This is a genomic window from Arthrobacter sp. Z1-9 (assembly GCF_054792695.1).
Genome location: NZ_CP096456.1, coordinates 1,540,304 through 2,449,342 on the forward strand (window position 1 = coordinate 1,540,304; position 909,039 = coordinate 2,449,342).

The window sequence follows — 909,039 nt, forward strand, 5'->3', positions numbered from 1 at the left end:
TCGCCGTCGCCTCCGTCCGGGCGCCCATCGCCATGGGCCCCGGCTTCACCTGGTTCCCGCTGACGGCGTCCATCGAATACTCGCTGGAGCGGGTGAAGGCGGCGTCGTCCTTTGTGCTGGACTGGATCGACACCATCAAAGTGGGCCATCCCTCTGTTTCCCTGCTCGGTTTCTCGATGGGAATGGCCATGGCCACCACGCTCCTGCGGCAGCGGCCCACGGACTTCGCTGCCGTCGTCGGGCTCTCAGGTTTTGTGGTGGACGCAGGCGAGGACCCCAGCTTCAGGGATTCCGAGCTGGACGGCACCATTCCAATGTTCTGGGGCCGGGACCAGCAGGACCCCGTGATCACCCCGGACAAGATTGACTACACCATGGGCTGGGTCCGCAAGCACGTCAAACTCACCAAGGTCCTGTACACGGGCATGTGGCACGGGATCAACCAGCAGGAGATCGGCCACGTGGGGGAATTCCTGACCCACGAGGTCCTCAAGAAGTAGGCGGACGACGACGGGTGCGGGCCCCGCAGGTTAACCAGCCTCGGGTGCCACCACCCGGACCGTTTGCCCGTTCACCGTAACGGTGTCCCCGTTGTGCAGCTGGCGGCCGCGGCGGTCGTCGATCTCCCCGTTGACCTTGACGAGCCCGTTCTTGATGAGGTCCGCCGCCTCAACGCCGTCTTCCACCAGGTTGGCAAGCTTGAGCAGCTGGCCAAGGCGGATCATGCTGTCGCGGATGGGGATGTCTTCAACACGGTTGCTCATGAAGCAATAATGCCTGACGTAAGGTGGATTCAGTGACCTCCACCCATCGCCTGCCGCTGCTTGCAGGCCTTCCCCTGGCGGTGGGCGCGGGCCTTGCCATTCCCCTGCAGGGCCGCATTAACGGTGCCCTGGGTGCCCGGTTGAACGACGGCATCGCCGCTTCCGTGGTGAGCTTCAGCACAGGGCTCGTGGTGATGATCCTGATCTCGCTGCTCCTGCCGCGCGGCCGCGCCGGTCTGGCCCGGATCCTGCCTGCCGTCCGCAGCCGGGCGTTCCCCCGCATCTACGTCCTCGCCGGCGGCATCGGGGCGCTGTTCGTCTTTGCGCAGTCCTTTACCGTCGGCATCCTGGGCGTGGCCCTCTTCACCGTTGCCACCGTCACCGGGCAGACCGTCAGCGGGCTGCTCGTGGACCGGCTGGGCATCGGGCCTGCGGGCCGGAAGCCCGTCACCGGGATCCGTGTCATCGGCTGCCTGCTGACCATTGCCGCCGTCGCCTGGGCAGTCTCGCCCCGGTTCACCGGAGGCGCCGGGGGACCGGGCGGGGGATCCGACGGCGGACCGGCGGCCCTGCTGCTTCCGCTCCTTCTCCCCGTGGCGGCCGGATTCCTGATGAGTTTCCAGCAGGCGATGAACGGAACAGCCACAGTCCACTACGGCACACCGATCGCCGCCACCCTGGTCAATTTCGTGGCCGGTTCGGTGGTTCTCTGGACCGCTTACACCATCAAACTGGCCACCGTTGGCGCCGGCAACCCGCCGCCGGGCGAGTGGTGGTACTACGTCGGCGGTCCCATGGGATGCGTGTTTATCGGCCTGGGCGCACTGCTGGTCCGCAGCCTGGGTGTGCTGGTCACAGGCCTGGGCATGATCGCAGGCCAGTTGCTCGGCTCGCTTGCCCTTGACGTGATCCTGCCCGCGCCGGGAACCGTCGTTGCACCAGCCACAGTGCTCGGCACCATCCTCACGCTGGCCGCCATCATCCTGGCAACCCTGCCCTGGCCCCGGGGCGCACTGCGCAGGCAGCACCGGTAGGCTAGGACACGCAGCTTTTTCGCATCTTTCCTTCATCCGCCCCCGCGGCAGCCAGCGGTCATGTGCCTCCGGCTTGCCCGGGGCCTGAAAACCGCGGACCGCACCCAGCGGCCCTGTAGAAATTGGAGTTACCCCATGGCAGCAAAATCCGTTCTCGACCAGGTCATTTCCCTCTCCAAGCGGAGGGGCTTTGTGTTCCAGGCCGGTGAGATTTACGGAGGTTCGCGCTCTGCCTGGGACTACGGGCCCCTCGGCGCCGAGCTGAAGGAAAACATCAAGCGCCAGTGGTGGCAGTCCATGGTCCGCGGCCGCGAGGACGTGGTGGGCCTGGACTCCTCCGTCATCCTGCCCCGCCAGGTGTGGGAAGCCTCCGGCCACGTTGAGGTCTTCTCCGATCCGCTGGTGGAGTGCCTCTCCTGCCACAAGCGCTACCGCGCGGACCACCTCGAGGAAGAGTACGAGGAAAAGAAGGGCCGCCCCGCCGAGAACGGCCTGAAGGACATTGCCTGCGCCAACTGCGGTACCCGCGGTGAATGGACGGAGCCGCAGGAATTCAGCGGCCTCCTGAAGACTTTCCTGGGCCCGGTGGCCAGCGAGGAAGGCATGCACTACCTGCGCCCGGAAACGGCCCAGGGCATCTTCGTGAACTTCAGCAACGTCCTCACCACCTCGCGCAAGAAGCCGCCGTTCGGCATCGGCCAGATCGGCAAGTCCTTCCGCAACGAGATCACGCCCGGCAACTTCATCTTCCGCACCCGCGAGTTCGAGCAGATGGAAATGGAGTTCTTCGTCGAGCCCGGCACCGATGAGGAATGGCACCAGTACTGGATGAAGGAGCGCATGTCCTGGTACACCGGCCTGGGCATCCGCGAGGAAAACCTGCGCTTCTTCGAGCACCCGCAGGAAAAGCTGAGCCACTACTCCAAGGGCACCACGGACATCGAGTACCGCTTTGGCTTCCAGGGTTCGGAATGGGGCGAGCTGGAAGGCATTGCCAACCGCACCGACTTTGACCTCTCCACCCACGCCAAGGCCTCCGGCCAGGACCTGAGCTACTTCAACCAGGCCACGAACGAGCGCTACACCCCTTACGTCATCGAGCCGGCCGCCGGCCTTACCCGCTCCTTCATGGCGTTCCTGGTGGACGCCTACACCGAGGACGAGGCCCCCAATGCCAAGGGCGGCGTGGACGTCCGCACCGTCCTGAAGCTGGACCCGCGCCTGGCCCCGGTCAAGGCCGCCGTCCTGCCGCTGAGCCGCAACGAGGACCTGTCACCGAAGGCCAAGGACCTCGGCGCGCAGCTGCGAAAGAACTGGAACATCGACTTCGACGACGCCGGCGCCATCGGCCGCCGCTACCGCCGACAGGACGAGATCGGTACCCCGTTCTGCATCACCGTGGACTTCGACACCCTTGAGGACCAGGCCGTGACCATCCGCGAGCGGGACACCATGAGCCAGGAACGCGTTTCCCTGGACAAGGTGGAGGGCTACCTGGCCGCACGCCTGATCGGCGCCTAGCAGTGGCCATCGAATACCGCGAATGGCGCGAGGGTGACGACCTGGCCCTCCTGGAAATCTGGGGCGACCCCGAAACGCACCAGGCCCGGCAGTTCCGCGGCGCGCTGGCGCTCTCATCGGACGGCGGCAACGGCACGCCGTGGCGGCGCTGCATCGTGGCCGAGGATGTAGTGGACGGCGTCGGAATCCCGGTCGCGGCAGGCGTCGTTTACGAGGCCTCCCTGCACCCGGAACGGCTGTGGACCTACATTGAGGTGGCGCGGGACCACCGGCGCTCCGGCATCGGTGCCACGCTCCTGACCATGCTGCGGCGCGAAGCCAGGCAGTCGGCGTCGGGCGTGTCCAGGCTCCGGGCGAAGGTGGAGCCTGGCACGGCGGGTGCCGCCTTCGCTGAACACTTCGGCCTTTCGCCCATCCAGCGTTCCCGGCTGGTGGTGGTGGAACCGGGCGGCCTCCGGCTTCCGGTGTTCCCGTCGAATGACGACGGCGGCGGGCCGGCCAACGACGAAAACGCAGGCTCCGACGTCGTGATGGACCTGGCCACCGGCTCCGTGGAACTGACGGACGTTGTTGGCCGCTACTACACGGCGATCCATGGGTGGGATTCCCCGGGCGTGCTGTCCGTGGGGCAGGTGCAGAGGCTGTTCCTGGACGACCTCACCGGTGCCCATGGCGCCATCGTGCTGCGTGCCCGGCCGGAGTCCGCCTTTGGTGCCGGGGTGGCGGCAAGCAAGAAGGGCCGGATCCGTGCTTTTGCCGTCAGTTATGCGGCGCCGGCAGACCCCGACGCGGCACCAAACCAGGAGGGTTCCGGGCCGGAAACGCCCACGGACGTTTTCGTTGGCCACGAGCCCGCCCTCGCCCCGGACGACGCCGCGGAGGCAGTCCGGGACATGCTCGCCCTGATTGCGTACCAGCACCCGGTGATGCTGGAACTGGACGATTCGATGACGGCCCTCCGCGCCGCCGTCGAGCCCCTGCTGGACAGCGGCAAGGCCCGCCTCGCCGGACCGGAAACCCTGGTCGTTTCGGACTAGGCAGGGCCCCCCAAGTGACCCGCAGTCAACGCTCCCAAAACGCGGGAACGTAACTGCGGGTCACTTGCGTTCGTCAGCTTCGCTTGGGCGGCCAGGGGACGAAGCTGCTGGTCGCCTCGACGTACTCGCGGTACCCCGGCCGCCCGGACATCGCCTGCTCCGCCAGCGGCTTGCCCGTCTTCGCCGCCAGCGTCCACACCATCAATGCGGGCGAGAGGACCGTCAGGATTCCCGGCCATGAGTCGGCGGCGATCAGGAACAGACCCGTCCATACGGCGGCGTCACCGAAGTAGTTGGGGTGCCGGGTCAGGCGCCACAGGCCGGTGTCCAGGACAGTTCCACGCCGGCGCGGGTCCCGCTTGAACTGCTGCAGCTGCCAGTCGCCCACAGTCTCGAAAAAGAACCCGCTGAGCCAGAGCAGGACGCCCAGGACGGCAAGCCAGCCCAACCCGCCGGTGGCGAACATTCCCACCTGGACGGGCAGGGAAACGAAGAACATCACCACGCCCTGAGGCAGGTAGACCCGCCGCAGCGCATAGATATCCCTGCTGCCGGGGGCAGCGTCCAGCAAGGCCCGGTACCGCGGGTCCTCGTGGCCGTCGCGGGCGCGCCAGCCGATATGGGCGCCCAGCCTCAGCCCCCACACTGCGGTCAGCAGGAGGAGCAGCAGGCGCCTGGCGTCGTCGCCTTCCCCGGCCGAGAGGAACCAGGACACCACGGCAACCGCCACGAACCCCGGACCCCAGGCCACGTCCATTACGGAGTGCCGCCCCTGCCGGACCGCCACGGCGTACGTGACCGCGAGGACCGCGGCGACGGTCAGCGCCGTCCAGGGCAGGGCGGCGGCAAAGTCCGCCCAAGGGAAAGGAATCACAGGGTCACCTGGACCGACGACGGCGGCAGCAGCTGCTCAAACTCCCGTGGCAGTGAGACCGCAGCCCCGGTGGATTCACCGAAGGCTTTCAGGACAAACCCGGTGGAGAGCGTGTGCCACAGCCGGATCTTGCGGAACATAAAATGCCCGGCGCCTTTCAGGGCGACGTACTGCATGGACTCAGCATCTGCAGCGGCGCGCCGGGCAAACGCGAGCGACGCCGACGGGCTGGTCCACCTGTCGATAGTGCCGTGGACTATGAGCACCTTCCGCCCGGCCACTGCCGACACCGGAGTCCCGGGGCTGAGCCATGGCGCCAGGGCCACAACCGCTTCCACTTGTGGGTGGTCGGCAGCGCACACTGCCGTCAGGCCGCCCATGGAGTGACCCACGAGGAACACGGGAACGCCGGGATGCCGGCTGCTGATCTGCTCGAGGGCCCAGCGCGCATCCTGCAGCGGTGTCATGTCCGCCCCGTTCCAGCCGCGCACGCTGTTGCGAAGGGACCAGACCGCAAGTCCCTGCTTCCTGCCGGCCCGGTGCAGGTGCCGTGCGAACGGAACCATCCTCGCGGGGCTCAGGTGCCGGGCCTCCACCGGCTCGCGGCTGTGCGATTTTCCGCCGTGCAGCACCAGGGCAACCCCGAGGGTGGGCCCGGACGACGGGAGCACGCTGAGGACGGCCTGGTGGGCAGTTTCGGCGGACATTCGTGCGGTGTCAGAACTGCGGTTTTCCTTGGTGCTGCCGTTGGCCATGCCACGTTCCTCCCGGTTCTGACGATCCATTTATCAACCCTATGGTGCCGGACGTAGAGTTCAACGTATGAGGTTCTACTGCTGATGGGGTCCGGTCACTCCCACGCTTCCACAGGTCATTCGGAGCCGACGCCCCAGGCGATGGCCGCCCGCCGGAAGGCAAACCGCATCCTTGCTGCGGTGCTGATTCCCCTGACGCTCCTTACCCTGGCCGGCATGGCAATGCTGTGGCCCTCAGGGAGCAAAGAGGGAATCTCCCTGGCGAACCCCTACTCCGCCGCGCCCGGTGTCACGTTCGACACCGGCACCATCCAAAACGTGGTCACCGAAAACTGCATGCAGGGTGTGGCACAGCAAGGCCAGCAGGCTCCGGGCGGACAAAGCCAGAGTCAACAGAGCCAAAGCCAGCAGGGCCAAACCCAGCAGGGATCAGACTGCACGTTCGCCTTCACGGAACCGGACAAGGGCGGAAGCCCGGTCAAGGTGGTCATCAACCCGGACGTCGCGACGTCGCACGGCGTCAAACCCGGAGACCAGATCCGCTACCTGAACCTGTCCAACGCCCAGGGCGCCTCGGCCTCCCAGGGCTCGCCGGCCTTTATTTTTGTGGACTTCGTCCGGACCCTGCCCATAGTCCTGCTTGCACTGCTCTATGCCGCGGTGGTCATCGCGGTGGCGCGCTGGCGGGGCCTTCGGGCACTGATCGGACTCGTGGGCGCCTACTTCGTGCTGGCCAGCTTTATGCTTCCCGGCCTGGTGGAAGGGAAACCGCCGCTGCTGCTGGCCCTGGTGGGATCTACGGTGATCATGATCGGGGTCCTGTACTTCGCCCACGGCTTCTCGGCCCGGACGTCCACCGCCCTGCTGGGCACCATGTTCGGGCTGGGGATCACGGCGCTCCTGGCCGCCTGGGCCACCGGCGCCGCAAACCTCGCCGGGGTGGGCAACCACGAGGCGACCACGCTGGTGAACACCTCAGCCAACATCTCCATCTCGGGCGTGATCCTGTGCGGTCTCATCATCTCCGGGCTCGGTGTCCTCAACGATGTGACTATCACGCAGTCCTCCGCCGTCTGGGAGCTGTACGAACTGGCGCCCGGAAGCAGTGCGCGGAAGCTGTTTACTTCAGCAATGCGCATCGGGCGCGACCACATCGCCTCCACCGTCTACACCATCGCCTTCGCCTACGCGGGCGCGGCCCTGCCGATCCTCATCATCGTGATGCTCTACGACCGCCCGCTCGCCGACACGCTCACCAGCGCGGAGCTGTCGGAAGAGGTCATCAGGACCCTGGTCGGTTCCATCGGCCTGGTCCTGGCCATCCCGGTCACCACCCTGATTGCGGTGCTGGTGGTTAAGGCGACCGGCTTACGGGCAGCGGAGCTACCGGGGGCCGGCGCCGGTGGATCGGGTAAAGCAGGAACGGACAGCGGTGAAACGGGTAAAGCGGGAACGGACGACGGCGATGGTGCTTCCCGCGCTGTACGTTTGGCCCGTGCGGCTACACATGCCGCCGTCAACCCGGAGGATATAAGCGATACGGGGACCCTCGCCGCGGCGGCCCTGCAGACAAGGCGGGGCCGCAGGGCGGCGGAGCGCGACTGACGGCACCGGCTGCCTTGGGGACGGTCCGGACTTGCCGGCACTCCCGATTTGCCCGGCTTTGCAACAATGGATGGGTGACTGTTGCAGCAACTACTCCCGCACCCAGGCTGGAACTCCCGCCCCTGAAGCTGGGCCCCATCACCGTGGACACCCCGGTGATCCTGGCGCCCATGGCCGGCATCACCAACTCGGCGTTTCGCAGGCTCTGCCGCGAATACGGCGGCGGCATGTACGTGGCGGAGATGGTCACCTCCCGCGCATTGGTGGAGCGGACCCCTGAATCCCTGCGGATCATTTCGCACGACGACGACGAGAAAGTGCGTTCCGTCCAGCTGTACGGCGTGGACCCGGTGACGGTGGGCCAGGCCGTGCGGATGCTGGTGGAGGAAGACCGGGCGGACCACATCGACCTGAACTTCGGCTGCCCCGTTCCCAAGGTGACGCGGCGCGGCGGCGGTTCGGCCCTGCCCTGGAAGATCGACCTCTTCACCTCCATCGTGCAGACGGCCGTCAAGGAAGCCTCCATGGGCAACATCCCGCTGACCATCAAGATGCGCAAGGGCATCGACGACGACCACCTCACGTACCTCGACGCCGGCCGGATCGCGCGCGATTCCGGCGTAGCCGCCGTCGCCCTCCATGGCAGGACGGCGGCCCAGTTCTACTCCGGCCAGGCCGACTGGTCAGCGATCGCGCGCCTTCGCGAGGCGCTGCCCGACATTCCTGTGCTCGGCAACGGCGACATCTGGTCCGCCGAGGACGCGGTGCGCATGGTCCGCGAAACAGGTGTTGACGGCGTGGTGGTGGGCCGCGGCTGCCAGGGCCGGCCCTGGCTGTTCGGGGACCTGCAGGCCGCGTTCGAAGGCAGCGACACCCGCTTCCGGCCCAACCTGCGCCAGGTGGCGGAGGGGGTGTACCGCCACGCCGAGCTCATGGTGGAAACCTTTGGTGACGAGGGCAAGGCGCTGCGCGAGATCCGCAAACACATCGCCTGGTACTTCAAGGGCTACGTGGTGGGCGGCGAACTGCGCACCCGGCTGGCCCTGGTGACCAGCCTCCAGGTGCTGCGGGACACCCTCGCCGAGCTTGACCTGGACTCGCCGTACCCGGGAAGCGACGCCGAAGGTCCCCGCGGCCGCGCAGGTTCGCCAAAGAAGCCGGCGCTGCCCAAGGACTGGCTGGAATCCCGGGCGCTGAACGCGGACCAGTCGCGGGACATCTCGGCCGCGGAACTGGACGTTTCCGGTGGCTGAGACCAGGACCAGCGCACCGGTGCTGCCGGGCTACGACAGCCATGACTCCGCCCGCTGGGTGGAGGAACCGCCCAAAAGCGTTTACCGCTCCGACTTTGAACGCGACCGCGCCCGGGTGCTGCATTCCTCCGCGCTCCGCAGGCTCGGCGCCAAAACGCAGGTCGTGGCGCCGGACACGGACGACTTCGTTCGGACGCGCCTCACCCACAGCCTGGAAGTGGCCCAGGTGGGCCGCGAGCTGGGCCGCGCCCTCGGCTGCGACCCGGACGTGGTGGACACCGCCTGCCTCAGCCATGACCTGGGCCACCCGCCGTTTGGCCACAACGGGGAATCGGCCTTGAACGAGGTGGCGCACGCCATCGGCGGTTTCGAAGGCAACGCCCAGACCCTCCGGCTGCTGACGCGCCTGGAACCCAAGGTCCTGACAGTGGACAACCAGCCGGCCGGGCTCAACCTCACCAGGGCCAGCCTTGACGCCGCAGCCAAGTACCCTTGGTCCGCCCTGGAAGCCCCCGTTATCCACGGGCAGCGCACCAGCAAGTTCGGCGCGTATGAGGACGACCTGCCCATCTTCAACTGGATCCGCGAAGGTGCCCCCGAGCGCCGGTCCTGCCTGGAGGCCCAGGTGATGGACCTCGCCGATGACATCTCCTATTCCGTGCACGACGTTGAGGACGCAATCGTCGCCGGCCACTTCCAGCTCCGCTGGATGGACAACCCGGACCACCGCGCCCGGGTGGTGGGGTACGCCAAGCAGTGGTACCTGCCGCATAACGACCCCGCCGCCATCGATGCCGCCCTGGCACGGCTGGAGGCCACGGACGTGTGGGTGCGCGAAGCGGACGGAAGCCGCAAGTCCATGGCGGCCCTGAAGAACATGACCAGCCAGCTGATCGGCCGGTTCTGCCAGAGCGCCCTGGAAACCACCCGCGCCGTCTACGGTCCGGAGAACCTCACCCGGTACAACGCCCAGCTCATGGTGCCCGACGAGACGGTGATGGAGATCGCCGTTATGAAGGGCCTGGCCACCACCTTCGTGATGACCACCGAGCACCGCCAGCCCATCTACGAACGCCAGCGCGAGGTACTCCACGCCCTGGTCACGGCGCTGAGCGCCACCGGTGACCGGCACCTGGAGCCGATGTTCGCGGCTGACTGGCGGGACGCGCCCGACGACGGTGCCCGCCTTCGCGTGGTGATCGACCAGGTGGCGTCACTCACTGACGCCTCGGCGCTGGCCATGTACGAACGGCTGGTGGGGAGCCTTCCGTCGCTGTGGTGAGGAACGCAACAGGGCGCGGGCCGCGGTCGTACCCCGGGGCTAGGATGGCTCTGTGCCTGGGCTGATCAAACGTGAAGATATCGACGAAGTACGCCAGCGCACGGACATCAAGGACGTGGTTGACGGCTACGTCACGCTCAAGGGCGCCGGGCTGGGCACCTTCAAGGGCCTGTGCCCGTTCCATGACGAACGGTCGCCGTCCTTCACTGTCCGGCCTCAGGTGGGCCGCTACCACTGCTTCGGTTGCGGCGAGGACGGCGACGTTATTGCCTTTGTCCAGAAGCAGGACCACAGCTCCTTCCAGGAGGCGGTGGAGAAGCTCGCTTCCCGGATTGGCTACGAGCTCCGGTACGAGGACGGCGGGACCGGCCCCAACCGGGAGGAGGTTGGACGCCGGCAGCGGCTGCTGGATGCCCACAAGATCGCCGACGAATTTTTCCAGGCGCAGCTGCTGACACCCGGCGCCGCGGAGGCCCGGACCTTCCTCCACGGCCGCGGGTTCGACCGCGCCGCCGCAGAACAGTTCGGTGTCGGATACGCCCCGCAGGGCTGGGATGCACTGCTCAAACACCTCCGCGGGCGTGGCTTCACAGACGCGGAGCTGAAACTCACCGGCATGTTCTCGGAGGGAAACCGGGGCATCTACGACCGCTTCCGCGGCCGTCTCATCTGGCCCATCCGGGACATCGCCGGGGACACCATCGGCTTCGGTGCCCGCAAGCTCTACGAGGACGACAAGGGCCCCAAGTACCTGAACACTCCCGAGACCACCCTGTACAAGAAATCCCAGGTCCTGTACGGGATTGACCTCGCGAAGCGCAACATCGCCAAGGACCGGCAGCTGGTGGTGGTGGAGGGCTACACGGACGTTATGGCCTGCCACCTGGCGGGGATCCCGACGGCGGTGGCCACCTGCGGCACCGCGTTCGGCACCGAGCACATCAAGATTGCCCGCAGGCTGCTTTCGGATGACGGCACCGGGGGAGAGGTCATCTTCACCTTCGACGGCGACGCTGCCGGCCAGAAGGCAGCCCTGCGCGCCTTTGAGGAGGACCAGCGCTTCACCGCGCAGACTTTTGTGGCCGTAGAGCCCTCGGGGGCAGATCCGTGCGACCTGCGCCAAAGCAAGGGCGACGAGGCAGTACACGCGCTGGTGCAGTCCCGGCGTCCGCTGTTCGAATTCGCCATCCGCACCACGCTGAAGCAGTTCAACCTGGACACCGTGGAGGGCCGCGTGCAGGGACTGAAGGCCTCCGTCCCGGTGGTTGCCGCCATCCGGGACGCTTCCACCCGTACCGGCTACTGCCAGGCACTCACGGGCTGGCTGGGAATGCCGGACCCGAACGAGGTGCTGCGCCTGGTCACGGCAGAAGTCAAGAACGCCGCGAAGCGCGGGGACCAGGGCGGGCCTCCCACCCCGGGGCCCCGGACTCCCTCAGGCGCCGCCCAGCCGGGCGGACCCGGGGTAGCTGCCGGGCCGCCGTCGGGCGCTGTCCCGTCCTTCCACCGCCCGGACCCGCGTGATCCGGTGGCTTCCATGGAGCGGCAGGCGCTGGAGGTGGCGCTGCAGGAGCCGGCGCTGCTGGCCGGCGGCATCTGGGAACGCTTTTCCGCTGCCCGTTTCGCCACGCCGGCCTTCCAGGCAGTCCATGACGCCATGCGGGCCACCGACCCTGCCCTCACCGCCGACCCGGTGCGCTGGGTGGAGCACGTGATGCACGAGGTCCCTGAACCGCTGCGCCCACTGGTGTCTGAACTGGCCGTGGTGCCGTTGCCTGCCAGCACGGAGGAGGCGGTGCAGAAATACTGCCGGGACATCCTGGCCAGGCTTTTCGAGCTCCAGATCACCCGGGTCAAGGCCGACAAGATGGGCCAGCTCCAACGGCTGGACCCGGCCGCAGATCCGGAAACGTACCAGCGGCTCAACCGTGAGCTGATGATGCTGGAAATGGAACGCCGTGCCCTGCGCTCGGATGCCTAGGAAGTGCGCCTACTGCTGCACCGGCTGGCCCCGATTTCGCTTCCAGCCGGGGTGTTTGCTAGGCTAATACCCGCTTCATTCCTCCTTAGCTCAATTGGCAGAGCATTCGACTGTTAATCGAAGGGTTGCTGGTTCAAGTCCAGCAGGAGGAGCGCACAATCCCCGTTCCGGGCTCCGGAACGGGGATTTTTTATGCCCTCGAAACCGTAAATCTACCCACAAAACCGCCGATTTCACTTTGGTGCGAATCCTTTGCTAATGTCATACCTGCTTCATTCCTCCTTAGCTCAATTGGCAGAGCATTCGACTGTTAATCGAAGGGTTGCTGGTTCAAGTCCAGCAGGAGGAGCCACAAGAAAAGTCCCCGTTCCTCCATTGGAGGGACGGGGGCTTTTTCGTTCCTAGACGAAGTCCATTTCCACCTGGAGGAACCGCTCTGCCTCGGCGATGGCTGCCAGGAAGGCCTCTTTTTCGGTGGGGGACTTCCGCGGCTGGCGCGGGTTCCACTCATGGGGCGCGGAATGTACGCGGACAAAGCCTGTCTCGGGTGGTGCGTAGAAGATGCCGAAGCGCTGCACCGGCCACTCGGGCGAGGTCTCCGGGGCTACCAGCAGCGCTGCCATGAAGGCGGGGTTGTACCACTGGGCTATGGGCCGGCGGCGGTCCTCGGTGAACAGCCCGGCCGCGTAGAGGGCTGCGGACTGTTCGCCGCTTTGGGCGCACAACCGGTCCCACCACAGTGGCAGGATCCCGGTATCGCACCGTTGCCACGTGGCCGGAAGCGGCGGGTGATCCTGCCAGCTGGGCACGGACAATATTTTAGCCCGTCACAGGCGTGCAGGGGCAGACGTGCGGACCGCTGTCCGGGTGCGCGCGAAGGCGGCCCGGCGGAATTGGTCAGGCGGGACTGATCAGGGCCGGTTCCAGGGCCCCGGGTTGAGGCGGTACAGCAAAGCGGATCCCGCCAGCATGCCCAGGACAATTCCCATCGCCGGGTTGCCCAGGGCGCGGCCGGCGAAATAGCCCGCGACGGCGCCCAGCACCGCCCCCAGGAAAAGTCCCCGGCGGTTCCGGTGCGGCTTGCGCCCTGCAGTATGCCTCATGGCGTCAGTGGATTGACGGGACGGTCCGGGGCCGGACAACAATCCACAGGGCAGCGATGGCGAGCAGGATGCAGGCGGCCTGGACGGCGCCCATGGGAGCGGCGCTGGTGATGCCCAGCCAGCCAACGACCGGGGAGATAAGCCCCGCCATCATAAAAGTCGCGAAACCCAGCAGGGAGGCCGCGGTGCCTGCCTGGGCGGCATGGCTTGCCAGGGCGAGTACCTGAACGCAAGGGAACATAAAGCCCGTGCCCATGATGTAGAACCACAGCGGCACCAACACGCCCCAGAGCCCGAATCCCAGCTGGTCGAACACCACAATCAGCATGGCCATAACGAACATCCAGGCCGTGGCGCCCGCCACGATCCATTGTGGCGGTACCCGCCGGATGAGGCGCGAACTCGTCTGGATACCTGCAACGATGCCCAGTGAATTGATGCCGAAGAGCAGGCCGTACTCCTGGGCGGAAAAACCGAAAACGTCCTGGAACAGGAAGGGTGATGCCGAAAGGTACGTGAACAGGCCGCCAAAATTCAGGCCGGCCACCATGAGCAGCCCAACAAAGATCCTGTCGCTGAAGAGGATCCGGTAGCGCTGGCGGGCAGTCAGCCCGCTCTGCTGGCGCTTCTCCGGCGGCAGCGTCTCGCGCACCAGGAACAGGGCGGCGACGATGACCAGAGTGCCGTACGCGGCGAGGAACACAAAGATCCCCGGCCACGGCATCACCAGCAGCAGCTGTGAGCCGATGACGGGGGCAAGGATCGGTGCCAGTCCGCTGACCAGGGACATGCGGGAAAACATCTTGACCAAGGCATAGCCGGAAAACAGGTCCCGCACCATGGCCATGGCCACGACGCCGCCGCCGGCGGCGCCCACACCCATCAGGACGCGGAAAATGCCCAGGGTGGTGATGTCCGTGGACAGGGCGGCGCCCAGCGACGCTGCAATGTGGAGGGCGGTGGCCAGGATCAGCGGGGTCCTGCGGCCAAACCTGTCGCTGAACGGGCCCACCACCAACTGGCCGATGGCAAAGCCCACGGTAGTCCCGGCCAGGGTCAGCTGGACCTGGGCCTCGGTCACGCCCAGGCTCGCTTCCAGTGCCGGAAAGGCGGGAAGGTAAAGGTCGATCGTGAACGGACCCAAGGCCGTCAGGGCGCCGAGAAGGAGGATGTACAGGAGTTTCCGTCGGCGGCTCAACAGATCGCCCGGATTGCTGGGGGTGGTCACGGATATCAATCCTAGGCCCGGGGCGCGCGGGAATTCTGCAGCGTTGTAGGCCGCGCCGTCCGGCAAGCCCCGGGGTTCGCCCTTAACCTGAATGATAGTTTTGGTGCCGGGGACTGTGCAGCTGCACTTTCCCGCAGCACATGGAAGCCGAATCGACCATGAAACAGTAAGGCGGAACCGATGAGCGGACGTCACAGCGGGCGGACCAGCCAGGGATTGCGCATCGCTGCGCTGCCCAGGACGCTTAAACTCCTATTCCGGCTGGCGCCCCGCCAGCTGAACGACGAAGTCGCTTTCGCCAAAATAGAGCTCAAGCGCAAAGGCATCCAGGTCGGGGTTGCCGCAGCCTTCCTCGCCGTGGCCCTCGTTTTCCTCCTCTTCCTTGTGGTCGGCCTGATCGTTGCCGCCATCATGGGCCTCGCCACCATCATGCCCGCATGGCTGGCCGCGCTCCTGGTCTCCGCAGCATTCCTGCTGATAGCACTCATTGGCGGCCTGATCGGCATGCGCAAGTTCAAGAAGGCCATGCCCCTGCTGCCTGAGGAAACCATCCGCGGCATCAAGCACGACATCGGCATCGCGAAGGAGGGCTCCGCCTTCAACCCGGCGGTCCTCGATCCGCAGAGCCCCGAAGCCAGAGCTGCCAAGGCTGCCAAGGCAGAGGCGGCTGCCAAGGCCAAGGCAGAAAAGGAGGCAAAGGCAGACGAGCACAACAAGGAATACCCCCAGGCCTCCGAGCCGGAACTTGCTCGCCGCCTGAACCAGCGCCGCCACCACCTCACCGAGGTCCGTGACGACCTTGGCGAAGAGCTCGACGTCAAAACCCAGGCGCAGTTCCTGGTGGGTGCCGCGCAGGGCAAACTCCGCCAGGGCCAGGTTCTCGCCGGGCGGGGCAAGGACCTTGCCGGGCACCGGCTGTCCGCTCTCGTGGAGTCTGCAGGCAACCTGGGCAACCGGTGGAAACCCCTGGCTGCCTTCGCGGCTGCCGGTACCGTGTTCGTAGTCCTGGTCCGCAAGCTCCTTCGGACCTACTAGCGCCCGCCTTTCACGGTGCTGCCGGCGGGCAGCGCCCGGCAGGACCGCAGGGAGCAACCATTAGTCCGCGCCTGGAGGGCAGCAGAAAGGAAGGGGGACGGCGTGAAGTTCATCGGTGCCGGCTCCCGTCCCGGACGCCCCCAGGTGGATCACGACCGCGTCTTCACCATCCCCAACCTGCTGACCGTCGTGCGGTTCATGGGGGTGCCGCTCTTTGTCTGGCTGGTCCTGGCACAAAAGGAATACGCCGCCGGCGTGGTGGTCCTTGCCGTGATGGCAAGCACCGACTGGATCGACGGTTATGTCGCGCGGCGCTTCGACCAGGCCTCCAAGCTCGGCCGGGTCCTTGACCCCATTGCCGACCGGCTGGCGCTGATCGCCGTCGCGGTCACCCTGGTGATCGCCGGCGTCGTGCATTGGCTGTATCTGGCCGCGCTGGTGATTCCGGACGCCGTGCTGCTGGTCCTCACGCTGTCTTTCTTCGGCGGCCATCCGGACCTTCGGGTCAGCGTGGTGGGCAAGGTGCGCACCGGCCTGCTGCTCCTGGGCACGCCGATGCTGGTCCTGTCCCGGCTGGACACCTCATTCTCGGATGAGCTGTTCGTCGCCGCGTGGATCGTGCTCGGCCTTGGCCTGGTCGGCCACTGGATCGCCGCCTACAACTACTTCTGGGCCATCCTGCGCAAAGGCAGGTTGCAGCAGCATCACGACGGCGGGACCGCCTGATGGTGTGGGTGGCCGTTGTGCTTGCGCTGCTTGGAGCCTTCTGCCTCGCCCTGGGGGCCCAGCGGCAGGGTAGTGCCGTCAAAGCCGACACCGGGGGCCTGGCACTGAGCTCGAACGGCTTCCTCCGCCTCCTCCGGAACCCGCGCTGGGTCTTCGGCCTCCTGCTGCTGTGCGCCGGCATGGCCATGAACGCGGTGGCCCTCGTGTCCGCCCCGCTCACCGTGGTCCAGCCAATCGGCGCCATCGCGCTCGTCATCACCACCGTCATCAATGCCAAGGACCAGGACCTCACCATCAACCGGGCAACGGTGGTGGCCATCGCCGCCTGCGTCACAGGCTCCGCGCTCTTTGTCCTCCTGGCCGTCAACGTCACCCAGGAAAACCACCATGTGAGCCTGGACGCCGAACTCACCATCGTGCTGCTGCTGGCCCTCGCCGTCGGACTCTTCGGCACGTTGGCGGTGATGTTCAAACACCGGATCAACGCCTTCGTCTACATCCTGGGCGCCGGCGTCCTCTTCGGATTCGTGGCAGTCCTCACCCGGATCATAGGCAAGCACCTGCTCGATCCGAACGGGCTGTTCCTGCTGAACGTGCAGTGGTACTCGGTGCTGGCCCTCATTGCGGCGGGAGGACTGGGATCATGGTTTGTCCAAAATGCCTACTCCGCGGGTCCGCCGGACCTGGTGATCGCAGGACTCACGGTGATCGATCCACTTGTGGGAATAGCCATCGGCATTGTCATCCTCGGCGAACTCCGCCCCGATGTCCACGCCGTTATGGCCATTGCCATGGGAACCGCCGCATCCCTTGCTATCGTGGGAGTCATCGCCCTTTCCCGGCACCACCCCGAGGTCACCAAGCGCAAAAAGGATGCTCGGAAGGCCGCCGGCAAGCCGTCCCACTAGTCCCTTCCATCAGCAAATACACGAGGCCCCGGCGCCATGCCAGCGGCCAACCGTGCTGTCAGTGCCACTGTCCGCACCGTGACCATCAGGAGTTCTCCACGTGACCACGCCCGCAGACCAGCAACCCCTGACCGTCCTGATCGCCGCGGATACCTACCCCCCCCACATCAACGGGGCCGCACAGTTCGGCTACCGCCTGGCCAAGGGAATGACGGGCCGGGGCCACAACGTGCACGTGCTGGCCTGCCGTGCGGACAACGGGAAGAGCTTCACCGAGTTCCGGTCAGAAGCCACCGTGCACCGCCTCCGTTCACACGCCGCCCCCACCCATGAGTACTTCCGCCTGTGCTTCCCGTGGGAAATCAAGAAGGAGATCAGCCTCCTTTTTGACCGGGTCAAGCCCGACGTCGTCCACATCCAAAGCCACTACATGATCGGCGAGCATGTCCTTTACGAGGCGGACAAGCGGGGCATCCGGATTGTCGCCACGAACCACTTCATGCCGGAGAACCTCAATCCGTTCCTGCCGTTTCCGCAGTGGTTCAAGAACATCATCGGACGGATTTCCTGGAAGGACATGGGCAAGGTCATGGGGCGGGCTGACGTAGTCACCACGCCCACCCCGCTCGCGGCCAAGGCCATGCACCAGCACGCCTTCCTCCGCAAGGTCCTCCCGCTCTCCAATGGCATCGATTCGGCAGCCTATGAACTCCAGCCGGGCGAGCACATCGAACCGCACGCGCACCCCACCGTGCTGTTCGCCGGCCGCCTCGCGGAGGAAAAGCATGTGGATGTGCTGATCCAGGCCATCAGCAAAACACCCCCCGAGCTGAACGTGCACCTTGAGATCGTGGGCGGCGGCGAGGTCCGTTCCTCCCTCGAAAACCTCGTCCAGCGCCTCGGGCTGGGGGACAGGGTGAAGTTCCTGGGCCTGGTCAGCGACGAGGATCTGCGGAAGACGTACATCAGGGCCGATCTCTTCTGCATGCCGGGGACTGCAGAACTGCAGTCCCTGGTGACGCTGGAGGCGATGTCCGCCTCGACGCCGGTTGTGCTGGCCGACGCCATGGCACTGCCGCACCTGGTGCGCGACGGCGAGAACGGGTACCTGTTCACCCCGAATGACAGCGATGACCTGGCCAAGAAGATCACCATGATCCTTGAGCTGCCCGCAGACCAGCGCGCCGCCATGGGCCAGGCGAGCCGGCAGATGGTGGAACCCCACAGCATCGAAGGGACCCTGCAGACCTTCGAGGACCTGTACCGGGGCGCGGGCTTCGAGGACAAAGTGGTCTGAACGCTTTCCGGGATTTGCTAGAGTAATTTTGCCCTGCAGGCATATCCCTTTCGCGGAGATCAGCCAGGGCATAGGGGGCTATAGCTCAGCTGGTTAGAGCGCGGGACTCATAATCCTAAGGTCCTCGGTTCAAGTCCGAGTAGCCCTACCTCGAAAGAGCCCTCCTTCCCCTGTCAACTAGGGAAGGAGGGCTCGTTTGCAAGGCGGCGGCTTCGGAAAGGGCGCGGCTGATTCCACCGTGGCGCCAGGTGTTGTTCCCACGGAGAGGAATACTGCCCCGCGCTTGATGAGACTGCCTGGACATGACAGACCAGCACGACGGCCCACTCCCACGGGCTGGTCGGTTAGTCTTTTGCGATGGCGGACATGGAGTTTAAGAAGCGTTTGAACCAGGTTGAGGCGTTGTACAACGAGCTCCATGAGCTGCGGCAGCGCGGTACGGCTGCCGGAAAGGAGGAGGTCGTCCTGGCTGAGATGCGTCTGGATAACGCATGGCGGGAGTTGTATGAGTTTATGGAACTACCTCTATCTCCGGACGCTCCGGCCGGTGATGGTGCCGGGTAGTTCCAAGGCCTCCTGACCTTGGTTATGGTGGCCAGATGACTGTTACTGATGAAGCTGTGCCGAAGCGCTCGAGGTTCTTGACGATTGAGCAGGTAGCCGAGGAGCTGGCTATCCGTGAGCCGACTGTCCGCCAGCTGTTGACGGCGGGTGAGCTGCGAGGGTTGCAGATCGGCGCCCACCGTACCTGGCGCGTAGCTGCCACGGACCTGGAGGACTACATTGAGCAGGCATACCGGGTTACTGCTGAGCGGATAGCGGCCGGCGAAGCAGCTGATGAGTCTTAGCCCGTCGTTAGTCGATGGTTAAGGTTTTGGGCGTATCGTCCGTAAACCCGTGTTTCGATTGCAATGATCACGCTCGAGGAGGTTCTTCTTCCTTAAGCCTCCGGTCTGCGGTATGTTACTGAGCAGTAACATACCGTGCTCCTTCCCGGAGAGCCCCGGTCACCGCTGATCATCTGCGAGGTATCCATGTCCACTTCTGCTGCCGACCTCAATAACCTGCCCTACGCCGACGGCGACTTCTACGCCTTTGAGCAGCTGCTGAGCGGAAAGGAGCAGGACCGGCTGGCGGAGGTCAGGGATTTCCTGGCCCGCGAGGTGCGTCCCATCGCTGTGGACTTCTGGAACCGGGGTGAATTTCCCATGGACCTGATTCCGAAGCTGGCGGAAATTGACCTGGTCAGCCCCGTGCGCAGGCAGGGCCACTCCAATCTGTACGCGGGCCTGATGCACGCCGAGGTGACGCGCGCCGATGCGTCCACCTCCACGTTCATGGGGGTCCATGACGGGCTCTTCACCGGATCCATCGAAGCGCTGGCCTCGCAGGAGCAGAAGGACGCGTGGCTGCCTGATATCTACGCCCTCAGGAAGATCGGAGCGTTCGGCCTGACGGAGCCCCTGGGCGGCTCCGACGTGGCCGGCGGGACGCGAACCACCGCCCGCCGCGAGGGAGGCACGTGGATCCTGAACGGCGCCAAGCGCTGGATCGGGAACGCCACCTTCTCCGACTGGGTGGTCATCTACGCGCGGGACGTTGAGGACAACCAGGTCAAAGGCTTCCTGGTGGACACCACGCTGGAGGGTTTCAGCGCGGCGAAGATCGAGAACAAAATCGCACTCCGCACCGTCCAGAACGCCGACATCACCCTGGACAACGTGGTGGTGCCTGATTTCTACAAGCTCGCCCACGCCAACAGCTTCCGGGATGTCAACAAGGTCCTGAAAGTCACGCGCCTCGGTGTCGCCTGGCAGGCCGTGGGCCAGCAGCTGGCCGCGTTCGACGTAGCCCGGCGCTACGCCGTCGAACGCCACCAGTTCGGCCGGCCGCTGGCCTCCTTCCAGCTGGTCCAAAGCCAGCTGGTCCAGATCCTGGGCAACGCCGTCAGCTCCATGGGCATGATGGTGAGGTTGTCCCAGCTGGAAGACGCCGGCGCCGCCAAAGACGAGCAGTCCGCCCTGGCCAAAGCATTCACCACTGCAAGGATGCGTGAAAGTGTGGCGATCGGCCGGAACCTGCTGGGCGGCAACGGCATCGTGACCGACTTCGAAATGGCCAAGATCTTCGCCGACGCCGAAGCCATCTACTCCTATGAGGGGACGCACGAAATCAACACTCTTGTCACCGGCCGCGCGATTACAGGTATCTCTGCCATCGTCTGACCTGCTTCCCTCCGCGACCGGCCAGCCAGTCCCGCACCCTACGGCGGCGCCGCGAGCGGCAGCAGGATGGAAGGCCGCAGGTCCATCACAAACTGCAGCGGATTCACGTAATCCTCGCCCCGCCGGACACCCCAGTGGACGCACGAAGCGGCAGGGCAATGACCGGGAAGAACCGTGCCGATCATCTGGCCCGCGGCCACCACGCTGCCGGCCGCGAGGCTGCTCTCCACGGGTTCGAAGCTGCTGCGAAGGCCGTTGCCGTGGTCGATGGTGATCACCGGCCGGTCCACCACAACTCCCACGAAACTCACCGTTCCCGCCGCCGGCGAGGTGACCCGGACGCCGTCGGCCGCTGTCCCCAGGTCCACGCCCCGGTGGCCGCTGAGCCAGGGCTTGGGCGGAGGGTCAAAGTCCCGCAGGACCGGCGGGCGGGGGGAGATTGGCCACTGCCAGGAGGGCGCGGAAGCGGTGCCCGTGGGTGCTGGACCGAAGGCCAGCGCCTCCCCGGCGGGAGCAAGTGAAGCGGGCAGCAGGAGCAGGGCTGCAAGCAGTACCGGTGGTTTCATCTGCCCAGCCTGCGCCGCTTCGAAAAGGGCCGGCAGGGGCAGGCCGGGCTATGTGGATAAGGCTCCCGGCCGGCACTGGTGCTGTCTTCCGCGTGCAGGTGCCTGTAGTACACTTGATGGAGCAGTTTGCTGCGCCCTCAACGCTTTCCGTCCGGCGGCTATCCCTACGGTTCTTCCAACGGTATACGCCCCTGTCCGGGTTTTGCGTCGGCACGTCTCATTCAGGAGTGTGGGGGAGCGGTGGCTGACTACGCGCATCCAGCCCTCCAGCGGAGGATCATGCTTCTTGCGGTCAGGACCTAAGGTGCTGATGAGAAGCGCGATGGATGCCAGGAGCAGGGCCCGCCCGGGCCACGCTAATAAACCGTCAACTATTGGCAGGGTAAGAAGCCTTAGGGCCTTCTCATGAATGACCTGCCGGAAGGAGCGTCGGCATGCCCGTCGTAACTATGCGCCAGCTGCTTGACAGCGGCGTCCACTTTGGACACCAGACCCGCCGTTGGAACCCGAAGATGAAGCGCTTTATCTTCACCGAGCGCAACGGCATCTACATCATCGACCTTCAGCAGTCGCTGTCCTACATCGACCGCGCCTACGAGTTCGTGAAGGCCACCGTTGCACACGGCGGCACCGTCCTCTTCGTCGGCACCAAGAAGCAGGCCCAGGAAGCGATTGCCGAGCAGGCAACCCGCGTCGGCCAGCCGTACGTCAACCAGCGTTGGCTCGGCGGTATGCTGACCAACTTCCAGACGGTCGCCAAGCGCATCCAGCGCATGAAGGAACTCGAAGAGATCGACTTCGACGACGTCGCCGGCTCCGCGTACACCAAGAAGGAGCTCCTGCTCCTCAAGCGTGAACTCACCAAGCTCGAGTCCAACCTCGGCGGTATCCGCAACCTCACCAAGGCACCCTCCGTGCTCTGGATCGTGGACACCAAGAAGGAGCACCTCGCCGTTGACGAGGCCAAGAAGCTGAACATCCCGGTTGTGGCCATCCTGGACACCAACTGCGATCCGGACGAGGTCGACTTCCCGATTCCGGGCAATGACGACGCCATCCGCTCCGTGAACCTCCTGACCCGCGTTGTTGCCGACGCCGTTGCCGAAGGCCTGATCGCCCGCAACAACCGCGCCACCGGCACCACCGAAGCTCCGGAAGAGCCCCTGGCCGAGTGGGAGCGCGAGCTCCTCGAAGGCAGCAAGACTGAAGAAGCTGCTGCTCCTGCTGCTCCCACCGAGGAAGCTGAAGCACCGGCTGCTGCCGAGGCAGCTGCTCCAGCAGAAGACGCTGCTGCTCCGGCTGAAGACGCCAAGTAACACAAGTAAATCCGGATTCTCCGGCGCCGCCTGCGGTGCCGGAGCTGCTGACAGGATGGCGGCCCACCACGTGGGCTGCCGTCCTGTCGGTCCGTACACCACAACAAATTTCTAGACAGAGGGGTTCACATGGCGAACTACACTGCCGCGGACATCAAGGCCCTGCGCGAGCGCACCGGCGCCGGCATGATGGACGTCAAGAAGGCTCTTGACGAAGCCAACGGTGACGCCGAGAAGGCCATCGAAATCATCCGCATCAAGGGCCTCAAGGGCGCTACCAAGCGCGAGGGCCGCTCCACCGCTGAAGGCCTGGTGGCCGCAAAGGTCAGCAATGGCGTCGGCGTTATGATCGAGGTCAACTGCGAGACCGACTTCGTGGCCAAGGCTGACAAGTTCATCCAGCTGGCTGACAAGGTCCTGGCCGTTGCCGTTGAGTCCGGCGCAGCCGACCTCGAGACCCTGCTCGCCACCGAAGTTGACGGTAAGCCGCTCTCCGAGGTCGTCGTCGAAGAAGGCGCTGTCCTGGGCGAGAAGGTTGTTGTCCGCCGCATCTCCCGCGTCGAGGGTGCAACCGTTGACGCTTACCTGCACAAGACCTCCAAGGACCTCCCGGCCCAGGTTGGCGTGCTGTTCGCTGTTGACGGTGAAGGCGACGCCGCCGCCACCGCCGCCCACGACGTTGCAGTCCATATTGCTGCGATGGCCCCGAACTACCTGACCCGCGAGGACGTTCCGTCCGACCTGGTTGAGTCCGAGCGCCGCATCGCCGAAGAGACCGCCAAGGCCGAGGGCAAGCCCGAAGCCGCACTCACCAAGATCGTCGAAGGCCGCGTGACGGGCTTCTACAAGGGTGAGGTCCTGGTTGACCAGGCATTCGCGAAGGACGCCAAGAAGTCCGTGGCACAGGTCCTCGAAGAGGCCGGTGTCAAGGGAACCGCGTTCACGCGTTTCCGCGTCGGCTCCTAGTCGAAACTGCAAGGGGGTGGCCACTTCGGTGGCCGCCCCTTTTGCATGCACCGGGCCGGTACCGATACCGGGCACTGGCCCAGCAGGATAACCTTTTTTCAGACTCACCAACGGGAAGGCATCATGGAAGCCGTCAACACTGTAATCCAGCCAGAGAAAAGTCGACGCCGGGTCCTCCTGAAGCTTTCCGGCGAAGTCTTCGGCGGCGGGAAGCTTGGCGTTGACCCGGAGACGGTCCGCGACGTCGCCAAGCAGATCGCCGCGGCCGTCCCCCAGGTGGAAGTGGCGATCGTGGTTGGCGGAGGCAACTTCTTCCGCGGCGCAGAACTCTCCCAGAGCGGCATGGACCGCTCAAGGGCGGACTACATGGGCATGCTCGGAACAGTGATGAACTGCCTGGCCCTCCAGGACTTCCTGGAGCAGGCCGGCGTCGAAACCCGCGTCCAGAGCGCCATCACCATGGGGCAGGTAGCCGAAGCCTACATTCCCCGCCGCGCCATCCGGCACATGGAAAAGGGCCGCGTGGTCATCTTCGGCGCCGGTGCCGGCCTGCCGTACTTCTCGACCGACACCGTGGCCGCCCAGCGTGCACTCGAAGTCCACGCCGACGTCGTCCTGATGGCCAAGAGCGGTGTGGACGCCGTCTACACCGCAGACCCGAAGAAGGACCCGTCAGCCGAACGGCTCGAAACCCTTAGCTATGACGACGCCCTCCGCCGCGACATCCGCGTCATGGACCAGACGGCGATGACCATGTGCAAGGACAACAAGCTCTCGATGGTGGTCTTCGGCATGGAGGGTGAAGGCAACGTTACCCGGGCCATCCTCGGCGAGAAGCTGGGCACGCTGGTCACTGCCTAGCTACGGCTAGGATGTTTTCAGGACAGTTCCGCCCCTGCCTTCGGGACCAGGGGCGGAAGCAGTAAAAGAGAACCACCTTTGTGCTTGGAACCGGCGCCCCGGTCCGCACCAGAGTCTTCAGGAGAGACCGTGATCGAAGAAACCTTGCTCGAAGCCGAAGAAAAGATGGACAAGGCCGTTGAGGTAGCCAAGGAAGACTTCGCTTCCATCCGCACCGGCCGGGCCAACCCGGGCCTGTACAACAAGGTCCTGGTGGACTACTACGGCTCACCCACCCCGCTGCAGCAGCTGGCGTCCTTCGCCATTCCGGACGCCCGCACCATCCTCATCACCCCCTTCGACAAGACGGCTCTGCGCGACATCGAACGTGCGCTCAGCGACTCTGAGGTCGGCGCCAACCCGTCCAACGACGGCAACGTCATCCGGGTCACCATTCCGGAGCTGACCAAGGAACGCCGCAAGGAATACGTCAAGATCGTCAAGACCAAGGGCGAGGACGCCAAGGTTTCCATCCGCAACATCCGCCGCAAGGCCAAGGAAACCCTGGACAAGCTGGTCAAGGACGGCGAGGCCGGCGAGGATGAGGGCACCCGCGCCGAAAAGGAACTGGACGGCCTCACCAAGGCGCACGTGGACGGCATCGACGAGCTGCTCAAGCGCAAGGAAGCAGAGCTGCTCGAAGTCTGATGGGCCAGGCAGAGCAGGCCCCGGCACAACGGGCGCGCATCCGGGGGAAGCAGCCCACACCCAACCCGACGCCAAAGGCCGGGCGGAACCTGCCGGCCGCGGTGGTGGTGGGCCTGGCCATGCTCTTCGCAGTGCTGGGCGGGCTGCTGTTCCTCCCGCTCGGATTTGTTGCGGTCACCACTGCGTTCGCTGTCTTTGGCGTGTGGGAAATTTACCGCGCACTGGAGGCGAACGGTACCAGGATGCCCATCGTGCCGGTGCTGACGGGCACGGTGGCCATGCCGTTCGCCGCCTACCTCGGCGGGATCGAAAGCCTGCTTTTTGCCATGCTGCTCAGCTCCGTGGCTGTGCTGCTGTGGCGCTCCATCGAGAGCGCTGCAGGCTCGGCCAACAGCATCTTCGCGGGTGTGTTCACTTTAGGCTGGGTGCCCTTCTTCATCAGCTTCGCGGCGCTCCCGCTGCACGCTTCGGGCGGTGCTACTCCACTGGGCCTCTGGCCGGGAGGAACAATTCCCGACGGCGCGTGGCAGGTAGCGGTGATGCTGCTGCTGGTGGTGTCCAACGACACCTTCGGTTACCTGGTGGGCGCGTCCCTGGGCAAGCACCCGATGGCACCCAAGATCAGCCCAAAGAAATCCTGGGAAGGATTTGCCGGTTCCGTCGGCGGCGCAATACTCATCGGCATCCTTGCCTGTCTCTTCCTGCTGGACAAACCCTGGTGGGTGGGCGTGGTCCTGGCGGTGGGACTGGTGGCGGCGTCCACTGCAGGTGACCTGGCGGAATCAATGGTGAAACGGGAACTGGGCGTCAAGGACATGAGCAGCATCCTGCCGGGACACGGCGGCGTGATGGACCGGCTCGACTCCATCGTTTTTGCAGCCCCGGCGGCTTTTGTCCTGTATGGGCTCGTTTCCGGGGCCTGAGACACAAAACCCCCGCCGCGAACGGGCGCCAATAGACTGGTGCAGGAGTAACGGCTTGAAGAGCATCGAAGGAATCAATAGTGGTATTGGACATTCATCGGCAGATCCCTGCGTCCTTTGAGCGCGTGCAGCGCAGCGATTACGGCTACAACGCCAAGCAGGTGGACCAGTTCCTGCAGCGGGCGCGGGTGTCACTTGAAACCCCTGAGGCCGCGGCCCAGCCTGTTAACAGCGCCGTTGTCAGGGCCGTGTCGTTCGACCCCGTGAAAGGCGGTTACTCCGCCGCCGTCGTGGACGCAGCACTTGACCGCCTCGAAGACGCCTTCGCCCGCCGCGAGCGGGACGAGCTGATCGCCGCCCAGGGTGAGGAGGCGTGGCTGCGGGAGATTGGCAACCTGTCCGGCATCCTCCGCGGCCGGCTGCACCGCCCCGACGGCGACCGCTTCCGCCGGCCTGCGAAGAAGAAGGCCAGCAGCTACAACACCGCTGACGTGGACCGGCTGTGCCACGAACTCATCGCCTACCTCGAGCAGGACAAGCCGCTCAGCGTCGACAACGTCCGCCGGGCAGTTTTCCGTCCCGCCGTTGGCCGCGACGGGTACGAAGAGACCCAGGTGGACGCCTTCCTGGACCGCGTAATTGAACTGATGGCAGCCATCGACTGACCGCGGGCAACCATCTCCGGGTCGGGCAGTTGGGGGAAACCCCGGGCTCACCTTTCGGTGGCCAGCGGCCGTTCCGGGGTATGCAGCCGGGTCATGACCCGGGGCATCGTTGCGGGAACCCGCTGGACGGTGGCGCGGGACACTCCGACCATCACGGCGAAGGCTGCCGGCACGGTCCAGGCTGCCGGCTGTGCCAGCCAGGGCGCGAGGGCAGACACGCCGGCCACGGAGCCTGCAATCATCGCTCCGCCGCACAGGACCCCGCCGGTCACCATCCCGGCGATGGCTCCGGCGTCGGTCAGTCCCCGCCACCAGATGCCCAGCAGGAGCACAGGGCATACGGTGGACGCGGTGAAGGCGAAAACCAGGCCCACACTCCCGGCAAGGGCCAGCGAGTCCGTCATAAAGGCGAAGCCCAGGGGCACCACGATGGAGATCACGGCGGCGAGCCGGAAGCCGCCCACACCGGCGCCCAGGACGTCCTGGCTGATGACGCCGGCAAGCGATACCACCAGGCCTGACGTCGTCGAGAGGAATGCGGCAAAGGCGCCGGCCACCACAAGGGCTGACAGCAGATCGCCGGCGGCACCGCCCACCAACTCGCCGGGGAGCAGCAGCACCATGGCATCGGCCTGGTTGGCGCGGGCCAGGCCGGGCGCAAACATCCTGCCCACGAGTCCGTAGGCGGTGGGAAACAGGTAGAACACGGACAGCAGGCCCAGGACGATCAGCGTGGTCCGCCGGGCAGACTGCCCGTCCGGGTTGGTGTAGAAGCGGACCAGCACGTGGGGCAGGCCGAGGGTGCCGAAGAGAAGGGCAACCAGCAGCGACACGTTCTGGTACAGCCCGGCGGGGGCAAGATTTGTGGGGTTCACGGCGGGCGGAGCCAAGGCAGGAGTACCGTTTCCAGCCAGCATAAAAATGATGAACAGGATAGGAACCGCCAGTGCCGTGAGCTTGAGCCAGTACTGGAAGGCCTGGACGAACGTGATGGAACGCATGCCGCCGGCAACCACGGTCAGGCATACAACAATCACCACGGACACCGATCCCACCCAGGAGGGCAGGCCGGTGGTGATCCGGATGGTCAAAGCGGCGCCGTGAAGCTGCGGCACGATGTACAGCCAGCCCACCAGCACCACCACCAGGCTGGTGACCTTCCGGACAGCCGTGGAGTCCAGCCTGGCTTCTGTGAAGTCGGGAATGGTGTAGGCGCCGGAGCGCCGCAGCGGGGCCGCCACGAACAGCAGCAGCATCAGGTAGCCGGCGGTGTAGCCCACCGGAAACCACAGGGCGTCCGTGCCGGACAGCAGGATGAGGCCGGCCACCCCTAGGAAGCTTGCGGCGGAGAGGTACTCACCACCGATGGCCGAGGCATTCCACCAGGGCCGCACAGTCCGGGAAGCAACATAAAAATCACCGGTGGTCCGCGAAATCCGCAGTCCGTAGAAGCCGATCACCGCTGTAGCCACGGATACCACTGCGAGCGCGGCTATGGCCCCGCCTGGATTCATGGTGCCGTCACTGGTCCTTGGCAAGGTCCCGGTAGCGCGCCTCGTTGCGTGCAGCGGTGCGGATGTACAGCCAGGCACTGAGCCCGATCAGGGGATAGGTGCCTGCGCCCAGGAGAAGCCAGTCAAAGGGAATACCTGCGATCCGGGTTTCCGCCAGGCCGGGCACCACGGCCAGCAGCAGCGGAAAGGCGCCAAGGATCAGCAGGAAACCGCCGGCGACCACCAACGCCAGCCGCAGTTGGGAACGGATCAGGGACCTGACGAAGACCTGCCCCACCTCGGAGTCCTGGGCAGCTTCGCGGCTGTCCCTGGGAGGAAGCACCGCGGAGCGCGGTGCCGTGACCCGTACCCTCGTCATGCCTGCGGCCTGATCCGGGTGGCGCCGAGCTTTTCCCGCACTGTTGGCAGGTGGCGCCGGCTGATGGGAAGGCCGGCACCTGCAACCGTGACGCTTGGCCCGTCGGCAGCCAGTTTCATCGACGTGACGTGCTTCAGGGCAACCAGGTAGGAGCGGTGCGTCCGGATGAACCCGGCGTCCGCCCACTGCTGCTCGAGGTCGGCCAGCGGCACCCTGATCAGGTAACTCGCATCAGCGGTGTGCAGCCTTGCATAGTCTCCTTGGGCCTGCACGTACGTGACGTCGTCACGCCTGATCATCCTGGTGGTACCGCCCTGGTCCACGGTGATCATCTCAGCTGCCGTACCGCCGTCGCGCAGTTCACTGATGCGCCCCACGGACCGTGCCAGCCGTTCGGCGCGGACCGGCTTGAGCAGGTAATCCACGGCGGCGAGTTCGAAAGCCTTCAGGGCGTGCTCCTCGTCCGCGGTCACAAAAACCACTGCAGGGGGATTCCTGCTCGCGGAGATGGCCCGCGCAATATCCAGTCCGGACACCGCCGGCATATGGATGTCCAGGAAGACGGCATTGACCGGACCGGCTGCCAGAGCCCGAAGGGCCTCACTGCCCGAGGTGGCGCGGAGGACGGTGCCGATGCGGTCGTCCCGCCCCAGGAGGAAAGCCAGTTCCTCAACGGCGGGGAGCTCATCGTCAACGACGAGGACGTTAATCATGTTCCTAGGTTAGCTTCCGCCGTCGGCAGCCAGACCAGGGGCAGCACCAATGCGCAGGGTCAGCTGCCCGTGTCAGGCGTCGTGGCCCGGCTGCGACTTCGGGACCCGCATGGTGATCAGCGTCCCCTCCCCGGGTGCGGTGTCGATGACCAGCCCGTGGTCATTGCCGTAGACCTGGCGCAGGCGGGCGTCCACGTTCCGCAGGCCCACGTGCTCGCCGTCGGTATGGCCTGCCAGCACGGACTGCAGCTGCGCAGGGTCCATGCCGACGCCGTCGTCTTCAATGGTCACCTCGGCGAACGCGCCGGCGTCATTCGCAGTGATGCTGATGTGCCCGGGCCCTTCCTTGGCCTCGAGCCCGTGCCGGACGGCGTTTTCCACCAGCGGCTGCAGGCTGAGGAACGGGATGACGGTGCTGAGCACCTCAGGCGCCACCCGCAGGCTGACCTGGACGCGCTCACCGAACCGGGCGCGTTCCAGGAGGAGGTAGCGGTCGATGCAGCGGAGCTCCTCGGCGAGGGTAGTGAAGTCCCCGTGCCGCCGGAAGGAGTAGCGGGTAAAGTCGGCGAACTCAACTACCAGTTCCCGGGCGCGTGCGGGGTCGGTGTTGATAAAGGACGCTATGGCATTGAGCGAGTTGTAGATGAAGTGCGGGCTGATCTGGGCGCGCAGTGCCCTTACCTCCGCCTCCATCAGCAGTGTCCGGGACGCGTCCAGCTCCGCCAGCTCCACCTGCGCGGCTACCCAGTCCGCCACCTCGCCGGTGGCCCGGACCAGTCCCGCACCGGCCGCCGGCGCGAAGGCGGCGACGGCGCCCACGACGCGCGTCCCGGCCCGCACCGGGGCGATCACTGCGGCGAGAGGGCCGCCGGTGCCGTCCTTTGGTACGCCTCCCGGCCCGGTGGGCCGCCCTGCCGGAAGGACCGCGGTCCGCCCACCCGCAAGCACCCCTTCGGCCAGGCGCATCAACCCGGGCTTCAGTTCCTCGGCCGCACCGTCCCACGCGAGCACTCCGGTGGTGTCTGTGATGGCCAGTGCCTCGCAGCCCAGCAGCGTGCGCAGCTGCCGGCTGGCTTTGGCCGCACCCGCGGGGTTGAGGCCGCGCCGGAGATGCTGGCCGGCCTGGGATGCCGCGTGCAGGGTGTGGTAGGTGGCTTGTTCGGCGTCCGTGCCGAGGTCACGGAACGAGCGCAGCACCTTGAGTCCCAGGCCGACGACGACGGCGACGGCCAGGGCGATTACGGCAACGGCCGCGGCAGTCAGGAGGGGCGAGTCCGGCATGGTGCCCAGCGTAACGGCGGGCGCCGTTTGGCGCAGCATCGCGACCGTTGAGCGACTGCGGGTGCGCCGGGGCTGGAATGTGGTGCCGGCACCCAGCACAGTGATTGCAGTCACATTTGCGGTATTCCTGCCCGGGATCTGCGGCGGGTGTGTCCAAGAGTCTCAACGAGGAGGAACGATGGGTAACGATGCCCACACTCCGGACGCAGCGGCGTCCGTGGACTTCGAACAGGTCCAGTCGACGGAGCAGTTCAAGGAACTGCGCAAGCGTCACCGCAGCTTTGTCTTCCCCATGGCAGTCGCATTCCTGCTGTGGTACTTCGCCTACGTCCTGCTGGCGGACTACGCCGTGGGCTTTATGTCCACGAAGGTCTGGGGCAACATCAACGTGGGCCTGATCCTCGGCCTGCTCCAGTTCGTCTCGACGTTTGCGATCACCGGCTGGTACGTCCACTACTCCAACAAGCGGCTCGACCCCATCGCCAAGGAGATCCGGGACGAAATCGAGGGGCACGAATTTGATAAGCACGGCAACCGAGTAGGCGGAGCCACCAAATGATCAATATCGCTACAGCAGTGGACGTGGCCGCCCTCAAGGAGACCACGCTGCTCAATATGGGCATCTTCGGCATCTTCGTGGCCGTGACCATGGTGATCGTGCTGCGCGCCAGCCGGAACAACAAGACCGCCGCTGACTACTATGCGGCAGGCCGCTCCTTCACCGGCTCGCAAAACGGAACCGCCATCGCCGGCGACTACCTCTCCGCAGCCTCCTTCCTGGGCATCACCGGCGCCATCGCCATCAACGGCTATGACGGCTTCATGTACTCCATCGGCTTCCTGGTGGCCTGGCTCGTGGCACTGCTGCTCGTTGCGGAGCTCCTGCGAAACACCGGCAAGTTCACCATGGCCGATGTGCTGTCCTTCCGGCTGAAGCAGCGGCCCGTCCGCATTGCCGCGGCCATCTCCACCCTCGCCGTGTGCTTTTTCTACCTCCTGGCCCAGATGGCAGGCGCAGGAAGCCTGATCTCGCTGCTGCTGGGCATCAGCGACTGGGGCGGCCAGGCCCTGGTGATCATCGTCGTCGGCGCCCTGATGATCATGTACGTCCTGATCGGCGGCATGAAGGGCACCACCTGGGTGCAGATCATCAAGGCCATCCTGCTCATCGCGGGCGCAGCCGTTATGACCCTGTGGGTGCTGGCAATCTACGGCTTCAACCTCTCCAGCCTCCTCGGCGCCGCAGTGGAGACGGCCAACAACCCGGCCGTCCTGAATCCCGGCCTGCAGTACGGCAAGACCGAAACCTCGAAGATCGACTTCATGTCGCTCGGCCTCGCCCTGGTCCTGGGCACCGCAGCGCTGCCGCACGTCCTCATGCGCTTCTACACGGTCCCCACGGCCAAGGAAGCCCGCAAGTCCGTGGTGTGGTCCATCTGGCTGATCGGCCTCTTCTACCTGTTCACCCTGGTGCTTGGTTACGGTGCAGCTGCACTGGTGGGTGCCGAAACCATCAAAACCGCACCCGGTGGCGTGAACTCGGCCGCCCCGCTGCTCGCCTTCTACCTGGGCGGGCCGCTGCTGCTGGGCTTCATCTCGGCCGTGGCGTTCGCCACCATCCTGGCCGTTGTTGCCGGCCTGACCATCACGGCTGCCGCCTCCTTTGCCCATGACATCTACGCCAGCGTCATTTCCAAGGGCAAGGCCGACGCCGAGACCGAAGTTAAAGTTGCCCGGCGCACCGTGGTGGTGATCGGCGTCCTGGCCATCCTGGGCGGCATCCTCGCCAACGGGCAGAACGTGGCGTTCCTCGTGGCGCTGGCATTCGCCGTCGCCGCCTCCGCCAACCTGCCCACGATCGTCTACTCCCTGTTCTGGCGGAAGTTCACCACCCAGGGCGCTGTCTGGAGCATGTACGGCGGCCTGGGTTCCGCGATCATCCTGATCATCTTCTCGCCGGTGGTCTCCGGCGGCGCAACATCCATGATCAAGGACGCAAACTTTGCGCTCTTCCCGCTGAGCAACCCCGGCATCGTGTCCATCCCGCTGGCGTTCTTCCTGGGCTGGCTGGGAACCGTCACGGATAAGAAGCGCGAAGACACCGCCAAGCAGGCCGAGATGGAAGTCCGGTCCCTCACGGGGGTCGGTGCGGAGAAAGCAGTCAACCACTGATCCCTGCGGACCGGTACCGTACCACTACATAAAGAGCCTCGGCGCTGCGGCGCCGAGGCTCTTTTGTGTCTGCTGCTGGACCGGTCCTATGGAACGGCGGTGTGGCACAGGCCTGAGGAAGCTAAGCCTTGGGCCGGAGCTTGATATTGGTCATTTTGAGGTCGTCGGTGCCTTCAAAGCCGTAAGCCAGATCCACTTCCTTGCCCTCGCAGGTGATGACGCCCGCTACGTCCGCGGCCTTGACCCCGTTGTCGGTGGTTATCTGGACGTCGTTGTAGGACGGCTTGCACTGGCCGTTCATCTCCAGGGTTCCCACTCCGGTGATAAACGCTTCCTTGGACAGCTGTTCCTTCAGCGCGGGGTCCAGGTATTCATCGTAGGCCCGGGAGCTTTGGCCGCTGATGACCAGCTTGGTGAAACCGTCGGCGAGGCCCCTGGCCTGGTTGGTGGCGCTGCCCACGACGTTTACCAGGATGACGATGCCCAGGACCACCAGGAGCAGGACGCCGCCAATGCCCGCCAAAATGATCCACAGTTTCCGCCGGCTCTTGACCGGTGGCTGCCGGCCCGGCAGCCCGAACGGGCCCGGTTCCCCGTAGGCGCCGGCAGGAGCATGCCCGCCCTGGCCCCGCAGTTGCTGCGGGGGTATGGGTGGCTGCTGCAGCACCTGTGCGGGCTGCCCCGGCTGGTACGGATCCTGAGGATTGCCCAAAGATGGAGCCTTTCCTGCGTGGTGCATGGCACCGCCTGGTTGCGGGGGCCCTCCGGCCCGTAAATGACTTGGAACAGCCTATAGCCCGCGCTGGCGGCGCCGTACTTTCATGGCGGTCCGGCGGCCGTACTTTCGCGCTGGTCCGGCGGCAGGTCAGCTGCCCTGCGGGCCCCGGTCCAGCAGGGGCTGCACCCGGAAGGGGATGAGTTCACCCATGGCCAGCGCGGTATCGGTCCGGTCGACGCCGTCGCAGGCCAGGATCTTCCCGTTAATGCGGAAGAGGTCCTCGGCGTCCAGTGCCACCACGCGCAGCAGGAGGTCCGCGGATCCGGTGAGCCCGTAGCCCTCGAGGATTTCCGGGACGTCCGCCAGCTCCTTCGCCAGCTGAACAAGCTTTTGCTGCTGGACGTGGACGGAGATGAATGCCATCAGCGGATACCCGAGCGCAACCGGATTGATCCGGCGTTCGAAGGACAGGAAGACGTGCTTGTTCTCCAGCTGGGCCATCCGCGCCTGGACGGTATTCCTGGAGAGGCCGAGCTTCTGGGCCAGCGCCACCACCGTCCGCCGGGGATCCTGGGCCAAGGCCGACAGAAGGCGGGCGTCGGTGCCATCCAAAGCTTGCATAGTGCGCAACGTTAGCACCGTGATGAGCGGCCGCACAGAGCATTGTGCTCAGTGATCACCGTGGTGGTTGTACCCAATGAGCATTGTGAGTAGGGTCACAGTATCCGGAGCAACGGCGCCCGGGAGGCCGGCGGCCGGCGGGATCACAAGTCCCGGAACCGCTGGTCAACGACGTGAGAAGGTGCGGCTATCGTGTCTACAGACGAAACGGGCCAGGACGGCACAGGTGCCCCGGATACGGGTACCCATAATGCCGCTGCCGGTGCGGACAACCACGGGCAGGGCAAAGGCCTCGTCCAGCTGATTACTCCGTCGGGGGAGCGGGTGAGCCACCCCGAATTCGACCCCTGGGTCCAGGACATCACGGACGAGCAGTTGTGCTCGCTGTTCGAGGACATGACCGTCGTCCGGCGCATCGACGTCGAGGCCACGGCCCTCCAGAGGCAGGGTGAGCTTGCATTGTGGCCGCCGCTGCTGGGGCAGGAAGCAGCCCAGGTCGGCTCCGGGCGGGCCCTCCGCGCGGACGACTTTGTGTTCTCCAGCTACCGCGAAAACGGTGTTGCGTACTGCAGGGGAGTGGACCTGACGGACATAGTCCGGGTCTGGCGCGGAAACGCCTCCTCCGGCTGGGACCCGTACTCCATCAACATGGCAACGCCACAGATCATCATCGGAGCCCAGACGCTGCACGCCACCGGCTATGCCATGGGCATCCAGAACGACGGCGCCGATTCCGCGGCGGTGACGTACTTCGGCGACGGAGCGACCAGCGAGGGCGACGTCAACGAGGCAATGGTTTTCGCCGCCAGCTTCCAGGTGCCTGTGGTGTTCTTCTGCACCAACAACCAATGGGCCATCTCCGAACCGGTACGGCTTCAGTCGCACATCCAGCTGGCGGACAGGGCGGCCGGGTTCGGCATCCCGAGCCTGCGGGTGGACGGCAACGACGTCCTGGCCGTGATGGCCGCAACGCGTGTGGCCCTGGACCGTGCGCGGCGCGGCGGCGGTCCGACGTTCATCGAGGCCGTCAGCTACCGGATGGGTCCCCACACCACGGCCGATGACCCCACCCGTTACCGTGACGCCAACGAATTGGAGGACTGGGGAGCGAAGGATCCGATCAGCCGGGTGGAGGCACTCCTGGACCGCAAGGGGCTGCTGACGGCAGTGCTGAAACAACAGGTCAAGGACAAGGCCGACGCCGTAGCCCGGGAAATGCGGACAGGCTGCACCACCATGCCGGAGCCGCAGCCGATGGACGTGTTCAAGCACGTCTACAGCACCCCCAACTCCTGGCTGGACCGGCAGCAGGACCATTACGCCCGTTACCTGGCCTCCTTTGGTGATCCCGAAGAGGCCGTATCAGAAGAAGGTGCACGCTGATGACCCAGATGACCTTTGCCCGCGCAATCAACGCCGGCCTTCGCAAAGCCCTGGAGAGCGACCCCAAGGTGGTCCTCCTGGGCGAGGACATCGGTGCCCTGGGCGGCGTCTTCAGGATTACGGACGGCCTCCAGAAGGACTTCGGCAAGCACCGGGTGGTGGACACGCCCCTGGCAGAATCTGCGATCGTGGGAACGGCCGTGGGACTGGCCTACCGCGGCTACCGCCCCGTGGTGGAGATCCAGTTCGATGGTTTTGTCTACCCGGCGTTCGACCAGATCGTCAGCCAGGTGGCCAAGCTCCATTACCGGACACGCGGTGCCGTGAAGATGCCCATCACCATCCGGGTTCCGTTCGGCGGCGGCATCGGTTCCCCCGAGCACCACTCCGAGTCCCCGGAAGCCTACTTCACCCACACCTCAGGCCTGCGCGTGGTGACAGTCTCGAACCCGCAGGACGCCCATACCGTCATCCAGCAGGCCATCTCCTGCGATGACCCTGTCCTGTACTTCGAGCCCAAGCGCCGCTATCACGACAAGGGCGAGGTGGACGAGTCCCTCGACCTGCTCACCGCTGTGCCTATGGACCAGGCGAGGGTGCTGACGGAAGGCGCCGACGTCACCCTGGTGGCGTATGGCCCGCTGGTGAAGACGGCCCGCGACGCTGCCCTGGCCGCCGCGGACGAAGGCATCTCCATCGAGGTCATCGACCTGCGCTCGCTGGCCCCGGTGGACTACGACACCGTGGTGGCCTCGGTCCGCAAGACCGGCCGCCTGGTGGTGACGCACGAGGCCGGCCAGTCCGGCGGTATTGGTGCGGAGGTGGCAGCCAGCATCACGGAGCGGTGCTTCTACTACCTTGAGGCGGCGCCGGTCCGGGTGACCGGCTTCGACATCCCGTACCCGTATTCAAAGCTTGAGATGCACCACCTGCCGGGCCTGGACCGCATCCTCGACGGCGTGGACCGCGCCCTGGGCCGGCCGAATTCCCTCAGCGGGCTGGAAGGATGAGCGCCACCATGATCAAGGAATTCCGGCTCCCGGACCTGGGCGAAGGGCTTACTGAATCAGAAATCCTCAGCTGGAAGGTTGGCGTGGGGGATATCGTCAGCCTCAACCAGGTGATCGCCGAGGTCGAAACAGCCAAGGCAGTGGTGGAGCTTCCGTCCCCTTTTGCGGGAGTCATCCGGGAACTCCACGAACAGCCCGGCACCATTGTGGAGGTGGGCAAGCCCATCGTTTCGTTCGAAGTACCGGACGACGCCGGGACCCCCTCGTCAGCGTCCGGTGTCGCTTCGTCCCCTTCGTCCCCGGCGTCCCCTTCGTCTTCTGTGTCCCCGGCGGGACCGGAGTCGCAGGCGGCGCCGGAGGCCAGGAGGCAACCCAACCTGGTGGGGTACGGCGCCGTCGTCGAAAGCTCCGCCCGGCCGGAACGGCGCCCCCGCAACCTCCGCCTGGTGGTCGGCTCCAATGCACCCCGTTCCCCGGTGGTTGAGCCTGTCGAAGCGAAGCCTGTCGAAACCAAGCCCGTCGAGGCCACGTCCCCGGTGGCCGAGCCTGCCGGAACCCGCCCCCGGTCCACTCCGCCGGTGCGGAAGCTTGCCAAGGACCTGGGGGTGGACCTGGCAATGGTGGCCGGGACCGGACCGCAGGGCCTGATCACCCGCGAGGACGTCCAGCACTTTCTGGATGGCCGTTCGGCGGACGGCGCTGTTCCTGCCCGGGAAGCCCCCGGCGCCCCGGTTGCGCTGCAGGGCCGTCAAGGCGAGCGGGAAACCCGGACGCCCATCAAGGGGGTGCGGAAGTTCACGGCGGCCGCCATGGTGGCGAGCGCGTTCACCGCACCGCATGTCACCGAATTCCTCACCGTGGACGTTACGCCGGCCATGGAGCTGCTGGCCAAGCTGAGGAGCAATCGCGAATTCAGCGGGCACAAGCTGACCCCGCTCACCCTGGCGGCAAAAGCTGTGCTGATCGCCCTGCGGCGGAACCCTGCCCTCAACGCCCGCTGGGACGAGGCGAACCAGGAGATCGTGACGTTCAACTACGTGAACCTGGGCATCGCAGCCGCAACCCCACGGGGACTGACCGTTCCCAACATCAAGGACGCAGACTCGTTGTCCCTCCTCCAGCTCGCCGAGGCGCTGACCGCACTCACCGAAACGGCCCGGGCCGGCAAAACCACACCGGCGGACCTGTCCGGGGGAACCATCTCGATCACCAACATCGGCGTCTTCGGGATCGACGCGGGCACACCCATCCTCAACCCGGGGGAGGCTGCGATCCTCGCGCTCGGGGCGGTGCGGAACATGGCGTGGGAGTATCAGGGCCAGGTGGCCCTGCGCCAGGTCCTGACGCTAAGCCTGTCCTTTGACCACCGCCTGGTGGACGGTGAACAGGGCTCACGATTCCTGGCGGACGTCGGCGCCATCCTCGCGGAGCCCGGCATGGTCCTCACCATGGTCTAAACCAGGGGGTTTTGTCCGGATATGCAGGGTTTGGCGAGCCTTTTATCTCTGCATGTCCGGCACAACCCGGGTAATACATATCCGGACGAAACCCGGGCATTAGGGGGAGGCCTCTGGGGCTTCCACGAGCAGCGCGGCCAGGGCCATGCTCTCCAGCAGGGGACGGGCGGACTGTGCCGCCATCTTCCGGCCATGGCTGCGCACGGAGTGCGGTGTTGAGTTGATCAGCCCGAACGTGGCATGCGCCCGCATCCGGAGTTCGGTGACCTCCGTGTCCGGGTGCAGCTTTGCGAGGACGTCCACCCAGACTTCGACATAATTCAACTGCAGGGTCCGCACGGCCGCCTGGTCCTCGTCGGACAGGTTGCTGAAATCCCTGTCCTGTACCCGGATCACGTCCGGTTTGCCCAGGGCGAAGTCCACCTGGAACTCCACCAGGCAGCGCAGGGCGGATGCTGGATCGGGACTGCGGGCCACCACTTCAGTGCCGCCGTCGAGCAGTTCCTGGCTGACGGTCACCAGCAGGTCGGCGAGGACCGCCTGTTTACCGGGAAAGTGACGGTAGACGGCCGGGCCGCTTACCCCTGCCGCCGCTCCCAGGTCCTCAAGGGACACCCGGTTGAACCCGTTGACGGCGAACAGCGAAGCCGCAGCAGACAGCAGGGCCCGCCGCCGGTTTTCCTTCGCCTGACCGCGCTGGGTTGATGAGCCGCGCTGGGTTGGCGGGCTGCCATGGGTGGCCGGAACCCGGGTCGGCGGAACAAGTTCGGCAGTCGCGTGCTCCAGCGGGGAGCCGCGCCCGCCGGTCCGGGTGGCGTCAGTGCTGGCCACAGTTCCTCCTCAGGCCCGCAGATTTGCCAAGGCGGGATGTGTTGGACTTCACAGTTAATCCAGACTAACCTGAATTTCAGTTATTGGGCGCTAACCGAGTTGGCTTGTGGCGGCTCGGATCGGAACAGGAACGGACCGTCAATGGAGACCCTTGCCACCCGGCTTGACGCTACAGCCGAGGCTTATGCGTCAAACCGCGCCGCCCAGCTGTCGCTCGCCGGCGAGTTGCGGAAAAAGCTTGCTGACGCCGCCCTCGGCGGACCGGAAAAATCAAGGGAACGCCACGTGGCGAGGGGGAAACTCCTGCCCCGCGAGCGAATCGACCAACTGCTGGATGACGGCAGCCCTTTCCTTGAAATTGCGCCGCTTGCCGCCAACGGGATGTACAACTACGAAGCACCCGGCGCCGGCGTCATTGCCGGAATCGGACTGGTTCACGGCCGCCACGTGCTGGTGATCTCCAACGACGCCACCGTCAAGGGCGGAACGTACTATCCGATGACGGTGAAGAAGCACCTGCGGGCCCAGGAGGTTGCCCTCGAGAACCGGCTGCCGTGCATCTATTTGGTGGATTCCGGCGGAGCGTTCCTGCCCAAGCAGGATGAGGTCTTTCCGGACAGGGACCACTTCGGCCGCATCTTCTACAACCAGGCCAGGCTTTCAGCGGCCAAGATCCCCCAGATCGCCTCGGTCATGGGGTCCTGCACCGCGGGCGGCGCCTATGTTCCTGCCATGAGCGATGAAACCGTGATTGTCCGGAACCAGGGCACGATCTTCCTGGGCGGGCCGCCGCTGGTGAAGGCCGCGATCGGCGAAATCGTCAGTCCGGAAGAGCTCGGCGGCGGGGAAGTGCACTCGAGGATTTCCGGTGTGACGGATCACCTCGCCGAAAACGACGAGCATGCCCTGCAGATCATCCGGGACATCGTTGCCACGCTGCCGCCCCCGGCGCCGCCTGCGTGGGAGGTGGAGGCCGGCGTCGAACCTGCCGCAGACCCGGCGGGTCTCTATGGTGCGGTACCCACTGACGTCAACGCCCCCTACGACGTCCATGAGGTGATCGGCAGGCTGGTGGACGGCAGCCGGTTCCACGAATTCAAGAAGGAGTACGGCATCACCCTGGTGACGGGCTTCGCCAGGCTGCACGGGCATCCGGTAGGCATCGTGGCCAACAACGGGGTGCTGTTCAGTGAGTCCTCCCTCAAAGGGGCCCACTTCATCGAGCTCTGCGACCAGCGAGGCATCCCCCTGATATTCCTGCAGAACATCTCCGGGTTCATGGTGGGCAGGGACTCGGAGCAGGGCGGCATCGCCAAGAACGGCGCGAAGATGGTCACCGCCGTCGCCACGGCGCGGGTGCCCAAGCTGACAGTGGTAATCGGCGGCTCCTTCGGCGCAGGAAACTATTCCATGTGCGGCCGCGCCTATTCGCCGCGGTTTCTGTGGATGTGGCCGGCGGCCCGGATCTCCGTCATGGGCGGCAACCAGGCCTCCAGCGTCCTTGCCACCGTGAAGCGGGACCAGTACGAAGCCGCCGGCCAGGAATGGTCGGCCGAGGACGAGGAAGCCTTCAAGGCGCCCATCCGGCGGCAGTACGAGGACCAGGGCAGCCCGTACTACTCCACGGCAAGGCTGTGGGATGACGGCGTGATCGACCCCGCTGACACCCGCACCGTCCTTGGCCTGGCGCTGGACGTGGTGTCCCGCACGCCGCTGCCGGAAACCTCCTTCGGCCTCTTCAGGATGTGAGCCCGCAATGACCATTCCCCTATCACCCGCCACCCGTCAGGAGGCGGCAGCCACCGCAGACCCAGGGCAGCAGCCCCTGTTCAGCACGGTCCTGGTGGCCAACCGCGGCGAGATCGCCTGCCGCGTCATCCGCACCCTCCGCGCCCTGGGCATCCGGTCCGTTGCGGTGTACAGCGATGCCGACGCCGGCGCCCGGCACGTGCGCGAAGCAGACACAGCAGTGCGTATCGGCCCCGCCGCAGCCACCGAGAGCTACCTCAAGATCGAGGCCATCGTCGAGGCGTGCCGCAGGACGGGAGCGGAAGCGGTGCACCCGGGCTACGGCTTCCTGAGCGAGAACGCCGAGTTCGCCCGTGCCCTGGACCAGGCGGGCATCACCTTCATCGGCCCGGGAGTGGAGGCCCTGAACATGATGGGGGACAAGATCCGGTCCAAGAACCATGTGGCCGGCTACGGCGTCCCCGTGGTACCAGGGGTGGCGCAGCCGGGAATGACGGACGGGCAGCTGGTCCAGGCTGCCGCCGCCGTGGGTTTTCCGCTCCTGATCAAACCTTCCGCGGGTGGCGGCGGCAAGGGGATGCATGTGGTGGAACGTCCGGAGGACCTCGAGGCCGCGTTGGCCACGGCCCGGCGCGTGGCGGCGGGCGCCTTCGGCGACGACACCCTGTTCCTGGAACGCCTGGTGTCCGCACCGCGGCACATCGAGGTGCAGGTGCTCGCGGACAACCACGGCCACGTCATCCACCTCGGTGAACGTGAATGCTCGCTGCAGCGGCGGCACCAAAAGGTCATTGAAGAGGCGCCATCGCCGCTGCTCGAAGCCCTCCCGGAAGGTGGTGCGATCCGCGCCCGCATCGGCGAAGCCGCCTGCAACGCGGCCCGCAGCGTGAAGTACAGCGGCGCCGGAACAGTGGAGTTCCTCGTCTCCGACGATTCGCCGGAGGAGTTCTACTTCATGGAGATGAACACCCGGCTGCAGGTGGAGCATCCCGTCACCGAAATGGTGACCGGCATCGACCTCGTGGAATGGCAGGTGCGGATCGCCGCCGGAGAAGAACTCACCGTCCGGCAGGCCGACGTCGAACTTAACGGCCACGCTGTGGAGGCGCGGGTCTATGCCGAGGTGCCCGAGAAGAACTTCCTGCCGTCCACGGGGACAGTGCTCCTGCTGGACGAACTGCCCGGCCGGCCGGCCATGCCGGGCACGTACGCCCGGGGCCTGACAGCCGGCAATGGCACGGTGCGGGTGGACTCGTCCCTCGTCGAAGGGCTGGAGCTCTCGTCCAGCTATGACCCCATGATGTCCAAGGTCATCGCCTGGGGGAAGGACCGCGCGGCTGCCCTGGCTACCCTCGACGGGGCGCTCGCCGGATACACAGTGCTGGGGCTGGACACCAACGTGGAATACCTGCGGCTGCTGATCAATGATCCCGAGGTCCGTGCCGGCCGGCTCGATACCGGCCTGATCGAACGCAGACTTCCGGATCTCGCGTTCCGCCGGGCCGCCGAGGCCGAACTCGTGGCGGCAGCGCTCTTCACCGTCACCGCCGAGGAACAGAACAACGCACCCCTGCCGCCCGGACCCTGGCACGCGCGCAATGGCTGGCGGCTGGGAGCAGCGGCGCCCCGCAGGATCAGTCTGGGGACTCCCGACGGCGGAGTGGCAACAGTGCGCATCAGCGGCACCGAGGCCGGTGGTTCGGCAGGAGACGGAAAGGCAGGAGACGGAATGCCGGGTGGCGGCATGGCGGGTGCCGGCACTGGCTCTCAGGAAGCTGCCTCCGGCTGCACCGCCGCCGACGGAACGTTCCTGGTGGCCGTCGACAACGGGCCCTCCCGTCCGGCGCGGCTGGAAGTCCTGTCCCGCCGGGAGGTTGTGCTGACCCTCGACGGCCGCGCCACCACGTACGCCATCGCGCCGGTTTTCCGCGGCCCGGTGGCCCCGACACGTGATTCCCCGGTTGTTGGCGTACCCGCGGAGCTGTTCCTGGGCAATGAAGGCTGGTCCTGCCGGCTGGAGGTGCTGACCCGCGAGGCGCGGCTTGAGCGGGTACTTGCAGGCGTCCACCGGGAGGAGGGCGCAGCGGATCCGGCGGTGCGCTCGCCGATGCCGGGAACGGTGGTGTCCGTTCCGGTCAGCGACGGTGACACTGTCACGGCCGGGCAGGTGCTGGTTTCGGTGGAGGCGATGAAGATGGAGCATCAGCTGCTGGCGCCCCTGGACGGGACGGTCCGCCTCAGCATCCGGCCGGGCGACCTGGTGAAGGCGGACCAGGTGCTGGCCACCATCCACCCGCAGCCCACCGACGTTTCCCGCGACAGCCCACCCGGCAGCGCCGCCGACACCGCCGGTCCCGCGGGCAGCACCGACATCCCAGGCATCGAATCAACACAGGGCAAAGGAGCCTAGACATGGCAGGTTTTGAACTCAGCGAGGAATACCGGGACCTCAGCGACACCGTCCGGGACTTCGCCGACAACGTCGTAGCCCCCGTATCGGCCAAGCACGACGAGGAACACAGCTTCCCGTACGAAGTAGTGAAGCAAATGGCAGAGATGGGGCTGTTCGGCCTGCCCTTCCCCGAGGAGTTCGGCGGAATGGGCGGCGACTACTTCGCCCTGGCCCTCGCACTGGAGCAGCTGGGCCGGGTGGACCAGTCCGTTGCGATCACCCTGGAGGCGGGAGTCTCCCTCGGTGCCATGCCGGTCTACCGCTTCGGGACCGAGGAGCAGAAGCAGGAGTGGCTGCCCGTGCTGGCGTCAGGCGAGGCGCTCGCCGGCTTCGGCCTGACCGAACCGGAGGCAGGATCGGATGCCGGCGGCACCAAGACCCACGCCCGGCGTGAGGGCGGGAACTGGGTGATCAACGGCAACAAGGAGTTCATCACCAACTCGGGAACGGACATCACCCGCCTGGTGACCGTCACCGCCGTCACCGGCCGGAAGGAGCGCGTGGACGGCACTGTCCAGAAGGAAATTTCCACCATCCTGGTGCCCACGGACACCCCCGGCTTCAAGGCGGAGAAGCCCTATAACAAGGTGGGCTGGAACGCGTCGGATACCCACCCGCTGACGCTCAAGGACGTGCGGGTCCCGGAGGCAAACCTGCTGGGAGCGGAGGGCCGCGGCTACGCCAACTTCCTGTCCATCCTGGATGAGGGCCGCATCGCCATCGCAGCACTGGCCACCGGCGCAGCCCAGGGCTGCGTGGACCTTTCGGTCAAGTACGCCAAGGAACGCAGCGCCTTCGGACACCAGATCGGCAAGTACCAGGCCATCTCCTTCAAGATCGCACGAATGGAAGCCCGGGCCCATACTGCCCGCCTCGCCTACTACGATGCGGCCTTCCGCATGCTTGCCGGAAAGCCGTTCAAGACCCAGGCGGCCATCGCTAAGATGGTCGCAGGCGAGGCGGCCATGGACAATGCACGGGATGCCACCCAGGTGTTCGGCGGCTATGGCTTCATCAACGAGTTCACCGTGGCACGCCACTACCGCGACTCCAAGATCCTTGAAGTGGGGGAGGGCACCACGGAGGTCCAGCTGATGCTGATCGCCCGCGAACTGGGTCTGTAGTATCCGGGACAGTAGCCGGCCTGAAAGGATCACCGATGATTGACAAGGTTGTTGCCACCGCCGAGGAAGCAGTGGCGGACATCCCGGACGGCGCTTCCCTCGCCGTGGGCGGTTTCGGTCTGTGCGGCATCCCCGTGTCCCTCATTGACGCCCTGCACCGGGCCGGCACGTCGGAGCTGGAAACGGTCAGCAACAACTGCGGCGTGGACGACTGGGGCCTGGGCATCCTGCTGCGCGACGGGCGGATCCGGCGCACCATCAGCTCATACGTCGGCGAAAACAAGGAGTTCGCCCGGCAGTACCTGGCCGGCGAGCTCGAGGTGGTACTCACGCCGCAGGGAACACTGGCTGAGAAACTGCGGGCAGGCGGTGCCGGCATCCCGGCCTTCTATACCAAGGCAGGGGTGGGTACCCAGGTGTCCGAGGGCGGCCTGCCCCAGAAGTACGACGCCGAGGGCGGCATCGCCGTCGCATCAGCCCCGAAGGAGGTACGCTCCTTTGCCGGGGTTGACTACGTGCTGGAGGAGGCCTGCACCCCGGACTTCGGGCTGGTCCACGCGTGGAAGGGCGACCGCCACGGAAACCTGGTCTTCCACGCCACCGCCATGAACTTCAACCCGCTGTGCGCCATGGCCGGGCGGATCACCATCGCCGAGGTGGAGGAACTCGTGGAGCCGGGCGAGCTGGACCCGGAGCACATCCATACTCCCGGGATCTTCGTCCAGCGGGTGGTACTGGCCCCCGACGCCGAGAAACGCATTGAGAAACGGACGGTTGCGCTGGTCCGCTCCGGACAGGAAGCGCCCGGACATTTTCGCGGCAACCAGCAGGCAGGAGCATAGCCATGGACCCCAACAGCCCTTATGCTCCCCGTCCGGAAGGCGTCCGGCCCGAGTACCGCCGCGCTGCCCAGCAGCACGGGGAACCCGCAAGCGGTGCCGGCCCCAGGGGCTGGACCCGGAATGAGCTCGCAGCCCGCGTGGCGCAGGAGCTCAGCAACGGCCAGTACGTCAACCTGGGCATCGGTATGCCAACCCTCATACCCAACTACATCCCCGCGGGCGTCGAAGTGGTGCTCCACTCCGAAAACGGAATTCTCGGCGTCGGCCCTTATCCGGCGGAGGACGCTGTTGATCCTGACCTGATCAATGCGGGCAAGGAAACTGTCACGGTCAACAAGGGTGCCGCATTCTTCGACTCGGCTTCCTCCTTCGGGATGATCCGGGGCGGCCATGTGGACGTCGCCGTCCTGGGCGCCATGGAAGTCGCCGCGAACGGTGACCTGGCCAACTGGATGATCCCGGGCAAGATGGTCAAGGGCATGGGCGGGGCCATGGACCTGGTGTTCGGTGCCAAGAAGGTGATTGTGATGATGGAGCACGTGGACCGCAACGGCAACCCGAAAATCGTCCAGCAGTGCTCCCTGCCCCTGACCGGCAAGGGCTGCGTGGACCGCATCATCACTGACCTGGCAGTCATCGACGTCGTCACGGATGATTCCGGGTCACGGCTGGTACTGCGCGAGCTGGCACCGAATGTTTCGATCGAGGACGTTGCGGCCGCAACCGGAGCGGAGCTTTTTGAAGAAGACCGGGAACTGACTGTATGACCGGGAACCACGGGGTTTCGGCAGGCTCAGGCATGGGCTCAAGCAGCGCAGAGCAGCGAGTGATCGAGCAGCGGGGGCTGTACTTCGATGAGCTGGAGGAAGGCGTGCTGTACGCCCACCGTCCCGGCCGCACCGTCACCGAAGCGGACAACGTCCTGTTCACCACCCTCACCATGAACACCCAGGCCCTCCACCTCGACGCGGCCTGGAGCGCCGGGCAGCCGTTCGGGCAGCGGCTGGTGAACTCCATGTTCACGTTGGCCACCATGGTGGGCCAGTCCGTTTCCCAGCTCACCCAGGGCACCATCATCGCCCAGCTTGGCCTGACCGACGTCTCCTTCCCGCACCCGCTGTACCACGGCGACACCCTGTACACAGAGACGGTCATCAGCGGGAAACGGCTTTCAAGCTCCCGGCCGGGCCAGGGCATCGTGACAATGGAGCACACCGGCCGCAACCAAAACGGCAATGTCGTGGCGCTCGCGAAGCGCAGCTGCCTGATGTGGACGCAGGCGGCGCATACCCCGCAGCCGGGCCCGGAAGAAGGGACAATAGCGCTATGACCTTTGTGATGGGCCCTGCCCTGCTCTTTTGCCCCGCGGACCGCCCGGAGCGTTATCAGAAGGCGGCCACCCGGGCCGACGCCGTCATCCTGGACCTCGAGGATGCGGTTGCGCCCGCCGACAAGCAACGCGCCCGCGGTGCCATCCTCGCCCAGGTGGGGACCACCGGTGAGGAGCCTGAACTGGATCCCAGCAGGACCATCATCAGGGTGAACCCGGCAGGGACCGAGGAATTCGAAAAGGACCTGCACTGCCTGGCGCACACCCCGTACCACACGGTCATGCTGGCCAAGGCGGAAACCGCCCAGCAGCTCCAAGCCCTTGACGGCTACCAGGTGATTGCGCTGTGTGAAACGGCAGCGGGTGTCCTCAACGCCCCCGCCATTGCCGCCGCTCCCAACGTGGTGGCCCTGATGTGGGGAGCCGAGGACCTGCTGGCCTCCCTGGGCGGGACCTCCAGCAGGAAGGACGACGGCGCCTACCGGGCTGTTGCACTCCACGCCCGGGCCTCAGTCCTCCTGGCCGCGCGTGCCTTCGGCAAGGAAGCCGTGGACGCCGTCTATACCAATATCCCCGACCTCACGGGCCTGGCAGCGGAAGCTGTGGACGCCGTAGCGTCAGGCTTCGGTTCCAAAGCCTGCATCCATCCCAGCCAGGCAGCCATAGTGCGGGGTGCCTACGCGCCCTCGGACGCGGAAGTCTCGGCGGCAGCAGAGCTCCTGCAGGCCGCGGCGGCGGCAGGGCAGGGCGTCTTCCAGTACAAAGGGCAGATGATTGACGGCCCCATCCTCAAGCACGCCGAGGCCGTCATCCGGCGCGCAGGTGAACACGTCTAGCGTTTCCGCCCGCTGGACCGCCGCAGCGAAACCGGTGGAATCGGCTCGTGGAGCAGCGTCCGCACCCACCGGTCCTCGGTCTCCCGGAACTCCCGGCGCGTCGCGAACCGGTAGTGGTAGCTGCGCACCCGCACCCAGCGCGGCGGCGCGCCGTCGAACGGGTCATGGCGGAGGAGCCGCAGGGTGGGGCGGTCCGCCTCCAGCAGCTTGGTAAGGAAGGCGTAAAACCACTCTTCGTGCACGCTCCTCAGCGGCAGGAACCACATGAGCCAGTCCAGCCGGAGATGGTACGGCGCCCACTGGCGAGGAATCCGGCGAAGGTCGCCGGGCTTGCCTTTGAAGCCGTATTCCCGCCACTCGGAGGAGCCGTCCGGATCGTCGTCGAGCGTCCCCTCCACCACAATCTCGATGCGCTTCTTGGTCACCGATCCGAACGCGCCGTAGGTGTTCACCAGCTGCCAGCGGTTGAAGCTGGCATTCATCAGCTGCCGGCGGGAAAACAGGTTGCGCAATGGCCAGTAACTGAGAACCACCAGCAGCAGGGTGACTGCCAGGGTAAGGACCAGCCACCACAGGGGAGTCTCCCTTTCCGCGCCGGCCCCGCCGTGCCAGTCCAGCGGGATCGCCGGCAGGACGGCATGGGCCACCGGGTCGCTGACTGCGGCGAATGCGAGCACAATGGCGATCCAGTTCAGCCAGGCGAAGTTGCCGCTGGCCACAAGCCACAACTGCGTCAGGATGACGATCGCCGCTGCCGCGCTGGCAACAGGCTGGGGGGCGAACAGGAAGAAGGGCACCACCAGCTGGGCGAAATGGTTGCCGAGCACTTCAACCTTATGGAGGGGCTTGGGCAGCAGATGCGCCTGCCGGCTCAGGGGTCCCGGCATGGGTTGGGTCTCGTGGTGGTAGTACAGGGCGGTCAGGTCACGCCACTCCCGGCCGCCGCGGATCTTGATCATTCCCGCGCCGAATTCCAGCCGGAACACCAGCCACACGATCAGGATCAGAATGGTACGCGGCGGGTCTGTCTGGTTTGAACCCAAAAAAGCAACCGTGAAGCCTGCCTCAAGGAGCAGCATCTCCCAGCCGAAGCCGTAGAACGTCTGGCCCACATTCACAATGGACATGTAGAGCAGCCACAGGCCCAGGAACGCAATGAGCGGAACCCAGGGCGGCCCCTGCTGGGGGATGCCGGCCACAAGCAGCGCCGATACCAGCAGCCCTGCCGCACAGACCCAGCGCAGCAACCGGTCGGAATACCGCCAGCGGAAAAGTGTGGGCCGGCGCAACCGGCTGAAACCGGAAAGATACTCGGGAGCCGGCAGGAGGCCCCGTTCACCCAGCAATGCCGGGAACTGGTTCAGTGAGGACAGGAACGCAACGAAATACAGTGCTGCCACCCCTCGCTGCAGCACCTGCCGGGCGAACTCGTAGTCCGGCGCATCGAACCAGGAGAGCCAGTCCACGCAATCCACGTTACGCCCGGCCGTCCCCTGGTCAAGGCGCAGCGCGTCGAGGATGGTGCGCGATACTTAAGCAATGCAGCCACGCAAGATCGCCCTCCTCGGATCCACCGGCTCCATCGGCACCCAGGCAATTGACGTCGTCGACGGCGCCCCGCACCTTTTCGAGGTGGTGGCCCTCAGCGCCGGAGGCGGCAACCTGGAACTCCTCGCCCGCCAGGCCGTGCACACCGGGGCGGCGGTTGTTGGCATTGCCGGCGGCGATCCCCGCCGGCTGGCCACGCTGATCGACGATGCCGCTGCCGCAGCGGGAAAGCAGGGCTACCGGCCGGAGATCATCGCCGGACCGGACGCCTCCACCCGGATCGCCGGGGTGGAAGCTGATGTGGTGCTCAACGGAATCACAGGTTCGATCGGCCTCGCACCCACACTGGCGGCCCTCAAGTCCGGCGCCACCCTGGCCCTGGCCAACAAGGAGTCCCTTATTGTGGGCGGCTCGCTGGTAAAGGCGGCAGCGCGGGAAGGACAGATCGTCCCGGTGGACTCTGAGCACTCGGCCATCGCCCAGTGCCTGCGTTCGGGATCAGCGGCCGAGGTGGAAAAACTGATCCTCACCGCCTCGGGCGGGCCTTTCCGCGGCAGGACCCGTGATGAGCTCCACGATGTCACGCCGCATGAGGCGCTGGCCCACCCCACCTGGGACATGGGCGTTATGGTGACCACCAACTCCGCCACCCTCGTGAACAAGGGATTGGAAGTCATCGAGGCGCACCTGCTGTTCGACGTGCCGCTGGACCGGATCGACGTCGTCGTCCATCCCCAGTCCGTGGTGCACTCCATGGTCCAGTTCATCGACGGGTCCATCATCGCCCAGGCATCCCCGCCGGACATGCGCCTGCCCATCGCGTTGGGGCTGGGCTGGCCGGACAGGGTGCCCGGTGCCGCCGCTGCCTGCGACTGGACCAAGGCGGCCACCTGGACTTTCGAGCCGTTGGACGTGGCCGCTTTCCCTGCCGTTGATCTGGCCAAGGATGCCGCCAGGCAGGGCAGCACGTACCCGGCCGTGTTTAACGCCGCCAACGAGGAAGCCGTGACGGCCTTCCACGCCGGCCGCATCAGGTTCACGGACATCGTGGACACGGTGGAAGCCGTTCTCAGTGAACACCCAGGCTCGTCCCGGCTGACAGTGGAAACCGTACTGGATGCTGAAAGCTGGGCACGCGCGCGCGCCAATGAACGTTTAGCAGTCAGCAGTCTCTAGGAAGCAGCAAGCACCCCCATGACCCCCGTTCTCCTCTTCGTCCTCGGTGTCGTCTTTGTGGCAATCGGCATCGCTGCCTCCATCGCGCTCCACGAAGTGGGCCACCTCCTGCCCGCCAAGCTCTTCAAGGTCCGCGTCACCAAGTACATGATCGGCTTCGGCCCCACCCTCTGGTCACGGCGGAAAGGGGAGACCGAGTACGGCGTGAAGGCCATCCCGCTGGGCGGCTACGTGTCCATGATCGGGATGTACCCGCCCAACAAGGAGGACGGATCCGTCCGTCCCTCCAGCACTGGGATGTTCCAGACCCTGGCCACGGAAGCACGGTCCATGGCCCACGACGAGGTGGGCCCCGGGGATGAGAACCGTGTGTTCTACCGGCTTCCGGTGTGGAAAAAGATCATCGTGATGCTGGGCGGGCCCGCCATGAACATGGTTCTGGGCGTTGTGCTGACGGCCGTCCTGCTGATGGGCTTTGGCATGGCCACGGCCACCACCACCATCTCCGACGTCTCCAAGTGCCAGGTGGCAGCAGGCGAGACCGTGGACCCTGAGTCAGCCGACTGCCAGCTCACGCCTGCGGCCGCGGCCGGCCTCAAACCCAACGACACCGTCACCTCCTTTGACGGCAAAGCCGTGACCAGCTGGGAACAGCTGACGGAGTGGATCCGGGCTTCTGCCGGCCGCGAGGTGGCCATCACCGTGGAGCGGGACGGCGCCCCGGTATCCACCACCGTCACTCCCGTGCTGTCGGCCCGGCCCATCATCGGTGCGGACGGGCGGCAGGCAACAGACGACGCCGGCACCCTCCTTTACCAGGACGTCGGCTTCCTGGGCATTGGTGCGCAGACGCAGCTGGTGGCCCAGCCGGCGTCGTCCGTTCTGCCCATGGCCGGGGAAAACATCCGGCAGGTGGCAGGAGTGGTCTTCAACCTGCCGGCGCGCGTGGTGGGCGTGGCGAAAGCTGCCTTCAGTGAGGAACCACGCGATCCCAACGGGCCCATCAGCGTGGTGGGCGTGGGCCGGGTAGCGGGTGAAGTGGCCGCGATGGAGGAGATTCCCGTCCAATCGCGCGTGGCCACCCTGGTTGGCCTGCTGGCCGGGCTGAACTTCGCCCTTGCGGTCTTCAACCTGATCCCGCTGTTGCCGCTTGACGGCGGCCACGTTGCCGGCGCCCTCTACGAAGGCGCCCGGCGCCAGCTGGCCAGGCTGTTCGGCAAGCCGGATCCCGGAGCCTTCGACATCGCCAAGCTGCTCCCGGTGACCTACGTGGTGGCAGCCCTGCTGATGGGCATGAGCGCGCTCCTCATCTACGCCGATATCGTGAAGCCGGTGAATCTTTTCGGCTGACATGGCAGGCCGGAGTTTCGCGGGAACCCGGCACTGGGTGATCCTTATCAGCTGCAAGCGGCTTATATTCAGTAATCAGCCACCTATGATTGATTACCGCCGATCAGCCGCCTAGGGTTATGGCATGTACGTTCTTACCATTGACCAGCGGGGCAGCTCCTCCGATGTCGACCGGGTCCCGGAGCTGATTTCCGCATTGCAGGGCCTCACCCCTGCGCCCTTTGAGCGCTCCGTTGGTGATGAGCTGCAAGGCGTCGTGGAGCATGCCGCAGAGGTGGTGGACATCGCTTTGCACGCGCTTCGGAGCGGCTATTGGTATGTCGGGATAGGCATCGGGACCGTGCAGCTGGCACCGGGGGACAGTCCCAGGGAAGGGTCCGGAAGCGGCTTCGTTGCGGCGCGCAAAGCCGTAGAACTTGCGAAGAGCGCAGCCGGCCAGGTTCCGCTGTCAGTGGTATCGGGCACCATGGGCCGTGGCAGGGAAATCCCGCCCCAGGCCAAGGAAGGTGCCGTATCCAGCGCAAACGCCCAGGCAGTGCTTCGCCTTCTGGGGAGGTTGGTGCAGCAGCGGACCCAGGCGCAGTGGCGGGTGGTGGACCGGCTGCGCGCATTACAGGGCGGGGAGGGCAGGCATGGCAGCCAGAAGCATGTGGCCCATGAGCTGGGAATTACGGAGCAATCGGTGAGCCGGGCCGTCCTTAGGTCCGGCTGGCAGGAAGAATGGGCAGCCAGGCCGGCAGCAGCAATGCTCCTGGATTATGCCCACGCCCGGATTGTCCGTCCCGAAAATGAAGGAGCCCGTTGACCGCGTTTTGGATTACTGCCGCGCTGCTGGTGTCAGGCTTCGCCGGCTGGCCGGTGACCGCCCTCGTGTTCCGTCTCGCCCGGACCATCGACGACAAAGCCGATGCCGCCAAGGCTGCTGAAGAGGCTAAGAGGGCAGCCGAGGACCCGTCCGCGGACGTCACGGTGGACGGGCCGCACGCCGAAACCCAGAATGTGGATGGCGAGCTGACTGCAGCGGCCGACGCGTCCCCGCCAGGTGCCCCCGCTTCCATGTCCCCGCCTCCCAGCCAGCGCATCCTTCGCGGAGGGGCAATCATTGGCGTCCTGGAACGGCTCGGCGTGTGCCTGGCGATCCTTACCGGCCAGCCCGTGGCCATCGCCTACATCGTTGCCATCAAGGGCCTGGGCAGGTTCGCCGAGTTGAAGGAAACGCCCGTGGCGGCCGAACGCTTCATCATCGGAACGCTGACCTCCATGCTGTGGGCGGCCGGAACGGCAGCGGTAGTCAAAGTAGTGTTCCTATCGTAGGAACGGTCGGGGCCGGGCCCGCCGCCCGGCCAAAACTGCTGCCAGGCCTGCCCGGATGGGTGCAAGGGCAGGCAGGGCGATAGGGTAGCGGTATGACTGTTTTTGCCGTTGAGTACGTTTACGCCGCCGATTCCACCGAAGCCCGCAACGAGGCACGGCCAGCGCACCGCGAATGGCTCGCGGGCCTTGCGCAGGACGGTGCCGTCCTGGCCAGCGGACCCTACGGTGACGGGGCCGGAGCGCTCCTGATCTTTAAGACAGCAGACGAGGCCGCCCTCAACTCGATCCTCAAGCAGGATCCCTTTGCCGCCGCCGGAGTCATCGCCGGGACCCGCATCACGGAGTGGTCACCCATCATCGGCGTGCTCGCCGGTCTCACCGCGTAGCCTCTTCAACACCCTTTCAACTCTAGGAGTCCACGTGACCTCGGTCAGCCTGGGAATGCCGTCAGCACCGCCGCCCGTCCTCGCCCCCCGCCGCAAGACCCGCCAGATCAAGGTCGGTTCCGTAGGGGTGGGCTCAGACTTCCCCATCAGCGTGCAGTCCATGACCACCACACCCACCACGGACATCAACGCCACCCTGCAGCAGATTGCTGAGCTGACTGCGTCCGGCTGCGATATTGTACGCGTCGCCTGCCCCTCTGCGGATGATGCCGAAGCGTTGCCGATCATCGCCAAAAAGTCCCAGATCCCGGTCATCGCGGACATCCACTTCCAGCCCAAATACGTCTTCGCGGCCATCGAAGCCGGCTGCGCCGCAGTGCGCGTGAACCCCGGCAACATCCGGAAGTTCGATGACCAGGTCAAGGAAATTGCGGCCGCAGCCCGGGACCACGGCACCTCCATCCGCATCGGCGTGAACGCAGGTTCGCTGGAGCCCGGCATCCTGAAGAAGTACGGCAAGGCAACTCCCGAGGCATTGGTGGAGTCCGCCGTCTGGGAGGCTTCCCTGTTTGAGGAGCACGGCTTCCACGACTTCAAAATTTCCGTCAAGCACAACGACCCCGTGATCATGGTGGCGGCGTACGAGATGCTGGCGGAAAAAGGTGACTGGCCGCTGCACCTCGGCGTGACCGAGGCAGGCCCTGCCTTCCAAGGAACCATCAAGTCCGCCACCGCCTTCGGTGCCCTCCTGTCCCGGGGCATCGGCGACACCATCCGTGTTTCCCTCTCGGCCCCGCCGGTAGAGGAAATCAAGGTGGGCAACCAGATTCTCCAGTCATTGAACCTGCGCCCCCGCAAGCTGGAAATTGTCTCCTGCCCGTCCTGCGGCCGGGCCCAGGTGGACGTCTACACACTGGCCGAACAGGTAACGGCAGGCTTGGAAGGAATGGAGATTCCGCTGCGGGTGGCAGTCATGGGCTGCGTGGTGAACGGACCAGGCGAGGCCCGGGAAGCGGATCTTGGTGTTGCTTCCGGCAACGGCAAGGGCCAAATTTTTGTGAAGGGCGAAGTCATCAAGACTGTCCCTGAGAGCCAAATTGTTGAGACACTGATCGAAGAGGCCATGCGTATCGCGGAAGAGATGGGGGAGGCCGATGGCGAAGATGCTGTCAAGGGTAGCCCCGTGGTTAGCGTCTCGTAAGGACGTCCCTGATCCGCCGGGGATCTTCGTCCGCACCCTGGACGGGACGGACACGGCCGCGCTGAGGCTGCTGGCACAGCGCGATCCGGTAACAAACGTCTTCATCCTCGCCCATCTGCGCGCTGCCGGCACCGCCGCCCCTACCAGCGGCGGGGCCGGTGTCATCGGTGTGTTCGACGACGGCATCCTGGTGGGCGCCTGCTGGGCAGGGGCCAACCTGGTTCCGGTCCAACTGGACCCTGCGTTGGCCGGAGCGGTTGCGGAAGCAGCCAACGCCTCGGGGCGGCGTTACGCCTCGGCTTTCGGCCCGGCACCCGCAGTGCTGGCTCTCCACGCGGAGCTGGTGGAACGGGGCCACCGGGCTCACGAAGTACGCGACGAACAGCCCCTCATGACCATCGAGGGCCCGCCGCTGGTCGCATCGAATCCCGGGCTCGGACCGGGCAACCTCGCCGACTTTGACCGCATCCTTCCAGCCTGCGCCGCCATGTTTGAAGAGGAAGTGGGCTATTCCCCCTTCCTGGGCGGCCGGGAGTTCTACAGCCGGCGCGTGGAAGGACTCATCCGCCAAGGCCACTCACTGGCGCACCTGAACAACACAGGCGACGTGGTGTTCAAAGCCGAACTGGGCGCCGTCACGTCCGAGGTCACCCAGATCCAAGGCGTCTGGATGAACCCGCTCTACCGGGGCCAAGGGCTCAGTTCCGGGTACATGGCCGCCGTAGTGGAGCAGGCCAGGAAGATTGCCCCCATCACCAGCCTTTACGTGAATGGCTTCAACCTTCGCGCGCGGGCCACCTACGAGCGGGTCGGGTTCCGGCAGGTGGGAACCTTCGCTACCGTGCTGTTCTAGGCATAAATATGTCCAAAAACAAGACTTCGCTATGAAATTGCTTGTCAATGGTGCCCGTCATCACCTACGTTCGATCTAGCTGCGCTGGAGTGGCGTGGGCGGTCTCACCAGTCCTCACCAGTACTTAGGCGATAACGGCGTTGAGCCACGCCCGGATGCAATGACCAGCCCTTTGGGGGGCCAGGGGCTTTGTGATGCCGGGCGTGGCTCTACTGCGCTTGCCGGTAGATTAGTACCCAGACGAAACGCCCGGCCTGCTGTTGCTCCAGCACTTCCCCAGAAACGGATACCACCCGTGGTTACAAGACTGTCCCAGCTATTCCTGCGCACCCTGCGTGAAGATCCCGTCGACGCCGAGGTGGCCAGCCACCGCCTGCTGGTCCGCGCAGGCTACATCCGCCGCGCCGCCCCTGGTATTTACACCTGGCTGCCGTTGGGGCTGAGTGTCCTGCGCAAGGTCGAAGCCATCATACGGGAGGAAATGGCGGACATCGGGGCGCAGGAAGTGCACTTCCCTGCGCTCCTGCCGCGTGAGCCCTACGAGGCCACCAACCGCTGGACCGAATACGGCGAAGGCCTGTTCCGCCTCCAGGACCGCAAGGGCGCCGATTACCTGTTGGCTCCCACGCACGAGGAAATGTTCACGCTGCTGGTCAAGGACCTCTACTCCTCCTACAAGGACCTGCCGCTCAGCCTGTACCAGATCCAGAACAAGTACCGCGACGAAGCCCGCCCCCGTGCCGGCCTCCTGCGCGGACGCGAGTTCATCATGAAGGACTCCTACTCGTTCGACGTCGACGACGCCGGCTTGGACGCCAGCTACGCCGCCCACCGTGGCGCCTACCTGCGCATCTTCGAGCGCCTCGGCCTGGAAGTCATTCCGGTGACCGCCACCGCCGGTGCCATGGGCGGCTCCAAGAGTGAAGAATTCCTGCACCCGACAGAGATCGGCGAGGACACCTTCGTCCGCTCAGCCGGCGGCTACGCCGCGAATGTCGAGGCGGTCACCACAGTAGCGCCGGCAGAGATCGACTTCTCCGCTGCTCCAGCCGCCGAGGTCCTGGACACCCCGGATACCCCCACCATCGACACGCTGGTGGCAGCCGCCAACCAGCTCGCCCCCCGTTCACAGGCCGACGGCGGCGCCTGGACTGCCGCGGATACGCTCAAGAACGTTGTGCTGGCCGTCACCCTGCCCACCGGGGAACGCCAGCTCGTGGTGATCGGTGTCCCGGGCGACCGCGGTGTGGACCTGAAGCGCGTCGAAGCCAACATTGGATCCTTCCTGCCGATTGCAGGCGAGATTGGCCTTGAAGCAGCCAACGACGATGACCTCAAAAAGCAGCCGCTGATCGTCAAGGGCTACCTTGGACCGGGCCTGACGCTGGACGAACCGCTGCTGGGCAGCGAGAGCGCATCGAAGCTCCTCTACCTGGTGGATCCGCGCATCGTCAGCGGCACCACCTGGGTCACCGGCGCCAATGAAGCCGGCAAGCACGTCTTCGGGCTGGTGGCCGGCAGGGACTTCACGTGGGACGGTGTCATCGAGTGCACCGAAGTCCGCGCAGGCGATCCCGCCCCGGACGGTTCCGGCCCCCTGGAAACTGCCCGCGGCATCGAGATGGGCCACATCTTCCAGCTTGGCCGGAAGTATGCCGAAGCCCTGGAGCTGAAGGTCCTGGACCAGAACGGCAAGCAGGTCACGGTAACCATGGGTTCCTACGGCGTGGGTGTCACCAGGGCAGTTGCAGCGCTGGCCGAATCCAACAACGACGCCAAGGGCCTGGTCTGGCCGCGTGCCGTTGCGCCCGCGGACGTCCACGTGGTGGCGGTCGGCAAGGGCGAGGACATCTTCGCCACGGCTGAGCGGCTTGCAGCAGACCTGGAAGCCGCGGGCCTCGATGTCCTGCTCGATGACCGGCCAAAGGTTTCGCCGGGCGTCAAGTTCGGCGACGCTGAACTGGTGGGCGTACCCACCATCCTGGCCGTGGGCCGGGGCCTGGTGGACGGCGTGGTGGAGATCAAGGACCGCCGCAGCGGCGAAGCTGAGAACGTAGCGGTGGACAAGGCAGTTGACTACGTGGTCAACGCCGTCCGCGCCAGCTGACCCGCGAAGGTGCTCTTAGGGCTTGAGTCCATCCAGCTCACCACGCTGGTTTTGATCGTGCTGGCCGGCTTCGCCGCCGGGTGGGTGGACGCGGTGGTGGGCGGGGGCGGACTGATCCAGCTCCCCGCCCTGCTGCTGGTCCCGGGCATCACGCCCGTCCAGGCGCTGGCGACCAACAAGATGGGGTCCATTTTCGGAACCGCAACCAGCGCCGTCACGTACTACCGGCGCGTGGGACCGGACCTGCGGACCGCACTGCCGATGGCCGTGATCGCCCTGGCCGGCAGCTTTGGCGGCGCCATACTCGCCGCCACGCTGCCGGCCAGCGTGTTCAAACCCATCATCGTCGCGGCGCTCGTGGCGGTAGCGCTGTTTACGGCGCTGAAACCGGATGCGGGGCACATCACTGTTTTGCGGCACGACGGCCACAAACATTATGTGGTGGCATGCCTGATCGGCGCCGTCATCGGCTTTTACGACGGCCTGATCGGCCCGGGGACCGGTTCCTTCCTGGTCATCGCCCTGGTTTCGGCGATGGGATACGCCTTCCTCGAGGCCAGTGCCAAAGCCAAGATCGTCAACATGGCAACCAATGCAGGTGCCCTGATGTTTTTCCTGCCGCACGGGTCCATCCTGTGGGGCCTGGGCCTGCTGCTGGGTGTTGCCAACATGGCCGGCGGATACCTTGGGGCAAGGACAGCGGTAGCGCAGGGGAGCCGGTTCGTCCGCGTCGTCTTCCTCGTGGTGGTGGCCGCCCTGATCCTGAAGCTCGGATACGACGTCTGGCAGGAAAACTTCAGCACCTGATCCACTGCAACCACTGGCCGTCAGAGTGCGCCAACCGCCTCGCCCGGCTCAGGCAGGTGGTGCGCCGAAGGCAGCCCGTCAAGGGTGTTGCCGGCCAGGGTGCTTGCCACCCAGAGGGACCTGGCCACATCACCCCGATGGCCGGGCTTGCCCGCGTACGCCAGGGCGTTGGCCACTTCCCTGGCGATGGCCCACTGCCGGGCAACATCAGGGTCAAGGCCCGCGGCGGAGCTGAAGTCCACGCAGCGCCGGCGCAGGGCGGCTTCGGCCCCGTTTACAGGCAAATCGGAAAGGCGGTTCCACAGCAGCGGGGCCACGGCGAACTCCGGCTCGCCGATCATGGGCTGGGGGTCAATGGCAGCGTAGCCGGCCGCCGTCGCAGGTCCTGCTGGTGCGGACGCGGCCGGGCGGGCCAGTACGTTGAGGTAATGCAGGTCCGTGTGGACCAGAACGTCGCGTGCCGAACGCCGTCCCACTGCACCGCGGGTCTGGCACACCTCAAGCGCGGCCTCGAGCAGCCAGCGGGGGAACGGGCGCCCCAGCTGTTCCCAGTCGGCCGGCAGATCGTCGCTCCATTGTTCAGTACGGGCGGCGATGTGTTCGAACTCCTGCCACTTCGGCCGGTCATCGGGGCTGAGGCTCAATTGCCTCACCAGGCCGGCCCACACCATCACGGCGTCGTCCATCGGGACAGCGGTGAGCGAGTGTTCGCCGTCGAGCCGTTCCAGGAGCATGGCACACGTTCCCGCGTCGGACGCCAGCAGCGCCACCGCTCCCCGTCCCTGCCAAAGGTCCAGGGCGTAGCGCTCCGCCCGGGCTTCGTCGTGCGGAAAGGCGACTTTGAGTGCTGCCTGGGCGCCGTCCGGCTGCCGCACCGGGATGACGACGCCGCCGTGGCCGTTCCAGGGCAGGGCGCCGGGAGGCAGGTCCGGCGTCAGCTGCCAGTCCTCCAGCCGGCCCTGGATAAGGTCCGGCAGGGACGCGAGCCACGCCCGCCCCGCGCTGCTGCGCGTGTACCGCGCAGTAAGGTCAGGTGGTACTGGTACTGCCAGTGGCTCGTTCATCACTCCCAGCCTAGGCGCAGGCCGGCGGCGGATGTGGCAAGGTACGGCCTCAGATCACTCCCGTGGCTCCAAGCGGGCTGCCATCGCTGAAGGGGGCGCCAGGCGGTAGTTGATTTATACCGGCAGTTGCGGAAGCTGCGCTTCGTCCAGGACGAGGCCCGGCAGCGGGCCTGCTTCGGCGCCCCAGTACTGGGCACGGCGGGCTGCTCCCTGCAGTGCAGACAGGGCCCATGCCCGCGTGGTTCCGTCGGTGATGGCCACGATGTCCCCGTAGGCCGGCAAAGTGGCTTTCTCCAGGCCGGCGAGTCCGGCCGCGGGGGATTTCAGGAACCCCGGGTCCAGGACGTACCCGGGCGGTTGCGGTGATGGTGTCCCGCAATTCATGAGGCTGTACGTTTCGGCCTGGTCCGCGAGGTCCTGATGCTGTGCCAGGAAGTCCGACGCCGTTCGCGCCCCCTCGGGCGGAAGGCGGGTGAGCGCGGCCTGGTAGCCGTACACCGTCTCCAGCTCCGCCTCAGCCGCGGCGGCAAGTGCTGCCCCCACGCTGACCCCGCCGGCCGCCGCCGTCGCCGGGCAGGCTGGCCCTGCTGCCGGGTCAGTAGAACCGCGGCTGTTTGCCGTTTCGTCTCCTGCGGGCGGGAGCTTTCCTTCCTGCGCCTGGTCTTCCCGGGCAGGTGCGCCAGGCACCCCAAGCTGCTCGGCTGCCAGGAGCTGCGCAATTCCGCTGCCGGCCAGCAGCCGCGCCATGCCGCCGTCGGCCGTTTCTGCGTCCTTCAGCCGTTGCTGCCCGCTGGCGGCGAGGGCGGAGGCGAAATCCGGCACAGTGGCAGGGGCAGGAGGCGTCGACGGCAGGGGAGCAGCTGACGGGTGGGCGCCGGCAGGGCGCGATGTAGTCGCAGCGGCCGGCGCCCTGTCTTCAGCGGAAGCCGGGCCGGCAGGAAGCAGCAGCGCCCGGGCCTGGATGGTCAGCAAGGTCACAACGCCTTCCAGCGGGGCTGCAGGCGTTCCCCCCGCAGCCGCATTCCCCTCGGCGGCGGCAAGCGCCTGCGCTGCGGATCGCAGGGTCAAAGTGTCTTCCAGCGCTGCTGCACGCGCCTGTTCGGAAAACGGTGGTTCCGCGGGTGCAGGCGGTTTGGGCGGGATCAGCGCGAAACCCAGGCTCAGGACAACGAGGGCTGTGAGCGTCAAAACGAAGTACCGGAAATAGCGCATTCGCGGGGGATTTTCCTGGCTGTCGTCTTTCACAACAGACCATGGTGTCACGCCGAGGGGGAAACGCCGTGCACCAATGAGCCGGTAAAATAGCTACGCTAGTACACACAACATCATCTAACGGGAGGCGGCCGGCATCGTGAGCAACGCAGAAGCCACGGCTTCATCAGACCATACCGGAACGGGTAAGGCTGACGCCGCACACAATCCGGAAGCTGCACGGCTCAGGGCGCTCCTTGAACCCGCGGTCCAGGCCAACCGCCTGTACCTTGAGGACGTGGCGATCATCCCCGGTTCACACCGGGTGGTCCACGTAGTGGTGGACCTTCCCCAGGAAGAAACCGGCGGGGTGAGCCTCGACGTCATCGCCGACATCTCCAAGGTCCTCTCCGACGTGCTGGACAACGATCCCGCCGATGACGGCCGTCCGTATGACCTCGAGGTCTCGTCACCCGGCGTCGGCCGGCCGCTGACGGAACCCCGCCACTGGCACCGCGCCAGGGGCAGGATGGTGAAGGTCAACGTTGTCCAGGGCGACAACCTCACAGGCCGCATCAAGGCAGTGGATGACGGCGGCGTGACTCTTGTGCCCGAGATCGCGGTCAAAAAGGGAATGAAGGCCAAACAAGGCGATCCCATCAAGCTTCCTTTCGACAGGATCCGCAACGGAAAAGTCGAGATCGAATTCAGCCACCTCAACGAGGACGGTCTGGAACCTGAACACAATGGACCTTCTGAGGAGGCCTGATGGATATTGACATGAGCGCACTGAGACTTCTGGAGCGTGAGCGTGAAATCCCGCTGGACCTCCTGATCCCCACCATCGAGCAGGCGCTCCTGGTGGCGTACCACAAGTCGCCCGGCGCCTTCGAGAAGGCCCGCGCGGAGCTGGACCGCAAGAGCGGCCACGTGACCATCTGGGCCGTGGAGATTGACGACGACGGCGCCCCCATCGGCGAGTTCGAGCACACCCCGGAGGGGTTCGGCCGCATCGCTGCCAGCACTGCCCGCCAGATCATCCTCCAGCGGTTGCGTGACGTCGAGGACGACAATGTCCTGGGTGAGTTCAAGGGCCGTGAAGGCGAACTGGTGTCCGGAACCATCCAGCAGGGCCACAACCCGCACATGGTCCAGGTCAACCTCGGCACTGTTGAGGCGCTCCTTCCCCCGCCCGAACAGGTCCCGGGAGAGAAGTACATCCACGGCAACCGCCTGCGTGCCCTGGTCATCGATGTCCACCGCGGCAACAAGGGCCCGTCCGTCACGCTTTCCCGGTCCCACCCGGGCCTGGTCCGGAAACTCTTCGAACTGGAAGTACCGGAAATCGCCGACCGCTCCGTGGAGATCGTGGCACTGGCCCGGGAAGCGGGCCACCGCACCAAGATCGCCGTCAAGGCAAACGCCTCCGGCATCAACGCCAAGGGCGCCTGCATCGGCGAAATGGGCTCGCGCGTTCGCGCCGTTATGACTGAACTCAATGACGAAAAGATCGACATCGTCGATTTCAGCGAGAATCCCGCCACCTTCATTGCCAGTGCGCTGTCCCCGTCACGGGTGAATTCGGTCACCATCACCGACGAAGCCACCCGTTCCGCCCGAGTGGTGGTTCCCGATTACCAGCTTTCACTGGCCATCGGCAAGGAGGGCCAGAACGCCCGCCTCGCGGCCAAGCTCACCGGCTGGCGCATCGACATCGTTTCCGACGCTGCAACAGCACGCGAAAACTAGCTGCCCGTCAAGGGCGGCCACGCCGGAACCCCAGCGGGGTTTCCGGCAGAATGGCCCGGAGGGGCTAGAATAGAAAAGGCCGCGCCCAACGGCCGGCAGTTGTGCGCCCTGAGCGTGCCCCTTCCGCTGGACACAGCGGAGGTAAGGCATTCCCGGGGCCGGCAGATATAAACGTCAGGAAGATGACCGTGGCAGTGCTTTCCAACGGGAATCAACCGGAACGTACCTGCATCGGCTGCCGGAAGAAGGGCAAGCGGAATGAATTACTCCGGCTCGTCGCCGAAGGCAGCGGTTCATCCGCTGTCCTGGTGGATGAACGACGCCGGATGGCTGGCCGGGGTGCATGGCTGCACCCCAGCGAATCGTGCCTGGCTCTGGCGATCAAACGGCGGGCTTTCGGACGTGCCCTTTCGGGTGCAACCGGAACTGCCGCCCTCGAACACTGGATCAAGTCGGGAACGAACGTTGCAGCCGCGGCAACTGCAACACCAACCGTCCAACCTGAAAGCGGGTCAGAAATCTGATGGAAACCCGATGAGTTCCCAGCGATGAGTGCGCAACGATGACAACTTTGTTGCGCTCTGCAATGGGCCCTTCTGCAGTAATCGCGGCTTGGGCCCGCAGTAAGAAGTAGACGGTTCGTGCCTGGCTCGGTGCGGACCGAGACAGGAGAAATGTGGCCAAGGTCCGCGTACACGAGCTCGCCAAAGAGCTCGGTATTACTTCCAAAGATGCAGTGACAAAACTGCAGGAACTGGGCGAATTCGTTCGCTCTGCCTCTTCCACCATTGAGGCCCCCGTTGTGCGGAAACTGCGCAACGCCTTCCCCGATGCTGCTGCCAAGGCATCAGCACCGGCCGCCGCGCCCAAGGCAACCGCTCCGGCGGCACAGGCGCGTCCTTCAACGCCCGCTCCCGGTCCGGCAGCGCCCAAGGCTCCGGCAGCACAGGCACCGGCCCCCGCCGCTCCGGCAGCACCGGCACCCGCTCCCGCTGCACCGGCAGCACCGGCTCCCGCTGCATCGGCTCCCGCTGCACCGGCCGCAAGCGCCCCCGCCGCTCCGGCTGCGCCTGCTGCTCCGTCCACCGGCGCAAAGCCCGGTGCGCGTCCGGCCCCCAAGGCCGAAACCCCGGCTCCACCCACCCGCTCCGGCGGATCACAGGGTGGTTCCGCTCCCCGTCCCGGCGGTCCCCGTCCGGGCAACAACCCCTTCGCCACCTCCCAGGGCATGCCCCGCGGCCGTGGCGGCGACGGCGACCGGGCTCCCCGCCCGGGCAACAACCCGTTTGCCACCTCCCAGGGCATGCCCCGCCCGGGTGGAAGCCGTACCGACGGTGACCGTCCCGGTGGTCCGCGTCCCGCAGCAGGTGCCGGCGGACCCCGTCCCGGTGGTCCCCGTCCCGCAGCAGGTGCCGGTGGGCCCCGTCCCGCCGCAGGTGCAGGCGGCCCCCGCCCCGGTGCACCGCGTCCCGGCGGTGCCGGTGGCAACCGTCCTACTCCCGGCATGATGCCCAACCGCACTGAACGCCCGGCTCCGGCCGGTGCAGGACGTCCGGGTGCCGGCGGCCGCGGTCCCGGACGCCCGGGTGGCGCTCCCGGAACCGGTGCTCCCGGTGCCGGCGGCGGTGCACCCGCCGGTGGCGGCTTTGGCAAGGGCGGCCGCGGACGCGGCGGCACCCAGGGTGCCTTCGGCAAGGGCGGCGCCGGACGTGGCAAGCAGCGCAAGTCGAAGCGCGCAAAGCGCCAGGAACTTGAGCAGATGAGTGCCCCGTCGCTGGGTGGCGTGAGCGTACCCCGCGGCGACGGCAACACTGTTATCCGCCTCCGCCGCGGCTCGTCCATCACGGACTTCGCCGACAAGATCGAGGCAAACCCGGCCGCACTGGTCACCGTGCTGTTCCACCTCGGTGAGATGGCAACGGCGACGCAGTCGCTGGACGAGGAAACCTTTGCGCTGCTGGGCGAAGAGCTTGGCTACAAGCTTCAGGTTGTGTCGCCGGAGGACGAGGAGCGCGAGCTGCTCTCCACCTTCGACATCGACTTCGAAGCAGAGCTCGAAGCCGAAGGCGACGAAGACCTCGAGGCACGTCCTCCGGTCGTCACCGTCATGGGCCACGTGGACCACGGTAAGACCCGCCTGCTTGACGCCATCCGCAAGTCCGACGTTATGGCGGGCGAACACGGCGGCATCACGCAGCACATCGGTGCCTACCAGGTCACGCACAACCACGAGGGCAACGACCGGAAGATTACCTTCATCGATACCCCGGGCCACGAGGCGTTCACCGCCATGCGTGCCCGTGGTGCGAAGGTCACCGACATCGCCATCCTGGTGGTCGCAGCGGACGACGGCGTGATGCCCCAGACCGTTGAAGCCCTCAACCACGCCCAGGCAGCCAACGTGCCGATCGTGGTGGCGGTGAACAAGATCGACAAGGAAGGCGCCAACCCGGAAAAGGTCCGCGGCCAGCTGACCGAGTACGGCCTGGTTCCCGAAGAATACGGTGGCGACACCATGTTCGTGGAGGTCTCCGCACGCCAGAACCTCAACATCGACGAGCTGCTCGAGGCAGTCCTGCTTACCGCAGACGCTGCCCTGGATATGCGCGCCAACCCGAACAAGGACGCCCGCGGTATCGCGATCGAAGCCAACCTGGACAAGGGCCGCGGTTCCGTGGCCACCGTCCTGGTGCAGTCCGGCTCGCTCCGCGTCGGCGACACCATCGTTGCAGGCACCGCCCACGGCCGCGTCCGTGCGATGTTTGACGACGACGGCAGCGCCCTGACCGAGGCCGGCCCGTCCCGCCCCGTCCAGGTGCTGGGTCTGTCCAACGTGCCGCGTGCAGGCGACACCTTCTTTGTGACCGCTGACGAGCGCACCGCCCGCCAGATCGCCGAGAAGCGTGAAGCAGCCGACCGTAACGCCGCCCTGGCCAAGCGCCGCAAGCGCATCAGCCTGGAAGACTTCGACCAGGCAGTGGCCGAAGGCAAGATCGACACCCTCAACCTCATCCTCAAGGGTGACGTGTCCGGTGCCGTGGAAGCCCTCGAGGACGCCCTGCTCAAGATCGACGTCGGCGAAGGCGTGCAGCTGCGCGTCATCCACCGCGGTGTTGGTGCCATCACGCAGAACGACGTCAACCTGGCGACGGTCGACAGCGCCGTCATCATTGGCTTCAACGTCAAGCCTGCGGAGCGGGTTGCCGAACTGGCGGACCGCGAAGGCGTGGACATGCGCTTCTACTCCGTCATCTACTCTGCAATCGATGACATCGAGATGGCGCTCAAGGGCATGCTCAAGCCGGAGTACGAAGAATTCCAGCTGGGTACCGCTGAGGTCCGCGAAGTCTTCCGTTCCTCCAAGTTCGGAAACATCGCCGGCTCGATCGTCCGCTCGGGCATCATCCGACGCAACACCAAGGCACGCATCAGCCGCGACGGCAAGATCATCGGTGACAACCTCACCGTTGAGACGCTCAAGCGCTTCAAGGACGACGCCACCGAGGTCCGCACGGACTTCGAGTGTGGTATCGGTCTTGGCTCGTACAACGACATCACCGAAGGCGACATCATCGAGACCTTCGAGATGCGTGAGAAGCCGCGCGTCTAACCTCGGTTAGTCCTGGCAAAGTGCGGGGTCGTTGGAATTTCCCCGGCGGCCCCGCACTTTTCCGCCGTAGAGGGGGCCCCGCCCCTACGCTGGGCGGCTTGGGATCTTCGATCCTGCGCCGCCCAGCTCCGGCAGGCCCGATGCCACTCCCGGGCCCCCTCCACGGCTCCAAAGTGCCGCCGGATAAATTCCAACGGGTCCCTTCCGGGCTCGCGTTGGGTGCGTGGCATCAATCCAAACTGGGTACGTCTGTTGCACCACGTCGTCGTACCCCCAAATTTTTTAGGAGTGGAAATGGCTGATCCGGCACGTGCTGCCAAGTTGGCGCAGCGCATTAAGGTTGTTGTTGCTGAGGCCCTGGGCCGGAAGGTTAAGGATCCCCGGCTGGAAGGCATCACTGTTACCGATGCCCGGGTGACGAACGACCTGCAGCATGCCACCCTCTACTACACCGTGTTTGGTGACCAGGCCGTTCAGGCGGATGCTGCCAAGGGCCTGGAGAAGGCAAAGGGTGTGCTTCGGCAGGAAGTGGGGCGCAATCTGAGCATTCGCCTGACTCCAACCCTTGAATTCGTCTCTGATGAAATTCCCGTTATCGCGTCCAACCTGGAGGAACTCCTGCGGGAGGCCAAGAAGCGTGACGCCGAAGTGGCTGCCCTGGCGGCGCAGGCCCGGCATGCCGGGGACGCCGATCCCTACCGGAGCGACGCGTCCGCCGATGTGGACATCGACGAAGACGATTTTGATGAAGAGGACTTCGACGCCACCGACGACGAGGAACTCGACGAAGACGGCAGCAAGTAACCAGCGAGGCTGGTCAGCAGAAGGCCCGCACCACATGGTGCGGGCCTTTTGCTGACCAGAGAACTTTGTTGGCTGACTAGTCGATATGAACCCGGATTACTTTGCCCAGGAACGGTTCTGCTGGAGGAGGCGCTCCCGGGCCGGCCGGGGCGCCGGACAGCGCGTCAACTGTGGCGTACAGGTGTCCGTCCTGGAATTCGACGGCGGCCGGCTGGTTTACCGTCAGGAATTCTGAACGATGATCCCCCCAGCAACTGAACTTCAGGATGTTGCCGCCGAAGAGCGACGCCACATAGATATCCCCGTTGTCCGCGATGGCTAGGCCCGTGGGGGAGAGGATCTCGTCGGCCCAGAGCTTTGTCTCGCCGGTCCACCGGTTGACTTTGAAAATCGCGCCGCGTTCACCCAGCGCCGGGCTTTCCGGGCCGCCGGGCAGGGAAGTCACGTACAGCCAGCCGTCGGGCCCAACCTCCAAGTCTGTGGGAACAGGCTCAAAAGCGTATTCCTTGCCAGCAACGCAAGCCGGCACGCCAAGGCCACCCTGCTCCTCCGGAAGGGTAGCGCTTTCCGGAATAACCGTGGGCCGCGGCGGCAGCACTGCAAGAGTGGAAATGTCGCCGCTCTCAAGGTCTACTTCCAGGATGGCGTTCGCACCCGCGTCCGCTACATACGCTTTGCCGCTCCGCACCGCCACGGCGTAGGGATGCGAGTCCACCCCGCCCTCGTAGCGGGCAGGCGGATACTCAGGCCAGTCCGCCAGGCACTCGTCCGTGACGTCCGGTTCAAAGCCGTAGTTCTGGTCGCCGTCCGGGTTGTGCTTGCGTTCGTAGCTGGCCAGGTCCGCGATGGTTCGGACGTCTCCGTCCTCGTCAATAGACTTTAGGTAGCCTTTAAGAGCTTCAGGATTGCCCAGGCCGGCGCCCGCGCTCTCAAGAAAATACGTGATTCCATGCCGGACTTCGACGCCGCCAACGTCCCAGCCCTCTTCGGCCTGATAGAGCGCAGTAGTGGTGCGGTCGTCATTGACGCCGTTGAGGAGGCCGGCGAAGTTCTGGGTGACGAGAACATCCTCCTCCGTATCCACGGCCAAACTGAGAGGTGCTGCCAAACCCTCTACCAACGTGCGCGGAGGGTGCTCGCTCGAACCCGCCACTGCAGGCCCTGCAGGAACAACTATTGCCGCAGCAGCGAGATATGCGACCATTGGAATCTTCATTTTCATTGGGTACTCCGTTTTGGCGCCCTTGACGGGCCGGATAAGGAGCCTCGCGGGAGGCAAAAATTCCGAAACCCCCGGCGCCAGATTACGCCTGCCGGACAAGAATGTCGCCAGGATTTCCCCCCTATTCCGCCCCCCTATTTTTGTCCCCTAATGCGAGCCCCTTTGGCTAGGATCGAGCTATGAACCAGGCGGACCACGGCGATCCCAACCAGTACCTTGAACGGGCAGTGGCGCTGGCCACCCGGAACGTTGCCGACGGCGGCGGTCCCTTCGGGGCTTTGGTGGTGACCAAGGACGGAAGGGTGCACGAGGGCGTTAACCGGGTCACCCGCGATAACGACCCCACGGCACACGCCGAAGTGGTGGCCATCCGCACCGCTGCTGCCGCCGTCCGCAACTTCGACTTGCGCGGGGCGGTTCTCTACACCAGCTGCGAACCCTGCCCACTGTGCCTGGCGTCTGCCCTGTGGGCGCGGATCGACCGCGTCTACTATGCAGCCGACCGCCACGGCGCCGCTTCCGCCGGCTTTGATGATGCCGTCTTCTACGACTACTTTTCGGGTACGCGCCCGGAACTGTTGCCGGTCAGCAGGGGTGAGGTCCCGGCGTCGGACGCCCCATTCCAGGCGTGGGGCGCCCATAAAAGCAGAAAGGACTACTAGGCGTGGAAGCCACCCTCGTTCAGTGTCCCCACTGCGGTAAGACAAACCGCATCCCCGCCGCCGCTGCCGGGCGGCCGCGCTGCGGCAGCTGCCGCGGCGGGCTGCCCTGGATTGTGGAAGCGGGGGACGCTGACTTCAGTGCCGTAGCCGAACGGTCGCCCGTTCCGGTGCTGGTGGACTTTTGGGCTGCGTGGTGCGGGCCCTGCCGCATGGTGAGTCCCGTGCTGGACAAGCTTGCCCGTGAGCGGGCGGGCGACGTCAAACTGGTCAAGGTGGATGTGGACACATCGCCTGGCTTGTCCCGGAGGTTCGACGTGCAGGCCATTCCCACTCTGATGGTGATCGTGGACGGCAAAGTGGCAGCAAGGCAGGCCGGGGCTGCGCCGGCGGAGGTCCTGCGCGCCTGGCTGGACGGGGCGCTGGCCGGCACCCGCAGCTAGCGAAGAGCCCGCTTTGCTGGCATATCGGCTAAACGCGTTCCGGCAGCCGGGCCAGGCCGTCCAGCAGTTCCTGTCTTTTGCCGCACAGCGCGATCCGCACCCAGCCCTCGCCGATGGAACCGAAGGCGGTCCCCGGGGCAAGCGCAACGCCTGACTCCGCCAGGAAGCGCCGCACCCACCCGCGAACATCGCCGCCGCTGACATGGGACACGTCTGCCCATAGATAAAACGCGCCGTCAGCCTTCAAGTACGGAATACCCTTCGCATCAAGCACGGCTGATGCCGCGTCCCGGTTGGTCCGGTAGTGCCCGTGCGCGTGCTGGACGTAATCCTGTGGCCCGGTGAGGGCAGCGAGCGCGGCGTACTGCGACGGCGACGCGACGCACGAGACGATCGACTCCATCACGTTGTTCATCTTCTGCTCCAGGCCCGGCGGACACACCAGCGCGCCGATCCGAAGCCCCGTGAGGCCATAGGTCTTGGACAGGGTCAGCGAGGTGAAGACGCGCGCCTCGCCCGGCAGGTCGCCGTCGAACCTGGCAGGGCTTACGTGCGGAACGTCGTACGTGAACGCTTCGTAGCATTCGTCCGAGATCACCCACAGGTCGTGCCGGCGGGCCAGCTCCACGAGTTCCCGGGTCAGGTCCTCGCTGAGGACCGCGCCCAGCGGGTTGGAGGGGGAGTTCAGGACCAGCACCCGGGTCCGGTCGGTGATGAGCGCCTCGATGTCCCCAATCCGGGGCTGGAAGCCGTGGTCAGGGTAAAGCGGGTAACCCACCGGCACAGCGTTCAGGAGGCGGCTGGTCATCGCAAACGTGGGGTAGCCCGGGTTGGGAATCAGGATCTCGTCCCCGGGGGAGAGCAGCAGGCTCATGGCGAAGTGCAGGCCCTGCTGGGCGCCGTCCACCACGTACACGCGGTCGGCGCCGACGTCACAGCCCTGCTGTTCCCTGAACCTCGCCGCGAATGCCTCCCGCAGGGCAGGAATGCCGGCGTTCGGGGTGTAGTTGGTCTCGTCCCTGTCCAGGCAGGCCTTGCCGGCCTCAAGGATATGGCGGGGCAGCGGAAACCCGGGCTCGCCGATGCTGAGGACCAGGGCGCCGGGGGTGCGCCACGCGGCTTCGGTGATTTCCCGGATCTGGTTGACGGGGACGTCGCGGACGTGGGCGGCAAGCTCTGGCATGCCTGCCATCCTAACGGGCCCTTCTCCCGGCATTGGCGTAGCTCCTGGAGCCACTTCGGACGTGGGCGGGCGCCGGGACCGGCGCCGATATACTGGGAAGCGTGCTTTCTGGACTGGTGATAGTGGACAAGCCGCAGGGATGGACCAGCCATGATGTGGTTGGCCGGATGCGGCGCCTTGCCGGTACCCGGAAAGTGGGGCACGCGGGCACGCTGGATCCGATGGCAACGGGCGTCCTGGTGGTGGGCATCAACAAAGCCACCCGCCTGCTCACGTACATCGTTGGCACCTCCAAGACCTACACCGCCACCATCCGCCTGGGCCAGTCAACGGTGACGGACGACGCCGAAGGTGAGGTCACCGCCACGGCCGGCACTTCCGCCGTGGGCGAGCAGGCAATATACGACGGCGTTGCGGCCCTTACCGGTCAGATCCAGCAGGTTCCCAGCAGCGTGAGCGCGATCAAAGTCAACGGGGAACGCGCCTACGCGCGCGTCCGCTCCGGTGAAGAGGTCAAACTCGCTTCGCGCCCGGTCACCATCCACCGGTTCGAGGTGCACAGCATCAGCAGGGATGCCGGGGCCGACGTCGTGGATCTGGACGTCACGGTTGAGTGCTCCTCCGGGACATACATCCGCGCCCTGGCTCGGGACCTCGGCAACGCCCTCGGCGTTGGCGGGCACCTCACTGCCCTCCGGCGGACCCATGTAGGGCCCTACTCGCTGGAGCAGGCGCGAACCCTGGAACAGCTCGCCGAAGAGCTCAACGTTCTTGAGATGTCCGAGGCTGCCCGGGCGCTGATGCCCAACCGTGAGCTCAGCCCGGAGGAGACCACGGAGATCTCCTTCGGCCGGCGGATTGCTGCCGGTGCTGCCCCCGGCAGTCCGGAAGCGGCAACAGCCGAGCGTCCCGCAGCCGCTTTTGCCCCCGACGGAAGCCTGGTGGCGCTGCTGGCCGACGCGGGCAGTTTCGCCAAGCCGGTGTTGGTCTTTGCTCCGGGTACCGGTACTGGCGCTTCCAGCAACGGTGTTCCCGGTACCGGCGCCTCCGGGGTGGCCTGAGGGTGGACGGGTATTTCTACATCATCCTGGTGGTGGGGCTCCTTTCCAGCGGAGTATGCCTGCTGGCCGGCATCCTGAAAAAAGCACCCAACGACGTCACCATCCTTTCGGTCGCCGCCGTCGAGGTGGCGCTCCTGGTGTACCTGGTGGGGTCCATCGTCAGGGTGGTTGCCGGTGAATCCATCGCCGGGGAGGCATGGGAGTTCTGGGGCTACCTCGCCACGGCCATGCTCCTGCCGCCCGCCGCCGTCTACTGGTCCATCCTGGAACGCACCCGGTGGAGCAACTTTGTCCTGGCCGCCGTGGGTGTCACCGCGCTGGTGATGGCCGCCCGAATGAACCAGATCTGGTACTGAAGTGGAAGAAGCACACAACGTGAAAGACCAGCACTCCGCCGCCCCCCGCGCCGCCAAGGCCGCAACCGCGAACGGAACACGGAATACGCGCAACACCGGGCCCGGGCGCCTGCTGATCGCCGTTTATGCTGTCTTCGCTATCTCCGCTTCCGCCCGTGCTGGATACCAGATCCTCACTAAGTTTTCCGAGGCGCCGCTGGCCTACCTGCTGTCCGCGTTCGCCGCGCTGGTATACGTCATCGCCACCGTCTCCCTTGCAAAAGCCGGCAGCACGTGGTTCAAGGTTTCCGTCGCAGCCGTCCTGGTGGAACTGGCCGGCGTGCTGGTTGTGGGGGCCCTGAGCGTCTTTGATCCGGTTGCTTTCCCGCACGAGACGGTGTGGTCCCTTTTCGGCCGCGGCTACGCGTTCATCCCTTTGCTGCTGCCCATCCTGGGCCTCGTGTGGCTCTACCGGCGGCGGCCGGCACGCAGCGCCTGATGTCCGCCCACCCGGGCAGACTACCCCCGCATAGCCTGGCAAAGTTGATTGGGTTTATACGGGTAATCTTTAGAGAGTTCCGCGGCCGGCCGGGTCCGGAACGTTGAATTTGCACGCAGTAAAAGGCGAGGGTGATGGTCTACATCTGGAACGATCCGTCCGAGGTCCCGCCGGACTTCGGCCCATCTGTTGTCACCTTTGGGAACTTCGACGGAGTTCACCGCGGCCATCAGCAGGTGCTGTCCCAGCTGATCCGCACCGCCCGCCTTAACCGGTCCAGGTCGGTGGCCGTCACCTTCGACCCCCACCCGGCCCTGATCCATCGCCCGGAATCCGCGCCTGAGCTCATCATGGGGCTGCACGACAAGCTGGAGGCGCTGGGGGAGCTGGGCCTGGACGCCATCCTGGTGATGAAGTACTCCCTGGACCTCGCCAGCCTCACCGCTGAAGAATTCGTGGAGCAGTTCCTGGTCGATCGCCTGCACGCCAGCCATGTGGTGATCGGCCACGACGCCCGGTTCGGCCGCGGCAACTCCGGCGACCTGGACACCATGAAGGCCCTCGGCGGGAAGTTCGGGTTCGAGGTCCAGGTCATCAGCGAGTTCGGCTCAGAGGGTTACCCCCTCCATGACGACGACGGCACGGACCGCCGCTGCTCCTCCACCTGGGTGCGCGAAGCCCTGCAGGAAGGCGACGTCGCCACTGCCGCGGCAGTCCTGGGCCGGCCCCACCGGATGCGTGGCGAAGTTGTCCACGGCGCCGCCCGCGGCCGTGCCCTCGGATTTCCAACAGCGAACCTTTCCAGCAACGCCACCGGGCTCATCCCGGCTGACGGCATTTACGCCGGGTGGCTCGTTGACCAGGCAGGGACGCGCTGGCCTGCGGCCATTTCCGTGGGCTCTAATCCCACGTTCGACGGCGTAAGCCGCCAGGTCGAGGCCCATGTCATCGATCGGCCCCACGAAGCGGTGGAGGACTTCGATCTGTATGGCCAGACAGTAGTTGTTGAATTTGTGGCCCGGCTCAGGGGCATGGTGGCATACCGTGGGCCTGAGGCGCTGGTGGACCAGATGCGGCTGGATGTGGTCCAGGCGCACGACCTCCTGGCCAGGCGCTGAACCATCCGCAGGGAAAGGCAGTACCGTGTCCGTTGAGAAGAACACCAGGAAACTGGACGAAGGTATTGTCCGTGATTTCAGCTCGCGGATGAGCTACGCCTCCTATCTCCAGCTGCCAACCCTGCTGAGCGCACAGAAACCCGTCAGCGAGCCGGAACACCACGATGAGATGCTCTTCATCATCCAACACCAGACCACCGAGCTCTGGCTCAAGCTCGTGCTGCATGAGCTGCGAAGCACCGCCACGTGGCTGCGTGCTGACGACCTCGGCTCCGCTCTCAAAGGCATCGCCCGGGTAAAGCACATCCAGAAAACACTTACCGAGCAGTGGTCCGTGCTGGCCACGCTGACCCCTACGGAGTATTCGCAGTTCCGCGGCTTCCTGGGGAATTCATCTGGCTTCCAGTCGAGCCAGTACCGCGCCGTCGAATTCATCCTCGGCAACAAGAACCGCAGGATGCTTTCGGTGTTCGAGTCCGATCCGGATGCCCACGCCATGCTGGAACAGCTGCTCAACGCACCCAGCATCTACGACGAGTTCCTCGCCTACCTCGCACGCCAAGGTTTCGCCGTGCCCCCGGCGGTGCTCGAACGGGACGTCACCCAGGCCCACGAATTCACCCCGGAACTGGTGCCGCTCTTCAAGCACATCTACGAGAACGCAGCGGACAACTGGGGCGCCTATGAAGCGTGCGAGGAACTGGTGGACCTGGAGGACAACTTCCAGCTGTGGCGCTTCCGGCACCTGCGCACCGTGCAGCGGACCATCGGCATGAAAGCCGGGACGGGCGGTTCCAGCGGTGCCGCGTTCCTGCAGAAGGCCCTCGAACTGACCTTTTTCCCGGAGCTATTCGCAGTCAGGACGGAGATCGGCCAATGACCACCCAGCAGCATCCCAAGGTGGGAATCACACCAGATAACGAAGCGGCCCTGCAGCAGCGGGCGGCCGAGCTGGACCGGCAGGATCCGCTGGCCCATTACCGCAGCCAATTCATCGGCACTGACACACCGCTGTCCTACCTGGACGGCAATTCCCTGGGCCGCCCGCTCAAACGGACCCCGGAGGACATCGGCGCTTTCATCCGGGACGGCTGGGGCGGCCGCCTCATCCGCGGCTGGGACGAGGAATGGCTGGACCTGCCCCAGGCCATCGGTGACCAGCTGGGCCGGGCAGTGCTTGGCGCGGCTGCCGGGCAGACGATCATCGCGGACTCCACCACCGTAGTCCTGTACAAACTGATCCGCGCGGCCCTCGCGGCAGTGGAAGACCCGGACCGCAACGAACTGGTGCTGGACACCGAAAACTTCCCCACGGACCGCTACCTGGTCGAGGGCATCGCCCTCGAGGAAGGCCTGACGCTGCGCTGGATCTCAGCGGACCCTGCCGCCGGGGTGACCGTTGACCAGGTGCGGGAAGCGGCCGGGCCGCGCACCGCCGTCGTACTCCTGAGCCACATCGCCTACCGCTCCGGTCATGTGGCCGATCTGCCGGGCATCACGGAAGCCGTGCATGACGCCGGGGCGCTGGTGGTGTGGGACCTTTGCCATTCCGCGGGGTCGGTTGAGATCGACCTGGATAGTGCCGGCGTGGACTTCGCTGCCGGCTGCACCTACAAGTACCTCAACGGCGGGCCGGGATCTCCCGCGTTCGCCTACGTCAACCAGCGGCACCTCCCCTCGCTCAACCAGCCGATCTGGGGGTGGATGGGCCGCAAGGACGCCTTTGACATGGGTCCCGGCTACGAGCCGGCGGCAGGCATCCGCGGTTTCCTCAGCGGCACCCCGGCGGTCTTCGGGATGCTGGCCATGCGCGGCACGCTTGACCTGATCGAGGAAGCGACCATGGCCGCCATCCGGGAGAAGTCGGTGAAACTGACCGCCTTCGCCGTTGAGATCTTCGAAGCGTGGCTGGCGCCCCTGGGCGTGGAACTCGCCTCGCCGCGGAAGCCGGGGGAGCGGGGCAGCCACATCACCCTGGACCACCCTGGTTTCGCGAAAGAAGCGGTCGGATCACTCTGGGACGGGGACGTCATCCCGGACTTCCGCGCCCCGCACGGCATCCGGGTGGGGCTCTCGCCGCTGAGCACCAGCTTCGCGGAGGTCCTGCACGGGATGGCGGCAATCCGGGAGCAACTTCCGCGCTGACTATTTCTGCAACCTCGCCTGTTTCGACAAGATTGGGCGGGGGCCGGTAAACTGGGGGATGGATCCGGCTGCAGTCCGTGGCGGCTGGTTCCTGTTGTGTGTGGCACTGTCCGGGTTTCCCGGACCAGCCGCGGCGGCAGACCCGGCAGTGAGTTACTGACCTGGGCCCTCACGGCACATCCCTAGGAGTTATTGTGGCACTTGAAGCCGCTGTAAAGCAGTCCATCATCAAGGAATACGCAACCGCAGAAGGCGACACCGGTTCACCGGAGGTCCAGGTTGCTGTCCTGACCCAGCGGATCAAGGATCTGACTGAGCACATGAAGGAGCACAAGCACGATTACCACACCCAGCGCGGTCTGCTGGCCATGGTTGGTCGTCGCAAGCGCATGCTGAGCTACCTCAAGAAGACCGACATCGCCCGCTACCGTTCGCTCATCGAGCGCCTCGGCCTGCGCCGCTAGTCGGACTTAGGGCGGCCCTTTCCAGCATGGGACGGGCCGCCTTCTTCAAATAAATAATTAAACAGGAGGATCAACCGCATCACGCATTCGCGGTCCTCGGTAGTGATCCCCGGGAACGGCTTCGTTGACTGAAGCCCGGCCCGTGGGTCTCGATCGATGACCGGGTGCAGGGCCAGTAGACAGATGCTGGCTGGGTTGATGCGGCTGGGCTTCCGTTAAACAGAAACGGAGGTGACTCTCTTGGAGGGTCCCGAAATCCAGTTCTCAGAAGCAGTCATTGACAATGGCCGCTTTGGTAAGCGTGTAATCCGCTTCGAAACCGGCCGCCTTGCCAAGCAGGCAGCCGGCGCAGCGATGGTGTACATCGACGAAGACACCGCGCTGCTGTCCGCAACCACCGCCGGCAAGCACCCGCGTGAAGGTTTCGACTTCTTCCCGCTGACGGTCGACGTCGAAGAGCGTATGTACGCTGCCGGTCGCATCCCGGGCTCGTTCTTCCGCCGCGAAGGACGCCCCTCCACCGAAGCCATCCTGGCCTGCCGCCTGATGGACCGCCCGCTGCGCCCCGCCTTCATCAAGGGCCTGCGCAACGAGGTCCAGATCGTGGTGACCGTCCTGTCGATCAACCCGGACGAGCTGTACGACGTGGTGGCCATCAACGCCTCCTCCATGTCCACCCAGCTTTCCGGCCTGCCGTTCTCCGGCCCCATCGGCGGCGTCCGCGTTGCCCTGGTTGCCGACGAAAACGGATCACAGTGGGTTGCTTTCCCCAAGCACTCCCAGCTGGAGAACTCCGTCTTCAACATGGTGGTAGCCGGCCGCATCGCCGGTGACGACGTCGCCATCATGATGGTCGAAGCCGAAGCCACCGACAACTCCTGGAACCTCATCATGGAACAGGGCGCCACCGCCCCCACCGAAGAGGTTGTTTCCGAGGGCCTCGAGGCTGCAAAGCCGTTCATCAAGGCACTGTGCGACGCCCAGGCCGACCTCGCCTCCCGCGCGGCTAAGCCGACCCTCGAGTTCCCGGTCTTCCTGGACTACGAGGACGACGTTTACGCCGCTGTTGAGTCCGCTGCCGCTGAAAAGCTTGCTGCTGTCTTCCAGATCGCGGACAAGCAGGAGCGCAATGACGCTTCGGACGCCCTGAAGGACGAGGTTTCCGCCGCCCTGGCCGAGCAGTTCGAAGGCCGTGACAAGGAAGTGTCCGCAGCATTCCGCTCGGTCACCAAGCACGTAGTGCGCCAGCGCATCCTCAAGGACCAGGTGCGCATCGACGGCCGCGGCCTGACGGACATCCGCCAGCTCACCGCCGAGGTAGAGGTCCTGCCCCGCGTCCACGGTTCCGCCATCTTCGAGCGCGGCGAAACCCAGATCATGGGTGTCACAACGCTGAACATGCTGAAGATGGAACAGCAGATCGACTCGCTGTCGCCTGTCAAGACCAAGCGCTACATGCACAACTACAACTTCCCGCCGTACTCCACCGGTGAGACCGGCCGCGTGGGCTCGCCCAAGCGCCGCGAAATCGGGCACGGTGCGCTGGCAGAGCGGGCCCTCGTGCCGGTCCTGCCGTCCCGCGAGGAGTTCCCGTACGCCATCCGCCAGGTATCCGAGGCGCTCAGCTCCAACGGTTCGACGTCGATGGGTTCTGTCTGCGCCTCCACCCTGTCCATGCTGAACGCCGGTGTGCCCCTGAAGGCCGCCGTCGCCGGTATTGCCATGGGCCTGGTCTCCGACCAGGTGGACGGCCAGACGCGCTACGCGGCACTGACTGACATCCTTGGCGCCGAAGATGCCTTCGGCGACATGGACTTCAAGGTTGCCGGTACCTCCGAGTTCGTTACGGCCATCCAGCTGGACACCAAGCTCGACGGTATCCCCGCCTCGGTGCTGGCAGCAGCCCTGAAGCAGGCCCGCGAAGCACGCCTGCACATCCTCGAGGTCATGGACTCGGCCATCGACACCCCGGACGAGCTCTCCGAGTTCGCGCCGCGCGTCATCGCCGTGAAGATCCCCGTGGACAAGATCGGCGAGGTCATTGGCCCCAAGGGCAAGATGATCAACCAGATCCAGGAAGACACCGGCGCCGACATCTCCATCGAGGACGACGGCACGGTCTACATTGGTGCCACCGACGGCCCGTCTGCAGACGCAGCACGCTCCGCCATCAACGCCATCGCCAACCCGCAGGTCCCGGAAATCGGCGAGCGTTACCTGGGTACGGTCGTCAAGACCACCACCTTCGGTGCCTTCGTATCGCTGACCCCGGGCAAGGACGGCCTCCTGCACATCTCCGAGCTGCGCAAGCTGGCCAACGGCAAGCGCGTGGACAACGTTGATGACGTTGTCTCGGTGGGCCAGAAGGTCCAGGTGGAGATCACCAAGATCGACGACCGTGGAAAGCTCTCGCTCGCCCCGGTAGTTGCCGAGGAAGAAGGCGCCGAGGTGGAAACCGAGCGCGCCCACACCACCGAACCCGCTGAAGGCGCTGACGTCTAACAGTTCCGGTTTCCGGTACACAAGTATGAATCGGCGGGGCCGGTGGATGATCCACCGGCCCCGCCGCTGTTACGATGGCAGCCAGATCCCGGCTGCCCTTTTGAAAGGCCTCAATGACTGTTGTACCCCTGCCGCTAGAGCAAAACCACCGCGGCGATACCCTGGTCCACGGTTCCGACGGCGGCTCCGAAGTCCGGCGTTCGGTGCTGCCCGGGGGAGTGCGGGTGCTGACCGAGGCGATGCCCGGCCAGAGGTCAGCGACCATTGGTTTCTGGGTGGGCGTCGGGTCCCGGGACGAGGCCCCGGGACAGCATGGTTCCACACACTTCCTGGAGCATCTCCTCTTCAAGGGGACCAAGCGCCGCACCGCGCTGGAGATCGCTTCAGCCTTTGACGAGGTGGGCGGCGAATCCAACGCGGCCACGGCCAAGGAAAGCACCTGCTACTTCGCGCGGGTGCTGGATTCCGACCTGCCCATGGCCATTGACGTGATCGCCGACATGATCACGGGCGCTGTCCTGGACCCGGCAGAAATGGAGCAGGAACGGGACGTCATCCTCGAGGAAATCGCGATGGACAGCGACGACCCCACGGACGTCGCCCACGAACACTTTGTGTCAGCAGTCCTGGGCAGCCACCCCCTGGGCCGCCCCATCGGCGGCACCCCGGACGCCATCAAGGCTGTTGCGCGGGACTCCGTATGGGAGCACTACCAGCGGTATTACCGGCCGGACGAGCTCGTGATCACTGCGGCGGGTGGCCTGGAGCACGACGTCGTCTGCAACCTCGTAGTGGACGCCCTTGAGTCTGCAGGGTGGTCGTTGAAGGCCGACGCTGCCCCTGTCGACAGGCGTTCCACCGACCGGGCCCTGATCACGGGGACGGCAGGCCTCCACGTGGTCAAGCGCGCGGTGGAGCAGGCAAACATCATCATGGGCTGCCCTACGATCGTTGCTACCGACGAGCGGCGCTACGTTATGAGCGTCCTGAACGCCGTGCTTGGCGGAGGCATGTCGTCGCGCCTGTTCCAGGAAATCCGCGAGAAGCGCGGCCTGGTGTATTCCACCTACTCCTTCGCTTCCTCCTACGCCGACGCCGGGTACTTCGGCATGTACGCCGGATGCACGCCGTCCAAGGTGCGCCAGGTCCTGGACCTGCTCGGCGAGGAACTAGACAAGCTGGCAGAGCACGGGATTACCGAGGACGAACTTCGGAAGGCCGTGGGCCAGCTGGGCGGCGGAATCGTCCTGGCCCTGGAGGATACGGGATCTCGGATGTCGCGGCTGGGCCGGGCGGAACTCGTTTCCGGCGAATACCAGGACATCGACGAAACGCTTAGGCTCATCAAGGCTGTCACGGCAGAACAGGTCCAGGACCTTGCGGCGGAGCTTGCAGCGGCACCCCGGACGGTGACCGTCGTCGGGCCCTTTGAGGAGACGGAAACGTTCGGACTCTGACCCGCCGAAGGCAGGTCTTAGCGGGAGGTGAGGGACTGTGGACCAAACCCCACCTAGCCGCGGCCCTGGCGCATTGGCAGACTTCCTCGGCCATTGGCGGGGCAGTACCCGGTTCGCCGGCGGCGCGTGGGGGCCGGAACGCACCGTTGACGCCGAGGTGACGTACCGGTCCGTCGCCGGCGGTTTCGCGGTGGTGCAGAGCTATCGGCACGTGGAACCGGACGGGACGCATTTCGAAGGCCACGGAATGTTCACTCTGGATACGGATCACCGCAACGTCTTCTGGTACTACGTGGATACCGCGAGCCCGGTCCCCGGTGCCCCCGCGCGCTGCACGTTGCATAACGGCGCCCTCAGGGTGGAACGCCGTGGCAGTGCCGGTTGGACCCGTCATACCGTAAGCGTCGACGGGGACCTGCTCACGCATGTGACAGAGCTTCGCACCGCAGGAAACACGGCTGCGGGGACGGAATCCGGCGGGGCCGACGGGACGGGCTCGGCCTATGTTCCGTTTATGACCTCATCGTTCCAGCGGAGCTGACGTTTGCAACCCCTGTCCCACCGAAGCACGCCGTTTCAGAAGCGCAGCAGATCCCGGGCAGTTAAGGGGTCGGCCGGCAGCACATTGGGCATGGCATAGAAGTCGTCCCACAAACTGTCATCGGCTGGAAGATCGGCCGGATCCACGAGATTGTCATGGACTGGCTCTTCAGGCGGAGGTTCGGCCAGGAGGAGCCAAGGAGGTTCCGTTGCACCGGCCAGTGATCCGGGTGGCCATTGTGGTGGTTCCCAGTCCGGGTGTTCGCTTTTGTAGTGCCGGCCGGTGGGGGAGATCCAGCCGGGTGGTTCGGTTCTGGTGGCCTTTGTGGGTTCCCAGCCGCTGTTGTGTTTGAGGCGGTGGTGTTTGGGGCAGAGTTGGGCCAGGTTGCTGATCCCGGTGTTACCGCCGTGTTGCCAGGCCTTTAGATGGTCTGCCTCGTTGTCCATAGTCCGGTTGTTGCAGCCGGGGAAGGTGCATTTGCCATCGCGGAGGCGGAGTGCCTGTTCCATGGCCTTGGTGAGCCGATAGCTGGTGCGTCCGATTTCAAGGGGTGAGCCGTCGCGGGGGTCCACGAGGACCCGGTAAAACGAGTTTGCTCCGTCGGCGAGGAGTTTGCGGGCCATGGAGGCTGGGATGGGCCCGTAGCCATCCAGGTTGGCGGGTTCGTCAGTGAGGCCAAGGAGTGAAAACACCGGGACGGTGACGAGGACCTGGGCGTTCGGGACCGGGACATCAGCGAGACCGGAGAAAGCGGTAGCCGTGGTGTCGTCATTGGCGTCAGCCGCGGTCAGCGAGGCCCTCCCGATCGGGCCGTCGGAGCCGTCGTCGGTGGTTTCTGTGGTTCCTTCAGCCTCGTTGCTTTGTCCAGCGCTGTTTCCCGCGGCGTGGCTAAGGCCCGGCCCTGCGCTGAGGAGCAGGTGGGCGGCGATATCGGGCCGTAGTTGTGCCATGGTGCGGGCTTCTTGAGGGCCCTGGATGCCGCGGGCAAGGGCCGTGGTGCGGTCCCAGATGGCGTCTGCGGTGTCGGCTGGCAGATAGAGCGAGAGCCAGGCCATGCCGTCACGGTCCGGGGTGCATTCCATCCGCCGGTCGGCGACGCTTTTGGTGTGGCGCTTTTCGAGGGATTCGGGGTGGTGGCGTTCGCACCAGCCGCGGACTTTGGTTCGGAAGCGGGAGGGGACCAGCTTACCGGCGGCGGCTCCGCGCGCCGGGTTGGGGGAGTCCGGATCCAGGAAATGGGCGACCAGGTTCGCGGCGCCGGCGGGGCCCAGGTTGTCGGTTTCGTCGGCAATGATTTTGGCGTGCTGCCAGGAGATGGCCCCGTCGGAGAGGGCGTCCAGTGCCAGTTCCAGCGGCAGGGAGCAGAGCTGACGGGATTGGGTGACGAACGCCCCGGCAGCGGGGGCGCTGATGGTCAGGACACCCGCGATTTCCTCAACCGCTGACATCTCGGCATAGGTCCGCTCGTGCACGGGCGCTTCCGGCGGGGTCATCGCGTGTTGTATGTCGACAGCCTCGGCGGCGTCGCGGGCCTTGAGCGCCGCGAGCTGTGCTTCCAGCCGCGCCACGGCCCCCAACCGGTCCAAACGGAGCTCATACTTGCGTTGCAGCACATCAACCCCGGCAGCGGCTGCCGCTGCAGTCTCCAGCGATGCATCCTTGACGAATAGCGCCTGGAGGGCAGCAACGGAGGCATGAATGCCCTCCATTGCTGCTGTCCCACCGACGCCGTGTCCCATATGAACATCATCCATGGAGGCACTGACAATTTGTCCGCGTTCGGACCCGGGTCCCAATGATGGGCGGACAGGAGCAGCCAGCGGGGCAGGAAACATCGTTGCCGCACCATCCGCCTGGGCTGTCGAGTCCATCTCCATATGAACATGATCTACGGAGGCACTGACATTCTGAGGGCATGCGGTTGAAGGGCGGACCCGAGCGGCCAGCGGGCAGGAAACAGCGTTGCGGGCACCGACACTTCCGGCGCTGGCGAACGCATTGCGGGCGTCTGCCACGCCGCAGAAAAGCTGCTCCTAGCCCCCGGCGAAGGGAGGCAACACATCCACCACGTCGTCGGTATTCAGGACAACGGAATGGTCCCTCACGGCGACCTCATTCAGCAGGAAGCTGCTTCGGGACAGGATACGGGGCAGCGGGGGAGTACCGGCGGGAGGTTCAGGGCGCTCCACCGACAGTAGGGTTTCGAGCAGGTCAGCAACAGTGGAGCCCGGCGCCAGGTCGAAGCGCTCTTCCTCCACCCCTGCCGCAGCGCGCGCGGCAGCGAAGTAACGTACGTTCAAAAGTTTCAGCCCCCGATGGCGCTCATGCTGCGGTCCGGCTGGACGAAGTCCGGAGCATCAAGTCCCACGTGGTCCATTCCGTGAGCCTTAGGTTTGATCCACATCGCATCCTGCCACCGCTGGGCGAGGGCATCGTCGCTGGCTCCCGAGCGCAGGAGGCCCAGCAGGTCGAATTCTTCCCGGGAGAAGAGGCAGCTCATGATTTTGCCTTCTGCCGTGATCCTGGTCCTGCGGCAGTCTGAGCAAAACGGTTCGGTGACCGAAGCGATAATCCCTACGGTTCCCAGCACAGGGCCGGCAGCATCAGCGGAGCCAGCCACCCGCCGTCGTACTTCAAAGCGCTCCGCCGGAGCGCCATCACGCGCGCGGGAATCGGGGCTGAGGACAAAGTCAGTGGAGAGCAGTTGGCGGATTTCGGCGGCCGTGATCATGTTCCGCCGCGTCCAACCGTGATCCGCGTCCAGCGGCATCTGCTCAATGAATCGCAGTTCGTAACCTCGTCCGAGTGCCCAGGCGAGCAACGAGGGCGCCTCGGCGTCGTTGATGCCGCGCATCAGTACCGCGTTGAGCTTAACCGGGCCCAGGCCGGCTGCCCAGGCTGCGTCCACCCCGGCCAGCACCTGGTTCAGGAACGGCCTGCGGGTCAGCTGGGTGAAGGTTTCCTCGTGCAGGGAATCAAGTGACACGTTGATGCGGGTCAACCCTGCCGACTTCAGCGCCGCCGCCTTTTTCGCCAGGCCAACGCCGTTGGTGGTCATGGAGATGGGCAGGCCGGGGTGGTTGCTTCGCAGCGCTGCGATGATCTCCACCAGGTCGTGCCTCACCAGCGGTTCGCCGCCCGTAAGCCGCAGTTCCCGGACGCCCAACTGCTCCACACCGATGCGGACGATACGGACGATTTCCTCCGCCGACATGACCGCCTGCTTCGCCAGCCACTCCAGGCCTTCGGCAGGCATGCAGTAGGTGCAGCGAAGGTTGCATTTGTCCGTCAGGGACAGCCTCATGTCCGTGGCGCGGCGTCCATAGCGGTCCGCCAGGCCGGCCGGAGCATCAGCAGGGCGGGCACCGGGAACCGACGGCAGGGAACCTGCTTCCTCCCGCGGCTGGGGCATGCCTAGCTGGACGCTCATGAATTCAGGCTACGCCACCTTGGGCTGTGCATCACACCCGTGACGGCGCGAATGGCGGTAGCGAATCCCTGGCACGGCCGGCGCCATGTCTACTCCGCGAACCTATGCTGGAGGTGTGAACAGCTCCCAGCGGAGGCAGGCATTGCACGACGGCGGGACGAGGCTGCGGGAGCCCGCGCAGCCTTCGCTGCCGCATGAGTTCCAGTCACGTCCCAAGGGCCGGTGGGCCGCGGCCGCAGGGGCAGTAGCGGTGGGCAGTGCCGTGGTGCTGGGGGAGCTGTTCGCGGGCGTGTTCAGTCCGTCGTTGTCGCCGCTGACCGCTGTTGGCGGCGCCGTCATCGATGCCGTTCCTCCCGGCGTCAAGGATTGGGCTGTGGCGCTGTTCGGTACGGCCGATAAAGTGGCTCTCCTGGCCGGGATGGCTCTGGTCATGGCGACCCTTGCCGCGCTGGCAGGAGTAGTGGAATACGGCCGCCGCTTTATGGGCTGCGCCGTGGTGGCCGTCTTTGGGCTCGTTGGCCTGGTGGCCGTCCTGACCCGCGCCCAGGTCACCTTCAACGCGATGGTGCTGCCCGTACTCACCGCAGTCGTCGCCGGAATGCTGCTCAGGTTCCTGATCCGCCGGCTCCGGGAAGAGGGGAGCGCCGGAGAAGAACCAGCGCCCCGGGAAGAGCCAGGCCGCCGTCGCTTCCTGCAGGCCCTCGCAGGCGGAGCCGCGTTCACTGTCATCGGCGGAGCGCTGGCGGGAGTATGGCGCGGCGCCGCTGCCGTCGCCAACGAAGCCCGAAGCCTGGTGGCGCTGCCGGTGCCCGCATCGCCGGCGCCGGCCATTCCGCCAACAGCGGAGGCGAAGGTGGACGGCATGCAACCGCTCGTTACCCCCAACGCCGACTTTTACCGCATCGACACCGCACTCACAGTTCCCGCCGTCGACCCGGACACGTGGGTCCTGAAAGTTACCGGCATGGTGGACAGGGAGGTGGAGTTGACCTTCGCCGAACTCCTGGCCAAGCCCTTGGTCGAGCGCCACGTGACCATCGCGTGTGTGTCCAACAACGTGGGGGGAGACCTCATTGGCAATGCCCGCTGGCTGGGCTGGCCGGTCCGGGAACTGCTCAAACTCGCAGGCCCGCAGCCGGGCGCGGACATGGTGCTCTCACGAAGCGTGGACGGCTGGACCGCAGGCACGCCCCTTGAGGTGCTCAGGGACGGCAGGGACGCGTTGCTCGCCGTCGGCATGAATGGGGAGCCGCTGCCCCTGGAGCACGGATTTCCCGTACGGCTGGTGGTGCCCGGGCTGTATGGGTACGTGTCGGCTACCAAGTGGGTCACGGGGCTCAAGGTCACCAGGTTCGCGGACGACGCCGCCTACTGGACTCCCCGTGGCTGGTCGGAGCGCGGGCCTATCAAAACGTCTTCACGGATTGATGTGCCACGGAGCGGCCGGCCGGTGACGGCGGGAACGGTAATGTTCGGCGGCATAGCGTGGGCGCAGCATACCGGTATCGGAAAGGTGGAGCTCCGCGTAAACCGGGGCCAGTGGCAGCAGGCGGAGCTTGCCGAAGGCATCTCACTCGACACCTGGTACCAATGGAAACTGGGCCTGGAACTCACAGAGGGCCAGTACGAAGTCCAGGTCCGTGCCACGGACCTGGCTGGTAAGGCCCAGGACGAAGAGAGCAGGCCTGTCGCCCCCGACGGAGCCACGGGGTTCCACACGATTAGAGTGGACGTGAAACCCTGACGGCTACCAAAGGCGGAACCATGACCAGCCCGCACCTCCATGGAACGTCCGTTGAGCAAACGCTCCACCAGCCGGAGGACCAGCCGGAGGGCCAGGCCGGCGGCCAGGCCGGCGGCCAGGCGTCGCACGGGCCGCATCGGGGCGGGCACCAGGCAAGGTCCGTGGCTAACCATGCCGCCGCGGTTGCGGAACTGCTGCAGCATGTGCGGGCGCCGGAACGGGCGGAACTGCTGCCCCTGCACCAGGCGCTGGGCCGGGGCTTGGTGAGCGCCGTCCGCGCTCCCATCAGCCTGCCGCCTTTCGCCAACTCCCAGATGGATGGCTACGCCATCCGTTCTATTGACGTGCCCGACGGCGGAGCGGAGTTGCGCGTAATGCCTCCCGTTCCAGCCGGGGCAAGCCCTGCGCCCCTCCAACCGGGGATGGCTGCTCCCATCATGACCGGTGCCATGCTCCCGGTGGGGGCTGACGCCGTCGTCCCCATTGAACGGGCCATTCCAGACCGTTTCCTGCCGCACACTGAGCAGGCCACGGTGCGGCTGCCTCCGGCAGCGCCCGGCACCTATGTACGGGCAGCAGGCAGCGACGTGGAGGCAGGTAAGGAGGCCCTGGCCGCCGGCGTTTTCCTGGGCCCGGCCCAGCTGGGACTGCTCGCGGCGCTGGGGATTCCAGAAGTTAACGTGTACCGGACCGTAACGGTCCTGCTGGTCACCACCGGCGACGAAGTGGTTGAGCCCGGCCAGGAGTTGCTCGCCGGCAAGATCTACGACTCCAACGCCACCCTCCTGGAAGCAGCCATGAAGCAGGCCGGACTGGAGGTCCGCCGCGCGGGCATCGCTACCGACAACCCGGACCGGCTTCGCACGCTGCTGCGGGCCGAGCGCGACGCAGTGGACCTGATCGTCACCACCGGCGGAGTCAGCAAGGGCGCGTACGAGGTGGTCCGGCAGGCGATGGCGGACCAGCCCGTGGACTTCCTGCACGTGGCAATGCAGCCGGGTGGGCCGCAGGGCATCGGCACCTTCGAGGGACGGCCGTTCCTGGGCTTCCCCGGAAACCCGGTCAGCTGTCTGGTGTCCTTTGAAATGTTCCTCCGCCCCGTCCTGGCCGGCCTGCTCGGCACGCCTGCGCCGCGACTGCCCATCCGTGCCCGTCTCAGCCAGCCCCTTACGTCTCCTGAACACAAGCACCAGGTCCGCCGCGGCACCCTGCAGCCCGACGGGATGGTGGAGCTGCAGGGCGGGGAAAGCTCGCACCTGATGCACGCGCTGGCGGGTTCGAACGTGCTGGTTCATGTCCCTGTTGGAGTGGCCGCGCTCGCGGCAGGGGCAGAGGTGGAAGTATGGATGCTGTGAATGCAGAACAAGCCCCGGCCGCGCTGACGCACCTGCGCCAGGACGGCAGCGCCCAGATGGTGGACGTCTCCGCCAAAGCCGAAACCACCCGCGAGGCCACTGCCACCGCCACGGTCCACACCACTGCAGAGGTCATGGCCCTGCTTGGCTCAGGCGGTTTGCCCAAGGGGGATGCGCTGGCGGTGGCACGGGTTGCCGGAATCATGGCGGCCAAGAAGACCCCGGAACTGATTCCGCTGTGCCATCCGCTTCCGCTGTCCAAGGTCACCGTGGACTTTGAGCTTGGTGCGGAGTCCGTATCCATCCTCGCAACGGTCAAGACCCGAGGCGTCACCGGCGTGGAAATGGAAGCCCTCACGGCAGCCTCCGTCGCGGCCCTGAGCGTGTACGACATGATCAAGGCCGTGGACAAGCACGCCGTCCTGAATGACATCAAAGTGCTTGCCAAAAGCGGCGGCAAGAGCGGGGACTGGACACTGTGAGCAGCCCCAACATCCTCAATGCCCCCGAACCCCACCGGCACGGCGACGTCCAAGGCCGCAAGGCCGGCGTCGTTATTGCCTCCACCCGGGCCGCCGCCGGAATCTACGACGACGAAACCGGCCCCGTGATCACCGACTGGCTGACAGAACACGGCTTTGACGTCTTCCCGGCCATGGTGGTGCCCGACGGCGAGCCCGTGGGCGCAGCCATCCGCGCCCTCCTGACCCAGCGGCCTGCCGTCGTCATTACTAGCGGAGGCACGGGCCTCAGCCCGGACGACCGCACACCGGACGTCACACTGCCGCTGCTGGACCGCGAAATCCCCGGCATCATGGAAGCCATCCGCCGCGCCGGCGCCGCGAAAACGCCGCTCGCGGCCCTGAGCCGCGGCTATGCAGGTGCCGCGGGAAACACCTTCGTCATCAACCTGCCCGGGTCACCCAAAGGGGTGATGGACGGACTCTCCGTCCTGGACCCCGTGATCGGGCACCTCTGCGACCAGCTGGAAGGCGGACATGGGCACTGAAACAGCATTCGAGGTGGTCAGTGCTGTCCTCAGCGCCGAGCCCATCTCCGTTGACCAGGCCATTGCGGCAGTGGAAAGTGACACCGCGGGGGCGGTGGTCAGCTTCAGCGGCGTGGTGCGCAATCACGACGGCGGCAAGGCCGTTAACCGCCTCAGCTACAGCGCGCATCCCACGGCACACCAAGTGATGGCCGACGTCGTCGCCCGCCTCGCAGCGGAACAACTGGCAGAAGCACAAGGGGGCGGCGGCTCTGCCTCCCAGCCTGTGCGTATTTGGGCAGCCCACCGGATCGGCATGCTGGAGATCGGCGATCCCGCTCTCGTGTGCGCTGTCTCCGCTGCCCACCGCGGCCAGGCTTTTGCCGTGTGCTCCGAGCTGGTGGACAGAATCAAGGAGCAGGTGCCCATCTGGAAGGAACAGTTCTTCGCCGACGGCACAGTGGAATGGGTAGGGGCGGGCGGCTGATCCTGCCGTTATACCTGCCTTGACCGCGATTCCTTACACCGGCGTCTGCGAGGTAACGCACACTGCGCAGTTCCCGTGCGCCGCAGGGCCACCGGTAGGGTTAACGCCATGACCGAACAACACTCTGCTCCCATGCCCGTGGCCGTGCTGGGCGCGAATGGGCGCATGGGCGCCGAAGCCGTAAAAGCCATTGAAGCCGCCCCTGACATGAAGCTCGTCGCCGCCCTGGGCCGGGGCGACTCCCTGGACCAGCTCACCGCTGCAGGGGCACGTTTCGTGGTGGACCTGACGGTTCCTGAAAGCACAGAAGCCAACGTCCGCTTCGCCGTCGAGCATGGCATCCACGCCGTTGTGGGCACCACCGGCTGGGACGCCGGCAAACTGTCCGGGCTGGCGGACCTGCTGGCGGGCAGGCCGGAGACGGGCGTGCTGATCGCACCCAATTTCGCCCTTGGCTCGGTGCTGGCCTCTGCCTTCGCCGCGAAGGCATCCAAATACTTCGAGTCGGTCGAAATCATTGAACTGCACCACCCGGACAAGATGGACGCGCCGTCGGGCACGGCAGTCCGCACCGCCGAACTCATCGCCGCCGAACGCAGCGCCGCGCAGGTGCCGCCCAGCCCCGATGCCACCACCAGCGAACGTACCGGTGCCCGCGGCTGTGAGGTGGACGGCGTACGCGTCCACAGCGTTCGGCTTCGCGGCCTCGTGGCCCACCAGGAAGTCCTGCTCGGCAGTGCCGGCGAGCAGCTGACCCTGCGCCATGACTCCTTCGACCGTGCCTCCTTTATGCCCGGCGTGCTGCTTGGCCTGCGCAACGTCGCCGCCCACCCCGGGCTGACGGTGGGCCTTGACGGCTACCTGGACCTGGGGCTGTAGCCGTGGGCGGGCTGGTTGCGGGCTTCCGGAAGAACCGCACCAAAATCTGGGTGGGGGCAGTCACACTCCTCCTGGTCTTCTACCTGGTGGTGTCCTTCCAGCGCTCGGTCCTGCTGCTGACGGACAGCAACCCTGCGGCCGTTGCCATCGGAGCGGCGTACCTGGTGCTGCCGGCGATCGGCGCCTGGGCACTCGTCCGGGAACTCATGTTCGGGGCCCGCACCGAGCAGATGGCCAAAGTCCTGGAGGCCGAGGGCGGCCTTCCCGTGGACGAGCTGCCCAGGACACCGGCGGGGCGGATTATCCGTTCCGCAGCGGATGCGGAGTTCGAGAAGTACCGGGCGGAGGCCGAAGCGGCACCGGAGGACTGGCGTTCCTGGTTCCGGCTGAGCTGCGCCTACGACGCCGCCGGCGACCGCAAGCGTGCCCGCGCCTCCATGCGTGACGCCGTCAAGCTCTTCCGCGGCAACGTTCCGGCCTAGCGCCGGCAGGCTCTTCCGCGGCAACGTTCCGGCCTAGCGCCGGCAGGCTTCCTGCCCGAGCGCCGGCAGCGGTGCGGACCTGCCGGCAGCGTTCTGGCCTAGGCCCCGCAGCGTTCTGGCCTGGCTACGTCCTGGAGCGTTCTGGCCTGGCTACGTCCTGGAGCGGCGCGCCTTAACGGATGGCCTTGGCGCCGCCGCGGCCCACCTGGTTTGCTGCGTGCCCCAGCCATTCCAAAGGCCCGCGCCACTTCAGCAGCACGAACACCATGCCTACAACCACTGCCGTGGCGGCCTGGGCGAAGTACATTGCGTCCTCCGTCCAGCCGGCCGGGAGGGGTTTCAGGTAGAAGCCAGAAACCACCCACACGTGGACAGAGTAGAGGGTCAGGGTCATGGCGCCCGCACCGCGAAGCGGCAGCAGCAGGTCCAGGGCCACCCACTCGGCCAGCCTGCCAAGCAGGAGGAAAGCCCCTATCACCGCCACTGCCACGGCAGACGTATGCAGCAGGTCAAGCGCAGTGGCCGAATGGGGAGCTGCCGAAGCCAGCCACCACCAGGACCCCTCCTGCGGTATGCCCGTCAGGTTGACCTGCAGGACACTGTGTAAGGGATAGCCGGGGGAATCAAGCACCTGTTCCAAGGCAGCCCGGCCGCCCCAGCTCTCCATCGCCGCCGTTCCCAGGGCTTTGGCCAGGACAGCAACGATAGTGCCGCCGATGAGCAGCACCCAGGGGACGAGGGCCTTGTTGAGCATCAGGCGGCCGAGGACCAGCCCCACCAGCAGGTAGGACATCCACTGGAAAACGGGGTAATAGCCGGTGAAAAAGAGGTCCGCCAGGAGCCGGGTGGGGGTGGAGAGATCCTCCCAGGAGGGATTGTGGCCGAGCCTCAACGGCGGGTTCGCCGCCAGCAGCCAGGGGCGCAGCAGGTACGCCAAAACCGGCGACGCCAGGATCCAACCGATTGCCCATCCACAGAGCGGCTTCAGCTTCATGCCCAGGAACGGCAGGACGCACAGGAACAGCACTGCGTAGTGGACCAGGATGATGGCCAGGTTCACTTCGAGGCCGCCCAAGGTGAGTCCGACGGCGGCAATCACCAGGGCGCGCAAGGCAACGCCGCGCCGGGCCGCCGACAGTTCCGAACCGTCCAGAGGCCTGTGCTTACCCGTGGACAAGGCCAAGCCGACGCCTGCCAAAACTGCGAAGAGCGCGGCGGCCCGGCCCGAGAAGGTCAGACCGATCCAGGTGGGGGTCAGGTCGGCGTTCGCCTCGAACGTGGGAAGCAGATGGGTGGCCATCATTCCCAGCAGGGCCAACCCGCGTGCCGCGTCGATGCCGTGGAGCCGGCCGGGGGCGGACCGGCCGGCGGCCGTCCTGGAGGACGCGGCGGCGTTACGGGAGGTCATGAGCAGATCGTCTCACACCTGCCTGTGCCGCAGCTGTCAACAAGAACTCCTTGTATTCGAATATTTGTTCGAATAACATGGACGGCATGCAAACCCCATCACCCAAAGTACCCGCTTCGGAGTCCCAGGATCCCGGGCCGCTAAAGGCCATGAGCCCCGGGGTGGTTGATTACCTTTTTCGCCAGCTGGTGACTGGAAAATCCCCCGAGGATATCCAGTGGGAGCGGGAGGGCATCAGCCTGTCCGCGCAGCCGGAGGGGCCCGAGCTGGCACGCCGGCTCGGCGAAACGGATATCGACGCCCTGACTCCGGTTGAACTGTTCCACTACGTCAGGGCCGCCCAGCGGTTGGCCACGTGGGCGGAGGGGCTGAGGCAGGCCGCAGTGGGCAGGTACTGCCAGCCGGAACCAGGCGCGCCGCCACGCGCAAGGAAAGACCGCTGCTGAGGCGGGCATCCTGGCCGTTGCCTAGGATGGAAACGTGACAGACACCCTCCCCGTCGCCGCCATCCAGTACCAGCCCCTGGACGGAGGGATCACCGCCAACGCTGCCGAGCATGTGCGCCTCATTGAGGATGCCGATGACCACGGCGCCCGCCTGGTGGTCTTCCCGGAACTGTCCATCACCGGCTACCGGCTGGATCTCCTCCATAACGACGACTCCTGGCTGACGCTGGATGACGAACGCCTCGGCGACGTCCGGGAGATCTGCCGCAGGACCGGGATTACGGCAGTTATCGGCGCGCCCTTCCGCGAAAGCGACGGAGCGGCACGGTTGGCATCACTTGCCATTCATCCGGACGGCAGAACCGAAACAGCGTTCAAGACGCACCTGCACGGCCGGGAGCAAGAGCTGTTCACGCCGGGGGAGGGCGCCACCCTCATTGAAGTGGACGGGTGGAGTATTGCACTCTCCCTCTGCTTCGATGCCTCCGTGCCGGCCCACGCAACCGACGCCGCTGCAGCCGGAGCTGACGTGTACTGCGTTTCCGCCCTCTACACCAGGGACGAGGAACACCGGCTGGCCCTGCACCTCGGAGCGCGGGCCATGGACAACAGGATGTTCACCCTGCTCGCGAACCTCGGCGGCAGGAGCGCCTTGGGCGAATCGTGCGGCTTGAGCGGCTTGTGGGGGCCCGACGGCTTCCCGCTAAAGCAGGCAGCGGGAACCGGCACGGAGGTTGTTCCCTGCATTCTGCAGCGAAGCCGCCTCGCAAAATACCGCAAGCACACCGGTGGCCCCTCCGGAGAAGCGGCTGTTTGACGTTCATCACGCCGCCCCTATTGTCCTAACCGGCCGGGGACAGGGTAACGTTTTTTCCATGGCTGACACTTCCGCGCGCATCCCTGCCCTTGGCACCCTCCTGACCGCCATGGTCACGCCGTTCACGAAGGACGGCACAGTGGATTACCAGCAGGCCGCGGAATTGGCCGGCAAGCTGGTGGATGATGGCTGCGACGGCCTGGTGGTCACCGGAACCACGGGCGAAACTTCCACCCTCACCGACGAAGAGAACCTGGGCATGTTCCGTGCTGTCAAGGAAGCTGTCGGAGGGCGTGCGGCAATCATCGCCGGCACCGGCACCAACGACACGTCGCACTCCGTGCACCTCTCCCAACAGGCTGCAGCACTCGGCGTCGACGGCATCCTGCTGGTGACCCCCTACTACAACAAGCCCAGCCAGTCAGGCCTGCGCGCACACTTCGAAACCATCGCCTCGGCCGCGGACGTGCCCGTTATGCTCTACGACATCCCCGGCCGGTCCTCGATCGCCATCGAACCCGAAACAATGATCCGCCTGGCCCAGCACCCCAACATCGTGGCCGTCAAGGATGCCAAGGCCGATTTCGTTGCGGCCACCCGCGTGATGGCAGAAACGGACCTGCACTTCTACTCCGGCGACGACGGACTGACCCTGCCCTGGATGGCGCTGGGCGCCGTTGGCCTTGTCGGCGTCACCACCCATGTGGCCACCCGCCAGTTCCGCGACCTCATCGATGCGGTCAACGCCAACGACCTCGAAACCGCGCGGAAGATCAACTTTGAGCTTCAGCCCGTGGTCCGCGCCACCATGACCCGGGTCCAGGGTGCCGTTGCGGCCAAACAGATTCTTAAATGGCAGGGAGTCCTGCCCAACTCGATTGTCCGTTTGCCCCTCGTGGAGCCGGACGAAGCCGAGATCGAAACCATCCGCGGGGATTTGGCGGAAGCGGGGCTGGTCTTTTCCTGAGGAGTAAGACCAGCACCCTTCCGCCTGGAAAGTAGTGCAATATGACCCAAACTGCCCTCACCGGCCTTGTCACCCCTCCCCGCCTGCCGCAGGGAACGCTCCGGATTGTTCCGCTGGGCGGACTGGGGGAGATCGGCCGGAACATGGCCGTGTTCGAAATCGACGGCAAACTGCTGATCGTGGACTGCGGCGTGCTCTTCCCGGAGGAAACCCAGCCCGGCGTCGACCTGATCCTGCCTGACTTCTCCTACATTGAAAACCGGCTGGACGACATCGTGGCTGTGGTCCTCACCCACGGGCACGAGGACCACATCGGCGCTGTTCCGTACCTGCTGCGCCTCCGCGCCGACATCCCGCTGGTCGGCTCGCAACTGACCCTTGCCCTGATCGAGGCGAAGCTGCAAGAGCACCGCATCCGGCCCTACACCCTCACCGTCGAGGAAGGCCAAGTGGAGAAGTTCGGCCCGTTCGAATGCGAGTTCGTAGCGGTCAACCACTCCATCCCCGACGCCCTGGCCGTGTTCCTCCGCACTGTGGGCGGCACCGTCCTGCACACCGGCGACTTCAAGATGGACCAGCTTCCCCTTGATGGCCGCATTACCGACCTGCGGCACTTCGCCAAGCTCGGTGAAGAGGGCGTTGACCTCTTTATGTCGGACTCGACCAATGCTGACATCCCCGGTTTTACTACCGCCGAAAAAGAAATCGGCCCCACGCTGGAGCGCCTCTTCGGCCAGGCCACGAAGCGGATCATTGTGGCATCGTTCTCTTCCCACGTGCACCGGGTGCAGCAGGTCCTGGACGCGGCCGCGAAGCACAACCGCAAGGTGGCCTTCGTTGGCCGCTCGATGGTCCGCAACATGGCCATCGCGGAGAAGCTCGGTTACCTGGACGTCCCGCCTGGCCTCATCGTGGACATCAAGAACATCGACAACCTGCCGGACAACCGCGTGGTGCTGATGTCCACCGGCTCCCAGGGCGAACCAATGGCCGCGCTGTCCCGGATGGCCAACGGGGACCACCGCGTGGTGGTGGGCGACGGTGACACTGTCATCCTCGCGTCCAGCCTCATCCCCGGAAATGAAAATGCCGTCTTCCGGATCATCAACGGACTGCTCAAGCTTGGCGCCGACGTCATCCACAAGGGCAACGCCAAGGTTCATGTCTCCGGGCACGCAGCCGCCGGCGAACTCCTGTACTGCTACAACATCCTGGAGCCGCTCAACGCGATGCCGGTGCACGGTGAAACCCGCCACCTGATTGCCAACGGCAAGATCGCCATCGAATCCGGCGTCCCGGAAGCCAGCGTTATCCTCGCTGACAACGGCACCGTGATTGATCTCAAGGACCACCGGGCAGACGTCGTCGGCCAGGTTGAAGTGGGCTTTGTCTATGTGGACGGCTCCAGCGTCGGCGAGGTCACCGAAGCCGACCTCAAGGACCGCCAGACCCTGGGCGATGAAGGCTTTATCTCCATCATCACGGTCATCCACCGCGCTACCGGCAAGGTGGTGTCCGGGCCGGAGATCCACGCCCGCGGCGTGGCCGAGGACGATGCCGTGTTCGACGAGATCATCCCCAAGATCAACGCCGCGCTGGAAGAAGCCGTGCTGAACCATACGGACCACACAACCCACCAACTCCAGCAGGTGGTCCGCCGGGTAGTGGGTACGTGGGTCAACCGCAAGCTCCGCCGCAAGCCCATGATTATTCCCGTGGTGCTCGAGGCATAGCCTTCATTGCCGCCCGCTCCGGCCTGTGCTCCCGGTCCCCACCAGGAACGCGGGCCGGACGTGTTTAAGCGCTCCGAATTTAAGCGGTCCGAACCGGGATCCGCCGGCTCCCAAATCCCCGGAGAACCGCCGCAGTTCCGGTACCGTGGCTAGTATGGCCACTCGTACTACTTCCGCGCCCAATGGTTCAAGCAGGGCCAGTTCCGGCAGCAAATCCGGCGGTTCCGGCGGCCGCGGTTCCGGCTCGACGGCAGCGAAATCCCCGGCGTCCAAGTCGGGACGGACCGGGAGCTCCGGCACGGCGCGGACCCGCCAGCTTCCCGCCGTCGAACAGCACCAACCCTGGCTGCTGCGGGTAGTGGGCGGAGCCTGGCTGGGCATCGGGCACCTTGTCGGCGGGGGAGTGCGGCGCATCGGCCATGATGTCAGCGACCTTCCCGCGGACGAACGCCGCGACGGCGCCGCCCTCTTCAACCTGGCCCTGGGCGTCTTCATCGCCACCTTCGCCTGGTGGGGACTCACCGGCTGGTTCCCGGACGCCGTCTACAGCGTGGTGAACGGTACGTTCGGCTGGATTTCGCTGCTGCTCCCGCTGATGCTCTTTGTGTGCGCCTTCCGGCTGTTCCGCCGGCCCTCTGACGGCCGGGGCAACAACAGGGTGGGCATCGGCTTCCTGATCATGACTTTTGCAGGCTGCGGCCTCGCCCACGTCCTGGGCGGCCAGCCCACCGTCGCCCAGGGATTTGACGGGCTGCGCCAGGCCGGCGGCATGCTGGGATTCCTGGGCGCCACGCCACTGGCTGCCATCCATCCGGCTGTGCCGCTGGTGATCTACGGGCTGCTTGCCTTCGTATCGCTGCTCATCATCACCGCTACACCCTTCGGTGCCATCCCGCGCCGGGTGCGCGGCGCCTATGAGCACCTCATGGGCGTTGACCTGCTGGACCAGGAGGACGGCGACCGCCACGACCGCAGCTACCTTGAGCGGACCCCGCCTGCCGCTCCAAAGAAGAAAAAGCGCCGCCTGTTCGGCAAGGACGAGGATGCCGACGCCGGCTTGGAAGGCTATGTGGGCGACGAAGCGTTCGAGCACGCCGTCGTCGACGACGACGAACCGCAGCCGCCGCGCCCCGCCCCCGGGGTCCGCCGCCCCACCCAGGCGGAGATCGCCGTCGAAAAGATCAAGGCAGCCCAGGGACTTGGCGCCGCTGCTTCCGCTGCGGCGGAGGAGAACGCCACCGAAGCCATCCCCATGATCACCCCCGGCGCGTCCGCCCCCGGCGGCCAAGCGGGTTCCGCGGGACCCACCGTGCCTTCAAACCCTGTGGCTCCTGCGCCGCCGCCCGTTCCCATCCCGCAGCGGACCGAGCAGTTGTCGCTTGCCGGGGACGTGACCTACACCCTCCCTGCCTCGGACTACCTGACGCCGGGCTCAATCCCCAAGGAGCGCACGGAGGCCAATGACGCCGTCGTCGCTGCCCTCACCGACACCCTTCAGCAGTTCAACGTCGATGCCACCGTGACAGGCTTCAGCCGCGGTCCCACCGTCACCCGGTACGAGATCGAACTGGCCTCGGGAACCAAAGTGGAACGGGTCACCGCCCTGTCCAAAAACATCTCGTACGCGGTCGCCTCCAGTGACGTGCGGATCCTCAGCCCCATCCCGGGCAAGTCCGCCATCGGCATCGAGATCCCCAACACGGACCGCGAGACGGTCTCACTGGGTGACGTGCTGCGCAGCCAGAACGCCCGCCGCACCGATCACCCGATGGTGATGGGCGTGGGCAAGGATGTTGAGGGCGGCTACGTGGTGGCCAACCTCGCCAAGATGCCGCACCTGCTGGTGGCCGGTGCTACCGGTGCCGGTAAGTCATCCTTCGTGAACTCCATGATCACGTCCATCCTGATGCGCGCCACCCCGGACGAAGTCCGGATGGTCATGGTGGACCCCAAGCGTGTGGAACTCACGGCCTACGAGGGCGTCCCGCACCTCATCACGCCCATCATCACCAACCCTAAGAAGGCGGCGGAGGCCCTTCAGTGGGTGGTCCGCGAGATGGACGCCCGGTACGACGACCTCGCAAATTACGGCTTCAAGCACATCGACGACTTCAACAAGGCCGTCCGCGCCGGCAAGGTCCAGCCTCCTGTCGACTCCAAACGGGTGATCCGCCCGTACCCCTACCTGCTGGTGATCGTCGACGAGCTCGCCGACCTGATGATGGTGGCTCCGCGCGACGTGGAAGACTCAATCGTCCGCATCACCCAGCTGGCCCGCGCCGCCGGCATCCACCTGGTCCTTGCCACGCAGCGGCCGTCCGTGGACGTGGTCACCGGCCTCATCAAGGCCAACGTTCCCTCCAGAATGGCCTTTGCCACCTCATCCGTCACCGACTCCCGCGTGGTCCTGGACCAGCCGGGCGCGGAGAAGCTCATTGGCCAGGGTGATGCCCTCTTCCTGCCCATGGGCGCTTCAAAAGCCATGCGCGTCCAGGGCGCCTGGGTCACGGAATCCGAAATCCACAAGGTGGTTGAGCACGTCAAGGGACAGCTGCAGGCGGCCTACCGTGACGACGTCGCCGTCGACGCGCCCAAGAAGCAGATCGACGACGACATCGGGGATGACCTCGAGGTGCTGCTGCAGGCCACCGAACTGGTGGTCACCACGCAGTTCGGCTCCACGTCCATGCTCCAGCGCAAGCTGCGGGTCGGCTTCGCCAAGGCCGGCCGCCTGATGGACCTGCTCGAATCGCGGGGAGTGGTGGGCCCCTCAGAGGGTTCCAAGGCCCGCGACGTCCTGGTGAAACCGGACGACCTGGCACCGGTCCTTGCTGCAATGAAGGGCCAGGAAGCGCCGAAGGCACCGGATGCACAGACGGCGGCCCTCAGCGACAACGCCAACGCCAACATCGCGCAGGGCGGCTACGCCGAGGACCTGGTGGCGTCGGACCTGGACCAGCGGAAGCAGAACGTCGAATATTACGACGGCTCCGATTCCGCGCCAGGCGGCTACGACGACGAAGACGGCTCCGAAGACGCCTGGTCCCTGACCGGGCGCTAGCCCAAAGAATGTAGCCTAGGAAGGTGACTAGCACCGATGCAACCGCCGCCGGCCCAGGCCGTGCCGGGGTCTGGAACCTTCCCAATATCCTGACCATGCTCCGCATCGCGCTGGTGCCGTTCTTCGTCTGGTTCCTGATCGCGGACGCGCCGGGCCTGCAAAGCGAGGCAGGTCCTTGGCGCTGGGCAGCGGCGGCGGCGTTCGCCGTCGCAATCTACACGGACAAGCTCGACGGCGACATCGCCAGGAGCCGGAACCTCGTGACCGACTTCGGCAAGATCGCCGATCCGATTGCCGACAAGCTGCTCATCGGGTCCGCGCTGGTCATGCTGTCCGTGCTCGGCGAACTGCCCTGGTGGGTCACCGTGGTGATCCTGGTCCGTGAATGGGGCATCACCGCCCTGCGCTTCTTTGTTATCCGCTACGGCGTCATCCCGGCGTCGCGCGGCGGCAAGCTCAAGACGGTCGTCCAGACGGCGGCCATCTTCCTCTACCTCCTGCCGCTGGCAGCAATTCTTCCGTGGCTGTCATGGGTCGCCTTCGCCGTGATGATGGTGGCAGTGCTGATCACGGTCTGGACCGGCGTCGAGTACGTTGTCGAGGCGCTCCGCCTGCGGTCCAAGGGAAAGCTGCAGGGAACGGCCAACGGGCAGGAGCCGGCATGACAAACCTTCACCATCTGTCTGGCCAGGCCGTCACGAAGGCCCTGGAGCGACGCCGGACCGTGGCCACGGCAGAATCCCTGACGGCCGGCATGGTGTCCGCTGTCCTCGCCGACACCCCGGGCGCTTCCGGAATGCTGCAGGGCGGCGTGGTGGCGTACCAGAACTCCGTTAAGCAGAACGTCCTGGGGGTTTCCGCGGAACTGTTGGCCGACGTCGGATCCGTCGACGGCGGTGTTGCCGCTGCCATGGCCGCCGGCGCCCGGACTGCCCTTGGCGCCGATATCGGCATCTCGACTACCGGAGTAGCCGGACCGGAAGCACACGATGGAAAGCCGGTGGGAACGGTGTACATCGGCGTAGCTACGGCTGCCGGAACAACCGGGTTTGAGTATTTGTTCTCCGGCAGCCGGGCCGAAATCCGTGGACAGGCATGCGGGGCTGCTCTGGAAAGGCTCCTCGAAGCACTGGCTTCCTGAAGTTACCCGCCTGTAAAGTTGGTGGGAACAAAAGCCGGTACCGATTAGTTATTACATTGTGTCGCTTCCAGAGAGCGGGGGCGCCTAGGATAAAACCACCACCATGGTCCGCCTTACGGCGGATCGACTATGAGGAGCAAGGCGATACAGATGGTAAAGCAGCCCGTATCCGTAAACGGCGTTGTCCGCTGGAAGGATGTGGGCCTCGCCGATCAGGCTAAGAGCGAACAGAAGGAGCGCAAGATGGTAGTACTTCGTCACGAAATTGGTGATGTCCTGCGCGATGTTCGCCAGCGTCAGGGGCGCACGCTCCGTGAAGTTTCGCACAGCGCCCGTGTCTCCCTGGGTTACCTGAGTGAAGTGGAGCGCGGCCAAAAGGAAGCATCCTCCGAGTTGCTTTCCTCGATCTGCTCGGCCCTGGATGTCCCGTTGTCCAGCATGCTTCGTGAGGTCAGTGACCGTGTGGCAGTTGCCGAAGGCGTTGCCGTTCCGGACACCGTACCCCAGGAATTCTCCCAGCGTTACGGCCGTGATCTCGATCGCGACCTTAACAATGAACTCAACGACGAACTTTCAACGGGCCTGTTCTCAGGCGCCCGCTAAGGGCTGATCCACCACAGGTGGCCCTGCAACTCATGAAGCCTCCGGCGGTGTGCCGGGGGCTTCAGTTGTGTCCGGACACCTTCGTGCTGCCTGATTCCGGCCACGCTTGACCTTGCCCTGGTTTGTCCTGCCTGCGTTCCGCCTAATCTCCGGTTGCCGGGGCCGGGGGGCCGTCGTGCGGGAAGCCGTCGCGCTCATACGTGGAGTTCAGCTTGGCCATAAAACGGGCCAGCTCCTGCAGGTCCTCCACAGGCCATTCACCGAGGCGTTCCCGGAACACCTGCCGCCGTGCGTCCTGGACCTGGTGCATCTTTTCCTCCCCCTTGGCGGTCAGCCGGATGGCCTGCGCCCGTCCGTCCAGCGGGTCGGCCTCCTTGGATACCAGCCCGATGCTTTCCAGGAAGGCAATCTGCCGGCTCACGGAGGGTTTGCCCACACCGATGTTCATCGCCAGGTCCGTGAGCCGGATGGGACCCTCGCGCCGGATGACTGTCAGCAGCCCGTAGGCCGCAGGTTCCATGTCCGGGTGGACCTGGCGGGAGAGCTGGTTGGAGATGGCCCGTGCGCGCCGCCAGAAGAGGCTGATTTGATGTTCCACGTTGTGCAGCGCGGCGTCCACGGTGGCATCGTCTTCGCGGCCGTGCGGGGGCGGGACGGCAGGGGAGTTGCTCATGGCAACAATTCTAGGGTGCGGATCGTGAGAGACTTTTCTGGTGCGAATCAGCGATTATTGGCGACTTATGGACGACGAATTTGGCGCCGGGTACTCGCGGGTCCTCAGCAGCACCCTTGTTCTTGCCGGGGTGGGCGGGCGCACCGCGGACCAGGCGCTGGCCGCCGGGGTGGAGCCCCGGAAAGTGTGGCTGGCGGTCTGTGATGTGCAGGACGTTCCGCCGGAGCGGCGGCTGGGCAGGGACATCAAACCCCGCGTGGAATAAGCAGTTTCTCCTGACACGCCGCGCCGCTGTTCGAATACCTGTTCGGGTAAAGCTATGCTTTTCCTAGCGGGTTTTCCACATAGCCGCCCTCATCCGGCCGGAATGTCAGTGGGTCCCATTAGCGTCAGAGATGACCAATAAACGGCCGCTGAGGCCACTCCACAGCGAGAAAGCATTAGAGGTGTGAACCATGGCGGCAGCCCCGGATCGTGCAAAAGCGCTCGAAGCAGCGCTTGCCCAGATCGACAAGCAGTTCGGTAAAGGCTCGGTCATGCGGCTCGGGGACGAAGTCCGGGCCCCGATCGAGGTCATCCCTACCGGTTCCATTGCATTGGACGTCGCCCTGGGAATTGGCGGCCTGCCCCGTGGCCGCGTCGTAGAGATCTACGGACCGGAATCTTCCGGTAAAACCACGGTGGCCCTCCATGCCGTGGCCAACGCCCAGCGACTGGGCGGCATTGCAGCCTTCATCGACGCCGAGCACGCCCTCGACCCGGAGTACGCCGCCAAGCTCGGCGTGGACACCGACGCGCTGCTGGTCTCCCAGCCGGACACCGGCGAGCAGGCCCTGGAGATCATGGACATGCTGGTTGGTTCGGGCTCCCTGGACGTCATCGTTATCGACTCCGTCGCCGCCCTGGTGCCCCGCGCTGAAATCGAAGGCGACATGGGCGACAGCCACGTCGGCCTCCAGGCCCGCCTCATGAGCCAGGCCCTGCGTAAGATCACCGGACGCCTGAGCCAGACCAAAACCACGGCGATCTTCATCAACCAGCTGCGTGAAAAGATCGGTGTGTTCTTCGGTTCCCCCGAAACCACCACCGGTGGCAAGGCGCTGAAGTTCTACGCCTCCATCCGTATCGACGTGCGCCGCATCCAGACCCTCAAGGAGGGCGCGGACTCGGTCGGCAACCGGACCAAGGCCAAGATCGTCAAGAACAAGATGGCCCCGCCCTTCAAGGTCGCCGAGTTCGACATCATCTACGGCCAGGGCATCTCCCGCGAGGGCGGCATCATCGACATGGGTGTTGAGCACGGCATCATCAAGAAGTCCGGCTCCTGGTTCACCTATGACGGCGACCAACTCGGCCAGGGCATGGAAAACTCGCGCCGGTTCCTTCGGGACAACCCGGAGCTGGCTGCAGAGCTGGAGCGCCTGATCAAGGAAAAGCTTGGCGTTGGCGTGAAGCCGGCGGAGCCTGAGTCCAAGGACTCCCCGAAGCTGAAAGCCGTTGACGGGTTCTAGCCGTTGACCAGTGCTGACAGTGCGCGTCCCCGCCGGGCCAGAACCGGCGGGCGGCGCGCTGCTTCGTATGCGGACGATTTCCTGGACGGCCCGGATCCAGACTCGCCGGGTGCCGGGGACGCCGAGCCGGACCCCGTATCGGTCGCGCAGGTCATTGTGTACCGGCAGCTGGCAGCGTCGGCGAAAAGCCGGCTTCAACTTGCCCGCAAACTTGCCGAGCGGAACATACCGGAGCACGTTGCAGAGGCTGTCCTGGACAAGTTTCAGGAGGCGCGGCTTATCGATGACGCCGAATTCGCCGACATGTGGGTGCGGAGCCGGTCCCAGTCCCGGAAGCTGGCCAAGGGCGCACTGCGGCGGGAGCTTGCGGAGAAGGGGGTTGACCAGGAAACCGCTGCCGCAGCCCTGGAGCAGCTCTCGGACGCTGACGAGGAAGCCGCCGCAAGAACCCTGGTGGAGCGGAAGCTGCGTCCCGGGACGGACTTGGGGGACAGGGCGGACCGCGATAAAGCCACGCGCCGGCTGGCGTCCATGCTGGCCCGCAAGGGCTACCAGCCGTCCCAGGCTTTCCGCATCGTGAGCGAAGTCCTTGATGCCCATGCTGCTCCCGACACTGACGAGCCACCGAACCGGTACCCTTAACAGGTGAGTTTGACCATTCCTTCCCCTCTTTCCGGCACCAACCCGTCTTCGGGGCCCAGTGCTGCTGCCTCGGCTGCCCCCGCTCCGGAACCCGGCACGGGAAAGCCCCGAACCTATGAGGTGCGGACCTTTGGCTGCCAAATGAACGTGCACGATTCAGAGCGCATGGCGGGCATGCTGGAGGATGCCGGCTATGTACCGGCGGACGGCAGCCAGGCGGACGTAGTGGTGTTCAACACCTGCGCTGTCCGGGAAAACGCCGACAACAAGCTGTACGGAAACCTCGGCATCCTGGCCCCCGTCAAGGCGGCCAACCCCGGCATGCAGATCGCGGTGGGCGGGTGCCTGGCCCAAAAGGACCGGGAAACCATCTTGAAGAAGGCGCCGTGGGTGGACGCCGTCTTTGGTACCCACAATGTCGGCGCCTTGCCCGCCCTGCTGGACCGGGCCCGCCACAACGACGAGGCGCAGCTGGAGATCCTGGAGTCGCTGGACGTCTTCCCGTCCACGCTCCCCACCAAGCGCGACTCCGTGTACTCGGGCTGGGTCTCCATCTCGGTAGGCTGCAACAACACCTGCACGTTCTGCATCGTTCCCGCCCTGCGCGGCAAGGAGAAGGACCGCCGGCCGGGGGACATCCTCGCCGAGATCCAGGCCCTGGTGGATGACGGTGCCATTGAAGTGACCCTCCTGGGCCAGAACGTCAATTCCTACGGCGTGGAGTTCGGCGACCGGCAGGCCTTTTCCAAACTCCTTCGTGCCTGCGGGCAGATCGAGGGCCTTGAGCGGGTCCGGTTCACCAGCCCCCACCCTGCCGCTTTCACGGACGACGTCATCGACGCCATGGCGGAAACGCCCAACGTCATGCCGCAGCTGCACATGCCGCTGCAGTCGGGGTCGGACAAGGTGCTGAGGGAGATGAGGCGCTCCTACCGGTCCACCAAGTTCCTTGGCATTTTGGAAAAGGTCCGGGAGAAGATTCCCCACGCCGCTATTTCCACTGACATCATTGTGGGTTTCCCCGGTGAGACTGAGGAAGACTTCCAGGCGACCCTGGATGTGGTGGAACAGTCCCGCTTCGCTACGGCCTTCACCTTCCAGTACTCCAAGCGCCCCGGCACCCCGGCAGCGGACCTGCCGGACCAGTTGCCAAAAGCGGTAGTGCAGGAGCGCTTCGAACGGCTCACCGCGCTGCAGGACCGGATTGCCGCGGAGGAGAACCGGAAGCAGCTCGGCCGCCGCGTGGAAGTCATGGTGACCGCCCAGTCAGGGCGCAAGGCGGGCGAAACCCACCGGCTGTCCGGACGCTCCCAGGACCAGCGCCTGGTGCATTTCTCCGTACCGGATGGAGCACCCGCACCGCGCCCGGGCGATCTCGTGACTGCCACCATCACGGAGGCCGCCTCCTTCCACCTCGTGGCGGACTCCACCCTTGAGGATTACAGCCTGCGCAGGTCCCGCGCCGGCGACGCCTGGGACAGGTCCCAGGCAGATTCCTGCGGGGCACCCGCACCCGGTGCCGCCAAGGGCCGGAGCGGGGTTTCCCTCGGTATGCCTGCCCTGCCTGTCCGCAGCCGCTGACGCGTGGGCTCCCCGCCGGTTATCGCCGTCGTCGGTCCCACCGGTTCCGGCAAGTCCGATTTGGCCGTAAACCTCGCCCTTGAGCTTGATGGCGAAGTCATCAACGCCGACGCCATGCAGTTCTACCGGGGCATGGACATCGGTACCGCAAAAATCACCATGGCTGAACGCAGGGGCGTGGCGCACCACCTCCTGGACATCCTGGAGGTCACCGAGGAAGCCAGCGTTTCCTGGTTCCAGCAGCAGGCGCGTGCCATCATCACGGACATCCACTCACGCGGGAAACGGGCCATCCTCGCCGGCGGCTCCGGCCTCTACGTGAGGGCCGCCCTTGATGTCCTTGAATTTCCCGGGACGGACCCGCGGCTGAGGCAGCAGCTTGAGGAAGAGTTGGCGGCCCAAGGCAGTGGCGCACTGCTGGCCCGGCTCCAGGCCGTAGATCCGGTATCCGCCGGCAGGCTCTCGGACGACCGGCGGATCATCCGGGCCCTGGAAGTCCATCAGCTCACCGGACGGCCGTTCAGCTCCTTTATGCCCCAGCGCGAGTACTACCAACCCGCAGTACAGATCGGGCTCACTGTTGACCGGGACCAGCTCCGCGATCGCCTGGCCCGCCGGGTGCACCGGATGGTGGACGACGGGCTGCTCGCCGAGGTGGAGCGGCTTGCAGGGCAGGGACTGCGGCAGGGCAAAACGGCCCCCCGCGCCTTGGGCTACTCGCAGTTCCTGCGGGTCCTTGACGGCGAATCAACTGTCCCAGAGGCGGCCGAAGAGACCATCGTGGCAACCCGGCAGTTCGCCCGGCGGCAGCTTACGTGGTTCCGCGCCGACCCCCGGATCAAGTGGCTGGACTGGCAGGATCCGCAGCTGGTGGCCCACGCGGCTGCCCCCTGCAGCTGAAGCGGGCACGTCCGCCACGGGTTCCAAGAGTTTCTTGGCCAGTGGGAGTCGGGGCGGTGGAAGTCGAGCTGTTTGGGAATAAACCCGCGGTTTCAGGCACCCTCCGCCCGACCGGTAACCTTGACACCATGAACGCAACCCTTGCCCAGACAACAGAGCACGCCTTCCGCACACTGGGTGGGCTCCGCTTCTCCAAGGGGCACGGCACCGGCAACGACTTTGTCCTGGTTGCCGACCCGGAGGGGATGCACATCATCGGGGAAGAACAGGTGGCAGCACTCTGCGACCGCCACCGCGGCATTGGTGGAGACGGGCTGATCCGGGCCGTACCGTCCCGCTTCCTGCCTGAGGGTCGTGAGCTACTGGCCGCGACCCCCGACGCCGAGTGGTTCATGGACTACCGCAACGGCGACGGATCACTGTCCGAGATGTGCGGCAACGGCGTCCGCGTCTTCGTCCACTTCCTGCGCACCGAGGGTTTGGTGGACCTGCCCGACGGCGGGGCGCTCACCATCGGCACCCGCGCCGGGGCAAAAACGGTTGTCCGCACCGGTGAGGACTACGCCGTCGACATGGGCCCCTGGGAGTTCATCTTCCCCGGGGAGGCCACCGCCAAGGCGATGGATTCGCTGGTCACAGCAGATGGACTGGAAGTTCCCCGTCCCGCTTTGTCCGTCAGCATGGGCAACCCCCACACCGTCGTTGCCCTCGCCGAGCTCTCCGAACTCGCAGGGACCCGCCTCTTCACCGCACCCGTGGTCGACCCGGTGCCGGCCAACGGCACCAACGTGGAGTTCGTGGTTCCGTCCGAACCCCTAGTGCACGACGGGGTCGGGTCGGTCACCATGCGCGTGCACGAACGCGGAGTGGGGGAAACCCAGTCCTGCGGAACAGGAGCCTGCGCCGCCGCCGTAGCCATCAGGCATTGGGCAGGAGCGGAAGCGCCGGACACATGGGAGGTCCATGTCCCGGGAGGCGTGGTGGGGGTCAAATTCTTCGCCGGCCCCGGCGGTCACGAACACGTGGAGCTGAGCGGTCCCGCCGTTATTGTGGCAAGTGGGACGCTTTCCTGACCTTCAGGATCCGGAAGGACTTGGAGGTCGATTCCCGGCTCACGCTGAAGGACTCATCCAGTTCGCCCGCCAGCCAGCGCTGAAGCGAGTCCGCGCCCAGGTTCTTCTGCACCACCAGCCATGCCGTTCCCCCCGGTGCCAGGCGGGGCAGCCATCGCCTCAGGAGCGAATGCAGTTCGTCCTTGCCGATCCGGATGGGCGGATTCGACCAGATCGTGTCGAAGCGCACCTCCGGATCCACAGAATCGGGCGTGCTGGCCACCACGTTGGACAGTCCCAGCGAAGCCGCGTTCTCGTTGGTCAGCGTGATGCACCGTTCATTGACGTCCACTGCATAAACGTGCGAGTGCGGCGCCCGCAGTGCCATGGTGAGTGCAATCGGTCCCCAGCCGCAGCCGATGTCCAGCAGGTTTCCGGTAGGCGAAGGGGCCGGAACCTGGGCGAGGAGCACAGCGGTTCCCTTGTCGATGCCGTCAGGGCTGAAGATGCCCGTGGAGGTCTGCAGCCTGCGCGTTTCCCCTGCGAGTTCAACCGTGAGCGGCTTCCGGGTGAACGGGCCGGCGGGGGATGCGCTGAAATAGTGTGCGGACTCCATAACTCGCCAGAGTAGTTCCCCTTGCAGCGTAAAGTGAAACCCTGCCCTTTGCCCCTCTGCTAAAGTTGAAGCCATGTTCCTGATCTTCGAGTAGCCGGCACGGGCCCTGCCCGTCCCGTAGCCATGTCCCACAGCGACGCAGGCAAATAAGCCTTCCGCTCAGTGCACCGGACCCGCGCAGATGCGCCTGCTCCGGCCGCCGGACAATACTCGAAAGTCAGCCTCCCGCTGTCTCTTTCGCCGATTCTCCGGCTCCTTTCCCCTTCCGCCACCTCCACGTGATGTGGCCGCCACCGCCAGCCGATTTCCCGGCCCGGCGAACCAAACAGGAGAACTGCATGACCGCAGGCCGTCAGCCCAGCGCGAATACTTCCCCAACCAGCAGCAATCGGCACTATTCTGGAATTGCCGAATCTTCAAAGGAGACCATGACCAGCCAGCCCAACACCGGATCCGATCCAGCCGCCCAGGACATGAGCCCTGAGGAAATCCAGGCCGTGATCGACCGGATTCTCTCCAAGGACGTCCCGGCGAAAAGCGTCAGCACGGCAGGCGATGCCAGCCGCGGCGACGGAAAGGGTGTGCTGGGCAAGGCCCAGGCCATATCCCGCCTGGATGAAGAACATTCAACGTACGACGGCGACCAGCAGGACCTCGAGGAACGCCGGGCACTCCGCCGCACGGCAGGCCTTTCCACCGAGCTGGAAGACGTCACCGAGGTCGAGTACCGCCAGCTTCGCCTGGAACGCGTGGTCCTCGCCGGCATTTGGTCCGAGGGAACCCTTGCGGACGCGGAAAACTCGCTGCGTGAGCTTGCCGCCCTCGCCGAAACAGCAGGTTCGGAGGTCCTGGACGGACTCGTGCAGCGCCGCGACAAGCCGGACCCGGGCACGTTCCTGGGCTCAGGCAAGGCGCTGGAACTGAAGGACATCGTGATGTCCACCGGCGCGGATACCGTTGTGGTGGACGCCGAGCTCGCTCCGTCCCAGCGCCGCGGCCTTGAGGACATCGTCAAGGTTAAGGTCATTGACCGGACCGGGCTGATCCTGGACATTTTCGCCCAGCATGCCAAGAGCCGGGAAGGCAAGGCGCAGGTGGAGCTCGCGCAGCTCGAGTACCTCCTGCCGCGCCTCCGCGGCTGGGGAGAATCAATGTCCCGCCAGGCCGGTGGCCAGGTTGGTGGCGCAGCGGCCGGCATGGGTTCGCGTGGTCCCGGTGAGACGAAGATCGAACTGGACCGCCGAAGGATCCGTACGCGCATGGCCAAGCTGCGGCGGGAGATCGCCGCGATGAAGCCTGCCCGGGAGACGAAACGCGCCAACCGCCGTCGTAATGAGGTGCCCTCGGTTGCAATCGCCGGGTACACCAACGCAGGTAAGTCCTCCCTGCTGAACCGCCTGACCGATGCCGGCGTGCTCGTGGAGAACGCGCTGTTCGCGACCCTGGACCCCACGGTCCGTAAGGCCGAAACCGCCGACGGCCTCGGTTACACGCTGGCAGATACTGTCGGTTTTGTCCGTTCGCTGCCCACCCAGCTGGTGGAGGCCTTCCGCTCCACCCTCGAGGAGGTTGCGGACTCGGACCTGATCCTGCACGTTGTGGACGTATCGCACCCCGACCCCGAGGGCCAGATCACTGCAGTCCGCAAGGTCTTCAGCGAAGTGGATGCACGCAAGGTCCCTGAAATCATCGTCCTCAACAAGGCCGACGCCGCCGATCCCTTTGTGGTGGAGCGGCTGAAGCAGCGCGAACCGCGCCACGTTGTGGTTTCGGCCCGCACAGGGGAGGGCATCCCCGAGCTGCTGAAGGCGATCAGCGAGGCCATTCCGCGCCCGTCGGTCAAGCTTGAGCTGCTGATTCCTTACGACCGTGGGGACCTGATCAGCAAGCTGCATGAGTCCGACGCCGAGATCATCAGCGTCGACCACGATGAAGCCGGTACCCGGGCAGTTGTTAAAGTCCGGGAAGGCCTCGCGGCTGAACTGGAATCATTCGTCAGCAATGACTGACCTGGTGGCTGGCGAAGCCACAAGTACGGCCGGCGAGCAGTTCGTGATCGAGCTGCTCGACCGCGCCGTTGCCGGCATGGGCGGTCAAAGCCGCAGTGGGCAGCACGAAATGGCCCGGCAGGTGGCCCGGGCGATAGAAACCGGCGACCACCTGCTGGTCCAGGCCGGAACGGGCACCGGCAAGTCCTTGGCGTACCTGATACCCCTGATAGCCCACGCCCTGAGGAGCGACAAGCCCGCCCTCGTCTCGACCGCAACGCTTGCCCTGCAGACACAGATAGTGGGCAGGGACATCCCGCGGCTCCTGAAAACCATCACCCCGGCCCTGGACCGGCCCGTAAAAGTGGCCCTGGTCAAAGGCCGGTCCAATTACGTCTGCCTGCACAAGCTTGAAGGTGGGTTCCCCTCCGAGGAGCCGGCGGAGGGCCAGTTGTTTTCCCTGGGGGAGGACACCAGCGTCCCGCACTTTGCTGCGGCTGTGGGCGGTCCTGCTTCGCAGCTGGGCAAGGAAGTGGTACGCCTGCGGGAGTGGGCCGAGAAGACCACCACCGGTGACCGGGATGAGCTCCTGCCCGGCGTCACCGACCGGGCCTGGCGGCAGGTTTCCGTCACGTCGATGGAGTGCCTGGGTGCGCAGAAGTGCCCGATGGCGGCGGAGTGCTTCAGTGAGCTCGCACGCCAGGACGCGGCCGACGCCGACGTTGTGGTCACCAACCATGCCATGCTCGCCGTCAGCGCTTTCGAAGGCCTTGCGGTGCTGCCCGAATACGACGTCGTTGTGGTTGATGAGGCCCACGAACTCCAGGACAGGGTCACGGGAGCTGTCTCGGGGCAACTGTCTGTGGCCATGGTCCACGCAGCTGCCGCCGGCGCCCGAAAGCACACCGCCATCACGGTGGATGCCCTCAACGCCGCTGCCGCCAACCTTGAAGTCGCCCTGGCCGGGGTTCCCAACGGGCTGCTCCCCAATGGACTGAACGATGAGCAGCTGGACTGTGTGGACCAGCTCCGCGAGGCCTGCCGCGCCGCCCTTTCCGATTCCAAGGGGGACAGCAGCACAACGGCCGACGGCGGGCGGCAGCTGGCGCGCTCCCGGCTGATGCTCATCCTGGAACTGTGCGAACGGCTCCTCGCCGCCCGGGAGAACCGGGAAGTCGTGTGGTTTTCCCGCGCCAGCTCCTTTGACCCCCAGCAGGGATATTCCCAGCCGGACGAGAATGCGCCCGCGCTCATCAATATCGCCCCGCTCTCCGTCGCTGGGCGGTTGCGGGAGGGATTGTTCGCGGGGCACACGGTTGTCCTCACCTCCGCCACCCTGGCCATCGGCTCAGCCTTCGAGCCGGCAGCAGGAGGTTTGGGGCTGGTCGGCGAGGGGGCGCCGAGCTGGACCGGCATTGATGTTGGCTCGCCTTTTGACTACCCGAAGCAGGGAATACTGTACGTGGCCGGGCACCTGCCCAAGCCCGGCCGGGGGGCGTCCCCTGAGTCTCTGGCTGAACTGGAGGCCCTGATCCGGGCTTCCAACGGTGGTGCGCTCTGCCTGTTTTCGTCCCGGCGGGCGGCAGAAGAAGCGGCCGAGGCACTCCGGCCAAAGCTGGCCATGACCATCCTGTGCCAGGGCGACTCCACCATGACGGCGCTCGTGAAGCAGTTTGCTGACGAACCCGACACCTGCCTGTTCGGCACCATGTCCCTGTGGCAGGGCGTGGATGTTCCCGGCGGGTCATGCCGCCTCGTGGTCATCGACCGGATTCCCTTCCCCCGGCCCGACGATCCGCTGATGACTGCGCGGTCCCGCGCGGTGGCGCAGGCCGGCGGCAACGGCTTTATGTCCGTTTCGGCCACCCACGCCGCCATCCGGCTCGCTCAGGGCGCGGGACGGCTTATCCGCTCAACGGGGGACAAAGGTGTGGTGGCGGTGCTGGACTCCAGGCTGGCCACCGAGCGGTACGCGGGATTCCTCCGGGGCGCCCTGCCGCCCTTCTGGTCCACAACGGACAGGAAGACAGCCATCGCGGCGCTGGAACGGCTGGCCAAGGAGAACGCCTGAGAGGCTAGAGCGAGCGCAGCACCGAAACAACCTTGCCCATGATGGTGGCGTGGTCCCCCAGGATGGGCTCGTACTGCGTGTTCTGCGGCAGCAGCCAGGTGTGGCCGTCGCGCTGGCGGAAGGTTTTCACCGTGGCTTCGTCGTCCAGCAGTGCCGCGACGATATCGCCGTTGGCCGCGTCCGCCTGGCGGCGGACCACCACCCAGTCACCGTCGCAGATGGCCGCATCCACCATGGAATCGCCGGCAACCTTGAGCATAAACAGCTCCCCCTGGCCCACCAGCTGGCGGGGGAGCGCGAGAACGTCCTCCACTACCTGCTCCGCCAGGATCGGGCCGCCGGCAGCGATCCGGCCCACGAGGGGAACCATGGCAGTGTCCATGGCGGTGGGCAGCACGGTGACGCTGCCGCTGCCGGCCGGCAGGAGCGCAGCAGGCTCAGCTGCCTGCTTGGGCGAACCGCCGTCCAGGGTGAGGGGCATCAACACCTCCATGGCACGCGGACGCTTCGGGTCGCGCCGGAGGTAGCCCAGCTTTTCAAGCTGCGAAAGCTGGTGCGTGACGCTGGAGAGGCTCGCGAGACCGACAGTGTCACCGATCTCCCGCATCGACGGCGGATAACCGTTGTCATTCACCGAGCGCTGGATGGTCTCCAGAATCTTCTTCTGCCGCGGCGTCAGGCCTTTGGCGGTCTTCTTCGGTTGGGAGATTGCCCTGCCCCCGGCGGCTGCTGCTGCCATATTCGCCAATGCCTTTCGGTTGCCCCGGACTCTTGTGGCCCGGACCTGAAGTTCACGCCGCCAATGTCAGACCCTGCTGATCAACTGTCGAGGTGGTAGTTCCTTTCTTCAAAGCTAGGCCAGCCACATTGCTTTTTCAAACATTTGTTCTAGCGAGTCTCGACATTATTCGTTGATAGGTGCTAAAACAGAAGAAGCAAAGTTCGAATATGTGTTCTATTCGCAACGCGTCCATTCGAAGACCCGAACCAGGGGTCACGGCTCGGGCGCGTCCGGAGGGGAACGTCGGGCAGCACAGTAAGGTCCAGGAGGGCTAAATCATGTCAGCTACATCTGCTTCGCAGGATTCATTTCCGGTGCATCACCTCACGTCCGGGCGGGACAAGCCCCAGACTGTGCGTCCCGCACCACTTCCGCCCCTGCGCCTGACGCGGCGCGGAAAGATCGTCCTGATCGGAATTCCCCTGGTACTGCTGGCCGCCCTGCTGCTCTCCCTGGCCGGTTTCTTCAACTCGCCAGCGAAGGCCTCGGACTCGGCGGCGGACCTGGCTGTGACACCAACGGTCACTGTCACGGTGCAGCCGGGGGAGTCCCTGTGGGCGATTGCAGGAAGCGTTGCACCGGAGCGGGACGCGCGGGACGTTGTGGCGGACATCGTGCAGCTTAATAACCTGACCGCCGGCGCGGTCCTCCCGGGGCAGCAATTGTTCGTCCCCACCCGGTAGCAGCCGCCCGCAACGCCCGCTGGACGTCGACCGCAACGGAAGCCGCCCGCACCGCCAGCTGGACGTCGCCCTGGAAGCGGGTGGAAGCGTGGCCCGGAAAGCCCGGTGAAACGGCTCCCGGAAAGCGGGCCGGGATGGCAGCGGGAAAGCGCCTGCGCAGGCTTGGCGGCACCGGCACGCTGAGCGCGAACAGGAGCCCGTCACATTTTCCGGCGCCAAGTACTGGCACTAAACTGTTCAGGTGAATGACCAGCTAGAGCGCCTCAACCGGCTACCCCTCCGCAGCAACCTCCGTGGGCTGACCCCTTACGGCGCGCCCCAGCTGGATGTCCCCATCCTCCTCAACGTGAACGAGAACACCCATGGCGTCCCGGCGGACGTAAGGGCTGCCATCAGCGCAGCAGTGACTGAAGCCGCCGCCAGCCTCAACCGCTACCCGGACAGGGAGTTCAGCGAACTGCGGAAGGCCCTGGCGGAATACCTGGGCCACGGGCTGGATGAGTCGAATGTCTGGGCGGCCAACGGCTCCAACGAAGTTCTCCAGCAGATTCTCCAGGCATTCGGCGGCCCCGGCCGCACGGCGCTGGGCTTCCCGCCCACGTACTCCATGTACCCGCTGCTGGCCAGCGGCACGGACACTGAATACATCGTGGGTGAACGGGCTGACGGCTACGGCCTCAGCGCGGAGTCCGCGGCCCTTCAGTTGAAGGAACTGCAGCCCAACATCGTATTTCTCTGCTCGCCGAACAACCCCACCGGAACCGGGCTGGGCCTCGATGTCGTGGAAGCCGTGTACGAGGCCGGTGAAGCGAGCCAGACGATGGTCATCGTTGATGAGGCCTACCACGAGTTCGCGCATGACGGAACGCCCAGCGCCCTGACCCTCCTGCCCGGCCGGGAGCGGCTGATCGTCTCCCGGACCATGAGCAAGGCCTTTGCCCTGGCCGGAGCGCGCCTCGGCTACATGGCCGCGGCTCCGGAAGTTACCGACGCCCTGCGGCTGGTGCGCCTGCCGTACCACCTGTCCGCCGTCACGCAGGCGACTGCCCTCGCAGCGCTGCAGCACCGTGAGGCGCTGCTGGCCGATGTTGAAGACATCAAAAAGCAGCGCGACCGGATTGTGGCCGGACTGATCCGGATGGGCCTCAAGCCCGCCGCGTCCGATTCCAACTTTGTGTTCTTCGGCGGCCTGGAAAATCCCCACGAGGTCTGGCAGGAGCTGCTGGACGCCGGTGTCCTGATCCGCGACGTCGGGATTCCCGGCCACCTTCGGGTGACCGCAGGCACTGAGACGGAAACCACAGCGTTCCTGACCTCCCTGGAAAGTATCCTTGCCGGCCAGTCCAAGCTTCCGGCCTAGACTTGAAGCAGCGGCGCTGGACGCCCTGAACCACTCCTTCTTCCCAAAGGACCCTTGACCATGAGTTCCACCGGATCCAATGCGGCCGTGGCCCGGACCGCGCGCATGGAGCGTGCCACGAGTGAATCCTCCGTGCTCGTGGAGATCAACCTTGACGGTACCGGCATCTCGGACATCGACACCTCGGTGCCCTTTTACGACCACATGCTGACAGCGCTCTGCAAGCACTCGCTGATCGACCTGACAGTAAAAGCCACCGGAGACATCCACATCGATGTCCACCACACCGTGGAAGACGTTGCCATCACCTTTGGCGAGGTGCTGCGCACCGCCCTGGGAAACAAGGCCGGGATCCGCCGCTTCGGCGAGGCCACCGTTCCCCTGGACGAGGCACTGGCCCACGCAGTCGTTGACGTGTCCGGCCGTCCCTACCTCGTGCACGGGGGTGAGCCCGCAGGCCAGGAGTACCACCTGATCGGCGGCCACTTCACCGGCTCCCTTACCCGCCACGTCTTTGAAGCCATCACCCTGCACGCAGGGATTTGCCTGCACATGAACGTCATCGCAGGGCGGGACCCGCACCACATCGTTGAGGCCCAGTTCAAGGCCTTCGCCCGTGCCCTTCGCGCCGCCGTTGAATCCGATCCGCGTGTTGAAGGCATCCCTTCCACCAAGGGCGCGCTGTGAGCGGCCAGGTGCTGCGGGGCGGCGCCATCATCGATCCCTCAGCTGCACAGAAGCTGCCCTCGCCCGAGGGGAAACCCACGGTAACGGTGCTGGACTACGGCTCCGGGAACGTCCGCTCAGCGGTCCGTGCCCTTGAACGCGCCGGCGCAGAGGTAATCCTCAGCTCCAAGCCCGAGGACGTCCTGAACGCCGACGGCCTGGTTGTTCCCGGGGTCGGCGCCTTTGAAACGGTCATGCGCGAGCTCAAGGCCGTGGACGGCATCCGCCTTATCGGCCGGCGCGTCGCCGGCGGCCGCCCTGTCCTGGGCATTTGCGTCGGCCTCCAGGTGCTCTTTGAGGCCGGCGTGGAACACGGTACGGAAGCTGAAGGCATCGGGGAATGGCCCGGCAAGGTCGAGCTCCTGCCGGCGGAGGTCGTTCCGCACATGGGCTGGAACACGGTGAAGGTGCCCGAAGGGTCAAAGCTCTTCGCCGGCGTCGAAAACGAGCGGTTCTACTTTGTGCACTCCTATGGCGTGCAGGAGTGGAACTTCGACGTCGTCCAGCCGCGGATGGCCGCACCCCTCGTCACCTGGTCCGAGCACGGTGCCCCCTTCATCGCCGCGGTGGAAAACGGCCCGCTGTGCGCCACTCAGTTCCACCCGGAAAAGTCCGGCGACGCCGGCGCCCATCTCCTGCGCAACTGGGTCGAAGCCCTCCGCAAACCATCCGGTGCGGGCAACCCGAACGAATCCGGCGAAACGCTTTCGAGTGGCGACGCCTGAATGTGGTCCGTTATCCTGATGGGCCTCGCCGGACTGCTGATCGGCGGCGCCCTGTCCTTCCGGCAGCAGCATAAGCCGCTCTGGACGCAGGTCTCGTTCTATGTCCTGGCAGGCATGGCACTGCTCGCCGCCTACCTGCTGACCCTGCCGGCCAACTAGCTGCTGAACAACCAACGGCCGGCCAGGCAGCTGTCCGCCGCACCTCCCTGCCCCCTAACACTGAGGATCACGATGAACTCCGCTACCGACCTGCCGGTACTTGAACTGCTTCCCGCCGTCGACGTCGTCAACGGCCAGGCCGTCCGGCTGGTCCAGGGTGAGGCGGGCAGCGAAACCAGCTACGGGACCCCGCTGGAAGCGGCCCTGAACTGGCAGCAGCAGGGTGCGGAGTGGGTCCACCTCGTTGACCTCGACGCGGCCTTTGGCCGCGGCTCCAACGCTGAACTCCTCCGGGAAGTTGTTGGCCGGCTGGACATCAAGGTCGAACTCTCCGGCGGCCTCCGCGACGATGAGACCCTGGAGGCGGCACTCGACCTCGGCGTAGCCCGGGTGAACCTTGGGACAGCAGCTTTGGAGAACCCCGAATGGACCCGCCGGGCCATCGAACGCTTCGGTGACAGGATCGCCGTCGGGCTCGACGTACGCGGAACCACGCTGGCCGGCCGCGGCTGGACGAAGGAAGGCGGGGACCTCTGGGACGTCCTGGGCCGGCTCGAAGAAGCAGGTTGCTCGCGGTACGTGGTCACTGACGTGACCAAGGACGGCACCCTGCAGGGGCCCAACGTGGAGCTGCTCCGCCAAATGGTCGAAAAGACGGGCAAACCGGTAGTGGCATCGGGGGGAATCTCAAGCCTGGATGACCTCAAGGTCCTGCGTTCCCTGGTACCGCTGGGCGTTGAAGGAGCCATCGTTGGCAAGGCCTTGTACGCCGGGGCCTTCACGCTGCCCGAAGCGCTGGACGTCGCCGGCCGCCGCTAGGCAGCCGGCACAGCACCAGCAGGACGCCATGGCCAGCAACGAACCCGGTACCCCGCCGCAGCGCCACCTTCCCGGCCACATTGCCGCCGCATTGGCCGGGGCAGGTGGCCCCGCCGACTCTGCCGGGCAGCCCTGGGCGGGGCGGAGCCTCGCCGGTGACGACGCTAGGATCCATAACTTTGAGGACGACGACGGGACGGCCGACGCCGGCTACCTCACCGCCGTCGCGGCCCTGCAGGCAGGACAGGGGGATGAGGCCGCTGTAGTCGCCTCGCTGGCCACCGCCCGCGTCTTTATCCCGATCGTGGCCCAGCTCGCCGAAGAAGCCGAGGGCCAGGATGGCCTTCAGGCTGACAAACAGGCTGACATGGCTCTGGTCACCCTCAAGGCCGCCGACGGCAGGACCGCCATGCCCGCCTTTACGTCTGCTGAAGCGTTGGCAGCCTGGCACCCCGAGGCCCGGCCTGTCGCGGTCTACGCAGCCAGGGCTGCCCTTTCCGCGGTGTCCGAGGGCGCTGAACTGCTGGTCCTTGACCCGGGGGCGGCAGTAACGTTTGTGGTCCGAAGGCCGGCCATGTGGGCCCTGGCCCAGCAGCATGAGTGGATCCCGTCCTACACTGATGACGTCCTGGCCGATGAGATGCGGCGGGCCGCGGCGGGCTTCCCGGCGGTGCGCGGCCTGGAACTTCTCCCGGGCAGGGGAGTGGCGGCCCGGGCCGCTGACGGTTCCGTTCTTGCCGGCGGCGGGGCCGGTCCCGAGCTGCAGGTGGTCCTGTACCTCGCGGACGGCCTGGACGCCGCCGGGGTGCAGCAGCTGGTTGCCGGACTGCAGGCTGAGTGGTCCCGGAATGTATTGTTTGGTGAGCGGGTCGACTCCATGGAAATCAAACTGCGGCGCGCTGTCCACTAGCTGCTGCCAGGAGGGGGATCCCCGGCCGGCTGCGGCAGACCGGAGGATTCTTTCGTGAATTTCGCTCTCTACCGGGAGTTGCTGGCCGTCCAGCCCATCAGGCGGCTGCTTCTGGTCGGCCTGATCGCCCGTATCCCGCACTCGGCGGCCGGAGTGCTGCTGACCCTGCACATTGTCCTCACCCTGGACCAGGGGTATGCGGCTGCGGGTGCAGCCGCTGCCGTGATGACCATCGGTATCGCCCTTGGCGCTCCCTGGCGGGGGCGGCGGGTGGACACCGTAGGGCTGCGCAAGGCCTTGATTCCGTCTGTAGTGTCCGAGACTGTCATCTGGTCGATAGTGCCGCATGTCTCCTACCAGTGGCTCCTGCCGCTGGTGTTTGTGGGCGGACTGCTCACGCTGCCCATCTTCAGCGTGGTGCGCCAGTCCCTCGGCGTACTCGCCGACGGCGAACAGCGCCGGACCGCCTTCGCCCTGGACGCGATCACTACCGAAGTGGTCTTTATGATCGGTCCCGCCGCGGGCGCCATCGTGGCCACCAGCGGCTTCAGCGTGGCCGGGCTTACCGTTGTGGGCGTGTGCACGTCGCTGGCCGGCCTGTTCCTGATGTGGTTCAATCCGCCAACGCGAAGCGTTGCCTCCGCCGGCGACTGCGAGGCGGACCAGCAGCGTGCTGCCGAGGCCGCCGTTGTCTCCACCGCCCCCGCCCACCTGCAGGAAGCCGCTGCGGACCTGGCCCCGGCTGCGGCCCACAATGCCCGCAGCCGCGGCTTGAAGGAGAAGGTGGCGGGCAGCTTTACCTGGTTCACCGCCACCGTGGCCGCACTCTTCGCCGTTGCCGCCGGTGCAGGAATGGTCCTCAGCGGCACGGACGTGGGGATTGTGGCTGCGCTGGAAACAGGCGGCCACCAGGCCGAAATCGGAATCGTGTTCCTGTTCTGGTGCGCAGCGTCCGTCGTGGGCGGGCTCGTTTACGGTGCCATGCACCGGCCTGTCCCGCCCATTGTCCTGCTTCTTGGCATGGCAGCCCTGACCATCCCCATGGGATTCGCCCACGACACCTGGACGCTTGCCCTGGTTGCCATCCTTCCGGGGCTCCTTTGCGCCCCGGTTCTCTCGTCAGCCTCCGAGAAGGTAGCGGACCTGGTGGATGAGGCGAGGCGGGGCGAGGCGATGGGCTGGTACGGCTCCGCCCTTACCGCGGGAGTTGCGCTCGGGGCTCCCCTGGCGGGCGTCTTCATCGACCAGGCGGGCCCATCGGGGGGCTTTGTCTCGGTCGGCGCTGCAGGCGTGGCGCTGTGCCTCATCGGGCTGGTGCTCCAGCGGCGCCGCAGAAGCAAGATCGCAGCCTAGGACAGGGTTAACGCACGACGGCGGGCTCCCCCCGGAAGGGAAGGCCCGCCGTCGTGAACTGCTCGGTGAGGCGTTACGGCGTCAGTTGACCGCGCCGGTGTACTTCTCGCCCGGGCCCTTGCCCGGAGCGTCGGGGATCAGCGACTCCTCGCGGAAGGCCAGCTGAAGGGAACGCAGGCCGTCGCGCAACGGGCCAGCATGCTGGGAGCCGATCTCCGGAGCGGCCGCGGTGACCAAACCGGCCAGTGCCGTGATCAGTTTCCGGGCCTCGTCCAGGTCCTTCAGCTCCTCGGCATTGTCTTCGGCAGCAAGGCCAAGCTTGACCGCAGCGGCACTCATCAGGTGAACGGCTGCAGTGGTGATGACCTCGATGGCCGGCACTTCCGAAATGTCGCGAATCTGCTGGGAGACGTCGGACCCGCCGTCCGCAGGCTCGAAAACGTGTGAATTACTGTCTGGGGTGCTCATACTGGTAAGCTTGACACAGACCGACTGGATGTCGTTATTTCAGAGATTGTTCCAAACGATCAAGGTTCCCACCGGCGCTTATCTGCGTTGACGGGAATTTTTTCTGTAAGATGGCATGCAGTTTGCAAGCGGAGTTCTCTCCCACCCGCGTCAGCCGCAGTTCCGCAGGATCCATGGAACGCAAGGTTGCCGGGTACTGGTTGGCGTTGGTTCCGGCATAGGCCGGAACCACCCGTGCAGTCCCTTGAGCAGGACACGCACAGCCAATCCTCGAGGCCTTCGATTGCTCCGGCAATTGGGGGCCTTCTCTATTTGCCGGGATCCCACAACAACACAGGAGCTTTAACATTAGCGAGCCAAGAATCAATGAGCGTATCCGCGTCCCCGAGGTGCGGCTGGTCGGCCCTGCAGGTGAACAGGTAGGAATCGTCCGTATTGAGGATGCCCTGCGTCTGGCCGCCGAGTCCGACCTTGATCTCGTTGAAGTTGCACCTCAGGCCAAGCCTCCGGTGTGCAAGCTGATGGACTTCGGCAAGTACAAGTACGAGGCCGCGGTCAAGGCACGTGAAGCCCGGAAGAACCAGACGAACACTGTTCTGAAGGAAATCCGCTTCCGCCTGAAGATCGACACCCACGACTACGAGACCAAGCGCGGGCATGCACTGCGCTTCCTCGGCGCCGGGGACAAGGTCAAGGCCATGATCCAGTTCCGCGGCCGCGAACAGCAGCGTCCGGAAATGGGCATCCGGCTCTTGCAGCGTTTTGCCGAGGACGTCGCTGAAGTTGGCGTGGTTGAATCCAGCCCGCGCATTGACGGCCGCAACATGGTGATGGTGGTTGGCCCGCTGAAGAACAAGGCTGAAGCCAAGGCTGAAGCACGCCGCGCCACGCAGCGGGCTGAAGCTAAAGCGCAGAACGAAGCCAAGGCATCCGGTCGTGTCGACGTTTCCGGCAGCGACCAGGCACCCTTGACGCAGTCCCTCGCGGACCTGCTTCCCGAGGGATTCACGGTCTCCACTGAACCGGAAGAAATAGCTGAAGCTCCTGTGCAGGAGACGGCTCCCGCCGTCGAACCTGCCGTCGCTGCCGCGCCGGCGGCGGAGGCTGTGCAGGAAGCTCCGAAGCAGGAAACTGTGAAGGAAGCTCCGAAGCAGGAAGCTCCCAAGCAGGAGCCTGCCAGGAAGGAAGCCCCCAAGGCTCACGCGCCGAAGGCTGCTGCTCCCGCACCGAAGGCTGCCGCACCGGCCCCCAAGCCGGTTGCTGAGAAGCCCGAAGCTGCCAAGCCGGCAGTTACGGCGCCGAAGCCCGCAGCAGTCCCGGCTCCGCCGAAGCCGGTGGCCAGGCCCGCTGCACCCAAGCCCGCCGCCCGCCCTGCCCCCAAGGCAGTGCCGAAGCCGGCTGGCAAGAAGACCACATAGTCCACAGCTGCCGGAGGTCGCCTTCCGGCAGTCAGCAACCAGCACGCCGCCCCCAGGGGCAGCTGCGCGATAGAACTGCAGGCCCAGCCTGCGGACACGTAAGGAGATCGGTTCCCATGCCGAAGATGAAGACCCACAGTGGTGCTAAGAAGCGCTTTAAGCTGACCGGCAGCGGCAAGCTGCGCCGCCAGCAGGCCAACCGCCGCCACTACCTCGAGCACAAGTCCTCCAGGCTGACCCGCCGCCTTGCCGGCGACAAGATCGTCTTCAAGGGCGACGCCAAGGTCATCCGGAAGATGCTCGGCATCTAGTTTCCAAGTTCTTTGACTGACCACCACCTGGTGTAAGTCACCTACCAAAAAGCCTTCTCAGGCCGCCGGGAATTCCGGCAGTAGATGCTTGGGAGCAGAATTTTCGAAGGAGTACGCACGTGGCACGTGTGAAGAGGGCGGTCAACGCCCACAAGAAGCGCCGGGTTATCCTTGAACGCGCAAAGGGCTACCGTGGACAGCGTTCACGCCTGTACCGCAAGGCAAAAGAGCAGCTGCTGCACTCGTTTGTCTACAGCTACGGCGACCGCAAGAAGAAGAAGGGCGACTTCCGCCGCCTGTGGATCCAGCGCATCAACGCTGCATCCCGCGCCAATGGCCTCACCTACAACCGTCTCATCCAGGGCCTGAAGGCCGCTGAGGTTGAGGTTGACCGCCGTATGCTGGCCGAGCTGGCCGTCTCCGACGCCAACGCCTTCGCTGCACTGGTCCAGATCGCCAAGGACTCGCTGCCGGCCGACACCTCCGCCAAGAAGGTTGCCGCTGCGCAGTAGCACCTGCCTTCCCTCGGACGAGGGACCGTTCAGGAACTGGTGGCCCTAGCCACTAAAGTTTCCTATATGAACGAAACCGGGCGCCCGCAGGATTTTCCACTCTCCAACCCCCGAGCAGATCGGGTGAGGGATGTGGCAAAACTTGCCGGGCGCCCGGCCCGTTTAAAGCGCGGACAGTTCCTGGCGGAAGGCCCGCAGGCAGTCCGTGAGGCCCTGAAGCTCCACCAGCAGCGCCTGGCCCAGGGAGCACCGGGCGTGGTCACCGAGGTGTTCGCCAGCGAAGCCTGCCTGGACCGGTTTCCCGAATTCGAGGAGCTGTCAGAGGGGACCAACGCCCGGCTGGCTACTGACGACGTCCTGGCTGCGATGGCAGACACCGTGAATCCCCAGGGGATCATCGCCGTCTGCCGTTTCGTGGATGTGGCGCTTGAAGAAGTGCTCGACGGCGGTCCGCGCCTGATTGCCGTCCTGTGCCAGGTCCGTGATCCCGGCAACGCCGGAACGGTCCTGCGGGCGGCTGATGCCGCCGGTGCCGACGCGGTGGTCCTCACTGACTCCAGCGTCGACATCTACAATCCCAAGGCGGTCCGCTCCACGGCGGGATCCTTGTTCCACCTCCCGGTGGTGCTGGGGGCAAACGTCAGCGACCTGGCAGCAGCATGCCGTGCCCGGGGGATCGGTATCCTGGCGGCCGACGGCTACGGCTCCCTCAACCTTGATGCACTGCAGGACGAGAACGCGCGGCGCCGGCTGACCGGTGACGGAGCCCCCTCGGAGTACCAACTGGAGAACCCAACGGCATGGCTGTTCGGAAACGAGGCGCAGGGGTTGTCCCAGGAGGAGCTGGACCTGGCTGACCACCGGGTGGCGGTGCCGGTCTACGGTGCTGCAGAAAGCCTTAACCTTGGCACCGCCGCCACCGTGTGCCTCTACGCGAGTGCCCGTTCGCAGCACCCCCTTCCGGCCGCCGTGACGGCATAGCTTTTTGTTTATACCCTGACGCGCAGCGGGGGCCCCGGTTACTCCGGAGCCCCCGCTTGCGTGGCATCGATGTCTAGCTGAGATTCAGGGCGCGCGTGAGGTGGTGCCGCGCCCGGTGATGGCACCGTAGATGCCGGCGACCACCAGGCCGCCTACGATGGCGAGAATCCACGTGCCGAGATCGAAGAAGGCGAGTTCGCCCCTGTTGAAGAGCAGGCTGCCGATCCAGCCGCCCACAATTGCGCCCACCACGCCGAGAACCAGGCTGGTGACCCAACCGCCGCCTACCCTGCCGGCCCCGGCCGCCGCGATCAGGCGGTTAGCGGCCTTTTGCGTTCCAGCAAACCGCTTACGACGACGACGCCCAGCCCGAGGACGGCAAGGCATGCGCCCACCAGCGCGGGGGCAACATAGCCCCACCCCCAGGCGATGACCAGGCCGCCCAGGAAAGCGCCCAGGGCGTTGGCAACGTTCAGGGCAGCGTGGTTCAGGGACGACGCCAGCGACGGCGCGTCCGGGGAGGCGTCGAGCAGGCGGGTCTGCAGCGCCGGCACGAGCATGGAGCCCGCGGCACCCACCACAAAGACCATGACCAGGGCGGACCAGGGCCATTGAACGGCGATCGCGTACGCCACCAGGGCAACTGCGATGGCAGGCAGCACGCTGTAGAGCGTACCCATCACGGACTTGTCGGCGATCCTTCCGCCCACCAAGTTGCCGGCCACCATCCCCAGTCCGTAAAGTGCCACCACCAGCGGAATCAGCGCGGAGGGGAGTCCGGCCACATGGGTCATCGTGTGGGAGATGTAGGTGTACGTGGCAAAGAAACCGCCGAAGCCCACGATGCCGATCATGATGGCAAGCCATACCTGGAGCCGCTTCAGCGCCCCCAGTTCACGGCGGATGCTGGCATCAGGATGGGCTTTCCGGAAGGGAACGAACCGCCAGATCAGCACCAGGGTCAGCACTCCGAGAAGGCCTACCAGGATAAAGAGCAGCCGCCAGCCGTAGGTCTGTCCCACCCAGGTTGCCGCCGGCACCCCGATGACGTTGGAAATGCTCAGGCCTGCCATCACCATGGAGATGGCCCAGCCGCGGCGGGTGGGCGGCACGAGTGAGGCGGCGATGACGGCAGCAACGCCGAAGAATGCGCCGTGCGGCAGACCGGCCGCGAATCGCGAAACCAGCATGGTTCCGTAGTCGGGGGCCAGGAAAGACGTGAGGTTGGCGAGGGTAAAGAACAGCATGAGGCCAAGCGCCAGGTTCTTGCGCGGAAGCTTGGCGCCGACGGCGGCAAGCAGCGGTGCGCCCACCACCACTCCCAGGGCGTAGGCGGAGATGAGGTGCCCGGCTTCGGGCGTGCTGATGCCCAGGCCCTGTTCCACTTCCTTGAGCAGGCCCATCATGGTGAACTCGGTGACGCCGATTCCCACCCCGCCCATGGCGAGGGCGAGGATGGCCATCGCGATATTGGGGGAGGAGGTGCTTTTTGCCGTGGGCGACTGTAGGACGCTGCTCATGTGCCTGCTTTTCGAAGTGCTGGGATTCAAGGTTGGGCTGCAGCCACGGCAGTGGGGCTGGGATGGGGCCTGGACCCCCGGGACAACCTCCGGCCGGGTGCAGGTATTCCCCGGGCGGGGACTGTATGCCCGGGCCTTTCTATTGTCCCCCATAGAATGGTGCCGTGACTGGACTGATACAGGTGGTGGGCGGAGCCGTAGTTGACCGCCTCCAGGGACCTTCCCTGCTGCTCGTGGCGCGCCGCAGTGCGCCGGAGAAGCTGGCCGGGCTCTGGGAGTTCCCGGGTGGCAAGGTGGAACCGGGCGAAGATCCGGAGGCGGCGCTCTGCCGGGAGCTGTCCGAGGAACTGGGCATAGGGGCGCGTCTGGGTGTGGAACTTTCGGCGGACAGCCCCCACGGCTGGTCTTTGAACGACCGGGCCAGTATGCGGGTCTGGTTTGCGGAAATCACCCACGGTGAACCGCAACCCCTCGAAGACCACGATGAGCTTCGGTGGGTGTCCCTGGACAACCGCGACGAGGTTCTGGGCCTGCCGTGGATCCCTGCCGACTTTCCCATCGTGCATGCTCTGCTGGCGGAGCTGGCCCTGCCGGCAGGGAAAGGGCGCTCCTAGAAGAGCGTTTCCTGTCCCGCTGGGCTGAAGCTGCCGGGCGACGCGCTGGACGCAGCAGGACCCAATGCTGCTTTCGATGCAGTTGGCGACGGCGAAGCGGGCTTTCGCGAGGGTGTTGTTCCGGTACCCGCCTCGGATGCCATGACCGGGATGATGCCTGCCGGGTACTCCGCCTCCTCGCCGCGGGGATCGTCCAGGTCCCGGTGGCTGAAGCCCGACGAATGGGAAAAACCGTGCCGTGCCTTGAAGTAGCGTACTTTCCCGGCGAGCCAGGCGCGGTATTCCTTTGAGGCGTAGGAGCCTGTTCCGTAGAGGCGCCGGTAGCGGCCGGCGAGCCCCGGGTGGTTCGCGGCGATCCACTTCATAAACCATTCCCTGGTGCCCGGCTTCAGGTACAGCGCACCGGCCGTTACGCCGGTGGCTCCGGCGGAAGCGAGGGAGGCGAAGAGTGAATCCAGGGCTTCGTCGCTGTCCGAGAGCCACGGCAGGATGGGCATGGCCATAACCCCGCAGGGCAGTCCGGCGTCACGAAGCCGGGACACAAGCTTCAGCCGCGCCCGGGGTCCGGGTGTACCCGGCTCAACAGCTTCCGACAACGCTTCGTCGGTCATGGCGAGCGAAATGCCGACGCCCACGGGTACCTGCGTGGCCGCGCTCTTTAACAGCGGAATGTCCCTGGCCAACAACGTTCCTTTGGTCAGGATGGACAGGGGAGTGCCGGACTCAGCCAGGGCGTTGATGATCCCGGGCATCAGCTGGTAGCGGCCCTCGGCGCGCTGGTAAGGGTCCGTGTTGGTGCCCAGGGCCACCTGCTGGCGGGTCCAGGACGGTTTGGCCAGCTCTTTCCGAAGGACCTCGGCCGCGTTGACCTTCACCACCACCTGGCTGTCAAAGTCCAGCCCGGCGTCGAAATCAAGGTAGGTGTGGGTCTTCCGGGCGAAGCAGTACACACAGGCGTGGCTGCAGCCGCGATAGGGATTGATGGTCCATTCGAAAGGCATCCGTGAACCGGCCGGAATTTTGTTGAGCACCGATTTGGCAGTGACCTCGTGGAACGTGATGCCGGCGAAATCGGGCGTGGTGACGGACCTGACCAAACCTGCGAGGGGAAGCAGCGCAGGCGGTGCGCCAGCGGCAAGAGTTTCTGCTGGCGGCGGCAGCAGTGCTTGGGCGTCCCATCTCATACGTTCCATTCGAAGGTATGTTCGAACTTAAGTCAAGCGTTGCGCGGTCCGGCAGTGGGTGGACAATCGGAGCTAGGGGCCGGCCAGGAGCTCCCACACCACGGTAATGGCCGCGTCCCTTTCGGATGCGCCCGCCTCCACGGTGAGGGATTCAACAGCAGCAACCCGCTGCATCCCCACCAGCGGCACCGGACCCTGCACCGGGGTGTTGTCAGCTACCGAAAGCACCCGTCCCAGGTGGGCAGAGGCAAGCTGGGCATACTGCCGGGCGGTCCCCAGCGCGTCCAGCCACGCGGCTTCCCGCGCACGGGCCCGCACCGCCGCGTCGTCGCTGAAGGTAAGTTCAAGGCCGTTCAGCCGGACATCGTTGCCGCCCGCCCCGACGGCTTCTGATATTGCGGCGGAAGCGGCATCAAGCGCGCGCAGCCGCAGGGTAAGGGTGCAGGCTGCAATGTATCCCGCTACCCGTTGCCCTTCGCCTTCCCTCCACACGAGGTCCGCACGAACGTTCAGGCCCGTGGTGCGAATGTCCGACCCTTCAACGCCATGCCGGCGGAAGGCCGAAGCGACAGCCTCCGAGCTGGAGCCCGCCCGGGAGTAGGCGGCCTCCACCGAGTCGGCGCGGCACTCCACACCGATCGAAACCACCATCAGGTCCGGGGCAGCTTCCGCAGAGCCGGCCCCGGTGACACTGACGGTGCCCGTGGACCCAGCGCTGGCACGCTGAGCGCCTGCCCAAGTGCCACCGGGATCAGTGCCACCCGGATGAGTGCCAGCGGAATCCCTGCCGCCCGGCAGATACCCGAAGGGCCCGGGGTCGTCACTTGCCCCATCATGGCCGCGTTCCGACTGCATGGGTTATGCCTCCACTTCAGATGGGCCCGGGTGCCAAGGCCGCCGCCGGGTCCCGCGGGCAGGGTATCCGCCGGCCTGGAGTCCGGCATGGCGCTCGAAGACGTTGCCGGTGCCCGGATTGCCGGTACGGATCAGGGACCAGCCGGCGGCGAGGAAGTACAGCGGAAGGAAAGGGATGCCGAGGCACCACGCGTACTGGGAGCAGTGCTTTTCCTCGTGCCCCAGCAGCGCCGGCCGGGACACCAGGTCAGCTGCGGTACAGCGGCACAGGACCACGTTCCCCAGGGTGAACGCGGCGGCAAACGGCAGCCGCCACCGGTATCCGGCAGCAATAACCAGTCCCCGCGGGCCGTGGCTGAGGTCAGTCCTTGCCGCTGCGGCCACAGCGAGTCCGAGGACGGTGCTGCCATTCATCACATTGGCAGCCAGCCGCAGCCGCTGCGGAACAGTCAGGGGCGCCCGAAGCTCCGCAGGCTGCCGTGGTGTCATGAGGACATGGTAGCCGGGCGGTTCAATTAGACTGGAGGGCAGTGGCCGCCGGCTTCGCCGGTATGCCCTGACCTGGTCATTGAATGCACTGATATTTGCACGTGAATTACGGGCATTCATCCATGACCTGCCAGTGACGGACGAGCCGCCGGGAAACCGTGCAGGCTGCCCGTTCACCGGCAGCCACGACTCGTAGCTAAGAACAGTAGATGACTGAAACTTTGCCGGGCGCCGCCATCCCGAACCCCACGGATGAAGCCGCCATCACTGCCGCTGTAGACCAGGCCACCGCCGCCATCGCCGGCGCGGCCACCCTTGACGAACTGAAGGCGGTGAGGCTCGCCCACACCGGTGAGAAGTCGCCGCTCAGCCTCGCCAACCGCGAAATCGGCAAGCTGCCCAAGGACCAGAAGGCCGTCGCCGGAAAACTGATGGGCGCGTCCCGCGGACGGGTCAACAAGGCGCTCGCGGAACGCACGGCAGAGCTGGAAGCCGAAAACGACGCACGCATCCTCCTCGAGGAGACGGTTGACGTGACGGCCGCTCCGCGCCGTCGTCGTGCCGGTGCCCGCCACCCCCTGTCCACCCTCCAGGACCGCGTTGCGGACATCTTCGTGGGCATGGGCTGGGAGATTGCGGAGGGACCGGAAGTTGAATCGGAATGGTTCAACTTCGACGCCCTGAACTTCAAACCGGACCACCCTGCCCGCGAGATGCAGGACACTTTCTTTGTGGAGCCGCCCGAGGCGCACCTCCTGATGCGCACCCACACCTCCCCGGTGCAGGTCCGCTCCATGCTGGAACGTGAGTTGCCCATCTACGTGCTGTGCCCCGGCAAGGTGTTCCGCACCGATGAGCTGGACGCCACGCACACCCCGGTGTTCCACCAGTTCGAGGGCCTGGCGATCGACAGGAAGCTCAGCATGGCTGACCTGCGCGGCACGCTGGAGCACTTCGCCCGGCAGATGTTCGGCGACGAAGCGCAGATCCGGCTCCGCCCCAACTACTTCCCGTTCACCGAGCCGTCCGCAGAGCTGGACATCTGGCACCCGGGCGCCAAGGGTGGCCCGCGCTGGATCGAATGGGGCGGCTGCGGCATGGTCAACCCGAATGTGCTCCGCGCCGCCGGCATCGACCCGGACGTTTATTCAGGTTTTGCCTTCGGCATGGGCATTGAACGCACCCTGATGTTCCGCAACGAAGTGGGGGACATGCGCGACATGATCGAAGGCGATGTACGTTTCAGCGAGCACTTCGGGATGGAGATCTAACAGTGCGTATCCCACTTTCCTGGCTGCGTGAATTCGCAGAGGTACCGGCCGGAGCAACGGCCGAAGAGGTAATGACCGAGCTCGTCAAGGTCGGTTTCGAAGAAGAGGACGTCCACCGTCCCACCGACACCCTGCAGGGTCCCATCGTGGTGGGCCAGGTCCTGAGCCTGGTCAAGGAACCCCAGACCAACGGCAAGACCATCAACTGGTGCCAGGTCCGCGTGGTCCCCGAGGGGCAGGAACAGACCCTCACCGGCAAGGGCATCGACCCCTCCGGTGTGCAGGGCATCATCTGCGGAGCCCACAACTTCGTGGAGGGCGACAAGGTAGTGGTGACGCTGCCGGGCGCCGTGCTGCCGGGCAACTTCCACATCTCCGCGCGGAAAACCTACGGCCACCTCTCCGCCGGCATGATCGCCTCGGTCCGCGAACTGGGCATCGGCGAGGACCATGACGGCATCCTGGTGCTGTCCCGGATCGGGCTGGACCCGGAAATCGGCACCGATGCCATGGAACTCCTGGGCCTCTACGATGAAGCAGCGGAAATCAACGTCACTCCGGACCGCGGCTACGCCTTCTCCATCCGTGGCGTCGCCCGTGAGTACGCGCACGCCACCGGTACCTCCTTCACCGATCCCGCGTCCCGCGTCAAGGCTCCGGCTGAGCTTTCGGGCGGCTACGGCGTCAAGATCAACGACGACGCTCCCATCTACGGAAAGGCTGGCTGCGACCGGTTTGTAGCCCGCACCGTCCGGGGCGTGGATGCCACGCGGCCGACTCCGCCGTGGATGACCTCCCGGCTCCGGCTGGCCGGCATCCGCTCCATCTCCCTGCCGGTGGACATTTCGAACTATGTGATGCTGGAACTCGGCCAGCCCACGCACTGCTACGACCTGGACAAGCTGTCCGGGGACATCGTGGTGCGCCGGGCCCTGGCGGGCGAGAAGATCACCACGCTGGATGACAAGGAACGCGCGCTCGACGCCGAGGACCTTCTGATCACCGACGCGTCCGGTCCCATCGGCATCGCCGGCGTTATGGGCGGGGCGGCAACCGAGGTGGGCGATTCGACGTCGAACATCCTGGTTGAAGCGGCGCACTTCGATGAGGTTTCGATCGCCCGCTCCCGCCGCCGGCACAAGCTGCCGTCGGAGGCTTCCAAGCGTTTCGAGCGCGGCGTGGACTGGCACGTCGCCGGCATCGCCGCCGAGCGGGTGGTCGACCTGCTGGTGGAGCTGGCCGGCGGCACGGCGGACGAGGCGGGAACCGACGTCGGGACCGCCCCTGACTCCGTCACGATTGAGCTTCCGGCAGCCTTTGCGGCCGCCCGGATCGGCATCGATTTCTCGGAAGAGCAAATCGTTACGTCCCTTGAGGATCTTGGCGCAACCGTCGTGAAGAACGACGCCGGCTGGAGCGTTACTGCCCCGAGCTGGCGGCATGACCTGGAAACCAAGGAGGACCTCTCCGAGGAGATCGCCCGCCTGGTGGGCTACGACCAGATCCCCGCCACGCTGCCGGTGGCCCCTCCGGGCCGTGGCCTCACGCGTGTGCAGCAGCAGCGCCGCCGCCTGATCCAGGCTTTGGCGGATGCCGGCCTCACCGAAGTGCTGTCCTACCCGTTCGTCTCAAAGGCTGCCAACGACACCTTCGGTATGCCTGAAGAGGGTGCTGCCCGGAGCGCCGTCAAGCTGGCAAACCCGATCAGCGAGGAGCAGGGCTTCCTGCGCACCTCCATCCTGCCGGGACTCATCGAGGTGGCGAAGCGCAACCACTCGCGCGGTTTCCGCGACCTGGCACTCTTCGAGTCAGGCCTGGTGTTCCTGCCGGCCGAGGGGATGGGCACCGACTCCATTCCGCCGCTCGGGGTGAAGCCTGCCGATGAGGTGCTGGACCGACTGTACGACGGCGTCCCGGCCCAGCCGTTCCACCTTGCCGTGGTCCTGACCGGGCACGATTCCCCGGCTGCGGCGGCACATGCACCGCGGGTGTGGGACTGGGCTGACGCCTTGGACATCGCCCGCCTTGCCGGGGACGTCCTCGGCGTGGAGGTAGTGGTCAGCCAAGGCAGCCACCAGGCGTTCCACCCCGGCCGCGCCGCGCAACTGTCCCTGCGGACAGGGGAAGTGGTGGGGTACGCCGGCGAACTGCACCCCAAGCTGCTCGCTGCTTCCGATATGCCGGCCCGCTCGGTTGCCCTGGAGATCAACGCCGACGCGCTGTTCGAGGCTGCGCCGGACGTGATCGTGGCGCGCCACATCTCCACGTTCCCGGTGGCCACCCAGGACGTGGCGCTGGTGGTCCCTGCCGAGGTACCGGCCGACGACGTGCTGGCCGCGCTCCGGGAAGGTGCAGGTGAACTGCTGGAGGACGTAGCGCTGTTCGACGTCTACGCCGGCAAGGGCATTGAAGAGGGCAAGAAGTCCCTGGCCTTCGGACTCCGGTTCCGTGCAGATGACCGTACGCTCACGGCGGACGAGGCATCAGCCGCGCGGGAAGGCGCTGTGGCACTGGCGGCCGAGCGTTTCGGCGCCGTCCAGCGCTAAACCCGCAGCTTCTACAGGCAGGAGGTCCTGCAGCCTTGTGGCTGCGGGACCTCCTGTTTTCGTGCCGGCAGGAGCCTAGGGAATCAGGACGACCTTGCCTGTGGTACGGCGCCCTTCGAGGTCGCGGTGCGCCTGGGCGGCGTCTGCCAGCGGGTACTGGCCGCCGACCCGGACTTTGAGGCTGCCGTCCGCAGCGGCAGCGAAAATTTCGTCCGAGCGCCAGCGCCTTTCCGCGGCATCCTGCAAATAGTGGGCCATGGTGGGCCTGGTCAGGAACAGTGAACCCCCCGCATTCAACCGCTGCGGATCCACCGGCGGGACGGGGCCGGAGGCTGCGCCGAACAGGGCAAGCGTGCCCCGCACGCGAAGGGCGCGAAGCGAACCGTCAAACGTGTCCTTGCCCACCCCGTCATAAACGACGTCAACGCCCGTGCCGCCGGTGAGCTCCCGCACGGCATCGTCGAAGCCGTCATACCGCAAAACGTGGTCCGCGCCGGCTCCGAGCGCCAGATCTTCCTTCTCGTCAGTGGACACGGTAGTGATGACCCGTGCGCCCTTGGCCTTGAGGAGCTGGATGAGCAGCAGGCCCACCCCGCCTGCGCCGGCGTGCAGCAGGACGTTATGGCCGGCCTGGACTTTGAAGGTGGAATTGACCAGGTAATGGGCAGTCAGGCCCTGCAGCGGAAGGGCGGCGGCAGTGGCATCGTCCAGTCCCTCCGGCACAGGCAAGGCCTTGTCGGCGTCCACCAGGGCATAACCGGCGTAGCAGTCATTGCCCTCTGCGGTGGCTATGCGGTCTCCCTCGGCGAACCCCGTAACCCCTTCGCCAAGCCCCACCACCGTACCTGCCGCTTCAGATCCCGGAATGAAGGGATACTGGACCTTGTACACGCCGCTGCGCTTGTACGTGTCGATGAAGTTGACCCCCGCTGCCGCTACCTGGACCAGCAGTTGTCCGGGACCGGGAACGGGGCGCTCAACCGGTACATAGGAGAGGACGTCGGGACCACCGGCTTGCCCGGCGACAATGGCGTGCGTCATGGATTCCTTCCGCGGGCCGGAGTTTCCTTGCCCGGTCCACCCATCCTAGGCTTCAGGGATGGAGCGGGGGCGTCCTCCCGCGGCAGTGTGTCCTGCAATCCGCTGGCGGGGTGCCTCATGCATAAATATCGGGCGCAGTGAATAAGTTTGCTGTAAGGTGGAGGCCATGACTATTTCTGTTGCCGTCTCAGGCGCCAGTGGCTACGCCGGCGGAGAGGTGCTCCGCCTGCTCGCCGGCCACCCGGACGTGACCATCGGAGCCATCACCGCGCACAGCAACGCGGGGTCGCGCCTGGGCGAGCTGCAGCCCCACCTGCACGGACTGGCCAGCCGGATCCTCGAGGACACCACCGTGGAGAACCTCTCCGGCCACGACGTCGTCTTCCTCGCGCTGCCCCACGGCGCCTCCGCCGACATCGCCGCCCAGCTTCCGGAAGGGACAGTGGTGATCGACGCCGGGGCCGACCACCGCCTGCAGGACCCCGCCGCGTGGGAAAAATTCTATGGTTCGGCGCATGCCGGCACCTGGCCGTACGGCCTGCCCGAACTGCCCGGCCAGCGTGAAGCCCTCAAGGGTGCCAGCCGGATCGCCGTGCCGGGCTGCTACCCGACGTCGGCCCTGCTGGCCCTGGCGCCCGGGTTCGCCGCCAACCTCCTCCAGCCCGACGACGTCGTCATCGTTTCCGCCTCCGGGACCTCCGGTGCCGGCAAGGCAGCGAAGGTCAACCTGATCGGCGCCGAGGTGATGGGTTCCATGAGCCCCTATGGCGTAGGCGGGGGTCACCGGCACACCCCCGAGATTGAACAGGGCCTGTCCAATGCGGCAGGGGAGCAGGTGACGGTTTCCTTCACGCCTACCCTGGCACCCATGAGCCGCGGGATCCTCACCACGGCAACGGCCAAGGTTAAGCCGGGTACCACCGCCGACGAGTTGCGCCAGGTGTGGACCGACGCCTACGACGACGAGCCCTTTGTGCACGTCCTTCCGGAGGGGCAGTGGCCCGCCACCAAGGCCGTCCAGGGCTCCAACCACGCCGCCATGCAGCTTGCCTTTGACCCCCACACAGGCCGGGTGATTGTCACCTGCGCCATCGACAACCTCACCAAGGGGACCGCCGGCGGCGCCGTCCAGTCCATGAACATCGCACTCGGCCTGGCTGAAACGGCCGGCCTTGACCTGCAGGGAGTTGCCCCGTGACCATTACCGCACCCCGTGGATTCCGGGCCGCCGGTGTTACTGCCGGGCTCAAGGCTTCCGGCAACCCGGACCTTGCCCTTGTGGTCAATGACGGGCCCGCCAAGACAGCCGCCGCCGTGTTCACCAGCAACCGCGTGGCTGCTGCCCCCGTCCACTGGTCCCGCCAGGTGGTTTCCGACGGCCGCGTGGACGCCGTGGTCCTCAACTCCGGCGGAGCCAACGCCTGCACCGGGCCCACCGGCTTCCAGAACACCCACAGCACGGCAGAAAAAGTGGCCGAAGTGCTCGGCATCTCGGCCACCGACGTCGTTGTCTGCTCCACCGGCCTGATCGGCGAGCAGCTGCCCATGGACAAGATCCTTCCCGGCGTGGAGGCGGCGGCCGCAGCCCTCAGCGACGACGGCGGTCCTGCTGCAGCCACGGCCATCATGACCACCGACTCCGTGCCCAAGGCTGCCCTGTTCATCGGCACCGACGCGGACGGCCAGGAATTCTCCATCGGCGGCATCGCCAAGGGCGCCGGCATGCTGGCACCCGGCCTCGCCACCATGCTCGTTGTCCTCACCACGGACGCCGCGGTGGAACCGGAGCTGCTCGACGTCGTCCTCCGCGACTCCACCCGCGTCACCTTTGACCGGGCGGACTCCGACGGCTGCATGTCCACCAATGACACGGTGGTCCTGCTGGCCTCCGGTGCCTCCGGCGCTGTGCCGTCCGCCGAAGCCTTCGGCGCCGGCCTCACCCAGGTGTGCGCCGAGCTGGCCCGGAAGCTGATCGCGGACGCCGAAGGTGCCAGCCATGACATCGCGATCCGCACCTTCAACGCCGCCAGCGAAGCCGATGCCGTCACCGTCAGCCGGTCAGTGGCGAGGTCCAACCTCTTCAAGGCCGCCATCTTCGGCAAGGACCCCAACTGGGGCCGTGTGCTTTCCGCCGTCGGCACCACGGACGCGGCTTTCGAACCCGACCAGTTGAACGTGGCCATCAACGGAGTCCAGATCTGCCGCGACGGCAGCATCGGTGACGACCGCAGCCTGGTGGACCTGGAACCGCGTGAGGTGCTGGTGGAAATCGACCTGCAGGCCGGCGACGCGGAGGCCACCATCTGGACGAACGACCTCACCCACGACTACGTGCACGAGAACAGCGCCTACTCCAGCTAGGAGCGCGCGCCCCCGCCAAAACCGTTGCGGAAAGTGACAGCATGAACACCCAGACGCGTGAAACCACCAGCATGTCCGACGCCCAGGACAAGGCAGCAACCCTGATTGAGGCCCTGCCCTGGATCCAGCGGTTCGCCGGCACCATCATGGTGGTCAAGTACGGCGGCAACGCCATGGTTAACGATGATCTCCGCCGCGCCTTTGCGGAGGACATCGTGTTCCTCCACCACGTTGGCATCCACCCGGTGGTTGTCCATGGCGGCGGCCCCCAGATCAACTCCATGCTCGGCAGGCTCGGCATCGAGTCCGAATTCAAGGGCGGCCTGCGCGTGACCACCCCCGAGGCCATGGACGTGGTCCGGATGGTCCTCACAGGCCAGGTGGGACGCCAACTGGTGGGCTTGATCAATTCCCACGGCCCCTACGCAGTGGGCATGTCCGGCGAAGACGGCGGCCTGCTGCGCGCCGTCCGGACCGGGACTGTGGTGGATGGCGAAGAAGTGGACCTCGGCCTGGTTGGCGAAGTGGTGGGCGTCGACCCCGCGGGAATCGTGGACATCCTCGAGGCCGGCCGGATCCCCGTGATCTCCACGGTTGCCCCCGAAATTGTGGACGGCGGAGACAGCGTGGCCGGCACGGCACGCTTCCAGCCCACCGGCCAGGTCCTCAACGTCAACGCGGACACCGCGGCTGCGGCCGTCGCTTCGGCACTGGGTGCCTCCAAGATGGTGATCCTGACCGACGTCGAAGGCCTGTACGCCAACTGGCCGGACAAGTCCTCGCTGATCTCCTCCCTTACGGCGTCGGAGCTTAGGGACATGCTGCCCAGGCTCGAATCGGGGATGATTCCCAAGATGGCCGCCTGCCTGAAGGCCATTGATGAGGGAGTGGAACGCGCGCACATCGTTGACGGGCGCCTGCCCCATTCCATGCTTCTTGAAACATTCACGACGGCGGGCATCGGCACCCAGGTAGTTCCGGACGAGGAGATTGACGGATGAACGAAACTGTTGACGTGAGTCCGGCCGGCGATGGGGGCCCCGCCCGCTTCGCGGTGCCCGACCACGCCCTGGCCCCCATCGTCGGACCGGACGCCAAAGCTTCCGTTATGACTGGAGTAGGGAGTGGATCCGAGTGGCTGGCCCGTTACTCCACGTCGCTGATGGGGGTATTCGGCACCCCGCAGCGTGTCCTGGTCCGCGGTGCCGGCTGCCTGGTCTGGGACGCCGACGGCAAGGAGTACCTTGACCTGCTGGGCGGGATCGCCGTCAACGCGCTGGGCCATGCCAACCCGTTCGTCACGTCGGTCATCTCCAGCCAGCTGGCCACGCTGGGCCACGTCTCCAACTTCTTCACCAGCCCCACCCAGATTGCCCTGGCCGAAAAGCTGCTGGGCCTCACTAACGCGCCGGCCGGTTCCAAGGTGTTCTTCACCAACTCCGGGACCGAGGCCAATGAAGCTGCTTTCAAGCTGGCCCGCCGCAATTCCGGTGGCAGCGGGACGAAGCGGACCAAAATCATTGCCCTCGAAGGCGCCTTCCACGGCCGCACCATGGGCGCGCTAGCCCTGACGGCCAAGGAAGCCTACCGGGCGCCGTTCGAGCCACTGCCCGGCGGTGTGGTGCACATCCCGTTTGGCGACGTCGAGGCGCTCAAGGACGCTGTTGACGAAACTGTGTCCGCAGTCTTTCTGGAGCCGATCCAGGGCGAAGCGGGCGTACGTCCCCTGCCGCCCGGCTATCTCCGGGCAGCGCGGGAGCTGACCGCCCGGGTGGGCGCCCTGCTGATCCTGGACGAGGTGCAGACCGGGATCGGCCGCACCGGTAAGTGGCTTGCCAGCGAGGACTCCGGAATCATGCCCGATGCGGTCACGCTCGCCAAGGGCCTGGGCGGCGGTTTCCCCATCGGTGCCCTGATTACCTTTGGTGACGCAACGTCGTCGCTATTGGCTGCCGGCCAGCACGGCACCACGTTCGGGGGCAACCCGGTGGCGACCGCGGCCGCCCTCGCCACCTTGCACGCGATCGAAAGCCAGGACGTCCTGGCGAACGTGGCAAAGGTCGGGGAGCACCTGCGTTCGGCGCTGGCCGCCATTCCGGGCGTCACCGAGGTTCGGGGCGAGGGCCTGCTGATCGGGTTCGACCTCGACGCGGACGTCGCTCCTGCAGTGGTGCAGGCCGGCCTGGACGCCGGCTTTATCGTCAACAGTCCCGGCCCGCGCACCATCCGCCTGGCGCCGCCGCTGGTCCTCACCACCGCCCAGGCGGATTCCTTCCTCGACGCCTTCCCGGCAATCCTCCAAGCAGCTAAGGACGCCCAGTGACTTCTGCAGTTCACACCAGTGCAGCCCCTGAAAAAAGCGCTACCCGGCACTTCCTCAAGGACACGGACCTGAGCCCCGCCGAGCAGGCCGAGGTCCTGGACCTCGCAGCCCGGATGAAAGCTGCTCCCTACAGCGTCCAGCCCTTTGCGGCCGAGGGCAACGGCCGCAAGACCGTGGCCGTGATCTTCGACAAAACCTCCACCCGGACACGGGTCTCATTCGCCACCGGCATCGCGGACATGGGCGGCAACGCCCTCATCATCAACCCGGGCGAGGCCCAGATCGGCCACAAGGAGTCCGTGGAGGACACCGCCAAGGTCCTGGAACGGATGGTATCCACCATCGTCTGGCGGACAGGGCCGCACGCCGGCCTGGTGGCGATGGCGGAAAACTCCAGCGTCCCGGTCATCAATGCCTTGTGCGATGACTACCACCCGTGCCAGCTCCTGGCGGACCTGCTGGCCGTGAAGGAGCACAAGGGCGACCTCAAGGGCCTCACCATGAGCTACCTGGGAGACGCCGCCAACAACATGGCCAATTCCTACCTCCTGGCCGGCGTCACGGCCGGGATGCACGTCCGGATTGCCGGACCCGAAGGCTACCTGCCGGCGGCGGACATCGTGGCCGCCGCCGAGGCACGCGCAGCAGAAACCGGCGGCTCCGTGCTGGTCACCACTGACGCGGCCGAGGCTCTGAAAGGGGCCGACGTCGTCGCTACAGACACGTGGGTGTCCATGGGCCAGGAAGCCGAAAAGGAAGCCCGGCTCCAGCTGTTCCGGGAGTACGCCGTGGACGAGGCGGCCATGGCACAGGCGGCGGAAGACGCCGTCGTGCTTCACTGCCTGCCCGCCTACCGCGGCTACGAAATCTCCGCGGGTGTCATTGACGGGCCGCAGTCCATCGTCTGGGATGAGGCCGAAAACCGGCTGCACGCCCAAAAGGCCCTGATGGCCTGGCTGATGCACCGGTCCGGGCTCGCGTTCGTCGATGGCCTGGCCCCCGTTGAAGGCACTGGGGAGAGCACGTTCTAGTGTCCGCCCAACCGGCGTCGCCGGGCTCCAGCCCGGCGACCAAAACTGCCCGCCAGGCGCGCATCACCGCCATCCTGACGGGCGAGTCAGTGCGCTCCCAGGCTGAGCTGGCAGCCCTGCTGGCTGACGACGGCGTGCAGGTCACCCAGGCGACGCTGTCCCGGGACCTCGTGGAACTCGGCGCGGTCCGGGTCCGCGGCAAGGAGGGCGTGCTGGTGTACGCCGTCCCCGGAGAGGGTGGCGAGCGGGCCGCCAAGAGCGGGGTGAGCCAGGAAATCCTGGACGCCCGGCTGGCCCGGCTGTGCAGCGAGCTCCTGGTCACGGCGGAAGCTTCGGCAAACATCGCCGTGCTCCGCACCCCGCCGGGCGCCGCCAACTTCCTGGCCCTGGCGATCGACCACTCGGTGATGCCGTCCATCCTGGGGACCATCGCCGGGGACGACACTGTGCTGCTGGTCTCCCGGGACCCGCAGGGCGGGCAGGACCTCGCCGCCAGGTTCCTGCAGCTGGCGGAAGAAGCCGGGCAATAAGCTTGAAGACAACATCTACAAACCCCAATTACAAGGAGCATCTCCGTGACTGAACGCATTGTGCTGGCCTACTCCGGCGGCCTGGACACCTCAGTAGCCATCGGCTGGATCGGTGAAGCCACCGGCGCCGAGGTCATCGCCGTGGCGGTCGACGTTGGACAGGGCGGCGAGTCCCTGGAAACCATCCGCCAGCGTGCCTTGGGCTGCGGCGCCGTCGAAGCCTACGTGGCCGACGCCTCCGATGAGTTCGCCAACGAGTACTGCATGCCCACGCTGAAGGCCAACGGCCTCTACCAGGGCCACTACCCGCTGGTTTCAGCCATCTCCCGCCCCGTGATCGTCAAGCACCTCGTCAAGGCTGCCCGCGAATTCGGCGCGACCACCGTTGCGCACGGCTGCACCGGCAAGGGCAACGACCAGGTCCGCTTCGAGGTGGGCATCCAGACCCTTGGGCCGGACCTGAAGTGCATCGCCCCCGTCCGCGACCTCGCCCTTACCCGCGACAAGGCCATCGCCTTCGCCGAGGAAAAGGGCCTGCCCATCGAGACCACCAAGAAGAACCCGTACTCGATCGACCAGAATGTCTGGGGCCGCGCCGTGGAGACCGGCTACCTCGAGGACATCTGGAACGCCCCCACCAAGGACATCTACGACTACACCGCCACCCCCGAGTTCCCGCCGGCGCCGGATGAGGTCACCATATCCTTCGAGGCCGGCGTGCCGGTAGCGATCGACGGCGTGAAGGTCACCCCGCTGCAGGCCATCAAGGAACTCAACCGCCGTGCCGGCGCCCAGGGCGTGGGCCGGATCGACGTCGTCGAGGACCGCCTGGTGGGCATCAAGTCCCGCGAAATCTACGAAGCCCCGGGTGCCATGGCGCTGATCACGGCCCACAAGCACCTCGAGGACATCACCGTTGAGCGCGAGCAGGCCCGCTTCAAGGCCACCGTTGGCCAGCGCTGGTCCGAACTGGTCTACGACGGCCAGTGGTTCTCCCCGCTGAAGCGCTCCCTGGACGCCTTCATCGAGGACACCCAGAAGTACGTCTCCGGCGACATCCGCATGACCCTGCACGGCGGCCAGGCCATCGTTAACGGCCGCCGCTCCGACACGTCGCTTTACGACTTCAACCTTGCCACCTACGACACCGGCGACACGTTCGACCAGTCCATGGCCAGGGGCTTCATCGAACTGTGGGGCATGTCCGCCAAGGTTGCCTCCGGCCGCGACATCCGCGTCGCAGGAAAGTAGCCCCTGTGGCTGACCCTGTCGAAACCCCAAAAGCTGAGGCGACGAACACAGGCGCATTGTGGGGCGGCCGGTTCGCCGGCGGCCCCGCCGATGCCCTGGCCGCGCTGAGCAAGTCCACGCACTTCGACTGGCGGCTTGCACGCTATGACATTGCCGGTTCCATGGCGCACGCGCGTGTGCTGCACAAGGCCGGCCTGCTGGACGACGTCGAGCTGGACGGCATGCTGGCAGCCCTCACCCGGCTGGACGAGGACGTTGCTTCCGGCGCCTATGTGCCGGCCGAATCCGACGAGGACGTGCACGGCTCACTGGAGCGCGGCCTGATCGAGCGGGCCGGAACGCAGCTCGGCGGCAAGCTCCGCGCCGGCCGTTCCCGGAACGACCAGGTGGCCACACTGGGGCGCATGTTCCTGCGCGACCACGCCCGGATCATCGCCCGCGGAGTCCTGGCCACAGTGGACGCGCTCGTGGAGCAGGCCAAGGCCCATCATGGCGTGGCAATGCCGGGACGGACCCACCTGCAGCATGCCCAGCCGGTGCTGCTCAGCCACCACCTGCTGGCCCACGCCTGGGCGCTGCTGCGCGACGTGCAGCGGCTCCAGGACTGGGACAAGCGTGCCGGTGTCTCACCATACGGATCCGGTGCCCTGGCAGGGTCATCGCTGGGGCTGGACCCGGAGGCAGTGGCGGCCGATCTTGGGTTCTTTTCCGCATCGCACAACTCGATCGACGGCACCGCTTCCCGAGACGTCTTCGCTGAGTTCGCCTGGGTGTGTTCGATGATCGGCGTGGACCTCTCGCGGGTGTCCGAGGAGGTCATTCTTTGGGCCACCAAGGAGTTCTCCTTCGTCACGCTGCACGATTCCTACTCCACCGGATCGTCCATCATGCCGCAGAAGAAGAACCCGGACGTGGCGGAACTGGCCCGTGGCAAGGCAGGGCGCCTGATTGGCAACCTGACCGGGCTGCTGGCGACGCTCAAGGGCCTGCCGCTGGCGTACAACCGTGACCTCCAGGAGGACAAGGAACCGGTGTTTGATGCCGCTGACACCCTGGAACTGCTGCTCCCGGCTGTCTCCGGCATGATCGCCACCCTGAAGTTCAACACCGAACGGATGGAGTCGCTGGCGCCGCAGGGCTTCGCTTTGGCCACGGACATTGCGGAATGGCTGGTCCGGCAGGGCGTTCCGTTCCGCGAGGCGCACGAGCTGTCCGGTGCTGCCGTCAAGCAGGCGGAATCCCGCGGCGTCGAGCTCTGGGACCTGACGGATGAGGAATACGCCGCCATCTCCGGGCACCTCACGCCGGAGGTCCGCACAGTCCTGTCCACGGAGGGCTCCCTCAACAGCCGCAACTCCCAGGGCGGTACGGCACCGGCCGCCGTCGAACGCCAGCTGGTGGCGCTGGAAGCCGAGCTGGCCGGCGTGCGGGAGTACGCGGTCTGAAACGCTCTCTCGCTTAACGCGGCTTTTTGGCCAGCGCTCTCTCACTTTCTTCCGGAAAGTGAGAGAGCGTTGCCGGTTTTCACGCATTAAGTGCGAGAGCGTCGGGTGTTGACGGCGAAGACTCCCCGCTAGCATGGCGCCATGAGCGACTCCTTCCGCCGGCAACTCCGCGCGCTGCCCGACTTCCCTGACGTCCTGCCCGGTTTTGACCCGGCCAGCGCCCCGGCAGACCCCGCAGAACTCTTCCGGCAATGGCTGGACGAGGCCCTGGCCGCGGGGGAGCACCAGCCGCACGCCTGCAGCCTTGCCACGGTGGACGGCAGCGGCCGGCCGTCGTCGAGGATGCTGATCCTGAAAAACATCGACGACGACGGCTGGCACTTCGCCACGTCCCGCACCTCACGCAAGGGCAGGGAACTCAGCGCCAACCCCCACGCTGCCCTCAACTTCTACTGGCCGTCGCTGGGCCGGCAGGTCAGGGTTTCGGGATCCGTAGTTGAACTGTCGGCCGAGGCCTCAGCGCGGGACTGGGCGGAGCGGCCACGGGCGGACGGCAGCAGCAACCCGAACTGGCAGCTCTACGCAGTCCAGCCCGCTGAGTATGAATTCTGGCAGGCCAGCAACGACGGCGAGCACGTCCGGCACCGCCTCGGGCCCGACGGCCGGCCTCGGCGCTAGGATGGGCGCCATGACAGCTCCCGCACCCGAAGTCCTGCTCGCCGGGCTCCACAAAGCCGCTGATGACCTTGCCTCCGATGTCGCCAAGCTCAGCGACGAGGACGTGAAAGCTCCGTCCGCCCTGCCCGGCTGGACGCGAGGGCACGTTCTGGCCCACCTGACCGGCATCTCCAATGCCATGGCCAGGCAGCTCGAGTACGCGGCGCGCGGCGAAACCATCGAGCTGTACGACGGCGGCATGGACGGCCGGAACAAGGCCATCGACATGGCAGCCGGCCACGACGCAGCCACCCACGTCGCAGACCTGACCGCGGCCCTCGAACGGGCCATGAACAGGTTCAATGCGCTGCCCGGAATCAAGGATTCGTCCGCCAACCGCACCGGCTGGTACGCACCCATCACCTACCGCGGGGGAGTTGTCCTGGACGGCGGCCTGGCGCTCTGGCGGGAACTCGTCATCCACACCTCCGACCTGCTGACAGGCAGGGGCCCGGAAACCTGGAGCCGCCAGTTCTGCGAGCACCTGTTCGATTTCCTCGCAGCCCGCGTCCAGCCGGACGACAAACTGGTGCTGCAGCCGCTGGGCCTTCCGCCGGTGAGCATCGGCAGCGGCAACAGGTCCACCGTGATCAGCGGAATGATCACCGATATTGCGGCCTGGCTGGCAGGGCGCGAACCCACCCTGGGCAGCCTGAGGGCATCCGCGGCGGCCGACGGCGTGGACCTGCCGGCGCTGCTGCCGTGGCCCGCCGGAACCCCAACACCAAAGCAGGACTAACGCTTCCCCAAAGCAGGATCAGGCGGCTTCGCGGGCCAGCAGGCTCTTCTTGATGGGCAGTCCCCAGCGGAAGCCGCCGAGTGAACCGTCGGTCCTGATGACCCGGTGGCAGGGAACAAACAGGGCCGCTGCATTGAAGGCGCACGCGCTGGCTGCCGCCCTGACAGCTTTGGGATTCCCGGCCAGCCCGGCGTACTCGGTGTACGTCACGGGGGATCCCGGCCGGACCAGGCGCAGCACGTCCCAGGCGTGGACCCGGAACGGCCCGGACATTTGCCGTACGGGGACCTGCATCGCCGGCGCCGGATCCCCGGCGTAAAAGGCTTCGACGGCGGCGGAGATCCCGCCAAGGTCGCTGACCAGGTCCAGGGTGGCGGGCCGCAGGGTGGGATGGATCTGCCCGGTCAGGTCGCCCGGCTTTTCGGTCCAGCCGCTGGAGAGGACCACCCCGTCCTGGGCGAGGATGGTGAACGGGCCGTCCGGCGTGGACATCTGAAGCAACTGGGCCTTCATCGGATCGCTTTCTCTGCTGTTCTATTGCCTGCTCTGGGAGCGTCCGTCCTTGTGGCGGGACGCGCTTCGGCGGCGGAATGGGCTGCTGCCCGCCACAGGTGCATGGTGGCGTAGGAGCGCCAAGGGCTGACCTCGCGGAAATCCGGGCTGGGAGTCCCGGCCCCTCCGGAAGCACCCCTGTGGTCATCCTGAGGCGGGTCCAAGGCTCTTATCCCGTTCCGCACCGCCGCGTCATTGCCAAGGAAGACGTCAGGTGCCCCAAGGACGCGCATGGCCAGATATCCCACCGTCCAGGGCCCCACACCGGCCAGCGGGAGAAGTTTCGCGCCCAGGGTCGCGACGTCGTCGCCATAGCCGAAGTCGAGGGTGCCATCCGCCAGTGCGGAAGCTGCGGCGTGGAGGGCATCGAGGCGTTTTCGGGGGCCGCGCAGGAGCGCGCACCCTTCGGCGGCGATTTCGGCGGGCGTGGGAAACATCCTGTCCAGGCCTTCGCCCGGGCTTCGGCTTGAGCTTCCGACGGCGGCGAGTTGGGTCAGTGCGGTCCGCGCGGCAGCCACGGTGATCTGCTGGCCGATCATGGCCCTGATCAGCATTTCGGCGGGGTCCAGCGCTCCGGGCATCCTGATGCCCGGGGCGCGGGCCACTGCAGGGGCCAGCCGGGGGTCTTCCGCCAGGGCGCCGTCGATGGCAACCGGATCTGCATCCAGGTCGAACAGCCGCCGGACGCGGCTCAACAGGGCCGGAAGGTCCCGAAGGTTCACCGCGCCGATGGTGAGGGTCAGCGGCCGTCCGGGGGCGCCGGCGTCGTACTCAACCCGGAAGCGCGCGTCGCCCTGGGGAAGCCGCAGCGTACGGGCGTACGAGGTTTGGGTTCCGGCCTCGATGCCCGGGATGGCACGGACCGCCAGGAAAGTGAAGACGCCGGGGTCGAAGGGCTCGCGGTAGGGGAGGCTGAGGGTGAGGGCGGTAGAACCGGCGGGGGCTTTCGGATGCCTGGCGGCGCGGAGCGCGCTGGGGGTCAGGTCGAAGACTTCCACCATGGTCTCGTTGAACTGGCGGACGCTGCTGAAGCCTGCCGCGAAGGCCACGTCGGCGAGCTTCATGGAGGTGGAAACGAGCAGCGTGCGTGCCGTCTGGGCGCGGCCGGCGCGGGCGAGCGAGAGGGGGCTGGCGCCCAGTTCCTGGCTGAGGATCCTGTTCAGCTGGCGGGAGGAATAGCCAAGGCGCGCGGCCAAGCCATCCACGCCGTCCCGGTTAATTACACCGTCATTGATCAGGCGCATGGCACGCCCCGCGATGTCTTGCCGCACATTCCAGGCAGGTGTTCCCGGCACAGCCTCAGGCAGGCAGCGTTTGCAGGCCCGGTAGCCGGCGTCGTGGGCCGCTGCTGAGGTCTCGTAAAAGGTGACGTTGGCAGCCTTGGGAGTCCTGGCCGGGCACGACGGGCGGCAATAGATACCCGTGGTCCGGACGGCAGTGTAGAACTGCCCGTCGAACCGGGTGTCCCGGGCGTCTATTGCCCGGTAGCGCTGCCAGAAGTCCATTCCCCCATCCTGCCAGCAGTGGAGGAGGCCCGCTAGCGGAAATCGGACATGGCCGTGGGGTCTTTTGTGGCGTTGCGTCAGGCATTGCGGCCGGTTTTGGATAGAGTCTGGCCATGAGCAGACGTCCCCCGCAGGCCCCGGAACCGCTGCGGGAATTCCTCTCGGGCGATGCCCGCGACCTGGCACCGATGCTGCTGGGCGCTGTCCTGACGCATGATTCAAGGGAGGGCCGGGTGTCTGTCCGGCTGACCGAAGTGGAGGCGTATCTGGGGCCGGAGGATTCCCTGCACCCTGATCCCGGCTCGCACACGTACCGCGGCCCCACTCCCCGGAACGCTCCCATGTTCGGCCCCGCCGGGCACCTCTACGTCTACTTCACCTACGGCATGCATCACTGCACCAACATTGTGTGCGGCCCTGCCGGCGTGGCCTCTGCCCTGCTGCTGCGCGCCGGGGAGATCGTGGACGGCCTGGAGCTCGCACAGCACCGCCGGCCCACCTCAAAAATTCCTGCCGACCTGGCGAGCGGACCTGCCCGCCTGGCCAAGGCCCTGGGCCTGACCACCGCGTACAGCGGCCGCGACGCACTGGCGCCCCCTTTTGGGCTGGTGCTCCCGGATAGGCCGGTTACGGAGGTCAGTTCCGGTCCGCGGGTGGGGGTTTCCGGCGTCGGCGGATCCGGGCAGTACGCCTGGCGTTTCTGGATCACGGGGGACCCCACTGTCTCCAAGTACAAGGCGGCCAAGCCGAGGCCGGGATCGTTTCGCCAGCGTTAACGGAAAAGGTTGTAGAATGGACGGTCTGTCTTTTGCGATAGGGGAACGTTAAATGCTCGACGCCGATTTGGCCCACGAACGGGACTATGTTGCCGGCCTGTATGCCCGGCTGGAGGAGCTCCGCGAGGAAAAGCGCAAGCAGCTTGCGCAGGTGCGGCGGGCTGGAGCTGTGGGCACCATGCAGAACGTTTCCGAGCGCGACGCTTTCGCGGCTCTGTACGAGGACCGGCTGGCACAGCTGGATGCCGTGGACGACCGGCTGGTCTTTGGCCGCCTGGACCTGGACTCCGGGGAAGCGCAGTACATCGGACGCATCGGCCTCACCACCGAGGACCTGCAGCGGCTGATGGTTGACTGGCGCGCGCCCGAAGCCGGGCACTTCTACCAGGCCACGGCCTTCGACCGGCAGGGCGTCCGCCGGCGCCGCCACCTGATCCTGCAGGGCCGGGAGGTAAAGGCCATTGAGGACGACGTCCTGGACGCTGACATGCTGGCGGACAACGAATCGCTGCAGGGCGAGGGCGCCCTGCTGGCCGCCCTGAATTCCCGGCGCACCGGCCGGATGTCGGACATCGTCAGCACCATCCAGTCCGAACAGGACCGAATTATCCGGTCGTCCATCTCCGGCGCCGTGGTGGTGCAGGGCGGGCCCGGCACCGGCAAGACCGCCGTCGCACTGCACCGTGCTGCCTACCTGCTCTACACCCACCGGGACCGGCTTAAGTCCGCGGGCGTGCTGCTGGTGGGCCCGTCGTCGTCCTTTATGAAGTACATCGAACGGGTGCTGCCCTCTCTGGGCGAGACCGGCGTCGTGATGGCCAGCGTGGGCCGGCTGATGCCCGGCATCAACGCCGTGCCGGAACCCGACGCCGACGTTGCAGCCATCAAGGGCCGGCTGGACATGGCCACCGTGGTGGCCAACGCCGTGGCCAACCGCCAGCGGATTCCCGCTGAAGACCGGATCCTGGAAGTGGACGGCCGCAAGCTCGTGCTGACGCCGCGCCAGGTCCGCCGCGCCCGCGAGCGTGCCCGTTCCACCGGCAAGCCGCACAACGAGGCCAGGGTGACGTTCGTCAAGATCCTGCTGCGCGAACTCACCGAACAGATGACCGAGCTGGTGGAAGCCGGGAACATCGGCAACAACGCGGACCGCTCCTACCTGGCCGAGGATGTCCGCACCGCCCGTGATGTGCGGATCGCCCTCAACCTCTGCTGGATGCCCATGACGCCCGAAAAGCTGATCTCGGAGCTGTTCAGCAAGCCGGCTGTGCTGGAATTCTGCACCACCCACCTGTCTGCGGCCGAGCGGGCACTGCTGCAGCGTCCCGCCGATGCCCCCTGGACAGAGTCCGATGTGCCGCTGCTGGACGAAGCTGCCGAGCTGCTCGGTGAGCTGGACCCGGCCGCCGGGCGCGGTCTCGCGCAGCAGGAGCACGACCGTGCCCGCGACCTTGCCAACGCCAAGCAGACCCTGGTGAACATGGAGGCTGCCGGGGTGGATCCGCTCATGTCGGCCGAGGAGCTGGCTGAGCAGAACCAGGAGCAGGAAGCGCGGTTGACCGCTGCCGAGCGTGCCACGAGCGACCGCACGTGGGCTTTTGGCCACATTGTGGTGGACGAGGCGCAGGAGCTCTCGCCCATGCAGTGGCGCCTGCTTGTCCGCCGTTGCCCCCTGAAGTCCTTCACCATTGTTGGCGACATTGCACAGACGAGTTCGGTGGCCGGTGCCAACTCTTGGCAGGGCGCGCTTGCTCCGATGTTCGGTGACCGCTGGCAGCTGGAGGAGCTGACGGTCAATTACCGGACGCCGTCACAGATCGCTGAAGCGGCTGTGCGGATGGCCAACGCTGCCGGACTCGTTGTCTCCGCACCCAAAGCCGTGCGGGAGGGGCGCTGGTCGCCTGTCATCGACGAGGTGGACGCGGGCCAGGTGGTCAGCCGCCTGGTGGAGGTCCTGCCGGAGGAGCTGGAAGCGCTCGACGGCGGCCTGCTGGCTGTCATCGCGGACGGCCCCCTGCTGCCCGAGGCCATCGCCGCCTTGCGCGCCGAGTATGGCCGCCGCATTGGCAACGGTGCCGGGAGCTATGAGCAGGACATCGTGGTCATTAGCCCGCGCGAGGCCAAGGGCCTGGAGTTCGACGGCGTGGTGGTGCTGGAACCCGCGACGATGCTGAACCATGAGCACGGCAAGGTGGGGGATCTGTACGTTGCCATGACACGCGCCACCCAGCGGCTGCGGCTGATCGCTTCAGATCCCGTGCCGGCAGGCATCAAGCGCTGAGCTTCCTCGGTTGGCGCCGGCCCGTTGAGGGTTGGCGCCGGCCCCTTCAGCGGCCGGTGCTGGTGCCGTTACCCGGCGCCGGCGCCGGGTAATACTGCTAACTTAGAAGGCGTGTCAGAACTCAACAGCCTCGAATCGCAACAGAACGACCCCACTTTTGCCAACATCTGGCAGGAACTGAAGTGGCGTGGCCTGGTCCACGTCTCCACGGACGAAGCAGAGCTGGAGAAGCTCCTCGCCGGCGGGCCGGTCACGTACTATTGCGGCTTCGATCCCACCGCGCCGAGCCTGCACCTGGGCAACCTGGTCCAGCTGCTCGTGATGCGGCGGCTGCAGCTGGCCGGCCACAAGCCGCTCGGCCTGGTGGGTGGTTCCACCGGCATGATCGGTGACCCGCGTCCCACGGCCGAGCGCACCTTGAACACCAAGGATACGGTTGCGGAATGGGTGGGCTACCTTCAGGCCCAGGTCCGCCGGTTCCTCAGCTTTGAGGGCGACAATGCAGCGCAGATGGTCAACAACCTTGATTGGACAGCACCGCTGAGTGCCATCGATTTCCTGCGTGAGGTGGGCAAGCACTTCCGCGTTGGCACCATGCTGCGCAAGGATGCTGTGGCGTCCCGGCTGAACTCGGACGAGGGCATCAGCTACACGGAGTTCAGCTACCAGATCCTGCAGGGCATGGATTACCTCCAGCTGTACCGTGACTACGGCTGCATGCTCCAGACCGGCGGTTCGGACCAGTGGGGCAACCTCACCAGCGGAACCGAACTGATCCGCAAGGTGGAGGGCAAGAGCGTCCACGCCCTGGGAACTCCACTGATCACCAACTCCGACGGCACCAAGTTCGGGAAGAGCGAGGGCAACGCCATTTGGCTCGACGCCGGCATGTGCAGCCCATACGCGTTCTACCAGTTTTGGCTCAACACCGCCGATGCTGATGTGGTGGACCGGCTGAAGGTGTTTACCTTCCTGAGCCGGGCAGAGATCGAGGAGATTGCCACGGCTGTTGCCGAGCGTCCCTTCGCCCGTGAAGGGCAGCGGAAGCTTGCCTTCGAAGTGACGTCCCTCGTTCATGGGGTGGAGGCCACAGAGAAGGTGATCGCTGCATCCGCTGCGCTCTTCGGCAACGGTGACCTGGCGGCGCTGGACAAGCCGACGCTCCAGGCGGCCACGTCTGAACTTCCGTCTGCCACCGTCCAGGTGGATGCCATGGGCATCGTCGACCTGCTGGTTGCCTCCGGACTTTCCGAAAGCAAGTCCGCCGCCCGGCGCACGGTGGGCGAAGGTGGAGCGTACGTCAACAACGAGAAGGTATCCGATCCCGAAGCGGTGATCCCGGAATCGGAGTTGCTGCACGGGCAGTACCTGCTCCTGCGCCGCGGAAAGAAGAACCTCGCCACGGTGGAAGTACTGGTTCCCTAGCTCATAGCGGGACACTTTGCACGCTCTTCCGCAGCCGATTTGCACGGCCGCGGGGGAGCGTGTAATGTCTTCTGAGTCGCCGCCGCTGAAGCGGAAAAATAGCGACCGACCCCCAACAAAAAAGTGAAGCAACTTCACCGTGTGCGAAAGCATCGGACTGAAGAAATGCTTCACTTTATGATGGGCGGATTCATTCCACCGAGTGAATTCCGGAAAAACAACCGGATTTGCAAAGTGAAAATGAATGAAATAAGATTGAAACATCGCAGCGAAGAAATACGGAATAGAAATTCACAGCGTGAATTGTTTCGGGAATGTTCGTATGTGTCTGTTGTTTGAGAACTCAATAGTGTGCCAAGTTTGTTGATACCGATTTGTTTTATGAATTGGTTGAATTTGCCGGGCTGCCCGCCCCTGTGGGTGGTCTGGTTTTTACAGCTGGTTTCAAATTTTTGCTGCCTGGTTGCCGCGTTTTCCCGTGGTTTCTTGGTGGTTTCTGTTTTTGTTTTACTTCAACGGAGAGTTTGATCCTGGCTCAGGATGAACGCTGGCGGCGTGCTTAACACATGCAAGTCGAACGATGATCTCCAGCTTGCTGGGGGGATTAGTGGCGAACGGGTGAGTAACACGTGAGTAACCTGCCCTTAACTCTGGGATAAGCCTGGGAAACTGGGTCTAATACCGGATATGACTCCTCATCGCATGGTGGGGGGTGGAAAGCTTTATTGTGGTTTTGGATGGACTCGCGGCCTATCAGCTTGTTGGTGAGGTAATGGCTTACCAAGGCGACGACGGGTAGCCGGCCTGAGAGGGTGACCGGCCACACTGGGACTGAGACACGGCCCAGACTCCTACGGGAGGCAGCAGTGGGGAATATTGCACAATGGGCGCAAGCCTGATGCAGCGACGCCGCGTGAGGGATGACGGCCTTCGGGTTGTAAACCTCTTTCAGTAGGGAAGAAGCGAAAGTGACGGTACCTGCAGAAGAAGCGCCGGCTAACTACGTGCCAGCAGCCGCGGTAATACGTAGGGCGCAAGCGTTATCCGGAATTATTGGGCGTAAAGAGCTCGTAGGCGGTTTGTCGCGTCTGCCGTGAAAGTCCGGGGCTCAACTCCGGATCTGCGGTGGGTACGGGCAGACTAGAGTGATGTAGGGGAGACTGGAATTCCTGGTGTAGCGGTGAAATGCGCAGATATCAGGAGGAACACCGATGGCGAAGGCAGGTCTCTGGGCATTAACTGACGCTGAGGAGCGAAAGCATGGGGAGCGAACAGGATTAGATACCCTGGTAGTCCATGCCGTAAACGTTGGGCACTAGGTGTGGGGGACATTCCACGTTTTCCGCGCCGTAGCTAACGCATTAAGTGCCCCGCCTGGGGAGTACGGCCGCAAGGCTAAAACTCAAAGGAATTGACGGGGGCCCGCACAAGCGGCGGAGCATGCGGATTAATTCGATGCAACGCGAAGAACCTTACCAAGGCTTGACATGAACCGGTAAGACCTGGAAACAGGTCCCCCGCTTGCGGTCGGTTTACAGGTGGTGCATGGTTGTCGTCAGCTCGTGTCGTGAGATGTTGGGTTAAGTCCCGCAACGAGCGCAACCCTCGTTCTATGTTGCCAGCACGTGATGGTGGGGACTCATAGGAGACTGCCGGGGTCAACTCGGAGGAAGGTGGGGACGACGTCAAATCATCATGCCCCTTATGTCTTGGGCTTCACGCATGCTACAATGGCCGGTACAAAGGGTTGCGATACTGTGAGGTGGAGCTAATCCCAAAAAGCCGGTCTCAGTTCGGATTGGGGTCTGCAACTCGACCCCATGAAGTCGGAGTCGCTAGTAATCGCAGATCAGCAACGCTGCGGTGAATACGTTCCCGGGCCTTGTACACACCGCCCGTCAAGTCACGAAAGTTGGTAACACCCGAAGCCGGTGGCCTAACCCCTTGTGGGAGGGAGCTGTCGAAGGTGGGACTGGCGATTGGGACTAAGTCGTAACAAGGTAGCCGTACCGGAAGGTGCGGCTGGATCACCTCCTTTCTAAGGAGCACCTACAAATGCGCCGGCTCATGTATGTGAGTGTGGCGGGTTTGTCAGGAGTAAATGCCCGTTGCGCAGACGATTGTTCTGCGGCGGGTGCTCATGGGTGGAATATCAACAAATAGCGGTCGCCTGGATTTTTTCCTGGTCTAGTACGGATGCTTTAGGTGTCCTGGAACGGTCGGGGGGTTTGATGGGTGGTTTAGTGTTTGGCACACTGTTGGGTCCTGAGGCAACAGGGCTGTGGACTGGTCCCTTTGTGGGGGCTGGTTTGCGGGTTTGTTTGTTTCTGGTTTCCTGGCTGCATCGATCATGCGCGTTGTGTGTGTGGGGTGTGTGGTTTGGGGTTGTTGTTTGAGAACTACATAGTGGACGCGAGCATCTTTTATAAGAAGCAATTTCCAAGAATATGAACCTGGATCTGGCTGCGCGTGATGATGGCTTCCCTTTGGGGAGTGGTTGTTGGGTGTGGTTGGTTTTCGTGGTTCTCTCGAAAACTTGTTTTTTGATCTTTTGTGGTCAAGTTTTTAAGAGCACACGGTGGATGCCTTGGCATTAGGAGCCGAAGAAGGACGTAGGAATCTGCGATAAGCCTGGGGGAGTCGATAACCGGACTGTGATCCCAGGGTGTCCGAATGGGGAAACCCCGCCAGACGCGCGAGTGATCTGGTGACCCGCATCTGAACACATAGGGTGCGTGGAGGGAACGCGGGGAAGTGAAACATCTCAGTACCCGCAGGAAGAGAAAACAATAGTGATTCCGTTAGTAGTGGCGAGCGAACGCGGATCAGGCTAAACCGTTCCATGTGTGATAGCCGGCGGGCGTTGCATGGTCGGGGTTGTGGGACTTTCCGTTCTGTCTCTGCCGGGACAGTGGGGTGTGATGTGCAGGCATAGGTGAACGGTCTTGAAAGGCCGGCCAGAGAGGGTGTGAGCCCCGTAACCGTAATGTTGTGTACCGCCTGGAGAGTATCCCAAGTAGCACGGGGCCCGAGAAATCCCGTGTGAATCTGTCAGGACCACCTGATAAGCCTAAATACTCCCTAATGACCGATAGCGGACCAGTACCGTGAGGGAAAGGTGAAAAGTACCCCGGGAGGGGAGTGAAACAGTACCTGAAACCGTGTGCTTACAATCCGTCGGAGCAGCCTTGTAGTTGTGACGGCGTGCCTTTTGAAGAATGAGCCTGCGAGTTAGTGTTACGTCGCGAGGTTAACCCGTGTGGGGAAGCCGTAGCGAAAGCGAGTCTGAATAGGGCGTTGCAGTGGCGTGATCTAGACCCGAAGCGAAGTGATCTACCCATGGCCAGGTTGAAGCGACGGTAAGACGTCGTGGAGGACCGAACCCACTTCAGTTGAAAATGGAGGGGATGAGCTGTGGGTAGGGGTGAAAGGCCAATCAAACTTCGTGATAGCTGGTTCTCCCCGAAATGCATTTAGGTGCAGCGTTGCGTGTTTCTTACCGGAGGTAGAGCTACTGGATGGCTAATGGGCCCTACAAGGTTACTGACGTCAGCCAAACTCCGAATGCCGGTAAGTGAGAGCGCAGCAGTGAGACTGTGGGGGATAAGCTTCATAGTCGAGAGGGAAACAGCCCAGACCACCAACTAAGGCCCCTAAGCGTGTGCTAAGTGGGAAAGGATGTGGAGTTGCGAAGACAACCAGGAGGTTGGCTTAGAAGCAGCCATCCTTAAAAGAGTGCGTAATAGCTCACTGGTCAAGTGATTCCGCGCCGACAATGTAGCGGGGCTCAAGTACACCGCCGAAGTTGTGGCATTCAGATTTTAGCTAAGCCCTTGTGGTTCAGGCGTCTGGATGGGTAGGGGAGCGTCGTGTGGGCAGTGAAGTCGCGGTGTAAACCAGCGGTGGAGCCTACACGAGTGAGAATGCAGGCATGAGTAGCGAAAGACGGGTGAGAAACCCGTCCGCCGAATGATCAAGGGTTCCAGGGTCAAGCTAATCTGCCCTGGGTAAGTCGGGACCTAAGGCGAGGCCGACAGGCGTAGTCGATGGACAACGGGTTGATATTCCCGTACCGGCGAAAAACCGCCCATGCTGAACAGGGGATACTAACTGCCCGAGACCTGCCTGACACCCCTTGTGGGTGAAGGGTTTTGGTGGAGCGCAGGACCTGATCCTGGGAGGCAAGCGTATTAACAGGTGTGACGCAGGAAGGTAGCCAAGCCGGGCGATGGTTGTCCCGGTCTAAGGATGTAGGGCGAACGGTAGGCAAATCCGCTGTTCATGATGCCTGAGATCTGATGGGACCCCCGTTTGGGGGGATTTGGTGATCCTATGCTGCCGAGAAAAGCATCGACGCGAGGTTTTAGCCGCCCGTACCCCAAACCGACACAGGTGATCAGGTAGAGAATACTAAGGCGATCGAGAGAATTATGGTTAAGGAACTCGGCAAAATGCCCCCGTAACTTCGGGAGAAGGGGGGCCCCAACCTTGATGGACACACGCTGTCCGGAGGGGATCGGGGCCGCAGAGACCAGGGGGAAGCGACTGTTTACTAAAAACACAGGTCCGTGCGAAGTCGCAAGACGATGTATACGGACTGACTCCTGCCCGGTGCTGGAAGGTTAAGAGGACCGGTTAGCCGCAAGGCGAAGCTGAGAATTTAAGCCCCAGTAAACGGCGGTGGTAACTATAACCATCCTAAGGTAGCGAAATTCCTTGTCGGGTAAGTTCCGACCTGCACGAATGGAGTAACGACTTCCCCGCTGTCTCAACCATAAACTCGGCGAAATTGCAGTACGAGTAAAGATGCTCGTTACGCGCAGCAGGACGGAAAGACCCCGAGACCTTTACTATAGTTTGGTATTGGTGTTCGGAGTGGCTTGTGTAGGATAGGTGGGAGACGTTGAAGCCCGGACGCCAGTTCGGGTGGAGTCATCGTTGAAATACCACTCTGGTCACTTTGGACATCTAACTTCGGCCCGTAATCCGGGTCAGGGACAGTGCCTGATGGGTAGTTTAACTGGGGCGGTTGCCTCCTAAAAAGTAACGGAGGCGCCCAAAGGTTCCCTCAGCCTGGTTGGCAATCAGGTGTCGAGTGTAAGTGCACAAGGGAGCTTGACTGTGAGAGAGACATCTCGAGCAGGGACGAAAGTCGGGACTAGTGATCCGGCGGTACATTGTGGAATGGCCGTCGCTCAACGGATAAAAGGTACCTCGGGGATAACAGGCTGATCTTGCCCAAGAGTCCATATCGACGGCATGGTTTGGCACCTCGATGTCGGCTCGTCGCATCCTGGGGCTGGAGTAGGTCCCAAGGGTTGGGCTGTTCGCCCATTAAAGCGGTACGCGAGCTGGGTTTAGAACGTCGTGAGACAGTTCGGTCCCTATCCGCTGCGCGCGCAGGAAATTTGAGAAGGGCTGTCCTTAGTACGAGAGGACCGGGACGGACGAACCTCTGGTGTGTCAGTTGTACTGCCAAGTGCACCGCTGATTAGCTACGTTCGGATGGGATAACCGCTGAAAGCATCTAAGCGGGAAGCTCGCTTCAAGATGAGATTTCCATACACCTCGTGTGTGAGAGGCCCCCAGCCAGACCACTGGGTTGATAGGCCGGATGTGGAAGCGAGGACTAACGACTCGTGAAGCTGACCGGTACTAATAGGCCGATAACTTACACCACACACCCTCTTCGTGAACGGATTCAAAAGACGTTCACACCATGAAGCAGGGTAAAAAGATAACAAGACTGCTTGCGTCCACTATGTGGTTCCCAAACAACAAACCAAACCAATGTTGTTCAGGGAACAAACCACTAATTGAATAACAACACCACAATGTTGTAACCACCAGATTTCCCACCCCGCAGGGGTGTGGACCAAGGGTTACGGCGGTCATAGCGTGGGGGAAACGCCCGGTCCCATTCCGAACCCGGAAGCTAAGACCCACAGCGCCGATGGTACTGCACCCGGGAGGGTGTGGGAGAGTAGGTCACCGCCGGACAACCATTAGAGCAGGGCCCTGACAAAAGACGTCAGGGCCCTGCCGCATTTAACCCACAAACACCCGCCAGACCCTCTCTCACTTAACGCGGGTTTTTCCCGATCGCTCTCTCACTCGATGTGCTCTCAAACCCAACGCTCTCTCACCCGTCCATGAGCTAATGCCCAGCCGGCGGCATCCCCAACCAGCCGTCGTCGGCCATCACATGGAAGAGCAACACCTGGAACACCCGCGCCGGCTGAGAGAGCGTCACCCAAAAACCCTCATCAAGTGAGAGAGCGTCACTCCAAAAGCGGCGGGAGGTGGTGGGGCGTGGCCCCGAAGGACGCATCGAGTGAGAGCGTCACTTCAAAAGCCGCATCAAGTGAGAGAGCGTCCTGGGGAGTGTGAAGATTGCCACGATGCAGCTGCCCGGCCCCTGCCCGGTCCTGCCACGGTGGGCACTCCACTAGAATTGATGAAGATGTACGGACTTCGAAGCGCTTGATTTCGGGTTGCGTAGGAAAACGAAACACGGATACGAGCGGCTGCAGTTGCGCCAGTGGTCGGCTCACAACAGGAGGAATCCACATGGCTGAGCACAACGGCGGCAATCGCGGCGGAAATGACCGCGGCGGGTTCCGCGGTAACAACAATTCCGGCGGTGAACCCCGCGGATTCCGGTCCCGGACCAACCGTGACAACGACCGGTCAACCGGCGGCGGAGAACGCAAGCCTTTTGGCGACCGTGACAAGAAGCCGTTTGGTGATCGTCCGCGCCGTGATGGTGAGGGGGACGGCCGCGGGGTCGGTGCCGGCGAGCGTAAGCCTTTCAGCAGTGGGGAGCGTAAACCGTTCGGTGACCGTGATCGTAAGCCGTTCGGAGACCGTGACAGGAAGCCGTTCGGGGATCGTCCGCGCCGTGACGGCGAGGGGGACCGCCGCGGGTTCGGTGGCGGCGAGCGTAAGCCGTTTGGCGACCGTGACCGCAAGCCCTACGGTGACCGCGACAACCGTTCCTTCACCGACCGTCCGCGTCGTGAAGGCGAGGCCGACCGCCCGCGCCGGGATGGCGAGGGAGACCGTCGAAGCTTTGGCGGCGGTGACCGTAAGCCGTTCGGCGACCGTGAGCGCAAGCCCTACGGGGACCGCGACAACCGTTCCTTCAGCGACCGTCCGCGCCGCGACGGCGAGGGGGACCGCCGCGGGTTTGCCGGCGGCGACAACAGGAAGCCCTTCGGCGACCGGAGCGAGCGCTCCAATCGCGGTGACCGCCAGGACCGCGGACCGCGCAGCTTCGATCGTGACTCCAGCCGCGGTGACCGTCAGGACCGCGCACCCCGCAGCTTCGACCGTGACTCCAACCGCGACGCCGGTCCCCGCACCTTTGGGCGGGACCGCCAGGAAGAGCGCCCGGCGCGCGTGCCGAATACGCGTGATCTCCGCAGCGCCAACCGCCCCGACCGCGAACGGTCCCCTCAGATCGACGAGGACGTCACGGGCAAGGAGCTGGACCGCGCCACTCAGCACCAAATCAAAACGCTTGAGGCCAACAGCGCCGAGTGGGTGGCACGCCACCTGGTGATGGCCGGCCGCCTGATTGACGACGAGCCCGAACTGGCCTTCCAGCACGCCCTGGCTGCCAGCCGGCGCGGCGGCAGGCTCGCTGCTGTCCGGGAAGCGGTGGGGCTCACGGCCTACGCCGCGGGCCACTACGGCGAAGCGCTCCGGGAATTCCGGACGTACCGCCGGATCAGCGGCTCCAACGTACACCTGCCCGTGATGGCAGACTGCGAACGTGGGCTTGGCCGCCCCGACCGCGCCCTCGATGTGGTCCGGTCCGAGGAAGCCCAGGACCTGGACGCTCCCGGCAAAGCCGAGCTCGCGATTGTGGCTGCCGGGGCCCGTACCGACCTCGGCCAACTTGACGCGGCCGTGGCAGAACTGGAGATCCCGCAGTTGGACATCAACCGCGCATTCTCCTACAGCCCCCGCCTCTTCCGCGCCTACGCCGATGCACTCGCTGCCGTGGGCCGCACCGCTGAGTCGGAGAAATGGCAAAAGCAGGCTGTCGTGGCGGAAAACGCGCTGGGCCTGGGAGTTGACGAAGAACCAGACATCATCGACCTGGGCTGGGACGAGGAAGAGGAAGCCCGCGAAGAAAAAGAACGCCGCCGCCTCCTGGAGCGGGCGTCCACCGCTTCGGGTGCTGCCGCTGAAGCGGCCCCCGCAGCAGCAAAGCCCGCAGCAGCTATGGACGCAGCTGGCACGTCTATTGATGCCAGCGAGGAGACGCCCGCTGGTATAGGCGAAGCAGTCGACACCAGCATCGATGACCAGGAGCCGGACTATTTTGTCTCCGACGACGCTGAGTCTGACGAGGACTCGGTTGAGACCGACGAACTGGACCACAACGGAGAGGACCTGCCGGACAGCACAACTCCGGAGGACCACCAGGATCGTCGGGAAGACTAGAACGGATGACTGAAGCCACCCTGATTTCCCTGTTTGATGCACTGCTCGCTGACCTGGACGGCGTGGTCTACGCGGGCCCGCACGCCATTCCGGGTGCAGTGGAATCACTCCAAAAGCTGGAAGGCCTCGGAGTGGGCCTGGGCTACGTAACGAACAATGCCTCGCGCACCCCTGCCGACGTCGCAGCCCACCTCCGTGAGCTCGGCGCGCCCGCTGCTGACAACCAGGTGGTGAGTTCCTCGCAGGCCGCTGCGGAACTGCTCGCCGCCGAGCTGCCCCCGGGCTCGAGGGTGCTCATCACCGGCAGCCCGGCGCTGGCGCAGGAGATCGAATTGGTGGGCCTGGTGCCGGTCTACGGCCAGGACGAGGACCCGGTGGCAGTGGTGCAGGGCTTCAACCCGGCCATTGGCTGGAAGGAACTCGCCGAGGCAGCCTACGTGGTGTCGGCCGGGGCCGTCTGGGTGGCAACCAACACCGACATGTCCATCCCGCAGGCCCGCGGCATCGCACCCGGCAACGGCACCCTGGTCGCCGCAGTCACCGCAGCCACTGGCCAGACGCCCCGCGTCGCCGGCAAACCGGAAGCGCCGCTGTTCCACTCGGCGGCCAAGCGCCTCGCCGCAGAGCGCCCCCTCGTGGTGGGGGACCGGCTGGACACCGACATCCTGGGCGGCAACAACGCAGGCTTCGCCACGGTGGCGGTACTGACCGGCGTTGACTCCCGGCAATCCATTCTGGCCGCCAGGGCCGCCGAAAGGCCCAACTACGTCATCAATGACTTGACGGAGCTGTACAGCCCCTACCCCGAAGTGACGCACGACGACGGCACTTACGCGTGCGGCGAAGCCACCGCGCGCGTGGCCAACGGTGCCGTGGGCATCATCGGCAGCCAGGACAACCTAAACTCCTGGCGGGCAGCCTGTGCAGCCTGGTGGGCTGCCACCCCGGACGCGACCACCGCGCAGGCGCCGCAGCTGGTCTGGCTGGATCACTAGACTGGTGGAATGACTGAGCTGAGCCACCCTGACGAGTCCGCAGCAGCCCAGCCCTCCCCGGACTGGCCGCGGCTAAACAACAACGAGGTGCCGGATCCCTTGGTGCAACAGTCACTGGCACGTCTGGACGCTGTCCCCGGGGCCCCGGTTACAGAGCACGAAGCGGCCTACAGTGAACTTCACGACGAACTGCGCGCTGCCCTGGACGCTGATCCGGCGGAACAAACCCGCACGCCCGGTAACCTGCCGGAGAGTGGCGCCTGATGCCGATGCGCCTTGACCAGGCCTTGGTTGCGCGCGGCCTCGCCAGGTCCCGCACCCATGCCGCCACGCTCATAGCTGAGGGAAAAGTCAGCTCCGCCGGGCAGGTCCTCAGCAAGGCATCCGTCCAAGTCCCGGAGGACAGGGACCTGGTGGTCCGGCATGCTGAGCAGGACGCCTATGTGAGCCGGGCGGGGCACAAACTGGCCGGCGCCCTGGATGCCTTTCCCGATGTTTCGCCGGCCGGGAAAAGGTGCCTTGACGCCGGTGCCTCCACCGGCGGCTTCACCGATGTCCTGCTCCGGCGCGGCGCCGCACACGTGGTGGCGGTCGACGTCGGGCACGGCCAGCTGGTGCCCCAGCTACGGGAAGATCCCCGCGTGGAAGTCCATGAGGGGCTCAACGTCCGGTACATGTCGCCCGAGGACATTGGCGGCCCTGCAGCGTTCACGGTGGCTGACCTGTCCTTCATCTCCCTGACCCTGGTGGTCCGGCCCCTGGCCCTGTGCACGGAGCCGGGCGGTGACCTGGTCCTCATGGTGAAGCCGCAGTTCGAGATCGGCAAGGACCGGCTGGGACGGACCGGCGTGGTGAATTCCGAGCGGGAGCGCGGAATGGCAGTGGAAAAAGTGGCCCACGCCGCCTTCGACGCCGGCCTCGAGCTGCGCGGCCTCGCGCAGAGCCCGCTGCCCGGCCAGGACGGAAACGTCGAATACTTCCTGTGGATAAAGCGCAGGATGAGCCAAGAGTTGCCTAAGATCGAAGAGCGAGACGCAGCAACCGCTGCCTTGCTCGGAACGATCTGGCACAACCACTAGAGAGCGGAACCTGATGAGCAGGCGCGTATTGGTCCTCGCCCACACCGGCCGCGAGGAATCACTGAAGGCCGCCTGGGAGGCCTGCGCCTTGCTGCACGCCTCCGGCATCGTCCCGGTAATGCAGGACTCCGAACTGGACGACATGGAACGGTTCTTCGGGCACCTGTCCCAGCCGGTGGAAGTGCTCCACGACCACGTCCAGCTCCCCGACGTTGAACTGGTGATGGTCCTGGGTGGCGACGGCACCATCCTGCGCGCGGCAGAGCTGGTCCGGGAAGTCGATGTGCCCCTGCTGGGCGTGAACCTGGGCCATGTGGGCTTCCTCGCCGAGAGCGAGCGGGCGGACCTCGCCCAGACCGTTGAGTGGATCGCCAGCCGGGAATACACGGTGGAAGAGCGCATGACCATCGACGTCCAGGTCTGGGTCCGGGGACAGAAGATCTGGCACACCTGGGCGCTGAACGAGGCAGCGATCGAGAAGGCCAACCGGGAGCGCATGCTGGAAGTGGTCACCGAGGTGGACGAACGTCCGCTCACAACCTTTGGCTGCGACGGCATTGTGTTGGCCACCCCCACGGGTTCCACCGCCTACGCGTTCTCCGCAGGGGGCCCGGTGGTATGGCCGGAGGTGGAGGCCCTGGTTATTGTCCCCATCAGTGCCCATGCGCTGTTCGCCAAGCCGCTGGTGGTATCACCGCGCTCACGCCTCGCCGTTGAAGTTCTGGGCAGGACAGATGCCCAGGGTGTGCTGTGGTGTGATGGCCGGCGTTCGGTGGACCTGCCGCCGGGCGCCCGGGTTGAGGTCACGAAGTCAGCCACGCCCGTGCGGCTGGCACGGACCCATCAGACCCCGTTCTCGGCACGGCTGGTGCGGAAGTTCGAACTGCCCATCCATGGCTGGCGTGGACCCGTCCCCAAGGCTGACGCCATCCACACGGGACCGATCCCCATCGTCCGGACACCGCGGCCTATGCCGCCGCTTCAGCTGCCGCACGGCGGGCAGCCGGACGTCGATCCTGATCCCTCAACCGCAAAGTGAACCATGCTTGAAGAACTGAGAATCCGTGATCTGGGCGTCATCACCGACGCAACACTGCCGCTGGGCCCCGGGCTCAGCGTGGTGACCGGCGAGACCGGTGCGGGCAAAACCATGGTGGTCACCGCCGTCGGCCTCCTCCTCGGGGCCCGTTCAGATGCCGGTGCCGTCCGTAGCGGCGCCAAGAGCGCAACTGCCGAGGCAGTGTTGAAGCTCGACGCCGGGCACCCCGCCATCGCGCGTGCACTGGAGGCGGGCGCCGAGGCGGAAGAGTTCGACGGCGGCGCTGAGCTTATCCTCGCCCGCCGCCTGGGTGCGGACGGCCGCAGCCGTGCTTTCCTGGGCGGGCGCGCCGCCCCCGTCGGCGTTCTCGCCGAAATCGGCGAAACGCTGGTTGTGGTCCACGGCCAGTCGGACCAGATCCGGCTCAAGGGTGCCGTTGCCCAACGGGGCGCGCTGGACAAGTTCGCCGGCGAAACGCTGGCCGGGCCCCTCGCCAACTACCAGGACCTGTATAACCACTGGAAATCAGTCCAGTCGGAGCTTGATGCACTCCGCAGTGCCGCCCGGGACCGGCTCCGCGAAGCCGAATCCCTCGAGGCGGCGCTGACTGAGATCGACGACGTGGACCCGCAGCCTGGCGAGGACGAGCTCCTCAAGGCGGAGGCAGTAAAGCTGGCCAATGTTGAGGAACTGCGGATCGCGGCGAGCACGGCCCACCAGGCGCTGATCGCCGAGGACTTCGGCGAAGCAGGTGACGCCACCACCCTGGTGGACGCCGCGAAGCGGACCCTCGAGCACGTGGCTGAGCACGACGCCGAACTCGGTTCCGCAGCAGCGCGCCTGGCCGAGGTGGGCTTCCTGCTGAACGACATCGCCACCGAACTGGCCAGCTACCAGGCCGGGCTGGACAGCGAAGGACCGGAACGGCTGGCCGAAATCGAGGACCGGCGTGCCGTCCTGGCCAAGCTGATCCGCAAGTATGCCCCCTCCATCAACGAAGTGCTCCAGTGGGCTGAAAATGCCCGCGTGCGCTATGACGAACTGCAGGACGATTCAACCCGCATTGAAACACTGGACGCGGAAGTGGTGAGGGCCGAGGCTAACCTGAAGAAGCAGGCCGCTGCCATCACCAAGATCAGGACCAAAGCCGCCAAGGAGCTCTCCTCACGGGTCAGTGCCGAGCTGAAGGCCCTGGCCATGGCCGACGCAACCCTGGTGATCAATCTCGAGCCGACCGGCCAGCTGGGTCCGCACGGCGCGGACGAAATCAGTTTCCTGCTGCAGCCGCACTCAGGGGCTCCCGCCCGGCCGCTGGGCAAGGGGGCGTCCGGCGGTGAACTCTCCCGGGTCATGCTGGCCATCGAAGTGGTGCTGGCCGCCGTTGACCCCGTCCCCACGTTCGTCTTTGACGAGGTGGACGCCGGAGTGGGCGGACGCGCCGCCGTCGAAATCGGGCGCAGGCTGGCCATGCTGGCACGCCACGTCCAGGTGCTTGTGGTCACGCACCTGCCGCAGGTGGCCGCGTTCGCGGACCAGCACATCACAGTCACCAAAACCTCCGTCAGGGGAGCCGACGGCAAGACGGCCACCGGGTTCACCTCGAGTGATGTCCGCCTCCTTGACGGCCCCGAGCGGGTTCGTGAACTGGCCCGGATGCTGGCCGGCCAGGAGGACTCGGAGTCCGCGCAGGCGCATGCCCAGGAGTTGCTGGACGACGCGAAACTGCTGCCACAGCGGGCCTAACCACGTCCCGCGCGGGCTTAATGCAGCGGCCCCGCCCTTGCTTACGGCACGCTCGAACGGGCAGACTTGATCATTTGGGAAAGCAGTTCCCGACCCGTGGAAGGCTCATTTGATGATAGGCTCGAATTCCGTGGTGCAGCGATCAAATTCCCGTATAAATTCCCGGTTCCCGGGCTCGTCCAAGACGACCAAACACATCTTCGTAACCGGTGGTGTGGCGTCCTCGCTCGGTAAGGGACTGACGGCATCAAGCCTCGGTCATCTGCTGCGGGCACGCGGCCTGTCTGTAACTATGCAGAAGCTCGATCCCTACCTGAACGTGGATCCGGGCACGATGAACCCCTTCCAGCACGGCGAAGTCTTCGTCACCGACGACGGCGCCGAGACGGACCTGGACATCGGACACTACGAGCGCTTCCTCGACGAAAACCTTGAGGGCTCGGCCAACGTGACCACCGGCCAGGTGTACTCCACCGTCATCGCCAAGGAACGCCGCGGCGAATACCTCGGCGACACCGTGCAGGTCATCCCGCACATCACTGATGAAATCAAGCGCCGCATGCGCCTGCCTGCCGAAGGCAAAAACGCTCCGGACGTCATCATCACCGAAATCGGCGGCACGGTGGGCGACATCGAATCCCAGCCGTTCCTCGAATCGGCCCGCCAGGTCCGCCAGGACATCGGCCGCACCAACGTCTTCTTCCTGCACGTCTCGCTGGTCCCGTACATCGGACCGTCCCAGGAACTGAAGACCAAACCCACCCAGCACTCCGTCGCAGCCCTGCGGTCCATCGGCATCCAGCCCGAAGCGATCGTCATCCGCTCCGACCGCGAAGTGCCGGACGCCATGCGCGAGAAGATCGGCCGGATGTGCGACGTCGACATTGACGCCGTGGTGAACGCCGCCGATGCTCCCAGCATCTACGACATCCCCAAGACCCTGCACTCCCAGGGCCTGGATTCCTACATCGTGCGCGCCCTGGACCTTCCGTTCAAGGATGTGGACTGGACCAGCTGGGACAAGCTGCTCGAAGCCGTCCACAACCCCAAGCACCACGTGGAAATCGCCCTCGTCGGCAAGTACATCGACCTGCCGGACGCCTACCTGTCCGTGACCGAGGCCCTGCGGGCCGGTGGTTTCGCCAATGACACCAAGGTCAAGATCCGCTGGGTCCCCTCCGACGAGTGCGAAACCCGCGAAGGTGCCATCAAGGCGCTGGACGGCGTCAACGCCATCTGCGTCCCGGGCGGCTTCGGCATCCGCGGCCTGGAGGGCAAGCTCGGTGCGCTGAAGTTCGCCCGCGAAACCAAGCTGCCCGTCCTGGGACTTTGCCTGGGCCTGCAGTGCATGGTCATCGAGTACGCCCGCAACGTTGTGGGACTGGAAGGTGCGTCCTCCAGTGAGTTCGAGCCGGATTCGAAGTACCCCGTCATTGCCACCATGGAAGAGCAGCTCGACATCGTCGAGGGCAAGGGCGACCTTGGCGGCACCATGCGCCTGGGCCTGTACGAAGCCAAGCTCGACGCCGGTTCGGTCATCGCCGGTACGTACGGCAAGACCACCGTCAGCGAACGCCACCGCCACCGCTACGAGGTGAACAACAAGTACCGCGACCAGATCGCAGCCGAAGGGCTGGTCTTCTCCGGCACGTCCCCGGACGGCAAGCTGGTGGAGTTCGTTGAGCTTCCCGCGGACGTCCACCCGTACTACGTCGCCACCCAGGCGCACCCTGAGCTGAGCTCCCGCCCCACCCGGCCGCACCCGCTGTTCGCCGGGCTCGTGAAGGCAGCCCTGGATCACCAGGATGGCTCCGACACGGCCGCAGGCCTGGGTGCTGTTGCGCCCGAGGCGGAGCAGTCCGGTACGGTAGCGGCTAAGTAGTTCCGCACGACACAAAGGACGGCGCGATGCCCGGTACACCTGAAGCCACCCCTGCAGTAAAGGTTTCGGATGCACCGAGCCCGCGCCGTCTTTTGTCTACCGAGAAGGTCTACGAAGGCCGGATCTGGGACGTGGTCAGCGACAGCTTCCAGCTGCAGGAGACGGGCGAGGCCCTCACCCGGGACTACATCGAACACCCGGGCGCCGTGGCCGTCCTGCCCATGAACGACGACGGCGAGATCCTCCTCCTGAAGCAGTACCGGCACCCCGTGGGCATGGACCTCTGGGAGATTCCCGCCGGGCTGCTTGATATCGAAGGCGAGGACTTCGTGGTGGGCGCGGCGCGTGAACTCGCCGAGGAAGCGGACCTTGCCGCCGGCACCTGGAACGTCCTGGCCGACTTCTTCAACTCGCCCGGTTCCTCCAGCGAGGCCATCAGAATTTACCTTGCCCGGAACCTCACCGAAGTCCCGCACCATGAACGCCATGAGCGGATGGACGAGGAAGCGGAGATCGAGTTCCACTGGATCAAGCTTGACGACGCCGTGGAGTCAGTGCTTGCCGGCAGGCTCCACAACCCGTCCGCCGTCGTCGGGATCCTTGCCGCCGCAGCCGCCCGCGCCGGCGGATATGCCAATCTCCGCCGCGCGGACGCGCCCTGGCCCGCGCACCCCAGCCAGCGCTGATGGTCCCTGGTCCCTCTGCTGAGCTGGCACCCGCGGGACTGGCGCCCGCTGACCTGGATCCCGCTGAACTGGATCCCGCTGGACTGGCCGCGGCCAAAGAGGTTCGCGACACCCCGCCGCCGGCCTCCCCGCCAACAGCAATCGACCGGGGCATTACCGACTACCTCCAGCACATGGGAGTGGAACGCGGCGTTGCAGCCAACACGCTGTCGGCCTACCGCAGGGACCTGGCCCGCTACTCCCGCTACCTGGCAGCCGCCGGATGCAGCGGCCCGCAGGACATCACGCGCCATCATGTGACCGGTTACGTCCGGGCTTTGACGGACGGGTCCGACGGCGGCTCGGCCCTTGGTGTCCGGTCCGCGGCGAGGACTGTGGTGGCCGTTCGGGGACTGCACAAATTCTGGGCCCTGGAAGGCTTCACGCCCACCGACCCCGCCAGCGACGTCCATCCGCCCATGCCCGGGAAGCGGCTGCCGAAGGCCATCAGCGTGGACGAAGTAACCAGGATCCTGGAAGCGGCCGGCACCGATACGGCAACAGGGCTGCGCGACCGCGCCCTCCTGGAGTTCCTGTACTCCACCGGAGCGCGCATCAGTGAGGCCGTGGGCCTGGACGTGGACGACATTGCCCTGCAGGAGGCGGAAACCGGGCCGGCCATCGTTCGGCTTTTCGGCAAGGGCTCCAAGGAACGGCTGGTGCCGCTGGGGTCCTACGGAGCCAGGGCCCTCGACGCCTACCTGGTCCGCGGGCGGCCCCTGCTGGCGGCCAAGGGAAAAGGAACCCCGGCGTTGTTCCTGAACGCACGCGGTGGCCGGATCAGCCGCCAAAGTGCCTGGACCATCCTGAAGGCAGCAGCCGACAAGGCGAACATCACCAAGGACGTCTCACCGCACACCCTCCGGCACTCCTTCGCCACCCACCTGCTGGAGGGCGGTGCCGACGTCCGCGTGGTCCAGGAACTGCTGGGCCATGCCTCGGTGACCACCACCCAGGTCTATACGCTGGTCACCGCAGACACCCTGCGCGAGATCTACGCGGCAGCACACCCAAGGGCCCTCGGCTGAGCTTGCCCAGGACAGCCCTGCGCTGCCCGGCCGGGCTGCCCGAATGGGCTGCCCGTACGCACTGCCCGCATGTATTGTCGTGGGACACCTAAAGCAGTGCCTCGATGGTCAGTTCCACCGGGGCCAGCAGGAATGCCAGTGCCGATGTGCCCATTCCCGCGAGCAACATCAGTCCCGGATGCGCCAGGCCGATCACCAGCCGGCGCAGGCGAGGGCGGCCCCGGAGGAATGATTTCGGCACCCGCGAGAGTGTGGGGACCTGCCGCCAGCCGCGAAGCCTCCGCAGGAACCAGGCGCACCGGGCAACAAACGCCAGCCACAGGACAGCCACCACAACCGGGAGCAGGGCTGCCATCAGCTGGAACCCCAGAGCTGTCACCTCACGCTCGGAATCACCCGCCAGGGCCTGGATGGTGGTGGAGATGGACGCACTCAGCACCACGGATATGGCCCACACGATGAATGCCGCAACAAGCGCCAGGAAACGCACGAAGAACAGGCCCAATACCGATTCCCGGGCGGCCTTAACCTGCTGCCGGGGAGTCACGTGCAGCACGGCCAGGGTGCTGAGCAGCGTCGGCAGGGCGGCCGCGGCCACCAGCAGGTACCAGGTCCAGCCTGCCAGGTCGACGAATTCATCCATAACAATCAGCACCGTCCAGAAACAGGCCCAGGCCCAACCCCAGTACAAAGGATTGCGCACCAGCCACTCCGGCAGGCGGGCGTCAATGGTCGAGACACGGGCCGGCCGTATCCCCGGCGCAGTTTCGGGAGCCACACGTAGAGCTTGGCATATCCAGCGCCCCGTGGCGCCTCCTCGCCGATAACTGGCCAACCCCATAGGCTTGAGCGCATGACCGCAGCAAGGGTGACTCTCTGCTTCCTGCTCCGTGACGGGAATTCCGGCCCGGAGGTGCTGCTCGGCCTCAAACGGACAGGCTTCGGCACCGGAAAGATCGTGGGTATCGGAGGACACGTCGAACCGGGGGAGAGCGAGGCCGAAGCAGTGGTCCGCGAAGTGAGGGAAGAAACCGGCGTGACCGTCCGCCAGGAAGACCTTGCGGACGCAGGCGTGGTGCAGTTCGTGTTCCCCGCCCGGCCGGGCTGGGACATGCACACCCGCCTCTTCACTGCCCGGCGATGGGCAGGGGAGCCGGAGGACAGCGACGAGATCACGCCGGAGTGGTTCCGGACCGACACCCTGCCGGTGGACCGCATGTGGCAGGATGCCGATCACTGGCTTCCGGTGGTACTCGAAGGCGGCAGGGTCAATGTGGTGGTCACACTGAACAGCGACAACGAAACCGTCGCGTCGTCCGTGAGCCTCCTGCCCTAGCCGTTAACGACTGACGGCGGGATGTCCACCTGCATGGCCGTCCCGCCGCCGTTGTACGCTCAGGCCCCCGCTGCCTACGGAACGTGCCGTTCCTCGGGACCGACGTATTCGCTCAGCGGCCGGATCAGGGAGTTTGAATCCAACTGCTCCATGATGTGCGCCGTCCAGCCGGTGATGCGGCTGGCGACAAACAGCGGAGTGAAGGTGGCAGTATCAAACCCCATCAGGTGGTAGGTGGGGCCGGCGGGGTAGTCGAGGTTGGGTTTGATGGCCTTGGCTTCGTCCATGGCCTTCTCGAGGCCCTGGTACAGCCCCAGCAGCTCGGGCCGGCCGTAGTGGGCCACCATCTTGTCCAGGGCGGCCTTCATGGTGGGTACCCGTGAGTCGCCATGCTTGTAGACGCGGTGCCCGAAGCCCATAACCTTTTTCTTTTGCGCCAGGGCGTTTTCCATCCACGTCTTGGCGCGGGCAGCCGCCTCCTCGAGGGATTCCTGGGGACGGATGCCGATTTCGTCGAAGGTGTGCATCACGGCCTCGTTCGCGCCGCCGTGCAGCGGCCCCTTCAAAGCACCGATGGCTCCCGTGACGGCAGAGTGCAGGTCCGCGAGCGTCGATGTGATCACCCTGGCCGTGAAGGTGGAGGCGTTGAAGGAGTGCTCGGCGTAGAGGATCATCGAGACGTTGAAGGCCTCCACCACCTCCGGCACCTGCTCCTCCCCAAAGGTCATCCACAGGAAGTTGGCCGAGTAGCCGAGGTCGTCACGCGGCTCAATGACACCCTGCCCGTGGCGTCGGCGCTGGTCGTAGGCCACCACCGCGGGCATAGCCGAGAACAGGTCGATGGCTTTAGCCATGTTGGCCTCGCGGGAGGAATCTTCCGCCAGCGCGTGCCTGGCGCCCAGCACGGAGGCAGCAGTCCGGCAAACGTCCATGGGATGGGAGCTCTCCGGCAATGCGTCGATCACCTGCTTGACCACCGGGTCCAGGGCACGGCCGGCCCGCTCCCGCGCACTGAACTCCGCCAGCTCCTGTTCGGTTGGCAGCTCGCCGTTCCAGAGCAGGTAGGCCACCTCCTCGAAGCTGCACTTCGCGGCGAGCTCCTGGACCGGGTAGCCCCTGTACAACAGGGAGTTGGTGTCCGGGTTGACCTTCGAGACGGACGTGTAATCCACCACGACGCCGGCAAGACCCTTTTTGATGTCCTCTTCAGCCATGCTGAAACTCCTTCGTTCCTGTCGCCTGTTGTGCCGGCCGTAGTCGGCGCGGTTTTTCCCTACTCCCCGGGGACCCGGAAATTGAACACTCCGCTGTCGAAGCGGTTGTAGCCTTCGTAGTCAACAAGATCGTATAAGCGTGCCCGGGTGAGCATGCTGCCCACCTGCGCCTCCTGCGTGCCCTCAGCCCTGATCGCTTCCAGCGTACGCTCGGCAGCACCCATGGCACTACGGAGAAGGGTGACGGGATAGATCACCATGTTCACCCCGACACCTTGGAGCTGGTCCACCGTGAACAGTTCGCTCTTACCGAACTCTGTCATGTTCGCCAGGATGGGCACGTCGACGGCGTCGCGGATCGCCTGGAACTCGTTCAGGTCGCGCATTGCCTCCGGGAAGATGGCGTCCGCTCCGGCTTCCACCAGCGCCCTGGCCCGGTCCTGGGCGGCCTCGAGCCCGTCAACGGCACGGATGTCGGTCCGGGCCATGATGAGGAAGTTCGGGTCCCGGCGGGCGTCGGCGGCGGCGCGGATCCGTTTGGTGGCGGTGTCCAGGTCCACCACGTTCTTGCCGTCGAGGTGGCCGCAGCGCTTGGGGTTGAACTGGTCTTCGATGTGCAGCCCGGCCAGGCCTGCGTTTTCAATTTCCTGGACGGTACGGGCCACGTTCATGGGTTCGCCGAAGCCGGTATCGGCGTCCACGATCGCGGGCAGGTCCGTCATGCGGGCGATCTGCCCGGCCCGGGTGGCGACTTCTGTAAGGGTGGTCAGCCCGATGTCCGGCAAACCAAGATCGTTGGCCAGGACCGCACCGGAAATGTAGACCCCGGCGAAGCCCTTCTCCTCGATCAGGCGGGCCGAGAGCGGGTTGAAGGCGCCCGGGAACTGCTGGACGGTCCCGGATGCCAAAAGTTCGCGGAAGCGGATCCGCTTCTGCTCCGGGGTGACCTTGGAATAAAGCATCAGAAAAGTCCCTTCGGTGCGGCAGCGAGGTCGATCACGCCCGGAGCCGCCGTGATGTTCAGCTGGTCGAGTTCACCTGCCGCGAGTTCCGGCAGGCGTTCGACGGCGGCGAGGAACCTTTCGATTTCAGCGTCCTCCACGAGGCCGGCGGCCAGGGTACGGAACTTGTGGATGTACTGCTCGCGGCCGAAGGGGCGGGCACCGAGCGGATGGGCGTCGGCCACGGCGATTTCATCACGGATAACAGTGCCGTCGGCCAGGGTGATCTCCACGGAGCCGCCGAAGGCCTTCTCCGCGATGTCCAGCGAGTGGTAGCGCCGGGTCCATTCCGGGTCTTCCTCGGTGCTGACCTTCTGCCACAAGTCCACCGTGTCCGGCCGGGCGGCACGTTCCGGGGAGTAGGAATCCACGTGGTGCCAGGCGCCGTCCTGCAGGGCGACCGTGAAGATGTAGGGGATGGAGTGGTCCAGGGTTTCCCTCGACGCGGTGGGGGAGTACTTCTGGGGATCGTTCGCACCGGAGCCGATCACGTAGTGCGTGTGGTGGCTGGTCCTGATGAGCACGGATTTAACGTTTGCCGGGTCGGTGGCCTCCGGGTGCTCGCGGTTCAGCTTCCGGGCCAGGTCGATCCATGCCTGCGCCTGGTATTCGGCGGAGTGTTCCTTGGTGTAGGTGTCCAGGATGGCGCGCTTGGCTTCGCCGGCTTCGGGCAGGGGGACCAGGTAAGAGGCCTCGGGGCCGTCCAGCAGCCAGGCAATCACCCCGTCCTCACCTTCGTAGATGGGCACGGGGGAGGTCTGTCCGCGCATCGCCCGGTCTGCCGCTTCCACGGCCATCTTCCCGGCAAACGCCGGGGCATGGGCCTTCCAGGTGGAAATCTCGCCCTTGCGGGACTGGCGGGTCGCCGTCGTGGTGTGCAGGGCCTGCCCCACGGACTGGAAGATGGTCTCGACGTCGAGCCCGAGCAGGGTGCCGATGCCGGCAGCTGCCGACGGGCCGAGATGGGCGACATGGTCGATCTTGTGCTTGTGCAGGCAGATCGCCTTCACGAGGTTTACCTGGATTTCATAGCCCGTGGCAATGGCCCGCACCAGGTCCCGGCCGTTGGAGCCCACGTGCTGGCCCACAGCGAGGATCGGCGGGATGTTGTCGCCAGGGTGGGAGTAATCGGCAGCCAGGAACGTGTCATGGTAATCCAGTTCGCGCACCGCCACGCCATTGGCCCATGCAGCCCATTCCGGGGAGATGCGCTCGCCGATCCCGAAGACCTTGGCGCCCTTTCCGCCCGAGCTGGGGCCATGGGTGAGGGCCTGCGCCCGGGCTGCCACGATCGGTGCGCGGTTGAGCGAAGCCACAGCCACCGAGGCATTGTCGATCACCCTGTTGATCACCATGTCGGTGACCTCGGCGGGAACCTCCACGGGATCCGCGGCAACCCTGGCGATTTTGTGCGCAAGCTGTTCCTCGCGGGGCAGGTTTTCTTCGCTCTTGTAGACGCGGACGTGGTGTTCCTTAACCATGGTGCTCCTTTAGCGGGATGGATGGGTGGCTTTGATGTGGGACAGGCTGCGGTGCAGGTGGAGGGTGGTGGCTGCCTGCGCCAGGCGGGGGTTGCGGATGGCAATGGCCTCGGCGATGGCTGCATGTTCGGTTGCTGCGGCCGTGAGCCGTACTGCGTCGTCCGCGGCGAGGCGGCGGATACGGACCAGGTGAACCCGGAGGCTGCGCATGGCCTGGGCGAGGTAGGAGTTGGAAATTGCGGCATCAACGGCGGAGTCCAGCCGGTCCACCAGCAGGTAATAGTCCTGCAGTGCGGGTGCCGGCCCGGTAATGAGTGACGGCGCTGCCCGGAATTCCGCCTCAAGCCTGCGGAACGTTTCCGGAACGCCCCGCTCGGCGGCCAGGGCGGTGGCCTTTCCTTCCAGCGTCTCGCGGAGCTCGAACAGTTCGTCGATATCCGCCAGTGAGATGCCGGTGACGACGACGCCGCGGCCGCCTGCCGCCGTCAGTCCTTCTGCCGTGAGCCGGCCCAGCGCCTCCCGGAGGGGTGTGCGGGAAACCCCCAGCCGTTCTGCCTGTTCCACCTCGGCAAGCAGGGCTCCGGGCTGGAGCCGCCACTGGACGATGTCATCGCGGAGTGCGGCGTAGGCCCGGTCGCTGGCTCGCACTGGCTGTCCCTTCGTTGGCATTGACCTCAGTGTATACATAGGAGGGCTGCTGCGGCGGATTCGAGCCGTATTCCTCCAGATCAACTGTTTCTTGTATACAGGGAGCTCGTCCCGCGGACATTCTGCGCGGTCAGCGGCCACCCCAGCGGTATTCGTTTTCCGGCCGCCCGGGTGTGCCATAGCGGGCCGTCCTGGATACCGTTCCGGCGTCCGCCAGGTACTCCAGGTAGCGGCGGGCCGTGACCCGGGACATGCCGAGTGCATCCATGACCTCAGTGGCGGACACGGCGCCCTGCTGCAGTTTCATGAACTCCTGGACGGACGCCAGCGTGGAGACCGAAAGCCCCTTGGGCAATGGCAGCTCGGAGGGTGCACGCAGGCTGGCGAACGCCTGGTCCACGTCGTTCTGGGAGGCACCTGCCTTCCCGGACCCGCCCTCCGCGCCTGCCAGTTGCTGCCGGAACTGCTGATAGCTTGCAAGCTTGTCCGCGAAGGTCGCGTAGGTGAATGGCTTGATCAGGTACTGGACAACACCGATGGCAACCGCGCTGCGCACAATGGCGAGCTCGCGGACGGCAGTAATGGCAATAATGTCGGCCAGTATTCCCGCCGTCCTCATCCGCCGCGCAATGTCCAGGCCGTGAAGGTCGGGCAGGTTCATATCCAGCAGGACAAGTTCCACGGGGTTTCCCGCAGCAGCAAACTCGTTGAGGAGCCGCAGGGCAGACTGGCCGTCCGGGGCGGTGCCGGCCAGTTCGAAGCCCGGCAGCCGCCCCACGTACGCCGCATGCGCCGCGGCCGCAATGGCTTCGTCCTCGACGACGAGGACCCGGATGTTGCTCACTGTTCGTGCTCCTTCTGTGCCGGCACCGCTGCGGGGAGGAACACTTCGAACTTGGCGCCGCGCCGTCCGTTGATGGTCAGGGTACCTCCCAGGCGCTGCACCGCCTGCCGCACCAGGGCGAGGCCGATGCCCCGGCCGCTGGGGCCCGCCGGCTTGGTGCTGAATCCGTGCCGGAAGATGTTCTCCGCGTCAGCCGGATCAATGCCGGGGCCGGAATCGTGGACTGTGATGTCCAGTCCTTCCTCGTCGGACTCCACCGTGAGCTCCACTCGCCGCGGCTGCGGACCATCCGCGGCAGCATCCATGGCGTTGTCCAGCAGGTTACCAAGGATGGTCACCAGGTCCTGGACGGCAATTCCCGCTACAGTCGCTGAGCCCAGCGCCGCCACATCCAACTGGACGCCCCGTTCGTGGGCTTCGGCCACCTTTCCCATCACTAGGGCACCAAGAACGGGTTCATCCACCGAGCTGACCATGTCGTCCGTCAATTGCTGGCTGAGTTCCAGGTCCTTGGTCGCGAACGCCAGGGCCTCCTGCGTGCGGCCCAGCTCCAGCAGCGACACCATGGTGTGCAGCCTGTTGGCGTGCTCGTGGGTCTGCGCCCGCAATGCATCGGAGAGGGTACGCATCGTTTCCAGCTCGCTGCCCAGGGCCTCGATCTCTGTCCGGTCCCGCAGCGTTGCCACCGTGCCGTATACGGGGGTTTTGCCCCGGCCACCGGTTTGCTGGGGGCCCTTGGCGGGTCCCTGGTTGACCACCAGGATGCGGGAACCGGTGAGGAGGATCTCGTCCTTTGCGCTGCGCCCCGACTCGAACAGGCCGCGGAGTTCATCATCGAGGGGAAGGTCGGCCAGCGATGGCGGCCGGGTGGGATCCCTGGTGCCGGCTTCATCAAGGCCCAGCAGTTCGGCGGCCTGGTCGTTGTACATAACAACACTGCCTTTGGTGTCGATGAGGATCAGGCCCTCACGCACCGAGTGCAGCACGGACTCGTAGTAGGCAAACAACTGCGCCAGTTGCTCCGGGCCCCAGCCCCGGGTGACACGGCGCAGATACCGGCCCAGCAGCCATGATGCCACGGAGCCGCCCACCAGAAGGGCAAGGCCAATGGCCAACAGGGCTGGCAGGCGGGCGGCGAAGGCAACATCCACGGTGCCCACTGTGACCCCGGCGGCCACCAATGCCCTGACCGCACCGCCGGCATCCTTGACCGGAACGATGGTCCGTACGGACGGCCCTAGAGTGCCGGCGGTGACCTCGGTGAGAATTGCACCCTGGAGTGCTGCGTCAACGGAGCCGATGTAGGGGCGCCCTATTTCCTCGTCACGCGGATGGGTCCAGCGGGTACGGTCCGGGGCCATGATGGTGATGAAGTCGACGTCGGCCGCGGCCATAACGTCGCGCGTATAGGGCTGCAGGAGGGCCGTGGGGTCCGGAGCGGCAGCCGCTTCCAAAACCAGCGGATTGGCCGCCACCGAGGCTGCGATTCCCGCCATCCGATGGCCAGCCTCGTCGTAGGTACGGTCGCGGGCGTCCACGTACGTGGCCGAGCCAACGATGGCGATGAACGCCACCACAATCAGCAGGTTCGCCACGAAGAGCCGTCGGGCGATACTCCAGCGGTGGATCATCTGTACCTCCCGGCATCTTCCGCACAAATATGTGCTCCACGACCAATATGAACGCAACGGTGAGCTGGGTCACCACCTGCCCAATGATGGATATCACACCGGAGGACGCGTTCAGCCCAGAGATTGTGCCGCAGCGTCTATCAGATTATCCAAAGGAGACACATCATGGCTTCTCAACGAGGAGAGTCGCTTGACACCGTGAAGACGCGGCGCAAGGGCATCGACAAATCGCACTACCTCTACATCGCTGTTATCGCCGCCGTCATCCTCGGCGCGTTGGTGGGACTGATGTTCCCTGAGGTGGGCAAGTCCATGAAGCCGCTCGGCGACGGCTTCATCAAACTCATCAAGATGATGATCGCTCCGGTCATCTTCTGCACCATCGTTTTGGGCATCGGGTCGATCGCGAAGGCTGCCACCGTAGGCAAGGTAGGCGGCCTGGCGCTGGGTTACTTCGTCCTGATGTCGACGTTCGCGCTCGCCATCGGCCTGGTGGTCGGCAACTTGATCCACCCGGGTGAGGGCCTGAAGCTTGCCCCCTACGACCCCAACAAGAAGGCGGAAGTAGACAGCACCGTTACCTTCCTCCTTGGCATCATTCCAGGAGATATTCCCGTTCTCCCCACCCTCTTTGCTGCAATCCTCGTAGGGTTTGCCCTCCAGAAGATGGGCCCGCAGGGCGCTCCCACCCTCAAGGCAATCGGCCACGGCCAGGTCCTCGTATTCCGCATCCTGATCATGATCATGTGGCTTGCCCCGGTGGGCGCCTTCGGTGCCATCGCCGCCGTCGTGGGAGCTACCGGCGTCCAGGCCATTGTCAGCATGTTTACCCTGATGGCTGCCTTCTACATCACCTGCGCACTGTTCATCGTCATCATCCTGGGCGGCCTGCTCAAGGTGGTCACGGGCGTCAACATTTTCAAGCTGATGAAGTACCTGGGCCGCGAGTACCTGCTCATCTTCTCCACGTCATCCTCCGAAGCTGCCCTGCCCCGCCTGATCGCCAAGATGGAGCACCTCGGTGTCTCCAAGCCCGTTGTGGGCGTCACGGTACCCACCGGCTACTCCTTCAACCTTGACGGAACGGCCATCTACCTGACCATGGCCTCACTGTTCGTTGCCAACGCGATGGGCACGCCGCTGGACCTGGGCGCACAGGTCTCCCTGCTCATCTTCATGATCATTGCCTCCAAGGGTGCAGCCGGTGTCACCGGTGCCGGCCTTGCCACCCTCGCTGCCGGGCTGCAGGCCCACAAGCCCGAACTGCTGGGCGGCGTGGGCATGATCGTCGGCATCGACCGGTTCATGTCCGAGGCCCGCGCCCTGACCAACTTCACCGGCAACGCCGTAGCCACCGTGCTCATTGGCACGTGGGTCAAGGAGATTGACGGTGGCCAGGTCAACCAGGTGCTCTCCGGTGAATTGCCCTTCGACGAGCAGACCATGATTGCCGGCCACGCGGAGCCTTCAGTTACCGAAACCGAGGCACGGCCGGTGGCGGCGAACGCCTAGGCCCCAGCACCCCGCAGACACCACAACGGCCCCCGCAGCCTTTCGCTGCGGGGGCCGTTGCGTGGGGGAGAAAAAGGCAACCTTCGACCTCAGCTAGAGGGTAAAGGCTCAACATCCGGGGAAAGTCAAGTTGCCTCGAATACCGTGTCGGGCGCTGTAACCTTGGGAAGAAGAAGGAGCGTTGCTGGCCAGCCAGCGGCAGGAAATCACCGTCATCGAAAGTGTGGATAGATACGTGAGCAGCGAACAGGGTTCGGCAACTCTGGAGGGCACGCAATTCGACCTGGAAGACGCGGTGATGGGACCCACGGGGCGCCCATACCGCGAGTTCCCGGAACCTGCGCCCCTGGCCTCCCACGGTCCGGCCCGCGTCATCGCCATGGTGAACCAAAAGGGCGGCGTCGGAAAGACCACGTCCACCATCAACCTTGCAGCAGCGCTGGCTGAGTACGGCCGGCGCGTGCTTTTGGTCGACTTCGATCCCCAGGGCGCCCTGTCCGCCGGCCTGGGCGTGAATCCGCATGAACTCGACCTCACCGTGTACAACGTGCTGATGGACCGCAAGGTGGACATCCGGGATGCCATCCACCAGACCGGCGTCGAAAACGTGGACCTCCTGCCCGCAAACATCGACCTCTCGGCGGCCGAAGTCCAGCTGGTCAATGAAGTGGCCCGCGAGCAGGTCCTGGACCGCGCCCTCAAGAAAGTCGAAGACGATTACGACGTCGTCCTCATCGACTGCCAGCCGTCCCTTGGCCTGCTGACCGTCAACGCCCTCACCGCCGCGCACGGCGTCATCATCCCGCTGATTTGCGAGTTCTTTGCCCTCCGAGCCGTGGCACTGCTCGTGGAGACCATCGACAAGGTCCAGGACCGGCTGAACCCGCGACTGCAGGTGGACGGTGTGCTGGCCACCATGTACGACGCCCGGACGCTGCACAGCCGCGAGGTCATTACCCGCCTGGTGGAAGCCTTCGGCGACAAGGTCTTCGAGACCGTCATTAAGCGCTCCATCAAGTTCGCCGACGCCACAGTCGCCGCGGAGCCGATCACCAGCTACGCCGGCAACCACGTAGGCGCCGACGCCTACCGCCGGCTGGCCAAGGAACTGATCTCGCGCGGCGGCGCACCCTAGCCACCCCGTGGCCGAATCCAAGCCTGGCTTCGAGGTGCGGCTGGCCAACTTCACTGGGCCTTTCGACCTCCTGCTCGGACTGATCGCCAAGCACCAGCTGGATATCACTGAGGTAGCCATCGCCACGGTGACCGACGAATTCATCAAGTACATCCGCAACCTGCAGAAGCTGGGCGAAGAGTGGGCCCTGGATGAAGCCAGCGAATTCCTGGTCATTGCCGCAACACTGCTGGACCTCAAAGCTGCCCGGCTCCTTCCTGCAGGTGAGCTCGAGGACGATGAAGACTTCGCACTGCTCGAAGCCAGGGACCTGCTCTTCGCACGGCTGCTCCAGTACAAGGCCTTCAAGCATGTGGCCGGACTCCTGGGCGAAACCCTGAGCCAGGAGGCCACACGGTTCCCCCGGCAGGTCGCACTGGAGGAACACTTCGCGGCCATGCTCCCCGAGCTGGTCTGGAAACACACTCCGGAACAGTTCGCCCGTTTGGCCGATGCCGCACTGAAGCCCAAGGCTCCACAGCAGACCGAAGTAGGCCTGGCTCATCTGCACGGCGGCAATGTCAGTGTTAAGGAGCAGGCGGAAGTGATGGGCCTGCGGCTACAGGTCGAATCCCCCCTGACCTTCCGGGCGCTGATCGCCGATGCCGAGACAACCTTGGTGGTGGTTGCACGGTTCCTTGCCCTCCTGGAGCTGTTCCGGGACAAGGCGGTTTCTTTTGACCAACTGTCGCCGCTGGGGGACCTGGCCGTCCACTGGACTGCCGGGACCGGGGAATGGTCGGCCGAAAACCTGAGCGAAGAATTTGAGGAGCAGCCGTGACTGAGCAGGCAACACAAGGGACCCGTGAAGGGGAGCCGGACGTCGCAAACCTTCCCGGCGGGGCCAAAGCAGCCCTCGAGGCCGTGCTGATGGTCATAGACCAGCCCGCCACGGAGGAAGAACTCGCTGCCGGACTCGAACTTCCCGTTGACACGGTCACCGCCCTGCTCGCCGAACTTCAGCGGGATTATAGCGGCTATACTGTTAAAGCCCCGGATATGGATCAAGCCAGTGGAACTGGCTTTGGCTCCAGCCCCCGGGGTTTTGAATTGCGGAAGGTCGCCGGCGGCTGGCGGATCTACTCCCGTACTGAATTCGCCCACATCGTGGGCAAATATGTGCTGGAGGGCCAAACAGCCAGGCTTACCCAGGCCGCCCTGGAAACGCTGGCGGTCATTGCATACCGCCAGCCGGTCTCTAGGGCCAGGGTTTCCGCGATCAGGGGAGTCAATGTTGACTCCGTCGTACGGACGCTCGCCCAGCGCGGACTCATCGAGGACTCGGGAACGGATCCGGAGTCCGGCGCGATCCTCTACCGGACCACCTCATATTTCCTGGAACGGATGGGAATCAGTTCGGCGGCTGAGCTGCCGCAGCTGTCCCCGCACCTCCCGGGGCTGGACGGTATTGCGGAGTTCTACGACGCTGAAGAAATGTAGCCAGGGCAACACCCTGGCGGCACGCAAGAGTACTTATAAGGGCAGATTATTTCTGCACGGCTGGTTAGGGTTGTCCTTGGACTCCTTTCCGGTCAACATATCGAAGGACGGGTCATGACACAGGCGGGACGCCAGGGTTCACCACGTAAAGGTTCGGGACGCGACAGTACCGAACGCAACACATCACAGCGCAACACCTCCCAGGGTGGCGCTTCCGGCGGCGGTTTCCGCGGCGGCGCCGCAAAGCGGGGCGGCGGATTCGGCAGCGACCGCCCGCACCGCGCCCCCAAACCGCGCGAGGAGCGGTTCATTGACCCGGACCAGGCTCCGGCCGGTGGCCAGGCCGGCCGGGGAGCAACGGAACCCAAATCTGCCAAGCCTTCTTCCCGGAAGCCTGCCGTACGCAAGCCGGGCGCCAAGAAGGCCCCTGGAACGCCGGGAGCCCTCAAGCCGAAACCACGGACCGGTGCGCCGGGAGCAGCAGCTTCCCGCGCGTTCGGCAGCGAACGGTTCGGCCAGAACCTGGGTCCGGTCCGCAGGCCAACACGGAAAAAGGGCCCGCGCGGGGAGGTTCCCCAGTCGGAACTCCACGATGCCGACGGCGTGCGCCTGCAGAAGGTCATGGCCTCCGCGGGCGTAGCGTCACGCCGCGTGTGCGAGGAGATGATTGCCGAGGGCCGCGTGGAAGTGGACGGCCAGGTAGTCACCGAGCTCGGTGTCCGCGTCGATCCGAAGACGGCCGTCATCCACGTTGACGGACTGCGGATCCAGCTGGATGAAAACCTGGTGTACATGGTGTTCAACAAGCCCAAGGGCGTTGTCTCCACCATGGAGGACCCCGAGGGCCGGCCCTGCATCAGCGACTTCCTCCGCCACCAGCACGGCGAACGCCTGTTCCATGTGGGCCGGCTCGATGTCGCCACCGAGGGGCTGCTGCTGCTGACCAACGACGGCGAACTCGCCAACCGCCTGACGCACCCCTCGTACGAGGTGCCCAAGACTTACCTGGTCCAGGTCAGGGGTCCCTTCCCCCAGGGAATCGGCGCCCAGCTCAAGGAAGGCGTGGAACTGGAGGACGGCTTTGCCTCCGTGGATTCCTTCCGCCTCGTTGATTCCACTCCCGGCCACGTCCTGATCGAGGTAGTGCTGCACTCCGGCAAGAACCGCATCGTCCGGCGCCTGTTCGACGCCGTCGGATTCCCGGTCCTGCGGCTGGTCCGCGTCAAGGTGGGGCCCATCGGCCTGGGTGACCAGCGCCAGGGAAGTATCCGCAACCTCGGCAAGCAGGAAGTCGGCCATCTGCTGGCATCCGTAGGGCTCTGAGGCATGTCCGCTTTCCACAGCCAGGGCCGCGGGCACCTGGACGGTCCAGTGGTGGTCATCGGCACGGGGCTGCTGGGCACCAGCATCGGGCTGGGCCTGCGCGGCCGGGGTGTTCCGGTTTACCTGTCCGACCCCTCGCCCACCAACCAGGCGGTTGCGGTGGATATCGGTGCAGGCCAGCCCCTGGCCGGACTCACCGGCGCTGCACCGCAGCTGGTGGTTGTCGCCGCGCCGCCGGATGTCACGGCGGATGTTGTGGCAAAAGCGCTGGCTGACTACCCGGACTCCGTGGTGGTGGACATCGCAAGCGTCAAGGCAGGGATCCTCTCGGCGTTGCGCAGCCGCGGCGTGGACCTCTCCCGCTACGTGGGCACGCACCCAATGGCTGGACGGGAAAAGTCCGGGCCGGTCGCAGCCCGCGGGGAGCTCTTCACCTCGATGCCCTGGGTGGTCTGCCCCTCGGAGGAAACCTCCGCCGCAGCCCTCCAGGCGGCCCGTTCGCTCGCCACGGACCTGGGGGCCGTTGTTTCCCAGTTCACCGCTGACGAACACGACGAAGCTGTGGCCCTGGTATCGCACCTGCCCCAGGTCATGTCATCCCTTTTGGCCAGCCGGCTGCAGGGTACGCCAGTGCATGCGTTGTCCCTCGCGGGCAACGGACTGCGGGACGTCACCCGGATCGCTGCCAGTGATCCCTCCCTGTGGGTGCAGATCCTGGGCGGCAACGCGGCCAAGGTGGTGGAGATCCTGTACGGCGTGCGTGAGGACCTCAACCGCCTGATCGGCACGCTGGAAGAGCCCACGGCGCCAGGGGCGCGGCTTGACCTCGCACAGCTGATGAGTGAAGGCAACGCCGGCCAGGCCCGGATCCCGGGCAAACACGGCGGGCCTCCCCAGGCGTATTCGTGGCTTACGGTCCTGGTGGACGACAAGCCCGGCCAGATCGCCCGGCTCCTTACGGAAATCGGTGAAATCGGAGTGAACCTGGAGGACCTGCGACTGGACCACTCGTCGGGCCAGAACGTGGGTATGGTGGAAATCTCCGTGTTGCCGAACAAGCATGACCACCTGATCGAAGCACTCAACGACCGCGGATGGCGGGTACTGCAGTAATGACACAAGAACTTCTTGACACCCTGCCCGCACTCCGCCTCGGCAGGCCGCTGGTGGTCGCCATCGACGGCCCGTCGGGCTCCGGCAAGTCCAGTGTCAGCAAGGAGGTGGCCCGCAGGCTCCGGCTTGCCTACCTGGACACCGGCGCCATGTACCGCGCGCTTACCTGGGACTGCGTCACAAAAGGCATCGACCTGGAGGACGGTGCCTCAGTTGAGCAGGCGTCCCGGGACCTGGTCCTGGACCTGAGCACAAGCCCGCAGGAGGAGTACGTCCGCGTGGACGGGGTGGACGTGACTGACGCCATCCGTGAACCTGCCATCTCCTCAGCCGTCAGTGCCGTGGCCACCACCCTTGGGGCCAGGACAGAGCTCATCCGGCGCCAGCGCGAGCTGATCGAAAAGCACCACCGCCGGATGGTGGTGGAAGGCAGGGACATTACCACCGTCGTCGCGCCCGGGGCTGAAGTGCGGATGCTGCTCACAGCCAGCGAGGAAGCACGGCTGCGCCGCCGCGGAATCCAGCTCGGCGGCACCCAGAACGCTGAGCAGCTGGCGGCCCAGGTAACCCGCCGCGACGCCAAAGACTCCACGGTGGTCAATTTCACGCAGGCTGCTTCCGGCGTGGTCACCCTGGATTCCTCGGACCTGGACTTCGACCAGACGGTTGCCGCGGCCCTCGTGATAGTGACAAAGGTTTTGAACCGTGACTGAGCCCTTCGTCGGGAAGTCCAGGCCGCAGATCCCGTCGGGCTGGACCATGGCATGGAGCAGGCCGGTTGGCTGGGCCCTGGACCACCTGGTGTACCGCACGTCCGTCACGGGCCGGGACAACGTGCCCACCGGCGGGCCGGTGATTTTTGCCGGCAACCACATCAGCTTCCTGGACGGGCCGGTGATGTTCGGCGCGTCACCGCGGCCCATGCACATCCTGGTGAAACAGGAGATGTTCAAAGGCTTCCTGGGCCAGGTGCTGACAGCGTCCGGCCAGCTGCCCGTTGACCGCACGGGGGACCGTGCTGCGCTGCAGCGCTGCAAGGAAGTGCTCGACGCCGGACGTTGCGTCGGGATACTTCCTGAAGGCACCCGGGGGAGCGGGGCAGCAGCGGACATCAACGGGGGCGTGGCCTGGCTGGCGCTGAACTCCGGAGCGCCGGTGGTGCCCGTGGCGATCCTGGGCACCCGCAAGGGCAGCGAACACCTTGATTCGGTTCCGCGGCCAGGCAGGCGTTTCCACGTCAGCTTCGGCAATGCGCTGACACTGACCCGCAGGGCCGGCGAAAGCGGGCGTGCTTCAATGGACAGGGCGGCGCTGGAGATCCGGGACGCATTGTCGGGGCACGTGCGGGATTCCATCCAGCTCACGGGGCAGGCCTTGCCGGCGGCTGATTTTTCCAAAGACTTCACAGCAGTAGCCGGGACGCCGGCAGATGACCACTAAGGACAATGCAATGAGCGATACAACCCAGACTTCCGGCCACTCCGGCGCCGGCGATGACGAATACACCCCCTCCGGCACCGACCAGGTGGCCGAGCGCCTGGCGGCGATAGACGATGACGAGGCCGAGCTCCGTGCTGCGTCCCTCCGGGCAGGCCTGGAGGACTACGACCTTGACGAGGACGACGCCGCACTGCTCAGCGGTGAGTATGACGACGAGGACTATGACGGCCCGGTCAAGCTCGATCCCGTCCTGGCCATTATTGGACGCCCCAACGTGGGCAAGTCAACCCTGGTCAACCGTATCCTCGGCCGCCGCGAAGCAGTGGTGGAAGACACCCCCGGCGTTACCCGTGACCGCGTTATGTACTCGGCCAACTGGAACGGCCGCAACTTCACCCTGGTGGACACCGGAGGCTGGGAACACGACGCCCGCGGCATCCACGCCCGCGTGGCAGAGCAGGCCGAAATGGCCGTTGAGCTCGCGGACGCCGTCCTCTTCGTCGTCGACTCCGCAGTGGGCGCCACCGCCACTGACGAAGGCGTGATGAAGATGCTGCGCCGCAGCAAGAAGCCCGTCATCATGGTGGCCAACAAGGTGGATGACTTCGCCCAGGAGGCAGACTCCGCTGCGCTGTGGGGACTCGGTTTCGGCGAGCCGTACCCGGTCTCCGCACTGCACGGCCGGGGCGTGGCCGACCTGCTTGACCACGTGATGGATACCCTGCCCGAGTTCTCCACCATAGAAGGACTGGAACGCTCCGGCGGCCCCCGCCGCATCGCGCTGATCGGCCGCCCCAACGTGGGCAAGTCCTCGTTGCTGAACAAGCTGGCCGGTACCGAGCGCGTGGTGGTGGACAACACCGCCGGCACCACCCGTGATCCGGTAGATGAATTTATCGAGCTCGGCGGCCGCACCTGGCGGTTCGTGGACACGGCAGGCATCCGCCGCCGCCAGCACATGGCGCAGGGGGCGGATTACTACGCCTCGCTGCGTACGCAGGCCGCGCTCGAGAAGGCGGAGGTCGCCGTCGTGCTCCTCGCCGTGGACGAGGTCCTCAGCGAGCAGGACGTCCGGATCCTGCAGCTCGCCATCGAGTCCGGCCGCGCCCTGGTGCTGGCGTTCAACAAATGGGACCTGCTCGACGACGAACGCCGGCGCTACCTTGAGCGCGAGATTGAGCAGGACCTGGCCCACGTGGAGTGGGCGCCCCGCGTGAATATCTCTGCCAAGACCGGATGGCACAAGGACCGCCTGGTTCCGGCTTTGGACCTGGCGCTGGAAAACTGGGACAAACGCATTGCCACCGGCCGCCTGAACGCCTTCCTCGGCGAACTCGTGGCCGCGCACCCGCACCCGGTCCGCGGCGGCAAGCAGCCGCGCATCCTCTTCGGCACCCAGGCCTCAAGCCGCCCGCCGAAGTTCGTGCTGTTCACCACCGGATTCCTGGACCCCGGCTACCGCCGTTTCATCACCCGCCGGCTGCGGGAAACCTTTGGCTTCGAGGGGACCCCCATCGAGGTCAACATGCGTGTCCGGGAAAAGCGCGGCAAGAAGCGTTAGGCGCCGTGATCTCCGCGACACACGGAGCTGCGAAAGCCGGAAAGTGTCACTTGCACCCTCCGGAATCGTGTAAGCTCTTCTAGGTGGTTCGGCCGGACTGCTGGTGGAAATCCTCGGTATGGACCGAGGACGAAACACAGCGGAGAACGGCGGAACTAACGGGCTGTAGCGCAGCTTGGTAGCGCACTTGACTGGGGGTCAAGGGGTCGCAGGTTCAAATCCTGTCAGCCCGACCATTGAAGAAGCAGGAGAGGCCGCTTCCGGAGGAATCCGGGAGCCGCCTTTCCTGTTTAACAAACCGCATGTGGTGGCGCAGGGATGTGCGCCTACTTAAGGAACTTGGATGTCCTGCGGTCTGCCAGGATTTTCCCCTTGGTCTGGCAGGTGGGACAGTACTGCAGCGCCGTATCGGCGAAGGACACTTCCCGCACAACGTCACCACACACCGGGCAGGGCATCCCGGTCCGGGCATGGACCCGCATGTGGCTGCGCTTGACGTCCTTCAGGTCCTTCGGCGGCTTGCCGCTGGCCTCTGCCAGGGCGGTGCCCAGCACGCCGTGGATGCAGTCATAAAGCACCTGCACCGTTTCCCGGTCCAGTGACTTCGCAGTAGCGAAGGGGGAGATGCGGGCGGCGTGCAGGATCTCGTCACTGTACGCGTTGCCGATGCCGGCGATCACGCTCTGGCTCCTCAGGAGTCCCTTGATCTGCTGCGAACTTCCGGCGAGGATCTCGGCCAGCATGTCGGCGTCGAACGCCTCGGTGAACGGGTCCGGCCCAAGGGTGGCAATGCCCGGCACGTCCTGGGGATCCCGCACCACGTAGACGGCCAGGCTCTTTTTGGTTCCGGCCTCGGTGAGGTCGATGCCGCGCGCCCCATCGGGGCCGGTAAAGGCAAAGCGGGCAGCGATGTGGCCCTTGCCCATCCTCAGCTGGGCGTCGGTGGGGGAGTCCGTGAAGCGCACCCAGCCCGCCCTGGCCAGATGGAACACGAGCGAGATCCCGCCGGTGTCGATGCTGACGAACTTGCCGAAGCGCCGCACTCCGCTCACCGTCCGGCCTTCCAGGACCTGGAACGGCGGATCAGCCGTCTTGAGCACGGCAAAGGAAACAATCTGCACCTTGGTCACTGAAGTTCCCCGCAGATGCTCGTCAAGAAACTCAGCCAGGCCGGCCACCTCGGGAAGTTCCGGCATGGCCTACCCTGCCGCTTTCCGGAGTGCCGGGAGGGTGCGTGCGCTCATGGGACCCATCTTGTCAGAATCCCCGGCGAACGCCCCGGCAGTTGTGCCTATACTTTCAGCGGCGGCCTGTTTGGGCCCCGCTGACATTGGTGTTCGACCCCATGAAAGGCCCCTGATGAGCAACATTCCCAAAGACCTGTCCTACACCGCCGAACACGAGTGGGTTTCTGCTCCCAGTGCCGACGGTGTGGTACGGGTGGGCATCACCGACTTTGCCCAGGACGCCCTCGGCGATGTCGTTTACGCCCAGATGCCGGAAGTGGGCACCAAGATTACGGCGAACGAAGTTGTTGGCGAGGTTGAATCCACCAAGAGCGTCAGTGACATTTACGCACCGGTAACGGGTGAGGTAGTGGCCCGCAACGAGTCCCTCGACACGGATTCGGCGCTGATCAACACCGATCCCTATGGCGACGGCTGGCTGATCGAAGTCAAACTCGCCGAAGCAGATGCTGTTGAGTCGCTGCTCAGTGCATCCGAGTACGAACAACAGGTAGGCTAAAAGCTAACCGGTTCATCCGGTTCGGCCAGCGGTGCGGACAGCACGTCTTCGCACGTCAGGCCGGATCGGAAGCCGGTGCCGGACCTGCGAGGCAGGCCCGGACGGCAAATGTTAATTGCAGGCGTCAGAGCTGCAGCGGAAGAGGAGGAATCCATGGCTGGCCACACACACAACCCTGCCGATGGGGAATACGGCAACGGGGCGGCCAGGGCGTCGGAGACCACCTCGATCCATCTCACCCCGGTGCGGGATGAGCCCACCATTGCCCCCAAGCTGTCATCCGAAGAGCGCAACTCCGTCGAGGCATTGCCGGCTGGATCTGCACTCCTGGTTGCGCACAGCGGCCCGAACGCCGGTGCCCGCTTCCTGCTGGACTCGGACGTCACCACGGCCGGCCGTCATCCCGATGCCGACATCTTCCTCGATGACGTCACGGTCTCCCGCCGGCACGTCGAATTCCGGCGCACCGCACGGAGCTTCGAGGTGGTGGACAAGAACAGCCTGAACGGCACCTACGTTAACCACGACCGCGTGGACAGCGTCGAGCTCAAGTCAGGCAGTGAAGTCCAGATCGGCAAGTTCCGCCTCACCTTCTACCTGAGCCCTGCCAGCGCTGCAGGCCGCGGCTGATCCGGGGACCGCTGCCTGTGGCAATGGCACAACCGGAACGCCGGGGACCGCAGGTCCTGAACATCGGGGAGGTCCTCGCTCAGCTCAGCGGTGACTTCCCCGGCATGACAGCGTCAAAAATCAGGTTCCTCGAGGAAAAAGGACTCATCAATCCCCGCCGCACCCCAGCGGGGTACCGGCAGTATTCCGACGGCGATGTGGAGAGGCTGCGGTTTGTCCTGGCATTGCAGCGGGACCAGTACCTTCCCCTGAAGGTCATCAAGGACTACCTTGACGCCATCGACAGGGGAGAACGTCCCGAAAACCTGCCGCCCGGCGTCGTGGTATCCCCACGGATTGTCTCGGAGGAGCTGGCTGCTGAACTGCAGAACCGGGGGCGGAAGCTCACCGAGGAGCAGCTGCGCACCGAGTCAGGCGCCAGCGTACACCTGCTCCAGGCACTCCTGGACTTCGGCCTGATCAGCCACTCGAGCGGGCAGTTTGACGAGCACGCCCTGCAGGTAGCCAGGGCCTGCGTGCAGCTGGAAAGCCACGGACTCGAACCACGCCACCTCCGGCCCTTCCAGGCAGCTGCCGAGCGGGAGTTCGGCCTGGTGGAACGAGCCGTGGCGCCGCTTGCCTCCCGCAAGGACGCCGCCTCCCAGGCGCGGGCAGCGGAGGCAGCCCGCGAAATCAGCGACCTCTGCCTCACCCTGCACCGGGCTCTGGTGCAGGACCACATCTCACGCATGGACATCTGATGATTGAAGTCGAGATTGTAGGCGTTCGGATCGAACTGCCTTCCAACCAGCCGCTGGTCCTCCTGCGGGAGATGCATGGGGAACGCCACGTGCCCATCTGGATCGGCACCCCGGAAGCCAGCGCCATCGCCCTGGCCCAGCAGGGTGTTGTTCCGCCACGGCCCATGACCCACGACCTCCTGGTGGATGTTGTCGAGTCGCTGGGCCACTCCGTGGTCAGCGTGAACATCGTGGCGGTGGAGGACAACATCTTCTATGGCCAGCTCCAGTTCGAAAACGGCACCACCGTCAGCTCGCGCGCCTCGGACGCCCTCGCCGTCGCCCTTCGGGCCAAATGCCGTATCTGGTGTGCGGATTCCGTAATGGACGAAGCCGGCGTGCGGATCACCGAGCACGATGAGGGCGAGGACACGGAGCCTGGCCCCACCGTCGATGAAGAGCGCGAACTGCGCCGGTTCCGGGAGTTCCTCGACGACGTGGAACCCGAGGATTTCGACGGCTAAGGTCACGTTAAGGTTAAAGTTAAGGCTGAAACTTTCGACACGCCTTTTTGAAGGGCCCAACGTCTTTGACCTTGGGTCCGCACCGGCCTAACGTCTAAGTATCGAGTTCCCATTGCTTACGGCAGCTGCGCAAGTCACACTGGAAGGTGCGCCCCGCGGAAATTACAGGCATGATCTTCATTCCTGTACAGGCTGCTGCAGATCTTCCCCGGGGAGCTTATGACAAGGAGGATCCAGGTGAGTCCCAAAGGCGAAGCAGGCGGACTGAAACAGCCCGCGGCCAGTGTTGCTGTGCCCGCAAGCGGTGCCCAGGGCCTCCTGTTCACCGAAGACCTTCCTGTCCTGGATGAAGACGCAGGATACCGGGGACCCACCGCCTGCAAGGCAGCCGGCATCACGTACCGCCAGCTGGACTACTGGGCACGCACCGGACTGGTGGAACCCGCCGTCCGCGGTGCCGCCGGTTCCGGATCCCAGCGGCTCTACGGCTTCCGCGACATCCTCGTCCTCAAGGTCGTCAAGCGCCTGCTGGACACTGGTGTGTCGCTGCAGCAGATCCGCACCGCCGTGGAACACCTGCGTGAACGCGGTGTGGAGGATCTGGCCCAGATCACGCTGATGAGCGATGGCGCCAGCGTTTACGAGTGCACGTCTGCCGACGAAGTCATAGACCTCGTCCAAGGCGGCCAGGGCGTGTTCGGCATCGCCGTTGGACGCGTCTGGCGTGAGGTGGAAGGCAGCCTGGCGTCGCTTCCCAGCGAGCATGCCGCGGAGCCGTCCTTTCCCGACGACGAACTGAGCAAACGGCGGGCCGCCCGCAAGATCAGCTGACGCTGCACCACGGGTTTCCACTTAACGGCAGAGGCCGCTCCCCGCAAGGGAGAGCGGCCTCTGCCGTTAACGTCGCTTGTCCTACCTGGCCCGGCTGCGCAGGCCGCTGCCCACTGCCATCAGGTTGGCCAGCAGGTCATCGAACAGGGCCGCAGCGGCCTTGGCGGAGTCGCCCGGCCAGTGGTGCACGGGGTGGGCAGCGCCTTGGATCTGCTGCCAGTTCGCCTGTTCCGGGATGCGGGGGCTGAGGAGGAGCTCGCCGAACATCGACTCCATTTCGGCCAGCCGGTAGGTGTGCTCGGAGGATCCGGACCGCACCCGGTTGGCGATGATGCCGGCGGGGGAGAGGTTGGGTGCGAACTCCTGGCGGAAGAGCTGGATGGCCCTCATGGTCCGCTCGGTACCGGCAACGGAGAAAAGCCCGGGTTCAGCAACAAGCGCCACCTTGTCGCTCGCTGACCACGCCATACGGGTCAGGCCATTGAGGGACGGCGGGCAGTCGATCAGGACAAGCTGGTAGCTGTCTGCGGTCGCCAGCACCGAGGACAGCCTCCGCAGGTCGCGGCGGCTGAGGTCCGGCCGGTCGTAGATTCCCGTGTAGGCAGAGCCCACCGCGACATCCAGGACAGCCGGCCCGGAGCCGTTGGAGTGGGCCCGCGCCGTCCAGCTGCTGCCCACAACATTCTCGGCGAGTTTGGCCCGGCGCGGGCTCTTGAGCATCCTGCCGATGTCCAGCTGGTCACCGGGCTGCACGCCCAGGGCGGTGGTCGCGTCTGCATGGGGATCAAGATCCACCACCAGCGTGCGGATGCCTGCGGCAAGGGCTGCAGACGCCAATCCTGTGGTGACGGAAGTCTTGCCGACTCCACCCTTGAGGCTGCTGATGCTGACTACTTGCACTTGAGAGACCAAAACCTAACGCCGGATGCCGTGTTCGGAGTAATGTTTGCTCCGGCAGTGCCGAAGCCGGACGGTCCTGCCGCCCTACTCATCATATGTGGATGCGTCGGCGATTCCTGCTTTAAGGGGAGTCGGCATGGCACCCAGTATGCTGCCGGGGCGGTTTCCGCCCGGGCAGGCAGAGGGCATCGGGACATGACGGGGAAATCTGTGATGGTGGCCACAAAGATTTGTGTTTGCCCTTGTGGGTCCTAGACACTGTGACCACTCACCGATCCACCCGCAATGATGCAGGAGAAGTATGTTTTCCAAAGTTCTGGTGGCCAACCGCGGCGAAATCGCGATCAGGGCCTTCCGCGCCGGCTACGAGCTGGGCGCCAAGACCGTTGCCGTTTTCCCCCATGAGGACAGGAACTCGATTCACCGCCAGAAAGCGGACGAGGCCTACCTGATTGGCGAAGAGGGCCATCCCGTCCGGGCTTACCTGGACGTTGCCGAAGTGGTCCGGGTAGCGAAGGAGTCCGGTGCGGACGCCATCTACCCCGGATACGGCTTCCTCTCGGAAAATCCGGACCTGGCCCGCGCGGCCAAGGACGCCGGCATTACCTTCGTGGGCCCGCCGGCCGAGGTGCTGGAACTTGCGGGCAACAAGGTGGCAGCATTGAAGGCTGCCCGGGACGCCGGTGTTCCGGTCCTGAAATCCAGCGCGCCCTCCAAGGACCTGGACGAGCTTATTGCGGCAGCTGATGAGATTGGTTTCCCCATCTTTGCCAAAGCCGTAGCAGGCGGCGGCGGGCGCGGCATGCGCCGGGTGGACACCCGCGAGGCACTGCCGGAGGCCCTGCAGGCCGCGATGCGTGAAGCGGACGCAGCCTTCGGTGACCCCACCATGTTCCTGGAGCAGGCCGTCCTCCGCCCGCGGCACATCGAAGTGCAGATCCTGGCGGACGCCGAGGGCAACGTGATGCATCTCTTCGAGCGCGACTGCTCCATTCAACGCCGCCACCAGAAGGTTATCGAGATCGCTCCGGCGCCGAACCTGGACGAAGGCATCCGTCAGGCGCTGTACCGGGATGCCGTCAAATTCGCCAAGGCCCTGAACTACGTCAACGCCGGCACGGTGGAGTTCCTTGTTGACACCGTCGGCGAGCGTGCCGGCCAGCACGTCTTCATTGAGATGAACCCGCGCATCCAGGTGGAGCACACGGTCACCGAGGAAGTCACCGACGTCGACCTTGTCCAGGCCCAGATGCGGATTGCCGCCGGCGAAACGCTGGCAGACCTCGGCCTCTCCCAGGAGACAGTCAAGCTGCGCGGCGCGGCACTGCAGAGCCGTATCACCACCGAGGACCCCGCCAACGGGTTCCGGCCCGACGTCGGAAAGATCACCGGCTACCGCTCTGCCGGCGGAGCCGGTGTCCGGCTCGACGGAGGCACTGTCTACTCGGGTGCCGAAATCAGCCCGCACTTCGACTCCATGCTGGTGAAGCTCACCTGCCGCGGCAGGGACTACCCCGCCGCCGTCGCCCGTGCCCGCCGCGCCCTGGCCGAATTCCGCATCCGCGGTGTCTCCACCAACATCTCCTTCCTCCAGGCGGTGCTGGACGACCCCGACTTCATCGCCGGCGATGTGGCCACGTCCTTCATCGACGAGCGCCCGCAGCTGCTCAAGGCGCGTGTCTCTGCTGACCGCGGCACCAAGCTCCTGACGTGGCTTGCTGAAGTCACGGTCAACAAGCCGAACGGCGAACTGACCGTGCACTCGAATCCTGCCAGCAAGCTGCCGTCCGTCAAGGACAAGGAGGCAGCACCGGGTTCACGCCAAAGGTTGCTCGAGCTGGGCCCTGAAGCCTTCGCCAGGGCGCTTCGTGAACAGAACGCAGTGGCCGTCACCGACACCACCTTCCGGGACGCCCACCAGTCGCTCCTGGCCACCCGCGTCCGCACCCGCGACCTCGTGGCAGCCGGCCCCGCGGTCACCGCGCTCATGCCGGAGCTGCTTTCCGTTGAGGCGTGGGGCGGTGCCACGTATGACGTCGCCCTCCGGTTCCTGGGCGAAGACCCTTGGGACAGGCTCGCCGCCCTTCGCCAGGCGCTCCCGAATGTGTGCCTCCAGATGCTCCTCCGCGGACGCAACACTGTGGGCTACACGCCCTACCCTGAAGAGGTCACGGAAGCCTTCGTCAACGAGGCCGCTGCCACGGGCATCGATATCTTCCGCATCTTCGACGCCTTGAACGATGTCAGCCAGATGGCACCCGCCATCCGCGCTGTCCGGGCAACAGGCACCGCCGTCGCCGAAGTGGCGCTCTGCTACACCGGCGACATGCTGGATCCCGAAGAGACGCTCTACACGCTGGACTACTACCTGGGCCTCGCCCAGAAGATCGTGGACGCCGGAGCGCACATCCTGGCCATCAAGGACATGGCGGGCCTGCTCCGTCCTGCCGCCGCGGCCAAACTCGTCTCCGCCCTTCGGGAACGCTTCGACCTGCCGGTGCACCTGCACACCCACGACACCGCAGGAGGCCAGCTGGCCACCCTGCTGGCTGCCGTGGATGCCGGCGTCGACGCAGTGGACGTCGCTTCCGCATCGCTGGCAGGAACCACCAGCCAGCCGTCGGCCTCCGCCCTGGTTGCCGCGCTGGCGCACACCCCGCGCGACACCGGACTCAGCCTTGCGGCCGTCAGCTCGCTGGAGCCGTACTGGGAAGCGGTACGCCGCGTCTATGCGCCGTTCGAATCCGGCCTTCCGGGCCCCACAGGGCGCGTGTACCAGCACGAGATTCCGGGCGGGCAGCTTTCCAACCTTCGCCAGCAGGCCATGGCCCTGGGCCTGGGGGAGCGCTTTGAGGCGATCGAGGACATGTACACCGCCGCCGACCGCATCCTGGGCCACCTGGTCAAGGTCACGCCGTCCTCCAAGGTGGTGGGTGACCTCGCGCTGCACCTGGTGGGCCTGAACGCGGACCCGGCGGACTTCAACGAGAACCCGCAGAACTATGACATCCCGGATTCAGTCATCGGATTCCTTTCCGGCGAACTGGGTGATCCTCCGGGAGGCTGGCCCGAGCCCTTCCGCACCAAAGCCCTCCAGGGCCGGAGTGTGAAGGTCCGCGACGTGGAACTCAGCGCGGAGGACAGCGCCGCCTTGAAGTCCGACTCCAAGACCCGCCAGCACACGCTGAACCGGCTCCTCTTCGACGGACCCACCAAGGACTACCTGAAGAGCGTGGAAACCTACGGCAACATCTCGGTGCTGGATACCCGCGACTACCTCTATGGACTCCAGCGCGGCGCTGAGCACGAGATCCAGCTGGAGAAGGGCGTACGGCTGATCGCGTCCCTCGAAGCCGTATCCGAGCCTGACGAAAAGGGCATGCGCACGGTCATGTGCACCCTCAACGGCCAGTCGCGGCCGGTTGTGGTCCGGGACCGCTCGGTAGTCAGCAACGTCAAGGCCGCCGAAAAGGCCGACCCCGGCCAGCCCGGCCACGTGGCAGCACCGTTCGCCGGCGCCGTCACCGTGACCGTCAAGTCCGGCGACGAGGTTAAAGCCGGCGACACCGTGGCCACCATCGAGGCGATGAAGATGGAAGCGTCCATCACGACGCCGGTAGCCGGCAAAGTCTCACGGCTCGCCATCTCATCCATCGAGCAGGTGGAGGGCGGGGACCTGCTGCTGGTAGTGGAGCAGTAGCCCGGCAGGTGAGTTAATAATTGAAGGGTCCTCCCCGGCGGGAGGACCCTTCATTGTTGTCCGCGGGCTGCGGTTGAGGCAGGGACCGATCCTCTGCGTGCTATTCCCCCCGCCCCGCTGAGGCCGCTTCGCGGCGAGCGGGGGCGCGGGGCCCCTTTTACGCACGCTGCCGGACCGGTGCCTGCCTCTTGGTGGTGCCTTGCTACGAGCGTGGTGCTGCGGGGCCCCTTTTACGCACGCTGCCGGATCGGGGCCCGCGTCCTACGTCGGCGTCAGGAACGCGGGGCGGCGTACATCTCCTCGATCACCGTTTCAAAGTCCTTCATCACCTGTGCCCGCTTGACCTTCATGGACGGTGTCAGGTGACCTGAGGCCTCGGTGAAGTCAGCGGGTACGATCCGGAAGGACTTGATTGCTTCGGCCTGGGACACTGAGGCGTTCGCTGCCGTGATCAGGTCTTGGACGGCTGCCTTGACTACCGAGTTGTTAGCCGCATCCTCGAGGGAGGTGTCGGCCGGGAGGTTGTGGCGCTGCAGCCAGCCGGGCAGGGCTTCCTGATCCAGGGTCACGAGGGCTCCGATGAAGGGCCTGTTGTCTCCGACCACTAGCACCTGGGAGACCAGGGCATCGGAGCGGATCTGGTCCTCAAGCAGCGCAGGGATCACGTTCTTGCCGCCGGCGGTCACGATGATTTCCTTCTTGCGGCCGGTGATCCACACAAAGCCGTCTTCGTCGAGGCGGCCGATGTCGCCGGTGCGGAACCACCCGTCGGCAAAGGTTTCCGAGGTAAGGTCGTCCCGCCTGTAGTAGCCGCGCATAACACAGACGCCCTTGGCGAGGATTTCCCCGTCCTCGGCAATCCTGACTGCGTTTCCGGGGAGGGGCTTGCCCACGGACCCGATCTTGATCAGCGAAGGTGTGTTGACGGAGATGGGGGCCGTTGTTTCGGTCAGGCCATAACCTTCGAGGACCTGCAGGCCGATGCCCTGGAAGAAGTGGCCCAGGCGCTCACCCAGCGGGCCGCCGCCGGACACGGCATGGGCAACGTGGCCGCCCATGGCAGCGCGCAGCTTGCTGTACACCAGCTTGTCGAAGAGTGCGTGGCGGAGCTTGAGGCCAAGGCCCACACGCCCGTTCTGGCGCGCCTTGGAATAGGCGATGGCAGTGTCAGCGGCCTTGTGGAAAATGGCCCCCTTGCCGCCGTCCTCCGCCTTGGTCAGCGCCGAGTTGTAGACCTTTTCGAAGACGCGGGGCACGGCAAGGATGAAGGTGGGCTCGTAGCTCTGCAGGTCGGCGAGGAGGTTCTTGATGTCCGGCGTGTGGGCCACCGTTGTCCCGGCGGCCATGGCCAGGACGGAGATGAAGCGTGCAAAAACGTGGGCCAGCGGCAGGAACATGATGGTCTTCGCGTTCTCGTGGACGATCTCGCCGATGATGGCGAGGGCGTTGTCCGAGAGTTCAACAAAGTTCCCGTGCGTGAGTTCGCAGCCCTTGGGCCGGCCCGTGGTGCCGGAGGTGTAAATGATGGTGGCGATATCGTCCAGGGTTGCCGTTGCGCGCCGCGCCTCAAGGTCCGCGTCGCTGACCCCGCGGCCGGCTTCGCGGAGGGCGTCCAGCCCCTGGCCTTCCAGTTGCCACACGTGCTGCAGGGCGGTGAGACCCTCGGCGGTAACGGCCTGGCGGATCACGTCCTCGTGGTGCGCTGCTTCGCCGAAGGCTGCCACCGCACCGGAGTCACCGAGGTTCCAGGCCACCTGCGACGGGGAGGACGTCTCGTAAATCGGAACAGATACTGCTCCCGCAAACCAGATGGCGAAGTCGACCAGTGCCCATTCGTAACGGGTGCGGGACATGATGCCTACGCGGTCACCCGCAGCCACGCCGCTTGCCATCAGTCCTTTGGCCAGGGCCGAGACGTCGGCCAGGAAGTCCGTCGCTGGGACGTCCTGCCAGGCACCGGCGGAGTCGAGCCGCGAAAACAGTGCCGGGTTGCTGGGCTTTGCAGCCTGCCGCAGGACCAGATCAGTGATGTTCGTTTCCGGTGCGACAACAACAAGAGGCGGAACACTGAATTCGCGCACAATAGCTCCTTTGATATCCGAAGACCCGCGCAGGGTATGCCTAAAGACTAGTACGCCTCTACCGGGCCGTGCAGGATCTAAACCTACTGACGAGTAACTTCGCCGTCAATGGTGCGGTACAGGACATGCGGGGACGGCTTCCTTCGTCCCCCGAAACGCCAGCCTAGAATGGTTGACTATGTATGCACCGCCCCCCGGCGAACAGGCCGGCCCCTTGCGACGACCGGTGCCCTGGAGGCGGCGCCCCGCCACCGGCCGGACCAGGTTGCGTCACGGTGAGGGCTTCCGCGGGCACCTGCGCCTCGGGCGGAAGGGCCTCGCCATCGGGATTGACATCGGGGGCACCAAAGTGGCTGCCGGCGTCGTGGACGCCGAAGGCAGGATCCTCAGCGAGGCGCGGCGATCAACGCCCGGCACGGATCCGCGGGCAGTGGAACAGGTCATCGTGGAGCTCGTGGAGGAGCTTGGCCGGGGGCATCGGATCTGGTCGGTCGGGATCGGCGCCGCCGGGTGGATGGACCTCGACGGCGGCACGGTGCTTTTTAGCCCGCACCTCGCTTGGCGGAATGAACCCCTCCGAAAAAACCTGCAGAACCTGTTGCGCCGTCCCGTCCTGCTCGCCAACGACGCCGACGCCGCGGCGTGGGCGGAGTGGCGCTTCGGCGCCGGCCAGGGTGAAGCCCGGCTGGTCTGCATCACTTTGGGCACGGGAATCGGCGGCGCCATGGTCATGGACGGACGGGTGGAGCGCGGCAGGTTCGGCGTAGCCGGCGAGTTCGGCCACCAGGTCATCATGCCCGGCGGCCATCGCTGCGAGTGCGGAAACCGGGGGTGCTGGGAGCAGTACGCGTCCGGGAATGCGCTGGGACGAGAAGCCCGGATCCTGGCGCGGGCGAACTCCCCGGTGGCCCAGGACCTGCTGGCTGCCGTGGGTGGCAACACCGACACGATCACCGGTGCCATTGTTACGGAGCTGGCCCTGGCGGGCGATGCCGCTTCCCGTGAACTCATTGATGAAGTGGGCGAGTGGCTGGGGCTGGGACTGGCCAACCTGGCCGCGGCGCTGGATCCCGGCCTGTTCGTCATCGGCGGTGGCCTCTGTTCAGCAGGGGACCTGCTGGTGGAACCCGCCCGCAAAGCCTTCGCCCGCAACCTGACCGGCCGGGGCTTCCGGCCGGCCGCCGGCATCCAGTTGGCGGCCCTGGGGCCCAACGCCGGTTTGATTGGGGCGGCAGACCTCTCCCGGGTGAGCAGCAGGGTACGGGCCTGAGGTACTAAACCCGGGCGCCGTCGTCGTTCTCGTCTTTTTCCTGCGGAAGCTTCATGATCAGGTAGACCGTCCCCAGGACAAACACGGCCACGATGCCCACGATCGCGAGCATCGGTGCAGAGCGCCAGAACATGGCCGACAGCAGCAGGGCCACGGGCCCGCCCACCGCGGCCAACCAGGCCAGCATGGTCAGCGGGTCGGTTCCGGCCAGGCTCGGCGGCTCCTCGGGAATGAATTCGCCGTCGTCCCCGTCCACGTCATAGTCGCGCGGCCCCGCAGCCGCATTGCCGTTGTGGACGGCACTGTCGGCTTGGGAGGCTGACTCCTGCCGCTCGGCGGCCGACGGCTCGGTGGGGGCGGCCCCGGCTAGTCCCAGGGGATCGAAGTCACGGAAGGTGGCGGACCTGCCAGCAGGAGCGGATGGGCCTTCAGGCGCCCCGGTGCCGTCTACGGTGCCAGCAGCGGCAGTACCTGCGGGGGAGTCTGCTTCGAGGCGGGCCACGAGGTCAAGCCAAACGGCGTCATCGTGGTTCGCGCCCTGGTCCGGCTGGCCGGGGTCAGGCCTGTTCATGCGAACCCTCCTGGCCGGCATGCGCAGCCGAAACGGATGCAGCGCCGGCGGTGTGAACCACGCTGCGGATGAAGTCCACCGAACCCGAGAAGATTTGGTCGGCGTCGTTGTCCATGGTGGCCACGTGATAGCTGTTTTCAAGCCGGACCAGCTCCAGGGGTGCGTGCGTGAGGCCGCGTCGCAGCACCGCGATGCTGGAGTCAGACACCACATGGTCAACCGTGGACCGGTAGACCTGGACCGGGGCAGTGACCCTGGGCAGGATCCTGATGGTGTCCCTGAACATCTTGTTGAGTTCGTGGGCGGCCGCTACCGGAGTGCGGGGATATGCGCCCTCATCCATGCCTTTTTTAAGGATGTCGTTCGCGATGGCCGGTGTGCTTTTCATGACCAGCTTCAGGATCCCGGCCAGCGGAGCGCGCGGATCGTCAATCACCAGCGCCGGATTCACCAGGACAACCCCTGCCACCGGACGCGTGGCGGCAATGCGGAGCGCCAGCGCCCCTCCCATGCTGAGGCCGGCTGCAAAGACGTGATCGCAGTCGGCGTCAAGTTCAAGGTAGGCGTCATCAAGTGCCCCATGCCACTGCTGCCAGGTAGTCCGGGCAAGCTCCTGCCAACTGGTGCCGTGGCCCGGAAGAAGCGGCATGCGGACACCGAAACCCGCCGCGGCGAAGGCATGCGCCCAGGTGCGAAGGCCATGCGGGCTTCCGGTGAATCCATGCGAGAGGACAACGCCGATCCGGGGCCCCTCGCCGTTGAAAGGACTGCTGTAGGGGCTGTGGTCCGGACTGGCGGTCATGGGGTCTCCACTGAGGTGGTCTGGCGGGCGCGGGCATGGAAAAAGGCGCTGGACTTCGAAAAGATCTCCGGCGCATCCACGTCCAGCGTAGCCACATGGCCGCTGCTGGCAAGGCTGACCACCTCTTCGAGGTGCGTGCCCAGGCGGTTTTTCAGGATCACCAGCGAGGTGGGCGGGACAACCGCGTCCGTGTTCGACTTAAACACCTGCACGGGAGCCGTGACGCGGGAAAGGCCGCGGGTGGCGGCCCCGAACAGTTTCTTCAGCTCGTGCACGGCGGACAGCGGTGTGCGCGAATAGTCTCCGTCTTCGGTGACAACTGCCGTGGGTTGCTCCTCCTGGATGGGGAGGGTGGTCTTCTGGAAATACTTCAGCACCCCAATGACACGTACCCGGCGGTCGTAGAAGCTAAGGCCGGGGTTCACCACTGAGACTCCCGCCACGGGGTGCTTGGAAGCAGTCAGCAGTGCGATGGCTCCGCCCATGGACAACCCCGCAACGAAACAGGTATCAGTCCGCTCGGACAGCTCCAGGTAGGAGTCTTCAAAGGTGTTGTACCACTCACTCCAGCGCGTCCGGGCAAGCTGGCGCCAGTCGGTCCCGTGCCCGGGCAGCAGGGGAACGGTGACCGCGTACCCCTGCGAGGCGAGGTGTTCTGCCCACGGCAGCACGCTCAGTGGGCTGCCGGTGAAACCGTGGCAGATCGCCACGCCAATCCGGGCGTTGGTGCCGTGGCCGGGATAGCTGAAAGCGGCAGGACGGGACGGGGTGCTGCTTTCGCTCATGACTCCATCGTGTCACTGTTCCCGGCAAATCTCACTAGAGTAGGGTTGCAGTGAACTGCTGGCCAGGCCCGACGCGGGGCCTGAGGGCTGCCTTCCGGAGGGGTTTCGCACGTGTTCTATTGGGTGATGAAAAGGATCTTCCTGGGTCCGGTGCTGAAACTGCTTTTCCGCCCGTGGGTGAAGGGCCTGGATAACATCCCCGCCGAAGGTGCTGCCATCATCGCCTCCAACCACCTCTCGTTTTCCGACTCGATTTTTATGCCGTTGATGGTCCGGCGTCCGGTGGTGTTCCTCGCCAAGTCCGAGTACTTCACCGGCACGGGAATCAAGGGCAGGTTGACCGCCCTGTTCTTCAGGCTCACCAACCAGCTGCCCATGGACCGGTCCGGGGGAGCCGCGTCGGAGGCATCGCTGAGTGCCGGAATGGACGTCCTGACGCACGGCGGGCTGCTGGGCATCTACCCGGAGGGGACGCGCAGCCCCGATTCGCGGCTCTACAGGGGAAAGGTGGGTGTTGCCAGGCTCGCGCTCAAGGCCGGAGTCCCGGTGGTTCCTGTGGCAATGATCGGCACGGATAAAGTGCAGCCCATTGGCAAGCGCCTGCCCAACATTCGCAGGATCGGCATGATTTTCGGTGAACCGCTGGACTTCAGCAGGTACCACGACCAGGCCGAGGACCGCCTCATCCAGAGGCAGGTCACGGACGAGATCATGTTCGAGCTGATGCGGCTCTCCGGGCAGGAATACGTGGATGAGTACGCGGCCGTGGTGAAGCTCCGGCTTGCGGCCAAGCCCTTGGAACCTCCTGCAGCTGCAGGACCCCTGGCCGCACCGGCCCCGGTTGAAGGCACCAGCGCAGGCTTAGAGGCAGACGCCGGCGCCCCACATGCAGGTGCCGCACAGCTGGCCACCGATCCTCCAAAGCAGCAGGACGACGGCGGGACTGCCGCCACCGCCTGACCCGCACCGGCTGCGCGCCGGCGGTCTTCCAGGTCAGTCAGCGGTCCGCGGAGGTCTATGACGCCTTGCCCGGTATGCGTGACGCCGTGGTGTTCCCGGTGCCTGCGCGACCGTTAGTCTTAGAGGGTGACTGAGCTATCTGCAAAACCTGCCTTTTCGCTGTCCAGCACCGCCCAGAGCGGAGCGGCCAACTATCCGGGACTCGATGACTGGCGGGACCTGCCCATTGCCCAGCAGCCCAGCTGGCAGGACAGGGACGTATTCGATGCTTCGGTAAAGGAACTTTCCGTCCTTCCTCCGCTGGTCTTCGCCGGTGAAGTGGATGTCCTCCGCGAGCGGCTGGCTGCTGCTGCCCAGGGCAAGGCGTTCCTGCTGCAGGGCGGTGACTGCGCCGAAACCTTCGAAGCAGCCACGGCGGACAAGATCAGCGCACGCGTCAAGACCATCCTCCAGATGGCAGTGGTCCTGACCTACGGCGCCGCGATGCCCGTCATTAAGATGGGGAGGATGGCTGGCCAGTTCGCCAAGCCCCGCTCGTCCAACGATGAAACCCGCAACGGCGTTACCCTGCCGGCTTACCGCGGCGACATCGTGAACGGCTACGACTTCACGCCGGAGTCCCGCGGCCACGACGCCGCACGGATGCTCCGCGCCTACCACACGTCCGCCTCCACGCTGAACCTTATCCGCGCCTTCACCCAAGGCGGATTCGCCGACCTGCGCTCGGTCCACCAGTGGAACAAGGGCTTCACCGAGAACCCGGCGCATGCCCGCTACGAGTCGCTGGCGCGGGACATCGACCGGGCCATCAAGTTCATGGCTTCCTGCGGTGCGGATTTCGAGGCGCTCAAGCGCGTGGAGTTCTTCGCCAGCCACGAGGCCCTCCTCCTGGATTACGAGCGTGCACTCACCCGCATCGACTCCCGCACCGGATTCCCGTACGACACCTCCGCGCATTTCCTCTGGATTGGGGAGCGGACCCGCGAACTGGACCACGCACACGTCGATTTCCTGTCCCGGGTGCGGAACCCCATCGGTGTCAAGCTGGGCCCCTCCACCACTGGTGACGATGCCCTCCGCCTGATCGACAGGCTCGACCCGGAGCGTGAGCCGGGCAGGCTGACCTTCATCACCCGCATGGGTGCCGGCAACATCCGGGAGAAGCTGCCCGCCGTCGTCGAAAAGGTCACCGCTTCCGGCGCGCAGGTGCTGTGGGTCACGGACCCCATGCACGGCAACACCGTGACGTCCCCGAACGGGTACAAGACACGCAATTTTGACGACGTCATTGACGAAGTGCGCGGCTTCTTCGAGGTGCACCATGCCTTGGGGACTGTTCCCGGCGGCCTGCATGTGGAAATGACCGGTGACGACGTCGCCGAGTGCCTCGGCGGCGCTGATCCCATCGACCAGGAAGCTTTCCTGGACCGCTATGAGTCCGTCTGCGACCCCCGGTTGAACCACATGCAGTCCTTGGAAATGGCCTTCCTGGTGGCCGGGGCACTCGCCAAGCACTGACGTCAGGCCGGCGCTGCGGGTGCGGTGTGGGCGGGCCTGTCCCGCCTACACCACGGTCAGTGTGATGACTGATCCTTCAGGTACTTTCTTCTCCACCGGGTCCTGGTCGCGCACTGTGCCGAAGAACCCGCCAAGGATGTTGTTCACCTGGACCTTGAAGCCCAGGCCCTCAAGGGCACGCTTGGCCTCGGCTGCCTGCTTCCCGATGTAGCTGGGCACCTCCACCAGCCTGGGCCCCTTCGAGATGGTCAGGGTCACCGTTCCGCCACGGGTGAGGGTCCCATTGGCCGGGGACTGACTGACCACAGCGCCCTTGGGGATGGTCCTGTCAAACACCTCTTCACGCGCAACGTCAGCTTTGAGCCCGGCCGCCTTGATGGCGTCCTTTGCATCATCCTCATCCTGGCCCACCACGTTGGGCACCGGGATCGGTTCGGGGCCTTTCGAGACCACCAGGTTGACGGGTGTTCCACGCCGCGCGGGGGCATCCGCGGCCGGATCCTGCGAAAGGACTACGCCCGCGGCCACAGATTCATCAAACTGCTCAGTGACAGTCCCAAGCGCCATCCCGGCGGCGTTGAGCCCGGTCTTGGCCTCCTCCAGTGTGCCGCCGGTCAGCCCGGGCAGCGGGAAAAGTTGCGGACCCTTTGAGACAAACACCGAGACCGGCTGGAACTTCCGGATCTCGGAGCCGGCCGGCGGCTCGGTACCCACCACCAGCCCGTTGGGTACGTCGTCATCGAAGACATCCCGGGTGGTGGACCCGAAACCTGCCTGGCTAAGGAGTTCCTGGGCTTGTGCCACCGTCTTGTTCGCCACGGAAGGGATAGCCGCGGCCGAGCCGGGCCCCATACCGAAAAACCAGCCGGCACCTGTTGCCAGCAGAGCGGCGATGACCAGGACCACCACCCATAGGACTCCGCGGCGGCGCGGGTTGCCTTCGCGCAGGTTGCGTGCCGGGGTGGCCGCTGCGCGCGCCCGGGCTTTCCCGTCCTCCTTGTCGGCCTTGCGTTGGGCCCGCTTGCTCATCGGCGCGGGCACGGGGGCAGCCCACCGGGCGTCGTCTGCCGTGTCCGGCGGAGTGAGAACGCGCCGATGCCCGGGCACTGGGGGCGATGCCTCCCGGCCGGGACCCCGACCGACCTGTTCCTGCAGCGGCTGCGGCTGGTACGGTTGCGCGGCGGGCCGGCCAAACGGCATAACGCTGGTTAAGCTACTTGTGCGGGCTATGACTTCGGTGCGGTTCTGGTTTCCGGCGGGGTCGTGGCCGCTGGAATCCAAGGCCGCGGGAGGCTGCAGGTCCAGTTCGCGGTCGCTGAGGTTGGTCCTGATGTGGCGCAGTTCCTGGAGCAGCGCATTGCCGTCGATGGGGCGGTTCTCCGGATCGTTGGCAGTACACCACAGCACCAGTTCGTCCACTTCTGCGGCCAGTCCCGGCACCAGTGCCGAAGGTGGACCCACTGCGCCATTGACGTGCTGGTATGCCACCTGGATCGGGACTTCGCCGGTGAACGGCTGCTGGCCGGTCAGCATCTCGTAGAGCATGATTCCCACCGAGTAGACGTCGCTCCGGGCGTCAGCGGGTTTACCGAGGACGAGTTCGGGGGAGAGGTAGGCAAGGGTTCCGAGCAGCGCTCCCGTGCTGGTGGAGGTAGTGACCGCGCGGGCCAGCCCGAAGTCGCCTATCTTGATTCTGCCGTCATCGGCGATCAGGACGTTTTCGGGTTTCACGTCCCGATGGATGAACCCGGCAGCGTGCGCGGCGCCGAGGCCTTCCACCACTGGATCGATCAGCGCCAAAGCAAGCCGTGGCGGAAGCGCACCTTTGTCCTTGATGACGTCCCGAAGTGTATGGCCCTTGATGTACTCCATGACCAGATATGCAGTGTGGGCGTCGGTGCCCTGGTCCAGCACCCCCACGACGTGGGGGTGGGACAGCCGGGCGGCAGCCTTGGCCTCCCGGCCCAGCCTCCCGAGAAAGCTCTCGTCGGCGGAGAGGTGGGGGTGCAGCACCTTCAGCGCCACGTCCCGCTCCAGCCTCTGGTCCGTCGCCACGTAAACGGTGGACATGCCGCCGCGCGCCAGCCTGGACCGGACGGCGTACCGGTTGTCCACCACGGTTCCTACCAGAGGGTCTGACACGTATTCCTGCACCCTACGATCGTAATCCAGCAAACGGGTCCGAACCGATACGGGTCCGAACCGATACCGGCCCGGACCCGTGCAGGCTGCTCCTTGCTTCGGCGACGCTTGCGAAGCGGAGAGGGTGCTAGCCGAAGTTCTTCTGGTGTGCCTTGATGGCCGCGACGTAGGCCTTGGTGTCGTCGTACATGCCGTACTTGCTGACCGAGTACTGGCCCTGGTAGTAACCGGCGATGGCGGTGTCCCTGTCCTTGCTGGTGGCGAGGAGTTGGCGGATGATGGCCACCCCGGCGGTTGCATTGTCATAGGGATCCAGGAGGTTCAGCTTCCGCCCCACCAGGTCCGATGCCCACTGGCCCGAGCTTGGAATGACCTGCATGGTCCCGATGGCATTGGCGGGGGAAACCGCGCGCTGGTCGAAGCCGGACTCCTGGTGGGCGAAGGCGAGGGCGAGTGAGGGCTCCACACCCATGGCACGCGCGGTGTCCGCCACGATGCCGCGCATCTGCTCCCGGGAGGGGACCGGCGAAGCGTTCAGGAGTGCCTTGTTTTCGTTCGCTGAACTCACCACGGCTGCCGGATAGGTGAAGCCAAGGAAGGAACTGGGCACCAACGGCGTGACAGATGCCGCCGGCTGCGGAGCCTGCTGGCCGGCGCCGGGGATGGCCAACTTGTTGCCCGGGTAGATCACGGTGCCCATGTTCATCCGGTTGGCGGAGAGGAGTTCCGAAAGCTTTACGCCGTGGCGTGAAGCGATGGCGGACAGCGTGTCGCCGGCCTTGACGGTGTAGGAGCCTGATGCCGGCGCAGTGCCGGAAGTGTTGGCCAGTGCCGGGGCGGGAGCTGCCGGCGCAGGAGCAGGGGCAGCCGGGGCCGGAGCAGCATCGCCGCCGCCGACTTTGACTTTCTGCCCGGGGTAAATGATGGAACGCATGTTGAGGTTGTTCCAGGCGAAGACGTCCGCGAGGCTCACCTTGTGTTTTGCCGCAATGGCGCCCAGCGTGTCACCCGGCTTCACGGTGTAGGTGGCGCCACCGCCGGCAGTGGAGGGGGCGGCGGGAGCAGCGGCCGGAGCGGGGGCTGCGGGCGCGGAGGCCGAACCCGAAAGCTTGATCTTCTGTCCCGGGTAAATGATGGTGTTCGCCTGCAGGTTGTTGAGCTTCAGGATTTCGCCCGTGTTCAGGCCGAACCTGCCGGCAATGCCACTGATCGTATCGCCGCGGGCGATCGTGTACTCGGCCGGTACAGCGGGCTGTGCCGGCTTGAAAGCCGTGGGGATTGCGGTGGAAACGGATGACGCCGGGATGACAGCCGCCGTCGTCTGTGCTGCGGCCTGCGCTTTCATGGCCGCGGCGAGTGTGGCCGGTACGGCCCGGGCAGGCTGTTCAGCGGCGGCAGGCTGGGCGAGGGCTAAGGATGACAATACGACCGCTGGCAGCGCTGCCGTAGTGGCAGCAATCATAGGCAGACTCGGCTTGGGGGGCTGCTTGGGCGAGCGGGACATCGTCATGGAAAGAATCCTCTTCTCAACTGCGGGGCGCGGGCGGGGATGCCGCTTTTATTCGATACTACTGTTACTGCTGTGATTACTGTTACGAATGTGATCTATGTGAATCTCTCACGAATTTGTAGTTAGCACAAGAATTCCCGCATTACCCGCAATCCGGATTTTGTGGAGTGTCCGCAGGTCAGGAGTGCCGGAGGGAATTTACCGACTAGGCGCGATGGTATCCACCATGGCAACCTTGATCCGTGAGTACTGTAGAAAACCTCGTGGGCGAATGGTTGCCCTTGCCCGACGTCGCCCGTTTATTGGATGTTTCCATCACCCGGGTGCACAGTTTGCTTGACGAACACGCCCTGGCGGCTTTGCGTGTGGGGGAGCGGAATATCCGCTCGGTTCCGGCTGAATTTCTTCAGGACGGCCAGGTGGTGGATAGCCTTAAAGGCACCATTGTTGTGCTCGCAGACGCCGGCTACTCCGACGAAGACCTCATCATTTGGCTTTTCACGCCGGACGAATCGTTGCGCGGACGTCCCATCGACGCCCTGCGGGAGGGCCGCAAGACGGAAATCAGGCGCAGGGCGCAAACCCTGGCCTGGTGACCAGCGAGCCTTGGCTGCCTGTATCAGGAGGCGCGGCTGACGGTTGCTTCAGCCAGCCTCCGCAGGGCGGTTTTCGGCAGTTCATCCAGTGGAAGTGCCTCGAGGGCGTCGAAGGCTGCCGCGCCGAACTCATCAATAAGGACTTCGGTGGCCTGCAATGCTCCGGACTCCTCGATGATTCGCCGGATCTCAAGAATGTCGTCATCGGCGAGGTCGGGGCTGCCCAGCCTGGCGTCGATAAAGGCGGATTCGGTGGCCGACGCCTGGTCCAAAGCCAGGGCCACCAAAACAGTCCGCTTGCCTTCGCGCAAGTCATCGCCGGCGGGCTTGCCAGTGGTGAGCGGGTCGCCGAACACACCGAGCACGTCGTCCCGAAGCTGGAAGGCCTCGCCAAGGGGCAAGGCAAACGCCGAGTAGCCGCGGAGAAGTTCATTCGAGGCGCCCGCCAGTGCTCCGCCGAGCGCCAGCGGGTGCTCGGTTGAATACTTGGCTGACTTGAACCTGATGATGGACTGCGCCCTGCTGACGGCACCTGCCCGATCCCGTACCGGCCCGGCCACTTCCTCCAGGATGTCCAGGTACTGTCCGGCCATCACCTCGGCCCGCATGAGGTTGAAAATCAGCCGGGCGCGGCTGCCCGCTGCCGCCCGCTCGCCAATATCGGTGAAGGCTTCCTCGCTGAAGGAAAGGCAAAGATCGCCGGCGAGGATTGCAGCGGCTTGCCCGAACCGCTCACTGTCCAGGGCCCAGCCGCGGGTCCCGTGGAGTTCGCTGAAGCGGCGGTGGACGCTGGGTCCGCCCCGCCTGGTATCTGACCGGTCAATGATGTCGTCATGGATCAGCGCCGCAGCCTGGAACAATTCCAGCGCGGCTCCGGCCGTCACGACCTGCTGGGCGGACGGTTCTCCACCGGCGCCCCGCCACCCCCAGTAGCACATCAGTGCACGAAGGCGCTTTCCGCCGGTCACCAGGTTGGAGATGGAGCCCATGATGGGGTCGATGTCCGGTGAGATGGCGGACATCACGGACTGCCGCGACGTGAGAAAATCAGTCAGCTCGCCGGCAACCGCCGCCACAAAGCCGGCCTGTTCATTCCTTAACTGCTCGGCTGCCGTCACTTGGCTGACTCAGCTGCCACGTTGGCGCCGATGGTAAACGTGACAACACCAGCCGCTTCCACGGCGGAGAGATTTACCGTCTCATTGTCTCCCCGGACAAAGTCCTTCGAAGCTACGGCCCCCACGGCGTCGCCCGGGACCGCCTTGAATCCGCGGACCTCCAGTTCCTTGGTGTAAAAGTCCATAACGGTTGCCGTGGGCGAGGTGATGGTGGCAACCAGGGCGGCGGTTGCAGGCGCGGACGCCTTGTCGAAGCTGCTGGACACCACGCTTGCGCCGGGCATGAGCGGCAGGAGCTGCTGGGGGAAGCCTTCGACGACGGCGCCTACTGTTGCCGAGGTGTTGGGCGAGGCGGAGGGACTGGCCGAGGCCGTCACGGTGGAGAGGGCGGTCTCCGTTGCGGAGGCGGAGGCGGAGGCCGAGGGTGCCGGTGTTCCTGAGGGCGTTGGGCTGCAGGCGGCGAGGGCCAATGCTGCCGCAGCGAAAGCGGCCAGGGCTGCTGGCCTAAGGTTTCCAATGACCGTCACAGGGACTTTCCTCCTGGTGTAGAAGCCGGATTCAGCCTTCAGTTTAGTCAGTACAAAAGCGATAGGATTGCAGCCGTGGGACCTGTTGGGACGAACGAGCCGGCCGGAGCAGGTCTTCGGCGCCGCAGGCGCAACTGCATCATGCATGTGGACATGGACGCCTTTTTCGTCTCCGTGGAACTCCGCACCCGGCCCGAACTGAGGGGCAAGCCCGTCATCGTCGGCTATCCCGCGGAACGCTCGGTGGTCCTCTCCGCCTCCTACGAAGCCAGGGCGTTCGGCGTCAAGTCGGCCATGCCAATGACAGTGGCTATGCGGATGTGCCCGCAGGCAGTTGTCATCGAGCCCCGGCACAAGCTGTACTACGAAGTTTCCGCCGAGTTGATGGCAATCTTCGGATCCATTACCGAACTCGTCGAGCCGCTCAGCGTGGATGAAGCTTTCCTGGATGTCAGCGGCGCCATACGCAGGCTGGGTCCGCCGCGGACCATTGGTGAGCTGATCCGGAGCAGGGTGGCCGCCGACCTGGGCATTACCGCCTCGGTGGGAATCGCGGAGACAAAGTTTGTGGCAAAAATCGCCTCCACCCGCTGTAAACCCAATGGCCTGCTCCTGATCGGGCCGGACGAAACGGTTCCTTATCTCCACAACCTGCCGGTCGGGGCTCTTTGGGGCGTAGGCGCGAAAACCACCGACGTCCTGGCCCGGATGGGCATCAGAACCGTGGCGGACCTGGCAGCCACTCCCGTCTCCTCCCTCAAGAAAATGCTTGGCGCCACCGGAATCCACGTACACCAGCTCGCGTGGGGGATAGACCCCCGTCCGGTGACGCCGGTCCGCCTGGAGAAGAGCATCGGCGCGGAGGAAACCTTTGCGGAGGACACCGCCGACGACGCCCTCCTCCACCGCGAGCTGCTGCGGCTCTCGCACCGTACTGCAGAACGGCTGCGCAGCTCCGGAATGGTGGCCCGGACCGTCGCCTTGAAGCTGCGCTTCGCGGACTTTTCCACCATCACGCGCAGCCGGACAGTGCAGACGCCCGTGGACAGTGCACAGCTCATTTATGGAGTGGCGCTTCAGCTCCTGGATTCCGTGGCCAGGCCCATGAGCGTCAGGCTGGTAGGAGTGCGGGCCGAGCAGCTTGAAGAAGCAGCGCGGACTTCGCTCCAGCTGAGTATCGACCGCAGGGATGACAACTGGCGGGCTGCCGAGCAGGCCGTGGACCAGGTGGCCCGCAAATTCGGCGGTAAATCGGTCCTTCCGGCCCGGCTCCTCGAGCCTGACGGCAGGTCCGGATAAGCCGGGCAATTAAGGGGCCCGGAAGACCGCGGGGAAAGTCATTGCCGTCTTTCAGAACAGCCCTGAACAAACTATCCTTATAGATACGAAGTTTTTGAGTGACGGACTTACTGCCGGACTCTCTTGGACATGCTCCCGCTCCAGCGTCTGCATGCCAGGTTAGCGCTTTCGCCATAGTCGGCGGCGGCGGGAACCACTAGGGCATGCCGGACGTTATCCGAGCAGAAGTAGTGGCTGGGATCAGCCCGGACGTTGGCCTACAAAAGGAGGTCGTGATGCCGCTGTCGGAGCACGAACAGAAGCTGCTTGAGCAGCTGGAGAAGCAGCTTCACGAGGATGACCCAAAGTTCGCGAACTCCATGGGGTCGGACCCCGGGCGCTCGTGGTCGACGAGACACGTCGTGATCGGCGTCCTATGTGCGCTGGCCGGCGTCTTCCTCTTACTGGTGGGCGTCACCCTTCAAAACATATTTGTTGGTGTCCTGGGCTTCATCGTGATGGGCGGCGGTGTGTACTTCGCCACGATGCGCAGCGGCTCGTCGGGCGCCAAGGGCGCCAAGTCCGGCACGGGCAAAGCCGGCAAACAGCGGAGCTCCTTCATGAGCAGCCTGGAGGAGCGCTGGGACGAACGCCGCAGGGGCGAGCCCTAGACTCTTCGGGCGTCCGCCGATCCGGACGCCCCACCGTCACTCCACTTTGCTCCCCAGGACGGGGGAGCACGCCACAAAGACCCGCTTCGGCGGGTCTTTTTGCGTTTAAGCGGCGCCAATACCCGCAGCAGCAGCCACTTGCCGCAGCAGGTTCCGCTTTTGCCGGCCCGGACGGTCAGGCCTGCGCCGGAATTCCTCCACCTCCCACCACCAGCGTGATTCCGCCTGTTTTAGCGTCCCTTTTCCCACTGATTGGGCTGCTCAGCCGCCTTTTCACGTTGACTGTGGTGGAAAGTGGAGTAATGTGGAGGACATAAGAGGGTGGTTGCAACATAGGGGATGTGCAGTTCCTGACATCGGACAGGCGGTGGGCCAGTGTTTCTGGGCACGCATTCGCCACGTCTGGATGAAAAGGGGCGGATCATTCTCCCCGCGAAGTTCCGGGAGGAACTTGCCAGCGGACTGGTCCTTACCAGGGGCCAGGAACGTTGCATCTACGTCTTCAGCGAGAAGGAATTTGCTCGGGTCCACGAGCAAATGCGGGAGGCGCCAATCTCCTCAAAACAGGCGCGGGACTATATCCGTGTCTTTCTCTCTGGAGCCTCTGACGAGGTACCTGACAAGCAGGGGCGCGTGACCATTCCACCGGCGCTCCGGGAGTACGCAGGGCTCGGGAGGGAACTGGCCGTCATCGGCGCCGGAACCCGCGCCGAGATCTGGGACGCCCAGGCTTGGAACGAATACCTCGCGGAGAAGGAGACCGCCTTCTCTGAAACCGACGACCCCATTCCGGGCATTCTCTGACCGGAACAGGTCAGCGGGCAGCTTTCTTGGTTGAGATCTCCAGCCGGCCCATCGGCTGGCCAACCTGGCTCACTTCCCCGGAGCCAGGCGGGCAGGACGATAGGCGCGGATGGGGATCTGGGCCAAGAACCAACCAGGTGACAGCGACGGCGAGAGAGGACGAGGCATGAACGATCAACCGAAGCCCACGTCCGAACGCCATGTGCCGGTCCTGCGGGACCGGTGCATCAATTTGTTGGCTCCCGGTTTTGAAGCCGCCAGGAGCCGCGGCGAAACCCCTGTTGCCATCGATGCGACGCTGGGCATGGGAGGCCATTCCGAGGCCATGCTGCAGCGCTTTCCGGACCTGCACCTGATCGGCATCGACCGGGATGAAGAAGCCCTTGCACTGGCGGGGGAGCGGCTGGCGCCGTTTGAGGCACGTACAGACCTTGTCCACGCCGTGTATGACGAAATTAAAGACGTCATTGCGGACCTCGGCGTCCCCGAAGTTCACGGAATCCTGATGGACCTGGGCGTTTCCTCGCTCCAGCTGGACGAGCGCGAACGGGGCTTTGCGTACTCGTTTGATGCCCCGCTGGATATGCGGATGGACACCAGCCGCGGCCAGACCGCGGCCGACGTGGTCAACAACTACAGCGAAGAGGAACTCGTCCGGATTATCCGGAAGTGGGGCGAGGAGAAGTTTGCCGGCCGGATTGCGAACAGAATTGTCGCTTCCCGGGCCCTGAAGCCCTTCACCACCACAGGCGAACTGGTGGAGCAGATCCGCGCCGTCGTTCCCGCCGGCGCCGCCAAAACCGGCGGCCACCCTGCGAAAAGGACATTCCAGGCCCTTCGGATTGAGGTCAATGAGGAGCTCGACGTCCTGGAACGCGCCGTGCCCGCGGCCGTGGACTCCACAGCACTGGGAGGCCGCATCGTGGTCATGTCCTATCACTCCCTGGAGGACAAGATCGTCAAGGGAGTCTTCCAGGCCCGCTCCAAATCCTCCGCTCCACTCGGGTTTCCCGTTGAGCTGGAAGAACATAAACCGGAACTGAAGACCCTGACCAAAGGCACCGAAGTGCCAACCGCCGTCGAAATCGCCGAAAACCCCCGCGCTGCGTCAGCAAGGCTGCGTGCGGTGGAACGTATCCGAACCAGGAGAGCTTAGTGAGCACCGCTGCCGTCAAGAACTTTCCCGTCGTTTCCGGTTCGGCGGCCAAGCAGCTTCCTGCGGGTTCGCCGGCTGCGCCGCGCCGGAGCCGCACCCCGCTGTCCGTAGTCCGGACCGTTCCCCGGAAGCGGCGCGCCCCCTTCGTGGTGCTGTGCTTTGCCATGCTTGCCGTGGCCCTGATCGCCGTTCTCGTCCTGAACATCTCGGTGTCCACGGCGCAGTACCAGTTGGTGGAATTGCGCGCCAAGCAGAGCACGCTGACGAAGCAGAACCAGGACCTCACCCAGCAGGTCCAGAACTTCGAGGCACCCCAAAACCTCGCTGCGCAGGCGACGAAGCTGGGGATGGTGCCTTCCACTGTTAAAGGCCAAATCGACCTGTCCACCCTCTCCGTCACAGGAAAGGCAACCCCCGCTGCCAAGGACGGCGCTGCCGGGGCCGTTATTCCCGCGCCAGCTGTCCCCGGCCAGCTGACAGTGGTTCCGCCCGTCAGCAAACGCGACCCCCTGGAAGCCCGGAAGCCCGTTGAGGACGTCCCGGCAGCTGCCCCGGCTGCCGCAGCCCCCGGCGCTGCCCCTGACGCGGCCACCGGCACTGCCCGGGAGGGGACACCCGCCCAGACGCCGACGGCGCCCGCTCCGGCACTGCCTCCCGTGGAGCTCCACGGCGGTTCGGTTCCCGCGCCCGAGCAGAAGGTCCCCGGACAGTAACACGGCAGGTCTGACAGGCAACAAGGTCGAGCAGCAAGGAATATCACGGTGGCGCAGAGGACCGGCACGGCAAGCAGCGGCAAGGTACCCAACGCCAAGAAACGACTCCGCCTGGGCCTTGGCATCATGCTGACGCTCCTTCTGGTGGTGGGCGGGAAACTCTTCCTGGTCCAGGGACTGGACGTCGGGGGAATGGCCGAAGCCGCGCTGAACAGCCGGATGAAGCGGACCGTCCTGCCGGCCGAGAGGGGCAGCATCCTGGACTCCCGCGGCACCGTGCTGGCCAACAGCGTGATCCGCTACAACGTGGTGGTGGACCAGCGGGTGAACACCAAAACGGAAACGTTCAAGCGCCTGGACACGGTGGACGGCAAAGAGAAACTGGTGGACGTCAGCCGGGACCAGGGGCTCACTGAGCTCGCAGCCGCCCTGGGCATGGAGAAGGACGCCATCAGGGACGCCGTTACCGGCGAGCAGCCCTATTACATTGTGGCCAAGGACGTAAAACCGGATATCGAGGACCGAATCTCCAAGCTGCAGATACCGGGCATCGTCACGGAGGGCGTCAGCAAGCGGGTCTATCCCAATGGTTCCGTGGCGGGCGGCATCATCGGATTTTTGCAGGACGGCGCCACCGGCCAGGCCGGCATAGAACAGACCCAGGACGGACTGCTGAAGGGCGCGGATGGGGAACGCCTTTTCGAGATCGGCGCTGACGGCCTCCGCATCCCCGTGGGCGTGGACGAGCTGACATCCCCCCAGGATGGCAAGGACGTCAAGCTGACCCTCAACTCCGACCTTCAGTACTTTGCCCAGCAGGCCATCCAGAGCCAGTCGGACAAATTGGGCGCTGAGTGGGGCGTCATCATCGTTATGGACGCAAAGACCGGCGACCTGGTGGCCATGGCCGACACCAATTCCCCTGATCCCAATGACCCCGGCCGGGTGGCGGCCAAGGACCGCGGCGTCCGCGCCGTTACCGCGGCCTACGAGCCCGGCTCCGTGGAGAAGATGATGACGGCCGCTGCCCTCATCGAAGAGGGCAAGGCCAAACCGCTCGATTCGTTCACGCTCGGGCCCACCTACACCGTGGACGGGCAGACCTTCAGCGACGCCTTTGCCCATGGCACGGAGGATCGCACCCTCGCGGGCATCCTGGGCTATTCGATGAACACGGGCACCGTGATGGCCGGCCAGCGCCTCAGCAAGGAGCAGCGGTATGACTGGCTCAAAAAGTTCGGCATCGGCGAGGCCCCGGACATCGGGCTGCCGGCCACCGCCTCCGGCATCCTCACCCCCTGGCAGCAGTGGGACGGGCGCCAGGAGTACACCGTGCTCTTCGGCCAGGGCGTGTCCCAGTCCACCCTCCAGACTGTGCGGGCGTTCCAGTCCATTGCCAACAACGGCGTGATGCTGCAGCCCCGGCTCATCGATGCGTACGTAGCGCCGGACGGAACCGAGGAAAAGGTGCCGGCCGCGCCGGCCCGGCAGATCGTGTCGGAGAACACCGCCCAGCAGGTCCAGGACATCCTGGAGAGCGCTGTCACCGAGGGGCAAATCAAGGACGCGGCCATCGACGGCTACCGGGTGGGCGCAAAGACGGGCACGTCCGAGTCGCCGTGCGACGACGGCAAGTCCGGGTTCTGCGGCTACACGGCCTCCATGGTGGGGATGGCACCGATGGATGATCCGCGGTTTATTGTGGAGGTGGTACTCCAGCGGCCCAAGGGCAGCATCTACGGGATTACCAACGGGCCGGTCTTCCGGTCGGTCATGAGCCAGGCACTGCGGACCTACAACGTCCAGCCGTCCACAGGCGAACCGGCCCGGCTGCCCCAGTTCGCCAAGTAGCATCCGGCAGCAGCAGTCCGCACCAGCAGCACTACCGGTTCATCCATGCCGGGCACGATCCACTAGCACCATCGGAGATTCCTTGTCTGAGCTCAACCCGTCCGATAGCCGCGCCGTCCCGGAGGGACCGTCCGGCCAGGGCCGCTTCCGCCCGTCAACTGTTGAAGCGGTCCGGCTGGCAAGCATTTGCGATGCCATCGGCGTCGCGGTTCCCGGCCCGGCCGCGGAGGTGGCCATCACCGGAATTTCATTGAACTCACGCGCCGTGGAGCCGGGGGACCTTTACGTAGCGCTCCCGGGCGCCACCCGCCACGGCGCCGACTTCGTTCCGCAGGCCATCGAAGCGGGAGCCGCCGCCGTCCTCACGGACGACGCCGGAGCCAGGCTGCTGGCGCTGTCCGCCGACATTCCGGTACCCGTGATCATCGTGGACTCGCCCCGCAATGTGGTGGGGCCGCTGTCCGCCTTGATCTACCAGAGCCAGCCGGGTGCCGGGCAGCCGCAGTTGTTTGGCGTGACAGGGACCAACGGAAAGACCACCACCACCTACTTCATTGACGCGCTGCTGCGCGCACTGGGCCGGAAAACCGGGTTGATCGGCACCATTGAAATCCATGCCGGCGGCGACCCTATCCCCAGCCTGCTCACCACCCCCGAATCCACGGATGTGCACGCGTTGCTGGCCCTCATGCGTGAAAGGGGACTGGCAGCGGCCGCCATGGAAGTCTCGTCCCACGCCATCTCCTTCCAGCGGGTTGACGGGGTGCTGTTTGATGTTGCCGGCTTCACGAACCTGACCCAGGACCACCTTGACCTGCACCTCACCATGGACGACTACTTCAGCACCAAGGCGGAGCTTTTCACTCCAGGCCGCGCCCGTGCAGCCGTGGTGACGGTCGACGACGAATGGGGCCGCCGCCTTGCCGGCGCTACGGCAGTGCCGGTCACTACCCTGGCCACCTCCGCCGGAACCGTGGCCGACTGGACCGTCACGAAGACTGCCGCGCGCGGCCTCGGCACCGAATTCACTTTGAGCGGGCCCCGCGGCGCCGTGCTCACAGTGCACACCGGCCTCCCCGGCAGCTTTAACGTTGCGAACGCTGCGCTGGCGGCAGTGATGGTCCTGACGGCAGGCGTGGACACCGCCACGCTGCAGGCAGCACTGGACGAGTCCGACCCCTTCACTGTTGCGGTGCCGGGGCGCATGCAGCTCGTTTCCGAAGAGCCCGCTGCGATCGTGGATTTCGCCCACAACACGGATGCGCTGGCAAGGGCCCTGGAGGCGGTGCGGTCTCCCCAGCCGGGATCCAACCTGATCGTGGTGTTTGGTGCCACAGGCCAGCGTGACCAGGGTAAACGCCCGGCAATGGGTGCCATCGCCGCCCGGCTCGCGGACACCGTGATCATCACCGATGACGACCCCCACGATGAGGACCCGGCTGCCATCCGTGCCGACGTCCTGACAGGGGCCCGGGAAACGAAAGAAGAGCACTCCCTGGCCTGCGAGGTCCTGGAGGTCTTCCCCCGCGCCGAAGCGATCCACCGTGCCGTTGAGCTGGCCCGGCCGGAGGACACCATCCTTGTGGCCGGCCGGGGCCATGAGGTGTGGCAGGAGGTCAAAGGCGTCAACCTCGCCCTGGACGACAGGGTTGAGTTGCGAAGTGCCTTGACAGCCAGGGGATTCAACGTTCTCCAAGACGACCGGATAGAGTCCTAGACCGAGATGATTGCATTTACTGCGGCGGAGATCGCCGAAATCACTAATGGGCGCCTGGACGCCGATCCCGGGATCACGCCCCTTTCGGTGGTCACGGACTCACGCGAATCCACAGCCGGTTCGCTCTACGTCGCAAAGCCGGGTGAGCACGCGGACGGCCACGACTTCGTGGCAGCCGCCTTCGCAGCGGGCGCCACCCTTGCCCTGGTGGAGCGTCCGGTGTCCGCTCCGGACGGGACCCACTATCCCTCGGTGCTGGTTGCGGATGCCGTGCTTGCCATGGGGGCACTGGCCAAAGAGGCTGTGCGCAGGATCCGTGCTGCGCGCGCCCGGGAAGGCAGCGAACTCACAGTAGTGGGGATCACCGGCTCGGCCGGAAAGACCACCACCAAGGACCTGCTCGCAGGAATCCTGGCAGCCCAGGGAAACACCGTCGCGCCGCAGGGGTCCTACAACGGCGAGATCGGCGTACCGCTCACCGTCTTCCGCGCCGGAACAGAAACCCGCTACCTCGTGATCGAGATGGGCGCCACCGGAATCGGGCACATCCGCTACCTCGCGGACATGGTCAAACCCGACATCGGCGTAGTGCTCGCCGTCGGAACGGCCCACGCCGGGGAGTTCGGCGGAGTGGACAACATCGCCCTCGCCAAGGGGGAGCTTGTCGAAGCCCTTGCCCCCTCAGGCACCCCCGTCCTGAACCTCGACGACGAGCGGGTGGCCGCCATGCGCGCACGCACGTCGGCGCCGGTACTTGGTTTTTCCGCGGAAGGCCGTGGGGACGCTGCCGTGCAGGCAGTCAACGCCGACACCAATGCCGGGGGCCATCCCGAATTCGACCTTCAGCTCCCGGACGGCGAAACCGGCCTGCACGTCAGCAGCCGCCTCATCGGTGCGCACCATGTGGGAAACCTCCTGGCCGCCGCAGCCGCGGCGTGGGCTGCCGGGGTGCCCGGACAAAACATAGCGGACTCCCTCAGCAGCCAGACTGCCGCCAGCCGGTGGCGCATGGAGCGCACCGAGCGGGCAGACGGCGTCACCATCATCAACGACGCCTACAACGCCAACCCTGAATCCATGCGCGCCGCCCTGCGGACGCTGGCGGACCTGGGCCGCGGCAGGCGTACCTGGGCCGTACTCGGAGCCATGCTCGAACTCGGCGGGGACTCCATCCGGGAACATACCGCGGTGGGCACCCAAGTGGTCCGGCTCAACATTTCCCGCCTCCTGGTGGTGGGCCGGGAAGCCCGGGCGCTGTACGTATCAGCGGTGCAGGAGGGCTCCTGGGGCGATGAGTGCCTTTTCGCGGAAACGGTGGACGAGGCTTACGAACTGCTGGACTCCGAACTTCAGCCAGGCGACCTGGTGCTTTTCAAGTCCTCGAACAGCGTGGGACTTCGCCATTTGGGGGATCGGATAGCAATACCCCGACCAACCCCGCAACCCGCCGATGAAAGGAGCACTCTGCTGTGATTGCACTTTTGATCGGCGCCGGCCTGGCGCTCCTATTCGCCCTGGTGGGGACGCCGCTCTTTATCCGGCTGCTGGTCCGCCGCGGCTACGGCCAGTTCATCAGGGACGATGGTCCCACCTCGCACCACACCAAACGCGGCACACCCACCATGGGCGGAACGGTGGTGGTAGCGGCTGTACTGCTGAGCTACGGCCTCACCCACCTGATCATGCTGATGGTGAACCCGGACTCTCCTGGCCCCTCCGCCTCCGCTCTCATCCTGCTGTTCCTGATGGTGGGGATGGGCCTGGTGGGGTTCCTGGACGACTTCATCAAAATTTCCCGGCAACGCAGCCTCGGCCTCGACGCCAAGGCAAAACTGATCCTGCAGGCGGCCGTGGGCATCATCTTCGCGGTGCTGGCCCTGAACTTTCCCAACGGCGCCGGCGTCACTCCGGCCTCCACCAAAATTTCCCTGGTCCGTGACCTGCCCTGGCTGGACCTTGCTTTCGGCGGCACGGTCCTCGGAGCCATCCTCTTTGTGGTCTGGTCCAACCTGATTGTCACCGCCGCAACCAACGGCGTAAACCTGACCGACGGCCTCGACGGGCTCGCCGCAGGTGCCGCTGTGATGGTCTTCGGCGCGTACACGCTGATGGGAATCTGGCAGAGCAACCAGGCGTGCGGCTCACCCCGCCAGGCAGGCGGCGGTTGCTATTCCGTCCGTGATCCCCTCGACCTTGCGCTGCTGGCAGCCATCATGAGCGCGGCGCTGGTGGGCTTCCTGTGGTGGAACACTTCCCCGGCCAAGATCTTTATGGGCGATACCGGTTCGCTGGCCATTGGCGGCGCCATCGCCGGTTTCGCCATCCTGTCCCGGACCGAACTGCTCCTGGGCATCATCGGCGGCCTGTTCGTCCTGATCACCCTGTCCGTCATCATCCAGGTGGGCTACTTTAAGGTCACCGGCGGTAAACGGGTCTTCAAGATGGCTCCGCTGCAGCACCACTTCGAACTGCAGGGCTGGGCGGAAGTGACTGTGGTGGTCCGGTTCTGGATCCTGGGCGGACTCTTTGTCGCCGTGGGTCTTGGCATCTTCTACGCTGAATGGGTTGTGCTGCTGTGACCGTTTCCTCCCGACTCGAGAACCTCACCAGCTGGGACTCCGACTGGTCCGGACTGCGCGTAGCCGTTACCGGCATCGGCGTCTCCGGGTTCGCGGCAGCCGATACCCTCATCGAACTCGGTGCCCGCGTGGTGGTGGTGGACGCGGCCACAAGCGCGACGGCCAGGGACCATGCAGAAACCCTCAAGATCGTAGGCGCAGCCGATGTGCTGCTCGGCGAGGACGCAGTAACCCGCATTCCCCGGATCGACGGCGAACTTCCCGAACTCATCGTCACCTCACCGGGGTGGCGCCCCGACCAGGCCCTCTTGGCTGCCGCGGCGCGGGCGCACATCCCGGTGTGGGGCGACGTCGAACTCGCCTGGCGCGTACACGTGCGGGAAGGCCGCAAGACGGCGGACTGGCTTGCCATCACGGGAACAAACGGTAAGACCACCACTGTGGGCCTCACCGAATCCATGCTTCGGGCAGCCGGACTGAAGGCCATCGCCGTCGGCAACGTGGGAACCCCTATCCTGGACGCCATCCGCGATCCTGTAGAGTACGACGTCTTCGCTGTCGAGCTCTCCAGCTTCCAGCTTCACTGGGCGCAGTCCCTCTCGCCTGTGGCCAGCGTCTGCCTCAACGTCGCCGAGGACCATGTTGACTGGCACGGATCCTACAATTCCTACCTTGCCGACAAGGCGAAGGTCTACGAGCAGACGCAAAAAGCCTGCATCTACAACGCCGAACAAATCGAGACTGAACGCATGGTGGAGAATGCGGACGTAGTAGAGGGCTGCCGCGCCGTCGGTTTCACCACCGTCACCCCGGCCATCAGCATGCTTGGCGTGGTGGAGGGACTGCTCGTGGACCGGGCGTTCATCGCCGAACGCAAGGACAGCGCAGCGGAACTCGCCTCCATGAGCGACCTGGGGGCCTTCGCGCCCCGCCACATGGTGGCCAACGCCCTGGCCGCAGCCGGGCTGGTCCGCGCGTACGGGGTCGAGGCAAAGGCCGTGCGGCAGGGCATCCAGGATTACATCCCGGGTGACCACCGCATCCAGCCGGTGGCCCGCCGGGATGGGGTGCTGTGGGTCAACGACTCCAAAGCCACGAATCCCCATGCAGCGGCAGCCTCGCTGGCTACGTTCAGCAACGTCATCTGGATCGCCGGGGGCCTCTCGAAGGGAGTGACCTACGACGACCTGGTCCGGGAGAACGTCCAACGGCTCAAGGCCGTGGTGCTCATTGGAAGCGACACCACCGCGCTTACCGAGGCCCTCCAGCGACACGCGCCGGATGTCCCGGTGATCCTCCCGGCCACGGGTGAAACTGAAGACGTGCAGACTGCCCCCGTGGCTGGTGCCATCCACTCCGGTACTTCCGTGCCCGGTGAAACGGTGATGGCCAGGGCCGTGGCGTCAGCAGCGCAGCTCGCCGAATCCGGCGATACTGTGCTGATGGCTCCGGCAGCTGCTTCCATGGATCAGTTCTCTTCCTATGCTCACCGTGGCGACACATTCATTGAAGCTGTCCGCGAGCTGGTGGAAGGGCAGGCCCAGACCGGCGAGGAGTAACAATGGTCAGCACGCCTACGCGCCCGCAGCCACCCAAGCAGCAGCCCCCCAAACAGCAGCCAGGTGGACAGCAGGCAGGCAAGCCCCGCCCCGGCTCCTCGGCTGCCGAAGGAACGCGCCAGTCAACAGCGGCCGTCCGCGTCCGGACCGCCTACCGCCGGTTCTGGTCGGCCCTGGAGGGGACCGGAACCTCCCGGAACGGTTCCACGTACTACCTCATCCTGGGATCCACCCTGGCGCTGACGGCCATCGGCATCATGATGGTGCTGTCAGCCTCCAGCGTTGAATCCATTGCTGCCGGAAAGTCGCCGTACGGTGACGCGCTGAAGCAGGGCATGTTTGCCGCCATCGGCATCTTCACCATGTTTGTGCTGTCCCGGATCAACGTCACGTGGCTCAAACGGCTCGCCTGGCCGGCGATCGGTGCGGCGGCGGTCCTGCTTGTGCTGGTTCAGGTGGTCGGCGATGAGGTCAACGGCAACAAGAACTGGATTGACCTCGGCGGCATCACCTTCCAGCCGTCGGAGGCAGCAAAACTTGCCCTCGCCCTGTGGATGGCCACGGTCCTGGCCATGAAGGGAAAGCTGCTCAACCGGCCGGTGCATGTCTTCGTCCCGGCCGTTCCCGTGGCGGCCATCATTATCGGGCTGGTCCTGGCGGGCAATGACCTCGGCACCGCCATGATCATCATGATGATTACCGCGGCAGCGCTCTTCTTTGCCGGTGTTCCGCTGTACTTCTTTGGCATCGCCGGACTGCTCGGCGTTGTGTTGGCCGGTGTGATGGCGGTGACCAGTTCCAACCGCATGTGCCGCATCACGTCCTGGTGGACCGGTGAGTCCTGCGCCAACGGCATCGATGCCAACTACCAGGCCACCAACGGGCTCTATGGCCTGGCCTCCGGCGGCTGGTTCGGTGTGGGCCTGGGGCAGAGCCGGCAGAAGTACAGCTGGATCCCCGAAGCCCACAACGACTTCATCTTCGCCATCATCGGCGAGGAACTCGGACTGGTGGGCACCGTCGTCGTCCTCATCCTTTTCGCCATCCTCGGTGCAGCCATCTACCGGGTGGTGGTGGCGCAGGAAGGCATGTTCCACCGCGTGCTGGCCGGCACCATCATGGTGTGGCTGCTCGGCCAGGCAACTGTGAACATGTCGGTAGTGACCGGGCTGATGCCCGTTATCGGCGTGCCGCTGCCGTTCATTTCCTATGGCGGGTCCGCCCTGCTGATGTCCCTCTGCGCCATCGGTGTGGTGCTTTCCCTGGCCCGCGAGCAGATGGCCCCGGCGATCCGGCCCAAACGGATGCTGAACTTCAAGGCCAAGCCATCCCGGGCAACCACGCCCAAAAAGAAGACTGCAAGAAAGCGTGCCTAGCCCCACATGACGTCCCACAATCCCTCCATTGTCCTGGCGGGCGGCGGAACCGCCGGCCACATCAGTCCGCTCCTCGCCATTGCCGCTGCCGTCCGCACGGCAGCTCCCGGCGCCGCCATCCTCGCGGTGGGAACGCCGGCAGGCATGGAAACCCGCCTGGTTCCCGCCGCCGGTGTTGAGCTGGCGACGATTGACCGCGTGCCCTTTCCACGGAAGCCCTCCCTGGATCTCCTTCGCCTCCCCGGGCGGCTCGGCGGTGCCGTACGGCAGGCAGGCGCCATTCTGGACAAAGCCGGCGCAGACGTCCTGGTGGGCGTAGGCGGCTACGTGTGCACGCCCATGTACCTCGCTGCACGCAAACGCGGGATCCCGATCGTGATCCATGAGGCCAACATCCGTCCCGGGCTGGCGAACAGGGTGGGCGCCCTGTTCACCCGGCGCGTGGCGGTAGCCTTCGACACCACTCCGCTGAAGGGCGCCCTGCACGTGGGCATGCCCATGCGCACGGAAATCTCGCACCTTGACCGGCGGGCAACCCGCACGGCAGCCAGGGAGGCACTGGGACTGGACGCTGCCAAACCCACCTTGATCGTCACGGGCGGTTCGTCCGGTGCGCAGAGCATCAACCGGACCATTGCCGCCGCCCTCGGGCAGCTGGCCGGTGCCGGCATCCAGACCCTGCACATCACCGGCCGGGGCAAGTCCGTCCTGGATGACGAGGGCAGGCCATTGGCGGCCGAGGGTTACCGGCAGGTGGAATACATTGACGGCATGGAGCTGGCTTACGCGGCGGCCGACGTGCTGCTGGCCCGGTCCGGGGCCGCAACGGTGTGCGAGATTGCCGCTGTCGGCGTGCCGGCCGTCCTGGTGCCGCTGCCCATCGGCAACGGGGAACAGGCGCTCAACGCGGCAGGACTCGTGGCCGCGGGCGGCGCGGTGCTCGTTGCGGACCGTGACTTCACCTCTGAATGGGTGGGCAGCGAACTCATTCCCCTCGTCACCGACCAGTCCCGCCTCGCCTCGATGGCAGCCAATTCCTACCGGCTTGGCATCCGAAACGCCGACCAGCGCATGGCCGGCCTTGTCCTGGAAGCGGTGTCCGCATGAGTTTCCCCAGCATCCCCGGCCTTGCGTCCCTGGGCAAGGTCCACTTCGTCGGCGTCGGTGGCGTGGGCATGTCCGCAGTCGCCCGGATCATGGTGGCCCGCGGCGTACCGGTCAGCGGTTCTGATGCCAAGGACCTTCCTGTCATGGCGGACCTTGCCGCTGCCGGTGCGCGCATCGCCGTGGGGTACGACGCAGCCAACGTGGCGGACGCGCAGACCGTGGTGGCGGGTTCCGCCATCCGGCCGGACAATCCGGAGGTGATGGCAGCAAGGGAAGCAGGCGTGCCGGTGCTGCACCGCTCCGAAGCCCTGGCGGCAACCATGGGGGAGGACTTTGTGGTGACCGTAGCCGGGACACACGGCAAGTCCACCACTACCTCGATGGTCACCGTCCTGTTGCAGGGTGCCGGCCTGGACCCCTCCTTTGCCATCGGCGCCAATGTTCCGGCCCTGGGCGTTAATGCCGCCTCGGGAACGTCAGGAATCTTTGTGGCCGAGGCCGACGAATCGGATGGATCCTTCCTCAACTACCGGCCCAGGGTCGCGGTGGTGACCAACGTGGAGCCGGACCACCTGGACTACTACGGCACGGCTGAGGCAGTCTACGAATCGTTTGACCGCTTCACCGCACTGCTGCCGGCCGACGGCGTGCTGATCGCCTGCGCCGACGACGCCGGGGCACTTGCCCTCGCAGAGCGGACGCGCGCCCGCGGCAATACCCGCGTGGTCCTTTACGGGACGGGCGCCGCGGCGGAGCTGGTGCTGCACGACGGCGGTCCCGGAGACGTTGCCGTGTCCACGCCGGCGGGCCGCTTCCAGCTCGAACTGCAGGTGCCTGGCCGCCACAACGCCCTCAACGCCGCGGCCGCCTTTGCCGTAGCCCTCGAACTGGGCGTCGAGCCCGCAGCGGCCGCGGCTGCCCTGGCACACTTCTCGGGGGCTTCGCGGCGGTTCGAGCTGAAGGGCCAGGCACGGGGCGTACGGGTCTTCGACGACTACGCCCACCATCCCACCGAAGTCCGGGCAGCGCTTGCCGCGGCCCGCTCGGTAGCCGGCCGCCACAAGGTGCATGTCCTGTTCCAGCCGCACCTGTTCTCGCGGACCAGGGAATTCGCCCGTGAGTTCGCTGAGGCGCTGAACCTCGCCGATACAGCCTGGGTGCTGGACATCTACCCCGCCCGTGAGGATCCGATTCCCGGCGTCACAAGCCAGCTCATCGCTGACCACCTGGACGACGGTGGACAGCTGGTCCGGGCCGCGGAGGCCGTTGCCGCCCTTGCCGCTGTGGCCGGGGACGGGGACATTGTCCTCACGGCAGGTGCAGGTGATGTGACGGCATACGGGCCGCAGATCGTCGGGGCCCTGGATGCCTAGTTCCCGCCGCCCCACGTATGCCTCCACCGGCGGCCGCCCTGCCGCCGGGAGGACTGCCGCTGGGAAGACTCCTGCTGGAAAGACTGCCGCCGGCAACACTCCCGACCGGACCCCGCGCCCCGGGGCCAGCCGGGATACGGGCAGCGGCCCTGACGTCATCTCGGCCTCGCGGCCGGTAGCCGAACCCGCTCCGCCGTCGCCCAAAGCGGCGAAGAACACCGGCTTCGCGGGCCGGAAGAAGGACAGCCCGGCGAAAATTTCCCCGGCTTCCGAAGGCACGGCAGGAAATGTCGTGGCGTTTCCCGAACCCAAGGGCAAAAGGCGGAAGCGGAGCGCACTGATCGTGGCCGCGACGCTGGTTGCGGTCGTGGCCGCACTGCTGGCCGCCGCGGTCTTCTCCCCGGTCCTTGCCGTAGACACCGTTTCAGTTTCCGGGACCCGCCTGCTGACGCCCGCCCAGGTGCAGGCTGCCCTGGAACCCCTGCACGGGAAACCCCTTCCGCAGGTCACGGACGAGGAAGTGGGACGCCTCCTTGAACCGCTGGTTCAGGTCAAGTCGGTGTCCGCCGAGGCGCGCCCGCCGTCGGGCCTGGCGGTAGAGGTCCGCGAACGCCTGCCCGTGGCGCTGGTCAAGCAGGGGGAGCAGTACCAGCTCGTCGACGTCGAGGGCGTGCAGCTGGCCGCCACAGCGGATCCGGCGTCGGTTTCCCTGCCGGTCATCGACGGCGGCGCCGGAACTATCGGCAAGGAGCTCTTCCGCGCCACCGCGGAGGTACTGGGCGCCCTGCCGGCTGATGTGCTGGCCAAGCTGTCCAACGCGTCCGCGCAGTCAGTGGACGCCGTGGAACTCAAACTCGTGGACGGCCAGACCATCATCTGGGGCAACGCGGGGGAGAAGGAACTCAAAGCCAAAGTACTGGCTGCCCTCCTCAAGGTCCCTGCGGATCCCAAGAACCCCGTTAAGGTGTACGACGTCAGTGTGCCCCGGCACCCGGTGACCCGCTGACACGCTTTCTTTCCGGTATTAATCCGACACGCGGAGCCGGTTATTGAATGTGCGAACCAGAGGAAATACCGTCACAGACATGAGTTACTTGACATAACTATAACCTTCAACTCGAAGGTTAACGTTACAGGCACTAAGCTCTTCATCAGATTTAGCAATAAGACACGAACAAGGGACACGTAACGTGGCAGCTCCGCAGAATTACTTGGCCGTCATCAAAGTCGTCGGCATCGGCGGCGGTGGCGTGAACGCAGTCAACCGCATGATCGAGGTCGGCCTCCGAGGTGTTGAATTCATCGCCATCAACACTGACGCCCAGGCCCTGCTGATGAGCGACGCCGACGTCAAGCTGGACGTGGGACGCGAGTTGACCCGCGGCCTTGGGGCAGGCGCGAACCCCGAGGTGGGCAAGCAGGCTGCCGAGGACCACGCAGACGAGATCGAGGAAGTGCTCCGCGGCGCCGACATGGTCTTCGTCACCGCCGGCGAAGGCGGTGGAACAGGTACCGGCGGCGCCCCCGTCGTCGCACGCATCGCGCGGTCCCTCGGTGCCCTGACCATCGGCGTCGTGACCCGCCCGTTCACGTTCGAAGGCCGCCGCCGTGCAGGGTCCGCCGAGGCCGGCATTGACGCCCTGCGTGACGAAGTGGACACCCTGATTGTGATTCCGAACGATCGCCTCCTCTCCATCAGCGACCGCAACGTCTCGGTCCTGGACGCCTTCCGCTCCGCTGACCAGGTGCTGCTCTCGGGTGTCCAGGGCATCACGGACCTCATCACCACTCCCGGCCTGATCAACCTTGACTTCGCGGACGTCAAGTCCGTGATGCAGGGCGCCGGGTCCGCCCTCATGGGCATCGGCTCAGCCCGGGGCGAGGACCGTGCCGTCAAGGCCGCCGAGCTTGCCATCGCCTCGCCGCTGCTTGAAGCGTCCATCGATGGAGCCCACGGTGTGCTCCTGTCCATCCAGGGCGGTTCGGACCTCGGCCTGTTCGAGATCAACGAGGCCGCGCGCCTGGTCCAGGAAGTGGCGCACCCGGAAGCGAACATCATCTTCGGCGCCGTCATCGACGACGCCCTCGGCGACGAAGCCCGCGTGACGGTCATCGCCGCAGGATTCGACGACGTCAAGGCCACCTCGCCGTCCATGGACCAGTCCCAGCCCCAGGTTGCTCCGCAGCGGCCGGCAGCAGCCGTTGCCCCGGCTCCCGCCCAGGCCCCCACTGCCGGTAACCACTCCATGAATGTCCAGCCGGTCCATGCAGGCGTCGGCGCAGCTGGCCTCAGCAACTGGGGGCAGCAGCGTCCCTCCGCTGTCCCCGCCGACTCAGGCTTCGACGTCGACCTCCCCTCCGTGGTGGAGCCGGACCTGTCCGGCAGCCACTCGGATGACCTGGATGTCCCCGACTTCCTGAAGTAGGCCCCGGCTTGTTCCACTGGCGTGCCGAAGTCCGGCCCGGAGTGTCTGTTGCCTTCACTGACGCTGCCGCCGGGAATTTGGCGCTGCATGTCGGTGACGATCCAGCAGGGGTGGGCCGGCGCCGCGGAGACCTGGAACGGACTCTCGGCGTCGCCCCGCACGGCCTGCGGTTCATGAACCAGGTCCATGGCACCACTGTGGCCGTCGTGGAGCGGGAAAGCCCCGCGCCTGAAGCGGACGCCATGATTTCCCAAGGCCTTCCCCTGGCCGTGATGGTTGCGGATTGCATTCCTGTCCTGCTGGCAGGGGAGTCCGCGGAAGGGCCGGTCCTGGCCGCTGTCCACGCAGGCCGGCCCGGCCTGGCCAACGGTGTCATTCCTGCCGCTGTGGCGGGTATGGAATCCGTCGGTGCCTCCGGCATCCGTGCCTGGCTGGGACCGTCCATCTGCGGGAACTGTTACGAGGTACCGGCCGCACTCCAGGCCGAGGTGGCCGATTCTGTGCCCGCAGCACGAAGCACAACGTCGTGGGGCACCCCGGGGCTGGATCTGCCGGCCGGTGCCCGCAGCCAGCTGGCGGGACTGGGCGTCACCGTGGAGTATTGCGGACCGTGCACCCTCGAGACACCCTCCCTCTTCTCCTACCGGCGGGACAAAAACACCGGGCGCTTCGCCGGTGTGGTGTGGTGCCATGAATGACGCCGGGGCAGTAGGGGACCAGCGCTTCGCGGAGCTCAAAGGCCGGCTCGAAGCGGTCCGGCGCCGCATCAGTGCAGCGGCGGCTTCGGCAGGCCGGGAAGGAAACCCGCCCACCCTGATCGTGGTCACCAAGTTCCACGCGGCAGAAGACATCAGGCGCCTCGCCGCCCTGGGTATTACCGACGTCGGCGAAAACCGGGACCAGGAAGCGGCTGCAAAGGCGGAACAGTTGGCGGAGTGCGGACTTGCCTGGCACTTCGTGGGGCAGCTGCAGACCAAAAAAGCCAAGTCCGTGGTCCGGTATGCAGCCGCCGTTCATTCCGTTGACAGGCCGCAGCTCGTGGACGCACTGGCCAAGGCAGCTGAGGCTGAGCGGGACGCTACGGGACGGGCGCCATTGGAGTGTTTTATCCAGGTCAGCCTGGAGGACGACGCCGGAACGCACCGCGGAGGCGCGGCGCCCGGTGACGTAGGGATGCTTGCCGAACGCATAGCAGCGGCCGGGAGCCTCAACCTTGCAGGGGTGATGGCGGTGGCCCCTCTCGGCGCCCCGCCGGAGCCTGCCTTCGAAAAGCTTGCTGCGGTGTCTGCCGGTCTCGCGGCGGAGCACCCCGCTGCAACGGCAATCTCGGCAGGCATGAGCCAGGACCTGGAAGCCGCCATCCTGTTCGGGGCGACACACCTGCGGATCGGTTCCGATATTCTCGGATCGCGTCCCGGCGTGGGGTAGCGTCGGTCCTATTGGAAGTGATGGGCGGGGGACTCCAGTGCTGTCAAGTCATTGGGCGGCCCGCTTAACGGACACGATTAGGAGTCGACCATGGCCGGCGCTCTGCGCAAGACAATGATCTATCTTGGGCTCGCCGACGGCGATGAACACTACGAGTCCGAGCAACAGACCACACGTAAGGATGAGGACGAAACGATGGAAGCTGACCGCGAGGAGCGCCGTGCACCTGCACCCGTCCGCGAGGTCAGCCGCGAAACGTCCTACACCCCCGAAGAGGAATACCGCGCCCCAGTGACCCCCATCAAGCGCGCGGCATCAAGCCGCGAGGAGACCAGCGGTCTCCGCCAGATCACCACCATCCATCCGCGTTCCTACAACGACGCCAAGCTCATCGGCGAAAGCTTCCGCGACGGAATCCCGGTCATCATGAACGTGACGGACATGGGCGAGGCCGACGCCAAGCGCCTGGTTGATTTCTCAGCCGGCCTGGTCTTCGGACTCCGGGGGAGCATCGAGCGGGTGACCAACAAGGTGTTCCTGCTCTCGCCGTCGTACGTCGAGGTCATCGGTGATGACAAAAAAGTCAGTGAGACCCAAGCCAGCTTCTTCAACCAAAGCTGACCAGATAACCTGACGCAGATGCCAGGCAGGGACACACCTGCCTGGCATCTGTGCTGAAATAGACCAGAAGCATCGGCAGAACCGCGGTAACCACTATGGACATGGAGATATGAATTAAGTCATGGGAATTGTTTTCGGGCTTGTCTATCTCGCGCTTTTGCTGTTCTTCGTGGCACTGATCATCCGCCTGGTTTTCGACTGGGTCCAGATGTTCGCCCGGGAGTGGCGTCCCCGGGGAGCGGCCCTGGTGGCGGCGCACGCCGTCTACTCCATCACGGACCCGCCCCTGAACGGACTGCGCCGGCTGATCCCGCCGCTGCGCCTGGGCGGTATCTCGCTGGACCTGGGTTTCCTGGTCCTGTTCATCGCCGTCAGCATTGCCATGGGGATCACCAGAAGCCTCGCCTGATTTACCCGCCAGACCAGCAGCGCATGGATGGAACCCGCCGGGAACCACTACTGCAATGTGAAGAAAACCCGAGTTTGACACCGCAGTGTTGAATTAGAGGAACCAGACCAACTTTAGGTACCGTAGTTTTGACGGCCGGAAGGCCTACTGACTAACCAGACCAGTGAGGTGACCAGATGGCTTTGACGCCAGAAGACGTTGTCAACAAGCGCTTTCAGCCGACCAAGTTCCGCGAAGGCTACGACCAGGATGAAGTTGATGACTTCCTGGACGAGATCGTTGTTGAACTCCGCCGCCTGAACCAGGAAAACGACGAACTTCGCAAGAAGCTTGCCGAAGCAGGGTCCAGCGTTCCCGCCGCCTCTGCCGCCGCACCCGTGGTGGAGAAGGTCCCCGCGCCCGTCAAGTCCGACAAGGACGAAGCACGCGAGAAGGCAGAAGCCGAAGCCAAGGCCGCCGAAGAGCGCAAGAAGAAGGACGTCCAGCCTGCCGCTCCGGCAGCTGCCGCGCCCGTTGCCGCCGCTCCGGCCACCTCCACCACGGCCACAGCCGAGTCCGCCGCAGGCCTGCTCGCCATGGCCCAGCAGATGCACGACCGCCACGTCGCAGACGGACAGGCACAGAAGGACAAGATCATCGCGGAGGCGCAGATCGAAGCCAGCAGCCTCGTCAACGATGCCCAGGAGAAGTCCCGCAAGATCCTCGGAGCACTTGAACAGCAGCGTTCCGTGCTCGAGCGCAAGGTGGAGCAGCTCCGCGGTTTCGAGCGCGACTACCGCTCACGCCTGAAGGCCTACATCGAGGGCCAGCTCCGCGATCTTGATGCCCGCGGTTCAGTGGCAACGCCGGAAGTCAGCGAAGCCAACTAATCCGGCTGGCACGTATTCTGAAAGCCGGTGGCTGGGGATTCCTCGGCCACCGGCTTTTGGCATTGACACAGGTCTTACGAATGAAAGCACCATGACTGACGAACTCGCCGCCGACCCGGCACGCCCCGTACCGCCCTCACCCCGTCCCCGGAGGGCCGTGCTGCTGTCCCTCTTTGCCGGGTTCGCAGTGTTTGCCTACATCCTGGACCAGCTGACGAAAATCTGGGTCACGTCCACGATGGTTGAAGGGGAGCGGATTCCCGTACTCCCGCCGCTGCTGCACTGGTACTTCATCAGGAACTCCGGGGCGGCCTTCTCCATCGGGGAAAACATCACCTGGGTGTTTTCCATCATCATGGCCGCCGTAGCCGTGGCCATCCTGTTCCAGGTCCGCAAACTGGGCTCCATCTGGTGGTCCCTGGCCCTCGGCCTGCTGCTGGGCGGCGCGCTGGGCAACCTCACCGACAGGCTCTTTCGGGAACCGTCCTTCGGGATGGGGCACGTCGTGGACTTCATCCAGCTGCCCAACTTCGCAATCTTCAACATCGCCGACTCAGCTGTAGTGTCCGCCGTCGTGATCATCTGCATCCTGACGCTGCGCGGAATCGCCATGGACGGAACCCGGCTCACCCATGAGCGCAAGGAGAAGTCCAGCGATGCCTGAGCGCGTCGTCGTCGCGGAAGAATTTGCGGGGTCCCGCGCAGACGCGGGCCTCGCCGGGCTGCTGGGAATTTCCCGTTCCCTCGCGGCCACCCTGATTGCTGAAGGCAATGTCCTCAGCAGAGGCAAAGCATTGGGCAAGTCAGCCAAGCTCGTGGCCGGAGACGTCCTCCAGGTGAGCCTGCCGGAACGGCGTGACCCCCTGGAAGTCGTGGAGGAAGTTGTGGAAGGCCTGAAGATCCTGCTGGACGACGACGATTTCGTCGTCGTCGACAAACCCGTGGGTGTGGCTGCCCATCCTTCGCCGGGCTGGGTGGGCCCCACGGTGGTGGGTGGCCTTGCGGGAGCAGGCTACCGCATCTCCACCTCGGGCTCGCCCGAGCGCGCCGGCATCGTCCACCGGCTTGACGTCGGGACGTCCGGGGCGATGGTGGTCGCCAAGTCCGAGCGCGCCTACACGGCCCTGAAGCGGGCTTTCAAGGAACGCACCGTGGACAAGGTCTATCATGCAGTGGTCCAGGGCCTGCCCGATCCGCTGGTCGGCACCATTGACGCGCCGATCGGCCGGCACCCGGGACATGACTGGCGGTTCGCGGTCATTGAGGACGGGCGGCCGTCCGTAACCCATTACGAAGTAGTGGAAGCCTTCGGCAAGGCGAGCCTCGTGGAGGTGCACCTGGAAACCGGACGCACCCACCAGATCCGGGTACATTTCTCGGCACTGCGGCATCCCTGCGCCGGTGACCTCACCTACGGCGCCGACCCCCGCCTGGCCGCCACGCTCGGCCTGACGCGGCAGTGGCTGCATGCCCGCGAGCTCGGCTTTGAACACCCGGTAACAGGCGAGCCGGTACGTGTAGTGAGCGACTACCCGCAGGACCTCGCGTTTGCCCTCGAAGTGCTGGAGTCCGGCCAGGCCTAGCCAATCTCGGGCCGGCCCAGCGCATAGAATAGTGCGGTGACTTCCAGCAACGACTCGTTTGTCCATCTCCACAACCACACCGAGTATTCAATGCTGGACGGTGCCGCACGGCTCGGAGAGCTGTTCGACGAAACCGAACGGCTGGGCATGCCCGCCATCGCCACGACGGACCACGGCTATCTCTTCGGCGCCTTCGACTTTTGGAAGAAGGCCACCGACAAGGGGATCAAGCCGATTATCGGCGTCGAAGCCTACGTCACTCCGGGAACGGCCCGCGGTGACAAAAGCCGGGTGCGCTGGGGCGAGGAGCACCAGCGCAAGGACGATATTTCCGGCGGCGGCTCGTACACCCACATGACGCTGCTCAGCTACAACAACGCGGGCATGCGTAACCTTTTCCGGGCGTCCTCCATCGCTTCCCTGGACGCGGTATTCGGCAAATGGCCGCGGCTGGACCGGGAGCTGCTGAACACCTACTCCGAAGGGCTCATTGCCACCACCGGCTGCCCCTCCGGGGAGATCCAGACGCGCCTGCGGCTGGGCCAGTACCGCGAGGCGCTTGAGGCCGCCTCCGAGTTCCGCGACATCTTCGGTGCCGAGAACTACTTCTGCGAACTGATGGACCATGGGCTCGACATCGAACGCCGGGTTACGGGGGACCTGCTCCGGCTCGCCAAGGACCTGAACCTTCCCCTCGTCGCCACGAACGATCTCCACTACACCCACGAGCACGACGCCAAGGCCCACGAGGCCCTGCTGGCCATCCAGTCCGGCTCCACCCTCCTGGAACCGACGTACGACAACGGCGGCTCCCGCTTCGCCTTCTCCGGCAGCGGCTACTACCTGAAGTCACCGCAGGAGATGCGTGAGCTGTTCCGGGACCACCCCGATGCCTGCGACAACACCCTCCTGATCGCCGAGCGGTGCGAGGTTTCCTTTAACACCGGCGCCAACTACATGCCGCGGTTCCCTTGCCCGCCCGGCGAGGACGAAACCTCGTGGCTGGTCAAGGAAGTAGCCAAGGGGCTCGAGTACCGCTACCCCGCCGGTGTTCCGGACGAGGTGCGGGCCCAGGCCGACTACGAGCTGGGCGTTATTACGTCCATGGGTTTCCCCGGCTACTTCCTTGTGGTGGCGGACTTCATCAACTGGGCCAAGAACAACGGCATCCGGGTAGGTCCCGGCCGTGGTTCCGGCGCCGGCTCCATGGTGGCCTACGCCATGCGCATCACCGACCTGGACCCGCTGCGCCACGGCCTGATCTTTGAGCGGTTCCTGAACCCTGACCGCGTCTCCATGCCCGACTTCGACGTCGACTTCGATGACCGGCGCCGTCCGGAAGTCATTGACTACGTGACCCGCAAGTATGGCGACGAGCGCGTTGCCATGATCGTCACCTACGGCACCATCAAAACAAAGCAGGCGCTGAAGGACTCCTCGCGCGTGCTGGGGTATCCGTTCAGCATGGGCGAGCAGCTGACCAAGGCGCTGCCCCCGGCCGTGATGGCCAAGGATATCCCGCTGGCGGACATCCAGAACCCTGAGGCCAAGCGCTACGGCGAAGCCGGCGACTTCCGGCAGCTGATCAGCACGGACCCGGAAGCCGCCAAGGTGTTCGAGACCGCGCTGGGCATTGAGGGCCTGAAGCGCCAGTGGGGCGTCCACGCCGCCGGCGTGATCATGTCCTCGGACCCGATCATCGACGTTATCCCCATCATGCGCCGCATCCAGGACGGCCAGGTAATCACGCAATTCGATTACCCCACCTGCGAGGGCCTTGGCCTGATCAAGATGGACTTCCTGGGGCTGCGGAACCTCACGATCATTTCCGACGCCCTGGAAAACATCAAAATGAACCGCGGCATCGACCTTGACCTGGAGTCCCTGGAACTCGACGACGCCCCGTCCTACGAGCTGCTGGCCCGCGGCGACACGCTGGGAGTGTTCCAGCTCGACGGCGGGCCGATGCGCTCCCTGCTCAAGCTGATGAAGCCTGACAACTTCGAAGACATCTCGGCCGTTCTCGCGCTGTACCGGCCGGGGCCCATGGGCGCGAACGCCCACACCGACTACGCACTGCGCAAGAACGGCATCCAGGAAGTCATCCCGATCCACCCGGAACTGGAGGAGCCCCTCAAGGAGATCCTCGGCGGGACCTACGGCCTGATCGTGTACCAGGAGCAGGTCATGGCGGTGGCCCAGAAGCTGGCCGGCTACTCGCTGGGCCAGGCAGACATCCTCCGCCGCGCGATGGGTAAAAAGAAGAAATCCGAGCTGGACAAGCAGTTTGCGGGCTTCTCCCAGGGCATGCAGGACAACGGCTACTCCATGGAGGCCGTGAAGACCCTGTGGGACATCCTGCTGCCCTTCTCGGACTACGCCTTCAACAAGGCACACTCCGCTGCCTATGGCGTGATCTCCTATTGGACCGCGTACCTCAAGGCCCACTACGCGCCGGAATACATGGCCGCGCTGCTCACCTCCGTGGGCGACGACAAGGACAAGTCAGCCATCTACCTGAACGAATGCCGGCGCATGGGCATCACCGTGCTGCCGCCGGACGTTAATGAGTCCGCGCTGAACTTCACTCCTGTGGGCAACGACATCCGCTTCGGCATGGGCGCCATCCGCAACGTGGGTGTCAACGTGGTGGAGGCCATGGTGGCCGCCCGCGAAAGCGAGGGTGCGTTTACGTCCTTCAAGGACTACCTGATGAAGGTGCCGGCAGTGGTCTGCAATAAGCGCACCATCGAATCGCTCATCAAGTCCGGCGCCTTCGATTCACTCGGCCATCACCGCCGCGCCCTGGCGATGATCCATGAGGAGGCCATCGATTCGGTTATCACGCTTAAGCGCAACGAAGCGATTGGTCAGTTCGACCTTTTCGCCGGCTTTGAGGAAGCGGAGTCGGAGTCGTCGCTGAGCATTGATATTCCCGACCTGCCGGAGTGGGAGAAGAAGGACAAGCTCTCCTTCGAGCGGGACATGCTGGGGCTGTATGTGTCGGACCACCCGCTGCAGGGCCTCGAAGGGGTGCTGAGCCAGCACGCCGAAATGACCATCACGTCCGTCCTGGGCGAGGACGGACCGCAGGACGGCGCCATCATCACCATCGCCGGCATGATCACCTCATTGAGCCGGCGTATCGCGAAGGCCAGCGGCAACGCCTACGCCCGGGCCGAGGTGGAGGACCTGGGCGGTTCGATGGAAGTGATGTTCTTCGGCCAGGTTTACGGACCCATCGCCTCGGTGCTTGCCGAGGACCTGATCGTGGTGGTCAAGGGCCGGCTGCAGAAGCGTGACGACGGCGCAATCACCCTCAACTGCATGGAACTGTCTGTTCCGGACCTGAGTGAAGGGCTGAACGGACCACTGGTGATCACCATGCCCACCCACAAGGCCACAGAGGCTGTCGTCACCGAGCTGGGCGATGTGCTCCGGACGCACCGCGGGAATTCGGAAGTCCGCCTGCACCTGCAAGGCGACACCAGGACAGAAATCATGGGCCTGCCGGTCCACCTCCGCGTGAACCCGAGCCCGTCGCTCTTCGGCGACCTGAAGGTACTGCTTGGCCCCGCCTGCCTGGACGCCTGAGGGCCACCGGGGAGGGGCAGCAAACAGCAGCCGACGGCGGGAGGACGTCCCGCCGTCGGCCGCGATTTGTTGGGGCTCTCAGATCTCGTAGTCGAGCGGCACGGGCTGGCTGTAGCCGCCCCCGTGGTAGAGCAGCGGGGACCCGTCCCCGCCCACCTGGCCATCAACCACCTGGACCACCACAACGGCGTTGTTCTCGAACGAGAGGCGCATCTGCACCTCGCCGATCAACCAGCCAGCCACATCCTTGAGCACCGGCACCCCGTGCGGCCCGACATCCCAGTGGTCGCCCTCAAAGCGGTTGCCTGCCCCGGCAAACCGGTCCGCGAGCTGCTGGTTCTCCAGGCCGAGCATATGAACCCCGAGGTAGCTGGTGTTGGCCACGGCAGGCCAGGACCTGGAACTGCGCGCCATGTTAAAGGTGAAACGCGGCGGCTGCGCTGACAGCGACGCCACGGAGGTGGCGGTGAAACCGAACGGCTTGTCCTGGTAGTTAACCGTGATGATGGCAACGCCGGCTGCATGGCGCCGGAACATCTCCCGGAACGTCCGTTCGAACGGAACGTCATTTACGGTCACGGGAACTCCTGGTGGTGGATGGCTGCCTGCTCTCCTTCAAGGGTATGGTCCCGTTGGCCGGGCAGGGAAACTCTTGAAGCCCCACGTCCGGCAGTTAAGCCGGCGGAACATTTGTTAAGGTTTGTTGCATGACGACATCAACCCGCCGGGGACGTCCGCGGCTGCCTTGGGCCATGCTCGCCGTCCCGGCAGCGGCGGGCGTGCCCGCGGGAATCCTATGGTGGCTCCTGGCGCCGGGCGGCCTCAACCTGATCACCCGCGACCCGGCCCTCGCCGCCGGCACCAACCCCCGGGTGTGGCTGCCAAGGGACCTCACGCTGGCCGGGCTGCTGGTCTTCGCGGGGTGCCTCCTGGCGGTGTTCCTGGCGGACAAAAAGCGCCGGGACCAGCAGGCCGATCTGTTGATGGGGCTGGCCGGCGCACTATGCGGCGCGGTCCTCGCCTGGCAGGCAGGCCTGCTGTCGGCGCAGCTGTGGGGGCCCGAAGTGGACGCCTCGGCCAACGCCAGCATCGCCTTTTCGTTGCGCGCCCTGCCGGTGCTGCTGCTGTGGCCCGCTGCCACTGCCGTGTCCGTCTTCGTCCTGGAGCTGATGCACCTCCTGGGCAGGAAGGGCGACGGTGGAAAGGACGACGGCGGCACGGACCGGTCGCGGCACCTTGCAGTTGGGCCCGTAAAATAGTGCGGTGACCATTTCTTCGGAGTTTCCCGCCACCCCCGCCGCTGCCGCCGTCACCTTCCGGACCATTGACCTTCGCGGCCGGAACCTGACCCTCGCCGGACTTCGCGCTGCGGTGCCGCGCGCCCAGGGCCAGACGGTAGCCGACGCGGAGGAAAAGGTCCTCGACATTATCGCGGCCGTCCGAAAGCGGGGCTTCGAAGCCCTGGCCGAACTGGCCCTGCGCTTCGACGGGGTGGCGCAAAACCACCCGCTGGTTCCGCAGGAGGCACTCGCGGCAGCGCTTCAGAACCTGGACCCGGCCGTCCGCCGGGCGCTGGAGGAATCGATCAGCCGGGCACGCCGGTTCGCAGACGGCCAGCGTCCGCGCAATGTGGAGGTCCAGCTCGGGGACGGCGCGCTGGTAAGCCAGAACTGGGTGCCGGTGGCCCGCGTGGGCCTGTACGTGCCCGGCGGGCTGGCCGTCTACCCCTCCTCCGTGATTATGAACGTTGTCCCGGCCCTCGCCGCCGGGGTGGAGTCCATTGCCCTGGCATCGCCTCCGCAGAAGGAGTTCGACGGCCTGCCGCATCCCACCATCCTCGCTGCGGCTGCGCTGCTTGGCATCACCGAGGTGTACGCCATCGGCGGCGCCCAGGCCATTGCCGCCTTCGCCTACGGGGTACCTGCAACGGAGGCCGGGCCTGCCCTGGAACCGGTGGACGTGGTGACCGGGCCGGGCAACATCTTCGTCGCCACGGCCAAGCGCCTGGTGAAGGGCGCAGTGGGAATCGATTCCGAGGCCGGCACCACCGAGATCGCCATCCTGGCGGACTCCACGGCCCAGCCCGCCCTGGTTGCCGCCGACCTGATCAGCCAGGCCGAGCACGATCCCAAGGCAGCCTCGGTGCTGATCACGGATTCCGAGGACCTGGCCGATGCCGTATGCACCGAACTTGACCGGCAGGCAGTGGCCACCAAGCACTCCGGCCGGGTCCGCGAAGCACTGTCCGGCCCGCAGTCCGGAGTGGTCCTCGTGGACGACCTGGAACAGGGCATCGCTGCCTGTGACGCCTACGCCGCCGAACACCTGGAAATCATGACCCGGGACGCCGCCGGTGTGGCCGCCAGGATCCGCAACGCCGGAGCCATCTTCGTGGGGGACTACAGCCCGGTCAGCCTGGGGGACTACTGTGCCGGCTCCAACCATGTACTGCCAACCAGCGGCACGGCGGCTTTCTCGTCGGGCCTGAACGTCACCACCTTCCTGCGGGCCATCCAGGTAGTGAACTACAGCCGGGAGGCGCTGGCGGAAGTGAGCGGCCACATCGTGAGCCTGGCCGGCGCAGAAGACCTGCCGGCCCACGGCGAAGCGGTAACGGCCCGGTTCCCCGGCCAGGACCCGCGCGCTTCCGCTATCTAGTGGTCGCCACCACAACATGTAGTAATTACAGGCTTGTGATTAGTCTGCAGCCGGACGTAAACTAAGAGTCAGTACGCGCCTGCGTCCTGCCTTGCCGCAGCGATGCATCAAGCGGGGAAGATCAGGCGAAGAACATCAAGCGAAGGAAGGGACGCCATGTACTGTCCGTTCTGCCGCAACCCCGATTCCCGGGTGGTGGACAGCCGCATGGCTGACGACGGCTCCGCCATCCGCCGGCGCCGCCAGTGTCCCGAGTGCGGGCGCAGGTTCACCACCGTGGAGACCACCAGCCTGTCCGTCATCAAGCGTTCCGGCGTGGGGGAGCCCTTCAGCCGCAGCAAGGTCATCAACGGTGTCCGCAAGGCTTGCCAGGGACGCCCGGTCAGCGAGGACGACCTTGCCCTGCTCGCCCAGGAAGTCGAGGAGCAGATCCGCTCATCCGGCGCCGCCGAGATCGACGCCCACGAGGTGGGACTCGTTATCCTCGGTCCGTTGCAGAAGCTGGACAAGGTGGCCTACCTCCGCTTTGCGAGCGTTTACCAGGCCTTCGAGTCCCTCGAGGACTTTGAAACGGCCATCGCCCTGCTCCGCCAGGAAGCCGAAGAGGACGCAAAGCGCGCACCTGCCAAGGGTGCCAAAAGCTCCGAAAAGAGCGCGCTGTAAACTCCGGTGGCGGCAGCGGAGGGGAAGCCGCAACCGCCACCGGCACCACACCCTGCCGCCCGCGGAGGGACAGGCCGGTTACCTTCCCCCTGAAACAGGCAGCACTGCGCCGGTGATGTAGCCCGCCTCCGCAGACATCAGCCACAGGACAGCGGCCGCTACCTCATCAGGTTCAGCGCCCCTGCCGAGCGGAATGGTCGGGTTGAGCCGCTCAACGCGGTCCGGCATCCCGGCCGCCGCATGCAGGCCGGTGTTGGTGCTGCCCGGAGCAACTGCGTTAACCCGGATTCCTTGTTGTGCCACTTCAGCGGCGAGGCCTGTGGTGAGCACATCCACGGCCCCTTTGGACGCTGCGTAGTGCGCCCAGGTTCCGGGGGAACCTGCCTTGGTTGCCGTGGAAGAGATGTTGATGATCGATCCGCCGGCGCCGCCCGCCTTGCTGTCCAGGCGCCGCACCGCCTCCTGGCAGACGTAGATCATCCCGGTCACGTTGACATCCATGACCCGCCGGACGTTCTCTGCAGGCACGTCCACGAGGTTTCCAATCAGGTTGCCCGTGATGCCGGCGTTGTTCACTACTGCCGTCAGCGGCCCAAGCCGCGCGGCGGCGTCGAACAGGGTGCGGACTGCGGCGGGATCGCTGACGTCTGCCTCGGCATGAACTGCCGTGCCGCCGTCGGCGGTTATGTCCCTTACCACGGCCCCGGCACCGTCAGCGTCGGCAGAGTAGTTCACCACGACGGCGTATCCCGTGCGGGCTGCGAGCCGGGCGATGGCTGCCCCGATGCCGCGGCTGGCACCGGTGACCACCACGACGCCGCGGGTGGCGGTGCCGGAAGCGCCCACCGCTATTTCGCGAGCTTGTGCTTCAAAGCGATTTCGATGGCGGCACCAACGATGCCGGCCTCGTTCCGCAGGACCGCAGGCACGATCGGCGTGCGGAGCTTGAGCTTGGGCAGGTACTCGTCAGCCCGCTTCGAAATGCCCCCGCCCACAATGAACAGTTCGGGGGAGAACAGGAACTCCACATGGGAGAAGTAGCGCTGGAGCAGGACGCTGTACTCGTCCCAGGTGAGGCCGTCCCTTTCACGGGCCACGGCGGAAGCCTTGGTTTCCGCGTCGTGGCCGTCGATTTCCAGGTGGCCCAGCTCTGCGTTCGGTACGAGTTTGCCGTTGAAGATAAAGGCTGAGCCGATTCCGGTGCCGAGGGTGATCACCAGGACTGTGCCGCCAACCCCGGCCCCGGCGCCGTAGCGGGCTTCCGCGAGGCCGGCGGCGTCGGCGTCGTTGATGACCTCGACGGGACGGCCCAGGCGTGCCGTCAGCAGCCCATCGATATCGGTGTTGAGCCAGCTCTTGTCCACGTTGGCGGCGGAGTGGACCACGCCGTGCTGGATGATGCCGGGGAAGGTGACGCCCACGGGGGAGCCGGCAGCGGGGGCTTCGGGGCGGGCCGAGAGCTCGGAGACCACCAGTGCCACTGCCTCGGCTACCGATTCCGGGGTGGCAGGCTGAGGGGTGGGGACGCGGAACCGGTCACCCAGCAGTTTGCCCTTCTTCAGGTCGACGATGCCGCCCTTGATTCCCGTGCCTCCGATGTCGATGCCGATCAGCGGGGCGTTCTTGTGCGACTTCTCGTCCTTCTTGGCCAATGGGTTTCCGTTCGTGGCAGGGGCGGGCAGGGAAGGGGCGGCGGGCAGCCGGCCCCGGGTGGTTGCGTGGTCAGCGCGCTGGCTCACCGGTAACAGGTGCCGGGCAGCGTGCTGTTGCTGGGGTCAGGGCAGGGTAAGGATCTCCGCGCCGGACTCGGTGACCAGCAGGGTGTGCTCAAACTGGGCGGTGCGCTTGCGGTCCCGGGTGACGACGGTCCAGTCATCGGCCCACATGTCCCACTCCACCGTGCCCAGCGTCAGCATCGGTTCGATGGTGAACACCATGCCGGGTTCAATCACCGTGCTGTAGGCGGGGGCGGCGTCGTAGTGCGGGATGATGAGTCCAGTGTGGAACGCTTCGCCCACGCCGTGCCCGGTGAAGTCCCGAACCACCCCGTAGCCAAAGCGCTTGGCGTAGGACTGGATGGCCCGGCCGATCACGTTGATCTCGCGTCCCGGGGCAACGGCCTTGATGGCACGGTTCAGCGATTCCTGCGTCCGTTCAACGAGCAGGCGGGACTCCTCGTCAACATCTCCTACCAGGAAGGTGTAGTTGGTGTCGCCGTGAACGCCGTCGATGTAGGCGGTGATGTCGATGTTAAGGATGTCGCCGTCATTGACCACGGTGCTGTCCGGGATCCCGTGGCAGATGACCTCGTTCAGCGACGAGCACAAGGACTTGGGGAATCCCCGGTAGCCGAGGGTGGAGGGGTAGGCATGGTGGTCAAGGAGGAACTCGTGGCCCACCTTGTCCAGCTGGTCAGTGGTGACGCCCGGCTCGATGTGCCTGCCCACTTCCACGATGGCCTGCGCGGCGATCTTTGCGGCCACGCGGATCTTCTCGACGGTTTCCGCGGACTTGACCTCGGAGCCGGTGAACTTCGCGGGCGCCGGCCTGCCCACATACTCAGGGCGGGGGATGGACGCCGGTACGGGACGCTGCGGGCTGACGGTTCCCGGGGTGAGGGTGCCGATGGGTGCAGTCGAGGCAAGGGAAGGCATAGATTGATCATATAAGGCACCACAGAAGGCCTAACAACCGGGAGCCGCGACTGTCCCGCGTAACTGTATAAGTTACGCGCGTCACGCCGGTTCCTGCCTGCCGGAACGGGGAACAACGATGACTGAGTACTGGTACAACATCAAGACCCACGAGGTGGAGGAGGACCGGCTCTCGGACTGGAGCCAGCTGATCGGCCCCTACAAGACCAGGCAGGAAGCGGAGCACGCCCTGGAGAAGGTCCGCGCCCGCAATGAATCCTGGGAAAAGGACGACGACGACTGAGGGGTACGCGGGGCGGGCCGGCGTGGCGCCGGACTGCTTACCGGGACCCTGCTTCCCGGGACCCCGTTTCCCGGGACACTGCTTACCGGGGCCCTGCGGCTAGAAAGAGTGCTCGGGCCCGGGGAACCGGCCGGTCCTGACGTCCTCACCGTAGGCGGCAGCGGCAGCCAGGAGTGTGGAGCGAAGGTCCGCGTACTGCTTGACGAACTTGGCCATCCTGCCGCCCCGGAGTCCGGCCATGTCCTGCCAGACCAGCACCTGGCCGGTGGTTTCCTTGCCGGCGCCGATGCCGACGGTGGGAACGGTGACGGCCTTATCCACGGCTGCGGCGGTCTCCGCGGGGACCATTTCCATCAGCACGCTGAAGGCGCCGGCGTCCGCCAGCGCCACGGCGTCGTCAATCAGGCGTTGTGCGTCGTTGCCGCGGCCCTGGACACGGTATCCGCCCAGTGCGTGCTCACTCTGCGGCGTAAAACCGATGTGGGCCATCACCGGGATCCCTGCCTGCACCATGGCCCGGACGGTGGGCGCGTAGTATTTGCCGCCCTCGATTTTGACGGCGTGCGCCAACCCTTCCTTGAGGAATCTGACGCCGGCGGCGACGGCCTGCTCCGGGGAAACCTCATAGCTGCCGAACGGCAGGTCGGCCACGATCAGGGCGCGTTTTGCGGATCTGGCCACTGCACGGCACAGGGGCAGCAGTTCGTCCACGGTAACCGGAAGGCTGGTCTCGTTGCCGAAGACATTGTTGGACGCCGAATCGCCCACCAGGAGCACCTCGATGCCGGCGGCGTCGAAGATTTCCGCCGTGTACTGCTCGTAGGCGGTGAGCATGGCGAACCTGGTGCCCTCATTCTTGGCCTGCTGGAGGTGGTGGATGCGCACCTTGGCCGGCTTCCGCTCCGGGGATGGCGGCGCGCCCTGGCCCGGTCCGCTGCCGTAGGGGGCGGGGACGTCGGCGGACATGCTTGAGTCGGGGCTGTTGCTTGAGGCCATGGCATGAGCGTAGTGCGGCACCGGCGGTCCTAGCTACCGGCGGTGTCCCAGGCCAGGGTGATTCGCGTCATAAGGGAGGCGCCGGCGGCGTGCCGTGCCGCGGCTGGTGCCGGTGCGCATTCTCCGGCCTTCGTGTTAACGCTGTGTTACGCGGCCCGCAGGCTCCAGCATCAGCATCAATTGCTTAGTACAGTGTTTGTGAACTGCTGCCGGCATTCTGCGGACCGGGGCATGGACGTTGACCGGAGAAGAGGCCATCATGGACCGCCAGCAAGAGTTTGTCCTGCGCACAATCGAAGAGCGCGACGTACGTTTCGTGCGCCTGTGGTTCACCGACGTCGTGGGTTCACTCAAGTCCGTGGCGCTGGCGCCGGCGGAAGTAGAAGGCGCGTTCGAGGAAGGCCTCGGTTTCGACGGTTCAGCCATCGAAGGGCTGGCCCGGGTTTTTGAGTCCGACATGCTCGCGCAGCCGGACCCGTCCACCTTTCAGATCCTCCCGTGGCGCGGCGAAACCGAGCAGACCTCCCGCATGTTCTGTGACATCCTGACGCCTGACGGTGAGCCTTCCACCGCTGACCCCCGCAATGTCCTCAAGCGCACCCTGGCCAAAGCCGCTGACATGGGATTCACCTGCTACACCCACCCTGAAATCGAGTTCTACCTCCTCAAGTCACAGGCGCCAGGTCCGGACGGTGCCCCGGTGCCGGTTGACGAGGGCGGCTACTTTGACCACGTCCCGGGCGGCGTGGCCCAGGATTTCCGCCGCACGGCGGTCACCATGCTGGAATCGGTGGGCATTTCGGTGGAGTTCAGCCACCATGAAGCCGGCCCGGGGCAGAACGAAATTGATTTGCGCTACGCGGATGCCCTCCAGACGGCGGACAACATCATGACGTTCCGCACCATCATCAAGGAGGTGGCGCTCCAGCAGGGGACCTACGCCACCTTTATGCCCAAGCCCTTCACCGCGCACCCCGGCTCCGGCATGCACACGCACTTCTCCCTGTTCGAGGGCGATACCAACGCCTTCTACGAGGCCGGCGCCGAATTCCAGCTGTCCAAGACCGCGCGCCAGTTCATTGCCGGCATCCTCAAGCACGCCCCCGAGTTCACTGCGGTGACAAACCAGTTCGTGAACTCCTACAAGCGCCTGTGGGGCGGCGGTGAGGCTCCCAGTTACCTGAGCTGGGGACACAACAACCGCTCCGCCCTGGTCCGCGTACCGCTGTACAAGCCGGGCAAAGGCCAGTCGGCCCGGATCGAATACCGCGGCATCGACTCCGCCGCCAACCCCTACCTTGCCTACGCCGTCCTGCTGGGTGCCGGGCTGAAAGGCATCGAGGAAGGCTACGACCTTCCTGCTGCCGCCGAGGACGACGTCTGGTCGCTGAGCTCGGCGGAGCGCCGCGCCATGGGGCACGATCCCCTTCCCGCCAGCCTGCATGACGCCATCCGCTCCATGGAGGACTCCGAACTGATGCCGCAGATCCTGGGCGAGCAGGTGTTCGAACACTTCCTGCGGAACAAGCGCGCCGAGTGGCAGGACTACCGGCTCCAGGTAACGCCCTATGAGCTGCAGCGCAACCTGGGCATTCTCTAGGCTTCGGTTGTGAGCCTCGCACGGCGCCTGATTTCGGCCGGCTTCAGTGACCTGGAAAAGGGCGAGCGGTTCCTGGCTGCCCGCGAGCTTGAAGGACTGGACGAAGACCGGCTCTTTGCGGGCCTGCAGTTGGCAGCAAGCCCGGACACGGCCCTTCAGTCCTTGGTGCGGCTGATTGAAAAGCATCCGGCACTCCGGGAGCTGGCAGGCGCTGACACTGACACCAGCGAACCGCTCTACCGCGTGCTGGGTGCTTCGGAGGCGCTGGGGGAGTTCCTCATCCGCCACCCCGAACACCTCGATGCGTTCGACGTACGGCCCAGCCCCGAGCCCGTGCAGGCGGACCCGGCGGCGTTGCGCGCTGTCCTCCTTCAATCGGTCGGTGCTGACCCGCGGGCCGCCCGCCCCGTCGCCGGAATCACCGGTACGGAGGCGTACGCGGCGCTGCGGACGGCCTACCGACGGGGCGTGGTGGATCTTGCCATCAAGGACCTGTGCGCGGCCGATCCACTGGACTTCCTGCCCTTGGCGGGCGGCGAGCTCGCGGACCTCGCCGGCGCTGCCATCGAAGCCGCCCTCGCTGTTTCGCGTGCCGAGGCAGCCGGCCAGTTCAGCGCTTCGGACGTTGCCGACGTCGGCCTTGCCGTTATCGGGATGGGCAAGTGCGGAGCGCGGGAGCTTAACTACATTTCCGACGTCGACGTCATTTACGTGGTGGAGACGGGCGGCCTGGAGGACGCGCAGGGCAGCACCATTGGCACTGCCCTGGCCAGCGGGATTTCCCGTGCCATTTCATCTGTCGCCCGTGAACCCGGGTTGTGGGAAGTGGACGCCAACCTCCGCCCGGAAGGGAAGTCCGGGCCCTTGGTGCGCACCCTTGCCTCCCACCAGACGTACTACGCGCGATGGGCCGAAAGCTGGGAGTTCCAGGCCCTCCTGAAGGCCCGCACCATCGCCGGCGATGTTGCCCTTGGCCGGCAGTACGAGGAGGCCATCTCGCCGCTGATCTGGAGCTCAGCCAGCCGGGACGGGTTCGTCGAATCGGTGCAGGCCATGCGGCGCCGGGTCACGGAACACATCCCGCAGGCGGAGGAACAGCGCCAGATCAAGCTCGGCCGCGGCGGACTCCGCGACGTGGAGTTTACGGTGCAGCTGCTCCAGCTGGTCCACGGCAAGTCCGACGAAACCCTGCGCCGGCGGGACACGACCTCCGCCATCGCCGCCCTGTCAGCAGGCGGTTACATCGGACGGACTGATGCCGCGGCGTTCGACAACGCGTACAGGTACCTGCGCCTGCTGGAGCACCGCATCCAGCTCTTCCAGCTCCGCAGGACGCACCTGATGCCGGTCGGCGAACCGGCGCTCCGGGCGCTGGCCAAGGCGGTTCTGGGGCCGTTCTCCAATGAACGCCCGCACCCGGACGCCCTGCTGTCCGCCTGGCAGAAAACCAAGCGTTCGGTGCGTGAGTTGCATGAGCGGATTTTCTACCGGCCGCTGCTCAACACCGCAGCCAAACTCAGCAGCGAGGACGCCAGGCTTACGCCCGAAGCCGCCCAGGGCCGGCTCGCTGCCCTTGGTTACCGGGATCCCAAGGGCGCCATGCGCCACATTGAAGCCCTCACTGCCGGTGTGAGCCGCAGGGCGGCCCTCCAACGGCAACTGCTGCCCATCCTGCTTGACTGGCTGGCCGAAGGTGTGGATCCCGACGCCGGCCTCCTCGCCTTCCGCCGGGTCAGCGAGGCCCTGGGCACCACCCACTGGTATTTGGGCATGCTCCGGGACTCCAACGCTGCTGCAGAGCGTCTGTGTCACATGCTCTCGAATTCACGGCTGATCGCGGACCTGCTGGAGGTGTCCCCCGAATCGGTGGCGTGGCTGGGCCAGGATAAGGACCTCGTCCCGGTAACGTTCGAGGCGCAGTGGCAGGAAATCACCTCCAAAATGTCCCGCCATGCGGACCCCGGGAGTGCCATGCGGCTGATCCGCCTGATTCGCCGGCGCGAGACTCTCCGGATCGCGATTGCCGATTCTGCCGGTCTGGTGAGCCAGGACGAGGTGGGGGTGGCGCTGGCTGACACGGACCGGGCGGCGGTCCTGGGTGCCCTGAGGGTGGCGGAAGGCCTGGTCTCAGCCGGTGGACCCCTCAAAACCGCTGTGCTGGTGGTTGCCATGGGCCGCCAGGGCGGCCGCGAGATCGGTTACGGGTCCGACGCCGATGTGATGTATGTCCACCGGGCACTGCCTGGCTTTACGGATGAGGAGGCGCAGGAGCAGGCAGCGCGGATCGTAGCGAAGGTTTCCAGCCTCCTGACCCAGCCGCTGAAACCGGCCATCATGGCTGAACGGGTGCTGCAGGTGGACGCCGACCTGCGGCCGGAGGGCAAGAGCGGAGCGATGGTGCGCTCCCTGGACTCCTTTGCCGAATACTATCGGCGCTGGTCGCTCATCTGGGAGGCCCAGGCATTGCTGCGTGCACGGCCGATGGCCGGCGACGACGCCTTGGCCGGGGACTTCCTGGAACTCATCAACCCCATCCGGTATCCGGACTCCATTTCGGAGCAGGATATCCGCGAAATCCGGCGGGTCAAGGCAAGGGTTGAATCTGAACGCCTGCCCCGCGGGGCCGATCCCGCCAGGCACCTCAAGCTGGGCCGTGGCGGGCTCAGCGACGTTGAGTGGCTGGTCCAGCTCCTGCAGCTGCAGCATGCCGGCAAGCACGAGGAGCTGCGGACCACGTCCACCATCGGGGCCCTTGAGGCAGCAACCCGGGCCGGGCTGCTGGACGGGGAGGACGCGGAACTGCTGGCGGCGGCCTGGCGCCTTGCCAGCCGGATCAGGTCTGCCAACGTTATCTGGAACGGCAAGGCCTCGGACCTGCTTCCTTCCTCCCGGCGCGACCTGGAAGCCGTGGCCCGTTGGTGCGGTTATGAACCCGGCCAGGCCGCGGTCCTGGAAGAGGACTACCTGCGCGTCAGCCGCCGGGCCAGGGCTGTCTTTGAGCGCGTTTTCTACGGCCACTGACCGGATGGGTGCCCGCTGTTCGGTGGGAGTGGCTGACACTTGTCCGGCGCCGGTGCTACTTTGAGCCCATGGCTACCCAAATCTTTTTCAACCTGCCCGTCAAAGACCTGAAACGCTCGGTGGACTTCTTCACGGCCCTCGGGTTCTCCTTCAACCCGGACTATACGGATGAGAACGCCACGTGCATGATCATCAACGAGAATGCCTACGTTATGCTCCTCGTGGACACCTTCTTCAAGACCTTCACGTCCAAGAATGTTGCCGACAGCAAGGACTCCGCGGAAGCGATCATCGCCTACTCCGTTGACAGCCGGGAGGCAGTGGATGAGGCAGTCAGGACCGCGCTGGAATCCGGCGGGTCCCCTTCCCAGGACCCCCAGGACTACGGGTTTATGTACAACCACAGCTTCCAGGACCCGGACGGCCACCTCTGGGAAGTGACATGGATGGATCCCGCCGGTCCGCCGGCTGACGCCGTGGCCGCTGAAGCCGCGCCCGGTGACGGTTCCGCCGGCCCGCAGTCCTGAGCTGCCCGGACCCCGTCGTCTGGCTGATTTCGCTTCAGGACCTCGACGACGACGCACGCGCCATCCAGCTGGGCGCAGTGGCGGAACTTGAACTGGGGCCAGGACAGGAACAGTTCGTCGGTGATCCGCTGCGGATGGTCCTGGCGGGGTTGGCCGAGGAGTCCCGGCGTCCCTACGTGATTGAATTCCTCGGCCGGGCCGTCGGCGTGCTCACCCTGCAGGCCGGCGCAGCCCGGCTGGCGGGCTGGCCGGATGACGATTCAGCCTGGCTGCTGCGGGGCTTCCTGATAGACCGGCGGGAACAGGGCAAAGGCCTTGGTCCGCTGGGTGCTGCCGCCGCAGTGGCGGCCGCGGAAAAACTCAGCATCAGGCGCGGGACCGGTGAGACCGGCGTCGTCCTTTCCGTCAACGAAGCGAATCCGGCGGGATTATCCGCCTATCGCCGCGCCGGCTTTGAGGACCGGGGGCAATATTCGGGGGGCTCTGCGGGACCGCAACGGATCATGTTCCGGAGCTTCGACAGGTCCGCCACGCCGTAATCGGGCAGCCCGACGTTGCGCTTGGTGCCGGATTGATCGAGTATGTGGATTGACGGTGTTCTTCAAACCTTGTTGGGGGGAAGGCTTGCAAAGTCTTCGTCTCGGGGAGCATCGCCAGGGGATCCGGTTCCCGGTCTCAGCACGTCTGGAGCCGGATCCCCACCTTACAAGCGTACTTTTGGGAAGCCATGAAGCGGATCAGGATGGCCCTGCCGGCCGTTGTTCTCATGCTCGCGGCCTGTTCAGCGCCAACGGCGCAGGACGGCCCGATAGCGGGCGCCGCGGCTTCAAGCGCGGCATCACCCGCAGCCGCGGCAGTGCAGGGGGCAATGCCCGCAGGACCCTACAGGCTCACGACCGCGTCGGGTGCCGAAATAACGTTCGCCTTGCCGACGCCTGCGACGGACCCTGCCGTAGCGGCGATCGAGGCCTACAGGGTCAAGGTTGGAGCAGCGCCGGTTGCATACCTGGTGGCGGACGTGGATAACCGCAAGGGCACCGAACCACTCAATATGTACATGGTGACCGCCTTCGATGACGAAGGACGCCAGTTCACGTTCTCCAGTGTTGCCGATGCCATCCATGGTTGGGCGCCCACCTACAGCTACGACTTCAAGTGGTCCATGGGCGGCAAGCAACTGGACGAGGCGGTAGGTGCCGGGTTGAAGCGCGAGGCCAATGATTTGTACAACGGGGAAGTAAGCAACGTGGACACAGCGGAGCGCAGCACTGTGATCCTCGCGTCTCCTGACGCCGAACTGCCGGCGGGGTTCGCCAGGGTTGCCGTACAAGCATCCGGCATGGGGGAAGAGGAAGAAGCACGACCGGCCCGGTAGCGCCGCCCAAGCCGGGCAGGCAGCCGCAGTCCCCAGCAGATCCGGGCAGGCAGCCGCAGTCCTCAACCGATCAGGGCAGCAGAAAAGCCGGCCCCAAAAATTGGGGCCGGCCTTTCCTGTAAAGAGATTCCCGCGGACTGCCGGCGGACTATGCCCGCGTCAGCCGCGTGTTCCGGCTAGACGCCGTAGTAGAGCTCGAACTCGTAGGGGTTCGGGCGCAGGGACAGCGGCCGGATCTCGTTCTCGTACTTGTACTCGATCCAGGTGTCGATCAGGTCCTGGGTGAACACGCCGCCGGCCTGCAGGAACTCGTTGTCCTCGGCCAGGGCCTCCAGGGCTTCCTCAAGAGTGCCCGGAGCCTTGGGGATGTCCTTGGCTTCTTCTGCGGGGAGCTCGTAGAGGTCCTTGTCGATCGGTGCCGGCGGTTCGATGCGGTTGCGGATGCCGTCAATGCCGGCCATCAGCTGGGCAGCGAATGCCAGGTACGGGTTGGAGGAGGGGTCCGGTGCGCGGAATTCGATGCGCTTGGCCTTGGGGTTGGTGCCCGTGATGGGGATACGGATACCGGCGGAGCGGTTGCCCTGCGAGTAGACCATGTTGACCGGAGCTTCGAAGCCCTTGACCAGGCGGCGGTAGGAGTTCACCGTCGGGTTGGTGAAGGCCAGCACGGCGGACGCGTGCTTGAGCAGGCCGCCGATGTACCAGCGGGCGGTGTCGGACAGGCCGGCGTAGCCCTTCTCGTCGTAGAACAGCGGCTCGCCGCCGTTCCACAGCGACTGGTGGCAGTGCATGCCGGAGCCGTTGTCACCGAAGACCGGCTTGGGCATAAAGGTTACCGACTTGCCCCAGGCGTCTGCGGTGTTCTTGATGACGTACTTGAACTTCTGCAGGTCATCAGCAGCGTGGGTCAGGGTGGTGAACTTGTAGTTGATCTCAGCCTGGCCGGCGGAGCCGACTTCGTGGTGGCTGCGCTCGACCTCGAGGCCGGCTTCGTCCAGGGCAACACACATGGCGTCGCGCAGGTCGGCCTGCTTGTCAGTGGGGGAGACCGGGAAGTAGCCGCCCTTGACGGGGGTCTTGTAGCCGAGGTTTCCGCCCTCTTCTTCGCGGCCGGTGTTCCAGTGCGCTTCCTCTGAATCGATCTTGTAGAAGCTGCCCTGCGGGGAGGACTGGTACTGGACGTTGTCGAAGACGAAGAATTCTGCTTCCGGAGCAAAGAATGCAGTGTCGGCGATGCCGGTGGAGGCCAGGTAGGCTTCGGCCTTCTCAGCCACGCCACGGGGGTCGCGGTGGTACGGATCACCGGTGCGGGGGTTCACGATGGAGAAGTTCAGCGCGAGGGTCTTCTCCATGCGGAACGTGTCCAGGAACGCGGTGGTGACGTCCGGGATCAGCTGCATGTCGGACTCGGCGATGCCCTGGAAACCGCGGATGGAGGATCCGTCGAAAAGCTGGCCGTTGATGAAGAAGTCGGCGTCAACGCTCTTGGCCGGGACGTTGAAGTGCTGCTGGACACCGGGAAGGTCGGTGAAGCGGATATCGACGAATTTAATGTCTTCGTCTTTGATGAATTTGAGGACCTCGTCCGCAGTCTTGAACATCTATGCTCCTAACGCATATGTAACTATCTGGCGTGAAAGCCATCTGATCCAGCGCAATCCAAAGCAGGGAAACGCCGCAGTGTTTCCCTGCTGAAAGTACCCGCTGTAAAGGCCTGCCGTGGATGTGCTTGAAACTGCTAACAGCCTATGGACGCGGCATTTCCCGTCCGTGTCCGCATTGTTTCGGGCAGGTTACAGAAAGCCCTGTTATGGCAAGGCTATCCGCCGTCCACACTGTGGTCTAACCGCTTCCACACTGTGGGCGGGGGAACCGAAGTAAACTTGGACGGTGGTAGATCGCAAAGACATTGGCTCCTGGCTCACCGGCCCTGACACCTCCGGCATCTCGAAGTATCCGGGTGAGCGTCTTGGATTGCCGGAGTCCGGACCCGGCTCCATTGCCCGGGCCGGGCGCAGGATCCTGGCGCTCATGATCGACTGGGCCATTGCATTGCTCATCAGCAACTTTGCCTTCGGGGGCGATGCATGGGCCACCCTGGCGATCTTCGCCGTCGAACAAATCCTCCTGGTGGGCACGCTTGGCTACAGCATCGGGCACCGCGCCGCCGGCATCCACGTGGTGAACGCCGCCGGCGGAGCGCCGGGACCGCTGGCCGCGCTGGTGAGGTCGTTGCTGCTGTGCCTGGTGGTTCCCGCCGTCATCTTCGATCCGGATCACCGCGGCCTCCACGACAAGGCGATGAACACGCTGCTTCTGCGCCGGTAGCGGTTCCGGGAATCAGACGCGGCTGGCTTCCTTCGCTGCCGGAAGCCCGGCTGCGGCCGCCGCAAGGTACCCGCGCTTGCCGGCCCAGCGCTCAAACCAGAGGGTGGCGAACGGGAAGACGGCGGACAGGCCTGCGAAGAGGGCCACAATGAACGGCCAGCGCTGCAGCCGCCAGAGTGCCAGCGCCGCGATGCCGTAGCCCACAAACAGGGCACCATGGACGGGTCCGGCCACTTGCACGCCGATTTCCGTGGTGCCGGCAATCCACTTGAAATACATGCCCACCAGAAGCGCCGCCCAGCTGACCGCTTCGGCGACCGCGAGAATCCGGAAAGCGCGGAGGGCGACACTCCTCACGGGAGATTTCCTCTGGTCCTGTTTCACCTTGTCCTGTTTCACCTTGTCCTGTTCCACGTTGTCCTGTCCTGTTTTGTAGTCGCTGTGGGGCGGCGTTGGCCGGCCATAAAAAAGCCCCGGTCCGGGCTTGATGCCGGGACCGGGGCGTAGGCTCTAGCGCCCGCGGTTGGGGCGGGCTTTGTAGGGATCGATGCCCTTGGGGATGGGGAGCCGGGTGCCCAGCGAGGCGATCCGCTTGGACACGGCGTTCACCTCAAGCTTGGTCAGTTCCTTCTTCAGCTTGCCCATCTTCTTCGCCACCTCGCTGATGGGGACCTGGCCCTCGCCGCGGCCGCTTTCGATGACGTGCACAGTGACGTTGGGAAGGATCCGCGCCAGCCGCTTGCGTTCCGCGTCCAGCAGCGGCTTCACACGGTGCGTGGGGCCTTCACTGACAAGCACGACGCCGGGACGGCCGATGGCGCGGAACACAGCGTCCTGCGTGCGCGGGTTGACGGCGACCGGCTGTTCCTCCGTGATCCAGCCGCGCCGAAGCGTTCCGAGCGCGGCGCCGGAGGCACCGGGCTGGTTTTCGATCTGCGCGAAGGCCGCGCGTTCGGCGCGCCGCGAGAGAATCAGCGTGGCTCCCAGCAGGCCCAGCGGGATGCCGATAATCAGGCCCGTGATCCAGTTCTCAAGCCAGAAGCCCACCAGGAAGCTGACAGCCACAACGCCAAGGAAAACCAGCAGCATAAGCCACGGAACCATGGGGTCGTGGCGGCGGGTCATGGTGAAGACCTCGCCGATCTGCTTGAGGCGGCTGGGCTTCTTGACCTTTGCTTCTTTCGGCTTGCGGGAGAAGAGGCCACGCTTGACTGCGCTGGAGCCAGACGGAGTGGAGTTGCTGGAATCAGGGGATTTCGCCATAGTGACTCAATTCTACGTGACCAAAGCCGAAGGGCCGGCACCGGAGTCATCCGGTGCCGGCCCTTTGGGATGAAGAGTTTTTGGGGTCAGGAGCGGGCTGCTGCGAGGAGGGAGCTGGCTTCCTGGCGGGTGGTGCCGGAGGACTCGATGTGGGCGAGTTCTGCCGGGATGTCCCAGCCCTTCTTGCGCATCGCGGTGGCCCAGAGCCGGCCGGCGCGGTAGGAGGAGCGGACCAGCGGGCCGCTCATGACGCCGAGGAAGCCGATCTCGGTGGCTTCGTCCTGCAGGTCCACGAATTCCTGCGGCTTGACCCACCGGTCCACCGGCAGGTGCCGCTCGGATGGGCGCAGGTACTGGGTGATGGTGATCAGGTCACAGCCGGCCTCGTGCAGGTCCCGGAGCGCTTCGGAGATCTCTTCGCGGGTTTCGCCCATGCCCAGGATCAGGTTGGACTTGGTCACCATGCCCAGGTTCCGGCCCTGCGTGATCACATCCAGGGACCGCTCGTAGCGGAACGCCGGCCGGATCCGCTTGAAAATCCTGGGCACGGTTTCGACGTTGTGCGCGAACACTTCGGGCTTGGAGTCGCAGATCGCGGCGATGTGTTCGGGTTTGCCGGAGAAGTCAGGGATCAGCAGTTCCACCCCGGTGCCGGGGTTCAGTTCGTGGATCTTGCGGACCGTTTCGGCGTACAGCCACACGCCCTCGTCCTCAAGATCGTCCCGGGCCACCCCGGTGACGGTGGCGTAGCGCAGCTGCATCGCCTGCACGGAACGGGCCACCTTGGTGGGTTCGAACCGGTCCACCGGGGAGGGCTTGCCGGTATCAATCTGGCAGAAATCACAGCGCCGGGTGCACTCCGAGCCGCCGATCAGGAACGTGGCTTCCTTGTCCTCCCAGCACTCAAAGATGTTGGGGCAGCCGGCCTCCTCACACACCGTGTGCAGGCCTTCCTTCTTCACCAGGTTCTTGAGCTGGACGAACTCCGGCCCCATCTGGACCTTGGCCTTGATCCAGTCCGGCTTGCGCTCCACCGGGACAGCAGAATTGCGCTGTTCAACGCGCAAAAGCTTCCGGCCTTCAGGTGCCAATGTCACAGTAGAGCTCCTTCGGGGGTAGCGACCAGGGCGTCTTCATTCTTGCGCAGTTCTTCGGTAATTCTGGAAACAAGGTCAGCCGGGGAGACGTCATAACCGGTTTCCCGGGCGATGGTTGTTACGCCCGCGTCGGTGATTCCACAGGCAACGATCTGCGTGTACGGGGCGAGATCGTTGTTGCAGTTGATGGCGAACCCGTGCATGGTGACGCCCTCGTGGACACGGATGCCGATGGCGGCAATCTTCCTGTCCGGGCCCTTAGCGTCCGCTGCGATCCAGACCCCTGCCCGGCCCTTAATCCGCACCGACCGGATGCCGTAGTCGGCAAGGACGTTGATGATGACCGATTCGAGGCGTTCGACGTAGTCGCGGATCCCCGCCCGGTTCTTCAGCTTGATAATGGGGTATCCCACGAGCTGCCCGGGCCCATGCCAGGTGAGCTTCCCGCCTCGGTCCACCGGGACCACCGGAGTGCCGTCGAACGGCCGCTCGTGATCCTCCGTCCGTTTGCCGGCCGTATAGACCGGGGCGTGTTCGAGGAGCAGGACGGTGCTCGGGGCCCTTCCGGCGACGACGTCGTCGTGGAGTTCGCTCTGGATGGCCCAACCGCGGGTGTAGTCGACAAAGTCCGGAGCAAGACCCAGCTGTGAAAACTCAAGAGTCATGGCATCCAGCTTAGACCTTGGGCGGCCACGCACCCCGTTTAGTGCTTAAGCTCACCGTGCACTCCCGGGCCGGGTGGCAGGGTCCCCGCCCCTGTGGATAACTTCTGCGTGCCGCCCCGGATTCGACTAGACATAGGTCATGGAAGATTTGCAGGGAATAACGGTCCCCGGCTATGCGGTAGGGCGGTTGCTCGGCCGCGGCGGCAGTTCCTCTGTCTGGCTGGTCCGGGAGGAACGGAGCGGCCGGGAGTTCGCGTTGAAATGCTTCCGCCCGCCCGCCCGCAGGTCGTCCTCACGGGGAACCGCGATGACTGAAGAAGGCATCCGGCGTGAGATCCGCATCCTGTCCGTCCTCGATCATCCGCATCTCATCAAGGCCCATGACACGGTGGCGTTGGCCGGCGGGGCGGAAGGCCGTGCCGCACTGATTATGGACTACGCACCGGGCGGGTCCCTCGCGGGCCTGGTAGCTGCGCGGGGAAAGCTCAGCGTAGGGGAAACGGTGACGGTGTTGACGCCCGTCTGCCAGGTTCTGGCGTATTTGCACGGCAAAGGGTTCACCCATGCGGACGTCTCGCCGGGCAACGTCCTGTTCACCGCCCAGGGCAAACCCATGCTGTCCGACGTCGGCACCGCCCGGATGCTGGGTGATCCTGGTGCTGCAGCCGGGGCAGGCACGCCCGGATTTATGGATCCGACGCCGGTGGATGCAGTGCGGGCAGGCCTCCAGCCCGAACGGGACGTCTATTCGGTTGCCGCGCTGGGCTGGTTTTGCCTCACCGGCATGCCTCCGCAGCGCACCGCGGACCGCCCGCCCTTGTCCCTCCTGCTTTCCGAGGTCCCAAGGGAACTCGCGGCTGCCCTGGAGGCCGGGCTGAACGAGGACCGGCGGCTGCGGCCCACTGCTGCCTCCCTGGCAACAGCCGTCTATCGGAGCGCGCCGCCCCTGCCGCTTGACCTGGCACCTGCGGTCCATCCCACAGTCCTTCCGGAACTGGTAACCCGCCTGCAGGCACCGGCAATTCCACGCAGCCGGCTCGGCCGGCGGCTCAGCGGGCTGCGGCGCCGGCTGACGACGTCGGCATGGCCAGGCCCTTTCGTTGCCCCTGGAAAGCTGCCCTTCACAGAGTCGAAGGCAGAGATGTCCCGGGCTCACCAGGTGGACCGGGGGAAAGGGCGGCACGCCTCCCATCGGGGCGGCCGGCAGAGGCGGCGGGCCGCTCTTGCCGGCGCAACCGCTGCGGCAGCTGCCGCCGCCTGGTGGCTGGCCGGGGCGGGGGTCACCGCCGCCGGACCGGATTCCCCTGCGGAGACGGCTGCCGGGGCAAGCACAACCAGCGTCCCCGAACCCCCTCCTGCGGAAACGCGCCGGCACGCCGATCCCGTGGAGGCAGCCAGGCAGCAGGCGGCATCAGCTGATCCCGGCGTGGCGGTCCACGGCCTCGCACTGCTGAGGTCGCTGGCCCTCAGCACCGGAAAGCTGGAACTCCTCGATGAGGTGAACCATCACGGGTCGGCTGCTGCGGCCGCAGACCAGGGGATCAGCGCGCGCCTGCGCGAATCCGGCCACGTCCTGTCCGGATTTTCCACCACCCTGTCGCAGGTGCAGGCGGAGGAGGGCGGCACCGAAACCGGCGCCGTGGTTGCGCTCACCTCAGCCTCGTCCGCCTATGAGGAAAAGGACGCCCAAGGCCTCGCGACAGCAAGGGGAGTGGCCGGCTCCGAACAACGCCTTCGCCTGGTACTGGTCCGGGTGGACGGCAGATGGCGGGTCAGCGACATTCTTCCCGGCACCTGATCCTGCCTGCCCAAGGAAAGGCAGGCAGTTCCTACTCCTTGCCGGCAACCCACTGGGCGGCCTGGGCGAGCGTCGGGTGCTGCCAGGTGAAACCGGCCGACAACAGCAGGGCAGGCTCCACGCGCTGGCTGGCGAGGAGCAGTTCGTCGGCCAGATCGCGCATCACCAGGCGCAGTACCGGGGCCGGGACCCGCAGCGCGGCGGGGCGGTGCAGGGCCGTGGCCAGCGCAGCCACCAGGGCGTTCACGTCTGCGTCCTCGGGGGCGGAGAGGTTGACCGGTCCGGACAGCGGGGACTCCAGCAGGAAAAGGAAAGCCGCCGAAACATCCGGCAGGGTAATCCATGGCCAGTACTGGCGGCCGTTGCCGAGCGGCCCGCCAACCCCCAGCCGGATCAGGGGGAGCAGCCTGCCCAATGCGCCGCCGGAACGGCTGAGGACCACAGCGGTTCGCGGAACCACCACCCGCACACCCGGGGGAGCGGTGGCGGCTGCCGCTTCCCACTCACCACAAATCTGGGCGAGGGTGCCCGCTCCCTGCGGACCGTTTTCCCGCAGTACCGTGTTGCCGGCGTCGCCGTAGTACCCGGAGCCGGACTGGCTGATGAAGACAGGTGGCGGGGAATCAAGCTGGCGCATGGCCCCGGTGAGCGTTCGCGTGGAGTCCACGCGCGAGCTGAAGAGTTCATCAACCCGTTTGCGGGTCCACGGCCTGTCGCCGATGCCGGCTCCGGAGAGATTGACGACGGCGCCGGCTCCAGCCAGCGCCTTGGGATCAAGTTCCCCGGCGGCCGGGTTCCACCGGACTTCCGTTGCCGATGCCGGCTCCCGCCGGACCAGGGACACAACGTCGTGGCCGGCATCGCGGAAGGCGGCCGACATGTGGGTACCGATCAGCCCGGAGGCGCCGGCGATGACTATGCGCATGGGGTCCATCACACCACGGCGGCCACGGCGAAGGCACCTCCAACAGGGGTAAGCGGGGGTTGACTATGATCAAACGATGACCTCTTCGAGCTACTTCCGTTACCCGCACCTGCACGGCGATCTGGTCACTTTTGTGGCTGAGGATGACGTGTGGATTGCGCCCCTGGACGGAGGGCGCGCCTGGCGTGTCTCCTCGCTCCAGCTGCCCGCCCGCAACCCCCGCTTCACGCCGGACGGACAGAGGCTGGTGTGGACGGTGGTGCAGGGAACAGCGCCGGAGGTGGTGTCCGCAGCGGTGGACGGCGGTGACTACCGGCAGTTGACCTACTTCGGCCACGGCACCACCCGGGTGAAGGGCTTTACCGCCAAGGGCTCCGTGGTGGTCACCAGCGCTTTCCGGCAGGCCGAGAGCCGCCACACCCACGCCTACAGCGTCCCGCTTGAGGGGGGCTGGGCCGAGGAACTGCCCTTCGGGCCGGTTGAATCGGTCGCCTTTGGCCCCGAAGTGGGTGACGAGCGCCCGGTGGTGGTGGCCAGCGTGCTGTCACGCGAGCCCGCGTGGTGGAAGCGCTACCGCGGAGGTACCGCAGGAAAGCTCTGGCTGGACAACGACGGCAACGGTGAATTTGAACGCCTGCTGCCTGACCTTGACGGCAACCTCGCTGATCCGATGTGGGTGGACGGCCGGATCGCATTCCTGTCCGACCACGAGGGTTACGGGAACCTGTACTCGGTCCTTCCGAATGGAAAGGACCTGCGCAGGCACACGGACCACGAGGATTTCTACGTCCGGCACGCCACCTCCGACGGCAAGCGCATCATTTTCGAGTCGGCGGGCGAGCTCTGGGTTCTTGCTGATCCTAATTCCGACCCCGTGCGGCTGGACATCACGCTGGGCTCCGCTTCCCAGTCGCGGCGGCCCGCGCTGCTGAACACCAGCAAACATCTTGCCGCAGCAGTCCCGGACAGCGCCGGGGCGGCCAGTGCGGTCGAAGCGCACGGCACCATCCACTGGCTGCGGCACGAGGACGGGCCTTCCCGCATCATCGAAGCGACACCGGGCGTCCGTGCCCGCCTTCCCAGGCCTCTCGGCAATGGGCGGCTGGCCTATGTGGCGGACCACGACGGCGTCGAAGCGCTCTACATCAGGGACGTTGCCGCGCCGGTGCCCGGCAGCACAACGGAGGGGAGCGCCCCGGGGACATCCACCCCCGCCGCAGACCTAAGCAGCGATGCTGCTTCGGGGCACGGACAGGATGAAGCCGCCGTAGCCTTGCCGCAGCCTGTTCCGGCCGCAGGAGCTGCGGTCCTGGCAGGGGCCGGTCCTGCTGCCGCCGTCAGGGATGACCAGCAGGCCGACGTCGCCCCGGAGGACGCACCCTCAGTTGCCGCGGCTTCTGCTCCCGCGGCAGCAACCCGCATTGCTTTTCCCCGCCCCACCCGCACCAGCTCCCTTGAGGCAAGCCCGGACGGCGACTGGCTTGCACTGGGTACGTCCTTCGGCGAGGTCTACGCGGCCAACACCCGGACAGGGGAACTGACGTTGGTGGCCAGCATCGGGGAAGGCACAGTGTCAGACCTGGCCTGGTCGGCGGACTCCCAGTGGCTGGTCTGGTCCGAACCCGTGACCTCCTTCGGATCCCGCAGCCGGCTTCGGCTGGCCAAGGTAACGGATCCTGGTTCCAGCCTGGTGGACGTCACCGATGGCCGCTTTTGCGACACCTCGCCGGCCTTCACCCCGGACGGTAAGTTCCTGGCGTTCCTCTCCAACCGCAGCTTCGACCCCGTCTACGACGGGCACTCCTTTGACCTGTCCTTCCCCAGCCCCATCAAGCCGTACCTGGTGGCACTGGCCGCTGACACGCCGTCGCCGTTTGGTCCCTCGGTTGATCCGGATGCGGGGGAGGACCGGGCAGCCGAGGGAGCCGGGAAGCCGCAGCAGGAAGCTGCGGCAGCAGTGCCTGAGGTCAGGGTGGATCCGGAGGGGCTCGCCCACCGCGTCATTGGCGTGCCCGTGCCCCAGGGCAACTACACGTCCCTGAAGGCAGCCGACGGCGCACTGCTGTGGCTCGACTGGGCCCTCGCCGGGGTCACCGGCGACGGCAAGGCCAGCCAGGAGGACAAGGATGCCCGACCCAGCCTGGCCCGCTTCGACCTCGCCCGCCGGAAACAGTCCACGCTGGTGGAGTCGCTGGACAGCTTCCGGCTCTCCGGCGACCGCTCCAAGGTGGTGCTGATCTCCAACAAGCAGGTCAGTGTTGTACCGGCGGACAAGAAAGCTGACGAGGAATCCGGCGAGCTGGTCAAGGTGGACCTTGGCCGGGTCCGGGTGATGATGGACCCGCTCAGTGTGTGGGGCCAGGCCTTTGACGAGGCATGGCGGCTGCAGCGTGACTTCTTCTGGACTGAAGACATGGCAGGGCAGGACTGGGAGTCCATCCACAAGCGCTACCGTCCGCTCGTGGACAGGCTGGGTTCCCACGACGACCTCGTGGACCTGCTGTGGGAACTGCACGGTGAACTGGGCACTTCCCATGCCTACGTCAAGCCCGCACCCGTCACGGAGAACGGAAGCCACGGCCAGGGCCGGCTCGGTGCTGACCTGGCCCACACAGAGGCGGGTTGGGAGATCACCCACATCCTCGCCGGCGAGTCATCGGACCCCCTCGCAACGTCACCCCTGACCCGGCCCGGCGTGGGCGCCAAGGCCGGAGACATCCTGCTGGCCATCGACGGCGTTCCGCTGTCCGGGAGCGTAACCCCGGCGATGCAGCTGGTCGGGGCGGCCGGCCGGCCGGTGGAGCTGACACTCCTCAACGGCGCAGCACACGGCGACAGCGCCGGCAGGCAGCGGCGGGTCGCCGTCGTCCCCGTCAAGGACGAGGAGCGCCTGCGGTACCAGGAATGGGTTGCATCCAACAGGCGGACCGTCCGGGAGGCGTCCGGCGGCGCCTTCGGCTACCTCCACATCCCGGACATGATGGCGAACGGCTGGGCCCAGCTCCACCGCGACCTCGACACTGAAACTGCGCTGGATGGCCTCATCGTGGACGTTCGGCGCAACCGCGGCGGGCACACCTCCCAGCTCGTGGCGGAACTGATCGGCCGCAAGGTCACCGGCTGGAGCATGCCGCGGGCGGAGAAGCCCCGGACTTACCCGCACCACGCGCCGCGCGGGCCGGTGATCATCCTTGCCGATGAATTTGCCGGGTCCGACGGCGACATCATCACCCAGGTGTCAAAACTGCGGGGCATCGGTCCCGTCATTGGAACACGCACCTGGGGCGGCGTGGTGGGCATCGACAACAGGTTTGCCCTGGCTGATGGCACGGGCGTCACCCAACCCCGGTACGCCACCTGGTTCGGCGGCGGTGTGGGCTGGAGCGTGGAGAACTACGGCGTGGACCCGGACATTGAGGTCACCTATCCGCCGCACGCCTACGCCGCCGGACGCGATCCGCAGCTGGAGTACGGCATTGGGGCGCTCAAGGAGATGGTGCAGGAGCTTCCCACCGACCGCCCGCCGGCACGCGAAGGCTACCGCCGGCTCCGTCCTGCGCCGCTGCCGCCGCGCGGCAAGGGGAAGTAACCCCGCAGGCCAAAAAGCCCTGCCTGGCCGGAAACGGCAAGGCAGGGCTTTTTGGCGCTTGGGCGCAGAAGCGGCTCAGGCTTCGAGGGTAGCGTCCAAGGTGATGTCGATGCTGGCCAGGGCGCCGGAAACCGGGCAGCCGACCTTGGCCTCGGCAGCGATCTTCTGGAACTCGTCTTCCGAAATTCCCGGGATCCGCGCGGACATCGTCAGGTGGCTGCCGGTGATGCCGGTGCCGGGCACGAAGGTGACGTCAGCCTTGGTGTTGACTTCCTCCGGTGCGTGGCCGGCCTGGGCCAGGGCATGGCTGAAGGCCATTGAGAAGCAGGCCGAGTGGGCGGCCGCGATGAGTTCTTCCGGGCTGGTCTTGCCGCCGGCAGCCTCGGTGCGGGCCTTCCACGTGACGTCGTAGGTACCCAGGCCGGAGCTGTCCAGCGTGGTGTTTCCGGAACCTGACATCAGGTCGCCGTTCCATACGGTGTGTGCGGTGCGTGTTGCTGCCATAACCACTCCTCAAATCGATTCGAACCGGGGCAGGCTGCTGCCAGGACCCCGCCGCTACCCATCCTAGGGATTCGGCACTCCGGGTGCACGGGTTGTCCGCTGTCAGAGGATTGTGACCATGGCGTTTAAAACGCCGACGGCGACGCCCCCGCAGAAAGGGAGCGCCGCCGTCGTACGGGGCAGATAAGAGCGCTTACTGCCAGATGGTGGCGATCGCGATGTTCAGCAGCGCGAGTCCGCCTACTCCATGCGCCAGGCCGGGGCTGACGGCCTCGCCCTTCTTGTACTTCCGGCGGCCGATAAAGGCCAGCACCCCGACGACGAGGGCGATTACGAACTTGATGCCGAGCTTGACGTAGTTGGCATCCATGTCCAGGGCCGGGATCAGCCCCATCAGGGCGATGCCGGTGAGGAGTTGGAGCATGGCGCCGTCAAACTGGCGGGGGTGGACCGTGGGCTTTTTCATCTGGCCGATCCAGATGCCCACGATCATGGCCGCGCCGACGATGTGCAGGAAAACCACGATGTTATAGACGATGTTCATGGGACCAGTGTAGCCAGATGTTCTACAGCTTGTAGTAGCTTCGGACAGTCCGTGGCTTTCGTGCCAGGAAGTGGTTCAACGCCGGCGGCGGTGCAGGCTCTGCGGTGGTCTCCCACCGCTGCCTGCACCGCCGCCGAACGTTGTGGCGTGTTACAACCCCAGGTCTGCCTCGAAGGCGCCTTCTTCGAGCCGCGCCTTCAGGGTCTGCAGGAACCGGCCCGCGTCGGCGCCGTCCACCAGGCGGTGGTCGTACGTCAGGGACAGGTACATCATGGAGCGGATGGCGATCGAGTCGTCACCGTTCTCGTCGGCAACAACCACTGCGCGCTTGACGATGGCGCCGGTGCCCAGGATGCCCACCTGCGGCTGGTTGATGATCGGGGTGTCGAACAGGGCACCCACCGAACCGATGTTGGTGATGCTGAAGGTGCCGCCGGACAGCTCGTCCGGGCCGATCTTGCCGTCACGGGTGCGGCCTGCGACGTCGGCGATCTTGCCGGCCAGTCCGGCCAGGTTCAGGTTGCCGGCATCCGAAATGACCGGAACCAGCAGGCCCTTGTCCGTGTCCACGGCGATAGCCAGGTGCTCAGCGTTGTGGTACGTGATCTCCTGCTTGGCCTCGTCGTAGGCAGCGTTGAGCTTGGGGTGCTGCTTCAGCGCCTCGGCGACGGCCTTGGCGATGAACGGGAGGAAGGTCAGCTTGACGCCGTTCTGGGCCTGGAACGAGTTCTTGGCGCGGGCACGGAGCTTGGCGACCTTTGTCATGTCCACTTCGTGGACCTGGGTCAGCTGGGTGGAGATCTCGAGCGACTCGCGCATGCGGCGCGCAATGACCTGGCGGATGCGCGGTGCCTTCTGCGTGGTGCCGCGCAGCGAGGAAACAGCGGCGTTGGACGCTGCCGGGGCTGATGCGGCCGGCGCTGCTGCAGGAGCTGCGGCGGGTGCTGCCTTGGCCTCGGCTGCGGCGATGACATCCTGCTTGCGGATGCGTCCGCCCACCCCGGTGCCCGAGAGCGAAGCGATGTCCACGCCGTGCTGGTTGGCAAGCTTGCGCACCAGGGGAGTGACGTACCCGGACTCGGATCCGCCGTTTGACGCTGCTGCGGGGGCTGCGGCCGGTGCGGATGCGGGGGCAGGTGCAGCCTGCGGTGCCGGTGCTGCCTTGGGGGCTTCCTGGACGGGTGCCGCCTGCGGGGCAGGTGCCGGAGCGGGTGCTTCAGCCTTGGGGGCTTCCTGGACCGGCGCCTCGGTGGAGGGTGCTTCGGCGGGGGCAGCAGCTGCACCTGAACCGATAACAGCCAGGACGGAGCCCACCTCTGCTGTTTCGTCCTCGTTAACGCGGATTTCCTGGAGGGTACCGGCTACCGGGGACGGGATTTCGGTATCAACCTTGTCGGTGGAAACTTCCAGGAGCGGCTCGTCGACCTCGACGGAGTCCCCCAGGGCCTTCAGCCAGCGGGTGACGGTGCCTTCTGTGACGCTTTCGCCCAGCGCCGGGAGGGTGACTTCGTGACCTTCGCCGCCGGCTGCCGGTGCCTCCTGGGCGGGTGCCGGTGCTTCCTGGGCGGGTGCTTCCTGTGCAGGAGCCTGCGCGGCGGGGGCAGCCGCGGGAGCTTCTTCTGCCGGAGCGGCTGCGGGTGCTTCTTCGGCGGGGGCGCCGCCGCCGGAGCCGTCGCCAATGCGTACCAGGGGAGCGCCGACCTCGGCGGTCTCGTCCTCGGCAACCAGGATTTCCTCAATCACGCCAGCTACAGGAGAGGGGATTTCAGTGTCTACTTTGTCGGTGGATACTTCGAGCAGCGGCTCGTCCACCTCTACCCGGTCACCTACCTGCTTGAGCCAGCGGGTGACGGTTCCTTCGGTGACGCTCTCACCGAGGGCGGGCAAGTTAACGGATTCAGACATGTCGTCCCCGTTCTCCTTATTGATCTTTAGTGCGGATGATTGCTGCCTTGTTGGAAGCCTAGTGCACCCGGCATTCCGTGCCGGGTGCACCAGGCCCTGTGGTGCTTGGGGAGACTAGCCGTGAAGCGGCTTGCCCGCGAGTGCCAGGTGGGCTTCGCCCATGGCCTCGTTCTGGGTGGGGTGTGCGTGCACCAGCTGTGCAACATCCTCCGGGTAGGCTTCCCAGTTCACGATCAGCTGGGCTTCGCCGACCTGCTCGCCCATCCGGGCGCCAATCATGTGGACGCCCACCACGGGGCCGTCCTTCTGGCGGACCAGCTTGACCAGTCCTGAGGTGCCCAGGATGGAGCTCTTGCCGTTGCCGGCCAGGTTGTATTCCTGGGTCTGCACCTGGTCCTCGCCGAACTTCTCCTTGGCAGCCTTTTCGGTGTAGCCAACGGTAGCGATTTCGGGATCCGAGTAGGTGACCTTGGGGATGTTGATGTCCTCAACGATCACCGGCTTCAGGCCGGCAATTTCCTCCGCCACGAAGATGCCCTGCTGGTAGCCGCGGTGCGCGAGCTGGACGCCGGGGACGATGTCGCCGACGGCGTAGATGTTGCCGACGCCGGTGTGGAGGCGCTCGTTGGTGATGACGAAGCCGCGGTCGATGGTGATGCCGGCTTCCTCGTAGCCAAGGTTGGCGGTGACGGGGCCACGGCCGACGGCGACGAGCAGCAGGTCCGCCTCGAAGGTCTTGCCGTCCACCAGGGTGACCTTGACGCCGTCGTTGTTCTGCTCGACGCCCTGGAAGAACACGCCGGTGGAGAACTTGATGCCGCGCTTCTTGAAGGCGCGCTCGAAGTTCTTCACGATGGTGGCGTCCTCGTTCGGCACCAGCGAGGGCAGGCCCTCCACGATGGTGACGTCCACGCCGAAGGACTTCCAGACGGAAGCGAACTCGACGCCGATGACGCCGCCGCCCAGGATGATGACGCTCTTGGGGATGGAATCCATGGTCAGGGCCTGGTCCGAGGTGATGACCTTGCCGCCGATTTCCAGGCCGGGCAGGGTGCGGGAGTAGGACCCGGTGGCCAGGATGATGTTCTTGCCCTTGTAGGCGGTGCCGTTCACCACAACGGTGTCGGTGCCCTGGAGCTTGCCCTCACCCTCGATGACGGTGATGCCCTTGGACTTGATGAGGCCCTGGAGGCCCTTGTACTTGCCGGCGATGATGCCGTCCTTGTACGCGTTGACGGCCGTGATGTCGATGCCGTCGAGGGTGACGTTCACGCCGTACTTGGCGGAGTCACGGGCGTGGTCGGCGAGCTCTGCAGAGTGCAGCAGCGCCTTGGTGGGGATGCAGCCGTTGTGGAGGCAGGTGCCGCCCAGCTTTGCCTTCTCCACGAGGCCGACGGTAAGGCCAAGCTGTACGGCCCGCAGCGCGGCGGCGTATCCGCCGCTGCCTCCACCGAGTACCAGGATGTCGAATTCTTGCGCAGTTGCCTGATCGGCCACTTAAACGCTCCCTCGCGTGAACGATGACGCGTTCTCCGCGCATCATCTGGTCTTGGAACTTGCACTGCCGTGATTATGTCAGCGTGCCTGTTCTCTTGCATTTGTGACTACCGTGGTTCACCTTAGCGAACCACTTATCCATGCTCCACCTTGGCGCCGCGTTTGTGGAGCGCTTGTGTCCAGTGTCACGCGGCCCTGCGGCGCAGGGAACATTTCCCGTGCCGCAGGGCTCCCGTGGCTGGCGGAGAGGGCGGAAGTGTCAGGCCGCGGCGGCCAGGATGTCCTCCACATAGGCCACCAGGGTCCGGACGGTGCAGCCCGTTCCCTGCTTGTGGGTGTAGCCGTACGGGCTTCCGTTGTTGAAGGAAGGCCCGGCGATGTCGATGTGGGCCCAGGGGATCTGTTCCCCGTCCTTGCCCTTGCCCACGAATTCCCGCAGGAAAACCGCGGCCGTCATCATGCCGCCGTGGCGTTCGCCGATGTTGGCGAGGTCCGCAACCTGGGAGTCGATGCTGGGGCGCAGTTCCTCGGGCAGCGGCATGGGCCATACAAGTTCTCCGGCCCGGTCGGCTGCGGCCTTGAGCGGACCGGTCACGCTGTCGGAACCCATGACGCCGGCCGTGCGGTTGCCCAGCGCGATCAGCTGTGCACCGGTGAGGGTGGCGACGTCGATGATGGCGTCGGGGTACTCGCGGCTGGCGGCCACAATGCCGTCGGCCATCACCAGCCGGCCCTCGGCGTCGGTATTGAGGACCTCAACGGTCTTGCCGCCGTACATGGTGAGGACGTCGGCAGGACGTGAGGCTGCCCCGGAGGGCATGTTCTCGGCGATGCAGAGCCAGGCGGTCGCCTTGACCGGCAGGCCAAGTCCGGCGAGGGCCAGGACAGTGTTAAGGACGACGGCGGCGCCGGCCATGTCGCTTTTCATGTCGCCCATGCCCAGGGCCGGCTTGATGGAGATGCCGCCGGTGTCGAAGGTGATGCCCTTGCCCACAAGTGCGATCTTTGAGGTTGCCTTCGCGGGGGAGTATTCCACCTTGACCAGGCGGGGCTGGCGGGCAGAGCCCTTGCCCACGCCCATGATGCCGCCAAAGCCTTCCTTTTCGAGCCGCTTTTCGTCCCACACGGTGACTTTCACGGGCAAGCCCTTGGCCAGGTCCTTCGCCGCCTCCGCGAACGTTTCGGGGTAGAGGTGGCTGGGCGGCTGGTTGACCAGGGAACGGGTGGCGTTGACCGCCTTGCCGATCAGCCCGGCACGCCGCAGCGCAGCGCCCGTCTCCTTGTGGTCGGCGAACTCCGTGAAGATAACCGCATTCGCGACCGGATCCTTCAGCCCGTCCTTCGAGGACCGGAACTCGGTGAAGGAATAAGCGCCCAGGGCGGCACCCTCGGCGACGGCAGCCACATCGGCGACCGACGCCGTCGGAAGGGCAAGGACCACCTTGGCGAGGCCGGCAAGCTGCCGGACCGCTGAGCCGGCAGCACGGCGGAGTGCCTCGCCGGTGAGCGGTTCCGCAGCGGAGACCTTTCCGGTTCCCGCCAGGACCAGGATCCCGGCGCCCGTCTCCGGCAGGCCCGGAAGGCGGACGATCTGGTCGGCAGCACCGGTGACGCCCAGGGACTTCAGCGACCCGGCCAAAGCTTCTGCACTCTTTGCGGTCAGCGGGTTGTCCAAAAGGACCGGTCCGTCACTGCCCTTCCCCACGCCGATGACCACTGCGTCACTGGGGCTCTTCTTCAGGTCCCTTGAGAGGGTACTAAGGTTGATTTCAGTATTCTTGACCACAGGGATCAGTCCTCAATTCTCGAGAGATGTTCGGGCAGGGATGCATGTTCGGCGCTCTGCCATGGATGCCCGGACGCTATCGTTCGGGACGCAGTCCGGGTGGCTGCAAGCCCGACTGGCAGGCCAGTTCCGATCGTAGCCCGTTCCGTCCGGAGCCGGTGTATTTCCTGAGAGGTGCGCCACACCAGTGGCAGGAATGTGCGGCTCTCCTGCGGCGTTGTAGAAGATGTCCACCCGCACCTACGAAAGGAACATGCCGTGCTTGAACGGTTTTCCGGCTCCCTGCTGGACCCCGACGCGCTCTATGCAAGCAACATTGAGCTGTTCCACAGCCCGGCCCTCCGCGGGCTGAACCTGGTGATGGGCTTCACCGGCTTTGCCGATGCCGGCCATGTGGTGAAGCAGATCAACGCGGAACTGCTGGACACGCTGGACGCCGAGCCGGTTGCAGTCTTCGATGCCGATCAGCTGATCGATTACCGGTCGCGCCGCCCGCACGTGACGTTCGTCGAGGACCACCTGCAGGATTACCAGGAGCCGCGGCTCGCCCTCTACCGGCTTGTTGACGGCCTGGGCAATCCCTTCCTGCTGCTGGCAGGTTTCGAGCCCGACCTGCAGTGGGAACGGTTCGCGCGTGCGGTGGTGGGCATTGTGGAGAAGCTGGACGTCAATTTGGTCACGTGGATCCACTCCATTCCCATGCCGGTGCCCCACACCCGTCCGGTGGGGGTGACGGTGCACGGCAACAGGCCCGAACTGATCGAGGGCATCTCCGTGTGGAAGCCCACGGTGGAAGTCCCCGCAGCAGTGGGCCACATCCTGGAACTCCGTCTGGTGGAGGCAGGCCGGAACGTCGCCGGCTACGTCATCCATGTGCCCCACTACCTTGCCGAGGCGGAATACCCTACCGCCGCAGTCGCAGGCCTTGAGTACCTTGGTGCTGCCACCTCGTTGATGCTGCCCTCGGACAGGCTCCGGGAAGCCGGCCGTGAAGTGAGCCGCCAGATTGCGGAGCAGATTGATGCCTCGGAGGACGTCCAGCAGGTAGTGTCACGCCTCGAATCCCGGTACGACGAAAAAGCCGAAGGCACGGTCCGCCGCTCGCTCCTTGCAGACGAAAATGACGAACTGCCCAACGCCGATGTCCTCGGCGCTGCCGTAGAGGCCTACCTCGCCCGCGAAAATCCCGGCCAGTAGGCCGAACGCGCTGCTGCCGGGGCGGCCACGGCCGTCCGGGCATAATGAAGAGGTGACTGCACCCCGCGCCTGGCTGATCTGGACCGTTGGTATCTTCGGGTACCTTGTGGCGGTTTCCCAGCGCACATCCTTTGGCGTGGTGGGCCTGGAAGCCACCGAGCGCTTCCACGCCAGCGCGTCCGCAATCTCGTTCTTCACCGTCCTCCAGCTGCTGGTCTATGCCGGGCTCCAGATCCCCGTGGGCCTGCTGGTGGACCGGTTCGGCTCTCGCGCCATGATCGCCGGCGGTGCCGTCCTGATGGGTCTGGGCCAGCTTCAGCTGGCGTTCGCCGACAGTATTCCCGGGGGCGTGGCCGGAAGGGTCCTGGTGGGCGCAGGGGATGCGATGACTTTCATCTCGGTGATCCGCCTGATCCCGCTCTGGTTTGCGCCCGCCCGGGTGCCGCTCGTGACCCAGCTGACGGGTATGTCCGGCCAGCTGGGGCAGCTGTTCAGTGTCATTCCCTTCGCCTTCGTCCTGCACAGCTCCGGCTGGACCCCGGCGTTCCTGATGCTGGCCGGCATGTCGGGACTCGCCGTCGTCCTGGTGCTGCTGCTCCTGCAGGACGTGCCGCCCGGCACCCCGCGGCCCCAGGCCCAGCAGGGGCTGAAGGCAACCGGGGCCTCGCTGGCCCGCGCCTGGCGCCAGCCGGGGACAAGGCTGGGGTTGTGGAGCCACTTCACCATCCAGTTCAGCGGCACCGTCTTCGCGATGACCTGGGGTTACCCGTTCCTCCTTTCCGGGCAGGGCCTCGACGCCGCAACGGTCGCCACCCTCATGGCGCTCTATGTGGCAACCGCCATGGCAGTGGGACCGTTCATTGGCCGCTTCGTTTCCCGGCACCCGCTGCGGCGTTCAACCATGGTCCTGCTGATTGCCGGTGCCACCGCCGGAGCCTGGGCAGCCGTGCTGCTGACTCCGGGACGTTCACCGCTGTGGCTGCTGGCCGGCCTGGTGGTGGTACTCGCCATCGGCGGGCCCGGCTCGATGATCGGCTTCGACTTCGCCCGCACCTTCAACCCCGCCCACCGCATTGGCACCGCGACTGGCATCGTCAACGTGGGCGGCTTCATCGCCGCGCTGATCGCAATCTTCCTGATCGGCCTGGTGCTGGACGTGCTCTATGCGAGCGGGTTCTCCAACGGAATCCTTTACGGGCTGGACCCCTTCCGGATTGCCCTCAGTGTCCAGTTCCTGCTGCTCGGTTTCGGTGCCGCAGCCATGCTGGTCTGCCGCCGGAAGGTACGGCGCCAGATGGCGGCCCAGGGCGTTGTGGTCCCGCCCCTGCGCACCGCGCTGGCCCGCCAGCGCCGCCAAAACCTGGCGCGGCGCCAAGCGGCCGCTTCAGACGACTGACTGGTCCTGCACAGGGCCGGTGGCATGCGGTGGTTTCCACATAGCTGCCGCCCGTACTGTCGGGTGGCCCGCCTGCGGCGAATGCTGGAGCCATGACACCTCCAGAACGGCTTACAGTCCGCGGCCCGGAAGACATCCTGGGTTTCATTCCCCACTCGTTGGGATACTGGCCGACGCACAGCCTCGTGGCCATGACACTGCAGGGCAAGAGGGTGGGGGCCACCCTGCGGCTGGACCTCCCCGGGCCTGACGTCCTTGCCAATCCGGCAAAATTCCTGCGGGCCGTCCGGCGCTATCTCGAGGCGGACAAGGAGGCTGACGGCACATTGCTGGCGGTCTTCACCAGCAATGACGGCGCGGCGTCGCCGTCCCCGTACGGCGGTCTGCTGGCCGGCCTGGACTCCATGCTGGAAAGGGCCGGGATGCCGGTCCGGGAAGCCTGGTTCGTCGGGGATGATTTCTGGCGGGAGGTGTGGTGCCTGGATGTTTTATGCTGCCCGCTGCCGGGGCGTCCCATTCAGCAAATCCGCGACAGCCTGCTCAACACCGAGATGGTGTTCCGGGGAAGCAGCGTTGGACCGGCACCGGAACAGCGGCAGCCGGCCAGCGCCGTTCCTGCCTCTCATCGCGCCGCTGTGCTGGAAGCGGAGGCCGTGTGGTCGGCCCAGCTGGATCTTCGGCGGCAGAGCCGGCCGCAGTTTGCCGCGGTGCTGGGCCAGTGGGAGGCGGTGCTGGCCCGCCCGGCCGCGGACCTGCAGCGGCCGTCGGTACATCGGGACGCTTTCCTGCGGGCAACGCTCCTGGTGCCGGCCTGGCGCGACGCCGTCCTCGTTATGGCGGCGGCGGGAAAAACAGCGGCTGCCGCCGGGGCCGAAGAGTTCGGGATTTTCCGTATGGACGAACAGCTGGCGCCGATGGCACCTGGGGCCGACCATGCCGCGCCGGAAGAGGTGCCATCTGCAGCGGAAAGCGCTGGTTCTCCTCCCTTCGCGCCGCCAGGGCAGTGCGGGGAAGGGTTCCTGATGTCTGGCGGCCAGGACGGAACTCCCGGCTACGGGGCTGTCCTGATGGGGCAAGAGCCTGCCGTTCCCCAATGGCACAGCCTTGACGCGCTCGACCTCGTCCTGGAGCACCTCGCCGTGATGGGCGGGCCCCCGGCAGCGGCTGCACTGACGGGAAGGGGCTGGATCGCGTGGTGCCGCGGGCGCGGCTCGTACTCGGCCGCCTACCTGGAGGAGTCGCTCGACATCGAACCCGGGTACCGGCTCGCAGAACTGCTGCTCGAGTTGGTCCAGCGGGGTTCGTTGTGCGGCTGGGCGGCGCGGAAGGAGGCTGCCTGGCAGAAATTCGGGCCGGACGCCGCCTGAAGGCGAAGACGGCGGAACGAAGACGGCAGGAAATGGCGGGTTAGGCCCTATTCCGGGAAATCGTGAGACAATGGATGCCGAGACCCGGTTGGGTCCGTGTATCGAGTGCTTGTAATGACCGCTGTTTGGGAACATTACAGCCGCTCCGGCAGTTCTACTTATAGACTCTGCCGGCCGTGGTGGCGCTTGGTTTTCACCACGGACTTGACAGGGTCATAGTGGTGTTGCCCGTATGGTGATTCCACAGACCACCGCTAGAAAGGTTTTCTGTGACCCCGTCTTCCACGAAGAAGGACCCCGCAGCCCAGGACGAACTGTCCGCCGAGGAGAAGCAGGCTGCAACAAACGCCAAGCGGGCCGCCACACGGGCAGCCAACAAGGCTTCTGCCGGTGAAGCTGGTGCGGACGGCAAGCGTGAGCCCAAGAAGCGCGGGCCCAAACCCGGCGCGAAGGCTGCTGCTGAGGCGGCCGGGAAATCGGCCGGTGACACGGACGCCGATGAAGTAGAAGAAGTCGAGGAAGACCTCGACGAAATCATCCTCGAAGGCCCTGATGTGGTTGAGGAGGATGCCGAGGCCGATCCCGTCAAGGGCGCAGCCGGTTCCGGCAAGGGCTTCGTCTACTCCGATGCTGATGACGACGACGCACCTGTCCAGCAGGTTATGTCCGCCGGAGCTACCGCTGATCCTGTTAAGGACTACCTGAAGCAGATTGGCAAGGTCGCACTGCTCAACGCCGAGCAGGAAGTGGACCTTGCGCTCCGGATCGAAGCCGGCTTGTTTGCAGAAGAGAAGATCGCTGCGGACGACGGTTCGATGGATCCGAAGTACAAGCGCGAGCTTGAATTCATCATCCATGACGGCAAGCGCGCCAAGAACCACCTGCTCGAAGCCAACCTCCGCCTCGTGGTCTCGCTGGCCAAGCGTTACACCGGCCGCGGCATGCTGTTCCTGGACCTGATCCAGGAAGGCAACCTGGGCCTGATCCGTGCGGTGGAGAAGTTCGACTACACCAAGGGCTTCAAGTTCTCCACGTACGCCACCTGGTGGATCCGCCAGGCGATCACACGCGCCATGGCTGACCAGGCACGCACCATCCGTATTCCGGTGCACATGGTTGAAGTCATCAACAAGCTGGCCCGCGTCCAGCGCCAGATGTTGCAGGACCTCGGCCGCGAACCTACGCCCGAAGAGCTGGCGCTCGAACTGGACATGACCCCCGAAAAGGTCGTGGAAGTCCAGAAGTACGGCCGCGAGCCCATCTCGCTCCACACCCCCTTGGGCGAGGACGGCGATTCGGAGTTTGGCGACCTGATCGAGGACTCCGAGGCTGTGGTCCCGGCCGACGCCGTGAGCTTTACGCTCCTGCAGGAACAGCTGCACTCCGTGCTGGACACGCTCTCGGAGCGCGAGGCCGGAGTTGTGGCCATGAGGTTTGGCCTCACGGACGGACAGCCGAAGACTTTAGACGAAATCGGCAAGGTCTACGGAGTCACGCGCGAGCGTATCCGCCAGATCGAATCCAAGACCATGTCCAAGCTCCGCCACCCCTCCCGGTCGCAGGTGCTTCGCGACTACCTGGACTAGAACCGGAACGCAGCAAAAAGCGGCCCGCGGGCTGCCGAACCCCGTAACGGGCAAGGCAGCCGGCGGGCCGCTTTTGCTTGAATCACCTTAAAAAGAGTGGGACCCCACCTTCCGGTGGGGTCCCACAGCTTCTGCCTAGCTAGTCGATTTCTACGGCAGCTTTCTCGTGAAGCTTCCCCGTCTCATCGTGCCAGTCGGAGCTCAAGGGCTTGAGCGTCGCCTCAACTGCACGGGCGTGGTGGCCGCAGAAAAGCAGTTCACCACCGGAGGACTCCAGTACAACCCGGACATATGCCTGAGCTCCGCAACGATCGCACCTGTCCAGTGCGTTGAGTGTGCGGTCTGCCACTGCTGTTGTCATGTCGGCCTCCTTAGTAGATCAGTACGTCTATATAACCAGCATTCGTAACAAAACCATCGCAAGGATGGGGCAAGTTCGCTGTGCGCGTAGCCGCAAGAATGGATCAAGATCGCCGCACGCCCCCGCAAGGAGTGCCACGTGGCGCGGGGCACACGCTCCGGCAGGTGTGGCAGTCGGTACTGCCGGGCCCGGCCGACTACCCTTGGAAGAGCGATCCCAGCCCGCTGTTCCGTCCCTGAAGGAGTTCATCACCAGTGGCACCAAGTTCTGATTACACTGCCCGGCACCTGTCTGTACTGGAGGGCCTCGAAGCCGTCCGCAAGCGCCCCGGCATGTACATCGGTTCCACTGACTCCCGCGGCCTGATGCACTGCCTGTGGGAAATCATCGACAACTCGGTGGACGAGGCACTGGCCGGATTCGGCCACGACATCAAGATCATCCTCCACGCCGACAACTCCGTGGAGATCCACGACGACGGCCGCGGCATCCCCATCGACAAGGAACCGAAAACAGGGCTCACCGGCGTCGAGGTGGTCTTTACCAAGCTCCATGCGGGCGGCAAGTTCGGCGGCGGTTCCTACACCGCTTCGGGGGGCCTGCACGGCGTGGGCGCCTCCGTGGTCAACGCACTGTCCTCCCGCCTCGATGTCGAGGTGGACCGGGGCGGAAAAACCTACAAGATGTCCTTTCGCCGGGGCGAGCCCGGGCGCTTCCAGGACACCGGGTCCAAAGTCGATCCCGCCGCGCCGTTCACCGCATTCGTGGACGACTCAGTGCTGGACGTTGTGGGCAAGGCCAAGCGGGGTGTCACGGGAACCAGGATCCGCTACTGGGCAGACCGGCAGATTTTCACCCCGGACGCAAAGTTTTCCTACGAGGAACTCGCTGCGAGGGCCCGGCAGACGTCCTTCCTGGTGCCCGGCCTCAAACTGACGGTCCGCGATGAGCGCAAGGTCCCGGGGACACCCGGCGAGTCCGGTCCCCACGAGGAGGTCTTCCACCACGACGGCGGGATTTCCGAATTCGTTGAATTCCTGGCCGCCGATCCGGCCGTCACCGATGTGTGGCGGCTGCACGGCTCCGGAAAATTCAAGGAGACGGTTCCCGTGTTGGACGAACGGGGCCACAGCCAGCTCGCGGAGGTGGAGCGCGACTGTGAGGTGGATGTGGCGCTGCGCTGGGGGATTGGCTACGACAGTACGGTCCGGAGCTTCGTCAACATCATCTCCACCCCCAAGGGCGGAACCCACCAGGCCGGGTTCGAGCAGGCCCTCGTCAAGACCTTCCGCAAGGCAGTGGAAAACAATGCCCGCAAGCTCAAGGCCGGCAACGACAAGATCGAAAAGGACGACATCTTCGCCGGCCTTACCGCCGTCCTGACCGTCCGCCTCGCGGAACCGCAGTTCGAAGGGCAGACCAAGGAGATCCTGGGCACCTCGGCTGTGCGCGCGATCGTCGCCAAGGTCGTCGAGCGCGAAATCAACGCCAAACTCACCTCCGCCAACAGGAACGACAAGGCGCAGTCCGCCCTGCTCCTGGAAAAAATCGTCAACGAGATGAAGTCCCGCATCTCGGCCCGCGTGCACAAGGAAACGCAACGGCGCAAGAATGCGCTGGAAACCTCCTCCATGCCCACGAAGCTCGCTGACTGCCGCACGGACGACGTCGAACGTTCCGAACTTTTTATAGTGGAAGGCGACTCGGCGCTGGGAACCGCCAAACTGGCGCGGTCCTCGGACTTCCAGGCCCTGCTGCCCATCCGCGGCAAGATCCTGAACGTCCAGAAAGCCTCAGTGGGGGATATGCTCTCCAACGCCGAATGCGCGGCCCTTATCCAGGTGGTGGGGGCAGGGTCCGGCCGCAGCTTCGACATCGCCGCCGCCCGCTACGGCAAGGTCATCCTGATGACGGACGCGGACGTGGACGGCGCGCACATCCGCACGCTGCTCCTCACCCTTTTCTTCCGCTACATGCGCCCGATGATCGAGGAGGGCCGGGTCTTTGCCGCGGTCCCGCCGCTGCACCGGGTGGAAGTGATCAACGCGGGCCAGAAAGCCAACGAAATGATCTATACCTACTCCGAAGCCGAGCTGCATGTGCTGCTGGCGCGGCTGGCGAAGGAGGGCAAGCGCTACAAGGAACCCATCCAGCGCTACAAGGGCCTGGGCGAGATGGACGCTGAACAGCTGGCCGAGACCACCATGGACCCCCGGCACCGTACCCTCCGCAAAGTAGGGATCGAGAACGCCAAGCAGGCCGAGGAGATTTTTGACCTGCTGATGGGCTCGGATGTTTCGCCGCGCAAGGATTTCATCATCGCCGGCGCGGCGAGCCTGGACCGGGAGCGCATCGACGCCTGACGGCGGTGGGACCGCGTGCCGGTGCCTGAAGATTGTGCAGGCAGGACGACGGCGGGTGTCAGCCCAGCAGGCCCGGCACCACCAGCAGGGCCGTCGGCAGGGCCAGCAGGAGGACGCAGCCTGCCAGCACCAGGCTTCGGACCGGGGCGGGCAGCTCAGGTTGCGGGGAGAGCAGTCGACTGACGCGCGAGGCCGTGGTGCGGGCGGAGTCCGAGCCAGTCGTGCCGGCTGCGGCATCCAGCCCGGCCAGGGCCATGCTGGGGCCGCCGGAACGAATGACGGCGTCATCGGCAGTCCCCGTCGAACCGCTGGCCACAATGGCGATGGCCTTGATCAGCGTCGCCTTGCTTTCGGTCTTGAGGGCGACGTCGTCGGCCAGCATCTCGATGAGGGAGTTGACAGACTCCTGGGCGAGGCGGGTGGTGGGCAGCCAGGGGAGTGCCTGGCGCCAGGCGGCGAAAGCCCACAGCAGCAGGTGGTGCCTCTGGCTCAGGTGGGCGTTTTCGTGAATCAGGACCGCGCGGAGTTCAGCCGGCTCAAGGGCTGCCATGAGGCCGTCGGACAGCACGGTCACGGAGCGGGCGCCGCCCGGGAGGCAGTAGGCAACAGGCGAATCGTGGTTTATCACCAGTGTCCGGGCGCCTTCGGCTGAGGGCGAAGCAAGGAGCGCGAGAAGTTCGCGGTGCCGCCGCCGCTGGCGTTCGATCTTGTAGTACGTCAGCAGCAGGGTGAATACCAGGTGGGCCGTCAGAAGGGCCGCGGCGGACAGCGCAAAGATATGCCAGAAGCCCAGGGCGGTTGTGGGCGCGTTGAAAAGCACCATCCCGGCCAGTGCCCGGAGCCCGGCAAGGAGGTTATCGCCGATGGGTTCCAGCCCGTACACCAGCATGGCGCCGATCATGGACAATCCGCCGGCCAGTGCGATGGCCTGCCACAGCAGCATGGCGGTAAAGGGAGAGCGCGCGGGCCACTGCGCCCTCGAGAGGAGGATAGGCACCGGCCAGGCCAGGACTATCGCAAGGACCGCCAGCAGGTACGAGGCCCAGAACATGGTCCGTTAGGGGTGGCCAAGCAGTTTGCGCAGAGTCTCGGCTTCACCTTCGGAAACGGATCCGATGAAACGGGCCAGCACGGCCTCGCGGTCCGGGGCCGACCCCAGTACCTCGTGCATCAGTTCGGCGGTGTGGTCCTCGCGGCTGGATACAGCCTGGTAGCGGTGCGGGCGGGTACCCCGTTCGCGTTCCACCAGGCCCTTTTTCTCCAGCCGGGACAGCACGGTGAGCACCGTGGTGACAGCAAGTTCCTTGCCCTCGTGCCCGGCGGCACCATCCTGGCCCACCGATGTCTGTGCGAGCCGGTCCCGCAGAGTGTTCGCGGTGGCTGCTTCATGGCCCGCCCAGAGCAGGTCCATCACTGCCCGTTCCAGTTCACCAAGACTAGCCATTGCACTTTTCCTTTGTTCCCCGCACCACAACCGAAAGGGTTGCGGTGACTTGACGCGTGTTTCAACTACAGGAACCAATTTACCCCGATTCCCTGACACTTTCTACATCGGGTAGAACAGTGTTTGCCTGGAGCTGCGACGGACCGCGGAGGTGCGGCGGTCCGTTTTACTCGGCCGCCGGCGTTGTTCTACACTTTGTAGAAGTTAGAGTTTCTACATCACGTAGAAAACCTTCGCCCGGACAGTAGGGACCGCCTTGGACGCTTTGGACGCTCTGGAAATCGCACGCTGGCAATTCGGCATCACCACCGTCTATCACTTCATGATGGTCCCGCTGACCATCGGCCTGGGGCTGGTCGTGGCAGTGATCCAGACGGCCTGGCACCGCACCGGAAAACCTGAATACCTCCGGATGACCAAGTTCTGGGGGAAGCTCTTCCTTATTAACTTCATCATGGGCGTGGCCACCGGCATCGTCCAGGAATTCCAGTTCGGAATGGCCTGGAGTGAGTACAGCCGCTTTGTGGGCGACGTCTTCGGGGCGCCGCTGGCACTTGAGGCGCTCCTGGCCTTCTTTGTCGAGTCCACCTTCCTGGGCCTGTGGATCTTCGGCTGGAAGCAGCTGAAGCCGGGCATCCACCTCGCCTGCCTCTGGATCGCCGTCGTGGGCTCGGTGTTCTCCGCGTACTTCATCATCGTGGCCAACAGCTGGATGCAGCACCCCGTAGGTGTGGAGATGATCGACGGCCGGCCTGTGATGACGGACGCCTGGGCAGTCTTCACCAACAACACCGCACTCGTTGCCGTTCCCCACACGCTGTTCGGCGCCCTCGCCGTAGCCGGCGGCTTCCTGCTCGGCATCGCCTGGTACCACCTGTGGCGGAGGCGGCGCGACGGCGTCGACACCGTTGGTCCTGACGGCAAGGTGGTCCCCGGTGAGGCAACGGACATCCCCGGCCGGGACAAGGATGACCACAGGGTCTGGATCCGGTCCCTCCGCATCGGCGCGGTGGTGGCCATGATCTCCTTCGCCGGCACCGCCCTCACGGGAGACCTCCAGGGCAAGCTGATGTTCGAGCAGCAGCCCATGAAGATGGCGGCCGCAGAAGCAGCCTGCCACGACGGCACCGGCTTCTCTGTCCTGAGCGTCGGCAACCTCGGCTCCCAGAACTGCGACGACATCGTGGCCCTGATCGAGGTCCCCGGCATCCTCTCCTACCTGGCCAAGGGCGACTTCACCACCGAAGTGCAGGGCGTCAACAGCCTCCTGCCCCAGTACAAGGAGGCGTACGGAACACACCTGCCCGACAACCCCATCTACGGGGAACGTGCCGGCCAGGAAATCGACTACCTTCCGGTCATGGAGGTCACCTACTGGGGCTTCCGCATGATGATCGGGTTCGGCGGACTGGCAGCTCTCGCGGCCCTGGTGGCCCTCTGGCTCACCCGCAAGGGAACCGTCCCCGAATCACGGTGGCTGATGCGCCTCGCCGTCTTTGGAATCCTCGCCCCGTTCGGAGCCAACGCAGCCGGCTGGATCTTCACCGAAATGGGCCGCCAGCCCTTTGTGGTGGCACCCAACCCCGATCCCAACGGCATCGACCAGGTCTTTATGTTCACCGCGGCCGCTGTCTCACCCGGTGTCACCGCCGGCGAACTGCTGGCGTCACTCATCACGCTGACGGCCATCTACGCGGTGCTGCTGGTGGTGGAAGTGAAACTGCTGGTCAAGTACATCCGGGGCGGCGTCGTCTCCGCCATGCCCGAGCTGGTGCACGCACCCGTTGACGAAAACGAGGACGCAACCCCCGGCCCGGGAGGCCAGGGCGGCGGGAAACCCGCCGACGACGTCCTGGCCTTCGCCTACTAGTCCGCGCCACCAGTCCCCGCCAAAGAAGAGCAGAGGAAAACGAAGACATGGAACTGCTGCCAACCATCTGGTTCATCGCCATCGCGGTGCTGTGGACCGGCTACCTCTTCCTTGAGGGTTTTGACCTGGGCGTGGGCATGCTGATGAAGCTTTTCGCCCGGAACAACACCGAGCGCCGCGTCCTGCTCAACACCATTGGCCCGGTGTGGGACGGCAACGAGGTCTGGCTCCTGACCGCCGGCGGGGCAACCTTTGCCGCGTTTCCGCTCTGGTACGCCTCCCTCTTCTCCGCCCTGTACCTTCCGCTGCTGGTGGTACTGGTTGCCCTGATCTTCCGGGCCGTGGCCTTCGAGTACCGCGGAAAAGTGGATACAGATCAGTGGCGGGCCAGGTGGGACTGGGCCATCGCGCTGGGGTCCTTCTTCGCAGCCTTCGGCGTAGGTGCGGCACTGGCCCTGACCACCACCGGCCTTCCGCTGAACGCCAACGGGGACCGCGAAGGCGGGCCGCTGGCGTGGTTCAGTGGCTACGCAGTGCTGGGCGGACTCGCCGTCGTCGGGTTCTCGCTGGTACACGCCCTCGCCTTCCTGGCCTTGAAGACCGACGGCGACGTCCGGCACCGTGCCCGCACCTGGTTCGTCCGGCTGCTTCCCGTCCTGCTCCTGCCCATTGCGGGCTGGGCGCTGAGCATCCAGTTCCTCGACGGCAAGGCCTGGACCTGGGCGCTGGTCCTGCTGGCGGTTGCCGCAGCGGCTGCAGCCTGGGCCAAGGCCCGCAAGGGGGCGGAAGGCAAGGCGTTCGTCGCGCTGGGAGCCTTCCTGGCGCTGGGTTCGGCCTCCATCTTCGGTGCAGTGTTCCCGGTGGTGCTGCCGTCCACGCTGAACGGGGCTTTTGACCTGACCATTTCCAACGCCTCATCCTCCGACTACACTCTGGGCCTTATGAGTGTTGTGGCAGCGTTCGGCCTGCCCCTGGTCATCGCCTACCAGGCCTGGACCTACTGGGTGTTCCGGAGGCGGGTCAGCGCAGCGCACATCCCGGAAGCCCACAGCTTCCTGCCGGCCATCGCCGCCAAGGCATTCACCACCAAGGGCTGACATGCGTCCTACTTTCCCGCCCGGCCCGGCCACCCGTTCAGCCATCTATTGGCTGGGACTCCTCGCCGCCCTCAAGGCGTTGTCGCTGGTCCTGATCGGGCAGGCCGTGGCCTCGGCACTTGCCGGATTCGCTGCGGGGAACCCTGCCTGGGCGGACCAGATGGCAGTGGGCATGGCAGGAGTGGTGCTAAGGTCCCTCACGGTGTGGGGGCAGGCGGTCGCAGCCCGACGCGCCGCCCTCGGCATCAAGGAGGAGCTGCGCTCCGGGCTGCTGGAAAGGGCGCTGCGCAACGGCGTCCGCGGCACAGGACCGGCCGACGGCGGACTGGCGGTGCTGGCCACCCGCGGACTGGACGCGCTGGACAGCTACTACACACAGTTCCTGCCTGCGCTCGTCAACTGTGCGGCCATCCCGCTCCTGGTGGGGGCGCGCATCCTCTTCGCCGACTGGGTCAGTGCGGTAGTCATCGTCCTGACCGTTCCGCTGGTGCCGCTGTTTATGGTGCTGATCGGCCGGTACACGGAGGACAACGTCCGCGAGGCGCAGGCGTCCCTCGCCAGGCTTTCCACCCACATGCTGGAACTCGCCAAGGGACTGCCGGTCCTGGTGGGCCTGGGCCGTGCCACCGCCCAGCGCAAGGCGCTCGAGGAAATTTCCGAGGAATACCGTGCCCGCACCATGGGGACCCTGCGGACCGCGTTCCTCTCGGCGCTGGCGCTCGAGCTCATCGCCACCATTTCCGTTGCCGTGGTGGCTGTTTTCATCGGCGTCCGGCTGGTCCACGGCGACATGCCACTGGAGGCCGGCCTGCTGGCCCTGATCCTCGCGCCGGACTGCTACCTGCCGCTGCGCGAACTGGGCACCGCCCACCATGCCAGCGACGACGGGCGGGTGGCGCTCGCCGAAACAACGGCAGTGACTGACGCGCCGGAGCCGCAGCCGCTTCGGACAGTACCGGCCGGAAGGCCCGGTGCACCGATCACTGTCAGCGGACTCACGGTGAGCTACGAAGGGCGGTCCCTGCCCGCCGTCGGACCGCTCAGCTTCAGCGCACCGCAGAGCAGGATCACCGCGCTGGACGGACCCAGCGGCGCCGGCAAAAGCACGGTGCTGGGAATACTGGCCGGGACCATCGGCCACGGAGCCGGCACTACCGTCAGCGGCACCATCACGGGTTTGGACCGCACCAGGATTGCCTGGGTTCCCCAGCATCCGGTCATGGTGGCGGAGACGGTGCTCGACGAGGTGGTCCTCTACCTCTCGGGCAGCGCCGGCACTGAAACAGTTGAACACCGGCGCCAAGGAGCGGAAGCTGCTGCCCGTGCCTGCCTGGTCCGTGCTGCAGCCGGACACCTTGCTGCCAAACACCCTGCGGAGCTGAGCCCGGGAGAGCTCCGCCGCGTCGCTTTGGCACGGGGCCTGGCACGGATCGAGGCCGGCGCCACCGTCCTGCTGCTGGATGAACCCACGGCGCACCTGGACGATGCCTCGGCGGCATTGGTGGAAGACGCCATCCGGAAGCTCCGGGGACAGGTGACTGTCATCCTGGTGGCGCACGAAAACCGCACCCGCGCCCTCGCGGAACACCTGGTGCCGGTGGGCAGGCACAGCCGGGCGATCCCGGCCACCGAACACCCTGCGGATGGTGAGGAAGCCGTCCCGCATATTGTGAACCAGAGCGCGCCGGCACGGGCTGTGCCCTCTTTCCCTGCGGGGGATCAGCCAGCTCCTGCAGAAGCTCCGGCTGCAAGCGCTGGCGGGCAGGACGCAGACAAGCGCGGAGCGGCCCGGCTGCTGGCGGCACTCCTGGCGCCCGTGCGGGGCAAGTTTGCCGCCGCAGCCCTGGTGGGTACCTTGGCGGCAGTCTTCGCCGTGGCCCTGTCCGGGCTGTCCGGCTGGCTCATCATCCGGGCCAGCGAGCAGCCGCCCATCCTTTACCTGCTGACCGCCATCGTTGGCGTCCGGTTTTTCGGAATCGGCCGCGCTGTGCTCCGGTACTGTGAGCGGCTCCTCCTGCACGATGCCGTTTTCGCTGCCCTCACGCAGCTGCGGGGCCGGCTGTGGCAATCCCTGAGCCGGCGGGCGCTGCCGCTCCGACGGCTGTTGCAGGGCGGCAACGTCCTGGGAACGGTGATTGACGACGTCGATACCGTCCGCGACCTCCTGCCGCGCGTTGTCCTGCCGCCGGTCACAGCACTGGCGGTTTCGGCACTGGCCCTGATCACCACGACGTTGCTGGTGCCCGCCGCGCTTCCGGCCGTGATCGCTGCCAGTGTGGCCAGCCTCCTGCTCGCACCGGCAGTTGCCCTCTGGGGCGACCGCAAGTCCGCCACTGCCGAGCAACTCCTCCGCTCCGGGGTCCTGCGACGGGTTTCGGCAGCCCTTGACGCCCGTGCCGAACTCCACGCCAACGGCGCTGCTCCCCGCGTCCTCAGTGCATTGCGTGCCCGGGACCGCGAGGCCACCAAGGCTTCGCAGCGGTCGGCCTGGGCTGACGGCCTGGGACAGGCCATCACCACCGCTGCCTGTGGTGCCGCCGCCCTTGGCGCCGCCTGGCTGGCGGGTCCGGCGGTGCTCGCCGGGCAGCTCCCGCCGGCGACGGCGGCCGTGGTGGTCCTGCTGCTCCTGGCGCTGGTGGAGCCCTTCGCAGCAATGACGACGGCGGTACGCCAGTTCCCTGCGCTGCGGACGGTGATGCAGCGCATGGCCGGGTCCGGGGCGCTGGAGGAGAGCGCCCGGGACCACCGCGAGCACCGTGATCCTCGAGGGGCCGATGGTGATGGCCTGCAGACTGTTCCTGCCCGCCCGCGCAGCCTTCCCGGCGTCGAACTGGCAGGCCTCTCAGCCGCCTGGCCCGGCGGGGCTCCCGTGTTCTCCGGCCTGGACGCCGTGGCGGAGCCGGGGAGGTGGCTGGCCGTCACCGGCCCATCGGGCTCGGGAAAGTCCACGCTGCTGTCGGTGCTGCTCGGCTTCCTGCCGGTTGCCGCCGGACGGGTCGGCGTGACGGGCCGGGCTGCCTGGTGCCCGCAGGAAGCGCACCTGTTTGATTCCACCATCCGCGGGAACCTGCTGCTGGGCCGGCCTGCCTCCGGTGGCGGAACCGCCGGAACCGGCAGGGAAGCCGACGGCGACATGCTGGCTGCCCTGGCGTCAGTCGGACTGGCCGGCCTGCTGGAGCGGCTGCCGGCAGGCCTGGACACGCGGATCGGTCCCGGCGGGGCCTTCTTGAGCGGCGGGGAGCGGCAGCGCCTGGCCGTGGCCCGCACCCTGATGACCGGTGCGGAGGTGATCCTGCTGGATGAGCCGACGGCCCACCTGGATGCAGAGTCGGCACGGGCCATGCTGTCGGACCTGCGGCACGGACTGCGGCACCGCACCGTGGTGTTGGTGACGCACAACCCGGCCGACATCCGGGCCGAGGATGCACGCCTGGTGCTTGCGCCCGGTGCCGGCACGGCAGCCGCAGAGCATGCCCGGTCAGAGGACGACCGCCTTGTGGCCTTATCTGCGGGGGATCAGCCGTCCACGTCGTGAAGGTGATGGACCACGTCGTGCAGGAAGTACTGGGAAAGCGTCAGGACGGTGAACTCCGAGCCGTTGCTGCGCAGCCCCTTACGTCCCCACTCCGATTCGCGGACGGCGGCGAACGACTCCGCCGCCTGCTTTCCTTCGGCCGTAAGCTCGGCGCTGACCACCGCGGGGTCGGCGTTGGCGTAGTCCTTGTCGACGGCCGTCTGGTCCTGGTCCCAGTTCTCGAACCTGGCATCGTCCGAATCGAGCATGAGGTTCAGCCGCTGGTCGAAAAGGCTGAACACGTCCCGGACATGGCAGGCGTACTCCAACGCGGACCAGGAGTGGTCGTTGGGCCGCTCGGCCACGTCAGGCCGCCGCAGCACTGCCCGCCAGCGGGGGAGCAGGCTCCCGATACTGCCGGCAACAGTTGATGGCGTGGCCGTGGAGGCATCGAACGAGCATTCCGGGCACGGACGGGTGAGGACCCAGGTCCAGTCCTTTTCATCAGGCACGATAGGCATGTGAGCAGTCTAAGCGGGATCCGGCCAGGCCATGGCAGGGCCCACCACCTCGACCGGCTGGGACAGCGGGATCCCGGAACCGTCGCGCCGCCCGTGCTCCTGTGGCAGGGACCGGGCGACGCCGGCCGCCGATGAAGCCTTCGCGGGGCCGTGGCCGGCCCACGCCAGCAGCAGGATGTCCTCGCCCTTCAGGAAGCGGTGTGCCCGCACTCCCGCCGTCGCGCGTCCCTTCACGGGGTACTCGGAGAATGCTGTCACTTTGGCGGTACCCGGCGCCGTGCCCGGGAGTGCCCCCGTGGTGCCGGCGATGGTCACCACCACTGCGGACTCGTCCTTTGACTGGACGGCGCCGAAGAAGAGTACGCGGTCACCGGCAGCGAGCTTTATTCCGGCCATGCCGCCGGCTGTGCGCCCCTGTGGCCGCACTCCGCCGGCAGCGAACTTCAGCAGCTGGGCCTGGCTCGTCAGGAAGACCAGTTCTGCATCGTCCGCTCCCGCGGGCGCGACACCCACAACATAGTCCTTGTCCTTCAGCGCAATGGCTTCCCAGTCCTCGCGGTTCAGGGGATAGTCGGGCTGCACCCGCTTCACCACTCCCTGGGCCGTTCCGATGGCCAGCACCTCGTCGAGCGGGGCGAACGCCACCAGGGTTTCCCCCTTCAGCAGGGTGATGAAGTCCTTGGCCGGAACGCCGCCGGCGAGGTTCGGCAGCCCGGAAACCGGCGGCAGGACGGGCATGTCCATCACCTGCAGGCGGAGCATGCGCCCCTGCGAGGTGACGGCGGCAATCTCGCCCCTGGCGGACGTTTTGACCACCGAGGTATACACGTCGTGCTTGGTCCTTGGTCCCGCCTCTGCCAGCGGCTCCCGGTTGCTGGTGCGCGCTATCTGGCCCGAGGCGGTCAGGATAGCCCAGCAGGGGTCGTCGGCGATTTCCAGTGCCAGCGGGACTGGCTTGCCCTTCTTCCCGTTGGCCAGGGCCAGGTCGGCGGCGACGGTGGGGGACACCGCCTCGGATTCGAGCAACACGGTCCGCCGGGGGGTGCCGTGCGCCTCGGCGATGGCGCCGAGTTCGTCGGACACCAGGTTCCGCAGCCGCTCCTCGGAGCCGAGGATGGCCTCCAGCTCCGCAATTTCACGGCGCAGCTCGTCCTGTTCCTTCTCCAGCTCAATCCGCGAGTATTTGGTCAGCTGGCGCAGCCGAAGCTCCAGGATGTAGTTCGCCTGGATTTCCGTGAGGTCGTAGATGGACATCAGCCGGGCCCGGGCGGCGGCGGCCTCGTCGGAGGACCGGATGATCTGGATGACCTCATCGATGTCCACGATGGCGATCAGGAGGCCTTCCACCAGGTGCAGGCGGTCCTTCTTCTTCCCCAGCCGGAAAGCGGTCCGGCGGCGCACCACATCGATCCGGTGGTTCACGTACACCGTCAGCAGCTGCACCAGTCCGAGCGTCTGCGGCTGGCCGTCCACCAGAGTGACATTGTTGATGCCGAAGGAATCCTCCATCGGCGAATAGCGGTACAGCTGCTGGAGCACAGCGTTCGGGTTGAAGCCGTTCTTGAGCTCGATCACCAGGCGCAGGCCGTGCTTGCGGTCCGTCAGGTCCACGATGTCGCTGATGCCGGTCAGCTTTTTGGAGTTGACGGCGTCCTTGATCTTCTCGATGACCTTTTCCGGGCCCACCATGTAGGGCAGTTCGGTGACCACCAGGCCGGTCCGGCGCGCGGAAAGCTGTTCCACCTCCACCTTGGCCCGCGTCTTGAAGGAGCCGCGGCCGGTGGCGTAGGCATCGCGGATACCGTCCAGTCCCACGATCCTGCCGCCGCTGGGCAGGTCCGGCCCGGGGACGAAACGCATGAGGTCGTCCAGGGTGGCGTCCGGGTTGGCGATCAGGTGGCGGGCGGCGGAGATGACCTCCACGAGGTTGTGCGGGGCCATGTTGGTGGCCATGCCGACGGCGATGCCCGTGGCCCCGTTGACCAGCAGGTTCGGGAAAGCGGCCGGCAGGACGTCCGGCTGGGTGAGCTGGTTGTCATAGTTGGGGACAAAGTCCACCACGTCCTCATCGAGGTGGTCGGTGAGGGTGAGGGCAGCAGCCGCGAGCCGCGCCTCGGTGTACCGCGGGGCGGCAGGGCCGTCGTCGAGCGAGCCGAAGTTGCCGTGCCCGTCAATCAGCGGCAACCGCAGCGAGAAGTCCTGGGCCATGCGCACCATGGCGTCGTAGATGGCCGTGTCGCCGTGCGGGTGCAGCTTGCCCATGACCTCGCCCACCACGCGGGCGCTTTTGACGTGTCCCCGGTCCGGGCGAAGGCCCATGTCGCTCATCATGTAGAGGATGCGGCGCTGCACCGGCTTGAGGCCGTCCCGGGCGTCCGGAAGCGCCCGGGAGTAGATCACCGAGTACGCGTACTCCAGGAAGGAGCCCTCCATTTCGGAGGTCACATCGATGTCCACGATGTTTTCCGTATAGCTGGTGTCTACTGCGGGGGCTGGACTTTGGCGGCGTGCCATGGGGGTTGGTAAATCCTTCTTCGGTACTATGCAGCTGACGGGGGTGTGCTGCGGAAGTTTTTGGCTAGGCTAAGCCTATGGTGGATCAGCCCGGGGACGGCGAATATCCGGAACATTGGGAAGCCGATGTCGTGCTGCGGGACGGCGGGACAGCCCACTTGCGGCCGATTCATCCCTCCGATGCTGACGCTGTCCAGGCCTTCCACGTCGGGCAGTCGCAGGATTCAATCTACATGCGGTTCTTCGCCTTCAAAGCCAGGCTGTCCAGCAAAGAGCTTAAGCGCTTCACTGAGGTCGACTACAAGGACCGGGTGGCTTTCGTCATCACCATCCGCGGCGAAATCGTTGGCATTGGGCGGTACGACCGGCTTGATGACCCCACCGAGGCGGAGGTGGCGTTCAACATTGCCGATTCCCACCAGGGACGGGGAATCGGGTCCATCCTCCTGGAACACCTGGCCACCGCGGCGCATGAAAACGGGATCCGGCGCTTCAGCGCCGAGGTGCTGCCGGAAAACCGCAAGATGCTGAAGGTATTTTCCGAGGCCGGCTACGACGTCCGGCGGCACTTTGACGACGGCGTCGTCAGCCTCGAGTTCAACATCGACCCCACGGAGAAGTCCCGTGCCGTGATGGAATCCCGGGAGCACCGCGCGGAGGCGCGGAGCGTGCGGGACCTGCTGACGCCGTCGTCCATTGCCGTGATCGGTGCCAGCCGCAAGTGGGGGACCGTCGGCTACCAGCTGCTGGAGCACATTATCGAAGGCGGCTTCAGCGGCCCCGTCTACGCCATCAACCCGGAAGCGCTGGAGCTCGCGGGCATGATGTCGTTCGGCAAACTGGCCGAGGTCCCGGACCCCGTCCAGCTGGCCGTCGTCGCCGTCCCCTATGAAGAAGTCCCCGCCGTGGTGGCGGATTGCGCCGCTGCCGGCGTCAGGGGGCTGGTGGTTGCCTCCGCAGGCTTCGCGGACGACGGCGAACGCGGCCTGCTGCGCCAGCGGGACCTGGTGCGGCAGGCCCGGGCAAGCGGCATGCGGGTTATTGGGCCGGCGTCGCTGGGAATCGTGAACACCAACCCCGAGGTGTCCCTCAACGCTTCGATGGCGCCCACCATGCCGCTCCGGGGCGGGCTGGGCCTGTTCAGCCAGTCCGCGGCCATCGGCGTCTCCCTGTACGCCGCTTCCAGCCGGCGCCGGCTGGGACTGTCCACGTTCCTGTCGGCCGGTAACCGGGCTGACGTCTCCGGCAACGACATGATGCAGTACTGGGAGGACGATCCCGATACCACCGCCGTCGGGCTCTACCTTGAATCCATCGGCAACCCGCGCAAGTTCTCCCGCCTGGCCCGGCGCCTGGCCCGGACCAGGCCGGTCATCGTGGCCAAGTCCGACGCCATGGGACTGCGGCTGCCGCCCGGGCACGCGGTCCGGACAACCCAGGCGCCCTCCGGCGCGCTGGACGCGATGCTGCGCCAGTCCGGCGTCATCCGGGTGGAAACCATTGAGCAGCTGATGGACGTCGCGCAGGTGGTTTCCGCCCAGCCACTCCCCGCCGGTCCGGGACTGGCGATCTTCAGCAACTCCCGGGCGCTGGGGAAGGTGGTGGCAGACAGTGCGTCTTCCCAGGGCCTTATGGTTGCGGAACTGGTCACCGGCGTGGACCTCGACGCCGGGCAGTCGGTTGCCCTTCCCGCCCTGCGCGCCAGCCTGCTCAAGACACTCGGGTCCGACGCCGTCCACTCGGCTGTTGCGGCGCTGCTCCCCGCCCGCGGGCTGACCGTGGACAGCATCGCGGAAGTACTGGCCGAATGCTCGGCAACAGCGGGAAAGCCTGTGGTGGCCGCCTTCACCGGCATCCTTGACCCTTCCATCTCCGTGGAGGGGATGCTGGGATCCACGGAACGTGCCGTCCCCTGCTTTTCCAATCCGGGGGCAGCCGTCGCTGCGCTCGCTGCCGTGGTCCGCTATTCGGAATGGGTGTCCCGGGACCAGGGGCATTTCGTGGAACCCGAAGGATGTAATCCCGAGCTCGCCCGGGCCGAAATCGAAGCCCTGCTCAGGGATGTCAAAGGTGAGCAGCTGAAAAAGCTGGATCCGGCAGCCGCGGCCTCGCTGCTGGGCCATTACGGGATCAGGGTGCTGCCTTCGGTGGGCTTTGATGACCCGGACCAGGCCGTTGAGGCTGCGGATGCCCTGGGCTGGCCCGTCGTGCTGAAGACTACCGATCCTGCCCTCCGGCACCGGCTGGATCTCGGCGGTGTGCGGCTGGACATCCAGGATGCGGAATCGCTGCGGCAGAACGTGCTGCAGATGCGGCGGGTGCTCTCAAGCTACGGCGACCCCGCGCTGGAAGTTCAAAGCATGGCGCCGGTAGGACAGGCCTGCACTTTTCGTGCCATCGAGGACCCGCTGCTGGGCCCGGTGATCTCGTTCGGGCTCGCCGGAGACGCGGTGAACCTGCTCGACGACTGGGCGCACCGGGTGCCGCCGCTCTCCGCCGGCGACGTCGACGACTTCATCCGCGCGCCGCGGGCGGCCCAAAAGTTGTTTGGCTACCAGGGCCTGCCTGCCGTGGACGTCAAGGCGCTGGAGGACCTTGCCGGCCGCCTCGCCTGGCTCAAGGACAACCACCCCGAGATCGCCCTGGTGGAACTCAACCCCGTCCTGTGCGGGACCTCGGGAGCCACCACCCTTGCTGCCGACATCCGCATCGGCAATGCCGCCCAGCGCACGGACAGCGCGCGCCGGGCCATGCTGGGCTGAGGCGGTTAGCAAGTGACCGGCCGATCTGTGAAAATGGGGGAATGAGCTCACAGCCTCCCGCGTCGGCGCCCGAAACGCCCGACTATGAAACCCAGGCAGTCCGCCACCACAGCTCACACAGCCATAGCGCCCAGGGCCAGAGCCTGGAAGGCGCCCTTCAGAAGGCGGGCTTCTACCCCCGCCTCGTGGCCGACGTCGTCGATGACGCCCTGGACGGCCGCGACTGTGTTGCCCACCTTGTGCACCTGGAAACCCACTTCGACCGTGCGGAAGTCCGGCGCCACATCACGGTGCTGGTGCTCACCTCGGACATGCTGGTGATCACCCACGTCGATGACCAGCAGCTGGACGAGGCCGGCGAGCAGATCGTCGCCCAAATCTCCACCGAGTCCGTTCCCGTGGCCCAGATCCGGTCCGTTGTGCTCAGCTACATGTATGCACAGCCGCAGAACTACAAGCCCTCCGACCCGGTGCGGGAGGTAACGCTGTCGATCGCCTGGTCCGGCGGCCAGAGGCTGGACATGGGCCCAGCCAGCTGCGGGGATCCCCAGTGCGAAGCCGACCACGGCTACAGCGGAACCATCGCCCAGGAGGACATCGTCCTGCGCATCAGCGCCGAGGCGGACGGCCTGCAGGCGGTGCAGGATGCGAAGCTTTTCGCCCGCGCACTTCGTGCCGTCAATACCGGTTCCCCCGCGCCGCAGCCGCACGCGCAGTCGATGCCGCCGCGGCCGCGTGCAGGAGTCTTCGGCAACCGCCTCAGCCGCGGGCACCAGCAGCGCTGATGCCCGAAGACCGCCACCCGAACGCCAACTTTTCCGCCCGGCCACGTCAGATTGTCCTGCCGCCTGCGCCTGCCTACGGGCAACGCTCCATCGCCGACGTGCTCACCAGCGCCGCTGCGAGCCTGGGCGTGGACGGGTTTGAGAATACCCTTGGCCTGCCTGCCGCCTCCCGCGTGTGCGTGGTGCTGGCGGACGGCCTGGGCCGGAACCTGCTGAAGCAGAAATCAGCCCACACGCCCTTCCTGCGCTCGGTCATCCAGGCCGGGCAGGGAGCGGTCCCCGTCTGGCTCGATTCCGCCTTCCCTTCTACTACCGCGGCCGCGTTGGCCAGTTTCGGCACCGGGCTCGCACCAGGCCAGCACGGCATGGTGGGGTATGACGTGCTGGACCCGGAGCAGGACAAGGTAGTCAACCTGCTCGGAAACTGGGATCCCGCCGTCGACCCCGCGACGTGGCAGCCGTTTCCCACGGTCCTGGAACGCGCCGCGGAACACGTGGACGTCACCACCGTCAGCCTGCCGCAGTTCGGCGGCTCGCCAATGACCCGGGCCGCCCTGCGGGGCGGTAAATTCATCTCCGCCACCACGGCGCACGCCCGGACGGAAGCTGCGGCGGAGGCCATGTCCGCCGCCAATCCATCGCTGATGTACTTCTACCTGAACGAGCTGGACAAGGCCGGGCACCGCTACGGCTGCCAGTCCGAGCAGTGGGAGCACCAGCTCGAAGAGCTTGACGCCACCATGAAGCGGCTCAACGCTTCCCTTCCCGCCGGCACCACCATCCTGCTCACCGCGGACCACGGCATGCTCGACGTCCCGGAGCAGCAACGTATCGATTTCTCCGCCGAGCCAGCCCTGGTGGAAGGGGTCCGGCATACCGCGGGGGAGCCGCGGATGGTTCATCTCTACCTTGAACACGGTGCAGGGGAGGACGTCCGTGACCGCCTGCTCGCGGCCTGGCGCGCACGTTTCGGCGAACAGGTCTGGGCCTTCACCCGTGAGGACGCACTCGCGGCGGGCCTGTTCGGCACGGTCCGTCCCGCCGTCGAGGGCAGGATAGGCGACATCATGATCGCGGCGAGGGACGCCGTGGCCCTGTATGACACACGCCGCGTCCGTCCCACCGCCATGGAAGTGGTGGGCCAGCACGGCTCGCTCACCAAAGCCGAGCGGGAGGTCCCCCTGCTCTGCTTTACGGCCGGCGGCAGGAGTTCACGCCGTGGCTGAACTGGTCTTTTTCTCCGGCACCATGGACTGCGGAAAGTCGACCCTCGCGCTGCAGATGGACCACAACCACCGGGCCAGGGGACGCGGCGGAGTGCGCTTCAGCCGCAACGACCGCGCCGGCGAATCGCGCATCTCCAGCCGCCTGGGCCTGCAGACCGATGCCGTTGAGGTGGTGGACGGCACCGACTTCTGGGAGGAAGTCATGCTGCGGCGCACGCAGGGGCAGCGGGTGGACTACCTGATTTGTGACGAAGCCCAGTTCTATACGCCCGAGCAGGTGGAACAACTGGCGAAGGTCGTGGACGAGATCGACGTGGACGTGTTCGCTTTCGGTATCACCGCCGATTTCCGTACCAGGCTTTTTCCCGGTTCCCAGCGGCTTGTCGAACTGGCCGACCGGGTGCAGGTGCTGCAGGTGGAGGCGCTGTGCTGGTGCGGCCGCCGCGCCACCCACAATGCCCGGACGGTCGACGGCGTGATGGTCACCGAAGGCGCGCAGGTGGTGGTGGGCGACGTGGACATGGCGGGAGAATCCGCTGCCGCACCCTGGGGCGGCGACCACGTCCCGGTTGTGGGCTACGAGACCCTCTGCCGTAGGCACTATATGCGTCGCGTTACTGCCCATGGCGCCGCTTTGATGGGCCAGCAGGACCCGCTGCTGCCGTTCGAAGTCGATGCCTGCCTGTGGCGCGGAGCGGGTGGAGCCGGGGCTACCGGGTTTTAGCAACGGGATCAGCATGAGCTGCTCTGGCACCCGAGGCAGGTCCGACGCCGCATCCTGCCCGGTGGGGGTTGCTGCTCCGGCACCGCGGCCATTTGCCGCTTGCTGCTCCTTCGTCGCTCTGACGCAAGCTACACAAATGACCCCGGCACCTTCGCTGAGCTTCTGCGTTTAGGGCCCTGTTTTGTCAGACCCTCGCAAGAGGATAGTTGCATGGAAACGAACCCGGCAGTGGTGCAGGCGGAGGAAGCCCTTGTCGCTGCTGTCGCTGCATTCATGGCGGCGCTGGCTGGCAGCGATACAGCTGTTTCCGGTGCCACTGGCGGACCCGATGCCGCGGGCATTCCTGGTGCTGGGGTGGGGTTTGATGATGATCCGTTGCAGCGGGTTGCTGATCGGGCTTTGCATGTTCTTGCCGGGGTGGCCCGGTCCGAAGCGAAGATCGCGGCAGTGAAGGCGGAAGCGGTGGCGGTGTTTGCTGCGGCCACGAAAGCGCTGAATCCGCCGGCTTCTTCCCCGTATGAGGCGACGGCGCAGGACCGGAGCTTGGTCGCCGAGGTCGGGTGTGTGCTGGCGATTGGTGACCGGGCCGCCGGTGCCCTGCTCGCTGACTCCCATGCCCTCACCACGTCCCTGCCGCGGGCCCTGGCGGCACTGCAGTCAGACACGATTTCCTGGGCGCACGCCCGGACCATGGTGGATCAGACCGTGGGCCTTGACCCTGCCGGGGCGGCGGCTTTGGAGGCGCACTTCCTGGACCCGGAGGCCCCTGGTGCGGCCCGGCGGTGCCCGGTAGGGGAGATGCCGGCGTACCGGTTCAAGGCCAAGGCCAGGGGGTGGCGGGAACGCCACCACCCGGAAAGCCTGGAGAAACGGCACGCCAAGGGTGTGGCGGACCGGCGGGTCGAATACTGGCCGGACAACGACGGGACGGCCTGGATCGCCGCGTGCCTGCCCGCGGATCAGGCGTCCGCGATCTTGGACCGGCTCACCGACATCTCCCGGGACATGCAGGGACCGGAGGAATCCCGCACCCTCTCCCAGCTCCGGGCAGATGTCGCTGCGGGCTGGCTCCTGGGCGGCACGACCACCGAGATACCCTCACCCCGGGCCCAGGTGCTGGTCACCGTGCCGGTGTTCTCCCTGATGGGCCTGACTGATGAGCCGGCGATGCTGGACGGCTACGGCCCCATTCCGGCGTCGATGGCACGGGACCTCGTTGCCAAGGGTGCAGGCTCGTTCTACCGGGTGCTGGTGGATCCGCGGGACGGGGCACCGTTGGAGATCGGCCGCACCAACTACCGGCTCACGAAGGCCATGCGGAACTGGCTCAGCTTGCGGGACGGCAAATGCCCGTTCCCTGGCTGCAACAACCCCTCCCTGGACAACGAAGCCGACCACATCCTTGCCTGGCACAACGGCGGGACCTCGGTCAACCCTGCCGCAAACACCACAAACTTCGGCACACCGGCGGCTGGAAACCCACCCCGGCCACCACAACCGAACCGCCCGGCTGGATCTCACCGTCCGGCCGGCACTACAAAAGCGAACAGCAGGACTGGGAACCACCAGTGTGGCCGGAATGGCTAGCACCGGAGCGGATGGCGGACGGGCACCGCGCTGATCCCGCCGTTCAATGCCAACGAATGTCTCATCCGGCTTTGCCCCATCTGGACCAATTGGACCTCGAGCTGTCCAATATGTGTGGCAAAAATCCAAGCCTGCCCGAACAAGGCATGCCTTCTTCAGAAACCGACTATGAGGATCCGCTCCTCGAGGACCTGCCGGACTTCGACATTCCTGAGGACCCCGGGGTTCCCGAAGACGAACTGCCCCAGGACCCGTTCGCCGAGTGGCATCTCATGCTGGCCTTAGCGGTCCACGTCTAGTCAGGAAACACGGAACAAATCGAGGCCTTAGCCTCCGATGTTTGTAGCTTGAGCGCTAGTCGCCGCGCGTACCGAAGACAATCTCGTCCCATGAAGGGACGCTGGAACGCTTGGGCCTGCCCGGCTGGCGTTCAGGCGCTCCCGTCTCCGGAAGCTGACCCGTAACAGGGGCGTTGTCTTCGTGGCCCGGAGCCCGCCGCCGGGGATTCCCGCCCAGCAGCTCGTTCAAACCGCCACCACTGACAGGACTGCCGTCATTGGTGCCGCTGCCGATACTGTTGCCGGTGTCGTCACGGGTGCCGTTGGCGTCCCCGTTCCCGGCCTCAGGGCTGCTGCCGGAGGGCCTGCGGGGGGACGCCACAATGGTGATTTCGCGGGTATCGGTACTCACGCCGTCGTGCAGCTTTAGGGCATCTTCCATCGCGTCCCGGTGCGGGGGAATGAGGCTAAGCCGGGACAGCATGGATGGCCTCGCGTCGCGACGGCGGGTGAAGGAACTGGCTTGGGCGGCCGGGGATTCAGGGGTGTCATCCTGTGTCTCGTCGCCGGATTCTTCCGGTTCAGGTGTAACTTCCGACGGCCGCGGGTGGGCAGCGGGAACGCCGTGGGTCAGAAGCAGCGCCAGGGCGTCGTCGGAATCCTCGTCGACGCCCAGGCGCTGTCCGCGGCGTGAGCGGAGCATGTCCAGGAGTCCGTCTGATTCCTTGCCGTCAGTAAGTTCAGCCTCGGGACCAGGCCGGGGTGACGTGCGGGCAGAGTCTGCGTCGGTCTCGAAGTCGAAGGGGCGGTCGGAGACCGCGGAGAGCCTGCGCGCCGGGACGGGTCCATCCAGGGGCTCGAGTTCGCTAAGCTGCTGCGCCCACCGGTTCGCGTTCTGCAGGGACCTCCTGGCAGGACTGAAGGTCCATAGGGCAGGCGGCTCCTCGCCGATACCGGCCGTACCGCCGGTGTTGGTCTCGAAGCTGGCCTGCACCGTCCAGGTTCCGTCCTGGCGCCGCCAGGAATCCCACTCCACCGTCGATGGATCAATGCCATGAGCTGACAGCCGGTGCGCCACCATGTCATTGAGCGTGGCGGGATTGTCCCCGAAAGCGGACCGGTAGATGTCGTGACCTGGCGAGGGCGAAGCGACTTCGACCTTTCGTGCCTGCTGGGCAACGTACTCGCGTTCCGCCAGGACGGGACCCTCGTAGCGTTCGACCTTAGCCAGCGGCAGGCCGGAAAGTTCCGCCACGTCCGCAGCAGTCGCACCTGCCCTGATCCGGGCCTGGATGTCCCTTGGAGACATGGGAATGGCAGGCCGCTCGACCGGCGGCCTCGCGGCTGACCTGGTCGCGGTCCTCAGCGCTTCGTCGATCGGCAGCTGGAACATCTCGCCGCCGGCACCGCTCAACAGGAGATGCGCCCCGTCGTCGTGTACGCCTACAAGCCGTAGATCCTGCATACAAATCCTCCACCCTGGCATTACTATCAATCGAAACTCTGCCACCCGCTGATCCCGTTTTGGCTCAAGGGGCAGGGCGCGCCGCGATATTCCGGCCAAGGGCGGGGTATAGGGGGCCCTGCGGGCGGGAGCTGCGCGGCGGGCGGGCACAAACCCGGGCCATGCTGCGTTATGGAGGGTGATGTTTGACAGGCCGGCAAAAGGAAGAAGGACATGGCGACAATGCCCACCGATTACGATGCGCCGCGCAAGTCTGAGGAAGAGCTCCGAGAGGATTCCCTCGAAGAGCTGAAGACGCGGCGCTCCGACAAGCCGGTCGCGGTGGTTGACGAAGATGAAAGTGATCTTGCCGCCGGCTACGAGTTACCCGGCGCCGACCTTTCCGGCGAAGAACTGACGGTCCAGGTGGTTCCCGCCCAGGCAGACGAGTTCACCTGTTCTTCATGCTTCCTGGTCCGGCACCGCTCCCAAATCGCCCGGGAGAAGGACGGACGGTTCTATTGCAGGGAGTGCGAAGGCTGATTTGCAAGCAGGGCCCAAGGCAGCCGGCAAGTCGAGTGAGCCAGCAAGCCGAGATGCAGTTATTACGACGGCGGAATGCGGCCGGGCGGGAGGGTCATCGGCGTGACAGCGCCGCAGTCAATTCGTCCGGGTGCCGGGTGGAGGCCAGCCAGTACGGCGTTTGGTCGGACGGATCCGTAATTCCGATCTTGACCACAGGGTCGATCCAGCCGCGGATGCAGAGGTAGGCCAGCGCGTTCAGCCGGGTGCCGCGTTCGGCTGTTGCTTCCGGACCCCGGAATGCCTCAACTGCGCCCACGAACCCGCGCTCGATGCTGGCCCGTCCCACAGTCAGGGAATCGGCAGTAACCACGATGGCCGGAGTGGACAGGATGAGGAGAACAGCCATGATGACGAAAAGGACGCCGGCGGCCGTGAAACCCGCTGCTGCGCTGATGGGTGCAAATACCAGGATGCCCGCTCCTGCCACGCCTGCAGCGATGATCCAGATCCATACGTTGGGCCACAGCTTCTCCCTATAGATCACCGCGGCCCCGGTGGACGGTTTCTGGGGAACGGGCGCAGCGGAGCTTGATTCGGGCATAAGCCCAGCTTTCCATCTTTGCCCGGCTATTTCACCTTGAGTGGGCCCGTCCGCGTAGCGGAACCTCACCCCGGGGCAGCGCTGGGAGGGGCCTGCCCTAGGACTGATTTGGGGGCGCGGGTTAGAGTGAGTGACTGTGACTGATCATCCCGCCACAGTAGATTCTTTCCCTATTGAAGCACCCGCGCCCGGCTTGGCTGCGCCCGCCGTCGCTTCAAGTGCACCCACCCTGCAGGTCCAGCTGAAGATGCTGGATCCGGACCTGGAGGCCCCGTCCTATGCCCACCCGGGCGACGCCGGCGCCGACCTTCGTGCGCGCGAGGACGTTGTGCTGCAGCCGGGGGAGCGCAAGCTGGTCCCAACGGGAGTGGCCATCGCGCTCCCTGAAGGCTTCGTCGCACTGATCCATCCCCGTTCGGGCCTGGCCACAAAACACGGGCTGACAATTGTGAACGCTCCAGGAACCGTGGACGCCGGCTACCGGGGCGAAATCGCTGTCACCCTCCTGAACACCGACGCGAAGCAAAGCATCGAACTGCGCCGCGGCGATAGAATTGCCCAGATGGTAATTCAGCGCGTGGAGTACGCGCAGTTCATCCCCGTCAACGAATTGAGCGGATCGGTACGTGGCACTGGAGGTTTCGGCTCCACCGGCGGCTTTAACCGCCCTGGCGCCTAACCTGACTTCTTCCCTAACCCGTTCTTCCGCACCGGCGCCTGGGCACCGGACGGCAACAAAGCACGACGGCGGGACCCCCACGGGCCGGACCGGCAACTTCACACGTAAGGAGACACCCAATGGTCTTTGGGCTCGGCAGGAAAGCCAAGAAGGAACAAGCAGCCGAACCGGACGAAACGTCCGCTGCGGCCGAGACTGTGGAAGAGGCAGTGGAGAGTTCCGGACGCCGCTCGAACGGCCCTTTCGACGAGTCGGAGATCAACACCGGCGACGGCTATGTTGATTTGGGCGCGCTCCTGATCACCCCGAGCGAGGGGTTACAACTCCGGCTGGAAGTCGAAGAAGCCACGCAGCGCGTCGTCGCGGTCACTTTGGACCTCAACGGCTCCAGCCTTCAGCTCCAGGCCTTCGCAGCTCCCAAAAGCGAGGGGCTGTGGGACGAGATCCGCGAGCAGATCGGCCAGTCCGTGGGAGTCCAGGGCGGACAGGTCGAGGAGATCGAAGGCACCTTCGGAACCGAACTCGTCGCCAAGCTGCCTGCGGGGCTCCCGGACGGCAGCCAGGGCTACCGGGTGGCACGCTTCATTGGCGTGGACGGCCCCCGCTGGTTCCTGCGCGGCGTCCTGGGTGGAGCCGCGGCACTCGAGCGCACCGCTGCGGAACCCCTCGAAGCGTTGTTCCGCAAGGTCGTTGTGATCCGTGGCGACAGCCCCATGCCGCCGCGCGACCTGCTGCAGCTCCGGCTGCCCAAAAACGCCACGTCCACGCCTCCGCCTGCTGCCCCTGCGCTTCAGGAACCTGAACGTGGTCCTGAAATTACACAGATTGGCTGACAACGTGCCCGGGGGAGGAACTCCGCTGAATGAAGGCGAGGATGTTCCCCTCAGCCGGCTGCCGGAGAAAGGCCGGGTGGTCTGCCGCGGCCGCATCGAATCTGTAACCTTTGTTCCGGCGGACCAGACGGCGGCCTTCAGCGCCATGGTCTCGGATATTGATTCCCGCGAATCGGGAGCCGCTGGCGGACCCCGAGGGCGGCTCCGTGTGGTGTGGCTGGGACGGCGGCGCGTGCCGGGCATCGACGCCGGCACCGAGGTGCGGCTCAAAGGGATGCTGTCCCGGGTTGATGGCCTGCCCACCATGTTCAATCCACGCTACGAGATACTGTCCCGCCAGGAGAACGAATGACTGCGTCCGAGCCCACCCCTTCATCCGGTGCAACAGGTCCCAACGGCACAGGTCCCCACAGCGCAGGCCAGACGGCTGCTGCTCCCAACGGCAGCGGCAAGGACGGAGTGCCGAAGGCGGGGGGCGAGGAATCCTCCCCGGTAGCAGGCCTCGCTGCCGACTACGCCGCCAAAGCAGGCCTCCACCGAACCCATGACGGCCGGGTGGATGTGTTGCGGAGCGCCGGCGGAGCCCAGGGCATTGCCGAAAGTATCCTTCCGGGCCTGTTGTTCCTCGTGACGTACACCATCTCCCAGGACCTTACGCTCTCCCTGGTGGCCGCCCTTGCCATCGCAGGAGTGTTCACCGTGGTCCGGCTGGTGCAGCGGCGTCCCCTGACGCAGGCACTCGCGGGCATCGTCGGTGTGGGCATCTCCGCCTGGCTCGCCAACACCACCGGAAAAGCCGAGGACTTCTACCTGCCGGGATTCTTCACGAATGCGGCCTACATTGTGGCAATGGTGATTTCCATTCTTGTGAAATGGCCGGTGGCCGGGCTGCTGTTCGGGTTCATCCGCAACGAGGGCCTCGACTGGCGCAAGGACCCTGCCCGGCTCAAGGCGTACCGGCTCGGCACCTGGATTATCGTGGCAGTCCTGGTGCTCAGGCTTGTGGTGCAGGTTCCCCTCTACCTTCTGGGCCCGGACGGGTTTGCCGCCCTGGCGACCACCAGGCTGATCATGGGCATGCCCCTGTACATCCTGGGAATTTGGATCGCCTGGCTCGTCACCAAGCCTGCTCCGGTTGGCGACGAAACGGCGGACGCAGCGCCCGGCAAAGGCTAGTCGCCAAAGGCCGGTCCCTTACCCGTCGAACCCGTCGTCCTCGGGACTTTGCTGCTCCAGGTGCCCCGCGTCTTCGACAGGCCGGGGCTGCGGAGCTTCGGTGGAATCGGGGGAGAGCAGGGCGCGCAACTCGTCCTCGGCCGCGATAGTGGTGACGAAAAACAGCTCGTCGCCGCCGTCGATCACGTCGTCCCGGCTGGGCGTGATCGGGGCGTGATCCCGGAGGATGGCCACCAGGGTGGAATCCTCCGGCCAGCGGATTTCCCCTACCGTCAGGCCGATCACGTGTGAATCATGCGGAACGGTGAACTCCACCAGTGAGGACACGCCCGTCTGGAGGGTGAGGAGCCGGACAAGGTCGCCGATCTCCACGGCTTCCTCCACCAGGGCGGTCATCAGTTGAGGCGTGTTAACAGCGACGTCAACGCCCCAGGAGTCATTGAACATCCAGTCGTTTTTTGGATTGTTGACCCGGCCCACGGTTCGGCCGACGCCGAACTCGGTCTTAGCCAGCAACGAAACAACAAGGTTCACCTTGTCATCGCCCGTGGCTGATACCACTACGTCCGCGTCCTCCACCTTGGCGCCCTGCAGCGTGCTCAGTTCGCAGGCGTCGCCTACAAGCCAGTGCGCGCCGCGGAGTCCACTCCGTCCGATAACCTCCGGCTTCAGGTCGATCAGCAGGATTTCATGCTTGTGCGCCAGCAATTCCCTGGCGATGGACGAACCGACGCTGCCGGCCCCCACGATCACGACTTTCACTGGAACTCCTTGGCGGGGGCTTTGGCCAGGATCTGGGCCACCTGGGCGCTGCGGTCAACCTGCAGCATGGCATGCACGGTATCGCCGTCCTGCAACGCGGTCCCGGCGTCGGGCAATAATCCCTCACCGAACCTGGTGAGATAGGCAATGCGTACGTTCGCCGCTTTTTCGATGCTGCTGATGCGATGGCCTATCCAGCCGGCGTCGAGGTCCAGTTCGGCGAGCACCAGGCGCCCGGAGGGTTCCCGGAAGTCACCGGCAAGGTGCTGTTCCGGAAGGATGCGGCGCAGCACCTGGTCCGCGCTCCAGCGGACCGCCGCCACCGTGGGAATTCCCAGGCGCTGGTAGATCTCGGCACGGCCGGGATCGTAGATCCTGGCCACGACATGCGGCACGTGGAACGTCTCCCGGGCCACCCGGGTGGCCAGGATGTTGGAATTGTCGCCGCTGCTCACCGCGGCAAAGGCGTACGCATCCGCGACGCCGGCCTGCTTCAGGGTGTCCCGGTCGAAGCCGACGCCGGTCACCTTGCGCCCGGTGAAACCCTGGCGGAGCCTGCGGAAAGCGCGGTCGTCCTGGTCGATGATGGCCACGGAGTGCCCGGCGTCTTCGAGCGTATGCGCCAGTGTCGCCCCCACCCGGCCACATCCCATGATCACGAAATGCGCCACCAGTATCTCCTCTGTATCTTTCCCCACGGTCCTGCCGCTAGAACTCTACCGTCAGCGTCCCGGATCCGGCTGTCCACGGGCTGTCATGACACAGCCCGCGAATCAGACTAGCTTTGTGGAGTGCTGACAATATTGAACGCCGCGAAGCGCGTGCTCGTGGGCAGGCCGTTCCGGAACGACCGGCTGGGCCATACGCTGCTTCCCAAGCGGATCGCACTTCCGGTGTTCGCCTCCGACGCCCTGTCATCTGTCGCCTACGCACCCGACGAGATCCTGCTCACCCTGGCGCTGGCAGGTGTCAGTGCGGTGGCGTTTTCACCCTGGGTGGGACTGGCCGTCATGGTGGTCCTGCTGACCGTGGTTGCCTCCTACCGGCAGAACGTCCATGCGTACCCGTCCGGCGGCGGAGATTATGAGATCGCGGGCGAGAACCTGGGGAAGTATGCCGGCCTGACAGTGGCCTCGGCCCTGCTGGTTGACTATGTCCTGACTGTGGCGGTGTCGATGTCGTCGGCTGCCCACTACGTCACCACGGCCATCCCGGCCCTCCACGGCCAGCAGGCCCTGATTGCCACGATTGGGGTGGTGATCCTTGCGCTGGTGAACCTGCGCGGCATCAAAGAGGCCGGCAGCGTGTTCGCCGTACCCACCTATATCTTTATGGCATCCATCCTGGGCATGACGGCGGTGGGCGTTTTCCAGGCGGCCACCGGTCAACTGGGGGAAGCGCCCTCCGCGGCGTTTACGATCGTTCCGGCGCCGGGCTTCGACGAAGGGCTCGTGGGGCTCGCCGGCGCCTTCCTCCTGCTGCGCGCCTTCTCCTCCGGCGCTGCGGCACTCACCGGGGTTGAAGCCATCAGCAACGGCGTGCCGAACTTCAAGCCGCCCAAGAGCAAGAACGCCGCTACCACGCTGCTTCTTCTGGGCGTGATCGGCGCATCCATGCTTGCGGGCATCATCTACCTGGCCAATGCCACCAAGGTCCACATCGTGCTGGATCCTGCTACGGAGTTCCTGCTGAACGGCAGCCCGCTCCCGGAGGGCTACATCCAGACCCCTGCCATCAGCCAGATCGCCCAAACCATCTTCGGCCCGGGATCCATTCCGTTCTACATCGTGGTGGGCGCCACCGGCATCATCCTGGTGTTTGCCGCGAACACCGCGTTCAACGGCTTTCCGGTGCTTGGCTCCATCCTCGCCCAGGACGGCTACCTGCCGCGCCAGCTGCGCACCAGGGGCGACAGGTTGGCCTTCAGTAACGGCGTCCTTGCCCTGGCGGCGGGAGCGCTGGTGCTCATCCTCGCCTTCAACGCGGACGTGACCAAGCTCATCCAGCTGTACATCGTCGGCGTTTTCATCTCGTTTACCGCCAGCCAATTGGGCATGATCCGGCATTGGGGGCGGCAGCTGAAGCTGGCCAGGGAGAAGGCAGCCCGACGGCGGATGGTTAAGTCCCGCGCCATCAACAGCATTGGCTTCGGCATGACCGCCCTTGTCCTGGTGATCGTGCTGGTCACGAAGTTCGAGCAGGGGGCCTGGATCGCCCTGCTCGCCATGTTCGTCCTCTTCCTGATCATGTGGAGCATCAGGGCGCACTACGACAACGTGGCGAGGGAACTGGCGGTGGATGAAGATTCCTCCCCGCGTGCCTTGCCCACCCGGGTGCACGCCGTGCTGCTGGTGTCCCATGTACGCAAGCCCGTCCTTCGGGCACTGGCGTACGCAAGGGCGTCCCGGCCGTCAAGGCTGGATGCGGTGACCGTGGACATCGACCCCGAAGAAACCGCAGGAACGGTGGCAGACTGGGAAAAGCTTGACATTCCGGTGCCGCTGACCGTGCTGGCCAGCCCCTACCGCGAGACCGTCACGCCGATCATGGAGTACGTCAAGCAGATGCGGCGCGACTCCCCGCGGGACCTGATTGTGGTCTACATCCCCGAATACGTTGTGGGCAAGTGGTGGGAGCAACTGGTCCATAACCAGACCGCCCTGCGCATCAAGACCCGGCTCCACTTTGAACCCGGCGTTATGGTGGCCAGTGTTCCGTGGCAGCTCAAATCCTCCGAAGAAGCAAAGAACCTGCAGGACATTCAATGATTGCAAAAACACAAACCCAGCCGGCACTGACCGGAGAAGCGGGCACGGAAGTCGTGCTCGACGTCGGACCCGTGGCACACGGCGGCCACTGCGTCGCCAGGCACGAAGGACGCGTCATCTTCGTCCGGCACGCCATCCCGGGCGAGAAAGTGCGGGCGCGGCTGACAGACGCCGACGATAAGGCCAAGTTCTGGCGCGCCGACGTTATTGAAGTGCTCGAAGCTTCACCGGACCGCGTGGACCACTTCTGGCACCCTGCAGATTCGCGCCGCGCCTGGGGGCACGGACATCCGCCGGTAGGCGGAGCGGAGTTCGGCCACATCACCCTGGCCCGCCAGCGCAGCCTCAAGGCGGACGTGCTGGCCGAGCAGCTCAAGCGGCTCGCCGGCGTCGAACAGCTCCCGGCGGGCTGGGACGGGACGGTGGAAGCCGTGGGCCTCCCACACCGGGCGCCGGACGCAGGCGCCGAGGCAGCGGGCGCCGAGGCAGCCGACGACGGCGGGGACGGCCTCCGCTGGCGGACGCGGGCAAGTTTTTCGGTCACCCCCGGCGGCAAGCTCGGCATGCATGCGCACCGTTCGGGGCACATCATCCCCATCCAGGAGATGCCGCTCGCCATCGACGCCATCAACAACCTCCGCCTGTGGGACATCGACCTGCAGGGAGTCGACCGCGTCGAGGTGGCTGCGCCGGCCAACGGCTCGCGGCCTTTGGTGCTGCTTGCTGCGGCTGCGGGAACCAAGCCCAAACGCCTGAGCGCGATTGCGGCCCAACTCCCCGCTGACGTCTCTGTTGCCTCTTTCGACCCCGTCACCGAGGAAGTGCAGCAGGTGCGGGGCCGGCTGTGGGTGCAGGAATCCGCCGCAGGGCACGAGTACCGGGTCACCGGGGCAGGGTTCTGGCAGATCCACCGCGACGCGCCCGGGGCACTTGTGGGGGCTGTCACAGAATTCCTGCAGGGTGGCGGCTTCCTCCACCCCGGCGCCGTGGTGGCCGACCTCTACGCGGGAGCCGGCCTCTTCACTGCCGTCTTGGCCGATGCAGTGGGCGAAACCGGCTCCGTCCTGTCAGTGGAGGGCGCTCCCGGAACCAGCCGGGACGCACGGAAGAACCTGCACGCTGCGCCCCAGGTGGAGATCGTCCAGGGCCGCGTTGAGCGGGTCCTCCGCCAGAAACCGCGGGACTTCGACGCCCTGATCCTGGATCCGCCCCGGGCCGGCGCCGGGAAGGCCGTGGTGGGCCAACTCGTTGCGGCGAAGCCGCGTGCCGTTGCCTACGTATCCTGTGATCCGGCGTCGTTCGCGCGGGACGTGGGGTACTTCCGGCAGGCCGGCTGGGAGCTGGGAGGCCTCCGTGCCTTCGACCTTTACCCCCACACCCACCACCTGGAGACAGTGGCGCTGCTGACACCGGGCCCCTGATACCGGAACCGGGATCGACTACTATGGCGGTAGTAGTCCCACGTCGCGCTCCGTAATCACGGCCGGCCGTGTGCAATTTTCAGGCCCCGCACTAATTAGGGCCTCCTAACTAGCAGGCGGTCAACCGCGCGACAAAGATGAAACTGTTGCGAGAGGAGTCCTGCGATGAGCACTGTGGACAGCTTCGGTTCAAAAGGCAAACTTAATGTAGCCGGAACCGATTATGAAATTTTCCGGTTGAACTCCGTTGAAGGGTCAGAAAACCTTCCGTTCAGCCTCAAGGTATTGCTTGAAAACCTGTTGAGGACCGAGGACGGCGCGAACATCACTGCCGATCACGTCCGCGCCTTGGCAGGCTGGGATCCAAACGCCCAGCCCGATACAGAAATCCAGTTCACGCCCGCCCGCGTGATCATGCAGGACTTCACCGGCGTTCCCTGCGTGGTTGACCTGGCGACGATGCGTGAAGCGGTCAAGGAACTGGGCGGCGACCCCAAGCGGGTAAACCCCCTGGCACCGGCCGAGATGGTGATCGACCACTCGGTCCAGATCGATGCCTTCGGCAACTCCGGCGCACTGGAGCGCAACATGGAGATCGAATACCAGCGCAACGGGGAGCGTTACCAGTTCCTGCGCTGGGGCCAGACGGCGTTTGACGACTTCAAGGTGGTTCCCCCGGGAACCGGCATCGTGCACCAGGTCAACATCGAGTACCTGGCCCGCACCGTGATGACCCGCGAGGTTGACGGCGCCCTGCGCGCCTACCCGGACACCTGCGTGGGCACCGACTCACACACCACCATGGTCAATGGCCTGGGCGTGCTGGGCTGGGGCGTCGGCGGCATCGAAGCCGAGGCCGCCATGCTGGGACAGCCCGTCTCCATGCTGATCCCGCGCGTTGTGGGCTTCAAGCTGACCGGATCCATTCCGGCCGGCGCCACCGCAACCGACGTGGTGCTCACTATTACCGAGCAGCTCCGCAAGCACGGTGTTGTGGGCAAGTTCGTGGAGTTCTACGGCGAAGGCGTGGCCGCTGTGCCGCTCGCCAACCGCGCCACCATCGGCAACATGAGCCCGGAATTCGGTTCCACGGCCGCGATGTTCCCGATCGACGACGTCACACTTGACTACCTGCGCCTGACCGGCCGCTCCGACCAGAACGTTGCCCTTGTCGAGGCATACGCGAAGGAACAGGGCCTCTGGCACGATCCTTCCCGCGAGATCAAGTTCTCCGAGTACCTGGAACTGGACCTGTCCACGGTTGTTCCGTCCATCGCCGGGCCCAAGCGCCCGCAGGACCGGATCGAACTGACCGAGGCCAAGGACGAGTTCCGGCACGACCTGAAGAACTACGTCTCCCACGACGCCGACGCCGGTACCCTGGACGAATCGCTTGAGGAGACCTTCCCGGCCTCCGACTCGCCTTCCTTCACCGCCGGAACAACGCACATCTCCGACACCGACCGGGAACCCCCGAAGTACTCGGCAGGGCATGGGGGAGCGGGACGCATTTCCCAGCCCGTTCCGGTCAAGATGGCTGACGGCCGCGAGTTCGAGCTGGACCACGGCGCAGTCACCATCGCATCCATCACGTCCTGCACCAACACGTCAAACCCCTCGGTCATGCTGGCCGCGGCGGTCCTGGCCCGCAACGCCGTCGACAAGGGCCTCACGTCCAAGCCGTGGGTCAAGACCTCTGTTGCACCGGGCTCAAAGGTTGTCACCGACTACTACGAGAAGTCCGGCCTGACCCCCTACCTGGAGAAGCTCGGCTTCTACATCGTGGGCTACGGCTGCGCCACCTGCATCGGCAACTCCGGTCCGCTGGAAGCCGAAGTCTCGGAAGCCATCCAGGCGAACGACCTCGCTGTCGCGGCCGTCCTCTCGGGCAACCGCAACTTCGAAGGCCGCATCAACCCGGACGTGAAGATGAACTACCTGGCCTCCCCGCCGCTGGTCATTGCCTACGCCCTGGCCGGTTCCATGGACTTCGACTTCGAAACCGACGCCCTGGGCCAGGACCAGGACGGCAACGATGTCTTCCTGAAGGACATCTGGCCGAACCCGGTTGAGGTCCAGCAGGTCATCGATTCCTCGATCGACAAGGAAATGTTCGCCAAGGGCTACGAAGGCGTCTTCGAGGGTGACGACCGCTGGAAGGCGCTCGACACCCCCGCCGGTGACACCTTCGCCTGGGATCCGAACTCCACGTACGTCCGGAAGCCCCCGTACTTCGAGGGCATGCAGGCACAGCCGGAGCCGGTCAAGGACATCACGGGCGCCCGCGTGCTCCTGAAGCTGGGCGATTCGGTCACCACCGACCACATCTCCCCGGCCGGTTCCTTCAAGTCGGACACCCCTGCCGGCCAGTACCTGCTGGCCAACGGCGTGGAGCGCAAGGATTTCAACTCCTACGGTTCCCGCCGCGGCAACCACGAGGTCATGATCCGCGGAACGTTTGCGAACATCCGCATCAAGAACCAGATCCTGGACGGCGTCGAAGGTGGCTTCACCCGCGACTTCACCCAGGAAGGCGGCCCGCAGGCCTACGTCTACGACGCCGCGCAGAACTACCAGGCAGCCGGCACCCCGCTGGTGGTCCTGGCGGGCAAGGAGTACGGTTCGGGTTCCTCCCGTGACTGGGCTGCCAAGGGCACTGCCCTGCTGGGCGTCAAGGCTGTTATTGCCGAGAGCTACGAGCGCATCCACCGCTCCAACCTCATCGGCATGGGCGTCCTGCCGCTCCAGTACCCGGCCGGCGAGTCCGCCGCGACCCTGGGCCTGTCCGGCACGGAGACGTTCTCGGTTGAGGGCGTGACCGCCCTGAACGAGGGCACCACGCCGAAGACCCTCAAGGTCACCGCAACTGCCGAGGACGGCAGCTCGACGTCGTTCGACGCCGTCCTGCGTATCGATACCCCGGGTGAAGCGGACTACTACCGCAACGGCGGCATCCTGCAGTACGTCCTGCGCCAGATCTCCGCGAACTAGCGGTAACTGCTCAGCACGCACCACCTTCCGAAGCCCCGGCCGGTCACCGACCAGCCGGGGCTTCGGCTTTGCTGCTGAGTCTGGTCATGCGGGCCAAGGCGTTAGAGTTAAACGGCACGTCTACCACCCGAAGGAGGGGTCATTGGGAATCTTGGACACGATCCGGAATCCGCAGGACCTGAACGAGTTGTCTGAAGAACAGCTGAAACAGCTGGCTTCGGAGATCAGGGATTTCCTGATCACGAACGTCTCCCAGACGGGCGGGCACCTCGGACCAAACCTGGGCGTGGTGGAGCTGACCCTTGCCGTGCACCGCATCTTCGACTCGCCCCGCGACAGCATCGTTTTTGACACCGGCCACCAGTCGTATGTCCACAAGCTGCTGACCGGCCGCCAGGACTTCAGCACGCTCCGGCAGGAGGGCGGCATTTCCGGCTACCCGTCCCGCGCCGAATCCGAGCACGACATCGTCGAAAGCTCGCACGCCTCCTCGTCGCTGTCCTGGGCGGACGGGATCTCCCGCGCGCGCCAGCTGACCGGCGAAGGCGACCGGCATGTCGTCGCCGTCGTAGGTGACGGAGCCCTGACCGGCGGCATGGCTTGGGAGGCCATCAACAACATCGCCGCGGACAAGCGGCGCCGCGTGGTCATCGTAGTGAATGACAATGGCCGCTCTTATGCCCCCACCGTGGGCGGCTTTGCCGATTACCTCGCGTCCCTGCGCCCCACCATTGATTCCTTCCGCACCACGCCGGCCTACGAACGAGCGCTGGACTGGTGGAAGAAGAAGCTGCAGAGCGGCGGACCGGCGGGCCAGTTCACCTACAAGAGCCTGCATGCCATGAAAAAAGGCATCAAGGACTGGTGGGTTCCGCAAGGCATGTTCGAGGACCTCGGCATGAAGTACATCGGCCCGGTGGACGGCCACAGCCTGCAGGCCATGGAGCACGCGCTGGCCACGGCCAAGCACTACGCAGGCCCCGTGATCGTCCATGCCATGACCGAAAAGGGCCACGGCTACGCTCCGGCGCGCGCGCACGAAGCGGACCAGTTCCACGCCGTCGGCATTATCGACCCCGAAACGGGGGAACCCACCGGCACCGCCGGAGCCCAGTCCTGGACCTCCGTTTTCGCGGACGAGATCGCTGCGATCGCTGATGAGCGGAAGGACGTCGTCGGCATCACCGGCGCCATGCTCATTCCCGTGGGCCTGCACAAGTTCGCGGCCCGGCACCCGGACCGGGTGATCGACGTCGGCATCGCCGAACAGCACGCCCTGACCTCCGCGGCCGGAATGGCCTTCGGCGGCTTGCACCCCGTGGTTGCCGTCTACGCCACCTTCCTGAACCGGGCCTTCGACCAGCTCCTGATGGACGTCGCCCTGCACAAGGCCGGCGTCACTATCGTCCTGGACCGCGCAGGCGTCACCGGGCCGGACGGCGCCAGCCACCACGGCATGTGGGACATGTCCATGGTCCAGATTGTCCCGGGCCTCCACCTGGCCGCACCCCGTGACGCGAGCAGGTTGCGCGAGGAACTCCGCGAAGCCGTGGCCATCGGCGACGCTCCCACAGTGGTCCGCTTCTCCAAGGGGTCCGTGGGCGCCGAAGTCGAAGCGCTGGAGCGCCTCAGCGATGGGGTTGACATTCTGTCCCGCAGGCCCAGCGGTTCCACCGAGAACGACGTCCTGATCATCTCCGTGGGCGCCATGTCCGAGCTCGCCCTCGACGTGTCCAACAGGCTTGGCGCGCAGGGCATCAGCACCACCGTGGTGGATCCGCGCTGGGTCCTTCCCGTTCCGCGTTCCATCATCGCCCTGGCATCGCACCACCGCCTGGTCATCTGCATCGAGGACGGCGTGCGTGCCGGCGGCGTGGGCTCCCGGATCCGCCAGGAAATGCGCGCAGCCGGCGTGGACACCGCCCTGAACGAGGTGGGCCTGCCGGTCGAGTTCCTGGATCACGGCACCCGCGGGCAGGTCCTGGAACGCGTGGGCCTCACAGCCCAGCAGATAACGCACGACGTCGTCGCCCAGGTTCTCGGGACAAAGGTCCCCTTTGCGCGTCCCCTGCCAGGCCAGCAGCATCCCACCACCGGCAGCCTTCCGATCCTGTGAGGGGAGAGGACCTACTGAAGTATCCGGGCGTGGTGGGGGAGCCGGAAGCGGAGGATGAGCCCGGGCCAAGCCGCGAACCCCGGCACCTTGAGCCCGGCCAACTGGTCGTTGCCCGGAACCGGAAATGGAACGGCAAAGCGCACTGGGTGGTCCCCGGGCGCTACCTGGGCGAGGACCGCCACGGGTGGTGGATCTTCCAGGGAACCAACGAGTTCTGCTCCCGTCCCGGTGCCGCGTTCTACACCAAATCCGACGCCGTCCTCCTGGTGCCGCGCGAAGGTGACTGGGTTGCCACGTTCTACGACGACGCCCACCCCGGCGGTGTGCGGATCTACATCGACCTGGCCGTGGCGCACGAATGGCACCGGATCCGGCCCGGCGTCACGGAGTTCCACGTCATCGACATGGACCTGGACGTTGTCCGGACAGCTGGCCGGGGCGTGTTCATCGACGACGAGGACGAGTTCGCAGAACACCGCGTTTCCATGGACTACCCGGCAGCCCTGGTGGAAACACTCGAGGATTCCGCGGACCAGCTTTTCCAGGCCGTCAAGGCACAGCACGCACCATTCGACGGCACCGACGTCGAATGGTTTACAAAGGGACGGTCATGAGCGGAATTGTCAGGGTCTATAAACGCGACGAAGAGGGCGCCCTCCATTTCCGGGAGGCGTGGTTCGATGAGGACTACAACCAGTTCGTGATGAATTACGGGGCGGTGGGGCACCAGAGCAAAACCGAGGAAACCGACGTACCGGACCCCGAGGCTGCCGAAGGGCTCCTGGACGCATTTGCAGCCCAGTGCGCCGAGGACGGCTACGCCGAAATTCCGGACGAGGAACAGTTCTGGGTGGTGGCACAGTTCGCGCTCAAAACCAGGGAGGGCACCGACAGGGACCGCTACCTGGAAGAGAAGGCAACCGACGCACTGATCAGCCATCTCGCCTGGCGCGGGCTCGGCACAGTGGAACGCTCCGAATTCACCGACTACAAGCTCAACATCTTCTGCCTCTGCCCCGATGTCAACAAGGCAGTTGCCGCCATTAAGGTCTGCAGCCGCGGCGAGGATCTGGACTTCACCAAGCTCAGCATCGGCGCAGCGCCCTACAGCGATCCGCAGAACTTCAAGCTCAAGCACTCAGCCAAGCCCGCCAACACCTTCAGCCTCTAGGGAGCGTCCGTGACCACCTACCGCCGCGTCGGAAAGTCAGGCCTGACCGTCTCCACCGTCGGCCTGGGCTGCAACAACCTGGGCCGTGCCAACACTGCCACCGAGACGCAGGAGGCCACGGACGCGGTGGTCCACGCGGCGGTGGATGCCGGAATCACCCTGTTCGACGTCGCCGACACCTACGGCCGCGAACCCGGCCTCAGCGAAACGATGCTCGGCAAGGCCCTCGGCACCAGGCGGGCCGACGTCGTCGTAGCCACCAAGTTCGGCATGGACATGAAGGGGGCCAGCGGTCCGGATTTCGGCGCCCGCGGCTCGCGCCGCTACATCATCCAGGCGGCGGAGGCCTCGCTGCGGCGGCTGGGCACCGACTGGATCGATCTTTACCAGTTCCACACCCCGGATCCGCTCACCCCCATCGACGAAACCCTGTCCGCGCTGGACACCCTCGTTAGGAGCGGCAAGGTCCGCTACATCGGGCACTCCAACAGGGCCGGCTGGCAGATTGCCCAGGCGGAGTACGTGGCACGTGAACTGGGGACCGCCCGCTTCATCTCCACCCAAAACCACTACAACCTCCTGGACCGGCGGGCCGAGCTTGAGGTAACACCGGCAGCAGAGGAATTCGGCTTGGGCGTCCTGCCGTATTTCCCCCTCGCCAATGGCCTGCTGACAGGCAAATACTCGCCCGGCCACGCCCCGGACGGCTCCCGGCTCAGCCATACCCGCACACACCTCGTCCACGACGCCGACTGGGACCAGCTGGACAGGTTCAGCAGCTTCGCCAGGGAACGCGGGCTGAGTGAGATCCAGGTTGCCTTTTCCTGGCTGGCAGCCCAGCCCTCCGTGGCCAGCGTCATCGCCGGCGCCACGCGGCCGGAACAGATACGCCAGAACGCGGAATCAGCCGGCTGGGTGCCCTCCGAAAAGGACCTCGCCGAGTTGGACGATATTTTCCCTGCCGCCCCCAGCGTGGCCTTGTTCTAGGATCCTCATGACCGCCTTCCTGCTGGACGTGGACACAGGCATCGACGACGCCCTGGCCCTCGCCTACCTTGCCGCCCTGCCGGACACCGAGTTCGTCTCCGTCACCGCCACCCCCGGAAACGTTGACGTGGACCAGGTGGCGCGCAACACCCTGGCCCTGCTGGAACTGTGCGGCCGCAAGGGAGTGGAAGTGGCCGTCGGTGCACGTGAGCCTCTGGCCATACCGCTGCTGACCACTCCCGAAACGCACGGTCCGCAGGGCATCGGCCACGCGGTCCTGCCGGAACCGGCCGGAATTGTGTCGGAGCGTAACGCCGTCGACCTGTGGGTTGAGCACGCAAGGGCACGGCCGGGGGAGCTCACGGCCCTCATCACCGCACCCTTGACCAACTTCGCGCTGGCCCTGCGGAAGGAACCCCGGCTGCCGGAACTGCTGGCCAACGTGGTGATTATGGGCGGCAGCTTCTATTACCAGGGCAACACAACGCCCACGGCCGAGTGGAATACGCACGTGGATCCGCACGCGGCCAAGGAAGTGTACGCCGCCTTCCAGGGCCGGCCGCTGGAGAAGCTCCCCATCGTCTGCTCCCTGGACACCACCGAGCGGATGGAGCTCCACCCCGCGCATGTCCGCCAGCTGGCAGAGGCCGCCGGGGCAAAGGTGCCCGAGCTGGTCCTGCCGGAACAGCCGGAGGGCCAGCCCAGCACGTCGGACAACACTTTGGTCCGGCACCTGTCCGATGCACTGCGGTTCTATTTCGAGTTCCACCGCCAGTACGACCAGGGCTACCTGGCCCATGTCCATGACTACTTCGCGGCCGGTGTTGCCGCAGGCACGCTGGACTTCGAGGCCCGCCCGGCAACCGTGGACGTCGAAACAGGCTCCTCGATACTGATCGGTACCACGGTGGCGGATTTTCGCGGGCTGTGGGGCCAGCCGCCCAACGCCCGCGTAGTCTCCGCCAACTATCCGGAAGCTGCGTTCCGGGAGCTGGTGTCCGCCGTCGGCAATCTGGCCCGGCGCCTCGGCTGAGCCCAAAACCTTCGCGCGGCAGCCCGGACAGCCGCGATAGAATAGTCGGCGGACCGGACAGGCACAGCTGCCTGGCGGCAGCTGCCGAGGTGACATAAGCAGCGTTCCATTCCGGCCCCGGATTCCCGGGCCGGCAGTGCGCACCCCGAAGGAACTCCATGTCATCGCCCTCCCTGACGCTTCCATCTCCGGCACCCGCCGCCACCCGCAGGCGCCGGCTGCTGGAAATCCTCGGTGCCTTGGCCATCGCCGGCACCTACGTCTACCTGGTCCTCAACCAGCCCACCGATATCACCGGGGGGCCGGGAAGCGCCTCCGCCCTGATTGCCCTGTCCGGATTCCTCGTGGGCGCCGTTCTGCTCATCGTCGCTGTCCTGCCCACGCTGCCGACATCCACCGTGGTGCTGATCCCCGTTGCCCTGGTGCTGAACATCGTGCTCGGCCAGTTCGTGGGCAGCACGCTGGTCCCCTTCTACCTCGATGCGATCGGTACAGTGCTGATTGCGGTCCTCGCCGGCCCGGCGGCCGGGGCAGCAACCGGCGCGCTCAGCAGCATCGTCTGGTCCTTCTTCAACCCCACGGTGCTGCCTTTCGCCGCCGGCGCCGCACTCATCGGCTGCCTCGCAGGCCTGGCCGCACGTTACGGACTTTTCCGCCGGTTCTACCTCGCACCCGTTGCCGGATTTGCTACTGGAATCATCGGCGGCGTGGTGTCCGCCCCGGTGGCGGCCTTCGTCTTCGGCGGCACGTCCGGGGTAGCCACCGGGGCCATCGTCAGCGCCTTCCGTTCCATGGGGGACACGTTGCTCGCCGCCATCACCAAGCAGGCCCTGATCTCCGACCCCATGGACAAAGCCATCGTGTTCACGGTGGTGGCCGTGCTGGTCTACGCCCTGCCCCGCCGCGCAACGCTGCAGTTCCCGTTTGTCCGGCGGCACCGCGTGCTGGCTGGCCGGGCTTCCGGACAGGATTCCTGACCTCCTGCCATGCGACTGCATCCGCTGACGTCATTCGCGGCTGCCGGCAGTACGGCGGTCATTACGACGGCGGCAGCGAGCTGGCCGCTGTCCCTCGCCGTGATCGCGGGCGCAGTGGGCCTTTCGGCCCTGGGCGGCACGCTCCGGCGGCTCCTGCCTGCCGCAGCTGCCGTGCTGGTGCCGCTGTGTTTGTCGCTACTGGTCCTGCACGGCCTGTTTTTTCCGGAAGGACAGCTCATCCTTGCCCAGTGGGGCCCTGCCCGCGTCACCGCTGAAGGGCTTTCCTTTGCATTCGAGCGGGCGGCTCAGGTTTCGGCTGCCGTCCTGGCCCTGCTGGTTTTCTCCTTCAGTGTCAGCGTGCCGGACCTCGTGGCGGCGCTCTCCGCAAAAGGCGTGCAGGGCCGGTTTGCCTTCGTCCTGGCGTCAACCCTGACCCTGCTGCCGGCCATCACGTCCCGGCTGGAGCGTATCCGGCAGGCCCAGGAAGCGCGGGGGCTGGTGATCCGGCGCGGCCTGCTGCATCGGATGGCTGCTTTTCGCCTCCAGGCGGTTCCCCTGGTTTCTGCTTTGGTGGAGGACGCCGCAACCCGCGGCGCTGCCTTGGAAGCCCGCGGTTTTGGCAGCACGGGCCCCCGCACCAGCTATCGGGATGTGCCGGACCCGGCTGTGCAGCGGTGGCTGCGGATTCTGCTGCTGCTGGCCGCGGTGGCTGCCGTGGCGGCCCGGTTGTGGCTGGCGGGGCGCTAGGTGAAGACCCCAACCGCCCTCGCCGCCGATGTCAGAAGCTTTGCCTTCCACGAGGATGACGCGCCAGTTCTTCGCGGCGTGGACGTCTTGTTTGCACCCGGAACTTTCACCGCGATCCTCGGCGTTTCCGGAAGCGGCAAGTCGACGCTTGGCCGGCTCCTTGCGGGCTGGCTGCCTCCCGGGCCAGGCGGAAGGCTGGCAGGACACCTTGAACTTGCGGGAACCCGCCTGCACTTCAACGGAACCGCGGACGACCCCCGCATCGACCCTGCCCAGTGGGGCGAACGGGTGGGATTCGTTCCGCAGGACGCCTCCAGCGCCCTGTCCACAGTGCGGGCCACCGTGGCCGAAGAACTGGCGTTCGGCCTGGAGAATGCCGGCATGGACCGGGCAGCCATGCACGACGCCGTAAAGCGCACCGCGGATGTGCTGGGACTGACCGGGCTGCTGGAACGTCACCCGGGAACGCTTTCCGGTGGCCAGTTGCGGCGCCTGACCATCGGCTGTTCCGTCATCGTGGAGCCAGCGGTGTTGGTCCTGGACGAGCCTTTTGCCTCCCTTGACACAACCGGGGCTGGCGAACTCGCGCTGCTGCTCCGTAAACTCGTGGCCGCCGGGACCGCCGTCGTCGTCCTGAGCCAGGCGATCGAGGAGGTGCTGCTTGAGGCCGACGGGTGGATTGTCCTGGACGCGGGCACGGTTGCGGCCAGCGGCAGGCCCCAGGAACTGATGGCGGCACCGGAACGCCTGCCGGCCGGGATTCGGCGGCCGGTTGAGAACAGGAATTTCAGCGTGCCGACGTCCGGCACCGCTGCCCGCCATTACGGTGGTGCTGCCACCCCGGCCTTGGAGCTCCGCAGCGTCCACTTCTCCTACCCGGTTAAAGCAGGCAGGGGCAGCAAGGCCCGGGCAACCAGTGCCCGTGCCGCCGGGTATAACCAGAACACCGTGTTGCAGCGCGTCGACCTGGTGCTTCAGCCGGGGGAGATACTCGCCGTGACAGGACCGAACGGCGCGGGTAAATCCACGCTCTTACGCCATTTCAACGGACTGCTGCAGCCCACGTCCGGCTCCGTCCTCGTGAACGGGAAGGATATTGCCGGCGTGCCGGTTGGGGAGGTGGCTGCTTCCGTGGGACTGCTTTTCCAGAACGCGCGCGACCAGCTCTTCGAACGGACTGCAGCCCGGGAGGTCCGGTTTGGCCTGGACCGCCGGTTCGGTGCACGCGAGGCGGCGGAAAGAACCGCTGCTGCCCTGGCCGCCGTAGGTCTGTCCCGCGCTGCCCAGGACCACCCGGCCGAGCTGCCGGCCTCCGGGCAGCGGCTGCTGGCACTGGCCACGGTCCTCGCCCGCAGGCCGTCGGTTCTTGCCCTGGACGAGCCCACCGTTGCCCTGTACGGTCACGGCCTGGTTTTGCTGGACAAGGCGGTCCGGTCCGCGGCAGCGGCGGGCGCCGCCGTCGTCCTGGTTACCCACGATGTGCCCTACGCCCACTCGGTGGCGGACCGCCTGTTGACGCTCGACGGCGGGCGGCTGCTGGGACGCTGACGGGGGGCAAGGCAAGGGGGCTCCGTCCGGAAGAAACGGACGAAGCCCCTGCGCTGGTGAACGAACTCCTGCGTGTATCAGGCCACTATCAGCCGGCAGATCGGCCTGCTGGGGTCCCGGCAGGCCGGGAAGCCACACCCGGCGGAAGGAACCGCTTGCCGTTGACCCGCTCGGAGGCCCCCACCCGGTCAAGGTAGGGTGTGATGCCGCCCAGGAACATCGGCCAGCCAGCGCCGAGGATCATGCAGAGGTCAAAGTCTTCCGGCCCTGCCACCACCCCTTCCTCCAGCATCAGGCCGATTTCCCCGGCGAGGGCATCCTGGGTGCGGCGCAGGACTTCGTCGGCGCTTGAGGGGCTGGTCCCGAAGGACAGCAGGGACAACGTGGACTGTGGAATCTCCTGGGCGCCGCCCGGCCCGGGAGCCCACAGGCTCTTCACGCCGTTGTCGATCAGTTTCTGCAGGTTGGCAGAAACGGTAAACCGATCACCAAAGGCGGCATGCAGCGACTCCTGGACGTGCTGCGCCACAGGAAGCCCCACCATGGCGCCGAGGGTGAAAGGCGTCATGGGCAGTCCCATGGGCCGCAGGGCGTTGTCCGCCACCTCAGCCGGGGTTCCCTCATCAAAGGCTGCCGTCACTTCGCCCATCAACCGCAGCAGGATCCGGTTGACCACAAACGCGGCGGCATCCTTGACCAGCACCCCGGTCTTTTTCAGGGCCTTGGCGAGCTCAAAGGAGGTGGCCAGTACGGCGTCGTCGGTCTTAGGGGCGCGGACGATTTCCAGCAGCGGCATCACGGCCACCGGGTTGAAGAAGTGGAAGCCCACCAGCCGTTCCGGGTGCCGGAGGTCTTCTGCCATGGCCGTGACGGACAGGGAGGACGTATTGGTGGCCAGAATGCATTCCGGCGTAACAATGGCCTCGAGCTCGGCGAACACCTGCTTCTTGACGTTCAGCTCTTCAAAAACGGCTTCGATCACGAAGTCGGCATCGGCGAAAACGTCCTTGGAAACGGAACCTGTCACCAGCGCCTTGGTACGGTTGGCGGCGTCCTGGCTGATCCGCTTCTTGCCCAGGAGCTTGTCCACTTCGGCGTGGACATAGCCCACGCCCTTGTCCACCCGGGCCTGGTCGATATCTGTCATAACCACCGGCACCTTGAGCTGGCGGGCGAAGAGCAGTGCCAGCTGGCTGGCCATCAGGCCGGCGCCGACGACGCCCACCTTGGTGACAGGCCGGGCCAGCTTGCGGTCGGGGGCGCCGGCCGGGCGCTTGGACCGCTTCTGGATCAGGTCCAGGAAGGCGTAAACGGTGGCGCGGAACTCGTCTGTCTGCATGAGTTCGGCGAGGGTTTCGCACTCCAGCGCCGCGGATTCGGCCTGGCTCATGGTGCGGTTGGCTTCGAGGATGTCCAGGACCTTGGCCGGAGCCGGCGCCGCGTTGGACGTCTTGGCTTCCACCAGTGCGCGCCCGGCTGCTACGGCAGCCGCCCAGCGGGCTGCTGTGTCGGGATCGGCGGGGTCGACGGCGTTCGGCCGTTCCGCCGTAACCTCGCCCGTGATGACTTTCGCGGCCCAGGCGAGGGACTGCTCCAGGAAATCCGCGGGCTCGAACAGGGCGTCGGCAATGCCGAGCTGGAAGGCTTCCGAGCCAGTGAGAGTCCTGTTGTTGCTCAGGGGGTTTTCGATCATGACTTTCACGGCGTTTTCCGGGCCGATGAGGCGCGGCAGGATGTAGACGCCGCCCCAACCCGGGACCAGGCCAAGGAAGGCTTCCGGCAGCGCCAGCGCTCCCGCTCCCGTCGATACGGTGCGATAGGTGGACTGGAGGGCAATTTCAAGGCCGCCGCCCAGCGCTGCGCCGTTGATGAAGGCGAAGCTGGGCACGCCCAGGTTGGCCAGCGTGCTGTAGACGTCGTGGCCCAGCTGCGCCATCCACAGCCCGTGCTCGCCTTTGTCCAGGGTCTTGACCGTTGAGAGGTCGGCGCCGGCCACGAGGTAGTAGGGCTTGCCCGTGACACCCACTCCCACGATGTCGCCCCGGCGGGCCCGCTCCCGGAGTTCCTCCAGGACCGTGCCCAGTTCCACCAGGGTGTTGGGCCCCAGCGTTGTGGGCTTGGAGTGGTCCAGGCCGTTGTCCAGCGTAATGAGGGCGAACGTGCCGGGGCTGGCCTTTCCGGACGGGCCCGGGAGTTCGATGTCCTGGACGTAGGAATGCGTCACGGTTTCATCCGGGAAGAGGTGGGCAAGCTTGGTGAAATCTGCGGCGCTCATGCTGCTCCTTCGGAAACGGCTTCGGTGGTGGCGGATTCCCCTAACCGGGCTCCGCTGTAGTCGGCGTGGTGCGGGTTTTCCCAGATGACGGTGGCACCCATTCCCAGTCCCACGCACATGGTGGTGATCCCGTAACGAACGGAGCGGTCTTCCTCGAACTGCCGGGCCAGCTGGTTCATGAGCCGCACTCCGGAGGAAGCGAGGGGGTGGCCCACGGCGATGGCTCCGCCGTAGCGGTTAACCCGGGGATCGTCGTCGGCAATGCCGAAGTGTTCCAGGAAGCTCAGCACCTGGACGGCAAAGGCTTCGTTGATTTCGAACAGCCCGATGTCCCCGATGGAGAGCCCTGCATTTGCCAAGGCCTTCTCCGTGGCGGGAACAGGGCCGATGCCCATCACCTCAGGCTCAACGCCGGCGTAGGCGTAACTGACCAGGCGCATGCGGACCGGCAGCCCCAGCTCGACGGCGGCTTCGGCCGATGCCAGGATGGCGGCCGTGGCGCCGTCATTGAGGCCTGCTGCGTTTCCTGCGGTGACCCGGCCGTGAGCGCGGAACGGGGTGCGGAGGTCGGCAAGGTCAGCAAGGGTGGTGCCGGGCCGCGGCGGCTCATCAACGGTATTCAGGGTCCAGCCCTGGCCGGGTTTCCGGGTTGCTACCGGCACCAGATCCGGCTGGATCTTGCCGTCGCGGCGGGCTTCTTCGAACTTCTTCTGCGAAGCCACCGCGTAGGCGTCCGTCCGTTCCTTGGTGATGGAGGGAAAACGGTCGTGCAGGTTCTCCGCGGTGTTGCCCATGTTGAGCGCTGCCGGATCGACGAGCCGTTCAGACATAAACCGCGGGTTGGGGTCCGCCCCGGAGCCCATGGGGTGGTTGCCCATGTGCTCGACGCCGCCGGCAATCACTACGTCGTAGGCGCCAAAACCGATCCCGCCTGCGGTGGAGGTTATGGCTGTCATGGCCCCGGCGCACATGCGGTCGATGGCAAACCCCGGAACAGTCCGGGGGAGTCCCGCGAGAAGGGCGGCTGTCCGTCCGAGGGTCAGGCCCTGGTCCCCGCTTTGGGTGGTGGCCGCGATGGCCACTTCGTCGATGCGTGCCGGCGGCAGCGAAGGGTTCCGGCGCAGCAGTTCGCGGAGGCACTTCACTATCAGGTCATCGGCCCGGGTGCCGGCATAGATGCCTTTTTCTCCCGCCCGGCCGAAGGGCGTGCGGAGGCCGTCGACAAAAACGACGTCCCGGACAGTGCGGTTGGACGCGCTGCTTCCGTTGTGGCTCACGTGTAACTCCTCATCGAGACGTAGGCGTCAGTGCACGCCGCAGGGCGGCAGGCGACTGAACGGCAGTACCTCCGATGTTACTCGCGAGTAACTTAGGCCGCAAGGCCCGGGATTGGAAGGACGCTCTCGCACTTAATGCCCCTTTTTGGCCAACGCTCTTTCACTCTCTTTTTGAGAATCTATTGGCGGATATTTCGGGCGAGGAGATGAGTAGGCCATGTTGGCCGCAACCCACGCCCGGGTCCTGGGCGAGGCCGCCGTCGGAGTCGGCAGAACGGATACCTTCCTGGGCGAACGCTACCGAAGGATCGCCCGGCGCCGGGGCAAGAAACGCGCCATCGTCGCCGTCGGACGGTCCATCCTCATCATCATCTGGCACCTGCTCCAAGACCCCGACGCCCAGTTCCACGACCTCGGCGCGGACCACTTCAGCCGCCGCACCGACCCCGAGAGCAGAAAGCGCGGCCACATCCGCCAGCTCGAAGCCCTCGGTTACACCGTCACCCTCACACCCGCAGCCTGACCCGCACCCCACCTTTATACAAACACCCGCCAGACCATGACGGGTGCACCAGTGCGCACCGACCACGGTCACGTCCCCTCCATTTTCGGACTAGTGAGAGAGCGTCGGGGGTCGGCTTGGAGCCCTTGGCTGCCGCGAGCGACGCTATGGTGCGGGGGCAGTAACGTCCGGTTTGGGTTCCTTGGGCGGCAGCGGCTGCGGGTTGAGGAAGGCGTGCGTGATCAGCGGCGCCGCAAGTTCCACTTGCCAGGCACGTGCGCCGAGGGCACGCAGTTCCGCCGCTACTGATTCCTCGCTGATCTCCGCAGGGGGCCGCCATGCCACCCGGCGCAGGTAGTCGGGAGTCAGTAGATTCTCCAGGGGCAGGTTCAGCTGGTCGGCTTTCTCCTGCAGCAGCGGCCGGGCGGTGGCCAGCCGTGCAGCAGCTTCAGGATCGCGGTCTGCCCAAACGCGTGGCGGCGGCGGCGCGTTCGTGGCCAGGTGCAGCGGCGGAAGTTCCTCCAGGTCCCGGGCCGTTGCGATGCAGCGGAGCCACCGGGGCGCCTCGCGCTGCGCCGCCCGCCCGTGGAAGCCTTTGGTGCCCAGCAGTTGTGGCACCGTGGACGGCATGGCCTTGGCCGCGGCCACTAAAGCCGAGTCCGGGATGAGCCTTCCCGGGGCCACATCCCGCTTTTGCGCCAGGGAATCGCGTTCCAGCCACAACTCCCGGACGGCGGCCAACTGCCGCCGGTCGCGGATCTGGTGAAGGCCGGACGTTTTTCGCCACGGGTCAACGCGGGGCGGAGCGAGTCCGGCAGCCAGGATGGCGGCGAACTCCTGCTGCGCGTACTCCAGCTTGCCGTCGGCCTCCAGGAGTTCGATGAGTTCTTCCCGCAGCTCCGTCAGGACCTCGACGTCGAGTGCCGCGTATCGCAGCCAGGGCTCGGGAAGGGGCCGGGTGGACCAGTCAGCGGCCGAGTGTTCCTTTGCCAGTCCGAACCCCAGCAGCTGTTCAATGACGGCGGCAAGGCCTACGCGCGGCAGTCCAGCCAGGCGGGCTGCCAGTTCGGTGTCAAAGAGCTTGTCCGGCCACATGCCGAGTTCGGACAGGCACGGCAGGTCCTGGCTGGCCGCGTGCAGGATCCATTCGACGCCGCGGAGGGCGTCGTTGATGATATCCAGGTTGTCGAAGGGTTCGGGGTCGATCAGCCACGTCCCGGCGCCTTCGCGGCGGATCTGGACGAGGAAGGCGCGCTGCCCATAGCGGAAACCGGAGGCACGCTCTGCGTCCACTCCCGCCGGCCCGGACCCGGCGGCAATGGCAGCTGCGCACCGCTCCAGCCCGGCCTGCGTTTCGATGACCAGCGGAACGCCGTCGCGGGGCGAATCGAGCTCAATGATTTCGGGGATGGAGCTGTCAAAGCCTTCCACCGTGATCTGGGGTGCGGTATCAGCAGCCGGAACGCCGGCCGTGGTGTTTTCCGGAATGTTAGGGGTCATGATGCCTTTAGTTTACCGGCCGGCCGGTTCCGGACTGCCTTTCCGGCCTCGCCGCGCCCGCCACGGGACATGCGGTTAGTTCCGGCGCCGGTGCGGGAGCGGGGTGACGCCCTCGGGGAGGGGCGGCAGGCCGGCGAAAGTGCACACCATGTCCGACCATGCTTCGAGGTGGGCTGTTACGTCCGAGGTGGCCGGGGTCCAGGAGGCGCGCAGCTCGATGTCGATGGAGCCGGGCCTTTCCGCAAGTGTTCCGAAGCTTTCGGACAGGACCCTGGTGGCTGTGCCGCCTGCTGCCCTGTACGGGGCCTTGTGGTTCTCGAGCGCCTCCACCAGCCACGTCCAGGCCACCGTTCCCAGCATCTCGTCGTTGCCCATCTCCGGCTCCAGCTGGGCCCGGATGTAGGTGACGATGCGGAACTCGCCGTCCCAGACTGCAGAGCCTTCGGGGTCGTGGAGCAGGATGAAGCGGCCCGTGGCCAACTCTGTTTCGTCGTCGTCCGCTGTTCCCGACGCGGCAGCCAGCGCCATTGCGGCAGGGCCGTGCAGGGGAGTGGCGGCGGTGCCCGGCCCCGGGGCCAGGACCTCCGCGCCAAGGGCTACGGCGAAGGGTGCCAGCCGGGCAGGCGCGGGGATCTCCGCCAGGTGGAGTTCCCCGCGGCACTGGGCTTTCCTGAGGGTTCCCAAGGCGTGGAGAAATTCCGGGGGAACCTTGTCAAGTGCGTTCACCTTCGCAGGTTACGCAACCATGCCGGTGACGGCGGGAAGGCTCGCCGTCACCAAGCGCCGTCTAGCTGGACTGCCCGCTGGCGTCAACGTGAAGCTCCTGGCGGATTGCTGCCACAAAGGCATCGATGTCCTCCTCGGTGGTATCAAACGAACACATCCACCGGACTTCCCCGGCGGCTTCGTTCCAGTCGTAGAAGCGGAACGATTTCCGCAGCCGGTCCGCCACGCCTTCCGGCAGGATGGCAAAGACGCCGTTGGACTCGGTTTTCTGCGTCGGCTGCACGCCGTCAATGGTGTCGACGGCGGTGCGGAGCCTGGTGGCCATGGCGTTGGCGTGGGAGGCGGACCGCAGCCAGAGGTCACCTTCCAGGAGGGCGATGAACTGGGCCGACATAAAGCGCATCTTCGACGCCAGCTGCATGTTCATCTTCCGCAGGTACACCAGCCCATGGGCGGCCTCCGGGTTCAGGGCCACCACTACTTCACCGAACAGGAGCCCGTTCTTGGTGCCGCCAAAGGACAGGATGTCCACGCCGGCGTCGCGGGTGAAGGCCCGCAGCGGGACCTGGAGGTGGGCCGCCGCATTGGCCAGCCGGGCGCCGTCCATATGCAGCTTCATCCCCTTGGAATGTGCATGGTCCGCGATGGCCCGCACCTCTTTGGGGGTGTAGCAGGTGCCCAGTTCCGTGGTCTGGGTGATGGAGACGGCCAGCGGCTGGGCCCGGTGCTCGTCGCCCCAGCCCCAGGCCTCCCGGTCGATCAGTTCGGGCGTGAGCTTGCCGTCCGGGGTGGGCACGTGCAGGAGCTTGATGCCGCCAATGCGTTCCGGCGCGCCGTTCTCGTCCATGTTGATGTGGGCAGTGGAGGCGCACACCACGGCGCCCCAGCGGGGGAGCAGCGACTGCAGCGACAGGACGTTGGCGCCGGTGCCGTTGAAGACGGGGAAGCATTCGATGCCGGACCCGAAGTGTTCCTCCATCAGTTCCTGGAGCCTGGCGGTGTAGTCGTCTTCCCCGTAGGAGACCTGGTGGCCGTCGTTGGCGGCGGCCAAGGCCGCGAGGACCTCCGGATGCACCCCGGAGTAGTTGTCCGAGGCGAATCCGCGGATGGTGGGATCGTGCAGCCGGGTTCCGGCGGCAGTTTCTGCTGTTGTTGTCATGGCTTTGCTCACGCTTTCAGTCTAAATACAGTCGGGCGCCCTGCAGGCAGGGACGGACTCTCAGGAGGCCAGCACGAGCCGGCTGCCGTTCAGGCCGCCGGCCGGGGTGTGAAAAAGTCCGACGACGGCGCGGGCCAGGTCTTCGACATTAGTTGCGCCGGGAAATTTTCGCTCCGGGTGGTTCCGGCGCATCTCATCGTCCACGAGGGCCTTGACCACCAGGACGACGGCGGCGGCCTCCCCGCCGGCGGTGTTCCCGGGGACTTCGTCGGCGGCAGTGTCGTCGGCGGCAGCGGCAGTGGCCCGGCGGAAGCCGTCCGCCATCGCCATGGTCCACGCTTCAGCGGCGGCCTTGGCGGCAACATAGCTGGCAGCGGCTGCTGACGGCTTGTCCACGGCGGTAGAGGAAACCATCGCGAAGCGGCCGTATCGGGAAGCGGCAATATCGTCGAAGAAGATGCGGGACGCGTTGCGGAGCGTGGTGATGGCGCCGCGTTCCAGGAAGTCCCAGTCCTCGTCTGTCTGGTCGGCAATGCCTGTGGCGCCGCGCCAGCCGCCCACCAGGTGGATAACCGCGTCAATCGTCCCGGCAACGGCCCGTACGTCCTTGCCCAGCTGCCGCACGTCCTCCAGCCGGGAGAGGTCACACACAAGGCCTGTGACGCCGTCGCCCGCCTTTTCAGCCGCTGCCTCGATCCTTGCCTGGTCCGAACCCACGGTGAAGACCCGATGGCCTGCGGCGTGAAGCGCCCGGGCGACGGCGATGCCGGACGCTCCGCTGCCGCCGGTCACCAGGACGTTCAGCTGCGGCACCTCAGGCCCCGGCGTCCCTGTTCCAGTACCCGCAGCCTCCGGTGCTTGCTTTCCCGACTGTTCTGTCACAGTGCGGAAGCTCCGGTGATGCCGGCTGTTGACTCGATGACAGGGCGCATCTTCTTCTCCAGTGCTTCGTAGAACATGGACAGCGGGAATTCGTCATCCAGCACCTGGTCCGTCAGGCCGCGCGGCGGACCCGCCAGTGCTAGGGCATCGGGGCCCTTCGTCCACACGGATGCCGGGTTGGGCGTAACGGTCGCGGACACCAACTCGTAGGCCGCGATCCAGTGTGCAGTCTTCGGGCGGTCGATGGAGCGCCAGTACAAGTCGTCGATGCTGGCGCCCAGGGCGATGACGGCGTCGGCCACTTCGTCCCAGTCGATGGTGAGGCGCGTGTCGGTCCAGTGCAGGACGTGCTGCTGGTGGAGCCAGGCGAACAGGAGCTGGCCGCCCAGTCCGTCGTAGTTCCGGATCCGGCTGCCGGTGATGGCAAAGCGGAAAATCCGGTCGAAGATGATGGCGTACTGCACCAGCTTGGCGTGGCGGCGCGCCTCCGGGTCGGCGTCCTCGTCCTTTTCGATGCGGACGGATTCACGGAATGCCGTCAGGTCACAGCGCAGCTCTTCGAGGGAGTACAGGAAGTAGGGCATCCGCTGCTTGATCATGAATGGATCGAACGGCAGGTCCCCGCGCATGTGGGTGCGGTCGTGGATGAGGTCCCACATCACAAAGGTTGCTTCCGTCAGGTCCTGGTCAGCGAGCAGCTCCGCGGCGCCTTTGGGAAGTTCCAGGCAGGTGGTCTCGGCGGCAGCCTTGAGGACGCGGCGGAAGCGGGCGGCCTCGCGGTCAGCGAAAATGGCTCCCCAGGTGAAGGTGGGGGTTTCACTCACGGCAACGGTTTCGGGGAACAGCACGGCGGAGTTGGTGTCGTAGCCTGCGGTGAAGTCCAGGAAACGGATGGGGACGAACAGCTTGTTGGAGTATTCGCCTGCCTCCAGTCCGGCAATGAACTCGGGCCAGATCACCTCGATCAGGACTGCCTCGACCAGCCGGTTGCTGCTGCCGTTCTGGGTGTACATCGGAAAGACCACCAGGTGCTGGAGCCCGTCGCGGCGCTGTTCCTGCGGCTGGAAGGCCAGGAGCGACGACAGGAAGTCGGGGACGTTGAAGCCGTTGGCTTCCCAGGCGGAAAAGTCCGCGCACACTGCATCCAGGTAGGCGGCGTCATGCGGGAAGGAGGGGGCCAGGACGCGGACGGCGTCCACCAGTTCACCCACGTACCGCGAGGCTTCTTCGTGGGCGCCGGCATCGGGGATGGAGCCGTCCTTCACCTGCAGGGACTGGAGGGAAGACGCTGCGGCCTTAAGCCGAAGCCAGTCCTGGTTGTGGGCGGTTACTCCGGTAGGGGCGGTGATCAGGGTTTCGGTCATCGTCGGCTGCCTTTCTGGTTGCTTGTCTACGGCGAGCGTAACAAGCAACCAGAAGGACTAATGTGAAAACGGGGTTAGCCTAAGAAAGCCTTGTGCTCGGGGCGCCCTGCAGGGCCGGTAGGTCCAGTGTTCAGCAGTGTCAGGCTTCCGTACCCGTGCCGCTGACCTGCGGTTTTTCCTGCGGCACGAGTTTCAGGGATACAGAGTTGATGCAGAAGCGCTGGTCGGTGGGCGTGCCGTATCCCTCGCCGTCGAAGACGTGCCCCAGGTGCGAATCGCAGGTGGCGCAGCGGACCTCAACGCGGTCCATGCCAAGGGTCCGGTCATGGATATAGCGGACAGTGCCTTCAGCCAGCGGGGCCCAGAAGGAAGGCCAGCCGCAGTGTGAATCGAACTTTTCGTTGCTGGTGAAGAGTTCGGCGCCGCACGCCCGGCACTGGTAGACACCGGCCGTATGGGTGTCCCAGTACTCGCCCGTGAAGGGGCGCTCGGTCCCGGACTGCCGGAGCACGTGATATTCCTCCGGCGTGAGCTCCTCCCGCCACTCGGCGTCGCTTTTTTGGACGGCGGGTTCAGCTGCGGGGGACTCGGGAGCCGGATCCGAAGCCTTGTTGCCGAAGATGCTGTTTCCCAGGATGTTGTTACCGAAGATGCTCATAGCCTTGTCAACGCTCAGGAGTCACCGATAAATCCCGAACCCGCGTACAGGTGCAGGACGGGCAGGCCCAACTGGTCCTGTGCCTTGTTGGCCCAGTCGGTGTGGAACGTGTCTGCGACTGCATGCGGCCTGGTGATTACCACGGCCTGCGCGGCGCCGGTTTCCTTGACTTTGGCTACCAGGCCCTGGACCGCCTCGCCGTCCACTACCTCGCCCGTGACGCCTCCGCCCAGTCCAGCCAGCGCGGCCAGGGATACTGCCAGTGTTTCGGCCGCCTGCGCCCGCTCGGTGGCGGGATCCGGAGCGTGGGACGTCAGCTCCCGGAACGCCTTGGCAATGTCCAGCAGGGACAGGTTTTCGAGGAAGTCCACCAGCAGGTGCCGTTCGGTGTTTGCCGGTACCAGCACCACGAGCTTGGTGTCTGCTCCGTCCACCAGGCGCTCGATGTTCAGGCGGTCGTCCGCCCCCAGGGGTTCTTCGGTCAGGATGACGATGGGATCAATCATGGCCTTAGCCTAGTCCCGCGCTTGTGGTGCTGCACTCCTATACAGGCGCAGGCGATCCCCGCCGGGCTGCCGGAAATACGGGCTCCAGGAGCCGGGCCGGTAAGAATAGTTCCATGGCACTTTTCCAGCAGACCCGCCCTGCCCCAGCTCCCCGTACCCAAAATTCCGGGGCGGGCATGTCCCTGCGGACGAAGTGGGCCATTGGCGGAGCCGTCGGCGGCGGTGCGCTGGCGGGGCTGCTGGCCACCGGATCGTCGGCGCTGGCCGTGTATTTTGCCCGCCGGGTCATCACGCCTGCGCGGCAACGGGCCGCGGACCAGGAAGTGCTGGCTGTTATCCGCGACGGCCAGAGGCAACAGGTGATCTTGGCAGCCAATGATGACACCACCGTTGACGGTGTGTACGGATTCTTTTTCGACGGCGGCAAGGGGCATGCACGCATCGGCCGCATCGTCTCGTACTCGCCGGCCGAACGAACGGTGCTGCGCGAAGTTGAAGCGGTCTACGCGGGAGACCTGACTGCGGCACGCTGGGGCTGGTGGAGCGGCGCCGTCTATCCGGACCCGGCCGCCGTCGGAATTCCCGCAGAGGACGTGGTGATCGAGGTGGACCGGGGGCAGGCACCAGCCTGGCTGGTCCGCGCCGGCGGCACCGCACGCACCTGGGCCCTGATGGTCCACGGACGCGGGGCCAGCAGGCAGGAGGCGCTGCGCGCCGTCGGGCCCGCGCTGGAGCTGGGACTGACCAGCCTTATAGTTTCCTACCGCAATGACGGGCTTGCCCCGTCAGCCGACGACGGGCGCTACGGCCTGGGTTCCACGGAGTGGCGCGATATTGAGGCTGCCATTGAATACGCCCTTGCCAACGGGGCCGAGGAAATTGTCCTTTTCGGCTGGTCCATGGGTGGCGCCATCTGCCTGCAGGCTGCTGACTTGTCCCGCTACCGACACCTGATCCGGGCCATGGTGCTGGACGCGCCGGTCACCGATTGGGTCAACGTGCTGGCCCACCACGCGCAGATCAACAGGATTCCCTCACTCGTTGGCCGCTACGGGCAGCTTATGCTGGGGCACCCGCTGGGACGCCGGCTCACGGGACTGTCCGCACCGGTGGACCTGAAGGTCATGGACTGGGTTTCCCGCGCAGTGGAACTGCGCACTCCCACGCTGATCATCCACAGCGTGGACGACGAGTACGTGCCGTATGGGCCGTCTGCGCTCCTGGCCGAACGGAACCCGGAAATGGTGACCTTCGAGGCGTTCAACCATGCCCGGCACACAAAGGAGTGGAATGTTGATCCTGAGCGGTGGGAGAGCGTGGTGAAGGCGTGGCTGCGGCAGCAGCTTGCGCCGCGCCTGAATCCAGGCGGGATTCAGGCGGGATAAGGCTGGGGTCGGATCCGGCAACGCCGGGGAATAACTTCCGTAGGCGCCTTGGGTTGCTAAACCCTGAGTCGCTATGACGCCGACAGCGAGCTGATGGGAGCCGTGACGGCGTCGGTAAGGCGGATGAGGTCGGCAGGGGCGAGCTCAATGTCCAGGCCCCGCTTGCCACCCGAAACCAGCAGCGTTTCCAGCGCCAGCGCGCTGTGGTCAAGCACGGTAGGGGACGGGAGCCGCTGGCCGAGCGGGGAGATACCGCCCAGCACATAGCCGGTCCGGCGCTGGGCTGCAGCGGGATCGGCCATGGCGGCTTTTTTGGCTCCGAGTGATGACGCAAAAGCCTTGAGGTCCAGGGTGCCGCTGACGGGTACGATTCCGACCGCCAGCCTGCCCTCCACCTCGACCATTAACGTCTTGAAAACCTTCGAGGGATCAATGCCCAGCACCTCGGCCGCTTCCGCCCCGTAGCTGGCAGCGGAGGGGTGGTGGGCGTAGGGATGCAATACAAAGGAAACCCCGGCTGCCGCCAGTACGGCGGTGGCCGGGGTTCCCTGCGATGCGTTTTTGCGTGCCATTGGTGCTTCGCGCGGCTAGGAGCGCACGGCGGACGACGCCGCGACCTTGCGCTTGATCCTTCCCAGCATTGCCGTCATTCCCCGCATCCGCAGCGGGGTGATGGCGCGGGTAAGGCCCAGCAGTTCAGGCATGTCATCAGGCACCGAAAGAATCTCTTCAGCGGAGAGCCCGTCCAGGCCCTCATGCAGGACGCCGGCAAAACCGCGGGTGGTGGGAGCCTCTGCGGGAGCCTTGAAGTAGAGCCGGACGGTGCCGGACGTGCCGACGCCCTGTTCCGTTTCGATGGTCAGGAACAGCGGGGACTGGCATTCCACCACCTGCTCGAGCAGTTCGGGGTGGTCCATGAGCCGCTCGGGCAGGTCCGGCAGTCCCTGGGAGAACTCGAGCAGCAGTTGCAGGCGCTCGGGCTCGGTCAGGGCCTGGAAGTCGTCGACAATGGCCGCCAGGGCGGAAGGCAAAGCTTGAGTAGTCATCATTCCAAGTCTACGCAGGTAGCGCTGGTCCCGCGCCGTCAGACCCCGACGGCAACGGGAAAGGATCCGCGTTCCGCGCCCTTGGCGATGGGCACCCGCACGGCGTTGCCCCATTCGGTCCAGGAACCGTCGTAGTTGCGGACGGAATCAAAGCCCAGGAGGTACTTCAGGGCGAACCAGGTGTGGCTGGAACGTTCCCCGATGCGGCAGTAGGCCACCACGTCGTCGCCTTCGCTGAGGCCCGCTTCGCCCAGGTAGAGGGCTTCGAGTTCCTCACGGCTGCGGTAGGTTCCATCGGGAGCGGCTGCCCGCGCCCACGGAATGGAGGCGGCAGTGGGAATGTGCCCGCCGCGCAGTGCGCCTTCCTCGGGGTAGGCCGGCATGTGGGTGCGCTGGCCGGTGTATTCCTCGGGCGAGCGGACATCGATGAGCGGCTTGCCCAGGTGGGCCAGTACATCTTCCTTGAACGCACGGATCGGAGCGTCATCGCGCTCAACAACCGGGTATTCGCCCCTGGCGGGGGCCGGCTTCTCGGTGGTGAGCTCCCTGCCCTCGGCAATCCACTTGTCCCGGCCGCCGTCGAGCAGCCGCACATCCTGGTGGCCGAAGAGGGTGAAGACCCACAGTGCGTAAGCAGCCCACCAGTTCGACTTGTCACCGTAGATGACCACAGTGCTGTCGCGCGAGATGCCCTTCGACGCCGCCAGCTCAGCGAACGCGGCGCCGTCCACGTAGTCGCGGGTCACTTCGTCGTTGAGGTCCGTGTGCCAGTCGATCTTCACGGCGCCCGGGATGTGTCCGGTTTCGTACAGGAGAACGTCTTCGTCAGACTCCACCACGATCAGCTGGCCGCTGGCGACGGCTCCGTTTTCGATGGCGGCAGCAAGCCATTCGGTGGACACCAGGCGCTCGGGGTGTGCATAGGCGGCGAACTTCTCGTTCTGTTCAACTGGGTAGGACATATCTTTGCCTTTCATCGAGAACACGGCTGATCCGCGGGACCGGCATGGGGACCTTCTCCCACCCTAGCCAGCGCCCCCGGTGATGTCCGTATTCCGTTAACACGAGGAAATGTTGCCTTCGTCACGCCGGCCTGCGGGATAGCCCGGGCCAGCCGGGGCGGGGGGGGGTGGTTGCCGGTATCCTTTCTGGGGACCAACCACCAGCAGAACGGACCACCTTGGTACAGATCGAACAGCTTGCCGCCCGAACTCCGTCGGTATCGGTGGACGAGCTCCTCAAGGGCTTTTTTCCCTCGCCCCGCTTCGGCAAGGTCTCCTTTGCGAGCTACCGCCCGGACCCCAAGCAGCCCAGCCAGTCCCATGCCGTCCGCGCCCTTGAGGGATTTGCCGGCGGCGTCGGGGCCAATGATGGAGGCGGGCTGTTCAAGAAACTCTTCGCCAAAAAGGACACCTCCCGCGCTGGCATCTACCTGGACGGCGGCTTCGGCGTGGGCAAGACGCACCTGCTGGCCTCCCTTTGGCACGCGTCGCCCGGGCCCAAGGCCTTTGGCACGTTTGTGGAGTACACAAACCTGGTGGGTGCCCTGTCCTTCCGCAAGACGGTTGACGCGCTGAGCGGCTACAAGCTCGTCTGCATTGACGAATTTGAGCTCGATGATCCCGGTGACACCGTGCTGATGTCGCGGCTGATGCGTGAACTTGCCGACGCCGGCGTGAAGCTGGCGGCCACCTCCAACACCCTGCCCGGCTCGCTGGGCGACGGCAGGTTCGCAGCGGTGGATTTCCAGCGCGAAATCCAGGTCCTCGCCGACCAGTTCGACGTTATCCGCATCGACGGGGAGGACTTCCGCCACCGCGGACTGCCGGCGGCCCCGGCGCCCCTAAAGAACAGTGAGCTGTCCGCGCACATGAAAGCGGAGTTCGACGGCAAGACCGTGGCGCAGGACGAGTTCAGCACCCTCATCGCACACCTGGCCGGCGTGCACCCCAGCCGCTACCGCCAGTTGATCGATGGCATCGACGGGGTGGTCTGGCGCAACGTGGCAACCATCACCGAGCAGGCCGTGGCTCTTCGGTTCGTGGTGCTGGCTGACCGGCTCTATGACAAAGACGTGCCCATCCTGGCCAGCGGTGTTCCGTTCGATCAACTGTTCACCGAGGAAATGATGACCGGCGGCTACATGAAAAAGTACTTCCGCGCTGTCTCCCGCCTTACTGCCCTGGCCCGGGAGGGGCAGAACCACGAGCCGTCCTGAGCTTGCTCTCCCAGCCGCCGGCCGCCGTCGTCCGTTCCGGGTTAGCCCTCGTTCCGCTGGGGGAGCGGCTGCCGGACGGGGCCTTAAACGCCAAAGGTGCGGGCGCCGCCTCCCGGCGGGACCCGCACCCCGTTGACGTACTAGGGCAAAGCCCTGGCCAAATCCTTTTTACGGAGCCTTGTCAACCGGCGGAACCGGGTTGACCGGCGGAACCTGCCCGGGGGCAGGTGCCTGGCCCGGAGTTCCGTTCTTGTCAATGAGCTTGGAAGCGCCATGCTGGATCTTGCCGACGTGACCTGAGTACTTGCCTCCGGTCTTGGTGTCGACGAAATCGCCGGCCTTGGTGATGCCGTTCTTGATGGCCTGCTCGTTGCCGCGGATAAGACCCTGAGCCTTGCCCTTTAGGTCGCCAATCAGTCCCACGAGCACCTCCCTTCAATCGCGGAGCCAGGTCGCTCCTCCGCATACGATCCTAGCGCTGCAGGCAAAGCCGTGCCAAGGAAATCAGGGGCTTTGCGCGTTCGCTCGGAGCGGATAGAGCGGCTGCCTCCTGAGCTGGCAATGGCGGCAGGGCAAGAAAAAAGCAGCTCCGGAGAGCTGCTGAATGTGGGCGATACTGGGATCGAACCAGTGACCTCTTCCGTGTCAGGGAAGCGCGCTACCGCTGCGCCAATCGCCCGGAACCGGAAGTCCGGCTTATGGGATTGTAAGGAGTAAGAGAGCGGACGACGAGATTCGAACTCGCGACATCCACCTTGGCAAGGTGGTGCTCTACCAGCTGAGCTACGTCCGCATATGAAGTACGTTCCGGCCGGGGCCGGTCGAACTGCATGAAGCAAGTTTCCTTGCTTGGTGGGCGATACTGGGATCGAACCAGTGACCTCTTCCGTGTCAGGGAAGCGCGCTACCGCTGCGCCAATCGCCCATGTTCATCCGGGACTAACCGGAAACCATGGTTTTCACCGAGGTGGGTACGGGATTCGAACCCGTGTATACGGCTTTGCAGGCCGCTGCCTCGCCTCTCGGCCAACCCACCGTGTAAGCGCCGATTCAAAAGAACCTTTGCCGTGACAGTGTCCTGCGAGCGGACGACGAGATTCGAACTCGCGACATCCACCTTGGCAAGGTGGTGCTCTACCAGCTGAGCTACGTCCGCATTTTGGAGGGCCGATTCGCTGCCGTTCCCGGCATTTCCTCGCTTTCCAACGAGTAAAAACAATATAGGAGGTTCCGGGATTCTCCAAATCGCGCTGGCTTCATGACTGGCCAATAGCGCTGCTTCCCAGCATTGGCGGGGATTTCTGGAAGTTACAGGCGTGTAATTCACGACGGCGGCTGGCCGCTTTGAGTGCCTTGGTCCGGTTCGGACAGGGCTGGCATCGGGATCGCCCTGGGCGGGCCTGCCCTCTGTTGTCCCGTCGGGGTGCCTGGCTGGGTGCCCCCTTTTTGCTGCCGGCTGATGCCGATTTCCGAATTGGCTCCAAGGTCCGCTACCATTCAAATGCATCAGGGCGATTGGCGCAGTGGTAGCGCGCTTCGTTCACACCGAAGAGGTCACTGGTTCGAACCCAGTATCGCCCACCGCATATCGGTCCGTTTCCGCTCATCTGCAGCGGAAACGGACCTTTTTTGTGCGCCCGGACCTTCTGTCAGCCCCCTGTGAAAGAGTCTTTGTTATGACTGCTCCACTTCTTGCCCACGCCACGGAATACGGGCGGATGTACGCCCGGTCCACCTCTGAGCATTTCTCCGTGCCGTCCATTACCACGGTGATCGGCCAGCAGCCGCACGGGCTGGACGGCTGGTTTGGATACATGGGGGCCAGCAGCCTGGCGAAGGATCCTTTGCTCGCCGACTGCCTGGGCAGCCCTGCCAAAATCAAGCAGGCCGTCAACCGCGCGGCGAAGGCTGCGGAAACGTACCGGGACGAGGCCGCCAAGCGCGGGGACCGCGTGCATTACTACTGTGAGCAGGTCGCCCTGCGGGCGTTGGGCCGCCCGCACGCCATGAAGGAGGCCCGGGAGGCGCTGGCTGCCAACGGCGAAGAAGCGTTCGCCGTCCGCTTTGATGAATGGTGGGAGCTTTTCCGGGTGGAACCTATCGCCCCGGAGATCACCGTCTGGAACAACGCCGTAGGCTACGCCGGCACCCTGGACCTCGTGGCCCGCATCAACGGCAGGGTTTGCCTGATCGACTACAAAACAAAGGGAACAACCCGCGACGGGCTCGTCAAGCCGCTGGACGACAAAGTGGTGATGCAGCTGGTGGCCGGCATGAAGGCAGAAGAGAGCCTGGTGGATCCGGAGGCCGGAACCTGGGAGCCCTGGAAGTACGGGGACAACCCTGTCCTGCTGGCCGTGGCCATCGGCGAGACCGAGGTGCGGCCGGTCCGTGCCAACCCTGAGGTCCTCAAGCACCACTGGTGGAAGTTCTGCGCCCTCCGGCGTGTCTGGGAATTGTCAGCGGACACCATTTCGGCGGGGGCAGCATTGCTGCCCATCGCCCCGCCGCCGCTCGCGCAGGTACAGACCGTCTAGGCGATGCCTGCAGCCAAGGTGTCTGCGCCTAAACTGGATAGGTTCCCGTTACCGCCAACTGCAAGGAAAAACAGCGCATGGCTATTCTGAATATCCGCATCATCGGCGATCCTGTGCTCCGCACAGTTGCTGATCCTGTGACGGAATTCGGGCCTGAGCTGGCCAAGCTGGTGGCGGATATGACCGAAACGATGGAAGACGTTGACGGTGCCGGCCTGGCCGCGCCCCAGGTAGGGGTGAGCCAGCGCGTCTTTACCTACCGGATTGACGGCGTGGAAGGGCACATCATCAACCCGGTGCTGGAAAACAGCGAAGATTTCCAGCCCGACCAGGTGGAAGGCTGCCTGTCCATCCCCGGCCTTGGTTTCCCCGTGCGCCGCTTCCGCTCCACCCGTGTCACCGGCGTGGACATGCACGGCAACCCCGTCGCGGTCGAAGGCGAGGGGATGCTCGCGCGCTGCTTCCAGCATGAAAATGATCACTTGGACGGCGTTCTTTACACGGACCGGTTGGAGGGCGAGGACCGGAAAGCTGCCCTGCGCTCCATCCGCAACGCCAACTACGACTCCGTCACCGAACGGACGACGGCGAAGCGCGCCAAAACGGTCGGCTCAAGTTTCGGCGGGGCTGCCTCAGGCTCGAGCTTCGGTGCCGGTGCGGCTGGTGCCAACGGGTGAGGGTCCTTTTCGCGGGGACCCCCGCCGTCGCTGTTCCGTCCCTTAACGCGCTCGTTGAAGCGGGTTTTGATGTTGTTTCCGTCCTGACCAGGCCTGACGCGCCAATAGGCCGCAAACGCGTGCTGACACCCTCGCCGGTAGCCGCCCGTGCCGGCGAGCTTGGCATCGAGGTCATCCACGCGGCCCGGATTGATGCGGAAACCACCGCCAGGATTGCTGCTGTCAGCCCCGATGTGGCCGCGATCGTCGCCTACGGCGGACTGGTTCCCGCCGCCGCGCTGCGTATCCCGCCGTGCGGCTGGATCAACCTGCACTTTTCGCTCCTTCCCGCCTGGCGCGGCGCCGCGCCGGTGCAGCGCGCCGTAATGGCCGGTGATGACGTCACCGGTGCGGTGACCTTCCAATTGGAGGAGGGCCTGGACACCGGGCCCGTTTTCGGCACCCTCACGGAAACCGTGGGGCCGGACGATACAGCAGGGGAGTTGCTGGAGCGGCTGTCCCACAGCGGGGCAGTGCTCCTGGCCCAGACCCTCTCTGCCCTCGACGCCGGCAAGGCAGCAGCCGTTCCGCAGTCCGGCGAGGTTTCGCTCGCGCCCAAGCTGACCCTCGAGGACGGCCGCCTCGACTGGAAACATCCTGCCCTGGCCATTGGGCGGCAGGCGCGGGGCGTCACGCCTGAGCCCGGAGCATGGACAGTGATGGACGGCCAACGCATCAAGCTGGCTCCCGTACGGCTTCGGCCGGACGTTGCCGGCCTCGCGCCCGGGTCCGTCTCGCTGCAGGGCAAAAGTGTGCTGGTGGGAACCGGCTCCCACGCCGTCGAGCTGACCCGGATCCAGCCGGCCGGCAAAAAGATGATGGCCGCTGCCGATTGGGCACGCGGTATGGCTTCCCTTGAAAGCGTGGTGTTCGAATGAGCGGGTCCGGCGGCAACCAGGGCGGTCGCGGCAAAGCCGGGGGCGGAAACGGAAGCGGAAGTGCAGCGGGCGGCGGAAACGGCGGCCAGCGCGGTGGCCGCGGCCAGGGCGGGCCCCGTGATTCGAGCAACCGAAACGCCAAGGGACGGGAACGGAACCGCAGCACCCAGCGCAGTTTCACTGACAACGCCCCTTCCCAGCGCACCCGCAGGGCAGACCCCGCACGACTGGTGGCCTTCGAAGTCCTTCGCGCAGTAGCCGCCGAGGACGCGTACGCCAACCTTGTGCTGCCCGCACGGATCCGCCACCACGGTCTGGATAAACGGGACGCCGGCTTCGCCACCGAACTCAGCTACGGGGCGCTCCGCGGCCAGGGAACCTATGACGCGATCCTTGCCCGGTGCGTGGACCGGCCGCTGGAACAACTGGACCCGGCCATCCTCGACGCCCTCCGGATCGGAGCGCACCAGCTGCTGGCCATGCGCGTCCCGGCGCACGCCGCCCTGGACCAAACCGTCGGCCTGGCCCGTGCAGTCATCGGCGCGGGACCATCAGCCCTGATCAATGCCGTCCTCCGGAAGGTCACTGCGCACACCCTCGAGGAGTGGCTGGAGCAGCTGGTCGCCGGAGAAACAGACCAGACCAAGGTCGCCTCACTCCGTTACGCCCATCCCGAGTGGATCGTCCGCGCCATGCGCCAGTCCCTCGTGGCACACGGGCGCTCAGCGTCGGAAATCAACGACCTGTTGGAAGCGGACAACGCCGCTCCGGTGGTCAATCTGGTGGCCCTGCCCGGCATCGGCAGCCTCGACGAGGCCCTGAAAAACGGAGCCACCCCCGGCGAACTGGTGGAAGGCTCCGCCCTCTCCAGCGGCGGAGACCTGGGCCGCCTTGCCTCCGTACGGGAGGGCAGCACCAGGGTGCAGGACGTCGGCTCGCAGCTGGTGGCCCGCGCCATGGCCGCCGTGGACCTCGGCGGAAACAGCGCAGATGGCGAAAGCTCCGGCGAGGCCTGGCTGGACCTGTGCGCAGGGCCCGGCGGTAAGGCAGCACTGCTTGGTGCGCTGGCCAGCCAGCGGGGCGCAACCCTGCTGGCAAACGAACCTGCGCCGCACCGCGCCAAGCTTGTGACCCAGGCGTTGTCGGCCGTACCGCGGGAAACGTGGCAGGTCCGTACGGGTGACGGCCGCGAGGTGGGCACGGAGAAGCCCGAATTCTTTGACCGGGTACTCGTTGATGTCCCCTGCAGCGGCCTGGGCGCGCTTCGGCGGCGGCCGGAGTCCCGCTGGCGCCGCACGCCCAAGGACCTTTCAGACCTTGGCCAGCTCCAGCGCGATCTCCTCAAATCGGCGCTGGCGGCCGTTCGCCCCGGTGGAGTGGTTGCCTATGTGACGTGCTCGCCCCACCCGGCCGAGACCACTGCCGTGGTGGCGGATGTGCTCCGCAAGCGCGATGACCTTGAACTGCTGGAGGCCGGCCAGGCTCTGGACAGCGTCAGCCTGCCGGGCAACCTTGGCGCCGGGCACGATTCCACCGCCCAGCTGTGGCCGCACATCCACGGTACGGACGCGATGTTCCTGGCCCTCATCCACAAGAAGGCCTGATCCACAAGAAGCCGTGATCCACAAGAAGCTGTGATCAGCGAAGCCCTGATCTGGAAAAAAGTCCTGATTTCCTAAAAAGCCCCTGGTCCAAAGGCCCTGACCGGCAAAGGGGCCTGACCCGTGAAAGGTTCCCCCTGTGACGCAATGCAGCATCAACCCGAGCATCCTGTCCGCCGATTTCGTCAACCTTGAAGCTGAACTGCAGCGCATCAGCACCGCGGACGCGGTGCACGTGGACGTGATGGACAACCACTTCGTGCCCAACCTCACCATCGGACTGCCGGTGGTGCAGCGGATCCAGGCCGTAAGCCCGGTGCCCCTCGACGCGCATCTGATGATTGCCGACGCCGACCGCTGGGCACCCGGGTTCGCAGATGCCGGCCTGGCGTCAGTCACCTTCCACGCCGAGGCCGCGATCGCGCCCATCAAGCTGGCCCGCGAACTGCGGGCCAGGGGCGCCAAGGCAGGCATGGCGCTTCGGCCCGGGACGCCCGTTGAGCCATACCTGGACATGCTCTCCGAGCTGGACATGCTGCTCATCATGACTGTGGAGCCGGGATTCGGCGGCCAGGCCTTCCTTGATGTGACTCTGCCGAAAATCCGGCGCGCCAGGCAGGCCATTGACGGCTCGGGGATCGGCGTGGCCATCCAGGTTGACGGCGGCATCACCGAAGACACCATCACCCGTGCCGCCGAGGCGGGCGCCAACGTCTTCGTCGCCGGCTCTGCCGTGTACGGTGCGGAGGATCCTGCCGCGGCCATCGGCAGGTTGCGCGAAGCAGGGAGCCAAAGGTTACGCACCGCGGCGGAATAGCAGGGAGCCGCACGCTGTTATGGCACAATAGCAACACACATACGTGCTCCGGGGTCGGTGTAAGTCCGAACCGGCGGTGACAGTCCGCGACCCGCGAGCCGGTGGTTTTCCTTCGGGAGAATCCCGGCGGACGGTTGAACCGGTGAAATTCCGGTACCGACAGTTAAAGTCTGGATGAGAGAAGCACGTACAGCTGTTTCTGCGGCATCATGCGATGCCGCGGCCTTCTGCTGTCGTATACCCCCGGAGCCATCGCGGTTCTAGAGGGAAGGAACGACACAAGCACTATGAACCTGCTGCGATGGCTCTTAAACGCCACAAGTCCCGCTGCCGCCACGCCCGGCAGCACCACCACCGAGGCTCCAGCATGACGGCCGAAGTTGTTACAGCCTTTACTGCCGCCGAGGCCGCTGCGATGGACACTGCCCTGACGGCGGCCCTCAACGGCCCCCGCGGCGCGAACCCCCTGGTGGGGGCCGTCGTCGTCGATCCAGAAGGCCGCGAACTCGTCACGGGTTACCACCGAGGGGCAGGCACCGCCCACGCCGAAGCAGACGCGATAGCGCAGGCGGCTGCCGCAGGGCTGGATCTTTCCGGCTGCACCATGGTGGTGACCCTGGAACCTTGCAATCACATCGGCCGCACCGGGCCCTGCGCCCAGGCGATCATCGCCGCCGGAATCACCGGCGTCGTCTACGCCGTGGACGACCCCCATGACCCCGCAGCGGGCGGGGCCGCCACGCTGAGGGAGGCAGGCGTGCGCGTCCGCAGCGGGCTTGCTGCCGGCGAAGCACTGGACCTGAACCGCAGGTGGTTTGAGGCAGTGGCGGCAAAACGCCCGTTCGTCACGCTGCACATCGCCCAGACGCTGGACAGCCGCATCGCCGCAGAGGACGGTACCAGCCAGTGGATTTCCAGTCCGGAATCGCTGGCCGACAACCACGCAATCCGCGGCCGCATCGATGCAATTCTCGTGGGCACCCAGACTGTGCTGGTGGACAACCCGCGCCTCACTGCCCGCGACCCCGCCGGAACCCTGGCGCGGAAACAACCCCTCCGGGCCGTGATGGGATTGCGGGACATCCCGGCGGACGCCGCCATCCACGGAAGCGACGGCCTGGTGACCCACCTTCCCACGCGCGACCCCCAGGAAGCGCTGTCCTCCCTCTACGGGTCCGGAATCCGCCACCTTATGGTCGAGGGGGGATCGCGCATCCTCAGCGCATTCCTCTCGGCCGGGCTCGTTGACGAACTCATTGTGTACCTGGCCCCCACGCTGCTTGGTTCCGGAACTGCGGCCCTCGCCGGCCTGGGAATCACCACCCTCGCCGACGCGCAGCAGTGGGAATGGGACCCGTCCGACGGCGGCGCCGTCCACACGCTGGGCCGGGACCTTCGACTCCATCTTCGACCGCAACGCGCCGTTGCCCTGGAACCACAAACAACACTTCACCCACAACCGTCCCGCGCCACCGCGGAGCAAGCCCAGGGAGGCTACTGATGTTTACCGGAATTATTGCCGAGCAAGGGCACGTCTTGTCCGTTGAGAGGGACGGCGATGCCAGTGCCATCGTCCGGCTGCACGCGCCCGGCACCACCGAAGGGCTCGCCCTGGGCGGGTCCATCGCCGTCAACGGCGTTTGCCTCACCGCCACTGACATCGACGGCAAGGGATTCAGCGTGGACGTTATGGGGGAGACCCTGGTCCGCAGCACCATCGGCGAGTTGGCCCCCGGTGACGCCGTCAACCTCGAGCGGTGCGTCCCGGCCGGCGGCAGGCTGGACGGCCATGTGGTCCAGGGCCATGTGGACGGCGTCGGCGTGCTGCTGGAACGCGAGCCCCTTGGCAACTGGGAAAGGCTTCGTTTCGGCGTGCCCGGGAACCTTGCCCGCTACATCGCGGAAAAGGGATCCATTGCCATCGACGGCGTCTCACTCACCGTCACGGCGGTCAGCCCGGCAGCTGAGCAGAGCCCCTGGTTCGAAGTGGGGCTCATCCCCACCACGCTCGCCGAGACCGGCCTCGGCGCCAAGAGCACCGGCAGCCGGGTGAACCTGGAAGTGGACGTCCTGGCCAAGTACACCGAGCGCCTCCTTGCGTTCAGCACTCCAGCGCCCGCCGCTGTTGAAGGAGGAACACGATGAACGCCGCTGTCCGGATCGAATCCGGGCTGGCCCCCGCCGCCCCCGGTATCGAGACCGGGAACGCTCCCGGATTGAACACCATCGAGGAAGCCGTGCGGGCCATCGCGGCCGGCCTGCCAGTGCTGGCCGTGGACAACGAGGACCGGGAAAACGAGGGCGACATCATCTTCGCCGCCCAGCACGCCACTCCGGCCTTGATGGGATGGACCATCCGGTACAGCTCAGGCGTCATCTGCGTTCCGCTGTCCGGCGACCGCGCGGACGCACTCGCGCTGCCTCCCATGGTGGCGGTCAATGAGGACGCCAAAGGCACCGCCTATACGGTTTCATGCGATGCTGCCGTCGGTGTCAGCACCGGAATCTCCGCCACTGACCGGGCCCTCACGGCCAGGGTCCTTGCGGATCCGCAGTCCAGCCCGTCGTCCGTGACCCGCCCCGGGCATATTTTTCCGCTGCGTGCCGTTGACGGTGGTGTGCGGGAACGTCCCGGCCACACCGAAGCCGCTGTTGACCTGTGCCGCCTTGCCGGCCTGGAAGCTGCGGCCGTCATTGCCGAAGTCGTCTACGATGACGGTGAAATGATGCGGCTGGACGGGCTTCGTGCCTTCGCTGCTGAACACGGATGTCCCCTGATCTCCATTGAAGACCTGGTGGCCTACCTTGAGGCAGCGGGCACATCGGCTGACGGCGGCACCCGGGCAGGACACCCGGGCGGAGAAGAGGAGATACGATGACGGCTTCCGGAGCTTCGGGGAACGGCCACCGCCTGCCCGATCCAGGCAACGGCCACTACGGGACCGATTCAGGCAACGGCCACCACGCAGAACCCGGCAACGGCCAGGTACCCTATCCCGTCAGCGGCGGACCCATCGTCCAGCTGCCCACGGCTTTCGGCGACTTCATCGCCCAGGCGTGGATAGACCTGGTGACCGGTGCCGAACACCTGGCGGTCAGTTCCCCCAATCCGCCCAAAGACGGCCAGGCCCCCCTGGTCCGGCTGCACTCCGAATGCCTTACCGGAGATGTCTTCGGGTCCTACCGCTGCGACTGCGGCGAACAGCTGGCCTATGCGCTGGAAATGATCCGCGAGCACGGCGGAACTTTGCTCTACCTGCGCGGACAGGAAGGCAGGGGCATCGGCCTCGCCAACAAGATCAAGGCCTACGCGCTGCAGGAAGCCGGTTTCGATACTGTCGAGGCCAACGAGCAGCTCGGCCTGCCTGTGGACGCCCGGTGCTACAAGGCCGCCGCACAGGTGCTGGCCGAGATGGGACTGCATGAAGTCCGGCTCCTGAGCAACAACCCGGACAAGCAGAACAGGCTGGCAAAGGCCGGTGTCAAGGTTGTGGAAATGGTCCCCACCGAGGTCCCGTCCCGCGACCAGAACATCCGGTACCTGCAGACCAAGAAGGACCGCATGGAGCACCGCCTGGTCCTGGACACCCACGTGGGCATCCCGGTGCCTGTTACCACCCCCGATACTTCCTTTAGCCACGAGCAAGACTGACTAACCAACAAGACTGAACGGAACAGCACTTACTTATGAGCGGACACGGCGCCCCCGATATCGATCTCACCACCCTTAACCCGGCCGAGACGTCCCAGCTGCGGCTGGCGATCGTTGCTGCCAGCTGGCACACCCAGATCATGGACGGGCTCCTGGACGGTGCCCTGCGCGCAGCCAAGGACGCCGGCATCGCCGAACCCACGGTCCTGCGCGTCCCTGGCAGCTTTGAGCTGCCTGTGGCTGCCGCCCGGCTGGCACCGCACTTCGACGCCGTCGTGGCCCTCGGCGTTGTGATCCGCGGCGGTACGCCGCACTTCGAGTACGTCTGCCAGGCGGCGACGTCGGGCCTCACCGACGTGAGCGTGCGCACCGGAGTTCCGGTGGGCTTCGGCGTCCTGACCTGCGACACCGAACAGCAGGGCCTGGACCGTGCCGGGCTCCCCGGCTCAAAGGAAGACAAAGGCCACGAAGCCGTTACCGCGGCGCTGGCCACCGCCGTCGTGCTCAAGCAGTACGGCAAGTAGCACATTGGCGCAGGCGGGCGCGTGTGTGTTCACTCACATCGCGCCCGTCATGCGACGGCCCGACAGGCGCCCTTTGGGCCGCAGCAAGTAGGCTGGAGGGCGTGAAGAATTTCGAGACGCTGTTCGCTGAGCTCAGCGAGAAGGCAGCCGCCCGCCCGGAAGGCTCCCGCACCGTCGCTGAATTGGACTCCGGTGTCCACGGCATCGGCAAAAAAGTCGTTGAGGAAGCAGCTGAAGTATGGATGGCTGCCGAATATGAATCCGATGAAGCGGCGGCCGAGGAAATCTCCCAGCTGCTGTACCACCTGCAGGTTCTGATGCTCGCCAAAGGCCTGACCCTGGAAGACGTCTACAAGCATCTGTAGCCACCGGTCCGGCGTGCCTTTGCCGCCGGTGCCCGCCGTGGCCTGCATTGCTTGAACACTAGACCTCCCACATCCAGAAAGATTTCCCATGCTGCGAGTAGCCGTCCCCAACAAGGGTTCCCTGTCCGAAGCCGCCTCCGCCATGCTGTCCGAAGCCGGCTACCGCCAACGCCGCGATACCCGCGAACTGGTCATGGTGGACCCGGACAACGACATCGAATTCTTCTTCCTCCGTCCGCGCGACATCGCCGTTTATGTCGGTCAGGGAACGCTCGACGTCGGCATCACCGGACGCGACCTGCTGCTGGACGCGGAGGTGGAGGCCGAGGAGCTGCTTCCGCTGGGTTTCGCCGCTTCCACCTTCCGCTTCGCCGGGCCGGTGGGGGACTTCGCCAAGGTTGAAGAGCTGGAGGGCAAACGGCTGGCCACCAGCTACGACGGCCTGCTCCGCGGCTACCTGGCTGAACGCGGCGTCAACGCCAAGGTGGTCCGCCTGGACGGCGCTGTCGAATCTTCCGTGCGGCTGGGAGTTGCCGACGCCATCGCGGACGTCGTCGAAACCGGCAACACCCTCAAGGCAGCCGGAATGGAGATTTTCGGCGAGCCGATCCTCAAGTCCGAAGCCGTCCTGATCCGGCGGACCGAAGAAGGCGGTGCCGCAAACGGCACAGCCAAGGAAATTGAGGTCCTGATCCGCCGCCTGCAGGGTGTCCTGGTGGCCCGCCAGTACGTGCTGATGGACTACGACATCCGCAAGGAACTTGTGGAACAGGCCGCCGCCCTGACGCCTGGCCTGGAATCACCTACGGTCTCCCCGTTGCGGGACTCGGACTGGGTTGCCGTGCGTTCCATGGTGCCCAAGAGGGAAACCAACCGGATCATGGACGAGCTGTACGACCTCGGCGCCCGCGCCATCCTGGTCAGCAGCATCCACGCCTGCCGCATCTGATCCCGCCTCCGCAGCAGAACCGCAGCGGGCAGTACGCCCGCTAACCAGAATTCCAGGAGTTCCCATGGCTGTAGCCGTACGCGTCATTCCGTGCCTCGACGTGGACGCCGGACGCGTCGTCAAGGGCGTCAACTTCGAGGGCCTCCGTGACGCGGGCGACCCGGTGGAGCTGGCACACCGCTACGACAACGCCGGCGCCGACGAGCTGACCTTCTTGGACGTCACGGCGTCCTCCGGCAACCGCGAAACCACCTTCGATGTGGTCCGCCGGACCGCTGAGGAAGTATTCATTCCGCTGTGCGTGGGCGGCGGCGTCCGCGGTGTGGCAGAGGTGGACAAGCTCCTTCGATTTGGCGCGGACAAGGCCTCGATCAACACGGCAGCGGTGGCACGGCCCGACGTCATCGACGAGATCACCCGGCACTTCGGTTCCCAGGTCCTCGTCCTGTCGGTCGACGCCCGGCGCACCCGGCCCGGGTCCCAGCCCACGGCGTCGGGATTTGAAGTAACCACCCACGGCGGCCGCACCGGCACGGGGATCGACGCCATCGCGTGGGCTAAGGAAGCCGCGGACCGCGGCGTGGGGGAGATCCTCCTGAACTCGATCGACGCCGACGGCACCAAGGACGGCTTCGACCTGGAACTCATCAGCCTGGTCCGGGCTGCCGTCAAGGTGCCCATCATCGCTTCCGGCGGCGCGGGGGAGCCGGCACACTTTCCGCCCGCCGTCGCAGCCGGCGCCGACGCGGTCCTGGCCGCATCGATCTTCCACTGGGGACCGGACGACATGATGTCGCAGGTCAAGACCGCCATCAGGGAAGCCGGCTTCGAAGTCCGCTAGCGTCTTCCAACCCAAGTAAGTAGCACTAAGTGTCGTTCTGAGCGCTCGAAACGACACTTAGTGCTACTTAGTTGGGAGGGGTTAGAGCCCTACTTCGGCTGACTGCAGGAGGGCGACGGCGTCCGGCTGGCCTTCGAAGGTGACCAGGGCGTGGCGGGTGCGGCCGTGGGCGTGCATCAGCAGTTCGCCCGGCTCGCCGACGATCGCGACCGAAACGGGAGCGCGCTTGGCGACATGCCGAGGTCCTGAAGGACGCACCAGCACGATTCCGAGATCAACTCCGCGGTACAGGATGGCGGCGCGCTTGACGAGCTCATCCCAGAGGGCGTCCGAGTAGGCTTCGTCCAATGCCCTCGGTGCCCACCGGTCCACGGCGCGGCGCACGTCTTCGGTGTGGACAAAGTACTCGATCAGGTTGGCACTCTCATCCAGCCCCTTGATGTTCATGGGCGAGAGAGCCGGCGGCCCGGAGCGGAAGGTGTTAACCAGCCGGGCGTACGCGTCCACCGTGGTGACCTTCGCGGCCAGCTTGGCCGTAGCCTGGTCGGATGCCTTCGCCAGGCGCTTGATGATCAAACCCAGTCCCACGGCGGCTTTGCGTTCACGCAGGTAAAGGTGCGCGGCAAGGTCCCTGGTGCGCCAGCCTTTGCAGAGCGTGGGCGCGTCGGGACCGGCCGCAAGGAGGGTTTCGGCCAGGACTTCTCGGGACGGGTCGACGAAATGCATCACTTGTGAAACTAGCACGAGAGCCCCGCAGTTGGGCAGCGCGGCAGCGGCGCAGGCGTGCCGTTGTTCACACAGGAATTGGGGCCTGGCCAAGGCACTAGACTTGACCTGATGTCTGAGCAGCCCGCCCCCGCCCCAACCCCTGATTCCGCCCTGTCCGCAGCGCCGTCGGCAGGCCCGGCCGGAACCCCGATCGCCGTGCCGCCGGCAGGTCCGCTCCCGGCGGAGCTGGCCGCGGCCCTCAAGCGCGACAGCGCAGGCCTGGTGGCCGCCGTTGTGCAGCAATTCGACACCAACGAAGTGCTGATGCTGGGCTGGATGGATGACGAGGCGCTGCACCGCACCATGACCAGCGGGCGGGTCACCTTCTACTCCCGCTCCCGCCAGGAGTACTGGCGCAAGGGAGACACGTCCGGGCACGTCCAGTGGGTAAAATCCGTGGCCATGGACTGCGACGGCGATGCGCTGCTGGTGCGCGTGGACCAGGTAGGCGCCGCCTGCCACACCGGCACCCGCACCTGCTTCGACGGCAGGGACCTGGCGGTCAGCACAGGCCAGGCAGGCTGACTTTCTTTTCTTTTACCGCAGGTTGCTGCGGGACGCGGGGGAGGGCTTGGCCACCCCTGCCAGCACACCACCAGGCGCCGGCGCGGCCGGCCCTACAAGAACAGGCGGAACAGCATAGCCATGCAGGACCTTGGAATCATCAGCCCGGGCCTTGAGGAGTTCCGGGAACTCGCCGGCCACAGCCGCGTCATCCCCGTACGGCTCAAGGTACTTGCCGACGCCGAGACGCCCATAGGTTTGTACCGGAAGCTCGCCCAGGGGCAGCCCGGAACGTTCCTGATGGAGTCCGCTGCCGTGGGCGGGGCCTGGTCCCGCTACTCGTTCATCGGCGCCAGGTCCCGGGCAACCCTGACCACCAAAGACGGGAACGCGCACTGGCTGGGCCAGCCGCCCGCGGGCGTCCCGGTGGACGGCAGCCCCGTGGATGCGGTCCGTGACACGATCGAAGCCCTCCGCACGGACAGGTTCGACGGCCTGCCGCCCTTCACTTCCGGCCTGGTGGGTTTCCTGGGCTGGGAAACCGTGCGGCACTGGGAGCGCCTGGTGAGCCCGCCCGAGGATGACCTGCAGCTGCCGGAGATGGCGCTGAACCTCGTCACGGACATGGCCGTGCACGACAACGTTGACGGCACGGTGCTGCTGATCGCCAACGCCATTAACTTCGATGACAGCTCCGAGCGCGTGGACGAGGCCTGGCACGACGCCGTGGCGCGGGTCAAGGCGCTCCTGGCAAAGGTCAGCACGCCGGTGGCGCAGCCGGTCTCCGTCCTGGCTCCGGCGGCGCTGGACTTCGCTTCCAGCGTTCAGGAGCGCTGGGACGAAGCCGAGTACCTGGCTGCGCTGGACCGCGGCAAGGAAGCCATCGTGGACGGCGAAGTATTCCAGGTGGTGATATCCCGCCGCTTCGAGATGGAATGCAAGGCCTCCGCCCTGGACGTGTACCGGGTGCTGCGGAACACGAACCCCAGCCCGTACATGTACATCTTTAGCCTGGAGGACGCCGAGGGCCGGGAGTATTCGATCGTCGGGTCCTCGCCGGAGGCCCTCGTGACCGTTACCGGTGAAGAGGTCATCACGCACCCCATCGCCGGGTCCCGGCCGCGCGGCAAAACCGTGGAGGCGGACAAGGCCCTCGCTGAGGAGCTGCTGGCGGACCAGAAGGAACGGGCAGAACACCTGATGCTCGTGGATCTTTCCCGCAACGACCTTTCCAAGGTGTGCGTGGCCGGAACCGTGGATGTCACGCAGTTCATGGAGGTGGAACGCTTCAGCCACATCATGCACCTCGTCTCCACCGTGGTGGGCCAGCTCTCGCCGAAGGCCAAGGCCTACGACGTCCTGAAGGCCACCTTCCCGGCAGGCACTCTGTCCGGCGCACCGAAACCCCGCGCCCTGCGGCTCCTCGATGAGCTCGAACCGCACCGCCGCGGCATCTACGGCGGAGTGGTGGGCTACCTCGATTTCGCTGGCGACATGGACATGGCCATCGCCATCCGCTCCGCGCTGCTCCGCGAGGGCCGGGCGTACGTCCAGGCCGGCGGCGGCATCGTGGCTGATTCGGTCAACCCCACCGAAGCCCTCGAAACGGTGAACAAAGCCGCGGCACCGCTCCGCGCGGTGCATACGGCGGGCTCGTTGCAGAACATCTCGGCGGACACCTTCCAGGGTGGGGCGGGGTCCTGATGTCCGGCCTCGAACCGGCAGCAGGCAACACGGCGACCACCCAAAAGGCCTCCGGCGCCCCTGCCTGGGCACGAAAGTCGACGTTGGTGCTGCTCGTGGCCGTCCTGGCGCTGGCGGTATTCGGCACCACCACCCAGACCTGGATGACGGTCACGCTCGACCCGAACCAGGTGGGCCAGGCAGGTGCCGCGCAAACAGCGCTGGAAGTCCAGGGCAGCAAGGCTGCCACGGCCGTCACGGCGCTGGCCCTCGTGGCCCTGGCGGGCGGGCTGGCCGCCGCGATCGCCGGCAGGATCGCGAGGTGGATCATCACCGCCATCATCGTCCTGGCGTCAGCCGGAATCGTTGCCGCTGCCGCCACTGTCCTGGCCAATCCGCTGGCAGCAGCCCAGGGGGCCATCGCAGCCGCAACCGGAATCACGGGCAGCCAGGCGCACGTGGCTGTGACCGCCTTCCCGGTGCTCGCCGTCGTCGCCGGTTGTTTGCTGGCCCTGGCAGCCCTGCTCATCATTCCTGCCGGGCGGCACTGGAAGACCCGGACGAAATATGACGCGCCCGCCGCCGGCAGCGCGGCCCCGCCGGCTGGTCCGGTGGACGAAATCGACAGCTGGGACCGGCTTTCCCGCGGCGACGATCCCACCTGAGCCGTCCCGGCCATGCGCCGTCGCCGCGGGCCGACCGCCGATACGCGGCCACCGGCCAATAAATGGCAGAATGTAAGCAGTATCCACCCTGAGGAGATTTTCCATGAGCAAAGCACCTGCGTCCGTTTCCAAGTCAGGCACCCGCACGGTAGCCCCCGGCGCCATCGACCACAGCCAGGAACTCGGCCACGGCAACAGCCCCGCGGCCTGGACCTGCGTCATTGTGATGCTGGTGGGCGCCCTCATCATGTCAATCGCTTTCGTCATCGCCAACACCCCCATCTTCATCGCCGGCGGCGGCGTGATGGTGCTTGGGCTGATCCTCGGCTTCATCATGCGCAAGGCAGGCTACGGCGTCGAAGGCAGCAAGCTGAAGAACTCCGGCCACTGATGGCAACTGTTCTCGATGACATCAATGCCGGTGTCAGGGAGGATATGGACGCGCGGAAACGCCTCGTTTCCCTCGCTGAACTCAAGGACCGGGCCCAGGCCGCAGCGCCCGCGCGCGACGCCTGGGCCGCCCTCGGCGGTACCTCCCCGTCCCGGGAACAGCTGAAAGTCATCGCGGAAATCAAACGCCGCAGCCCCTCCAAGGGCGACCTCGCCGCCATCGGCGATCCCGCCTCGCTCGCGCGGCAGTACGCCGACGGCGGTGCCTCCGTCATCAGTGTCCTCACCGAACAGCGCCGCTTCAACGGCTCGCTCGCGGACTTCGATGCCGTGCGTGCCGCGGTGGACGTTCCGCTGCTGCGCAAGGACTTCACCCTCGACGAGTACCAGATCTGGGAAGCCCGCGCCCACGGCGCGGACCTGGTCCTGCTGATCGTGGCGGCCCTCTCCGACGCACAGCTCACCGAGTTTTCGGCGCTCAGCTCCGAACTTGGCATGAACGTGCTGGTGGAAACGCACACCGAAGAGGAAATTGAACGGGCTGTCGCCGCCCAGGCCCGGATCATCGGCGTCAACGTGCGGAACCTGAAGACGCTCGACGTCGACCGTTCCGTGTTTGCCTCCCTGGCGGGCCTGATTCCGGCCGAGGCCCTCGTGGTGGCCGAATCCGGCGTCCGCGGCGTGGACGACGTCACCCACTATGCCGCCAGCGGCGCCAACGCAGTCCTGGTGGGCGAGGCCCTGGTAAGTCACTCCACCCCGCGCGAGCGGATCGCGGAATTTACGGCGGCCGGCGCCGCCGCCATCGCCGCCCGCGGCTGACCGGACGCCCCTGCACACAGCACTGTGGTCAGGGGCTGTTTGCCGCCCGCGGATTTTTCCGGCACTGCCGCCGGAACACCAACACTTACTGAACGATCAACTGGAACAGGACGGGACTGATGGCTGACGCACCCTCAGCGAACGCTGACAACAACGCCGCGGAAGCATTCCTGCAGGGCGGCTCCCTCAAGCACGCCCCGGGACCCTACTTCGGCAGCTACGGGGGACGCTGGATGCCGGAGTCCCTTATCGCCGCTTTGGACGAGCTCGAGGAGACCTTCGACAAGGCCAAGGAGGATCCGGAGTTCCGGGCCCAGATCGCGGACCTGAACAAGAACTACTCCGGCCGCCCCTCCCTCCTGACGGAAGCCAAGCGCTTCTCGCAGCATGCCGGGGGAGTCCGGATCTTCCTCAAGCGCGAGGACCTGAACCACACCGGTTCACACAAGATCAACAACGTCCTTGGCCAGGCCCTGCTCGCCAAGCGCATGGGCAAGACCCGCGTGATCGCTGAGACCGGCGCAGGGCAGCACGGCGTGGCCAGTGCCACCGCCGCCGCCCTCATGGGCCTGGAGTGCGTGGTGTACATGGGTGCGGAGGACTGCCGGCGCCAGGCGCTGAACGTTGCGCGCATGGAGCTCCTCGGCGCCACCGTTATTCCTGTCACCAGCGGCTCTCAGACCCTCAAGGACGCCATCAACGACGCCCTGCGGGACTGGGTGGCCAACGTGGACAACACCCACTACCTCCTCGGCACGGCAGCAGGTGCGCACCCGTTCCCGGCCATGGTCCGGTACTTCCATGAAGTCATCGGTGAAGAAGCCCGCGCCCAGATCCTGGAGCAGGAGGGCAGGCTGCCTGACGCCGTCTGCGCCTGCATCGGCGGCGGCTCCAACGCCATCGGCATTTTCCACGGCTTCCTTGACGATCCGTCGGTCAAGATCTACGGCTTTGAGGCAGGCGGCGACGGCGTGGAGACCGGCCGGCATGCGGCCACCATCACCCTGGGCAAGCCCGGCGTGCTGCACGGCGCCCGCTCCTACCTCATGCAGGACGACGACGGCCAGACCATCGAGTCCCACTCGATCTCCGCCGGCCTCGACTACCCAGGCGTGGGACCGGAGCACTCCTACCTCGCCGACATCGGGCGCGTCAGCTACGAGCCGATCACGGACAGCGAGGCGATGGAGGCCTTCCGGCTCCTGTGCCGGACCGAAGGCATCATCCCCGCCATCGAATCCGCGCACGCCCTGGCCGGCGCCATCAAGGTGGGGCAGCGGCTGGCTGAGGAAGCCGCCGCTGCCGGCGGGACGGCGCAGGACAAGATCGTCATCGTGAACCTTTCCGGCCGCGGCGACAAGGACGTTGCCACCGCAGCCGAATGGTTTGACCTGTTGGACAAGGATTCCGCCGAATCGGAAATCGGCAAAGAGGGGGAGCAGCTGTGAGCGGCGCAGAGATGACGAACAGGGCACAGACCATCAGCAAGTCAGCGGCGGCCATCGACAAGGCCCGCGCTGAAGGCCGCGCCGCCCTCATCGGCTACCTGCCCGCCGGTTACCCCAGCGTGGAACAGACCATCGCCGCCGGCATCGCCCTGGCGGAAAACGGCGCCGACCTCATCGAGATCGGCATCCCCTACTCGGACCCCGTGATGGACGGCCAGGTCATCCAGGCCGCCACCACGGAGGCCCTGGCCAACGGCTTCTCAGTGCGCCAGGTCTTTGACGTGGTGGCAGGCATCACCAGCAAGACCGACGCCGCTGTCCTGGTGATGACCTACTGGAACCCCGTGGTCAGGATGGGTGTGGACGAGTTCTCGCGGCGCCTGTCTGAGGCCGGGGGAGCAGGGCTCATCACTCCTGACCTCATCCCTGACGAGGCAGCCGAGTGGATGGAAGCGTCGGACAAGTACGGCCTGGACCGGGTGTTCCTGGTGGCGCCGTCCTCCACTACCGAACGCATGCAGCGGACCGTGGACGCGAGCCGCGGATTCGTCTACGCCGTGTCCATCATGGGCGTCACCGGCGCCCGGACCTCGGTCAGCACGGCAGCCAAGGACGTGGTGGCCGCGGCCCACGCCGCCGGCGCCGAGCGAGTCTGTGTAGGACTCGGCGTCTCCAACGCCGACCAGGTCCGCGAGATCGCTGCGTACGCCGAAGGCGTCATCGTAGGCACGGCGCTGGTGGCCGCAATCCGCGACGGCGGCGTGGACGCCGTCGCTGCGCTCACCAAGGACCTCAGCACCGGACTCAGCCGTGACACCGGACTGACAGAGGAAGAAGCCTAATCCATGCAGACGCTCCTTCAGGCAGCAGCCATGGTGCCCGCCAGCATCCCCAGCCCGGACTGGTCCGGCTTCGACATTCCCCTGCCGTGGGGGACGCTGCGCATCCACGCCTACGCCCTGTGCATCCTGGCGGGAATCGTGGTGGGCCTGTGGCTGACCTCTGCCCGCTGGGCAAAGCGCGGAGCACCTGAGGGCAGCGTCTGGGACATCGTCGTCTGGGCGATTCCCTTCGGCATTATCGGCGGCCGGCTTTACCACGTCGTTTCGTCCCCGGACGCCTACTTCGGTCCCGGCTTCGACGGCACTGGAGATCTCTCCCTGATCCCGCAGATCCAGCGCGGCGGCTTGGGCATCTGGGGCGCCGTGGTCCTGGGCGTGGTGGGGGCATGGATCGGCTGCCGCCGCAGCGGGGTCAAGCTGAGTGCCTTCCTTGACGCCGCCGCGCCCGGGCTGCTGCTTGCCCAGGCCGTCGGCCGCTGGGGCAATTGGTTCAACCAGGAACTGTTCGGCGGCCCCACCACCCTGCCGTGGGGACTTCAGATCGACGCCGACAACGCGAACTTCCCCGCCGGAGTCCCCGCCGACACCCTGTTCCACCCGACGTTCCTCTACGAATCGCTGTGGAACCTGGCCGGCGTCGTCATCCTGCTTGCCCTGGACCGGAAGTTCAACTTCCGCCGCAGCAGGCTGTTCTGGCTCTACGCCATGTATTACACGCTGGGCCGGGTCTGGATCGAAGCCATGCGCATCGACGACGCCGAGCAGATCTCGCTTTTTGGCATCACCACCCGGCTCAACGTCTGGACCAGCATCTTCGTCTTCCTGGCCGCCCTGGTGGCGTTCATCCTGCTGGGAAGGAAGAAGCGCACGGAGCCGGACAGCGTGTACCTGCCGGGCCGCGAACCGGCGGAAAAGCAGGAGGCGAAAACGGATAAAAACGCTGTATCAGCGGCTGGCGATCCGGTCCGTGATACGGACCCCGTTGTCTCAGATAGTGGTTCGCGTGATAATCTCCCTGATAACCAAAGCGGTTCCCGGCGTGCTTCCGTCCCCACGGAAGAAGCCGAGGCTGCGCCGGCAGGCCCCAAGCCAGGTCCGGACGCAACCGCTGCCGGAAGTTCCGGCAGCACGGCCACAGGAACCGCGCCGGAAGCCGGTGCTACCAAGTAGCGCGCAGGCCAGGCAGGGCAGCAGAGCCACCGCTCGAAGCGCCCAATCACCACAGTGTCGTGGCATCGGGGCCGCCCTGGACAGCATAGAGCTGCTGCCCAGTGTTGCCCGGGGCAGGGGCTTGCGTAACTGTTAGTTCAGCAGGCCACCCTGACCTACAATTTCCAGTAATCAACACTTTGTTGTGCCCATAACAGCGGCGCCGACGAGTGGGGCCAACGGTGTCCCTTCCATACGCACGATCAGGAGGAAGGACGTCTCCCATGAGCCAAACTCTTCACACTCCCAGCTGGTCCGAACCGGACCAGCCTGAGGCTGCCATGTCGCCGTTCAAGCGCTTCGCCGCCCTGCCGGAGGCAAGCGGGCTGTACAACCCGGAGCAGGAGAAGGACGCCTGCGGCCTTGCGATCATCGCCACCCTCCGCGGCGAGCCGGGGTACGACATCGTGGACGCCGCCCTCACCGCCCTGCGCAACCTCGAGCACCGCGGTGCCGTGGGCGCTGACGAAGGCACCGGTGACGGCGCAGGCCTCCTGATGCAGATCCCGGACGAGTTCTTCCGCGCGGTCACGGAGTTCGAACTTCCCGCACCCGGCCAGTACGTGGCGGGCACCGCATTCCTTCCCGCCGAACAGCGCGAGGCCGACGCCGCCAAGGCAGGCATCGAGGGCCTCGCGGCTGACGAGGGCCTGAAGGTCCTCGGCTGGCGCGAGGTGCCCATCGTCGCCGACCTGGTCGGTGCCATGGCACGCGCCTGCATGCCCTACTTCTCCCAGCCCTTCCTGGCGTCCGCCACGGGCGAGGAACTGGACCGCAACGAACTGGACGCCCGCGCCTGGCGGATCCGCAAGCGCGCCCAGAACAAGTTCGGTGTCTACTTCCCGTCGCTGTCCTCGCGGACCATCGTCTACAAGGGCATGCTCACCACCGCCCAGCTCGAGCCGTTCTACCCGGACCTCTCGGACAAGCGCTTCAAGACCAAGCTCGCGATCGTCCACTCGCGCTTCTCCACCAACACCTTCCCGTCCTGGCCGCTGGCCCAGCCGTTCCGCACCATCGCGCACAACGGCGAAATCAACACGGTCAAGGGCAACCGCAACTGGATGCGCGCCCGCCAGTCCCAGCTCGCCAACCCGCTGCTGGGTGACTCGCCGGAAGAGCTGTACCCCATCTGCACCCCCGGCGCCTCGGACTCGGCGTCCTTTGACGAGGTAGCCGAGCTGCTGTGGCTCTCCGGCCGCCCCATCACACACTCGATCATGATGATGATCCCGGAGGCCTGGGAAAACCACGCCACAATGGACCCGGCCCGCCGTGCGTTCTACGAGTACCACTCCCTGCTCATGGAGCCCTGGGACGGACCGGCAGCTGTTTCCTTCACCGACGGCAACCTGGTGGGCGCAACCCTGGACCGCAACGGCCTGCGTCCGGGCCGCTTCTGGATCACCGAGGACGGCCTGATCGTCTTCGCCTCCGAGGTGGGCGTCATCGACGTCGAACCTTCCAAGGTGGTCAAAAAGGGCCGCGTGTCCCCGGGCAAGATGTTCCTGGTGGACACCGAGTCCGGCCGCATCATCGACGACGAAGAGGTCAAGGCCGAAGTGGCCGCCGCCAACCCGTGGGCGGAGTGGGTCAAGGACAACCTGATCGACCTGAACGACCTGCCCGAGCGCGAGCACGTGGTCCACACCGCCGCGTCGGTGAACATCCGCCAGCGCACCTTCGGCTACACCACCGAGGAACTGAAGATCCTGCTGGGCCCGATGGCCCGCACCGGTGCCGAGCCGCTGGGCGCCATGGGCTCCGACACCCCGGTGGCCGTGCTGTCCAAGCGTCCCCGGCTGCTCTTCGACTACTTTGTGCAGTCCTTCGCGCAGGTGACCAACCCGCCGCTGGACGCCATCCGCGAAGAGCTGGTCACGTCGCTCACCTGTGCCATTGGCCCCAACGGCAACCTCCTTGACACCAAGCAGGTCCGCCAGCCCCAGGTCCAGCTGCCGTTCCCGGTCATCAACAACGACCAGCTCGCCAAGATCGCCAACATTGAAGATGCCGACGGCAACCGCGTCGCGATGAAGGTCCGCGGGCTCTACCGCCCCGAAGGCGGCGAAAACGCGCTCCGTGCCCGGCTGACGGAAATCTGCGAGCAGGTATCCGGCGCCATCAACCGCGGCGTGCAGTACATCGTGCTCTCCGATCGCGACTCCAACGCGCAGTGGGCGCCCATCCCGTCCCTGCTCCTGGTCAGCGCGGTGCACCACCACCTGCTCCGCAGCGCCAACCGCACCAAGACCGCCTTGATCGTGGAAGCGGGCGACGTCCGCGAGACGCACCACGTTGCAGTCCTGATCGGTTACGGCGCCTCCGCCGTCAACCCTTACCTGGCCATGGAATCTGTGGAGCAGCTCATTGCCGCCGGCGACGTCACCGGGGTCACCCCGCAGGACGGCGTCTACAACCTCATCAAGGGCCTGGGCAAGGGCGTCCTGAAGATCATGTCCAAGATGGGCATCTCCACCGTGGCGTCCTACACCGGCGCGCAGACGTTCGAGGCACTGGGCCTGGGCCAGGAACTGGTGGACGAATTCTTTGCCGGCACCCACTCCCAGCTTGGCGGCGTGGGCCTGGACGTCATCGCAGCCGAAGTTTCGGCGCGCCACCAGATGGCGTACCCCGAGGGCGGCATCGAGCAGCCCCACCGTCCGCTCCTGGGCGGCGGCGAGTACCAGTGGCGCCGCGACGGCGAGCCGCACCTGTTCAACCCGGAGACCGTCTTCCGGCTGCAGCACGCCACGCGTGAGCGCCGCTACGACATCTTCAAGGCGTACACCAGGGGAGTGGACGACCAGTCCCAGAACCTGATGACCCTCCGCGGCCTGCTCAAGTTCAAGAATGAGCGCCCTGCGGTTCCGCTCGAGGAAGTGGAACCCGTTTCCAGCATCGTCAAGCGGTTCTCCACGGGTGCCATGAGCTACGGCTCCATCTCCCAGGAGGCCCACGAGACGCTGGCCATCGCCATGAACCAGCTGGGCGGCAAGTCCAACACCGGTGAAGGCGGCGAGGACGTGGAGCGCCTGCTCGACCCGAAGCGCCGTTCCGCGGTCAAGCAGATCGCTTCCGGCCGCTTCGGCGTCACCAGCCTTTACCTGACCAACGCCGACGATATCCAGATCAAGATGGCGCAGGGTGCAAAGCCCGGCGAGGGCGGCCAGCTGATGGCGCAGAAGGTCTACCCGTGGGTGGCCCGCACCCGCCACTCGACGCCCGGCGTCGGACTGATCTCCCCGCCCCCGCACCACGACATCTACTCGATCGAGGACCTCGCGCAGCTCATCTACGATGCGAAGCGCGCCAACCCCTCGGCCCGGGTGCACGTCAAGCTGGTGTCGGAAGTCGGGATCGGCACCGTGGCGTCCGGCGTGACCAAGGCGAAGGCCGACGTCGTGCTCGTTTCCGGCCACGACGGCGGAACCGGCGCCTCGCCGCTGAACTCGCTCAAGCACGCCGGCGTCCCGTGGGAGCTCGGCTTGGCCGAGACGCAGCAGACGCTGATGCTCAACGGCCTGCGCGACCGCGTGGTGGTGCAGGTTGACGGCCAGCTCAAGACCGGCCGCGATGTTGTGATCGCTGCACTGCTGGGCGGCGAGGAGTTCGGCTTCGCCACCGCCCCGCTGGTGGTGGAAGGCTGCATCATGATGCGCGTCTGCCACCTGGACACCTGCCCGGTGGGCGTTGCCACGCAGAACCCGGAACTCCGGGCACGCTTCAGCGGCAAGCCCGAGTTCGTGGTCAACTTCTTCGAGTTCCTGGCCGAGGAAGTCCGCGAAATCCTGGCAGAGCTGGGCTTCCGGAGCCTCGAAGAAGCCATCGGCCACGCCGAGGTCCTCGACGCCCGGGATGCCGTCAACCACTGGAAGGCCGACGGCCTGGACCTGGATCCGATCCTGCACGGGCTGGAGTTCGACGACGACGCCCCGCTGCGGAACATGACGGGCCAGAACCACGAGCTGGACAAGCACTTCGACCAGCGGCTGATCACCATGGCTACTGAGGCCCTCACGGACCGCAGCCCGGTGAAGATCGCCGTGGACGTGATCAACACGGACCGTTCAGTGGGCACCATGCTGGGCCACGTGGTCACCAAGACGTTCAGCACGGACGTCCTGGCCACGGACACCATCGACGTCACCCTCAGCGGCACCGCCGGCCAGTCCCTCGGCGCCTTCCTGCCCGCAGGCATCACCCTGCGGCTGTTCGGCGACTCCAACGACTACGTGGGCAAGGGCCTTTCCGGTGGGCGCATCATCGTCCGCCCGGACCGTACCAATGTGTTCAAGGCGGAGACCAACGTCATCGCCGGCAACGTGATCGGCTACGGCGCCACGAGCGGCGAAATGTTCCTGCGCGGCCAGGTGGGCGAACGCTTCCTGGTCCGCAACTCGGGCGCCACCGCCGTCGTCGAAGGCATCGGCGACCACGGCTGCGAGTACATGACCGGCGGCCAGACGCTGATCATCGGCCGCACCGGGCGGAACTTTGGTGCCGGCATGTCCGGCGGCACCGCCTACGTCCTTGACCTGGACGCTGCCAAGGTCAACAAGGACGCACTGCAGTCCGGTGAACTCCAGCTCCGCGAGCTGGACGCCGAGGACCGCGACATCGTGCACGGCCTCCTGGTCAAGCATGTTGAAGAAACTGATTCCCAGCTGGCCGCGCGCCTCCTCGAGAACTTCGATGACACCGCCGCCCGCATTACCAAGGTGCTGCCGCGTGACTACGCGGCTGTGCTGCAAACCCGTCTCGACGCCATCGAAGAGGGCCTGGACCCCGACGGCGAAGAAGTGTGGTCCCGAATCCTGGAGGTAACCGGTGGCTGATCCACGCGGATTTTTGAAAGTACGCCAGCGGGAAACCCAGCCGCGCCGTCCCGTTCCCGTCCGCATCATGGACTGGAAGGAAGTGTATGAGGCGCAGGAAAAGGGCACCCTGAAGGCGCAGGCCGGCCGCTGCATGGACTGCGGCATCCCGTTCTGCCACCAGGGCTGCCCGCTGGGCAACCTCATTCCCGAGTGGAATGACCTCATGTGGCGGGACAAGGGCGAGGAAGCCATCGAGCGCCTCCACGCCACCAACAACTTCCCCGAGTTCACCGGCCGGCTGTGCCCCGCCCCGTGCGAGGCGTCGTGCGTGCTGGGCATCAACCAGCCTGCCGTGACCATCAAGCAGGTGGAAGTCTCCATCATCGACGAAGCCTGGGACAACGGCTGGGTCAGCCCGCTGCCTCCCGCACGCCTGACCGGAAAGACAGTTGCCGTCGTCGGCTCCGGGCCTGCCGGCCTGGCCGTCGCGCAGCAGCTCACCCGTGTGGGGCACACCGTGGCAGTGTACGAGCGCGACGACAAGATCGGCGGCCTGCTGCGGTACGGCATCCCCGACTTCAAGATGGAAAAAGAGCAGGTTGACCGCCGCGTCGAGCAGATGAAGTCGGAGGGAACCCGCTTCCGCACCGGCGTAACGGTGGGCACGGACGTGACCTGGGAGCAGCTACGCAGGCGCTACGACGCCGTCGTGGTCTGCACCGGCGCTACCGTTCCGCGTGACCTGCCCATCCCGGGCCGGGAACTCGAAGGCGTGCACTTCGCCATGGATTACCTGGTTCCGGCGAACCGCGTGGTTGCGGGGGAGACGGTGGAGAACCAGATCCATGCCCAGGGCAAGCACGTCGTCATCCTTGGCGGCGGCGATACCGGAGCGGACTGCCTGGGCACGGCGCACCGCCACGGTGCTGCGTCCGTCACCACGCTTGCCATCGGCAAGCAGCCGCCGTCTGAACGGGCGGGCCACCAGCCGTGGCCGACGTTCCCCACGCTGTTCGAAGTTGCCAGCGCCCACGAGGAAGGCGGCGAGCGGACCTACCTTGCCTCCACCGTTGAGTTCGTTGGCGAGAACGGGAAGCTCACCGGCGTCAAGGTTGCCGAGACGGAGTTCGTTGACGGCAAGCGCCTGCCCAAGGCCGGTAGCGAGCGGATCATCCCTGCGGACCTGGTCTTCCTGTCCCTGGGCTTCACCGGGGCTGAGCCGGCCGGCATCACCGAGCAGGTCAACGCCGAGTTCGACGGCCGCGGCAACGTGTCCCGCGACGGTTACTACATGACCAACACCGAGGGTGTCTTCGTTGCCGGCGACGCCGGGCGCGGCCAGTCCCTGATTGTCTGGGCCATCGCCGAAGGACGCGCCGCCGCAGCAGCAGTGGACAAGTACCTGATGGGCAGCACCATCCTGCCCGCACCCGTGGCGCCCACCGATCGGGCCATCGCCGTCCTCTAGTGCCGCATCGAGGGTTCACCTCCATGACAACTTAACCAATGCAAGAGACCAATAGGGTAGGTATATGAGACGCGCAAAAATTGTGGCTACGTTCGGCCCGGCAATTGCCAGCTACGAAAACACCCTCGCGGTGCTGGAAGCCGGCGTTGACGTCGCCCGCATGAACATGAGCCACGGCGACTACACCGTGCATGACAACACCTACGAGAACGTCCGTAAGGCAGCAGCCGATCTCGGCAAGGCAGTGGCCATCATGGCCGACCTGCAGGGACCCAAGATCCGCCTGGGCCGGTTCGTTGACGGCCCGCACGCCCTCGCCGTTGGTGACACCTTCACCATCACCACCGAGGACGTTCCCGGCACCAAGGACATCTGCTCCACCACGCTGAAGAGCCTCACCGAGGACGTCAACGTGGGCGACGCCCTCCTGATCGACGACGGCAAGGTGGCCCTGCGTGCCACGGCTGTGGACGACGTCAAGGTCGTTGCCGAAGTGACCGTGGGCGGCATGGTGTCCAACAACAAGGGCATCAACCTTCCCGGCGTTGCCGTCAACGTTCCCGCGCTGAGCGAAAAGGATGAGGACGACCTCCGCTGGGCCATGCGCCGCGGTGTTGACCTGGTGGCCCTGTCCTTCGTGCGTGACGCCTCCGACATCACCCGCGTGCACGAGATCATGGACGAGGAAGGCCGCCGCGTGCCGGTCATCGCCAAGATCGAAAAGCCGCAGGCTGTTGAGCAGCTTTCTGAAATCATCGACGCGTTCGACGCCATCATGGTGGCCCGTGGCGACCTTGGCGTGGAGCTTCCGCTGGAGGAAGTGCCGATCGTCCAGAAGCGTGCCATCGAACTGGCCCGCCGCTGGGCCAAGCCGGTCATCGTGGCAACCCAGGTCCTGGAATCAATGATCGACAACCCGCGCCCCACCCGCGCCGAGGCCTCAGACTGCGCCAACGCCGTGCTGGACGGTGCTGACGCGGTTATGCTCTCCGGCGAGACCAGCGTGGGCAAGTACCCGATCGAGACGGTCAAGGTCATGGCCCGGATCATCGAGTCCACCGAGGTCCACGGCCTGGAGCGTGTTCCTCCGCTGGGCACCAAGCCCAAGACCCGTGGCGGCGCCATCACCCGTGCCGCCGTCGAAATCGCCGACCAGCTGGACGCGAAGTACATTTGTGCTTTCACCCAGTCCGGCGACTCGGCTCGCCGCCTCTCGCGCCTGCGCCCCATCAAGCCGGTCTTCGCCTTCACCCCGGTGGAGCAGGTCTGGAACCAGCTGGCGCTGACCTGGGGCATCCAGCCGGTGCTGGTCCAGATGGTGGACCACACGGATGAGATGACCGCGCAGGTTGACCGCAGCCTCCTGGAGATGGGCCTGGTGGACGACGGCGACCTGGTGGTTATTGCCGCCGGTTCGCCTCCCGGAAAGGCCGGTTCCACCAACTCCCTGAAGGTGCACAAGGTGGGCGACCTCGCCGACTCCACGCGTGTTGGCGAAGCCGCCAGCAACAAGGAAAAGCTCGGCCCCTGGCCGGAAAAGAAGAAGAAGGCCTAGGCTTTCGGATAGCGAAAAGGACCCCTGCCGGTTGGCAGGGGTCCTTTCTTCTGTCTACGACAGTGCTGTTAGTTGACCTGGTTGATGATGGTCTCGGCCACTTCGCGCATGCTCAGGCGGCGGTCCATGGAGGTCTTCTGGATCCAGCGGAAGGCTTCCGGCTCCGTGAGGCCCATCTTGGTGGTGAGGAGGCTCTTGGCGCGTTCCACGAGCTTGCGGGTGGCGAACTGCTCCTGGAGGTCGGAGACCTCGCTTTCGAGCGCCTTGATTTCCTCGTGGCGGGAGAGGGCGATCTCCAGGGCCGGGATGAGGTCGGCCGGGGTGAAGGGCTTGACTACGTAGGCCATGGCGCCGGCGTCGCGGGCGCGCTCGACGAGTTCCTTCTGGCTGAAGGCGGTCAGCAGCACCACGGGGGCGATGCGGGCCTTGACGATTTTCTCTGCTGCGGAGATGCCGTCCATGACGGGCATCTTGACGTCCATCAGGACCAGGTCCGGCTTCAGCTCTTCAGCCAGCTGGACGGCTTTCTCGCCGTTGTCCGCTTCGCCGATGACGTCATAGCCTTCGCCGCGCAGGATTTCGATGATGTCGAGGCGGATGAGGGTTTCATCCTCGGCCACAACGACGCGGCGCGCCGGCTGGGACGTGGGTTTTGACTCCGTCTGTTCAGTCACGGGATCTCCTTGGAAAGGTACGGCGGGGACATCACTATCTTAGGTGCGCCCGGTCCTGTACTTGATCTGCATGGTCAGGTGCGGCGACGGCGGCGCGATTCTGGAATTCAGCCTATCTGCATGTAGAGTAATTCCGCGTACGTGAAGCGATCGCGTTGCTCACAATCAGCTGTGGGCGTACCCTGTTGCTTCATGTAATCCGCGCCCGAGTGGCGGAATTGGCAGACGCGCCGCACTCAAAATGCGGTATCGAAAGGTGTGTGGGTTCGAGTCCCACCTCGGGCACAGCATATCCCCTCGTCAGAGGGGTTTTTGCTTTAACGTGTTGACATGGCTTGTGGTGGCGTCCCTCTGACGCTAGGTTTGCGGGCTGTGGCCTGGCTGCCGCGGAGCCTATTCAGGTGTGTGGGGTGGCGGGTTCAAGTCCCTGGCTAACACCCTTAACTGCTGCACGTCTAATCAGTTTGACGGCAGTCCTGCAGGATCTTGCCAACGTGATCCGGTTTCGAAGTGGGCGTGCGCCGCGGCTACTTCAGAAAGTGGGTTCACCCTTTCTGTTATCAGTCTGATTGCCCCCGCTGTCAGGAACGGGAGGACAAAACGTTTCACGCCTGCCATGATCGCCGTCTTCTGTTCGGGGGAGCGGTCCCGCAGCAGCGTCCCAGACACGGATGCCTTCTTCTAAGCGAAGTCCTCCTCCTCGTAGTTAATTAGGATGTCAGCGCCGACACAACGGGCCACACCTCGAGCTTCGCGTAGCTAGACGCGGTGACTGCTATCCGCCCTCCGAAGACTTTGATGAGCTGGATACCAAGGACTCCAATATCCCCTGTGGCTCCGTGGATAAGAACAGTTCAGCGGTAGCGAGACGACCTGTGTGATAAATAATCGAAACCAGTGTGGCTGCAGCCTCTGGTACCCCAGCGGCTTCGATCAACCCGATTCCCCTCGGGATCGGGAGGACATGGCCCGCGTTGAGGGCGACATATTCGGCGTGTCCGCCTGAGGCAAGAAGTGCCATGACGTGGTCGCCGAGGATGAAGCCGTCAATACCTGATCCCGCTTCTACGATGGTTCCGGAAATTTCCATTCCGAAGATTTTTGAGGCACCTGGGCCAAGATTGTGTCGTCCCAGCCGTTGCAGTGAGTCATCCCTATCTAGACCTGCTCCTGCTACGCGGATGAGAACCTCCTCGGCTTGTGGTCTCGGATCCGGGAGTTCTTCCACAACGAGAGTTTCCAAACCTCCGGGTGTTCTAAAGCGAACAGCCTTCATGATTCGTATTCCTAGGTGTGCAAAGCGGGGAGTCATCCGAGACGAGCCCGACTAAGCCGAAGGCGAGCACCCTCTGATCCGTCTGCATCGTCTGAGATGCCTCGCGGAGGTCAAGCAATTCCCCCACCGCTGACGGCATCCGCCGATATTGTCGCGGCGGGCCCAGCAAGCGTCGGTTAGTTGAGGTAGGGGTTGGGATGCCTAGGTACTGGGTGGTGGTGTATTCGGCTCTGCCGCCGGAATCGCTCGGCAACACAGCCGTTTTTTGTTTTATCAGTGGATAATCGATTCTACTTGGGATACTGTTTTATCCGAGATGTAGTGGGTATCACATATCCGCTAGCGCCGTGCTAAAGAGTAGGAGACAAGGATGTCTTGGGGATTGATAAGCGCCATGGGCCACGTAAGCATTCAGACGACGGACCTCAGTAACTCGGTATTTGACGCGACCCAGATCCTTGGACTCCGTGAAACGGAACGGACTTCCGATGCTGTGTACCTTGCTGCCGGTAATGTCCACCATGAGCTGGTCTACGTCGAGTCTGATGTCAACGGGGTGGATGGGTTCGGCCTGGTCGCGGCCAGCGGCGACGCGCTGCGGGAGATCCGGCGGCGTGTGGAGAACGAGAACTTCACGATTCTCAGCAACAAGCCCCGCGGTGTTGGGATTGAGGACGGTTTTTCCTTCATCGGGCCTGAGGGCGTCGTCTTCGAAATCTACGTAGGCATGCAGGAGAACATCGCTCCTCAGCAGTCCTTCGGTCCGGACCGGTACGGCCACTTCAACTTCCACCCCCGGGACGTCGGCGGCATGATGCGCTTCCTGCATAGGGTGCTGGATTTCCGACTTTCGGACGTTATCGGTGACGACTTTGCCTATTTCATGCGGTGCAACCCTGACCACCACGGCATTGCCCTGGTCCGCGGCGAGGGAACCCTGCACCATCACGCCTGGCAGACGCAAAGCATTTCCGATCTCGGAAAGCTCGGTGACCGGCTGAACAAGCTGGGACGGGAGCTGATCTGGGGCCCGGTGCGCCACGGCGCAGGCCACAACATCGCCGCATACTACGTGGAGACCTCCGGGGCTGTCGTTGAGCTTTACACGGACCTGGAACAGATTTACGACGACTCCCGTCCCCCGGTGGTGTGGGGCGAGGACGAGAACTGGTACAACATGTGGAGCGCCTACCGCCCCATGGATTTCCGCAAGTTCGGGCTCGCCCCCGTGGATCCCCGGTTCCTCAGCAGCCTCCACCGGTAGGCGCTGCACGTTCACCACCGAGGTAGCCGCAACGCCCCACGTCCACTTCCGCGTCGGCACCCCTGCTGGTCACGGATTAAATACTTTCACCACGGTTATGCTTTATTGATTGGTCATCTACTGTGATCTGCGTCATGCTTGAAAGAGCGCATGAAGGGGTTGCTTCGGGATAGGTCCAACATCGCCGTCGGTCACCGAACTCTCACAGCTTTCGAAAAGAGATCATGTTGAAACCGAAAACCGCTCAAGAGAGAAGCCGGAAACAGGTCGACCTGCCATCGAGCAGCAAGCCAGCCCCGGTTGACTCGCTGAACACCAAGGACATGCGCCGCATCCTGGGCTCCAGCCTCATCGGCAGCATCATCGAGTACTACGACTTCATCCTTTACGCCACCGCTGCATCCCTGGTGTTTGACCGGGTCTTCTTCGCAAACCTCGGCCCCGGCCTTTCCCTGTTTGCCTCCTTCGCGACCCTTGCGGCCGGATACGTCGCCAGGCCTCTCGGCGGCATCGTCTTCGGGCACTTCGGCGATCGCATCGGCCGGAAAAAGATGCTGGTGCTGTCGATGCTCATGATGGGCGGCGCGACCGTCCTGATCGGGCTCCTGCCCACCACGGCCCAGATCGGCGTTGCGGCGCCGATCATACTGGTCCTCCTGCGCGTCATCCAGGGCATTTCAGTTGGTGGGGAGTGGGGAGGCGCCACCTTGATGGCCCTGGAACACGCGCCCGCGAAAAAGCGCGGCCTCGCCGCAGCATTCGCCAACGCCGGCGGACCGGCCGGTGGCCTGCTGGCCACGCTAGTGGTTTCCGCCGTTTCCGCCCTGACCGGGGACCAGTTCCTGGTCTGGGGCTGGCGGATACCCTTCCTCCTCAGTGCCCTCCTGATCCTGATCGGCATGATCATCCGACTTCGGGTGGCAGAGACACCGGTCTTCCAGAAGCTCGATGCCGAAGCCGCTAAAGTCAAGCACCCGCCCCTGCTGGAGGTGCTCCGCAATCATCCGCGTCTCGTCGTGGTCACACTCGTGGCAACGCTGGGATTCTACGCCTGCCAGGGACTGCTGACCGTGTGGGGCGTCTCCATGGCTGTGGGGAGCGGCGTGGACCGATCCGGAGTCCTGAACTGGAAGGGAGTTGCCGCCGTGGTAACGGTGGCAGTCTGCTTCTACACCGCCCGCCTCAGTGACCGAATCGGGCGGCGCACAGTCCTTACCGGCGCGGGCGTGGCTGCCATCGTCCTCGCCTTTCCCCTGATCATGCTGCTCACGAACGGGACCCTCTGGGGGTTTGCGGTTGCAGTGGTGGTCGGCAACGGACTGGTTCAGGGGGCGCTGGCGGGACCCATCGGAGCCTACATCTCCGAGCAGTTCCCCACCGGGGTCCGCTACACAGGAGCATCCCTGTCCTACCAGGGAGCCTCGATGATCGGGGCGGGCTTTACGCCCATGATCGCCACGGGCCTCGTTCTTGCAGCCGGTGGCGGAATATGGATGGTGGCGGTGTTCTGGATCGCCATCCTGGCGGCGGGCCTCGTAGCAGTACGCCTCACGGCTGAGGGCTCACGCGTCAAGCTCGACGCCCCCTAAGCCTTCCCCACGGCACATACCGAAGCGGGACGGCACATTAGCCTTCGTCGTTTTGGTTCATGCCTTCTAAGCACCATTGTCAGCTTTATTGAACTTATTGTGCTGAAACTTCTGCATTTACGCGGGAACAGACGACTGCCATGCTGAAGGCAGGAAGGCGCCTGGATCGGCGCCCATCACGAAAGGAACCAGGCAATGAAGCCTAAGAATCACATGGTGCTCACCACCTTCATGCTGCCGGCGGGATACCACAAGGACAGCTGGCGAATGGAAGGAAGCCGGGCCGAAGAGCTGGGGAACCTGGAGTTCGTGGCAGATCTGACCGCGATGGCCGAGGCCGCAAAACTTGATGCCGTCTTCTTCGGCGACATCGTCCACGCCAACACGGTCATGCGGGGCGACATCAAGATGAACGGGTTCTACGAACCGATGACGGTACTTGCCGCGCTGGCCGCGAGGACGAAGAACATCGGCCTGATCGGCACTATGTCCACCTCATTTTCCGAGCCGTACAATCTGGCCCGGCAGCTGTGCGGACTGGACCACATGTCCAACGGCAGGGCAGGCTGGAACATTGTCACGTCCTCGGACGGATTCAGCAACTACGGCGTTGAGGACGTTCCCGACCCCGCCGTGCGGTACCGGCGGGCCACCGAATTCGTGGACGTGGTGCAGCGCCTCTGGGACAGCTGGTCCGATGACGCCGTGATCGTGGACAGGGAATCCGGCGAATACGTGGACCGAAGCAAGCTCAAGGCCATCCGGCACAAGGGCGAGTTCTTTGAAGTCGAGGGACCGATCAACATGCCGCGGTCACCCCAGGGCCGGCCCGTGCTGGTCCAGGCCGGCTCTTCAGGTCCCGGCATGGACCTGGGTTCGTCCGTGGCGGACGGGATTTACACCGCCCAGCCGTTTAAGGAGCCCTCCATCGAGTTCTACACCAAGTTCAAGAACATGGTGGCCGAGAAGGGCCGGAACCCCGACGACGTCAAAGTCATCCCGGGCATCCTGCCGATCCTGGGCGACACCGAGAAGGAAGCGCAGGACCTGGCGAACGAGCTGGCAGGCTACGTCCACCTCGGCAACGGCCGCAAGCAGGTGGGCGCCGACCTTAAGATGGACCTTTCCGAGCTGGAATTCGATGAAACGATCCCCGCGGAGTGGTTTTCCGACGACCCCCGGATGGGAAGCCGCTACCAGATCTACCGCAAGAAGAGCGTGGACATGGGCATGACGCTGCGCGAACTGATCGTGGACCTTGCCCGCTCCACCGGGCACCAGTGGATGGCCGGCACACCCTCGCAGGTGGCCGACCGCATGGTGGACTGGTTCGAGTCCAAGGCCTGTGACGGCTTCAACCTCAACGCCCCCTTTAACCCGGGCGGCTTCAAGCTCATCTGCGACAAGCTGGTGCCTGAACTTCAGGACCGCGGGTACTTCCGGTCCGAGTATGAGGGCACTACCCTGCGTGAGAACCTCGGGCTTTCCCGCCCGTCAGCGTAGACGGGCCGCTCAGGGCCCGCTTATGAGCTTGCAGAACCAAAGCGTTCGACGGCAACATCCACCCACGCCTGGGCGCGGGTATTCAACCGCATGCTCCGCGTCCAGGCCAGTGAAACGGTGGCCGGGGCGCGGGTATGGATACGGGGTTCCGCAACCGGCTTGAGCACAACCTTCAGCTCCTCATATGGCGCGTCCAGCATTGGCTGCTGGAAGAGCACGGCAACACCGCGGCCACTGGCTACCAGCGACCGGACCGTAGCGTAGCTGCGGGAGCGGTGCCGGATCTCCGGAGTCAACCCGGCGTCGCGGTACATGTCAAGGACCCGCGTGGAAATGGGCGGAGCGTCGAAGAAGATCAGCGGACTTGCCGCCACATCCCTGAGTGAGACAACCTCCGACTCGCGCAGGGGATGGTCCGCCGGAAGCAGGATGTAGGGCTCCACGGACAGCAGCGGCGCTGTTTTCAGGGCCGGGGAAATGTCCATGTCGTAGACGAAGGCGGCGTCGATGGAACCTGCAAGCAGGCGCTCCTGCAGATCCTCGTGGTACCCCTCGATGAAATCGACCTCGACATGCGGGCATTGGTCAGCAAAGTCGGCCAGCATCGGCGGAATGATGGTGGGCCCCAGTGGCATGAAGCACCCCACCGTCAGTGGACCCCGGATGTCCGTCCTGTCCCGTTTGGACAGCGACGCGATTTCATCGGCAAGGTCAAGCAATTGGCGCGCCTGCCGGAATACGACGATGCCCGTGGATGTCAGGGTGAGCCCCTTGGACTTGCGCTTGATGCACAGCTGAGCTCCGACGATCCGCTCGAGTTCAGCGATGGACATGGAAATGGCCGACGGTGCCATATGCAGCCGCCGTGCCGCCTCGCTCATGGTTCCGGTTTCCGCCGCGACCACAAAGTGGAGGACCTGACGCAGTGTGATCGAGGGGTTCAGGGTGATGTTCACATTGTCGATTTTACTGATAACCAACAGCAGAAATAGGTCATTTACTTGATGAACCCGGCTTGTCATGATGAAAGAAACGGCGACGACGATGGCGCCAGAGTCAATCCCGCGGCGGCGGCAACCTCTCCCGAAAGTGACGTGACGTAAATGGACGCGCAAGCAAGATTCCTTGACCAGGCAGAGGCTGTGGTGGGTGCCGACAATGTTGTCCGCGCCACGCCCAAGGAGGGCTACATTGATCCGTACCCGCTGAACCCTGGCCGGGCGAAGTGGCCGGGCGTGCGCCCCGGCACGGTGGAGGAGGTCCAGGAGATTGTCAGGCTGGCCAACAGCACCGGCGTTCCGTTGTGGTCCTTCTCCAAAGGCAAGAACCTGGGTTACGGAGGGCCGGAACCGCGGACCCGGGACATGGTGGCACTGGACCTGAGCCGCCTCAACAGGATCATCGAAGTGAATGACCAGCTCAACTACGCCGTCATCGAGCCCGGCGTCAGCTTCTTTGACCTTTTCGAACACATCCAGGAGCAGGAGTTGAAGCTGTGGATGTCCGTTCCCGCCCTCGGTTGGGGCTCCATCGTCGGGAACGCGCTGGACCGCGGCTACGGTATGACGCCCATGGGTGACCATGTGCAGTCCATCTGCGGCATGGAGGTGATCCTTCCCGACGGCGAACTGGTGCGCACCGGAATGTGGGCCATGGAAGGAACGGAACTTGGGCCCATCTTCAAGGGCGGATTCGGCCCCACGCTGGACGGCATCTTCACCCAGTCAAACCTCGGCATCGTCACCAAGATTGGTCTCTGGCTGATGCCCTGGCCTGACGTATACATCAACGGCGATGTTGTCGTGGAGCGCGAGGAGGACATGCCCAAGCTGGTCGACATCCTGACCCAGCTCCGGCGCGAGGACGTCATTCAGAACAACGCCCTCTGCGGCAACGTGGTGCGGGCGGCCACCATGAACGGGCCGCGGTCGCGCTGGTATGAAGGGGAGGGGTCCATCCCGGACGAGCGCCTGGAAGAAATGCGCCAGAAGATGGGCATCGGCCAGTGGAACGCCAAGTTCGCGATCTACGGCGACAAGGGGCTTGCCGAACGCAGGCTGGAAATCATCCGGGAACGTTTCGCCGGAATCGAGGGCTTCACCGTCAAGGCCCGCCTCTATGAAGGTGCTGACGGCATGCAGGTCGCATATGCGGACATCGCGGACATTGACCGCACCCAGATGGCCGGGGTGCCCACGCTCAAGCCGCTGTCCACGGTGGCGTGGGCGGCGGAGAACGGCGGGCACATTGACGCCGCTCCCATCATTCCTGCCCGTGGGGAGGAAGTGTGGGCCTTTTACCGGGAGGCCAAGGAACTGTACCGCCAGTTCGGCTTCGACCTTTACATCGGCTACCACCTGTATCCGCGCCACATGGTGCACGTGACAATGATCTTCTTCGAAAACGACAACCAGGAACAGCTGGCGCGCGCGCGGGCACTTTACGCCGCCCTGTTGGCGGCCGCACGGAGCCACGGCTACGCGCCCTACCGCAGCCATGTGGACTACATGGACGCCATTGCCGACGGTTTCGACTACAACAACAACGCCATCCGCCGCCTCCAGGAGACGCTGAAGGACGCCCTGGATCCCCAGGGCATCCTTTCACCGGGAAAGCAGGGCGTCTGGCCCCGGCGGTACCGCGAGGTCGGTGCCGAGACGCTCGCCGGCGCCGAGGAGTCGGTGCTCCCGCGGTAGGTGGACTGTCCTTAGCGGCGGAAGGGGCCGGATGCTGGCTGGCCAGCATCCGGCCCCTTCGGCCTGCCCTTATGCTTACACGTTGCTGATGTTGATCGCTACCGACTTGACCTCGGTGTAGGCTTCCACGCCCTCGCGGCCGTTCTCCTTTCCCCAGCCGGACTGCTTGAACCCGCCGAATGGCATGTTGGCATCCATCCCGCCTGCGGCGTTGACCCGCACGTTGCCGGCCTTGATCCTGCGTGCAAACTGGTGGGCCCTGGAAATGTCCTTGGTCCAGATCGTGGAGGAGAGCCCGTAATCGGTGTCATTGGCACGCGCCACGATGTCCGCGACGCTGTCCGAATCACGGAAGGTCGCCGCAGAGAGTACGGGCCCGAAGATCTCCTCGCGCACCACCTTCATTTCATGTGTGGTGTTGCGCAGGATGGTCGGCTGGATGAAGAAGCCGTCCCCGGGGAGTGCGGCCCCACCGGTGACCAACTCTGCGCCCTCGTCACGGCCGCTCTGGATGTAGCCGAGGATCCTTTCGCGCTGCTGGGCCGAAATCACCGGACCGATCTGGGCCTGCGGATCGGTCCCCGCGCCGACGCGCAATGCTGTGGCCCGGTGTGAAATCCCTGCGATCACTTCATCCGCCACAGCCTCGTGGACGTAGAGGCGCGAACCGGCAGCACACACCTGGCCGGTGTTTCCGAAGATGCTCATGGCCGCCCCGTCCATGGCCCGCTCAAGGTCCGCGTCCGGGTAGATGACCACCGGAGACTTGCCCCCGAGTTCCAGCGAGACGCGCTTGAGGTTGCCGGCGCACGAGGCCAGCAGGTGCTTTCCCACGGCCGTCGAGCCGGTGAAGGAGATCTTGTCCACGAGCGGGTGGTCCGCGATCCGCTGCCCCGCGACGGCACCGAGGCCCTGGACAATGTTTAGCACTCCCGGCGGGAAGCCCACCTCAAGAGCCAGTTCACCCAGCCGGACCGCCGTCAGGGGCGTCAGTTCCGCTGGCTTGAGCACCACGGTGCAGCCTGCCGCCAGGGCGGGAGCCACTTTGGCAGCGGTAATGGCCAGCGGGCTGTTCCAGGGAACGATCAAACCCACAACGCCGATGGCCTCCCGGATCGTGTAGGCATGCCATTCGCCGGGCAGGGAGACGTTCCGGGTTTCGCCGTTGAGCTTCGTGGCCCATCCCGCGTTGTACCGGAAAGATTCCGCCGCCCCGCTGATTTCGAACGCCCTGGCAATGCCCAGGGGCTTGCCCGTATTGAGCGTTTCGAGCAGGGCCAGCTCGTCCGCGGCGGCGTCGATGGCTTCTCCTAGCTCCCAGATCAGCCGGCTCCGCTGGCCCGGCGACATTGCCGGCCACGGACCCGAGTCGAAGGCCCGGCGGGCGGCCTGGACCGCACGGTCCACATCATCGACGCTCGCGGACGCGGAGTCCACCAGATGTTCGCCGGTGGAGGGGTTGGTGATTGGCAGCGGTTCCGCTCCTCCTTCCACCCATGCTCCGTCGATCAGCAGGCGCAGGGGCCCGTCCAGCAGATCCGGCCGGGCAGTGGTTGGGAGGGGCTGGGTAAGAGGCGTCATTGGCTTCCTTCCGGGAGGCGTTGTGCGGGGCTGACTGTTTATGCAATCTGTGATGCTTGCCACATCACTTAGATCAAGATACATTGTTATAGAAATTATGCATTTATTGCGTCTGTACTCAATGAGGAGCTTCTGGATGAAAAAGCACAACCTTCACTCACTGTTGACCAAGGTCCTGACGCCGGCTGTCGCCGGGCTTACCCTCCTGTCGCTGGCGGCCTGCGGGACGTCGGGCACGCCCAGCGCGGTCGGAGATGCCGGCGGAGGCTCGCAAGGCAAATCCGCGATCAAGGTTGTCGTCGCTCCCCTCCACTTCGAAACGGCGTATATCGCCAAGGAGAAGGGCTACTTCGATGAGGTGGGCCTGAGCGTGGAAATTGTTCCCGGCGCCGATCCTTCGGCCAACCTGGCCCAGACCGTGAGCGGCCAGGCGGACATCACCACGGCGTCATGGGGCGTGATGACCACCGCCACGGCGAAAGGCATGCCGGTGAAGGTGATCTCCGGAAACGGCGTCGTTGACCCGGATGCTGACAACTCTGGAATCCTGATCCCCAAAAACAGCGGCATCAACAGTGTCGCTGACCTGAAGGGTAAGAATGTGGCCGTCGTCGGCGTGAACACCGGTGGCGACATCCCCATGCTCCAGGCTGCGGCCGCGGCGGGAATCGATCCCAAGTCGATCACCGAGATCGCCATTCCGTACGCAGGCATGCAGGCCGCCCTGGAGCAGGGAACGGTTGATGCGGCGTTCGTAGCGGACACCTACTACCACCAGTTGATTGATGCAGGCTTCAAGAGCATCGCCAGCCCGGTCCGTGAATTCCAGGGCAACATGCCCGTCACGGTCTGGGCTGCCACCGACGCCTGGCTCACAAGCAACCCCGGAACAGCGAAGAAGTTCAATGACGCCATGACCAAGGCCGCCGCCTTCTACGAAGATCCGGCCAATGTCCAGGCCATCGTTGACATCACTGCCCGGGTGAAGGAAGTGGACGCATCCACGGTAAACCCCAAGTCCTACGTTCCGGTGAATACGTCCATCAACCTCGCCACCGGACAGGCCGGCATCGACGCCATGAAGGACCTCGGGTTCGTCACCAAGCCGCTGACCGCTGAAGCCATGCTCTGGGCCGACGCCCCTCGCTTCACCAAGTAGGGCCCCAGCGCATCAGGAATACAACGGAGACATTGATATGAAGACAAGCACAAAGTCGCTGGACTGGGGTTTGACCACCCAGCGGCTGTTGGCGATCGCTGCACTCCTGGCCATCTGGCAGGTGGTCATCTGGAGCGGCATGCTGCCTTCCATGACACCGGGGGTTGCCGCCCTGGCATCCTCTATCGGCACTGCGCTGACCTCAGCGACATTCTGGTCAGCGCTGGCACAGACCATGACGGCTGCCGTCAGCGGCTGGCTCATTGCCGTTGCAGCCGGAACCGTCCTCGGGCTGCTGATCGGATCCATCCGCGCGCTGGACCGCTCCACGTCGATCCTGATCGACTTCGGCCGTTCCTTTCCGGTGCTGGCGCTGATGCCGGTGGTGATCATGCTCCTTGGCGCCACCGCGCAGATGGAAACCGTCGTAGTCGCACTGTCCTGCCTCTGGCCGGTGCTGGTACAGGCCATCTACGGTGCCCGGCGGATGGACGCTGCGGTGACGGATACGGTCCGGACCTTCCAGATTCCCGCCCTGCTGCGGTTCCGCCGGATCCTCCTTCCAAGCGCGACGCCCTTCATCGCCACCGGAATCCGGATCTCGGCATCCATCGCCATTCTTGTCGCCGTCGGCGTCGAGGTGCTCAGCCAGGCGCCGGGGATCGGCCGGCAGATAACCCTGGCACAGCAGGCCCAGCGGTGGGACTCGGCATTCGCATACCTCTTCTTCGCCGGGCTGGTGGGTTGGAGCATTGCCGGCCTCTTGAATTTCGCCGAAGGCCGGCTCCTCAAATGGAACAGGCAGACCAATGACTGATACAGCACTTCGCTCAAAACCAAAGCTGGACACCGCCTCCCGGGCCAGGACACCAAAGAGGGAGGGCGGACGCAGCCGTTCTGCACAGCTGGCTCTGAACGTACTGGAGCGGACGTGGTTGATCGTTGTTGTGTTCACCGTCTGGTGGGCCGTGTCGGCCGGCAGCAGCAACGTTTTCATCCCGTCCCTTGAGTCGATCCTGGTCAGCCTGGGCCGGGACCTCTCCAACGGCGTGATCGCCTCAGGGGCCACCTACAGCCTGACCAATCTGGCTGCCGGGCTCCTGATCGCCGTGGCCGTGGGCATCATCGGGGGACTGATCCTCGGCGAGACGAAACGGCTGCGGGAAATCGTGGATCCGGTTATCCACTTCTTCCGTTCCGTGCCCCAGGCGGCCCTCGTTCCCCTGATCATCGGCGCATTCGGAATAGGACAGGGGCCCAAGATCTACACCATCGCCTTTGCCTGCATGTGGCCGGTACTGCTGAACACCATCGACGGCGTCCTGGGCGTGGAACCGACTATCCGCAAGTTCTCCAAGGTCTACCGGATCCCCCGTGGGCTTCATTTCCGCAAGGTGATCCTGCCGGCAGCGCTGCCACAGATCGTGGCAGGCGTGCGGGTGGCGCTTCCGATCGGCATCACGGTGATGGTGGTGAGCGAACTTTTCGCTGCCAACAAGGGCCTGGGTTTCTACATCCTCAACTCCTCCGCCACCTTCATGGTGCCGGAGACGTGGGCAGGTGCCCTGCTCGTCGGCGTCATCGGCTACATCCTCTCCCTCCTGTTTGTCGTCCTTGAACGCAGGATCCTGAGCTGGTACTTCAAGTCAGGCGCAAAATGACCACCCCGATCAGACAGAAAAATGAAGGAGCTCCCATGGCCATTCAGGCACCGCCCGAGGAAGTGCAGGTGGCAACGAAGCCGCTGCTCCAGGTCCAAGGGCTGACCATGAGCTACGGCGTCGGTGACTCGGAGAACAAGATCCTGAACGATCTGAACCTCGAAGTGAACGACGGCGAATTCGTCTCCATCGTCGGTCCGTCCGGCGTCGGCAAGACCACGCTGTTGCGGTGCCTCTCGGGGCTTATCCAGCCCAAGAGCGGTACCGTAAGCGTCGGCGGGGAAGTCATCAACGGCCCCCATCGGGACTTGGCTGTGGTTTTCCAGGACTACAGCCGTTCGCTCATGCCCTGGATGACGACGCTCGAGAATGTGGCCTTCCCCTTGCAGGGCCGCGGTGTGGGGAAAAAAGAGCGGAATGAAGCCGCGGAAAAGAACCTCGCGGCGGTGGGCCTGGCTGGCCAGGGCCACAAGTACCCGTGGGAAATGTCCGGCGGCATGCAGCAGCGCGTGGCCATCGCCCGCGCGCTGGCCTACAACGCCAGGGTCCTGTTGATGGACGAGCCGTTCGCTTCGGTGGATGCACAGACCAGGTTTGACCTCGAAGACCTGGTGATCGATCTCCAGTCGACCCTCGGTGTGACCATCATCCTGGTGACCCACGACATTGATGAGGCGCTGTACCTGGCTGACAAGGTGATTGTCCTGGCGGAGAAGCCAGCCACGGTGGTGGACCTGATTGAGACCGGCTTCGGTGACCACCGCGACCAGGTGGAAACCAAGGCCGATCCCCGCTTTGTGGAGGCGCGGGCGCGCATCCTGCACCGCCTGCGGGACCACTAGTCCGGTCAGGTCACAGCTGAAAGCCCTCCGGACTCGATGGATCCCGGAGGGCTTTCAGCGTTCTGAGTGCCTTCTGGATTCGGCGCCGGGCGCCTAGGCGCTGGTCTTCTCCAACCCCCGCTCGGCCGCTTCCTTCTCGACACCGGATTTCAGGATGGCTTTGAGCGTGGTCTCATAGTGGGTCCGGAGGAGCCGGGACGCGGCGTCGGCGTTCCGGTCCAATGCCGCGGCCATGATGTCGCGGTGCTCCTTGGCGATGTCGCGGTCCATGTTGCGGGTGGCCCGGCCTGCCCAGCGGCCGTACAGCTGTGCGAGGTCGGACAGGGTGGAGGCAAGGTCGATCAGCACCGGGACGCCACACGCTTCTAGCAGTTTGGCGTGGAACGCCTGGTGGGCGCGGTCCCACGCCTCCGTCAGCTCGCCGTTTGCACTCTCATCACGGTAGGGGGTGCGTTCCAGCGTGTGGTGGGCCGCGATGAGCTCCGATTCCCAAGCGAGATCACCGCGCTTGACGGCCAGCCCGATCCCGAACTCCTCCGAGACGCAGCGCAGCTCAGTGATGTCCTTGATCTCGTCCAAAGAAAGCGTAGGAACGAAGAACCCGCGGTTGGGCTTGAGTACTACCAGGCGGTCTCCCACCAGCCGCGTCAGGGCCTCGCGGATCACGGTGCTGCTGGTCTTGTAGTGCTTGGTAAGTGCCACCAATTGCAGCTTGTCTCCCGCGGCCCAGCGGCCGGCCAGGATGTCGTCCCGGAGCGAGTCCCGGATCTGCGTGCTGAGAGTCTCAGACTCAATACTTTTCGACATGTGCATTATTGTACCGCCAAGCAAATTATGTTTTGTTCGTTGACTTATGCAATTTCCACTTTAGAATTGGATTGAGCATACGGAGGGACCTGATCACAACAGATCCCGTCATTACCTAGGAGAACCGCCGTGACCAACTCCACCACCGAACCCCTCCAGACCCGTGAGGAGCACCTCGTCGACGACCTTTACTGGCGGGACCGGTATGAGCCCATCGCGGAAGACGACGAGTTCCTGCAGAAGATCGTGGACGCCTCGGACCTTCCGGCGCTCATGGTGGCGCTGGCGGCAGTAACGAAAGACTTCTCCCTGCTGCGCGAGGACCTTCGGCCGCCGCAGCCGCCCGCGGACATCGTAGGCATGCCGCATGGCGGAATGAGCTCCGAACAGCAGGCGCAGGCGCGCGAGCTGGCTTTTGCTGCCCTGAAGCGGGTGCGGGACGAGCAGCTGACCAGCGTCGGTCTCCTGACTGAGGCCGAGGCCGATGACATCATCACCTGGATCACCAACGCAGCCAACCCCGAGTACCACCCCATGCTGATGCATGACATGGCCCTCGTTGAGGGCAAGAGCGGCAAGCCTAAGTGGGACTTCAAGGACATCGCGCTGGGCCGGGAGTTCAACGTGGCCGTCATCGGGTCCGGAGTTTCCGGGATGGCGGCCGCCTACCGGCTGAAGCAGGCCGGCATTCCCTACACCGTGTTCGAAAAGGGCCACACAGTCGGCGGCACCTGGTGGAAAAACACCTACCCCGGAGTACGCCTCGACACCCCCAACTACGCCTACAGCTTCTCCTTTGCCCAGCGTGACGACTGGCCCCAGCAGTTCTCGCAGGGGTCGGAGATTTTCGAGTACACCCGGCAGGTGGCCGAGCGCGGCGGCATCCTCGGTGAGATCGAATTCAACACCGAGGTTACGTCCGCCACCTATGACGAGGCCACGGGCCTGTGGAACGTGGACATCATCGATGCTTCCGGCCGGCCGGTCAGCCGCCAGTTCAATGCCGTGCTCTCCGCCGTCGGCCAGCTGGACCGGCCCAAGTATCCCGACGTCCAGGGACGCATGGACTTCGCCGGCATCCAGATGCACTCTGCCGAGTGGGACAACAGCGTTGATGTCACGGGCAAGCGGGTGGCGGTCATCGGTACCGGCGCCAGTGCCTACCAGATCGTCCCGGCAATCGTTGACCAGGTCTCCTCGCTGACCGTATTCCAGCGCAGCTCACCCTGGATGCTGCCCACCCAGGGCTACTACGCGGACATGCCGGACTCTGTCCAGTGGCTGGTCCGCAAGCTCCCGCACTACGGGCAGTGGCTGCGGTTCTGGCAGCACTGGCTCGGTGTGGAGGGCCGGCAGCACACCACCGTGGCGGAGCCGGGCTGGGACAAGCCCGGCAGTGTGTCCGCCGTCAACGCGAAGTGGCGCCAAGGCCTTACCGACATCCTGGCTGAGCAGTATCAGGACCGCCCGGACCTGCTCGCCAAGGTCACCCCGGATTACATCGTGGGCGGCAAGCGCATGCTCCGGGACAATGGAGTCTGGGCCGAGTCGCTGAAGAAGCACCAGTCCACGCTGGTCACAGAGGGCATTGAACGCATGACGCCCGCGGGTATTATCACGAAGGACGGCGTGCTCCACGAGGTGGACATCATCGTCTACGCCACCGGCTTCCAGGCCTCCGAGTTTCTGGAGCCGTTGCAGATTACGGGCCTGCACGGCACGGACCTGCACGAATACTGGGGCGGCGACGCTAAGGCTTTCGCCGGCCTGACCGTTCCGAACTTCCCCAACCTGTTCATCATCACCGGCCCCAACACGGGCCACGTCGTCAACGGCAGCCTCTATTCGATGATCGAATACGGGGTCGAATACATCCTGGGGTCGCTGCGCCTCATTTTTGAAAAAGACCTCAAGGGCCTGGACCTGAAGCAGGAAGTACTCGACGAGTTCGTCGCCGGCCTGGATGCCGCAAACGCCACCAAGGCGTGGGGGCAACCCAGCGTTCACACCTGGTACAAGAACAAGTTCGGCCGGGTGTCCCAGATCTGGCCCCACCCCGTGTTGGACTTCTGGAAGATCACGCGCACCGTGAACCTCGACGACTACAACCAGCTCGCATGAGCACCGCCGCAACAGAGCCGCTTACGGGCATCCGCGCCGGGGAGGCCCTGTACAAAGTGGAAACCCACGACGGCGTGATCAGCGTCCGCGGCGTCCGTTACGGTCAGCGGCTGGATCCTGAGGACCGCTTCTCCGCGCTGGGTGATCCCTCACCGGAGCGGCCCCAGGCTCCTGCGACGGTGTTCCCGCAGGCGCCCGGATCGCTGGACTGGCTGCTCGGCCCCGCGTTGGCCCGGATGCCGCAGGACGAGGATTCCTTCCTGCTGGACATCTGGGCGCCCGAAGGCGCAAAGGATCTTCCGGTGCTGGTCTTCCTGCCCGGGGGAGCCTTCATCAGCGGCGCAGGGAACGTGCGCTGGTACGACGGCGCCCGGCTGGCCCGGGAGGGCCATGCAGTGGTGGTCACCGTCAACTACCGGCTCGGAGCGCTCGGTCTGCTCAACGGCGAAGGCGGCGCCGCAGCCCCTGGCCCGCGGAACCTTGCGGCCGGGGACATCCTGCAGGCGTTGACCTGGATTCACCGGAACATCCACGCGTTCGGCGGCAACCCCGAAGCTACCACCCTGGCGGGCCACTCCGCCGGGGCGTGGTACGCGTACGTTCTGAGCTTTGCGGGGCAGGCGCGCGGCCTGTTCAACCGGACCGCCCTGTTCAGCCTGCCCTGGCAGCCTCCCCTGAGCGGGTCCGAGTTCGCCGATCGGTCCAGGCTGTTTGCCGCGGCCCTGGGCGATGGCGGCGGTGCCGGCCACAGTACGGGGGAGATCCTGGCCGCACAGACCGCGGTGTCCAAGGCCTATGCAGGCAGGGGGCTCGGCCTGATGCCGGCAGCGGACGGGGAACTCATTCCGTCCTGGGCGATGGACTTCGAGGCCGCGGCGGCCGCAATGCATGTGGACGCGCTGCTGCTGAGCAGCACCGACGATGAAGCAGCCGCGTTCCTGCACGCCCTTCCCGTCCAGGCCGTCGGCGCGCAACAGCTTGCCGGCTTTGTCGGCGCGCACTTCGAAGCAGCCGCCGAGGCCACGTCCTTCATCGAAGAACGGCATCCTTCGGGGACGGACCACGCGAAGCTTGTGGAGGCCATGAGCCTGCACCAGTTCCGACTGGCCGCCACCGAGCTGGCAGGCCGGGCGGAACAGGCCGGGATTCCCGCCACGCTGCTGCGGTTCTCCGTGCGCAGCAGGCTGGACGGCGCCGGCAGCCCACACTGCTTTGAACTGCCTTTCCTGTTCGGAAACGGCGCCGACTGGCAGGATGCCCCGATGCTCGACGGGTTCCCCGCGGAGGTCTTCGACGACGTGTCGGACCGGCTCCGGCCACTCCTGCTCGGCTTTGTTGCAGACGGCGTGGCCCGGACGCCCGAAGGCCAGCCCGTGCCCCGCTTCGATCCGAAGTGCCCGGCACTGCATAAGGTGAGTGAAACCGGAAGCCGTACCGCCGCCGTCGAGCCTGAACTGCGTCCGCGACGCTAGGTCCCTGCAAGAAGAAAATACTACTGAACCGAAAACGCCGGTGGAGCCGTCCGAAGGGGCGGCTCCACCGGCGTTAAGGCGGATGTTGGCGGATCTCAGAAGCTGGTGATCACCGAGCGGGCCACTGATCCGCCGCGCAGCAGGTCGTAGCCTTCATTGATCTGGTCCAGGGAGATGCGCTTGGAAACCAGCTCATCCAGCTTGAACCGGCCCTGCAGGTAGAGCTCCGCGTACATCGGGATGTCGATTTTCAGGTTGGTGGAGCCCATGGCCACGCCGCGGATGCCCTTCTGCTTGCCCATCAAGTCGCCGAACGGCGTCAGTTCCAGGAGGGTTTCCGGTTTCTGGACCCCGATGAGGAACACCGTTCCGCCGATGTCCAGCATGGCGACGGCATCCAGCGCCGTCTGCTTCAAGCCGATGACTTCAAACGCACACGTGACGCCACCGCCGGTGAGGTCCTTGACCGCCTGCACGCAGTCCGCCTCCCCGGCATTGACGACGTCCGTGGCGCCGAACACCTTGGCGAGTTCCAGCTTCGCCGGCTGCAAATCGATCGCGATGATCCTGCGCGCCCCGGCCAGGGCGGCGCCCTGGATGACGTTAAGGCCCACCCCACCGCAGCCAATGACGGCAACAGTATCTCCCGGGCGGATTCGGGCCGAGTTGATGGCTGCCCCGGCCCCCGTCACCACACCACAGCCCAGGAGCGCAGCACGGTCGAAAGGGACGTCCTTGCTGACAGAAACAACGGTGTTCTCATGGACGAGCACCTGTTCGGCAAACCCGCCGACGCCGATGAACTGCGTCAGCGCCTCACCGCTGCGGCTCAGCCGCGGGCCCTGGCCCGGGGTCCTTTGCGTTTCCTGTGGATGTCGGCACTGATAGGGCCGGCCCGTCAGGCACCCCCGGCAGTGGCCGCAACTGTGGATAGGCGATGACACCACGTGATCACCCACGCGGAACTCCTTGACGTCCGGGCCTACTTCGGCTACCACACCGGCGATCTCGTGGCCGAGCACGGCTGGCATGGGGAAACCCAGGTCGGTTCCGGCCACATGCATATCGCTGTGGCACAAGCCGCTGGCGCGGACATCAATAAGCACCTCACGGCCGACCGGACCTGCAATGTCGACGTCCTGTACCTGGAACTGCTGACCCACACCGTCAATTACTGCTGCTTTCATTCCTGCTGGTTTCCCCTCGAAAAGTGAGCCGGACCTGCCGGCATGGACGTGACGCGGCCCACAAATACAAATATAGTGGTGCGTGAAGTGCAAAATCCACCAATTATCGATTATTTGCCGGTGAGCGGCCCGCTCCTCACCAGACAAGGGAGTCCAGGATGAAAGCTGCAGTCATCAACGAAATCAACGGCCGTTTCGATGTGGAAGAGATCAGCATCGGTGATCCCGTAGGCTGCGAAGTCCTGGTGGAAGTCAAGGCTGCAGGCCTGTGCCACTCGGATCTGCTGGTCGCTTCAATTGACCGCGGACGCCCGCTTCCCATGGTTGTTGGACATGAGATGGCCGGCGTTGTGGCCGCCGTCGGACCTGAGGTCCGGGACCTTGCCGTAGGGGACCATGTTGTTGGCTCCGAAGTGAAGTTTTGCGCCCACTGCGATGAGTGCCTGGCCGGCCACAGCTACCGTTGCGTCAATCCCGGCGAAGTGTCCCGGCCACGCACTGCAGGGTCCAAGCTGCGCCGAAACAACAGGGATGTGCACGCTTTTGGCGTCGCCGCCTTCGCCGAGTACACCATTTGCCATGCCAACTCGCTGGTGAAGATCCCCAGGGAGTTGCCCTTCCCCCAGGCGGCCGTGCTCAGCTGTGCGGCCATCACCGGCGTGGGCGCGGCGGTCAATACGGCCAAGGTCCAGCCCGGCGACACGGTGGCCGTGATCGGCCTGGGCGGCATCGGCCTTAACATCCTGTCCGGGGCCCGGATCGCCGGGGCCACCACCATCATTGGTGTGGACGTGCATCCGGCCAAGCTCACGCTGGCAGCGCGCTTCGGTGCCACCCACGTAGTGAACTCCGGTGAGGAGGACGCCGTGGCAAAGGTGCGCCAGATCAGCGGGCGGGGAGTGCACCACTCTTTCGAGGCTATCGGCCTCGGGCTGACGCAGGCTCAGGCCATCGAGATGACCCGAGTGGGCGGCGGCGCGTACTTCATCGGCATACCCCAGGGCGCGCCCCTGGAGGTGGACGTGCTGCGCTCCCTCATCGCCTCCCAGCGGCGCATCCAGGGCGTGTACATGGGTTCGAGCAACATACGCCGGGATATTCCCAGGTATGCCGAGCTCTACCTGCAGGGCCGCCTGAACCTCGATGACCTGGTGGCGCAGGAAATCGCGCTCGAGGGGATCAACGATGCCTACCGGCTCCAGGAGTCCGGGGCGATCGCGCGCAGCGTGATTACGTCGTTCTGACGACAGGGGCGGTGCCGGCAGGTGGCCATTGCCAAGTGCACGATATTTATATAAAATCATTCAAAGAATGCATTTTCCTCTCACAATGTTGTGAAGGTTCCACGGGTGCCACCCCTGGTACCAGCCAAGAAGGAGTTCAAAGTGACTGCACGCACCGGAGCAGAGTACAAGCGGGGCCTGGATGACGGCCGCGAAGTCTGGCTGGGGTCGGAGCGCATCTCCGTTCTCGAACACCCGGCCTTCAAAGGTTCCGTCGAAGGCATGGCGGGCTACTTCGATTACCAGCACAAGTACGCGGCGGACTGCCTGACCACCCACCCGGAAACGGGGGAGTCCATGAACGTGAGCCTCTCGCTGCCGAAGAACGCAGATGACATTGCCCTCAGGCACCGGGCCTTCGACCGGTTGGCCCGCTACTCCAACGGCATGCTGGGCCGCACCCCGGACTACGTCAACGTGGTCCTGGCCGGCCACGTCTCCCGCCGTGACATCTTCGACCGCTCCGGAGACCCGGTATACCACCAGCGGCTGGCGGCCTATCACCGCGAAGTGATCGAAAAGGACCTTGCCCTGACCCACACCATCGTGCACGCGGCCATCGACAAGAGTGTCGGCGAGCTGCAGGGCATGAACGAGGAACTCACGCTTCGTGTGGTGGAACGGACCGAAAAGGGACTTATCGTCAAGGGCGCCAAGATGCTGGCCACCCTGGGCCCCATCGCGGACGAACTGTACGTCTACCCGGCAGTTCCCATCCAGAAGGGCTTCGAGGAATACGCCATTTCCTTCGCGATTCCGGTGGCCACTCCCGGCGTCGTGGCCGTGTGCCGCGACCACTACGGGGTGGACGCCGATGTTGCGGACAAGCCGTTCTCGTCGCGCTTTGACGAGCAGGATGCCGTTATCATTTTCGATGACGTGCTGGTTCCGTGGGACCGCGTGTTCATCGACGGCAATCTGGACGTCTACAACGGCATCAATGCCGGCACCGCGTCCGGCAACACCCAGCAGCAGACGGCCATCCGTGCCGCCGTAAAGCTGGAGTTCGCCTACGATCTCTGTACGCAGATCGCCAAGGTGACCGGCACCGAGAACAAGCCCGACGTCGGCGCCATGCTCGGCGAGATCTACACCTACCTGCGCCTCACCCGCGCGGCCATCCACTCCGCGGAGATGCGGGCCTCGGACTGGGGCGACGGCGCGTTCTTCTGCCACGACGACATCAGCGCCCTGCGCGCCATCATGCCCGGCTGGATGATCCGCATCAACGAAATCATCAAGTCCATGGGCTCCCACAACCTGCTGGCCACCCCCACCGGCGGGGCCTTCAACGATCCGCGCCTGGGTCCGCTGCTCAAGAAATACCTCCCCGGCGCAAACGGCATCAGCGCCCAGGAACGCGCCCGCATCATGCGCACCGCCTGGGACTTCGCAGGCTCGGCACTGGGCAGCCGGATCGAGCTTTACGAGCGCTTCTACCTCGGTAGCATTGGCCGCGCCCGGGCCCTGGACCACCGCAAGGCCCAGGCAGCAGGGGAGAGCGGTGCCTACCAGGCGATGTTCGAGGAAATCGACGGCCTGCCCGCCACACCAGGCGATTTGCGAGAAGGCGAAATTGCCGCGCCTGTGGCTGACCGGGTCGCCGTCGGAGCGCGGGGCTAGGATCCGCCATGACGGCGCGGACAGCGGAGGCCGCCGGCCTCAAAAACAGCGCGGAGAACACGACGGGCACAGTGGCCAGGCATGTCGCGGACACCGGCTTCGAGGCCTTCGACACCGGCACTGTGGACCGGGCAAAGATCCGGCTCATCGACTCGCTGGGCAACATCGCCGCAGGCCACCGTGCCCAGGGCAACGGCGCCGTCCTGAACCTTGCTCGCCGCTGGGGCGGCACGCCGGAATCAAGCGTGCTGGTCCACGGCGCCCGCCTGCCGGCACACAACGCCGCCATGGTCAACGCGGTCATGATGCGGTCCTACGACTTCGAGCCGATCGGCGCGGAATATGAGGACCACACGCAGTCCGCCGCCCACATCAGCGGGACCACCGTTCCGGTGGCCCTGGCCGTCGCGGAGCAGCAGCGGTCCTCGGGCCAGGACTTTCTCACGGCACTGATCGTGGGGGACGACCTCACCTCGCGGCTCGCCGCGGCATCGGGCTTTGACGTCTACGGCGGGCAGGACAACACCGGCACCGTCAACGGCCTCGGCGGCACCGCCGTCGCCGCCAAGCTCATGGGGCTGGACGCGGTTCAAGTCCGGAACGCGCTGGGAATCGCGCTGAACCAGCTGTCCGGAACCGTGGCCAACATCTTCGATCAAACCCTCGCGTTCAAGCTGCCCATCGCCTTCGCCGCCCGCAACTCCATTGTGTCCGCGGAGCTGGCTCAGGCGGGGTTCACCGGGCCGGCGGATGCCATCGCGGGCCGGCACGGGTTTTTGGACATGTACTGCTCCTCCCCGGCACCGGAGAAGGTGACCCGCCGGCTCGGCCACGCCTTCTATGCAGACTGCGTGATCAAGCCCTGGGCCTCCTGCCGGGCCAGCCACCCCTCACTGGACGCGTGTGTGCGGCTGGCAACGGAAAACCGGCTGAACGAGGACCAGATTGAGGAGATTCTCATCCACGTGACCCCGCGGACCCTGAAGGGTTTCGTGGGCCAGCCGTTCGTGATCGGGGAGTGCCCGGAGGTTTCGGGTGCCTTCAGCATCCGGTTCACGGCGGCAACCGCCCTGATGTACAGGACCGTGCGGCCGGAACACCTAACGCTGGAGCACATGCAGGATCCGCGCCTGCAGCGGCTGCTGGAGAAGATCCGGCTGGTTGATTCCCTGCCGCCCGCGGAATCGCTCACCGCCGAAGTGGAGCTTCGCCTGCGGGACGGTTCCCTTCTCAAGACCCGGACGGATGTGCCCAAGGGGGACATCTACGCCAGCGCCATGAGCGAGGCCGAGATCCTGGACAAGTATTACGCCAACACCGCATTTGGCGGCAGGACCTCACACAGGAATGCCGAGGAAGCGGTACGGCTCATCCAGCGCCTGGAGGAGCTGGACAGCCTGGCACCCCTCATCAAACTCTTCACACCCGACTTTCAGCACTAAATCCCAGGAGGATGAAATGAATACAGAACAGGTTGTACCCACCGCGGCGATCACCGTCGATCCCGCTGCCTTCCGTCACGTCGTGGGCCACTTCGCCAGCGGCGTCACGGTCATCACCACGGTTGTGGACGGCGAGCTGTACGGCACAACGGCCTCTGCCGTGTCCTCGCTGTCCATGGAGCCTCCCATGATGCTTGCCTGCCTCAACCGCTCCAGCTCCACGCACGACGCCGTGCTGAAGGCGGGAGTGTTTGGCATCAACATCCTTGCCGAGAACCAGAGCGATCTCGCCATGAAGTTCGGACGCAAGGGCGGCGACAAGTTCGACGGCGTTGCGGTCACCCTGTCAGCGGAGGGCGTCCCCATGCTGGACGGCGCCCTTGCCACCATCGTCTGCCGGGTGGCAGAAACCCCCACCGGGGGCACGCACACCGTGTTCCTTGGCCAAGTCACGGACGCCAAGGCCACCACAGGCGAACCCCTGGCGTACTTCCGCGGCGCCTTCGGACGGCTGGAAAGGGTCAAGGAACTCGCGGCCTACGACGCCGTACGCGACTGGGTACTGGGCCGCCGCACCCCGCTGCACCACGCCTTGGACCCGGTGGAGATCGCTGCCCAGTCCAAGTCCGACCCGCACAACGTCCACAACGCCTTGGTAAAACTGACTGCCGAGTCGCTGGTTATCCGGGGTGACAAGGGCGAATTCCTGCCGGCGCCCATCACCCGCGAGCTGACGGACAGCGTCTACGACGGCCGCCTCACTATTGAGCTTGGCGTACTCGCCAGCCATTTCGATAAGTTCACCGACGAGGACATCGCGGAACTGAGCCGGCTCACGGACGAGCTGGCATTGCTGCGCCAGGGCGGCCAGGAAGCGCTGGACAGCTTCCTCAAGACCAACGCCAAGTACCACGACCGCCTGGTCAGCGTGGCGGGTTCCGCCCAGCTCACCGATGCCTTCCGCCGCCTCGGCATCGGGACGGTATGGCGCGAGGCCCTCAATAGTGAAGAATGGGCGCGGAAAATGGACCACAGCCACATCGTGGAGCTCACGGCGGCACTGAAGAACCATGACTACGCTCGGGCCGCGGACGCACTCCGCCTCCACACATCTTTCGGCAAGCAGCTGGCAAGCGACGTCATTGAGCGCCACGGCGGCGCAGTCTAGACAGCAAAACGAACATCAACGGCGAGGCCGCACCTGGGAACTTACCCCCCGTGGTGCGGCCTCGCCGTCGTGCGCGTGACGCCATGGGTGATCCGGCCCTTAGGATCTCCCCAAATATAAGTGGCAGCTGCTGACCTTTCTCTGGTTTCAAGCCTGGCAGGGGTTGGGTTTTGTGGTGCCGAGCGTTCCTAGATCCGCCGGGCAGGACAGCGCTTCAGGCATCGGCAAATTGTCCTTTTGGTCCATCCTCGGTGGTGGCACAGGTGGCAAAGGCCTTTTCACGCCCCGCTGTGGTCTGTGGTCACGGATACCCGGGTGCAGATCAGGATCAGCAAGGGCTGCGGAGGCCTTCGTGTGACCGTGGCCGGCCGCAACTGCCCCTCATCCAGGGGCAGGACGCCAGCAACGATTCCGGGGAGTCAGACTGACACGTAGGAGGGCATCCCGGCAGTCAGTCCCGGACCAGCGTTTCTATCCTCCCAGTCGTTTCGAAGCCTCTCAGAGCCGCATCGGTTTCCACCTGGTTGGGCATGCGGACAGCAAAGGAGCGGGAGACCCATTTGGGTCTCCCGCTCCTTTGTTTCTGCTGTTGTTGCTGTCAGCGGCTGGCCCGCGCTGCTGATTCGGCGTACATCAGGCGTGGCAGTTCCGGCACGTACGCGGACAGTGCTTCAAACGCCGCCTGCTCGGTGTGCCGGGTGGTGACTGCTGCGACATACCGGTCGGGCCGCACCACGAGGGTCATACCGCTGCCCGCGGCAGCTGCGAAAGCCCCGTCGGTGTCGGTGGCGGTGATGACGCCGGCCAGCGCGAGGCGCCGGCTGCCGTCATCGCTCCCTATGGGTCCGTTCCCGCCAGCGTCCAGCCGTTTGACCTCGAATGGCGCGCCGCGATCCAGGGGGAAGTGCAGCAGTGCCCAGCCCATACCGAGGACGGTGTCCAGTTGCACGCTGTCGCCAGTGGACAGCGTGACCTGGGGCTGGGACAGGGAGCGGCCCACCAGCACGGCTGCCCACTTCGGAACTTCAGAGCCTGGTAGCACCACGCAACCATCGGCGAAGTACGGTTGTTTGAGGAACTTCATCCCTGCGAGCCAGGCTTTTGCAGCCGGAACGATGCCGGACGCGGTAATCGCGGCATCGCGGACGGCGGTGAGTACCGGGTTGACGTTCATCACCACTTTGCCGATCCGGTGGGACAGGCGCACCATGTCCACCGCGTGCGGGCGCCGCTCCGTCTGGTAGGTATCCACCAGGGCGTCCGTGCCGGTCCCGCGGACGTGCGCGGCGACCTTCCACGCGAGGTTTGCGGCGTCGCGGATGCCTGCGTTGAGGGCCTGGCCGGCGAACGGGGGCATCATGTGGGCTGAATCGCCCGCGAGGAGCACGTGCCCCACCCGGTAGTCCAGGGCAACGCGCTGGTGGGCGACGTAGACGGCTGCGCGGCGGATGTCCGCGGCGGCAATCTTTTGGAACGGCGCGATGAGCCTGATGATGGTTTCCGGAGACGTCATCTCCGCCGCCTCCTCGCCGGGCAGGAGCATGAACTCGTAGCGGCGGCGGCCGTGGACTCCGGGGACCACCACAACGGGACGCGTCCCGTTGCAGTGGAACTCCGAGAACCGTTCAGGGTTACCCGGGGTGTTGATGATGTCCACCACGATCCACTTCTGGACCTGGGTGGAACCTTCCATCGCGATTCCCAGCTGGGAACGGACCGGGCTGCGCCCGCCGTCGCACGCTACCACCCATTTGGAGCGGACGGTGTGCTTGCCCTCGGCGTCGATCAGCACCGTGTCCGCATGCCCGGGGCCGTCTGTGATGCGGAACGCTTCGGTGTTGAATCGGATGTCGATCAATGGGCGGACCCGGGCGGCTTCGAGAAGCAGGGATTCCATCACCGGCTGGTCGAACTGGGACTTGCCTGGCTGGCCCAGCCGCGGCGCGGCCGGGTAGACCTCCGCCAACAGCTGTTGCCTCCGGCCGTAGTAACGGGCGCCGGTGTCCATCAGCATTTCAGGTGCAAGCCGGTCCAGAATGCCAATCTGCTGCATGACGCGCAGAGTCTCGTCGGTGACGCTGATGGCCCGCGGTTCGTCACTGGTACCAGCATGGCGCTCGATGAGCATTACGTTTACGCCCTGGTCCGCCAGCAGGTTCGCCGTGGCCAGGCCGATGGGGCCTGCCCCGATGACAAGTACGTCGGTTTCGATGATTGTGTCCATGCCGGTTTGGGGTTCCGTTCCTGTAGGAATGCTGTCGAGGCGGGAGCAGGGCAGGTCAGGGGACGAGCTCCACCGTGTTTTTGAGGGTGCCGAGGCCGGTGATTTCGACCTCGACAACGTCGCCTTCGGAGAGCAGCCCGGACGGTGCCATGAACAGGCCCACGCCCCCGGGGGTCCCGGTGACGATCACGTCACCGGGTGAGAGCCTTGTGAAGCCGGTGACGTAGGCGATCAGCTGCGGAATGGTGAAGTACAGGTCTGCCACAGAGGCCTTCTGGCGGATATCGCCGTTGACCCGGGTTTCCAGGGTGAGCTCGTTGACGTTGCCCAAGTCGGCCGCCGGGACGAGATACGGGCCGAAGCCGCCGGTGCCGGGGAAGTTTTTACCGGGGATCCACTGGGAGGCGGCGAGTTGCCAGTCACGGACGCTGAGGTCGTTGTAGGCGGCGTAGCCGGCAACGTAGTCGAAGGCGTCTTCTTCGGCGACGTGGAACGCTTCCTTACCGATGACGAGGGCCATTTCGCCTTCGTAGTCGAACTTTGTGGTGGTGGCGGGCATTTGGGCGGGCTGCAGGTGGCCCATCTGGGAGTCGGCGAAGCGGGTGAAGATGGTGGGTGCCTTCTGCTCCGTCTTTCCGGATTCTTCCTGGTGGCTGCGGTAGTTCACGCCAATGCAGATAACCTTTCCCGGGTCAGTGACGGCAGGCAGGAACTCGATGTCGGCTTCTGCACGGGACGGGGCGCTGTGGAATTCCTCACCGACAGTTCCGAAGATGCCCTGCTCAATTGCGGCGCGTAGGGTGCGGGCGAGGTTTGCTCCGCTGGGACCCAGGTCGTACGCGCGTCCGTCCGCGATGATGCCCCAGGTGGGGGTGCCGTCTACAGCTACAAAGCTTGCGTAATTCATATGAAGTTCCTTTCGCGGCGCCGTTGCGCCCGGGGAGGTGATGCTGTTCCTCTTCGCAGCGGTATCGCGCGGAATGTGCATCTTTGACCAATAAATACATTATCCTGTTTTTAGGCATTATTGCTAGAGGCATCGAGTTACCCAGCCGACGGCCCCTCGACGCAAGATGCTCACAGGTAACCTCAACTGCAGGGACTCTCCCGGCAGGTTGTGAAGGGGCAATCTGAACCCGCCCCGTGTAAGAGGGGCGGCTGCCCCTCGAGAGCAGTAGCAAAGGAGAGAATATGGGCGTCATCGCTACATCCGCCTGCGTCGGCGCTCCCTCTGGCGCCGCCGGTGACATCCCACTGGATCACGTTGTCATCGCCGCCGTCATCCAGTGGCGAGGCAGGATTGCCCTGTTCAGAAGAAGCCGCCGCTATGGCCACGACAGTGGCCTCTGGCACTGCATCACCGGATTTCTGGAAGCCGGGGCAACACCGGAACAGCAGACTCTTGAAGAGCTTTTCGAAGAAACGGGGCTGCAGGCCACAGACCTCCAGGCCCTCCATCAAGGACCGGACCTCGTGGTCGCCGACGGTTCTGGAGCTCCCTGGCTGGTTCACACGTTCACCGCCCTAACGACCCGGCGGCGGCTGAAAATTAATTGGGAGCACGACTCCTACCGGTGGACAGATCCCCGCAAGGCGAGGCGCTTTACTAACCGGGTCTCCTGGCTGGACAGCGTGCTCGACGCAACTGGCCATTACAGCCTGGAAGACTCTGCCACCGATCCTTAGGCCCTTTCGTGTGCCGGCCCGCCCCTGAGCTGCTCAGGTGAACTCTTGACAGCGGCGCCTGGCTCGAATCACGCTGAGACGATGGTTGGCGTGAAAGTTTATCTAAATGATTCCTGTCAGACGCAGTTGTAAACCGGCTCTGACCGGCGGCACCTCCTAGCTGCCGGGCCGCTGACGGATGGAAAATTTCCAATGACCACCCCTGGTGGCCCGCACGCTGCCGGTCGGTCGGGGACTCATTCCGGGTTGCTGTCCAGCTCCTTGCCGCAAGACCTCCGAACCTGCTGGTTGCCTGCAACTATGGCGGGACACTCTCCCCCGACGAGGGGACCTCCAAAGTGACCGTGCAGATGGGCAATGCCTCGATTGCCCTGCGCGCCCTGGCGTCGCTGCCCAACACCCACGCTGCGGTGATTTCAGGCCGTTCCCTGCGGGATTTGGCAGCCGTATCCCGGCTGCCGGCCGAAGTCCACCTGGTGGGTTCGCACGGCGCCGAATTCGACATGGATTTTCTCTATGACCAGCCTGAAACTACAACGCCAATCCTTCAGGAAGTCACCGAGGCCCTGACGGAGGTAGTGAGGGCCGAAAAAGACTTCAGGATCGAACGGATCCACCGCAAACCCGCAGGGGTATCAGTGCGCCTGATCGGGAAGCCGCCGGACGTCGCTGCCAGGGTGACCGCCAAAGCGGAACGGATCGCCCGGGACCACGGGATGTACTTCATCCGGGACGGCTCCGTCCTGGACTTGTCCCTGGTGGAGCCAGCCAAGGGCCGGGCGCTCGAACGCCTGCGGTCGCAGTTGGGCATCAGCGCCACGCTCTATGCCGGGGATGGCCCAAGTGACGGGGACGCCCTCGCCACGCTGCGAGGTCCGGACCTGGGCCTGCAGGTCGGCCCCGGGCCCCCGGGCGGGCACCGGCTGCCTGATCCGGACGCTTTCGCGATGGTCCTGGCCATGCTGTTCGAAATGCGCCGGGCCTGGCTTTTCGGCGAGGATGCCGTGGGTTTGGAGCGCCATTCGCTTCTTGGAAGCGGTTCCGCTACCGCACTGGTAACCCCGGACGCAAAGATCTGCTGGATGACCCATCCGCTGCCGGATTCGGGGTCGGTGTTCGCGCACATTCTTGGCGGCGACGCGGCTGGGCATTTCAGCGTTGAGCCCGTGCAAGCATCACGGGTACTCGGACAACGCTATGTGGACGGCACGATGATCGTCGAGACGCGCTGGGCGGACATAACCGTCACGGACTACCTGGAACCCTCACCGAATGGCCTCACCAGCCTGGTACGGGTGCTTTCGGGCACGGGTGCGGCCAGGATCGTCTTTGCGCCGCGACCGGATTACACGAACGCCCCCTTCACCATGGAGGCCCGGGGCAGTGACCTGCACGTGCTCGGCACCGCCGATCCCATAATCCTGCACGCCCCGGGAGTCGCCTTCACCATCAAAACCGACAGCCGCCATGCAACCGCCACGGCGGAGGTGGACCTGCACCTCGAGCCGGTCGTGCTGAACCTGCGCTGCGGGGACACCGGAACTTTTGTTCTCGATACTGCCGGCGAGCCAGCGCGCCGTGCCGCCATCGCGGCAGGATCCCAAGCCTGGGTGCGCAAGCTTGATATCCCTGCAGTCAAACCCTCACTGGTCAAGCGTTCCGCGCTGGTGCTCCGAGCCATGGTGCACGAACCGACCGGCGGTGTGCTGGCGGCGCCTACCACCTCGCTGCCGGAGGGAGTCGGAGGTATCCGCAATTGGGACTACCGCTACTGCTGGCTGCGTGACGGCTCCATGACCGTTAAAGCACTCGTTGACCTTGGTTCCACCGACGAAGCCGACGGGTTCCTGCGTTGGCTATGCCGGATATTGGACCAGGCTCCTGGTCCCGAATGGCTTCATCCGTTGTACTCGGTAACCGGGAACTCCATGGCCAGTGAGGCAACCATCGAGAGCCTGCCAGGATATGCCGGGTCGCGCCCGGTACGAATCGGCAACGCTGCCGACCACCAAGTGCAATTGGACGTCTTCGGCCCAATTGCTGAGCTGATCGACACTCTCAGTGGGTACAACGATGTGTTGAACGATTTCCAGTGGCGACTGCTGGAGCAGATGGCCGCGGCCGTCCTGTCCCGCTGGCACGAACCAGACCACGGAATCTGGGAAGCCCGTCGCCCACCCCGTCACCACGTCTACACCAAGGTCATGTGCTGGGTCACCTTGGACCGCGCCGTGCGCACCGCCGAGCGCTATGGACGGATCCCTGATCCGCTCTGGCGCACCACCGCCACAACCATCCGCACCGAAGTTCTCCAGCAAGGCTGGGACGAGGAATCCGCGTCGTACACCGTCGCCTACGACAGTCCCGACCTGGACGCTGCTGTCCTGCACATCGGCCTTTCCGGCCTGCTGGAGGTGACCGATGAACGGTTCCTGAAAACAGTGGATGCCGTCGAGCGCGTGCTGCGCGTAGGACCCACCGTTTTCCGGTACCGCTACGATGATGGGCTGCCCGGACTCGAAGGCGGCTTCCACATCTGCACGACCTGGCTGATCGAGGCTTATCTCGCGGTCGGCCGTACCGATGACGCCGAAGTACTTTTCGGGCAGCTGGTGAATCTTATAGGACCCACCGGGCTCTTGCCAGAAGAATATGACCCCACAACCGAAATGCATTTGGGCAACCATCCACAGGCATACTCCCACCTGGGCCTGATCCGCTGCGCCCAGCTCCTCGACCGGCACCAAAGCAAGGAGAGCTAAGCACGCAATCCGCGACCCCTGGCTTCACCACCAGTGGAACAGCTGGCGGTGTGCCACAAACAGAAGCGGCTGGCGCCACACCGCTAGCGGGTCCAGATGTACCGGCAAGACGTTTCTGTCAATCGTCATCGGGCACTCTGGAGCGGGGTTCTCGCGCGGGAGCACATGAAGAGACTCCTCTCGATTGCTTGATCGGAGCTCCCCGTTCAACAGGGCAGCGTCAATCGGAAACCAGATTGGCGTTGAGCAGTCCATGGCTGGGACAAATTTGGGTTATCCACGGCTGGAAATGGGAGCCGTCGGGGTAGCTCCCTAGCAGTAGTAGCGGTGGATAACCCATAAGAATTGTCCCCGGTTGTGGGCAGCGGCAGCATGCCTCTTCGCATTGGAGGCTGGGCACGCTCCACTTTTTTGCCCGGCAGCTAGGAGTTTCGAGCGGTTGCGGCAGTTCCCGCCGTCAGTTTGGGGTGTGCCTTGGCTAGACGCGCAAGCCCATGGATGACCGGGCCCGGGGCAAGTTGGCTCCCGTCGAACTGCTGAGGGCTGTTTGCCGTCCTGGACTGAGGGGTTAGAACCTTACCCACCCTTGGTATTGGCCGTGTCACGTCACGAACTACCTGAACTGCCAGCCGGTAACGCAGGAGTAACGGTGCTGGGCATTGACTGAGTCCGCCACCGTGGTCCGTGAAACTACCAAGGCGCGGATGAAGCAGGCACATGTAGCACTCGTAAGGAAGTGGCACCATTGGAAGATACTCCAGAGTTCGAGCTGAAAGTCATTGAGTCAAAAGACTCCGTAGAGGAACCGGGGCCTCGGGAAGCGGCCGATCAAGCAGACGTGTTCCCCACCGATGAAGAAGTACTGAGGGCGCTGCAATCGACTAAGGGCGCGGAAGCCGTTCTGCAGCAGTTTCCTCGCCTGGGTGACATCGCCAACTGGTTTCCTATCGCATTTTTTCATGCGTGTGGCAGATTCGGTGCGTACGCGAGGTACCTCGATATATGGGACGCAGACCGTTTTGACGGTGTACGCCCATCGGGTTCACACTCGAATGACACCTGCCTGGCATGGTTTTCAGAGGGTAATCATCCGAGCTGGGGAGAGAAAACGAGCAACACAGGAGTCATCAACTGCTACTTTCAAGCTCCTACGGCTGGCAATTATGTCTGCACTGTCCAACTACAGAGCTATCCGAATACTCGAAGGGCGATCGTCGATTGTTCAATCGACGGGCAACCATTTGGAGCGCTGCCCTTCACCGGTGACATCACGCAGCCGCACATGTCGGTTCTCTCCGCGGGGGGACATTCCTTCCGGATCCAGCAGGTGTCGGGGTCCTTTTTCTTCTTCAACATGGTGGTCCGAAGGGTATAAGTCATTCGCGGCGGCCCGCATAAATTCCTAGATGTCAGCCGCGATCGTGCCCTGATCATCGCCCGCCACTCGCTGCAAAGCAATCATTGCAACCTAACTGCGGGAGGGGGCCTCCTACCCCTGTCCTGGTCTCCCCGGCAGAGGAGGGTATGCGGTGACGGTTGGCTCCATACGCAGGAGGACATCATGCCCGACCTTTTCAACAACCCCGCGGGCTGGCGCTGCTGAACGGGCTACCGAAGGTCATGTACGGGATCGGAAGGGCTGGCCATGGGCAGTGCCTCGCAAAAAGCTAAGCGGGCGGCATCGGAAGCGGCGGAGGCCAGCCGCAGCCCGGCGTTACGGACACTGGCCCGCGCCGGGTTCGTCTTCATTGGTCTGGTCCACATCCTGATCGGTGTCATCGCCTTGCAGATCGACAGGGGGCAGGGCGGCCAGGCCGACCAGTCCGGCGCGATCGGATCGATAGCCTCCAAGCCGGGCGGTCCGCTCCTGCTCTGGGCTGGGCTCGTGGCATGCGCTGCACTGGCCCTGTGGATGGTTGGCGAAGCCTTCTTCGAGGCCAAGACCGAAACCGATTCCAAGAAGAAGCTGCGAAACAAGGAAACGGCCCCGGTCACCGCGGGCACCATAGGAGCCACCCCCCGAAGCGGCACTCCCAAGGGGTAGGGTGTGCCCTAGCCGACGAAGGGGTCACGATGAGCTACAAATATCGAACTGTTCGGGTTCACGGTACCGAGCTGGTTGGAACAATTGCGAGGAAGCACGGGAGTGCGGCTGAAATCTACGAAACGTCCAAAGACCTGAGCACATCAGTAGTTCCTGTGTTCTTCGAGGCAACGGGCGAGATCCGTTTCTTCGACAGGTCAGTGCTGGAGGACGTTGTGGCACCAGCCAGTTAACCGCCTAGGCATACCGGGGCGGGCACGCCGGCTTGGCCTGTGGGACCCATTTCAGGGGCAAATGGGGGTGTGCACAATGTCCACACTTTCGCCGTCGGAGCAGGTCGCACATCGGTTGGACTGCTTCGGATTCCGCATGTTCTCGCAGGTTCCCGGTGTTTACAAGGCCTGGAAGACGGTTCGAGCCCACCTCGGGCACAGCATATCCCCTCGTCAGAGGGGTTTTTGCTTTAACGTTTTGACATGGCTTGTGGTGGCGTCCCTCAGACGCAAAGGTTTGCGGGCTGTGGCCTGGCTTCCGCGGAGCCTACTGCCGGTGACACGGGTATGCTGGACGAAATCCCGGCTACCTAGCGTGACCATCGCCGGGCCACGACCCCCAGCAGTAGACCGGCAGACAGAGCACGGCGGGTCGCCGTCTTCCGCTTCCCGTGCCAGCCACCAGAGGCTGATCCCGTTCCCGGGGCCGGCTCAAAAAGATTCCCGCGGGTGGAACCGGCCGGTTTGGTGCGGTAGAGGTGTGTCTTGTCCACCTGGACAGCCATCATCCTCTCCATCAGCCCGGGCGTGATCTTGGACTGCATAACCGTATTCCGGCCCATTGGCCCCACAATGACCTCTCGCCGGGGACGGCGGGCGAGCTTGACGATCGCCCGCGCAACCCGTTCCGCTGTGTAAACAGGAGGCATTGCCTTCGCTTTTCGTCCTGTGTAGTTGGCCGTGTGCTGGAAAAAGGGCGTGTCGATGGTGGCGGGCATGACCGTGCACACTTTGATTCTCTTCGCTCCGTCGATCCACAGCTCTTGGCGCAAGCTAGTGGACAGGGCCCGGACGGCAGCTTTCGACATGGAGTAAGCGTGGGTATAGGGCTGGGGAACAGCCGCAACGATGGATGAGACGTTGATCAGCACGCCCCGGCCCTGGTCGCGGAAATGCGGAAGGGCCGTCCTGGCGCCGTGGACGTAGCCCATGACATCCACCTCGAGAATCCGGCGGAAGTCCTCAAGCGGAATATCCTGGAAGGGCGCGAAGGCTGTGACTGCGGCGTCGTTGACCCACACGTCGATTCGTCCGAACTGGGCCACTGCCCGCCGCCCTAGGCTCTGTACCGCCTCCGCATCAGATACATCGGTCGGCACCGCCAGCGCTGTTCCTCCTGCTTCGGTGCACTCCCGCGCCACTTCCTCCAGGGCTGCGCTTCGGCGCGCTGCCAGCACCACAAAGGCGCCTCGCTTCGCGAACGCAAGTGCAGTGGCACGGCCAATTCCACTCGACGCTCCAGTGATGACGACAACTGACTCTCTGACGCGCATGTGCGCCATCGTACTAGCCGCTTTCCTAAGAAGCGATGGTGAACGGTGGCTCGAGTACATCCAGGCCTGCTTGTCCCAATGCGAGCGCCCGGTTCTGAATAAGAAGAAGGTTGTTCCCAGGGCTGGCCTGTGCCGTTAGGGTGATCACGGGCGGTGCCGTTGGATTGCCCGGTTGGGTGATCAGTGCCGGTGACGGAGCTGATCCTAGCGATTTGATTCTCGGGAGGAAGCATGACCAGTCCAGAACAGGATCCGAGCCAGCAGGAAGGCCCCGCGGACGGTGGCGCGGCTGGTGTCCCCGGCACGCATGACGGGGGTGCCGACGGAGGAGCTGACAGCGGTGCAGACGGAGGCGCCGACGGTGGAGCCGATGGCGGTGCAGACGGCGGTGCCGATGGCGGTGCAGACGGTGGTGCCGATGGCGGCGCCGATGGCGGTGCAGACGGTGGTGCCGATGGCGGCGCCGATGGGGGAGCCGCAGAACGGGGCATCTGAATTTTGAGCACTACCCGCACGGATTTTCAGGACCCCGGCGCACTGGAAAGCGGCGGGGTCCTGGAGACACGTCTTATCAACATTGGCCGTGAGAGGTTCGCCGGCGAGGTCTGGGGGCGCACGGCGCTGCTCACGCGTGGCGCCGGCGACTTCTCGGATCTGTTCTCAGCCCAGGCCGTCGACGAACTGGTCTCGCGCCGCGGACTGCGCACACCCTTTCTCCGCGTCGCCAAGGGCGGCACTACGTTTCCCGACTCATCATTCACCTCAGCCGCCGGCGTCGGCGCCACCATCTCTGACCAGCTCGACGACACAGCGCTTTGGCGCAAATTCGCGGATGGTGCCACGCTCGTCCTGCAGGCTTTACACCGCACATGGGAGCCTGTCTCGGACTTCAGCAGCAGGCTGGGCACTGAGCTCGGACATCCGGTGCAGGCCAATGCCTACATCACGCCGCCTCAAAACCGTGGGTTCGACGATCACTACGACGTGCACGACGTCTTCGTCCTGCAGATTGAGGGGACCAAGCGCTGGATCATCCATGAGCCGGTTCACACGGATCCGTTGCGTGACCAACCCTGGACCGGCCGCCGCTCCGCCGTGGCCGAGGCCGCGAAAGGCGAGGCCCTCATCGACACGGTGCTAGAGCCTGGGGATGTCCTCTACCTGCCGCGTGGCTGGTTGCATGCCGCCCATGCGAAGGGCGAGGTCTCCATCCACCTCACGCTGGGAATCCATAGCTGGACCCGCTACGCATTGGCCGAACAGCTCGCCCAGGCCGCGCTTGCAGCGCTGTGCGACGATCCCGAGATGCGCCGTACGTTGCCCTTGGGCGTGGACGGGCCGAACGGGGAGATCGACGTCGTCCGTCGGCGACTGACGGACGCCCTCGCTGAGGCTGATGTCACTGCCCTGTTCCACCGCACCCGGCGAGGACAGGGACGCCCCGCGCCGCTGGGACCGTTGGCCCAGCTCGCCGCCGTCGACGGCCTGAGCCCCGAGTCCGTGGTGCGGCTTCGTGATGCACTGGAAGCACGGCTGGAGGGACCGCGCCTGACTACGCGCGTGGGTTGGCTCGACTTCCCGGACGCCGATCTGCCGTCTGTGATGTGCGCGCTGGACGGGGAGATTCACACCGCGGGTGATCTCGGCGTCGAACTCGTTGAAAGACTACTGCGCGCGGGGGTCCTCGTTCCCGTTGAACAGTGATCTAACCAATAACTCGGCCGCAGCGGCCGCCAAGGAGCGCTTTTTCTGTTCGGATGTCGCCCGTTTGCGCGGCGACCCGATTGCCGGTACGGCGTCGCACGGTGCCGTCTGGGTCCTCATTGAGTATCGGGGCGGGTGGCCGCTTAATGGTTTCGAGGGGCTTGATCTCGAGCCGGGGACCAAAACCATCGTGCTCTCCGCCGCGAAGGCGGCCCGGGCGCGGGTGCTGCTGGTGAGGCGGCCCGGCCCCCGCCGCCGTGAGGGTCAGAGCCATTGGGCCGTGCTACGCCACGATAACTCCGGTGCCTTTCGTCAGCATTGGGGAACGTGGAACCGGGATGAAGATCTGGCGGAGATTGCCACAGCCCTCAGCACCCCGGGAGAGCTCGGCCATCCGCCCGTCATCCTGGTGTGCACCCACAGTCAACGTGACCAGTGCTGTGCCGTGCGGGGACGGCCTGTGGGACGTGCGCTGACTGAGCGCTGGCCGGAGCTGGTGTGGGAATGCTCGCATGTAGGCGGTGACAGATTCGCAGGCAATGTCGTTGTCGCGCCGGACGGCGTGTACTACGGGAATCTGAGCGCTGGGTCGTCCGTCGCCACGATCGAAGAACATCTCGCCGGCCGTATCCACGCGGAGTACTTGCGCGGTTACACGGATCTCTTCCCAGCACAGCAGGCCGCCGTCGTGGCCGCGCTCGGACGTTTCGGCCCGGCCGGCCGGAATGACTATGTGGTTGCGGCGACTTCCCGCGATGGCGATTACTGGCGGATCCGCATCGTCGGCAGCCCGCCTCATCCGGCGCTTGTCGACGTCGAACTGCAGGCCCGCCCCGCCCCGCCGCGGCAACTGACCTGCCGCGGGCCGGCAATGAGCTCGGCTATTGTCTACGAGCTCATTTTGATCCGCGCAGTCTAAAGGACGGGTTTACCGGAGGCAGTTCGTTTGTCGATGAGTGGACGACGCTTCCAATCGACCAGCGACCCACACCTCGAGCACTGCATATTCGTTGAATTCGCCGATGCGGTGAGCCGCGAAACAGACCTAGCAACGAGGGCTAGCGGAAGTTGGCGTGTGGCGGGCATCACGGTCGCACGTCCCCGAGGCAGGGAGTGGTCGAAGCTAGCGTGGAACAACCGCCTATTAGCCAAAGGACCATGAAGACCACCTGCTCTCCCGTCAAAATCCTGACCGCTGTCACCGCCTTGGTGATGGCTGGGTCATTAGTAGGTTGTGAAGCTGCAGCCAACGCCCTTGAGGTCCTCGAGCCTGCCCCAGGCATGGGTTCCCCCGGCACGGTAAATTCGGCGTCTGCCGCTGACGCCCTCGTCCAGCTCGAAAGCATCCCGGTCAAGGGCCGCGCCCCGAAGACCGGCTATGACCGTGATGAGTTTGGACCTGCCTGGGCTGACACTGACCGCAACGGCTGCGACACCCGCAATGACATCCTTGCCCGGGACCTGGCCAACGAGACGTTCAAACCTGCCACCAACAACTGCGTTGTCGTCACAGGAAAGCTGGCTGATAAATACACCGGCACAACCATCAACTTCACCCGCGGCCAAGACACGAGCTCCGATGTCCAGATCGACCACATCGTCGCGCTCAGCGACGCTTGGCAGAAGGGCGCACAGCAGATCAGCGCCGACCAGCGAAGGGAATTAGCCAACGACCCGCTGAATCTCATGGCCGCCGATGGTCCCACGAACAGTGCCAAGGGCGACAAGGATGCAGCCACGTGGCTGCCGCCGAACAAGGCCTTCCGATGCGAATACGTGGCACGCCAAACTGCCGTCAAGGCCAAATACAGTCTCTGGGTGACACAATCCGAGCACGATTCAATTGCCGGCATTCTTGTAGGCTGCAAGTAGATCCTGTTAGCGCTGGGGGACTCATAGGAATGTCAGCAGCGACTTCACCGGCGGCGGCCTGCTACAACAGGATGGCCATCATTTCGGTTGTCTGCGCTGTCCTTGCTGTGGCCAAGTTCGTCTTCGCCGGCCTCTCCGTCCTGGCCGTCTCGCCGTCGGCGCGGGGCACGTGGCGCTGAACCAGTTCAACCTCAACGGCGGTCAGGGCAGGCAGCTCGCTCGCGTTTCACTCGCTATCGGGTACGCGATCGCGATCTTCGGTCTGCTCTTTTCCGTGATGGTTCTGTTCAGCGCCGTGCCCACCATGTAGCTTGCTCCTAGGAAGCGGATCATCCTTCGCGATGTTGATGGAGTGCTCAACCCGAAAGTCCGCCGCGATGGCGGTGGCAATCCAGACCGCAGCTCTCTGACGGGATGGTTGCCTTGGTGCGGCGGCTCGCTACCAAGGGCGGATTGCTGGGGCTAAATGTGTGCGGAGGCCGGTGGCGGCTCTTCGAGTGGCAGCTGCTATTGCAAGCGGAAGGCCCGCACCTCACGGAGCGGGCCTTCCGGAAATCTACTTAGTGGTGCAGGTCCAGGTGCTGTGGTTGTAGCCGCCGGTGCTGTTGGCCTCCACGTAGTTGGTCTCCAGCACGCAGGTTTGTCCATCCGAGTAGGAGATGACGTCCGAGCCGTCGACCCTGGCCACCTTCTGGTTGTAGTAGATCGTTCCGTCCGGTGTGGCGATCGATGAACCGAAGATGGACACGTACCTGCGGGTCCCATCGCTGGAATGTGAGCCGCCCGGGTAGGTGATGGAGTTGGAGTATTCGCGGTATCCCTGCAGGACTGCGACTCCTGCAGGCGTGACGACGATGTTGCGGCGCTCCGCCATGGTCAGGCATGTCGTGACGTCCGGGGCCAGCTCGGTGCAGCTGCTGGTTTCTGTCATTTTGGTGCCGTCGCTGCTGGCTGCTTGAGCCGGAAGGGCAACGCCCATCAGAGCTACAGCTACTGCGCCGCTGGCCGAGAGACGGAGAAGGTTTTTGGTGCGCATGAGACTGTTTCCCCCACGTGTAAAAGGCGGCCCCAGCGGCCGCTTGCGCAGCTTATCAGTTCGGTCACTTAGCCCAGGGGCCAGTGGACCTTGATGGGCCTCGGCGATCGGTCCCTTGCAGACATCCACGGTGTCGATGACGGGAGCTTCACCGTCACGTCAAAGAAGAGCAGCACTCCTCTTGAACGGGAAGGCGTCAACTGCACAGGTGCGTTCGGCGTCGAGCGCTCGACAGCGCCTATAAACCAGCAGGTCACCAGCCGCGATACCCGACGGATGAGGTATCTGGTAGTTGGTTCCCGCCGCGCCAAGAACGACAGGGGTGCCAGCCGAGCCAAAGCAACAGCCACGGCTGGCACCCCCTATGTCAGTTTCAGCCGGGGATATTGTCCACAATGATGGGGTACTTGAACACGCCAGTGTTCTCCTTGGTGGACGAGTCCTTTTGGTGCGTGAAGATGGTCACGAAATGCACGCCGTCCGTGAGTTGGGTCGTATCGATGGTCCACATGACATTACGGGGGCCATGACAAGTGCCTTTCACGTAAGGAGTGCAGGCGGTGATGCCGCTGCCAAGGACAAGTCCGCTAGAAGGCGGATTTGCGTGAATCTTCGGATCCACTGACACCATCCAACCGGTGATGTTCTTACTCACTCCATCCGTGGTTGTCTCGTGCGAGGCGATGAAGGAGTAAGTACCCTTGACCGGCGCGTAAGGCAGCGTTGGGGAGTAGGAAGACGTGCTGGACTTCAGCCGGGCGTAAGCGTACGCGTTGTTGGTGTGCCAGCCGTAGCCGTTCGTGTCGTGGCGGTTATAGTGGTCCACCGTCTTGCCATGCTGGATATTAGCCATGTAGCGGATAGCCGGGCGCACTGTCCCGTCAGCAACCTTTATCTCGAACCGGTTCTGCACCTGCTGCCACCCCGACTTATCGGCTGTGCCAACGTCGAAGGAAGTGGTCACCCAAAAGATGCCAGGTCCCCTGAACTTGGTGGAGTCGGAATTGTAAAAGGTAGCCTTCTCGCCGCAGGCAGAACAACTGTCTGTTGCGACCTCTTGCGTCATCCGGTGCAGGTAACCGTTCATGCCGTGCATGTCGATCCGCCAGTGGGCCGTAAGTACGGTTCCACCCGTCCTGACGGTCTGATCAGCAGGCAGGCAGGCCCCCAGGTGGGCGTGAGTCTCACGGTCCGACCACCACGACTGTGCTTCAAGGAAAGTCCGCGGCTCAGGGTACATGCCAGTACCAAGGCCAGCAGCTCCCGGGTCATCCGCCGGGGCGCCGACACATCGATATCCGGCCGCTTGGGCCGGACTGACCGGGCCAAGGAAGACGGCCACCAGCAACGCCCCGATCAGGGCGGACAGGATCTTTCGTTTTTTCCGAATCATGTGATCTTTCCCCTACAGCTTGAAGATTCGATTGGAACGCGTCCCACGCTATGGTTTCGTCGCGGCCATCCGGGACAACTTGGGAAGTTTGTGCCCGTGTCAATTCAAGGACTGACCGCTGCCCGGTGGCCGTAACGTCCGCGCCGTCCGTAACCGCTGCAGACTGAAAGATCAGCACCGAATGGTTGGAAGCGTTCGCGGCAACCCCGTGAACATCACGTCAGCAAGTGACATGGTTCTTGCTCTTGTTCGCCAGGGCGGCGCTCGTCGTGCCTATTTAGAGTCCATGCCGGAGGCAGCGGCCAGTCTCCTGATGATCGGGGAAATTCGTCGGCGCAGAATTCCTAAGCAAATTTCTCCGTGGATACTGACTGGACGTTTTCGCTTTCCTCAAGGGCTCCGGTAACTGAGGCTGTGAGGCTGTTGGCGATGTGGGTCCGTGCGAGTTCGGCTGCACCGGGGCCATCACCGGAGGATACAAGTTCAAGAATCTGGTGGTGCTGGTTCAGGTCTATGGTCCGGGGTTCATCACCGGATGGGAGTTCCAGGCCGAGGCGGCGGTAGCGGTCGGACTTGTCCCACAGGTCATCCAGGAGCTTGATCATGCTGGCGTTGTGGGAGGCGGCGTAGACGGCCCGATGGAATTCGCGGTGTGCCGTGATGGCCTCCTCGCCCCAGACGCGGGTGACCGGTAGCAGTTTCTCCGCTGCAGTCCGCATGGCGACGATGTCAGCTTCGGTCCGGCGGTGTGCCGCCAACTCGGTCGCTGACGGCTCCAGCGAGAGTCGGACTTCAAGCAGTTCACGGGCCTCTGAAGCACTCACGTCAGCCACACGGGAGTCCCGGTGGGTATCCATGATGATCAGGCCCTCGCTGGAGAGCCGGCGGATCGCTTCACGCAGGGGAGTGATGCTCATCTGCATCTTGTCAGCCAGTTCGTACTGGGAGACGCGCGAGCCGGGAGCGAGGCCGCCGGAGAGGATCAGTTGGCGGAGTTCGCCGTACGCCAGGGTGCCCTTACTGGAAAAGACGTTCGTGGTGCTCATTCTGACGCTCCGACTCCTATTGATGCGGGACACAACGCTGGTTTGAAACATCTTATAAGAACATGGACGAGAAGACTTGTGCGCCCCGTCACTCCCAGGCTAACCTTGATTCAGGTCTTATAAGATATTCGCTGGATGGGCCTAATGTCCTCGCACCTCGGGCTGACCCTCGGCCCGAAGGCTTATAAGAAATAAGATCACTATAGGAAGAGATTCAAAGATGAAAATCGTTTCCGCCCACGTGGGCACCATTCCCATCAGCTCGTCGATCCGCAACGCCTTCATTGACTTCACCAAGATGGACTGCACGATCATCGCGCTCGTCTCCGATGTATTCGTCGACGGCAAGCCCCTGGTCGGCTACGGTTTCAACTCCAACGGCCGCTACAACGCCACGGGCATCCTGAAGGACCGCATCCTTCCGCGCATCATGGACGCCCCGTCCGAAGACCTGCTTGATGAGGACGGCCAGCTCTCGCCGGAAAAGGCGTGGGACCTGATGATGTCCAACGAAAAGCCCGGCGGCCACGGTGAGCGCTCGGTCGCCGTCGGCGTGGCAGACATGGCCCTGCACGACCTCGCCGCGAAGATCGCCGGCGTCCCGCTGTACCGGTGGATCTCGGATCACTACGGTGACGGCAACCCGGACAAGGACGTCTTCGTCTACGCCGCTGGCGGCTATTACGCTCCTGGCAAGAGCCTTGAGGACCTGCAGAACGAAATGCGTGGCTTCCTGGCCAAGGGCTATGACGTGGTCAAAATGAAGATCGGCGGCGCGGACCTGGCCGAAGACCTCCGCCGCATCGAGGCCGTGATCGAGGTCCTCGACGGCGACGGCTCCCGCCTCATGGTCGACGTCAACGGCAAATTCGACTTGGAAACGGCGCTGGAATACGGCAAAGCCATCGACCAGTACGGACTGTTCTGGTACGAGGAAGTGGGCGACCCGCTGGACTACGCTCTGAACGCCACCCTCTCCGAGCACTACAAAAACCCGATCGCAACCGGAGAGAACCTCTTCTCCCTCCAGGATGCCCGCAACCTGGTCCGCTACGGCGGTATGCGCCCGGACCGCGACTTCATCCAGGTGGACCCTGCCCTGAGCTACGGCCTGACAGAATACCGCCGGATCCAGGACATGCTCGCCCAGCACGGCTGGTCCTCACGCCGCTGCATCCCGCACGGCGGCCACCAGTTCTCCCTGCACATCGCAGCAGCCCTCAAGCTCGGCGGAAACGAATCCTACCCCGGCGAATTCCAGCCCACCGGCGGCTTCACTGACGACGCTGTCATCGTCAACAGCCGCGTGGCCCCGGGCGACCTGCCGGGCATCGGGCTCGAGGGTAAGGCCGAGTTCTACAAGGTCCTGCGCGCACTGCACGATTAATCACTCCGGTAGTGCCCTGGTCCCGGGCAGCATCACTGCCCGGGACCGCACCTCTCAAATTTTCCCTGTCTGTCGTGCAAAGGAGCACCCAAGATGTCGTCCCACACCGTGCAGAACCCACAACATTCCGCCCACCCGCCCAAACAGCGCTCCCGGTTCGGCCGGCTAATGCGCGAACTCTGGTTCCAAGTCGTCCTGGGCGCCGTCCTGGGCATCGCCGTCGGCTTCCTCCTGCCCGAAGTCGGCAAACAGCTCACACCGCTCAGCGACTGGTTCATCGCCCTGGTGAAGATGATCGTCATTCCGGTGGTGTTCTGCGTTGTTTCCCTTGGCATCGCATCCATGGACAGCCTGCGCAAAGCCGGCCGCATCGGTGTGAAGGCCCTGGGCTACTTCCTCGCCCTGTCCCTGCTGTCGATGCTCATCGGCCTCGTTGTCGCCAACGTATTCCGTCCCGGTGATGGCATGAACATCGATCCGTCCCAGCTGGACTCCAGCAAAGTCCCCGCGAAAGCCAGCGAAGGCTTCGACGGCATCGAGTTCGTCAACAACATCATCCCCGAGTCCCTGTTCGGCGCCCTGACCGGCCACACCATCATTGCCGCGCTGATGGTCTCCATCATCTTTGGCGCCGCAATGAATGTCTCCGGTGAAGCCGGTGCTTTCCTGACCAAAGGCATCCAGGCCCTGTCCACGGTGATCTTCAAGATCGTCAACTGGGTCATGCGTCTTGCCCCCATCGGCACCTTCGGTGCACTGGCGGCCGTGGTGGCCAACTACGGCACCCAAAGCCTGCAGCAACTCGGTTACCTCGTCCTGCTGTTCACCGGAACCTGCATTGTGTACGTCCTTGTGGTCCTGGGCATCATCGCCCGTACCTGCGGACTGAACATCTTCACGGTCATGCGCTACTTCAAGGCCGAACTGCTGATCGCCCTGAGCACCTGCTCCAGCGAAGCAGTCCTGCCGCAGCTGATCAAGAAACTCGAAGCCATGGGCGTGGGCAAGTCCACAGTAGGCATCGTCATCCCGTCCGGGTTCTCCTTTAACCTCGACGGCTCTGCCGTCTACCTGACCATGGCCTCGGTGTTCCTGGCCCAGGCCGTAGGCATGGACCTGTCCTGGGAACAACAGCTGGTCATGGTCGGCGTCATGATGCTCACCAGCAAGGGCACCGCTGGAATTGCAGGCGGCGCGTTCATCGTCCTTGCCAGCACCTTGAGCTCCGTCGGCGGCATCCCGCTTGCCGCTCTCGCCCTCATCGTCGGCATCGACCGGCTCCTGAACGAAGGCAGGGTGTTCATCAACGTCCTCGGCAACGTGATGGCGGCGGTCGTCGTCGGCAAGTGGGAAAAGGACTACGACCCGGAACAGGCCCGTCAGGCCCTGCACGCCGCCGGCCAGAAAAAGAACGAGTTCGAGTCAAAGCCAATCACCACTGTGGAGGCGGACAAGGTAGACGTCCACTAACACCGCATGTTTCAGGGCCGCCGCGCACACCGCGGCGGCCCTGCCCCCGTGAACTAAAACCCACAGCCGCTAATCGCAGCGCATCATCCCCGGCAATCACATGAGGAACCTACCTGCGCCATGTCCGCCCGCATCCTGATCACCACCGACTACCTCCACCCGGGAGATCCCGTGGACGAACTCCTGCTCGAGCACGGCCTGGAACCTGTCTACTCTCCCTCCCGGGGGCCACGGACCCTTGAGGAACGGCGCTCCTTGTTCGACGGCGTCTCCGGAGCAATCCTCGCCAGCGAACCGGTCACCGCCGACATGCTCACAGGCGCTGCCTCCCTAAAGGTCATCGCGCGCAGCGGCGTAGGGTACGACTCCATCGACCTCCAGGCGGCGGCCGCACAAGGAATCAGGGTCTGTAACGCGCCCGGGACAAACCACCACTCCGTCGCCGAACTCACCATCGGACTGATCATCATGGCCGCACGGCGCCTCGGCGAGGTCACCGCCGCCGTCCGCCAAGGTCACTGGCCCCGGGACGCCGGCAACGAACTGCGAGGCTCCACCCTCGGCATCATCGGGCATGGCCCCAGCGGACGCGCCACCGCAAACCTGGGGGCCGCCCTCGGCATGACCGTCCTCGTTAGTACCGCCCACCCCGACCCTGACACCAGCGCCGTCCGGTTCGCCGATATCGACACCGTCATCCGGGAGGCCGACTACCTCTCCCTGCACACCCGCGGAGGCCGGTCCGCGGGCAAACTTATCGACGCGCCCCGGCTGGAGGCGATGAAACCCACCGCCGTCCTCATCAACACCGCCCGCGGCTCACTCGTAGATGAAAAGGCCTTGGCCAAAGCACTGTACAACGGCACCATCGCCGGGGCCGCTTTGGACGTGCTCGAGATCGAACCGCTGCCCTCGGACAGCCCCCTTCGGGGTCTGGACAACATCCTCATTACCTCCCATCTCGCCGGACAAACCATCGAGGCACGGACACGGGCCGGTCTGGCAGCGGCCCAGGCCGTCGTCGACGTCCTCGAAAACCGTGAACCGGCACACCCTGTCGACCGCTAATCCGAACCCGAATCAAAGCAACGAAGGATCCCTGATGTCGAAACCACACCGCATCGCAGTCATTCCCGGCGACGGAATCGGCACCGAAGTCGTACCCGAAGGGCTGCGCGTCCTGGACGCCGCAGCCTCAGCGTTCGACCTCAACCTCGCATACGAGCACTTCGATTACGCCTCGGCCGACTACTACGCCCGGCACGGGAAGATGCTCCCAGACGGCTGGTTCGACGAGCTGAACCAGTTCGATTCCATCTTCTTCGGCGCCGTGGGATGGCCCGACGTCGTCCCTGACCACATCTCGCTGTGGGGAAGCCTTCTGCAGTTCCGCCGCCACTTCGACCAGTACGTCAGCCTCCGCCCGGTCAAACTCCTGCCCGGTGTACCCAGCCCCTTGGCCGGCAGAGTCCCGGGCGATGTGGACTTCTACGTCGTGCGCGAAAACACCGAGGGCGAATACTCCAGCATCGGCGGGAAGATCTTCGAAGGCACCGACCGCGAAACCGTGGTCCAGGAAACCGTCATGACCCGCACCGGCGTGGACCGGATCCTCAAGTACGCCTTCGACCTGGCCCGGAGCAGGCCCAAGAAGCACCTGACTTCCGCCACCAAGAGCAACGGCATCTCCATCACCATGCCCTATTGGGATGAACGCGTGCAGGCCATCTCCGCTGACTATCCCGAGATCGACGTGGACAAGTACCACATCGACATCTTGGCCGCTAACTTCGTCATGCACCCGGATTGGTTCGACGTCGTCGTCGCCAGCAACCTCTTCGGTGATATAATCTCCGACCTCGGACCCGCCTGCACCGGAACCATAGGCATCGCCCCCAGCGACAACATCAACCCTGAGCGGAAGTTTCCCAGCCTCTTCAAGCCCGTCCACGGCTCCGCCCCGGACATCGCCGGCAAGGGCATCGCCAACCCCATCGGGCAAATTTGGTGCGCCGCCATGATGCTCGACCACCTGGACGAACCCGAAGCCGCGGCCGCCATCACCACCGCGATGGAAACCGTGCTGGCCCGTGGATCCCAGGCCCTGACTCCGGACATGGGTGGTACCGCCACCACGGAAAGCCTCGGCAAGGCAGTGGCCACCGTTCTCAAAAATCGAACTTCACTCTGACGGTCCCTTGAAATTGCCTGACGCCGGGTCCGGGTGTGCCCTAAAACAGTTGGCATATACGCCAAGTGGCTGAACTTTCCGTATTGGATGCCGTGTTTCCGTGTTCGGTCATCTCTGTTGTCGCCATTAGGGCAGTCGTTTTTGACGATGCAGCCTGTCGGCTGAAGTTATTGGCTGCTGGCGTGTTGCACGGCAGCGAGGTGTTCGGGGTGCACGGGGGTCATGCGGGCCTGATAGTCAGGGTGTTTGCGGAGCCAGGTCTTGACGTAGGGGCAGACGGGGACGACGGCGATTCCGGCTGCGAGGGTGTCATCGAGGGCGTCCTGCACGAGGCGGGCGGCGAGGCCTTGCCCGGCGTAGTCTTCGCTGACTGTGGTGTGGTAAAAAATCCGCTCCGGTCCTTTTGTGCTGTTGTGGGGAAGGTAGTGGGCTTTGCCGATGACGGTGTCGCCGTCGAGGAGTTCATAGCGACGGCGTTGGGGGGCGTTGCGGACGGTGATGGTGGCGTTGTTTTCCAAGAGAAAAGTTCTTTCCTTGAGGTCGTGCTTCAGCCGCGGGGGCGTAGCTGGACGTTGGGCAGTTCCGGGGCGGGCAGCGGGTTCGGGTAGCCTTCGGGGTATGGTCCGAAACGGGGGTAAGGGGCCCCGTCGGGGTAGGTGTTGCCGGCGGGAGGCCCGGCTGGTTCGGCGGCGATTTCTGCCTGCCATGCAGCCCGGTAGCTGACTACTTCATCGTGGGTGCGCCCGACGAAGTTCCACCACATCACGATGTGTTCCCGGAGTGGTTCGCCGCCGATGATCAGCACCCGGGCGGGGGTTTTACCGGCTTGGAGGATGATGCTGCTCCGTCCCGGCGCAAGGTAGTGGAGGTGGTCCACGGACATGAGTGTGGCGTCCAGGAAGATTTCTCCGGTGTCGACCAGGATCCCGTGTTCAAAGGACGGGTCGAGGGTTAGTTCGAGGCGTGAACCTGCCTTGAGCACGGCCTCGGCGCCGAGCAGGGGAGGGGTGTAGGTGGCTACGGGGGAGGTGGATCCGGCCAGGGAGCCGATGAAGACCCGCAGTTCTGTGCCGTCGCCGGAGACGGGTTCCGGGGCGTAGTGTTCAAAGGTCGGGGGCATGTTCCTGGTCGCGTCGGGCAGGGCGTACCAGAGTTGGGCTCCGTGCAGGATGCCGGTGTCCGGGGTGGAAAACTCCTGGTGCGAGATTCCCCGTCCGGCGATCATGAGGTTGACCTCCCCTGGCCGGACGATCGCCTCGTAGCCTGCGGAGTCGCGGTGGGCGATTTTGCCGGTGAAGAGCCAGCTCACGGTGGCCAGGCCGGTGTGTGGGTGCCGTGGGACGCGCATGCCTCCCGATTCCGGTACGAGGTCAGGCCCGTAGTGGTCCAGGAAGCACCACGCGCCGATGAGGCTGCGTTGCTTCTGGGGAAGGGTACGACGGACGGGCATGGCGCGCGGGCCGCCCAGGGGAACTTCCCGCGGAACCAGGAGCTCCACTTCCTGCGTGCCTGTCATTTCGGCGCAGATGATTTCTTCGGGGGCTGTTTCGAGGTTGCTCATGACAGGACCCTTCGGGATGCCGTTGGCGGCTGGCTGCTGGGGCTGGGGCTGGGCGCAGTCCGGGGACGGACGGGATGGCCGCTGAGGAGGGACACGCGGTTGAAGGCGTTCATGATGATGGCGCACCACTGCAACGCCGAGAACTGCGCGTCGGTGGGAGCGGCGCGCGCCGCCACGAGTTCGGAAGGGATGTTCCCGTCACCGGCCATAACAACTCCTTTTGATAAGACAGGACGAGATGGTCGGGCCACCGTCCTGGTCCCACAGCCGCTGATCAGCTGACTTATGCGACCCTTATGATCCTTGCAATGCCAAGGCTTCGAAGCAATGTCTTGCTCTATCAATTGTGGGCGAGCCAGGCCCTTTGCGGCTTCGAGGTCGCTGGCTGAATCCCGTGCTGGCCGGGTGCTGTACCTACCAACTCCAACCCCTCCGGGTGACGCACCTCACGTCAGGAAAGTTTGATCATTCAATGATTCACCGGCATGATGGATGCAGTAAGTACATGCAGATGCATCTAGTTAGGGAGTCGCAATGACCAGGATCGCCATCATCACCGGCAGCACCCGTCCGGGCCGCATCAACCACCAGGTCGCCCAGTGGGTCCTCGATCAGACTGCGGACCGCACGGACGCCGAGTACGAAATCGTCGACATCGCCGACTTCAACCTTCCGGTTCTCGATGAGGCCTACCCGGCCGCCTACCAGAACTACCAGAACGACCACACCAAGGCCTTCTCAGCCAAGATCGCCGAATTCGACGGCTACATCTTTGTGGTCGCCGAGTACAACCACTCCATCAGCGGCGCGCTGAAAAACGCCCTTGATTACCTGAATGTTGAATTCAACAACAAGGCCGCCGGCTTCGTTTCCTACGGCTCCAAGGGCGGGGCCCGCGCCGTCGAGCACCTTCGGGGTATCGCCTCTGAACTTCAACTGGCACATGTTCGCAACCAGGTCATGTTCTCGATCTTCACCGACGTGGTGAACTTCACCACCTTCAGGCCCACGGAACAGTCCGCCGCTGCCCTCGTCCCGATGCTGGACCAGCTGATCCTCTGGACGCGCGCCATGGAATATGCACGCAGCGAGGCCCTCGTAACCGCCGGCTAGCACCGCCCCCGGCAACAAAACCGCCGAACGTTGAAAGATTGCACTGCAAAGCCCCAGGGTCGCCCCTGGGGCTTTGCAGTGCAATCGGCAGTCACGACCGGGAGTCAGCGACCTATCAGCCCTTCCCGAGGTGTCTGGCCCAGCCGGAGGGTTAGGTGCGGCCGGCAGCGGCTTGAAGGTCGGCGACGACGGACTCGGGTTCTGATGCCAAAGGAAGGTTCTGTTGGTCCCGGACTCCGTCGATGGCGCCGCTGGGATCGTGGACAAAGGTTGATCGACTCGCCGGTTCCAGCGGCACACCCACGGGTTCAACGCCGCCCTTGAACGCGTCAAGGCGCAGGCGGCCAATTGAACAACAACGTGAATAGCCCTCAACTCCCGCAGGTCCGGCGGCAGCTTGCGGTGACACATACCGGCAAAGGTCCACACAATTATCGCCGCTGTGAAAGGCTGCAGTTGTGGACACCTCATCGCGGGAACATGACCTTGTTCTCTTCGGAGCGACGGGTTTCGTTGGCCGTCTGATCGCCGCCTACGTCGCGGAGCACGCATCGGCCGGTATGCGGGTGGGACTAGCGGGCCGGTCCAGGTCCAAACTCGAGGCGGTGCGCTCGCAGTTGCCGGTCGCGGCGCACGGATGGGCCCTCATCGAGGCCGACTCGGAGGATGCGGACTCGATCGCCGCCCTGGCCGCGGGCACACGCGTGTTCTTCACTGCCGTCGGTCCATATGCGAAACATGGACTACCTGTCGTCGACGCCTGCGCACGGGCCGGTACCCACTACGCCGACCTCGCTGGTGAGGTGTCCTTCATCCGGGAGGCGATTGATCGCTACGACGCTCTGGCCAGGACGAGCGGGGCCAGGATCGTGCACTCCTGCGGCTACGACTCGGTTCCGTCCGACCTCGCTGTACTGCTGCTGCATCAGGCGGCAGAAGCCGATGGCGCCGGCGGTTTGGCCGAGGTCCAACTTGTTGCTACGGCCAAGGGTGGCGTCAGCGGAGGCACGCTCGAGTCGATGCGCGGGCAGCTCGACGCGATGCGACTGAGCCCTGCCCTGCTGTCATTAGCTGCGGACCCCTACGCCCTGAGCCCTGACCGCACACGCGAACCGACGACACAACAGCCTCCTGACGCCGGTCCTGTGCGGCGTTCCGCTGACGGCACCTGGACCGCGCCTTTCATCATGGCCCCGGTCAACACTCGGATAGTGCGCCGCAGCAACGCATTGCAGGGCTGGGCCTACGGCCGCTCCCTTCAGTACGGCGAGGCGATTGGGGTGGCCCGGGGACCGGCAGGAGCAGTCATCGCCAGGGCAGCGGCGCTCGGGCTTCGGGCTTTCACGGGCGCGATGGCGTTCCCGCCTACCCGGCGGGTGCTCGACCGCTTTCTTCCGGCACCAGGTTCGGGTCCGGGCGCCAGCACGCAGCGCGAGGGCTGGTTCCACTCCCAGGTAACCGCCCGCACCGAGGACGGCCAGCGATACCAGGCGATTGCTGCCGGCCCCGGTGATCCCGGCTATGCCGCCACCGCCGTGATGGCAGGGGAGACTGCACTCGCTCTTGCCCTCGATGGTGACCGGCTGCCGGCCGCAAGAGGGTCGCTGACACCGGCCACTGCACTCGGCACCGTGCTCGTGCAGCGACTCCGCGCGGCCGGGCACACTTACCAGGTAATCAAACTCGCCTGAACCCAGGTCCTGCCGGTCTCCGGCTAACGGGGAACAGCCAGACACGGATAGTAATGGCCTCGCAGTCTTTGTATGGTCATGGGGTCAGTTCCTTAGGCCATTCCATGAAGGGCCGGGCGGAAGTGCGTAACGGGAGCGGGGCTGTCCACTGCTGAGCGCTTGATCAGGATGCTGATGCCGAGGGCGGCTATCCAGAGGCCCCAGCCGGTGCTGCCGATCAGGCCGGCGAGGTCCCAGACCGGGAAACCGGGGACAGCGGTGGCAAGGATATCGCCCTGATTGAGCAGATAGATGCTGCTGGTGATGAGGCCGGCGGCGCCGATCCATCGGGGAAGAAATCCTCTGGGCAGGATCATGACGCTGACAGCGGCGGACCATCCGATCACCAGCAGCTGGCCCAGGTGCTCGCCCAGCAGCGCCCCGCCGAACTGGTGCTGTGCTGTCCAGGCGGCGGCCACAGCAGCCCGTGTTTGCCCGTCACCTGTCGCGTAGGTGCTGGCCAGTGCCGGGACGACAAAGACCCAGCGCAGGAACCCGATGAGCGACAGGACCACGGAGGCAGCCCCGGCATAAGTGGCAATCTTTACAACGTGATTCCCCTGCAGGTCGAGTGCGGCCGGAAGCAGCAGGATCGGGATGGCCAGGAGCCCGTAGGTCCAGGCCGCCGCGAACCAGGCCCACACCAGTGCAGGCCCGCCGGCGGTAAAGGCGGGCAGCACCACCTCGGCCGGCTCCCGCAACACGTCCGGCCAGTCGAACATCACCGACAGCGCTGTAGCCGCTGCCGCGAACGCCAGGGCGCTGATGGCAAAAAGGCCGCCGGTGGCGATCCGAAGTTTTATGGTTGGGCTGGTATTCATGGCGGTCTCCCTGCCTATTTCTGTACGGCGTACAAATTGGACGCTGTACAATCGTGTACGCTGTACAGAGTAAAGTCAAGAGAGGGACTAATGACGACCCAAGCACGCAGTTCCCGGCCCGGTCCGCGCCGCACCCTGACGGAGGAAGAGATCATGGGCGCCGCCCTCGACCTCCTGGATGAAGGGGGCGTGAACGCGGCATCCGTGCGGGGAATCGCGGCCCGGGTAGGGGTTGCGCCGAACGCCGTCTATACGTACTTCCCGGATAAGGCCGCCGTCGTGAAGGCCATTGTTGAGCACCTGCTGGGACAGGTGGACCTGGCGGTATTCTCGGACCGCGATGTTCCCTGGCGCCAGCGGATTGAGTCGCTGGCGTTGGAACTCAGGGAGCGGCTTACCGCCCATCCGGGAGCGGTGACCCTGATGATCGGGGGACCGATGGACGGTCCACGGGCCCTTGCGCTGAACGAACACCTCATGGAGACGCTTCAGGATTCCGGGTTGGACGCCGCAGAGGCGGCGAAGGCGTCGTACCTGCTGATCGTCTACGTCTTCGGCTCGATAGCGCTGGAGACGGCAGAGCTAGGTGGTCAGCGCGGGGGAAGTTCGGAAGGCGAAAGGATTGCCTCCCGTCTGGAGGGGTTCTCGGCGATACCGGCCGGCACTTACCCGCTGTCCGCGGGAGCAGCAGATGTCATGGCCGGGTACGTCTCCACCGAGCAATACGCGTGGGGACTGCACAAAGTGCTCGACGGGATCAGCGGAACATAAGCGCCAGGGCTGGGTGCAGATGGCGCGGGTCCGCGGGCGAAGAGCATGCTGTACGAGCCCCTACGGAACGTCCTGGTGCCGTGCCGCGGTTCCTGACGGTTCCCGTTGCAGCTGCCGGAGGGCGAGCAGCGGAAACAGGAGCACTGAAAGCATTCCTGCTCCAACCAGAGCGGACGAAATTGCGCTGGAGATGAGCCCTTCGTTCCGGCCGATGGCTGTCACCGCGACGATGATCGGCAAGCCGGTGGCCCCAAACAGAACGATGGCGCGTTTGTCGGCCCAGTTGGACTTGGGCGGAGCGGCGAGCAGCGACGGCAGTCCGCGGATGGCGAGCAGGAGGAGCAGGAACAGGGGGACCAGCGCCAGGGCGCCCGGGCTCGCGGTAAGTGCGCGCAGGTCGAAGTCGATGCCGGTGTCGATAAAGAAGACCGGCACCAGGAATCCGAACGCGACGGCGTCCACTTTCGTCTCAATGACGTGCCGGTCCTGCTCGGGAGCGCGCGCGATGGCGACCTTCCAGAGGACGCCTGCGGCGAAGGCGCCCAGCAGCATGTCGAGGCCCAGAACCATGCTGAGCACAACGAGCACGGTGAGGATGAACATGACGGACCTGACGGCGAACTGCCCGCTGGTGTGCAGGGTCCTGGTGACCTGTGAATGGAGCAAAGTGTGCCGTGCGCGGGAGGCGAGATGAATTGCCACACCGGTTAGGAGAACAAACCCGAGCAGTACTGCTGTGGCCAGCCCCAGTTCCCTGCCGCTAAAGAACAGTGAGATGGCCACCAGAGGTCCAAACTCCCCGGCGGCACCAAGTGCGGTGACCGCGGTACCCAATGGGGATTTCGATGTGCCGGCGTCGCGAAGGATAGGCAACAGCGTGCCCAGAGCCGTGGAGCACAAGGCGACGCCGATAATCACTGCGGCAGCCGGCGTCCGGGCCAGGACAAAGCCCGCACCAATGCCTGCCGCCAGGGAGATGACCCATCCGGCGGACGCGCGGGTAATGGGACGGCCGCGGATGGCGGCGAAATCGACCTCATTGCCGGCAACGAAGAAAAGCATGGCCAGCCCGAACTGCGCCAACGTGTCGACGAATTCGGATGGCTGGATCCACCCCAGGAGGCTGGGGCCGAGCACGATTCCCAGGACGATCTCGAACACCACGATGGGCACCCTGACAAAACGATCCAGGAAACGGGCCGCAAGGGGCGCTACAACAGCCAGCAGAGCGATCAGAACCAAGGACGCGGACAAGCCCTGCATCAGCGGTACCTCCGGTACCTCGGCTGCTTCGAAGGAAACGTAAGTCCAAAGCTACCGCCACCCTCAGCGACGGCGCCAGCACACGAAGCCCCTTGTGCCCCCTTCTTCGGTGCGGCAAGCAGCGTCACTCGATGGTGGTACGCCCAGGGGTTTCTCCGCGTTATCGTTTTCCGTAATGCGCGTGCACGCCGGGTAGCCACTCGCGGGCATAGCGTCATGCATCGGCAGGAAAGCTGGAGGCGGAGGGCTCGGATGGCTGTTGAACTGACCAATGGCGGGTTGGAGCGCCTGTCCACGGGCTCGGCGTGGGCCGAGGGTCCCTTATGGGTGCCGTCGTCCCGGACCGTGCGCTGGAGCGATATCCCCAACGACCGCATTCTCGAATTCAACCCCGCCACAGGAGTAACCCGTGAGTACGGGCTTGGGGTTGAATTCACCAATGGCCGGACCCTCGACCTCGACGGGACTGTTGTGCAGTGCAGCCATGGGCGCCGCCGGGTTGAGCGTGACCGCGGGGGAGCTGTGACAGGGCTGGTTGATTCCTTCCAGGGGCGCCGACTGAACTCGCCCAACGACGTCGTGATTGCCCGCGACTCCAGTATCTGGTTCACGGACCCGCCGTACGGGATCCTCCCGGGCACCAAGGAAGGGCATGAGGGAGAGCAGGAGTACGGCGGCTGCTACGTTTTCCGGTTCGAGCCCGCCTCGGGGACCCTCACTGCTGTGATCACTGACCTTGTGTATCCGAACGGTCTGGCCTTTTCACCGGACGAGTCGGTCCTTTACGTTACGGACACCGCCGGGCCGGCTCATGGGGTGCCGCTGAGAATCGTCGCCTACGATGTCCGGGGCGGTGTGTGCAGCCGCCGCACCACCGCCGTCGAGCTTGAAGAAGGCCACGCTGCTGACGGCCTGAGGGTGGACCTCCAAGGCAGGATCTGGACTTCTGCCGGGGAAGCAGTGCGCGTCTACTCCCCGTCCTTCGATCTCCTGGAAACCTTCCCAGTGCCCGAAAGAGTATCGAACCTGTGCTTCGGCGGCACGGACGGCCAGGACCTCTACATCACCGCGACCACCAGCCTGTATCGGATCCGCACCACCACCCGGGATGCTGCCGCCCGCAATTCTTGAGCGCGAGGAACACCGCGGCAGCGGCGCCGTCGTTCTATCTAGGCTCTGGGCACCAGCCGGTAGCGCACATGGGTCACCAGGCGCGTACCGCTTACTTCCGTCGGCTCAAGCTTGAGGTTTCCGACGCCGTCCAGCAGCCTCTCGCCCGCCCCCAGGGTAAGCGGCGCGATGTGCAGCCGCAGCTCGTAGATCAGCCCTGCCGAAAGGAATTGGCGGGCAGTTTCTGCACCCCCGGCGACGGCGACATCTTTACCGGCAGCGGCCGCGCGCGCCTGGGCCAGTGCGGACTCGACCCCGTCGTTCACGAAATGGAACGTTGTGCCGCCCTGCATCTGCAGGGGAGGGCGTGGGTGATGCGTGAGTACAAAAACGGGGGCGTGGTACGGCGGCTCTTCACCCCACCAGCCGCGCCAGCCCTCATCCCATGGCCCCGCCCCGGGACCGGCGAACATGTTGCGGCCCATGATGTACGCGCCCGCGGAGAGAATGCCCTCAAGCGCTGCTGCGTTGGCCTCGGGTTCTTCGAACTGCCACCGGTGCAGGTCCTCGCCGCCCTCACCTAACGGGTTGGAGGGGCTTTGACGGGGGCCGGCGAGGAAGCCGTCAAGGGATACGGTGAGATCGCAGGTGACGCTGTTCATGACTTCCTTCTGCGGTGGGAGGGATGTTCAGAGCGCGGTTCGATAACGGCCATGCTAGGGGCGTTCGACGGCGACCGGAAGGGGCGGCGTCGACCTTGCCGTCCGCGGGTGGGCAGGTAGGATCTCGCGCATGGAATCCGTTGTTATGTACAGCATCGCTGAGGGCGTCGACCGGTCACGCGTTATGGAAACGTATCCCCGCCACCAGGCTTACTTCGAAGCGTTCCGCGCCAACGGCGGCGGTCTCCTGGCGCTGGGTCCGTTCCTGACCCCGGATCCGGCCGGTTCGTCCATGGGGCTTTTTACCTCGAGGGAGGAAGCCGCACGCTTCGTTGCCGAGGATCCCTTTGTTGTGGAAGGACTGGCCGTGCCGCGAATCCTGGAGTGGGACGCAGTACGTTTCGACTAGGCACGGGCTCCTTGCGTACCCGGGCGGCGGCCCGTCATGGCAGCAGGAAGCGGCTCACCGCTGTGAACAGCCTCCACCTCACCTCTCCTGCGAGCTGGAAGAATCCACACATGCGCTTTGACCCGAGCACCCTTGAACTGCAGAGCACCCTTGAACTGCAGGGCAGCCCAGGACTCCTGAAGGCTACCCACCTTCCCCACGAACTGCCCCTGCAGCTCCCGCCCATGAGCAACACCGAGGATCGGCACAGCAGGTGGCGGCTCACCAACCGCTACATCGAGTGCTCTGGCCGGCCGGCGGTGCCGGTGTCAGGCGAAATCCACTTCAGCCGGCTTCCCCGGGCACGCTGGGAGGAGCGGCTGAGGCTGATGAAGTCAGGCGGCATCACCGTGGTTGCCTGCTACGTCTTTTGGATCCACCACGAACAGACTGAGGGCGAGGCGCGCTTCGACGGCAATCTGGACGTCGCGGCCTTCGTCCGGCTGTGCGCCGCCCTCGACCTGGATGTGGTCCTGCGCCTGGGACCCTGGTGCCACGGCGAGGTGCGCAACGGCGGTTTTCCCGACTGGGTCCAGGCGGCCGCCGTCGAACACCGCACGAACGACCCTGCCTACCTGGCCCTCGTGGAACGCTGGTTCCACCGTCTCGGCGCGGAGTTGCAGGGGTTGACCGGCCCGGACAGCAACGTCATCGGCATCCAGCTTGAGAATGAACTCTATGACCAGCCCGGACACATCGCCGAGCTGAAAAAACTCGCCCGGGCAGCAGGACTCAGCGCCCCCATTTGGACGGCCACAGCCTGGGGCGGGGCCGACATCCCTGAAGACGAGGTCCTGCCGGTGTTCGGCGGCTACGGCGACGGCTTCTGGGTGGACGCTGGCGCCCCCTGGGACCCCACCTTCCGGCAGCACTACTTCTTCAGCCATCAGTGGGACGATCCCGGCATCGGCGCGGACCTGCGTGAACACTTCTCCGGCAGCAACGCAGCACCCGCCCGGTCCCCGTCCGCCCTCTACCCGCCCGCCACCTGCGAACTGACCGGCGGCATGGCCACGGCCTACCAGCGCCGGCCATGGCCAACGGGCAAGGACGTCGCCGCCGTGGCCAACAACAAGATCGGCAGTGGCTCCGGTTGGCAGGGCTACTACATGTTCGCGGGCGGAACGAATCCTCCCGGCGGCCTGCAGGAGTCACAGGCGACGGGCTACCCCAATGATCTCCCCGTGTTCGACTACGACTTCCACGCGCCCATCGGCGCCTCGGGGAGGCCGGCACCCAGCTTCGGCTTCCTGCGCCGCCAGCATGCCTTCCTTGCGGCGTTCGGGAACCGACTCGCCCCCATGCCGTCCGCCCTCCCGGACCAGGTACCGGCCGGCGTCGAAGACTCACAGACGCTCCGCTGGGCGCTGCGCAGTGACGGTCAGTCCGGGTTTGTATTCATCACCTGGCACCAGCCCCACATTCCACTGCCCGACTATGCTGGAGCCCAGTTCAGCCTGTCGCTGGGGGAGGACACGGTGACCTTTCCCGGCAAGCCGTTGGCTATCCCCGCCGGAACGATTACCGCGTGGCCCGTGAATTTCGAGATCTCGGGCGTGCTCCTGCGCTGGGCGACGGCATCGCCGCTGACCCTGCTGGGGCCGGAATCATCACCAACCCTGGTCCTCACCGCCGAAGCCGGAATAGCGGCCCAGGTTTGCCTGGCCGAGGGAACGGCGCTCGAGGGACCCGCTTCTGCCCTGGGTGGGAACGCCTATGCCGTTGACGCCGAAGATCCAGTGACCCTGACGGTGACGTCCCTCCATGGCTCCCTGGATATCCTGGTCCTGCCGTCGCACCTGGCTGACCAGGCATGGGTTCTGGACACCCCGCGCGGACGTGAACTGGTTCTGTCAGCTGACCCGCTCTGGGTCGGCGCGGACGGACTCCTGGCCGGCAGGTCGGTCGGGTCGCCTTCCGTTCGGCGATACTCAACTCGGACCGCCCGGTTCGAAGACGTTCGACGTTCCGCAACGGAACCCGAAAAGGCACGGGTCACCCTGCCTGCCGGGTTGATCCGCCCCGCGCAGCCCGTTCCTGCTTCGTTCGGTTCCCTGGCCGGCCGGGCGGCTGCCCCCGGCGAGGGAGCCATCGAGGAACTGGCAGCGGTTTACCGCCTGGACCTGTCAACCACGGCGGGATCCCTGGCTGAGGACGGGCACACCGAGCTGGAGATCATGTGGGCCGGGGACGTTGCGCGGCTTACCGTTGACGGCCGCGTGGTTGCCGACCGCTTCTGGGACGGTTCGCCCTGGGTCATCGAGACGCACGACGCCGGCATCTGTCCCGGCTCCGAGGTCCTGCTCCAGATCCTTCCCCTTTCGAAGGACGCGCAGGTGGGGCTGCCGCTGGAGGCGCAGCACCGGCGTGACAGGGTCGACGGCGACCTGGCCGCTATGGACAAAGTCGAGCTGCTCCACTGGACCACGTGGCAGGAGGTTGCCGCCTGACCCGCTACTTCTCCACAATAAGCTTGTCGGGAGCCCACGACTGGACCCGCCGGGGGAGCGCAGCGCCTGCCTCCGGTGCAGTGGTAATTTCGGCCTGTCCGTCTCCCAGATCCTCCCAGCGGCCGGGAATTGACTCCCCGCGGTCGTCGCGGCTGCTGCCGTGCCAGATGCAGGTTCCGTCCGCCTGTACCTCGATGGCATCCCGCCACCGGGCGGGCCGAAAGGCGTAGTCGCGGGGGCGGAACACCATCGAGGAGGCTGTGTCTTCCTCGTGGGAGTGCAGCCAAATGCCAGTAATCTCCTGCGGGGGCCCAGTCACGACATTACCTTCCGGCCGGCGTCGTCATCCCTCCATCATCCTCCAGCAGGTGCGCCGGTGACACCGTTAAGCGCCGACCGGATGCCCTCCAGTATCAACTTGGCCTGTTGGTTTTCCTGGCGGAGCCGCTCGAGTTCCTGCCGCAGCCGGAGCACCTCGCTGTCGTCTTGTTCCTGGACCTCAGCCGGGGCCGCCGCTGCCGCGCTCCCATTTCCGGTGAACGCCGGCTGGGTTACCGGTGAAGACGGTACGGGGGCGGCAGGCAGGGCGAAAGCGGGTGCGGTCAGGAAGGACGCGCGGGCACCGTCCAGGCAAGCGTCCATTCTGCGTGACTGGCCGTTGGTGAACATAAACATTGCGGCGTCATCGGTGTAGTCCATGTAGTTCATATACATGTTGCCGTCGGGGCCGTTGTTGCAACTGATCTGCGGGAACGTCGGGCTGTTATAGGTAGCGTCGGCCTGGTTGGGGGTGTCGTCAACCAGGTCGCTTCCGCTGCAGGAGCCGCGGTCGTCGCCCCAGATGTGCCGCAGGTCCAGCCAGTGGCCGATCTCGTGCGTAGCGGTCCGGCCCAGATCAAACGGAGGCTGTGCGGTCCCGCCCTTACCGAAGCAAAAGTTTGCGATGACAACGCCGTCGGTGGTCGGCGGTCCGCCAGGGAACTGCGCGTATCCGAGGATAACGCGACCAATCGCGTCCCTGAGCTCGTTGCACACCCACATGTTGAGGTAGTCGTCGCTGGGCCAGGGGTCCGCGCCGCCGGTTGCACCCGACTTGACGTCGTCCAGTTCGGTGGTGAAGAACGGCATCGATGAGGGCGTCCGCGTGATGCCCTCGGTGGGATTGCCGTTGGGATCCTGGGACGCGAGCCGAAATTCTATCTTGCAGTCGGCCACCCGGTCCGTCCAGACGGACGGCACCTGCGACACATCAGAGTTGCCGGCCCGAAAATCCTCGTTGAGGACGTCGATCTGGCTCTGGATCTGCGCCGCGCTGATCTCCTGGGCAGGGTCCGCCGGATTATGGACCACATGGACCACCACCGGGATGGTGAGCACTCCGCTCCGGGCGATACTGCGCGTCTGGTCCTCGTAGGCCAGGGCTCGGTTGTCGATCAGGGCGCGGCGTTCCTGGTAGGTGACGCTCTGGTTCAGGAGGCGGCGGTGTACTTCCATGGTCCCGCACAGTTCACGGCTGCGCTGCTGCTCGGGAAGCATTGGCTGGTTTGTTTCGTGCATCGTAGGTTTCTCCTTCACTCGATGGGTCGGCTAAAACTGGTGCCTGTGTCCAGGGACTGGGCCACGAACATCACGTTCATCCGCAGGATCTCCAGGGCGAGGTTCAGGTCGAGTGTGTCCAGGGTGTCGCGGTCAGTATGCACCCGGTCATTCGCCGAGTCGGTTCCCTCGATCGTGAGAACGGCTGGAATGCCCAGGTCGAGAAACGGCACATGGTCGCTGTTGAACGGGTTGAGGCTGGTCTGGACTGCCAGCGAAGTGTGTTCCTGGGCGGCCCTGGCCAATGCCTCGATCACGGTACGGGACGCCGGTCCTCCCTCCAGCAACACGGTCGCGTGGCTGGTGTTTTGGCAGGCAATCATGTCCATGTTGACGACGGCGCTGATCCGCGAGCGCTCGTCCGCGTCGAGTGCGTTTACGTAGTGGCGGCTGCCGAACAGGCCCTGCTCCTCGCCCCCGAAGAGGATGAGTCGAAGGTCGTGCCTGGTGGACCGACCGGCCAGTGCCCGGCCGATAGCGAGTACGCCCGCGCTGCCGGACGCATTGTCGTCCGCCCCGGGCGCGGCCGCCCCGGCCCCCTGAATATTGACGGAATCCAGGTGCGCGGTGACCAGCACCAGATCCCGGTCCTCCCCGTTCCCTGCGCTGTCCGCTATGAGGTTGCGTGTCGTTCCGCCAGGTACCGGGACGGTTTGGAGGTGCGTGGCATAGCCCAGATCCGCCAGTTGGACTTGGGCCCACTGAAGAGCGGCGAGGAACTCGGCACTTCCGGAGTGCCGCGTGCGCAGGCGGGCCAACCTGCCGACGGCGTCCTCAAACGCCGCACGGGACACCTCATTCTCCGGTCCGGCGCCCGCTTCAACCGGCGTCGTTTGCTGCGCTCCGGGAGTCCGCTGATCGAATACCACGGTGTCGGGTAGGAGCGGGCGGACTGTGTAACAGGACGAGTGTGGCCCCACCATGACGGAGTGGCCGCCCGGACCAAGATCGACCACCAGATACCGGCCCTTGTCCACCACCACGCGCACGGCCGGATGGTCCTCCTGGAAAAGGCGGGCGGTCTGGATGACCAGGCTAAGCTGCCGTTCCGGAACGAACACCCGACGGGCAGAATCAGCCAGTCCGCTGCGGGCGAGAACATGGCCTGCCCGGGAGGCGGGGGACCGCACCACCAGGACGTCACCGAGCCTCGTCCACCTCACGTCCGCAGCTCCGAGCCGGCTGATGACGGCGTTCTGCAGCTCCGAGGGAAGCTTTAGGACAACCGTCTCGACCGGATCCCCGTTTTCAACAAACGCCTGCACCAGCGGCACGATCCCGGCCAGCGTCTCCACCTCGCCCTGCTCTTGCCCCGGTCCCCGCACATGCACGGCCTTCAGGCCAAGTTGGCGCGCGGCGATCACGTGCCCGCGGTTCTCGGTGACGAAAAGGACCTGGTCGAATTCCAGTGCAGGGTCGACCTTCGCCGCGGCAGCCCGGAAGACGGCCTCGTCCGGTTTGAAGACGCCCAATTCAGTGGACAGCGTGACGCGCTGAGCAACGGGCTCGAAGAACTGCCGGATGCCAAGGTCATCCAGCAATGTGTAGTACTGCTGCTGGATGATGGCCACGTCCGACGGCTCGGCTGGCATGTGAAAGTCGGACAAGAGACCCAGGACAACCGCTGGCCGCCCTTCAGCGCGGAGGGAAGCGATGGTCCCCAGGGTCTCCAGCGCACCGGGCAGAAGGACGCCGTCACTTTCCAACGTATCCCCGAGATCGAACAGGACGAGTTTCACAGCAGGCGCTCCACTTCCTGCCCACGCAGAAATCCTGGTGGGCCGTCGTCCTGATGGTGATGACGCCGCGTTACCCGTACGTTACTGCCTGTAGGACCAGATGTGAACCGATACCGTAGGCGCCAGCCGTTACCCCCGTGTTACGGCGCAAACCAGGTCAGATGGCGCCGGTCATTGACAGCCCGCCACGGACTGCGGAAAGTGGTTCTTGCATCTGTTCCAGCCCCGGGCTGGAGTTCGGGGGTACCCATGGGCAATGACGACTGTGGTCTTCAGTTGAGGCTGCTGCAATCGTGGCAACTTCGTCGGGACACCGAGCTACTGCATGTCGCCACGCGGCAACAACGGCTGATTACCGCGCTCGCCATCCACGGCCCCCGTCCACGGAGCTACCTCGGCGGACTGTTATGGCCGGAGATCGCAGAGCCCAGGGCGCTGGAAAGCCTCCGCGTTGCCGTGCATCTCATCTCCCGGCAGGTCCCTGGCTTGCTCATCAACAGCGGGACGGTCCTGTCCCTCAGCGAACTGGTGGAAGTAGACCTGCACAGGCTTCGGGCACAGATCCGGGAGCTGGGCCGGGCTGGACTCAACGGGAATGTCTTTTCCCTCCTCCAGCAATTACGTGATTCGGACTTGCTCCCTGGCTGGTACGAGGACTGGGTTCTCTTTGAACAGAACAGGTTGCAGCAGGATCGCCTCCACGCATACCACCTCATTGCCCGCGAGTCGCTGCTCCATGGTGACTATGAATCCGCCCTGGAGGCGGCGGAGGCCGCGCTGGCCCTCGAACCGCTCTACGAAAGCGCCGTCGGGCTCCTCATCGAGGCCGAAAGGAGGCGGGGCAACAACGCTGCCGCGCTTCGTGCCTTCGTGAGCTATGAATCGCGATTGAAGGAGGACATGAGCCTCGTGCCGTCGGAGGCCATTCGCCGCCTCGCAGCGGACATCACGTTACAGGTACGCCGGACGGGAAGTACTTAGGCCTCTCCCGGAGTCTCCGTCTGGGAAAGAAGCCACTGGCCAACCTCCCGCAGGACTTCATCCGCATCGTCCTTATAAACAGTCTTCGGCTGGGAGGTCGGGGACTGGCTGTAGGTCAACCTTGCGCGAAACCCCGGTGTCCGGCCGGGTTCGTTCCAGGTGCGGATGACCAGGGTGCCCATCGACGGCATTGCCGGATCCAACTCGTCACCGTCGAAAAATTCCGACGGAGGACCATCCGTTGTCATGACATGTCACCTTACTCTCATTTAGACCAGATCCTGCTGCCTTGATCCTGCTAAAGAACAATCAGGAATCAGCTTGTGTACGGCAAAGGTTTGATCAAGATCGCCCGAGGGACAGGCCGGGCAAGGCAAGGATCAGTGCCGGGCGCCGTCGCGCGCTTACAGGCCTGAACACCTGCCCCTTGATAGTGGCGGGGCGCAGGAGGACGCGCACCAAGGGGCACAATAGGTGCCATGGCTGATTCTGAAGCGGTGACAACCCAGGGCTCAACGGTTGAGGAATGGACGCAGGCGTTGGCGGAGTCAAAGGGCTCGCCGGGCGGAGGGGCAGGGACGGGCGTAATGCTTGCCATCGCCGCGTCCCTGATGTCGATGGTGGCCGGCTATACAAAGCCAGGCCATGGCCAGGACGGAGACCTCGCCGACATCCACGCCCGTGCGCGTTCGCTCCGTGAAACCGCCCTGCGACTGGCCGACGACGACGCTGCCGCCTCCGAAGCTTTCGGCGCGGCATTCCGCCTGGAACCTGGGCGGGAGCGTGATGACGCGATCCACCAGGCGTCCGTCAACGCCGCCAAGGCATCGGCCGTGCTCGGCGAACGGGCGATGGAAGCCACCGAAGACCTTGGCTGGCTCGCTTCGCACGGGAACCCGGCGCTGATCGCCGATGTGGTGGTGGCATTCGGCGCCCTCCGGGCAGCAGTGGCCGGGGCGCGCACGAACGTCAGTTTTGATCTCGCCACGCTTCGATCCGCGGGCGCCTCGCTTGAGCAGATCCGCGACGAACACCAGGCTTTGTGGGCGACGGTGCAGCAGCTCAACTCAGCCCTCGACCGGATCGACGAACTGACAGACGCGGTGGATCACCGCGCCGCTCCTACTGACACTGACGCCGTGGAGTAGTCGGTGGCACACAGAGTCAGCGGGCGTTAGTCAGTTCCCCGGCGAAGCGCTGCCAGGGCTTCGGCCAGGGTCATGCGCAGCGCCGGGCCGTGGCCGGGAAGCACCACCGACGCTTGGACGCTGTCCAACCGGCGAATGGCGGACAGGGCCGCGGCCGGGTCCGCATGGTACATGCGGGGGAGCATCTGGGGCCCGGTCCTCCGGGTCAGCGGATGGCCGGCGGCGAAGCAATCTCCAACGGCGATTGCTCCTGCCGTTGGCAGGAGGACCGCGGCGTTCCCGGGCGTATGCCCCGGTACCAGGATGGCTTCCGGATTGCCGGGCAGGCTCCGGAGCGTCACGGCGTCCCACGCCTGGGCACGGGTCGCCGGCTTTGCAGTGAGCGCTCCCGCTTTGAGCACATGGAGCATCCACCGGAAAACGCGGGGGCGCCACGCCCGGAGGAGGACCTGGCCCAAGGTGACCTGGTGCTTCTCCCTGCCCTGGACGTGGGCCAACTCTTCGGGCGCGCACAGGACGGGCGTGCCGTACGCGCTGGAGAAGTGGGCGGCACCCCCGGTGTGGTCCACGTGGCCGTGCGTGATGAGCACGGCCCGGGCCTCGGCCGGCTGCAGTCCGAGGTGCCTGATGGACTCCAGCACCAGGGGGCAGTCCGCGGGGTAGCCGCCGTCGATGAGGATAAAGCCCAAGCCGTCGCGGACCACGATCCAGTTCGAGGCCGGTCCCTCGACGAGGAAGACGCCGGGCGCCTGCCCGGAAACGCGGGAGGAAGGATGCCACTCCTGGGCTGCGGAACGCATTGGCATATCGTAGCCGCCGGGTCCGTTGACCGGGCGTCTCCTGACCTACACCAACGCGTTTGGAGAAATCCCTCGATTCACAGCACATGGGGGGACTACCGTGGAGTGGTGACTGATCGACCCGATATCTTCACTGTTGGTGAACTGCGCGCAGCGGGCCACATCCAGAAGGACCTGCGCCACGAGATCCGCGACAACCTGCTCGCTGCGCTCGCCGCCGGCCGCGATCCATGGCCCGGACTCTATGGCTTCAGCAGGACCGTCCTTCCCCAGCTCGAGCGTGCCTTGATCGCAGGCCACGACGTGGTGCTCCTCGGCGAAAGGGGCCAGGGCAAAACACGGCTCCTCCGCACGCTGGCCGGGCTGCTGGACGAATGGTCCCCGGTCATCGAAGACTCCGAACTCAATGAACACCCGTACGAGCCCATCACAGAGCACTCCCGCGCCCGCGCCCTCACCGAAGGGGACCGGATGCGCGTGGCGTGGCGCCACCGGTCGGAGCGGTACGTGGAGAAGCTCGCCACACCGGACACCTCCGTAGCTGACCTCATCGGCGACGTCGATCCGATGCGGGTGGCCGAGGGCCGCCGGCTGGGGGACCCGGAAACCATCCACTACGGCCTGGTCCCGCGCTCCAACCGTGGCATCATCGCGATCAACGAACTGCCGGACCTTGCGGAACGGATCCAGGTGTCGATGCTCAACGTGATGGAAGAGCGGGATATCCAGATCCGCGGATACGTGCTGCGGCTGCCGCTTGACGTGCTTGTCGTCGCGTCCGCCAACCCGGAGGATTACACCAACCGGGGCAGGATCATCACGCCTCTGAAGGACCGCTTCGGTGCCGAGATCCGGACCCACTACCCGATCGAGCTCGCCGACGAGGTGGCGGTTATCCGGCAGGAGGGGCAGCTGGTGGCCGATGTCCCGCCCGTCATCCTCGAAATCCTTGCCCGCTACACCCGCGCGCTCCGGCAGTCCCCGGCGATCAACCAGACCTCCGGGGTCTCCGCACGGTTTGCCATCGCCGGTGCCGAAACCGTCGCCGCAGCCGCGCTTCGCCGGGCCAGCGTCCGGGGGGAAGGCGAGGCGGTGGCCCGCATCGTGGACCTTGGCACCGCCGTGGACGTCCTCACCGGCAAGATCGAATTCGAGTCCGGGGAAGAAGGCCGCGAGCAGGCGGTCCTGGACCATCTCCTGCGCACCGCCACCGCCGAAGCAGTGCGGGCCCACTATCAAGGCATCGACATGGGCCCGCTCGTCGCCGCGCTCGACGGCCACAGGACCGTGACCACCGGCGAACACGTCACGGCGCAGGAATTCCTGCAAAACCTGCCGTCCCTGAACGGATCCAAACTGTACGACGAGATCAGCGGCCGGCTGGGCGCAACGAATGAAGGGCAGCGCGCCGCCGCCATCGAACTCGCCCTGGAAGGCCTCTACCTCGCCCGGCGGATCTCGAAAGAGTCCGACGACGAGGAAACCATTTACGGCTAGCACAAGCAGGCCGCCGGCAGGCCGAAAGCAGCGGTCGGCCAGGACACGAAGAGGAGGCGTTATGGGCATCCACAACCACTCCGCCAGGTACGGCCGGTACACAGGCGGGCCGGACCCGCTCGCGCCGCCCGTCGACCTGGCAGAGGCGCTCGACGCCGTCGCCGAGGACGTTATGGCCGGCTATTCGCCGCGGCACGCACTGCAGGAGTTCCTGCGCCGCGGCGGCCGGGACCGGGAAGGCCTGGATGACCTCGCCAGGCGCGTCCAGCAGCGCCGCAGTGAACTCCTGGGCCGGCACCGCCTGGACGGCACCCTCAACGAGGTACAAAAGCTGCTTGAAACGGCGGTACTGGAGGAACGCAAGCAGCTTGCCCGGGACGCCATGATGGACAACACCGACCGGGCCGTCCGGGAGATGCAACTGCAAAACCTGCCTCAGTCCACGGCGGCCGCGGTCAACGAGCTGGCCTCCTATGACTGGCAGTCCGGCACCGCCCGGGAGGCCTACGAACGGATTAAGGACCTGCTGGGCCGTGAGGTCCTGGACCAGCGGTTCGCCGGGATGAAGCAGACGCTCGAGCACGCCACGGAGGAGGACCGGGCTGCCGTGAACAGCATGCTGCGGGACCTCAACGAATTGCTGGACAAACACCGGCGCGGCGAAGACACCGACGCGGACTTCCAGGAGTTCATGGCCCGGCATGGCGGTTTCTTCCCCGAAAGCCCCCAATCCGTGGAGGAGCTCATTGACGCACTGGCCAAGCGGGCGGCCGCGGCTCAACGGCTCCTGCAATCCATGTCTGCCGAACAGCGTGATGAGCTCATGCGGCTCTCGGCCCAGGCTTTCGGTTCGCCGGAACTAATGGCCCAACTCGATCAGCTCGACTCCAGCCTGCGGGCCCTGCGCCCAGGGGAGGACTGGACCGGCTCCGAACGCTTTGAGGGCCAGGAGGGCCTTGGCCTGGGGGACGGCACCGGTGTGCTCCAGGACATCGCCGAGCTGGACGGGTTGGCCGAACAGCTGTCCCAGTCCTACAACGGATCCAACCTCGGCGATCTGGACCTGGATGCCCTCGCCCGCCAGCTCGGCCAGAATGCCGCCGTAACAGCCCGCACGCTGGCTGAGATAGAGCGGGCCATGCAGGATGGCGGCTACCTCCGACGGGGAGCCGACGGCGACCTGCGGCTGTCCCCGCAGGCCATGCGGAGGCTGGGCAAGTCCTTGTTGCAGGACACCGCAAAGCAGCTGTCAGGCCGGCAGGGGCGGCGGGACACGCGGGTGGCCGGCGCCGCCGGGGAGCAGACCGGTTCCAGCCGCCAGTGGGAGTTCGGGGACGCGGAGCCCTGGGACGTCACACGCACCCTGACGAACGCGATCAGCCGTACCGTGGCCGACGGCGGAAACCCCGCACGGGGATTGCACCTTACAGCCGCCGACATCGAAATCAGCGAAACAGAAGCCCGCACCCAGGCCGCCGTCGTCCTGCTCGTCGATGTGTCGTTTTCGATGGCCGCCGAGGGGCGGTGGGTGCCGATGAAGCGCACTGCCCTGGCGTTGCACCACCTCATCTCCACCCGCTTCCGCGGCGACCGGCTGGAACTGATCACCTTCGGCCGCTACGCGCAGTCGATGGATATCGGCGAGCTGACGGCCCTGCCGGTCCGCCGGGAACAGGGAACCAACCTGCATCACGGGCTGCTGCTCGCGGGCCGTTTCTTCCGCCGGCACCCGTCCATGCAGCCCGTCCTCCTTGTGGTGACCGACGGGGAACCTACTGCGCATCTGCTGCCCGAGGGCGAGCCGTGGTTCTGCTGGCCTTCGGACCCTGAAACCATCCGCATCACAGTGGCAGAGCTTGACCGCCTGGGGCGTGCAGGGGCGCAGGCGACGTTTTTCCGGCTCGGCGATGATCCCAGCCTTGAGCGGTTCGTCCAGCGTATGGTGCGGCGGGTCGGCGGCAGGGTTGTCGCGCCCGATGTTGGGGGCCTTGGGGCCGCCGTCGTGGGGGAGTACCTGCGCGCACACTTCCGCGGGCGCGCCTTCGGTGACGCCGACTGGGCGTCCTGAATATTCTGACCGGGGATGTCGATCAACAGCGGCTTCAGGAAAGGGCCTGCCTCGGCAACGTGAGAATTTCCGCACCGTCGTCGGTGATGGCGATCGTGTGCTCACTGTGGGCCGTCCGGCACCCGGTAGCGCTCCGGAGCGTCCAGCCGTCGGGATCGGTGATGAGTTCAGCGGTGTCCGCCATAACCCAGGGCTCCAATGCCAGCAGCAGCCCGGGGCGCAGCGTGTATCCACGGCCGGGTCGTCCGGTGTTTGGCACGTGGGGGTCCTGGTGCATTGTTGATCCGATCCCATGGCCGCCGAACTGGGTGTTGACCGGATAGCCGGCCTCGCGAAGGACGGAGCCAATAGCGTGGGAGATGTCACCGATGCGGGCGCCGGGGCCGGCAGCGGCTATTCCTGCGTACAGCGCGCGTTCAGTCGCGTCGATCATGGCGACGCTCTCCAGAGGTTTTGAGTCGCCCACGATGAAGCTGATGGCGGAGTCTGCAGCGACGCCGCCTTTGGAGACGGCGAGGTCGAGCGTCAGCAGGTCGCCGTCGGCAAGTGCGTAGTCGTGGGGCAGTCCGTGGAGCACGGCGTCGTTGACGGCGGTGCAGATGTAGTGCCCGAATGGTCCGCGCCCGAAGGACGGCTCGTAGTCCACGTAGCAGGACTGCGCTCCGGCCTCGAGGATCATGGCCTTGGCCCACCGGTCGATGTCCAGGAGGCTGGTGCCCACTGTGCTGCGGCGCTTCAGGGTCTGCAGGATATGGGCGACCAGGGCACCTGCCTCCTTTGCCCGGCCCAGTTCCGCGGAGTTCAGGATCTCAATCATGCGGCACCTTTCCAGAACCAATAACTATCCCGGCCATACTATTGCCGCAGCCTCTCAGGGACGGGTCTCCTCGGCCGGCCCCTTATCCGGTTGCTCAGTTGACGCATTGGCTACATCCGCCGCGGCGCCCTGCCGCCGGCTGGCAACCAGGAACGGAACCGCAAGGCTTTGGAAGATCCCGGCCAGGGCCAGCGATAAGGGATAGCCGTACAGGTCGGCGCTCCTGCCGAGCACCGGCTGCACCACAACCCCGCCGCTGGATCCCATCAGTGAGTCAAAGCTCAGCACCGTGGCCCGTTGCTTGGACGGGATCATGTCGTTCACGTACGCCTGCCGTACCGGCATGGCGGCGGAATCGATCACCGCCCATAGCGTCAACAGGACCAGGGCCACCCAGAACACGCGGGCAAACCCGAGCACCAGCAGAATCAAGGCGCTGATGCTCCCGCTCAGGATCAACACGGACGTGCGCTTGCGGAACAGCCGCCGGACATAGGGGGCAAGCCAGCCGCCCACCACCTCCGCGCCCGCCACGATGGCCGCGGCAAGCCCGGCAACGGAATATGCGCGGGGGTCGCCAAAAAGCTCCAGCAGGTAGGGCTGGAGGGCATAAAAAACATAGATTCCGACGCCGGCGCTGAAGGGGGCAGCCAGCATCACGTACCGTACGGGCGGGATTTTCAAGCCATTTTCGATTGAGGCGGACAGCACTGCCCGCGTCGCGCGCAAAGGATGCGTCGAACGCTCGGGGGTGAACCCGACGTCGTGCATCAATCCAAAGGCCACCGCGAACATTGCCAGCAGCACCCCCACCCGCACCAGGAACGGCACACCGAGGTCCGTAGCCTGGGCGATCACGCCGCCGGCCACGGAACCGGCGAGCATCGCCACGCCCGAGACCATCTGCCCGCGCCCGAACACCGCCTCCAGCCCGCCTTCATACCCGGAGTAGCGCAGGGCATCAACAAGCCAGGCCTCAACCGCGCCGGAGAAGAAGGTGAAGCCCAGGCCAAGCAGCACGGACACCGCTGCCCACCAGGCGAACGGGGCGGAGAACTGCCACAGCAGGTAGTAGAGGTAAGTGGACCCGGCCAGGGTCACGGTGCCGAGCAGGAATGACACCCGGCGGCCCCAGCTGTCGGCGACCACCCCGGTGGGGACCTCGAAAATCACCATCCCGGCCGTGAAGAAGGCGTTGGCGGCGAAGGCTTCGAAATTGCTGAGGCCCGCGTCCAGCAGGAACAGCGTGTTAACGCCCCAGATGAAGGAAGCCGCAAGCGTATTGCCCAGCGTCAACGTCAGGTAGATGCGCTGGATCCTTCGGGCTGCGGCGTTCATCGGTTCGCTGGCCCGGGCCCTGCGTGCAAGGAACACGAGGCCATTCTCGCCCCGTGCAGGCTCCCGGTGCCAGAGCCCCCAACAAACCGGTCGACGGCAGCGGCGAGGCCAGGAACAGGTCAGCGAATCAACGCGCTTTGCTGCCGACCGTCGTCTCAGCCCGTGGTGCCAGTATCGTCGTGTGCGGATCCGACGGGTTTGGATTCAGGTGACCCGCGCTGGCGGAGGTAGATCGACAGGACAACCATGGACCCCACGGCCAGGAACTCCGACTGCCAGTTTTGCAGTGTCCGGTTCCAGAAGTCGGGTGAACCGACGTACTCGAGCCACGGGATGGGGTCCTGGAAGTTCCGCAGTTGCTCTTCGTTGAAGGCCGCGTGCCCGGTCAGCGACTGGACGAGCCACGACAGGACGAAGATTAGTCCCATGGTGGCCGCCAGCGAGTTTGAGAATACCGTCAGGCGCCAGCCTCGGGCTCGTGCCCAGGCAGGGGATTTATCGTTGGCGTGCTCACCGACCAGTTGTTCTTCATCGGATTCAACCCCCTCCTTGCCCAGCTCCTTGGACTCCGGCGACCCCTTCTGGACCAGCCAGATCGTGGCCACGAGGTAGAGCAGGAATTGAAGGTACTCTGACTGCCAGTTCTCCGATACGTCGACGGCGAAGCTTGAAGAGGTGAGGTATTGCGCGAAGCTGATCTCGTCCAGCCCGGCGGCGAGTTGCTCTTCATTGAAGACAGCCTGCCCGGTGATGGCCTGCCCCAGGACCGCGAGCAGGAAAATTCCTCCGAAAAAGAGGCTCAGTCCATTATTTTTCAACCCGTTTTTCACATCAGCATCCTTATCCGCGGACCAGCCCGACAAACGCCATGTAGGCCAGCCCGCCGAAGATGAGGATCAGGTAGAGAACGAAGGACCACCGCATTCTTATTTGCCTCCTACTTCGCACGAGTATGGGGAATCTCCCCTGGGGCTGCATCCCGCGGCTGTGACGCGCCATGCCGAGCCGGAGAAGGCCATAAAAACCACATCGCCGTCGAACTCCACCAGAGCCTCCCGCCCGTACGCTTCGGTATTCATAAGCGTCCCTGCTGCGGATAGCTGCAAGGATTCCAGGGCGGATTCGCAGCTGCCGCCGTTGCGTTCTGCGGCCTGCCGGCGCGTATCGGGCTGCAGCACTCCACATGCAGCGGACCAGTCGGAGGACCTTACGGCCTCGTGGAAGTCCTGTGCCGTTGACGAGGCACCCGTAGCGTCCGGAGCGCAACTGGTAACGGCGGCCATAACAAGCAGGCAGGCGACGGCCGGCAGCGGCCTGCGGAGCCCTCCGACACTGAACCTGGACGGAGCCCTTGCGTTCACGTACCCTCCTTCGGACGTCACTGCTGTGATGAACTTACTGCAGAACCAAAGGATGGGAACAGCACAACGCCCAGCGGCAAGATGCACAGCTCCCACAAGGAGTCCGTTCCGTGTCAGGATCAGGGTATGCCTGACCGCCTGATGCTGCTGGACACCGCCTCGCTGTACTTCCGCGCCTTTTACGGCCTGCCCGATTCCATCCGCCGCGCCGACGGGATCCCCGTCAACGCGGTCCGGGGTCTCCTGGACATGATCGCCAGGCTGACCACGGACTACGGGGCCACCCACCTCATCGCCTGCTGGGATGACGACTGGCGGCCGCAGTGGCGGGTGGACCTGGTGCCCACCTACAAGTCGCACCGCGTTGCGGAGGCCTTCACGGACGCCCCTGATGTGGAGGTGGTGCCGGACGCCCTTGAGGCACAGTTGCCCTTGATCCGCCATGCCCTGGGCCTGGCCGGCATCGCCATCGTCGGTGCGGCTGAGCACGAGGCCGACGACGTTGTGGGCACCTACGCCAGCCACGCCGACCTTCCAGTCGACGTGGTCACCGGGGACCGCGATCTCTTCCAAATCTGCGATGACGCCCGCCAGGTCCGGGTGATCTACACCGCGCGCGGCATGAAAAACCTGGACGTCATGACCGAGGCGGTGGTGGTGGGGAAGTACCGCGTGCTGCCGCAGCAATACGCGGATTACGCCACCCTTCGCGGGGACGCGTCGGACGGACTGCCGGGTGTGGCCGGCATCGGGGAGAAGACAGCAGCATCGTTGCTCCTGAAGTACGGCACCCTCGAAAACCTCCTGGAGGCAGCAGCGGACCCGCAGAGCGGACTGTCCTCACCTGTCCGGGCCAAGCTGGAAGCCGCCGCGGATTACCTCATGGCCGCGCCCGCCGTCGTACGCCTTGTGCGGGACCTGGAGCTGCCCTCCCTTGAGGAAGCCGGCGCCAAGCTGCAGCCCGTCACCGGCGGCGCGCGCGCGGAGCTTGAAAGCCTCGGCACCGAATGGAACCTTGGCGGATCGGTCCGGCGGCTCCTCGACGCGCTGGACAGAACCCGGCCAAGCTGAACCTGCGGCGCCGGTTACTCCTGTAGCAGTGGTGAAATTGCTTGTTTCTTGAGCAAAAGTGGCATGGTTGGGCCGTATTCCTGCCGTTAGGGTGGCTTCAGCGGTTCAAGCAGCCGGACCGCTCAATTGGGGGATTGGAGTGGCTCGTGGCGGAAAGCCCGGACAAGCGCGGCAGTGCCAAAGGGGACCGGAAGAAAAGCGGTACCGATGACGCGGTCGATGCGGAGGAAGCGGAGCAGCAGGCGGACGCCCCTGCCCCCGCGCCCGACGTGGAACCCCGCCGCCCGCGCCTCTACGGCTACGATCCCGACCATTGGCCGGAGCAGGCTTAGCCCTGCCTTACACGGCGGGGTCCCCGGCCGGCACCGGAAGCAGACAAGGAAACCAGGGCGTGGCTAAGCTTGGTGTGTCCGGACGATCAGCCTGCTGACAAAGGTGCGGTGAGTGCAATGCCGAAGACGGGAAAGAACGACCATGCCCGGAAGGACGAGCTTCCTTCGACCCTGCAGCGCTCCGACCAAAAAGCGCAGGACACGTTTGCCAAAACCTACGATTCCGCCATGGAGTCCTATGACAACGACGAAAGCCGTGCCGCCCGGGCCGCCTACGCATCACTGAAGCACAGCTACGAAAAAGTGGGGGACCACTGGGAGCCCAAAGAGAAACGCGGCCCCTCCGACAAACGGGCGGAAAAGGGACCCGGCGCAGCCGAGCCCACCGCAGGCGGCGTGGACGCCAACGCCTCGAAAAAACACCTGCTGGAGCGTGCCCGGGAGCTGGATATCGCCGGCCGCTCAAAAATGGACAAGGACGAACTCGTCAAAGCGCTGCAAAAGGCTAACGAAGCCGCCACCCGCAAGGCCCGCGAAAAGTAAAAACAACCAGGCAAAGACGCCAGGAGGTTCCAATGTCGGTCAAAGGCACCAAAGACGCAGCAGGTACTGCAGGGCGCGGCGGGCCCGAAGGGCGCCAGGGCAACGGCACCGCCGGCATCTCCCCGCGGGACCCCGCCATGGTTCGGAATGTGGCACTTGTTGGCCGGTCCGGTGCCGGCAAAACGACCCTCGTCGAGGCCCTGCTGGAGGCCAACGGGATGATCACCAGGAAGGGCTCAGTGGTTGACGGGACCACGGTGAGCGACTCCGATCCCGCCGCCATTCATCAGCAACGCTCCGTGACGTTGTCCGTTGTGCCGCTGACCGTGGCCGGAATGAAGATAAACCTCCTCGATACCCCGGGCTACCCGGACTTCATCGGGGAGCTCCGGGCAGGGCTTCGCGCGGCGGACGCCGTCCTCTTTGCCGTCTCCGCTGTTGACGGCGTGGATGCAAGCACCACGGCGATCTGGCAGGAGTGCCAGTACCTGGGGATGCCGCGCGCAGTGGCCATCACCCGGCTCGACCATCCCCGGGCCGATTACGACGGCGTCCTCGCCGCCTGCCGCGCGGCGTTCGGCGACACCGTGCTTCCGTTGTACGTTCCCGTCAGCACCGGCGGGGAGGTCACCGGGCTCCTCGGCCTGCTGTCCGGTACGGTCTTCGAGTATTCGCCGGAGTCGGCACACGCAACGCCACGCGCCGGGGAGCCGCGGGAAATCGCGGCAGCGGACGCTGCGCGGGCCGAGCTCATCGAGGGGATCATCGCGGAGAGCGAAGATGAAACGCTGATGGAGCGTTACCTCGGCGGCGAGGAGATCAACGCCGACGTCCTCATCGCAGACCTGGAAACCGCCGTCGCCCGCGGAACGTTCTTCCCTGCCGTGCCTGCCTCGGCGCTCACCGGGCTGGGTACGGCGGAACTGCTGGAGCTCCTCACCAAGGCGTTTCCGTCGCCGCCGGAGCGCAGCCTGCCGCGGGCAACAGACCTTGCCGGAGCGCCGGTCCGGAACCTTGCCTGCAACCCCGAGGGGCCGCTGGCGGCCGAAGTGGTGCGCACCACCGTGGACGCCTTCCTGGGACGCGTCTGCCTGGTCCGGGTCTTCTCCGGAACCCTGCGCGGTGATACCCCCGTACACGTCAGCGGACATGGGCTGGCGGACCGTGGACACCAGGACCACGATACCGACGAGCGCCTCACCCACCTGTACTCGCCACTCGGAGCCACCCTTCGGCCCGTGCCCTTTTGTATCGCCGGCGACATCGCCGCGGTAGCCAAACTGGGCAGCGCCGAGACCGGGGATACCATCTCGGCCAAGGACCAGCCGCTGCTGCTGGCCACCTGGGAGATGCCCGAGCCGCTGATGCCGGTCGCCATAGAAGCCGATTCCCATGGCGACGAGGATGCCCTGGCCCGCAGCTTGGGAAAGGTGGCCGCCGGCGACCCCACCCTTCGCGTGGAACGCAATGCCGAAACCCACCAGCTGATTCTCTGGTGCATGGGGGAGGCACACGCCGAAGTGGTGCTGGACAGGCTGCGGGACCAGGGAGTGAAGCTGCATACGGTGGACGTCGTGACACCGCTGCGGGAGACCTTCTCCAGCCGTGCGGCAGGGCACGGCCGCCACGTCAAACAGTCCGGCGGCCACGGCCAGTTTGCCGTCTGCGACATCGAGGTTGAGCCCCTGCCCCGGGGTGCAGGATTTGAATTCCTCGACAAAACGGTGGGCGGCGTCATCCCCGGAACCTTCATCTCCTCCGTTGAAAAGGGCGTGCGTGCCCAGATGCAGAAAGGCGTTGCTTCCGGTTTTCCCGTGGTGGATGTCCGTGTCACCGTCGTGGGCGGCAAGGCACACAGTGTTGACTCCTCGGACGCAGCCTTCCAGGCAGCCGGTGCCCTTGCCTTGCGGGAGGCGGCGGCAGCAGGCAAAATCCAGCTGCTGGAGCCTGTCTCGTCAGTGGTGATCAGCGTCCCGGACGAGCACGTGGGGACCGTGATGAGTGATCTTTCCGCGCGCCGCGGCCGGCTGACCGGCACCACGTCCTCCGGCGGGGACAGGACGGAGATCACGGCGGAGGTGCCGGACCAGGAACTCCTGAAATATGCGGTGGAGCTGCGTTCCCTGACCGCGGGCACCGGCACCTTCAGCCGCCAGTACCTCAGGCATGATCCCGTACCCGGCAACGTGGCGGCCGCCGGGGCCGGCAGGTGACGGTGCGCGCACACCCCTATTAGGGCGCCTGGGGCGCAGGCTGCTCCACCTTCCTGGCAGCGATGGTGAGGGAAGCGACCCGCTCAAGCCGTGGATGGAGGTGGTCCCCGCCCTCCACCACACCCTTCTGCCACCACATGTTCATGCCTTCGGGGGTGACCTCCAGGCAGGCCAGGTTGTTGTCGAACCACGGACCTTTGATGCCGGACCATTTATAGGGCGGGTCAGGAACCTTGGCGGAGCGCGCGGCCACAGCCCCCAGGGACGCCGCAAGCCCGTAGGACGAGACGGCCGTGACAAACCGCATCAGCCGAGGCAGCGGGTTACGGATGGGAGAGCAGACAGCCTGGATAATCCTGCTTCCCGTTGCCCGCCGCACTTCCGACACGTAGGAAAAGTGGACGTCCCCCGACAGGAACATCACCGTTTCAGGCGCGTCCCCCCGTTTGCCGTCGGCCACCTCGGCGGCCATAACGGCGAGGCGCTGAAAACTTTTCTGGAACGCCGCCCAATGTTCCAGGTCCAAAGCCTGGCGCAGCTTCTCCCCGGCCTTGGCGGGCACCTTTCCCCACGCGCCCTCGGCAATGGCCTCGTTCCAGGATTCCACGTAGTGCAGTCCCATCGGCAGGAGGAACGGCAGCGACGTGGCAATAAGCAGGTGGCGGACACCGCCACGCATGCTGTCATCAAGCCACGCCATTTCGACGTCGTCCAGGAGCGCCCGCCGGTCCGGCGACAGGTTCCGCGCAGCACGGGAGTCCAGCACAATCAGCCTGGTGTCACCGAAGTCCCGGCACAGGCTCCACCGGTAGGACTCAGGGTTGGCATCGGCGCGTTCCACGAGTTTGTCCAGCTCGCCGCTCAGATCAAGCTCGTTGCTGCCGGTATGCCGGACCACCCGCTGCCACAGGACATCCTGGGCGCGTTCCTGCGGGGAAAGGTTTCCCAGATGCTGGTACACCCAGTACGACGCCAGGCCCGAAACCACCCGCTCCTGCCACCAACTGGTTGCCCCCATCTTCTGCTTCCACGTTTGTGACGAGTTCCAGTCGTCACGGATGTCGTGGTCATCGAAGATCATGGTGCTGGGCAGGGTGGACAGCAACCACCGGTTGGCCGGGTCCGACCACGCCAGATAGTAGAGGTGGGCGTACTCCTCGTAGTCCTTGAGCTCCTTTCCAGGGGGTTCCTTGATGTCCCGCCGGGAGCGGATGAACTCCTGCATGTGGCTGCTGGTCGAGTCCGCGTAGACCTGGTCGCCCAGGAACGCCACCAGGTCCGGCCACGGCGTGCCGTCGTCGGAAGCCATCTGCAGGGCGTAGGCGCGCAGGGAGTCGACGCCGTGGCTGCGGTTTCCCGAGGCATCGTGCGGGACGCTGGTGCGGCAGGAACCGAAGGCCAGCCGAAGGGGCCTGCCGGGAGCCAGGGTTGCGATCTTCGACGCCGGCCAAGGGGATTCCGGTTTGGGCCACACCTCGGTCCCGTTGACCTCGACACTGTAGGGAGCGACGGTTCCCGGTTCCAGCGCCGTCACCTCCACCAGGGCGTAGTGGTGGCCGTGGACAGCGAAGGTGCGGGCTGTCCAGGATTTTCCAAGGGCGCGGACGGTCACGTCTGCGGCGCTGCGCGTCTCCACCCAGATGCTCGCTGAGGTTTCATCCACGTACCGCATCATTGGGCCGAGCACCAGGGGCGATGTCATGACTAAGTTGTACCCGCTCCGGAGCGGCGGCGCCATGGTCAGGAGCTGAGGGTGCCCCGGACGATGCTCACACTGGAGTGCGCCGGATTTCCGTCCAGCGGTTCATCAGAGATGTCCACAATGGGGTAGCCGGAGAGGTCCAGGCCCTCCGGAACGTCAAAGCGGCCGGAGGAGGAGTTCATGATCCCCAGGCTGACAAGCCGGGAAAGGTCCGGGGCAATGAGCCACACTTCCTGGTAGCCACGGGCCTCCGACTTGTCCAGCTGCACCTCAATGGTCCGCGAACCGTCGCCGGCCTCGCTCACGGTTGCCGATCCCGTGGCGGAGAACTGCTCCAGCGGTTCCAGGCGGGCCGAGGCGAGCGGAACCGGAGCGGCCGTCTGGTTGACGGCGACAACGACCCCGGTGGTGATCACGACGGCGGCCGCGGCGGCCACCAGCCAGGTAGCCGGCCGGCGAAGCCAGGTCACATTGCTGCCGCCCTTTGCAGGCGGGGTGTCATCCGGCCGGGCATTTGCCGGCGGCATAGTGGCGGACGGAGCATCTTTCGGAAACGGATGGACCGGGCGCAGGGCAGCGGGAGCATCCGGAGCGGAAGGACCTGCGGTGCGGGCGGAGCCAAGCGGATCCGCAGCGACGGCCTCGGAAAGTCCCAGCTTGCGGTGAATTCCTTCCCACACGTTTGCGCCCGGACTTTCCAGGGAGCTGGTGTCGGGGGTGGTCCTGACGGCGTTGACGGCCCGGCGGAGTGCGGCGTACTCCGCTGCGCACTCGGGGCAGGAACGAAGGTGGTTGCTACTGCCGGCATCCACGGGCTCGTCCAGGGCGAACAGGCTCAGGATTTCGGGGTCAAGGTGCTGCATGGTCCACCTCCAATCGGTGTCTCAGGTGGCTAAGGCTGCGGCGGATGTGACTCTTGACCGTACCAAGGGGAAGGTTCAGCCGGCGTGAAATCTGGTCGTGGGTCAGGTCGTCGTAAAACGCCAGGCGCATAATCGAGCCCTGGGGTTCGCCGAGCCGGTCAAGCTCCCCGTCCAGCAGCAGCCGGTCGGCCAGGACTTCAGCGGTAGAGGTGGCAGCTGCCTCCTCGGTCCCGGGCTGAAGTTCAACCGCTGCCAGCACTTTGCGGTTTTCCCGTGCGGACGCGCTCAGCGCATCGGTGACGGCGTTGCGGGTGATACCGACAATCCAGGCCGGCAGTTCCGCCTTGTAGGGGTCGAAAGTTGACCGTGATTTCCAGACGCGGATGAAGACTTCCTGGGTCACGTCGTCAGCTGTGCTGCGGTCCCGCAGCGCCCGGAGCGCCAACGTATAGACCAGGGGCGAAAACTGCCGGTAAGCCTCGGCGAGCGCAGCCTCGTCGCCTGCGGAGAAGGAGTGATCGAGCTGCCGGTCCCACCCGCCAAGACCGGAGGAACGGGAAGCCGTCCTGCCGTCGCGCTGCCCGTCGCCGGAAGGCGCCTGGCCAGAAGGTGCCAAACCGGCCTCCTTCCCCACCTCGGCGTTGAGTGTCAGGGCTGCGAAGCGGCTCATTCGAGTTCCGCAGTGACAATGACATTGTCACTGTAGTCCTGTTTCTCGTCCAGCCAGCGTCCTCCGCAGGTCACGATTTTAAGCTGGTGGGGCCCGTCCCGGCGAAAGAGCGACCCGCCGTCGAACTTGTCCTTGGCCATCAGCTCGACGGAGACCACGCGGTAGTTCAGGGCCGGTGCGCCTTGGCGCTCGACGGTAACGCGTGTACCGGCCGTGAGGCCGTTCAACTGGGAGAGCGGAGCCCGGTCCGAGGTGGTGTCCACATGGCCGGCAATGACGGCTGCCCCGGCAGCTGCGCCGGGCGCCGGACCATGCCGGTACCAGCCGGCCCGGTCAAAGGCGTCCGGGATCTCCATGGCGCCGTCCGGAGAGACGCTGACTTCCACAATGTCCATGCTGATCGTGGTGCCCTCGACCGCCAGGAAGCGCGGCGCCGGGTCTTTGGGTGCAGCGGGCGCGGGGGTGGCCCGGCGCAGCGGGACGTCCGGCAATGCAGCGGGTGCGCCTGAGGGTGCAGGTGACGCTGCCGGGGCGGCAGCGGGCTTGGACGTTGCGGCAGGGGAGGCCGCTTCCGGCAGCGGCGGTGCCGGCGTGCCGCACCCGGACAGCAGCGCCATGGCGGCAAGGACGACGCCGGCCGATATGGTGCGTGCCGTCGCTGCGTTGCGTGTGGTGCCCGCCTTCACACCGTTCGGGCAGTCCCGGACCCGCGGGTCCGTCGTCGTGCTTCGCATGGGAACAACCTCCTCTGGCAACGCGCTGAGTTGAATTCAACGCCCCCACATCCTGAGCGCGGGAACGGACGGGCCCGGGCCCGGCCGCCCGGCGAACAATGCCGGTCGGCCGGGCCATGGGTGTGTCAGGACCTGCAGCGCGCCTAGCTCACCCTGCGGAGGGCTGCCGAGCGGGAAACCGCCACTGCGCCCAGCAGGAGTGCGATCCCCGCAGCCCCGAATCCGGCCAGTACCAGAGCCTGTCCTGCGGTGCCCTCCTCAGCAGCACCTGAGCGTGCGCCCGGAACTGCGCCCGGAGCTGAATGCAGTCCTTCAATGGTCTGCACTGCGAGCTGCAGGTTCTTGTCGGCCAGGCTGCCCCAGGCGTACACGATGGTGTGCGTGCCTTCTGCAACCGTGACGTCAGCCGGTCCGATGACGGGCTGTGTGGTTCCCGCCGCTGCCACAGCGGCCGGGATGGTGCCCGGATCCAGCGTCAGTGTTTGTTCGTTCGGGTTGGCGAGGTTGGAGATGACGGCGGAACCGGCGGCCAGGACGTCGACGGCGGGAGCGGCAGCGGTGTGCCGGACCGTCAGCTTGCCCTTGCCCGGTTGAATCTGCGAGGCATCGTTGGTGAAGAGGTTCGCCGTGGGCTTGCCGGCGGCATCCAGGTTGGCCACCGCCGTGTAGTTGCCGTTGGCGGCGAGGGTCACGTTGACCGGGCCGATGACGGCCGCCGATGCGTCTGCTGCATCCGCGGCGGTGATGGCGAGGGCGTAGTTTCCTGCCGGAAGGGCCAGCGGGCCGGCCAGCGTGCCGGGGGTGAAGTCGTCCAGGGTCCGTTCGCCGTTGACCCAGACGTCGACAGTCAGGCCGGGGACTCCGTGCAGGACGGACAGCTGGGCGTCTCCTTCAGCGGCCTGGGCCGGGCCGGCGAAAGCCAGTGCTGCCGCGACTGCCACTGCTCCTGATGCGAAAATGCTGGTGCGCATGATTTCTCCTTCTTCGGCCCGCTGGGCGGGCGGTTTTTGCTTACACACCTAATACCGGCGCCGGTGCCGGTCTGGATGCAAAAACATGGAAAAAAGTTGAAAATAGTTGCGCGGCCGCCCGAGGGCCGGGGTGGGGGCCCGCCGTCGGATTACTCTCGGCGCTGCACCTGCCAGCGGATACACTGCAAGGCACGCTGGCCAGCGGGGGGATCTGACGCCCGGGCAGCCGTGGCTCCATTACGGCCGATGTACCGGTATGACCCTTCGTTGCGGTGCGCGTCGGTGCGTTGCACAGCGCTTGAACGTGGGGAATGCCTGATGGTTTGGTGAGGTAACGATCCAACGAGAGGGCCATCCCATGACAGCCACTGCAGACCTTGCTCCCCGCCGGCTTCGCGACATTTTCGGAACTTTCGCCACCGGTCTGACGGTGATCACCAGCGCCACGGAGAAGGGTCCGGCCGGCTTTACTTGCCAGTCCTTCGCATCGTTGTCCCTCGAACCTGCGCTCGTGACCTTTAGTCCGGCCAGGACGTCCAGTACCTGGCCGGTACTGCGGCAGGCAGGGTCCTTCGCCATCAACATCCTGCCCGCGGCGCACCAGCACCTCGCCGGGCAATTCGCCAGGTCGGGAACAGACAAGTTTGCAGGCGTCGGTTATTCAGCCTCGCCGTTGGGCAATCCCATCCTTGACGATGCCCTTGCCTGGATCGACTGCGAGCTCCATGCCGAGTACGACGGCGGCGACCACACCATTGTGGTCGCTGCAGTGAGGCACCTGAGCGCGCGGCAGGACGCCGAGCCGCTGTTGTTCTTCAAGGGCCGGTACGCCGGGATTGCCCCCGCTGGCCGCCTGCTTGAAGCGGCCAGCTAGGCACGCAGCCTACGGGCGGCGCCGGCGTGCCGCGCCGGGCCGCCACTGGCTGCCCATCAATACGATATAAACGCAACGAGTTCGCCGACGCGGTCCTCGGGGTAGTTGCGGGCAATGTCGGCCTGGCTTACGACTCCCACCAGGTCGTGGCCGTCGATCACGGGCAACCTGCGCACCTGGTGGTCCTGCATGGTCCGGATGGCTTCTTCAACCGAATCGTCAGCGCCGATGGTGACTGGTTTGCCTTCAGCAAATTCTCCAGCTGTAGCCGTGCGCGGATCCCCGCCCGCCGCGAGGCATTTAACGACGATGTCACGGTCCGTCAGCATGCCCTTGAGCCTGTTGTCCTCGCCGCAGATCGGCAGTGATCCCACGTCGAGCTCCTTCATTTTCCGGGCTGCTGCCTCGAGCGTCTCTTTCTCGCCCACGCACTCCGCGCCCCCGGTCATGATTTCCCGTGCCGTTGCCATGATCCTCTCCTCCATCCAAGGTGCCGTGCCGTGTCTGCGGCCGGTCCGGGTGGCCCTTCGGGGCATGGCCAGTGGTTCACAGCTCCGAAGACCCAGCCGATGGAAAAATGCTAAGCCTGCTGACCATCTGTGTCGAGAGCTGCGCCGCCGCCCCCGGACTGAGGAGCGTTTTGGAGGGGAGGCGGTTATTGCGTCACCGCGATCAGGTAGTAAGCTTACTGACCAATACTAGTAAGCTTGCTGATTAATCGAGGTTAGGAGTAGGGCCATGGGCACAGTTTTAGCTGCCGCCACGGCGCTGGCGCTTACCACTGCGGGAGCGGCTGCGGCTCTCAGTGCCCCCTTCGGCGCTGCGGGAAACGGGGGCCAGTATCTTGCAGGCCATGTGCTCTTGGGGCTGGGCCTCGGCCACTCGATCGCCATCCTGCTGCGGATCGCAACCAGGCGGCTGGTGGCGCGGCGGTCCGCCGGCAAAGCAACAGCTGCCACCGCCCCGGCCCCGGTACCCCTCGCCACAGTGACGGCCCTGCCAACCAGGCCTCCGGCGATGGTACCGCTGCGGGGCAGGCATGCCGCCTGAACCGCAGCCTTCGCGTGAAGACAAAGGAGGCAGGTCACCCCTGCGTCGCATCCGGGCCTGGCAAGGCGCCGCGGCGCTCCTGGCAGTGGCCGGCCTCGCCGCGGCGCTGTACGCCGCCTCCCCGCTCCTGGGGCCAGGGGATTCGGATGAAGGCACGCTCCGGGGGCTGCAGATCAGGGTGCTCACCATCAGCCAGGCTGCATCGGAAAACCGCATGGACGGGGCCCTTGCAGCGTTGGAGGCGCTGGAGAAAGACCTGAACGACGCCGCCACGCAAGGCCTGATCTCGGTGTCGCGTTACCGCGGAATTGAGGCAGCCGTGGAGGCGGTGCGGGCAGATATTTCCGGCCAGGTCGCTGCGGTGGCCGCTGCTGCCGCTGAAGCCCCAGCGGCCGGCACCGCAGACGCCTCGGCGGCTTCGGAACCCGTCCAGCAGCCTGTGCAGGTTGCACCACAGCCGCCCCTGATCGTTCCGGCACCCGCCCCCGACCCGGTGCCCGTGCAGGCGGAGCCGGTGCCGCCGGAGCCCGAGAAGGAAGCCAAAGGCAAGGGCAAAGGACAGGGGAAACCCTGAGTGCACTACCGGGCACAATGGACTGATGACTTCTCCAGGCAGGCAGCAGCAGACTGCCGCCAAACCCTTCGACATCGGGGCCATCGGCGCCGGCTTGGCCTTTGCCAGCTCAGCACACGCGCTGACGGAAGCTCTCACCGGCGCTAACGGCGACGGCGGCCCTCCGGCCGCCGTCGTGCAGGCCCCGCCAGGCACCGGCAAAACTACTCTCGTTCCGCCGCTGCTTGCGAACCTGGCGCAGGGCGCCGGCCGCGTTATTGTCACCCAGCCCCGCAGGGTCGCTGCCCGTGCCGCTGGCCGCCGGCTCTCGGTCCTTAACGGCAGCCGGCTGGGACAACGGGTGGGCTATGCGGTGCGGGGAGAGCGGCAGGCCGGTTCCGAAACACTCGTCGAATTCGTGACGCCCGGCATCCTGCTGCGCCGCCTGCTTTCCGATCCGGGCCTCGACGGCGTGGCCGCGGTGGTCCTCGACGAGGTCCACGAACGCGGACTTGAGACGGACCTGCTTGTCGGCATGCTCGCCGAGGTGCGGCAGCTGCGCGGGGACCTCACCGTCGTCGCCATGTCCGCAACCCTCGACGCGCCCCGTTTTGCCGCCTTGCTTCCCGATGGCGACGGAACACCGGCTCCCGTCGTGGACTCTCCGTCGGTGCTCCACCCCCTTGAAACAGCGTGGCGGCCTGCTGCAGGACCGCGTCTGGACGGCAGGGGAGTGGCACCCGGCTACCTTGAATACGTTGCCGCTACTGCGGCGGAGGAGCTCAGGCGGGCGCTCAATGGTGACAGCTCCAGCGATGCCCTGGTCTTTGTTCCCGGGGCGCGGGAGGTTTCCCGGGTGGCGGCGATCCTTCGCAGCCTGCCGGGACCGGCCGTCGACGTCCTGGAACTTCATGGGCAGGTGGGCCCGGCTGAACAGGACCGCGCAGTTTCTGGCCGCGCCCCAGGCGGCAACCCCAGAATCATCGTCTCCACCGATCTCGCTGAATCCTCCCTTACCGTGCCGGGTGTCCGGCTTGTCATCGATTCAGGCCTCACCCGGGAACCGCGGCGCGACGCCGGCAGGGGCATGAGCGGGCTGGTGACCGTTTCCTGCTCCCGTGCCTCAGCGGACCAGCGCGCGGGGCGGGCAGCCCGCCAGGGTCCCGGGCGGGTGGTGCGGTGCTATGACCAGCAGGCCTTCGGCGCGGCCCCGGCCCACGTAACGCCCGAAATCAAGGTGGCCGACCTGACCGGCGCGGCCTTGGTCCTGGCCTCCTGGGGTTCTCCGCGCGGAGAAGGGCTCGCGCTGCCGGACCAGCCGCCACAGCAGGCCATGGATGATGCCATGGAGGTCCTGCGCGAACTGGGCGCGGTGACAGACGAGGGCCAGGCCACCGGCATGGGAAGGCTCCTGGCCACCATACCGGCGGATCCCCGGCTGGCCCGGGCCCTGTTCGACGGCGCGGCCGCCGCAGGTCAGCTGCCGGCAGCCGAAGCGGTGGCGCTGGCGGCGGGTGGTTACCGCGCTCCCGGAGCTGACCTGACCCGCCTTCAGTCCCAGTTGCGGAATGAAGCGGGACCGGAAGCACGGCGCTGGGCGGAGGAATCCCGCCGCCTGGCCGCACTTGCACAGCAGGGCGCGCTGTCTGCTTCGCCCGCACCTCCCGCGCTGCCCGGCAAGGTTACCGGAGCAGCAGTGGTGGGCGCCGTCGTCGCACTCGCCTTCCCTGACCGGGTGGCACGCCGGGTGGACGGTGACATCCCCAACCGCTATCTTCTGTCCTCCGGGACCCGCGCCGGATTGCCTGCCGGCAGCTCCCTGTCCGGCCATGAATGGCTGGCCGTGGGGGAAGTGACGCGTGCCGGCGGAAGGGACTCGGCCGGAACCGGCGCGGTGATCCGCTCAGCAGCGCCGCTGGCACCCGAGCTCGCGGAGGCTGCTGCGTCGCACCTTCTGACAGATTCCGTCGAGGTGCACTTCGCCGCCGGCCGCCTCTCTGCACGGAGGGTGCGGCGCCTGGGGGCCATCGTCCTGGCCTCCACGCCGGTGCGCCCGTCACCCGCCGAGGGACGCGCGGCCGTAGCGGAAGCCGTGCAACGGGAAGGCCTTGACATCCTTGAGTGGTCGACGACGGCAGATGCTTTGCGCCGCCGTCTCGCCTTCCTGCACCGCGGGCTGGGCGGGCCTTGGCCGGACGTTTCGGACCAGGCGCTGCTGCTGCGGCTGGGGGACTGGCTGGGACCGGAGCTGGAAGCCCTCGCCGATGGAGCGGCCGCCCGCTCCATCAACCTGGCGGACCCTTTGCGCCGGTTGCTGCCATGGCCCGAGGCCGCCAAGTTCGATGACCTTGCCCCGGAGTGGCTCGAGGTGCCGAGCGGGTCGCGGGTCCGGGTTGAATACCCGGACGTTGACGACCCCACTGCCCGGCCGGTGGTGGCCGTCAAGCTGCAGGAGTGCTTCGGGTGGGCGGAGACGCCACGACTGCTCGGCGGCCGGGTACCGGTCCTGTTCCATCTGCTCTCACCGGCCCGGCGCCCCCTTGCCGTCACGGATGATCTGTCATCGTTCTGGTCCGGCCCCTATGCGCAGGTCCGGGCCGAAATGCGGGGCCGCTACCCCAGGCATCCCTGGCCCGAGGATCCGTGGACGGCCCCGGCCACCGCACACGTGAAGCGGAGGAAGTAGCCGCACAAGGGGTTGGCTCAAGCCGGCGCGGGGACGGCGTGAGAACTCCGATACACAGGTGAAACCTTGCGTCGATGGGCTGAAACATCCCGTGGTTAGGCTCGTTTCCACCTGGACGACGTTGTCCACACCCCGACTCGAAGGACGTGCAGATGTTTTTCCTCAACAGCCTCAACCTCTTGCTCGACGGCCAGCGCAATGATGACCGCCGCTCCCACAACGGCGGAGAAGGAGCGTCAGAGTTTCCGAATGGACAGCTGAGCTCCGCCGCCTGGGAAGGCTGGTGGCAGGACGACGCTGCATAGCAGCTGCCCCGGGCGGCGCCTGGTGCATTGATGGCCGCCGTCGGCGCCCCACGCCGCTGTCAGGAGTGGCCGTGGATGAAAGCCGCCACCGGCCCGGCAAGGGAGGCACCCACCTCGTCCGCCGTGCGTTTCAGTCCGGCGACGACGAAGGAGTGGTCACCGCCTTCCATCCACTGCAAAACGGCATTGGCCCCGATCCGCGAGACCACGCCCGTCAGGATTTCCGGTGTGGCGAACGTGTCCCGGCTGCCCTGCAGGAACAACATGGGCGTGGTCAGCCCGTACAGGTGTTCATCCCGCAGCTTTTCCGGTTTGCCTGGCGGATGGAGGGGGTAGCCCAGGTACACAAGTCCTGCCGCTTCCATCCCCTCGGCGACCGCCATGGATGCCATCCGGCCGCCAAAGGACTTGCCGCACGCCCAGATCGGGCCGGCGTCGTTATGGGCTGCTGCCTGCTCCGCCGCCGCGGCCAGGGCAGCGCGCCACGTGGCGACGGCGACCGGCGGCCGGTCGGGAAATTTCCGGCCCGCTTGGCGGTAGGGGAAGTTGAACCGCAGCGTTGCTGTCCCCAGCGCATTCAGCGCCTCCGTGAACCCGCGGAGGAAGGGATGCTCCATCCCGGCGCCCGCCCCGTGGGCCACCACAACGGTTGCGCCTGGATCATCCGGGCGGGCGTACACAGCAGAAACATTAACGTCACCCACCGCGAGGGTCAGGGGCAGTTCTGAGGCAGGCATGCCTCCATCATGCCGGACCCGGGACCCCAAATCTGCGCGCACACAGAAGCCGGGGTGTACGTTGTCCCCATGGCGAGCGAACAGACCACCATCACGGTTCCGGGCCCCGACGGCGGGCGCGAGATGCGCATTTCCAGTCCCGGCCGGGTCCTCTGGCCCGACCTTGGACTCACCAAACTCGACCTCGCACGCTATTTCGCGGACGTGGGGGAGGCGTTCATCGCGGCCAATGGCGACAGGCCGTTGGCGCTGCAAAGGTACAAGGACAACGTTGACGGCGAGATGTTCTTTTCCAAAAACCCGCCCAAGGGAACTCCCGAGTTCATCCGGACGATGAAAGTGGTTTTTCCGAGCGCGCGGTCCCATCCCATGCTGGTCCTGGACGAACCGGCCGCGGCCATCTGGGCAGTCCAGATGAACACCGTCGTTTTCCACCCGTGGCCGTCCCGTACCGCGAACACGGACAACCCGGACCAGTTGCGCATCGACCTTGATCCCCAGCCGGGGACCGACTTCGACGACGCTGTCCCGGCCGCGCTGGTGCTGAAGGAGGTCCTGGCCGAGGCTGGACTCACCTGCTTCATCAAGACCTCAGGCAACAGGGGGCTGCACGTGTACGCACCCATCGAGCCCAGCCGGGAGTTCCTGGATGTGCGGCATGCAGTGATTGCCGCGGCGCGGGAAGTTGAGCGCAGGATGCCGGAGAAAGTCACCACTGCCTGGTGGAAGGAAGAACGGGGCAAAAAGATCTTCCTGGACTTTAATCAGGCCAACCGCGACCGGACCATTGCCGGCGCCTACAGCCCCCGGGCCCTGCCGCATGCCTCGGTGTCCTGCCCCATCACGTGGGATGAACTGGAAACGGCGGATCCGAAGAACTTCACCATCCTTACTGTGCCGGACCGGCTTAAGACTGTGGGCGACCCTTGGGCGGATATGCACAGTAAGCCTGGAACCATCGACACCCTTCTGGAGTGGTGGGACCGGGACCTCAAGGACGGCCTCGAGGAGATGCCCTTTCCTCCCGACTACCCCAAGATGCCGGGGGAGCCGCCGCGGGTACAGCCCAGCCGTGCCCGGAAGCAGGATTAGGCGCCTACTCGAAGCGGGACGGGTCACCAGTGCCGCGGCGGACCACCTCGGCCACGCCGCTGGAAAAGTCCACCACGGTGGTGGGCTCGGCGCCGCAGTCGCCGGCGTCGATCACGGCGTCCACCTGGTGGTCCAGCCGCTCCTTGATTTCCCAGCCCTGGGTCAGCGGGTCCTCCTCGTCCGGCATCAGCAGGGTGCTTGAGAGCAGCGGCTCGCCGAGTTCGGCCAGCAGCGCCTGCACCACGCGGTTGTCCGGGATCCTGACTCCCACGGTCTTCTTCTTGGGGTGCAGCAGGCGCCGCGGAACTTCCTTGGTGGCCGGCAGGATAAAGGTGTAGCTCCCCGGAGTCACCGACTTGATGCTGCGGAAGACGTCGTTGCCGATGTTCACGAACTGCCCCAACTGGGCAAAGTCCCTGCAGACCAGCGTGAAGTGGTGCTTGTCGTCCAACTTCCGGATGGACCGGATCCGGTCGAGGGCGTCCTTGTTGCCCAACTGTGCCCCCAGTGCGTAGCAGGAGTCCGTTGGGTAGGCGATCAGCCCGCCGTCGAGCACTATGCGCACTGCCTGGGTGATGGCACGGGGCTGGGGATCCTGCGGGTGGACGTCAAAGTATCTGGCCATGCACCCGAGCCTACGTTCCCGGCCCCGCCGCCGCATGCATTACCGGCCGGGGCGCACCGGAAGCGGCCAAGGGCAGATCACCCCTACCCCCGGGGTTCCAATTGGGGCAGGATGTTGTCTGGTTTCATCCCTTTCGGTACAACTCAAGGAGATCCAGCCATATGCCCACCACCCTCAACCCGTACCTCGGCTTCCGGGATAATGCCCGTGAAGCCATGAACTTCTATCAGTCGGTTTTCGGCGGCGAGTTGACGCTCAGCACCTTCGGCGAGTTCCAGGCCAGCGAGGACCCGGCCGAGGCGGAGAAAATCATGCACGGCATGCTGACCACCACACAGGGCCTGGTGCTGATGGGAGCGGACACGCCGAACAGCATGGAGTTCAGCGCAGGCTCAGCCATTTCCATCTCCCTGAGCGGCGACGATGAGGCGGAGCTGCGCGGCTACTACGAAAAGCTCAGCGGTAACGGCGGCCATGTCACAGTGCCGATGGAGCAGGCCCCGTGGGGCGACGTCTTCGGGATGTGCACGGATCGCTTCGGGGTGGCCTGGCTGGTCAATGTCAACAACCCGGAGGCAGCAGGCCAGGCAGCCGGGTAAGCACCCCGGACGCTTCCTTGAGGAGGGGCGCCGCGCAGTGCGACGATGTACGCGTGGAGTCCCTCTTCGAGTTCCTCAGCGACAAATGGTGGCTTGTTTTTCCGATGTCCGCCCTGGCGGGACACTGGGCGAACTCCTGGCGCAAAGCCGGCGACCGCCGGCACCAGCGCAAGGTGGAGCTCTACAAGCTCAAGAACGAGGCACGTGAGGCTGGGAAGGCGTCGGCCGCGGAGGTCGAGTCCCTGATGGCCGCCCATGATGCCGCCAACAAACGCTGGCTGGATTACGAACTCGACGTCGGCAAGCTGATCGACTTCCCGCTCATGACCGATGTCCGGGAACCCCTTACGGTGGCGTTCCTTCGGGCCAAAAGGGAGGCCGACTGGCTCCGGCCGGCAGCGGCGGTGGAGATGACCTCCCACCCGCGCCTTGAGGCGTACCGGAAAGCCGTGGACGGATTCAGCTTGGCGCAGGACGTCGCCGAGCGCGAGGCCAAGCGCCTCAGGGACAGCAAGTTCACCGGACCCGAGCGGGAACGGCTGGCCACCGCCCGGCAGCTGCTGAAAATTGCGGAAAACCATGCCGCCACCCCCGCGGAACGCCAGGCTGCCTACAAGCGGGCCCGGCGGGAACTGGACGGCCTCATCGTCCTTCCCGACGTGACCGTGGCGGCACTCGAAGACAAAATCGCGTTAATGCTGGGCCCGGGCGCGCGGCCCTCTGATTCCCACCACGCCTGACCCGCCGGTAAGTGACCGTGGCCGTCCGAACGCTCTACGTTGACGTCGACGGCGTCATCTGTCCCTTCGGTCCCGGAGGGCGCACCGGTTGGGGAACCCCGTGGAGACGTGCCGATGCGGGGCTGCTGCCGGTGGCGTTCGCATCCGAACTTGTCGAAGGACTCAACAGCCTGGCTGCCATGCCCGGGCTGCGGTGCGTCTGGCTGACCAGCTGGGACGAACTGGCGCCCGAATACCTTTGCCCGGCCATCGGACTTGAGGGCGGCCGCTGGCCCTTCCTGACAGCGGACGGGCCCGGAAGCGGACCCGGCTGGTGGAAGCTCCGCGCCATCCAGGCCCATATGGAAGAGACAGGCCCCGCCGCGGCGGCCTGGGTGGATGACCAGCTGGCGTTCGAGGCCGAAGCCCAGGCCTGGGCGGGGATCATGGGCCGGCGTTTGCTCACGGTGTCGCCGGACCCCCGGCGGGGAATTTCGCCCGCGGAAATGGACGCCGTCGCGGCCTTCCTCACAGCGCCGGTGTTTTGACCTCCTGCCGAGGGCGCGTACGATCGATAAGGTTTCTCGCCGGCTGCGTTGGTCCTCTCTTAACGGCGCAGGTCATTCCAAGCGAACAGCTGGTGAATTATGCTGTGCAAGGCAGCCGGGGGAAAGAAACTGCTGAACGTCGACTCTGCAGATTGGGCAACAGGTGGATATCACCTTCATGGTGGCGCTGGTCATCGCACTGGCACTATTTTTCGACTTCACGAACGGCTTCCATGACACCGCGAATGCCATGGCTACGCCCATCGCAACCGGTGCCATCAAGCCGAAGACCGCGGTAACCCTCGCGGCTGTTTTGAACCTGGTAGGTGCCTTCCTGTCCACGGAAGTTGCCAAGACGGTATCCGGCGGCATCATCCGTGAAGGTTCCGACGGCGTACAAATCACGCCGGAGATCATCTTCGCCGGTCTTATGGGAGCGATCCTGTGGAACATGATCACGTGGCTGAAAGGCCTTCCGTCGAGTTCCTCGCACGCCCTGTTCGGCGGCCTGATCGGTGCGGCCATTGCAGGCATCGGCTTCAATTCGATCAATCTTGAGGGCCTGCTCCAGAAGGTCATCCTGCCCGCGATCTTTGCTCCGCTCATCGCCGGCATCGTTGCCTACGTCTGCACCCGTCTCGCCTACGCCCTGACGGCACGGCAGGATCCCGAAACCGGCAGCAAGCTCACCCAGAAGCGCGGCGGTTTCCGTACCGGGCAGATCTTCACCTCCAGCCTGGTGGCACTGGCACATGGCACCAATGATGCCCAGAAGACCATGGGTATCATCACCCTGGTCCTGATTGCCGCGGGCACGCAGACACCGGGCTCCGGCCCGCAGTTCTGGGTGATCGCCGCCTGTGCCTTCGCGATTGCCATCGGCACTTATGCCGGCGGCTGGCGCATCATCCGCACCATGGGTGCCGGGCTCACGGAAGTGAAGCCCGCGCAGGGATTCGCCGCCGAGACCAGCACCGCGTCGGCCATTCTCGCGTCCTCGCACCTCGGCTTCGCACTCTCAACCACCCAGGTGGCGTCCGGTTCCGTCATCGGCTCCGGTATGGGGCGCAGAGGAACCAGTGTCCGCTGGAACATGGTGGGCAAGATTGCACTGGGCTGGCTCTTCACTCTTCCCGCCGCCGGCATTGTGGGCGCCCTGACCGCGCTGCTGGTAAAAACCGGCGTAGTGGGGGTCCTGATTGCGGCCGTCGCGGGCACTGCAGCTGTCCTGTTTATGTTCTTCTACTCACGCAAGTCCGCCGTCGGCCATCACAACGCCATTGAGGTGGAGGAAGCCGGCCAGGCCGTGCGCTTCGCCAAAAAGAAGGCGATGGCCCGGGCGCGCGCCAAGGCCAAGGCCCATTCGAAGGCCAAGGCCGAAGCGAAAACCAAGGCTGAGGCCAACACCGATGCCACCACCGGCGCCGAAGCCACCACCAACGCCGAGGCCGGTACTGAAACCGAAGCCGTGACAACGAAGGATGCCCAACGATGAAGTGGTTGGAACTGCTGACCGTGGCAGGAGCCACCCTGTCGGCCGCAGTGACCGTAGTGGTTCTTTATTCGCTGGGCGTTCGGCTGACGGCCATTGCCGGCGACGCCCAGCAGGCTTCACCTGGGGTGAAGCGGTCCCTTGCGTACGTGTGCTTCGGCCTGTGCGGACTGGCCGTGCTTTTTGGCCTGTACCTGATCATCCCGTACTTCTCCGGCTAGCGCCTCCGTACCACCCAAAGCAACAGCCGCCGGGCCGTTGGCCGGACGGCGGCGGGTGGCTAGGCTGGGGCCATGTCCCGGATTCAGTATTTTGTCGCCGCGTCCCTTGACGGGTTTATTGCCACGTCCACAGATGATCTGGATTGGCTGCTGCAGTTCGAGGGGTTCGAGGGCGGCAAGGAAAGCTACGAGACGTTCATGGCGGGCGTCGGCTGCATGGTTATGGGCGGCGGGACGTATGCCTGGCTGATGGAGCATGAGCCAGGCATATGGCCCTACCCCGACACCCCCTGCTACGTCTTTACACGGCATGAGTACGCCGCACCCGACGGGGCGGACATCACGTTCGTCCGCGGGAGCGTCACTGAGTTCATTGCCGACTTCGAGTCGGACGCGGCAGGCAGGAACGTCTGGGTGGTGGGCGGCGGAGACCTCGCCGCCCAATTTGCCGACGCCGGGCTGCTGGATGAACTCATCCTCTCCGTCATTCCCGTCGTGCTCGGGGACGGCAAGCGATTGCTCCCGTTGACGGGCCCGACGCCGCCACTTGAGTTGACAGCCTCCCGCGCCATGGGCAGGGGCATCGTCGAGCTGCGGTACCTCCTGAAGACAAAACCCGGCGGATAACAGGTCTTTTCCTGGACTGCAGGAAGCTCTAGCCCTGCACGGGTGCGGCGTTATCCCGGATCATGTTGGTGATCCGGGCGGTGGACAGCCGCCTGCCTTGCTCATCCGTCATCACGATTTCGTGCGTCGCAAGAGTCCGGCCGAGGTGGATCGCGGAGCAGGTTCCGGTGACCGTGCCCGCCGCGATGGACCGGTGATGGGTGGCGCTGACCTCGATGCCCACAGCGTGGCGTCCTGGCCCTGCGTGCATGCCTGCAGAAAAAGAACCAAGCGTTTCGGCCAGCACCACGTGGGCACCGCCGTGCAGGATTCCTGCCACCTGGGTGTTTCCGTCCACCGGCATGGTGGCCACCGTCCGCTCCGGACTCATCTCCACGAAGCGGATCCCCATCTTCACCACCAACGCGCCTATCCCGAATTGACCCAGCCAGCCGTGCAGGTGCTCCGGGACACCGGCGGCAGTGAGCTCGTCAGCGAAGGGGCCGGGCGTGAAATTGTCCATCATGGCAACTAGGCTGGCACCTGTGAGTGAAACAACCAAACCGGCCCCTTTCCCGTCCAATGTCCTGCAGGAGGACAACGCCCCGCAGGGCTCAACCACCCTCGAGGACGCTGCTGTTCAGGACACGGTTCCGGGCCAGGCCGGTGGATCCGTTTCGTCCACTGCCGCCCCCGTGGTTCCCATCACCGGCCAGCCTCGGCTGCTGGTACTGGACGGGCATTCCATGGCCTTCCGCGCCTTCTTCGCCCTCCCTGCGGACAAGTTCTCCACCGCGAACGGGCAGCACACCAACGCCATCCACGGCTTCACCTCCATGCTGATCAACCTCATCAAGGAGCAGCAGCCCACCCACATCGCCGTGGCCTTCGATGTCTCGGATGAGTCCACCCACCGCAAGGTTGAGTACAGCGAATACAAGGGCGGCAGGAACGAGACTCCCCGCGAGATGAACAACCAGATCGACCTCATCGGCCAGGTGATGGAGGCGTGGGGCATTAAGACCATCAAAATGCCTGGCTACGAGGCCGACGACATTCTTGCCACCCTTGCCGCCATGGGCGAGAAGGCCGGCTTCGAGGTCCTGCTCGTCTCCGGTGACCGGGACGCTTTCCAGCTGATCACGGACAACGTTTTTGTCCTCTACCCGAAGAAGGGCGTCAGCGACATCCCCAAGATGGACGCCGCCGCCATCGAGGCCAAGTACTTCGTCAGTCCGGCCCGCTACTCCGACCTCGCCGCGCTGGTGGGGGAGACGGCCGACAACCTGCCGGGCGTGCCCGGCGTCGGCCCCAAGACGGCCGCCAAGTGGATCAACCTCTACGGGGGCCTGGAAGGCGTACTGGAAAACCTCGATTCCATCGGCGGGAAAGTGGGTGACGCGCTGCGCGAGAACGTGGAAGCCGTCAAGCGCAACCGCCGCCTGAACCAGCTGCATACAGACCTTGAACTTCCCGTCACCCTCGATGAGCTGTACGAGCCCCGGCCGGACCAGGCAGCCCTTGAGGACCTGTTCGACCAGCTGGAATTCAAGGCCATCCGCGGCCGGCTCTTTGCGCTGTACGGCGACGACAACACTCCCGCGCCTGCGCGTGCGAGCATCGAAACCCCTGAGTTCATCACACCCTCCGGTGCGGCGGAGCTCGCTGAATTCCTGACGGCGGCCGCGGGCCGGCGCTGCGCCCTCGCCGTTGACCTTGTGCCTGGACGGATCGGGGAGGATGCTGCCGGGCTGGCCATCGTCCGCGACGGCGCCGCCGCGTACATCGACCTTTCTGCCCAGGACGCCGAGGCGGAAAACGTCCTGGCTGCCTGGTTGCGCGACCCCGAAGCCCCGAAGGTGATGCACGGGTTTAAGGCTGCCCTGAAGGCCCTGACCTCCCGCGGCCTGGAGCTTGAGGGCGTGGTGGACGATACGTCCATCTCCGGCTACCTCATCCAACCGGACCGCCGCACCTACGAACTCGCCGAACTGGCCCAGCACCACCTCAACGTCGGGATCCCCGCCGCCACGGCCAAAGCCGGCCAGCTGGAGCTGTCTTTCGACGGCGACGACGAAGCAGCAGCGGGCGCACTGGTGCAGGCCGCCGCCGTCGTCCTGGAACTGAGCCGCTACTTTGAGGCGGAACTGAAAGAGCGCCGCGCCGAGGAGCTGCTGTCCACCCTGGAGCTTCCGGTCAGCCGCGTCCTGGCCGACATGGAACTCGCAGGCATTGGCATCGACATGGACCGCATGGACGAACAGCTCGCGGACCTTGCCAGGGTCATCGACACCGCGCAGGAACAGGCCTTTGCGGCCATCGGCCACGAGGTTAACCTCGGATCACCCAAGCAGCTGCAGACCGTGCTGTTTGAGGAACTCCAGCTGCCCAAGACCAAAAAAATCAAGTCCGGCTACACCACCGACGCCGCGTCACTGAAGAACCTGCTGGACAAAACCGGCCACGAGTTCCTGGTCCAGCTCATGGCCCACCGGGAAGCCGCCAAGCTGCGCCAGATGCTGGAGTCGCTGAAGAAGTCGGTGGCCGAGGACGGCCGTATCCACACCACCTACGCCCAGAATGTTGCGGCAACGGGCCGGATTTCCTCCAACAATCCGAACCTGCAGAACATCCCCATCCGCAGCGAAGAAGGCCGCCGCGTCCGTGGGATCTTCGTGGTCAGCGACGGCTATGAGTGCCTGCTGTCCGCGGACTACTCCCAGATCGAAATGCGCATCATGGCGCACTTGTCCGGCGATGCCGGCCTGATCCAGGCGTACAAGGACGGCGAGGACCTGCACCGGTTTGTGGGGTCCAACATCTTCCACGTGCCCACCGAGGAAGTCACCAGCGCCATGCGCTCGAAGGTGAAGGCCATGTCCTACGGGTTGGCTTACGGCCTGACGTCCTTCGGGCTGTCCAAGCAGCTGGAAATCTCCGTGGACGAGGCCCGCACCCTCATGAAGGACTACTTCGACCGGTTCGGCGCCGTCCGCGACTACCTCCGCGGCGTGGTGGACCAGGCCCGCGTGGACGGCTACACGGCAACCATCGAGGGGCGCCGCCGGTACCTCCCGGACTTGACCAGCACCGACCGGCAGCTCCGGGAGAACGCTGAACGGATCGCCCTCAACAGCCCCATCCAGGGCTCGGCAGCGGACATCATCAAACGGGCCATGCTGGGCGTCCACGCCGAACTCCGGTCGCAGGGCCTGAAATCGCGGATGCTCCTGCAGGTCCACGACGAACTGGTCCTTGAAGTCGCTGCGGGGGAGCGGGCAGCGGTGGAGAAGCTCGTCACCGAGCAGATGGCAGCCGCGGCGGACCTCACTGTCCCGCTGGAGGTCCAGATCGGTGTCGGACCCAGCTGGTACGACGCCGGGCACTAGGACCGGCAGGCATATGACTGACCTGAGCGGGAACTATGAGATCCGTCGCTTCGGCGCGGTGTCCAAAGGCAATGACGGCTATGCCGAGGCGGAGACCTGGGCCAGGGCGGTGGCCTTCGGGTTCCATGAGTCCACCCGCACGCCCGAGCATGTGGCGAAGTCCCTTGCCACCTACGAAAAGGACGGCCGGGTCCTGACCGGCGTCTACCAAACGGGCCAGGTGGCGCCAAACTCGCTGCCCGCCGACGTGCCGGTGGCCACTTTCGCCACCTTCCGCAAAAGCCTGAACATCGGTTTTGGCCGGACCCTTGAGAGCCAGCTGGTCACCTCGGTGACGGTGCGGACTTCGCACCGCCGCCGCGGGCTGCTGCGCCGGATGATGAGCGAGGACCTGCACCTCGCCAAGGAGGATGGCATCGCGATGGCTGCCCTCACCGCCTCCGAGGGGACCATCTACGGGCGTTTCGGCTACGGGGTTGCCAGCTTCGAGCGCACGGTGAAGGTCGATACCACGGCGCGGTTCAGCCTTGGACACCAGCCCACGGGCTGCGTGGAAGTAGCCGATCCCCGAGTCCTGCTGCAGCTTGCGCCGGAGGTCTTTGACCGGGTCCACCAGCTCACCCCCGGATCCCTAGGCCGGCAGGAATGGTACCGGCAGCTGGCATCAGGATCACTCGCCCGCGACGGCAAGGAGGACCCCGCCGTCAAGGTGGCCCTGCACTACTCGGCAGACGGAACCGTGGACGGCTACGTCTCCTACAAGTTCCTCGGCTGGGACACCGAACCGTACACCGTGGAAGTGGTTGACCTGGTGGCCGCCGGCAACGACGCGTACCTGGAGCTTTGGCAGTTCCTTGGTGCCATAGACCTGGTGGAGCGGGTCTCCTGGGACGAGGCGCCGGTCGATGACCCGCTGGCATGGGCCCTCACCGATCCCCGCTGCATCGACTCCTCGGACAGCAGGGACATGCTGTGGCTCCGCATCCTGGACGTCGGCAAGGCGCTGGAGGCCAGGCACTACCCGGCGGACGGCCGGCTGGTTTTCGAAGTCCATGACGCCCTGGGCCTCACGGCAGGAACCTTCGCCCTCACTGTCGACGGCGGCCAGGCCGCCGTCGTGCGCCTGCCGGAAACCGCGGCAGCGGACCTGGCGCTGGATGTCTCGGCACTGTCCTCAATCTACCTGGGCGCCGTCTGCCCCGTCACGCTGACGGCGGCAGGGCGGATCCGGGAGAATACGGCCGGCGCCGCACTGAAGGCCCGGCAGATGTTCGCCGTCGAGCGGGCAACACACTGCCTCACCCACTTCTGACCCGTACACCTGGGAGCAGGAGGGCCGCTTTGACCCGTGTTGCGGGCAGCGACTAGAATGAACGGGCGTGTGTTACGCGTGCGCAGCTTTGGCTCGCATTTGAACGGCACGCAATCAGGATGACCCGGCAATCCGCCGCGCTCCGCCTCCAGGTCAGTACCCGGAAGTGGTGGTCGCCTGACCAACTAACTATCCACAACGGAGCCCCTACTACATGACCATCACCTCCACCGAGAAGCCCGGTACCCCCGTAGTCGCCATTAACGACATCGGTACCGCTGAGGACTTCCTCGCAGCTGTCGACGCCACCATCAAGTACTTCAACGACGGAGACCTCGTCGAAGGTACCGTCGTCAAGGTCGACCGCGATGAAGTCCTGCTCGACATCGGTTACAAGACCGAAGGTGTCATCCCCTCCCGTGAGCTGTCCATCAAGCACGACGTTGATCCCGGAGACGTCGTCTCCGTTGGCGATCAGGTCGAAGCCCTGGTGCTCACCAAGGAAGACAAAGAAGGCCGCCTGATCCTCTCCAAGAAGCGCGCTCAGTACGAGCGTGCCTGGGGCGACATCGAGAAGGTCAAGGAAGAAGACGGTGTTGTCACCGGTACCGTCATCGAGGTCGTCAAGGGTGGTCTTATCCTCGACATCGGCCTGCGCGGCTTCCTGCCCGCATCCCTCGTCGAGATGCGCCGTGTGCGCGACCTGGCTCCGTACATCGGCCAGCAGATCGAAGCCAAGATCATCGAGCTGGACAAGAACCGCAACAACGTGGTCCTCTCCCGCCGTGCATGGCTCGAGCAGACCCAGTCCGAGGTCCGCTCCACCTTCCTCAACAAGCTGGAAAAGGGCCAGGTCCGTCCCGGCGTCGTTTCCTCCATCGTCAACTTCGGTGCCTTCGTGGACCTGGGCGGCGTAGACGGCCTGGTTCACGTTTCCGAGCTGTCCTGGAAGCACATCGACCACCCGTCCGAGGTTGTCGAAGTTGGCCAGGAAGTCACCGTCGAGGTTCTCGAGGTGGACCTGGACCGCGAGCGTGTTTCCCTGTCGCTCAAGGCTACGCAGGAAGATCCGTGGCAGACCTTCGCCCGCACCCACGCCCTCGGCCAGGTTGTTCCGGGTAAGGTCACCAAGCTCGTTCCGTTCGGTGCGTTCGTCCGCGTCGAAGACGGCATCGAAGGCCTGGTCCACATCTCCGAGCTGGCTGTGCGCCACGTGGAGCTGGCAGAGCAGGTTGTCTCCGTTGGCGACGAGCTGTTCGTCAAGGTCATCGACATCGACCTCGAGCGCCGCCGCATCTCCCTCTCCCTCAAGCAGGCCAACGAGGGCGTCGACGCCGACAGCACCGAATTCGATCCGGCTCTGTACGGCATGGCCGCAGAGTACGACGAAGAGGGCAACTACAAGTACCCCGAGGGCTTCGATCCCGAGTCCAACGAGTGGCTTGAAGGCTACGAGAACCAGCGCGCCGCCTGGGAGCAGCAGTACGCTGACGCCCAGACCCGCTGGGAAGCCCACAAGAAGCAGGTTGCCCAGCACGCTGCCGACGACGCTGCTGCTGCAACGTCCGGTGACAGCGATTCCGGCACCACCAGCTACTCCTCGGAGCCTGCTGCTGAGTCCAACGCCGGTGCAGGTACGCTTGCATCCGACGAGGCCCTCGCCGCCCTGCGCGAGAAGCTGACCGGCAACTAATTGCCACCGGTCCGGACTTTCCGGACCAACGCAACAGACCCCCTGCCCACAAGGCAGGGGGTCTGTTTGCTTTAACAGCGGGTGGCGGGGCGACCTGAATGCGTGCTTTATGGCACCTCGCCTGGCCGGCTTCCCTGCGAAACCACACTCCGCAGGCAGTATGCGCCACAAAAGTTACGCAATCCCGTCAACCGGGGGAGTTAAAGTACGACGACGGCGCTTACTGTCCCGTCGTCGTCGGGCGTCAGGACTGCCCCGGCGGAGGCAAGGACGCGCTGGGCGCCGAGGTTTCCGGTCAGGGTCCGGGCGGTAACCTCAGCGATGCCGGCGCTGCGGGCCTCATCAAGGACCAGGCGCAGGGCAGCGGTACCGATGCCCCGGGACCGAAAGCTCCTGCCGAGCCAGATGCCCGTGTCGGCAACAGCCACACCGTTGCCGGAGTCAACGCGGCGGAGGCGGATGGAGCCGGCAAGGCTGCCGTCGGCGAGAATGCCCCACGTCTTCTCGCCTGCATCTCCGTCGAGGCCCCGGGCGGCGGCGCGGTGATAGCTGAAGAACCACGCCGTACGTTCCAGGTTCCAGCCCGGGCCGCCCAGCGGGGGCGCCACCTCGTCGGGGGACGCGTCGCGCTTGGCGAGTTCCAGGAGCTGCTCCAGCACTGCTTCATTCACATCCACCAGTGACACGTCAGGGGAAGGGGACATCCACCCACTCCGTTCCTTCGGGCTGGAGCACGGCACTGCCCGCGGTGAGCGACTGAAGACGCTCCGCGGCGGCCGAAATTTCACCGGCTTCGTCCGGCAGCGCCAGCCGCAGGACCGTGTGCTGCGCGCCGTAGCTGGTGTCCGCCATCACGAAACCAGCAGCCCGCAGGTCGTTTTCCAGCCTGCCGGCGGCAGCATGCGGAACTTCCGCAGAGCAGATCCGCAACCTGCTGCGGCGCACCATGGGCGCCAGGGAAAGGGCCGAGGACACTGACTCCGAGTACGCGCGCACCAGTCCGCCCGCTCCGAGGAGGACCCCTCCGAAGTAGCGGACGACGACGGCGCCCACGTCGCTGAGGTCGGCCACCCCGGGCGTCGTTTCCCTTTTGGCTAGCGCCTCAAGCATCGGGATGCCGGCCGTACCGGAGGGCTCGCCGTCGTCGCTGGAGCGCTGGATGTCCCGGTCAGGGCCGAGAATGAAGGCTGAGCAGTGGTGCCGGGCGTCGTGGAACTCGCGGCGGAGGCCGGCCACCAGGTCCCTTGCGGCTTCCTCGCTGGCCGCCCTGCGCAGCACCGCAATGAACCTGGAGCGTTTGATCTCGATCTCATGGCGGAAGTCCGGCCCGGACGCCAAGGTGGTGTAGGCAGTGGTCCTGCTGTCTGACTCTTGCATCCGCCCCAGTCTAAGTGGGGATTAGTGTTGGAGGGTGCTGAAGATCGGGTTGACGGGCGGGATCGCCTCAGGAAAGTCGGTAGTCGCGTCACGGCTCAGGGAACGCGGGGCAGTGCTGGTGGATGCTGACGCGCTGGCACGGGAAGTGGTGGAACCGGGCACGGAAGGCCTGCAACGGATTGTTGCTGAGTTCGGCAACGGGGTTCTGGGCCCCGACGGCCGGCTGGACCGGCCCAAACTCGGAGCGATGGTGTTTGGCGATCCTGCACGGCTGGCGGCGCTGAACGGGATCGTCCACCCGCTGGTCCGGTCGCGGGCAGCGGCCATGGTCGAAGCTGCTCCTGATGGTGCCGTGGTGGTGCAGGATATACCGCTGCTCGTGGAAACCGGACAGGGCAGCAACTTCCACCTCGTCCTGGTAGTAGATGCGCCTGATGACGTACGGGTGCAGCGGATGGTGGACCACCGCGGGATGACCGGCGAGGCCGCCCGCTCACGAATGGCGGCGCAGGCGTCCCGGGAGGATCGATTGGCGGCGGCCGACGTCGTCCTCGACAACTCGGGCACCCTGAACCAGCTGGTTAAGCAGGTGGACGAACTCTGGGATGGGCGGCTGGTGCCATTCGCCCGGAACCTGGCTGCCGGGACGCGCGCGATAAGGAACGGCGGGCCTGTCCTGGAACCATACCGGGAGGAGTGGGCGAAGCAGGCGGCCAGGATTGCGGCGAGGCTGGCGACGGCGGCGCCTGGACTCATCCTGGCGGTGGACCACATCGGTTCCACCTCCGTTCCCGGGCTTGCCGCGAAAGACGTCATCGACCTGCAGGTTGTGGTGTCCGGCATGGACGCTGCAGACCGTGCTGCACCAACGCTGGCAGAAGCCGGTTTCCCCCTGGTGCCCGGCGCGGCGTCCGATGCGCCAAAACCGACGGACCCCGACCCCCTGCAGTGGCAGAAGCGGTTCCATGCCAATGCGGACCCCGGCAGGCCAGTCAACATCCACGTCCGCGCTGCCGGCTCCCCGGGGTGGCGGTACGCCCTGATGTTCCGGGACTGGCTGCGGGATGACCCGGCCGCGCTCCGGCTCTATGCGGCCCACAAGGCAGACCTTGCCGGGCGCTTTGCCGGCTCGGCCAGCACCAGGGCGTATGCGGAGGCCAAGGAACCGTGGTTCACGGATGTTGCGTGGCCGCGGATGTCCGCCTGGGCCGAGGCAACCGGGTGGGAACCGCCGTCGTACCCATCCTGAGGCCGGTCCAAGGACACCCCCCCCGGCGGGTGTTCGCCCGTAACGGACGTGCCCCCGCAGTGTCGGTGCCCCACGGTAAATTAGAACCATGAGCCTTGCGCAGGAGATCAACCGTGTTGTAGCCCCCTTCGAGGTCATCAGCGAGTTCAAGCCTGCCGGCGACCAGCCCGCCGCCATTGCTGAACTGACGGAACGGATTAAGAACGGCGAAAAGGACGTAGTCCTGCTCGGCGCCACCGGAACCGGCAAGAGCGCCACCACCGCTTGGCTGATCGAACAGGTCCAGCGGCCCACCCTGGTGATGGTCCAGAACAAGACCCTCGCGGCGCAGCTGGCCAACGAATTCCGTGAACTCCTGCCCAACAACGCGGTGGAGTACTTCGTTTCTTACTACGACTACTACCAGCCCGAAGCCTACGTAGCCCAGACGGACACGTTCATCGAGAAGGACTCCTCCATCAACGAGGAAGTGGAACGGCTCCGCCACTCCGCCACCAATGCGCTGCTGACACGCCGCGACGTCATTGTGGTGGCTACGGTGTCCTGTATCTACGGCCTCGGCACCCCGGAGGAATACATCGCCGGCATGGTGACCCTCCGCAAGGGGGCGGAGATGAACCGTGACCACCTGCTCCGCAAATTCGTTGCCATGCAATACGCGCGCAACGACATGGATTTCCACCGCGGCACCTTCCGGGTCCGCGGCGACACCGTGGAAATCATTCCCATGTACGAGGAACTGGCCATTCGGATCGAGTTTTTCGGGGATGAGATTGAGAACATCCACACGCTGCATCCGCTGACCGGTGAAATGATCCGGGACGAAGAGGAGATGTACGTTTTCCCGGCCTCGCACTATGTGGCCGGGCCCGAACGGATGGCGAGGGCAATCAAGCGGATCGAAGACGAACTCGCCGACCGGCTGAAGGTCCTGGAAAGCCAGAACAAACTTGTCGAGGCGCAGCGGCTGCGGATGCGCACTACCTACGATCTCGAGATGATGCAGCAGATGGGCTTCTGCAACGGCATCGAGAACTACTCATCGCACATCGACGGCCGTGCCCCCGGGACCGCCCCGCACTGCCTCATTGACTATTTCCCGGACGACTTCCTGCTGGTGGTCGACGAGTCCCACGTGACCATTCCCCAAATCGGCGCCATGTATGAAGGCGACATGTCCCGCAAGCGGAACCTGGTGGACTTCGGCTTCCGCCTGCCGTCCGCCATGGACAACCGCCCGCTCAAGTGGGATGAATTCCTCCAACGCGTAGGCCAGACCGTCTACCTGTCCGCGACTCCCGGCAAATACGAGTTGGGCAAAGCGGACGGCACGGTCCAGCAGATCATCCGGCCCACCGGACTGATCGACCCCGAGGTGGTGGTCAAGCCCACCAAGGGCCAGATCGATGACCTGCTGGGCGAAATCAAGACGCGCACGGAGAAGAACGAACGGGTCCTGGTCACCACGCTCACCAAACGGATGTCGGAGGACCTTACTGACTACCTGCTGGGCCACGGCGTGAAGGTGGAGTACCTGCACTCAGACGTGGACACCCTGCGGCGTGTGGAGCTCCTCCGTGAGCTACGGATGGGCACATTCGATGTCCTTGTGGGCATCAACCTGCTCCGGGAAGGCCTGGACCTGCCCGAAGTCTCCCTGGTGAGCATTCTGGACGCTGACAAGGAAGGCTTCCTGCGGTCCTCCACGTCGCTCATCCAGACCATCGGCCGCGCCGCCCGTAACGTCTCCGGGCAGGTGCACATGTACGCCGACCGGATCACAGACTCCATGGCCCACGCCATCGACGAAACCAACCGCCGGCGCGCCATTCAGGTGGCATACAACACGGAAAGGGGCATCGATCCGCAGCCGCTGCGGAAGAAGATCGCCGACATCACCGACCAGCTGGCCAAGGAAGACGCCGACACCCAGGAACTGCTCAGCAACAACCGCCTGGCCAAGGGCGGCAAACGGAAGGCCGCTGCAAAGGGTGCCGCGCAGGTGCGGTCCGATGGACTCGCCGCCGCACCCGCAGAGGACCTCGTGGGCCTGATTGAACAGCTGACGGAACAGATGCACGGGGCCGCCGCCGAGCTGCAGTTCGAGGTGGCAGCGCGGATCAGGGACGAAGTCAGTGAACTGAAAAAGGAACTGCGCCAGATGCAGGCCGCCGGGCACGCCTGACGCAAACGCCAGCGGTGAAGCGGTGGGGCCCCGGCCTGGGGTACAGTTAATGCCACGTAGGGGAGTATCCCGAGCGCTACGATCGTCAACACGCAGGGCATGGTTGCCCCGCCGGGCGTAGCGGGCCGCCACATCAGCACCAAGTGCACAGGCAGGCCGGAGAGACTTACACTGCATCTCTGTACCCTGCGAAAGGCTACCCTGTGCTCGAATTGCCCGTGTGGTTCGAGGTCGGCTCCCTTGTCGTCCTCGGCCTGATCCTCCTGATCGACCTTCTCCTCGTGGTGCGCCGCCCCCACGAACCCTCTATGAAGGAAGCCGGACTGTGGGTGGCGTTCTATGTCTCCCTGGCCCTGGTGTTCGCCGGCGCCATGTTCGCCTTCACCGGCCCTGAATACGGCGGGCAGTTCGTCGCCGGCTGGGTGACGGAATACAGCCTCAGCATCGACAACCTCTTTGTCTTCATCATCATCATGGCCAGGTTCTCCGTGCCCCGGAAGTACCAGCAGGAAGTGCTGATGGTGGGCATCATCATCGCCCTGATCCTGCGCGGCATCTTCATCCTGCTCGGCGCCATCGTGATCGAACAGTTCAGCTGGGTATTCTACATCTTCGGCGCCTTCCTGCTCTGGACCGCCTGGAAGCAGGCCCAGGACGAAGGCGAAGACGAAGAAGACCGGGAGAACCCGCTGATCGCCAAGATCCGCAAGGTCATCCCCATGTCCGAGAAGTTCGACGGCGGCAAGCTGCGCACCACGGTGGACGGCAAGAAGGTCTTCACCCCGATGCTGATCGTGTTCATCACCATCGGCCTCACGGACCTGCTCTTCGCCGTAGACTCCATCCCCGCAATCTTCGGCCTGACCCAGAGCCCGTTCATCGTCTTCACGGCGAACCTGTTCGCCCTGATGGGCCTCCGCCAGCTGTACTTCCTGCTGGGTGGCCTCATGAACCGCCTGATCTACCTGAAGCACGCACTGTCCTTCATCCTGGCGTTCATCGGCGTGAAGCTGGTCCTGCACGCAATGCACGTCAACGAACTGCCGTTCATCAACGGCGGCCAGCACATCGAATGGGCTCCCGAGATTCCCACCTTTGTGTCCCTGGCGGTCATCGTCGGCACCATCATCATCGCGGTGGTTGCCAGCCTGCTCAGCTCCAAGGCCAAGGAAACCCACCTGGATCCGCGCCTCGAAGAAGACGTACGCAAGAGCCACAGCGACGTCGACTAGTTCTTTCCGCTCCTGGAACACCTGCGATCCCGGCCGCCATGCGGCCGGGATTGTTGGCTTTAATGCGGGTCTATAAGACCCGGGCGGTGAGGGCTATGCTCTGATCATGGCCGGCACTTTGATGACGGAAAGCGGAGTGCGCCAGGTGCAACGCCGCACCGTGGTGCTGCTGAGTGCAGCCCAGGTCTTTGGCGGGATTGGAACCGGGGCCACCGTTTCCATCGGTTCCATCCTGGCCGTCGAGCTCTCCGGATCGAGCGCCTGGGCGGGTGCCGTAGCCACGGTGATGACCCTGGGGGCAGCGCTGGCTGCCCTGCCCCTCGCCGCCCTTGCCGATCACCGGGGACGCCGGATTGGCCAGGTCGCCGGGCTCTCGGCGGCACTGCTGGGCACCCTGCTGATAGTGCTTTCCGTGGTTTGGGGCGCCTTCGTCCTGCTGGTGCTCGGTGCGGCCGGTATCGGGGTTGGAACCGCCGCAAGCCTGCAGGCCCGGTTTGCCGCCGTCGACCTCGCTGATGCCGAACACCGCGGCCGGTCCCTGTCCGCCGTGGTCTGGGCAGTGACAGTCGGCGCCGTGGCCGGCCCCAACCTGATCCAGCCTGGCACCGTGGTGGGCGAGGCGCTCGGCCTGCCTCCCGTCGCCGGTCCGTTCGTGATCTCGGGGGCCGGACTCCTCGTGGCCACTGTGCTGCTCTTCGCCGGCCTGAGGCCAGACCCCCTGCTGCTGGCGCGCAGCCTCGCAGCCTCGGCGGCTTCCGGCCCAGGGAATTCCCCGCGGCAGGGGAGCCCCCAGGCCGAAGCATCACGCCTCCACGGTCCTCCAACACCGCCCGGCGGTCTAACACCGCCTGGCGGGTCGTTGGCCCGGGGAATGCGGGCCATCCGCGGTTCCCGGATGGCACTGCTCGCCGTGTCCGCCGTTGTTGGGGCCCACGCGGTGATGGTGGGCGTTATGTCCATGACACCGCTGCACCTGCAGCACCTCGTCGAAGGGCCGGCCGCGTCGCATGCCGGCCACGCGGCGTCCGGCGATGTGCTGGTAATCATCGGATTCACCATCTCCCTGCACATTGCGGGCATGTTTGCGCTGTCACCGGTGATGGGCTGGTTGACCGACAAAGCGGGCAGGACCGAAACCATCATGATCGGCTTCGGCCTGCTGATCACCGCCGTCGCCGTCGCAGGGTTCGGCCAAGGCTCCACCGCCGCAGTCGCTGTGGGGCTGGTCCTGCTGGGCCTGGGCTGGTCAGCGTCCACCATCTCGGGCTCCACGCTCCTGGCCGAGAGCGTCGGCCAGGACTCCCGCGTGGTGGTCCAGGGTGTTTCGGACATGCTGATGGGAATCGCCGGCGCGGTGGGCGGGGCCGTGTCCGGCCTGGTGCTAAGCCAGGCCGGCTACCTCGGGCTGAACATGGCGGGCGCCGTGGTGGCAGCGGTGGTCCTGGCCGCCGCCGGGATGACGGTTGTGGCTCGCAGGCGGGGCGCACCGGCGCCCTAAGCCGCGCAGCAAGGATCAACTGCGGGCGCGTGCCATTCCCAGCAGGCGGGTAAAGATCCCCTCACCGTCGTCGGCGATGCCGTCGTGATGGAAGTCCGCCGTCTCCCACACCTGCAGCCCCCGGACAGCCGAGGCAGTCTCCAGGGACAGGTTCCGGTCCACGTAAATGTCGTCGGAGTAGACGGCCGCGGCTACCGGGACGGTGTTGGCGGCGAGCCGGTGAACGTCGTACAGGGGTTTCCAGTCCGGCTTGGCGGCCAGGAGCCCTGCCACCTCGCGGAGGGGCCGGAGGGCCGGGTCCTGGTCGAAGTACCACGGGTAAACCATTTCGCCGGTCAGCAGCAGTGGTTCCGCGTCCGGGCCGAACTCCGGATACTCACGCAAAATCCGCCAGGCAGACCAGTCAGTGGCCCCGCCCTGCCCGTAGATGGACTCATGCATGAGGGCGTACAGCGGGTTTGAGCGGCGGGACACTATCCCCTGCATCTGTTCCAGGAAAGGATCCGAAAGCCGGGTGCCCCCGGCGGTCTTGGTGAATGCATCCTCCAGCAGGTAGTGCAGGCTGTCCACCCTGGTGTTGCCGCCCAGGAACGCGCCCGCCATCTGGAAGCGCTCCACGGTGAGGGGGCCGCCGTCGGGCAGGAATTCAGGGGTGCTCCGCAGATGGCGCGCAATCCGCTCCACCCTGGCCCGGTCCTCGGGGTACCAGCCAAAGTACTCCGCGTTCCGTGCTGCCACGCGCTGGAAGGTGTCGCGGTACACGTCGTCAGCGGAGCCGGCCAGCGGGGCCAGCCCACCGGTGATGACCACTTCCCGAAGGCCTTCCGGGGCGAACGAAAGGTAAGTGAGCGCGCAGAAGCCGCCATAGCTCTGCCCGTAGATGCTCCAGGCTCCCGAGCCCAGGGCGTCCCGGATCAGTTCGGCGTCGGCCACGATCGAATCAGCCCGGAAGTGCTCCAGGAAGGCGGCCTGCTGTTCCGCCGTGCCCCGCAATGGCAGGGTGTTCCGGTCGATGGGAGTGGAGAGCCCGGTGCCGCGCTGGTCCAGCATCAGGATCCGGAAGTCCTTGGCGGCTGCCTTGCTCCAGCCGCCCAGCGAACCGAACCTGTTGCCGCGGCCGCCCGGACCGCCCTGCAGGAACAGCAGCCAGGGCAGCTGCGCGGCTTCCTCCTCGGTGTGCGAGGCTGAAACGTATTCGCGGGCGAACACCGTGATGGTTTCCGGATCGGGGGAGGACCCGAAGTGGTCCAGTGGCACCGTGAAGAAGTGCTCAACGGTCCGCATGCCGCGGAATTCATGGCGGGCCCTGACCTCGTGCCGCACCTGTCCGCGGTCGGCGGCCAGCTGCACGTCAGCCATTGGCGGCGGCCGGCACGGCGCTGCCGAACTGCTCGAGGGCCTCGCCGGTGAGCCGGAACGTGGACCAGCCGTCCATGGGCCTGGCGCCCAGACGGCGGTAGAAGTTGATGGACGGCTCGTTCCAGTCCAGCACGCTCCACTCCACCCTCGCGTAGCCGTTCTCGACGGCGATGCCGGCCAGGTGCTGCAGCAGCGCCTTGCCGTGCCCCTCGCCCCGGGCCTCCGGGCTGACGTAGAGGTCCTCCAGGTAGATTCCGTGGACACCTTCCCACGTTGAGTAGTTCAGGAACCACAGGGCAAAGCCGCGCACGTCACCGTGATCGTTCTCGGCCATGGCCGCAAAGACCCGTGGGTTCGCGCCGAAGAGGACCTGCTGCAGCATCTCCGGAGTGTTGCGGACTGCGTCCGGTTCCTTCTCGTAGTGCGCCAGTTCGTGGATCATGCGGAGGATGGCGGGGACGTCTTGCGGCGTTGCAGGGCGGATTACACTCATTGTTCGAGCTTACCGCCGGCACGCTGCCGCCGCAGTCAGCCCACCCCTCAGGCGGCGCAGCGCGCCTGTCACAGCCGGTTTACGTTCGTCACGCGCACCACGGCTGTTCCGGATTCATCGGAGGCCTCAAGGTCCACCTCGGCGGAGATTCCCCAGTCGTGGTTCCGGGCGGGGTCGTCGAAGATCTGCCGGACCTTCCACACCCCGGGCTCCTCGGTGATGATGAGCAGTCCTGGGCCGCGGGCGTCCGGGCCCGTGCCGATGTCGTTGTGTTCGTCGAAGTAGTCATCCAGGACGTCTTCCCAGCGGTCGGCGTCCCAGCCCGCGCCGCCGTCCAGTTCGCCCAGGGCCGCGGCGTCCTCATCGGCGAACAGTTCCACCCGCCGGAACATCTCGTTGCGCACCATCACCCGGAAGGCGCGGATATTGGAGGTGAGCGACGGCGGCGGAGGCGGCGGTGCATCGTGCGGGGTGGGGGCCGCGCCGGACGTCAGTTCCTCCCACTCGTCCAGCAGGCTGGAGTCGACCTGGCGTACCAGTTCGCCCAGCCAGGCAATGAGGTCCTCCAGGTCTTCCCGCAGCATGTCCTGCGGCACTGTCTGCCGCAGCGCCTTGAACGCATCGGCCAGGTACCGCAGGACGATGCCTTCCGAGCGGGCCAGGCCATAGAACTGCACGAATTCACCGAAGTTCATGGCACGCTCGTACATGTCCCGCACCACGGACTTCGGCGCCAGTTCAAAATCGCCCACCCAGGGGGCGGCCTTGCGGTACACCTCGAAGGCTTCCCGCAGTATCTCAGCCAGAGGCTGCGGGTACGTCACTTCCTCCAGCATCGCCATGCGCTGGTCGTACTCGATGCCGTCCGCCTTCATCGCCGCTATCGCTTCGCCGCGGGCCTTCTTCTGCTGGGCAGAGAGGATCTGGCGCGGCTTTTCCAGCGTCGCCTCGATCACGGACACCACATCCAGGGCGTACGACGGCGACTCCGGATCAAGGAGCTCCAGCGCGGCAAGCGCGAAGGGGGACAGCGGCTGGTTCAGCGCGAAGTTGGGCTGCAGGTGCACGGTGAGCCGCACCGTACGGCCGTCGGGCCCCTGCTGTTCGGGAGGGATCCGCTCCACTACCTCGGCGGCCAGCAGCTCACGGTAGATGCCCAGGGCCTTCTTCATAAGCTGCAGCTGCGAGGACCGGGTTTCGTGGTTTTCGGTCAGGAGGCGCCGGGCAGCGGCAAAGGGGTCGCCGGGCCTTTCCATCAGGTTCATCAACATGGCGTGCGTCACCGTGAAGCTGGACGTGAGCGGCTCCGGCACCGATTCCACCAGCCGCTTGAAAGTGGGTTCGCCCCAGGACACAAAGCCCTCCGGCGGCTTTTTCTTCACCACCTGCCGCAGCTTCTTCTGGTCGTCCCCGAACTTGGCGGTGGCCTTGGCCATTGCCTTTACGTTCTCGGTGACATGCTCGGGGGCCTGGACCACCACCGTCCCGGCGGTGTCGTAGCCGGCCCTGCCGGCCCTGCCCGCAATCTGGTGGAACTCACGCGGGTTAAGCAGCCGGGTGCGGACGCCGTCGTACTTGCTCAGGGCTGTCAGGAGCACTGTGCGGATGGGCACGTTTATGCCCACGCCCAGCGTGTCGGTGCCGCAGATGACCTTCAACAGGCCAGCCTGCGCCAGCTGTTCCACCAGCCGGCGGTATTTCGGGAGCATGCCGGCGTGATGCACTCCGATGCCGTGGCGGACCAGGCGGTTGAGCGTCTTGCCGAAACCAGCGGCGAAACGGAAGTTGGCGATCAGGTCGGCAATCCTGTCCTTCTCCTCACGGGTGCAGACGTTGATGCTCATCAGGGTCTGCGCGCGGTCGATCGCCTCAATCTGGCTGAAATGCACCACATACACCGGCACCTGCTTCGTGGAGAGCAGCTCCTCAAGCGTCTCGTGCACAGGTGTCTCGTGGTAGTAGTAATGCAGCGGAATGGGCCGCTCCGCCGAGCTCACCGTGGTGGTGGCCCTTCCGGTCAGGGCGGTCAATCCTTCTTCGAACCTGCTGACGTCGCCCAGCGTGGCCGACATCAGCAGGAACTGTGCCTGGGGGAGCTCCAGCAGGGGCACCTGCCACGCCCAGCCACGCTGCGGGTCCGAGTAGAAGTGGAACTCGTCCATGATCACGGAGCCCAGCTCTGCTGCCGCCCCTTCCCGGAGCGCCGTGTTGGCCAGGATCTCGGCCGTGCAGCAGATGATGGGCGCGTCCTGGTTCACGCCGGAATCGCCGGTGATCATGCCAACGTTCTCGGCCCCGAAGATCTCGCAGAGAGCAAAGAACTTCTCCGAGACCAGGGCCTTGATGGGCGCCGTGTAGTAGCTGCGGCGGCCCTGTGCCATGGCCTGGAAGTGGGCGGCAATGGCTACGAGCGACTTCCCGGAACCGGTGGGCGTGGCCAGGATGACGTTGGCCCCCGTGGCCAGCTCCATAATCGCTTCGTCCTGCGCGGGGTACAGCTCCAGCCCCCGGCTTTCGGTCCACTCAACGAACCTGGTGTACAAGGCGTCGGGATCGACGGCGGAAGCGGGCAGGTCCCGGGCGGACAGAAGGGGCAGCTGGTCAACGAGTTTCATTGATTTCCAGCTTAGTGCCCGGACCCAGCCGGAAATCCGTTGCCTGCGGGTTAGGCTTCGGCGTACCTGCAGAAACCAGAACGTGGAGACAGAAGACATGAAGTGGGATCCGGCAAAATACGTCCAGTTCGGTGATTACCGGGACCGGCCGTTCTTTGACCTGACGGGCAGGGTTCACGCAGACTCGCCGGTACAGGTGGTGGACCTGGGGTGCGGACCGGGAAACCTCACCGCCACCCTCGCGGAGCGCTGGCCCGAAGCCGACGTTGTGGGGCTGGATTCCTCGCCCGACATGCTGGCCAAAGCCGAGGGAGTTGCCCAGGGGAGGCCCTCCCTGCGGTTTGACCTTATGGACATAGCTGAGTGGATGCCGACCGCGGAAACCGGAGTGGTGGTGAGCAACGCGGCACTGCAGTGGGTCCCCGGACACCAGGACATGATGCGTTCCTGGCTGGCCGGGCTCCGTCCCGGTTCGTGGTTTGCGATGCAGGTTCCAGGCAACTTCAATGCCCCCTCCCATGCGCTGATGCGGGGGCTCGCGGGCTCTCCCCGGTGGGCGCCGAAACTGCAGGGTGTGTTGCGGGGCGGTGAGTCGGTGGGCGAGCCCGCGGATTACCTTCGGATACTGCTCGACGCCGGTTTCGCGGCGGACGCGTGGGAGACCACCTACCAGCAGGTATTGCCCGGGCCGGATCCAGTCCTGGAGTGGGTCCGCGGCACCGCCCTGCGGCCCGTCCTGGCGGTTCTGCCTCAGGACGAGGGCGCAGACTTCGAGTCCGAATACGCTGCCGCATTGCGGGAGGCTTACCCGGTCGGCCCCCACGGAACAGTCTTTCCTTTCCGCAGGATCTTTGCAGTAGGGCGCCGGAAGGACTGAGAAACCTCCATTCGCTGGACATTCTCTACAAGAAAGTCATGCGATGTGACACGCGAAGTAAGTGATGTGGCTTACAATTGCGGAATTGGCTGATGGGGGAGGCCGCTACCGCCTTGACGGCTTCCCTGACCGCAGTGGAGGTATGGTGCTGATCGCATTGATGAGGCGGCTGCTGGCAGACCACAAACCTGCCGTGACCGCCATTGTCCTCCTGCAGCTGGTACAGGCCGGGGCGAACCTCCTGTTGCCCACAGTCAACGCAGCCATCATTGACGACGGCATCGTCGCTGGCCAGACCCAGGTGATCTCCCGCCTGGGAGCAGTGATGGCCGTGATTGCCGTACTCCAGGCGGCGGCCGCCATAGCAGCGGGATACCTTGGGGCCGTTGTTGCGATGAGGATGGGAAGGCAGCTCCGGGGGGAGATCTTCGCAAGGATCCAGGCGCTGTCCTCGCAGGACGTTGCGGCCTTCGGGACCCAAAGCCTGACCACCCGCGCCACGAACGACACCCAGCAGGTCCAGGCGTTCGCTGTGCTGGTGTTCACCATGCTCGTAGCCGGACCCGCCATGGGGGTAGGCGGTGTGGTCCTGGCCCTGCAGCAGGACGCGGCGCTGTCTTCGGTGGTGATCATCATTGTGCCGCTGCTCCTCCTGATCATGTACCTCATTGTCCGGAAGCTGATCCCGCTGTACCGGGAGGGACAGGATCAGCTGGACCGCGCCGGTGGAATCCTGCGGGAGCAGATCATCGGTGCCGGTGTCATCCGGTCCTTTGTCCGCCAGGACCATGAGATCCGGCGCTTCGCCCGGGTCAACGGCAGCCTCACTGCCAATAACCTCCAGTCCGCGCTGCTGGTCGCCGGCATGCTCCCTTTGGTGATGCTGGTGGTCAACATCTCCTCGGTGGCTGTGGTGTGGTTCGGGGGCCACCGGATCCAGGCCGGCCTGATGAACCTCGGAGCCCTGACCGCGTTCATCGCCTATATCCTGCAGATCCTGCTCGCCATCATGATGTCCATGTACGTCCTGATGACGGCACCCCGCGCAGCTGTCTGTGCGGAGCGGATCACCGCCATACTGGACACGGAGTCCTCAGTACGGGAACCACCGAACCCGAAACCCCTGCACCCAAAGACCGCGGAAGGTCCCGCCACTGCGACCGGCGTAAAACCCGCCCCTGCGCTTCCGCCCGGGACCCTGGTATTCAACGGAGTGGGCTTCTCCTACCCGGGTGCAGAAGCACCGGTCCTTGCGGACATCAGCTTCACAGCCCGACCGGGCACTACAACGGCCATCGTTGGCTCCACCGGCAGTGGAAAGTCCACGCTCCTGAACCTGATCCCGCGCTTCCTCGATTCAACGGCAGGAAGCATCAGCCTGGGGGGCGTGGACATTAAGGACGTTTCCCTGGACGACCTGCGCGCCGCCATGGCGATAGTTCCCCAACATTCGCACCTCTTCACCGGCACCATCGCCGACAACCTCCGCATGGCCGCGCCGGACGCAACGGACGAGGAGCTCTGGGACATCCTCGAAACTGCCCAGACCATGCGCTTTATGCGGGACCTGCCGCTGGGCCTTGCCACACCGCTTGGCCAAGGCGGCACCAACCTCTCGGGCGGCCAGCGGCAGCGGCTGTGCATTGCCCGCGCCCTGCTCCGGAAGACGTCCCTGTACCTGTTCGACGACAGCTTTTCCGCGCTTGACTACGACACGGACACCAGGCTGCGGCAGGCCCTCCAGGCCACGTTGGCCGACGCGACCGTCGTCGTCGTTGCCGAGCGCATTTCTGCCGTTGAAGACGCGGGCCTGATTTTGGTGCTGGACGGGGGCCGCCTCGTGGCGCAGGGAACGCACCAGGAGTTGCTGGAGACCTCGCCCACGTACCGGGAAATAGCCGACTCCCAGCTGGCACTGGGCGGACGCGCGTGACGGAGGCAACCGGCGTCGAACAGACCGCGGCAGGGTTCTGGCACACCGCGCGGCGTCTCCTTGCCCTGCTGCGGCCTTTTCGCCGGCGCATGCTGGGCGCAATTGCCGCCACGTGCGCCTTCGCGGGGCTGAACGTCGCCGCGCCCAAGTATCTCGGTGATGCCACCGACGTCGTGGTCGAAGGCGTCCTCCGCGGTGCACTGGACCAGGAAGGGCTCGTCGTCCTCCTCGGGGCCGTGGCGCTGATGTATGCCTGCGCTTCCCTGTTCAATTGGATCCAGGGTGCACTCTCCGCCCACTCGGTACAGGGCCTGATGTACGGCCTGCGGGAGTCCGTGGAGGAAAAACTGCACCGGCTGCCGGTGCACTACTTCCAGGAGCGCTCCAGGGGGGATGTCCTCAGCCGTGCCACCAACGACATCGACAACATCACCCAGGCGCTGAACCAGCTCCTGACACAACTGATCATGTCCTTCCTGATGCTGTGCGGTTCGCTGGCCATGATGCTGTGGTTATCGCCGCTGCTGGCCGCGATTGCACTTGCGACGATCCCCTTTTCCACCCTCATCACCGTGCTGGTGGCGAGGAAGTCCCAAGCACACTTCGCCAGGCAGTGGACGGAAACCGGTGAACTGAATGCGCACGTGGAGGAGTTCGTGACCGGCCACGAGGTCATCAAGGCGTTCGGGCAGCAGTCGCAGGCTGCGGATGTCTTCGCCGCGAGCAACGAACGGCTGGCGCGGGCCGCCACCAGGGCACAGTATTCGGCCGGGATTGTGCAGCCGCTGATGATCCTGATGACCAACCTGAACTACATTGCCGTGGCAGTGGTGGGTGCGCTCCAGGTCATCGCCGGCGCCATGACCATCGGCGGCATCCAGGCCTTCATCCAGTTCAGCAGGCTCTTTACCCAGCCCGTCGGCCAGATCGGGGGCATGCTTAACCTGATGCAGTCCTGTGTGGCTTCCGCAGCCCGTGTCTTCGCCCTGCTCGATGCGGAGGAGGAGCCAGCCGATCCGTCGGCAGCAGGCGCGGTGGCCGCGCCGCACGGACGCATCGTTTTCGACGACGTGACGTTCGGTTATCCCGAGGCGGCGCCGGCGGTCCGCAACCTCACCTTCACGGTGGAGCCGGGCCGGATGGTGGCGATCGTTGGGCACACCGGGGCCGGCAAGAGCACTGTGATCAACCTCCTGCTGCGCTTCTGCGAGCCAGGTTCCGGACGGATCACCATCGACGGGACGGACATCGCGGCCATTCCCCGGGACCTCCTGCGGGAGCAATTCGGGGTGGTGCTCCAGGACGCGTGGCTCTTTGCGGGCACCATCCGGGAGAACATCGCGTATGGAAATCCGGGCGCTGCAGAAGCCCACATCCTGGCGGCGGCGGAGGCCAGCTACGTGGACCGCTTTGTCAGGTCCCTGCCCCGCGGGTATGACACCGTGCTGGAGAACGGCGGCGACGGGCTCAGCCATGGCCAGCGGCAGCTGATCACCATCGCCAGGGCCCAGCTGGCGGGCCGGGCTGTGCTGATCCTCGATGAAGCAACCAGTTCGGTGGATTCGAGGACAGAACTGCTGATACGCCAGGCCATGCAGCGGCTCCGCCGGGGCAGGACCAGCTTTGTTATTGCCCACCGTTTGTCCACCGTCCGCGACGCTGATCTAATCGTGGTCATGGACCACGGACGCATCGTTGAGCAGGGCAGCCACCAGGACCTCCTGGCTGCGAACAGCTACTACACCCGGCTTTACAACGCCCAGTTTGCCCGCCAGGCAGGACGGACCGGCGTGCTCGAGGCCGGCATTTGACCGCGGCAGCCGGTTTCCCGGGATCGTGGAAGCCGAACCCGGCCAGCTCGGTACCGCTGTTCGAACAGCTAAGGCTCCAGGTCATTCACCTGGCCGACGGCGGAAAGCTGCCGCCGGGCACGCGCCTGCCCGCCGTCAGGGCCCTGGCGGAGCGGTTGGACGTCGCCCCGCACACGGTGGCGAGGGCGTACAAGGAGCTTGAGGCGGCCGGCGTCGTGGCCACGCGCGGGAGGAACGGCACGGTGGTGTGTGCACGTGACGAACGTCTCGGTGGACTTTCGGAGGCTGCTGCAGCCTATGCTGCCGCGGCCAAGGCCCAGGGTGCCTCGTTCGCCGAGGCGGTGCAGCTGCTGGCGGCAGCGTACGACGGCGGCTGACGGCTCCCGCGTGGATGTTCGAAGAAGTTTTCGATTAGCATTAGTGGGTGCCTAAAGCCGTAGCTGAAGAATCTGCCATCGAATCCGTTGTAGCCGCCGTAGCCCAGTCCGCGCCGCCGAAGCGCCCGGACCTTTCCCGCCTTGTTGTCAAGGGCGCCCGGGAGCACAACCTGCGCAACGTTGATCTGGACCTGCCGCGTGACGCCATGATCGTTTTCACCGGGTTGTCCGGCTCCGGCAAGTCCTCACTCGCCTTCGACACCATCTTTGCGGAGGGCCAGCGCCGCTACGTCGAGTCGCTCTCCGCCTACGCCCGGCAGTTCCTGGGCCAGGTGGACAAACCCGACGTCGACTTCATCGAGGGGCTGTCGCCGGCCGTCTCCATCGACCAGAAGTCCACCAGCAAGAACCCCCGCTCAACCGTGGGAACCATTACCGAGATCTACGACTACATGCGACTGCTCTGGGCGCGTGTGGGCCGCCCGCATTGCCCTGTGTGCGGGGAGCCCGTTGCCAAGCAGACGCCGCAGCAGATCGTTGACCAGCTCCTGGAGCTGGACGAGGGCACGCGCTTCCAGGTCCTCGCTCCCGTGGTGCGCGGCCGGAAGGGGGAGTTCGTCGACCTCTTCAAGGAACTCACCGCCAAGGGGTACTCCCGTGCCCGCGTGGACGGGAACCTGGTCCAGCTGAACGACCCGCCAAAACTGGGGAAGCAGTTCAAGCACACCATCGAAGTTGTGGTGGACCGCCTGGTGGTCAAGGAAGGCATCAGCCAGCGGCTGACCGACTCCATCGAAACAGCCCTTGGCCTCGCCGAGGGCAGGGTCCTCGCCGAGTTCGTGGACCTGGAGGCTGATGATCCGCACCGGCTCCGGGCGTTCTCCGAGAACCTGGCGTGCCCTAACGAACATCCGCTGGCCATCGACGAAATCGAGCCCCGGTCGTTCTCCTTTAACAACCCTTTCGGCGCCTGCGCGGCCTGCAGCGGCATCGGCACCAAGCTGGAGGTGGACGAGGAACTCATCGTTCCCAACCCGGAACTCTCGCTGTCCGAAGGTGCTATCGCTCCCTGGTCCCTGGGCACTGCCACCACTGAATACTGGAACAGGCTCCTGGAAGGCCTGGCGAAGGAACTCGGCTTCTCCATGGATACCCCGTGGGAGAAGTTGGGCAGCGACGTCCGCCAGACGGTGCTGCACGGCAAGGACCACAAGGTTGTGGTGCAGTACCGGAACCGCTTCGGCCGGGAACGGAAGTACAGCACCGGCTTTGAAGGTGCCATCCAGTACGTCCACCGCAAGCACGGCGAGACGGATTCCGACTGGGCCCGCGACCGCTACGAAGAGTACATGCGGCAGATTCCCTGCCCCGCGTGCAACGGCGCCCGGCTCAACCCGGCTTCCCTGTCGGTGCTGATCAACGGCAAGTCGATCGCTGACGTCGCCGCCCTTCCCATGCGCGATTGCGCGGAGTTCCTGAACAACCTGGTGCTCACGGGCCGCGAGGCGCAGATCGCGCACCAGGTGCTCAAGGAAATCCAGGCCCGGCTGACCTTCCTGCTCGATGTCGGGCTGGAATACCTGAACCTTGAAAGGCCGTCCGCCACCCTGTCCGGCGGTGAGGCCCAGCGCATCCGGCTGGCCACCCAGATCGGCTCCGGGCTGGTGGGTGTCCTGTATGTCCTCGACGAACCCTCCATCGGGCTGCACCAGCGCGACAACCGGCGCCTGATCGACACCCTCACCCGGCTCCGGGACATGGGCAACACGCTCATCGTGGTGGAGCATGACGAAGACACCATCCATGTGGCCGACTGGGTGGTTGACATTGGACCGGGCGCCGGTGAACACGGCGGCCAGGTGGTCCACTCCGGCTCCTACAAGGAGCTGCTGGAAAACACCTCGTCACTGACCGGCGACTACCTGTCCGGGCGCAAAAAAATCGAGGTTCCGAAAAAGCGCCGGAAGTACGACAAAAAGCGTGAACTGAAGGTGATCGGCGCACGGGAGAACAACCTCATCAACGTCGACGCCGCGTTCCCGCTGGGTCTCTTCACGGCCGTGACCGGCGTGAGCGGTTCCGGCAAGTCCACCCTCGTTAACGAAATCCTGTACAAGGTGCTGGCCAACAAGCTCAACGGTGCCAAGCAGGTGGCCGGCCGGCACAAGACCGTCCAGGGCCTGGAACACCTGGACAAGGTGGTACACGTCGACCAGAGCCCCATCGGCCGCACGCCGCGCTCCAACCCGGCCACGTACACGGGCGTTTTTGACAACATCCGCAAGCTTTTCGCGGAGACCACGGAAGCCAAGGTCCGCGGCTACCTGCCGGGCCGGTTCTCCTTCAACGTCAAGGGCGGGCGCTGCGAAGCCTGCTCCGGCGACGGCACGCTCAAGATCGAAATGAACTTCCTGCCCGACGTCTATGTTCCGTGCGAGGTGTGCCATGGCGCCCGGTACAACCGCGAGACCCTTGAAGTGCATTACAAGGGCAAGACCATCGCGGACGTACTCAACATGCCCATCGAGGAGGGCGCGGAGTTCTTCGCCGCCTTCTCTCCGATCGCGCGCCACCTGAACACCCTCGTGGATGTTGGCCTGGGCTACGTCCGCCTTGGGCAGCCGGCGACCACCCTGTCCGGAGGCGAGGCCCAGCGCGTCAAGCTGGCCGCGGAACTGCAGAAGCGTTCCAACGGCCGCAGCGTCTACGTTCTGGACGAGCCCACAACCGGCCTGCACTTCGAGGACATCCGCAAGCTGCTGATGGTCCTGCAGGGCCTCGTGGACAAAGGCAACACGGTGATCACCATCGAACACAACCTGGACGTGATCAAGAGTGCCGACTGGATCGTCGACCTCGGTCCCGACGGCGGCTCGGGAGGCGGCCAGATCGTCGCTGCCGGTACGCCCGAACAGCTGGCCAAGTCCACCACCAGCCACACCGCCACTTTCCTCGCCGAAATCCTGCCATAAGGAGTGAAGTATTCCGCTGCACGTATGCGAGTTTCAGGCATGCGTACTGTCGTGAGAAACTAACCCGGTGACTCAAACAACAGTGCCCGTGATCTTTGACCTGGACGGCACTCTTGTCGACCCGGCCGGTGGGATAACAGATGGAATTGCTGCGGCCCTTCGCGGGCTGGGGCTTCCGGTTCCCGGCCAGGACCTGCTCGAAGCGATGATCGGCCCCAAGCTGAGCGACTCGCTGCTCAACGTGGCCCACGTACCGGCGGAGCTGCTGGACGACGTCATCCGCCGCTACCGGGAGTACTACGTCGCCACCGGCATCGCCCAGGGCCGGCTATACCCGGGTGTCCGTGAGGTCCTCGAGTCCTTCGTTGCCGCAGGCCTGCCGATCGCCGTAGCCACCCAGAAACCCCAGGGGCTGGCCCGCACGGTCCTGGCGCACCACCGTATCGACGGCCTGTTCCACGGCATCCACGGATCGGCCGACGACGAATCCGCAGTGGAGGGCGTTCCGCTGGGTAAGACGGAGATCATCGCCGCTGCCCTGAAAGACCTGGGCACGCAGCACGCGCTGATGGTGGGGGACCGCGCCCAGGATGTGTCTGGCGCCATTGCCAACGGCCTGGACTGCATCGGTGTGGCCTGGGGCTTTGCCCCGGACGGCGAACTCGAAAACGCGGGAGCGGTGGCCGTGGTGGAAAATGCCGAGGAGCTGGTCGCCGCCATCGAGCGGTTGCAGGCCATCCACGCTGCCGCCATGAGCGAGGTGACGAACGATGGCACTGTTTGAGGCTGTCCGCTGGAGCACGCGAAGCCTGATAGCAGGCTCCTGCCGGCCCACCGTCGTCGGGCTCGAAAACGTCCCCACGGACGGTCCCTTTATTGTGGCGCCCAACCACCTCTCCTTCTTTGACAGCGTCATTGTCCAGGCACTGATGCCGCGGCCGGTGGCCTTTTTCGCTAAAGCCGAGTACTTCACCACCGGCGGCATCAAGGGCAAGGTGATGAAGTCCTTCTTCGAATCCGTGGGCTCCATCCCGGTGGAACGCGGTGAGCAGGCGGCCAGCGTCCAGGCGCTCAAGACCCTTTTGGACATCCTCGAGTCGGGCAAGGGCATCGGGATCTACCCCGAAGGCACCCGTTCCCGGGACGGCATCCTGTACCGCGGACGCACCGGCGTGGGCTGGCTGGCACTGACTACCGGGGCTCCGGTCATCCCGGTGGGCCTGATCGGAACCGAAAACCTTCAGCGTGCAGGCGAAAAGGGCGTGCGGCCGCAGCACTTCACCATGAAAGTGGGGGAGCCGCTGTACTTCGACAAGACGGGACCTGACCACTCGCTGCCGGCGCGCCGGGAAGTCACCGACCGCATCATGGACGCCATAGCTGAACTTAGCGGCCAGGAACGTTCCACCAGCTACAACCAGAGCAAAATCACGGAGTAGGAAACCGCTTGGCTTCCTGGTGACACCGGGACAGCACGGAAAACGTCCTCGTGGCAGAGGCACCCGGCGGGCCTCAGTAGAATGGATAGGTGGCAAATCCAGCAAGTTACCGCCCCCAGACGGGCGAGATTCCCACCAACCCGGGGGTGTACCGGTTCCGTGACCCCAACGGGCGGGTCATCTACGTAGGGAAGGCCAAAAGCCTTCGCTCCCGGTTGAACTCCTACTTCGCCAACCCGGCTGGACTCCTGCCCAAGACCTACGCCATGGTCCATGCGGCGAGCAGTGTGGAATGGACCGTCGTGGGCAGCGAGCTGGAATCGCTGCAGCTGGAATACACCTGGATCAAGGAATTCAAACCCCGGTTCAACGTTGTCTTCCGGGACGACAAGACCTACCCGTACCTCGCCGTGACCATGGGCGAAAAGTATCCGCGTGTGCAGGTGATGCGCGGCGACCGGAGGAAGGGCACCCGCTACTTCGGCCCCTACACCGCGGGAGCCATCCGCGAAACCATGGATACGCTGCTCCGCGTCTTCCCGGTGCGCAGCTGCAGTGCCGGTGTCTTTAAGCGCGCCGAGGCAAGCGGCCGGCCGTGCCTGCTGGGGTACATCGACAAATGCTCGGCACCCTGCGTGGGCCGGATCTCCCCGGAAGACCACCGCGCCCTCGCCGACGACTTTTGCGCATTTATGGGCGGGGAGGCCAAACGCTTCATCGCCAAGCTGGAAAAGCAGATGGCGGAGGCGGTAGCCGAGCTGAACTATGAGCGGGCCGCCCGGCTGCGCGACGACATCACCGCGCTGCGCAAGGTCTTCGAGCGAAACGCCGTGGTGTTGGCGGAAGACACCGACGCCGATGTCTTCGCCCTGCATGAGGACGAACTGGAAGCCGCCGTGCAGGTGTTCCACGTCCGCGGCGGCCGGGTCCGCGGCCAGCGCGGCTGGGTAGTCGAGAAGGTGGAGGATTCCACCACCCCCGACCTGGTGGAGCACCTCCTGCAGCAGGTCTACGGGGACGAGGGGCACGGCCACGGCCGGCTGCCCCGCGAAGTCCTGGTGCCGGTCGCACCCAGCAACGCCGCGGAACTGACCGAGTGGCTGGGCGGAATGCGCGGCGCCAAGGTTGACATCCGCGTACCCCAGCGCGGAGATAAGGCCGCCCTGATGTCCACCGTGCGCGAGAACGCGGAGCACGCGTTGAAGCTGCATAAGACCCGCCGGGCCGGGGACATCACCGTGCGGTCGCAGGCACTTCAGGAACTGCAGGAGGCGCTGGACCTTCCGGTGCCCCTGCTGCGCATCGAATGCTTCGATGTCTCCCACGTCCAGGGCACCAACGTGGTGGCCTCGATGGTGGTGGTGGAGGACGGCCTCCCCAAGAAGTCCGATTACCGGAAGTTCTCCATCACGGGCGCCGCGGCAGCCGATGACACCGCAGCCATGCACGACGTCCTCACCAGGCGGTTCCGCCATTACCTCCAGGACAAGTCCGGGCAGGTGGACGAGGCCCTCCTCAACTCCAGCGCCCAAGATCCGGACCAGCGTGTACCGGGGCACGTGGAGCCGGGGCAGCAGGAAGCGGCCAAGGACGCTGCCCTGCTGGACACCACCACGCCCGCGCCCCGCGCCAAGTTCGCCTACCCGCCCAACCTCGTGGTGGTGGACGGCGGCAAGCCCCAGGTCAACGCAGCGGCACGGGCTCTGGCGGACCTTGGCATCGACGACGTCTACGTCGTGGGCCTGGCCAAACGCCTGGAGGAAGTCTGGCTGCCGGACAGCGACTTTCCGGTGATCCTGCCCCGGACGTCCCAAGGGCTGTACCTGCTGCAGCGGATCCGCGACGAAGCCCACCGCTTTGCCATCTCGTTCCACCGGCAGAAGCGCGGCAAGGCAATGACGGTCTCCGCCCTGGACGGGGTGCCGGGCCTCGGCGCGTCCAAGCGGAAGTCGCTCCTGGCGCACTTCGGATCCGTGAAGGGAGTCAAGGCGGCTTCGGTGGCGGAACTTTCCGCAGCGAAGGGGATTGGACCTGCTCTCGCAAGCGCCATCGTCAACCATTTCTCCGCCAGCGGACCGGAGGCAGCCACCGTTCCGGCCATCAACATGACCACCGGCGAAGTCATCGAAACCTAGCGGACACTGCTGAAACTTAGCGGAGTTCAAAGAATCTTAGCTAGGGTTGAGGGCGGGGTGACCGCCGATGCGGCCGCCCCGTACACCAAGAGCAGAAACGGGGCGGACTTAATGGCAGACTCAACGGCGGAATCCGGAGCAGGGCAGGACGGGATGCTCCCCGTCAAGCCGCTCGAAGCGGAACTGCTGGTGGTCACCGGGATGTCCGGAGCCGGGCGCAGTACAGCGGCCGACGCGCTGGAGGACCACGGCTGGTACGTCGTGGAGAACCTGCCGCCGCAGATGCTGGGCACCCTCGCCGAGCTCGTCTCCCACGCGCCCCAATCCATTCCGCGGCTGGCCGTGGTCATCGACGTCCGCAGCAAGAGCCTGTTCGCGGACATCCGCGCCGCGCTCGGCGCCCTGGCCGCCAGCGGCGTCACCTTCCGCGTCCTTTTCCTCGACGCCAGCGACGACGTCCTGGTCCGCCGGTTCGAACAGGGACGCCGGCCCCATCCGCTGCAGGGCGGCGGCCGCATCCTCGACGGTATCGCCGCTGAACGCGACCTGCTGCAGGAATTGCGCGACAGCTCCGACGTCGTCCTGGACACCTCGGGCTACAACGTGCACGGCCTCGCCACCGCCATCACCGAACTCTTCAGTGAAACCGGACCCGTAGCCCTGCGGCTGAACGTCATGAGCTTCGGCTTCAAATACGGCCTGCCGGTGGACTCAAACTACGTGGCAGACGTCCGGTTCATCCCCAACCCGCACTGGGTGCCGCAACTGCGCCCACACACCGGGCTGGACAAGGACGTCAGCGACTACGTGCTCGAAGCAGAGGGCGTCAAAAACTTCGTGGACCGCTATGTCATGGCGCTGGAACCGGTCCTGGACGGCTACCGCCGCGAGAACAAGCACTACGCCACCATCGCCGTGGGGTGCACCGGCGGCAAGCACCGCTCCGTGGCAGTCGCCGTCGAACTCTCCAAGAAGCTGGCACAGTACCCACGCGTCACGGTGACCACCACACACCGGGACCTGGGCCGCGAGTAATGTCGCTTTTCACCGGCGCACTGCCGCTCGTTCCGCCTGCCGGGACGGCGGCCACCCAGCAGGACAAGGGGCCGAATGTTGTTGCCCTGGGCGGTGGCCACGGCCTGTCCGCCTCGCTCTCGGCACTGCGCCTGCTCACCTCGGAGCTCACTGCCATTGTCACGGTGGCGGACGACGGCGGTTCTTCCGGCCGCCTGCGGGACGAGTACGGCGTCCTCCCTCCCGGGGACCTGCGGATGGCGCTCTCCGCCTTATGTGACGACACTGACTGGGGGCGTACCTGGCGCGATGTTATGCAGCACCGCTTCCGCCCCGGAAAGGGACCGGGCGGATCGCTGGACGACCACGCCACGGGCAACCTGCTGATCGTCACTTTGTGGGAGCTGCTGGGCGACGCCGTCGCGGGACTGCGGTGGGCCGGCGCGCTGCTCGGCGCCCGCGGGCAGGTCCTGCCGATGTCCACGGAGCCGCTGACCATCGAAGGCGACGTCCTGGTCACCGGTCCCGACGGCACCTCGCAACTGCAGACCATCCGGGGACAGGCGCGCTGCGCCGTTGCCGGGTCCCTGGAACAGGTGCGCCTCCTGCCCGAGGCGGCGCCGGCCTGCCCTGAAGCACTGAGCGCCATCGAGCTCGCTGACTGGGTGATCCTGGGTCCGGGCTCCTGGTACACGTCCGTGCTGCCGCACCTGTTGCTCCCCGAGATGCGGCAGGCGCTGTGCCACACCCCCGCAAAGCGCTGCCTGACCATGAACCTGGCCACTGACACCAAGGAAACTTCCGGCATGACGGCGGCGGACCACCTGCACGTCCTGCGGCGCTACGCCCCGGAGTTCAACGTCGACGTTGTCCTCGCCGACCCCGCCTCCGTTCCCGACCGGCAGGAGTTCGAGAAGGCCGCCGCGATGATCGGCGCCGAGGTGGTCTTGGGTAAAGTAGGGGCGTCGGGCCGCCGACCCGTCCATGACCCCCTGCGTCTGGCCACGGCGTACAACGACATTTTTGGGAACAGTTAGGAAGGTGCCATGGCACTGACAGCATCAGTCAAGGAAGAACTGTCCCGTCTGGACATCAAGAAATCATCAGTCCGGAAGGCTGAAGTCTCCGCCATGCTCCGCTTTGCCGGCGGGCTGCACATCATCTCCGGCCGGATCGTGATCGAGGCCGAAGTGGACCTGGCCTCCACCGCCCGCCGCCTCCGGGCTGCCATCGCCGAAGTCTACGGGCACCAGAGCGAGATCATCGTGGTCTCCGCCGGGGGACTGCGCCGGGCCAGCCGTTACGTTGTCCGGGTAGTGCGCGACGGCGAGGCGCTGGCCCGCCAGACCGGCCTCCTCGACGGGCGAGGCCGCCCCGTGCGCGGGCTGCCGTCCGCCGTCGTCAACGGTTCTGCAGCAGATGCCGAAGCCGTCTGGCGCGGTGCCTTCCTGGCGCACGGTTCGCTGACCGAGCCGGGCCGGTCCTCCTCGCTGGAGGTGACGTGCCCCGGCCCGGAATCGGCGCTGGCACTGGTAGGTGCAGCCCGCCGCCTGGACATCCAGGCGAAGGCCCGCGAAGTCCGGGGCGTGGACCGGGTGGTCATCCGCGACGGCGACACCATCGCCGCCCTCCTCACCCGCATGGGCGCCCATGACGCGCTCATGGTGTGGGAGGAACGCCGGATGCGCAAGGAAGTACGGGCCACCGCCAACCGGCTTGCCAACTTCGACGACGCCAACCTGCGCCGTTCAGCCCAGGCTGCCGTAGCGGCCGGGGCCCGCGTGGACCGGGCCCTGGAGATTTTGGGCGACGACGTCCCGGAGCACCTGAAATACGCCGGCGAGCTGCGGGTGGCCCACAAGCAGGCCAGCCTGGACGAACTGGGCCGCCTTGCCGATCCCGTCATGACCAAGGACGCCATCGCCGGACGGATCCGCCGCCTGCTGGCCATGGCCGACAAACGTGCGCTGGACCTGGGCATCCCGGGGACGGATGCCAATGTGACGCCGGAAATGCTGGACGAGTAACAGCCCCCTAGAATCAAAAAGATTCCGGGTGCCAGACGCCCGGATGCACAATCCGAGAGTTACCAACCGGACTGAGTGTCCACGATATTGGAGGATTTTGTGACCGAGTACGTACTGCCCGAACTCAGCTACGATTACGCTGCCCTGGAGCCGCACATCTCAGCGCGCATCATGGAGCTGCACCACAGCAAGCACCACGCAACCTACGTGGCCGGCGCCAACAACGCCCTGGCCCAGCTGGCCGAGGCGCGCGAGAAGGGCGACTTCGCCAACATCAACCGCCTGTCCAAGGACCTGGCGTTCCACACCGGCGGCCACGTCAACCACTCCGTGTTCTGGAACAACCTGTCCCCGGACGGCGGCGACAAGCCCGAAGGCGAGCTGGCAGCGGCCATCGATGACGCCTTCGGCTCCTTCGACGCCTTCCGCGCCCAGTTCTCCGCTGCCGCACTCGGCCTGCAGGGTTCGGGCTGGGGTTTCCTGGCGTACGAGCCCATCGGCGGAAACCTGGTCATCGAGCAGCTGTACGACCAGCAGGGCAACACCGCGCTGGGCACCACCCCGCTGCTGATGCTGGACATGTGGGAGCACGCCTTCTACCTGGACTACGTCAACGTCAAGGCCGACTACGTCAAGGCCTTCTGGAACATCGTGAACTGGGCCGACGTCGCCAAGCGCTTCGAAGCTGCACGCACCAACGCCACGGGACTCATCACCCTCCGGTAGTGACCTGTGCTTCACAGGCATGTAACAAAGTTCACTTTTCGGGGGTAAACCACCCGGAATGTGGACCGTCCGCCCCCGCACTTGCGGGGGCGGACCCAGTTAAACGTAAGATAGGTCACGGAAGGCGGTTAGCCTTCAGCAATGAGGCTGGTCGCCCTCCGTCTGTAAATCATCTCTGCCCAATGGCGTGCGGGATCTGTTAGTTGGCTTGAACGCCCGCTCAACTAGTTGTGCTTCTGAAAGCACCAAGGAGACTGAAAAAGTGACGACCCGTATTGGTATCAACGGCTTTGGCCGTATTGGCCGCAACTACTTCCGCGCAGCACTTGCACAGGGCGCGGACCTGGAGATCGTTGCAGTCAACGACCTCACCAGCCCGGAGGCCCTGGCCCACCTGTTCAAGTACGACTCAGTCGGCGGCCGCCTGAAGGAAACCATCGAGGTCAAGGACGGCAACATCGTCGTCAACGGCAACGTCGTCAAGGTCCTGGCAGAGCGCGATCCCGCCAACCTTCCCTGGGGCGAGCTGGGCGTGGACATCGTCATCGAATCCACCGGCTTCTTCACCAAGGCAGCAGACGCGCAGAAGCACATCGACGCCGGCGCCAAAAAGGTCCTGATTTCCGCCCCTGCCTCCGATGAGGACATCACCATTGTGATGGGCGTTAACCACAAGCTCTACGACAACGCTACGCACCACATCATCTCCAACGCGTCCTGCACCACCAACTGCCTCGGCCCGCTGGCCAAGGTGGTCAACGACGAGTTCGGCATCGAGCGCGGCCTCATGACCACCGTCCACGCCTACACCGCGGACCAGAACCTGCAGGACGGCCCGCACAAGGACCTGCGCCGCGCCCGCGCTGCCGCCGTCAACATGGTGCCCACGTCCACCGGCGCAGCCAAGGCCATCGGCCTGGTCCTGCCGGAGCTCAAGGGCAAGCTGGACGGCTACGCCATCCGCGTCCCCGTCCCCACCGGCTCCGCCACCGACCTCACCGTCACCGTCTCCCGTGAGACCACCGTGGAGGAAGTCAACGCCGCCCTCAAGCGCGCAGCCGAGTCCGAGGACCTGCAGGGCTTCCTGACCTACACGGACGAGCCGATCGTCTCCTCCGACATCGTTGGCGACCCCGCATCCTCGATCTTCGACTCCGGCCTCACCAAGGTAATCGGCAACCAGGTCAAGGTTGTTTCCTGGTACGACAACGAATGGGGCTACTCCAACCGCCTCGTTGACCTCACGGAGCTTGTGGCAGCCAAGCTGGGCTAGGGTTAGACACATGACATCTCACACCCTCAACGAACTGATCGCTGAAGGTGTCCGCGGGCGGTACATTCTGGTTCGAAGTGACCTGAATGTGCCGCTCGACGGCTCTACAGTGACTGACGACGGCCGCATCAGGGCCTCACTGCCAGTGCTGGGAAAGCTCACGGACGCCGGTGCCCGCGTGCTGGTAACAGCCCACCTCGGACGCCCCAAGGGCGCCCCGGAGGAAAAGTACTCCCTTCGCCCCGCAGTCAGCCGCCTGGCTGAACTGGCAGGCTTCAAGGTCTCCCTCGCCGAAGACACGGTAGGCAGCTCCGCCAAGGAAGCGGCCGCCAACCTCCAGGACGGCGAAGTGCTGGTCTTGGAGAACGTCCGTTTCGACGCCCGCGAAACCAGCAAGGACGACGCCGAGCGCGGCGCCTTCGCTGACGAGCTGGTGGCCCTGACCGGCGACAACGGTGCGTACGTCGATGATGCCTTTGGTGCCGTGCACCGCAAGCACGCCAGCGTCTACGACGTCGCCACCCGGCTGCCGTCCTACCTGGGCGACCTCGTGCACACCGAGGTGGAGGTGCTCCGCAAGCTGACGGCAGACACCCAGCGCCCCTACGTGGTGGTCCTCGGCGGCTCCAAGGTCTCGGACAAGCTCGCGGTCATCGACAACCTGCTCGGCAAGGCGGACACTATCCTGGTGGGCGGCGGCATGCTGTTCACGTTCCTCGCCGCATCCGGACACAAGGTGGCCTCCAGCCTGCTGGAGGAGGACCAGATCCCCGTGGTCCAGGACTACCTGAAGCGGGCATCGGACGCCGGCACTGAATTCGTGGTGCCCACAGATGTCGTCGTGGCGGAGAAGTTCGCTGCCGACGCAGCCCACGAAACCGTTCCGGCCGACGCCATCGAGGACAGCAGCTTCGGCGCCAAGGGCATCGGCCTGGACATCGGCCCGGATTCGGCCGCTGCGTTTGCCGACCGGATCAAGGGTGCCAGGACCGTCTTCTGGAACGGCCCCATGGGCGTCTTCGAATTCGAAGCGTTCGCCGCCGGCACCCGCGCCATCGCGCAGTCCCTGACCGAAACCGGGGCGTTCACCGTGGTGGGAGGCGGGGATTCAGCAGCCGCCGTCCGCACTCTCGGTTTCGCTGACGACCAGTTCGGCCACATTTCCACCGGCGGCGGCGCCAGCCTGGAATACCTCGAAGGCAAGGAACTCCCGGGACTCAGCGTCCTGGACCGGTAGCAGCACCTCCGGCAGCAGTACCTGGCTCTTCAATCCTCCGGCCGGCAGGTTGCCCCGCGGCAGCCTGCCGGCCGAACACTTATCAAGACTTTTTGGAGAATATGTGACAACGTCAACGAACGGCGCCTTCGACCGCAAGCCCTTCATAGCGGGCAACTGGAAAATGAACATGGACCACGTGCAGGGCATCACCCTCCTGCAGAAACTCGCGTGGACCCTCTCCGACGCCAAGCACGACTACAGCCGGGTTGAGGTTGCCGTCTTCCCGCCGTTCACCGACCTCCGCGGCGTGCAGACCCTGGTCCAGGGTGACGACCTGGACGTTGCCTACGGCGGCCAGGACCTCTCTCAGTTCGACTCCGGCGCCTACACCGGCGACATCTCCGGCCAGTTCCTGAACAAGCTGGGCTGCAAGTACGTCCTGGTGGGTCACAGCGAACGCCGGACCATCCACAACGAGTCCGACGACGTCCTCAACGCCAAGGTCAAGGCCGCATTCAAGCACGGCCTGGTTCCGGTGCTCTGCATTGGCGAAGGACTGGAAATCCGCCAGGCCGGCACCCACGTGGACCACACCCTGGCCCAGCTCCGCGCCGGCGTCGCAGGCCTTACCCCGGAGCAGGCCGGAGAGCTTGTGGTGGCCTACGAGCCCGTCTGGGCCATTGGTACGGGCGAAGTAGCAGGGCCGGAAGACGCCCAGGAAATGTGCGCCGCCATCCGCGCCGAACTCGAGTCCCTCTTCGGAGCCGACGTAGCAGCAAAGACCCGCCTGCTGTACGGCGGTTCCGTCAAGGCCAACAACGCTGCCGCGATCCTGAAGGAACGCGACGTGGACGGCCTGCTGGTGGGCGGGGCAAGCCTCGATCCGGCCGAGTTTGCTAATATTGTCAGGTTCGAGAGTCACCTGGTGACGGACTAGTCCGTCCCGCCGCGCATACTCCCGCAATCCCAACTTTCTGAAAGGCCGTCGTGGACGTTCTTCATGTCATTCTGCAGATCCTCCTGGGCATCACCAGCCTCCTGCTGACGTTGCTTATCCTCCTCCATAAGGGACGGGGCGGCGGACTGTCCGACATGTTCGGTGGCGGCATGAGTTCCGGACTCAGCTCCTCCGGCGTGGCCGAACGCAACCTCAACCGGTTCACGGTGGTCCTCGGTGTCACCTGGGGCGTCGTGATCATCGCCCTGGGGCTGATTATGCGGTTCACCGGCAGCGGCGACTCCTAAAGCACCGCCAAGAGGATCGGCGCGGGCACTGCCGCGGCGCAGATCTGCGAACTAAACTGTGGCTGTCGGTTTCCGGCAGCCACAGTTCTGTTTAAGAGACAGGAGCCCCGATGGTACATCCAACGTCAGGTTTCCGGGGCACGCGCGCCGGTGTCACGGCAGGGTCGGGACCTAGCCTTCAGACCGACGAGGACCACAAGGAAAGCCTCCCGCGCGTCCGGATCTCGTACTGGTGCGCCAAAGGACACGAAACCCGGCTGGTCTTCCTCGACCTTCCTGACGACCAGCTTCCTGCCGTGTGGAACTGCCGGCGGTGCGGGGCCGTGGCAGCGAGGGACGGCGTGGCAGCCGCCGAGGCGGACGCGCCGGACGATGGCTACAAGAGCCACCTGGAATACGTTAAAGAGCGGCGCTCCAGCCAGGACGCCGAAGACCTCCTGGCTGGAGCGCTGGAAAAGCTACGCGCCCGCAGCGTCCTTCCGGACGAGCTGCTGGGGGACCCGTGACGCCGCGTTCTCATCAATGAGCCAAAGGGTCCGGGACGTTCCCCTCGGGCCCGCTGCGGGGACCTGTACAGGGTTGGCTCCGGCGAGTGCCAGCCCCACCGCGCCGGCCTTGTCCTCGCCCGCAACAACCATCCAGACCTCCGAGGCCGTGTTGATGGCCGGCAGCGTCAGGGAAACGCGCAGCGGAGGCGGCTTGGGCGAATTGCGCACACCCACCACCGTCCGCTCCTTCTCCCGGATTCCGCCCTGCTCGGGAAACAGTGACGCCACATGCGCGTCCGGTCCTACGCCCAGCAGGACAACGTCCAGGCGGGGGAGGGCTGCCGGGTGTTCAGGCCGGTCATCGGACATGTCCGCAGCGTGTTCCAAGGCGGCCGCGTCCCGCAGCTCACGGGCGTAGGCCTCGGCAGCCTCTTCAGGAGTGCCGAACCGGTCCGATGACCCGGGCTCGTGGATCCGTTCCGGATCCACCGGAATGTGCGAGAGGAGGGCCTCGAACGCCTGCTTCGTGTTCCGGTCGGCGTCATCGGAGGAGACAAACCGCTCATCGCCCCACCAGAAGTTGACCTTGGACCAGTCGACGGCGGGCGCAGCCGGAGAGTCAGCAACAGCCTTGAGTGTGCCGATGCCCACCGTGCCGCCGGTCAGGACTACGGTAGCTTCACCGTACTTGTCCTGGACATCAACAAGCTTGGTAATCAGGCGGGCCGCAATGGCCGCCATCAGCACGGACGAATCAGGATGAATGCTTACTCTTGGCTCAACGCTCACTGGGTCGGACGCTCCTTAGATTGGTACGTGGCAGTCCCATAGTAATCACTTCGCCGAACACTTCGTCCGGGTCCAGGCGGCGCAGCTCCTCAGCAAGGCAGTCGCGGAGGCTGCGGCGCGGAAGGGAGATCCGCTGCGCCGGCTGGCCCGGCTGGGTCAGTTCAGCCACGGACAGTCCCGGACGGAAGAGCTGGACGTCGCCGCCGGGGCGGGTGAGGCGGACGCGGCGGATGCCTGTCCCGGCCGGGTCCGCGACGATGGTCACGGGTGCGTCCAGGGTGAGCGTGAGCCAGGCCGCGAGGAGGATGGTGCTAGGGGAATCCGAGGCACCTTCAACCGCGACGGCGGTCACCGGCGAGGAGTCCACCTGGTCCAGGACAGCGGCGAGCTGGATGCGCCAGTTGGTCAGGCGGGTCCAGGCGAGGTCCGTGTCCCCGGCCCGGTAGGTGGCGTGGATGTTCTCCAGCGCCGCCTGCGGGTCCGGTTCGTTGGCGGAGTCGGTGATCCTGCGGTGCGCGATGCGGCCGATGGAGGTTTCGCAGGCACTTTCCGGGGCGCCGTGCGGCCACCAGGCCACGATCGGTGCGTCCGGGAGCAGCAGCGCGGCCACGAGGGATTCGCTTTCGTGGGCGAGCTGGCCGTAACCGCGCAGCACGATCACCTCGGAGGCGCCGGCGTCCCCGCCGACGCGGATCTGGGCGTCCAGCTTGTCCGCGTGATCCTTGCCGGCGTCGGCCAGGACGATGATCCGGCAGGGGTGTTCGCGGCTGGCCTCGTTGGCTGCCTCGATGGCCTCTTCCTCAAGCCCTGACTTGGTGACCACCACGAGGGTGAGCACCCGGCCCAGGGCGATCACGCCGCCCTGCTCGCGCAGGGCCATCAGTTTCTTGGAAACGTTGGAGGTGGTGGTGTCCGGCAGGTCTACAATCATGGCCTTCTCCAGGTTCGTCCGTCGCGGGCCAGCAACTCATCGGCCGAAGCCGGTCCCCAGCTGCCCGGGGCGTAGGGTTCGGGCTGTTCATCCAGGGTGGCCCAGTATTCCTCGAAGGGGTCAAGGATCTTCCAGGACAGCTCCACTTCCTCATGCCGCGGGAACAAGGGCGGCTCGCCCAGGAGCACGTCCAGGATCAGCCGCTCATACGCCTCCGGGGACGACTCCGTGAACGAGTGGCCGTAGCCGAAGTCCATGGTCACGTCCCGGACTTCCATCTGCGTGCCCGGGACCTTGGACCCGAACCGGATGGTCACGCCCTCGTCCGGCTGGACCCGGATCACCACGGCGTTCTGGCCGAAGTCATCCTCGCCATGGTCACGGAAGAGCAGGTTCGGTGCACGCTTGAACACCACCGCAATCTCGGTGACACGGCGGCCCAGGCGTTTGCCGGCGCGCAGGTAGAACGGGACGCCGGACCAGCGGCGGGTGTGGATGTCCACCCGGATCGCGGCGAACGTCTCGGTGGTGGAATCGGCCGGGATGCCTTCTTCCTCCAGGTAGCCCTGGACCTGTTCGCCGCCCTGCCAGCCGCCGGTGAACTGGCCGCGCGCTGAATGCGTGGACAGGTCATCGGGGAGCTTGACGGCGGCGAGGACCTTTTCCTTCTCCGCCCGCAGGTCATCGGCGTTGAAGGAAATGGGTTCCTCCATCGCCGTCAGGGCCAGCAGCTGCAGCAGGTGGTTCTGGATCACGTCGCGGGCCGCGCCCACGCCGTCGTAATACCCTGCCCGGCCGCCGGTGCCGATGTCCTCGGCCATGGTGATCTGGACATGGTCCACGTAGTTGGCGTTCCACAGCGGCTCGAACAACTGGTTCGCGAAGCGCAGCGCCAGGATGTTCTGGACCGTCTCCTTGCCCAGGTAATGGTCGATCCGGAACACCGCGTCCGCGGGGAACACCGATTCCACGATGTCGTTCAGTTTCCGGGCCGACTCGAGGTCGTGCCCGAACGGCTTCTCGATCACCACACGGCGCCACTTGTCCCCCTCGGCCTGGGCCAGGCCGTGCTTGGACAGCTGGCGGCAGACCTGCTCGAACGCCTTCGGCGGGATCGAGAGGTAGAACGCATGGTTCCCCCGGGTGCCGCGGACGTCGTCGAGTTCCTTGATGGTCTCGCCGAGCCGCTCGAAAGCGCCGTCGTCGTCGAACTCACCCTGGACAAAACGGATGCCCTCGGACAGCTGGTTCCAGACCGCCTCATCAAACGGCGTGCGCGCGTAGGCCTGCACGGAGGCCTTCACCTCAGCGGCGAAGTCCTCCTTGTCCCACTCGCGCCGGGCGAAGCCGACCAGCGCGAAACTGGGCGGCAGCAGCCCCCGGTTGGCCAGGTCATACACGGCCGGCATGAGCTTCTTGCGGGCAAGGTCACCAGTGACTCCGAAGAGCACCAACGACGACGGACCTGCGATCCGGTTCAGGCGGCGGTCACGCGGATCCCGCAACGGATTCCGCGGCGGCTTTCCGGGGCGCGCGCCGGACGTCCTGCCGTATTCAGTTTCTGGCATGTTGCTTCTGTGCCTTAGCTTTCAGTAACGGAGCTGACCTGGCGGACAGCGCAGCAATGATGTCCTGCAACTGTGCCACACCGGCAGCCCGGTCGGTCAGGTGCAGGCGAAGCACGGGACGGCCGTGTTCACTCAGGACCTGGGCGTCACCGGCGGCCTGCGCGGCGATCAGTTCCCCGAACGTGAAGGGACGGTCCGGGATGGAAAGGTCTTCCGCCGAAGCAGCCGTCACCTGGAGGAACACGCCGATGGCGGGGCCGCCCTTGTGGAACTGCCCTGTGGAGTGCAGGAACCGCGGACCCCAGCCGAACGTCACCGGGCGGCCCGAGACGGCAGCCAGCTCATCGCGGATGCCTTCGAGCCGGGCAAACGCGAGCCGGTCGAAGTAGGCCTGGACGCTCAGGTAGTTGTCCGGCTGGAGGGTTTCCAGCAAGGCACGGACTGCTTCTTCGGCCGTTGACGCACCGCCCAGCCAGTCGCCGCCGCGGACCTCGATGGCGCCGTCGACGAAAGCGGCGGGGGTGGGTTCCGGCTGGGCGTCCAGCAGGCCGCGGGCCGCCACCTTGGCCGCCTCAACGTCGGGCTGGTCGAACGGGTTGATCCCGAGCAGGCGTCCGGCGACAGCCGTGGCGAACTCCCAGACCATCATCTGGGTGGGCAGGCCACCGGCGATGGCAACTTCGTTTTCACCGAGTTCGACGTCGGCGTCAGCGGCCACGAGCCGGACCACCAGCACGTCCTTGGCTCCAGAGGTCACCTCAGGTGAAGAGGGCCCGGCGACGACCGGCAGGACGCCGGTGCCCAGCTTGCCTGTCGATTCGGCGATGAGCTGCTCGGCCCAGTCGGCGAAGCCCACAATGCCCGAACCGTCCTCGGCGATGACGATCTTGTTGCGCAGCGGGCTGGTTCCGCCCAGCGCTGTTCCGAGTGCAAGGCCGATGTTCTCGGCTGCGTCGTCGTTGAGGACCTCTGCTGCTTCCTCGGCCTCGTCCAGGAAGGCCTGGATGTCCACGCCGGCCAAGCCCGAGGGCACCAGCCCGAACGCGGTGAGCGCGGAGAAACGCCCGCCGACATTGGGGTCAGCGTTGAAGACGGCGCGGTAGCCGGCCTCACGGGAGGCCTTGTCCAGCGGCGAGCCCGGATCAGTGACGATGATGATGCGGCTGGCGGCGTCGATGCCGGCGTCGTTGAACGCCTTCTCGAAAACCCTCCGCTGCGAATCCGTCTCAACGGTGGAACCGGACTTGGAGGAGACCACAATGGCCGTCTCCGCCAACCGGTCCGCCAGGGCAGCACGGACCTGGTCCGGGTCCGTGCTGTCCAGCACAGTCAGCTCGACGCCGGCGGTGCCCGCGATGACTTCCGGAGCCAGCGAGGACCCGCCCATGCCGCAGAGCACGATGCGGGTGACGCCTTCGGCGCGGAGGGCGTCGCGGAGCTCCAGGATCTCCTTAACCAGCGGCTGGGAGACGGTGGCCGCCTCAACCCAGCCGAGGCGGATGGCAGACTCTGCTTCGGCGTCGTGACCCCACAAGGTGTGGTCCTTCGCGAAGATCCGGGTGGCGATGCGGTCCTCCACCAGGGCGGGGAGGTGCTGTTCCAGTGCCTGCTGCGCGGCACCTGTGGCTTCGTAGCTGAGTGTGCTCATTGTCGGTTAGGAAGCCTTCCGTGCGGAGGCGAGGGCGCCCTCGACGTCGCCGAGGAGTTCCTTCCAGCTGGCCAAGAACTTGTCCAGGCCTTCGGATTCAAGGATGGCGACGACGTCGTTGTAGGAGATGCCGAGCTTCTCGAGCGCGTCCAGGGTGTTGTTGGCTTCGGTGTAGGTGCCGGTGACGGTGTCGCCGGTGATGACACCGTGGTCGAAGGTGGCGTCCAGGGTCTTTTCCGGCATGGTGTTCACGACGCCGGGGGCGACGAGTTCGGTGACGTAGAGGGTGTCCGGGTAGGCCGGGTCCTTCACGCCTGTGGAGGCCCACAGGGGACGCTGGGGGAGTGCGCCGGCTTCGGCCAGCAGGGCCCAGCGTTCGGTGGCGAAGAGCTCTTCGTAGACCTGGTAGGCCAGGCGGGCGTTGGCCAGGCCGGCCTTGCCCTTGAGGGCCTTTGCCTCGTCGGTGCCCAGGGCGTCGAGGCGCTTGTCGATCTCGGAGTCCACGCGGGAGACGAAGAACGAGGCCACGGAGTGGATCTTGGAGAGGTCGTGGCCGTTTTCCTTGGCCTGTTCCAGGCCGGCCTGGAAGGCGTTGATGACGGCGCGGTAGCGCTCCAGGGAGAAGATCAGGGTCACATTGACGCTGATGCCTTCTGCCAGGGTGGCGGTGATCGCTTCGAGGCCCTCGAGGGTGGCCGGGATCTTGATCAGGACGTTGTCCTTGTTGACCCTCTTGTACAGGTGCTTGGCTTCGGCGATGGTGCCTGCCGTGTCCCAGGCCAGGCGAGGGTCAACCTCGATGGACACGCGCCCGTCCACGCCGTTGGTGGCTGCCGCCACGGGGGCGAACAGGTCGCAGGCGTCGGCGACGTCGGTGGTGGTGATTTCGAAGATGGTGTCTTCGACGGACGCGCCGGCTGCTGCCTGCTTGGCGATCGTGCCGTCGTAGTCGGTGCCGGCGGTGATCGCGGCGTGGAAGATGGACGGGTTGGTGGTCACGCCAACCACGTTCTTCTCTTCGATGAGCTTGGCCAGGGTGCCGGTGTCCAGGCGTCCGCGGGAGAGGTCATCGAGCCAGATGGAAACTCCGGCGTCGGAGAGCTGCTGGGTGGGAGTAGTCATTGTTCTATATCTCCTAGGAATTTTGGTGGTTAGGCCTGGACGGCGGCGAGGGAGTCCTTGGCGGCCGCAGCAACTGCTTCTGCGGTGATGCCGAACTCCTGGAAGAGGCGCTTGTAGTCCGCGGAAGCGCCGTAGTGCTCAAGGCTGACGGAACGGCCGGCGTCGCCAACGAATTCCTTCCAGCCCAGGGCCAATCCTGCTTCGACGGACACACGGGCCTTGACGGCGGCGGGGAGCACTGACTCGCGGTAGGCGGCGTCCTGCTTGTTGAACCACTCAACGCAGGGCATGGACACAACACGGGCGGCGATGCCTTCGGCCTGCAGGGCTTCGCGGGCCTGCACGGCAAGCTGGACCTCGGAGCCGGTACCGATCAGGATCACGTCGGCCGGGACGGTGGCGCCGTCCTTGGACGCTTCGGCCAGTACGTAGCCGCCCTTGGCGACGCCGGCAACGGAACCGAACGTGTCGCCGTCGGCTTGGCCTTCGCCGCGTTCCCAGGTGGGGATGTTCTGGCGGGTCAGGACGATGCCGGCCGGGTTGGAGTGGTTTTCCAGCATCGTCTTCCAGGCGACGGCAACTTCGTTGGCGTCACCGGGGCGGACCACGTCCAGGCCCACGATGGCGCGCAGCGAGGCGAGCTGTTCCACCGGCTGGTGGGTGGGGCCGTCCTCGCCGAGGCCGATGGAGTCGTGCGTCCAGACGTACAGCGACGGGACCCCCATCAGGGCGCCGAGGCGGATGGCGGGCCGCTGGTAGTCGCTGAAGATCAGGAACGTGCCGGAGAACGCGCGGGTCCGGCCGTGCAGGCTGATGCCGTTCACGATCGAGGCTGCGGCGTGCTCGCGGATGCCGAAGTGCAGGACGCGGCCGTACGGGTTGCCCTTCCAGGCATCGGTCTGCTTGGACGCGGGAACGAACGACGGCGAGCCCTCGATGGTGGTGTTGTTGGACTCTGCGAGGTCGGCCGAGCCGCCCCACAGTTCGGGCAGGACCGGGCCCAGGGCGTTCAGGACCTTGCCCGAGGCGGCACGGGTGGAGACGTCCTTACCGGCCGGGAAGACCGGAAGGGCTGCGTCAACATCGTTGGGCAGTTCCTTGGCCTCGATGCGCTGCAGCAGGGCCGCGCCTTCCGGGTTGGCTGCCTGCCAGGCGTTGAAGGACTCTTCCCATTCCTTGCGGGCGGCAGCGCCGCGGTCCACGACGGCCCGGGCGTGGGCCAGGACGTCCTGGTCCACATCGAAGGACTTGGCCGGGTCAAAGCCCAGGACTTCCTTCAGTGCTGCGACTTCTTCTGCACCCAGGGCAGAGCCGTGGATCTTGCCGGTGTTCTGCTTCTTCGGTGCCGGGTAGCCGATGATGGTGCGCAGCGACACGATGGAGGGCTTGGACGTTTCAGCCTTGGCCGCGAGGAGCGCGGAGTAGAGCTCCTGGACGTCTTCCTTGTACTCGCCGGTCTTGGTCCAGTCCACGCGCTGGACGTGCCAGCCGTAGGCCTCGTAGCGCTTCAGGACATCCTCGGTGAACGCGATGTCGGTGTCGTCCTCGATGGAGATGTGGTTCTCGTCGTAGACAACGACGAGGTTGCCCAGTTCCTGGTGGCCGGCCAGCGAGGAAGCCTCGGCCGTGACGCCTTCCTGGAGGTCGCCGTCGGAGGCAATGACCCAGATGGTGTGGTCGAACGGGCTGGTACCCGGGGCGGCGTCGGCGTCGAAGAGGCCGCGCATCCGGCGCTGGGAGTAGGCGAAGCCCACCGAGGACGCCAGGCCCTGGCCCAGCGGGCCGGTGGTGATCTCCACGCCGGCGGTGTGCTTGTACTCAGGGTGGCCCGGAGTCAGCGAACCCCAGGTCCGCAGCGCCTCCAGGTCCTTCAGCTCCAGGCCGTAGCCGGAAAGGAACAGCTGGATGTAAAGGGTCAGCGAGGTGTGGCCCGGGGACAGGACAAAGCGGTCACGGCCCAGCCAGTCAGGATTCCGCGGGTCGTGCCGCATCAGCTTCTGGAAAAGGAGGTACGCGGCCGGCGCCAGGCTCATTGCCGTTCCCGGGTGGCCGTTGCCCACCTTCTCCACGGCATCTGCTGCAAGCACGCGGATAGTATCCACCGCGCGCTCGTCCAGGCTGGTCCAAGACAGTTCTTGCTCTTCCAAATGTGGCACGAAAACCGGGCCCCTCTCTGTGCTGATGGCAGATGGCACACCGGATCCGTATGGAGGCACGCTGTGTGGCGCCCGCTGCGGTGTGTACCAGCCGTTCACCATCGAAACGTTGATCTTTTACTCAGCCACTGGCCAGCTCGGGAATGCGTTTTCCACTGCTTCCTTGCTGCGTGCTGATCTGGTGACAGCTTAGCTCTATTCCACTCTGCGGGCGGCCGAAATCTCACCTTTTGGACGCAATTTCGCCTTATGTGAATCCCTCTGAAGTGAGGTTGAGTTAATCTGCTCGAATCGATGCGCGAGCGATCATCAGCACCAAATGACGGGCCGTTGGGAGGGATCCGGCACGGTATGATATTTGGAGGCCAGCGCCGGGTGGCGGACCTTTTTAGCTCCTGCGACTCCCGGGCATGACGTGAATCAACGACTACGGTTCCGCCGGCGCCCGGACGGGCGGGCCGCATGACACAGCTGGACAGCCAGACAGAACTGCCAACAGAACGGGTGACTGCCACCGTGAGCACAACAGATACGCCGCTGAACGCATCCCGGGCAACAAGCGCCGGGATTGCCCGTAAGGCCAAGGCGTATCTTGCCCTCACCAAGCCCCGCGTGATTGAGCTGCTGCTGGTGAGCACACTGCCCACCATGATCTATGCGGAGCGCGGCTTCCCCTCGATCGGGCTTATCCTTGCCACGCTGGTGGGCGGCGCCTTCGCCGCCGGAAGTGCCGGAGCGTTCAACTGCTACATCGACCGCGACATCGACAAGCTGATGCACCGCACCGAGAATCGTCCCCTGGTTACCGGCGAGGTCACCCCGCGTGAGGCGCTGGTCTTCTCCTGGCTTCTGGGCGCGGCCGCCATCGCCATCCTCTGGTTCGGCGCCAATCCGCTGTCCGCCTGGCTCGGGCTGGGCGCCATCTTCTTCTACGTGGTGATCTACACAATCATCCTCAAGCGCCGTACCGCACAGAACATTGTGTGGGGCGGTGCGGCGGGGTGCTTCCCGGTGCTGATTGCCTGGGCGGCTGTCACCAACTCGGTGGAATGGCCGGCCGTCATTCTCTTTATGGTGATTTTCCTCTGGACGCCCCCGCATTACTGGCCCCTGTCCATGCGCTATGGAGAGGACTACCGCAACGCCAAGGTCCCCATGCTTGGGGCCATCGCCGGCGCCAAGGTGGTCTCCGTGCAGGTGGTCCTTTACGCGTGGGCCATGGTGGCGTGTTCGCTCCTGATGGTTCCCGCCGGCGGGGCCGGCTGGGTCTACACGGCCACCGCCGTTCTGGCCGGCGCCTGGTTCCTGTACGAGTCCCACGCCCTGTACAACCGGGCCCAGCGCGAGGACATCTCCGACAAGCGGGCCATGAAGGTCTTCCACGGCTCCATCAGCTACCTCACCCTGCTCTTCATTGCCCTGGCGGTTGACCCCTTTATTGGACCTGCCGTCATGGCGGGCTGACCAGTACAGCCAGCTTCAACCCCTCAGCACCCCTGCGACGCTCCATCACCTTTCGCAGGTTCTCCATGACGCTCCATCACCTTTCGCAGGTTCTCCAGGACGCCCCATCACCTTTCGAGCCAAATACACAAACCCTCTCTCATCTGTTGGTGAAAGAGGGTTTGTTGTTTGGCCCGCAGCATCTGGTGGGGGGTTTCGGGAAGAGCTGCGGGATCTGGTGGGGCGTTTCGGGAAGGGCTGCGGGAAGCCTGCCGATCGGGAGATCGGCAGGCTTCCTTTTGGGATGGTTTCTGTCCAAGTTACCGGATGTCCGAAGGATGGGCAGAAGTACCGCCCTGGACCTAGCTGATGGCGGTCATGATGTTCCAGCCCGGGCCGACCTGGATCCGGCGGTCGTAGAGGCCGGTGCCGGTGCCGGTGTAGGTCCAGAGGATCCCGTCCCGGTCACGGGCAGTGAGGTCGGCTTTGCCGTCACCGTTGATGTCTCCGGTGGAACTGATGGCGGTCATGACGTTCCAGCCTGGGCCGACTTGGATCCGGCGGTCGTAGAGGCCGGTGCCGGTGCCGGTGTAGGTCCAGAGGATCCCGTCCCGGTCACGGGCCGTCAGGTCGGCCTTGCCGTCACCGGTAAGGTCTCCGGTGGAACTGATGGCGGTCATGACGTTCCAGCCCGGGCCGACTTCGATCCGGCGGTCATAGAGGCCGGTGCCGGTGCCGGTGTAGGTCCAGAGGGTGCCATTGCTGTCGCGGGCCGTCAGGTCAGCTTTGCCGTCACCGGTAAGGTCTCCGGCGGAACTGATGGCGGTCATAACGTTCCAGCCCGGGCCCACCTGGATCCGGCGGTCGTAAAGGCCGGTACCGGTGCCGGTATACGTCCAGAGAATCCCGTCCCGGTCACGGGCAGTCAAGTCGGCTTTGCCATCACCGGTAAGGTCCCCCGCAGCGCTGATCGCCGTCATAACGTTCCAGCCCGGACCGACTTCGATCCGGCGGTCGTAGAGGCCGGTGCCGGTGCCGGTGTAGGTCCAGAGGGTGCCATTGCTGTCGCGGGCAGTCAGGTCCGCCTTGCCATCACCGGTCACGTCCCTCGCTACAGTCGCCGGCACAGTCGGAACGGTCGGGACACCCTGGGTGGTTGCCAGCTTACCCATGAGGGAGAACTGGTCAGTTGTCAGATTGAGTCCGGCGCCGGTGACGGAGAAGTTATTGTAACCAAAGGGGCTTCCCACCACTGTGTGCTCCTCGTCGGGGTCGCCGAGGTAGCCTTCCGGTCGGGCTGGAGCGGCCTGGGGGTCCCACATGAGGAAAGGCCCGATGTTGCTCTTCAGGGGTGTATTGAAGTTTTCGATGGCCGGCGTGATGTCTTCAACGAGTCTGCCGTCCCCTGAGGCGTCGGTATCAATGGTGATGGTGCCGTAGGGGTGCCGGAACTCCAGCGTAGAGTTGGCAGGCCCTCCCTCGACGGCAACCCTCTGGCGTCCGAAGACCACTTGGTCCCCGGCAGTAACGGAATTTGCGAATGCGGCCTCCAGAGCCAGGACCAGGACCGCCCGGCCTCCTCCGGGAAGATCCAGATCGGAGCCGGCAAGCATGTAAAACGCTTCCTCCGGGAAATTCTCCGGGAACGATATCGGTGCGCCTTCGTTGGGGATGTCTCCCGGAAGGAACCCACACAGGGGGTTCGCACCGTCCAGGCATAACTCAAGTCGGGTGCCGGTGCTGTCCTCGTACCAGGACGGGAACCCGTTGGCGGGATTCACAGGACCGACTGCGGTAATTTTCCCCGGATTTTTCAGCGTTACTTGGGTGGCTGCCACTGCAGTGCTCACACCGGTGGCCGCCAGCACCAAGGCAGTAGCCGCGGCGAGGCACCGACGCGCCTTCCGCTGTTTAGTCATAGGCGGACCTGAACGAAGAGGAATATTGATATTCATCTCGTACTCCTAAGTTGAACGGTTGGTAGTAACACTGTGGGTGTTCCACGCTGGGAAAAGATGTGGATGCAGTGTGTAAAACCGTGTAAAACCTTGTCACGCGTTTCGTCGGCACGCCGGAAAGCTTGGAGCCAGCTGTCATGGCAATCCTGGCTGTACTAAACGAGGAGGATTCCAGTTGGGGGGTGGGGGCAGCCTGGAAGCCGCGTCCAGTACAACTACCGGGCCAGACCGTGCTGTGATCAGGCTTTTTCGGTTGCAGCCCGCTGCAGGACACCAAGTCCCCGGGGGCCTTGGGGAAACCTCCAAGGTTTCGCTGCCAAGGATTCCCCAAGGTTGCACCATATGCTGTTCAGGTTCTGACGGCGGCCGTAACGGGATTAGTGCCCTCGGGCGGGCGAAATGAAAAAAGGCAATGCGTGGTACCGGTGGCCCCAATGCCTTTCCCGGCGCCAAATTCGACCGTTTACTGACGCATCAAGAACCCGAGGTGCGCAGCACCTTCGGGCATTTGACAAAGTATTCCCGTGAACGGCTCCCCGGACGGGTTCGCTCACCACTACGCGCGGAAGACCGGGCAGAACCGGGCAGCCGCCGGCGTCAAGGAGACGAAGTGATGCTACAGCGCCTACTCCACAGGGCTGGACCGGGCGATATCCCACGCATTGGTTGCGGCCGCCATCAGCAGCGCGGCCCCCAGCATATGGGCGGCCACCAGCAGCGCGGGAATGCCGTTGTAGTACTGGGTGAACCCGATGACGGCCTGCAGGACCGTAACTCCCAGGAGCCCAAGGACCGCGGTACGGAAGGGCCCGGTGATCCGGCGCAGGAACACCAGCGCGAGTGCCACGAAGGTTCCAGCGGTGATGAGGTAGGCCGGCACGGCGTGGATGTGGGAGAACAGGTCCCAGTCCAGCCCGTTGCGGGGAGCGTCGGCGTCGCCCGCGTGCGGACCGGCTCCGGTCACCACCACGCCGAGCATCACGGCAAGCGCGGAGAAGAGCGCGACGGCGGCGGTCACCGGACGCATGACGCCCGGCAGTGCGGCATGGGAGGCGGTCCGGAACCGGCCTGTCCGGCCAAAGGCGCGATTAACCAGAAGCGTGGCGAATACCACCAGCGCCATGGACACCAGGAAGTGCAGGCCAACCACCCAGGGGTTGAGGTTGGTCAGGACTGTGATGCCGCCGATCACGGCCTGGGCAGGGATGCTGGCCAGCAGGCCGAGGGCCAGCAGGAAAAGGTCCCGGCGCTCCTTGCGGAGGTTCCACAGGTACACCAGCATCAGGGCGGCGACGGCGGCAAGGGCGAAAGTGAGGAGCCGGTTACCGAATTCGATAAACCCGTGAATGCCCATTTCCGGTGTGTTCACCAGTGAAGTGTCCGTGCAGCGCGGCCAGGTGGGGCAGCCCAGGCCGGAGGCCGTCAGCCGCACGGCTCCGCCGGTGACCACCAGGAGGGTCTGGCCGATCAGGGAGGCAACCGCCAGGCGGCGGATCCGGACGTCCACGCTGCGGGGCAGCCGGGACGACAGGCGGTTAACAAACTGGGGGAGGCGTGCAGCCGTGCTCACGGATATCTCAATTCCACTTGAACCAACGGATGGCTGCTGCCCCGGCGACGACTGTCCAAAGCAGCAGGATGATGGTGGCGCCGCCGTTAAGCGTGCCGGCAAGGAAAGCCTCACGCAGGGATTCACCCAGCGCGCCGGAAGGCAGGAACTCCACCATTGCCTGGACGCCGGCAGGCAGGCGTTCCGCCGGGAGGACGATTCCGCCCAGTGCGCCAAGCAAAATCCAGAGGAGGTTGGTGATGGCCAGCGTGGCTTCCGGCCGGACCGTCCCCGCCACCAGCAGCCCCAGTGCGGTAAAGGCGGCGGCGCCCAGTGCCAGGAGGAACAGGCCGGGAACCCAGCCGGCTGCCCGGGGTTGCCATCCCAAGGACAGGGCAACCGCAGTGACGGCTGCCACCTGCAGGCAGAGGACGGCCAGGACCGACAACGCTTTGCCGGCGATCAGCCCGCCGCGACCCAGGGGAGTGGTGGACAGGAAGCGGAGCACGCCGTAGCGGCGGTCGAAGCCGGTGGCGATGCCCTGGCCGGTGAATGCCGTGGACATGGCGCACAGGGCAAGGATCCCGGGTACGGCGACGTCGATCCGGCTGCCCCCGAATCCGTCCAGGAACGGAGTCACGGTGAGGCCGACAAGCGCCAGGAGCGGCAGCACCACCGCCAGGATCAGCTGTTCGCCGTTCCGTAGCATGGCTAAAGCCTCGTACTTGCCCTGCAGCAGAACGCGGCGCAGCAGCGAGGCAGGCTCCTGCCGGCCGGAAATGCCGCCCAGGGCGGCGACTGAAGTATCGCCCAAAGCATCTCCGGCAGCGCCGGACGGTGTCCCGTTCATCGGATGTCCTTTCCCGAAATATCCAGAAAGACGTCTTCAAGGCTACGCGCCTGCAGGCTCATCGAAGCGGGCATGATGTCGTGCGCCTCCCACCACCTGGCCAGTGCTGCCAGGTGCCCCGGTGTCAGGCTGCCCGTGACTGAGTAGCTCCCGGCGCGGTTCTCGGAGATGTCAATGCCTTCCGGCAGAAGCCCGGAAAAATCCAGCCCTGGGCGCGCTTCGAACTCAAGCGTTCGGATGTGTTCGGACCCTGTTTCCACGGCAGGATTGCGCTGGAGCAGCTCCTGGACGGTGCCCTCCGCCACGTTCCGGCCGCCGTCGATGATGTAAACGTAGTCAGCCAGCCGCTGGGCGTCGTCCATCAGGTGCGTGGTGAGGATGATGCCCATCCCCGCATCCCGTAGCTCGGAAATGAGGTCGAACACCAGTTGCCGGGACTGCGGGTCCAAGCCGGCGCTTGGTTCGTCCAGGAACAGGACCTCCGGCCGGCCGACCAGCGCAGCGGCGAGGGCCAGGCGCTGCTTCTGCCCGCCGGAGAGCCGGCGGACCGTGGTCCTGCTGAAGGCGCCGATGCCCAGCCGTTCCATCAAGTCGTCCACGGGCCAGGGGCGTGCGTAAAGCCCGGCAATATGCCGCAGCAAGGGAACGGGCCTGGACGACGGCGGCAGCCCGCCGTCCTGGAGCATGACGCCTACGCGGGACCGCAGTTCCGCCCCCGCAGTCGCGGGGTCGTACCCCAGCAGGGAGATTGTGCCGCCGCTTCGCTTTTGAAGGCCCTGGGCACATTCAAGCGTGGTGGTTTTCCCGGCACCATTGGCCCCTAGGAGGGCGGTGACCTGACCCCGCTCGGCGACGAGGGAGACCCCGCTCACCACCCGGAGCATCTTTCCGTCCAGGCTCCCAAGCGGGCCTACATCCTTAACTAGCCCGCTGATGGACAGAACCGGGGAATGGGGGGATCGCACCCCAGTATTCTACGGGACGTAGTATTTTCCGCCGTCCGCACCGGAGCCTGCTGAGGTCAGCCTGCCCTTACTGGAGCGGGGGACTAAATTACGACATGATTGTGTTGTGTATTCTATGAGCAATGCTACTGCTGTGCCCTTTGCCGGGCACGGGGCCTCACAGGCTCCCGCAGACCGTGGCCCCCTGGCCGCCGGTCCGGTGGCTGATGCCGATGAGCGCACCCGGGACCGAGTCCTCTCGGCCGTCCTGGAACATGGACCCGTCAGCGCCGCTGAACTCGGCGACCTGCTGGGATTCACTCCGGCGGCGGTCCGGCGGCACTTGGACCATTTATCCCGTGCCGGCGTTATTGAAGTCAAGCGTGTGGCAAAATCCGGCGGCGGGGCAGGCCGTCCCGCACGGCGCTATGTCCTCAGCTCGCAGGGCCAGTCGAGCCTCGGCAACGATTACCTGGACATTGCAGCCCTTGCGCTCCAGCAGCTTCAAAAGGTTGCCGGGCCGGACGCGGTGCGGGCATTCGCCGTCGAGCGCTTCGCCGACATGGAACGCCGTTACGCCCCCGAAATCGACCAGGCGGGCCCGGACATCACTGACCGCGCCAAAGCCTTGGCGGACGCCTTGAGCCGCGACAACTTCGTGGCCTCGGCCGCCTCCATCGAGGCTAAGCCCCCGCTCCCGGCGGCCCTCTCCAGCGTGCAGCTGTGCCAGGGCCACTGCCCCATCCAGCAGCTCGCCGCCCGGTTCCCCGTGTTTTGCGACGTGGAGACCGAAGTGTTCTCGAAGCTGGTGGGCGTGGACGTGCGCCGCCTCTCCACGCTGGCCCGCGGCGGGCACGTCTGCACCACCCACATACCCACAGGCAGGCTGTCTGCCGAACGGCCCATGAGGCCCATGGCAGCCCCCGCCAGCCTGAATGAAGTAAACAACCAGCAGCAAGAAAGGCCGTGATGACGGACCAACTATCAGAGAAAGCGGTAGCCGAAAACACTGTGATCTCGGAGATTCTGGAAAAGAATCCCGAGCTGCACGGCATCGGCAACTACGAGTACGGATGGGCTGACAAGAACGACGTCGGCGCCAACGCACGCCGTGGGCTCAACGAAGAAGTGGTCCGGGACATTTCGGCCAAGAAGAGCGAGCCCGAGTGGATGCTTGACCTGCGCCTCAAGGGCCTGAAGTACTTCGACCGCAAGCCCATGCCCACCTGGGGTGCGGACCTGTCCGGCATTGACTTCGACAACATCAAGTACTTTGTCCGCTCCACCGAGAAGCAGGCTGCCACCTGGGAAGACCTGCCCGAGGACATCAAGAACACCTACGACAAGCTGGGCATCCCCGAGGCCGAAAAGCAGCGCCTCGTGTCCGGCGTCGCCGCCCAGTACGAGTCCGAGGTTGTCTACCACCAGCTGCGTGAGGACCTTGAGAAGCAGGGCGTCATCTTCCTGGACACCGACACCGCGCTGAAGGAACACCCGGAGATCTTCCAGGAGTACTTTGGCACCGTGATCCCGGTGGGCGACAACAAGTTCGCTTCGCTGAACACCTCCGTCTGGTCCGGCGGCTCCTTCGTGTACGTCCCCAAGGGCGTCCACGTAGACATCCCGCTGCAGGCATACTTCCGCATCAACACCGAGAACATGGGCCAGTTCGAGCGGACCCTGATCATCGCCGACGAGGACTCCTACGTCCACTACATCGAAGGCTGCACCGCTCCGATCTACACCTCGGACTCCCTGCACTCTGCAGTGGTGGAGATCATCGTGAAGAAGGGCGCCCGCGTCCGGTACACCACCATCCAGAACTGGTCCAACAACGTGTACAACCTGGTGACCAAGCGTGCCATCTGCGAAGAGGGCGCCACCATGGAATGGGTCGACGGCAACATCGGCTCCAAGGTCACCATGAAGTACCCGGCCGTTTACCTCGTGGGCGAGCACGCCAAGGGAGAAACCCTGTCCATCGCTTTTGCCGGCGAGGGCCAGCACCAGGACACCGGATCCAAGATGGTGCACATCGCGCCGAACACCAAAAGCTCCATCATTTCCAAGTCGGTGGCCCGCGGCGGCGGCCGTGCTGCATACCGCGGCCTGGTACAGGTCCGCGAAGGCGCCAAGCACTCCGCCAACACTGTCCGCTGTGACGCACTGCTGGTGGACACCATCAGCCGCTCCGACACCTACCCGTACATCGACATCCGCGAGGACGACGTTGTGATGGGCCATGAGGCAACTGTTTCCCGGGTCAGCGAAGAGCAGCTCTTCTACCTGATGTCCCGCGGCATGCGCGAAGACGAAGCCATGGCGATGATCGTCCGCGGCTTCATTGAGCCCATTGCCCGCGAGCTCCCCATGGAGTACGCACTTGAGCTGAACCGCCTGATTGAACTGCAGATGGAAGGGTCCGTCGGATAACGATGACTGAAATTACTACTGAAAAGGCACGCATCGGCGCGCCCTCAGCCCAGCCGTTCATCGACGGCTTCACCGAAGAAGGCGAGAGCCTCTCGCCGATCAACGCGGCAGGCTCCAAGGCGCCGCTCGCCGGCGCTTCGGCCAAAAGCCACTCCCACGGCGGCGGCGTCGGCATCCCGGACAGCTCACGCGCCGGCCGGCTGACCTCCTACAAGCTTGCCGACTTCAAGCCGCTCACCGGCATGGAGGAAGACTGGCGCTTCACCCCGCTGAAGCGCCTCCGCGGCCTGCACTCCGAGGTCCTCTCCGGCGCTGCACCCACCGTGGTGGTCACCGGACCCGAGCAGGTCACCGTGGAAAGCGTCAACCGCGACGACAAGCGCATTGGTACCGCCGGTATCCCCGAGGACCGCGTGTCAGCCAACGCTTGGGAAAACTTCGCCGGAGCCACTGTCGTCACCATCCCGGCTGAGTTCGAAGCCCTGACGGAGATCTCCGTCGACATCGAAGGCACCTCCCTCGAGGCAGCCGCCCAGCACCTCGTGATCGTGGCGGAAAAGTTCTCCAAGGCAGTTGTGGTCCTGAACCACAGGGGATCCGCCGTGGTATCGGAAAACGTAGAGATCATCGTGGAAGACGGCGCCAGCCTGACGGTTATCTCACTCCAGGAATGGAACGACGACGCTGTCCACGCCTCCTCCCAGCAGGCAAAGATCGGCCGCGACGCCAAGCTCAAGCACGTGATGGTCAGCCTCGGCGGCGACCTGGTCCGCGTCACGCCGTCGGCACGCTTCACCGCCCCCGGCGGCGAGGCCGAGCTGTTCGGCCTGTACTTCGCCGACGCCGGCCAGCACCTGGAGCAGCGTCTGTTCGTGGACCACGCAGTGCCCAACTGCAAGTCCAACGTGCTCTACAAGGGTGCGCTGCAGGGCCGCAACGCCCACGCCGTCTGGGTTGGTGACGTCCTGATCCGCAAGGAAGCAGAAGGCACCGACACCTACGAGGCCAACCGCAACCTGCTGCTGACCGAGGGCGCCCGCGCCGACTCGGTGCCCAACCTCGAAATCGAGACCGGACTGATCGAGGGTGCAGGCCACGCCAGCGCCACCGGCCGGATGGATGACGAGCACCTGTTCTACCTCATGGCCCGCGGCATCCCGGAGTCGGTGGCCCGCCGCCTGGTGGTCCGCGGCTTCCTGAACGAGATCATCCAGCAGATCAAGGTCCCCTCCATCGAGGAGCGGCTGACCGAGGCTGTTGAGCACGAACTCGCACTGACGGAAAACTAAGGGTACGGGGCACGGGTTTAACGATGACTGACCAGCCAAAGGGCGAGCTTGTCTGCAAGGTGGACGAAATCCAGCTGAAGCAGGCGCTGCGGATCCTGATCGACGACTACCCCGTCGCGATCGTCAAGGACTCCATGGGGGAGATCCACGCAATCGGTGACACCTGCTCGCACGCGGACATCTCCCTGTCCGAGGGCGAAGTGGAGGGCTGCGCCATCGAGTGCTGGGGCCATGGCTCCCAGTTCGACCTGCGCAGCGGGGAACCGTTGCAGCTGCCGGCCTACGATCCCGTTCCGGTGTTCGCCGTCGAGATCCGGGGAGACGAGGTCTACGTGGACTTCACCACCATCCTCAACGGCGCCGAAGCCCCCAACTTCAGCTAGCACCACAGAATTACGAACCAACTTCCAGACAAAGACCGCACCGCAGCCGCCAGGCACGGTGCAGAGGAGAACAAGACACATGTCTACTCTTGAGATCAAGGACCTGCACGTCAGCATTGAGACGGAGCAGGGCACCAAGGAAATCCTGAAGGGCGTCAGCCTGACCATCCGGACCGGGGAAACCCACGCCATCATGGGCCCCAACGGTTCCGGCAAGTCCACGCTGGCCTCCACCATCGCAGGCCACCCGCGGTACAACGTCACCAGCGGTTCCATCACCCTGGACGGCGAAGACGTCCTGGAAATGAGCGTTGACGAGCGTGCCCGCGCCGGCGTCTTCCTGGCCATGCAGTACCCGGTGGAGGTCCCCGGCGTCAGCATGACCAACTTCCTGCGCACCGCCAAGACCGCCATCGACGGCGAAGCCCCCAAGCTGCGCACCTGGACCAAGGACGTCAAGGCTGCCATGGAGCAGCTCCGCATCGACGCCGACTTCGCACAGCGCAACGTCAACGAAGGCTTCTCCGGCGGCGAGAAGAAGCGTGTGGAAATCCTGCAGCTGGAACTCTTCAAGCCCAAGTTCGCCATCCTGGACGAGACCGACTCCGGCCTGGACGTTGACGCGCTGAAGGTTGTTTCAGAGGGCGTCAACCGTGCCCACGCCGAAGGCAAGATGGGCACGCTGCTCATCACGCACTACACGCGGATCCTGCGTTACATCAAGCCTGACTTCGTGCACGTGTTCGTGGACGGCCAGGTTGTTGAGGAAGGCGGCCCCGAGCTGGCCGACCGCCTGGAAGAAGAAGGCTACGACCGCTACGCGAAGGGCGCCGGCGCTGCCGCTGCACCCGCCGCGGCAACGGCCTAGTAAGGACTTTGCCATGACCGAAATCAACGCGTCCCGCACGAGCCTTGAGGACGTCGAAGAGGCGCTGAAGGATGTCATCGACCCTGAGCTGGGCGTTAACATCGTGGACTTGGGGCTGCTGTACGGCCTGAAGTACTCCGATGACGACGGCGCGCTGCTGATCGACATGACCCTGACCACCGCCGCCTGCCCGCTCACCGATGTCCTCGAGGAGCAGGTGGGCCAGGCCCTGGACGGCGTTGTTGACGACTGGCGCCTGAACTGGGTGTGGATGCCGCCATGGGGTCCTGAGCGGATCACGGACGACGGCAAGGACCAGATGCGGGCCCTCGGCTTCAACATCTGATCCCACGCCATAAAACATTAAGTACGACGACGGCCGGTTACCTTCCAAGCGAAGGTAACCGGCCGTCGTCTTACTTAATGCAGAAGCGTCAGGAGTTAGAGCGTCGGTGCCGAGAAGGTGTCGCACTGGTTGATGTCGCCGGTCTCGTAGCCCTGGTAGAACCACCGCTGGCGCTGCTCGCTGGAGCCGTGGGTCCAGGCTTCGGGGGAGACTCGTCCGGTGGCGGCCTCCTGGATCCGGTCATCGCCGACGGCCGAGGCGGCGGACATCGCGTCGTTCAGGTCCTGCGGTGTGAGCGCCTCCAGGAACGGCTCGCCTGCCGGGCCCGGCTGGGTTGACGCGTGTTTGGCCCAGAGCCCTGCATAGCAGTCGGCCTGAAGTTCAACACGCACGGCGCCGGACTCAGGGCCCTGCGGATCCTGCTGCGCACGGTCAAGGTTTCCCAGCACGTTCTGGATGTGGTGCCCGAACTCGTGGGCCACCACATACTCCTGGGCCAGGGGACCGCCGGAGGAACCGAACCGATCCACGAGCTCCTGGAAAAAGCCGGGATCGAAGTAGGCAGTGGTGTCGGCCGGGCAGTAGAACGGGCCCACGGCGCTGGAAGCCGAACCGCAACCTGTGTCGACCCCCTGCTCGAAGATCACTGTCGTCGGCCGCGGGTACTGCACGTTGTACTGCTGCAGATAGGCGGGCCAGAACGCGTTCAGGCTGTTTACGGTGCCGGTGATGCGGCAGTCCACCCGGGCATCAGCATCGGCCCCCCTATCGCAGGCAGGGGCCGTGCCCTGGCTTTGCGGCGCCTGCCCGGCCCCTGCCAGTCCTTCCAGCAACTGCGGGTTGACGCCGAGGAGCGCGGCGATGAGCAGGATGAGCCCGCCGCCGATACCGCCGCCTACCTTCGCTCCGCGGCCCATGCCGCGCCGGTCCTGGACCTGTGAGGGATCCAGCTGCACATTGTCATTGAAACTCATAAAGTCACATTACCCGTGGACCGGAAGCTCAATCCGTGCCGGCCGGTAAAGTTGAACCGATGCCTTTCCTCAACAAAATCCAGCGCTGGGCCGAAGAACGGCCGCACGACACCGCCGTCGTGGTCGCCGGTCAACGCCTGAGCTGGGCGGAACTTCGTGATTCGGCAGCAGCCCTAGTTGGCGAAACGAAGGCCGTGACCGCCCTCTGCGAAGCCAATTCAGCCGATTTCGCCGTAAAGTTAGCTGCCGCGGTGGCCGGCGGGCGCCAGTGCGGCGTCCTTGATCCCACCTGGCCTGCTCCGCTTCAGCAGGACATAGTCCACCGCGTCGAGTCATCGGCGCAGCCTGCCGCAGTGGCTCCGGACGACGAACTTGCCGACGGCCCGGGGGAATCCACGTTCCTCATCGGCCTCACTTCGGGCACCACCTCCGTCCCGAAGGCCTTCACCCGGTCCCGGCGGTCCTGGCAGGAGTCCTTCGACGCGTCCATCGAGTTCTTCGGGCTTCGCCAGGACGATGTCACTCTCGCACCGGGACCGCTGGCAGCCAGCCTTAACCTCTACGCCCTGGCCGAGTGCCTCTACGCGGGCTCAGAATTCCAGACGCTCGAAACGTTCGACGTCGGCGACGTCCATGTGGCCATCACGCACGACCGCGTCACCCGGCTGGTGCTGGTGCCCACCATGCTGAGGATGCTTAGCGAACGTGGACTGGCGGGATGCGTGGACGCCTCCGGGGTCCGCACCATCATCTGCGCCGGCTCGAAACTCGATGCCCGGACCCTCGAAGCTGCCCGCCGCTGGGCCCCGAACGCCACGATCTTCGAGTACTACGGCGCTTCGGAGTTGAGCTTTGTTTCCGGGGCCGGCCTGCCCGCGGGCGAAGAGGCAGCCGTGGGCGGGACCGGCATCGGCCGTCCCTTTCCCGGTGTGGAGGTCAGGATCCTCGATGACTCCGGAGCAGCCCTTCCGGACGGCACCGCCGGCAACATTTGTGTGCGGAGCCCAATGGTCAGCAACGGCTACCTCTGGGGTGACGACGGCCAGGCGCTGAAATCATTTGATGGATGGTTCACGGTGGGGGACCAGGGCTACCTCGAGGCGGGGGAGCTCCACATCCTGGGGCGCCGTTCGGACATGATCCTCACTGCCGGCAGGAACGTGTACCCGCACGAGGTGGAACTGGCGCTGGCGGCCGTGCCGGGCGTCGCCGCGGCTGTGGCCGCCGGGATGCCGGATGACCTGCGGGGCCAGCGTGTGGTTGCCGGCGTTGTCCCGTCCGCCGGTGCTGTTACCGCCACCCAGCTGAAAGCGGGCCTGGAAAACTTCCTGGCCCGCGATAAGTGGCCCCTTCACTACTATTCGGTCAGTGAACTGCCCACGACTGACCGCGGGAAGGTCAGCCGTAACCTGCTGCTGGAGTGGATCAGTTCGCGGGACCACAGGATCACGAACCTTGGCGGCTGAGCTCCTTCCGCCGGACCGCCAGCCCGTCATCATCGCGGCCCGCCGCACCTCGGTATGCCGCACCAACGGAGCGTTGCGGCAGATGCGCGCGCACCAGCTTCTGGCCCCCGTCCTGCGGGAGCTCGTGGCGGGGCCGGGGATGGAGCCGGGGGCTGTTACGGATGTGGTAATCGGCAACGCGGTGGGCGGCGGCGGCAACGTGGCCAGGCTTGCACTGCTGGAAGCAGGCCTGCCCGTTACGGTCCCCGGCCTCACTGTGGACCGGCAGTGCGGCTCGGGCCTGGACGCGATCGTCCTCGCTGCCGGGCTCGTGGCGGCCGGAGGCAACCCGCTGTATCTGGCCGGGGGAGTGGAAAGCACCAGTAGCGCGCCCCTGCGTGCGCACCGGAACGACGACGGCGGGCCGGAGTTTTACGGGCGGGCACAGTTTGTGCCGGACAGCTTCGGTGATCCGGACATGGGTGTAGCCGCAGAAAACGTAGCGCGGAACTTCGGCGTCAGCAGGGATCGGCAGGACGCGTTTGCCCTGCGCAGCCATCGGTTGGCCCTCGCTGCTGCAGAAGCCGGTCATTTCGACGGCGAGCTGGTCCCGGTGCCCGCCGCTGACGGTGCTGTTGCTGTCGACGACGGGCCGAGGCGGGGCCTGGGCGCCGCGGTGATGGCACGGTTCCCGCCCGCCTTCGTGGACGGGGGAACTGTCACCGCCGGAAACTCCTGCTTCGACGCTGACGCTGCCTCCGCCGTCGTCATCACTTCCCTGCAGCGGGCACGGGAATGGGGTGTTCCTGACGGCCTGCTGGTGCTCGGCACCGGCACAGTGGGGGTGGATCCTGAGCTGCTGGGTGTCGGTGCCGCGGCTGCCGCGCGCAACGTGCTCATGGCCGCGGGCGTGACAGCGGAGGAATTGGACCTGGTGGAGTTCAACGAGGCATTCGCGTCGCAGACGCTTGCCTGCCTTGACGAGCTGGCTATTGACGCCGAGCGGGTGAATCTCGACGGCGGGGCGCTGGCCCTCGGGCACGCCTATGGGGCGTCGGGTGCTGTGCTGGTGACCCGCCTGCTGGCCCAGGCACGGAGGGTGGGGACGCCCGGCAGTCTTGCGCTGGCCATGATCAGCATCGCCGGCGGAATGGGTACCGCCGCCCTGCTGCAGTACGAGCGGCTCTAGGGCGCTCTCCCGGGAGCTTAGTCTTCGGCGTCGCCCAAGCCGCGGGCGGCGAGCGCTTCGCCCGTCTGCCGGGCGAAGGCCACCGAGGTGATGAACACCGGCAGGATCAGGGCGCGGGGATTGCGCTCCAGCCCCCGGGCCCGTGCCGAATCCCGGACGTCGGCGAATGTTCCGGCGATGTAGGGGATGCTCCGCAGCATGATGCCGATGGTGAGGGCAAACCGCTCGGGGTCCGCGCCGAACCGCCGGAAGGGGGTGGCCGCTTTGACCACTCCGTCCAGCAGCAGCTGTACCGGAGTGCTGGCGGTCAGCAGCGACGCCGCCACCACACACACCAGGATGTTCAGTACGATCCGGGCAGCGGTTGGTGCTCCCAGCTGCCACCACTGGAAGAGTCCGATCACCAGCAGGACGGCCGCGAGCGGACGGATGGCGGCCCAGAGGCGTTTCAGGCCGGCACCTGCCAGCAGGAAGAGGCCGACGAGCCCGCCCAGAACTGCCAGCGAAACCCGCCAGTCGATGATGATGAACGAGGCCAGCCCGCAAGCGAAGACCAGGAGGAACTTCAGCGCCAGCGGCGCCCGGTGAATGAAGGAGTTGCCCGGCACGTAGTTGGCCAGGAGGAAACCGTGGCCCCTCATCGGCTGGCCGGTCCTTGAGCTTGAAGACCCCTCATGCACAAGGCCCGGTACGCTGCCAAGGCCTGAGCGGGGCCGCCGTCGAACGTGACTTTTCCCTGTTCGATGACGAGCACCCGGTCCATTTCCAGGGCGAGGTCCAGGTCGTGGGTGGACATGATGATCTGCTGGTCCAGTCCGGACAGGGTCCGGCGGAGGAGTTCGCGGTTGCGGAGGTCAAGGAGGGTGGACGGCTCGTCCAGGACCAGCACCGCTGGGTCCACCGCGAGCACGGCGGCGAGCGCCATGAGTTGGCGTTCACCGCCGGAGAGCTCGTAGATGCTCTGGTCCGCCAGGTGCAGGAGCCCCAGGCGTTCCAGCGCCGCCTCGGCCCTGTTGCGGCGCTCGGCGCCGTTCTTGACGGAGCGGCGGAGTGACAATTCCACGTCCTCACGGCCGGTGGGCATGACCAGCTGGGACAGGGGATCTGTGAAGACAAAGCCGACGCTCCGGCGCACTTTACGCACGGCACGGACTGTATCGTCGCCGTCGACGGAGACCGTCCCCGCCGTTGGCTGGACGAGGCCGTTGACCAGGCGCAGCAGCGTGGATTTCCCGGAGCCGTTGGCGCCGATAACGCCGACGCGCCGTTCCTCAAGCCGGAGGTGGACCCCGTTGAGCAGGACTTTGGGCTCAGGGGCGTGGTCCGTCTCGACGGCGACGGTCACCTGGTCGAAGGTCACTGCGGGCATGGGTTAGTTCCTTAGGCCTTCGCGGGCTGGGTGACATTCCGCCGCGCGCGGCGCACCAGGATGTCCGGGAAGGCGCGGTGGAGGGCGACGGCGATGACTGCCGCCAGGATGTTCTTGATGATGTCTCCCGGGTAGAAGACGACGTCGCTCAGGAAGGCCTGTTCGAGGGTGGCCTTGGTGTTCAGTGCGATGCCCGCGACGCCCAGTGAGTGCACAATCACAACGCTGGTGACAGTGGCGGAAAGGAACAGCCACAGGGCCCGGGCTTTGGTGGTCCGGCGGATCACCACTGTGGCCAGCCATCCTACGATGCCCGCGGCGATGGGGAAGGCGATGATGTAGCCGGCGGAGGGACCGGCAAGGATGCCCAGGCCGCTGCGGCCCTGGCTGAAGATGGGCAGGCCGGCGAGGCCCAGCAGGACGTAGAGTCCGACGGCGGCGAAGCCCCTCCCCGGGCCCAGCACCAGGCCGGTGAGCATCACGGCAAGGGTCTGGAAGGTGATGGGCACGCCGAAGCCGTTGACGGCCAGTCCGGGCACCAGCGCCGCGCCGGCGACGAGGGCGGCGAAGACGGCGATCAGTCCAAGGTCGGTGGCGTTCCACCGGCGGCGCCCGGTGTTCAGGGTGTTTTTGACGGCAGTGTCAGTGTTGCTCATGGCAGTCCTGTCGGGGTTGTACAAGCGGAATCTGTTGTACTGCCGACGTTACTGCGGTGGGACTGACTCTATTTTGTAGGGGGTCTACTAAAGCCGGGGCCGGCCGCTGAGGTTTGGGCACAACCGTGCTCTGGTCTGGGATGCACTACTGCTCGGGCTTGGGTCGCTTGGCCTCTGCGGCTGCTTCCTTGATACGGGCGCGGTCGAGTGCGCGGTAGACAGTGGAGCGTCCTACCGAAAACAGTTCCGCCAGCTCGGACGTGGTGTGTTCGCCGTTGGCATGCAATTGGACCAGGAGTGCTTCCTGTTTGGGGGAAAGCTTGGGCTTTTTTCCCCGTAGCCGGCCTTTGGCCTTGGCAATCTTCATCCCTTCCTTGGTTCGTAACCTGATGAGGTCACCTTCGAATTCGGCAACCATGGCGAGGACATTGAACAGGAGCTTGCCCATGGGGTCCGTGGGATCGTAAACGGAGCCGCCGATACTGAGCTTTACTTCCCTTGCCGCTAAATCGTCAGCAATTTGGTAGACGTCCCTTACCGAGCGGGCGAGGCGATCGAGTTTGGTGACGATGAACGTGTCCCCGGCTCTCCATTTGTGAGTGCAGCAGCGTTGAAGCCAGCCGGTTCGCCATCCTGAACGGAGGGCGGACCGGCTGGCATTACCGCTGTTCACGCCGGAGGGCGTACCGGCAGGGGGGTCGGGCTTTAGCGACTGGCGCGGCCGTCGTCGTCGAGTTCGATGTTTTCCTTTCGCACTTCCTCGGTCACGGTGTGCTGTTCGGTCACGGTCTCCTTGTCGAGGCGAACGCGTTCGACGGGGACGGTTTCCTTCTGCACGACAGGGCGTTCCTCGTGGAGGATGACCTCGTGCTCTTCCTTGCTGATGGCGGGGCCAGCCATTGCCGCGCCGCGGTTCTCCTCAGTGATGGGCTCGCGTTCGAGGCGGACTTCTTCACCTGGACCGGGACCGTGGTGGTGACGTTCTCGGTGACAACATACTTGCGCAGCCGTGCTCGGCCGGTGGCTTGCTTTTCGGTGCCGACGCGGAGCTGTTCTTCCGAGCGGGTCATCGCATCATCGGTGGTGGGACCTGAAGTGTCGTGGCCCACGGCACCCCGCGCGCTGGTGTCCCCATCGGTGGCGTCCCGGGTTGTTCCGGTGTAAGCGGCACCCCCGGAACGTTCGTAGTACGTGTAGAGCTGATCTTCTTCTTCAGGCTCAAGGTGACCGTCGGGGGCGACGCGGGGCGCGTCCTTGACCTTGTCCTTGGTGTAGGGGACAACGATGTCCTTGCCGTCCTGCGTGGCTGCATCCAGGGGGGCGAAGGACTCGTGGGTGCCAAAGAGCCCGGTCTTGACCGTGACCCAGGTCGGTTCCGATGTGTCGTCATCGGCGTAGATCTGTCCGATAGACCCAATCTTGGTCCCGTCGGATCCAACGACGTTGCCGCCGCCGGTAGCCAGTGAAGGAAGGTTCTCAGTGCTGATCATGATGTTCTCCTTCTCGTACTGCGGGTAAAAAAATTGGGTGGTGCCTGTATCAGGCGAGGGGGTTCTTGGTGGTGGCGTGGGCGCCCCCGGAGGACGCGGTCTCCGTGGCTTGCTTTGCCTTGGCGGTCAGCTGGTCCTTCGCCGAAGGCGAGGAGGCTGCTTCGGCCTTTATTTTGGGAGCTTCAGCTTCTGCTTTTGCCAGGTAACCCTCAACGGCGGGACATCGGCCCGGTCAGGCCACCGCCAACACCGACGATGATGACGCCGACCACGGCAGCGAGGACTGCGATGAGGTGGGGGTGGTTACCGTGGTGGCGATGTCCACCTGGTTCAGGGCTGCAATGATGCCGATGCCCAAAATGAAGATGCTGGCGATGTTGGCCAGGGCCTTCCCGTAAGAGTCAAGAATGTCCAAGGGCTTGAGCCTTTCAGTCAGGGAGCCGGCAACGGGTTCGTCCTGGCGGTTTTAGGCCAACATGCCCGGCCACTACTGCAAGAATTCTAAGCATGCTTACCATCAGAATGGCAAGCAAGCTTACTAAATGATTCTTGTGCCTCGTGGCCACCCCCGGCACCGACGCACCCCGGCGGCACGCACTTTCGATCCCTGAGCGAACACCGAGCCTGATGCGCAACCAGGACGGCCAAATGATCTGCTGTGGTGTCCAGCACCCGGGATCTGCGGCAATTGGAACAGAGGACGGCCACTGCGAGAGCGTCTGCCTGCCGACCCGGAACGGTCGGCGATTCAACCTCGAGGTGCAGGTCGGTGTCACACGTCGGGCACCAGGGGCGTTTCCCCCGGGGCTGATGCGCGTGGCGGGGAATGTAACTGCTTGACGCTGTGGTCATGGTGGGGTTCATACCAGGGCCGGGTAGCTGGTCAGGATGTAGTCGGCAGCCGCCGGTCCCTTCATGCGCAGACCCTGTCCGGGACCAACGCGATGACTCATTGCCTCCCAGAACGTGTGCTCTGACCGAGGGATGTTGTGGGACACGCTGCACCAGCTGGTGTAGAGCCCATATAAGGAGTCCCCATCAAGAGACGAGTCTGACTCCTGTACACGATAAGTGGATTCCTGGAGGAACTGATCGAACTCTGAATACGCCACGGTGGCTCTTTTCAAACAAGGTGCGGTGCGCCGCCGTTTGGCTACAGCGACATAACACTCAGCGCCCTGCACGAAGGGACGCTAAGCGGAACTCCCGGACCATCGTCCGGCGGACAAACAAAAGGTCAAGCAGAATCAGCTACTTCCCGGCCCGGGGCCGGGAAGAACGAGGGTCAGGCGTGGTTGTTACCGATGCGGTTGCCGGCCATCACCAGGCCGCCACCGGCCAGAGCGTTGCCGCCCCCGTGGTCGTAAATGAGGGAGACGGCCATCTTTTGGGCGAACACGGCTGCCTCTCTGTCTCCTTCGACCGCTGAGATGATGGAGCCCTTCGTCAGGATGTGGCAGGACCGGGCAAAAACGTCCGGCTGGTCCAGACCTGCCTTCTCGGCGAGTGTTCGCATGAAGGCCCTTACTTGGGCCAAATAGCTGATGGAGGCCTCTCCCAAGGGATGGGTGGGGCCCATTTCCAGCATGGTGCTCACGAAGGCGCAGGCCTGGAAATCATCCCGGCGGAACCACCCGTCCAAAACATCGAAAATGGTCAGCAGCTGGGCTGCTGGGTCCTCGGATCTCCTGCTGCATTCGGCAATGATCTGCTCGACAGTAAGGTTCTGATGGCAGCGTTCCAGGAAGGCGAGGACCAACTCATCCTTGGAGGCGAAGTGTCCATAAAACGTTGCCTTGGCAACCCCGGCCCGCAAAATCAGCTCGGCTATGCCAACATCGCGGATACCACGCTGCGCAAACAACTCGTAAGCGGCAGCCAATATGCGCTCCCGCGCGCCAACCTGAGCTGGCAGTGAAGGGGCAGAAATGCCAACCGGGTCAGCTAAGGAGCTCTGAGTGTGTTCCATCACCACCAGACACTACACCAAACCAGACAGACCGGTCAGTACAGTTCAGGTCCGATTAGGCAATCATTCTGCAGCGTTGCCTTGGCACCTCCACAAACTCACGACCAGAACCGCACCTGCATTTACACAAGAAACAACTGCCGAATTTGACTGCCCCCGTCTCAGGACCCGAACCCGCTGCGCAGATCTCCCGCGATCTCTGGATGCCCCCAGCAACGCTCTACAGACGGTGCGAGCACGCAGGAACCCGCAGGGTGCCATCTAGCGCTGATAGAAAGCGCCAATTACCGCTGCCATTCACAGCCAGCGGCAGACTCAGAAAACCGGGCCGGCTGATATCCCGGAAACGCGTCTCACCGTAAATCGTCTCAGTGCAGGCCCGTGATGGACTTTTTGAGCCAGAATGGCCTGATGAGGCAATTGGGCTACACGCGGGTGAGTTCTCCGAACCAGGATGCCCAGCTGCAGTTCGACGCATTGCTCTCCGTCGGCGTGCAAAAGCGCGACGTCTTCGCCGACATCTTGTCCAATCGTCGGCGAACCGTAGAGAAGATGAAGGGGCGAACATACGCCGTGACGGCATGCGACGTCAGAGCATCCACAGCTCAGAGTCTTCACCCATGGCTAAGGCGCTGGTGAGGGCGTGTGCAGCTTCCGAAAGGTCATTAGCATGACTGGTCAGTTCCACCAACACCCGTGTATCAGTCGTGTCAGGCAGAACGGCGACTGGTGGCCGAGGATTATTCAAGGAAGTCGTTCTTCCTCCTCTCTGGATCCATGAGTTGCTCCTCCAGCCTAGAGAACTGCAGAACGCGTATGTGCATAAGCCTCAAATGCCGCCGGGATGTTCACCTAACAGATCAGCGAGGGTGTCCAGGTTGGCACGTACGGTGCGGGCGTGGGCCTTCTGAACAAGTGGATCAGCAAGCTTGCCAAAGAATCCGCCCATGCCGCTGTTCACCTCAACACGGTATGTGAAGCGCGTTCCACCGGCCTCCGGTTCCAGGACGTTGCTGATCGTGAAGTCGAACTTGCCTTCTACGGAGCGAATGACGGTCTGCTTCGGGGGGTCAAAGTGGACGTTTTCAGTTAGCCAGTCAAACTGTCGGCCCAAGACTTTGCTGGTCCCCTTTGAGCGCGTGCCGAGTCCGACCGGACCGTCCTCGACCTGTTGAGCCTGGATAACCGACGAATCCCAGATTGGAATGTTCTCAGTCTTGGTGAGGTATTGGAAAACATCTTCAGGCGGGCGGTTGATGAAGACGCTTTCTTCTACAACAGGCATCTTGCCACTCCTTGAACAGGCCCGCGGCAGGCACGGCTTGCCCGGCACAGGTAGCGCCAGTGTGGGCCGCAGCCCGTAGCCATGTCAACGGGTAGCGAAACGCACAGATAGATCCCGCAATGGGCGTTTACTCCGAAAGATGCCATCTTCGCCGCGGACTACTGGTCCACGAGAAACGGCGCCGGCCTTGTCTGCCCAGAAGAAGGCACAGGGCCGTGGGTGGACGACCAAGTTGTCTCGAAACCAAAGGGATACGCGACACAGGGGTTAAGAGACCGGAGGCTAGACGATGGCTCCGTTATTGAGCTGCGGGCGCCGGGAACGGCGGGGGAGGCTCCACGCCCAATATGTGATCATGAGTCCAGCCGTCGCGGCCCCGCCCGCATACACCCAGGGCGAGGACCATGACCCTTCGGGGGTGGGAATAGCAAAGGCAACCACGACGGCAGCCAATGCCAGAAGTACCTCCACGGCCGTTTGCAAAGGCCTGGTCCGGTACTCAGGGTAGGCCAGCCGGACCAAGGGGACTATCGGGAGCAGGAACAGGCCGAGGCTGAAAATCACCCAGATGACGTTGAACGTGAAGACCGCCAGGCCCAGCACCAGCAGCCCAAGGAATTTCAACACGTCCACGGCCCGGATCGGGTTTGCCGTCGTCGATCGGCTCAGCAGCAGCCCCCAGGCCGGGAGCCCGAGCAGCCAGCCGCCGCACCAAAAACCCAGGTTCAGCAGCGCCAGGACCACGAGCAGGGCGCCGGGAAGCAGGAACGCCGCGGCCTGCCGAAGTGACGGGAGTTTGCCGTGCGGGCCGAAGATGCACACCCCGATCAGCAGGTAGGCGGTCACGTACCCGGGCAACAGCTCGATCACGGGCACCTGCGTCAGGCCGAACACCAGAAGCGTCAGCGAGGTCACCATCACGCAGACCGCGGCGAACGTCCATGGGCGGCGGGCTGGCCGTTGCTGAATCACGGCAGTGTCGCCAGGATGTCATGTGGCCACTCCCTGGTTAGCACCTCGTTCAGCTCCTCGTTCGAGCTGGACACGCAGTATGGAGTCTGGTCCGCGTTCAGGACAGCCAAATCTACTGGCACGGCGAACAGGCCCCAGGGCTGGATCCTGTTAGCCAGGTACCCAGTGAGTCTCAGGTCGACGTACTGGGGCGCGTTCCAGACCCTGCAGGCGTGCTGGAGGTCATCGGGGTGGATGGCGATCCAGACCCCAAACCGGAACTCGTGCCCGCCCTGCAGCCTGATCGGAAGCAGGGCACGGACGAAAGGACTGATATTCGGGATCTGCATGAGCGTGGCCTTGTTGGGGTCCGGGTCGCTCAGCCAGCTGTCCTCGACCCGGTGCTGTTCAGGGCTCTCCAGCACTGGATCCGGGAGACGGAACCGAACATCTCTATCGTGGGCCGCCAGAGCTTGCCCGCACATCCCGCACGCGTGCTTCTTACCGAACATCACATCCCCCAATTTGTAGTTGCTCAGGTGAGTCTACGTCGCGGGTCCAGGCGAAGTAGCGGGAGGTAGGCCGGCCTAAAACGAGTGACTCCTCAGTCGGACTTCCACACCGTGGGTACGATTCGGGTTATCGAGCTGACTTGGCAGTACCGGATGGATCAGGGGCTACAACGAGTCAGGGCAAAGGAGTCTGATAACTCTAGGGTTTCGAGGCAAAAAGGTTTCGAGACACCGAATCGGGCTGAGAGAAGGAGCAGGCCGCCCGTCAGGGGGAACAAACGCTGATGTGACGACAGCTTCCGTATTGATGGAACGGGTCGTTGCGCTGGGTACACGTTTTGCTTGTAGGCAGTGTTCGACGGGGAGCGGATGCCTTACTTGGTGACGCTTGCGGAAGCCCTTCCGAGGAGGCCTGTGTCGTACAGAATGCGGTGGCCGTCGCTGAGGACGCGACGCGTTCCTTCGTCTAAGGGGGTATGAGCCCAACTCGAGGGAGCGATGCCCAATTCAACGATCAATCCTGATGCCAACCGAAATCTGCGTTCTCGTACTGGCCCCCATACCTCGGAGCGGATAAGGCGCGCCCCAGGACGGAGTTGTTCAAACCATCGCGCGTCTTCAAGGCTTCTGGGAGTGTCGCTTAGCACCACTAGGTCGACATCGCTGGCCATTCGCTCAGCTCCTCGGGCGTAAGACCCCACGAGAGCAACAGCTCTCACTTTGTCTTCCTGCTTCGCCCAGGTAGCGACGTCCCTGATGATTTGCTGGGCAGCTCGCCGGCGTCCTTTCACTCTTGGTGTCATGAAAGGGATGCTATCCGCTGAAAATTCATTTCAGCACCGTAAAGGGGATTCGTTACGAAGGGCTTCCGTCCACCGGCGGGGTGATGCAGAAAGGAAGCAGGGGCTGGATCAAGTAAAACGACCAATGGATCCCAAGTTTTGTGGTCTCTTATCCCTAGTGTTTCGAGGCGCTTAGGTTTCGAGACACCGGTTCGATCAGGAATAGTACTTGTCAGCGAGGTGCACCCGTGTGGATACTATGACCCTTCTGCCCTCCGACGTTGAATTTTCTCAGTTTCGAGGGTTGTACAGACCGCGGACTCAAGGCCAGTAACGCTAAGCTTCTGCCTTGTTACCCGAGCTTCCCGAAGAGCGCTGGCGCAGGTCGGGGGTGCTCCATAATCGGTTCGAAGAGGGTGTGGGACGTGTCCGGCAAAGATGCTGATGTCACCGAGGCTAATTTATGGCTTCAACGGTTGCACCCGAACCCAGACGTGGCTGTTCCACCGCCTGCAAGTCGGCCGGTGACGATCGCAGATGCTGTTGAGCGGTTGGGCAAGGGCCCCGTGGAGTGGGCTTGCCAAGTTGGGTATGCGATGACGGAGCGGATCATTGCAGAAATCCCCGCGTTTGGAGGGGGGCCTGAGCAGTTTGAATCGCTGCGGATGGGACCTGAGTCCTCGGTTATCCGCTCACTGATCTGGATTAGCAGCAAGGGGGAGGGCCTGCCGGCCATTACCGAGGAAGCGCTGCGCGGCGACGTGGATTTTGTTCGTCGCGGCATTTCCTTGGACAAGGTTCTGCGGGGTGTGCGCCTGGGGCACGCCCAGATGACCAAAGCCTTTTTGGATTCTTGTCGGGAACTGGTCCCTGAAGCAGAGCGGGTGGACCAGATGCAGACTATTTCTGAGAGCTTGTTCCGTTACATTGATGAGTTTTCCGGAGAGATGGCAGCAACGTACCTCGCCGAGCGGGAGCGGTGGACCGTCAGCGCGGCCGCTGCGAAGGCGGAAATCATCCGGCAGGTGCTCGACGGCACCCGCACGGACAGGGCCGAGGCAAGCCGGGACCTGGGCTACGACCTCTCGCGGCAGCATGTGGCCCTGACGCTTTGGTTTGATCCGGTCCGGAACAGCGCTGATACCCCGGAACTTGAAACCACTGCGTTGGATGCCCTTGCCCGGATGGGGGCTACGAAGACACTGGTCATGCCCGTCGGCGGTGGCAGAGTGTGGGCATGGGGCAGCCGGAACAGTTTCTCCGCAAGGCCGACCGTAGGTGATTACCGCCCTGCAAAACCGGATGTGCGTATGGCCGCAGGAACCCCAGGGACTGACATTGCCGGGTTCCAGCGGTCCCACAGGGAAGCGCAAGCCGCCGAACGAACATCAAGGCTTCGCCGCAACGGCGAGGGATGGGATGCCTATTACGCTGACATAGCGATCCCGACTCTTTTGTCCGTCGACATCGACTTGGCCAAGGACTTGGTGGTGCGGGAGCTGGGCCCGCTGGCAAAAGACAATGAGAACGCTGCCGACCTGCGGGCGACGCTGCTGTGTTACCTGCAGGAGGAAAGCTCCCCGCACGCGGCCGCACAGCGCCTGTTCGTCTCCCGCAATACGGTGGCGTACCGGGTGAAGCGGGCCGGGGAGTTGCTGGGCTACGACGTTGCCGAACGCCGGTTTGAACTTCAGACGGCCCTGGTCCTGGCGGATACTTTCGGTTCGCAAGTACTGGTGCCCGAGGACAGGCAAAGGTAGTAGCGGACACAAGGAGGGGCAGGGCCGGTGGCCCTGCCCCTCCTGTCGTTGGGATCGGTGGTTCTTAGATCAGGGGGGTGACCTGTTCCTTCACCCCGAGCAGCGCCCGCCCGTAGGCTTCACTGGCGATGGCCGGGTTGACGACGGCGTGCCGGGAGCCGGTCTCGAGGTCACGCCATTTCTGCTGCAGCGGGCTGGCTTCTGCGAAGGATCCGGCGCCTTGGACGTTCAGGAGGAGGTCCATGGCTTCGCGGGACCGGGTTGCGACGGTTCCTACGTCCATGCGGACGCGGGCACGGGTTTCAAAGTCGAGGTATTCGGTTCCCTTGGCGGCGTTGTCGATGTCTGAGGCGGCACGGAGCATGTGCAGTTCGGCAGTGTCGACAAGGGATGCGGCCTGGGCGATGTTGATCTGAGTTGATCCTGCGTCAGTGGCGCGGTCGTAGAAGGTGTACGCGATGCCTTTGCCTTTGGCGAGGGAGTTCTTGACGAAGTTCAAGGCTCCCTTGGCCAGGCCAAGCTGGGGGCCGATGAGGATCAGGGACGCGACCGGCACGAACGCCGAGCGGTAGAGGGCCTCGTCGGTATGTTCGGTCGGGTACTTTCCTTCAACGGCCTGGGTCAGGGACATTATCCGGTAGCGGGGCACGAACACATCGTTCGCAACGAGGGTGTTGCTTCCGGTGCCGCGCATGCCGGCCACGTGCCAGGTGTCTTCGATGCTCAGCTCGCTCATCGGGATCAGGGCAAGGCCCTGGTCGATCTGCGCGCCGGTTTCGTCGACGACGGGCACGCCCAGAATGGCCCACTGGGAGTGGAGTGACCCGGAAGCGAAGCCCCACTTGCCGGTGACCTTCAGGCCACCGTCGACGGCGACGGTGGTGGAGCTGGGTGCGAAGACGCCACAGACGCGGGCCTCGGGGTTGTCCTCGTAAACGTCACGCTGCGCCTGGTCCGGGTACAGTCCCATGATCCAACCGCAGACGTTGATCAGGCTGGTGACCCAGGCGGTGGAACCGCATGCCTGGCCCAGTGTGGAGGTGACCTTCAGGAAGGTGGAGAAGTCGGCTTCGTGCCCGCCAAGACGCTTGGGAACGGCGATCTTGAACAGCCCTGCTGCGGCGAGGGCTTCAATGTTTTCCTCCACGACGCGGCGGTCAGCTTCTGTCTGGGCTGCGTTCTTCTGCAGAAGGTCCAGGAGGTTGGCCGCCTTGGCCACCAGGTCGGTGTCGGCGGTGTCGGTGGTGGGGGAGGTCTGCTCCGCGGTAATGGTCATCATTGTCCTTCCAGGGGGTCCTCAGTGATTGAGGCCAAAACGTGCGCTTCCGTAAGAAGCTGTTCCACCATGGTTGCCCCCATGTCTGTGGCAGCTCTTATGCTCAACGACCAAAAAAGTGGCCGTGAGCTGCGCCACACGCCAACTCCGGCGCCCCAGCTTGGCGCTGAGCACAAACAGGCCACCCGAAGTTGTCTTAGCAGCCTAAGAAACCCGAGCCTGTGAGCTGCTTCACTGACATCAGCACCACATCCTCACCACGACATAGGAGTCCTGATGACTGTCATGATTGAACGGACAACAGCACTGGAAGCATCCTCTCTTCGCCGGGCAATGGGCCGCATCCCAACATCCGTCGCCGTTGTCACCGGCCACGGCCCTGAAGGGCCGGTGGGCATGACCGTCGGCTCGCTGGCAACGGTTTCGCTGGACCCGCCCCTGGTGACCTTTTTCGCCATGAAAGAGTCACGCTCCTTCGCGGCCCTGCGCAGCCTGGACAGCATCTGCATCAACGTTCTGGACGAGGACCACGCCGACGTCTGTTTCGCCTTCGCCTCCTCATCCGGACCAAAGTTCGCAGTGGGCGACTGGGACATGAATGGCGCAGAGGGCCCCGTTCTCAAGACGGCCGCGGTCTCCATGCAGTGCGGGATTGATTCTGTGTATGAAGCCGGCGATCACTACGGGCTCATGGCCCGGCTGACAGACCTGCGGACCGCGGACACACGCCCTTTGGTCTTCTACCGCGGTTTGATCTCCCGGCTGCACCCCACCACCGCGCGGCATGCAAAGACGAACCGTCTTGACTGGTGGGCACACTAATGTCCTTCCCCGCACCGGAGGTGCGGCATGCCGTCGAGAACCTTTTGGGCCGATACGCCGAGTACGCCGACGAACGCGATGCGGATGGTGTGACCACCCTGTTCGGCAATGCCGTCGTGCGTTTCGCCGGGACAACTTTGGGCACGACGGCAGAAATTTCTGACCACTACAGCCGGGTCTTCGCCGCGGCACCGCCCAGCCGGCACCTGCTGACCAACTTCATTATCGATCCGGCAGGTGGCACGGCCGAAGCACGCTGCCGCTACAGCCGGTGGGCCATCGCCCCAGACGCGAAACTGCTTGCCATTGGTGACTACCGCGCCACCTTTACCGCCACGGACGGTTCCTGGAAGTTCACCTCATTTGAGGTAGCCCGCTCCTGGCAGGCATAAGGACCCAGGCCCCGCCTCGATTCACCGCCCCCATCCTGTTCATAAAGAAGGAACCACATGTCATTCCCCTTGGCCCAGCAACCGGAGACAACACCCCGGGCACGGCCGCTCGACGGCGTCGTCATCGCCGACTTCTCAAGGGTCCTGGCTGGCCCCTACGCCACGATGCTCCTCGCCGACATGGGGGCTGAAGTCATCAAGGTTGAAAGCCCGGCCGGCGACGATACCCGTTCCTGGGTGCCCCCGGTCCGCCCCGACGGTGTCTCGACCTACTACGCTGCGATCAATCGCAACAAAAAGTCCGTGGTGCTGGATTTCAAAGACCTTAAAGGACTGGCTGCGGCGCAGGCACTGGCCGCCCGCGCGGACGTTGTTATCGAGAACTTCAAACCCGGCGGGCTGAAGCGGTTCGGCCTCGACTACGAGTCCGTAAAAGAGCGCAACGAGTCCGTCATTTACTGCTCCATCAGCGGCTTCGGCACCGCCGAAGGTTCCTCACTGCCGGGCTATGACCTGATTGTCCAGGCTATGTCCGGGCTAATGAGCCTCACCGGAGGGCCCGAAGGGTCCCCGTACCGGGCCGGGATCAGCGTCTTTGACGTCATGGCCGGACTGCATTCCACCATTGGCATCCTCGCCGCTCTGCGCCACCGCGATCAGACCGGGCAGGGCCAGAACATTGAGACCTCGCTGATGGCATCAGCGATGAGCGGGCTGGTCAATCAGACCTCGGCCTATGTCGCCGGCGGCGTCACTCCGCACCGGATGGGCAATGCTCATCCCAGTCTGTTCCCCTACGAACCGCTCCCCACGGCGGATGACGAACTGATCGTCGCAGCTGGCAACAACGCCCAGTTCCGCAAACTGTGCGCCGTGCTCGGGGTGCCTGAACTCGCCGATGATCCCCGGTTCGCTGAGAACAAGGACCGTACCGAACGCCGGGAAGAACTCCGCCCGTTGCTCGTGGACCGACTCCGGACCCAATCCGCAGGGTACTGGTTTGACAAGCTCAACGCGGCAGGCGTCCCGAACGGGCCTATCAACAGCATCAAACAGGGCGTCGAGTACGCGCAGAAACTCGGCCTGGAACCCGTTGTGCAGGTCGGCGCCGCCGGGAACCAGGTCCCCGGGGTACGGAACCCGATCACCTTCTCTGCGACTCCGCCCCGGTACGACCTGGCACCCCCGAGGCTGGGCGAGCACACCGATGAAATCCTCGTCTGGCTCGCTGCCCCTGCCACCGCCCGCCCCTCGACAAAGGATCACGCATGACCGTCACCGCTGACACCCAGAAACTGAACTTCCCCACCTCGCTGGGAACTTCCACCGCCACGGAAATCCGCCTGCTCGGACAGGACCTCGCCTCCGACCTGATGGGCAAGGTCGGGTTCGGGGAGCTCGCCTTCTGGCTCGTCGCCATGCGCCGTCCCACCCCTAGTGAGGTGCGGGTTTTTGAATCAGTTCTCGTGGCCCTTGCCGATCACGGCTTCACCCCGACCGCGATTGCAGCCCGGCTGACCTACCTCAGCGCGCCCGACTCGATCCAGGGCGCCATGGCCGCCGGGCTCCTTGGCGGCGGCTCCCGCTTCCTCGGCGTCACCGAGGACTGCGGGAAATTCCTGGCCGCCGTCCTGGCCGCCCACGAGGGTGCGCTGCCGGAAACCGATGGGGAGTGGGACGAACTCGCGCTGCAGGCCATTAAGGCCCAGCGCGCCGAGGGGAAGTTCGTCCCGGGCCTGGGACACCCCAACCACAAAGACGGGGACCCCCGCACACCCGTGCTCATCGGCATCGCCGAAGAGGAAGGGATGCGCGGACCCCACCTGCGGCTCTTCGAAGCCATCGGCAGGATGAGCGAACAGGCACTGGGCCGGAAGCTGCCGCTGAATGGCGCCGGCGTCTGCGGAGCGGCTCTGGCCGATCTGGGACTGCCCACCGATCTGCTGCGCGGTTTCGCGCTGCTGGCCCGAGCGGCAGGCCTGCTCGGGCAAATCGCCGAAGAACGCCGCAACCCGATCGCGAACGACATCTACATGACCGTGGACCGCAACGCGGCCTACGTCACCCCCGAGAACGACTAGCCACATAACCAGCGCTGCCAACGACGGCAGCGAAAGACAACAGGGAGAGAACCATGGCAGAACTGACCGCTGTGCTGGCCAGTACACACCACCCCTTCTACCTCAAGGCGACGACCGCGCCGCCCGAGGAACGCATGCCCCAGGCAGACGAATGGAAGCGGAAAGTCGAGGCATACCGTGAGACCCTCACCGCCGCTGAACCGGACATCCTGATCATGGTCGGCGCCGACCATTTCCACCAGTTCTTCCTGGACAACTACCCGACGTTCATGATCGGTAAGCAGGAAAAGTACGACGCGACGTTCTATAACGAGGAACGCGAATTCGGCATTCCGAAGTACGTCCTCGACGGTGATCTGGCGCTGTCGAACTTCATGCACCAGGGCCTGCTGGATGAAGGGTTCGATTTTTCCTTCAGCCACGAACTGAAGATCGACCACTCAATCATCTGCCCCATCATCACCGTCCGCCCTGACGCCGACCTGCCTGTGGTTCCGATCTACACGAACATCTTCGCCCCGCCGCTGCCCTCGCCCAAGCGGTTCTGGGACCTGGGCCGTGCGATCCGCAAAATCATCGACGCCTACCCCTCGGATAAAAAGATCGCCGCCATCGGCACCGGCCATCTGTCCCTGGAACTGGGCGGCCCCCTGATGTTCGGTGAACACGGTCCAGACCCGGAATTCGACGCCCAGGCCATCGAATGGCTCTCCACCGGGAACATCGAAGCCATCCTGGAAAACGTCACCCATGAATCCATGGCCAGCTCCGGTAATGCCACCCACGGCTTCATGGACCTGATCCTCATGATGGGTATCGCCGGTCCCGAGAACGCAGACTACGTTGACCAGTTGGACCTTTACCACACCCGTGAAATGTTCATGACCTGGTACCCGAACAAGAACGAAAAGATGGCCGAAGCGGCAGCACGTTCCGCCGCCGAGGCAGGCGGCGTCACAGGACCCGTGTACGCAAAGGCAGGAGCGGCAGCATGAGCAAGTACTACGTGAACAAGTTCCTCTACAGCATCGACCGTGACCCGGAATGGGTAGCCAGCTACAAGGCCGATCCTGAAGCAACCATTGACCGGTGGGAGAAGGAAGTCGGCATCTGGCTCAACAGTGCAGAAAAGACCTCCTGGCTGACCTTCACCGATGAAGAACGCTGCGCGCTAATCAACTACGACTACGAGTGGCTGTTCGCCTACGGCGCCCACTTCTTTCTCTACCTCACCCTGTTCATCGGCATATTCGCCGACGACTGGACCGAGGAAAAGGGCCCGCTGTCTTACCAGCTGGAATGGGCACGGCGTCTGGCGCCGTGGATCGGTAAGCCCTACCCGTCCGTTGCACTGTAGCTGTCGCGCCCTACACCGGCACCGGGGCCGGAGAACGGAGTTGGAACCATGATTCTTGAACACGCAAGATTCACGATCCATCCTGGTCAGGAGCAGGCCTTCGAAGCCGCCTACCAGCGTCTTCGCGGCGTTCTTCTCCAGGCCCCGGGCTGCCGCTCGGCGCAACTGCACCGCAGCGCCGATCACGAGGGGGTTTACCTCCTCTGGGTCGGATGGGACACCGTCGCCCACCACACGGAGCATTTCCCGGAAACGGACCAGGGCAAGGAAGTTATTGCCACCTTCGCTCCTTTTCTTGCTGGTGCCGACGTGAACCACTTCGACGCCCAACCCCTCTGACCGTTCCATCCGTCCGTCAGCGAATCATCACGAGAGAAAGAAAAGCCATGACCCAGCAAGCGGTTAACAATGATGTTGCCTTCCTTCCCGGGAACCCGCCCGAAAACGCCGGGTGGCCAGGAGGTGAATACTCCCAAACCGTTGCAGATGGAATGCAGATCGACTACAACGTCCGGGTGCCCATGCGGGACGGCAAGAACCTCCTCGTGGACCTTTACCGACCAGCCGAGACCACGACAGATCTGCCCGTCCTCGTGGCCTGGGCGCCCTACGGCAAGCACGGCGCCCTCAGCTTCGCAGGCTGGCCCGGACACGACGTGGACCTGGAACAGCTCTCCAAGTACGCGGCCTTCGAAACCCCTGACCCCCTCTTCTGGACCCGCAACGGCTACGCCGTCATCATGGCCGACGCCCGCGGCGCCTGGGGATCCGAAGGCGATGTCACCATGTGCGCGCCGGAAGAAGCCGACGCCTGCTGTGACCTGATCGAATGGGCCGGCGAACAGGACTGGAGCAACGGCAAGGTCGGAATGGCCGGCGTCTCCTGGTACGCGGTCATCCAGTGGGCCGTCGCGGCCCGCCGCCCAGCACATCTGGCGGCCATCAACCCGTGGGAAGGCTGGACAGACCTCTACAAAGAAGTCCTGACCCACGGCGGAATCCCGGAGACGCAGTTCGGTGCAGCGCTCGGCCCCCTCATCGCCAACACCCATGGACGGGTCGAGGACATCCTGACCAACAGCATGAACCACCCCTTCTACGACGAATACTGGCAGTCCAAAGCCCCTGACCTGACAACCATCGAAGTGCCGACCTATGTCGTAGCCAGCTGGTCCGACCACGGTCTCCACACCAGGGGAACCCTTGAAGGTTTCCGCCGGATCGCCTCGACGCAGAAATGGCTGGAAGTGCACGGCCGCAAGAAGTGGCAAAACTTCTACGACCAGGACAGCCTGGCGCGCCAGCGAGAATTCTTCGACCACTTCCTCAAGGGCGAAGAAAATACAGTGACAGCATGGCCGAAGGTCAGGATCGAAGTCCGCGACCGCGCCTACACCGGCGAAAATCGGGCAGAAAACGAATGGCCCCTGGCACGCACCGAATACACGCCCCTCTACCTCGATGCCGGCCGCGGAAACCTGAGTAAGGATCCCGCACCGAAACCGGAAACGATCTCCTACGATGCCGCGACCGGCAAGGCAGTTTTCGAGCACACCTTCGCCAACGACACAGAAATTACCGGCTACACGAAACTCCGGCTGTGGGTTGAATCCCAAGGGTCCAATGACATGGACCTCTTTGTAGCCCTGCAGAAACTGGATGCTGACGGCAACGAAGTGAACTTTCCGTTCTTTTCCACCTTTGACGACGGAAACGTTGCCCTGGGCTGGCTCCGGGTCAGCCGGCGGCAACTCGCCGAGGATTCACGCCCCGAACAACCGCGCTACACGCACCAAATCGAAGAGCTGCTCAACGAGGGCGAGGTCGTGCCGGTCAACATCGAAATCTGGCCCTCCAGCACGCTGTTCCATGCCGGAGAAACACTCCGGCTCATTGTCCAGGGCCACGACGTAAACAGCTATGCCCAAGGGCTCTTCGCCCAGGGGCACACGTACACCCGTAACAGCGGACAACACATCATCCACACCGGCAATGGACACGACTCACACCTGCTCCTGCCCGTCATCCCCTAGCCGGAAGGGGTTGCTGCTGTCATGGGCAGCAGCCCCCTCCGTCTGCCCGAAGACGGGCATGTTCAGAAAGACAACATGACAACCAACATGGCCACGGCAGTAGAGACTGCCGAAGATTCCGCTGCCGCCACCACGGGCAGTATCCCGACAACTGCAGAAATGAGTCCGACCCGATACGGGTTCAGGCGCACCGTAGTCGCCAATTGGCGCGAACTGATCCCTGGGGACACCGTGGTTCTCATTGCCCGAAACAAGGACCGCATCGAAGGCACCATCGACGCCGTTACAAAAAATGGAGCATTCCTCTGGCTGCGCCAGGACGCCTTGCGGGCCAGACAGGTTTTCTACCACTCAGATGGCTACAAAGTCCTCGTAGATCCGCGCACGGAATAAAACGCCCAATCACCGCAGCCAGAGCACAAAGGAGGGAAGACCTGATGGCCTTCCAATCTGTGACCACAGTTAACGGCAAAGCAGCCCCGCTCAGACGCAACACCGTCGACACGGACCAGATCATCCCGGCCGTTTACATGAAGCGGATCACGCGGACCGGGTTTGAAGACGGCCTCTTTGCCAGCTGGCGCCGCGACCCCGATTTCGTGCTCAACCGTCCGGAACACGCCGGGGCAAACATCCTGATTGCGGGCCCCGACTTCGGAATAGGCTCCTCGCGGGAACACGCCGTCTGGGCCCTCATGGACTACGGCTTCCGAGTGGTCATCTCGCCCCGTTTCGCCGATATCTTCCGAGGCAACGCAGCAAAGTCCGGGCTTCTGGCAATACAGCTAGACCAGCAGCGGGTGGACCAACTGTGGGAAACAGTGGAAGCCCAGCCCGACCTATCTTTAAACGTCGACCTCGATGCCCAGACGATCACCGCAGGTGACCTGGCTGTCGAATTCGCTGTCGATGCAGACACAAGGTGGAGACTGCTCAACGGGCTGGACGATATCGACCTGACCCTGCAAGATCAGGACCTAATCTCCGCCTTTGAAACCAGCAGGCCCTCCTGGCTACCAACAACCACATTGCCGTAGCGCAACAGAAGCAGGTCAGAGCCCCCGTAAGAAACGATCGCCCGGCTACGCATTCGGCCCACATTCTTGGGACGGGAAGCGGCAAATTCGGTCGCAACACGAAACCTGAAAGTCAGGCGCCGCTCTCCCGTCCCAACCGCCCTGCCGCCGTCGTGTCTCATTTCCCTTGGAAAACGAGACGTCTCGACGAGCGAATAGTCGTCTGACCTCCACAGTCACAGATTTTCTGCGGAATCTTGGACGGGCGATCGCAAGGACGATTCTCGTAACTATGTCTCAGAACCTCTTGGCAAAAATCGAGTACTCATCCTTAGTTATGAGACAGGTGAGCGGGGGCCGGCCAGAGCTGATAGGGCAAGGCGCGGAAGCAAACACATTTCTTAGTTCGGCTGCCTAACGTCTTGAATAACAACAGCTTTTCAAGACACCCGCGTCGCATCTTGAAGGGTCAAAGGAATCGGCATCGTGCCGGGCCGTCCCGCGTCTTGGAAAGGTGTCCCACTGTGAATCGTCTCAGGCGGGTGTCGACCGGGGGTTTCTGAGGCGACAATGGCCGGGTGAGATATCTCGGGTATACGCGTGTGAGTACGTCGGGCCAGGACGCGACATCCGGAAGCAAGGCCGCTGTTGCCTCGCGCGTTACCCCCAGCTTTACAGCCGCATCGGCTTCGCCCACCACTACCGGACCCTCAGCACCGAGGAACTCACCTTCGTCCTGGCAAACCGCTGGCAGGAGCTCGGCCTGACTATCGATCCCCACGACTTCACGGGCGCCGAGGCCATCGCCGCCGTCGCCCGCATCAGCAACTTCCGGCTCATCCAGCGCCTCTTCACCCAAATCATGCGCATCCGCGACGTTAACCAGCTCAACAGCATCACCAAAGAAGTCGTCGAAGCAGCGCGTGAAACCCTGCTCATCGGCACCTGCACCCGACCACGCCAAATATCGCCGCGAAATACACGCCGAATAGCGCAGAGAATCACAGGTCATGAGGGCCTTTTCTGGCGCAGGACCGGCTAACGGGACGGATTCGAAACCGGACCCTGGCGGGACGTGCTCATCCCCATCGCCTGGTCCATCTCGCTTTTTCGCGGCGTAAGATCCCCTTCATGCACGTGGATATTTCGGATGAACGCGACAGCCAATGGGAACGACACCGAAGCACATTCCGCGTGTACTTTTTTGAGGGCCCTGGTAAGCCTACTCCGTGAGTACTTATGACATAGCTGAGGCAACATTCGCTGAAGCTAAGAGCTGGGCGAATGGGGAGGCAGGCCGCCGTAGATATTCAATTGCACTTGTTTCATCCGACGAACGCGGAAACCGCGGGCTCGTCTGGTTAGTTGGTGACGACGTCAATGAGAACCCGTAGAGGTTCGCCTTCGGGATCGGCAATGCCTCGTGAACCTCCGGGAGCGCCTGGAACTGAGACGGAACCAGCAGCTCAGGCCCCTGAAGAGGGTGCCGCCACTTGGTAACGTGTGCGCATGCCCATAAAACTCGAAAACGTTGGCATCGCAGTCCGCGACCTTGAAGCGACGATCGCCTTCTTCACGGACCTCGGGCTCATCGTCCTCGGCCGTGACACGGTCAGTGGAGAGTGGACCGACACCGCTGTGGGCCTCGACGGCAACCATGCCAACATCGCCTTGCTTCAGACGCCGGACGGCAATGGCCGCCTCGAGCTCTTCGAGTACATTCACCCCGAAGCGATCGAGACGAAGCCCACCCTGCCCAATGAAATCGGCATGCACCGCGTAGCCTTCTCAGTCGACGACATTGACGAGGCTCTCAAGATCGCCGCGAGGCACGGCTGCCACCCGCTGCGGGGGGTGGCAACATATGGGGACGTCTACAAGCTGACCTATGTCCGCGGCCCCAGCGGCATCCTTGTGATGCTCGCCCAGGAACTGAACAAGAGCTGACCTATCGAGGGCGTACGCTGCCACTGTGAAGCTCAAAGGACTACTTCCGCCCGAAAGGTTTCCCGAAAGCGCTGATTGGGACAGCTGGGTGGTAATCCCAGTGAAAGAGTGTCCGGTCGTCAACCAACTGGTTGTGGGCCATCGCCCTCCTCCGCAGCGTTTGCCCCCCGCCGCTTAGCCGGATGCCGGAAGGTGCGGACGTCCGGGTCCCCGCCCGCCGGTGCCGGCTTTGAGTGGGACGCGCGGAAGACGCTGACTGCGGCAAGTACTCCCAGCAGGAGGATCACGGCGGCAATCTGCTGCCAGTCGCCGTCGAACACGGCCAGCTTCGTTGACATGGAGGCGTTGAAGGACGCGTGCAGCAGCCCCACAATGAACAGGCTGTAGCCCGTTCCCAGATAGGCGATTCCCATGAGCAAGCGGAAGAAGGGGGCGAAGAGGAACAGGACCGCCCAGGAGACCGCGACGTTGTTCCAGGGCGTGCCGGAGAAACCCCTCTCGGCGAAGGCGAAGGGCAGGTGGATGAGTGCAAAAGGGATGGCGGTCAGCAGGGCGGCAATGGCAGGTCCACGCCGGTCCATGATCCGGTGCTGCACAACGCCCGTCCAGGCCAGCTCTTCCCAGATGTTGCCCAGCAGGGCACCGATGATCAGGGTGTTCAGCAGGTAGGTGCCCAACAAGGGCCCCAGCCGTCACGGGGCAGGTGGAACGTCCCGGTTGCTGCAGCAATAAGCGCTGTCAGCGCGGGCAGCGCCACCACGTACCATGCCGGGGCCACTCTCCATCGGAACGCCCTGCGGAAGAGCTCGCGGACGGCGGGCCGGCCATTCGCCGCACCCGTGACCAGGATGGCCGTTTCCAGCGACGGCTCCCGCCAGGAAAATGAGCACAGCGAGATAGACCGGGCCAAGGTGTCCGGGCGTGGCCAGATCCCATGGGTAGTGTGCGGGGAGTGCCACTGCGAGTCCGACGGCCGGGACGGTCACTGCGGTGGCGAATGCCCATCGTTCTCCTCTACGCACCCCGTACCAGGACAGGCCTGCGATGGCCAGGCCCGTCGCGGCAATAAAGCCGCTAAGGGCAATGTGCAGATGGCTGATGTAGTGGTACAGCTCCGGGCTGAAAGCTTGGATCTCCGCCTTCCCCTTGTCCACTTGGTCGGGGCCGATGCCGAGCTCCAGGAAGGCGCCGGTGAAGTTGGACAGCAGGAAGACTGCGGCGTACCCCACGAAAGCCAGCCCGGCAACCGTCATGAGAGCCGCTCCCGCCCGGACACGGGATTCGCCCGCCGGGGTAGTTTGGATGGCAGGCATAGCCACCACCTTCTCTCCTATTCAGATCGGTACTCGATGAGAGTCTCCTGATCGCAGGACTGTCAAGGGAAACTTCTGTAGAGAGCCGTGCACCACCAGCACGGTCCAACGTCGCATAATCTGGGCAGGTGACCGGCGAGGAATCAACGACTAAAACCGGCTGGGTGAACGTACCCCATGCCAGCATCTACTGGGAAGCAACCGGCGAACCATCTGGAATCCCCGTCCTTTACCTTCATGGCGGCCCTGGCGGCTCCCTTGGCCGGGGCGGTTACCGCCACCGCCACGACCACAGCCGATTCCGCACCATCGGGTTGGACCAGCGCGGTTGTGGCAAGAGCACCCCTCTTGCCCAGGACGACCTTGACCACCTGTCGGATAACACGACTCAAACCTTGATCGACGACATTGAGGCTGTGAGAGAGCACCTGGGCATAGAAAAGTGGATTGTCACCGGCGTTTCCTGGGGCAGCACGCTGGCCCTCGCCTATGCCTTGGAACACCCCGGGCGGGTGTTGGGAATTGCTGTGGTGGCCGTGACCACAAGCAGCCGGGAAGAGATCCGGTGGATTACAGAGGATGTTGGACGCATCTTTCCTGAAGCATGGGCCGAGTTTGCAGAGGCAGCCCATGCAGCCCCGGGCGAACGATTGGTGGAGGCTTACGCCCGTCGACTGGCAGGCAAGGATCGGGAAGACGCCCGACGTGCAGCCCTGTCCTGGGACCGGTGGGAGTCCACCCACATATCTCTGGACCGCGGCTGGCTTCCCGGCCCACTGTTTGACGACGAGCAGGAGCGTATGACGTTCGCTCTTCTGGTGACGCACTACTGAGCCAAAGACGGCTTCCTGATCGACGGACGGGAAATCATCCCGCGGATTCACGAGCTCAACGGCGTCCCCGGTTACCTCATTCACGGCCGGCGGGACTTCAGCGGCCCTGTCGTCACCGCCTGGCGCCTGCACCGGCGGTGGGAGTCAAGCCGCCTCGTCGTCGTTGAGGACGAAGGGCATGGGGGCGCGGAATCCATGGCAGCACTGACGCGGGCAGTCGAAGATATCGCGGCTAAATGGGGCGCAGAACTCGGGGGAGCGAAACCGTGATCAGGCCCCGGCCCGCGGCAGCACCAGCAGGTAGCCGGCGGGCATGTCGGTGCTCCAGCGCCGCGGCTCCCGGACAACGAACTGCGTCGCCAGCTGCTCGGGAGTGAGCAGGCTGTTGGGCTCCGGCGACGGACCCCACTGCCCGCTGCCGTGCGGATAGAGCGGGTCCAGGACGCGGATACCGGTAACCGGGAACTCAGGGAACTGCTTAGGATCGCCGAGTGACTCGAAGCCGCTCATGACCCAAGCGTGGCGACCGCTCCACATCACCAGACCTACCGGCCGGCCGGTGTCAGCGATGGCACGCGCCGCCGTCTGCAGCGCGTCCTCATAATCAGCGACGCTGACCACCGAGTATGGTCCCATCCCAGCTTCCGTCAGTACCTGCGCCCAACCCAAGGGGTTGGCGCCGTTGTACGAGTTGGACGACCGCGCCCTGGCCATTTCCCAGAGTTCCCCCTGATGAGTGGGGTCGCCCCACGTCCCGCCGCCGGTATCGTCGATAAGGTTGTGGGCGATTTGGATGCTCGCCGCAACACACCAGTCAAAGGTGTACTGCGGCACGAAGTCCCCCTCTTGATAGAGGTTGAGGGCGAACGGTTGGGGCACCGGAGGTGGTGTGGGATCCGCTGCCGGGGTGGGCGTGGGGGCCGCGGTCGCCTGAGGCGGGAGGGCAATGTCGACGGCGGCCGGCGGGGCTGAGGACGTAGGGGTCGGGCGGTCGGTGCTGGCGTCGTCGAGGCCGATCGCTGGCGCACAGCCCGCGACGAAAGCCGCCACGGCGATCAGCCAGGCGAGAAGACGGGTACGGGCACCGATCATGATCGGTCCAGTTTAGCGCGGCGCCCCGGTCTCGGGGAGGGAAGGTGCACATCAGCTTCGAGGTATTCGGCGGCCATCCTGGAGGCCGCGGTGAGGTCCTGCGAGCCGTAAGGGACCTCACGTAGGCGGGGTGCCGGCGTCGTGGGCAATTTCTACAGCTCAGAACGCGTAGCGGATGCGGCAGTACGGCGTGATCTTCTCAATAAGCGCCGTCAGTTGCCGCACATAGCGTCCCTTGGTTCCTGATCGGTAGCGGACGTTGCTGAAGCCGTTGGAGGAGACCTTTGATTCCTGCAGGTCCGGACGCCACAGCACGTTCTCTGCCTGCGGATGCCACCCCAGGTTGACCTCGTGGAGCCGCTCGTTGTGGGTCAGGAAGATCACTTCCGCCGCAAGCTGGGCCTTTGCGGCATCTGTCAGGGTGGCGTCGAGCCGGCGCAGCAGCTCCTCCCAATCGGCAAGCCAGGTATCCGTAATGATGACGGGGGAGAAGTTCACGTGCACCTCGTAGCCGGCATCGACGAAGGCGTTGATGGCCGCCATCCGTTCAGCCACCGGCGACGTCCGGACGTCAATTGACTTCGCCAAATCCGCGGGCATAAGGGAGAAGCGGATCCTGGTGTGGCCGCCATGGTCCCAGCCCAGCATCGCCGGGTTAAAGTACTTGGTGGCAAAGGACAGTTTGGCGGTGGGCAAGTCGCGAAAGAGTGTGACGAGATCCTGCACGTTGTCGCTGATCAGCGCGTCAACGGAGCAGTCGCTGTTTTCACCGATGTCGTAGACCCAGAGTTCCGGGTCGCACTGGTTGGGTTCCAGCTTGATGCCTTGCCGTGTGACATGCCGCTCAAGCGCGCTGGAGATCTGGTCGATGTTCGCAAACACGGTCACCGGGTTGCTGTACCCCTTGTGCCGCGGCACGTAGCAGTAGGCGCACGCCATGGCGCAGCCGTTCGCGGTGGAGGGCGCAATAAAGTCCGCGGAACGGCCGTTCGGCTTGACGGTCAGCGCTTTTTTGACGCCGAGGACCAGCGACTCCGTCTTGATCCGGGACCAGCGGGGCACGTTCGTTTCATCGCCGTGCACCTCCGGAATGTTCCAGTGGTTGTCGACAAGCACGACGTCGGCGTCCGGCCAGCGTTCGACGATCTCCTGGCCCCGGGGAAGCTCCAGTGCAGCAGGCTGCGCATAGATACGCCGGATCTGCAGCAGCCGGTTGAATTCCATGGTTCCATTCTCCCAAGCCGCCGGAATTGCCGCGGCCGGTTAAGCCCACAGCATCTTGCGCCCGCGGCGAACCTCATCTTGCCTATGGCGCTGCCTTCTGGAGCTCACCGTCCGCTATTCGGCGGAGGGCCGCTTGCGTTGCTGCTTGGTTGTTGACCGCAGTTTCTTGGCGACGAGGCGGCGACGGTTCGAGCCGCGGGTAGGTTTGGTTGCCCGGCGGCCGGGCCCGGCCGGAGCGAGGCCCTTGGCCACCAGGTCAGCGAGCCTGGCCAGGGCGATCTCCCGGTTGCGCAGCTGCGAGCGCCGCTCCGAGGCCGCCACCGTTATCACGCCGCCGATGAGGCGTGGTCCAAGACGCGTGAGCAGGATCAGCCGTTGGCTGTCTGAAAGCGCCGATGACTCCCTGAGGTTCCACGAGAGTTCCACCCGCGTGTCCGAGGTGTTGACGTGCTGTCCGCCCGGCCCGGATGAGCGCGAGAACCGCCAGGCGAGTTCCGACGCGGGAATCGTGAGTTCGGGCAGTACCTCCAGATCCATGGAATAAGCGTTGCACGGATCCGGAACCTCTAAGCGGCGGTTACGGCGACGGTGCGTGTCGCCAGAACCCGGCCGGTAACCCAGTGCAGGAAGTCGATCGCGATGGTGTACCGTCCCGCAGCCGGCGGGCGCAGCAGGAAGTCGAACTTCTCCGCCGCACCCGACTTGAGGATGCTGGTGACCAGCGGCTGGCCGGCCATTGAAGGCTGGACCGCCGGGCCGTCCGGGTTCGGGGTGTTCCAGAAGGGGCGGCCATCGTGGGCGATGAGTTCGGCGATCTGAGCCGGTTCACCCGCCGCATTCAGGAACCGCGTCCGGGTGGGAAAGTAGTCAACATTCACCATGCGGACCAGTGTGGGGGCGACGCCGGCCCTGACGACATTGGCACGCATCGAACTGATCGCCCATACCCTGTCGCCTCCGGGTCTGCTGGGGATCGTGCCGCCCAGGAGAAGGAAGTGTTTGGGCTCGAAGCGGTTCAGGCCTGCATCGTCCCCGGACAAACCGGCCGCATGGTTCAGTTCGTGCCACCGCGGGTCAATGGAATAGGGGGCAATCAGTGTCTCGGTGGCGATATCATACAGCGGACCCTGCACCGAGTGGCGGCGCATTCCCTGCGGTGGCTGCGCCATTGCGCGGACCGGAGGATCGATGATGATCGGGCCGAACATGCCCATTTGGACGTGCAGGGGTGTGTTGACGTGGCAGTGGTAGAAATAGGTTCCGGCCGAGCCGCGGTTGGGGTTCCCGAACTCGCCTACATCTGTTCTCCACTGGTAGGTGTAGTGACCGGAGACTTCGAAGGACGTGTGGCCTACGCCGTCATTCCGTGGGTCCGGTTCGATGCCGTGCCAGTGGATGGTGTGGACCCTTTTGCTGGGTTCGATGGTGCCGTGGAACAGTTGGCCCTCCGTCAACCGCACCAGCGGGCCGGGAAGCGCGCGCCCTGACTCGCCGCTCTCAAAACTCCAGAATTCGATCTCGGGACCGTTGGGTATCTTCAATTTCCTGTTGAAGAAGTCGAACTCCATGCTGATGTCCGGGCGTTGCGGGAACTTCGTTTCCGGGCTTCCCTCATGGGGCTGGTCCGAGGCGAACTCCACCTGGCTCCGGTACTTGTGGTGGCCACCTTCCACCGTCTCCGGAAGGCCGGAGCCCGTGTTCGCGTCCGCGGCCAGTACCCAGTCGGCGACAAGCCCCCCGGGGTAGAGTCCGCCCGCCGCCGTCTGGGAGGGCTCTGCATGGCAATGCATGGGATACCTCCAGTCCTCACGCCGGGCATCCCACACCGGGTCCAGTACGTCCGGTGGACGCCGGACGGGAAGAAGTGACTCCTTCCGGTCCAATGGTTCCAGCTGGACGGTGTCCTCCCAGTGCTGCAGCAGGACGTCCCCCTCCGGGCTGACCCGTCCGCGTTCCCGGGGAAAATCATAGCCATTGGCACGTACAGTCCAGACGTGGTTGCCGTGGTAGTGGAGCTGGTGGTCCACGATGCCGGCGTTGACCATCCTCATCAGGTGTCCTGTGCGGACGGCGCCGCTGGCCGGCGAGGCGCTGAAGTTCCTTACGTCGGTTTCGCGCGGGTGGCCCGAGGGCAGCGTGTCCTGTTCCCGGCGCTCATTGAATTCTTCATTGGTGGTAACTGCCAGTGACTGGAAACCCGAATAGCCGTTGATGGTGAAGTACCGGGGTACGGCCGGTGTTGTGACTGGGTTGACCGTCTGGCCGCGGGAGGCGATGCGAGCCCAGGCAGGATCCACGTCGTGGCACAACCACAGCCACTGTCGTTCGAACTCGGTCCCGCCAGGAAGGAGCTGCCAGGCGTGGGACGGGTGGATGACCACAAGCGCGCCGTACAGGCCCAGGGTCCGTTCCACCGGTTCGTTGCCTGGGTCGGAGAACAGGTAGGTGCCGGGCAGCGGTGCAGCGAACTCAAGAACAGTTGATGCTCCCGGGGCTACCGGGCCTGTGCTTTCATCTCCGCCTGCCGGGCCGGCACCATGGAACCGGAGTTCGTGCGGTTGCGAAAGATTGTTGTGCACCCTTATCCGGATGGTACTGCCTGTCTCCGCGATGAGGGTCCGGTCCGGAAAGTAGCTGGCCCAGTATTCCTTCCTCGCCAGGTACTGTCCGGGATTTGCCGGGTCAGACTGCAGCGGGGCAGGCCTGCCGTGCGGCGGCGGCGGAGCGGTGAGGGGATAGGTCCGGCTTGCCACGACGTCTCCGGCAGCAGTGAAGACCCGCGGACTCATCGACAGGGACGGACTGGCGTCCGACAAGGTGGTGCGGCGCTCGCCGAATCCCCGGTGATAAACCAAGGAGCCGTCCACCATCGCCACGTAACCCTCGTTGATGTGGAAGTCCAGGATGCTCATGACCGTGCCTCATCCGTAGTGAGGGACGGGAGCGCAAGCCGGTAGGTCCGGTCCTGCTGCTCGTCGGAGTACTCCAGCGCCAGTTCCGGGGAATCACGCGGTGCCAGGTAGCTGATCAGAACGTGCTCCGTGGCACGTGCGGCTATGGGGCCGGGATCGCGGTCGGAGTCCCGCGGCGTTACTGACGTAGCTGAGGAAGCCAGCTCGAGTCGAAGCTGGCCCGGGCTGAAGAGCACCGGGGTATCCCCGGCATTGTGAAGTTGTACTTCGAGCAGCACGACGTCGGCCCAGGTGAGGTTCACCGGTTCCGGCCGCACCGGATCTCCCAGCGCGCCGTCGTCGTGGCCGTGACCGTCGCGAGGAAGCTCTTCCCTCGCGCTGACACGGCGAATCTGCGTGCTGCTTCCGATGCCTCTGCCGGCGGTGATGTGTGAAGCAGCAGCGGCCAGGGTCTTGAATGCTGGTTGGCCTTGAGCATCGAGGCGGGCAAGGCGTCCGGCCCGAACAATTGCCACGGATCCGAAGCTCGTGGCCACGCTTGTGGTGATGTTCTCCCGACTCCGTCCGGAAATTCCATAGGTACCGCCAGCCAGCAGCAGGAAAGCGCCGCCACTGAGCACTAATCCGAACTGGCGGCGACTTAGGTTTCGATTGGTGAATTGGCTTGGTTGAGGATGCATGGCGCCTCCTATGTCATTGCGGAACATCGTGCCCCTTCCGCCACCTGCTTGCCCTAAACTTCGTTGGCGCAACCATCGTGGCCCCAACGTGGTCCAAGCTTCGCCTGCGTCGCTTGGGAAATCCTTGGCACATGCCCGCCGCCACCGCTGCCACGTGGCTGCACGCCGACGGGTTCCTCGACCTTGGGGCTCCGATTGGCGCAGGAGCCTGCCCGGGGCGCGATCAGTTTCAGTTCTCGCAGCTAATGCCCGCGAGCGGCAGCACCTACCAAGTGACGGTTGCGCGCCTCGATGAGTTTCTGCAGGTAGCCGGCGAGGACCAGCCTTTCGACGAGCCGCCCCACGGGTCCGAAGGGGGCCGCGAACTCGATCCGGTCCACCATCAAGGTCCCGGCGGGATGCTCCGTAAATTCATGCACGTGCCGGAACCGCCGGAACGGTCCCCGAACCTGTTCATCAACAAAATAGTCAGGCTGCTGCAACTCGTTGATCCGGCTCGTCATCTGTAGCGGAAGGCCGAAATGCCAGGCCCGCCACGTTACTTCGTCGCCCAGCGAGATGAGGCCGGACGTCACACCGGCAATGGCTTCCTCACGGGACTTCGCCATCGATTCCTTATGGGCGTCGACACTCCGGGCAAGGTCAAACAGCTCCAGTCTGGGCATGCTTGTCCGCGTTGTGCACTCAAAGTAGACGGCCATTGTCAGAGTATTGCAGTTCTTCGTTTCCCTGCCCGACATGGTGCAGGCGCAAACGCGATCCCTGCCCGGCACCGAAACCGTACAGCTCCCACCCGGCTTGCGGTTCTACAGCGCAGGTGTGGACGGTAGACTTGGATGGGCCGTTCTCCGGCCATTGCCGCCCACGCCCACCACAGACGCTCTGGGCTGCGGCTTATCCCTCTGTGAAAGGCTTTACCTGCTGTGATTACTGTCCAGGATCTTGAACTGCGTGCCGGCGCCCGGCTCCTGATGGACCAGGTGAGCTTCCGCATCGACAAGGGAGACAAGATCGGACTGGTGGGCCGCAACGGCGCCGGGAAGACGACGCTTACACGGGTTCTCGCAGGCGAAGGACTCCCCGCCGCCGGCAAAGTCACCCGCACCGGCGAGATCGGCTACCTGCCCCAGGATCCGCGCACCCCTGACATGGAGCAGCTCGCCCGGGACCGGATCCTGTCCGTCCGCGGCCTGGACATCGCCGTCGGCAAACTCCGTTTGGCCCATGAAGAGATGGCCAGCGAGGACGCCGCGGTCCAGCGCAAGGCCATGAACCGTTATGACCGGCTCGAGTCCGAGTTCCTGGCGGCCGGCGGTTATGCGGCCGAGGCCGAGGCGGCCGCCATCTGCTCCAACCTCGCCCTGCCGGACCGTCTCCTGAACCAGCCGCTGAAGACGCTTTCCGGTGGCCAGCGGCGCCGCGTGGAGCTGGCCCGGATTCTTTACTCGGATGCCGAGACGATGCTCCTCGATGAGCCCACCAACCACCTCGACGCCGATTCCATCGCCTGGCTTCGTGACTTCCTGAAAAACCACCAGGGCGGACTGATCGTGATCAGCCACGACACCGAACTGCTCGAAGCCACCGTTAACAAAGTCTTCCTGCTCGACGCCAACCGCGCGCAGATCGACTTCTACAACATGGACTGGAAGCGCTACCTCACGCAGCGCGAAACCGACGAGCGTGCCCGTAAGCGGGAACGTGCCAACGCCGAGAAAAAGGCCCAGGTCCTCTTTGACCAGGCAAACAAGATGCGGGCCAAGGCCACCAAGGCCGTCGCAGCGCAGAACATGGCCAAGCGCGCAGAGCGCCTGCTGAGCGGACTGGAAGCAGTCCGCGAGCAGGACCGCGTGGCAGCCCTGCGTTTCCCGGACCCGTCACCCTGCGGCAGGACTCCGCTGACGGCCGAAGGCCTCAGCAAGTCGTACGGTTCACTGGAGATCTTCACCGACGTGGACCTGGCCATCGACCGCGGCTCGAAGGTTGTTATCCTCGGCCTCAACGGCGCCGGCAAGACTACCCTTTTGCGCATGCTGGCCGGCGTGGACAAGCCCGACACCGGTGACGTGATCGCCGGGCACGGCCTCAAGGTGGGCTACTACGCGCAGGAACATGAGACGCTCGACGTCGACCGCACCGTCCTGGAAAACATGCGGTCCGCTGCTCCCGACATGAAGGACGCAGAGGTGCGCGGCATCTTGGGCTCCTTCCTGTTCTCCGGGGACGACGTCGACAAGCCCGCCGGCGTGCTTTCCGGCGGCGAGAAGACCCGCCTGGCACTGGCCACCATCGTGGCCTCCAGCGCCAACGTCCTGCTCCTGGACGAGCCCACCAACAACCTCGACCCCGCCAGCCGCGCCGAGATCCTGGGCGCCCTCAAGAACTACAGCGGCGCCGTCGTCCTGGTAAGCCACGACGAAGGGGCGGTCGAAGCCCTCAACCCCGAGCGCGTCGTCCTGCTGCCTGACGGCGTCGAGGACCACTGGAACGAAGACTACCTGGACCTGATCACCCTGGCGTAAGCCTTCCCTCCCCGGTTGGCTCCGCTTCGCGGCGCAGGTGATTTCCCGCGTGCTGGCTCGTTCCTCGCCTCTGACGCACGCTACATAAATCACCTACGCCGCTTCGTTCGTGCCTCTGGAGCCTTTTACGCTTCAGCGCACCTTCAGTTCCAGCGCTTCGGTTATTTCTTTAAGTTGCCGGTAGGTGATGCTGAACATTGAGTTGTGGTCGCCTGCTCCTGCCCAAAGGAGCTCGTGCTTCTGGAGGGACTCGTCCAGTATGGTCCTGATCTTTTCGGGGTGGCCAACTGGTGCTACTCCGCCTACATGCTGACTGGTGTGCTTCAGGACGAAATCGGGGGAGGCCCGGCGGATTCGGCCTTCCCCCAACTGCTCTGCCACCAGCTTTGTGTCCACACGGGCTGCACCGCTGGCTAGGATGAGCAGGGGCTCCCCGTTGAGGTCGAAGATCAGGCTGTTGGTGATTGCCGCGAGGTCACATTCCAATGCCTCCGCCGCCGCGGCCGCTGTCGGGACTCCGGTCGGAAAGGTCCGCACAGTGTCGCCCACGCCGGAGCGCACCAACGCTGAGCTCACTCGGCCGACCGGTCCGCCGTCGTACCCTGTCATGCGTCAGTAGCCCTGCGCGTCCAGGAGGGCGTCTTCCTCTTCTTCGGAGGTTGCGTGCTTGCGTTTGCGTGGAGTTGGCGGACGACGGCGGGCTGACGCGGCGGCGGAATGGACTGGCCGGCCGGGCTCATCGTCGTCGTCCTCGGCGTCGATCGCTGCGTTGCGGGCCTGCTGGCGGGCCGCGTAGCCGAAGCCCACAAACATCAGCACGCCGAACGCGAACCACTGCAGCGAGTAGGACAGGTGCGTGCCCTCCTCGATGGACGGCTTCGGGAACGGCAGTGGCATCTCGACGGCAGGCGGAGTCTCGGAGGCGAGCTGGCCATAGGCCCCGGTGAGCAGGGGATATCCGAGCTGCGCCGAGTAGGCCGCGAGGTCGATGGAGGCCAGCTGGCCTTCCGGTGCACCACGCTGCAGTTCCGGCTCTGGATGCTTCAAACGCACGACGGCGGTCACCTCGCCTGCAGGAGGGGCGGGCACCGAATCGGGGCTGCCGGGATTGTTGTTGCCGATGGGCAGCCACCCGCGGTCAACCACTACCGTTTCGCCGGTGGTGAGGCGGAAGGGGACAACCACCTCATAGCCCGGCTGGCCGTTCAGCGGACGGTTCCGGACGACGCGCTGCTCCCCGGCGAGGTACGAGCCTTGCAGCTCCACCTGGGTCCACTCCATGGCAGGGTCCAGCCGGTTGAACTGCTCCCTGGCCTCAGCGAAAGGGATTGGCGCGGCCGAGTAGTTGGTCACCACACGGTTGATTTCGGCCAAGGTCTCCGCGCGGCGGTCCATCTGCCACCGGCCCAGGAAAACGCAGGCGGACGCGAAAATGGCAGCCAACAGGAGATAGCCCAGCCACTTGCTGGAGAAGAGGAAACGGTACATTCAGCTGTCCTGCTCCAGGGCACCGGATACGCCCTGGTCCGCAAGCGGCAGGGTTTCCTTCCACAGCCCGCGGGTTTGCAGGTAATCCTCCAGCCAGTCCCGGTGGTCTGCACAGGCCAGCCAGGTCTTGCGGCGCTCGGGGGAGTGGATCTTTGGATTGTTCCACTGGAGCTGCCAGGCTGCCTGTTCGCGGCACGCCTTCCGCGAGCAGATGGCGGCGGCTTCCGCCATCTTGGGATCGGTTCCCGCTGCGAAGTCAAAAATGCTCATGATGCCCTTCGCTCCTGCCCGGATGGTGTTTCGTCGTCGTCATCAATCAACTCGCCCTGCAGGACTTCGCTGCCGTGCTCATCCTCGGGGATCGGAGCGGGCGGGCTTTCAATCTCGGCCAAAGGTGCAGAATCCAGCAGCAGGTCGCTGTGGCCCTCGGCCGTGTCGTTGCCATTGGCGATAACAACCGCAATCCATGGCAGGAACACAGCCCCGGCAACCATAACGAGCTTAAGCCAGCCGTCCACCACGAAGATCAGGATCAGGCAGACCATGCGGATTCCCATGGCCAGCGCGTACTTGACCATGCGCTGGTGCATGTCCTCGGAATGGGCTCCCGCGGCTTCCGTGATGCTGTGGACTTCCGAATCGCCGGAGAACCGCTCGGGTTCTTCAGGCGCGGATTGTCCCGCATGGTTTTCAAGGGTCACGGTGGTTGATCACGCTCCAAAGGCTTACGTCAATTCTCTCACCAACGGCAGTGCCACCCAAACCAGGCCCGGGGCTGACGCTAAGATCGAAGTCAGCCAAATCACCCCTCTTCCACCGCGGTCCACTGCCGCAGAAATCCGGAGCCTTTTTCATGACTGAAGCAGCCACCGCACCCCGCAGCGTCCTGATCACCGGCGGCAACCGCGGCATCGGCCTGGCCATCGCCGAAGCGTTCCTGGCCAACGGGGACAAGGTGGCCGTGACCTACCGCAGCGAGTCCAAGCTGCCGGAGGGAATTCTGGGCGTCAAGGCGGACGTCACCGATGAGGCGTCCGTGGACGCAGCCTTCAAGGAAGTGGAAGCTGCGCATGGACCGGTGGAGGTCCTGGTGGCCAACGCCGGCATCACCAAGGACACTTTGCTGCTGCGCATGAGCGAGGACGATTTCACGTCGGTCATCGACACCAACCTGACCGGCGCGTTCCGGGTCATCAAGCGTGCCTCCAAGGGCATGATCCGCCTGCGCAAGGGCCGCGTGGTCCTGATCTCTTCCGTGTCCGGCCTGTACGGCGCCCCGGGCCAGATCAACTACTCCGCTTCGAAGGCCGGCCTGGTGGGCATTGCGCGTTCCCTGACCCGCGAACTGGGTTCGCGCGGCATTACCGCGAACGTTGTGGCCCCCGGCTTCATCAACACGGACATGACCGCTGAACTGCCTGAAGCCACCCAGAAGGACTACCTGTCCAGCATTCCGGCGGGCCGTTTTGCCGAAGCCACGGAGGTTGCCAACGTGGTCCGCTGGATCTCCAGCGAGGAAGCCGCCTACATCTCCGGCGCTGTCATTCCCGTGGACGGCGGCCTGGGCATGGGCCACTGACCCGGTAGCGGACCAACAAAGCCCTCATTCGGCGGCAGCGAACGCCGCCGCCAGCCAATCTGCCACCTCGCCGTCAACCTCGTCGACGCCGTTCAATTCCAGGTGGTGCATCCAGATTCCGGCGGACGGACTGATGATCTCCTTGAAGCGGCTCGAGTCCAGGCGCCGCGGCAGGGCGATGGACAGCACCGCCGGAACGGTGGTCTTCAGGTATCGGCGCGGGTTCCAGACATAGGCGAACCCGCGCCGGTTCCGAAAAGCCACCTGGCTGGCGGTGGTCCGCATTGTTGCCTGAGGCGGCATGACATGCTGTACGGCCGCGCAGATCTGCAATCCTTCCGGAGAGCCGCTGAACACCTGCTCTGGAGTGGACGCGCCACCGGACGCATCCGCCTGCTTTTCCATAGGGGGAGCTTACGCCCGGTCATTCTTCCGGGAGGCGCGCTTGACGGGTCCTGGTGCCCGGGCCCGATCCGCCCAACTAGCCGTCGCCGCCTTCTTTGTGGGGGTCGCACAAGCGGATCGGCAGCGGCCGCTGGCATGATGGACTGCAGACCTTCAGCGATTTAGACGTTTCGAACAAAGGGAGCTCGTATGGGACTGCTGGACAACAAGACCGCCATCGTCACCGGATCATCGCGTGGCATCGGCGCAGAAGTGGCGAAGATCCTCGCCGGCCAGGGTGCCGCCGTCGTGGTCAACTACCGCCAGAAGGCGCCGCGCGCCAACAAGGTTGTGCAGGGAATCGAGGCCGCCGGTGGGCGTGCCGTCGCCGTGGGGGCCGACCTCACCACCCAGGAAGGCGTTCAGGCCCTGGCCTCCGCCGCCATGGAAAACTTCGGCTCGCTGGACATCCTGGTGCTGAATGCCTCCGGCGGCATGGAAACCGGCATGGGCGAGGACTACGCGCTCAAGCTGAACCGCGACGCCCAGGTCAACATGCTCAACGCAGCCGTGCCCCTGATGAAGGAAGGCTCCCGCGTGGTGTTCGTCACCAGCCACCAGGCCCATTTCATCAATACCGTGCCCACCATGGAGGCTTACGAGCCCGTGGCCCGCAGCAAGCGTGCCGGCGAGGACGCACTGCGCGAACTCGTTCCCGGCCTCGCCGAAAAGGGCATCACCCTGGTGGTTGTATCCGGCGACATGATCGAGGGAACCGTCACCGCAACGCTCCTTGACCGCTCCACCCCGGGTGCCATCGAAGCGCGCAGGGCAGAAGCAGGCAAGCTGTATTCCGTGGAAGAGTTCGCTGAGGTGGTGGCCAGCATGGTTACCGCCGATGTCGAGTCCGGCCACACCGAATACGCAGGCGGCGCCGACTACTTCGGCAAGGGCGCCGGCCAGGCCAGCTAGGCCCCGCAACGCAATGCGAAAGAGGCCCACGCCGTCAGGGGAATGCTGAGGGCGTGGGCCTCTTTCGTCTCCTAAGCGGGACTTAGACGCCTGCGACGTGGCGGACGGCGTCGAGGTACGGCATGTTGACGGCGGCGTCGGCCACGGCGCGTACGGCAGGCTTGGCGTTGAACGCGACGCCGATCCCGGCGGCGCCGAGCATGTCAAGGTCGTTGGCGCCGTCGCCCACGGCCACGGTGTGCTCGAGGGCGATGCCTTCGGCGGCTGCCCATTCGCGCAGGTACTTTTCCTTTGCCGCCCGGTCCACCACGGCGCCCAGCACCTTGCCGGTCAGGGCACCGTCGACGATTTCCAGCTCATTCGCCTGCCAGTAGTCCAGGCCCAGCTCTGCGGCAATCGGCTCCAGGATCTGGTTGAACCCGCCGGAGACCACAGCCACCACATGGCCCGCGGCCTTGAACGCTGCCACGAGTTCGGCGGCCCCCTCGCTAAGTTTCACTTCTTCACGGACGGAACGGACGACGTCGGCCGGCAGCCCTGCGAGCACCTGCACCCGGGCGTGAAGGCTCTGGGTGAAGTCCAGTTCTCCGCGCATGGCAGCTTCGGTGACGGCAGCCACCTCTTCGCGCTTCCCGGCGTAGGCGGCGAGGAGTTCGATGACCTCCTGCTGGATCAGGGTGGAGTCCACGTCCATGATCAGGAGTTTGCGTTCTGCCGAGCGGAGGCCGTTGGGGACCAGGGCGGTGTCCAGTCCCGCGATCGAGGACCCGGCGACGGCGTGGCGGAGCGCCGCGATTCCGGCCGCGGTGGCGTCCGGAAGCTGAAGTTCAGCCACATGGACCTGGTACCGCTCGTCGCCAAGGTCCGTTTCGGACAGCAGGGCGGCCCCTTGTCCAGTGAGGACGGAACGCAGCTGCTCCAGCCCGGTTGGGGTCACATTCAGGCCATAGCTGACGGCGGTCACGTTCGAAGTCATGCCTGCAATCTTAGTCAGCGGGGGAGCGGTGCCTTGAATTCATTGCACGACGGCTACCCTGCCTGCCATTTCGAGCTACAACTTTCCCCCTGCCGTTATGCAAATGTGACAGATGGGGCTCTTGTGACGTAGGGTCTGAAGCCGTGCCGGTATTTCCTAATACGGCACTCCTGAGCAGACTTGCCTAACTCTGCCGCTGCCCGGGATCCGTTCGCAAAATCGTCCGGCAGAGACGGGGAACCCAATAACGGCCTGCTTCCGGCAGTCCTTGGGGTGAAGCCGTGCCTGGTGCCTTCGTGCACCATCACGGCCGGGTGTCTCCCATCCGAATCCGACAGCTAACCTCGCAGGCAGTGGGAGAGGCTCTCTTATGCCCAATGGCAAAGCTCACGGCCGCCGCCGCGCGGTCCCCGTCCACACCAGCCCCCTGGCGGTCCTGTCCAAATCAGTCGCCGGCCACGCCGGCGGTGTAGGCCGCCAGGCCGCCGTCATCGCAGCCGCTTCCGGCCTCGTCCTGACCAGCGGCATCGCCGCCCAGGCAGCAGACGCCCCAACCCAGCGCGAAGCCGAGCCGGCCTCGAACCTGGAAGTCACCAGCCAGGTACAGACCCCGCTCAGCGCAGACGCCACGGTGCAGATCTCCTTCGAACGTCCCGCCGTCAAGACCACTCCTGCCCCCGTCGTGGAAGCCCCCAAACCGGTCGCCGTCGAGATCCCCAAGGCCGTCGTTCCTGCGGCGTCTGCTGCGGTAAAGACACAGGCCGCTGCGCCGGCAAAGGCCCAAGTCACCGTCACCCCGGCTGCTGCCGCTCCCGCTGCCCCCGCTCCCGCCCCGGCAGCAGGCGGAATCAACGCCATCATGGTTTCCTCGGCATACGCCCAGATCGGCATGATCCAGGACTGCACACGACTGGTCGAAAACGCCCTGAATGCTGCAGGGATTCCCGTCGGTGACCTCGGGCCGATGCAGTTCCTGAACTACGGCACCGTCGTCAGCGATCCCCAGGCCGGCGACATGGTGGTCCAGTCCGGCCACGTGGGCATCTACGTCGGCAACGGGCAGGTTCTCAGCTCCGGCCTGAACGGCAGGAACGAAACCGCCGTCCACCCCCTGACCTGGATGACCTCCAAGGGCGCCGTCACCTTCGTCCGCGCCGGCTAAACAGACTGAATAAAACTGATGAAGGCCGGTGATTCAACGCCTTGGGGGCGATGAATCACCGGCCTTCAGCATGTCTGCGGAAACAGGGGTTTCTCCTGAAACCATGCCGTCACCTGTGACTGCCCAATGACAGACTGTCCCGATGGAGTGGACGCGCGCGAAGGACTGGCTGATCGGTGCACTTGGGATGCTCCTCGTCCTGGGGCTCGCGGCTGCGGTCCTTTGGTGGGTAGTGAGCGAGCCGGCCGCGGGGGAGGCAGGGCCTGTGCCGTCACCGACGGCGGGCGCCGAACGTATGCCCGATGCAGGGCCTCCCGCTGACCTGCGCGAGGACGAGGTGTGGCTGGCCGACCTTTCGCTGGATGCCGGGACAGTGGTTGCCGCGGGCTCGACGCTCCGCGACGTTCGGGTTGTGGGGCAGGACGTGACCACGGGCCCGGACGGGCCGGTCGCTTCCCGGCTCACTGTAGATGCCACCGTGCCCTTCGAGGTTGTCGCCGGGGAGCTTGGCAACGGGACCGAGGTCCGCGCCGCTGACGGCGGCCAGGCCATGGTGCTTCGCACCGTCGAGGCCTTGGGCCGTGAACTGCGTGTGATAGCCACCGGCACTGTCGAGGTTCAGGCCGGCAGGCTCGTCGTCGAGCCACGCTCGATTGACTTCGGCGGGCCGGATTTCCTCTCCGGCGCCACCGCCGCCGTCGTGCGGCGGCTCGTAACCATAGAGCATGACATTGAGGGCCTGCCCGAAGGCCTCGTGCTCCACGACGTCGCCGTTCAAGGTGACGGTTTCCGGGCCAACCTCCGGGGAGAGAACGTCCGGCTCGTCCGGTAACTTCACGCGTCCTGTCCGGGCACGACACCGGTTATCAGTCAGCCTCTTTTTTGTCCTAGTGTCTACTCCTATGAGTGATGTTCTGGAATTGGCTTCCGTTAGCGTTGTCCGAGGTAAAAAGACCCTGTTGGACAAGATCGACTGGGAAGTCAACGAAGGCGAACGCTGGGTAATCCTCGGCCCGAACGGCGCCGGCAAAACCACTCTTCTCCAGATCGCAGCCGCCCGGATGCACCCGAGCAGCGGCAGGGCCGGAATCCTGGACGAAATCCTGGGCCGGGTGGACGTTTTTGAACTCCGCCCCCGCATCGGACTTTCCTCCGCAGCCCTCGCCACCCAGATCCCCGAACACGAGAACGTCCTCAACGTCGTGGTCACCGCCGCTTACGGCGTCACGGGCCGCTGGCGTGAGGGATACGAGCGCGACGACGAGCGGCGGGCCTTCCGCCTGCTCAACGACTGGGGGATGGGTCCGCTCCTTAACAGGACCTTTGCCACACTCTCGGAGGGTGAGCGCAAGCGGGTCCAGATCGCCCGCGCCCTCATGACCGATCCGGAGCTGCTGCTGCTCGATGAACCCGCCGCCGGCCTGGACCTCGGCGGCCGCGAGGAACTCGTCCACAAGCTGGGAGAACTCGCACGGGACGAGGCAGCACCTGCCATGGTCCTGGTCACCCACCACCTGGAGGAAGTGCCGCCGGGCTTCACCCACGCCATGCTGATGCGCGACGGCGGAGTGGTTGCCGCCGGTCCCATCACAGGCGTGCTGACCGCCGAACACCTCAGCACCACCTTCGGGCTGGACCTGGATGTGACCGTCAACGCCGGCCGGTACACCGCCGTCGCACGCCGCTAAAGCGGCACCCAGCAGCTTGGACCTACTCAGCAGCATCTTTGTGTCCATCGCCGGCCTGTGGGCCGGCACCATCAACGCCGTGGTGGGCTCCGGCACCCTGGTGACGTTTCCCGTCCTCATTGCCTTGGGTGTCACCCCTGTTGTCGCCTCCATGAGCAATGCCATGGGCCTTGTTTTTGGTACCGCTGCAGGTGCCTTCGGCTACCGCCGGGAACTGAAAGGCCGCGGCCGCCAGCTCATGCGGCTCCTGCCGGCGTCCCTCCTGGGCGGCATTTCCGGCGCCTGGCTGCTCCTGCACCTCCCGGAAAAGGTCTTCCACTACGTCGCCCCGGTCCTCCTGGTCCTGGCCCTCCTGATGGTGGTGTTCCAACCCCGCATGCAGGCCTGGGTCCGCAACCGGGAGGAAAACCCGGAGCACGCCGTACGGGACAAGCGCCACACCGTTCTCCTGGTGGTCCTCGTCTATCTGGCCGGTGTTTACGGCGGGTACTTCGTCGCCGCCCAAGGAATCCTGCTGGTCGGCATCCTGGGTGTGTTCCTCACCGGCACCATCCAGAACGCCAATGCCATGAAGAACATCCTGGTGCTGGGCGTGAACCTGGTGGCAGCCATCTCCTACCTGCTGTTCGCGTTCGACCGGATCAACTGGCTGGTGGTGCTGCTTATCGCCATCAGCTCAAGCATCGGCGGTCTGCTGGGCGCCAAGGTGGGCCGGCGGCTTTCCCCGGCAGTGCTCCGCGGTGTGATCTTCGTCCTGGGCCTGGTGGCCCTCGGATTCATGACGGCGAATCTGCTGAAATAATCACCCGGTGACAATCCACTATCTTGAGTCCGCCGCGGACCCCCGCGTGTCCGACTACACTCAGCTCACGGACGTGCACCTGCGGAAGCTTCGCGAACCGGCCGAGGGCATGTACATTGCCGAATCCTCCCGCGTGCTTCGCCGCGCCCTGGCCGCAGGGCACCAGCCCCGGTCATTTTTCCTCGCGGAAAAATGGCTGGATGACCTCCAGGACATCCTGGGCGCCTACCCCCAGGTCCCCGCCTTCATCGGCAAGCCGGCCCTCCTGGAGGAGATCACCGGATTCCATCTGCACCGCGGAGCCATGGCCGCAATGCAGCGTCCGGCGCCGGTTCCGCTGCCGGAACTGCTGGCGGGAGCGCGGCGGGTGGCCGTCCTGGAGGACATCGTGGACCACACCAACGTGGGCGCCATCTTCCGTTCGGCCGCCGCCCTGGACATCGACGCAGTCCTGGTTTCGCCCCGGTGCGGCGACCCCCTCTACCGGCGAAGCGTCCGCGTGAGCATGGGCACTGTGTTCCAGGTGCCGTGGGCCCGCCTGACCAACTGGCCGGAGGACCTCCACGTGCTCAAGGAGCAGGGGTTTACCGTTGCCGCCCTGGAGCTGACCGAGGATGCGCAGGACGTGGACGCGGTCGCTGCGCAAAATCCGGAGCGGCTCGCCCTGGTGCTGGGGACTGAAGGAGCCGGCATGAGCGCGGAGACGCTCGCCGCCGTCGACCTCGCCGTGAAGATCCCCATGCGCAACGGTGTGGATTCGCTGAACGTTGCCGCCGCATCAGCCGTTGCCTTCTGGGAACTGCGTCCCCGGGATTAGGGGCCGGCGGGCAGTTCGCGGGCACCCTGGTTATCCGCTATTATTGATAGCTGGCTGCCCTGCGTCTTACGGCACGGAACGCGGCCATCCCATTCATACCTGGCAGCTGGCAAAATCCAGTTGTGCGAACAAAGGTCCCATTATGAAGTCTGATACCCACCCGAAGTACGAAGCTGTTGTTTTCAACGACCTGGCTTCCGGCGTCAAGTTCCTGACCAAGTCCACCGTTTCTTCCTCGAAGACCATCGAGTGGGAAGACGGCAACACCTACCCGGTCATCGACGTCGAAATCTCCTCTGAGTCCCACCCGTTCTACACGGGCAAGCAGCGCATCATGGACTCCGCAGGCCGCGTCGAGCGCTTCAACGCTCGCTTCAAGGGCTTCGGCGGCAAGAAGTAATTCACTTCCCCCCGAGCTTCACAGGGAAAGCCCGCACCGGCAACGGTGCGGGCTTTTCGCGTTAGCGGCCGGCATCGTTTCAGGGGCCGCGCCATTCTGGGGCAGGATGGGAGGCATGACTGCCACGCCCGCTCCAGCTGCTGATTCCACATCCCGCCGGCACGGCGAGTACAAAGTCCCGGGCGGCAAGCTCGTGGTGGTCGACCTGGACGTCGTGGACGGCCGGCTGGTGGACGTCTCCGTCAGCGGCGACTTCTTCCTGGAACCTGACGAGGCACTCCTGGACATCAACCGTGGGCTGGCGGGGTTGCCGGATACGACGACGGCGTCCGAGCTTGCCGCCGCCGTTACCGCTTCGCTGCCGGAAGGCGCAGCCCTGTTCGGCTTTTCACCGGATGCCGTGGCCATCGCGGTCCGCCGAGCCCTGGCCAAAGCCACGTCGTGGGCGGACCACCAGTGGAACCTCATCCCGCCCACCGTCCTGCCCACCGAAATCAATGTCGCCCTCGACGAGGTCCTCACCGAAGAAGTGGGCGCCGGCCGCCGCAACCCCACGCTCCGGTTCTGGGACTGGCAGGAGCCCTCAACGGTGATCGGCAGCTTCCAGTCCTACCGCAACGAGGTGGACCCCGACGGCGTGGCGAAGCACGGCATCAACGTCGTCCGCCGTATCAGTGGCGGGGGAGCGATGTTTATGGAGGCAGGCAACTGCATCACGTACTCGCTGTACCTGCCCCAGACCCTGGTGGACGGCCTTAGCTTCGCCGACTCCTACCCCTTCCTGGACGCCTGGGTCATGTCCGCGCTCGAGAAGCTGGGCATCACCGCGTTCTACGTGCCCCTGAACGACATCGCCACGGACCAGGGCAAGATCGGCGGCGCGGCGCAGAAGCGCCTGGCCAACGGCGGCATGCTGCACCACGTCACCATGAGCTATGACATCGACGCCGACAAGATGGTGGAAGTGCTCCGCATCGGCAAGGAAAAGCTCTCGGACAAGGGCACCCGCAGCGCCAAGAAACGGGTGGACCCGCTCCGCCGCCAGACCGGCCTTGCCCGCGCCGAGATCATTGCGGCCATGATGGAGGTCTTCACCGAGCGGTATGGTGCTACGCCATCAGAGCTGACCGAGAGCGAACTGGCCACGGCGCGGGAGCGCGTCGGCACGAAGTTCGGCACCGACGAATGGCTCCACCGGGTCCCCTGAACTTCAATTGGACCGTAACTGCCGTTGACCGTCGGGGTTCGGTGTGCAGGGGCTGCCCCTGCGCACCGGGGCGGGGCTTCACTGCGCAGAAGGGCTCGAAAATGGGGCTTTGACGACGGCGGCCTGCGCGGTAAGCGCCCGCAGCAGGTGGCTGCGCTGCTCCACGATGATGCGGCGCAGTGCACGGGGCGCCTCTGCGTTCTCGGCCAGCCACTGGTCCGTGCGCCGGATGACGGGATGGTCCGCCGGTTCCGAGACCTCGGCCAAATCCTGCGCCAGGGGGTACAGGCCACGGACAATCCGGCTGGCAATCTCGATGCTCCGCCCGTCCCAGATTGCGCGCAGCCACTCAAAGTACGGCTCCACGTAAGGCTCCAGCAGTTCTGCCGGGGACGTCGTGAACCCGGAGATGGTGGCGGTCAGCAGCTGGTTGGACAGTTCGCTACCTCGAACGGCCTTGTTCCACGCTGCCGCCTTGACCTCCGGGTCCGGCCGGGCAGCCATGGCTGTGGCGTGGCCGGCCCGTCCTGAGGCCGTGGTGTCACGGGCCAGCTCGGCGTCCAGTTCCGCCGCCGTCGCCTGGCCGTTCGCCGCCAGGGCATGCCAGAGGTGCCACCGCAGCTCCGCATCCACGGCCAGGGCGATAACCGGGGCGGTACCGTCCAGCAGGCCCTTCAGCCGGGGCACCAGGGCGCCATCGTGCCTGCTGGCGGTGGCGAGGGTCCGGGCCCAGGCCAGCTGCTGGTCCGAGCCGGGCCGGGCGCGGTCGAGTTCAGCGGCGGCGGTGGCCAGGAAGGCAGCCCGCAGCGGACCCCGCTCCCGGACAGGGGTGTAGCGTTCGACGGCGGTGCTTGCGTTGTCGAGGATGTTCAACAGGACCCCGATGCCCGGCTCAGCCGGTCCGAACGCAGCAACGGCGTTAACGTACCGGGCCGCAGGACTTTCACCGTCGCGGGCGGAGTTCCAGAGCGCCGTCCAGCACAGGGCACGGGCCATCGGGTCCACGATCCGGTCCAGTGAGGCAAGGACCGTCGCCTCGGATGCCGGGTCCAACCGGACTTTGGCGTACGTGAGGTCGTCATCATTCACCAGCAGGAGCGCCGGCCGAAGCTGCCCTGCGAGTTCCGGGAGTTCAGTCCGTGCACCCGCCACGTCGGTTTCGATACTTCCGGTGCGCACCAGCGCGCCGTCGGCAGCGAAATTGTACGAGCCCACGCGCAGGCGGTGCGGGCGGGATTCCTCGCGTCCGGTGGCGGGATCCGTAGCCTCCTGAACGATTGCCACCCGGCCCAGCACGCCGTCGTCCGCTGCTGCATTTGCCGCGATGTCGAGGGACAGCGTGGAAATGCCGGAGGTCTTCAGCCACTGCTCCGCCCACCCGGCAAGGTCCCGGCCCGAAGCAGCGCTGAGGGCCGCCAGCAGGTCGGCCAGGGAGGTGTTTCCGTAGGCGTGCTTGCGGAAGTACCCACGGGAGCCGGCGATGAACGCCTCGAACCCCACATACGCCACGAGCTGCTTCAGGACCGACGCGCCCTTGGCGTAGGTGATCCCGTCGAAGTTCTGCTTGGCGGCCTCGAGGTCCGGGATGTCCGCCACGATGGGGTGCGTGGTGGGCAGCTGGTCCTGGATATAGGCCCAGGCCTTGCGTTTGGTGGCGAAGTTCACCCACGCGGTGTCCCAGTCGGTGGCGCGGTCCACGCCCAGGGTGCCCATGTAGTCGGCAAAGGATTCCTTGAGCCACAGGTCATCCCACCACTGCATCGTCACCAGGTCGCCGAACCACATGTGCGCCATCTCGTGCATCAGCGTGTTGGCCCGGCCCTGGTACTGCGCGTCCGTGGCGCGCGAGGTGAAGACGTAGCTTTCGGTGAATGTCACCAGGCCGGGGTTCTCCATGGCGCCGAGGTTGTATTCGGGCACAAAGGCCTGGTCGTACTTGCCCCAGGGGTAGGGGTAGTCGAAGAGCCGGTTGCAGAAGTCCAGGCCGTTCTTTGTGAGCCGGAACAGCTCGTCCGTGTCGAAGGAGTCCGCCATTGACACCCGGCAGTACAGGGCGAGCGGCACGTCCATGGCGGTGCCGTCGTCGAGTGTTGCCTGCCAGCGGTCCTCCGCCTTGAAGTAGGGCCCTGCCAACACCGTGGTGATGTAGGTGGACATGGGCTTGGTGGTGGCGAAGTCCCAGCACGCCGCGGACGGGGCGCCGGCAAGAAGGGTGCGTTCCACCTCAGCACCATTGGAGGCGACCTGCCAGCCGGCGGGAGCCGTCACATGGAAGGTGTAGGCGGCCTTGAGGTCGGGCTGTTCAAAGTTGGCGAAGACCCGGCGGGCGTCCGCGGGCTCGTACTGGGTGTAGAGGTAGCACTGGCCGTCTGCCGGATCCACGAACCGGTGCATGCCCTCGCCGGAGCGGCTGTAGCGGGCGGTCCCGGTGACGGTCACCTCGTTCCGGGCCTGCAGGTTGTCCAGCCTGATCCTGGCGCCGTGCACCACGTCCTCCACACGGAGTTCCTGGCCATTCAAGGACACGCTGTGGACGTCGCCGATGAAGTCCAGGAACGTCGAGGTACCGGGCTGTGCCGCCGAGAAGGTGATGGCACTGCGGGTTGGATAGCCTGTCACGGCCGGGTCCTCAGCCTGGCGCACATCCAGCGAGACGTCGTAGCTCGTGGTGCTGATCAGGGCTGAACGTCCGGCGGCTTCGTCGCGCTGCAGATTCTCATGTGACACCCGGCTATCTAATCACGGGTTAGGCGGCGATCAGCAGGGCGGCGGCAAGTCCCAGGATGGCGATGAGGAGCCAGGACGCGAGGGCGGCCAGGAGCGCACGGCCTCCGGTGTGGAGCAGCGTGCGCACGCGCACGGCGGAACCCAATCCGAACAGTGCTGCGCCGAGCAGGATGTCCTGGAGGGCTGCTCCGGCCTCGAGCCAGCCTGCGGAGAGCCAAACGGTGGAGCGCAGGGCCACCATGGCCATGAAGCCCAGGACAAAGAGGGGCACTACCGGCGGCAGTTTCGTGTCCCCGCCCTCCACCCCTGGGCCCGACTTCGAAACCAGCCGCTGGTGCGCACCCGCCAATGCCGCCACGGGCGCCAGCAGCAGCACCCGGGTGAGCTTGACGACGACGGCGATGCCCAGCGCCGTCGTTCCAGCAGTTTGCGCCGTGGCCACCACCTGGCCCACATCGTGCACCGAAGCGCCCGTCCAGGCGCCAAAAACCGGCGCGCTGAGCTGCAGGGGATGCACCAGGAGGGGCATAACCCCGATGGCAAGTGTCCCGCAGAGCGTTACCAGCGCCACCGGCAGGACGGTGTCCACGTGCCGGATGCGGCGGACGGCCGCCATGGCGCCGATGGCAGACGCACCGCAGATCGAGAACCCTGTGGCCACCAGGAGCGATGTCACCGGCGGGAGCCGGAACAGCCGGGAGATCAGGTACGTTCCGCCGAAGCTCACCGCCACCACCGCCGCGATCAGCACCAGGGCCAGCCAGCCCAGTCCCAGGACGTCCATAACGCTCACCTTCAGCCCCAGCAGGACAATCCCGCCGCGCATCAGGTGCTTGCCGGCGAAGTCCAGCCCCGGGCGCGCCCTGCCGGCAGTCCACACTCCAGCGGCCGGCAGGTTGGCGGCCAGGACGCCCAGGACCACCGCCAGGGTCATGACGGGGAGAACGGGAACGAGCCAGTGGACCAGGAAGGCCGCGGCCAGGGCAACGGCCGCCGTGGCCAGGCCCGGGAGCAACCGGTCAGCCCTCCCGGGGATGCCCGGGTGCGGGGTAGGAAGGCTTCTACTGACTGGCACTCACCTACTGTGCCGGAAAGGACACGGAATCCACGAACCACACCACCTTCGCCAACACGCCACAATGGATGGCGGTAATGAATTCGAAACAAAAAGATGGTTGGCTATTGGACATGTCAGACCTATTCCAGGATTACTCGGTGGCCGCCGGCCGCACCGGGGCCTATGACGAGATGTTCGCTCCCGGGCAAGAGGCACGGGGCTCCTACGAGCAGGTGGCGGACGCCTTGCGCAAGCTCTCCCTTGCCGATGTCAGCGCCAGGGCGGATTCGATGGCGCGCACGTTCCTGGACCGTGGCGTCACCTTTGACTTTGCCGGCGAGGAGCGCCCCTTCCCGCTCGATATCGTCCCCCGGGTCATCCCCGCGGCTGAATGGGACGTGCTTGAACGCGGCGTCGCCCAGCGCGTGCACGCACTCGAGGCCTTCCTCAACGACGTGTACGACAAGATGAACGTGGTGTCCGACGGCGTGATACCCCGGCAGCTGGTGACCACCAGCGCACACTTCCACCGTCAGGTCCACGGCTTCGAACCTGCAGGCGGCGTCCGGGTGCACATCTCCGGCATCGACGTCGTCCGTGATGCCGCCGGAACCTTCCGGGTCCTGGAGGACAACGTGCGCGTCCCCTCCGGCGTGAGCTACGTCCTGGAGAACCGCCGCGCCATGGCCAAGGGCCTGCCCGAGGCGTTCGGCCAGCAGCTCATCCGCCCCGTGGAGGAGTACCCCCGCCGGCTCCTCTCGGCCCTGCGCAAAACCGCGCCGGCCGGCGTGGACGACCCCACCGTCGTCGTCCTGACCCCCGGTGTGTTCAACAGCGCCTACTTCGAGCACACCCTCCTGGCGGGCCTGATGGGTGTTGAGCTGGTGGAGGGCCGCGACCTCATCTGCCGCGGTAACCGCGTCTACATGCGCACCACCGCCGGTGAGCAGCGCGTTGACGTCATCTACAAGCGGATTGACGACGACTTCCTGGACCCGCTGCAGTTTCGGGCCGATTCCATGCTCGGCTGCCCCGGACTCGTCAATGCTGCCCGGGCAGGCGGGGTGACCATCGCCAACGCCGTGGGCAACGGCGTCGCGGATGACAAACTGGTCTACAGTTACGTCCCTGACCTCATCCGCTACTACCTCAACGAGGAACCCATCATCGCGAACGTGGACACCTTCCGCCTCGAGGAGAAGGAAGCGCGCGAGTACACCCTGGACAACCTGTCAGAGCTCGTGGTCAAGCCGGTGGACGGCTCCGGGGGGAAGGGCCTGGTCATTGGCCCGGACGCCTCGAAGGACGAACTCGACGCTCTCCGCCAGCGCGTCATCGCCGATCCCCGGGGGTGGATCGCGCAGCCGGTGCTGCAGCTCTCCACCGTGCCCACGCTGGGCGGGGACAAGTTTGGCCCCCGCCACGTGGATCTGCGCCCTTTTGCCGTGAACGACGGCGACGACGTCTGGGTGCTCCCGGGCGGCCTTACCCGCGTCGCGCTCAAAGAAGGGTCGCTGATCGTGAACTCCAGCCAGGGCGGGGGTTCCAAGGACACCTGGGTCCTCGCGGATTCGCCCCAAGTGCCGGTGGAGACCGTGCCGCGGCAGTCCATCTCCGTCCGCGAGCGTGTTTCCGTGTGGCCGGTCGAAAGCAACTGGCGCGACCGCCAGTCGGAGCAACAGCAGTGAGCCGGGGCACCATCGCTCCCATGTCTTTTTCAGTGTCGGGCCTGCAGGAGGTAGCCGCGAATGCTTAGCCGTATTGCCGAGTCCCTTTTTTGGATCGGCCGTTATGTGGAGCGCGCCGATGGCACCGCCCGCATCCTCGATGTGCACCTGGAGCGGCTGAACCACCTGCCCATGGATGAACGCAAAAGCGTGGCAAAGGAACTCCTGGCTGTGATGGGTGCCCGCCCGCAGAGCGAGGACTTTGGCCTGCCTGAACTGCTGCACGCCCTGGCTTACGACAAGACCAGCGCCACCTCCATTGCGGGGTCGCTGGGAGCCGCACGGGAGAACGCCCGCCGCGCCCGTGAAACGGTTTCCTCCGGCCTTTGGGAGAGCCTCAACACCACGTACTACGGGCTGAGCCAGCACCGTAAAGACGTGGTGGGCACCTACCGCTTCTGCAACTGGACACTGGAACGCACCGCCATGGTGAGCGGCCTCGCGGACACCACGGTGAGCCATGACGAAAGCTGGCTGTTCCTGGTGCTGGGGCGCTCCCTGGAACGGGCCGACATGACCGCCCGCATGCTTTCCACCCGCGACGTCCTGTCCGCCGGCATGTCCTGGGTCAACATGCTCCGGTGCGCCGGAGCCTACGAGTCCTTCCTGCGTACCCGGCGCGCGGCCTTTGGTGACCAGCACGCCGCCGAGTTCCTGCTCCTGGACCGGCTGTTCCCGAGGTCCATTGTTTACGCGCTGCGGGACGCTGATGAATGCCTCGCGAAGCTGGATCCCTCCGCCCAGCGCGTGGGCTTCATCAACGACGCCCGCCGGATCGTGGGCCAGGCCCGCACGTTCCTTGAGTTCCACCGCACGGACGACCTGATGTCAGAGCTGCCCGAACACATGGAACGCGTGCAGAAGGCAGTGTCCCAGGCCTCGGACGCCATTTCCCGTAAGTACTTCAATCAGGCAGACGAACTGGCCTGGGTGGGAGAAGTTTCATGACCCGGCTGAGCATCGTGCACAAGACGGCCTACAAGTACAACAAGCGGGTCACGCTGTCCTACAATGAGGCCCGCATGACGCCCCTCACCGATTCCCAGCAGGTGGTGCTGGAATCGGTGGTCAAGGTCTCGCCTTCGCAGGCAGCAGTGAGCACGTACCGCGACTACTGGGGGACCAGGGTCACGGCATTCGACATGCAGATGCCGCACGAGCACCTCGAGGTGGTCTCCAACATCACGGTGGAAGTGCACCGCGCCGAGAAGATCCCCTCCGAGTCCGACATTGTGGGCTGGGACGTCCTCGCCTCACCCGAGACCCTCAATACGTACAGCGACTGGCTTCCCCAGTCCCGGCTGAGCGGTCCCGGGGACGAGGTCCTTGGCCTCATCCCCGGGGTGGTGGCAGGGAAGAACCCGCACGACGCCGCGATGGCAGTGTTCGAGTGGATGCGCGGTGAGATGACGTACATGTCCGGCTCCACCGCCGTCACCACGAACGCCGAGGAGGCCTGGGGCCAGCGCAAGGGCGTGTGCCAGGACCTCGCCCACCTCGCCATCGGCGCGCTGCGGAGCTGCGGCATCCCGGCCCGCTATGTCTCGGGTTACCTGCACCCGCGGTCCAGCGCCGGCATCGGCGAAACCGTGGCCGGGCAGTCACACGCCTGGCTGGAATTCTGGGACGGTGACTGGCGCAGCTGGGACCCCACCAACCACAAGCCCGCAGGCGACTTCCACGTCACGGTGGCCCGGGGGAGGGACTACCGGGATGTGCCCCCGTTGAAGGGCATCCTGTCCGGCGGCGGCGGGTCGGCGCTGAACGTCAGCGTGGAGATCACCCAGCTGGCCTGACCGGCCTGGCCAGTCAAATGACAGCTACACGAGGGGCGTCCGCATCTGCGGGCGCCCCTGGTGTTTTACTCGGGTGATGCCTTGGCGGCGCCGCTGAGCTGGGTCCACCAGGTGAGTGGTTCGGTTACCTTGAACCGCCGGCCCGTGATGCTGTCCGGTGCGATCCGGACGAACGCGTCCTTTTTGCCCGCCTGCCAGGGGAAAAGGTAGAGCTCGGCAGTAGCCAGGACTTGGTCTGTTCCGGTGACGACGTCGGCAGTGCCTTTGACCACGACGCTCCAGGCCAGCCCGCTGTCCGGATCCACGCCGTCCGCCTCCAGTGCCACCGCTGCGCTCTTCGACGCACCGGCCAGCTTTGTGCCTTCGCCGGTACGGAACACAAGTGTTCCGCCGTCAACGGTGTAGTTGATGGGGAAGATGTCCGGACGACCGCCGGCCAGGACAGCAAGCCGGCCGACGGACACCGTCCGCAGCAAGGCCCAGCACTCGTGGTGTTCCAGGTTCTGTACGTCGGGGGAGGTCTCGTGGCTCATGCCGCCGAGCATACGCCTACCAGGGGCTTGGCTTGTAGTCCTTGAGGAACACGCCGTACTGGTCCTCGCCGCTCTCGCCCATCACGATCGGATCGTAGACCCGTGCAGCCCCGTCCACCAGGTCCAGGGGCGCGTGGAAGCCTTCCTCCATCAGCCGTACCTTGGTGAAGTGGGGGCGCTCGTCGGTGATCCAGCCGGTGTCGACGGCAGTCATCAGGATGCCGTCACTGTCCAGCATCTCCTGGGCGCTGGTCCGGGTCATCATGTTCAGCGCAGCTTTGGCCATGTTGGTGTGCGGGTGGCCGGGGCCCTTGTAGGCGCGGGAGAACTGGCCCTCCATGGCGGAGACGTTCACGATGTACTTCCGCCGCGCAGTGGACTGTTTCATGGCGGAGCGCAGCCGGCTGACCAAAAGGAACGGGGCCGTCACATTGCAAAGCTGGACCTCGAGCATCTCCAGCGGGTCCACCTCGTCCACAACCTGCGTCCAGCTGTTGATCGTCGCGAGGTCAGGGACCAGCCCGCCGGCGTCGATTGCCGTTCCCGAAGCAATGCGTTCCAGGGACGCGGAACCGGTGGAGAGGGCCAGGGAGGTGATGGCGTCGCCGGCAAGGACAGGATGCTCGGTGACGCTGCTGGCCAGGGCCAGGGGGTGCTTGTCGTGGGCGTGGCCGAAGGTCACCAGTTCGGGCCCGCCGTTGGCCTGCTCGAGGGCTGCCGGCAGCGGTTCGTCCTCAGCGTCCACAAGCGGCTTGTAGGCGTTGCCGGACCGGCGCACGGTCTGGGCTGCGTTGTTGATGATGATGTCCAGCGGGCCGGCCTCATTCAGCGAGTCCGTTAAGGCCATGACCTGGGCCGGGTCCCGCAGGTCGATGCCCACGATACGGAGCCGGTGCAGCCACTCGCCGCTGTCCTCCATGGCCGCAAAGCGGCGGGCGGCGTCCTTGGGAAACCGTGTGGTGATGGTGGTATGGGCGCCGTCGCGGAGCAGCCGGAGCGCGATGTACATGCCGATCTTGGCCCGACCCCCGGTGAGCAGGGCGCGGCGGCCCGTGAGGTCCGTGCGCGCGTCGCGCTTGCCGTGGTTGAAGGCGGCGCATTCCGGGCAGAGCTGGTGGTAGAAGGCGTCAACCTGGGTGTAGTGCTGTTTGCAGATGTAGCACGGGCGGGACCGGATGAGGTGGCCAGCCACCTTGCCGGTGGCGGAAGGAGCCAGCTTGTTCCCGCGGGTTTCGTCGTCGATCCGGTCCGGGGCTGCGGTGGCCGTCTGGGCGATCACTGCCCGGTCCGCCTCGGAGATCAGGTCCCGCTTGGTGACGCGGCGGTGCCTCTTGACGGCCTTGAACATCTTGCCGGTGGCCCGGCGCACCGAAACGTAGTCCGGATGTTCCTCGTCATAGGCGTGGATCGCGTTGAGGACCTTGAGGCAGGCCTGGATTTCCTCAGGCGTCAGATCGGGGGAGCTCATTGTACCGATTTTACAGCCTGGGATCTCCTGCCGGCCCCCCCTCAACAGGGCCGGCAGCGCGGAGCGCGCGGCAGGAGCGCTCCCGGCAGCGATCAGGAAATACGCGCGCCGGGCGCCATTTCCGCTGCTGCTGCAGCGTGCGTCCTGGCAACCTTGTCAACGGACTCACGGACGTCCGGGTACTGGGCGGCTGCAGCCTTGACGGCGTTCGGCACAAGATGCAGGTTGGCGGCCGCCAGCTTGCGCTCTTCTTCGCCGGGCTCCGGCACCTCCTGGCCCTTGGACAGCACAGTAATGCCGGAGTCGGTGACCTTGAAGCCGCGGGCGCGGTCCAGTTCCGGATCCAGTCCGATCGCCGCGCCGGCCGGCACCTTGACGTTCTTGTCGAGGATCGCCCGGTTGATAACGGCGCCCTCGCCGATCTGCACCTTGTCCATCAGCACCGAATCGATGACCCGGCTGCTCGTTGCCACATAGACATCGTTGGAGAGGACCGAACCCTCCACAACACCGCCAGAGATCACCACGCCGCTGGAAACGATCGAGTCCAGGGCAGTGCCAACCGTGTTGTTCTGGCCGCGGACGAATTTGGCCGGCGGGGAAATGCTCTGCCGCGTGTAGATGGGCCACTCGGAGTTGTACAGGTTGAAGACCGGCAGCGGGGAGATGAGGTCCATGTGCGCGTCATAGAAGGAGTCGATGGTGCCGACGTCACGCCAGTACGTGCGGTCCCGCTCGGTGGAACCGGGGATGTCGTTGAGGGTGAAGTCGTAAACGCCGGCCTCGCCCTGATTCACGAAGTAGGGGATGATGTCCCCGCCCATGTCGTGCTTGGTGTCGAGACGCTCGGCGTCGACGTGCAGCGCCGCGACGAGAGCGTCTGCGTCGAAGACGTAGTTGCCCATGGAGGCCAGGAACTGTGAGGGATCTGCCGCCAGGCCGGGCGTGCTGGCCGGCTTCTCCACGAAGGCGGCAATCTTCTGGGGATCGTTCTGGTCCACTTCGATGACGCCGAACTGGTCAGCCATGTGCAGGGGCTGCCGCACTGCGGCGACCGTCGCTTTGGCCCCGCTGTTGACGTGCTGCGCCACCATCTGGGCGAAGTCCATGCGGTAGACATGGTCCGCGCCGACCACCACCACGATGTCGGGGTTGGCGTCCTGGATGAGGTTCAGCGACTGGTAGATGGCGTTGGCGCTGCCGAGGAACCAGCTCTTGCCCACGCGCTGCTGCGCCGGGACGGAGGCAACGTAGTTGCCCAGCTGCGTGGACATCCGCCAGGTCTCGGAGATATGCCGGTCCAGGCTGTGCGATTTGTATTGGGTGAGGACAACGATCTGCAGGTAGCTGGAGTTCACCAGGTTGGACAAGGCGAAGTCGATCAGGCGGTAGCTTCCCGCAAAGGGTACCGCGGGTTTCGCGCGGTCTGCCGTCAGTGGCATCAGTCTGTTTCCCTCGCCGCCTGCGAGGACAATGGCCAGGACTCTTTTGTTCAACGGCATAATGGTCGCTCCTGTACGCCTTCGTAACTCCCCAAGACAGTCCGGCATGCCCGGACTCCTTCACACTAGAACAGTTATGCGTGAAGGACTACCTTGGGACTTGTGCGAATAGACATTGTGACTAAAGAGTTTCCGCCGGAGATCTATGGTGGCGCAGGTGTCCACGTGGCCGAATTGAGCAGGGTGCTTAGTAAGCATGTTGACCTGCAGGTTCGTGCATTTGGGGCTCCCCGCGATGCCGACTACCATGGCGCGGCGGTGACTTCCTACTCGGTGCCGGAGGATCTCGGCTCGGCCAACGCCGCGGTGCAGACGCTGGGCGTGGACCTGCGGATCGTTCCCGACGTCGAGGGCGCGGACCTGGTCCATTCGCATACCTGGTACGCCAACATGGCGGGACATCTTGCGTCCCTGCTGCACGGGATTCCGCATGTTCTCAGCGCCCACAGCCTGGAACCGCTCCGCCCGTGGAAGGCGGAGCAGCTCGGCGGAGGCTACGCCCTGTCCTCCTGGGTGGAGAAGACCGCCTACGAGGCCGCAGCGGCCATCATCGCTGTCTCGGAAGGCATGCGGCAGGACATCCTGCGCAGCTACCCTGACGTGGACCCGGCCAAGGTGCGGGTGGTCCACAACGGCATCGACGTTGAGCTGTGGAACCGCGACGAGGACATCGAAGCGGTCCGCGCCCTGGGCATTGATCCGGACAAGCCGAGCGTCGTTTTTGTGGGGAGAAACACGCGCCAGAAGGGGGTTCCCTATCTCCTGCGGGCCGCCGCGAAGCTTCCTGCCGACGTCCAGCTGGTCCTCTGCCTGGGCGCCGCTGACACTCCCGAACTGGCCGCGGAGACTGCCCGCCTGATCGAGGACCTGCAGAGGGAGCGCACCGGCGTTGTCCTGATCGAGCGCATGCTGCCCCGCAACGAGCTCATCCAGGTCCTCAGCCACGCCACGGCCTTTGCCTGCCCCTCCATCTACGAACCCCTCGGCATCGTGAACCTCGAAGCCATGGCCTGCGGCGCAGCAGTGGTGGCGAGCGCCACCGGTGGTATCCCTGAAGTGGTGGAGCACGGCCGGACCGGCCTCCTGGTGGACCTGGAGCAGGTGACGGACGGTACCGGGACACCCCTGGACCCGGAAAAATTCGTCACCGAGTTCGCCGCCGCCCTCACCGAGGTTGTCTCGGACCCCGAGCGGGCCCGCGCCATGGGACAGGCCGGCCGGCTCCGTGCCGAACAGCACTTCTCCTGGGAATCCATCACCGAAACCACGCTCGAGGTGTACCGCTCGGTGCTCCCGGCGCAGGGCCAGACTTCCTAGGGAAATAACGACGGCGCCGCTCCCCGCGCAAGGGGAGCGGCGCCGTCGTCGTTCCTGGCGTCAGGGGACGATCAATTGCGCTTGCCTGCAGCGCTGCGGGCGATCAGCACCTTTTCGTCAACAGGCGCCTGACCGCTGGCGCGCTGGCTTCGAAAGTAGGCGCGGGCCTCGTCCTGCCGCTTCTTCTCGGCACCGGTGGCAATCGTTGCCCGCACGTGCTGCTCGCCGTAACCGAAGGCGTCCACGAGGTCCACGGCATGCGGGCGGAGCTTGACCAGCAGCCTGTTGATGTACTCGCCCACTGTGCGGCCCCGCTGCATGGAAAGGCGGCCGTTCATGAGGTACCAGGACAGGTTTTTTTCGATCAGGGAAAGGCCGAACAGGTCGCGCAGCCAGGTCAGCACCGTTTTGGTGCCGGGGTCCGTGACATCGCGGAGCGCGTCCGTGAAAGCCTCCCACTGGAGCAGCTCGGCGTGTGCCTGGGCTGCGTCAATGAGTTCATTCTGGTGCCGGTTGAACAGGGCCGCGCCCTTCTCCTGGGACAACCTGCCCGTGCCCTTGAGCGCTGTCGCAGCTTCAGCCACCATGGTCTGGACGCGGTCGGTGAGGAGCGCGCGCTGGCCCTCCTCGTCGCGCAGGGCGATGGCCGCCTTCTGCACGGAGCCGGTGTCGGCGACGAACTGTGCCACCTGGCGCAGGCCGGTGCGGTGGATGGCCGCGCCGGTAGCCTGGCCCACCACGTAACGGGCCAGCACCCCGAAGTCGACGCTCCGGAATTCCTTGGCGTAGTCGGCGAGCAGCCGTTTGGCGACGAGCTGCAGCAGGACGGTGTTGTCGCCCTCAAAGGTGGCGTAGACGTCCAGGTCGGCCCGCAGCGACGAGAAGCGGTTCTCGATCAGGAACCCCGCGCCGCCGCAGGCTTCGCGGCATTCCTGCAGGGTGTCCAGAGCGTGCCAGGTGCTCAGCGGCTTCAGTGCAGCAGCGAGGGTTTCGAGGTCCTGGCGGTCTTCATCCGTGTCATGGGCGCCGGAGAACACGTCGTCGAACTTCGCCAGCAGCTGCTCGTGGGCAAAACTGGCCGCGTACGTGGTGGCCAGCCTCGTGAACAGGCGCTTTTGGTGGCGCTGGTAATCGAGGAGCACTTCCTCTTCCGTGTGCGAAGAGGCGTTGAACTGGCGCCGCTCCGTGGCGTACTGAATGGCGGCCTTCAAGGCCAGTTTGGATGCGGCCACGGCAGCGCCGTCGAGGGATACGCGGCCCTGCACCAGGGTGCCCAGCATGGTGAAGAAACGGCGGCCCGGGCTGGCGATGGGGGAGCTGTACCGGCCGTCGGCATCCACGTCCCCGTAGCGGTTCAGCAGGTTGGTCCGCGGGATCCGGACATCGGTGAAGTGCAGCCTGCCGTTGTCGATGCCGTTGAGACCACCCTTGACGCCGTCGTCCTCACCGCCGATGCCCGGCAGGAACTCTATCGTGGCAGGGTCCCGGAGATCCACGTAGAACGCGTGGACCCCGTGGTTGACGCCCCGGGTAACCAGCTGGGCGAAGACCACCGCGGCCAGGCCGTCAGTGGCCGCGTTTCCGATGTAATCCTTCCAGGCAGCCCGGAAGGGGGTGTGCAAAACGAATTCGTCAGTGGAAGGGTCATACGTGGCGGTGGTGGCGATGCTGGCCACATCCGAGCCGTGCCCCGTCTCCGTCATGGCGAAGCAACCGGGGATCTCCAGGTTCATGATGCCCGGAAGCCACTTGGCGTGGTGTTCAGCGGTGCCGAGGTGCATCACCGCGGAACCAAAAAGCCCCCACTGGACGCCGGCCTTGATCTGCAGCGAAGGGTCCGCCACCACCAGTTCTTCGAAACCGGCGATGTTGCCGCCGTGGTCATCTGAGCCGCCCAAGGACTCGGGGAAGGCCCGGTGCACGGCCTCGTTCTGCACGAGGTATTTAAGCTGGCCGAACACCCTGGCGCGGTGTTCAATGTGCGTCAGGCCTTCGATCTTGTGCAGTTCCGATGACGCTGCGAGGCTCCGGGCCTGGAGCCGGACCGCGGCCCACTTGCCAAGGAGTTGCCCGCCCAGCGCGTCGACGTCGACGGCGGGCTGTGCGAAGGCTCCGTCGGAGCCGGAGCCGAAGCCGGCGGCGGCCGCTGTGGCGGGGCGCTGCCTGTTTCCAGCGGGACGGTCCACTAGTTCAGTCATGTCAATGTCCTTCGTTGGTGCTGACAGATGGGGTGGTGGTGCTGCGGCAAGCAAGGGAGGTATCAGGAGTCAGGGGCGGACAACTTGGGCAATTCAGGAGCGATGCCGACGCACAGCCAGGCGGTGATCTGCCGTGCCATCGCCTCCTGCCCTGGTTTTGTGGGGGAGTCCGGCGTACTAAGCCACTGTTCACCGGCATTCCTGACCAGCCCGATCGCCGCTTTGGGCCAGTATCCGATGACGGCTTCCTTGCCGTCCCCCAGGTGCGAACGCATGGGGGTGGCGATCATCTCGGCGACGGCATCAAAAAAATGTCCCAAGGCAGCGGATCCGGCTGCGGGGTCCTGGGTATTGTCCGGTTCGGCGGCGGAATGCTGTGTGACAAAGGTGTAGACGTTGGGGCTGGTGCTGGCCATCTGAAGGTAGGCGGTGACCATTGCGAGCAAACCTTCGCGCGGGGTGACGGCGCTCTGCGCAGCCTCCTGGATCCGGCGCTGCATCTGGCTGAGGACAACTTCTCCCACTGCCTGCTGCAGCCCGGCCTTGTCCCCGAAATAGCGGTAGAAGACAGACTTGGACGTGCCCGCGGCGGCAGCTATGTCCTCCATGGACGCCTCGCTGCCCAGCGCGTGGACCGCCCGGCGGGCTGACTTGATCAGCGCCCTGCGCCGCTCCTCCCGGTGGCTCTGCCAGCGGGACGACCGCCCATCTCCGGGCACGGCGGCAGCGGAGGGCCCGGGCCCTGATTCCTGGATGTTCACGATACCCAGCGTATCAGGTACGCTGGGTATCGGTAATCGAACGTGACCCGAGGAGATACCCATGTCCATTGACGGACAGCCCACCACCGGACCTGACGCCGCCGGAACTTCCGCCGCAGCCTCCGTCCCGGCACACCGCAAGGCAGTTATCGTGGGAGGCAACCGAATTCCGTTTGCGCGGTCCGGCGGGGCCTATGCCAAGTCCTCGAACCAGGACATGCTGACTGCAGCCTTGGACGGACTGATCGCACGGTTTGGGCTTCAGGATGAACGGATCGGGGAAGTGGGCGCCGGTGCGGTGCTCAAGCACTCACGGGACTTCAATCTCACCCGTGAAGCCGTCCTCGGTTCTGCCCTGTCTCCTGAAACGCCCGCTTACGACCTCCAGCAGGCATGCGCCACGGGCCTGGAAACTGTCGTGGGACTGTCCAACAAGATCAAGCTGGGCCAGATCGACTCGGCGATCGCCGGTGGCGTCGACTCTGCCTCTGATGCGCCCGTGGTGGTCAGCGAAGGACTCCGTGAGGTGATCCTCGACCTCAACCGGGCCAAGACCCTTCCGCAGCGGCTGCAGATCCTCAGCCGCCTGCGGCCGAAGGACCTGGCCCCGCTGGCTCCGGGAACGGCCGAGCCGAGGACCGGGCTGTCCATGGGGGAGCATCAGTCACTGACCACGGCCCAATGGAAGATTTCGCGGGAGGCGCAGGACGAAGTGGCCCTGAACAGCCACCGGAACCTCGCTGCCGCCTACGACGCCGGCTTTTTCGATGACCTTCTCACTCCCTACCGTGGGCTGACGCGGGACGGCAACCTGCGGCCGGACACTTCCCAGGAAAAGCTTGCAACCCTGAAGCCGGTCTTCGGCAGGAACCTCGGTGCTGACGCCACCATGACGGCCGGCAACTCCACCCCGCTGACGGATGGCGCCTCCACCGTGCTGCTGTCCTCCGAGGAGTGGGCCGACGCCCGCGACCTGCCCAAGTTGACCGCTGTGGTGGACGCCGAAGCCGCCGCAGTGGATTTTGTGCACGGAAAAGACGGCCTGCTGATGGCGCCCGTCTTCGCTGTGCCCAGGCTGCTCTCCCGGCACGGGCTCACCTTGGACGACTTTGACTTCATCGAGATCCACGAAGCCTTCGCAGCCACTGTCCTCAGCATCCTGGCTGCGTGGGAGGACGAGGAATTCGGGCGGACCCGGCTGGGATTGCCGGGTGCTTTTGGCAAAATCGACCGGTCGAAGTTGAATGTCAACGGGTCCTCGCTTGCCGCGGGCCATCCGTTCGCCGCAACCGGTGGCCGGATTGTAGCTTCGCTCGCCAAGGCGCTCCACGAAAAAGCCGGCACTGAGGGCCGTCCCGCGCGGGGCCTCGTCTCGGTCTGCGCAGCCGGCGGACTCGGCGTCGCCGCAATTCTTGAATCGCTGTAGGGGGAACGGATGACAGACAAGTACGCCCAACTGGTTAACCAGGGCCTGGGCAAAAACGTAGCCAAAAAGCTCGGGCTGCCCCAGCCGGCAGTGCTGCGCCGGTACAAGCCCGGCCAGCCCTTGATTACCGGGCCCATCCTGGTCCAGGGCGGCACCGCCGGTGCCGACAGCCTGGCCGCCGAACTGCTGTCGTGGGATCTGGACGTCAGGCGGCACGCCGTTCCGCGGGAGAAGCTGGGTGCCATCATCCTGGTGCTGGACGAAGTGGCGCAGCCTGAAGACCTCGGGAAACCCATCCTCTCCGCTGCAGCCTCCCTCCGGGACCTGGCTGCGGGCGGCCGTGTGATCACCGTGTCCCGGCCCGCCCCGGACGCGACTTCCCCGGCGGCCGCAGCCGCGCGCCAGGGGGTGGACGGGTTCCTGCGCTCCCTGGCCAAGGAACTGCGTGCCGGTGCCACCGGCAACGGTGTTCTCCTGGCGCCGGACGTCACCACGACGGACGCAAGCGCGCTGGCGGCGGTCCGGTTCTTCCTCTCCGGCCGCTCCGCTTTTGTGGACGGCCAGTTCATCACGGTGTCCACGACGGCGGGAGAACTTCCAGGGGACTCTGAGAAGCCCCTGGCCGGGAGGATCGCCGTCGTCACCGGAGCGGCCCGCGGCATTGGTGCGGCCATAGCCCGGACACTGCACCGGGATGGCGCCACTTTGGTGCTGGTGGACATCCCCGCGGCGGGCGACCAGCTCGCTGCGGTGGCAAATGAGGTACGGGGGACTGCCCTCCAGCTGGACATCAGCAGGGAGGACGCCGGGCAACGGATCCTCCAGCACGCCGTCCAGCGGCTGGGGCGCCTGGACATCATGATCCACAACGCCGGCATCACCAGGGACAAACTCCTGGCAAACATGGATGAGGCGCGCTGGAACTCGGTGATCAACATCAACATCGCTGCCCAGCTCCGGATCAATAAGGCCCTCCTCGCCTCAGAACACTTCCGCACGTCGCCCCGGATCGTCTCCGTCGCCTCCACCAGCGGCATCGCCGGCAACCGCGGGCAGACAAACTATGCGGCGTCGAAGGGCGGAGTCATGGGGATGGTCCGGGCCACAGCTCCGCTTCTCGCAAGGCATGGCGGAAGCATCAACGCCGTCGCGCCGGGGTTCATTGAAACCGAGATGACGGCCCGGATTCCCTTTGCCCTGCGGGAGATGGGCCGGCGCCTGAACTCCCTGCAGCAGGGTGGCCAGCCAACCGACGTCGCAGAAACCATCGCCTTCCTGGCGAGCGACGCGGCAGGCGGTATCAACGGCGAGGTGCTCCGGGTGTGCGGCCAGAACCTGGTGGGGGCATGACGCCTGTCCAGCCGCTCATCCTGGGCGAAATGCCGTCGCTTTCCAAGCTGTACGTGAATGCGGCGGCCCAGGCAGCCCGGCGCCGGCTGCTTGGGGCGCATGACGGCTCAGCCCTTCCGGCCGAGAGCCACGAAGTCCGCGGCGTCACGGTGGATGTCGGCAACCTTACGGCGTACCAGCACCTCATTGGCGAAACTGCCAGTGACGTTCTGCCTGCAGGATTCATCCACGCTCTGGCGTTTCCGCTCGCAATGAGCGTTATGAACCGGGACGACTTTCCCTTGCCGTTGCTCGGCATGATCCACTTGCGCAATTGCGTGGAACACAGGTTGCCGCTGCTCTTCACCGACGCCCTGGTCATCACCGCGCACGTGGAAAACCTTCGTGGTCACCGGTCAGGCACACAGGTGGACCTGGTGGTCGAGGTCAGGAGGGCCGGAACAGAGGAGATTTCCTGGCGCGGGGTCTCCACGTACCTTGCCAAGGGCGTCTTCCTGCCTGGAATCGACAAACCCACGGCCGCCCCGGCGCGGCCGGAGTTCACGGCTCCTGATCCCACTGGCCTCTGGCAGCTCGGAGTCGACACCGGCAGGGCCTACGCGGCAGTGTCCGGGGACTTCAATCCCATCCACCTCAGCGTGCTGTCCGCCAAAGCGCTGGGAATGCGCCGCTCCATCGCCCACGGCATGTATCTTGCGGCCAGAGCCCTGGCCGACGTCGGCGCCGTCCGCGGGGATTCCTTCACCTGGGAAGTCGAGTTCGAGGCGCCGGTTTTCCTTCCCTGCCGGGTCGCCCTGGACATCAGTACGGTGCAGGAGGCGGCAGGAGCCTGGGAGCGTTCCGACTTCGTGGCCTGGAATCCCCGCTCCGGCCGCCGTCACTTCAGCGGCTCAGTCGCCGCCCTTTAGAGGTTCGTGCTGCGGCAATGCCTGCGCGTCATCCGGGCGGACGGCGCGCAGGATCCGGTGGAGGCTCAGGAGGATGGATTCGGAAGCCGGAACCGCGCCCTCGTCCACCTTCCTGTCGGCGGTGGCGGCCATGCAGGCTTCCACCGCCGTCTTCGCTGACTGATGGAGATCCTCTTGCTGTTGCAGGTCTTCATCACTGAAGGAGCACAGCAATTCGCCTGTGGCAGTGATGGCGCCGGCAAGCGGACCGTTGTCCTGCAGCGGAACGGTGTACGGTACATCGCTGTCCCAGATGACGTCGGAGAGGACGTCCGTCATGTCCTGGATGTGGAAGGTTACCCTCTCCAGTTGGCGAAGGTTCCGGTAGTCACGGTCCATGTCCCGGGGGTGGAATTTGCGGCGGGGGTTGGCGCGCCGGCTCGCGTCGGCTTCCTTGACGAGGTGCCGTACGGAACTGGCGGCTGATGCCAGCTCTTCCGAGCGGCGGGACCAATCCTCGTGTTCAGGCGGCCACTCTTCCTTCAGGGCAGCACCCATGTCCGTCAGCTGCCTGCCCAGGGCAAGACGGAGGTCGTCGAGGCTGGCCGCAGCGGCTTTAAGGTGCAGCGGGGGGAAGACCAAAAAGTTCACCGCGATGCCAACGCCAACGCCGGCGCCCATCTGCACCAGGTAGCCGAAGGAAAAGTCGTCCGCATTGTTGCCGCCCACGAGGAGCACCAGCAGGGCCGCCGTCGGAATCCAATCACTGCCCGAGCCGATTCCCGGCAACCCTCCCAGCAGGACCCCAACGCCCATAAAGATCGCGACCGTCAGGGGTGAGGGATCGGCGACATTCACCAGGATGACCGCGAGGCCTATTCCTACGGTGAGTCCGGTGAGGGCCTGGAAGCCTTGCCGGACCGAGCCGGCCACGTTGTGGTACATCGCCACCAGTGCTCCCAGCGGCGCGTAGTAAGGATAATTTGCTGCCGCCCCGGGCATGAGCGGGGCGATCAGGAAAGCCAGGCCTGCGGCCAGGGCCGCCTTGGCCGCCAGCTGCAGGCGCTGTGCAGCGAACGCCGCGGCCAGCCCTTCCACTGCCTGCTTCAGATACTGGGTCCCCTTGGCCCACCGGACTGCCGGACGTGCTTGAGAATTGCCCATCCGATCCACCCTACGGGGCGCAGGCACCAGGGGACAAAGCTGCTGGTCAGGCCGGTGGCAGAAGCACTGTCAGGACAAAGCTGCCGCTGAACGCCGCACTGCGGCCGCCAATTGGTGCGCCTTCCCGGCCGTGCGGCCGTCCTCTGCCCGCCGTGGAATGTAGCCGAACCCCAGTCCATATGCCGGGTCCGCGAAGCCGAGGGCAGCGTTGGCGCCTTCATGGCCGAAGGCACGGTGACTGCCGAAGTTCCGGGAAGGATGCGGCTTCATAAACACCACGGCAAAAGCGTTATCCAGGCCTGAGGATCGGTCCAGGCCCCACACCTGTTCCTGGGACATCAGCTCCACCGTTGCAGGGGTCAGAAAAGCTTCCGAGCCACCGACCCCGGTGGTGGCTGCGGCATACAGCCGGGCAAGTCCCTCAGCGGATCCCACGCCGCCGGCCGCCGACATTCCTGCACCGCGGACAGTGCGGATGTTGGGGAGCTCCATAATGGTGCTGACGGGTGCGTTGCTGTTCAGCCCGTCCAGGCTGAGCGGATCGACCCAGGGCTGGTGCGGATCCGTGGTGTACAGGACATCGCGATAGCGGGGCTCCAACTCCCCCGGCAGGCCCAGGAAGAAGTCGATGTCCAGTGCCGTCCGGATCCGGCGGTCATAGATGCCCTGCAGCGATTCTCCTGCAGTGCGGCGGCACAGCTCCTCCATGAGGATCCCGATGGTCAGGGCGTGATAGCCGAATTGCCGCCCGGGCTGCCACGACGGCCGGGCCGCGGCCAGGCGGGCGGCAGCGCCAGGGGTGGTGAACTCGTCCAGGGCGTAACCGCCCTCAACCCCCATGATTCCGGCCTGGTGGGACAGCGCCTCACGCACCAGCAGCTGGTCCTTGCCATGGGCCGCGAATTCCGGCCAGTAGTGGGCAACCCTGGCATCGAGGTTAATCAGTCTGTCCTGGACCAGGAGTGCGACCACCATGGCTGCCACTCCTTTTGAGCAGGAGTACGCGCCGGTTACCGTGTCTTCGCCCATGTCAGGCCCGCCAGTGAGTCCCACCACCTGCTTCCCGTGATGGTAGGCGGCGAGCTGTGCGCTGTAGTGCGGGTCTTCAGCCAGGAATGATTCGAAGAGCTCCAGTACATTTTCGTAGCCCGGCGCTACAAGGCATTGAGTGGTCTGCATCCGGCCAGTTTAGCCAGAAAGCGCTTTCCTTCAGGAGTGCGGTCCGTGTCCCGGTGCAACTTCTTCGCCGGCCTTTACCGGCCCAGGCGGGGTTCCGTCCCCGAAAGGGCGTCCGCCCAAGGCCTCGCGCCCGTGGGCGTCAAGCCAGCCATCCAGCGCGGGGCCGGCAGGGACGATGCCGGTGGGGTTGATGTCCTCGTGCACGATGTAATAGTGCTGCTTGATCTGCACGAAGTCGGTGGTGTCGCCGAACCCGGGGGTCTGGAACAGGTCGCGTGCGTAGCCCCAGAGTGCCGGCATCTCACTCAGTTTCTGGCGGTTGCATTTAAAGTGGCCGTGGTAGACGGCGTCGAACCGCGCCAAGGTGGTGAACAGCCTCACATCGGCTTCCGTGATGGTGTCGCCTACCAGGTACCGCTGCCGGGAGAGCCTCTCCTCCAGCCAGTCCATGGCCGTCCAAAGCCGGGCGTACGCGGCGTCGTACGCCTCCTGCGAACCCGCAAAGCCGCAGCGGTAGACCCCATTGTTGACCTCGGTGAATACCCGCTTGTTCACCTCGTCGATCTCCTCCCGAAGATGCTCGGGGTACAGCTGGGGTGCGCCGGACCGGTGGAACTTCGTCCATTCCGTCGAGAAGTCGAGCGTGATCTGCGGAAAGTTGTTGGTGACCACGGCACCGGTTGCCACGTCCACCATCGCAGGTACGATAATGCCCCGCGGGTAGCCCGGGAACCGCTTGAAGTAGGCCTCCTGGAGGCGCTCAATGCGCAGGACCGGGTCAACGCCGTCGGGATCCAGGTCGAAAGTCCAGGACCGCGCGTCATGCGTGGGGCCGGGCTGTCCGAGGGAAATGGCATCCTCCAACCCCAGGAGCCGGCGGACAATAACAGTTCGGTTGGCCCATGGGCACGCCCTGGCGGCGATGAGGCGGTATCGTCCGGCCTCCACCGGCCAACCGGGCTCCCCGTTCAGGCCCGGCCTGCCGTCTGAGGTAATCCTGTCCTCGATGTAGTTCGTGTCGCGGTTGAACTCCGCGCCACCCGTTACGTAGGCGCCGCGGGTGCTGTGCTCTGCCGTACCGGCGCTTTCCGCCTGCTTTGCGCTTTTCGTTTCCTGGCTCATAAAACCAACCCTAAACGCCCGCTGGCAGGACTGCAGAGATCGGCTGCCAGGCGACCAGCCAGGACCCGCCCACGAGGACCGTGAACAGGAGAATCCAGACAACTGAAGGAATCGCCGTGGCGCGGAACAGCAGGTACGCGTCCGAACTGGCAAGCCGGTCCCTCCGCCGCAGGTGCACGTGGGTGAGCTTGATGAGGTCACGTACAGCGCCCACCAGCAGTACCAGGCCCAGGATGACGGCCACGTGGCCCACGAAACCGGCCGGCACCAGGACAATAAGGCCTAGATTGATGGCTATTGCGGTGATGGTGATGAGGAACCCTGCGGGGTTACGGAGGAACAGCAGTGCGGCTGCAAGGGCCAACGTGCCGGCCGCAAGGGCGGCAGGACCCCACCCGTTGAAGCCGGACCAGATGAACGCGGCGCCGACGACGGCAGGAACGGGATATCCCCAGAAGCAGGACCAGACGGTGGCAAGTTTGCTCCGGCTGTACGTGGTGGTGGTTCCTGAATGGTCCAGCCGCAGGTGTATCCCTGACAGCCGCTGGCCGCTCGTGACGGCCGCGAAGGCATGTCCCAGCTCGTGGGTGGCAGTCGCAAGCAGGCCCACGTACTTCCAGGACCGGCGGGGGATGGACAGGGCAGTCACTATGCACACCGCCAGCAGCAGCTCCATGAACGTAATGACGGGAACATCCGTGCGGCTGAAGGCGCTGACGAAGCTGTTCCAGGGGTCCCGGGGAAGGTTCACCGAATGCTTCCCGCGGATGAGTGGTCATTTTGAGGCATAAGCCCCTACGGTACTAGGGATGGATGGATGCTGCCGCGGCGCCGGGTGGCGCCCCGCTAAATGAAAGAAAAACACAGGAACAGAGGAAGCGTGTCATCTTTGAAGGAACGGCTGCAGGCCGACGTTGTCATCCATATGAAGGAGCGCAACAAGACTGCGCTGACCACCGTCCGGAACGTCCTGGGCGAGATTGAGACCCGTGAGAAATCGGGTAAGACACCCGTGCAGCTCGATGACGCTCAGGTGACGTCCCTGCTGCAAAAGGAAGCCGCGAAACGCCGGGATACGGCCGGCATCTACGCGGAAGCCGGACAGCCGGACCGGGCGGCAGCGGAAATTGCTGAAGCGGAGGTGATCGAGTCCTACCTGCCGAAGCCCTTGTCGCTGCAGGAGGTGGAGTCGATGGTGGATGAGGTCATTGCCGGGCTCCGTGCCGAGGGGCGCGAGCTGACGCCGCGGCAGATGGGTGAAGTGATGAAGCCCGTGACGGCCAAGGTTGCGGGGCGCTTCGATGGCAAGGAAGTCAGCCAGCTGGTGCGCCAAAAGCTGGCTTAGAGCGGAAAGGCACGTCCACCAAGTGGTGGGCGTGCCTTTGCTCAGTTGGGGGGGCGGCTTGCACCGCCCCGCCTGAGTTCCTGATTTAGCCTTCGCACTCCGTGCAGTAGCTGTGGCCATCCTTCTGGCGCGCAATCTGCGAGCGGTGGCGGACCAGGAAACAGGAGTAGCAGGTGAATTCGTCCTCGGCCTGCGGGATAACCTGCACCACGAGCTCCTCAGCGACAAACTCGCCGCCGGGTACGCCCGCGCCGTCGAGGCCGTCAGCTTCGTCCAGCTCCAAGACAACGCTGCGCGCGTCGGGAGCATTGGCTGACTGGAGCTGCTCGAGAGAGTTGTCCTGCGATTCCTTGACGTCGGAACGCAGTTCGTCGTAATCGGTTGCCACTTTAGGTGCTTCTCTTTTCTTTGGTTCGTCTGTCGCGTATGAAACGTACAGCATCATCCGGGTATTCCCCAATAGCCGGAGTATATTCACCGCCGTTTGGGTAGAGGTTTATAGGAAGCGGCCTCACGGTTCATCAATCTAGTGTGGCTGCACGGGCAAGGAGGTCGCGGTGAACGCTGCGGTCTCCGCACTATCTGAAGGGGTATATGTGGAGCAGCTCACTGCAGAGTTCGGGGGCGCCGGGCGGACCGGCACGGGCGTCGGTCCAGTTCTGGAAAAGTTCGACTCAGTATCAAGGATAGTCGTCCTGCGGGGCGGCGGCCTCGGCGACCTCATTTTCGCCATCCCCGCCATCGCCGCGTTGAAAGCGGCCTACCCGCAGGCTTCCATAACGCTCCTTGGAACCCCGGCGCACAAGGCGTTGATCGCTGCTACGCAAAGCCCGGTGGACGAGGTTCAGGTCCTGCCATTCTCGGAAGGTGTCCGGCCCGGGGTCGAGGACGAGGATGAGCTGGAACGGTTTTTCGAGGAGATGCGGGTTCGCCGTTTTGATCTGGCGGTCCAGGTTCACGGCGGCGGGCGGTATTCCAATCCCTTCCTGCTCCGGCTGGGCGCCCGGCATACGGTGGGGACGCGCACGCCCGACGCAGCAAGCCTGGAGCGGACGGTGCCGTACCTCTATTACCAGCATGAACCGCTGAGGGCTCTCGAAGTGGCCGGGTTTGCGGGTGCGTTCCCTGTTGACCTGGAGGCGCGGTTGGCGCCGGCGGAGGGCCTGCGCCCTTCTCCCCAAGCGGCCGACGGCGACGGCCGGCCTTTGGTCGTGATGCATCCGGGCGCTACTGACCCCCGTCGTCGTTGGCCGGCTGAGCGGTTCGCTGAGCTTGCCGTGGCCTGCGCCGGGGACGGCTTCCAGGCGGTGGTCGTGGGGGATGAGAGTGAGAAGGGACTCGCCGGGCGGATCGTCGAGTTGGCTGGTTCCAGCCAGGTACGTTCAGTGGCCGGCGAACTGGACATGGCAGGTCTGGTGGCACTGCTGGCGGCTGCGGCCGTGGTCGTCGGAAATGACAGCGGCCCGCGCCACCTGGCGCAGGCTCTGGGGGTTCCGACTGTCGGTATCTTCTGGGCCGGCAACGTTATCAATGCCGGCGCACTGGGCCGGAGCCTTCACCGGATCCACGCTTCCTGGGTGACCGCCTGCCCCACCTGCGGCATAGATGTGACCCAGGTGGGCTGGACGGCCCCGCGCTGCTCCCATGACGATTCGGTGGTGGCCGGCATTGCGGCACGGGATGTCCACGAGGATGTCCGCAGTCTTGCGGCCACTGAATTGTCCAGGCAGCAGGCATGAGCGCCACGGAGAGTGCGCCGGTGCAGGAAGCCAACGAGCCGCACGACGGCAAACCCGAGCTTTTGGTCCTTCGAGCATTAAAGCTGGGTGACCTGCTGGTGGCCGTGCCGGCCCTGAAAGCGCTCCGGCGTGAGTTCCCGGATCACCGGCTGCGGTACGCGGCGCAAGGCTGGCTTTCAGAGGCGCTGGGGCTCGTGGGCGGTTACGAACTTCTGCCCACGCACGGCTTGGACGAGCCGCTGGCCATGGAACCAGGCGTTGTGGACGTGGCAGTGAACCTGCATGGCAGCGGACCGGAAAGCCAGGGCAGGATTGAGGCGTTGCAGGCCCGGCACACCATCGGCCACAGGAGCCAGTACCGGGACGGGCCGCCGTGGCGGGCTGAGCTGCATGAGCGGGAACGCTGGGTCAGCCTCCTGGAGTGGCACGGCATCGAGGCCGACCCCCTGGACATCCACCTGAATACTCCGCATGTGCCCAGCCCCGTACCAGGTGCCACCGTCCTACATGTGGGGGCCGCCTACGGCAGCCGTCTCTGGCCGGCCGAGCGGTTCGCGGCTGTTGCCTCCGCCCTTGCCTCTGCCGGGCACAACGTTGTCTTCACCGGTGGCAGCGGCGAAAAGGACCGGGCCCTGGACGTGTGCCTCCGGTCGGGGCTTGAGGAGGATGCAGTGTTGGCGGGACGGCTTGGCCTGGCCGAGTTCGCCGCGACCATTGCAGCGGCGCGCCTGGTGGTCTCCGCCGATACGGGGGCTGCGCACCTGGCTTCCGCCTACGGAACGCCCTCCGTGGTCCTGTTCGGGCCCGCTCCGCCCGAGATTTGGGGTCCGCCCCCGGGTCCGCACGTTGTCCTGACCCGAGCTGAACTGCGGCGGGGGGACACGTTCGCGGCCCAGCCGGATCCGGCGCTGCTGGCAGTCACCGTGCAGGATGTCCTGGCTGCAGTGCGGGGGCTGGGGGTGTTCTAGGGCAGCCTGACTGACCATGTCAGCCGGAGGCCGGTTGAGGACTCCTGCACGACGCCGGGAAGTTCTAAAATGGTGCCATGGGCACTGAGATCGAAATTGCCTTGGTGTTGGCGGTGGCGTTCCTGTGGGTTGTCGGCACTTTCGCCATCCTGTCCGGGATTGACCGGCTGGAGAGGAAGGCCCGGCGCCAGGAGCGCAGGGCCGACCGGGAGCGGCAACGCCGCGTCCAGTACCGCCCGGTTGTAGCCGGCTCGCGGCTGATGGGCCGCGACAGGCAAGGGCGCAGCCGCCTGCGGCCGCACTGAGGTGCGGTATGGCATCACGTGCTACCCCACCCGACTGGGTGGGGCAGCAGATTCGGAGCGCGCCGCACCCGCGATAACCACCGAGTGGGCGGTGGGGCCACCGGCCCGGACCAGGGTGGCAATTGCGCGCGCAATCTTCCGGCCGCCCTGCGATGAAGGTTCAATGGGGTTGGCATAGTCCGCGTCTTCATCGCAGATCAGCCGCAGGTCGATCACCGGTGTACCGGTGGAAAAGGCTGCCCGCGTAATCGAATCATTGAAGAGGGACAGTGCTGCCTTGATAATCCGTTGGTTCGGTTCCGATGGGGGAGTGTCATAGATGGTGCATACCGCCGCGGGCAGGCCCTGCGCCAGGACAGCCGGCAGCATGGCCCGATAGTCGGCGTCGAACCTGTCCCTTCCGGCGTCAAGCAGGAGCAGGGCCTCGGCAACCGAGCCGGGACGCTCCTGCAACAAAGGCGCGTAGCCGAGTGCATCGTTTCCGCCAACGCTGACCACCAGGTGGGTGGCGTCCCGGGGGAGGCCGCGGAGCTGGCGGGCGACGCCGGTGATGACGTCCCCGTCGATGGCCAGCAGCGAACATGTCCAGCCCGGCAGTTCCTGCCGCAGCTGGCTGATGACGTCCGGCCCGCCGTCCACATAGGCAGCGTTGTCGAAAATGGAGTCGCCCAGCAGGACCACATGGCCCGTTTCCTGGTCCTTACCCGTTTCAAAGTCCATGTGGGACATGTTCCACCCTTGCAGGCGCAACCGCTACCTGCCAGCCGGGCCGGAAACGCCGGGGGGACAGCAAGGCCGCGCCACCGCGATGGAGAGCCCTTCGCAGACGTAAGTGGTTGGTCGTCAGCGCGGTGGACGGCCCGTGCCTGCTGTTTGAATGCGGTCTGTCACCACGAGGCGCACAGATTTAGACTGAAGCATTCCGGGCCACCCCGCTGCTTCCGGGACGCGTCGTGGGTCACCAGCCAGGACAGGAGGAAACCTATAGGACATCCGGGACCAAGCTAAATTCTCGCTGGCACCCAGGTCAGAGCAGACCTGCGGACATTCAGGGACTTCATCGGACCCGGCGGCAAAAAACCTAGCGCAGGGCGACGAAGTCATAGGAACCCCCGGGACCGGGGAACTTCTAACGCCCGCTTGGGCGCAACCTAAGGAGAATGCCATGACCACAGCACGTGAAATTATGACCGGCGGCGTTGAATGCATCGGCGAAAATGAAACGCTGGAAGCAGCGGCGCGCAAGATGAAAGACCTGAACGTCGGCGCACTGCCGATCTGCGGTGAGGACAACCGGCTCAAGGGCATGATCACGGACCGGGACATCGTCATCAAGTGCTTCGCGGAAGGCGGCGATCCCCGGACTGCAAAAGCAGGGGATTTTGGCCAGGGCAAGCCCGTCACCATCGGTGCGGACGATTCCATCGAAGAAGCGATCAGCACCATGCAGGAGCATCAAGTGCGCCGGCTGCCGGTGATTGACGGCCACGATCTGGTGGGCATCCTCACCCAGGCAGACATCGCCCGCAACTATCCGGAGGACAGAGTCGGGGAACTTGTGGAGCTCATTTCCTTCTACTGAGTGCATCCCAAGCGCACGAAACGACACTTGCCCACGATGGGGGAGGCAGTCCGGAAAGCCTCCGGTCATTCGGGTTCCCTCCCCGAAGTCGGACAGGTAATCAAAAATCCAAAGCCGCGAGGGCCTGGGCACGGTATCGCACCAGCCCGGGCCCTCGGGCTTTTGGTCGCCTGAATTCAGTTACTCGGTATGGAACAGGTGTCCGTGCCATTATGAGGCGAATTTATAATTTCGTTGTACTAACGGCGTGCTTCGGAGAAGATGATGGCAATAGGTGCGAGTTCTGAATCTGCAACTGCCCTGTGGCGACGCAGGAAAATTCTCCTGGTCCTCAAGATCCCTATTGAGCTCGGCCTGGTCTTGCTGGTGTTTATCACTTTCATGTACGTGCAACACGTGTTCTCGCTAATGCCGATGTACCTGAGCGGTGAGATCACGCCACGCCCTGATGCCGAAGAGGCCCTGATCAGTTCGGCCACCTCGTCCGCAATCCACATCCCGGTCCTGGGTCTGTGGCTTTTCCTGTGGCTCTGGCACCGCAGACTACTGCGAAAGAGCAAGGGGTAGCGGCTCCCTCGCCCATCTGGTCCTGCTCGCCACCGATGGTCAGCCTCTATCGTCATGATCGGCTACGAGGAATGTCGGGCCGACTGGCACATCTGGCTGCCGGCTCCGGCCGAGCAGGAAGAGGTCCGGAACGGTAACCGCTACAACTTCGTCGGCTGCACAATGTCCTCCGCTGCCGGCGCCTGGTCACATGTCCGGGGCAACCCAGTCTGGGTCACCGTCTGCGAGGGCTGCCAGGAGTTCTCGTGGGCTGGGCTGCGCTGGAGAACCCCTACAGCCTGCTGCGTCGCCTGTCCGCCGTCGTTGCGTTCCCGCTGGCTTTGGCCGGGGTTGCCGAGGGCCATCAGGGTGCGCGGGCGTCGGCAGACGGGGCTCTAAAAGCCCCAGTGGTGGCTTCAGCCGCGAACCTTCCTGAGTCTCAACCTGTGTCGATGCGCCGGGATCTTGGCCGTTACCGCGCCAACGTCGTGCCAGGGCCTGTAGGAGAGGCTTGCGCCGGAACCAGCCGTGGGTGGAGCCGAAGCTACAAGTGATGACCCGCGGCGGCGGCGGCGCAACCGTACGAGCACGAATACCGTCAAGCTGATCCAGGCGGAGGCAGCACAGAAAATCAGGATCAGCGATGCGGTTGCGCTCATGGCTCAGTGTAGGTGCGGGGCGAGGCGGCTGCTCCTCCCTCTGACCAAGGGTTACGGACCCGTGATTATGACGACACGGCCGTTATCGCTTCATGATCTTCCGTCCACCGGTAACGCTCCAGCCGCGGCGCAGGACACGCCTTGTCTGCCCTCGACAACGGGGCAGATCTGCTTCCATTGAGTCGCAGGGCGGGCACCCCGCCGGCAGCGGGATCAATGACCATGCCCGACGGCTTTCCGGTGCTGGCACCCGGCTGCGCCACACTGGAGTTGGCACTGGAAGCCGACTTGAAGACCTCTCGGAGCGGCTGCGCGCCGCCTTGCAGTAGGGCGCGGCACCGGCGACGTCAGCTATGTTTCAGCCGCCCTTTCATCGGAGCTTGGGACTTCCGCACCCTGGACTGCGCGTCTGACTTGGGCTGACGGCCTGCGCCGGGCTTTAACCAGAACAATCAGCATGGTCAGGACTGTGACCGTCCATGCGATCGCGGCGAGGAACACCAGGCCGATTGCCACTAAGGGGTGCATGCCGAAAGTCTAGGACCGCGCCACGTTGATTCTCGGACGCAACTCCGTACCACAGGGCACGAAAAAGGTGCGCCCCGTTCGCTGAGCGCACCCTTCTCGATTACCCCTCACAGTCAAATCCCCATCCGACTGCAACCATAATAAGCATGCTTAGGATTATGTGCGCAAGCCCATCGAGTATTGGTGAGGGCCGCGGCTAAACCTTTAATGCTTCTTCACACCTCGGTGCGCCGCAGCCAACCTCCACGCCGCACCCAGGTTTGTGCCATCCGGTTCTTAGATTCCGGATCAATCCACCTGACGTAATACGTCATTGAGCCATTCTGACGTTTACATTTTTTGATACTTGCCATGCGGTTCACTAGGCGTCGAACCCCCGGGCCGGCGTGGCAGCATCAAGACGTGGTTGAAAACGCCTCTCGCGTGGTTGGAGACACAAAGAAGCCCCGGAAAATCATTGATTTTCCGGGGCTTCCGTTTGTGCGCGGAGGGGGACTTGAACCCCCACCCCCTTTCGAGGACTAGCACCTCAAGCTAGCGCGTCTGCCATTCCGCCACCCGCGCAGGTGGTATTTCGGGAACCGTTTCCGCCTTTCAGCGTTTCGGGTTTCTCCGAAGCAGCGAGAAAAACTCTAACACGACTTTTCCCGAAACATCGAATCGGGCCAAGTGGGTAGGCTGAGGGCAGCAATCCAGCGCTGCAAACCCGTCATTCCCCAGTGAGGAGCTCTCAATGCCTGACGTCCTGCCCGAGGATGAAGTTGTCCGTATCTGCCAGCAACTCATCCGGATAGATACTTCGAACTTTGGTGACGGCTCCGGACCGGGGGAGCGGGCCGCCGCAGAGTACGCGGCAGGGCTCATCGAGGAAGTCGGCATGGAGGCGGAGATCTTCGAGTCAGCACCCGGGCGGGCCAACGTGGTCACCCGGATGGCCGGCGAGGATCCGTCCGCCAGCGCTTTGGTGGTGCATGGCCACCTGGACGTGGTTCCGGCCCTCCGCGACCAATGGTCGGTGGACCCGTTCGGAGCCGAACTGAAGGACGGGCTCATCTGGGGCCGCGGCGCCGTCGACATGAAAGACATGGACGCCATGATCCTCGCCGTCCTGCGCGGTTTTGCCCGCACGGGCAAAAAGCCCAAGAGGGACATCATCTTTGCCTTCTTCGCGGACGAGGAAGCCGGCGGCGCGTACGGCGCCCGCTACGCCGTGGACAAGCGCCCGGAACTTTTCGATGGCGCCACCGAAGCCATCTCGGAGGTTGGCGGTTTCTCGGCAACCATCGGCGGGCAGCGCACCTACCTGCTCCAGACCGCCGAAAAGGGCATCTCCTGGCTGCGCCTGGTCGCCCACGGACGGGCTGGCCACGGCTCCCAGATCAACACCGACAACGCGGTCACCCGCCTCGCTGCCGCAGTGACCCGCATCGGCGAATACAAGTGGCCCATCGAACTGACACCCACCACCAGGCAGTTCCTGGACGGCGTGACGGAACTCACGGGAGTTGAGTTCGACGCCGACAATCCCGACCTCCTCCTGGACCAGCTGGGGACGGTGGCGCGGTTTGTGGGCGCGACCCTGCAGAACACCACCAATCCCACGCTTGTGAAGGGCGGCTACAAGCACAACGTCATCCCGGAATCCGCTGAGGCGCTTATCGACTGCCGCACCTTGCCCGGTCAGGAGGAGCACGTTCTGGAAATCGTCCGGGAGCTCGCCGGCACGGGGGTGGACGTGAGCTATGTCCACAGCGACGTGTCCCTTGAGGTGCCCTTCGCCGGCAACCTGGTGGATTCCATGATCGATGCCCTGCATTCCGAGGACCCCGGCGCGAAGGTGCTGCCGTACACCTTGTCGGGCGGCACGGACAACAAGTCCCTGAGCAGGCTCGGCATCACCGGCTACGGCTTCGCGCCCCTGATGCTGCCGGATGAGCTGGACTTTACCGGCATGTTCCACGGTGTGGACGAGCGCGTTCCCGCCGACTCCCTCAAGTTCGGTGCCAGGGTGCTCAACACCCTGCTCACCAACTATTAGGCACGCTGCCATGCTGCCGGAAGAAGTCCTGCCGGACGCCCTTGTGGAACGGATCCGCGGCCGGGCCGCCGGATACGACCGCGATAACGGGTTCTTTCACGAGGACCTGCGGGAACTCGCCGAGGCAGGTTACCTGAAGCTTTTTGTCCCGGCGGCCGACGGCGGGAAAGGGCTTGGGCTGGAAGCGGCGGCACAGTGCCAGCGGAGGCTGGCAACGGCGGCGCCCGCCACCGCCCTGGCCGTCAACATGCACCTGGTGTGGACCGGCGTCGCGCAGGTCCTTCAGGCACGAGGGGACAACACCCTGGATTTTGTCCTCAAGGAAGCCGCCCAGGGCGAAATCTTTGCCTTCGGCAACTCTGAAGCAGGCAACGATGCAGTCCTGTTCGACTCGCGCACCGTCGCCGAGCCGCAGCCCGGCGGCGGCTACACCTTCACCGGTACAAAAATCTTCACCAGCCTGTCCCCGGCGTGGACCAGGCTGGGTATCTTCGGAAAAGACCACTCCGCCGGAAATGGCGACGGTGAACTCGTCCACGGCTTCATCACCCGTGACACGCCCGGTTACAACATTGTGGACGACTGGGACACCTTGGGAATGCGGGCCAGCCAGTCCAACACCACGGTGCTGGAAGGCGTCCACGTCCCCGAAAGCCGGATCTTCCGCAAACTTCCCGTCGGACCCAACCGCGATCCCCTCATTTTCGCCATCTTCGCGTGCTTCGAAACGCTGCTGGCCGCCGTCTACACGGGAGTGGGGGAGCGGGCACTGGAGGTGGGCGTCGAAACCGTCAAACGCCGGACTTCCTTCAAAAACGGTGGACGGAGCTACGCCCAGGACCCGGACATCCGCTGGAAGGTGGCGGAGGCCGCGATGGCCATGGACAACCTGTACCCGCAATTGGCCTCGGTTGCGGCAGACGTCGACGCCCTCGCCGATCACGGTGCGCAGTGGTTCCCGAAACTCGTGGGCCTTAAGGTCAATGCCACGGAGACCGCACGCCGCGTTGTAGACCTCGCCATCCGCGTCAGCGGCGGATCCAGCTACTTCCGGGGATCAGAGCTCGAACGGCTCTACCGGGACGTTCTGGCCGGGATGTTCCATCCGTCCGACGACGAATCAGCCCACAACACGGTGGCCACCGCCTGGCTGGGGCCCCTGGAGGATTAGGCGGTCCGCTGGACGCCGTTTACTAGGGTCCGCTGGATCCAAGTTTTCTAGACGGTCCGTTGGACCTGCATCACGCGGCGGCGCAGCCAGAACCGCCTGCCGCCGCCCACGTACAGCTTGCTGCGCTGCAGCTCCCACTTGCCGTACTCGGAGTGTTCCACCAGGCGGCGCCTGGCTTCGTGCAGTGAATCGACAGGGCTGACCGTCAGTACAAGGTACTCGTACTGCTTCGCATAGTCCCGTTCCCGCTGGACCGAGCTGGTGAGAAATTGTTCCTTCATTTGCTCTCCATTTTCGTCCTTTTCCGGCTAACGTGAAGGCATGAGCATCGATCCGCGTGTCGCGCTTCAGTCCTTGACCACCGCTTTGGAAGAACACCTTATAGCAGCATCCAACCGCCGCGGAGATGGTGACCCCTCCGTGGAGGCGGCGTTTTTCGCAGTAGCCGATGCTTTTGAAGTCTACGAGGACGCACTCTACGAGGCCTACAACGAGGTCACGCCCCTTCAGGTCTTCGATGACGAAGACGACGGGGAAGAGGAAAGCGACGTGGATGACGAGGACCTCGAAATCGTCGAGGACCGCAACGTCTGAACGGCGCAGCACCGCTGAACGCCGAGCCGCAAACGACCTACTGGAGTGCTGAAGCGTCCTCCAGGGCGCAGGCTATCTCCGGCGGCAGCGGCGTCAGTTGGGCATCCACAATCTCCTTGAGCTGCGCAGGCGTACGCGGGCCGACGATCGCCGTCGCGACACCATGCTGGGAAAGCAACCAGCTCAGGGACACGTCCTGCGGCGTCCGGCCCAGCCCCTTCGCCGCCATGCACACAGCCTCGACTGTCCTGGACGCTTTCCCGTCAAGGTAGGGCTCAACATACCCGGCTTCGGTGGCGGACGCTCCCCGCGATCCGGCCGGAATGCTGCCCCGGTACTTTCCGGTCAGCACCCCACGGCCCAGGGGTCCCCACGCCATCAGGCCCAGGCCCGCATCCTCAATCGCCGGAATCAGCTCCGCTTCAGGCCGGCGCTGCAGGAATGAATATTCGGCCTGGGCGGCCACCAGGGGAAATCCTGCGACCGCCGCGGCCTTGGCCGTCTGCCAGCCGTTAAAGTTGGAGACGCCGGCATAGCGGGCCCGGCCGCTACGTACGGCAAACTCCAACGCGGACAGCGTTTCGTCCAAAGGCACGTTGCCATCCCAGGCCTGCGCAAACCAGATGTCCACGTAGTCAGTTCCGAGCCTTGCCAGGCTTGCCTCCAGTCCGGTAAGCATCGCGTTGCGTGACGTGTCCACACCCCGCCGGCCATCCGGCGTCGTCATTCCTGCTTTCGTGGAAATGGAAATCTCCGTGCGGGCAACCACGTCGCCCAGCATCGAGCCAATCATGGCTTCCGAGCGTCCATCCGCGTAGGAGGCAGCCGTATCAAGGTGCCGTCCGCCGGCATTCAGGAAGGTCCGCAGCAACTCGGCGGCGTCCTGTTCGTCGGTCTCGCCGGCCCAGGACATGGTGCCTAAGGAAAGGGCGGAAACCCGCAATCCACTGTTGCCGACGTAACGCTGCTGCATAGCAGCAAGCTTACGGGCAGAACCAGCACTGCTCATGCCGTAGGGTCTTAGCGTGAACTGGATTGAGGCGGCCCTGCTGGGCCTTGTGCAGGGACTGACCGAATTTCTACCGATTTCATCGAGCGCCCATCTGCGGATTGTGGGGCAGTTCCTGCCCAACGCCGCCGACCCCGGAGCAGCTTTCACCGCCATCACCCAGCTGGGCACCGAAACAGCGGTAGTCATCTATTTCTGGCGGGACATCGTCCGGATCGTCAAGGCGTGGGCCGGTTCCCTTGCCGGAAAAGTTTCCCGGCAGGACCCTGACGCCAGGATGGGCTGGCTTGTCATCCTGGGCAGCCTGCCGATCGTTGTCCTGGGCCTGTTGTTCCAGGACCAGATCGAATCAGTGCTGCGCAGCATGTGGCTCGTGGCCACCATGCTGATTGTGTTCGGCCTGTTCCTTGCCGTGGCGGACGCAGTGGGCAAGCAGGAACGGGACCTGAGCCGGCTGACGTACAAGCACGGCATCCTCTACGGCTTTGCCCAGGCCATGGCGCTTATCCCCGGCGTTTCCAGGTCCGGCGGCACCATCACCGCAGGGCTTCTGATGGGCTACACCCGCGAAGCGGCGGCCCGCTACTCGTTCCTGCTGGCCATTCCTGCCGTATTCGGCAGCGGGCTCTTCCAGCTCTACAAGACTGTGTCCAAGGAGGGAATCACCGGCCCCTACGGGCTGCCCGAGACAGCCCTGGCCACGGTGATCGCCCTGGTGGTGGGTTACGTCATCATCGGCTGGTTCTTGAAGTTCGTCTCCACCCGGAGCTACCGCCTGTTCGTCTGGTACCGGATCTTCCTGGGCCTGGCCCTGTACCTCCTTCTCGGTTTCAATGTCATCAGCGCCTAGCACTAGGCTTGGCGTGTGAAATCCTGGATCTCCCGCCCTGTTCCCGACGTGCCCGGCAGCATGCCGGCCGTCCGGTTGTTCGATACCGCTCTTGGCCGGGAGGTAGCCCTGGAAACGGACGTCCGGCCCTCCATGTACGTTTGCGGCATCACACCGTACGACGCGACGCACATGGGCCACGCTGCGAGCTACGTGGCGTTCGACCTCCTCAACCGCGTGTGGCGGGATGCCGGCCATGAGGTCTCCTACGTTCAGAATGTGACGGACGTCGATGATCCGCTGCTGGAACGAGCCACGGCCACCGGGGTGGACTGGCGGGACCTCGCGGCAAGCCAGATCGAACTTTTCCAGACGGACATGGAAGCGCTCAATGTCCTCGCGCCGGACCACTACGTGGGCGCCGTCGAATCCATTTCCCTGATCGTGCCGGAGGTGGAGCGGCTGGTCAGCCTGGGGCTGGCTTATAGGGTTCGGGGCACCAATGGCGAGCCGGACGGGGATGTCTATTACGACGTCGAGGCAGCAGGCAAGCAGTCCGCGTCGCCGGACGCCTGGTCCCTGGGATCCATTTCCGGCCTCGCCGAAAGCGAAATGCTGGAGCTCTTCGCCGAACGCGGCGGTGATCCCGGCCGGTCCGGGAAGCGCCAGGCGCTGGACCCGCTGCTGTGGCGGGTGGAGCGGGCCGGCGAGCCCAGCTGGCCCGGCGGGAGCCTCGGAGCCGGCAGGCCCGGCTGGCACATCGAGTGCACGGTCATCGCCCAGAAGTACCTGCCCTCGCCCTTTACCGTCCAGGGCGGGGGCTCAGACCTGATCTTCCCGCACCACGAAATGGGTGCCGGCCATGCCTTCTCCCTCGCAGGTGTCCCGCTTGCCAAGCACTACGCCCATGCCGGAATGGTGGGGCTGGACGGCGAAAAGATGAGCAAGTCCAAGGGCAACCTGGTGCTGGTATCAAAGCTGCGCGCCGCGGGGGAGGACCCGGCAGCCATCCGGCTCGCCATCCTCGCCCACCACTACCGTTCGGACTGGTCCTGGACGCAGGAAGGCTTCGAGGCCGCAAAGTCAGACCTGGCAGCATGGCGAAGCGCACTGGCTCATGCGCCTGCAGACTCCGCCCCTGCCCTTATCGCCGAGATGCGCGCCGTGCTGGCGTCGGACCTTGACGCTCCCGCTGCCGTTGCCGCAGTTTCCCGCTGGGCACGGCAGGCAAACTCTGCCGGGGGCGCACCGAGCGGGCAGGACCAGGCGCTGGTGCGGGACGCCGTCGACGCCCTCCTCGGAATCCGTCTCTAACCGGACCGCCCGGCGCCAGGGAGTGCCTCCCGGCGGGACTGCAAAACAGGCCCTGAGCACGCCGGCGGTGCGGCGTGCTTAGGGCCTGTCCTGGCCGCGGCGTTTGAGGTAACGCTCAAACTCGCGGGCAATGGACTCGCCTGTTGCTTCCGGAAGGTCCGCGGTGTCTTTTGCTTCCTCTAGCTGCCGGACATAGGCGGCGATTTCCGGGTCCTCGGTGGCCAGTTCGTCAACGCCCCGCTCCCACGCGTCAGCTTCCTCAGCCAGTTCATGGGTGTCCAGTGGGACCTGGAGGAGCTCCTCTATCCGGTGGAGGAGGGCCAGCTGCGCCTTCGGCGACGGCGCCTGGGCAACGTAGTGGGGGACGGCGGCCCAGAGCGAGACGGTGGGGATGCCCGCCAGGAGCGAGACCTCGGAGAGAACGCCGACGATTCCCACCGGGCCCTCGTACTGGGACGCTTCCAGGTTCATGCGCTCCCGCAGCGGCGCGTCGTCCGAGGACGTGCTCACCGGGATGGGCCGGCTGTGCGGAACATCCGCCAGCAGGGCGCCCACCAGGACAACATAGTCAACGTTCAGTGCTTCGGCATGCACCAGGAGTTCTGCAGTGTAGGCCCGCCATTTATAGGACGGCTCGGTGCCCTGGACAAAAATGACGTCCACGTTCGAGCCGGGTGCACTGGCCTTGTAGATCCGCGTTGAGGGCCACTTGATTTTGCGTTCCCCGGCAGCATTCCTGCGCACGGTGGGCCTGGTGAACTGGAAATCGTAGTACTCGTCGGCGTCTATGGACGCCACTTTCTTTCCGCCCCACAGCTTGTTGAGATAACGCAGCGAGTCGCTTGCAGCCTCTCCGGCATCGTTCCAGCCTTCAAAGGCGGCCAGCATCACTGTGACGCGCTGCCCGTCAGCCACAGGCTGCAGGAAGCGCTCACTGGCGGGTCCGGCACCCGGTTCGGTGGTGTCTCCCTCGAAGCTATTCATTTCTTCACCCTACGTCCAAGGAGCGGGGTCTTGCATTGAATGAAGCGCCGAAAAATGCGTCCGGTTCCCCCGACAAGGCAGCAAACGCTGCCGTATTCGCCGAGGGCGTAGCCACAGCCCCCGTTCAGGCAGCCCCCGTAGACTGGGGGCATGCGACTGCCAACCACCAGTTCCCCGCTCAAAGCCGTCCTCTGGGACATGGACGGCACCATCGTGGATACGGAGCCCTACTGGATAGCGGCTGAACATGCGCTTGTGGAAGCCCACGGCGGAAGCTGGTCCCATGAGCAGGCCATGCAGCTCGTAGGCCAGTCTTTGACGTTCTCCGCCGGCCTCCTTCAGCAGGCCGGCGTCGATCTTGAGATCCGCGAAATCATTGACACCCTCACCGCCGAAGTGGTGGCCGCCGTAAGGCAGCAGGTGCCGTGGCGTCCGGGTGCCCGGGAGCTCCTGGAAAACCTCCACCTTGCCGGTGTGAGATGCGCCCTGGTAACCATGTCCGAAGGGCCGCTGGCCCGGGAGGTGGTGGCCAGCCTGCCCCGGCCGTACTTCGAAGTGGTGGTCACCGGGGATACCGTTGCGCAGGGAAAGCCCCACCCGGAGGCGTACCTGAAAGCGGTGGAACTGCTCCAGGACGAGGACCCGGACCTGGCCCTGCACCACTGCGTGGCGCTGGAAGATTCGGAACCGGGAGTGGCGGCGGCTGTGGCGTCAGGAGTGGCCACCGTTGCCATTCCCCATATCGTCCCGCTGCCCCAGGACGGGCGGTACACGCTGTGGGAGTCGCTGGCGGGGCGGTCCCTCGCTGATCTCGAGGACCTGGTAGTGGCCCGCTCCTCGGCGCCGTCCGCGGTCATACCGGCCGTAGTCCTTGGAGACCTCCCATGACTGAGACAGCGGCTCCGGTCCGGCGCGAGGGAATTCCGCTGGGCAGGATTGCCGGTGTTCCTGTTGTCCTGGCTTATTCGTGGTTCGTCATCGCCGCCTTCACCGTGATTGTTTACGGGCCGGTACTTGGCCGGAACAACCCTGCCCTTGGCGCCAGCGCCTACGTCATCGCGTTCGCCTACGCCGTGCTGCTGCTCGTCTCCGTCCTGGTCCACGAACTGGCCCATGCCCTGACGGCGAAGATCTACGGGTGGCCCACCCAGAAAATCGTGCTGAACCTCTGGGGCGGGCACACGCAGTTCGAGAGCTTTACCGCCACCCCGGGCCGGTCCGTCCTGGTGGCCCTCGCCGGCCCCGCCGCCAACTTTGTCCTGGCCGCCGGCGCCTGGCTGCTTCTGACCGGTGCCCCGCTTGGCAGCGTCGCCGAAATCCTCACCAACATCTTTATGTGGGCAAACTTCCTCATCGCCGTGTTCAACGTCCTCCCGGGGCTCCCGCTGGACGGAGGCCGGCTGGTGGAATCCGCCGTCTGGAAGGCCACGGGCAGCCAAGCCAAAGGGACCGTGGCAGCAGGTTGGGGCGGCCGCCTCATCGTGGTTGCGCTCGGGTACTGGTTCATCCTCCGGCCGCTGCTTGCCGGTGACTCGCCCGAGTTCAGCCTGCTTATGATCACCGTCCTGGTGGGCGGATTCCTGTGGCTCGGTGCCTCTGCCGCCATTCAGCAGGGCACGCTGCGCGGTCGGCTCCACCTGGTCAGTGCTGCAGGGCTTTCGACGCCCGCCGTCGGGCTGCCGTCCACGGCGTCGGTGCAGGACGCTCTCCGGCTTGGTGCGCCGGGCCCAACGTCGGTGGTGGTTTACGGCCCTGACGGAAGGCCCGAAGCCGTGGTCGATCCTGCTGCGCTGGCTTCGGTCCCGGCCGCTGCCGCCGGGTCAACCCCTGTAACGGCTGTCTCCTATGCCCTTGCCGCCGGCGCCTACGTGCCGGAATGGTCGAAAGGGCAGGAACTTCTCCACTTCCTGTCCCAGCTCGAAGGACGGGAATACGCCGTGGTGGACCACAACGGCAAGGTGACCGGGCTGCTTTCCCAGGACGCAGTTCTGTCCGCCATCACGGGCAGGCAGCAGCAATCCGGTAGGCATCCGCAGGGCAGGAACCGGTAGAGTTACCTGCCGGTCGTGCATTGCCGCCGCAGAAGCCACAATGTCTTAAGGGGACTTCGACGCGGGGGCACCACAGTTTTACAGGAGCGAGGAAAATCATGAGCAGCGAAACTGCCGTCAACGAAGCCACAGCAGCAGCCCGGTCGGGTGTTGCCGCCAGCGGCTCGCAGCCGGTGGGAGCTGCCCGTCGCCGCGGCCCCTTCCGGGAAGGCGAACGCGTCCAGCTGACCGACGAGCGGGGGCGGATGAACACCATCACCCTCGAAAGCGGCGGCGCTTTCCACACCCACCGAGGCTTCCTGAACCACGATGACATCATCGGCAAGGTTGACGGCTCTGTGGTCGTCAACAACGTTGGCCAGCAGTACCAGACCCTGCGCCCGCTGCTCTCTGACTTCGTCCTCTCCATGCCCCGCGGTGCGGCTGTGGTGTACCCCAAAGACGCCGGGCAGATCGTCACCATGGCCGACATCTTCCCCGGCGCCCGGGTAGTGGAGGCGGGAGTCGGCTCCGGTGCCCTCTCCATCTCGCTGCTCCGCGCCGTGGGAGACAACGGCTACCTGCACTCCTTTGAACGGCGTGAAGAATTCGCGGACATCGCCCGTGGAAACGTGGAGACAATTTTTGGCGGCCCGCACCCTGCCTGGCAGATCTCCCTTGGCGACTTCCAGGAGGAGGTTGTGCGCAGCGAGGCGCCCGGCTCCGTGGACCGGGTGGTCCTGGACATGCTTGCGCCGTGGGAATGCCTCGATGCCGTGGCTACGGTCCTGGCCCCGGGCGGCGTATGGATCAACTACGTGGCAACGGTCACCCAGCTCTCCAGGACAGCGGAGGCCATCCGCGCCGACGGCCGGTTCACCGAGCCCGACGCCTGGGAGTCCATGGTCCGCGGCTGGCACCTCGAGGGCCTCGCCGTCCGCCCCGACCACCGCATGGTGGCCCACACCGGCTTCCTGCTGGTCACGCGCCGGCTGGCCGACGGCGTCACTGGCATCTCCGTCAAGCGGCGCCCCTCGAAGACTGACTTCAACGAAGAGGACGTCAACGCCTGGACGCCGGGTGCCGTGGGGGAACGGCTGGTCTCCGACAAAAAGCTTCGGCGCGCCGCCCGCGATGCCATCGCGGGCACGAACGTCAAGGACACGCCGGACATCACGAACTAGTCCATATTTCGGGAGTCTCCCACCCTACCTGCCATCTTGGGGCTAAGGTCTTAATAGAAGCGCAGGAAGGGGCTGATACATCATGGAGACGCCAAACCAGGACTCCGGACGTACACCGGCAGAGCAGTCTGCCGCCAACGACCTCTCGGTTGCCGACCGCCAGGTCAACATCCTCCGGGACAAGCTCAGGCACATCGACCGGCAGTTGGCTGCGGCAACGCAGAACAATACCAAGCTGGTCACGATGCTCGAGGCCGCGAAAGCCGAGATTCTCCGGCTAAAGAACGCGTTGGACCAGGAAGGACAACCTCCCTACAGCTTCGGCACCATTCTCCAGCTGAACCCGCGGAGGCAGCCTTCGCCGGGCAACAGCGGGCAGGCGGCCACTGAAGAATCAGTGGACATCTTCAACGCCGGCCGGAAAATGCGCGTGGGCATCAGCCCGCTGGTGAGCATCAACCAGCTGGCGGTGGGCCAGGAAGTCCTCCTCAACGAGGCGCTTCTCGTCGTCGCCGGCCTCGGGTATGAGCGTGCAGGCGAACTGGCCACGCTTAAGGAGATGCTTGGCTCGGATCGCGTCCTCGTGGTGGGACGGGCCGATGAGGAGCGGGTGGTCCGGCTTTCCGGTGCGCTGCTGGCCGAAAAGCTCCGGGTGGGCGATGCCCTCTCCATCGATTCGAGGACCGGCTACGCCCTGGAAAAAGTTCCCAGGTCCGAGGTGGAGAACCTGGTGCTGGAAGAGGTCCCCGACATTACCTACGAAGACATCGGCGGGCTGGGGCCGCAGATCGAACAGATCCGCGACGCCGTCGAACTGCCCTTCCTGCACCCGGACCTTTACCGGGAACACGGTTTGAAGGCGCCCAAGGGCATCCTGCTTTACGGCCCTCCCGGCTGCGGTAAAACCCTGATCGCCAAGGCCGTCGCCAATTCGCTTGCCGCCCGTGCAGCGGAGCGCTCCGGAAACGTGGACCTGAAAAGCTACTTCCTGAACATCAAAGGCCCTGAGCTCCTGGATAAGTACGTGGGCGAAACGGAGCGCCACATCCGGCTCATTTTCTCCCGCGCCCGGGAAAAGGCATCAGACGGCAGCCCCGTCGTGGTGTTTTTCGATGAGATGGATTCGCTGTTCCGCACCCGCGGTACGGGGATTTCCTCCGACGTCGAAACAACCATCGTGCCCCAGCTCCTAAGCGAGATCGACGGCGTGGAACGGCTGGACAACGTCATCGTGATCGGCGCGTCCAACCGCGAGGACATGATCGATCCAGCGATCCTCCGGCCCGGCCGCCTGGATGTCAAAGTGAAAATCCACCGCCCGGATGCCGAGGCTGCTGCGGACATCTTTAACAAGTACATCACTCCGGACCTGCCGTTCCACGAGTCCGACCTCGCCGAGCACAACGGCGACGTCCAGGCGACTGTGGACGCCATGGTCCAGCGGACGGTGGAAGCCATGTACTCCACGGACAAGTCCAACGAGTTCCTGGAAGTCACGTACGCGAACGGTGACACCGAAATGCTGTACTTCAAGGACTTCAACTCCGGCGCCGTGGTGCAGAACGTGGTGGACCGGGCGAAAAAGTACGCCATCAAGGATCTGCTGACCACGCATCAGAAGGGGCTGCGGATCGAGCACCTGCTGCGCGCCGTGGTGGACGAGTTCCGCGAACACGAAGACATGCCCAACACCACCAATCCAGACGACTGGGCGCGGATCTCCGGCAAGAAGGGTGAACGGATCACTTACATCCGCACCATCGTCCAGGGCAAGGCCGGCCAGGAGCCTGGAAAGTCGATCGAAACAATGCCGAGCACAGGGCAGTATCTATGACGGCTGCGCCGGAACCCGCCGCCGGGGGAGGCCTCCCCGTGGGCGGGGCCTTGCGGGTCATGGGAGCAGAAACCGAATACGGCATCCATGCACCGACCGCCCCGTCGGCGAACGCCACCATGATGAGCGCGAGGGTGGTCCAGGCCTACGCCCAGGTAACGCGCCAGCGTGCCGCAGGCGGGGCCGAAACCCGGTGGGACTACACGGACGAGGAACCCCTCCATGACGCCCGGGGCTGGACGGTGGACAGGGGATCCGCCCACCCCAGCCAGCTGACCGACCAGCCGCCGGTTTTGGACGCGGAAGCTGTTGCGCTGGCCTATGGCCGGGAGGAACTGGAACTCGACGGGCAGGACGAGTCCGGCACCCTCCTGATGAACATGGTCCTGGGCAACGGGGCCAGGTTGTACGTAGACCACGCCCATCCGGAGTATTCAAGCCCGGAGGTGACGAACCCCCGTGACGCCGTCAAGTGGGACGCCGCGGGCGACCTCGTGGCGCTGGCAACCGTGCGGCGGCTGGCTGCAGACCCCGACCTGCCGCCGGTCAATCTGTACAAGAACAACACCGACAACAAATCGGTGTCCTACGGGTCCCACGAGAACTACCTCATGCCCCGCTCCGTTCCGTTCGGGGATATTGTCCGCGGACTGACGCCCTTTTTCATCAGCCGGCAGATCCTCTGCGGGTCCGGCCGGGTAGGGATCGGGCAGGACGCTTCCACCCCCGGCTACCAGATCAGCCAGCGGGCTGATTTTTTTGAAGCCGAAGTGGGCCTCGAAACCACCATCCGGCGTCCCATCATCAACACCCGCGACGAGCCGCACTCCACCGCCGACAAATACCGCCGCCTGCATGTCATCATCGGTGATGCCAACCTCAGCCAGGTCTCCAACTACCTGAAGTTCGGGACTACGGCCATGGTCCTCAGCCTCATCGAAGCGGGGCTCGCGCCAAAGATTGAGGTTTACGAACCGGTTGCGGCCCTGCAGACCGTCAGCCACGACACCTCCCTCACTGCGTCACTTCGGCTGCTGGACGGCAGGCGTGTCACAGCCCTTGACCTCCAATGGATGTACCACGAAGCCGCGGCAAAGCTGGCGCAGGACACCGGGGTCGGCGATGCCATGGACGGCGATGGCCATACCCATGACGTCCTGGACCGGTGGGCCACCGTCCTCACCCAGCTGGACGGCGACCGCGCAGCCGCTGCCCGCTCGGTGGAGTGGGTCGCGAAGCTCTCGCTCCTTGAGGGCTACCGGGAACGCGACGGCCTGGAGTGGAACGACGCCCGGCTTGGGCTGGTTGACCTTCAGTGGGCCGACATCAGGCCCGAAAAAGGCCTCTATTACCGCTTCCTGGCCAGGAACCGCGTGGACAGGATTGTCGACGACGGCGCCATAGCAGCCGCGGTGGGCGAGCCGCCGCCGGACACCCGCGCGTTCTTCCGCGGCAAGTGCATCAGCAGCTTTGGCAAGGACGTCGTGGGGGCCAGCTGGGACTCGGTCATCTTCGACGTCCCGGGCTACGGCAGGCTTCAGCGCGTGCCCACCCGGGAACCCCTCCGGGGAACCAAAGCCCTGACCGGAGCGTTGTTTGATCGCTACCGGGAAGCGGGTCCGTTCCTCGCGGAGCTCCTGGGACACAACACCGCTCCGCCTGCGGCATAAACCGCGCCGGAAGGCCCGCATCGTGGCAGGATTGGCATATCGGAGGATCCGCCGGATCCGACGGCAGGAAAGGGAGAGGTAACAATGGCAGGCCAGGAGCAGCAGCAGCCGCAATCGCGCGACAGCCAGGTCGACGAGGACATTCCCGAGGCCCCGCCGGCGCCGCCTGAAGCGCAGGCATCAGCATCAACCGAAGGCGTGGATGACCTCCTCGACGAGATCGACGGAGTGCTCGAATCCAACGCCGAGGAGTTCGTGCGCGCCTTCGTCCAAAAAGGCGGCCAGTAACCCGGACCCGGTGGGTGGCGGAAGCCGCGGACGGCCGGAATCTGTACAGATGTTGAAGAACCACGTTCAAGGAGTGCATGAGTGCAGGAATCAACCGCCAACCAGGTAGCCGCCAACGCCACCTCGTCCTTTACGGAACATCTGCAGCGGGACCGGCCAGAACTCCTGCCGTACAACAGGGGATTCCAGGGCGCCGCGCCCGGGACCCCGCCGCTGCAGGTTCCGCATGCCACCACCATTGTGGCGATGAGCTACGCCGGCGGGGTACTGATGGCGGGGGACCGGCGGGCCACCATGGGGAACGTGATTGCCAGCAGGCACATCGAGAAGGTCTTCCCCGCTGACCGCTACTCCGTCCTGGGAATCGCCGGCACTGCCGGGATAGCCATTGACCTTACCCGGCTGTTCCAGGTGGAACTGGAACACTACGAGAAGATCGAGGGCACCCTCCTCAGCCTGGAGGGCAAAGCCAACAGGCTGGGAGCGATGATCCGCGGCAATCTGCCCCTCGCCATGCAGGGACTCGCCGTGGTGCCGCTCTTTGCCGGCTTCGACACCAGTGCCGGCGTGGGAAGGCTTTTTTCCTATGACGTCACCGGGGGCAGGTACGAGGAACACGAGCACCATACGGTCGGCTCCGGTTCTGTCTTTGCCCGCGGCGCACTCAAAAAGCTGTGGCGTCCAAACCTGAGCGAGGCTGAAGCCGTGTCTGTCGCCGTCGAAGCCCTCTACGACGCTGCCGACGACGATTCCGCCACCGGCGGACCGGATACCGTCCGGAAGCTTTGGCCGGTCATTTACACGGTGGACAGGTCCGGTGCACGGCGGGTAGCCGAGAACGTGCTCGCGGCCGCCGCCGGACATGTCATCGAGGCCCGCACCAACGCCGGACGGGAGGCCTGAGATGACCCAGCAGTTTTACGTATCGCCAGAGCAGCTGATGAAGGACCGCGCGGATTTCGCGCGGAAGGGAATAGCCCGGGGCAGGTCAGTTGCGGTCATCAGCTGCGCGGACGGCATCGCCCTGGTGGCCGAAAACCCCTCCCCGTCCCTGCATAAGATCGGCGAGATTTACGACAAGATCGCCTTCGCGGCTGTCGGCAAATACAACGAATTCGAAAGCCTCCGGCAGGCCGGGGTCCGGTATGCGGATGTCCGGGGCTACTCCTACGACCGCGAGGACGTTACAGCCCGCGGCCTCGCCAGCGTCTATGCACAAAGCCTCGGCGCGGTCTTCACCGCCGAGCAGAAGCCATTTGAGGTTGAACTCGCAGTAGCGGAGGTAGGTCCCACCCAGGCCGAGGACCATCTCTACCGCCTGACTTTTGACGGTTCCATTGCCGACGAACACCAGTTCGTCGTGATGGGCGGCCAGGCAGACAAAGTTTCCTCTGCCATAGAGGAGGGCTGGCGCAGTTCGCTTAGCTTTGCGGACGCCCTGCGGCTTGCCATGGCCGCACTGGTTCCCGCGGCTGAGACCGGCGACCAGCCGAAAGCATTGCCTGTAAAGGCCGTGGAAGTTGCCGTCCTGGACAGATCTTCGGAGAGCTCGCGGGGCTCGCGGCGTGCCTTCCGCCGGCTTGACGACGCAGACATCACTGCACTGCTGGCCTAGGAGGAAACATGGACAAGAGAATCTTCGGTATCGAAACGGAATTCGGGATTTCGTATTCCAGCCCCGACTCGAGGCCTCTTGCCCCGGAGGAGGTGGCCCGGTACCTCTTCCGCAAGGTGGTCAGCTGGGGCCGTTCATCCAACGTCTTCCTCACCAATGGCTCCAGGCTGTACCTTGACGTCGGATCCCACCCCGAATACGCGACGGCCGAGTGCGATGACCTCGCCCAGTTGATCTCCCACGACCGTGCCGGAGAGCTGATCCTCGACGACCTCGTGGACGAGGCGCAGGCCCGCCTCGCGGCGGAGGGCTTCAACGGCACGGTGTACCTGTTCAAGAACAACACGGACTCCGCCGGGAACTCCTACGGCAGCCACGAGAATTACCTGATTCCCCGCCGCGGTGAATTTTCCCGGCTGGCCGAGATCCTGATTCCCTTCCTGGTCACCCGCCAACTCATCGCCGGCGCCGGGAAAATCCTCAAGACCCCGCACGGGGCCACCTTCGCCTTCTCCCAGCGGGCTGACCATATCTGGGAAGGGGTCTCCTCGGCCACCACGCGGTCCCGGCCCATCATCAACACCCGTGACGAACCGCACGCGGATGCCGAGTTCTACCGCCGGCTGCATGTGATCGTCGGCGATTCGAACATGTCCGAAGCCACGGCGCTGATGAAGGTGGGCACGGTTGACCTGGTCCTGAGGATGATAGAGGCCGGGGTCATCATGCGGGACATGAGAATGGAAAACCCCATCCGCAGCATCCGCGAAATTTCCCACGACCTCAGCGGCCGGGCACTGGTGCGCCTTGCCAACGGACGCCAGCTCACGGCGCTGGAGATCCAGCAGGAGTACTTGACCAAAGTAACTGCCTTCGTCAAAGAGCACGGCGCCCACAACCCCCACGTCCCGGTGATCCTGGACCTCTGGGAACGTACATTGAAGGCCATTGAAAGCGGCGACACCCGCAGCATCGACACCGAGATTGACTGGGCCATTAAAAAGAAGTTGATGGACAACTACCGGGAACGCCACGGGCTCGGCCTGGACGCGCCGCGGATAGCGCAGCTCGACCTGACGTACCATGACATCTCCCGCAGCCGCGGCCTCTACTACCTGCTTCAGGGCCGCGGGGCAGTCCGGCGGATCGTCGATGACACGGTTATCAAGGACGCTGTCGACGCGCCACCGCAGACCACCCGGGCGAAACTGCGCGGAGACTTTGTCCGGCGGGCACAGGAGTTGGGCCGGGACTACACGGTGGACTGGGTGCACCTGAAACTGAACGACCGGGCACACCAGACCATTCTGTGCAAGGATCCCTTCCGGAGCGTCGATGATCGCGTGGATGCCCTTCTGGACTCTATGGGCTGACACCCAGCTTCACGGGCTATTCTGGATAGGGTCCTTTAAAGGTCCTGCCGCGGTGCCGCCCGCCAAGTTGCGGACCACCGCCTCCATCTTGCCCCGACGAAAGTTCTCTTACGTGCGCCGACTACTAGCAATCCTTCTTCCCGCCTTGCTGCTGTTGACCGCCTGCGGCGGTTCGACGGCAGAGCCGGAACCCACCAGCAAGTCCGCTGGCGAGACTGCAAAGTTCGACTCCCTCAAACTGACCGACAACGGGGACAAAAAAGCTCCGGGCGTGGAGTTCGCCAAGCCCCTGGAAGTGGCAGAACCGAGCATCAAAGTGGTCACCGAGGGCAACGGCGACCGGGTGAAGGCGAACCAGATCGCCAACATCTCCATCCTCGCCCTGAACGGCGCCGACGGGTCAACGCTCGAGGACACGTTCCCCAACGAGCCCGAACCCCTGGAACTCAACGAGGAGCTGAAGACCGGCAGCGAGGTCATCTACAACGCGTTTGTTGGCGCAAAAGTAGGTTCCAGCCTTGCACTCGCCGTACCGGGCCAGCAGGGCGCAGCCGCACCCAGCCCCTCCGACGGTGCCAGCCCGGGCCCGTCCGCCGCAGCACAGCCCACACAGCTGCTCATTATCAAAATCCTCTCGGCCACCGACGTGGCTCCTGTCCTTGAGAAGCCCGAAGGAGAGACCGTCACCCCGCCGGCTGGCCTGCCCACCGTAACTGAGAAGGACGGCATCCCCGAGATCTCCGTCGAAGGAGTGGCAGCACCCACCGCGCTCGTCTCCCAGGACCTCATCAAGGGCAACGGCGCCACCGTCAAGGAATCCGACACCCTGACCGTCAACTACGTGGGCGTCACCCTGGTGGGCGGAACGAAATTCGACTCGAGCTTCGACCGTGGCGAACCCGCCTCCTTCCCGCTTACCGGCGTCATCAAGGGCTGGACCCAGGGCCTGGCCGGCAAGACCGTGGGCTCCCGCGTCCTGCTGGTCATCCCCAAGGACCTGGCCTACGGCGACGCCGGCCAGGGCGAAGCCAAGGGCGATCTTGTCTTCGTAGTGGACATCCTCGGAGCCAAGTAGCAACAATGGCAACAGGCCCGGCCCCCGCCGAGGCATCAAGAAGCACACCACCTACAGGACACCAAGGAGCAACCATGTCTTTTGGACAGCGGGAATTTGACCGCCAGAAGCCCGAGATCGACTTCCCCGAGGGCGACGTCCCCACAGAACTCGTCATCACCGACCTCATCGAGGGGGACGGCCGCGAAGCCAAGGCCGGAGACACCGTTTCCACCCACTACGTCGGAGTTGCCTGGTCCACCGGTGAGGAATTCGACGCCTCCTGGGGCCGCGGCGCGCCGCTGGACTTCCGGGTGGGAGTCGGACAGGTCATCCAGGGCTGGGACCAGGGCCTCCTGGGCATGAAGGTAGGCGGCCGCCGCCGCCTGGAAATCCCCTCCGAGCTTGCCTACGGTTCCCGTGGCGCCGGCGGAGCCATTGCACCCAACGAAGCCCTGATCTTTGTGGTTGACCTCGTGGGCGTCCGCTGACCCAGCTGTACCCATCCGACGCCGGGGCGCGGCAGCAACAGAACCACTACATCCTGTTGCTGCTGCGCTTCTGCGTTATGGCGTGGAGTTTAGTAACGTAACGAGGGTGTCCGCATCCCGTACTGAACGTCTCCTGAACCTCCTGATCGCCCTGCTCAACACGAGGTACGGCCTGCGCCGCAGTGAGCTGCGCGACACGATCTACCGCGACACCCCCGGCAACGAGGCATCCTTCGGCCGCATGTTCGAACGGGACAAAAGCGATCTTCGCAAGTTCGGGTTCGACGTCGAAACGCTGACCGACATGGGCTGGAGCGAGGACGATCCCGCCACCACCCGCTACCGGATCGGTAAAGAATCCAACCGCCTGCCGGACGTCCAGCTCGGGCCGGAGGAGTGGACAGTACTACTTCTCGCCTCCCAACTGTGGGAGCGCGCAGCGCTGGGCACCGCCGCCCAGAGCGCATTGCGGAAGCTCCAGGCGTCCGGCGCGATGGCCGACGTCCAACTGCCCGCAGGGGTCCAGCCCCGGATCAAACCCGCCGGCCAGGCCTTCGACGACCTTGTTGCGGCGATGCACGCCAAGCACCCCGTCACGTTTACCTACTTAGCCGGCAGTACCGGAACAGAGGAACAACGGACGGTTGAGCCGTGGGGTTTGGGAAGCCGCTTCGGACACTGGTACCTCGCGGGCTATGACAGGGCCCGGAAGGCACCCCGCCATTTCCGGCTGTCCCGCTTCACCAGCGCGGTGGCCACCCTCGAACGGGAGCAATTCACGCCTCCGCGCGACTTCAACATCCGCCAGGAGCTGGACCGCCTGCCGGAGCTGCCGCTGCGCACCGCCGTCGTGGACGTGCTGAAAGGGCGCCTGCTGGCACTCCGCCGCCGAGCTGCGGTACAGGACGTTGCGTCCGACGACGCACAAGGCAGCGCCGCAAGCCAGCCGGAAGCGGGCTACGAGCGGATCAGCGTACAGTACCGGGACCCGCAGGTCCTGGCAGAAGAGCTCGCTTCCTACGGCCCTGACGCCCTCGCCGTGGCTCCCGGCGAACTGGTCGACGCCGTCCGGCGCAGGCTTCGCGCCGCAGCAACATTCAGCGCCGCCCCTGTTCCCGCATACCGGTTCGGGACCGCTCCCGCCCGGCCGGCCCGCGCGCGGACCTCGGAGGACCAGCTCAAGCGGATGCTCCAACTGGTGCCCTTCCTGGTGCACAACCAGGGACTGCACATCCAGGAAGTCGCGGATCGCTTCGGCGTCAGCAGGAAGGAACTCGAGGATGATCTGCAAATCCTCATCTGTTCAGGCCTTCCGGAGGGATACCCCGATGACCTGCTGGACATCCAGTGGGAGGACGACCACGTCTACATCACCCAGGACCTGGACCTGACCAAACCCGTCCGCTTCACCGTGGAGGAAGCCTGTGCCCTCCTGACCGGCCTGGAGACGCTCAACGGCCTGCCGGAGGTGGCAGAGGGCGGCGCCCTGGAATCAGTGACGCTCAAGCTCCTGGCCGCCGCCGGCGAGGAGGGGCTCCGGGCAGCTTCACTTGCCGGGCCGGAGGTCGCCCCGGCAGATGCCGCAACGCACGCCACAGTACGGCAGGCCATCGAGTCGGGGTCCCAGCTGCGCCTGACCTACCTCGCCCCGCAGCGGGACAGCGTCTCGGAGCGGGACGTTGACCCGCTCCGCCTTTATTCGCTGGACAACATCTGGTACGTCGAGGCCTACTGCCATTCCGTGGAAGGGCTGCGGAACTTCCGGCTGGACCGCATCCAGGACACCCACCCGAACGGGCGGCCCGTGCCGGCCGGGACCACCCCTGCCAAGGGGGTCCCGGCGAAGCTCTTCACGGCCAGGGATGACGATACAACCGTCACCGTCCAGCTCACCCGGCAGGGGAGGGGGCTGGCTGCGGACTATTACGCCGAACGTACGGCAGAGCTCGACGACGGCGGGCTGGTAGCTGACATCCGGTTCGGCAACACCGCATGGCTTCCGATGTTCGTGGCCCAGCATGGCGGTTCCGCCCGCATCCTGGCGCCCACGGAGCTGGCCGACGCAGCCCGCACGTGGCTGGCGGCGTCCCTGGCCAGGTACGGCGGCTAGACTTCTCAGCATGCCTTGGTGGTCCTGGATCCTGATATGGGTGGCGCTCGTTGCGCTCTCGCTGCTCCTCTATGTCCTTTTGGGCATCCGACTGTTCCGGCAGTTCATGGCGACCATGAAGGACCTGGGGGCAGCCGGTGAAAAATTGGGGCACCTGGGCCCCGTCGAGCAGCCGGACGAAGCCCGGGATCCGGCCAGGCCGCAGCCAGGTTCTTCGGTTTTTGCCTCCCCGACCGTCATGCGACATGATTACGAGGCATCCAAGTCGTTCCGACGGGAAGAACGCCGCCTCAAGAGAGTGCAGCGCAAGACGGACCGGGGTCAGCCGCAGGCGCTGGGCGATCTGGAGTTCACCTCGAAGTAAAATGTATTGAGACGAAAGGATTTCCCGTGGGAAGACTCTTTGATGGCCCCTGGCCCATCGTAATTATCATCGTTGTCGCTTTGCTTCTTTTTGCCGCGCCCAAACTTCCTGCCATGGCACGCAGCCTCGGCCAGTCCATGCGGATCATCAAATCCGAGGTCAAGGAAATGAAGAACGACGGCAAGACCGACTCCACTGACGCCTCCGGTCCGGTGGAAGGCACGATCGTCAACCACCCTAAGGCAACCCCCGGCGAGCCGACAGACGGCACTGACGTTCCGCCGTCGAACCGCGCCTGACCCCCAGTGGCACTGTCGCGGGCCCGTAAAGCCAACCCCGAGGGGCGGATGGCTCTTTGGGACCACCTCAAAGAGCTGAAAAACAGGCTGATCAAGTCGGCCATCGGTGTCGTCATCGGCGGCATCGGGGGATGGATACTTTACGATCCGCTGCTGAAGGCACTGGCGGAACCGGTGACCCGCATCTCGGAGCAAACCGGCGGGCTGGCCGCGATCAACTTCGGAAGCATCGCTTCGCCGTTCGACTTCAAGCTTCAAATGTCACTCCTGATCGGCGTGGTTATCTCGAGCCCGATCTGGATCTACCAGCTGTGGGCCTTCATCACCCCCGGACTCACCTCGAAGGAGCGCCGGTACACCCTGGGCTACATGGCCGCGGCCGTACCACTGTTTCTTGCAGGTATCTGGGCAGGCTGGCTTGTGGTGCCGCAGGTGGTACACGCACTGACCCAGTTCACGCCCGAGGGATCCTCGAGCGTCATCGATGCCCGTACCTACATTGAGTTCGTGACCCGGATGGTCCTGGTGCTGGGCATCGCCTTCCTGGTCCCGGTAGTGCTGGTGGGCATCAACATGGCCGGCGTCATTTCCGGCCAGACCATCCTCAAGGCCTGGCGGATCACCGTGTTCCTGGTGTTCGTCCTTGCTGCCATAGCTGCCCCGGGCGCCGACGCCATTTCCATGTTCATGCTCGCGGGCCCGCTGCTGGTGCTGTTTTTCGCAGCCATCGGCATCTGCCTCATGAATGACAAGCGCAGGGAACGCCGCCAAGCCAAGCGCCTGGCCGAAACTGATGCCACAGCAGACATCGCCACTCCGGGAAGTGAGCTGAAGAACCTCTAAGCTCCTATTAGGCTTGGGGTATGTCCTCCACCGACGGTTCGTTTCAGCCCAGGCCATTCTCTCCCGGTCCCGGTGATCCCGAAGAGCTCTCACCGGCCGAGAGGTACCGCCTCAGTGCCGAACGGAGGGCGGAGGCAGCCACCTACCTCGGCGCCTTCTCCCGCACTCTGGACTTCGAGCTGGACGACTTCCAGCGGCAGGCCTGCCGCTCCCTGCAGGAAGGCAGGGGCGTGCTCGTTGCAGCGCCCACCGGGGCCGGCAAAACCATTGTTGGCGAGTTCGCGATCTACCTCGCGCTCGAGCGGGGCCTGAAGGCTTTTTACACCACACCCATCAAGGCGCTGAGCAACCAGAAGTTCACAGAGCTCAGCGACAAATATGGAGCTGACAGCGTGGGTCTGCTGACCGGTGACACCAGCATCAACGGTGATGCTCCCGTGGTGGTGATGACCACCGAAGTCCTGCGCAACATGCTCTACGCCGACTCGGCAACCCTGGGCGACCTGGGCTACGTGGTGATGGACGAGGTGCACTACCTTGCTGACCGTTTCCGTGGTGCGGTCTGGGAAGAGGTCATCATCCATCTCCCCAGCGAAGTGCAGGTGGCTTCCCTGAGCGCCACAGTCTCCAATGCCGAGGAATTCGGCGCCTGGCTTGATACCGTCCGTGGCGACACGGACATCATTGTTTCCGAGCACCGGCCGGTGCCGCTGTGGCAGCACGTTATGGTGGGCCGCCAGATCATGGACCTCTTTGCCGGGGAAACCACTTTCGACGAGATCGCTCCACCCGTGGACTCCGACGAAGCCCAAGGGGAATCTCCAAAGAACACGTCCAAGAGCCGGGGCTTCGACGTCAACCCCGATCTCCTCACCGTGGCCCGCAGCGAAAGCATGCAGAGCTTCCGTGCCAGGTCTGCCCCCGGCGGCCGCGGCCAGCGCGGCAGGCGCGGGAACGACCGGCCCGGCAGGGGCGGCGACGAACGGGGAGTGCGCCCGGCCAGCCGCCCGCAGGTGATCGCAAGCCTTGACCGCATGGACCTCCTGCCGGCCATCACCTTTATCTTCTCCCGGGCAGGCTGTGACGCTGCCGTCGCCCAGTGCGTCGGTTCCGGGCTGTGGCTGACCACGGAAAAAGAGCAGCGGATCATCGCCGAACGCGTGGACGAGGCCGGCCACGACATCCCCCCGGACGACCTTGACGTTCTGGGCTTCTGGACCTGGCGGGACGGGCTGCTTCGGGGTTTCGCGGCGCACCATGCCGGTATGCTGCCCACCTTCAAGGAGGTGGTGGAAAAGCTCTTCGCGGACGGCCTGGTGAAGGCTGTTTTCGCGACGGAGACTCTTGCCCTCGGCGTCAACATGCCTGCCCGCTCCGTGGTGCTCGAAAAGCTGGACAAGTTCAACGGTGAAGCGCACGTGGACATCACTGCCGGGGAGTACACCCAGCTGACGGGCCGCGCCGGGCGGCGTGGCATCGATGTCGAAGGCCACGCCGTGGTGCTGTGGCAGCCGGGAACGGACCCGACGGCGGTCGCCGGCCTCGCGTCGCGCCGTACCTACCCCCTCAACTCCAGTTTCCGGCCCACGTACAACATGAGCATCAACCTGCTGGCCCAGTTCGGCCGGGTGAGGGCCCGCGAGATCCTGGAGTCCTCCTTTGCGCAGTTCCAGGCGGACCGCTCGGTAGTCGGCTTGGCAAGGCAGGTCCGCAGCCGCGAGGAATCCCTGGCCGGCTATGCGAAGTCGATGACGTGCCACCTCGGGGACTTCACGGAGTACGCCAGGCTGCGGCGGGAACTGTCCGACGCCGAGAACAACACCTCCCGCACGAAGTCACGCGCCCGGAAGTCGCTCAGCGATGATTCGCTGGCACGCCTGCTTCCGGGAGACGTTGTGCACGTTCCGGGCGGACGCGCACCCGGGCCCGCGATTGTGCTGAGCTCCGACCACAGCAGCCGGGAGCCCCGACCGGCCGTGCTGACGCTGGACAACCAGCTGCGCCGCATCGGGACCGATGACCTCGAAGGCCCCATCGCACCGGTGACCCGCATCCGCATCCCCAAGTCCTTCAACGCCAAGGTTCCCAAGTCCCGCCGCGACCTCGCATCATCGGCCCGGAACGCGCTCCGGGAAAACCGGCCGCCTGCCCCCGGCAATAACCGCAACAACGACTTCGGCCTCGCCACGGCCCTGCCGAACCAGGAAAAGCGCATCGCCGACCTTCGCCGTGCCCTCCGCGCGCATCCCTGCCACGGGTGCAGCGAGCGGGAGGACCATGCACGCTGGTCCGAACGCTGGTGGAAGCTCCGGCGGGAAACGGATGGGCTGGTCCGGCAGATCCAGGGCCGGACCAACACCATCGCCAAGACGTTCGACCGGGTCTGCGACGTCCTGTCCTCCTACGGCTACCTCGAACCGACCACCGACGGCAGGCTTATCATCAGCCCGGACGGGCAGCGGCTGCGGCGGATTTACGGCGAGAAGGACCTGCTGATCTCCCAGTCCCTCCGGCTTGGCGCCTTCGAGGACCTTGACGCCGCGGAAGTCGCAGCCCTTGCCAGTGTCCTGGTGTATCAGGCCAAGCGCGAGGACCGGGGGCTGCGCCCGCGGATGCCCAGTGTCTCCCTGGAGACCTCTGTGGACATTGTTGTGCGTGAATGGTCCGCCCTGGAGGACACGGAAGAGGAGAACAAGCTTCCGTTGACGGGCGAGCCCGAACTGGGCCTGGTGTGGCCGATCTACAAGTGGGCGCGCGGCCGGCACTTGCAGGACGTCCTCAGCGGCACCGACCTGGCGGCGGGAGACTTTGTCCGCTGGGTGAAGCAGGTGGTTGACCTGCTGGACCAGCTCGCAAAGATCCCCGACCTGGATCCCCGCCTCGCACGCCTTTGCTCCGACGCGATTTCGCTGATCCGGCGCGGCGTCGTGGCCTACTCTTCCGTCCTCTGACCTGCCGCCCGCTGCTGCGGGCCGACCTACCTCCAGGAGTTCTGCTTACCTATGCCCCATCCCGAAGACTTGCCCGGATCCCGCTCCAGGACCAGCCCGGTGCTCTACCGCAACGGCTCCGTCTACACAGCCGCTGACCCCTTTGCCACCGCCATGCTGGTGGACGGAGACACGGTGGCGTGGGTGGGATCCGAACAGGCAGCTTCTTCCATCGCTGACAGCTCCATGGACATCATCGACCTCCGCGGTGCCCTGGTTGCTCCCGGTTTCGTTGACTCCCACATGCACTTGACGGAAACAGGAATCGCCCTGGATACCCTGGCGCTGCAGAAGGCCAACTCGGCGCGTGAGGTATTGGATGCCGTGGCCGCCGCCCCTGGCGACGGCCCGGTCCTGGGCCACGGCTGGGATGAGACCAATTGGGCCGACGCCACGCTGCCAAGTTCCGAGGAACTGGAGCGGGCTTCAGGAGGCCGCCCGGTGTACCTGTCCCGGGTGGACGTCCACTCAGCCTTGGTCTCACCGTCCCTGGCAGTCTTAGCAGGCCTTCCCGGCCTCGATGGTTTCGACGGCGGCGCAAGGGTTCGACGGGCCGCGCACGCCGCAGCCCGGCAGGCAACGCGCCGGCTCCCGGAAGAGGTGCTTCGGCGGCACCAGCGCCGGGCCCTGGCTGAGGCCGCCGCCAACGGTTACGTGGCAGTCGCGGAGATCGGCGCTCCGCACTTAGGGGGCGCGGAGGACCTCAGGCTGGCGGCAGGCTGGAACAGCGGGGGAGTGCCGGCGCCTGAAGTGTTGCCTTACTGGGGTGAACTGGCGACATCCGAAGATCACGCCCGCAGCATCCTGGATCAACTCGGGGTGGGCGTCCGGGGCCTGGCCGGCGACCTGAACATCGACGGCTCCATAGGATCACGCACTGCGGCCCTGAGGTCCGGTTACAGCGACGCCCCCGACGAGTCCGGCAGCCTTTACCTGAGTGTCGAGGAGGCGGCAGCCCATCTTGCTGCCTGTTCCCTTGTGGGGATCCAGGGCGGATTTCACGTCATCGGGGATGCCGGGCTGGATGCCGCACTGGAGGCGTTGGACCTGGCGGCCGCCGAAGTGGGGGAGCAGCGCGTCCGGGCTGCAGGCCACCGGTTTGAGCACGTGGAGATGGTGGACGCGGCAGCCATCAAAACGCTGGCCCGCTACTCCGTGACGGTGAGTGCCCAGCCTGCCTTCGATGCTGCCTGGGGAGGTCCTGGAGGACTGTACGAGAAGCGGCTGGGGGAGCGGGGAAAAACCATGAATCCTTTTGCCAGCCTCTACTCCGCCGGCGTTCCGGTGTGCTTTGGCAGTGACAGTCCCGTGACGCCGCTGCGCCCCTGGTCCAGCGTCCGGGCCTGCCTGGAGCACCACAATGACGATGAGCGGATTTCGGCGCGCGCGGCTTTCCTGGGCCACACCCGGGCAGGGTGGCGTGCAGCCAGGTATCCCAACCCGATGGCCGGCCAGCTTGTCCCCGGAGCTCCGGCCAGCTTCGCCGTCTGGGAAGCCGAGGAACTGATGGTGCAGGTGGCCGACGGCAGGGTCCAGTCCTGGAGCACCGATCCAAGGGCCCGGACGCCGTTGCTGCCGGCACTGGACACAGGCTCGGACCCGCTGTGCCTTCAGACGGTGAGGGACGGAATCGAGCTGTACGCCAGCCCTGCCCTGCGTTCCTGACCTGCGTTCCTGGCCCCCGTACCGTCCGCTCTATAATGGGTAGCTGCGCCTGCCAGCGACTATGCTCGTCCGCGGGTGCACCGACCGTTCCCTCCAGGAAGGCCTTCTGTGCGCGTCCTTACCATCATCCCTACCTACAACGAGCTGGAATCGCTGCCCATCACGCTGCAACGGCTCCGTGCAGCCGTACCTGCCTCGGACGTGCTGGTGGTGGATGACAACAGCCCTGACGGGACGGGCCGGCTTGCCGACGGGATCGCTGCCGAGGACTCCCAGGTGCACGTGCTGCACCGCAAGGGCAAGGAAGGGCTGGGCGCCGCCTACATTGCCGGCTTCCGGTGGGGCCTGGCCGCCGGATACGACGTCCTGGTGGAAATGGACGCGGACGGCTCGCACCAGCCCGAACAGCTTCCCCAGCTCCTCGAGGCCATCGACCAGGGTGCCGACCTTGCCATGGGTTCCCGCTGGGTCCCAGGCGGAAGCGTGGTGAACTGGCCGCTGTACCGGCAGGCCATCTCGCGGGTGGGAAGCACCTATGCCCGCCTCATGCTGGGCCTGAAGATCAAGGACGTCACCGGAGGCTACCGTGCCTTCCGCAGGACAACGCTGGAAAAGCTCAACCTGGACCAAGTGGACTCGGTGGGTTACGGCTTCCAGGTGGACCTCGCCTGGCGCGTATCCCGCATGGGCCTGCGGATCGAGGAACGGCCCATCACCTTTGTGGAACGGGAATTGGGCGCCTCCAAAATGAGCGGCAACATTGTGGTGGAGGCAATGATCAATGTCACCAAGTGGGGACTCCAGGCCCGCTGGAACACCCTGACCCGCAAAAAGGTCCCGGCCCAGCCTTAACTACCGAACGCGGCTGTGGTGACAAACGGCAGTGCGTTAAAGAACCAAGGGCCGTCCCCCCACATTATGGGGGACGGCCCTTCGTGCATTTGTAGGATGCTAGGCGGAGCGGCGCTCTCCACGGCGTTCACGCAGGATGGTCAGCCGATCCTCCAGGATCTGCTCCAGCTCCGGAAGCGAGCGGCGTTCCAGCAGCATGTCCCAGTGCGTGCGGACAGCCTTGTCATTGCTGGTGTCCGGGCGTTCGCCGTCGACCAGGAGAGCTTCCTTGCCGGTCTTGGAAACCCAGACCGGGGGAATCTCCGCCTCGGATGAAAACGTAACGAAGACCTGCTCGCCGTCCTCGCACCGGTACTCGACGCGCTGGCGCGGAGCCGGCTCGACTCCGGACTCGGTCTCCATGCTTTGCGCACCAAGGCGCATGCCCCGCAGGCTGCGATCGCTCATGTTTTCTCCCTCTGGTCGGTTCGCGGAGTAAAACCCCGCGCAAGCCGGTGGCTGAAAAGCACCGCCGGACTACTGTGTGCTCTGTGCTGCATCTTAAGATTCAACGCATTGCGAAGCTTGGTTGTTCCAGCGGATCTGCTCCTGCCGGACAAATACCCCATTATACGGGTGTCATGCCATGCCGACCAAAAGAGAGGGGATCCGCAGCAGCTGCGGATCCCCTCTTTGTGCCTTCACCCGGCCTTGAACTTATGGCTCGGAGGTCTTAACCCGCACCTCGTCGAACAACCCGGCCGCGGCGGGATCAGGGTTGGTTCCCCCCAGCGCGTTACCGATTCCCTTGAGGGCTTCGCCGACTTCGCTGGGGATGATCCAGAGCTTGTTGGAAGAACCCTCTGCGAGCTTTGGAAGGGTCTGCAGGTATTGGTATGCCAGCAGCTTCTGGTCAGGGTTGCCCTTGTGGATGGCGTCAAAGACCTTCTGGATGGCCTGCGCCTCGCCGTCCGCGCGGAGGATGGCGGCCTTGGCATCGCCTTCAGCCGCCAGGATGGACGCCTGCCGCTGGCCTTCGGCCGTCAGGATGGCTGACTGCTTGGTTCCTTCGGCTGTAAGGATTGCGGCACGCCGGTCCCGCTCCGCGCGCATCTGCTTTTCCATGGAGTCCTGGATGGAATGGGGCGGATCGATGGCCTTGAGCTCCACCCGGGAAACACGGATGCCCCAACGTCCCGTTGCCTCGTCCAGGACGCCGCGCAGCTGGCCGTTGATCTGGTCACGGGATGTGAGTGCTTCTTCGAGGTTCAGGCCGCCTACGACGTTGCGCAGGGTGGTAGTGGTCAGCTGCTCGACTGCCTGGATGTAATTGGCGATTTCGTAGGTGGCGGCCCGGGGATCCGTGACCTGGAAGTAGACCACCGTGTCGATGGAGACCACCAGGTTGTCCTCGGTGATAACCGGCTGCGGAGGGAACGACACCACTTGTTCGCGGAGATCCAGCAACGGCAGGAGCCGGTCCACAAACGGGATCAGGATGGTCAGCCCTGGGTTGAGCGTCCGCTGGTACTTGCCCAGGCGTTCAACCACACCGGCGCGCGCCTGCGGGATGATCCGCACCGACCGGACCAGCACAATAATCACAAACACGATCAGGACCACCAGCACAATGGCCAATGCAGTTCCTCCTGCGTTATCCATACATCTCCTTGTTCCCCATTTGTTCAGGCTGCATCAGGACTGGCTTGCTGCTTCCGGCGGCGCTGAAACCACTGCCGTGGCCCCATCGATGGCGGAAACCACGACTTTCTGGCCGGCGGGAAGGACGCCCCCTGCAGAACGGGCTGTCCAGATGTCTCCGCCAATCTTGACCAGGCCGCTGTCGGATGTCACCGGTTCCATCACCACGGCCTGCTCACCGATCAGCCGGTCGATGTTGGTGCGCTGCTCTGACGGACCGTTTTTCAGGTGGGCCAGGGCCACGGGCCGGACAAAGGCAATCATGAGCAGGGACACCACGCAGAAGACCACAATCTGGAGCCACAGGTCGGCGCCCGCGAAGTCCGCGACGAGTGCGGCGAGGGTTCCTCCGCCGAGCATGATAAAAAACAGGTCAAGGGTGATCATCTCGATCACGGCAAACGCCAGGAAGGCCGTGAGCCACAACGCCCACCAGTTTTCCCCGAGCCATTCGAACAACGTTCTCCCCCTTCGCTACGGGGAGGCGCACGCGCGCACCCGCCAGTAACTGTCCTTCAATCTTAGTGCGGCCCCCTTCACTGTGGGCTGGCTCTCACCAGCCGTGCGGCGATAGTGGCCAAGTCGTTACGTCGCGGCGGGGATCCGGGGCCGGAAGACCGTCAGCCGGAAATGCGCTTCGGCCTGGATCGGCTCCGGCACGGCCTGCAATCGTTCAGACAGTTCCATCCGGTCGAGGTGGTGGCCGGCCGGTCCCATGTAGGCAAGGTCGGCGGCCTCCCGGCGCGTCAGTGCCAGGGGTATATCGACGTCGGCGCCTGTTTCGGCGTCGAAATGGCTGCCCATCGCTTCAGCCAACCGCGCTTCCTTGCCTTCCTCGATGCCAAGCATCCCGGTAACAGTGGCGATGGCAGCAAGATGCCCGCGCCGCGGGGTGACCACCACCAGGCGCCCGGCGGGCCGCAGGACGCGGGCAAATTCCGCCGCATTGCGTGGCGCAAAGACGACCGTAATGACGTCCAACGAGTGGTCCGCCAGCGGCAAGGGCTGCCAGACATCGCACACCAGGTTCACGGCCTCGGAGTTCAGGCGCGCGGCCCGGCGCAGGGCGAATTTGGAGATGTCCAGGCCCAGGGCAGCCACCTGACGGCGGTTCCGGGCGGCGGCATGATCCAGCACCGCCCGCAGGTAATGCCCCGTTCCGGTCCCGGCATCGAGGACTGCGCCGCGCCCTTCGGGCAAGCAGGGCACGACGGCGGCTGCCACAGCGGCTGCCAGCGGCCGGTAATGCCCGGCGGCCAGGAAGTCGGAGCGTGCCTGGACCATGTCCGCAGTATCGGCCTCGAAGGCAGTACCCTTCCCGACCAGCAGATTGAAGTAGCCCTGGCGTGCGGCGTCGAAGCTGTGGCCGGACGGGCACGCCAGGCGACCTTGGTCCGAAGCGGCCCGAAGTTCCAGCGGATTTCGGCACACCGGGCACAACAGCGGAAGGTCGGTCGTGGAGGGCATGGGAACCATCCTATGGCGCACCCGGTTCATCCCTGGACGGGCGGTGGTGCTGGAAGGTCAGCAGAGGCTGATGCCGGCAGGACCGGCTTCGAAACCGAGCCCCTGCTGCGCCTTGCTGATACCCGGGTCGGCCCAGTGCGCGGCGTATTCGGCGTTGCTGCTCAGGGACCTGAGCTGGGCGCGGTCCACGTACAGCACACCGTTGAGGTGGTCAGTCTCATGTTGCACAATCCTGGCCTGCCAGCCGGAAAACTTCCGCTGGATCCTTGCGCCGTCAGGAGCCTGAAACTCAAGAAGCACATTATCGGGGCGGGCCACCACGGCCTGGAGGCCGTTGAGGGACAGGCAGCCCTCGTAAAAGGACGCCAAGCCCGTCCCCAGCGGCGTGTAGCGGGGGTTCAGGACCGCAAGGAAGTCCAGCGGGCTTCGGTGACGGAGGGCAGCGGCCTCGGGGTCGACGTCGAACTGGTCCTCGACGACGGCCAGCTGCAGCGGTATGCCGAGTTGGGGCGCCGCCAGCCCCACACCCGGAGCCTCATGCATCACCTGGCGCATAAGGATTATGAGGCGCACGAGTTGGTCGTCCGACAGTTGCCCGTCAAAGGCGGCGGCGCGCTGCCTCAGCGCGGGATGACCTGCCTGCACAATGGGCGGGAGGGCGCCTGCTTCGAGGATCCGTTCCACGGGTTCCCGGATCTGCTCTGCGGTGTATACGGTTTCCGGCGGGCCTTGGCTCATGGGGAAAGCCTAGCGGCCGGGCGCCCGTGCCCGCCCTGGTTGCCTGTCCAGCTCCTGCATGGTGAAACGCCGGGCTACCCACCGGTTGACGGACGGGGTGGCAGCCGCCGCGCTGATCCCCAGGTTCCGAAGGTCCAGCAGGGGCCGGGCCAGCGGCCGCCCCAGCATCATGTTGATCTCAGACTGCCGCTTTGCCAGCGTCGCCGCACGCTGCCGGCTACCCTGAAACTCCCTCAACTGCCGGTCCAGCTGGTCCGTGGTTCCGGCAGCTAGCGCCCGCTGGAGCAGGGGAGCGAGGGCCCGGGCATCCAGCCAGCCGAGGTTCATGCCCTGGCCGCCGATGGGGCTGATCTCGTGGGCAGCATCGCCGAGCAGGAACACCCTTCCGTCCATCATCCGCCGGGCCATGGTGGAGCGGACGCTGAAGGCACTCAGCATGGTGTTGGTTCCGGTGTGCGGGAGGATCCCGGTCCGGCGCAGGACCAGCCGCGCCAACTCATCCGGCGTGGCGTTATCGGCAGGCCGTCCCAGCCGCACCACCCAGCGCCGGATTCCGCCGGGCAGGGGAAAGGATTCGACAATTCCGCCGGGCTCAAGGAACAGGACCGCCCGTTCTCCGTGCAACCCGGAGTCCTGGAAATCGCCCATGAGGTAGTGGTCCGGATAATTTTTCTGGCGCACGGGCACGCCGAGGAAGCCGCGCACCTGGGAGCGTGCGCCGTCGGCTGCTACAACGAAGGAGGCGTGCCACGCGGATTCGCCGCCGTGGTCGTCCCCGGAAGGCCCGGCGACGACGGTGACCCGGCCGCCGTCGTCCTTCACCTTCCTGGCCTGCACACCCCTGACGAGGGCGGCGCTGTCCAGTTGGCGGACGCGCTCCTCCAGGAGCTGCTCGGTGCGGAACTGGGGCAGGGCCAGCACGAAGGGAAAGGCGTCCGAGACTCCGGCGAACGGCATGGTGCCAACCGTCTTTCCGCCGCTGACTGCCAACCCTTCGCGGATCTGTACTCCGTCCCGGACCGCGGGAGAGGCAATGTCTATCTGCTGCAAAGCCTCAAGGGCAGGCGGGTGGATGCCGATGGCCCGTGTATGCAGGTTCCTGGCCTGTCTCTGCTCCAGAACCTTGACGCTGACGCCGTCCTGAAGCAGCAGGGCGGCCAGGTACAGGCCCACCGGGCCCCCGCCGATAATCAGGACATCCGTTTCCGGTGCCATGTCAGCTCCTGCGCAGGGCGAGAACCTGGTGGAACCTCGCGGTGGGTTCGACGTTCCAGCCCGGGGGAGCGAGGGCGGCCAATTCGGCCGGGGTGTAGCTCCTGCGGATGGACGTCAGGCCGTCCTGCCGGATGAAGGAACGGCGGAACGGGAGGGCTGCGGCTGAGAAAAGGGCGTAAGCGGCGGGGCTCCGCCTCAGGTCGTTGTGCAGCACTTTCCTCGTGGAAAGGGCGGCTGAATCGGCGAGCAATTGCTGCAGTTCGTCCGACGGGAGGTGGTGCAGGACGTGGTTCGAAATCACGAAGTCAAACCGTCCGCCTTCCCGGATAAGGTCTGAACTGTGCGCCTGCCGGAACGCGACTCCGGGCAGGGGCGGGCGTCCCAGCGCGAACTGGGCGGCACGCGGATCAGGGTCTATGCCGGTGATCCGCAGCGGGAGTCCGTCACGGCGCGCCCATCCTGCCAACATGTGCGCAAGGTCGCCGCCGCCGGAGCCGATGTCCAGCAGGGAGGCTGCAGCCTTGTTCGCGGCGAGGGAAGGACGAAGCTCCCGGACGTAGAGCCTGCGCCATCCGGAAAGCGCGCGGTTGACCAGTGCGAACTGGCGGTAGGTGTTCTGCAGGAGCCGGGCGTCGCAGTCCTGCGCGTCCATCAATTCCACGGCGTCGACGGCGCGGTGCCGCAACAGCAGGTCCAAGGGGCTCAGGGGACCGGTACTTCTGCCGCCGCGCGGCCCGGCATCTGGCCCGCCACTCCTGCGCCGGGAGCCTGGCGCAGTTTGGTGAACAGCGCCGTCTCCACCGTGAGTCCCGGGCCGAAGGCCATGGAGCAAATGCGTTCGTCCCCGTTCTCCGGCTCCTGTTCCAGGATGTGTTTGAGGACAAAAAGTACCGTCGCGCTGCTCATGTTTCCGTAGTTCCGCAGCGTCTCGCGCGCCGGAATCAGTTGCTCATCTGACAGGCCCAGCCGGGACTGCACCTTGTCCAAAATGCTGCGGCCGCCGGGGTGGATGGCCCAGTGCCGGATGGATGTGTAGGGGAGTGCCTCCAGTTCCGGGTCCAGGGCAAGAAGGGGCCGCAGGGCACCGACAATATGGTCATCGATGATGTGCGGCACATAATTTCCCAGCACCATCTCGAAGCCGTGGTCGCCGATGTTCCATGCCATTGCGTCCTCGCCAACCGGTGTGAGCACCGTTTCGAAGTGGTCGAGCTGGAGCAGGGCCTTTTCCTCCGAACCGCTGCGCGCGGTGACGACGGCGGCAGCCGCACCATCGGCGAACAGTGCTGAGCCCATGATCGTGTCCGGATCATTTGAGGTGCGGACGTGCAGGGAACACAGCTCGGCGCATACCACCAGGACGACGGCCTGCGGGTCGGCCTCGCAGAACAGCTTTGCGGCGCGCAGGGCAGGGAAAGCCGCGTAGCAGCCCATAAAGCCCAGGTGGTAGCGCTGGACCGCCGGATCCAGGCCCAGCTCCCGGACGATCTTGTAGTCAGGGCCCGGGTTGAAGAAGCCGGTGCAGGAAACTGTGATGAGATGAGTTATGTCAAGTAAGTCGAGTTCCGGGGCGGCCTCGACGGCTGCCCGGGCGGCGGTCACAAACAGCTTGGTGGCCTCGCGCCCGAAGATGTCGTTGCGTACCTTTGTGCTGGGATTCAGCAGCAGGTTGGTCTCCGGATCGAAAAACTGCGGGTTGTCGGAGCGATGCTCCCTGGTGAGTTCCTCCACGGCGGTAAAGCGCGTATCAATGGCAGCGGAGTCAAAGCAGGTACTGACCAGCCGTGAGCCGAGCCGGGACAATCCGGGCTGGGCCGCAAACACGTCACGGGCTTCTGTCTGAATCAGCATGGTTTGTGGGACTGCAGTTTCAAGTGATCGCACGTAGACCGTCATTGACTCATTCTTAACGAGCGCCCGGAATAAGACAATGCTGACCTGCGGATTCATTGTGCGGGCGCAGGGTTGTTGGCCGGCTTTGGGAGGTGCTGGCTCGCCCCTTTCGGCGCCCGCTACAAACGCCGATAATCTACATTATGTAAAGCTGGCCCTGAGAGTGGCGCCCCGGAGGCTTCCGGCCTCCACGTCTGCGTAAACCGCAGCAACTCACCAGGATCCAGCATTCCAGCATGGACTTCCTCGTGTCCAACGTCAGAAGCAGCCCGTCCAGTACCTCTTGTTACAACGACATACTCAACACGTTTGCCGCAGAGCGGGGCATCCACGATCTAGGCCCTACACAAGACGTAACGATGCTTCTCGAACTGGGAGTATCCAGGGCGAGTGAAGTGGTTCTCATGTCATCGGGTCTCTCACGAACCGCCACGATCGGGATATCAACTTATATTGCCGCCGACGAAAGGACTTCGTAAGAGTGTTTGGACTGGCTCCGACTGCAGAATATTGAGGGTCTTGATTTACCGGTCCTTGTTCAGCGAGAGATACAAGAGCTTGTCGACGCTGTAGATCGCTAAAGCGGAATGCCTGCGCCCTATTCCTGGGTCTCCGGACCAGCCCACTCAAGGGCCGCAACGACACGGCCCTCATCTGGTAGCCGTTCTCGTTCAGCCGGAGGAATCCTGGCACGTGTAGGCGGCCACTGCCATAGATGAAGTAGATCGTCCAAGGCTAATGCCGACACCGCTCCCCCACCAGAACAATAGTGTTAACGCTGTCTGCACTACGGTTCTGCTCAACATCATTCGAACTGGCAAAGGGACCGGAGGACTGAGTTTCGTCTCGCTGGGATCTGTCCCCTTACACCGGAGCGGGCGGCCGAGTTGGTCCAGCGGGCTGGCAGCGGCATTTCAAAAGTCGTCCTTGCCCGCGATTACGGGATCAGCAGGGAGATCGTCTACCAGTACCTACGCCAAGCCAGGCAGGCGGGAACCTCCTCCCCCGCCGGGTCGCCCTTTTGCCGTAGCTTTACGGAAGATCAACTATCGGCGTTTGAAAATGGGTGGGGGGTTTTGCCGAAGGCTGGCGGAGCACACACGAGTGACACTTTCGGGTTGGGCCCAGTTCGTCATTCAGGCGCTTAGACAGCCGGGGCCGGGAAGTGATCTGCGGGCGCGGTGCGGGAACAAAGAGCTTCGTAGCCAGCACAGGCGTTGGCATACCCCCCGTATAGGCGGACGGTTCCTCCCGAGCCGTTGTAAGCGCTCCTGCTCTTGCTGCAGACCGCCCGGCATTGGACAAGCTCCATTGAGCACCCGCTGGCTTGCGGCGTGCGCTATTGCGGTCCGGAAAACAGAACGGAGGCAACCCCACGGGCAGCCTCCCGCGGATCTGCCGGCAGTCCCGGAGGCAGACTGCCGCTGAGCCAAAGGGCGGAAAACCCGTGGACCAGGGACCAAGCCGCCAACGCCGCGTCCTGTGACACCGGGCCTGATTCCGAGGATGTGAACGGCGCAACCCCCCGGTAGAGGGACTCGCCCGCCCGAGCCTTCGCCGCAACCAGTTCCGGATCCTCTGTCCGGTACAGCTCCGGGCGAAACATTACGGCAAAATGGGCTGGGTGCTCGACGGCGAAGCCGACATAAGCCACTCCCACCTCCAAGAAGTCACCGGTCCGCCGCTGCGCCTCCACCAGCGCGTCCGCGAGGAGACAGAAGCCCTGCACTGCAACGGCAGTCAAGAGGCCCGCTTTGTCCCCAAAGTGATGGGCGGGGGCGGCATGGGAAACGCCGGCCCGTCGGGCGAGATCCCGCAAACTCACTGCTGACGGACCCGACTCTGCAATGACATCGAGGGCGGCATTGATGATCGTGTGCGGAAGGTTCTTGTGATGGTACGTCGATGTGCTCATGCCCCAAGACTAATCCCAATCTAGTCATTGACAAGTTAGGGCCGAAGAGTAATCTAGTCAGTGTCAAGATATAGATGCCTCTGGAAGGAACGCACTATGGCACCACTCATTACACTCCTGGCCGTCACGCTCCTGCTTCGTATCGCTGGGGCTATGGGCGTCAAACCGCTCCGGTCGTGGCACACCAGCCTGCGTGGCGGCTTGGCGGCCATGTTCACCCTGACCGGGGTGGCTCACTTCAACGGTATGCGGGGCGAACTCGTGGCCATGGTGCCGCCGGCCCTGCCCAATCCCGAACTGCTGGTCACAGCGACGGGCGTGCTGGAACTGCTTGGTGCCGCGGGTCTCCTCCATCGTCGAACGGCGCCGTGGGCGGCCGGCGGGCTGGCCCTGCTGCTGGTGGCCATGTTCCCGGCGAACGTTTACGCCGCACAGGCCGGACTCATAGTCAACGGCGCAGCCGCCACGGCGCTCCTGCCTCGGACGCTGATACAGCTGGTATTCATCGGTGCCACGATCGCAGTAGCGCTCCCCTACGCCCGGCCTCTAATTCACCGCACACCGGCTTCCACCCGCACAGTACTGCCTGCCAAGAACCTATAAAGCGCCGGCCAGGGTGGCAGGGAGATGTCCGTGACGGATCCGGTTTTGATTCCGAGGTTGAGTGCGACCGCGGTCGTGAAGCACTCTCACTGTCGTGAGCAGCATGCGGCGTTTTCCAGAGCTATATGGTCCCGCAAGTCGCCAGCCAGGACCCGGGTTGAGCACAAGTCTTTTGAAATCAAGAGCGTGCTTGAGCAGGCTGGACCGCAGGGCGGGCGGTTCGCGCGGGTCCTTGGGCCCGGCGGTGGATGAAGTATTCAGCCACGGCCAGGCTCAGTACCCAGGATGCCCCGATCAGCAGGGCCCTGGTTAGCTCGTCAACGGGTCCTATCAGCAATATCCAGGGGATGGTGACGACGACGATGGTTCCCTGGGAGATGCCGATGGCGTACGCGCGGGACATCCATTCACTGTGCCGAACGTAGTTGTGGCGCCGTACGGCGATGAATCCCAGGATGATGAAGGCGACCATGGCTGAGCCGAAGACGAGTCGCAGGATGAGAAGGAGCAGCCCGTCCAGGGGCGGGAGGTCGTAGAAGACCGCCATCCACAGGCCGGAGAGCGCGGCGAGCAGTCCGGTGGGAGCAAGGATGCGTCCGGCGATTTTGTGCCAACTGAGCCTGCCGGGCTTGCCGCGGCGGAGCGAGGGCACGAACTGGAACGCCCCGAGCACCAAGTACACCGTGACAGTGGGGATGTGAATCAGCACGGGGATGGGCGAGTCGAAGAATCGTACGTTATCCGGCGTTATGTGACCTCCCGATAATTCGGTCAGACGCGTTGCGCCGGCGATGATCGGGACGAGGCTGAGGAGGATCAGGGCGGCGGGTACGAGCCATCGGGTACGGGGTGGCTTGGGGCGGGAGCGGGGAAGGGTTTGGGCTGGCATGGTGTCGCTCTCTGGTGGGTGGGCTCACGCGCCCGCCGGGTTGGGCCCGTCCAGGAACCCCCAGAGTTCCTTGTGATGGTGCTGGAAACAGGCCCGGCCGTCACGGGCCGCGTTTGCATTACGCAGGCGTCGGTGACGCCGCACGGTGCGTTGGAGGATCGAGCGGGCCCTGGTCGAGCCGGAACGGCGGGTACTTGTCACTCATCAAGGCCGCATACGAGATGGTCCGCACGGTCCATCGGTTGATGCCCATCAGCAGGTCGAAGATCCCAAGACGGTACACGCCGGTGAAGAGCAGGATGACTGCGGCGATGCATACCAGCAGGCTGAGCAGGGAGATGCTCGCCGTTGAGGAGGAGGCTGCGCTGCCGGTAAGGGCGGCAACGATGAGCAGCTGCGGCAAGGCGAACAGCCAGGACTTGAACAGTACCTTCCAGTGGGAGAGCTTCACGGGATAAGCAACGTCCAGTTCCGCCGGGTAATCTGCGCGGGCGAGGGTAAAGGGCGGATAGCGATCGGTGCCAAGGACGCCGTAGGCGTAAAACGTCACGCGCCAGTTCCAGCGGAGGACGCCGACGGTGAATTGGAAGAGCGAGGCCGGATAGCGGCCGGTGAACAGGATCGCAAAACCTGCTGCCACGGTTACGACCAGGAACGCGACCCACAGCAGGGCCAGGATGATGTAGTGGGGAATAACGAGGACCCACTTGACCAGCCAGAGCCACCGCGACAATCCGGGATCAAGATGCCCGGTAAGTTGGGCCGGCTCGTTTCCAATCCGGTCGGCTTCCTGCGAGGCCCCGGGGGCAATCCCTCGTCCCAGGCCTGCAGCCCCGACGATGATCAAGACCAGCGCGACGCCGATGGCAAGCAGCGCCGTCGAAAGACCGTCAACTTCCCGCGGAAGCGAACGGTAGGCCGACAGCATAGCGACCGCGGCGAGCCCGAGCAGTACTCCCACCACGAGGACGGCCATGGGCAGTGCGGGCATTTTTGCTACTGGTGAGTCTGGCGCCCGGGGAGAATTGCCGGGCATTGACGTTGACATGGCGATCTTCTTTCCTGGGGCCGACGGCTGGCGTGCCCGGAGCTGGCGACCGGGCTACCGGTTGCCAGCAGCACGGTTTCGTACGGCGTACGCCCACCTTACCGTACATAGTACGAATTGGCGATAGTTGTCGGCCGGGAAGCTTCAATTGACAGCCGGACGGCTGCTAGGCCCCGGCTTCCGGCGCGTGAATCGACCGCGCGAGTCCTTCGAGGATGACGTTCAGTCCGAAGTCGAACTCGTCCCCAAAGTCATAGCCGGGCTTGAGGACGTGTTCGGTGGCGATCTCAACCAGGCGGGGGTATTGCCCGTCGGAGAAGAGCTTGACGATTGAGGACGTGACCTCGGGTGCCGCGTCCGGACCATGGAATGGCAGTGCCGCCTCCTGAAGGGCGGCACCGTAGATGTAGCTGTCCAGCAGCGCATACGCGTGAGCCGTCATCTGCACCGAGAACCCCGCGGACCGCAGGGTAGCAAGGGTCGCCTCGTGATGGCGCAGGGTGGCAGCCCCGGGAGATGCCCGTGTCTCCAGCAGCCCTACGGCCCAGGGATGGCGCTTGAGTGCATCCCGCACCGCATGGGCCCGGCGGTGCATTTGCTCACGCCACTCCCCCGCCGGGGATGGCGGCTCTATCTCGTCGAAGACCATATCCACAATGCCGTCAAGAATCTCGTCCTTGTTGGCCACGTAGTGGTAGAGCGACATCGGCTTCGTTCCCATGCTGGTCGCCAGGGATCGGATGGTCAGCCCAACAATTCCCGACTCATCGGCGAGATCGAGGGCGCATCTGAGTACCCTTTCCCGGCTCAGTGGAACGCGTTTCGAGAGCAGGTTTTGCGTGCTGACTGACATGATGGCTCCCAGCCGTATCGGTTTAGTACTACGTACGCTACCATGGCCGTACAGCGTACGAAATGGCGCTCACATCAAACAGTCCCAGGAGAGCGGCCATGACCTCACACGTTCCAGGCGTCACAGAAAGTCCGTCCGCACGGACAACGCCGGCAGTGGAAACTCCGATGCGGACCATCGTGCAGGAGACCTACGGGTCCGCCGACGTCCTGCACCTCGCGCACATTCCCCGCCCCGCCATCAGCGAGAAAGAGGTTCTGGTCCGCGTGCACGCGGCCGGACTGGACCGGGGCACCTGGCATGTCACCAGGGGCCTGCCCTACGCGCTGCGGCTTGCCTACGGCCTCCGCACCCCTAAAAACCCCGTCCCTGGGCTGGATCTGGCGGGCACCGTCGCAGCAGTCGGGGCAGCGGTAACCACATTCTCCGTCGGTGACGAAGTTTTCGGTTTCGGGAAGGGTCCCTTTGCCGAATTCGCCGCCGCGGCCGAAAACAAACTTGCCCTTAAACCTGCAAACCTGACGTTCGAACAGGCATCGGTAGTCCCGGTCTCGGCCAGCACGGCGCTGCAGGCGATCCGTGCAGCCGGCCCCATAACGCCTGGGCAGAGGGTACTGGTCCTGGGCGCCTCAGGCGGGGTCGGCAGCTACGCCGTGCAGCTGGCCAAAGCAGCCTGGGCCGAGGTCACCGGCGTGAGCAGCACCGCCAAAATGGACCTGCTGCGCTCCCTCGGCGCCGACCACGTCATCGACTACACCCGCCAGGACTTCGCGGACGGCACCGAACGGTACGACCTGATCCTGGACATCGCAGGAAACCCAACCCTTACCCGGCTCCGCAACGCCCTCACCCCCACAGGAACGGCCGTGATCACCGGCGGGGAGGAAGGCGGATCCTGGACCGGCAGCATGGACCGGCAACTCCGCGCCCTGGCCCTCAATCCGTTCATCAACCAGCGGCTGACCATGGTCATGGGCAAGGAAAACGCAGCTGACCTCGAACACCTTCGACGACTCATCGAAGCCGGCACCCTCACGCCAGTAATGGACCGGACCTACACCCTGGAGCAGGTCCCGGACGCCATGCGCTACTTCGACGCCGGTAAAGCCCGCGGAAAAATCGCCATCACCATCCAGGTCCCACGAAGCTAAGAGAGAAGCACACGATGACCGTTTCAGCCCCGCACGGCGCCTTGCACGCCACCGGCAACCAACCCACCAGATCCCTGCGCGCACCGAGCCTGATCGCCGGAACCGCCCTGCTGCTCATGTCAGTACTGTCCGCCTGGGCGAACTTCGGCGTCCTGGAAAACCTCATCACCACAGGCGACACCGCAAAGACCGTCGCAGATATTTCCGCTTCAGAAGCACTGTTCCGCATGGGCGTAGCCGCCCTGGTCGCCGTCGTGGTTTTGGACGTCATCGTCGCCGCAGCGCTGTTCGCGGTGTTCGAGTCCGTGAACCGTGGCGTATCGATGACGGCTGCCTGGTTCAGACTCGCTTACTCAGCTGTCTTCCTCGTCGCGATCTGCCGGCTCCTGGAAGTGCCTGCACTCCTGACCGGCGACCCGGAACAGGCGATGCGTATACTTGGCGCCTTCGATGCCACCTGGAAAATCGGGCTCGTCCTCTTCGCCGTCCACCTGCTGCTGATCGGCTACCTGGCCTACCAATCCGGGTTCATCGCAAGGATCTTCGGCGTCCTGCTCACCATCGCCGGACTGGGCTACCTCACCGACGGATTCGCCACCATCCTCATCGCTGATGCCCCGTTCAGCTTCGCACTGTTTGTTTTCGCCGGCGAAGTAGCACTCCTGTTCTGGCTGCTCATCAGGGGTCGCCAGGTCCGGGTCCCCGCCAATCCTTCCCCCAATGCTCAGCACTCACATGTAAACAACCGCCCCGCTGGAGCAACCGGCAGGACCATCCCCATCCTCTAAGGAACCCCATCATGCAACAGGACCATAGCCCCATTACGAACGGCCCGGCAGTGCTCGCCGCTGGTACCTCCGGAGGAAGCAGGAACGCCCAAGGAGACCCGCCCGCAGTCGCTGGATTGCCTGCCTTCCGCTTGAACCTGATGCGGGGCGGCTACCTGCTAATGGCAGTAGGCCTGATCATCGTCAAATGGCCCGTCCTGCTCCAGGCCGCTTCCATGCCCGTGATGGACGGGGCAGTCGTCTGCATCCTGACAGCGATGTCGCTCCTGGCACTCCTGGGCCTCAGGTACCCCATCGGCATGCTGCCGATCCTCTTGTTCGAGGTCATCTGGAAAGTGCTTTGGCTGGGGGTCGTGGCGCTCCCCCACCTTCTCGCCAACGACATGGACACCGCGACAGCCGACATGCTCTTCAGCATTCTCTTCGTGGTCGCCATCCTGGCCGTGACCCCGTGGGACTACGTGTGGAAGCGCTACGTAAAGACTGCCGGGGAAACCTGGGGACGAACCGCCTAAAAGAACTCCCACACCGTGAGGTGGCGGGCTGCCCCGCCGGACCGCCCGGGCACTAAAAGCCGTCCGCCGGATCCCTCGAGCGCCTAAACAAACGAACTGCCTGTCCGCCAACCAACATCACCACCCCGGGCACCGCCGGCACCCTGCCCTGACGCTCATGTCCAGGCCATCCCCTCAAGCAACCCTCACGTCTTGCCAATAGGGCCTTAAACCTTCGGCCAGCATCGACTTCGAGTCAGGACAGACCATGATCAACACACGCAAAACCGCCCGCACCGTCGGCATACTCATGCTTGCCGCCTTCTTCCTCTACGGCATCGGAAGCTCCATCGCGACGGCCGCATCCCCGGGCCCGCTCCTCACCATCGGCGCGGTGATGATGCTGCTCAACTCGGTGGCCGTCATCGCGATCGGTGCGATGATGCTGCCGGTCCTCCGCCCGCACGCCCCGGCAGTCGCCGCCGGCTACCTCGCCACGCGAATCTTCGAGGGCGCATTCCTCGCGGTCGGCGCAGTCGCCCTGCTCGTCGGAGTCGCCAACATCAACTTCCTCGCGTACAACATCGCCATGGCGGGTCTGGGAATCGGGAGCCTATTTTTCTGCGCCGCGCTCTACCGCTCACACCTTGTGCCGCAGTTCCTCGCGGCCTGGGGATTCATTGGCTACGGATCGTTTGCGGCCGGCTGCTTCCTCGAACTCGCCGGAGTAACCGGCGCCGGCCTCGTTTCAACCGTCCCCGGTGGCCTTTTCGAGATCTTCTTCGCCATCTGGCTTATCGCGCGCGGCTTCGGCTCAAGCACGGCCACTATGGTGCCCACACGGGTGTCTCCGCATCGTCAGACCAGGCTCAAGCAGGTGGACGAGGCGGTTTAGCTCCTTGATCGTGTAGCGGCGCTCGATCCCGGCCGCGGCATGCCCCTAAATGCTGCCGGCTACCCGGTCTTGGTGAATTCTGAAAGCAGCGGTGTCGCAGAAATGTTCGTCAACCTGCCACACCAAGGGGTCACGGGTAGGGGGCAAGCTGAATGAGATGCACCGGGATTCGCGCCACTCGGGCTCGTCCGGTCCGTCCGCCCACAGCCGGGGACAATTTTCATAGGTTATCCACCGCTACTGCTACCAGGGAGCTTCCCACCGGCTCCCCATTTCCAGCCGTTGATAACCTGACTTGACCGCAACCGTTGCTTGTCCTGAACTGACCTGTGGCCGGTGGTAGCGTGACCGCTATGCGTTTCGTGCCCGCTGTGAGGCGAAGAATTTCTGCTCTGTCCGGGCTCGTGTCGGCAACATTGCGAACTTTGTCGTCGGTAGCGAACGATGCAGCACAGGCCCTCTCCCCGAAGCATCCCGCGCAGGTCATCGTGCTGGGCTTCGCGGCCGCGGTGGCGGTCGGGACTGGTCTGTTGATGCTACCGGCGGCGAAAGAAGGCCCCGGTGGTGCGGGGTTTCTGGAGGCATTGTTCACAGCGACCTCGTCGGTGTGCGTGACGGGGCTGATCACGGTGGACACGCCGGTGTTCTGGTCCGGGTTCGGACACGTCGTGATCCTGGCGCTGATCCAAGTCGGCGGTTTCGGGGTGATGTCCTTCGGCACCTTGCTCGGTGTTCTGATGGCCCGCCGGTTGGGGCTGCGATCACGAATGACGACAGCGACCGAAACCAAAAGTACCGGTTTCGGCGACATCACCAGGGTCCTGCTCGGCGTCCTCACGATCACAGCAATAGTGGAACTCCTGCTCACCGCGATCCTCACCGTCCGCTTCATGGCCGGCTACGGATACCCCCTGGGGAAAGCTCTCTGGCATGGGTTCTTCCACTCGGTGTCCTCGTTCAATAACGCCGGTTTCGCCCTGTACTCGGACAATCTCATCGGGTTCGCCGGGGATCCCTGGGTGTGCCTGCCGATCGCGTTGGCGGTCATCATCGGCGGCCTCGGATTCCCGGTGCTGTTCGAGCTGCGTCGCCGCTACCGCACCCCGGTGCATTGGAGCATGAACACCAAACTGGTCCTGGCCGGCACCGCCGTCCTCTTAACGCTCGGGACGGTGTTCCTGACAGCCCTTGAGTGGACCAACCCCTCAACCCTTGGCGCCCTTCACCCGGCCGACCGTGTCCTGGCCGGATTCTTCCAATCGGTCATTACCCGCACGGCCGGGTTCAACAGCATCGACATCGGCCAGATGCACCCAGTCTCCTGGCTCGGCATGGACATCCTCATGCTCATCGGCGGCGGGCCGGCAGGCACCGCCGGCGGCCTGAAGATCACAACCTTCGCCGTTCTGCTCTTCATCCTCACCACGGAACTGCGCGGCGACACCGCGGTAAACATCTTCGGAAAACGCCTCTCCCGGGCCGTCCACCGCCAGGCCATCACAGTCGTCCTGCTCGCCCTGGCCCTGATCGTGAGCTCCACGATGTTCCTGATGCTCATCACCGACTTCGGACAGGAAAAGATCCTGTTCGAAGTCATCGAAGCATTCGCGACCGTCGGGCTGTCTACTGGCATCACCGCGGGCATGCCCCCGGCGGGACAGGTCGTGCTGATCCTGCTGATGTTCATTGGCCGGCTCGGCCCGGTCACCCTCGGCGTTGCCCTCGCGGTCCGCACCAACCCGGTTCTTTACGAATACCCCAAGGAAAGGCCCCTCATTGGCTAGGAAAATCATCTTCTCCCGCGCCCCAGAACGGCTCGCCAAAGCAGACTCGGTCGCCGTGATCGGGCTGGGCCGCTTCGGCGGGTCCCTTGCACTGGAGCTGGAAGCCCAGGGGACCGAGGTGTTGGGTATTGACGCGGACGAGAGCATCGTCCAGTCCTTCAACGGCCGTCTCACCCACGTCGTGAGGGCTGACTCCACCCAGGAAGAAGTCCTCCGTCAACTCTCCGTCCACGAGTTCGACCGCGCCGTGGTCGGTATCGGCACCGACATCGAGGCCAGCATCCTCACCACCTCCCGGCTCCTGAAATTCAAGGGGCCGCAGATCTGGGCCAAAGCCATCTCAGAACCACACGCCGAAATCCTCGGCCAACTCGGCGTGGACCACGTCATCCGGCCCGAACATGACATGGGTAAACGCGTCGCGCACCTGGTCCGCGGCGGGATCCTTGACTACGTCGAGTTCGAAGACGACTTCGTCATGGTCCGCACCACCCCGCCGGCTGAAGCCCAGGACCGGCCCCTGGGCATCCTCGGGCTTCGGGATAAGTACGGCATCACCATCGTCGCGTTCAAACGCCTCGGCGGGACCTGGGGCCACACCACAGCCCAGACCGTCCTGTATGACGATGACCAGATCATCGTCCAGGGCAGCAAAACCGACGCCGAAAAATTCAGCACCCTCCCCTGACACAGAGCAAGGTCCGGAAAAGGACCATGGCCCGCCCGCAATAGAAAGCGGGTCATGGCCGTCAAATCGACGGATGCGGACGCGGCCGTCGTCGTTCGCTGGAGCAACGCTCCTCGTCGCCGGACTCTTTGCAGTTCCAGCCCTTTGATCAGCAAGCGCGCGTTGTCTGCCCGAGGCAGGTTGACGGGATCTCGGTTATCGGCTCTTTGGAGCCAGCGGGGGAGGGCCGCGTCGGAAGCGTTGATTGCAGCACAAAATCGGGATGCTTAGTCACTGTTTCCGCTCGTGCTCGGAAGCTCAATGTCCTCCAGAAGATATCAGCGTGCAGACCTGGATTCCATGGCTTCAGTGAGCACCCCCGGCCTTCTATGTGTAAGCGCGAAGATCGTCCACGTCGTCCCGGCGTTGCCTGCTGGCCGGTTTGAACGGGGCTGCCCTGGGGAATGATGGGGCCCTACGGGCCAGGGCTTGCCGTTGTTGTACGATGCTCGCCCACCAGGCTGCGCTCCGGCGGGGCGCCGGAACAGGGCACCCCGCCGGAGCGCAGACACTACCCCTGGCCGCACCTGAGATCAGGAGAAACGATAACTTTCCGCTGCCGACGGGTCGCCTCCGATGTACTTGCCGTTCAAGGGATACGGAGCGATCGGACGCATCATTGTCGTCTCTTCGGTGCGAGGGTCCGTACGGATCGCGGTGAGGATTTCCGGTGCTTCCCCACCCTCGACCCAGGCAACGAGCGCTTCCATACCAGTGGCGAGGCTCAGACCAGGGCCATTGCCGTACAGGGTTGCGTGCACGTCGCCGGGAGTGAGGTAGAAGCGGAAGTGCTCATCGGTGACGTCGCCTCCGAGCGTGTCCCGGATGGCCGTGTAGAGCCTGGCCGTTCCTTGAGCAGGAATACCCTCGTCGGCAGTCCCGTGCGAAAGCAGCAGCCTTCCTCCGCTGCTCACAAAATCGCTGTAGTCCGGATTGCTGGCGTCGTAAGCCGCAAAATCGCTGACACTCCGCTCGAAGATTTCTTCGTACTGTTCAAAGGTCAGTGTCGTCCAGTCCCAGTCGGGGTCGCGAAGAACCCAGCTCCCAATCCAATCCGTTGCCAGGGGGAAGGGGACGGGAGTGAGAACCCCATCAACCATTGCCGTAACTGCCAAACCAATCCCCAGGGGCCCTCCCCCGGCGAATATACCTCCGCGTCGCGCTCTGTGATCGGGCCTGCTGCAGTCGACGCGCCGACCAGCAAGCGGGCATCCCACGACGGGAAGTCGCTCCTTGCGATGATTCCGTCCACAAGACCGTCCTGAGCGTCGTGAGCACTGATCGCCGCGTGACGGAATGCCTCCATCTTGGCCAGCGGGACTGGATTCGAAAGTTCCTTCATCACGAGCGGAGGCCACATCTGCGCCACGTGCAACCTGGTCCAGTTGACCGCTGGACAATCGGCCCAATACCCATCGAAGTCTTCCGGGTATTCCCGCGCCTGCATAAGTGTCTGTCGTCCCCCGCCTGACGCGCCCATCATGTAGGAATAGTCCGGCTGCTTCCCGTAGATCCGCTCGATAAGGCGTTTGCTGACGACCGCCATCTCATGGTTGCTTCGAACGTGCCAATTGTCGGCGCGATCGAAATCGATCTCGCCGGTCTCAAGGTCCAAGCCCCAGGCTCCGAAACGTTCATCCCGATTCGCTCCATCAGTGGTGGCAACGGCATACCCATTGCGGACACCGTCACGGAGAGTCGGGCTTCTCATTCCTTCTGGTGTCAACCACTGCGCCAGCGTGCGGCTGCCTCCGCCTCCTATGCCGAGAAAGCGCTCGTTCCAGTCAAGAGGGGCCCAGAGATAGACATGGGCGTCGCGCCCCTGCGGGCTGGTGATTGACACGCGAATATCAACGAAATCGGGGAGATCCATCATGGGGCCAAGCGGAGATTCGAAAGATCCGCTGGTGTTCACACTTACTGATGTGACCGTCGCATTGCCCACGTCAGCGATCGCCGCATTGAGAGTGTCGAGGTTTAGGTCCCCCGGGTTCTCGAGCGGGCGGCGGTTATGGGCAGGATCGATCCAGCGCCGGAGATCTTGACGCACGTTTCCGGTAGATGAAGGCATGAACTCTCCTTTGAGTCACAACGCAGCCGCTTTGAGTTAAAACGCAGTTGCGAAGCGCGACCTGCGTCGGATCAGAGGACGTGAAGGCCGCGTTGAACGATGGAAACTTCATCTCATCAAACGACGCAATCGAATGACAGCCCCCGGAGCACGCCAAGTGGCGGTTTACGGTCGCCACTTGGCGGACGGCACGGGCGCGAATGTCGAGCGCGGCGGACCTACCTCGAGTCCGTGCAGAAGAAACCTGCGCGCAGCAAGCGCGAGCTGGAGCCGGAGTTTGCCGTCGGCCGTGGTGACTTCCCACCCAAGTCGGTCCTCCATAATGGCGAGACGCGACTGGACCGTCGAGTGGTGCGTGAACAGCATCGAGGCCACCAGGCGAAGGCTTGTCTGCCGAGCAATACCATCAAGGGTTCGTGCAGCCCACGGGACCTCTATACAGAGCCGGGTGATTCCAACGACATCTGGGCTGTCGGCCAGACCTTTGGCCTCCGTGAGTCGGGCAAGGAGAGCAACGTCTTCGTATCGCATCACCGTAGCTCCGGGATCGAAATCACTCCCCTCAGACGCAAGCGAAAGTGCCGTCAACGCGGTCTTCCACGACTCAGCGAAGCGAATAGCCTGAACACGAATCCCGATTCCAGTGCGTACGACACCGAACCGGTCGCTAGGGCCCAAGGAATCGGACCAGTTCGCGGCCACAGAGTCACCGACAGTCATCTGCAGGCCCACGGTAGGCCCCGGTTGAGCGATTGCGACACACTCCACCGCGGGGTCAATACCTAGTCGCTGCAACAGTCGCTCAGTAAGCGCGAGATCAGCGGTGGCGACTATGGCTGCGAGAGGATCATTGAACTCCGTTGAATGCCCGGCTGCGGCTCGCTCCCGGAGCTTACGAAGAAGTTCTGCTGATGAGTGGAGGATCACGGCTTCGGTAAGAGTGACCGGACCGATACGCTCCAACCAGATGCTGTCGGCGTCGCTTCCGCTTGTCCGCTCAGCCGGCCACCGCTCATGGGGCGGTGTCGCATCGTGCGAGAGTCTTCCATCGACTTCAGCGCGAAGATACACTCCTCCACCGAGTGCGATACGCGCCGGGTAACCGGAGTACTGAGACATCGCGGTCAGAATGTCTGCTTCGTCCCATACAGCTCGTTCAGCGATGTGCTGGAAAGCAGCAATGATCGGCAGGGCGCTCTCTCCTGAGGTATCAAAACGCGCCAGTTCCCGAAGAACTCTTTCCATCCACTCATGATAAGCGGGAAGTCTCGAAGACAAACCTGTCTGACCCTGCTGAGCTTGGCAGCCTGCTTTATCCGGAATACGTAAACCGTTTTGGCCTCGATATCGGCTCAGCAAACGACCGGCGCAAAACGGTGGAATCGGAACTCATTTCGTCCACGGGCCCTAGCCCGAGGCACGAGCAAGGTCTACGCCACCGCCCGGAATCCCCGCTCCTGGGACGATCCGCGTATGTGGGCTCGGGCGCAGCTGCGCGCTGTTTGCCCCCGTTATAGGGGACTGGGGAGGCGGGCAGGATCAGGAGCGGGTGCGGGGAGGGCTCCGCATGGTAGAGGTCTCCTTAACCGGACCGGGTTTTCCGTGTTTCTCCATCTCCTCAAGTATTTGCAGGCCGCGCTTGGCCCAATCGATTTCCTGCTCGGCACGAGCGAGCTGGCCTTCATAAGCGAAGATCTTGAAGCGGACGATCTGCTCTTGTTCCTCTTCAGCGTACCGGGTGAGGCGACGGGCAAGAGTGGGATGCGTACGCTGTTCGAGAGCCTGGATCATGTGAAGAGTTTGGAGGCGTTGTTCCTCGTAATGAGCGATGTGGGCTCGCAGCTGTGCTGCCGCCACGCCCGTCGGTGCCCACTCGAAATAGGCGGCCTTGAGGCGGGCGGGGTCTCGGTCCCGGACGTAGGTCAATGGCTGATTCTGCCATTCCAGCAGAGCCGCCTCGCCTGCGGGCGTAAGGGCATACTCCGTCTTGGTGGCTCCGCGCGTGCCCCACGGCACAGGCTGGCTGGAAAGGAGGCCCTCGGCGTGCATCTTCCGCAGCTCAGGATAGATCTGCGAGTCGGGGGCATGCCAGACGTGGCCCACCGAGGAGCTGAACTGCTTGACCAAGTCGTAGCCCGTCAGCGGACCTGAGGACAGCAGTGCCAGCAGAGCCGATCTAAGGGTCACGGGCGGTCCTTTCAGTCGGCAATGCGTTCGCCTCCCAGCCTAGTTCAGAAGAAGCTTTGCAACTCACTATCGACATAGATAGTATGTGCTCCACGCCACTAAATAACTATCTACATAGTTAGTGGCTTCCCTGTCCGGCCCGCTCAACGACGAAGGACCGCTTCATGACCGTCTCAGCTACGAAGACCACGACCACCGCCAAGCTCCTGCCCTCCCCGCTCAACGCGTGGTTCGTGGCGGGGTGGGACCACGAGATCACCGCCAAGGGGATCCTGGCGCGCACTGTCGCGGGCCGGCCTCTGGCCCTCTACCGCACCGAGGACGGCCGCGCTGTCGCGCTGGCCGACGCCTGCTGGCACCGTCTCGCCCCGCTGTCCCAAGGCAAACTCGTGGGCCGCGACGAGATCCAGTGCCCCTACCACGGCCTGCGCTACAACGCCGCGGGCCGCTGCACCTCAATGCCGGCGCAGGAGACCCTCAACCCCTCGGCCACCGTGCCCTCTTTTCCCGTGGTTGAACGCTACCGCTACATCTGGGTATGGCTCGGTGACCCCACCAAGGCCGACCCGGGCCTCCTGCCGGACATGCACCAGCTGGACAATCCCGAGTGGGCGGGAGACGGCGAGACCATCCACGCCCCGTGCAACTACCAGCTGGTCCTGGATAACCTCATGGACCTCACCCACGAGGAGTTCGTGCACAGCTCCTCGATCGGACAAGAGGAACTGTCCGAGTCCGAGTTCGAGGTGACCCACGACGAGACCTCCGTGACCGTGACCCGCTGGATGCGCAACATCGACGCCCCGCCGTTCTGGCTGAAGAACATGCGGGACAAGTTCCCTGGCTTCGAGGGCAAGGTGGACCGCTGGCAGATCATCCACTACTACTTCCCGTCCACGATCTGCATCGACGTCGGGGTCGCCGAGGCCGGAACGGGGGCACCCGAGGGCGACCGCTCGCGCGGGGTGAACGGCTATGTGATGAACACGATCACGCCGGAAACAAACCGCTCCTGCCACTACTTCTGGGCATTTATGCGCAACTACCGGCTGGAGAGCCAGCTCATCACCACACAGCTGCGCAACGGCGTGCACGGGGTCTTCGGAGAGGACGAGGCCATGCTCCTGGCGCAGCAGGAGGCCATCGACGCCAACCCGGACTACGAGTTCTACAACCTCAACATCGACATGGGCGGAATGTGGGTGCGCCGGCTCCTGGAGCGCGCCCTCGAGGCCGAGGGCCGCCTCGCCGCCCTGCCGAGCTCCTGAGCAGGAGGAGATCCACCGTGGCCGATTCCCACAACATCATCTGGCAGCAGACCGTCGTCGACTCCGTATCCGACGTAGCCGAGAACATCCGCCGCATCATTCTGCGCCCGGAACGCCCGTGCATTGTGCGCCCGGGCGAGCACGTGGACGTCCGCACGACCATTGAAGGCGAGCAGCACGTCCGCTCCTACTCCGTGGTCGACGCCGCTGAGGACGGCACGCACCTCGCCCTCAGCGTCTTCCGGACCCCCACCTCCCGAGGAGGTTCCGTGTTCATGCACTCGCTCCGGCCCGGGCAGCTCCTGGAGATCACCCAGCCGCTGCAAAACTTCCCGCTGCGGATCGGGGCGCCCTCCTACGTCCTGCTCGCCGGCGGCATCGGCATCACCGCGATCGCCGGAATGGCCACGTTGCTGCGGCGCCTCGGCGCCGGATACCGCATCGTCTACGTGGCCCGCTCCCGGGACGCGATGGCCTACCTCGACGATCTCGCCGCCCTTCATGGGAACCACCTGGAGGCACACGTCGACGCGGAGGGCACCTCCCTCGACGTCCACGCCCTCGTGAGTTCAGTCCCCGAGAACGCCGAGCTCTACATGTGCGGACCCATCCGGCTCATGGACGCCGTCCGCCGGGCATGGACCGAGCGTGAGCTCGACCCCACGAACCTGCGCTACGAAACCTTCGGCAACAGCGGCTGGTACGAGGCCGAACCGTTCACCGTCCGCATTCCTCGACTGGGGGTTGAGACACTTGTCGACTCCGACGAGTCTATGCTCGAGGCCCTCCAACGCGAGGGCGTGGACATGATGTCCGACTGCCGCAAGGGCGAGTGCGGCCTGTGCCAGGTCAAGGTCCTCGAACTCGCCGGGCATATCGACCACCGCGACGTCTTCTACTCCGACCGGCAAAAGGAACCCAACACCAAGATGTGCTGCTGCGTCTCCCGCGCGGTCACAGGAGAGCCGGGCACAGCCCCGGCACCCCGTCCCGCCGTCCTCACCATCGACGTCCCCTGAGAGGCATCACCACCATGGATATCCGACACCAGATCGACGCATCCAAGATGTCGTCGTACCAGTGGCTCATCATCGCGGTGACCACCTTCCTCAACGCCCTCGACGGCTACGACGTGCTGGCCATGGCCTTCACTGCCACGTCCGTGACCAAGGAGTTCGGACTCTCCGGCGCCCAGCTAGGCTGGCTGCTCAGCGCGGGCCTCATCGGCATGGCCGTGGGCTCGCTCGTCCTCGGGCCCTTCGCCGACCGCTACGGCCGGCGCAAGATCCTCATCGTGGCACTGGTGATCAACGCCCTCGGCCTGTTCCTGTCCACCACGGCGAACTCCGCCTTCGACCTCGGACTGTGGCGGGTCGTCACCGGGCTGGGCGTGGGCGGCATTCTTGCCTCCGCTACCGTGATCACGAGCGAATACGCCAACGCCCGCCGCCGCGGGATGGCCGTCAGCATCTTCACCGCAGGCTACGGTGTGGGCGCCACACTCGGCGGCATGGGCGCGACCCAGCTCATCCCCGCCTTCGGGTGGCGCTCCGTATTCCTCACCGGCGGCCTGCTGACCCTCGTGGCGATCGCCCTCGTCGTCGCGCTCATGCCCGAGTCCGTCGACTACCTCCGCGCCCGGCGACCGCAGAACGCCGCCGAGAAGCTCCAGCGCATAGCCCGGCGCCTGCGCCTCGAGGGCGATGTCGACCTCGGTCCCGCCCCCGTCAGCACGGGCAAGCAGCAGGGCAGCGTGGCAACGCTCCTGAGTCCGCGGTACCGCAAGGCCAGCATCCTGCTGTGGATCTCCTTTTTCATCATCATGTTCGGCTTCTACTTCGCCAACTCCTGGACTCCCCGCCTGCTCGTGGAATCAGGGATGACCGAGCAGCAGGGCATCATCGGCGGGCTCATGCTCACCATGGGCGGCACCTTCGGCTCGCTGCTCTACGGCGGGCTCACCACCCGGTGGGACGAGCGGCGGACCTTGATGGCCTTCACGGTGCTCTCCGCCGTGACCCTCGTCCTGTTCATTACCACCACCTCGTTGCCGCTGCTGGCGTTCTCTTCCGGCGTGGTCGTCGGGATGCTCGTCAACGGCTGCATCGCCGGTCTTTACACCGTGGCTCCCATGACCTACGAGCCCGGTGTCCGCACCACGGGTGTGGGTTGGGGCATCGGCGTCGGCCGGGCCGGTGCGATCCTCGCTCCCATCGCGGTCGGCGCCCTGCTCGACAGCGGGTGGAACCCCACGCAACTCTACTTCGGCGTAGCTGCGGTGGTTCTCCTCGCGGCCGTGGCCCTGCTCCGGATGCCCCCCTACGAAGAGGCTGAGTCCGCTGCAAACCAGGACACTGCGTCTACAGCGACCACTGCATGAAGTCACCGCTGGGTGTCTTCCCTGCGGGGAAAGGGCAAGGAAGACACCCGGCGTGGCGAGCCGCAAGCAGCCTGACTAAGGCCAAGGTCGGAAAGCCATCCCGTGCTCTCAACAGCTTTTTCGATCTAACTGATCTCCAAGCCATACCGTCAGACCATCATCCGGCCTTGTCCCCGTGACGGCGCTGTCTCGTAACTCTGACAGAAGCCATGCATACGCAATCATCACCGAGACATAGTGGTAAGACATAAGAGGAGCCGAGGAGCGCTGGCGGGGTTGCCGTCTCTTTAGGACGCCCCCTCAACCCTCGGCTTACGAGACCTGCACCAGACGGGAAACAGGCCAAATGTGCGGATCCTCGTATCAGACTAAAGCACACACAAGGCTGACACAGGGCTGCTGCCGGGGAATCGATCTACGTTTGGACGAGAAGTCGGGTCCGCCCCGCCCACAGCCGGGGACAATTCTCATAGGTTATCCACCGCTATTGCTGCCAGGGAGCTATCTCAACGGCTCCCAATCCCAGCCGTGGATAACCTGAACTGACCCCAGTCATGGACGGATCAGAGTTGCATCAGTTCCGGCGTGTGATCAGCGAGCACGGGTTTGCCCGACCGAGACGGGTTGACGGAGTACCCGTTATCAGCGTTTGAAAGTGGCCGCGGGAGCGGCTCAAAAGGGGTTACTGTTCGCCGGTTGTCCGCTTCCATCTAAGTCACCGCACCTGAAGGGGTGTGGACGGCGCCTGAGATGGGGCACTGTCCTGAAGGAATTGTGTGATCCTCTGAGCCATGGCCGTTGACTGCGTCCACTGCAGGTTATGCGGGCCATTGAGCTCGATGATTTCGTGGCGGTTGACGCTCTTCAGCTGGTTCTTGTGCGACTCGAGCCAGTCCGGAAAGGTTGTCACGCTGTCACTGGCGAGGAAGTGAAGAACGGGCATGTTCTCCGGGTAGGTGACTCCGTGGAGTGCTGCGGCATTGCTGGCGACCCGGGCGCTTTCGTCGGCGACTGCCGCGTTGCCGTAGTCCCAGATTGTCATTTGGCGCATGCGTTCCAATTCGGTTGTGGTGAAGTCGTCGCTTGTCGGGTCTACCGCGCCGGGAGCAATCGAGACCAATGTTCGGACCAGGCCAACTGTGGACAGGATTCCGATGATGTTGATGCCGCCGCTAGCCGCGGATTGCTTCGCTAGCTCGGTGGTGGGCACGCTGGGGTCGATGCCGATAACGGCGGATACTTCGCTTGGGTACCGGTTGGCATAGTCAAGTGTGTAGAAGCCCGCGATCGAATGTCCAGCCAAAACGTATGGCTCGCGGATGTCGAGTGAGGAGAGGGTCTCGTGGAGCTCGGTGCTGATGTTCTCCACGGTCCGATCACTTGCGCTCATATCGCTGTAGCCGTACCCGAAGCGCTCGACGACGATGACGTCGTAAGCAACGAGTTCCCTGATCAAGGGGGCGAAGTCCAGCGCCGGAGCTATCGTGCCCAGCCCGCTGAGCAGGACCAGGGGCTGTCCACCTTCGGTGCCAGCCCGAACGACGTTCACTGAGCCTCCCGCGACCTCCACTAGTTCACCGTACTGGGCAGTGCTCGACCTCTCCTGCTGTTCCAGGAACGCGTTGGCCCCTGTGGATGCAAGCGTTATGCCCAACGCAGTGATACCGACAACGCCAAGTATTTTGCGCGTGCGGGGGAATGGCCAGCGGCGTTTTGTATGGTCTGTAAGCGAACTCATTGTTACTCCTAGTACAAGAGCCGGGTCAATACCCGGCATTGGTTGATTGCAGCGGTTATTTCGATCCCAAGCGCCTTTAAGACTCCGGGCACCCTTCGGTAAGCAAATAGAGAAGTGGGGTGCTGGGCAGGTGCGAATGGCACGCACCGGCCGGTTGACGGAAGCGGCGTTTAGAAAATTGCGGGTAGCGGCTTTCTCAGCGTGTTCTAATCACTGCTGGGCGCTCCCCGCTGACCGCAAAGCGTCGGCGGGGCGGTTCGGGCAGTTACGGCCAGTCAGGGTGCGCTCACCGCTGCTGACTGCACCCTGGCTGCGACCCCGTCGGCTGCTGTTGTACGAGGAATGTTGCGAAGCATCCAGGTTGCAAGGAAAGCGGCGGCTACGGCCAAGCCAACCAGCCCCAGTTGCAGCACGGTTTCCGGAAACACCGTCCGCAGCGCGATGGGAAGTGAACTGGCCGTGTACAGGATGATGGCGCCTTTGGGAACGCTTGAAGTGCGCCACAGCGCGAGCATGAAGATCACGGTACCGAGGAGGAAGAGCATCGATACCACTGTGAGGGCGATCCCCAAGGGACCTGAACGCAGGACGGCAACCACATCTTGGCCAATGTAGGGAAAGACGAGGTTGAGGACGAACTCAACCCCAACGAGGCCGGCCAGAGACATTACGGAGATAACGGCACCCAAGGCTGCGAGGGCCCCGGCCTTCCGGGAAACCAACAGATACAGCCCGATCACCAGGCCGATGGCGGCGATTTGAGCAATCGGTGCAGCGAGCTGGGTGAAAGGTGATGTGGGAATGATCCCTGCTCTCTTTGCCGCGTTGACCAGCAGGATTGCTGCTGAGATGAATCCGGCGAAGGCAAAGATCCTGATGAGTGCTGCAGGTAGGGGTACTTGGATTTTGGATGACATTTTGGAGCTCGTATCTAGAGGATCTGCGCGAATAACGAGTGTTGAAGGAGGCGTCATGACCGGGGTGCCGGGATAACTTGAAGCTACGCGGGCGCTTAGTGACTTGGCGTCACCACTTGTGGTGACTAATGGGGTGGTTGGTACTGCATCTCCCGACTAAACCGGCGTCGGTGTCTTTTCTTCTGGAGCTTTGCTGCCTGACGGACTCCGCAGTGGAGGGGGTCGCTGTGCCCCTCGTTCTGGTGGAACTTTCGACACTCGCGACAGGTGCTTATTCCGGTGTTTCAGGCTGTGTTGGCGCCGGGGGCCATGAGCCAGCCCGGCTGAGCAGGGCATTGTTCATGTTTTCGAAGCCCTTTTTTGTCCGTTGAAGTACCCCGGCCATGAGTGGCACCAATAGGCCGGAAAAGGATTCCGTTTGAGTAAGAGTCGTGCCGCCTGCCGTGGGTTTGAGGACGAAAGCGTGGCGGCCGTCGAAGAGCCCCTGTATTCCGAGTGTTCCGAACCACTCGAGCAAGCGCTCGGGTTCCACTGCGGTCACGCGTGAACGGAAAGTCATTCCGCGCCCATCAGGTGGGACTATCCTGATGCTCAGTTTGTGGCCAATCCTAGGATCCCCGCTGGCCTGGGTAATGAACGGGTTCCAGTCGGTGTAGGCAGGAAAGTCGGTGAGGATCTTCCACACGACGTCCGGCGGTGACGGGATGTGGGTGGTAACTGAGAGGGTTTTCAATTTTTCCTCCTAATAGACACTGGGCCGGGGGTGCGGGGAAATTTCGCGCTGCCTTCTGCTACCGGTCGTTGGGTGAAATCGGAGGTGTGGCCGCTGTTTGGCCAGCGCCGCGGTCTTGGTCGCCCACGAGATTCACGGCTATCAACGTCGCGCCGATGTCCCGAACTTTTGCTAACAGGCCGTGCAGCGCTGCCTGATCGACGACCGGTCCGCATAGGGTGGTTGTTCCATCGTTTTCTTGTATGAGGGCCATGCCTTCGAACCAATCGGTCCAGGAGCTGTCGAGGTGTCCCCGGATGCGGAGTTGGTACTGTCCGGATCCGTAGTGTTCTGCTGGCATGTCGTTCATCCCCTTGTTGCGCATCAGATGCCCGCTGGTGTTGTTCACGTACTCGCTCGCACAGGTCCTGTATCGGTTTCAATTGGCGGGGGCGTGGGACGGGTTGGGGCTTCCTGGGACAAGTTGGTGGCCTGCCCTTTTTCGTTCTTGAGACCAGAGGGAATAGCCGAGCCACATCATCGCCAGCCCCACCGGTACGGCGAAGACACTGCCGGCGGTGTGCGGAAAGATTGAGGCAAGGGGCGTCATGGCCGTTCCGAGGATGAGGATGCCGGCGCCCCAGCGGGAAAGGATTCGGGCGCGGTAGATGGCGAGGCCGAATATGAGGCCGCCCGGGATGTAGAGCAGGGCTGAGACCAAGGCCAGTGATCCCAAAGCTCCCAGGTTCACCTCGCCGCCGGAGCCGCTGAAGATGCCCAGGAAGCTGTCCACGAACCGGGGAGCTTCAGGAGCCAGCGGCGGCAGGATGAGGGTCTGGGCGAAGGTGAAAGCGGTCAACAGCACGAACCATGAACCGAACATGAGGTACCCGATCAGTCCGAGCAGCCCGGTTTCCTTGACCTGCCGGAGGTAGATGCCTGTGACGCCGGCCAGTCCCAGAACTGACATGCACAAAGTCATGTATCCCACGATCAGCCAGGCGAGACCATAAACTTCGGACACCTCATCTGTTGGATGCAGTGGTTGCCTGAGAATGTATAGGAGCCCGGCCAGCAGGGCAGACATGCCGGCGGCCTGAGTAAGTTTGCCCGGTGTGATGCTCATGGTCCGCGCTTTCTGCTCTGAATTGGCCCGGAACGGATTTCCCGGACACCCTGAAGCTACGGAGGGGTGTGGTGATTCCGCGTCACCATCCGTGGTGACAGATGTGGTGACTCCGGGGGAGCTGGCCGGGCCCTCAAATCAGGCCCTGCTCCTTGCCATGGCGGACCGCTTCCCGCCGGCTGTTGACCTCAAGCTTGGTGAAGATGCGCTTGGTGTGGGTGCGCAGGGTGTTGACCGAGACAAAGAGCTGGCGGGCGATTTCCGGTCCGCTAAGTGACGAGCCCAGTAGCCTCAGTACCTCCAGCTCGCGTTTGCTCAGGTCCTCCAGCCGAGGTGTGTCAGTCCTACTGATGGCTTTTTGAGATTCCGCGGTTTCCGTGGATTGGAGGCGCTGGGCGTAGCGGGCCGCGGTGGTGCCCTTGCCTGCTGCCTCAGCCAGCAGCGGCGCGAGGGGCGCGCCTTCATCAAGAAAGAGGCGGACGTAACCCTCCGGTCCGGCTTCAGCCAGGGCACGTTCCAGGGGTGCCATCGCCAGGGCGCGTTGGCCCTGGGCGTCCAGTGCGAGGGCCTGCAGCACGAGGACCTCGTAGGTGCTTCCTTTGCGTCCGGCTGCCTCCGCAGCGTTGAGCAGGCGCGTGAGCAGGTCCTCCGCCTCCTGAATCGTCTTCTCTGCCGGCAGGACCTTGAATTGGGAAATGAGAAGGCGCGCCAGGGTGAGGTGCTCAAATTCCCGCAGGTAGCTCAGCTCCCGCACCGGCAGCAGGCCGCGGCTGCGTGCCCACTCCCAGCCCTCTGACAGCCGCCCCTGCCTGATCGCCAAACGCGCCTTCAACGCCGGGATTGGGAGGATTTCCGGAAAAAAGCCCCGCAGATACAGGAGCTGGGCCTGGTTAAGGGACTCAGCGGCCCCGGCAGTGTCCCCCTCGGCTTCTCTTACGCCTGCCATCGCAACGAACCACCGGTAAGAGTGCTCCGTCAAGGGAGCGACTTGCCGGCCCAGCTCTTTGCTGATTTGCAGATGCCGGGCTGCGCTCTCCAGGTCGCCAAATTCACGGCTGAGCTCGCTGTAGCCCACATACAGTTCAGCAGTGGCACGTGGCAGCGGTTGTCCTTGGGCGGCCGCATGGCCAAGGGCCTGTTCGTAAAGCGTTCGCGCTTCCTGAAGCTGTCCCCTCGCGATCCGCATGTCTGCCAGCAGGATGGTGCTGCTGAGCTCATCGGTGAGGTTTCCCGCTTCATGGAGGCTCGCGACTGCATCGGAGAAGGTGTTGACAGCCGTTTTAACGTCGCCTTGTGCCCAGGACGCCAAGCCAAGAAACGCCGCTGCGGCCCCACGGGCGAAGTGGTCTTCCGGCCCGGCACGTTCGAAGGCCTCCCGTGCGTGCTGCGCAGTGGTGGAAACGTCGCCCCGGGCCTGGGCCAAGGAGGCCCGGTACATCGCGATCGTTGATGGCAGCATTCGGAGCTCTTGTCCGCGGTCTGATGTCGGCGCGGCATCTTCTGGCCCCTTGTCCTCTGCTGCTTGGGCTTCCAGTCCCTGTTCAGCCGCCCGAAGCCAGGGTTCGACGGCGTCGAGGTCGCCGGAGACGAGCGTGCGCCAGGCGTAGAAGACACTGAGCAGGGGCCGGGTAAGGACCACCTCGTCAGGGAGCGCCGTCAGCCAGGCCAGCATCACCCCATCCTGCCGGGTCCGGCGCATTGTCGGCAGGACTAATTCGATCAGGTCGGCGGCACGTCCAAAGTCCTCGGCCGCCAATGCATGGTGAACCGCGTCCTCCGTCAGGTCATTCTGTTCGTACCACTCGCTTGCCAGCCGATGCAGCTCAGGCACGCGGCCGGGCAGTTCCCGCAACGCACGTGCACGCAGGACTTCGGCGAATAAATGATGATAGCGGTACCACTGCCGCCGGTCATCCAGTGGAATTACGAACAGATTGTCCCGTTCCAGCGCCTCAAGCATGCCCTGGCCTCCACCCACACCTGTGAGTGCCTCACACAGACCTCCTGTCATGTGGTCCAAAGGAGCTGTGGTCAGCAGGAAGTTGCGGACTTCTTCCGGCTGATGCTGCAACACCTCCTCCAGCAGATAGTCGATGACGAAGCGATGGCTTCCTGTGAAAGCCTTGATGAACCCGGAGACATCCCCGTGCTCCCGTAGAGACACCCCGGCCAGCTGAAGCCCCGCGATCCACCCCTCGGTCCGGGTCTCGAGAGCAGCGATGTCGTCTGTTGAAAGACCCAGATTCATGACCCGGTTGAGGAAATCAGCCGCTTCGTCGGGTGTGAAGCGCAGGTCTGCGGCCCGGAACTCGGTTAGCTCGCCCCGGCTCCGTAAGCGGGCCAGCGACAGCGGAGGATCCGATCTGGTGGCAATGACCAGGTGCAGCTGTGGCGGCAGATGGTCAAGGAGGAACACGAGGGCGTCATGAACAGGTCGTTCTTCAATCACGTGGTAGTCATCAAGCACGAGGATGAACTCTTTCCCGGACCGCGCTATGTCGTTGATCAGGGACGTCAGCGCAGGTTCCACCGCCAGGACCTGGCCACTGAGCGTCAGGCCCGTGATTTCAGCGCCGATTTCCGCGTCAACACCCTGCAGTGCAGCAACAAGGTAGGCCAAAAAGCGTGAGGGGTCGTTATCGTGCGCGTCGAGGGACAGCCAGGCGATAGCTACGCCCGGGTGCTGCCGTCTGCGCTGGGTGATCCATTCGCTGAGCAGGGTGGTTTTGCCGAAGCCGGCCGGAGCACACACGAGTGACAGCTTCCGGCTAGCGCCCAGTTCATCGTTGAGACGCTGGAACAGCCGGGGCCGGGAAGTGATTTGCGGGCGCGGTGCAGGGAAAAAGAGCTTCGTCGCCAGCACGGGCGTTGGCATGCCCCCAGTATAGAGGGGCTGTTTCGACCGCAATCCAGTTAGTCGGTCGATGACACGTGAGCAACAGCGGTGACCGCAGCGGGAGCACGGGAAAGACCAGCTGGCCGGCGTTACATCAACAATTTGTTTCTCAGCATCCCGGTGCCAGGCGCTGATGTGCGTACTCCTATCGTCTTGGCGGCTCTATCGGGACTGGAGAGCATCCAGTGCCACTGCCATCGCCGCCGCGACCCGGCCATCGAGCCGTGCGCCTGGAAGGGTGATGAGGTACCGGTCGCGCAGGGACCGTCCCCGTTCTGATGTCATGAGCACTTCTCCGTTCGAGTCAACAAAGTCGAAGTGGAAGCGGAAGGGCGAAGGGATCGCGTCTCCAAGGGGTGTCGCTTCCCATATGCGCCGGCCGATGGCGACCCCGAGACTGCGTTCACTTCCGGTTACTTTGAGCCCGGGCACTTCGAGGTGCCAGGTGGACCGCAGCAGGGACTTGGCAAAGTCTTTCCGGAAGCTGCCGAGCAATTGCCCATTGGCGTCCAGCACGTCATAGGTGGCGCCGAGATCGAGGCGTTGCCGGGCCTTGAAGGAGAAAAGCGGCGTGGTCCTTGACTCGTCCTGGTAGAACGTCACCTGTTCCTTGAAGGCGGCCCGCTTCTGCTGGGCGACGGCGAGCAGGTGCCCGGGCTGCCCGTCTCCGGCCACGGAACGTATCTCGTACCGGTTCACCATCAGGGTGAGCTTCTGTGTCACGGTGAAACGGTCGATGCCCTGGGCAAGCTCTACGCTCATGTTCGTCCTCGTGGTTAAGGCGGTTCCGATCAGTTGTGAGGTCCGCCTGTTGTTATGTTCTCTGCCTTGACTTTAGCTCCGGCTAAGAGGACGGTTCCTTGTCCTCCGGCTGGCCGTTTCCGTCAATGTCCTGAAGGAATTGTGTGATCCTCTGAGCCATGGCCGTTGACTGCGTCCACTGCAGGTTATGCAGGCCATTGAGCTCGATGATTTCGTGGCGGTTGACGCTCTTAAGCTGGTTCTTGTGCGACTCGAGCCAGTCCGGAAGATTGGCCACGCTGTCACTGGCGAGGAAGTGAAGAACGGGCATGTTCTCCGGGTAGGTGACTCCGTGGAGAGCTGCGGCATTGCTGGCGACCCGGGCGCTTTCATCGGCGACTGCCGCGTTGCCGAAGTCCCAGATCGTCATTTGGCGCATGCGTTCCAATTCGGTTGTGGTGAAGTCGTCGCTTTTCGGATCTACCGCGCCGGGAGCAATCGAGACCAATGTTCGGACCAGGCCAACTGTGGACAGGATTCCGATGATATTGATTCCGCCGCCAGCCTCGGATTGCTTCGCTAGCTCGGTGGTGGGCACGCTGGGGTCGATGCCGATAACGGCGGATACTTCGCTTGGGTACCGGTTGGCATAGTCAAGTGTGTAGAAGCCCGCGATCGAATGTCCGGCCAAAACGTATGGCTTTCCGATGTCGAGTGAGGAGAGGGCCTCGTGGAGCTCAGTGTTGATATTTTCCACGGTCCGATCACGTGCGCTCATGTCGCTGTAGCCGTACCCGAAGCGCTCGACGACGATGACGTCGTAAGCAACGAGTTCCCTGATCAAAGGGGCGAAGTCCAGCGCCGGAGCTATCGTGCCCAGACCGCTGAGCAGGACCAGGGGCTCTCCACCTTCGGTGCCAGCCCGAACGACGTTCAATGAGCCTCCCGCGACCTCCACCAGTTCACCGTACTGGGCAGTGCTCGACCTCTCCTGCTGTTCCAGGAACGCGTTGGCGCCTGTGGATGCAAGCGTTATTCCCAACGCAGTGATAGCGACAACGCCAAGTATTTTGCGCGTGCGACGGAATGGCCAACGACGTTTTGTATGGTCTGTAAGCGATTCGGACCGGGTGATGGCCATCTCAGCCTCCGTGATTGTGGTTTGTCCTGGGCATGGGTGCCGGGGACATCTCCAAAACTACGGATGCGTGTGGTGACGCAGCATCACCACAAGTGGTGATGGAGGTGGTGAATCGACGGGAGTGCAGGTCAGCGCCGAGGCCCGATGCCGGCCCCCACTACGGCGCCAATGCCCAGTCCCAGGGCGAAGCCGATAAACGGGCTGTCAAAGACGGCAAGGCCCAGGGTGATTCCGAGGGCGGCGCCCACCAGGCAGCAGATCCACAGCGGCTTATTCATTGGACCCGATGCTACCGGCCGGATTATCCGGGAGCACTGCAGTGACAGGAACGAACATCCAAACAGCTACGTCGTTCCGGGAGTCAGCCGTTGTAGGCCTTCTGCAGTTCGGCAATGTCCAGTTTCCGCATGCCGAGCATGGACTCCATCGCCCGCTGCGAACCCCGCGGATCGGGGCCCGCGATCAAGGAACTCAGGACGGACGGAACGATCTGCCACGAGACTCCGAATCGGTCCTTGAGCCAGCCGCACTGGCTTTCGCTGCCACCGTCCGTCAGCGCGGCCCAGTAACGGTCCACGGCCTCCTGGTCCTCGCAGTCGACCACAAACGAAACCGCCTCGGTAAAACTGCAAGCCCGTGCACCATTCAGCGCCGTGAACCCGCGGCCTTCCAATTCGAACTCGACGGCGATCGCCTGCCCCGCGGGACCGGGCGCACCTTCGCCGAAGCGCGAGACGTTAAGTATCTTCGAATCGTCGAACACCGACGTGTAGAACTCTGCTGCCTCTTCCGCCTGGTCCTCGAACCAGAGGCATGTCCCGATGGTGCGTGGCATGGCTGCTCCCTTCCAGCTTGAGCCTAGTGCTGAAGCCGGGGCTGGACAACGCGCTCAAGGCGCAACGCTTTCATGCGCCCGGCGGTTCGGGAGCTGCTGGTCCTGTCGGCACCTGGCTGACGAGTCCCAGCGTGTTGCCCTCGCTGTCCCGGATGAATGCCATCCATTCCTCCGTGCCTGCCGGGCCCAGCAGCCCGTCAGTATGGCTGTAGATCACCCGCGGGGGTGCCACCACCTCCACTCCCCTGTCCGTGAGCTCGTCCACGGACTTCCTCACATCGGGAACGTCAAGGTACAGAAGAGCCCGCGGGGCACCTGCTTCCAGCAGCAGCCGCACGCCCTCAAGATCGAAGAACACAAGGCCGGGAGGGTCGAACACCGCCCTTGGTTGAACCGCCAGCAGATCGGAGTAGAACCCCGCCGCCCGCTGGAGGTCGCCGGCGTACTGGGCTACCTGGATGAGACGCATGGTTCCAACCTTCCTTTTGCCTGGTTTGTCCATCCTGCTCAACCACGGGGGTCCCGGCAAGGGGGGCAAACAAGGGGCCGAACAGGGCGGCCTGGCAACCGGGCCAGGCAACTGGACCAGGCAACTGGGCCAGGCAAGGGCGGCGCCACCGGAAGAACGGCCAGTTGCTAGGCTCGAAGCCATGACGCGTTCGATTCACCGGCCCCTCCCTTCATCCACTGGGCGGAGTGCGGCAGCTGCAGCCGTCGCCGACGCCGTCCTGATCCTGGTGTTCGCCGCCGTCGGCCGTGACGCCCACCAACGCGGCGATGTGATCGCCGGCGTACTGCTGACCGCCTGGCCGTTTCTGGCCGGGGCTGCTCTTGGGTGGCTTGCTGCAAGAGCGTGGCGGAACCCGTTGTCGGTGCGCCGGACCGGCCTGGCGGTCTGGCTTGGTGCCCTTGGTGGCGGCATGGTGCTCCGGCTGCTTACGGGCCAGACGGTTGTGTTGCCGTTCATCATCGTGGCGCTGCTGAGCCTGGGCCTGCTGCTGGTCGGGTGGCGACTGGCCTGGGCAGGGGCCCGACGGCTGCGGAGCGCCTAAACAATGCCGGCCGGGGGCCGCTGGAGGTCCGCCGTCGGCCACCCCTGATGTAATAGGCTGGCAGCACCGAAAAGCTTGCCGGGCTATGCTACGGCGCAACAGATCCGGAAGGATTCATCGTGATCACCGCATTCGTTCTGATCAAGACCGACGCTGCCCGCATTCCTGAGACGGCCGAGGAGATCTCAGCGATCGAGGGCATCAGCGAGGTGTACTCCGTCACCGGCGAATGGGACCTGATTGCCGTCGCAAGGGTATCCCGGCACGAGGACCTGGCCGACGTTATTGCGGACCGCCTGTCCAAGGTTCCTGCCGTTGTCCATACAACCACGCACATCGCGTTCCGTGCCTACTCCCAGCATGACCTGGACGCGGCCTTCGCCCTCGGCTTCGAGCAGTAGCCGGGCAAAGCGGATCACTGACGGCTGAGCGAGACCCAGTTCTCCAGGACAGCTGCGGCAGCGCCTGAGCCAATGGACTCGGCTGCACGGCGGTATGCTGCCTGCATCCGGTCAAAGAACGGCCCGTCCGCACTGGTGTCGAACGCCACGAGGCCGGCCGCCGCATTAAGCAGGACGGCATCCCGGGCCGCGCCTTCCTTGCCCGCAAGGACCTCGCGGACGACCGCGGCATTGGCCTGTGCATCTCCCCCGCGGAGCTGCTCCACAGTTGCCGGTTTGATGCCCAGGTCCGCCGGGGAGAATGTCAGTTCCGTCACCGTGCCACTGCGGATTTCCCACACGGTGGACGGTCCAGTGGTGGTCAGCTCATCGAGCCCGTCGTTTCCGCGGAACACCAGGCCCCGGCTCCCGCGCTGGGCCAGGACGCCCGCCACCAGCGGGGCCATCCTGGCGTTGGCGACGCCCACTGCTGACGCCTGGACTTTGGCCGGGTTGGTGAGCGGGCCAAGGAAGTTGAAGGCTGTGGGTATGGCCAGTTCGCGCCGGGGAACGGCTGTGTGGCGGAACGACGGGTGGAAGACCTGGGCGAAGCAAAAGGTGATTCCGGCCTCCTCAGCGTTTCGCGCCACCTCTTCAATGGACAGGTCAAGCCGGACTCCCAAGGCTTCCAGCACGTCCGCCGAACCGGACGACGACGACGCTGCCCGGTTGCCATGCTTCACCACCTTGGCGCCTGCCCCGGCGGCCACCAGCGCGGCCATGGTGGAAATGTTGACGGTGTTGAGTTGGTCACCGCCGGTTCCGACGATGTCCAGCTTCTCCCCTGTAATGGAGACAGGCTTTGCGTGGGCAAGCATGGCATCCACCAGGCCGGAGAGCTCCTCAACGGTCTCGCCCTTGGCACTCAGCGCGACCAGGAACCCTGCGATCTGGGCGGGCGTCGCTTCCCCGGACATGATGGTGTCCATGGCCCAGGCAGTGCCGTCCGCTGAGAGGTCTTTGCCGTTGATCAGTGCCGAAATCAGCCGCGGCCAGGTGTGGCCTGCCGCCGCTGCAGATGCCTGTGAAGTCACCTGCTGATGCTATCGGGGGATGGCCGGGAGTGACCAATGTGAACGGCCCGGGGAACTTTTGAGGGCGAATTCGCGTCTTTGTAGAAAAAGTCCCCCGAAAAGGCGGTTTGCGTTGGGCAGCACGGACTTTTACAGACATAATGTCTATGTGACATCTGCGACCCATGCCCCCAGTACCCCGGCGCACCCCACGCTGAACCGCCCCAATATGGTTTCCGTTGGAACCGTTGTGTGGCTCTCCAGCGAGTTGATGTTCTTCGCCGGTCTCTTCGCCATGTACTTCACGCTGCGCTCCACGAGTGCAGAGATGTGGGCGGATGAGACAGCCAAGCTCAACTTCCCCTTTGCGCTCGCCAACACGATCGTCCTCGTGGCAAGTTCGTTTACTTGCCAGATGGGCGTCTTCGCCGCCGAGCGGCTGCAGCCACGCCGCACCGGAGGGGCCTTCCAGTTCGCCCGGTGGGGTATGAACGAATGGTTCACCCTGACCTTCCTTATGGGCGCGTTCTTCGTCGCCGGCCAGGCCACTGAATACGCGATGCTGGTTTCGGAGCACGTCTCGCTCTCCTCCAACGCATACGGTTCAGCCTTCTACATGACCACCGGCTTCCACGGCCTCCACGTGATCGGCGGCCTGGTGGCGTTCCTCCTGATCATGGGCCGTTCCTTTGCCGCGAAGAAGTTTGGGCACTTCGAAGCAACGTCCGCAATCGTCACCTCGTACTACTGGCACTTCGTCGACGTCGTTTGGATTGGCCTCTTCCTGGTCATCTACGTACTCAAGTAGCCAGCTTTGATTCTTTTTCTACAAGAGGCAGAATTTCAGGTAGCGGCTCCCCGAGCCGGCGCAGGATCGAATAAAGGAACCACCACGTGAAGGCACTCTCGCAAAAGCGGCGTCACCCACTGGCAGCAATCGCGCTGCTTCTGATGGGGCTCCTCATCACTGGCGGGCTTTACGCCGTGGCCACCACTGTCAACGAGGCCAAGGCTTCCACCACCACCTTCAGTGCCAATGACGTCGAGGAGGGCGGCAAGCTCTTCGCCGCCAACTGCGCCACCTGCCACGGCATGGGTGCCAGCGGCTCCCAGGATGGCCCGTCCCTCGTCGGTGTGGGCGCCGCATCTGTTGACTTCCAGGTGGGAACGGGCCGCATGCCCATGCAGATGAACGGCCCCCAGGCGCTGGAGAAGCCCGTCCAGTTCAACGATCAGCAGACCCACCAGCTGGCAGCTTATGTTGCCTCCCTGGGCGCCGGCCCGGCAATCCCTGAAGAAAGCCTGCTGGACGAAGGCGGCGATGCAGCTGCCGGTGGCGAGCTCTTCCGCACCAACTGCGCCATGTGCCACAACGCTGCTGCAGCCGGTGGTGCCCTGACCCGCGGTAAGTTCGCGCCCGCCCTTGAGGACACGTCAGGCAAGCACATCTACGAGGCCATGGTCACCGGTCCGCAGAACATGCCGGTCTTCAGCGACTCCAACATCACTCCTGAAGGCAAGCGCGACATCATCACCTTCCTGAAGCAGATCGAGACCAGCGGCTCCCCCGGCGGCGCTGAACTGGGATCCCTGGGTCCCGTTGCAGAAGGCCTGTTTGTCTGGGTCGCAGGTCTCGGCGTCATCATCGCCTTCACCATCTGGCTGACCTCCCGGACGTCCTAGGGCCTCCGCGAAGCGCCGCACAACTTCTGCTGATCCGTCAGCAGCTTGATATTGGAAACTAACCCGGCACCCGCCGGGACGAGAGAAGGATGAGGCGAATTATGGGCAACCATAGTGACGGCAGTCCGAACCACTCGGGCACCGTAGCTACGGCTGGTCAGAATGAGGTGGAAAAGTTCCAGGACCCTGGAATTCCTCCGCACCGTTTGCGCCTGGCTGACACGGACCCGAAGGCCGCAAAGCGGGCAGAACGGCAGGTCGCCTTACTATTTGGCATCTCTGTTGTTGGAACCCTGATTTTCCTGGTGGCGTACTTCGCCATTGATCTGGGGGCCGGCGAATCAACTATCGGCAACATCCGGCTCCAAAACATGCTCCTGGGCCTTGGTACGGCGTTTGCCATGCTCGGCATCGGTACGGGCATCGTGCACTGGGCCAAGGCCCTGATGCCGGACCATGAAGTATCCGAAGAGCGCCACGGCATCCGCTACGAAGAGGACCGCCAGGCTGCTGTCCGCATCGTTGACGACATCGTGGAAGAGACGGGCATCAAGCGCCGTCCGCTGATCCGGAACACCCTGCTTGGTGCCGTTGCCCTTGCGCCGCTGCCGGCGGTTGCCATTTTCGGTGACCTCGGACCGCGCCCGGACAACAAGCTCGCCCATACCATGTGGGCACCCACGGAGGGCAAGCTCAAGCGCCTCGCCCGTGACCCTGACGGAACGCCCATCAAGGCCTCCGACGTCACCATCGGTTCAGCCTTCCACGTCATTCCGGAGGGCCTGAACGAACTTCACGAGGGCAAGCTCAACGAGAAGGCCAAGGCCGTTGTGCTGCTCATGCGCCTGGATCCCGAATCGCTGAACCCCTCCGCGGGGCGCGAGGACTGGGGTTACAACGGCATCGTTGCCTACTCCAAGATCTGTACCCACGTCGGTTGCCCCGTTGCTCTCTACGAGCAGCAGACGCACCACCTGCTGTGCCCGTGCCACCAGTCCACCTTCGACCTCACGCAAGAGTGCAAGGTGATCTTCGGCCCCGCCAGCCGGCCGCTCCCCCAGCTGCCCATCGCAGTTGATGACGAGGGCTACCTGGTCGCCACCAGCGACTTCAAAGAACCTGTAGGACCAAGTTACTGGGAGCGTGATATGCATGAGCGCAGCATCAACAGCTGAGCCCGCTTTCGTCGCCAAAACCAAGACAGGCCGGTTTACCGACTTCGTCGATGCCCGTGTTGGCGGTTCCGGAATGCTCCGCGAATTCGGCCGCAAGGTCTTCCCGGACCACTGGTCCTTCATGTTCGGCGAAGTAGCCCTGTACTCCTTCGTCATCCTTCTGCTCTCGGGCACGTTCCTGACGTTCTTCTTCGACCCGTCCATGGCAGAGACGCACTACGACGGCTCCTACGTACCCCTCAAGGGCGTCGAAATGTCGGTGGCGTACAGCTCGTCACTGGACATCTCCTTCGACATCCGTGGCGGCCTCTTCATGCGCCAGGTCCACCACTGGGCCGCACTGCTGTTCGTGGCTTCAATTGCCGTGCACATGCTGAGGGTCTTCTTCACCGGTGCCTTCCGCAGGCCCCGGGAAATGAACTGGGTTGTCGGTAGCGTCCTCCTGATCCTGGCCATGGCTGCAGGTTTCACGGGCTACTCACTCCCCGACGATCTGCTCTCAGGCAACGGCCTGCGCATCATCGACGGCGTGATCAAGTCCATCCCGATTGTGGGCACGTACATCTCGTTCTTCCTCTTCGGCGGAGAATTCCCGGGTACCGCCATCATTGGCCGCCTGTACATGCTGCACATCCTGCTGGTGCCGGCCCTGATCCTGCTCATGATCGTGCTGCACCTCTTTATGGTGGTTGTGCACAAGCACACCCAGTACCCCGGTCCGGGCCGCAATGACAACAACGTTGTGGGCTACCCGCTGGGTCCTGTCTACGCCGCCAAGGCCGGCGGATTCTTCTTCATCGTCTTCGGTGTCCTGGCCCTGATGGCCGGTTTCTTCACCATCAACCCGATCTGGAACTACGGTCCGTACGACCCCTCCCCCGTGTCGGCCGGTACCCAGCCCGACTGGTACATCGGTTTTGTTGACGGCGCCCTGCGCCTGATGCCCGGTACCTTGGGTGACTGGCAGGTAGAGCAGAACTGGTTCGGCTACGTGTTCTCCTTCAACGTCCTGCTCCCGGCCCTTGTGCCCGCCGGAATTCTGTTCACGGTGATGTTTATGTACCCGTGGATTGAACGGTGGATCACCAAGGACGACCGTGAGCACCACGTACTGGACCGTCCGCGCAACGCCCCCACCCGCACCGCCATTGGCATGGCAGGCTTCGTCTGGTACTGCGTGATGTGGGCAGCTGCAGGTTCCGACCTTATCGCTACGCACTTCGGTGTCTCCCTGAACGATGTCACGTACTGGTTGCGTACCCTGTTCATCATTGGTCCGTTCATTGCCTTCATGGTCACCAAGCGTGTGGCCCTGGCCCTGCAGCGGAAGGACCGTGAGATCGCCCTCCACGGACGCGAGACCGGGCGTATCGTCCGCCTCCCGCATGGCGAGTTCATCGAGGTGCACGCGCCCCTGGACGAGTACAAGCGCTACAAGCTCGTTGGCTTTGAGTCACCCGAGGTTCTTCCGGCAGTACCGAATGAACACGGTGTGGTGACCCGCAAGGAGAAGCGGCGCGCATTCCTCTCCAAGTGGTTCTTCGAAGACCGGGTTGCTCCGGCGACCCCCGCTGAGCTGGAAGCCGCCCACGGCCACGGCCACGCGGCAGTTGAAGCACCCGAGGAAGCGAAAAGCCTGAGCCGCTAGGCACAAGCCCTGTTCCAAACATCGAAGGCCCGGTCCATCAGGACCGGGCCTTCCGTGTACTCCCCCCTCCACGCCGTCAGAGGTCGTTGGCGCATGACGGCTGGGAAGGGACAGAGCCGTGCCGGGCCTAGTGGCTACGGGACCGGCGTGCTCCCGGGCGCTGCAGCGGGACCCACAGCTTGTAGCGGTCCGCACGGTAATAGGAGACGGAATAGTCCACCATCGTCCGGGAAACAAAGGCGTGGCGCTGGATCTTGAGCAAGGGTGAGCCGACTTCGACGTTGAGCAGCCGGGCAGTTGACGGTGAGGCTGCGGTCGCCTCGATCATGTCCTCACCCCACTCCATCACGAGTCCGAACTGTTCGCTCAGCACGTTGTACAGCGAGGTAGGAGGCTCTCCGTCCAACAGGCCGGGAACACGGTGGGCCGGAATGAAGTTTTCATCCACGCTCATGGGCTCCCCGTCCGCCAGCAAGAGACGGCGGAAGCGGACCAGAGGCGTGCCCTCCTCGAGCTGGAGTTCACGGGCCAGGAACGCACTGGCGCCGATTTGTTCGAAGCTGAGGACCTTGGCCGCGGGAACCATGCCGCGCCGCTGCATCTCCTCGCTGTACGAGGTCAGCTTTACCTGGAGGTCCAGCTTGGGCCTGCGCACGAACGTGCCCAGACCCACTACCCGCTCGATGACCTCTTCGCCCACCAGCGCGTCAATCGCCTGCCGCACAGTCATCCTCGCAAGACCAAAGCGCTCCGCCAGGTCCCGCTCGGACGGCAGAGCCGAACCCGGCCGGCATGACTCGGCGATGTAGGTACGGAGGATTTCGCGCAGCTGCACGTAGATGGCCGTTCCACTGGTCCGGTCGATCTCGCCGGCTATCGCCCCTGCGCTAGCAGCCACGGTACATTTCCCTCGCGTTCACGTTCACCCAGCCATTTTAGGTCAGGTCTAGACCACCTGCTGCCACAAGCCGGGCGCATTTCACAGGCCGGGCCTACCGGCCGCTATATTTGGACAGGAAAATTTCAAGCCAGACGGATGGGGCCGTCACGAAAAAGGAGTTTCGTTGCCAACACAGAAGGCCGTGGTCACAGCCGCGATTGGACTGCATGCGCGTCCGGCGGCTGTATTCGTCCGGGCGGTGACTGATACCGGGCTTCCCGTCACCATCACCAAGGCGGGCATCAGGGGCGTGGATGCCCGGTCGCTTCTGCAAGTGATGACCGCGGACTTCCACTACGGCTGCGAAGTGGAACTGGGCATCGAGGATTCGGCCTTAAACGGGAGCCTGAGCCGTGAAAAGGCCCACGACGTCCTCCGGACGCTGGGCGAACTGCTGGAGTCCCAGGGCGCCGCGTGAGCCCTTCGGCGCCGCTTCTGGAGCACCTGCGCCAGGCGCGCCGGCAGTAGAGAACCGACAACGACGGCGGGCCCCACCAAAATGGTGGGGCCCGCCGTCGTAGTTCTATTTGCCTAGTGGGCGTGATCGCCGCGGCTGTACTCGTAAACCCAGCCGACGAGTGCCACAACAGCCAGGCCGGCTGCGATATAAACGATCCAGAAGCCTACCGCCAGGCCCAGAAATCCTGTTGCGCAAGCCAGGCCGAGGACCAGCGGCCACCAGCTCCAAGGGCTAAAGTGCCCCTGCTCGCCGGCGCCTTCGTGGATCTCGGCATCACTGCGGTCTTCAGGACGAAGGCCAACACGCTTGCCAGTGAAGCCAAGGTATCCGCCAATCATGCCGGCGAGGCCGCCGACCAGGAGGATTCCAAGGATACCGACCCATTCACCCCAGTCAGTGAGGAACCCGTAAATCACCGAAACCGGTACGAAGAAGAAGACTCCGGAACCAAAGATCCATGACTCAATTTTCACTGTGCAGTGTCCTTCTGGTCGGCGTTACCGAGCGTCCGGGCTGCGGGAGCCGGCGACTCGACGGTCTGGACCTGTCGAAGCTCGGGGTGGTGCAGGTCGAGGGCGGGGCGCTCCGAACGGATCCGGGGCAGGGAGGTGAAGTTGTGCCGCGGCGGCGGGCAGGACGTGGCCCATTCCAGCGAGGCACCGAAGCCCCAGGGGTCATCAACCTCTACCCTTTCGGCACTGCGCCAGGTGATGTAGACGTTCCAGAAGAACGGGATCAGGGATGCGCCGAGAACAAACGAGGCAACGGTGGAGAACTGGTTCATCCAGGTGAAGTTATCCTCCACCAGATAGTCAGCGTAGCGGCGGGGCATGCCCTCAACACCGAGCCAGTGCTGGATGAGGAAGGTGCCGTGGAAGCCCAGGAACAGCAGCCAGAAGTGGATCTTGCCCAGGCGCTCGTTCAGCATCTTGCCGGTCCATTTCGGCCACCAGAAGTAGAACCCGGCGAACATCGCGAACACCACGGTGCCGAACACCACGTAGTGGAAGTGCGCCACCACGAAGTAGGAGTCGGAGACGTGGAAGTCCAGCGGCGGGGACGCCAGGATGATGCCGGTGAGACCGCCGAAGAGGAACGTGATCAGGAAGCCGATGCTCCATAGCATGGGCGTCTCGAACGTCAGCGAGCCGCGCCACATGGTGCCGATCCAGTTGAAGAACTTCACGCCGGTGGGAACCGCGATGAGCATGGTCATAAACGCGAAGAACGGCAGCAGCACCGCACCGGTGACGTACATGTGGTGGGCCCACACGGTCACGGACAGGGCAGCAATGGCGATCGTTGCGTAGACAAGGCCCTTGTAGCCGAAGATGGGCTTGCGGCTGAAGACCGGGAAGATCTCGGAGACGATGCCGAAGAACGGCAGCGCGATGATGTACACCTCGGGGTGGCCGAAGAACCAGAACAGGTGCTGCCAGAGCACTGCACCGCCGTTTTCCGGATCAAAGATGTGCGCACCGAAGCGCCGGTCCGCACCGAGGGCGAACAGCGCGGCGGCCAGCGGCGGGAAGGCCATCAGGACCAGGATGGCCGTGACCAGGGTGTTCCAGGTGAAGATGGGCATCCGCCACATGGTCATGCCGGGGGCACGCATGCAGATGATGGTGGTGATGAAGTTGACGGCACCCAGGATGGTGCCGAAGCCGGACAGCGCCAGGCCGAACACCCAGAGATCGCCGCCGATGCCGGGGCTGAAGGTGGTGTTGGACAGCGGGGCGTAGGCGAACCAGCCGAAGGAAGCGGCGCCCTGCGGGGTGATGAAGCCGGACACCGCGATGCTGGAGCCAAAGAGGAAGAACCAGAAGGCCAGCGCGTTCAACCGCGGGAACGCGACATCGGGCGCACCGATCTGCAGCGGCATGATGACGTTCGCGAAACCTGCGAACAGCGGAGTGGCGAACATCAGCAGCATCACGGTGCCGTGCATCGTGAACAGCTGGTTGTACTGCTCCTTGGTCTGCAGGATCTGCATGCCGGGCTCGAACAGTTCGGCGCGGATGAGCAGCGCCATCACGCCGCCAAGGCAGAAGAACACGAACGACGCGATCAGGTACATGTACCCGATGGTCTTGTGGTCGGTGGAAGTGATCCAGTTGACGACGATGCGCCCCTTGGACTTGGGAACCACGGGAGCTGTGAGAACTCCGGTGGGTGCGGATTGAGTGTACGTAGCCACGTCGCTCCCCTTACTTAATTTCGTTCAGGTTCGGGTTGCGGTCGTACTCCACACCGAGGAGGCCCGTGTTGCCGGCGGCCTTGAGCTCTTCCAGGTGTGCCTGGAACTCAGCTTCAGAAACAACCTTGACGCGGAACAGCATTTCCGAGTGGTACTCGCCGCAGAGCTCGGCGCACTTGCCGTCGTAGGTGCCCTCTTTAGTGGGGGTAAACCGGATGTAGTTGGTCTTGCCCGGGATCATGTCGCGCTTCTGCAGGAAGGCGGGAACCCAGAAGGAGTGGATCACGTCGCGTGCGTTGAGCTCAAGGTCAACGGACTTGTTGACGGGCAGGTACAGCGTGGGAAGCTGTTCCTTGTCGATCGTGTTGCCGGTCAGGTGCGCCTGGACGCCTGCCTCGTGAACGTCTTCTTCGATGACGTCGCCGGCTTTGTAGTTGAAGTCCCACGCCCACTGCTTGCCGCGGACGTCAACTACGACGTCGGCGGGCTGCGACCGGTCATCAATGGCCTGCTGGTCACGGTCCGTGAAGTAGAAGAACACCAGGACCATAAAGAGCGGAATGGTCAGGTAAAACACTTCAAGCGGAAGGTTGAAGCTCGTCTGGCGGGGGAAGCCCACAGTGCCCTTGCGGCGCCGGTAGGCCACAAGGCACCAGACGATCAGGCCCCAGGTAATGATGCCCACAGCCAAGGCGGCGATCCATGAGTTGACCCAGAGGTCCATGATGCGGTCGCTGTTGCTGGTGGTGCCACGTTCTGTGGGCAGCCACCCCTTCTCTACCTCTGGCGAACATCCGGTCAAAACCAACGCGCCGGCAATTGCCAAGCCTGTGATCGTGGTGATCGTTTTGCGTCGGCTGCCGGTTCGGTTCTGCGAACTCACAGACGGCCCTTCCTACTGGTTGCTGCTGTTGTCCGGGCAGCCATCGGCGCCGCGGGCACACTAAAAGTTTTACTACTCGGTGTAGAGCTTACCGCTCCGCCGGGAGTTTCGCCCACATGTCGGCGCCGCGCCTCCTTCCATCATTAAGAGGAGGAGGCGCGGCGCCGGCACCGGGCGAAATAACCGGCTTAGTGGAAGGAGTCTCCACAGGCGCAGGAGCCGCCGGCGTTCGGGTTGTCGATGGTGAACCCCTGCTTGGCGATGGTGTCCTCAAAGTCGATGCTTGCACCGCTGAGGTACGGGACGCTCATCTTGTCCACAACAACTTCGACGCCGTCGTAGTCCCGGACGGCGTCGCCGTCCAGGAGCCGCTCGTCGAAGTAGAGCTGGTAGATCAGTCCCGAGCAGCCGCCGGGCTGCACAGCAACCCGGAGCCGCAGATCGGTGCGGCCTTCCTGCTCGAGAAGACTGCGGACCTTGCCTGCCGCGACGTCGGTCAGGTTGACCTCGTGGACAGGCAGTTCTGCACTGGCGGCACTGGTGGTCTGGGTGCTGTTCTCATTGGTTGCGGTGCTCATTGGCCTACCTTCTTAGGACGGTCTGGCGGCTCCGCGCTAACGGCGCCTGCCCCTACGGATTCGGTATGGGCTATAGCTACATGCTACGCGGGGCGCAGGTGTAGCTCTAACTCCTGACGTAACCATGAAAGCCTTCTACTTGTTCCCGCGGAAGCCACTTTAGGCTTCCGCTTCAGTGTGGCGCGGGCGGGGACGCCAGGACGACGGCCACCCCCTTTTACAGTCCATCGTTCAGTCGTGACAGCAGCAGCGCCTCCGCCAGGATGGCTTTCCGGAAATCACCCAGGTGCAGTGACTCGTTGGCGCTGTGTGCCCGTGAGTCCGGGTCCTCCACACCCGTCACTAAGATCTGCACGTCGGGATACAGCTCCATGAGGTCGGCAATAAAGGGAATGGAACCGCCGATTCCTGTTTCCACTGCCTGTACGCCCCACGCCTCACCCAGTGCCCACATCGCCAGCCCGGCTGCGGGCGAGGACGTGTCGGTCTTGAACGGATTGCCGCTCTCCCCCGGCGTGAACGTGACTTTGGCACCGAAGGGAGCGTGCGCCTCGACGTGCCTGCGGACGGCCTCCATGGCCTCCCCGGGGACCTGTCCCGGCGCAAGCCGAAGGCTGAACTTGGCCCGTGCCCGGGGCAGCAGCGTATTCGAGGCCACGTCCACCGCAGGTGCGTCAAAGCCGATGATGGACAGTGCCGGCTTGGTCCAGAGCCGCGAGGCGACGCTGCCCGAGCCGGCGAGGCGGACGCCGTCGAGCACTGAGGCATCCGCCCGGTAGTCGGCCTCCGGGAACTCCACCGTCGCGTTGTCGAAGGCCACAAGACCCTGGACGGCGACGTTTCCGTCGTCGTCATGAAGGGTGGCGATCAGCCGGGACAGCAAGGTGGGGGCATCCAGCACCGGGCCGCCGAACATCCCTGAATGCACGGCGTGCTCCAGGACCTGGACTTCGATGGTTCCGTCCACGAGCCCGCGAAGGCTTGTTGTCAGGGCCGGGACGCCCACCTTCCAGTTGCTGGAATCGGCGACGACGATGACATCAGCACGGAGCAGGTCCCGGTGTGCCTCCAGGAAGGGCCGGAATGTGGGGGAACCCGCTTCTTCCTCGCCCTCGAAAAAGAACGTTACGCCGAGGCCCAGCCCGGCTCCCAGGACCTCGGTGACCGCTGCGTAGGCGGCGATGTGGGCCATGATGCCTGCTTTGTCGTCCGCGGCGCCGCGGCCGTACAGACGCCCGTCCTTCTCGACAGCGGTGAAAGGTTTTGTGTCCCACAGTCCCTCGTCGCCTGCGGGCTGGACGTCGTGGTGGGCGTACAGCAGGATGGTCGGCTTGCCTTCCGCAGCCGGGCGGCGTGCGACGACGGCGGGGCCGCCTGGCGTGCCGTCGGGCTTGTCGCAGCCAAGGACCTGCACCTCCTGCAGGCCAGCCGCACGGAGCAGTTCCGCCACGGCTTCCGCGCTGCGCTCCAGCGGCGACCGGTCGAAGCTGGGCCAGGCGATCCCCGGAATTGCAACGAGTTCCTTAAGGCGGGCGAGGGTGCCCTCAAAAGAGCGGTCGATGGCGGCCCGGAGGTCTTCCGTACCGGGTTGTGAGGTGGGGCCGGGAGGTGTGGGGCCGGCAAAGTTGTCGGGGGTGGCCGTCGGAGATGAAGTCATGGAAAAACATTACCCTCGTCACATTCAGCGCCGTGGCCGCCGCACGGCCGGGCCGGGAAGCAATGCCACCGCAAGGTATTCTGTTCAGGTGTTCGGACGTAAAAAGGAAGCGCCCTCGGCGCAGGAAATAATAGACCAGCAGGCCGCGGAAGCTGCGGCCCGGCAAAATGGCATAGCCGGCAAGGGAGCCCCCACTCCAACCCGCAAAGCCCAGGAGGCTGCACGGAAGCGCCCGTTGGTGCCGGAGGACCGCAAGGCCTCCAAAGCCGCCGAACGCCAGGCCATCCAGGACCAGCGGCTCAAGATGCGCCAGGCGCTGGACACCGGCGACGAGAAGTTCCTGCCCCTGCGGGACAAGGGCCCCCAGAAGCGGTTTACCCGTGACTATGTGGACGCGCGGTTCAGCCTCGGCGAATACCTGATGTTCGGGGCCCTGGTGTTCGTCCTGGTTTCCCTGGTGGTGCCGGCGTCCAGTGACCTGATGATTTACGTCCTGGGCGGTTTCTGGGTGATGTTCCTGGCCGTCTTTGTTGACGTGTTTATCCTGTCCCGTAAGCTCCGCAAGAGGCTGACCGAGAAGTTCGGCGAGGTGGAGCGGGGTACGGTCTGGTACGGCTCCATGCGTTCGCTCCAGTTCCGTAAACTGCGGCTGCCCAAGCCGCTGGTCAAGCGCGGACAGTACCCGGCCTGACCGGTCCCCTGCGTCCCCCAAACCATGTGACAACGAAACCCCGGCGGAATATCCGCCGGGGTTTCGTTGCAACCAGGGGTGCTCGCCCGCTCCGGGTACGGCGGCAGGCGCGTCAGCGCAAGGACCGCCGGCGGTTCTTCGCCAGTTGCCGGTTGATGCGCGATGCCCAGAACGGCCCTTCGTAGAGGAAGGCCGTATAGCCCTGGACCAGGGTGGCCCCGGCGTCGAGCCGGTCCTGGACGTCCTGCGCCGTTTCCACGCCGCCAACGGCCACCAGGGTCAGGGCATCACCGGTGACCTGCTTTAACCGGCGCAGCACTTCGAGGGACCGCTGTTTGAGCGGCGCACCGGAGAGCCCGCCCGCACCGTACTTTTCCACCTGGTCTGCAGGGGATGCCAGCCCTGTCCTGGCGATAGTGGTGTTGGTGGCAATGATGCCGTCCAGCTTCAGGTCCAGGGCAAGGCGGGCGACGTCGTCGATGTCCTCATCGCTGAGGTCCGGGGCGATTTTCACCAGCAGGGGAACGTGGCGGCCCGCTGCCCGGTCGGCTTCTTCGCCGACGGCGGTCAGCAGCGGCCGGAGGCTTTCCACGTCCTGCAGGAGCCGAAGGCCGGGCGTGTTGGGCGAACTGACATTGACCACAAGGTAGTCGGCGGCGGGCGCAAGGCTGCGCGCACTGGCCAGGTAGTCATCCACGGCATCAGCCAGTTCAACAACCTTGGTTTTGCCGATGTTGACTCCGATGACGGGGCGCACCGCGGGGTGCCTGCGCTGGAGGGCAGCACGGGCGGCCTTGAGCCGCGGGGCCACGGCGGCGGCGCCGTCGTTATTGAATCCCATCCTGTTGATCACGGCACGGTCCTCTACCAGGCGGAACAGGCGCGGCTTTTCGTTGCCCGGCTGGGCCTGGCCGGTAATGGTGCCCACCTCAACGTGGCCGAACCCGAGCTGGCTCAGTGCCTCTATGCAATGGCCTTCCTTGTCGAAGCCTGCGGCAAGGCCGAAGGGCGAAGGAAAGGTGAGGCCGAAGGCCGTTGTCTGCAGCGATTTTGCCGGGGCCGTGAGTTTCTCCAGGACCTTACCCGCGCCGGACCGATGTGCCAGCCGGATCGCCTTGAACCCTATTGTGTGGGCGCGCTCGGCGTCCATCCATGAAAAGGCCAGCCTGAAGAATGTGGGATAAACACGCATGCCTCCAGTCTTCCGTCTTGGCGGGCCCAGACCAAAATGAGCACGGACCAAAATGACGCGGGCCGGCCGGACGGCGGAATAGCATAAAGCCATGGAATGGCAGCGGGACATCCTGGGCGAGGAATTCGAGTCCCATGCCTTCACAGCCGCCGGACCGGACGGTGTGGAGCGGACCGCCACTTTGGTGCGGTTCCGCCCTGTCGTCGCTGCCGTCCTCCCCTCGCCGGGAAACCGCAGGGCCGTTCTTTTCCTGCACGGCTGGAGCGATTATTTTTTCAACGTGGACCTTGCGCGCTTCTGGTCCTCGGCCGGCTACGACTTCTTCGCCCTGGACATGCATAACCACGGCCGGAGCCTGCGTCCGGAGTCGCCGGGCGGTTACGTCTCCGATCTGGCCGACTACGACGCAGAAATTGACATGGCGTGCCGCCTGATCAGCCAGGAGGGTGTTACCCGGCCGCTGACCCTGATGGGGCATTCAACAGGAGGGCTGGTGGCAGCGCTATGGGCCAGCAGGCATCCCGGGGCGGCGTCCCGGCTCATCCTTAACAGCCCATGGCTGGAGATGCATGGAAGCTCGCTGGTGCGGCGGGCCGCCTCAAGCATGGTGGGACCTGTTGCCCGCTTCCGGCCGGAGGCTGTCCTCAGGCTTCCGGAGCGGGGCTTTTACTGGCGGACCATCAGCAGTTCCGCGGACGGGGAATGGACGCTGGATGACCGCTACCGCCCGCCCATGGCGTTTCCGGTGCGCGCCGGCTGGCTGAGCGCGGTTCTCGCGGGCCACACCAAGGTGGCGCGCGGACTCAACATCGAGGTTCCCATCCTGGTGCTGCTGTCCCGGGGAAGCGCGAACGGGCTCTTCTGGTCCGAAGAGATGCGGCGGACGGACGCCGTGCTGGACGTCAACGTTATTGCTGCCCGCGCCCTCACCCTGGGCCGCACGGTGACGGTGGAAAGGATCGACGGCGCACTGCACGACGTGTTCCTCTCCCCCGCCGCGGTCCGCGCGGACGCCTACGCGCGGCTGTCCCGCTGGCTCCGTGCGTACGGCGACCCGGCAGACGTCGAAGAAGGCTCCGAACAGCCCTGACCGGGCCGGGTTGCAGGCCTGGCTACTGCGCCGGTCCTGCTCCCTCAACTTGGGCGGGCTGCGTCCACCGCACCACCGTAACGGCGGTCGCGCCGGGCGTACTCTTCCACGGCTGCCCACAGCGTCCGGCGGTCGACGTCGGGCCACAGGGTGTCCATAAAAACGAACTCTGCGTAAGCGGACTGCCAGAGCAGGAAGTTGGACAGCCGCTGCTCCCCCGAGCTGCGCAGGAACAGGTCCACGTCCGGGAGGTCCGGCTCGTCAAGGTACTTCTGTATGGTGCGCTCGGTGATGGCGCCGGGCTTGAGCCTGCCGGCCGCAACTTCCGCGGCGATGGCGGACACGGCGTCCGTGATTTCCGCCCGGCCGCCGTAATTAACACACATGGTCAAGGTGCAGGTGCTGTTGCCGGCGGTGAACTGCTCAGCTTCTTCAAGCTCCCGGATCACGGACCCCCAGAGCCGCGGCCGCCGGCCTGACCACCGGACCCGCACGCCCCATTCGTCGAGCTGGTTCCGTTGCCTCCGCAGCACGTCCTTGTTAAATCCCATCAGGAAGCGCACTTCCTCCGGGGAGCGGCGCCAGTTCTCTGTAGAAAAGGCGTAGACACTGACGTATTCGATGCCCAGTTCGATGGCCCCGGCCATCACATCCAGGAGGGCGGGCTCGCCGGCCTTATGGCCTTCTATCCTCGGCAGCCCGCGCTGGTTCGCCCAGCGGCCGTTGCCGTCCATCACGATGGCAACGTGCCGGGGTATGAATTCTGCCGGAATGGACGGCGCCACCGCGCCTGAAGGATGCGGATACGGCGCGACCACGGGGTGGGTCCGCTGAGGGGACGCGTTGTTCTTTTTTCCCAGGGCCACTGTCAGCTGCGCTCCACATGTTTGAGGGACTTCAGTACTCGTTCAAGATGCCATTGCAGGTAGGCAGCCACCAGGCCGGCGGCCTCCTTGCGGTGCACGGGCAGGGAGCCGTCGGCAGTAGCCCAGTCTCCCGTCAGCAGTGCCGCGAGCAGCACCACCGTTTCAGGGGCCGGCGCAGGCGAGCCCGGCGGCCGGCATCCGCTGCAGACCATACCGCCCACCGGTGCGGAAAAGGCGCTGTGCGGACCCGGGAGCCCGCAGCGGGCGCAGTCGGTGAAGCTGGGCGCCCAGCCGCCGGTGGCCAGTGCCCGCAGCAGGTAGGAATCCAGGATCAGCCCGGCGGCATGCTCGTTCCGGCTCAGTGCTGCAAGGGCCCCGACCAGCAGGTTGTACTGGGCGGTTCCGGATTCGCCGTCGACGTCGGTGAGTTTTTCCGCGGTTTCCGTCATGGCGGCAGCAACGGTATACCGGCCGTAGTCCGCGGCGATGCTTCCGCCGTAGGCGCCCTTGGCCACGGCCTGGGTCACGATGTCCAGCGACTTTCCGGACACGAGCTGCAGATCCGCCACCATAAACGGTTCAAGGCGCGCACCGAACCGGCTGCTGGTCCGCCGGACTCCTTTGGCCACAGCCCGGACCTGGCCATGGTGCTTCGTCAGCAGCGTGATGATGCGGTCCGCCTCGCCGAGTTTGTGGGTGCGGAGCACGACGGCGTCGTCCCGGTACGCGCGGGAGGCGAAAGAGTGTTGGGCCACGCCTTTATCTTCCCATCCTTTGCGGGCGCTGCCTTCCGGGCACGGCCCTGCCGGGCAGCATCCTGCCCGGCACTATGGGGGTACCGTTGTGCCGCCAGGGACCCGACGGCACAACGTCCCGCGTGTCAGGCCTGGGCGTCCCGGATGGCGCGGTTCACCGCGGAAATAACAGCCTTCAGGGAGGACATGCTGGTGTTGGCGTCTATGCCGACGCCCCACAGCACGCGCTCCCCCACAGCACACTCCACGTAGGCGGCAGCCATGGCGTTTCCACCCTCGGAGAGGGCATGCTCGCTGTAGTCCAGGACGCGGACGTCCACACCGTCCTCCCGGAGGATGCTCAGCAGGGCTGCGATGGGACCGTTGCCGGTGCCTGTCCGCTGAACCTGCACGCCGTCCACGGTGAGCGAGGCGTGCAGCGTCATGCCGCCGTCGCCATCCGTCTCTGTCTTGACGGCGCCCAGGGAGTAACGGCCCCACTGGCCGTCAGCCTTGCCGGAAGGCAGGTACTCGTCCTGGAAGACCTGCCAGAGCTGCGCCCCGCTGACCTCGCCGCCCACTGTGTCCGTGCGCTTCTGGATGACGCCGGAGAACTCAATCTGGGCACGGCGCGGCAGGTCCAGGCTGTGCTCGTTCTTGAGCAGGTACGCGACGCCGCCCTTGCCGGACTGGGAGTTGACCCGGATCACCGCTTCGTAGCTGCGGCCGAGGTCCTTGGGATCCACCGGCAGGTAGGGCACCTGCCAGGTGAAGTCGGCAACGTCCTTGCCGGCGGCAGCGGCGTCCCGCTCGAGGGCCTCGAAGCCCTTCTTGATGGCGTCCTGGTGGGACCCGGAGAACGCCGTGAAGACGAGGTCGCCGCCGTAGGGTGAACGCTCGGGGACGGGCAGCTGGTTGCAGTACTCCACGGTGCGGCGGACGTCGTCGATGTTGGAGAAGTCGATCATGGGGTCGATGCCCTGCACGAAGAGGTTCAGGCCGAGGGTGACCAGGTCCACGTTGCCGGTACGCTCCCCGTTGCCGAAGAGGCAGCCTTCGATCCGGTCGGCTCCTGCCATGTAGCCCAGTTCCGCGGCGGCAACGCCGGTTCCGCGGTCGTTGTGGGGGTGCAGGGAGAGGATGATGCCTTCCCGCGGGTGCAGGTGGCGGCTCATCCATTCGATCGAGTCTGCGTAGACGTTGGGGGTGGCCATTTCCACGGTGGCGGGCAGGTTGATGATCACCTGGCGGTCTGCGGAAGCCTCAAAAACATCGGCGACGGCGTTGCAGACCCGCACTGCGTATTCCAGTTCGGTTCCCGTGAAGGACTCCGGGGAGTACTCGTACGTCACGTGCGTGTCCGCAAGGGTCTCTTCGTACTTCTTGCAGAGCCTGGCGCCCTGGAGGGCGATGTCCAGGATTCCGTCCTCGTCCTGGTTGAAGACCACGCGGCGCTGCAGCACGGAGGTGGAGTTGTACAGGTGGACGATGGCCTGCTTGGCACCGACCAGGGACTCGTAGGTCCGTTCGATCAGGTGCTCGCGGGCCTGGGTCAGGACCTGGATGGTGACGTCGTCCGGGATGTGGTTGCCCTCGATGAGCTGGCGGACAAAGTCGAAGTCGGTCTGGGACGCGGACGGGAAACCTACCTCGATCTCCTTGTAGCCCATGCGGACCAGCAGGTCGAACATCTTCATTTTGCGTGCCGGGCTCATGGGGTCAATCAGTGCCTGGTTGCCGTCGCGCAGGTCCACGGCGCACCAGCGCGGAGCCTTGGTGATCCTCTTGTCCGGCCACGTGCGGTCAGGCAGTTCGACGGTGATCTGGTCCTGGAACGGGGTGTACCGGTGGGCGGGCATTCCGGAGGGCTTCTGTGCGTTTCGCATTACTATCGGGGCCTTTTCTGTGGTTCTTCTTTGAAAGGGTGGCCGGGCAACACAAACTCCGCAGCGAGGGTGGGCCTTGCGCTAGATCGCGTCTGAGGCCTCGCCGCGGCAGCTAAGAAGAAGAAGCTCTGCACGCACCATTTGAGAGTAACACGGGTGCGTAAGATGAAAGGGCACTACCGTCCGTTACGTCCACCATGCAGACGCCGACCGGTATTCCGCCGGCCGCGGCAGCATAAAAAGGAGCCTCAGTGCCCATTTCGGGGATCGACCTGTCCACCTTTGATAACACCGTCCGGCCGCAGGATGACCTCTACCAGCACGTGAACGGTGCATGGCTGAAGGCTACTGAAATTCCGGATGACCGGCCTCTGGAAGGCACCTTCACTGCCCTGCGGGACGGGTCGGAGATTGCTGTCCGCGACATCATCGAGGAAGCCGCGGCTAAGGGCGGGGCCGCCAGCGGCATCGAGCAGAAGGTCGGCGACCTTTACAACAGCTTCATGGACGAAGCTGCCGTTGAAGCCAAGGGCGTGGAACCCATCCGCCAGCGGCTCGCCGACATGTTCGCCACCACCTCCGTGGCGGAACTGGTCTCCCTGGCGGGCCGGTTGTTCCGGGCCGATGTGGGTGGCCTGTTCTACATCTACCCGGCTCCGGACGCGGGCAATCCCGACAGGGTCCTCCTGTACGTGGGCCAGGGCGGCCTCGGACTGCCGGACGAGTCGTACTACCGGGAAGAGAAGTTCGCACCGATGGTCACGGCCTACGGTGCGCATGTGAAAACGATGCTTGACCTTGCCGGGGTTGCGGATGCGGACGGCGCATCCGGGCGGGTGGTTGCGCTGGAGACCAAGCTGGCGTCCCATCACTGGGACAACGTCACCCTGCGGGACCCGCAAAAAACGTACAACCTGAAGTCGGCGGACGAGGCATCCGCCTTGTTCCCGCTGCTCACAACCTGGTTTGAAGCAGCCGGCATCGACGAGGAAAAGCGGACGGAAATTGTGGTGAGCACCCCTCCGTTCTTCGACGGCGCCGCCGGCCTTCTCGAGTCCGAGCCGCTGGCCCACTGGCAGGAATGGCTGGCTATGCGGGTTGTCAGCGCTGCTGCCCCCTACCTGTCCTCGGCATTTGTCGACGCCAACTTCGCCTTCTACGGGACCACCATCAGCGGCACTCCCCGGAACAAGGACCGCTGGAAGCGCGGCGTGGGCGTGGTGGAAGGCGGTCTCGGCGAAGCCGTGGGACAGATCTATGTGGCGCGGCACTTCCCGGAAACACACAAGGCCCGCATGCAAACGCTGGTCGCCAACCTGATCGAGGCCTACCGCCGAAGCATCACCGCCGTCGGCTGGATGGGCGAGGACACCAAGGCCGAGGCGCTTCGGAAGCTGGAAGGGTTCCGGGCGAAGGTCGGCTACCCGGAAAATTGGATCGACTACACAGCCGTGGAGATTGATCCGGCTGATCTGCTGGGCAACGTGGAACGGGCACACAACGCAGACGTCGACCGGCACCTTGACGAGGTGGGCAAGCCTGTGGACCGCAACAAGTGGCTGATGACCCCGCAGACAGTTAACGCCTACTACCACCCGATGATGAACGAGATCGTTTTCCCGGCGGCGATCCTGCAGCCGCCGTTCTTCACCGCCGACGCGGACGACGCCGTGAACTACGGCGGGATCGGCGCGGTGATCGGGCACGAAATCGGCCACGGCTTCGACGACCAGGGGTCACAGTTCGACGGCGGCGGGGCACTGCGGAACTGGTGGACCGATGAAGACCGCCAAGCGTTCGAAAAACTCACGGCCAAACTGGTGGCACAATACGATGCACTCTCCCCGTACGCAGCTCCCGGCCATAACGTCAACGGCCGCCTCACCCTCGGCGAAAACATCGGCGACCTCGCCGGGCTGGCCATTGCCTACAAGGCCTACCTGATCAGCCTCGATGGCAGGGAGCCTGAGGTCCTGGACGGCCTCACCGGCCACCAGCGCTTCTTCGCATCCTGGGCAGCCGGCTGGCGGCAGGTGATCCGGAGCGAAGAAGCCATCCGCAGGCTGGCAACTGACCCGCATTCGCCCAACGAGTTCCGGACCAATGCCATCGTGAAGAACCTGGACGCCTTCCACGACGCGTTTGAGGTCACCGACCAGGACGGCATGTGGATGCCTCCGGAGGAGCGCGTCAGTATCTGGTAGCAAATAAAAATGGGGCCCGCCGAGCGGGCCCCATTTTTGTGCCGTGGGCGGCCGAATCAATTCCGCCCGGGCCTGGCCTAGCCTTCGACGATGAGCAGGGGGTTGGCCTGCTGGCAGAGCGTGTCCCCGGCCGTCTGGTTGACGATGTTCTCGGGCAGCGCCGCTGCCGCCCCGTACGTGGTACCCGACGTAAAATCGGTGCCGAGGTAGACCTGGACCCCGGATACTGCCGGAGCCGGCAGTACCTGCGCCGCAGGGACTCCCAACATTGCCGCGACGTCAGCAGCGACGTCCGCGAAGCCGGTGCCGTAGTAGACAACGGACTGTTCCACCGCGGCCGCTTCGAACTGTCCGGTCTGGGTGAATCCGCCGTCGATCAGGGCCTGGACGATTTCCTGTGCGCGTCCCGGCAGGCCGGTGCCGTTGGCTACGGTGACCTGCTGGAGCGCTTTGTCATAGGCGGGCGGAGGCGGAGCGGTTTCACTGGGAGCCGCTGTGGGTGGAGCAGTGGTTTCCGTAGGCGCAGGGGCCGGCGGCGCTGTCGGGTCTGTCAGGTCCAGGTCCTGCCGCATTGCGGAGAACAGTTGGGACCCGGCTGGTTCGGCAATCTGCAGCCTGTTCGGATCCAGGAGGGCGGGTGCCGTGGGAACCGAAACGAACGCGACTTTCCCGAGGTCTATGTCCTTGAGCCGGTTACCGATGGTGAGCAGGGTAGGAACTGACGCCAGCCCCTCGTCCACCGTCAGGTTCTGCGTGACGACGTCGGCAATTTTCAACATCTTGCCGGGATCGGACAGTGTGCCTTCATCCTTGATCTTCCGGGTCAGCGAGGACAAAAACCCCTGCTGCGCCCTGATGCGGCCAAGGTCGCCGCCGTCGGCAAAGGCATGGCGCGTCCGCAGGAACGCGAGGGCCATCTCACCCTCAACGGAGGAGGTGCCCTTGGGCAGCCGGAGCCGGGAATCGGGGTCGTAGACCGCGTCACTGATGCAAACGTCCACACCACCGACGGCGTTCGACAGTTCCTTCACGGCGTTGAAGTCCGCCATCATGAAATGGTCCACTTCCAGGCCGGTGAGCCGGTTGACTGTGTCCACGGCGCAGCCGATGCCCGCCTCGGCCATCGCTTCATTAATCATCACACCGCTGCGGGCGGGATAGGTCTGTTTGGTTTCCTCGTCCTTGCAGGCAGGGATGTCAACCAGCAGGTCGCGGGGAAAGCTGATGACGCTCACGCGCTTATTGTCCTCGGAAATGTCCATCAGCATCATGACGTCGGACTTGCCGTAACCTCGTGAATCATCCGCGGTGCCGTAATCGGCGTTCTTGCCGTCACGGGTGTCAGAGCCAAGGATCAGGATCTGCATCCGCCCGGTGGCGTCACTTCCGGATTCGTTACTCCCGCCGCCGGCATTCAGCGGAGCCCTGGAAAGATTGCCTTGCAGGCGGAGGAACCAGAATCCGGCGAAGGCGAGGGCGCCGACAAGGGCAACCGACAGCACGGCAGTGGTGATTTTGAGCCACAGCGGCATGGCACGCACAGGGCCAAAGTGCCGGGCGGCTCCAACGGGGCCATTATCCGCGTGCCGCGACACTGGTCCCCCTGCTGACACGTCAGCTCCGTTTTCGCGCTTATCGCGGCCTCGCCCCACGTGGTGGACCTTCCTCTAGATTCTTAATCCGGTCCATTTTAGTGGTCCAGGCTGGGAAATTCCCGGACGGCCCCGCGGCCGCGCGTAGTAAAGCGTCAGAAGCCCAGCTTGACCAGCTGTTTCGGGTCCCGCTGCCAGTCTTTGGCCACCTTCACGTGCAGGTCGAGGTAGACGCGCGTCCCCAGGAGCGCCTCGATGCCCTTTCGCGCGTTCGTGCCCACTTCGCGCAGCCGGCTGCCACCCTTGCCGATGATGATGGCCTTCTGGGACGGGCGTTCGACGTAGAGGTTGACGCGCACGTCCAGCAGGGGGTTGTCCTCCGGACGGTCCTCCCGGGGCACAATCTCTTCGACAACCACCGCCAGGGAGTGCGGCAGCTCGTCCCGGACCCCTTCCAGTGCCGCTTCCCGGATCAGCTCCGCGACCATCACGGCTTCCGGTTCGTCGGTCAGCTCGCCGTCCGGATAGAGCGGGGGCGACGGCGGCATGTGGCTGATCAGGACGTCGGCTACGGTTTCCACCTGGAAGCCGTCGCTGGCGGATACCGGCACAATGTCCTTCCAGCCTTCCTCCCCCAGCACTTCCCGCCCGAGGGCGGCCACGGCGAGGAGCTGCTCAGTGAGGGCCTGCCGGTCCACCAGGTCTGCTTTGGTGACGATGGCGATAACGGGCTGGCGGCCAACAGCCGCGAGCTGCGCGGCGATGTATTTGTCGCCCGGTCCGATCTTTTCGTTGGCGGGCAGGCAGAACCCGATCGCGTCCACCTCCGCGAGGGTGTCCGCCACGAGATCGTTCAGGCGCTTGCCCAGGAGGGTGCGGGGACGGTGCAGGCCCGGTGTATCCACGAGGATCAGCTGCGCGTCCTCGCGGTGGACAATCCCGCGGATGGTGTGGCGGGTGGTCTGCGGCTTGGCGGAGGTTATGGCCACCTTCTTGCCCACCAAAGCGTTTGTCAGTGTGGACTTGCCCGCGTTGGGCCGGCCCACCAGGACCGAAAATCCTGCGCGGAAGCCGCCGAAATCTTCTTCGCTTGCGGCCTTATTTTTCTTGCTCACGTGGAACTCCCTGCTGGGTTGCTTCCGCCTCCTGGAGGAGGTCTTCAAAGTCAGTGTCTACTTTTGGAACCTGCGCCGCAATGATGTGGCTGACCCGGTTCCGGCGGCCTTCAAGCCTTTCTGCACGGAGCGACACACCGTCAACCTCAACGCTGCTGCCTACGATGGGCACACGGCCCAGCGCTTTGGCGAGCAGGCCTCCCACGGTGTCCACTTCGTCGTCGTCGAGCTCAATGTCAAAAAGCTCGCCGAGGTCATCGATGCTCATCCGGGCACTCACGCGGTACGATCCATCGCCAAGCTCCACGGCCTCGGCGCTTTCGGTATCGTACTCGTCGACGATTTCCCCGACGATCTCCTCAATCAGGTCCTCGAGGGTGACGAGTCCGGCGGTACCGCCGTATTCGTCGATCACAATGGCCACGTGCGTGGATTCCTTCTGCAACTCCCGCAGCAGGTCGCTGACTGGCTTCGATTCGGGCACGTACCGCACCTCCCGGACCAGCGAATCCACCAGGGGCGGCTCCTCGCCGGGTGCCAGCTCATGCAGGACCGCGGCGACGTCCTTGAGGTAGATGATGCCCAGGATATGGTCCGTGTCTTCGCCGATCACTGGCATCCTGGAATACCCGGACCGCAGGAAGAGCGACATGGCATGGCGGAGGCTGGAGCCGGCTTCGATGCTGAGGATGTCTGTCCGCGGCACCATCACGGCACGGACCAGGGTGTCGCCGAAATCAAAGACCGACTGGATCATCTCGGCCTCGGTGTCCTCGATCATGTCTGATTCGCTGGCCCGTTCCACGAGCTCACGGAATTCCTGCTCGCTGAAGAACGCCTCATCGCCGCCCGGCGCACCGGGCGCTGCAGCGCTTCCCAGCGCCACGAGCCACCCGGGGATGGGTCCCAGCACCCAGGTCAGGAAACGGATCAGCGGTGCGGTGAAGCGCACGACGGCGGCTGAGTGGAGCCTTCCGAGCTGGCGGGGAGAGACACCCACAATGACGAATCCCAGGAGGGCCATGATGCCGGTCGCGGCAAGCCCCGCCAGCCAGATGTTGTCCAGCAGGCTGTACAGCAGGACGGCGACGGCAACCGCTGAGGCCATCTCGAACCAGATGCGCCAGAACCGCAGGGCGCGGATGTGGGCAACGGGCTGCGCCAGGATCCGGCGCATGGCGGTGCCGCGGCTCTTGAGGAGTGCTTCCTCGGCGTCGTGCCGCGGAAGGAAGTTAAAGGCGGCCTCGGCCGCGGTCAGTACTGCCGCGACGCCCAGGAAAGCAAGGGCCATCGCAACCAGGAGCAGAGGGGTCACTGGGTGGTCTCGGCGGGCGCTTCTTTGCCGGTGAAGCCGGAGAGGAGCTCGCGCTGAAGGCCGAACATCTCGGCCTTCTCCTCGGGCTCGGCATGGTCGTAGCCCAGCAGGTGCAGGATGCCGTGCGTAGTCAGCAGCAGCATCTCGTCCTGCAGGGAATGGCCGGCGTTCCGGGCCTGGACGGTGGCAACCTGCGGGCACACCGCAATGTCCCCCAGCATGCCCTGGGGCGTGGGCCGGTCAGGCGTACCCGGAGTCAGCTCGTCCATCGGCACGGACAGCACGTCAGTGGAGCCGGGCTCGTCCATCAGCTCGATGTGGAGTTTCTCCATCGCGGGTTCGTCCACCAGGAGGATGGACAGTTCGGCCTGCGGATGGATATAAAGCTGCTCAAAGATGTACCTGGATAAGGCAACGAGCTCGGATTCATCCACCTGGACGCCGGACTCGTTGTTCACCTCGATGCTCAAGCGTGTTCCCCCCGTTTTTCCCGGCTTGCCGAGTGCTTGACCCGGCTGCGCTGGGTGTCGTCCCAGATGCTGTAGGCATTGACGATATCGCCCACCAGGCGGTGCCGCACGACGTCGGCTGCGTCCAGGACGGAGAAGTTCACGCCGTCAATGCCCTGCAGGATTTCTTCCACGATCCGCAGCCCGGACCGGGTGCCGAAGGGCAGGTCCACCTGGGTGACATCGCCTGTAACAACCATCTTGGATCCAAAGCCAAGCCTGGTGAGGAACATTTTCATCTGCTCAGGCGTGGTGTTCTGTGCCTCGTCCAGGATGATGAAGGCGTCATTGAGCGTGCGGCCGCGCATATAGGCAAGCGGGGCCACTTCGATGGTTCCCGCCGCCATGAGCCGCGGAATGGATTCCGGGTCCATCATGTCGTGCAGGGCGTCGTACAGCGGACGGAGATAGGGGTCGATCTTGTCGCTCAAGGTGCCGGGAAGGAAACCGAGCCGCTCCCCCGCCTCGACTGCCGGGCGGGTCAGGATGATGCGGCTGACCTCCTTTTGCTGCAGGGCCTGCACCGCTTTGGCCATTGCCAGGTAGGTCTTGCCGGTTCCGGCGGGCCCGATTCCGAAGATCACCGTGTTGGCGTCGATGGCATCGACGTAATTCTTCTGGTTCAGGGTTTTGGGACGGATGGTCTTCCCACGGCTGGACAGGATGTCATGGGTGAGCACGTCCACGGGATTCTGCAATGACTGGGTGCGGAGGAGTGCCACGAGCTGCTGCAATACAGCCGGGCTGATGACTGTTCCGCGGGCCACGAGTCCGCGGACCTCATGGAGGAGCCGCATGATCCGCGGGACATCGGCAGCAGGCCCGCTGATGGAAAGCTCATTGCCGCGGACGTGGAAGTTCACGTCAGGGAACTGTTCCTCGATGAACCGCAACGCTTCGTCATGGCTGCCCAGCGATTGAACCATCTGGTCCGAGTTGTCGAAAAGGACTACTTCGGTCCGGACGCCGGGGAGTGAATGGGGGAACTCCCCTGCTGCGCCCTCGCCTGTGACGAGCCTGCGCTTTCCGTTAGCTGATTCAGTCATGGTGCCGGCCCGCAGGCCTGTGATCCCCTCGATGTCGAAACTTTGGCTGTTGGCTGGTCTGCGGCGGCTGTTGCCGTTGCTTCCAGCGGTACCTTCCATCCTACGCCAGCAGGCGGACCGGGCCCCATACAGCAATAAACTCCCGGTTCCGGTCCGGCGCGGACAAGGTGGGGGTTCCCGTCATTAGGTATCAACTTCATATCGGCCTCATATCGTTCCAGTTGCAGTTGGACCGCTCAGCGCCTCCCGGTGCTTCTGCTCCGCGGGGCTGTGTAATGCTGGAAATCCAGCCTGCTGCTGGAGCATTGAAGCCGACCGGGGATCGGCCTACCCGAACAGGAAAGGACAGGGCAATCAAGGTGCCGGAAACCGCAGCGCCCCGCCGGGCCAGAGGTGCCTTCAGCGGCGCCCGTTCAGCGGTCCTTGCCGGTCTCCTGGTCACGGCCCCTGTCCTGGCGGGATGCATCGCCGAACCGGCGCCGACCCCCACCGGCGCGCTGGCCTCCAGCCCTGCCGCCCCGGGAACCACGTCCGGCGCCCCGTCCACGAGTGCTCCGCTGGAGACCACCCAGTCCTCCAACAAGGCGCCCGTCTACTGGATCGGGCGCAGCGACAGCGACGTCTTCCTTTACCGGGAATTCCGGGACGTCCCGGAGCAGGAGAATCCGGTCACGCGGGCCCTGCGGGCCATGATGTCGGAAAAGCCGCTGGATCCGGACTTCTTTACGCCGTGGCAGAACCCCAGGCGGCTGGCCACCTCGATTTCGGGCAAGGACGTCATCACCGTGGATGTGTCGGAGGATGCCTTCAACAGCAATCTTGACGCTGACATGGCGGCCCGGGCCATTCAGCAGCTGGTCTACACGGCTACTGCGGCTGCCGCGAGTTCAGGGCTGATTGACTCAGGCCAGCAGATCCGTGTCAGGGTCCTTGTGGACGGACACACGGACTACGTCGCGTTCAACCATGTGCAGTTGGGATCCCTGATGGCCCGCACGGTGGGCCTGGTGGCCCCGGTATGGATCATCGACCCGCAGGAAAACGTGGAAGTGGCCGGCGGCAGCGTCAAGATCACCGGACGAAGCACCCTTCCGGGCGGCAAGCTCCGCTGGCAGATCCTGCGGTCCGGGGACAACGGGGACAAAACCCCCTTCCTGACCGGGGAAACCACGGCGGCTGCGGATCCGGCACAGGCCGGAGTGTTTACCTTGGCCCTGATCCTGCCCGAGGGTGACTTCGAACTTCGGGTGGCCCAGACCTCGAACGCTGACGGCCCGGTGGACGGCACCGAAGACACCCGGAGCTTCAGGGTCCGTTAGCCCCGGCCCGACGGGTCAGACTGCCGGTGCCGCCCAGCGGCCCAGGATGTCGCTGGCAAGAACGACGGCGGCAGGACCGGCTGTTGATGAGCGCAGCACGTGCTCTCCCAACAGGGCGGTGACGGCGCCTTTGCCGCACAGCCTTGTCACTTCACGCTGGCTGATTCCACCCTCGGGCCCTACGATCAGGAATACTTCCCGCACCCCGTCAGCGGCTCCAGTTTCAAGCCAGGACTCCAGGACGGCCCGCAGGGGGCGAACGGCGTTCTCGTGCAGGATAACTGCGAGGCCGGCCGCCTCCACCGCGGCGGCGAGGCCGGCGGTGTCGACGGCGGCCCGCACCTCGGGGATGAAGGCGCGGCGGGCCTGTTTGGCGGCCGCGGTGACAACGGATTGCCACTTTGCGTGGGCTTTGGCAGCCCGGTCGCCTTTCCAGCGCACAATGGACCGTTCCGACTGCCAGGGTATGACAGCGTCGATGCCCAGTTCGGTGGCCGTCTCGATGGCAAGCTCATCCCGGTCGCCCTTGGCCAGGGCCTGGACCAGCACCAGCCTGGTGCGCGGACGGTCCTCCACAACCACGGACGTGCATTCCACTTCAAGTCCCGAGGAGGAAGCGGCGGTGACCTTGCCGCTCATGCGCGTGCCTGCACCGTCAACGATGTCCACGGCTTCGCCCGAAGCGAGCCGCTTCACCGTGACCGCATGCCGCGCTTCGGGCCCCTCCAGGACGAAGATCCCTTGCGGCGCCATGCTTTCCAGGGACCCGGGCGCAGTGAAAAAGACGGGGTTGCTCACCGCTACAGGTTACCGAGCCGGTCCCGAAGCTTGGCGAACATGCCGCCGCTGGCAGCAAGCTTGCCGTCCGTGATCTGCTCGCCGCGAAGCTTGGCGAGCTGGCGCAGCAGGTCCTCCTGCGCCGCATCGAGCTTTGCGGGCGTCTCAACCTGGAGGTGAACCTTCAGGTCACCGCGGCCGTAGCCGCGCAGGTGCGTGACGCCCAGACCGCGCAGGGTGATGATCTCCCCGGACTGGGTGCCGGCCTTGACGTCGATGTCCTGGGGCCCGTCGAAGGTTTCGAGGGTCACATCGGTTCCCAGCGCAGCTGCAGTCATGGGAATGTTCAAGGTGGCGTGGAGATCGTCCCCTTCCCGGACGTAGGTGGCGTCGTTGTTGACGCGGATCTCCACGTAGAGGTCACCGGCGGGCCCGCCGGCGGGACCGGCCTCGCCCTGGCCGGACAGCTGGATGCGGGTGCCGGTGGCGACGCCGGCGGGAACCTTGATGGTCAGGGAACGGCGGCTGCGGATCCGGCCCTGCCCGCTGCATTCGTTGCAGGGGTCCTTGATGACGGTTCCGAAGCCTTCACAGGTGCCGCAGGGGGCGGCGGTCATGACCTGGCCGAGGATGGAACGCACTGCCCTCTGGACCTGGCCGCTGCCGCCGCAGATGTCGCAGGGCTCCGGATGGGTTCCGGGACGGCAGCACGAGCCGTCACAGGTGGGGCAGACCACTGCCGTGTCCACTTCGAGCTTCTTGTTGACCCCGAACACCGCATCGCGGAGTTCGATCCGGACGCTGATGAGCGCATCCTGCCCGCGCCTGACCCGTGAAGCGGGGCCGGTGGTGCCGCCGGCGCCGAAGAAGGTGTCGAAGATGTCCTGGAAAGCGAAGCCCTGGCCGGCGTACGCTCCCCCGCCGAACCCGTTGTCCGTGCCGTTCTCGTTGCCGGTGGTGTCATAGACCCGCCGCTTTTGGGGATCCGAGAGAACTTCGTAGGCGTGGGTCACTGCCTTGAAGCGGTCCGCAACGTCCTCACCGGGATTGACGTCCGGGTGAAGGGTCCGGGCCAGCTTGCGGTAGGCCTTCTTGATCTCTTCTCCGGTGGCATCCGGTGAGACTCCAAGGACTTCGTAGTGGCTGCTCAAAGTTCGTATCTCTTCCTTGTTGTTCTGCCTGCAGGCGTACTGCATAGACTGCTGTGCGCTTTTGCGCGCCGTACTGCGGTCAGGGCCCCAATATCCGTGACAAATAACGGGCCACAGCCCTGACGGCGGCCATGGTGGTGGGATAGTCCATTCTGGTGGGGCCCAGCACGCCAATTTTGGCGACACTGTCCGGGCCATAGCCGGTGGCCACGACGGATGCCTCCGCCAGGCCGTCGTAGGGGTTTTCGCGGCCGATGCTCACGGCCACTCCGCGGTGGTCCTGCGCCATCTCGCTCAGCAGGCGCAGCATCACCACCTGCTCCTCCAGTGCTTCCAGTACCGGACCGATGCTGAGCGGGAAGTCAACGTTGGAGCGGGCCAGGTTGGCCGTGCCGGCCATCACCATGCGGTCTTCGCGGCTGCTGTGGGCCAGGCCTTCCAGGCCGTGCGCCAGCGCCTGGGCTGCCTGCCGTTGTCCAGGAGCGACACCGGATACTACCGGGGGCAGGGACTGTCCCAGTTGGGCCAGCGGTGTACCGGTCAGTGACCCAAGGAACCGGGCGCGCAACGCAGCAAGGGCGTCATCCGCCAAATCCTGCCCGACGTCGATAACCCGTTGTTCCACCTTGCCGCTGTTGGCGATCAGCACCACCAACACCTTCCGCGGCGCCAGGAGAACGAACTCGATGTGGCGGACCAGTGCGCGGTTGAGGTGCGGATACTGGACAACCGCCACCTGGTTTGTCAGCTGGGACAGCAGCCGGACGGTACGTTCCAGGACGTCGTCGAGGTCATCCGAGCCCTCAAGCAGGGACTGGATGGCCCGCCGCTCCGCCTGGGACAAGGGCTTCACCGCCGAAATTTGGTCCACGAAGAGCCGGTAGCCCTTGTCCGTGGGGATTCTGCCTGCGCTGGTGTGGGGCGCCGTAATCAGCCCTTCGTCCTCCAGCGCGGCCATGTCATTGCGAATGGTGGCGCTGGAGACACCGAGATGGTGCCGCTCCACCAGTGCCTTGGACCCGACGGGCTCGCGGGAGTGGACGTAGTCCTCCACGATGGCCCGCAGTACTTCCAGTTTGCGTGGCTCGCTCACTCTCCACCTCCATCCAGGGTTCAGGGCAGCCGTTCCGCCCGCACGTGACGCTACAGGGGTTAGCACTCGACATGCCCAAGTGCTAACAGTCTATTATGACTCGCCCCGTTGTTAGCATTGGAACCGCTCCGGGCGAAATTCCCGGCCGTGATCTAGCGCTAGGCGGAGTGATTCATGCATTACCAGAACTGGGGAGCCCAGGACCTGTCCGCGCCTGCCCGGACGCAATTGCCCGAAGTACCCGTGGAGCGCGGCATGGTGCTGGAGGATGTGCAGTCCGGCTGGGTTGGCGCGGTGACCCGGGTGGAGAAATCGGGAGGAATGCATGTGGTGGCACTGGAGGACCGCCGCGGCAAGTCGCGCTCGTTCCGGCTGGGCTTCGGATTCCTCCTGGAAGGCCAGGCGATCCGCCTGATGCCGCCGGCTCCCCGGCCGGCCGCAGGTCCTGGTACAGCCGCCGGCCGGACCGCGTCGGGTTCGGTCCGCGTTGCCGGCCAGAGGGCCCAGGTTGCCAAGGCAAGCCGCATCTGGGTGGAAGGAAAGCACGACGCCGAACTTGTGGAGAAGGTGTGGGGAGATGACCTCCGGGTGGAAGGCATCGTCGTCGAACCCCTGCACGGCATTGATGACCTCTCGGCGGCTGTAGCCGATTTCAAGCCGGGGCCGGGCAGGCGGCTGGGTGTGCTCGTGGACCACCTGGTGCCTGATTCGAAAGAATCGCGCATAGCGGACGCCGTTATGGCCTCTCCCGGCGCCAAGGGAAACGTGCTGATCGTTGGCCACCCCTACGTTGACGTCTGGCAGGCCATCCGCCCGGCCGTGCTGGGTATCGAGAAGTGGCCGACAGTGCCGCGGGGGCAGGACTGGAAAACAGGCATCCTCGCAGCCTTTGGCTGGCCCCACGAAACCAAAGAGGACATCGGCCTGGGATGGCAGAAGCTGCTGGGCGCCGTCCGCACCTACGCTGACCTGGAAGCGTCGCTGCTGGGAAGGGTAGAGGAAGTCATCGATTTCCTCACCGTTCCCTGAACCGCACCTGGTTCGCGCCCGCCCGCGCTCCTGCCTTGCTTGGGACAGGCAGCACCGCTGCACCCAGTATTCTTGGTACTGCGGTACCTGCGGATCGCAGCACCGGCAGTAGACATGGCATTCTTAGTCAGCACCATTGCATCTTCGAAGGAACAGACTGTGGCAGAAAACGCACGTGAGCACAGGGACAGCCAGGGCCGTTCGGAGTACCATGGCGTTCCAGCCAACGCGCTGCCCCTGACGGCCAGCGAAGACCGGCAGTGGGCCACCCTCGCCCACTTTGGCGGCATTTTGGGCTGCGTTCCGTCGCTGCTGATCTACCTGATCTTCCGTGACCGGGGCCCGTTCACGGCGCAGGAGTCCAAGGAGGCGCTGAATTTCAGCCTGCCGCCCACCATCGCCGCAGTGGTCGCCAACATCCTGGTCTTCGTGCCGGTAATCGGCAACCTCTTTGCCGTCATCGCAACACTGATCTGGATTGCCCTCACCTGCTTTTCGGTTGCCGCCGGAATCCACGTCAACAAGGGCCAACCGCACCGTTACCCGTACAACCTGCGCTGGATCAAATAGCGCTGCCCAGGCCGCTTCCCCGCACTACCGGACGGCAGCGTCCTGCATGATGGGTGCATGCGCAGCGTCGAGTTGACCTTCGGGGAAGCCACCGATTCTTCAATCAGGACGGATTGGGCCCGCCTCCATGCGGCGGGTCTGCCGAGCTTGGCCTCGCATACCTCTCCGAGCAACAGGCCCCACATCACGCTGGCGGCAGGAAACGACCTGGACCTCGGCCCCGCTGCGCAGGACCTGTGGGGCGTACTGCCGGTCGACGTCCGGTTTTCCGGCCTGGTGGTCTTTCCTGCCGGTCCCGGCAAGCACGTGCTGGCACGCCTGGTGGTGCCGGCGGCGGGTCTGCTGCAACTGCACGCCAGGCTGCATCAGCTGTGCACGGGGGCTTTTGCCAATACCCTGCCGGATGCCTGGATGCCGCACGTCACGCTCGCCCGCCGTATTCCCGGGCACCTGCTCGGAACCGCCTGTGACGCCTTGGACGTGCGGACGGAGGGAGTGTGCACCGCAGCCCGGCTATGGGACAGCCCCACCAGGACCACCACCATTCTTGGCGGCCCGCCGGAGGGCTGAGCGTTCAGATTGTCCGGAGGGAGGGCGCCGAGCACCCGGGGGTGTATACCCCGGGGAAAGCTGTTGTCAGGCCGGAAGGACGCGGCGGACCACGGCATTAGCCAGCAGCCTGCCCTTGAGGGTGAGGACCAGCCGTCCCCGGAAGGCTTCGGCCGGCTCCACCAAACCGTCAGCAATCAGGCCTGCAACCTCGTGCCGGCCGTCCGCGCCGAGTGAAGAAACCTCAAGACCGGACTGCAGCCGCGCCTCGAGCATCACCCGCTCCACGTTCCGGGTTTCCAGGTCCAGGGTCTCCCGGCCGGCAGCCGGCGAAAGGCCCTGCGCCAGGCGACCGGCGTAGGCGGTGGGGTGTTTGACGTTCCACCAGCGGACCCCGCCCACATGCGAATGCGCGCCGGGCCCGATCCCCCACCAGTCATCGCCGCGCCAGTAGGCGAGGTTGTGGCGGCAGGCCTGCTCCGGGGTGCGGGCCCAGTTGCTGACTTCGTACCAGCCCAGGCCGGCTTCGGTGATGAGCTGGTCGGCGAGTTCATACTTGTCGGCGTGGTCGTCGTCGTCGATTCCTGGGACTTCACCGCGGCGGATCTGCGCGGCAAGCTTGGTACCGTCCTCCACGATCAGCGCGTAGGCGCTGATGTGGTCAGGCTCGTAGGACAAAGCGGTCTCGAGGGAGTAGCGCCAGTCGGCGAGGGACTCCCCCGGTGTCCCGTAAATGAGGTCCAGGCTGACTGCGAGGCCGGCCTCGCGCGCCCATTGCACCACCTGCGGGACACGGCTGGGCGTGTGCGTTCGGTCGAGTACCTTGAGCACGTGCGGAACGGCTGACTGCATGCCGAAGGAGATCCGGGTGAACCCGGCGTCCTTCAGGATGGAGAGGGATTCGGGCGTGACCGAATCGGGGTTCGCCTCCGTGGTGACCTCGGCGCCGTCTTCGATGCCCCACTGGTCGATGGCGCGCCGGAGAATCAGGGCAAGATCGTCCGCGGGAAGCAGGGTGGGTGTGCCCCCACCGAAAAACACGGTGCTCAACCTGCGCGAGGGAAGGCCGGATTCCGTCAGGACCTTCGCCGCCAGCGACACCTCTGAAGCGGCCGTGCCGGCATAGGCATCCTGCGAGGCACCGCCGCCGAGCTCGGTGGCTGTGTAGGTGTTGAAATCACAGTAGCCGCAGCGCACCGCACAGAACGGGATGTGCACGTACAGGCCAAACGCCCGGTCCGCCGAACCGTCCACTGCCTGGGCAGGCAGCAGGCCGTCCGACGGCGCCGGGTCGCCGAGGGGAAGGGTGCTAGGCATTGCAGGGGCCTCCGGTGTTGCCGGACGCTGTGTTCACTACTTCTTGGCCTTGTCCTTGGACTCGTCTGTGGTGAGGGCGGCGATGAACGCTTCCTGGGGGACCTCGACCCGGCCCACCATCTTCATGCGCTTCTTGCCTTCCTTCTGCTTTTCCAGCAGTTTGCGCTTACGTGAGATGTCACCGCCGTAGCACTTGGCCAGCACGTCCTTGCGGATGGCGCGGATGCTTTCGCGGGCGATGATCCGGGAGCCAATGGCTGCCTGGATGGGCACCTCGAACTGCTGGCGTGGAATGAGCTCGCGCAGTTTGGTGGTCATCATGACGCCGTAGGCGTACGCCTTGTCTCGGTGCGTGATAGCGGAGAAGGCATCCACCTGCTCCCCCTGGAGCATAATGTCCACCTTCACCAGGTCGGCCACCTGGTCGCCGTCGGCCTTCCAGTCCAGGGAACCGTAGCCCCGGGTCTTGGACTTGAGGATGTCGAAAAAGTCGAACACGATCTCGGCCAGGGGCAGGCGGTACCGGATTTCCACCCGGTCCTCGGAGAGGTAGTCCATGCCGCCCATAACGCCGCGCCGGCTCTGGCACAGCTCCATAATGGCGCCCACGAATTCGTTCGGCGCCAGGATGGTGGCGGACACCATCGGCTCGCGGACCTCGGAAATCTTGCCGGAGGGGTATTCGCTGGGGTTGGTCACGTGGACCACCTTCTTGTCCTCCAGCGTCACCTCGTATTCCACGTTGGGCGCAGTGGAGATCAGGTCCAGGTTGTATTCGCGTTCGAGCCGCTCGCGGGTGATCTCCAGGTGGAGCAAACCCAGGAAGCCCACACGGAATCCGAAGCCCAGCGCCGCGGAGGTTTCCGGCTCGTAGACCAGGGCGGCGTCGTTGAGCATCAACTTCTCCAGCGCATCGCGCAGCACCGGGTAGTCCGTGCCGTCCAGCGGATACAGGCCGGAGAAGACCATCGGCTTTGCATCGGCGTAGCCCGGGAGCGAATCGGCGGCCGGCTTGGCGAGGTTGGTAACCGTGTCGCCCACCTTGGACAGGCGGACGTCCTTTACCCCGGTGATGAGGTAGCCCACTTCGCCGACACCCAGGCCCTTGGAGGGGGTGGGTTCCGGGGAGCTCACCCCGATCTCCAGGAGTTCGTGGGTGGCCCGGGTGGACATCATCTGGATGCGTTCGCGCGGGTGGAGCATGCCGTCCACGACTCGGACGTAGGTGACCACGCCGCGGTAGGTGTCATACACGGAGTCGAAAATCATGGCGCGGGCAGGAGCGTTCGCATCACCTTCCGGGGCGGGCAGGTCGCGCACGATCTTGTCCAGCAGCGCCTCAACACCCATCCCGGTCTTCCCCGAGACCCGGAGCACGTCCTCGGGGTCGCCGCCGATCAGGCTGGCCAGTTCGGCCGCGTACTTTTCGGGCTGGGCCGCCGGGAGGTCGATCTTGTTCAGGACCGGAATGATGGTGAGGTTGTTTTCCATCGCCAGGTACAGGTTGGCCAGGGTCTGGGCTTCAATGCCCTGGGCTGCGTCAACCAGGAGGATTGCGCCTTCGCAGGCCGCCAGGGAGCGGGACACCTCGTACGTGAAGTCGACGTGGCCGGGCGTGTCGATCATGTTCAGCGCGTAGCTGGTGCCGTCGAGTTCCCACGGCATGCGGACGGCCTGGGACTTGATGGTGATGCCGCGCTCACGTTCGATGTCCATGCGATCCAGGTACTGGGCCTTCATGTCGCGGGACTGAACGACGCCGGTGAACTGCAGCATGCGGTCGGCGAGGGTGGACTTGCCGTGGTCAATGTGCGCGATGATGCAGAAGTTCCGAATAATTGCCGGATCTGTCGCGGCGGGCACCGGGGCGGTGCGGGCCATGGGAGACACGCAGGGTCCTTACTGTTGGCATTCACGCGGCCGCCGCCAGGGCGCACAGAGGGCACCCTGCGGACACTCCGCACATCTGGAACTTCAAGTGTCCCACGTCCGGGCGCGTGGCACTGCATTACGGGCCCCTTGGCCGTCCACGCCTGCGACCAGGTGACATCCATGCCCGTGACTGGGGCCAGGGCTAGGGTTGCACGATGGCTATCAACCTCCGTTCCCTGGCAGGCGCCGTCAGGGCCGGCCTGCGAGCACTGCAGAAGGCCGGCCGCGGCGCCCCGGCCGGCAAAGCCGGTCCGGCCCGCGGCGCGCCCTCCCCCGCACCTCCGGGCAATGAACAGTACCCGGGCGACTTTGAAGGCCGGTTTACCATCCGCTACGCGCCGCAGCCGGACGGCGGCCCGGATCCGGGCGAGGTGGTGTGGGCCTGGGTCCCTTACGAAGAGGATCACACGCGCGGCAAAGACCGGCCGGTGCTGCTGGTGGGCCGCAGCGGCGGGTACCTCCTTGGGCTGATGCTCACCAGCAAAGACCGGGTCCCCGACGCGGGAGCATCAGCAGGCTATGTGGACATCGGCGCTGGTGCGTGGGACCGGCAGGGCAGGTCCAGCGAAGCCCGGCTGGACCGCATCGTTCAGCTCCGGCCGGACAGCATCCGGCGGGAAGGCGCCGTGCTGGAACGCGCGCGCTTTGACAAGGTGGCCGCAGGGCTTCGCCGGCGACACGGCTGGAGCTAGGTTCCCAAATGGCCAGTCCTGCGCCTGACCTGCTATTCTTTATAGCTGTGTGTCCGTGCAGGTCGACGGCCACTGATGGTTGGCCGCCATAGGTATCCCCACGCCGCTCAGTCAATGGCCAATCTGAAAGCCCTCTAGACCATTTCCGCATTAAAAAGAGAGTTCACACGTGGCGAATATCAAGTCCCAGAAGAAGCGCATCCTCACCAACGAGAAGGCACGCCTGCGCAACAACGCAGTCAAGTCCGAGCTGAAGACGGCCATCCGCGCCGTCAACACCGCCGTTGAGTCCACGGACAAGGATGCAGCTGCTGCTGCCCTGGTTGCTGCCAGCCGCAAGCTGGACAAGGCTGTCAGCAAGGGTGTTCTGCACAAGAACAACGCAGCAAACCGCAAGTCGGCGATCTCCAAGAAGGTCAACGCACTGTAAGGTTTCCAGTTCCTTGAACTGATGGTTGTGGCCGGTACCGGTTGGTACCGGCCACACATCTTTAAGTTCCTGCGCTCTCTTAACTAACTGCGTTCTTTCAACTAACTACGCTTCGGTTTTCCCCGGCGCTTGGTGTGACGTGCTGCCGGCTTACCTGCCCTGGACGGACATGGCGATCACCGTGACCGCGTGTTCCACTGCATAGACGGGATCGCGGGAGAGGCCCTTGACCTGGGCATCGGCTTCGGCGGTGGCCTGGATGGAGCGGACCAGGCCTTCCGGGGTCCAGCGCCGGACCTCCCGCTGGGCCTGTTCCACCAGCCAGGGCTGCATTCCGAGGTCGGCGGCGATCTGGGCGGAAGAACCCGAAGCGCCGGCTACGCGTGCCACGGTCCGCAACTTTGCTGCCAGCGCGGCCACCAGCGGGACCGGATCTGCTCCCGTGGCGAGGGCGTGGCGAAGAGTGGACAGCGCCAGCGGCCCGTTTCCTGCCATGGCAGCGTCTGCAACCTTAAACGCCGTGGCCTCGATCCGTCCGCCGTAGTAGCGGTCCACAATGTCAGTGGTCACCGTGGTGCCGGCGTCCGCGATCAGCTGGCTGCATGCCGCCGCCAGCTCCGAAAGGTTTGCCCCGACAGCGTTAACCAGTGCCTGCACGGCGTCCTGCTCAATCCGCCGCCCGGCCCCTTTGAACTCTGCGGTGACAAAGGCCACCTTGTCCGCGTCCTTTTTGAGGGGCTGACAGTCCACTACCGGCCAGCCGGCCTTCTTGATCGCGTCCAGCAACTTCTTGCCCCGGACTCCCCCGCCATGCCGCAGCACCAGAACGGCGTCGGACTCCGGGTGGCCAAGGTAGGCCAGCGCGTCGGCCAGGAAGGCATCGTTCGTCGATTCGACGGCCTCCACTTCGATGAGCTTGCTTTCACCGAAAAGGGATGGGCTGACCTGCATGAGCAGGGTCCCTGCCTCATAGGCCGCGGCATTGAGCCGGCTGACTTCAACATCCGGGGCCGCTTCCCGTACCTGCGCCCGGACCCGGTCCATGGCCCTGATGCCGATGTATTCTTCGGGTCCGCTGACCAGGACCACTGCGGCCGGGGTTACGTCCCGCCAGGTGGGGCCGTTCGACGCCGGCGAACGGGTTGCACGTTTTTGCGCAGCGGCCATCAGGGCTTCCTTCCGGAAAGTTTTGTGGAGTATCCCAGCCTGCCATGTCCTGCGGCCCGGTCCAAGCCCGGACCACGCTGCGGTAGCCCCCGCCGGGCCGGTCTGTGCCGCGGCTTCCGGCCGTAGCCCTGCAATAATCCGGCCGCCTTCCGCTCCAGCAGTTCGATCAGGAACACCGTGTGCCCGTGCGAAACCAAAACAAACCGAACCAGCCGGTGCGGGCGGACTGCGGCCCAGAAAGCGAGGAACGTCAACGCAGACAGGCAAAGCATCGTCAACAATCCCGGCAGACCCTCGGGCCAGGGAAGGGCCGCGCCGGGAAGCTGGGAGGTGAATCTTGCCGTCGCCGCCACTCCGCCGCTGAACGCACCGGCCACCGCGATCAGGACGGTTCCCGCCCACGGCGCCAGCACGGTCAGGGGCACGGCAGCCGTTCCCAGCAGGGTTACAGGTGCCACCAGTGGCGACGCTATGACGTTGGCCAGCAGTGAGTAGGTTGAAAACTGGGGCTGCAGCACAACAATCACCGGTCCGCACAGCAACTGCGCGGACAAGGGTACAGCTACAGCGGCCGCTGCCCAGCGCGGGATGAAAACGGGTGTCCACGCCATCAGTCGTTGGCCCAGGACGATGATCCCCAGAGTTGCCAGGACGGACAGGAGGAACCCAAAACTTGTGCCCAGGCCCGGGTCGGCCAGCAGGAGGCCGATCACGGCGAGGCACAGGAAGCTCAGACCCCGCCCGGACCGCCCGGCAGCCAGGGCCGCCACCGCCACTGCTCCCATCAGGGCTGCCCGCAGCACGCTCGCGTCGGGTCCGACGAGCAGTACAAACATTCCAAGGCCAGCTACAGCCAGCACAGCTGCGGGCACCCGGGGTAGGCGGAATCTCCTGCAGATCAGCAGCAGAGCGCCAAGGACCAGGCTGCAGTTTGCCCCGCTGACAGCTGTCAGGTGGGTCATGCCAACACTCTTCATGGCAGAGTTAAGGCCCTCGTCCAAGGCACTGGTGTCCCCCGTAACCATCCCGGGCAGCAGGCCGCGGGGGTCCGGGGGGAGGAAAGCGGCGGCGGCCACGAAGCGTTCCCGCAGCTCCTTGGCCGCTCCCTGCAGGATTGGCGGGGCAACTGGCTGCCCTGGCCCGGAGGACGCCGTGAGGATGCCGGCTTCCTCCTTCCCGGGATCAGCGGGGCGAAGCTTTCCTGTCGTCCGGATCAGCTGGCCGGGCACCACTTCGCCCCAGCCGCCACCACCCATCACCAGCAGCTGCGCACGCGTCCGGAGCACCACACCCCCGGTACTGACGTCCCGGGTCCAGACCGGCACGGACCAACGGGCCGGCGGGCCAGCCTGATCTGGTGCAGTCAAGGCACGCGGGGCTCCTGCCACTTCCAGCACGGCTACCACTGACTTCCCGGAGGAGACGGCGGCGGCGAGGGGACCGTCGTGGCGCTGGGTGGCGGCTATTGCCGAGTGTGCTGCCACTGTCGCTGCCAGGAGGAGGGCAACCGCCGTAGTGGCCAGGAAACTGCGCCGAGCCGGCTTTCCGCTCCCATGCCGGGCCCCGCCTTGCCGGGCCGCACGAAGGGTACGGTCCTTGAAGGTGCGGTGCAGCAGCAGCGCCGCAAAGACGAGCAGTGCGCAGCAGACGCCCGCCAGGGCCAACGGGGGCAGCCAGAGACCGGCAACGGAGGCAGCCCAAACGAGCGCCGCCGGCAACGCCAGCCGGACGTCGGTGCGCCGGCGCGGGGTTCCGCCACTGTCAGGGTCTGCCTCCTGCCGCGCTTTCCTGCCGCCTTCCCGAAACCGTGCTGACTGCGCTGCGTAGAATTTTTGAATGCTTCTCCGGGATTCACGGACAGGGCTGAGCAACCCCCTTCGGAGGTCGGCCGGGGCGCCCAGCCGGGAGCTTTCCCGGGTGTCGGTTCCGGCCGCCGGCCGCGGCCGTCCCACCGCCCCGGCATGCCGGGCATCCTGCCGACCAGGTGCTTGCCCATGGACTGCCGACTCTACATAGCGGCTCCAGGGGCTCGCCTTGGTCCCGCGCGTCCTGCTATCCATGGTGTCCAGCGAGGATCATCGTCATCGTGGTGCGTTGCCTTCGTCTCATATGGTCACCAGCGGCAGCAATGCTTCAAGCATCTTCGGGCCGACACCGTCAACGGCGTCAAGGTCCTCGACCGCCTTGAACGGGCCATGCTCCTTGCGCCAGTCCACAATTCGCTGTGCCAGCACCGGGCCGACCTTCGGCAATCCGTCCAGTTCCTCCACGCCTGCAGTATTGATGTTGATCTTCGATCCTGCCGGTCCCCCCGCGTTCCCCTCCCCCGGGTCACCGGCAACCGGTCCTCCTAAGTCCTCAGAACCGGCCGGCAGCGCTTCGCCCTGCTGCGGGACGTGGATCTTTTGCCCGTCCTCTACAACCAGGGCGAGGTTAAGGCGGTTCAGATCAGCGCCGGGTGATGCCCCTCCGGCGGCGGCAATGGCCTCGTGCACCCGGCCACCGCCGGGCAGTTCGACCACTCCGGGCCGAAGGACTGAACCGGCAACGTGAACCACAACAGTCCCCGCAGGGGCGCTTTCCTGCGCACTGGTCTCCGGACCGGCCCGGCTGCCGCCGCCGTCCTCCTCCGCGGTACCGTCCCCGGCCGCCGCCGCTGCAGTTTCGGGGTTGGCACCGTTCAGTGGCAGGATCTCGGGCCGGCCGGAAGCGGCCTGCCACCAGAACCAGGTGCCGGCAGCGACGGCAAGGATGGCCAGGAGCACGCCAAGCCGGAAGCTGAGGCGCCAGCGGACGGCGGGGCCGACGTCGACGGAGTCCGTGTGCTGTGGCTCGTCGCCGGGAAGGGAATGGCCGGGCTTTTCTCCCCCGGCCGTTCCGGGGCCGCGATACTCAAACGAAGGACCGCCGTCGTCCCCGAGCAACAGCCCGCGGGAATTGTCACCCAAGGTAGCCTGCAGCCGGGACCTGGCATGTCGCGCCTGTTCACCAGGTGCTCCAGCATTTCGGCGTGACATACCCCCATGCTAGGGACAGGCCGCATCCGGGAAACAGGCGGCAACCGGCTATGTGGAAAGGTCACGAAGAACTGACAACCCATCGCCGTCGCAACTTCCTGCATCAGGGGACTTGCACTCCCGGCAGTCCGCACCCCGAGCTGAGCGACGGCGCGTCTCTGCGGTCCGCACCGTACCCCTCTCCGGTTCACCGGCCAGTCACGTGCTCGGGCGGCGGCTACCTGGTCACTGCAGACGGCATTCCACAACGTTGGGTCTGCAGCTCCTTGTCATGCTCCGGAACCAATGGGCTTACTCCGGCTGGTCCTCCAGGGATGAGATGATGCTGCCACAACCCTGGAAAAACATCCGCCGGCCACGTCCGCCGTCGGTCCAGACCCAGACGATCGAGTAGTCCCCCGTTGCGGCGTCAACAACGCCGGTGCCGCTGAGGCTTCCTTCAATGAAGCTGACACGCTCCCCAACACTGAACCGGGGATGGCGTACCCTGTTCCGGCGCGGCCTGGAGGGAGTAGTTTTGGCTACCACTGGAGGTCGCCTGGGATTGAGACGTTATACGCATTCATGAGCTTCCTTAGGTCGCGGGCCAGTTCTTCCAGCTCATTACGACCCTGCCCGCTGCTCCCAGGTCACGCACCAGGCGTGGTTAACCAAGACTATCGGGCAGCGTTGGAATCCCTGCCAACAGCGCTTATTTGCGGAGTATGACCAGAGCGCTCCTGTCGAGCCCTAGACTCGGGCAGGGCACGGCCGGGTTTTACTCCGCGGTGAGGTGCTCGCCCACAATAACGGCAAGGACCCCCAGCCCCGCGTGGGCAGCAAGCACGGCCGGCAGTGAGCTGATTTGGGCAGGGGGGCATTGCGGCAAGGCAACCGCCAGTCGTTCGGCGAGGCTTTCCGCTTCCGCAGGGTTGCCGAAGTGGTGGACGGCAAGGCGTACTTCAGGGGCAGTACGGGCAGAAGCGTCCGCAGCCACGAGTTCCTCGAGCCGGGCAACTGCCCGGACGGCTGAGCGCACCTTCTCCAGCGGAACGATTTTTCCGCCGTCGACCGCAAGGATGGGCTTGATCGCAAGCATGGTGCCCCAGAGGGAAGCAGCCGTCCCGATTCGTCCTCCGCGCCGAAGCTGCTCGAGGCTCGGAACGTAGAAATACACCTTGGTCCGTGCTGCCTGATTGGCGGCCGCGGCGGCCACTGCGGTCGCATCGGCGCCTTCCCTGGCCACGCGCACAGCTTCCTGCACGGCCATCCCCAAGGCCATGCCCACGGTTCCCGAATCTACGACTTCCACAGGAATGCCCACCCTGCCGGCGGCGAGCCGGGCGGCGTCTGCCGTGCCGGAAAGGCCGGCAGAGATGTGCACGGAAACTACGGCGTCAAAGCCCTTGCGCTGGGCCGCGAGGTAGGCCTGTTCGAACTGCCCGGGCGAGGGCCGGGAGGTTTTCACGGACGTCCCGCCGGCCAGGGCCAGCGCGATGGCCTCCGAAATGTCGTCGTCGCCCTCGCCGTAGATCTCGTCCCCCACCATCACGGGCATCGGAATCACGGTCAGCCGCCCGTCGCCGCTCAGCCCGGCAGCCCAGTCAGCCGGTAAGGCGGCGGCAGAGTCGGTTACCACGGCAACACGTGCGACGGCGCCCGCTTCAGGCGCAGGGCTTCCCTGCTTCCGGAGGCGGGCCAGAAGGCGCGCCCGGACCCAAGGCCAGGCGGCGGCGTCGCGATGTGGCAAGGGGGCCTCCTGTGGTCACAGCAGGCCGCCGGGATTCCGGCGGCCCGGTCCGGCTTATGCCGGGACGATGTTGACCAGTTTAGGGGCGCGGACGATGACGGTGCGGATGCCCCGCCCGTCAAGGGCCCGCTGGACGTTGTCCGAGGCCAGCGCCAGTTCACGCAGCTGGTCCTCGGAGACGTCGGGCGACACCTCCAGCCTGTCCCGCACCTTGCCCTGAACCTGCACCACCGCGGTGACGGTGTCCTGCACCAGCAGGGACGCGTCGTGGGCCGGCCAGCCGGCGTTGGCCACGGAGGCGGGGTGGCCAAGGACGCTCCACATGTCCTCGGCCGTGTAGGGGGCGAAGAGGCTGAGGATCACTGCCACGGCCTCGGCCGCCTCCCGCACTGCCGGATCTGCTCCCCCGGCGCCGGAGTCGATGGCCTTGCGGGTGGCGTTGACCAGCTCCATCAGCTTGGCCACGACGACGTTGAACTTGTTGGCGTCCAGCAGTTCAGCAGCGTCCGCAATGGTCCGGTGCGTCACCGAGCGCAGGCCGCGGTCACCGGAAGAGAAGTCGATACCGGGTTCGCTGGCGACGTCCTGCGCGAGGCGCCAGGCGCGGGCCAAAAACTTCGCCGAACCCGACGGCGAGACGTCCGCCCAGTCGACGTCGTCCTCCGGCGGGGAGGCGAAGATCATGGTGAGGCGGACGGCGTCGACCCCGTACTTGTCCAACTGCTCACCAAGGTCCACGCCGTTGCCCAGCGACTTGCTCATCGCCTTGCCGCCGTTCAGGACCTGCCCCTGGTTCAGCAGCGCGCTGAAGGGCTCGCTGGCTTCGATCAACCCGAGATCGTTGATGACCTTGGTGAAGAACCGGGCGTAGAGCAGGTGCAGGATGGCGTGCTCCACGCCGCCCACGTACTGGCCCACGGGCATCCAGTCGTTGATTTTCTCCGGGTCGAAGGGACCTTCCGTGTACTGCGGTGACACAAAGCGCAGGAAGTACCAGGACGAGTCCACGAAAGTGTCCATGGTGTCGGTGTCCCGCTTGGCCGGGCCGTGGCAGGAAGGGCAATCAACGTTGACCCATGCTTCGGCTGCCGCTAGGGGAGAAGTGCCCTTCGGCGACAGGTCCTCACCGCGGAGGTTGGAAGGCAGCGTGACGGGCAGCTGCTCATCGGGCACGGGGACTTCCCCGCAGGACGGGCAGTGGATGATGGGAATGGGGGTGCCCCAGAACCGCTGGCGGCTCAGCAGCCAGTCGCGCAGCCGGAAGTTCACGAACTTCTCGCCGGTGCCCTGGCGTTCGAGGATGGCGATCGCGGCCGGGATGGCTTCGGCCTTGGGCAGGCCGTCCAGGTCGCCCGAGTTGATCAGGGTGCCCTCCCCTGCGGTGGCGGTTCCGGAGGCTGCCGGATCTTCCTCGCCGGTATCCAAGACCGCCCGCACCGGGAGATCAAACTTGCGGGCGAAGTCAAGGTCGCGCTGGTCATGGGCCGGCACGGCCATGATGGCGCCGGTACCGTAATCGGCGAGGACGTAGTCCGCAGCCCACACCGGCAGCTTCTCCCCGTTCAGGGGGTTAATGGCGTACCGGCCGGTGAAAACGCCGGTCTTCTCGCGTTCCGTGGACTGCCGTTCAATCTCGGTGAGAGCCTTGACCTGCTCACGGTACCCGTCCAGGGCAGCGGCGTGCTCGTCGGTGACGAGCTCAACGGCCAGCGGGGCGTCGGCCGCCACCACAAAGAACGTTGCACCGTACAGGGTGTCCGGGCGGGTAGTGAAGACCGTTACCTCTTTGGCGGGCTTGCCGCCGTCGGCTTCGATGACGAAGTTAACGTGCGCACCCTCGGACCGGCCGATCCAGTTCTTCTGCATCGCCAGGACGCGCTCCGGCCAGTGGCCACGCAGCTGCTCCATGTCATCCAGCAGCCGGTCCGCGTAGTCCGTGATCTTGAAATACCACTGGTTGAGCGACTTCTTGGTGACAGTAGTGCCGCAGCGTTCGCAGGCGCCGTTGACTACCTGCTCGTTGGCCAGCACGGTTTGGTCCTTCGGGCACCAGTTGACCGGAGAGTCCTTCCGGTACGCCAGGCCGCGCTCGTAGAACCGCTTGAACAGCCACTGGGTCCAGCGGTAGTACTCCGGGTCAGAGGTGTGCAGCCGGCGGGACCAGTCGGCGGAGATGGCGTAGCGCTTAAAGGACGCGGCCTGGGTCTCGATGTTGGCGTAGGTCCACTCACTGGGGTGGGCGTTGCGCTTGATGGCGGCGTTCTCGGCGGGCAGGCCGAAGGAGTCCCAGCCGATCGGGTGCAGGACGTCGTATCCCTGCTGGCGGAGGTAGCGGGCCACGACGTCACCCATGGCAAACGCTTCGGCGTGCCCCATGTGCAGATCTCCGGACGGGTACGGGAACATGTCCAGCACGTAGCGCCGCTCCCGGGACCCGTCGTCGACAGGAGTGAAGACCTTGAGGTCTTCCCACACCTGCGGCCACTTGGCCTCCATGGCGGCAAAACTGTACGTGCCCTCCTCGGGCACCTCCGCCGACACTGTTGCTGTTCCGGTCTCTGTCTCCGGCTGAACGCCCACTGCTGCCCTCTTCTGTTCTGTTACGGCATCTGTGCTGCCATAACGGCCTGATCCTCCTGCTGACGGCCCGGAAACTGGCCCGGACACACAAAAGCCCCTCGCCATGGAGGGGCTGCCGCTCGGTTATCCGTTGTTTCGGATGCCGGGCGGCTAACTAAGCAGAAGGATCGCACGCATGGAACCACTTTAGCGCACGCAGGCTCCTGCGGTGCTGACCTGTACTGCCGACGGCCCCCGTCACTAGACTTGAGGGCAATCCGGCTACGAACTCCGCAGGTGACTCCATGAGCGATGACGCGGGCAGTGACATGGGCAATGACCCCGAGGTTGCCGTCCGTGCCGAATCCCCTCGCGCTGGCCTTTTCCCGCCGCTTGGCGGACGTCTCCACCTGACCCGGGCGGAGGCCGGTGGCAAGGCCGCCGCATTGTCCGACCTGAAATCCGCGGGTTTCCCCGTTCCTTCCGGCTTCGTCGTCACGCGCGCGGTTTTGGCGGCGCGTTCGGGTGACGGGCAGGATGCCTGGGACCGCGAATTGCAAAACGCCGCCCGAGCCGCCGGGCCCGGGCCGTATGCTGTCCGATCTTCGGCGGCAGCGGAGGACCTGCCTGGCGCCTCCTACGCGGGAATGTATGAGAGTTATCTTGACGTGCCTGGCGAGGACCTCCCCTCGGCCGTCATCCGCTGTTTCGGTTCTGCTGACACCCGCCGCGTCCGGATGTACCAGGAATCGCTGCCGCCTACTGCCGCCCCATGTGCCGAACCAAACGCCGGCGCCCGAAATGAAGCACGCACCAACCACGGGCAGATGGCTGTTCTCGTGCAGCAGATGGTGGACGCCGCGGCTGCCGGCGTCGCCTTCACGGCAAATCCCTTGACCGGTGCCCGGGATGAGACGGTAATCTCCGCAGTCAAGGGGCTCGGGGAAAATTTGGTGGGAGGGTCGGCACGCGGGGAAGAGTGGTTGGCGCGCGGCGGATCGGTCAGCCCCCAGCATGGCGCCGCAGCTGTCCTGTCAAAGGAAAGCGCGACGGCGGTTGCCACCATGGCGGGAAACGTTGCACGGCATTTCGGCTGCCCACAGGACGTGGAGTGGGCGGTGGACCGGTCCGGCCGCGTCCTGGTCGTGCAGGCGCGTCCGATGACAGCGGTTCCGGAACCGGTGGCGTGGCCGGCCCCGGGAAAGGGCGCCTGGCTGCCGAACTTCCGGCTCGGGGAATGGCTGCCGGAACCGGTCACGCCGCTCTTTATGGACTGGATCATTCCCTGCATGGATTCCGCCTACAACGACGCCGTCTTCCGTTCGGCCGGCCTTCGGGTTCCGATGGCCCATACCAGCGTCAACGGCTGGTATTACGTGGCCCCGCCGACACCCCGCGCCCTCCCCCAGCTGGTTTTTGGCGGCTCCCCGCGCTCGCTGCCCTACTTTTTCAACTCCGTGGTCCGCCCGATGATCGACCCCGCTGGTGCAGACCGCGCCGTCCTGCGGGACCTTGAGTCCGAGTGGCGCACCCAACACCTGCCGGCCTACCGCATACTGGTCGACAGCTACCGCGGCGGGGCACTGCCAGCAAGCCTGGCCGGGCTGATGGATGCCGTTGAACAGGTGGCTCGCGCGGCCGGGCGATATCTCTGGTTTTTCGCCGTCACGGGCGGGGCGGCCTGGAAAATGGAGATGGTGCTGGCCAGGTTCTGGCGCAGGCACCTTGCTCCTGCGTTTGCCGGCCTGCAGGAGCAGGGGTTGTACGACGGGGGCGGCTACCAGGTGCTGCTGGGCGGCCTCTCCCCGGCCTTGCCGCCCAGGGTTCCCCACGCCGTCTACAGCCTCGACTGGTACCACCCGACGGCGGGCGATGAGCCAGCACCTGCTGCTCCGTCCGGCAGCGCTTCCCCAGGGCCTGCTGTTGCGGCTGTCCGGCGGCGAGCAGCCGAAGAAGCCTGCCGCTCCCTGCTCAAGGATCCGCGCCTGCTGGGCCGGTTCGACAGACTACTGGCAGTTGCCCAGCACTATGCGCTGCTCCGGGAGGAACAGGTGCGGGATTTCACCCTGGGCTGGCCACTGCTGAGGGAATGTGCGGCAGGAATTGGAACCCAGCTGGAACAGGCGGGCGTCATCAGCAGCCGGGAGGACGTGTACTTCCTGACCCGGCAGGACCTGCGGGCCGACGCCCCGCCACAGCAGGGCAACGTTGCCGAACGCCGCAGGGACTGGCTCCGGCAACGGAAACTTGCCGCTCCGCTGATGCTGGGCAAGCTTCCGATGCTCGGCAACACCTTGGACCGGATAGCCAACACGGCGCGTAGCGCCGGCAAGGTTCCGCCTGGCGCCCTGGTCGGCCATCCCGCAAGCCCCGGCCGGGCGCGCGGCCGCGTCCGCGTGGTGGAAGGCCCCAAGGAGTTTTCCGCGTTTCAACCCGGCGAGGTTCTCGTGGCCAAGGCCACCGCGCCGGCCTGGACTCCCCTCTTCGCCCACGCGGCCGCCGTCGTAACAGACGGCGGAAACCTCGCAGCCCACGCGTCCCTGATAGCCCGCGAATACGGCATCCCGGCAGTAGTAGGCACAGGCACCGCCACCCAGGAGCTCCGAACAGGCCAACTGGTCACGGTCGACGGCAACGCAGGAACAGTAGAACCCCACGAGGAGTAACGGAAATGCCAGCCGTACGCGAAGCCTGCTGACAGAAATAGCAAGGGAGGCGGCCCCACCAAGACCAGGCTGATCAGCCCGGCAAAAAGGGCCGGGGCTCCCCGGCATGGTGTGGTGAGAACCGCGGCAAGCAAAGGAGGCCGCCCCTCGCCCGGGTGTGGTGGGCACCGCGAAGCGGGCGGGGCAGGGGCGGCCTCCTTTGCGCCCCAGCCCCGCACCGCTGCGAAGGTGAGACCGGCTGAGTTACCGGCGCGGCATTACCGCACGTCCTCGTCCACCCAATCCATGGACTTCGTCACGGCCTTCTTCCATAGCCGCATCTGCCGGTCCTGCTCGGCCTGGTCCATCCGGGGCTCCCAGCGCTTGTCTTCGGACCAGTTGGACGACAGTTCGCCGAGGTCCTTCCAGAACCCGACAGCGAGGCCGGCGGCGTAGGCAGCGCCCAGCGCCGTAGTCTCCACGACCTTCGGCCGGATCACGGGGACGCCAAGGATGTCTGCCTGGAACTGCATCAGCGCATCGTTGGCCACCATACCGCCGTCGACCTTCAACTCGGAGAGCGGCACGCCGGAGTCCGCGTTCACGGCGTCCAGCACCTCGCGGGTCTGGAAGGCTGTGGATTCCAGCGCTGCCCGGGCAATATGGCTCTTGTTGACGAACCGGGTGAGGCCGACGATGGCGCCGCGGGCGTCGGAACGCCAGTAGGGCGCGAAGAGCCCGGAGAATGCGGGAACGATGTACACGCCGCCGTTGTCCTTCACGGAAGCGGCGAGGGTTTCCACTTCCGGGGCGCTGCTGATCATGCCCAGGTTGTCCCGCAGCCATTGGATCAGCGAGCCGGTGACAGCGATGGAGCCTTCGAGGGCGTAGTGGGGTGCCGCGTCCCCGAGCTTGTAGCCCACCGTGGTCAGCAGGCCGTTCTTGGAGTGGACGATTTCCTCCCCGGTGTTGAAGATCAGGAAGCAGCCCGTCCCGTAGGTGTTCTTGGCTTCACCGGTCTCGAACGCCGCCTGGCCGAAAGTGGCTGCCTGCTGGTCGCCGAGGATGCCGGCCACCGGAACCTCGCGGAGAAGCTGCGAGGTGTGCACGGTGCCGTACACCTCCGAGGAGGACTTGACCTCCGGCATCATGGACCGCGGAACGCCGAAAATGCCCAGGATTTCCTCATCCCACTGGAGCGTCTCCAGATCCATGAACAGCGTGCGCGAGGCATTGGTGACGTCGGTGACGTGGACGCCGCCGTCCACCCCGCCGGTGAGGTTCCACAGGACCCAGGCGTCGGTGTTGCCGAACACCAGGTCGCCGGCTTCGGCCCTCTGGCGTGCGCCGTCCACGTTGTCCAGGATCCACTTGATCTTGGTACCCGAGAAGTACGTGGCGAGGGGAAGGCCCACCTTCTGCTTGAAGCGGTCCGCTCCCCCGTCCTTTGCCAGCTCGTCCACGATGTCCTGCGTACGGGTGTCCTGCCAGACGATGGCGTTGTAGACGGCTTCCCCCGTTGTTTTGTCCCACACCACGGCGGTTTCGCGCTGGTTGGTGATGCCGACGGCGGCGATATCGTGCCGCGTCAGGTTCGCCTTCGACAGGGCAGAGGCGATGACCTCCCGGGTGTTGTTCCAGATCTCGGCAGGGTTGTGCTCCACCCAGCCGGCCTTGGGGAAAATCTGTTCGTGTTCCATCTGGCCCGAGGAGACGATGCTGCCGCTGTGGTCGAAGATGATGGCCCGGGTGCTGGTGGTGCCTTGGTCGATGGCGATTACATACTGGTTCACGATGACGTCCTTGTCTTTCGGGATGATTTTGAGCGGTGGTTAGGTAAAGGAATCAGGCTGCTGCTGTGGCAATGATCGGCACCAGCCGGGCGACGACGCCGCCCAGGACCCCGCCGATGATTGGACCAACGACTGGAATCCAGGAATAGCCCCAGTCACTGGAACCCTTGCCTTTGATGGGCAGCAGGGCGTGGGCAATGCGCGGGCCGAGGTCACGGGCGGGGTTGATGGCGTAGCCGGTGGGGCCACCCAGGGATACGCCGATGCCGACCACGAGCAGTGCCACGGCCAGTGGTCCCAGGCCCGAGGGTGTGCCGCCAAACGTGAGGATGACGAACACCAGGACGAAGGTTCCGATGATCTCGGTCGCGAGGTTCCACGGCGTGGAGCGAATGGCCGGGCCGGTGGAGAAGACGCCCAATTTGCTCGCAGCTTCCTCTTCCACGTCGAAATGCTGCTTGTAGGCGAGCCAGCAGACCACGGCACCAAGGAAGGCACCCAGCAGTTCTCCGCCAAGGTAGGTCAGCGTGGAGGCGAAATCAACCGCGACATCGGGGGCGTATTGGTCAGCTCCATTAGCGAACAGGCCAAGTGTCACGGCCGGGTTCAGGTGCGCCCCGGACTTCGCGGCCACATAGACACCCGCGAAAACTGCCACGCCCCACCCCCAGGTGACCATCAGGAACCCGCCGCTGTTGCCTTTCGTCCCCCGCAGGGCGACGTTGGCGACGACGCCGCAACCCAGCAGGGTCAGCATCGCCGTTCCGAAGACTTCGGATAGAAAAACTATTCCAAGAGACATCTTTGACTCCTCTATTTTCTGTTGTCAGTCCTTCGCGGGTTGAAGGACCGTTGGCCGGGACCGTTGCGCTTCCCGGCGGCCAGCCTGTCCTATGCGACCAGGCTGTGCGTTTCTACGCGATGGAACCGCTGCAGCACGTCCTGCGCGTGGCGGATCTCAGCTGCGCGTGCTGCGGCGTCCCATCCCAGCGGACCGGAGAGCACCTCAGCCACCTCGTTCAGCACCTCGCCTGTCACAAGGCCCCGGAAGGCCAGGGAAGTGCGGCGGATCAGGACGTCCACGAGGTGTCCAACCTGCTCATGGGCGGCCATGAACTCCAGTTCACGCACACTCAGTTCGCGGGTGGAGTGCAACAGACGGTCCGGACCGCCGTCGAGGTGGGCCATCACCGTCTCTGCCCTGGTTCCATAGCGGGTGAGCAGGCCGGCGGTCCGGTCCGCGTCACGGCCGGCGGTCATGTGATCCTTGATCCATTTCTGCACGCCCGCCTCGTCGGCCGGGAAACCGGCGCCGCCGCCGATGGCGAGCTGCGCCGTCGACACTTTGCGCTGAACGCCCAGTTCGGCGAGCACGTCACTGGCCAGATGTTCAGCCAGTGCCCGGAAGGTGGTCCATTTGCCGCCCACCAGGCTGAGGACGACGGCGCCCGCCCCGGCTGCGCTGCTCCCGGGGCTACAGCGTTCGATCCGGTAGTCCCGGGAGACGAATCCGGGCTGGGTCTCATCATGACGGGGCAGCGGCCGTACGCCGGAGAAGGTGTAGACAATCTGCCCGCGCTTGACGGAAATATTCGGGAAGACGTGGCTGATGAGTTCGTAGAAGTACTCGATCTCCTCATCCGTGCAGACGGCGTCCTGGGCCATGTCCGCGTCAATGTCAGTGGTTCCCACGAGGACGCGGTCACCCATCGGATAGATGAGCACGATCCGGCCGTCGGTATGTTCAAAGAAGATTTCGCGTCCGCGGCAGGCGGCAAGGAGCTCAGGGTGATCGAGCACGATGTGCGAACCCTTGGTTCCGCCCATGAACGCGGAGGCTGCTCCCATGGCTTCGTTGGTGAGGTCCACCCAGGCGCCCGTGGTGTTGACGATGACGTCGGCAGTGAAATTGAATTCTTCACCGGTCAGCTCATCCCGCAACCGGACGGTGCTTCCTTTGCCGGTGCCGCGGTTGGGCTCGTCGGTCATGGACTTCAATGACAGGTAGTTACTGGCACGGGCCGTACTTCCCTGGGGGTTGGCGCCGGACGAGTGTCCGGCCTTTTCGCCGTCCTGGAGGACATCAAGGGTGAGCCGCTCGGGGTTGTGGACGGAAGCGTCGAAGTAAGTGGTCGCGTACTTGACGTCAGGGCGGAGCTCGGGCAGCTCGGCAAGGGCGCGTTTGTGTCCCCTGAACTGGTGCCGCGGCACCGTGCCGCCGTCACGGGAAAACGAGTCGTACAGGCTGAGGCCGATTTTGATGAGGAAAGCGCCGCGTTCCTTGGGCTTGCCCTGCTGCTTGTGGGTGAGGAAGCGCAGAGGCGCGGCGAGCACTCCGGAGAAGGTGCTGAAGATGGGGATGGTGGTCTGCAGCGGCTTGACGTAGTGCGGTGCGATCCGGAGCAGCCTGTTGCGCTCCACCACCGACTCCCGGACCAGCCGGAACTCGCCGTTCTCCAGGTAGCGGATGCCGCCGTGGATCATGTGTGAAGAAGCACCGCTGGCCCCCTGGCAGTAGTCACCACGTTCCACGAGTGCCACGTCGACTCCCTGCAGGGCGAGGTCACGGAATGTTGCGACGCCGTTGATTCCGCCTCCTACCACCAGCACTTTTGCGTGCGGCCGGAGCCGCAGGTTGTGGACTGATGCACGTTGCCCTCCGGACTTTGGCGCGGCGGTGCGGGCGGGTGAATCCTTGGGTCCCAAAACGACTCCCTTGGGGCTTTGTGCGGCGCGGAGACAGAAAGTGATCCGCCGTTCTCATCTATTGTTTGGAGTAATGGAAAATGGCGTCAAGCACTATGCACAAACGTGCAGAACGGAGTTCCCATGGACCCTTCCCGGCACGCTGACGCCCTTCGGGCTGCACAAATGTATTACCTCCAGGACCTCACGATGGATGCCATCGCCCGCGAGCTTCGGACGTCCCGCTCGACTGTTTCCCGGTTGTTGTCTTCCGCCCGGGATTCCGGGCTGGTGCAGGTCCAGATCCGCAACCCCTTGGATACAGGGCCGGAGTTGGAAAGCCTGATTCGCCGCCGGTACGGGGTGGACGCCCATGTTGTGCCGGTCGTGGAAACCCTCAACGAGGCTGAAACCCTGGACCGGGTGGCGATGCAGGCCGCCCGGACCATCGGGCCCTTGGTGGATTCCAACGCGATCATCGGCGTCGCCTGGGGTTCCACCCTTAGTGCCGTCAGCCGTCACCTGACGAGGAAAATTACCCACGACAGTGTGGTGGTGCAGCTGAACGGCGCCGGCAATATGCACACAACGGGCATTACGTATGCCAGCGACATCATGCGCCGCTTCGGCAGCGCCTATGGGGCGCGGGTGGAGCAGTTCCCCGTTCCGGCATTTTTCGACCACGCCGCCACCAAGACCGCCATGTGGAATGAACGCAGCGTGCAGCGGATCCTTGAACTCCAGGCGAAGATGAGCATCGCGATTTTTGGGGTCGGATCGGTGGATGCCGATTTTCCCAGCCACGTCTACGCCGGCGGTTACCTGGACGAGAACGACCTCAGCATCCTGTCCACATCTGATGTTGTCGGTGACGTTGCGACCGTGTTCTTCCGCGCGGACGGTTCCTCGGACGGGATTGTACTTAACGAACGGTCCACGGGCCCGGCGCTCGCCGAACTTCGGCAGGTCCGGCGCAGGATCTGCGTAGTTTCCGGCGTATCCAAGATCAATGGGCTCAAGGGTGCCCTGGCGGCGCGCCTGGCGACGGACCTGATCCTGGACGAGGCCACCGCGCGCCGCCTGGTGGGCTTGGAAGGCCTTGCCGTGGCGAGTAGGTAGAGTCATGGCTATGAGGATCTCCCCGCGGCTGAGCCTGAACAACGGCGTGCTGATCGACCAGCTGGGCTACGGCCTGTACAAGGTGCCGCCCTCGGAGGCGGCGGGCCTTGTAGCCATGGCCCTCGGCAGCGGCTACCGCCACTTCGATACCGCCGCCATGTACGGCAACGAGTCGGGAGTTGCGCGTGGCATCAGTTCCCAGCTCGGTACACAGGCAGGCAGCGGCGGCTCCGGTGAACTCTTCCCGGCACCGGCCAGGGAGGACATCTTTGTCACCACCAAAGTGTGGAACGACCACCACGGCTACGACGCCACCCTGCGTGCCTTCGATAACTCCATGGTCAACCTGGGCCTGGACTACATCGATATGTACCTCATCCACTGGCCCTGTCCCCGGCGTGGACTATTTACCGAAACCTACCGGGCCATGGAGACGCTCTACCGGGAGGGAAAAGTGCGGGCCATCGGCGTCAGCAACTTCCAGCCTGCCCACCTGGACCGGCTGATGCAGACCGCAGAAGTCACCCCTGCGGTCAACCAGATTGAGCTGCACCCCTGGCTCCAGCAGCATGAGCTGCGGAAAATCCACCAGGACCTTGGAATCAGGACCGAAGCGTGGAGTCCCCTGGGGCGCGGACACGTGCTGGCGGACCCCGTCGTCCAGGCTTGCGCCGCCGAACACGGCAGGACCCCGGCACAGATCATCCTCCGCTGGCACGTACAACTGGGGAACATCGCCATCCCCAAGGCCAGCACCGAGGCGCGCATCCGCGAGAACCTGAACGTCTTCGGCTTTGAGCTCTCACCCCGGGACATGGAGGCGCTCGCCGGCCTGGACCGGGGACACCGCACCGGTTCCCACCCGGACAACGTCAATTAGGACTCCCATGGAAACAGCACACCCGGGGCAGTCCTCCGCGCCCGCTTTCATCAGCCCGGACCTGGCTAGCCGCACCCATGCCTCGTCCCTGCAGCTCGCCGGCGGCAGGGTGGCCTTCTGGACCTACGAGCCGGCGCTGGAAACCGCCCAGACCCGGACCATCCTGGTGATCCACGGGTTCCGCGGCGACCACCACGGACTCCTTCGGGTGGCCGACCAGCTTCCGGAGATGCGAATCATCATGCCGGACCTGCCTGGCTTCGGCAGCTCGGAAGCCTTCCCCTCAGGTGGACACACAGTTCCGGGTTACGGCGCCTTCATCACGGAATTCATGGCGGCCCTGGGACTGGGGCCGGATACAGTCCTCCTGGGGCACTCGTTCGGGTCCATCATCGCCGCCCATTTCGCAGCCGCCCATCCCGGCGTCGTCAATCCCCTGATCCTCATCAATCCCATCGCCGCGCCTGCCCTGGAGGGCCCCAAAGGCGTGATGACCAGGCTGGCGGTGCTGTACTACCGCCTCGCCGCACGCCTCCCCCGTCCGCTGGGGCTGGCCCTGCTGCGCAGCCCGCTGATTGTCCGCGTGATGAGCGAGGCCATGGCCAAGACAGGCGACCGGGACCTCCGGCGCTTTATCCACGGCCAGCACCACGCCTACTTCAGTGCCTTTGCCAGCCGTGACAGCCTCCTCGAATCCTTCACTGCCTCCGTCAGCACCCATGTGGCCGAGGTGGCCGGCAGCCTGACCCTTCCGGTGCTGCTGATAGCGGGTGAAAAAGACGAGATCGCCACGCTTCCCGACCAGCACCGGCTCGTCCAGCTGCTGCCAGACGGCGAACTCCAAGTTATTCCGGGCGTCGGCCACCTGATTCATTACGAAACGCCGGAACCTGCCGCCGGCTACATCCGCAGCTTCCTTAAGGACCACCCCGCGTGAAAATTGTCATCGATGCCCGGTTCACCCGGACCGACCACCACGACGGCATCAGCCGCTACGGTGCGAGCCTGATCGCGGCCGCCGCCAGGATCGCCGACGTCTCGATGCTGGTCTCGGACGTCCGCCAGCTGGCCTTGCTGCCGGATGTGCCGTACACACTGATCAACAGCCCCCTGTCCCCGGCGGAACTGTTCGTGGCCCGAAAGATCAACCCGCTCGGCGCGGATGTGGTGGTGTGCCCGATGCAGACGATGGGCACCATGGGCCGCAAGTACGGCCTGGTCCTGACCCTGCATGACCTCATCTATTACGAGCACCCTGAGCCCCCGGGATTCCTGCCGGCCCCGGTGCGGCTGCTGTGGCGCCTGTACCACAAGGCGTACTGGCCGCAGCGCCTGCTCCTCAACCGGGCCGACGTCGTGGCCACCATCAGCCGGACCACGGAGGCCCTGATGGCCAAGTACCAGCTGACCCGCCGGCCTGTCCGGATTATCAGCAATGCACCCCAGCCCGCACAGGAGCCGCGCAGTCCGGAGGCCGGCGCCGCACCTTTCCTTGTGTACATGGGCTCGTTCATGCCCTACAAAAATGTGGAAACCCTGGTGGCCGGGATGGCCGAGCTGCCGGGCTTCACGCTTCACCTGCTGAGCCGGATCACCCCGCAGCGGCGCGCCGAACTGGAGAAGCTCATCCCGCCCGGATCAAACGTGGTGTTCCACAACGGTGTCACGGATGAGGAGTACGCCACGTTCCTGGAAACAGCCACTGCGTTGGTGAGCCTCTCGAGGGCTGAAGGGTACGGCCTGCCGCTGGTCGAGGCCATGGCGCTGGGCACGCCGGTCATCGCCAGCGACATCCCGATTTTCCGGGAAGTAGGCGGTGACGCCGCCAGCTATGTTGATCCGGCGTCGCCCCCGCAGTTTGCCGCCGCAGTGAAGAAGCTGCAGGACCGGGACCGGTGGGAGGAAACCTCACGGCGCTCTGTTGCCCGTGCCCGGGAGTTCAGCTGGGAGGAGTCCGCCCGCCAGCTGGTGGACGTGGCGCACGACATCGTCGCCCAGCGCCGCGGCAAAATGTAACAGCGCCGCGGCAAGTAGTAGGTACCGCTACAGTACGTCCACACCGTCAAGGCGGAGCTGGACCGGTTCGGCACTGCGCTTAGCGGCCGTTGCGGACCGGGTTGAACGCAGGACGCGGGTCACCGCGGCTGCCTGTGCGTAGGGGAAGAACAGGAGGGTCCGGACGTCCTCCGCAGGGCGGCGGGTTGAGGGCGGTCCGCTGAGAATCACTGGGGCCGGGCCCGCGGTTCGGAGGCGGACCCCGGCTTGTTCCAGTTGCGCTGCCACTGCACCTGAGAAGTGCTCGACGGCGGCCCGGGGGCCGGTGACCGAGGCTAGGCGCACCGCCGGTGGAAGCTGCAGTTCGGCCCGGAGGGAAAGCTCACGCCGGGCGTAACCTGCAGGATCCCACCTCAGCAGCGCACCGACAGCCCCGGTGTCCGCTGCCGTGACCACCACGAGGCCTCCCTCGGACGCAGGCCGGACCAGGGCTGCGGCGTTGAACCAGCGCCGCACTGTGTCCTCGCTGGCCCGCAGCGACTCACGGCGCAGCAGGGAATCGCCGTCCAGCAGCAAGGCGGCGGCATATCCCCCTTCTGCCACGGGTTCGGCTCCCACCGTGGCCACCACCAGCGCCTTGCTGTTGGTTACATGCGCCTTGACCTGGTCACCGGAGGATGTGATGACGGTTTTGCCGGGGAAGGCCCGGCCCAACTCCTCGGCCGTCCGGATCACACCGGTTGCGCCCCTGCGGAGCTTCCGGCCGCTGCAGTGCGTGCAGTGCCAGTCCGGTGCCGGGGTGGAGCACCAACGGCATTGCGGCAGGGCTGAGGTTCCGCTCGCGCCGGCGACGGCCAAAGGACCTTGGCAGGCTGCACAGCGTGCCGGCTCCCGGCAGGTGTCACAGACGAGCGACGGCGCGTACCCGGCGCGGGCAACCTGGACCAGGACCGGTCCCCGCTCGATGCCTTCCTTGGCCGCCCGCCAGGCAGTGCCGGGAAGGCGGGCGATCCTGGCCAGCGGATCCCGCTCTTGTTCGAAGCTGTCCGCGGTGTTCACCACGCGCGGGACGGTGCGGCGGACCAGCGGGCGGTCGGCTTCCACGGGCAGGGCCCAGCCTGTCTCGGCGAGCCTTTGGACCTCCGTGCTGCGGGCATGGCCGGCCAGGAGGCAGGCTGACCCGGACTGTTCGGCGCGCAGGAGCAGCACTTCGCGGGCGTGGGCATAGGGTGCGCGCTGCTCGATGTGGAGGTCGTCGCCGTCGTCCCAGCAGACCACGAGCCCCACATCCTTCACGGGAGCATAGGCAGCTGACCGGGTGCCGATGGCCACGCGTGCGGTTCCTGCAAGGAGCCGCAGGAAGTTCTGATAGCGGGGCGTGGGCCCGTCCTCCGCTGTCAGGCGGGCTACGGCCTGGTCCGGCACCAGGGCCTTCAACGCCTCTTCAAGCCGGTCCAGGTCCCGGTTGTCCGGGACCACCACTACGGCTCCCCGCCCGGAAGCATGGACTGCGGCAATGGCCTGGGCCAGCAGCTGCGGCCAGCCGGCGGGTCCGTAGCCCTGGAGAGGATTCAAGACGGCCCGTGGGGAACCACCGTCCTTCAGATGGCGCAGGAAGGCTGGACCGTTCCGGAAGCTGGCCCAGGCATCGTCTGCGCCGGGGTCCTTGGCGGCACCGGCGGTTTCACCTGCCCCGGCCGCAGGAGTTCCTTCGGGAGCAGGATAGTTCTTCTCCAGCCGGGCTACCCGCGGCGGAACGGCGACCCGGAGGACATCGCTGACCGTTCCCGCATAGCGGGAGGCTACGGCGGTGACCAGGTCGCGGACCTCCGGCGTCAGGACGGCAACCGGGGAAACAACTTTCGCCAGCGGCAACAGGGTGTGGCCGGCGTCCGACTCCGCCACCCGTTCCATAATGAACCCGTTGAGATCCTGGCCGTTGAACTTGACCTTGACCCTGACGCCGGGCTGCGCATCCTCATCGAGAACGGCAGGAACACCATAGTCAAAAGGCCGGTCCAGGTGGGGCAGCGAGGACTCCACCAGCACCCTGGCCACCGGAAGGTGTTCCGCGAACTGCAGGCCCGCCTGCTGGGTGCGGGAAGGGAAACCCTGCAGCAGGGACGGCTGCACCGCTGCGGGCAGATCCTGCAGCGGTTGTGTGGAACCGTCAGCAACCACTTCGGCTACCTCCGTTCAGCATCACCGGGTGGACCTGCTCAGTAAACCAGGAGGCACGGACATCCGGGCAGCGGCGTCCGTGCCGGGTTCGGCCCCGGGCACACCTAGGCGTTGAAGAAAGCCTTCAGGTCGTCCACACGGTCCAGCCGCTCCCAGGTGAAGTCCGGATCGTCACGGCCGAAGTGCCCGTGCGCGGCAGTCTTCGCGTAAATGGGCCGCTTCAGGTCCAGGGCGTCGATGATGGCGCGGGGACGCAGGTCGAAGATTTCGGCGATGGCCGCGCTGATGCGGGCGGGGTCGACCGTTTCGGTGCCGAACGTCTCAACGTACGTACCCACGGGGCGCGCCTGGCCAATGGCATAGGCGATCTGGATTTCGGCCCGCTTGGCCAGTCCTGCTGCCACAACGTTCTTGGCGACCCACCGCATGGCGTAAGCGGCGGAGCGGTCCACCTTGGACGGGTCCTTGCCGGAGAAGGCTCCGCCGCCGTGGCGTGCCATGCCGCCATAGGTATCAACGATGATCTTCCGCCCGGTCAGGCCGGCGTCACCGACGGGCCCGCCGATAACGAACTCGCCGGCCGGGTTCAGGATGTTTGCGGCACGGGAGATGTCCAGGTTGGCACCGGCCAGCACGGGCGCGATGACAATGGAGGCCAGGTCCGCGCGGAGCTGTTCCAGGCTTGCGCCTTCGGCGTGCTGGCTGGAGATGACCACGGTTTCGACGGAGACCGGCAGGTCCTTGTCATAGCCGACGGTCACCTGCGTCTTGCCGTCCGGGCGGAGGTAAGGCAGCTCCCCCGACTTGCGGACTTCGGTGAGCCGCTCCGAAAGTCGGTGTGCCAGCCAGATGGGGGTGGGCATGTAGGACGGAGTTTCGTCGCTGGCGTAACCGAACATCAGGCCCTGGTCGCCTGCGCCCTGGAGGTCGTAGTCATCCTCCTGGCGGCCCTCGCGGGCTTCGAGGGAGTTGAAGACTCCGCCGGCGATGTCGTTGGACTGCTGGCCGATGGACACGGAAACGCCGCACCGGGCGCCGTCGAACCCGTTGGCCGAGGAGTCATAGCCGATGCCCAGGATGGTCTCGCGGACGATCTGCGGAATTTCCACGTAGGCGTCGGTGGTGACCTCACCGGCCACGTGCACCAGGCCGGTGGTGGCCATGGTCTCCACGGCGACGCGGGATTCCGGGTCCTTGTCCAGCAGGGCGTCAAGAATGGCGTCGCTGATCTGGTCGCAGATCTTGTCCGGATGGCCTTCGGTGACCGACTCGGAGGTGAAGAGCCGGAGCGCGGAGGGCGTGGCCGCGTGGGACGGGGGAAGGTGCAGCGGTAAAGTCACTCAACTACCTTACTGGTTGGGATTCGTCCTCCCCGCAGGAGGCATCGGCAGATGTCCTCGTGCTAAGCGGACGTGGCATGGAACACGTCAGGCGCGGGGCAGAACGTGGTTCAGTTCGAAGCCGATCCGGCTGATGACGGCCGCTGAAACTTCTGTTTTGGTTCCGGCGGCCTCCTGAGGTTCGGCGCCGGAGCGGGCCAGGATGACAACGGAGTTGGTGTCCTGCCCGAAGACCTTGTCCGCGCCCACATGGTTCACCACCAGCAGGTCGCAGCCTTTGCGTTGAAGTTTTGCTTCGGCGTAGGCCAGCACGTCGCCGTCGCTGTCGCCGGTTTCGGCAGCAAAGCCTACGATCAGCTGCTGGCTCTGTGCGTGGCCGCCGCTGTTCCGGAGTTCCACCAGTTCGTGCAGGATGTCCGGGTTTCGGACCAGCGTGATCACGGGGTCGGCGCTGTCATCGCGCTTCTTGATTTTGGTGTCCGAAACCTCCGACGGGCGGAAGTCTGCCACCGCGGCGGACATGATCACGACGTCGGAATCCGCCGCCGCTGCCAGCGCCGCCTTTCGCAGCTGCAAGGCAGTCTCAACGGGCACGACTTCCACGCCGGCCGGCGGTGGAACTTCCATGTGGGCTGCCAGCAGGCGGACCGTCGCGCCGGCATTCCTGGCGGCGACGGCCAGCGCCACTCCCTGCTTGCCGGAGGACCGGTTCCCCAGGAACCGTACCGGATCCAGGGGTTCGCGGGTTCCGCCGGCGCTGATGGTGACGGTCCGTCCCGCCAGCGGCAACTGGTAGTCCGACTGGCCTTGGACCAGGGCCATGGCGGCGTCGAAAATCGCCTCGGGCTCGGGCAGCCTGCCCGGGCCGGAATCCGAACCCGTCAGCCTGCCGGTGGCGGGTTCCAAGACGGCCGCGCCGCGGCTCCGCAACGTTTCCACGTTGGCTTGGGTAGCCGCGTGCTGCCACATCTCGGTGTGCATGGCCGGGGCGAACAGTACCGGGCCATGGGCCATCAGCAGGGTGTTGGTGAGGAGGTCCCCGGCCTGTCCGGTAGCTGCTTTGGCCAGGAGGTCGGCGGTGGCCGGGGCGATGACCACCAGGTCCGCTTCGTGGCCCAGGCGGACGTGGTTGACCTGGTGTACGTCGTCGAAAACGCTGTTGCTGACCGGATTTCCGGACAACGCCTCCCACGTGGCAGTGCCAACAAAGCGGGTGGCTGCTTCCGTGGGGATCACGGTGACGTGATGGCCGGCTTCAGTAAAAAGCCGGAGGAGCGATGCCACCTTATAGGCGGCTATCCCTCCCCCGACTCCGAGGACTATGCGCACGTGACCTCCGTCAACAGCACGTCAGGCGGCAGTATTACTCTGCGGCTTCGATCGGCGTGGAGACCAGCTTGCCTTCGTTGATCTCGCGCAGGGCGATGGAAAGCGACTTTTCGTTCAGCTTGGTGTCTACCAGCGGGCCAACGTATTCGAAGAGACCCTCGTGCAGCTGGGCGTAGTAAGCGTTGATCTGACGAGCACGCTTGGCACCGAAGATCACCAGGCCGTACTTTGAATCCGCTGCTTCGAGCAGCGAGTCGATCGGCGGGTTGATGATGCCTTCAAGGTTCGTGGACACGAATTCTCCAAATTTCTAGCGGGCTGACCGTTCCGGCGCTCCGTGCGGATGCGGGGTCAGCCCCATGAGTGAAACAAGCTCGTCCGCTGCCCGGCGAACGTCGTCATTGATGACGGTATGGTCGAACTCCGGTTCAGCAGCAAGCTCCAGTTTAGCGGTTTCCAGCCGGCGCTGCTGTTCCTCGGGTGTTTCCGTGCCGCGGCCCACCAGCCGGCGGACCATTTCGTCCCAGCTGGGCGGCGCGAGGAAGACGAACTGGGCGTCCGGAACGGCTGCCTTGACCTGGCGCGCGCCCTGCAGGTCGATCTCCAGCAGCACCGACCGGCCTTCGGCGATGGCCTCGTTCACGGTGCTCTTAAGCGTCCCGTACGTGTTCTGGCCGTGGACGACTGCCCACTCAAGGAATTCGCCTTCGGCGACGAGCCGCTCGAATTCCTCCTTGGCCTTGAAGAAGTAATGGACCCCATCAACTTCACCCGGACGCGGGGCGCGGGTGGTGGCTGATACGGAAAGCCAAACCTCGGGGTAGTTGTCCCGGATGTAGGTGGACACGGTGCCTTTGCCAACAGCCGTCGGACCAGCGAGGACTGTCAGTCCAGGTTTTTTGCTCACGTATTCCTTTGTGCCGGAGTTCGGGAAAAGCGGGGAAGGTACCCGCTCTAGTTCTCGTCTATAAAATCTACCAGCGCACGGCGCTGGTGGACGCCCAGGCCGCGGAGCCTGCGGGAGGCCGCGATGCCCAGTTGCTTCATGATGGCGGCGGCCCGGACCTTGCCCACACCGGGCAATGCCTCCAGCAGCTCCGAAACCTTCATCCGGGCCATGGCTTCGTCCTCCATTGCCGAACTGATGATGTCCGCTGCGGAACTCTCACCGTTCTTGAGGCTTTCCTTGGCCGCGGCCCGGGTTGCCCTGGCTGCCGCCGCCTTGTTCAAGGCATCTGTTCGTTCGGACGCGGATAAGGGTCGCAGCACCATGGTGGACACCCCCGGATCTGGGTGGATACGCCCACGGGCGGCCGCCCTTGGACATGTCCTGAAACTACCCTTTGGTGCTGCCCGAATCAATGCAAAACCTGAAACGGAACGCTATTCGCCGCGCAGCCCGTCCAGCGTCCGCAGGGCAGCCTCCCGAAGTCCGCGCAGCTCAGGCCCGGCAGAAAGAATGTCCCTGCTGGAGGTTCCCAGAACCTGCGGATAGGCGCTGCCGAAGGTGGCACGCAGATCGGCCGGGGTTGCCCCCTGTGCTCCCAGGCCCGGCGCCAGGATGGGCCCGCGCACCGCCGCCAGGTCCAGGTCGAGTTCGGTCAGGGCGGAGCCAACGGTTGCACCGACCACCAGGCCGACCGAACCGAACACCCCGGGATAGCGGCGGTTTTCGCCGCCGGCTGCCTGGGCGATCCGGCGGGCCACGGAGTCCGCTCCCCCAACATGCTGGACCGAGGCTCCTTCGGGGTTGGAGGTCAGTGCGAGGACAAAAACCCCGCGCCCGGTCGCGGCGGCCAGGTCAAGGGCCGGACGCAGCGACTCGAAGCCAAGGTAGGGACTGAGGGTCACCGAGTCTGCGGCCAGCGGGGAACCGTCGCGGAGCCACGCGTCGGCATAGGCGGCCATGGTGGATCCGATGTCCCCGCGCTTTGCGTCGGCGATGGTGAGTACAGCCTCGTCCCGGGCAACGGCAAGTACTTCCTCCAGGACAGCCATCCCCGCTGAGCCGTGGCGCTCGTAGAGCGCCACTTGTGGCTTGACCGCGGCAGCGAGGGAAGCGACCGCCTCCAGGACTGTCAGGGAAAACGAGCGGAGGCCCTCGACGTCGTCCTTCAGCCCCCAGCCGGCCAGCAGGGAAGGATGCGGGTCGATGCCGACACACAGCGGGCCCCGGGCGGCCATGGCCGCACCGAGCCGGGAGCCGAAGGGCTCCCGGCCCTGCACTTCAGCGGACGCTGCTGCCTGCTCAGGCATGCTGCAGGGCCGCCTTCTGGGACTCCGCCAAGGCGGCAGCGTGCTCCTGCAGGCTGGTGACCGACCATTCGTAGGTCCGCATCGCCTCGATGGCCTGCACGGCCGCATTGAACTCGGCCACCGTGGTGATGCAGGGAATGCCGATGGACGTGGCAGCTGCCCGGAGTTCGTAGCCGTCGCTGCGGGCTTCCCCGCCGGAGGGGGTGTTGAAGACCATATCGATCTCGCCCGCGATCACGAGGTCCGCGATGGTGCCTTCGCCTTCGGCGCTGCTGCCTTCTGCCACCTTGCGCACCGGCGTGGCCTGGATGCCGTTGCGGCGCAGGACGTCCGCGGTGCCGCCGGTGGAGACGATTTCGAAACCGAGGTCGGAGAGCCGCTTGACGCCCATGATGACCGAGCGCTTGTCGCGGTTGGCCACCGAGACGAAGATTTTGCCTTCGGTGGGCAAGGCGTTGTTGGCCGCTGCCTGGCTCTTGGCGAAAGCGGTATCGAAGTGCTTGTCGATGCCCATCACCTCGCCGGTGGAGCGCATTTCGGGTCCGAGCAGGGAGTCAACTACCTTGCCTTCAGGCGTGCGGAAGCGGCTGAACGGCAGGACTGCCTCCTTGACGGACACCGGGGCGTCCAAAGGCAGGGTGGAGCCGTCGCCGACCTCGGGCAGCATTTTGTAGGCGCTGCGCAGCTGGCCGATGGTGACACCGGTGCCGATCAGGGCAGCCGCTTTGGCCATCTGCACGCCGGTGGCCTTGGACACAAACGGCACCGTCCGGGACGCCCGCGGGTTGGCTTCCAGGACGTACAGGACGTCGGAGGCCAGGGCGAACTGGATGTTGATGAGGCCGCGGACGCCCACGCCTTCAGCGATGGCCCGGGTTGCCGTCCGGACCCGCTCCAGGACGTTGGTGCCCAGGGTGATGGGTGGCAGGACGCAGGCGGAGTCACCGGAGTGGATGCCGGCTTCCTCGATGTGTTCCATGATGCCGCCCAGGTACATGTCCGTGCCGTCGAAAAGGGCATCGACGTCAATTTCGACGGCGTCCTCCAGGAAGCGGTCGATCAGTACCGGGTGGTCCGGGGTGATTTCCGTGGCGTTGGCAATGTAGCGGGACAGGTTGGGCTCGTCGTAGACGATCTCCATGCCACGGCCGCCCAGGACGTAGGACGGGCGGACCAGCACAGGGTAGCCGATCTCGTCCGCGATCTTCTTGGCGTCCTCGAAGGACACTGCGGTGCCGTTCTTCGGGGAGATCAGGCCGGCCTTGTCCAGGACCCGCGAGAACGCGCCGCGGTGCTCGGCGAGGTCGATGGCTTCCGGGGAGGTGCCGAGGATGGGCACGCCCGCATCAGCGAGCTGCTGGGCCAGCTTGAGGGGGGTCTGGCCGCCGAGCTGGACGAAGACGCCCATCACGCCGCCGGTGCGTTCCTCGGCCGCGATGACCTCCAGCACGTCTTCGAGCGTCAGGGGCTCGAAGTACAGGCGGGTGGAAATGTCGTAGTCCGTGGAGACGGTTTCGGGGTTGCAGTTGACCATGACCGTCTCGTAGCCGGCCTTGCGCAGTGCCATGGAGGCGTGGACGCAGGAGTAGTCGAACTCGATGCCCTGGCCGATGCGGTTGGGGCCGGAACCGAGGATCAGGATGGACGGCTTGGAGTGCAGCTCAACCTCGTCCTCCTCGTCGTAGGCCGAGTAGTGGTACGGCGTGTAGGCGGCGAACTCAGCTGCACAGGTATCCACCGTCTTGTAGACGGGCCGGATGCCCAGCGCCTGGCGGACGCCGCGGACCACGGCTTCGGAGTTGTGGGTGAGGGCGCCGATCTGCTCGTCGGAGAAGCCGTGGCGCTTGGCGCGCTGCAGCATATCAGCCGTCAGTGCACCGGCCTGGCGGATCTCGAGGGAGATCTCGTTGAGCAGCTGGAGCTGGTCCAGGAACCAGGGGTCGATCTTGGTCGCCTCGAAGAGGTCCTCCACGCTGGCGCCGCCCAGGAGGGCGCGCTGGACCTGGTGCAGCCGTTCCGTCGTCGGGCGCTTTGCCTTTTCGATGAGCTCCGCCACTTCCCATTCGGGAACGGAGCTGAAGTCCAGCTGGGAGCCCTTCTGCTCCAGCGACCGCAGCGCTTTCTGCAGGGCCTCAGCGAAGTTGCGGCCCATGGCCATGGCCTCCCCCACCGACTTCATGGTGGTGGTGAGGGTGTTGTCCGCGGCCGGGAACTTCTCAAACGCGAAACGCGGTACCTTGACCACGACGTAGTCGAGGGTGGGTTCGAAGGACGCGGGGGTCTTCTGGGTGATGTCGTTCGGGATCTCATCCAGCGTGTAGCCCAGGGAGAGCTTGGTGGCGATCTTGGCGATGGCGAAGCCGGTGGCCTTTGACGCCAGCGCCGAGGAACGGGACACGCGCGGGTTCATCTCGATAACCACCACGCGGCCGGTGGCGGGATCGATGGCGAACTGGATGTTGCAGCCGCCGGTGTCCACGCCCACCTCACGGATGACGGCGATGGAGATGTCGCGCAGCCGCTGGTATTCCCGGTCAGTGAGGGTGAGGGCGGGCGCCACGGTGATGGAGTCACCGGTGTGGACGCCGACGGGATCGAAGTTTTCGATGGAGCAGACCACCACGACGTTGTCGTTCTTGTCCCGCATCATCTCGAGCTCGTATTCCTTCCAGCCGAGGATGCTCTCTTCGAGCAGCACCTCGCTGGTAGGGCTGTACTGCAGGCCCTGGCCCACGATGCGGCGGAGGTCCTCCTCGTTGTAGGCGAGGCCCGAACCGAGTCCGCCCATGGTGAAGGACGGGCGTACCACCATGGGGTACCCGAGGTCATCGGCAGCCTTCAAAGCCTCGTCCATGCTGTGAATGATGTGGCTGCGGGCGGACTCTGCGCCGCAGCGCTCCACCACGCCCTTGAACTTTTCCCGGTCCTCGCCGAGCTCGATGGCGGCGATGTTGGCACCGATCAGCTCCACGTTGTACTTCTCGAGCACGCCGTTTTTGTCCAGGGCGATGGCCGTGTTGAGCGCTGTCTGGCCACCGAGGGTGGGCAGCACGGCGTCCGGGCGTTCCTTGGCGATGATCTTCTCCACCACCTCGGGGGTGATGGGTTCGATGTAGGTGGCGTCGGCGAACTCCGGATCGGTCATGATGGTGGCCGGGTTGGAGTTGACGAGGATGACCCGCAGGCCTTCCTCCTTGAGGACGCGCAGCGCCTGCGTGCCGGAGTAGTCGAATTCAGCGGCCTGGCCGATGACGATCGGGCCGGAACCAATGACGAGGACGCTTTTGAGATCTGTACGTTTCGGCATTACTTCTTGTCCTCAGTTTTGTTGTCGTTTTTGTGTTCCGCGCCGGCGGAGTGGGCAGAGTCCACGGGATCCTTGGACAGGTTGGCGGTCCTGCCGTCCCGGGTGCCCTCCATCAGTTCAATAAAGCGGTCGAACAGGTAGGCGGCGTCGTGCGGTCCGGCCGCTGCCTCGGGGTGGTACTGCACGGAGAAGGCGGGGATGTCCAGGCAGGCGAGGCCTTCCACGACGTCGTCGTTCAGGCTGACATGGCTGACCTCGACGCGCCCGTAGCGTGCCTCGGGGGCCTGCGTGGCGCCGTCGAGCGGTGCATCCACGGCAAAACCGTGGTTCTGGGAGGTGATTTCCACCTTGCCGGTACGGCGGTCCATCACAGGCTGGTTGATGCCGCGGTGGCCGTAGCGAAGCTTATAGGTGCCGAAGCCCAGCGCACGGCCCAGGATCTGATTGCCGAAGCAGATGCCGAAGTAGGGCAGTTTTTCGTCCAGGACGGAGCGGAGCAGGTTGACCTGGGCGTCGGCCGTGGCCGGGTCGCCGGGGCCGTTGGACATAAAGAAACCGTCCGGGTTGACGGCCTTGACGTCGTCCAGGGTTGCGGTGGCGGGGAGCACGTGGACCCGGACGCCGCGCTCGGCGAACCGGACGGGGGTCATGGCCTTGATGCCGAGGTCGACGGCGGCGATGCTGAAGCGGGGGTCGCCGTCCCAGCCGTGATCCTTCGGTTCCACCACGTACGCCTCGTCAACGCTGACTTCCTCGGCCAGCCGGGCGCCTTCCATTGGCGCGCTGGCGAGCACGGCGTCGACCAGTTCCTTGTCGGTGGCCTGCGCGGCTTCGCCGGAGAAAATGCCCGCGCGCATGGTCTTGTGCTCGCGCAGGTGGCGGGTGATGGCGCGGGTGTCCACACCCTGGATGCCCACGATCCCCTGCTCCACCAGCTCCTCGTCCAGCGAACGCTCGGAGCGCCAGTTGGAGGGGCGGCGGGCGGCGTCGCGGACGATGTAGCCGGCCACCCAGATGCGGCGGGATTCGGCATCGTCGTTGTTCACGCCGGTGTTCCCGATGTGCGGGGCGGTCTGGACCACCAGCTGGCGGGCGTAGGAGGGGTCCGTGATGGTCTCCTGGTAACCGGTCATGCCGGTGGCGAAGACTGCCTCGCCCAGGGCTGTTCCGGTGGCGCCGTAGCTGCGTCCGCGGAAGATGCGGCCATCCTCGAGCACCAGCGCAGCTGGAGCGGAAACCGGGGCTGATACTGCTGTGTTTGTTGTCACTGTCTTACTTTCCACTATTGGCATCAGCCGCGGGGGCCGAAGAAATCAATTCCTGAAGTGCTGCGAAAAGCACGTTCCTGTCCTCTGCGCGCCGGGTCCGGAAGCCGGTGTCCAGCTCGTGGCTGCCGTGCACCCACGAGAGGACCAGGAGGCCGTCCTTTTCCACGAACTTGCCCGCCATGCCGCTGTCCAGCCGCACCCCGGTGAGGGAAGCCGCGGGAATGTACAGCACCGGTGCCCCTGACCGGTCAAAGAGGACGCCGTGCGGGTAGACCTCGAGCGTTGCGTTGGTCCGGATGCCGAGCCCGTGCACTGCGATCCGGTCCAGCCAGTCGCCGCCGGTGGTGGACGCGACGTACTGCCCCTCGGCGGCGGTGCGCGGCTCCCCCGGCGCATCGGGCACCGACGGGAGCTGTTCGACGTCGGCCTGGCGGCGCAGACGGTTCCGCCAGCCCAGCCAGATGAGGCCGAAGGCTGCGGCGATGAGGGCCAGCGTGATGACCAGCGAGAGCAGCTGGGTGTCCATCAGGCGGCGCCTACGGAGGCGGCGTGCCGGTACGGGGTGTTGAGGGAGCCGTCGAGGACGGTGGGGTGTCCCTTGAAGAACGTGGCAACAACCTTGCCCGGCAGCTCCATGCCCTTGAACGGAGAGTTGCGGCCCATGGTGGCCATCAGGGAAGGCTCAACGGTCCAGCGCGCGGCGGGGTCCACGAGGATGACGTTGGCGGGTTCCCCTGCTTCCAGCGGCCGGCCCTGGTCCTCCAGGCGGCCGATCTTCGCGGCGGCGGTGGAGGTTACCCGGGCAAAGTCCGCCCACGTCATCAGGCCGGTTTCGATCATGGTGTGCTGCACGACGGAAAGTGCGGTCTCCAGCCCGGTCATGCCCATGGCGGCCTGCGCCCACTCGCACTCCTTGTGCTCGCTGGGGTGCGGGGCATGGTCAGTGCCGACGACGTCGATGGTTCCGTCTGCGAGGCCGGCGCGCAGGGCCTGGACGTCAGCGTCGGTACGCAGTGGCGGGTTGACCTTGTAGACGGGATCGTAGCTGCGGACCAGGTCATCGGTCAGCAGCAGGTGGTGCGGGGTGACCTCTGCCGTGACATTGATGCCCCGTTCCTTGGCCCAGCGAATGATTTCCACCGAACCTGCCGTGGAAACGTGGCAGACGTGCAGCCGGGAGCCCACGTGCTGGGCCAGCAGGACGTCGCGGGCAATGATGCTTTCCTCTGCCACTGCGGGCCATCCGGCAAGTCCCAGCACCGCAGACACTTCGCCCTCGTTCATCTGGGCGCCGGCGGTGAGCCGCGGCTCCTGCGCGTGCTGGGCCACCACGCCGTCGAATGCTTTGACGTACTCCAGCGCCCTGCGCATGAGGACCGGATCGTGGACGCAGATGCCGTCGTCCGAGAACATGCGGACCCGGGCGCGGGAATCGGCCATGGCGCCGAGCTCGGCGAGCTGCTCGCCTGCCAGGCCCACGGTCACTGCGCCGACCGGGCGCACGTCCACCCAGCCGGCCTTTTGGCCCAGGCTGTACACCTGCTCCACCACGCCGGCGGTGTCAGCGACGGGAGTGCTGTTGGCCATGGCGTGCACGGCGGTGTAGCCGCCCAGGGCGGCTGCGCGGGTTCCGGTCTCCACGGTCTCGGCATCCTCGCGGCCCGGCTCGCGGAGGTGGGTGTGGACGTCCACCATGCCCGGCAGCGCCACCAAGCCTGCGGCGTCGATGACGGTGGCGCCTTCGCTCCGACCGTCAGCGGAAAGGTCTGTTCCCGTTTCAGCGATGACGCCGTCGCGGATCAGGAGGTCTGCCGCCTCGCCGCCCAGGATTGAGGCCCCGCGGATCAGATAGGTTCCGGTGTTGCCTGCCATCAGTTGCTCTCCTTGGTGGAATGGGTGCCGGTATACGCCAGGGCGGGGGTGGCGGCTGGTTCGCGGGTGTCCCCGGAGAGCAGCAGGTAGAGGGCGGCCATGCGCACGGACACGCCGTTGCGGACCTGCGCCAGGACGGTGGAGCGGGGGGAATCGGCGGCGGCTGCGGAGATTTCCAGGCCCCGGTTCATGGGGCCGGGGTGCATGATGATGGTGTCCTTCATGCCCAGTGCGTCCAGCGCGCGCAGCCGGTTGTCGTCAAAGCCCCACCGCCGGGAGTATTCGCGGGTGCTGGGGAAGAAGGACGCGTTCATGCGTTCGCCCTGGACGCGGAGCATCATCACCGCGTCAACACCCTGCTCGATGGTTTCGTCCATGTTGTAGCTCACCTTGCAGGGCCACTTTTCAACGCCGATGGGCAGCAGGGTGGGCGGCGCCACCAGCGTGACCTCGGCGCCTAGGGTGCGCAGCAGCCAGACGTTGGAGCGGGCCACGCGGGAGTGCAGGACGTCGCCGGCGATGGCAACGCGCATGCCCTTGAGGTCCGCGCCCTCGGAGCCGGTCCCGGCAAGCCGGGCCCAGTGCCTGCGCATGGTGAACGCGTCCAGCAGGGCCTGCGTGGGATGTTCGTGGGTGCCGTCGCCGGCGTTGATGACGGCGGCGTCGATCCAGTCGGTCGAGGCCAGCCGGTGCGGCGCGCCAGAGGCCCAGTGCCGGATGACGACGGCGTCAGCCCCCATCGCGGAGAGCGTTTGGGCGGTGTCCTTGAGGGACTCCCCCTTGGACACCGAGGAGCCCTTGGCGGCAAAGTTGATGACGTCCGCCGAGAGGCGCTTGGCGGCGGCTTCGAAGGAGATGCGGGTGCGGGTGGAGTCCTCGAAAAAGAGGTTGACCACGGTGCGGCCGCGGAGGGCGGGCAGTTTCTTGACCTCGCGGTCACCTACCGCTGCCATTTCCTCCGCGGTGTCGAGGATCCGGATGGCGTTGCTGAGGCTGAGGTCTTCGGTGGAGAGCAGGTGCTTCACGAGCGGCCCTCGATAACTACTTCGTTGATTGGAGTTCCTCCCGGAGCGGTGTCCGTTTCCTCGAGCCGGACCCGGACCTTCTCAGCGGATGATGTGGGCAGGTTTTTACCAACATGGTCCGCGCGGATGGGCAGCTCGCGGTGGCCGCGGTCGATCAGCACGGCGAGCCGGACGATGCGGGGCCGGCCCAGGTCCACGAGGGCATCAAGGGCGGCGCGGATGGTGCGGCCCGAATACAGGACGTCGTCAATGAGGACAACCACCTTGTTATCGATGCCTGTACGCGGGAGCTTGGTGGGGTACGGCGGGCGCGTGCCCTGGTGGGACAGGTCGTCGCGGAACATGGTGACGTCCAGCTGCCCAACAATCGCGGCAGCGTCCACGCTGGGATCAGCGGCGGCGATTTTTTCAGCAAGCCTGGCGGCCAGCGGATAACCGCGGCGGGGAATGCCGAGCAGGACGAGGTCCTGGGAACCTTTGTTGGCCTCGAGAATCTCATGGGCGATACGAGTGAGGGCCCGGTCGATGTCCGCCTGGCTAAGGACTACCCTGGCTGGAACCGGTGCGCTGGTGACAGAAGTCAACGCTCGTCTCCCCTTTCCCCGCCTCACAGGACGGAATTAAAAAAGGATCATGTGCGTTCCAAAATTACCACATAGGCCTGGCGGGACCTGTGCCGGTTCGACGCGTTGATGGTCACACTCCTGAGGCCCGTGCCGGGGGTCCTTGGACGTGCGGCGGGAGCCACCTAGGCTTTCGGGTATGTCGATGCATCCCCGCTACCCGGCGTCCGGGCCGCCCGAAGATCCGTACCGTGAAGGCGGTGCCCCGCTCCCCCGCGGGGCCAACCCAAGCTGGATGGGGCAGGTGCAGCCGGAGAACTACAGGTTGGCGCCGGGGCATCAGGGCCGGCCCGTGGACACCGTGGTGCCGCCACCGGTCCAGGGAACGATGGTCCATGCCGGCCGGACCCGCAGCGGCGGATTGCTGGGACTGACCATCGGCGGCAGTGCGCTGGCTTTCCTGAGCCTCTTCCTGGTGGTGCCTTTCCTGCTCTCGAACACAGGTCCGGCCGGCTTCCTGGTGGGTTTCCTGGCCTCGCTCATTCCCCTGTCGGTGGTCCTGCTGGCCGTGTACGTCATCGACAAGTGGGAACCCGAGCCCAAGCGGCTCCTCTACTTCGCCTTCACCTGGGGCGCTGCGGTATCCATCGCCGTCACCCTGCTCATCCAGCCGTTTTTTGTGCTGGGATTCCAATTGTCGGACGGAGCGGACCTGCAGACCTACATGGCTACGGTCCAGGCGCCCATCGTGGAAGAGTTCGCGAAATCTTTGGGGCTGCTGCTTTTGCTCCTGCTGGCCAGGAAGCACTTCGACGGGCCGGTGGACGGGGTGGTTTTCGCGTTCACTATTGCCGGGGGCTTCGCCTTCACGGAGAACATCCTGTATTTCGGCAGGGCCATTGCCGAATCGGCAGACCCTGCCAGTGAGTTTGCCCAGGTGTTTTTCCTTCGCGGCGTGATGTCCCCCTTCGCGCACGCCATCTTCACCGGCACCACCGGGCTCATCATGGGCTTCGCCGCGCGGCGCTGGCATGCGGGCGCCTCCGTAGCCGCTTTCTTCGTGGGGCTGCTGCCGGCCATGTTCCTGCACAACCGCTGGAACAGCATGGGCCAGGGCTTCCTGGTGGACTACATCCTGGTCCAGGTTCCCCTCTTCTTCCTCGCCATAGGCGGCATCATCCTCCTGCGTGTTGCGGAGAAACGGCTGACCCGCCAGCGCCTGCTCGAATACTCCGCCGCCGGCTGGTTCACCCCGGCGGAGGTGGAGCTCCTGGCCACGTTGGGAGGCCGACGGACCGCCTTGAGCTGGGCGGGCAGCTATGGCAGGAAGCGGCAGATGAAGGAATTCCTGAAGGCGGCCACGCAGCTGGCCAACACCCGCCAGCGTATCCTCAGCGGCCGCGACGTCCAGCTGCACCAGGCGGAGGAGAGGCAGCAGCTGCAGCGCATCCTGGCCCTGCGGGCCGCCGTCGCCCATTAAACGCTGCTGCACCTCAGCCCGGAAGCCGTCGGCGGGTTAACTGCGAAAGGGCTGGCCTCCACACCTGTGGAGGCCAGCCCTTTCGCTTTCCTGCCGGCTAAGCGAGCAGGGAAGGCTTCAGCTGCTGCAGCCGGCCCAGGAGGCCGTTGATGAACTGCGGCGACTCGTCGGTGGACAGTGTCTTGGCCAGCGCAACCGCTTCGCTCACCGCCACGCCGTCGGGGACGTCGTCGTTGTACAACAGCTCCCAGGTACCGATCCGGAGGATGATGCGGTCAACAGACGGCATCCGCTCCAGGGTCCAGCCCTGGGAGTACGTTTCGAGGAACTCATCGATAGCCGCCTGCTGTGACAGGACGCCCTCAACGATTTCCAGGGTGTACGGGTTGACGATCTGGTCAGTCTTCTCCCGGCGCGCCCGGAGCACGTCGAAGGCCGAAACGGAGCGCTGCTCAGCTTCGAAAAGGACATCCAGGGCCCTGTTACGGGCTTTACCGCGTGCGCTCACTACTCAGTGACCCGGCCGAGGTAGCTGCCGTCGCGGGTGTCCACCTTGACCTTGGTGTTGTTCTCGATGAACAGCGGGACCTGGATCTCGTAGCCGGTTTCCAGGGTTGCGGGCTTGGTGCCGGCCGAGGAACGGTCACCCTGCAGGCCGGGCTCGGTGTAGGTGATCTCGAGGACGACGCTGGGCGGCAGTTCGATGTACAGCGGGGTGCCCTCGTGGATGGCGATGTTGACCATCTGGTTTTCCAGCATGAAGTTGGTGGCGTCGCCCACGGTAGCGCCGGAAACCGTGATCTGGTCGTAGTCGGAGGTGTCCATGAACACGAAGTCCGCGCCATCCTGGTACAGGTACTGGTAGTCGCGGCGGTCCACGGTGGCGGTCTCGATCTTGAGCCCGGCGTTGAACGTCTTGTCCACGACCTTTCCGGACATCACGTTGCGCATCTTGGTGCGAACGAAGGCGCCGCCCTTGCCCGGCTTGACGTGCTGGAATTCGATGATGTTCCAGAGCTGGCCCTCAAGCTTCAGGACCGTTCCGTTCTTGATGTCGTTAGTGGTTGCCACTGGTTTCCTCTGGTTTCTATGTCTGGTCGCGTGCTCAGACGTTGTATGCCGGGCAGGCCTGCCAATCGGCTTGCCAGCGCGTATTTGTCAAAAATCGAGTCTTCGAAAAAATTCAAGAACTATTCTACCGGTAAAACGGCGGGTGCCTTTCGGACCGCCCCCGCCGGCGGTATCAGCAGGCCAGGTCCAGGACGTCCCGGGCACGCTGCAGCGCCACGGTGGACGAGTAGATCAACGCGGCATCCGCGGACTCGGCCACGCGCAGGTCCAGCGCGCGGGCGAACGATTCAACCGCTGCCGACGTTTGTCCCGCGCTGTACTGGGTCTTGCCCAGGAACTGCAGGACCAGCGCCTCGCGGGGCGTCCCCTGTACTTCGGCGAGCAGCTGCCGGAACAGCTCCACGGCCCGGTCCAGCCGGTTGGAAACCCTCAGCACTTCGGCCTCGAAGGCCCGCAGCCTGAAGGACTCGGGGTCCCTGAAACGCGCCTCGGCCAGCAGTTCGGCAGCCTCCGCCGCATGCCCTTCCACCAGCAGCACAAAGATGTGGTCCGCGGGGTCGGTGGATACTGCCAGCGCTTCCCGGCAGGCGTCCTCGTTCACGATCTGCGGCAGCAGTGTTTCGGGGTTGATGCGGATGCCCGGGAAGCCGGCCTCCGGCCAGTCCGCTGTTCCCGCCAGGTCGCCGAGCATCAGGAAGCGATCTCCTGGTAGGCGGCGAACAGCAGAGACGTGTCCGGCACGTCAAGGATCCCCGGCTTGGCAATGCCGTCCAGGACAACGAAGCGCAGCAGGTCTCCACGGGACTTCTTGTCCCGGCGCATCCCGTCCAGCAGGCCCTGCCACCGGTCCCGGCGGTAGGTGACGGGAAGGCCCAGGGTCTCCAGGATGGTGCGGTGCCGGTCGGCATCGGCGTCGCTGAGCCTGCCGACGCTGCGGGCAAGTTCGGCGGCGAACATCATGCCCACGGAGACGGCGGCACCATGGCGCCAGGAGTAGCGTTCCACCAGTTCGATGGCGTGGCCCAGCGTGTGTCCGTAGTTCAGGATCTCCCGCAGGCCCGACTCCTTGAGGTCTTCGGAGACAACGTTTGCCTTCACGGCGATTGCCCGCTCAATGAGTTCACGGAGGACGGCCGACTGCGGGTCCACCACCGCTTCCGGGTCCTTCTCAATGAGGTCGAGGATGGCGGGGTCGGCGATGAAGCCGCACTTGATGACTTCCGCCATTCCGGAGATGATCTCGTTTTTGGGCAGGGTGTCCAGCGTGTCCAGGTCTGCCAGGACGGCCGCCGGGGGGTGGAAGGCGCCCACCAGGTTCTTTCCTTCGGCTGTGTTGATGCCGGTTTTGCCGCCCACCGAGGCGTCCACCATGCCCAGCAGGCTGGTGGGCATGTGGATGACCTTGATGCCGCGCAGCCAGGTGGCGGCGACGAAGCCGGCGAGGTCTGTGACTGCGCCTCCCCCCACGGCGACAATAGCGTCGGAGCGGGTGAAGTCGTTCTGCCCAAGGACCTGCCAACAGAACGCCGCAACCTGGATGTGCTTGCCTTCTTCGGCGTCGGGAATCTCCGCCGTCAGGGACGTAAATCCTGCTTCCGCAAGCTCGTCCCGGACGGTGTCGCCGGTGAGCCGCAAGGCCCGGGGGTGGATCACCAGGACCCGCCGCACGCGCTCACCGAGCAGGCCGGGAAGGTTCCCCAGCAGTCCACGCCCCACTACGACGTCGTAGTTGTTACTGGCGGATTCGCCGGTGACCTTGATAATTGTTGATTCCGCGCTCACTTTTCAACTTCCTGTTTGGCAGCTGCGTAGTCCCGCAGTGCTGCTTCCAGTCGGCGTCCCAGCTCGGAAACCGAGCCGGAGCGCACGTCCAGGGTGATATCTGCCAGCCGTTCGTATACCGGCTTGCGGGTGGCGAACATTGCCGTCCAGCGGCCCATTGCGTCCCCCGCCAGCAGCGGCCGCCCCGAATTGCGGGCGATGCGGCCGGCCACTGTCGTGGCGTCGCATTCGAGGTACACCACGGTGCAGCGGCTGATCAGCTGCTGGGTACCGGAGTCAAGGACAGCGCCGCCGCCAAGGGAGATGACGGTGGGTGTGCCTTCCGCCGCTTCCACGACGTTGGCCACTGTCCGCGCCTCTATCTCGCGGAAGGCGTGCTCGCCGCGTCCCGCGAAAATATCGGAAATGGAGCCATGGGCTGCCACGATGACGGCGTCGGTGTCCACGAAAGGCACACCGAGCTGTTGGGCTAGCTGCTGCCCAATAGCGGATTTACCGACGGCCATGGGCCCGATGAGGACCACCGGGCGGCCCAGGGACGCGGTTTTGTTGCTATGGGGCACTTACTGGCCGATCGAGTCCAGGGACGCCGGGATGCTGTCCAGGTAACCCTTGATGTTGCGTGCGGTTTCCGCCACGGAGTCGCCGCCGAACTTTTCGGTGACCGCTTCAGCCAGGACCAGTGCCACCATGGCTTCTGCCACCACGCCGGCGGCCGGGACGGCGCAGACGTCGGAGCGCTGGTGGTGTGCCTTCGCGGGTTCGCCGGTGCTGACGTCGATGGTCTTCAGTGCGCGGGGAACGGTAGCGATGGGCTTCATGGCGGCGCGGACACGCAGCACATCGCCGATGCTCATGCCGCCTTCGATGCCGCCGGCACGGTTGCTGGTGCGGACAATGCGCCCGTCGGCATCCCGGACGATCTCGTCGTGGGCAGCCGAACCGCGGCGCGCAGCGGTCAGGAAGCCGTCGCCGACCTCCACGCCCTTGATCGCCTGGATGCCCATCAACGCTGCTGCGAGGCGGGAGTCGAGCCTGCGGTCCCAGTGCACATAGCTGCCGAGTCCCGGCGGAAGTCCATAGGCGAGGACTTCAACCACGCCGCCCAGGGTTTCGCCTTCCTTGTGCGCGGCATCCACCTCGGCCACCATTGCGTCGGACGTTTCCCGGTCGAAGCAGCGCAACGGGTCCGCGTCCAGGGCCAGCACGTCCGTGGGAACAGGCAGCGGCCTGCCTTCGGGCACGGTAACGGTTGCGATGGAAACGGTGTGGCTGACGAGTTCGATGCCGAGGTGCTTGAGGAACTGCGCAGCGACCGTACCCATCGCCACGCGGGTGGCAGTCTCGCGGGCGCTGGCGCGTTCCAGGACGGGCCGGGCCTCGTCGAAGCCGTACTTCTGCATTCCGGTGAAGTCTGCATGTCCTGGCCGGGGGCGGGTCAGCGGCGCGTTGCGGGCCTGGTCGGCGAGCAGCCCGGCATCCACGGGATCGGCAGACATGATCTGCTCCCATTTAGGCCATTCCGTATTGCCCACCTGGATGGCGACGGGGCCGCCCTGGGTGCGTCCGTGCCGGACGCCGCCGAGGATGGTCACAACGTCCTGTTCAAACTTCATGCGTGCGCCGCGTCCGTAGCCCAGGCGCCGGCGGGCCAGTGAATCAGCGATGTGCCCGCTGGTGATTTCCACACCGGCGGGGACGCCTTCAATAATTCCCATCAGAGCCGGACCATGGGATTCACCGGCAGTCAACCAACGCAACATATTTTCCATCCTGCCACGTATGGCGGTTACAACGCCCGTCGGGGAAGGCCGACTGCGTCACACATCACATCTATGACGGATGCGTTAACTTCCTCTTCAAAGCGGCTGAACAGGCGTACCTGTTCCACCGCCTGGTACAGCAACATTTCGAGGCCGGGCACCACGGCGCCGCCGCCGGCCTCCCACACGTGCGCGATCAGGCTGGGCCAGGGATCATAGGCCACATCCAGCAAAACGCCGGGGGTGGAAGTTTTCAGCGCCGCGATTTCGGCCGCCAGCCCGTCCGCCGCGCGCGGCGGCAGGGTGGAAATGACAACGTCGGCAGCGGCCGTTGCTTTCGCGGCCTCCGTAAGCGGGCGGATCTCCAGGGAAAGTCCGAGGCTTTCTCCTGCGGCGCGCACGTCGCCCGTGCGTGAGGGGTCACGGACGAAGAGCCGGGCGGAGCCGGCTCCCAGCTCCTTCAGGGCGGCAACGGCAGCGGCTGCCGTGCCGCCTCCGCCGAGGATGACAGGCGCTGCGGGCGTGTGCCCGCCCGCGTGACGGACAGCGTTAACAATTCCCGTGACGTCCGTGTTGAACCCGATGGTCCGGGAACCCCCCTCGTACTCCTCGAAGGACACGGTGTTCACCACGCCCAGGGTCCGGGCAACGCCGCGGACTTCGTCCACCTCGCTGACCATCGCGGCCTTCAAAGGCATGGTGACAGAGAGGCCCCGCCAGCCTGGCTGATCCCGTATCTGCCTCATCAGCGACGGCAGCAATTGCTCAGTGACGTCGATGGCCGTATAGCTGATGCCGATTCCGAGGCGGCTGTACGCCGCATGATGCAGTGCCGGTGACTTTGAGTGGCTGATGGGGTGGCCAAGGACGGCTGCCCGCAGGCTCATGTGCAGCGGCCGACGTTCGCTGTGCACCAGGCGTTGTACTGCTCAACGTAGCCGTTGTGTTCAGCCAGGGTGCGGGAGAATTTCGTCTCCTTGGTGTCCAGGTTGATGGTCACCCAGTACAGGTAGTCGTTGGACTTGGGCTTGGCGGCAGCATCAATGGCTGTCTTTCCCGGTGAACCGATGGGCCCCGGAGGCAAGCCCGGATTCGCGTAGGTGTTGTACGGGTTGGACTTGTCCTGGCGCTGTTCGTCCGTGAAGTTGTAGCTCTTGGTTCCCAGGCCGTAAGTGACAGCTGAGTCCACCTGCAGGAAACCGCCGGTTTGGTCATTGGGCTTGAGGCGGTTGTAGATGGCCCCGGCTACGTCCCCGTATTCTGCCTGGCCCCCTTCCGCCTGCACGATGCTGGCCACGATGACGGCCTCATACTGCTTGGCAGGATCAGTGATCCCCTGTGATTCCAGCTCGTCAACGGTGGTCTTGACCAGTGACTGGAGGATGTCCTTTGCCGGGGTACCCAAGGGGTAACGGTGCTCGCCCGGAGCCAGGTACCCTTCCAGGTTCTTGGCCGTTGCGGGCAGCCCGAACTGCGCCGGCTGGTTGCTGAGGGCCTGCAGGTCCTGAATGGAAATGCCGGACCCTTCCGAGATGGCCTGCAGAGACTCACCGATACGCAGACCGGCGCTCAGGGCGAAGTAGATCACCTTCGTCTTGTCCTTGCCGAGCAGGACGTTGACGGCATCGGAGTTCTTCATCTCCGTCTTGAAGGTGTAGTCCCCCGGCGCCAGTACCCCGCCGGAGGCGTTGAATGCCTGGAGGAACGTGTCGGAATTCGCCACGACCCGCTCGCCCTCCAGTTTGCTGGCTACGGAACGGGTGCCTTCCCCGTTCTCGACCGTCACCATCACCTCGCCCGAACCGGGGCCCGGAAAGTCGCTGGGCTTGTCATTGCCCAGCAATGGCTTCAGGAACTGGGCGCCGACGGCGACGGCCGTGACGAAAACCGCAAGTGTGAGGAACAGCGCCAGCAACCGACGGCGGCGACGGACCTTTTTCGAGGGCTTTACCACTACGGGCGCTGCCGCAGCGCCCGGCAGGAACTCGTGGTGCCCGGCCTCGTGGTGCGCATCGTCGTACTGCCCGTGCTCATAGTGCCCCTCGTGATGGAGGGCATCGTCGTGGTGCACGCCCTCCTGGTAGTGGTGCCCCTCCGCAAAGCGGGCATCGTCGTCATAGTGCCCGCGTGTTGAATGCTGGTGGCCTGCGAGGGCGTGCTCAGGGTACGAAGCGGGCACGGCGTCGTAATGCGCGTCGTCGTCCGGAACCCCGGAACGGTCTGTATCCGCGGGGTGCACGTACTCGTGGTGCACGTCGTTTTCCGGGTGCTGCCCTGCGGCTTTCGCCCCGTTGGGAACGTCCTGGATGGATGGTGGCGTTTCCGGAGCGGCCGGAACCGGGTGTTCTTCACGTGCCGAAGGAACCGGTGGCGCGGCGGAGGCGGGCGGCTCGGAGGGCGGTGGCGGAACGTCGTGTCCCGTTTCGTAGGCCTGCTCGGGCACGGCGCCCTGGAGTCCGGTGTCGGTGGTCTTTTCGCGCGCCCGGATTTCCTTGCGGGTCAGCGGCCGCGTAGCCCCGGCATCCAAGGGGCCGGAAGCGTCGTCAATATTGGCAGGACTCACTGTTGCCTTCCATCATCTGAAGATCGGTCCGTGTCCGGGGTGGCAGAGATGGACTGATCCACCTCGCGGACCCCCGCGTCCACGGAAGGGGAGGGCGCCGTCACGCGTCGGCCGACATCCGATCCCCTGGCTTTCTGCATGTCGAGGGCGTGCTGAAGGATGCCTGCCGCCGCGACCTGATCAACTACTTTACGGTGATTCCGGCTGCTCATGCCAGCTTCATGGAGGTTGCGATGCGCCGTAACGCTGCTCAGGCGCTCGTCCACCAGGTTTACCGGCACGGCCAGCGCCCGGGTTGCCAGCTCTGCGGCCAGCAACTCGGCGTACTCCGTGGCCATCCTGGCGGAAGCGTGCTCTTCGCCCTTCATGGTCCGGGGCAGGCCCACGATGACCTGCACAGCGCCAAGTTCTTCGACCAGGTTGGCGATAACCCGCACATCCGAGTTCTTCTTCGCATTCCGGTCCAGCGTCTTGTACGGCGTGGCCAGGATTGAATCGCGGTCGCAGATGGCCACACCCACCCGGACCGTGCCGACGTCGACCCCCAGTTTGATGCCCTGGGGGCTGCCGCCGGCCGCTGTTGGATTGGTCATGGAAGGTTTATCGCCCCGAAATGGCGTCCACGACCGCTGCCAGGGCAGGGGCCACCTTGCCGGCGTCCGTCCCGCCGCCCTGGGCTACGTCGTCCTTGCCGCCGCCACCGCCACCGAGGATGCCTGCGGCGAGCCGTACCAGGGCACCTGCCTTGACGCCGGCTTCCCGCGCGGCTTCATTTGTGGCCACCAGGATCACGGGGCGGTCATTCGCGACGCCGGCAACAGCCACAGCAGCGGCAGCCGACCCCAGGCGGTTCCGCAGGTCCAGCGCCAGGCCGCGGAGGTCGTCCGCGCCGCTGACCTGTCCGGCGTCGTGGGCAATGACGCTGACCCCGGAGGCATCCTTGGCGCTGTTGACGAGCTGGGCGGCGGAAGCAGCCAGTTGTTCCTTGCGGAGCCTGTCGAGCTCCTTCTCCGTAGCCTTGAGCTTGGCGAGGGTTGCGGCGATCCTGTCGGCCAGCTGGCCGGACGGTACCTTGAGCATGTCGGTCAGCTCGGTCACCAGGGCACGCTCGGCGGCGAGGTGGCGGAACGCATCCATTCCCACGAAGGCCTCGACGCGCCGGTTTCCCGAACCGACTGACTGTTCGCCCAGGAGCGAGAGGCTGCCGATCAGCGAAGTGTTGGCCACGTGTGTTCCGCCGCAGAGCTCGCGGGACCACGCGCCGTCGATCTCCACAACGCGGACTTCGCTGCCGTAGTTCTCGCCGAAGAGAGCCATGGCGCCCAGGGCCTTGGCCTCGGCCAGTCCCATCACCTTGGTTTCCACGGCATAGTTGTTCCGGATGGCGAGGTTTGAGACCTCTTCGATCTCGGAGCGGGTGGCGGTGCTCAGGCCTTCGCCCCAGGCGAAGTCGAAGCGGAGGTATCCCGCCTTGTTGTACGACCCGCGCTGGGTGGCCTCCGGCCCGAGGATCTGGTGCAGTGCGGCGTGCACGATGTGCGTGCCGGTGTGGGCCTGTTCGGCGGCATGGCGGCGTTCGCGGTCGACGGCGGCACGCACCAGCGAGTCAGCGCCGATTTCGCCTTCGCGGACAATGGCCTTGTGGACGCTCAGCCCCTTCAGCGGGCGCTGGACATCAAGGACCTCGACAACGAACCCGTCACCGGTGATGAGCCCGGTATCGGCGGCCTGGCCGCCTGCCTCTGCGTAGAACGGGGTCTCGGAAAGCACGAGTTCGATCTCGTCGCCCGTGGACGCCTGCTGTACCCGCTGTCCCCCGGTGAGGATGCCGCGGACCCGGGATTCGCCGTCGAGCTCGGTATAACCGGTGAAGACCGTCTCGCCCTGGGCGAGAAACTCCTGGAAGGCACTGAGGTCGGCGTGGCCGCCCTTTTTGCCTTTCGCGTCAGCCTGCGCACGCTTGCGCTGCTCCAGCATCAGACTGCGGAAGGCTGCCTCATCCACCTGGAGCCCCGCCTCCTCGGCCATTTCCAGCGTGAGGTCGATGGGGAACCCGTAGGTGTCGTGCAGGGCGAAGGCGTCGGCACCCGAAAGCGGCTTGTTGGCGGCCTTCGATTCCTTGACGGCGTCCTCAAGGCGGGCGGTGCCGGAAGCGATGGTGCGCAGGAACGCTTTTTCTTCGGCGTAGGCGATGCGGCTGATGCGGGCGAAGTCAGTGTCCACCACCGGGTAAACGCCCTTCATGGCATCCCGCGAGGCGGGCAGCAGCTCCGGCAGGCAGGCCTGCTCGACGCCGAGGAGGCGCATGGAACGCACCGCACGACGGATGAGCCGGCGGAGGACGTAGCCGCGGCCCTCGTTGGAGGGGGTGACGCCGTCGGAGATCAGCATCAGTGCCGAGCGGATGTGGTCGCCCACCACGCGCATGCGCACGTCATCGGTGTGGTGCGGATCGTCAGGTGTTTCGGCGGACGTGTATTCCTTGCCCGAGAGCTCGGCGGCCTTGTCGATCACGGGACGGACCTGGTCGGTCTCGTACATGTTCTCGACGCCCTGCAGGATCATGGCCAGGCGCTCCATGCCAAGGCCGGTGTCGATGTTGCGCTTGGGCAGTTCGCCCACAACATCGAAGTCTTCCTTGGAACGGACGTTTTCGATCTGGTACTGCATGAACACAAGGTTCCAGATCTCGATGTACCTGGTTTCGTCAGCCAGCGGGCCGCCCTCCACGCCGTACGCGGGGCCGCGGTCGTAGTAGATCTCCGAGCAGGGGCCGGCAGGACCGGGCTGGCCCGTGTGCCAGTAGTTGTCGGACTTGCCCATTTTCTGGATGCGCTCTGCAGGAACGCCGGTGTTCTTCAGCCAGAGTTCCTTGGCTTCGTCGTCCTCTTCGTAAACCGTCACCCACAGCCGTTCGGGCGCGAGGCCGTAGCCGCCGTCGTCCACGCTTGTGGTCAGCAGTTCCCAGGCGAACTTGATGGCGTCTTCTTTGAAGTAATCGCCGAAGGAAAAGTTTCCGCACATCTGGAAGAAGGTGCCGTGCCGTGCGGTCTTGCCCACTTCCTCGATGTCACCGGTGCGGATGCACTTCTGCACGCTGGTGGCGCGGGAGTAGGGCGGTTCTTCGCGGGCGGTGAGGTACGGGATGAACGGAACCATGCCGGCAACCGTGAACAGCAGCGAGGGGTCGCTGGAGACCAGCGATGCGGAGGGAACCGCGGTGTGGCCCTTGCTGACAAAAAAGTCCACCCAGCGCTTAGTGATCTCCTGCGACTTCATGAGCTGTTTACTTACCCTTCTTGGTCCGCGCAGATGCGCGGAGGTTCGTTCGCTTGGCAGTTCCGTAGGCACGGTTGCTGCCGGTTGGTTCTGACTGCCGGGGCCGGGCTGCGGCTGGCCGGTTGCCGGTCAGCGGCGGACCAGTTCCCCGGACTCCACCCCGAGGGCGGCGCGGAGGTCTGTTTCCCGTTCACGCATTCCGTCCCGGATGGCGTCCGCGAAGTCGTAGACGCCGTCGGCCAGCCGGCCTACTGCCCGGTTGAGGCCCTGGGGGCCAAGGGTGGACTGCATGGTGGCCTGCGCTTCGGTGACTTTGCGGAAGGCGATGACTCCGATCGCCACGCCGATTCCCATCCAGACAAGTCGTTTCATTCTAAGTTCTCCGAAGTTCAGCGGCTGCGGCGGCCGGCAGCGGGTTTCTTGCGGTTGGCCAGGGCGGTGCGGACGCCGTAGCTGAACGCTGCCACTTTGATGAGCGGGGAACCAACGGTGGCGGCGATCAGGGAGGACAGTGCCGACAGGTTCGCTGACGCGTCAGAGACGTTGGAGGAGATGCCGTCCACCTTTTTCAGCTGCTGGTTGGTGGTGGACACGGTGGCCGTGACCTCGTCCATCAGCGGCGTGGCACCGTCACTCAGGGACCTGATGGAGGTGCGGACCTCGTCAAGGACCTTGCCCAGCTTCAGGATGGGCACGGCAAGCAGCAGCACCAGGAGCGCAAATACTCCGGCAGCGATCAGGCCGGCAATATCGCCACCAGACATAGACGTTCATCTCCTCGAAATTCTGTGGTTCGTTCCACCCGTCGGATGCGTCGTGAAGCGCATTCCCGCAGATGTCCCCCAAGTACCTTACATACAAAGAAGCCCGCGGCGCTTGCCACGGGCTTCTTTGTAGACGCTGCTGTGATTTAGCGTGCGTAGAATTCGACGACCAGCTGCTCTTCGCAGGTCACGGGGACCTCGGAGCGCTTGGGACGGCGGACCAGGCGTGCCTGAAGGGCTTCCAGCTTGACGTCCAGGTATGCCGGAACGGCGGGCAGGACGTCGCGGTGGGCGCCGGCTGCTGCAACCTGGAGCGGAACCATGGTTTCGCTGCGGCTGTGGACGTGGACCAGCTGGCCCTCGCCGACGCGGAACGACGGGCGGTCAACGCGGACGCCGTCAACCATGATGTGGCGGTGCACAACCAGCTGGCGGGCCTGGGCGATGGTGCGGGCGAAGCCGGCACGCAGGACCAGGGCGTCAAGGCGCATTTCGAGCAGTTCGATGAGGTTTTCACCGGTCAGGCCCTTGGTGCGGCGGGCTTCTTCGAAGGCACGGGTCATCTGTGCTTCGCGGATGCCGTACTGGGCGCGCAGGCGCTGCTTTTCGCGCAGACGTACTGCGTAGTCGGAGTCCTGCTTCTTGCGGGCACGGCCATGCTCACCGGGGCCGTACGGGCGGCGCTCCATGTACTTGGCGGCCTTGGGGGTCAGAGCGATGCCGAGGGACCGCGAGAGGCGGGCCTGACGGCGAGCACGAGTGTTGTTAGCCACTTGTGTCCTTCCAAATAACTGCGGTGTGTCAGTGTTACTGGCCTCCACGATGGAGAGCATCGGCCAACCGCTGCCTTTTGCTACTGGGCGCAGGGCATAACCTTCTCAACGTAAAATTGGGGAGATTGTGCGTCTGTGCCTTGCCAGACAAACATCTATCCTACCACGGCGGCTACTTGCCCCGGACGATCTTCCGCAGCCGCTCCAGCCGCACCGCGATGTCCCGCTCCGCACCGTTGGCGGTGGGCTGGTAGTAGTCCCTTCCCACCAGGTCATCGGGCGGATACTGCTGCGTGGCCACTCCATGGGGAGCGTCGTGGGCGTACTTGTAGCCGAGGCCGTGGCCCAGCTGCTTGGAGCCAGGGTAGTGCGCGTCCCGCAGATGGGCGGGGATACCGTTCCCCAGCCCTGCCCGCACATCCGAGACGGCTTTGTTGATGCCCATGTACGCGGCATTGGACTTAGGGGCCGTGGCAAGATGCACCACAGCTTCGGCCAGGATGATCCGCCCCTCGGGCATGCCGATCAGCTGCACCGCCTGGGCTGCGGCCACCGCAGTTTGCAGCGCCGTGGGATCCGCCATTCCCACGTCCTCCGCTGCCGAGATCACGATCCGGCGGGCTATGAAGCGCGGGTCCTCCCCCGCTTCAAGCATGCGGGCCAGGTAGTGCAGGGCCGCATCGACGTCGGAGCCGCGGATCGATTTTATGAAGGCGCTGATGACGTCATAGTGCTGGTCGCCGGCACGGTCATACCGGACCGCGGCTACATCCAGGGCACGCTCGGTGTGTTTAAGGTCGACGGCGACGGGTCCCTCCCCTGCATCGTCCGCATCCCCGAAGGCAACGCCGGCGGCCGCCTCCAGTGCCGTCAGGGCCCGGCGTGCGTCGCCGCCGGAAAGCCGTACGAGATGGTCGAGTGCCTCCTCAGTAAGGCCTACTTTCCCGTTCAGCCCGCGCGGATCGGCGACTGCGCGCTGAATCAGTCCTTCAATGTCCGCGTCAGTGAGCGGACGGAGCGTCAGCAGCAGTGAGCGGGACAGCAGCGGTGACACCACTGAGAACGACGGATTCTCGGTGGTGGCGGCAACCAGCACCACCCAGCGGTTTTCGACGCCGGGCAGCAGGGCATCCTGCTGGGCCTTGTTGAAGCGGTGGATTTCGTCCAAAAACAGGACCGTGGTGGCCTTGTAGAGGTCGCGGGCCGTCAGGGCCTCGTCCATCACGCGCCGCACGTCCTTGACACCGGCGGTAATCGCGGAGAGTTCCACGAATTTCCTTCCCGGTCCGCGGGCAATCACGTGGGCGAGGGTCGTTTTGCCGGTTCCCGGTGGGCCCCAGAGGATGAGGGAGGTGGGTCCAGCGGGGCCTGTTGTGTCTGCTCCGGCCCCGGCGGCCAGCTGGCGCAGGGGCGACCCCTGGCCGAGGAGGTGCTGCTGGCCCACTACCTCATCAAGGGTGCGGGGACGCATCCGGACGGCGAGCGGGCCGCGGGGGGAAGCCTTGGTTCCCGGCGCTGCAGTCCGGGCGGCGGCTATGGAACCGTCGTCGTCATCATCATTGCCGGTGCCGTGCCCGAAGAGATCTTCCACATAGATAGGCTACTTCGAGTTCACTTCCGGATTTCGCCCGGGAGTCCGCCCTGCCTGTAAAGGAATGCCACCATGTCCGCTCGCAGCACCGGCGGAGCCAAGCCTCCCTCCGTGCGTACTGCTTTCGTCCCCGGTGGCCGGCTGGCCGGCTGGGCGGAGAGGTTCGGCGCCGCGCACGGCGGGTTTCAGCTGCGGGATGACGACGACGGCCTGCGCCTCCTCGCCGACGACGGCGCCGAAGCACTCCTGCAGGCACCCTGGCCCAGCGACGGCAGGCCTGGCCGCGGCGCGGATGCGCTGCAACGGCTCGCTTCCCTTGCGGTACAGCCTCGCCGGCTCGGCCTCCTCCTCGTTAGGCGTGGAGGATACGGGGTGGCGGTAGTGAGCGAGGGGGTGGCCCTGGCTTCAAAGGTCGGCTCCACCTACGTGCAGTCCAGAACCGCCGCGGGCGGCCAGTCGCAGCAGCGGTTCGCGCGGCGGCGGTCCAACCAGGCGGACGCACTCGTGGATGCTGTAGCCGAACAGGCTGCCCGGGTTTTCAGCGGGGAGCCGTTTGAGTACGTCGTCCCGGGCGGTGACCGGGCATTGGCGGGCTTTGTCCTCGACCACCCTGCCCTGAAGGACTACGCGGGGCTGCCGCGGCTGGCCTACCTTGACGTTCCGGACCCCAAGGCTGCGGTGCTAAAGAAGGCGGCCGCGGACGCATGCTCAGTACGGATCCAGGTCAGCGATCCACCCGGCCAATGAAGGTACGCATTCATGGTGACAAGGATGCTTGACACGCCCTGCCGGGCGCTGCACACTGAAGCCATGACAAGCAAACTTGACAGGAATGACCGCAGCGCCGGCGACCGCGCAGTTTCCCGTGCCTACAACCTCGACTTCTGGCCAGGCATCGGTGCCTACGCCGTGGTGCTTACGGCAGTGCTTCTCTGGGGCGGCCTGGATGGGAGCAGCCCTTGGCGCTTTGTCTGGGCCGTCCTGCCGGTGATACCCAGCTTGTGGATCGTGAGGGCAGTACTCCGCCATGCGCGCCGCATCGACGATTACCAGCGGCTCCTGCTGCTGCAGGCCCTGGGCGGCGGCTTCGCTGTTGCCATGGTTGCCTCTGTGACCGTTGCCTTCCTGGAGATAGCGGGTATGAGCTTCGTGGGGATCGGCTGGGTCATCTACGGCGCAGGCATGCTGGGCTGGATCGTCACAAGCACCGTGGTGGCCCGGCGGTGAACAACCACCTGAAGGCGCTTCGCGAGTCACGCGGGTGGACGCAAGGGAATCTCGCCGATCAGTTGGGCGTCTCACGGCAGACGGTGAACGCGTTGGAGACCGGCCGCTACGACCCTGCCCTTCCTTTGGCCTTCCGCATCGCAAGGCTTTTTGGCAAGCCGATTGAGTCGATCTTCATTCCCAACGATGCGGACGTAACCGCCGAGGGTTGAGCTCAGCAGCCGGTCAGGGCACGCAGGGCCGCTGCTGGCGGTAGACGTAGCGGCCCGACACCTTGAACCCCGCTTCGCTGTACAGCCGCTGGGCTGCATGGTTGGCCGCTGTGACCAGCAACCAAAAGTTGGCAAGGCCGCGCGCGTCCCCGTCGGTCAGGAGCGCCTGCAGCACCGCCGAAGCGTAGCCGCGCCTCCTGCGGGACGGTGACGTAGCCATGCAGTAGATGCCGCCGGTTCCGTCCACCAGGGCGAGGCGCCCGACGGCGGCCGGCCCGCCGTCGTCGTCCCTCACCAGGGCATAGCGGGAAGGGCACCCGGCCAGGATGGTGCGCGCCGTCTCCCGTTCGGCCTGGCCGCCCCGGCCGTCCACGCTCCACCAAAGGTCCAGCCATTCCTCGCCCGGCTGGTCCCGGATTTCAACCTTCACAGCAGCTGCTGGCCCGAGAGGGCTAATACCGGCAGCCCGGGCCATGATGAGCGTCTCCGATTGCCGGGTAAAGCCCTGAACGTCCAAAAGATCGTTTAGCCCGGCGTTGGCAGTGGCGTCCGTGACCTGGAAGATCAGGGGAAGACGCCGCGTCCGGTACCACTGGACGGCCTCGCGCAGTGCAGCCTGGGGCTCCGCGGCTGCATCCCGCGGCCACACCGAGTTGGCCCGCTGGGTGACTCCGGCGGCAGCCCGGAGGACCCACTCCCCCGTGTCGTAACGCTCGACGGCGGGCCAGGCCTTGTCCATGAGCGTTTCGATAACGCGGGTCTGCTGCCCGCGGAGGCTGTGGACCACAACGGCTCCTGTCTGCGGATAAGCCTGAAGGCCCTCCCTTCCGGGAGAGCCTTCAGTTGGATCAGCGGTGCTTTACTTGCCGTCGGCCGGCTTGGCCTCCGGCTTGAAGTCCACGCCGGCTTCCTTGCGCTGCTGCGGCGTGATGGGGGCAGGGGCCGCCGTCAGGGGATCGTAACCGTTGCCGGTCTTCGGGAAGGCGATAACGTCGCGGATGGACTCGACTCCGGCCAGCAGTGCCACCACGCGGTCCCAGCCGAAGGCGATGCCGCCGTGCGGAGGGGCGCCGTACTTGAAACCCTCCAGCAGGAAGCCGAACTTGGTCTGGGCATCCTCGCGGTCGAGGCCCATCAGTTCGAAGACGCGTTCCTGCACATCGCGCTCGTGGATACGGATGGAACCGCCGCCGATTTCGTTGCCATTGCAGACGATGTCGTACGCGTAGGACAAGGCCGACTCCGGATCCTGGTCGAACGTGTCCAGGAATTCGGGCTTGGGCGAGGTGAAGGCGTGGTGCACGGCCGTCCACTTGCCACCGCCGACGGCTACGTCCCCGGACGCCACCGCTGCGGCGGCCGGCTCGAACATGGGCGCGTCCACTACCCAGCAGAAGGCCCAGGCACTGGGGTCGATCAGGCCGGTGCGGTGGCCGATCTCGACGCGGGCAGCACCGAGGAGGGCGCGGGCGGCAGACTTCTCGCCGGCCGCGAAGAAGATGCAGTCGCCGGGCTTGGCGCCTACTGCACCGGCAAGGCCTTCGCGCTCGGTGTCAGTCAGGTTCTTGGCGACCGGGCCGGCGAGCTCGCCGTCTTCCTTGAACAGGACATACGCAAGGCCCTTGTGCCCGCGCTGCTTGGCGAACTCCTGCCAGCCGTCAAGGGTGCGGCGGGGCTGGGAGGCACCGCCCGGCATCACCACGGCGCCGACGTACGGGGCCTTGAAGACGCCGAAGTTGGTGTCCTTGAAGAACTCGGTGAGCTCGGTCAGCTCCACGCCGAAGCGGAGGTCGGGCTTGTCCGAGCCGTACCGGGCCATGGCGTCCGCGTAGGTGATGCGCTGGATGGGCGTGGGGATCTCGACGTCGATCAGCTTCCAGAGTGCCTTGACGATGTTTTCGCCGAGGGCAATGATGTCGTCCTGGTCCACGAAGCTGGCTTCGATGTCCAGCTGGGTGAATTCCGGCTGGCGGTCGGCGCGGAAGTCTTCATCGCGGTAGCAGCGGGCGATCTGGTAGTACTTCTCGAAACCGCCCACCTGCAGGAGCTGCTTGAAAAGCTGCGGTGACTGCGGCAGGGCGTACCACGAACCCGGGGCCAGGCGGGCGGGGACCACGAAGTCCCGGGCGCCTTCCGGCGTCGAACGGGTCAGCGTGGGCGTTTCAACCTCGACGAAGCCGTCCTGGTGCAGCAGCTCACGGGCCACGCGGTTTGCCTCGGAGCGGAGCCGGAGGTTGCGGGCAGGGCCGGGGCGGCGCAGGTCCAGGTAGCGGTGCTTCAGGCGTGCTTCCTCGCCCACCTCAACGTGCTCGTCGATCTGGAACGGGAGCGGCTCGGAGGTGTTGAGGATGACCACCTTGTCCGCCATGACCTCGATCTCGCCGGTGGCCAGCGCAGGGTTTTCATTGCCTTCCGGCCGCTTGGAGACCGTGCCGGTGACCTGCAGGACATACTCGTTGCGCAGTCCGTGGAAAACTTCTTCCTCGCGGACCACAACCTGTGCCACGCCGGATGCATCGCGCAGGTCAACGAAAGCGACACCGCCGTGATCACGACGGCGGCCCACCCAGCCAGCGAGGGTTACGGTTTGTCCAATGTGCTCGGAACGAAGGATTCCGAGGTCATGTGTGCGCAGCACAGCACGCCTTTCTGCGGGGTAACACGGGAAGTCATACGGGAAGTTGAATAGGATCGTTCGGGGAACGATTCCGTTCGAGTTTACCCGCTGCAAAGGGACAGTCACCGCATGAGCGCGCACCAGCAACTGCATCGAAGGCTTGGCACCTTCGATGCCACCACCATCGGCCTGGGCTCCATGTTGGGCGCGGGCGTGTTCGTCGTCTTTTCCCCCGCCGCGTCGTTGGCAGGGAGTTTGCTGGTCCTCTCGGTGGTGATCGCGGGAGCAGTGGCGTACTGCAATGCCGTGGCATCAGCAGCACTGGCCGCGAAGTATCCCACCAGCGGCGGAACCTATATTTATGGCCGGAAACAGCTCGGTGAGTGGCCGGGATTCCTCGCCGGCTGGGGCTTTGTTACCGGAAAAACCGCCTCGTGTGCGGCGATGGCGCTGACGTTTGGCAGCTATGTGGCCGGTGATTACGCAGTGCCCGTCGCCATCGCAGCGGTGGTGGCGTTGACCGTCGTCAACTTGCTGGGGATCACCCGGACGGCCCTGCTGACCCGGATCCTGCTGTGCGTGGTGTTGGCCACCCTGGTGTTTGTCGCCGTCGCCGCGATTGTTGGGCCGCACCCGGCGGCCGGGTTTACGGCGGCTGGTTCGGGCGGACCCGGGGGTGTGCTGCCGGCTGCCGGCCTGCTGTTTTTCGCCTTTGCCGGTTACGCCCGGATTGCCACGCTCGGTGAGGAAGTCAAGGACCCGTCCCGGTCCATCCCGCGGGCCATCCTTGCCGCGCTGGCTGCCGCCTTCGCCATTTACCTGGCGTTGGCAATGCTGCTGCTCAACCACCTTCCCGGCGGACAATTGGCGGCCACGCAGACCCCGCTGCTGGAAGCGGTCCTGCAGTCAGGGCTGGCGGCCGGCGCGCCGGTGGTGCAGGCGGGCGCGGCGGCTGCGTGCCTCGGCGCGCTCCTTGCCCTCATCACCGGCGTGGGCAGAACCACTTTGGCCATGGCACGCGAACGTGACCTTCCCGGGCCGCTGGCACGGGTAGGCGGCAAGCACACCGTTCCCTACGCTGCAGAAATCGCCGTGGCCGCCGTCGTTATCCTCCTCCTGCTGACCACCGACGTCATGACGGTAGTGGGCTTTTCAAGTTTCGGCGTGCTCCTGTATTACGCCGTGGCCAACGCCTCTGCCTACACGCTGGCATCCCACCCCGGGTACGCACCCAAGTGGCTCAACGCAGTCGGCTTCGCGGCCTGCCTGCTGCTGGCCTTCACCCTTCCACCCGCCTCGGTGCTCACCATGACAGCCGTCCTGGCCGCCGGCGTGGCCGGGCGCTGGCTGGTGCTGCGGTTGCGGGCAAAGTTTTCCACATAAGCCGCCCACCATCTGTTTTTGTCAGGCCCGGCTGGAAGACTTTGTCCATGGAAGCAAGAGCGTCGTCGGGAACCCGGGGTCAGGAAGCGGCTCAAGCAGTGGGAAGTTCTCCTGGTCCCCGGGTTGCTGATGCCGTGCGTATCGTGGCTTCTCTTCGCCCGGCGGTTGATGGCCCGGCAATAATTGACCAGCTCCGGGCACCTTGATCGTGAAAGAAACAGCGGTGCCTGTCCGCCGAGGACCGGACCGCCGTGGACGAGGAAATCGCCGCCGACACAGGCGCCCTCACCAGCGCCGGGGACCGGGCCATCACGGGCCACCGCTACCGGTCAACAGCTCCCCCGCTGCCCGGCACACAGCTGACCGGGACTCGCTCGACCGGCACCTTAGCGACCACAGGGGATGCTGCGCCGCGCCGCCGTCGTCAGCACCAAGCGCGCACCGCGGCACTCAAACGCGCCCACTTCAAACAATCGGTGGCGTGAAACGTAAGTTCCCTGAACGGCGAAGGGAGACCCCACCTAAACGGCGGATGGCACCTGAACCGTCGAGGTCACTTGAACCGTCAGATCCTCCGACGGCGGGGTCCAGGTTTCGGGGAAAGCGACAACCTGCTCGCCCGTGCGGATGTCCTTCACCTGGTGGGTGCCGTCGTCGTCCGTGAACCAGACGAAGGGGATGCCCCGCCGGTCGGCGAACTTGATCTGCTTGCCGAACTTCTCTGCCTTCGCCGCCACCTCGGTGGCAATGCCACGGCTGCGGAGCTGGGCAGCCACGTCCTGTGCCGCACTCCAGCTGTCATCAGAGGTGAGGGAAACCAGTACCGCGGTAGGAACAGAGCGCGAAGCCTTGGCCAGCTCCTGGCTGAGGATGCGTGAGACCAGCCGGGTGACGCCGATGGACAGGCCCACACCGGGAAATTTCCGGTTGCCCTTTGAAGCCAACGCGTCGTACCGTCCGCCGGAGCAGATGGAGCCCAGCTGCTCGTGGCCCACCAGAACGGTTTCCACCACGGTGCCGGTGTAGTAGTCCAGGCCGCGGGCGATGCTGAGGTCAGCCACCACCTTGCCGGGGGCGCGCTGGACAGCGGCCTCGATCACCTGTTCCAGCTCGTTCAGGCCCTCATCGAGCAGGCCATTGCTGACCCCCAGCGCCTGAACCTGTGCCACGAATGATGTGTCCTCGGTACGGATCGCAGCCAACTGCAGGGCCTTCTGCGCCTGTTCGTCGGTGGCCCCCAGTTCCGCCTTCAACAGGTCGGCCACCTTGTCAGGTCCGATCTTTTCGAGTTTGTCGATACTGCGCAGCACGCCGGCAGTGTCTTCGAGTCCGATACCGCGGTAGAAGCCCTCAGCGAGCTTGCGGTTGTTGATTCGCAGCCGGAAGTCCGGGATCGGGAGTGAGCTGAGGGCCTCGGCGATCACCAGGGCGATTTCGACGTCGTACCGGAAGGGCAGGTCGCCGTCCCCCACCACGTCGATGTCCGCCTGCGTGAATTCACGGGCGCGGCCTTCCTGCGGACGCTCACCGCGCCAAACCTTCTGGATTTGGTAACGGCGGAACGGGAAGGCGAGATAGCCGGCGTTCTCCACCACATAACGGGCAAAAGGCACGGTGAGGTCAAAGTGCAGGGCAAGCGCGTGCGGATCGGCCTTACCTGCCTTGACGGGGTTGTCGCTGTCGTCCTCCTGGAGACGGCTGAGGCCGTACACTTCCTTGTCAATCTCACCCTTGCGCAGCAGCTGGCCAACCGTTTCCACGGCCCGGGTCTCGATGGAAGAGAAGCCGTGCAGCTCGAAGACCCGGCGGAGCGTATCCAGCACGTGCAGCTCCACCAGCCGCTCCTCGGGAAGCCACTCGGGGAATCCGGACAGGGAGGCGGTGCGTGCCATGGTGGATTTTCTCCTCGTAGGTGTTGTGCCTGGGACTTGCCCGGCATCCCGAAACGGGCCAGGAACGGCGGCAGTCCAGCCAGTCATGCATAAACTATGTGCGGCAGTCAGTTTATGCGTCATCCGCCGGCATCTCTAATGCGGCGGACCGGCAGGGCTCGGCCGTCAGACAACTGCGCCCGGGGCCTCAGCCACGCCGTGCAGCAGCCCGACTATAAGGAGGACCCTTGGCGGCCAGTTCACGCAGCGCCCGCGAAGCAAAGCGCCGCATCCAGCAGATGGAAGCCAAGCGCGAGCTGCGGCGGGAGCAGGAGAAGCGGCGCAAGCGGGACAACGTTATCGCCGCCGGCGCCGGAACCGCCGCCGTCGTGCTCGCCGTCGTACTTCAGCTGACCGCTTTTGCCGGGAATCCGACCGAGGAGGAATTCGCCGCCGCCGAGGCGGCGCTGACGAGCCCATCCGCTTCTGCATCTGCCAGCCCGACCGCCCAGGCGACCAACGGGCCTAATATCCCGGCGGCCGAAACGGCTGCGGGCAAGACCTTCACCGGCGACCTGGTCCTTAACGGGAGCCCACTTACTGTGGAGCTTGATGGGACAAACGCCCCGCAGGCAGCAGCTGTTTTTAAGTCCCTCAGCGACGAGGGCTATTACAACGGAAAATCCTGCCATCGCCTCACCACCGGTGAGGCCTTCGGGCTGCTGCAGTGCGGTGCCTCCGGCCCTGATGGCCAAGGCGATCCTGACTACACGTGGGGACCGCTGGAAAACACCCCCGCTGACGATACTTATCCCGCCGGGACTGTGGCCGTGGCCCGCACAGGCAACAACGCCTTCGGGAACGGCACGCAGTTCTTCATTGTCTACAAGGACACGGCTATCCCGCCCGATACTGCCGGCGGGTACACGGTGGTCGGAAGGGTGACATCCGGCCTGGAAACGGTGTCGAATATAGCGGCGTCCGGAATTACGCCGGGCAGCAGCGACACAGACGGCGCACCTGTGGAACCAGTCACGATAGACTCGTTCTCTCTGAAGTAGGAGGCCCGGCCACGGCGGCTGCGGCGCAGGACCTGAGTATTTTCCTCCAAGCGAAAGACTTTTAGCGGTGACAGACAGTCAGAAATCCGACGAAACAGCAACAGACCTGACCGAGACGGCGGCACCCGCCGCCGAAGAGGCGACATCTGAAGCAGCCACCACCCCGGCAGCGGAAGCCCCCGTGGACGATGCACCTGAGGGCAGCGCCCCGGCACCGCAAAGCACTGAAGCGGAGGGCAGCGCCGCGGCACCGCAAAGCACTGAACCGGAGGGCAGCGCCCCGGCACCGCAAAGCACTGAACCGGAGGGCAGCGCCCCGGCACCGTCGCCCCGTCCGGCGCCCTCCCCGGCCGCCTTTGCCTCCCGCCCCAAGCCCGCCGCCGCACCTGCCGCAGCACCGGTCGCCACAGTTCCTGCCACTTCCCTTGCGGAAGCCTCAAAATGGGGACGCGTGGAGGGGGACGGCCACGTTTTCCTGACTATTGACGGCGCCGAGCACCCTGTAGGCCAGTACCCGGACGTCAGCGACGACGAAGCCCTGGCGTACTTTGCCCGGAAGTACGACGACGTGGTGGCCCAGATTGTGCTGCTCGAGCAGCGCGTCAGCTCCAAGGCCCCGAGCACGGACATGCAGAAGACCGTCACGCACCTTCGCGAGCAGCTGGCCGAACGGAACATGGTGGGCGACCTCCGGTCGGCCGAGGCACGCCTCGACGAGCTCTCCAGCCAGATCGCTGAACTGGAGAAGGCGGAAAAGGCTGAGCATGACGCCGTCCGCGCCTCCGAGCTCGCAGCGCGTGAGGCGATTGTTGCCGAAGCCGAGCAGATCTCCGGCCAAGATCCGGCCCAGACGCAGTGGAAGACCTCCAGCGCCAGGATGAACGAACTCTTCGAGACCTGGAAAGGTGCCCAGAAGAGCGGAGTCCGCCTGGGGCGCAGCAACGAAGACGCGCTGTGGAAGCGCTTCCGTGCCGCCCGCACCGTCTTTGACCGGCACCGCCGGGCCTACTTCTCCCAGCTGGACAGCAACAACTCCGCTGCCAAATCGGCCAAGGAAAAGCTGATTGCAGAAGCGGAAGCCCTGTCGACGTCCACTGACTGGGGTTTCGCCGCCGGCGAGTACCGCCGCCTGATGGACCAGTGGAAGGCCTCCCCGCGGGCCAGCCGCAAGGACGACGACGCCCTGTGGGCCCGGTTCCGTGCCGCCCAGGACGTCTTCTTCACCAACCGGCAAGCCGCCAATGACGAGATCGACCAGGAGTACTCCGCGAACCTCACGGTCAAGGAAGCCCTCCTGGCCGAGGCCAACGCGATCCTTCCGGTGAAGGACCTTGCGGCGGCCAAGAAGGCACTGCAGTCCGTCCGTGACCGCTGGGAAGAGGCCGGCAAGGTCCCCCGGGCCGACATGGGACGGATCGAGGCCGGACTGCGCAAGGTTGAGGATGCAGTGCGCCACGCTGAGGAAGAGCAGTGGCAGCGGTCCAACCCGGAACGGAAGGCCCGCACCAACAGCGCCCTCTCCCAGCTCGAATCCGCCATTGCCGGGTTGCAGGACGACCTCGCGAAGGCCGAGAAAACCGGCGACCAGCGCCGGATTAAGGCTGCCCAGGAAGCCCTGGAAGCACGGCAGGCATGGCTTGACCAGATCCAGCGCTCGGCCAGCGAACTGTCCTAGGCTGATTGCCTGGCACGTTCAGGCCGCCGCTTAATGCAGGCCCGGTTCCGGTTATCCACATATCCGGAGCCGGGCCTGTGCCTGTTAATGGCAGCGGCGGCAGGATGGGTGGATGGCCATTCCATCACCTTCTCCCTCCGCCACCCGCGGCAGGGACCATGTCCAGGGCGGAGAAGCAGCACCCCGTTTTCCTGAGCTGTACGCCCCGGGCATGCCTTTTGCCTCCCCGGAGCTGCAGTCCTTGGCCTCGGACGGCCTGCTGGAACGTTTCCACCAGCACGGCTATACGTTGCCGGGAGCCACGGCCTCCCCGCAGCTGCGTGCACGGGCAGCAGCGGGGGCGGTGCCCGCGTCCGTGCGGCAGCGGGTCGTCGCCGGCCGCATGACGGCGGCCTGGATCTACGGCTGCGCCGGCGAACCGGACCGGCTGGCCCTCCTGGTGGACGCGAAGCGGCGGGTTTCAAGTCTCCGAAACACCAGGGGCTGCACCCTGCATGAGGTCAAGCTTGGGCCCTTCGACGTCGTCAGCCTCGGCGGAATGATGGTGTCCAGTCCCCTGCGCACTGCCCTTGATGTCGCCCTCCACGTGGACGCCGAACGCGCCATTCCCACCCTGGAAGGGCTGCTCGCCCGCCCGCAGAACGATGTACGCCTGCGCTTGCTGGTTCTTGCCATCGAGGCCAGCCCCCGTGTTCCCCATAAGAGGGCGGCACTGGAAAAGTTGGCCCGGCTAGCTCCGGCGCTTGTTGCCGGTGGTGCGGTAGACGTCGAAAACACCGTCAATGCGGCGCACGGCACTGAGGACGTGGTGCAGGTACTTGGGGTCCCCCATCTCGAACGCGAACTTTGAAATGGCCACGCGGTCAGTTGAGGTATGGACGCTGGCTGCCAGGATGTTCACGTGGTTTTCGGACAGCACACGCGTTACATCGGAGAGCAGCGATTTGCGGTCCAGCGCCTCCACCTGGATCTCCACCAGGAACACGCTGGACTGCGTCGGCGCCCAGTCCACATCAACGATCCTGTCCGGCTGGTCCTTCAAGTCGGAGATGTTGGTGCAGTCGGTGCGGTGCACTGACACCCCCGAGCCCCTGGTCACGAAACCGAGGATGGGATCCGGCGGCACCGGAGTGCAGCAGCGGGCAAGCTTTACCCAGACGTCACCGACACCGCGGACCACAACACCGGAATCGGAGAACCGTGCCTTGGTGACCTGGGTGGGGACACTGACCTCAGTGATGTCATCGTCGGTGCTTTCATTGCCGCCAAGGCTCTCGACGAGCTTCTCCATGACGGACTGGGCGGAGGTGTGCCCGTCGCCCACGCCGGCGTAGAGGCCGGAAATGTCAACGTACTTGAATTCCTCGGCTACTGCCGCCAGGGCTTCGTGCGTCATTAGCCGCTGCAAGGGAAGATTCTGCTTCCGCATGGCCCGGGTCAGCAGTTCCTTGCCGCGGTCGATCGCCTCTTCACGGCGTTCCTTGCTGAACCACTGCCGGATTTTGTTGCGGGCCCTGGCGCTCTTGACGAAGTGCTGCCAGTCCTGGCTGGGTCCGGCGCCTTCGGCCTTGGAGGTGAAGATTTCCACCCAGTCGCCGTGGTTCAGCTCGCTGTTAAGTGGAACCAGCTTCCCGTTGACGCGGGCCCCGATGGTCCGGTGCCCCACCTCGGTATGCACCGCATACGCGAAGTCCACCGGAGTAGACCCGGCGGGCAGAGCCATGACCTCACCCTTGGGGGTGAAGACGAACACTTCACGGGCGTTGATTTCGAACCGCAGCGAGTCGAGGAACTCGCCGGGGTCCGACGTTTCCTGCTGCCAGTCCACCAGTGACCGCAGCCAGCCCATGTCGCCGTCGCGGGGGCTGCCCGGGCCCACTGCGGTCCGGTTGGGCTGGTCCTTGTACTTCCAGTGGGCCGCGACGCCGTATTCGGCGCGGCGGTGCATCTCGTGGGTCCGGATCTGAATTTCCACAGGCTTCCCGCCCGGGCCGATCACCGTGGTGTGCAGCGACTGGTACATATTGAACTTGGGCATCGCGATGTAGTCCTTGAACCTGCCCGGCAGCGGGTTCCACCGCGAATGCATGGTTCCAAGGGCCGCATAACAGTCCCGGACGGAGTCCACCAGGACACGGACGCCCATGAGGTCGTTGATGTCGTCGAAGTCCTTGTCGCGGACAACCATCTTTTGGTAGATCGAGTAGTAGTGCTTGGGCCGGCCCGTGATGGTTGCCTTGATCCTGGCCGTGCGGAGGTCCTCCGTGATCTGGTCGCGGATGACGCTCAGGCTCTTCTCCCGCTCCGGGGTCCTGTCCCCCACCATGCGGACAATCTCTTCATACACCTTGGGGTAGAGCGCTGCGAAGGAGAGGTCTTCCAGTTCCCATTTGATGGTGTTCATGCCCAGGCGGTGGGCAAGCGGGGCAAAGATTTCCAGCGTTTCCCGGGCTTTGCGCGCTGACGATTCGGCGGACACGAAGCGCCAGGTGCGGGCGTTGTGAAGCCTATCGGCCAGTTTGATCATCAGCACGCGGATGTCCTTGGCCATGGCCACGACCATCTTGCGTACTGTTTCGGACTGGGCTGCTTCCCCGAAGCTGACCTTGTCCAGTTTGGTGACGCCGTCAACGAGCATGGCCACTTCCGGGCCGAAGTCGCGCTTCAGGTCAGCAAGTGTGTAGGGGGTGTCCTCCACAGTGTCGTGCAGGAGGGCCGCCGCCAGGGTGGTCCCGCTCAGTCCCAATTCGGCGAGGATGGTGGCCACTGCCACCGGGTGGGTGATGTAGGGATCGCCGCTCTTGCGCTTCTGCCCCCGGTGGCTTTGTTCCGCCACGTCGAAAGCACGCTGGATCAGATCGAAATCCTCTTTGGGATTGTTCGCCCTGACTGTCCTCAGCAGCGGTTCAAGGATGGGCGAGTAATTTGCCGCACCACGCCCGGTCAGGCGGGCGAGCCGGGACCGGGTGCGTTCCCTCCGGCCGGGGAACGTAGGGCGTGACCCGGAGTTGTCCACGGGGACCAATGAACCCGGGCGTGCGGAGGCCGCCGCACCGGTCTGCAGACCGGCAGGACTTTTATCTCCCTGTGCCGTTGGCACCGACGCCGAACGTTCTTCCAATGAAGCACCCCTCACCACCGTTTAATTACTTCAGTCTATTCCTCCGCCGGGGGACTTTTTAAACCGGCGGTAAAAACCGGACGGGCCGGGCAGCGTCATGGTTCTGACGCTGCCCGGCCCGTACAGGTGGCTCAGCTTTGGGCCGGCTCCACGGCGGTTGATCCGGCCCGGGTGGCAGTCTCGGCCCGGCGGTGCTCGACGCGCTTGGCCTGCCTGGCCAGGTCGGGTTCGTTCTGGCGCAGCCAGGCATACATGGGAGCGGCGACGAAAATCGTTGCAGCGGTTCCAATCAGGATGCCGACGAACAGCGCAAGCGAGAGGTCGCGCAGGGTTCCCGCGCCCAAGAGGCCGGCGCCGATGAACAGGATGGCGCCCACGGGGAGGATTGCCACCATCATGGTGTTGATCGAGCGGACCAGGGTCTGGTTCACTGCGAGGTTGACTTCCTCAGCAAAGGTACGGCGGGTGGATGCATCCAGGTCCGCGGTGTTTTCGCGGATCTTGTCGAAAACCACCACCGTGTCGTAGAGCGAGTAGCTCAGGACGGTCAGGAACCCGATGATGGCAGACGGCGTGACTTCGAAGTCACTGAGGGCGTAAACCCCGGCTGTGACAAACATCGTGACCACCATGCCGGCTATTGCCGAGAGCGACATCTTCCAGGTGCGGAAGTACAACGCCATCAGCACCGCGGCCAGGAGCACAAAAACCACCAGGCCGATCAGTGCCTGCTTGGTTACATCTGCACCCCATGTCGGACCCACAAATGTTGACGTCACTTCGTTGTCCGTGACGCCATAGGCTGCGGTCAGGCCCTCCTTGATGCGAAGGGTCTCGTCATCGGTGAGTTTGTCGGTCTGGATCCGCATGGTGGTCCCGGCCACGTTGGCTACGCGCGGGACGCTGCCCTCCACCACATCGGTGACGGCCTTTTCGCCCACGGCCGCGTCAGTGGTCTTGACGTTTGAGACGGTGAACTCGGACCCGCCGCGGAACTCGATGCCGAGGTTGAACCCGCCCTTGGCCACCGGAATAAGAATGGACAGGGCAACCGCAACAGCCGCGATGATGAACCAGATCTTCTTGGCGCCCACAAAGTTGTAGGAGCGCTTACCTGTGTAGAGCTCGTTGCCGAAATTTGCGAAGCTTGGCATTACTTGTTCTCCTTCGCTGCGGACTTCGAGGAGCCTGCGAGCTGCTCCTGCTTCTGCGCCATCCGGCGTTCGGCAATGGTCATCCGGCGTTCTGCCTCGGCCGCGGCACCGGCATTCTTGGCGCGGACCACGGCGGCCGGCTTTTCTTCAGGCGTGCGGATTCGGCCGGCACCACGGTAAAGCGGCACGGCGCCCAGGCGCTTGGGGTCGAGACCGGACAGCCGGTGGCCCTCACCAAAGAACCTGGTACGCGCCAGCAACTGCAGGGTGGGGTGCGTAAACATAAACACCACAATGAGGTCGGCGATGGCGGTGAGGCCAAGCGTGAAGGCAAAGCCGCGGACGTTGCCCACGGCTACGAAGTACAGGACCAGGGCCGCAAGGAGGTTCACGGCCTTGGAAGCCAGAACCGTGCGCTTGGCCCGCTTCCAGCCGTTTTCGACGGCGGATACCAGGCCGCGTCCTTCACGGAGCTCATCGCGGATGCGCTCGAAGTAGACGATGAACGAGTCTGCCGTCTGGCCGATGGCGACGATGATGCCGGCCACACCGGCCAGGGACAGCCGGTAGTTTTCGGTCCAGCCCAGGATGGCGATGGCGAGATAGGTCAGAATGCCGGCCACCACCAGCGAGGCGATGGTCACGAAGCCGAGGGCCCGGTACTGGAACAGGGAGTACACCACCACCAGCAGGAGGCCGATCACGCCTGCCAGGAGTCCCATGCGCAGCTGTTCACCACCGAGGGTGGCAGAGATCTGCTGCTCGCTCTGGATTTCGAAGCTGATGGGCAGTGCACCGAACCGGAGCTGGTCCGAGAGCGCTTTGGCGCTCTGTTCGGTGAAGCCGCCGGTGATCTGGGGGCGGCCGTCCGTGATGACCGCAAGCGAACGGGGAGCAGAGATGACCTGGTCATCCAGCACAATGGCGAACTGGGCCTTGGGGTCGTTGCCCGTCTCGCCGCCGGCTGCCAGGTAGAACTGGTTCAGTCGTTCGGTGACTTCCTTGAACTTGGCGGTGCCTTCGTCGTCGAACTGGATGTTGACGGCCCAATCGTTGGTCACGGCACCCTGTGCACCCTGCTGGAGCTGGAAGGAGGACGTGACGATGTTGCTGCCCTTTACCTCCACCGGACCGAGGATGTACTTGATGGCGGGGTTCGTTCCGGAAGCCGGCTCACAGGTGACCAACGGCTTGGCCGGATCCGAACGTTCCTGCTCATCCTGGGACGGGTTGTCACAGTCAAGGGCTTCGAACTGCCGGTAGATCTCCGGCGTGATCCAGTTGGTGTCGCTGCTGTTGGCGGGTTCCGCCGTCGGCTTGGGCAGTTGCTCTTCAGGGGCCCGCGACTCCTCGGGAACAGGTGCGCCTGCACCATTGAGGAGGACGGGGCGGAAGTTCATGTCAGCCGAGGCCTGGATGAGGTCGCGCGTCTGGCTTGAGGGGGTGCCGGGAAGGCTGACCACCACGTTGCGCCCGGACTGTGTGCTGATTTCCGCTTCGGCAACGCCGGAACCGTCCACGCGCTGGCGGATGATCGCGACAGCCTGGTTGAGCTGTTCTTCATTGATGTCCGAACCGCCCTCCACCTTCGGCGCCAGGATCATTTGGGTGCCGCCTTCGAGGTCGAGCGCCAGCTTCGGCGCCCAGCTCGCCTGCCCGGCCATGGTGCCGCCGGCAAGGACAGCAGTCAGCACGGCGAGGATTACGCCGAGCCAGACCAGGACCCTGAGGCCCGGTTTCTTAAGGCCAGTTCGTGCCATTGTTGATCTTTCTTCTATTCACGGAGGAACCGCCGGCGCGGGCTTAGTGCAGGCACCGGCGGCGATCCGCAGCCGTAGAGGTGTGGTGAAGAACCAGCGGGACTAGTTGTCCTTCTTGCCCTCGTCGTTGAGCCGCTTCAGGGTTTCGTCCGGCGTCTCCACTGACGCGGACTGGGTTCCGGTTTCCTGGACGGTGAGGGATGAAGCGTCATCCGGCACGGCGGGGGAAACTGCTTCCGGCGCTGCTGCCGGCTCCACGATCTTGGTGACGGCCTGGCGATGCACGGTGGCGAGGTTGCCCGGGGAGAGTTCCAGGGTGACCTTGTTCTCGACGTCGTCCATGTCGACGATGCGGCCGAAAAGACCGAAGCTGGTCATGACCTCGACACCCGGGGCGAACTGCGATTGGAGTTCAGCCTGCTGCTGCTGCGTCTTCTTGTTGCGGCGGAACATCATGAAGATGAACACGCCAAGCATGACGAAGAGGAGTATTGACATTAGATCCAAGGGAAAAATCCGTTCTATTGCGTGCCTGGCCGGTTTACGGCGACGTCCGATGAGTTCCGTCCGCTGGCCGGACTCGCGGACAGAAAACCTGACGGATTTCCTTCACCGCCGGAGCAACCGCATTCTGGTGGCTGCAGGAACAAAGACCCGAACGTGCCGAGCGTCATACCAGTCTAAAGGGAAAAGCTGAAGGGGGCCTGTTATTGGCTTTGCGGGGCCCAGTCTTCCATGCCACCGGCCTCGTCACCGGCCGTTTCGAACAGGTCCAGCGGCTCCTGCCCGAAGACGCCGGCAGGGATGGCATAGCCAAGGTGGGTCCAGGCGGGGGCCATGGCGATCCGCCCCCGCGGAGTGCGGCCCAGGAGCCCCTCGCGGACCAGGAAGGGTTCTGCGACGGTCTCCACAGTTTCGGTTTCTTCGCCGACGGCGATGGCCAGGGTGGACAGCCCGACGGGCCCGCCGCCGAACTTGGTGATCAACGCCTCCAGGACTGACCGGTCCAGCCTGTCCAGCCCCTTTTTGTCCACTTCATACATGTCCAGCGCAGCCGAGGCCGCCCGCGCGTCAATCTGTTCGATGCCGTGGACCAGCGCCCAGTCCCGTACCCGCCGCAGCAGCCTGTTGGCGATACGGGGCGTGCCGCGCGAACGTCCGGCGATTTCGCTGAACCCGGCGGAATTAACCTTGAGGTCCAGCAGTCCCGCGGATCGCCGCAGGACAAGCTCAAGCTCGGACACGGAATAGAACTCCAGGTGCCCGGTGAAGCCGAAGCGGTCACGCAGCGGCCCGGGCAGGAGACCGGCGCGGGTGGTGGCGCCGACAAGGGTGAACGGGGGAAGCTCAAGCGGAATCGCCGTGGCTCCTGCTCCCTTGCCAACCACAATGTCCACGCGGAAGTCCTCCATGGCCATGTAAAGCATTTCTTCTGCCGGCCGGGACATCCGGTGGATTTCGTCCAAGAACAGGACTTCGCCCTCCGACAGGGAGGAAAGGATGGCCGCCAGGTCTCCGGCGTGCTGGATGGCGGGGCCGCTGCTGATCCGCAGCGGGGCGTTCATTTCGGACGCGACAATCATTGCAAGGGTGGTCTTGCCGAGGCCGGGCGGACCGGAAAAAAGGACATGGTCCGCGCTCCGTCCGCGCATGCGGGAGGCCTGCAGCACCAGGGACAGCTGCTTGCGGACCCGGTGCTGGCCCACGAAGTCGTGCAGGTTCTTGGGCCGGAGCGCGGCCTCAATAGCCCGTTCCTCCGGCTCCTCACCCGCAGCCACCACTGACGGTTCAGCCACGGCTGCCTACGCGGTTGCCGGCGCGGGCTCCGTCCTGGCCCAGCCAGCGAAGGGTGGTCCGCAGGATCTCCGGGACATTGCCGCGGAACGAGACCTCGGGATCATCCGCCAAAGCCTTGTCGATGCTTGCCGACGCGTCCTTTTCGGACCAGCCGAGGCTGGTCATGGCCGCGACGACCTGCGGCTTCCAGGCAGCCTCTGCAGCGGTGGGGGCGCTGGCGGCACCGGCAGTGCCGTGCGGAACCAGCTTTCCTGCCAACTCCAGGACGATCCGGCCGGCAACCTTGGGCCCGATGCCGGGCACCTTGGTGAACGTTTTACTGTCCCCTGTATGTGCTGCCACCCGGATGGCCTCCGGGTCATGGACGGCGAGAACCGCGAGAGCCAGCCGCGGGCCAACCCCGCTGACACTGAGCAGGACATCGAAAACTTCCCGCTCGTCGTCGGACGCGAAACCAAAGAGGGTCAGCGAATCCTCCCGGACGATCAGGGACGTAAAAAGCTGGCCCTCCTCCCCCGTGCGGAGCCGGCTGAGGGTCTGCGGGGTGGCGTTGACGCTCATGCCAGCACCGTTGAGGTCGATGACGGCCGTGGACAGGCCAACGTGCGCTACGGTTCCGCGAAGGAAACTGATCAAGGGCCTGGCTCCTGTGTCTTGCCGGGCTCCAGGAATTGGACCGGCTATCCGAACATATCTACGAATACCCTAGCAAGCAGCCAGGACAATCAGCGTGCGCGCCGCACCTTCGCTTCGGCGTCAGCCCACGCTCTTTGGGCGGGCGTGAGCGAGGAACTGCCGGGCCCGGTGGTGGCAACAGCCGCGCCGCTGCCTGCCCGCCAGGCGTGGGTGATGGCCAGCGCCAGGGCGTCCGCCGCGTCCGCCGGGCGGGGCGGCGCGTCCAGCCGGAGGATCTTGGTGACCAGCTTGGTCACCGCCTCCTTGTTTGAGGAGCCGCTGCCGGTGACGGCAGCTTTGACTTCCGACGGCGTGTGCAGCGCCACCGGGATCCCGCGGCGGGCGGCGGCGGCGATCACCACGCCGGACGCCTGCGCGACACCCATCACGGTGCTGACATTGAGCTGGGAGAAGACACGCTCGACGGCGAGGACCTGGGGTTCGTAGCGGTCCAGCCATTCGTCGATGGCCAGGGCGATCACCAGGAGGCGCTGGTCCAGCGTTTCGTCCGGCGAGGTTCCAACCACGCCGACGGCCACCATGGTGGCGCGCCTGTTACGTTCAACGTCCACCACGCCGATGCCGCAGCGGGTCAGTCCGGGGTCCACCCCCAGTACGCGCAGCGTCATGGGCGGCCGGGTTCAGCAGGCAAGGCCGGGCGTCACTCGGATTCCAGGGCAGCCTGGACTTCGTCGCTAAGGTCGGCGTTGCTGTAGACGTTCTGGACGTCGTCGAGTTCTTCCAGGGCGTCAACGAGCTTCATGAACTTCTTGGCAGCCTCCAGGTCAAGAGGCACTTCCATCGAGGGAACAAACTCGGCCTCATCCGTCTCGTACTCGATTCCGGCTTCCTTGAGGGCCTCGCGGATGGCCTGGAGGTCGGTCGGCTCGGAGTGGATCTCGAAGCTGTCGCCGTTGTCCTTGACTTCCTCGGCCCCGGCATCGAGGACGGCCATGAGTACGTCGTCCTCGCTCAGGCCGTTCTTCGGCAGCGAGACGACGCCCTTGCGGCTGAAGAGGTAGCTCACCGAACCGGGATCGGCGATGGTGCCGCCGTTGCGGGAGATGGCCAGGCGGACCTCGGATGCTGCACGGTTCTTGTTGTCCGTGAGGCATTCGATCAGCAGCGCCGAACCCTGCGGGCCGCGGCATTCGTACATGATCTCGGTGTAATCAACCACTTCACCGGTGAGGCCGGCGCCACGCTTGATGGCACGGTCGATATTGTCGGCGGGAACGGAGGTCTTCTTGGCCTTGGTGACGGCAAGTTCCAGGCTCGGGTTGCCGGCGAGGTCCGGTCCGCCCATGCGGGCGGCGACTTCAATGTTCTTGATCAGCTTGGCGAACGATTTTGCACGGCGGCTGTCGAGGATGGCCTTTTTATGCTTGGTCGTTGCCCATTTGGAGTGTCCTGACATGCTTTACGCGTCTCCTCTGATCATGCGGATAAAAAGTTCGTGTACGCGTTTCTCCCCAGTCACTTCCGGGTGGAAGGAGGTGGCCAGCAGGTGGCCGGAACGCACTGCAACAATTCTAGCTGTCCCCGGCAGGCCCGCCGCGTGGGACGCGTGCTCGGGATCCGCCGGTTCCACCTGGGCAAGGATCTCCACGTCGGGGCCTACGCGTTCCACCCAGGGTCCCCGGATGAAGACGGCGTGGACCGGAGGAACGCCGGTATCCGTGGCGCTGAAATCCAGTCCCTTGAAGTCGAGGTCCGTTTCGAAGGACTCCCGCTGCCGGCCAAAGGCGTTGCGCCGGACAGTGATATCGAGTCCGCCAAAGGTCTGTTGCGGAGCTCCGGCAAGGTCTGTGGCGGGATCAGCGATGTCCGCAGCGAGCAGGATCATGCCGGCACAGGAACCGTAAACGGGCAGGCCGCCGGCGATCCGCTCCCGGAGGGGTTCCGCCAGGTCGAAGGCGCGGGCGAGCTTGTCAATCGCAGTGGATTCACCGCCGGGAATGACCAGCCCGTCCAGGCCGTCCAGTTCCTTGGCGCGGCGGATCCCAACGGCCTCGGCTCCCGTTGCTTCGATGGCATGGAGGTGCTCGCGGAAGTCACCTTGGAGCGCCAGCACGCCGATCCGCAGGCCCGAGCCCACGCGCGCGGAAGCGGCTGAAGGGGAAATTGTCATCCATCCAGCATACGGGGCGCGGCCTTCCCGACCGGCGCCGGAGGCCCACCCCGAAGGCGGTTGCATGCCGTTGCTGGGATATATTCGAAGCATGCTCTACTTCAGTGTTCCGCTCGGCAAGCTGGTCCGCCGGGTGTCCCGGCTACGGGGCGGCGGCTCTGCCCTGCCCGGGCTGGTGGTCGAAAAAATCGATCCCGGCTTCATGCGGCGGACGCTCACCACGCTCCCCCACGGCGTGGCCGTGGTCAGCGGTACCAACGGCAAAACAACCACCACCAAAATGGTGGTGGAGCTGTTGGAGAGCCAGGGGCTGAAGGTTTTCACCAACCGCACCGGCAGTAACTTCACGCGGGGCGTCGCCGCCGCACTGCTGGGTGAAGTGGACTGGCGGGGCCGGCTCGATGCCGACGTCGCAGTCCTGGAGCTCGACGAGGCCCACGCCGTGCACTTCGTCAACAGCGTCCCGCCCCGTTACTGCCTGCTCCTGAACGTCCTCCGCGACCAGCTGGACCGGTTCGGTGAGATCGACAAGACGGCCCAACTGCTCCAGCACATCGCCGCCAAGACCACCGGAACCGTGGTGCTGAACCGGGAGGACCCCCGCGTCGCCAGAATCGCCAGCACCCTGACCGGGCAGGACGTCAAGTACTTCGGCCTGGACGATTCGCTGTTGGGCACCTTTCCCAACGACGACGACATGCGCGCCGCTCCCGGAAGTCCCGCTCCGGCGGGCCTTCCCGAGAAGCCTGCCGCCGACGTCGTGCTCCGCAAAGTTGGTGCGGACACCGCTGAATTTGAGTACGATGGCGTGACCGTCACCACCGGGATGAAGTTGCGGGGCGTCTACAACATCTTTAATGCGGCCGCGGCGCTGACCCTGGCCCGCAGTATTTGCGGCGGCGGCGCAGCCACTGCCAACCACGACACCCTGTTGGCCGCACTCGCCCAGGTTGCCCCTGCCTTCGGCCGCGGCGAAAGCCTCACCGTTGACGGCCAGCCCCTTGACCTTGTCCTGGTCAAGAATCCCAGCGGGTTCCGGCTCGGCCTGAAGTCCTTCCCCGCCGGCGGCTACGCCACCATGATTGCCATCAACGACAACTACGCCGACGGCCGCGACATGTCCTGGCTGTGGGACGTGGAGTTCGGCTCCCTGCGCGAGGGCGGAGTGGACCAGCTGACGGGATCCCGCGCCTACGACATGGCCCTGCGCCTGCAGTACGACGACGTGCGGATCGGCGGGGTGGAGCCTGACATTACGCCCGCCCTTGCCTCCTTCATCCGGGAAGCCCAGGGCAAGCCGAAGCGCATTTTCTGCACCTACACGGCAATGCTGGCCATCCGCCGCGAGCTGTCCAAAATCACCACCGTGGAGGTTGTCTCTTGAGCCAGGCAGGCGTGGATTCCGCAAGGGAAAGCTCCGCGGGCAAGGGCACCATCCGTGTTGTCCAGCTCTACCCGCGCGACATGAACATTTACGGAGACTGGGGCAACGCCCTGGTTCTTCAGCAGCGCATCAAATGGCACGGCTACACTCCGGAGCTGCTTGAGTACAACGTGGGTGATCCCTTCCCGGAGGACGTGGACATCATTGTGGGCGGTGGTGGCCAGGACAGCGGCCAGCTGGTGATCCAGGACGACCTGCAGGCACGGGCGGGTGTGCTGAAGGACCTGGCTGAGGACGGCGCGCCGATGCTGGTCATCTGCGGGCTGTACCAGCTTTTTGGACGATTTTTCAAAACGCGCACCGGAGCTGTCATCCCCGGCATCGGCGTCCTTGACGTGGAGACCCACGGCACCGATGAGCGCCTGATCGGCAACGTCAAAGTGGCTACGCCGGAGTTCGGCGAGGTGCTGGGTTACGAAAACCACAGCGGGCAGACCACGCTCGGTGACGGGGTGCGGCCGCTCGGCACCGTGGCCAAGGGGACCGGAAACAACAGCAGCGACGGCCATGAAGGTGCCCGCTACCGCAACATCGTGGCGAGCTACCTGCACGGGTCGCTGCTGCCGAAGAATCCAGCCATTGCCGACTTCCTGATCCGGACCGCGGCTGAGCGGAAGTACGGCACGTTCCAGCCCGGCCACCCGGATGACCATTTCGCGGACCTGGCCAGGGAACACGCGGCGCGCCGCCCGCGCTGACCGGCACAACGTCGAGCGGCCGACGGCGGCCCGCACCTTTTGGCGGTCAGGCTTAGGGTTCGCGGGTTATCAGGAGTTCATGGGCACCCGCTGCCCCCGCACCGCGGGATTCCACCACGGTGCTGGTCCGCTGCCTGGTCGCCATGTCCTCTTCCGGACCGGCGCACTGTCCCTGCGGCGCATCAGCGGCCACCGAACACCAGCGGTATGGGTCGCGGACAATGACCGATGGTGCCCACGCAAGGTCCGTGGCCAACCATTTGCCGGAGCCGTCCTGGCCAAACTGCGCCCTCACCAGCAGACCCTCGTTGTTGACCACATACCAGGGAGACAGCTCCGTGACGCCATTGCCCAGCCCGTACACAATCCAGGTGCCTTTGTAGTTTTCGATGGGCAGCACGGAGTGGGTGTGGTGCCCATAGACTAGGTTGAACTGCCCGCTGTCCACCAGTGCACGCGCCACCTCCTGCTGCTGGGCGTTCGGTTCGCTGGCGTACTCATCACCGGCGTGCATGGCGGCCACGACGATGTCCGCCCCCAGCGTCCTCGCTTTTTCGGCCTTGGCAATCATGGCTGCGGGGTCCAGCATGTCCACCTGCCAGGGATGATCGGGCAGCAGGCCGTTGAGCCCGTAGGTAGCTTGGATGATGGCGATCTTCGCGGCTGCCGTCTGAATGATGAGGACGTTGCGGGATTCGCTTTCGGTCCGGTACGAACCGGTGTGCCTGAGGCCGGCAGCATCCAGGGCGTCCAGCGTCCGCAGCAGCCCGTCGGTGCCGCGGTCAATGGTGTGGTTGCTGGCGGTGGTGCAGGCCTGGTATCCCACGTCCTTGGACGCGGCGATGATCTGGGGCGGAACGTTGAACGACGGGTACGCAGAAAACGGACCGTCCGGGCCCGCCACCGGCGTCTCCTGGTGGCAGATGGCAAGATCGCTGTTCCTGATGTAGCGGCGCTGGCCTTCCAGGAGCGGCCCAAAATCCATGCCCGGCTTGCCGGCAGCTTCGGCGTCCTGCTGCGCCTGCTGCCACAGCTGGCTGTGAATCAGCATGTCGCCGGTGACCAGCACGGTAGTGCACCGGACCATCGGACAGGACGGGCCCTTACCGGGCGTGGACGCGGGTGTGGGTGTAGCTGTGGGGCTAGGGGCAGGAGCGGGGCTTGGCGGCAACGCAACGCCTGAACCGGGGCTCTGTGAAGCAGACTCCGCCGGCCGAGGCAGCTGCCCGTCCTGCTCAGCCACGAGGCCGCAGCCGGCCAGCACAGCAGCTGCGAGCAAGGCCAAGATACCGCCCGGGCGCGTGAGGCAGCACCGCCCCAACTAATCCCCATAGCGGTCATTCTAGATAGGGTTCGGGGCCGCCACGTGCATTTGGGGGTCGTTGAGAAGGCGTGGCCTGTGTGGAAGATTTGCGTCATGACAAACCCCCTGCTCAGTCCCAGCACTTTCCCGTTCGCCCTGCCCCCGTTCGCGGACATCGAGCCATCCCACTATGCAGAGGCGGCGGAGGCAGGTTTCAAGGAGCACTTGGCTGAGGTCCAGGCGATCGCGGACAACCTGGATCCCGCCACCTTCGACAACACGGCCGTGGCGATGGAGCTCTCCGGCCGGCTGCTCCAGAGGACTGCTGCAGCGTTCTTTACCCTGGTGTCCGCGGACGCCTCGGACGAGATCCGGGACCTGGAAACCCAGCTTTCGCCACGCTTTTCGGCCCACCAGGACGAAGTGTTCCTGAACAGGGCCCTTTTCGAACGCTTCGCGGCCATCAATACAACAGGCCTTGATCCGGAGTCGGCACGCCTGGTGGAGGATTATCTGAAGGAGTTCCGGCAATCCGGTATTCAGCTGGACGGGCCCGGGCAGGAGCGGCTGCGGCAACTTAATGCCGAACTCTCCAGGCTTGGAACAGAATTCGGCCAGCGGGTCAAGGAGGGGATGAAGTCCGCGGCCCTGCTGCTCGAGGACCCCGCGGAGCTGGCCGGGCTGCCGGCCGACGACGTGGCCGCCGCCGCAGAAGCAGCCCGTGCAGCCGGTCATGAGGGGAAGTTCCTCCTGGCGTTGATCCAACCCACCAACCAGCCGGCCCTCGCCGCCTTGGAAAACCGGGACGTCCGGCGGCGGCTGTTTGAAGCCTCGGTGGCCCGCGGCAGCAGCGGCGGGGATTTCGACGTGCTCGAGATCGCCCGCTCCATGGCTGCCCTCCGTGCCGAAAAAGCTGCGCTGCTGGGCTTCGCCAACTACGCCGAGCTCGTGGTGGACCGGCAGACCGCACCCGATTTTGAGTCGGTCCAGTCGATGCTGAACCGTATGGCATCGGCCGCGGTCAGCAATGCGGACCGCGAGGCCGCGGCCCTTTCGGAGGCAGCCGGGCATGCCCTGGAGCCTTGGGACTGGGCGTTCTACTCCGCGAAGGTCCGCCGGGAAAAGTACGAGGTGGACGAGCAGGCCCTCCGGCCCTATTTCGAGCTGGACCGCGTCCTGACCGACGGGATCTTCTTCGCTGCCACGGCCCTCTACGGCATTACATTCCACGAACGGAAGGATCTCACCGGCTACCACCCGGACGTGCGGGTCTGGGAAGTCCGGAATGAGGACGGCAGCGCCCTGGGGCTGTTCCTCGGCGACTACTACACCCGCGAGTCCAAACGCGGCGGCGCCTGGATGAACTCCCTGGTGGAACAGTCGGCACTGCTGGGGACCAAACCAGTGGTCATCAACAACCTGAACATCTCCAGGCCGTCTGCGGGCGAACCCACGCTGCTGACGCTGGATGAACTGCGGACCGCCTTCCACGAATTCGGTCATGCCCTGCACGGGCTCTTTTCCAACGTGACATACCCGCGCTTCTCCGGAACGTCGGTTCCGCGGGATTTTGTGGAGTACCCGTCCCAGGTCAACGAGATGTGGATTATGTGGCCGGAGGTGCTAACCAACTACGCGAAGCACTACGCCACCGGCGAGCCGCTCTCGCAGGGGGTCGTTGGCAAACTGAACGAATCGCGGCTCTGGGGCGAGGGCTTTGCCACCACCGAGTACTTGGGGGCAGCACTGCTGGACCTGGCCTGGCACGTCCTGGGAAGCAGCGAAATCCCCGAGGACGCCCTGGCGTTCGAGGAGAAGGCCCTTGCGGCTGCCGGAATCGCCCACGCCCTGATTCCGCCGCGCTACCGGACGGGATACTTCCAGCATGTCTTCGCGGGAGCCGGTTACGCGGCCGGCTACTACTCGTACATCTGGAGCGAGGTGCTGGACGCCGAGACGGTGGACTGGTTCACCGAAAACGGTGGCCTGAACCGAACCAACGGCGAACGCTTCCGGCAGGAGCTCCTGTCCCGGGGAAACAGCCGCGACCCGCTCGATTCCTTCCGCACCCTCCGAGGCCGCGAAGCAAGGCTGGAACCCCTGCTGAAGCGCCGCGGCCTCGAGTAGCACCTCCCCCCTTCCCAACTAAGTAGCGCTAAGTGTCGTTCTCAACCCTCAAAACGACACTTAGCGCTACTTACTTGGGTTAAGCAAACGACGCCGGTCCCCCACCAGAAAAGGTGAGGAACCGGCGTCGTACATAAGGACGGAAGGCGACCGTTAGAGACGGACGGCGTTATCCGGCAGCGCGCGTAAAAGGGGCCCCGCGCCGCAAGCAGCTACTTAGCTGCCGACAACGCGCGGGGAATAGCGCGCAGAGGATGACGCCGCCCGGCGCCCTAAAGGCGACCAAAGAGGGCGGCAATTACCAGCCGCGCTCAGCGAGGCGGTGGGGCTGGGGGATCTCGTCGACGTTGATGCCCACCATGGCTTCGCCCAGGCCGCGGGAGGCCTTGGCGATGACGTCGGGGTCGTCGAAGAAGGTGGTGGCCTTCACGACGGCGGCGGCGCGCTGGGCCGGGTTGCCGGACTTGAAGATACCGGAGCCGACGAACACGCCGTCGGCGCCGAGCTGCATCATCATGGCGGCGTCGGCCGGGGTGGCGATGCCGCCGGCGGTGAACAGCACCACGGGAAGCTTGCCGGCAGCGGCAACTTCCTTGACCAGTTCGTACGGGGCCTGCAGTTCCTTGGCCGCGACGTAGAGCTCGTCTTCGGGCAGGGCTGCGAGCTTGGCGATCTCGGAGCGGATCTGGCGCATGTGCCCCGTGGCGTTGGAGACGTCACCGGTGCCGGCTTCGCCCTTGGAGCGGATCATTGCCGCGCCTTCGTTGATGCGGCGCAGTGCCTCACCAAGGTTGGTGGCGCCGCAGACGAAGGGAACGGTGAAGTTCCACTTGTCGATGTGGTTGACGTAGTCGGCCGGGGTCAGGACCTCGGACTCGTCAATGTAGTCCACGCCGAGGGACTGCAGGACCTGGGCCTCGACGAAGTGGCCGATCCGGGCCTTGGCCATGACCGGCACGGAGACGGCATCGATGATCTTATCGATCATGTCCGGATCGGACATGCGGGAGACGCCGCCCTGGGCGCGGATATCGGCCGGAACGCGTTCCAGCGCCATAACAGCAACAGCACCGGCGTCTTCGGCGATGCGGGCCTGTTCGACGTTGACGACGTCCATGATGACGCCGCCCTTGAGCATCTCAGCCATGCCCCGCTTCACGCGGCTGCTGCCCGTGACGCTGTTCGCGGACGAACCGGCTTCGCTGCTTACATCAGGTGTAGACACAAAAACCCCTATGGGTAGATAGATGACCTTCGCCGGGCGTGCAGCGTGGCACGGAGATGCCATATATACACACACCGGGTTGCCGGATCCATTGATCGGGCAGTCCTAATACTAGTCTCACCGCGCCCGGCCGGCTTAATTCGTGTTAATCGGCAGGCGATGGTTCCGCAAGGGCCTGGCGGCGCACCGACACCATGCGCTGAACCACGGTGATGAGGCTGGCAATGCCGAGCAGGACGAGTGTCACCAGCAGCACCACGGGCGGCAGCCCAAGGCCGGTGAATCCGGTCACCACCAGCACGGAAACGAGGCGTTCAGCGCGTTCCGCTATGCCGATGTTGGCCGTGAACCCCAAGGACTCCGCCTTTGCCCTGGCATAGGAGACCACCATGCCCAGGACAAGGCACACAGTGGCGGCCATGGCGATAGGAACATTCGCGCCGCCGGTGAAGAACCAAACGGCCAGGCCGGCGAAAAGGGCACCGTCTGCGATCCGGTCCAGGGTGGAGTCGAGGAAGTTGCCCCAACGGCTGCCCACCGCCTGCATCCTGGCCATGATGCCGTCCAGGACGTCGGAGAAGATGAACGCGGTGATGAACAGTGTTCCCCACCAGAGCTGCCCCAGCGGGTAGAAGACCAGGGCTCCCACCACCACACCGGCGGTACCGATGATGGTTACGGCATCCGGTGAGACGCCGATCCGAAGGAGCCAGCGGGCGAGCGGGGTGAACAGCGCGGTGAAGAACCGCCGGGCGTGCTTATTCAGCATCCGTCTCCCCGGGCCAGGCGTCGGCGACCTGCTGGCGGACCTCGTCGAGGGTCTGCGTGATCGCCTTGGTCTGGGCGATGATGGGGAAAAAGTTCCCGTCACCGCCCCAGCGCGGAACGATGTGCTGGTGCAGGTGCGCGGCGATGCCGGCTCCGCCCACGACGCCCTGGTTCATGCCGAGGTTGAAGCCGCCCGGATTCGCTACTTTCCGCAGCACCCGCATGGCGGTCTGCGTCAGCTCGGCGAACTCGACGGTCTCCTCGACGGTCAGGTCGGTGTAGTCGGGGATATGGCGGTACGGACAAACCAGGAGATGCCCCGGGTTGTAGGGAAACAGGTTCAGCACCACGTAGCAGGTCTTCCCCCGGTAAACGATCAGCGCATCCTCATCGGTCCGTGCCGGTCCGATACAGAAGGGGCAGTCGTTCTCGTTCTTGAACTGGTGCTGGCCGCCCTTGATGTAAGCCATGCGGTGCGGAGTCCACAGGCGCTGGAAGGCGTCCGGGACACCGGCGAGGTCAAAGTCGTCGGTAACGCCGGCATCCCCTGGATACCCTGCGCCTGTGTTCTCCTGCACGGTGCTGTTCCGTTTCCGCTAGCTGGTCCGGTTACGGACGGCTTCCGTGATCCGCTTGACTGCCTCTGCCACAGGCACGCCGTTGTCCTGGCTTCCGTCACGGAACCGGAACGACACCGCACCCGCTTCGGCGTCATCACCGCCGGCGATGAGCACAAACGGGATCTTGTCCTTGCTGGCTGTGCGGATCTTTTTCGGGAACCTGTCCGAGGAGGTGTCCACCTCGGCCCGGATGCCGGCCGCCTTAAGCTGATCGACGACGTCGAACATGTACTCGTTGAACGTCTCCGCCACCGGGATGCCCACCACCTGGACCGGGGCGAGCCAGGCCGGGAAGGCGCCGGCGTAGTGCTCGGTCAGCACGCCCATGAACCGCTCCACGGACCCGAAGAGTGCACGGTGGATCATAACGGGACGCTGGCGGCTGCCGTCGGCGGCCTGGAACTCAAGTTCGAAGCGTTCGGGCAGGTTGAAGTCCAGCTGGATGGTGGACATCTGCCAGGTGCGGCCCAGCGCGTCCTTCGCCTGGACGGAGATCTTGGGGCCGTAGAACGCGGCGCCACCCGGATCGGGCACAAGTTCAAGACCTGATTCCTGTGCCACTTCGGCGAGGGTCCTGGTGGCTTCCTCCCAGGTGGCGTCGTCGCCGACGTACTTTTCCGGGTCCTTGGTGGACAGTTCCAGGTAGAAGTCGTTGAGTCCGTAGTCCTTGAGCAGGTCCAGGACGAAGGTCAGCGTCTTGGTGAGTTCGTCCTTCATCTGCTCGCGGGTGCAGTAGATGTGTGCGTCGTCCTGTGTCATCCCGCGCACCCGGGTGAGGCCGTGCACCACGCCGGACTTCTCGTACCGGTAGACGGAGCCGAATTCGAACAGGCGCAGGGGCAGCTCACGGTAGGAGCGCCCGCGGGAACGGAAGATGAGGTTGTGCATGGGGCAGTTCATCGGCTTCAGGTAGTAGTCCTGGGCCGGCTTGCGGATGGAGCCGTCGGCATTGAGCTCTTCGTCGACGCGCATCGCCGGGAACATGCCCTCTTTGTACCAGTCCAGGTGGCCGGAGACCTCGTACAGGTGGCCCTTGGTGATGTGCGGCGTATAAACGAACTCGTAGCCGGCCTCCACGTGGCGCTGCCGCGAGTAGTCTTCCATCTCCTTGCGGATGATTCCGCCCTTGGGGTGGAACACCGGCAGGCCGGAACCGAGCTCGTCCGGGAAGGAGAAGAGGTCCAGTTCGGAGCCGAGTTTGCGGTGGTCGCGGCGTTCGGCTTCTGCAAGGCGCTCCTGGTACGCCTTGAGGGCTTCCTTGGTGGGCCAAGCGGTGCCGTAGATGCGCTGCAGCTGCTGGTTCTTCTGGTTTCCCAGCCAGTAGGCGGAGGACGAGCGGGTGAGGGCGAAGGCGTTGGAGATCATTTTGGTGTTGGGCAGGTGCGGGCCGCGGCAGAGATCGCACCAGACGGTGGTGCCTTCCTTGCGCTCAACGTTGTCGTAGATGGTGATGTCGCCGGCGCCCACCTCAACGTTGACGCCTTCACCGGCTTCGGCGGCTTCGTTTTTCTTGCCCAGGAGTTCGAGCTTGTAATGCTCGTTCTTCATGGCTTCGCGGGCCTCGTCCTCGGAAACCACACGTCGGACGAACTTCTGGTTCTGGTTGACGATCTTGAGCATCATCTTTTCGAGGGTCTTGAGGTCCTCGGGGGTGAAGGGCTCGGCCACGTCAAAGTCGAAGTAGAAACCGTCGGTGATGTACGGGCCAATGCCCAGCTTGGCGTCCGGGCGCAGTTGCTGGACGGCCTGGGCCATAACGTGGGCGGTGGAGTGGCGGAGCACGTTCAGGCCGTCGGGGGAATCGATGGTGACGCCTTCGACGTCGGCGCCTTCCGGAAGTTCCTGGTCCAGGTCCTTCAGCTCGCCGTTGACGCGGGCAACAACAACATCACGGCGCTCAAAGAAGAGTTCCGCACCGGTTGTCCCGGTAGTCACCTTGGTCTCTTCGCCATCGACGAGAAGGGTGATCTGCTGGGCATCTGACACGGGTGTCTCCTATTCAAAGTTGAGGCTTCATAGCTTGTGGCATACGGGGACCACAGCCAGCCATCGTCAATGCTATCGGTTCAGCAAAGGGCCGACCAACGCGGCGCACGGCAGGCTCAGCCGTTGAATCCCGTGATGGCCAGGCTCCTGCTGATTCCATCCAGGGGATGCGGGCCGTCCGAGGCCCGTGTATCCGATGGCGGAAATGGCAGTGTTTCGGTGTGGCTGAGGTCCCAGGCCATGCTTGCGCTCAGGCTGATGCCCCGCGGGCCTGTCCTCCGGGTGTTGCCGCGGATCAGCAGCAGCCGGGTCCCGAACAGGAGCAGGCCGGCGTTTTCCTGAGCCTCATGGAAGAAGACGGAATCAATGCAGCCGGTGCCGTCGTCGATGCTGATGAACACCACCCTCCTGCCGCCGCGCATGGGAGGCGTCTGGGTGGCTACCCGCACTCCGGCCACCAGCACTTCCGTCCCGTTGCGCAAGCCCAGGAGCTTGTCTGCCGTCGTCACTCCCAACCTGTCCAGCATGGGGCGGTGGCTGTCCATCAGGTGGCTGCTGACGTCCACGGCCATCAAATCCAGCTCTGCCCGTACATTTTCGATCAGCGTAGGTTCAGGGAGGCCGGGCTTGATGTTGCGCAATTCCACATCGCCCAGGGGCAGGGACAGCTGCCCCTCGAGGACCTCGACGCCTTTCCGCCCACTGCCTGAACTCTGAAGCTGTTGCAGGTGCTGGACCAGGTCAGCCCGGTTTGCCACACCGCCCGCCTCGCGGTGCAGGGAATCAAAGGCTCCCAACTGGGCCAGGCGTTTAATACTGGGCTTGCTAAGCCGCGAGCGCGCGCGGAGGTCTGAGAGGGAGTCATAAGGCTGGCCTGCCACAATCCTCTTCAATTCCGTGCCGGACAGCCCGTAGATACCGTTCAGGCTCAGCCTGATTCCCAGCTTTCCCGCATCAGGGCCCTGCCGGACCCGCTCCACCCGGTACTCCCCCTTGCTGCGGTTGATATCCAGGGGAAGGATGGGAATGCCCAGCCGCCTGGCTTCGGCCACCAGCAATCTCTTGGGGTACATGCCGGGATCGTGTTCCCAGAGGCCGGCCAGGAAGGCTTCGGGATGGTGCGCCTTCAGCCATGCCGACTGGTAGGTAGGCACGGCAAAAGCCGCCCCGTGGGCCTTGCAGAAGCCGAAGCTTGCAAAAGACTTCAAAGTGTCCCAGACCTTGTCAACGACGTCAGGTGAAAAACCTTTGGCTTTTGCCCCCTTGCGGAAAAACCCCTCTACGTGGGATTCCCCGACGTCGTTGCTCAAGGCCCTCCGGAACTCATCAGCTTTCGCCAGCCCGCACCCCGTCATCACGTCAAAGGTCCTCAGGATCTGCTCATGGAAAACGGTCACCCCATGGGTTTCCGCCAGGACGGGTTTCAGGTCCGGGTGGGGGTACACCTCCGGGGCGAAACCATGGCGGTGTTCCAGGAAAGGCCGGACCATGTCCGATTTCATGGGCCCGGGCCGGAACAGCGAAATGTCGATGATGAGGTCGTTGAACTCCCGGGGCGCCATCTTGCCGATCAACTCGCGCTGCCCGGGAGACTCGATCTGGAAGCAGCCCAGGGTGTGGGTGCTGCGGATCAGCTCGAAGGTGGGCTCATCATCCAGGGGGATGGCGTTAAGGTCTATGTGTCCGTTGTCAGCAATGTAATCCGGGCCGTACCCGTCCTGCCCGGCAGGATGGCCCCCTGCAGCTACCACTTCCTCTTTTGAGGGGTGGATGCGGATGATTTCCCGGACAGCGAACGCCATGGCGCTTTGCATTCTGACGCCCAGGACATCGAGCTTGAGCATGCCCATGGGGTCCATGTCGTGTTTGTCGAACTGGCTCATGGGAAGCCCCAGGCCGCTGGGTTGGACGGGAGTGCGGTCCAGCAGGGTTGCGTCGCCCAGGATCACACCACAGGGGTGCATCGAAATATGGCGCGGTAACCGGTCAAGGCGTTCGGTCAGGTCAACCAGCAGGTCCAGCTGTTGGTTGCCGTGGGTATCCCGCTGCTCCACCCGGCCCGCGAACTCCCTCAGTTCCGGCTTTTCCTGCAGCGCTTCGCGGAACTTGCGGGCTGAAAACCGCCACAGCTGTTTGGCGATGTCCCCCACGTCGCCGTCATCCATGCCCAATGCCATTCCGGCATCCCGTACGGCTCCCCTTGCCCGGTAGCCGTTCTGCATGCTCATCAGGGTGACCCGCTCGGCGCCGAAGCGCTCGAAGATCCGGCGGTAGACGTTGTGCCGTTCTGCGCTTTCGACGTCGATGTCAATGTCCGGCAGGGTGGCACGGTCGCGGGACAGGAAGCGTTCGAAAATCAGGTCATGCTGAAGCGGGTTTACCTGGCTGACATCAATCAGGTAATTCACCAGGCTGGACGCTCCCGACCCTCTGGCCGCAGCCCTTACCCCCATGTCCTGGATCATGCGTGACACTTCGGCGACGGTGAGGAAGTAGGACGAGAAACCCAGGTTCTGGATGATCCCCAGTTCATGGTCAAGGCGTTTCAGCATCTCCTTTTCCCGGCTGCCGTGGATTCCCGGAAACCGCCGCCCGATTCCCGCCTCGCAGCGCTGCACCAGTTCAACGTGCGGATCCTGGCTGATCCCGATGACAGAAGCCTCCGGCACCACTGGCTGCTTCCAGCCCATATCGGTTACCGGGTCAATCCTGCAGAGATCGGCGAGCGCCTCGGTTTGTCCCATGAGCTGTTTGAGGTCCTGGGCGCCGTAACCCGCTGCTGAAATGATTTCCTTGCCCAGTTGCAGCATCTGGGCTGCGGATTTCAGCCAGCCCTGGCCGTTGGGCTGCAGCAGTGGTTCCTGGGCCAGTTCCGGCAGCGATTTCAGGGTCCGGGCCGAATCCAGGACGTCAGCGGTAGCAGCACCGTCCTCCGCGCAGTATCTGGCAGCGTTACTGAGGATTGCCGGTACGTTGTGCTCTGCCGCGAGCTTGAGCATCCTGACGGCATGCGAAGTGCTCAGCGGCGCCCCCGGGGCGCTGAGCTGGGACACAATTTCAGCTGCCACTGTTCCGCCGGGCATGGCGTCGAGCCATTGCTTGAAGAGGGTCCGCGGGCGAAGGTACCGGCGTCCGCCCATGGCACGCCCGACGTCAGAGTCCGGACCAATGAGCACCGTCAGCACTGGTTTGAGGGTCTGGGGGTCCAGGGTGCGGGAGGCAAGCTCTGCCCTGGTAACGGCCACGGGAATAGTTCCCCCGGACTTTCCCGAGGTACGGGCATGGGCATCTGACACCAGCCGGCACAATGCACGGTAGCCGGCCCCGTTGTTGTTTCCGCGGGCAAGCACCACCACACGCCCAGCCAACTGGGTACGGTGATCGCCGTCGTCGTCATACACGGCCAAGTCCACCCCGACGATGGGATCAATACCTGCGTCCATGCACGCCTTGAGGTGCTTGATGGTTCCGTACAGGCCGTCGCGGTCGGTGCAGGCGAGCGCGGTGGCCCCGTCAGCAGCAGCAGCCTGCGCCAGTTCTTCAGGCCAGGACACACCATAGTGGGCACTGAAGGCGGTGGAGACGTGGAGGTGGGTGAAGCTCATGCTGTTCGTGGGCGCAGGGCGTCGTGGATGCGCAGGAGCCGCCACCGGCCGCTGCGGATATGGCGGGTCAGGTCCAGGGTGAGGGGCTCGTCATGTTCCGTGGGCGTGCCGGGAGTAGACGGCAACACCTGAACCCGCCAGATTTCGTGGTCGACAAGCCCGGGTCCGCTTCCCAGCGGCGCGCGGCTTTCCTCCGCCCACCACTGCCTGCGTTCGTACCAGCGCACCGGTTCAGCGCAGACAACATAGGACCGTCCTGCCCAGGAAAGGTTCACCGGCTGGCCTTCAGGGTTACAGGCAACGTCCACGGATTCGCTGAACATCGCCATGGGCACCTCCCGGCAGGACTAAGAAACAAGAACCTATTCGAATATGTATTCGAATACTTCAAGTCTAAGCCAGTGGCGGCACAAATCCTAGGCGGGGGTGGACGGACAGATCGGCAGGGAGCAGGATGGTGCCATGAGCACCCATGACGCACTCCTCAAGCAGGTCAGCATCAAAGCCCAGGACTCCACACTCGTGGCCACTTTCGATATAGACGGCAACATTCCCGGTTCCGGTGCCTATGTGGTGGGGCTTGTGGCTGCCAGTCCGGACTACTCATCCCAGCGGCGGCTGGGGATTGAATTCATGAACGGGGAGGCCATCGCCTTCTTCTCGTTCAACCACGAACAAAGCACGGAAGAGAACTACGATCTTTCAGGCGTGACCCACTCAGGCAACACCATCACCGGCCACTTCCCGCTCGCGGCCATTAATGGGCTCGGCAAAGGGCACGTGATGACCGGCTTCAGCGAAGCGGACGGCCGGGAATTCCAGTCAGGCGTTCCAGTAGAGGAAAACCTGTAACAGCTGGGCTGAAACAGCTCAGCTGTTCTCTTTGTGGACCCGGAGTTCGAGTTCGATGAAGCCTGAAATCATGGCCCGGTAGGTGGACTCAACGATGTCCGGGTCGATGGCCTTCTTCTCAGCGGCGGAGCGGACGTGCTCAATGACCCGCTCCACGCGGCCGGGGGCACGGACCTCGGCGTCGTCGCCCTTAAGGGTCCCGGCAATCCGGATCAGCCGCTCCCGGCGGGCAATGAGGGTGACAATCTGGTCATCCACCTCGTCAACGGCAACCCGGACGGCGGCAAGCTGTTCCTTGTCGGCCAGAGCGTCTCTATCGTTCCCTTGAATTGTTGCCATCCTCTGACAGTATCGAACCATGCAACCCAGAGTCGACTTCATTTCACTGGGCGTCCGCAGCGTCCCGGCGTCCCGCTCCTTCTACGTGGATGGCCTCGGCTGGCCCGTCCACCGGGAATTTCCGGGGGACGTGGTGTTCATCCAGGTCAACCATGGCCTGGTGCTGTCCCTGTGGGACGTCCGCCAGATGCAGGCCGACGCCGGCGTCAGCGCCCCCGGCCCTGTCCCCTGCATCACGCTCAGCCACAACCTCCCCAGCACGGAAGACGTTGACCGGGTCATGGCGGAGGCTGCCGCAGCGGGGGCGGAGATCATTGCCGAGCCCATCACCCAGCCCTGGGGCGGCTACAGCGGCTACTTCGCGGATCCGGACGGCTTCCGCTGGGAAGTGGCGTACAACCCCACCTGGACAGTGGACGACGCCGGATCGGTCACCGTTTAGCCCGCCGCCCCGGTCATTCGGGCTGCTTCGGGTTACAGCTTAGAAGAGGGCCTCCACCGGGCGGATCAGCTCCGGGCCGTTGTTGCGGACGTTGCCCACCTCTTTGCCCACTGAATCCACGTGCCAGTCCGATGCCACATCCTTGACGCCGGACCGCACCAGGTCAACCAGGCCCGCGGCGTCGTCAGCCTCCGGGTCGAGCCAGGCCTGCATAGTGGACTTGTCCATTGGCAGCGGCACGCGGTCATGCAGTGCAGTCAACTTGCCGAAGATGGTGGATTCGCTGCCGGCCGGCGGTGTGTCAGTGGTCAGGATTGACGTGGAAAGCACCCAGCCGCCCGGCTCCCCCACCGGCCACGCCGGATCCTTCCACCACTCATAGAGCCCGGCAAAGACCAGGCCGCGGCCCTCCCCCGGATGCACGTAGTAGGGCTGCTTCGCCTTCCCGGGACCCTGCTTCCATTCGTAGTAGCCGTCGGCGGGCACAGCGCACCGCCGTGACTGGATGGCCTTCCGGAACGCGGGCTTGTCCAGCACCGATTCACTCCGGGCATTAATCATCCGCGAGCCGATACCCGGGTCCTTGGCCCAGGAAGGAACCAGTCCCCACCGCGCCATGTGCAGCTGGCGCACCTGCTTGCGCTCCGGACCTTCATCGATCAGCCGCTCCAGGACGATGGGAACGGCATCTGTTGGCGCAACATTCCACGACGGCGGGATAGCCACCTCCTCCTCCAGCTCAGCATCGAACTCAGCCAACAGGTCCCCCACGGCACGGGCCATCACATAGCGTCCACACATGGCTCCAGCATGCCATCGGCGGCAGGAGCTGTCATCCAGGGGCCGCCGCAGGGCGCAGTTGCCGGGAATAGCGGGGCCCACGCTACCGTTGTCAGGAATGAACCCGTAAGCGACACGTAGGAGAAATCCGTGGACTTCACTCCCGAATCCGGCACCATCACCATGTTTTCCACCACCTGGTGCGGCTACTGCAACCGGCTGAAGAAGCAGCTGGACGCGCAGGGCATCGGCTACACCGAGATCAACATCGAGGAAGTGGACGGCACCGCAGAACTGGTGGAGCAGCTGAACGGCGGCAACCGCACGGTGCCCACGGTCCTGTTCCCGGACGGCACCGCGGCTACCAACCCTTCGGCTGCCGAGGTCAAGACCCGCCTCGCAGCGTAGCCGGGAAACCGGCCACAGGGGCCGGCAGCCCCGCCACCCGCCGTCGGAGGCGTGATAACCAAAGCGGGACCAGCACCTCGGTGCCGGTCCCGTTTTCGTATCTGCCCCTAAAACACTTGGCCGGTCATGCCCCCAGGCTGCTGAAGGCAGCACTCGTGAGGCTGGCGTGGCCTGCATAGGTGGCCAGCAGCGCATCCTCTACGGCGGCGACGTCCACGCCCGGCACAAGATCGTTGACGGCTCCGGCGGTGGCGGGGTCCCACTCCAGGCCCAGGGCTGCGTAACTGTCCGTGAGGACTTTGCGGATGGGGGCGGAGTTTTCCACCACAATGACGGAGCTGAAGAGCCAGCCTCCGGCCACCACGCGCTGGGCAGTGCCGACCAGCTTGAGCCGGGAGCCGGCCGCCCGGTCCGTGCCGTGCACGCTGTATTCCCCGGGACAGTACTCACCCGGGATCTCCCCTACGGCCGCCTGCACTCCCACGCTGCGCAGCGTTTCGGCGAAGAGTTCGCCAAAGTATCCAAACCGGCTCTTGGAACCTGCGATGGCATCCGTATCCGCTTCGATGTGGTCCACCACGAGGGTTCCCTGGTGGTAGGCAGCCGCCCGCCCTCCCGCCCTGCGGACCAGCGGCTCAAAGCCGTTGTCGCGGCACGCCTGTGCTGCTGCTTCGAAGCCCGGCAGCCGGGTGTCCCGCTGGCCGAACGCCACCGTGGGGGCAGGGCGGTACAGCCGCAGGATGGGGCCGATGCCCCCAGTCCTTGCCTTGGCCAGGAGCTCCAGGCCAAATTCCAGGTCACGGGCTGCGCCGAGCGACGCCTCCTGCCGCACGACCGTGAGCGTGCGGGGTCCCGGTCCGGCGTGGTGCATGTTGCTAAGCTCCCCTATGGTCATCTTGCAATTCCTCGTTGTTGCCGCCGCGTTCGCCGTTATTGACGCCGTTTGGCTCAAGCTGATGAACCCGTTCTACCGGAGCCACATCGGCGATTTGCTGGCGGACAGGCCAAACCTAGGGTACGCCGTTGCCTTCTACGTTATTTACATCGCCGGAATTGTGTTTTTTGCCCTCCGTCCCGCGCTCGACGGCGGCGGCTGGCTTACCGCGTTGGGGTACGGTGCGGCGCTGGGCGCCTTTGCGTACGCCACTTATGACCTGACCAACGCCGCCACCCTTAAGGTGTGGCCATTGCAGCTGATCGTGGTGGACATGCTCTGGGGCGCCGCGCTGACCGCGCTGTCCACCCTCGCCGGCTGGCTTGTGTTCCAGGGCCGGGGCTGATCCCTGCCGGGCTTGTCGTCGTGCACGACGTGGCACCGGTGCAGCCGTCAGGTCCTGCGCACGGTCAGGATCTGCTCCGCCCGGCCGAAGGGGCCCTGGAGATCGTGCAGCACCGTTGAGGTGAGTCCGATTCCGTCCCGGCCGAAGGAAACCGCGTTGTCCAGCCCCAGCCATTCGCCTTCAGGACGGCGGTACATGTGGATCTGCAGGTCAAGGTTGGGAAACGCGTAGCTGTCCGCGCCCGGAGGTACCCGCGCAGCGATGCCGTTGGCGGTGTCCACCAGCCCCATCAGCCGGGCGAGGTCGCCGCTGTCTTCGCGGTCGGTGAGGGGATGGTCAGTGCGCAGCCATACCTTGCCGGCCCCGGGCCGATGCCCTTCCGATAGACGCATCTCAAGGGAGCGGATGTAGCCGCCCGGCCATACTGACGCTCCGTCGTATGGCTTGCAGTCATCGGGCCCGGGAATGGCGGCATCTTCCACCGCCGCCACTTCGGAGGTGTCGCTGGTGACCAGCCGCCAGGCCGTGGCACGGATTGCTGTCCTGCCGCCTGCCACCAGCTCGGCCTGCAGCAGTTCGATGGTCCTGCCCGGCCGCAGCGTGGTGGTCTCGATGTGGAATTCGCCGCCGGGGATCAGGCCCAGGATCTCGTAGCTGAGCCGGGCCATCCGCATGTCCGTCCGCGGCTGGTGCCGTTCGAGGCTGTGAGCCATCAGCCCGGAGGCCGGTGCCATGTGCTGCTCGTGGACGTTCCAGGCGCCCTGGGCGTGGATGGTGGAGCGGAAGCGGCCATCACCCAGGGACTGGTAATAGAAGTTTCCCTCGGCCAGCTCAGGCAGATCTGCGGTCAACGGGTGCCCTTCGAATGAGAAGTCAGTGAATTGCCGATAACTCTATCGTTTTGCTCCGGGGCCGCCGCCAGGAGCGGCCATCCGACGCGGCGAAATGTTGAAGCCTGGCGGCTTTCCTCTGGGTAGACTCAGAAACTGGTCCTGTCAGCAACCCTCGGAAGAGGTGTTCCATGCGCGTCATCAGCTACAACCTCCGCAAGCACAAGGCAAGCGGTGAACTCCTTGCCCTAGCCCGGAATCATGATATTGATGCGCTCTGCCTTCAGGAGGTGGACTCCAGCGATCTTCCGGAGACCCTTGGCCCGCTTCACCTCGCAGACGCCACCAAGGGCAACCGGCTCGGGCTGGCGATTTACTACCGCACCAGCCGGTTCACAGCGCTGGACACCCAGTCCTTCGCGCTGAAGAAGTCAATGCATGACAGGGTTCTGGCGCCGGCGCATGAACGGCTCATCGGGACCCGGGTGATGGACAACGAGACGCAGCACGAACTGGTGATCGGTTCCTTCCACGCTGCACCCCTGACCGCCTCCAACTCGCTGCGGCGCAAGCAGATCCACGCCGCCCACGCCGAGCTCCTGAGCATGGGCAAGGGCCTGATGACGCTGATGGTGGGCGATTTCAACTACCCGTTCTTTACCAAGAACCTGCATGTCCACATGAAGAATTCGGGGTATGCGCTCTCGCTGAGCAACCGGCGCACGTACACGCGCTACAAAGTGTTCAAGGGCCACTTCGACTTCGCCACGTCGTTGGGACTGGACATCACCAGCGTGGAGACCCTCCCGCGTGGCAACTCGGACCACCTACCCATCCTGGTCCACGCCGAATACGGCCCGGACTACTGACCGCCGGCCCTTGCTAACCGCCGTTGACGAGCCGGTCCCGCAGGTCCGGCCATGCCGCCGCGAAGCCTGGATGCAGTTCCTTGCTCTCCACGTCAGCCAGCGGAACCCATAGCAGTTCAATGCTTTCGGGGTCACTGATGACCGGCTCAAAGGGCTCCGCCACCAGGACCACAACGGTGGTGTAGGCCCAGTAGCCCAGATCCAGCACGGACGTGAAAAGCACGTCGACGTTCTCCGGCGGCACGGCCGCTTCCTCGTACGCCTCACGCAAGGCGCCCACGACGGCGTCCTCGCCCTTGTGGAGCGCCCCTCCGGGCAGTCCCCAGGTTCCGCCGTTGTGGCTCCAGATGGCGCGGTGCTGCAGGAGCACACCCTTGGCGGGGTCATAGGCCAGTACGCCGGCCGCGCCGAACCTGCCCCAGTAGCGGCCGTGTTCCCCTTCCACCCAGGCGTCACCGGGATCGCGCGGGCCGGTACGGACAGGCGGGCTGGAGGACGTTGTTGAAGCCAGTGAGTGATCCATCGCTCCAGTCTGACAGGTGGACCGGAAACGGCGCATCATCCAGGGGCGCTAGTGCCCGTTGCCGCGTTCGACGGCGAAATCACCGCCGGGATACATGATGGTTTCGTGGCCATCGTCGAAGCGGACCAGGTAGGGCGGCGTTCCGCCCTGCCCACGGACTTCGAGAATTACGCCGTGCCGGTCCGTAGACCCCACGGTCCTTCCATGAACAATGATCCTGTCGCCCTGTGCAGCCTCCATGGCTATCACCTCCAGCCCCAGACTACGACTGCCCGCGGTGAGGAACAATGCCAAAGGAAAGGCCGGCGGCGCCGGCCCGGCATGGCAGGATTTTCCCATGCCGCTGAACCTTCTCCTGCTCGCCGATACCCATGTGCCCAAGCGCGCCAAGGCACTTCCGGCGCAACTATGGGCCGCCGTCGAAAGCGCCGATGTGGTGTTCCACGCCGGCGACTGGGTGACGGCGGAGCTGCTGGACCAGCTTGAGCGCCGCAGCCGCCGCCTGATTGGCGTCTACGGCAACAACGACGGCCCCGACCTGCGCGGCCGCCTGCCCGAAACGGCCACCGTCACCCTTGAGGATGTCCGCTTCGCCATGGTGCACGAAACCGGCCAGGCGAAGGGCCGGGAGGCGAGGTGCGAGGCGCTTTATCCGGACGCCGATGTGCTGGTTTTCGGGCACAGCCACATCCCCTGGGACACCACCTCGCCGCGAGGACTGCGGCTGCTGAACCCGGGCTCCCCCACCGACCGGCGCCGCCAGCCTGCCTGTACCTACATGACAGCGGTGGCCGATGCGGGAACCCTCAAGGATGTCAGGCTGCTGGAGGTCCGCCGGGACCCGCTACCTGGCTGAAGCGGGACTGCAATACGGGTTGGCAGGGACAGACAGGAGTGCCTAGGCTTGGAACGGTAAGCATGCTTAGTTTTACCGTGTTCCACCCCTACCCAACAGGAGGACCACCATGACAGACCAATACACCTTCCGCGACCCCGTTACCGCGTACGGGAAGATCTCTCCGCCTGAGCAGCACCAGCCTGAGCCGGGCCTGGACGCGGAACTGGAGCCCAAGGCGGACCTCGGCGAGAACACCTACCGCGGAACCGGCCGGCTGGAAGGCAGGAAGGCCATCGTGACCGGCGCGGACTCCGGGATCGGGGCGGCCACTGCCATCGCGTTTGCCCGCGAGGGGGCCGACGTCGTCCTGTCCTACCTGCCGGAGGAGGAAGAGGATGCAGCCCGCATCGCGGGGCTTATCGAGGCCGCCGGCCGCAAGGCCATTAAGGTTCCCGGGGACCTGAAGGACCCCAACGTCTGCCGCGAAGTGGTTGACACCGCCGTGGCAGTGCTCGGCGGGGTGGACATTCTGGTCAACAACGCCGGCAAGCAGGTGGCGCAGGAGGAGCTGACCGCCATCACGGATGAGCAGTTCGACCACACCCTGAAGACCAACGTGTACGCGATGTTTTGGCTGACCAAGGCCGCCCTCCCGCACATGCCGGCAGGATCCACCATCATCAACACCACCTCCATCCAGGCCTACAACCCGTCCCCCACGCTGCTGGACTACGCCACCACCAAGGGAAGCATCAACAACTTCACCAAGGGACTCGCCCAGCAGCTCGCCCCGAAGGGCATCCGCGTCAACGCCGTGGCTCCGGGGCCCATCTGGACGCCGCTGCAGGTCAGCAGCGGACAGCCCAAGGAGGAACTGCCGGAGTTCGGCCAGTCCACTCCCCTGGGCCGGGCGGGCCAGCCGGCGGAGCTCGCCCCCGCCTATGTTTTCCTGGCATCGCCGGAGTCCAGCTACGTCATCGGGGAGACGCTGAACGTCAACGGCGGCAGCCCCTCGCCGTAGCGTTGAGCCACACCATAAGTCCGACGGCGGTGCCTCGCGTGTTTGCGCGGGGTGCCGCCGTCGGTTGTTGGACGTTGGCGCTTACTGTCCGTTTTTGTCCGCCAGCAGTTCGTCGGTGGCGGCATCGGGCTGCCCATCGAAGAACTGGGCCAGGACGGTTTTGAAGACAGTTTCCCCTGGAGCTGCGCGCAGGAAGAGCGTCATGGAGGAGTGCAGCTTCCGGGCGTCGATGCCGCCAAGGATGTCCTCCGGCGGGCGGCCTTTGTGGTTGGTGACGGCAAGGGCGCAGTCGAGAAGCCTGGGGCCCAGTACCGGATGGTCCAGGTACTCCCGGGCTTGGGCAAGGGAGCTGATGGCGTACCGCTGCGACATTTCACTCTGGCCCAGGCCCGCGATCTGCGGAAAGATAAACCACATCCAGTGACCGGATTTCCTGCCCAGCTGCAGTTCGGCCAAGGCCTGGTCATATGTTCCGCCGCTGTCCTGCGCGGCAACGAATCGGTCCAGGTTATAGGGATGGTTCATGGGTATCTCCTTGTGATGGGGCTTCGGGGGTCGATTGCTGCGCGAGGAAGGCGGCGGCACTGCGCAGCTGGCCGTCGGGGTCCGTCCGCCATCGGGCAAGGACAACATTTGCGCGTTGCCGGTCGCGCCCGCCGAGCCGTGCCAGGAAGGGCGCCACGACGTCGGCCAGCAGGGGTTCAGTCAGTTCCTGGGTCCCGGCGGACCGCAGGAAGCCCTCGATCCGGGTCAGGTCCGAATGGCGCAGGAGCGGCACCTTGGATTGGAGCAGCACAACGGCGGCGAGCCGGCGCTCAAAGATTGCCCTGGAGCCGGGCCGGGGCTGGCCCCACAGGGCCGATGCCAGCTGCAGCACGGCGTCGTGATCGAAGTCCTTGTACTTCCGCAGGGCGTCGCGGACGGTTCCCCGGACAGCGCCCACCGAGGAGCCGTAGGAGGCCAGCTGGCCGCCCAGCCGGCCCTCGACGTCGTCCCGGTACCACGCACCCTCGTTCTGCAGCGTGCGGTCAACGAAGGCGGCAGCTGCCGCCACCTGGTCCGCGCCCCTGCTCATTGACGGCCTGCAGATGCGTGCCGGATGCAGAACGGGGTCCAGGGCCGTGCCTCGAGCCTGCCTTCGGCGATGGCATCCCCGCAGACGGCGCAGGTGCCATAGGTCCCGGCGGCGATCCTGGCAAGGGCCGCGTCCACCTGGTCGAGCCCTGCGCTGCTCTGCTTCAGCAGGGCGGACGCCTGGGACAACTCGAAGGCGATGGTGGAGCCTTCGGGGTCATGTTCGTCGTCCACGTTCGAGTCCTGGCGCGCTGAATTTGCGGAGGCGATGTCCGCGCGGAGCGCCGGAAGGAGGGCCACCTTCCGCTCCCGCTCCTCCTCAAGCAGGATACGGAACCGTTCGTAGTCGGGCATGGCAAAAGCCTACGCGGGGTCAGGACCAGTTCCCTGCCACCCCGCGGTTCCAGGCGGGGCACGGCGAGCCCTGGGTAGCGCGCCGGCCAGTGGCACCCGGCTTTATAACGGACCGTGACACAGTTGGGAAGCTACGGCCTTTACAGGTGCTGGCCGAACCACGCGAGGGTATCGTTCCACGCTGCCGTGGCCTGGGCCTCGTTGTAGCGGTCGCCGGTATCGTTGTGGAAGGCGTGGTCAACGCCCGGGTAGACCGTCAGCTGATGGACAACGTCTGTTGCTGCCAGCGCATCCTGAAGCGCAGGCATCGCGCCCGTGATGCGCTGGTCACGTTCGGCATAAACGCCGAAGACTGCGGCCTTGATATCCGGCACTTTGGCCAGGTCGGGGGCGGGGCCGTAGAACGCAGCCGTGGCCTTCAACCCGTCCAGGTCGGTGGCCGCCTGCCAGGTGATTCCGCCGCCGAAGCAGTAACCGGTCATGGCGATTCGGCCGCCGTCCACGAAGTCCTGCCCTCGGAGGTACTCCAGTGCCGCGGCAAAGTCGGCAACGTGGCGCTGGGCACCCGCCTGGGTAAGGGCACCGGGAACAGCGTCGCGGTCCATGTTCGCAGTCCCGCCCTCACGGCTGAGCAGATCCAGTGCGAGAGCCACGTATCCGGCTTTCGCGAAGCGACGGGCAACATCTTCGATGTGGGGTGTCAATCCGCGGTTCTCATGGCAGATCAGCACTGCGGGGCTGCGCTCCCCCCGCTCCGGCCTGGCCTGGTACGCGCTGACTGAGGTTCCACCGGACGGAAACTGTACGGTCGCCGTCGCCATCCCCGGTGCACCCTCCGGTACGGAAAGCGGGCTCTTCGCCCCGGGCACGGCACCGGAACCGGCAGTCCCGGCGGCTGAGGATGTTGAAGGCTCCGGCGTAGGCATGGGGTCGGTGCTCCGCGGTACCTCACCGGGAGTACAGCCCACCAGCAGCATTGCCGCCGCGGCCGCCGCCATACTGCCGGTGATGAAGGCAACCCTGCGGGTGAAGGTCCGCTGGCTCAGCGCGCCGGCACGGTAGTCATCAAAAAATTCCTCGATCAGGTATTTCTCGTACTTGCCAAGCTGGGTCACTGTGCCTCCTCGCCGGTGCGGAACATCCTCCTCCGCGCCGCCCCTCCGGGCAAGGTCCCGCGGGCACTTTTCAACGCCCTTTATTACTTTGTGACCAAGAACACCGCCTGCGGCAGCGGCGCGCCTGTTTCGTCTCGTCAGGCCAGTATGGCAGCGAAATCTATTCGATGGCCAAATGCGATAGAACCGCCTCGTATGTTACCCAAATGTGACAATGCAGCAGGAAACCGGTTATGGTCTTCAGGTGTCCCTCTCAGACGGGACATTCCCGTCAGTATGCCGAGCCCTGCCACTGAACCGGGATTCAATCGCTTTCCAGCTGGCAGGGACGGGGGAACCAAGTTTCCGCGGCCTCATACGAGGCCTTGGGGTTAAGTCGATAGCACCTTCGTACTTTACGGAGTTGCTCCCGGCCGGGTATCTCCAACCCGAACCCGACAGCTCACCCCGCAGGCATGGGAGAGGCGATCAACCGTGTCAAAAAATTCCACCACCCCCCGTCACCGCGCGACTCCGGCCGGCTCCATTGCGCTCCAGGGCCTGGCTGTCTCAGCCAAGTCGCTTGGCCGCCCGGCGCTCGCCGTAGCCGCAGCTTCAGGCATTGCATTCGGTGTGGGAGCGCCGGCCCACGCAGGCGTCACCGGTCCGGACACCACTGAGACCACCAACACCCAGGCTTATGCAGCACCGGCTGCTGCAGTGGCTGCCCCCGCGGCGGCTGCAGCCAACGTGCACACGGTCGTCTCCGGCGATACCCTGGGCGCCATCTCGGCCGCCAACGGTGTAGCCCTGAATGACGTTCTGTCCGCCAACGGGCTGTCAATCAGCACGATCATCTTCCCCGGTGACCAGATCCAGATCCCCGGCGCCGGCTTCGTTGCCGCCGCTCCGGCCGCTGCTCCTGCTCCGGCTGCTCCCGTTGCTGCCCCGGCTAACACCGGAATGAACCTGTCCTACGCCTCCGTTGCGCCTGCTCCGGCACCCGCTCCGGCACCGGCACCCGCACCGGCCGCCCCGGGCACCGGCACCGGCGCAGCCATCCTGGCTGCCGCTTACGGCCAGCTCGGCGTCCAGCAGGACTGCACTGCCATGGTGGAGAAGGCTCTCCGCTCGGTCGGCAAGAGCGTCGGCGACCTCGCCCCCGGCCAGTTCTACCAGTACGGCTCCACTGTGGGCACCCCCGTCCCCGGTGACCTGGTGATCACCGCCGGTCACGTCGGCGTCTTCGCCGGCAACGGCCAGGTTGTCAGCGGTGGCGTGGACGGTTTCAAGACCGAAGTCCACTCCATCAGCTGGCTCGGCGGCGCTTCCTTCGTTCGCGTAGCGTAGTCACACCACCCGAACAGGGGCGGCAGACGGGATTGTTCCCGGCTGCCGCCCCTGTTGTGTTGTCCGGCTGTTTTGTCGGGTCCTTCCAGCAGGGAGCACTCAGGTGTGCCGTGGAGGCTCAGGTGCCGCAGAAGGTCTGGTAGCTGCCGAAGTCCTCCGGCGCCCCCTCGGTGTAGCGTTCGAGCCCCGGCCGCTCGTGGAAGGGTGCACGGACCACCTCCAGGAGCCGGGTGAACGGATCAAGGTCTCCCTCCGTTGCTGCGGCGAGCGCTTCCTCTACCAGGTGGTTGCGCGGTATGTAGGCGGGGTTGACCCGTTCCATCATGCCGGCGTCGGGTTGCAGGGCACGCCACCGCTCCGCCCATGCGTCAAAGGCAGCCAGGTCAAGGACCATTCCGCGGGCAGGGCGGATATCTCCCCTTGCCGCATGGCCCAGGTTCCGGAAGAACGATGTGTAGTCGAGTGGTCCGTCCTTCAAAAGAGCCACCAGCCCGTCCACCACTTCCGAGGCTTCCTCAGCCTCGGCACTTCCCGCCGGTGCCTCCGCTACACCCAATTTGGTTTTCATCCCGGCGAACCAGGCGTCGCTGTACTGGCGGCGGAACTTCCCCAGTGCCTCCACGGCAGGGGTTACGGCCTGTTCCTGGTCCTCGTGGAAGAGCGGCAGCATGGCCTCGGCCAGGCGGGCCAGGTTCCATTCGGCAATTACGGGCTGGTTGGCGTAGGCATAGCGCCCGCCAACGTCGATGGAGCTGTAGACCGCGGCAGGATTAAAGGCGTCCATAAAGGCGCAGGGCCCGTAGTCGATGGTTTCCCCGGATATGGTCATGTTGTCCGTGTTCATCACGCCGTGGACGAATCCCACCAGCATCCACTGGGCCACCAGCGATGCCTGGGCGGCCACCACCTTTTCGAAGAGCGCCAGGTAGGGGTTCTCTGCCTTGGCGGCATTCGGGTAGTGGCGGCTGATCGCGTGGTCCCCCAACCGGCGCAGGAGGTCCACGTTTTCGGTGGCCCTTGCGTACTGGAAGCTGCCCACGCGCAAGTGGCTGCTGGCCACCCTTGTCAGCACTGCCCCGGGAAGCATCGTGTCGCGGCGTACCGGCCGGCCGGTGGCCACCACCGCCAGGGACCGCGTTGAGGGGATGCCGAGGGCGTGCATGGCCTCGCTGACGAGGTACTCCCGCAGCATGGGTCCGACGACGGCCCGGCCGTCCCCGGCGCGGGCGAACGGTGTGCGGCCCGAACCTTTCAGGTGGACGTCCCGGAGCCTGCCTTCCACGTCGGTTACCTCGCCGAGAAGAAGGGCACGGCCGTCTCCCAGCAGGGGCGAGTAGCCGCCGAACTGGTGGCCCGCATATGCCTGGGCAACCGGCGTTGAGCCCTCCGGAACGTGGTTTCCCAGGAGGAGCCTTACCCCCTCCGGGGACCGGAGGTACTCCGGGTCAAGCCCCAGCTCCCTTGCCAGTCCGTCGTTGAGGACGAGCAGCTTCGGCTCAGGGGCTTCCTCTGCCTGCCAGGGAACAGCCAGCTCGGACAGTTCCCGGGCGAAGCGACCGTCAAAGGTAACAGTTGATTCTGCAGCAGCTGTCATTTGTTCAGCCTTTCCGCTTGGTTCGTTTTCCGGTTGATCAGCCATGTGACGAACCAGAGCACAACACCGATGGCCATCAGGCCGCCGGCAATCTGGTACTGGATGACGTTCCGGCCCACCCACGGGCCGGCAAGGAAGGCGCACAGCAGGGCGGCCACGAGCGGCAGCTGCCCCGGGGACGTGAAGAACACCTTGCGGTTGGGGTCCCGCTTGCGCCGCAGCACCACGCACGCCACGTTCACTACCGTGAAGACGCACAGCAGCAGGAAGGCGGTGGTGCCGGAAAGGTTTGCAACGATGTTGCTTTTCGGGTCGCTGGTTACGTACAGGATGAGTCCCAGTGCCAGGACGGTGGAGAAGATGATGCCGGCCCATGGAGTGCGGCGCACCAGCAGGACTTTCCCGAGGGCAGGTGGCAGGACGCGTTGGCGCGCCATGCCATAGATGAGACGGCTGGCCATCAGCATGTTGATCAGCGCCGTATTGGCTACGGCAAAGACCGCCAGGAACGGGAAAATCCTGTCGATCGGGAAATCGGGCGAGCCTTTGTGCACCACTTCCAGGAGCGCCGCACCCTCGGCTTCCCGAATGTTCTCCAGCTCGGTGGGAGTCAGTACGCTGACCACGGACACGGCCACCAGCATATAAAGGAGCACGGCGATGCCCAGGCCGGTCAACATGGTGCGGGGGAAGATCTTTTCCGGATGTTGGGTTTCCTCCACCATGTTCACGGAGTCCTCAAAGCCCACCATGGCGAAGAACGCGATGGAGGTGGCTGCGGTGACCGCAAGGAACATCCCCTTGTCCTGGTAGTCGTTGAAGACGAAGATCTCCCCGGGGTTTCCCGTCCCTTGGGACATCACAAAGAAGCCGACGCCGATCACGATGCACAGCGCGATCATCTCCACCAACGTGAGCACAACGTTGAACTTGACGCTCTCCCCCACGCCGCGGAGGTTGATGGCGGCAAGGACCAGCATAAAGGCCATGGCCACTGCCGTGATGACACCCTGCCCGGGACGCCCCATCCAGCCGTTGATCGCGAATCCGCCGAACAGGTTCTGGGCCAGCACGTTGGCGGAGGTGGAGGCACTGGTGATGCCTGAACAGACCACGGCGAAGGCCACCAGGAAGGTCACGAAGTGGATCCCGAATGCCTTGTGCGTATAAAGGGCGGCACCGGCGGCCTGGGGATACTGGGTGACCAGCTCCAGGTAGGAAAAGGCTGTCAGGGTGGCCACCACAAAGGCCAGAAGGAACGGCAGCCACACGATGCCGCCCACGGTTCCTGCCATGGTTCCCGTGACGGCATAGACGCCGGCGCCCAGGATGTCGCCCACGATGAAGAGCAGGAGGAGCTTGGGGCCAAGGACCCGTTTAAGTTCGGGTTCCTTTCCTTCAGGAGTAGCGTCGGAGACTTCTTCGGAAGTTTTGCTCATTGTCGACCTCCACAACACGTTGGGCGGGTGCGCCCGGGGAGCATGCCGGATAATTCACTCTCTACCTCATGGTTGGGTTTGGCAAACATCAGCCCCGCCCCTCGCCACTCGCCAGGAGCGAGTCCTGCTGCCCCCGCCGTCTCTTTGGAAAAGCAATCCGTTGCAGGTCGTGGGCCGTGATGACCTTTGCCCTTGCGGCCCGGGCGCCGGCCTGGGCACCCAAGTGGCTGACGTCGTCGTACCTTGCCGAAAAGTGCGTCAGCACGAGGGTGTTTACATCGGCGAAGGCCGCTAACTCTCCGGCCTGCCCGGCCGTCAGGTGGCGGTACTGGGCGGCGAGCGCAGCGTCGTCGTCGCTGAAGGTTGACTCCGCGACAAGGAGGTCGACGCCGTCCGCCAGGTCCTCCGCGCCCGTACAGGGGGCCGTGTCCATAACAAAGGCGAAGCGCTGGCCGGGCCGGGGAACGCTGACGTCGTCAATATGGACGCCGGCCAGGGTGGCTTCACGCTGCAGGCGTCCGACATCCGGGCCCTTGATTCCTGCTGCCGCGAGCCGGCCCGGCAGAAGGGTGCGGCCGTCCGGTTCCACCAGCCTGTAGCCGTAGGTCTCGATGCGGTGCTTCAGCGGCCGGACCTCCAGGCCTTCCGCCACAGTTCCGCTCCCGCTATGCGGATGCAGCCGCAGGTCTATTCCGGGCGAACTGATGGACACGAGGGCGCGGACCACGTCACTGCCGGAGGCCGGGTAGTGCAGGTGGACGGGGTGGGCCACGCCGTCCAGGGCCATGCGGGACAGGACACCCGGCAGCCCGAAGCAGTGGTCACCGTGGACGTGGGTGAGGCAGATCCGCGTAATTTGTGTTGCGGACACGCCCGCATGGATCATCTGGCGCTGCGTTCCCTCGCCGGGATCAAAGAGCAGCCCCTGGCCGTCCCAGCGAAGCAGGTAGCCGTTGTGGTTGCGGGTCCGGGTGGGGACCTGGGAGGCGGTGCCCAGGACAATCAGCTCACGCATGTTCTTACAGGACCCAAAAAGCAGGTTCCGGAATGATCCGGGACCTGCTTCGTGGTTCAGTGTGACGGGTCAGCGCCGCTTGAGCATGCCCATGATTTTGTTGGCCATGCCGCCGGTGCCGGGCCGGCCGCCCATAGCGCCTGTGGTGTGGGGCGTCCGCCCTGTGGCGTTCATTCCGGTGCCGCGGACTGTTCCGCCGGTGCCGGACCTGCCTGCGAATCGTCCAGCGGCATTCCTGATCATGCTTCCCAAGTTCATGTGAAACTCCTTCAGTATTGATCCTGCCAACCGATATTCATCAGCGTGCTTATTATTTTAGCGCAGTTTCGATTTCCGGCTAGGGCAGCGGGCGGTCCATCTTGCCCGGTTTGGCGTTGGGTCTAGCGCTCCAGGTCATCGGGGTCGAACTCGCTGAGGGGCGAGCCGCCGAAGTTTTCCTGGTCGTCACTGGCATCTGCTTCCACCCCGGTGGGGTCCTCGCCGAAGTCCACATCGGCAACTGCCTCGCCCAGGGCCGGTGTGCTCGCCGGGAGTTCGTCTCCGGCCCCGTCGCGCGTGGCTTTCATGTCATCGCGCAGGGTCTGGTCGCTGAGGAAATCTTCCTCCTCGCCGGAAACTTCGTCCTGAAGCAGCGGATCCTCCTGCCAGCGGTCCGGATTGTTCTCGGCAGCGCCGGGGTAGCTGTCAGGCTGGCCACCCCGCACAGGGTCCAGCTCGAAGGATGAAGCCGCGCCGGGGGTCTCGTCAAGGAGCACGTCGTTCTCCTCGACAACCTCAAGTTCGTCATCAGGCAGGTTCTGTTCCGTCATGGTGATGCCTTTCTCTTCAGCGGCTTGCGGATAATAGTAAGCATACTGACGAACGGGGCGCGGTGTGAACTCCCGCATCAGTGCAGGAGCCACGATCCGTCCTGCGGCGGTTCGGGCTTTCGGCGCAGCTTGCGGACCAGGACGAGGAAGGGCCAGGCCAGTAGCTGCAGCAGGCCAGCCGTGAACAACAAACCGACCCCAAGAACAAGCACAGGCGAATACAGCAGAAAAACACCAATTCCGGTTGCAATGTAGCCGGCAATTAGCGCTAGAACGGCCCCAGGGTCCATGGGGACTCCTCTTTATTTTTTTGTTGAATCAGGATTTTGTGATGGATGCTGCACGGCTGGCAGCGCACGGCGGTTGATGGGAGACTTTGCCCGTTTATAGCGGCGTTCAGCCAGAAGGGTCTCACCCAAAGGGGGCGCCCAACCGGAAAGACCGGGCCGTCAGGGGGTTCGAGCAACCGCTAAGCATCACTTCCGGAACGCTGGGGGATCTACACCCAGTCTGCAATGGTGGCCGCACACTTCCTTACGGTCGTCTCAGCGTACTCCCCTGCCGGCACGTGAGGAAGATGCGCGCCAGGCGGGACAGCAGGGCTACTTAACGCGGGGAGGCCAGGGAAACCGGGGGTCAGATTAGGGATCGACAAGCGGCCCGCATCCGGAGCACACTGTCCCTACGCTGGGGCCTCCCCGCGAACTCCCACCAGTTCGCGGGTGTCAAAGTAAACAGGCGCCGCCATGGCTGACGGCCCGCAGAGTCGCGGGACAGGATCATGAAAAAGACCGCTTCAGTAATAATGCTCATCCTGGGGATCCTCTTCTCGCTCCTGGGCCTTGCGGCCCTGGCCGCAGGTGCTGTGACGTCAGCGGTGGGGTCCGCCCAAGGCGATGGATACCTGTCCTCAGGCACTGCCCGCCTTTCCGTCGGCTCCCACGCATTGACCACGTCCCGGCTCGATGCCGTCGGCGAGGGCGTACCCCCGCGCCTGCCGTTCGACGTCGGCACGCTCCGGCTGCGCGCCTCCTCTTTGGAGGCAGGCAAGGAGATCTTCATCGGCATCGCTTCCCAGGCCGACGTCGGGCGGTACCTCACGGGCGTGCATCACTCGGAGCTCCTTGAGGTGAACAGCCGGCCCTTCCGCGCGGAGTACCGGGACATTCCGGGCAGCACTGCACCGTCACCCCCGGGAGAACAAACGTTCTGGACCGCATCCGCCTCTGGTGCCGGAGAGCAGGAGCTCACCTGGGACCTTGCCGCCGGCAGCTGGGCAATAGTCATCATGAACGCCGACGCCAGCCTCGGCGTCGACTCCCAGGTCCGGGCCGGGTTCCGGTCCGACCTGATTCGGCCGGCAGCCTCTGCCCTGCTCGTGGGCGGAGCCGTTTCCCTGCTCATCGGGCTTCCTTTGCTCATCCTGGGAGCCGTCGGCCTCGGGCGCCATGCGGGACCGCCTTGGCGGGAACCGGGCGGGCCTTTGCCCGAAAACACGGCAGTAGCGGCGGCATTCCCGGGTACTCAGGGAGTACTTCCGCCGGCCCAGCAACGCCCCGGGGAGCCGGTGGACCGGACACCATATCCGGCACGGCTCATCGGCGAACTGGACCCGGCCCTGTCGCGGTGGATGTGGCTGGTGAAATGGTTCCTTGCCATTCCGCACGTCGTCGTACTGATCTTCCTCTGGTTTGCGTTCCTCGTCAGCACGATCTTTGCAGGCTTCGCCATCCTTTTTACCGGCCGCTATCCGCGGCCCCTGTTCAATTTCAATGTCGGCGTTCTGCGGTGGAACTGGAGGGTCGCCTTTTACGCCTATACGGCCGCAGGCACCGACCGCTACCCGCCCTTCACCCTTGCACGCACCAACTATCCCGCTGACTTTGACGTGGACTACCCGGACCGGCTCTCCCGCGGGCTGGTCCTGGTCAAATGGTGGCTCCTTGCAATCCCGCATCTGCTCGTTGTCGCCGCGCTCGCCGGCAGCACGTGGAGCCGGCAGGATTACGGTGACGTGGGAACAACCTACGAACGTGGAACGGGCCTCTCCCTTCTGGGGCTGCTTGTCCTGATTGCCGTGGTGGCCTTGCTGTTCACCGGCCGGTACCTGCGCCCGCTGTTCGACCTGGTCATCGGGATCAACCGCTGGATCTACCGGGTCCTCGCCTACACCTCGCTGATGCGCGATGAGTACCCGCCGTTCAGGCTGGATCAGGGCCCCGGGGAAGCCCCGCTCCACGCCGTGTCCCCGACACCTGACGGGGCGCCGTTCCCTCGGCCCGACACGACGGCAGGGCAATAGGATCCCTTCCATTTCGAGGCTGTAGCGTGGGTCGCACCTGCAACCGCTGGGATTGCCGCCAACGTCGCGGCGACTGAGAGGAAGTCAACATGGCACAGTTCACCGGCAAAGTCGCCCTTGTCACTGGAGGCGGTTCCGGCATCGGCGAGGCAATCAGCAAGGAGTTGGCCGCCAAGGGGGCGAGCGTCGTCGTCAGTGATATCAACCTTGAGGCGGCGCAGCGCGTGAGCCAGGAAATATCCGGCGACGGCGGAACCGCCTCGGCGCTGAGGCAGGACACTGCAAGCAAGGAGGACGCTGAAATGGTCGTCCGCCATGCCGTAGATACATATGGGGCACTGCACTATGCGGTGAACAACGCTGGCATTGGCGGCAAACAGGCGCCGGCCGGTGAAACGGACCTGGACGAATGGGACAAGGTCATTGGCATCAATCTCAATGGCGTCCTCTACGGGATGCGTTACCAGATCCCCCAGATGCTTGAGGCCGGCGCGGCGAAATGTGCGATTGTAAACATGGCTTCCATTCACGGCACAGTGGCTGCCCTCGGCAACGGCGCCTACACAGCTGCCAAACATGGCGTCGTGGGGATCACCAAGAATGCTGCGGCCGAGTACGGCCCGCAGGGACTGCGGATCAACTCCGTAGGCCCCGGCTACATCCGGACACCGCTTGTCGAAAGCAGTCTCAGCCCTGAGGTCCTGCAGGTTCTGGAGGGCAAACACGCCCTCAACCGCCTGGGCACCGCCCAGGAAGTCTCCCACCTCGTTTGCTTCCTGCTGTCAGAAGAAGCTTCCTTCATGACCGGCGGCTACTACCTGGTCGACGGAGGCTACACCGCCGTCTGACGATGCCGGCCTCTCCCGCCCGCATCAGCATTCATTCGGAGCCGGCTGACTGGCATCGGACGAAGATGGCGGTACAAAGGCGTTGGGGCTGGCAGCAGTCTGCCTTCGTGGACGCAGGTGGCCCCATGGGCGACAATGAAACGACGGATGAGGACAAGATCAAGGTGGTTGGACAATGAGCGCAGCATCATCCGAACGCCGGATCATCCATACTTCCCGCAGCGGTTCCCCTGCCAAGGAACCTATCTAGGTCCCGCCGTTGAGGCTAAGGGGACGCGACGCGGCGTGTGCTGGTAAAGGTGGGTCGTGGCTGCAGTAATTCTGGGATGGAACCCAGACCGCTGGAACCGCTGGGACTATCCCGGCGCCGTCGAGCAGGTCGCGGAGTCCGGCCGTTTTCTGGCCCGTTGGAGCGTTGGCCACAACCGGAACATCGAGGCAGGGACCGAGGTTTGGCTCCTGCTGCAGGGCAGCAGTGACGCGGGAGCCGGCCTGATCGGCCATGGAGTGGTGATGTCCGAACCGTATGCGGCCGTACATTCCGCGGATACTGCCGCCACTGACTGCCATGTCAGCATCGCTTTTGACGCACTTCTCCCGATTGGCGACCAGATACGTCCCGGCACCCTTCGGTCAGCCGTCCCTGCCATCAGCTGGGACGACGCGAAACGTGGCTCAAGCCTGGCAGTTCCGCGTGCCGCCGAACCGGATCTTCGTCAGCTATGGCGGGACCACGGACCGCCGGTGATGGAACCTGCGCACCTGGTGTCGGGAACCTGCCCGCCGCACGTTGTCAGCACCATAGACGTGAACCGTTACGAACGAAACCCTGACGCGCGCCGCGTGTGCCTGGCCTTCCACGGAACGTCCTGCGCTGCCTGCGGCTTCTCCTTCGAGGCCTCCTACGGCGAGACTGGCACGGGTTTCATCGACGTGCACCACGTGGTGCCGCCAGTAATGCTTGGGGACGGGTACCAACTGGACCCTGTTGCTGACCTCGTACCGCTGTGCCCCAACTGCCACGCCATGGCGCACCGCGGTGTTGCCTCGCCGCGCACAGTGTCGGAACTCCGGGACATCCTTTCCGCCTCCGGCCATATGGCGGGCGAAGTGGTGGGCGAGCGTGCCCTTGAAGCCCAGGAGGATGCGCGGCGGATCCTTGAAGGGCGTCAGGACTGACTCGGTCACTCCCCTGCTGCTGTGGTCCCAAACATCAGGGTCCGTCGCCGCACGTCGTAATAGACCGTTGCCGATCGTTTTAGGAGGTTTTGGAGAACCTCGGCGTCCTCCGCATCGAGGGTGAGCACTTCTTCCCATGCCCCTTGGTCAAGGACCAACTGCAGGGTCCATGTGCCAGGCTGTCCCGCTTCTCCGGCCACCCAGCTGAACTGGTAATGGTTGACTTGCCGGACTTGGATGCTGTCATCGGTGATGGGTTGTTTTGGATTGGGGCTCATGGTCCCCTCCTGAACTAGTGTTGAGTCGGCCTACTGCAAAGCCAAGCACCAATGTAGACCTGCTGCCCGTCGTGATCCAGACCCCGCCGAAGAGTTGGAGTCGGACCGCCCGCAATTCCGCAGCGACCGCCACCAGGACTACGCTTTCACCACGGTGTCAGCACAGGTGGGCGCAGAGGCAGAGTGAGGAAATGCCGTGACCGGAGCGATGAGGTTTAGCGGGCCGCACTGGCGGCGGGTGGTGGCTGCCCTCGCCAACAACGATGCCCGAATTGCCTACGCACAAATTGTGCTGGGTGCCACGCTTCCCGAGGTCCTTGCCGGCGTGAAGGGTCAACGACGGAACCGGGCCCTCACTGCCCTGCTCGAGTCGGGGCTTGTCGAGCAGAACGCTGCGGACGAACTGGTGGCACCCGAATCGATCTTCCGTGACCTTCTCGCCCAGCTGCCCCGGCGGCAGTCACAGAGCGGTGTGGACCGCTTCATGCGCCTGGGCAGAATCGAGAGGTATCCTGCCAACCTGGCGGAACGGCGCGAACTGCTGGCCTGGATCGTGAACCAAGCCATAGAACCAGGCGAAATCCTGTCCGAGAAGCAGGTCAACGAACGGCTCCTGAGTTACACCGATGACGTGGTGCTGCTGCGCCGCTACGTGGTGGACTTCGGACTCTTGGAACGCACCGCCTCCGGCTCGTCCTACTCACGGCAGATGGAACCCTAATGACCGTCACGCCTGCGTGAGGCAGCAGATGTGAATCAGGACACTCATATTGCCTCCGTCGGGGTTATCCTCAAGATGCGTATCCAGTTGCGGGGGCATCCGGGCGGGGGCTAGGCGCACCCGCGGTGAACTGCCGCGGGCCAGTTTCATCATTTGCATTCACACCGGGGAAACCCGGCGGATTTCAGAGGAAACGAGCATGGGCCGTCGACGCGCAGCAACTGACCCGAGCTATCCGCGCTGGATCTGGGTCGCCGCGGCGGCCACGGTGGCCCTTCTCATTGTTGGCGGCGCATTCGTGCTGCGAACGTTGATCTTCCCCACTGATTCAGGAGACGGCGGGCCTTCAGCGGGGAATGGCAGCACACCGTCAGCAGGCCAGCCCCTGGCGCAGGACAGTCCTGCCGCCGTCGCCGGAACCCCTCCCTGCATCTCCTTGAACATCCTTACGTCGCTGGAGAACGCCGAGACTGTCCGGGCGCTGGCGGCCGGGTACACAGCTAAACCCCGCAGCGTGGAAGGCAGATGTGTGACGCCGGTAGTGGCCCAGGAAAAGTCGGGAGTCGCTGCCGGCAAGGTCGCTGCCGGGTTCCCCGGCGTTGCGGCCGGCGACCGGCCCTCCGTCTGGCTGCCGGACTCCTCCGCGTGGTTACGAATCGCAGGGGCGGGTGCCGGCGGAAGCGCTGTCCCGCAAGAGGGGCTCAGCCTCGCCCGGAGCGCGATCGTCGTTGCCATGCCGGAGACAATGGCGGCTGTCCTGGGCTGGGACAGCAAACCGCCGTCGTGGTCTGAGGTCTTTAAGTTGGCGGAGGAGCAGGACGTCTGGGAGCGCCTCGGCCACGGCAAGTGGGGCAAGTTCAAGTTCGGCAAGGCCAGTCCCCTGGTCTCAACGTCGGGCCTGATGGCCGTTGCTGCTTCCTACGGTGCCGCCGGCGGCAGCGTAGGAGGTTTGAACGACATGGACCTGGACGCACCATCCCTGGTGGAGAAAGTGCGCGCCGTGGAACTGGGTACCAGCCACTACATGGCCACCCCGGAGCATTTCCTGTGGCACGCCAGGGAGGCTGACGACGCCGGGAACGTTGCAGAATTCCTGTCCGCCGTAATCGTGGATGAAAAATCTGTGTGGGACTACAACCGGGGAGTGGTTAGCGAGGACGGAAAAACAAAGCAAGCTGGTCCCGCCCCCAAGGAATCCCTCAGGGCCATTTATCCCAGCGACGGCGTGCACGTGGCGGACAACCCGGCAGTGATCCTTGACGGAGATTGGGTGGGGAACCAGCAGCGCCTGGCGGCCCAGGACTTCCTCACGTTCGCAGTTACCGAACAGGGCCAACAAATTGTCAAGACATCCGGGTACCGGACCATCCAGGGCAAGTTGGATGCTGGAGTGGCGGGAACCGGACGGTACGCCGAGACGCTCCAGCCGCTGCCACTGCCCAAAGCGGAGGCGCTAACTAAAGTACAGGAGAGCTTCCCTGAGGTCCGCAAGCGGGCAAGGGCCTTGTTCCTGCTGGACATCTCGGAGTCCATGGTGCAGGAACCAGGTGTCACCAAGCTGCAACGGGCCAAGGACGCCGTCCGCAAGGCACTGGACCACTTCACCGGTGACGATGAGATTGGGCTGGCCGCCTTCTCCCAGGTAGGCGACGGCCCGTTGACGCCGGGCATCGTAAGCCAGGTCGCACCGTTCAAGACCAATAAAGAAGACCTCATCGCCAAGCTCAACGACCTCAAGGCCGTGGACGCCACGCCTCTTTTCGAAGCGGTGGGCCGCTTCGCCGGCGATCAAGCCAAGGACTACAAAGACACCTTCATCAATACCATCGTGCTTTTGAGTGACGGAAAAAACGACACCACCCACCCGGGAGACCTGGGTGGGCTCTCCCAACAGTTGAGCCATCAGAACCACTCGACGCCGGTGCTTGTCTTTACCCTCGCATACGGACCCGACGCCGACGTCCCCACCCTGCTGGAAATCGCCAGGGCCAGCGGGGCGCACTACTACGACGCCACCGATCCGAACAGGCTCGAAGAAGTCCTCGGCGAGCTGGTGACCAGTTTCTAGGCCAGGCGCCGGTCGTCGGAGATCCCGAAGTGTCTTAGGCAGGGTCCCTTACCTGAGGCAGGGCCCGGCGGCTTGGAATCCTGGCCGTTCACGCTCCTTGGCCATTGGACACTCAACTTGACGGGCCGCTCGCGGCACCCGGGCCGTCAAACAATGCGCTGTTGCTGCCCTGCGGCACCACGATGTGAACGGCGTTGCGCTCAACAGTGAAGTCGGTCGGCGTGATGGTCGCGATCTCGCCGTCGAGGTTTACCGACAGCGGTGGCTCGGTGACCAGCCGAAGTTGTCGGCTGGTCAGGTGGTTAACCCGGTCGTGCCCGACGAAGCTTCCGTCCTTGAGCAACCGTGCGATGTTCACGTGTTCCCGGATCGGCGCCCCAAGGATGGCGTAGACGTCAAGAGTATGATCGTCGATTCCTGCCGTCGGGGAAACCGTGTTGCCGCCGCCGTAGTGCCGGCCATTGCCAACGGCCACCTGAAGCAGATGCTCGAGCTTCATGGGCTCGTGGTCCCCCTCCGGAAACTCGAGGCGGGCTTGGAACGGCCGGTGCCGAACATACGCGCGCAGGGTGGCGATGGCGTATGCCAACGGTCCAAGTTGCCGCTTGAGGCGCGGGCTGAGAGCTTCGGTAACACCCACCGACAGTCCGACGGAAGCGACGTTGAGGAAGGGCTGACCGTTCGCCCGGCCGAGGTCGACGTCGACCACTTTCCCCTCCGCGATGGCAGTGCACGCCTGTGCCAGATCATCCGGTATCTCAAGCGTGCGGGCGAGGTCGTTGGCGGTCCCCAGCGGAAGAACGCCGAGCATAACGCCGGTACCGGCAACCCGACCGGCGGCACAACTCACCGTCCCGTCACCGCCCCCGACAACCACCAGGTCATGGCCGTCCGCAATCACACGGTCGAGGGTTTCGGCCAGCTCTGCCCCCGACAGCACGCGGTGCACGGCGGAGACCGGCACGCCGACCCTTTGCATAGTGTCCACCGCCAGTTCATGTGCGGCCGCCCCGCGGCGCGATCCGGCATTGATCACCACGGCAGCAGACCGCGCTTCCCGGGCCATTTTGGTGTGGGACATGTTAGGCCGAGCTAAGAGGCGGGATCGCTGCGTTTCGTCGGGTTATCGCCTGCAGCTGCAGCACGGACGTCGCCTTCCTCGTGCCCGCCCTTTCCCTTCCCGAACGGCAGCGCGTGCAGCAGCGGGTGGACGACGGCCATAACTACGAGGCCCCAGGCGAGGCCGACGATGGCCGAGCACAGGGTGTTCACAAGCCAGGCCAGGAAGCCTCCCACAACGGCGAGGCCGGCGAAGGGCTTCTCAAGGACATGGACAAGGTCATAAGGGGCGTGCCAGCCAAGGTCGTGTGCACCCTGCAGCATGATATGGCCGCCGACCCACAGCATGGCGATCGTCCCCACAAAAGTGATCGCGCCCAGCACGGCAGGCATCCCCTTGACGAGCAGCTCGCCAAAGCGCTTGGAGCCGGCAGAGTCCTTTGTGGTCAGGTGGAGGCCGATGTCGTCCATCTTGACGATGAGTGCAACGGCACCGTAAACCAGCACCGTGATGACGAGTGCCACCACCACCAGGATCAGCGCACGGGCCCACAGGGATTCATTAGCCACCTCGTTCATCGAAATGACCATAATTTCGCAGGACAGGATGAAGTCAGTGGTGATGGCACCCTTGATCACTTTGGCTTCCGCGCCCGGTCCGCGATCCACCGCCGGCGCATCTTCTTCCGAGGAGTGGTGGCCCCGGAGCTTGTGCCAGACCTTCTCAGCACCCTCGTAGCAGAGGTAGGTGCCGCCCAGCATCAGGATGAACGGGATCGCCCAGGGGACGAAGGCGCTGACCAGCAGCAGCGCCGGCAGGATGATGAGCAGCTTGTTCCGCAGCGAGCCCCAGAAGATCTTCTTGATCATTGGAAGTTCGCGGGACGGGTCCCTCCCGGACACGTACTGCGGGGTGACGGCGGCGTCGTCGATCACCACGCCGGCGGCCTTGGCGCCTGCCTTGGCGGCGCCGGCCGCGACGTCGTCCACCGAGGCGGCCGCTATGCGGGCAAGGGCTGCGACGTCGTCCAGCAGGGCGACGAGACCGCCGCTCACAGACCGCTCCCGCGCTTCTTGAGGGCGGACTGCAGGGCATGGAGGCTTCTGACGAGGCGCATAAGTGGCATGCTTCGGATTATACGGTGGCGGGGGCGCGACGCAGGCGTTAAGCGGGCCGAAGTAGTTATAGGCCGCGCAGGAAAGCCAACCCGCTGGCGGCCAACTCGTCCTGGCTCGGGGCCAGCGGCCGCCAGATGGAGGCCGCAACGGCAATCGCGGCGTTATCCGCAGTGAAACTTTCAATGTTCAGCGGTCCGTTGTACCCCACCTCGTCCAGCGCCTGCAGTAAGCCCTCCCAGTCGGTCTGGTCCCCGCCGGGGGCGCCGCGGTCATTTCCGGAAACCTGCACATGTACCACGTGCTCTCCGGCTGCCCGGACCGCAGCGGCCAGCGAACGCTCCTCGATATGAAGGTGGTAGGTGTCCAAAGCCAGGCCGACGCCGTTGCCAAGCAACGGCTCCAGCGCCTCAAGCGCCTGGTCTACCGTGTTGATCAAAGATGTTTCATACCGGTTCAGCGGTTCGACGCCAAGGACCACTCCCGCTTCCCGTGCCCGCGCCGCCACTGGTTGAAGATTTTGACGCAGCTCAGCGTAGGCATCCCGCCGCTGCCCGGCCGACATCCGCCAGACCCGGCCGGTCTGGGCGTAGAAAGGACCACAAACAGTGGGCGAACCGATACTGCTGGCCATGGTGATGCAGGCCATGAGGTAGGCCTGGGTCCGTTCCACGGAGGCCGGGTCCGCGGCGACGAGATCCCGGCCCGGCGCCATGGCACCAACAAGAAACGGTGAAAGCCCCGTCGCCTTCAGGGCCTGGCGCACTGCACCCGGCGTGAAGTCGCCGGCGTTCTCCAGGGGCAGTTCGACGGCGTCAAACCCCAGGGCGGCGATCCTCGCCAACTGTCCGCTCAAATTGGAGTCGGTCAGCGGAGACTCCCATACCCACGTGCTGATCCCGATGAGGCGCTTCACTCCGCTGCCTTCCAAACCGCCTGCAGGACACCGTCAGGGCATTTGCCGCCTCTGCCAGACGTCCGGGTAGCCGGGAAGGTCTTCTCCGCCGAACTTGGCGTAGTGCCCGCCGGGCATCCCCTGATTGCGCTGCAGCCAGTCGTCCAGTTCGTCCGCGAGGATGGGCTTTTGCGGGAGAACCCATTCGGCGGGGATCTGCTCACCCTTGAAGATCTTTTCCAGGGCCAGCAGCGGGGTCCGCCACTGGAAGTTGGAGTAAACGGGAGCCATGGCGTCGATGCCGGTTTCCTTCCACTTGGCCAGGAAGCTCATCTCGTCTTCGCCGGTCATCACCGGCAGGTCCTTGCCCGCATCCTCGAACGCCTCAAGGGCAGCCACCGCACCGTCTCCGGCGTCCATCCAGACGCCCCGGACGTCTCCGGTAGCGAGTTCATCAGAGATGATCTTCTTGATCTCAGTGGGGTCCGCTCCCGTGAAGTAGTCCTTGGCCTCAATTCCCTTTTCCTCGAAGATCTTCTTTGCTGCCGCCCACCGGTGTTCCAGCACGTCGACGCCGGGAAGGATCCGCAGGGCCACCACCTTGTCACCGGACTGCAGCTTGTCAGTCAGGAACGTGGCGGTGTCAATGCCCCAGGCAAAGCCGCCGATCGGGTGGATGAACGTGGTGGCGCAGTCCGTTTCCACGCCGCGGTCAAACACCACCACCGGCTTGCCGGTCTCGCAGGCGCGTTCCACAGCCTGGGTCAGGGCCGCTGTGGAGTTGGGCGAGATGACGAACGCATCGCAGTTTCCCTCGTCGATGAAGTAGTCAATGTCCGCGATCTGGGTGTTGTCGTTGTCCTTGGCGTCCCGGGTTTCCATCTCGGATATGGCCCCGGAGTCCTGCAGGACCTTGAGCTGCTGGTTCATGCTGATCCAGCCGGTCTGCCGCCACGGGTTCGAGATGGAAGCGTTTGCGAAGCAGACCTTTTTCGCTCCGGACGAGGCGAACTTTGCGGTGTCCGTCATGTCGCCGGCAATGTATTGCAGGTACGGCTGCTCCGCGTTTCCTTCAAACGTCGCCGAACGTTGCTCCAACTGCGCGTCGTAGAGGGCCTGATCAAACCATTCCTGGCTAGCCGCGGTGGTTTCCGCCGGCGAGCCGGTACCCGTTGCCGCCGTCGTTTCGGTAACTGACGGATCCGTGGTGGTACACGCAGTCAGCACCACCAGCGGCAACGCTGCCCCAAGTGCGATCACGCGAATAGAGTGTTTGCGCATCAGGCTCGATCTCCTCCTTGTTCGGTGCCCTGGTGGGGCATGGGTGCTGCGCTTAGCCGGTGCCGTTCGTCATGGGCAGCGGAAGTTGCTCCTTTGCGCTTGCGCTGCCAGGACTTGGACGCTGCTGCCACAGCGATGATGATGATTGCCCCCTGGACCGTGTCCCGCCAGGTGGCCTGGACACCCATGAAGTTCAGGAGGGTGAACAGCGCTTCGAGGGCGAACGCTCCGGCCGCCGCTGAGAGGACCCAGCCGCGTCCGCCTCCCAGCACCACGCCACCGAGGACGACGGCGGTGATCGCCGTGAACTCGTAACCCCTCCCCACCGAGGGATGTACTCCCGCGTAGCCCACGAGCAGGATGCCGGCCACAGTGGCCGACAGCGAGGAGATGATGAATGCCCGTGTCCGCACCCACCAGACGCGCGAGCCGGCAAGCTCAGCAGCCCTTGGATTGTCACCGACGGCGATGAGCATGCGGCCGAAGGGGCGGCGCATCAGGACGAACGCCAGGATGGCCACCGCCGTCAGAATGATCACGGGGTAGGGAATGATGTCCAGCACCGGGACATCCTGGATCCCGCCGCGCCCTATCTGGCGGAAGCTGTCGGCCGGGTTTCCCTGGGCTGCGCCGCCGGTCCAGTAGAGGACCAGCCCTAGCAGGGCCAGCATCATGCCCAGAGTCACAATGAAGCTGGGCACCTTCAGCAGCGTTGTGATCAGTCCGTTCACGAGTCCGATGAAGGCACCGAGCACAAACATCAGGATCAGGACCGGAATCACCCGGGAGTCGTCCTGCCGGATGAGGTTGCCGGCAACAATGACCTGCATGGTCACCACCGATCCCATCGACAGGTCGAATTCGCCGCTGACGATAACGAAGTACTGGCCGACGGCGGCGATGGCTATCGGGGCCGTCCTGCCGATGAACCGGATGAGGGAGCCCGGCTCCCCAAAGGAGGGATTCAGGACGATGATGGCTGCCAGGAGGCTGATCAACAGGATGAAGACGGCGCCGCCGGGGGTGCGCACCACCCGCAGGAGGCGCTGGGAACGGCTGGCGCGGTTCTGCCGGAGGACCGCGCTGCGCCCTGAGGGCAGTACCGCGCTCATGGCCCCTCCGCGGCTGCAGGCTGCGCGGGTGCAGCCTGCGCAGCCGGTGCTTCCGCGGAACCCTTCGAACTGAACCGCTCCGGCCTGGTGACGATCCTGCGGCGCGCGTACACGGCGACGGCGACGACGATCACCACGCCCCTTACCACGTCCTTGAGGAAGGGGTTGATCTGCATAACGGACATGATGTTGTCCAGCATGGCGAAGATGAGGACGCCGCCGAGGGTGCCGGTGATGGTCCCTTTGCCGCCGGCCAGGAGCGTGCCGCCGAGGACCACTGCGGCTATGGAGAGCAAATCGTACCCGCCTTGGGAACCCACCGTCGGGCTGCCAACGCCCAGCCGGCTGGCCAGGAGCAGGCCCGCCATTCCTGCAAGGAGCGAACAGATCACATGGGCCGTGATGACCGGTGCATCAATGCGGATCCCAGAGGTCCGGGCCACCGAAATGTCACCGCCCACGGCGTAGAGGTGGTGGCCAAGGCGGGTGCGGTGGAGCAGCAGCATGGCCAGGCCCGCGCAGGCCAGCATGATGATGGTCGAGATGGGAACAGGCCCCAGGCCCGTCGCCCCGACCAGCCGGAACGAGAACGGGGTCTGGCCGAAGCTGCCCTTGAAATTGGTTGCGAGGTAACCGCTGATGATCAAGCCCATGCCCAGCGTGGCTATGAACCCGTGCACGTTAAGGCGGGCCACAATCAGCCCGTTCGCCAGACCGATGACCGCTGCCGCAACCAACGTGAGCAGCACGCCGGGCAGGACGTTGCCCGGGTTGTTGGCCATCACGCCGGCGGCAATAAGGCTGGCCAGGCTGGCGACATAGGGAACCGAGAGATCCAGGCTGCCGGCGAGGATCACCAGCGTCTGTCCAATTGCGATGAAACCCAGGACGCTGGTTCCGGTCAGGATGCTGGAGATGTTGCCCTGGCTGAAGAAATTCCGCCCCACCGTGCTGACCAGCACTGCACCAACGATCAGCGTCAGCAGCGCCACCAGGTAGACGATTTGTGTGGAGGACAGGCGATCGATGAAGCTGCCGCGCGGTTTCATGTTCCTCCCCCAGATGCGATCCTGGCACCCGTTCCCAGCTGCAGGACTGCTTCCTCGGATGTTCCGGCCGGAAGCTCGCCGGCGAGACGCCCGTCACGCATGACCAGGATCCGGTCGGACATGCCGATGACCTCGGGCAGTTCGCTGGAGACCATGAGGATGGCTTTGCCTTCGGCTGCCAGCCTGCGCATCAGCCGGTACACTGCCACTTTGGCTCCCACATCTATTCCGCGGGTAGGTTCATCCAGCAGCACCAGGCGGGGGCGGATGGCCAGCCACTTGGCAAGGACCACTTTTTGCTGATTCCCGCCGGAGAGGTACTGCACCTCCTGGTCCAAGTCCCGGGCAACGACCTCGAGGGAGGAAAACACACCGGGGATTTCTGTTCTGACTGCACTTGTGCGGCGTGTGAACACTGATCGGATGACGGTCAGCGCGTTATCCAGGATGGACTGGTTCAGGCTCAGGCCTTCTGCCTTGCGGTCTTCGGTGATGAGGGCCATCCTCGCCCGGACCCCCTCCCTTGGTGACTTCGGCAGAAGCTCGCGGCCCTCCACCTTCATGGTGCCTCGGGTAAAGGGAGCGGCGCCGAAAATGGCGTGCAGCAGTTCAGTCCTGCCGGAGCCCTGGAGACCGGCCAGCCCGACAATCTCACCCGGACGAACGCTAAAGCTGATACCGTCCAGTTGGCCGTTTCCGGCACCGTGGAGTTCCAGGACCGGCTTGGCGGGGACGTCAGCGCTGTTCACTTCGGCACCGCTGCCTTCAGCGTCACCGTCCGTTCGGGGCAGCTTGTCCGGGAAGAAGGCGGAAATAGGCCGGCCCACCATCAGCCGGACCAGCCGTGCGTCGTCGAGTTCCGAGGCGGGACCGGTGCTGACCACACGGCCGTCCTTCAAGACTGTGATGACGTCGCACAGGTCGAAGAGCTCACGAAGCCGGTGGGAGACATAAAGGATGGCCGTTCCACGTTCCCGCAGGCGGGACACGATCTGGTAGAGGAGCTCAACTTCGGCGCCGGCGAGCGCAGCAGTGGGCTCGTCCATGGAGACGATCCGGGCGTCATAGCTGACCGCCTTGGCAATCTCCACTACTTGCTGTTCAGCTACGGTCAGGCTCCGCACCTGGGCGGTCGGTCGAATGGCGGTGATCCCGAGCGACTGCAGCAGCTCGGCCGTTTTCGCATTCATCAGCACCTTGTTCACCAGGACCCCACGGCGGGGCTCGCGGCCAAGGTAGATGTTCTCGGCCACTGTCCGGTCGGGAAGGAGGTTGAACTCCTGGAATACCGATGACAGCCCGGCTTCGTGGGCCTTCGTAGGGTGGCTGAAGTTGACTTCCTGGCCGTCCAAAAGCACTGTTCCCGCGTCCGGCTGATAGACCCCCGCAAGCACTTTCATCAGGGTGGACTTCCCGGCGCCGTTTTCACCCACGAGCCCGTGAACCTGGCTCCGATGAAGGGTAAGGTGGGCGTCTTCCAGAACGGGAATGCCGAAGAAACTCTTGGTCAATCCACGGACTTCCAGGAGTGGCCGCGTGGCCGCGGATCCTTGAGTGAGCCCACCGGGGATTGACGCCTCGCCCGTCCGTCTGTGGTTCTCCATCGATCCGCCCACGCCTAACTGTTACAGGGGCGGTTCCGTTCCGTCAAGGAAAATGATTGCTTGCTACTACAGGACGAAATCCAGCAGTTGTATCGAAGGTCATGAACCGGTAACGACAGTGCCACTGCTGTCACGTGTTAATAACCCTTGGGAGTGAACGCGGCTATCAACGGTGCCCCGTCCCTAGAATTAGCCATGGATTCGATCCCTGCGGTGATCCTCATTATCGGTGCCGCTTTCGCCTGGATTGGTTTGACGGTACTCGTCATCCTGAGGTTGCGCCGCCGTCGGAACGGGTCCTCATTGGTGGCTTCGGCTCCCCCTCCTGCCGAAGCCTCCAGCAGCCGTCCGCACAGGCCATGGCGCCGTGTCCGGCCCCTGACGGGACAGACCCCGAGCCGACGACGAATGCGGCCCGGGAAGGTACGCGGGTGATTGCTTCTGTCAGGTCAGGCTGCGATTGATGGACCTGCGGATACCGACGATCCTGACGGCGACTCCTGTCAGGACAAGGCCGACTCCCAACGCCATGAGCACCCAGACCGGAACCGACGCGGCGTCGATGTTCCGATAGCACTCTGCCGCCAGACCTGTAGTCCGGAGCTGCACGTCTGCCATCTCAGCCGCTCGGCTTTGCGGGATCAGCGGGCTACCGCACAACGGCCCCACTGTCTTCAAGCCGATAACAACACTAAGGATCTGGACGGCGAATCCCACTGCGATCGTCAAAATCCAGCCACGGCGTTGACTAAGGTCCTGAGGGATGCCCTTGGTCGTATTTCCCGGAGAATCTCGAACCGCCATGCTTAGAGCATAGTGGGCCTTCGCCTGCCTCGGGCACGGACGATCAGACCTTTGTAGGGTAGGTTACTTACGCAATTCCGGCCCGCGCTGCCGGCGGACAGTGCCGACTACGAGGTGGTAGCCTGCGCCACCACGCCCACGGGCGGGCTGTGCTTGAGGGGCTGCGGCGCTGGAATCGCCCGGTCGCCCTCATACTCCGGTGCTACGGACCTGCTGACCGCGGTGGGCTCGACTTCCTGCGGCGTGCCTACGGCTTTCACCCACGGCTGCCAAGCGCGGCGTGGTGGTGACATGGGGGTGACTTCGCCACCGCCCCCACCGTATTCCGGGCCATCGGGCAGGGGTACGCCGAATTGGTGATAATACGTCCGGAACGATCGCGCGATGAAGAATTCCATCGGGCGATTACCGATGCCAGCGACGACTGGCATCTGGCCCAGGGGCTTGGGTTCGAGGCCGTCCGGTTAATCGGGGAGGTGGGCGACGAAAGGACTCATACGTTGCGCGACTCCCTGAGCCGGAACCACATCCCGGCGGGTTTTCCACCCTGCAGGGTCCGACATGGCAGACCGGACGCTGGAGATTGCCGAAGCGATGGGGGTGACGCGCCCGCCGCCGGCGGACAAGGTCTTCGATGTGGTGGTGGTGGGAGCACCGGGATGGTGGCTACATCTTCGGCGCTGCGCCCAATGCGGCCACATTGGGCGCTGCGATTCATCACCCTCGCAGCATGCCAGCACCCACGCGCGGACCGTCGGTCACCCTGTTATAACGTCCTTTGAACCTGGGGAGGACTGGTTTTACCAGCACAACACGAAGAAGTTCTTCCGTGGCCCGCGGCTTCCGGATCCTCAGTCCAGACCACTGGAGCAGTCGGCACCTGCACCGGCAGACAAAGTGCCGGCAGACTGGCGGGACCGCATCCACCGGTAACTGCGGGTCCAGAACCAAACGTTTACCGCCTGCTAATGACCCAGGAGCAGGCATTGGCTAAAATCAAGGCTCGACGCTCAGTCGACCGGGGCCGCGGCGTCCGTCAGGCCGATAGGGCCCAGGCGAGCAGGGAGGCCAGCCGTGGACTTCATCCAGTCCGCTGAACATCAGCTCAACCCCTTCCCCCACTACGAGCGCATGCGGGAAACTGCCCCCGTCTATTACGACGAACAATCGGGAAGTTGGCACATCTTCCGGTACGACGACGTTCAGCGGGCACTGTCCGAATATGCAACATTTTCATCGCATATGGGCGGTGACGATGCATCGGGGACGGGCCAATTGTTCGCCTCGAGCCTGATCGCCACCGATCCCCCAAGGCACCGGCAGCTGCGTTCCCTGGTCACCCAGGCGTTCACGCCTAAAGCCGTGGATGCGCTGGCTCCCCGTATTGCCGCGCTCACCGACGAGCTTTTGGAGGGGATCGCGGCCCGCGGCAGCGGGGACCTCATTAAGGAATTGGCGTACCCGCTGCCGGTCATAGTGATCGCCGAACTCATGGGTATCCCCGCTCAGGACCGTGAGCGCTTCAAACAGTGGTCCGATGTAATTGTCAGCCAGACGCGGACGGGTTCGGAAAGTGAGAACCACTACGCCGCAATCATGGAGATGACGGAGTACTTCCTGGCCCTGATCGACCAGCGCAGGAGCCGGCCCGGCCAGGACCTGATCAGCACCCTGCTGGCAGCGGAGATTGACGGCCAAAAGCTGACGGTGCCCGAACTGCTCGGTTTTTGCGCTCTACTGCTCGTCGCAGGCAATGAGACCACCACCAATCTGATCGGCAACGCCGTGTTGTGCCTGACTGAGTACCCCGGCGCCATGGACCGCCTGCTGACGGAACCTGCCCTGCTCCCCCAGACCATAGAAGAAGTGCTGCGCTTTCGATCGCCGGTTCAGTCCATGTACCGCACGACGGCCGGGGAGACTACCTTGGGAAGGGAACTGATTCCCGCCGGCGCGCCAATCGTGGCTTGGATTGGCTCCGCCAACCGCGACGAGCGGCAGTTCCAGCGGCCCGCCGAGTTCGACGTGGACCGCGGCCAGAACCGGCATCTGGCGTTCGGCCACGGCATCCACTTTTGCCTCGGCGCGCCGCTTGCCCGGCTCGAAGCCAGAATCGCGCTGGGTGCCCTACTGTCCCGTTTGCCCGGTCTCTCCCTGGATCAGGGAGCCCCTTTGGAACGGATGGAAAGCACCATCATCTATGGACTGAAGGAACTCCCGGTGCGTTGGGAGCCTGCCTGACCAACACCGGCACGTGTGTCCTCAAGCTGGCGACCAGCCAGGGCTACACTTGGCGGGGTAAGGACGGATGGGGGGATCCTGGGCGGCTGTGCCTACGCTCCGCTGGTCGGTCGCAGCCAGCGAACAAAGGACCACCGTGACCTTCTTCAGGGACTTTCCAGTGCCTCCGATGCCGCCGCAACCACGGTCAACGAGATACCTCCCGCCACCTTGGGCAGCTGCACCCGCCTACGAGCTGCCGGCTGTAGTCCATCTCGGGAAGTTCCTGCACCAGAACGCAACAACGGTTATGGCGGTCAAAAGCGCCGACGTGTATTCGACCGGCTGCTCCTTCAGCCTCTCCTGGCTCTTCCGCCGCGGGGAGCAGTCTGACGAAGACTGGGCTGACCTGCAGCACCTGTTCTTTCAGCCAGGCATGGGCATCCGCCGTGGCAGGGAAAGGCAGACCGGGCTGCTGTTCGGCGTGCAGTTTCCGGATGGGGCGAAGGCCAGCACCGGAAGCCTCGGGCCGCATGGCTTGATGGAGACCGGCCAACAGCCGAAGCCACCGACACTCGTCCTGAACAACGGCGGAGGCAGTGGCGGCGATGAGGAATTTTCGGGCACGGGCCAGCTCTGGCTTTGGCCTCTCCCTCCTGCCGGCGAGCTTCGTCTGGTGGCCCAATGGCTCGACTTTGGGTTGGAGGAAACCTCTATCCCGTTGGATGGCAGGCTATTGCGCGACGCCGCTGCAGGCGCACAGGCTTTCTGGGCCGGGGAGGGTGGCCGGGGCGAGTAAAGCCAGTGCCCTGATCCTGGGCAGCTGGGCTTGGGTCGTCGTCGTGGTCTTCCTCCAGCCTGATCCCCCCTCGTACCCCCACCCAAGAGTTAACACAGGGCAACCGGCACCTGTTGTTTTGGACTACGGCTTTGCCCACTATTGAAGAGTGGGAATGAGGGACAAGCGGCACCTGACGTGGTTGGCACTGTGCCTGCTGGTTTCTTTGGGAGGTATGACGGGGTGCACCTATAGCTATCCTGAGCCGGTGAACACCCCGACGGCGGATCCCACGCCCACAACAGAGGCACCGCAGCCGTACAACAATACGGACGTCCTGGAGAAGGAAGCTGAGAACTACGCTGAGCTGTACCGGCTGCTGCGGGCGGTGCCGGGCCCAGTCCTCCTCTTTGAGGTTGGGCCACTGGACGGGCCGGTCAGGGGTTTTGGCAAATTCGAGAAGGTGCCGGAGGCCGGGCAGTACACCGTTACCGCTGCCTGTGTTGGTGCAACAGGCGCGAAGGTCTCCGTTGGCCAGGAGCATCCCGGTGCACCCTTCCGCCCAGTGGAACTCGAGTTGGATTGTGCCGGTGCCACGTCCCAAGTCATCGCCCTTGAACAGGGTTACCTGTTCGCGCATCTGGTACTGCCGGAACCGGGTGACACTCCCTGGACGGGCGCAGTTGGAGGGGTACGAGTGACCTCTTCACCACCCGATGCCCTTTGATAATCGATAGTGGTGACGTGGCAGGCAAGTTTTTCATGGGCCTAGGTGGAGGCCGCCGTCGAACGGGTGGCTAGGCTGGGTGGATGGCGACAGTTATTCTCGTGCGGCACGGCCGCACCACAGCCAATGCCACTGGACTGCTGGCCGGTCGGGCCGCCGGTGTCAGACTGGACCAGATTGGGCGCGAGCAGGCAGCTTCCACCGGAGAGCGGATAGCGGCAGTGCCGCTGGTTGGGGTGGTATCGAGCCCTCTCGAGCGTTGTCAGCAGACGGCCCAGCTCATCCTCGATCGCCAGGCTGGCACTCCATACGCGCCGTTGGAACCCGATCTTACCGAGTGCGACTACGGCCAGTGGCAGGGCCGCGCGCTCAGTGATCTCGCAAGCGAAGATCTGTGGTCGGCTGTGCAATCGCAACCGTCCGCCGTCATCTTTCCCGGCGGTGAATCCATGGCCGCGATGCAGGCCCGGGCGGTGGCAGCCATTCGACGCCACGACGCAGCCTTCGAAGCCGAGTATGGGCCAGGAGCCGTATGGGTGGCGGTTAGTCACGGTGACATCATCAAATCGATCCTCGCCGACGCGCTAGGCATGCACCTCGACCTGTTCCAGCGCATTAACGTGAGCCCTGCCTCCGTATCAATCGTGCGCTACAGCGCCAGTCGGCCAAGCGTCTACGCGACCAACACCGACGCCGGGGATCTTTCCTGGCTGTCGAACGGCCTCCACTCGGGAGATGCGCCGGTGGGCGGCGGTGCAGGGCAACAGGCACCATGAAGCGCATATGCCTAAAATGCTCTTATGCCTACACGTGTTCATGAGTTTGACTGGCCCGATCGGGTCGTCGTTGGAACCATCGGCGTTCCTGGGTCGCGCACGTTCTACCTGCAGGTGCGGGCAGGGACTCAGATCGTAAGTGTCGCCATGGAGAAGCAGCAGTCGGCTTTGCTCGCCGAGAAAATCGACGAGATTCTCGACCAGCTTCTCAACGTGGAGGGGAACCCCCACAGTGTTCCCACCAGTACTCCCATTGAGCTCGTCGACAACGACCAGCTGGACGCAGTTCAGGAGCAGTTTCGAACCGGTGCCATGAGCCTGGGTTGGGACCCGACGACAGCGCAGGTCGTCATCGAGGCCTACCCGATCACCGATGTCGACGATGATAACGACGACGAATCGCTTGATGAGAACGGCGCTGAAGTGCCCGAAATGTTGCTGGTGCGGATGCCGGTCGGCGCCGCCCGCGCATTCGCCAAGCGGACGCGAGAGGTGGTGGGCGCCGGGCGTCCCGCGTGCCCGCTCTGCGGTTACCCGGTGGACCCAGACGGGCATGTCTGCACTCTTCCCGAGGTCTGATGTCGGCGCCCGACCTGCTGACTGCCGAACTGACGCTCACCGGGCGCATCACGACGGCGTCGAATGCCACCTTCCTGGGCACCATCGGCGACACCGCGGTCGTTTATAAGCCGATAGCCGGGGAGAAACCGCTATGGGATTTTCCCGACGGCTTCCTTGCCCACCGGGAGGTCGCCGCCTACCTGGTCTCGGAGGTCCTCGGCTGGAACGTAGTGCCACGCACCTGGCTGCGCGATGGTCCGTTAGGCATGGGAATGGTGCAGCTCTGGCAGGAGACAGACCCCGACCAGAACGCGGTGGACCTCGTCGCAACGGACGACGTCGCCGAAAGCGGTTGGAAACACGTCCTCGAGGGTCAGGACGAGGAGGGACGAATGGTCGCCCTCGTCCACGAGGACACGCCGGCACTGAGACGCATGGCGGTGTTCGACGTCGTCGTGAACAATGCCGATCGCAAAGGCGCCCACATCCTTGCCATGCCCGATGGGCACCGGCATGGAGTGGACCATGGACTCACCTTTCATCAGGACCACAAGCTGCGCACGGTGCTGTGGGGGTGGCTGGGAGACGCCCTTACCACTGAGGAAACCGACGGCATCGAACGTGTCAGCGCAGCGCTGCACGGTGAGCTGGGCCAAAACTTGGCGAACCTGCTCAGCGCCGAAGAGATCGCCGTGCTCGCGGAGCGCTGCGCCCGGTTGCGGTCGGCCGGGCGCTTTCCGGCGCCAACGCGTGCGATGCCCGCGGTGCCCTGGCCGTTGTTCTGAGGGAGCTCAGGCTTGGTTTCGCATCTTAGTGCGGGAACAGCCCCGTACGAACTACGTACGGGGCTGTTGAAATTTGCTCTGCTTTGGATGGGCAGACGCAGTCTGAGGGGATTAGCGTTCGCGCTCAGTAGGATCGCGGACGTCGTCGTCTAGAAGTCCCAATCCTCGTCTTCAGTGTTAACAGCCTTGCCGATCACGTAGGACGAGCCCGAGCCCGAGAAGAAGTCATGGTTCTCGTCAGCATTCGGGGACAGGGCCGAGAGGATGGCCGGGTTCACGTCGGTAACAGAGGACGGGAACATGGCTTCGTAGCCCAGGTTCATCAGGGCCTTGTTGGCGTTGTAGTGCAGGAACTTCTTGACGTCCTCGGCCAGGCCGACGCCGTCATACAGATCATGCGTGTACTGGACCTCGTTTTCATACAGCTCGAAGAGCAGCTCGAAGGTGTAGTCCTTAATCTCCTGCTTGCGTTCCTCGGACAGGCCTTCGAGGCCCTTCTGGAACTTGTATCCGATGTAGTAGCCGTGCACGGCCTCGTCACGGATGATGAGGCGGATCAGGTCAGCCGTGTTCGTCAGCTTGGCCCGTGAGGACCAGTACATGGGCAGGTAGAAGCCCGAGTAGAACAGGAAGCTCTCCAGCAGCGTCGAGGCAACTTTGCGCTTCAGGGGGTCGTCGCCCTGGTAGTAGTCCATGACGATCTGCGCCTTCTTCTGAAGGTTCGCGTTCTCCGTGGACCAGCGGAACGCCTCGTCGATCTCCTTGGTGGAGGCCAGCGTGGAGAAGATGGAGGAGTAGCTCTTGGCGTGCACGGACTCCATGAAGGCGATGTTGGTGTACACGGCTTCTTCATGCGGAGTCAGGGCATCCGGAATCAGGGAGACTGCGCCGACGGTGCCCTGGATTGTGTCCAGCAGCGTCAGGCCGGTGAACACACGCATGGTGAGCTGCTGTTCGGCCGGCGTCAGTGTGTTCCACGACTGGACGTCGTTGGACAGCGGCACCTTCTCCGGCAGCCAGAAGTTGTTGACCAGACGGTTCCAGACGTCCACGTCCTTATCGTCCTGGATGCGGTTCCAGTTGATGGCCTCTACGTGGCTAAGCAGCTTGACCTTCTCGGTCATGTCATCCCCTATGCGTTGGGTGGTTTTCTCTAAGTTAAAGCGTACGACGGCGGGCGGGCACCCGCCGTCGTACTGTCAGGATTTGGTTGAAGCTTCAACTACAGCATGCAGCTGACGCAACCCTCCACCTCCGTCCCTTCCAGCGCGAGCTGGCGGAGACGGATGTAGTAGATGGTCTTGATGCCCTTCTTCCAGGCGTAGATCTGGGCCTTGTTGATGTCGCGCGTGGTGGCGGTGTCCTTGAAGAACAGCGTCAGGGACAGGCCCTGGTCCACGTGCTGGGTGGCAGCGGCGTAGGTGTCGATGACCTTCTCGTAGCCGATCTCGTACGCATCCTGGTAGTACTCCAGGTTGTCGTTCGTCAGGTACGGGGCCGGGTAGTAGACGCGGCCCAGCTTGCCTTCCTTGCGGATCTCGATCTTGGACGCCACCGGGTGGATCGAGGAGGTGGAGTTGTTGATGTAGGAGATTGAGCCGGTGGGCGGAACAGCCTGCAGGTTCTGGTTGTAGATGCCGTGCTCCATAACGGAAGCCTTCAGCGCCAGCCAGTCAGCCTGCGTGGGGATATGCACGTTCTTGAACAGCTCGCGGACCTTTTCGGTCTGCGGCAGCCATTCCTGCTCCGTGTACTTGTCGAAGAACTCGCCGGACGCGTACTTGGACTTCTCGAAGCCGCCGAAGGTCTGGCCGGTTTCGATGGCCAGCAGGTTGGAGGCGCGGACCGCGTGGTACACCACCGAGTAGAAGTAGATGTTGGTGAAGTCCAGGCCCTCTTCGGACCCGTAGTGGACCCGCTCGCGCGCCAGGTAGCCGTGCAGGTTCATCTGGCCCAGGCCGATGGCGTGGCTCTGGTCGTTGCCCTTGGCGATGGACGGCACCGAGGTGATGTTGGACATGTCAGACACAGCCGAGAGCGAGCGGATGGCCGTCTCAATGGTCAGGCCGAAGTCCGGCGAGTCCATGGTCTTGGCGATGTTCAGCGAGCCCAGGTTGCAGGAGATGTCCTTGCCGGTGTCCGCGTAGGACAGGTCATCGTTGTACGTGGTGGGCTGGGAAACCTGGAGGATCTCCGAGCACAGGTTGGACATGATGATCTTGCCGTCAATCGGGTTGGCCCGGTTCACGGTGTCCTCGAACATGATGTACGGGTAGCCGGATTCGAACTGGATCTCGGCGAGGGTCTGGAAGAACTCGCGTGCCTTGATCTTGGTCTTCTTGATCCGGGAATCGTCCACCATCTCGTAGTACTTCTCGGTGACCGAGACGTCGGAGAACGGCATGCCGTAGACGCGTTCCACGTCGTACGGGGAGAACAGGTACATGTCCTCGTCGCGCTTGGCCAGCTCGAACGTGATGTCCGGGATGACAACGCCCAGCGAGAGGGTCTTGATGCGGATCTTTTCGTCCGCGTTCTCGCGCTTGGTGTCCAGGAAGCGGTAGATGTCCGGGTGGTGCGCGTGCAGGTACACGGCGCCGGCACCTTGGCGGGCACCGAGCTGGTTGGCGTAGGAGAAGCTGTCTTCGAGGAGCTTCATCACGGGGATAACGCCGGAGGACTGGTTCTCGATCTGCTTTATGGGCGCGCCCACTTCGCGGATGTTGGTCAGCGCAAAGGCCACGCCGCCGCCGCGCTTGGACAGCTGCAGCGCGGAGTTGATGGACCGGCCGATCGACTCCATGTTGTCTTCGATGCGCAGCAGGAAGCAGGAAACCAGCTCGCCGCGCTGCTTCTTGCCGGCGTTCAGGAACGTGGGGGTGGCCGGCTGGAAACGGCCATCGATGATCTCGTCCACCATCTGCAGGGCGAGCTGCTCGTTGCCGCGGGCCAGGTGCAGGGCAACCATGCACACGCGGTCCTCGTAGCGCTCCAGGAAACGCTTGCCGTCGAACGTCTTCAGTGTGTAGGACGTGTAGAACTTGAACGCGCCCAGGAAGGTCTCGAAGCGGAACTTCTTTTTGTAGGCGCGGTTGAACAGGTCACGGATGAAGTTCATCGTGTACTGGTCAAGCGTCTCGCGCTCGTAGTAGTCGTTCTTGACCAGGTATTCGAGCTTCTCTTCCAGGTCATGGAAGAACACGGTGTTGTTGTTCACGTGCTGCAGGAAGTACTGGTGAGCGGCCTCGCGGTCCGCTTCGAACTGGATCTCGCCGCTGGGGCCGTACAGGTTCAGCATCGCGTTCAGCTCGTGATAACCCAGGCCCTTGTAGGCGGCGGGCATCTCGGGCTTCTGGGCCCTGGTTACTTCTGTGTCTGCGACAGTCGTGTCCAAAACGTGTCCAATCCATTGTTTACGCGGGCAACGTCGTCTGGCGTGCCCATTAATTCGAAGCGGTAGAGGTGCGGTACTCCGCACTTGGCAGCGATGATGTCCCCCGCCAGGCAGTAGGTGTCCCCGAAGTTTGTGTTGCCGGCGCCGATGACTCCACGGAGCAGCTGCCGGTTCTGCGGAATGTTCAGGAACCGGATGACCTGCTTCGGGACAGAACCCTCTCCTCCCGTGCCGCCGTAGGTGGGCACCACCAGCACGAACGGCCGGGTGGCGAGGAGGGGTGCGTCTTTGGCGAACAGCGGAATCCGGGCCACCTCGCGGCCAAGCTTCGAGACAAAGCGGGTGGTGTTCTCGGATGCCGAGGAAAAAAAGATGAGCTGGCTGCTGGTGACAACCGGCGGAACCGCCCCGGGATCCCCCACGCGCTGAGCCGCGTGAACATCCTGGGAGGTGCGGGATTCCTGTGCCGTGTAGAATTCCTGGGCTGCTGGTGCGGCCGTGGGAGTCACCTCAGCTGGTTGTTGGTTGCCGGCAGAAAAAGTGTGGCCCCTAGGCCACGGAGGAAACTGCGGAAAGCGCAAGTTCCTCGATCTTGTCCGGGCGGAAGCCTGACCAGTGGTCCTGGTCGGTGACCACAACGGGGGCCTGCATGTAGCCCAGTGCCTTCAGGCGCTCGAGGGCCTCGGCGTCCTGGGAGATGTCAACGCTCTGGTAGGTAATGCCCTTTTTGTCGAGCGCCCGGTAGGTGGCGTTGCACTGAACACAAGCAGGCTTTGTGTAAACCGTTACGGTCATGGTTCCTGTCCCCTTTACTGAAAACTTGCTCGTCCGGTGTTCCCGCCCAAGCTGTACCTAGATACTACATCTAGTGCAGACGCCTCTTTGGAACCCCTAGATGATGTATTACAAGTATGTCATTTAATGCACCTTTAATCCACAGGGAGGGGCCTGCAAAATGTCCGGAATCCCGCTGTTTTTGCGGACGCAATCCACATCCTGTGGAGTACTTAGCCACATTTAACGCCCAGCGTGTCGAGGAAAAGACGGCGTGTCGCCCGCAGCCCAAGGGCAGGTTCCGCGCCTCCCGGGACAGCCCAAAGGGGCCCCGAAGTGACCTTCGGAACCCCTTGTGGTGACTAACCCCACTGACCTTCACGACGGCGGCTGCCGGCACCTCCGCGGCGCCGGCAGTTCCGGCTGCTAGAGCTGGACCTCCCGGCGGTCCAGCACGATCTGCTGCACATCCAGGTAGCCGGACTGGAAGCCCGCCCGGGAGTAGCACAGGTAGAACAACCACATCCGCTGGAACACCGCATCAAACCCCAACTCCCCCACCTCGCGCGAGCGCTCCACGAACCGTTCCTCCCACAGCCGCAGGGTGGCGCCGTAGTGGTCCCCCATGCCCATCCGCTCCCGCACGCGCAACGTGGTGTGCTCCTGCGTCACGCCCTCGATGGCACGCACGGACGGCAGGAATCCGCCCGGGAAGATGTACTTGTGGACCCAGGTGTAGGCGTTCCGGGTGGCAAGCATCCGCCCGTGCGGCATGGTGATCGCCTGGATGGCCACTTTCCCGCCGGGCGCCAGCACGCGGTCGATGGTCTGGAAGTAGATGGGCCAAAACTCGTAGCCCACCGCTTCGATCATCTCAACGGAGACGATGGCGTCGTACTCGCCCTCCACGGCCCGGTAATCCTGCAGCGCCACCGTCACCTGGTCCGCATAACCGGCGGCCGCGATGCGCTCCTGCGCGAGTGCCTGCTGCTCACTGGAGAGGGTGACGCTGTAGACGATGGCGCCGCGGGCCGCAGCCCGGAGCGCCAGTTCGCCCCAGCCGGTACCGATTTCCAAAAGCCTGGTCCCGGCGCCAACGCCTGCCTTGTCCAGCAGTCTTTCAATCTTCGCCTGCTGCGCTTCGGCCAGCACCTCATAGGCAACAGCGGAGAGCGGTCCGGTTTCCAGCGGAAACAGCGCCGACGAATAGCTCATCGTGGAGTCGAGGAAGGTGGAGAACAGCTCGTTGGACAGGTCGTAGTGCCGCGAGATGTTGCTGCGGGTGTTCTGCTCGGCGTTGCGTTCCTGCCGTGGCGTGCGCGGCAGGTAGAGGGCCCGCAGCTTCTGGAGCGGCACGGGAATCAGCGTATCCACCGAGGCGGCAAAGACTTCCAGGACGCCCGCCAGGTCGCTGGCCTCCCAGTCCCCGGCCATGAACGACTCGCCCAGCCCGATCAGCCCGTTGTCGCCGATCCTGGCTTCAAATGCCTCCGGCCGGACCATCACCATCACCGGGCCGCCGGCGCCGCCGGTGCCCAGGACCGTGCCGTCCGGGTACTCAACACGCAGGGGCAGCCGCTTCACGGCCCCTTTGAAGAGGAGACCCGCAGCCCTGCCTGCCACTGCCGCTTTGGCGCCCGACGGCGGCTGGGCAACTTCCGGCCATACCTCAGGATCGATGGCGGCGGGCGACGCCGGGGCTCCGGCGGCGGTCCAGACGGCGGCATAGTGCGCGGCGGCCACGCCCGAACGTCCAGCGTTGTGCCTGGCTTTATCCAGGACAGGAGCTGCAGTTGTTTCGTTATCGTCGATCAGTGTCATTGAACTGCCTCCTGTGAGGGATGATGTGGCCGGGCAACGACAGGCAGGCGCCTGGCCCAGAGTTTGATGCCCTGTACCCGGATGAGCGCGGATACCAGCAACGGCGCGGCCGGCACTGCAAGGGCCGCTGCCAGGATGTTCGGGACCGTGGCCGGGCGGCGTGTGCCGTCCATGCTGGCCACGAACGGGCTGTGGCCTTCACGGTCCAGCACGATCGAAACGGCTAGCCGCTCCCCCGGCGCCGGCAGCTTCATCAGGTATTGCCCGTCCAGGTTGTTAAAGGGTGAAACATGGAACGCCTTGGGGACAGCAGCCCGCCCCGCCGGATCCGTCCGGAGGAGGTAGCAGTGACGCTCCCCGTACGTGTTGTGGACTTCAGCCACGACGCACTCGAGCTCCCCGGTGGACCGGTAGCACCAAAACAGCGAGAGTGGATTGAAGACGTAGCCAAAAACCCTGGCGCTGGCCAGCATGTCGATGGGGCCGCCGTCGGGCTCTATCCCCTGCGTGCGCAGGTATCGTTCAATGTTGCTGCGGATGGTGTCGCCCGGATCGCCCAGGTGGTCCCCCGCGCGGAACCCGGCCAGCGGCCGCAGCAGGAACGGAAGCCGCGGAAGCCTGTCCACATTTACGAACCAGCTATAGCTGCGGTACGTGAACGCGTTCTTGAGAGGTGTGCGCCGTACATGCGAAATGGAGGTGCGGTAGATGGCTGCACCGGTGGTCATGCGGGTTCCGCCACGGGAGCAAGCTCCCGTTCGCCGTCATCCGACGCCCCTGAGTCGTCGGCCGGCAGGACGGGATGCCAGGAGCGGCCCAGCGATTCGGCCGCCCGGACGCCGGCACGCGCACCGTCCTCATGGAAGCCCCAGCCCAGATAGGCGCCGGCGTAGGCAATCCGGTGGTCGCTGAGTGCGGCAATTGCCTGTTGCGCCTGCAGCGATTCCGGGGTGTACTGCGGGTGCTCGTACACCATGCGCTCAATTACGGCGTCATCGTCAATGAGCTCCGACTCCCCCAGGCTCACCAGGTACGGCCTGCCGTCAACCGGGTCCAGCCGCTGCAGCCTGGTCAGGTCGTAGGTGACCAGGACCTTGTCCGGCCGGGCATCGCAGGACGGCAGGCGGTAGTTCCAGGACGCCTTCGCATTGTCGGCGGCGGGGAGGACAGCCGGATCCCGGTGGAACACGGTGTGGTTCACGGAGTAGGGCATCCCGCCCAGCGCTTCCTTCTCCGCCGGCGTCGCGTCGGCGAGGAACCCGAGTGCCTGGGCCGGGTGGGTGGCAATCACGACGGCGTCGAAGTCTTCCAGCCCGTGCTCGGTTGCGAGCTCCACCCCTTCCGGCCGGCGCCGGATGGCAGTGACAGGAGTGCTGAGCCGGACATCCGTCAGCGTGGCGGCGAGCTTCTCCGCGTACCGGGCTGAACCGCCGGTGACGGTCCGCCACTGCGGCGAACCCTTCACGCCCAGCATCCCGTGGTGGTCCAGGAAAGTGAAGAGGTAGCGGGCCGGGTAGGCCAGCGCGGTAGTGGAGTCGCAGGACCAGACGGCACTGACCACAGGGGTCATGAAGTGGGAAATGAAATATGGACTGAAGTCTTCCCGTTCCAGGAAGTGCCCGAGGGTCAGGTCCGTATGGGCGGCATGCGGACTGGCCGCCGGGATGGGATCTGTCTTCAGGAGCGCCCGCGCCTTGCGGTAAAAGCGCGTCACCTCCAGCAGCATCAGCAGATACCGTCCCCGCAGCAGGCTGGAGGGCCTGGCAATGATCCCCCGGCCGCCGTCACGGGCTCCGGCGTACTCCAGGCCGCAGCCGTCACACCGGACGGACATGCTCATTTCGGAGTCCTGCGTCTGAACCCCCAGCTCAGCGAACAGCCGCAGCAGGGTGGGATAGGTCCGCTCGTTGTGGACGATGAAGCCGGTGTCGACGCCGACAACGGACCCGTCCGGTTGCGGAAGATCGTGCGTATGGGCGTGCCCGCCCAGCCGCGTGTCCGCCTCGAAAAGGGTGACGTCGTCCTCCCGGTTGAGGACGTAGGCGGCAGTCAGGCCGGCCACGCCGCTGCCGATGACGGCCACGCGCCGTCGTCTGCCTCCGGGCACTGCTGGGTCAGGTGACAATTTATGCTCCTCTGCTGAACATTTGCCAAGGGTAGGTATACAGCGGGCAATTCGACGCCGGTGCGGCCGCGGATGGGTGCCGTTTCCGTCAGCTTCGTCAGCGCCGGGCAGCGGAGTACTGTGGGCAGGTGGTAAATCCGGTACACCTGAAGACCCTTCTGGAGGTCACGCGGCTGGGCTCGTTCGCGGCCGCCGCAGCAACGCTCGGCTACACAGCCTCGGCTGTCTCCCAGCAGATGTCCGCGCTGGAACGTGATACCGGCGTCGTCCTGTTCCAGCGTTCCGCGCGCAGCGTGGTGCCCACGGAAGCCGCCGTCGTGATGACCCGGCACGCCGCCAAGGTGCTCACGGACATGGAGGCACTGCTGGCCGCAGCGTCAAAGACCCAGGACACAGCCAACCAGGAACTGAGGCTGGGGATCTTTCCCAGCCTCGCAACGTACGTCCTGCCCCGGATCCTGAAGAACCCCGCATGGAAAAACCTGGGCATCGACCTGAAAGTCTCCGTGGCGGAACCGGGCCAGACCATCCAGGGGCTGCGCACCGGCGGTGACCTGGACCTGGCCGTGGTCTTCCAGGTGGGCCAGACGGGGTTCGCGTGGCCGAACACCATTAACCGGCAGTGGATCGGCGACGACAACTTCCGGGTGGTGCTGCCCGCCGGCTGGGGATTCCGGACTGACGCGAAAGTCGCAGCGGACCACCTGTCCGAGATGCCGTGGATCATGCACCACCCCGGCACCAGCGATGCCATGGTCATCGAACGTCTTTTCGCGGGCTGCAACCTGCATCCGCGCGTGGTGGCCCACAGCGACGACTTCCACGCAAGCCTCGAGATGGCTGCCGCAGGGCTGGGGGCGGCGCTTGTTCCCGAACTGGCGCTGCGCCACCGGCCTGAGGGAGTAGTGGTGCTTGATGTTCCCGAGATCAGGCTGGCCCGCAACGTTTTCGCGCTGCTGATCAATGACAGGAAAACCGCCCGGGTGCAGCTGTTTGTTGACCTGCTGGCCGAGACCCTGGCGGGCATGCGCACTGCAGTGAATTAGGCCCGAACGCTGGAATGCACCGCACTTCGGGTCTATGTTGAAACTATGAACAAGGTAGCGAGCCAGCACTTTGGAGAGATCGAGCTCAACCACGGCAAGGATCACCTCATCGCCGCCAAGCATGAACTGCGCGGCCACCCGCTGGAAATCGACCTGAACGTCACCGCCCATGACCATTTCGACGAGGCCGCCCTGCGCAAGGTCGATTACCGGTTGCGCTTCCTGCCCGAGCTGGTTGACGAGGTGCGGGACATGATCGCTGAGGAGCTGGACCAGGAAGGCACCAGCCCCCAGGAATACCTCCATTTCCACTGCAACGCACTCAAGGATGAGCACCTGCAAAAGGTTTTCGGTGTGACCGAGCGCAGCCAGCTCACCAACGAAGTGTTCCTCAAGGCACTGAAGCTTGGTCACGTCCGCATCTACCCCGGCCAGCCCGAGCGCTACTTCGTTCTGGACTTCACCCTGGGCGAGCACTTCACCGATGAGGTCCTGGTGGCGTCGGCCGATGAGGACGGCGTGGTGGACGACGAGATCGTCTGGTCCTGACAGTCCAGTAGTTAAAGCGCGACGCCGGCCGGTCACCTGAGGTGACCGGCCGGCCGTTCGCCCGCTTCTCAAGGTTCAGTGCGCTGGGCGCACCGGACCTTGAGCCTCTGCGGGCTCTCTTACAGAAACTACTACTTGGCTGTTTCCAGCAGCCCGGCGCGGACTGTCTTGGTGGCCGCCACCAGGTTGCGCAGGGATTCCTCGGTCTCGGTGTAGCCGCGGGTCTTCAGGCCGCAGTCCGGGTTGACCCACAGCTGGCGGGACGGCACGTGCTTGACGGCGGTGCTGAGCAGCTCGGTCACTTCCTCGGTACCCGGAACACGGGGCGAGTGGATGTCGTAGACACCCGGACCAACGCCGCGGCCGAAGCCGTGGGACTCGAGGTCGTGCACAACCTCCATGCGGGAACGGGCGGCCTCGATGGAGGTCACGTCAGCGTCCAGGCCGTCGATCGCGTCAATTATCACGCCGAACTCCGAGTAGCAGAGGTGGGTGTGGATCTGGGTGGCGTCGGCCGCACCGGCGGTGGCCAGGCGGAAGGAGTCCACGGACCACTTCAGGTAGTCGGCGTGGTCCGCCTTGCGCAGCGGAAGGAGCTCGCGCAGGGCGGGCTCGTCCACCTGGATGACCTTGATGCCGGCGGCCTCAAGGTCAGCGATCTCGTCGCGCAGAGCCAAGCCAACCTGGTTGGCGGTCTCGCCCAGCGGCTGGTCATCGCGGACGAAGGACCACGCCAGGATGGTGACCGGACCGGTGAGCATCCCCTTCATGGGCTTGCTGGTCAGTGACTGTGCGTACTCGGCCCACTCAACCGTGATGGGCGCGCTGCGGGTGACGTCGCCCCACAGGATGGACGGACGCGTGCAGCGCGAACCGTAGGACTGGACCCAGCCGTGGACGGTGACGTCGAAACCTTCGAGGTTCTCGGCGAAGTACTGCACCATGTCGTTGCGCTCGGGCTCGCCGTGCACGAGGACGTCGTAGCCCAGCTCTTCCTGCAGGTCCACAACGCGCTTGATCTCGTCCTTCATGAGCTTTTCGTACTGCTCGTTGGTGAGATCGCCCTTGTTGTTGCGGGCGCGGGCCGAACGGATCTCCGGGGTCTGCGGGAAGGAGCCGATGGTGGTGGTGGGCAGCGGCGGCAGGTGCAGTGCCTCTTCCTGGGCGGCTTCGCGGACGGAGTATTCGGAGCGGGAGAAGTCCGCGGCGGTCAGGGCCTCGGTGCGTGCCCGGACGTCTGAACGGCGTACGCCTTCGGCGGTGGCACGGGAAGCGATCACTGCGGTTGCTTCGTCGATGGCTGCCTTCGCGGAGGCGGGATCGGCCAGGTACGAGGCGAGGGTCTTGACCTCCACGGCCTTCTGGTCGGAGAAGGCGAGCCAGCTGCGGAGCTGCCCGGGAAGCTGCGTTTCCTCGGCGACGTCGTGCGGGACGTGCTGGGTGGAGGTGGACGTGGAGACCGCGAGCCTGGCGGCGGCTTCCTTCAGTGCATCGAGCTTCGCAGCGGATGCGGCCAGATCATTGCGCCAGATGTTGTGGCCGTCCACGACGCCGGCAACCAGGGTCTTGTTGCCCAGGCCGGCGAGTGCCGCGGCAGAGGGAACGGCGCCCTTGAAGACGTCAATGTGCAATGCCTCGATGTTGGTGGCCGCGAGGGTGCCAAGCTGGCCATCAAGTGAGCCGTACGGGGTGGAAACAAGGATCTGCGGACGGTTGGCCGCTGCGGTGAGAACCTCGTAGGCGCGGGCAACGGCTGCTTCGACTTCGCTGGCCGGGGTGTCCTGGTCAACCACGAGGGCGGGCTCGTCCAGCTGGACCCAGCCGGCGCCGGCTGCTGCGAGCTTCTCGAGCAGCTGTACGTAGACGGGCAGGATGTCCTCAAGGCGGGACAGCGGCCCGAAGCCGGCCGGGGCGTCGTCGGAAGCCTTGGAAAGCAGCAGGTAGGTGACGGGGCCAACAATGTACGGGCGGGTCTCGATGCCGTTGGCCAGGGCGAAGGCGAACTCGTCAACCTTGGCGGTGGAGGCGAGGGTGAACTCGGTCTCCGGGCCGATCTCCGGCACCAGGTAGTGGTAGTTGGTGTCGAACCACTTGGTCATCTCCAGCGGCTGCTGTTCTTTGGTGCCGCGGGCAAGGGTGAAGTAGCCGTCGACGTCGAGCTGTCCCTCAGCGTTGAGGAGCTTGCCGAAGCGGGCCGGCACGGCGCCGAGGTGGGCTGTGGTGTCCAGGACCTGGTCGTAGTAGGAGAAGGTGCCGGGCACCGCTGCGGCTTCGGTCAAGCCGAGCTCCTGCAGGCGCTTGGCGATGGTCAGCTGGATGTCTTTGGCCACGGCGTCCAGGGCGGCGGCGTCGATCTTGCCGGCCCAGTAAGCCTCCACGGCCTTTTTGAGTTCGCGGCGGCGGCCAACGCGGGGGTAGCCGAGGAGCGAGGCGGACGGGAAAGGGGTGTTGCTTTTAGGCATGGCAAATCCTCAGGTAGGAGCTGGGTTTGAAAGTTTGGGCTTGAAGCCGGGGGCTATCGCCGTGCGGCCGGCGGCGGGTTGCTCAGCTGGCGAGCTGGGGCCGGGCAATGGCAGCACGCCGGCTGCCGGCACGGGAGCGCCGAGGAAGTGCCAGCTTGTCCAGCACCTCCAATGCGCTTTGGTGCTCGTTAAAGGTGTAGAGGTGGATGCCGGGTGCTCCTGCATCCAGGGCGGCGTTGGCCAGGTCAACCGTGGCGCTGACTCCGATCCGGAGCCGTTCGAGGTCGCTGTCCGCGGCCGCCAGGCGTTGCATCAGTTCGGCTGAGGGCTCCACTCCCGCCAGTTCGCCCAGCCGTTTGAGCCGGCGGAGGCTGGTCAGCGGCATGACGCCGGGAATGATGGGGATGGTGACACCGGCACGGCGTGCCCGGGTAAGGAGGTCGGCGTACTGCTCCGCATGGAAGAAGACCTGGGTGATAGCGAAGTCAGCGCCGGAGCGCTGCTTTGCGAGCAGCACCTCGACGTCGTGCTCCTCGCTCGGTGATTCCGGGTGCCTGGTGGGGTATGCCGCCACGCCAACCGCGATCTTTCCGGCGCACAGCAGTGCCGACCGGCGCTGCTCCACCCGGCGGATGAGTTCGATCAGGTCCTGGGCGTAGCGCAGGGAGCCGGCAGCAGGTTCGCCGCCGTCCTTGGGAAGGTCACCGCGCAGCGCGAGGATCCCTCGAACACCGGTGTCCAGCAGTTCGCCGATGATCCCGGCCAGTTCCTGCGGTGTGTTGCCGACGCAGGTCAGGTGGGCCAGCGGCCGGAGGGTGGTTTCGAGCAGGAGCCGGTTAATCAGTTCGACGGCGGTGTCCCGGTTGGAGCCGCTGGCACCATAGGTGACAGAGACGTAGTCCGGTTCGGTGCTTTCGAGCTCCCGGATGGTGGTCCACAGGGTCTCCGCGGCTGCCGGCGACCGGGGCGGGAACAACTCGTAGGAAAGCGCCACCGGGGCGGCGTCGGAGAGATGTGGATGTGTGTCAATTAGGCTTGGTGGTGACATTTGCGTCCTTGGCTTTGGGCCATTGAGGGCTGCCCGCCAAAAGTTGTGACGGGACACCGGCAATGAATTGAGTTTGGGGAACACGGAAGAACTCCACAAGGACGCAGCCGCGACTGTTACGCCTGGAATGAAGTTGTCCGTGAGCAAATGTCAGGCCCACATGGGGGCACCCACACCCTCCGTAACGGAGGATCGCTGACACGTTACCGCGGTAACTTGTATAGAACTCTAGGAGTGGCAGGATGGGCATTCAAGTCCACTCCGAATTAAGACGCAGTCTTACGCCTTATTTCTTCGCCCGGCAGAACATTCTTCGCTTCAATGGCCCTTCCCGTCACCGCATCCGCCGCCCGTTGCCAAGGGGTTCTGAGCCCTCCGGCATCGCGGCCCCTCCCCACCCGCGCCGTCCCGGGTCTATCCTTTTGACATGAGCGAGCTTCCAGCCAGTTACAAGGAGTTTCTCGCCGACAAAAGCGAGATGTTCATCAACACCGTCAAACCTGTCCTGCAGCAGTCGGCTGCGGACAAGCTGCACGGGGTCCGGGTTGTCTACAACCCTGGATCGACCGGCCACCAGGCACACCTTGACGACAGCCTCCCGTACGGGGTGGTCCTGGAGGATATCGACTAGCAGGTTCAGGCCAAACCGTTTGTGCTGCTGTGCAGGCTCAGCCCCTGACCGCGCCCGAGAGTGCGAACGAGCTGCCGGCACCCTTGGCAACCATGACGTAAAGGGCCAGGACCGGCAGTGAGTACAGGATGGAAAACGCGGCCAGCTGGCCGTACGCAACGGCCCCGTGCTGTCCAAAGAAGCTGAAGATGGACACGGCGGCCGGCTGGTTTGCCTCGGACAGGAACAGCACAAAGGGGACGAAGAAGTTCCCCCAGGCCTGGATGAACACAAAGATAAACACGACGCCCAGGCCCTGGCGCATGAGCGGCAGGACGATGGTGCGCAGTGCGGTCATCCTCGACGCCCCGTCCACCCACGCCGCTTCCTCCAGGGAAGCGGGCACGGCATCCATGAAGTTCCGGGTCATCCAGATGGCCATGGGCAGGGCGGTGGTTGCCATAAAGAGGATAGTGGCCGGCATCGAGTCGATCAGTTCCAGCTGAACGAACACCCCGTAGACCGGCACCATGATGGCCGTAATGGGAAGGCAGGTGCCGAACAGGACGGCGTACATAAACGGAGTATTGAACCTCGACGTGTAGCGGGACAGCGGGTAGGCGGCCAGCACAGCTGCCACGAGGGTGACGGCCGCGGTGCCGGTGGAGAGCACCAGGCTGTTCCACAGCGGCTGGAGCAGCAGCGCGGGTGTCATGATGGCGGCAAAGTTCTCCAGGCCAGGCTGGGCTGGCACCCTCGTTTCGTGGCTGGCGTCAGCGTCCAGTGACGCCAGCACCAGCCACAGCAGCGGCAGCAGGAAAGCGGCGCCGAGCAGCAGCAGGGACAGATCCGCGGGAATTGTGCTGCGGTACCGCCCACTGGCCCGGCCGGTGGCTTGGCCGGGAGGAACGGCCCTTGAGGCTTTGGCGGGCGCGGTCATCGCTGCGACTCCCGGAGCAGCCGGATGTAAATGGCGCCAAAGACCGCTCCAATGAGGATCAGTACCGTAGCCGCGGCCGTGCCGTAACCAATGTCACCGAACTTGAAGGCCTCCTGGTAGGCCAGGATGGGCAGCGTGCTGCTCGCGTTTGCCGGGCCGCCGGCAGTCATCACCCAGATCAGGGTAAAGACTGCCAAGGTCTGCAGGGTGATGAGCATCAGGTTGGTGGCGATGCTCCCCCGGATCATGGGCAGGGTGATGTAGGCAAGCCGTTGCCAGCCGCCAGCCCCGTCCATTTGGGCGGCTTCGGCCACTTCCGAAGGAATGTCATTCAGTGCCGCGCGGTACACCAGCATGGAAAAGGCTGTGCCGCGCCACGTGTTGGCCAGCACCACGGCCACCATGGGCCACGAATAGAGCCAGTCCGGCTGGCCCAGCCCCAGGCCGCCCAGCAGTTGGTTGAGCGTCCCGTCACGGCTGAAGTAGGCATAGGCGGCGAAGGCGGCGACGATTTCGGGAAGCACCCAGGCGGCCACCACCGCTGTTCCAACCACGGCGGACACGGTCCGGCGTGCGCGGCGCATGAGGACGGCAAGTGCCAGCCCCAGCAGATTCTGTCCCAGGACTGCAGAGCCAAGGACAAACACCACGGTCAGCCCCAGGGAAAGGGGAAACACGGGGTCAGCCAGCAGCCGCTGGTAGTTCTCCAGGCCAATCCAGTCGGGATTGCGCGCGTTCCGTCCCGTCAGGCCGGCGTTGGTGAAGGACGCGTGGAAGGCCCACAGCACGGGACCGGCGAGGAAAACCGCCAGGAGCACAACGGCAGGCAGGACCGGCAGGTGGCGCAGCAGCCCGCGTCCCCCGGTGTGGGCCGCCACCGCTTACTTCCGCACGGTGTTGTCGCCACCCACGATCTCCGTCAGCGCAGCGTCGTAATCCGAGGCTGCCTGTTCCGGCGACCGGGCACCGGTGATCACGGCCTCCGTTGCCTCCTGGACTGCGGCGGAGATGCGGGGGTAGTCGGAGGTTGCAGGGCGGTAGCGCGTGACGGAGACGAGTTCGGAGACGTCCTTTACGAACGGGTTTCCGGACTGGTAGCCGGAATCCTCCGCGACGTCACTGCGGACGGCGATCTGCGAACTGTCGAGCGTGAAGGCCAGCGAGTTGTCGCGGTTCAGTGCGGTGCTGAGGAAGCTGAAGGCCAGGTCGGGTTCCTTCGTCCCGGCACCGATCGCCAGCGTCCACCCGCCTGACATACTCACGGCTCCGGGGGCGCGGCCGTCCTGTGTGGGGAACGGGGCAACACCCATGTCCTGCTCATAGCCCGGCCATTCGTAGCTGCCGCCTTCCTGCCAGAACGACGGCGCATAGGAGCCTTCCACAGTGGCGCCGAGCTTTGCGTTCGGGAACCATTCCCCGAAGACCTTCTTCCAGACGTTCGCATCCAGCGCCTCGGCCGGGGAAACGGCGAGTCCCTCGTCATACAGGGTCTTGAGGAAGGCAAGCGAGTCCGTAAAGCCGGCGGAGCCCACCACCCACTTTTTGGTTTCTTCGTCGTACAGCGTGGACCCGGTTCCGTAGAGCAGTTCGTAGAATCCCTGCATCACGGTGCCTTCACCGGTGCCCTTGCCGGCATACATGTTGAACGGGACCACCGAGGGATCGTTCGCCTTGATCTTCCGCGCAGTGTCCAAGATATCCTGCCAGCTGCGCGGCTCCCAGGGAAGGGCGATTCCCGCGGCTTCAAAGACCTTCCGGTTGTACCAGATGGCCCGGGTGTCGGTTCCCAGCGGCACTGCGTACGTCCCGCCGTCGTCCGCCCGTCCTGCCGCCTTGGCGCCGTCGTCGAACTTGTCCCAGTCCTCCCAGCCCTCCAGGTGGCTGTCCAACTTGAGGAGGTAGCCGGCGTCGACGTCGGAGCGCACCTTGAAGGTGTCCTCGTAGAAGACGTCCGGCGCGGTGGAGGGCGATCTCAGAGCGAGGGCCAGCTTGGTGCCGTAGTCGTCATCGTTCCCCTGGATGGGCTGCAGCTCAACCTTCACACCCTGGTTGGCAGCCTCGAACTCCTGCTTGGCAGCCTGGAACATTGTGTCCAGAGCGGTGAAGGAGTCGGTCTTCTGATAGACCACCTTGAGCGTCTTTGAACCATCCTGGGGAGCAGCGGGCGTGCATGCGGCCAGGACGACCAGCGCGGAAGCGATCAGGGACATGGTCTTCAAGGCCGGGCGGCGCATGGTGCTCCATTCGATCAATGGCTGCGGGGCCCCTTGTCAGCGGGCCCCCCAGCCGCGGCAATACGCAAATGCTAGATCCGTGCCCGGCCCCAGGCAAGAGCAAGGGCACTCCCTCAGCTCTCCAGCAGGAGCCTCTGGGCGCGGGGAGCCAGCGTGTGCTCCAGAACCAGGGACGCAGCTCCGATGGCCCCGACGTCCTCGCCGACGCCGGTTCCCACCACCTCAATGGGATGGATCAGCCGGGTGTCGCTGTTGGCGTCGAGCAGGGCCGGGATCTTTTCAAGGTAGCGTTCAGCGAGGCGGCTCCAGAACGGTCCGCCGAACACCACCCGCTCCACGTCCAGCGTGTTGGTCACCACGGAAGCTGCCCGTGCCACCAGCACCGCAGATTTATCGATGATGGCGAGCGCCCGTTCATTGCCCTGGTCGGCAAGGTCGCACAGCGCGGAGAAGCTTTGCTGGATTTCGGCACCGCTGTTGCCCGACCGGGAGCCGTCAAGGATGCCGGCGGCCTCCGCCTGGGCCACCAGTACCTGCGGGATGCAGGAAGACTTTACGCAGCCGCGCAGCCCGCAGTCGCACGGCGCACCGTCCGGATCCACCACAATATGGCCGATCTCGCCGGCATTGCCGGACGTGCCCCTGACCACCTCGTCATTCAGCACGATCCCGCAGCCGATTCCGGTGCCCATGTACATAAAGATGAAACTGCCGGCTCCGCTCGGGCCGCCGGCCCAGGTTTCAGCGACGGCCGCGCTGGTGACGTCCTTGTCCATAAGCACGGAGTAGCCCGTGGCTTCCGACAGGGCGTTGCGCAGTTCCACCCTGTCCCAGCCCGGGAGGAGCGGCGGATCAACCACGGTGCCGTTATCCAGGTCAATGGGACCGGGAGCCGCAACGCCAAGGCCGGCGATCCTTTCCCTGTCCACTCCGGAATCCGTCACGATCTGGGAGATCTCGGCGGCGATGGTGGCAATGACGGCGGACGGGTCATTTCCGCCGGGCGTCTTGATCCGGGAGTGCTGCACCACCGCGCCCACGAGGTCCAGGACCACGAATGTGGTCACTGCGGGGTCGAGGTGGACACCCACGGCGAACATGCCGCCCGGGTTGAGGCGGAGGATGGTGCGGGGCTTACCGGGGCCGCTGCCTTCCTTGCCTGCCTCGACTATGAGGTTCTGGTCCAGCAGGCGGCGGGAAATGTTGGAGATGGTCTGCGGCGAGAGGCCCACGATCTGGGCGAGCTCCACCCGGCTGAGGCCGCCGGATGACCGCCGGATGGCGTCGAGGATCACCGTCAGGTTGAAATCCCCCATCCGGGGCAGGTTGGTGCCGCGCCTTGGTGAGGATTGGCGGATCTCAGTCACGGCGTCCCCTTCGTCTCCGGCGCATAGTTACTGATGTCTGAATCGTACGTTACGCACAGGCACAGACCCATAGGAACGGCCGACAGGCGCGGCGCAGCTTTGGCCGCCTTCTTTCCCGCCTGTTTCTGCTTCCCCGGGGACGGTCACCGCGGGCTCCGGCGGGTGCTTAAGGTAACGGTAAATTTGGGATTCATGCCTTTGACAACGGTGGGGCCAACATACCGCTCAAGCGCGGGCAGGTAGGCCAAATGTCGGTTGAAGACGGTCCACAGCTCGCCGCCGGGGGCCAGCACGCGGCCGGCCGCTTCGATCAGCTTCAAACCGGCTCCGGCATGGACGCCCGCGCCTACATGGAACGGCGGATTCAGCAGTATCAGGTCCGCGCCCGCGTCCGGCAGGGTGCCCATGGCGTCGTCCTGCAGGGCATGGATCTGCCCCGCCAGGCCGTTGGCCCGGGCAGTTGCCAGTGCGGATGCCACGGCGGCGGCGGACTGGTCCGTGGCGGTGACCGCCGAGCCCGGGTGTTGCCGGGCATACATCGCGGCCAGGATTCCCGTGCCGCAGCCCAGGTCGATCGCATGCTGCGCGGACCGCATGGACGGCAGGAACGTCAGCAGGAACCTGGTGCCGATATCCAGCCGCGGCCCGGCAAAGACCGCACCGTGGGCGGCAACGTCAAGATCCAGCTCGGCCAGGTGCTCGACGACGGGAAACCGCTCCGTGCCCCCGCTCCCCTGGGGGCCGGTGGCCACGATCACCCGCGACTTCTGCCTGGCGAGCTGGGGCGTGACAGACCTGAAGTGGCGTTCGAGGACAGCGTTCATGCCAAGGGACATGTGCTTCACGCGGCCACCGGCCAGGAGCGCCACGTCCGGCGACGCGTACCGGGCCACTGCTGCCGAAATTTCGTCCAGTTCGGCGAGGGTCTTGGGCAGCTGCAGCAGGACAGTTCCTGCGCCCTTGAGGAGTTCGCGTCCGAGGGGAAGCTGGGTAAAGGGCGGGGTGGCCGCGGCATCGGTTCTGAGCACCGCGGTGGCATTGAGCCGCAGCGCCTGCTCGCCGGTGATGAGGTCCTGGTGCACCCGGACCATACCGGGGCTGAGGACTGCAAGGGCTCCCAGTGTCAGGGCGCCGTAGCGGTCGCCGACCACTGCCACGGTGCTTCCTGCGGACACGTGCCCGGCTGCGGAGTCAAGCAGCAGCCGGTCTGTGGCATCCCACGCCTGCAGGTTCGGAGCTTCCACATCCGGCCGGCGCCTCAGTACCGGAAGGACGTCCTCAAGAGTTTCTAGTGCCACCTGGTTCCTGCCGCCTTGTCCTGTATGCCTGACCGGTTTAGCCTGTCCGGTTTAGCCTGGCCGGCTTCGTCGGTCAGCCCCAATTTACCGTCCTGGCGGAGGGCCCGATTCCCGGCAGTTTCAAAATGGCAGTTACCGCAGCCCGGCCGGCGCGATTCGCACCGATGGTTGACGACGACGGCCCGTAGCCCACCAGATGGACCCGCGGCTCGGCTGCCACCTGCGTGCCGTCCATAACGATGCCCCCTCCCGGTCCACGAAGGTGCAGCGGTGCGAGATGCTCAAGTTCCGCCCGGAACCCCGTGGCCCAGAGGATCACGTCCGCGGCCAGGAAGCGCCCGTCAGCCAGCCGGACGCCGTCGGGCTCAATGGACGTGAACATGGGCTGCCGGTTGAGCGCGCCGCGTGCTGCCGCCGCCCGCAGGGCGGGCGTCCAGATGAGCCCGGTCACCGATACTACGCTCTGGGGCGGCAGGCCTTGGCGCACCCGCTCTTCCACCAGTGCCACGGCGTCGTGGCCGGCCTTGGCGTCGAATTCGGCGTCCCGCCACACCGGCTCCCGCCTGGTGAACCAGCTGGTGGAGGTGATGCGGGAAATTTCGTCCAGGAGCCCCACGGCGGAAATCCCGCCGCCCACGACAATCACATGCTTGCCCGCGAACTCCTCGGCTGAAACATAGTCGGCGACATGGAGCTGCCTGCCCCGGAACGTTGACTGCCCGGGGTAGATGGGCCAAAAGGGCCGGGTCCAGGTGCCGGTGGCGTTGATGACCCCTGCAGTGCTCCAGTCGCCGCGGGAGGTGCTGACCAGCAGCCTTCCGGCGGGGTCCTGGTCCTCGCGGCTGACGGACGTTACTTTGACGGGGCGCTGGACGGACAGGCCCAGTTCCTCCTCATAGTCCCGGAAATAGCGCGACAGGAACTCCGAACTCGGCTCCCTCGGGTCCACGGCGGGCTTGGCGATGCCGGGGAGGTCGCTGATGCCGTTGACGGTGGCCATCCGGAGGCTCTTCCACCGGTGCCGCCACGCACCGCCCGGGCCTTCCTCGGCGTCGAGCACTACAAAGTCAAGCCCCCGGCGCTGCAGGTGGTAGGCGGCGGAAAGTCCGGCCTGGCCTGCGCCGATAACAACAACGTCGGCTCGGGCAGGACTCACCCAACCATGATAGTCGGACCGGCTGTCCCGGCCTTAGTCTTGGCCCATGGAGACAGGAGGACCACATGACCACTAGAACCGGAAACGCAGCACGGCTCGCCAAGGCCCTTGCCACCGTGCTCGGTACTGAGGAAATACCCCTGAGGCTGCGGGCCTGGGACGGCTCCGAGGCCGGGCCCGAGGGGGCCCCTGTCCTGGAGTTCCGTTCCCGGCGTGCCCTTCGCCGGATGCTGTGGGCCCCGGGACAGCTGGGCCTGAGCCGGGCCTACGTGGCCGGCGATATTGATGCGCCCGGAGACGTCTTTGCCGCCTTTGCTGCGCTAAGCTCAGCCGGAAAATTTGCGGAACCCGGCCCTTTCCGCCCGCTCACCGTGGGCCAACTCTGGACGCTGTTCCGTACCGCCGTAAGGCTGGGAGCTCTAGGCCCCAACCCTGCTCCTCCCCCGGAGGAAGCGCGGATTGCCCGAAAAGGCAGGCTTCACTCCCGCGGCCGGGATTCCGCCGCCATCTCCCACCATTACGACGTCGGCAATGACTTCTACGCCCTGGTCCTGGGCCCCTCCATGGTCTACTCCTGCGCCGTGTGGCCCGAAGAGGAGGACGGACGGACTCCCGCCGGTGGCCGGCTCGCCGCCGGTTTGGACGCCGCCCAAGAGGCCAAGCTGGACCTCGTGTGCCGCAAACTGGGGCTCCAGCCGGGGATGCGCGTGCTGGACGTGGGCTGCGGCTGGGGAAGCTTCGCCCTGCACGCGGCCGAAAAGTACGGCGTCACGGTGGTGGGCGTAACCCTGTCCCAGGAGCAGGCCATCCTCGCACGCAAACGTGCTGCAGGTTCCGGCCTCACGGAAAAAATCGACATCCGGGTGCAGGATTACCGCGATATCGAAGACGGGCCCTTCGATGCCATCACTTCCATCGGCATGGCCGAGCATGTGGGACGGTCGGAGATGCGGCGTTACACCGCCACGTTGTTCAGCCTGCTGCGCCCCGGTGGCCGGCTGTTGAACCACGCCATTTCCTGGAACGCCGGTCCCACCGCCCCGGACCCTAATTCCTTTATCCCCCGGTACGTCTTTCCGGACGGCGAGATGATAAGCCTGGGCGAGATGTCCACGGCACTGGAATCTGCGGGCTTCGAAATCCTGGACGTGGAGGCTTTGCGCCGGCATTACGCCCTCACACTGCGTGCATGGGTGAGCCGGCTGGAGGAGCAGTGGGACCAGGCCGTGAAGCTGACCAGCCAAGGACGGGCCCGGGTGTGGCGGTTGTATATGGCTTCCAGTGCCCTGGGGTTCGAGAACGGACTGACGGGCATCAACCAGGTTCTGGTCCAGAGGCCGGGCGGCGACCCGCCGCCGCTGAGCAGGAGGCAGTGGCTGTAAGGAAAGGCACCGCTGCTGCCGGGGAAACAAAAAGGAACCATCCCGAAGGATGATTCCTTTTTGTTTCCCCCTTGAAGGAGGATGACCGGTGGAGCTGAGGGGACTCGAACCCCTGACCCCCTGCATGCCATGCAGGTGCGCTACCAGCTGCGCCACAGCCCCGGACTTTGCTTTTCTTTGGGAGAATGTCCCGCCAAAGCAACCTGATCAGCTTAATGCACTTTTGTCCCGCGCGCCAATCGGCACCTTCTGCTGGGCGGGCGCCCGGCCCGGCGCCGTAGCAGGTGCCCGTCCACGCCCCGGGACAACAAAAACCCGCCGGAATCTACTGATTCCGGCGGGTTATCGGTGGAGCTGAGGGGACTCGAACCCCTGACCCCCTGCATGCCATGCAGGTGCGCTACCAGCTGCGCCACAGCCCCGAATTATTGCCGCTCAACGAGCTTTTCTTTCGGATTTCCCCGAAGCAACTCAAATATCTTAGAACAGCAATTCCGAAAATTCCAAATCGGGCATATTCGGCGGGTTCCGGCGCATCTACTCCGTATCGGTGGAGGCTGCAGCTTTCGCCGAGGTGTCGTCGCCGAGCTGGAGGTCCACCACGGGGCAGTCCTTCCACAGGCGTTCCAGCGCGTAGAAGACGCGGTCTTCTTCATGCTGGACGTGAATGACGATGTCCGAGTAGTCAAGCAGGACCCAGCGGCCGCCGGAGCGCCCCTCGCGCCGGGTTGGACGCAGATCCTGCTTGGCGAGTTCTTCTTCAATTCCGTCAACGATGGCGTTGACCTGCCGCTCGCTTGGGGCGGAGGCAATGAGGAAGACGTCGGCCAGCGCGAGGCGTTCGCTCACGTCCAGGGCCACAATGTCCTGGGCGATCTTGTCCGCAGCTGCCTTGGCGGCAACGCGGGCTGTGATGATGGATGAATCTGATGCAGTCACGGGACTCCTTGTTGGTTAAAAAGCTTGTGGTGCCGGCAGTGCCGGTTAGCTGGACATTCCGCTGATAATCAGGAAAATGCCCGAGACGAGGGCCAAAATCCCGAAGGCCAGGACACAGACCTGGAGGATGCGGTTGCGGGTGGCGCGGGCCAGCCCCGCCGTTGCCGCGTCCAGCGGGTCCAGTCCGTGGGCCGACCGGGCGGGGACCCGGGGCAGGTCCTCGAAGGCGTCCTCGCCGTGGCTCTCCGCCGTCACAGCCGGTGGGAGGACAGGAGCCTTGGGCCGGGCAGCGGCCCTGGCGGCAGCCTCGGCGCGGGCAATGACCTGTGAACGTCCGGGTCCGGCGTCGGACCCGTCCGGCCGGGCTCCGCCGGCCGGACGCCGCTTTTTGGTGCCGGACGGGGGAACTTTCGTACCGGGCCGGGTGGTGACCGGAACGTGGCTCGTTGCCGGCGGTTTCATGACCGGCCGGTCAACGCCCGGGACCTGGACGAATTCCAAAGGGGTGACCATGGCCAGGTTGCTGGCGGTCGAGGGGGCCGGCCGCTGCGCCGGAACCGGTTGCACCTTCGGTCCCTGCTGCTGGAGTGCAGGGTCAGGGGACGAAGGGTCATTGGCCGGGGCCGGGACGCCGGTCTGCTCGGCAAGTTTCTGCTTGGCCATGGCGCGACGGTTCAGCACGGCGGCACGTTCCGCCAGTGCGATCTGTTCCGCCAGGATCTGCGGGTCCACAGCTTCCGGATCGAGGGAGGCGATGTGCTCCATCTTGGCGATCTGGTTTTTCGCCTGCTCAGCGATCAGGGCCCTTGCTGCCAAAGCCTGTTCAACAGTCATCCCGTGAGGGGCATCGGAGATTGGCGAGGGCGCGCTTTTTGCGCCGGCGGAATCCTGCTCCTCCGCCGCCTTCTCCTGGGAGGCAGGAGATGCGGGCTCTTTGGTGGCGGGGGCGGCCGGCCCGGCGGGCACAATGATGGGGGTGGCAGCGGTCAGCGCCTGTTCCTTCAGCTGCTGCAGGCGGAGTTGGCGCCGCGTGGGCGGACCTCCGGCTGCCAGCTGGCCCTCTTTTTCTTCCAGCTCCTTGATGGTGCGCAGCGCAGCACGGTCCCGCGCCCGGATCTGGGAGGAACGCTGGGTGTGTGTCTGCTCAGGAGCCGGTGCCGGTGTGCCCGGCGCGGGACGGCTTACCGCGGGCTTTTTAGTGGCAGGCGAAAGCTGATCCGTGGCTGTGGCCACGGATGGCTGTTGCGCGTCCCTGGCCCTCCGGAGTTCCCGGCGGCTGCGGATGGGGGGCTGTTCCTGACTCATAGAGAACTCATTCAGTGCTGGCTGGTTCGCTTGCTTCGGAGGTTGGAGCATTGGCGGCCGCCGGGGCGTCCAGGTAAAGGCCGTACTTGGCGATGTACTGCACCACCCCGTCCGGCACGAGGTACCAGACCGGGTTGTTCGCGGCCACCCGTGAACGGCAGTCGGTCGATGAGATGGCCATGGCTGGCACCTCAAGGAGGCTAACGTCCTTCCGGCCCATACCGTCCAGCACGTGCCCCGGCCTGGTCACCCCGACGAAGTGGGCCAGAGACCACAACTCGTCGATGTCCTTCCACGACAGAATCTGCGCCAGCGCGTCGGCCCCGGTGATAAAGAAAAGATCAGCGTCCGGGCGCTGGGCCCGGAGGTCCCGCAAGGTGTCGATGGTGTAAGTAGGCCCGGGACGGTCAACGTCCACCCGGCTGACCGTGAACCGCGGGTTGGAAGCCGTGGCGATGACGGTCATGAGGTAGCGGTGCTCGGGTTCGCTGACCTGTTTGTGGGACTTCTGCCACGGCTGGCCGGTGGGGACAAAAACCACTTCGTCCAGGTCGAACTCGGCCGCCACTTCACTGGCTGCCACCAGGTGGCCGTGATGGATGGGGTCGAAAGTCCCGCCCATGACGCCCAGGCGCAGCCTGCCGTTGGCTCCGTTGTGGTGAAGAACGCGGGAAATGTTAGTGGCCCTGCCCGTGATCGTGCTTGTTGGGGTGCTGGCGGTGCGGATCCGCGTGCTCCTCGGTGGCAGAGTGGCGGTTTCCAAGGTTTGAGTAGGACAGCGTGATGAACATCATCACCAGCAGGATGGCAAAGATGACCACTCCGAAGACCCACGGCTCGGCCCACAGCGGGGCGAGTTCGTGTTCTTCGCCTTCGGCGATGGTCGTGGCAATCTGCTGGAGCAGCATTTTCTCCCCTTGGGTTCAAACGATTGTGGCAGCGGAAAGCTCCGCCGTTTCTGACTTCTGGTCTATGTTACCGCGTTGCTACCCGCGGACCTGGCCCTCGCCCTGCACGATCCACTTGGTGGTGGTGAGTTCGGTCAGGCCCATCGGACCCCGCGCATGCAGCTTCTGGGTGGAGATTCCCACCTCCGCGCCAAGGCCAAGTTCCCCGCCGTCGGTGAACCTGGTGGAGGCGTTGACGATGACAGCTGCGGAATCCACCTCGGCGATGAACCGCTCGGCGTTGGCGAGGTCGTTGGTGAGGATCGCCTCGGTATGCCCCGTTGACCAGGTGCGGATGTGCTTAACGGCCTCATCGAGGCTGTCCACCATGGCAACGGCGAGGTCAAGGTCCATGTACTCGGTGCCCCAGTCCTCGTCAGTGGCCGGTTCCGACTCAATGGATGCGGGAAGGGAGGCCCGGATGCGCTCATCGGCATGCAGCCGGACGCCGGCCTTGCTCAGTGCGGCGGCGACGGCGGGCAATGCCGTTGAGCCGGAGTGGACCAGCAGGGTCTCGACGGTATTGCAGACGCTGGGCCGCTGCGTCTTGGCATTCAGGAGGATCTCCACGGCCATGTCCTCATTGGCGGACTCGTCGATGAAGATATGCACGTTCCCCTCCCCCGTCTCAATAACGGGAACGGCTGAGTTGGTAACCACCGTCTGGATGAGTTCACGGCCGCCGCGGGGAATGAGCACGTCCACCCTGCCGCGGGCGCGCATGAGGACATTGGCGCCGGCGCGGCCATACTGGTCAACAGTCTGGACGGCATCGGCAGGCAGGCCGACCGATTCGAGTGCCTCGCGCAGCAGGCGCACCAGCACCTGGTTGGTGGCCTCCGCAGCGCTGCCGCCACGCAGGATCACCGCGTTGCCGCTCTTGAGGGCAAGCCCCGCGATGTCCACGGTGACGTTCGGCCGTGCCTCATAGATGGCGGCCACAACACCCATGGGTACGTTGACCTGCCGAAGGCGCAGCCCGTTGGGGAGGGTTTGTCCGCGGACCACGTTGCCCACCGGATCGGGCAGGCCGGCGAGGTTCTCCAATGCCGCCACGAGCCCTGCGATCCGGGCTTCGGTCAGGGTGAGCCGGTCCAGCATGGCCGCTGAGGTGCCGTTGGCCTTTCCTGCTGCCACGTCCTTCGCGTTTGCGGACAGGATTGCCGCAGTGCTCTCCAGCAGGGCAGCACCGACGGCGCGGAGCGCCCGGTCCTTCCAGGCACGGTTCGCCATGGCCATCCGGCGGGCGGCCTGGCGCGAACGGTCAGCGATGGCGTGGACTGCTGCTTCGACGTCGCCGGCGGACAGCGGAACCTCAGCCGGGATTGTTGCTGCGGGTGACTCGACGGGAGGAACACCGGCAGGCGCAGCAGTGTCTCCGGAGTTTTCAGCAGTCTTGTGGATCAGGGCCTCAGTCATGTTCCAAGTTTAGGCGAGCCTGGAGCTCAAACCAGCACGAGGTCATCTACATGAACAACTTCACGGTCGTAGCCGGTGCCCAACGCCTCGCCAAGGTCCCTGGTGGACCTGCCCAGCATCTGGGGCAGCTCGGCAGACGAGTAGTTCACCAGGCCGCGGGCCACCACGGTGCCGTCGGCACTGGCGATCTCGACGGCGTCGCCGGCTTCAAAGTCCCCGTGCACCGCGGAGATCCCTGCAGGCAGCAGCGAAGTGCGGTGGTGCCGTACAGCCTTCACGGCACCGTCGTCCAGGACCAGGCGGCCCTGCACTGACGCCACGTGCGCCAGCCACAGCAGGCGGACCGGTTTGCGGGCCCCGTTGACTGTGAACCAGGTCCCTACGTCTTCGCCGTTGAGCGCAGCCGCGGCATTGGGCGTTGATGTGACCAAGGCGTGGATGCCCGAGCCGGCAGCCATGGTCGCCGCCTCCACCTTGGTCAACATGCCCCCGGTTCCGACGCCGGCCTTGCCAGTTTTGCCGATGGAGACGCCCTCCAGGTCGTGGGGGCCTTCAACGAGTGGAATCCTCTTGGCACCGAGCGACGGCGGGCCGTCGTACAGGGAGTCGACGTCGGACAGCAGCACCAGCGCGTCCGCCCGTACCAGGTGCGCCACCAGTGCGGCGAGGCGGTCGTTGTCGCCGAACCGGATTTCGTGCGTGGCGACGGTGTCGTTCTCGTTCACGACGGGTACCACCCCGAGGTTGAGCAGCCGGTCCAGGGCACGGAAGGCATTGGTGTGCTGGCTTCGCCTCATCAGGTCCTCGGCGGTAAGCAGGACCTGGCTGACGGTGACGCCATGTGCTCCGAACGCCTGGGTGTAGCGGGCCATCAGCAGGCCCTGGCCCACGCTGGCGGCCGCCTGCTGGGTGGCCAGGTCACGCGGACGCTTGGCAAGCCCCAGCGGAGCCAGGCCGGCGGCGATGGCGCCGGAGGATACAAGGATGATCTCGGTCCCCGTATTCCGCTTGGCGGCCAGGGCGTCCGCCAGGGCCGTCAGGGACTCCTCGGAAATGCCGCCCTTGATGCTGGTCAGCGACGACGAACCCACCTTGACCACCACGCGTCCGGCGTTGGCGAGCACACTCCTGTCCACCGAGCGGGCAAGCGGTTCCGCGGCTGCAGCCCTAGAACTCATCGCCTGCGTCCAGTCCACTCTCCTTGAGGGGCTTGGCCACCCTGCGGCTGCTCACTGACTCAGTCCAGATGCCGGCCTTGCGTTCTGCTTCCAGTTCAGCACGGGCGGCGGCTTTGGCGTCCTTGCGTTCCTGCTGTTCTTCGCGCTTCTGGCCACGGGTGGGGCGGTCACCCAGATCAGCAAAGCGGACGTCGGTACCGCGCGGTGATGCGAGGAGTTCCGCGCCTGCCATCATGGTGGGCTCCCAGTCGAAGACGACGCCGTCGTCCTCGCCGATAACAACGGTATCGCCGGGCTTGGCGCCCTGCTTGAACAGTTCCGTCTCCACGCCAAGCTTGGCGAGGCGGTCAGCAAGGTAGCCGATGGCTTCCTCATTGGTGAAGTCCGTCTGCTTGACCCAGCGCTCCGGCTTTTCGCCGATGACGCGGAACAGGGGCTCGAGGCCCTTTTCCTCGCGGCGGATCCTGAAGCCTGATTCGTTGACGGCACGCGGGCGCAGCACGGCCGGCTGCACCTTGGGCGGCGCAGCGGCAACAGCATCACGGGCGGCCTTGACGATTCCGGCCATGGCGAAGCCAAGCTGGCGCAGGCCCTCATGGCTGGTGGCAGACACTTCGAACACCTGGTAGCCGCGGGATTCAAGTTCCGGGCGCACAAAGTCCGCCATGTCCTTGCCGTCGGGCAGGTCCACCTTGTTCAGAGCCACCAGGCGGGGGCGGTGGTTCAGCGGAACAACTTCGCCGTCCTGCCCGGCGTAGCTCATGTCAACGGCGTACTTTTCCAGTTCGGCTTCGATGACGGCGAGGTCGGAGAGGGGGTCGCGGTCGGATTCGAGGGTGCCGCAGTCAAGGACGTGGACCAGCGCCGCACAACGCTCAACGTGGCGCAGGAAGTGGTGGCCCAGTCCCCTGCCCTCGCTGGCACCTTCGATGAGGCCCGGGACGTCCGCGATGGTGAAGCGGACATCCCCGGCCTGGACGACACCAAGGTTGGGAACAAGAGTGGTGAAGGGATAGTCGGCGATCTTCGGCCGCGCCGCAGACATGGCGGCGATGAGGCTGGACTTGCCGGCGGACGGGAAACCCACCAGGGCGATATCGGCGATCGACTTGAGTTCCAGGACGATATCGCTGGCTTCGCCTTCGATGCCGAGCAGGGCGAATCCCGGAGCGCGGCGTTTCTGCGATGAAAGCGCGGCGTTGCCCAGGCCGCCGATGCCCCCTGCTGCGGCTACGTACTCGGCGCCTTCGCCAACGAGGTCCGCGAGGACGGTGCCGTCCTTGGACTTGACCACGGTGCCGTCCGGCACGGGGAGGATGAGCGTCTCGCCGTTCTTGCCGCCGCGCCAGTCGCCCATGCCCGGGCCGCCGTTGCTGGCGTGGCGGTGGGGTGCGTGGTGGTAGTCCAGGAGGGTGGTGGTCTGGTGGTCCACGCGCAGGATCACGTCGCCGCCGTTGCCGCCGTTGCCGCCGTCGGGACCGCCCAGCGGCTTGAACTTCTCACGGTGGACGGAGACACACCCGTGGCCGCCGCTACCGCCGGATACGTGCAGTACTACCCGGTCTACAAAGCTGGCCACGTGGATCTCCTCAGTGCTGTTTCCCGGACGCCGCGGGGCGCCAAGACGATTGTAATGCGGTTAAAAGAACAGTGGAGCGGACCATCTGGCCCGCTCCACCGCTTCAGAACTATTTGTTACTCTGCAGCTGCAGCAGCAACGATGTTGACGACGCGACGACCGCGGCGGGTGCCGAACTCGACGGCTCCCGGGGTCAGTGCGAACAGGGTGTCGTCGCCGCCACGGCCAACGCCGGCGCCCGGGTGGAAGTGGGTGCCGCGCTGGCGGACGATGATCTCGCCTGCGGAGACGACCTGGCCGCCGAAGCGCTTCACGCCGAGGTACTGAGCGTTGGAATCACGACCGTTGCGAGTGGAGCTCGCGCCCTTTTTATGTGCCATTTGAAATGCCTGCCTCTAAATTCTGGGGATCTGCTGAAAAACCTGAACAGTAACGAAGGTTACTGGATACCAGTGATCTTGACCTTGGTCAGTTCCTGGCGGTGACCCTGGCGCTTCTTGTAACCGGTCTTGTTCTTGAACTTCTGGATCACAATCTTCGGACCACGGAGGTCGTTCAGGATCTCAGCCGTAACAGTTACCTTGGCCAGGTCAGCAGCGGCAGAGGTGACCTTGTCACCGTCAACCAGGAGCAGTGCGGGCAGCTGAATGGTGCTGCCAGCTCCACCGGCGACGCGGTTCAGGGTAACGAAGTCTCCAACGGAAACCTTCTCTTGGCGGCCGCCTGCGCGGACAATCGCGTACACCACTTGGGAACTCACTTCTCTCGACGTTTATTACTAAATTTGCGTGCGGAACCGACCTGTAAAAGCCTGGTTTCTCGCTGTGCCTCAACGCCGTGGGGTCATAACCCAAGTGTTGGCGTAAGCACCGAAGATCCAGAATACGCTAATTTTGCCTTCGGCCGCAAATGAGGCTGGTTCCGGCGGGTGGACTGTGATAGATACCACAGCTCAACTCCGGCGTCCGCAGCGTGCCCCACCATAGTACCGGCAAGGCCGCGGGCAACGCCTCAGGAGTGCAGGCGCGGCGCGTCGAAGAAGTCCACTTCCAGGCGGCAGGACTGCTTGAACGCTGTGACCATGGCTGCCCGGTCCGCGGCGGAGGCCGAGCGCGCTGCTTGGTCCACGATCGCGATGGCCCTGCGCGTGGCGGCTGCGAAGTCTTCGTCGGCGTAGGTGCGCAGCCAGTCCGCGTAGGGGTGCGCCGGTGGTTCGCCGGCCGCTACGAACCGGGCATGAAGTGCTGCGCCCACCTCGGCGTAGAGCCAGAAGCAGGGCAGGACGGCCGCCGCCAGCACCGCATAGCTGCCCGACGCCGATGCTGCGGTCAGGTGGTCCACGTAGGACTTGGTCACGGGGCCGAGCCGGGGCTGGACGGGCCGGGTGCTCAGCCAGGAGCGGTGCAGCTCCGACTCGACTTCCAAACATTGACGGGCAGAGGCCGCCCAGAAGAGCTGCTCCGCCTCGGTGGGTGCCAGCGCACTGGCCCTGGCCAACACGCGTGAATAGCCGTTGAGGTAGATGGCGTCCTGCGCGAGGTAGTACGCAAACTCCTCCTCCCGGAGGCTGCCCGAGGCCAGGTTGCGGATGAAGTCCAGGGCATGGATATCGTCCAGGTCCTGCTGCGCCTCACGCCACAGCTGCGCTGCGAAGCTCCCTTCCGGAAGCAGCGGCTGCTGGTGGTGGAAATGGTGCACGGGCCCGTTGCCTGTTCCCACCTCCAGGGTTCCGGACGCCTCCAGCGCGCCGGCCAGCCAAGGCTTGACCTCCCGGAGGGACGCCTCCCAGTCCCCCAGCCGCGCCTGGGCAGTTGCCATGGCGGAAGAGAGCGAACAGCCAGTGCCGTGGCTGTTCCGCGTTGCCACCCGCTCCCCCGGAACCACCACCACGTCGTCGGAAAGGAGGCCTGTGGTGTTAACCAGCGCATCGGGGCACTCGTCGCCGATAAGGTGGCCGCCCTTGACCAGGATTGTTGCCCCGGTGGCAACTGCGAGGGCGCGGCCCTGTTCCAAGGCACCGGTCCAGGTGTCCTGCAGTTCCCCGCCCACAAGCATGGCGAGCTCCGCCAGGTTGGGGGTGATGAGGTGGGCCAGCGGCAGGAGCCCGCGCAGTGCCGCTTCGGCTGATTCCTGCAGAAGCCTGTCGCCGCTGGTGGCGGCCATCACCGGGTCCAGGACCACGACGGCGGGTCGTACCTTCCGGAGCCATGCTCCCAGTGCCTCAATCACCTCGGCGCTGCCCAGCATTCCGATCTTCACGGCGTCGATGCCGATGTCGTCACTGATGGCATCCAGCTGCTCGGCCAGGAACGCTGCCGGCGGCACATGAACGGACCGGACGCCGCGGGTGTTCTGGGCGGTCAGGGCAGTGACGGCAGCCATCCCGTAGCCGCCGAGCGCGGCGATGCTTTTCAGGTCGGCCTGGATACCGGCGCCGCCGGAAGGATCGGAGCCGGCAATGGAAAGGACCCGGGGTACGGGCCGGCCCAGGTGTGTTGGTGGTGCAGTGAAGACTGCCGAGGGGGCAGGAGGCATTACAAGAGTCGTAGACAAGAGACATCCCTTCGCCGGTGCTAGCCGGACAGGTTCAACGGGTGTGGATCTCAGCCGGCTCTCTGCGCGGCACCCCGTGTCAGTTCCCCAGCCTAGCTTTTTTGCGTGGCGCAGGCCGAAGGTGACACTTTGCGACCGGGCGCCGCGCCCTGAAAGGCCGGAGCGCCCTTGCATTGCTGGTTTTAAACTGGGAAATGCCCGGCCGGCCACTGTTGTGGCCGGCCGGGCATTCAGGTGGTTGTTGCCGGTGACGCTTAGAGCTCCGAGGCCGGAACCCCTACACCCAAAATGATGGGCGCGTCGGCCGGCTTTGTGGCCGGCTTCCCGGCGCCGGCATTGCCGTCACTGGAGCCGCCGGCACCGGCCGGTTCCGGGGCCTTGGCCTCGTGCGTGTGCCCCGTGCCGGCTGCCGCCACGTTTTCGTGATGCTGAACCATGGTTTCGTTGGCAGCTCCCTGCGCGCGGCTGGCGCTGCGGTTGCGCCGCGGCCGGCGTTGCCGGGACTGTTCCAGCGTGTGGTCGCTGTAATCCTTCGCCGGGGCTGCGGCAGCGGGTACCCGTACAGGCTCCACCGATTCCGCTGGCTTCTGCTCCGGTGCTGCCTGCTCCGCTTCCGCCTGCTCGGGCTGGGCTTCGGCCGGCGCCGGCTGCCCGAGGTGGGCGAAGGCCTCAGCGAGCCGGTCCAGGGTCAGGGCCGGCTTCTGCTGCTGCTCTTCAGCGTGATCAACGAACGGCAACACCACCTTCTCGCCGCCGAAGGTCAGCACGGCAGCCTGGCGGGCTTCGTCGTCGCGCTTTGCAGCCTCCGCGGCAGAGGCAGTGGCGGGCTGGCCAGCGGCCGCCTGCTTGGCTGCCGCCACTTCGTCGTCGTGCAGGTGGGCTGCATGTGCGGCTGCGGCAATGTTGGCAAGGGCGAGCCTGGTGGCCTCCGCCTTGGCGTGCCGTTCAGCGTCCGATGGGTCAGGGTGGACGGTGTGGACATGCACTGCCGCTGCCGGGACAACCTCCGGCTGCTGGCCCCCGCGGCCCCGCCGCCGTTTGCGGTCCGGGCGCGCGCCGGGCTGGTTGTTGTCGATCCGCTGGGCCTCGGTGCGGTGGTTTTCGCTGCGGGCCTCAGGCCGGCTGTCGGTCCGCTGGATGTGGTGCTCGGCGGCCACAATGTTGGCACGCCGGTGCTCCACGGGGTCGTCATGGGTGACCACGCCGCGGCCGGCGCAGGCCTCACACTGCTCGCCGAATACTTCGAGGAGTCCGGTGCCCATCCGCTTACGCGTCATCTGCACCAGGCCAAGGGACGTCACTTCGGCCACCTGGTGCTTGGTGCGGTCGCGTCCCAGGCATTCCACCATGCGGCGGAGCACGAGGTCGCGGTTGGATTCGAGGACCATATCGATGAAGTCGATGACGATGATGCCGCCGATGTCGCGGAGGCGGAGCTGGCGGACAACTTCTTCGGCGGCCTCGAGGTTATTTTTGGTCACCGTCTCTTCGAGGTTGCCGCCGCTGCCGGTGAATTTGCCGGTGTTGACGTCCACCACGGTCATGGCTTCGGTGCGGTCAATCACCAGTGAACCGCCGGAGGGCAGGAAGACCTTCCGTTCCAGCGCCTTGTGGATCTGCTCGTCGATGCGCCAGGCAGCGAAAATGTCCTGGTCCTTGGTCCACTTCTCGAGCCGGCCCACCAGGTCCGGCGCTACGTACGTAACGTAGGCCTCGATGGTGTCCCAGGCTTCCTCGCCCGAAACGATCAGCTTGGAGAAGTCCTCGTTGAAGACGTCGCGGACCACCTTGATGGTGAGGTCCGGTTCGCCGTAGAGCAGTTCAGGGGCAAGGATCTTGGTGGACTTCGACTGGCTCTCGATGCCCTCCCACTGCGCGCGCAGCCGGTTGATGTCGTGCGTCAACTCTTCCTCGGAAGCACCTTCGGCGGCAGTGCGGACGATGACGCCGGCCTGCTCGGGAAGGCGGTCCTTAAGGATGCGCTTGAGGCGGTTGCGTTCGACGTCGGGCAGCTTACGGGAGATGCCGGTCATGGAACCGCCGGGTACGAACACCAGGTAGCGGCCGGGCAGCGAGATCTGGCTGGTCAGGCGTGCGCCCTTGTGTCCGACGGGGTCTTTGGTCACCTGGACCAGGACGGTATCGCCGGATTTGAGGGCGTTTTCGATGCGCCGTTGCTTGCCCTCGAGGTTGACGGCTTCCCAGTTCACCTCACCGGCGTACAGGACGGCGTTGCGGCCGCGTCCGATGTCCACGAAGGCGGCTTCCATGGAGGGCAGCACGTTCTGGACCTTGCCCAGGTACACGTTGCCGATCAGGGAATCCTGCTGGGTCTTTGACACAAAATGCTCGGCCAGGACACCGTCTTCGAGGACGGCGATCTGGATTCTGTCATCGCGCTGGCGCACGATCATCTGGCGGTCAACAGACTCGCGGCGCGCCAGGAACTCGGCCTCGGTGATAACGGTACGGCGGCGGCCCGTGTCGCGGGACTCGCGCCGCCGCTGCTTCTTCGCCTCCAGACGGGTGGATCCCTTGACGCTGGTAACCCGGTTGCTCACGACGGGCTCGGTCACGGCCCGCGGCGCACGCACCCGGGTGACGGTGTTGGGCGGATCGTCATCCCCGCCGCCCGTCAGCTCAAGGTCCTGGTCGCCGCGACGGCGGCGCCGGCGGCGGCGGGACGTCACGCCTTCTTCGACCTGCCCGGCAGAGTCCTCGTCGGCGTCGTCCGTAGTATCGGCGTCGACATCTTCGCTGCCCTCAAGGTCGGCGTCGGCGTCACGCTCGTCGATGCGGCTGCGTCCGCGGCGGCCGCGGCCACGGCGCCTGCGCCGGCCGGCATCCTCGGAGTCGATCTCATCGGCGTCGTCCTCCGCTGCTTCTTCAACAGCGGCGGGAACCGGACGCACCACGGTGCTGAGGTCCGGTGCCTGGAACAGCACGGAGGTAGGGGACGCCGGTTCCATGAACAGGGAGCCGAAGGGGCTGGAAGGTGCCGCTTGCGCCTGATCCACGGGAGCTGGTTCTGCGGGGCCCTCTTCTTCGGGGGTTTCCGCCTGTGCCGCAGCTTCTGCTGATGCTGTCCCGATGCCTGCTGCCGCCGGCACGGGTGCTGCCTCGGCCGGTTCCGGTTCCTCCCCAGCGGGAACCGCCGCGCCGGCTTCCACGGCAGGCGGGACATCGGCTGCCTGGATATCTTCCGGTGCTGCCGCGGTTGCCGGTGCGGACGTCTTGCGGGTGGCTACCCGCCGGCGGCGGACCGGCTTCGTTTCGGCGGCCTCGACGGCGGGTTCCCCGGCCGGGACCCCGGGAGCCTCCGCGTCAGCGGCGGCAGTGGCGTCGGCGTTGGATACTGCTTCCGGTTCTGCCTCTGGGGATTCTGCCCCTGCGGCGAAAGCCGGGAGAGGTTCGGCGGTGTCCGCCTTCTTCCGGGCACGGGTCCGCCGGACGGGAGCTTTGGCCTCGGGGGCGCCGGAATCCGCGGCACCGGTAGCGGTGGCTTCCGCAGCATCGACGCCGGCCGGGACACCTTCCGAAGTGCCGGCTCCGGCGGCGTCGGTCTCCGGGATCAGGGCGTCGGCCTTGGGCGCGGCCTTCCGGCGCGTCCTCGTGGCCTTTTTGGGTGCAGCGTCTGCGTCTGCGGCCGCTGCTTCGTCGTTAACGGCTGAAATTTGTTCATTATCCATATGTGGCAACACTCCTGCCCCTGACGTACCGCCACATCCGGCACCCATTGGGGCACATATTGTCAAAACCCGCAGGCGTTGACAGAAGTCAAGTGGATACCCCCAGGTTCGCACCGGCAGTGGGGTGCGGCAGCCCGTGGGGGCCGGCGGGATGTTCTGAAACCCGTTGTTCTACGTGCCACAACCAGGTGCCGCTCAATGGAGTCGCGGGAGACTGCCTCGGTAAAACCGATGCCTGCCCTGCTCGTCATTGGCGGTCTTGGGAACAAGCCACCGGACCGGAGTCCGAATGTGGATCGTCTTCCAGCCACGTTTATTCTCTCATACCCGGGCTAAATCCCGGCGGAGGCAGCGCCAAACGTGCTGGCTCATTTCCTTCTCCTGGACGGTCCTTCCAGCCTCCGGCGTTACAATCAGGCAAGGAGCACCGGATGAAAAGGACGCCACACCAATGCCCAGCATCTCCCCCCTCAGCGGCACCCCTGCCCAGGAACGGAGCCTGAACCAGGACAGCGATCCGGCCGGCAAGACAGCAGGAACCGTCCCGGCAATGACCCGTAACCGGCCCTTCGGCTGGCTGCTGGTAATCACGGGCGCCATCGGCTGGCTTGCCTCCGGAACCCTGGTGCTGGAAAAGCTCGCGGTGCTCCAAGATCCCAACCACACCACGGTGTGCGACGTGAATCCCTGGATTTCCTGTGGTGACGTCATGAAAACGTGGCAGAGCTCGCTGTTCGGCTTCCCGAACATGTTTATCGGCATCGTGGCCTTTGCCGTCGTCATCACCGTTGGTATGGCGCTGCTCGCCGGGGCAACCTTCGCCCGCTGGTACTGGCTGGGCCTGCAGGCCGGGGTCACGCTCGGTTTCGCCTTCGTGGTGTGGCTGTGGTCGCAGGCACTCTACGACATCCACATCCTCTGCCCGTTCTGCATGATTGTCTGGGCGGCCATGATTCCCCTGTTCGTCTGGGTGACCATCCGGAACGTCACCGCCGGGGTGATTCCCATGCCGGAAAACGCCGCCCGCATCCTGGGCGACTCCGGCTGGATCATCACCGCGTTGCTTTACGTGGCCGTCATCGCCACCATCTTCTTCGCCTTCATCCAGGTTTTCGCCGGAACCTCGGGCTTCTAAAGCCGCCCGTGAAGTGACAGATAAGGCCGATGTTCGTGACGAACATCGGCCTTACTTGTCATGCAGGTGAAGCTACGCCTGGAACCAGATCTTGATCTCGCGTTCGGCGGAATCGGTGGAGTCGGAGCCGTGGACCAAGTTCTGCTGGACCTTCACGCCCCAGTCACGGCCAAAGTCGCCGCGGATGGTGCCGGGGGCTGCCGTGGTGGGGTCGGTGGTTCCTGCCAGGGAACGGAAGCCTTCAATGACGCGGTGGCCTTCGAAGATGGCTGCCACTACCGGCCCGGAGAGCATGAATTCCACCAGGGGCTCGTAGAAGGGCTTGCCGACGTGCTCCTCGTAGTGCTGCTCCAGCAGCTCACGGGACGCGTCGACCTTCTTCAGCTCGGCCAGGGTGTAGCCCTTGGCTTCGATCCGGGCCAGGATGGCCCCGGTGAGGTTGCGGGCGACGCCGTCGGGCTTGATCAGGACGAGGGTGCGCTCAGTAGTCACAACTGCTCCAATGCGTTGGTAACGGATTTCGGGTCAAGTCTACGGGGACTGCGGCTGCTGGCCCGGCCCTGCGGCCTGGTCCGGATGGGCTGCTTCCCATTTGGCCTGCTCACGGGCCCGCTCGCCGGCTTCCCGGTCCAGCCTGATTCCGGTGCGGATTCCGTACCACCAGGCCAGTGCGAACAGCCCGCCCACCAGGAACATGGCGGGCTCGAAGATGCCGGTGAGGATCAAGACGAGCTGCAGGATCCACCCGAGCCCGATGCCCCAGGGCTTGGTGAGGAAGGCGCAGGCCACGATCATCACGACGCTCAAGGCGATGCCCACACCGAGGATCAGCGCCGGTGGGAACTCCCCGCGGCGCAGCCCGAACACCGCGAGGGTGGCGAAAAACATCACGAAGGCTTCCAGGAGCAGCACCGTGGAAGCGAACATCACCTTGGTGGAGCGCCGCTTCTTGGGCATGCCCGGCCGCCATTCGCGCTGGGCTTTGGTCAGCTTGGCCATCGCCTACGCCTCCGTCTTCCCCAGCAGGATCCGTGCCTCGGCCACCAGGGTGATGGAGCCGGTTACAAGCACGCCGCCGGAAAGGTCATCGTTGGCTTCGGCGCGTTCAACTGCCCATTCGAGGGCGTCGTCGAGTTTCTCCTCGATGTGCACGTTGTCCTCGCCGAAACCGAGGTCGATGGCGAGTTCGGCAAGTTCTGCTGCCGGGACGGCGCGCGGGGAGTTCGACTGGGTGAAGCAGTACTCTTCCGCCATGCCGCCCAAGGACTCCTTGAGCTGCCGGAGGATTTCCTCGGCGTCCTTCTCTTTGAGGATCCCCACCACCGGCACCAGCCTGGTGAAGGTAAAGGCCTCCTGGAGGGCCGCTGCGGACACCTTGACGCCGTCGGGGTTGTGGGCGGCGTCAACCACAATGGTGGGTGCGGTGCGCACCACCTCAAGCCGGCCCGGGGAGGTGACCTCGGCGAAACCTTCCTGCAGCACGTCGAAGCCCAGTTCCTTTTCGCCCCCGAAGAATGCTTCCAGCGCAGCCACTGCCACTGCTGCGTTCTGCGCCTGGTGCGCGCCGTGAAGCGGCACGAGCAGATCCGGGTAACGTCCCGCGATGCCCTGGATGGTCACCATCTGGCCACCGACTGCCACAGTCCGGGATTCGACGCCGAACTCCACGTCCTCGAACTTGAACGGCACGCCCACGTCCTTGGCTTTCTCCAGCAGGACCTGGGCCGCGTCAAGCGGCTGGGCGGCACTGATGAGGTAGCCGCCGGGCTTGATGATGCCGGCTTTTTCGTAGGCGATGTCCTCGGTGGTGTCACCCAGCAGGTCAGTGTGGTCCAGGGAGATGGGGGTGACCAGCGAAACCTGCCCGTCGCCCACGTTGGTGGCATCGGTGATGCCGCCGAGACCCACTTCGATGACGGCCACGTTGACGGGCTGGTCGGCGAAGATGGCAAAGCCCAGGATGGTGAGGCATTCGAAGTACGTCAGGCGCGGCTGCCCGTCGGCTTCCAGCTCGGAGTCGACAATCTGCAGGTACGGGCGGATTTCGTCCCAGATCCGGACGAAGGTCTGATCGGATACCGGGTGCCCGTCAATACTGATGCGTTCGGTGACCTTGGACAGGTGCGGGCTGGTGTACCGCCCGGTGCTCAGGCCGTGGGCCCGCAAGACCGATTCGATCATGCGGGCGGTGGACGTCTTGCCGTTCGTTCCGGTGACGTGGATGATCGGGAAGGCCTTGTTCGGCTCCCCCAGCACGTCCATCGCCCGGAACAGCGGGGCAAGCCGCGGTTCCATCTTGTTTTCCGGCGCCCGGCCCAGCAGTTCGGCGTAGACGCTCTCTACGGAAAATTCATCAGTCATGGATTATGCCTCTACTTTTTCGACGGCGATCTGCGGCTCGGTGCCATCGCCGCTGGAATGCAGGCCAAGCTCCACCGTGAGGGTTTCGCTGACAATCAGGCTTTCATGGGCTGTCAAAGCGTCCACCACATCCTGGGCGGCGGTGATGCTGGTACGGATCCTGTCGCTGACATCCAGACCGGCGTCCTTGCGTGCCTGCTGGATGGAGCGGACCATGTCGCGGGCCAGGCCTTCGGCCTCCAGCTCCGGGGTGACCTCGGTGTTGAGGACCACGAACCCGCCCCCGGGCAATACTGCGACAGCAGACGATGCAGTGGCGCTGCCGCCCTCAGACTCCGCCACCACTGTCTCCAGCGTGTACTCCTGCGGTTCCAGCTGGAGCCCGCCGGCGGTGACCACACCGCCGTCGTCCACTGACCAGTCACCGGACTTGGAGCCCTTGATCGCGGCCTGCACGTTTTTGCCCAGGCGCGGACCGGCAGCGCGGGCGTTGACCACCAGCTTCTGCTGGATCCCGAACTCCTCCGGGGAGGCCGTGGCTGCATCCAGCAGGCGGACCGAGCGGAGGTTGAGCTCGTCCGCGACGACGGCGGCAAAACCGCCCAGCGCATCGGCGCCGGGTGCCACCACAGTCAGCTCCTGCAGGGGCAGGCGCACGCGCAGGTTTGCTGCCTTCCGGAGCGAGGAACCGGTGGAGCAGATCTGCTGGACCTTGTCCATGGCCTGCACCAGGTCCGGGTTGGCCGGGAACAGATCAGCATCCGGCCAGTCGGCCAGGTGCACGGAACGGCCGCCGGTGAGCCCGCGCCAGATCTCCTCGGAGACCAGCGGCAGGAGGGACGCCGCTACGCGGGTAACAGTTTCCAGTGCGGTGTACAGCGCGTCGAAGGCGTCCTGGTCTTCGTCGAAGAACCGCTGGCGGCTCCGGCGGACGTACCAGTTGGTGAGCATGTCCAAGTAGCTGCGCAGTTCATCGCAGGCCCCGGAGATGTCGTAAATGTCCAGCTGCGCGGTCATGTTCCTGACCAGGTCGCCGGTGTTGGCCAGCAGGTACTGGTCCAGCGTGTCGGCGTAGCCGTCGTAGCGGAGCTTCGCGTCGTAGCCTGACCCGCCGTTGGAGGCGTTGGTGTAGAGCGTGAAGAAGCTGTAAACGTTCCACAGCGGCAGGATGACCTGGCGGACGCCGTCGCGGATTCCCTGCTCGGTGACCACCAGGTTGCCGCCGCGGAGGATGGGGCTGGACATCAGGAACCATCGCATGGCGTCCGAGCCGTCGCGGTCCAGCACCTCAGAGACGTCCGGGTAGTTGCGCAGGCTTTTGGACATCTTCTGCCCGTCCGAACCGAGCACGATGCCGTGGCTGATGACGTTGCGGAAAGCCGGCCGGTCAAACAGCGCCGTGGAAAGGATGTGCAGCATGTAGAACCAGCCGCGGGTCTGCCCGATGTACTCGACAATGAAGTCGGCAGGGTTGTGGGTATCGAACCAGGCCTCGTTCTGGAACGGGTAGTGCACCTGGCCGTACGGCATGGAGCCGGAGTCGAACCAGACGTCCAGCACGTCCTCCACGCGGCGCATCACCGACTGGCCTTCTTCTGGCGTGCGGGGATCGTCCGGGTTCGGCCGGGTCAGTTCGTCGATGAAGGGGCGGTGCAGGTCAACCTGGCCGTCCTTGTTCAGCGGCAGCCGGCCAAAGTCGGCCTCGATCTCGGCCAGGGAGCCGTACACGTCGGTGCGGGGGTATTCGGGGTCGCTGGACTGCCACACCGGGATGGGGCTGCCCCAGTAGCGGTTGCGGCTGATGGACCAGTCGCGGGCATTTTCGAGCCACTTGCCGAACTGGCCGTCCTTGACGTTGCCGGGGATCCAGTTGATCTCCTGGTTCAGTTCGGACATCCTGTCCTTGAACTTGGTGACCTCCACGTACCAGGAGGACACGGCCCGGTAGATCAGCGGGTTGCGGCACCGCCAGCAGTGCGGGTAGCTGTGCTCGTAGCTGGCCTGGCGGACCAGGCGGCCCTGGGCGCGCAGCACCTGGGTGATGGGCTTGTTGGCTTCGAAGACCTGCAGGCCCACGATGTCGTGCAGGTCGCCGTGCTTGAAGAGCGGGAGGAATTTGGCACCCTCGTCAACGGAAAGGATCACCGGGATGCCGGCCTCCTCGCAGACCTTCTGGTCGTCTTCGCCGTAGGCGGGTGCCTGGTGGACGATGCCGGTGCCGTCGGTGGTCGTGACGTAATCGGCCACCAGGATCCGCCACGCGTTTTCCATGCCGTATTTTTCGTTGTCGGCGAAGTCCTGCCACAGCGGCTGGTACGCCAGGCCCTCGAGCTCGGCGCCCGTATGGGTGGACACGACGGCGGCCTGTGCTGCCTCGGCATCGTCGTAGCCCAGGTCCTTGGCGTAGCTGGCCAGCAGGTCCGCCGCGAGCAGGAAGCTGCCGCTGACGGGTGCGTCGGCGGAGGCGGCCTTGATGCCGTTGGGGCCGGCGGGCAGCACGGCGTAGGTGATGGAGGGCCCGACGGCGAGCGCGGCGTTGGTGGGAAGGGTCCAGGGTGTGGTGGTCCAGGCGAGCGCCTGGACCCCGGCGAGCCGGTGGGACAGTTCGGACTCCCCTGCCGTGATGGGGAAGGTGACCGTTACGGTCTGGTCCTGGCGGTTCTTGTAGACGTCGTCGTCCATGCGCAGTTCATGGTTGGACAGCGGCGTTTCATCTTTCCAGCAGTACGGCAGCACGCGATAGCCGTTGTAGGTCAGGCCCTTTTCGTGGAGCTGCTTGAACGCCCAGAGGACGGACTCCATGTACTCCACGTTGAGGGTCTTGTAGTCGTTGTCGAAGTCCACCCAGCGTGCCTGGCGGGTGACGTAGTTGCGCCATTCGTCGGCGTACTTCATCACCGAGGCGCGGCAGGCGTCGTTGAACTTGTCGATGCCCATGGCTTCGATCTGGGTCTTGTCCGTCATGCCCAGCTGCTTCATCGCTTCCAGCTCCGCCGGCAGCCCATGGGTGTCCCAGCCGAAGCGGCGCTCGACGCGCTTGCCCCGTTGGGTCTGGTAGCGGCCCACGAGGTCCTTCGCGTACCCCGTAAGCAGGTGGCCGTAGTGCGGCAGGCCGTTGGCGAACGGCGGGCCGTCGTAGAACACGAACTCGTTGCTGCCGGGTGCACCGCCGGGGGCGTCCGGGCTGCGCTGGTCGATGCTGGCCTGGAAGGTGCCGTCCTGGTCCCAGTATTTGAGGATGCGCTCTTCGACTTCCGGGAACTTCACGGAGGCGGACACACCCGCGTTGCGGCTGGAAGAGGTGCCACTGGTGGAGGCTGAGGCCTTGGGGTAATACGTCATTCTCGACATCCTGGGTTGAGCTTGGCGAACTGCCGGCTTGCGCCTGGCAGTTCCGTTCAGGATGCGAGGACGGCTGCCGTGTTGCCCTTCCGGACCCCACGCTCACCGCGGTACCACCTCACTTACCGGTGCTGTCAGTTCCCGGGGGAACGTGCCTGCTCCGGCCTCTCATTACTGCTGTGACGGGCTTACCCGTCCGGTTCTACTGACGCTCCCCGCCTGGTTCGCGCGTTCTTCCGGAAGCTCACCGGTGATAGCCGGGTCATAGCCGCTTTCGAGTCTACTATTTCCGCGGCGCCCATTGCCATTCCCGGGCTGAATTGGAACATGACTGCGGGGCGCTCCCCCGGCGCATCCTGAGGCGATCGACCATCTTCGAGCCAGTCGCTGCGGCAGGGCTGACGCTGGTCCCGCTGTTGCCTAGACTCGCCTCATGACAGCTTCCGCCCGCCCCGCCCGGAGGACGCGCGTAGCAGCCGTGTCCAGGTGGCTGTTCCTTCCCGCGGCCCTGCCGGTGGCGGTGATGTCAGTCTTCCGTGCCGTGCCGGCGGAGTGGCCGGTACTGGTGGTGCAGCTGCTGGCCTTTACGCCGTGGCTTGCGGTGCCGGCAACAGCGGCGCTGGTCCTGGCCTTCCTGGGGCGGCGCCGCTGGCAGCGTGTTGCGGTATTGGTCCTGATTGCGTGCCAGTCATTCTGGCTTTTCCCGCTGGACATCCGGCAACCTGCCGCCGAAGCTGCCGGCACCACGTCCACGCTCGTTGCCATGACCATCAATGCGCAGGTGGGTGGTGCCGACGCAAACGGGATCCTTGCCCTGGTCCGCGACCGGCACGTGGACCTGCTGGTGGTGGAGGAATACACGCCGGAACTGGCAACCAGGCTGTCCGCCGCCGGGCTGGACGGACTGCTTCCGCACCGGGTTTCCCGCCCCAAGGACGGAGCGGGCGGGAGCGCTATCTATTCCCGCTTCGGATTGAGGGAGACCGGCGCGTTGCAGGGTACGCAGTTCACTATGCCGGTTGCCCGCCTTGACCTTGGCGACTCCGGGGACGCAACCCTGCGGGTGGTGGCCGTGCACGCTGTAGCGCCGGTGGGCGACGACGCGGTGGAAAAGTGGCGCAGCGACCTCAGTGCACTGGGCAGGATTGATTCGGGTGCCGGGCCGTTGCTGCTGGCTGGCGATTTCAATGCGACCTATGACCACTGGGAGTTCCGCAGCCTGTTGGAGGGCACCACCGGCCGCCGGGACCTGGTGGACGTGGCGTCGGCGCTGGGAAGCCGTCTGGTTCCTACCTGGCCAACGCGGGTGTATCGGCTCCCCGGCGTCACGCTGGACCATCTGGTCACCAGCCCCGATATTGCCGGGCGGGACTACTCTGTCCACCGGATCCGCGGGACCGACCATGCGGCAGTGGTCGCAACGCTCAGTGTCAGGTTTTCCTAGCGCTTTCGGATCAGTTTGTGGTTTGCGGCCTGGGCTACCGGGCGGATGACGATCTGGTCCAGGTTCACGTGGTGCGGGGCAGTCACTGCGTAGCGGACCACCTCCGCGACATCTTCTGCCGTGAGAGGCTTCTCCACCCCCTGATAGACCTTCTCTGCGGCCTGCCGGTCGCCCAGCCGGTTCAGGGCGAATTCCTCCGTGTACACCAGCCCGGGAGCCACTTCGATGACCCGCAGGTTGTGGTCCACTTCCTCGAGCCGCAGCGCGCCGGTCATGGCATGCTGGGCGAACTTCGCCGCGTTGTAGCCGCCCCCGCCCTCGTAGGCAGCCAGGCCGGCCGTGGACGTCAGGTTCAGCACGGTACCTTCGCCGTGGGCGCGCAACATCGGCAGGAATGCCCGGGTGAGCTTCATGGTGCCCAGCACGTTGACCCGGTACATCCACTCCCAGTCCTCGGTGCTTGCGGCGCCAATGGTGTCCGCTCCCCGAGCACCGCCGGCGATGTTGATCAGGGTGTCTATTCCCCCGGCTTCCGTCACCTCGGCAAGCAGCCGGGACACGTCGTCGTCCTCGGAAATGTCAGCAGGAATTCCGACGGCGCCCGTCTCGGCTTGGAGGGCGGCAAGGCGCTCCGCGCGGCGGGCCACGGCGAACACCTTCCACCCCTGCGCTGCCAGGGCGCGGACCGTTGCCTCCCCGATTCCACTGCTCGCGCCGGTCACCAAAGCTGCCTTTTCCTGGAAGTCCTGAGTCATGGCACCACCCTAACGGCAGGCGCCCGAAGGATGCCGCCCCGTGACGCACGGCGACAACCGCTCCGAAGGAAACTCAATAATGTTGTCAACGGACTCCTGCGGATCGGTTAGGTTCAGCAAAAGGAAAATCAGTGCTGCAGCGACATCGCTGCAGAAAACTACAGGTCCAGCGGGGATTTCTCCCAGGAGATATCAACGATGGAGGCGCCTGGCTGCGGCATGGTCAGCATCGAGAGCTCGAGAACGTCCTGGGCATGGGTGGCATCGGCAGGTGCTGCGTCATCGTCGGTCAGGATGTACTCATGGCTCATGTGCTGCCCCCAGGCTCTTAGTGGATCGTGTTCCTTTTCCACTGTAGCCCGGCGTCCGGCCGTTGCCCGCTCGTGGTGCTGCGCCCGCGGCAGCGTGATCGGCGGCCGGAGGAGATGTACCAGCAATCACTGCGGCGACGGTCATAGCGTTAGAAACAGGGCTAGTAGCTTCAGGGGATCGCGGCGGTAGATCCGTGAGGTGTGGTGAACGGTTCGGCCGGGCATGTAGAGACGGTTATGGCCGTGGCTAACCAGCAAAGCGATCAATAGGGCTCTGTCGCCCACACAACTCGGTCCCCGTCCGCCCGAGCAGCAACCGACCGGCGGGAGAGCCCGTCCATGAAACAATTGGCAAATGGCTGAAGACAATCAGGGTACAGACACGCCCAACACCGCCCCCATCAACGTTCCGGACAAGCCGGCCCTCGAAGGCCTCGAAGCTGCCCTCACACAGCGCTGGCTGGCCGAAGGGACCTACAAGTTCAACAGGGAGACCACCCGGGAGCAGGTCTACTCGATCGACACTCCCCCGCCCACCGCCTCCGGATCGCTGCACGTGGGGCACATGTTCTCCTACACGCAGACGGACGTGCTGGCGCGCTACCAGCGCATGACCGGCAAGAACGTCTTTTATCCGATGGGCTGGGACGACAACGGCCTGCCCACCGAACGCCGCGTGCAGAACTACTACGGCGTCCGCTGCGACCCCTCCATCCCGTACAACGCTGACTACCAGCCGCCGGCGCAGCCTGCAAAGAACCAGCGGGACTTCGACGTCGTCTCCCGCCGCAACTTCATCCAACTGTGTGAAGAGCTTGCTGTCGAGGACGAGAAGGTCTTCGAGAACCTCTTCCAGACGCTTGGCCTGTCCGTGGACTGGGACCTCACGTACCGCACCATCGACGACAACTCTCGTGCGGTCTCGCAGCGTGCCTTCCTGGCCAATCTCGCCGCGGGCGACGCCTACATGGCTGAAGCACCCACGCTCTGGGACGTGACGTTCCGCACGGCAGTGGCCCAGGCCGAACTGGAAGACCGCGAGGTGGCCGGAGCGTACTACCGCTACCCGTTCTTCACCGAGGACGGGGAACGGATCTACATTGAGACCACCCGTCCCGAACTGCTCGCGGCCTGCGCCGCGCTGGTGGCGAATCCCGACGACGAACGGTACCAGCCGCTGTTCGGCAAGAAGGTCACGTCCCCCGTGTTCGGCGTCGAGGTTGAGGTCAAGGCGCACCCGCTTGCCAAAGCGGACAAGGGCTCCGGTATCGCGATGGTGTGCACCTTCGGTGACCTGACCGACGTCACCTGGTGGCGCGAACTGCAGCTTCCCACGCGTGCCATCGTGGGCCGGGACGGCCGGATCGTCAGCGAGGCCCCTGAATGGATCACCACTGACATCGGCCGTGAAGCCTTCGCCGCGATTGCGGGCAAGACGGTCTTCAGCGCCAAGGAAGAAGTGGTGAAGCTCCTCACCGCTGCCGACCTGCTCGACGGCGAGCCCAAAAAGATCATGCACCCCGTGAACTTCTACGAAAAGGGCGACAAGCCCCTTGAAGTGGTCACTTCCCGCCAGTGGTACATCCGCAACGGCGGCCGCGACGAGGACCGCAGGGAGCGGCTCATCGCCCGCGGGCACGAGATCGACTTCCACCCCGCCTTTATGCGCTCACGGTACGAGAACTGGATTTCCGGCCTCAACGGTGACTGGCTGGTGTCCCGCCAGCGATTCTTCGGCGTGCCCATCCCCGTCTGGTACCCGCTGGACTCCGACAGCAACCCGGACTACGACTCCCCCATCGTTCCGTCCGACGGGCAACTTCCCGTGGACCCGGCAGCAGACGCTGCTCCCGGGTTCGACGAAGCCCAGCGCGATGTTCCGGGCGGCTTTACCGGCGACGCCGACATCCTGGACACCTGGGCCACGTCCTCGCTGACGCCCAAGATCGTGGGCGGCTGGAAGCGCGACGAGGACCTGTTCGCCAAGGTGTTCCCCTTTGACGTCCGGCCCCAGGGCCACGACATCATCCGGACCTGGCTTTTCTCCTCCGTGGTGCGTGCCGATGCCCTGGAGAACAGTGCGCCGTGGAAGCACGCTGCTATCTCCGGCTGGATCCTGGACCCGGACCGCAAGAAGATGTCCAAGTCCAAGGGCAACGTGGTGGTTCCCACCGATGTGCTGGAGGAATACGGCTCCGATGCTGTCCGCTACTGGGCGGCCTCGGCCAAGCTCGGGGCAGACACCGCCTACGAGATTGCCCAGATGAAGATTGGCCGCCGCCTGGCCATCAAGCTGTTGAACGCCTCAAAGTTTGTGCTGAACCTCGGCGCCACGGAGGCATCGGTGCTGTCCTCCGACCTGTCCGTGCTGTCCAACCCCTTGGACCGGGCGGTCCTTGCCCAGCTCGCGGACGTCGTGGCCCAGTCCACCAAGGCGTTCGAGAACTACGATTACGCCCGCGCACTGCAGATCACGGAAACCTTCTTCTGGCAGTTCACGGATGACTATGTGGAGCTCATCAAGGACCGGGCCTACGGCGCCGCGGGCGAGGGCGAACAGGCTTCGGTGCTCGCAGCACTGGCCACCACCCTGGACACCCTGCTGCGGCTGTTCGCGCCGTTCCTGCCTTTTGCCACCGAAGAGGTCTGGGGATGGTGGCGCACCGGTTCAGTCCACCGCGCCCAGTGGCCCGCACCGCTGGACGTCCCCGGTGGTGACACCACGATGCTTGCCACCGTTGGTGTTGCCCTTAGTGGTGTCCGCAAGGCGAAGTCAGAAGCGAAGGTCAAGCAGCGCACGGAGGTTCTCTCGGCGACCATCACGGCTTCCGAAGCCCTCACCACCCAGCTGAAGGCGGGGCTCGCCGACCTGAAGGCCGCGTCGAATGCCCGGGAAATCACCCTGCTGGTAGGCGACGGGGACCTGGCTGTCAGCGACGTCGCCCTGGCCGCCACGGAGGAGCCTGCCCAGGCTTGACCTTACTGCTGCCCGTTTCAGGGCAAAGGGGAAGCCCCATCAGCGTTTTGCCGTTGGTGGGGCTTCGACTTTTCGGCCATACAGGTGACGTCTTTGATGGTCTGGCAGAATCCTCGGATCTTCAGGTCTTCCTACCTCGTCACTGGTAGCTTGCTTCTGACTTTGCCGATGGCTGCGTCGAAGACATATCACTGAATCTTTGGTTTCTGCGTCCCACTTCTTTCGAAGTGGGTAAAGACCATTCTTGTCCTGCCAACCTGCAAGCGCAAGAGCCCCGGTAGAACTACAAACGGGTAGTTCTACCGGGGCTCTCTGTGTTCTGCCCGGACGGCGGGCTGGATCAGTTTTTCAGCTGAATTCGGGCCGTTCGGTGCGGCTGCGCTTGAGTTCGAAGAAATGCGGGTACGAGGCGAGGGCGGTGGTGGCGTCCCACAGCTTGCCGGCCTCGTCGCCGCGCGGGATGCGGGTGAGGACCGGTCCGAAGAACGCGGTTCCGTTGAAGGCCACCACAGGTGTTCCGACGTCCTGGCCTACCAGGGAGATGCCTTCCTCGTGGCTTGCGCGCAGCTGGCCATCGAAGGCGTCCGTGGTGGCGGCGGCTGCCAGTTCGGCGGGAAGACCGCATTCCGCCAGGGCCTTGGTGATCACGAGGGAGCGGTCCTTCTCGCCGCGCTCATGAATCAGCGAGCCCATGGCGTCATACAAGCCCTTGACCGCTTCCTGTCCGTGTTCCTGCTGCGCGGCGATGATGACGCGCACCGGGCCCCAGGCGTTGTCCATGGACTCGCGGTACGCGGGTTCCAAGTCGCGGCCCTCGTTCAGGACGGCGAGGCTCATGACGTGCCAGACGGTTTCGATGTCGCGGACGCCCTCCACTTCGCCGATCCAGCGCGAGGTGATCCACGCGAAGGGGCAAAGCGGATCGAACCAAAAGTCCGCCTTGTTCCGTGCAGTGTCAGTCATAGGGTTACTCCTTCAGGGGCAGGCGGCCGCGCAGGGGGCAGCCGCATCTGACGGTGTGTTGCGCAAGGTTGTCAGGCAGACTTCCGGCGCTTGGTGACGTGCGGGATCATGGTTGGCTCCGCGCCCTTCAGGACGACGTCCTCGGTGATCACGACGCTGGCTACGTCTTCCCGGCTGGGCAGGTCGAACATCACGGGAAGCAGCACTTCCTCCATGATGGCGCGCAGGCCGCGGGCACCGGTACCGCGCTCCAGCGCCTGCTCCGCGATGGCATCCAGGGCAGTGTCATCAAACACCAGCTCCACGCCGTCGATCTGGAACATCTTCTGGTATTGCTTCACCAGCGCGTTCTTGGGCGTCGAGAGGATCTGGATCAAGGCGTCACGGTCCAGGTTGGACACCGTGGTGATCACGGGCAGCCGGCCGATGAATTCGGGGATAAGTCCGAACTTCAGCAGATCCTCCGGCATCACCTCACCATAGGAATCGATCTTCTTGCTGGCGTCATTGAGCGGTGCGCCGAAGCCGATCCCCTTCCGTCCGGACCTTGAGCCGATAATCTCCTCGAGCCCGGCAAAGGCACCGGCCACGATGAACAGCACGTTGGTGGTGTCGATCTGGATGAATTCCTGGTGCGGATGTTTCCGGCCGCCCTGCGGAGGAACGGAGGCGACGGTGCCCTCGAGGATCTTCAGCAGCGCTTGCTGGACGCCTTCGCCCGAAACATCGCGGGTGATGGAGGGGTTTTCGCTCTTGCGGGAAATCTTGTCGATCTCATCAATGTAGATGATGCCCTGTTCGGCCTTTTTGACGTCGTAGTCCGCGGCCTGGATGAGCTTGAGGAGGATGTTCTCCACGTCCTCACCCACGTAGCCGGCTTCGGTCAGGGCCGTGGCATCAGCTACGGCGAAAGGCACGTTCAGGCGGCGGGCGAGGGTCTGGGCCAGGTAGGTCTTGCCGCAGCCGGTGGGGCCGATAAGGAGGATGTTGGACTTGGCGATCTCGACGTCGTCGTGGTGGCCGCCCTCCGCCAGGCTTCCCGACTTCGGCGCGTGGCCGGCCTGGATGCGCTTGTAATGGTTGTACACGGCGACGGCGAGGGAGCGTTTGGCAGGCTCCTGGCCGATGACGTATTCCTGCAGGAAGTCGAAGATTTCGCGGGGCTTGGGCAGCTCAAAGCTGCCAAGATCGGCAACCTCCGCCAGTTCCTCTTCGATGATTTCGTTGCAAAGCTCAATGCACTCATCACAGATGTAGACACCGGGCCCGGCAATGAGCTTGCGCACCTGCTTCTGGCTCTTTCCGCAGAAAGAGCACTTCAGCAGATCCGTGCTCTCGCCAATCCGAGCCATATGTGAACCCCTTAGTATCTTGCTGCCAGGCAGCCTTGCACCGTTGCTGGAATCTCCACCAGCCTGCATGGACCGGTTGTGACAACATCCACTCTAGGTCACATTCGCTCCCGAGGGTGGAAGGAAAAGGCCGGCGGAGCCAAATGATTGGCTCCACCGGCGCCTTACTTTACCGCTACCTGGTGATGGCCTGCGGTTTGATCTTGCGTGAATCCAGGACCTGGTCGATCAGGCCGTACACCTGGGCCTCTTCGGCGGTCAGGATCTTGTCACGCTCGATGTCGTTGTTGACCTGCTCCGACGTCCGGCCCGAGTGGTGCGCCAGGGTGTCCTCAAGCCAGGAACGCATGCGCATGACCTCGGCGGCCTGGATCTCCAGGTCGGAGGCCTGGCCGCCCTGGCCGCCGGACAGTGCCGGCTGATGGATCAGGACGCGCGCGTTCGGCAGGGCAAGGCGCTTGCCGGGGGTGCCGGCCGCCAGCAGGACAGCAGCGGCACTGGCCGCCTGGCCCAGGCACACGGTCTGGATCTCAGGGCGGATGTACTGCATGGTGTCGTAGATGGCCGTCATGGCGGTGAAGGATCCGCCCGGCGAATTGATGTAGAGCGTGATGTCCCGGTCCGGGTCGGTGGACTCGAGGACCAGCAGCTGGGCCATGACGTCATCAGCCGAGGCGTCATCCACCTGTACGCCGAGGAAGATGATGCGGTCCTCGAAGAGCTTGGTGTACGGGTCCTGGCGCTTGAAGCCATACGGCGTGCGCTCCTCGAACTGGGGCAGTACGTAACGGCTGTTCGGAAGGTTACCGGCAGTCGATCCGAAGTTGTAGTTCATGTTCATTGCTCCTGATCTAAGTGTTTTGTGCCGGTTTAGTTCTGCGAGGCAGTATCGCCGGAGGTGCCGTTGGCGGTGCCGCCGCCACCGGACACGGAACCGGCGTGCGCGGCGATCTTGTCGAAGAAGCCGTACTCCAGCGCCTCCGTGGCAGTGAACCACTTGTCGCGGTCGTTGTCCTTGAGGATGGTGTCCACGGTCTGGCCGGTCTGCTCGGCGGTCAACTCAGCCATGACCTTCTTCATGTGAAGGATGAGTTCGGCCTGGATCTTGATGTCCGATGCCGTGCCGCCGATGCCGCCGGAGGGCTGGTGCATCAGGACGCGTGCGTTCGGGGTGGCGTACCGCTTGCCCTTCGTGCCGGAGGAAAGCAGGAACTGGCCCATGGAAGCGGCGAGGCCGGTGGCGACGGTGACGACGTCGTTGGGGATGAACTGCATGGTGTCATAGATCGCCATGCCGGCCGTGACGGAGCCGCCCGGGGAGTTGATGTAGAGGTAGATGTCCTTGTCCGGGTTCTCCGCAGACAGGAGCAGCAGCTGCGAGCAAATGGCGTTGGCGTTCTCGTCACGCACCTCTGAGCCCAGCCAGATGATCCGTTCCTTCAGGAGGCGGTTGTAGATGTAGTTGTCCTGGGCTGCAGGATCGACAGTAGCCATCCGGGGGGCCTCTGCGTGCTGTGACATATGTACTTACCTCTCGCTGGTGACGGTGACATCACTGAAAATCACTACTTGGACACTAACCGGTTTCACTGACGTTTTGTTCGCGCACCGTGGGCTGTTCGCTGACGGCGCACGATCAACAGGCCGCGTGTGAATGACAGGCCCGGGCCAATGCAAACGGCCCCCGGATCAACTGATCCGGGGGCCGTTCACGTGAGCCTTACAGCAGGTACTGCGCCGAGAAAAGGTACTAGGCCTTGGCCTCTGCCTTGTCTTCCTCAACAGCAGCCTCGGGTGCTTCGGTTACTACCTCTTCGGTCTCCACGGCGGGAGCTTCCTCTTCGCCGCCGGGACGGACGAAGTCGCTGAGGTCAACGGCCTTGCCCTCGGTGTCGGTTACCGTGGCCTGGCCGAGGACAACAGCCAGCGCCTTGCGGCGGCGGACCTCGGAAACCATCATGGGGACCTGGCCGCTCTGATCGATGATCTGGGCGAACTGGTTGGGGTCCATGCCGTACTGGCTGGCAGTGGTGACGATGTAGTCGATCAGCTCGTTCTGGCTGACGTTGACTTCTTCCTTTTCCGCGATGGCGTCCAGGATGATTTCGTTCTGGAAAGCACGGGCGGTGTTGGCCCGGACCTCTTCACGGTGCTCCTCGGTGTCGTGCTCGCCTTCACCGTGGCCGTTGCCCTCCTTGAAGTGGGCTTCGAGCTGCTCTTCGACCACCGAGTCCGGAACGGGAACCTCTACCAGCTCAACGAGCTTGTCCAGGACCTTGTCGCGGGCTTCAACGCCCTGCTCCACAACCTTGGAATCCGCGGCCTGCTTGGCGAGGTCTTCGCGGAGCTCGGCGAGGGTGTCGAATTCGGAAGCCAGCTGGGCGAAGTCGTCATCGGCTTCAGGAAGTTCGCGCTCCTTGACGGCCTTCACGGCTACCTTGACCTGCGCTTCTTCGCCGGCGTGGTCGCCGCCCACCAGCGTAGTGTTGAAGATGGCGTCCTCGTCGATGCTGAGGCCGGTCACGGCTTCGTCGAGGCCTTCGAGCATGGTGCCCGAGCCAACCTGGTAGGACAGGCCGGCAGCAGAGTCAACCTCTTCGCCGTCGATGGTGGCCGTGATGTCGATGGTGAGGAAGTCGCCGTCGGCAGCAGGACGGTCCACGGACTTCAGCGTGCCGAAGCGGCCGCGCAGTTCGTCCAGGGCCTTGTCAACGTCTTCGTCAGAGGACTGCGCAGCAGCAACCTCGACCTGGATGCCGGCGTAGTCCGGAAGCTCGATCTCCGGGCGGACGTCAACCTCGGCGTGGAACTTCAGTTCACCATCGGTGGAGGTGGGGTCCGGAACTTCGGTGATCTCCACCTCGGGACGGCTCAGGGGACGGATGCCGGATTCCTGGACAGCAGCCTGGTACCAGCCGTTGAGGCCTTCGTTGATGGCCGTCTCCAGGACGTAGCCGCGGCCGACGCGCTGGTCGATCAGCTTTGCGGGGACCTTGCCCTTACGGAAGCCAGGGACCTGGATCTGCGAAGCAACGGTCTTGTAGGCCGAGTCGATGCTGGGCTTCAATTCCTCAAAGGGGACCTCAACATTGAGCTTGACCCGCGTGGGGGTGAGGTTCTCGACAGCGCTCTTCACGGTCTAAGTACTCCTGGGATTGTGGGATGGATTTCTGCAAACGCAATGTTTTGTCCAGGCCGACTGGTCCGGGCCGCAGAGTCGGGGTGACAGGATTTGAACCTGCGACTTCCTGCTCCCAAAGCAGGCGCTCTAGCCAAGCTGAGCTACACCCCGTAAGTGCACAGGCAAGTCTACGGTCATACGCGCCAAGTTTGCACATTTGACACGTAGCCCATGAATTAGGTTTAGTTGTATCCGGCTTGAACAGCCAGCCCGAAGTTGCCAGCCTGCCAGACCTCACGGCCTGACAGTCGGACTTCTTACGGGGACGTAGCTTAATGGTAAAGCCTCAGTCTTCCAAACTGATTACGCGGGTTCGATTCCCGTCGTCCCCTCCAAGAACAAAAAGGCCCCCCACAGAGGGGCCTTTTTGTGTTACGCCGCTAACCCGGGGGTGTCCGCTTGGTATTGCTAGGACTGCTGGCAGTACGGACACCAGTAGAGCTTGCGCGCCACCAGTTCGGCCATCAGCACGGTGGTGCCGCACACCCGGCACGGCAATCCGTTGCGTTTATAGACAAAGTGCGCGTTCTCCCTGGCCGGGAATGTGTCGCTCCTAAGCCCGGCTGCGTCGGCCGAAGCCGTTGCCCTCTTGCCGTTTCCCGACCAATACCTGGGCGTCGTGGTGATGATCCTGCCGTCGGAGACGCCGTCGCTCATCACGGAGACGACGTCCCGCCACAGCTTGCGTGCCTCGGCCTCCGGAATGTCGCTGCCGGGCAGCCACGGATCGAGCCGCCGCCGGAACAGGACCTCCGCGCGGTACACGTTTCCCACTCCGGCAATGATCTTCTGGTCCATCAGGAGTGCAGCCACTGGTGTTTTGCGGCTTTGAAGATTCGCGGTAAAACGGCCGGCGTCGCCCCGGCGGTTGACCAGCGGGTCGGGGCCCAACCGGGCCAGCACGGCGTCGGCCTCGGCAACGGTGATGGTTTCGCAGGTAGTGGCACCCCTCAAGTCCGCCCAGCCGTTGCTGCCCACAATCCGGACACGCACGGCCCCCACCGGATCCGGCGGGCCGGCATACCCACCGGAGTCATCGTCGCCACCGAACGTTTCCTGCTCCCCCACCCGGCGCGGGGCACCAATGCTGGAAGACCCCGCGAAAGTGCTGTCTCCACCAAAGGTCCAGGCCCCGTAGAGGCCCAGGTGGACGTGCAGCACCAGCGCGTGGTCAAAGTGCAGGAACAGGTGTTTTCCGTGGGCCTCCGCAGCAACAAGGGTGTGCCCGTCCAGCAGCGCGGCTCCCCCGATAAACCGGCCCTGCGGGCTGGACACAGCGAGCCGCTGGCCGCCGAAAACGTCCCCGAACTGCCGCGCCAGGCGCCGGAGGGTATGCCCTTCCGGCACTACTCGATGACCTCGCCGGTCGTTTCGTAGGCCGCGATTTTGCCGATCCTGCGGACGTGGCGCTCATCGTTGCTGAAGGGCTCCGCCAGGAAGGCTTCGATCAGCTCCGTTGCTTCCTCCACCGTGTGCTGGCGCCCGCCCACGGCCACCACATTGGCGTCGTTGTGCTCGCGGGCGAGGGTGGCGGTGGCGTGGTTCCAAGCCAGGGCTGCCCGGACACCCTTTACTTTGTTGGCTGCAATCTGTTCCCCGTTTCCTGATCCGCCCAGCACGATGCCCAAGGCGTGGACACCGGCCTGCTGGTCAGCGACGACAGCCAGGGCGGCGTTGATGCAGAACGACGGGTAGTCGTCCAGGGCGTCGTAGACCTTTGGCCCGTGGTCCACCACTTCGTAGCCTTTGGCGGTCAGGTGGGTCACCAGGTGGGCGCTGAGTTCCATGCCGGCGTGGTCGGTGGCAATGTGTACCCGCGGGAAGGCAGGGGAAGAAGTCACGAGCAAAATCCGTTCGGTGTGGGCGCTGGCGGCCGGCACGGTGGGTGCAGGCCGGGGTCAACAACACGGACAAGAATACTAGGACTCCGGCTGGCCGGCGGCGGCCGGACCGCTGCCGCCCCGGGCCCTCGCCGCCACGCGCGTGAGGACCTCGGCCAGGCGCGCAGCGGAGGCGGGGCTCCCGCCGCTGACCGCAAGGCTTTGCCCATCGGTCTTTTTCACCACGACGGCGGGGCCGCTGCTGACGAGCATGGCGGCGGTTCCGCTGTGGTGCCGGTAGCCCCAGCCGCCATAGTCGGCGGCGCGGATATCCGCTGCGCTGGCCGCCGAAATGGCACCTGCGGGGACATCCATCACGGGCACGACGCCGGCCAGCAGGACTTTGAGCCCGCGCCTGTCCGCCTTGATCCGGGCACAGAGGAAGGCCGCCCCGACGACGGCAAGGACCACCAGCAACACTCCGAGCCAAGGCACGGCGATGGCAATCAGTGCAGCCGGAAACAGCGAGGCAATGCCGATCATGACAAAGACCGAGCTGCGGGCATGGACCCAGAGCCGGATAGTGTCCCGCGACAGGTCAGGGTCGAGCTCCCTGGCGATGGCAAGCTGGAGGGCCCTGTCGTCGTCGGGGGACCATTGCTGGTCCGCCTTGTAGACGAAGGCCATAATCACGCCGAGGGACACGGCGGCCCCGCTTCCGAGCGCCAGGACCGTGAGGTCCACCCGCGACTCACGGGCGTCCGCCAGGCCCGTCTGGCCAACGAGTCCGGCAGCCAGGGCGGTGGCAACGAAGAGGCACAGGAACAGCCCGGCGCCCATCATGATCCGGCGCATGGGCACCGGCCTGCTGACCGGCAGCGCCTGGAAGAGAACCAGCCAGCCGGCGGCAACAATCATCAGGGCGCCCACCGTGACATAGGCGGCAAAGGGCGCGAACGCAGCGCCGCCGTCGTCAGTCCACCGGATGGCGAGAGGCTCAGGAAGCTCCGGCCGAAGCAAAAAAGCGCAGGCCACGAAAGCGGCTCCGACCACCACCGGGAACCCCGTCACGAAACGCAGGGCCTTGGTGTCCACCGACTCCATGAACTTCCCCATGTTTTAACGCTACTCCCGCCGCAGGCCAATGACTTCCCACCACTGTCCATACCCACCGTGAGCCGCGCTACTTGTTCCGCGGTAAAGGAATGCAAGAATGAGCAGTGCCGCCGCTGGGCACCGCCAGCCGGCAGACGCACTTCTTCTGGAGGCCCACTTTGCCAGGTATGAATCTGACACGCGCTGAAGCCAGCGGCCGTGCCGAACTGATCTCCGTCGAGTCCTACAATGTCAGCCTGGACCTGACCCGCGGCGGAAAGGTCTTTGGCAGTACCACCACGGTGAAGTTCAGCGCGAAGCCGGGATCCTCCACGTTCATTGACGCTGTCACTGCCGCCGTTCACAGTGTGAGCCTCAACGGCCGCACCCTTGATCCGGACGCCGTATCTGACGGAGTTCGGATCCAGTTGCCGGAGCTCGCGGAGAATAACGAGCTCACCATCGTGGCAGATGCCCCCTACATGAATACCGGCGAAGGGCTGCACCGGTTCGTGGACCCGGTGGACAACGAGGTCTACCTCTACACGCAGTTCGAGGTTCCCGATTCACGCAGGATGTTTGCCGTGTTCGAGCAGCCGGACCTGAAGGCAGCCTTCACCTTCACTGTTACTGCGCCCTCGCACTGGGATGTCATCTCCAACTCCCCCACCCCCGTGCCCGTTGAGACCACCCCCGGGGACGACGGCGGTGCCCGCTCCGTGTGGTCCTTCTCCCCCACCCCGCGGCTGTCCTCCTATGTCACCGCCCTGATTGCAGGGCCGTACCAGTCCGTGCGCAGCGAGGTGGTCAGCTCTGACGGCAGGGTCATTCCGCTGGGAGTCTTCGCCCGGAAGTCGCTGATGCAGTACCTCGACGCGGAAAACATTTTCGAGCTGACCCGGCAGGGCTTCACATTCTTCGAGGCGCAGTTCGGCTGCCCCTACCCCTTCGAAAAGTACGACCAGCTCTTCGTTCCGGAGTTCAATGCCGGCGCCATGGAAAATGCCGGGGCCGTGACCATCCTCGAAGGCTATGTCTTCCGCAGCAAGGTCACCGGCGCGCAGATCGAACGCCGGGCCATCACCGTCCTTCACGAGCTGGCGCATATGTGGTTCGGCGACCTGGTGACCATGCGCTGGTGGAACGATCTGTGGCTCAACGAGTCGTTTGCCGAGTACATGTCCCACCTCGCCGCTGTCGAGGCGACGGCGTTCACCAGCGCGTGGACCACCTTCGCATCAGTGGAAAAGTCATGGGCATACCGCCAGGACCAACTGCCCACTACCCATCCGATCTTCGCTGAGATCAACGACCTCCAGGATGTCGAGGTGAACTTCGACGGCATCACCTACGCCAAGGGCGCCTCTGTCCTCCGCCAGCTGGTGGCTTGGGTGGGACCGGAGCAGTTTATGGCCGGGGTCCGGGAATACTTCGCCAAACATTCCTGGCAGAACACAGAACTGACCGACCTTCTGGTGGAGCTGGAGAAGGCCAGCGGCCGCGACCTGGATGAATGGGGCCGGCAATGGCTGGAGACCGCCGGCGTCAATACCCTCAAACCGGATCTCGCCGTGGACAGCGACGGCCGGCTGACTTCCTTCGCAATCCTGCAGTCCGCGGACCAGGACTGGCCCACCATCCGTCCGCACCGGCTGGCGGTGGGCTTCTATAACCTGGACGACGCCGGGAAACTCGAGCGCGTGCACCGCGAGGAACTCGATGTCGACGGCGAGCGCACAGAGGTCCCGACACTTGTGGGCATGGCGCAGCCGGATCTGATCCTGGTCAACGACGACGACCTCGCCTACGCCAAGGTCAGGCTGGATGAGAAGTCGCTTGCCACCGCCACCGCGCACCTGAAGGACTTCAGCCAGAGCCTGCCGCGCACCCTGGTCTGGAACTCGGCGTGGGACGCCGCCCGCGACGGTGAAACGCCCGCGCGGCGCTACGTGGAACTGATCCTTGCCAACGTGGCGGCCGAATCCGATTCGTCGGTGATCCTGGTCCAGCTCCGCCAGCTGGCCACCACCCTGAACTTCTACGTCGCCGAGGAGCACCGCGAGGCGACGGCCGTGGCTGCGGCAGACCGGCTGTGGGAGCTGGCGTCGGAAGTGCCGGGCGGCTCGGATGCGCAGCTGCAGTTCGTGAAATCCTTCGCCCTGCTGGCGCGCAGTGGAAGCCAGCTGGACACAGTGGCGGGCCTCCTCGACGGCTCGCTGGTCCTGGAGGGGCTCAGTGTTGACCAGGACCTGCGCTGGGAGCTGCTGACGTCACTGGTGGTGGGCGGACGGCTGGCGCAGGACGGCATCGATGCCGAACTTGAGCGGGACAACACTTCCAGCGGCCAGAACGCGGCCGCCCAGGCCAAAGCGGCGATCCCCACCCCCGAGGCAAAGGCCGCAGCCTGGGAGTCGATTGTGGTCAAAGGCGAGCTCTCCAATGCCCTTCAGGGGTCGGCGGTGACCGGCTTCATGCGGGTCCTGGACCGGTCCCTGTTGGAGCCGTACGCGGAGAGGTACTTCCAGGCGGTGCCGGGAATCGTGGAAACCCGGACCCATGCACTGGCCCAGCAGATCGTCGTCGGGCTCTACCCGGCGTTGCTGACCACCCAGGCCACCGTTGACCGTACCGACGGCTTCCTGGCCGCGCTCCCGCCGCAGAGCGCCGCGCTTCGGCGGATGATGCTGGAAAACCGCGACGGCGTTGCACGGGCCTTGCGCGCACGCGCCGCTGACGTCCTTCCCGGTGAGGCAGGGCCGGCATTGTGACGCTGAGCGAGCACCGCTATGCACTGACTGTCCAGTGGACCGGCAATCTGGGCGGGGGAACGTCGTCGTACCGGGGCTACTCAAGGGACCACGACGTCCTGATTCCGGGGCTGCCGGCCCTCAAGGGGTCCGCGGACCCCACCTTCCACGGCGACAAGGAGCGTTACAACCCGGAGCAGCTGCTCCTGGCTGCCCTTGCCCAGTGCCACATGCTGTCCTTCCTGCATGTGGCGGTGAAGCACGGCGTCGTGGTCACTGACTACCGTGACGACGCAACCGGGCTGCTGAAGCTGAACCGGGACGGCAGCGGCCAGTTCGAGAGGGTGACGCTGCGCCCGCGGGTGACGATGGCGGACGGGCGTCACCTGGAACTGGCCGGGCAGCTGCACCATGAGGCCAACCAATTGTGCTTCATCGCCCGCAGCGTGAATTTCCCGGTGGAGCACGCCCCTGTCACGGTGGCGGCTTAGCGCTCACCAGGGCTATCGTGGCGTTGCCGTTGCCTGGCAGCTCACCCCCGGGGCCGCAGGGTGCCGACCAGCCGTGCTTCCGTTTGCGGCGTCAGTCCGGCTTTCCGGGGCCGGTCCAGGCCGCGGCGGCGTTCGTCAGCCAGCGTGTCCGCCAGGGTGTCCTGCCACGGCCGGATCCGCAGGCCGGCGTCCAGCGCAGCCTTGTTACTCCTGGCCATGAACCCGTCATGCCCCGGCGGCAACCACAGCGGCAGCGAATCCGGGCCCGCCCAGTAGCTGACGCCCTGGGCCGCCAGCCAGTCCTCGGCCGCGGGGACCACTTTTCCCCGATGGCCCGCAGCGTGGCGGGACGCGCTGATGTACTGCCCAAAGGGGACTTGGTCACCCAGCGCGTTCAGCGCTCCGGTGGTCCCCTGCTCCGCGGCAAGCAGGATCCAGGCGGCAAGGTCCCGTACGTCAATGACCTGGGTCGCGTGGCCGGCGATAGCGGGAACGATGACCGGGGTGGTGTCCCTGGCAAACCGGGCCGGCCAGTAACCGTAGCGGTCCGAGCCGTCACCTGGTCCCCCAATCAGGCCTGCCCGGCACAGGTGGGCCTTCCCGCCGGCCGCCGTGAGGGTTGCCGCTTCGATGGCGGCTTTGGATTCACCATAATTTTCCGGGGTTGAAGGAGTCCCCGGCGGCAGCGCCGGGAGGAGGGCGGCGTCCTCGGCGGCGCCGGGAACCGAGGCATCGGCGTAGACGGAGCAGCTGGAAACGAAGGTCCAGTGGGCCGCCCGGCCTGGGAGGGCGTCCAGCGCTGCTGATGCGGGCACCGGATCGCGGGCGACGTCGATGACCTCGTCCCACTCCCCCTCAACGCCCTCGTAGGCTTCTGCGCCCAGCGACCGGTCGGCTTTCACCCACGCCGTTCCCCCTGGCGGATCAGCAGCCGAACCGCGGGCAAGGCAGGTTACCTCATGCCCCCGGGCGACTGCCTGGCGGACTATTTCTGCGGACAGGAAGGCGGTTCCGCCCAGGACAAGAATGCGCATCCCGCTACGCTACGGCGCTAGGGTTGAAGGAGAACAGAGCCTTCCGCGCCGGGCGTAACCGGCGCTCCGGCCCCGCATCCCGGCGCCGCCGGGGAACCCCAGGAGTATTTCCCCCCTATGGTCAGTATGTTGTCAATCATTCCTTCCGCTACCACCGAGCCGGACGGCATCAGCATCACGGGCATCGTGATCAGCCTCGGCGTGGGCGTTGCCGTTTGGCTGGTTGCCACTTTTGTCATCTCCCGCATCACCACACGGGTGGCGGCGGGCAGCAATTTCTTCAAGAGGCCGACGTTCAAGTGGGCGGCGCCGGCACTGCGGGCACTGGACCATGAACGTCGGGTGCAGCGCGCTGAAACCATCGGGTCCCTGCTGAACAGCATCGTCGGTGTGCTGGTGGTGGTCATCACCAGCATGTACGTCCTACAGAACCTTGACATCAATATCGCACCCCTCCTCACCAGCGTGGGCATCCTGGGTGTGGCCATCGGTTTTGGTGCCCAGCAGCTGATCCGGGACTTCCTGGCCGGAATTTTTATTACCATTGAAGACCAGTACGGAATCGGCGACGTGATCGAAACCAGCGAGGTTGTGGGTGTGGTGGAGTCCATGGGGCTGCGCATCACCCGCGTACGGTCCGACGACGGCGCCATCTGGTACCTCCGCAACGGCGAAATCCTCCGCGTCGGCAACCGTTCGCAGGGCAACTACGTGCCGCTGCACGAGCTGCCGGACGGGACCACGGACCAGGGCACCGATCACGCCGAACCCAAAAAGACGGACCAGAAGGCCGGAGACTAGCAATGACCATCCCCATCGAACCGCAGCGGCCCCGCCAGCTGATGCAGAACGATCCGTTCAGCCAGCCCGGCTACACCGACAACTTCTACGACGCCGTGGGCGGCCACGAAACCTTCGTCAAGCTCATTGACGTCTTTTACGACGGCGTGGCCGCGGATCCGCTGTTGCGGCAGATGTACCCCGAAGAGGACCTGGCGCCGGCCAAGCGCCGGTTCCTCATGTTCCTGGAGCAGTACTGGGGCGGGCCCACCACGTACGGGGAAGAGCGCGGCCATCCCCGGCTGCGCATGCGCCACATGCCCTTCAAGGTGACGCCGGAGGCCAAGGACCGCTGGCTGTTCCATATGCGTGCCGCTGTGGGTGCGCTGGAACTCCCGCCCCTGTACGAGGGAACCCTCTGGGACTACATGGAGCGGGCAGCGTTGTCGATGGTGAACAGCCCGGCCGGGCAATGACCCCATGACGTGCGGCAGCCCCGGTGTTGCTGCCGTGCTGCGATTCCGGGGTCAGAGCAGTGCGCTTCCTGTCCGGACGAGGACGTGCCCGCGCGGACCTGTGAGGCGGAACCAGCGGCCGGCGCGGTAGAGCTTCTGGTCGCCGTCTGCGAGGAAACCCAGGGCCAGGGCTGCGAAGGCTGCTCCTGCCGGCACGCCGGAGTCATCCAGTTCCCTGCCCCACACGGCCGCCCGGGCGTTGTTGACGATCAGCGCGCCCGGCTTATCGGGGACAATTCCGGCCACTTCTGCCATGCCGGCCTCTGCGGCCTGCCGCAGCGCTGCATCGCTGCGTAAACCCAGCAGCTCCCACCCGCTCCTGGGGGCGCCGACCCCGGTCCAGGACTCGGTGACGGTGGACGGCGGAACCGGCAGCTCGACGTCGTCCTCCCCTGCCCGTGCGAGCCGGTCCAGAACCGCTGCGAGGGGCACCGTGACGTCCGTGCCTGACTCCTCCGCCAGCGCCATCGTGCGCAGTCCGAGGATGGTGGGAGTTGATTCACCCAGCACGCGCGGCCGCAGCACGCAGACGTAGGCGGCAAGGACGGAACCTGCGGCCTGAAGGCGGATGGCGCCGTCGTCAATGGATTTGGCGCGGGTGGCGAAGGTCTTCAGGTCGGCGAGATCGCGGGGATCGACGAAGCGGAAGGACGAGGTGAGAAGATCAGACACACCAAGAACACTACCGGCTGCACCATTGTTGAGCAGTGCCGGGGTGCCGTCTAGAGTCGAACCATGACTAAAGCCGACGCCGGACTCCTGGCGCTCCCCAGCGGTGACCCCACCTCATCGCTCATCTCCCTTCTTGACCTCGGTGAGCTGGAGGGAGCCCGGACGGACGAGGACATCTTCCTGGGCCCGTCGCAGCAGCAGCCCCATCACCGGGTCTTTGGCGGCCAGGTGCTGGCGCAGTCACTCATTGCCTCCATCAGGACGGTGGATCCAAGCCGGTTTGTCCATTCCATGCACGGTTATTTCCTTCGTCCGGGTGATGCCAACAAGCCCATCACCTTCGGTGTGCAGCGACTCCGTGATGGCCGGTCCTTTTCAGCCCGCCGTGTCCATGCCTACCAGGAAGGCGTGCCCATCCTGTCGATGATCGCCTCCTTCCAGGGCGAGGACGAAGGAGTCGAGCACGAATCCGTGATGCCGAGCGGTATTCCCGACCCCGAGTCGCTGCCCAGCACGGCTGACCTGCTGGGAAAGTTCGACCATCCCGTGGCGCGGCATTGGGCGTATGAGCGGCCCTTCGACATCCGGCACGTTGATCCGCCGCTGTACGTGTCAGCGAACGGTGAGCGGGAAGCACGCAATGCCGTGTGGATGAAAACTTTTGGCCCCATGCCGGACAACCCCAACCTGCACCGCGCTGCCCTTGCGTACGCCAGTGACTACACCCTGCTGGAATCCATCCTGCGCCGCCACGGGCTGAGCTGGATTACTCCGGGAATGAACGTTGCCAGCCTGGATCACGCGATGTGGTGGCACCGGCCCGCACGGGTGGATGAATGGCTGCTGTATGTCCAGGAGTCACCAAGTGCACAGGGTGCCCGCGGACTGGCGACCGGCAAGATCTTCAACCAGGCCGGTCAGCACGTGGCCTCGGTGGCGCAGGAAGGTATGGTCCGCGTGCCCACCGACCTGAAGAACAAGGTGGTGGGCGCCTTCCAGTCCAAGGTGCTGGAGCACCAGATCCGCAAGGCTTCCCGCGACTAGCCTTGGAGCTTTCTCCCCGGCAATGCAAACAGGCCGGCGCCCGTGGGTGCCGGCCTGTTTTTGCCTGCTGCCTTAGCCGCTGATGGCGGCTGCGGTTGTGTCAGTCGCGGGTGAGGCGGCGGTGCGTCACCCGGTGCGGCTTGGCCGCGTCCGGACCCAGCCGCTCCACCTTGTTCTCCTCGTAGGATTCGAAGTTGCCCTCGAACCAGTACCACTTGGAGGGGTTTTCCTCGTCGCCTTCGTAGGCCAGGATGTGTGTGGCCACCCGGTCCAGGAACCAGCGGTCGTGCGAGACCACCACGGCGCAGCCCGGGAACTCCAGCAGCGCGTTTTCCAGGCTGCTAAGAGTTTCGACGTCGAGGTCGTTGGTGGGCTCGTCGAGGAGCAGCAGGTTTCCGCCCTGCTTGAGGGTCAAGGCAAGGTTCAGACGGTTGCGCTCACCACCGGAGAGCACGCCGGCCTTCTTCTGCTGGTCAGGTCCCTTGAACCCGAAAGCTGCAACGTAGGCACGGGAGGGCATTTCCACGTGGCCGACCTGGATGAAGTCCAGGCCGTCCGAGACGACCTCCCACAGGGTCTTGTTGGGGTCGATGCCGCCGCGGCTCTGGTCCGCGTAGGAGATCTTGACGGAGTCACCGATCTTCAGGTCGCCGCCGTCGAGCGGCTCCAGTCCGACGATGGTTTTGAACAGCGTGGTCTTGCCGACGCCGTTGGGACCGATAACGCCGACGATGCCGTTGCGGGGCAGGCTGAAGGACAGTCCGTCGATCAGGGTCCGGTCCTCGAAGCCCTTCTGCAGGTTTTTGGCCTCCAACACCAGGCCACCCAGGCGGGGTCCCGGCGGGATCTGGATTTCTTCGAAGTCAAGCTTGCGGGTCCGGTCTGCTTCTGCCGCCATCTCCTCATAGCGGGCGAGGCGGGCCTTGGACTTGGTCTGGCGGCCCTTGGCGTTGGAGCGGACCCATTCCAGTTCCTCGCTGAGGCGCTTCGCCTGCTTGGCATCCTTCTTGCCCTGGATTTCCAGGCGTGCCCGCTTCTTCTCCAGGTAGGTGGAGTAGTTGCCCTCGTAAGGGTACAGGTGGCCGCGGTCCACTTCGGCGATCCACTGGGCCACGTGGTCCAGGAAGTAACGGTCGTGGGTGACGGCCAGGACTGCGCCTGCGTAGGAGGAGAGGTGCTGTTCGAGCCACAGCACACTCTCCGCGTCCAGGTGGTTGGTGGGCTCGTCCAGGAGCAGCAGGTCCGGCTTCTGCAGGAGCAGCTTGCACAGGGCCACGCGGCGGCGCTCACCACCGGAGAGGTTGGTGACGTCGGCGTCCGCAGGCGGGCAGCGGAGCGCGTCCATTGCCTGCTCCAGCTGGGAGTCCAGGTCCCAGGCGTCCGCGGCGTCGATGGCTTCCTGCAGGTGTCCCATCTCTTCGAGGAGGGTGTCGTAGTCAGCATCCGGGCTGGCCATTTCCTCGGAGATTTCGTTGAACCGCTGGATCTTGCCGTAGATCTCCCCCACGCCTTCCTGGACGTTGCCCAGGACGGTTTTTTCTTCATTCAGGGGTGGTTCCTGGAGGAGGATGCCCACGCTGTAGCCGGGGCTAAGCCGGGCCTCACCGTTGGAGGGGGTGTCCAGCCCGGCCATGATCTTGAGGATGGTGGACTTACCGGCACCGTTCGGGCCCACAACACCGATCTTGGCGCCGGGAAAGAAGGACATGCTTACGTCGTCAAGAATGAGTTTTTCGCCAACGGCTTTGCGGGCCTTGGTCATTGTGTAGATAAATTCCGCCATGCTTCCAAATCTAATGGGTTAGCGGGCATATCTCACATTCGGGGAACCAGGATCAGGAGCCTACAAAGCACTTGCCGCTAGCCAGTACCGGAAGGACCGACACTGTTACGGCACCGTCGCGGACCTGGCCGATGACGCAGTCGCTGCCCTGGAGCACGGAGGCTTCGATGGCATCGGCTTCCAGGCCGGTGGGGGTCCGGCTCTGCGAAACCTGCAATGCTGCCGGGTCCACTCCCGCTCCCGTCAGGGCTTCGGTCACCTGAACCGTAGCGGGCTTGGGAGATCCCGCGGCCAGCCGGCCAAGGACGTCCGTGACGGTCTTTTTGACCGTTTCCGTGGCGGCCTCCGGTTTGTCAGTCCGTTGCCCTCCGGAGGCATCCGCCAGCGGTGCAGCCGATGTTTCTGTGACACCGGGACCGGTTGCTGGCCCGGCTGCGGGTGACGCCGCAGTTGCCGGCTCAGCCGCGCCGGGCTGGAGATCCTGCACCCCGCCCACGCACCCGGACAAGGCGGCTGCCAGCGCGGCGCAGGTCATCGCCGCAAGCACGCGGCGTGCGGCAACTTGCCTGGATTCGGGAGGAGCAGCAGATGATGCGCCGGCGGTAGTGTTCTGCCGGTGGTCAGGGCTGGTCCGCATGGTGCCATTCTGCCATGGGCTCCGGTACCGGTTTCACAACCTTGGCGGGCAGGTCGCAGCCGGGGGGTGCCGCGGTCCTGCCCGCCAAGGGATCCAAGGGGGACGTTGATAGAGGGGATTTCTAGACTCCGGATTCGGCGAGTTCCCCCGTTTCCAGGTCCAGGGCGACCAGGTCGCCGTTGCTGTCTTCGACGAAAGCTGCAGCAGGATCGCCGCCGTCCAGGTCCTCTTCGCTGTCCTCCGGCTCGTCGAAGGGTCCGTCCACGCCGGAACGGGGTTCGCCGTGGATGGGAGACTCCTGCTCCACGAGCGACAGGATTGGTTTTGTGGAGGACCGGATGAAGTTGGCCGTGCCCCAGGTGAGGTCATGGCCCACGGAATCAGCATCTATGACGTGTGAGTAGTAGACCCTGCCCTCCCTTTCCCAACTGCGGATCTTCAGCTTGCCAACCACGATGACCGGCTGGCCTTTCCTTATGCTGCAACCCATGCTTTCCGCCAGGTGGCGGTAGCCCTGGACGGTGAACCAGTTCGTGTGGCCATCGGCCCAGGTGCCGGATTCCTTGTCGAAGCGGCGGGAATTGGATCCGATGCGGAAAGAAGCGGTGGCCACTCCCCCTGGTGTGGTGGAGCTTTTGATCTCGGTGGCAACGAAGCCCCGGATCGTTATGGTGTCGCTCATCTTTACGTCCTGTCTTCATGTGGTGATGCCCTAGCAGGCAAGACCAGCATCCCGCCTGCAACGACCCCGGGAGCAGGGCGTACTCTCGCTATGTGCACAACCAGCATCCGGATCGGCATGTGGAGGAAAAGTCAGGCGCTCCATGTCCCTGAAAGCGCGGGGACTTCCGGCAATGTAAACTTTTTGAGGTGCCGGATTTCGACTCCGAAACCATTGCCTCAGTAGCTCAGGGGATAGAGCAGCGGCCTTCTAATCCGCCGGTCGGGGGTTCGATTCCCTCCTGGGGCACCTTTGGACAGCGGCTCTGGCCTGCGGAGACGCAAGCCAGGGCCGCTTCTGGTTTCCTATACGCCTCACGTGCATCTGCTCCAGCTCAAGTCTGGCGGCGGGTTTCCGCTTCATTCCCGCTGCGGCCAGCCGCCTTTACATGGGGCGCCTCCTGAGGGGAAAAGCACCCGCGGTGGCTCGGCGGGGTGCCTTGCGCCAGGCCCCGCGGTCCAGCACCACAGTTGCCAGAACCGCGAGAACGACGACGACGAAGTAGATCAATTCCACGCGGACGGCTGCGGCTCCGGTGAAGCCGAAGGAACCCATGGTGAACGTGCCCTGGCTGTTGTGGAACAGGAGCGTCAGCAGCACGCTGCCGTCCGTGCGGTTGAAAAGCCACACGTAGAGGAAGGTGATGGCAAACGTCGTCGGCAGTCCGATCAGGCTTAGCCCGCCAAAGAGGACCAGCGGCAGGTGCCACAGGGCCACGAGGACGCCCAGAATACCTGCGGACAACAGCGGAGGACGGGACACCTGGAGCAGCGGGAGGGCGTAGCCGCGGAACCCGGGTTCCTCGCCCAGGGGCCCGTCCAGCGGATTGACCAGCCGGACCGCAAAAACGGTCAGCAGCCCGCTCCACGTCAGCTGTGCCAGGCCCGGGGCGGAGGCCCCGAGCGCCATGGTGATGAGCCCCGCGGCCAGGACAAGCACGCCGGGAAGGAGAAGCGCCACGGCGTACCACACCCACCCGACGCGCCAACGTATGAGCCGCCGTCCCCAGGTGCGGAAACCGGCGCGGCCCTCGGCCAGGGCGATGACGATCATCGCCGCGGCCAGCGGACCGACCGGCAGGAATTCCATACGGGGAAGCAGCCCTGACGCATAAGCGGGCAACGACGCCCAGGAAATCGCGTAAGTCAGGACAAAGAAAGCCAAAAGCCTATGGTGTTTTAGCCAGCCCGTGGATCGGCGCATGACGGCTCCGAACAGTCACTGCAACGTGCTCCCATTGTCCGCGCCGGCACCCCTGCCCGCCAGTGCCGGCGCAGGACGCTAGGAGTGCAGCCGGTGCGGCGCTTCCAGGAGGGAACGGACCACGCTGCCGGCGGCACCCAGCAGGGCCCCGCCCTCGCCCACCGCGGCGGTGGTGATGTGTTCCGGGAGTACTTTTCCGGGGGCGTACCGGGCCAGGCTTTCGACCAGCGGCGGACGCAGCCAGCGCTCAAGGACTGCGAAGTGCCCGCCCAGCACAACGGCCCTGATGTTGGTAACCCGTGACGTGGAGGCAATCGCGACGCCCAGTGACCGCCCGGCGCGATGCACGGCCAGCACTGCGTCCGGCTTCTCCGCAGCGAGCGCCTGCACCAGGGCGGACATGCTTTCCGACCTCGCCTGCCGCTTTCCTTCAATTCCCGCGGCGGCAAAAATCGCGTCCTGCCCGGCTATCGTCTCCAGGCAGCCCGTACCACCGCACGAACATGGACTGCCCTCAGGGTCGACCACAATATGGCCCACCTCCCCCGCATGCCCTTCCGGGCCCGTGAAAAGCTCCGACCTGATAACCAGCCCGCCGCCAACACCCACCTCGCCGGAGATGAAGAGGAAGTCCTGCTTGCCGTGAGGACCGTGGGCCAGTTCAGCCAGGGCAGCAGCATTGGCCTCATTGAAGAGCGTGACACCCAACGGCAAGCCGGGTAGCAGCTGGGCAACGTCCAGCTTTTCGTCCACCCAACCCAGGTTGGGGGCAGTGATGACAGTTGCAGAGCCGGCATCCACGAGTCCGGGAACGGCCAGTCCTCCGCCCAGAACCTCCATGCCCTTGGCCGCGGCCGCCGCCCGGACCTCACCGGCCAACGAAGCGAGGGCAGCCATCACAGGCGCACTTGCAGTGTCGCGGTTGTTCCGTTCACGAATCTCCTGCACCACCACAACCCCGGAAAGACTGGTGGCGCCGGCAGCTATGTAGTCGACGTTGATTTCCATCCCCATCACGCCCCGCGCGGGGTTCAATTCCAGTCCGACGCCCGGCCGGCCGCGCTCGCCCTGGGGGTTCAGGCCAATTTCGTGCAGAATGCCCGCTTCGAGAAGGTCGAGCACAATGCTTGACACGGACGCCTTGGTGAGCCCCGTGGCTGCTGCAATCTGCGCCCGGGTCAGGTGGAACCCGGGCGGGGACTGTGCCACTGTGCCCAGGACAAGGGCAAGGTTGCTCCGGCGCACGTCGCCCATGCTCCCTGGGGTGGCGGCGTCGGACGCTGTCGCCGTTGCCGTGGTCGCCATGGCCGGCCTCCTCGTACTCAATGCGGGACCGTGAATTGCGTTCCCCTTGCTATTGACCTTAGCGTAATCACGCTTATATAGTTCAAACCCTGAACTAACTCGCCGGACCGACGGCGATACACTACTGCAAGGACGCATCATGACTCTTTCCCCGACCCCCGCTGAGAAGTTCACTTTTGGTCTTTGGACTGTTGGCTGGACCGGTGCTGACCCGTTCGGTGTTGCTACCCGTGCGGCGCTGGATCCGGTGGAGGCGGTGCACCGGCTCGCCGAGCTGGGCGCGTACGGCATCACCTTCCATGACAATGACCTGGTCCCGTTTGAGGCCACGGCCTCGGAGCGGGAGCTGATCCTGAAAAACTTCAAGGCGGCCCTGGCCGAGACCGGTCTGAAGGTCCCGATGGTGACCACCAACCTCTTCAGCCACCCGGTGTTCAAGGACGGCGGGTTCACCTCCAACGACCGTTCCATCCGCCGCTTTGCCCTGGCCAAGGTCCTGCGCAACATCGATTCCGCCGCCGACTTCGGCGCCGAAACCTTTGTCATGTGGGGCGGGCGCGAGGGCAGCGAATACGACGGGTCCAAGGACCTTTCCGCGGCCCTGGACCGGATGCGCGAGGGCGTGGACACCGCCGCCGCCTACATCAAGGACAAGGGCTACAACCTCCGAATCGCGCTGGAGCCCAAGCCCAACGAACCCCGCGGCGATATTTTCCTGCCCACCGTCGGGCACGGCCTGGCGTTCATCGCCCAGCTCGACCACGGCGACATCGTGGGACTGAACCCCGAAACCGGGCACGAGCAGATGGCCGGGCTGAACTTCACCCACGGCATCGCCCAGGCCCTCTGGGCCGGCAAGCTGTTCCACATCGACCTCAACGGCCAGCGCGGCATCAAATACGACCAGGACCTCGTCTTCGGCCACGGCGACCTCACCAGCGCGTTCTTCACCGTGGACCTGCTCGAAAACGGCTTCCCCAACGGCGGCCCCCGCTACGACGGCCCCCGGCACTTCGACTACAAACCCTCCCGCACCGACGGCTACGACGGCGTCTGGGAATCCGCCAAAGCCAACATGAACATGTACCTGCTCCTGAAAGAACGCGCCCTGGCCTTCCGCGCCGACCCCCAGGTCCAGGAAGCCCTCACCGCCTCCGGCGTCTTCGAACTCGGCCAAACCACCCTCACAGCAGGCGAAACCGCCACCGACCTCCTCAACGACACCACCGCCTTTGAGGACTTCGACGCCGACAAAGCAGCCGAACGCTCCTTCGCCTTCGTCCGCCTCAACCAACTCGCCATCGAACACCTCCTCAACGCACGCTGACCATGGCACTCGTAGCAGGCATCGACAGCTCCACCCAGTCCTGCAAAGTGGTGATCCGCGATGCGGACACCGGAGCACTTGTCCGTGAAGGCAGGGCCAGCCACCCGGAGGGCACCGAAGTCCACCCGGACCACTGGTGGGCAGCCCTGCAGGAGGCGATCACAAAGGCCGGCGGACTGGACGACGTGGCCGCGGTTTCCGTCGGGGGCCAGCAGCACGGGATGGTCTGCCTGGACAGCGACGGCCGGGTGATCCGGCCTGCGCTCCTCTGGAATGACACCCGGAGTGCCGGCGCCGCCGCTGACCTGATCAAGACGGCCGGTGACGGCGACCCTGCCGCCGGCGCCAGCTACTGGGCCGGTGCCACAGGCACCGTCCCGGTAGCGTCGCTGACGCTCACGAAGCTGCACTGGCTGGCCAAGAATGAGCCGGAGAACGCGGCGAAGGTTGCGGCGGTCTGCCTGCCGCACGACTGGCTGACCTGGCGGCTTCTGGGCTACGGCGAGGGCAGCGGACCGGGAAGCCTGAAGGCACTGACCACGGACCGGTCGGACGCCTCCGGTACGGGTTATTATTCGACGGCGGCGGGCCGGTACCTTCCAGAAGTCCTGGAGTCGTCACTGGGGCACGTCCCGCTGCTGCCCGAAGTGCTGGGCCCGCTGGACGTCGCGGGCAAGACTCCCGCCGGCGCCCTCGTGGCCGCAGGCGCCGGGGATAACGCCGCAGCGGCGCTGGGCGTTGGTGCCGGCGTAGGCGATGTGGTGATGTCGCTGGGCACGTCCGGAACGGTCTTTGCCGTGTCCGGTACACCCGCGGCCGATTCGTCCGGGCTGGTGGCAGGGTTCGCCGACGCCGCCGGGAATTACCTGCCGCTGGTGTGCACGCTCAACGCCACCCGGGTTTTTGATGCCACCGCAGCCCTGCTGGACGTCAGCCTGCCGGAGTTCACCGAGCTGGCGCTCTCCGCCGAAAGCGGTGCCGGGGGCTTGACCCTTGTGCCCTATTTTGACGGCGAGCGCACGCCAAACCTGCCCGATGCCACAGGTTCCCTGCACGGGATTAACCGTCACAACTACACCGCGGCGAACCTTGCGCGCGCCGCCGTCGAGGGCGTGGTGTGTTCGCTCGCGGACGGGCTGGCGGCCCTTCAACAGCAGGGAGTCGAGGCCAGGCGGATCATCCTGGTGGGCGGCGGGGCACAGTCCGCGGCCGTGCAGGAGGCGGCAGCGCAGCTGCTGGGAATCGAGGTCACCGTGCCGCGTCCCGGGGAATACGTAGCCGACGGCGCCGCGCGCCAGGCCGCTGCGGCACTCACGGGGCAGTTTCCGCAATGGGCGCTCGACGCCGTCGACCTCCCCGCAGGGCAGGACGACGGCGGGGTGCTGGCCCGCTACCGCAGGTGCGCCTCGTTGTACGCCTAGGGATCCTCCAAGCAAAAGGCCCCGGACCGCGCGATGCGGTCCGGGGCCTTTTGGGGTGGGGCGCAGGCTCCTGCCGTGACGTAGCAGGAGCCCGCGGTCTGGACAGGACATCCAGAGTGTGTCAGGCGTACGGGAGGACAAGCTCCGCGTAACGCTCCTTCACTGTGGCCAGGACGGTGTTGCCGTCCGTGTCCCAGATGTCCTGATTGAAAATTTCCACTTCGATGTCACCGGTGTAGCCAGCATCCCGTACCCAGGTGCCGATGGTGGCAAAGTCAACGACGCCGTCGCCCATGTATCCACGGGACAGCAGGGGATCGGCGGCGATGGGCATGTTGAAATCGCAGACCTGGTAGGAGGCGATGCGGTTCTCCCGGCCGGCACGTTCGATCTGGGCTTTGAGCTCGGGATCCCACCAGACATGGAACGTATCGACGGCGACACCCACCGTTGAGGCATCGAACGGCGCTGCGAGGTCCAGGGCCTGTCCCAGCGTGGAGATCAGGGCACGGTCCGCCGCGTACATCGGGTGCAGCGGCTCCAGGACCAGGCGGACCCCGTTTTCCTCGGCGAACGGAGCGAGGTCGGCGAGGCGGTCCGCGACGCGCCGGCGCGCGGCCACCACGTCCTTCTCCCCCGGCGCCAGCCCGCCGACAACAAGGAACAGTTCCTTGGTGCCCAGGGCCACAGCTTCCAGGATGGCGGCGCGGTTGTCGGCCAGTGCGGCGGCCTGCCCATCCGGGTCGGCAGCGGTGAGGAATCCGCCGCGGCACAGGGACGAGACGCGCAGGCCGGCGTCCTTGATCAGGCGGGCCGCCTTGTCCAGGCCGGCCTCCTCCACCCGGTCCCGCCAGGGCCCGATGGACGGGATCCCGGCGTTGACGCAGCCCTCGACAACCTGGGCAAGGGTCCACTTCTTGGTGGTGGCGCTGTTGATGGCGAGGCGGGAGAAAGTGGAAGATTCTGAGTTCATTGTCATGCTCCCACCCCGTTAATGCGCAGGTAGTCGGACATCCGGAAAGCGGCGAGCGCCGGGTCCCGCAGCAGTCCGGCCTGGTCTGCCAGTTCAAACGTCTTGGCGAGGTGGCACACGGACCGGCCGGAGTGCAGGCCGCCCACCATCTGGAAGCCCTGCTGCTTGCCGTTGAGCCAGGACATAAACGCGATCCCAGTCTTGTAGTAGAACGTGGGGGCGCTGAAGATGTGCTTGCCGAGTTCCCGGGTGGAGTCCAGGATTTCCCGTGCCTTGGCGGCGTTGCCGGCCTCGTAGTTCTGCAGGGCCACTGAAGCTGCCGGGTAGATGGCGGCGAAGATGCCCAGGAGGGCGTCGGAGTGGTGGGTGCCGTCGCCGTCGATCAGTTCGGGGTAGTTGAAGTCGTCGCCGGTGTAGAGGCGGACGCCTTCGGGGAGCGCGGCGCGGAGGGCTACCTCGTGGCTGGCGTCGAGCAGGGAGACTTTGACGCCGTCCACCTTCGCCGCGTTGTCCTTGATGAGCCCGAGGAAAGTGTCGGTGGCCGTCGCGACATCATCCGAACCCCAGTAGCCGGCGAGGGCGGGATCGAACATGGTGCCGAGCCAGTGCAGGATGACCGGCTGGTCCACTTCCTGCAGCAGGGTGGAGTACACCTTCAGGTAGTCCTCGGGGCCGCCGGCAACCTTGGCCAGGGCACGCGAGGCCATGATGATGACCTTGGGTCCGGCCTCGCTGATCACGGCAATCTGCTCGCGGTACGCCTCAAGGACGGCCTTGAGTCCTGCTTCGCCGACGGGCAGGGAATCGATGTCCAGCTGGTCGGTGCCGGCTCCGCAGGACACGAGGTCCCGGACGGACTTGCCGGCCGTGGCCGCGCTGCCGGACGAGACCACCGAGGCGGCCTCGACTCCGGTGCGCTTGATGAGCTGCTGGGTGGCGGCCCAGTCCAGGCCCATGCCGCGCTGGGCGGTGTCCATGGCATCGGCAACGCCCAGGCCGTAGGACCACAGCTCGTGGCGGTAGGCCATGGTGGCTTCCCAGTCCAGCCGGGCCGGCGCGCCGGGGGTGTTGTCGGCCAGGACCTCGGGGATGACATGGGCTGCGGCGTAGGCGCGGCGGGCTGTCAGCGGGGCGGCGGGACGCGCCCAGGACACAGCGCCCTGCAGCCGGTATTCCCTGGTGCCGCCGTCGTGGGAGGGAAGGATGAGTGAGGTCATTAGAGCGTGATCTCCGGGATGTCGATGGTGCGGCGTTCGTCGTTGGACTGCAGGCCGAGCTCCGCGAGCTGGACACCGCGGGCGGCGGACAGCAGGCCAAAGCGGTGTTCGCGGCCGGCGACGACGTCGCGGAGGAACTCTTCCCACTGCAGCTTGAAGCCGTTGTCCAGCTCGGCGTTGGCGGGGACTTCCTGCCACTGGTCGCGGAAGGATTCCGTGACGGGCAGGTCCGGGTTCCAGACCGGCTTGGGGGTGTGCGCACGCTGCTGGGCAACGCACTTGTTCAGGCCTGCGACGGCGGAGCCATGGGTGCCGTCGATCTGGAATTCCACGAGCTCGTCCCGGTAGACGCGGACCGCCCAGGAGGAGTTGATCTGTCCGATGACCGGGTCGCCGGCGGGGGTCTCGAGTTCGAAGATGCCGTAGGAGGCGTCATCGGCGGTGGCCTTGTACTCCTTGCCGGCTTCGTCCCAGCGTGCGGGGATGTGGGTGGCGGTCTTGGCGTTGACGCTCTTGACCTTGCCGATGATGCCTTCAAGGACGTAGTTCCAGTGGCAGAACATGTCCGTGGTCATTCCGCCGCCGTCTTCCTTGCGGTAGTTCCAGGACGGGCGCTGCGCTGCCTGGACGTCGCCTTCAAAGACCCAGTAGCCGAATTCGCCACGGATGGAAAGGATGCGGCCGAAGAAGCCTTCGTCCACCAGGCGGCGGAGCTTGACCAGGCCGGGGAGGTACAGCTTGTCGTGGACCACGCCCGCCGTCACGCCGGCTTCCTTGCCGATGCGGGCCAGTTCGATGGCTTCCTCAAGGGTCTCGGCCGTGGGCTTCTCGGTGAAGATGTGCTTTCCGGCGAGCATGGCCTTCTTGAGGGTGGCAGCGCGGAGGCTGGTCATGGAGGCGTCAAAAACGATGTCGACGGTGGGATCGTTGATCACGGCTTCGAGGTCGGTGCTCCATTCGGAGACCTTGTGCTTTTCGGCCAGCTCACGGATCTTGGCTTCATTGCGGCCCACCAGGATGGGCTCAACCTGGACGCGCGTGCCGTCCTCCAGGGTGAAGCCGCCGGCGTCCCGGATCGGGAGGATGGAGCGCAGCAGGTGCTGGCGGTAGCCCATGCGGCCGGTGATGCCGTTCATGGCGATGCGGATCGTTTTTGTTTCGAAGCCCATGTGTCCTCCACGGTGAGTGAGCAGTAGTACTCAAGCTGATTGGGAAAGCGCATTCCCACTACATCCATGATGCACCTGGGCGGAGGTATTGGCAAGCGCTTTCCGGAAAGGGTTTGAAACTGCCATAATGTGAGCACGCTTACTGTCCCTTTATAGCCCACCAGGAGTTGCTGTGGCTGCAAGTACCCTTACCGAGGTGGCACGGCTGGCCGGAGTGTCGCCGGCCACCGCCTCGCGCGTCCTCAACGGTTCCGCGCGCAAGCCCGGCCCGGACATCGCGGACAGGGTCCGGCAGGCTGCTGATTCCCTGGGCTACATCCCCAATGCGCAGGCACAGGGCCTGGCGAAATCCAGCTCCGGCCTGATCGGCCTGATCGTCCACGACATCGCCGATCCTTACTTCGCCGCCATTGCCAGGGGCGTGCAGGAAGCAGCACGGGAGCAGCGCAAAATGGTGCTGCTGGCCACCACCGGCGGAGCGCCGGCAGAGGAGAAGGAGGCGGTGGCAGCTTTCGCAGCGCGCCGCGCCGATTCCATCGTGATTGCGGGCTCCCGCTCGTCCCAGCCGGAAAACCGGGAGGGCAATGCCGAACTTGCTGCCGAACTGGACAGGTACTGCCGCAACGGCGGCCGGGTAGCGGTAATCGGCCACCCGGTAGTCGGCGCAACGGTCAAGGAGGGCTACCACGTCGTGGCAGTGCCCAACGAGGAGCTCGCCGCAGCGCTGGCGGGCAAACTCGCCTCGGGCTGGGAAGGTGACTTTGTGATCATCGGCGGACCTGAGGGGCTTTTCACCTCGGATGACCGGGTGCGTGGTTTCCAGGCGGGCCTGGCGGCCGCGGGACGTGAACCTGCGGACATCCTGCGGACTGCCTTCAACCGGGCGGGCGGCTACGAGGCCGGCCTCAAGCTCGCCGGGCTGATCAAAGCACGGCAGGCGGGGGACGCGGATGCGCCGGGCGGCAGGAAGATCTGCATCTTTGCCGTCAATGACGTGATGGCCATCGGCGCTGCGGCTGCACTCCGTTCAGAGGGGCTTCGCATCCCCCGCGACGCCATCATCGCCGGATTCGACGACATCGAAACACTCCGCGATTTCCGCCCGGCGCTCTCCACGGTCCGCCTGCCGCTCGAAGAGATCGGGCGCCTCGCCACCCGTGCCACGGCTCCGGCAGCTGCTGCCGCGGGAGAAGAACCTGAATCCGGCGGAGCGGAATCCAGCGGCGCCGAAGCGGGCCGGGCAGACAATGCAGGAGCCGACGGCGTGGGGCCGCATCCGATCACGGGCGAAGTGACGCTGCGCCGCAGCACCGAGACGGCTGCCTGACCGTGGCGCCCCGACTCACAGTTGTCTCGTCCCGTAGCAGCGCCGCCGGCGACCGGCCCGCAGTCCTTGTCCTCCCCGGAGGCGGCTACGCCCGGCAGGCCGACCATGAAGCGGAGCCTGTTGCTGACTGGCTCGCCGGGCTGGGCATTCACGCCTTTGTCCTGCGGTACCGGGTGGCCCCCGACCGGCACCCGGCGCCGCTGGAGGATGCCAAGCAGGCCATGCTTCACATCCGGGACGGCGCACACGGGCTCGCTGTCGACGGTGAACGCGTAGGCGTACTCGGGTTTTCCGCCGGCGGACACCTTGCGGCAACGCTCTCCACAGCGGTGGCTACCGGCAGCGCCGACCTCGACGTTCCCGCGGCCGTTCCCGACCTCACGGTCCTGTGCTACCCGGTGGTTTCCTACACCCGGGACGTGCACCAGGGTTCGGTGGAGAACCTCCTCGGCGACGCGCCGCCGTCGGACATCCTCGCGGAGCTGTCAGCGGAACAGCAGGTCACCCGTGAAACGCCGCCTGCGTTCCTGTGGCACACCGCCGACGACGCTGCCGTACCGGTGAGCCACAGCCTGGGCTACGCAGGTGCCCTGCTCAGCGCCGGCGTGCCCGCTGAGCTGCACGTTTTTCCGCACGGACGCCATGGGTTGGGCCTTGCCGACGGCGAGCCCGGGCCCGATCAGTGGAGCTCGCTGTGTGCGGGCTGGCTGGGCCGGGCCGGGTGGACCCGCCCCTCCTGATCCCCGCATGGTCAACCGGGAAGTGCTTGGTGCCATCCGCGCCGGGCTCCGTGAAGCGGCGGATCCGGTGCGTGCTGCCGGTGCGCAGGCGCACATGAAATCACCCATGCCGTTCCTGGGCGTACGGGTTCCGGATGTGCGCCGGCTGACGGCGGCGGCAGCCGCGCGGTATCCGTTCGAGTCGGCCCGCGAGCAGCGAGCCACCGTATTGGAATTGTGGCGCAACGCGGAGTTCCGCGAGGAACGTTATGCGGATATCGACCTGACCGGCGGCAAGCTGGTGGCTGCGGACCTGCAGATGCTCCCGGTTTACGAGGAGATTATCCGCACGGGGCCTGGTGGGACTTCGCCGACGGTGTGCCGGCCGGCTCTGCTCCCTGCTGCAGGCACAGCGTGCAGAAATGTCAGCGGTAATTCTGCGCTGGAGCACGGACCCGGACTTCTGGATCAGGCGGGCTTCGATCACGGCCCAGCTGAAAGCCAAAGCCGATACCGGTCCCGAACTTTTGTGCCGGGTCATCGAGGCGAACCTGGCCCACCCCGAGTTTTTTCATCAGGAAAGCCTAGATGACGGGGCGTTCCACCACCGGATCGGGACTCTTCCGGAAGAGGCTTCGGGTGCGGGGATCCCAGAAGATCAGGTAGAGGCCGAACAGCAGGCCGGTCACGGCAGCGGCGACGCGCGCCAGGGCAAGCGCCAAGCCCAGGTCCGCGGTCTGAAGGTAAGGGAAAACCTCCAGCTGGTCCGAAATCGCGTAAATCATAAAGAACGAGACCACAAAGTAGAGGGCCTTGACCTGCCAGTCGTTGCGGATGCCCGTGACGGCAAACAGCGGAATGAGCCACACCACGTACCAGGACTGGATCATCGGCGCCAGGAAGACTATGGCTGCGAAGGCGAGAGTCAGCCGACGGATCAGGCGGTCGTGCTCACCGCGGAAGATCTGCCAGGCGACGATGCCCACTGCCAGCAGCTTCCCGGCGTCGAACACCCAATCCGCGAGGACCCACCCGTCCAGCCCGAACGAGTTGCCCAGGGAGGCCACCACCATTCCGATCAGCCCCACCGGCGCGTACCAGATGAAGATGCTCCCCGGAGCCGAGAGCCCGTTGATCCAGCCGAAGCCGAAACCGTTCACGAGGCTCATCAGGGCCAGGATCCCGAGGCTCAGTCCTGCGGTCAGCCCCCAATAGGCGAATTTTCGGAGCCAGCCTGCGTTTTTCCCCGCCCACAGCAGTCCGATGAAGGGCAGGAAAACAATGGTGATGGGTTTGACGGCGATCGAGAGTGTCACCAGGACGATGCCCCGGACCACGCGGCGGGTGGCCGCGTAGTAAAGGCCGGCCAGCGCCAGCCCGATCATGAGCGCGTCATTATGGACGCTGGCGATGAAGTTGGTGAGGAAGAGGGGGTTGGCGACTGTGAGCCAGAGGGCCCGGTGGGGATTGACGCCGTGCAGTTCGGCAAGCTTGGGAACATAGATCACGCAGAGGACCACTCCGGCCACGGCCACCAGCCGGAACAGCATCACACTGGTTTCAGGCTGGACGTTGGTGACCCACACGATGAACTGCTCAATCCACAGGAACAGCTGTCCGTACGGAACAGGGGCCTCGGTCCACATCTTGTCCGCACCGAGCTGGAAGTAGTTGGATAACGCGGAAATGCCGTTCTCGTACGGGTTGAAGCCCTCCACCATCAGGCGGCCCTGGCCGATGTAGGCGTAGACGTCGCGGCTGAACAGCGGCACGGTGAACATCATGGGCAGCCCCCAGGCGACCACTGCCATCAGGGTCGCCTTGCGGGCTTCTTCTCCCCACACCCGGACGCGCTGGCCCAGCCGGAGCCAGGCGCGCACCAGGAGCATCCCGCCAACCGCCAGCAGAACAATGGACAGGGCCACCCCTGCTGCTTCTGCACGCATCCAAATGAACAGCGGCATCCGCCGAAGCTCCGAAACGGGGGCGAGCCAACCCACTCCCAAGGACCCGACCAGCATTAACATTGAGCCCACGAATCCGGCCAGGAGCGGTGAACGGGGATTGTCGACGTCGGCCCCCACTGCTGCGGCAGTGTCCACGGCCGTCAGCTCCCCCGCTGCGGGCACAGGCGCCGTCATGTCAGGATCGTCCAATCTCTTGGGTTTGCGCTCTTGGCTTGGCGCGGTTCTGCCCCGCGGGCTACATGGCCGGCCGGGGCGGGTTACAACGACAGCAAGTGGTCCCGCCGTGTACCCGAAATCCTAGCACCGGCAGGCGGCCGGGAGGTGTAACGGTAGGCTGGTCCGGTGCCTATATCTAACGAACGAATCGTCTGGATCGACTGCGAAATGACCGGTCTGGACATCAAGAATGACGCCTTGATCGAGGTGGCGGCCCTGGTCACGGACTCCGAGCTGAACATCCTTGGTGACGGGGTGGACGTAGTGATCAAACCCGACGACGCGGCCCTGGCCCAGATGAACGACTTCGTCCGGGACATGCACACCAAATCCGGGCTGCTCAAAGAACTCCCCCACGGCACCACCATGGCCGCGGCCGAGGCGGCCGTTATGGAGTACATCGAAAAATGGGTACCGGACCCCCGGAAGGCACCCCTGGGAGGCAACTCGGTAGGCACCGACCGCGTCTTCCTTTCCCGCGACATGCCGTCCGTCGTGGAGCACCTGCATTACCGCGTCATTGACGTCAGCACCATCAAGGAACTCTCCCGCCGCTGGTTCGCCAGGGCCTACTTCCAGTCGCCGGCAAAGAAGGGCGGCCACCGCGCCCTGGGGGACATCAAAGATTCAATCGATGAACTCCGCTACTACCGGGAGGCCGTTTTCGTGCCGCCGCCCGGACCGGACAGCGCCACGGCACAGCAGATCGCGAAGCGCATCACCGCTGCCGGCGATCCCCAGCAGCCGGAAGCGTAATCTGCGCCACGTTTGCAGGAAATTTCAATGAAATCGGCAAAAGTGGACAAAGCACCCTCGGCGAGCAGGTAAGCTATTTGAGTTGCCTTTCCAGGGAGCCGGTTCGCCGGTAAATCTGCAGGGCGCATGGTGGGCTTAGCTCAGTTGGCAGAGCGCCTGGTTGTGGTCCAGGAGGTCGCGGGTTCAACCCCCGTAGCTCACCCTCACAGGATGGTACTTACAGCCGTCCCAAAAGGAGGCTGCACCGGATATCCGGTGCGGCCTCCTTTCTTTTGCACAAGATACCGCCGAAGGACCGTGGGATGACTGTTCTGCCAATCACCATCTGGGGAGAGCCCGTGCTGCACCGCAGGGCAGCCGAGGTGGAAGTTTTCGACGACGAACTGCGTACCCTTATTGCCGACATGTTCGAAACGAACGACGCAGCCAACGGCGTGGGCCTTGCGGCCCCCCAGATTGGGGTGGGCAAGAGGATCTTCGTCTACAAATTCGCCAATGATGACGGCGCTCCCCCCACCGGTGTGCTGGTCAACCCGGTCCTCACGCTGTCCAAAATCTCCGGGGCAGTCCCCGACCCCGACGAGGAAGAGGAAGGGTGTCTGTCCTTCCCCAGCGGGCAGTACCCGCTCAAGCGCGCCGAGTGGGCGCGCGTGGAGGGCTTTGACGGCTATGGGCAGCCGGTCAAGTTCGAGGCGACGGGCTGGTTCGCCCGCGTTATGCAGCATGAATACGACCACCTCGACGGCAAGCTCTACGTCAACCGCTTGCTGGACCGCTACGCCCGCAAGGCCATGAAGCAGGTCAAGAAAAACGGCTGGGGCGTTCCCGGGCTGACCTGGATGCCGGGCGTGGACCCGGACCCATTCGGCCATTAGGCCCGACGGCGGGCCGCCGCCCTGGTGCCCCGGCGGGCAGAGCGCGGGTTCAGAAGGCAGTGTGCGGGTTCAGAAGGCAGCGCGGGGTTCAGCGGGCAGTGTGCGGGTTCAGCGGGCTGCCACAGTCTGCTGGTCCGGGCAGGAGCCCAGCACCCGCTTCATGGCATCCTTTTCCGCCTCGGTGACCCACAGGCCGTAAGCTGCCTTGACGGAGATCTGGCGGGCCACGTAGTGGCACCGGATTGACTTGTTTTTGGGAAGCCATGTGGCGGCATCGCCGGCACTTTTCTGCTGGTTGGCCGGCCCGTCTGCTGCAATGAGGTTCAGGGGATCGTTGGCAAGGCTTTGGCGCTCCCCTGCCGTCAGCCCCTGGGCACCTTTCTGCCAGGCGTCCGCCAAGGGAACTACATGGTCTATCTGGACGGCCCGGCTGCTTTCGGAGCCCCGGCGGAAGTCCACGAACTGTCCGATGTACGGTTCATGGAGGGAGCCGGCTGCAACACGGCACTTGGACCCTTCCATAAAGACCACATCCGTAAGGTCCCGCCGCAGGATGTCGTTGCGGGTATCGCAGCCGTTGCGGTCAACGTCCTGCCAGGCTTGGCCGAAAGCCTCCCGGCTGTAGCTGTCCTTGGCGGCGCGTCCCTTCACGGCCAGTCCTTCCAGTGCCGAGAGGGCCGTTCCTGGGGGCACCGGATGCACCGGCACAACCGGCTTCATCCAGCCGGGGTCAAAGACGGGAGCTTCTGTGGGCCCGGAAGCGGCGGGCTCCGCTACGGCAAACTGGCCGGCGGTGAAGAACCAGAACAGGGCCGCCAGCGCCGAGAGGGCAGCAACTGCGAGTACTCCCCATGCCTGGCGGGAACGACGGCGGGCACGTCGGTAGGCGGACCAGCTCACGGTCATGGGGTTCCTGCCCTTCCGGTACGTTTCTGCACCAGAAGAGCCTAGGACAGCAGGCTGCCATCCCCGCCGATATCCACATTGTGGAGGGCGAGTGAAAGGTCACACCAGCAAAAGCTACTGCTCCCGCATCACCCGCCGGAGGTCCTCCTCGGCGATGGCCAGGAGTCCCTCAAGCTGCCGCACCCGGTCCTCGCCGACGTCGCCCGCTGCATGGGCGGCGCGGGCGCCTTCAAGCAAGCGGACAGCCTCTTTGTGGTTGGCCTTTGCCACATCCAGTGCGTGTTCCAGGGTAGTTTCGTGCTGGAGCGTCGAATCTTTATCCATGGCACAAGTGTGGTCCCGTTTCCCGGCTGATTCCAGAGAGCCAGCCGGGAAATCGAGATTGGCCGGTGGGGGTGGATCAGACGGAAATTGCGGCCAGGGCTGCGGCCGATTCCTTGGCCGGGAAGGACGGCGGGTTAACACCGGCCATTTCCTCCATGACGCGGACCACCTGGCAGCTGTAGCCGAACTCGTTGTCGTACCAGACGTAGAGCACCAGGTTCTTTTCGTTGGAGATCGTGGCGAGACCGTCAACGATGCCCGCACGGCGGGAGCCAACGAAGTCCGTGGAGACCACCTCGGGTGAGTCGATGTAGTCGATCTGCTTGCGCAGGTCCGAGTGCAGCGACATTTCCCGCAGGTATTCGTTGACCTCGTCCTTGGTGGTTCCGTTTTCCAGGCTCAGGTTCAGGATGGCCAGAGAAACGTCCGGGGTGGGGACGCGGATGGAGCTGCCAGTGAGCTTGCCGAGCAGTTCGGGCAGGGCCTTGGCCACGGCCTTGGCTGCTCCGGTTTCAGTGATCACCATGTTCAGCGCTGCCGAACGGCCACGGCGGTCGCCCTTGTGGAAGTTGTCAATCAGGTTCTGGTCGTTGGTGAAGGAGTGGACCGTCTCGACGTGGCCGTGGACCACGCCGAACTTGTCGTTGATGGCCTTCAGGACCGGGGTGATGGCGTTGGTGGTGCAGGAGGCCGCGGACACGATCTGGTCGGTGTCTTCGATGGTGCGGTGGTTGATGCCGTGGACAATGTTCTTCAGCTCGCCCTTGCCCGGGGCGGTCAGCAGCACCCGTGCCACACCCCTGCTCTGCAGGTGCTGGGACAGGCCTTCGGCGTCACGCCAGCGGCCGGTGTTGTCCACCACCAGTGCGTTGTTGATGCCGTAGGCGGTGTAGTCGATGGTGGCCGGGTTGTCCGAGTAGATGACCTGCACCTGTACGCCGTTGGCGGTGATGGTGTTGGCTGCCTCGTCAACGCGGATGGTGCCCTCGAAGGAACCGTGCACCGAGTCGCGGCGCAGCAGGCTGGCGCGCTTGGACAGGTCGTTGTCGGAGCCCCTGCGGACTACGATGGCGCGCAGGCGCAGGCCGTGGCCGCCGCCTGCCTTTTCGATCAGGAGGCGGGCCAGGAGCCGTCCGATGCGGCCGAAGCCGTACAGCACGACGTCGGTGCTGGTGCGGTCGTCACCGCCGCGCTTGCCCACGATCTCGGCGAGTTCCTCACGGAGGAATTCCTCCAGCGTGGCGTCGCCGCCCTCTTCCTTGAACTTCTGGTTCAGCCGGGCAATATCGATCGCCGCCGCACCGAGCTCCAGCCCCGCCAGGGTGTTCAGAAGCGGAGCGGTTTCCTCCAGCAGCAGCTCATCCTTGCTCATCCTGCGCGCAAAGCGGTGCGCCTTGAGGATGTTCATGGTGGACTTGTTGATCAGGCTCCGGCCATGGATGCTCGTCACCACGTTGTTCTCGCGGTAAAGCCGGCCAATCACCGGAATCATGGCCTCGGCGAGGGCCTCCCGGCCCATCCACGTATCAAGACAAGAATCTGACGTCTGGCTCACAGAAATACCTTCCTCGGTTCAGCCGCGTACGTCCTCGTACACGGATGTCGGCCACCTGATGGTGTCCAGGGGCACCGGCACCTGCGGGGATTGTCCCCCAGGTGCCTGGATCGTGTGCAAAAGAAAACCGCCGGCTGCGAACGCAACTCCGGCGGAAGAACTCCTGCGTCCGGTATCCATTCTAATTTGGCAGACTGCCCCGGGGCGGCCCGAGCCGCGTGAAATCACTCACACCCGGGTCTTCCGGCGGCGCTTTTGGCGCCGCCTTAGTTATGGATGGCGGAGTAGAGGTTGAGGCTGGCGGAGAAGACCACCCAGGAGAAGTAGGGCAGAACCAGCAGCCCGGCAGCGGTGTTGACGGGCCCGAACCGCAGAATGAGGAGGCCCAGGACCAAAGCCAACGCTCCGATAACCCCGAGAGCCATCCACAAGGCGGCTGCCCCGAGCATGGGGTACATACCAAAAAACGTTATGGGCCAGGCAAGGTTGAGCAGGAGCTGGAAGACATACATGCGGGCAAGGGACCCGGCCAGCGCTCCGGTCCGCCAGACCAGCCAACCGGCCACGGCGATCCCGGCGTACAGCGAAAGCCAGGCGGCGCGGAACATCCATCCTGCCGGCATCCACGGGGCCTTGACCGAGCCGGCAAACCAGCCATTGGAGTTGAGGATGATCGGGATGGAGGCGAGCATGCAGACGGCATATGAAATGGCAAGGAAACCTATCAGGGCGACGACTTGCCTGCCCCCGGAAGGAACCGGCCGCACGGCGGCCCCCGGCCCGGATTGTCCATCAGTATTAGAGGGCACGATTCAGCATCCCCAACACAGCTTCCAAGGTCAAACCGGTTAGCTGGATGGTTTGGCCGGGCGCGACCCGGGAACGGACCCGGTGAAGATGAGGGCGCAGTCGCTGCTCATTGCCGAGAGGCAGGCTGGTACGATCACAACGCTCCAAACGCCCTGAGAAAGTAGCCCCATGTCTTCATCGCCGCCCGCCCCTTCCGTATCGGCGCCGATACGTCCACGGCTGCTACTCCTTGACTGCCTTCGGCTCGCAGCGGCATTCAGCGTCGTTGCGTACCACTACACAGCAGTTTTCGGGTCTCTTTTTTGGGGCGCTCCTTCGCGGGATGTCTTTCCTACACTTTCGGTGGCAACTGCTTATGGGGCGCTGGGGGTCCAACTCTTCTTCATCATCAGCGGCTTCGTCATCCTTATGTCCGCCTACGGTCGAACCGTGGGACAGTTCGCGGCGTCCCGGATCTCGCGGCTGTTCCCCGCCTATTGGGCCGCCGTCATCCTCGCTGCACTTCTCCTGCTGGTAATAAGCCCGGGCGAGATGAACAAGATCACATGGACTGACGCGGTGGTGAACCTGACCATGCTGCAGCAGTCGATCGGCGTGAAGTCTCTGGACGGCGTCTTTTGGACCCTCTGGGTCGAGTTGCTGTTCTATGTGACGATCGCATTCTTCCTCTGGCGTGGCATGACGCAGCGCAGAGTTCTCGCGTTCATCTTTCTCTGGCCTTTGCTGGGGATGCTGTCTATCCAGTCCGAGGCAGGCATGCTGAAGACACTGCTCATCCCCGAATACTCACCCCTTTTCGCCCTTGGAATGGGCCTGTACCTCATCCACGCCCACGGGCACGACATCGTCCGGTGGCTGGCCGTAGCCGTGAATGTCGTGCTTGCCTGCCACCAAACAGCGAATACCTTCCTGCCGGGTATGTCGCAAAGTACTGGCCGCGAACTTTCGCCTGGAGTCACCTGGCTGCTGATCCTGTGCTTCGCGGCTGTTGTCGCTCTGATCACAACGACACCACTACGCCACACCGGGTGGACATGGATGAGCATGGCAGGATCACTGACCTACCCCTTGTACCTAGTGCACGAGATGTGGGGCTGGTGGATCATCAGAAGCCTGCACGAGGCCATAGGCACGTGGCCCTCCGTAGCCGTCGCCACAGCTGCCTCACTCCTCATGGCCTGGCTGATTCACAGGCTGATCGAGCGCCGCTTTGCCTCGAGATTGAAGAAAGCCTTGCTGAGGAGTCTGGCACCAGGATCGCATGCTGCCGAGAGCCCGGCGAGGCAGCCGGACGCTGCACCCGTGATGGCTTCTCTCTAACACGAAGGCGGTTAAGTGGATGGGTTGACCGATACGCCGGGTTCTGTGCTCCCGCCCCGTTGCCGGTGCGGGAGTAGCGGCCATCCATCTACGAACGCCGTTGCCGGCGCCCTCCAGCGGCCTACCCGGGCACTCGGGCGAGCAGCCCTCAAACGTACCCTGTCTGGCCTTGCTCCGGGTGGGGTTTACCTAGCCTTCCCGGTCACCCGGGAAGCTGGTGGTCTCTTACACCACCGTTTCACCCTTACCTGTTTCGTGCCGCTTTCAAACCGGCGCGACCCAGGCGGTCTGTTTTCTGTGGCACTGGCCTGCGGGTTACCCCGAGTGGGCGTTACCCACCACCCTGCTCTGCGGAGCCCGGACGTTCCTCGAGCCACTTGCGTGACGCGCGGCCGCCTGGTCAACCCATCCGGGTCCAGTCTACCGGCGCCGAACCGCTTTCCCTCGGCCGGTAGGATCGGACGGTGCTGATTCTGCTTCCCCCCTCTGAAGGCAAGACACCCGCGGTCCGTGGATCCGCCGTCGACTGGCCTTCCCTGGCCTTCCCGCAGCTGAACCCCTACCGGGCAAAAGTGCTGGACGCGCTGGGTACCGTGAGTGCACATGAGGACGCCCTCGCCCTGCTGGGGGTTGGGGCATCCCTGCAGGACGACGTCGACCGCAACACCCGGCTCCACGCTGAACCGGCGGCTCCGGCGCACCAGATTTACTCAGGGGTGCTCTACGACGCCCTGGGCTACAGGACACTTACTGCCGGCCAGCGCCGCAAGGCGGATGAGTCAGTCCTCGTCATTTCAGCGCTTTGGGGTGCCATCCGGTTCGGCGACAGTGTGCCCGCGTACCGCCTGTCCATGGGGACGGCGCTGCCCGACGTCGGACGGCTCGCCTCATTCTGGAAACCGCAACTGGCAGATGCCCTGGCCGCTGCCGTTTCCGGGCACCTGCTGGTGGACTGCCGGTCCAGCACCTATGCGGCCGCATGGGCGCCGCCGGCCGTCCAGACAGTCACCGTGAACGTCTTCACCGAGGTCAACGGGGTGCGGAAGGTTGTCAGCCACTTTGCGAAGCACACCCGCGGTGAGCTGGCACGGCATCTCCTGGCCCGGCGGGGCAAGGCACCGGAGTCGCCCGAGCAGCTGCTGAAGGCCAGCCGTGAAAAGTGGGAGGCCGAACTCGTGGCGGGTTCGGCACGGAAGCCGCACGCGCTGAACATCATCCTGCCGGGCTGATTCGCCCGCCACTCCCCAACTAAGTAGCGCTAAGTGTCGTTATGACGCTCCGAAACGACACCTGGCGCTACCCAGTCGGGTCAGGCCCACTCTTCCGAGCGCACCAGGATGGCGCCAGAGTCCGGGCAGAACACGATGTCATCCGCGGCCGCAGCCTTGATCTCGGCGAGGTCGCCGGGGCTCAATTTCATTCCCGATGCCTCGGATGTTCCGTGGAACAGCCTCGCGGCGCCTACTCCCCGCTTCGCCAGGGTTTTTTCATACACGGTCAGCATTCCGCCGTCGAGGGCGGCGGCAAACTCTGCACGCTGGCTGCGGAGCCCGCTGGCTTCCGCCTCCACTTCGGCCAGGGCTGCGTCAAGCTCGGCCCGGATGCTGCCGAAGGATCCCTGGATGTCGTCCACAATCCCCTGCTGCTGAGCCTGCTTGGCCCGGAGCGAATCGAGCCGTTCCATGACCTCGAGCTCCACGTCCTCCAGGTCAGAGCGCCTCTTGTTCAGGGAGGCGATGTCCTTCTGCAGGGCAACAAGGTCCTTGGACAGCCCGGTTCCGCTGTTCAGCCTTGCCTCATCCCGCTCGATACGGGAGGCAACCTGCTCCACGTCCGCCTCGGCGCGCTTCAGTTCGGCTTCGGCATCGTGCACGGCCACCTTCGCGGCGCCCAGCTCGCCGTTGGCGACGGACAGGGCGGCTTCGAGATCCTTGATCCTGGGATCGTTCTCCAGCGAGCGGCGGCGGTTGGCGAGAGACTTCAGCCTGGCGTCCAGCCCCTGCAGCTCAAGCAACTTCAACTGTTCCGCCGGTGCTGCCTTCGCCACTGTTACCTCCGCTGTATCACTTCCGGCCGGAGCCGGGCACCTGAACGGCGCTTCCTAGACTCTAGCGCCTGGCCTGCTCCCCTGCCTCTCCCTAGGTCAGGCTCAGCCCGGCGTCAGGATGAAGTCCCAGGGATCGCTGTTGGTGGTGCTGACCCGGATCTCAACGTCGTGTCCCTGGTCGGCGAGGACGTTGCCCAGCGCTGCGGCGGCTGCCGGCAGCCAAAGCCACTCGCTGGCGAAGTGGGACACGTCCACCAGGTAGGGCCTGCCGTTCAGCGCCGCTTCGCGGGCTTCGGACGCCGGGTGGTGGCGAAGGTCAGCAGTGACATAGACGTCTGCATTGCTGGCGCGCACCTCGTTGAACAGGGAATCGCCGGCACCGCCGCAGACGGCAATCCGCCGCACCAGGCCGTCCTTGTCCCCGGAGACGCGCACTCCCCCCGCCACGGAGGGCAGTACGCCAAAGACACGCGCTGCGAAATCACCAAGGGTCATGGCATCGGCCAAGTCGCCTACGCGCCCGATTCCCTCTTCCGGGAGGCCGTTGGCTGCCACAGTGAGCGGGGCGACGTCCTGCAGGCCCAAGGCGTCGGCGAGCACGTCGGACACGCCCCCGACGGCGGAATCACCGTTGGTGTGAACGGTCAGGAGGGCCGTGCCCGACTCAATAAGCCGGTGCACCGCCCGGCCCTTGGGGGTGGTGGCGGCGACTGTGGTGACACCCTTCAGGAGCAGCGGATGATGCGTGATCAGCAGGTCTGCGTCCCATTCCACCGCCTCCTTAATAACCTCGAGCGTGGGATCGACAGCAAACATCACCCGGGTCACCGGAGCGGAGGGGTGCCCTGCCACCAGCCCGACCTCGTCCCAGTTCTCGGCCAGGGACTCCGGCCACAGTTCCTCCACTGCCAGGAGCAGCTCACCCAGGGTGGGCGCCTCCGGCTGGCCGGCTGTTGCCTCCTCGCCGGAAGGGGCGTCGCCGTCGTGATGTTCCTGGCCGGTAACGTCTGTGTCCACAGGTTCCATAGTCTTAGTTTTACCCCATCACGCCGCCGAGACCCCATGTTGGAAGCGGCGCTTCAAAATGGCCGGGGAATCATCCGGAGCCGCCAACCATTGAAGAGGTCATGAAAACTTTTGTTTTAGGCGGAGGCTGCTTCTGGTGCCTCGACGCCGTCTACCAGCAGACTAAGGGCGTCACCTCGGTGGTGTCCGGCTACACCGGGGGCCACGATCCCCACCCGGACTACTACTCGGTCTGCAATGGCACCACCGGCCACGCCGAGGTGGTGGCGGTGACCTTTGACGAGGACGTGATTCCGGCGGAGGTCATCCTGGACATGTTCTTCGCCCTGCACGATCCCACAACGCTCAACCGGCAGGGGTACGACGTCGGCACCCAGTACCGCTCGTCCATGTTCTACGAGACCACGGAGGAGAAGATCCTGTTCGAGGAAGCCATCGAACGGAACCAGACCTTGTGGGCGAACCCCATCGTGACCGAGGTCAGCCGGCTCCCCTGGTTTTACGTGGCTGAAGAATTCCACCAGAACTACTACGCCAAGCATCCGGAGCAGGGGTACTGCCAGGTGATCATCAACCCCAAGCTCGCCAAGGCCAGGAAATATTACTCTGCGTGGCTTAACGCTTAGCGGGCGTTACGCGGCCTCGTTAGGCTGACCTCAGTATTTCACCCCTGACGAGATAGGCGTATGTACATGGCACGGATCTATGACGATGTAACACAGCTGGTGGGCGGCACGCCGCTGGTCAGGCTCAACCGGCTCAGCGAGGGGCTGGAAGCCACTGTGGCCGTCAAGCTCGAGTTCTACAACCCGGCCAACAGCGTCAAGGACCGCATCGGTGTGGCCATCGTCGATGCAGCAGAGAAGTCAGGCGCGCTCAAGCCCGGCGGGACCATCGTTGAAGGCACCTCCGGCAACACCGGCATCGCCCTGGCCATGGTTGGTGCTGCCCGCGGCTACAAGGTCATCCTGACCATGCCTGAGACCATGTCCACCGAGCGCCGGGTCATGCTGCGCGCCTTCGGGGCCGAGATCGTCCTGACGCCGGGCTCCGAGGGTATGCGCGGCGCCGTGGAAAAGGCCCAGGAGATTGTGGCCAACACCGAGAACTCCATCTGGGCCCAGCAGTTCGCCAACGAGGCAAACCCCGAAATCCACCGCAGCACCACCGCCGAAGAAATCTGGGCTGACACTGACGGTGCCGTGGACATATTCGTCGCAGGCGTGGGCACCGGCGGCACTGTCACCGGTGTTGGCCAGGTCCTGAAGGAACGCAAGCCCGACGTCCAGATTGTGGCCGTGGAGCCCAAGGACTCCGCGATCCTCAACGGCGGCGCACCCGGCCCGCACAAGATCCAGGGCATCGGGGCAAACTTCGTTCCCGAAATCCTGGACACCAACGTCTACGACGAAGTCCTGGATGCCACGCTGGAGGACTCTGTCCGCGTAGCCCGCGAGCTCGGCGTCAAAGAAGGCATCCTGGGCGGCATCTCCTCCGGCGCCATCGTCTGGGGCGCCCTGGAACTGGCAAAGCGCCCGGAAAACGCGGGCAAGCTGATCGTGGCCGTAGTCTGCGACTTCGGCGAGCGTTACATCTCCACGGTGCTCTATGACGACATCCGGGGCTGATTAGAACCGCCAGCCGCCCGTTTCCTGTAGAAAGAACTTTGTGGGCTTTTTCGCAAGACTAAAGGAAGACCTCGACGCCGCCCGGTCCCACGACCCGGCGGCTCGAGGCTCTTTCGAGAACTTTTTCGCTTATTCCGGCCTGCACGCCATCTGGATCCACCGCCTGACGCACCGCCTCTGGCAGAACCCGGCCCTGCGCTTCCCGGCGCGGCTGGTCTCCCAGCTGGGCAGGTTCATGACCGGCATCGAGATCCACCCCGGCGCCACGATCGGCCGCCGGTTCTTCATCGACCACGGCATGGGCGTGGTGATCGGTGAAACTGCGGAAATCGGTGAGGACGTGATGATGTACCACGGCGTCACGCTCGGCGGCCGCTCCCTGGCCAGAATCAAACGACATCCCACCATCGGGGACCGTGTGACCATTGGCGCCGGCGCCAAGATCCTCGGACCAATCACCATCGGCCGCGACAGTGCGGTAGGCGCCAACGCGGTGGTGGTGAAGGACGCGCCGCCGGAATCGATCGTCACCGGCGTTCCTGCCAAATGGCGCCACCGGGACGCGCAGCGGGAGACCAAGCCCGCCGTGGACCCCGCGGAATACGAGATCGAATACCATCTCTGACGCTCACCGCGCGTTGACGCCCTGCTGACCTGAACAAATGGCCCGCAGCTCCTGGTTTGTTCCTGGAGCTACGGGCCATTCGGCGTTCTGCGGAACTAGTGGGTGTCCACTGCCTCAATCTCGGACTTGTCCTCGCCCCAGAGGGTGTGGAACGTGCCTTCCGCATCTACGCGCCCGTAAGTGTGGGCACCGAAGAGATCGCGCTGGCCCTGGATCAGGGCGGCAGCAACGCGTTTGCGGCGCAGGCCGTCGTAGTAGGCAAGCGACGAGGAGAACACCGGCACCGGGATACCCAGCTGGACGGCGGTGGCAACAACGCGGCGCCAAGCCGGAACAGCCTCGGCGATGGCCTTGGTGAAGGCCGGTGCAAACAGCAGGTTGGCGGGCTTCTCGTCGGCTGCGTAAGCCTTGGTGATGTCCTTGAGCAGCTCGGCACGGATAATGCAGCCGGCGCGCCACAGGGAGGCGATTTCGTCCAGCTTCAGGTCCCAGCCGTATTCCTTGGCAGCGGACGTCAGCATGTCCATGCCCTGGGCATAGGAAACCAGCTTGGAGGCGTACAGTGCCTGGCGGACGTCCTCGACGAACGTCTCCGGAATTTCCACCGAAGCCTCGTTGCCGGCCAGGAGCTCCTGGCCCAGCTTCCGCTGGCCTGCCTGTGACGACAGGGCCCGGGCGAACACGGATTCGGCGATGCCGGAGACCGGGGAGCCCAGTTCCAATGCGGAGATGACTGTCCAGCGGCCGGTGCCCTTCTGGCCGGCGGCGTCCACCACCACGTCCACGAACGGCTTGCCGGTCTTGGCGTCAACGTGCCCCAGGACCTCTGCCGAGATTTCGATCAGGAAGGAGGAGAGCTCGCCCTTGTTCCACTCGGAGAAGATCTTGGACTGCTCGGCAGGCTCGATGCCCGCACCGGAGCGCAGCAGGTCGAACGCTTCGCCGATGACCTGCATGTCGGCGTACTCGATGCCGTTGTGGACCATCTTCACAAAGTGGCCGGCGCCGTCGGTTCCCACCCAGGCGCAGCACGGTTCGCCGTCAACCTTGGCGGAGATCTTTTCCAGCAGCGGTCCGAGGGCCTTGTAGGACTCCTTGGAACCGCCGGGCATGATGGAGGGGCCGTTGAGTGCGCCTTCCTCGCCGCCGGACACGCCGACGCCCACGAAGTGCAGGTCCTTCTTGGCCAGCGCGGCTTCACGGCGGCGGGTGTCCTCGTAGTGGGAGTTGCCGGCGTCGATGATGATGTCGCCGGCTTCCAGCAGCGGTTCGAGCTGCTCGATGACGGAGTCAACGGGCTTGCCCGCCTTCACCATGATCAGGACCCGGCGGGGCTTTTCCAGGGAGTCCACCAGCTCCTGCAGGGTCTCGGTCCGGACGAAGTCGCCGTCCGAGCCGTGCTTCGCCAGCAGGGCGTCAGTCTTTTCCACCGACCTGTTGTGCAGCGCGACCGTGAAACCGTTCCGCGCGAGGTTGCGGGCCAGGTTGGCTCCCATCACCGCAAGGCCGGTGACACCGATGTGTGCAGACATCAAAACTCCAATTCATACTGTGCGTTGGATGTGCAGCGGCTCCCTTTCCGCGGAAGCACGGTTGCAGACCGAGGGTCTGAATAAAGCATATATATTCATCCGGTCACAGGAAAGTAACGCCCACCTATTGGAACCTTTTGTGTCGTTCCCCGTCCAGGGCGAAAGGCAATCGGAGCACGGGCCCGCACTAGGCTTAGCAGCATGACCACCAGCTTGCACCACCGTGCCATCGAGAATTTGGGCACCCGCATCGTCTCGGGCAGCCTGCCGGCTGGCCACGTAATGCTGGCGGAGCAGCTGGAGGATGAGTTGAAGGTGTCCCGGTCGGTCATCCGCGAGGCCGTCCGCGTGTTGCAGTCCCTGGGCCTGGTGGAAACGACCAAGCGGGTCGGCATCCGGGTCCTCCCGCCGAGCCGCTGGAACCCGTTCGACCCGCAGGTCATCCGCTGGCGCCTGGCCAGCGACGCGCGTGGCGCCCAGCTGCGCTCACTCGCAGAGCTGCGTGCCGCCGTCGAGCCGGCAGCGGCGGAACTGGCGGCCGAGAACGCCCCCGCCCCGCTGCGGCTTGAACTCGTGGACGTCGCCTACGCAATGCGCGACGCCGGACACAACGGTGAGGTGCCCCGCTTCCTGGAGCTGGACATCCAGTTCCACTCCCTGCTGCTCTCCGGCTCGGGCAACGAGATGTTCGCCAACCTGATGGGACAGGTGGCCGAGACCCTGACGGGGCGCACCGTCCACGGCCTGATGCCCGATCACCCGCACGAGGCCGCCCTCCAGTGGCACGTCGACGTTGCAGAGGCGATTGCCCGGGGAGATGCCCCGGCGGCACGTGATGCCTCGGACCGGATCATGCGCCGGACCATGTCCCAGATGTCGGATACCTGGACCGAACAACCCCGCGTCTTCATTCCCGTCCACCGCTAGGGCGGAACGCTGCAACAGGCGTTACGTCCAGGCCGGACCTGTTCCGGTTCGGCCGCAGGAGAACACCTCCGACACGCAATGCTGACAACTTCTTGTTTCGGGGACTTCACGGTATATTCATCTCAGGCCCTCCACCGCGGCATCCCCCAATAGTCGCGGTGGAGGGTTTTCCAATGCCCAGGTGCGCCCGGGACCGCATATCAGGCGGCGTCCGCAACTGCTTCGCGCAGGCGCCACCCGCCGCCCACGCCGTCCCTTTCCAGCAGCATGGTGGTCAACGCGGAGGCGCTGTTCCCACCGAGCCTCACCTGTACCTGCAGGACCTCGACGTCCACCCGGCTGAGGCCCTTCGGCATCCTTCGGTTGACTTCCCACCAGTTGACCCGCTCGAACCAGCGGACCGGTTCGGCACCCACAGTCCATTCCCGGCCGTTGCTGACCAGCGCCGTCGGCCTTCCATTGATTCCCGTCCGCACCATCACGTGTTCCATACCTGCAAACTACGGCGGGGCACCGACAATTGGACCGCAACGAAAAAACCCTGTTCCTTCCGCCTCGAGGGCGGAAACAACAGGGTTTCCTTGTGGGTCCTACCGGGATCGAACCGATGACATCCACGGTGTAAACGTGGCGCTCTACCAGCTGAGCTAAAGACCCATTGTGCTGAATCCGGCGCCTAAGCGCCGCAACCAACGAACATAGACTCTACCGGACGCAGGCCGGGAAACGCGAATCGGCGCCGCCAGCGCCCCTGACGCCGCCAGCCCCTACAGGGGAGGAAGCTCAGCGGCGAGCCACGCCAGGGATTCGCTGATGCCCGCATCGAGCTTTATTGTGGCTTTGTCGTCGCCGCGGGTCTCCCCACGGTTGATGATGATCACCGGTTTCCCGTCCTTGGCCGCATGCCTGACGAAGCGCAGCCCGCTCATCACGGTCAGTGATGATCCGGCCACTACCAGCGCGCCGGCATCGTCCACTATCCGGTAGGAGCGTTCAA

836 protein-coding genes, 19 tRNA genes, 3 rRNA genes, 1 other RNA gene, 7 pseudogenes and 4 riboswitches (2 of these 870 only partly in view) are annotated in these 909,039 nt (G+C 65.1%); of the genes and pseudogenes, 480 read left to right on the plus strand and 386 right to left on the minus strand.

Going from position 1 to position 909,039, the window contains the following annotated elements; all coding sequences use genetic code 11:
* Positions 1-500 carry the 3' portion of an alpha/beta hydrolase gene (locus tag M1D93_RS07015; protein WP_461174421.1) on the plus strand. Its footprint begins 151 nt before the window's first position, so only the last 500 of its 651 coding nucleotides appear in the window; its start codon lies beyond the left edge, outside the window; its stop codon occupies positions 498-500.
* A gap of 30 nt (positions 501-530) precedes the next feature.
* Here M1D93_RS07015 and M1D93_RS07020 read toward each other — a convergent pair whose 3' ends face one another.
* On the minus strand, positions 531-764 hold the full coding sequence (locus M1D93_RS07020) for an RNA-binding S4 domain-containing protein (RefSeq protein ID WP_163164382.1): 234 nt from the start codon (positions 762-764) through the stop codon (positions 531-533).
* 32 nt (positions 765-796) lie between these two features.
* On the opposite strand from M1D93_RS07020, the gene M1D93_RS07025 reads away from it, so the two are divergent.
* The 3 genes from M1D93_RS07025 (at position 797) to M1D93_RS07035 (ending at position 4,356) form a co-directional block, all read left to right on the plus strand.
* A complete protein-coding gene (locus tag M1D93_RS07025) occupies positions 797-1,798 on the plus strand; it encodes a DMT family transporter (RefSeq protein WP_461174422.1) in 1,002 nt (333 codons plus the stop codon).
* Positions 1,799-1,933: 135 nt separating this feature from the next.
* Positions 1,934-3,319: a glycine--tRNA ligase gene (locus M1D93_RS07030; RefSeq protein WP_461174423.1), complete on the plus strand. Its 1,386-nt coding sequence runs from the start codon at positions 1,934-1,936 to the stop codon at positions 3,317-3,319.
* 2 nt (positions 3,320-3,321) lie between these two features.
* Positions 3,322-4,356, plus strand: coding sequence for a GNAT family N-acetyltransferase (locus M1D93_RS07035; RefSeq protein ID WP_461174424.1), 1,035 nt, complete (start codon positions 3,322-3,324; stop codon positions 4,354-4,356).
* Between the two features lie 73 nt (positions 4,357-4,429).
* Here M1D93_RS07035 and M1D93_RS07040 read toward each other — a convergent pair whose 3' ends face one another.
* Positions 4,430-5,230: a DUF1295 domain-containing protein gene (locus tag M1D93_RS07040; protein WP_461174425.1), complete on the minus strand. Its 801-nt coding sequence runs from the start codon at positions 5,228-5,230 to the stop codon at positions 4,430-4,432.
* Positions 5,227-5,985 (minus strand): alpha/beta hydrolase, encoded by a 759-nt coding sequence (locus M1D93_RS07045; protein WP_461174953.1) that lies wholly within the window; start codon positions 5,983-5,985, stop codon positions 5,227-5,229. The genes M1D93_RS07040 and M1D93_RS07045 overlap by 4 nt, the downstream gene beginning before the upstream one ends.
* 84 nt (positions 5,986-6,069) lie before the next feature.
* Here M1D93_RS07045 and M1D93_RS07050 point away from each other — a divergent pair, with 84 nt between their 5' ends.
* The 6 genes from M1D93_RS07050 (at position 6,070) to M1D93_RS07075 (ending at position 12,458) form a co-directional block, all read left to right on the plus strand.
* Positions 6,070-7,590 carry a YibE/F family protein gene (locus M1D93_RS07050; protein ID WP_461174426.1) on the plus strand — a complete coding sequence of 507 codons (1,521 nt, stop codon included), beginning with the start codon at positions 6,070-6,072 and terminating at the stop codon, positions 7,588-7,590.
* Positions 7,591-7,664: 74 nt separating this feature from the next.
* Positions 7,665-8,843 carry a tRNA dihydrouridine synthase DusB gene (dusB, locus tag M1D93_RS07055; RefSeq protein ID WP_461174427.1) on the plus strand — a complete coding sequence of 393 codons (1,179 nt, stop codon included), beginning with the start codon at positions 7,665-7,667 and terminating at the stop codon, positions 8,841-8,843.
* On the plus strand, positions 8,836-10,125 hold the full coding sequence (locus tag M1D93_RS07060) for a deoxyguanosinetriphosphate triphosphohydrolase (protein ID WP_461174428.1): 1,290 nt from the start codon (positions 8,836-8,838) through the stop codon (positions 10,123-10,125). Before dusB ends, M1D93_RS07060 begins: the two co-directional genes overlap by 8 nt.
* Before the next feature lie 52 nt (positions 10,126-10,177).
* Complete coding sequence (gene dnaG, locus M1D93_RS07065) at positions 10,178-12,106, plus strand: DNA primase (RefSeq protein ID WP_461174429.1); 1,929 nt, start codon at positions 10,178-10,180, stop codon at positions 12,104-12,106.
* A gap of 79 nt (positions 12,107-12,185) precedes the next feature.
* Positions 12,186-12,258: transfer RNA gene (locus M1D93_RS07070), tRNA-Asn, on the plus strand.
* A gap of 124 nt (positions 12,259-12,382) precedes the next feature.
* Positions 12,383-12,458: transfer RNA gene (locus M1D93_RS07075), tRNA-Asn, on the plus strand.
* A 49-nt stretch (positions 12,459-12,507) separates the two neighbouring features.
* Here M1D93_RS07075 and M1D93_RS07080 read toward each other — a convergent pair.
* The 3 genes from M1D93_RS07080 to M1D93_RS07090 all read right to left on the minus strand — a co-directional run bounded on the left by M1D93_RS07080 (position 12,508) and on the right by M1D93_RS07090 (position 14,437).
* Positions 12,508-12,915 (minus strand): hypothetical protein, encoded by a 408-nt coding sequence (locus M1D93_RS07080; protein WP_461174430.1) that lies wholly within the window; start codon positions 12,913-12,915, stop codon positions 12,508-12,510.
* A 102-nt stretch (positions 12,916-13,017) separates the two neighbouring features.
* A complete protein-coding gene (locus tag M1D93_RS07085; RefSeq protein ID WP_461174431.1) occupies positions 13,018-13,209 on the minus strand; it encodes a hypothetical protein in 192 nt (63 codons plus the stop codon).
* A 4-nt stretch (positions 13,210-13,213) separates the two neighbouring features.
* Positions 13,214-14,437 carry a multidrug effflux MFS transporter gene (locus M1D93_RS07090; RefSeq protein WP_461174432.1) on the minus strand — a complete coding sequence of 408 codons (1,224 nt, stop codon included), beginning with the start codon at positions 14,435-14,437 and terminating at the stop codon, positions 13,214-13,216.
* A 180-nt stretch (positions 14,438-14,617) separates the two neighbouring features.
* On the opposite strand from M1D93_RS07090, the gene M1D93_RS07095 reads away from it, so the two are divergent.
* The 8 genes from M1D93_RS07095 to M1D93_RS07130 all read left to right on the plus strand — a co-directional run bounded on the left by M1D93_RS07095 (position 14,618) and on the right by M1D93_RS07130 (position 20,628).
* Complete coding sequence (locus tag M1D93_RS07095) at positions 14,618-15,472, plus strand: phage holin family protein (protein WP_461174433.1); 855 nt, start codon at positions 14,618-14,620, stop codon at positions 15,470-15,472.
* Between the two features lie 102 nt (positions 15,473-15,574).
* On the plus strand, positions 15,575-16,198 hold the full coding sequence (locus M1D93_RS07100) for a CDP-alcohol phosphatidyltransferase family protein (protein ID WP_461174434.1): 624 nt from the start codon (positions 15,575-15,577) through the stop codon (positions 16,196-16,198).
* Positions 16,198-17,106: a DMT family transporter gene (locus M1D93_RS07105; protein ID WP_461174435.1), complete on the plus strand. Its 909-nt coding sequence runs from the start codon at positions 16,198-16,200 to the stop codon at positions 17,104-17,106. The genes M1D93_RS07100 and M1D93_RS07105 overlap by 1 nt, the downstream gene beginning before the upstream one ends.
* Before the next feature lie 100 nt (positions 17,107-17,206).
* Entirely contained in the window at positions 17,207-18,403 is a 1,197-nt protein-coding gene (locus tag M1D93_RS07110) for a glycosyltransferase (RefSeq protein WP_461174436.1), read from the plus strand.
* Between the two features lie 74 nt (positions 18,404-18,477).
* Positions 18,478-18,551: transfer RNA gene (locus M1D93_RS07115), tRNA-Ile, on the plus strand.
* 209 nt (positions 18,552-18,760) lie between these two features.
* A complete protein-coding gene (locus M1D93_RS07120; RefSeq protein WP_461174437.1) occupies positions 18,761-18,967 on the plus strand; it encodes a hypothetical protein in 207 nt (68 codons plus the stop codon).
* 35 nt (positions 18,968-19,002) lie between these two features.
* Entirely contained in the window at positions 19,003-19,251 is a 249-nt protein-coding gene (locus M1D93_RS07125) for a helix-turn-helix domain-containing protein (RefSeq protein ID WP_461174438.1), read from the plus strand.
* Between the two features lie 186 nt (positions 19,252-19,437).
* Positions 19,438-20,628: an acyl-CoA dehydrogenase family protein gene (locus M1D93_RS07130; protein ID WP_461174954.1), complete on the plus strand. Its 1,191-nt coding sequence runs from the start codon at positions 19,438-19,440 to the stop codon at positions 20,626-20,628.
* Positions 20,629-20,666: 38 nt separating this feature from the next.
* Here M1D93_RS07130 and M1D93_RS07135 read toward each other — a convergent pair whose 3' ends face one another.
* Complete coding sequence (locus M1D93_RS07135; protein WP_461174439.1) at positions 20,667-21,194, minus strand: M23 family metallopeptidase; 528 nt, start codon at positions 21,192-21,194, stop codon at positions 20,667-20,669.
* Between the two features lie 434 nt (positions 21,195-21,628).
* Between M1D93_RS07135 and rpsB the strand changes: the two genes are divergently transcribed.
* From rpsB to M1D93_RS07165, 6 genes are all read left to right on the plus strand, one after another.
* Positions 21,629-22,510: a 30S ribosomal protein S2 gene (gene rpsB / locus M1D93_RS07140; protein WP_461174440.1), complete on the plus strand. Its 882-nt coding sequence runs from the start codon at positions 21,629-21,631 to the stop codon at positions 22,508-22,510.
* A gap of 129 nt (positions 22,511-22,639) precedes the next feature.
* Complete coding sequence (tsf, locus tag M1D93_RS07145) at positions 22,640-23,476, plus strand: translation elongation factor Ts (RefSeq protein WP_461174441.1); 837 nt, start codon at positions 22,640-22,642, stop codon at positions 23,474-23,476.
* Between the two features lie 123 nt (positions 23,477-23,599).
* Positions 23,600-24,337 (plus strand): UMP kinase, encoded by a 738-nt coding sequence (gene pyrH, locus M1D93_RS07150; RefSeq protein ID WP_461174442.1) that lies wholly within the window; start codon positions 23,600-23,602, stop codon positions 24,335-24,337.
* 129 nt (positions 24,338-24,466) lie between these two features.
* Positions 24,467-25,024 (plus strand): ribosome recycling factor, encoded by a 558-nt coding sequence (gene frr / locus M1D93_RS07155; protein ID WP_458779041.1) that lies wholly within the window; start codon positions 24,467-24,469, stop codon positions 25,022-25,024.
* A complete protein-coding gene (locus M1D93_RS07160; RefSeq protein WP_461174443.1) occupies positions 25,024-25,947 on the plus strand; it encodes a phosphatidate cytidylyltransferase in 924 nt (307 codons plus the stop codon). Before frr ends, M1D93_RS07160 begins: the two co-directional genes overlap by 1 nt.
* An 80-nt stretch (positions 25,948-26,027) precedes the next feature.
* Positions 26,028-26,612, plus strand: a complete 585-nt coding sequence (locus tag M1D93_RS07165; protein ID WP_461174444.1) for a DivIVA domain-containing protein — start codon at positions 26,028-26,030, stop codon at positions 26,610-26,612.
* Positions 26,613-26,659: 47 nt separating this feature from the next.
* On the opposite strand, the gene M1D93_RS07170 is transcribed toward M1D93_RS07165, so the two are convergent.
* From M1D93_RS07170 to M1D93_RS07185, 4 genes are all read right to left on the minus strand, one after another.
* A complete protein-coding gene (locus M1D93_RS07170) occupies positions 26,660-28,126 on the minus strand; it encodes a sodium/solute symporter (protein WP_461174445.1) in 1,467 nt (488 codons plus the stop codon).
* 7 nt (positions 28,127-28,133) lie between these two features.
* Positions 28,134-28,484 (minus strand): DUF485 domain-containing protein, encoded by a 351-nt coding sequence (locus M1D93_RS07175; protein WP_461174446.1) that lies wholly within the window; start codon positions 28,482-28,484, stop codon positions 28,134-28,136.
* The gene (locus tag M1D93_RS07180; protein ID WP_461174447.1) at positions 28,481-29,197 is read right to left on the minus strand and encodes a LytR/AlgR family response regulator transcription factor; all 717 of its coding nucleotides are present in this window, start codon (positions 29,195-29,197) and stop codon (positions 28,481-28,483) included. Before M1D93_RS07180 ends, M1D93_RS07175 begins: the two co-directional genes overlap by 4 nt.
* Before the next feature lie 72 nt (positions 29,198-29,269).
* The gene (locus tag M1D93_RS07185) at positions 29,270-30,478 is read right to left on the minus strand and encodes a sensor histidine kinase (protein ID WP_461174955.1); all 1,209 of its coding nucleotides are present in this window, start codon (positions 30,476-30,478) and stop codon (positions 29,270-29,272) included.
* Between the two features lie 178 nt (positions 30,479-30,656).
* Here M1D93_RS07185 and M1D93_RS07190 point away from each other — a divergent pair, with 178 nt between their 5' ends.
* Together M1D93_RS07190 and M1D93_RS07195 are read left to right on the plus strand one after the other, a co-directional pair.
* Positions 30,657-31,037 (plus strand): DUF485 domain-containing protein, encoded by a 381-nt coding sequence (locus M1D93_RS07190; RefSeq protein ID WP_461174448.1) that lies wholly within the window; start codon positions 30,657-30,659, stop codon positions 31,035-31,037.
* The gene (locus tag M1D93_RS07195; RefSeq protein ID WP_461174449.1) at positions 31,034-32,650 is read left to right on the plus strand and encodes a solute symporter family protein; all 1,617 of its coding nucleotides are present in this window, start codon (positions 31,034-31,036) and stop codon (positions 32,648-32,650) included. The genes M1D93_RS07190 and M1D93_RS07195 overlap by 4 nt, the downstream gene beginning before the upstream one ends.
* A gap of 121 nt (positions 32,651-32,771) precedes the next feature.
* Here the strand turns inward: M1D93_RS07195 and M1D93_RS07200 are convergent, their stop codons facing one another.
* Positions 32,772-33,362, minus strand: coding sequence for a hypothetical protein (locus M1D93_RS07200; RefSeq protein ID WP_461174450.1), 591 nt, complete (start codon positions 33,360-33,362; stop codon positions 32,772-32,774).
* A gap of 153 nt (positions 33,363-33,515) precedes the next feature.
* Complete coding sequence (locus M1D93_RS07205; protein WP_461174451.1) at positions 33,516-33,989, minus strand: Lrp/AsnC family transcriptional regulator; 474 nt, start codon at positions 33,987-33,989, stop codon at positions 33,516-33,518.
* A gap of 192 nt (positions 33,990-34,181) precedes the next feature.
* Here M1D93_RS07205 and pdhA point away from each other — a divergent pair, with 192 nt between their 5' ends.
* Genes pdhA through M1D93_RS07220 form a run of 3 tightly spaced genes read left to right on the plus strand, consistent with a single transcriptional unit; the run spans position 34,182 to position 37,839 of the window.
* Positions 34,182-35,372 carry a pyruvate dehydrogenase (acetyl-transferring) E1 component subunit alpha gene (gene pdhA, locus M1D93_RS07210; protein WP_461174452.1) on the plus strand — a complete coding sequence of 397 codons (1,191 nt, stop codon included), beginning with the start codon at positions 34,182-34,184 and terminating at the stop codon, positions 35,370-35,372.
* Positions 35,372-36,382 carry an alpha-ketoacid dehydrogenase subunit beta gene (locus M1D93_RS07215; protein WP_461174453.1) on the plus strand — a complete coding sequence of 337 codons (1,011 nt, stop codon included), beginning with the start codon at positions 35,372-35,374 and terminating at the stop codon, positions 36,380-36,382. Before pdhA ends, M1D93_RS07215 begins: the two co-directional genes overlap by 1 nt.
* Positions 36,379-37,839 (plus strand): dihydrolipoamide acetyltransferase family protein, encoded by a 1,461-nt coding sequence (locus M1D93_RS07220; RefSeq protein WP_461174454.1) that lies wholly within the window; start codon positions 36,379-36,381, stop codon positions 37,837-37,839. Before M1D93_RS07215 ends, M1D93_RS07220 begins: the two co-directional genes overlap by 4 nt.
* A 99-nt stretch (positions 37,840-37,938) precedes the next feature.
* Here M1D93_RS07220 and M1D93_RS07225 read toward each other — a convergent pair whose 3' ends face one another.
* Positions 37,939-38,670, minus strand: a complete 732-nt coding sequence (locus M1D93_RS07225; protein ID WP_461174455.1) for an SACE_7040 family transcriptional regulator — start codon at positions 38,668-38,670, stop codon at positions 37,939-37,941.
* A 141-nt stretch (positions 38,671-38,811) separates the two neighbouring features.
* Here M1D93_RS07225 and M1D93_RS07230 point away from each other — a divergent pair, with 141 nt between their 5' ends.
* The 7 genes from M1D93_RS07230 to M1D93_RS07260 are packed head-to-tail and all read left to right on the plus strand — an operon-like array spanning position 38,812 to position 47,003.
* Positions 38,812-40,419 carry a carboxyl transferase domain-containing protein gene (locus tag M1D93_RS07230; RefSeq protein WP_461174456.1) on the plus strand — a complete coding sequence of 536 codons (1,608 nt, stop codon included), beginning with the start codon at positions 38,812-38,814 and terminating at the stop codon, positions 40,417-40,419.
* 7 nt (positions 40,420-40,426) lie between these two features.
* Positions 40,427-42,829, plus strand: coding sequence for an acetyl/propionyl/methylcrotonyl-CoA carboxylase subunit alpha (locus tag M1D93_RS07235; RefSeq protein ID WP_461174457.1), 2,403 nt, complete (start codon positions 40,427-40,429; stop codon positions 42,827-42,829).
* Between the two features lie 2 nt (positions 42,830-42,831).
* A complete protein-coding gene (locus M1D93_RS07240; protein ID WP_461174458.1) occupies positions 42,832-43,995 on the plus strand; it encodes an acyl-CoA dehydrogenase family protein in 1,164 nt (387 codons plus the stop codon).
* 35 nt (positions 43,996-44,030) lie between these two features.
* Complete coding sequence (locus M1D93_RS07245; protein ID WP_461174459.1) at positions 44,031-44,837, plus strand: CoA transferase subunit A; 807 nt, start codon at positions 44,031-44,033, stop codon at positions 44,835-44,837.
* Positions 44,838-44,839: 2 nt separating this feature from the next.
* Positions 44,840-45,604, plus strand: a complete 765-nt coding sequence (locus M1D93_RS07250) for a CoA transferase subunit B (protein WP_461174460.1) — start codon at positions 44,840-44,842, stop codon at positions 45,602-45,604.
* Positions 45,601-46,167 (plus strand): MaoC family dehydratase, encoded by a 567-nt coding sequence (locus M1D93_RS07255; RefSeq protein ID WP_461174461.1) that lies wholly within the window; start codon positions 45,601-45,603, stop codon positions 46,165-46,167. Before M1D93_RS07250 ends, M1D93_RS07255 begins: the two co-directional genes overlap by 4 nt.
* Complete coding sequence (locus M1D93_RS07260) at positions 46,164-47,003, plus strand: HpcH/HpaI aldolase/citrate lyase family protein (protein ID WP_461174462.1); 840 nt, start codon at positions 46,164-46,166, stop codon at positions 47,001-47,003. Before M1D93_RS07255 ends, M1D93_RS07260 begins: the two co-directional genes overlap by 4 nt.
* On the opposite strand, the gene M1D93_RS07265 is transcribed toward M1D93_RS07260, so the two are convergent.
* On the minus strand, positions 47,000-48,469 hold the full coding sequence (locus M1D93_RS07265) for a lipase maturation factor family protein (protein ID WP_461174463.1): 1,470 nt from the start codon (positions 48,467-48,469) through the stop codon (positions 47,000-47,002). The two genes, M1D93_RS07260 and M1D93_RS07265, sit on opposite strands and share 4 nt — an antisense overlap.
* A gap of 73 nt (positions 48,470-48,542) precedes the next feature.
* On the opposite strand from M1D93_RS07265, the gene dxr reads away from it, so the two are divergent.
* The 9 genes from dxr (at position 48,543) to M1D93_RS07310 (ending at position 57,745) form a co-directional block, all read left to right on the plus strand.
* Positions 48,543-49,727: a 1-deoxy-D-xylulose-5-phosphate reductoisomerase gene (gene dxr, locus M1D93_RS07270; protein WP_461174464.1), complete on the plus strand. Its 1,185-nt coding sequence runs from the start codon at positions 48,543-48,545 to the stop codon at positions 49,725-49,727.
* Positions 49,728-49,745: 18 nt separating this feature from the next.
* Entirely contained in the window at positions 49,746-51,077 is a 1,332-nt protein-coding gene (locus tag M1D93_RS07275) for a M50 family metallopeptidase (protein WP_461174465.1), read from the plus strand.
* A gap of 124 nt (positions 51,078-51,201) precedes the next feature.
* Entirely contained in the window at positions 51,202-51,882 is a 681-nt protein-coding gene (locus M1D93_RS07280) for a MarR family transcriptional regulator (protein WP_461174466.1), read from the plus strand.
* Entirely contained in the window at positions 51,879-52,391 is a 513-nt protein-coding gene (locus tag M1D93_RS07285; RefSeq protein ID WP_461174467.1) for a hypothetical protein, read from the plus strand. Before M1D93_RS07280 ends, M1D93_RS07285 begins: the two co-directional genes overlap by 4 nt.
* 92 nt (positions 52,392-52,483) lie before the next feature.
* Positions 52,484-52,777, plus strand: coding sequence for a YciI family protein (locus M1D93_RS07290; RefSeq protein WP_461174468.1), 294 nt, complete (start codon positions 52,484-52,486; stop codon positions 52,775-52,777).
* Between the two features lie 34 nt (positions 52,778-52,811).
* The gene (gene ispG / locus M1D93_RS07295; protein ID WP_104042819.1) at positions 52,812-53,978 is read left to right on the plus strand and encodes a flavodoxin-dependent (E)-4-hydroxy-3-methylbut-2-enyl-diphosphate synthase; all 1,167 of its coding nucleotides are present in this window, start codon (positions 52,812-52,814) and stop codon (positions 53,976-53,978) included.
* Positions 53,941-54,831: a GNAT family N-acetyltransferase gene (locus M1D93_RS07300; RefSeq protein ID WP_461174956.1), complete on the plus strand. Its 891-nt coding sequence runs from the start codon at positions 53,941-53,943 to the stop codon at positions 54,829-54,831. The genes ispG and M1D93_RS07300 overlap by 38 nt, the downstream gene beginning before the upstream one ends.
* A gap of 295 nt (positions 54,832-55,126) precedes the next feature.
* Entirely contained in the window at positions 55,127-56,938 is a 1,812-nt protein-coding gene (locus M1D93_RS07305) for a proline--tRNA ligase (protein WP_461174469.1), read from the plus strand.
* Positions 56,939-56,947: 9 nt separating this feature from the next.
* Complete coding sequence (locus M1D93_RS07310) at positions 56,948-57,745, plus strand: sulfite exporter TauE/SafE family protein (protein ID WP_461174470.1); 798 nt, start codon at positions 56,948-56,950, stop codon at positions 57,743-57,745.
* Between the two features lie 20 nt (positions 57,746-57,765).
* On the opposite strand, the gene M1D93_RS07315 is transcribed toward M1D93_RS07310, so the two are convergent.
* Complete coding sequence (locus M1D93_RS07315; RefSeq protein ID WP_461174471.1) at positions 57,766-58,809, minus strand: aminoglycoside phosphotransferase family protein; 1,044 nt, start codon at positions 58,807-58,809, stop codon at positions 57,766-57,768.
* 114 nt (positions 58,810-58,923) lie between these two features.
* Positions 58,924-60,021: a DUF4439 domain-containing protein gene (locus M1D93_RS07320; RefSeq protein WP_461174472.1), complete on the minus strand. Its 1,098-nt coding sequence runs from the start codon at positions 60,019-60,021 to the stop codon at positions 58,924-58,926.
* Positions 60,022-60,160: 139 nt separating this feature from the next.
* Here M1D93_RS07320 and M1D93_RS07325 point away from each other — a divergent pair, with 139 nt between their 5' ends.
* The 5 genes from M1D93_RS07325 (at position 60,161) to rbfA (ending at position 66,163) form a co-directional block, all read left to right on the plus strand.
* Positions 60,161-60,769: a ribosome maturation factor RimP gene (locus M1D93_RS07325; protein ID WP_461174473.1), complete on the plus strand. Its 609-nt coding sequence runs from the start codon at positions 60,161-60,163 to the stop codon at positions 60,767-60,769.
* The gene (gene nusA / locus M1D93_RS07330) at positions 60,769-61,749 is read left to right on the plus strand and encodes a transcription termination factor NusA (RefSeq protein WP_461174474.1); all 981 of its coding nucleotides are present in this window, start codon (positions 60,769-60,771) and stop codon (positions 61,747-61,749) included. Before M1D93_RS07325 ends, nusA begins: the two co-directional genes overlap by 1 nt.
* Before the next feature lie 182 nt (positions 61,750-61,931).
* The gene (locus M1D93_RS07335; protein WP_461174475.1) at positions 61,932-62,273 is read left to right on the plus strand and encodes a YlxR family protein; all 342 of its coding nucleotides are present in this window, start codon (positions 61,932-61,934) and stop codon (positions 62,271-62,273) included.
* A gap of 152 nt (positions 62,274-62,425) precedes the next feature.
* Positions 62,426-65,359: a translation initiation factor IF-2 gene (infB, locus tag M1D93_RS07340; protein WP_461174476.1), complete on the plus strand. Its 2,934-nt coding sequence runs from the start codon at positions 62,426-62,428 to the stop codon at positions 65,357-65,359.
* Between the two features lie 294 nt (positions 65,360-65,653).
* Complete coding sequence (rbfA, locus tag M1D93_RS07345; protein WP_461174477.1) at positions 65,654-66,163, plus strand: 30S ribosome-binding factor RbfA; 510 nt, start codon at positions 65,654-65,656, stop codon at positions 66,161-66,163.
* Between the two features lie 76 nt (positions 66,164-66,239).
* Here rbfA and M1D93_RS07350 read toward each other — a convergent pair whose 3' ends face one another.
* The gene (locus M1D93_RS07350) at positions 66,240-67,379 is read right to left on the minus strand and encodes a ScyD/ScyE family protein (protein ID WP_461174478.1); all 1,140 of its coding nucleotides are present in this window, start codon (positions 67,377-67,379) and stop codon (positions 66,240-66,242) included.
* Positions 67,380-67,564: 185 nt separating this feature from the next.
* On the opposite strand from M1D93_RS07350, the gene M1D93_RS07355 reads away from it, so the two are divergent.
* Complete coding sequence (locus tag M1D93_RS07355) at positions 67,565-68,047, plus strand: nucleoside deaminase (RefSeq protein ID WP_461174479.1); 483 nt, start codon at positions 67,565-67,567, stop codon at positions 68,045-68,047.
* A gap of 2 nt (positions 68,048-68,049) precedes the next feature.
* Positions 68,050-68,487, plus strand: coding sequence for a thioredoxin (gene trxA, locus M1D93_RS07360; protein ID WP_461174480.1), 438 nt, complete (start codon positions 68,050-68,052; stop codon positions 68,485-68,487).
* Positions 68,488-68,515: 28 nt separating this feature from the next.
* On the opposite strand, the gene M1D93_RS07365 is transcribed toward trxA, so the two are convergent.
* Positions 68,516-69,670 carry a pyridoxal phosphate-dependent aminotransferase gene (locus tag M1D93_RS07365; RefSeq protein ID WP_461174481.1) on the minus strand — a complete coding sequence of 385 codons (1,155 nt, stop codon included), beginning with the start codon at positions 69,668-69,670 and terminating at the stop codon, positions 68,516-68,518.
* A 101-nt stretch (positions 69,671-69,771) separates the two neighbouring features.
* Here M1D93_RS07365 and truB point away from each other — a divergent pair, with 101 nt between their 5' ends.
* The 10 genes from truB to M1D93_RS07415 all read left to right on the plus strand — a co-directional run bounded on the left by truB (position 69,772) and on the right by M1D93_RS07415 (position 79,792).
* Positions 69,772-70,731: a tRNA pseudouridine(55) synthase TruB gene (truB, locus tag M1D93_RS07370; RefSeq protein ID WP_461174482.1), complete on the plus strand. Its 960-nt coding sequence runs from the start codon at positions 69,772-69,774 to the stop codon at positions 70,729-70,731.
* Positions 70,732-70,733: 2 nt separating this feature from the next.
* Positions 70,734-71,087: a hypothetical protein gene (locus tag M1D93_RS07375; RefSeq protein ID WP_461174483.1), complete on the plus strand. Its 354-nt coding sequence runs from the start codon at positions 70,734-70,736 to the stop codon at positions 71,085-71,087.
* A 19-nt stretch (positions 71,088-71,106) separates the two neighbouring features.
* Positions 71,107-71,565, plus strand: coding sequence for a hypothetical protein (locus tag M1D93_RS07380; RefSeq protein WP_461174484.1), 459 nt, complete (start codon positions 71,107-71,109; stop codon positions 71,563-71,565).
* A 134-nt stretch (positions 71,566-71,699) separates the two neighbouring features.
* Complete coding sequence (locus M1D93_RS07385; RefSeq protein ID WP_461174485.1) at positions 71,700-72,683, plus strand: bifunctional riboflavin kinase/FAD synthetase; 984 nt, start codon at positions 71,700-71,702, stop codon at positions 72,681-72,683.
* Between the two features lie 25 nt (positions 72,684-72,708).
* Positions 72,709-73,563 carry a tryptophan 2,3-dioxygenase gene (gene kynA / locus M1D93_RS07390; RefSeq protein WP_461174486.1) on the plus strand — a complete coding sequence of 285 codons (855 nt, stop codon included), beginning with the start codon at positions 72,709-72,711 and terminating at the stop codon, positions 73,561-73,563.
* Complete coding sequence (locus tag M1D93_RS07395) at positions 73,560-74,828, plus strand: kynureninase (protein WP_461174487.1); 1,269 nt, start codon at positions 73,560-73,562, stop codon at positions 74,826-74,828. Before kynA ends, M1D93_RS07395 begins: the two co-directional genes overlap by 4 nt.
* A gap of 194 nt (positions 74,829-75,022) precedes the next feature.
* On the plus strand, positions 75,023-75,292 hold the full coding sequence (gene rpsO, locus M1D93_RS07400; RefSeq protein ID WP_163164502.1) for a 30S ribosomal protein S15: 270 nt from the start codon (positions 75,023-75,025) through the stop codon (positions 75,290-75,292).
* Positions 75,293-75,532: 240 nt separating this feature from the next.
* Entirely contained in the window at positions 75,533-77,794 is a 2,262-nt protein-coding gene (locus tag M1D93_RS07405; RefSeq protein ID WP_461174957.1) for a polyribonucleotide nucleotidyltransferase, read from the plus strand.
* Positions 77,795-77,907: 113 nt separating this feature from the next.
* Positions 77,908-79,251 (plus strand): M16 family metallopeptidase, encoded by a 1,344-nt coding sequence (locus tag M1D93_RS07410; protein WP_256246996.1) that lies wholly within the window; start codon positions 77,908-77,910, stop codon positions 79,249-79,251.
* Positions 79,252-79,288: 37 nt separating this feature from the next.
* The gene (locus M1D93_RS07415) at positions 79,289-79,792 is read left to right on the plus strand and encodes a DUF1579 domain-containing protein (protein ID WP_461174488.1); all 504 of its coding nucleotides are present in this window, start codon (positions 79,289-79,291) and stop codon (positions 79,790-79,792) included.
* A gap of 35 nt (positions 79,793-79,827) precedes the next feature.
* Here the strand turns inward: M1D93_RS07415 and M1D93_RS07420 are convergent, their stop codons facing one another.
* The 3 genes from M1D93_RS07420 to moaA form a co-directional block, all read right to left on the minus strand.
* Positions 79,828-81,501 carry an HNH endonuclease signature motif containing protein gene (locus M1D93_RS07420; RefSeq protein WP_461174958.1) on the minus strand — a complete coding sequence of 558 codons (1,674 nt, stop codon included), beginning with the start codon at positions 81,499-81,501 and terminating at the stop codon, positions 79,828-79,830.
* A 324-nt stretch (positions 81,502-81,825) separates the two neighbouring features.
* Positions 81,826-82,092 (minus strand): MoaD/ThiS family protein, encoded by a 267-nt coding sequence (locus tag M1D93_RS07425; RefSeq protein ID WP_461174489.1) that lies wholly within the window; start codon positions 82,090-82,092, stop codon positions 81,826-81,828.
* Positions 82,093-82,097: 5 nt separating this feature from the next.
* Positions 82,098-83,222, minus strand: coding sequence for a GTP 3',8-cyclase MoaA (gene moaA / locus M1D93_RS07430; RefSeq protein ID WP_461174490.1), 1,125 nt, complete (start codon positions 83,220-83,222; stop codon positions 82,098-82,100).
* A 262-nt stretch (positions 83,223-83,484) separates the two neighbouring features.
* Here moaA and M1D93_RS07435 point away from each other — a divergent pair, with 262 nt between their 5' ends.
* From M1D93_RS07435 to M1D93_RS07465, 7 genes are all read left to right on the plus strand, one after another.
* A complete protein-coding gene (locus M1D93_RS07435) occupies positions 83,485-84,966 on the plus strand; it encodes a molybdopterin-dependent oxidoreductase (protein ID WP_461174959.1) in 1,482 nt (493 codons plus the stop codon).
* A gap of 20 nt (positions 84,967-84,986) precedes the next feature.
* The gene (locus tag M1D93_RS07440) at positions 84,987-86,321 is read left to right on the plus strand and encodes a molybdopterin molybdotransferase MoeA (RefSeq protein WP_461174491.1); all 1,335 of its coding nucleotides are present in this window, start codon (positions 84,987-84,989) and stop codon (positions 86,319-86,321) included.
* Entirely contained in the window at positions 86,309-86,803 is a 495-nt protein-coding gene (moaC, locus tag M1D93_RS07445; protein ID WP_461174492.1) for a cyclic pyranopterin monophosphate synthase MoaC, read from the plus strand. Before M1D93_RS07440 ends, moaC begins: the two co-directional genes overlap by 13 nt.
* Positions 86,800-87,330, plus strand: coding sequence for a MogA/MoaB family molybdenum cofactor biosynthesis protein (locus M1D93_RS07450; protein ID WP_461174493.1), 531 nt, complete (start codon positions 86,800-86,802; stop codon positions 87,328-87,330). The genes moaC and M1D93_RS07450 overlap by 4 nt, the downstream gene beginning before the upstream one ends.
* The gene (locus M1D93_RS07455; protein ID WP_461174494.1) at positions 87,320-87,796 is read left to right on the plus strand and encodes a molybdenum cofactor biosynthesis protein MoaE; all 477 of its coding nucleotides are present in this window, start codon (positions 87,320-87,322) and stop codon (positions 87,794-87,796) included. Before M1D93_RS07450 ends, M1D93_RS07455 begins: the two co-directional genes overlap by 11 nt.
* A 108-nt stretch (positions 87,797-87,904) precedes the next feature.
* Positions 87,905-88,675 (plus strand): 4-hydroxy-tetrahydrodipicolinate reductase, encoded by a 771-nt coding sequence (gene dapB / locus M1D93_RS07460; protein WP_461174495.1) that lies wholly within the window; start codon positions 87,905-87,907, stop codon positions 88,673-88,675.
* Between the two features lie 2 nt (positions 88,676-88,677).
* Positions 88,678-89,157, plus strand: a complete 480-nt coding sequence (locus M1D93_RS07465) for a hypothetical protein (RefSeq protein WP_461174496.1) — start codon at positions 88,678-88,680, stop codon at positions 89,155-89,157.
* Between the two features lie 172 nt (positions 89,158-89,329).
* Here the strand turns inward: M1D93_RS07465 and M1D93_RS07470 are convergent, their stop codons facing one another.
* Positions 89,330-90,565, minus strand: a complete 1,236-nt coding sequence (locus M1D93_RS07470; protein ID WP_461174497.1) for a heparan-alpha-glucosaminide N-acetyltransferase domain-containing protein — start codon at positions 90,563-90,565, stop codon at positions 89,330-89,332.
* Positions 90,566-90,651: 86 nt separating this feature from the next.
* On the opposite strand from M1D93_RS07470, the gene M1D93_RS07475 reads away from it, so the two are divergent.
* The 8 genes from M1D93_RS07475 to M1D93_RS07510 all read left to right on the plus strand — a co-directional run bounded on the left by M1D93_RS07475 (position 90,652) and on the right by M1D93_RS07510 (position 99,333).
* Positions 90,652-91,011, plus strand: a complete 360-nt coding sequence (locus tag M1D93_RS07475) for a hypothetical protein (protein ID WP_461174498.1) — start codon at positions 90,652-90,654, stop codon at positions 91,009-91,011.
* Positions 91,012-91,045: 34 nt separating this feature from the next.
* Positions 91,046-91,828, plus strand: coding sequence for a carbon-nitrogen hydrolase family protein (locus tag M1D93_RS07480; protein WP_461174499.1), 783 nt, complete (start codon positions 91,046-91,048; stop codon positions 91,826-91,828).
* Between the two features lie 58 nt (positions 91,829-91,886).
* The gene (gene dapA / locus M1D93_RS07485) at positions 91,887-92,795 is read left to right on the plus strand and encodes a 4-hydroxy-tetrahydrodipicolinate synthase (protein WP_461174500.1); all 909 of its coding nucleotides are present in this window, start codon (positions 91,887-91,889) and stop codon (positions 92,793-92,795) included.
* A 41-nt stretch (positions 92,796-92,836) separates the two neighbouring features.
* On the plus strand, positions 92,837-94,528 hold the full coding sequence (locus tag M1D93_RS07490; RefSeq protein ID WP_461174501.1) for a ribonuclease J: 1,692 nt from the start codon (positions 92,837-92,839) through the stop codon (positions 94,526-94,528).
* Between the two features lie 154 nt (positions 94,529-94,682).
* On the plus strand, positions 94,683-97,589 hold the full coding sequence (locus tag M1D93_RS07495) for an FtsK/SpoIIIE family DNA translocase (protein WP_461174502.1): 2,907 nt from the start codon (positions 94,683-94,685) through the stop codon (positions 97,587-97,589).
* 23 nt (positions 97,590-97,612) lie between these two features.
* The gene (pgsA, locus tag M1D93_RS07500; RefSeq protein WP_461174503.1) at positions 97,613-98,254 is read left to right on the plus strand and encodes a CDP-diacylglycerol--glycerol-3-phosphate 3-phosphatidyltransferase; all 642 of its coding nucleotides are present in this window, start codon (positions 97,613-97,615) and stop codon (positions 98,252-98,254) included.
* On the plus strand, positions 98,251-98,730 hold the full coding sequence (locus tag M1D93_RS07505; protein ID WP_461174504.1) for a CinA family protein: 480 nt from the start codon (positions 98,251-98,253) through the stop codon (positions 98,728-98,730). The genes pgsA (M1D93_RS07500) and M1D93_RS07505 overlap by 4 nt, the downstream gene beginning before the upstream one ends.
* Before the next feature lie 150 nt (positions 98,731-98,880).
* Positions 98,881-99,333, plus strand: coding sequence for a helix-turn-helix domain-containing protein (locus M1D93_RS07510; RefSeq protein WP_104042778.1), 453 nt, complete (start codon positions 98,881-98,883; stop codon positions 99,331-99,333).
* Between the two features lie 142 nt (positions 99,334-99,475).
* Here M1D93_RS07510 and M1D93_RS07515 read toward each other — a convergent pair whose 3' ends face one another.
* Complete coding sequence (locus tag M1D93_RS07515; RefSeq protein ID WP_461174505.1) at positions 99,476-100,006, minus strand: MarR family winged helix-turn-helix transcriptional regulator; 531 nt, start codon at positions 100,004-100,006, stop codon at positions 99,476-99,478.
* 40 nt (positions 100,007-100,046) lie between these two features.
* On the opposite strand from M1D93_RS07515, the gene M1D93_RS07520 reads away from it, so the two are divergent.
* The 6 genes from M1D93_RS07520 (at position 100,047) to dapF (ending at position 105,713) form a co-directional block, all read left to right on the plus strand.
* Positions 100,047-100,271, plus strand: coding sequence for a DUF3046 domain-containing protein (locus M1D93_RS07520; RefSeq protein ID WP_163164541.1), 225 nt, complete (start codon positions 100,047-100,049; stop codon positions 100,269-100,271).
* A 190-nt stretch (positions 100,272-100,461) separates the two neighbouring features.
* Positions 100,462-101,517: a recombinase RecA gene (recA, locus tag M1D93_RS07525; RefSeq protein WP_066274884.1), complete on the plus strand. Its 1,056-nt coding sequence runs from the start codon at positions 100,462-100,464 to the stop codon at positions 101,515-101,517.
* Positions 101,518-101,598: 81 nt separating this feature from the next.
* On the plus strand, positions 101,599-102,159 hold the full coding sequence (locus M1D93_RS07530; protein ID WP_461174960.1) for a regulatory protein RecX: 561 nt from the start codon (positions 101,599-101,601) through the stop codon (positions 102,157-102,159).
* A gap of 3 nt (positions 102,160-102,162) precedes the next feature.
* Positions 102,163-103,740, plus strand: coding sequence for a tRNA (N6-isopentenyl adenosine(37)-C2)-methylthiotransferase MiaB (miaB, locus tag M1D93_RS07535; RefSeq protein ID WP_461174506.1), 1,578 nt, complete (start codon positions 102,163-102,165; stop codon positions 103,738-103,740).
* 3 nt (positions 103,741-103,743) lie between these two features.
* Positions 103,744-104,640 (plus strand): tRNA (adenosine(37)-N6)-dimethylallyltransferase MiaA, encoded by an 897-nt coding sequence (gene miaA / locus M1D93_RS07540; protein ID WP_461174507.1) that lies wholly within the window; start codon positions 103,744-103,746, stop codon positions 104,638-104,640.
* 128 nt (positions 104,641-104,768) lie between these two features.
* Positions 104,769-105,713: a diaminopimelate epimerase gene (dapF, locus tag M1D93_RS07545; protein ID WP_461174508.1), complete on the plus strand. Its 945-nt coding sequence runs from the start codon at positions 104,769-104,771 to the stop codon at positions 105,711-105,713.
* Here dapF and M1D93_RS07550 read toward each other — a convergent pair.
* Complete coding sequence (locus tag M1D93_RS07550) at positions 105,685-106,308, minus strand: class I SAM-dependent methyltransferase (protein ID WP_461174509.1); 624 nt, start codon at positions 106,306-106,308, stop codon at positions 105,685-105,687. The two genes, dapF and M1D93_RS07550, sit on opposite strands and share 29 nt — an antisense overlap.
* A gap of 428 nt (positions 106,309-106,736) precedes the next feature.
* On the opposite strand from M1D93_RS07550, the gene hflX reads away from it, so the two are divergent.
* Positions 106,737-108,317, plus strand: a complete 1,581-nt coding sequence (gene hflX / locus M1D93_RS07555; RefSeq protein WP_461174510.1) for a GTPase HflX — start codon at positions 106,737-106,739, stop codon at positions 108,315-108,317.
* A complete protein-coding gene (locus tag M1D93_RS07560; protein WP_461174511.1) occupies positions 108,310-110,367 on the plus strand; it encodes an ATP-dependent DNA helicase in 2,058 nt (685 codons plus the stop codon). The genes hflX and M1D93_RS07560 overlap by 8 nt, the downstream gene beginning before the upstream one ends.
* A 4-nt stretch (positions 110,368-110,371) precedes the next feature.
* Here M1D93_RS07560 and lexA read toward each other — a convergent pair whose 3' ends face one another.
* Complete coding sequence (gene lexA / locus M1D93_RS07565) at positions 110,372-111,106, minus strand: transcriptional repressor LexA (protein WP_461174512.1); 735 nt, start codon at positions 111,104-111,106, stop codon at positions 110,372-110,374.
* Positions 111,107-111,426: 320 nt separating this feature from the next.
* Between lexA and M1D93_RS07570 the strand changes: the two genes are divergently transcribed.
* From M1D93_RS07570 to M1D93_RS07605, 8 genes are all read left to right on the plus strand, one after another.
* Entirely contained in the window at positions 111,427-111,831 is a 405-nt protein-coding gene (locus M1D93_RS07570; RefSeq protein ID WP_461174513.1) for a LysM peptidoglycan-binding domain-containing protein, read from the plus strand.
* A gap of 241 nt (positions 111,832-112,072) precedes the next feature.
* Entirely contained in the window at positions 112,073-113,191 is a 1,119-nt protein-coding gene (locus M1D93_RS07575; protein WP_461174514.1) for a histidinol-phosphate transaminase, read from the plus strand.
* A 60-nt stretch (positions 113,192-113,251) separates the two neighbouring features.
* On the plus strand, positions 113,252-113,878 hold the full coding sequence (gene hisB / locus M1D93_RS07580) for an imidazoleglycerol-phosphate dehydratase HisB (protein ID WP_458778959.1): 627 nt from the start codon (positions 113,252-113,254) through the stop codon (positions 113,876-113,878).
* Positions 113,875-114,642 (plus strand): imidazole glycerol phosphate synthase subunit HisH, encoded by a 768-nt coding sequence (gene hisH, locus M1D93_RS07585; protein ID WP_461174515.1) that lies wholly within the window; start codon positions 113,875-113,877, stop codon positions 114,640-114,642. Before hisB ends, hisH begins: the two co-directional genes overlap by 4 nt.
* Positions 114,643-114,801, plus strand: a complete 159-nt coding sequence (locus M1D93_RS07590; protein ID WP_181037399.1) for a hypothetical protein — start codon at positions 114,643-114,645, stop codon at positions 114,799-114,801. It abuts the gene before it with no gap.
* A 72-nt stretch (positions 114,802-114,873) separates the two neighbouring features.
* Positions 114,874-115,620, plus strand: a complete 747-nt coding sequence (gene priA, locus M1D93_RS07595; protein ID WP_461174516.1) for a bifunctional 1-(5-phosphoribosyl)-5-((5-phosphoribosylamino)methylideneamino)imidazole-4-carboxamide isomerase/phosphoribosylanthranilate isomerase PriA — start codon at positions 114,874-114,876, stop codon at positions 115,618-115,620.
* A gap of 28 nt (positions 115,621-115,648) precedes the next feature.
* The gene (locus M1D93_RS07600; protein ID WP_461174517.1) at positions 115,649-116,530 is read left to right on the plus strand and encodes an SseB family protein; all 882 of its coding nucleotides are present in this window, start codon (positions 115,649-115,651) and stop codon (positions 116,528-116,530) included.
* A 54-nt stretch (positions 116,531-116,584) separates the two neighbouring features.
* Entirely contained in the window at positions 116,585-117,883 is a 1,299-nt protein-coding gene (locus M1D93_RS07605) for an MFS transporter (protein WP_461174518.1), read from the plus strand.
* Between the two features lie 81 nt (positions 117,884-117,964).
* Here M1D93_RS07605 and M1D93_RS07610 read toward each other — a convergent pair whose 3' ends face one another.
* A complete protein-coding gene (locus M1D93_RS07610; RefSeq protein ID WP_461174519.1) occupies positions 117,965-118,351 on the minus strand; it encodes a DUF1844 domain-containing protein in 387 nt (128 codons plus the stop codon).
* 389 nt (positions 118,352-118,740) lie between these two features.
* Between M1D93_RS07610 and infC the strand changes: the two genes are divergently transcribed.
* The 4 genes from infC (at position 118,741) to M1D93_RS07630 (ending at position 121,573) form a co-directional block, all read left to right on the plus strand.
* Positions 118,741-119,769 carry a translation initiation factor IF-3 gene (gene infC, locus M1D93_RS07615; RefSeq protein WP_461174520.1) on the plus strand — a complete coding sequence of 343 codons (1,029 nt, stop codon included), beginning with the start codon at positions 118,741-118,743 and terminating at the stop codon, positions 119,767-119,769.
* Between the two features lie 116 nt (positions 119,770-119,885).
* On the plus strand, positions 119,886-120,080 hold the full coding sequence (gene rpmI / locus M1D93_RS07620) for a 50S ribosomal protein L35 (protein ID WP_009358635.1): 195 nt from the start codon (positions 119,886-119,888) through the stop codon (positions 120,078-120,080).
* A 119-nt stretch (positions 120,081-120,199) separates the two neighbouring features.
* Positions 120,200-120,592, plus strand: a complete 393-nt coding sequence (gene rplT, locus M1D93_RS07625) for a 50S ribosomal protein L20 (RefSeq protein ID WP_461174521.1) — start codon at positions 120,200-120,202, stop codon at positions 120,590-120,592.
* 66 nt (positions 120,593-120,658) lie between these two features.
* On the plus strand, positions 120,659-121,573 hold the full coding sequence (locus tag M1D93_RS07630) for a TrmH family RNA methyltransferase (protein ID WP_461174522.1): 915 nt from the start codon (positions 120,659-120,661) through the stop codon (positions 121,571-121,573).
* Between the two features lie 84 nt (positions 121,574-121,657).
* On the opposite strand, the gene M1D93_RS07635 is transcribed toward M1D93_RS07630, so the two are convergent.
* Entirely contained in the window at positions 121,658-121,888 is a 231-nt protein-coding gene (locus M1D93_RS07635) for a GlsB/YeaQ/YmgE family stress response membrane protein (protein WP_461174961.1), read from the minus strand.
* Positions 121,885-123,093, minus strand: coding sequence for an MFS transporter (locus tag M1D93_RS07640; RefSeq protein ID WP_461174523.1), 1,209 nt, complete (start codon positions 123,091-123,093; stop codon positions 121,885-121,887). Before M1D93_RS07640 ends, M1D93_RS07635 begins: the two co-directional genes overlap by 4 nt.
* A 164-nt stretch (positions 123,094-123,257) precedes the next feature.
* Between M1D93_RS07640 and M1D93_RS07645 the strand changes: the two genes are divergently transcribed.
* The gene (locus tag M1D93_RS07645; protein WP_461174524.1) at positions 123,258-123,707 is read left to right on the plus strand and encodes a (deoxy)nucleoside triphosphate pyrophosphohydrolase; all 450 of its coding nucleotides are present in this window, start codon (positions 123,258-123,260) and stop codon (positions 123,705-123,707) included.
* Here the strand turns inward: M1D93_RS07645 and M1D93_RS07650 are convergent.
* The 3 genes from M1D93_RS07650 to M1D93_RS07660 all read right to left on the minus strand — a co-directional run bounded on the left by M1D93_RS07650 (position 123,704) and on the right by M1D93_RS07660 (position 126,235).
* Positions 123,704-124,891, minus strand: coding sequence for an Rv2578c family radical SAM protein (locus tag M1D93_RS07650; protein WP_461174962.1), 1,188 nt, complete (start codon positions 124,889-124,891; stop codon positions 123,704-123,706). The genes M1D93_RS07645 and M1D93_RS07650 overlap by 4 nt on opposite strands.
* A 72-nt stretch (positions 124,892-124,963) precedes the next feature.
* Positions 124,964-125,746 carry an SIMPL domain-containing protein gene (locus M1D93_RS07655; RefSeq protein WP_461174525.1) on the minus strand — a complete coding sequence of 261 codons (783 nt, stop codon included), beginning with the start codon at positions 125,744-125,746 and terminating at the stop codon, positions 124,964-124,966.
* 3 nt (positions 125,747-125,749) lie between these two features.
* Positions 125,750-126,235, minus strand: a complete 486-nt coding sequence (locus M1D93_RS07660; protein ID WP_461174526.1) for a hypothetical protein — start codon at positions 126,233-126,235, stop codon at positions 125,750-125,752.
* Positions 126,236-126,444: 209 nt separating this feature from the next.
* Between M1D93_RS07660 and pheS the strand changes: the two genes are divergently transcribed.
* Positions 126,445-127,506 carry a phenylalanine--tRNA ligase subunit alpha gene (pheS, locus tag M1D93_RS07665; protein WP_461174527.1) on the plus strand — a complete coding sequence of 354 codons (1,062 nt, stop codon included), beginning with the start codon at positions 126,445-126,447 and terminating at the stop codon, positions 127,504-127,506.
* Between the two features lie 2 nt (positions 127,507-127,508).
* Entirely contained in the window at positions 127,509-130,052 is a 2,544-nt protein-coding gene (gene pheT / locus M1D93_RS07670; protein ID WP_461174528.1) for a phenylalanine--tRNA ligase subunit beta, read from the plus strand.
* Positions 130,053-130,127: 75 nt separating this feature from the next.
* Here pheT and M1D93_RS07675 read toward each other — a convergent pair whose 3' ends face one another.
* The gene (locus tag M1D93_RS07675) at positions 130,128-131,093 is read right to left on the minus strand and encodes a quinone oxidoreductase family protein (RefSeq protein WP_461174529.1); all 966 of its coding nucleotides are present in this window, start codon (positions 131,091-131,093) and stop codon (positions 130,128-130,130) included.
* 166 nt (positions 131,094-131,259) lie between these two features.
* Here M1D93_RS07675 and argC point away from each other — a divergent pair, with 166 nt between their 5' ends.
* The 10 genes from argC to M1D93_RS07725 all read left to right on the plus strand — a co-directional run bounded on the left by argC (position 131,260) and on the right by M1D93_RS07725 (position 141,490).
* Positions 131,260-132,291 (plus strand): N-acetyl-gamma-glutamyl-phosphate reductase, encoded by a 1,032-nt coding sequence (argC, locus tag M1D93_RS07680; RefSeq protein ID WP_461174530.1) that lies wholly within the window; start codon positions 131,260-131,262, stop codon positions 132,289-132,291.
* Positions 132,288-133,454 carry a bifunctional glutamate N-acetyltransferase/amino-acid acetyltransferase ArgJ gene (argJ, locus tag M1D93_RS07685; protein WP_461174531.1) on the plus strand — a complete coding sequence of 389 codons (1,167 nt, stop codon included), beginning with the start codon at positions 132,288-132,290 and terminating at the stop codon, positions 133,452-133,454. The genes argC and argJ overlap by 4 nt, the downstream gene beginning before the upstream one ends.
* 41 nt (positions 133,455-133,495) lie before the next feature.
* Entirely contained in the window at positions 133,496-134,455 is a 960-nt protein-coding gene (gene argB / locus M1D93_RS07690; protein WP_461174532.1) for an acetylglutamate kinase, read from the plus strand.
* A gap of 107 nt (positions 134,456-134,562) precedes the next feature.
* A complete protein-coding gene (locus M1D93_RS07695; protein WP_461174963.1) occupies positions 134,563-135,777 on the plus strand; it encodes an acetylornithine transaminase in 1,215 nt (404 codons plus the stop codon).
* Positions 135,774-136,808 (plus strand): ornithine carbamoyltransferase, encoded by a 1,035-nt coding sequence (gene argF, locus M1D93_RS07700; RefSeq protein WP_461174533.1) that lies wholly within the window; start codon positions 135,774-135,776, stop codon positions 136,806-136,808. The genes M1D93_RS07695 and argF overlap by 4 nt, the downstream gene beginning before the upstream one ends.
* Complete coding sequence (locus M1D93_RS07705; RefSeq protein WP_102976225.1) at positions 136,808-137,338, plus strand: arginine repressor; 531 nt, start codon at positions 136,808-136,810, stop codon at positions 137,336-137,338. The genes argF and M1D93_RS07705 overlap by 1 nt, the downstream gene beginning before the upstream one ends.
* 45 nt (positions 137,339-137,383) lie before the next feature.
* Positions 137,384-138,589, plus strand: coding sequence for an argininosuccinate synthase (locus M1D93_RS07710; RefSeq protein WP_461174534.1), 1,206 nt, complete (start codon positions 137,384-137,386; stop codon positions 138,587-138,589).
* Positions 138,590-138,594: 5 nt separating this feature from the next.
* Entirely contained in the window at positions 138,595-140,034 is a 1,440-nt protein-coding gene (argH, locus tag M1D93_RS07715) for an argininosuccinate lyase (protein ID WP_461174535.1), read from the plus strand.
* Between the two features lie 141 nt (positions 140,035-140,175).
* A complete protein-coding gene (locus tag M1D93_RS07720) occupies positions 140,176-140,712 on the plus strand; it encodes a pyridoxine/pyridoxamine 5'-phosphate oxidase (RefSeq protein WP_461174536.1) in 537 nt (178 codons plus the stop codon).
* A gap of 10 nt (positions 140,713-140,722) precedes the next feature.
* The gene (locus tag M1D93_RS07725) at positions 140,723-141,490 is read left to right on the plus strand and encodes a maleylpyruvate isomerase family mycothiol-dependent enzyme (protein ID WP_461174537.1); all 768 of its coding nucleotides are present in this window, start codon (positions 140,723-140,725) and stop codon (positions 141,488-141,490) included.
* Between the two features lie 18 nt (positions 141,491-141,508).
* On the opposite strand, the gene M1D93_RS07730 is transcribed toward M1D93_RS07725, so the two are convergent.
* Both M1D93_RS07730 and M1D93_RS07735 read right to left on the minus strand, forming a co-directional pair.
* Positions 141,509-142,003, minus strand: a complete 495-nt coding sequence (locus M1D93_RS07730) for a methylated-DNA--[protein]-cysteine S-methyltransferase (RefSeq protein ID WP_461174538.1) — start codon at positions 142,001-142,003, stop codon at positions 141,509-141,511.
* The gene (locus M1D93_RS07735; protein ID WP_461174539.1) at positions 142,000-143,547 is read right to left on the minus strand and encodes a DNA-3-methyladenine glycosylase 2 family protein; all 1,548 of its coding nucleotides are present in this window, start codon (positions 143,545-143,547) and stop codon (positions 142,000-142,002) included. Before M1D93_RS07735 ends, M1D93_RS07730 begins: the two co-directional genes overlap by 4 nt.
* Positions 143,548-143,660: 113 nt before the next feature.
* On the opposite strand from M1D93_RS07735, the gene M1D93_RS07740 reads away from it, so the two are divergent.
* The 15 genes from M1D93_RS07740 to xerD all read left to right on the plus strand — a co-directional run bounded on the left by M1D93_RS07740 (position 143,661) and on the right by xerD (position 164,974).
* The gene (locus M1D93_RS07740) at positions 143,661-144,323 is read left to right on the plus strand and encodes a DNA-3-methyladenine glycosylase (RefSeq protein ID WP_461174540.1); all 663 of its coding nucleotides are present in this window, start codon (positions 143,661-143,663) and stop codon (positions 144,321-144,323) included.
* A 52-nt stretch (positions 144,324-144,375) separates the two neighbouring features.
* Positions 144,376-146,604 (plus strand): HelD family protein, encoded by a 2,229-nt coding sequence (locus tag M1D93_RS07745; protein ID WP_461174541.1) that lies wholly within the window; start codon positions 144,376-144,378, stop codon positions 146,602-146,604.
* A gap of 111 nt (positions 146,605-146,715) precedes the next feature.
* A complete protein-coding gene (tyrS, locus tag M1D93_RS07750; protein WP_461174542.1) occupies positions 146,716-148,029 on the plus strand; it encodes a tyrosine--tRNA ligase in 1,314 nt (437 codons plus the stop codon).
* A 512-nt stretch (positions 148,030-148,541) separates the two neighbouring features.
* Positions 148,542-150,067 (plus strand): 16S ribosomal RNA (locus M1D93_RS07755).
* 517 nt (positions 150,068-150,584) lie between these two features.
* Positions 150,585-153,709, plus strand: a 23S ribosomal RNA gene (locus M1D93_RS07760).
* A gap of 203 nt (positions 153,710-153,912) precedes the next feature.
* A 5S ribosomal RNA gene (gene rrf, locus M1D93_RS07765) occupies positions 153,913-154,029 on the plus strand.
* Together the 16S, 23S and 5S rRNA genes form the textbook arrangement of a ribosomal RNA operon.
* 570 nt (positions 154,030-154,599) lie before the next feature.
* On the plus strand, positions 154,600-156,483 hold the full coding sequence (locus M1D93_RS07770) for a tetratricopeptide repeat protein (RefSeq protein WP_461174543.1): 1,884 nt from the start codon (positions 154,600-154,602) through the stop codon (positions 156,481-156,483).
* 5 nt (positions 156,484-156,488) lie between these two features.
* Positions 156,489-157,478 (plus strand): HAD-IIA family hydrolase, encoded by a 990-nt coding sequence (locus M1D93_RS07775; RefSeq protein ID WP_461174544.1) that lies wholly within the window; start codon positions 156,489-156,491, stop codon positions 157,476-157,478.
* Positions 157,479-157,487: 9 nt separating this feature from the next.
* Positions 157,488-157,742, plus strand: coding sequence for a hypothetical protein (locus M1D93_RS07780; protein ID WP_461174545.1), 255 nt, complete (start codon positions 157,488-157,490; stop codon positions 157,740-157,742).
* A complete protein-coding gene (locus M1D93_RS07785) occupies positions 157,742-158,557 on the plus strand; it encodes a TlyA family RNA methyltransferase (protein WP_461174546.1) in 816 nt (271 codons plus the stop codon). Before M1D93_RS07780 ends, M1D93_RS07785 begins: the two co-directional genes overlap by 1 nt.
* A 13-nt stretch (positions 158,558-158,570) precedes the next feature.
* Positions 158,571-159,596 carry an NAD kinase gene (locus tag M1D93_RS07790; RefSeq protein WP_461174547.1) on the plus strand — a complete coding sequence of 342 codons (1,026 nt, stop codon included), beginning with the start codon at positions 158,571-158,573 and terminating at the stop codon, positions 159,594-159,596.
* A gap of 3 nt (positions 159,597-159,599) precedes the next feature.
* Positions 159,600-161,339, plus strand: coding sequence for a DNA repair protein RecN (gene recN / locus M1D93_RS07795; RefSeq protein WP_461174548.1), 1,740 nt, complete (start codon positions 159,600-159,602; stop codon positions 161,337-161,339).
* Positions 161,340-161,451: 112 nt separating this feature from the next.
* Positions 161,452-163,221 (plus strand): CTP synthase, encoded by a 1,770-nt coding sequence (locus M1D93_RS07800; RefSeq protein ID WP_461174549.1) that lies wholly within the window; start codon positions 161,452-161,454, stop codon positions 163,219-163,221.
* Positions 163,222-163,247: 26 nt separating this feature from the next.
* On the plus strand, positions 163,248-163,907 hold the full coding sequence (locus M1D93_RS07805) for an NUDIX domain-containing protein (RefSeq protein WP_461174550.1): 660 nt from the start codon (positions 163,248-163,250) through the stop codon (positions 163,905-163,907).
* Positions 163,907-164,974, plus strand: coding sequence for a site-specific tyrosine recombinase XerD (gene xerD / locus M1D93_RS07810; protein ID WP_461174551.1), 1,068 nt, complete (start codon positions 163,907-163,909; stop codon positions 164,972-164,974). Before M1D93_RS07805 ends, xerD begins: the two co-directional genes overlap by 1 nt.
* Before the next feature lie 88 nt (positions 164,975-165,062).
* On the opposite strand, the gene M1D93_RS07815 is transcribed toward xerD, so the two are convergent.
* Complete coding sequence (locus M1D93_RS07815; RefSeq protein WP_461174552.1) at positions 165,063-165,752, minus strand: hypothetical protein; 690 nt, start codon at positions 165,750-165,752, stop codon at positions 165,063-165,065.
* Positions 165,753-165,827: 75 nt separating this feature from the next.
* Here M1D93_RS07815 and M1D93_RS07820 point away from each other — a divergent pair, with 75 nt between their 5' ends.
* Positions 165,828-166,310: an 8-oxo-dGTP diphosphatase gene (locus M1D93_RS07820; protein WP_461174553.1), complete on the plus strand. Its 483-nt coding sequence runs from the start codon at positions 165,828-165,830 to the stop codon at positions 166,308-166,310.
* 74 nt (positions 166,311-166,384) lie between these two features.
* On the opposite strand, the gene M1D93_RS07825 is transcribed toward M1D93_RS07820, so the two are convergent.
* From M1D93_RS07825 to M1D93_RS07850, 6 genes and pseudogenes are all read right to left on the minus strand, one after another.
* Complete coding sequence (locus tag M1D93_RS07825; protein ID WP_461174554.1) at positions 166,385-167,524, minus strand: bifunctional 2-methylcitrate synthase/citrate synthase; 1,140 nt, start codon at positions 167,522-167,524, stop codon at positions 166,385-166,387.
* A gap of 59 nt (positions 167,525-167,583) precedes the next feature.
* Positions 167,584-168,486, minus strand: coding sequence for a methylisocitrate lyase (gene prpB, locus M1D93_RS07830; RefSeq protein WP_461174555.1), 903 nt, complete (start codon positions 168,484-168,486; stop codon positions 167,584-167,586).
* Positions 168,486-170,006, minus strand: coding sequence for an MmgE/PrpD family protein (locus M1D93_RS07835; protein ID WP_461174556.1), 1,521 nt, complete (start codon positions 170,004-170,006; stop codon positions 168,486-168,488). The genes prpB and M1D93_RS07835 overlap by 1 nt, the downstream gene beginning before the upstream one ends.
* Positions 169,999-170,654, minus strand: a pseudogene (locus M1D93_RS07840) (GntR family transcriptional regulator). Before M1D93_RS07840 ends, M1D93_RS07835 begins: the two are co-directional and overlap by 8 nt.
* 130 nt (positions 170,655-170,784) lie before the next feature.
* Positions 170,785-171,498: a response regulator gene (locus tag M1D93_RS07845; RefSeq protein WP_461174557.1), complete on the minus strand. Its 714-nt coding sequence runs from the start codon at positions 171,496-171,498 to the stop codon at positions 170,785-170,787.
* Positions 171,495-173,129, minus strand: coding sequence for a sensor histidine kinase (locus M1D93_RS07850; RefSeq protein ID WP_461174558.1), 1,635 nt, complete (start codon positions 173,127-173,129; stop codon positions 171,495-171,497). Before M1D93_RS07850 ends, M1D93_RS07845 begins: the two co-directional genes overlap by 4 nt.
* A 165-nt stretch (positions 173,130-173,294) precedes the next feature.
* On the opposite strand from M1D93_RS07850, the gene M1D93_RS07855 reads away from it, so the two are divergent.
* The 10 genes from M1D93_RS07855 (at position 173,295) to M1D93_RS07900 (ending at position 182,928) form a co-directional block, all read left to right on the plus strand.
* On the plus strand, positions 173,295-174,641 hold the full coding sequence (locus tag M1D93_RS07855; protein ID WP_461174559.1) for a cation:dicarboxylate symporter family transporter: 1,347 nt from the start codon (positions 173,295-173,297) through the stop codon (positions 174,639-174,641).
* A 235-nt stretch (positions 174,642-174,876) separates the two neighbouring features.
* The gene (locus M1D93_RS07860) at positions 174,877-175,776 is read left to right on the plus strand and encodes a ParA family protein (RefSeq protein ID WP_104045332.1); all 900 of its coding nucleotides are present in this window, start codon (positions 174,877-174,879) and stop codon (positions 175,774-175,776) included.
* Positions 175,777-175,783: 7 nt separating this feature from the next.
* The gene (locus M1D93_RS07865; RefSeq protein WP_461174560.1) at positions 175,784-176,596 is read left to right on the plus strand and encodes a segregation and condensation protein A; all 813 of its coding nucleotides are present in this window, start codon (positions 175,784-175,786) and stop codon (positions 176,594-176,596) included.
* Positions 176,593-177,255, plus strand: coding sequence for an SMC-Scp complex subunit ScpB (gene scpB, locus M1D93_RS07870; protein ID WP_461174561.1), 663 nt, complete (start codon positions 176,593-176,595; stop codon positions 177,253-177,255). Before M1D93_RS07865 ends, scpB begins: the two co-directional genes overlap by 4 nt.
* 114 nt (positions 177,256-177,369) lie before the next feature.
* The gene (locus tag M1D93_RS07875) at positions 177,370-178,578 is read left to right on the plus strand and encodes a pseudouridine synthase (protein WP_461174562.1); all 1,209 of its coding nucleotides are present in this window, start codon (positions 177,370-177,372) and stop codon (positions 178,576-178,578) included.
* Between the two features lie 3 nt (positions 178,579-178,581).
* Positions 178,582-179,691: a prephenate dehydrogenase gene (locus M1D93_RS07880; RefSeq protein ID WP_461174563.1), complete on the plus strand. Its 1,110-nt coding sequence runs from the start codon at positions 178,582-178,584 to the stop codon at positions 179,689-179,691.
* Positions 179,691-180,404 (plus strand): (d)CMP kinase, encoded by a 714-nt coding sequence (cmk, locus tag M1D93_RS07885; protein ID WP_461174564.1) that lies wholly within the window; start codon positions 179,691-179,693, stop codon positions 180,402-180,404. The genes M1D93_RS07880 and cmk overlap by 1 nt, the downstream gene beginning before the upstream one ends.
* Before the next feature lie 46 nt (positions 180,405-180,450).
* Positions 180,451-181,131 carry a lysophospholipid acyltransferase family protein gene (locus M1D93_RS07890; RefSeq protein WP_461174964.1) on the plus strand — a complete coding sequence of 227 codons (681 nt, stop codon included), beginning with the start codon at positions 180,451-180,453 and terminating at the stop codon, positions 181,129-181,131.
* A 10-nt stretch (positions 181,132-181,141) separates the two neighbouring features.
* A complete protein-coding gene (der, locus tag M1D93_RS07895) occupies positions 181,142-182,692 on the plus strand; it encodes a ribosome biogenesis GTPase Der (protein ID WP_461174565.1) in 1,551 nt (516 codons plus the stop codon).
* A 159-nt stretch (positions 182,693-182,851) separates the two neighbouring features.
* A tRNA-Pro gene (locus tag M1D93_RS07900) sits at positions 182,852-182,928 on the plus strand.
* A 90-nt stretch (positions 182,929-183,018) separates the two neighbouring features.
* Here M1D93_RS07900 and M1D93_RS07905 read toward each other — a convergent pair.
* The gene (locus tag M1D93_RS07905) at positions 183,019-183,888 is read right to left on the minus strand and encodes an Fpg/Nei family DNA glycosylase (RefSeq protein ID WP_461174566.1); all 870 of its coding nucleotides are present in this window, start codon (positions 183,886-183,888) and stop codon (positions 183,019-183,021) included.
* A gap of 163 nt (positions 183,889-184,051) precedes the next feature.
* On the opposite strand from M1D93_RS07905, the gene gcvH reads away from it, so the two are divergent.
* The 5 genes from gcvH (at position 184,052) to M1D93_RS07930 (ending at position 187,142) form a co-directional block, all read left to right on the plus strand.
* Positions 184,052-184,438 carry a glycine cleavage system protein GcvH gene (gcvH, locus tag M1D93_RS07910; RefSeq protein ID WP_461174567.1) on the plus strand — a complete coding sequence of 129 codons (387 nt, stop codon included), beginning with the start codon at positions 184,052-184,054 and terminating at the stop codon, positions 184,436-184,438.
* A gap of 153 nt (positions 184,439-184,591) precedes the next feature.
* Positions 184,592-185,068, plus strand: a complete 477-nt coding sequence (locus M1D93_RS07915) for an FHA domain-containing protein (RefSeq protein ID WP_163162996.1) — start codon at positions 184,592-184,594, stop codon at positions 185,066-185,068.
* Positions 185,069-185,091: 23 nt separating this feature from the next.
* Positions 185,092-185,808, plus strand: a complete 717-nt coding sequence (gene ftsR / locus M1D93_RS07920) for a transcriptional regulator FtsR (RefSeq protein ID WP_461174568.1) — start codon at positions 185,092-185,094, stop codon at positions 185,806-185,808.
* On the plus strand, positions 185,808-186,311 hold the full coding sequence (locus tag M1D93_RS07925; RefSeq protein ID WP_138135016.1) for a bifunctional nuclease family protein: 504 nt from the start codon (positions 185,808-185,810) through the stop codon (positions 186,309-186,311). Before ftsR ends, M1D93_RS07925 begins: the two co-directional genes overlap by 1 nt.
* Positions 186,312-186,548: 237 nt before the next feature.
* Positions 186,549-187,142 carry a MerR family transcriptional regulator gene (locus M1D93_RS07930; protein WP_461174569.1) on the plus strand — a complete coding sequence of 198 codons (594 nt, stop codon included), beginning with the start codon at positions 186,549-186,551 and terminating at the stop codon, positions 187,140-187,142.
* Between the two features lie 81 nt (positions 187,143-187,223).
* On the opposite strand, the gene M1D93_RS07935 is transcribed toward M1D93_RS07930, so the two are convergent.
* Positions 187,224-188,042 carry a ParA family protein gene (locus tag M1D93_RS07935; protein WP_461174570.1) on the minus strand — a complete coding sequence of 273 codons (819 nt, stop codon included), beginning with the start codon at positions 188,040-188,042 and terminating at the stop codon, positions 187,224-187,226.
* A 301-nt stretch (positions 188,043-188,343) separates the two neighbouring features.
* On the opposite strand from M1D93_RS07935, the gene M1D93_RS07940 reads away from it, so the two are divergent.
* A complete protein-coding gene (locus M1D93_RS07940) occupies positions 188,344-191,742 on the plus strand; it encodes a pyruvate carboxylase (protein WP_461174571.1) in 3,399 nt (1,132 codons plus the stop codon).
* 272 nt (positions 191,743-192,014) lie between these two features.
* On the opposite strand, the gene M1D93_RS07945 is transcribed toward M1D93_RS07940, so the two are convergent.
* Positions 192,015-193,823 carry an AMP-dependent synthetase/ligase gene (locus tag M1D93_RS07945; RefSeq protein ID WP_461174572.1) on the minus strand — a complete coding sequence of 603 codons (1,809 nt, stop codon included), beginning with the start codon at positions 193,821-193,823 and terminating at the stop codon, positions 192,015-192,017.
* 178 nt (positions 193,824-194,001) lie between these two features.
* Between M1D93_RS07945 and M1D93_RS07950 the strand changes: the two genes are divergently transcribed.
* A complete protein-coding gene (locus M1D93_RS07950; RefSeq protein ID WP_461174573.1) occupies positions 194,002-195,093 on the plus strand; it encodes an ROK family glucokinase in 1,092 nt (363 codons plus the stop codon).
* A 4-nt stretch (positions 195,094-195,097) separates the two neighbouring features.
* On the opposite strand, the gene M1D93_RS07955 is transcribed toward M1D93_RS07950, so the two are convergent.
* Genes M1D93_RS07955 through M1D93_RS07965 form a run of 3 tightly spaced genes read right to left on the minus strand, consistent with a single transcriptional unit; the run spans position 195,098 to position 197,251 of the window.
* Positions 195,098-195,664, minus strand: a complete 567-nt coding sequence (locus M1D93_RS07955; protein ID WP_461174574.1) for a hypothetical protein — start codon at positions 195,662-195,664, stop codon at positions 195,098-195,100.
* Positions 195,651-196,466: an alpha/beta hydrolase gene (locus M1D93_RS07960; RefSeq protein WP_461174575.1), complete on the minus strand. Its 816-nt coding sequence runs from the start codon at positions 196,464-196,466 to the stop codon at positions 195,651-195,653. Before M1D93_RS07960 ends, M1D93_RS07955 begins: the two co-directional genes overlap by 14 nt.
* The gene (locus tag M1D93_RS07965; protein WP_461174576.1) at positions 196,463-197,251 is read right to left on the minus strand and encodes an alpha/beta hydrolase; all 789 of its coding nucleotides are present in this window, start codon (positions 197,249-197,251) and stop codon (positions 196,463-196,465) included. Before M1D93_RS07965 ends, M1D93_RS07960 begins: the two co-directional genes overlap by 4 nt.
* A 111-nt stretch (positions 197,252-197,362) precedes the next feature.
* Here M1D93_RS07965 and M1D93_RS07970 point away from each other — a divergent pair, with 111 nt between their 5' ends.
* The gene (locus tag M1D93_RS07970; protein WP_461174577.1) at positions 197,363-198,211 is read left to right on the plus strand and encodes a lysophospholipid acyltransferase family protein; all 849 of its coding nucleotides are present in this window, start codon (positions 197,363-197,365) and stop codon (positions 198,209-198,211) included.
* 126 nt (positions 198,212-198,337) lie between these two features.
* Positions 198,338-199,729, plus strand: coding sequence for a class II 3-deoxy-7-phosphoheptulonate synthase (locus M1D93_RS07975; RefSeq protein ID WP_461174578.1), 1,392 nt, complete (start codon positions 198,338-198,340; stop codon positions 199,727-199,729).
* Positions 199,730-199,774: 45 nt separating this feature from the next.
* Here M1D93_RS07975 and pknB read toward each other — a convergent pair whose 3' ends face one another.
* Together pknB and M1D93_RS07985 are read right to left on the minus strand one after the other, a co-directional pair.
* Positions 199,775-201,883: a Stk1 family PASTA domain-containing Ser/Thr kinase gene (pknB, locus tag M1D93_RS07980; protein WP_461174579.1), complete on the minus strand. Its 2,109-nt coding sequence runs from the start codon at positions 201,881-201,883 to the stop codon at positions 199,775-199,777.
* Positions 201,884-201,998: 115 nt separating this feature from the next.
* Complete coding sequence (locus tag M1D93_RS07985; RefSeq protein WP_461174580.1) at positions 201,999-203,381, minus strand: LysM peptidoglycan-binding domain-containing protein; 1,383 nt, start codon at positions 203,379-203,381, stop codon at positions 201,999-202,001.
* A 242-nt stretch (positions 203,382-203,623) separates the two neighbouring features.
* Here M1D93_RS07985 and M1D93_RS07990 point away from each other — a divergent pair, with 242 nt between their 5' ends.
* Positions 203,624-203,977, plus strand: coding sequence for an Rv2175c family DNA-binding protein (locus M1D93_RS07990; protein WP_461174581.1), 354 nt, complete (start codon positions 203,624-203,626; stop codon positions 203,975-203,977).
* A gap of 23 nt (positions 203,978-204,000) precedes the next feature.
* Here M1D93_RS07990 and M1D93_RS07995 read toward each other — a convergent pair whose 3' ends face one another.
* Together M1D93_RS07995 and M1D93_RS08000 are read right to left on the minus strand one after the other, a co-directional pair.
* Positions 204,001-205,095, minus strand: coding sequence for a polyprenyl synthetase family protein (locus tag M1D93_RS07995; protein WP_461174582.1), 1,095 nt, complete (start codon positions 205,093-205,095; stop codon positions 204,001-204,003).
* Positions 205,092-205,622, minus strand: coding sequence for a hypothetical protein (locus tag M1D93_RS08000; protein WP_461174583.1), 531 nt, complete (start codon positions 205,620-205,622; stop codon positions 205,092-205,094). The genes M1D93_RS07995 and M1D93_RS08000 overlap by 4 nt, the downstream gene beginning before the upstream one ends.
* 75 nt (positions 205,623-205,697) lie before the next feature.
* Here M1D93_RS08000 and dinB point away from each other — a divergent pair, with 75 nt between their 5' ends.
* From dinB to dnaE, 23 genes are all read left to right on the plus strand, one after another.
* Positions 205,698-206,921: a DNA polymerase IV gene (dinB, locus tag M1D93_RS08005; protein WP_461174584.1), complete on the plus strand. Its 1,224-nt coding sequence runs from the start codon at positions 205,698-205,700 to the stop codon at positions 206,919-206,921.
* Positions 206,922-207,196: 275 nt separating this feature from the next.
* Complete coding sequence (locus M1D93_RS08010; RefSeq protein ID WP_461174585.1) at positions 207,197-207,571, plus strand: DUF3040 domain-containing protein; 375 nt, start codon at positions 207,197-207,199, stop codon at positions 207,569-207,571.
* A gap of 375 nt (positions 207,572-207,946) precedes the next feature.
* Positions 207,947-208,375 carry a division/cell wall cluster transcriptional repressor MraZ gene (mraZ, locus tag M1D93_RS08015; RefSeq protein WP_018763545.1) on the plus strand — a complete coding sequence of 143 codons (429 nt, stop codon included), beginning with the start codon at positions 207,947-207,949 and terminating at the stop codon, positions 208,373-208,375.
* Positions 208,376-208,541: 166 nt separating this feature from the next.
* A complete protein-coding gene (rsmH, locus tag M1D93_RS08020; protein ID WP_461174586.1) occupies positions 208,542-209,531 on the plus strand; it encodes a 16S rRNA (cytosine(1402)-N(4))-methyltransferase RsmH in 990 nt (329 codons plus the stop codon).
* Positions 209,531-210,244: a hypothetical protein gene (locus M1D93_RS08025; RefSeq protein ID WP_461174587.1), complete on the plus strand. Its 714-nt coding sequence runs from the start codon at positions 209,531-209,533 to the stop codon at positions 210,242-210,244. Before rsmH ends, M1D93_RS08025 begins: the two co-directional genes overlap by 1 nt.
* 48 nt (positions 210,245-210,292) lie before the next feature.
* Positions 210,293-212,095, plus strand: coding sequence for a peptidoglycan D,D-transpeptidase FtsI family protein (locus M1D93_RS08030; RefSeq protein WP_461174588.1), 1,803 nt, complete (start codon positions 210,293-210,295; stop codon positions 212,093-212,095).
* A gap of 82 nt (positions 212,096-212,177) precedes the next feature.
* Positions 212,178-213,812, plus strand: coding sequence for a UDP-N-acetylmuramoyl-L-alanyl-D-glutamate--2,6-diaminopimelate ligase (locus M1D93_RS08035; RefSeq protein WP_461174589.1), 1,635 nt, complete (start codon positions 212,178-212,180; stop codon positions 213,810-213,812).
* Positions 213,813-213,818: 6 nt separating this feature from the next.
* Positions 213,819-215,285 (plus strand): UDP-N-acetylmuramoyl-tripeptide--D-alanyl-D-alanine ligase, encoded by a 1,467-nt coding sequence (locus tag M1D93_RS08040; RefSeq protein ID WP_461174590.1) that lies wholly within the window; start codon positions 213,819-213,821, stop codon positions 215,283-215,285.
* Positions 215,282-216,391, plus strand: coding sequence for a phospho-N-acetylmuramoyl-pentapeptide-transferase (gene mraY / locus M1D93_RS08045; RefSeq protein WP_461174591.1), 1,110 nt, complete (start codon positions 215,282-215,284; stop codon positions 216,389-216,391). The genes M1D93_RS08040 and mraY overlap by 4 nt, the downstream gene beginning before the upstream one ends.
* Positions 216,373-217,950 carry a UDP-N-acetylmuramoyl-L-alanine--D-glutamate ligase gene (murD, locus tag M1D93_RS08050; protein ID WP_461174592.1) on the plus strand — a complete coding sequence of 526 codons (1,578 nt, stop codon included), beginning with the start codon at positions 216,373-216,375 and terminating at the stop codon, positions 217,948-217,950. Before mraY ends, murD begins: the two co-directional genes overlap by 19 nt.
* Before the next feature lie 2 nt (positions 217,951-217,952).
* On the plus strand, positions 217,953-219,326 hold the full coding sequence (ftsW, locus tag M1D93_RS08055) for a putative lipid II flippase FtsW (protein ID WP_461174593.1): 1,374 nt from the start codon (positions 217,953-217,955) through the stop codon (positions 219,324-219,326).
* 6 nt (positions 219,327-219,332) lie between these two features.
* Positions 219,333-220,433, plus strand: a complete 1,101-nt coding sequence (murG, locus tag M1D93_RS08060; protein WP_461174594.1) for an undecaprenyldiphospho-muramoylpentapeptide beta-N-acetylglucosaminyltransferase — start codon at positions 219,333-219,335, stop codon at positions 220,431-220,433.
* Positions 220,430-221,806 (plus strand): UDP-N-acetylmuramate--L-alanine ligase, encoded by a 1,377-nt coding sequence (gene murC, locus M1D93_RS08065; RefSeq protein ID WP_461174595.1) that lies wholly within the window; start codon positions 220,430-220,432, stop codon positions 221,804-221,806. Before murG ends, murC begins: the two co-directional genes overlap by 4 nt.
* Positions 221,799-222,812, plus strand: coding sequence for a cell division protein FtsQ/DivIB (locus M1D93_RS08070; protein ID WP_461174596.1), 1,014 nt, complete (start codon positions 221,799-221,801; stop codon positions 222,810-222,812). Before murC ends, M1D93_RS08070 begins: the two co-directional genes overlap by 8 nt.
* Positions 222,813-222,996: 184 nt before the next feature.
* Positions 222,997-224,232: a cell division protein FtsZ gene (gene ftsZ, locus M1D93_RS08075; protein ID WP_461174597.1), complete on the plus strand. Its 1,236-nt coding sequence runs from the start codon at positions 222,997-222,999 to the stop codon at positions 224,230-224,232.
* Between the two features lie 8 nt (positions 224,233-224,240).
* A complete protein-coding gene (locus tag M1D93_RS08080; protein WP_461174598.1) occupies positions 224,241-224,930 on the plus strand; it encodes a polyphenol oxidase family protein in 690 nt (229 codons plus the stop codon).
* Positions 224,923-225,660 carry a YggS family pyridoxal phosphate-dependent enzyme gene (locus M1D93_RS08085; protein WP_461174599.1) on the plus strand — a complete coding sequence of 246 codons (738 nt, stop codon included), beginning with the start codon at positions 224,923-224,925 and terminating at the stop codon, positions 225,658-225,660. The genes M1D93_RS08080 and M1D93_RS08085 overlap by 8 nt, the downstream gene beginning before the upstream one ends.
* 90 nt (positions 225,661-225,750) lie before the next feature.
* Positions 225,751-226,281, plus strand: a complete 531-nt coding sequence (locus M1D93_RS08090) for a cell division protein SepF (RefSeq protein WP_066275135.1) — start codon at positions 225,751-225,753, stop codon at positions 226,279-226,281.
* A 121-nt stretch (positions 226,282-226,402) separates the two neighbouring features.
* Positions 226,403-226,690: a YggT family protein gene (locus M1D93_RS08095; protein ID WP_461174600.1), complete on the plus strand. Its 288-nt coding sequence runs from the start codon at positions 226,403-226,405 to the stop codon at positions 226,688-226,690.
* A gap of 176 nt (positions 226,691-226,866) precedes the next feature.
* Positions 226,867-227,559: a DivIVA domain-containing protein gene (locus tag M1D93_RS08100; RefSeq protein WP_461174601.1), complete on the plus strand. Its 693-nt coding sequence runs from the start codon at positions 226,867-226,869 to the stop codon at positions 227,557-227,559.
* Between the two features lie 91 nt (positions 227,560-227,650).
* The gene (gene lspA / locus M1D93_RS08105) at positions 227,651-228,223 is read left to right on the plus strand and encodes a signal peptidase II (protein ID WP_461174602.1); all 573 of its coding nucleotides are present in this window, start codon (positions 227,651-227,653) and stop codon (positions 228,221-228,223) included.
* Positions 228,216-229,142, plus strand: coding sequence for an RluA family pseudouridine synthase (locus tag M1D93_RS08110; RefSeq protein ID WP_163163060.1), 927 nt, complete (start codon positions 228,216-228,218; stop codon positions 229,140-229,142). Before lspA ends, M1D93_RS08110 begins: the two co-directional genes overlap by 8 nt.
* A 36-nt stretch (positions 229,143-229,178) precedes the next feature.
* The gene (gene dnaE, locus M1D93_RS08115; protein WP_461174603.1) at positions 229,179-232,736 is read left to right on the plus strand and encodes a DNA polymerase III subunit alpha; all 3,558 of its coding nucleotides are present in this window, start codon (positions 229,179-229,181) and stop codon (positions 232,734-232,736) included.
* A gap of 78 nt (positions 232,737-232,814) precedes the next feature.
* Here the strand turns inward: dnaE and M1D93_RS08120 are convergent, their stop codons facing one another.
* On the minus strand, positions 232,815-233,315 hold the full coding sequence (locus tag M1D93_RS08120; protein WP_256247450.1) for a flavin reductase family protein: 501 nt from the start codon (positions 233,313-233,315) through the stop codon (positions 232,815-232,817).
* A 128-nt stretch (positions 233,316-233,443) separates the two neighbouring features.
* Here M1D93_RS08120 and M1D93_RS08125 point away from each other — a divergent pair, with 128 nt between their 5' ends.
* The 3 genes from M1D93_RS08125 (at position 233,444) to nrdR (ending at position 236,057) form a co-directional block, all read left to right on the plus strand.
* On the plus strand, positions 233,444-233,995 hold the full coding sequence (locus M1D93_RS08125; RefSeq protein WP_461174604.1) for a hypothetical protein: 552 nt from the start codon (positions 233,444-233,446) through the stop codon (positions 233,993-233,995).
* Positions 233,996-233,999: 4 nt separating this feature from the next.
* The gene (gene hisD / locus M1D93_RS08130) at positions 234,000-235,394 is read left to right on the plus strand and encodes a histidinol dehydrogenase (RefSeq protein ID WP_461174605.1); all 1,395 of its coding nucleotides are present in this window, start codon (positions 234,000-234,002) and stop codon (positions 235,392-235,394) included.
* Between the two features lie 156 nt (positions 235,395-235,550).
* On the plus strand, positions 235,551-236,057 hold the full coding sequence (nrdR, locus tag M1D93_RS08135; RefSeq protein ID WP_461174606.1) for a transcriptional regulator NrdR: 507 nt from the start codon (positions 235,551-235,553) through the stop codon (positions 236,055-236,057).
* A 78-nt stretch (positions 236,058-236,135) separates the two neighbouring features.
* Here nrdR and M1D93_RS08140 read toward each other — a convergent pair whose 3' ends face one another.
* From M1D93_RS08140 to map (M1D93_RS08150), 3 genes are all read right to left on the minus strand, one after another.
* Positions 236,136-236,903, minus strand: coding sequence for an SDR family oxidoreductase (locus tag M1D93_RS08140; protein ID WP_461174607.1), 768 nt, complete (start codon positions 236,901-236,903; stop codon positions 236,136-236,138).
* A gap of 2 nt (positions 236,904-236,905) precedes the next feature.
* Entirely contained in the window at positions 236,906-237,709 is an 804-nt protein-coding gene (ppgK, locus tag M1D93_RS08145; RefSeq protein ID WP_461174965.1) for a polyphosphate--glucose phosphotransferase, read from the minus strand.
* 123 nt (positions 237,710-237,832) lie between these two features.
* Positions 237,833-238,711 (minus strand): type I methionyl aminopeptidase, encoded by an 879-nt coding sequence (map, locus tag M1D93_RS08150; RefSeq protein ID WP_461174608.1) that lies wholly within the window; start codon positions 238,709-238,711, stop codon positions 237,833-237,835.
* Between the two features lie 118 nt (positions 238,712-238,829).
* Between map (M1D93_RS08150) and M1D93_RS08155 the strand changes: the two genes are divergently transcribed.
* Positions 238,830-238,994 carry an SPOR domain-containing protein gene (locus M1D93_RS08155; RefSeq protein ID WP_461174609.1) on the plus strand — a complete coding sequence of 55 codons (165 nt, stop codon included), beginning with the start codon at positions 238,830-238,832 and terminating at the stop codon, positions 238,992-238,994.
* A 99-nt stretch (positions 238,995-239,093) separates the two neighbouring features.
* On the opposite strand, the gene panB is transcribed toward M1D93_RS08155, so the two are convergent.
* Complete coding sequence (gene panB, locus M1D93_RS08160; protein WP_461174610.1) at positions 239,094-239,990, minus strand: 3-methyl-2-oxobutanoate hydroxymethyltransferase; 897 nt, start codon at positions 239,988-239,990, stop codon at positions 239,094-239,096.
* Between the two features lie 259 nt (positions 239,991-240,249).
* Between panB and glnA (M1D93_RS08165) the strand changes: the two genes are divergently transcribed.
* The 5 genes from glnA (M1D93_RS08165) (at position 240,250) to M1D93_RS08185 (ending at position 246,513) form a co-directional block, all read left to right on the plus strand.
* Positions 240,250-241,590 (plus strand): type I glutamate--ammonia ligase, encoded by a 1,341-nt coding sequence (gene glnA / locus M1D93_RS08165; protein ID WP_461174611.1) that lies wholly within the window; start codon positions 240,250-240,252, stop codon positions 241,588-241,590.
* A 9-nt stretch (positions 241,591-241,599) separates the two neighbouring features.
* A complete protein-coding gene (locus M1D93_RS08170; RefSeq protein WP_461174612.1) occupies positions 241,600-244,611 on the plus strand; it encodes a bifunctional [glutamine synthetase] adenylyltransferase/[glutamine synthetase]-adenylyl-L-tyrosine phosphorylase in 3,012 nt (1,003 codons plus the stop codon).
* 68 nt (positions 244,612-244,679) lie between these two features.
* Positions 244,680-245,138 carry a VOC family protein gene (locus M1D93_RS08175; RefSeq protein ID WP_461174613.1) on the plus strand — a complete coding sequence of 153 codons (459 nt, stop codon included), beginning with the start codon at positions 244,680-244,682 and terminating at the stop codon, positions 245,136-245,138.
* Positions 245,135-245,677, plus strand: coding sequence for an N-acetyltransferase (locus tag M1D93_RS08180; RefSeq protein ID WP_461174966.1), 543 nt, complete (start codon positions 245,135-245,137; stop codon positions 245,675-245,677). The genes M1D93_RS08175 and M1D93_RS08180 overlap by 4 nt, the downstream gene beginning before the upstream one ends.
* A gap of 188 nt (positions 245,678-245,865) precedes the next feature.
* The gene (locus M1D93_RS08185; protein WP_461174614.1) at positions 245,866-246,513 is read left to right on the plus strand and encodes a hypothetical protein; all 648 of its coding nucleotides are present in this window, start codon (positions 245,866-245,868) and stop codon (positions 246,511-246,513) included.
* 176 nt (positions 246,514-246,689) lie between these two features.
* On the opposite strand, the gene glnA (M1D93_RS08190) is transcribed toward M1D93_RS08185, so the two are convergent.
* The gene (glnA, locus tag M1D93_RS08190; RefSeq protein ID WP_050055503.1) at positions 246,690-248,114 is read right to left on the minus strand and encodes a type I glutamate--ammonia ligase; all 1,425 of its coding nucleotides are present in this window, start codon (positions 248,112-248,114) and stop codon (positions 246,690-246,692) included.
* 289 nt (positions 248,115-248,403) lie between these two features.
* On the opposite strand from glnA (M1D93_RS08190), the gene M1D93_RS08195 reads away from it, so the two are divergent.
* Positions 248,404-248,841 carry an RDD family protein gene (locus M1D93_RS08195; RefSeq protein WP_461174615.1) on the plus strand — a complete coding sequence of 146 codons (438 nt, stop codon included), beginning with the start codon at positions 248,404-248,406 and terminating at the stop codon, positions 248,839-248,841.
* A 12-nt stretch (positions 248,842-248,853) separates the two neighbouring features.
* Here the strand turns inward: M1D93_RS08195 and M1D93_RS08200 are convergent, their stop codons facing one another.
* The 4 genes from M1D93_RS08200 to lipB form a co-directional block, all read right to left on the minus strand.
* Positions 248,854-249,198: a DUF3817 domain-containing protein gene (locus M1D93_RS08200; RefSeq protein WP_461174616.1), complete on the minus strand. Its 345-nt coding sequence runs from the start codon at positions 249,196-249,198 to the stop codon at positions 248,854-248,856.
* 153 nt (positions 249,199-249,351) lie between these two features.
* Positions 249,352-250,104: a DUF4191 domain-containing protein gene (locus M1D93_RS08205; protein ID WP_461174617.1), complete on the minus strand. Its 753-nt coding sequence runs from the start codon at positions 250,102-250,104 to the stop codon at positions 249,352-249,354.
* Positions 250,105-250,190: 86 nt separating this feature from the next.
* Positions 250,191-251,201 (minus strand): lipoyl synthase, encoded by a 1,011-nt coding sequence (gene lipA / locus M1D93_RS08210; RefSeq protein WP_461174618.1) that lies wholly within the window; start codon positions 251,199-251,201, stop codon positions 250,191-250,193.
* The gene (gene lipB, locus M1D93_RS08215; RefSeq protein ID WP_461174619.1) at positions 251,198-251,866 is read right to left on the minus strand and encodes a lipoyl(octanoyl) transferase LipB; all 669 of its coding nucleotides are present in this window, start codon (positions 251,864-251,866) and stop codon (positions 251,198-251,200) included. Before lipB ends, lipA begins: the two co-directional genes overlap by 4 nt.
* Before the next feature lie 139 nt (positions 251,867-252,005).
* Here lipB and M1D93_RS08220 point away from each other — a divergent pair, with 139 nt between their 5' ends.
* Positions 252,006-253,664 (plus strand): serine/threonine-protein kinase, encoded by a 1,659-nt coding sequence (locus tag M1D93_RS08220; protein ID WP_461174620.1) that lies wholly within the window; start codon positions 252,006-252,008, stop codon positions 253,662-253,664.
* Positions 253,665-253,695: 31 nt separating this feature from the next.
* Here M1D93_RS08220 and M1D93_RS08225 read toward each other — a convergent pair whose 3' ends face one another.
* Positions 253,696-254,589 carry a TIGR01777 family oxidoreductase gene (locus M1D93_RS08225; RefSeq protein WP_461174621.1) on the minus strand — a complete coding sequence of 298 codons (894 nt, stop codon included), beginning with the start codon at positions 254,587-254,589 and terminating at the stop codon, positions 253,696-253,698.
* Between the two features lie 76 nt (positions 254,590-254,665).
* Between M1D93_RS08225 and M1D93_RS08230 the strand changes: the two genes are divergently transcribed.
* Complete coding sequence (locus M1D93_RS08230; RefSeq protein WP_461174622.1) at positions 254,666-258,178, plus strand: S41 family peptidase; 3,513 nt, start codon at positions 254,666-254,668, stop codon at positions 258,176-258,178.
* A gap of 75 nt (positions 258,179-258,253) precedes the next feature.
* On the opposite strand, the gene M1D93_RS08235 is transcribed toward M1D93_RS08230, so the two are convergent.
* The 5 genes from M1D93_RS08235 to M1D93_RS08255 all read right to left on the minus strand — a co-directional run bounded on the left by M1D93_RS08235 (position 258,254) and on the right by M1D93_RS08255 (position 264,414).
* Positions 258,254-258,682: an OsmC family protein gene (locus tag M1D93_RS08235; RefSeq protein WP_163163103.1), complete on the minus strand. Its 429-nt coding sequence runs from the start codon at positions 258,680-258,682 to the stop codon at positions 258,254-258,256.
* A gap of 193 nt (positions 258,683-258,875) precedes the next feature.
* Positions 258,876-259,226 carry a hypothetical protein gene (locus tag M1D93_RS08240; protein WP_461174623.1) on the minus strand — a complete coding sequence of 117 codons (351 nt, stop codon included), beginning with the start codon at positions 259,224-259,226 and terminating at the stop codon, positions 258,876-258,878.
* A gap of 150 nt (positions 259,227-259,376) precedes the next feature.
* Positions 259,377-261,131, minus strand: a complete 1,755-nt coding sequence (sucB, locus tag M1D93_RS08245; protein WP_461174624.1) for a 2-oxoglutarate dehydrogenase, E2 component, dihydrolipoamide succinyltransferase — start codon at positions 261,129-261,131, stop codon at positions 259,377-259,379.
* Between the two features lie 114 nt (positions 261,132-261,245).
* Positions 261,246-262,628, minus strand: a complete 1,383-nt coding sequence (gene lpdA, locus M1D93_RS08250) for a dihydrolipoyl dehydrogenase (RefSeq protein ID WP_461174625.1) — start codon at positions 262,626-262,628, stop codon at positions 261,246-261,248.
* 259 nt (positions 262,629-262,887) lie between these two features.
* Positions 262,888-264,414, minus strand: coding sequence for a leucyl aminopeptidase (locus tag M1D93_RS08255; RefSeq protein WP_461174626.1), 1,527 nt, complete (start codon positions 264,412-264,414; stop codon positions 262,888-262,890).
* A 258-nt stretch (positions 264,415-264,672) separates the two neighbouring features.
* Between M1D93_RS08255 and M1D93_RS08260 the strand changes: the two genes are divergently transcribed.
* From M1D93_RS08260 to M1D93_RS08275, 4 genes are all read left to right on the plus strand, one after another.
* Positions 264,673-265,611 carry a proteasome assembly chaperone family protein gene (locus M1D93_RS08260; protein ID WP_461174627.1) on the plus strand — a complete coding sequence of 313 codons (939 nt, stop codon included), beginning with the start codon at positions 264,673-264,675 and terminating at the stop codon, positions 265,609-265,611.
* A gap of 52 nt (positions 265,612-265,663) precedes the next feature.
* A complete protein-coding gene (locus M1D93_RS08265) occupies positions 265,664-267,007 on the plus strand; it encodes an MFS transporter (protein ID WP_461174628.1) in 1,344 nt (447 codons plus the stop codon).
* Between the two features lie 92 nt (positions 267,008-267,099).
* Complete coding sequence (locus M1D93_RS08270; RefSeq protein ID WP_461174629.1) at positions 267,100-268,374, plus strand: DUF4192 domain-containing protein; 1,275 nt, start codon at positions 267,100-267,102, stop codon at positions 268,372-268,374.
* A 269-nt stretch (positions 268,375-268,643) separates the two neighbouring features.
* Complete coding sequence (locus M1D93_RS08275) at positions 268,644-269,960, plus strand: RNA polymerase sigma factor (protein WP_461174630.1); 1,317 nt, start codon at positions 268,644-268,646, stop codon at positions 269,958-269,960.
* 139 nt (positions 269,961-270,099) lie between these two features.
* On the opposite strand, the gene M1D93_RS08280 is transcribed toward M1D93_RS08275, so the two are convergent.
* On the minus strand, positions 270,100-270,321 hold the full coding sequence (locus M1D93_RS08280; protein WP_013600696.1) for a DUF7455 domain-containing protein: 222 nt from the start codon (positions 270,319-270,321) through the stop codon (positions 270,100-270,102).
* A gap of 254 nt (positions 270,322-270,575) precedes the next feature.
* Here M1D93_RS08280 and M1D93_RS08285 point away from each other — a divergent pair, with 254 nt between their 5' ends.
* Positions 270,576-272,684: a DNA gyrase/topoisomerase IV subunit B gene (locus M1D93_RS08285; protein WP_461174631.1), complete on the plus strand. Its 2,109-nt coding sequence runs from the start codon at positions 270,576-270,578 to the stop codon at positions 272,682-272,684.
* 58 nt (positions 272,685-272,742) lie between these two features.
* Here M1D93_RS08285 and M1D93_RS08290 read toward each other — a convergent pair whose 3' ends face one another.
* Entirely contained in the window at positions 272,743-273,735 is a 993-nt protein-coding gene (locus M1D93_RS08290; protein ID WP_461174632.1) for a M56 family metallopeptidase, read from the minus strand.
* 6 nt (positions 273,736-273,741) lie between these two features.
* A complete protein-coding gene (locus M1D93_RS08295) occupies positions 273,742-274,128 on the minus strand; it encodes a BlaI/MecI/CopY family transcriptional regulator (protein ID WP_256247476.1) in 387 nt (128 codons plus the stop codon).
* A gap of 265 nt (positions 274,129-274,393) precedes the next feature.
* Here M1D93_RS08295 and M1D93_RS08300 point away from each other — a divergent pair, with 265 nt between their 5' ends.
* Genes M1D93_RS08300 through cydD form a run of 3 tightly spaced genes read left to right on the plus strand, consistent with a single transcriptional unit; the run spans position 274,394 to position 280,630 of the window.
* Positions 274,394-275,998, plus strand: a complete 1,605-nt coding sequence (locus M1D93_RS08300; protein ID WP_461174967.1) for a cytochrome ubiquinol oxidase subunit I — start codon at positions 274,394-274,396, stop codon at positions 275,996-275,998.
* A gap of 47 nt (positions 275,999-276,045) precedes the next feature.
* Positions 276,046-277,095, plus strand: a complete 1,050-nt coding sequence (gene cydB / locus M1D93_RS08305) for a cytochrome d ubiquinol oxidase subunit II (protein ID WP_461174633.1) — start codon at positions 276,046-276,048, stop codon at positions 277,093-277,095.
* A gap of 1 nt (position 277,096) precedes the next feature.
* Positions 277,097-280,630, plus strand: coding sequence for a thiol reductant ABC exporter subunit CydD (gene cydD, locus M1D93_RS08310; protein WP_461174634.1), 3,534 nt, complete (start codon positions 277,097-277,099; stop codon positions 280,628-280,630).
* Here cydD and M1D93_RS08315 read toward each other — a convergent pair.
* Both M1D93_RS08315 and M1D93_RS08320 read right to left on the minus strand, forming a co-directional pair.
* Complete coding sequence (locus M1D93_RS08315) at positions 280,612-281,130, minus strand: DinB family protein (protein WP_461174635.1); 519 nt, start codon at positions 281,128-281,130, stop codon at positions 280,612-280,614. The genes cydD and M1D93_RS08315 overlap by 19 nt on opposite strands.
* 9 nt (positions 281,131-281,139) lie before the next feature.
* Positions 281,140-283,644, minus strand: coding sequence for a DNA gyrase/topoisomerase IV subunit A (locus tag M1D93_RS08320; protein ID WP_461174636.1), 2,505 nt, complete (start codon positions 283,642-283,644; stop codon positions 281,140-281,142).
* Positions 283,645-283,721: 77 nt separating this feature from the next.
* Here M1D93_RS08320 and M1D93_RS08325 point away from each other — a divergent pair, with 77 nt between their 5' ends.
* From M1D93_RS08325 to M1D93_RS08350, 6 genes and pseudogenes are all read left to right on the plus strand, one after another.
* A complete protein-coding gene (locus M1D93_RS08325) occupies positions 283,722-286,406 on the plus strand; it encodes a bifunctional acetate--CoA ligase family protein/GNAT family N-acetyltransferase (protein ID WP_461174637.1) in 2,685 nt (894 codons plus the stop codon).
* Between the two features lie 41 nt (positions 286,407-286,447).
* On the plus strand, positions 286,448-287,191 hold the full coding sequence (locus tag M1D93_RS08330) for a DUF5998 family protein (protein ID WP_461174638.1): 744 nt from the start codon (positions 286,448-286,450) through the stop codon (positions 287,189-287,191).
* Positions 287,191-288,417, plus strand: coding sequence for an alkaline phosphatase family protein (locus M1D93_RS08335; protein WP_461174639.1), 1,227 nt, complete (start codon positions 287,191-287,193; stop codon positions 288,415-288,417). Before M1D93_RS08330 ends, M1D93_RS08335 begins: the two co-directional genes overlap by 1 nt.
* Positions 288,410-289,141: a thymidine kinase gene (locus M1D93_RS08340; protein ID WP_461174640.1), complete on the plus strand. Its 732-nt coding sequence runs from the start codon at positions 288,410-288,412 to the stop codon at positions 289,139-289,141. The genes M1D93_RS08335 and M1D93_RS08340 overlap by 8 nt, the downstream gene beginning before the upstream one ends.
* Before the next feature lie 210 nt (positions 289,142-289,351).
* Positions 289,352-290,727 (plus strand): annotated as a pseudogene (locus M1D93_RS08345) (HNH endonuclease signature motif containing protein); the annotation flags it as partial.
* Between the two features lie 147 nt (positions 290,728-290,874).
* The gene (locus M1D93_RS08350) at positions 290,875-291,027 is read left to right on the plus strand and encodes a hypothetical protein (RefSeq protein ID WP_461175111.1); all 153 of its coding nucleotides are present in this window, start codon (positions 290,875-290,877) and stop codon (positions 291,025-291,027) included.
* A gap of 55 nt (positions 291,028-291,082) precedes the next feature.
* Here the strand turns inward: M1D93_RS08350 and sepH are convergent, their stop codons facing one another.
* Positions 291,083-292,471 carry a septation protein SepH gene (sepH, locus tag M1D93_RS08355; protein WP_461174641.1) on the minus strand — a complete coding sequence of 463 codons (1,389 nt, stop codon included), beginning with the start codon at positions 292,469-292,471 and terminating at the stop codon, positions 291,083-291,085.
* 222 nt (positions 292,472-292,693) lie between these two features.
* Between sepH and M1D93_RS08360 the strand changes: the two genes are divergently transcribed.
* Positions 292,694-292,993 carry a DUF4193 domain-containing protein gene (locus M1D93_RS08360; protein WP_461174968.1) on the plus strand — a complete coding sequence of 100 codons (300 nt, stop codon included), beginning with the start codon at positions 292,694-292,696 and terminating at the stop codon, positions 292,991-292,993.
* A 94-nt stretch (positions 292,994-293,087) separates the two neighbouring features.
* On the opposite strand, the gene M1D93_RS08365 is transcribed toward M1D93_RS08360, so the two are convergent.
* On the minus strand, positions 293,088-293,576 hold the full coding sequence (locus tag M1D93_RS08365; RefSeq protein WP_461174642.1) for a DUF3093 domain-containing protein: 489 nt from the start codon (positions 293,574-293,576) through the stop codon (positions 293,088-293,090).
* A 136-nt stretch (positions 293,577-293,712) separates the two neighbouring features.
* Here M1D93_RS08365 and dut point away from each other — a divergent pair, with 136 nt between their 5' ends.
* The 4 genes from dut to M1D93_RS08385 all read left to right on the plus strand — a co-directional run bounded on the left by dut (position 293,713) and on the right by M1D93_RS08385 (position 296,264).
* On the plus strand, positions 293,713-294,255 hold the full coding sequence (dut, locus tag M1D93_RS08370) for a dUTP diphosphatase (protein WP_461174643.1): 543 nt from the start codon (positions 293,713-293,715) through the stop codon (positions 294,253-294,255).
* A 119-nt stretch (positions 294,256-294,374) separates the two neighbouring features.
* Positions 294,375-295,088 (plus strand): DUF3710 domain-containing protein, encoded by a 714-nt coding sequence (locus M1D93_RS08375; RefSeq protein WP_461174644.1) that lies wholly within the window; start codon positions 294,375-294,377, stop codon positions 295,086-295,088.
* The gene (locus M1D93_RS08380) at positions 295,081-295,440 is read left to right on the plus strand and encodes a single stranded DNA-binding domain-containing protein (RefSeq protein WP_461174645.1); all 360 of its coding nucleotides are present in this window, start codon (positions 295,081-295,083) and stop codon (positions 295,438-295,440) included. Before M1D93_RS08375 ends, M1D93_RS08380 begins: the two co-directional genes overlap by 8 nt.
* Positions 295,437-296,264: a DUF3159 domain-containing protein gene (locus tag M1D93_RS08385; RefSeq protein WP_461174646.1), complete on the plus strand. Its 828-nt coding sequence runs from the start codon at positions 295,437-295,439 to the stop codon at positions 296,262-296,264. Before M1D93_RS08380 ends, M1D93_RS08385 begins: the two co-directional genes overlap by 4 nt.
* An 18-nt stretch (positions 296,265-296,282) precedes the next feature.
* On the opposite strand, the gene M1D93_RS08390 is transcribed toward M1D93_RS08385, so the two are convergent.
* Both M1D93_RS08390 and M1D93_RS08395 read right to left on the minus strand, forming a co-directional pair.
* Positions 296,283-297,026: a potassium channel family protein gene (locus M1D93_RS08390; protein ID WP_461174647.1), complete on the minus strand. Its 744-nt coding sequence runs from the start codon at positions 297,024-297,026 to the stop codon at positions 296,283-296,285.
* Positions 297,023-297,697: a potassium channel family protein gene (locus M1D93_RS08395; RefSeq protein ID WP_461174648.1), complete on the minus strand. Its 675-nt coding sequence runs from the start codon at positions 297,695-297,697 to the stop codon at positions 297,023-297,025. Before M1D93_RS08395 ends, M1D93_RS08390 begins: the two co-directional genes overlap by 4 nt.
* Positions 297,698-297,817: 120 nt before the next feature.
* On the opposite strand from M1D93_RS08395, the gene M1D93_RS08400 reads away from it, so the two are divergent.
* From M1D93_RS08400 to M1D93_RS08450, 11 genes are all read left to right on the plus strand, one after another.
* Complete coding sequence (locus tag M1D93_RS08400) at positions 297,818-299,794, plus strand: APC family permease (protein ID WP_461174649.1); 1,977 nt, start codon at positions 297,818-297,820, stop codon at positions 299,792-299,794.
* On the plus strand, positions 299,791-301,215 hold the full coding sequence (locus M1D93_RS08405; RefSeq protein ID WP_461174650.1) for a class I SAM-dependent RNA methyltransferase: 1,425 nt from the start codon (positions 299,791-299,793) through the stop codon (positions 301,213-301,215). The genes M1D93_RS08400 and M1D93_RS08405 overlap by 4 nt, the downstream gene beginning before the upstream one ends.
* 165 nt (positions 301,216-301,380) lie before the next feature.
* Complete coding sequence (locus M1D93_RS08410; RefSeq protein WP_461174651.1) at positions 301,381-304,206, plus strand: aconitate hydratase; 2,826 nt, start codon at positions 301,381-301,383, stop codon at positions 304,204-304,206.
* 142 nt (positions 304,207-304,348) lie between these two features.
* Complete coding sequence (gene dxs / locus M1D93_RS08415; RefSeq protein ID WP_461174652.1) at positions 304,349-306,322, plus strand: 1-deoxy-D-xylulose-5-phosphate synthase; 1,974 nt, start codon at positions 304,349-304,351, stop codon at positions 306,320-306,322.
* Between the two features lie 29 nt (positions 306,323-306,351).
* Positions 306,352-306,936: a DUF402 domain-containing protein gene (locus M1D93_RS08420; RefSeq protein ID WP_461174653.1), complete on the plus strand. Its 585-nt coding sequence runs from the start codon at positions 306,352-306,354 to the stop codon at positions 306,934-306,936.
* Positions 306,933-307,493, plus strand: coding sequence for a hypothetical protein (locus M1D93_RS08425; RefSeq protein WP_461174654.1), 561 nt, complete (start codon positions 306,933-306,935; stop codon positions 307,491-307,493). Before M1D93_RS08420 ends, M1D93_RS08425 begins: the two co-directional genes overlap by 4 nt.
* Positions 307,494-307,502: 9 nt before the next feature.
* Entirely contained in the window at positions 307,503-308,480 is a 978-nt protein-coding gene (locus M1D93_RS08430; RefSeq protein ID WP_461174655.1) for an aldo/keto reductase, read from the plus strand.
* 7 nt (positions 308,481-308,487) lie between these two features.
* Positions 308,488-309,513 carry a nucleoside hydrolase gene (locus M1D93_RS08435; protein ID WP_461174656.1) on the plus strand — a complete coding sequence of 342 codons (1,026 nt, stop codon included), beginning with the start codon at positions 308,488-308,490 and terminating at the stop codon, positions 309,511-309,513.
* 158 nt (positions 309,514-309,671) lie between these two features.
* Positions 309,672-310,490 carry an ECF transporter S component gene (locus M1D93_RS08440; RefSeq protein WP_461174657.1) on the plus strand — a complete coding sequence of 273 codons (819 nt, stop codon included), beginning with the start codon at positions 309,672-309,674 and terminating at the stop codon, positions 310,488-310,490.
* 9 nt (positions 310,491-310,499) lie between these two features.
* Entirely contained in the window at positions 310,500-311,237 is a 738-nt protein-coding gene (locus tag M1D93_RS08445) for an energy-coupling factor transporter transmembrane component T (protein ID WP_461174658.1), read from the plus strand.
* Positions 311,238-312,785 (plus strand): ABC transporter ATP-binding protein, encoded by a 1,548-nt coding sequence (locus M1D93_RS08450; protein WP_461174659.1) that lies wholly within the window; start codon positions 311,238-311,240, stop codon positions 312,783-312,785. It abuts the gene before it with no gap.
* A gap of 88 nt (positions 312,786-312,873) precedes the next feature.
* Here M1D93_RS08450 and M1D93_RS08455 read toward each other — a convergent pair whose 3' ends face one another.
* Both M1D93_RS08455 and M1D93_RS08460 read right to left on the minus strand, forming a co-directional pair.
* A complete protein-coding gene (locus M1D93_RS08455; RefSeq protein ID WP_461174660.1) occupies positions 312,874-315,060 on the minus strand; it encodes a 3-hydroxyacyl-CoA dehydrogenase NAD-binding domain-containing protein in 2,187 nt (728 codons plus the stop codon).
* Complete coding sequence (locus M1D93_RS08460) at positions 315,057-316,337, minus strand: thiolase family protein (RefSeq protein WP_461174661.1); 1,281 nt, start codon at positions 316,335-316,337, stop codon at positions 315,057-315,059. Before M1D93_RS08460 ends, M1D93_RS08455 begins: the two co-directional genes overlap by 4 nt.
* A gap of 217 nt (positions 316,338-316,554) precedes the next feature.
* Here M1D93_RS08460 and M1D93_RS08465 point away from each other — a divergent pair, with 217 nt between their 5' ends.
* The gene (locus tag M1D93_RS08465) at positions 316,555-316,860 is read left to right on the plus strand and encodes a hypothetical protein (protein WP_461174662.1); all 306 of its coding nucleotides are present in this window, start codon (positions 316,555-316,557) and stop codon (positions 316,858-316,860) included.
* Between the two features lie 144 nt (positions 316,861-317,004).
* Here M1D93_RS08465 and M1D93_RS08470 read toward each other — a convergent pair whose 3' ends face one another.
* From M1D93_RS08470 to M1D93_RS08500, 7 genes are all read right to left on the minus strand, one after another.
* A complete protein-coding gene (locus tag M1D93_RS08470; protein WP_461174663.1) occupies positions 317,005-318,339 on the minus strand; it encodes an HRDC domain-containing protein in 1,335 nt (444 codons plus the stop codon).
* Between the two features lie 75 nt (positions 318,340-318,414).
* Complete coding sequence (locus tag M1D93_RS08475; protein ID WP_461174664.1) at positions 318,415-319,065, minus strand: DUF3000 domain-containing protein; 651 nt, start codon at positions 319,063-319,065, stop codon at positions 318,415-318,417.
* A 61-nt stretch (positions 319,066-319,126) separates the two neighbouring features.
* The gene (locus M1D93_RS08480; RefSeq protein WP_461174969.1) at positions 319,127-320,224 is read right to left on the minus strand and encodes a threonine aldolase family protein; all 1,098 of its coding nucleotides are present in this window, start codon (positions 320,222-320,224) and stop codon (positions 319,127-319,129) included.
* 60 nt (positions 320,225-320,284) lie between these two features.
* Positions 320,285-321,037 (minus strand): SDR family oxidoreductase, encoded by a 753-nt coding sequence (locus M1D93_RS08485; RefSeq protein ID WP_461174970.1) that lies wholly within the window; start codon positions 321,035-321,037, stop codon positions 320,285-320,287.
* 65 nt (positions 321,038-321,102) lie between these two features.
* Positions 321,103-322,470 (minus strand): DUF6421 family protein, encoded by a 1,368-nt coding sequence (locus M1D93_RS08490; protein WP_461174665.1) that lies wholly within the window; start codon positions 322,468-322,470, stop codon positions 321,103-321,105.
* A 139-nt stretch (positions 322,471-322,609) separates the two neighbouring features.
* On the minus strand, positions 322,610-323,128 hold the full coding sequence (gene msrB, locus M1D93_RS08495; RefSeq protein WP_461174666.1) for a peptide-methionine (R)-S-oxide reductase MsrB: 519 nt from the start codon (positions 323,126-323,128) through the stop codon (positions 322,610-322,612).
* A 14-nt stretch (positions 323,129-323,142) separates the two neighbouring features.
* A complete protein-coding gene (locus tag M1D93_RS08500) occupies positions 323,143-323,634 on the minus strand; it encodes a hypothetical protein (RefSeq protein WP_461174667.1) in 492 nt (163 codons plus the stop codon).
* A gap of 113 nt (positions 323,635-323,747) precedes the next feature.
* On the opposite strand from M1D93_RS08500, the gene M1D93_RS08505 reads away from it, so the two are divergent.
* Positions 323,748-325,019 carry an alpha/beta hydrolase family protein gene (locus tag M1D93_RS08505; protein ID WP_461174668.1) on the plus strand — a complete coding sequence of 424 codons (1,272 nt, stop codon included), beginning with the start codon at positions 323,748-323,750 and terminating at the stop codon, positions 325,017-325,019.
* 71 nt (positions 325,020-325,090) lie between these two features.
* Here M1D93_RS08505 and ybaK read toward each other — a convergent pair whose 3' ends face one another.
* From ybaK to M1D93_RS08520, 3 genes are read right to left on the minus strand one after another with little or no spacing between them, the layout of a single operon-like run.
* Entirely contained in the window at positions 325,091-325,591 is a 501-nt protein-coding gene (gene ybaK / locus M1D93_RS08510; RefSeq protein WP_461174669.1) for a Cys-tRNA(Pro) deacylase, read from the minus strand.
* A gap of 15 nt (positions 325,592-325,606) precedes the next feature.
* A complete protein-coding gene (locus tag M1D93_RS08515; protein WP_461174971.1) occupies positions 325,607-326,065 on the minus strand; it encodes a SufE family protein in 459 nt (152 codons plus the stop codon).
* Positions 326,066-326,103: 38 nt separating this feature from the next.
* Positions 326,104-327,027: a sulfurtransferase gene (locus M1D93_RS08520; RefSeq protein ID WP_461174670.1), complete on the minus strand. Its 924-nt coding sequence runs from the start codon at positions 327,025-327,027 to the stop codon at positions 326,104-326,106.
* 218 nt (positions 327,028-327,245) lie between these two features.
* Between M1D93_RS08520 and zapE the strand changes: the two genes are divergently transcribed.
* Positions 327,246-328,283 carry a cell division protein ZapE gene (gene zapE, locus M1D93_RS08525; RefSeq protein ID WP_461174671.1) on the plus strand — a complete coding sequence of 346 codons (1,038 nt, stop codon included), beginning with the start codon at positions 327,246-327,248 and terminating at the stop codon, positions 328,281-328,283.
* Positions 328,284-328,451: 168 nt separating this feature from the next.
* Here the strand turns inward: zapE and M1D93_RS08530 are convergent, their stop codons facing one another.
* The 6 genes from M1D93_RS08530 to M1D93_RS08555 form a co-directional block, all read right to left on the minus strand.
* Positions 328,452-328,706 carry an antitoxin gene (locus tag M1D93_RS08530; protein WP_461174672.1) on the minus strand — a complete coding sequence of 85 codons (255 nt, stop codon included), beginning with the start codon at positions 328,704-328,706 and terminating at the stop codon, positions 328,452-328,454.
* A 184-nt stretch (positions 328,707-328,890) separates the two neighbouring features.
* Positions 328,891-328,962 (minus strand) — tRNA-Val (locus tag M1D93_RS08535).
* Positions 328,963-329,003: 41 nt separating this feature from the next.
* Positions 329,004-329,076: transfer RNA gene (locus tag M1D93_RS08540), tRNA-Gly, on the minus strand.
* A 57-nt stretch (positions 329,077-329,133) separates the two neighbouring features.
* Positions 329,134-329,208: transfer RNA gene (locus M1D93_RS08545), tRNA-Val, on the minus strand.
* 40 nt (positions 329,209-329,248) lie between these two features.
* Positions 329,249-329,319: transfer RNA gene (locus tag M1D93_RS08550), tRNA-Cys, on the minus strand.
* 47 nt (positions 329,320-329,366) lie between these two features.
* Positions 329,367-329,439: transfer RNA gene (locus M1D93_RS08555), tRNA-Gly, on the minus strand.
* Between the two features lie 353 nt (positions 329,440-329,792).
* On the opposite strand from M1D93_RS08555, the gene M1D93_RS08560 reads away from it, so the two are divergent.
* The 14 genes from M1D93_RS08560 (at position 329,793) to hisF (ending at position 341,163) form a co-directional block, all read left to right on the plus strand.
* Positions 329,793-329,864, plus strand: a tRNA-Val gene (locus tag M1D93_RS08560).
* 95 nt (positions 329,865-329,959) lie between these two features.
* Positions 329,960-330,820: a cytochrome gene (locus M1D93_RS08565; RefSeq protein WP_461174673.1), complete on the plus strand. Its 861-nt coding sequence runs from the start codon at positions 329,960-329,962 to the stop codon at positions 330,818-330,820.
* A gap of 77 nt (positions 330,821-330,897) precedes the next feature.
* A complete protein-coding gene (gene def, locus M1D93_RS08570; protein WP_461174674.1) occupies positions 330,898-331,497 on the plus strand; it encodes a peptide deformylase in 600 nt (199 codons plus the stop codon).
* On the plus strand, positions 331,494-332,414 hold the full coding sequence (gene fmt / locus M1D93_RS08575; RefSeq protein ID WP_461174675.1) for a methionyl-tRNA formyltransferase: 921 nt from the start codon (positions 331,494-331,496) through the stop codon (positions 332,412-332,414). The genes def (M1D93_RS08570) and fmt overlap by 4 nt, the downstream gene beginning before the upstream one ends.
* Positions 332,411-334,018, plus strand: a complete 1,608-nt coding sequence (locus M1D93_RS08580; RefSeq protein ID WP_461174676.1) for an RsmB/NOP family class I SAM-dependent RNA methyltransferase — start codon at positions 332,411-332,413, stop codon at positions 334,016-334,018. Before fmt ends, M1D93_RS08580 begins: the two co-directional genes overlap by 4 nt.
* A 136-nt stretch (positions 334,019-334,154) precedes the next feature.
* Positions 334,155-334,832, plus strand: coding sequence for a ribulose-phosphate 3-epimerase (rpe, locus tag M1D93_RS08585; protein ID WP_461174677.1), 678 nt, complete (start codon positions 334,155-334,157; stop codon positions 334,830-334,832).
* A gap of 39 nt (positions 334,833-334,871) precedes the next feature.
* Positions 334,872-335,023: riboswitch (FMN riboswitch) on the plus strand.
* A 176-nt stretch (positions 335,024-335,199) separates the two neighbouring features.
* Positions 335,200-336,333 carry a bifunctional diaminohydroxyphosphoribosylaminopyrimidine deaminase/5-amino-6-(5-phosphoribosylamino)uracil reductase RibD gene (ribD, locus tag M1D93_RS08590; protein WP_461174972.1) on the plus strand — a complete coding sequence of 378 codons (1,134 nt, stop codon included), beginning with the start codon at positions 335,200-335,202 and terminating at the stop codon, positions 336,331-336,333.
* The gene (locus M1D93_RS08595; protein ID WP_461174678.1) at positions 336,333-336,977 is read left to right on the plus strand and encodes a riboflavin synthase; all 645 of its coding nucleotides are present in this window, start codon (positions 336,333-336,335) and stop codon (positions 336,975-336,977) included. The genes ribD and M1D93_RS08595 overlap by 1 nt, the downstream gene beginning before the upstream one ends.
* Positions 336,974-337,711: a 3,4-dihydroxy-2-butanone-4-phosphate synthase gene (gene ribB, locus M1D93_RS08600; protein ID WP_461174679.1), complete on the plus strand. Its 738-nt coding sequence runs from the start codon at positions 336,974-336,976 to the stop codon at positions 337,709-337,711. The genes M1D93_RS08595 and ribB overlap by 4 nt, the downstream gene beginning before the upstream one ends.
* Positions 337,708-338,484 (plus strand): GTP cyclohydrolase II, encoded by a 777-nt coding sequence (ribA, locus tag M1D93_RS08605; protein ID WP_461174680.1) that lies wholly within the window; start codon positions 337,708-337,710, stop codon positions 338,482-338,484. Before ribB ends, ribA begins: the two co-directional genes overlap by 4 nt.
* Before the next feature lie 35 nt (positions 338,485-338,519).
* Positions 338,520-339,008, plus strand: coding sequence for a 6,7-dimethyl-8-ribityllumazine synthase (gene ribH / locus M1D93_RS08610; protein ID WP_461174681.1), 489 nt, complete (start codon positions 338,520-338,522; stop codon positions 339,006-339,008).
* A gap of 101 nt (positions 339,009-339,109) precedes the next feature.
* Entirely contained in the window at positions 339,110-339,373 is a 264-nt protein-coding gene (locus M1D93_RS08615; RefSeq protein WP_050055439.1) for a phosphoribosyl-ATP diphosphatase, read from the plus strand.
* Positions 339,374-339,461: 88 nt separating this feature from the next.
* Complete coding sequence (gene hisG / locus M1D93_RS08620) at positions 339,462-340,322, plus strand: ATP phosphoribosyltransferase (protein WP_163163209.1); 861 nt, start codon at positions 339,462-339,464, stop codon at positions 340,320-340,322.
* A gap of 64 nt (positions 340,323-340,386) precedes the next feature.
* Positions 340,387-341,163, plus strand: coding sequence for an imidazole glycerol phosphate synthase subunit HisF (gene hisF / locus M1D93_RS08625; protein ID WP_461174682.1), 777 nt, complete (start codon positions 340,387-340,389; stop codon positions 341,161-341,163).
* An 81-nt stretch (positions 341,164-341,244) separates the two neighbouring features.
* Here hisF and M1D93_RS08630 read toward each other — a convergent pair whose 3' ends face one another.
* The gene (locus M1D93_RS08630) at positions 341,245-341,889 is read right to left on the minus strand and encodes a TIGR03085 family metal-binding protein (RefSeq protein ID WP_461174683.1); all 645 of its coding nucleotides are present in this window, start codon (positions 341,887-341,889) and stop codon (positions 341,245-341,247) included.
* A gap of 111 nt (positions 341,890-342,000) precedes the next feature.
* On the opposite strand from M1D93_RS08630, the gene hisI reads away from it, so the two are divergent.
* From hisI to pyk, 11 genes are all read left to right on the plus strand, one after another.
* Entirely contained in the window at positions 342,001-342,456 is a 456-nt protein-coding gene (gene hisI, locus M1D93_RS08635) for a phosphoribosyl-AMP cyclohydrolase (RefSeq protein WP_461174684.1), read from the plus strand.
* Positions 342,457-342,576: 120 nt separating this feature from the next.
* Complete coding sequence (locus tag M1D93_RS08640; RefSeq protein WP_461174685.1) at positions 342,577-344,139, plus strand: anthranilate synthase component I; 1,563 nt, start codon at positions 342,577-342,579, stop codon at positions 344,137-344,139.
* Entirely contained in the window at positions 344,139-344,783 is a 645-nt protein-coding gene (locus M1D93_RS08645; RefSeq protein ID WP_461174686.1) for a Trp biosynthesis-associated membrane protein, read from the plus strand. The genes M1D93_RS08640 and M1D93_RS08645 overlap by 1 nt, the downstream gene beginning before the upstream one ends.
* A gap of 103 nt (positions 344,784-344,886) precedes the next feature.
* The gene (locus M1D93_RS08650) at positions 344,887-345,174 is read left to right on the plus strand and encodes an HGxxPAAW family protein (protein WP_458778783.1); all 288 of its coding nucleotides are present in this window, start codon (positions 344,887-344,889) and stop codon (positions 345,172-345,174) included.
* The gene (gene trpC / locus M1D93_RS08655) at positions 345,174-345,995 is read left to right on the plus strand and encodes an indole-3-glycerol phosphate synthase TrpC (protein ID WP_461174687.1); all 822 of its coding nucleotides are present in this window, start codon (positions 345,174-345,176) and stop codon (positions 345,993-345,995) included. Before M1D93_RS08650 ends, trpC begins: the two co-directional genes overlap by 1 nt.
* 119 nt (positions 345,996-346,114) lie before the next feature.
* Positions 346,115-347,443 carry a tryptophan synthase subunit beta gene (gene trpB, locus M1D93_RS08660; protein ID WP_461174688.1) on the plus strand — a complete coding sequence of 443 codons (1,329 nt, stop codon included), beginning with the start codon at positions 346,115-346,117 and terminating at the stop codon, positions 347,441-347,443.
* Positions 347,444-347,454: 11 nt separating this feature from the next.
* Positions 347,455-348,285 carry a tryptophan synthase subunit alpha gene (trpA, locus tag M1D93_RS08665; protein ID WP_461174973.1) on the plus strand — a complete coding sequence of 277 codons (831 nt, stop codon included), beginning with the start codon at positions 347,455-347,457 and terminating at the stop codon, positions 348,283-348,285.
* 3 nt (positions 348,286-348,288) lie between these two features.
* Positions 348,289-349,455 (plus strand): prolipoprotein diacylglyceryl transferase, encoded by a 1,167-nt coding sequence (gene lgt / locus M1D93_RS08670; protein ID WP_461174689.1) that lies wholly within the window; start codon positions 348,289-348,291, stop codon positions 349,453-349,455.
* Between the two features lie 263 nt (positions 349,456-349,718).
* Complete coding sequence (gene gltB, locus M1D93_RS08675) at positions 349,719-354,332, plus strand: glutamate synthase large subunit (RefSeq protein WP_461174690.1); 4,614 nt, start codon at positions 349,719-349,721, stop codon at positions 354,330-354,332.
* On the plus strand, positions 354,325-355,782 hold the full coding sequence (locus M1D93_RS08680) for a glutamate synthase subunit beta (protein ID WP_461174691.1): 1,458 nt from the start codon (positions 354,325-354,327) through the stop codon (positions 355,780-355,782). Before gltB ends, M1D93_RS08680 begins: the two co-directional genes overlap by 8 nt.
* Positions 355,783-355,846: 64 nt before the next feature.
* Positions 355,847-357,337, plus strand: a complete 1,491-nt coding sequence (pyk, locus tag M1D93_RS08685; RefSeq protein WP_461174692.1) for a pyruvate kinase — start codon at positions 355,847-355,849, stop codon at positions 357,335-357,337.
* A 68-nt stretch (positions 357,338-357,405) separates the two neighbouring features.
* Here the strand turns inward: pyk and M1D93_RS08690 are convergent, their stop codons facing one another.
* Positions 357,406-358,011 carry an ANTAR domain-containing response regulator gene (locus M1D93_RS08690; protein ID WP_163163231.1) on the minus strand — a complete coding sequence of 202 codons (606 nt, stop codon included), beginning with the start codon at positions 358,009-358,011 and terminating at the stop codon, positions 357,406-357,408.
* A 203-nt stretch (positions 358,012-358,214) separates the two neighbouring features.
* On the opposite strand from M1D93_RS08690, the gene M1D93_RS08695 reads away from it, so the two are divergent.
* Positions 358,215-358,296: transfer RNA gene (locus tag M1D93_RS08695), tRNA-Leu, on the plus strand.
* Between the two features lie 490 nt (positions 358,297-358,786).
* On the opposite strand, the gene M1D93_RS08700 is transcribed toward M1D93_RS08695, so the two are convergent.
* The gene (locus M1D93_RS08700) at positions 358,787-359,287 is read right to left on the minus strand and encodes an alcohol dehydrogenase catalytic domain-containing protein (protein WP_461174693.1); all 501 of its coding nucleotides are present in this window, start codon (positions 359,285-359,287) and stop codon (positions 358,787-358,789) included.
* Between the two features lie 370 nt (positions 359,288-359,657).
* Between M1D93_RS08700 and M1D93_RS08705 the strand changes: the two genes are divergently transcribed.
* The 3 genes from M1D93_RS08705 (at position 359,658) to M1D93_RS08715 (ending at position 363,643) form a co-directional block, all read left to right on the plus strand.
* On the plus strand, positions 359,658-360,551 hold the full coding sequence (locus M1D93_RS08705; protein ID WP_461174694.1) for a VOC family protein: 894 nt from the start codon (positions 359,658-359,660) through the stop codon (positions 360,549-360,551).
* Between the two features lie 224 nt (positions 360,552-360,775).
* Entirely contained in the window at positions 360,776-362,140 is a 1,365-nt protein-coding gene (locus M1D93_RS08710) for an MFS transporter (protein ID WP_461174695.1), read from the plus strand.
* A gap of 195 nt (positions 362,141-362,335) precedes the next feature.
* Positions 362,336-363,643: an LLM class flavin-dependent oxidoreductase gene (locus M1D93_RS08715; protein WP_461174696.1), complete on the plus strand. Its 1,308-nt coding sequence runs from the start codon at positions 362,336-362,338 to the stop codon at positions 363,641-363,643.
* Between the two features lie 20 nt (positions 363,644-363,663).
* Here M1D93_RS08715 and M1D93_RS08720 read toward each other — a convergent pair whose 3' ends face one another.
* Complete coding sequence (locus M1D93_RS08720) at positions 363,664-364,599, minus strand: LysR family transcriptional regulator (protein ID WP_461174697.1); 936 nt, start codon at positions 364,597-364,599, stop codon at positions 363,664-363,666.
* A 147-nt stretch (positions 364,600-364,746) separates the two neighbouring features.
* Here M1D93_RS08720 and M1D93_RS08725 point away from each other — a divergent pair, with 147 nt between their 5' ends.
* Positions 364,747-366,339 carry an FAD-binding protein gene (locus tag M1D93_RS08725; protein ID WP_461174698.1) on the plus strand — a complete coding sequence of 531 codons (1,593 nt, stop codon included), beginning with the start codon at positions 364,747-364,749 and terminating at the stop codon, positions 366,337-366,339.
* Positions 366,340-366,414: 75 nt separating this feature from the next.
* On the opposite strand, the gene M1D93_RS08730 is transcribed toward M1D93_RS08725, so the two are convergent.
* Positions 366,415-367,920 carry an aldehyde dehydrogenase family protein gene (locus M1D93_RS08730; protein WP_461174699.1) on the minus strand — a complete coding sequence of 502 codons (1,506 nt, stop codon included), beginning with the start codon at positions 367,918-367,920 and terminating at the stop codon, positions 366,415-366,417.
* A 136-nt stretch (positions 367,921-368,056) separates the two neighbouring features.
* On the opposite strand from M1D93_RS08730, the gene M1D93_RS08735 reads away from it, so the two are divergent.
* The 4 genes from M1D93_RS08735 to M1D93_RS08750 are packed head-to-tail and all read left to right on the plus strand — an operon-like array spanning position 368,057 to position 371,582.
* Positions 368,057-369,079 (plus strand): ABC transporter substrate-binding protein, encoded by a 1,023-nt coding sequence (locus tag M1D93_RS08735; protein ID WP_461174700.1) that lies wholly within the window; start codon positions 368,057-368,059, stop codon positions 369,077-369,079.
* A 37-nt stretch (positions 369,080-369,116) separates the two neighbouring features.
* On the plus strand, positions 369,117-369,896 hold the full coding sequence (locus M1D93_RS08740; RefSeq protein ID WP_461174701.1) for an ABC transporter permease: 780 nt from the start codon (positions 369,117-369,119) through the stop codon (positions 369,894-369,896).
* Positions 369,889-370,740, plus strand: a complete 852-nt coding sequence (locus tag M1D93_RS08745; protein ID WP_461174702.1) for an ABC transporter permease — start codon at positions 369,889-369,891, stop codon at positions 370,738-370,740. Before M1D93_RS08740 ends, M1D93_RS08745 begins: the two co-directional genes overlap by 8 nt.
* A 35-nt stretch (positions 370,741-370,775) precedes the next feature.
* Positions 370,776-371,582 carry an ABC transporter ATP-binding protein gene (locus M1D93_RS08750; protein ID WP_461174703.1) on the plus strand — a complete coding sequence of 269 codons (807 nt, stop codon included), beginning with the start codon at positions 370,776-370,778 and terminating at the stop codon, positions 371,580-371,582.
* Positions 371,583-371,675: 93 nt separating this feature from the next.
* Here the strand turns inward: M1D93_RS08750 and M1D93_RS08755 are convergent, their stop codons facing one another.
* Positions 371,676-372,389, minus strand: a complete 714-nt coding sequence (locus M1D93_RS08755) for a GntR family transcriptional regulator (protein WP_461174704.1) — start codon at positions 372,387-372,389, stop codon at positions 371,676-371,678.
* A gap of 129 nt (positions 372,390-372,518) precedes the next feature.
* Between M1D93_RS08755 and M1D93_RS08760 the strand changes: the two genes are divergently transcribed.
* Together M1D93_RS08760 and M1D93_RS08765 are read left to right on the plus strand one after the other, a co-directional pair.
* Complete coding sequence (locus M1D93_RS08760) at positions 372,519-374,510, plus strand: flavin-containing monooxygenase (protein WP_461174705.1); 1,992 nt, start codon at positions 372,519-372,521, stop codon at positions 374,508-374,510.
* A complete protein-coding gene (locus M1D93_RS08765) occupies positions 374,507-375,982 on the plus strand; it encodes a carboxylesterase family protein (RefSeq protein WP_461174706.1) in 1,476 nt (491 codons plus the stop codon). Before M1D93_RS08760 ends, M1D93_RS08765 begins: the two co-directional genes overlap by 4 nt.
* Before the next feature lie 95 nt (positions 375,983-376,077).
* Here M1D93_RS08765 and M1D93_RS08770 read toward each other — a convergent pair whose 3' ends face one another.
* Positions 376,078-377,169 carry a Zn-dependent alcohol dehydrogenase gene (locus M1D93_RS08770; RefSeq protein WP_461174707.1) on the minus strand — a complete coding sequence of 364 codons (1,092 nt, stop codon included), beginning with the start codon at positions 377,167-377,169 and terminating at the stop codon, positions 376,078-376,080.
* 158 nt (positions 377,170-377,327) lie between these two features.
* Here M1D93_RS08770 and M1D93_RS08775 point away from each other — a divergent pair, with 158 nt between their 5' ends.
* From M1D93_RS08775 to M1D93_RS08790, 4 genes are all read left to right on the plus strand, one after another.
* Positions 377,328-378,413, plus strand: coding sequence for a zinc-binding dehydrogenase (locus M1D93_RS08775; RefSeq protein WP_461174708.1), 1,086 nt, complete (start codon positions 377,328-377,330; stop codon positions 378,411-378,413).
* A 141-nt stretch (positions 378,414-378,554) separates the two neighbouring features.
* Positions 378,555-380,075: a 4-hydroxyphenylacetate 3-hydroxylase N-terminal domain-containing protein gene (locus tag M1D93_RS08780; protein ID WP_461174709.1), complete on the plus strand. Its 1,521-nt coding sequence runs from the start codon at positions 378,555-378,557 to the stop codon at positions 380,073-380,075.
* 8 nt (positions 380,076-380,083) lie between these two features.
* A complete protein-coding gene (locus tag M1D93_RS08785; protein WP_461174710.1) occupies positions 380,084-381,517 on the plus strand; it encodes an MmgE/PrpD family protein in 1,434 nt (477 codons plus the stop codon).
* Positions 381,518-381,533: 16 nt separating this feature from the next.
* Positions 381,534-382,685 carry a flavin reductase gene (locus M1D93_RS08790; protein WP_461174711.1) on the plus strand — a complete coding sequence of 384 codons (1,152 nt, stop codon included), beginning with the start codon at positions 381,534-381,536 and terminating at the stop codon, positions 382,683-382,685.
* A gap of 598 nt (positions 382,686-383,283) precedes the next feature.
* Here M1D93_RS08790 and M1D93_RS08795 read toward each other — a convergent pair.
* Together M1D93_RS08795 and M1D93_RS08800 are read right to left on the minus strand one after the other, a co-directional pair.
* Positions 383,284-384,909 carry an FAD-dependent monooxygenase gene (locus M1D93_RS08795; protein WP_461174712.1) on the minus strand — a complete coding sequence of 542 codons (1,626 nt, stop codon included), beginning with the start codon at positions 384,907-384,909 and terminating at the stop codon, positions 383,284-383,286.
* Between the two features lie 55 nt (positions 384,910-384,964).
* Positions 384,965-385,816 carry a fumarylacetoacetate hydrolase family protein gene (locus M1D93_RS08800; protein ID WP_461174713.1) on the minus strand — a complete coding sequence of 284 codons (852 nt, stop codon included), beginning with the start codon at positions 385,814-385,816 and terminating at the stop codon, positions 384,965-384,967.
* Positions 385,817-386,100: 284 nt separating this feature from the next.
* Between M1D93_RS08800 and M1D93_RS08805 the strand changes: the two genes are divergently transcribed.
* From M1D93_RS08805 to M1D93_RS08820, 4 genes and pseudogenes are all read left to right on the plus strand, one after another.
* A complete protein-coding gene (locus M1D93_RS08805) occupies positions 386,101-386,595 on the plus strand; it encodes an NUDIX domain-containing protein (protein ID WP_461174714.1) in 495 nt (164 codons plus the stop codon).
* Positions 386,596-386,861: 266 nt separating this feature from the next.
* Positions 386,862-389,357 (plus strand): annotated as a pseudogene (locus M1D93_RS08810) (trehalase-like domain-containing protein); the annotation flags it as partial.
* Between the two features lie 745 nt (positions 389,358-390,102).
* Positions 390,103-390,732: a hypothetical protein gene (locus M1D93_RS08815; protein WP_461174715.1), complete on the plus strand. Its 630-nt coding sequence runs from the start codon at positions 390,103-390,105 to the stop codon at positions 390,730-390,732.
* A gap of 270 nt (positions 390,733-391,002) precedes the next feature.
* Positions 391,003-391,401: a DUF1206 domain-containing protein gene (locus tag M1D93_RS08820; RefSeq protein ID WP_461174716.1), complete on the plus strand. Its 399-nt coding sequence runs from the start codon at positions 391,003-391,005 to the stop codon at positions 391,399-391,401.
* 583 nt (positions 391,402-391,984) lie between these two features.
* Here M1D93_RS08820 and M1D93_RS08825 read toward each other — a convergent pair.
* A complete protein-coding gene (locus M1D93_RS08825; protein WP_461174717.1) occupies positions 391,985-392,947 on the minus strand; it encodes an SDR family oxidoreductase in 963 nt (320 codons plus the stop codon).
* A 231-nt stretch (positions 392,948-393,178) separates the two neighbouring features.
* On the opposite strand from M1D93_RS08825, the gene M1D93_RS08830 reads away from it, so the two are divergent.
* From M1D93_RS08830 to M1D93_RS08855, 6 genes are all read left to right on the plus strand, one after another.
* Positions 393,179-393,442, plus strand: a complete 264-nt coding sequence (locus M1D93_RS08830; RefSeq protein WP_461174718.1) for a BatC protein — start codon at positions 393,179-393,181, stop codon at positions 393,440-393,442.
* A gap of 3 nt (positions 393,443-393,445) precedes the next feature.
* Positions 393,446-394,651: a cupin domain-containing protein gene (locus tag M1D93_RS08835; RefSeq protein WP_461174719.1), complete on the plus strand. Its 1,206-nt coding sequence runs from the start codon at positions 393,446-393,448 to the stop codon at positions 394,649-394,651.
* Positions 394,641-395,570, plus strand: a complete 930-nt coding sequence (locus M1D93_RS08840) for a sucrase ferredoxin (protein WP_461174720.1) — start codon at positions 394,641-394,643, stop codon at positions 395,568-395,570. Before M1D93_RS08835 ends, M1D93_RS08840 begins: the two co-directional genes overlap by 11 nt.
* A gap of 239 nt (positions 395,571-395,809) precedes the next feature.
* Positions 395,810-396,523, plus strand: a complete 714-nt coding sequence (locus M1D93_RS08845; protein WP_461174721.1) for an HNH endonuclease family protein — start codon at positions 395,810-395,812, stop codon at positions 396,521-396,523.
* 29 nt (positions 396,524-396,552) lie between these two features.
* The gene (locus tag M1D93_RS08850; RefSeq protein WP_461174722.1) at positions 396,553-396,702 is read left to right on the plus strand and encodes a hypothetical protein; all 150 of its coding nucleotides are present in this window, start codon (positions 396,553-396,555) and stop codon (positions 396,700-396,702) included.
* Complete coding sequence (locus tag M1D93_RS08855; RefSeq protein ID WP_461174723.1) at positions 396,693-396,833, plus strand: hypothetical protein; 141 nt, start codon at positions 396,693-396,695, stop codon at positions 396,831-396,833. The genes M1D93_RS08850 and M1D93_RS08855 overlap by 10 nt, the downstream gene beginning before the upstream one ends.
* A 246-nt stretch (positions 396,834-397,079) precedes the next feature.
* Here the strand turns inward: M1D93_RS08855 and M1D93_RS08860 are convergent, their stop codons facing one another.
* From M1D93_RS08860 to M1D93_RS08870, 3 genes are all read right to left on the minus strand, one after another.
* Positions 397,080-397,559, minus strand: coding sequence for a hypothetical protein (locus M1D93_RS08860; RefSeq protein WP_461174724.1), 480 nt, complete (start codon positions 397,557-397,559; stop codon positions 397,080-397,082).
* 373 nt (positions 397,560-397,932) lie between these two features.
* Positions 397,933-398,655: a hypothetical protein gene (locus tag M1D93_RS08865; protein ID WP_461174725.1), complete on the minus strand. Its 723-nt coding sequence runs from the start codon at positions 398,653-398,655 to the stop codon at positions 397,933-397,935.
* A gap of 641 nt (positions 398,656-399,296) precedes the next feature.
* Positions 399,297-399,998, minus strand: a complete 702-nt coding sequence (locus tag M1D93_RS08870) for a GntR family transcriptional regulator (protein ID WP_461174726.1) — start codon at positions 399,996-399,998, stop codon at positions 399,297-399,299.
* A gap of 220 nt (positions 399,999-400,218) precedes the next feature.
* On the opposite strand from M1D93_RS08870, the gene M1D93_RS08875 reads away from it, so the two are divergent.
* The 4 genes from M1D93_RS08875 to M1D93_RS08890 all read left to right on the plus strand — a co-directional run bounded on the left by M1D93_RS08875 (position 400,219) and on the right by M1D93_RS08890 (position 405,046).
* Entirely contained in the window at positions 400,219-401,385 is a 1,167-nt protein-coding gene (locus M1D93_RS08875) for a mandelate racemase/muconate lactonizing enzyme family protein (RefSeq protein ID WP_461174727.1), read from the plus strand.
* Positions 401,386-401,478: 93 nt separating this feature from the next.
* A complete protein-coding gene (locus M1D93_RS08880) occupies positions 401,479-402,855 on the plus strand; it encodes a cation:dicarboxylate symporter family transporter (RefSeq protein ID WP_461174728.1) in 1,377 nt (458 codons plus the stop codon).
* A gap of 120 nt (positions 402,856-402,975) precedes the next feature.
* Positions 402,976-403,923 carry a phosphoglycerate dehydrogenase gene (locus M1D93_RS08885; RefSeq protein WP_461174729.1) on the plus strand — a complete coding sequence of 316 codons (948 nt, stop codon included), beginning with the start codon at positions 402,976-402,978 and terminating at the stop codon, positions 403,921-403,923.
* Positions 403,924-403,957: 34 nt separating this feature from the next.
* On the plus strand, positions 403,958-405,046 hold the full coding sequence (locus M1D93_RS08890; RefSeq protein ID WP_461174730.1) for a tartrate dehydrogenase: 1,089 nt from the start codon (positions 403,958-403,960) through the stop codon (positions 405,044-405,046).
* A 167-nt stretch (positions 405,047-405,213) separates the two neighbouring features.
* Here M1D93_RS08890 and M1D93_RS08895 read toward each other — a convergent pair whose 3' ends face one another.
* Genes M1D93_RS08895 through M1D93_RS08905 form a run of 3 tightly spaced genes read right to left on the minus strand, consistent with a single transcriptional unit; the run spans position 405,214 to position 406,816 of the window.
* Complete coding sequence (locus M1D93_RS08895; protein ID WP_461174731.1) at positions 405,214-405,564, minus strand: GNAT family N-acetyltransferase; 351 nt, start codon at positions 405,562-405,564, stop codon at positions 405,214-405,216.
* Positions 405,565-405,593: 29 nt separating this feature from the next.
* Positions 405,594-406,607, minus strand: a complete 1,014-nt coding sequence (locus M1D93_RS08900) for a pirin family protein (protein ID WP_461174732.1) — start codon at positions 406,605-406,607, stop codon at positions 405,594-405,596.
* Entirely contained in the window at positions 406,604-406,816 is a 213-nt protein-coding gene (locus M1D93_RS08905) for a hypothetical protein (RefSeq protein ID WP_461174733.1), read from the minus strand. The genes M1D93_RS08900 and M1D93_RS08905 overlap by 4 nt, the downstream gene beginning before the upstream one ends.
* Positions 406,817-407,141: 325 nt before the next feature.
* Between M1D93_RS08905 and M1D93_RS08910 the strand changes: the two genes are divergently transcribed.
* Positions 407,142-407,720 (plus strand): NADPH-dependent FMN reductase, encoded by a 579-nt coding sequence (locus M1D93_RS08910; RefSeq protein ID WP_461174734.1) that lies wholly within the window; start codon positions 407,142-407,144, stop codon positions 407,718-407,720.
* Positions 407,721-407,871: 151 nt separating this feature from the next.
* Here the strand turns inward: M1D93_RS08910 and M1D93_RS08915 are convergent, their stop codons facing one another.
* Entirely contained in the window at positions 407,872-408,129 is a 258-nt protein-coding gene (locus M1D93_RS08915; protein ID WP_461174735.1) for a hypothetical protein, read from the minus strand.
* A 49-nt stretch (positions 408,130-408,178) separates the two neighbouring features.
* On the opposite strand from M1D93_RS08915, the gene M1D93_RS08920 reads away from it, so the two are divergent.
* Positions 408,179-409,411 carry a saccharopine dehydrogenase family protein gene (locus M1D93_RS08920; protein ID WP_461174736.1) on the plus strand — a complete coding sequence of 411 codons (1,233 nt, stop codon included), beginning with the start codon at positions 408,179-408,181 and terminating at the stop codon, positions 409,409-409,411.
* A 92-nt stretch (positions 409,412-409,503) separates the two neighbouring features.
* On the opposite strand, the gene M1D93_RS08925 is transcribed toward M1D93_RS08920, so the two are convergent.
* A complete protein-coding gene (locus tag M1D93_RS08925; RefSeq protein ID WP_461174737.1) occupies positions 409,504-410,271 on the minus strand; it encodes a DUF4386 domain-containing protein in 768 nt (255 codons plus the stop codon).
* Between the two features lie 90 nt (positions 410,272-410,361).
* Between M1D93_RS08925 and M1D93_RS08930 the strand changes: the two genes are divergently transcribed.
* Positions 410,362-411,042: a TetR/AcrR family transcriptional regulator gene (locus M1D93_RS08930; RefSeq protein WP_461174738.1), complete on the plus strand. Its 681-nt coding sequence runs from the start codon at positions 410,362-410,364 to the stop codon at positions 411,040-411,042.
* Between the two features lie 60 nt (positions 411,043-411,102).
* On the opposite strand, the gene M1D93_RS08935 is transcribed toward M1D93_RS08930, so the two are convergent.
* Entirely contained in the window at positions 411,103-412,305 is a 1,203-nt protein-coding gene (locus tag M1D93_RS08935; protein ID WP_461174739.1) for a cation:proton antiporter, read from the minus strand.
* A 252-nt stretch (positions 412,306-412,557) separates the two neighbouring features.
* Here M1D93_RS08935 and M1D93_RS08940 point away from each other — a divergent pair, with 252 nt between their 5' ends.
* Positions 412,558-413,436 carry an SMP-30/gluconolactonase/LRE family protein gene (locus M1D93_RS08940; protein WP_461174740.1) on the plus strand — a complete coding sequence of 293 codons (879 nt, stop codon included), beginning with the start codon at positions 412,558-412,560 and terminating at the stop codon, positions 413,434-413,436.
* Between the two features lie 38 nt (positions 413,437-413,474).
* On the opposite strand, the gene M1D93_RS08945 is transcribed toward M1D93_RS08940, so the two are convergent.
* Positions 413,475-414,077 (minus strand): dihydrofolate reductase family protein, encoded by a 603-nt coding sequence (locus tag M1D93_RS08945; RefSeq protein ID WP_461174741.1) that lies wholly within the window; start codon positions 414,075-414,077, stop codon positions 413,475-413,477.
* Positions 414,078-414,207: 130 nt separating this feature from the next.
* Here M1D93_RS08945 and M1D93_RS08950 point away from each other — a divergent pair, with 130 nt between their 5' ends.
* Complete coding sequence (locus M1D93_RS08950; RefSeq protein ID WP_461174742.1) at positions 414,208-414,486, plus strand: YciI family protein; 279 nt, start codon at positions 414,208-414,210, stop codon at positions 414,484-414,486.
* Positions 414,487-414,596: 110 nt separating this feature from the next.
* Complete coding sequence (locus M1D93_RS08955; protein WP_461174743.1) at positions 414,597-416,975, plus strand: beta-galactosidase; 2,379 nt, start codon at positions 414,597-414,599, stop codon at positions 416,973-416,975.
* A 4-nt stretch (positions 416,976-416,979) separates the two neighbouring features.
* Here the strand turns inward: M1D93_RS08955 and M1D93_RS08960 are convergent, their stop codons facing one another.
* From M1D93_RS08960 to M1D93_RS08970, 3 genes are read right to left on the minus strand one after another with little or no spacing between them, the layout of a single operon-like run.
* Entirely contained in the window at positions 416,980-417,294 is a 315-nt protein-coding gene (locus tag M1D93_RS08960; RefSeq protein ID WP_461174744.1) for a hypothetical protein, read from the minus strand.
* 35 nt (positions 417,295-417,329) lie between these two features.
* On the minus strand, positions 417,330-418,532 hold the full coding sequence (locus M1D93_RS08965) for a zinc metalloprotease (RefSeq protein WP_461174745.1): 1,203 nt from the start codon (positions 418,530-418,532) through the stop codon (positions 417,330-417,332).
* A gap of 14 nt (positions 418,533-418,546) precedes the next feature.
* A complete protein-coding gene (locus M1D93_RS08970; protein ID WP_461174746.1) occupies positions 418,547-420,310 on the minus strand; it encodes a M20/M25/M40 family metallo-hydrolase in 1,764 nt (587 codons plus the stop codon).
* Between the two features lie 249 nt (positions 420,311-420,559).
* Here M1D93_RS08970 and M1D93_RS08975 point away from each other — a divergent pair, with 249 nt between their 5' ends.
* Complete coding sequence (locus tag M1D93_RS08975; RefSeq protein WP_461174747.1) at positions 420,560-421,291, plus strand: AfsR/SARP family transcriptional regulator; 732 nt, start codon at positions 420,560-420,562, stop codon at positions 421,289-421,291.
* Here the strand turns inward: M1D93_RS08975 and M1D93_RS08980 are convergent.
* Positions 421,288-421,539 (minus strand): hypothetical protein, encoded by a 252-nt coding sequence (locus M1D93_RS08980; protein ID WP_461174748.1) that lies wholly within the window; start codon positions 421,537-421,539, stop codon positions 421,288-421,290. The genes M1D93_RS08975 and M1D93_RS08980 overlap by 4 nt on opposite strands.
* 231 nt (positions 421,540-421,770) lie before the next feature.
* On the opposite strand from M1D93_RS08980, the gene M1D93_RS08985 reads away from it, so the two are divergent.
* Positions 421,771-422,439, plus strand: a complete 669-nt coding sequence (locus tag M1D93_RS08985) for a cyclodeaminase/cyclohydrolase family protein (RefSeq protein WP_461174749.1) — start codon at positions 421,771-421,773, stop codon at positions 422,437-422,439.
* Between the two features lie 26 nt (positions 422,440-422,465).
* Here M1D93_RS08985 and M1D93_RS08990 read toward each other — a convergent pair whose 3' ends face one another.
* Complete coding sequence (locus M1D93_RS08990; RefSeq protein WP_461174750.1) at positions 422,466-423,239, minus strand: MBL fold metallo-hydrolase; 774 nt, start codon at positions 423,237-423,239, stop codon at positions 422,466-422,468.
* 108 nt (positions 423,240-423,347) lie between these two features.
* Between M1D93_RS08990 and M1D93_RS08995 the strand changes: the two genes are divergently transcribed.
* Both M1D93_RS08995 and M1D93_RS09000 read left to right on the plus strand, forming a co-directional pair.
* The gene (locus M1D93_RS08995) at positions 423,348-424,736 is read left to right on the plus strand and encodes a sigma 54-interacting transcriptional regulator (RefSeq protein WP_461174751.1); all 1,389 of its coding nucleotides are present in this window, start codon (positions 423,348-423,350) and stop codon (positions 424,734-424,736) included.
* Positions 424,737-424,797: 61 nt separating this feature from the next.
* Positions 424,798-426,804: a vWA domain-containing protein gene (locus M1D93_RS09000; protein ID WP_461174752.1), complete on the plus strand. Its 2,007-nt coding sequence runs from the start codon at positions 424,798-424,800 to the stop codon at positions 426,802-426,804.
* A 34-nt stretch (positions 426,805-426,838) separates the two neighbouring features.
* On the opposite strand, the gene map (M1D93_RS09005) is transcribed toward M1D93_RS09000, so the two are convergent.
* The 4 genes from map (M1D93_RS09005) to M1D93_RS09020 all read right to left on the minus strand — a co-directional run bounded on the left by map (M1D93_RS09005) (position 426,839) and on the right by M1D93_RS09020 (position 430,320).
* Positions 426,839-427,621 (minus strand): type I methionyl aminopeptidase, encoded by a 783-nt coding sequence (gene map, locus M1D93_RS09005; RefSeq protein ID WP_461174753.1) that lies wholly within the window; start codon positions 427,619-427,621, stop codon positions 426,839-426,841.
* A gap of 54 nt (positions 427,622-427,675) precedes the next feature.
* Positions 427,676-428,959 carry an MFS transporter gene (locus M1D93_RS09010; protein ID WP_461174974.1) on the minus strand — a complete coding sequence of 428 codons (1,284 nt, stop codon included), beginning with the start codon at positions 428,957-428,959 and terminating at the stop codon, positions 427,676-427,678.
* 155 nt (positions 428,960-429,114) lie between these two features.
* Positions 429,115-429,789, minus strand: coding sequence for a DUF6766 family protein (locus M1D93_RS09015; protein WP_461174754.1), 675 nt, complete (start codon positions 429,787-429,789; stop codon positions 429,115-429,117).
* A gap of 96 nt (positions 429,790-429,885) precedes the next feature.
* Positions 429,886-430,320, minus strand: coding sequence for a hypothetical protein (locus M1D93_RS09020; RefSeq protein ID WP_461174755.1), 435 nt, complete (start codon positions 430,318-430,320; stop codon positions 429,886-429,888).
* A gap of 126 nt (positions 430,321-430,446) precedes the next feature.
* On the opposite strand from M1D93_RS09020, the gene M1D93_RS09025 reads away from it, so the two are divergent.
* The 4 genes from M1D93_RS09025 to M1D93_RS09040 all read left to right on the plus strand — a co-directional run bounded on the left by M1D93_RS09025 (position 430,447) and on the right by M1D93_RS09040 (position 434,479).
* Entirely contained in the window at positions 430,447-431,391 is a 945-nt protein-coding gene (locus M1D93_RS09025) for a 5'-3' exonuclease (RefSeq protein WP_461174756.1), read from the plus strand.
* Positions 431,392-431,537: 146 nt separating this feature from the next.
* Positions 431,538-431,723 carry a hypothetical protein gene (locus M1D93_RS09030; RefSeq protein WP_461174757.1) on the plus strand — a complete coding sequence of 62 codons (186 nt, stop codon included), beginning with the start codon at positions 431,538-431,540 and terminating at the stop codon, positions 431,721-431,723.
* A gap of 117 nt (positions 431,724-431,840) precedes the next feature.
* Positions 431,841-432,266: a ChaB family protein gene (locus M1D93_RS09035; protein WP_461174758.1), complete on the plus strand. Its 426-nt coding sequence runs from the start codon at positions 431,841-431,843 to the stop codon at positions 432,264-432,266.
* A gap of 32 nt (positions 432,267-432,298) precedes the next feature.
* Positions 432,299-434,479, plus strand: a complete 2,181-nt coding sequence (locus M1D93_RS09040) for an elongation factor G-like protein EF-G2 (protein WP_461174759.1) — start codon at positions 432,299-432,301, stop codon at positions 434,477-434,479.
* Between the two features lie 19 nt (positions 434,480-434,498).
* Here M1D93_RS09040 and M1D93_RS09045 read toward each other — a convergent pair whose 3' ends face one another.
* From M1D93_RS09045 to M1D93_RS09065, 5 genes are all read right to left on the minus strand, one after another.
* Positions 434,499-436,181 (minus strand): alkaline phosphatase D family protein, encoded by a 1,683-nt coding sequence (locus tag M1D93_RS09045; protein WP_461174760.1) that lies wholly within the window; start codon positions 436,179-436,181, stop codon positions 434,499-434,501.
* 38 nt (positions 436,182-436,219) lie between these two features.
* Entirely contained in the window at positions 436,220-437,044 is an 825-nt protein-coding gene (locus tag M1D93_RS09050) for an anti-sigma factor (RefSeq protein ID WP_461174761.1), read from the minus strand.
* Positions 437,031-437,714 carry an RNA polymerase sigma factor gene (locus tag M1D93_RS09055; protein WP_461174762.1) on the minus strand — a complete coding sequence of 228 codons (684 nt, stop codon included), beginning with the start codon at positions 437,712-437,714 and terminating at the stop codon, positions 437,031-437,033. The genes M1D93_RS09050 and M1D93_RS09055 overlap by 14 nt, the downstream gene beginning before the upstream one ends.
* A complete protein-coding gene (locus M1D93_RS09060; RefSeq protein WP_461174763.1) occupies positions 437,711-438,448 on the minus strand; it encodes a class F sortase in 738 nt (245 codons plus the stop codon). The genes M1D93_RS09055 and M1D93_RS09060 overlap by 4 nt, the downstream gene beginning before the upstream one ends.
* A gap of 143 nt (positions 438,449-438,591) precedes the next feature.
* On the minus strand, positions 438,592-439,419 hold the full coding sequence (locus M1D93_RS09065; RefSeq protein WP_461174764.1) for a DUF4397 domain-containing protein: 828 nt from the start codon (positions 439,417-439,419) through the stop codon (positions 438,592-438,594).
* Between the two features lie 358 nt (positions 439,420-439,777).
* On the opposite strand from M1D93_RS09065, the gene M1D93_RS09070 reads away from it, so the two are divergent.
* Positions 439,778-440,293, plus strand: a complete 516-nt coding sequence (locus tag M1D93_RS09070; protein WP_461174765.1) for a flavin reductase family protein — start codon at positions 439,778-439,780, stop codon at positions 440,291-440,293.
* A gap of 56 nt (positions 440,294-440,349) precedes the next feature.
* Here the strand turns inward: M1D93_RS09070 and M1D93_RS09075 are convergent, their stop codons facing one another.
* Positions 440,350-440,763 carry a CBS domain-containing protein gene (locus tag M1D93_RS09075; protein WP_461174766.1) on the minus strand — a complete coding sequence of 138 codons (414 nt, stop codon included), beginning with the start codon at positions 440,761-440,763 and terminating at the stop codon, positions 440,350-440,352.
* A 268-nt stretch (positions 440,764-441,031) separates the two neighbouring features.
* Here M1D93_RS09075 and M1D93_RS09080 point away from each other — a divergent pair, with 268 nt between their 5' ends.
* From M1D93_RS09080 to M1D93_RS09095, 4 genes are all read left to right on the plus strand, one after another.
* Positions 441,032-441,343: a hypothetical protein gene (locus M1D93_RS09080; protein WP_461174767.1), complete on the plus strand. Its 312-nt coding sequence runs from the start codon at positions 441,032-441,034 to the stop codon at positions 441,341-441,343.
* Positions 441,333-441,917 (plus strand): hypothetical protein, encoded by a 585-nt coding sequence (locus M1D93_RS09085; RefSeq protein WP_461174768.1) that lies wholly within the window; start codon positions 441,333-441,335, stop codon positions 441,915-441,917. The genes M1D93_RS09080 and M1D93_RS09085 overlap by 11 nt, the downstream gene beginning before the upstream one ends.
* Before the next feature lie 25 nt (positions 441,918-441,942).
* Positions 441,943-444,582 carry an ATP-dependent helicase HrpB gene (gene hrpB, locus M1D93_RS09090; protein WP_461174769.1) on the plus strand — a complete coding sequence of 880 codons (2,640 nt, stop codon included), beginning with the start codon at positions 441,943-441,945 and terminating at the stop codon, positions 444,580-444,582.
* 152 nt (positions 444,583-444,734) lie between these two features.
* Entirely contained in the window at positions 444,735-444,887 is a 153-nt protein-coding gene (locus tag M1D93_RS09095) for a hypothetical protein (protein WP_461174770.1), read from the plus strand.
* Positions 444,888-444,946: 59 nt separating this feature from the next.
* Here the strand turns inward: M1D93_RS09095 and M1D93_RS09100 are convergent, their stop codons facing one another.
* A complete protein-coding gene (locus M1D93_RS09100; RefSeq protein ID WP_461174771.1) occupies positions 444,947-445,624 on the minus strand; it encodes an alpha/beta hydrolase family protein in 678 nt (225 codons plus the stop codon).
* Positions 445,625-445,693: 69 nt separating this feature from the next.
* On the opposite strand from M1D93_RS09100, the gene ligD reads away from it, so the two are divergent.
* Entirely contained in the window at positions 445,694-446,716 is a 1,023-nt protein-coding gene (gene ligD, locus M1D93_RS09105; RefSeq protein WP_461174772.1) for a non-homologous end-joining DNA ligase, read from the plus strand.
* Positions 446,717-446,720: 4 nt separating this feature from the next.
* Here ligD and M1D93_RS09110 read toward each other — a convergent pair whose 3' ends face one another.
* Positions 446,721-447,341 carry an L-threonylcarbamoyladenylate synthase gene (locus tag M1D93_RS09110; protein ID WP_461174773.1) on the minus strand — a complete coding sequence of 207 codons (621 nt, stop codon included), beginning with the start codon at positions 447,339-447,341 and terminating at the stop codon, positions 446,721-446,723.
* Positions 447,342-447,502: 161 nt separating this feature from the next.
* Between M1D93_RS09110 and M1D93_RS09115 the strand changes: the two genes are divergently transcribed.
* From M1D93_RS09115 to M1D93_RS09140, 6 genes are all read left to right on the plus strand, one after another.
* Complete coding sequence (locus tag M1D93_RS09115) at positions 447,503-447,940, plus strand: VOC family protein (protein WP_461174774.1); 438 nt, start codon at positions 447,503-447,505, stop codon at positions 447,938-447,940.
* Between the two features lie 53 nt (positions 447,941-447,993).
* Positions 447,994-448,680, plus strand: a complete 687-nt coding sequence (locus M1D93_RS09120; protein WP_461174775.1) for a hypothetical protein — start codon at positions 447,994-447,996, stop codon at positions 448,678-448,680.
* Positions 448,681-448,697: 17 nt separating this feature from the next.
* The gene (locus M1D93_RS09125) at positions 448,698-449,207 is read left to right on the plus strand and encodes an HAD domain-containing protein (RefSeq protein ID WP_461174776.1); all 510 of its coding nucleotides are present in this window, start codon (positions 448,698-448,700) and stop codon (positions 449,205-449,207) included.
* Positions 449,208-449,370: 163 nt separating this feature from the next.
* Entirely contained in the window at positions 449,371-450,702 is a 1,332-nt protein-coding gene (locus M1D93_RS09130) for an inorganic phosphate transporter (RefSeq protein ID WP_461174777.1), read from the plus strand.
* Complete coding sequence (locus M1D93_RS09135; RefSeq protein WP_461174778.1) at positions 450,699-450,920, plus strand: hypothetical protein; 222 nt, start codon at positions 450,699-450,701, stop codon at positions 450,918-450,920. The genes M1D93_RS09130 and M1D93_RS09135 overlap by 4 nt, the downstream gene beginning before the upstream one ends.
* A 72-nt stretch (positions 450,921-450,992) precedes the next feature.
* Positions 450,993-451,547 carry a dihydrofolate reductase family protein gene (locus tag M1D93_RS09140; protein WP_461174779.1) on the plus strand — a complete coding sequence of 185 codons (555 nt, stop codon included), beginning with the start codon at positions 450,993-450,995 and terminating at the stop codon, positions 451,545-451,547.
* A 28-nt stretch (positions 451,548-451,575) separates the two neighbouring features.
* Here M1D93_RS09140 and M1D93_RS09145 read toward each other — a convergent pair whose 3' ends face one another.
* On the minus strand, positions 451,576-452,052 hold the full coding sequence (locus M1D93_RS09145) for a hotdog fold thioesterase (RefSeq protein WP_461174780.1): 477 nt from the start codon (positions 452,050-452,052) through the stop codon (positions 451,576-451,578).
* 220 nt (positions 452,053-452,272) lie between these two features.
* On the opposite strand from M1D93_RS09145, the gene polA reads away from it, so the two are divergent.
* The 3 genes from polA (at position 452,273) to rpsA (ending at position 457,920) form a co-directional block, all read left to right on the plus strand.
* A complete protein-coding gene (gene polA, locus M1D93_RS09150; protein ID WP_461174975.1) occupies positions 452,273-454,915 on the plus strand; it encodes a DNA polymerase I in 2,643 nt (880 codons plus the stop codon).
* Between the two features lie 13 nt (positions 454,916-454,928).
* On the plus strand, positions 454,929-456,227 hold the full coding sequence (locus tag M1D93_RS09155) for a GNAT family N-acetyltransferase (protein ID WP_461174781.1): 1,299 nt from the start codon (positions 454,929-454,931) through the stop codon (positions 456,225-456,227).
* Positions 456,228-456,441: 214 nt separating this feature from the next.
* A complete protein-coding gene (rpsA, locus tag M1D93_RS09160) occupies positions 456,442-457,920 on the plus strand; it encodes a 30S ribosomal protein S1 (RefSeq protein ID WP_013600871.1) in 1,479 nt (492 codons plus the stop codon).
* 200 nt (positions 457,921-458,120) lie between these two features.
* Here the strand turns inward: rpsA and M1D93_RS09165 are convergent, their stop codons facing one another.
* Positions 458,121-458,624, minus strand: coding sequence for a GNAT family N-acetyltransferase (locus M1D93_RS09165; protein WP_461174782.1), 504 nt, complete (start codon positions 458,622-458,624; stop codon positions 458,121-458,123).
* Positions 458,608-459,297: an IMPACT family protein gene (locus M1D93_RS09170; protein ID WP_461174783.1), complete on the minus strand. Its 690-nt coding sequence runs from the start codon at positions 459,295-459,297 to the stop codon at positions 458,608-458,610. The genes M1D93_RS09165 and M1D93_RS09170 overlap by 17 nt, the downstream gene beginning before the upstream one ends.
* Before the next feature lie 34 nt (positions 459,298-459,331).
* Here M1D93_RS09170 and coaE point away from each other — a divergent pair, with 34 nt between their 5' ends.
* The 4 genes from coaE (at position 459,332) to M1D93_RS09190 (ending at position 465,461) form a co-directional block, all read left to right on the plus strand.
* Positions 459,332-460,546, plus strand: coding sequence for a dephospho-CoA kinase (gene coaE / locus M1D93_RS09175; protein WP_461174784.1), 1,215 nt, complete (start codon positions 459,332-459,334; stop codon positions 460,544-460,546).
* 88 nt (positions 460,547-460,634) lie between these two features.
* Positions 460,635-462,731, plus strand: coding sequence for an excinuclease ABC subunit UvrB (gene uvrB / locus M1D93_RS09180; RefSeq protein WP_461174785.1), 2,097 nt, complete (start codon positions 460,635-460,637; stop codon positions 462,729-462,731).
* A gap of 203 nt (positions 462,732-462,934) precedes the next feature.
* Complete coding sequence (locus M1D93_RS09185; RefSeq protein ID WP_163163501.1) at positions 462,935-463,963, plus strand: TerC family protein; 1,029 nt, start codon at positions 462,935-462,937, stop codon at positions 463,961-463,963.
* 106 nt (positions 463,964-464,069) lie between these two features.
* The gene (locus tag M1D93_RS09190; protein ID WP_461174786.1) at positions 464,070-465,461 is read left to right on the plus strand and encodes an MFS transporter; all 1,392 of its coding nucleotides are present in this window, start codon (positions 464,070-464,072) and stop codon (positions 465,459-465,461) included.
* Positions 465,462-465,476: 15 nt separating this feature from the next.
* Here M1D93_RS09190 and M1D93_RS09195 read toward each other — a convergent pair whose 3' ends face one another.
* The 3 genes from M1D93_RS09195 to M1D93_RS09205 form a co-directional block, all read right to left on the minus strand.
* Positions 465,477-466,820 carry an alpha/beta fold hydrolase gene (locus tag M1D93_RS09195; protein WP_461174787.1) on the minus strand — a complete coding sequence of 448 codons (1,344 nt, stop codon included), beginning with the start codon at positions 466,818-466,820 and terminating at the stop codon, positions 465,477-465,479.
* Positions 466,813-467,313 carry a GNAT family N-acetyltransferase gene (locus M1D93_RS09200; protein ID WP_461174788.1) on the minus strand — a complete coding sequence of 167 codons (501 nt, stop codon included), beginning with the start codon at positions 467,311-467,313 and terminating at the stop codon, positions 466,813-466,815. The genes M1D93_RS09195 and M1D93_RS09200 overlap by 8 nt, the downstream gene beginning before the upstream one ends.
* 68 nt (positions 467,314-467,381) lie before the next feature.
* Entirely contained in the window at positions 467,382-469,928 is a 2,547-nt protein-coding gene (locus M1D93_RS09205) for a DEAD/DEAH box helicase (protein ID WP_461174789.1), read from the minus strand.
* 97 nt (positions 469,929-470,025) lie between these two features.
* On the opposite strand from M1D93_RS09205, the gene M1D93_RS09210 reads away from it, so the two are divergent.
* From M1D93_RS09210 to M1D93_RS09290, 17 genes are all read left to right on the plus strand, one after another.
* Positions 470,026-470,805 (plus strand): trans-aconitate 2-methyltransferase, encoded by a 780-nt coding sequence (locus M1D93_RS09210; protein ID WP_461174790.1) that lies wholly within the window; start codon positions 470,026-470,028, stop codon positions 470,803-470,805.
* A gap of 160 nt (positions 470,806-470,965) precedes the next feature.
* A complete protein-coding gene (locus M1D93_RS09215; RefSeq protein WP_461174976.1) occupies positions 470,966-472,738 on the plus strand; it encodes an ABC transporter ATP-binding protein in 1,773 nt (590 codons plus the stop codon).
* Positions 472,739-472,827: 89 nt separating this feature from the next.
* Entirely contained in the window at positions 472,828-474,549 is a 1,722-nt protein-coding gene (locus tag M1D93_RS09220; protein ID WP_461174977.1) for an ABC transporter ATP-binding protein, read from the plus strand.
* Positions 474,546-474,926, plus strand: coding sequence for a GntR family transcriptional regulator (locus M1D93_RS09225; RefSeq protein WP_461174791.1), 381 nt, complete (start codon positions 474,546-474,548; stop codon positions 474,924-474,926). Before M1D93_RS09220 ends, M1D93_RS09225 begins: the two co-directional genes overlap by 4 nt.
* Before the next feature lie 47 nt (positions 474,927-474,973).
* Positions 474,974-477,898, plus strand: coding sequence for an excinuclease ABC subunit UvrA (uvrA, locus tag M1D93_RS09230; RefSeq protein WP_461174792.1), 2,925 nt, complete (start codon positions 474,974-474,976; stop codon positions 477,896-477,898).
* A gap of 67 nt (positions 477,899-477,965) precedes the next feature.
* Positions 477,966-478,682, plus strand: a complete 717-nt coding sequence (locus M1D93_RS09235; RefSeq protein ID WP_461174793.1) for an HAD hydrolase-like protein — start codon at positions 477,966-477,968, stop codon at positions 478,680-478,682.
* A complete protein-coding gene (locus tag M1D93_RS09240; protein WP_461174794.1) occupies positions 478,669-479,337 on the plus strand; it encodes a lysophospholipid acyltransferase family protein in 669 nt (222 codons plus the stop codon). Before M1D93_RS09235 ends, M1D93_RS09240 begins: the two co-directional genes overlap by 14 nt.
* Before the next feature lie 89 nt (positions 479,338-479,426).
* Positions 479,427-481,472 carry an excinuclease ABC subunit UvrC gene (gene uvrC / locus M1D93_RS09245; protein ID WP_461174795.1) on the plus strand — a complete coding sequence of 682 codons (2,046 nt, stop codon included), beginning with the start codon at positions 479,427-479,429 and terminating at the stop codon, positions 481,470-481,472.
* 111 nt (positions 481,473-481,583) lie between these two features.
* The gene (gene rapZ, locus M1D93_RS09250; protein ID WP_461174796.1) at positions 481,584-482,507 is read left to right on the plus strand and encodes an RNase adapter RapZ; all 924 of its coding nucleotides are present in this window, start codon (positions 481,584-481,586) and stop codon (positions 482,505-482,507) included.
* Entirely contained in the window at positions 482,507-483,523 is a 1,017-nt protein-coding gene (locus M1D93_RS09255; protein ID WP_461174797.1) for a gluconeogenesis factor YvcK family protein, read from the plus strand. Before rapZ ends, M1D93_RS09255 begins: the two co-directional genes overlap by 1 nt.
* A gap of 9 nt (positions 483,524-483,532) precedes the next feature.
* Entirely contained in the window at positions 483,533-484,513 is a 981-nt protein-coding gene (gene whiA / locus M1D93_RS09260; RefSeq protein WP_050055346.1) for a DNA-binding protein WhiA, read from the plus strand.
* Between the two features lie 99 nt (positions 484,514-484,612).
* Positions 484,613-485,239, plus strand: a complete 627-nt coding sequence (locus M1D93_RS09265) for a superoxide dismutase (protein WP_163163531.1) — start codon at positions 484,613-484,615, stop codon at positions 485,237-485,239.
* A gap of 262 nt (positions 485,240-485,501) precedes the next feature.
* Positions 485,502-486,512 (plus strand): type I glyceraldehyde-3-phosphate dehydrogenase, encoded by a 1,011-nt coding sequence (gap, locus tag M1D93_RS09270; RefSeq protein ID WP_163163533.1) that lies wholly within the window; start codon positions 485,502-485,504, stop codon positions 486,510-486,512.
* A gap of 10 nt (positions 486,513-486,522) precedes the next feature.
* Positions 486,523-487,749, plus strand: coding sequence for a phosphoglycerate kinase (locus M1D93_RS09275; RefSeq protein WP_461174798.1), 1,227 nt, complete (start codon positions 486,523-486,525; stop codon positions 487,747-487,749).
* A gap of 103 nt (positions 487,750-487,852) precedes the next feature.
* Positions 487,853-488,668 carry a triose-phosphate isomerase gene (tpiA, locus tag M1D93_RS09280; protein ID WP_461174799.1) on the plus strand — a complete coding sequence of 272 codons (816 nt, stop codon included), beginning with the start codon at positions 487,853-487,855 and terminating at the stop codon, positions 488,666-488,668.
* A 50-nt stretch (positions 488,669-488,718) separates the two neighbouring features.
* Complete coding sequence (gene secG / locus M1D93_RS09285; RefSeq protein WP_461174800.1) at positions 488,719-488,976, plus strand: preprotein translocase subunit SecG; 258 nt, start codon at positions 488,719-488,721, stop codon at positions 488,974-488,976.
* Between the two features lie 110 nt (positions 488,977-489,086).
* Positions 489,087-489,482, plus strand: coding sequence for an RNA polymerase-binding protein RbpA (locus M1D93_RS09290; protein WP_461174801.1), 396 nt, complete (start codon positions 489,087-489,089; stop codon positions 489,480-489,482).
* Here the strand turns inward: M1D93_RS09290 and pgl are convergent.
* From pgl to tkt, 6 genes are read right to left on the minus strand one after another with little or no spacing between them, the layout of a single operon-like run.
* Positions 489,435-490,205: a 6-phosphogluconolactonase gene (pgl, locus tag M1D93_RS09295; RefSeq protein WP_461174978.1), complete on the minus strand. Its 771-nt coding sequence runs from the start codon at positions 490,203-490,205 to the stop codon at positions 489,435-489,437. The genes M1D93_RS09290 and pgl overlap by 48 nt on opposite strands.
* A gap of 37 nt (positions 490,206-490,242) precedes the next feature.
* Complete coding sequence (locus M1D93_RS09300; RefSeq protein ID WP_461174802.1) at positions 490,243-491,184, minus strand: glucose-6-phosphate dehydrogenase assembly protein OpcA; 942 nt, start codon at positions 491,182-491,184, stop codon at positions 490,243-490,245.
* Complete coding sequence (gene zwf, locus M1D93_RS09305) at positions 491,181-492,752, minus strand: glucose-6-phosphate dehydrogenase (protein ID WP_430226124.1); 1,572 nt, start codon at positions 492,750-492,752, stop codon at positions 491,181-491,183. The genes M1D93_RS09300 and zwf overlap by 4 nt, the downstream gene beginning before the upstream one ends.
* Positions 492,739-494,400 (minus strand): glucose-6-phosphate isomerase, encoded by a 1,662-nt coding sequence (locus tag M1D93_RS09310; RefSeq protein WP_461174803.1) that lies wholly within the window; start codon positions 494,398-494,400, stop codon positions 492,739-492,741. The genes zwf and M1D93_RS09310 overlap by 14 nt, the downstream gene beginning before the upstream one ends.
* A 6-nt stretch (positions 494,401-494,406) precedes the next feature.
* On the minus strand, positions 494,407-495,522 hold the full coding sequence (gene tal / locus M1D93_RS09315; RefSeq protein ID WP_461174804.1) for a transaldolase: 1,116 nt from the start codon (positions 495,520-495,522) through the stop codon (positions 494,407-494,409).
* A gap of 29 nt (positions 495,523-495,551) precedes the next feature.
* Positions 495,552-497,669 carry a transketolase gene (gene tkt, locus M1D93_RS09320; RefSeq protein WP_461174979.1) on the minus strand — a complete coding sequence of 706 codons (2,118 nt, stop codon included), beginning with the start codon at positions 497,667-497,669 and terminating at the stop codon, positions 495,552-495,554.
* Between the two features lie 513 nt (positions 497,670-498,182).
* On the opposite strand from tkt, the gene M1D93_RS09325 reads away from it, so the two are divergent.
* The gene (locus M1D93_RS09325; protein WP_461174980.1) at positions 498,183-499,142 is read left to right on the plus strand and encodes a heme o synthase; all 960 of its coding nucleotides are present in this window, start codon (positions 498,183-498,185) and stop codon (positions 499,140-499,142) included.
* A gap of 341 nt (positions 499,143-499,483) precedes the next feature.
* On the opposite strand, the gene M1D93_RS09330 is transcribed toward M1D93_RS09325, so the two are convergent.
* The 4 genes from M1D93_RS09330 to M1D93_RS09345 all read right to left on the minus strand — a co-directional run bounded on the left by M1D93_RS09330 (position 499,484) and on the right by M1D93_RS09345 (position 504,443).
* Positions 499,484-501,040, minus strand: a complete 1,557-nt coding sequence (locus tag M1D93_RS09330; RefSeq protein ID WP_461174805.1) for an FG-GAP repeat domain-containing protein — start codon at positions 501,038-501,040, stop codon at positions 499,484-499,486.
* A gap of 664 nt (positions 501,041-501,704) precedes the next feature.
* The gene (locus M1D93_RS09335; protein WP_461174806.1) at positions 501,705-502,649 is read right to left on the minus strand and encodes a COX15/CtaA family protein; all 945 of its coding nucleotides are present in this window, start codon (positions 502,647-502,649) and stop codon (positions 501,705-501,707) included.
* Between the two features lie 7 nt (positions 502,650-502,656).
* Entirely contained in the window at positions 502,657-503,478 is an 822-nt protein-coding gene (locus tag M1D93_RS09340) for an ABC transporter permease (RefSeq protein WP_461174807.1), read from the minus strand.
* Positions 503,475-504,443 (minus strand): ABC transporter ATP-binding protein, encoded by a 969-nt coding sequence (locus tag M1D93_RS09345; RefSeq protein ID WP_461174808.1) that lies wholly within the window; start codon positions 504,441-504,443, stop codon positions 503,475-503,477. Before M1D93_RS09345 ends, M1D93_RS09340 begins: the two co-directional genes overlap by 4 nt.
* Before the next feature lie 115 nt (positions 504,444-504,558).
* Between M1D93_RS09345 and M1D93_RS09350 the strand changes: the two genes are divergently transcribed.
* The 6 genes from M1D93_RS09350 to M1D93_RS09375 all read left to right on the plus strand — a co-directional run bounded on the left by M1D93_RS09350 (position 504,559) and on the right by M1D93_RS09375 (position 509,741).
* Positions 504,559-505,392 carry a helix-turn-helix transcriptional regulator gene (locus M1D93_RS09350; RefSeq protein ID WP_461174809.1) on the plus strand — a complete coding sequence of 278 codons (834 nt, stop codon included), beginning with the start codon at positions 504,559-504,561 and terminating at the stop codon, positions 505,390-505,392.
* Positions 505,392-506,855 carry a Fe-S cluster assembly protein SufB gene (gene sufB, locus M1D93_RS09355; RefSeq protein WP_461174810.1) on the plus strand — a complete coding sequence of 488 codons (1,464 nt, stop codon included), beginning with the start codon at positions 505,392-505,394 and terminating at the stop codon, positions 506,853-506,855. The genes M1D93_RS09350 and sufB overlap by 1 nt, the downstream gene beginning before the upstream one ends.
* 2 nt (positions 506,856-506,857) lie before the next feature.
* A complete protein-coding gene (gene sufD, locus M1D93_RS09360) occupies positions 506,858-508,144 on the plus strand; it encodes a Fe-S cluster assembly protein SufD (RefSeq protein WP_461174811.1) in 1,287 nt (428 codons plus the stop codon).
* A gap of 23 nt (positions 508,145-508,167) precedes the next feature.
* Positions 508,168-508,527, plus strand: a complete 360-nt coding sequence (locus tag M1D93_RS09365) for a non-heme iron oxygenase ferredoxin subunit (protein ID WP_461174812.1) — start codon at positions 508,168-508,170, stop codon at positions 508,525-508,527.
* Positions 508,528-508,606: 79 nt separating this feature from the next.
* Complete coding sequence (sufC, locus tag M1D93_RS09370; RefSeq protein ID WP_461174813.1) at positions 508,607-509,395, plus strand: Fe-S cluster assembly ATPase SufC; 789 nt, start codon at positions 508,607-508,609, stop codon at positions 509,393-509,395.
* A 13-nt stretch (positions 509,396-509,408) separates the two neighbouring features.
* Positions 509,409-509,741 (plus strand): metal-sulfur cluster assembly factor, encoded by a 333-nt coding sequence (locus tag M1D93_RS09375; protein ID WP_458778629.1) that lies wholly within the window; start codon positions 509,409-509,411, stop codon positions 509,739-509,741.
* A gap of 95 nt (positions 509,742-509,836) precedes the next feature.
* Here M1D93_RS09375 and ypfJ read toward each other — a convergent pair whose 3' ends face one another.
* Positions 509,837-510,715: a KPN_02809 family neutral zinc metallopeptidase gene (gene ypfJ, locus M1D93_RS09380; protein ID WP_461174814.1), complete on the minus strand. Its 879-nt coding sequence runs from the start codon at positions 510,713-510,715 to the stop codon at positions 509,837-509,839.
* A gap of 59 nt (positions 510,716-510,774) precedes the next feature.
* On the opposite strand from ypfJ, the gene M1D93_RS09385 reads away from it, so the two are divergent.
* Together M1D93_RS09385 and M1D93_RS09390 are read left to right on the plus strand one after the other, a co-directional pair.
* The gene (locus tag M1D93_RS09385) at positions 510,775-512,181 is read left to right on the plus strand and encodes a class I adenylate-forming enzyme family protein (protein ID WP_461174815.1); all 1,407 of its coding nucleotides are present in this window, start codon (positions 510,775-510,777) and stop codon (positions 512,179-512,181) included.
* The gene (locus M1D93_RS09390) at positions 512,171-513,349 is read left to right on the plus strand and encodes a thiolase family protein (protein WP_461174816.1); all 1,179 of its coding nucleotides are present in this window, start codon (positions 512,171-512,173) and stop codon (positions 513,347-513,349) included. The genes M1D93_RS09385 and M1D93_RS09390 overlap by 11 nt, the downstream gene beginning before the upstream one ends.
* 17 nt (positions 513,350-513,366) lie before the next feature.
* Here the strand turns inward: M1D93_RS09390 and M1D93_RS09395 are convergent, their stop codons facing one another.
* The 11 genes and pseudogenes from M1D93_RS09395 to M1D93_RS09445 all read right to left on the minus strand — a co-directional run bounded on the left by M1D93_RS09395 (position 513,367) and on the right by M1D93_RS09445 (position 522,384).
* Positions 513,367-513,990: an energy-coupling factor transporter transmembrane component T family protein gene (locus M1D93_RS09395; protein WP_461174817.1), complete on the minus strand. Its 624-nt coding sequence runs from the start codon at positions 513,988-513,990 to the stop codon at positions 513,367-513,369.
* Entirely contained in the window at positions 513,987-514,718 is a 732-nt protein-coding gene (locus tag M1D93_RS09400; protein WP_461174818.1) for an energy-coupling factor ABC transporter ATP-binding protein, read from the minus strand. The genes M1D93_RS09395 and M1D93_RS09400 overlap by 4 nt, the downstream gene beginning before the upstream one ends.
* An 11-nt stretch (positions 514,719-514,729) precedes the next feature.
* On the minus strand, positions 514,730-515,374 hold the full coding sequence (locus M1D93_RS09405; protein WP_461174819.1) for a biotin transporter BioY: 645 nt from the start codon (positions 515,372-515,374) through the stop codon (positions 514,730-514,732).
* A gap of 145 nt (positions 515,375-515,519) precedes the next feature.
* On the minus strand, positions 515,520-516,047 hold the full coding sequence (locus M1D93_RS09410) for a recombinase family protein (RefSeq protein WP_461174820.1): 528 nt from the start codon (positions 516,045-516,047) through the stop codon (positions 515,520-515,522).
* Between the two features lie 32 nt (positions 516,048-516,079).
* Positions 516,080-516,864: pseudogene (locus M1D93_RS09415) on the minus strand (DUF2382 domain-containing protein).
* A 232-nt stretch (positions 516,865-517,096) separates the two neighbouring features.
* Positions 517,097-517,279 (minus strand): hypothetical protein, encoded by a 183-nt coding sequence (locus M1D93_RS09420; protein ID WP_461174821.1) that lies wholly within the window; start codon positions 517,277-517,279, stop codon positions 517,097-517,099.
* An 870-nt stretch (positions 517,280-518,149) separates the two neighbouring features.
* Positions 518,150-518,746 (minus strand): TetR/AcrR family transcriptional regulator, encoded by a 597-nt coding sequence (locus M1D93_RS09425; RefSeq protein ID WP_461174822.1) that lies wholly within the window; start codon positions 518,744-518,746, stop codon positions 518,150-518,152.
* 916 nt (positions 518,747-519,662) lie between these two features.
* Positions 519,663-520,118, minus strand: coding sequence for an SRPBCC family protein (locus M1D93_RS09430; RefSeq protein WP_461174823.1), 456 nt, complete (start codon positions 520,116-520,118; stop codon positions 519,663-519,665).
* A 282-nt stretch (positions 520,119-520,400) separates the two neighbouring features.
* Complete coding sequence (locus M1D93_RS09435; protein WP_461174824.1) at positions 520,401-521,090, minus strand: hypothetical protein; 690 nt, start codon at positions 521,088-521,090, stop codon at positions 520,401-520,403.
* On the minus strand, positions 521,087-521,581 hold the full coding sequence (locus M1D93_RS09440; protein WP_461174981.1) for a DUF2199 domain-containing protein: 495 nt from the start codon (positions 521,579-521,581) through the stop codon (positions 521,087-521,089). Before M1D93_RS09440 ends, M1D93_RS09435 begins: the two co-directional genes overlap by 4 nt.
* A gap of 374 nt (positions 521,582-521,955) precedes the next feature.
* A complete protein-coding gene (locus tag M1D93_RS09445) occupies positions 521,956-522,384 on the minus strand; it encodes a nucleotidyltransferase family protein (RefSeq protein WP_461174825.1) in 429 nt (142 codons plus the stop codon).
* A 503-nt stretch (positions 522,385-522,887) separates the two neighbouring features.
* Between M1D93_RS09445 and M1D93_RS09450 the strand changes: the two genes are divergently transcribed.
* Complete coding sequence (locus M1D93_RS09450) at positions 522,888-524,123, plus strand: PucR family transcriptional regulator (protein ID WP_461174826.1); 1,236 nt, start codon at positions 522,888-522,890, stop codon at positions 524,121-524,123.
* Between the two features lie 64 nt (positions 524,124-524,187).
* Here the strand turns inward: M1D93_RS09450 and M1D93_RS09455 are convergent, their stop codons facing one another.
* Entirely contained in the window at positions 524,188-525,402 is a 1,215-nt protein-coding gene (locus tag M1D93_RS09455; protein ID WP_461174827.1) for an acyl-CoA dehydrogenase family protein, read from the minus strand.
* A 273-nt stretch (positions 525,403-525,675) separates the two neighbouring features.
* Here M1D93_RS09455 and M1D93_RS09460 point away from each other — a divergent pair, with 273 nt between their 5' ends.
* The 12 genes from M1D93_RS09460 to M1D93_RS09515 all read left to right on the plus strand — a co-directional run bounded on the left by M1D93_RS09460 (position 525,676) and on the right by M1D93_RS09515 (position 535,047).
* Positions 525,676-526,221 carry a flavin reductase family protein gene (locus M1D93_RS09460; RefSeq protein ID WP_461174828.1) on the plus strand — a complete coding sequence of 182 codons (546 nt, stop codon included), beginning with the start codon at positions 525,676-525,678 and terminating at the stop codon, positions 526,219-526,221.
* Positions 526,221-526,613, plus strand: a complete 393-nt coding sequence (locus tag M1D93_RS09465) for a nuclear transport factor 2 family protein (RefSeq protein WP_461174829.1) — start codon at positions 526,221-526,223, stop codon at positions 526,611-526,613. The genes M1D93_RS09460 and M1D93_RS09465 overlap by 1 nt, the downstream gene beginning before the upstream one ends.
* 57 nt (positions 526,614-526,670) lie before the next feature.
* Complete coding sequence (locus M1D93_RS09470; RefSeq protein ID WP_461174830.1) at positions 526,671-527,885, plus strand: CaiB/BaiF CoA transferase family protein; 1,215 nt, start codon at positions 526,671-526,673, stop codon at positions 527,883-527,885.
* Complete coding sequence (locus tag M1D93_RS09475; protein ID WP_461174831.1) at positions 527,882-528,694, plus strand: citryl-CoA lyase; 813 nt, start codon at positions 527,882-527,884, stop codon at positions 528,692-528,694. The genes M1D93_RS09470 and M1D93_RS09475 overlap by 4 nt, the downstream gene beginning before the upstream one ends.
* A gap of 53 nt (positions 528,695-528,747) precedes the next feature.
* Positions 528,748-529,689, plus strand: a complete 942-nt coding sequence (locus M1D93_RS09480) for a DODA-type extradiol aromatic ring-opening family dioxygenase (RefSeq protein ID WP_461174832.1) — start codon at positions 528,748-528,750, stop codon at positions 529,687-529,689.
* Positions 529,686-530,051: a hypothetical protein gene (locus tag M1D93_RS09485; RefSeq protein ID WP_461174833.1), complete on the plus strand. Its 366-nt coding sequence runs from the start codon at positions 529,686-529,688 to the stop codon at positions 530,049-530,051. The genes M1D93_RS09480 and M1D93_RS09485 overlap by 4 nt, the downstream gene beginning before the upstream one ends.
* Before the next feature lie 48 nt (positions 530,052-530,099).
* On the plus strand, positions 530,100-530,390 hold the full coding sequence (locus M1D93_RS09490) for an antibiotic biosynthesis monooxygenase family protein (protein ID WP_461174834.1): 291 nt from the start codon (positions 530,100-530,102) through the stop codon (positions 530,388-530,390).
* A gap of 47 nt (positions 530,391-530,437) precedes the next feature.
* Complete coding sequence (locus M1D93_RS09495; RefSeq protein WP_461174835.1) at positions 530,438-532,084, plus strand: CocE/NonD family hydrolase; 1,647 nt, start codon at positions 530,438-530,440, stop codon at positions 532,082-532,084.
* A gap of 75 nt (positions 532,085-532,159) precedes the next feature.
* Positions 532,160-532,477 carry a hypothetical protein gene (locus M1D93_RS09500; protein WP_461174836.1) on the plus strand — a complete coding sequence of 106 codons (318 nt, stop codon included), beginning with the start codon at positions 532,160-532,162 and terminating at the stop codon, positions 532,475-532,477.
* Positions 532,478-532,521: 44 nt separating this feature from the next.
* Complete coding sequence (gene leuD / locus M1D93_RS09505; protein WP_461174837.1) at positions 532,522-533,121, plus strand: 3-isopropylmalate dehydratase small subunit; 600 nt, start codon at positions 532,522-532,524, stop codon at positions 533,119-533,121.
* 493 nt (positions 533,122-533,614) lie between these two features.
* The gene (locus M1D93_RS09510; RefSeq protein ID WP_461174838.1) at positions 533,615-534,142 is read left to right on the plus strand and encodes a hypothetical protein; all 528 of its coding nucleotides are present in this window, start codon (positions 533,615-533,617) and stop codon (positions 534,140-534,142) included.
* Positions 534,143-534,609: 467 nt separating this feature from the next.
* The gene (locus M1D93_RS09515; RefSeq protein ID WP_461174839.1) at positions 534,610-535,047 is read left to right on the plus strand and encodes a VOC family protein; all 438 of its coding nucleotides are present in this window, start codon (positions 534,610-534,612) and stop codon (positions 535,045-535,047) included.
* A gap of 119 nt (positions 535,048-535,166) precedes the next feature.
* Here M1D93_RS09515 and M1D93_RS09520 read toward each other — a convergent pair whose 3' ends face one another.
* Positions 535,167-535,727 carry a CPBP family intramembrane glutamic endopeptidase gene (locus M1D93_RS09520; RefSeq protein ID WP_461174840.1) on the minus strand — a complete coding sequence of 187 codons (561 nt, stop codon included), beginning with the start codon at positions 535,725-535,727 and terminating at the stop codon, positions 535,167-535,169.
* 12 nt (positions 535,728-535,739) lie between these two features.
* On the minus strand, positions 535,740-536,360 hold the full coding sequence (locus M1D93_RS09525; protein ID WP_461174841.1) for a hypothetical protein: 621 nt from the start codon (positions 536,358-536,360) through the stop codon (positions 535,740-535,742).
* 128 nt (positions 536,361-536,488) lie between these two features.
* Between M1D93_RS09525 and M1D93_RS09530 the strand changes: the two genes are divergently transcribed.
* Positions 536,489-537,193: an alpha/beta fold hydrolase gene (locus M1D93_RS09530; RefSeq protein WP_461174842.1), complete on the plus strand. Its 705-nt coding sequence runs from the start codon at positions 536,489-536,491 to the stop codon at positions 537,191-537,193.
* A gap of 78 nt (positions 537,194-537,271) precedes the next feature.
* On the plus strand, positions 537,272-537,463 hold the full coding sequence (locus M1D93_RS09535) for a hypothetical protein (RefSeq protein WP_461174982.1): 192 nt from the start codon (positions 537,272-537,274) through the stop codon (positions 537,461-537,463).
* Here M1D93_RS09535 and M1D93_RS09540 read toward each other — a convergent pair whose 3' ends face one another.
* The 6 genes from M1D93_RS09540 to M1D93_RS09565 form a co-directional block, all read right to left on the minus strand.
* Positions 537,464-538,285 (minus strand): hypothetical protein, encoded by an 822-nt coding sequence (locus M1D93_RS09540; RefSeq protein WP_461174843.1) that lies wholly within the window; start codon positions 538,283-538,285, stop codon positions 537,464-537,466.
* Positions 538,286-538,444: 159 nt separating this feature from the next.
* Entirely contained in the window at positions 538,445-539,509 is a 1,065-nt protein-coding gene (locus M1D93_RS09545) for a spore photoproduct lyase family protein (RefSeq protein ID WP_461174844.1), read from the minus strand.
* Between the two features lie 114 nt (positions 539,510-539,623).
* Complete coding sequence (gene arfB, locus M1D93_RS09550; protein WP_461174845.1) at positions 539,624-540,046, minus strand: alternative ribosome rescue aminoacyl-tRNA hydrolase ArfB; 423 nt, start codon at positions 540,044-540,046, stop codon at positions 539,624-539,626.
* Positions 540,047-540,075: 29 nt separating this feature from the next.
* Complete coding sequence (locus tag M1D93_RS09555; protein ID WP_461174846.1) at positions 540,076-542,421, minus strand: multicopper oxidase domain-containing protein; 2,346 nt, start codon at positions 542,419-542,421, stop codon at positions 540,076-540,078.
* The gene (locus tag M1D93_RS09560; protein WP_461174847.1) at positions 542,418-542,936 is read right to left on the minus strand and encodes a hypothetical protein; all 519 of its coding nucleotides are present in this window, start codon (positions 542,934-542,936) and stop codon (positions 542,418-542,420) included. The genes M1D93_RS09555 and M1D93_RS09560 overlap by 4 nt, the downstream gene beginning before the upstream one ends.
* 407 nt (positions 542,937-543,343) lie before the next feature.
* Complete coding sequence (locus M1D93_RS09565) at positions 543,344-543,766, minus strand: SRPBCC family protein (RefSeq protein WP_461174848.1); 423 nt, start codon at positions 543,764-543,766, stop codon at positions 543,344-543,346.
* A 258-nt stretch (positions 543,767-544,024) separates the two neighbouring features.
* Here M1D93_RS09565 and M1D93_RS09570 point away from each other — a divergent pair, with 258 nt between their 5' ends.
* On the plus strand, positions 544,025-545,623 hold the full coding sequence (locus M1D93_RS09570) for an ABC-F family ATP-binding cassette domain-containing protein (protein WP_163163637.1): 1,599 nt from the start codon (positions 544,025-544,027) through the stop codon (positions 545,621-545,623).
* 132 nt (positions 545,624-545,755) lie between these two features.
* Here M1D93_RS09570 and M1D93_RS09575 read toward each other — a convergent pair whose 3' ends face one another.
* The 4 genes from M1D93_RS09575 to M1D93_RS09590 are packed head-to-tail and all read right to left on the minus strand — an operon-like array spanning position 545,756 to position 547,812.
* Positions 545,756-546,232: a YbaK/EbsC family protein gene (locus tag M1D93_RS09575; protein ID WP_461174849.1), complete on the minus strand. Its 477-nt coding sequence runs from the start codon at positions 546,230-546,232 to the stop codon at positions 545,756-545,758.
* Between the two features lie 3 nt (positions 546,233-546,235).
* Positions 546,236-547,111 (minus strand): SURF1 family cytochrome oxidase biogenesis protein, encoded by an 876-nt coding sequence (locus tag M1D93_RS09580; RefSeq protein ID WP_461174850.1) that lies wholly within the window; start codon positions 547,109-547,111, stop codon positions 546,236-546,238.
* Positions 547,112-547,381, minus strand: a complete 270-nt coding sequence (locus tag M1D93_RS09585; RefSeq protein ID WP_461174851.1) for a hypothetical protein — start codon at positions 547,379-547,381, stop codon at positions 547,112-547,114. It abuts the gene before it with no gap.
* The gene (locus M1D93_RS09590; RefSeq protein ID WP_461174852.1) at positions 547,378-547,812 is read right to left on the minus strand and encodes a DUF3099 domain-containing protein; all 435 of its coding nucleotides are present in this window, start codon (positions 547,810-547,812) and stop codon (positions 547,378-547,380) included. Before M1D93_RS09590 ends, M1D93_RS09585 begins: the two co-directional genes overlap by 4 nt.
* A 152-nt stretch (positions 547,813-547,964) precedes the next feature.
* Here M1D93_RS09590 and M1D93_RS09595 point away from each other — a divergent pair, with 152 nt between their 5' ends.
* Positions 547,965-548,690, plus strand: coding sequence for a beta-ketoacyl-ACP reductase (locus tag M1D93_RS09595; protein WP_163163647.1), 726 nt, complete (start codon positions 547,965-547,967; stop codon positions 548,688-548,690).
* Positions 548,691-548,714: 24 nt separating this feature from the next.
* On the opposite strand, the gene M1D93_RS09600 is transcribed toward M1D93_RS09595, so the two are convergent.
* Entirely contained in the window at positions 548,715-549,095 is a 381-nt protein-coding gene (locus M1D93_RS09600) for a DUF5655 domain-containing protein (protein ID WP_461174853.1), read from the minus strand.
* A gap of 189 nt (positions 549,096-549,284) precedes the next feature.
* Between M1D93_RS09600 and M1D93_RS09605 the strand changes: the two genes are divergently transcribed.
* Positions 549,285-550,046: an SDR family oxidoreductase gene (locus M1D93_RS09605; RefSeq protein ID WP_461174854.1), complete on the plus strand. Its 762-nt coding sequence runs from the start codon at positions 549,285-549,287 to the stop codon at positions 550,044-550,046.
* 82 nt (positions 550,047-550,128) lie between these two features.
* Here the strand turns inward: M1D93_RS09605 and serB are convergent, their stop codons facing one another.
* Positions 550,129-551,022, minus strand: coding sequence for a phosphoserine phosphatase SerB (gene serB / locus M1D93_RS09610; RefSeq protein ID WP_461174855.1), 894 nt, complete (start codon positions 551,020-551,022; stop codon positions 550,129-550,131).
* 173 nt (positions 551,023-551,195) lie between these two features.
* Positions 551,196-551,389: riboswitch (cyclic di-AMP (ydaO/yuaA leader) on the plus strand.
* Positions 551,390-551,392: 3 nt separating this feature from the next.
* Between serB and M1D93_RS09615 the strand changes: the two genes are divergently transcribed.
* From M1D93_RS09615 to M1D93_RS09645, 7 genes are all read left to right on the plus strand, one after another.
* On the plus strand, positions 551,393-552,184 hold the full coding sequence (locus M1D93_RS09615; protein ID WP_461174856.1) for an NlpC/P60 family protein: 792 nt from the start codon (positions 551,393-551,395) through the stop codon (positions 552,182-552,184).
* A 142-nt stretch (positions 552,185-552,326) separates the two neighbouring features.
* Positions 552,327-553,016: an LmeA family phospholipid-binding protein gene (locus M1D93_RS09620; RefSeq protein WP_461174857.1), complete on the plus strand. Its 690-nt coding sequence runs from the start codon at positions 552,327-552,329 to the stop codon at positions 553,014-553,016.
* A gap of 70 nt (positions 553,017-553,086) precedes the next feature.
* On the plus strand, positions 553,087-553,872 hold the full coding sequence (locus tag M1D93_RS09625) for an ABC transporter ATP-binding protein (protein WP_461174858.1): 786 nt from the start codon (positions 553,087-553,089) through the stop codon (positions 553,870-553,872).
* Positions 553,873-553,888: 16 nt separating this feature from the next.
* Complete coding sequence (locus M1D93_RS09630; RefSeq protein WP_461174859.1) at positions 553,889-554,674, plus strand: sulfite exporter TauE/SafE family protein; 786 nt, start codon at positions 553,889-553,891, stop codon at positions 554,672-554,674.
* Between the two features lie 7 nt (positions 554,675-554,681).
* A complete protein-coding gene (locus tag M1D93_RS09635; RefSeq protein WP_461174860.1) occupies positions 554,682-555,491 on the plus strand; it encodes a TrmH family RNA methyltransferase in 810 nt (269 codons plus the stop codon).
* Between the two features lie 142 nt (positions 555,492-555,633).
* The gene (locus tag M1D93_RS09640; protein WP_090956047.1) at positions 555,634-555,891 is read left to right on the plus strand and encodes a type B 50S ribosomal protein L31; all 258 of its coding nucleotides are present in this window, start codon (positions 555,634-555,636) and stop codon (positions 555,889-555,891) included.
* Between the two features lie 115 nt (positions 555,892-556,006).
* Positions 556,007-557,098, plus strand: a complete 1,092-nt coding sequence (locus tag M1D93_RS09645; RefSeq protein ID WP_461174861.1) for a lipoate--protein ligase family protein — start codon at positions 556,007-556,009, stop codon at positions 557,096-557,098.
* A gap of 78 nt (positions 557,099-557,176) precedes the next feature.
* Here the strand turns inward: M1D93_RS09645 and pepN (M1D93_RS09650) are convergent, their stop codons facing one another.
* Both pepN (M1D93_RS09650) and M1D93_RS09655 read right to left on the minus strand, forming a co-directional pair.
* A complete protein-coding gene (pepN, locus tag M1D93_RS09650; RefSeq protein WP_461174862.1) occupies positions 557,177-559,825 on the minus strand; it encodes an aminopeptidase N in 2,649 nt (882 codons plus the stop codon).
* 19 nt (positions 559,826-559,844) lie between these two features.
* The gene (locus M1D93_RS09655; protein WP_461174863.1) at positions 559,845-560,900 is read right to left on the minus strand and encodes a YeiH family protein; all 1,056 of its coding nucleotides are present in this window, start codon (positions 560,898-560,900) and stop codon (positions 559,845-559,847) included.
* A gap of 113 nt (positions 560,901-561,013) precedes the next feature.
* On the opposite strand from M1D93_RS09655, the gene M1D93_RS09660 reads away from it, so the two are divergent.
* Genes M1D93_RS09660 through M1D93_RS09670 form a run of 3 tightly spaced genes read left to right on the plus strand, consistent with a single transcriptional unit; the run spans position 561,014 to position 564,405 of the window.
* Entirely contained in the window at positions 561,014-562,570 is a 1,557-nt protein-coding gene (locus M1D93_RS09660; RefSeq protein ID WP_461174864.1) for a circularly permuted type 2 ATP-grasp protein, read from the plus strand.
* A gap of 60 nt (positions 562,571-562,630) precedes the next feature.
* Positions 562,631-563,557, plus strand: coding sequence for an alpha-E domain-containing protein (locus M1D93_RS09665; protein WP_079596101.1), 927 nt, complete (start codon positions 562,631-562,633; stop codon positions 563,555-563,557).
* Entirely contained in the window at positions 563,554-564,405 is an 852-nt protein-coding gene (locus M1D93_RS09670; RefSeq protein ID WP_461174865.1) for a transglutaminase family protein, read from the plus strand. The genes M1D93_RS09665 and M1D93_RS09670 overlap by 4 nt, the downstream gene beginning before the upstream one ends.
* Positions 564,406-564,470: 65 nt before the next feature.
* Here the strand turns inward: M1D93_RS09670 and M1D93_RS09675 are convergent, their stop codons facing one another.
* The 3 genes from M1D93_RS09675 to glgC all read right to left on the minus strand — a co-directional run bounded on the left by M1D93_RS09675 (position 564,471) and on the right by glgC (position 567,908).
* On the minus strand, positions 564,471-564,938 hold the full coding sequence (locus M1D93_RS09675; RefSeq protein WP_461174866.1) for a pyridoxamine 5'-phosphate oxidase family protein: 468 nt from the start codon (positions 564,936-564,938) through the stop codon (positions 564,471-564,473).
* 16 nt (positions 564,939-564,954) lie between these two features.
* Positions 564,955-566,406 (minus strand): SDR family NAD(P)-dependent oxidoreductase, encoded by a 1,452-nt coding sequence (locus tag M1D93_RS09680; RefSeq protein ID WP_461174867.1) that lies wholly within the window; start codon positions 566,404-566,406, stop codon positions 564,955-564,957.
* A gap of 92 nt (positions 566,407-566,498) precedes the next feature.
* Complete coding sequence (glgC, locus tag M1D93_RS09685; protein ID WP_461174868.1) at positions 566,499-567,908, minus strand: glucose-1-phosphate adenylyltransferase; 1,410 nt, start codon at positions 567,906-567,908, stop codon at positions 566,499-566,501.
* Positions 567,909-568,010: 102 nt separating this feature from the next.
* On the opposite strand from glgC, the gene glgA reads away from it, so the two are divergent.
* Positions 568,011-569,225 carry a glycogen synthase gene (glgA, locus tag M1D93_RS09690; RefSeq protein WP_461174869.1) on the plus strand — a complete coding sequence of 405 codons (1,215 nt, stop codon included), beginning with the start codon at positions 568,011-568,013 and terminating at the stop codon, positions 569,223-569,225.
* 71 nt (positions 569,226-569,296) lie between these two features.
* Here the strand turns inward: glgA and M1D93_RS09695 are convergent, their stop codons facing one another.
* Positions 569,297-571,423 carry an acyl-CoA dehydrogenase family protein gene (locus tag M1D93_RS09695; protein WP_461174870.1) on the minus strand — a complete coding sequence of 709 codons (2,127 nt, stop codon included), beginning with the start codon at positions 571,421-571,423 and terminating at the stop codon, positions 569,297-569,299.
* A gap of 62 nt (positions 571,424-571,485) precedes the next feature.
* Complete coding sequence (locus M1D93_RS09700; RefSeq protein ID WP_461174983.1) at positions 571,486-572,247, minus strand: TetR/AcrR family transcriptional regulator; 762 nt, start codon at positions 572,245-572,247, stop codon at positions 571,486-571,488.
* Here M1D93_RS09700 and M1D93_RS09705 point away from each other — a divergent pair.
* From M1D93_RS09705 to M1D93_RS09715, 3 genes are read left to right on the plus strand one after another with little or no spacing between them, the layout of a single operon-like run.
* Positions 572,246-573,610 carry an acetyl-CoA C-acetyltransferase gene (locus M1D93_RS09705; protein ID WP_461174871.1) on the plus strand — a complete coding sequence of 455 codons (1,365 nt, stop codon included), beginning with the start codon at positions 572,246-572,248 and terminating at the stop codon, positions 573,608-573,610. The two genes, M1D93_RS09700 and M1D93_RS09705, sit on opposite strands and share 2 nt — an antisense overlap.
* A 9-nt stretch (positions 573,611-573,619) precedes the next feature.
* On the plus strand, positions 573,620-574,960 hold the full coding sequence (locus tag M1D93_RS09710) for a 3-oxoacyl-ACP reductase (RefSeq protein WP_461174872.1): 1,341 nt from the start codon (positions 573,620-573,622) through the stop codon (positions 574,958-574,960).
* Positions 574,957-575,868 (plus strand): MaoC family dehydratase, encoded by a 912-nt coding sequence (locus M1D93_RS09715; RefSeq protein ID WP_461174873.1) that lies wholly within the window; start codon positions 574,957-574,959, stop codon positions 575,866-575,868. The genes M1D93_RS09710 and M1D93_RS09715 overlap by 4 nt, the downstream gene beginning before the upstream one ends.
* Here M1D93_RS09715 and M1D93_RS09720 read toward each other — a convergent pair.
* The 4 genes from M1D93_RS09720 to M1D93_RS09735 all read right to left on the minus strand — a co-directional run bounded on the left by M1D93_RS09720 (position 575,851) and on the right by M1D93_RS09735 (position 580,063).
* A complete protein-coding gene (locus tag M1D93_RS09720; RefSeq protein ID WP_461174984.1) occupies positions 575,851-576,945 on the minus strand; it encodes an FUSC family protein in 1,095 nt (364 codons plus the stop codon). The two genes, M1D93_RS09715 and M1D93_RS09720, sit on opposite strands and share 18 nt — an antisense overlap.
* A gap of 135 nt (positions 576,946-577,080) precedes the next feature.
* A complete protein-coding gene (locus M1D93_RS09725; protein ID WP_461174874.1) occupies positions 577,081-578,190 on the minus strand; it encodes a serine hydrolase domain-containing protein in 1,110 nt (369 codons plus the stop codon).
* A 30-nt stretch (positions 578,191-578,220) separates the two neighbouring features.
* Positions 578,221-579,312: a glutathione S-transferase family protein gene (locus tag M1D93_RS09730; protein ID WP_461174875.1), complete on the minus strand. Its 1,092-nt coding sequence runs from the start codon at positions 579,310-579,312 to the stop codon at positions 578,221-578,223.
* A gap of 10 nt (positions 579,313-579,322) precedes the next feature.
* A complete protein-coding gene (locus M1D93_RS09735; RefSeq protein WP_461174876.1) occupies positions 579,323-580,063 on the minus strand; it encodes a M50 family metallopeptidase in 741 nt (246 codons plus the stop codon).
* A gap of 129 nt (positions 580,064-580,192) precedes the next feature.
* Here M1D93_RS09735 and M1D93_RS09740 point away from each other — a divergent pair, with 129 nt between their 5' ends.
* Positions 580,193-580,657 carry a GatB/YqeY domain-containing protein gene (locus M1D93_RS09740; RefSeq protein ID WP_461174877.1) on the plus strand — a complete coding sequence of 155 codons (465 nt, stop codon included), beginning with the start codon at positions 580,193-580,195 and terminating at the stop codon, positions 580,655-580,657.
* Between the two features lie 85 nt (positions 580,658-580,742).
* Here the strand turns inward: M1D93_RS09740 and M1D93_RS09745 are convergent, their stop codons facing one another.
* Positions 580,743-581,045 carry a DUF4193 domain-containing protein gene (locus tag M1D93_RS09745; protein WP_066275770.1) on the minus strand — a complete coding sequence of 101 codons (303 nt, stop codon included), beginning with the start codon at positions 581,043-581,045 and terminating at the stop codon, positions 580,743-580,745.
* Positions 581,046-581,253: 208 nt separating this feature from the next.
* Between M1D93_RS09745 and M1D93_RS09750 the strand changes: the two genes are divergently transcribed.
* From M1D93_RS09750 to M1D93_RS09760, 3 genes are all read left to right on the plus strand, one after another.
* Entirely contained in the window at positions 581,254-582,396 is a 1,143-nt protein-coding gene (locus M1D93_RS09750; RefSeq protein ID WP_461174985.1) for a glycosyltransferase family 9 protein, read from the plus strand.
* A complete protein-coding gene (locus tag M1D93_RS09755; RefSeq protein WP_461174878.1) occupies positions 582,393-583,364 on the plus strand; it encodes a glycosyltransferase family 9 protein in 972 nt (323 codons plus the stop codon). The genes M1D93_RS09750 and M1D93_RS09755 overlap by 4 nt, the downstream gene beginning before the upstream one ends.
* Positions 583,365-583,441: 77 nt before the next feature.
* Positions 583,442-583,669, plus strand: a complete 228-nt coding sequence (locus tag M1D93_RS09760) for a hypothetical protein (RefSeq protein ID WP_461174879.1) — start codon at positions 583,442-583,444, stop codon at positions 583,667-583,669.
* A gap of 21 nt (positions 583,670-583,690) precedes the next feature.
* Here the strand turns inward: M1D93_RS09760 and M1D93_RS09765 are convergent, their stop codons facing one another.
* Positions 583,691-584,389, minus strand: a complete 699-nt coding sequence (locus M1D93_RS09765; protein WP_461174880.1) for an SGNH/GDSL hydrolase family protein — start codon at positions 584,387-584,389, stop codon at positions 583,691-583,693.
* Between the two features lie 445 nt (positions 584,390-584,834).
* On the opposite strand from M1D93_RS09765, the gene M1D93_RS09770 reads away from it, so the two are divergent.
* Positions 584,835-585,251 (plus strand): CBS domain-containing protein, encoded by a 417-nt coding sequence (locus M1D93_RS09770; protein WP_163163707.1) that lies wholly within the window; start codon positions 584,835-584,837, stop codon positions 585,249-585,251.
* A gap of 2,214 nt (positions 585,252-587,465) precedes the next feature.
* Here M1D93_RS09770 and M1D93_RS09775 read toward each other — a convergent pair.
* Positions 587,466-587,548 (minus strand) — tRNA-Leu (locus M1D93_RS09775).
* Between the two features lie 169 nt (positions 587,549-587,717).
* Here M1D93_RS09775 and M1D93_RS09780 point away from each other — a divergent pair.
* Both M1D93_RS09780 and M1D93_RS09785 read left to right on the plus strand, forming a co-directional pair.
* A complete protein-coding gene (locus tag M1D93_RS09780; RefSeq protein WP_461174881.1) occupies positions 587,718-589,022 on the plus strand; it encodes a M20/M25/M40 family metallo-hydrolase in 1,305 nt (434 codons plus the stop codon).
* Positions 589,023-589,032: 10 nt separating this feature from the next.
* Positions 589,033-590,193: an acyl-CoA dehydrogenase family protein gene (locus M1D93_RS09785; RefSeq protein ID WP_461174882.1), complete on the plus strand. Its 1,161-nt coding sequence runs from the start codon at positions 589,033-589,035 to the stop codon at positions 590,191-590,193.
* Positions 590,194-590,240: 47 nt separating this feature from the next.
* On the opposite strand, the gene M1D93_RS09790 is transcribed toward M1D93_RS09785, so the two are convergent.
* Positions 590,241-590,474 carry a DUF5703 family protein gene (locus tag M1D93_RS09790; protein WP_104043961.1) on the minus strand — a complete coding sequence of 78 codons (234 nt, stop codon included), beginning with the start codon at positions 590,472-590,474 and terminating at the stop codon, positions 590,241-590,243.
* A 40-nt stretch (positions 590,475-590,514) separates the two neighbouring features.
* Between M1D93_RS09790 and M1D93_RS09795 the strand changes: the two genes are divergently transcribed.
* Positions 590,515-590,787, plus strand: coding sequence for a hypothetical protein (locus M1D93_RS09795; RefSeq protein WP_461174883.1), 273 nt, complete (start codon positions 590,515-590,517; stop codon positions 590,785-590,787).
* Between the two features lie 37 nt (positions 590,788-590,824).
* On the opposite strand, the gene M1D93_RS09800 is transcribed toward M1D93_RS09795, so the two are convergent.
* Entirely contained in the window at positions 590,825-591,760 is a 936-nt protein-coding gene (locus M1D93_RS09800) for an aldo/keto reductase (protein ID WP_461174884.1), read from the minus strand.
* Between the two features lie 52 nt (positions 591,761-591,812).
* Here M1D93_RS09800 and M1D93_RS09805 point away from each other — a divergent pair, with 52 nt between their 5' ends.
* Positions 591,813-592,646, plus strand: a complete 834-nt coding sequence (locus M1D93_RS09805; RefSeq protein WP_461174885.1) for an undecaprenyl-diphosphate phosphatase — start codon at positions 591,813-591,815, stop codon at positions 592,644-592,646.
* A 15-nt stretch (positions 592,647-592,661) separates the two neighbouring features.
* Positions 592,662-593,939, plus strand: a complete 1,278-nt coding sequence (gene mshC / locus M1D93_RS09810) for a cysteine--1-D-myo-inosityl 2-amino-2-deoxy-alpha-D-glucopyranoside ligase (RefSeq protein ID WP_461174886.1) — start codon at positions 592,662-592,664, stop codon at positions 593,937-593,939.
* 78 nt (positions 593,940-594,017) lie between these two features.
* Here mshC and M1D93_RS09815 read toward each other — a convergent pair whose 3' ends face one another.
* Positions 594,018-594,923: a PAC2 family protein gene (locus M1D93_RS09815; RefSeq protein WP_461174887.1), complete on the minus strand. Its 906-nt coding sequence runs from the start codon at positions 594,921-594,923 to the stop codon at positions 594,018-594,020.
* Between the two features lie 150 nt (positions 594,924-595,073).
* On the opposite strand from M1D93_RS09815, the gene M1D93_RS09820 reads away from it, so the two are divergent.
* From M1D93_RS09820 to M1D93_RS09905, 18 genes are all read left to right on the plus strand, one after another.
* Positions 595,074-595,811, plus strand: coding sequence for an HAD family hydrolase (locus M1D93_RS09820; protein ID WP_461174888.1), 738 nt, complete (start codon positions 595,074-595,076; stop codon positions 595,809-595,811).
* A complete protein-coding gene (locus tag M1D93_RS09825; RefSeq protein WP_461174889.1) occupies positions 595,808-596,974 on the plus strand; it encodes a site-2 protease family protein in 1,167 nt (388 codons plus the stop codon). Before M1D93_RS09820 ends, M1D93_RS09825 begins: the two co-directional genes overlap by 4 nt.
* A 98-nt stretch (positions 596,975-597,072) precedes the next feature.
* A complete protein-coding gene (locus M1D93_RS09830; RefSeq protein WP_461174890.1) occupies positions 597,073-598,137 on the plus strand; it encodes a tRNA (adenine-N1)-methyltransferase in 1,065 nt (354 codons plus the stop codon).
* An 82-nt stretch (positions 598,138-598,219) separates the two neighbouring features.
* Positions 598,220-599,971 carry a proteasome ATPase gene (arc, locus tag M1D93_RS09835; protein WP_461174891.1) on the plus strand — a complete coding sequence of 584 codons (1,752 nt, stop codon included), beginning with the start codon at positions 598,220-598,222 and terminating at the stop codon, positions 599,969-599,971.
* Positions 599,968-601,641 (plus strand): depupylase/deamidase Dop, encoded by a 1,674-nt coding sequence (gene dop, locus M1D93_RS09840; RefSeq protein ID WP_461174892.1) that lies wholly within the window; start codon positions 599,968-599,970, stop codon positions 601,639-601,641. Before arc ends, dop begins: the two co-directional genes overlap by 4 nt.
* An 84-nt stretch (positions 601,642-601,725) precedes the next feature.
* A complete protein-coding gene (locus M1D93_RS09845; RefSeq protein ID WP_015937113.1) occupies positions 601,726-601,929 on the plus strand; it encodes a ubiquitin-like protein Pup in 204 nt (67 codons plus the stop codon).
* Between the two features lie 81 nt (positions 601,930-602,010).
* On the plus strand, positions 602,011-602,832 hold the full coding sequence (prcB, locus tag M1D93_RS09850; RefSeq protein ID WP_461174893.1) for a proteasome subunit beta: 822 nt from the start codon (positions 602,011-602,013) through the stop codon (positions 602,830-602,832).
* 1 nt (position 602,833) lies between these two features.
* On the plus strand, positions 602,834-603,544 hold the full coding sequence (gene prcA, locus M1D93_RS09855) for a proteasome subunit alpha (protein WP_461174894.1): 711 nt from the start codon (positions 602,834-602,836) through the stop codon (positions 603,542-603,544).
* Between the two features lie 8 nt (positions 603,545-603,552).
* Positions 603,553-604,917 carry a Pup--protein ligase gene (gene pafA / locus M1D93_RS09860; RefSeq protein ID WP_461174895.1) on the plus strand — a complete coding sequence of 455 codons (1,365 nt, stop codon included), beginning with the start codon at positions 603,553-603,555 and terminating at the stop codon, positions 604,915-604,917.
* Positions 604,918-605,029: 112 nt separating this feature from the next.
* The gene (locus M1D93_RS09865) at positions 605,030-605,992 is read left to right on the plus strand and encodes an FKBP-type peptidyl-prolyl cis-trans isomerase (RefSeq protein ID WP_461174896.1); all 963 of its coding nucleotides are present in this window, start codon (positions 605,030-605,032) and stop codon (positions 605,990-605,992) included.
* 74 nt (positions 605,993-606,066) lie between these two features.
* A complete protein-coding gene (locus M1D93_RS09870) occupies positions 606,067-606,462 on the plus strand; it encodes an FKBP-type peptidyl-prolyl cis-trans isomerase (protein WP_066275847.1) in 396 nt (131 codons plus the stop codon).
* Positions 606,463-606,568: 106 nt separating this feature from the next.
* A complete protein-coding gene (locus M1D93_RS09875) occupies positions 606,569-608,572 on the plus strand; it encodes a helix-turn-helix transcriptional regulator (protein ID WP_461174897.1) in 2,004 nt (667 codons plus the stop codon).
* Positions 608,573-608,582: 10 nt separating this feature from the next.
* Positions 608,583-608,936: a hypothetical protein gene (locus tag M1D93_RS09880; protein ID WP_461174898.1), complete on the plus strand. Its 354-nt coding sequence runs from the start codon at positions 608,583-608,585 to the stop codon at positions 608,934-608,936.
* Between the two features lie 26 nt (positions 608,937-608,962).
* Positions 608,963-609,235 (plus strand): Sec-independent protein translocase subunit TatA, encoded by a 273-nt coding sequence (gene tatA, locus M1D93_RS09885; protein ID WP_461174899.1) that lies wholly within the window; start codon positions 608,963-608,965, stop codon positions 609,233-609,235.
* A 48-nt stretch (positions 609,236-609,283) separates the two neighbouring features.
* Complete coding sequence (gene tatC / locus M1D93_RS09890) at positions 609,284-610,078, plus strand: twin-arginine translocase subunit TatC (protein WP_461174900.1); 795 nt, start codon at positions 609,284-609,286, stop codon at positions 610,076-610,078.
* Between the two features lie 20 nt (positions 610,079-610,098).
* Entirely contained in the window at positions 610,099-613,029 is a 2,931-nt protein-coding gene (locus tag M1D93_RS09895) for a DEAD/DEAH box helicase (RefSeq protein ID WP_461174901.1), read from the plus strand.
* 51 nt (positions 613,030-613,080) lie between these two features.
* Positions 613,081-614,733 (plus strand): amidohydrolase, encoded by a 1,653-nt coding sequence (locus tag M1D93_RS09900; RefSeq protein WP_461174902.1) that lies wholly within the window; start codon positions 613,081-613,083, stop codon positions 614,731-614,733.
* Between the two features lie 108 nt (positions 614,734-614,841).
* Positions 614,842-615,585, plus strand: a complete 744-nt coding sequence (locus M1D93_RS09905; protein WP_461174903.1) for a polyprenol monophosphomannose synthase — start codon at positions 614,842-614,844, stop codon at positions 615,583-615,585.
* Between the two features lie 99 nt (positions 615,586-615,684).
* Here M1D93_RS09905 and M1D93_RS09910 read toward each other — a convergent pair whose 3' ends face one another.
* The 8 genes from M1D93_RS09910 to M1D93_RS09945 form a co-directional block, all read right to left on the minus strand.
* The gene (locus M1D93_RS09910; RefSeq protein WP_013600997.1) at positions 615,685-616,032 is read right to left on the minus strand and encodes an RNA polymerase-binding protein RbpA; all 348 of its coding nucleotides are present in this window, start codon (positions 616,030-616,032) and stop codon (positions 615,685-615,687) included.
* 249 nt (positions 616,033-616,281) lie between these two features.
* Complete coding sequence (locus tag M1D93_RS09915) at positions 616,282-617,226, minus strand: SPFH domain-containing protein (protein WP_461174904.1); 945 nt, start codon at positions 617,224-617,226, stop codon at positions 616,282-616,284.
* 33 nt (positions 617,227-617,259) lie between these two features.
* Positions 617,260-617,724: an NfeD family protein gene (locus M1D93_RS09920; protein ID WP_461174905.1), complete on the minus strand. Its 465-nt coding sequence runs from the start codon at positions 617,722-617,724 to the stop codon at positions 617,260-617,262.
* 126 nt (positions 617,725-617,850) lie between these two features.
* Complete coding sequence (locus M1D93_RS09925; RefSeq protein WP_461174906.1) at positions 617,851-618,732, minus strand: putative RNA methyltransferase; 882 nt, start codon at positions 618,730-618,732, stop codon at positions 617,851-617,853.
* A gap of 57 nt (positions 618,733-618,789) precedes the next feature.
* Positions 618,790-619,470, minus strand: coding sequence for a peptide deformylase (locus tag M1D93_RS09930; protein ID WP_461174907.1), 681 nt, complete (start codon positions 619,468-619,470; stop codon positions 618,790-618,792).
* Positions 619,471-619,479: 9 nt separating this feature from the next.
* Positions 619,480-620,685, minus strand: coding sequence for an FAD-dependent oxidoreductase (locus M1D93_RS09935; RefSeq protein WP_461174908.1), 1,206 nt, complete (start codon positions 620,683-620,685; stop codon positions 619,480-619,482).
* Between the two features lies 1 nt (position 620,686).
* Positions 620,687-621,337, minus strand: a complete 651-nt coding sequence (locus M1D93_RS09940) for a methyltransferase domain-containing protein (RefSeq protein WP_461174986.1) — start codon at positions 621,335-621,337, stop codon at positions 620,687-620,689.
* A 50-nt stretch (positions 621,338-621,387) separates the two neighbouring features.
* Positions 621,388-622,581, minus strand: coding sequence for a type III polyketide synthase (locus M1D93_RS09945; protein ID WP_461174909.1), 1,194 nt, complete (start codon positions 622,579-622,581; stop codon positions 621,388-621,390).
* An 860-nt stretch (positions 622,582-623,441) separates the two neighbouring features.
* Between M1D93_RS09945 and M1D93_RS09950 the strand changes: the two are divergent.
* A pseudogene (locus tag M1D93_RS09950) lies at positions 623,442-623,564 on the plus strand (helix-turn-helix domain-containing protein); the annotation flags it as partial.
* Between the two features lie 353 nt (positions 623,565-623,917).
* Here the strand turns inward: M1D93_RS09950 and M1D93_RS09955 are convergent.
* Positions 623,918-624,493, minus strand: coding sequence for a TetR/AcrR family transcriptional regulator (locus M1D93_RS09955; RefSeq protein ID WP_461174910.1), 576 nt, complete (start codon positions 624,491-624,493; stop codon positions 623,918-623,920).
* A gap of 96 nt (positions 624,494-624,589) precedes the next feature.
* Here M1D93_RS09955 and M1D93_RS09960 point away from each other — a divergent pair, with 96 nt between their 5' ends.
* Positions 624,590-625,096: a DoxX family protein gene (locus tag M1D93_RS09960; protein WP_461174911.1), complete on the plus strand. Its 507-nt coding sequence runs from the start codon at positions 624,590-624,592 to the stop codon at positions 625,094-625,096.
* Between the two features lie 178 nt (positions 625,097-625,274).
* On the opposite strand, the gene M1D93_RS09965 is transcribed toward M1D93_RS09960, so the two are convergent.
* The 3 genes from M1D93_RS09965 to M1D93_RS09975 all read right to left on the minus strand — a co-directional run bounded on the left by M1D93_RS09965 (position 625,275) and on the right by M1D93_RS09975 (position 627,886).
* Positions 625,275-625,985 (minus strand): DUF2306 domain-containing protein, encoded by a 711-nt coding sequence (locus tag M1D93_RS09965; RefSeq protein ID WP_461174912.1) that lies wholly within the window; start codon positions 625,983-625,985, stop codon positions 625,275-625,277.
* Between the two features lie 118 nt (positions 625,986-626,103).
* Positions 626,104-626,976, minus strand: a complete 873-nt coding sequence (locus tag M1D93_RS09970) for a DUF4389 domain-containing protein (protein ID WP_461174913.1) — start codon at positions 626,974-626,976, stop codon at positions 626,104-626,106.
* Between the two features lie 223 nt (positions 626,977-627,199).
* A complete protein-coding gene (locus tag M1D93_RS09975) occupies positions 627,200-627,886 on the minus strand; it encodes a TetR/AcrR family transcriptional regulator (RefSeq protein WP_461174914.1) in 687 nt (228 codons plus the stop codon).
* A gap of 98 nt (positions 627,887-627,984) precedes the next feature.
* Here M1D93_RS09975 and M1D93_RS09980 point away from each other — a divergent pair, with 98 nt between their 5' ends.
* The 6 genes from M1D93_RS09980 (at position 627,985) to M1D93_RS10005 (ending at position 633,686) form a co-directional block, all read left to right on the plus strand.
* Positions 627,985-629,037, plus strand: coding sequence for an NAD(P)-dependent alcohol dehydrogenase (locus M1D93_RS09980; RefSeq protein WP_461171429.1), 1,053 nt, complete (start codon positions 627,985-627,987; stop codon positions 629,035-629,037).
* A gap of 14 nt (positions 629,038-629,051) precedes the next feature.
* Positions 629,052-629,825, plus strand: a complete 774-nt coding sequence (locus tag M1D93_RS09985) for a DUF4386 domain-containing protein (protein WP_461171430.1) — start codon at positions 629,052-629,054, stop codon at positions 629,823-629,825.
* An 11-nt stretch (positions 629,826-629,836) separates the two neighbouring features.
* Positions 629,837-630,340 (plus strand): hypothetical protein, encoded by a 504-nt coding sequence (locus M1D93_RS09990; RefSeq protein ID WP_461171431.1) that lies wholly within the window; start codon positions 629,837-629,839, stop codon positions 630,338-630,340.
* 247 nt (positions 630,341-630,587) lie between these two features.
* Positions 630,588-631,214 carry a DUF4386 domain-containing protein gene (locus M1D93_RS09995; RefSeq protein ID WP_461171432.1) on the plus strand — a complete coding sequence of 209 codons (627 nt, stop codon included), beginning with the start codon at positions 630,588-630,590 and terminating at the stop codon, positions 631,212-631,214.
* Positions 631,215-631,567: 353 nt separating this feature from the next.
* The gene (locus M1D93_RS10000) at positions 631,568-632,998 is read left to right on the plus strand and encodes a TrkH family potassium uptake protein (protein ID WP_461171433.1); all 1,431 of its coding nucleotides are present in this window, start codon (positions 631,568-631,570) and stop codon (positions 632,996-632,998) included.
* Positions 632,991-633,686: a potassium channel family protein gene (locus tag M1D93_RS10005; RefSeq protein ID WP_461171434.1), complete on the plus strand. Its 696-nt coding sequence runs from the start codon at positions 632,991-632,993 to the stop codon at positions 633,684-633,686. Before M1D93_RS10000 ends, M1D93_RS10005 begins: the two co-directional genes overlap by 8 nt.
* Positions 633,687-634,258: 572 nt before the next feature.
* Here the strand turns inward: M1D93_RS10005 and M1D93_RS10010 are convergent.
* The 4 genes from M1D93_RS10010 to M1D93_RS10025 all read right to left on the minus strand — a co-directional run bounded on the left by M1D93_RS10010 (position 634,259) and on the right by M1D93_RS10025 (position 637,983).
* Positions 634,259-634,825: a tannase/feruloyl esterase family alpha/beta hydrolase gene (locus tag M1D93_RS10010; RefSeq protein WP_461171435.1), complete on the minus strand. Its 567-nt coding sequence runs from the start codon at positions 634,823-634,825 to the stop codon at positions 634,259-634,261.
* Entirely contained in the window at positions 634,726-635,796 is a 1,071-nt protein-coding gene (locus tag M1D93_RS10015) for a tannase/feruloyl esterase family alpha/beta hydrolase (protein WP_461171436.1), read from the minus strand. The genes M1D93_RS10010 and M1D93_RS10015 overlap by 100 nt, the downstream gene beginning before the upstream one ends.
* 165 nt (positions 635,797-635,961) lie before the next feature.
* Positions 635,962-637,041: a helix-turn-helix domain-containing protein gene (locus M1D93_RS10020; RefSeq protein ID WP_461171437.1), complete on the minus strand. Its 1,080-nt coding sequence runs from the start codon at positions 637,039-637,041 to the stop codon at positions 635,962-635,964.
* Between the two features lie 294 nt (positions 637,042-637,335).
* A complete protein-coding gene (locus M1D93_RS10025) occupies positions 637,336-637,983 on the minus strand; it encodes a PadR family transcriptional regulator (RefSeq protein WP_461171438.1) in 648 nt (215 codons plus the stop codon).
* 164 nt (positions 637,984-638,147) lie between these two features.
* On the opposite strand from M1D93_RS10025, the gene M1D93_RS10030 reads away from it, so the two are divergent.
* From M1D93_RS10030 to M1D93_RS10040, 3 genes are read left to right on the plus strand one after another with little or no spacing between them, the layout of a single operon-like run.
* Positions 638,148-639,251 (plus strand): aromatic ring-hydroxylating dioxygenase subunit alpha, encoded by a 1,104-nt coding sequence (locus M1D93_RS10030; RefSeq protein WP_461171439.1) that lies wholly within the window; start codon positions 638,148-638,150, stop codon positions 639,249-639,251.
* 17 nt (positions 639,252-639,268) lie between these two features.
* A complete protein-coding gene (locus M1D93_RS10035; protein WP_461171440.1) occupies positions 639,269-640,270 on the plus strand; it encodes a PDR/VanB family oxidoreductase in 1,002 nt (333 codons plus the stop codon).
* 14 nt (positions 640,271-640,284) lie between these two features.
* Positions 640,285-641,631: an MFS transporter gene (locus tag M1D93_RS10040; protein WP_461171441.1), complete on the plus strand. Its 1,347-nt coding sequence runs from the start codon at positions 640,285-640,287 to the stop codon at positions 641,629-641,631.
* A gap of 715 nt (positions 641,632-642,346) precedes the next feature.
* On the opposite strand, the gene M1D93_RS10045 is transcribed toward M1D93_RS10040, so the two are convergent.
* From M1D93_RS10045 to M1D93_RS10095, 11 genes are all read right to left on the minus strand, one after another.
* Positions 642,347-643,369, minus strand: coding sequence for an alpha/beta fold hydrolase (locus M1D93_RS10045; protein ID WP_461171442.1), 1,023 nt, complete (start codon positions 643,367-643,369; stop codon positions 642,347-642,349).
* Positions 643,370-643,644: 275 nt separating this feature from the next.
* Positions 643,645-644,286: a hypothetical protein gene (locus M1D93_RS10050; RefSeq protein WP_461171443.1), complete on the minus strand. Its 642-nt coding sequence runs from the start codon at positions 644,284-644,286 to the stop codon at positions 643,645-643,647.
* A gap of 271 nt (positions 644,287-644,557) precedes the next feature.
* The gene (locus M1D93_RS10055) at positions 644,558-645,019 is read right to left on the minus strand and encodes an SRPBCC family protein (protein WP_461171444.1); all 462 of its coding nucleotides are present in this window, start codon (positions 645,017-645,019) and stop codon (positions 644,558-644,560) included.
* A 58-nt stretch (positions 645,020-645,077) separates the two neighbouring features.
* Positions 645,078-645,407 (minus strand): hypothetical protein, encoded by a 330-nt coding sequence (locus M1D93_RS10060; RefSeq protein ID WP_461171445.1) that lies wholly within the window; start codon positions 645,405-645,407, stop codon positions 645,078-645,080.
* A 30-nt stretch (positions 645,408-645,437) separates the two neighbouring features.
* Complete coding sequence (locus tag M1D93_RS10065; RefSeq protein ID WP_461171446.1) at positions 645,438-646,124, minus strand: hypothetical protein; 687 nt, start codon at positions 646,122-646,124, stop codon at positions 645,438-645,440.
* A gap of 133 nt (positions 646,125-646,257) precedes the next feature.
* Positions 646,258-648,999, minus strand: a complete 2,742-nt coding sequence (locus M1D93_RS10070; protein ID WP_461171447.1) for a LuxR C-terminal-related transcriptional regulator — start codon at positions 648,997-648,999, stop codon at positions 646,258-646,260.
* A gap of 183 nt (positions 649,000-649,182) precedes the next feature.
* Positions 649,183-649,782, minus strand: coding sequence for an LURP-one-related/scramblase family protein (locus M1D93_RS10075; protein WP_461171448.1), 600 nt, complete (start codon positions 649,780-649,782; stop codon positions 649,183-649,185).
* Between the two features lie 82 nt (positions 649,783-649,864).
* The gene (locus M1D93_RS10080) at positions 649,865-650,902 is read right to left on the minus strand and encodes an alpha/beta fold hydrolase (protein WP_461171449.1); all 1,038 of its coding nucleotides are present in this window, start codon (positions 650,900-650,902) and stop codon (positions 649,865-649,867) included.
* Positions 650,903-651,030: 128 nt separating this feature from the next.
* Entirely contained in the window at positions 651,031-651,180 is a 150-nt protein-coding gene (locus tag M1D93_RS10085) for a hypothetical protein (protein ID WP_461171450.1), read from the minus strand.
* 83 nt (positions 651,181-651,263) lie between these two features.
* Positions 651,264-651,737: a VOC family protein gene (locus M1D93_RS10090; RefSeq protein ID WP_461171451.1), complete on the minus strand. Its 474-nt coding sequence runs from the start codon at positions 651,735-651,737 to the stop codon at positions 651,264-651,266.
* A gap of 70 nt (positions 651,738-651,807) precedes the next feature.
* Positions 651,808-652,206: a VOC family protein gene (locus M1D93_RS10095; protein ID WP_461171452.1), complete on the minus strand. Its 399-nt coding sequence runs from the start codon at positions 652,204-652,206 to the stop codon at positions 651,808-651,810.
* Positions 652,207-652,387: 181 nt separating this feature from the next.
* On the opposite strand from M1D93_RS10095, the gene M1D93_RS10100 reads away from it, so the two are divergent.
* Complete coding sequence (locus tag M1D93_RS10100; protein WP_461171453.1) at positions 652,388-652,789, plus strand: DUF3054 domain-containing protein; 402 nt, start codon at positions 652,388-652,390, stop codon at positions 652,787-652,789.
* 119 nt (positions 652,790-652,908) lie between these two features.
* Positions 652,909-653,190, plus strand: a complete 282-nt coding sequence (locus M1D93_RS10105; protein ID WP_256249639.1) for an Lrp/AsnC family transcriptional regulator — start codon at positions 652,909-652,911, stop codon at positions 653,188-653,190.
* Positions 653,191-653,204: 14 nt separating this feature from the next.
* Here the strand turns inward: M1D93_RS10105 and trpD are convergent, their stop codons facing one another.
* Positions 653,205-654,263, minus strand: coding sequence for an anthranilate phosphoribosyltransferase (gene trpD, locus M1D93_RS10110; RefSeq protein ID WP_461171454.1), 1,059 nt, complete (start codon positions 654,261-654,263; stop codon positions 653,205-653,207).
* A gap of 112 nt (positions 654,264-654,375) precedes the next feature.
* Here trpD and ctaE point away from each other — a divergent pair, with 112 nt between their 5' ends.
* The 4 genes from ctaE to qcrB all read left to right on the plus strand — a co-directional run bounded on the left by ctaE (position 654,376) and on the right by qcrB (position 658,748).
* On the plus strand, positions 654,376-655,050 hold the full coding sequence (gene ctaE, locus M1D93_RS10115) for an aa3-type cytochrome oxidase subunit III (RefSeq protein ID WP_458782004.1): 675 nt from the start codon (positions 654,376-654,378) through the stop codon (positions 655,048-655,050).
* 86 nt (positions 655,051-655,136) lie between these two features.
* Positions 655,137-655,925 (plus strand): cytochrome bc1 complex diheme cytochrome c subunit, encoded by a 789-nt coding sequence (gene qcrC / locus M1D93_RS10120; RefSeq protein ID WP_461171455.1) that lies wholly within the window; start codon positions 655,137-655,139, stop codon positions 655,923-655,925.
* A gap of 101 nt (positions 655,926-656,026) precedes the next feature.
* A complete protein-coding gene (qcrA, locus tag M1D93_RS10125; protein WP_461171456.1) occupies positions 656,027-657,100 on the plus strand; it encodes a cytochrome bc1 complex Rieske iron-sulfur subunit in 1,074 nt (357 codons plus the stop codon).
* A complete protein-coding gene (qcrB, locus tag M1D93_RS10130; protein ID WP_461171457.1) occupies positions 657,078-658,748 on the plus strand; it encodes a cytochrome bc1 complex cytochrome b subunit in 1,671 nt (556 codons plus the stop codon). Before qcrA ends, qcrB begins: the two co-directional genes overlap by 23 nt.
* Before the next feature lie 127 nt (positions 658,749-658,875).
* Here the strand turns inward: qcrB and M1D93_RS10135 are convergent, their stop codons facing one another.
* On the minus strand, positions 658,876-659,646 hold the full coding sequence (locus tag M1D93_RS10135; protein WP_461171458.1) for a GntR family transcriptional regulator: 771 nt from the start codon (positions 659,644-659,646) through the stop codon (positions 658,876-658,878).
* A 166-nt stretch (positions 659,647-659,812) separates the two neighbouring features.
* Between M1D93_RS10135 and M1D93_RS10140 the strand changes: the two genes are divergently transcribed.
* Positions 659,813-660,106, plus strand: coding sequence for an HPr family phosphocarrier protein (locus M1D93_RS10140; RefSeq protein ID WP_461171459.1), 294 nt, complete (start codon positions 659,813-659,815; stop codon positions 660,104-660,106).
* 113 nt (positions 660,107-660,219) lie between these two features.
* On the opposite strand, the gene M1D93_RS10145 is transcribed toward M1D93_RS10140, so the two are convergent.
* The 5 genes from M1D93_RS10145 to M1D93_RS10165 form a co-directional block, all read right to left on the minus strand.
* A complete protein-coding gene (locus M1D93_RS10145) occupies positions 660,220-660,621 on the minus strand; it encodes a cytochrome c oxidase subunit 4 (RefSeq protein WP_163163794.1) in 402 nt (133 codons plus the stop codon).
* On the minus strand, positions 660,618-662,345 hold the full coding sequence (ctaD, locus tag M1D93_RS10150) for an aa3-type cytochrome oxidase subunit I (RefSeq protein ID WP_461171460.1): 1,728 nt from the start codon (positions 662,343-662,345) through the stop codon (positions 660,618-660,620). Before ctaD ends, M1D93_RS10145 begins: the two co-directional genes overlap by 4 nt.
* Positions 662,346-662,355: 10 nt before the next feature.
* The gene (gene ctaC, locus M1D93_RS10155; RefSeq protein WP_461171461.1) at positions 662,356-663,228 is read right to left on the minus strand and encodes an aa3-type cytochrome oxidase subunit II; all 873 of its coding nucleotides are present in this window, start codon (positions 663,226-663,228) and stop codon (positions 662,356-662,358) included.
* A 188-nt stretch (positions 663,229-663,416) separates the two neighbouring features.
* Positions 663,417-663,806, minus strand: a complete 390-nt coding sequence (locus tag M1D93_RS10160; protein ID WP_461171462.1) for a HesB/IscA family protein — start codon at positions 663,804-663,806, stop codon at positions 663,417-663,419.
* A 217-nt stretch (positions 663,807-664,023) separates the two neighbouring features.
* The gene (locus M1D93_RS10165; RefSeq protein ID WP_461171463.1) at positions 664,024-665,463 is read right to left on the minus strand and encodes a M20/M25/M40 family metallo-hydrolase; all 1,440 of its coding nucleotides are present in this window, start codon (positions 665,461-665,463) and stop codon (positions 664,024-664,026) included.
* Between the two features lie 88 nt (positions 665,464-665,551).
* Here M1D93_RS10165 and M1D93_RS10170 point away from each other — a divergent pair, with 88 nt between their 5' ends.
* Positions 665,552-666,154: a DUF3043 domain-containing protein gene (locus tag M1D93_RS10170; protein ID WP_461171464.1), complete on the plus strand. Its 603-nt coding sequence runs from the start codon at positions 665,552-665,554 to the stop codon at positions 666,152-666,154.
* Between the two features lie 112 nt (positions 666,155-666,266).
* On the opposite strand, the gene M1D93_RS10175 is transcribed toward M1D93_RS10170, so the two are convergent.
* The gene (locus M1D93_RS10175) at positions 666,267-667,346 is read right to left on the minus strand and encodes a quinone-dependent dihydroorotate dehydrogenase (RefSeq protein ID WP_461171465.1); all 1,080 of its coding nucleotides are present in this window, start codon (positions 667,344-667,346) and stop codon (positions 666,267-666,269) included.
* Positions 667,347-667,437: 91 nt separating this feature from the next.
* Here M1D93_RS10175 and M1D93_RS10180 point away from each other — a divergent pair, with 91 nt between their 5' ends.
* Positions 667,438-668,436, plus strand: a complete 999-nt coding sequence (locus M1D93_RS10180) for an alpha/beta hydrolase (RefSeq protein ID WP_461171466.1) — start codon at positions 667,438-667,440, stop codon at positions 668,434-668,436.
* A 44-nt stretch (positions 668,437-668,480) separates the two neighbouring features.
* Here the strand turns inward: M1D93_RS10180 and M1D93_RS10185 are convergent, their stop codons facing one another.
* The 3 genes from M1D93_RS10185 to leuA all read right to left on the minus strand — a co-directional run bounded on the left by M1D93_RS10185 (position 668,481) and on the right by leuA (position 671,922).
* Positions 668,481-669,302, minus strand: a complete 822-nt coding sequence (locus M1D93_RS10185; protein WP_461171467.1) for an isoprenyl transferase — start codon at positions 669,300-669,302, stop codon at positions 668,481-668,483.
* A gap of 2 nt (positions 669,303-669,304) precedes the next feature.
* Positions 669,305-670,057, minus strand: coding sequence for a DNA repair protein RecO (gene recO, locus M1D93_RS10190; RefSeq protein WP_461171468.1), 753 nt, complete (start codon positions 670,055-670,057; stop codon positions 669,305-669,307).
* A 125-nt stretch (positions 670,058-670,182) separates the two neighbouring features.
* Positions 670,183-671,922 carry a 2-isopropylmalate synthase gene (gene leuA, locus M1D93_RS10195; protein WP_461171469.1) on the minus strand — a complete coding sequence of 580 codons (1,740 nt, stop codon included), beginning with the start codon at positions 671,920-671,922 and terminating at the stop codon, positions 670,183-670,185.
* A gap of 251 nt (positions 671,923-672,173) precedes the next feature.
* Between leuA and M1D93_RS10200 the strand changes: the two genes are divergently transcribed.
* On the plus strand, positions 672,174-674,126 hold the full coding sequence (locus tag M1D93_RS10200; protein WP_461171470.1) for a M13 family metallopeptidase: 1,953 nt from the start codon (positions 672,174-672,176) through the stop codon (positions 674,124-674,126).
* A 77-nt stretch (positions 674,127-674,203) separates the two neighbouring features.
* On the opposite strand, the gene M1D93_RS10205 is transcribed toward M1D93_RS10200, so the two are convergent.
* From M1D93_RS10205 to M1D93_RS10225, 5 genes are all read right to left on the minus strand, one after another.
* On the minus strand, positions 674,204-675,658 hold the full coding sequence (locus M1D93_RS10205) for an LCP family protein (protein ID WP_461174987.1): 1,455 nt from the start codon (positions 675,656-675,658) through the stop codon (positions 674,204-674,206).
* Between the two features lie 215 nt (positions 675,659-675,873).
* Positions 675,874-676,833: a GTPase Era gene (era, locus tag M1D93_RS10210; RefSeq protein ID WP_461171471.1), complete on the minus strand. Its 960-nt coding sequence runs from the start codon at positions 676,831-676,833 to the stop codon at positions 675,874-675,876.
* Entirely contained in the window at positions 676,817-678,148 is a 1,332-nt protein-coding gene (locus M1D93_RS10215; RefSeq protein WP_461171472.1) for a hemolysin family protein, read from the minus strand. The genes era and M1D93_RS10215 overlap by 17 nt, the downstream gene beginning before the upstream one ends.
* Positions 678,145-678,618 (minus strand): rRNA maturation RNase YbeY, encoded by a 474-nt coding sequence (gene ybeY, locus M1D93_RS10220; protein ID WP_387546947.1) that lies wholly within the window; start codon positions 678,616-678,618, stop codon positions 678,145-678,147. The genes M1D93_RS10215 and ybeY overlap by 4 nt, the downstream gene beginning before the upstream one ends.
* Positions 678,615-679,703, minus strand: a complete 1,089-nt coding sequence (locus M1D93_RS10225; RefSeq protein WP_461171473.1) for a PhoH family protein — start codon at positions 679,701-679,703, stop codon at positions 678,615-678,617. Before M1D93_RS10225 ends, ybeY begins: the two co-directional genes overlap by 4 nt.
* 359 nt (positions 679,704-680,062) lie before the next feature.
* Here M1D93_RS10225 and M1D93_RS10230 point away from each other — a divergent pair, with 359 nt between their 5' ends.
* Positions 680,063-681,022 carry a GerMN domain-containing protein gene (locus M1D93_RS10230; protein WP_461171474.1) on the plus strand — a complete coding sequence of 320 codons (960 nt, stop codon included), beginning with the start codon at positions 680,063-680,065 and terminating at the stop codon, positions 681,020-681,022.
* 15 nt (positions 681,023-681,037) lie between these two features.
* Here the strand turns inward: M1D93_RS10230 and M1D93_RS10235 are convergent, their stop codons facing one another.
* The 3 genes from M1D93_RS10235 to hrcA form a co-directional block, all read right to left on the minus strand.
* Positions 681,038-681,820 (minus strand): 16S rRNA (uracil(1498)-N(3))-methyltransferase, encoded by a 783-nt coding sequence (locus tag M1D93_RS10235; RefSeq protein WP_461171475.1) that lies wholly within the window; start codon positions 681,818-681,820, stop codon positions 681,038-681,040.
* 2 nt (positions 681,821-681,822) lie between these two features.
* Positions 681,823-682,950: a molecular chaperone DnaJ gene (gene dnaJ, locus M1D93_RS10240; RefSeq protein ID WP_461171476.1), complete on the minus strand. Its 1,128-nt coding sequence runs from the start codon at positions 682,948-682,950 to the stop codon at positions 681,823-681,825.
* 79 nt (positions 682,951-683,029) lie between these two features.
* Positions 683,030-684,043, minus strand: a complete 1,014-nt coding sequence (gene hrcA, locus M1D93_RS10245) for a heat-inducible transcriptional repressor HrcA (protein ID WP_461171477.1) — start codon at positions 684,041-684,043, stop codon at positions 683,030-683,032.
* Between the two features lie 174 nt (positions 684,044-684,217).
* On the opposite strand from hrcA, the gene M1D93_RS10250 reads away from it, so the two are divergent.
* The 3 genes from M1D93_RS10250 (at position 684,218) to M1D93_RS10260 (ending at position 686,212) form a co-directional block, all read left to right on the plus strand.
* Positions 684,218-685,072: a DUF3097 domain-containing protein gene (locus M1D93_RS10250; protein WP_461171478.1), complete on the plus strand. Its 855-nt coding sequence runs from the start codon at positions 684,218-684,220 to the stop codon at positions 685,070-685,072.
* 159 nt (positions 685,073-685,231) lie between these two features.
* Positions 685,232-685,642: a DUF4870 domain-containing protein gene (locus tag M1D93_RS10255; RefSeq protein ID WP_461171479.1), complete on the plus strand. Its 411-nt coding sequence runs from the start codon at positions 685,232-685,234 to the stop codon at positions 685,640-685,642.
* 57 nt (positions 685,643-685,699) lie between these two features.
* Positions 685,700-686,212, plus strand: a complete 513-nt coding sequence (locus tag M1D93_RS10260; RefSeq protein WP_461171480.1) for a 2'-5' RNA ligase family protein — start codon at positions 685,700-685,702, stop codon at positions 686,210-686,212.
* Positions 686,213-686,278: 66 nt separating this feature from the next.
* Here M1D93_RS10260 and hemW read toward each other — a convergent pair whose 3' ends face one another.
* Both hemW and lepA read right to left on the minus strand, forming a co-directional pair.
* Positions 686,279-687,508, minus strand: a complete 1,230-nt coding sequence (hemW, locus tag M1D93_RS10265; RefSeq protein WP_461171481.1) for a radical SAM family heme chaperone HemW — start codon at positions 687,506-687,508, stop codon at positions 686,279-686,281.
* Positions 687,509-687,544: 36 nt separating this feature from the next.
* Positions 687,545-689,398, minus strand: coding sequence for a translation elongation factor 4 (gene lepA, locus M1D93_RS10270; RefSeq protein ID WP_256249668.1), 1,854 nt, complete (start codon positions 689,396-689,398; stop codon positions 687,545-687,547).
* Positions 689,399-689,595: 197 nt separating this feature from the next.
* Between lepA and M1D93_RS10275 the strand changes: the two genes are divergently transcribed.
* Together M1D93_RS10275 and rpsT are read left to right on the plus strand one after the other, a co-directional pair.
* Entirely contained in the window at positions 689,596-690,132 is a 537-nt protein-coding gene (locus M1D93_RS10275; protein WP_461171482.1) for a type II toxin-antitoxin system PemK/MazF family toxin, read from the plus strand.
* 169 nt (positions 690,133-690,301) lie between these two features.
* Entirely contained in the window at positions 690,302-690,562 is a 261-nt protein-coding gene (gene rpsT / locus M1D93_RS10280) for a 30S ribosomal protein S20 (protein ID WP_011692086.1), read from the plus strand.
* A gap of 150 nt (positions 690,563-690,712) precedes the next feature.
* Here rpsT and holA read toward each other — a convergent pair whose 3' ends face one another.
* The 6 genes from holA to leuS all read right to left on the minus strand — a co-directional run bounded on the left by holA (position 690,713) and on the right by leuS (position 699,055).
* Positions 690,713-691,729, minus strand: coding sequence for a DNA polymerase III subunit delta (gene holA, locus M1D93_RS10285; RefSeq protein WP_461171483.1), 1,017 nt, complete (start codon positions 691,727-691,729; stop codon positions 690,713-690,715).
* Positions 691,729-693,789 carry a ComEC/Rec2 family competence protein gene (locus M1D93_RS10290; RefSeq protein WP_461171484.1) on the minus strand — a complete coding sequence of 687 codons (2,061 nt, stop codon included), beginning with the start codon at positions 693,787-693,789 and terminating at the stop codon, positions 691,729-691,731. Before M1D93_RS10290 ends, holA begins: the two co-directional genes overlap by 1 nt.
* A gap of 45 nt (positions 693,790-693,834) precedes the next feature.
* Positions 693,835-694,746, minus strand: coding sequence for a ComEA family DNA-binding protein (locus M1D93_RS10295; protein ID WP_461171485.1), 912 nt, complete (start codon positions 694,744-694,746; stop codon positions 693,835-693,837).
* A 291-nt stretch (positions 694,747-695,037) separates the two neighbouring features.
* Positions 695,038-695,274 (minus strand): hypothetical protein, encoded by a 237-nt coding sequence (locus M1D93_RS10300; protein ID WP_461171486.1) that lies wholly within the window; start codon positions 695,272-695,274, stop codon positions 695,038-695,040.
* A gap of 229 nt (positions 695,275-695,503) precedes the next feature.
* A complete protein-coding gene (locus M1D93_RS10305; RefSeq protein WP_461171487.1) occupies positions 695,504-696,475 on the minus strand; it encodes a DegV family protein in 972 nt (323 codons plus the stop codon).
* Positions 696,476-696,529: 54 nt separating this feature from the next.
* Positions 696,530-699,055 carry a leucine--tRNA ligase gene (gene leuS / locus M1D93_RS10310; protein WP_461171488.1) on the minus strand — a complete coding sequence of 842 codons (2,526 nt, stop codon included), beginning with the start codon at positions 699,053-699,055 and terminating at the stop codon, positions 696,530-696,532.
* Between the two features lie 284 nt (positions 699,056-699,339).
* Between leuS and M1D93_RS10315 the strand changes: the two genes are divergently transcribed.
* Positions 699,340-701,700, plus strand: coding sequence for a PEP/pyruvate-binding domain-containing protein (locus M1D93_RS10315; RefSeq protein ID WP_461171489.1), 2,361 nt, complete (start codon positions 699,340-699,342; stop codon positions 701,698-701,700).
* A gap of 257 nt (positions 701,701-701,957) precedes the next feature.
* Here M1D93_RS10315 and glpK read toward each other — a convergent pair whose 3' ends face one another.
* From glpK to M1D93_RS10330, 3 genes are all read right to left on the minus strand, one after another.
* Positions 701,958-703,472 carry a glycerol kinase GlpK gene (glpK, locus tag M1D93_RS10320; RefSeq protein ID WP_461171490.1) on the minus strand — a complete coding sequence of 505 codons (1,515 nt, stop codon included), beginning with the start codon at positions 703,470-703,472 and terminating at the stop codon, positions 701,958-701,960.
* 52 nt (positions 703,473-703,524) lie between these two features.
* Positions 703,525-704,274 carry an MIP/aquaporin family protein gene (locus M1D93_RS10325; protein WP_461171491.1) on the minus strand — a complete coding sequence of 250 codons (750 nt, stop codon included), beginning with the start codon at positions 704,272-704,274 and terminating at the stop codon, positions 703,525-703,527.
* An 89-nt stretch (positions 704,275-704,363) separates the two neighbouring features.
* Positions 704,364-706,178, minus strand: coding sequence for a glycerol-3-phosphate dehydrogenase/oxidase (locus M1D93_RS10330; protein ID WP_461171492.1), 1,815 nt, complete (start codon positions 706,176-706,178; stop codon positions 704,364-704,366).
* 123 nt (positions 706,179-706,301) lie between these two features.
* Between M1D93_RS10330 and M1D93_RS10335 the strand changes: the two genes are divergently transcribed.
* From M1D93_RS10335 to M1D93_RS10350, 4 genes are read left to right on the plus strand one after another with little or no spacing between them, the layout of a single operon-like run.
* Positions 706,302-707,276, plus strand: a complete 975-nt coding sequence (locus M1D93_RS10335) for a sugar-binding transcriptional regulator (protein WP_461171493.1) — start codon at positions 706,302-706,304, stop codon at positions 707,274-707,276.
* 10 nt (positions 707,277-707,286) lie between these two features.
* Positions 707,287-708,156, plus strand: a complete 870-nt coding sequence (locus tag M1D93_RS10340; RefSeq protein ID WP_461171494.1) for an aldo/keto reductase — start codon at positions 707,287-707,289, stop codon at positions 708,154-708,156.
* 7 nt (positions 708,157-708,163) lie between these two features.
* Positions 708,164-709,093 carry an alpha/beta fold hydrolase gene (locus tag M1D93_RS10345; protein WP_461171495.1) on the plus strand — a complete coding sequence of 310 codons (930 nt, stop codon included), beginning with the start codon at positions 708,164-708,166 and terminating at the stop codon, positions 709,091-709,093.
* A complete protein-coding gene (locus tag M1D93_RS10350; RefSeq protein WP_461171496.1) occupies positions 709,090-710,172 on the plus strand; it encodes a glycosyltransferase family 4 protein in 1,083 nt (360 codons plus the stop codon). The genes M1D93_RS10345 and M1D93_RS10350 overlap by 4 nt, the downstream gene beginning before the upstream one ends.
* A 27-nt stretch (positions 710,173-710,199) precedes the next feature.
* Here the strand turns inward: M1D93_RS10350 and M1D93_RS10355 are convergent, their stop codons facing one another.
* The 13 genes from M1D93_RS10355 to pyrR all read right to left on the minus strand — a co-directional run bounded on the left by M1D93_RS10355 (position 710,200) and on the right by pyrR (position 725,313).
* Complete coding sequence (locus M1D93_RS10355) at positions 710,200-712,332, minus strand: primosomal protein N' (RefSeq protein ID WP_461171497.1); 2,133 nt, start codon at positions 712,330-712,332, stop codon at positions 710,200-710,202.
* A 104-nt stretch (positions 712,333-712,436) separates the two neighbouring features.
* On the minus strand, positions 712,437-713,672 hold the full coding sequence (gene metK / locus M1D93_RS10360) for a methionine adenosyltransferase (RefSeq protein ID WP_256249693.1): 1,236 nt from the start codon (positions 713,670-713,672) through the stop codon (positions 712,437-712,439).
* 87 nt (positions 713,673-713,759) lie between these two features.
* On the minus strand, positions 713,760-715,001 hold the full coding sequence (coaBC, locus tag M1D93_RS10365; protein ID WP_461171498.1) for a bifunctional phosphopantothenoylcysteine decarboxylase/phosphopantothenate--cysteine ligase CoaBC: 1,242 nt from the start codon (positions 714,999-715,001) through the stop codon (positions 713,760-713,762).
* 34 nt (positions 715,002-715,035) lie between these two features.
* A complete protein-coding gene (gene rpoZ / locus M1D93_RS10370) occupies positions 715,036-715,296 on the minus strand; it encodes a DNA-directed RNA polymerase subunit omega (RefSeq protein WP_003800778.1) in 261 nt (86 codons plus the stop codon).
* A gap of 15 nt (positions 715,297-715,311) precedes the next feature.
* The gene (gene gmk, locus M1D93_RS10375) at positions 715,312-715,908 is read right to left on the minus strand and encodes a guanylate kinase (protein ID WP_461171499.1); all 597 of its coding nucleotides are present in this window, start codon (positions 715,906-715,908) and stop codon (positions 715,312-715,314) included.
* Between the two features lie 47 nt (positions 715,909-715,955).
* Entirely contained in the window at positions 715,956-716,273 is a 318-nt protein-coding gene (mihF, locus tag M1D93_RS10380) for an integration host factor, actinobacterial type (RefSeq protein WP_461171500.1), read from the minus strand.
* 111 nt (positions 716,274-716,384) lie between these two features.
* A complete protein-coding gene (gene pyrF / locus M1D93_RS10385; protein WP_461171501.1) occupies positions 716,385-717,257 on the minus strand; it encodes an orotidine-5'-phosphate decarboxylase in 873 nt (290 codons plus the stop codon).
* Positions 717,250-720,564: a carbamoyl-phosphate synthase large subunit gene (gene carB, locus M1D93_RS10390; RefSeq protein ID WP_461171502.1), complete on the minus strand. Its 3,315-nt coding sequence runs from the start codon at positions 720,562-720,564 to the stop codon at positions 717,250-717,252. The genes pyrF and carB overlap by 8 nt, the downstream gene beginning before the upstream one ends.
* Positions 720,564-721,856 carry a glutamine-hydrolyzing carbamoyl-phosphate synthase small subunit gene (carA, locus tag M1D93_RS10395; protein WP_461171503.1) on the minus strand — a complete coding sequence of 431 codons (1,293 nt, stop codon included), beginning with the start codon at positions 721,854-721,856 and terminating at the stop codon, positions 720,564-720,566. Before carA ends, carB begins: the two co-directional genes overlap by 1 nt.
* Positions 721,837-722,358, minus strand: coding sequence for a PH-like domain-containing protein (locus M1D93_RS10400; protein WP_461171504.1), 522 nt, complete (start codon positions 722,356-722,358; stop codon positions 721,837-721,839). The genes carA and M1D93_RS10400 overlap by 20 nt, the downstream gene beginning before the upstream one ends.
* Positions 722,358-723,704, minus strand: coding sequence for a dihydroorotase (locus tag M1D93_RS10405; RefSeq protein WP_461171505.1), 1,347 nt, complete (start codon positions 723,702-723,704; stop codon positions 722,358-722,360). The genes M1D93_RS10400 and M1D93_RS10405 overlap by 1 nt, the downstream gene beginning before the upstream one ends.
* Positions 723,704-724,729, minus strand: coding sequence for an aspartate carbamoyltransferase catalytic subunit (locus tag M1D93_RS10410; protein WP_461171506.1), 1,026 nt, complete (start codon positions 724,727-724,729; stop codon positions 723,704-723,706). The genes M1D93_RS10405 and M1D93_RS10410 overlap by 1 nt, the downstream gene beginning before the upstream one ends.
* Positions 724,726-725,313, minus strand: coding sequence for a bifunctional pyr operon transcriptional regulator/uracil phosphoribosyltransferase PyrR (gene pyrR, locus M1D93_RS10415; protein ID WP_461171507.1), 588 nt, complete (start codon positions 725,311-725,313; stop codon positions 724,726-724,728). Before pyrR ends, M1D93_RS10410 begins: the two co-directional genes overlap by 4 nt.
* 178 nt (positions 725,314-725,491) lie before the next feature.
* Between pyrR and M1D93_RS10420 the strand changes: the two genes are divergently transcribed.
* The gene (locus M1D93_RS10420; RefSeq protein WP_461171508.1) at positions 725,492-726,772 is read left to right on the plus strand and encodes a PrsW family intramembrane metalloprotease; all 1,281 of its coding nucleotides are present in this window, start codon (positions 725,492-725,494) and stop codon (positions 726,770-726,772) included.
* A 97-nt stretch (positions 726,773-726,869) separates the two neighbouring features.
* Here the strand turns inward: M1D93_RS10420 and nusB are convergent, their stop codons facing one another.
* The 14 genes from nusB to M1D93_RS10490 all read right to left on the minus strand — a co-directional run bounded on the left by nusB (position 726,870) and on the right by M1D93_RS10490 (position 740,358).
* A complete protein-coding gene (gene nusB, locus M1D93_RS10425) occupies positions 726,870-727,280 on the minus strand; it encodes a transcription antitermination factor NusB (protein WP_387546847.1) in 411 nt (136 codons plus the stop codon).
* Complete coding sequence (gene efp, locus M1D93_RS10430; protein WP_050054941.1) at positions 727,280-727,843, minus strand: elongation factor P; 564 nt, start codon at positions 727,841-727,843, stop codon at positions 727,280-727,282. Before efp ends, nusB begins: the two co-directional genes overlap by 1 nt.
* A gap of 172 nt (positions 727,844-728,015) precedes the next feature.
* Positions 728,016-728,534 (minus strand): tetratricopeptide repeat protein, encoded by a 519-nt coding sequence (locus M1D93_RS10435; protein WP_461171509.1) that lies wholly within the window; start codon positions 728,532-728,534, stop codon positions 728,016-728,018.
* A complete protein-coding gene (gene aroB / locus M1D93_RS10440) occupies positions 728,534-729,625 on the minus strand; it encodes a 3-dehydroquinate synthase (protein ID WP_461171510.1) in 1,092 nt (363 codons plus the stop codon). The genes M1D93_RS10435 and aroB overlap by 1 nt, the downstream gene beginning before the upstream one ends.
* Positions 729,622-730,131, minus strand: a complete 510-nt coding sequence (locus tag M1D93_RS10445; protein WP_461174988.1) for a shikimate kinase — start codon at positions 730,129-730,131, stop codon at positions 729,622-729,624. Before M1D93_RS10445 ends, aroB begins: the two co-directional genes overlap by 4 nt.
* Positions 730,132-730,188: 57 nt before the next feature.
* Positions 730,189-731,388: a chorismate synthase gene (gene aroC / locus M1D93_RS10450; RefSeq protein ID WP_461171511.1), complete on the minus strand. Its 1,200-nt coding sequence runs from the start codon at positions 731,386-731,388 to the stop codon at positions 730,189-730,191.
* 26 nt (positions 731,389-731,414) lie between these two features.
* A complete protein-coding gene (locus tag M1D93_RS10455) occupies positions 731,415-732,275 on the minus strand; it encodes a shikimate dehydrogenase (protein WP_461174989.1) in 861 nt (286 codons plus the stop codon).
* Entirely contained in the window at positions 732,272-733,951 is a 1,680-nt protein-coding gene (mltG, locus tag M1D93_RS10460) for an endolytic transglycosylase MltG (RefSeq protein ID WP_461171512.1), read from the minus strand. Before mltG ends, M1D93_RS10455 begins: the two co-directional genes overlap by 4 nt.
* Complete coding sequence (gene ruvX / locus M1D93_RS10465; RefSeq protein WP_461171513.1) at positions 733,948-734,544, minus strand: Holliday junction resolvase RuvX; 597 nt, start codon at positions 734,542-734,544, stop codon at positions 733,948-733,950. The genes mltG and ruvX overlap by 4 nt, the downstream gene beginning before the upstream one ends.
* A 7-nt stretch (positions 734,545-734,551) precedes the next feature.
* Positions 734,552-737,230 carry an alanine--tRNA ligase gene (alaS, locus tag M1D93_RS10470; RefSeq protein ID WP_461171514.1) on the minus strand — a complete coding sequence of 893 codons (2,679 nt, stop codon included), beginning with the start codon at positions 737,228-737,230 and terminating at the stop codon, positions 734,552-734,554.
* A gap of 129 nt (positions 737,231-737,359) precedes the next feature.
* Positions 737,360-737,602 carry a hypothetical protein gene (locus tag M1D93_RS10475; protein ID WP_461171515.1) on the minus strand — a complete coding sequence of 81 codons (243 nt, stop codon included), beginning with the start codon at positions 737,600-737,602 and terminating at the stop codon, positions 737,360-737,362.
* A 17-nt stretch (positions 737,603-737,619) separates the two neighbouring features.
* Positions 737,620-737,994: a DUF948 domain-containing protein gene (locus tag M1D93_RS10480; RefSeq protein ID WP_306633788.1), complete on the minus strand. Its 375-nt coding sequence runs from the start codon at positions 737,992-737,994 to the stop codon at positions 737,620-737,622.
* Positions 737,995-738,140: 146 nt separating this feature from the next.
* Positions 738,141-738,767, minus strand: coding sequence for a 30S ribosomal protein S4 (gene rpsD / locus M1D93_RS10485; protein ID WP_066276228.1), 627 nt, complete (start codon positions 738,765-738,767; stop codon positions 738,141-738,143).
* A 172-nt stretch (positions 738,768-738,939) separates the two neighbouring features.
* Positions 738,940-740,358 (minus strand): replication-associated recombination protein A, encoded by a 1,419-nt coding sequence (locus M1D93_RS10490; RefSeq protein ID WP_461171516.1) that lies wholly within the window; start codon positions 740,356-740,358, stop codon positions 738,940-738,942.
* Positions 740,359-740,430: 72 nt separating this feature from the next.
* Between M1D93_RS10490 and M1D93_RS10495 the strand changes: the two genes are divergently transcribed.
* From M1D93_RS10495 to M1D93_RS10505, 3 genes are all read left to right on the plus strand, one after another.
* Positions 740,431-741,105: an acVLRF1 family peptidyl-tRNA hydrolase gene (locus tag M1D93_RS10495; RefSeq protein ID WP_461171517.1), complete on the plus strand. Its 675-nt coding sequence runs from the start codon at positions 740,431-740,433 to the stop codon at positions 741,103-741,105.
* Positions 741,106-741,168: 63 nt separating this feature from the next.
* Positions 741,169-741,585, plus strand: coding sequence for a hypothetical protein (locus M1D93_RS10500; RefSeq protein ID WP_461171518.1), 417 nt, complete (start codon positions 741,169-741,171; stop codon positions 741,583-741,585).
* Positions 741,582-741,797, plus strand: a complete 216-nt coding sequence (locus M1D93_RS10505; protein WP_461171519.1) for a helix-turn-helix transcriptional regulator — start codon at positions 741,582-741,584, stop codon at positions 741,795-741,797. Before M1D93_RS10500 ends, M1D93_RS10505 begins: the two co-directional genes overlap by 4 nt.
* Positions 741,798-741,810: 13 nt before the next feature.
* Here the strand turns inward: M1D93_RS10505 and M1D93_RS10510 are convergent, their stop codons facing one another.
* Together M1D93_RS10510 and aspS are read right to left on the minus strand one after the other, a co-directional pair.
* Positions 741,811-742,584 carry a GNAT family N-acetyltransferase gene (locus M1D93_RS10510; protein ID WP_461171520.1) on the minus strand — a complete coding sequence of 258 codons (774 nt, stop codon included), beginning with the start codon at positions 742,582-742,584 and terminating at the stop codon, positions 741,811-741,813.
* Between the two features lie 72 nt (positions 742,585-742,656).
* The gene (gene aspS, locus M1D93_RS10515; RefSeq protein ID WP_461171521.1) at positions 742,657-744,435 is read right to left on the minus strand and encodes an aspartate--tRNA ligase; all 1,779 of its coding nucleotides are present in this window, start codon (positions 744,433-744,435) and stop codon (positions 742,657-742,659) included.
* A gap of 108 nt (positions 744,436-744,543) precedes the next feature.
* Between aspS and M1D93_RS10520 the strand changes: the two genes are divergently transcribed.
* On the plus strand, positions 744,544-745,797 hold the full coding sequence (locus M1D93_RS10520) for an APC family permease (protein WP_461171522.1): 1,254 nt from the start codon (positions 744,544-744,546) through the stop codon (positions 745,795-745,797).
* A gap of 251 nt (positions 745,798-746,048) precedes the next feature.
* Complete coding sequence (locus M1D93_RS10525; RefSeq protein WP_461171523.1) at positions 746,049-746,282, plus strand: hypothetical protein; 234 nt, start codon at positions 746,049-746,051, stop codon at positions 746,280-746,282.
* Positions 746,283-746,318: 36 nt separating this feature from the next.
* On the opposite strand, the gene hisS is transcribed toward M1D93_RS10525, so the two are convergent.
* Positions 746,319-747,689, minus strand: a complete 1,371-nt coding sequence (gene hisS / locus M1D93_RS10530) for a histidine--tRNA ligase (protein ID WP_461171524.1) — start codon at positions 747,687-747,689, stop codon at positions 746,319-746,321.
* A 227-nt stretch (positions 747,690-747,916) separates the two neighbouring features.
* Between hisS and M1D93_RS10535 the strand changes: the two genes are divergently transcribed.
* The 3 genes from M1D93_RS10535 (at position 747,917) to M1D93_RS10545 (ending at position 751,254) form a co-directional block, all read left to right on the plus strand.
* Positions 747,917-748,729: a peptidylprolyl isomerase gene (locus M1D93_RS10535; protein ID WP_461171525.1), complete on the plus strand. Its 813-nt coding sequence runs from the start codon at positions 747,917-747,919 to the stop codon at positions 748,727-748,729.
* A 67-nt stretch (positions 748,730-748,796) separates the two neighbouring features.
* On the plus strand, positions 748,797-750,404 hold the full coding sequence (locus M1D93_RS10540) for a DUF349 domain-containing protein (protein ID WP_461171526.1): 1,608 nt from the start codon (positions 748,797-748,799) through the stop codon (positions 750,402-750,404).
* Positions 750,405-750,516: 112 nt separating this feature from the next.
* A complete protein-coding gene (locus M1D93_RS10545; RefSeq protein WP_461171527.1) occupies positions 750,517-751,254 on the plus strand; it encodes a hypothetical protein in 738 nt (245 codons plus the stop codon).
* Here M1D93_RS10545 and M1D93_RS10550 read toward each other — a convergent pair.
* From M1D93_RS10550 to pdxT, 9 genes are all read right to left on the minus strand, one after another.
* A complete protein-coding gene (locus M1D93_RS10550; RefSeq protein WP_461171528.1) occupies positions 751,135-753,525 on the minus strand; it encodes a RelA/SpoT family protein in 2,391 nt (796 codons plus the stop codon). The two genes, M1D93_RS10545 and M1D93_RS10550, sit on opposite strands and share 120 nt — an antisense overlap.
* 131 nt (positions 753,526-753,656) lie before the next feature.
* A complete protein-coding gene (secF, locus tag M1D93_RS10555) occupies positions 753,657-754,679 on the minus strand; it encodes a protein translocase subunit SecF (protein WP_461171529.1) in 1,023 nt (340 codons plus the stop codon).
* Positions 754,679-756,439, minus strand: a complete 1,761-nt coding sequence (gene secD / locus M1D93_RS10560; protein ID WP_461171530.1) for a protein translocase subunit SecD — start codon at positions 756,437-756,439, stop codon at positions 754,679-754,681. Before secD ends, secF begins: the two co-directional genes overlap by 1 nt.
* 102 nt (positions 756,440-756,541) lie before the next feature.
* Positions 756,542-756,937, minus strand: a complete 396-nt coding sequence (gene yajC / locus M1D93_RS10565; RefSeq protein WP_461171531.1) for a preprotein translocase subunit YajC — start codon at positions 756,935-756,937, stop codon at positions 756,542-756,544.
* 209 nt (positions 756,938-757,146) lie between these two features.
* Positions 757,147-758,235, minus strand: a complete 1,089-nt coding sequence (gene ruvB / locus M1D93_RS10570; RefSeq protein WP_461171532.1) for a Holliday junction branch migration DNA helicase RuvB — start codon at positions 758,233-758,235, stop codon at positions 757,147-757,149.
* Positions 758,228-758,872 (minus strand): Holliday junction branch migration protein RuvA, encoded by a 645-nt coding sequence (ruvA, locus tag M1D93_RS10575; RefSeq protein WP_461171533.1) that lies wholly within the window; start codon positions 758,870-758,872, stop codon positions 758,228-758,230. Before ruvA ends, ruvB begins: the two co-directional genes overlap by 8 nt.
* Before the next feature lie 89 nt (positions 758,873-758,961).
* Complete coding sequence (gene ruvC, locus M1D93_RS10580; protein WP_461171534.1) at positions 758,962-759,540, minus strand: crossover junction endodeoxyribonuclease RuvC; 579 nt, start codon at positions 759,538-759,540, stop codon at positions 758,962-758,964.
* A 32-nt stretch (positions 759,541-759,572) separates the two neighbouring features.
* Entirely contained in the window at positions 759,573-760,328 is a 756-nt protein-coding gene (locus M1D93_RS10585) for a YebC/PmpR family DNA-binding transcriptional regulator (RefSeq protein ID WP_461171535.1), read from the minus strand.
* A 3-nt stretch (positions 760,329-760,331) separates the two neighbouring features.
* The gene (gene pdxT / locus M1D93_RS10590) at positions 760,332-761,042 is read right to left on the minus strand and encodes a pyridoxal 5'-phosphate synthase glutaminase subunit PdxT (RefSeq protein WP_461171536.1); all 711 of its coding nucleotides are present in this window, start codon (positions 761,040-761,042) and stop codon (positions 760,332-760,334) included.
* A 91-nt stretch (positions 761,043-761,133) separates the two neighbouring features.
* Between pdxT and M1D93_RS10595 the strand changes: the two genes are divergently transcribed.
* Both M1D93_RS10595 and M1D93_RS10600 read left to right on the plus strand, forming a co-directional pair.
* Positions 761,134-762,426 carry a MurT ligase domain-containing protein gene (locus tag M1D93_RS10595; RefSeq protein ID WP_461171537.1) on the plus strand — a complete coding sequence of 431 codons (1,293 nt, stop codon included), beginning with the start codon at positions 761,134-761,136 and terminating at the stop codon, positions 762,424-762,426.
* Positions 762,423-763,184, plus strand: coding sequence for a type 1 glutamine amidotransferase (locus M1D93_RS10600; protein ID WP_461171538.1), 762 nt, complete (start codon positions 762,423-762,425; stop codon positions 763,182-763,184). Before M1D93_RS10595 ends, M1D93_RS10600 begins: the two co-directional genes overlap by 4 nt.
* Positions 763,185-763,236: 52 nt before the next feature.
* On the opposite strand, the gene M1D93_RS10605 is transcribed toward M1D93_RS10600, so the two are convergent.
* Complete coding sequence (locus tag M1D93_RS10605; RefSeq protein WP_461171539.1) at positions 763,237-764,271, minus strand: CapA family protein; 1,035 nt, start codon at positions 764,269-764,271, stop codon at positions 763,237-763,239.
* A gap of 330 nt (positions 764,272-764,601) precedes the next feature.
* Between M1D93_RS10605 and M1D93_RS10610 the strand changes: the two genes are divergently transcribed.
* A complete protein-coding gene (locus tag M1D93_RS10610) occupies positions 764,602-766,614 on the plus strand; it encodes a M3 family metallopeptidase (RefSeq protein WP_461171540.1) in 2,013 nt (670 codons plus the stop codon).
* A 298-nt stretch (positions 766,615-766,912) separates the two neighbouring features.
* Here M1D93_RS10610 and pdxS read toward each other — a convergent pair whose 3' ends face one another.
* The 6 genes from pdxS to M1D93_RS10640 form a co-directional block, all read right to left on the minus strand.
* Positions 766,913-767,839, minus strand: a complete 927-nt coding sequence (gene pdxS / locus M1D93_RS10615; protein ID WP_430225502.1) for a pyridoxal 5'-phosphate synthase lyase subunit PdxS — start codon at positions 767,837-767,839, stop codon at positions 766,913-766,915.
* A 145-nt stretch (positions 767,840-767,984) separates the two neighbouring features.
* Positions 767,985-768,608 carry a phosphatidylinositol phosphate synthase gene (pgsA, locus tag M1D93_RS10620; protein WP_461171541.1) on the minus strand — a complete coding sequence of 208 codons (624 nt, stop codon included), beginning with the start codon at positions 768,606-768,608 and terminating at the stop codon, positions 767,985-767,987.
* Entirely contained in the window at positions 768,598-769,185 is a 588-nt protein-coding gene (locus M1D93_RS10625; protein WP_461171542.1) for an HIT family protein, read from the minus strand. The genes pgsA (M1D93_RS10620) and M1D93_RS10625 overlap by 11 nt, the downstream gene beginning before the upstream one ends.
* A gap of 18 nt (positions 769,186-769,203) precedes the next feature.
* A complete protein-coding gene (gene thrS / locus M1D93_RS10630; protein WP_461171543.1) occupies positions 769,204-771,213 on the minus strand; it encodes a threonine--tRNA ligase in 2,010 nt (669 codons plus the stop codon).
* A gap of 116 nt (positions 771,214-771,329) precedes the next feature.
* Entirely contained in the window at positions 771,330-774,818 is a 3,489-nt protein-coding gene (locus tag M1D93_RS10635; protein ID WP_461171544.1) for a DNA polymerase III subunit alpha, read from the minus strand.
* Entirely contained in the window at positions 774,815-775,147 is a 333-nt protein-coding gene (locus M1D93_RS10640; RefSeq protein WP_461171545.1) for a DUF6504 family protein, read from the minus strand. Before M1D93_RS10640 ends, M1D93_RS10635 begins: the two co-directional genes overlap by 4 nt.
* Positions 775,148-775,280: 133 nt before the next feature.
* On the opposite strand from M1D93_RS10640, the gene M1D93_RS10645 reads away from it, so the two are divergent.
* On the plus strand, positions 775,281-775,670 hold the full coding sequence (locus M1D93_RS10645) for a hypothetical protein (RefSeq protein WP_458781919.1): 390 nt from the start codon (positions 775,281-775,283) through the stop codon (positions 775,668-775,670).
* Between the two features lie 18 nt (positions 775,671-775,688).
* Here the strand turns inward: M1D93_RS10645 and M1D93_RS10650 are convergent, their stop codons facing one another.
* Positions 775,689-776,009: a chorismate mutase gene (locus M1D93_RS10650; protein WP_256248964.1), complete on the minus strand. Its 321-nt coding sequence runs from the start codon at positions 776,007-776,009 to the stop codon at positions 775,689-775,691.
* A 19-nt stretch (positions 776,010-776,028) separates the two neighbouring features.
* Between M1D93_RS10650 and M1D93_RS10655 the strand changes: the two genes are divergently transcribed.
* Complete coding sequence (locus M1D93_RS10655) at positions 776,029-776,451, plus strand: VOC family protein (RefSeq protein WP_461171546.1); 423 nt, start codon at positions 776,029-776,031, stop codon at positions 776,449-776,451.
* 39 nt (positions 776,452-776,490) lie between these two features.
* Here the strand turns inward: M1D93_RS10655 and M1D93_RS10660 are convergent, their stop codons facing one another.
* Entirely contained in the window at positions 776,491-777,234 is a 744-nt protein-coding gene (locus M1D93_RS10660; RefSeq protein ID WP_461174990.1) for an SOS response-associated peptidase, read from the minus strand.
* A gap of 147 nt (positions 777,235-777,381) precedes the next feature.
* Here M1D93_RS10660 and M1D93_RS10665 point away from each other — a divergent pair, with 147 nt between their 5' ends.
* The gene (locus tag M1D93_RS10665) at positions 777,382-777,639 is read left to right on the plus strand and encodes a mycoredoxin (RefSeq protein WP_454485301.1); all 258 of its coding nucleotides are present in this window, start codon (positions 777,382-777,384) and stop codon (positions 777,637-777,639) included.
* A 124-nt stretch (positions 777,640-777,763) separates the two neighbouring features.
* Here the strand turns inward: M1D93_RS10665 and M1D93_RS10670 are convergent, their stop codons facing one another.
* Positions 777,764-778,510 (minus strand): lipoate--protein ligase family protein, encoded by a 747-nt coding sequence (locus tag M1D93_RS10670; RefSeq protein ID WP_461174991.1) that lies wholly within the window; start codon positions 778,508-778,510, stop codon positions 777,764-777,766.
* A gap of 16 nt (positions 778,511-778,526) precedes the next feature.
* Between M1D93_RS10670 and M1D93_RS10675 the strand changes: the two genes are divergently transcribed.
* Positions 778,527-778,919, plus strand: a complete 393-nt coding sequence (locus M1D93_RS10675) for a DUF2177 family protein (RefSeq protein ID WP_461171547.1) — start codon at positions 778,527-778,529, stop codon at positions 778,917-778,919.
* 47 nt (positions 778,920-778,966) lie between these two features.
* Here the strand turns inward: M1D93_RS10675 and M1D93_RS10680 are convergent, their stop codons facing one another.
* A complete protein-coding gene (locus M1D93_RS10680) occupies positions 778,967-779,770 on the minus strand; it encodes a thioesterase family protein (RefSeq protein ID WP_461171548.1) in 804 nt (267 codons plus the stop codon).
* Between the two features lie 170 nt (positions 779,771-779,940).
* On the opposite strand from M1D93_RS10680, the gene M1D93_RS10685 reads away from it, so the two are divergent.
* A complete protein-coding gene (locus M1D93_RS10685) occupies positions 779,941-780,618 on the plus strand; it encodes an endonuclease/exonuclease/phosphatase family protein (protein ID WP_163163987.1) in 678 nt (225 codons plus the stop codon).
* 13 nt (positions 780,619-780,631) lie between these two features.
* Here the strand turns inward: M1D93_RS10685 and M1D93_RS10690 are convergent, their stop codons facing one another.
* Together M1D93_RS10690 and M1D93_RS10695 are read right to left on the minus strand one after the other, a co-directional pair.
* Positions 780,632-781,141 carry an NUDIX domain-containing protein gene (locus M1D93_RS10690; protein WP_461171549.1) on the minus strand — a complete coding sequence of 170 codons (510 nt, stop codon included), beginning with the start codon at positions 781,139-781,141 and terminating at the stop codon, positions 780,632-780,634.
* A gap of 48 nt (positions 781,142-781,189) precedes the next feature.
* Positions 781,190-781,381 carry a DUF1918 domain-containing protein gene (locus tag M1D93_RS10695; protein WP_050054882.1) on the minus strand — a complete coding sequence of 64 codons (192 nt, stop codon included), beginning with the start codon at positions 781,379-781,381 and terminating at the stop codon, positions 781,190-781,192.
* Positions 781,382-781,478: 97 nt separating this feature from the next.
* On the opposite strand from M1D93_RS10695, the gene M1D93_RS10700 reads away from it, so the two are divergent.
* Together M1D93_RS10700 and M1D93_RS10705 are read left to right on the plus strand one after the other, a co-directional pair.
* Positions 781,479-781,997 carry a metallophosphoesterase family protein gene (locus M1D93_RS10700; protein WP_461171550.1) on the plus strand — a complete coding sequence of 173 codons (519 nt, stop codon included), beginning with the start codon at positions 781,479-781,481 and terminating at the stop codon, positions 781,995-781,997.
* Positions 781,998-782,106: 109 nt separating this feature from the next.
* Positions 782,107-783,000, plus strand: a complete 894-nt coding sequence (locus M1D93_RS10705) for a glucose 1-dehydrogenase (RefSeq protein WP_461171551.1) — start codon at positions 782,107-782,109, stop codon at positions 782,998-783,000.
* Positions 783,001-783,081: 81 nt separating this feature from the next.
* On the opposite strand, the gene M1D93_RS10710 is transcribed toward M1D93_RS10705, so the two are convergent.
* The 4 genes from M1D93_RS10710 to M1D93_RS10725 all read right to left on the minus strand — a co-directional run bounded on the left by M1D93_RS10710 (position 783,082) and on the right by M1D93_RS10725 (position 785,543).
* On the minus strand, positions 783,082-783,525 hold the full coding sequence (locus M1D93_RS10710) for a DUF1810 domain-containing protein (protein ID WP_461171552.1): 444 nt from the start codon (positions 783,523-783,525) through the stop codon (positions 783,082-783,084).
* On the minus strand, positions 783,509-784,075 hold the full coding sequence (locus tag M1D93_RS10715) for a DNA alkylation repair protein (RefSeq protein ID WP_461171553.1): 567 nt from the start codon (positions 784,073-784,075) through the stop codon (positions 783,509-783,511). The genes M1D93_RS10710 and M1D93_RS10715 overlap by 17 nt, the downstream gene beginning before the upstream one ends.
* On the minus strand, positions 784,072-784,428 hold the full coding sequence (locus M1D93_RS10720) for a TraR/DksA family transcriptional regulator (RefSeq protein WP_461171554.1): 357 nt from the start codon (positions 784,426-784,428) through the stop codon (positions 784,072-784,074). The genes M1D93_RS10715 and M1D93_RS10720 overlap by 4 nt, the downstream gene beginning before the upstream one ends.
* Positions 784,429-784,568: 140 nt before the next feature.
* Positions 784,569-785,543, minus strand: coding sequence for a dienelactone hydrolase family protein (locus tag M1D93_RS10725; protein ID WP_461171555.1), 975 nt, complete (start codon positions 785,541-785,543; stop codon positions 784,569-784,571).
* Positions 785,544-785,842: 299 nt separating this feature from the next.
* A riboswitch (cyclic di-AMP (ydaO/yuaA leader) is annotated at positions 785,843-786,014 on the plus strand.
* A 3-nt stretch (positions 786,015-786,017) separates the two neighbouring features.
* Between M1D93_RS10725 and M1D93_RS10730 the strand changes: the two genes are divergently transcribed.
* Positions 786,018-786,872: a LysM peptidoglycan-binding domain-containing protein gene (locus tag M1D93_RS10730; protein ID WP_461171556.1), complete on the plus strand. Its 855-nt coding sequence runs from the start codon at positions 786,018-786,020 to the stop codon at positions 786,870-786,872.
* A gap of 118 nt (positions 786,873-786,990) precedes the next feature.
* Here M1D93_RS10730 and M1D93_RS10735 read toward each other — a convergent pair whose 3' ends face one another.
* From M1D93_RS10735 to M1D93_RS10760, 6 genes are all read right to left on the minus strand, one after another.
* Positions 786,991-788,466 carry a protein adenylyltransferase SelO gene (locus M1D93_RS10735; RefSeq protein WP_461171557.1) on the minus strand — a complete coding sequence of 492 codons (1,476 nt, stop codon included), beginning with the start codon at positions 788,464-788,466 and terminating at the stop codon, positions 786,991-786,993.
* Complete coding sequence (locus tag M1D93_RS10740; RefSeq protein WP_461171558.1) at positions 788,463-789,905, minus strand: APC family permease; 1,443 nt, start codon at positions 789,903-789,905, stop codon at positions 788,463-788,465. The genes M1D93_RS10735 and M1D93_RS10740 overlap by 4 nt, the downstream gene beginning before the upstream one ends.
* Positions 789,906-789,993: 88 nt before the next feature.
* Entirely contained in the window at positions 789,994-790,920 is a 927-nt protein-coding gene (locus M1D93_RS10745) for a ribonuclease Z (RefSeq protein WP_461171559.1), read from the minus strand.
* Positions 790,921-790,989: 69 nt separating this feature from the next.
* Positions 790,990-791,178, minus strand: coding sequence for a hypothetical protein (locus M1D93_RS10750; RefSeq protein WP_461171560.1), 189 nt, complete (start codon positions 791,176-791,178; stop codon positions 790,990-790,992).
* 122 nt (positions 791,179-791,300) lie between these two features.
* Positions 791,301-791,729, minus strand: a complete 429-nt coding sequence (locus M1D93_RS10755; protein ID WP_461171561.1) for a hypothetical protein — start codon at positions 791,727-791,729, stop codon at positions 791,301-791,303.
* Positions 791,730-791,806: 77 nt separating this feature from the next.
* Positions 791,807-792,019 (minus strand): hypothetical protein, encoded by a 213-nt coding sequence (locus tag M1D93_RS10760; RefSeq protein ID WP_461171562.1) that lies wholly within the window; start codon positions 792,017-792,019, stop codon positions 791,807-791,809.
* Positions 792,020-792,510: 491 nt separating this feature from the next.
* Here M1D93_RS10760 and M1D93_RS10765 point away from each other — a divergent pair, with 491 nt between their 5' ends.
* The 3 genes from M1D93_RS10765 to M1D93_RS10775 all read left to right on the plus strand — a co-directional run bounded on the left by M1D93_RS10765 (position 792,511) and on the right by M1D93_RS10775 (position 796,058).
* Positions 792,511-794,031 (plus strand): DUF4389 domain-containing protein, encoded by a 1,521-nt coding sequence (locus M1D93_RS10765; protein WP_461171563.1) that lies wholly within the window; start codon positions 792,511-792,513, stop codon positions 794,029-794,031.
* Positions 794,032-794,120: 89 nt separating this feature from the next.
* Complete coding sequence (locus M1D93_RS10770; RefSeq protein WP_461171564.1) at positions 794,121-794,879, plus strand: SDR family NAD(P)-dependent oxidoreductase; 759 nt, start codon at positions 794,121-794,123, stop codon at positions 794,877-794,879.
* Positions 794,880-795,185: 306 nt separating this feature from the next.
* A complete protein-coding gene (locus M1D93_RS10775; protein WP_461171565.1) occupies positions 795,186-796,058 on the plus strand; it encodes an HNH endonuclease in 873 nt (290 codons plus the stop codon).
* Positions 796,059-796,063: 5 nt separating this feature from the next.
* Here M1D93_RS10775 and M1D93_RS10780 read toward each other — a convergent pair whose 3' ends face one another.
* Positions 796,064-796,336: a hypothetical protein gene (locus M1D93_RS10780; protein WP_461171566.1), complete on the minus strand. Its 273-nt coding sequence runs from the start codon at positions 796,334-796,336 to the stop codon at positions 796,064-796,066.
* A gap of 196 nt (positions 796,337-796,532) precedes the next feature.
* Between M1D93_RS10780 and M1D93_RS10785 the strand changes: the two genes are divergently transcribed.
* Together M1D93_RS10785 and M1D93_RS10790 are read left to right on the plus strand one after the other, a co-directional pair.
* Positions 796,533-797,057 (plus strand): DUF2087 domain-containing protein, encoded by a 525-nt coding sequence (locus tag M1D93_RS10785; RefSeq protein ID WP_461171567.1) that lies wholly within the window; start codon positions 796,533-796,535, stop codon positions 797,055-797,057.
* A gap of 199 nt (positions 797,058-797,256) precedes the next feature.
* On the plus strand, positions 797,257-799,125 hold the full coding sequence (locus M1D93_RS10790; protein ID WP_461171568.1) for a vWA domain-containing protein: 1,869 nt from the start codon (positions 797,257-797,259) through the stop codon (positions 799,123-799,125).
* Between the two features lie 112 nt (positions 799,126-799,237).
* Here M1D93_RS10790 and M1D93_RS10795 read toward each other — a convergent pair whose 3' ends face one another.
* From M1D93_RS10795 to M1D93_RS10835, 9 genes are all read right to left on the minus strand, one after another.
* Entirely contained in the window at positions 799,238-800,206 is a 969-nt protein-coding gene (locus tag M1D93_RS10795) for a lipid kinase (RefSeq protein WP_461171569.1), read from the minus strand.
* A gap of 11 nt (positions 800,207-800,217) precedes the next feature.
* Positions 800,218-801,240 (minus strand): DUF808 domain-containing protein, encoded by a 1,023-nt coding sequence (locus M1D93_RS10800; RefSeq protein ID WP_461171570.1) that lies wholly within the window; start codon positions 801,238-801,240, stop codon positions 800,218-800,220.
* A 127-nt stretch (positions 801,241-801,367) separates the two neighbouring features.
* Entirely contained in the window at positions 801,368-802,216 is an 849-nt protein-coding gene (locus M1D93_RS10805; RefSeq protein ID WP_461171571.1) for a sugar phosphate isomerase/epimerase family protein, read from the minus strand.
* A 33-nt stretch (positions 802,217-802,249) separates the two neighbouring features.
* Positions 802,250-803,476, minus strand: a complete 1,227-nt coding sequence (locus tag M1D93_RS10810) for a substrate-binding domain-containing protein (protein ID WP_461171572.1) — start codon at positions 803,474-803,476, stop codon at positions 802,250-802,252.
* Complete coding sequence (locus M1D93_RS10815) at positions 803,476-804,588, minus strand: ABC transporter permease (protein WP_461171573.1); 1,113 nt, start codon at positions 804,586-804,588, stop codon at positions 803,476-803,478. The genes M1D93_RS10810 and M1D93_RS10815 overlap by 1 nt, the downstream gene beginning before the upstream one ends.
* Positions 804,585-805,637 carry an ABC transporter permease gene (locus tag M1D93_RS10820; RefSeq protein ID WP_461171574.1) on the minus strand — a complete coding sequence of 351 codons (1,053 nt, stop codon included), beginning with the start codon at positions 805,635-805,637 and terminating at the stop codon, positions 804,585-804,587. Before M1D93_RS10820 ends, M1D93_RS10815 begins: the two co-directional genes overlap by 4 nt.
* On the minus strand, positions 805,634-807,241 hold the full coding sequence (locus M1D93_RS10825) for a sugar ABC transporter ATP-binding protein (protein ID WP_461171575.1): 1,608 nt from the start codon (positions 807,239-807,241) through the stop codon (positions 805,634-805,636). The genes M1D93_RS10820 and M1D93_RS10825 overlap by 4 nt, the downstream gene beginning before the upstream one ends.
* Positions 807,242-807,685: 444 nt before the next feature.
* Positions 807,686-807,970 carry a hypothetical protein gene (locus tag M1D93_RS10830; protein ID WP_461171576.1) on the minus strand — a complete coding sequence of 95 codons (285 nt, stop codon included), beginning with the start codon at positions 807,968-807,970 and terminating at the stop codon, positions 807,686-807,688.
* A 182-nt stretch (positions 807,971-808,152) separates the two neighbouring features.
* On the minus strand, positions 808,153-808,338 hold the full coding sequence (locus M1D93_RS10835) for a hypothetical protein (protein WP_461171577.1): 186 nt from the start codon (positions 808,336-808,338) through the stop codon (positions 808,153-808,155).
* A 268-nt stretch (positions 808,339-808,606) separates the two neighbouring features.
* Between M1D93_RS10835 and M1D93_RS10840 the strand changes: the two genes are divergently transcribed.
* The 7 genes from M1D93_RS10840 to M1D93_RS10870 all read left to right on the plus strand — a co-directional run bounded on the left by M1D93_RS10840 (position 808,607) and on the right by M1D93_RS10870 (position 813,892).
* Positions 808,607-808,978, plus strand: coding sequence for a UBP-type zinc finger domain-containing protein (locus tag M1D93_RS10840; RefSeq protein ID WP_461171578.1), 372 nt, complete (start codon positions 808,607-808,609; stop codon positions 808,976-808,978).
* A 141-nt stretch (positions 808,979-809,119) separates the two neighbouring features.
* Positions 809,120-810,286, plus strand: a complete 1,167-nt coding sequence (locus M1D93_RS10845) for a cytochrome P450 (protein WP_461171579.1) — start codon at positions 809,120-809,122, stop codon at positions 810,284-810,286.
* A gap of 289 nt (positions 810,287-810,575) precedes the next feature.
* On the plus strand, positions 810,576-811,064 hold the full coding sequence (locus M1D93_RS10850; protein ID WP_461171580.1) for a hypothetical protein: 489 nt from the start codon (positions 810,576-810,578) through the stop codon (positions 811,062-811,064).
* A 247-nt stretch (positions 811,065-811,311) separates the two neighbouring features.
* The gene (locus M1D93_RS10855; protein ID WP_461171581.1) at positions 811,312-811,770 is read left to right on the plus strand and encodes a hypothetical protein; all 459 of its coding nucleotides are present in this window, start codon (positions 811,312-811,314) and stop codon (positions 811,768-811,770) included.
* 83 nt (positions 811,771-811,853) lie between these two features.
* Positions 811,854-812,546, plus strand: a complete 693-nt coding sequence (locus M1D93_RS10860; RefSeq protein WP_461171582.1) for a histidine phosphatase family protein — start codon at positions 811,854-811,856, stop codon at positions 812,544-812,546.
* 24 nt (positions 812,547-812,570) lie between these two features.
* Complete coding sequence (locus M1D93_RS10865) at positions 812,571-813,125, plus strand: DUF3090 domain-containing protein (protein ID WP_461171583.1); 555 nt, start codon at positions 812,571-812,573, stop codon at positions 813,123-813,125.
* Positions 813,125-813,892, plus strand: a complete 768-nt coding sequence (locus tag M1D93_RS10870) for an SCO1664 family protein (RefSeq protein ID WP_461171584.1) — start codon at positions 813,125-813,127, stop codon at positions 813,890-813,892. The genes M1D93_RS10865 and M1D93_RS10870 overlap by 1 nt, the downstream gene beginning before the upstream one ends.
* Before the next feature lie 149 nt (positions 813,893-814,041).
* Here M1D93_RS10870 and nrdF read toward each other — a convergent pair whose 3' ends face one another.
* The 7 genes from nrdF to M1D93_RS10905 all read right to left on the minus strand — a co-directional run bounded on the left by nrdF (position 814,042) and on the right by M1D93_RS10905 (position 822,006).
* A complete protein-coding gene (gene nrdF, locus M1D93_RS10875; RefSeq protein ID WP_163164049.1) occupies positions 814,042-815,016 on the minus strand; it encodes a class 1b ribonucleoside-diphosphate reductase subunit beta in 975 nt (324 codons plus the stop codon).
* A 98-nt stretch (positions 815,017-815,114) separates the two neighbouring features.
* Positions 815,115-817,235 (minus strand): class 1b ribonucleoside-diphosphate reductase subunit alpha, encoded by a 2,121-nt coding sequence (nrdE, locus tag M1D93_RS10880; RefSeq protein WP_461174992.1) that lies wholly within the window; start codon positions 817,233-817,235, stop codon positions 815,115-815,117.
* A 20-nt stretch (positions 817,236-817,255) separates the two neighbouring features.
* A complete protein-coding gene (nrdI, locus tag M1D93_RS10885) occupies positions 817,256-817,708 on the minus strand; it encodes a class Ib ribonucleoside-diphosphate reductase assembly flavoprotein NrdI (protein ID WP_461174993.1) in 453 nt (150 codons plus the stop codon).
* 127 nt (positions 817,709-817,835) lie between these two features.
* A complete protein-coding gene (nrdH, locus tag M1D93_RS10890) occupies positions 817,836-818,081 on the minus strand; it encodes a glutaredoxin-like protein NrdH (RefSeq protein ID WP_013601222.1) in 246 nt (81 codons plus the stop codon).
* Positions 818,082-818,486: 405 nt separating this feature from the next.
* On the minus strand, positions 818,487-819,881 hold the full coding sequence (locus tag M1D93_RS10895; protein ID WP_461171585.1) for a class I SAM-dependent methyltransferase: 1,395 nt from the start codon (positions 819,879-819,881) through the stop codon (positions 818,487-818,489).
* The gene (locus M1D93_RS10900; RefSeq protein WP_461171586.1) at positions 819,878-820,609 is read right to left on the minus strand and encodes a DUF1365 domain-containing protein; all 732 of its coding nucleotides are present in this window, start codon (positions 820,607-820,609) and stop codon (positions 819,878-819,880) included. Before M1D93_RS10900 ends, M1D93_RS10895 begins: the two co-directional genes overlap by 4 nt.
* Entirely contained in the window at positions 820,606-822,006 is a 1,401-nt protein-coding gene (locus M1D93_RS10905; protein ID WP_461171587.1) for an NAD(P)/FAD-dependent oxidoreductase, read from the minus strand. The genes M1D93_RS10900 and M1D93_RS10905 overlap by 4 nt, the downstream gene beginning before the upstream one ends.
* Before the next feature lie 128 nt (positions 822,007-822,134).
* Between M1D93_RS10905 and M1D93_RS10910 the strand changes: the two genes are divergently transcribed.
* Positions 822,135-823,052 carry a LysR family transcriptional regulator gene (locus M1D93_RS10910; RefSeq protein ID WP_461171588.1) on the plus strand — a complete coding sequence of 306 codons (918 nt, stop codon included), beginning with the start codon at positions 822,135-822,137 and terminating at the stop codon, positions 823,050-823,052.
* A 45-nt stretch (positions 823,053-823,097) separates the two neighbouring features.
* A complete protein-coding gene (locus tag M1D93_RS10915; RefSeq protein WP_461171589.1) occupies positions 823,098-823,601 on the plus strand; it encodes a DUF2004 domain-containing protein in 504 nt (167 codons plus the stop codon).
* Positions 823,602-823,732: 131 nt separating this feature from the next.
* Here the strand turns inward: M1D93_RS10915 and metE are convergent, their stop codons facing one another.
* Together metE and M1D93_RS10925 are read right to left on the minus strand one after the other, a co-directional pair.
* Positions 823,733-826,063, minus strand: a complete 2,331-nt coding sequence (metE, locus tag M1D93_RS10920) for a 5-methyltetrahydropteroyltriglutamate--homocysteine S-methyltransferase (RefSeq protein ID WP_461171590.1) — start codon at positions 826,061-826,063, stop codon at positions 823,733-823,735.
* A gap of 82 nt (positions 826,064-826,145) precedes the next feature.
* Positions 826,146-827,111: a methylenetetrahydrofolate reductase gene (locus M1D93_RS10925; RefSeq protein ID WP_461171591.1), complete on the minus strand. Its 966-nt coding sequence runs from the start codon at positions 827,109-827,111 to the stop codon at positions 826,146-826,148.
* 427 nt (positions 827,112-827,538) lie between these two features.
* Here M1D93_RS10925 and M1D93_RS10930 point away from each other — a divergent pair, with 427 nt between their 5' ends.
* A complete protein-coding gene (locus M1D93_RS10930; RefSeq protein WP_461171592.1) occupies positions 827,539-827,742 on the plus strand; it encodes a hypothetical protein in 204 nt (67 codons plus the stop codon).
* Positions 827,743-827,779: 37 nt separating this feature from the next.
* Here the strand turns inward: M1D93_RS10930 and M1D93_RS10935 are convergent, their stop codons facing one another.
* From M1D93_RS10935 to M1D93_RS10960, 6 genes are all read right to left on the minus strand, one after another.
* Positions 827,780-828,661 (minus strand): carbohydrate ABC transporter permease, encoded by an 882-nt coding sequence (locus M1D93_RS10935; protein ID WP_461171593.1) that lies wholly within the window; start codon positions 828,659-828,661, stop codon positions 827,780-827,782.
* On the minus strand, positions 828,658-829,539 hold the full coding sequence (locus M1D93_RS10940; RefSeq protein WP_461171594.1) for a carbohydrate ABC transporter permease: 882 nt from the start codon (positions 829,537-829,539) through the stop codon (positions 828,658-828,660). The genes M1D93_RS10935 and M1D93_RS10940 overlap by 4 nt, the downstream gene beginning before the upstream one ends.
* Before the next feature lie 3 nt (positions 829,540-829,542).
* Positions 829,543-830,895: an extracellular solute-binding protein gene (locus tag M1D93_RS10945; protein ID WP_461174994.1), complete on the minus strand. Its 1,353-nt coding sequence runs from the start codon at positions 830,893-830,895 to the stop codon at positions 829,543-829,545.
* 113 nt (positions 830,896-831,008) lie between these two features.
* Positions 831,009-832,211, minus strand: coding sequence for an ROK family transcriptional regulator (locus tag M1D93_RS10950; RefSeq protein WP_461174995.1), 1,203 nt, complete (start codon positions 832,209-832,211; stop codon positions 831,009-831,011).
* 194 nt (positions 832,212-832,405) lie between these two features.
* A complete protein-coding gene (locus tag M1D93_RS10955; protein WP_461171595.1) occupies positions 832,406-833,560 on the minus strand; it encodes a class I SAM-dependent methyltransferase in 1,155 nt (384 codons plus the stop codon).
* Between the two features lie 73 nt (positions 833,561-833,633).
* Complete coding sequence (locus M1D93_RS10960; RefSeq protein ID WP_461171596.1) at positions 833,634-834,716, minus strand: FAD-dependent oxidoreductase; 1,083 nt, start codon at positions 834,714-834,716, stop codon at positions 833,634-833,636.
* A gap of 65 nt (positions 834,717-834,781) precedes the next feature.
* Here M1D93_RS10960 and M1D93_RS10965 point away from each other — a divergent pair, with 65 nt between their 5' ends.
* Entirely contained in the window at positions 834,782-836,098 is a 1,317-nt protein-coding gene (locus tag M1D93_RS10965; protein ID WP_461171597.1) for a class I SAM-dependent methyltransferase, read from the plus strand.
* An 89-nt stretch (positions 836,099-836,187) separates the two neighbouring features.
* On the opposite strand, the gene M1D93_RS10970 is transcribed toward M1D93_RS10965, so the two are convergent.
* From M1D93_RS10970 to M1D93_RS11030, 13 genes are all read right to left on the minus strand, one after another.
* A tRNA-Ala gene (locus tag M1D93_RS10970) sits at positions 836,188-836,260 on the minus strand.
* Between the two features lie 187 nt (positions 836,261-836,447).
* A tRNA-Ala gene (locus tag M1D93_RS10975) sits at positions 836,448-836,520 on the minus strand.
* Positions 836,521-836,635: 115 nt separating this feature from the next.
* Complete coding sequence (rsfS, locus tag M1D93_RS10980) at positions 836,636-837,037, minus strand: ribosome silencing factor (protein ID WP_461171598.1); 402 nt, start codon at positions 837,035-837,037, stop codon at positions 836,636-836,638.
* Between the two features lie 45 nt (positions 837,038-837,082).
* Entirely contained in the window at positions 837,083-838,342 is a 1,260-nt protein-coding gene (locus tag M1D93_RS10985) for a hypothetical protein (RefSeq protein ID WP_461171599.1), read from the minus strand.
* A gap of 7 nt (positions 838,343-838,349) precedes the next feature.
* Positions 838,350-838,964 carry a nicotinate-nucleotide adenylyltransferase gene (nadD, locus tag M1D93_RS10990; protein WP_163164166.1) on the minus strand — a complete coding sequence of 205 codons (615 nt, stop codon included), beginning with the start codon at positions 838,962-838,964 and terminating at the stop codon, positions 838,350-838,352.
* A gap of 55 nt (positions 838,965-839,019) precedes the next feature.
* Complete coding sequence (locus M1D93_RS10995) at positions 839,020-839,250, minus strand: hypothetical protein (RefSeq protein ID WP_461171600.1); 231 nt, start codon at positions 839,248-839,250, stop codon at positions 839,020-839,022.
* Between the two features lie 78 nt (positions 839,251-839,328).
* On the minus strand, positions 839,329-840,708 hold the full coding sequence (locus M1D93_RS11000) for a glutamate-5-semialdehyde dehydrogenase (protein ID WP_461171601.1): 1,380 nt from the start codon (positions 840,706-840,708) through the stop codon (positions 839,329-839,331).
* 26 nt (positions 840,709-840,734) lie between these two features.
* Positions 840,735-841,886 carry a glutamate 5-kinase gene (gene proB / locus M1D93_RS11005; RefSeq protein ID WP_461171602.1) on the minus strand — a complete coding sequence of 384 codons (1,152 nt, stop codon included), beginning with the start codon at positions 841,884-841,886 and terminating at the stop codon, positions 840,735-840,737.
* On the minus strand, positions 841,876-843,465 hold the full coding sequence (gene obgE / locus M1D93_RS11010; RefSeq protein ID WP_461171603.1) for a GTPase ObgE: 1,590 nt from the start codon (positions 843,463-843,465) through the stop codon (positions 841,876-841,878). Before obgE ends, proB begins: the two co-directional genes overlap by 11 nt.
* A gap of 116 nt (positions 843,466-843,581) precedes the next feature.
* Complete coding sequence (rpmA, locus tag M1D93_RS11015) at positions 843,582-843,845, minus strand: 50S ribosomal protein L27 (RefSeq protein WP_009372867.1); 264 nt, start codon at positions 843,843-843,845, stop codon at positions 843,582-843,584.
* Positions 843,846-843,904: 59 nt separating this feature from the next.
* On the minus strand, positions 843,905-844,213 hold the full coding sequence (gene rplU / locus M1D93_RS11020; RefSeq protein ID WP_142045052.1) for a 50S ribosomal protein L21: 309 nt from the start codon (positions 844,211-844,213) through the stop codon (positions 843,905-843,907).
* 263 nt (positions 844,214-844,476) lie between these two features.
* A complete protein-coding gene (thiD, locus tag M1D93_RS11025; protein ID WP_461174996.1) occupies positions 844,477-846,000 on the minus strand; it encodes a bifunctional hydroxymethylpyrimidine kinase/phosphomethylpyrimidine kinase in 1,524 nt (507 codons plus the stop codon).
* A gap of 7 nt (positions 846,001-846,007) precedes the next feature.
* A riboswitch (TPP riboswitch) is annotated at positions 846,008-846,105 on the minus strand.
* Between the two features lie 167 nt (positions 846,106-846,272).
* On the minus strand, positions 846,273-849,707 hold the full coding sequence (locus M1D93_RS11030) for an Rne/Rng family ribonuclease (RefSeq protein ID WP_461171604.1): 3,435 nt from the start codon (positions 849,705-849,707) through the stop codon (positions 846,273-846,275).
* A gap of 451 nt (positions 849,708-850,158) precedes the next feature.
* Between M1D93_RS11030 and M1D93_RS11035 the strand changes: the two genes are divergently transcribed.
* Positions 850,159-850,842: a vitamin K epoxide reductase family protein gene (locus M1D93_RS11035; RefSeq protein ID WP_461171605.1), complete on the plus strand. Its 684-nt coding sequence runs from the start codon at positions 850,159-850,161 to the stop codon at positions 850,840-850,842.
* A 72-nt stretch (positions 850,843-850,914) separates the two neighbouring features.
* On the opposite strand, the gene ndk is transcribed toward M1D93_RS11035, so the two are convergent.
* Genes ndk through ileS form a run of 4 tightly spaced genes read right to left on the minus strand, consistent with a single transcriptional unit; the run spans position 850,915 to position 856,545 of the window.
* Positions 850,915-851,334, minus strand: a complete 420-nt coding sequence (gene ndk, locus M1D93_RS11040) for a nucleoside-diphosphate kinase (RefSeq protein WP_461171606.1) — start codon at positions 851,332-851,334, stop codon at positions 850,915-850,917.
* A gap of 39 nt (positions 851,335-851,373) precedes the next feature.
* Positions 851,374-851,841: a DUF4233 domain-containing protein gene (locus tag M1D93_RS11045; protein ID WP_461171607.1), complete on the minus strand. Its 468-nt coding sequence runs from the start codon at positions 851,839-851,841 to the stop codon at positions 851,374-851,376.
* 3 nt (positions 851,842-851,844) lie between these two features.
* Positions 851,845-853,203, minus strand: a complete 1,359-nt coding sequence (locus M1D93_RS11050) for a bifunctional folylpolyglutamate synthase/dihydrofolate synthase (protein ID WP_461171608.1) — start codon at positions 853,201-853,203, stop codon at positions 851,845-851,847.
* A gap of 3 nt (positions 853,204-853,206) precedes the next feature.
* Positions 853,207-856,545 (minus strand): isoleucine--tRNA ligase, encoded by a 3,339-nt coding sequence (ileS, locus tag M1D93_RS11055; protein ID WP_461171609.1) that lies wholly within the window; start codon positions 856,543-856,545, stop codon positions 853,207-853,209.
* A gap of 433 nt (positions 856,546-856,978) precedes the next feature.
* Between ileS and M1D93_RS11060 the strand changes: the two genes are divergently transcribed.
* Positions 856,979-857,989: an endonuclease/exonuclease/phosphatase family protein gene (locus M1D93_RS11060; RefSeq protein WP_461171610.1), complete on the plus strand. Its 1,011-nt coding sequence runs from the start codon at positions 856,979-856,981 to the stop codon at positions 857,987-857,989.
* Here the strand turns inward: M1D93_RS11060 and M1D93_RS11065 are convergent.
* Together M1D93_RS11065 and M1D93_RS11070 are read right to left on the minus strand one after the other, a co-directional pair.
* Entirely contained in the window at positions 857,986-858,744 is a 759-nt protein-coding gene (locus tag M1D93_RS11065; RefSeq protein WP_461171611.1) for an SDR family oxidoreductase, read from the minus strand. The two genes, M1D93_RS11060 and M1D93_RS11065, sit on opposite strands and share 4 nt — an antisense overlap.
* Before the next feature lie 158 nt (positions 858,745-858,902).
* Positions 858,903-859,055: a hypothetical protein gene (locus tag M1D93_RS11070; protein ID WP_461171612.1), complete on the minus strand. Its 153-nt coding sequence runs from the start codon at positions 859,053-859,055 to the stop codon at positions 858,903-858,905.
* Between the two features lie 355 nt (positions 859,056-859,410).
* On the opposite strand from M1D93_RS11070, the gene valS reads away from it, so the two are divergent.
* Positions 859,411-862,032: a valine--tRNA ligase gene (gene valS, locus M1D93_RS11075; protein WP_461171613.1), complete on the plus strand. Its 2,622-nt coding sequence runs from the start codon at positions 859,411-859,413 to the stop codon at positions 862,030-862,032.
* Positions 862,033-862,380: 348 nt separating this feature from the next.
* Here valS and M1D93_RS11080 read toward each other — a convergent pair whose 3' ends face one another.
* From M1D93_RS11080 to M1D93_RS11105, 6 genes are all read right to left on the minus strand, one after another.
* Positions 862,381-862,995: a mycothiol-dependent nitroreductase Rv2466c family protein gene (locus M1D93_RS11080; protein WP_461171614.1), complete on the minus strand. Its 615-nt coding sequence runs from the start codon at positions 862,993-862,995 to the stop codon at positions 862,381-862,383.
* A gap of 71 nt (positions 862,996-863,066) precedes the next feature.
* Positions 863,067-864,347 (minus strand): ATP-dependent Clp protease ATP-binding subunit ClpX, encoded by a 1,281-nt coding sequence (gene clpX, locus M1D93_RS11085; protein WP_461171615.1) that lies wholly within the window; start codon positions 864,345-864,347, stop codon positions 863,067-863,069.
* A gap of 175 nt (positions 864,348-864,522) precedes the next feature.
* On the minus strand, positions 864,523-865,182 hold the full coding sequence (locus M1D93_RS11090; RefSeq protein WP_461171616.1) for an ATP-dependent Clp protease proteolytic subunit: 660 nt from the start codon (positions 865,180-865,182) through the stop codon (positions 864,523-864,525).
* 35 nt (positions 865,183-865,217) lie between these two features.
* Positions 865,218-865,841 carry an ATP-dependent Clp protease proteolytic subunit gene (locus M1D93_RS11095; RefSeq protein WP_461174997.1) on the minus strand — a complete coding sequence of 208 codons (624 nt, stop codon included), beginning with the start codon at positions 865,839-865,841 and terminating at the stop codon, positions 865,218-865,220.
* A gap of 256 nt (positions 865,842-866,097) precedes the next feature.
* Complete coding sequence (gene tig, locus M1D93_RS11100; protein ID WP_461171617.1) at positions 866,098-867,483, minus strand: trigger factor; 1,386 nt, start codon at positions 867,481-867,483, stop codon at positions 866,098-866,100.
* Between the two features lie 81 nt (positions 867,484-867,564).
* Positions 867,565-867,639, minus strand: a tRNA-Pro gene (locus M1D93_RS11105).
* Positions 867,640-867,789: 150 nt separating this feature from the next.
* On the opposite strand from M1D93_RS11105, the gene M1D93_RS11110 reads away from it, so the two are divergent.
* Positions 867,790-867,863: transfer RNA gene (locus M1D93_RS11110), tRNA-Gly, on the plus strand.
* A gap of 73 nt (positions 867,864-867,936) precedes the next feature.
* On the opposite strand, the gene M1D93_RS11115 is transcribed toward M1D93_RS11110, so the two are convergent.
* From M1D93_RS11115 to M1D93_RS11125, 3 genes are all read right to left on the minus strand, one after another.
* Positions 867,937-868,875, minus strand: a complete 939-nt coding sequence (locus M1D93_RS11115) for an Fpg/Nei family DNA glycosylase (protein WP_461171618.1) — start codon at positions 868,873-868,875, stop codon at positions 867,937-867,939.
* Positions 868,875-869,369 carry a ribose-5-phosphate isomerase gene (locus M1D93_RS11120; protein ID WP_461171619.1) on the minus strand — a complete coding sequence of 165 codons (495 nt, stop codon included), beginning with the start codon at positions 869,367-869,369 and terminating at the stop codon, positions 868,875-868,877. The genes M1D93_RS11115 and M1D93_RS11120 overlap by 1 nt, the downstream gene beginning before the upstream one ends.
* Before the next feature lie 78 nt (positions 869,370-869,447).
* The gene (locus M1D93_RS11125; protein WP_461171620.1) at positions 869,448-870,464 is read right to left on the minus strand and encodes a hypothetical protein; all 1,017 of its coding nucleotides are present in this window, start codon (positions 870,462-870,464) and stop codon (positions 869,448-869,450) included.
* 167 nt (positions 870,465-870,631) lie between these two features.
* Here M1D93_RS11125 and pepN (M1D93_RS11130) point away from each other — a divergent pair, with 167 nt between their 5' ends.
* Both pepN (M1D93_RS11130) and M1D93_RS11135 read left to right on the plus strand, forming a co-directional pair.
* Entirely contained in the window at positions 870,632-873,211 is a 2,580-nt protein-coding gene (gene pepN / locus M1D93_RS11130; protein ID WP_461171621.1) for an aminopeptidase N, read from the plus strand.
* A complete protein-coding gene (locus M1D93_RS11135) occupies positions 873,208-873,681 on the plus strand; it encodes an OsmC family protein (protein ID WP_461171622.1) in 474 nt (157 codons plus the stop codon). Before pepN (M1D93_RS11130) ends, M1D93_RS11135 begins: the two co-directional genes overlap by 4 nt.
* Positions 873,682-873,722: 41 nt before the next feature.
* On the opposite strand, the gene M1D93_RS11140 is transcribed toward M1D93_RS11135, so the two are convergent.
* Positions 873,723-874,715, minus strand: a complete 993-nt coding sequence (locus tag M1D93_RS11140) for a Rossmann-fold NAD(P)-binding domain-containing protein (protein ID WP_461171623.1) — start codon at positions 874,713-874,715, stop codon at positions 873,723-873,725.
* A gap of 117 nt (positions 874,716-874,832) precedes the next feature.
* On the opposite strand from M1D93_RS11140, the gene M1D93_RS11145 reads away from it, so the two are divergent.
* Together M1D93_RS11145 and M1D93_RS11150 are read left to right on the plus strand one after the other, a co-directional pair.
* Positions 874,833-875,516 (plus strand): mechanosensitive ion channel family protein, encoded by a 684-nt coding sequence (locus M1D93_RS11145; protein ID WP_461171624.1) that lies wholly within the window; start codon positions 874,833-874,835, stop codon positions 875,514-875,516.
* 2 nt (positions 875,517-875,518) lie between these two features.
* Positions 875,519-875,971 (plus strand): globin, encoded by a 453-nt coding sequence (locus M1D93_RS11150; RefSeq protein WP_461171625.1) that lies wholly within the window; start codon positions 875,519-875,521, stop codon positions 875,969-875,971.
* 51 nt (positions 875,972-876,022) lie between these two features.
* Here the strand turns inward: M1D93_RS11150 and M1D93_RS11155 are convergent, their stop codons facing one another.
* Positions 876,023-876,682, minus strand: a complete 660-nt coding sequence (locus M1D93_RS11155; RefSeq protein ID WP_461171626.1) for a hypothetical protein — start codon at positions 876,680-876,682, stop codon at positions 876,023-876,025.
* Between the two features lie 63 nt (positions 876,683-876,745).
* Between M1D93_RS11155 and M1D93_RS11160 the strand changes: the two genes are divergently transcribed.
* The gene (locus tag M1D93_RS11160) at positions 876,746-877,726 is read left to right on the plus strand and encodes an acyl-CoA thioesterase (RefSeq protein ID WP_461171627.1); all 981 of its coding nucleotides are present in this window, start codon (positions 876,746-876,748) and stop codon (positions 877,724-877,726) included.
* Between the two features lie 100 nt (positions 877,727-877,826).
* On the opposite strand, the gene ettA is transcribed toward M1D93_RS11160, so the two are convergent.
* The 3 genes from ettA to M1D93_RS11175 all read right to left on the minus strand — a co-directional run bounded on the left by ettA (position 877,827) and on the right by M1D93_RS11175 (position 880,828).
* Positions 877,827-879,509, minus strand: coding sequence for an energy-dependent translational throttle protein EttA (gene ettA / locus M1D93_RS11165; RefSeq protein ID WP_461171628.1), 1,683 nt, complete (start codon positions 879,507-879,509; stop codon positions 877,827-877,829).
* A gap of 52 nt (positions 879,510-879,561) precedes the next feature.
* A complete protein-coding gene (locus M1D93_RS11170) occupies positions 879,562-880,146 on the minus strand; it encodes a DUF6993 domain-containing protein (protein WP_461171629.1) in 585 nt (194 codons plus the stop codon).
* A 121-nt stretch (positions 880,147-880,267) separates the two neighbouring features.
* Positions 880,268-880,828 (minus strand): single-stranded DNA-binding protein, encoded by a 561-nt coding sequence (locus M1D93_RS11175; protein WP_461171630.1) that lies wholly within the window; start codon positions 880,826-880,828, stop codon positions 880,268-880,270.
* Between the two features lie 215 nt (positions 880,829-881,043).
* Between M1D93_RS11175 and M1D93_RS11180 the strand changes: the two genes are divergently transcribed.
* Positions 881,044-881,116: transfer RNA gene (locus tag M1D93_RS11180), tRNA-Arg, on the plus strand.
* A 135-nt stretch (positions 881,117-881,251) separates the two neighbouring features.
* On the opposite strand, the gene M1D93_RS11185 is transcribed toward M1D93_RS11180, so the two are convergent.
* A complete protein-coding gene (locus tag M1D93_RS11185; protein ID WP_461171631.1) occupies positions 881,252-882,031 on the minus strand; it encodes a CPBP family intramembrane glutamic endopeptidase in 780 nt (259 codons plus the stop codon).
* Positions 882,032-882,148: 117 nt separating this feature from the next.
* The gene (locus M1D93_RS11190) at positions 882,149-883,375 is read right to left on the minus strand and encodes an ROK family protein (RefSeq protein ID WP_461171632.1); all 1,227 of its coding nucleotides are present in this window, start codon (positions 883,373-883,375) and stop codon (positions 882,149-882,151) included.
* A gap of 139 nt (positions 883,376-883,514) precedes the next feature.
* On the opposite strand from M1D93_RS11190, the gene xylA reads away from it, so the two are divergent.
* Together xylA and xylB are read left to right on the plus strand one after the other, a co-directional pair.
* Entirely contained in the window at positions 883,515-884,702 is a 1,188-nt protein-coding gene (gene xylA / locus M1D93_RS11195) for a xylose isomerase (RefSeq protein WP_461171633.1), read from the plus strand.
* A gap of 2 nt (positions 884,703-884,704) precedes the next feature.
* Complete coding sequence (xylB, locus tag M1D93_RS11200) at positions 884,705-886,123, plus strand: xylulokinase (protein WP_461171634.1); 1,419 nt, start codon at positions 884,705-884,707, stop codon at positions 886,121-886,123.
* A gap of 121 nt (positions 886,124-886,244) precedes the next feature.
* Here the strand turns inward: xylB and M1D93_RS11205 are convergent, their stop codons facing one another.
* From M1D93_RS11205 to M1D93_RS11215, 3 genes are read right to left on the minus strand one after another with little or no spacing between them, the layout of a single operon-like run.
* On the minus strand, positions 886,245-887,102 hold the full coding sequence (locus M1D93_RS11205; protein ID WP_461171635.1) for a sugar phosphate isomerase/epimerase family protein: 858 nt from the start codon (positions 887,100-887,102) through the stop codon (positions 886,245-886,247).
* A complete protein-coding gene (locus M1D93_RS11210; protein WP_461171636.1) occupies positions 887,099-888,313 on the minus strand; it encodes a dihydrodipicolinate synthase family protein in 1,215 nt (404 codons plus the stop codon). Before M1D93_RS11210 ends, M1D93_RS11205 begins: the two co-directional genes overlap by 4 nt.
* Entirely contained in the window at positions 888,313-889,482 is a 1,170-nt protein-coding gene (locus tag M1D93_RS11215; protein WP_461171637.1) for a Gfo/Idh/MocA family protein, read from the minus strand. Before M1D93_RS11215 ends, M1D93_RS11210 begins: the two co-directional genes overlap by 1 nt.
* Positions 889,483-889,654: 172 nt before the next feature.
* On the opposite strand from M1D93_RS11215, the gene M1D93_RS11220 reads away from it, so the two are divergent.
* The 4 genes and pseudogenes from M1D93_RS11220 to M1D93_RS11235 all read left to right on the plus strand — a co-directional run.
* The gene (locus M1D93_RS11220) at positions 889,655-890,809 is read left to right on the plus strand and encodes a LacI family DNA-binding transcriptional regulator (RefSeq protein ID WP_461171638.1); all 1,155 of its coding nucleotides are present in this window, start codon (positions 889,655-889,657) and stop codon (positions 890,807-890,809) included.
* A gap of 2 nt (positions 890,810-890,811) precedes the next feature.
* On the plus strand, positions 890,812-891,549 hold the full coding sequence (locus tag M1D93_RS11225) for an alpha/beta hydrolase (RefSeq protein WP_461171639.1): 738 nt from the start codon (positions 890,812-890,814) through the stop codon (positions 891,547-891,549).
* 94 nt (positions 891,550-891,643) lie between these two features.
* Positions 891,644-891,820 (plus strand): annotated as a pseudogene (locus M1D93_RS11230) (DNA alkylation repair protein); the annotation flags it as partial.
* Between the two features lie 130 nt (positions 891,821-891,950).
* Positions 891,951-892,052 (plus strand): annotated as a pseudogene (locus M1D93_RS11235) (DNA alkylation repair protein); the annotation flags it as partial.
* Positions 892,053-892,112: 60 nt separating this feature from the next.
* Here M1D93_RS11235 and mptB read toward each other — a convergent pair.
* Positions 892,113-893,669 (minus strand): polyprenol phosphomannose-dependent alpha 1,6 mannosyltransferase MptB, encoded by a 1,557-nt coding sequence (gene mptB / locus M1D93_RS11240; RefSeq protein WP_461171640.1) that lies wholly within the window; start codon positions 893,667-893,669, stop codon positions 892,113-892,115.
* Between the two features lie 168 nt (positions 893,670-893,837).
* On the opposite strand from mptB, the gene orn reads away from it, so the two are divergent.
* From orn to def (M1D93_RS11255), 3 genes are all read left to right on the plus strand, one after another.
* On the plus strand, positions 893,838-894,467 hold the full coding sequence (gene orn / locus M1D93_RS11245) for an oligoribonuclease (RefSeq protein ID WP_430225594.1): 630 nt from the start codon (positions 893,838-893,840) through the stop codon (positions 894,465-894,467).
* A gap of 129 nt (positions 894,468-894,596) precedes the next feature.
* Positions 894,597-894,669, plus strand: a tRNA-His gene (locus M1D93_RS11250).
* Positions 894,670-894,769: 100 nt separating this feature from the next.
* Positions 894,770-895,342, plus strand: a complete 573-nt coding sequence (gene def / locus M1D93_RS11255; RefSeq protein ID WP_461171641.1) for a peptide deformylase — start codon at positions 894,770-894,772, stop codon at positions 895,340-895,342.
* 108 nt (positions 895,343-895,450) lie between these two features.
* On the opposite strand, the gene M1D93_RS11260 is transcribed toward def (M1D93_RS11255), so the two are convergent.
* The 4 genes from M1D93_RS11260 to M1D93_RS11275 form a co-directional block, all read right to left on the minus strand.
* Positions 895,451-896,248 (minus strand): HNH endonuclease family protein, encoded by a 798-nt coding sequence (locus M1D93_RS11260; RefSeq protein ID WP_461171642.1) that lies wholly within the window; start codon positions 896,246-896,248, stop codon positions 895,451-895,453.
* Between the two features lie 114 nt (positions 896,249-896,362).
* Entirely contained in the window at positions 896,363-896,572 is a 210-nt protein-coding gene (locus M1D93_RS11265; RefSeq protein ID WP_461171643.1) for a hypothetical protein, read from the minus strand.
* 76 nt (positions 896,573-896,648) lie between these two features.
* The gene (locus M1D93_RS11270) at positions 896,649-898,091 is read right to left on the minus strand and encodes a glyceraldehyde-3-phosphate dehydrogenase (RefSeq protein WP_461174998.1); all 1,443 of its coding nucleotides are present in this window, start codon (positions 898,089-898,091) and stop codon (positions 896,649-896,651) included.
* A gap of 302 nt (positions 898,092-898,393) precedes the next feature.
* A complete protein-coding gene (locus M1D93_RS11275; RefSeq protein ID WP_461171644.1) occupies positions 898,394-898,819 on the minus strand; it encodes a TspO/MBR family protein in 426 nt (141 codons plus the stop codon).
* Positions 898,820-899,105: 286 nt separating this feature from the next.
* Here M1D93_RS11275 and M1D93_RS11280 point away from each other — a divergent pair, with 286 nt between their 5' ends.
* The gene (locus M1D93_RS11280) at positions 899,106-900,257 is read left to right on the plus strand and encodes an acyltransferase family protein (RefSeq protein ID WP_461171645.1); all 1,152 of its coding nucleotides are present in this window, start codon (positions 899,106-899,108) and stop codon (positions 900,255-900,257) included.
* 16 nt (positions 900,258-900,273) lie between these two features.
* On the opposite strand, the gene rnpB is transcribed toward M1D93_RS11280, so the two are convergent.
* Positions 900,274-900,665: RNase P RNA component class A (rnpB, locus tag M1D93_RS11285), an RNA gene on the minus strand.
* 56 nt (positions 900,666-900,721) lie between these two features.
* Here rnpB and M1D93_RS11290 point away from each other — a divergent pair.
* A complete protein-coding gene (locus M1D93_RS11290; protein ID WP_461171646.1) occupies positions 900,722-901,486 on the plus strand; it encodes a YaaA family protein in 765 nt (254 codons plus the stop codon).
* 80 nt (positions 901,487-901,566) lie between these two features.
* On the opposite strand, the gene M1D93_RS11295 is transcribed toward M1D93_RS11290, so the two are convergent.
* Positions 901,567-902,304, minus strand: coding sequence for a zinc ribbon domain-containing protein (locus M1D93_RS11295; RefSeq protein ID WP_461171647.1), 738 nt, complete (start codon positions 902,302-902,304; stop codon positions 901,567-901,569).
* 102 nt (positions 902,305-902,406) lie between these two features.
* Entirely contained in the window at positions 902,407-903,330 is a 924-nt protein-coding gene (locus M1D93_RS11300) for a Nif3-like dinuclear metal center hexameric protein (protein WP_461171648.1), read from the minus strand.
* A gap of 101 nt (positions 903,331-903,431) precedes the next feature.
* Here M1D93_RS11300 and msrA point away from each other — a divergent pair, with 101 nt between their 5' ends.
* The 3 genes from msrA to epsC all read left to right on the plus strand — a co-directional run bounded on the left by msrA (position 903,432) and on the right by epsC (position 905,583).
* Positions 903,432-903,956, plus strand: a complete 525-nt coding sequence (gene msrA / locus M1D93_RS11305) for a peptide-methionine (S)-S-oxide reductase MsrA (protein ID WP_461171649.1) — start codon at positions 903,432-903,434, stop codon at positions 903,954-903,956.
* Positions 903,957-904,022: 66 nt separating this feature from the next.
* Positions 904,023-904,958: a cysteine synthase A gene (cysK, locus tag M1D93_RS11310; protein WP_461171650.1), complete on the plus strand. Its 936-nt coding sequence runs from the start codon at positions 904,023-904,025 to the stop codon at positions 904,956-904,958.
* A 40-nt stretch (positions 904,959-904,998) separates the two neighbouring features.
* Complete coding sequence (gene epsC, locus M1D93_RS11315; RefSeq protein ID WP_461171651.1) at positions 904,999-905,583, plus strand: serine O-acetyltransferase EpsC; 585 nt, start codon at positions 904,999-905,001, stop codon at positions 905,581-905,583.
* 95 nt (positions 905,584-905,678) lie between these two features.
* Here epsC and gndA read toward each other — a convergent pair whose 3' ends face one another.
* Positions 905,679-907,115, minus strand: a complete 1,437-nt coding sequence (gene gndA / locus M1D93_RS11320) for an NADP-dependent phosphogluconate dehydrogenase (protein ID WP_461171652.1) — start codon at positions 907,113-907,115, stop codon at positions 905,679-905,681.
* A 201-nt stretch (positions 907,116-907,316) separates the two neighbouring features.
* Between gndA and M1D93_RS11325 the strand changes: the two genes are divergently transcribed.
* Complete coding sequence (locus tag M1D93_RS11325) at positions 907,317-908,042, plus strand: FadR/GntR family transcriptional regulator (protein ID WP_461171653.1); 726 nt, start codon at positions 907,317-907,319, stop codon at positions 908,040-908,042.
* 200 nt (positions 908,043-908,242) lie between these two features.
* Here the strand turns inward: M1D93_RS11325 and M1D93_RS11330 are convergent, their stop codons facing one another.
* The 3 genes from M1D93_RS11330 to M1D93_RS11340 all read right to left on the minus strand — a co-directional run.
* Entirely contained in the window at positions 908,243-908,533 is a 291-nt protein-coding gene (locus M1D93_RS11330) for a hypothetical protein (protein WP_461171654.1), read from the minus strand.
* A gap of 93 nt (positions 908,534-908,626) precedes the next feature.
* Positions 908,627-908,699, minus strand: a tRNA-Val gene (locus M1D93_RS11335).
* A gap of 110 nt (positions 908,700-908,809) precedes the next feature.
* Positions 908,810-909,039 carry the 3' portion of an NAD-dependent protein deacetylase gene (locus M1D93_RS11340; protein WP_461171655.1) on the minus strand. The gene runs 691 nt beyond the window's last position, so 230 of the gene's 921 nt are visible here — the last part of the coding sequence; the start codon falls outside the window, past its right edge; it ends in the stop codon at positions 908,810-908,812.

What these genes read in the sequence shown, in the direction of transcription:
- M1D93_RS07020 (WP_163164382.1), bottom strand. Translation starts at nt 764, where the DNA reads ATGAGCAACCGTGTTGAAGACATCCCCATCCGCGACAGCATGATCCGC.
- M1D93_RS07030 (WP_461174423.1), top strand. Translation starts at nt 1,934, where the DNA reads ATGGCAGCAAAATCCGTTCTCGACCAGGTCATTTCCCTCTCCAAGCGG.
- M1D93_RS07045 (WP_461174953.1), bottom strand. Translation starts at nt 5,985, where the DNA reads ATGGCCAACGGCAGCACCAAGGAAAACCGCAGTTCTGACACCGCACGA.
- M1D93_RS07050 (WP_461174426.1), top strand. Translation starts at nt 6,070, where the DNA reads ATGGGGTCCGGTCACTCCCACGCTTCCACAGGTCATTCGGAGCCGACG.
- M1D93_RS07085 (WP_461174431.1), bottom strand. Translation starts at nt 13,209, where the DNA reads ATGAGGCATACTGCAGGGCGCAAGCCGCACCGGAACCGCCGGGGACTT.
- M1D93_RS07095 (WP_461174433.1), top strand. Translation starts at nt 14,618, where the DNA reads ATGAGCGGACGTCACAGCGGGCGGACCAGCCAGGGATTGCGCATCGCT.
- M1D93_RS07105 (WP_461174435.1), top strand. Translation starts at nt 16,198, where the DNA reads ATGGTGTGGGTGGCCGTTGTGCTTGCGCTGCTTGGAGCCTTCTGCCTC.
- M1D93_RS07120 (WP_461174437.1), top strand. Translation starts at nt 18,761, where the DNA reads ATGGCGGACATGGAGTTTAAGAAGCGTTTGAACCAGGTTGAGGCGTTG.
- M1D93_RS07125 (WP_461174438.1), top strand. Translation starts at nt 19,003, where the DNA reads ATGACTGTTACTGATGAAGCTGTGCCGAAGCGCTCGAGGTTCTTGACG.
- M1D93_RS07130 (WP_461174954.1), top strand. Translation starts at nt 19,438, where the DNA reads ATGTCCACTTCTGCTGCCGACCTCAATAACCTGCCCTACGCCGACGGC.
- M1D93_RS07135 (WP_461174439.1), bottom strand. Translation starts at nt 21,194, where the DNA reads ATGAAACCACCGGTACTGCTTGCAGCCCTGCTCCTGCTGCCCGCTTCA.
- rpsB (WP_461174440.1), top strand. Translation starts at nt 21,629, where the DNA reads ATGCCCGTCGTAACTATGCGCCAGCTGCTTGACAGCGGCGTCCACTTT.
- tsf (WP_461174441.1), top strand. Translation starts at nt 22,640, where the DNA reads ATGGCGAACTACACTGCCGCGGACATCAAGGCCCTGCGCGAGCGCACC.
- pyrH (WP_461174442.1), top strand. Translation starts at nt 23,600, where the DNA reads ATGGAAGCCGTCAACACTGTAATCCAGCCAGAGAAAAGTCGACGCCGG.
- M1D93_RS07160 (WP_461174443.1), top strand. Translation starts at nt 25,024, where the DNA reads ATGGGCCAGGCAGAGCAGGCCCCGGCACAACGGGCGCGCATCCGGGGG.
- M1D93_RS07170 (WP_461174445.1), bottom strand. Translation starts at nt 28,126, where the DNA reads ATGAATCCAGGCGGGGCCATAGCCGCGCTCGCAGTGGTATCCGTGGCT.
- M1D93_RS07175 (WP_461174446.1), bottom strand. Translation starts at nt 28,484, where the DNA reads ATGACGAGGGTACGGGTCACGGCACCGCGCTCCGCGGTGCTTCCTCCC.
- M1D93_RS07180 (WP_461174447.1), bottom strand. Translation starts at nt 29,197, where the DNA reads ATGATTAACGTCCTCGTCGTTGACGATGAGCTCCCCGCCGTTGAGGAA.
- M1D93_RS07185 (WP_461174955.1), bottom strand. Translation starts at nt 30,478, where the DNA reads ATGCCGGACTCGCCCCTCCTGACTGCCGCGGCCGTTGCCGTAATCGCC.
- M1D93_RS07190 (WP_461174448.1), top strand. Translation starts at nt 30,657, where the DNA reads ATGGGTAACGATGCCCACACTCCGGACGCAGCGGCGTCCGTGGACTTC.
- M1D93_RS07195 (WP_461174449.1), top strand. Translation starts at nt 31,034, where the DNA reads ATGATCAATATCGCTACAGCAGTGGACGTGGCCGCCCTCAAGGAGACC.
- M1D93_RS07205 (WP_461174451.1), bottom strand. Translation starts at nt 33,989, where the DNA reads ATGCAAGCTTTGGATGGCACCGACGCCCGCCTTCTGTCGGCCTTGGCC.
- M1D93_RS07215 (WP_461174453.1), top strand. Translation starts at nt 35,372, where the DNA reads ATGACCCAGATGACCTTTGCCCGCGCAATCAACGCCGGCCTTCGCAAA.
- M1D93_RS07220 (WP_461174454.1), top strand. Translation starts at nt 36,379, where the DNA reads ATGAGCGCCACCATGATCAAGGAATTCCGGCTCCCGGACCTGGGCGAA.
- M1D93_RS07230 (WP_461174456.1), top strand. Translation starts at nt 38,812, where the DNA reads ATGGAGACCCTTGCCACCCGGCTTGACGCTACAGCCGAGGCTTATGCG.
- M1D93_RS07235 (WP_461174457.1), top strand. Translation starts at nt 40,427, where the DNA reads ATGACCATTCCCCTATCACCCGCCACCCGTCAGGAGGCGGCAGCCACC.
- M1D93_RS07240 (WP_461174458.1), top strand. Translation starts at nt 42,832, where the DNA reads ATGGCAGGTTTTGAACTCAGCGAGGAATACCGGGACCTCAGCGACACC.
- M1D93_RS07245 (WP_461174459.1), top strand. Translation starts at nt 44,031, where the DNA reads ATGATTGACAAGGTTGTTGCCACCGCCGAGGAAGCAGTGGCGGACATC.
- M1D93_RS07250 (WP_461174460.1), top strand. Translation starts at nt 44,840, where the DNA reads ATGGACCCCAACAGCCCTTATGCTCCCCGTCCGGAAGGCGTCCGGCCC.
- M1D93_RS07255 (WP_461174461.1), top strand. Translation starts at nt 45,601, where the DNA reads ATGACCGGGAACCACGGGGTTTCGGCAGGCTCAGGCATGGGCTCAAGC.
- M1D93_RS07260 (WP_461174462.1), top strand. Translation starts at nt 46,164, where the DNA reads ATGACCTTTGTGATGGGCCCTGCCCTGCTCTTTTGCCCCGCGGACCGC.
- dxr (WP_461174464.1), top strand. Translation starts at nt 48,543, where the DNA reads ATGCAGCCACGCAAGATCGCCCTCCTCGGATCCACCGGCTCCATCGGC.
- M1D93_RS07275 (WP_461174465.1), top strand. Translation starts at nt 49,746, where the DNA reads ATGACCCCCGTTCTCCTCTTCGTCCTCGGTGTCGTCTTTGTGGCAATC.
- M1D93_RS07280 (WP_461174466.1), top strand. Translation starts at nt 51,202, where the DNA reads ATGTACGTTCTTACCATTGACCAGCGGGGCAGCTCCTCCGATGTCGAC.
- M1D93_RS07290 (WP_461174468.1), top strand. Translation starts at nt 52,484, where the DNA reads ATGACTGTTTTTGCCGTTGAGTACGTTTACGCCGCCGATTCCACCGAA.
- M1D93_RS07300 (WP_461174956.1), top strand. Translation starts at nt 53,941, where the DNA reads ATGCTGTCAAGGGTAGCCCCGTGGTTAGCGTCTCGTAAGGACGTCCCT.
- M1D93_RS07315 (WP_461174471.1), bottom strand. Translation starts at nt 58,809, where the DNA reads ATGAACGAGCCACTGGCAGTACCAGTACCACCTGACCTTACTGCGCGG.
- M1D93_RS07320 (WP_461174472.1), bottom strand. Translation starts at nt 60,021, where the DNA reads ATGCGCTATTTCCGGTACTTCGTTTTGACGCTCACAGCCCTCGTTGTC.
- nusA (WP_461174474.1), top strand. Translation starts at nt 60,769, where the DNA reads ATGGATATTGACATGAGCGCACTGAGACTTCTGGAGCGTGAGCGTGAA.
- M1D93_RS07335 (WP_461174475.1), top strand. Translation starts at nt 61,932, where the DNA reads ATGACCGTGGCAGTGCTTTCCAACGGGAATCAACCGGAACGTACCTGC.
- rbfA (WP_461174477.1), top strand. Translation starts at nt 65,654, where the DNA reads ATGGCTGATCCGGCACGTGCTGCCAAGTTGGCGCAGCGCATTAAGGTT.
- M1D93_RS07350 (WP_461174478.1), bottom strand. Translation starts at nt 67,379, where the DNA reads ATGAAGATTCCAATGGTCGCATATCTCGCTGCTGCGGCAATAGTTGTT.
- M1D93_RS07355 (WP_461174479.1), top strand. Translation starts at nt 67,565, where the DNA reads ATGAACCAGGCGGACCACGGCGATCCCAACCAGTACCTTGAACGGGCA.
- M1D93_RS07365 (WP_461174481.1), bottom strand. Translation starts at nt 69,670, where the DNA reads ATGCCAGAGCTTGCCGCCCACGTCCGCGACGTCCCCGTCAACCAGATC.
- M1D93_RS07385 (WP_461174485.1), top strand. Translation starts at nt 71,700, where the DNA reads ATGGTCTACATCTGGAACGATCCGTCCGAGGTCCCGCCGGACTTCGGC.
- M1D93_RS07395 (WP_461174487.1), top strand. Translation starts at nt 73,560, where the DNA reads ATGACCACCCAGCAGCATCCCAAGGTGGGAATCACACCAGATAACGAA.
- M1D93_RS07410 (WP_256246996.1), top strand. Translation starts at nt 77,908, where the DNA reads ATGACTGTTGTACCCCTGCCGCTAGAGCAAAACCACCGCGGCGATACC.
- M1D93_RS07420 (WP_461174958.1), bottom strand. Translation starts at nt 81,501, where the DNA reads ATGGAGGGCATTCATGCCTCCGTTGCTGCCCTCCAGGCGCTATTCGTC.
- moaA (WP_461174490.1), bottom strand. Translation starts at nt 83,222, where the DNA reads ATGAGCGTCCAGCTAGGCATGCCCCAGCCGCGGGAGGAAGCAGGTTCC.
- M1D93_RS07440 (WP_461174491.1), top strand. Translation starts at nt 84,987, where the DNA reads ATGACCAGCCCGCACCTCCATGGAACGTCCGTTGAGCAAACGCTCCAC.
- moaC (WP_461174492.1), top strand. Translation starts at nt 86,309, where the DNA reads ATGGATGCTGTGAATGCAGAACAAGCCCCGGCCGCGCTGACGCACCTG.
- M1D93_RS07455 (WP_461174494.1), top strand. Translation starts at nt 87,320, where the DNA reads ATGGGCACTGAAACAGCATTCGAGGTGGTCAGTGCTGTCCTCAGCGCC.
- dapB (WP_461174495.1), top strand. Translation starts at nt 87,905, where the DNA reads ATGACCGAACAACACTCTGCTCCCATGCCCGTGGCCGTGCTGGGCGCG.
- M1D93_RS07470 (WP_461174497.1), bottom strand. Translation starts at nt 90,565, where the DNA reads ATGACCTCCCGTAACGCCGCCGCGTCCTCCAGGACGGCCGCCGGCCGG.
- M1D93_RS07475 (WP_461174498.1), top strand. Translation starts at nt 90,652, where the DNA reads ATGCAAACCCCATCACCCAAAGTACCCGCTTCGGAGTCCCAGGATCCC.
- dapA (WP_461174500.1), top strand. Translation starts at nt 91,887, where the DNA reads ATGGCTGACACTTCCGCGCGCATCCCTGCCCTTGGCACCCTCCTGACC.
- M1D93_RS07490 (WP_461174501.1), top strand. Translation starts at nt 92,837, where the DNA reads ATGACCCAAACTGCCCTCACCGGCCTTGTCACCCCTCCCCGCCTGCCG.
- M1D93_RS07495 (WP_461174502.1), top strand. Translation starts at nt 94,683, where the DNA reads ATGGCCACTCGTACTACTTCCGCGCCCAATGGTTCAAGCAGGGCCAGT.
- M1D93_RS07505 (WP_461174504.1), top strand. Translation starts at nt 98,251, where the DNA reads ATGACAAACCTTCACCATCTGTCTGGCCAGGCCGTCACGAAGGCCCTG.
- M1D93_RS07510 (WP_104042778.1), top strand. Translation starts at nt 98,881, where the DNA reads ATGGTAAAGCAGCCCGTATCCGTAAACGGCGTTGTCCGCTGGAAGGAT.
- M1D93_RS07515 (WP_461174505.1), bottom strand. Translation starts at nt 100,006, where the DNA reads ATGAGCAACTCCCCTGCCGTCCCGCCCCCGCACGGCCGCGAAGACGAT.
- recA (WP_066274884.1), top strand. Translation starts at nt 100,462, where the DNA reads ATGGCGGCAGCCCCGGATCGTGCAAAAGCGCTCGAAGCAGCGCTTGCC.
- dapF (WP_461174508.1), top strand. Translation starts at nt 104,769, where the DNA reads ATGAACGCAACCCTTGCCCAGACAACAGAGCACGCCTTCCGCACACTG.
- M1D93_RS07550 (WP_461174509.1), bottom strand. Translation starts at nt 106,308, where the DNA reads ATGGAGTCCGCACACTATTTCAGCGCATCCCCCGCCGGCCCGTTCACC.
- hflX (WP_461174510.1), top strand. Translation starts at nt 106,737, where the DNA reads ATGACCAGCCAGCCCAACACCGGATCCGATCCAGCCGCCCAGGACATG.
- M1D93_RS07560 (WP_461174511.1), top strand. Translation starts at nt 108,310, where the DNA reads ATGACTGACCTGGTGGCTGGCGAAGCCACAAGTACGGCCGGCGAGCAG.
- lexA (WP_461174512.1), bottom strand. Translation starts at nt 111,106, where the DNA reads ATGGCAGCAGCAGCCGCCGGGGGCAGGGCAATCTCCCAACCGAAGAAG.
- M1D93_RS07570 (WP_461174513.1), top strand. Translation starts at nt 111,427, where the DNA reads ATGTCAGCTACATCTGCTTCGCAGGATTCATTTCCGGTGCATCACCTC.
- hisB (WP_458778959.1), top strand. Translation starts at nt 113,252, where the DNA reads ATGAGTTCCACCGGATCCAATGCGGCCGTGGCCCGGACCGCGCGCATG.
- M1D93_RS07590 (WP_181037399.1), top strand. Translation starts at nt 114,643, where the DNA reads ATGTGGTCCGTTATCCTGATGGGCCTCGCCGGACTGCTGATCGGCGGC.
- priA (WP_461174516.1), top strand. Translation starts at nt 114,874, where the DNA reads ATGAACTCCGCTACCGACCTGCCGGTACTTGAACTGCTTCCCGCCGTC.
- M1D93_RS07600 (WP_461174517.1), top strand. Translation starts at nt 115,649, where the DNA reads ATGGCCAGCAACGAACCCGGTACCCCGCCGCAGCGCCACCTTCCCGGC.
- M1D93_RS07610 (WP_461174519.1), bottom strand. Translation starts at nt 118,351, where the DNA reads ATGAGCACCCCAGACAGTAATTCACACGTTTTCGAGCCTGCGGACGGC.
- rpmI (WP_009358635.1), top strand. Translation starts at nt 119,886, where the DNA reads ATGCCGAAGATGAAGACCCACAGTGGTGCTAAGAAGCGCTTTAAGCTG.
- M1D93_RS07630 (WP_461174522.1), top strand. Translation starts at nt 120,659, where the DNA reads ATGAACGAAACCGGGCGCCCGCAGGATTTTCCACTCTCCAACCCCCGA.
- M1D93_RS07640 (WP_461174523.1), bottom strand. Translation starts at nt 123,093, where the DNA reads ATGAGCAGCGTCCTACAGTCGCCCACGGCAAAAAGCACCTCCTCCCCC.
- M1D93_RS07650 (WP_461174962.1), bottom strand. Translation starts at nt 124,891, where the DNA reads ATGAGATGGGACGCCCAAGCACTGCTGCCGCCGCCAGCAGAAACTCTT.
- M1D93_RS07655 (WP_461174525.1), bottom strand. Translation starts at nt 125,746, where the DNA reads ATGCAGTCGGAACGCGGCCATGATGGGGCAAGTGACGACCCCGGGCCC.
- M1D93_RS07660 (WP_461174526.1), bottom strand. Translation starts at nt 126,235, where the DNA reads ATGACACCACGGCAGCCTGCGGAGCTTCGGGCGCCCCTGACTGTTCCG.
- pheS (WP_461174527.1), top strand. Translation starts at nt 126,445, where the DNA reads ATGACTGAAACTTTGCCGGGCGCCGCCATCCCGAACCCCACGGATGAA.
- M1D93_RS07675 (WP_461174529.1), bottom strand. Translation starts at nt 131,093, where the DNA reads ATGACGCACGCCATTGTCGCCGGGCAAGCCGGTGGTCCCGACGTCCTC.
- argC (WP_461174530.1), top strand. Translation starts at nt 131,260, where the DNA reads ATGACTATTTCTGTTGCCGTCTCAGGCGCCAGTGGCTACGCCGGCGGA.
- argB (WP_461174532.1), top strand. Translation starts at nt 133,496, where the DNA reads ATGAACACCCAGACGCGTGAAACCACCAGCATGTCCGACGCCCAGGAC.
- M1D93_RS07695 (WP_461174963.1), top strand. Translation starts at nt 134,563, where the DNA reads ATGACTGGAGTAGGGAGTGGATCCGAGTGGCTGGCCCGTTACTCCACG.
- M1D93_RS07720 (WP_461174536.1), top strand. Translation starts at nt 140,176, where the DNA reads ATGAGCGACTCCTTCCGCCGGCAACTCCGCGCGCTGCCCGACTTCCCT.
- M1D93_RS07725 (WP_461174537.1), top strand. Translation starts at nt 140,723, where the DNA reads ATGACAGCTCCCGCACCCGAAGTCCTGCTCGCCGGGCTCCACAAAGCC.
- M1D93_RS07730 (WP_461174538.1), bottom strand. Translation starts at nt 142,003, where the DNA reads ATGAAGGCCCAGTTGCTTCAGATGTCCACGCCGGACGGCCCGTTCACC.
- M1D93_RS07735 (WP_461174539.1), bottom strand. Translation starts at nt 143,547, where the DNA reads ATGGACTTCTGGCAGCGCTACCGGGCAATAGACGCCCGGGACACCCGG.
- M1D93_RS07740 (WP_461174540.1), top strand. Translation starts at nt 143,661, where the DNA reads ATGAGCAGACGTCCCCCGCAGGCCCCGGAACCGCTGCGGGAATTCCTC.
- M1D93_RS07745 (WP_461174541.1), top strand. Translation starts at nt 144,376, where the DNA reads ATGCTCGACGCCGATTTGGCCCACGAACGGGACTATGTTGCCGGCCTG.
- M1D93_RS07770 (WP_461174543.1), top strand. Translation starts at nt 154,600, where the DNA reads ATGGCTGAGCACAACGGCGGCAATCGCGGCGGAAATGACCGCGGCGGG.
- M1D93_RS07775 (WP_461174544.1), top strand. Translation starts at nt 156,489, where the DNA reads ATGACTGAAGCCACCCTGATTTCCCTGTTTGATGCACTGCTCGCTGAC.
- M1D93_RS07780 (WP_461174545.1), top strand. Translation starts at nt 157,488, where the DNA reads ATGACTGAGCTGAGCCACCCTGACGAGTCCGCAGCAGCCCAGCCCTCC.
- M1D93_RS07785 (WP_461174546.1), top strand. Translation starts at nt 157,742, where the DNA reads ATGCCGATGCGCCTTGACCAGGCCTTGGTTGCGCGCGGCCTCGCCAGG.
- M1D93_RS07790 (WP_461174547.1), top strand. Translation starts at nt 158,571, where the DNA reads ATGAGCAGGCGCGTATTGGTCCTCGCCCACACCGGCCGCGAGGAATCA.
- recN (WP_461174548.1), top strand. Translation starts at nt 159,600, where the DNA reads ATGCTTGAAGAACTGAGAATCCGTGATCTGGGCGTCATCACCGACGCA.
- M1D93_RS07800 (WP_461174549.1), top strand. Translation starts at nt 161,452, where the DNA reads ATGATAGGCTCGAATTCCGTGGTGCAGCGATCAAATTCCCGTATAAAT.
- M1D93_RS07805 (WP_461174550.1), top strand. Translation starts at nt 163,248, where the DNA reads ATGCCCGGTACACCTGAAGCCACCCCTGCAGTAAAGGTTTCGGATGCA.
- xerD (WP_461174551.1), top strand. Translation starts at nt 163,907, where the DNA reads ATGGTCCCTGGTCCCTCTGCTGAGCTGGCACCCGCGGGACTGGCGCCC.
- M1D93_RS07820 (WP_461174553.1), top strand. Translation starts at nt 165,828, where the DNA reads ATGACCGCAGCAAGGGTGACTCTCTGCTTCCTGCTCCGTGACGGGAAT.
- M1D93_RS07825 (WP_461174554.1), bottom strand. Translation starts at nt 167,524, where the DNA reads ATGGCTGAAGAGGACATCAAAAAGGGTCTTGCCGGCGTCGTGGTGGAT.
- prpB (WP_461174555.1), bottom strand. Translation starts at nt 168,486, where the DNA reads ATGCTTTATTCCAAGGTCACCCCGGAGCAGAAGCGGATCCGCTTCCGC.
- M1D93_RS07835 (WP_461174556.1), bottom strand. Translation starts at nt 170,006, where the DNA reads ATGGTTAAGGAACACCACGTCCGCGTCTACAAGAGCGAAGAAAACCTG.
- M1D93_RS07850 (WP_461174558.1), bottom strand. Translation starts at nt 173,129, where the DNA reads ATGATCCACCGCTGGAGTATCGCCCGACGGCTCTTCGTGGCGAACCTG.
- M1D93_RS07855 (WP_461174559.1), top strand. Translation starts at nt 173,295, where the DNA reads ATGGCTTCTCAACGAGGAGAGTCGCTTGACACCGTGAAGACGCGGCGC.
- M1D93_RS07875 (WP_461174562.1), top strand. Translation starts at nt 177,370, where the DNA reads ATGACACAGGCGGGACGCCAGGGTTCACCACGTAAAGGTTCGGGACGC.
- M1D93_RS07880 (WP_461174563.1), top strand. Translation starts at nt 178,582, where the DNA reads ATGTCCGCTTTCCACAGCCAGGGCCGCGGGCACCTGGACGGTCCAGTG.
- cmk (WP_461174564.1), top strand. Translation starts at nt 179,691, where the DNA reads ATGACACAAGAACTTCTTGACACCCTGCCCGCACTCCGCCTCGGCAGG.
- M1D93_RS07890 (WP_461174964.1), top strand. Translation starts at nt 180,451, where the DNA reads ATGGCATGGAGCAGGCCGGTTGGCTGGGCCCTGGACCACCTGGTGTAC.
- der (WP_461174565.1), top strand. Translation starts at nt 181,142, where the DNA reads ATGAGCGATACAACCCAGACTTCCGGCCACTCCGGCGCCGGCGATGAC.
- M1D93_RS07905 (WP_461174566.1), bottom strand. Translation starts at nt 183,888, where the DNA reads ATGCCGGAACTTCCCGAGGTGGCCGGCCTGGCTGAGTTTCTTGACGAG.
- gcvH (WP_461174567.1), top strand. Translation starts at nt 184,052, where the DNA reads ATGAGCAACATTCCCAAAGACCTGTCCTACACCGCCGAACACGAGTGG.
- M1D93_RS07915 (WP_163162996.1), top strand. Translation starts at nt 184,592, where the DNA reads ATGGCTGGCCACACACACAACCCTGCCGATGGGGAATACGGCAACGGG.
- ftsR (WP_461174568.1), top strand. Translation starts at nt 185,092, where the DNA reads ATGGCACAACCGGAACGCCGGGGACCGCAGGTCCTGAACATCGGGGAG.
- M1D93_RS07925 (WP_138135016.1), top strand. Translation starts at nt 185,808, where the DNA reads ATGATTGAAGTCGAGATTGTAGGCGTTCGGATCGAACTGCCTTCCAAC.
- M1D93_RS07940 (WP_461174571.1), top strand. Translation starts at nt 188,344, where the DNA reads ATGTTTTCCAAAGTTCTGGTGGCCAACCGCGGCGAAATCGCGATCAGG.
- M1D93_RS07950 (WP_461174573.1), top strand. Translation starts at nt 194,002, where the DNA reads ATGTATGCACCGCCCCCCGGCGAACAGGCCGGCCCCTTGCGACGACCG.
- M1D93_RS07955 (WP_461174574.1), bottom strand. Translation starts at nt 195,664, where the DNA reads ATGAACAGGCCTGACCCCGGCCAGCCGGACCAGGGCGCGAACCACGAT.
- M1D93_RS07960 (WP_461174575.1), bottom strand. Translation starts at nt 196,466, where the DNA reads ATGACCGCCAGTCCGGACCACAGCCCCTACAGCAGTCCTTTCAACGGC.
- M1D93_RS07965 (WP_461174576.1), bottom strand. Translation starts at nt 197,251, where the DNA reads ATGAGCGAAAGCAGCACCCCGTCCCGTCCTGCCGCTTTCAGCTATCCC.
- M1D93_RS07985 (WP_461174580.1), bottom strand. Translation starts at nt 203,381, where the DNA reads ATGACGATGTCCCGCTCGCCCAAGCAGCCCCCCAAGCCGAGTCTGCCT.
- M1D93_RS08010 (WP_461174585.1), top strand. Translation starts at nt 207,197, where the DNA reads ATGCCGCTGTCGGAGCACGAACAGAAGCTGCTTGAGCAGCTGGAGAAG.
- rsmH (WP_461174586.1), top strand. Translation starts at nt 208,542, where the DNA reads ATGAACGATCAACCGAAGCCCACGTCCGAACGCCATGTGCCGGTCCTG.
- M1D93_RS08040 (WP_461174590.1), top strand. Translation starts at nt 213,819, where the DNA reads ATGATTGCATTTACTGCGGCGGAGATCGCCGAAATCACTAATGGGCGC.
- murD (WP_461174592.1), top strand. Translation starts at nt 216,373, where the DNA reads ATGGGTTGTGCTGCTGTGACCGTTTCCTCCCGACTCGAGAACCTCACC.
- ftsW (WP_461174593.1), top strand. Translation starts at nt 217,953, where the DNA reads ATGGTCAGCACGCCTACGCGCCCGCAGCCACCCAAGCAGCAGCCCCCC.
- murG (WP_461174594.1), top strand. Translation starts at nt 219,333, where the DNA reads ATGACGTCCCACAATCCCTCCATTGTCCTGGCGGGCGGCGGAACCGCC.
- murC (WP_461174595.1), top strand. Translation starts at nt 220,430, where the DNA reads ATGAGTTTCCCCAGCATCCCCGGCCTTGCGTCCCTGGGCAAGGTCCAC.
- M1D93_RS08070 (WP_461174596.1), top strand. Translation starts at nt 221,799, where the DNA reads ATGCCTAGTTCCCGCCGCCCCACGTATGCCTCCACCGGCGGCCGCCCT.
- M1D93_RS08085 (WP_461174599.1), top strand. Translation starts at nt 224,923, where the DNA reads ATGAATGACGCCGGGGCAGTAGGGGACCAGCGCTTCGCGGAGCTCAAA.
- M1D93_RS08090 (WP_066275135.1), top strand. Translation starts at nt 225,751, where the DNA reads ATGGCCGGCGCTCTGCGCAAGACAATGATCTATCTTGGGCTCGCCGAC.
- M1D93_RS08095 (WP_461174600.1), top strand. Translation starts at nt 226,403, where the DNA reads ATGGGAATTGTTTTCGGGCTTGTCTATCTCGCGCTTTTGCTGTTCTTC.
- M1D93_RS08100 (WP_461174601.1), top strand. Translation starts at nt 226,867, where the DNA reads ATGGCTTTGACGCCAGAAGACGTTGTCAACAAGCGCTTTCAGCCGACC.
- lspA (WP_461174602.1), top strand. Translation starts at nt 227,651, where the DNA reads ATGACTGACGAACTCGCCGCCGACCCGGCACGCCCCGTACCGCCCTCA.
- M1D93_RS08110 (WP_163163060.1), top strand. Translation starts at nt 228,216, where the DNA reads ATGCCTGAGCGCGTCGTCGTCGCGGAAGAATTTGCGGGGTCCCGCGCA.
- M1D93_RS08125 (WP_461174604.1), top strand. Translation starts at nt 233,444, where the DNA reads ATGACGACATCAACCCGCCGGGGACGTCCGCGGCTGCCTTGGGCCATG.
- nrdR (WP_461174606.1), top strand. Translation starts at nt 235,551, where the DNA reads ATGTACTGTCCGTTCTGCCGCAACCCCGATTCCCGGGTGGTGGACAGC.
- map (WP_461174608.1), bottom strand. Translation starts at nt 238,711, where the DNA reads ATGCCTTCCCTTGCCTCGACTGCACCCATCGGCACCCTCACCCCGGGA.
- M1D93_RS08155 (WP_461174609.1), top strand. Translation starts at nt 238,830, where the DNA reads ATGACTGAGTACTGGTACAACATCAAGACCCACGAGGTGGAGGAGGAC.
- panB (WP_461174610.1), bottom strand. Translation starts at nt 239,990, where the DNA reads ATGGCCTCAAGCAACAGCCCCGACTCAAGCATGTCCGCCGACGTCCCC.
- glnA (WP_461174611.1), top strand. Translation starts at nt 240,250, where the DNA reads ATGGACCGCCAGCAAGAGTTTGTCCTGCGCACAATCGAAGAGCGCGAC.
- M1D93_RS08175 (WP_461174613.1), top strand. Translation starts at nt 244,680, where the DNA reads ATGGCTACCCAAATCTTTTTCAACCTGCCCGTCAAAGACCTGAAACGC.
- M1D93_RS08185 (WP_461174614.1), top strand. Translation starts at nt 245,866, where the DNA reads ATGAAGCGGATCAGGATGGCCCTGCCGGCCGTTGTTCTCATGCTCGCG.
- glnA (WP_050055503.1), bottom strand. Translation starts at nt 248,114, where the DNA reads ATGTTCAAGACTGCGGACGAGGTCCTCAAATTCATCAAAGACGAAGAC.
- M1D93_RS08205 (WP_461174617.1), bottom strand. Translation starts at nt 250,104, where the DNA reads ATGGCGAAATCCCCTGATTCCAGCAACTCCACTCCGTCTGGCTCCAGC.
- lipB (WP_461174619.1), bottom strand. Translation starts at nt 251,866, where the DNA reads ATGACTCTTGAGTTTTCACAGCTGGGTCTTGCTCCGGACTTTGTCGAC.
- M1D93_RS08220 (WP_461174620.1), top strand. Translation starts at nt 252,006, where the DNA reads ATGGAAGATTTGCAGGGAATAACGGTCCCCGGCTATGCGGTAGGGCGG.
- M1D93_RS08225 (WP_461174621.1), bottom strand. Translation starts at nt 254,589, where the DNA reads ATGCGCATAGTCATCGCCGGCGCCTCCGGGCTGATCGGTACCCACATG.
- M1D93_RS08230 (WP_461174622.1), top strand. Translation starts at nt 254,666, where the DNA reads ATGACCTCTTCGAGCTACTTCCGTTACCCGCACCTGCACGGCGATCTG.
- M1D93_RS08235 (WP_163163103.1), bottom strand. Translation starts at nt 258,682, where the DNA reads ATGGCAGCAACACGCACCGCACACACCGTATGGAACGGCGACCTGATG.
- M1D93_RS08240 (WP_461174623.1), bottom strand. Translation starts at nt 259,226, where the DNA reads ATGAACATCGTCTATAACATCGTGGTTTTCCTGCACATCGTCGGCGCG.
- sucB (WP_461174624.1), bottom strand. Translation starts at nt 261,131, where the DNA reads ATGTCTGAATCCGTTAACTTGCCCGCCCTCGGTGAGAGCGTCACCGAA.
- M1D93_RS08270 (WP_461174629.1), top strand. Translation starts at nt 267,100, where the DNA reads ATGACACCTCCAGAACGGCTTACAGTCCGCGGCCCGGAAGACATCCTG.
- M1D93_RS08280 (WP_013600696.1), bottom strand. Translation starts at nt 270,321, where the DNA reads ATGACAACAGCAGTGGCAGACCGCACACTCAACGCACTGGACAGGTGC.
- M1D93_RS08290 (WP_461174632.1), bottom strand. Translation starts at nt 273,735, where the DNA reads ATGTTCTGGGCCTCGTACCTGCTGGCGGTCCTTGCGATAGTCCTGGCC.
- M1D93_RS08295 (WP_256247476.1), bottom strand. Translation starts at nt 274,128, where the DNA reads ATGGCTAGTCTTGGTGAACTGGAACGGGCAGTGATGGACCTGCTCTGG.
- cydB (WP_461174633.1), top strand. Translation starts at nt 276,046, where the DNA reads ATGGAACTGCTGCCAACCATCTGGTTCATCGCCATCGCGGTGCTGTGG.
- cydD (WP_461174634.1), top strand. Translation starts at nt 277,097, where the DNA reads ATGCGTCCTACTTTCCCGCCCGGCCCGGCCACCCGTTCAGCCATCTAT.
- M1D93_RS08315 (WP_461174635.1), bottom strand. Translation starts at nt 281,130, where the DNA reads ATGCCTATCGTGCCTGATGAAAAGGACTGGACCTGGGTCCTCACCCGT.
- M1D93_RS08320 (WP_461174636.1), bottom strand. Translation starts at nt 283,644, where the DNA reads ATGGCACGCCGCCAAAGTCCAGCCCCCGCAGTAGACACCAGCTATACG.
- M1D93_RS08325 (WP_461174637.1), top strand. Translation starts at nt 283,722, where the DNA reads ATGGTGGATCAGCCCGGGGACGGCGAATATCCGGAACATTGGGAAGCC.
- M1D93_RS08330 (WP_461174638.1), top strand. Translation starts at nt 286,448, where the DNA reads ATGAGCTCACAGCCTCCCGCGTCGGCGCCCGAAACGCCCGACTATGAA.
- M1D93_RS08335 (WP_461174639.1), top strand. Translation starts at nt 287,191, where the DNA reads ATGCCCGAAGACCGCCACCCGAACGCCAACTTTTCCGCCCGGCCACGT.
- M1D93_RS08350 (WP_461175111.1), top strand. Translation starts at nt 290,875, where the DNA reads ATGCCTTCTTCAGAAACCGACTATGAGGATCCGCTCCTCGAGGACCTG.
- sepH (WP_461174641.1), bottom strand. Translation starts at nt 292,471, where the DNA reads ATGCAGGATCTACGGCTTGTAGGCGTACACGACGACGGGGCGCATCTC.
- M1D93_RS08360 (WP_461174968.1), top strand. Translation starts at nt 292,694, where the DNA reads ATGCCCACCGATTACGATGCGCCGCGCAAGTCTGAGGAAGAGCTCCGA.
- M1D93_RS08365 (WP_461174642.1), bottom strand. Translation starts at nt 293,576, where the DNA reads ATGCCCGAATCAAGCTCCGCTGCGCCCGTTCCCCAGAAACCGTCCACC.
- M1D93_RS08375 (WP_461174644.1), top strand. Translation starts at nt 294,375, where the DNA reads ATGGTCTTTGGGCTCGGCAGGAAAGCCAAGAAGGAACAAGCAGCCGAA.
- M1D93_RS08385 (WP_461174646.1), top strand. Translation starts at nt 295,437, where the DNA reads ATGACTGCGTCCGAGCCCACCCCTTCATCCGGTGCAACAGGTCCCAAC.
- M1D93_RS08405 (WP_461174650.1), top strand. Translation starts at nt 299,791, where the DNA reads ATGATTGCAAAAACACAAACCCAGCCGGCACTGACCGGAGAAGCGGGC.
- M1D93_RS08410 (WP_461174651.1), top strand. Translation starts at nt 301,381, where the DNA reads ATGAGCACTGTGGACAGCTTCGGTTCAAAAGGCAAACTTAATGTAGCC.
- M1D93_RS08425 (WP_461174654.1), top strand. Translation starts at nt 306,933, where the DNA reads ATGAGCGGAATTGTCAGGGTCTATAAACGCGACGAAGAGGGCGCCCTC.
- M1D93_RS08435 (WP_461174656.1), top strand. Translation starts at nt 308,488, where the DNA reads ATGACCGCCTTCCTGCTGGACGTGGACACAGGCATCGACGACGCCCTG.
- M1D93_RS08440 (WP_461174657.1), top strand. Translation starts at nt 309,672, where the DNA reads ATGTCATCGCCCTCCCTGACGCTTCCATCTCCGGCACCCGCCGCCACC.
- M1D93_RS08445 (WP_461174658.1), top strand. Translation starts at nt 310,500, where the DNA reads ATGCGACTGCATCCGCTGACGTCATTCGCGGCTGCCGGCAGTACGGCG.
- M1D93_RS08455 (WP_461174660.1), bottom strand. Translation starts at nt 315,060, where the DNA reads ATGAGCGCCGCAGATTTCACCAAGCTTGCCCACCTCTTCCCGGATGAA.
- M1D93_RS08465 (WP_461174662.1), top strand. Translation starts at nt 316,555, where the DNA reads ATGTTGGCCGCAACCCACGCCCGGGTCCTGGGCGAGGCCGCCGTCGGA.
- M1D93_RS08470 (WP_461174663.1), bottom strand. Translation starts at nt 318,339, where the DNA reads ATGACCCCTAACATTCCGGAAAACACCACGGCCGGCGTTCCGGCTGCT.
- M1D93_RS08480 (WP_461174969.1), bottom strand. Translation starts at nt 320,224, where the DNA reads ATGACAACAACAGCAGAAACTGCCGCCGGAACCCGGCTGCACGATCCC.
- M1D93_RS08490 (WP_461174665.1), bottom strand. Translation starts at nt 322,470, where the DNA reads ATGACCGAAACCCTGATCACCGCCCCTACCGGAGTAACCGCCCACAAC.
- msrB (WP_461174666.1), bottom strand. Translation starts at nt 323,128, where the DNA reads ATGAGCATCTTCGGTAACAACATCCTGGGAAACAGCATCTTCGGCAAC.
- M1D93_RS08500 (WP_461174667.1), bottom strand. Translation starts at nt 323,634, where the DNA reads ATGATTGATCCCATCGTCATCCTGACCGAAGAACCCCTGGGGGCGGAC.
- M1D93_RS08505 (WP_461174668.1), top strand. Translation starts at nt 323,748, where the DNA reads ATGGCACTTTTCCAGCAGACCCGCCCTGCCCCAGCTCCCCGTACCCAA.
- ybaK (WP_461174669.1), bottom strand. Translation starts at nt 325,591, where the DNA reads ATGGCACGCAAAAACGCATCGCAGGGAACCCCGGCCACCGCCGTACTG.
- M1D93_RS08515 (WP_461174971.1), bottom strand. Translation starts at nt 326,065, where the DNA reads ATGACTACTCAAGCTTTGCCTTCCGCCCTGGCGGCCATTGTCGACGAC.
- M1D93_RS08520 (WP_461174670.1), bottom strand. Translation starts at nt 327,027, where the DNA reads ATGTCCTACCCAGTTGAACAGAACGAGAAGTTCGCCGCCTATGCACAC.
- M1D93_RS08565 (WP_461174673.1), top strand. Translation starts at nt 329,960, where the DNA reads ATGACTGCTCCACTTCTTGCCCACGCCACGGAATACGGGCGGATGTAC.
- def (WP_461174674.1), top strand. Translation starts at nt 330,898, where the DNA reads ATGGCTATTCTGAATATCCGCATCATCGGCGATCCTGTGCTCCGCACA.
- M1D93_RS08580 (WP_461174676.1), top strand. Translation starts at nt 332,411, where the DNA reads ATGAGCGGGTCCGGCGGCAACCAGGGCGGTCGCGGCAAAGCCGGGGGC.
- ribD (WP_461174972.1), top strand. Translation starts at nt 335,200, where the DNA reads ATGACGGCCGAAGTTGTTACAGCCTTTACTGCCGCCGAGGCCGCTGCG.
- M1D93_RS08595 (WP_461174678.1), top strand. Translation starts at nt 336,333, where the DNA reads ATGTTTACCGGAATTATTGCCGAGCAAGGGCACGTCTTGTCCGTTGAG.
- ribB (WP_461174679.1), top strand. Translation starts at nt 336,974, where the DNA reads ATGAACGCCGCTGTCCGGATCGAATCCGGGCTGGCCCCCGCCGCCCCC.
- ribA (WP_461174680.1), top strand. Translation starts at nt 337,708, where the DNA reads ATGACGGCTTCCGGAGCTTCGGGGAACGGCCACCGCCTGCCCGATCCA.
- ribH (WP_461174681.1), top strand. Translation starts at nt 338,520, where the DNA reads ATGAGCGGACACGGCGCCCCCGATATCGATCTCACCACCCTTAACCCG.
- hisG (WP_163163209.1), top strand. Translation starts at nt 339,462, where the DNA reads ATGCTGCGAGTAGCCGTCCCCAACAAGGGTTCCCTGTCCGAAGCCGCC.
- hisF (WP_461174682.1), top strand. Translation starts at nt 340,387, where the DNA reads ATGGCTGTAGCCGTACGCGTCATTCCGTGCCTCGACGTGGACGCCGGA.
- M1D93_RS08630 (WP_461174683.1), bottom strand. Translation starts at nt 341,889, where the DNA reads ATGCATTTCGTCGACCCGTCCCGAGAAGTCCTGGCCGAAACCCTCCTT.
- hisI (WP_461174684.1), top strand. Translation starts at nt 342,001, where the DNA reads ATGTCTGAGCAGCCCGCCCCCGCCCCAACCCCTGATTCCGCCCTGTCC.
- M1D93_RS08640 (WP_461174685.1), top strand. Translation starts at nt 342,577, where the DNA reads ATGCAGGACCTTGGAATCATCAGCCCGGGCCTTGAGGAGTTCCGGGAA.
- M1D93_RS08645 (WP_461174686.1), top strand. Translation starts at nt 344,139, where the DNA reads ATGTCCGGCCTCGAACCGGCAGCAGGCAACACGGCGACCACCCAAAAG.
- M1D93_RS08650 (WP_458778783.1), top strand. Translation starts at nt 344,887, where the DNA reads ATGAGCAAAGCACCTGCGTCCGTTTCCAAGTCAGGCACCCGCACGGTA.
- trpC (WP_461174687.1), top strand. Translation starts at nt 345,174, where the DNA reads ATGGCAACTGTTCTCGATGACATCAATGCCGGTGTCAGGGAGGATATG.
- trpB (WP_461174688.1), top strand. Translation starts at nt 346,115, where the DNA reads ATGGCTGACGCACCCTCAGCGAACGCTGACAACAACGCCGCGGAAGCA.
- trpA (WP_461174973.1), top strand. Translation starts at nt 347,455, where the DNA reads ATGACGAACAGGGCACAGACCATCAGCAAGTCAGCGGCGGCCATCGAC.
- lgt (WP_461174689.1), top strand. Translation starts at nt 348,289, where the DNA reads ATGCAGACGCTCCTTCAGGCAGCAGCCATGGTGCCCGCCAGCATCCCC.
- gltB (WP_461174690.1), top strand. Translation starts at nt 349,719, where the DNA reads ATGAGCCAAACTCTTCACACTCCCAGCTGGTCCGAACCGGACCAGCCT.
- pyk (WP_461174692.1), top strand. Translation starts at nt 355,847, where the DNA reads ATGAGACGCGCAAAAATTGTGGCTACGTTCGGCCCGGCAATTGCCAGC.
- M1D93_RS08700 (WP_461174693.1), bottom strand. Translation starts at nt 359,287, where the DNA reads ATGAAGGCTGTTCGCTTTAGAACACCCGGAGGTTTGGAAACTCTCGTT.
- M1D93_RS08705 (WP_461174694.1), top strand. Translation starts at nt 359,658, where the DNA reads ATGTCTTGGGGATTGATAAGCGCCATGGGCCACGTAAGCATTCAGACG.
- M1D93_RS08710 (WP_461174695.1), top strand. Translation starts at nt 360,776, where the DNA reads ATGTTGAAACCGAAAACCGCTCAAGAGAGAAGCCGGAAACAGGTCGAC.
- M1D93_RS08715 (WP_461174696.1), top strand. Translation starts at nt 362,336, where the DNA reads ATGAAGCCTAAGAATCACATGGTGCTCACCACCTTCATGCTGCCGGCG.
- M1D93_RS08725 (WP_461174698.1), top strand. Translation starts at nt 364,747, where the DNA reads ATGGACGCGCAAGCAAGATTCCTTGACCAGGCAGAGGCTGTGGTGGGT.
- M1D93_RS08730 (WP_461174699.1), bottom strand. Translation starts at nt 367,920, where the DNA reads ATGACGCCTCTTACCCAGCCCCTCCCAACCACTGCCCGGCCGGATCTG.
- M1D93_RS08735 (WP_461174700.1), top strand. Translation starts at nt 368,057, where the DNA reads ATGAAAAAGCACAACCTTCACTCACTGTTGACCAAGGTCCTGACGCCG.
- M1D93_RS08740 (WP_461174701.1), top strand. Translation starts at nt 369,117, where the DNA reads ATGAAGACAAGCACAAAGTCGCTGGACTGGGGTTTGACCACCCAGCGG.
- M1D93_RS08745 (WP_461174702.1), top strand. Translation starts at nt 369,889, where the DNA reads ATGACTGATACAGCACTTCGCTCAAAACCAAAGCTGGACACCGCCTCC.
- M1D93_RS08750 (WP_461174703.1), top strand. Translation starts at nt 370,776, where the DNA reads ATGGCCATTCAGGCACCGCCCGAGGAAGTGCAGGTGGCAACGAAGCCG.
- M1D93_RS08755 (WP_461174704.1), bottom strand. Translation starts at nt 372,389, where the DNA reads ATGTCGAAAAGTATTGAGTCTGAGACTCTCAGCACGCAGATCCGGGAC.
- M1D93_RS08765 (WP_461174706.1), top strand. Translation starts at nt 374,507, where the DNA reads ATGAGCACCGCCGCAACAGAGCCGCTTACGGGCATCCGCGCCGGGGAG.
- M1D93_RS08770 (WP_461174707.1), bottom strand. Translation starts at nt 377,169, where the DNA reads ATGAAAGCAGCAGTAATTGACGGTGTGGGTCAGCAGTTCCAGGTACAG.
- M1D93_RS08775 (WP_461174708.1), top strand. Translation starts at nt 377,328, where the DNA reads ATGAAAGCTGCAGTCATCAACGAAATCAACGGCCGTTTCGATGTGGAA.
- M1D93_RS08785 (WP_461174710.1), top strand. Translation starts at nt 380,084, where the DNA reads ATGACGGCGCGGACAGCGGAGGCCGCCGGCCTCAAAAACAGCGCGGAG.
- M1D93_RS08790 (WP_461174711.1), top strand. Translation starts at nt 381,534, where the DNA reads ATGAATACAGAACAGGTTGTACCCACCGCGGCGATCACCGTCGATCCC.
- M1D93_RS08795 (WP_461174712.1), bottom strand. Translation starts at nt 384,909, where the DNA reads ATGGACACAATCATCGAAACCGACGTACTTGTCATCGGGGCAGGCCCC.
- M1D93_RS08800 (WP_461174713.1), bottom strand. Translation starts at nt 385,816, where the DNA reads ATGAATTACGCAAGCTTTGTAGCTGTAGACGGCACCCCCACCTGGGGC.
- M1D93_RS08805 (WP_461174714.1), top strand. Translation starts at nt 386,101, where the DNA reads ATGGGCGTCATCGCTACATCCGCCTGCGTCGGCGCTCCCTCTGGCGCC.
- M1D93_RS08820 (WP_461174716.1), top strand. Translation starts at nt 391,003, where the DNA reads ATGGGCAGTGCCTCGCAAAAAGCTAAGCGGGCGGCATCGGAAGCGGCG.
- M1D93_RS08825 (WP_461174717.1), bottom strand. Translation starts at nt 392,947, where the DNA reads ATGCGCGTCAGAGAGTCAGTTGTCGTCATCACTGGAGCGTCGAGTGGA.
- M1D93_RS08830 (WP_461174718.1), top strand. Translation starts at nt 393,179, where the DNA reads ATGACCAGTCCAGAACAGGATCCGAGCCAGCAGGAAGGCCCCGCGGAC.
- M1D93_RS08845 (WP_461174721.1), top strand. Translation starts at nt 395,810, where the DNA reads ATGAAGACCACCTGCTCTCCCGTCAAAATCCTGACCGCTGTCACCGCC.
- M1D93_RS08850 (WP_461174722.1), top strand. Translation starts at nt 396,553, where the DNA reads ATGTCAGCAGCGACTTCACCGGCGGCGGCCTGCTACAACAGGATGGCC.
- M1D93_RS08860 (WP_461174724.1), bottom strand. Translation starts at nt 397,559, where the DNA reads ATGCGCACCAAAAACCTTCTCCGTCTCTCGGCCAGCGGCGCAGTAGCT.
- M1D93_RS08865 (WP_461174725.1), bottom strand. Translation starts at nt 398,655, where the DNA reads ATGCACGGCATGAACGGTTACCTGCACCGGATGACGCAAGAGGTCGCA.
- M1D93_RS08870 (WP_461174726.1), bottom strand. Translation starts at nt 399,998, where the DNA reads ATGAGCACCACGAACGTCTTTTCCAGTAAGGGCACCCTGGCGTACGGC.
- M1D93_RS08875 (WP_461174727.1), top strand. Translation starts at nt 400,219, where the DNA reads ATGAAAATCGTTTCCGCCCACGTGGGCACCATTCCCATCAGCTCGTCG.
- M1D93_RS08880 (WP_461174728.1), top strand. Translation starts at nt 401,479, where the DNA reads ATGTCGTCCCACACCGTGCAGAACCCACAACATTCCGCCCACCCGCCC.
- M1D93_RS08885 (WP_461174729.1), top strand. Translation starts at nt 402,976, where the DNA reads ATGTCCGCCCGCATCCTGATCACCACCGACTACCTCCACCCGGGAGAT.
- M1D93_RS08890 (WP_461174730.1), top strand. Translation starts at nt 403,958, where the DNA reads ATGTCGAAACCACACCGCATCGCAGTCATTCCCGGCGACGGAATCGGC.
- M1D93_RS08900 (WP_461174732.1), bottom strand. Translation starts at nt 406,607, where the DNA reads ATGAGCAACCTCGAAACAGCCCCCGAAGAAATCATCTGCGCCGAAATG.
- M1D93_RS08905 (WP_461174733.1), bottom strand. Translation starts at nt 406,816, where the DNA reads ATGGCCGGTGACGGGAACATCCCTTCCGAACTCGTGGCGGCGCGCGCC.
- M1D93_RS08910 (WP_461174734.1), top strand. Translation starts at nt 407,142, where the DNA reads ATGACCAGGATCGCCATCATCACCGGCAGCACCCGTCCGGGCCGCATC.
- M1D93_RS08925 (WP_461174737.1), bottom strand. Translation starts at nt 410,271, where the DNA reads ATGAATACCAGCCCAACCATAAAACTTCGGATCGCCACCGGCGGCCTT.
- M1D93_RS08930 (WP_461174738.1), top strand. Translation starts at nt 410,362, where the DNA reads ATGACGACCCAAGCACGCAGTTCCCGGCCCGGTCCGCGCCGCACCCTG.
- M1D93_RS08935 (WP_461174739.1), bottom strand. Translation starts at nt 412,305, where the DNA reads ATGCAGGGCTTGTCCGCGTCCTTGGTTCTGATCGCTCTGCTGGCTGTT.
- M1D93_RS08940 (WP_461174740.1), top strand. Translation starts at nt 412,558, where the DNA reads ATGGCTGTTGAACTGACCAATGGCGGGTTGGAGCGCCTGTCCACGGGC.
- M1D93_RS08945 (WP_461174741.1), bottom strand. Translation starts at nt 414,077, where the DNA reads ATGAACAGCGTCACCTGCGATCTCACCGTATCCCTTGACGGCTTCCTC.
- M1D93_RS08950 (WP_461174742.1), top strand. Translation starts at nt 414,208, where the DNA reads ATGGAATCCGTTGTTATGTACAGCATCGCTGAGGGCGTCGACCGGTCA.
- M1D93_RS08955 (WP_461174743.1), top strand. Translation starts at nt 414,597, where the DNA reads ATGCGCTTTGACCCGAGCACCCTTGAACTGCAGAGCACCCTTGAACTG.
- M1D93_RS08965 (WP_461174745.1), bottom strand. Translation starts at nt 418,532, where the DNA reads ATGCACGAAACAAACCAGCCAATGCTTCCCGAGCAGCAGCGCAGCCGT.
- M1D93_RS08975 (WP_461174747.1), top strand. Translation starts at nt 420,560, where the DNA reads ATGGGCAATGACGACTGTGGTCTTCAGTTGAGGCTGCTGCAATCGTGG.
- M1D93_RS08980 (WP_461174748.1), bottom strand. Translation starts at nt 421,539, where the DNA reads ATGACAACGGATGGTCCTCCGTCGGAATTTTTCGACGGTGACGAGTTG.
- M1D93_RS08985 (WP_461174749.1), top strand. Translation starts at nt 421,771, where the DNA reads ATGGCTGATTCTGAAGCGGTGACAACCCAGGGCTCAACGGTTGAGGAA.
- M1D93_RS08990 (WP_461174750.1), bottom strand. Translation starts at nt 423,239, where the DNA reads ATGCGTTCCGCAGCCCAGGAGTGGCATCCTTCCTCCCGCGTTTCCGGG.
- M1D93_RS09000 (WP_461174752.1), top strand. Translation starts at nt 424,798, where the DNA reads ATGGGCATCCACAACCACTCCGCCAGGTACGGCCGGTACACAGGCGGG.
- map (WP_461174753.1), bottom strand. Translation starts at nt 427,621, where the DNA reads ATGATTGAGATCCTGAACTCCGCGGAACTGGGCCGGGCAAAGGAGGCA.
- M1D93_RS09010 (WP_461174974.1), bottom strand. Translation starts at nt 428,959, where the DNA reads ATGAACGCCGCAGCCCGAAGGATCCAGCGCATCTACCTGACGTTGACG.
- M1D93_RS09025 (WP_461174756.1), top strand. Translation starts at nt 430,447, where the DNA reads ATGCCTGACCGCCTGATGCTGCTGGACACCGCCTCGCTGTACTTCCGC.
- M1D93_RS09035 (WP_461174758.1), top strand. Translation starts at nt 431,841, where the DNA reads ATGCCGAAGACGGGAAAGAACGACCATGCCCGGAAGGACGAGCTTCCT.
- M1D93_RS09040 (WP_461174759.1), top strand. Translation starts at nt 432,299, where the DNA reads ATGTCGGTCAAAGGCACCAAAGACGCAGCAGGTACTGCAGGGCGCGGC.
- M1D93_RS09045 (WP_461174760.1), bottom strand. Translation starts at nt 436,181, where the DNA reads ATGACATCGCCCCTGGTGCTCGGCCCAATGATGCGGTACGTGGATGAA.
- M1D93_RS09050 (WP_461174761.1), bottom strand. Translation starts at nt 437,044, where the DNA reads ATGCAGCACCTTGACCCCGAAATCCTGAGCCTGTTCGCCCTGGACGAG.
- M1D93_RS09055 (WP_461174762.1), bottom strand. Translation starts at nt 437,714, where the DNA reads ATGAGCCGCTTCGCAGCCCTGACACTCAACGCCGAGGTGGGGAAGGAG.
- M1D93_RS09060 (WP_461174763.1), bottom strand. Translation starts at nt 438,448, where the DNA reads ATGCGAAGCACGACGACGGACCCGCGGGTCCGGGACTGCCCGAACGGT.
- M1D93_RS09065 (WP_461174764.1), bottom strand. Translation starts at nt 439,419, where the DNA reads ATGCGCACCAGCATTTTCGCATCAGGAGCAGTGGCAGTCGCGGCAGCA.
- M1D93_RS09070 (WP_461174765.1), top strand. Translation starts at nt 439,778, where the DNA reads ATGACAGCCACTGCAGACCTTGCTCCCCGCCGGCTTCGCGACATTTTC.
- M1D93_RS09075 (WP_461174766.1), bottom strand. Translation starts at nt 440,763, where the DNA reads ATGGCAACGGCACGGGAAATCATGACCGGGGGCGCGGAGTGCGTGGGC.
- M1D93_RS09080 (WP_461174767.1), top strand. Translation starts at nt 441,032, where the DNA reads ATGGGCACAGTTTTAGCTGCCGCCACGGCGCTGGCGCTTACCACTGCG.
- M1D93_RS09085 (WP_461174768.1), top strand. Translation starts at nt 441,333, where the DNA reads ATGCCGCCTGAACCGCAGCCTTCGCGTGAAGACAAAGGAGGCAGGTCA.
- hrpB (WP_461174769.1), top strand. Translation starts at nt 441,943, where the DNA reads ATGACTTCTCCAGGCAGGCAGCAGCAGACTGCCGCCAAACCCTTCGAC.
- M1D93_RS09095 (WP_461174770.1), top strand. Translation starts at nt 444,735, where the DNA reads ATGTTTTTCCTCAACAGCCTCAACCTCTTGCTCGACGGCCAGCGCAAT.
- M1D93_RS09100 (WP_461174771.1), bottom strand. Translation starts at nt 445,624, where the DNA reads ATGCCTGCCTCAGAACTGCCCCTGACCCTCGCGGTGGGTGACGTTAAT.
- ligD (WP_461174772.1), top strand. Translation starts at nt 445,694, where the DNA reads ATGGCGAGCGAACAGACCACCATCACGGTTCCGGGCCCCGACGGCGGG.
- M1D93_RS09110 (WP_461174773.1), bottom strand. Translation starts at nt 447,341, where the DNA reads ATGGCCAGATACTTTGACGTCCACCCGCAGGATCCCCAGCCCCGTGCC.
- M1D93_RS09115 (WP_461174774.1), top strand. Translation starts at nt 447,503, where the DNA reads ATGCCCACCACCCTCAACCCGTACCTCGGCTTCCGGGATAATGCCCGT.
- M1D93_RS09135 (WP_461174778.1), top strand. Translation starts at nt 450,699, where the DNA reads ATGAAGTGGTTGGAACTGCTGACCGTGGCAGGAGCCACCCTGTCGGCC.
- M1D93_RS09140 (WP_461174779.1), top strand. Translation starts at nt 450,993, where the DNA reads ATGTCCCGGATTCAGTATTTTGTCGCCGCGTCCCTTGACGGGTTTATT.
- M1D93_RS09145 (WP_461174780.1), bottom strand. Translation starts at nt 452,052, where the DNA reads ATGATGGACAATTTCACGCCCGGCCCCTTCGCTGACGAGCTCACTGCC.
- polA (WP_461174975.1), top strand. Translation starts at nt 452,273, where the DNA reads ATGGCCTTCCGCGCCTTCTTCGCCCTCCCTGCGGACAAGTTCTCCACC.
- M1D93_RS09155 (WP_461174781.1), top strand. Translation starts at nt 454,929, where the DNA reads ATGACTGACCTGAGCGGGAACTATGAGATCCGTCGCTTCGGCGCGGTG.
- rpsA (WP_013600871.1), top strand. Translation starts at nt 456,442, where the DNA reads ATGACCATCACCTCCACCGAGAAGCCCGGTACCCCCGTAGTCGCCATT.
- M1D93_RS09165 (WP_461174782.1), bottom strand. Translation starts at nt 458,624, where the DNA reads ATGTCCCCTTCCCCTGACGTGTCACTGGTGGATGTGAATGAAGCAGTG.
- M1D93_RS09170 (WP_461174783.1), bottom strand. Translation starts at nt 459,297, where the DNA reads ATGCAAGAGTCAGACAGCAGGACCACTGCCTACACCACCTTGGCGTCC.
- uvrB (WP_461174785.1), top strand. Translation starts at nt 460,635, where the DNA reads ATGAGCCTTGCGCAGGAGATCAACCGTGTTGTAGCCCCCTTCGAGGTC.
- M1D93_RS09190 (WP_461174786.1), top strand. Translation starts at nt 464,070, where the DNA reads ATGGCCGGCACTTTGATGACGGAAAGCGGAGTGCGCCAGGTGCAACGC.
- M1D93_RS09195 (WP_461174787.1), bottom strand. Translation starts at nt 466,820, where the DNA reads ATGGCTGACGTGCAGCTGGCCGCCGACCGCGGACAGGTGCGGCACGAG.
- M1D93_RS09200 (WP_461174788.1), bottom strand. Translation starts at nt 467,313, where the DNA reads ATGAGTGTAATCCGCCCTGCAACGCCGCAAGACGTCCCCGCCATCCTC.
- M1D93_RS09205 (WP_461174789.1), bottom strand. Translation starts at nt 469,928, where the DNA reads ATGAAACTCGTTGACCAGCTGCCCCTTCTGTCCGCCCGGGACCTGCCC.
- M1D93_RS09210 (WP_461174790.1), top strand. Translation starts at nt 470,026, where the DNA reads ATGAAGTGGGATCCGGCAAAATACGTCCAGTTCGGTGATTACCGGGAC.
- M1D93_RS09215 (WP_461174976.1), top strand. Translation starts at nt 470,966, where the DNA reads ATGAGGCGGCTGCTGGCAGACCACAAACCTGCCGTGACCGCCATTGTC.
- M1D93_RS09220 (WP_461174977.1), top strand. Translation starts at nt 472,828, where the DNA reads ATGCTGGGCGCAATTGCCGCCACGTGCGCCTTCGCGGGGCTGAACGTC.
- M1D93_RS09240 (WP_461174794.1), top strand. Translation starts at nt 478,669, where the DNA reads ATGGCACTGTTTGAGGCTGTCCGCTGGAGCACGCGAAGCCTGATAGCA.
- rapZ (WP_461174796.1), top strand. Translation starts at nt 481,584, where the DNA reads ATGGCAGACTCAACGGCGGAATCCGGAGCAGGGCAGGACGGGATGCTC.
- M1D93_RS09255 (WP_461174797.1), top strand. Translation starts at nt 482,507, where the DNA reads ATGTCGCTTTTCACCGGCGCACTGCCGCTCGTTCCGCCTGCCGGGACG.
- whiA (WP_050055346.1), top strand. Translation starts at nt 483,533, where the DNA reads ATGGCACTGACAGCATCAGTCAAGGAAGAACTGTCCCGTCTGGACATC.
- M1D93_RS09275 (WP_461174798.1), top strand. Translation starts at nt 486,523, where the DNA reads ATGACATCTCACACCCTCAACGAACTGATCGCTGAAGGTGTCCGCGGG.
- M1D93_RS09290 (WP_461174801.1), top strand. Translation starts at nt 489,087, where the DNA reads ATGGTACATCCAACGTCAGGTTTCCGGGGCACGCGCGCCGGTGTCACG.
- pgl (WP_461174978.1), bottom strand. Translation starts at nt 490,205, where the DNA reads ATGGCGGCCATTGCGGCCCGCCTGATTACCAAGCTTGTTGATGTCCAG.
- M1D93_RS09300 (WP_461174802.1), bottom strand. Translation starts at nt 491,184, where the DNA reads ATGATTGTAGACCTGCCGGACACCACCACCTCCAACGTTTCCAAGAAA.
- zwf (WP_430226124.1), bottom strand. Translation starts at nt 492,752, where the DNA reads ATGCCAGAAACTGAATACGGCAGGACGTCCGGCGCGCGCCCCGGAAAG.
- M1D93_RS09310 (WP_461174803.1), bottom strand. Translation starts at nt 494,400, where the DNA reads ATGAGCACACTCAGCTACGAAGCCACAGGTGCCGCGCAGCAGGCACTG.
- tal (WP_461174804.1), bottom strand. Translation starts at nt 495,522, where the DNA reads ATGACTACTCCCACCCAGCAGCTCTCCGACGCCGGAGTTTCCATCTGG.
- M1D93_RS09330 (WP_461174805.1), bottom strand. Translation starts at nt 501,040, where the DNA reads ATGACTAAACAGCGGAAGGCGCGTCGGTGCCTCGCCGCGGCTACTGCC.
- M1D93_RS09340 (WP_461174807.1), bottom strand. Translation starts at nt 503,478, where the DNA reads ATGAACGGGACACCGTCCGGCGCTGCCGGAGATGCTTTGGGCGATACT.
- M1D93_RS09350 (WP_461174809.1), top strand. Translation starts at nt 504,559, where the DNA reads ATGAGCAATGCTACTGCTGTGCCCTTTGCCGGGCACGGGGCCTCACAG.
- sufB (WP_461174810.1), top strand. Translation starts at nt 505,392, where the DNA reads ATGACGGACCAACTATCAGAGAAAGCGGTAGCCGAAAACACTGTGATC.
- sufD (WP_461174811.1), top strand. Translation starts at nt 506,858, where the DNA reads ATGACTGAAATTACTACTGAAAAGGCACGCATCGGCGCGCCCTCAGCC.
- M1D93_RS09365 (WP_461174812.1), top strand. Translation starts at nt 508,168, where the DNA reads ATGACTGACCAGCCAAAGGGCGAGCTTGTCTGCAAGGTGGACGAAATC.
- sufC (WP_461174813.1), top strand. Translation starts at nt 508,607, where the DNA reads ATGTCTACTCTTGAGATCAAGGACCTGCACGTCAGCATTGAGACGGAG.
- M1D93_RS09375 (WP_458778629.1), top strand. Translation starts at nt 509,409, where the DNA reads ATGACCGAAATCAACGCGTCCCGCACGAGCCTTGAGGACGTCGAAGAG.
- ypfJ (WP_461174814.1), bottom strand. Translation starts at nt 510,715, where the DNA reads ATGAGTTTCAATGACAATGTGCAGCTGGATCCCTCACAGGTCCAGGAC.
- M1D93_RS09385 (WP_461174815.1), top strand. Translation starts at nt 510,775, where the DNA reads ATGCCTTTCCTCAACAAAATCCAGCGCTGGGCCGAAGAACGGCCGCAC.
- M1D93_RS09395 (WP_461174817.1), bottom strand. Translation starts at nt 513,990, where the DNA reads ATGAGGGGCCACGGTTTCCTCCTGGCCAACTACGTGCCGGGCAACTCC.
- M1D93_RS09400 (WP_461174818.1), bottom strand. Translation starts at nt 514,718, where the DNA reads ATGCCCGCAGTGACCTTCGACCAGGTGACCGTCGCCGTCGAGACGGAC.
- M1D93_RS09405 (WP_461174819.1), bottom strand. Translation starts at nt 515,374, where the DNA reads ATGAGCAACACTGACACTGCCGTCAAAAACACCCTGAACACCGGGCGC.
- M1D93_RS09430 (WP_461174823.1), bottom strand. Translation starts at nt 520,118, where the DNA reads ATGCCTGTTGTAGAAGAAAGCGTCTTCATCAACCGCCCGCCTGAAGAT.
- M1D93_RS09440 (WP_461174981.1), bottom strand. Translation starts at nt 521,581, where the DNA reads ATGTTCGGTAAGAAGCACGCGTGCGGGATGTGCGGGCAAGCTCTGGCG.
- M1D93_RS09445 (WP_461174825.1), bottom strand. Translation starts at nt 522,384, where the DNA reads ATGACACCAAGAGTGAAAGGACGCCGGCGAGCTGCCCAGCAAATCATC.
- M1D93_RS09455 (WP_461174827.1), bottom strand. Translation starts at nt 525,402, where the DNA reads ATGATGACCATTACCGCGGAGCAGACCTCCCCCACCACCGACACCGCC.
- M1D93_RS09460 (WP_461174828.1), top strand. Translation starts at nt 525,676, where the DNA reads ATGACTGTCATGATTGAACGGACAACAGCACTGGAAGCATCCTCTCTT.
- M1D93_RS09465 (WP_461174829.1), top strand. Translation starts at nt 526,221, where the DNA reads ATGTCCTTCCCCGCACCGGAGGTGCGGCATGCCGTCGAGAACCTTTTG.
- M1D93_RS09470 (WP_461174830.1), top strand. Translation starts at nt 526,671, where the DNA reads ATGTCATTCCCCTTGGCCCAGCAACCGGAGACAACACCCCGGGCACGG.
- M1D93_RS09475 (WP_461174831.1), top strand. Translation starts at nt 527,882, where the DNA reads ATGACCGTCACCGCTGACACCCAGAAACTGAACTTCCCCACCTCGCTG.
- M1D93_RS09480 (WP_461174832.1), top strand. Translation starts at nt 528,748, where the DNA reads ATGGCAGAACTGACCGCTGTGCTGGCCAGTACACACCACCCCTTCTAC.
- M1D93_RS09485 (WP_461174833.1), top strand. Translation starts at nt 529,686, where the DNA reads ATGAGCAAGTACTACGTGAACAAGTTCCTCTACAGCATCGACCGTGAC.
- M1D93_RS09490 (WP_461174834.1), top strand. Translation starts at nt 530,100, where the DNA reads ATGATTCTTGAACACGCAAGATTCACGATCCATCCTGGTCAGGAGCAG.
- M1D93_RS09495 (WP_461174835.1), top strand. Translation starts at nt 530,438, where the DNA reads ATGACCCAGCAAGCGGTTAACAATGATGTTGCCTTCCTTCCCGGGAAC.
- M1D93_RS09500 (WP_461174836.1), top strand. Translation starts at nt 532,160, where the DNA reads ATGACAACCAACATGGCCACGGCAGTAGAGACTGCCGAAGATTCCGCT.
- leuD (WP_461174837.1), top strand. Translation starts at nt 532,522, where the DNA reads ATGGCCTTCCAATCTGTGACCACAGTTAACGGCAAAGCAGCCCCGCTC.
- M1D93_RS09515 (WP_461174839.1), top strand. Translation starts at nt 534,610, where the DNA reads ATGCCCATAAAACTCGAAAACGTTGGCATCGCAGTCCGCGACCTTGAA.
- M1D93_RS09525 (WP_461174841.1), bottom strand. Translation starts at nt 536,360, where the DNA reads ATGCCTGCCATCCAAACTACCCCGGCGGGCGAATCCCGTGTCCGGGCG.
- M1D93_RS09540 (WP_461174843.1), bottom strand. Translation starts at nt 538,285, where the DNA reads ATGATCGGTGCCCGTACCCGTCTTCTCGCCTGGCTGATCGCCGTGGCG.
- M1D93_RS09545 (WP_461174844.1), bottom strand. Translation starts at nt 539,509, where the DNA reads ATGGAATTCAACCGGCTGCTGCAGATCCGGCGTATCTATGCGCAGCCT.
- arfB (WP_461174845.1), bottom strand. Translation starts at nt 540,046, where the DNA reads ATGGATCTGGAGGTACTGCCCGAACTCACGATTCCCGCGTCGGAACTC.
- M1D93_RS09555 (WP_461174846.1), bottom strand. Translation starts at nt 542,421, where the DNA reads ATGAGCATCCTGGACTTCCACATCAACGAGGGTTACGTGGCGATGGTG.
- M1D93_RS09565 (WP_461174848.1), bottom strand. Translation starts at nt 543,766, where the DNA reads ATGCCCAGACTGGAGCTGTTTGACCTTGCCCGGAGTGTCGACGCCCAT.
- M1D93_RS09575 (WP_461174849.1), bottom strand. Translation starts at nt 546,232, where the DNA reads ATGACAGGGTACGACGGCGGACCGGTCGGCCGAGTGAGCTCAGCGTTG.
- M1D93_RS09580 (WP_461174850.1), bottom strand. Translation starts at nt 547,111, where the DNA reads ATGTACCGTTTCCTCTTCTCCAGCAAGTGGCTGGGCTATCTCCTGTTG.
- M1D93_RS09585 (WP_461174851.1), bottom strand. Translation starts at nt 547,381, where the DNA reads ATGAGCATTTTTGACTTCGCAGCGGGAACCGATCCCAAGATGGCGGAA.
- M1D93_RS09595 (WP_163163647.1), top strand. Translation starts at nt 547,965, where the DNA reads ATGACTGAAGCAGCCACCGCACCCCGCAGCGTCCTGATCACCGGCGGC.
- M1D93_RS09600 (WP_461174853.1), bottom strand. Translation starts at nt 549,095, where the DNA reads ATGGAAAAGCAGGCGGATGCGTCCGGTGGCGCGTCCACTCCAGAGCAG.
- M1D93_RS09605 (WP_461174854.1), top strand. Translation starts at nt 549,285, where the DNA reads ATGGGACTGCTGGACAACAAGACCGCCATCGTCACCGGATCATCGCGT.
- serB (WP_461174855.1), bottom strand. Translation starts at nt 551,022, where the DNA reads ATGACTTCGAACGTGACCGCCGTCAGCTATGGCCTGAATGTGACCCCA.
- M1D93_RS09615 (WP_461174856.1), top strand. Translation starts at nt 551,393, where the DNA reads ATGCCCAATGGCAAAGCTCACGGCCGCCGCCGCGCGGTCCCCGTCCAC.
- M1D93_RS09620 (WP_461174857.1), top strand. Translation starts at nt 552,327, where the DNA reads ATGGAGTGGACGCGCGCGAAGGACTGGCTGATCGGTGCACTTGGGATG.
- M1D93_RS09625 (WP_461174858.1), top strand. Translation starts at nt 553,087, where the DNA reads ATGAGTGATGTTCTGGAATTGGCTTCCGTTAGCGTTGTCCGAGGTAAA.
- M1D93_RS09640 (WP_090956047.1), top strand. Translation starts at nt 555,634, where the DNA reads ATGAAGTCTGATACCCACCCGAAGTACGAAGCTGTTGTTTTCAACGAC.
- M1D93_RS09645 (WP_461174861.1), top strand. Translation starts at nt 556,007, where the DNA reads ATGACTGCCACGCCCGCTCCAGCTGCTGATTCCACATCCCGCCGGCAC.
- M1D93_RS09660 (WP_461174864.1), top strand. Translation starts at nt 561,014, where the DNA reads ATGTCAGACCTATTCCAGGATTACTCGGTGGCCGCCGGCCGCACCGGG.
- M1D93_RS09665 (WP_079596101.1), top strand. Translation starts at nt 562,631, where the DNA reads ATGCTTAGCCGTATTGCCGAGTCCCTTTTTTGGATCGGCCGTTATGTG.
- M1D93_RS09670 (WP_461174865.1), top strand. Translation starts at nt 563,554, where the DNA reads ATGACCCGGCTGAGCATCGTGCACAAGACGGCCTACAAGTACAACAAG.
- M1D93_RS09675 (WP_461174866.1), bottom strand. Translation starts at nt 564,938, where the DNA reads ATGAGCCACGAGACCTCCCCCGACGTACAGAACCTGGAACACCACGAG.
- M1D93_RS09680 (WP_461174867.1), bottom strand. Translation starts at nt 566,406, where the DNA reads ATGAGCTCCCCCGATCTGACGCCTGAGGAAATCCAGGCCTGCCTCAAG.
- glgC (WP_461174868.1), bottom strand. Translation starts at nt 567,908, where the DNA reads ATGCCGTTGAACAAAAGAGTCCTGGCCATTGTCCTCGCAGGCGGCGAG.
- M1D93_RS09695 (WP_461174870.1), bottom strand. Translation starts at nt 571,423, where the DNA reads ATGACTGAACTAGTGGACCGTCCCGCTGGAAACAGGCAGCGCCCCGCC.
- M1D93_RS09705 (WP_461174871.1), top strand. Translation starts at nt 572,246, where the DNA reads ATGTCCATTGACGGACAGCCCACCACCGGACCTGACGCCGCCGGAACT.
- M1D93_RS09700 (WP_461174983.1), bottom strand. Translation starts at nt 572,247, where the DNA reads ATGGGTATCTCCTCGGGTCACGTTCGATTACCGATACCCAGCGTACCT.
- M1D93_RS09710 (WP_461174872.1), top strand. Translation starts at nt 573,620, where the DNA reads ATGACAGACAAGTACGCCCAACTGGTTAACCAGGGCCTGGGCAAAAAC.
- M1D93_RS09715 (WP_461174873.1), top strand. Translation starts at nt 574,957, where the DNA reads ATGACGCCTGTCCAGCCGCTCATCCTGGGCGAAATGCCGTCGCTTTCC.
- M1D93_RS09725 (WP_461174874.1), bottom strand. Translation starts at nt 578,190, where the DNA reads ATGCAGACCACTCAATGCCTTGTAGCGCCGGGCTACGAAAATGTACTG.
- M1D93_RS09730 (WP_461174875.1), bottom strand. Translation starts at nt 579,312, where the DNA reads ATGAGCCAGGAAACGAAAAGCGCAAAGCAGGCGGAAAGCGCCGGTACG.
- M1D93_RS09755 (WP_461174878.1), top strand. Translation starts at nt 582,393, where the DNA reads ATGAGCGCCACGGAGAGTGCGCCGGTGCAGGAAGCCAACGAGCCGCAC.
- M1D93_RS09760 (WP_461174879.1), top strand. Translation starts at nt 583,442, where the DNA reads ATGGGCACTGAGATCGAAATTGCCTTGGTGTTGGCGGTGGCGTTCCTG.
- M1D93_RS09765 (WP_461174880.1), bottom strand. Translation starts at nt 584,389, where the DNA reads ATGGACTTTGAAACGGGTAAGGACCAGGAAACGGGCCATGTGGTCCTG.
- M1D93_RS09770 (WP_163163707.1), top strand. Translation starts at nt 584,835, where the DNA reads ATGACCACAGCACGTGAAATTATGACCGGCGGCGTTGAATGCATCGGC.
- M1D93_RS09780 (WP_461174881.1), top strand. Translation starts at nt 587,718, where the DNA reads ATGCCTGACGTCCTGCCCGAGGATGAAGTTGTCCGTATCTGCCAGCAA.
- M1D93_RS09785 (WP_461174882.1), top strand. Translation starts at nt 589,033, where the DNA reads ATGCTGCCGGAAGAAGTCCTGCCGGACGCCCTTGTGGAACGGATCCGC.
- M1D93_RS09790 (WP_104043961.1), bottom strand. Translation starts at nt 590,474, where the DNA reads ATGAAGGAACAATTTCTCACCAGCTCGGTCCAGCGGGAACGGGACTAT.
- M1D93_RS09795 (WP_461174883.1), top strand. Translation starts at nt 590,515, where the DNA reads ATGAGCATCGATCCGCGTGTCGCGCTTCAGTCCTTGACCACCGCTTTG.
- M1D93_RS09800 (WP_461174884.1), bottom strand. Translation starts at nt 591,760, where the DNA reads ATGCAGCAGCGTTACGTCGGCAACAGTGGATTGCGGGTTTCCGCCCTT.
- M1D93_RS09815 (WP_461174887.1), bottom strand. Translation starts at nt 594,923, where the DNA reads ATGAATAGCTTCGAGGGAGACACCACCGAACCGGGTGCCGGACCCGCC.
- M1D93_RS09820 (WP_461174888.1), top strand. Translation starts at nt 595,074, where the DNA reads ATGCGACTGCCAACCACCAGTTCCCCGCTCAAAGCCGTCCTCTGGGAC.
- M1D93_RS09825 (WP_461174889.1), top strand. Translation starts at nt 595,808, where the DNA reads ATGACTGAGACAGCGGCTCCGGTCCGGCGCGAGGGAATTCCGCTGGGC.
- M1D93_RS09830 (WP_461174890.1), top strand. Translation starts at nt 597,073, where the DNA reads ATGAGCAGCGAAACTGCCGTCAACGAAGCCACAGCAGCAGCCCGGTCG.
- arc (WP_461174891.1), top strand. Translation starts at nt 598,220, where the DNA reads ATGGAGACGCCAAACCAGGACTCCGGACGTACACCGGCAGAGCAGTCT.
- dop (WP_461174892.1), top strand. Translation starts at nt 599,968, where the DNA reads ATGACGGCTGCGCCGGAACCCGCCGCCGGGGGAGGCCTCCCCGTGGGC.
- M1D93_RS09845 (WP_015937113.1), top strand. Translation starts at nt 601,726, where the DNA reads ATGGCAGGCCAGGAGCAGCAGCAGCCGCAATCGCGCGACAGCCAGGTC.
- prcA (WP_461174894.1), top strand. Translation starts at nt 602,834, where the DNA reads ATGACCCAGCAGTTTTACGTATCGCCAGAGCAGCTGATGAAGGACCGC.
- pafA (WP_461174895.1), top strand. Translation starts at nt 603,553, where the DNA reads ATGGACAAGAGAATCTTCGGTATCGAAACGGAATTCGGGATTTCGTAT.
- M1D93_RS09870 (WP_066275847.1), top strand. Translation starts at nt 606,067, where the DNA reads ATGTCTTTTGGACAGCGGGAATTTGACCGCCAGAAGCCCGAGATCGAC.
- M1D93_RS09880 (WP_461174898.1), top strand. Translation starts at nt 608,583, where the DNA reads ATGCCTTGGTGGTCCTGGATCCTGATATGGGTGGCGCTCGTTGCGCTC.
- tatC (WP_461174900.1), top strand. Translation starts at nt 609,284, where the DNA reads ATGGCTCTTTGGGACCACCTCAAAGAGCTGAAAAACAGGCTGATCAAG.
- M1D93_RS09895 (WP_461174901.1), top strand. Translation starts at nt 610,099, where the DNA reads ATGTCCTCCACCGACGGTTCGTTTCAGCCCAGGCCATTCTCTCCCGGT.
- M1D93_RS09900 (WP_461174902.1), top strand. Translation starts at nt 613,081, where the DNA reads ATGCCCCATCCCGAAGACTTGCCCGGATCCCGCTCCAGGACCAGCCCG.
- M1D93_RS09910 (WP_013600997.1), bottom strand. Translation starts at nt 616,032, where the DNA reads ATGAGCGATCGCAGCCTGCGGGGCATGCGCCTTGGTGCGCAAAGCATG.
- M1D93_RS09915 (WP_461174904.1), bottom strand. Translation starts at nt 617,226, where the DNA reads ATGGATAACGCAGGAGGAACTGCATTGGCCATTGTGCTGGTGGTCCTG.
- M1D93_RS09925 (WP_461174906.1), bottom strand. Translation starts at nt 618,732, where the DNA reads ATGCCCTCCACGACCGACCTTCCGCTGTTGTGCCCGGTGTGCCGAAAT.
- M1D93_RS09930 (WP_461174907.1), bottom strand. Translation starts at nt 619,470, where the DNA reads ATGAGCCAAGGCCCGCCGGAAACCGTATACACCGCAGAGCAGATCCGG.
- M1D93_RS09935 (WP_461174908.1), bottom strand. Translation starts at nt 620,685, where the DNA reads ATGGCACCGGAAACGGATGTCCTGATTATCGGCGGGGGCCCGGTGGGC.
- M1D93_RS09940 (WP_461174986.1), bottom strand. Translation starts at nt 621,337, where the DNA reads ATGGACGCGCAGGACTGCGACGCCCGGCTCCTGCAGAACACCTACCGC.
- M1D93_RS09945 (WP_461174909.1), bottom strand. Translation starts at nt 622,581, where the DNA reads ATGACGGTCTACGTGCGATCACTTGAAACTGCAGTCCCACAAACCATG.
- M1D93_RS09955 (WP_461174910.1), bottom strand. Translation starts at nt 624,493, where the DNA reads ATGAGCACATCGACGTACCATCACAAGAACCTTCCGCACACGATCATC.
- M1D93_RS09960 (WP_461174911.1), top strand. Translation starts at nt 624,590, where the DNA reads ATGGCACCACTCATTACACTCCTGGCCGTCACGCTCCTGCTTCGTATC.
- M1D93_RS09965 (WP_461174912.1), bottom strand. Translation starts at nt 625,985, where the DNA reads ATGCCAGCCCAAACCCTTCCCCGCTCCCGCCCCAAGCCACCCCGTACC.
- M1D93_RS09970 (WP_461174913.1), bottom strand. Translation starts at nt 626,976, where the DNA reads ATGCCCGCACTGCCCATGGCCGTCCTCGTGGTGGGAGTACTGCTCGGG.
- M1D93_RS09975 (WP_461174914.1), bottom strand. Translation starts at nt 627,886, where the DNA reads ATGTCAGTCAGCACGCAAAACCTGCTCTCGAAACGCGTTCCACTGAGC.
- M1D93_RS09980 (WP_461171429.1), top strand. Translation starts at nt 627,985, where the DNA reads ATGACCTCACACGTTCCAGGCGTCACAGAAAGTCCGTCCGCACGGACA.
- M1D93_RS09985 (WP_461171430.1), top strand. Translation starts at nt 629,052, where the DNA reads ATGACCGTTTCAGCCCCGCACGGCGCCTTGCACGCCACCGGCAACCAA.
- M1D93_RS09990 (WP_461171431.1), top strand. Translation starts at nt 629,837, where the DNA reads ATGCAACAGGACCATAGCCCCATTACGAACGGCCCGGCAGTGCTCGCC.
- M1D93_RS09995 (WP_461171432.1), top strand. Translation starts at nt 630,588, where the DNA reads ATGATCAACACACGCAAAACCGCCCGCACCGTCGGCATACTCATGCTT.
- M1D93_RS10000 (WP_461171433.1), top strand. Translation starts at nt 631,568, where the DNA reads ATGCGTTTCGTGCCCGCTGTGAGGCGAAGAATTTCTGCTCTGTCCGGG.
- M1D93_RS10010 (WP_461171435.1), bottom strand. Translation starts at nt 634,825, where the DNA reads ATGGTTGATGGGGTTCTCACTCCCGTCCCCTTCCCCCTGGCAACGGAT.
- M1D93_RS10015 (WP_461171436.1), bottom strand. Translation starts at nt 635,796, where the DNA reads ATGCCTTCATCTACCGGAAACGTGCGTCAAGATCTCCGGCGCTGGATC.
- M1D93_RS10020 (WP_461171437.1), bottom strand. Translation starts at nt 637,041, where the DNA reads ATGGAAAGAGTTCTTCGGGAACTGGCGCGTTTTGATACCTCAGGAGAG.
- M1D93_RS10030 (WP_461171439.1), top strand. Translation starts at nt 638,148, where the DNA reads ATGACCGTCTCAGCTACGAAGACCACGACCACCGCCAAGCTCCTGCCC.
- M1D93_RS10040 (WP_461171441.1), top strand. Translation starts at nt 640,285, where the DNA reads ATGGATATCCGACACCAGATCGACGCATCCAAGATGTCGTCGTACCAG.
- M1D93_RS10045 (WP_461171442.1), bottom strand. Translation starts at nt 643,369, where the DNA reads ATGAGTTCGCTTACAGACCATACAAAACGCCGCTGGCCATTCCCCCGC.
- M1D93_RS10050 (WP_461171443.1), bottom strand. Translation starts at nt 644,286, where the DNA reads ATGTCATCCAAAATCCAAGTACCCCTACCTGCAGCACTCATCAGGATC.
- M1D93_RS10065 (WP_461171446.1), bottom strand. Translation starts at nt 646,124, where the DNA reads ATGAGCATCACACCGGGCAAACTTACTCAGGCCGCCGGCATGTCTGCC.
- M1D93_RS10070 (WP_461171447.1), bottom strand. Translation starts at nt 648,999, where the DNA reads ATGCCAACGCCCGTGCTGGCGACGAAGCTCTTTTTCCCTGCACCGCGC.
- M1D93_RS10075 (WP_461171448.1), bottom strand. Translation starts at nt 649,782, where the DNA reads ATGAGCGTAGAGCTTGCCCAGGGCATCGACCGTTTCACCGTGACACAG.
- M1D93_RS10080 (WP_461171449.1), bottom strand. Translation starts at nt 650,902, where the DNA reads ATGGCCATCACCCGGTCCGAATCGCTTACAGACCATACAAAACGTCGT.
- M1D93_RS10085 (WP_461171450.1), bottom strand. Translation starts at nt 651,180, where the DNA reads ATGAATAAGCCGCTGTGGATCTGCTGCCTGGTGGGCGCCGCCCTCGGA.
- M1D93_RS10090 (WP_461171451.1), bottom strand. Translation starts at nt 651,737, where the DNA reads ATGCCACGCACCATCGGGACATGCCTCTGGTTCGAGGACCAGGCGGAA.
- M1D93_RS10095 (WP_461171452.1), bottom strand. Translation starts at nt 652,206, where the DNA reads ATGCGTCTCATCCAGGTAGCCCAGTACGCCGGCGACCTCCAGCGGGCG.
- M1D93_RS10100 (WP_461171453.1), top strand. Translation starts at nt 652,388, where the DNA reads ATGACGCGTTCGATTCACCGGCCCCTCCCTTCATCCACTGGGCGGAGT.
- qcrA (WP_461171456.1), top strand. Translation starts at nt 656,027, where the DNA reads ATGGGCAACCATAGTGACGGCAGTCCGAACCACTCGGGCACCGTAGCT.
- qcrB (WP_461171457.1), top strand. Translation starts at nt 657,078, where the DNA reads ATGAGCGCAGCATCAACAGCTGAGCCCGCTTTCGTCGCCAAAACCAAG.
- M1D93_RS10160 (WP_461171462.1), bottom strand. Translation starts at nt 663,806, where the DNA reads ATGAGCACCGCAACCAATGAGAACAGCACCCAGACCACCAGTGCCGCC.
- M1D93_RS10165 (WP_461171463.1), bottom strand. Translation starts at nt 665,463, where the DNA reads ATGACTTCATCTCCGACGGCCACCCCCGACAACTTTGCCGGCCCCACA.
- M1D93_RS10175 (WP_461171465.1), bottom strand. Translation starts at nt 667,346, where the DNA reads ATGCGTGTTTATCCCACATTCTTCAGGCTGGCCTTTTCATGGATGGAC.
- M1D93_RS10180 (WP_461171466.1), top strand. Translation starts at nt 667,438, where the DNA reads ATGGAATGGCAGCGGGACATCCTGGGCGAGGAATTCGAGTCCCATGCC.
- leuA (WP_461171469.1), bottom strand. Translation starts at nt 671,922, where the DNA reads ATGCGAAACGCACAGAAGCCCTCCGGAATGCCCGCCCACCGGTACACC.
- M1D93_RS10205 (WP_461174987.1), bottom strand. Translation starts at nt 675,658, where the DNA reads ATGCCGCTGTGGCTCAAAATCACCACTGCCGTGCTGTCGGTTGCCCTT.
- M1D93_RS10225 (WP_461171473.1), bottom strand. Translation starts at nt 679,703, where the DNA reads ATGACTGAATCAGCTAACGGAAAGCGCAGGCTCGTCACAGGCGAGGGC.
- M1D93_RS10250 (WP_461171478.1), top strand. Translation starts at nt 684,218, where the DNA reads ATGCATTACCAGAACTGGGGAGCCCAGGACCTGTCCGCGCCTGCCCGG.
- M1D93_RS10260 (WP_461171480.1), top strand. Translation starts at nt 685,700, where the DNA reads ATGCGCAGCGTCGAGTTGACCTTCGGGGAAGCCACCGATTCTTCAATC.
- hemW (WP_461171481.1), bottom strand. Translation starts at nt 687,508, where the DNA reads ATGCCTAGCACCCTTCCCCTCGGCGACCCGGCGCCGTCGGACGGCCTG.
- M1D93_RS10275 (WP_461171482.1), top strand. Translation starts at nt 689,596, where the DNA reads ATGGCTATCAACCTCCGTTCCCTGGCAGGCGCCGTCAGGGCCGGCCTG.
- holA (WP_461171483.1), bottom strand. Translation starts at nt 691,729, where the DNA reads ATGGCCGCTGCGCAAAAACGTGCAACCCGTTCGCCGGCGTCGAACGGC.
- M1D93_RS10290 (WP_461171484.1), bottom strand. Translation starts at nt 693,789, where the DNA reads ATGGATAGCAGGACGCGCGGGACCAAGGCGAGCCCCTGGAGCCGCTAT.
- M1D93_RS10295 (WP_461171485.1), bottom strand. Translation starts at nt 694,746, where the DNA reads ATGTCACGCCGAAATGCTGGAGCACCTGGTGAACAGGCGCGACATGCC.
- M1D93_RS10315 (WP_461171489.1), top strand. Translation starts at nt 699,340, where the DNA reads ATGAGCGATGACGCGGGCAGTGACATGGGCAATGACCCCGAGGTTGCC.
- M1D93_RS10325 (WP_461171491.1), bottom strand. Translation starts at nt 704,274, where the DNA reads ATGTCTCTTGGAATAGTTTTTCTATCCGAAGTCTTCGGAACGGCGATG.
- M1D93_RS10335 (WP_461171493.1), top strand. Translation starts at nt 706,302, where the DNA reads ATGGACCCTTCCCGGCACGCTGACGCCCTTCGGGCTGCACAAATGTAT.
- M1D93_RS10340 (WP_461171494.1), top strand. Translation starts at nt 707,287, where the DNA reads ATGAGGATCTCCCCGCGGCTGAGCCTGAACAACGGCGTGCTGATCGAC.
- M1D93_RS10345 (WP_461171495.1), top strand. Translation starts at nt 708,164, where the DNA reads ATGGAAACAGCACACCCGGGGCAGTCCTCCGCGCCCGCTTTCATCAGC.
- mihF (WP_461171500.1), bottom strand. Translation starts at nt 716,273, where the DNA reads ATGGTGCTGCGACCCTTATCCGCGTCCGAACGAACAGATGCCTTGAAC.
- pyrF (WP_461171501.1), bottom strand. Translation starts at nt 717,257, where the DNA reads ATGCCTGAGCAGGCAGCAGCGTCCGCTGAAGTGCAGGGCCGGGAGCCC.
- carB (WP_461171502.1), bottom strand. Translation starts at nt 720,564, where the DNA reads ATGCCGAAACGTACAGATCTCAAAAGCGTCCTCGTCATTGGTTCCGGC.
- carA (WP_461171503.1), bottom strand. Translation starts at nt 721,856, where the DNA reads ATGCCAATAGTGGAAAGTAAGACAGTGACAACAAACACAGCAGTATCA.
- M1D93_RS10400 (WP_461171504.1), bottom strand. Translation starts at nt 722,358, where the DNA reads ATGGACACCCAGCTGCTCTCGCTGGTCATCACGCTGGCCCTCATCGCC.
- M1D93_RS10405 (WP_461171505.1), bottom strand. Translation starts at nt 723,704, where the DNA reads ATGGCAGGCAACACCGGAACCTATCTGATCCGCGGGGCCTCAATCCTG.
- M1D93_RS10420 (WP_461171508.1), top strand. Translation starts at nt 725,492, where the DNA reads ATGTCGATGCATCCCCGCTACCCGGCGTCCGGGCCGCCCGAAGATCCG.
- M1D93_RS10435 (WP_461171509.1), bottom strand. Translation starts at nt 728,534, where the DNA reads ATGCTCGGCGACCTGGCGGGAACAGCGGACTGGCCGGAGGCCGGCTTC.
- M1D93_RS10445 (WP_461174988.1), bottom strand. Translation starts at nt 730,131, where the DNA reads ATGGCCGTCGGTAAATCCGCTATTGGGCAGCAGCTAGCCCAACAGCTC.
- aroC (WP_461171511.1), bottom strand. Translation starts at nt 731,388, where the DNA reads ATGTTGCGTTGGTTGACTGCCGGTGAATCCCATGGTCCGGCTCTGATG.
- M1D93_RS10455 (WP_461174989.1), bottom strand. Translation starts at nt 732,275, where the DNA reads ATGAGCCTGCGGGCAGCCGTCCTTGGCCACCCCATCAGCCACTCAAAG.
- ruvX (WP_461171513.1), bottom strand. Translation starts at nt 734,544, where the DNA reads ATGACCAATCCAACAGCGGCCGGCGGCAGCCCCCAGGGCATCAAACTG.
- alaS (WP_461171514.1), bottom strand. Translation starts at nt 737,230, where the DNA reads ATGAAGTCGCAGGAGATCACTAAGCGCTGGGTGGACTTTTTTGTCAGC.
- M1D93_RS10475 (WP_461171515.1), bottom strand. Translation starts at nt 737,602, where the DNA reads ATGAAACGACTTGTCTGGATGGGAATCGGCGTGGCGATCGGAGTCATC.
- M1D93_RS10480 (WP_306633788.1), bottom strand. Translation starts at nt 737,994, where the DNA reads ATGTCTGGTGGCGATATTGCCGGCCTGATCGCTGCCGGAGTATTTGCG.
- M1D93_RS10495 (WP_461171517.1), top strand. Translation starts at nt 740,431, where the DNA reads ATGTCCGCTCGCAGCACCGGCGGAGCCAAGCCTCCCTCCGTGCGTACT.
- M1D93_RS10500 (WP_461171518.1), top strand. Translation starts at nt 741,169, where the DNA reads ATGACAAGCAAACTTGACAGGAATGACCGCAGCGCCGGCGACCGCGCA.
- M1D93_RS10520 (WP_461171522.1), top strand. Translation starts at nt 744,544, where the DNA reads ATGAGCGCGCACCAGCAACTGCATCGAAGGCTTGGCACCTTCGATGCC.
- hisS (WP_461171524.1), bottom strand. Translation starts at nt 747,689, where the DNA reads ATGGCACGCACCGCCTCCCTGTCCGGATTCCCCGAGTGGCTTCCCGAG.
- M1D93_RS10545 (WP_461171527.1), top strand. Translation starts at nt 750,517, where the DNA reads ATGGCCATTCCATCACCTTCTCCCTCCGCCACCCGCGGCAGGGACCAT.
- secF (WP_461171529.1), bottom strand. Translation starts at nt 754,679, where the DNA reads ATGCCAAGCTTCGCAAATTTCGGCAACGAGCTCTACACAGGTAAGCGC.
- secD (WP_461171530.1), bottom strand. Translation starts at nt 756,439, where the DNA reads ATGGCACGAACTGGCCTTAAGAAACCGGGCCTCAGGGTCCTGGTCTGG.
- yajC (WP_461171531.1), bottom strand. Translation starts at nt 756,937, where the DNA reads ATGTCAATACTCCTCTTCGTCATGCTTGGCGTGTTCATCTTCATGATG.
- ruvC (WP_461171534.1), bottom strand. Translation starts at nt 759,540, where the DNA reads ATGACGCTGCGCGTACTGGGGGTGGACCCCGGACTGACCCGCTGCGGC.
- M1D93_RS10585 (WP_461171535.1), bottom strand. Translation starts at nt 760,328, where the DNA reads ATGTCAGGACACTCCAAATGGGCAACGACCAAGCATAAAAAGGCCATC.
- pdxT (WP_461171536.1), bottom strand. Translation starts at nt 761,042, where the DNA reads ATGACAATTTCCCCTTCAGCCGCTTCCGCGCGCGTGGGCTCGGGCCTG.
- M1D93_RS10595 (WP_461171537.1), top strand. Translation starts at nt 761,134, where the DNA reads ATGCTCTACTTCAGTGTTCCGCTCGGCAAGCTGGTCCGCCGGGTGTCC.
- M1D93_RS10605 (WP_461171539.1), bottom strand. Translation starts at nt 764,271, where the DNA reads ATGGTCCGGTGCACTACCGTGCTGGTCACCGGCGACATGCTGATTCAC.
- M1D93_RS10610 (WP_461171540.1), top strand. Translation starts at nt 764,602, where the DNA reads ATGACAAACCCCCTGCTCAGTCCCAGCACTTTCCCGTTCGCCCTGCCC.
- pgsA (WP_461171541.1), bottom strand. Translation starts at nt 768,608, where the DNA reads ATGCTGAATAAGCACGCCCGGCGGTTCTTCACCGCGCTGTTCACCCCG.
- M1D93_RS10635 (WP_461171544.1), bottom strand. Translation starts at nt 774,818, where the DNA reads ATGAGCTTCACCCACCTCCACGTCTCCACCGCCTTCAGTGCCCACTAT.
- M1D93_RS10640 (WP_461171545.1), bottom strand. Translation starts at nt 775,147, where the DNA reads ATGGCGATGTTCAGCGAATCCGTGGACGTTGCCTGTAACCCTGAAGGC.
- M1D93_RS10645 (WP_458781919.1), top strand. Translation starts at nt 775,281, where the DNA reads ATGAGCACCCATGACGCACTCCTCAAGCAGGTCAGCATCAAAGCCCAG.
- M1D93_RS10650 (WP_256248964.1), bottom strand. Translation starts at nt 776,009, where the DNA reads ATGGCAACAATTCAAGGGAACGATAGAGACGCTCTGGCCGACAAGGAA.
- M1D93_RS10655 (WP_461171546.1), top strand. Translation starts at nt 776,029, where the DNA reads ATGCAACCCAGAGTCGACTTCATTTCACTGGGCGTCCGCAGCGTCCCG.
- M1D93_RS10660 (WP_461174990.1), bottom strand. Translation starts at nt 777,234, where the DNA reads ATGGCCCGTGCCGTGGGGGACCTGTTGGCTGAGTTCGATGCTGAGCTG.
- M1D93_RS10670 (WP_461174991.1), bottom strand. Translation starts at nt 778,510, where the DNA reads ATGCACCACGCCGGACCGGGACCCCGCACGCTCACGGTCGTGCGGCAG.
- M1D93_RS10675 (WP_461171547.1), top strand. Translation starts at nt 778,527, where the DNA reads ATGGTCATCTTGCAATTCCTCGTTGTTGCCGCCGCGTTCGCCGTTATT.
- M1D93_RS10685 (WP_163163987.1), top strand. Translation starts at nt 779,941, where the DNA reads ATGCGCGTCATCAGCTACAACCTCCGCAAGCACAAGGCAAGCGGTGAA.
- M1D93_RS10690 (WP_461171549.1), bottom strand. Translation starts at nt 781,141, where the DNA reads ATGGATCACTCACTGGCTTCAACAACGTCCTCCAGCCCGCCTGTCCGT.
- M1D93_RS10695 (WP_050054882.1), bottom strand. Translation starts at nt 781,381, where the DNA reads ATGGAGGCTGCACAGGGCGACAGGATCATTGTTCATGGAAGGACCGTG.
- M1D93_RS10700 (WP_461171550.1), top strand. Translation starts at nt 781,479, where the DNA reads ATGCCGCTGAACCTTCTCCTGCTCGCCGATACCCATGTGCCCAAGCGC.
- M1D93_RS10705 (WP_461171551.1), top strand. Translation starts at nt 782,107, where the DNA reads ATGACAGACCAATACACCTTCCGCGACCCCGTTACCGCGTACGGGAAG.
- M1D93_RS10710 (WP_461171552.1), bottom strand. Translation starts at nt 783,525, where the DNA reads ATGAACCATCCCTATAACCTGGACCGATTCGTTGCCGCGCAGGACAGC.
- M1D93_RS10715 (WP_461171553.1), bottom strand. Translation starts at nt 784,075, where the DNA reads ATGAGCAGGGGCGCGGACCAGGTGGCGGCAGCTGCCGCCTTCGTTGAC.
- M1D93_RS10720 (WP_461171554.1), bottom strand. Translation starts at nt 784,428, where the DNA reads ATGCCCGACTACGAACGGTTCCGTATCCTGCTTGAGGAGGAGCGGGAG.
- M1D93_RS10735 (WP_461171557.1), bottom strand. Translation starts at nt 788,466, where the DNA reads ATGACAGCTGCTGCAGAATCAACTGTTACCTTTGACGGTCGCTTCGCC.
- M1D93_RS10740 (WP_461171558.1), bottom strand. Translation starts at nt 789,905, where the DNA reads ATGAGCAAAACTTCCGAAGAAGTCTCCGACGCTACTCCTGAAGGAAAG.
- M1D93_RS10745 (WP_461171559.1), bottom strand. Translation starts at nt 790,920, where the DNA reads ATGCGTGAGCTGATTGTCCTGGGCACCGCCTCCCAGGTCCCCACCCGG.
- M1D93_RS10750 (WP_461171560.1), bottom strand. Translation starts at nt 791,178, where the DNA reads ATGAACTTGGGAAGCATGATCAGGAATGCCGCTGGACGATTCGCAGGC.
- M1D93_RS10755 (WP_461171561.1), bottom strand. Translation starts at nt 791,729, where the DNA reads ATGACGGAACAGAACCTGCCTGATGACGAACTTGAGGTTGTCGAGGAG.
- M1D93_RS10760 (WP_461171562.1), bottom strand. Translation starts at nt 792,019, where the DNA reads ATGGACCCTGGGGCCGTTCTAGCGCTAATTGCCGGCTACATTGCAACC.
- M1D93_RS10765 (WP_461171563.1), top strand. Translation starts at nt 792,511, where the DNA reads ATGAAAAAGACCGCTTCAGTAATAATGCTCATCCTGGGGATCCTCTTC.
- M1D93_RS10770 (WP_461171564.1), top strand. Translation starts at nt 794,121, where the DNA reads ATGGCACAGTTCACCGGCAAAGTCGCCCTTGTCACTGGAGGCGGTTCC.
- M1D93_RS10780 (WP_461171566.1), bottom strand. Translation starts at nt 796,336, where the DNA reads ATGAGCCCCAATCCAAAACAACCCATCACCGATGACAGCATCCAAGTC.
- M1D93_RS10790 (WP_461171568.1), top strand. Translation starts at nt 797,257, where the DNA reads ATGGGCCGTCGACGCGCAGCAACTGACCCGAGCTATCCGCGCTGGATC.
- M1D93_RS10795 (WP_461171569.1), bottom strand. Translation starts at nt 800,206, where the DNA reads ATGTCCCACACCAAAATGGCCCGGGAAGCGCGGTCTGCTGCCGTGGTG.
- M1D93_RS10810 (WP_461171572.1), bottom strand. Translation starts at nt 803,476, where the DNA reads ATGCGCAAACACTCTATTCGCGTGATCGCACTTGGGGCAGCGTTGCCG.
- M1D93_RS10815 (WP_461171573.1), bottom strand. Translation starts at nt 804,588, where the DNA reads ATGAGCGCGGTACTGCCCTCAGGGCGCAGCGCGGTCCTCCGGCAGAAC.
- M1D93_RS10820 (WP_461171574.1), bottom strand. Translation starts at nt 805,637, where the DNA reads ATGAAACCGCGCGGCAGCTTCATCGATCGCCTGTCCTCCACACAAATC.
- M1D93_RS10825 (WP_461171575.1), bottom strand. Translation starts at nt 807,241, where the DNA reads ATGGAGAACCACAGACGGACGGGCGAGGCGTCAATCCCCGGTGGGCTC.
- M1D93_RS10835 (WP_461171577.1), bottom strand. Translation starts at nt 808,338, where the DNA reads ATGTCACCACCACGCCGCGCTTGGCAGCCGTGGGTGAAAGCCGTAGGC.
- M1D93_RS10840 (WP_461171578.1), top strand. Translation starts at nt 808,607, where the DNA reads ATGGCAGACCGGACGCTGGAGATTGCCGAAGCGATGGGGGTGACGCGC.
- M1D93_RS10850 (WP_461171580.1), top strand. Translation starts at nt 810,576, where the DNA reads ATGGCGGTCAAAAGCGCCGACGTGTATTCGACCGGCTGCTCCTTCAGC.
- M1D93_RS10860 (WP_461171582.1), top strand. Translation starts at nt 811,854, where the DNA reads ATGGCGACAGTTATTCTCGTGCGGCACGGCCGCACCACAGCCAATGCC.
- M1D93_RS10865 (WP_461171583.1), top strand. Translation starts at nt 812,571, where the DNA reads ATGCCTACACGTGTTCATGAGTTTGACTGGCCCGATCGGGTCGTCGTT.
- M1D93_RS10870 (WP_461171584.1), top strand. Translation starts at nt 813,125, where the DNA reads ATGTCGGCGCCCGACCTGCTGACTGCCGAACTGACGCTCACCGGGCGC.
- nrdF (WP_163164049.1), bottom strand. Translation starts at nt 815,016, where the DNA reads ATGACCGAGAAGGTCAAGCTGCTTAGCCACGTAGAGGCCATCAACTGG.
- nrdE (WP_461174992.1), bottom strand. Translation starts at nt 817,235, where the DNA reads ATGCCCGCCGCCTACAAGGGCCTGGGTTATCACGAGCTGAACGCGATG.
- nrdH (WP_013601222.1), bottom strand. Translation starts at nt 818,081, where the DNA reads ATGACCGTAACGGTTTACACAAAGCCTGCTTGTGTTCAGTGCAACGCC.
- M1D93_RS10895 (WP_461171585.1), bottom strand. Translation starts at nt 819,881, where the DNA reads ATGACACTGATCGACGATAACGAAACAACTGCAGCTCCTGTCCTGGAT.
- M1D93_RS10900 (WP_461171586.1), bottom strand. Translation starts at nt 820,609, where the DNA reads ATGACCACCGGTGCAGCCATCTACCGCACCTCCATTTCGCATGTACGG.
- M1D93_RS10915 (WP_461171589.1), top strand. Translation starts at nt 823,098, where the DNA reads ATGAACAAGGTAGCGAGCCAGCACTTTGGAGAGATCGAGCTCAACCAC.
- metE (WP_461171590.1), bottom strand. Translation starts at nt 826,063, where the DNA reads ATGCCTAAAAGCAACACCCCTTTCCCGTCCGCCTCGCTCCTCGGCTAC.
- M1D93_RS10925 (WP_461171591.1), bottom strand. Translation starts at nt 827,111, where the DNA reads ATGTCACCACCAAGCCTAATTGACACACATCCACATCTCTCCGACGCC.
- M1D93_RS10930 (WP_461171592.1), top strand. Translation starts at nt 827,539, where the DNA reads ATGAGCGAGCTTCCAGCCAGTTACAAGGAGTTTCTCGCCGACAAAAGC.
- M1D93_RS10935 (WP_461171593.1), bottom strand. Translation starts at nt 828,661, where the DNA reads ATGACCGCGCCCGCCAAAGCCTCAAGGGCCGTTCCTCCCGGCCAAGCC.
- M1D93_RS10945 (WP_461174994.1), bottom strand. Translation starts at nt 830,895, where the DNA reads ATGCGCCGCCCGGCCTTGAAGACCATGTCCCTGATCGCTTCCGCGCTG.
- M1D93_RS10950 (WP_461174995.1), bottom strand. Translation starts at nt 832,211, where the DNA reads ATGGGGGATTTCAACCTGACGGTGATCCTCGACGCCATCCGGCGGTCA.
- M1D93_RS10965 (WP_461171597.1), top strand. Translation starts at nt 834,782, where the DNA reads ATGACCACTAGAACCGGAAACGCAGCACGGCTCGCCAAGGCCCTTGCC.
- M1D93_RS10985 (WP_461171599.1), bottom strand. Translation starts at nt 838,342, where the DNA reads ATGAGTCAGGAACAGCCCCCCATCCGCAGCCGCCGGGAACTCCGGAGG.
- nadD (WP_163164166.1), bottom strand. Translation starts at nt 838,964, where the DNA reads ATGGGCGGGACTTTCGACCCCATCCATCACGGCCACCTGGTGGCAGCC.
- M1D93_RS10995 (WP_461171600.1), bottom strand. Translation starts at nt 839,250, where the DNA reads ATGCTGCTCCAGCAGATTGCCACGACCATCGCCGAAGGCGAAGAACAC.
- M1D93_RS11000 (WP_461171601.1), bottom strand. Translation starts at nt 840,708, where the DNA reads ATGACTGAGGCCCTGATCCACAAGACTGCTGAAAACTCCGGAGACACT.
- proB (WP_461171602.1), bottom strand. Translation starts at nt 841,886, where the DNA reads ATGAGTTCTAGGGCTGCAGCCGCGGAACCGCTTGCCCGCTCGGTGGAC.
- rpmA (WP_009372867.1), bottom strand. Translation starts at nt 843,845, where the DNA reads ATGGCACATAAAAAGGGCGCGAGCTCCACTCGCAACGGTCGTGATTCC.
- thiD (WP_461174996.1), bottom strand. Translation starts at nt 846,000, where the DNA reads ATGCCTCCTGCCCCCTCGGCAGTCTTCACTGCACCACCAACACACCTG.
- M1D93_RS11030 (WP_461171604.1), bottom strand. Translation starts at nt 849,707, where the DNA reads ATGGATAATGAACAAATTTCAGCCGTTAACGACGAAGCAGCGGCCGCA.
- M1D93_RS11035 (WP_461171605.1), top strand. Translation starts at nt 850,159, where the DNA reads ATGCCCAGCATCTCCCCCCTCAGCGGCACCCCTGCCCAGGAACGGAGC.
- M1D93_RS11045 (WP_461171607.1), bottom strand. Translation starts at nt 851,841, where the DNA reads ATGGCCAAGCTGACCAAAGCCCAGCGCGAATGGCGGCCGGGCATGCCC.
- M1D93_RS11050 (WP_461171608.1), bottom strand. Translation starts at nt 853,203, where the DNA reads ATGACTGATGAATTTTCCGTAGAGAGCGTCTACGCCGAACTGCTGGGC.
- ileS (WP_461171609.1), bottom strand. Translation starts at nt 856,545, where the DNA reads ATGACGTATTACCCCAAGGCCTCAGCCTCCACCAGTGGCACCTCTTCC.
- M1D93_RS11060 (WP_461171610.1), top strand. Translation starts at nt 856,979, where the DNA reads ATGACAGCTTCCGCCCGCCCCGCCCGGAGGACGCGCGTAGCAGCCGTG.
- M1D93_RS11065 (WP_461171611.1), bottom strand. Translation starts at nt 858,744, where the DNA reads ATGACTCAGGACTTCCAGGAAAAGGCAGCTTTGGTGACCGGCGCGAGC.
- M1D93_RS11070 (WP_461171612.1), bottom strand. Translation starts at nt 859,055, where the DNA reads ATGAGCCATGAGTACATCCTGACCGACGATGACGCAGCACCTGCCGAT.
- valS (WP_461171613.1), top strand. Translation starts at nt 859,411, where the DNA reads ATGGCTGAAGACAATCAGGGTACAGACACGCCCAACACCGCCCCCATC.
- M1D93_RS11080 (WP_461171614.1), bottom strand. Translation starts at nt 862,995, where the DNA reads ATGACTGACACTGCACGGAACAAGGCGGACTTTTGGTTCGATCCGCTT.
- clpX (WP_461171615.1), bottom strand. Translation starts at nt 864,347, where the DNA reads ATGGCTCGGATTGGCGAGAGCACGGATCTGCTGAAGTGCTCTTTCTGC.
- M1D93_RS11090 (WP_461171616.1), bottom strand. Translation starts at nt 865,182, where the DNA reads ATGAACTACAACTTCGGATCGACTGCCGGTAACCTTCCGAACAGCCGT.
- M1D93_RS11095 (WP_461174997.1), bottom strand. Translation starts at nt 865,841, where the DNA reads ATGGCTACTGTCGATCCTGCAGCCCAGGACAACTACATCTACAACCGC.
- M1D93_RS11125 (WP_461171620.1), bottom strand. Translation starts at nt 870,464, where the DNA reads ATGGGGAAGTTCATGGAGTCGGTGGACACCAAGGCCCTGCGTTTCGTG.
- pepN (WP_461171621.1), top strand. Translation starts at nt 870,632, where the DNA reads ATGAATCTGACACGCGCTGAAGCCAGCGGCCGTGCCGAACTGATCTCC.
- M1D93_RS11140 (WP_461171623.1), bottom strand. Translation starts at nt 874,715, where the DNA reads ATGCGCATTCTTGTCCTGGGCGGAACCGCCTTCCTGTCCGCAGAAATA.
- M1D93_RS11145 (WP_461171624.1), top strand. Translation starts at nt 874,833, where the DNA reads ATGGTCAGTATGTTGTCAATCATTCCTTCCGCTACCACCGAGCCGGAC.
- M1D93_RS11150 (WP_461171625.1), top strand. Translation starts at nt 875,519, where the DNA reads ATGACCATCCCCATCGAACCGCAGCGGCCCCGCCAGCTGATGCAGAAC.
- M1D93_RS11160 (WP_461171627.1), top strand. Translation starts at nt 876,746, where the DNA reads ATGACTAAAGCCGACGCCGGACTCCTGGCGCTCCCCAGCGGTGACCCC.
- ettA (WP_461171628.1), bottom strand. Translation starts at nt 879,509, where the DNA reads ATGGCGGAATTTATCTACACAATGACCAAGGCCCGCAAAGCCGTTGGC.
- M1D93_RS11170 (WP_461171629.1), bottom strand. Translation starts at nt 880,146, where the DNA reads ATGCGGACCAGCCCTGACCACCGGCAGAACACTACCGCCGGCGCATCA.
- M1D93_RS11175 (WP_461171630.1), bottom strand. Translation starts at nt 880,828, where the DNA reads ATGAGCGACACCATAACGATCCGGGGCTTCGTTGCCACCGAGATCAAA.
- M1D93_RS11190 (WP_461171632.1), bottom strand. Translation starts at nt 883,375, where the DNA reads ATGGCGACCACGGCAACGGCGACAGCGTCCGACGCCGCCACCCCAGGG.
- xylA (WP_461171633.1), top strand. Translation starts at nt 883,515, where the DNA reads ATGACTCTTTCCCCGACCCCCGCTGAGAAGTTCACTTTTGGTCTTTGG.
- xylB (WP_461171634.1), top strand. Translation starts at nt 884,705, where the DNA reads ATGGCACTCGTAGCAGGCATCGACAGCTCCACCCAGTCCTGCAAAGTG.
- M1D93_RS11205 (WP_461171635.1), bottom strand. Translation starts at nt 887,102, where the DNA reads ATGACAATGAACTCAGAATCTTCCACTTTCTCCCGCCTCGCCATCAAC.
- M1D93_RS11210 (WP_461171636.1), bottom strand. Translation starts at nt 888,313, where the DNA reads ATGACCTCACTCATCCTTCCCTCCCACGACGGCGGCACCAGGGAATAC.
- M1D93_RS11215 (WP_461171637.1), bottom strand. Translation starts at nt 889,482, where the DNA reads ATGGGCTTCGAAACAAAAACGATCCGCATCGCCATGAACGGCATCACC.
- mptB (WP_461171640.1), bottom strand. Translation starts at nt 893,669, where the DNA reads ATGACGGCGCCTGTGCCCGCAGCGGGGGAGCTGACGGCCGTGGACACT.
- def (WP_461171641.1), top strand. Translation starts at nt 894,770, where the DNA reads ATGACTGTTCTGCCAATCACCATCTGGGGAGAGCCCGTGCTGCACCGC.
- M1D93_RS11260 (WP_461171642.1), bottom strand. Translation starts at nt 896,248, where the DNA reads ATGACCGTGAGCTGGTCCGCCTACCGACGTGCCCGCCGTCGTTCCCGC.
- M1D93_RS11265 (WP_461171643.1), bottom strand. Translation starts at nt 896,572, where the DNA reads ATGGATAAAGATTCGACGCTCCAGCACGAAACTACCCTGGAACACGCA.
- M1D93_RS11270 (WP_461174998.1), bottom strand. Translation starts at nt 898,091, where the DNA reads ATGGGCCGGGAGGCCCTCGCCGAGGCCATGATTCCGGTGATTGGCCGG.
- M1D93_RS11275 (WP_461171644.1), bottom strand. Translation starts at nt 898,819, where the DNA reads ATGCTCGCCTCCATCCCGATCATCCTCAACTCCAATGGCTGGTTTGCC.
- M1D93_RS11280 (WP_461171645.1), top strand. Translation starts at nt 899,106, where the DNA reads ATGTCTTCATCGCCGCCCGCCCCTTCCGTATCGGCGCCGATACGTCCA.
- M1D93_RS11300 (WP_461171648.1), bottom strand. Translation starts at nt 903,330, where the DNA reads ATGGAACCTGTGGACACAGACGTTACCGGCCAGGAACATCACGACGGC.
- msrA (WP_461171649.1), top strand. Translation starts at nt 903,432, where the DNA reads ATGAAAACTTTTGTTTTAGGCGGAGGCTGCTTCTGGTGCCTCGACGCC.
- cysK (WP_461171650.1), top strand. Translation starts at nt 904,023, where the DNA reads ATGGCACGGATCTATGACGATGTAACACAGCTGGTGGGCGGCACGCCG.
- gndA (WP_461171652.1), bottom strand. Translation starts at nt 907,115, where the DNA reads ATGTCTGCACACATCGGTGTCACCGGCCTTGCGGTGATGGGAGCCAAC.
- M1D93_RS11325 (WP_461171653.1), top strand. Translation starts at nt 907,317, where the DNA reads ATGACCACCAGCTTGCACCACCGTGCCATCGAGAATTTGGGCACCCGC.
- M1D93_RS11330 (WP_461171654.1), bottom strand. Translation starts at nt 908,533, where the DNA reads ATGGAACACGTGATGGTGCGGACGGGAATCAATGGAAGGCCGACGGCG.